Origin of the sequence: Terrabacter sp. 2RAF25, from assembly GCF_052115265.1 — a bacterium.
GTDB lineage: Bacteria > Actinomycetota > Actinomycetes > Actinomycetales > Dermatophilaceae > Terrabacter.
In genome coordinates this window covers 1-915,983 of record NZ_JBFRGJ010000002.1, presented here as the reverse complement: position 1 = coordinate 915,983, position 915,983 = coordinate 1, and the positions used below count along the sequence as shown (strand labels likewise).

Genomic DNA, 915,983 nt, shown 5'->3' with positions numbered 1-915,983 from the left:
GGACGACCTGGGCCCTCCAGACCCTGGGCCCGCACAACACCGACGACTGGGCCAACGAGCTGTCGTGCGGCAGCCCGAGCCTGTGCGTCGCCCTCAACTACGGCAACGTCGCGCGGTGGTCGAGCACTGCCCTTCTCGAGCGCACCAGGCTGAGCGCCGGCATTGGCACCATGGCCGGCGTCTCGTGCCCACGCACGGGCGGCGCCTGCTTCGCGATCGACAACCGCGGCCGGTTGTACCGCTGGACGCCGACCACGCGCTGGGTCCTCGCGACGACGCTGCAGACGACCGGAGGCGTCGGGCGCCCGGGGTGCCTGAGCACCACCTCGTGCTTCCTCTTCGACGGCAACGGCTGGCTCGTCAGCTGGAACGGCGCGACCTGGACCCGTTCGGGCAAGCTCTTCACGCAGCGCGCCACGGTCGAGTGCTCCGGTCCCGGCTTCTGCATCGCCGTGGACAGGGCCAGCAAGGCCTACCGCGTGTGGGCCGAGGGAGCCTGGGGCGCAGCGAAGACCATGCCGCTCGCGGCGGCCGACATCTCGTGCGCCAGCCCGACCCTGTGCCTGGCCGTCGACGCCGACGGCCGGGCCTCGCGGTTCAACGGCGTTGGCTGGTGGGCACCGGTGGCGGCCCTCAAGGACCCGTATGCCGACGGCCCCTCGGTCTCGTGTGCCCCCGGCGGCCCCTGCATGCTGGCGTCGTCCGAGGGCACCTACCGGCGGTACGTCGGCACGGCCTTCACGACGACCGCGCGGCTACCCTCGGGCCTCCCCGCCGAGGACCGGATGCTGTCCTGCGCCACGGCGTCGTCGTGCGTCCTCGCCGTCCAGAGCGGGTCGTGGGCGCAGTGGAACGGCTCCGCCTGGACCGTTCACCTGATCGACTCGAGCGTCAACCGCTTCGGCACGCTCACGTGCCTCACGTCGTCGCACTGCCTGGCGACACATCCCTACAGCAACGACACGGTGCCCATGGTCTGGAACTCCGGCACCTGGTCGGACGACGGCACTTACGCGCCCGACGAGGTCCCCTACGCCCCCGAGTGCCCGACGATCGCCACCTGCTTCGTCGCCGGCGGCACCACGGTCTCCCGCTCCAGCTGAGCGCCTGATCCCGAGGGCGTATGCCGTCAGGCCGAGTGCCGCACGACGTCGAAGGCCGTTCGCGCGTGGGCGGCATACCCGGGGCCGTCCCTGGTGTGCTCGACCTGCACGTCATCTCCGGACCGGCTGACGACCACAGTCGTCGTGAGCCGCTGGGCCTCGCCGTCGGTGACGGTGAGGCCGTCGTCCTCGACGAGCACCGACTCCCACCGCCCGTCGGTGCTCGGGTCGAAGACGTGCAGCTCGACGACCTCGGGGCGGTAGCCGTCGGTGGACGCCGGAGCCTCTGCCCACATCGGGATCGCGGCGCCCGCCCGTGCGAAGAGCGGGATGCGCTCACGCGGGGTGTCGACGGTGATGCGCTGTCCACCCTCGTGAAGCTCGCCGGTGTGCCAGTCGTACCAGCCACCCACAGGCAGGTAGACCTCGCGTGACGTCATCCCCGCCTCGGTGACCGGCGCGACGAGCAGGTCGCGGCCGAAGAGGTACTGGTCGTCGATGTCGACGACCTCGGGGTCGTCCTGGAAGTCGAGCACGAGGGGGCGCTGCACCGGCTCGCCCGTCTCGGTGGCGCGCACGAACGCCGAGTAGATGTAGGGCATCAGCCGGTAGCGCAGCCGCACGACGTCGCGGACCAGCCCGTGGATCTCCTCGCCGAACGACCACGGGTACTGGTCGACGTTGTTCGTCTCGGAGTGGTTGCGGCAGAAGGGAGTCAGCGCCCCCATCTGCATCCAGCGCAGGAACAGCTCGGGGTTCGTGTCGCCCTGGAAGCCACCGATGTCGGCGCCGACGAAGGGCTGGCCCGACAGTCCGAAGCCGCACGCCATCGGCATGCTGACCCACAGGTGGTCCCAGCGGGCCTGGTTGTCGCCCATCCAGTTCGCGGCGTACCGCTGGATCCCCGCGAAACCGGCCCTCGACAGGATGAAGGTCCGGGCGTCGGGCTGGGCAGCGCGGAGGCCCTCGATGGTGCCCATTGCCATGAGCAGTGCGTACTGGTTGTGGTAGCGCTCGTGCTTGGCCCGACCCTTGTCGAAAAGCATTGCCTGCGGGGCGATCTCACCGGTTGCCGGCTCGTTCATGTCGTTCCAGATGCCGGCGAGGCCCGACTCGACGTGCCTCGCGTTGAGGGCGCCCCACCATGAGCGCGCCTCGGGCGTCGCGAAGTCGGGGAAGACGGTGTTGCCCGGCCAGACCTGGCCGATGTAGGTGTCACTGCCCTCGGTGCGGCAGAAGACGTCCTTCTCGAGCCCGTCGTCGTAGACCTCGTAGCCGGGGTCGTGCTTGACGCCCGGGTCGACGATCGTGATGGCCCGGTAGCCCTGGTTGGCCAGCCCCTTGAGCATGCCGGCAGGGTCGGGGAAGCGCTCGTCGTCCCACGTGAAGACCCGGTAGCCGTCCATGTAGTCGATGTCGAGCCAGATCGCGTCGCAGGGGAACTCGTCGTCGCGGTAGCGCTTCGCGATGACCTCGATGTCCTGCTGCTTGTACGCGTGCCAGCGGCAGTGGTGGTAGCCGAGGGCCCAGATCGGCGGCAGTGAAGCACGACCGGTCAGCCAGGTGTACCGCTCGAGGATGGAGGCCATCGACGGGCCGGCGAAGACGTACTCGGTCCACTGGCCGCCGTGGAAGGTGATGCGGTACTCGTCGTCGCGGCTGAACTCGTACTCGCCGCGGTAGCCGTTGTCGACGAACGAGCCGCTCGCGGCGCCCGTCTCGGCTGATCGCTGGTGGAAGAACGGGACCGTCACGTAGTACGGGTCGAACTCCGCACTCGTCATGTCGGCGCGCGGGTCGTCGGCGTCGAGCCCGGCCCGGAACTCGGCCGTCGCGTGCTCGTTGAGGACGTCGGTGTTCCACATCGTGAAGTCGCGACCCCGCCGGTTGTGCCGGCCGCCCTTCTCGCCGAGCCCGTAGATCGCGTCGTCACGCCCGATCCGGCGCCTCGTCGTCCACGCGTCGTTGAGCGTCGCGTAGGTCCAGTAGCGGCCATCGGCGTCGGGCGCCGACTCGATGACGACCGAGCCGTCCGTGCGGTGCACGTCGACGCGGAACGGGTCGAGCCACAGCGTCACGACGAGCTCGTCCGTCACGAGCCGCCGCGCGCCCTCGGCCTGTTCGGCTCGCCACGTCACCGGCCCATCGAGGTCAGGAGCGAGCGGGTCGACGCACACGGCATACGTCGGCTTCGGGTCGAACGACCCGCCGCGGCTCACCTGGAGGCGCACGACGTCGGGACGCACGGCGTCGATGCGCAGCAGCTCTCCGTGCAGCCGCGCCAGCAGCCCCCGCTCGGCCTCCTCGACGGTGTCGACGCGCTCGAATCGGATGAAGTGGTCGGTCCTCATGCATCCACCCAACCAAAGACACGCGCCCCCGACGAGTCCCGGTCCAGTCAGGGCCCGGCCTCCTGGCACGGCGAGCGGGCCCTCTGTCGATTCTCCGACCTGGCTCAGTCGGCTGTGGCCGGTCCCACCCGTGGGTGGCGCACCTGCGCGCCCGTCCTGACAGGCGACCGACCTGCGGCGCGCAGGACCCGGGCCACCATGGCCGGGCGCAGGAGCGAGGCCGGCGGCCGGACCAGCTGCAGCACGTCGTTGAAGGCGACCGCCACCGGCAGGGAGGCGTGCGCCGCCAGGATCACGCGCTGGATGTACCCGTTGAGCTGGTCGGTGCCCAGCGGCTTGGGGCCGACGGTCGCCGGATGCGCGAAGTCAGCGCCGACGGCGATACGCCACGGCGACTCGATGATGCGGGCAGCCTTGCGTTGGAACCGTTTCGGCAGGTCCGCTGCGCTCAGACCCAGGCGCGACACGAGGTCTCCCAGAGCGGCCGCCTGCAGGGCTGACGACGTCATGCCCTGGCCGTAGATCGGGTCGAAGCTGCTCGACGCGTCACCGAGGACGACGAGGCCGGGGAGGAGGTCGCCCACCTTCTCGTAGTGCCTCCGCTGGCTCGACGGGAACCGGTACGTGGAGATCTCCGACAGCCGCTCGCAACGGGCCATCAGCTGGGCGACGGCCGGCGTGGGGAGGGTCGCGGCGAAGGCGGCGATGCCGTCGTCCGTGGGCTCGGGCGTGTCGCCGTGGACGCCGCCGACGGTCACCTGCCAGCGCTCACCCTCGATCGGGACCGCCGCACCGAACCGGAACGACCCCGGATTGTCGCTGCAGAAGACGAAATGGCCTTCGAGGTCGCCCAGAGACCGTCCCAGGGTGAAGGAGGCGTACGAGATGTCGATGCCGACGTGGCTGACGGGCGGGTCGAGCAGGAGCTGCCCTGCCAGGTCGTGTGCGATACGCGAACTGCGTCCGGAGCAGTCGACGACGAGGTCGGCCGCCCGGTCCCGGCCGTCTACGCGAACCCCGGTGACTCGGCGGCCGGACAGGACCACGCCCTCCACGGTCACCCCGTCCTCGATGGTGACGCCGGGCAGCGCCGCGACCCGGGAGCGGACGACGGACTCGAGGAGGGGTCGTGACTGCGAGATCGCCGGTCGTTCCCAGTCCCCGCGCGCCCGGTAGGCGCCGCCCTGGAACACCCAGGCGCCCTCGCCGTCGATGCGCACGGCGCCATGACCCAGCAGCTCGTCCTCGATGCCGGGGAACCAGTCGCGCAAGCGGTCGAGGCCGGCCGAGAGCAGCAGGTGGATGTGCCGCCCCTGTGGCACCCGCCCACGCGGGACGGGGGCCTCCGGCAGGCGCTCTCGCTCGAGCACGACGACGGACTCCACGTGGTCGGACAGCACGCGAGCCGTGAGCAGCCCCGCGATGCTCGCCCCGACGACGACCACCTGCCCCTGACGCTGACGGGCTCCCCTCCGAGTCGAACCGGCCACAAGTCAAGGCTAGACGTGACCAGCCGCCCCGGCTCGGAGTTTGATGGGACGCATGAGCGACATCCACGACCCGGCCCAACCCTGCAGCCACGTCGGCGGCGACGCGCTCGCACCCGCCGACCCGACGCCGGGCATGAGCCGGCACGTCGCGCTGCACACCGAGTCGATGTGGTCGGGCACGGTCGACACCGAGGCCGGCGCCGTCTCCGGATGGCACCACCACGGCGACCACGACACGACGCTCTACGTCGTGTCGGGCACCATGCGGCTCGAGTCGGGCCCGAACGGCGAGCACGTCGTCGAGGCGGGGCCCGGCGACTTCCTCCGCGTGCCGGCCGGGGCGGTGCACCGTGAGAGCAACCCCTGCGACACGCCCTCGCGGGCCGTCATCGTGCGCTGCGGGTCCGGCACGCCGACCGTCAACGTCGACGGTCCGGCTCCCGGCCACGGTGCTTGAGGCAGAGGGAGGCCCGCCGTGCGCACGACCGTCACCGAGACCGGCACCGCAGCTCCGGCCGTCGCCTGGAGCCGCTACGACAACCTCGACCTGTGGGCGACCTGGTCTCCGCAGGTGCAGGAGGTCATCGCGGCCACGCGTCGCCTCGCGCCCGGACTCACCGGTCTCGTCGTCGGCCCGCTCGGGGTGCGTCTGCCGTTCGAGGTGCTCACCGTCGACGCCGACGCGATGGAGTGGAGCTGGCACGTGCGGTTCGGCCTGGTGCACGCGACGCTCGACCACGCCGTCAGACCGGCGCCCGACGGTGGCTGCACGAGCGAGCTGGTCATCGACGCCCCGGCGTATGCCGTCCTCGCCTACCGTCCCGTCGCCGCCCTGGCCCTGCGCAGCCTGGTCAAGGCGTAACAAAGTGAGCACTGGTCAGGGGCTGCCCGTCGGAAAGTGAGCACTCGACTGCTCCTCTCGGTCGAGTGCGCAGTTTCCGACGGATCGCGTCAGTCGACGGGGTCACGCAGGAGGGTGTCGAGCTGTTCGTCGGCCATGGCCTCGGCGCACGCCCGGACGATCTGCGCCACGTGCTGGTCGGGCTCGAGCGCGACGAGGTCGTGGGCAGACCCGTCGAACTGCATCTGGCAGACCGCGGAACCCAGGAGCAGGGGCACCGGGTCCGCGAGCGAGGGCCGCAGCGTGACCGCCTCTCGGCTGAGGCTCCCGACGTAGATCGGCTCGAGCCCGAGCCCGTCCTCGGTCGGGCGCACGACGATGACGTGCACGTCGTCGGCGGCGACCGCGACGCTGATCGCGCGACGCACCGTCGCCAGTGCGAAGGAGGCGAGCCCGCTGAGATAGAGGGCGTTCCGTTCGGCGCGGGTGCGTCGCCGCATCATCCGCCGGCCGCTCGAGGAGACGCCCGGACCGCGCTCGCCGACGATGTCGAGGCCCGGGTATCGGCCCACGACGGTGACGTAGCCGCGCGAGGTCTCGGCGTCCCAGCCCGCGTCGACGCACGTGCAGCCGCACTCCGCGCCGGCGAAGTGCGCGTCGAGCTCGGCGATGACGGTGGCCGGGTCGTGCTCCGACAGCTCCTGCCACTGGTCCTCGACGGCGACCACCCGGTGCTGCGTCACGACGGCGTGGGCGACGTCGAGCGCCTGCCCGAAGTCCCGGGCCTCGCTCTCGGCCGCCGCCTTGGCCTTGGTGCGGTCAGCGAACTTGAAGAACGAGACCTGCGGCAAGGCAGCACGAAACGCCTTGCGCTGGAGGGCGACCCGGTCCTTGGCCGAGAACGGCGCCGAGTCCGGCGGGTCGGGCCGGCGACGCAGCGGGTGGTTGTCGAGGTGGAGCGAGGCCAAGGTCTCCTCGACCGCGCCGAGGGCGACGACGTCCTCGGCTGCGTGGGCATCGTGGACGCGCTGCTCGAGCAGTGCCAGCGACACGGGCTCCCCGACCGGGGCCGCGTCTGAGGGCCCGCTCGGGAGCGGGGCCGGGACGCCGTCGAGCGACGCTCGCAGTCCGGACGCGGAGGAGCTGAGTCGCACCTCGGGCGCGACCCTGAGCAACAGGTCCACCTCGGCGTCCTACCTGCCCGCAGAGGTCAGCAGGCCGTCGATCTCCCACGAGGAGTCGACGACCGTCTGCGCGCTCGTGCGCGGGCTCGACTCCGGGGCGGGATCAACTGCCGTGGAAGGCGACTCGGCAACTGCACGCGCTCGCAGGCCGGAGAGCCAGCTGCCGCGGTCGGTGCCGTAGGTCGCAGCGGTCGTGCGTGGCGGCATACCGAATCGGGGAGGGCCGGCGGTCACGGAAGCGTCAGCGGCCGGCGACTCGGCGGCGTCACGCACGGCGCGGTTGGCCCGAGCCTCGGCGCGACGGTCGTCGACGGTCCAGAACTCCCAGTCCGCGGGTGGTGCGGGCCAGCTCGGATCCGGCATCCAGTCGTCGGTCGGTGCCCACGACGCCGACGGCGCAGGCCATCCCGGAGGAACGTTGAAGCGCACTGCCATGTCTACCCCCTTCGAACAGAACCCTCTGAGCGCTGACGGATCGACCTGACCTCGACCCCCACATTTGGCACGGTACGACCTCTAGGCGGGCACAGTCATCAAAATGGACAAAGACACCATCCCGCGCGGATCGTCCATACCCTCCGACGCAACCGGCCGCACCCAGCCACGCATCAGCCACCCCTCCGCACTCAGGGACGGCTCCGGGGCCGCTCGGGGTCGACCCCGATGGGCGCGCAGGTCCGCCGCGTCCACGCTGGAAGCATGACGACGAGCACCCTCACGAGAACGGGGACGGCACCGCTGTCCGGAACCGTGACCGCGCCCCGTCCGGCTGGCACCTCCACGAGCAGCACAGCCACCGGGGCCGTCGATCGTGTCGCCGTCCTGGCGCTCGTCGCACCGCTGCTCCTCTTCGCGCACGGCATCGCCGCGTGGGTCGACGGCCTCGGCGGGACCCCGGGTCTCGACGCACTCGGCGCCGACGGCCCTAGCGCCCCGGCCGGCCAGAGCCCACTCGCCGTCGCCGCCGGCGCCCTGCTCGTGCTCGCCACCGCTGCGTTCGCCTGGCTCACGACCAGCCTGGGTGCCCGCGCCCAGCACCTCCCCGTCGCGGTTCCGACGGCCCTGCTCGCTGCGTTCGGCGCCGGCGCCACCGGGGCCGTCTGGGTGGGCGGCCTCACCGGCCTCCTGCCTGCGGCCGTGCCGGCCGCCCTCGCCGTCGGCGGCCAGCTGCTGACCGCGCTCGCCCTGGCGCTCGTGCTCGCCACGACGTGGCTCGAGGGACGTATGCCGGGCAGCTCGCTCGCCCTCGCCGGTGTCGCTGCGACGCTGCTGGCGCTCCCATGGGGGCTCGAACCGCTGGGCGCGCTGGTGCTGCTCATCGCCCTGGCGCCCCTGACCCGCCCGGCCGAGAACCTGCCCGAGGTGGCCTGACGAGCCGACGGACTCTCGACGAGCGGAGTCAGCCGTTCGGTCGCAGGATGGGTGCCATGTGCCCGAAATGGGCGCATTACACCCTTCCCTCACCCCACGGGAGCACATCACATGCGACACCCCAGACTGACCAGACGAGGCGCGGTCGCCGTCGCGTCCCTCGCCCTCGCGTCGACGGCCGCCTTCGGCAGCATGGCCTCGGCATCGACCCAGGCCGAGCCCGTCTCGACCCCGGTCACCATCAACACCCCTGACGGGCAGCTCATGAGCTATGTCGTCAACGTCGACGTGGCCAACCCCGGGCACACCGTCGTCGTCGAGAACGCCGTCCGCCGTGCCGGCGGCGTCGTCGTGCAGTCCTGGCCCCAGATCGGCGTCGTCATCGCCCACTCGACCCGCGCCTCGTTCCGCCAGGACGTCACCAGGGCCGGCGGCAAGTTCGTCGAGTCCGTCGGCGCGACGCGCACGGTGCCGGTGTCCGAGGGCACGCCCGCCGAGCTCGGCAAGAACTGGAACGGCGCCTCCGACTACAAGAAGGGCGCGAAGAAGGCTGCGAACGGCGACGTCGAGGCCGAGACCACGCCGGCCGGCCCGAGCGACCCGCGCGAGGTCGAGCAGTGGGATCTCAGGATGATCAAGGCCGACCAGGCCCACGCGATCACCGACGGCTCGCGCAACGTCCTCGTCGGGGTGCTCGACAGCGGGATCGACGCCGACCACCCCGACCTCATGAAGAACCTCGACGTCGCCAACTCGGTCAACTGCACCGGTGCCGGGCGCCCGTCGACGACCGGCTGGGAGCCCACCACGAGCGACCACGGCACCCACGTGGCCGGCACGATCGCGGCCGCCCGCAACGGCGTCGGCATCGTCGGCGTCGCCCCGAACGTCCGCCTGGCGTCCGTCAAGGTCGTCAACGACGACGGCTTCATCTACCCGGAGTACGCCGTCTGCGGGTTCGTCGAGGCCGGCCTCAAGCACATGGACGTGACGAACAACAGCTACTACGTCGACCCGTTCGAGTTCTACTGCGAGGACCAGCCCGACCAGTACGCCGCCAAGGAGGCCGTGCGCCGCGCCGTCACCTGGTCGACGAAGCAGGGTGTCGTCCACGCTGCGGCCGCAGGCAACTCGGCTCGCGACCTCTCCGACAAGTCGTCGTTCAAGGACACGACGAGCCCCGACGACCAGCCGGCGTCGGGCCAGGTCGCTCGCACCCTCAACAGCGGCTGTGAGGACATCCCGGCCGAGCTCGACGGCGTCGTGACGGTCAGCTCGCTGCAGAGCAACCCGCTCGGCTCGCAGACCAGCCGCCTGTCGAGCTTCAGCAACCGCGGCCTCGGCAAGATCGACGTCGCCGCCCCCGGCTCGACGATCCTGTCGACCATCGTGCGCGACAACGGCTACGGCACGAAGAGCGGCACGTCGATGGCGTCGCCGCACGTCGCCGGTGTGCTCGCACTCATGAAGTCGGTGCACCCGACGTGGACGCCGGCCCAGATGATCGAGAAGCTGCGGGTCCAGGCCGACGACAAGGCCTGCAACGCCGCGACCGGTGGCCCGGTCTGCGTCGGTCCGGTCGAGAACAACAGCTACTTCGGTGAGGGCATCGTCGACGCCCTCGACGCCGTGAGCTGACACACCGAGCTCCACCCAGCTCCACCCGCTTCATCGCCGAACGCGGTGTTCGGTCTCGAAGTCAGTGTTAGAACACGGTTTTCGAGACCGAACGCCGCGTTCGCGCGTGTCAGGGCTGGTGGCGCAGGGAGTGGACGGTGCGGATGAGGAGCACCAGGGCGACGAGCTGGCTGACGGCCACCACGACGATGAGGGCCGCGAGCGACCGGTCGTAGAGCCACCCGGCCACGAGGCCGCCGACGATCGCGAAGGCTCCCTGCACCCCTGCGAAGACGCCGTATGCCGTCGCCCTCCTCGGTGCCGCCACGACCTCCGCGACGAGCGCCTTCACCGTCGAATCCTGCACGCCTGTGGCGAGGCCCCACACCGCGACCCCGACGAGAGCGACCCAGAGCCGCCCGGTCAGGGCGAGCGCCGGCACGAGCGCGACGAGCACCGGCACGAGGTGGAGCACGGATCCACCGCGTCGGTCGTAGACGAGACCCACGCCGAGCGCCGCGAGGGCCTCGACGGCCATGGCTCCGGCATACACGAGGGGAACCGCGGCGACGGCGACGAGGCCCTTCACGCTGAGGTGGTAGCCAATGATCCCGAAGGTGACGAGACCGCCCGTGGTGAGGCCGGCGGCGAGGGCGTAGCCGAAGAACTCGCGCGGCAGGCCGGCCCCTACAGCATCGGCGAACCAGCCGCGCAGACCTCCGGTGGACGAATCCGGCTGCACCGCAGTGGTTTCCGTCGCGTGGGGTTGTGTCGAAGCCGCTTCCGCAGTGGCGGACTTCGACGCTGCCCCAACGTGCTCCTCGTCGTAGACGGCGGGGTCGGGCACCCGCGAGCGGATGACGGCGAGCAACAGCATCGCCGCGACGCCCGGTACGGCGAGGACCGCCATGCTCGGCCAGATCACCCCGGAGGCGCCGATGACGGCGGCTACGAGCAGCGGACCGGCGAAGGCGCCCACCTGGTCGAGGGCCTTGTGCACGCCGAAGCCGCGACCCCGACCCACGGCCGACGCGACGTGTGCGAGCAGGGCCGACTTCGACGGGCTGCGCACGGCCTTGCCGGAGCGCTCGAGGAGGATGAGGACGGCGGCGAGCACGAGCCCCGCACCTCCCACGAACGGCGTCACCGCGAGGAGTGGCACGCAGACGGCGGTGAGTCCGTAGCCGAGGATCGTCAGGCCCCAGTAGCGACCGGTGCGGTCGGCCAGCGGCCCGAAGACGAGGCGGAGCACGAGGGCCATCGCCTCGCCCGCGCCGGTCACGAGGCCGACGACGACGGCGCTCGCGCCGAGGGAGGCGAGAAGCGGTCCGTAGACCGAGCGGGCACCCTCGTAGACCATGTCGGCGGCGAGGCTGACGAAGCCGAACCACCACACGACGCGCCACGCCGACCAGCGGCCGCGGGCCGAGGTCACTGCGGCGGCGTCGGTACCTGCGTCGGTGCCTGCGTCGGTTCCGGGCGCCTCGGTCATGCTGCGCAACGTAGCAACCGCTCCTGCGAGCCGCTCCGCCCCTGCGCGGCCTAGCCTGATCGTGTGAGCAACCCGGACCGCCACCCCACCGAGGTCGTCTGCGGCGACGCCACCGCGGACGCCGACGCAGCCTCCGCACCCCACGCGGCCGTCGTCCTGCCGTTCCGCGAGGTGCCGCTCGGCGGGCCGCGGGCGATGCCCGTACGCCGCAGCCTCCCCCAGCGCGAACGCTCGCTCATCGGGGCGTGGTGCTTCGTCGACCACTACGGCCCCGACGACGTGTCCCAGACCGGCGGCATGGCCGTTCCCGGGCACCCGCACACCGGCCTGCAGACCGTCTCGTGGCTCTTCACCGGCGAGGTCGAGCACCGCGACACCACCGGCGCCCACGCCTTCGTCCGCCCCGGCGAGCTCAACATCATGACCGCCGGGAAGGGCATCGCCCACTCCGAGTACTCCACGCCCGACACGACCGTGCTGCACGGCGCGCAGCTGTGGGTGGCCCTGCCCGAGGCCGACCGCTCCACCGCCCCGGGCTTCGAGCACTACGCGCCGCCGGTCACCGAGGTGGACGGCGCCCGGGTGCTCGTCTTCCTCGGCACGCTCTTCGGCCAGACCTCACCGGTCACGATGTTCTCGGACCTGGTCGGCGCCGAGGTCACGCTCGAGGCCGGGCAGTCGCTCACGATCGCGCTCGATCCCACCCACGAGCACGGGCTGCTCTGCGACACGGGGCTGCTCACCGTCGGCGACGTCACGGCCAAGCCCGGCGAGATCGCGTTCCAGGCCGTCGGCGCCGAGGCGGTCACGATCGATGCGGGTCCCGACGAGCCGGCGCGGTTCCTCGTGCTCGGCGGCGCACCGTTCGGTGAGCAGATCGTCATGTGGTGGAACTTCATCGGCCGCAGCCACGACGAGGTCGTCGGCTTCCGGGAGGAGTGGCAGCGCGCCCGCGAGACGACGGGCACGACGGCATACGGGATCTTCCCGGAGGAGTGGGACCACACCCTCCCCGCACCCGGGCTCCCGAACCTCAGGCTCCGCTCCCGCGGCTGAGCTGCTGAGCCGCCGAACTGCGTCGGAAACTGGGCACTCGACCGTGCCCCCGGTCGAGTGCCCAGTTCTCGACGGGGTTTGGAGGCAGGCGGCGGCAGGAGAAGGATGGCCACCATGCGCGCTACGACGATCCACGCCCCTGGCGACATCCGTCTCTCCGAGGTCCCCGACCCGACCATCGAGGCGCCGACCGACGCGATCGTGCGGGTCACGGCCGGCTGCATCTGTGGCTCCGACCTGTGGCCCTACCGCGGGGAGAACCCGATCCGCGAAGGCTCGACGATCGGTCACGAGGCCGTCGGCGTCGTCGAGGAGGTCGGCTCCGAGGTCAAGGACTTCCGTCCCGGCGACTTCGTCGTCATCCCGTTCTGCCACTGCGACAACACCTGCCCCGACTGCCTGGCCGGCGTGCAGTCGGCCTGCCCCAACGCCGACGGCACCTCGAGCGGGCAGGCCGAGCTGACCCGCGTGACCCAGGCCGACGGCAGCCTCGTCAAGACCGACGGCATGCCCGACGACGCGCTCGTGCCGTCGCTGCTCGCCCTCACCGACGTCATGGCCACCGGCTGGCACGCAGCCGTCGCGGCAGGCGTGCGCGCCGGCTCGACCGCCGTGGTCGTCGGTGACGGCGCGGTGGGCCTCTGCGGCGTCATCGCCGCGCAGCAGCTCGGTGCCGAGCGCATCGTCGCGATGTCGCGCCACGAGCCGCGGCAGGCACTCGCCCGTCGTTTCGGTGCGACCCACGTCATCGCCGAGCGGGGTGACGAGGCCGTGGCCGCCGTCATGGACCTCACCGGTGGCATCGGCGCCGACGCGGTGCTCGAGTGCGTCGGAACGCACCAGTCGATGGACACCGCGTTCCACGTCGCCCGAGCCGGCGCGACCGTCGGCTTCGTCGGTGTGCCACACGGTGTCGAGCTGCCGCTGCGCCGGATGTTCGTCCGCAACATCGGCCTGGCCGGCGGCATCGCCCCGGTGCGCCGCTACCTCCCCGACCTCATGCAGCGGGTGCTCGACGGTCGCATCGACCCGGGCCTGGTCTTCGACCTCGAGCTGCCGCTCGAGGAGGTCGCCGAGGGCTACCGCGCCATGGACGAACGCCGCGCCGTCAAGGTCCTCCTCCGTCCCTGACCCGCACACCCACACACCCCCGACACCCCCACCCCGGTTCAGGCGAGCGCGCCGCAGTTCTTGCCGCGCGTCCACCCCAACCGGGTATGCCGTCACCGTGACCCACGCACGCCTCATCGACACCGCCGCGCCCAGCGCACCCCGCGGTGTCGTGCTCGTGCTCCACGGGGGTGCCGCGCGCCGGAAACCCATGCGCGTCAGCCCGACCCAGCTGTCGGTCCTGCGCATGGTGCCGATCGCGGCACGCATCGCCCGGGCGGCCAAGGGTGAGCTCGCGGTGCTGCGCCTGCTGAACTCGACCCGCGGCTGGGACGCGCACCACACGCCGGTCGACGACGTGCGCTGGGCGCTGCGCGAGGTCGCGAGCCGCTTCGGTCAGGACCTGCCCGTGTGCCTGGTCGGCCACTCGCTGGGCGGCCGGGCGGCCCTGCTCGCCGCGGCCGAGCGACCGGTGGTCAGCGCGGTCGCCCTCAACCCGTGGGTCTACCCGCACGAGGGGCACCTCGACCTCACCGGCCGGCAGGTGCTGCTCGTCCACGGCGACGACGACCGGGTCGCGCGTCCGACCAGCTCGGCAGCCGTCGCCCGAGAACTCGCACGCACCGCGCGGGTCGGCTACGTCACCGTCGAGGGCGGTCGTCACGCCATGCTGCGCCGGCACGACGTCTTCGACGGCCTCGCCGCCGGCTTCACGACGGCGACCCTGCTCGGACGCCGACCGCAAGGACCCGGGGCCGAGGCGGTCGAGAAGGTGCTCGCCGGAGAGCGGTGGCTCGACGTCTGAGACGGCGACTTGACCCGGTTCTGTAGGTTGTTGACGTTTTCATCCCGTAACACGTGCTTACTTTGCAGTCACCCCTTTCGCGCAATACAGTCGAGGCATCCCTCCGCGACCGGTCCGGAACAAGGTGAGGACCTGGATTGGCCCCGAGATTTGCGTCCGTCGATGACTACATCGCGTCCTATCCCGAGGAGACGCGGAGTCAGCTTGCCGGTGTGCGGCGCACCATCCACGCGGCGGCGCCCCACGCGGCGGAGAAGATCAGCTACGGCATGGCGACCTTCACGGTCGATGGCAAACCGCTCATCTACTACGCCGGCTGGAAGAACCACGTCGGCCTCTACCCCGTGCCGACGGGCGACAGCGACTTCGAGGACGCCATCGGCCCCTACCGCCGGGCCAAGGACACCGTCCGCTTCCCGATCAACCGGCCGGTCCCCCTCCATCTGATCTCCGAGATCACCGAGCTGTGCCTCCAGCGCCGAGCAGCCATCGCCGAGGCCTCCGAGAGCTGAGGGCCACGCCGACGTCGCAGGCGGCATACGCCTCAGGCGGGTGACGAGTCGATGACCGAGAGGACGTTGCCCGCCGGATCGGTGAACCACGCGATGAGCGGACCGCCCTTGCGGAACACGCCCTTCTCGTCGGTCTCGGTGGGCGTGCCCTCGTACTTCTCGAACGTCACGCCCCTCGACGTCAGCTCGTCGACGGTCGCCTCGACGTCGTCGACGGGGAAGTTGAGGATCGTGAAGCTCGCCGGGGTGTGGTTCGGCTTGGGGTAGACGATGACCGGCCGGTCGCCCGCGAGGTGGAGCGTGAGCATGCCATTCGCCTCGGTCACGGTCAGGCCCAGCGTGTCGGCGTAGAACGCCCGGGCCGCCGGGATGTCGTCGACGGAGAAGCCGCCGAAGGCCTTGGAGCTCTCGAGCACGATGGGTCCTTCCTCCGTGGGACGCGGTGTCGCGCCCGCTCCCTCCCAGTCAAGCCCGCCGAGGGTCCGCGCGGAGCGTGACGGCACAGAGAATTCACTGGAACCCCAATCCAGCCGGGGCGGCGCGGCGAACCCCACCGCGGAGATGGTCGACGACGACCCCGTCTGAGAACGAGCAGGCTGGACGGCTTTGTCTCCTCGTCAAGGAGGAAGTACAGATGCGCAGCACCACCACTCGCACGACGACACGAATCGCCGGCGCCAGCCTCGCCGCCGCCGCGGCGATGGCCCTCACGATCGGACCCGCGTTCGCCGCGGACGGCTGGGTCAGCGCCAACCTCAAGCCCGTCGCGGGCAGCGAGGTCAAGGGCAGCGGCACCGCCATGGTCGAGGTCAAGGGCGACATGATCACCGTGACCATGGCCGCACGCGGCCTTCTGCCCGACAACCCCCACGCCGCCCACATCCACTTCGCCGCCGCGGCCCGCCACGAGTGCCCGACCCTGGCCGACGACACCGACCACAACGGCCACCTCAACACGACCGAGGGCGGGCCGGCATACGGCGACATCGTCGTCTCCCTCACGAAGACCGGCGACACGAGCCCGAAGAGTGGCCTCGCCATCGACCGCTTCAGCACCGCGCCCGGCGGCAGGATCAGCTATGAGCGGGGCAGCATCAAGGTCTCCAGCGGCGTCGCCGACGCCATCGCCAAGGGGCAGTCGGTCGTCGTCATCCACGGCGTCGACCACAACCACGACGGCAAGTACTCGGGTGACGCGAAGAGCGACCTCGACCCGAAGCTGCCCACCGAGGCCACCGACCCGGCGCTCTGCGGGGCCCTCCACACCGCACCGGCCGGCGGCATGCACACCGGCGGCGGGACGGTCGCCAACGGCCTCAAGAGCAGCACCAACGACTCGATGCTCCTCCTCGGCGGCGGTGCGCTCCTCGCCGCAGCCGGCTCCGGTGCCTTCGCCGCCCGCCGTGCTGCACGGTCGCGCGGCTGAGCGAGCGAAAGTCCCATGACGGATCAGCCGGGCACCTCGGGCCGGTCGAACCAGCCGAGCCCGTCGGGCCGGATGCCGTCTCAGCAGGGTCGCCGCGTCACCACAGGTGTCGCGGCGGCCCTGCTCGCAACGGCCGTGCTGCTCGCCGTCGGTGTCGTCGCGCTCGTCATCGGGATCCGCGGCCCGTCCGGGAGTCCGGCACCCGCGCCACCCGCGCCACCCGCGGCGGCTCCGGCCCCAGCGACCCCGGGCGCGCCCTCGACCGCCACGTCGACCTCAAGGACCCCCGCCAAGGGACCGGCGACGACTGCTCCCACGCGGCCGACGTCCGACCCGGGCGCCGCATTCGGGCGGTTCCTCGACGCGTCGGAGCCGACGTCGCTCGAGATCCCGTCGATCGGGGTGGGCTCGCGGACGTTCGTGCCCCTGCGCATCCAGCGCGACGGCACGATCTCTGTGCCCGGCACGGCCCAGGAGGTCGGCCTCTACGACGCGGGGCCCACACCGGGCCAGCTCGGTCCCTCGGTCATCGCAGCGCACGTCGACACTCCGGCCGGCGTGCCGGGCATCTTCCACGAGCTCGGCAGGGTCAAGGCCGGCGACGTCGTCGAGGTCGCACGACAGGACGGCTCGCACCTGACCTTCACCGTCGACCGCGTCGCGGCCTACCGGAAGTCACAGTTCCCGACCGACCTCGTCTACAAGAGCGACTTCCGACGTGCCGAGATCCGCCTCGTCACCTGCGGCGGACCCACTGACAGCCGCAACGAGTACCGCGACAACGTCATCGTGTTCGGCCACCTGGCGAGCGCCGCCTGACGCGGCCCGACGGGCCCCTCGACCTCGTCCTCCGGCTCGCCGACCAGCCACACCGGGACGTCCACGGGTGACCCTGCGCGTCGCGTCCACGTCAGGGCAGAGTCAGCGTCTGTCTTGTGACTCGCATCACAAGCGACCAAAGGTATGCCGCAGGTAAAGCCCTTCAAAACGGACCGTCAACGACGTTTCTGGCACGTCTCCGTTACCTCAGCGTGACTTTTGCCCGTCGAGTCATCTACTCTTCGGGGAGTCCGGCCACCTGGTCGGGCGCTCGAGAGGTGGACCGCCTAGTCCTGTCACCGCCTGTCGAGCGAGAGCAAACCTTGTGACGGGAGCGGAGGAACCACACGTTTCTCCGGGCGTCCGGCGCCACGACTCCGGACGTCCTTGGGGTGAAGTATTCGCCCGGGTCGCGACTCGTCGCGGGCCGGGTGAGAACCGGGCACCTTTCCGCCCGAACCCGACAGCTAACTTCGTAGGCGCGGAGAGGTACAAGCGTGAACAACGAGATCATCCGCGGCCGCCACCGTGCGCCAGGCCGTCACAACCCCCTGAACGAGCTCAAGCTCCTCGCGCGTGAGACGGCACAGCCGGCCATGAAGGGTGCGGCCTTCGTCGCAGCCACTGGTGGCCTCGTCGCCACCTTCGCGAACCCCGCGAGCGCCGAGCCCCTGTCCGCCACGACCGCCGGCGCTGCCGCCGTCGGCCCGACCACCGGCGCCGTCCCCGCCGCCTCGACCGCTCTGGCGAAGATCGGCTACGCGCCGGTCGCCCAGAAGGCTGTCAGCCAGCCCGCCGCGGCCCCCAAGCCGCGCGTCATCGAGGACATCCAGGTCAAGACGGAGCGCGCCGCCACCAAGGCTGCTGCCGTCAAGGCCGCTGCCGTCAAGGCCGCCGCCGAGAAGGCTGCTGCCGAGCGCAAGGCCGCCGCCGAGCGCGCCTCGCGTGACCTCACGCGTCGCACGCTGACGGCGACCACGTCCACGGCCAAGGCGGTCAGCAACGGCTCCGTGCCGAGCGCCTCCTCCGGCATGCGCTCGGACCACAACTGGGCCACCGCGGGCCAGTGCACCTGGGGCGCGCTCGCCAAGTGGTACGCGTCCGAGGGCTACTACCCCGGCGGCTGGACCGGCAACGCGATGGCGTGGGCCTCGGGTGCCGCCAACGCGGGTTACACGGTCACCGGCACCCCGCGTACGCGCTCGATCCTCGTCATGCAGCCCGGCGTGCACGGCTCCTCGGGCGTCGGCCACGTCGCCTGGGTGACGGCCGTCAACGGCAACCAGGTCACCATCGTCGAGATGAACGCCCTGGCCGGTGCGTACAACTACAACACCCGCACCCTGACCGACGGTCCGGGCATGAAGTACATCTACGCGCCGTGACCCTCGCGGACTGAGCGCTTGTACCGAAGGGGAGGATGCTGCGACATCCTCCCCTTCGCCATACCCGCCAACCATCCCCCGCCAACCATCCCCGCCAACCATGCCCGCCAGCCACGCCCCCGGCGGTGCCTGACGCGTCACACCGGGCGTCCTCGGGGGAATGCTCGCCCACCTGTCCGACTTGTCGCCTAGGTAGTTGAAGGCTCCACCCACACGGGCGCGGAGCCGCGGACCATCACCGCCGGCTACACCGACACTTCACCGACAGTGAGGAGCAGGCCTGTGTCCACGGCCTTCGAGACCATCCGCATCGGCCGCTGGGACCTCCCCCAGCGCTTCGTCATGGCCCCCCTGACGCGCAACCGCGCGGGCGCGGGCCAGGCGCCGACCGAGCTCAACGCCGAGTACTACGGCCAGCGCGCGAGCGCCGGTCTCCTGATCACCGAGGGCACCCAGCCCAGTGCCGTCGGGCAGGGCTACCTCGACACCCCCGGCATCCACTCCGACGAGCAGGTCGCCGGCTGGCGCCTCGTCGCCGACGCCGTGCACGAGGGCGGCGGCCACGTCGTCGTGCAGCTCATGCACGCGGGTCGCGTCGCACACCCCGACAACAAGGGTGGCCTCGAGAGCGTCGCCCCGAGCGCCGTCGCGGCACCCGGCTCCGTCGTCACGCCGTCGGGCGAGCAGCCGTATGCCGTCCCGCGCGCCCTCGAGACCGACGAGATCCCCGCGCTCGTGGCGGAGTTCGTCCACGCGGCCCGGCAGGCGATCGCGGCCGGGCTCGACGGCGTCGAGGTGCATGCCGCGAACGGCTACCTGCCGCACCAGTTCCTGGCACCGTCGACCAACCAGCGCTCCGACGCCTACGGCGGTTCGCCCGAGAACCGCGCACGGCTCGTCGTCGAGATCACGACGGCCGTCGCCGAGGCCATCGGCGCCGACCGCGTCGGCATCCGCATCTCGCCCGCCCACAACATCCAGGGCGTGCTCGAGGAGGACGAGCTCGAGACGGCCGCGACCTACGAGACGCTCGTCGAGGGCATCGCGCCGCTCGGCCTCGCCTACCTCAGCATCCTCGGCGACCCGGAGTCCGACCTGGTGCGCAACCTGCGCAAGCGGTTCGGTGGCCCGGTCGTCCTCAACACCGGGTTCGCGTCGGTGACCGGGCTGGCCGAGGTCGAGGACCTCCTCGAGCGCGACCTCGGCGACGCCGTCGCGGTCGGCCGCGAGTTCCTCGCCAACCCGGACCTCGCCCGTCGCTGGCGCGAGGGTGCCCCGCTCAACGAGCCGAACCCGGCCACGTTCTACGGCGGCGGCGCCGAGGGCTACACGGACTACCCCTCCCTGCCCTGAAGACGTGACGTCGGAAAGTGGGCGCTCGACCGCAAGCCCTCGTCGAGTGCCCACTTCCCGACGGGTCGGTGCGTGGGGATGCGTAGGGAACTGCGCCCTCGACTGGTGGGTCAGGTCGAGTGCCCATTTTCCGACGGTCAGTGGGGCTCGGGCGGGTCTGTCGCGGAGTCCGGGAGCGGGTCGCCGAGGCGGCGCTGCACCCACGTGACGTCGTGCCACGCGCCGAACTTCCAGCCGATGTCGCGGTAGGTGCCGACCGTCTCGAACCCCATCGCCGCGTGCAGCCGGCCGCTCGGCTCGTTGGGCTGCGTCATCCCCGCCGCGGCCATCCGGTAGCCGCGGGCCTCGAGCCGGCGCAGCAGCTCCTCGTACAGCCGCCGACCACCACCTCGCCCGCGGCGGTCCACCGCGATGTAGACCGACACCTCGCACGACCAGCGGTAGGCGGCGCGCTCCTTGAACGGCCCGCCGTACGCGAACCCGACCACCTCCCCCGCGTCCTCGAGCACGAGGAACGCGTGTGACCGCTGCGCCTTCTCGATGCGTCGGCCCATCTCCTCGGCGCCGGGCGGCTCGGTCTCGAACGTGATCGAGGTGCCGGTGACGTAGGGCGCGTAGACGGCGGCGCAGGCCGGGGCGTCGACAGGCGTCGCGTCACGGACGAGGAGCTCAGGCATGGCGCCGATGGTAGGTGCCGCAGTCGTCGAACGCCGGTGGCTGAAGGCTTCCGGCCAGACATCGGAACCGGTCCGAAGCACCCGGCACCCGACGTCAGCCGCGAGCAGGCGGGACCACGACGGTGCCGCACGAGCCGCACCGGAGCGCGGGGGCGCTGTGGTTGAAGACGCCGGTCGTGATGGGCACCCCGGTCAGGTCGCCGAGCAGGCCACCACCGTGCTCCTTGAACTTCACGCCCGGTGAGCGGCCGACGATCTCGCCGGGCGTCATCGAGGGGGTGCTGCAGATCGGGCAGGTGACGTCGGTGTCCATGCCGGTCGGACTCACGCGGCGGCCACGGCGTTCCGGGCAGCGTTCCGGGCAGCGTTCCGGGCAGATCCGGGTCATCGGCGGTCCCGCGCCAGCTTCTCCAGCGAGGTCAGGGCGTCCATCGCGCGAGACCTCAGGTCGCGCAGGGCGCGCTGCTCGTCGGCATCGAGGTGACCGATGAGGAACGCCGCCGCCTCGCCGCTGTCGACGTCGAGCGCGAAGTGTCGCAAGGTCGACCGCGTGACGGTCGCGTCGTGGTGCAGGCCGATGACGTCCTGGGCGGCCTCGGCCACCTCCTCGATCTCGCGGATGCGAGAGCCGGCCACGGGAGCGGCCGCCTCGGCCGCGTAGCGCAGCCGCTTGGCGGCCTTGCGCACGTCGTGCAGACGAGCCGCCTGCTCGGCGGGGTCGCTCGTGGCCCGGACCCGGCCGATGCGCTCCACGACCCGCTCGAGGTCGTGCTCGACGCGGGTGCGGGCGAGCTTCTTCGCGCCCTTGTCCGCCCTGGCCGTGAAAGGTGGGTCGTCGACGGCCGCGTCGAGCAGGGCGAGCACGGCGGCATACCTCGTCGAGGCGAGCGTCTCGTCGACGACGTCGCCCGCGGCGGCGAGATCGAGTCGCAGGCGCGCCCGGAGCCCGCTGACGGCGTCGTCGAGCCCGACCGGCTCGGCGGCCGCGAGCAGCAGCTCGGTGTGCTCGATGACGACCTCGACGTCGCGCGCCTGCCCCAGCAGCCCCGCGACCCAGCGCAGCTCGTCGCGCAGCGGTTCGGTCACCGTGCGTTCGAGCACCGGGTGGAACGTCGCGAACGCCGAACGGATGCGCCTGATCGCGACGCGGACGTCGTGCAGACCCTCGGCCTCGCCGGCGTGCAGAGCCTCCTCGGCCAGGGTCAGCGCCTCCCGCTGCTCCGCGAGTCGCTGACGCACCAGGGACGCGGCGGACGGCATACGCCATTCCTACCCGTGGGGGTGACCGTGAGTCACCGGTTCGGCGGAACCTGTGAACCATCAACTGACCCTGCCGCTCGAGCCGATCGAAACGTACAGTCGAGAAGGTGGCCCGGGTCACCGCTCCCCCCGCAGTCGACACCGCCGCCCCTGGCGCCGGGACACCTCTTCGCGCGCGCCTGCTCGCGCCACCGGGAGCGCCCCTCGTCGGCTCCGGGCCGAGCCCGCAACCCGAGCCCCCCGACGGGCCGTGGCAGCGGATGCGCCGCCGGCTCGCCTCCGTCCCACGCTGGGTGTGGGCTGCGCTCGCCATCGTCCTGCTCGTCGCAGCAGCCCTGACGGCGTATGCCGTCACGCGACCTCCCGGCCCCGCCCCGATCACCCAGCACGACGTCGACCTCACCGTGCAGAAGGGTCTCGCGAAGCAGGCCGAGGCCGAGGCGGCCGCTCCGGCCGACGCGACGCTCGCGCACGCCGCGATCGCCCCGTCGCTGGTCGTCATCACCACCCGAGGCACCTCGGCCGGGGCCCAGTCGCAGGGCAGCGGGGCCGGCGTGGTCGTCAACGCGGACGGCACCGTGCTCACCGCCCTGCACGTCGTCGAGGGGTCGAGCACGATCACCGTCGCCTTCTCCGACGGCACCACGTCGCCGGCCACGGTCGCGTCCCGCAAGCCCGAGAGCGACATCGCGACCCTCACCCCCGCGAAGCTCCCCGAGACGGTCGTGCCGGCCGTCCTCGGTGGGGGGCTCGTCGTGGGTGCGCCGGTCTTCGCCGTCGGCCACCCGCTGGGCCTGGTCGACTCCCTCTCGGCCGGTGTCGTGTCCGCGCTCGACCGGACGGTCCGGGTCGAGGGCAGCCGCAAGCTCGAGCACCTCATCCAGTTCGACGCGGCGGTCAACCCGGGCAACTCCGGAGGCCCGCTGCTCAACAAGGCCGGCCAGGTCGTCGGCATCGTCACGGGCCTCGCCAACCCCACCGACCAGACGCTCTTCGTCGGCATCGGCTTCGCCGTGCCGATCGCGACCGCAGGCGGCGGGGCCGGCGGCATCGCGCGCTAGGCGCCACGGCATACGACACAACGGCATACGGCACACCCGAGCTCGACACGACACGACACCACGACACCGGAGCAGCAGCGGCAGGAGGACGGCATGGACGGCATGGCCGGCAGCAGATCGAGTGGCCGGCAGGGTCGGCACGAGCTCGAACAGGCGCTCTACGAGGTCAAGCGGACCATCGTCGGGCAGGACCTGCTGCTCGAGCGGATGATGGTCGCCCTGCTGGCCCGCGGACACCTGCTCGTCGAGGGCGTGCCCGGCCTGGCCAAGACGATGGCGATCAAGACGCTCGCGCACGCGATCGGCGGCGAGTTCCAGCGCATCCAGTTCACGCCCGACCTCGTGCCGGCCGACCTCATCGGCACGCGCATCTACAACCAGCGCGAGGGCGAGTTCCAGGTCTCGCTCGGGCCGGTCTTCGCGAATCTCGTGCTCGCCGACGAGATCAACCGCGCGCCGGCGAAGGTGCAGAGCGCGCTGCTCGAGGTCATGCAGGAGCGGCAGGTCACGATCGGTCGCGAGACCTTCCCCGCGCCCGACCCATTCCTCGTCATGGCGACGCAGAACCCGATCGAGTCGGAGGGGACGTACGCGTTGCCCGAGGCCCAGGTCGACCGCTTCATGCTCAAGGTGCTCATCGGATACCCCTCTGCCGCTGAGGAGTTCGTCGTCGTCGAGCGCCAGATCTCGACCGCCGTCAACACCATCAAGGTGCTCGACCCGGAGATGCTGCGCGGCTTCCAGCGCGAGACCGACGCCGTCTACGTCGACCCGGCAGTCATCGAGTATGCCGTCCGGCTGGCGACCGCGACCCGCGAGCCGGCGGGCGTGGGCCGCGACGACCTGGCCCGGCTGCTCACCTACGGCGCGAGCCCGCGCGCGTCGATCAACCTCGTGCTGGCGGCGCGGGCGCTCGCGTTCCTGCGCGGGCGCGACTACGCGCTGCCGGGTGACGTCAGCGACCTCGCGCGCGACGTGCTGCGGCACCGCATCGTCCTGTCCTACGAGGCGCTGGCCGAGGACCTCTCCCCCGACGACCTGCTCACCCCGATCATCCATGCGGTGCCGGTGCCCACGGCGCCGCTGCGCGAGCAGCAGGCGCGCGACCAGCAGGCCCATGGATCGGTGGCCGGCGCGTTCGGGGCCGAGTCCGGTGGGATCCCTGCCGGGGGAACGGCCGGCCCCGCGGTTGGTGACACGACATGGGCGCGACCGACACGCTGAGCGCCGAGCGGCTGCTCCGACACCTCGAGTGGAGGGTGGTGCGGCGGCTCGACGGAAGACTCCAGGGCGACTACCGCAGCATCTTCCGGGGCTCGGGGCTCGACTTCACCGACCTGCGTGAGTACGAGCCCGGCGACGACCTGCGGCACATCGAGTGGAACGTCACGGCACGCCTCGACACCCCGTACGTCCGCGAGTTCGTCGAGGACCGCGAGCTGACGGCGTGGCTGCTGCTCGACCACTCTGCGTCGATGGGCTTCGGGCCCGTCGCCCGCCAGAAGGACCTCGTCCTCGCCGAGGTCGCGACGACGCTGGCGCACGTGCTGACCCGCGGTGGCAGCCGCGTGGGGGCGATCGTCATGGACACCGGCGTCGACGCCGTGGTGCCGCCGGCGTCGGGGCGCATCCAGGTGCTGCGCATCGCGAAGCTGCTGCTCGACCGGCGCGAGTCCCGCACTGTCGCAGACGACCCCGCTCCGGCTCCGGGGTGGTTCGCGAGGCGGCGGGCGAGGGCGGGGACCGGGCAGGACTCCGGGCGCCGGGTGACCGACCTGTCGCTGTTGCTCACGGCCGCGGCGGGCATCGCCCGGCGACGCGGACTGGTGCTCGTCGTGTCCGACTTCATCAGCGCGGACGGGTGGGACAAGCCGCTCGCGCGCCTCGCCCGGCGCCACGAGGTGGTCGCGATCCAGGTCGTGGACCCGCGCGAGAGCGAGCTGCCCGACGCGGGTGGCGTCTACGTCGAGGACGCCGAGACGGGCGAGCAGATCTTCGTCGACACGAGCGACACGGCGTTCCGCGCACGGCTGGCGGAGGCAGCGGACGCACGGCAGGCAGAGCTCGAGGCACGCGCACGCAAGGCCGGCGCCGACCTCTACACCGTCCGCACCGACGACGACCTCGTGCGGTCGCTCATGCGCATCTCCGAGCTGCGGCGAAGGAGACGGCGATGAGGAGACGGCGATGAGGAGACGGCGGTGACACTGACCTGGCCCTGGGCGCTCGCGGGACTGCTCGTCGTCCCGGTGCTCGTCCTCGGCTACCGCCGGGTGCTGCGGGTGCAGGAGCAGCGGCGGGTCGCCCTCGCAGAGCAGGGTCTCTTCATGCCGGCGCCGCGTCGTGGCTGGTGGCGGCACGTCGGGCCGGCCCTGCTCATCGGGGCGCTCACCGTGCTGGTGCTGTCGCTGACCCGGCCGGTGGCCTCTTTCGCCGAGCCGCACCGCGAGGGCACGGTCGTGCTCGCCTTCGACGTGTCGAACAGCATGGCCGCCACGGACGTCAAGCCGTCACGGCTCGAGGCGGCCAAGGCCGCCGCGCGCGGGTTCGTGGAGAAGCAGCCGTCGTCGGTGCGCATCGCCGTCGTCGCCTTCGGCGGCACCGCGCTGGTGACGCAGCGGCCGACGGACGACCGGACCGCTGTGCTGGCTGCCGTCGCGCGGCTCAAGCCGTCGGGCGAGACGTCGCTCGCGGACGGCGTGCTCACCGGGCTGAGCGCGATCGTCGGCAAGCCGGTCAAGGCGCCGGGCGACGCCGAGGCCGGCACGACCGACGAGACGGCCATCGGCTTCCACGGAGGGACGGCGATCGTGCTGCTCACCGACGGTGAGAACACCGCATCGGCCGACCCCGTCAAGGCTGCCGAGCTTGCCTCCGCGGCAGGCGTGAAGGTCGAGCCGATCGGGCTCGGGACGCCGGAGGGCACGGTCATCCAGGTCGACGGGTTCAGCGTCGCGACGGCGCTCGACGAGACGTCGCTGCAGCAGATCGCGCAGACGACGGGCGGCACCTACCGCCGGGCGACCGACGCCGCGTCGCTGGCCGCCGTCTACGACGCCATCGAGCTGCAGTGGACGATGCGCACCGTCCCGCACGAGGTGACGTCGTGGGTCGCCGCCTTCGCTGCCCTGCTGCTGCTCGGGGGCGCAACGGTCTCGGTGCTGCGTCAAGGGCGGGTGATCTGAGTGTCGTTCGGACTGCCGGTGCTGCTGGTGGCATTGCTCCTCGTGCCGCTGCTGGCGGCCGTCTACGTCTGGCAGCTGCGGCGCCGGCGGCGCCAGGCCGTGCGATTCTCCAACGTCGCGCTGCTGCGGTCGGTGGGCGTCGGGTCGCACTCGTGGCGACGGCACGTGCCCATCGCCATGGTGCTGGCCGCTCTCGCTCTGCTCGGCCTGGCGGCCGCCCGCCCGACGGTCAAGGCGCAGGTGTCGGCGTCCAGCTCGACGATCATCCTGGCGCTCGACGTCTCCGGATCGATGTGCGCGACGGACGTCGACCCCAACCGGCTGGCGGCGGCGCAGGCCGCGGTGCGGTCGTTCATCAAGAACCAGGACGACGAGACGAAGATCGGCTTCGTCGTCTTCTCCGGATTCGCGCAGCTCGCTGTCGCTCCGACGCAGAACCGCGACGAGCTGCTCGATGCGCTCGACGCAGTCACCACCGGGCGGGGCACGACCATCGGAGCCGCCATCCTCCGATCCATCGACGCGATCGCCGAGCTCGACCCGAACGTCGCACCGTCGGACGCCGTGGACGAGCCGACGACAGACGGCCCGGGGGCGATTGCCCCGACACCGACGCCGGCGCCCACGCCCAGCGCAGGGTCGGGCGGGGCGGGCGGCACCAGTGGGAAGCCTGATGTGGCGCCGGAGATCATCGTGCTGCTCACCGACGGGGCGAACACCCGCGGCGTCACCCCGGCGGAAGCAGCCGCACAGGCCGCGGCCCGCGGGGTGCGCGTCTACCCGATCGGCTTCGGCACGACGAACCCGACGCAGATGGCCTGCACTCGCGACCAGTACGGCGGCTTCGCCCAGCCGCGCGTCCGCGACTTCGGCGGGGGCGGTGGGCCCGGCTTCGGCGGCCGCAACTTCCTCGTCGTCGACGAGGGCGCCCTCAAGGGCGTGGCCCAGACGACGGGCGGCGAGTACTTCGCAGCCACCGACGCCGACGGACTGACCAAGGTCCTCGCCGACCTGCCCAAGCACGTCACCGTGACCGAGCAGGACGTCGACCTCAGCGCCGCGTTCGCCGTGGCGGCTGCCGCCCTGTTGCTCGCCGGCCTGGCACTGTCGATCGGGCGCCCGCGAAAGGCCTGAACACGCGTACGCGGTCGGGGCCCACCCGGTCTCACCTCAGCCAGGGCGTGTGGCGTCGAACCCTGTCATCCGGATGATCCTGGCGGGAACACCGGCGACGACAGCGTTCGCCGGTACGTCCTTCGTGACGACCGCGCCGGCACCGACGATCGCCCCGTCGCCGATGGTCACGCCCGGCACGACGGTGACCCCGGCGCCGAGCCAGACCTTCCTTCCGATCGTCACTCGGGCCGGCACCATGTCGGCCCGCCGGTCCGGGTCGGCGGAGTGGTTGAGCGTCGTCAGCGTGGTCCCGTGCCCGATGAGCGTGCCCTCGCCGATGCTGATGCCGCCGGTGTCCTGGAAGCGGCAGCCCATGTTGACGAAGACCCCCTCGCCGAGGTCGAGGTTCTTGCCGAACTCGCAGTAGAACGGCGGGAACACGGTGACCGACTCGGCGACCTCCCTTCCGGTGAGGCGCGCCAGGAGCGCCAGGACCTCGTCAGGCGTCCGGTAGGCCCCGTTGAGCTCGGCCACGACGCGAAGCGCGTCCTGCGCCGCGCCATGCATGAACCGGTGCTCCGCCGACCCGCCCTCGATGACGCGTCCGGCGTTCACGTGGTCGAGGAAGTGCTGAAGCTGCATCGCTGCTCCTCTGCGTTGATTCGTCAGGTGACTCAGTTCGTGTCGGGTCTCAGAGCGTGAGCAGGACCTTGGTGGCGGTGCGCTCGTCCATGGCCTGGTAGCCCTGGGCGGCCTCCTCGAGCGGGAGCGTGAGGTCGAAGACCAGGCCCGGGTCGATCCTGCGGTCCCAGATGAGCTGCACCAGGTGCGGCAGGTACTCCCGCACCGGGGCGGGACCGCCGTGCACATGCACGCCGGCCATGAACAGCTCGTCGCCGGGGATGGACACGTCGTGCGAGACCCCGACGAAGCCGACGTGGCCGCCGGCGCGCGTCGAGTGGATGGCCTGCATCATCGCCTCCTGCGTGCCGACGGCCTCGATGACCGAGTGCGCGCCGAGGCCGCCGGTCAGCTGCTTGACCCGCGCGACCCCGGCGTCGCCGCGCTCCTCGACGATGTCGGTCGCGCCGAACTCCCGTGCGAGGGCCTGGCGGTCGGCGTGGCGGCTGAACGCGATGATCCGCTCAGCGCCCAGCTCACGGGCGGCGAGGATGCCGAGCAGGCCCACGGCGCCGTCACCGACGACGGCCACGGTCTTGCCGGGTCCCGCCTCGGCCGCCACCGCGGCGAACCAGCCGGTGCCGAGCACGTCGGAGGCCGCCATGAGCGAGGGGATGAGGTCGGCGTCGGGCTGCCCGGGGGTGGCGACGAGCGTGCCGTCGGCCAATGGGATGCGCGCCAGCTCGGCCTGGGTGCCGATGGTGCCCATGAGCACCCGGTGGGTGCAGTACGCCTGATAGCCGGCCCGGCAGATCTCGCACGTGTTGTCCGAGGCCCAGAACGACCCGACGACGAAGTCGCCGACCTTCACGGTGCGCACATCGCGGCCGACCTCCTCGACGACCCCGACGTACTCGTGACCCATCACCTGGTGGTCGACCGGCTCGGCGCCGCGGTAGGGCCACAGGTCGCTGCCGCAGATGCACGCCGCCGTCAGGCGGATGATCGCGTCGGTCGGCTCGATGATCTGAGGGTCCTCGCGGTCCTCCACCCGCACGTCGCCGGGTCCGTACATGACAACTCCACGCATCGCGTGAACTCCTTCAACTCGCTTCTCGCGGGGCGCTGCCCGCCAGGGCCGAACAGGCCCGCCCCACGAGTCAAGCCGCCGGCGCGACGTCACGGGAGTCCCTGTCGAGGGACGTACTGACAGGGCACCTCTGGTGGCTCGGCGCACCGCTGCACGCGGCATACGCTCGAAGGCGTGGACAACCGCCAGGAGGTGCGCGAGTTCCTGATGACCCGCCGCGCCCGGATCACCCCGGAGCAGGTCGGTATGCCGGCCGGCCGAGGTCGTCGCGTTCCCGGCCTGCGCCGCAGCGAGGTCGCGACGCTCGCCGGCCTCAGCGTCGAGTACTACGCCCGCCTCGAGCGAGGGCAGATCGCCGGGGCGTCCGCGGGCGTCCTCGACGCACTCTCCCGAGCGCTGCAGCTCGACGACACCGAGCGCGCGCACCTGCTCGACCTCGCGCGGGCTGCCGACGGCATCCCGACGTCGGGCCGGTCGCGCCGGCGTGCCGCCGGCAAGCCGGCATCGCGCCCGAGCCTGCAGTGGGCGCTCGAGTCGATCGGCGGTGGCGTCGCGTTCGTGCGCGACCCGCACCAGAACCTGCTCGCCACCAACACCCTCGGCCGCGCCTTCTACTCGCCCGTCATCGGCGAGGGCGGGCGGATGCCCAACCTGGCCCGGTTCCAGTTCCTCGACCCCGCGTCGCGCGAGTTCTACCCGGACTGGGACCTCTTCGCCGAGATGTGCGTCGGCATCATGCGCGCCGAGGCCGGCCGCGACCCGCACGACCGCGGCCTCCAGGACCTCGTGGGCGAGCTGTCGACCCGGAGTGAGCTGTTCCGACGCCTGTGGAGCGCGCACGACGTGCGCACCCACGGCACCGGCACCAAACGGTTCAACCATCCCGTCGTCGGTGAGCTGACCCTCGCCTACGAGGAGCTCGCGATCACCGCCGAGCCCGGCCTCGTCCTCATGGTCTACACGGCCGAACCCGGCTCGCCGTCGGCCGAGCGACTCCAGCTGCTCGCGTCGTGGGCGGCCTCCACGTCCGCACCGACGGCAACCACCGACACCCCGATCCCCAACGGCTAGAAGGAATCCCATGCAGATCACCCGCAGCTCGGTCGACACCGTGAAGGGCCCGAGCGACTGGTTCACCGGAGACGTCTACATCGACGCGGTCGCCGCCGCGCCCGAACCGTCGCGCGTCACGGCCAACCTCGTCCACTTCATGCCGGGCGCCCGCACCCACTGGCACCGCCACCCCCTCGGCCAGACGGTCTTCGTCACCGAGGGGGTCGGGCTCTGTCAGCGCCGAGGCGGCCCCGTCGAGGTCATCCGTCCCGGCGACCGTGTGCTCTTCGAGGCCGACGAGGAGCACTGGCACGGCGCCGCACCCAACCGGCTCATGGTGCACGTCGCCATCAACGAGGGCGACGCCGACCACGACGTCGTCCACTGGCTGACCCCGGTCACCGACGACGAGTACGCCGTCGCACCCTCAGCCGGTGAGTGACCCATCCGAGTGGCGGCGAGGATCTTCCGGGCCCGAGAAGCCGAGCCCGGCCCTGTTGGAGTGCCCACCCCTCGGCGGGCGCTGGTTAGGGTCGGCGAGTGACCGAAGACGCGCACGAGCCGAACCACCAGTCGGACCTTGGGGAGATCCAGTCGGTGGTCGACACGTTCTTCGCCGCCTTCGCCACCGGACCTGACCTGGCAGAGCGGATGGCCTCCCTCCGCGGCCTCTTCGTGCCGCAGGCCCTGGTGACGAGCACCGGCGGCCGCGCGCCGGCGGTCATGGACATCGACGCGTTCATCGAACCGCGCCGGGCCCTGCTCGGCAACGGCACCCTCAGCGAGTTCGCCGAGTGGCCCACCGAAGGCCGCATCGACGTCTTCGGCGACATCGCCCACTGGTTCGGCAGCTATGCCAAGACCTGGGTGCAGGACGGGAGCGTGGTCGAGGGCCGCGGCATGAAGTCGATCCAGCTCGTGCGAACGGCGGCCGGATGGCGCATCTCGGCGGCCGCGTGGGACGACGAACGCCCCGGAGTCAGCGCTGCGGTCAGCCGCACTGTCGGCTCGGCTGACTAGGGTCTCGGTCCATGGCGGTGCACCGGCTGACCCTCGACGACGCGCGGCGCATCGCCGTGCACGCGCAACACCTCGACGAGCCGCGGCCCACCGATCTCGTCGAGACGGTCGAGCGGCTGACGATGCTGCAGATCGACCCCACCGCGGCCATCGCACCGAGCGCCGATCTGGTGCTGTGGAGCCGGCTCGGCAACACCTACCGTCCCGAGCACCTCACCCGCGCCGTCGAGCACGAGCGCACCCTCCACGAGACCGTCGCCTACGTCCGTCCCGCGCGTGACGTGCCGACGGTCATCGCCGAGTGGGTGGGTCGTGAGTTCCACCCCGCGATCATCGAGTGGCTCGAGGCCAACGAGCAGTTCCGCCGCGACATCCTCGCCCGGCTCATCGCAGAGGGCCCGCTGCTGTCCCGCGACATCCCCGACACGAGCGCGGTGCCGTGGCCGTCGAGCGGCTGGACCAACAACCGCAACGTCACGAAGATGCTCGAGTCCATGGCCCGCCGGGGCCAGATCGCGGTCTCGGGCCGCAAGGGGCGACAGCGCTACTGGGACCTCGCCGAGCGCGTCTACGGCGACGGCTTCGAGCTCCCGACGCACGAGGAGGCGACGAGCCTGCGCAACGAACGCCGCCTCGAGTCGCTCGGCATCGCCCGCGCCACCGGGCCCGAGCTGCCGGGCGAGCAGGCCTACGTCGGCGCCGCGGGCGAGCCCGCCGAGGTGGAGGGGGTGCCGGGCGCGTGGCGCGTCCACCCGGCATACCTCGGCGTCCCGAGCACGTTCACCGGGCGCGCCGCGCTGCTGTCGCCGTTCGACCAGCTCATCCACAACCGCGTCCGCGCCGAGCAGCTCTGGGGCTACGAGTACATCCTCGAGATGTACAAGCCCAAGGAGAAGCGGCGGTGGGGCTACTTCGCGCTGCCGATCCTCCACCACGACCGGCTCGTCGGAAAGCTCGACGCCCAGGGCGACCGCAAGGCCGGGCGCCTCCTCGTCAACGCGGTGCACGAGGACGTCCGCTTCACCCAGCGTGTACGCCGCGACGTCGACCGTGAGATCGCTTCTCTCGCAGAGTGGCTCGGCCTCGAGCTCGTCACCCCCTGACCGACCTGACCCAAGGAGCACTCGATGCGCAGGATCGTCCTCTACACGATCACCTCCCTCGACGGCGCCGTCGACGACCCCACCCGGGCCTTCCCGCCCGACGTCGACCCCGACAAGCCGCAGCCGCCGACGTTCGACGACGACCTCATCGCCCTCGAGGCCGAGCTCATCGGCAAGCAGGACGCCGTGCTCCTCGGTCGCCACATGTACGACGAGTGGTCGCGCTACTGGCCGACCTCCGACGAGCAGCCCTTCGCCGACTTCATCAACGGCGTCAAGAAGTACGTCGTCACGTCCTCACCGCTCACCTCCGAGTGGGGCGACGCCCAGGCCGTGGGCGGCGCGCTCGCCGACATCGTCCGCGCCCTCAAGGCGACGTCGGGTGGTGACGTCGGCGTGCACGGCAGCATCGAGCTCGCCCAGTCGCTGCTCGCCGAGGGCCTCGTCGACGAGATGCACCTCGCGGTCGCGCCCGTCGTCGACCCCGAAGGCCGGCGCCTCTTCGAGCGCGGCACCGACCTGCAGCGGCTCACTCTGGTGAGCGCGACGCCGACGGTGAGCGGCGCCCTGTGGCTCGTCTACCGTCCCGCCGGGTCGTGACCCCGTGACCGCCTGACCCCGAGGGTCCCGTTGACGCGGTAGCCCCGCACGGCCCGACGCGACTGCGCCGACAGCACCGAGCCGTTGCTCTGGTGCGAGAGCACCGACGCCATCGACTGGTTCGACAGCAGCGAGAAGGCGCTCATCGACGACCCCAGCGACAGGAGCGACGCGAACGACCCCACGCTCCCGATCGACAGCACCGACCCGACGCTCCCGATCGAGAGCACCGAGCCCACCGACCCGATCGACAGGAACGAGTCCTTCGACCCGATCGACCACGTGCCCTTGAGACGCTCCGGCAGCTCAGCCATGACCGAAGCCTAGGCACGCCTACCCAATCCCGACCACGTATGCCGCCGCGTGACCTTCCCGAGGTATCACCCCTGCCGCTCGCTCCTCCTCTCGTGCAACGGCGCCCGCCCTTCGCCGGCAGGCCTCGCCGCACGACACGTCGCACCACAGGCGGCACGACACACGGGGAGCACCGATGACCAGCCAGACCGACAGCCGCACCGGCAGTCCCAGCACGTTCGCGTTCACGGTCCACCCGCGGGCCCGCCTCGGCGAGGACCTCGCCCGGGTCTGGTCGCCGCTGGGCCGCGTGCCCGACCCCGTCTACGACGCCGCACTCCGTCGTCTGCCGCTGCGGCCGGTCTCCATGGCCGACGTCCACATCGACGGCGCACGCGTGGGCCACGTCGTCCTCGTGCCCTACGGCGCACGGCACCTGCTCACCTCGCCCGGCGAGGGCCGGGCCCGCGTTCACCGTGCGGTCGACAAGGCCCGCGCCCTCGGCTGCGACGTCGTGGGGCTCGGCGCCCTGACCGCCACGGTGACCGCGGGCGGGGTCTCGCTCCGGACTCGCACCGACATCGGGGTCACGAACGGCAACGCCTTCACGGCCGCGATCGTCGACGACCAGGCCCGCCGCCTGCTGCGCGACGCCGTCGGCCACGCGGCCGACCCGCACGTCGCCATCGTCGGTGCGACCGGCAGCGTCGGCGCCGCGGTCACGAGGCTGCTGGCCCGCGACCGCGCCGTGGCCCGACTCAGCCTCGTCGCCCGCTCGGCCGGGCGGCTCGACGCTCTCGCCGCCGAGGTCGGTCGCCAGGTGCCGACCACGGCCGCTACGTCGATGGACTCCGTCGCAGACGCCGACCTCGTCATCCTGCTGACCGCATCCGCCGACGCCTTGCTCGGCCCCGAGCACCTACGGCTGGGCGCCGCCGTGCTCGACGCGACCCAGCCCCGCAACACCTCGCCGACGCTCGTGGAGCAGCGCCCCGACGTGCTCGTCGTCGACGGTGGCGTGGTCGACATCCCGAGCCTGCGCCTCGTCGGCGGCAACATCGGCCTGCCCGACGGTCGCGCGTACGCATGCTTTGCCGAGACCGCGTTGCTCGCCCTCTCGGGCCACCGCGGGCACTTCTCGATCGGGGTCCCGACGCTGGAGCTCGTCGACCGCACCCGGGAGCTCGCGAAAGGCCTGGGGCACCTGGGGTTCCGGGCCGCGGAGCCGACGTCGTTCGGCCGACCGGTCACGATCGGTCGACCGGCGATGGGGATGGCGTCATGACGACGCTGCTCCGCTCCGGGCACCGGGCGCAGCACCGCGTCGTGCTCCTGGGCGGCGGCTACGTCACCCTCCACGCTTATGCCGGCCTGATGCGTCACGCCGGACGCTCGGTCCGCAGCGGTGCGGTGCAGGTCGTCGTGATCAGCGCCGACGACGCCCACAGCTTCCACGGCTTCACCGGCGAGGTGCTCGCCGGTCTGCTCCCCTACGACCGCACCCGAACGCCGCTCGCCCAGGCGATGCCGCACGCGCACGTCGTCGTGGGCCGCGCGGTCGCCATCGACGCCGAACGGCGGGTCGTGCGCTACGAGCAGGACGGCGAGACCGGCGTCCGGGTGCTCGACTACGACGACCTCGTCGTCGGCACGGGCGGTCGTGAGCCCGCCTCCACCGTGCCGGGGCTCGCCGAGCACGGCTTCACCCTCCGCGCGCCCGGCGACATCGAGGTGCTCGCCGACCGGGTCCGTGAGGCCGCGTCTCTTCGCGGCCGGCGTCGGCACGCCGTCGTCGTGGCCGGTGGCGGCATGGCCGGTGTGGAGATGGCCGCGGCCGTCGCCGACCTCGGCGGCGCCCACATCCGGGTCGAGCTCGTGCACGCCGGTGACGAGCTGCTGCCCGAGCTGTGCGACTCTCAGCCCCGACTGGTGGACCGGGCGGCTCACGAGCTCAAGCGCCTGGGCGTACGCGTCCGGCTCGGGGTGCGCCTCACCTCGGTCAGCGCCGACCACGCGTACCTCTCCGACGGCACGTGCCTGCCCGCGGACACGGTCATCGCCACGATCGGCCAGCGGCCGGTGCAGGTCCCCGGCCTCGACGCGCACCGCGACCCGCGCGGTCGGCTCGTCACCCGCCCGGACCTGTCGGTCGACGACCACGTGTGGGCGGCGGGCGACGCCGCCTGCGTGGCGCACCCGACCCGCGGCGAGCCGGTCCCGGCCAACGCGCTCTGGGCGATCAAGGGCGGCGACCACGTCGGGCGCAACCTCGCCCGGTCGATGCGAGGGCGCAGCACCCGGGCGTTCGCCTACCGCGGGCTCGGCCAGGCGGCCTCGTTCGGCTTCGGCCGCTCGATCTCCGAGCTCTACGGCATCCCGTTCACGGGGTGGCTCGCGTGGACGCTCCGGGTCACCTTCTTCCTGCGCTTCATGCCGTCGCGGCGCAAGGCGGCCCAGGTCGTCGGCGACCTCGCCCGGGTCGCCCGCCGAGGCCGTGTGCCGAATCCTGCCGTCGCGCCGGCGCCGGTCACCGTCGCCGACGTGACGCGGTCACGGACCGCTTGAGGGCGGCGCCGTCACACCCGGCCCGGGCGGTGGTTGTCAGCCGTCCGCGTCGAGCTCGACGACGTAGCCGTGCACCCGCTCGTCCCAGGCCACGTCCTGCCCGTCGCCGCCGCCCTCGCCCGCGACGCGGTGCCGCTCGGCGAGACGCGTCGTGACCGGCTTGCCCGAGGTGGCGTCGTGGTGGCCGAGGACGGCCGTGATCCCGCGGACCGTCGCGTGGACGGGCGGTGCATCCTCGGGCACGGCCCCATGATGCTCCTCGTGGTGGGTGAGGGCTGCGGCAAGGTCCGGTCCGAGCAGCTCGACGTAGTTGGGGCGGTCGGCCGGGCGCATGGTCCACGCCACCCGGTCGCCCGTGGAGAAAGGTTCGCCGCAGCACTCCAGCTGCCAGGCGTCGACCCACACGACATAGCGCATGACCCCACTGTGCCAAGCGAACAGCGCTGCACCCACTCCTTTCTCAGGCGTACCTGCGCGACGGGCCTGGAGCCGGCGGGCCGCCTCAGTCCGTGTGCCGGGCCGCGAGTGCCGAGGCCACCCGGCCGATGAGGTCGTACGGCACGGGCTTGGCGTAGAAGAACTGCACGGTGTCCTTCTGCGCACGGTAGGGCGCGATCTCGGTCTCGAGGGTGGGTTCCAGCTCGCCGACCGGGTAGAGCCCGACGTGCTTCTTCCACCCCGCGAAGTGGAGGCCGTATCGGTCCGTGAACATCAGCGCCGGCATGCCGTAGCGGATCTTCTCCTCGGCGCCGGGCAGGGCCGCGCGCAGGGTGGCGCACACCTGCTCGAGCACGGCTCGGGCGTCGTCCGGGAATCCGGCGACGTACTCGTCCACCGTCGTCGGCGCCGGCTTCTGCTCGCCCATCGCTCCCCCTCCAGCTGATTTCTCGTCCGGCCATTGTGGCGCAGCGAATGCCGTTGCGGGAATGTCCGATTCGCCGGACAGGGCCCGGGTCAGTCGTCGAGCTCGAGGACGCAGGCAGTCCCGACGTCGACGAAGCCGATGCGCCGGTAGATCTCGGCCGCCGAGTCGGACCCGGCCGAGAGGAACACCAGGTCGACGCCCTGCTCCCGGCTGGCTGCGACGAGGGAACGGGTGATCGCCGTTCCGTGGCCGCGGTGCCGGTGGCCCGGGGGCACGGCGATGCCCATCAGCTCGGCGACGTCGCCGCGGGGGGCCGCAGAGCCTGCCCCGCAGAGTCGGGTGCCCTCGAACGAGGCCACGACGACGAGGTCGCCGCGCTCCATCAGCTCCGGCCGTCGCCCGGGGTCCGTCGGCTGCACCTCGTCGTGCCCGGCGAAGCCGGCCGACACCGACCCGAGCGCGAGAGACAGGTGCGGCTCCGCGGGCCGGAGCGCACGGGCGCGCGGGTCCGCCTCGACCACGACGTCCGTCGGCATGACGAGCAGCGGGTAGCGGTGCGGCTCGTGGCCGGCGCCGCGCACCGCGGGCAGCAGGGTCGGCGTGACCTCGTCGACCCACTCGATGGCGCGCGGCACGTCGAGCTGCGTCTGCCGCTCGAGCACACGGCATACGTCCTCGGGCGTGAAGACGGCGCGACTGCCGAGCCGGGGGCGGGCGTAGAACTGCCAGCCCGTGCCCTTGCCCGCGACGAAGAGCGTGAACGGCCCGACCTCCTCGGCGGACGCGACGGCGCGCGGCACGCAGTCGTAGTAGCTCTCGATGCGGCCCAGGAGGCCGTCGCGCCCTCGCGTCATGCGGTCACGATGACAGGCACGCGCAGTGTGGGCGAGCGGATTTCGGCGGACGTCGACTCGCAGGGGTTGCTCAGCGACTGCCGCGCCTGGCCCTGAGGTAGTCGGCGACGACGTACTCGCCGAGACGCGACACGTCGGGCGTGAAGACGCGACCGCCGGCCCGCCGCGCGACCGCGTCGACGAAACGGGCGAGTCCGGGGTCGTCGCCGAGCATGAAGACGTTGAGTGTCGCCCCCGAGCGCCGCAGCTCGTCGACCTGGCTGATCGTCGCCCGGATCGTCTCCTGCGTTGCGGGCCAGTGGAACTCGGGCATCCCGTCGGAGGCGATGTGCGCCGTCGGCTCGCCGTCGGTGACGACGAGGACGACCGGCTCGGCCTCGGGGTGCCGCCTCAGGTGCCTCGAGGCGAGCATGAGCGCGTGCTGGAGGTTCGTCCCCTGCACCCACTCGGGCTCGGCCTCGGTGAGCTCCACCGGCGTGAGGCGCCGAGCGGCGAGGTTGAAGCCGATGATCTGCAGGGCGTCGTGGCGGAAGCGCGTGGCGACGAGGTGCGAGAGCGCGAGCGCCGTCTGCTTCATCGGCCCCCACCGCCCCTCGTGCAGCATCGAGAACGACATGTCGACGCACAGCGCCACTGCGGCCTGCGCGCGCCGCTCGGTCTCGATGACCTCGAAGTCCTCGACGAGCAGGTCGACGCCCCCCGGGCCACCCGAGGACGTATGCCGTCGGGCTGCGTTGCGCCGCAGCGCGTTCGAGACCGTGCGCACCGTGTCGAGAGGCAGCTCGTCACCGAAGCGCCACTCGCGGCTGAGACCGGTGGGCTCGTCGGCCTGGCCGGCGGAGTGGTCGTCGTGGTCGCCCCGGCCCGCGGCGTCGATGTGCTCGAAGACGTGGCGCAGGGCCGTCTCGCCGAGCCGCCGGACGGCGCGGGGCGTGAGCCGGAGCCCGTCGTCGCCCCGGGAGACGAACCCCTGGCGCTCCAGCTCGCGCTCGAGCTGACGCAGCGCCTGGAAGTCTCGCGTCGCGTCGGCACCGAGGTACTGCTCCAGCCGTTCGACGTCGACGTCGTCGAGGGTCGCGCCGAAGTAGGCCTGGCCCAGCTGCTCGTCGAGCTGCTCGAGGTCCGCCACCTCTGCGACCGCCTCGACGGCCTGTCCCCACGGCATCGGCTCGCCGCCGGGCTGGCCTCGACGCACGGGTGACGAGCGGTCGAGCCCGGGCCGCAGGGCGCGGAGGTTGTCGGAGAGCTGCGCCATCTGCGAGGCGAGGTCGGGGTCGCCGAGGGCGTCGGCCATGAGCTGGGCGAGCTGCTCGCGCTGCTCACGGCTGAGTGACGCGAGGAGCCGTTCGGCCGCTGCCTGTCGACGGGCAAGGGCGTCGATCAGCTCGTCGACGTTCTCGGGGCCCTCCGGGAACAGGTCACCGTGCTTGTCCATGAAGTCGCGGAAGAGGTCCTCGGTGTCCTCACCCCGAGCGTGCGCGGCAAGCAGCTGGTTGAGGTCGGCGAGCATGTCCTTGACCCGCTGCATGGCCTCGGGGTCGTTGCCGGAGAGCGCCTGCTTCAGACCCTCGAACTGGCCGCCCACGACCTCGCGCTGCAGCATCTGTGCGATCTGCGCGTAGGTCTCGCGGGCCTCGTCGGAGTGCCACTGGTAGTCGCTGAGGGCGCGGACCGCCCCGGCGACGTCGTCCGGGATGGTCGCGAGGTCCATCTCGGCCAGCCGGGCGTCGTCGCCGGTCTCGGAGGCGAGCTGGTCGCGCTCCTGCGACAGGGCCTGGTCGAGCAGGCCGCGCACCTGGTCGAGCGTGCCGCCGAGGTCCCCACGCCGACGGGCCGCCTCGCGGAGCCGGCGTACGCGTTCGGCGAGGTCGTCGAGGCCACGCCGGCCGTCGGTGCCGCGTCGCAGCAGGTCGCGCAGCGACTCGCGCAGGCTTCCGCCCGAGAGGACGTCCTGGCCCACCTCGTCGAGCGCCGCCCGCACGTCGAACGGGGGCGCCAGGGGGTCGGGCTGCCCGCCGGTCCAGGGCGCGTAGCGGAACCGGCCGTGGCCGTTGGGGCCGCCGGCACCGGCGAGCGGGTCGCGGGGCTGGTCAGGACTCACCACCCCACGCTACGTCCGCCACCCGCCGATCTGGCTAGCCCTTCTTGCTAGCCCTTCTCGGCGGCGATCTCGTCGAGGCGGCTCGCGATGGCGGCGAGGGACTCGTCGAGGCTCTGCTGCATGCCGTCGAAGTCCTGGGGGGTGGTCAGGCTCAGCTCGATGCGTGTGCCGGAGCCGCCGCCGTCGTGCAGGCGCAGCGTGCCGTGGTAGTCACTCTCGCCGGGCGACCCCCAGCTGATGGAGTGGTCGGAGTCGTCCACCTTGAACCAGGCGTCGGAGACGACCTTCTCGTCGGTGCCGTCCTGGTCGGCGTCGACGATCGCCGTCGTGCGCACCGTGCCTGCCTCGACCTCGTGGGCCTCGGTCATGCGCGGGAAGTACTCGGGCAGGTGCTCGGGGTCGGAGATGTAGTCGAAGGCGTCGGTGACGTCGTGGGACACGGTCGTGGTTGCGGTGTAGTCACCCATGGAAGGCACCTACCCGACGGCTGCCCCCGAGCAACCCGAAGCAGACGGGCGTCGCGCCGGTCAGGCTCCGTAGACGGTGCGCCCGGCCACGCTGTCCTTGTCGATGCGGCGGGTCAGGTGCAGCCCCTCGAGCACGAACTCGACGGCGGCCGCGACCTGCCCGGGCGTCGCGTCGTCGCCGTGACCCAGACGGTCGAGCACCTTGGACAGGCCGGACACCGGGCCGACCTGGGCCAGCAGGTCGGCGCCCGGAACCAGCTCGCCCGTCTCGACGACGGCGCCGTCGGCGAAGAGGTTGGTGAAGCCGGTGAGGTCGAGGCCGGCGAGGCGGGACCGGTAGGTCTCTGCGACGGCGAGCCGCAGCAGGTGCGTCAGGATGTCGCGCTCGCGACCCTCCTCCCCCATCTCGAACTCGACCTTGCCGAGGAGGGTGGGCACGACGGTGGGGACGTCGCACACGCGCGCGACGGCATACGCCTCCCCGACCCTGGCGGCGCGGCGGAGCGCCGACCCCGCGACTCCCTCGGCGCCCGCGATGGCGAAGCGCGCCGAGACGCCGGAGCGCTGGTCGACGGCGGCCGACTCGCGCAGGCCTCGGGTGAAGCGTGCGATCACCTCCAGCAGGTGCTCGGGCACGTCGGCGACGAGCGCGGACTCCTGCGCGATGAGCACGACCTCGTCGCTGACCTCGGACGGGTAGTGGGTGCGGATCTCGGCGCCGAAACGGTCCTTGAGGGGGGTGATGATGCGGCCGCGGTTGGTGTAGTCCTCGGGGTTGGCGGTCGCGACCAGGAGCAGGTCGAGCGGCAGCCGGAGCGAGTAGCCGCGGATCTGGATGTCGCGTTCCTCGAGCACGTTGAAGAGGGCGACCTGGATGCGCTCGGCCAGGTCGGGCAGCTCGTTGAGGCCGAAGATGCCGCGGTTGCTGCGGGGCACCAGGCCGTAGTGCACGGTCTCCGGGTCGCCGAGCGTGCGTCCTTGCGCGACCTTGACCGGGTCGACGTCGCCGACGAGGTCGCCGACGCTCGTGTCGGGGGTCGCGAGCTTCTCGGTGTAGCGCTCGGTGCGGTGGCGCCAGGTGAGGGGCAGGTCGTCGCCGAGCTCGGCGGCGAGGCGGCGGCAGCGCACGCACGACGGTTCGTGAGGGTCGTCGCCGATCTCGCAGCCCTCGACGACCGGACTCCACTCGTCGAGCAGTCCGGCGAGCGTGCGCATCAGTCGGGTCTTGCCCTGCCCGCGCTCGCCCAGCAGCACGAGGTCGTGACCGGCGAGGAGCGCGGTCTCGAGCTCGGGCAGCACGGTGTCCTCGAAGCCGACCATCCCGGGGAAGGCGTCCTCGCCGGCGCGCAGCCGGGCCAGCAGGTTCTCGCGGATCTCGCTCTTGACGCTGCGGTGGACGTGGCCGGTGGCCCGCAGCTCTCCGAGGGTGGCCGGGCGACCCGGCTCGGGGAGGCTCATTGCCTCACGCTACGTCCGAGTTGCGACGGTGTCGAAGGGCCGTCCAACCCGGAGGTGGCTGCGTCACTGTTGCGTGGGACGCAGCACTGACGTAGCCGATCCGTCTGGTCACCTGGCCAGGTGACCAGGAGTCGTTCCCACGTCACTGTTGCGTGGGGCGCAACAGTGACGTGGGGTGTTCGCCACGGCGGTACGCGTCCTGCGCTCGCCGGTTTGGTTGGGTGGGGGCATGGACATCGAGGCCTGGCGCCGCCGACTGCGCGACTTCGCCGGTGAGCTGTTGGCTGCAGGCGAGTCGGCACCGGCGGGCGTGGGCGAGGTGCCGGCGGCGTACGCCGAGGCGGCCCGAGCGCTCGCGCGTCTGGATGCAGCCCTCGCTGCGTCCAGCAGCGTGCCCGCGCCGAACCTGCCGCCGATCGAGGTGGCGGCACCGGTGCTCGGGGTGGACGGCTGCAGGGCCGGCTGGGTCGGTGCGGTGCTCGAGCCCGGCGCGCCCCGGCCGCGGGTCGTGGTCGCCCCGACCATCGCCGAGCTCGTCGCGATGGTGCGCGAGACGCTGGGCATCCGCGTCGTGGGCATCGACATCCCGATCGGCCTGCCAGACAAGACGATCCGACGCGCGGACCAGCTCGCCCGCAACGCCCTGCCGGGCAAGTCGTCATCGATCTTCTCGACCCTGACGAGGGCCGCCTACCTCGCCGAGACGCGGACCGAGGCGGACGCCGTCAACCGCGGCCTCGTCGGCCAGGGGGTCGGGGCGCAGGCGTTCGCGTTGCGCGACAAGATCGTCGAGGTCGACGCGTGGGTGCGCACGCGCCCGATGGTCACCGTGCTGGAGGTGCATCCCGAGCTGTCGTTCGCCACGATGACGGGCGCCCCGATCAAGGCCAGCAAGAAGACCGACGAGGGACGCGCGCAACGGCTCAGCGCCCTGGCCGACGCGGGTCTGCCACGGCCATCGGTGCTCGAGGGCCAGGGGTATGCCGCCGACGACGTGCTCGACGCCTGTGCGGTGGCGTGGACGGCGGCGCGTCACGCGGAGGGGCTGGCGCACCCGCTGCCCGACCCGCCCGAGGTCTTCTCGGACGGCATACCTGCTGCGATCTGGGCCTGACGGGCGGGTGGCTCAGCCGCCCACGGCCGCACGCAGGGCTCCCGCGGTCGCGTCCCAGCCCGGCTGGGTCGGGTGGACGAACTCGGCGACGTCGCGGCCCGGCGTGCCCACGGGGACGAGCCAGGCGTTCGAGTTGTCGGCGACGACGTGCGGGTCGAGACCGTGGGCGTGACCGCCCCACGCCTGCTTGACGGTGCCGACGAAGTGGTAGCGGTCGGCTCCGGGCTCGGCGTTGAGCTCGGCGACGCCCCGGGCCTGCAGCTGGTCGCCGTAGCGCTGCAGCTCGTTGAGCGCGGCGCCTGCGTCGTAGGTCGGAGCGACCTCCGGGATGGCGTAGCTCTCGGTGTCGACGAGGTACGGGTAGCCGAGCAGGTAGATCTCGGCGCGCCCACCCGAGCGGGCCTCGACGGCCCGGAGGGCGTCCTTCGCGCGCTCCACCATCGCTGGCGCGTTGGCGCGCGCGGACTCGAGCGTGTCGCGGCAGCTCGACGGGTCGCGCAGCACGAGACAGTTCGTCACGATCGTCGAGAAGCCGAGGTCGTTTCCGCCCATGGTGACGAAGACGAGGTCGGTGGCCGGCGTGACCGCGTCGATCTGGGGGTGCACGACGAGCTGGCACGAGACGGTGCCGGTGTAGAGGCTGCCGGCACCCGCGCCCGCGACGAACGTGTAGCGGTAGGAGAAGTCCGGCTGCGCAGGCACGCCGCAGAGCCGCTCGGTCTGTGCCCGGCGGAGCCACTCGGCCCGCTGGTCGGGATAGGTCGCCGGGTCGATGGAGTAGGTGGCGGACTTCGCGGATGCGTCACCGACGTCACGCGGCTTCAGGATGTCGGCGATCACGCCGCCGCTGCACGCGCGGTCGACGTAGGACGCACCGATCGACGCCGCCACCTGACTGCCGTAGTTGCGTGGGGAGCGGTAGCAGCTGCGCTCCTCGTAGCTGCCCGTGCCGTTGCCCGCCGAGTAGGAGTCGCCCAGCTGGACGACCTGCTTCTGGGCTGGGCCCGCAGCTGGTGCCCGGGTCAGGGCGTCGGCCGGGCCGGCAGAAAGGAGGGCAGCCGCCGCGACGAGGGCGGTGGCGAGGACGACGACGGGGCGGGGCGGGCGCGGCACGTGGGACTCCTTCGTCCGGGACGGTCTCGTCGGGAAACGAGCCCGTCCCCGCGGAGGTCACGCGGGCGCGAGGATCAGAGGGAGTCGGCCTTGCGACGCAGGTGGTGCTGCTCGGGGACGCTCGTGGTGAGCCGCGCTGCGAGCAGATAGCTCTCACGAGCAGCGTCGGTGTCGTCACGCAGCTCGAGCAGGTGGGCGCGCACGGCGTGCAGCCGGTGGTGCCGGGCCAGTCTCTTGTCGCCGTCGAGGTCGGCGAGAAGCGCCAGTCCGGCGTCCGGGCCCTCGACCATGGCGAGTGCGACCGCTCGGTTGAGCGTCACGACGGGACCGGGCGCGAGCCGCTCGAGCACGTCGTACAGCGCGAGCACCTGCGCCCAGTCCGTGTCGGCCGCGGTGGTCGCCTCGTCGTGGACCGCCGCGATGGCCGCCTGCACCTGGTAGGGGCCGAGCCGTGTCCGGGTGAGCGCATCGGTCACCAGCTCGACGCCTTCGCGCACCTGTGCCGCGAGCCAGAGCGAGCGGTCCTGCTCGGCGAGCGGCACGAGCTCACGCGTCGGCGACGTGCGGGCCGGCCGCCTCGCCTCGGTGAGCAGCATGAGCGCGAGCAGACCCGTCACCTCGCCCTCGTCGGGAAGCAGTGCGTGCACCTGCCGGGTCAGGCGGATCGCCTCGGCGGTCAGGTCGACCCGGGCGAGCGCGTCACCACTGCTCGCCGTGTGCCCCTCGGTGAAGACGAGGTAGAGCACGTGGAGCACCTCGCTCAGACGGGCGGGCAGCTCGGCGGCAGGCGGCATCCGGAACTGCGACCCGGCCTCGCGGATGCTCGCCTTGGCGCGACTGATCCGTTGCGCCATCGTCGCCTCCGGGACGAGGAACGCGTGGGCGATCTGCGCCGTGGTCAGACCGCCGACTGCTCGGAGGGTCAAGGCGATCCGTGCCGGCGGGGTCAGCACCTGGTGGCAGCAGAGGAGCAGCAGCGTCAGGGTGTCGTCGACCCCAGGCGCCCCGTCGGCGTCCGGCGGCGGGCTGACCTTCTCGTCATCCGGCGTCCTGCTCGCGTCGGCGACCTCGCGCCGGACCCGAGCCTCGTCGCTGCGCAGCCCGTCGATGAGCCGGCGCGAGCCGACGCGGATGAGCCATGCCCTGGGGTCGTCCGGCACCCCCTCCTCGGGCCACTGCGCGGCCGCCGCGAGCAGCGCCTCCTGCGCGGCCTCCTCGGCGCGCTCGAAGTCCCGGTAGCGACGAACGAGCGCTCCGATGACCTGCGGCGTCACGCTGCGCCACAGCTCGTCGGTGAACGCCGGACCCGTCGTCTCCACGGTCCGACCCTCGCACAGTCAGGGTCACGACCGGGACACGCGATAACGTCCGGAGCGTGTCAGCCGCAAGCACGCCGACCAGCGCCCCCGGCCCCCTCGACGAGCGAGCCGCAGAGGCGGAACGTTCGGTGCAGGCACTGTTCGGTGGCCGTCTCGGCCGTGTGCCGTGGACCCACCTCGCGCAGATCTCGCACCCTGTGGGCGGTCGTCCCCGGTTCGGCGGCCTCGGTGGGGTCTGGCACTACTGGTGGCAGGCGCACTACCTCGACGCGATCGTCGACGCGGGCCTGCGCGGCCTGCGCACAGGCGACCCGGCCGGGGCGGAACGCCGTGCCCGGCAGGGAGACCGGCTGCTCGCGACGATCCGGCTGCGCAACCGCGCCCGGTGGGTCAACGACTTCTACGACGACATGGCCTGGCTCGCCCTCGCCTCGGGCCGGCTCGGGACCCTGCACGGCGAGATCGGCCGCCGGTCGCGGCAACGTCGCCTCCGCTCGGCGGACCGGCACCTGACCGAGCAGCTGCGCTCAGCGCACACGGACGACCTCGGCGGCGGCCTCTTCTGGAGCCGCGACCGCGACTTCAAGAACAGCCCCGCGACCGGTCCGGCCGCCCTGCACCTCGCGCGTCTCGGCGACACCGACGAGGCCCGGCGCCTCGTCGACTGGCTCTACGCGCGCCTGTGGTCCGCCGACAGCGGGCTCGTGCAGGACGGCATACGCCTCCGGTCCGGCGCGGAGGTGCTCGTCCCCGACGTCTGGTCCTACAACCAGGGCACGACGCTCGGGGCGCTCGTGACGCTCGGGGACGCGCAGAGCCTCGACCGCGCGGCAGCACTCGTCGCCGCCGTCGACTCGCACCTGACCGACGACCAGGACGGCGCCCGGGTGCTGCGGACCCACGGTGGGGGCGACGGCGGCCTGTTCACCGGCATCCTGGTGCGCTACCTCGCCCTGGCCGCCGTCCCCCGCTCGGGTCTGCCCGACGACGCCCGAGACGTCGCCCGGCGCCTCGTCCTCGACACCGCCGACGCTCTCTGGCGCGGCCGGGGCGGCCTCCCGATCTCGGGCCGACGCGACCCCACGGTCTTCCCCCTCCGGGCCGGCGGCCGCGCTCCCGAGCCACCGCTCGAGCTGTCGCCGCAGCTCCAGGCCTGGACGGTGTTCGAGGCCGCAGCCACCCTGTCTTGAGAGCGGTAGGTCTCGGATCGGGCACGAAGACTGGGAGTGGGCTGGGAATCGTCGGGCTCCGGGGTGAGACTCGGAGGGTGCGCCCCGTGCGATCCACCACCGCCAGGATCCGGGCCGGGTTGACCGCCGGCCTCACCGTCGTCCTGCTGACGGGAGCCTGCAGCAGCAGCGGGCCGACCGTTGACACGGGTGGTGGCTCGCCCGAGCCCAGGCCCACCACGTCGGACACGGCATCCAGCGGGCCGGCCACGTCGTCGGTCCCCGCGACCCCACCGGCCGGCGAGCCCACGCGGTCGATACCCGAGGCGAGCGGACCCGCACGCCCCCGGTCACCCGGCCCGGCTCCCCTCGCCCGGGCCGCACCCGACCCGGCCTCGATCGCGTTGCTCATCGCGACGACGTTCGAGGGCGGCGGCCTGAGGCTCGGCGCAGAGGGGGGCAGCACGAGCGCGTACCGGCAGTTCTTCACGAGCTATCGGAGCAACGGGCTGACCATCTCCGGCCGCATCAACGTGCCGCGGGGCAAGGGGCCGTTCCCCGCGGTCGTGCTGGCCCACGGCTACGTCGACCCCGCGGTCTACACCAACGGCGAGACGATGCTCCGCGAGCGCGACTACCTCGCCCGGCAGGGCTACGTCACCCTGCACATCGACTACCGCAACCACGCCCAGTCCAGCAAGGACCCGAGCAACGACGCGAGGCTCCGCGCGGGCTACACGATCGACGCGATCAACGCGGGTCTCGCGCTGAAGCAGTCCTCGCTCGTCGACCCGAAGCGGGTCGCGCTCATCGGCCGCTCGATGGGTGGCGGCGTCGTCTACAACGCCCTCGTCGTACGCCCGGGGCTCTTCCGCGCCGCCGTGGCCTACGCACCGGTGAGCTCCGACACGGTCGACAACTTCAACAAGTGGGTGCGCCGGGACGCGTCCCGGGCCGGTGCCGCCCGCGCCGTCATCGCACGGTTGGGCACTCCGGAGGCCCAGCCGACGAGGTGGGCGGCGACGAGCCCACGCACGTACTTCGGCCGCATCACCGAGCCGTTGCTGATCCACCACGGCACGGCCGACGAGGACTGCCCGATCGCCTGGTCGCAGGAGTCGGTGGCAGCGCTCAGGGCCCAGGGCAAGAGCGTCCAGCTCTACGTCTACCCGGGTGGTCGGCACACCCTGACGTCACCGCAGTGGGACACCTCGATCCGCCGCACCGCGGCCTTCCTGCGACAGCACCTGTCCTGACCTGGGCGCTCCGCAGGCGCCGGCCGCTCAGCGGTCGGACAGACCGATCAGGCGAGCGCCGTTGTGCCACAGCACCGCCCGCATCCAATCGTCCCCGAGACCCAGACGGGCCAAGGCGTCGAGCTGGTGGGCGTACGGGTAGGGGATGCTGGGGAAGTCCGACCCGAGCACGACCCGGTCTCGCAGGGTCGCGAGCCGCGCGACGTAGCCGTCGGGGAAGGGCGCGAAGCGGTTCGTGAAGTCGGTGCCGCTCATCGTCGTGTCGAGGTGCACACCGGCGAACTCGTCCACGAGGTCGGCGAACTCGTGGTACTCGGGCATGCCGAGGTGGGCGACCACGAGCACGAGGTCCGGGTGGCGACGCAGCACCTCGCGCACGGCCGCCGGGCCGGTGTGCGTGCCTCGGATCGGCGCCGAACCGGCGTGGATGACGACCGGCGCCCTCGCCGCCTCGAGCCGGGCCCACGCCGGGTCCAGACGCTCGTCGTCGGGGGTGAAGTCACCGACCTGCACGTGCAGCTTGAACAGCCGCGCCCCGCGGTCGAGCGCCGCCGCCACGAGGTCACCGACCCCCGGCTCGGGATAGAACGTCGCGCAGTGCACGGCGTCGGGCACGCGCGCGGCGAACTCGGCGCACCAGTCGTTGAGCCACCCCGCCATGCCCGCCTTGTGCGGGTAGACGAGGGAAGGGATCGCCCGCAACCCGAGCTCGCGCAGCGTCGCCAGGCGCTGCGCCTCGTCGGTGCGATAGGTGATCGGCCACGGCGTCCCGTAGTGGGACTCGGCCTCGTCGAAGTAGGCCCAGACCTTGCGCTGCATCGGGTCGGGCAGGAAGTGCACGTGCACGTCTGCCAGACCGGGGAGGCCGAGCGCACCGACGTATGCCGGCACGTCGGCATCCGTCGCCGGGCCGGCTGTCGTGGGGTTCACGCGTGACGTCAGCCGGCGAGGGCGCCCATCGGGTCCCACGCGGGCAGCACGATCGGCTCCTGGGATAGGGCCTTCTGCAGCTCGGCCGGAAGGGCGTCGCGGCGCACGGCGACCTCGAAGACGTACTCCGCGAACCAGCCGTCGTTCATCGTCATGAAGCCCTTGTCGCCCTTCTCGGTGCCCCAGCTGTTCTCGACGCGCCAGCGCCGCGGGGCCTCGTCGACGAGGTCGACGCCGGTGAAGAGCATCGCGTGGGTCATGAGCGACTCGTGGTGGAGCAGGCGGTCGGCCTTGGCGAGGCTCGGCTCGGTGCCGTAGACGGCGGCCCGGTCGAAGAGGCCGGCATCCCAGAGGCCGAGGTCGGCGTTGGACATCTGCCCGGTGTCGCAGCCGAACCAGACCGGCTCGCCACCGACGATCGCCCGTGCCGCAAGCGACTTCATGAGGTCGGGCTCGACGTTGAGGTAGGTGACCGGCGGCGCACCGACGACGTTGCCGAGGTGCTCTACCGTGAAGGTGCGGCCGTAGGGGCTGGTCGTGCGCGGGTCGTTGACGAGGCACACGTAGTCCTCGAGCGGCACCGTCACGTACTTCTCCGCGAACTCGAGCGGCGTCATCTCGCCGTCGCGGTGGAAGCCGCCGTCGGTGTCCTTCCACTGCCACACGAACGACGCGGGTGGCGTGCCGAGGTGGATGCACAGCAGCCGGTGCACCGTGCCGAGCACCTGCTCCTTCGTCTCGCGCAGGTCGTTCTCCGACGCACCTTCCGCGGCCTGGGCTCGCAGGTCGCGCGCGGCCTGGCGCAGGATCGTGCTGAGGTCACGGTTCATCAGGCGCGTGTTGCTCGAGCTCTTCGTCTCGGGCATCGCGACCTTGGGCACGAGGCCGTGCTTGACGACGAGCGCGACGAACATGTTCCACTGCCCGCCGTCCTCGGCCGGAGTGGCCAGCAGGTGGGCGACCGTGCGGTCGTCGACATCGCGGTCAGCGGTCGCGATGATCGACTCGAGCCAGTGGTTCGCCTTCTCGAACTTGTCCCAGAAGAGCAGGTGGTTCTGCGAGAACTCGAAGTCCTTGACGTTCAGCGTCTGTCGCGCACCGGCCCGCAGCAGGTTGGTGCCAGCGAAGAGCCAGCAGCGGCCGCTCTTCTCCTGCGAGGTGGCCGACCAGTCGTCGAGCAGGTTCGACACCGAGTGGTCGATGCTCGTCACGACACGACGGTCGAGCGCGATGTCGTCGACCGAGGTCGTCGTCACGGCGTTCTGCAGCATGCGGGCGGTGGGGTCGGCCTCGAACGCCTTCGTGAGGCGCTCGACGAGGTCTTGGGCGAGGTCGCGGGGCATCTGCCACTCCTTCGAGTTCTCGGGGTCTTGGCATCGTATGCCGCACCCCTGGCCCCCTCGCGCCCGCGGGGTCGCTCATCCGGCGCACCAGGCGCACCGGCGCATGAGGCTCAACGCGAGAGGACCGTCATGATCGCCCCGGACGCCGCGACCTGTCCGGCGGCGGCTGCCATGGTCACCGACGCCATCGGCATCGGGTAGGCGGGCAGGTGGGCGAGGTCGCCACCGGCGAAGACGCCCGGTCGGCTGGTCCGGCCGAACTCGTCGACGCGGATGCAGCCCGACGGGTTGAGCGCGAGGCCGAGCTGTTCGGCGAACGGTGCCGACTGGGTCATGGTCGGCTTCACGAAGAGCCCTGACACCTGGTCGTGCGACCGCTCGCCGTCCGGCCTCTCCAGGGTCACGCGCACTCCGCCGTCGTGGCGCTCGACCGACACCAGTCGCTCGGTCCGCACCTCGGGACGGGCGTCCCAGTCCTCGGGCAGCGGCTCGCCGTCGGAGAACACGACGAGCTCCGACGCGATTCGCCTCAGCATGGCGCTCATGTGCGGGGCGATCGCGGCGCCCACGATGCCGATGCGCCCGCCAGAGAGCTCGTGGCCGTGGCAGAACGGGCAGTGCGCGACGAGGTCACCCCAGAGGTCTTCGAGACCGGGCACCGCCGGGAGGGCGTCACGCACGCCCGTGGCGAGCACGACGGCATACGCGGTGAGGGTGGTGCCGTCGGCGACTCGTAGGTGGAACGTGCCGTCGACCTCCTCGACCGACTCGACCCGCTCCTCCCGCACACTGACGGTGTCGTATGCCGCCAGCTGCTTTCGCGCGAGGGCGCGGAACTCGTCGGGCGGGGTGCCGTCGTTGCCGACGACGTTGTGCATGTGGCTGACAGTGGCGTTGCGGTACCTGCCGTCGTCGAAGAGGACCGCGTCGCGGTGGATGCGGCCGATCGAGAGGGCGGCCTGGAGGCCGGCGGGGCCGCCTCCGATGATGGCGATGTCGGTGTGCACGGTGTCTCCCAGCTGTTGTTGTCGTTGTTCAGGATCGAGCGTGTACCTTCATGTTGGGATGAAGGCAAGTGATCGTGACCAGGTGTGGACCGTCGGCGAGCTGGCGGCGCGTTTCGACCTGCCGACCAACGTGCTGCGGCACTGGGAGTCACTCGGTCTGCTGGCCCCGTCGCGCGACGCGTCGGGCTACCGTCGCTACCACCGCGGAGACCTCGTTCGAGTGGCGGTCATCGTGCGCAACAAGGCCGCCGGCATGACCCTCGACCAGATCGGGGTGCTGCTCGACGGCGAGGCGAAGGGGCGGCACGAGGTGCTCGAGGCGCACCTGCGCGACCTCGACGAGCGAGCACGCTCGATCGAGAGGTCGCGCGAGATGACCGAGCACGCCCTGAGGTGCCGCGCCCACGACATCGTCGCGTGCCCGCGCTTCGCCCAGCACGTCGCCGACCTCACCGAGGGCCGCGCCGACACCGCCCACATCACCGACTGGCACTGACCCAGTGGTGCGCCGACGGGGCTTACGTCGAGAGCGAAGGCGCTTGGCCTGCCACGCCCCGCGCACCAAGATCGGCGCATGAGACTTCTCGTGCTCGGAGGCACCCACCACGTCGGTCGCGCGTTCGTCGAGGCCGGGATCGCCCGCGGCGACGAGGTGACCACCCTGACCCGCGGCCTCACCGGGCATCCGGTCGCGGGCGCGGAGGCCCGGCACGCCGACCGCCTGCAACCGGACGCCATGCGAGCCGCGCTCGGCGACGACGAGTGGGACGCGGTCGTCGACACGTGGTCGGCGGCCCCCGTCGCGGTGCAGACCTCGGCCCGGCTTCTCAGCGGCCGCGCGCCGCACTACACCTACATCTCGTCGCGCTCGGTCTACACGTGGCCGCTCGAGCCCGGCGCCGACGAGAGCGCACCCGTCGTCGACGGCGACGCGTCCTCGACCGACGGTGCCGACTACGCCGCGGCCAAGCGTGGCGGGGAGCTCGCGGTCCAGGCCGAGTTCGAGGGCGACATCGCGATCGCGCGGGCGGGGCTGATCCTCGGCCCCTATGAGATCGTCGGCCGGATGCCGTTCTGGCTCAATCGGATCGCCGCCGGCGGTCGCGTCCCCGTGCCCGGCCCGCACGAGCGTCCACTCCAGTACGTCGACTGCCGCGACATCGCCGACTGGGCCCTCGGGTCGCGACCTGTCGGCATCTTCAACACGGTCAGCCCGACGGGCCACACGACGATGGGCCGGCTGCTCGACGAGGTGAAGGCGGTGACCGGCAGCGACGCCGACCTCGTCTGGGTGACACCCGAGACCGTCGCGGCCGCCGAGGTCTCCCCGTGGACCGAGCTGCCGATCTGGGTCCCACCGACCGGCGAGTACGTCGGCCTGCACGACTGCGACGTGTCGGCCGCGTTGGCCGCCGGGCTCAGCCCGCGCCCGATGGCCGAGACCGTGGCGGACACGTGGGCCTGGCTCCAGCGCGAAGGCCTGCCCGAACGCCCGACGAACCGCGGCGGCGGCCCGATGGACGCTGACGCGGAGGCCCGCCTCCTCGCCGCCCACGACGCAAGGACCTGAAAGCAGGTGACGCAGCGTCCTTTCGATTGGATTCTGATCGAAAGAACGCTCCGTCACGCTCGCGTTCGGGTCAGTGACCGACGCAGCGTTCTCTCGATTGCCCCTCTGATCGAGAGAACGCTCCGTCACCTGACGGCGGGGTCAGCGGGTGCGGGCGCGGTGGGCGGCGGCCTTGACCCGGCTCTGGCACTGCGGCGAGCAGAACCGACGCGTGCCGTTCTTCGACCCGTCGACGTAGACGCGATCGCAGACCGGGGCGGCGCACACTCCGAGCCGTCCGCCGAGGTCGCTGCCGAGCGCGACCGCGAGACCTGACGCGAGCCCGGCCTGCCACCCCCTCACGTAGCCGTCGTCGGGCCCGTGGAAGTGCAGCTGGTGGCGGCCCGACTCGTCGGCGTCGAGGCGCGGCCGAGCTCCCGTCGCCTCGAGCAGCTCGTTGACCACAGCGGCCGCGGCAGCCAGGTCGTCGCGCTCCGCTGCGACGAAGACGGCCCGCAGGGACGGCACCACGTCGACGAGCGACAACGCCTGGGACTCGGTGGGACACGAGGGCTTGCCGGGCTGCGACGTCGCCTCGGCGATGCCGTCTACGAGCGCCTTCCCCGTCGGCGGTTCGTAGGCCGCTCCCCGAGCGTCGCCGGGCGTGACGATGTTGACGAGGGCGACGGAGACCTCGAGCAGCCGTTCAATGTGACTGTCGAAACGCACTTGACCAGTCACCTCTTCCTTCCTAGGGTCGTAACTGCCAAAGCCTACTTCGACAGTCAGGAACGACATGGGTCTGCCACCGCAGCTGTGGGTGCTCATCCTCGCGCGGTGCGTCAACCGGCTCGGCGGCTTCTCGATGGCCTTCCTCGGCGTCCTGCTGCTGCGCGAGTTCGAGGCGGGGCCCGCAGGCACCGCACTCGTGCTCACCTGCTTCGGCGTCGCGACCATCCCCTCGCGCCTCCTCGGCGGCCACCTCGCCGACGCGTGGGGACACCGGCCGACGATGCTCATCGGCCTCACCGGCTGCGCGTCCGCCCAGCTCGTGATCGCCGCGGCGCCGACGTACGCGTGGGCACTCATCGGTGCCGCGCTGCTCGGACTGGCCTACGAGATCGTCGAACCCCCGACCCAGGCCCTCGTGAGCGACCTTGTGCCAGAGGATGCCCGAGCCTTCGCCTACTCGGCACTGAACGCCTCGCTCGCCCTGGCCGGCATACTCGCCGGACTCGTCGCGGCCGCCGTCGCGGGGCTGGGCCTGCGCTGGCTCTTCGTCGTCGACGCAGCAACCTGCCTGGCCTGCGCACTCCTCGTCGGAAACTGGGCACTCGACCAGAGCGAGCCCGTCGGAAAGTGGGCACTCGATGCTGGGGGTGGACCCTCATCCGGTCGAGTGCGCAGTTCCCGACACGCGCCACCCGTTCGAGTGCGCAGTTCCCGACACGTGCCACCCGGTCGAGTGCGCAGTTCCCGACACGTCACGTCCGGTCGAGTGCCCAGTTCGCGCCAGCGGTGGGTCGAGGCTCTGACGGACCGCCGGCTGCGCCGGGTCGTCGCCCTGGGCACGGTCGCCGCGACGGTCACGATGGTCGTCGTCTTCGGGGTGCCGCTCCTCGTCGAGCAGCGCGGCCTGTCCCCGGCCGTGACCGGTTGGGTGCTCGCCGCGGGCGCTGCCGCCAGCGTCCCGGGCGCCTGGCTCGTCGGCGCCCTGCGACGTCGCGCCGGCGATCGAGGAGTCATCCTCAGCGGCGAGGTCACCGCCGCACTCGGTCTCGGTCTCCTCGCCCTGGCCACCGAGCCGCTGGTTCTCGCAGCCGGCCTCGCCGTCTTCGACGTCGGCGGCCTGCTGGTCATCTCGACGATGATGGCCCGCGCCGGCACGCTGGCCCCGGAGGGCAGCCGGGGCACCTACCTCGCCGTGCTGGGTCTCACGTGGGGGCTCGCCACGACGGTCGCGCCGGGCATCCTCACGACGCTCGGCACGGCATACGGCCCCGGGGCTCCCTTCGCGGCGTGTGCGGCGGCCCTGCTCACCGCGGCAGTCGTGCGCTCCGCGACCGAGCCGGGTCAGCGCCCGCGGTTGCGGCGGCGGACGTCCTTGGGCGGCCTGCCCCCGGCGTACGACCGGTCGGGGTCGACGACGTAGCCCTGGCGCAGCGCCTCACGACCGACGAGCATGCGGAAGCCCATCCGGTCGCGCTTGCTCAGGGTCACCTCGGCGGGGACCGTGCGGCCACCGAGACGCAGGTCGACCCGGATCACGAGGCGTCGCTGCACGTGGCCGCTCGAGGAGCGCACCTTGCGCCGGTCGTGGACGGGGCACTCGACGACGGTGGGGTCGACCGACGAGTCCTGCCAGGGGTGCACGGTGAAGCGCACCCAGGGTCGGCCGTCGCGCTCGAACTCCTCGACCTCCTCGGCGTGGAGTGACGAGGTGCGGGCGCCGGTGTCGATCTTCGCCTTGACCCACGGCAGCCCGACACCGGGCATACCGACCCACTCCCTCCACCCGACATGGGTGCTTGAATAGGCCGGCCCAGACACCCGCCCATCTTGGCAGGACCTCTGCATGAAACTCGCGATCCTCTCGCGCGCGCCGCGTGCCTACTCGACCCAGCGCCTGCGCACCGCAGCGCTCGACCGCGGCCACGAGGTGAGAGTCCTCAACACGCTGCGCTTCGCCATCGACCTCACCGGACCCGAGCCCGACCTGCAGTTCCGCGGGCGCCAGCTGTCCGACTACGACGCGATCCTGCCGCGCATCGGCAACTCGATCACCTACTTCGGCACGGCCGTGGTGCGCCAGTTCGAGCAGATGGACGTCTACACACCGAACACGGCGAACGGCATCGCGAACGCGCGCGACAAGCTTCGCGCGACGCAGATCCTCTCGCGCCACAACATCGGTATGCCGGCGACGACGTTCGTGCGCAACCGCGCCGACGTCATCCCGGCCATCGAGCGGGTCGGTGGTGCGCCCGTCGTCATCAAGCTGCTCGAGGGGACGCAGGGCATCGGGGTCATCCTCGCCCCGGAGATCAAGATCGCCGAGGCGATCATCGAGACGCTGCACAGCACGAAGCAGAACGTCCTCATCCAGAGCTTCGTCACCGAGAGCAAGGGCCGCGACATCCGCGCCCTCGTCGTCGGCGACCGCGTCGTCGCCGCGATGCGCCGCCGCGCCAACGGCGACGAGTTCCGCTCCAACGTGCACCGGGGCGGCACCGTGGAGCCGGTCGAGCTGACGCCGGAGTACGAGCAGGCCGCGGTCCGCTCGGCCCAGATCATGGGGCTGCGTGTCGCGGGCGTCGACATGCTCGAGGGCAACGAGGGACCGCTCGTCATGGAAGTCAACTCCTCCCCCGGCCTCGAGGGCATCGAGCGCGCCACGAACCTCGACATCGCCGGCGCGATCGTCGACCACATCGCCGGACAGGTGGCCTTCCCCGAGATCGACGTGCGCCAGCGCCTGACCGTCTCGACGGGATACGGCGTCGCCGAGCTCGTCGTCCACGCGGGCGCCGACATCATCGGCAAGACGATCGGTGAGTCGGGCCTCGAGGAGCGCGACCTGCAGGTGCTCACCCTGCACCGCGGCACGAGCGTCGTCCCCAACCCGCGGCGGCGGGTCGTGCTCGAGGCCGAGGACCGGCTGCTCTGCTTCGGCCGTCTCGAGGAGATGCGCTCGATGATCCCGCAGCGTCGTCGCCGCCGGGCCAAGGTGCGCAGGCTCCCGACGGAGCCGATCCACACCGTGGTCTGAGGGGCGATCAGTCCTCCGGCGTACGCGTCGGCTCGGGGATCGGGGTCGGCGCGGCACTCGCCTCGGGCAGCTCGCCCGTACGAAGCTGGTCCACCTCGGACTTGAAGATGCGCACCGACCGACCGAGGCTCCTGGCCATGTCGGGCATGCGCTTCCACCCGAAGAGCAGCGCGACGGCGATGATGATGACGAGGATCTCCGGACCTCCGAGATCAGCCATGGCAACCTCCTGAAGGACGGCGCCCCGCGGACGCGTGTCGATGGGGCACCGTAGGCCCGGCGAGTGGGAGCGGCCGGTGTGCGGGCTGGGAACCAACCGGGAGCGTCGTTCGCTGTGCTGGGTGAGAGCGTTCACGAGAGCACCCGACGAGCGAAGGAGTGACGGCATGGCTTCCCGCACCCGGTCCACAGGTCTCCCCCAGCGGTTCGCCGCCGTCCCGCTCGTCACCGTGCTCGCCGCCTCGACGCTCCTGCTCGTCCTTGCGAGCGCCGCCCTCGGCGGCTTCACGCTCCAGGCCCTCGTCGCCACGGCTGCGGCCGCGGCGCTGGTCGCGACCCTGGGCCGCACGGCCCACGTCCCCGTGCGGGTGCACGCCGTCCGGGCCCGGCCGGGCAGCCGGCGCGAGCACGTCGACGCCCCGACGGCGTACTGGTGCTCCGTGGACGCTCCAAGCCGTCCGCAACGACCTCGGGCGCCCGGCAGGCGCTGACCCGGGCGCGCGTGCGCGGCCCGGGCTCAGCCCCGCTGTCGCACCTGCCATCCGGCCACCATGCCGGGCCCGAGGAGTCCCATGCCTGACCTGCTGTCCACCCTGCTGTCCCCCGTCGTCTCCGCCGCCGCCTCGGTGCTCGCGGCCACCCACACGGTCGCTGGAGCACTCGGCCTGGCGCCGGGCTCCGCGGGCGCGTGGCCGCTTGCCATCGCCCTTCTCGTCGTCGCCGTGCGCGTCGCCCTGCTGCCGTTCGTCGTCCACGGCGTCCGTTCTGCCCACGCGCGGGCGCGCGCCACACTGCAGCTGCGAGCCCTTCAGCAGACGTATGCCGGTCGGCGTGACCTCGAGAGCCTGCAACGTATGCGTCTGGCGCAGAAGGAGATCCACGCTGAACACGGCGTCTCGTCGTGGAGCTTCGCACCGATGCTGCTGCAGCTGCCGCTCGTCTACGCGCTCTACCGCGTCGTGTCGGACCTCGCGTCCGGGCACGGTGTCGGGGCCCTGGACGCCGGGTTGGTCGCCTCGGCCGGGGCGGCGTCGGTCGTCGGCCTGCACCTGACCAGTCGGGTGGGCACGACGCTCGCCACCAACCTGCCGGGCGGACTCGTGCTCGTCGCGCTGGCACTGGTCGCCGCGGGCCTGGCCTTCGCGACCCAGCGCTTCCTCGTGCTGCCGGCGACCGACCTCACCGGGCAGCCCGGTGCGATGGTGTCGGTGCAGCGGGCCATGCCGTGGCTGTCGGCGAGCGGCGTGCTCGTCGGCGCCGCGTTCGTGCCCGCGGGCCTGCTCGTCTACTGGGTGCTGACGAACGCCTGGACGTTCGCGCAGCAGGCCGTGATCACGCGGGTCGCGCCGACCCCGGGTTCGCCGGCGGCAGCCCTTCGTCGCTGACTCCCGAGGTGCCTCGAGAACCCTCGGGGAAGAGGCTTGACCTTGACGTTGCGTCAGGGTTGCACGCTCGTCTCATGACAACGACACACGCCATCGAGATCGCCGGACTGACGAAGTCCTACGGCGACACCGCGGTGCTCAGAGGGGTTGACCTGACCGTGCCCGCGGGGTCGATCTTTGCCCTGCTGGGCAGCAACGGCGCTGGCAAGACGACCGCCGTCAAGATCCTCGCCACCCTGCTCACCGCCGACGGTGGCACGGCCTGCGTCAGCGGTCACGACGTCGGCTCCGAGCCGGCCAAGGTACGCGAGTCCATCAGTCTCACAGGCCAGTTCGCCGCCGTCGACGAGATCCTCACCGGCCGCGAGAACCTCGTGCTCGTCGCGCAGTTGCGCCGGGTCGCCGAGCCGGGACGGGTCGCGGACGGGCTGCTCGCGCGGTTCGGGCTTACCGAGGCGGGTGGCCGCCGGGCCGGCACCTACTCCGGCGGCATGAAGCGCCGACTCGACATCGCGATGAGCCTGATCGGCGACCCGCCCGTCCTGTTCCTCGACGAGCCGACGACCGGCCTCGACCCGCAGTCGCGACTCGAGGTGTGGAGGACGGTCCGGGCCCTCGCCGGCCGCGGCACGACCGTCCTGCTCACCACCCAGCACCTCGACGAGGCCGAGCACCTCGCCGACCGGATCGCGATCCTCCACGAGGGCCGCATCATCGCGAACGGCACGCTCACCGAGCTCAAGGCGCTGATGCCGCCCGCCGAGATCGAGTACGTCGAGAAGCAGCCGACGCTCGAGGAGATCTTCCTCGCGGTCATCGGCCACGATCCCGCCGAGCCGGTCACCTCCACACCCGCCACGTCGACGCCCGCCACGTCCGCGTCCGCCACGAACTGAGGACCAGAGATGACGACCCACTTCTTCAGCGACACGACCGTGCTGCTCAAGCGCTCACTGCGCCACATCCTGCGCAGCCCCGACACCATCATCACCACGGCGATCACCCCGATCGCGATGCTGCTCCTCTTCGTCTACGTCTTCGGCGGGGCGATCAACGCGGGCAGCGAGTCCTACGTCAACTACCTGTTGCCGGGCATCCTTCTCATCACGGTCGCCTCGGGCATCGCCTACACGGCGTTCCGGCTCTTCACCGACGTGTCCGGCGGCATCTTCGAGCGGTTCCAGTCGATGCCGATCAGCCGGTCCTCGGTGCTCTGGAGTCACGTGCTGACCTCGCTGGTCGCCAACCTCATCTCCGTCGCCCTCGTCGTGCTCGTCGCCCTCGTCATGGGCTTCCGCTCGAGCGCGAGCATCGGCGCCTGGCTGGCCGTGCTCGGGATCATGGTGCTCTTCACCCTCGCGCTGACCTGGCTCGCCGTGATCCCGGGGCTCACCGCGAAGTCCGTCGACGGGGTGAGCGGCTTCTCCTACCCGCTGATCTTCCTGCCGTTCATCAGCTCGGCGTTCGTGCCGACCGCCGGCATGCCCGGCCCGGTGCGGTGGTTCGCCGAGCACCAGCCGGTCACCGCGATCGTCGACACGATCCGCGACCTGTTCGCCCGGCAGCCCGTCGGCGGCGGCGTGTGGGTCGCGCTCGCCTGGTGCGTGGGCCTCCTCCTCGTCGCCTATCTCCTCGCGATGCGCACCTACCGCGCGAAGGTCGCCTGACGACGTGCCCGGTCACACGGCATACGCCATCTCACCGGCGCGTCAGGACAATGGGCCCATGCTCACGATCAGCCAGCTGGCCGCGTACGCCGGCGTGACGGTGCGCGCCGTGCGGCACTACCACGCCAAGGGGTTGCTGCCCGAGCCCGGACGCGACCAGTCCGGCTACCGGCGCTATGACGCGGCCGCCGTCGTCCAGCTCGTCCGCATCCGCACGCTGGCCGACGCGGGCGTCCCGCTGTCGCGGGTGAGCGAGCTGCTCGACGCGGGAGCCGAGGAGTTCGCGGCGGCGGTCGAGCAGATCGACCGCCGCCTGCGGGCCGAGATCCGCGAGCGGCAGCGGCACCGCGACCGCATCGCGAAGCTCGCTGCCGGCGAGAGCCTGACCCTGCCACCCGAGGCCGTCGCCTACGTCGACCGGATGCGCGAGCTCGGCTTCCCGCAGCGGCTCATCGAGGTCGAGCGCGACAGCTGGATCCTCATCGCCGCGCAGATGCCCGAGGCGGTCGCCGACCTCATGGAGATCAAGCAGCTCCAGCTCGAGCACGAGGGGCTGCGCCGGCTCTACCTCGACATCGGCGACCTCGTCGACTGCGGACCCGACGACCCGCGGCTGCCGGCGCTGGCCGACCGGGTCAGCGCCTTCATCGAGGCCGCTGCCGCCGAGGCGCAGGACTTCGAGGACGTGCACCCGGTCAGCGCCGAGCTGATCGCACTGCTCGACGCCGCCTTCGTCGAGTCCTTCCCGTGCGCGGCACGCCTGCTCGAGCTGCTCGAGGAGCGCGGCTGGACGGGCTGGACGGACATCCGGCGGCTCGAGCCGGCCTGAGCGTGGGCCGCGCCGTCGGGGCGCTGGGAGACGGGCGACGCACGGACCGCCAGAATGTCTGCCATGACTGGTCCCGGACCCACCGACGAGGCGCGGCAGCTGCTGCTCGACCACGTGGACCGTACCCTCACCGGCCCGCTCGAGGACCCTGCGGTCCTCGCCGCCGTCGTCGGGGTCGAGCGCCTCGTCGTGGCCACCCGGTCGACGGACGCGGACGTGCTCCGACTCGCGCTCGACGGAAAGCTCACCGCACCCGACGCCCCCAGCGCCGACCTGAAGCGCGTCAGCGAGCTGGTCGCGGAGGGTGAGCACCACGTCGTCGCCGGCCTCGTCCGGCGGGCGGAGGGCCTGCCCGCCGACGCGGCCGTCGTCAACGCCGACGCCGGCGGCTACGAGATCATCACGGACGCAACGCTTCTCCGGGCGGCGGTGCGTGCCGCGCAGCGGTCGATCGACTCGATGCCCTACTACGGCGCGCGCTACGGGGCTCGCGGGTCACGCTTCGCCACCACCGACTCGGCCTGGCTCGTGTCCCTCGCCTGGCTCGACGCACCCGGCGCCGTCCGACAGGTCCAGTGGCTCGCGCGGGTGCTCGCCGCCCGGGGCATGCCGTCGTGGCTGCTCGCGATCCACCTCGACGAGCTGGTGCGCGAGGTGGCGTCCGTGGCCGACGCCGAGGCCGTCGGTGCACTTCCGGCCGCTGCCGCCGCTCTGGCGTCCGCCCGGCGAGCGCACGTCGACGACGAGCTGGTGCAGGCTGCTGACGCCTGGGCCGACGAGGCGCTCGGCGAGTCCTCGCCCGTGCCCCGCGCCGGGGCGCTGATGGCCGCCGCCGTGGCCGACGCCCGGTCAGGTCTGACGCGCGACGACACCGCTCTGGTCGACTGGCTCACCGACGGCGAGCGGGTCTCGGACACCGTAGCGACGGCGCTGCGCGAGGTCCGTCGGCGCATCGTCGACGCCGCGCGCTGACCCTCCGGCTCGGGGGAGCCCGGCTCGGTGACCCGCAAGAGGTGCGTCGGGCCTAGCGGATCAAGCCGTCGGCGACCGAGACGACGAACCCGCCGAGCATGAACGACGCGATCGCGGATGCCAGCGCGACCGGCGACAGCTCGGGGATGAAGCGACGGGCCCCGGTCACCGGTGCGGGCGAGCCGTGGTGGTCGTGGGTGAGAGCGTGGCCCTTGCCGCGTCGCAGCAGGTATCGGTTGACCGGGTAGGCCGCGGCGAAGGCGGCGACGAGCGAGATCGCCATGCTCACCCAGAAGACGGCGTTGACGAGGCCGGCATCCATCGCCCCGGGGATGACCGCCACGACGAGGTTGTCGACGACCTCCATCGTGAGGATGGAGACGGTGTCGGCCGCGAGGACGAGGCGCAGGGCCGCGCCGAAGGTCAACCCCGTCCGCAGGAGCGGGAGGCTTGAGAGCGTGTAGCCGAAGAGGAACGCCAGGGCCACGGACAGGACGATCGTCGCGCCGGTGGCGAGCCCGATCGCGGTTCCGATCATCAGTCCGAGGATCTCGCCGATGGCACACCCGGTGAGGCAGTGGAGCGTCGCGCTGGCTGCCATCGACGCCAGTCCGACGGAGTGGTGGTCGTGCCCACCCTGACTGTCGCTGCTCGCACCTGCGTGGTGACTGTGCTGCGCCCCGTGTGCGGTTCGCGAGGTGTCGTTCATGGCTGGTGCCTCCGTCGGGATTCGCCCAGCATACCCCCCATGGGTATGCGTCGCGAAGATGTCAACGACAGTCGTCCCGTCGGCCATTCCCGATCCCGGCCGATGTCTTCTTCAACGGTGCGAAGTATGCCTACTCACGCCCACCCCGGCCGGATGGTGCTTCTCTTGAACATGGACAGCACCTCGTCACACCCGCGCGACGTCGTGCTCGGTGTCGGGCACCTCGTGGTGGGTGCCGCAGGCTTCGCCTTCGGCGGCTTCCTCGTCGTCGCGAGCCAGGCCCCCGGAGCCGAGCTCGAGACGGCGCTTTTCCTACCCGGGCTCGCGATCATGGCCGTCGGCCTCGCCTTCGCCTGTGCCGCCCTCTTCAGCTTCCGGTCGCCGGGCGGCCCACTGCACGTCGTCCTCGGTGTGCTCGAGTTCTTCACCGGTGCCGGGCTGTTGGCCGGCGCCGCCGTGGCGATCAGCGGCTACGGCGCCTTCGAGCCCTGGCGTTCCCCCCTTCTCGTGCCCTCGCTCGTGCTGATCGCGTTGGGGCTGTGGGCGGTGCGGCGGACCTTCAGGGCACGACCCGAGTAGGGCCGCCGACAGGCGGTGTCACATTCTCTCGGCCACGATCGTCATCAGACCAGAAGCGCACGACGACGAAGGAGCTGACATGAAGACCATGACCTGCCGAGCCCTGGGCGGCGCCTGCGACCTCGAGCACACCGGCGCCGACGCCGACGCCGTGATCAAGTCCCAGGACCGCCACCTCAGGGAGGCCGTGAAGGCCGGCGACGCCTCTCACCAGGACGCCCGTGATGCCATGAAGGCACGCTGGCGGCACCCCAAGAAGTCGATGGGCTGGTACCGCGACACCAAGGCAGCCTTCGCCGCCCTTCCAGAGGCCTGAGGCGGTCGGTCGAACTCACCGCCTTTCCGACGGGGCGCGCCCGAGCGGCGCGCCCCCTGGGGGACAGCGACCGACCCGGTGGAGAGGGAAGCGGAGCTCCCCGTGCGCGGCTCGTGAGTCCTACGCTGGTGCTCATGGCCGCGCTGCCGCGCTTCAACTTCCCACGATTCTTCGGGGTCGTGGACGCAGGACGCCTCGATCGTGAACTGTCCTGGTACGAGCTCGCGGACGAGCTGTGGGACCAGTCGTCCGAGCTCAATGCCGAGCTGATGGACCACCCGCTGTGCGGCGGCGCCGTGTCCCGGCTCGGCGGGCGGGGTGAGACGTCGTGCCAGTACGCGTTGTTCATGCTGCGATGGCTCGACCAAGCACCCGAGGACTTCCTCACCGGCCCGGTCGTCGACGTCGGTGACACCACGCTGCCGCGGGCAGGTGCCGGGCGTCGCCTGAGGTGGGACCTGAGCGAGCTCCACGCTGATCTCAATGAGCGGCGTCGCCAGGAAGGGCTGACGTGGGCCCAGCTTGCCGCCGAGATCGACTGCACGCCAAGCAGGCTGACCAACCTGCGCACCGCCCGGTTCGCGGATCTCGACCTGACGATGCGCGTGACGCAGTGGCTCGGCCGACCTGCAGCGGACTACATCCGACCCGCCGACTGGTGAGCAGGCGCCGCGGCCGTGCAGCGGCTCAGAAGTTGTTGGCCATGTTGGTGAAGCGGCTGAAGTGGCCCTGGAACGCGACGACGATCGTGTCGGTGGGACCGTTTCGGTGCTTGGCCACGATGAGGTCGGCCTCGCCCTCACGAGGTGAGTCCTTCTCGTAGGCCGCCTCGCGGTGGAGCAGGATCACCATGTCCGCATCCTGCTCGATCGAGCCCGATTCTCTGAGGTCGCTCATGGCGGGCTTCTTGTCGGTGCGCTGCTCCGGACCACGGTTCAGCTGCGAGATCGCGATGACCGGGACCTCGAGCTCCTTGGCGAGCAGCTTGAGCGCACGCGAGAACTCGGAGACCTCCTGCTGACGGGACTCGACGCGCTTGCCCGAGCTCATCAGCTGGAGGTAGTCGATGACGACGAGCTTGAGGTTCTCGCGCTGCTTGAGCCGGCGGCACTTGGCACGGATCTCCATGAGCGACATGTTGGGCGAGTCGTCGATGAAGAGCGGGGCGTCGGAGACGCGGCCCATCGTCGAGGCAAGACGGGTCCAGTCCTCCTCGCGCATGGTGCCCTTGCGCATGTGCTGGAGCTGGATGCCCGCCTCGGCCGACAGCAGTCGCATCGTGATCTCGGTGCGACTCATCTCGAGCGAGAAGACGACCGCGGCCATCTTGTGCTTGATCGCGGCCGACCGCACGATGTCGAGCCCGATGGTGGAGTTGTGGGTCGGGATCATCGAGTCGCCGGCCAGGTACAGGTGATCGTCGGCCGCCACCTCGATGCAGCGCACCGGGACAGACTCGACCTGACGCACAGCCGTGATGAACCGGGCCGACCGTCGGGTCACGGTCTTGCGCCGGAGCTCCTTGTGCCGCAGCGCCTTGCGCGGCAGCCAGAAGACGTCGTCATCGCACGTGAAGTTCACGTTGTATGCGGTGGAGGACTCAGCCGATCGACCCTTGACCGCGCGAGTCGCGATGCTGCAGCGGTAGCCGAGGCTGACGACGAGCTCACGCACTCCCTCGGCGAGAGCACGGTTCGTCACGGTGAACTGCACGCATCCGCCGTTGGTCACGGTGCCATCGGTGTCGAGCAGACCCGCGAGCAGGTCGCGACGCTGGGGCTCGCTCGCCCGCAGGTAGGCCGAAGGGATGTGCTTGTCGCCAAGGACCCCGAGGCCACGCAGGAGGGCAGTGACAGTGCCGTGGTCCTCGCGGCAGGACTGGCACCGACGGAGGCCCGATGACGTCGCACCGCAATCTGGACAAGTGGGACGAGCATCGGCGCCGCCGAGACCCTTGGCTCGGCCGCCACATGAGCGGCCGCAGGTCTTCACCTGGGAGGTGAGAGGCACGAACTGCTCGCCGCACACGACGCACTCCCGTGCCGCGACCGGCGCCTCAGGAAGATGGAGCGAGTAACGCATGGCAGCAGCGAGAGGCTGTACGACGAGACCCTCAGCCTCCAGGCGCATCACCATCTCGGGATCAGCTGTGGTGATCGAGGCTCCGGCGCTGGTGCCATCACCGAGCCACGCCCCCAGGACATAAGGGGCGACCGGGAGGAGCTGCTCGTCGAGCTGGAGAGCACCCGCGTTTTCGACAGAGTGGTTGAGTCTCGCCTCGGCAGTCTCGGTCCGCACCGACATCGCCAGTTCCGCCGTCGTGCGAACCGAACCCGAGCTGTTGGCGCGGCGCTCGGCTCGCGAACGCGTCAGCCACTGGTGCTGCTCGTCGGCGACGAGCACTGAGCCGTCCGAGAACTCGACTTCATAGCAAGGCCGGTCGAGCATCACCTCTGTCGCGGCGACCACCCGGGTGGGGCGCCCGTCCGAGCCGATGACGAAGTCGCCGACCGCGATCTCTCCCATGGTGGTCCAGCCGGCGGGCGTCGCCAGCGGGGTGTCGAGGGCCAAGGCCTTTCCCATTGCCGGCCTGGCGGCGATGACGATCATCTGGCCCGGGTGCAGACCGTTGGTCAGGGCGTCGAAGTCGGTGAATCCCGTTGGCACACCGGTCATCTCGCCGGACCGGCCTGAGGCGACCTCGATCTCGTCGACCGTCGCCTCGATGATGTCGCCGATGGCGTGGTAGTCCTCGCCGCCGCGCTTGTCGGCCACGGCGTAGACCTCGGCCTGTGCGGCGTTGACGATGTCCTCGACGTCGCCGCCGCCCTGGGCGTAGCCGAGCTGGACGATGCGGGTGCCGGCCTCGACGAGGCGGCGCAGCACCGCGCGCTCGGCGACGATCTGGGCGTAGTAGCCGGCGTTGGCGGCCGTGGGGACGGATGCGATGAGCTGGTGCAGGTAGGCCTGGCCACCGACGCGGCCGAGGTCGCCGCGCTTGGTCAGCTCGTCGCTGACGGTGATCGCGTCAGCGGGCTCGCCGCGGCCGTAGAGGTCGAGCACGGCGTCGTAGATGAGCTCGTGCGCGGGGCGGTAGAAGTCGGTGCCCTTGAGCTGCTCGACGCAGTCGGCGATGGCGTCCTTGGACAGGAGCATGCCGCCGAGCACGGACTGCTCGGCGCCGACGTCCTGCGGGGGGAGGCGGTCGTCGGGCGGGCCGCCGTCACGGGTCGACGACGACGCGAAAGCGCTCGTGCTCAGCTCGTCGAGCGACACGTGCTCCCCTTCCCCTGAGAGTTCCCCTGAGTGGTGCGTGAGTGGTGCGTGAGTGGTGCATGAGGTCATGCACGGGTGGTGCGTGAGTGAATGACAGCGGTGCAACCTCGGTCCACACCAGTAGACAACGCGGCGCCGACAGGGCCGGCGGCGGGCCCTACCAAACCCGCCGGACCGCCCTCCCCGAGGAGCACCGTGCAAACCTAGGCCCGGGCCCACCCGCGCACAAGACGGCCTGTGGACAACCTGGGGACCCACGTCGCCGACACGCCGTCAACAGGTGTGGACAACGTGTGTGAACAACTGTGCACGTGTGGCCCGGGTCACAACGCCTCGTGCGGTGTGACCTGCGCAAACGGTCGTCCACGGCCTGTGGGTAACAACCCCGCCCTGCCTGTGGGGTTTTCCACAATGCCGATGCGTGCCGGCGTCACCAAAGCGTGGGCCACCCTTTACCACGCCTTTGACGAGGGCGTATGCCGTTCAGCCAGACCCGCGCCCGCAGGGTCTGTCCGTGGGACGGGCGACCTAGAGTCGTACGCATGTGCCGCAACATCCGACAGCTCCACAACTTCGAGCCCGCCGCGACGTCCGACGAGGTGCGCGCCGCCGCGCTGCAATACGTCCGCAAGGTCAGCGGCAGCACCAAGCCCAGTCAGGCCAACCAGCACGCGTTCGACGAGGCGGTCGAGGCGATCGCCCACGCGACCCAGCACCTGCTCGAGCACCTGACCACGAGCGCTCCTCCGAAGGACCGTGACGTCGAGCGTCAGAAGGCTCGCGAGCGCAACGCCATCCGTTTCGGCACCCCCGCCTGAGCCCGGCCGCGGGTCCGGCGCCCGGGGCCCGCCCGTCCGCGTGCTCGCGCCTCCGGACATCCCCGTCATCACCCTGCGGGCGGGCTGACCCGCCTACGCTGCCGGCATGGGCTTCTGGGCGAGACAGGTCACACCGCGACTCGTCGCCGGCAACGAGAGCCCCGCGATCCGTGAGGCACGCGGCCGCGCCTGCGCCGGTCTGCGGGGCGAGGTCCTCGAGCTCGGGTTCGGCAGCGGCAACAACATCGGCCTGTACCCGGTCGAGGTCACCCGGGTCATCGCGGTCGAGCCCTCCGACGTCGGCTGGGGCCTCGGCGCCGAAGCCCGCGCGGGCAGCCCGATCCCCATCGAACGCGGCGGCCTCGACGGGCAGCGGCTCGACCTGCCCGACGCCAGCGTCGACAGCGTGCTCTCGACCCTGACCCTGTGCACCATCCCTGATGCCGCGGCCGCCCTGTCCGAGGTGCGCCGCGTGCTGCGCCCGGGCGGAGCGTTGCATTTCCTCGAGCACGGCCTCTCGCCCGACGAGGGGATCCGACGCTGGCAGACACGTCTCGAGCCGCTCCAGAAGAGGGTCTTCGACGGCTGCCACCTGACCCGGCCCATCGACGAACTCGTCGAGCAGTCCGGACTCGTCATCGAGCAGGTCGACCGCGCCTACCTCCCGCTGCCGAAGCTCATGCGTCCGTGGGCTTTCGGCTACCTCGGCCGCGCAACCAAGCGCTGACCACTCCCTCCGGGCGCTGGCTCCTGGTGACCCCGCCCTCGACCTGAGGGTTCTGGACGGCTGAAGTCCCGTCCGACGCGCGGACTACGGTGGGCGCATGAAGACCGGTCCGCACCCCGACCTCGTGTCGGCGGTGCGGGCCGCTCTCGAGCAGCAGGCTGACCCGGTCCGCGCGGCCGGCCAGCAGCGCTACATGAAGTCGGCGATGCCGTACTTCGGTCTCACCTCGCCGCAGCTCAAGGCCACCCTCGCTCCCCTGCTGCGCGACCCGGTCTTCACGATGGAGTCGCGCGACCAGTGGGTGGCCACCGTCACGGCACTCTGGGATGGCGCCACGCACCGCGAGCAGTGGTATGCCGCCATCGCCCTCGCGCGCCACCGCCCCTACCGAGCGTGGGTCGACAGCGACGCGATGCCGTTGTGGCAGAGCCTGATCCGGTCCGGTGCCTGGTGGGACGTCGTCGACGACATCGCGACGCACCTGGTCCGCGACACCGTTCTCGCCACCCCGTCGGTCGAGGGCCTGAGGATGCGAGAGTGGGCGGCAGCCGACTCGCTGTGGGTGCGCCGTGCGGCGATCATCTGCCAGGTCGGTGCGGGTGCGCGGCTCGACCAGTCCCTGCTCGCCGACGTCATCGAGCCGAACATCGACGACCGGGAGTTCTTCAGCCGCAAGGCGATCGGCTGGGCCCTGCGAGACCACGCGCGGCACGACCCCGACTGGGTGCTCGCCTTCGTCGCGGCGCACCCGCACCTCTCGGGCCTGTCGCGACGCGAGGCGCTCAAGCACCTCGAGGCGCCGGCGTGAGCGGGCCGACCGCCGACGCAGGTCACCCGGGTCACCGGCGCGAGATCGTCCGGCTGGCGGTTCCGGCGTTCCTCGCCCTCATCGCCGAGCCGCTCTTCCTCCTCGCCGACTCGGCCATCATCGGCCACCTCGGCACGGCCGAGCTCGCAGGGCTCGGGGTCGCGAGCGCCGCCCTCGTCACGGCCGCCGGCATCTTCGTCTTCCTCGCGTACGGCACGACGAGCGTCGTCGCCCGCCATCTCGGCGCCGGCGACGAGAGCTCGGCGATCAGCGCCGGCATCGACGGCCTCTGGCTCGCGATCGGCCTCGGAGTCGTCACGGCCGCAGTGGTCGCCGCCGGGGCCCGTCCGATCAGTGCGGTGTTCGGGGCGTCACCTGCCGCGCTGGAGCAGGCGACGACCTACCTGCGCATCTCCGCCTTCGGCATCCCGGCCATGCTCGTGATCCTCGCGGTCACCGGCGTACTGCGTGGCCTCCAGGACACCACGACGCCCCTCGTGGCGTCGGTCGTCGGCTTCGGGGCCAACATCGCCCTCAACCTCCTCTTCGTCTACGGACTGCACTGGGGCATAGCCGGTTCCGCGTGGGGCACCGTCATCGCGCAGACCGGCATGGGCCTGGCCCTCGTCGGCGTGCTGCTCGCGAGGTCGCGGGCGCGGCAGGCCCGGCTGCGCCCCCACCCCGGGCGCGTCCTCGCGGCCGCGCGCACCGGCATACCCCTGCTCGTGCGCACCCTGGCCCTGCGCGCGACGCTGGTGGTCACGACGTGGGTAGCGGCCTCGCTCGGTGACGTGCCGCTCGCCGCCCACCAGGTCGCCATGACTCTGTGGTCGTTCCTCGCGTTCGCGCTCGACGCCCTCGCGATCGCCGGGCAGGCGATCACCGGTCGCGCCCTGGGCGCCGGCGACCGCGAGGGGGTGCGCGTCGCGATGGGCACGATGGTGCGCTGGGGCGTCTGGGGAGGCCTCGGTCTGGGCCTGCTGCTGGCCGCCCTCCACTCGGTCATCCCGCCGCTCTTCACCACCGACCCTGCCGTGCGGGGAGCCCTCGGGGCCGCTCTCGTGGTCGTGGGCCTCGGGCAGGCGGTCGCCGGCTACGTCTTCGTGCTGGACGGCGTGCTGATCGGCGCCGGCGACGGCGCCTGGCTCGCGTGGGGCATGGTCGTCACCTTCGTCGCGTACCTGCCGTTCATCCTCGTCGTGCGCACCGCAGGGCCGAGCGGCTCCCCCAGCCGTGACGTCGTCGTGCTCTGGGCGGCCTTCACGGCGTTCATGGTCATCCGCGCTGTGGTGCTCGGGTGGCGGGCCCGCGGTGACGCCTGGATGGTCACCGGCGCCCGCTGACCCGGCGCCCCCAGGTGACCACCAACCCCTTGGCCGAGAGGCGCCGTCGCTGAGTCAGAGGCAACTACTACCGCATTCCCAGCCTTCTTTAAGGTGCGGCATTCATAGTCGATCTCGTGAGTTGCTCCTGTGCGACTCGGTGATCTCCTCCCCCTGTCGGATCACCGGGTCAAAGGGCACCCGCCTCTGCTGGCCGAGTTCGGCGACAAGACCAGCAGAGGCGGGTTTTCTCATTCCCGGGGCACCCCGGTTCGACGTATTCGAATGCGCGGGCGCGTCAGAAGGCGCCGTCGGCCACCTCGACGTCGGACAGCAGCTCCTGCACCTCCGCCGTCGTCGGCATCGCGGTGGAGCACTCGAACCGCCCCGCGACTAGCGCACCGGCCACGTTGGCGAAGTGCAGCGCCCGCTCGAGGTCCCAGTCCTCCAGCAGTCCGTGCACGAGCGCACCACCGAACGCGTCGCCGGCCCCCAGGCCGTTGACGACCCGCACCGGGAACGGCCCGACCGACACCCGCTCACTCGGCGTCACGGCGAGCACGCCGCGGGGACCGAGCTTGACGACGGCGAGCTCGACCCCGGCCTCGAGCAGCCGGTCAGCCGCGCGCTCGGGGTCGGACTCGCCGGTGGCGACCTCGCACTCCTCGGCATTGCCGACGGCGACGGTGACCTTGCCCAGGGCATCTCGGACCCGCCGCCGGGCCTCGTCGCGGTCCGGCCAGAACATGGCACGGTAGTCGAGGTCGAGAACGGTCAGCGGAGCCCGGCCACGCTCCTCCCAGGCCGCATGGTGCGCTGCCCGGCTCGGCTCCTGGCTGAGCCCGGTCGCGGTTGACCAGTGGACCCGCGCTTGCCGAATCGCCTGCAGCGGAATGGAATCCGCGGTGATGAGCAGGTCAGGGGCGGTGGGGTAACGGTAGAACCAGATGGGGAAGCTGTCGGGCGGGAAGATCTCGCAGAAGGTGACCGGGGTGGGCGGTCCGCCGCTGAGGGTCTGGACGTGGGCGTCATCGACGCCGAGCTGCAGCAGCTCGCGGTGCACGAAGCGACCGAAGGCGTCGTCGGCCACGGCGCTCACCAGGGCAACCCGTCGCCCGTGACGCACGACCGCGACGCTGACGTTGGCGGCGCTGCCGCCGAGGAACTTCTCGAAGGTGCGCACCTCGTCGAGAGGCACGCCGTGCTGCAACGGGTAGAGGTCGACGCCGACGCGCCCGATCGCCACGAGGTCGTAGGTGGACGTGCTCGTCATCGGGAGCCTCTCGCTCGGCGACGGTGCCTGAGCGCACCACGCTAGCCGCCGGGCAGCCGTCACGCGGTGTCACGGAATGGTCACGGGTCTTGACGGCGACACCCCACGCCCTCCATTCTCTCCCGTGAGAGCGCTCTCACACTTCCCCTCCACGCACGGAGAGCGCTCCCACACCCATCCGGGGATGAGACCGAAGGAGCTCTCCATGACATCCCGTTCCATGCGGACCGGCACGCCCACCGTGCGCTCGCGCCACGTGGCCCTCGCCACCGTCAGCATCACCCTGGGGCTGCTCGCCCTCTCGGCCTGCAGCTCGAGCTCGGGCGGCGACGGCACCGCCACCCAGGCCGGCACGGCGACCTCCGCCGGCGGTGGGAAGGTCACGCTGACCCTCGCGACGTTCAACCAGTTCGGCTACGAGGAGCTCCTGCCCGAGTTCGAGAAGACCCACCCGAACATCAAGGTCACCCACAAGAAGGCCGCGACCTCGAACGAGGCCCGCGACAACTTCTTCACCCGCCTGTCCGCCGGCAGCGGCATGGCCGACGTCGAGGCCGTCGAGGTCGACTGGCTGCCGGAGATGCTCCAGTTCTCCGACAAGTTCACCGACCTCAAGAGCGCCGACACCGACGGACGCTGGCTCGACTGGAAGGCCAAGGCGGCCACCGACGCCGCGGGCCACCTCATCGGCTACGGCACGGACTCCGGCCCCGAGGCGATCTGCTACCGCAGCGACCTCTTCAAGGCCGCTGGCCTCCCGAGCGACCGCGAGTCCGTCGCCAAGCTCTTCGGCAACACGTGGGAGAGCTACTTCGCCGCCGGCAAGCAGTTCAAGGCCAAGTCGAAGGTCCCCTTCTTCGACAGCATCGGCGCCACCTACCAGGGCATGGTCAACCAGCTCGAGGCCGCCTACGAGAACCCGAGCGACGACGCGATCACGGCCACCGACAACGCGGCCGTCAAGAAGATCTACGACCAGGTGATCCAGGCCGGCATCACCGACGGCCTGTCGGCCAAGCTCCAGCAGTGGGGCGACGACTGGACCGCGAGCTACCAGAAGGACGGCTTCGCGACGATGCTCTGCCCCGGCTGGATGGTCGGTGTCATCGAGGGCAACGCCAAGGGCGTCAAGGGCTGGGACGTCGCCAACACCTTCCCCGGTGGCGGCGGCAACTGGGGCGGCAGCTACCTCACCGTGCCCAAGCAGAGCGCCCACCCCAAGGAGGCGCAGGAGCTGGCCAACTGGCTGACCGCCCCCGAGCAGCAGGTCAAGGCCTTCAAGAAGGTCGGCGCCTTCCCGAGCCAGACGAAGGCCCTCGAGAGCCAGGACCTGCTCGCCTTCAAGGTCGCCTCCTTCAACAACGCACCCACCGGCCAGATCTTCGCCGACCGCGCCAAGGCCGTGACGATCACGCCGTACAAGGGCACCCACTACTTCGCGATCAACGACGCGATGCAGCAGGCGCTCACCCGCGTCGAGCAGGGCACCTCGCCGCAGGAGTCCTGGGACAAGTGGGTGAACGACGTCAAGGCCCTCGGCTGACCTGATACCTCAGCCGGCCCGTGGACGGCCCGGCGCAGCCCCCTCCCCACCGGGCCGTCCACCCGACGATCGGAGCCACCCATGCCCCTCCAGACCACTGACCGCACGCCGGCCTCCGCGGCGACCCGCGACGCCCGCACGGTCTCGCCGCGCTCGCCCGTGAAGCCCCGCTCGCAGTGGCGCCGCCGCCTGACGAAGCTCGACGAGAAGGCCTCGCCGTACGCGTACGTCAGCCCGTTCTTCATCCTCTTCGCTATCGTCGGGCTCTTTCCACTGCTCTACACCGCGTGGGTCTCGCTGCACCGGTGGAGCCTCATCGGCGGCCAAGGCGACTTCGTCGGCCTCAAGAACTACGCCGACGTGCTGGGGCAGCCGTTCTTCTGGAACGCCCTCAAGAACACGATCAGCATCTTCCTGCTCTCGAGCGTGCCGCAGGTCATCGCGGCACTGCTCATCGCGGCCGCCCTCGACAGCGGCTTGCGGGCCCGCACCTTCTGGCGGATGGGCGTGCTGCTGCCCTACGTCGTCGCCCCGGTGGCGGTGGCGCTGGTCTTCAGCGACCTCTTCGGCGACAAGTTCGGTCTCGTCAACCACCTGCTCGGCCTCATCGGCGTCGACCCGGTGCAGTGGCACAAGGAGGTGCTGCCGAGCCACCTCGCCATCGCGACGATGGTCAACTTCCGGTGGACCGGCTACAACGCGCTCATCTTCCTCGCCGCGATGCAGGCGATCCCGCGGGACTACTACGAGGCCGCCCTCATCGACGGCGCCGGCCGGGTGCGCACCTTCTTCTCCATCACCGTCCCGCAGCTGCGGGCGACGATCATCTTCGTCGTCATCACCTCGACCATCGGTGGGCTGCAGATCTTCGACGAGCCCCGGATGTACGACCAGTACGGCCTCGGCGGAGCCGACCGCCAGTGGCAGACGGTGACCCTCTACCTCTACCAGCTCGGCTGGACCCAGAAGAACTTCGGCCGCGCCGCCACCGTCGCCTGGATGCTCTTCCTCATCGTCGTCGTCTTCGCCCTCGTCAACTTCCTCGTCACCCGCCGGATCGCCTCGAAGGGACAGCGATGACCGCCACGACCCCGCACCGCCCGCCCGGAACCCGCCGCACCCGGCTGGTCCGCCGCACCCGGGCCGGTCGGACGGCATACGTGGTCCTGACCGTCGTGCTGCTCGCGTCGGCGTTCCCGCTCTGGTGGTCGTTCGTCATCGGCAGCAAGGACGCGGCGGCCATCGTGCAGGACCCGTACTCGCTCGTCCCGGGCGGCCACTTCCTGCAGAACGCGGCCACCGTCGTCACGAGCGTGCCGTTCTGGAAGGCCCTGGGCAACAGCGTGCTCGTCAGCGGCACGGTGTCGCTGCTCGTCGTCCTCTTCTCGGCGCTGGCCGGTTTCGCCTTCGCGAAGCTGCGCTTCCGGGGCCGATCGGGCCTGCTCGTCTTCGTCATCACGACGATGGCGGTGCCGACCCAGCTCGGGATCGTGCCGCTCTTCATCGTCATGAGCAAGCTCGGGTGGATCGGCAGCGTCTGGGCCGTCATCCTGCCCAGCGCGGTGAGCGCCTTCGGCGTCTTCTGGATGACGCAGTACCTCCAGGAGGCGCTGCCCGACGAGCTCATCGAGGCCGCTCGCGTCGACGGCGCCTCGACGCTGCGCACCTTCTGGTCCGTCGCGCTGCCGGCCGCCCGGCCCGGCGCCGCGATGCTCGCTCTCTTCACCTTCATCGCGACGTGGACCAACTTCTTCTGGCCGTTCATCGTGCTCGACCCGGGCAACCCCACCCTGCCCGTTGCCCTGCAGCAGCTGCAGGCCGCGCACTTCGTCGACTACTCGCTCGTGCTCAACGGGGTCGTGCTCATGGCGTTGCCCCTCATCGTCCTGTTCATCGTCGCCGGGAAGCAGCTCGTCTCCGGCATCATGCAAGGAGCAGTCAAGGGATGACCGCCAACACCACCACCTCGCTGCGCACGTCCGCGAGAACCCTTGCCGCGCAGGCTCGCCCAGTGCCGCAGGACTTCGTCCTCGGGGTCGCGACGGCGGCCTACCAGATCGAGGGCGCCCGGCACGTCGACGGCCGCACCGACTCGATCTGGGACACCTTCGCGCACACGCCGGGAGCCGTCGTCGGCGGCGACAACGGCGACGTCGCGTGCGAGCACCACACGAGGTATGCCGCCGACGTCGAGCTCATGAAGTCGCTCGGCATGCAGTCGTACCGCTTCTCGACGTCGTGGAGCCGGGTCTGCCCCGACGGCGGCCCCATCAACGCCAAGGGCCTCGACTTCTACGAGCGCCTCGTCGACTCGCTCCTCGAGGCCGGCATCGCGCCCTGGCTCACCCTCTACCACTGGGACCTGCCGCAGGCCCTCGAGGACCGCGGCGGCTGGACGTCGCGCGAAACGGTCGATCGCTTCGTCGACTACTCGCTCGCCGTCCACGACCGGCTCGGTGACCGGGTGCGCACGTGGACCACCCTCAACGAGCCGTTCTGCTCGGCGTTCCTCGGCTACACGGCCGGCATGCACGCCCCGGGGCGCACGTCACCGGCCGACGGGCTGGCGGCAGCACACCACCTGCTGCTCGCTCACGGCCGCGTCGTCCAGGAGCTACGGGCACGCGACGCCTCGCTCGAGCTCGGGCTGACGCTCAACTTCACCGTCGCCGACCCGCTCGACCCGTCGGACCCGCGCGACGTCGACGCCGCCCGGCGCATCGACGGTCAGATGAACCGGATCTTCCTCGACCCGGTCTTCCGCGGCGAGTACCCCGCCGACCTCCTCGAGGACGTCCGCCACCTGGGACTCGAGGACCACATCCTGGATGGCGACCTCGAGGTCATCTCGACGCCGATCGACGTCCTCGGCGTCAACTACTACAACGGCGAGGCCATCGGTCACGAGCAGCCGGAGTCGGCGCTCGACGACGCGCTCAACGGGGGCCGCGAGACCCGCTCGCCCTTCCCGGCCGCCGACTCCGCCCACCGCCACCCGCGCGGCCTGCCCGTCACCGCGATGGACTGGGAGATCCAGCCCGAGGGCCTCACCCGCCTGCTCGTGCGGCTGCAGCAGGAGTATGCCGGTCCGGCGGGAGTCGCGCTGCACGTCACCGAGAACGGGGCCGCCTTCGACGACGTCGCCGACGGGGAGGGCTTCGTCGACGACCGCGGCCGCACGGCATACGTCCGGGCGCACCTCGGCGCGATCCTCGACGCGGTCGACGCCGGGGTGCCCGTGCGCGGCTACTTCTACTGGTCGCTGCTCGACAACTTCGAGTGGGCCTGGGGCTACGCGAAGCGCTTCGGTATCGTCCGAGTCGACTACGACACCCAGGTGCGCACGCCCAAGGCGAGCGCCCTCGACTACGCCCGCATCATCGCGACGCGCCAGCTGCTCCCCGCCGGAGACGCTGTCGCCACCGACGACAGGGGCGACACACCCGCAGGAGGCTCCGAGGCATGAGCGACGGCACCCTGGCAGCGCCGGTCGGACGACCCACCCTCGAGGAGGTCGCCCGGGTGGCCGGCGTGTCGCGGGCCACGGTCTCGCGCGTCATCAACGGCTCGCCACGGGTGAGCCCCGACGTCCTCGCCGTCGTCGAGAAGGCCATCGCCGAGCTCAACTACGTGCCGAACCGCGCCGCCCGGTCGCTCGTGGCACGCGCGACGATGTCGATGGCCCTGGTCGTGCCCGAGGACGCGCACCGCTTCTTCGGAGACCCGTACTTCGCCGACGTGGTCCAGGGCATCAGCGACCGGCTCGACGACAGCGACTACGTGCTCAACCTGCAGCTGACGCACCCGAGCTCTCCGTCGGAAAAGACCCGGCGCTACCTGCTCGGCGGCAACGTCGACGGTGCGCTCGTCGTGTCGCACCACTCCGGCGACCACTTCCTCGCCTCGCTCGGCCGGTCGCTCCCCGTCGTCTTCGGCGGCCGGCCGCTCGGCGACGTCGCGAACCCCGGCGACTACTACATCGACGTCGACAACCGGGCCGGTGCGAGGCACGGCGTCGAGCACCTCATCGCCCGTGGCCGCCGCAACATCGCCACGATCACCGGCCCGGAAGACATGCCCGCATCCGTCGACCGCGAGCTCGGCTGGCACGACGCCCTGACCGCGGCCGGACTGTCCGACCACCGCGTCGGCCGTGGCGACTTCACCGAGGCCGGCGGCATCCGGGCCGCCCTGGCCCTCGTCGACGAGCACCCCGACATCGACGCGATCTTCGTCGCGAGCGACCTCATGGCGAGCGGTGCCCTCGTCGCCTTGGAGGAACGGGGGCTCTCGGTGCCCCGCGACGTCGCCATCGTCGGCTTCGACGACAGCCCGTACGCCACCCGCGGCAAGGTCGGCCTGACGACGGTGGCCCAGCCGGCGCAGGAGATGGGCGTGGTCATGGCCGACACGCTGCTGCGCCTGCTCGGCGGCGAGACCCCGCCCCGGGTCACGACGCTCACCACCAAGCTCGTCGAGCGCGACTCCACCTGACGCGTACGCCCTCGACACCTCCCCCCTCGTCGAGTGGGCACTTTGCGGCCGGCCGGCCGTGGAAGCGACCCCTCCACCTCACCTACGGCGCATCATGTCGCGCTGGATGGCGAGGTCCATCGCGTGGGACGAGAAGAACCGCGGCTCCGCATTGCCGAGGTCGAGCGCACTCGACGGAACTCTGAGCGCATCCGCGAACCTCAGGATGCATGCACGTCGATCGGGGGTCGTGCTCAGGTCTCGCCTCCACACCTCTTCCACGCGGTAGGCGCCACGTCGCTCGAAGCCGGACCGACGTCGCGCGTCCCGTTCGCGTTCGACCTTCCCGTCATGAAAGGCCTCGCCCTGATACTCGCCGACAACACGCTGCTCCTCCCAGAGCAGATCGGCAACACCGAGAAAGAAGCCGCCTGGACTGATGACCGCTCGTCCGAGGAGCGGTTCTGGCAGCCCGCAGCGGACCAGCATCAGCCGGGTCAAGGTCTCACGCGGTGAGGCTGCACCCCAACGGATCTCAATGAGCGCCTCCAGAAGCGCAGCCTTGCCTCGAGGGCGGACACGAGCCGCCAAGGCGCTGCGCATGGGCTGGATCGTGTTGCTGCGGGTCGCCACCGCGTCACCGAGCACGATGAGATCGTCCAACCCGACCGGCTTGCCCCTTCCAACCAGCTCACCCATGTCGACCCAGGTGTCGGCGGGCGCGACGACGGGAAGCCCCGCCACCGCGACGAGACGCCGCGGATGCAACGCGCGGTGCGCCACGACACCGGGGCGCCGCATGCGCCTCGTGTCGAGCGTCATGGTCACGTGCAGCCGGTCATCCTCCTCCACGGCATACGACAGGGGGAGGCCGAGCAGCTTTGCTGCGGTCACGTGCGAGAACGCGGCATCGAAGGGAAGCACTGGAAGCAGCCCGGCGGCCCGCTCGAGGAGATCGACAGGAGGCTCGATCGCACGGACGCCTCGTGTCGGTCGAAACAGGGTTGGCGAGTCGAGGAACGAGCCCGAGATTCCGCCCCGACGCAAGGGGGCCGTCAGGAACGGCCGCGAAGGGCGCCCGTTGTTCGAGCCCGTCATCAGCTCAATGCCCGCAACTACAAGGCCCGCCATCCTCCTCCACCCTCGCGTCGAAGGTGCCGGGTCGAGGCTGCCGGTCCTCGGCGTACGGGTATCCGCGCTCCCAGGGAAAGGCGCCGTTCACCGACCAGGTCAGCTGCAGGACCGGCACCGAGAACTCCGACGGGCGGCGGTAGTGACGATTCGCGCCGAACACGATGTCCCCGGGATTCGGAACCTCCTCGACGAGATACTTCTCGTCGTGTCCGGCGAACGTCAGCTCCTCCCCCGGAACGAGATCACGCCCACCCGAGATCATCGCGTAGAGATGGTTGAGCAGACCGCCGGCGCTCGCCTGGTCGAGGCCGAAGACCAGCAGCTCCGGATGACCCAGGCCGAAGAGGCCGATCGTGTAGCAGAAGCTGGTGCGCACGGTGTCTCCGTCGCACGGCATCACGTGCTCCAAGGAGCAGCCGTAGCGCCTGATGAACTCGCTCACCCGGCGATCCTCCTGATCAAGCCATTGCGTGAATCTGACCTCGTCCATCTGTCCTCCTGTCGCGAGCCGTGCCCCGACTTTGCCGACCCGGCTGACCCGATGTGCGGTCAAGAGTCGAGCTTGGGGACAAGCGCACTTCCGGTCCTGGGGGTGTGGACGAGCGAAGGTCAGCAAATTGCCCACTGGACTGGAAGGGGAGGCGCGGCGGGCTCCACTGCCTTCCCGGCAAAGTGCCCACTCGACTGGAGAGGGGGGAGAAAAATGTTCCGGCGGTGTGACAACCGACCGGGTGCTCCATGAGTTCTGGATGGCATGTGGCTCGACGAGCGAGCCCACCAGACAAGGGGATCCACACATGTCCATCGCGCGCACCTGCACCGCTGTCACACTCGCCGCCTCCGCCGCCCTCACGGCGACCGCCCTCGCGGTCGCGCCGGCCCAGGCCGGGGGTGCGCCCGACGACAGCACCGTCACCGTCGACCGTCAGGCCCGGCTCGCGGCCGGACAGGTGACCCTGAGCGGCACCTACTCCTGCACCGTTCCCGATGCCGCGTCGACCTCCGGGCCCGGGACGATCGGCGTCGAGCTGGTCACCCGCTCCGGTGTCGCCACCTCGGCCTCGGTCGCCGTCACGTGCGACGGCACGACCCGCGACTGGAGGGTCACGGCGCCGGCCGGCTCACTGGGCCCGGGTCGCGCTTGGGTGCACGGTCACGTCGAGGTGACCGACACCGCGGGCAACACCCCGTGGAACCTCTTCGACACGTCCGTGGCGGTCGTCCGGCGCGGCTGACGAGAACGCCGCACGGCGAAGGGCCGGGACCCGCGCGACGCGGTTCCCGGCCCTTCGGCCGTGCTGTGTGATGTGCAGGCGAGCTGCGCTCAGGCGGGGACGACCTCGAACTTGAGGGTCGCCGCGACCTCGGGGTGCAGACGGACGGTCGCCTCGTAGGAGCCGAGCGTCTTGATGGCCTGCTTCACCTCGATCTTGCGCTTGTCGAGCTCGGGGCCACCGGCTGCCTTGACCGCAGCGGCGATGTCGCCGTTGCTGACGGCACCGAAGAGACGACCCGACTGGCCGGACTTCGCCGGGACCTTGACCGAGGTGGCCTCGAGCTGGCCCTTGACACCCTTGGCCTGGTCGAGGTCCTTGATCGAACGGACCTCACGGCCCTTCGTCAGGGCGTCGACCTGCTTCTGGCCACCCTTGGTCCAGGCGGTCGCGAGACCGCGCGGGAGCAGGAAGTTGCGGCCGTAGCCGTCCTTGACCTCGACGATGTCGCCGGCCTCGCCGAGACCCGAGACCTCGTGCGTGAGAATGAGCTTCATGATGTTCTCCTGGTTCTCGAGCGGCTGGGCTCAGCGAGCCGAGCTCGAGTAGGGCAGCAGGGCCATCTCACGGGCGTTCTTGACGGCCGTGGCGATGAGACGCTGCTCCTGGACGGACACACCGGTCACGCGACGCGCGCGGATCTTGCCGCGGTCGGAGATGAACTTGCGCAGGAGCGCGGTGTCCTTGTAGTCGATGTTCTCGACCTTCGCCGCCTTCAGCGGGTTGGCCTTCTTCTTGGGCTTGCGCACAACGGGCTTTGCCATCGTGGTGCTCTCCTTCTTGATGAGAGCCCGGGGTTCGTGCCCCGGGATGGTTCGTGAACTACTGGGGTGTGTCGTCCGGTTCGCTCAACCGGACGACGGTGCTGACCTGCTCGATCAGAAGGGGGGCTCGTCGTAGCTGGGAGCAGAGCCCCAGCCACCGCCCTGCTGGCCGCCCGCGGGCTGAGCCGCGGGCTGGGCGCCACCGGAGGACTGTCCCCAGCCACCCTGGTTGCCGCCGCCCTGGCCACCGGCGCTGGCACCGGTCGCCCACGGGTCCTCGGCCTGGCCGCCGCCGGAGCCACTGCCGGAGCCACCGCTCCAGCCGCCACCCTGGCCGCCCTGACCGCCGCCGAAGCCGCCACCGCCTGCACCGCCGGCACCGCGCTGGGTCTTGTTGACCTTCGCGGTCGCGCTGCGCAGGGACGGGCCGATCTCGTCGACGTCCATCTCCACGACGGTGCGCTTCTCGCCCTCCTTGGTCTCGTAGGAACGAGACTTGAGACGGCCGGAGACGATCACACGCATGCCACGCTGGAGCGACTCGGCAACGTTCTCTGCCGCGTCGCGCCACACCGAGCAGCGCATGAACAGCGTTTCGCCGTCCTTCCACTCATTGCTCTGGCGGTCGAACTGCCGCGGCGTCGAGGCCACGGTGAAGTTCGCGACCGCAGCACCGGACGGCGTGAAACGCAGCTCGGGGTCGGCGGTCAGGTTGCCGATGATCGTGATGACGGTGTCGCCTGCCATGCGTGGCTCCGTTCAGTCCTTCTTTGGGTGATCGAGCAGTTCAGTAACAGGTCGCTGGAATCAGGCGCCGGGGCGCAGCAGCTTGGTGCGCATGACCGACTCGCTGAGGTTCAGCTGGCGGTCGAGCTCCTGGGCCGTGGCCGGCTCAGCAGACATCGTGACGACGACGTAGATGCCTTCGGACTTCTTCTTGATGTCGTAGGCGAGGCGGCGACGGCCCCAGATGTCGACGTTGTCGACGCTGCCGCCGTCGTTCTTCACGACGGTGAGGAACTTGTCCATCGTCTTGTCGACGGTGCGCTCTTCGGTCTCCGGGTCGAGGATGACCATGAGTTCGTACTGACGCATGCTTCTAACCCACCTCCTCTGGTCTCGGCGGTCACGAGTCTCTCTCGTGACAGGAGGGTTGCATTCGTCCCGCCGTGGGCCTGGCCCCGCCTGGTCTTCCAGCCGGGTCCCAGCCTTGCAGAGGTCACCGACACCGGGTCGGCCACATCCACAGGCTGCAGGGCACACGACGAACTTGGCCAGAGTACCGGGCCACCCGGCATACGAAGAAATCGAACCGCCGAGCACGGGCGCCCACCCGACCGCTCAGGAGAAGCGGACGATGAGGCGGTCCTCGGCGCCGGCCATCGGCCCCGCGAGGTCGTCGTGCTCCGAGCCCGACCCCGCGTCCGACCCGCCGACAGAGCCACCCCACCGCTCACGGGCGCGCAGCCAGACGACGGCCACCAGCCACAGCACCGCGACGACGCGCAGCATCGAGAAGAACGCGTACCACTGCGGCGGCATACCGCGGTCGGGCTTCGAAGTCGCTGCGATGGTGAGCCAGACGGCGACGAAGTTCAGGGCCTCGGCGCCGGCCCAGACGAGGTGGTCGCGCCACTTCAGGGCGCACCAGGCGACGAGCGGCAACAGCCACAGCGAGCTCTGCACCGTGAACGACTTGCCCGTGACGAGCACGATGCCGACCATCACGAGCGACACCTCGGCCAGGGTCGGTCGCCGGGCCGACGAGAGCGCCAGCACCGCGCCGACGAGCAGCGCCACCAGCCAGCCGAGGACGGCGAGTGCGGTCACGGCGCCGTCGGGCAGCGGGTGGCCGGCGAGCTGGGGCAGCAGCCACGGGGAGCCGTAGCCGGCCGGCGCGGAGGCCCAGTCCTGGTAGGGCGAGGCGGCAGCGCCGCGGTTGAGCAGCCACGTCGCCGACAACAGCGCACCGAACGTCAGCAGCGCGTAGCCGGCCGTGCGGCCCGCCGCGCGCAGCCGGCCCGAGCGGACCCCGAGCAGCACGATCGCGACGACGATGAGCACCGGGTAGGAGCGGGCGCCGATGGCAAGGCCCAGCAGGACGCCGGCGAGGGTCGGATTGCGCCGCGACCACGCCCACATGCCGGCGGTGGCGAGGGCGACACCGAGCAGGTCGGCCGACACGAACACGGCGAGCGCCGCCACCGGCGACACGGCCACCTGCGCGGCCGAGAAGGGACGCGCGGCCGAGGAGGCGACCAGCCAGACGACTGCCAGCAGCAGCAGGGTCAGCAGCACCGACCACAGCGCGAAGTACCAGGCGGCGCGCGTACGCAGCGACCCCCCGTCGGGCCCCAGGCTCGCGAGCGCCGTGAGCACGAGGCCGGTGACCGGAGGCTGACCAGTGACTGGTGCCCCGTCGCCACCCTGGAGGTATGCGGCGAGGCCGGCCTTGACGTTCGCGTCGCGGTAGGCGGTCGGCAGGTCGGCGTAGCAGGCGCTCCAGAACTGGGTGTCGCCGCTGAACCCGGTGCGCAGGCACGGCGCGCGCAGCAGGATGCCGAGCCCCGCCGTGACCGCCGTCAGCGCGGAGAGCACGGCGGCCGTGAGCAGCCAGGGCAGCTCACGCGCGGCGGCATACCGTCCGCGGGGGCCCCCGATGACCTCGGAGGCAGCCCGCACGACGGGGTCGTCGACCCCTTGGCCGGCGCGCCCGGTCGGGATCCCCCCGGTCATGCGCGGGTCACCTTGTTCACGAGCCGGTCACCCCGGTCACGGTCGACCTCACCCGCCGCCGCCGCCTCCGCCACCGGCACCCGGATTGGTCGTGCTCTGGCCGGGCAACGGGATGGTGATCGTCGGCTTCTGCGTCTTCGTCGGCGGCGGCGTCGGCTTGCCGGTGCCGTTGGTCTTCGTCGGCTGCTGCGTGGTCGTGGGCGGCGCTGTCGTGCTGGTGGTGGTGGTCGGCGCCTGCGTGGTGGTCGGCTGCTGGGTCGTGGTCACCGGCGGCGGCGTGAAGGTCGGCGTGGGGGTCGGCACCTTGTCGTCGCCGACTCCGGCACGCTGCGGGAACTCCTGGACCTCCATGTTGTCGGTGACGACCTTCATGAAGTCGAGCCAGATGTTCGCCGGGATGGTCGAGCCGTCGAAGAGCGACGACTCCTGCGGAGTGAGCGTCTGGCTGCTCTTGCCGTCCGGGGTCGGCTTGTACATGCCCACCGACACGGCCAGCTGCGGGATGAAGCCGGAGAACCACTTCGACCGGTTCTCCTCCGAGGTGCCGGTCTTGCCGGCGACCGGGCGGTCGAGCGTGCGACCGATCTTGGTCGCGGTGCCACCCGGCTTGACCGTGTAGGTCATGGCGTCGGTGACGTCGGCCGTGACGTCCTGGTCGAACGCCCGCTTGGTCTCGGGCTTCGCGGTGTAGGTGAAGTCCCCGGCCGACGAGGTCACCTTCTTGACGAAGTAGGGCTTGGTGCGGATGCCCTGGGACGCGATCGTCGAGTAGGCCGAGGCCATGTCGATGACGTGGGGTGACGCCGTGCCGAGGATGTTGGTGAGGTCGGTGCCGAGGCCCGGGGTGCGCTCGGGGATGCCGGCGTCGATCGCGGCCTGCTTCGTCTTGGCCGGCGTGATCTGCTCGTTGAGGTTGACGAACGCGGTGTTGATCGAGCGCCCGATCATCCGGCGCATGTCGACCTTGCCGTAGGACGTGTCCTCGAAGTTGTTGATCTTCGTGCCGGCGATCGTCTGCGGTGTGTCGCCGTCGAACTTCGTCTTCGTCGAGATCCCCTCGCGCACCGCAGCCAGGACGCCGAACGGCTTGAAGTTGGAGCCGCCCTGCATGATCGCCTGCGTCGAGGTGTTGAGCTGGTCCTTCGCGTAGTCGGGGCCGCCGTACATCGCGACGACCGCGCCGTCGCCGGGCTTGATCGCGACGAGGCCGCCGGTGACCCGCTTCGGCAGGTTGTCCTTCATCGCCGCGACCGCGGCCGTCTGGGCCTTCTTGTCGATGGTCGTGACGATGCGCAGCCCGCCGTTGTCGATCTCGCGGTCGGTGAGGCCGGTCGTGAGCAGCTCGCGCTTGACCTGGGCCGTGATGTAGCCGTTGGGACCGGACGAGGACTTGACGCCCGTGTAGGGGAGGATCTTCGGCAGCTCGGTGCGCTTGGCCCGGTCGGCGGCGCTGAGCCAGCCCTCCTCGGCCATGCCGTTCAGCACGTACGCGTAGCGCTTCTCGAGGTTGGCCTTGGCGCGGTCGCCGTTGGCGGGGTCGTAGAGCGAGGGAGCGTTGATGACCGAGGCGAGCACGGCCCCCTCGGAGACGGTCAGCTTGCCGACGTCCTTGCCGAAGTACGCCTTGGCCGCGCTCTGGATGCCGTAGGCGCCGCGACCGTAGTAGATGGTGTTGAGGTACTTCTCGAGGATCTCCTGCTTGGAGAGCTGGCCGTCGATCTTGACGGCGATGAGGATCTCCTTGGCCTTGCGGCTCAGGGTGCGGTCCTGGGTCAGGAAGTAGTTCTTGACGTACTGCTGGGTGATCGTGGAGCCACCGACCTGGGCCTCGCCCGTGACGCTGGTCTTGACGGCGCGCAGGATGCCGCCGACCGAGATGCCGTTGTTCTGGTAGAACGTGCGGTCCTCGGCGGCGATGTGGGCGTCCTGGACGTACTTGGGCACGCGGTTCAGCTTCACCGACTCGCGGTTGCCGTCCTGGACGGCGATGCGGTCGAGCTCGGTCTTGCCGTCGGAGTAGTAGACGATCGAGACCTGCTTGTTGGCAAGGTCGTTCGGCTGCGGGATCACGGTCTGGTTGTAGGCGATGACGACACCGATGGTGCCGAGGACGAGCAGCACGCCGGCGGTGATCGAGCCCCACTTCAGGGTGCCGAGCGCCCACTTCTTCCAGCCGGTGCGGCCCTCGCCGTCGTGGCCTTCGGAAGACCCGGCGCCGCCGTCGCGGCCTCCGTCATCGCGACGGCCTCCGCGGCCGCCACCGGTGGCCAGCTGGGCAGCGCGGACCTCGCGCCTGCTCTGCGTCACAACCTGCTCCGTTCAGTGATGAGGCCCGAGAGATCCTCCCGAGCCGCCTCCCAGTATGACCCGACGCATGCCCTCGCGCCCAAAACGGAGGGTGTGGCTCACACGACCCTCACACGGCGCTCACAGGCGCCGGTCGAGCCCCGTCACGGGCTTAATGCGACATACCCGGCAGCCGTGCAACCTTTCACCCGCGCCGCCCGGTCCAACAGGATGTGACGACGACGACGCACACCACCGGGGCAGGGAGGGGCCACGCGGCCCACCCGCCGACGACGGTGCCGATGACAGGGGGAGGCACGGTGAACCACGCCTCCTTCGACGACTTCGTGGCCAGCCGGTCCACGCGACTGCTGCGCACGGCATACCTGCTCACCCACGACCGCGCCCTGGCCGAGGACCTCGTGCAGACGTCCCTGTCGAAGGCGTGGTTCGCCTGGGGGCGCATCGAGGGCCAGCCGGAGGCGTACGTCCGGCGGATCATGGTCAACACGTACTCGAGCTGGTGGCGGCGCCGCTGGAACGGCGAGGAGGCGACCGCCGAGCTGCCGGAGTGCGCTGCCGGGAGCCGACGCCCCGACGACGTACGCGTCGACGAACGCACCGACCTGTGGCGCGCCCTCGAGCGCCTGCCGAAGAGGCAGCGTGCGGTCGTCGTGCTCCGCTTCTACGAGGACCTCTCCGAGGCCGAGACCGCCGAGATCATGCAGTGCTCGGTCGGCACCGTGAAGAGCCAGGCGAGCCGGGCGCTCGCCAAGCTCCGCATCGACCCCAGCCTGCGCCCGGCCTGCGATGACGAACGCGACGGCGAACGCGACGAGGAGCGTGCCCGATGAACCTCACCGACCTCCGCGAGGAGCTCACCGCCCACGCCGACGATCTCGGCACCGCCCCCGACTTCCGCGCCGGCGTCGCCGCCCGGGTGATGCAGACCAAGCGCCGCCGGGCCACTACGGCCGGCGCGGGGGCCGCCCTCGCCGTCGTAGCTCTCGCCGTCGGCGTCATGACGAGCGTCGGCCGGCCGGCCCCGTCCGTCCCCGCCGGTACGCCGTCGAGCGTGGCCCCGATGCTCGGCGCCGACGGTATGCCGCTGCGCACCGTCCCCGACGCACCCGGCGACATCACCAGGGACGGCCTGCGCCTGCGGGCGAACGTCGCGGGCGACCACCTCGGCGTCGGAGTCATCGGGTCGGTGGGCGGATCGCTCATCACGGCGGACTGGACCCCGACCACGACGCACGTGAGCCTGACGGGTGAGTGCTACCTCCCGGGCGCCGACCAGGCGCTGCTCCAGCGCGCCCAGCTGCGCATCATGCTCCAGGGCGCCGAGGGCTACTTCGGCACGGGCTGCCGTGACTCCGCCCCCACCGACCGCGACCTGCCCGTCGGCGGCTGGGAGCCCGGCGAGCCGGGTCAGGGCTGGCCCGAGCTGACGCTCGGCAGGCGTGAAGAGGTGGTCATGAGGGTCGTCGACGGCAAGACCGGAAGGCAGCTGGACCTTCCCGGCGTGCGCATCGTCGGCGCGGTCTACGAGCAGGGCGACCGCCGCGCGATCCGCGACGGGGCCGGCACGACGCGGGCCGCCCTACCGGAGGCCGTCGAGCACCAGGGCTACCGCTACCGCCTGACGGCCGTCTCGAGCGGGCCCCTCGCCACCGGGGGGCTGCCACAGCTCGATCTGCCGACCACCGGCCCGGTCCTCGTGAACTGGGGCTCGGCGGGTGACGGGTTGACCGGCACCTCGGCGCCGGACGGCACCACGGAGCTGCGGCTCGAAGGTCTGCGCGACGGCGCCCAGGGCCGCGGGTACGGCGCCTCCGGTGTCGTCCCCGTGCCGGCGGGCGCCGCCCGCAGCCTGCGCCTCGTCGCCCAGGGTGCGCGCCCCGACCACGGCGTCGGCTTCATCGCCGTCTACACCCTCACCCCCGACCCCCGGCCCTGACCGCCGGCGCAGACGCCGGCCAGGCGCAACACACCGAGCACGTCACGACTTGCTCGGTGTGTTGCGGGTAGGAGGGGGTCGCGATAGATCACCCAGATGTATCGCTGCGATATATCCGCGTGTACTGTTGATGCGTGCCCAAGCATGACCGTCCTCAGAGCCGCCGCGCCACGCTGCTCGAGTTCGCCGTGCTCGGCCTGCTCCACGACGGGCCCCTGCACGGCTACGAGCTGCGCAAGCGGCTCACCACCGCGCTCGGCATCTTCCGGGCGCTCAGCTACGGCTCGCTCTACCCGGCGCTCAAGCACCTCGTCGATGCCGGCTGGATCCACGAGACCGAGGAGCCGCATGCGACCCGCACCGGCAGTTCGAAGCGCCCCCGCATCACCTACGAGCTGACGCCCGAGGGCAAGGAGCACTTCCAGGGCCTCGTCGCCGCCAGCGGCCCGGACGCCTGGGACGACGACGACTTCGACGTCCGCTTCGCGTTCTTCTCCCGCACCGAGGCGCAGGTGCGTCTGCGCATCCTCGAGGGCCGGCGCTCCCGGCTCGAGGAGCGCCTCGCCAACGTCCGAGAGGTCAGCACCCGCAACCGCGAGCGCATGGACAGCTACACCCTCGCCCTCCAGCAGTACGGCGAGGAGCGCGCCGAGCGCGAGGTGCGCTGGCTCGAGGAGCTCATCGTCGCCGAGCGCCGGGCCGCCCTCGACCCCGGGCCCACGGCATACGACGACACCAGCGACATCACCCGCACCGACAACACCACCCAGAGCAAGACCACCAACAACAAGGAGTGATCCATGGGATCCGTACGCGTCGCCATCGTCGGCGTCGGCAACTGCGCGAGCTCGCTCGTGCAGGGTGTCGAGTACTACAAGGACGCTGACGCCACCACCGGCGTCCCCGGCCTCATGCACGTGAAGTTCGGCGACTACCACGTCAGCGACGTCGAGTTCGTCGCCGCGTTCGACGTCGACGACAAGAAGGTCGGCAAGGACCTTTCCGAGGCCATCAACGCCTCCGAGAACAACACGATCAAGATCGCCGACGTGCCCACCACGGGCGTCACGGTCCAGCGTGGCCACACGCTCGACGGCCTCGGCAAGTACTACAAGCTGACGATCGACGAGTCGGCCGCCGAGCCGGTCGACGTCGTCAAGACGCTCACGGACGCGAAGGTCGACGTCCTCGTCTCCTACCTCCCGGTGGGCTCCGAGCAGGCCGACAAGTTCTACGCCCAGTGCGCCATCGACGCGGGCGTCGCCTTCGTCAACGCGCTGCCCGTCTTCATCGCGTCCGACCCCGAGTGGGCCGCGAAGTTCGAGGCTGCCGGCGTGCCGATCATCGGCGACGACATCAAGAGCCAGGTCGGCGCGACGATCACGCACCGTGTCATGGCCAAGCTCTTCGAGGACCGCGGCGTCGTGCTCGACCGCACGTACCAGCTCAACGTCGGCGGCAACATGGACTTCAAGAACATGCTCGAGCGCGAGCGCCTGGAGTCCAAGAAGGTCTCCAAGACGCAGGCCGTCACGAGCAACCTCACCGGCCCGCTCGCGGGCCTGGTCGACAGCAAGAACGTGCACATCGGCCCGTCCGACTACGTCGCGTGGCTCGACGACCGCAAGTGGGCGTACGTCCGCCTCGAGGGTCGCGCCTTCGGCGACGTGCCGCTCAACCTCGAGTACAAGCTCGAGGTGTGGGACTCCCCCAACTCGGCCGGCATCATCATCGACGCCATCCGTGCGGCGAAGATCGCCAAGGACCGTGGCATCGGCGGCGCCCTGCTGTCCGCCTCGTCCTACCTCATGAAGTCCCCGCCGGAGCAGCGCCCCGACGACCTCGGTCGCGCCAAGCTCGAGGCCTTCATCGCGGGCACCGAGGAGCGCTGACCCTCTCCCGACACCCACCCGGTTCGATGTTTTCCATGGTCACCTGCGACCGTCGAAAACATCGAACGGGATGAGGGCGTATGCGTGAGGCCCCCTTCCAGGCGGAAGGGGGCCTCACGCGTACCTGGGGTGGGCGTCAGCTGAGGACGGGAACCTCGCCGGCGCCGACGGCCTTGGGCGACGGGCCGTACGCGTTGTCACCGTGGCTGTCCTGGGCCAGCAGGACGATCAGGACGATCGCACCGACGAGCGGGATCAGGCCGATGAAGATCCACCAGCCCGAGCGGCTCGTGTCGTGCAGACGGCGCACGGCCACCGCGAGGTTCGGCAGGAAGAGCGCGACGGCAAGGACGATGGCGAGGATGCCGACCTGCCCGGGCGCGGTGCCCATCGCCCGGTCGACCATGTTGACGACGACGCCGGCGATGAAGGCACCGAGGAACCAGAGCCAGTACTCCGAGCGGCGGGCGCGACCGGAGAAGGTCGCGTACTTGGACAGGACGGTCTTGATGGCGTCGACGAACGACATACCGGTGTGCCTCCATGGCTGTGGGTGAGGATGCGCCCTGTGGGGTGCGAGAACGTACCCAACCACCTATGGCCCACCAATGGGGGCATTTCGGAGAGATCGCCCCGCGCGCCGGAGCGGCGACGCCTACTTCAAGGCGGAGCCGGTCGTCGTGCCCTTCGGGGCGTCGACGAGGCAGATGATCTCGCGGTTGCCGCGCCAGGAGAACGCGTCCTGCGGGTAGATGAAGGACGGCCGGAGCTCGTCGTAGGCCCGATCGGTGATGAGCGGGTCGGCCTTGTCGGTGCAGCCCTTCTCGGCGGCCGCGACGACCTTGTCCTCACCGGGATACGGACCTGCGGGCATCGCGATGATCGTCACGACCTGGCTCTCGTGGGGCGAGGCGCAGGGCCGGATCGTGACGTTGTCGACCTCCGTGCGCCCGGCGCCCGAGAAGCAGTCGCCGGCCTTGAGGTCTTCGACGTACGCGTCGGACGTCCGGGTGACCGCTCCTGCCGGGTTGCGCGTCGGCTCGTCGGTGAGCACGCCGATGACGACGAGGGCGACCCAGCCGAGCAGCCAGAGCACCCCGAGCACGATGCCGGCGACGGCCATGCCACGTCCTCGCTGGATCCGTTGCTTCAGCTGGTTCAGGGCGACGGCCCCCAGCACGATGGCGACGACGGCCGCGATGGGGAAGATGCCGATGATGCCGCAGCAGAGCGCGGCGATCGCGAGCCCGTTGGTCCCCGGCATCGGCGTCGGCTGGTAGGCCGGGGCGTCCGGGACCGGGACCCCGGGACCCGGCGGGGGTGGGAACAACGGGGAGGCCGGACTCGACGTGTACGCGCTGGGGGTGCTCGGTGTGCTCGGTGTGGCCGACGGTCCGGGGGTGGACCAGACGGAAGACATGGCAGGCGGCGCGGCGGCGGGCGCGGGCGCGGTGGTGGGGGCCGTGGGGTCGGTGGCCCGGACGGGCGGGGCGTCGACGTCCGGGTTCGGCTGTGGCGGGCCGCTCGGCGGCGGCAGTTCGGCGGTCACGCCGTGGAGCATGACACGCGGAATCTGCCGATCGAGCCCCAATCCGGTCACGGCGCCGGATCGTGACCCATCGGTCATCCGACAGGATGCGTCAGGCGGTGGCCGCCTCAGCCGCCAGACGGCATACGCGACGTGCTGCCTGCCGGCTCGGAGGCCTCGGGCGACTCGTCCTCTCTGCGGTGGCGGCGCACCTGCCAGACGACGAGGACGACCACGACGACGAGCGCGACGACCACGGCCGCGCCGCGGCCGAGCCAGGTCTCCACCCGGGCGTAGGACTGGCCGGCGAGGTAGCCGGCCGTGACGACGACGCTGCCCCAGGCGATGCCGCCGGCGGCGTTCCAGGCCAGGAAGGTCGGGTAGTGCATCTTCGACATTCCCGCGAGCGCGGGCATGACCGCCCGGAAGAACGCCGTCCAGCGCCCGAGGAAGACTGCCGCCCCACCACGGCGGCCGAGGAAGTCCTGCGCACGCTCGATCCGGTGCCGGTGCCGGTCGAACGCCCGGAGCCGCACGACCCGGCCGCCGAGGTGACGCCCGACCTCGAAACCGACGCTGTCGCCGACGATCGCAGCCACCACCACGACGACGAGGACCGCGGCCAGCGGCACGTGCCCGAGCGAGGCCGCGACGCCACCGAGGATGGCGACGGTCTCGCCGGGCACGACGAAGCCGACGAAGAGCGCGTCCTCGACGAAGACGACGGTTCCGACGACCAGGAGCACGAGCCAGACAGGAGCATGGAGCACCTGGGTGGTGATGGAGTCGAGCAGGGCGCTCACGGAGGGCTCCTCGGGGCGGCGACAAGGGTGGCTGCAGTCTTCGCCGCCAGTCTGGACGTTCCCTGAATGCGCGTCACAACATTTGGACACCCATAACGCAATGCATGGTTCTATGGCCAGAATGGCTCGCAGACGGAGCGCGACGTGCGCCCGACCGTGAGAGGACGAGCCATGGCAACACCGCGACTGGGCGAGACCGCCCCCGACTTCGACGCCACGACGACCGAGGGCCCGATCAGCTTCCACGACTGGAAGGCCGGCAGCTGGGCGGTGCTCTTCAGCCACCCGGCCGACTTCACGCCCGTCTGCACGACCGAGCTCGGCCGCGTCGCCGCCCTCAAGGACGAGTGGGAGGCCCGCGGCGTCAAGGTGCTCGCCGTGTCCGTCGACCCCGTCGAGCAGCACGACGCCTGGAAGAGCGACATCGAGGAGGTCGGCGGCGCCCCGGTGGGCTACCCGATCATCGCCGACGACTCGCGCCAGGTCTCGGAGCTCTACGACATGATCCACCCCGGCGAGGGTGACACCTCCGGCGTGCGTTCGGTGTTCGTCATCGACCCGAAGCACACGGTGCGCCTCAGCCTGACCTACCCGAAGAGCGTCGGCCGCAACTTCGACGAGATCCTGCGCGCCGTCGACGCGCTGCAGGTCACCGACAGCGGCCCGTTCTCGACGCCCGCCGACTGGCAGGACGGCCAGCGCGTCATCGTCGCCCCGACCCTGTCGACCGCCGACGCCCGCGAGCGCTTCGGCGACGACGCGGTCGAGGAGGTCAAGCCCTACCTGCGCTTCACCACCGTCCCCGCCTGAACCGGTGTGAGCCGAGGGGGTGGCTGTCTGTCGCAACCACCCCCTCAGGCCGCTCAGGGGTCAGCTGGTCGCGGCGTCCGCGTTGCGCAGTCGCGGCCGCCCTTGCGCATCAGCGTCGTTCGCCGCAAAGGCCAGGATCTCGTCGGCGACGGCTCGGGCGGTGCGGCCCGGACTCCGCGACATCCTCGCCGCGATGAGGCCGGCGACCATCGGGGTCGCGAAGGACGTGCCGCTCCACATCGCCATGCCGTTGGTGAACGTCGCCGGGGGCATGCGGTGGTCGGGTGGTTCTTGGTAGGTGTACGTGCCGTTCGGGTACGCGTTGACGACGTCGGTGCCAAGGGCGTAGACGTCGACCCAGTCGCCGCGGTTCGAGTAGCCGGCGAGGGTGTCGTGGTCGTCGTCCAGTGCACCGACTCCAACGGCCCAGTCGAAGGCGGCCGGCCAGAACTTGCCCGCGTCGCCGTCGTTGCCTGCCGCGCAGACGAAGACCGTGCTGTCGCCTCGCGGCTGCAGGTACTGGTCGTGGAACATCTCGAACGACTTGAGCGGTTGGTTCGCGCGGGTGCGGGTGCCGCCGGAGAAGCTGATGACCTGTGGGTCGAAGTCCAGCGCGCCGATGAGCTGTTCGACCATGTCGCTCTCGAACACCGTGCCGCCCATGGTCGTGACCGACTCGACCTTGATGTCGGCTGCCGGGGCGTACGCGCGTACGACGCCCGCGATGAAGGTTCCGTGGCCGGCATAATGGCCGATGTTGGCCGGTTCGTCGTCGCTGCGGGCCAGGGGGGGCGAACTGAGCCAGGAATGGCTTCGCGCCACATCCGCCAGCAGGCCCGTGTCGACGACGGAGACGCGAACGTCCGCGCCTGTCGCCCCCTGATCCTGGTTGCGATCGAGCGGCTCGGTGGCCGTGGTCGTCCGTGGCTCGGTCGCGCCGCACCACGTCGTGCAGACGTGCAGCAGGTAGTCCGGTGTCACCGCGCCCGGCCGCACCGCCCGGTCGAGTCCTTCGAGCACCTCTTCCAGGTCCTGTCCCGGAGCAAGGTCCATGTCGAAGCGGTGGAGCCTCTCGAGCTTGGTGTTCTTGCGCTGGCTCTGCGGCGGAGGGGTGCGCTTGAGGTGGTCGTAGACGGCGGGCACGTCGTCCACGTCGGTGAGAAACCTGCGGCGCCAGATGTAGTCGACGGTGCCGTCGGGGCCTCGGTGCACGTCGACCTGGTCCCGACCGACCGCGTCGAGGATCTTGTCGACCTGGACGTCGGAGCGCTCCTTCATGACTCCCACGTTCCACGGCTTGTACCACCGGTCGCGGCGCTGCTGGCCCGGAACCCCCTTCCCGCCATTGCCGTTGCTGCGATCATCGCGGGTATTCACGAGAAGACCTCCCAGGGGTGCGGACACAGGGGTGTGGCATGAAAGCCGAGCAAGGTGCAGACGACGCGGGCGTCGCCGGTGATACACCGGCCCCCCGTCGCCGCGCCGACGACCTCCTTCCTCTGGCAATATCGCAGCCCGACGAGGCGGCCGCGTCGGCTTTCGCGATCCTCGACGGGCGGCCCGACCACCGCGAGCGCTCCCTTGCCCACCATGCGATCGCCATCGTCGAGCGCGACCGGGGCCGCACCGACGTCGCCCTCCACCACGCCCGGTCTGCGGTGCGCGCGGCGCGACGGGCCGGCCCCGACCGCGAGGCGGAGGTGCGCGCCACCTTCGGCACGATCCTGCTCTTCGCCGGGAGAACCTCGACGGGCCTGTCCCAGCTCGAGCGGGCCCTGGCCCTCAGCACCGGTGACGCCCGGCACCGGGTGCTGCACCTGCGCGGCTGCACCTTCGGCCTGCTCGGGCGCTACGACGACGCGGTCCGCGACCTGACCGCTGCCGCAGACCTCAGCCACCGGGCCGGCGACAAGCTCTGGGAGGGAAGGGCGCTCGGTTCCCGCGGCGACGTCCGCCGGGCCATGGGCGACTCGACCGGATCGGGCGCCGACTACGCGTCGGCGGAGGCCGTCCACCTCGAGATCGGCGCGGTGCTCGAGGCGACGATGTCGGCCCGCAACCGCGCCCTGGTCGCCCTCCAACAGGGCGACGTCGTGGTCGCCCTGACCCTGATGGAGCAGGCCGAGGAGCGCTACCGCCTCGCCGGCGTCGACCCGGTCGAGCAGCTCGTCGACCACGCCGAGGCCCTGCTGACCGCCCGCCTGGCCAGTGAGGCCGAGGCGATGATCGACGCCGCGCTCGCCCGCGACGACCTGGCGCCGGTGTGGAGGGGCGACCTGCTTCTCGCCTCGTCGCGCGCTGCCATGCTCCAGGAGGAGTGGGAGTCGGCGGAGGAGCGGGCACGCGCGGCGGAGGCGACGTTCCGCGCCCACCGGCGCCATCGCTGGGCCGCGCGGTCGAACCTGCTCGCCATCGAGGCCGCGTATGCCGCCGAGCAGCACGCCCGTGAGTCCGCCGCGGGCGTCAGCGCCCTTCCGCGCCCCTCCCTGCCCGACCTGCTGACACGCACGCGGGCCCTCGTGCGCACCCTTCGCCGACTGGACGACCCGGCTGTTCCCGAGGCGCTGCTGCTGCTGGCGCAGCTCGCGGGCGACACCGGCCACCTCCGGATGCGCTCGAAGGCGCTGCACGAGGCGGCGGCCCGCCGCCATGACGGGGCCCCGCTCCCCAGGGCCGCCGCCTGGCTGGCCCGCGCCATGCTCGCCGAGCAGGTGGGCGACCGGCGCGCCCTGCGGCACGCCTGCCGGCGCGGTCTCGATGCCGTGGACGAGCACCGCTCTCTCATCGGCGACCTCGAGCTGCGTGCGCTCGCGACCGGCTACGGGCTGGAGCTCGTGTCCATCGCGATCGACGACGCCGAACGCGCACATGATGCACGCGCGGTGCTCTGGTGGGCGGACCGGTGGAGGGCGACCTCGCTCACCTCGGGCTCGGCGCGACCACCCGACGACGAGGTGCTCGCCACCCAGGTGTCCGCGCTGCGCGACGTCACCCGACGGCTCGCGATCCAGGGTGAGGAGGCACACCTGGTGCGCGAGCGGTCTCGGCTCGAGTCGAGTGTGCGACACCGCTACCGCAACCTGCGTGCGGAGAGCGCGGAGAGCGCCGGCCCGGACCTGGGCCGCTTGGGTGAGCTGCTCGGCGAGACGACGCTCGTCTACATCGTGGTGGTCCGCGGCGTGCTGCACACGATCACCGTCGCCGACGGGCGCGCTCGGCTGCGCCGCCTCGGCGACCTCACGTCGGCCGAGCGAGAGGCGTCGTACGCGCGCTTCGCCCTTCGTCGTGCGGCACACGGCCGGGTGGTCGACGTGGAGCTGACTGGTCGCCAGCTGCAGCAGGCCCTGCTCGGTGACCCCGACCCGGCGTGGAGCCGGCCCTCCGTGCTCATCTCGCCGGCCGCCGGCCTGCTCACGGTTCCGTTCGGGCTGATGCCCGTCTTCCGCGACTCGACCTTCGTCGTCACCCCGTCCCTGGCCCTCTGGGCCCGGTCGCGGGAGGCGCGCCCGAGCAATGCCAGCTGGGGTCACGCCGACCGTGGTGGCGACCGTAGTGCCGACCGTAGTCATGAGGGCCCGGGTGACGACGGCCACGTCGCGCTCGTCACCGGCCCCGGGCTCAGCACCGAGCAGCGCGAGGTCACCGAGCTGCGACGCCTCCACGCCGAGGCCACCGTGCTCGGCGGCGACGAGGCGACCGTCGACCGCACGCTCGAGGTGCTCGAGGGGGCGCACCTGGCCCACCTCGCCGCCCACGGCGACTTCCGTGCGGACGCGCCGCTCTTCTCCTCGCTCATGCTGGCCGACGGGCCGCTCATGGTCCACGACCTCGACCGGCTGAGACGGCCACCGCGATCGGTGGTCCTGTCGGCCTGCGACTCCGGCGGCGTGCACCCCATCGGGGCCGACGAGGCGCTGGGTCTCGTGTCCAGCCTGCTCGCGATCGGCACGCGCTCGGTCGTGGCCAGCGTCAACCCGGTCAACGACGTCGCCACCGCCCGGGTCATGAAGGACGTGCACGAAGCCGTCGCCTCCGGCTGCTCGCTCGCCGAGGGACTACGGGCCGCCCGCGTCGCCTCCGCCGAGCACCCCCTGCTGGCCGCCACGGCGGCGTCGTTCACGGTGTGGGGAAGCTGAGCCCTGCCCGGACGAGCCTGGTCGCGTCAGCGGCAGTCGAACCAGGGCGTCCGCATGGGCTGCTCGTCGCCTCGGTCGAGCACGAGGCGCGCCAGCCCGACCGGCACCCGCTCGAAGGCGAAGCGACCCGCGTCGAGCGCCTGGGTCGTGGACGACGCGGAGGTCTCGAGCGAGACCCGACACTCTGCGGCATACGGCCGGTCACCGGCCATGACGACGCCGATCACGCGCGCGAACTCTCCCCGGCGGGCCACCTCGAGCTCGACCGAGATCTCGCCGAGCTCGAAGACGACGATGTGCGAGGCCGTTGCGGAACCGTTGTCGCGCACCGCGGCGCCGGCGTCGGTCACGAGCGACATGAGGAGCGTGTCGGCCCGGTGGAGATCGAAGGCGGCCCTGCCGAGCTCGAGCACCTCGTCGGGGACGGGATCGACCGCGGCTGCGATGCGGGCCAGCCGATCGAGCAGCTCGAGGTCCTCCGGGTGGAGGTCGGGGTGGGTCTCAGGCGAGCTCACGACGGTCGCCCCCCTCGGTCGAAGGTGTAGTCGCCGCTGCCGACGAGGTCTCGGAGCTTGTCGAGGCAGCGCATCCGCGTCGGCCCGATCGAGCCGATCGACATCCCGAGCGCCTCGGCGATCGCCTTGTAGTTCGGGCGGTCGCTCGCCATGAGTGCCCGCAGCAGGACCTGGCAACGCTCCGAGAGGCGGCCGAGGCACGCCCACAGCTGCGCGTCGCGCTCGTCGTCGAGGAGGCTCGCGTCGAGCGCCCGCACCTGCTCGTCGACGACGTTCGTCGCGAGGTCGTCGTCGCGCACCAGGTGCTCGCGGCCCTTCTTGCGCAGGACGGCGAGGCACTCGTAGCGAGCCGTCGTCGCGAGCCAGCCCGCCAGGGCCTCGGGCTGCGCGATGCCGTCGAGGTGGTCGAGGAGCTTGAGCCACGTGTTCTGCACGACGTCGGCGGCGTCCTCCTGCCCGAGCCGGTGGCCACGTGCCACGGCCCAGAGCAACGAGGCGAAGCGGTCGACGACGGCGTTCCACGCGGCGGCGTCGCCGCCGGAGGCGCGGGCGAGCAGCTCGGTGAGCTCACCGGGTCCGCCCATGCCTCGCCCCCTCTCTGGGTGCTCAGTCTAGGTGTCACCCCGTGCAGACGTCAGGGACAACCCGTCTGATACATCGGCCGGGACCGGTCGGACGTTTCCCGTGAAACGTCACGGGGCCCCACGGCATACGTCCTCGGGTCCGGCGGTTCGGGGCCGGACGCGACGAAGGGCGACCACTCCCCCCGCGGGAACGGCCACCCTTCGTGCGGCGCTGCGGAGCCGGGCTCACGCAGCAGCCGGGCTCACTTCGACGACGTCTGCTTCTGCGTCTCGGCGTTGGTCTTGCACTTCTTGCCCATCGCGTCGAGCTTGTCGCCGGCGGCCGAGACGACCTGGCGCTGGCCGTGCCAGTCGCTCTGGAACTGCTCGGCGTCGGTGCCGCCCCAGTTGCTCTTGATCGTGGAGACGGCGCCGTTGACGGCCTCGACGATGCCGTCGAGCTCGCCCTTGTAGCCGGTCAGCTTGTCGCCGGACGCGGACACCGCGTCGGCGTTCATGCCCTTCTTGTAAACAGCCATGTCAGTTCCCCTTCAGAAGTCTGCGTTGATGGTGGGTCGAGAGAAGTTCGGTCAGTACTGCGACGAGGTCGAGCGCTGCTGCTGGACCTCGCGGTCGATCGTCGACTTCATCTCGGTGAGCAGCTTCTGCGCCTTCTGCAGCTCGGGACGGTGCGTGCCGGTCCACTCCTGCTCGAACTGCTTGGAGTCGTCGCCCTGCCAGTTCTGCTTCAGGGACTCGACCTCCTGGTCGACCTTCGTGATGAGCTTCTGGATGGCCTCCGCCTGCTGCTGCAGGACGTTGCCCTGCGCGTTGACCTCATCGTCGTTCATTCCGAGCCAAGCCATGACCTTCTCCTTTGCCTGTGTTCCCCCGACTGATTCGGGAAGTTCTCTTCCGGACCAACCGATCAGGCCCGCGCCTTGCGAAACTCCTCGACGTCCGCACCCTTCGTCCGAAGAGCGGCTTTCGTCGACATGCAGAAACCTATGTCAGCCCCTGTGGGGTGTCGATGGGGAGCACTCCCCATGACCTCCCCGGGCATCGCGCCACTGGTGGCGTATGCCGGTGGGCTCGTCGAATCTCTTGTGCGGCAACGCTTCTGCGGCAGAGCACTACCTCATGGGTGGGCCACCTGGAGCAGCTCGAACTTGCCCTTCTCGATGATGAACCCCCGCCCCGGGGGCAGCTCGGCACGGTTGAGGGAGGGCAGGTTGGCCTTGAAGACCGAGAGGCCCTCGTTGCCGTCCGGGTGCAGAGCCAGGCCCGACCGTGAGGTCTTGAGCAGCGCCTGGAGCCCGAAGTTGCTGCTGAAGAACGCGGCCTCACCCTCGGCGACGACGAGCTGGTCGTTGTCGACGCATGCCTTGGCGAGGGTCGTCAGCGAGTTCTCGGCGCCTGAGGGTGCCAGGTCGTCGATGCGCTCGACGAAGATCGCGACCGGTCGCGTGATGCGGCCCTCCTCGATGTCCTCGGCCAGGCGTGTCGCAAGGGCCGAGGTGGGCCCGCTGCCGACCGCGGTCTCGGTCCAGATGCCGAGGTCGAGCAGCTCGGAGCTGCGTCGGGGCGTCATGAGGTAGAGCGCCGAGGCCGAGCTGAACCGGAACAGGGCGGCCGCGGTGGCCGCCACGGCCGTGGTGCGGCCTGATCCGGAGGGACCCGTGATGATGAACGTGCCCTTCGGGTCGAAGCCGTGCGGCTCGAGCGAGCTGGACGCGACGCCCACGACGGGACGGCCGCCGAACTCCGACGGCAGGCCGCCGAGCGGGACGTCCTCGGCCAGGCTCTCGATGGGCGGGGCCTGGCTGACGCCGGCCTTGCGCGTGGCGTCGGCGAAGGCCTCGATCGCGGCCGCCTGGACCGTGACGTCGGACGACCCGCCGAGCACCGCGACCTGCACCTCCGAGCCGGACATGAGCCCGCGCCCGGGCGGGGAGGCCATCGTGAGCACGTCGCCGGGCACCCCGAAGACGGAGTAGTCGTCGAGGTTGCTCATGCGCAGGATGATCCGGCCCTGCACCGCGGCGGCGAGGTTGGTCGGCAGACCGGTGCGCTGGTCGCTGGCGATGATGAAGTGCACGCCGACCGGGCGGCCGTCGGCGGCGAGCCCGGCGAGCAGGTCGAGCCACTGGAACCGGCCGCCGACCTCGTACGCCTGCCGGAACGCGGTCATGCCGTCGATGAGCACGATCATGCGCGGCTCGTCGGCGTGGCCGGCCAGTCGGCGGTAGTCGGTGATCGTCGCGGCGCTGACGGCCGAGTAGCGGGTGGCCCGCTCGTCGATCGTCGCGCGCAGCATGCGCAGCAGCCGAGTGACGCGCTCGTGGTCGCCGCCGGGCACGATCGAGCCGACGTGCGGCAGCGACTCGAGCATCGCGAGCCCGCGGTTGCCGAAGTCGAGGCCGTAGACGTGGCAGGGGCCACCGCGCACGGTGTAGCCCGCGGCGACCGCCATCGAGCGGAGGAACACCGACTTGCCCGAGCCGGACGTCCCGTAGATCGCGATGTTGCCCTCCTTGTCGGGGCGGAACGCGACCTCGGGCTGAGCCTGGTTGTCGGGGTCGTCGGCGACACCGAAGACGAGCTCGTCGTCACGACGCTGGGTGGGCAGGGTCGCGAGGTCGTAGACGGGCCTCATGTCGGGCAGCCACGGCTTGCGCGGCTTCGGCAGCTCGGCCAGCCGGGCGGCCCGGCCCAGGCTGGCGACGAGGCGCTGGATGTCGGTCGGGCCGAGGTCGGCGGAGTCGTCGGTGCCCTCGGCGCGCGGCGGCTCCCACTCGACGCCGGAGCCGAAGGTGAGCGTCTCGACCTTCATGTCCGGGGGCGGGGGCACGTCGGAGGTCCACCCGCCGGCATACCCCGTCTGGAAGGGGACCAGCCTTCCCGGACCCGTCTTCGACACGGCGCGACCGGGCAGCGACGGGTCGAAGAACGCGGCCTCCTTGCTGCCGAGCACGTCGTCGGAGTCGTTCTCGTCGGCCATCCGCAGCGCCATGCGCAGGTTGGTGTTGGCGCGGAGGTTGTCCTTGATGACACCGGCCGGGCGTTGGGTGGCGAGGATGAGGTGCAGGCCGAGCGACCGGCCACGCTGGGCGACGTTGACGACGCCGTCGACGAACTCGGGCACCTCCTGCACGAGGGCGGCGAACTCGTCGACGACGAGGATGAGCGACGGCGGGGCCTCGACCTCGCCGCGGCGCTCGAGCTCGAGGAGGTCCTTGGCCTTGTGCCGGGCGAGCAGGTGCTCGCGGTAGTGCAGCTCGGCGGCCAGCGAGGCGAGCGCCCGGCGCACGAGGTGCGGCGACAGGTCGGTGACGAGACCGACCGTGTGCGGCAGCTTGACGCAGTCGCGGAAGGCCGAGCCGCCCTTGTAGTCGACGAGCAGGAAGGTGACGCGCTGCGGTGAGTGGGCCGCGGCCATGCCGAGGATCCACGCCTGCAGCAGCTCGGACTTGCCGGCGCCGGTGGTGCCGCCGACGAGGGCGTGCGGGCCGTCGGAGCGGATGTCGACCGAGAAGGTGCCCTGGCTCGACTGGCCGACGATGGCGCGCAGGTTGCCGGGCTTGCGCGGCAGCACGGCCGGGGCGTACGGGCCGGTGAGGATCGAGCGCGACTCGCCCCACTTCTCGATGACGGCCTCCTCGGAGCTGGCCAGGTCGGTGCCGGCGAGCGTGAGCAGCGAGACGGCGCGCGGCAGGTCGCTGGCATCGTCGACGGGCACACCCGCATCGACGACCGGCGCGAGCATGCGGGCGAAGGCCATCGCCTCGTCGTAGCCGACCCGGTCGACCGCCACCGGCTGCACCTGCTCGCCGGCGTGGACGTAGCCGGCCAGCGAGCTCTCGTCGCCGCTGACGACGAGGAAGGTGTGGCAGGCGGCAGGCAGCAGCTGCTGCGTCTCGGCGACCCACACCACGACGACGCCGTGCCGGTGACCCCGCTCGGCGATCGCGACGAGGCGGCTGCGGTCGATCGGGGCGTCGCCCTCGACGAGCACGAGGACGGTCGGACGGGCAGCCGTTGCGGCCTCCCGGTCGCTCGGCGAACCCTTCGCCTCGACGATGTCCTCGAGCGCGTCGGCGAGCGCGGAGCAGGCGGGGGCGCTGGCGGCGAGGTGGCCGGTGCCGATGGGGCTGTGGGGCGACGTCGTGTGCGGCAGCCACTTGAGGAAGTCCCAGTCGCGCGCCGAGCTGCCCGAGGCGAACGCGCAGACCGCGAGCTCGGCCGGGGAGTGCAGGGCTGCGGTCTGGAGCACGACCGACCGCGCGGCGCCGAGGGCGTTGGCGCGCTGGCCGGCGACGCCGATCGCGCCGTCCGACAAGGGAGTTGCGACGACGGGAACGTCGGGCAGCACCTCGAGCCCACGCAGCTGCTCGGACACCTCCAGCCAGGCCTCTGCCTTCGACCGGCCCACCGCCGGCATCTTGATCGCCGACCGCGACGCCAGGGTGCCGAGGCCGAGCCGCAGCTCGGCGTAGCCGGGCACGTCACGGCGGCGAGTCCAGAGCAGGGCGCTGCGGTCGCGCGCTGCGACGAGGCACTCGGCCCCGCTCGGGTGCTCACCCCGGCGGACCTGGCCCTCGACCTCCAGGGAGCCGCGGATGCGCCGCGAGAGCAGGCCGAGGTCCTCCTTGAAGTCGACCATCGCCTGCGCGAAGTCCTTCTTCTGCTGGCGCCGCGCCTCGTAGTACGTGCCGGCCATCATCATCGGCATCATCAACATGAAGATGATGGAGAAGGCGCTGCGGGTGATGAGGTACATCACGACGCCCATGAGCAGCGGCACGACCATGGCCACGAGCGGCATCGGCTGGATCTTGCCGCGCTCGGGAAGGTCGGGGACCTGGAACTCCTGGCCCTTGAAGAGGGGCGCGACGCGCGGCGAGCGTGAGAACGCCACGGTGCCTGAGTCGCCGGAGAGCACGCCGCTGCCGGGGCGGCTGACGACACCGTCGCCCTGCACGTGCACCTCGAGCTCGGTGTCGCCGAGGCGCACGACGTCACCGCTCTTGAGGTGCGCGCGCGCGACCTGCTGACCGCCCGCGGTGATGCCGTTGGCCGACCCGAGGTCGACGACCTCGACGACCTCCTGGATGACGAGCTTGGCGTGCTTGCGTGACACGGACTCGTCGCTCAGCTGGACCTCGCAGCCGCGCCCACGCCCCACGTATGCCGTCCCGCGGGCGAGCGGGAACTCCTTGCCCGCGTCGGGGCCGGACCGGATGTAGGCGACAGCCGCCGGGCGCCCCCGGTCGACGAAGCCCTCGCCGGCGCGTGTCACCGAGACCCGCATGCCCGACTGGAGCCCGCTCTCGGCGACCGTCGCCCGCGGGTCGAGGCCGCGAAGGTCCTGGTCGACGAGGGCGAGCGTCATCGGAGCGTCCGCCCCGAGCACGCTCGAGCGGTTCGGGTCGGCGGCCGCGAGGAAGCCGGCCAGGTCCCCCACGGTGGTGGCCGAGTCGGTCGTCGCGACCAGGTCGGTCTCGCGGTCACCGGACCGGAGGACGAACTTCAGCTTCACGCGTCACCCTTCTTGCCTGCCGTGCCCGCCTTGGGCCTGCTCGTCCGTCCGGGCACCCGGAGGCTCGCCCTGGTGTTGCCGGGGGCGACCGTGCCGATGCCGGCCTTCGTGGTGCGGCCGCGTCGACGGTTCGGTTCGGACCTGCCCTGGCCGCGTGAGGTGCGGCGCGAGGCGGGGCCGAGGCCCGATCCGGTCGGCAGGTGGTCACGGAAGGTGCGCAGCGAGACGTCGGCCCGCAGGCGCTGCCAGAAGGACTGGCCTGAGCGCAGCCGGCGGCGTGCGGTGTCGACGTCGGCCCAGAAGGCCGCGACGTCCTCGGGGCTCGGCTCGTCGACGTCGAAGACGTGCCCGTTGGCGGCAGCGGCGACCGGCACGAGCGCCAGAGGTCGAGTGCTCACCTTCCCCTTGTCAGGGGACGGCGTGACCGTTGCCGGGCTGGGGGGAAAGTGGGCACTCGACATGGGGGCACCCATGAGAGCCCCGTCGACGACGACGCTGGGCTTCACCGGCGGGGGCCCGTCTACGTGCAGCTCGAGCGCGTGCGCCTGCTCCAGGCGGGTTCCCTTGGCCGGCAACGGCATCCGCAGGTCACGCGCGGTGTCGATGATCTCGCGCCAGCCTCCGGTGACACGCGCGGCCGTTTCACCAGTCGTTCGCCGACGACGTCGACGCAGCCACTTGGCCCCGCGGATCGCGGCGTAGACGAGGAGCAGGACGGCAAGCGGGATCAGCACGTAGAAGATGAGCCAGCGCAACCAGTCCGGCCAGTTGTCGGGGTTGAGGGGGTTGTCGTCCTTGGGCGGGTTGCGCAGCTGTGTCGCGTTCTGCGCCTGGTCGGGACCCTGGAGCACGCTCGGCGGGTTGTTCGCTGCAGGCGGCGGCACCTGCGCGCCGGTCTTCTTCTCCTCCGACTTGCGGATCAGCTGCTGCGGCTTCTTGTTGCGCTCAGGGACGAACTGGGTGGCCAGGATCGGCATCCACGAGTCGTCGGCGAGCTTGACCTCGACCCACGCGCGGACGTCCTTGCCCTTGACGACGCCACCGGCCTCGGGGATCGCACCCAGCACGACACGGGCCGGGACACCGAGCCGGTTGGCGACGAGCGCGTAAGCGGCGGCGTACTGCTCGTCGTTGCCGGCCAGCTGGGTCGACTTCATGAACTGGCTCATCCGCAGCAGGCTGTGGCCGGGGAGGAAGACGTTCTGGTAGTCGCCGGGCGTTCCACCGTCGGTGTAGGCACCGTCCTGGAGGGCTTTGGCGACGGCCGCGACCTTCTCCCACTGGCCGTCGACCCGGTCGGTCCACGGCGTCACCTTGTCGTCGAGGAACGTCAGCGCCGACACGTCGACGGTCGAGCCGTCGGCGACGTCGGCGGTCTTGGGCAGGTCCTTGGGCGGGGTCTGGACGTAGGCGCTGACCGTGTACTGGTCACCGGCGTCGAGCCTCACGGGCAGCACGCCGGTGTTGGTGTCGATGTTGAAACGCAGGTCGTCGGAGAGCTGGTCGCGGCGGGCCCCGCCGAAGTCGACTCCGGTGACCGTGCCGAACGTCGGCAGCCACACGTCGCGGTAGCCGCCCGCCGGCACCGACACGGTGGCCGTGACCTCCTGGCCGGGACCCTCGGCCCCGATGTGGGTGCCCACCTTGCGGAAGCTCGTGCCCTCGGGAACCGGACCGTCGCCGAGGTTCGCGAAGTTGCCGGCGCCCCAGACGAACCCGTCGTAGGAGTCGAGCGCCGCGAACCGCAGCGGCACGTTGGCGGGAAGGCCCTTGACGGTGAGCAGTGTCTTGTCGAACTGCTTCGCCCCGTTGGGCTCGGTGTACTGCCGGAAGCCCGCGAGCGGCGAGGCGTACTGGCTCACGTCGAAGGGCGGCGTGAGCGAGGAGCGGAAGACCGTGCGGCTGTGGTCGGCACCCGGCAGCATCGGCCCGACGAAGAAGCCGCCCACGGTGGCGAGCGCGAGCAGGGCCGCGGTCGTCAGTGCGCGCGTCGTGCGGCCCGCGCCGTTCTGCAGCGCCGGCCGGTTGCGGTTGCTGCGCAGGGCCGTCCAGCCGATGGCCACGAGGGCGAAGACGGCGCCCTGGACGAGCATCGCGGCCGGGGTCGGTGTGCCGAGCAGGATCGAGGCGACGAGGAGCGCGACCGGCGCGACGAGGGCCAGGACGGCACCGGGCCAGCGGCGCGCGACGCCGAAGGTCAGCGCGGCGCCGACGAGGCCGAAGAGGAACGGCAGCGCCATGTACGGGCCCTCGGAGTCCACCGGCGGCAGGGCCGTGAGCAGCTCCTTCCAGCCCGGGACTGCCATGTGCACGAGGGTCCCGAAGGTCGACCCGGAGGGCAGGAAACCGGCGATGAGGTCCTCGCGCACGGCGATGGGTCCGGCCAGGAGCAGGTACGAGACGGCTACGGCGAGCAGCGTCACGACCCCGAAGGCGCGGAAGGCCGCCCCCACGTGGCTCACGAGCAGGCCGATCAGCAGGCCGCCGAGGCCGACCCACAGCCAGCCGAGGCCGAAGAAGGTCGTGCGGAAGCCCACGAGGGCGATGACGACGAGCGCGACCGCGAAGCCGGCGTCGACGAGCTGCGGCACCGTCGGCCGCAGCCTCGCCAGCTGGGCGCCGGCGCGTTCGCGCAGGCTCGGCGGGCGCACGAGCGCACTCGGCGGAGGGGCGGAGATTCCGGGCTGGCTCATCGGGCGACTCCGGTGAACAGAAGGGGACGAAGATCCTCGAGCGCGCTCAACGTGAGGATCGTGAGGCCACCGCCACGGCGCAGGCCGCGGTCGGCCAGCGGGTCGACCACGACGATGACGCGCGTCACCTCGGGCGGGAACTGCCCGGCCGCGCGCTGCAGCTCGAGGAAGGGTCGGTGCGGGCCGGTGACGATGAAGACGGTGGAGGTGTCCGGCGCGAGGTCGGTGGCATCGAGGCTCACCGCGAAGAGGTCGATCGGACCGGGCTCGACGCGCGACATGGCGTCGAGGCCGACCTGCGGCACCGACTTGGTGACCTTCTGCGCACCGCACACCATCGTGCAGTCCTGCTCGTCGAGCATGACGCGGACCATGATCGAGGACCCCACCGAGATCGCTGTCTCGACGTCGGCCTGGATGGCCGTCGGCGCGTTGGCCGCCATCACGTCGCGTTCGACGTCGCGGTCGGTCCGCCCGGTCTTGCCGTGCCCGGAGCGGTACTGCTCGGGGTCGGGGTCGACGATCACCGTGACGTGCGAGCGCCGCGTGTCGAGGAACTGGCGCACGAGGAGCCGGCCGGCCTTGGCCGAGCTGCGCCAGTGAATGTAGCGGCGGTCGTCGCCCGGCTGGTACTCGCGCAGCGCGTGGAAGGCGAGGTCGCTCATCGAGACGTCCTCGGTGGTGCTCCCCTCGAGGTCTCGCAGCAGACCGGCGCCGAGCGACTCGAGGGCGACGGTGCGCGGGTGGACGAAGAGCTCGGTGCGCTCGGTCCACGTCAGGGTGCGGCGCATGAGGCCGAGCGGGTCTCCCTGCACGGTCGTCGCCGGGCCCACCTGGATGACGCCCCGGCGTGAGGTCGGGACGACGAAGAGCTCCTCGTGGGCGTTGCCCGGGGTCAGGGCCGGAAGGACGAACCGGGCCGCCGACAGCCCGACGGGCAGCTCGACGAGGATCGGCAGCATCGGCGTACGCGCCTCGTTGGTCACGAGGATGCGACCGGTCGCGGGGTCTCCGACGACGACGCGGCGAGGATCCACCTCGGCGAGGATGCGCACCTTCGTGCGTCCGAGGGCGAGCGCGAAGCAGACGACGAAGAGCACGAGGGCGGCCGCAGCCACCATGAGCAGCTCGGTCCAGCCCCATCGGGCACCGACCAGCCAGCAGACGAGGCCGAGCGCGAGGATCGTCCAGCCCAGTGGCGAGATCCAGCGGAGCACCCCGGCGATCGGGCGCCAGACCCCCTGCGTCTGGTCGGCCACCTGCTCGATCGAGCGGGTGATCGGCTGGGTGATCTGGCGGATGCCTCGGCTCGTCGTCCCGGTGACGGCGCGCGGGCGCGACGGCGCGGCCCCCTGGTGCTGCTGGGTCATGCGATCCCCTTGCTTGCTTCTGCGATCTGTCGCGGGCCGGGCTCGGTCAGACCGAGGCACGCTCGGCCGGCGGGGCGATGTCGCCGAGGATCTGGTCGATGCACTGCTCGACCGTGGTGCCCGCGAACTGCGCCTCGGCGTTGAGCAGCAGGCGGTGGCTGAGGATCGGCTCGGCGAGCAGCTTGATGTCGTCGGGCACGACGTACGTACGGCCTTGGCTCGCGGCCCACGTCTTCGCGCAGCGCACGTAGGCGAGGCAGCCACGCACCGAGAGGCCGAGCTTGAGGTTGGGGTGGCGGCGGGACTCCTCGGCGATGCGGCTGACGTAGCCCAGGATCGCCGGGTCGACGTGCACCTCGTCGGCGAGCTTGCTCATCTCGACGATGACGTTGCTCGCGATGAGTGGGCTCAGCGTCTTGGCGCGGTCACGGGTCTTCGCGTCGGCGAGGACGGCGATGGTCGCCTCGTGGTCGGGGTAGCCGACGCTCGCCTTCATGAGGAAGCGGTCGAGCTGCGCCTCGGGCAGGCGGTAGGTGCCGGCCTGCTCGATGGGGTTCTGGGTCGCGATGACCATGAACGGCTCACCGACCGAGTGCGGCTTGCCGTCGATCGTGACCCGGCCCTCCTCCATGACCTCGAGGAGCGCCGACTGCGTCTTGGGCGAGGCGCGGTTGATCTCGTCGGCGAGCACGATGGTCGCGAAGATCGGTCCGGGGTGGAACTCGAAGCTCTGCTTGGTCGGCTCGTAGATCGTGACGCCCGTGACGTCGGAGGGCAGCAGGTCGGGCGTGAACTGGATGCGGCTGTGCGTTCCCTGCACGGTGGCGGACAGGGCGCGCGCGAGCTGCGTCTTGCCGGTGCCGGGAAAGTCCTCGAGGAGCATGTGGCCCTCGGAGAGCAGGCAGGTCAGCGCGAGCCGGGTCACGTGCTGCTTGCCGAGGACGGCCTTCTCGATGTTGCCCACGAGCTGGTCGAAGGTGTGGGCGAACCACGTGACCTGCTCTTGTGTGATCTGGCTGGTGACGCGACCGGTGGTGGAAGTGGCCGTCATGGGTGTCGTTCTCCTGTCAGGTGTTTCATCGTTCGGGGCGTATGCCGTGTGGCTCTGGCTGTGTGGCTGCCGTGTGGCTGGGTCGGGGCGCCGCCGGTGGTGGGCGGCGTCACCCCCATGGGTTCTTGGTCGCCGAGTCCCGTCCGTTGGAGCCGGTGCAGGTCACGGTCACCGACTGATTGGGATAGCCGAGGAACTTGCCCGAGTTGTTGCGTCCGTTCGTGGGTCTGTGGGTGCCCGCGGAGCCGTTGTCGGGTAGCGACCAGCCGGTCACCGAGCAGCTGATGGCGCCCTCGAAGTTCTGCAGCTCGTAGCCGATGTGGTTGCAGTTCGTGCCGCACTCCTTGCCCTGGGCCGGGTCGAAGCATCCCGTCGTGCCGCAGGCGGTGCCCTTGTAGACGCTGAGCACCTTCGGGTTCGGCTTCGGGTCGGTCGTGCCCGTCACGAAGGCGGTCCACGGTCCGGGACCCGAGTCCTGGGCGATGGCCCGGACGCGGATCTTGCGGGACGTGGAGTAGCCGAGGCCGCCGAACGTCGTCGAGTGGGTGCCCGACCCGACGGTGGTGTTGCGGTCGCCGTCGATCTCGTAGCCCGTGATGGGACGGCCGTTGTTGGCGGCCGTGCCCCACGAGAACGTGATGCTGTTGTTGTCATGCGTCTCGCGCAGGTTGGGCACGTCCTGCGTCGGGCCGTAGGGGTGCACCCGGATGGCGTTGGACATCGGCGAGCAGTAGCCCGCGGAGTTGCAGGCCCGGATCGCGATGGTCCTCGACGTCGTGTCGAGCGGACGGGTCGTGCCGGCCGACGGGCAGGAGCCGCCCGAGCACGGGAACGAGCCGGTGACGCCGTCGGTCGTCCAGTGGATGCGGTCGTAGGAGGCTGCGTGCGCCGATCCGACGCGGAAGGTGACGTCGATCGTCTTGTCGGGGCGAGGCGTCGATGCCGTGAGCAGCGTGGGGGTGTCGGGGTAGCCGTTCGCGACGTAGGAGGAGAAGTTCGCCTTGTCGGAGGTGGCCGGGCCGCCGTTGGTGGCGGTGACGGTGTACTCGACCTGCTGGCCCTCGTAGGGGATCGTGTCGCTCGCCGTACGCGACTCGCCACCCGAGCGGGTCGCGATGACGTTCCAGGCGCCACCCGCAGTGCGCCGGAAGACGTCGTACTGCGTGATCGGCGGACCGTTGGCGTCGGTGGCCGGCCAGGTGATCGCCACCTGGGCGTTCGTCTCGCCGGGCACCGGTGTGCGGGGTGAGAGCGACGGGGCCGGGACGTTGGCCGGCTTGCCGAACGACTGCGCCTTGACCGTGGGGCCGAACGGGCCCCAGCCGGCGCCGTTCTTGGCCTGGACGCGGATGTCGTACGCGTCGTTGTTGATCAGGCCCGTCAGCACCTTGGTCAGCGCCGGGGCCTTGACGGGCACGATGCCGCCCGAGCCGGCGCTGGTGCCGATGTCGGTGTACTGGACGCGGTAGTCGGTGACGTCGCTGCCCTCGTTGGGCGGCGCCGTCCAGTTGACGGTGAGCTTGCGGTCGCCCGGCACGACGTTGGTGATGACCGTGGCCTTCGGCTTGGTGTCGGGACGGACGGTGTTGCTCTTCGGGCTCTCGTCGGACCAGCCGACCGCGTTCTGCGAGCGCACGGTGAAGGAGTAGTCCTTGCCGTTGGTCAGACCGGTGAGGGTGCACGGCGAGCTCGTGCACACCTGGCGCACCTCACCGCCGTTGCCGATGACCTCGTACTGCGCGATGGGCAGTCCGCCGTCGTAGGCCGGGGGGCGCCAGTCGACGCGGGCGGTGCTGCCCAGGATCCGGTCGGCCACGGCCACCGGTTCGGCGGTGGGGTCGGGCTTGCTGCGGACCGTGACCGTGACCTGGCCGAGCGCCGCCGGCCGACCGGGTGCGTCGAGGACCCGCAGCGTGACCTTGGTGTCGTTGCGGGCCTTGTCCGACGCCGAGACGGTCAGCTGACAGCCGCTCGTCGACGCCGTGACACCCACACCCGAGACGACCTGGCTCGACTGCACCGAGCACTGCGGGGCGGTGAGCGGGCTGTCGAGGTACTGGGCGAGGTTCACCGTGCGGCTGGTGCCGGCGATGAGACCCTCGACCGTGACGGGGCGCATCGTCGCGATCGGGGGCGCGCTCGTGACCCGGACCTTGATCTTGAAGGTGTCGGCGCCGCCCTTCGCCTTGACCGCGACCGCTCCGGTCGTGCCGGCCTGGGCTGCGGCCTGGGCCCTGAGGACGACCTGCCGACCGCCCTGACCGACCTGCGACAGGTCGACACGGTCGGCGGCCGGCTCCCAGCTGGCCTCGTAGGCCGCGGTTCCGGCGGCGAGGCCGTCCGGGATCCACGCGTGGCAGAGGCGCGGGATGTCGAAGGTGCGCGCCGGGCCGTCGGCCGCGAGGAGCACCTCGTGGTCGGGGCAGCGGAGGACGGGCACGTCTGGTCCGATCTGGACCGGCAGCGTCACAAAGGTCTTCTGGGCGGCCTTGTCGTTGGGGCCGGTCGCGTTGGTGACCTCGAGCATGAGCGCCGCCGGCCCGACGTAACCGTTCGTCGAGGTGAGCGTCAGCTCTGTCGCCGACGTGACTGCCGACTGGAGGTTCTCGTTGGGCGACGTCGACACGGTGTCGGGCGTCGTGACCGACACCGTGCCGCCGCGCGGGTCGATGACGTAGTCGTCGAGCGGCACCTTGACGGTCGAGTCGGCGCCCATCTTCACGGTTTTGCCCGCCACGACGTACGGCTGGCCGTTGTTGCCCGCCGGGACGTAGATGAGGGCCATCGCCTGGGCGCCGTCGGCATCCTCGATGACGTACGGCACGACGCGGGCCTGGGGACGCAGCGCGATGCGCAGCTTGCGACCCTCGCGCGTGACGCCGTCTCCGTAGAACTTCACGATCTTCAGCTGTGCCTGCTCGCCGTCGAGGTCGCGGTCGTTGGCGAGAGCGTCGACGAGGATCGAGGTCTCGCCGGGCTTGGCGGACCCGGTGTCGTCGACAGCCGTCGGCGGGTTGTTGAAGTCCTTCTGGCCGCGCACCGTCAGGGTCGACTTGGACGGGTCGAAGAGGCCGTTCGTGATGCCGTAGGTCAGCACCTTGGCCGGGCCCACGTCGGGCACGACGACCTTCAAGGAGTCGTCCTTCTGACGCTGGAACTGCTTGAGGACGTCGGCGTCGTTGAGCGTCGAGAGGTCGACGAAGGAGACGGAGTCACCGTCGGCGATGAGGTCGTTGGTGAGGACGTCGGCGCGGACCGTGCGGCCCGGTGCGGCGACGACGTCGTCCTCGACCGCCACCGGAGGCTGTGGGTCACCGGGCTGGACGACACCGACGCGCACGAAGCCGTCGCTCGTGCCGCCGAACCGGTCGCGGAGCTGGTAGCGGATGACCTCGGTGCCGGCACTGCGCGGGTAGGCCTCGTAGCGGATCGTCGCCGCGCCGAAGCCGACGACGCGACCGAACCGCAGGTCCACCGGGCCGTTGTCGTCGCCGACGATGCCGCTGACGAACGTCAGGTCACCGTCGGGGTCGACACCGCTCGTCGGCACCGTGATCGTCAGGGTGTCTCCGGCCGTGACGCTGGCACTGAAGCTGCGAGCCTGGGGCGGCTGGTTGGGGCTCTTCACCGGGTCGGGCAACGGGTTGATCGTCACCGTGATGCGGCCGGTCTGACCGCGCGAGCGCAGGCCCTCGGGATAGGTCGTGTACTCGAGGATGGCGCTCTTGGGGCCCGCCATGGGAGTGACCTCGGGGACGTAGCGCACGACCGTGCCCGAGGCGAAGGCCTGGCCACCGCCCGAGAGCACCCGCACCTCGGGGGCGAGCTTGAGCGGGATGCCCTCGCTCATCGAGTCGTTGTCGAGGGCCGGGATGGTCACGGCGTCGCCGACGCGGACCGTGGCGACGTCGTCGACGACCGTCGGCAGGACCTTGTCCTTGGGTTCGGGCTTCTGGACGACGGCGAGCTCGCCGACGGCGGTCTTCGTGCCGTCCGAGATCGTGTAGCGAACCGTGCCCTGGCGGGTCTCGTTGCCGGTGACGGGGGCGGTGGCCTGCACCCGGACCCAGCGGCCCTGCACGATCGAGGCCCGGAGCCACGCCTGCGAGGTCTCGACGCGCTGGACGACGAGGACGTCGCTCCGTGGGCTGTAGTCGTTGGACAGGACGTCGGCGATGACGGGCGTCTGGCCCCGGACGACTGCTGCGTCAGGGGTGGCGACGGGCGGCGCGTCGTTGTCCTTGTCGGGCAGGATGTCGACGCGGATGCGTCCGGTGGCGACGCCCGCCCCGACCTGTGCGGTGTAGGTCACGACCGAGGTGCCGGGCGTCTGACCCGTCACGGTGACGACACCGGTGTCGAGGTTGGAGTCGAGTCGCAGCTGGCCCGGGCCGCGCACGGCCTGGGCGAGTCGCATCCGCGCCTCGGGGTCGGTCGGGTCGGCGCCGGCGATGTCGTTGCCGAGCGGCTGGAGCTGGACGGGCTTGCCGACGACGGCGCGGACGACGTCGGGCTGCGTGCGGGGTCGGACCGGCTTCGTGTCGTCCTCGCTCAGCACGTCGAGGCTGACCGAGGACTGGGCGGTGCCGCCACGGCCGTCGTCGACGACGTACTTGGCGACCTGGTCGCCCTTCTCGCCCTGCGCCTTGATCGTGAGGGCGCCGGAGCCGTCGACGCCGGTGGTCTCGACATCGACCGGGGTCACCTGGATCGGGTCGTTCTCGGCGTCGCGCCAGTCGGCGACGACCCCGACCCGCACGGAGCCGTTCGCCACGACGGGATAGGACGACTGCGCGAGACGAGCCTGCCCGGTGCGCAGCTTGGGAGCCGAGTTCACGTCGTCCGTGACGATGCGGACGGTGACCTTCGCGGTGGCGCGGCCGTTCTTGGCCGTCGTGCCGTTGTTGACCGTGTAGCTGAAGGAGAAGCCCTCGGCACGGACCTCGTCGGGGACCGTCACCTGGACGGTCTGCCCGTCGGCCGACGGCGTCGCCTGGATGCCGGCCACGTCCGGCTGGGTGACGTCGCCCGGCGAGATCGCGAGGATCGAGCCCTGGCTGTCGGAGTCGTTGTCGAGCACGTGGAGCGTCGACGTGCGCCCGGGCCGCACCTGCATGACGTCGGGCTGCGCCTTGGGCGGCGTGCGGTTCTGCTGGTCGTCGAGGAGGTTCTCGTCCTTCTTCTTGTTCTTGTCGTCGGTCTGCGGCGGCGGGATGACCGAGTTCCAGTTGTCGATCTTGACCTTGTCGCGGTCGATGTCCCACACGTCGCCGGAGTCGAGGTCGTTGAGCACGATGAGGCCGCGGTTGACGCGAAGCTTCACACCGTCGCTGCGCACGCCCTTCTTCATCGCCCCGAGGTCGACGGTGGCGGCGTCGGTGGGCGAGCCGCAGTTGCGGCCGTAGTACACGTTGGACGCCCCGGCCCACGCGGCGTGGATGCAGCTCGCGAGTCGGACGGGGGCGGAGAGGTACAACTGCTGTCCCGGCGTGCCCTGGCCCAGCTTGACCCCGCCGGTCGTGGGGCTGTCACCGGTCAGCGACACCTGCGCCAGCTGCGACTCGTCCTGGATCAGCACCGAGGCAGCGTCGGGTCCCGGCTGCTGCAGCGCGGCGAAGGCGGGGTTGCCCGGTTCGGCGTTGCCCACCGACAGCTGGTGCGGCTCGGCCACCGCGTCGGAGTAGAGCTTGGACGTGCCCGAGTCCCACACGACCCAGTGGGTGCCGACGGCGGTGACCTGGCCCGACTTCGAGGAGAACTTCAGCTCGGTCGTGACGGGCTTGTCGAAGGCGTTGGTGCCCTTGGGCCGCAGGACGGTGATCGTGCCCTTCAGCGCCGAGAGCGCATAGACGCTGCCGTCGACGCCCACCGCCACCGCAGCGTTGCCGCCGACCTTCGCCAGCGGCTTGGCCTGCGTCTGCAGCCCGTCGAGGCCGCTGACCCCCGACCGCTCGTCGAACCGCTGGGCCCGCAGCTCACCGGTGGCCGGGTCGATCATCGCGATGCTGCCGCCGCGCACGTCGATGGGCGGGGTCGTGAAGACGCGGTTGCCGGTGGCCGCGCTCGCCTTGGGCAGCAGCACCGCCTGCTCGGTGCGGAGCGTTCCCTCGGAGGGGTTGATCGGGACGACCTGGTTGCTCGCCCGCGTGTAGCCGACGACGGCCGCGCCGTCCTGGAACATGTCGAGGCCCGAGCTGGCGCTCACGTCGGCGTAGACACCGGCGTCGAGCTGGCCCGCGGCCTTGTTGATGCGTCCGAAGCGCGACTGCTCGGAGTTGGTCACCCAGACGCCGCCGTCGTTGAGGTCGGCCTTTCGGACCAGCTCGCCCTCGCTGCGCGTGGCGAGCCAGACGAGCAGGCTCGCCACGAGGGCGACGACGACGGTGGAGATGATCCCGATCCGTCGCTTGGTGGCGGCGGTGCTCATGCGGTCCCCTGTTCGGTCACGGCCAGCCGGCCGGACCTGTGCTCTTCGGTGCGTGGTGTGTGGTGCGGTGCGGTGCGCTCGCCAGGGGCCACCGAGGCCACCGGGGCGACCGGGGCGGCCGGATCGATCGGGTCGGTCGGGTCGTCGATGAGGGCGAGGTCGTCCTCGGTGACGAGCTTGGTCGAGAGCGCGTGCTCGACGAGGCGGGACTTGCGGTTGGTGGCGAGCTTGCCCACGCCACCGTGGAGGCCCCGGGTGCCGGCGTCGGCCAGCTTCTGGCAGACGTTGTCGAGCTTGCGGTTGAAGCGGGTGATGGTCCAGCCGAGGCGTTCGGCCGCCGCAGCCGAGGAGGGTATCTGGTTCGTACCCGCCTCACGCCTGCGGAGGAACGGTTCGCACAGCGCGATGATGAGCAGCTTCTGGTCGGGCGTGAGCGAGACGCGGCCGACGGTCGCAGCGCCGACCTCGTCGCCGTCGCCATCGCCATGCTCGGCGGGGGCGTCGGTCGTCACGGACTTGAAGGCCGGGCTCGCGACGTGGATCTCGAAGTCGTAGGTGGTCGGGCCGGCGGTGAACCAGACGATGAGCTTGCGCATCGCGAGGGGGATCTTGGCGCCGGGGTTGAGCCAGGCCTGGAAGAGTCCCTGCTCGTCGGCGACGGTCGCAGTCAGCGTCGAGCCGGTGTTGCTGAGCCACCAGAAGCCGTTCTCGAACGAGACGAGCAGGAAGGTGCGGTGCAGGTAGGGGTTGTCGTCGACCTCGACGTCGCCGGTGCGGCCGATGGTGAGACCGGTGTCGGCGGACACGGAGTACTCCTCGCCGCAGAACACGACGCTCACCTTGCTGTGGATCACGATCAGGTCCCCTAATCCCTGTCGAGGCGCACGCCTGCCGGCACTCGCGGTCAACGAGGTCCGGCCGTGCAACGTTACGGAAGTCTGTGGTGGTTTGGTGATGTCTGGGTCGAGGTTGCCGTTTCGCCCGCCGGGTGTCCACCCGCCGCGGTACTCACCGGACCTCGCCGGACCTCACGGAACACTGGTCGGGGCCGGGCTCCGAACGTGCTGTCTCCGCTCTCCGGAGCTGTCTGTCACCTCGCGGTCTCGCACTGGGGCTGGGCTCCCGGCGACGCCTGTCCGGATCGGACGACGACGACGGTCGCGCACACCTTGGTGCCCTTCGGCGCCTTGACCGTGTAGCGCGGCACCGAGACCGAGACGCTCTTGGCCCGTGTCGGGTTCCCGGCGTCGGAGGAGGTCGGGCCGTAGGACACGCGGTAGGTGTCGTTCTTGGTGCGGTTGGGATAGGTCCACGTGAAGGAGACGCTGCCGGTCTCGCTGTTGGCGTCGACGACCGGCTGGTCGAAGACGCCGTCACCGATGGCACTGTCGTCGCCCGGCATCGAGACGGTCGCGCTCGGCGTCGGGGTGGTGACGGGGTCGTCGGCTCGGGGGCGGACCACGAGGAACACGACCAGGCCGAGCAGCACCACGAGCGCGGCCACGAGACCCCACAGGACACCGTGTTTCGCCAGAGGCGAGGTGGCCACGGGTGCAGGCGCCGGATCTGCTTGTGTGCCAACGGTGCTCGCGGCACGGCGTACGGTCGCCTCGTCGGAGCCGTCAGCGCCCAGCGGCGTCGTCGGGCTCGAGACCGGGTCGGTGACGGCGGTGGCGCGCACCGGCGCCTCCCCCGACGTACGCGTGGGGCTCGGGAGGGGCGCCGGTGACCACCGCTGGCCACCGGCCCCCGAGCGGCGGCGCGTCTCGTCGTCGAGCGCCGACGGCGACGGCGACGCCGACGGCGCTGCTGGCTGCGCGACGACGGTCTGCGGCGCCTTGATGCGGGTGCGGTCGTCCTCGTCGCCGCCGCGTCCCGTCGGCGAGCCCTGCGTCTGGCTGACGAGAGTGGTGTGGCCCTGCTCGTCGAGCACGACGATCGGCGTACGCGCGAGACGCTGCTGCTGCTCGACGGCCTGCAGGGCGCGGGCGAACTCGAGCGCCGACGTCGGGCGGTGGGCCGGGTCCTTGGCCATCGCCTGGGCCAGCAGGCGCTCGAGACCGGCCGGCACGTCCTGGCGGCCCGTGCGCGGGGGCGCGGTGCTGCGGATGCGCGGCATCAACGCGTACGCGGAGTTGTCGCCGCCGGGGACCTCGAACGGTGACCGGCCCACGAGCAACTGCCACAAGGTGGCTGCGAGCGAGTACACGTCGGAGCGCTCGTCGCCGTTGCTCTGGCCGTAGAGGACCTCGGGCGGCGCCCAGGGGACGGAGACACCGACGTCGTCGGTGGTCTCGACCTCGACCTCGCCGTCGCGGGCGCCCCGGCCGGCGATGCCGAAGTCGGTGAGGCCGGGGGCACCGTAGGCGCTGATGAGCACGTTGGCCGGCTTGATGTCGCGGTGCGTGATGTGGGCGCGGTGGGCCGTCTCGACCGCGCTCGAGAGCTGGATCCCGGTGCGCAGGACGTCCTCGACCGAGAACCGCTCCGCCCGTGCCCGCATCGCGAGGTTGGGCGGCGGGTAGTACTTCATGACGAGGTAGGGGCGGCCGTCGTCAGAGGTGCCGGAGCGGAAGACCTGGACGATGTACGGGTGGTCGCCGAGGGCGGCCATGGTGTCGGCCTCCTCGACGAACTGCTGGCGCAGCGCGTCGGTCAGGCCCTCGGACTTGAGCACCTTGACGGCCACCGGCATGCGGGGGCTCTGCTGCTCGTAGAGGTAGACGTCGGCGTAGCCGCCCGAGCCGAGCGGCTGGACGAAGACGAGGCCCGGGATCTTGGGTGGTGCCCCCTTCTTCACGACGCACCTCCCGACGCCCGCTGCTGGCTCGCTGTCGAGTCGGTCGTACGCGTGGTCACGGGGCAGCCTCGAAGGTGAAGGAGACCTCGTCGGCCATCGACACGAGCGAACCCGGCTCGAGGACCTGCTGGTCGTTGGCGCGCAGGCGGACCGGTGTCTCGCCCGGGAGGGTGACGGTGGTGCCGTTCGTCGTGCCGAGGTCTCGGATGAGAACGTGCCAGCCCTCGAGGATCACCTCGACGTGGTTGCGCGAGACGTCGCGCTCGGGACTCGGCACCTTGACGACGTGCGGGCGGTCGTGAGCCGCGAGGCCGTCGCCGAGCTTGGGGGCACGGCCGAGCAGCACGCTGCGGTCGAGTGTCACGACGTCACCGGTCGACAGGCGCAGGACGCCGAGCGGCGGCCGCGGCATGGTGAACGGCTCCTGCGGTGGGATGCCGGTTCCGCAGACCCGACACCGGTCGCTGTGCGGTGGAGTCGGGTGGCCGGCCGCGCAGAGCACCGCGAGCACGCTCGGCCCGGAGAAGGTCTGGTTCTGCGCCACGTGGCGCGCCTCGAGCAGGGCGCTGCGGTCGACGGTGAGCTCGGTCTCGTCGACGTCGTCCGTCGCGTCGGCACCGTCGGCCGCGTCGCCCCCGATCGCGTACGCGGGCTGCGGGGGCTGGTGCGCTGCCTCGTTGGGCGCGGGCGCCGTTGCAGGCGAGGGGTTTCCGGCCGAGGACGGTGGACCGCCGAGGGGAGCGTCGATCGACGGTTCGGCACCGGGTGCCGACGACGCGGAGCCAACGGGACCGGGCTGGGGCGCCGGAGGCGTCGTCGCGATCGGCACCGTCGGTGGCGTGCGCAGGAGCGGGGTCGCGTGCGGCGCCGACCACCTGTCGGGCTGGTTCGACTCGGGTTCGACGCCGCGAGCCGCGGGAGGCGGGCCGGTCGAGATCAGCGGCGTCGCCCCGGGCGCGCGGGCGCCGGGCGGCGGCGTGTGGAGCGGGGGGAGCAGGCTCGGGGCCGGCGGCGGCGTGTGCCTGCCGGAGAACGTCGGCACCTCGTCGTCCTGCTCGGGTGGGGCCGGCGCCGCGGAGCTCGCCCAGGGGACCGAGGAGATCAGACCCCCCTCGGGCACCTGCGGGGCGGACGGGATGGGTCGCTCGGGCACCTCCGGCGCAGGCGCGGCGTTCGTCACGGCCGCGTCGGAGGTGTCGGCGACAGCGGGGACCGAGAGCACCTCGTCGTCCTCGTGGGCGCCGTCCTCGTCGGTGGGCGCGGTCAGCTGGGCGAGGACCTTGCGGTGCTCGTCTGCCGCGGTCGTGTGCCCGAAGAGGTAGTCGTAGCTCGGTGCGGCCGCCTCGCCGCCAGTGCCGTCGTCGTGCTCGGCATCGGGCCGTCCGGCCGACCCGTTGGTGGGCGACGCAGCCGTCAGCGCCGACGAGGCCGGGCGAGCGGGCGGAGCGGGTGTGACCCGCGGCTCCGGTGGCGCCTGCGTCGACGGTGCGTCGGAGTCGGGAAGGGGACGTGCAGCCCAGGTCGAGTCGAGGTCACGCTGCGGCGCGGACGGCAGGTCGGTCGCGACCGGCACCTCAGGTGCTGGCGCCACGACCGCGACCACGGGCTCAGGCGCAGACGGCTGCTCTCGCGGCGACACCTCGGTCTGGGTGGGGACGGGTTCGACTGCGACTGAAGGAGGTTCAGCGACGAACGCAACCGGTTCGCCTGCGCGCGAGAGGTTTTCAGCAGTCGTCGGGACGACCCCCGCGTTCGACGACGCCGGCGTGGCCGGGCGGACCGGGGTGGCGGCACGGACCGGCGCAGTCGGCGCGACCGAGCCCCACGACCTGAGGCCCGGCGTGACGGCCGCGGGCGCAGCGGCTTGCTGTGCCTCGACCTCCGGTGCAGCGGGCTCGGGGCCACCGGCCTCGACGTCCGGGGGCGAGACCCGCTTCGGCGTCGACGCGTTCGATGGGCTCGGTTGCGACACAAGAGGGTTCGACATCTCAGACATGGAACCTGCTGCTGGGACGACTGATTCGACCTCTGCCGGTGCCACCGCGCCGGACGACGTGGGCGTCTCGTCGCGACGCGCCCAGCTGCGGTCCCAGGTCGAGGAGGACGACCCGGCCGCCGGGCCGGCGCCGTCAGTCGTCGCCGCAGCGCCGAACGTCGGGATGGCAGGGGCCGACGACAGCTCACCTCGCGACGCGACCACGGGCGCCGCCGGAGCCGGGTCCTCGTGGGCCGGAGAGAGGTCATCAGAGCCAGCGTCCGTCGAAACCGCTTGTGCCGCGGTCTCGCCCATCCCGACAGGGGCTTCGGCTCCATCCCTCTCGGGGGTGGTGGCAGGCGGGGCCGCCGGCACTCCGGCGACGAGGAGCTGGGGCGGGGTGGGCAGGGAGCGCTCGGACTCCTCGAGCACGCGCAGCACGATGCGCTCGGGGTGGTCGGGCAGCTCGAGGTCGGTCCAGACCCTCGGGCTCGGGGCGCGCACGTCGTGCTCGCTGCCGTCGGCCAGGGTGACGAGTGCGGAGACGGGGCCGAAGGCGACGATGCGGGTGCGTGGCTGCCAGTGGACCCCGACGAAGTGGTGTGCCTTGCGCATGCCGCCGGTCGTCAGCACCTCGACGACGTCGTCGATGTCGCCGCCGTCGGCAGAGTCACTCGCGGCGAGCGTGCGGTCGTCGTCCTCGTCGAGGCCGATGAGCAGGTGCATGCCGGGGCCCCCGATGTGCGTCCAACCGTCGGGGGCCCGGTCAACCACAACGGACGGGCCACTCACGTCTACGACCTGCTCTCCCCTGATGAGCCGTTCACGTTCTCGCGCGGGGTGGTGTCCTCGTCGACGTCGGAGTCGGCGTCCTGCCCCTGCACCGCGACGACGATAGCAGTGATGTTGTCCTGTCCCCCGGCCTCGACCGCCAGGCGCACGAGCTCGGCGGCGGCCTGCTCGGCGTCGTGGTGCTCGGCGAGCACGGCCTGCATCTGCTCGCGCGTCAGCTCGTTCGACAGCCCGTCGGAACAGATCACGAAGACCTCGCCGGGGTAGGGCGGGAACACCCACGTGTCGACGACACCCATCGGATCGCGGCCGAGCGACCGCGTGACGACGTTGCGTCCGGGGTGGCGCTGGGCCTGCTCGGGGGTGATGAGCCCACGTTCCACGAGCTCCCACACCTCGGAGTGGTCGACGGTCACCTGCGACAGCTCGCCGTCGAGGCAGCGGTAGACACGGGAGTCGCCGATGTTGAACACGGCCCAGTGGCGCGAACCGCCGACCGAGACGAGGGCGAGTCCGGCGACGGTGGTACCCATGCCGGTCTGCTCGGGGTGGCGGGCGGCGGAGCCGAGGATGCGGCGGTTGGCCTCGCCGACCTGCTCCACGATGTCGCGCACGTGCACGACCGGGCGGTCGGCGAGCTCGACGACCGACTCCGCGGCGATGCTGCTCGCCACCTCGCCGGCGGCGTGGCCACCCATGCCGTCGGCGACGACGTAGACGGTGCCCCGGGTGCGGGCGGAGTCCTCGTTGTGTCGCCGCACGCGCCCGACGTCGGTGGCGACGCCGACGGTGATGGCGGGCAGGGTCGGGGTCATGCGCGGTCGCCCGTCACGTCCCAGGCGGTGACGCGAACCGTGGTCAGCACCTGCCGGATCAGCTCGTAGTCGGCCTCGGCCGACTCGCCCCCGACCGCGCCGGTCAGCTGCACGAGGTGCGCCCCCGAGCCGGAGGACGCCTCGGCCACGTGGAAGAGGTTGGCCTGCAGCACCGTCTCCACGTCGGGGTCGGGCCAGGTGGCGTCGCACCCGACGAACCGGGCGTCACCGAGCTCGGCGGCATACGGCTCGGACACGGCCCCGCCGCGCGAGGTGGCCATGGCGCGGAGCTGGTCGAGGGAGTCCTCGACCTGGAAGGCGGGCTCGCAGGGCTCGATGTTGACGACGACGTTGGGGGCGAAGGCTCCCTCTCGGGGCAGCCGGGCGGCCATGGTCGTGCCGGGCGCGTGCACCGGCTCCCACCCCTCGGGAACCTCGAGGGCCACCGACGGCTGGCCCGGGAAGTCGGCGCTCGGGTAGGCGAGGGTGCTCATGGCTCGTTCCTTTCGGTCGTTCCCGCAGGGGTCGGGGACGGCGCGGTCAGTCAATCAAACACCGCGGGCGGTGTCAGGTCGGCCGAGCGCCGTCGCGGGCCGGTGGGGCCGGGAACGACGGTGCGCCCGAGCGTACGGCCGAGTCGTCGGTGGCGCGATGGGGAGAACTCCCCGGCCGTATGCCGTCGCGAAGGGCTGTGTCACGCCGCACCGCCGGTGCGGCGTGGCTCAGGCGGAGGGCTCGCGAGCCGCCCACCACGCCAGCAGCTTCTCGCGGGCGGCGTCCTTGCCGATCGGACCGTCGTCGAGCCGGACCGAGAGGAGGAAGTCGTAGGCCTCGCCGAGCACCGGACCCGGCCGGATGCCGAGGGCCTCGGCGATCTCGTTGCCGTTGAGCTCGGGGCGGACGCTCGCCAGCTCCTCCTCCGCGGCCAGGCGCTCGATGCGCACCTCGAGGTCGTCGTAGGCGCGCGACAGCCGCTGCGCCTTGCGGAGGTTGCGGGTGGTGCAGTCGGAGCGCGTGAGCCGGTGCAGGCGCGTCAGCAGTGGTCCCGCGTCGGTGACGTAGCGCCGCACCGCCGAGTCGGTCCACTGCCCCTCGCCGTAGCCGTGGAAGCGCAGGTGCAGCTCGACGAGGCGCGCGACCTGCTTGGTCGTGTCCTTGTCGAAGCGCATCGCCTTCATCCGCTTGCTCGCGAGCTTGGCGCCGACGAGCTCGTGGTGGTGGAAGGAGACGCCGCCCCCGTCCTCGAACCTGCGGGTGGCCGGCTTGCCGATGTCGTGGAGCAGCGCGGCCAGACGCAGCACCAGGTCGGGGCCGGGCACCGACTCGGCGGGGGCGTCGGCCGGACCCTCGAGGTCGATCGCCTGCTCGAGGACGATGAGCGAGTGCTCGTAGACGTCCTTGTGGCGGTGGTGCTCGTCGAGCTCGAGGCGCAGGGCGGGCAGCTCGGGCAGGAACACGTCGGCGAGGCCGGTGTCGACGAGCAGCGTGAGACCCAGCCGGGGCGCCGACGACAGCAGCAGCTTCGTGAACTCCTCGCGTACGCGTTCGGCCGAGATGATCGACAGCGTGCCCGCACGCTCGACCATGGCCGCGCGCACCTCGGGCGCGACCTCGAAGCCGAGCTGCGAGGCGAAGCGGGCGGCACGCATCATCCGGAGCGGGTCGTCGGCGAAGGACTCCTCCGGCGCGGCCGGGGTCATCAGCCGGCGGGCCACGAGGTCGGAGAGGCCGCCGTGCACGTCGACGAACTCGAGGCTCGGTAGCCGGATCGCCATCGCGTTGACCGTGAAGTCACGCCGCACGAGGTCGCCGCCCAGGTCGGCGCCGAACATCACCTCGGGCTTGCGAGAGGTGCGGTCGTAGGTGTCGGCCCGGTAGGTCGTGATCTCGATGACGTGGGCGCCCTTGCGCAGGCCGATGGTCCCGAACTCGCGACCGATGTCCCAGTGCGCGTCGGCCCAGCCGACGACGACCGCGAGGATCTGGTCGGGCTTCGCGTCGGTGGTCAGGTCGAGGTCGGGCGAGACCCGGCCGAGGAACGCGTCGCGGACCGGACCGCCGACGAGCGCGAGCTCGTGGCCGGCCGCGGTGAACCGGTCGCCCAGCTCGCTGAGCATCGGGAGCACCGGGGCGAGGCGGGCGACGGCAGCCCGCAGCAGCGGGAGGCCGGCATCGGCCTGCCGGGCGGCCGCGGGGACGGTCGTGTCGGGTCGTTCTGGCACGCGCCCCAGCCTAGTGAGCCGTCGCGGCCGGCCCGGAACCCCGGCGCGTGGGGCCCCTCGACGCCGGGCCCGCATCGGGTCGACAGCGGTTCGACACCGGTTCGACAGCGGTTCGACAGCGGTTCGACACCGGTTCGACACCGGCCGACACCGGCCGGGCGGGAGGGCCACGGCCCGGCCCGTCACGACGACAGGGCGCTTCGCCCCCGGCCCGTTATGGTGGCGATGTGAGCGCGCAGCCCGTCCCCGCCCCAGTGCCGGGGAGGCGTCTGCCCGCCGTCGAGGAGCGATCCGCCGGTGGCATCGTCGTCGACGTGCGCGAGGGCCTCGCCCTCATCGCGATCATCGCCCGGCGCAACCGGGCCGGGCGCATCGAGTGGTGCCTGCCCAAGGGCCACGTCGAGCCGGGCGAGACCCTCGTCGAGACCGCCGCGCGCGAGGTCGCCGAGGAGACCGGCATCGTCGGCCGGGTGCTCATCGAGCTCGGCACGATCGACTACTGGTTCGCCACCTCCAACAAGCGGGTGCACAAGTTCGTGCACCACTACCTGCTCGAGGCGACCGGAGGTGAGCTCTCCATCGAGAACGACCCCGACCACGAGGCCATCGACGTCGCGTGGATGCGCCTCGACGAGGTGCACCGCAGGCTGACCTTCCCCAACGAGCGCCGCATCGCGCAGGCGGCGTGGAACCGGCTGGCGGGGACGGCGTGACCCGTCGAGGGTCGCGGCGTCCGGGAACGAGCGGGCGTCGCAGGACCCGCCTCGCTCGCCGGCTGGCTGCCACCGCGACCGTGCTGGCGGCGCTCGCCACGACCGCGGGCGGCACGCTCGCGAGCGCGTCCGTGCCCTCCCGTCCGTGGGAGGTCTCGCCGGCCGGCGCAGCCGCTGCATCCCCGGCCGCGTCGGTGGTCCCCCACGCCGTGACCCCGGCACGTGACGTCGCGGCCGTCGTGCTCGACTCGATGACACCGGCCGTGGTCGGCCCCGGCTCCGACGTCACGATGACGGGCTCGGTCACGGCGCCGCTCACCGGCCCACTCACGGGCCCGAAGGTGCAGGTCGTGCGCGGCGACGTCGCCGTCGACCAGCGCGCTGCGCTCGACGACTGGGCGTCGGGCCGCACCCCCGCGACCGGCCCGACCATCGAGACCACGACCCTGCCCAGCGTCGCGGCCGGCCAGACCCGAACCTTCACCGCCACCATCCCCTGGCGACAACTGCGCTCCGACGACGCGTTCGCGGCCGTGCCGATCTCGGTGGAGGTCGTGCAGCAGGGAGCGAGCCAGCCCACGGGCACCACGCGGACGTTCGTGGCCTGGAACGGACGCAAGGAGTACGTCCCGCTCAAGGTGGCCACCGTGCTGCCCGTGACCCTCGACCCGGACATCGCGCTCTTCTCGCGCGACGACACCGCGCGCGAGAACGCGTGGCAGCGCGCCATCGGCAACGACTCGCGTGTGGAGCGGATCGTGGCCGGCACGCGTGGCACCCAGGTCACCCTCGCCGTCGACCCAGCGGTGCTCGGCACCGCCCCGGCCGGCGGTCCGGGCGGTGGTCCGGGCGGTGGCGCCTCGCCGACGGGCACGGCGACCGGCACCGTTGCACCTGGCGCACCTGACGCGACGGGGACCCCGTCGTCCGGCAGCGCGGGAGCGGGTGCGTCCGGCACGCCGTCGCCCGCGGGCACGACGCCCGACGCGACCCCGGGCGCGACCCCGGGCGCGACCGCCACGTCAGGCACCACGGCGACCCCCACCGACCAACCCACCCCGTCGCCGGCCACGCAGGCGGTCACGCGCCTGACCGACGCGCTGCGGTCCCAGCTGGCGGGCCGCAGCCTCTGGGCCCTGCCGTACGCCGACGCCGACCTCGCCGCCACCGTGGGCACGGCCCCCGCGAACTCGCTGGTGCGCGACCTCGTCACCCGGGCCGCCGGGCTGGCGCAACGCCTCGACCAGCCCGTGCGCTCCGACATCGTCTGGCCCGTCGACGGGCTGTTCCCGGCCGGACGCGAGCAGGGCATCCGCACGCTGCTGTCGGGGACGCCGGCCAAGAAGGCCGCCGGAATCGTCGTCAGCTCCGCCGCGGTCACGAAGCCTGCGGCATACACGCCCACCGCCCGTCGGGTGGCGACCGGCGGCACCCGGCTGCTCGCGTACGACCCCCGTCTGTCGGCGCTGCTGCCCAAGCGCAGCGACCCGAGCCCGGTCCTCTCGACGCAGCGCTACCTCGCCGAGACGCTCGTGCTGCTCGGCGAGCGGTCCGGCACGTCCCGCTCGGTCCTCGTCGCCGCACCGCGTGCCTACGACCCCGACGGGGCGGCCCTCGCCTCGTTCCTCGCCGCGACGGCGAGCGCCCCGTGGCTCGAGACGGTCGACGCAGCCTCGCTCCTCGCCGACAGCGGCAGTGACAAGGCCGAGGTCCAGGCCCGGCCCGCGACCGCCGTCGCATCGGCCGCGGCGCGACCCGTTCTCGACGCCCGTCGGCTGACGCAGATGGCCGACCAGCGCGACACCCTGCTCAGCGTCTCCTCTGTCCTGCGCGACGGGGAGGCGTTCGCGCGCACCTACCGCGAGGTCCTCGACGAGCTCGCCAGTGCCCGCTGGCGTGACCGGCCGGGCTCGTGGGCCACCCTCGCGAACTCCGTCGCGGCCGACGTGCGGGCCGCGACCAGCGCGATCCGCGTCGTCCCCCGCACCAGCACCATCAACCTGCTCGCCGAGAACGGCACCCTGCGCATCACCCTGGAGAACGGCCTCGACTACACGGTCGAGGGCATCCGCCTGCGCCTCGTGCCGGACAACCCCCGCATCCGCGTCGTCGCCCAGCCCGACCCGATCTCGATCGGGCCCGAGTCGCGCACCAACGTGCCCGTCGAGGTGGCCGCGGTCGCTGCCGGCCGGGCCCAGATCCGGGCCTTCCTGACCACGGCCGACGGCACCATGATCGGCTCGCCTGCGACGATCCCGGTCTCGGCCAACCCCATCGACGGCGCCATCTACTGGGTGGGCGGCGTCCTGGCCGGACTCGTGCTGCTCGCCGGAGTCCTGCGCGCCGTGTTCAAGGGCACGTCACGCGTCGACGAGATCGCCGACATCGAGGCGGTCACCGCGGCACACCAGACGCTCGGCGATGCGGACGACAGGGATCGGCACTGACTCGGCCTAGGATGGGTGCCGAGCCACGCATCCACGCACGACCGGACGAGGAGGGTGACGCACGTGCAGGGAGTCGGACCCGGATCCGTCCTCGGCGGCCGCTATGCGGTGACGCTTCGCACCTCCGAGGGCACGCACCACGAGCGCTGGCGCGCCAACGACCACACCCTCGAGCGCGAGGTCGTGCTCGTCTGCTTCCCGGCGGCCTCGTCCGTCGCAGCGCCCGCCCTCGACGCAGCCCGCCGGGCCGCAGGCATCGAGGACCCCCGCCTCGTGCGCGTCCTCGACGTCGGCACCGACCGCGGTGTCGGGTTCATCGTCGAGGAGCCCCTCACGGGCGCCACGCCCCTCTCGCACCTGCTGCAGAGCGGTGGCCTGTCGGCCGACGAGGTGCGGCGGCTCACCGGCGAGGCCGCGACCGCGCTCGAGAAGGCCGGACACCGCGGGCTGCACCACCTTGCACTGACGCCCAGCTCGCTGCTGCGCATGCCCGACGGCGCCGTGAAGGTGCGTGGGCTGGCCACCGAGGCCGCCCTGACCGAGTCCGACCGCCTGTCCGACGAGCGCGCCTCGCGGGCCGACGCCGTGGGCCTCGTCAAGATCGCGTATGCCGGCCTGACCGGTCGCTGGCCCATGGTGGCCGTCGACGACGGGCTGATCCCCGCCGGTGGTCAGGTCGGCCTGGAGCCGGCGCCGACGATCGTGGGCGGCGTGGCGGCTCCGTCCGAGATCGCCGTCGGCGTGCCCAACGACCTCGACCTCATCTGCCGCATGACTCTCGCGAGCGGGCGCCGCGGGCCCGTGTCCCCCGGCGACCTCGCTCTCCAGATCGCCCCCTGGGCCAGTGAGCAGGCGACCTCCGACGGCGCGACCGGCATCGGGCTGCGCAGCCGTGAGGAGTTCGAGCCCACCCGCGTCCTGCCCGCCGTCGGCGCGGGTGCTGCGGCCGTGGGTGCCGGTGCCGCAGCCTCGTCCATGAGTGGTGTCGCGGGCGCCGCTCCCGCGGGCGATGCCGCCCAGACCGACACGATCTTCTTCGACAGCCTGTCCGACGAGCGCCACGGCTCGGCGGTCGACGCCCCCGAGCGGCCCGGCGCCACCCTGTCCGAACGAGGCGCCGGTGGCATCGCCGCCGGCGCTGCGGCTGCCGGGGCCGCAGCGGCCGGCGTCGCCAGTGTCATCGGCGACCGCGTCGGCTCGTTCGCCCGTGCAGCCGCCGACAAGGCCGCGGCACGTGCGGCGGAGCGCCGCTCCGCGCACGACGACGACTTCGACGGCGAGGAGATCGGCCTCGACGATGCGCTCGACGAAGCGCCCAGCACCCGCCTCGAACCGCCGCTGCCGGTCTTCGGCCACGACGTGCCCGAGGCACCCAGCGGTGCCCAGTCGCGCATCGCCCTTGCCATCGTCGGCGTGCTCGTGCTCGTCGCCCTCGTCATCGGCGTCCAGAACGTCGCGAAGATCGGCCAGCACGACGGACCCGTCAGTGCCGTCACCGTCACGAAGACCCGCCCGCCCAGCGCCACGCAGGCGCCGAAGCCCAGCACCACCCAGCCCCCCGCCGCCACGACCACCGCGCCCCCGGCGGCAGGTCCCGTGTCGATCGTCGGCGGCCGCGGCTTCGACCCCCAGGACGGCAACGAGGCCGACCAGAACGTCAAGCGCGTCTTCGACGGCAACCCCGGCGACGGCTGGCGCTCCCGCTGGTACGGCTCCGCGACCTACAACGGCGACAAGAACGGCCTCGGAGTGCTGCTCGACCTAAGCGCCCCCACCGTCGTCAAGGAGGTCGAGCTCGTCCTCCCCGCCCCACAGGACGTCACGGTCTACGCCACCGACTCCAGCTCCACGAAGTCGCTCGACGGCGCCCAGGAGATCGGCTCGGCCACCGGCGCCAACGGCACGGTGACGATCAAGGCGAACGGCCAGCTCAACCCCGCGAGCAAGATCATCGTCTTCGTCACCAAGGCCGGTCCTGCCGAGTCCGACCGCCGCTACCGCGCGCAGATCAACGAAGTGACGGTGCGCTGACCGTGACCCCGGGGGTTGCCGCCCCGATCGCCGAGCTGAGCGACCGGGAGCTGCTCACGCTGCACGTCGCCGGTGACGACCACGCCTTCGCCGAGCTCTTCCGGCGCCACAAGGACCGTATGTGGGCGGTCGCGCTGCGCACGGTGCGCGATCCCGAGCTCGCCGCGGACTGCGTGCAGGACGGCTTCATCGCCGCCTTCCGTCGCGCCGAGTCGTTTCGCGGCGAGGCCGCGGTGACCACCTGGCTGCACCGCATCATCGTCAACGCCTGCCTCGACCGGCTTCGCCGCCGCAAGCCGACCACCGAGCTGCCCGAGTACGACCTGGCCGACCGGCACGACCACTACGCCTCCACCGAGGTGCGCCTCGACATCCAGGAGGCCCTGGCCAAGCTGCCTGAGGGGCAGCGCGCCGCACTCGTGCTCGTCGACATGCACGCCGTCCCGGTCGCCGAGGCCGCCGTGATCCTCGGTGTGGCCGAGGGCACCATCAAGTCACGCTGTGCACGGGGCCGGGCTGCCCTGGCGCAGCACCTGGGGCTCACACCGGGCACGCGCCCGGTCGAGGACGACTGACACCGAGGTGGCGGCCGGCAGCACAGCGGCGACACCCCCGGCGTCGCCGCGACCCCAGATGGACGCGTCACCGAAGAACTCATCCGAAGGTGGTTGAATCCGCTGGAACCTCGACGGGTACAGGGACCGTCGAAACCTCGGCGTGCGGCATACCTGCGCGCGCCGGCGCAACCCCCGCACGCACTGCCCCGAAGGACCCTCCGTGGACGAGTCCGCGCACTTCCCTGATCACGACCACGAGTTCGACGACACCCCGGATCCCCGGCTCGACCCCCATGTCGAGGCGCAGGTGACCGCCCTGCTGGCGGCGACACCCGACCCCGGGCCGATGCCCGACCACGTCGAGGCGCGCATCTCCGCCGCCCTGCTCGATGCCGCGCGGCTGCGGGTCGACCCCGGGCCGATGTCCACGGCCGACCGGTTCGACACAGGCCCTGAGTCCGGAGGCGGCCACACCGGCGCCGACGTGCTCGCCCTTCCGACGCGGGCCAACGCGGCCAACGCGGCCAACCGACCCAAGCCCCTCTACCTCGTGGCCGCGGTCGCGGCCGCAGCCGCGGTGGTGGCTGTCGGAGCCTCGGCCCTGCACGTGACCAAGCGCCCCAACGGAGCGGCCATCGTCGGCGACACGAGCAGCTCGAAAGTCCGCACCCCGGGCTCGCCCGGCTCCGGCGGCGGCGGGCTGCACATCCAGCTCAGCACGACGGCATACGACAGCGGCAACCTCGCCACGAAGGCGCGGGAACTGCTCGACCGCCCCGGACAGCCCATCCGCGACCTCGCCGCCGAGTCCCCCGGCATCGGCCCCATCGCCACCCCGATCGGCCTGGAGGCCTGTCTCGAGGCCATCGGCGCGCTCGACGCGACGTCGCCCAGCCCCGAGGCCGTGTCGGCCGACCTGGCCACCTTCGACGGACGACCCGCCGTGGTGGTCGTCGTCACGCGCGCCGGCGCGAGCACCGCATGGGCCGTCGAGCGCAGCTGCAGCACGGGCACCCCCGGACTGCTGAAGGACGCCACACCCGTCCCCTGAGCCCCACCAAGGGGCTCAGACCACGTGCGTCCGCGCCACGCCGGCGCCGGCCAGCGCGCCGACGGGCGAGGGAACAACGAACGCCTAGGATCGGTTGAGGCCTATGCGGTCCCGGACCCCTCAGGGGCCGGCGCCACCGGCACGTCCGAGCGCCGATCGCGCGAGTGGTGCGACCGGCGCGAGCGATTCCAGAGCCGCACGACACGAGAGCTTTACGAGGAGCAGCCCACATGTCCGACGTCCGCAACGTCATCATCATCGGCTCCGGCCCGGCGGGCTACACCGCCGCGGTCTACGCCGCGCGTGCGAACCTCGCGCCCCTCGTCTTCGAGGGTGCCGTCACCGCCGGCGGCGCCCTGATGAACACCACCGACGTCGAGAACTTCCCGGGGTTCCAGGACGGCATCATGGGCCCGGACCTCATGGACAACATGCGCGCCCAGGCCGTGCGCTTCGGGGCCGAGCTCGTCACCGACGACGTCACCGCTGTCGACCTGACCGGCGAGATCAAGACCGTCACCGACGGCGAGGGCAACGTCCACCGTGCGAAGGCCGTCATCCTCTCGATGGGCTCCGCCTACCGCGAGCTCGGCCTACCCCGCGAGAAGGAGCTCTCGGGCCACGGCGTCTCCTGGTGCGCAACGTGCGACGGCTTCTTCTTCCGCGACCAGGACATCGCGGTCGTCGGTGGCGGCGACTCCGCCATCGAGGAGGCGACCTTCCTGACGAAGTTCGCGCGCACGGTCACGATCATCCACCGGCGCGACGCGCTGCGCGCGAGCAAGATCATGGCCGACCGCGCCCACGCCAACGACAAGATCCGCTTCGCGTGGAACTCCGAGGTCGCCGAGATCCACGGCGAGGGCAAGCTCTCGGGAGTCACGCTGCGCGACACCGTCACCGGCGAGACGCGCGAGCTCGCCGTCACCGGTCTGTTCGTCGCCATCGGCCACGACCCGCGCAACGAGCTGCTGCGCAACGGCGACGTCGACCAGGTGGAGCTGGATGACGCCGGCTACGTCCTCGTCCAGGGCCGCTCGACGCGCACGAACGTCCCCGGCGTGTTCGCCTCGGGCGACCTCGTCGACCACACCTACCGCCAGGCCATCACCGCCGCCGGCTCCGGCTGCGCCGCCGCGCTCGACGCCGAGCACTACCTCGCCGCGCTCGAGGACACCTCCTCACCGGCCGAGGCTGCAGCCGAGGCCGCCGCGATCGACGACACCGACTCCGGCGCGATCCCCGACACGCGTGCCACCGTCGGCGCCGACGCCTAGCCTCGGAACCGAGCCGCCCCACCCCCGAGCACCCGCCTGCAACGCCCGCCTGCAACGCCCGCCCAGGCGCCAACCAGAGAAGGAACCTCCATGGCACTGAAGAACACGACCGACGCGACCTTTGCCGACGACGTCCTGATGAGCGAGAAGCCCGTGCTCGTCGACTTCTGGGCGACGTGGTGCGGCCCGTGCCGCAAGGTCGCCCCGATCCTCGAGGAGATCAACGAGCAGTACGGCGACAAGATCGAGGTCGTCAAGCTCGACACCGACGCCAACGTCGACACGGCCGCCCGCTACGGCGTGGTGTCGATCCCGACGCTCAACGTCTACGTCAAGGGCGAGGTCGTCAAGACCATCGTCGGCGCGCACCCGAAGCCGAAGCTGCTGCGCGAGCTGGAGGAGTTCATCGCCTGACCCGCGACGACGAAGGGGTGGCCAACCGACACGGTGCCACCCCTTTCGCGTACTACGCTGCTGACGGCGCCCGTCGCTCGTGTCCTGGCGCGGCCACGCAACAGCCATCCGCACCCCACCGGGAGTCCCCAGAAGGAGCCGAGATGACCCCTCCACAGACCGTCGTGCTCCGGCGCGGCGACGCCGGGCCCGCTGTGGCGGCCGTCTGCGAGCGGCTCGTCCTCTCGGGTGACCTTCCCGGTGACCTTCCCGGTGACCCGTCGGCCGCCGACGGCAACGGCCAGCCCGTGTTCGACGAGCGGGTCGAGCAGGCCGTCAAGTCGTTCCAGCAGCGTCGCGGCCTCATCGTCGACGGCGTCGTCGGACGGTCGACGTATGCCGTGCTCGACGGCGCGCGATGGGCGCTCGGTGACCGGGTGCTGCGCTATGTGCCCGGCCACTTCGTCGAGGGCGACGACGTCGTGGCGCTCCAGGGTCGTCTCGCCGAGCTCGGTTTCACCCCGGGCAAGGTCGACGGCCTGCACGGGCCAGGCACCGACGCCGCCCTGCGCGCCTTCCAGGCCGCCGTCGGCCTCACACCCGACGGCACCGCCGGCCCGGAGACGATGCGCGCCTTCGCCGGCCTGCGCCGCTCCGTCAGCGGGGGTTCGGCCAACGCGCTGCGCGAGCGTGAGCACCTGCGCCGCAGCGGCTTCAGCCTGAGCGGGCGCACGATCGTGCTCGACGCCGGACACGGTGGTGGCGACTCCGGCGCCGAGGGCCGGGACGGCCTCGTCGAGGCGCGGCTCGCCCTCGATCTCGCCCGGCGCATCGAGGGGCGCCTGTCGGCGCACGGCGTCAGCGTCGTCTTCACGCGCACCGAGACCACCGACGGTGGCAGCGACGAGGACCGAGCTGCGTTCGCCAACTCCTGCGATGCCGACCTCGTGCTGTCGCTGCACACCGACCACTCCGAGTCCGGCTCGGCGCACGGGGCCGCGACCTACTTCTACGGCCACCCCGACAACGCCAAGCACAGCGACTGGTCCGTCATCGGCGAGAGCTTCGCCGACCTGCTGCTGCGCGAGGTGGTCGCCCGCACCGGCCTCACCGACTGCCGATCCCACGCGCGCACGTGGCCGTTGCTCCGCCGCACCCGGATGCCGGCGGTGCGTCTCGACTTCGGCTACCTCAGCCACGACGGTGACGCGCAGGCCCTGGCGCAGGGGCACACCCTCGACCTCGTGGCCGAGGCCGTCGTCGTCGCGCTCCAGCGCGTCTACCTCGGCGAGGCGGACACCGCCCGCACGGGCGTGCTGCGCCTCGACGACCTGCGTCGCCACCTCGAGTCGATGCGCGCCGCTCAGGCGAGCAGCGTGGGCAGTGTGGGCATTGTGGGCAGAGACCGCACCGTCGGCTGACTCCCGCAGCGCAACTTCAGCGCGCACAGCTCAGGTGCGGTCGGTCACCTGGGCGTGGCTCGAGCCGTTCGGGTGGGTCTCGGGCACGGGGCGCAGCCCGGGCACCCGCGAGAGAGCGCGTCCCACGGCGGCCACCGCCTCGTCACGCAGGGTGACTACCCGTCGCAGGTCCATCCGCAGCCGGGGGTAGGTGGGGTGGTCGCGCTCGACCCGGTAGCCGGCCTTCTCGAGCACGTCGACGTCGAGCACGCAGGGGTGTTTCGAGACGGCGAGCGGACGAGCGCCGACGACCTCGAGCGATCGCACGTGGTGCTTGAGCGCATCCTTCGCAGCGGACTGCAGGAGCACCTTGCGCAGGCCCTTGCCGGCATACGGCTGGGCGACGACCGCCGTCAGCAGCATGAGCGTCGACGGGTCGCCGGGGGCCGTCGGGAAGGCGGCGAGACGCGGGACGTGGCGTGCCGGCGCGACCAGTACGTAGCCCGCGGGCCGGCCGTCGACGTAGGCGACCCGTCCGGGCGCACCCCAGTCGCTCGTGACCGTTTCCACCCAGTCGCCGAGGACCTCCTCCGGCGCGCGGACGTCGCCGTGACCGTTGCGGGGGACGGTCTGCCAGAAGGTGCACGGCGCGCAGGAGCCCACGAGGTCGTCGACGACGTCGGGCGTCAGGACGCGCAGGTCACGCATGGCGCCACCGAAGATCCCGCATGGCCCCATTCTGGCCCGACCACGGCCTGTCGGCACCACCACCCCGTCCTCCGTGTCGGCGGCACCCCCGGCGCTCCCCGGAGTCGCGAGCACGCGAACTAGGGTTGGGCGCATGAGCGAGCCGGGGACGTACGTCGAGAAGAGCTTCAAGCGAGACACGAACTACATCACCACCCGCATCACCGCCGACGGTCGAGACGGCTTTCCCGTCGAGTCCGGCCGGTACCGCCTCGTCGTGGCGCGGGCCTGCCCGTGGGCCAACCGCGCCATCATCGTGCGCCGGCTGCTCGGCCTCGAGGACGCCCTGTCCATGGGCATCTGCGGGCCCACCCATGACAGTCGCAGCTGGACGTTCGACCTCGACCCGGGCGGCCTCGACCCGGTGCTGGGCATCCCCCGCATCCAGGACGCATACTTCCGGCGAGACCCCGAATACCCCCGTGGCATAACGGTTCCCGCGATCGTCGACGTCCCGACAGGCGCTGTCGTGACCAACGACTTCAAGCAGATCACCGTCGACCTCGAGACGCAGTGGCGCGAGCTCCACCGGGAGGGGGCGCCCGACCTCTACCCCGCCGAGCTGGCCGACGAGATCGAGTCGGTGAGCGAGCCGATCTACCGCTTCGTCAACAACGGCGTCTATCGGTGTGGCTTCGCCAGCACGCAGGACGCGTACGACAAGGCCTACCGTCGGCTGTGGGAGCACCTCGACCTGCTCGAGGAGCGACTCAGCACGCGGCGCTACCTCGTCGGCGACCACGTCACCGAGGCTGACGTGCGTCTCTTCACCACGCTCGTGCGGTTGGACCCGGTCTACCACGGTCACTTCAAGTGCAACCGCAGCAAGCTCATCGAGATGCCGGCGCTCTGGGGCTACGCGCGCGACCTCTTCCAGACACCGGGGATCGGCGACACCGTCGACTTCACGCACATCAAGCGGCACTACTACGTCGTGCACAGCGACGTGAACCCGACGGGCATCGTGCCGCTCGGGCCGACCCTCGAGAACTGGGCGAGCCCACACGGTCGCGAAGCGCTCGGCGGCTCGCCATTCGGTGACGGCGGCACTCCCCCGGGTCCACCACGCGAGGTCGTTCCCCCGGAGCACAACCCTGCGCTGGCTCTTCTCGCAGACTGAACCTGACTAGCGTATGCCGTTGGGTTCCGCTGTCGTACAGAGGAACCCAACGGTTGGCTGATCTTCGGAAACCGGTGCTGACGCGTCAGGAGCGGAAGAACTCGGCCAGCGCCGGGGCCAGCACGTCGGCAGGGACCTGGTGGAACTCACCCGGCAGCTCGACGGCGGTCGCGTTCGGCAGCGCCGCCGCGACGACCCCAGCAGCGTCGTGCAGCCATGGCATCTGGGTGCCGCTGCTGCAGATCGACAGGAACGGAATCGTCACTCGCGCAAAGGTTTCGGCCGGGATGTCCTGCTGGTCGCCGCCGAGGCACGCCCCGTCGTACTTGACCGTGTAGGCCATCGAGAGCAGGGCATCCCACATCGGTGTGCCGACCATGCCGTCGACCATCTCGGCAGGCATGCCGACGACCTCGTTGTTGAAGTAGCGCACGATTCCGGCCCGGTCGCCCTTGGCCTCGAAGGCCTCAAGGGTGGCGATGTAGTCGGCCGGCGGCGGTGGCCACGCCGCGGTGCGGTAGGGCACCTCGAGGGCTGATCCCCTGGCGATGGGAGCGCCGGCTGCGATGGCTTCGATGACGAGGGCGCCGCCCGACGAGACTCCGAATACGTAAGCGGGAGTGCCGCTTTCGCTCGCAGCACCGATCACGGCGGTCAGGTCGTCGACCTCGCGCGCCACGGCATACGGCTCGGTGTCGCCACTGTCGCCACGTCCGCGACGGTCGTAGGTCACGCCGGTGAGGCCGAGCTCTCCGAGTGCCTCTGCCACGTCGCGAAAGGCGCCGCGATCGCAGAAGGCACCCCCGACGATGGCTGCGACGGGTCCGGCACCGTAGGCCTCGTAGGCGATGGTGGTGCCGTCCGTCGACGTGGCCTTCTGGACCTGGCTCATGACTGTCTCCTTGGTTGCTGCGACCCGCCTGTCGGGTCCTCACCCCTGCGTCGAACGGCCCGGAGGGCGATCGACACTTCGACTATCGAAATATTTCCCGGTGCTCAGGTGCGCTTTCGGGAGAACACCTCACGCTGCTCGTCCTCCGGCACCGTCGCCATGAAGTCCATCACCGCCTCGGAGAGCGCCGGCCAGGTCTTGTGCTGCTCGATCGGCACGACGGTGCCCACCACCTGGTCGGCGTGCACCTCGATGAGGTTCCACGACTGTGGGCCGTCGACACCCATGAGCAGCTCACGAGGCGCGCCGACGTCGTCGACGTAGCTCACGCCGCCGGCGACGAAGACCGGCACCCGCCCGAGGGTGCCGAAGCTCGTCACGTGCAGGTGCCCGCTGAGGATCGCACGCACGTCCGTCCCGTCGATCTCGCCACGCAGGCGGTCGACGTCCTCGAAGTCGAGCAGCTGCATCACGGGCGAGCGGTAGGTGATCGGCGCGTGGTGGACGACGAGGAGCGTGCCGTGCTCGGCGGGACGGGACAGCTCGTCCGCCAGCCACTCGTACTGGGCTTTCGAGAAGCCACCGTGGTGGTAGCCGGGCACCGCGGAGTCGACGGCGATGATGCGCAGGCCACCCACGACCGTCACCGAGTCCTGCGGCTCGTCCGTGTCGAGGCCGTGCAGACGTTCCGCCATCGGTCGTCTCTCGTCGTGGTTGCCACCGGTCAGCACCAGGGCAGCGCCGAGGCGCTCGACCACCGGGCCGACGATCTCGAGAAGCAGGTCGTAGGCCGCCGGCTCGCCGCTGTCGGCGAGGTCGCCGCTGATGACGAGGGCGTCGATGCGCTCACCCGAGGCCTCAACCCTGGCCAACGCCTTGCGCAGCTGCTCGGGGGTGTCGATGTGACCGGCGAGCAGGCCACCGCCGGAGATCAGGTGCGGGTCGGAGAGGTGGGCGATGACGTGCGTCGGCGCAGGCCGCGAACCGGTGAGGGCCATGGGTCCAGCCTAGGGTGCGACGCCGGCGGCGGCACGCCCTGGGTCGACCGGTCGTGGGGTCGGGACCAGGTCAGTGGCGCACTTGGCACGATGGGCACCAGTAGAGGCGACGACCAGCGATCTCCTTCTGCTGCAACGTGTTTCGGCATCGCGGGCATGGCTCTCCGGTGCGCTTGTACACGAGGAAGCGACGCTCGAACGTGTCGCCCAGTCGCTCACCGGTCAGCTGCTCGGCGACAGCACGGGCGCGGCCGGATCGTCTCGCCCGCCGCGCGACCTCCACCTGGTCGCGCATCGTGATGATCTGCGAGAAGGCGCGGCCCAGCGGCATGAGCAGCACCAGGTCGTCCCAGATCTCCTGCCACACCCCATGGGAGAGGTCTCGTCCGGTGGTCATCGGGTCGACGGCGAGCCGGTGGAGGACCTCGCAGCGGTAGACGTTGCCGACGCCGGCCACCACGGACTGGTCCATCAGCAGCTCGGCGATGCTGCGCCGGCTGCGGCGTAGTCGTTCCCAGCCGACGTCCGGTGCACTGCGTCGCCGCAGCGGGTCGGGGCCGAGGGTTGCCACGATCTCGCGACGGCGCGCATGGTCGACCAGGGTGCAGATCATCGGCCCTCGCAGGTCTGCCCAGTGTGCCGGCCCGACGAGGCGGAGACGAACGGCACCCACGGGTGCCGGGGGGCCCTCTGCCCCTCGTGGGCGTACGGGGAACTGGCCGATCAGGCCGAGGTGCACGTGCAACGTCAGGTCGCCCACGTCGGCGAAGAGATGCTTCCCCCAGGCCTCGGCGCGCTCGAGGACGTGCCCGTCGAGGAGCGCGGCATCGGCGGCGAAACGACCCTGCGGGCTGCTGGCCGCGACGGGATGCCCTTTGAACGCGCGTTCCAGGCGATCGGCGAGCGCGTGGATCGTGTGGCCCTCAGGCATGGTTCACTCGCCTCCCGTGCTGGACGTCGATCGTGACCGCGCGTGCTCAGGCGTGTCGGTGTCAGTCCCGCCCGGGGGACGACATACCCATGAGGCCCAGGATGCGTCGGAGGTCCTCCATCGAGGCGAACTCGACGGTGATCTTGCCCTTCCGTTGACCGAGGGCGATCGCGACGCGGGTCTCGAGGTGGTCCGACAGGTTCGACGTGAAGCCGTCGAGCTGCGGGTGGCGACTGCCCGCGCGCGGACGTCGTGGCTTGGGGGCGTCGTTGCCCTCTCCCAACGCCACGAGCTCCTCCACGTTGCGCACCGAGAGACCCTCGGCGACGATCCGTTGGGCCATCCGCTCCATCGCGGCACCGTCGGCCATGCCGAGGAGGGCTCGAGCGTGTCCGGCGCTCAGCACACCGGCGGCGACGCGACGTTGGACGAGGGGCGGCAGCTTGAGCAGGCGCAGCGTGTTCGAGATCTGCGGCCGGGACCGTCCGATGCGAGTGGCGAGCTGCTCGTGCGAGCAGCCGAAGTCGTCGAGCAGCTGCTGGTAGGCGGCCGCCTCCTCGAGGGAGTTGAGCTGGCTGCGGTGCAGGTTCTCGAGCAGGGCGTCCCGGAGCAGGTCGTCGTCGCTCGTGTCCTTGATGATGGCCGGGATCACGCCGAGGTCGGCCGCCTGAGACGCGCGCCAGCGGCGCTCGCCCATGATCAGCTCGTAGGTCTTGCCGTCGGCGTCGGCCAGCTGGTCTGCGGGGATGCGGCGGACGACGACCGGCTGGAGCACGCCGATCTCACGGATCGAGTGGACCAGCTCTGCCATGTGGTCTTCGTCGAAGACCGTTCGGGGCTGCTTCGGGTTCGGGCGGATCGACTCGATGTCGAGCTCGGCGAACTCCGCGCCGGGCACGACGGCGAGTCCGCTCGAGGCGTCCTCGGCCGGCGCGGCGGCGGCCGGGCCGTCCTCCCCCGACGACTCGGTGCGGTCAGCGGCGTCGACAGTGCTGTCGGCCACCGCGCCGTCCGGGGCCGACCCGTTCGCAGGAGCCGACTCCTCGTCCGGGCTCGCAGTCGGCGGATTGGGCTGCTTCTGCTCGGTGAAGAAGACGTCGACGGGTCGACCCGCGCCCCCGCTCGGTGCGCTCGGGATGAGGGCTCCGAGGCCCCGACCCAGTGCTCGACGCTTCTCCGCCATTAGCCAACCCCTTGTCATCACCGACGCGGCCATCGCGTCCGGCGCTCAGTCTAGGTGCTCACCGCTGGTGGTCCGCGCATGCGCACCGCCGAGTGGTCGTGGGGCCACAGCTTTCGGATTTCCGTGACCCTGTTTCACGTGAAACCGGGATCGCGACGAACGGCCCTATGGCTCGTTTCACGTGAAACAAGCGGGGGGTCCTGTTTCACGTGAAACGGGACCGTCCCCGAGAGGACGGTCCCGCTCTTGGGTGCGGCGCCTGTGCCTCCGACCTCAGGCCGGCCCGGCCGCTCCCCTGTCGGCGAGCTCGCCGGCGGCCTCCAGGTAGGCGAGGGCACCACTGCTCGCGGGGTCGTAGGTCATCACGGTCTCCCCGAAGCTAGGCGCCTCAGACACGCGGACCGATCGCGGCACCGTCGTTCGGAGGACCTGCTCGGGAAAGTGCTCGCGGACCTCATCGGCAACCTGGGCCGACAGCCGCGTCCGCCCGTCGTACATCGTCAGCAGGATCGTCGACACGTGCAGGGCCGGGTTCAGGTGACGCTTGACCAGGTCGATGTTCTTCAGCAGCTGCGACAAGCCCTCGAGCGCGTAGTACTCACACTGGATCGGGATGAACACCTCGCTCGCTGCCACCATCGCATTCACCGTGAGCAGCCCGAGGCTCGGCGGGCAGTCGATGAGGATGTAGTCGTACGCGTGACCCTGCTCCGCCGCGGCGGCGATCGCCTTGTGCAGACGTGACTCGCGAGCGACCAGAGACACGAGCTCGATCTCTGCGCCGGCCAGGTCGATGGTGGCGGGCGCGCAGTGCAGGTTCTCGACGGTGGAGCAGGGCTGCACGACCTCGAGCAGAGGCGTGCCGTCCACGAGGACGTCGTAGATCGAGGGCACCTCGGCGTGGTGGTCGATGCCCAGAGCCGTGCTCGCATTGCCCTGCGGGTCGAGGTCGATGACGAGTACCGTGAGGCCGGCCTGGGCGAGCGCCGCCGCGACGTTGACCGTGGTGGTCGTCTTGCCGACGCCACCCTTCTGGTTGGCCACCGTCAGCACCCGCGGCGCCACCGGCTTGGGGAACGGGCGACCCGTCAGCTGGATGCGTCGGCGGGCGTTCTCGGCCAGCTCGCGGGCCAGCGGGGTGTCGGTTCCCGGCGTCGGCAAGGCTGCGACGAGGGCCTCTCGGTCATCGTGGTCGGCGAGCTCACGCACCGGGGCGGGCGGTTCATCCACAAGGTTGTCCCCAGCCCCAGACTGGGGGTTTTCCCGCTCAGAACCGCCGATACCGTCCAGTTCGTCCACCGCGTTGTCCACAGGCGGTTCGCTGGTGGTTCCGGAGGTCGGGACCCCCGTCCGGTCGCCGACCGCCTCGCCGTCGCCGGTGGGTTCGCTGGAGGCAGGCGACGTCGAGGCGGGCCGCCCGCCCGACCCTTCTGCGGTTCCCGGGCTCATATCTGCGACACCCGACGCCGTGTCAGCCGGGTCCGGCTCAGTCCGGCGAACTGCGGTCTCATCGGTCTCAGCGATCTCAGCGGTCTCGGTCTCATCCGTCGCGATGTGTGTCGTGTCGTGGCTCTCGCCGGACTGGGAGCTCTCGTCCGACTCGGTGGTCTCGTCGGAACCGATGGTCTCGGTCTCTACGTCCTTGTGCGTCTCTACGTCCTGCACGACATTCCGGTCGGCCAGGTCGCTGGGCCCCTCGACCTCATGCCTGTCGGAGTCGTCGGAGGACCCCCCGGCGTCCAGCGTGTTCTCTGCGTCGGGCTCTGACGGAGGGTGGAGGGCCGCGACGACGGAGTCCTCGACGACGACGCTCGGGTCGGTGAGGATGGCACCCGCGACAGCGTGGCTCGCCGACGGCTGCGACGAGACCGGCGTAGCACCGTCGTCAGCAGCACCGTGGTTGGAAGAGTCGCCACCGGAACCATCGAGGTCGTGAGTCCCGGCGTCGGTCTCGGTTCCTGTTTCACGTGAAACACCGAGCATGCGAGCCAACCACCCCAGACGACGGTGCTCCGGCTCCGGGTCGGGTTCACTCGGCCAGCCGAGGTTGGTCGACATCGTCACAGGGAGTGCACCTCCGGGTTTGCAGGTCGGACCCTCCGTGGCGAACACGGAGCGGGCCGACCGTCGAATGGTCTGGACACGATCATGGCTGATGGCGCCGACGACCGCTTGCCGCCGGGCCGGAGCGTCGCGATCCGCGCGGCCGATCTGCGCGTCGACGTGCTGATCCGGCGCTCGAAGGCTGCCGAGAGCGGAAGCGGCGGCGGTCGACCACGTCGCCGATGGAGGCGCGCAGCACGAGGGTCGGTTCCGAGAGCAGGTCGGTCCCGAAGGCCTCGACCGTCGCCTCGACGACACCCAGCTGGGTGAGCGCCGCCAGGTTGTCGTCGAGCTCGGTCTGCGCCCGTGAGCCCTTCAGCGCCAGCAGCGTCCCGCCGGCCGTGAGGAGCGGCAGCGTCCACTCGGCGAGCTGGATGATGCGTGACACCGCCCGCGCCGTCACCCACGGTGCATCGAGCTGGCCCCACAGCGCCTCCGCCCGCGCTGTGTGGACGGTGACGTTGGGGAGGCCCAGCCGCTGCACGGTGTCCGAGAGCCAAGCGGTGCGCCGGGCCAACGGCTCGACGAGGTGCAGCTCGAGGTCTGGCCTCACGATCGCCAGCGCGAGGCCCGGCAGGCCTGCACCAGAGCCGACGTCGATGACGCGTTGCACCTCGCCCGTCACCGGGATGGCCTCGTGCACGACAGCACAGTTGAGGACGTGGCGGTCCCACAGGCGCGGCGCCTCGCGGGGACCGATCAGGCCGTGCGTGATGCCCGTGTCGGCGAGGATCGCCACGAACTGCTCGGCCAGAGCAAGCTGCCCGGCGAACACGGCGCCGGCCACCTCGGGCGTGGCCGGCGGCACCTGACCGGTCGAGCCCGGCCCGCCCGAACCAGCACGCCCGGTGGGTTCGTTCGGCTGGGTGGGCTGGGTGGGCTCGATCGGTCCGGGACTGTCGTGGCTCACCCGGTTCCACTCCTCACACAGGTGTTTCGGCCGCGCCTCTCACGAGTCGCGTTTCACGTGAAACGTGGCGACTCAGGCAGGCAGGATGATGACGTGGCGGCGCGGGTCCACGCCCTCGGACTCCGACACCAGGCCAGCGGCAGACACCTCGTCGTGCACTACCTTGCGCTCGAAGGCGCTCATCGGTTCGAGGGAACGCTTGGTGCCGGACTCCTTGACCTCGGCGATCGCCACCTTGGCGAGCTCCACCAGGGCCGAACGACGCTGGGCACGGTGGCCCGCGATGTCGAGCATCAGGCGGCTGCGCTCACCGGTCTCGGCCTGCACGGCCAGACGGGTCAGCTCCTGGAGTGCTTCCAGCACCTTGCCATCGTCGCCGACGAGACGACGAGGAACGCGACCCTCATCCGAGTCGACGATCGCGATGGCAGCCCGGTCGCCGTCGACATCGACGTCGATGTCTCCGTCGAGGTCGGCGATGTCGAGCAGCGTCTCGAGGAAGTCGGCAGCGACCTCTCCCTCACGTTCGAGCTGGCGCACCCGCGACTTCTTGTCGCCCTTGTCCGTCTTGACCGGCTCCGCGTCGGCCTCGGTGTCTTCGATGCCCTCGATGCCCTCGATGCCCTCGATGCCCTCGGGGGTGTCACTCGAATCACCGGGCTGCGCGGCGTCGCTGGACTCGTCCTGCCGGGAGGGCTGGCCCGCCTCAGCAGCCGGCGCCACGTCGGTCACCGGGGTGGCCGTGCCGTCGGCGGGAAGATCGGTCGGAATGTCGGCCTCGGTGGCCTGCGTCTCGCTCATGGATAGCTCCTTCGTTCACCCCGGGCAACTGTGGACAACTCACGTTTCCGCAGTTCAGAGGCCCAGAGGCAGTGTGGACAAGATTGTGGACGAACCTCAGCGCCGGTTCTTGGGGGCCTGCGTGCGGGCCCGCTTCTTGCCCTTGGGCTGCTGGCGCTGGCCGGCCTTGGGTGTGTCGTCGGGGACGGCGTCGGCGTCGGCGTTGAGACCCGGCACGGTCAGCTCCTGCATGTCCTTGCCCTTGCGCTTCATCCGCTCACGGCGGGCGCGCTCGGCCTCGGAGCCGGGAGCCGGCATGTTGCGGATGACGTAGAACTGCTGGCCCATGGTCCAGAGGTTGGTGGTGAGCCAGTAGAGGAGCACACCGATGGGGAAGTTGACGCCGGAGATCGCGAAGAAGATCGGCATCAGGTAGAGGAGGACCTTCTGCTGCTTCGCGAACGGGTTGTCCAAGGCGGACGCCGGCATGTTCTTGCGCATCAGCTGGTACTGAGTCGTGAACGTCGTGGCCGACATGAGGACGATGAGCACGGCCGTCAGGATCTTGGTGTTGAGCGGCACGTTGGTGCCGAGGAAGTGATCCGACAGCTTCGAGCCGAAGATCGTCGAGCTCTCGATCTGCGCCGCGACCTGGCGGGTGATCGGGCCGATCGCGTCGTGACCGGGCACGCCCTCGGCCTGGGCCTTGAGGTTGTTGAGCAGCTGGAAGAGCGCGAAGAAGAAGGGGCTCTGGATGAGGATCGGCAGGCAGCTGCTGAACGGGTTGGTCCCAGTGCGCCGGTAGAGATCCATGATCTCGGCCTGCTGGGCCTTCTGGCTCTCGGGATCCCGCTTGCCCTTGTACTTCTTCTGGATCTTCTGCATCTCCGGCTGGATGAGCTGCATCCGGCGGGAGGAGTGGATCTGGCGGACGAAGAGCGGCATGAGCAGGAGACGCACGACGACGGTGAGGCCGACGATCGACATCGCCCACGCCCAGCCGGTCGGCAGCCCGACGGTGTTGAAGAGCCAGTGCCAGGCGTACATGACCCAGGCTTCACCGAGCTTGATCGGATAGAGCAGGGTGTTGAAGAAGTCGATCAACGTCTTTCCTCTGTCATCGGGTGACCGGCCGGGTGGTGCTCACCCGAGGGTCGGAAGTCGGCGGGGTTCCAGTCGTTGCGCTCGGCCCACGTCATCGGAACGGGGTCGACCCCGCCCGGGTTCCACGGGTGGCACCGGCCGATGCGGCGGGCGGCGAGCCAGCCACCGCGCACCGGCCCGAACCGCGTGAGCGCGGTGACGGCATACGCGGAGCAGCTGGGGTAGAAGCGGCAGGTGGCCGGCCGCATCGGGGAGATGAGGCGCTGGTAGAGGCGGACGACGAGCACGAGGGGCGCCGCGAGCACACGGTTGACCGGGGCGCTCATCGGGCGCAGACCTTGTCGAGCTGGCGACCCAGGGCGGTGTCGAGCTCGACCCAGGTGGCCTCGGCGGCCGCCGGGTTGGCCCGCACCACGAGGTCGTACCCCGCAGGTATGCCGTTCAGCCGGGTCGCGACGCCGGCGCGCAGCCGCCGCTTGGTGCGGTTGCGCACCACGGCGTTGCCGACGGCCTTGGACACAACAAAACCGACGCGCGGCGGAAGTTCCGCACGCGCATCGGTCCGGTTGGCATGCACGACGATGAGTCGCCCGCCTGCTCTGCTGGCGCCTGGCCCGCGTACTGCCGTGGTGAAGTCCGCCCGCTCACGCAGTCGGTGACGTGCCGGCAGCACGCCGAGACCTCCGGCGGCTCAGGCAGAGAGCTCGGCGCGGCCCTTGCGGCGGCGGGCAGCGAGGATGGCGCGGCCGGCACGCGTGCGCATGCGCAGGCGGAAGCCGTGCGTCTTGGCGCGGCGACGGTTGTTCGGCTGGAAGGTGCGCTTGCTCACGAGGTTCTCCGTAGGTTGCGGGTGCACGCCCGCCGCGGCTGCGACGGAAGGCGCCCGGGGTGGGGCTGGCGGTGGCCGATGCGACCGCAATCGGCAAGCCCAGGGAGGATCGAGACCCGGTGAGGCCGGGGTTCGGGGCCATGGGCATGCGAAAGAGGTCGCAGACACGCTCGGTCAACGATACGGGAGCCCCGGAACGAGGGTCAAACCGGCGAGGCCCCATCATCCGAATCGGACAGAACAGACGATCTTCGGAGGTCGCCGGGCGATTGCAAGGCGACACGCCGATGACGAGAATGATCTGTCCCCGACGCGATTGTCACAGCGGCCCTGCCCCTGTAGGTTTTCGACTTCACGATCCTCGCCCGACCCATGCACAGGCTGTGGACAAACGTGTGGACAACAGGGCATCGTTCACCAAGGCACGGACGCATCCCAGTCGTCCGACCCGGCACGGTGGAGCTCCAGCTCGAACCCGCCCGAGTGCGCTCAGCGCCGGGATCGCAACAGGTGCAACGCAATTGAACTCAGGGGCAGGTGGCATTGGTGGCCGAGACAGGCGTCGACTACGCGCAGATCTGGCAGCAGACGCTCGGCACACTGGACTCCGGACTGTCGAACCAGGAGCGTGCCTTCGTCCGGCTCTGCCGCCTCGTCGGCGTGCTCGACGAGATCGCGCTCGTGCGCGCGCCCAACACCTTCACCAAGGATTTTCTCGAGACCCGGGTGCGCGAGCAGATCCACACCGCGCTCGGTGACCAGCTCGGCCATGCGGTCCAGCTCGCAGTCTCGGTCGACGAGAGCCTCGAGACCGACCTGGGCATGATCAGCGACGAGCCGACCGGACAGGCCTCGGTGCACGACGGCCCGCGCCGCCCGCTCGGTTCCGACGGCGCCGCGGGTCACCAGAACGGCGTCGCGGGTCAGCAGAACGGCGGCGCGGCCGGCTTCGGCGGTGCCGCACGCCACGGCACGCCGCACAGCTCTCAGCACAACACCACGCAGCACAACCCGCTGCGCGACCTGGCCGAGAGCGCCCCCGCGCTCAACGGCGCCGACCTCGACGAGCCCGGCCGGCCGGCATACCCCGACGTGCAGACGCAGATGGAGCTGGGCCCCGACCCGCTGAGCGGCGGCGAGAGCGGTCCCCTCCGCCTGCAGCAGCGTCCCGAGCCGAGCTCTCCCGGCGACACGCGTCTCAACCCGAAGTACACCTTCGACACCTTCGTCATCGGCGCGAGCAACCGCTTCGCCCACGCGGCGGCCGTCGCGGTCGCCGAGGCCCCGGCGAAGGCGTACAACCCGCTCTTCGTCTACGGCGAGTCCGGGCTGGGCAAGACGCACCTGCTCCACGCGATCGGCCACTACGCCCGCACCATGTTCCCCAACGTGCGCGTGCGCTACGTGAACTCCGAGGAGTTCACGAACGACTTCATCAACAGCATCCGTGACGACAAGGCGAGCGCGTTCCAGAACCGCTACCGCAGCGTCGACGTGCTCCTCATCGACGACATCCAGTTCCTCCAGGGCAAGCTGCAGACCCAGGAGGAGTTCTTCCACACCTTTAACACGCTGCACAACGCGAACAAGCAGATCGTCATCACGAGCGACCTGCCCCCGCGTGAGCTGTCCGGCTTCGAGGACCGCATGCGCACCCGGTTCGAGTCGGGCCTGCTGACCGACGTGCAGCCGCCCGACCTCGAGACCCGCATCGCGATCCTGCGCAAGAAGGCGATCCAGGACCGCATGACCGTCCCCGACCCGGTGCTCGAGTACATCGCGACGAACTTCAGCACCAACATCCGCGAGCTCGAGGGCGCGCTCATCCGCGTCACGGCGTTCAGCAACCTCAACCGCCAGGCCGTCGACCTGCCGCTCGCCGAGATCGTGCTAAAGGACGTCCTGCCCAACGAGACGCCGAACCAGGTCACCGCGGCGACGATCATGGCGGTCACGGCCGCCTACTACGCGGTCACGCTCGAGGACCTCTGCGGCTCGAGTCGTTCGCGCCAGCTCGTCACGGCCCGGCAGATCGCGATGTACCTCTGCCGCGAGATGACCGATCTCAGCCTGCCCAAGATCGGCCAGCACTTCGGCGGCCGTGACCACACGACCGTCATGCACGCCGACCGCAAGATCCGCGAGCTCATGGGTGAGCGCCGCGCGATCTACAACCAGGTCACCGAGCTGACCAACCGCATCCGCCAGCAGTCCCACTGAGCGAGGGGCCTCTCGGCCCCGATGGCGTATGCCGTCAGCCGCGTCGCGCTGCGATCGTGGCCGTGAGCGCGTCGTCCCACGGGGTCGGTGCGATGCCGAAGGTCTGCTGGGTCAGCCGCGAGTCGAGCTCGAACGGTCGCTCGAACTGGTGCCGGGTCTCGCGGACCTCCCGCATGAAGGGCACGACGAGCCCGGCCGCGGTGCCGAGCGGGCGGGGCAGCACGCGTACCTTCCTGGGCTTGACGCCGGCGATGCGGGCGATGTCGCGGGCCGCCTCGTCGAACGTGCGGGGGGCGGAGGTCGGCACGTGCCAGGCCCGCCCCCAGGCGTCGTCGCTCGTCGCGACCCGGGCGGCGAAGGCGCCCACGTCGGGCACGTAGGTCCACGAGTGCGGGGCATCGGCTCGACCCAGCGGCACGAAGGGCGGCCGCCCGGCGAGCAGCGCGTCGCAGATGACGTCGTTGAGATAGCTCGTGCGCGGGGTGGTGCCCGGCCCGAAGTAGTCGCTCGAGCGCAGCTCGGTGACGCGGACCTGGCCGGCGGCGTGACGGGCCAGGGCCTCGGTCCACATGTCGGCGCGCAGGGCGCCCTTGTGCCCGGCCGGCCGCAGGGGACCGTCCTCCTTCATCGGCGCCTCCACCCGGCCGTAGCCATAGAGGTTTCCGATGATGACGAGCGCGGCCCCGGTCGCCTCGGCGGCGGCCAGCGTGGCGGCCGCGACCGGCGGCCAGTCGGTGTCCCAGGTCAGGTAGCTGGGCGGGTTGACGGCGTTGACGATGGTCCTGGCGCCCGCCGCCAGGGTGGTGAGGCGCGCCATGTCGGCCGCGTCGACGGCGACGACCTCCACGGCATCGGGACGGGTCGCCTCCCAGGCCCGCTCGGTCACCCGCCCCGACCTCGAGGCGAGGGTCACGGTGTGGCCCTGCGCGACAAGGGCCGCGGTCGTGGCGCGGCCGACGCCCCCGGCGCCGAGGACGAGGTGATGGCTCATGACTGCTCCTTGGTGGCTTGATGTGAGCACCGCTCACAGTTCAAGGATGCTGCTCCTGACCGACAAAATCAAGAGCACCGCTCACATTTCTGGGGCTTTCATGGCACGCTCGTCCCATGGACACACCTGAGCCTCCCGCGATGCTCGGCAAGCGCGCCCGCAACCGCCGCGCGATCGAGGCCGACATCCTGAGGGTCGCCCGCGAGCACCTCGCCACGTCGGGCGCCGCAGGGCTCAGCCTCCGGGCGGTCGCTCGCGACCTCGGGATGGTGTCGTCGGGCATCTACCGCTACGTCGAGAGCCGTGACGAGCTGCTGACCCGCCTGATCATCGACTCCTACCTGTCGCTCGCCGGCGCGGTGCGCACAGCGCACGACGCCGTCGACCCCGAAAACCTCACCGAGCGGTGGAACGCACTCGGCCGGGCGCTGCGGGCATGGGCCCTGGAGCATCCACACGACTTCGCCCTCATCTACGGCTCCCCCGTGCCCGACTACGAGGCGCCTGCGGAGCGAACGACCGAACCGGGCACCGCCGTCATGACGCTGCTCGTCACGCTGCTCGACGACGCTCGCCGAGCCCAGCGGGTGCCGGACGCCCAGGCCCTGGGCATCGCCGCGAGCGACGCAACAGCGGCGTTGGCGTCGCTGCTGGACGACCCGATGTTCGCCGGCACCGCCATCGAGCCACCCATGCTCGCGCAGGGAATCGCGGCATGGACGCTGCTTCTCGGTGGGGTTACGAGTGAGCTCTTCTCGCAGCTCGGGCCACTTCCCGACGCGCCCGCACTCTTCGAGACGCTTCTCGCGGCCTCACGCCACCTCGTGGTCACCAACGGCTCGGCGGACTAGTCCGCTGGTGCGCCGGGCCGCCATCCACAGACCACCCTCCTGCTGCGTCCACACCTGTCCACATGGTTGTCCACAACTGTGTGCACAGCGTGACCTCCCCGTGACCCGCGACCCCAGACGCGAGCGGAAAGCCGGCCGAGCAGTTGTCCACTGCCTGTGGAAAACTCTGTGGAAGCGGAGCCTTTCTCCACGCACAGCTGACTAGTCATCAATGGCTGCAAATCGGACATATGGCGACCGGTCCTCCACACCGTCCTGTGGAAACGTGTGGACGACGGGACGCAGCCTGCGGACAACCTCGCCGTCGGTTGTGGGGACGCTGTGCGAAGCCGAACCCCGTCCACAGCCTGCACCTGGCGCGGCTGTGGACGGCCCACACCTCATGCACACCCCGATCAGCCGCCTGACCTGCCCGGACGCGGGTTTTCCACAGCATCCACAGCACCTATGACTATGACGAGACTCAAGTCGAGGAGATGAGCCCCGACAACGAGGGTCGAGATGAGCGCGGCAGAACGCCGGGCAAACGTGTGATTTCGTGCGGTCCGGCATTCGGGGGAGTGTCTGTGGTGTCAGTCACCGGCAGGCACTAGTGTCTGAGCCCCAATGACCTTCCCCGTCGAAGTGAGTGCACCGTGAAGTTTCGGGTTGAGCGAGACGTCCTGGCCGAGGCCGTGACCTGGGTGGCCCGTGGCCTGCCGGCACGCCCGCCGGTCCCCGTGCTCGCGGGCGTGCTCGTCGACGCGAACGAGGACGGCACGCTGACGCTGTCGGCGTTCGACTACGAGGTGTCCGCCCGCATCACCGTCCCGGCCGACGTCGCCGAGTCCGGCCAGGTGCTCGTCCTCGGGCGACTGCTCGCCGACATCTCGCGCAACCTGCCCAACAAGCCGATCGACGTCAGCACCGACGGCACCAAGGTAAACGTCGCCTGCGGCTCGTCGCGGTTCGCCCTGCGCGAGATGCCCGTCGCGGACTACCCGACCCTGCCGGCCGCCCCCGAGACGAGCGGCACGATCGCCGGCGACGTCTTCACCCAGGCCGTCGCACAGGTGTCCGTGGCGGCCGACAAGGGCGACACGCTGCCGATCCTCACCGGCGTGCGCATGGAGATCGACGGCGACAAGGTCACACTGCTCGCCACCGACCGCTACCGCCTCGCGATGCGCGAGCTCACCTGGAGCCCCACTGCGACCGACGCCAACCACGTCGCGCTCATCCCGGCCCGCCAGCTCTCCGACACCGCCCGCGCGCTCGGCGCCTCCGGCTCCGTCGAGCTCGCGCTCGGCCAGGGCGGCGACGGCCTCATCGGCTTCGAGGCCGGCCAGCGCCGGGCGACCACCCGTCTGCTCGACGGCGAGTACCCCAAGGTCACCTCGATCTTCCCGACGTCCGTCGACACCGAGGCCGTCATCGAGACTGCCGCCCTCGAGGAGGCCGTCAAGCGCGTGGCCCTCGTCGCCGAGCGCAACACCCCGGTGCTCCTGAAGTTCACCGACGGCCAGGTCGCCATCGAAGCCGGCACCGGCGACGACGCCCAGGCCTCCGAGGCCGTCGAGGCGACGCTCAACGGCCCCGAGATCCAGATCGCCTTCAACCCCCAGTTCCTGCTCGACGGGCTGCACGCCGTCGGCACCCCCTGGAGCAGGCTCAGCTTCACCCAGCCCAGCCGGCCCGCCGTGCTGACCGGGCAGGCCGAGGCCGACTCCGAGCCCGACAGCAGCTACCGCTACGTCCTGATGCCGGTGCGCTTCGCGAGTTGAGCCGCCCAGGGCGAGGCAGCCCATGGCGTACGCGTGGGGTGCCCTCCGGACCCCACGCGCGCCGTGCCCAGACCCACCACCCGCACGACGAACACCCCGACCGGCCGGCTTCTCGGTGAGCACCACTCGGCCGCCCTGCCGTCCGCAGGGCAGCAGGGCGTAGCCTCGAACCGCGCCACCTGATCGACCCCCGTCCTCCGTCAGAAAGGCTCGCGACATGCAGCTCGGTCTCATCGGTCTCGGCAAGATGGGCGGCAACATGCGCGAGCGCTTGCGCCGCGCGGGTCACGAGGTCGTCGGCTTCGACTTCAACCCCGACGTGCGTGACGTCGCGTCGCTCCCCGAGCTCGTCAAGGCGCTCCAGGCCCCGCGCGTCGTGTGGGTCATGGTCCCGGCCGGCGACCCGACGCGGCAGACCGTCGCCCAGCTGGGCGACCTCCTCGAGCCCGGTGACCTCGTCATCGACGGCGGCAACTCCCGTTTCACCGACGACTTCGAGAACGCGAAGCTGCTCGGCGAGAAGAAGGTCGGCTACGTCGACTGCGGCGTCAGCGGCGGCATCTGGGGCCTCGACAACGGCTACGGCCTCATGTGCGGCGGCGACGCCGAATGGGTCGAGAAGGCGATGCCCATCTTCGACACGCTGCGCCCCGAGGGTCCGCGCGAGGAGGGCTTCGTCCACGCGGGCGAGGTCGGCGCCGGCCACTACACGAAGATGGTCCACAACGGCATCGAGTACGGCCTCATGGCGGCCTACGCCGAGGGGTACGAGCTGCTCGAGAAGAAGGACATCGTCAAGGACGTCCCCGGCGCCTTCAAGGCGTGGAGCCGCGGCACCGTCGTCCGGTCGTGGTTGCTCGACCTCATGGTCGCGGCGCTGGAGAAGAACCCCCACCTCGACGACGTGTCCGACTACACCAACGACTCCGGCGAGGGCCGCTGGACCGTCGAGGAGGCCATCGCGCTCGGCGTGCCGATGCCGGTCATCTCCTCGTCGCTGTTCGCGAGGTTCGCTTCGCGCCAGCCCAGCTCGCCGACGATGCAGGCGGTTGCCGCGCTGCGTGGCCAGTTCGGTGGGCACCAGGTCATGACCATCGCCGAGGGCGAGGAGCTGCGCAACAAGACCGGAGACGAGGGCTCGACCCACCCCGCGCCCGCCCCCGAGCAGCCGGGCTCGGCCGGTCACGACGCCGCGAACGCCGGCCCCTCGTCGGGCACCGGCTCCACGTCCTGACGTCCGTGGTGTGGCCGGGAGCCTTGCGATGCATCGCGCCCGGCCTCGCCACCCTCGAGAACCAGCCATCCTGACGTGCACGTCCGCCACCTGACCCTCAAGGACTTCCGCAGCTACCCGAGCGCCGAGCTCGCGTTGACGCCCGGGGTCACGACCCTCGTGGGCCTCAACGGCCAGGGCAAGACCAACCTCGTCGAGGCGGTCGGCTACCTCGCGACCCTGGGTTCGCACCGGGTCGCGACCGACCAGCCCCTCGTGCGGTTCGGGGCGGCCCAGGCGATCGTGCGCGGGGCGATCGTGCGCGACGAGCGCGAGACGATGGTCGAGCTCGAGATCACCCCCGGCCGTGCGAACCGCGCCCGCCTCGGCCGCTCCCCCGTCTCGCGCCCCCGCGACGTGCTCGGGACGGTGCGCACGGTGCTCTTCGCCCCGGAGGACCTCGCCCTCGTCAAGGGTGACCCGTCGGAGCGTCGCCGCTTCCTCGACGAGCTGCTCGTCCAGCGACAGCCGCGATGGTCAGGGGTGCGCTCCGACTACGACAAGATCCTCAAGCAGCGCAACGCCCTGCTCAAGTCGGCGGCTCCGGTGCTGCGCAAGGGCGCCCGCCGCCAGCCGCGTGCCGGTGACCCCTCGCTCGACGAGGCCCGCGAGTCCGCGCTGCACACGCTCGTCGTCTGGAACGACCACCTGTCCACGGTCGGCTCCCAGCTCGTCTACGCCCGGCTGCGACTGCTGCGCGACCTCGTGCCCGACCTTTCGGCGTGCTACGACGCCGTCAGCGCCGCAGCCTCGAACGCCCGGGCGACCTACCGCAGCTCCTTGCACGACGACCTTGCGAAACGGCTCGCCGAGGGCGAGGTGCCCGAGATCGACGAGCTGCGCGCCGGCATGCTCGAGACGCTGGAGCAGGTGCGCGCCAACGAGATCGAGCGCGGCATCACGCTGGTCGGTCCGCACCGAGACGACCTCGTGCTGTCGCTGGGTGAGCTGCCGGCAAAGGGCTACGCCAGCCACGGCGAGTCCTGGAGCTTCGCGCTGGGACTCAAGCTGGCGGCATACCGGCTGCTGCGCCGTGACCTGGGAGATGACCCGGTTCTCGTGCTCGACGACGTCTTCGCCGAGCTCGATTCGGGCCGGCGCGAGCGGCTGGCCGCGCTGATCGCCGACTGCGAGCAGGTGCTGATCACCGCAGCCGTGGGCGCCGACGTTCCCGACGTCTTGCGCGACAACGGCACCACGTATGCCGTCGAGCTCGGTCAGGTCGGGCCTGTCGGCGGCGCCGCGGAGACGCCGGAAGCGCTCGTGATCTCCGGCCCGGCCGAGGCGTCCGGCCCACCCCTGTCATCCGACCTGGCCGAGAGGGCCGTCCCGGTCGAGGCACCTGGTGACGCGGAGGCCCTCGTCGCGGCAGATGTCGTGGCCGACCCGCGCGACGCCGATGCGGTGGCGGATGCGTCCGAGGAAGACGACGACGGTGCCTGAGGACGAGGCGCGCCCCGACCGGGAGCCGGCCGGCGGCGAGAACCCGTCGCCCGAGCAGGCGCCTGCGCCGAGTGACGAGGAGACCCGGATCGCCGATGCGGCCGCCTCTGCTCTGGCCCGCGCTCGAGCGGCCGCCGCCGACAAGGGACTCCGCCCCGGCATGAAGCCCCGCAAGCGGCGCCGCCCCATCGGCCAGGCGCCGGTGCTCTCGGGCTCCTCGCGCGACGGGCGCGACCCGTCGCTGCTCGGCGACCAGCTCGACCGGCTGCTCCTCGACCGCGGCTGGAAGGTCGACGTCGCCGTGGGTTCGGTCATGGGGCGCTGGCCCGAGATCGTCGGACCCGACATCGCGGGTCACGTCGAGCCGATGACCTTCGTCGACGGCATCCTCACGGTGCGGGCCGACTCGACGGCCTGGGCCACGCAGATGCGCCTGCTCTCCTCATCGCTGCTCGCTCGCATCGACGAGGAGATCGGGGCGGGGGCCGTCAGCGAGCTGCGCGTCGTCGGGCCGAGCGCTCCGTCGTGGAACCGGGGCGCCCGCCGGTCGCCCGACTCCCGCGGCCCCCGAGACACCTACGGCTGAGAAAACCCCCATCGAGTGCTCAGTTTCCGACGCTCGTGCTCGTCGCCGACGGGCGGCTGTCGGTGATCCGACGCAGACTGTCGTCATGAGCCAGATGCCGCACTGCACGATCGTCCCGCCCTACATCCTCGAGGCGCTGGCGGCGAGCGACGAGCCGGCCGTGGCCGAGCACGCCCGCGAGGCCCTGCGGCACGACGAGCACCTGCGGTCGACGCGTCGCACGCCGACCGCCCGTCCCACCGGCCGGCGGGCGCCCCGTCGCAAGGACGTCACCGGCGAGCCCGATGCCGCCGCCATCGGCCCGCACCGCACGATCTCCGACGCCAAGGGCACCCAGACGACCCCCGGCACGAAGATGCGCGCCGAGGGCGAGGCGGCCTCCAGCGACGTGGCAGTCAATGAGGCCTACGACGGACTCGGCGCCACCTGGCAGCTGTGGTCGACGGCATACGCCCGTGACTCGCTCGACGGCAAGGGCATGCCGCTGCTCGCGACCGTGCACTACGGACGCAACTACGACAACGCCTTCTGGGACGGCTCGCAGATGGTGTTCGGCGACGGCGACGGCGTCATCTTCGAGCGGTTCACCAAGAGCGTCGACGTGATCGGGCACGAGCTGGCCCATGGCGTCACCGAGCACACGGCCGGCCTGCTCTACCAGGGCCAGTCGGGTGCCCTCAACGAGTCGGTCTCCGACGTCTTCGGCGTACTGGTGAAGCAGCACCTCCTCGGCCAGAGCGTCGAGCAGGCCGACTGGCTCGTCGGTGCCGACCTGCTCGCGCCGTCGGTCAAGGGCCGGGCGCTGCGCGACATGTACAACCCCGGCACGGCCTACGACGACCCCCGCCTCGGCAAGGACCCCCAGCCGGCCCACATGGACGCCTTCGTCGACACCGAGGAGGACAACGGCGGGGTGCACATCAACTCCGGCATCCCCAACCGGGCGTTCGTCCTCGCGGCCCTCGCGATCGGCGGCAACGCCTGGGAGGCAGCCGGTGCCGTCTGGTATGCCGTCGTGTCAGGTGACGGCATCAAGGCGGACTGCGACTTCGCGACCTTCGCCGGCCTCACGGTCGCCGCCGCAGGCACGGCCCACGGTGACGGCTCGGCCGAGCAGACGGCGGTCCGTTCGGCGTGGGAACAGGTCGGCGTGCTGACCGCCGCCTCCGAGGCGCCTGACGCTCCAGGCGCGGGCGGGGCAGGCGCGGGCGCGGCAGGCGAAACCGGTGGCGCCGACCGTTCCGCGCCCGCTCCGTCGCCGGCAGGGGGCTCCGGAAGGACTCCGAGCGCCGGTGCCCAGGTGCTCCTGCGCCGCACCGGAGGCTTCGCCGGCCAGGTGCGCGAGCGGCAGCTGGCCCTCGGCGAGCTGCCCGAGCGCGACGCCAAGGACTGGGCGCACCTGCTGTCGGCCCCGACGCTCCAGCGCATCGCAGCCTCGACCGAGCGCACCCACCCCGACGCATACATCTACTCCGTCGTCTGCGACGAGGCCGGCTGCAACGTGACCATCCAGGAGCCCCACCTGCCCGAGGCGATCCACTCTCTTTTCGAACGGACTCTCAGGGAGGACTGAGCCGACCTCAGTTGTCCTGCAGCGGGTAGGGGCCAGCCGACTCGGGCACATCGGGGTTCGGCAGCGGCCGCGCCGCGCCGACCACCTCGCAGGCTCCGTCGAGACTGCACTGCTCGAGGTCGCGCGTGTCACCGTTCCAGACCTGGAGTGTGAGCCGGTGGTCGGCCGTCATGCGCACGCCCTTCACGTCGCCCTTCGCGTCCGCGGCGGGGCCGCCACCCTGCAGGACGATGGCGGCGTCGGACGTGCGGATCACCACGAGGCTCCCGAAGAGCCAGGACGTGAAACCGTCGACGTGCCCGGTGGCGAGGGCGTACTGACCGTCGTCCGAGAAGCCGAGCATCTGCAGCGGCCCGCACAGTCGCCAGATCTCACGGCCCGAGGCGAGGTCGAGGAGCATCTGGCAGCTCTTCGAGCCGTCGCCACCGGTGTCGCCGCCCACGAACGACAGGCCGAGTCCTGAGGGCGCGTTGACGAAGGCCAGCTCCCCCTTGAGGGACCTCAGGGCTCCGGTCTCGACGTCCCAGGCGATCGAGCTCCCAGTGCCGGGTCGGGACGCGTAGGCCGTCGTGCCCACCAGGCCGGCCGGCGAGTAGCCCGCGTCGCCCGTGGAGCGTGGCTTCAGGGTGGCGACCGTCGCGCCGACACTGTCGGCGTACAGCAGGTTGCCGTCGGCGTCGTTGGCGAGCAGGTGCGTGCCGTCGTCACCGACCCGCGGGCGCTGCTGCGACGCGGCGATGACGGCCCCCTTGGTGCCGTCGGCGTGGACGATGGTGTGGCCGTCCGGCCCGCTGACGAGGAGCCCGTCGCCGAGGCGGGCGACGTAGTCGGTCACGCGGAGGTCCGCAGGGAGGCGAATCGTGGTGCCTCCCTGGTGGTAGGTGCCGTCGACGACGTAGCCCACGTCGGTCGTGGCCGTTACCGGGCCACTGGCCGGCCGCAGCGACGCGGCACCGGCCGCGCCTGTCGGTCGGAGGGTGGGGATGCTGGTCGGGGGCGCGGGCACAGCGGGGGTCGTAGCGGTCGGGGAGGTCGAGCCCGGGACCGGTGACCCCGTCGTCCCGCTCGCCGTGGGCTGCGTGGGCTGCGTGGGACCGGCCGGGATCGTGGTGCCCTGCTCCCGGTGCAGCGAGGCGACGGTGACGGGCAGCGCGACGGCGAGCACGAGACCGGCACCGAGCAGGGCGGCACCCAGCTCTCGGCGTCGGTTGGAGCGGTCGCGGGCGATGGCGCGCTCGGCGAGGTCGGCCACGACGCGTACGCCCTCGCCCTGCCGGTCGAGCGCGTCCCTCAGCTCAGGGTCGATGTGGCTCATGCGGTGGCCTCGCTCATCCTGCTGCGCAGCGCGGAGATCGCGCGGCTCGTGTGACTCTTGACGGTGCCGACGGAGCACCCGAGGACGTCGGCTGTCTGGGCCTCGGAGAGGTCCTCGTAGTAGCGCAGCACGATCGCGGCACGCTGCTGGGTGGGCAGTGCCTGGACGTGGCGCCACAGGTCGAGCGACTCGGACGCGTCGAGTCCGGTCGGGGTGGGCGGGTCGAGCACCTCGATGACGTGGCTGCCGGGTGACTCGTGGCGGCGCAGCATCCGCCGCCAGCGCGAGTTGTTCTCGTTGACCATCACCCGGCGCACGTACGCGTCGGGCAGCTCGACCGCGCGGATCCGCTCCCAGTTGCGGTAGACCTTCGCGAGCGCGTTCTGCAGCAGGTCGTCAGCGTGGTCGCGGTCGCCGGTCAGCAGGTACGCGAGCCGGGCGAGCGCCTGCTCGCGAGCGCGCACGTAGGCCGTGAAGTCGGCCCGGCGTTCGGCGTCGTCCATCCGTCGTCTCCCCTGTCCCTGTCGCTCGGCGGATGCCGGCACACATCAGAACACCCCCAGGGCACGGGAGGTTGTCGCAGTCGGCGAAGGATTTTCGGCAGGCGGCCCCGCCTGCCGAAACCGGGCGAACTCTTTACGAGTTCTTGCCGGTCGCAGCGCCTTCGCGGTGGTTGCCTGTGTCGTCGCCACCGCACTGTTCGAGGTCCTCCTCGAGCTCCCCTCCCTGAAAGGTCGACATGCGTCGTTCCCCCCTCGTCGCCCCCCTCGTCGCGCCCGTTGCGGTCATCGCCGCAGCAGGCGCCCTGCTCTGCACCGCCGGATCCGGCTCCGTCGCGGCTCCCCTGCCCGCGGCTGCCTCGGCCGCCGTTCCCTCGGACGTCACCCTCGTCCAGGTGCGCCAGAGCCTGCTCGGGTCGCACTCGTTCTACGCCCAGACCTACCGGGGCGTCCCGGTGCTCGGCGGGTTCTACTCCGTGCACTCGACGGGTGCGACATCGTCCGTCGACGACGGCCGAAAGGCTGTGACCGGCCTCGCGTCGGTGACACCCGGCGTGGGCCGCGCCAACGCCGCGACGGCCGCGAAGGTCCACGGCAACGCCCGGTCGAGCCGGCTCGTCGTGGTGCCCGGAGTCGCCGGAGCCGCGGCCACGCTCGCCTACGAGGTGACGACCGACCAGGACAAGCAGGTCCTGGTCGACGCCCGCAGCGGCAAGGTCGGAAAGGTCACCGACGAGCGTCGCCTCGCCGACGGCACGGGCAAGGTCTTCGACCCCAACCCCGTCGTCGCGCTCCAGAACGAGTCGCTCAAGGACGCGAGCAACGCCGACTCCGCCGTGCCGGCCGCCGCCTACAAGACGGTGACGCTCGCCCACCTCGACGGCTCCGGCTACCTGCGCGGCGCGTACGCGACCGTCGTCAACCCCACGAAGGGCAAGAACCCGGCCGCCTTCTCGTCGCCGAACGCCTTCCTCTACACGCGCAGCGACAGCCGCTTCGAGCAGGTCAACAGCTACTACGCCGTCGACCGCCTGCAGACCTACATCCAGTCGCTCGGTTTCACCGACGTCAACAACGAGGCCCAGGACCTCAACGTCAACGCGACGACGCAGGACAACTCCTGGTACACCCCCAGCCAGGACACCATCACCATCGGCACCGGCGGCGTCGACGACGGCGAGGACCAGGAGGTCGTGTGGCACGAGTACGGCCACGCGGTCCAGGACGACCAGGTGCCCGGGTTCGGCGCGAGCAACGACGGCGGCGCCATCGGCGAGGGCTTCGGCGACTACCTGGCCGCCACCATGTCGCAGGCGAACTCGGCCGACACCGCGACGACGCCCTGGGCGTGCGTCATGGACTGGGACTCGACGAGCTACACCTCGACCACGCCGCACTGCATCCGCCGCCTCGACACGGCCAAGACCGTCGCCAACCGCACCGGTGAGGTGCACGACGACGGTGAGATCTGGAGCCACGCGCTCTGGGACATGAACAAGGGCCTCGGGCGCGACAAGGCGACCCGGATCATCCTCGAGGCGCAGTTCGGCTACTCGCCGACGACGACGTGGGCGGCAGCCGCGCAGAAGACCGTCGACACCGCGACGGCGCTCTACGGCGCGACCGACGCCGCCACCGTGCGCGCTGCCTTCCGGGCCCGCGGCATCCTCTGACGGGGCCGTCGGCCGGGTGCCGCACCACCCCTTGCGTATGCCGGTAGGTCGGGTTCCTCTGGGACCCGGCCTGCCGGCATACGCGGGTGGATGAGCGGGTCGAAAAGCCGGTTGCGCCGGGGTCGCGATGGGGTCGCAACGGGGCTCGAAGGGGCCGGTCAAGGGCCTGTGGACAGGGCGTGACCGAGGTGGGTGAACGCGGGAGAATGGACCTGTGGGTCCAGCGCGATCGCTGGGATCGCTGCGACTCGTGAGAAGGCGTCACAGGCGCGCTGGGGGGCCGGGGGGTGACTCCCCCCTCGGATGACGGGGTGTTCGGGCCGGAAAATGGCCGTTCCGCGCGTCTGAGGGCACGGTTCACCTCTCCGGACCGTTAGAATGATGAGGTTGCGGCTCGACGTCACGTCGAGCCGCCCGCATGAGGTCTGACCACCAAGGGTCACCAGAGGAGAGACGTGTCCGACGCCGACGAGCCGACCACCCCCAGCACCACCCCGAGTCCCAGCGACTCCCTCCCTGACTCCCTCCCTGACTCGGTCCCCGACTCGACCAACGGCTCGACACCGGCTCCCGCACCTGTGGCACCTCCCGCACCTCCTGCGGACGTCCGGCCCAACGGTGTCGACTACGACGCCAGCGCCATCACCGTCCTCGAGGGTCTCGAAGCCGTGCGCAAGCGTCCCGGCATGTACATCGGCTCCACGGGGCCCCGCGGCCTGCACCACCTGGTCTACGAGATCGTCGACAACGCGGTCGACGAGTCGCTCGCCGGCTACGCCGACACCATCGACGTGACCCTGCTCGCCGACGGCGGCGTGCGGGTCAAGGACAACGGTCGCGGCATCCCCACCGACATCCACCCGGTCGAGAAGATCAGCGCCGTCGAGCTCGTGCTGACGCAGCTGCACGCCGGCGGCAAGTTCGGTGGCGGCGGCTACAAGGTGTCCGGCGGCCTGCACGGCGTCGGCAGCTCGGTCGTCAACGCCCTCTCGCACCGCCTCAAGGCTGCGGTGCGCCAGAAGGGCCACGTCTTCCGGATGAGCTTCACCGACGGCGTGCCCGACGGCCCGCTGGAGAAGCAGGAGGCCACCGACGAGACCGGCACGACGATCACGTTCTGGGCCAACGCCGACATCTTCGAGACGGTCGACTACGACTTCGAGACGATCCGGGCCCGCATGCAGCAGATGGCCTTCCTCAACAAGGGCCTGACGATCAACCTCGTCGACGAGCGCATCGAGCAGAAGCCGGCCGAGGGCGACGTCGACCTCGACGGCGTCGACGAGGACATCGAGGTCGTCGACGAGGCCGACGACGACGAGCCTCAGGCGGCCTCCGGTCCCGACGGCGGCGAGAAGAAGAAGGTCACGGCCAAGAAGGTCAGTTACCGCTACGACAACGGCCTCGTCGACTACGTCAACCACATCAACGGCAGCAAGCGCAGCGAGCCGGTGCACCCCGAGGTCATCTCCATCGAGGCCGAGGACGAGGCCCGCTCGCTCACCCTCGAGCTCGCGATGCAGTGGACCAACGCCTACAGCGAGTCGGTGCACACCTACGCCAACGCGATCAACACGCACGAGGGCGGCACCCACGAGGAGGGCTTCCGCGCGGCGATGACCAAGCTCATCAACGAGTTCGCGCGCAAGCAGAACCTCCTCAAGGAGAAGGACGAGAACCTCACCGGTGACGACGTCCGTGAAGGCCTCACCGCCGTCATCTCGGTCAAGCTCGGCGAGCCGCAGTTCGAGGGCCAGACCAAGACGAAGCTCGGCAACTCCGAGGTCAAGGGCTTCGTCCAGCGCGCGATGACCGACGAGTTCGGACACTGGCTCGAGGCCCACCCCACCGAGGGCAAGGACATCGTCCGCAAGTCGGTGCAGGCGGCGGCAGCGCGGATGGCGGCCCGCAAGGCCCGTGAGGCGACCCGCCGCAAGGGACTGCTCGAGTCGGGCGGCCTGCCGGGCAAGCTCAAGGACTGCCAGAGCAAGGACCCCAGCATCTCCGAGGTCTTCATCGTCGAGGGCGACAGCGCCGGCGGCTCGGCCACGCAGGCCCGCAACCCGCACACCCAGGCGATCCTCCCGATCCGCGGCAAGATCCTCAACGTCGAGAAGGCACGCATCGACAAGATCCTCGCCAACAACGAGGTGCAGGCGCTCATCTCGGCGTTCGGCACCGGCATCGGCGAGGACTTCGACATCGACAAGGCGCGCTACCACAAGATCGTGCTGATGGCCGATGCCGACGTCGACGGCATGCACATCCGCACGCTGCTGCTGACGCTGCTGTTCCGGTTCATGCGACCCCTCATCGAGGCCGGCTACGTCTACCTCGCCCAGCCGCCACTGTTCCGGCTGCGCTGGAGCAACGCCGACCACCAGTTCGCCTACTCCGACAAGGAGCGCGACGGCCTGCGCAAGATCGGCGAGGACAAGGGCTGGCGCCTGCCGAAGGACAACCCGATCCAGCGCTACAAGGGCCTCGGAGAGATGAACTACCAGGAGCTCGGCGAGACGACGATGGACCAGTCCACGCGCACGCTGCTCCAGGTCACCCTCGACGACGCCGCCAAGGCCGACGAGGTCTTCGCCGTCCTGATGGGCGAGGACGTCGAGTCCCGTCGCTCGTTCATCCAGAAGAACGCGCACGACGTGAAGTTCCTCGACATCTGACCTCCGCCGTATGCCGTCCGGCACGTTCCACGTGAAACGTCGCCACCCGGCATACGTCCTCTGCTGCACCAATCTGACTGAGAGACAAAGGGATCTGACGTGAGCGACGACCTGCCTCCCACCAACGGGGACGACGTCACCGAGCCTTCCGAGGAGAACGTCGACGCACGCGCGGTCATCGCGCGTGAGCCCGGCGAGCACGACCGGGTCGAGCCGGTCGACCTCAACACCGAGATGCAGCGCAGCTACATCGAGTACGCGATGTCGGTCATCGTGTCCCGCGCGTTGCCCGACGTCCGCGACGGCCTCAAGCCGGTGCACCGCCGCATCGTCTACGCGATGTACGACGGCGGCTACCGCCCCGACCGCGGCTTCAACAAGTGCGCGCGTGTCGTCGGCGACGTCATGGGTCACTACCACCCGCACGGTGACTCGGCGATCTACGACGCCCTCGTGCGCCTCGTGCAGGACTGGTCGCTGCGCTACCCGCTCGTCCAGGGTCAGGGCAACTTCGGCTCGCGCGGCAACGACGGCGCGGCCGCCCCGCGTTACACCGAGTGCCGGATGGCCCCGATCGCCATGGAGATGGTGCGGGACATCGACCAGGACACCGTCGACTTCGTGCCGAACTACGACGGCAAGACGATGCAGCCGTCCGTCCTGCCGAGCCGCTTCCCCAACCTGCTCGTCAACGGCTCGGCCGGTATCGCCGTCGGCATGGCCACGCAGATCCCGGCGCACAACCTGCGTGAGGTCGCCGCGGGTGCCGAGTACTACCTGCGGCACCCGGAGATCGGTCGCGAGGAGCTGCTCGAGGCCCTGCTCGGCATCATCAAGGGGCCCGACTTCCCGACCGGCTCGCTCATCATGGGCCACCGCGGCATCGAGGACGCCTACCGCACCGGCCGCGGGTCGATCATCATGCGGGCGGTCGTCAACGTCGAGGAGATCCAGAACCGGCAGTGCCTCGTCGTCACCGAGCTGCCCTACCAGGTCAACCCCGACATGCTCGCGCTCAAGATCGCCGACCTCGTCAAGGACGGCAAGATCGCGGGCATCTCCGACATCCGTGACGAGACGTCGGGCCGCACCGGTCTGCGCATCGTCGTCGTGCTCAAGCGCGACGCCGTCGCCAAGGTGGTGCTCAACAACCTCTACAAGCACACGCAGCTGCAGACGACCTTCGGCGCCAACATGTTGGCGCTCGTCGACGACGTGCCGCGCACGCTGCCGCTCGACGGCTTCATCCGGCACTGGGTCGACCACCAGATCGAGGTCATCGTCCGGCGCACCAGGTTCCGCCTCAACAAGGCCGAGCAGGAGATCCACATCCTGCGTGGTCTGCTCAAGGCGCTCGACATGCTCGACGAGGTCATCGCGCTCATCCGCGGGTCGCGCACCGTCGACGTCGCGCGCGAGGGCCTCATCGAGCTGCTCGCCATCGACGAGACGCAGGCCAACGCGATCCTCAACATGCAACTGCGACGGCTCGCCGCCCTCGAGCGCGAGAAGCTGCAGCAGGACCACGACGCGCTGCAGGAGCTGATCGACGAGTACACCGCGATCCTCGCGTCGCCGCAGCGCCAGCGCGACATCGTCTCCGAGGAGCTGCAGGCCATCGTCGACAAGTACGGCGACGACCGGCGCACCGAGATCATCCCCTTCGACGGCGACATGTCGATGGAGGACCTCATCCCCGAGGAGGACGTCGTCGTCACGATCACCCGCGGCGGCTACGCCAAGCGCACGCGGGTCGACCAGTACCGCTCGCAGAAGCGCGGCGGCAAGGGCGTCCGCGGCACGTCACTGCGCGGCGAGGACGTCGTCGAGCACTTCTTCACGACGACGACGCACCACTGGCTGCTCTTCTTCACCAACCTCGGACGCGTCTACCGCGCCAAGGCGTACGAGCTGCCCGAGGGCTCCCGCGAGAGCAAGGGCCAGCACGTGGCCAACCTGCTCGCGTTCCAGCCCGGCGAGCAGATCGCCCAGGTGCTGGCGATCAAGGACTACGAGGCCGGCGACTACCTCGTGCTCGCCACCCGCCGCGGCCTGGTCAAGAAGACCCGCCTCGCCGACTACGACTCGAACCGCTCGGGCGGCCTCATCGCCGTGAACCTGCGCGAAGGGGACGAGCTCGTCGGGGCCGGTCTGGCGTCCAACCGCGACGACCTGCTGCTCGTCTCGCGCAAGGGCCAGTCGGTCCGGTTCACCGCCACCGACGAGGCGCTGCGCCCGATGGGCCGGTCGACGTCCGGCGTCACCGGCATGAAGTTCCGTGACGGCGACGACCTGCTCGCCATGTCGGTCGTCGAGGAGGGCGAGAGCCCCGACGTGTTCGTCGTCTTCGAGAACGGTCTGGCCAAGCGCACCCCGGTGTCGGAATACCGCCTCCAGGGCCGTGGTGGCCTCGGCATCAAGGTGGCCAAGCTGTCGGAGAAGGGCGGCGACCTCGTCGGAGCCCTCACCGTGGTCGAGACCGACGAGGTCATGGTCGTCATGGAGAAGGGCAAGATCGTCCGCTCCCGCGTCGACGAGGTGCGCCACACCGGCCGCTCATCGCAAGGCGTGAAGTTCGCGACGCCCGACAAGGGCGACTCCATCGTGGCGGTCGCCCGCAACGCCGAGTCGGCCAGCGCGGTCGAGGACATCGAGGCCGGTGAGCCCGTCGACCAGCCGTCCGGCACGGGAGCGCCCGCTACGGTTCCCAGCGATGATGGCGTACCGTCGGACGAGACCTCGACTGGCGAGGACGGTTCGTCCGAGGACGACAACGGAGGTGACGCATGAGCACGACCAGTTCTGAAGGGTCGTTCGGCGCGGCCGGCTACGGTGCCGGCACGTCGCGAGGCTCAGGCAGCGGCAAGGGCGCCACCTCGGGCGGCGGATCGGGCAGTGCGAGCCCCGCTTCGGGCACCGGATCAGCTGACTCGGGCAGCGGCTCCTCCAGCGGTTCGTCGAACGGCTACTACGGCTCCGGCGGCGCTGCCTACTCCTCGGGGTCCGGCCCGGGCTCGTCCGGCAGCACGTCGGGTGCCTCACCCAGCGACTCGACGACCTCGCTCTCGCGCGGTGCCGTGACCACGCGTACGGCCCCGACCCAGAAGGTCGGTGCTGCACCCGGCCGGCCCGCCGGGGCTCCCGGCTCGGCGCCCCGCAAGCACAAGGGTCCCCGCCGCGTCCGGCTCGCTGTGGCTCGCGTCGACCCCTGGTCGGTCATGAAGATGAGCTTCCTGCTCTCGGTGGCACTCGGCATCGCCGGCGTCATCCTCACGGCCGTGCTGTGGATGATCCTGTCGACGATGAACGTCTTCTCCGACATCGAGGGCGTGCTCCAGTCGCTGCAGACCACGACCTCCGACCCGTTCTCGATCAAGGACTACGTCGGCTTCGGTCGCGTGGTGTCGCTCTCGATCGTCATCGGCGTCATCGACGTCATCCTGATGACCGCCATCGCGACTGTCATGGCCTTCCTCTACAACATCTGCTCGGCCCTCGTCGGCGGCGTGCAGCTCACCCTGACCGACGACTGACCCCCGCTCACTCCCCGCGGGCGCGACCGTTTTGTAGGTTCGCGGGGGCATCGGGTAACGTTTCCCCTCGCGTCCGGTCATCACCTCTGACGGGGTGGATCGGTCGCGCGAAGGTGACGATGGGCCTATAGCTCAGACGGTTAGAGCGCTTCCCTGATAAGGAAGAGGTCGGAGGTTCAAGTCCTCCTAGGCCCACCATCACCGCCACTTCGGAGAGGATCTCGAATGCTCAAGCGTCTCGCCCTCATCGGTGGCGCGGTCGCCGGCCTCGTGCTCCTGCGCAAGAAGGCCAAGCAGCAGCAGGCCGAGCAGGACCTGTGGACGCAGGCCACCGACGACGTGCAGGCACCGGTCGTCCCGGCCCCCGCCTCACCGTCGGCGAACGGCCAGGCCAACGCCGCGAGCTGACCTCCTCCCCATTCAGGGGCCATGGCGCAATTGGTAGCGCACCTGCTTTGCAAGCAGGGGGTTAGGGGTTCGAGTCCCCTTGGCTCCACCACATGAAGCCTTTCCCTTCTGGGAGAGGGTTCTTTGCATGGCTCGCAGCCCTGGTCGGGCGCGACTTCGCACAGCTCGTGGGTTGAGGCGACACCAAGTGCGCGATCTCGCGCAGGTTCAAGACAGTTAGGCCCGCCGGAGCGATCAGTTTGGTGGAGCGGGCGGCAACAACTACGGGGACAACTCCCAATTGGCACGGGCGCTGCGTCCTGGGCTCGGCTTGAGCCGGCCGGAGTCGCGTAGTTTCTGTGCTGCCCAGCGCACGTCGTACTGCCACGTGTAGAAGAGGTCACCGGAACTCACGATGTCGTCTTCATGGCGCGCCCAAATCTTCTTCGAGACGGCGAGAACAGACCCGCTACCGCCCAGACTCTCGAGCGCCTCCAGCACCCAGTCCTTGAGGATCTCCTTGTCAGCCATAGGCGTGAGCTTCATCAACACCGACCACCGGGTCAAGCTGGGCACGCGCGCGCACCTCATGTGATCGCACGTCGTGCAGGTAGAGAGTCGCCGTATGCGCTGGCCGGTGGTCGAGCGATTGGTGGGGTGATCACCACAGCGGGTGAAGGACGATGTGCCGGCCCTTGATCCGGCGCAAGAGGGCCATTTCACGGACAGGTACGCGAATGGGCGCGAACCGTTGCGAACCGTGGAACTCGTGTGGACTTCGTGGGGGAAATGCGTGGTGTGCCCCTCCGTAGGTTTCTGGTCAGCGGGATCGACACGATCCCAACCAGAACCTCCGGGCCGCGCCCGGCCCGATCACAGGAGCACACACACCATGAGCGTTCTCACCAGCAAGAAGGTCCTCGTTCCCCTCGCCACGGCCGTCGTCGCCGGCGCCCTCGCCGTCGGGTCGGGTGCCGACTTCTCCTCGACGTCCGGCAACACCGCGAGCAACGTCACCGCCGGCACGCTGACGCAGTCCAACAGCAAGGCGAACGCGTCGATCCTCAACCTCACCAACATGAAGCCCGGCGACTCCGTCTACGGCCAGGTCGTCATCACCAACACCGGCTCGCTCGGTTCGATCTTCTCCGTCACGGAGACCGCGTCCTCGGGCTTCACCACCGGCACGCTCACCGAGAAGATCGAGGACGTCACCAACGCCAACTCGCCGACCACCGTCTACAGCGGCAACTTCGGCGGCGCCGCCACGAAGACCCTCGGCACCTGGGCGGCCGGCGAGGCGCGCACCTACCGCGTCACCGTCACGCTCCTGTCGAGCGCGACGAACACCGAGCAGGGCAAGACGGCGTCCACCGCGTTCGCCTGGAACGGCACGCAGACCTCGCCCACCGTCACGAACGTCGACCCCGTCACTCCCTGATCCTGACCGGCCCGGTGTCGACGCGGGGGGCGTGGACACCGGGCTGCACCACTTGACCCAGCTCTGCCCAGCGCCACACAGCTCAGCACAGACCACCGAGAGGACATGCCATGGCCACCGCCGCTCCCCGTCGACGCAGCATCCGCATCGCGGGGCTCGTCGGGAACCTGGCCGTCGTGCTCATGATGCTGCTGGCCGTGGCCTACGTGCTGCCCTCGCTGCTCGGCTTCCAGCGCTACATCATCACCGGCGGCTCGATGCAGGGCACCTACGACAAGGGCTCGGTCGTCTTCGACAAGGTGGTGCCCACCGCCCAGTTGCGGGTCGGAGACGTCATCACCTACATCCCGCCGGCGAGCAGTGGCGTGACGAACCTCGTGACGCACCGCATCGTCTCCGCCGAGCCGGGCACCAAGGGCATCGTCTACCGGACCAAGGGCGACGCCAACCCGAGCATCGACCCCTGGACGTTCACGCTCGACCGCGCCGAGCAGGCCGTCGTCCAGTTCCACGTTCCGCAGGTCGGTTGGGTGCTGCTCTTCCTCTCCGACCCGAGCCATCGGAAGCTGCTCGTCGGCATCCCTGCCGGGTTCATCGCGCTCCTCAGCGTCCTGGAGGCGTTCCGGAATGCCCGTCGGGAGAAGGACTCCGCCGCCCAGCGCGACGACGCCGCCCCGTCCACCAGCGCAGCCGGGCACGCCGTGCCCGATGCCCCCGACACCTCGTCGGGCCTCGTTCGTCCGGCCGCCATGGCCGGTCGCTGACCCTGCGGCTTCCCTGGGCTGTGGGGTCGTCACCACCAGCAGGCCCGTCCCTCGTGGGCGGGCCTGCTGGCATGTCTCTAGCCGGCATACCTGCTGGGACGGCCTCGGAGAGTTCCAAGTTGTAGAAGTTCCGCATCCCGGGCGTGTGCTCCCGCGAGGCTCCCGTGGCGGCCCTCTCCGTAGCGTTTGGACCATGCCGAGGACTCGACTGCTGCTGCTGGCGATCGCCGCGTTGGCGACCGTCCTCGGCGCGACCTCGTCGTTCTCCTCGGCCTCGTTCACGTCGCAGTCGACGAACCAGCCGGCCGTCTTCACCGCGGCCTCCGACTGGACGCCGCCCACCGTCGCGATGAACCCCCCCGCCAGCGTCGTCAGCGGCACGGTCTCCGTCTCGGCCACCGCCTCGGACGCGCACAGCGGCCTCGCGTCGGTGCTCATCGAGTACCTCGGATCGACGGGCTCGTGGACGAGCATCTGCACCGCCGCCGTGAGCCCGTGGTCATGCAGCTGGGACACGACGGCTCGCGCCGACGGCACCTACGCCCTGCGGGCCACCGCCACCGACAAGTCGGGCAACGTCACCGTCTCTGACCCGGTGTCCACGATGGTCGCCAACAACGTCACGCTGGTCCTCGGCGACCCGGGCAGCGACGTGCGGGGCAGCCTCTCGCTGTCGGCCACGATCTACGGCGGCGGCTCGCTCGTCTACACCACCACCTTCGAGTACGCCGTCGCCGGCGGCTCGACGTGGAAGACCCTGCCACTGTGCTCGCCCATCGGGGTCGGGCAGACCTTCACCTGCACGTGGAACACGACCGGACTGAGCAACGGGACGTACGACCTGCGAGCCACCGCTGCGGCAGGTAGCACCCGAGTCACCTCGGCGTCCGTCACCGACGTGATGGTCGACAACACCCCCCCGTCCGTGACGATGACCGACCCCGGCGCGACCCTGAGTGGCACCGTCACCCTGGGCGCCACTTCGGCCGACAGTGACTCGGGCGTCAACCAGGTCGTCATCCAGTACGCGCCGAACGGCACCACCACGTGGACGACGGCCTGCACGATCGGGTCCCCGCCGTTCACCTGCCGCTTCGACACGACGAAGCTCACGAACGGCAAGTACGACGTCCGCGCCGTCTCCACCGACAACGCCGGCAATACGGCGACGTCGGCCTCGGTCACCGGTCGCACCGTCGACAACACCGTCTCGTCCGTCGCGATGGAGGACCCGGGCGCCTACCTCACCGGCAGCGTCACCCTCACGGCGACGGCCACCGCCCGCACCGGCGTCGCCTCCGTCACCATCCAGCGCTCCCCCAACGGCGCCGGCACGTGGACGACCGTGTGCACTCTGGCGGGCTCGTCACCGTTCTCGTGCAGCTGGGCCTCGACGAGCACCCCCGACGGGCTCTACGACTTCCGGGCCGTGCTCACCGAGACCGGCGGCGCGGTCACCACGTCGACCGTCGTCAGCGCCCGCCGTGTCGACAACACGGCGCTGCGCGGCGCCGACGTGCAGGCCGTGAACGGCGGCGCGACGGTCGGCAGGATCGAGGCCAACGACTCCCTGACGCTCACCTACACCGACACGGTCAAGCCGGCGTCGATCACCCCGACCTTCACCGGCGCGGCCATGTCTGTCCAGGTGCGCATCCGTGACGGCGCCGTGATCGGCCTGACCAGCAAGGACGACACCCTCGACGTGCTCGTCGGCAGCACCGTCATCAACCTCGGCTCGGTGAACCTCAAGGGAGACTTCATCAAGGCGAACAAGACGACGCTCTTCAACGCCACCATGACGGCGAGCACGACGGTGGTCGGGTCGGCCAACCGCACGGTCATCACCCTGAAGCTGGCCGCCCTGGCCAGCGGTGGAGCGGTGCGCACCGCCGCGACGACCCAGAACATGGTGTGGACTCCGTCGACGAGCGCGACCGACCTGTTCGGGTCCGCCTCCTCGGGGGCCCCGGTGACCGAGACCGGCACCCTCGACAAGGACTTCTGATGCGCGGTCAGCAGGCCACCAACGCGCGGGTCACCCAGTCAGCCGGCTCGGCCCCGGGCGTACGCCGTTCGGGCTGGTCGCACGCAGCCGCGCTGGGCGCGTGCGGCCTCGCGGGTCTGCAGGTCGCGACGCTGGTCACGCGACCCGACACGGCGGCATACCTGCGGGTGATCCTCGTCGTCGGGGCGCTCGCCACGGCGGCGGCGGGCGTGGGGCTCGGCCTGCGCAACTGCGTGGTCTCGAGGACCTTGGCCCTCGTTGTCTCCGTCGTCGCCCTCGCCGCAGTCGTGCTGCTCATGACCGTCGGCGGCCCGGGAAGCGATCCCGTGCCGGCCGGCGTGGGGATGTGGGCGGCGGTCGGGCTCGGTTCGGGAGTGCTCACGGCACTGTTCGGTGACGAGGCACGACGGCGTCGGAACACGAATGGTGGGTTGGCGTCGGCAAATCCGGATAATTTGGGCACATGGCGACCCAGGTTCTGCTCGTGGAGGACGACAACGACATCGCTGGTGCGTTGGTCATGGCGCTGGCTCGGGACGACTACGAGGTCACGCGAGCAGCGAACGGACTCACGGCTGTCGACCACGTCGCCAGCCGAACCACCCACGTCGTCCTGCTCGACCTCGGTCTCCCCGACATCGACGGCCTCGAGGTCTGCCGACGCATCCGCGCCAACGGTTACGACGGCGTCGTGATCATCCTGACCGCCCGCGGCGGCGAGCTCGACCGCGTCGTCGGGCTCGACGTCGGCGCTGACGACTACATGTCCAAGCCGTTCTCGCTCTCCGAGTTGCTGGCGCGCATCCGAGCGACGCTGCGCCGCGGCTGGGCCGCGACCACCCCTCCCGAGGAGGCGCCGGCACCCGCCGCCGCCAACGGGGACCCTGGGCATGACGCGCCACCGGCCACGCAGTCCACCTCGACCGCCTCAGCTCCCGGCACTGCTTCCGCCGTGTCGCCCGTGGGCGGGCTGAGCGTCGACACCCGGTCGCGTCGCGCCTTCGTCTCCGGGGGCGAGCTCGCCCTGACGGCAAAGGAGTTCGACGTGCTCGCCCTGCTCGACGCCGAGCGTGGAGCAGCCATCACCCGCGAGCAGCTGATGAACGAGGTGTGGGACGAGAACTGGTTCGGGTCCACCAAGACGCTCGACGCCACGGTCGGCCGGCTGCGCCAGAAGCTCGAGACGGCCGCGAGCCCGGCCCGCATCGCCACCGTCCGCGGCGTCGGGTTCCGGTTAGAGGACGAGCCGCCGGATGCGTGAGCGGCTCGTCGCCGCACTCGTCGGGACGGCCGTCGGCGTGGTCGTCGTCATGGCGGTCGTGCGTGCCTACGCCCTGGCCGACGAGGTCGAGCGCTCGGCGCACGCGACGGTTGAGCGCTCCCTCACGATGGCGACCGTCGCCGTCGACGAACGGCTGGCCGGCGGGCGTCCCGTGACGCCGGAGCTGCTGGCGGCCCTGTCCAGCGGCGTCGTCAACATCCGGTTCCGGCCGGCCGGCGGTGCTGCGGTGGACGGTGGACCGGCCGTCACCGCGACGGACCGTGAGTTCGCCGAGACCACCACTCGACCCGACGGGTCGCAGATCACCGTCGTGCGGCCCGCCGACGACATCGGCCGACGCATCTCGGACGTGCTGCTCCCGCTCGTGCTGCTCGCACTCGGGGTCGTGCTGGCAGCCGCGGTCGTCGGCTGGGTCCTCTCCTGTCGGATCGCTCGACCGTTCCAGGAGCTGGCGGTCGCGGCACGCGCCCTCGCCCGCGGCCGGACCGGGGTCGACGTGCGGCACTACGGCGTGCCCGAGGCTGACGCGATCGGCGCGGCCCTGCGTGAGGGCCTGGCGCGCGTCGACCGCCTACGCGAGCGTGAGCAACAGTTCGCGGTGACCGCGTCGCACCAGCTGCGCAGCCCGATCACGGCGCTGAAGCTGCGGGTCGAGGCGCTCGGTCTGCACCCCGACCTCCCCGTCGACGCCCGCGGCGATCTCCACGAGCTGCAGCGAGGCCTCGACCGCCTGTCCACGGCGGTGCTCGAGGTCCTCGACTCGGCGCGCGACGAGCGCGACGCCGGCGCCGGGCCGGTCGACGCCACACCGCTGCTCGCCGAGGCGGTCCAGCGACTGGCCTCGCGTCGGCTACGCCGCCGGGTCGAGCTGACCGCCCCGGGCGGCATTCTCGTCGACGTCCCGTCGGACGCCTTCACCGATGTCGTGGCTGCGCTGCTCGACGACTGTGTCGGCTCGGGCAGCGGCACGGTGCGTGCCGAGGTCGCCGACCGTGGCACGCACGTCGAGGTCGTCGTGTCGGACGACGGCCCACCGCGTGGAGCGCCCGACCTCGTCCATCGCGACACCGCGCCCGCTCACCTGGCGGCTGCCGTCACGACCGCGGAGTCGTTCGGTGGACGCCTCATGCTCGCCGACACCCCGACGCACCGTTACCGTCTGCTGCTCCCGCGCGCGGGCGCGTGAGCCGGATCGGGGCGGCACCCCGAGTCGTCCCGACACGTCCTCGGCGTTCAGTCCGCGGCGAGGTACCAGACGGTCGACGTCAGGACCGCCAGCATGAGCAACCCGAAGAGCAGCCCGCCGGCCACCGGCAGGAACCACCCCGCCGCACGCCTCGAGCGCACCGCCACGAGCTTGACCACGATGGCCCCCACGACGGCACACCCGATGACACCGTGGACGACGGTGCGCGCCGGCACGGGTTTGCCGTCGGCGAGGGTGCCCGACTCGAGACCGAGCGCCCAGACGCAGTGGTAGGCCACGACCACGGTGAGCACCAGCGCGACGGTGCCCGAGAGGCGGTGGGCCGGACCGACCCAGGACGGCGCCGTGCTGCCGAACCTGCCGTACATCCAGAGGGCTCCCAGGACCTGGAGCACCGCGAGCACGGCGATCGCGATCGAGAGGACCACCTTCATCGAGATGACGGTGCGGAACCCCAGGGTGGTGGTGCCGGCGAGCGTCGGGTCGTGCACCTTGCCGAAGACGCCGACGAGGAGTGCCACCACTGCCCCCAAGGCGAAAGCCGTCAGGGGGACGGTCATGCTCCTCGGTGCTGCGCTCTCTGCCATCTCGTCAGGATCCTCCCGACCTTCCCCGTGAGTCGAGCACCTCTTTGGCCACGGACCGCCCGGCCGAGCCGACCGATCCGACGGCCCCGAGCGCCCGGTCCAGAGTCGGTGGTCGGCGTACAGCGAATCCACGGGAACTTCCTCTGGCGAATCCATACGTGGAGTGTCATGCTCGATGGAGCACCATCGACGGGTCCCGTTCCGGGCCCGGCCCATCGGGGGCGTGGTGCGTCGGAAGGACGAGAAGGACGACACAGATCCCTTCGATCTGATGCAAACTTCATCAAGACTCTTTCGCAACTGGCCATGTTCCGTTTACACTCGTCAGTAGCGAAGGGTTGGGCCCGCACGAACCGCGCCCAGCCCTTCTGCATGTGCTGGCTCGCGCTGTCCCCCTGTCGGTGCGAGCCAGCTCAAGCAGAGAAGGACCCGGATGCCGTTGGCACCCGGGTCCTTCTCTGTGCGCGGTCTCCTGCGCAGCTCTCTGCCGAGGGTCAGCTCCCGGCGTCGTCACCCCGCTGGGCGCGGGTGCGGGCCGATCCTCGCGAGGAGGCGGTGGTCGACGCGCCGTTGATCGCGCCGCCCTCGACGGCGTCGGACGTGATCGCGTCGGAGTCGAGGGTCGGGTCCACCGACGTCACCTGCCCCGGCGAGCCGGAGGTGTCGACGGACTCGCCCGAGCGGTCCTTGGCGTCGGCCAGGGCCGACTGGCCCTTGGCAGCCAGGTCGCCGGCCTTGTCCTTGGCGGCGTCGGCGAGCTCGGAGCCCTTCTCCTTGGCCTTGGCCGCGGCGTCGGTGACGGCGTCCTTCGCGTGGCTCACCTGCTCGGAAGCCTTGTCCTTGAATGTGGCGGCGTCGGACGAGCCGGACGGTCCGGACGTGCCGGCGGTGCCCGCCGTGCGCGAGTCGAGCGGCGTGGCCCACGGGTCGTCGGCCTGCTGCTGCTTGCGGAAGGCGGCGACAGCGGCGACGGCGGCGGCCGTGAGACCGATGGCGATGAGCCACTTGCCCTTGCCGCCGCGCCTCTTGGCCACGGCGTCGCCCTTGAGCACGGCATAGGCGTCATGGGCGCGCTGCCCACCGACAGCCGTGGACTCCCTGGCCTGCGCCGCGGCCTGCTCGAGGTGCGGCTGGGCCGCCTCGCGAGCCTGCTCGGCGCCGGCGGCGAGAGCCGCAGCGGCAGTGGCGATGGCGGCGCCCACCCTGGGCAACACCGTGTCGACGAGCGTCGACTGGGCCGCCTCGACATGCGGCTTGGCACGGTCTGCGGCGTCGTGCAGCGTCGGTGAGGCGGCCTCCCTGGCGGCGGCGAACCGCTCACGGGCGGCCTCGGCGGCGTCGTGAAGCATCGGCGCAGCGGCCTCGCGAGCGGCGTGGGCGCGCTCCCGGGCGGCCTCGGCCGCGTCGTGGAGCACCGGGGCGGCGGCCTCGCGTGCTGCGTGAGCCCGCTCCCAGGCGGCCTCCCTCGCGGCTGCAGAAGCGTCGCTCGCCGAGGCGGCTGCGGTGTCCTTCAGCGAGCCGAGCCGGTCGCCGGCCGCAGAGCCGAGATCGGCTGCCGCGGCGCGCGCCTGGTCGACTGCAGCCTCCGTGCGGGACTGCTTGGTTCGGAACATTCGTCCTCCTAGGTCCACTCGTCCTTACCCATCCTGCCAAGTTCAGTGACGCGCCGCACGGGGCGCCGCCCGCCGAGGGGGTGGGCCCACCGGCCGGGGCGCCGTCGCACGGCGCACCTTGCGTATGCCGTGCTGCCCGCAACGCGTGTGCGCGGGGCTCAGCCCGTGGTGTCGTGCGGCGGTTCCGCGTGACGACCCCCGGCGCTCGGCGTCGCCTGCTCCGGTCCGGGCGCGTCGTGTCCCCTGAGGGGGTCGTGACCCTGGTGGCCCGAGACGGTCGGCGGGTGGTCGAGACCCAGCACCGTGTCCTCGAGCGTGGTGTCCTCCAACGACTCCCGCACGGGCGCGGGGACGTCGCCGGCTGCGGCAGCGAACCCGCTGTCGACCGGCGTGGCCGGGGTGACCGGCGTGGCCGAGGTGGCCGAGGTGGCCGAGGTGGCCGAGGTGGCCGGGTCGGCCGGCGTCCCAGTGGTTTCGACGGTCGGCGACGCGGGATCGACCGGATAGGGCTCTCCCCCGGTGACGTCCGTCGCGCCCGCGGCCGCGGCGGCACCGGTGGCGGTGGTCGGTCCGGACGTGTGACCCTCGGCGACCTTGTCGACCCCGTGGCCGACCTGGTGCTTGACCTTGGCGACCTTGTCGGCGTACTTGCCCTCGGTCTTCTCGTCGATCTTCGCCGCGGCCGTGTCGACGTAGCCGTCGATCTTCTCGCGGTTCTCCACGGCGAAGTCGCCCGCCTTCTCGCGCGCCTGCTTGGCGGCAGCGGCGGCCTGCTCCTGCAGGTGCTTGGCCTTGGTCTCGAGGTCGAGCTCCTCGGCCTTCTTCTTCAGCTTGTCCAGAAACGACATGTGCACTCCGTCCTGCGCCGGTCGTGACCAGCGGCTCGTCGGGTCCTCGGGCCCTCGGGTGAGGACGATCCTTCTCCTCGGGCAACGGCGGGTCCACCCCCGACGTTCCCGAGCACCCCGGTCCTACCCGCCGAGGCGAGGCGAGCCGCACCCCGTCGCGAACGGCACGGCTGCGTGGGCGCCCCCGGACGGCATACGCCCCCGGCATGCGAGGATTGTGCCCATGAAGGCAACCCTGCACACGAACCACGGCGACATCGTCGTCGACCTCTTCGAGCACCAGGCCCCGAAGACGGTGGAGAACTTCGTCGGCCTCGCCAAGGGCGAGAAGGAGTACAAGGACGAGGCGGGTCGCACCAACCCCACCCCGTTCTACGACGGCCTGATCTTCCACCGCATCATCCCGAACTTCATGATCCAGGGCGGCTGCCCGATCGGTCAGGGCTTCGGTGGCCCCGGCTTCACGTTCGACGACGAGATCAGCCCCGACAAGGACTTCACCAAGCCCTACATCCTCGCCATGGCCAACGCCGGCAAGCGGATGGGCAAGGGCACCAACGGTTCCCAGTTCTTCATCACGACCGCGCCGACCACCTGGCTCCAGGGCAAGCACACCATCTTCGGTGAGGTCGCCGACCAGGCCTCGCGCGACGTGGTCGACAAGATCGGCGCCGTCGCGACGGGCGCCAACGACAAGCCCGTCGAGGACGTCGTCATCACCTCGGTCAGCATCACCGACTGACACCTCGACATCTGGCACACGGACGAGACCGGCAGGGAGATCGAGTTGTCCGACGACCCGAGCAGTGTCCCGCCGGCGCAGCCGGGTGAGCCCAGCCCGTTCGGCCCGCCCGATCCGGCGGCTCAGCCGCCGGTGCGCCCCGGCGTGCCGCAGCCTGCTGCCGGTCCGTCCGTGTGCCCGCGCCACCCCGACCGCGAGGCCTATGTCCGCTGTCAGCGCTGCGGCCGGCCGGCCTGTCCCGAGTGCCAGCGGCCCGCCGCCGTCGGCATCCAGTGCGTCGACTGCGTACGCGACGCCGCCCGTTCCACCCCCAGCGCTCACACCGTCTTCGGTGGCCGGGCGACCGACGGCACGCCGGTCGTCACGTACGCCATCATCGCGATCTGCGCGGTCGTCTACCTCGCGCAGCGCGCCAGTGACTCCGTCACACTGAACTTCGCGTTCGCACCCTTCCTCGGCTGGAGCGAGCCGTGGCGGTTCGTCACCGCCGCGTTCCTGCACTCGCCGCAGACCATCTTCCACATCCTGCTCAACATGTTCGCGCTGTGGTCGCTCGGGCAGTACCTCGAGCCGATGCTCGGCCGCGCCCGGTTCGCCGCGCTCTACCTCATCAGCGGCATCGGCGGCCAGGTCGCCGTCACCCTGCTGGCCGGCAGCCCCACCGCGGCCGACGTGCTCGCCGGTGGCCGCGGTGCCTGGTTCGGGGCCGTCGTCGGGGCGTCGGGCGCGATCTTCGGCCTCTTCGGCGCCCTGCTCGTGCTGAACCGGCACCTCGGCCGCTCGTCCACGGCCATGTACGCCACGATCGCGATCAACGGCGCCTTCGGCTTCCTTTACCCGGGCATCTCGTGGCAGGCCCACCTCGGCGGCCTCGTCACCGGACTGGCCTGCGCCGGCGTCATCGTGGCCTTCCGCAAGCAGCGGGTGCGCCACCTCGTGTGGGTCGCTCTTGTCGCGGTGCTCGCCGTCGTCGTCGCGCTCGCCGTGGCGAAGTACCTCACCGTGCCGGTGGACATCCGCGAGATCACAGCCGGCTGACACCGGCTCCTCCTCACGTCCCTTCGTCGTCTCTCCGGCGTCTCAGTGTCTCTTCAGGGCGCCCTCGACGCGCTGATGCGTCCCCCTTGGCGCTCCCGGGGAGCTCGACGCGGTCTCTCACGCCTCTCGGATCTCTCCTGTCCCACTGGTATCGGGAAGAGGCCAACCACGGCGTGCGACGTTGCCACAGCAGGTTATCCACCGGCTGTGGAAAAACCTGTGGATGTAGTTACACAGGTGTCATTCATCCCCAGCTGGGGAAAAGTCTGTGGACAAGCAGCGCGATACGCGCCGGGAGTTGTGCACGGGGACTGTCCACAGCTGTGGAGGACAAAGAACGACGCCGGCTGTCCACAGGTGTGGACAGCCGGCGTCGGTCGGGCTGTGGGCGGGTGTGGATACCGTTCAGCGCCACCGCATCGTCATGATGAAGCCGCCCATGAGCAGCACGAAGCCCACGCCGAGGTTCCACACGCCGATGGACCCGATCGGGAACTTGTACTCGGTCACGTAGTAGACGACGATCCACAGCAGCCCGAGGACGAGCAGCGTGATGAAGACAGGGGCCCACCAGGTGGGATTGGGCTCAGCCGCCTTGCTGGTGCGGGGCGGGACGTATGCCGCCGCCTTGTGGTCGCGGCCTTTTGACTCGGGCACTGCTCTCTCCTTGCTCTGAGTTGAGCCAAGGGTAACCAATGACCTCGCCGGCGTCCTCGCGCACGGAACCTCCGCCGGACTCGTTCGGCGAAGGAGGCACAATGGGTCACGGCGCGGACCGTCCGCGCGAGCGAGGACCGGACATGAACGACGCCGAGCCACCCGAGGCCAGCGAGCCCGAGGCTCTCAGGCCCGACGTCGTCGAGCCCGAGCCCGAGCCTGGCGAGCCCCTCGGCCGGCCGGTGGCTCGCCGACGCGTCACCTGGGGCGTTCTCGTGCCGGTCGTCACGGCCGCCGCCGGGCTGATGTTCGCGATGAGCTTCCAGGCGGCCCAGGGCCGCGACCTGCGCGCCGACCGCGACCTGCCACAGCTGATCAAGGAGGGCACGGCCCGCGTGGCCGACAAGGCCGCGGTCCTCGACGAGCTGCAGCGCGAGGTCGACGCCCTCTCCAAGAGCAACGCACCGGCAGACGACCACATCTCCAGCCTCAACCGCGCCGCCGACGAGCTGGCCGGCACGGCGGCGACGACGAAGGTCAGGGGCTCTGCCCTCGAGGTGACCCTCGACGACGCGCACCGCACGGCCGACTCGCTGCCCGACGGCTTCACCGCCGATGACATCGTGGTGCACCAGCAGGACGTCCAGGGCGTCGTCAACGCGCTGTGGTCGTCCGGGGCCGAGGCCATGATGATCCAGGACCAGCGCGTCATCTCCACTAGCGCCGTGCGCTGCGTCGGCAACACGCTGATCCTGCAGGGCCGCGTCTACGCCCCGCCTTATCGCATCACCGCCATCGGTGACGTCGACCGCCTGCAGCATGGCCTCGACGCCGACGCCTCCGTCACCATCTACAAGCAGTACGTCGACGCCGTCGGTCTCGGCTACGCCGTCCACACGCACAGCTCGATCGAGTTCCCGGCATACTCGGGCTCGGTCGACTTCCAGTACGCCTCGCCGATCCGCTGACCCAACGCCCGAGAGACACGCATGACCAGCCCAGCCCGCATCCTCGTCGTCGACAACTACGACAGCTTCGTCTACACGATCGTCGGTTACCTCGAGCAGCTCGGAGCCGAGTGCACGGTCGTGCGCAACGACGCCGTCGAGGCGGGCGAAGCGGCGGCATACGACGGGGTGCTCGTCTCGCCCGGGCCGGGCACGCCCGAAGGGGCCGGGGTCTCGATGGAGATGATCCGGGAATGCGCGCGCGTCGCGAAGCCGATGTTCGGCGTGTGCCTCGGCCACCAGGCCCTCGGCGTGGTCGCCGGGGCGACCGTCGGCCGGGCGCCCGAGCTGCTCCACGGCAAGACCTCGCTCGTGCACCACGACGGGACCGGCGTCCTCGAGGGACTGCCGAGCCCGTTCACGGCGACCCGCTACCACTCGCTGACCATCGACCCGTCGACGCTGCCCGCCGAGCTCGTGGCGACGGGTCACACCGACTCGGGGCTCGTCATGGCGGTCCGCCACCGCGACCTCCCCTTGCACGGCGTGCAGTTCCATCCCGAGAGCGTGCTCACCGAGGGCGGCCACCGGATGCTCGCCAACTTCCTCGCGATGTGCGGTGACGCCGGCGCCGTCGCCCGGTCAGCAGGCCTGAGCCCCCTCGTCAGCGCCGCCGTCTGAGCGACCCGCACCCCCGCGCTCCCACGACACCACCACCAACCCCGATGGGACCCGCAGGTCGAGTGCTCAACTTCCGACGCGTAGGGCCCGTCGGGAAGTGGGCACTCGAATGAGGTTGAGGTAGGGCCGGGGCGCGGCTCTCGGGGTGCGGGGCACCCGCCGTCAGGGGAGGGTGAGCGTCGTCGGTGGCGGCGTCGTCGGCGGTGCCGTGGTGGTGGGCGGCGGGGTCGGCGTGATGGTCACCGTCGCCGTCGAGGTGGGCGTCTTCGCCACCTTGACCACGATCGTCGTGCCCCGCTTCACCACGTCGCCAGCCTTGTCGACCGACAGCACCTCGTCGGGGTTCTTCTGGGAGTCGACCGACTCCTTGCGCGGGTCGAGGCCGGCGTTCTGCAGCGCGACCGCTGCCAGGGCCCAGTCCTTGCCGACCAGGTCGTCGGGCACCTTGACGTTGCCCGTCGCGTAGAAGATGCGGATCTTGGTGTCCTTGGACACGACGGCCCGGGCGGCCGGATCGGTCTTGGTGACCTTGTTCTTGTCCTGGTCGGGCGTGTTCTCCTGCGTGAAGCCGGCAACGGCGAAGCCCTGCTTCTCCAGCTCTGCCCGCGCCTGGTCCTTGTCCAAGCCGGTCACGTCGGGAACGGTCAGCGTGTCGGGACCCGAGGAGACGACGTACTTGACCGTCGACTGCGTCTGCACGCGCGTGCCGGCGCTGGGGTCCTGGCTCACGACCTCTCCCTCGGGCACGGTCGTGCTGGCAGCCGCGGTCTTCTGCCCGCGCAGGTTGTTCGTCGCCAGGGTGCGGGCCGCGAGGTCCTCCTTCATGCCCTCGAGGGTGGGCACCGCCACCGTCGGCACCGTGGTGGGGGCCTGGTTGCCGAACCACGTGACGGCGCCCCAACCGACGAGCGCGAGCAGGGCGATGACGAGCAGGGTGATGAACGCGGCCTTGCCCCGACCGCCCTTGCGCTCGTCGTCGCCCTCGTCGTGGCCGACGGCCGGGAGGCCGGCGGTGTTCTGGAAGCGGTCGCGGCGTGCGCCCACGGTGGGCTGCACCGCCGTCGGTGCCCCCGGGGCGGCATACGACTGCGGAAGGGTCTGCGTCGCGGCAGCGCCCACGGCAGCTGCGGTGCCGAGCGCGGCGGCGCTGATCTGGCGGCCGAGGCGGACGTTCTCGAGGTCGTCGCGGAAGGCCGTGGCGTCCTGGTAACGCGCCTCGCGGTCCTTGGCGAGGGCGTGCAGCGTGACGGCGTCGAGGTCACCGCCGACGGCGTCGTTCCACACGCTCGGCGGCTGCGGGAGCTCGCCGACGTGCTGGTAGGCGATGGCGACGGGCGAGTCGCCGACGAACGGGGGCCGCCCGGCGAGCAGCTCGAAGAGGAGGCAGCCGGTCGAGTAGAGGTCGGACCGCTCGTCGACGGTCTGGCCCTGGGCCTGCTCGGGCGAGAGGTACTGCGCCGTGCCGACGACCGACTGGGTCTGCGTCATCGTGGCGGCGGTGTCGGCGATGGCCCGGGCGATGCCGAAGTCCATGACCTTGACGTGGCCGTTGCTCGTGATCATCACGTTGGCGGGCTTGATGTCGCGGTGGACGATGCCCATGCGGTGGCTGTAGGCGAGGGCATCGAGGATGCCCTCCGTGACCCGGATCGCCTCGGCGGGGTCGAGCTGCTGGTGCTCGGTGAGCTTCTGGCGCAGGGTATGCCCGTCGACGTACTCCATGACGATGTACGGAAGGGTCGTACGCGTGCCGTTGGGTCCGTCGGCCAGCCCCTCGTCCTCACCGGAGTCGAAGATCGCGACGATCGCCGGGTGGTTGAGGCCGGCGGCGGACTGCGCCTCGCGGCGGAAGCGCATCAGGAAGTTGGCGTCGCGCGCGAGGTCGGAGCGCAGCATCTTGATGGCGACCTGTCGACCGAGCCTCGTGTCGTGACCGAGGTGCACGTCGGCCATGCCGCCTCGTCCGATGAGCTCGCCGACCTCGTAGCGTCCCCCCAGGACGCGGGCTGCGGTGGTCACGTCGTTCGCCTCTGCTCGTTCGTGAAGGGCTCGTCCGGGTGCTGCGTCATCGTGGTCCGCTCGTCGGGCGCCGGCAGGTGGCTGCTCGCGCTGGTCGGGTCGGTCGGTCATCGGTTCAGCACCGCCTCCATGACGTCGCGAGCGATCGGAGCGGCCACGCGGCCGCCGCCGACCTCGCTGCCCTTGACGCCGCCGTCCTCGACGACGACCGCGACGGCGATCTTCGGGTCGGTGGCGGGGGCGAAGGAGATGAACCAGGCGTGCGGTGGCTTGTTCAGGTCGTGCTGGGCGGTGCCGGTCTTGCCGGCCACCTCGACGCCGTCGATCTTGGCGCGGGCGCCGCTGCCGTTCTGCACGACCGAGACCATCATCTTGGTGAGTATGGCCGCGGTGTGCTCGGACACCGCCTGCGACAGCTCGACCGGGTCGGGCGTGGACTCGATGATGTCGAGGTTGGCGCTGCGCACGGAGTCGATGAGGTAGGGCGTCATGACCCGGCCACCGTTCGCGATGCCGGCCGCCACCATGGCCATCTGCAGCGGCGTGGTGCGCACCTCGTACTGGCCGATCGCGCTCTGGGCCGACTGGGGCGCATTGAGGTCGGCCGGGACCGAGCTGGTCGCAACCCGCATCGGCACCTGGAGCGAGTCGCCGAAGCCGAACTTGGCCGCCTGCGCCCGCAGCTTCTCGCCGCCGAGCTCGAGGCCCAGCGAACCGAACGCCGTGTTGCACGAGATCTCGAGCGCGTGGATGAGCGTCGTCTTGTCGTTCGGGCCGCAGGCGCGGCCGTTCTCGTTGGGCAGCGGGGTGGTGGTCAGCGGCAGGTCGAGCACGGGCGGACCCGGCACCGAGGAGTTCTCGTCGGTGACGACGCCGTCCTCGAGGGCGGCCGCGGCGGTGACCACCTTGAACGTGGAGCCGGGCGGGTAGACGCCGCTGATGGCCCGGTTGAGATAGGCCTTGTCGGGGTCGGTCGAGAGCGTCTGCCACGCCTTCGCCGCCTTGGACAGGTCGTGGCTCGAGAGCGGGTTGGGGTCGTAGGTCGGGTGGCTGACCATGGCGAGGATCGCGCCGGTCTTCGGGTCGAGCGCCACGACCGCGCCCTTGTTGTCACCGAGGGCCTTGTCGGCGGCTGCCTGTGCCTTCGGGTCGATCGTCAGCTCGATCGTGGCGCCGGAGGTCTTGCGGCCGGTGATGAGATCGGTGACGCGGCGCACGAAGAGGGTGTCGGCGTCGCCCGAGAGGAGGTCGTCGGAGGCGTGTTCGAGGCCGTAGGGGGCGCCGACGGCGTAGGAGTAGAAGCCGGTGAGCTGCGCGTACAGCTGGGCCTGCGGGTAGCTGCGCAGGAAGCGGTACTGGTCGTCGACGGCCACCGACTTCGCGATGGCCTGGCCGCCGGAGACGATCGACCCGCGCTCACGCGAGTAGCTGTCGAGCAGCGTGCGCTTGTTGGACGCCATCGCGCCCAACGACCGGGCCTGGGTGAACTGCACGATCGTCGAGGCCACGAGCAGCGCCGTGAACAGGCACGCGATGAGGACGGAGAGCCGGCGGATCGGGGTGTTCACGGCAGCTTCACCACCTGGGTCATCTCAGCCGGCGACGGGTCGTCCGTGGCGACGCCCACCGGGATCTCGGGCATCGGGCGGCGAGCCTGGTCGGAGATGCGCAGCAGCAGCGCCATGATCACCCAGTTCGCGAGGAGAGAAGAGCCACCGAGCGACATGAAGGGGGTCGTGAGGCCGGTCAGCGGGATGACCCGCGTGACGCCGCCGATGACGATGAAGAGCTGGAACGCGACGGAGAAGGACAGCCCGATCGCGAGGAGCTTGCCGAACCCGTCACGCACGCCGAGGGCCGTGCGGATGCCGCGCTCGCAGAAGAGCAGGTACAGCACGATGATCGCGACCGAGCCGAAGAGGCCGAGCTCCTCGCCGAGGCTGGAGAAGATGAAGTCGCTCTCGGCGAAGGAGGTGAGGTAGGGCCGACCAGCGCCGAGGCCGGTGCCGGTGAGCCCGCCCGAGGCCATGCCCCAGAGGCCGTTGGCCAGCTGGTTGGAGCGGTCGAGGTTGGCCTGGGAGAACGGGTCCAGCCACAGGTCGACGCGCTTCTGGAAGTGCGTGAAGGCAGACAACGCGAAGGCGACGGCCGCGGCGAAGAGGAGCAGGCCGATGGCGATCCACGACACGCGCTCGGTGGCGACGTAGAGCATCGCGACGAAGAGGCCGAAGAAGAGCAGCGCGGAGCCGAGGTCCTTCTGGAAGACGAGGATGAGCAGGGCCAGCACCCAGGCGACAAGGATCGGCCCGAGGTCACGCCCGCGCGGGAAGGTGAAGCCCAGCACCTTCCTGCCGGCCAGCGAGAGCACGTCGCGGGTCTGGACGAGATAGCCGGCGAAGAAGACGGCGAGGGCGATCTTGGCGAACTCGCCGGGCTGGAAGTTCAGCGGACCGACCGAGATCCAGATCTGCGACCCGTTGATCGAGCGGCCGATGCCGGGCACGAGGGGCAGCAGCAGCAGCACGAAGCCGGCGGCCATCGACACGTACGTGTAGCGGCGCAGCAGCCGGTGGTCGCGCAGCAGGAACAGCACGGCGACGGCGAGTGCGACCGCGAGCGTGGTCCAGATGATCTGGCGGTAGGCGTCGCCGTCGGCCCCGAGCTTGCCGCGGGCCAGGTCGAGGCGGTGGATCATGACGAGCCCGAGCCCGTTGAGCACCGTCGTGATCGGCAGGAGCACGGGGTCGGCGTACGCGGCCTTCCAGCGCAGCACCAGGTGGACGGCCAGCGCGAGCACGGTGAAGCCGCCCGCAACGGGGATGACGTTGGCCGGCACCGTGCCGTTGCGGTTGAGGTCGGTGGTGACCCAGGCGAGCAGCACGATGCCAACGGCGAGCAGCAGCAGGGCGAGCTCGGCCCCGCGGCGGGTGCGCGGCGTCAGCGGCTCGACGGTGGTCGTCACGCGCCCACCCCCGAGTACGCGGCGGCGACGGCCGGCGGCGTCGTGACGGAGGCCTTCGGGCTCGACGGTGCGGGAGGCGCGGGAGTCGGGACCGCCGGCGAGGGCGTGACCGGGGTCGTGGGCGGGGTGGTCGGCAGCGTCGTGGACGGCGTCGGGGTGGGGCTCGTGCCGCACGGGGTGCCGGCCGCCGCGATCTGCTGGCAGCGCTGGGCCTCGGTGCGCAGGGCGGCGATCTTGAGCTCGGCGTCGGCGAGGTCGCGGGCTGTGATCGTGTTGCCGACCGAGGCCTGCACGTCGGTGGGCAGGTCGGACACGAGAACGTCGGACTGCGACTGCACGTGCGAGAGCCGGACCGGTCCGAGGTCCTGGCTGACGCCCTGGAAGATGGCGACGTGGCCGGCGTCGGCCGCCACGTAGTACTGCTTCTGGGACCAGGCCCAGGCGGCATACCCGCCCCCGGCGAGCACGGCCACGACGAGCATCAGGCCGATGGTGCGTCGCACGACCTTCGAACGCTTCGACCGGGTGCGGTCCTCGGCCAGCTCGAGCCCGTCGTCATCGGGGTGGGGTCGGCCGGTGGCCTCTCGGGACAGGGCAGCAGCCTTCTCGGCGGGGCTCGTCGGGATGGCGCGCGTCTTGTTGCGCATGCGCTTGCCGGCCGCGCCGACGACCTGCGGGACGGTGGTGGGCAGGTCGTCACCGTCGGCGTCGACGACCTCGGCCACGATCACGGTGACGTTGTCGCGGGTGCTCGCCTTGAGCGCGACCTCGATGCAGCGGTCGGCGGCCACCTCGGGCGTGCGCGCCTCGCGGAGGATCTCCTCGATGACGTCGGCTCCGACGAAGTCGGACAGCCCGTCGGAGCACATCAGGAAGCGGTCGCCGATCTTCGCCTCGCGCAGCGACGTGTCGGGCTCGTCGTCGGGCTGGCCCGTCATGACCCTCGTGACGACCGAGCGCTGCGGGTGGTGCCCGGCCTCGTCCTTGCTGATGCGGCCCTCGTCGATGAGCTGCTGGACGAAGGAGTGGTCCTTCGTGATCTGCGAGAACGTGTCGCCGCGGAGCATGAAGGCGCGGGAGTCGCCGATGTGGGCCATCGCGAGCTTGTTACCCGTGCGCAGCATGACGATCGTCGTGCTGCCCATGCCGGCGAGGTCGCTGTTCTCGCGCATCGCCTTGGTCAGCTTGGCGTTGGCCGAGTGCAGTGCCTCTTCGAGGAGCGGGATCGCCTGGTCGGCGGTGACGTCCTCCTCGTCGAGGGGGGCGAGCTCGCCGACGATCATCGAGCTCGCGACGTCGCCCGCAGCGTGCCCACCCATGCCGTCCGCGAGGACGAGCAGGTTGGGGCCGGCGTACCCGGAGTCCTCGTTGCGGGACTTGGGTCCCAGCCCGAGGTCGGAGCGCGCGGCGTAGCGCAGGGCGATGGCCATCGGGTCAGCCTCGCAGTTCGAGGACGGTCTTGCCGATCCGCAGGCTCGTGCCCACCTCCACGGGACGCGTGCCGGTCAGGCGGTCACGACCGATGAAGGTGCCGTTCGTCGACTTGAGGTCTTCGACGACCCAGCCGTCACGGCCCGAGGGGTCGGGGTAGATGCGGCAGTGCCGGCCGGACGCGTAGTCGTCGTCGAGCACGAGGGCGCACTCGGGGTTGCGGCCGATCAGGATGCCGCCGCTGCGCAGCGGGAGCGAGGTGCCGGTGAGCGGGCCCTCGGTCACGACGAGCGTCGTCGCGGCCCCCTTGGCGCGTCCGCGTCCGCGCCAGCCCGAGCCGCCGGCGGGCTCGGGAGCCGGGGCGGGCGCAGCGCCAGCACCGGCCGCTGCTGGTGCGGGGGTGCGGGCCGGGGTGCGCTGACGGCTCTGCTGCTCGGCCTCCTTGCGCGCCTTGCGGCGGCCCCGGCGGCTGACGGCCGTGCCGTAGATGTCGGTGCGGAGCACCCCGACGACGCTGAAGATGAAGATCCACAGCAGCGCGAGCAGACCCAGCCGCAGCAGGGTCAGGGTGAGTTCACTCATGCGTCACCGGCGTCCGGCTCGGAAGGTCGCGGAGGTGCGCCCGATCGTCAGGCGGTCGCCGTCCTGGAGCCGCTGCGCGGAGATGCGCTCGCCGTTGACGAACGTGCCGTTCGTCGAGTTGAGGTCGCGGATCGAGGTGACCAGGTGCGGGCCGTCGGTCGTGACGCGGATCTCGCTGTGGCGCCGGGAGACGCCGGGGTCGTCGATGACGATGTCGGCGGTCTCGTCGCGACCGATGGTGGTGAGGCTGCCGAGCAGCGGGTAGCGGTCGCCGCCGATGTCGAGCCAGGGTCGGGCCGACGGGTTGGAGCGGGGGGTCGGCCGGTGGGCCGGGGCCTCGTCGATGGCGGTCCCGTTGGTGGTCTGCGGACGGGGCGGGGCGCCCGGAGCCGGGGCGGCGGCCTCACGGCCGGCCTGCTTCGCGGTCGCGGGACGCACGCGGAAGACACCGGTCTCGAGACCCTCGCCCTCGACGAGCTGGACCTCGAGCGGTCCGCCGGGCTGGTAGCCCTGCGAGTCGGCGTGCTCCTGCGCCGCCGCCACGAGGTCGTCGGAGAGGTCGTCCTCGTAGTCTCCGAGCCGCTCGTAGTCGGTCTGGCTGAGCTCGATGGTGTAGAGGTTGGGCACCATGGCCCGGCCGTGCCCGAGCAGGGCGGCCCGGTCGTCCATGGCGCGTCGGATCGCCGAGGCGATCTCGACGGGCTGCACCTCGGACTTGAACGCCTTGGCGAAGGCACCGTGGACAGCCTTGGCGAGACCGTGCTCGACACGGTTGATGATTCCCACGCCGTCTCCTCCTTCTGGTGAGCGCTCCTGCCGGGCGCTTCATCGTAACCGGGTGAGCCCCACCAGCCCCCCACCGACGGGCCTGCGCGGGCCGTGGCGGCCCCGTTCCCGGGCCCCTCGCGACGCGTTCCTGACGCGCCGCACGGCTGGTCAGCGGGTTTGATGTGTGACGGAAGCATGGGACGATCTCACGGGGTCCCGCGGCGGGTCCCGCACGTGGTAGGCCAGCAAGGAGCGCTCGATGAGCAAGGACGAGACCGGAAGCAACGAGGGCCAGGGCATCCCCGGCTTCTCCGCCAACAACTCCATCCCGGGTGGCTTCACCCTTCCGATCCCCACCGCGACGGCAGGCGCGCCCCACGAGGACCAGGCTCCGGCCGACCCGTGGAGCTCCACATGGGAGGACACCTCCTGGCAGCCGGGCGACACCGGCCAGCACCCGGCCGTCAGCCCCTCCGACGACACGCCCGCCAACCAGTGGACCGACTCCTATGAGTACGGCGGTGAGTCCGCCTCCAGCGACACCAACGGCCATGACCACAACGGGTCGTCCACCACGTCATGGACCGAGTGGCAGCCCTCCGACCCCGGCACGGGCGAGTGGCCTGCGGCCAGTGGCTCCGACACCGCAGACGACCCGGGCCAGTCGACGGCCCACTGGTCGACCCTCCAGCACAACGCCGACACCGCCGCCGCGTCCGAGGAGGAGTACTCCGGGTGGACGCCCGCCGGCACGAGCGCGTCCGGCTCGAGCAGCAGCTCGACCTCCGCCGACTCGACCGGCACCGCCGGCGCGTCCGACCACTACGGCACCGACCACAGTGCGGCCCAGCAGGCGTATGCCGCCCGGCCGGCGCTCGACCCCGACGTCGCCGCGGCAGCGGCCGAGGGTGGCTACGAGGCGCAGTCGACGGCATACGACCTCACCCCGGCTGCCCGCGAGGGCAACTCCGACCGCCCGAGCGCCGAGGACCTCATCACGGCGCGGTCGAAGGGTGAGCGGCAGAAGACCAAGGCCAACTCGGGCCTGCGCAAGGCCTTCGGCATGGGTCCGAGCGTCAGGGAGATGCTCGAGCGCGACCGCATCGACCGCATCGCCCGGCCGCTCAACGGCCGCAAGACGATCATGGTCATCAACACCAAGGGTGGCGGCGGCAAGACGCTCGTCACGCTGATGCTCGCGAGCTACCTCGGGCGCTACCGCTCGGGCTCGGTGCTCGCGTGGGACAACAACGAGACCGAGGGCACGCTCGGCATGCGCGCCCCGTCGCAGAGCCACCACCGCACGGTCGTCGACCTGCTCGGCGCGCTGCCGACGATCGCCAACGACCCCAACGCCGGCACGTCCGAGCTCGAGCACTGGGTGCGTGAGCAGCGAGGGCTCTCGTTCGACGTGCTTGCGTCGGCCGACGACGACGAGGCGATGCGCATCATCGGCGAGCAGGAGTTCGAGGACCTCCACACTCAGCTGTCGCGCTTCTACCGCATGATCGTCGTCGACACCGGCAACAACCGCCTCTCGCCGAACTGGCTGGCGGCGGCTGCGCGGGCCGACATGCTCGTCTTCGCGACGTCCCTCAAGGACGACACGTCGGTGGTCGCGGCCAAGAACCTCGACGCGCTCGTCGCGATGGGTCGTGGTGACCTCGTGCGCAATGCCGTCTGCGTCATTTCGCACACGTCGGCCAAGGGCAACGACATCGGTGCCGGCGTGCACACGCGCGAGCACTTCGAGCAGTGGGTGCGCGCGGTCGTCGACATCCCCTACGACCCGATGCTCGCGCCGGGCCTGCACCTCGACCCGCTGAAGATCAACCGCAAGACGCACGAGTCCTGCATGGAGATGGCGGCCGTCGTCGTCGACGGTCTCTGACCTCGGCGAGCACACGCGTCCCCCGACCGGGTATGCCGTCCGCGTGGCCCTTCTCGCGCTGACCGGCGCGGCCGGGCGTATCGCGACGGCCCTGCGGCCGCGCCTGCGCGCGGCCGGGCACCGGCTCGTGCTCTGCGAGGGCTTGGGCGTTCCGGTCGCCGACGTCGATGGAGCGCTCGAGCGTGTCGTCGAGTGCGACCTGCGGGACATCGACGGCCAGGCGCAGGCCTTCGCGGGCGCCGATCTCGTCGTGCACCTCGGGGCGTACTCCGACGAGCAGGCCTGGGCCGACCTGCTCTCCGTCAACATCGACGGCACCCGTGCGGTGTGCGAGGCGACACGCCTGGCCGGGGTGCCGCGGCTGCTCCTCGCCAGCTCGGTGCACGCGGCGGGGTTCGTGCCGGTCGACTCGCCGGCGCTCCGGCAGGGCATGCCGCTCCCGGCGCCCGACACGTACTACGGCGTCAGCAAGGCGGCGCTGGAGGCGCTCGGGGCCCTGTATGCCGCCCGCTTCGGCATCACCGTCGTGAGCGCGCGCATCATGACCTTCGCTGACGGCTCCGGCGTGCCGGGCTCGCTGCGCTCGTGGCTCTCGCCCGACGACATGACCAAGCTCGTCCTCGCCACGCTCACGACCGAGGCGAGGGGGCACCACGTCGTGTGGGGGGTCTCGCGCAACACCCGACGACGCGTGGACCTCTCGCCGGGACTGGCCATCGGCTTCGACCCGCAGGACGACGCCGAGGCGTATGCCGTCGAGCTCGAGCAGGCCTCCGCCGAGCGGTCCTCGCCGTTCCTCGGTGGCGGGTTCACCGAGCCGGCCTACCGGCTCGGCGCGCCGCACGGGGGTCGGTGACGGCTGAACGCGGCGTTCGGGCGGACGCCTGACGGGACGGCGCGTGTCCCGGTTTGGCGATCTGGCGGGGGATGCACCACACTGTCTCCTTGTCACGCGCGAGTGGCGGAACGGCAGACGCGCTGGCTTCAGGTGCCAGTGTCCGAAAGGGCGTGGGGGTTCAAATCCCCCCTCGCGCACGCGTGGAGAAGAGGGCCCCGACCTACCAAGGTCTGGGCCCTCTTCGCTGTCTCGCGCTCGCTCGTCTGCTGCTTGATCGCGCAACCGGTGTCGCCCTGCAACGCGTCCTGCGGGATCTCGCGCCCCATCAGGGGCGAGACCAGGATTCGCGAAGTCCCGCTCAGAGAAGCAGTTCTGGCCCTGATCGCCCATGGCGCCGCTACGTTCCCAGCATCACAGGTGCGCGGACAGGGGGAGAGATTCGTCGTGCAGGGTGACCCTCAATGGTGAACATCGGACGGGTTGAGGCTGGAGGCATGATGCGTGGACGCGCTCGGCGGACCGCGGCGATCCTCGCCCTCGCGGTCGTCGCCGCGGCCGGGTTGACAGCGTGCAGCACGGCCGCGGCCGACCAGAGGGTCGTCGACCGGCTCTCGAAGCTGGACGTGATGATCGTGCCTGCAGGGGGGATCGAGGTTTCCCGGACCATCTCGAAGGGTGGTGGCAACAGCGTGCTCCGCAACGCCTCGTCGGTCACCCTCGTCTACGCCACCACGCAGACGCCCGCCGAGGTCGGGAAGGACGTCCACGCACACTTCGACTCGACATGGCACTTCAAAGACAATGCGGCCGTCGATCTCGGCGGTTGGCGAGCTAGTGGCGGCCCCGACCCTGACCCCGGTGCGGATCCGGGCACGGTCGCTGACGTGCTGGCGCGCCGCGTCACGTCCGCGGACAAGGCACCGCCCGGCGCCAAGTCCGTGGTGACGGTGTCCGTGTCGGCCACACGGCCCGGCTGAGACGACACGGCAGAGCTTGTCATCGCGTCCGCCTCGGAGCCCCTTCCCAGTGGCGGTTGCGACGATGACCCGGTGACGCTCGGTCTGTTCGGCGCCCTCCTCGCGGCGCTCGCCTACGGCGCGGCCACGGTGCTGCAGGCGATCGGCGTCCGCCGGGCTGCCGCACTGCCGGCCGGCACCGCTGTCATCGGGCGCGTGCGCGCCGGGTGGCCGTATGCCGTGGGCCTGGCCCTCGACGGTGTCGGTTTCCTCGCGTCCGTGGCGGCGTTGCGCACCCTGCCGCTCTTCCTCGTCGAGTCCGCCGTCGCCTCCTCGGTGGCCGTCACCGCGGTGCTGTCGGTCCTCGTGCTCCACGTCCGCCTCGGCGTGCCTGAGGTCATCGCGCTGCTCGCCGTCGGCGTCGGCCTGACGGGCCTCGCGCTCACGGCGGCTGACGGTCCGGCCGTGCACCCGGGTCCCGCGGCGACGTGGTGGCTGTTCGCGGCGGCGCTGCTGGTGGGGGTCCTGCTCGTCGTGGGCGCCAGGGACCGGCGGCGCGGCGGCGCCCTGCTCAGCGTCGCCGCAGGTCTCGGCTTCGGTGGTGTCGGAGTCGCGGCCCGCCTGCTCGAGATCCCCTCCCCGGTCTGGGCGCTCGGAACCGAGGGCCTCGCGTGGGCGCTCGTCGGGCACGCGGTGCTGGCGACCGTCGCCTACGGGATGGCGCTCAGCCGGGGCCGTGTCACGACGGTGGCCGCCCTGACCTTCGCGACCGAGACGGTGCTGCCGGCAGCGGTGGGCCTCCTGGCGCTCGGGGACCGGGTCGCCGCGGGGCGGGCGCCGTGGGCGGGGGCGGCCTTCGTCGTCACCCTCGCCGGCTGTATCGCCCTGGCGAACCGTGCCGAACCGGGTGAGGGCCACGAGGCCCGCGAGGTTGGGACGACACCGTGCTCGGGGGCCGGCGAGTCCAGCAGGGATCGTCCGCATTGGCGGAGGTTGTCCTAAGGGATAACCCGCGAGATCGCTTGTGGAGCAAGCAAACCGGTATCTGGGTCGAGGACCGCTCCCTCTGCCTGTCACCCGCTCGATCACCACCTGCCGAACCCGACGGATCTCCCCGAGGGTGCGGCGCCAGGGGGATGGGATCACGGTCAGGCGCGACCGGCGCGGGTCACTCTCCACCCAGAAGGGAGCGCCACATGTCCAGTCAGTCCTCCACCACGTCCTCGGGCCTCAGCCGCCGCTCCGCCGCCGCGTTCGGTGCCTCCGCGGTGCTCTCGCTGGCCCTGGCCGGCCCGGCCATGGCCCAGCAACCCTGGGAGCCGACCCCGCAGCCGGTGACGCCGGCCGCGTCCGACTGCCGCTACATGGGCGGCGGCACGATCGGGCAGTGCCGGGACGCGAAGCTCTTCCCGAAGCACTCAGAGGCCGGCTCGGCCAACAGCGCCGAGGGCAGGCCGGCCGCGCCCGTCGCCCCGGTGGCGCCGAAGGTCTCGGTCCCGCTCGCGCAGCCGACGAACCTGCCGATCCTCGGCATCGGCGCTGCGACGGCAGCGGTGATCGCTGGTGGCGTGGCCCTCATCGCCGTGAGCCGGCGCCGACCCGCTCGACCCGCCTGACGCGTCTGACGCGCCCGGTCTCGCGTGCAGCGGAACACCCACCCGATCGCAGCAGCGAGGCCCAGCGTTGACGCGCCACCGACCCGACGGCATACGCCCTGCGTATGCCGTCGGGTCCCCCCCGTCGGTGCCCTGCCGGCGGTGCGACGCGGGCAAACCAGGGGCGCCCGATGGTTCGCGGCGAGGTGACGGGGGTATGTAGGCGGGAGCCGTGGCCCGGGGGCCGGTCACAGCGTCGACCACTCCCAGGACTGGTCGACGAATGCCAGATCCAACCGTTGGGTCCCGTACGATGACCGCTGACGAAGGCCTCTCAGATGTCACACGACGCGCACCTTCCGTCCGAAAGGCCCAGGTGCCCCCTCAGATGAACCGTCTCCAGGAAGGCTTCGTCCTCGGCGACCGTTACCACCTCGAGGGCCGTATCGCCTCGGGCGGCATGGCCGACGTGTGGCGCGGCACCGACGACGTGCTCCAGCGAAACGTCGCGATCAAGATCATGCGTCCCGACACCGACCACGAGCGCCTCTTCGCCCTGCGGTTCCGCGACGAGGCCGTGCACTCCGCAGGCCTGATGCACACGAACATCGCGACGGTCTTCGACTACGGCGAGGACGAGGGTCTCGCCTTCCTCGTCATGGAGCTCGTCGAGGGTGAGGCCCTCTCGGCCATCCTCAACAAGCGTGGCCCGCTACCGCCGCACGAGGTGCGCTCGATCATGGGTCAGGCAGCCCTCGCGCTCGGCGTGGCGCACGAGGCCCGCGTCGTGCACCGCGACATCAAGCCGGCGAACATCATGGTGCGCGAGGACGGCCTCGTGAAGCTCACCGACTTCGGCATCGCTCGGGCGCTCGACGCCTCCGGCCACACCCAGCACGGCGAGATGCTCGGCACGCCCAACTACATCAGTCCCGAGCAGGCCCTGGGCCACGCGGCGACGGGGGCGAGCGACCTCTACGCTCTCGGTGTCGTGGCGCACGAGATGCTCGTCGGCCAGCGACCCTTCGACCGTGGCACGCCGATCGCGACCGCGCTGAGCCACGTCAACGAGGCGCCGCCGCCGTTGCCCGACACCGTGCCCGTCGACCTCCGCGAGCTCATCACCGAGTGTCTGGAGAAGGACCCGGAGAAGCGGCCCGCCAACGCGGCCACGGTCGCCGTCCGTCTCGGCATGGGTGACCAGGAGCTGCGCGGCCTGGCGCTGGGCCTTGCGACCGCCATCAACGGCTCCCCGGCCGACATGATCGAGAACGTCGAGGAGGTGGCCGAGCAGGTCGGCCGCGCGACCGACGGGGCGGCTGCCAACGGGGACGACGGCGCTCGCACCGTCGACGACGCCCAGCTCGGAGCCACCCAGGCGATGCCGTCGGGACTGCGCGACTGAGAGCCCGCGCGGTTTGGCGCCACCGAGGTCAGCACACGGCCCGCGCAGGCGGTAGGCCGGCGAACGCCGGCGCTCGTCGGGAACCCCGGCGAGGCCCGACCGTGCCTAGGCTGGCGGGATGGCGACCCTGCCGATCTTCCCGCTCTCCACGGTGCTCATGCCCGGGGCTCGACTGCCGCTGCAGATCTTCGAGCCGCGCTACGTGCAGCTGCTCCACGACCTGCTCGACGGCCAGGACGAGCGGCCGCCGGTCTTCGGGGTCGTCGCGATCCGCGAGGGCTACGAGGTCGGCGACGACGCGGTCACGGCGCTGCACCCCGTCGGGTGTGGTGCGCTGCTGACCCAGGCAGCCGCCCTTGAGGGGGAGCGCTTCTTCGTCGTCTCCGAGGGCACCGACCGCTTCCGCCTCGACGCCATCGACGACGCGGCCGGAACCCCGTACGCGACCGCCCGCGTCACCTGGCTTCCCGAGTCCGACGGCGACGGGAGCAAGGTCACGGCGCTCGCCGGCGTGCTTCGCGCCGAGCTCGCGACCTTCGCCGCCTCGCTCGGCAGGGAGCCCGAACCGGGCGAGCTGCCCCCCGACCCGCGCACGCTCGCGTATGCCGTGCCCGACAACGTCAGCCTCGACGTCGCCGACCGCCAGCGCCTGCTCGAGTGCGTGGACACCGAGTCGCGCCTGCGGCTGGGTCTGCAACTGGTGCGGCGCGAGAGCGAGTTCGCCTCGGCACTGGGCGCCGTCGCCCCACCCGCGGTTCCGCCCTTCAGCCTCAACTGACCTCGCCGGAAAGTGAGCACTCGACGAGAAGGGTGCATCGAGTGCGCAGTTCCCGACGGCCCCTCTCGGTCGAGTGCCCAGTTTCCGATGGGGCCACGGCCTGTTCAGGCGAGGGTGGCGACCATCTCGGCGACGACGACCCAGGTCGCCAGGGCGCATACGACGACGAAGGAGCCGTTCCAGAGGGCGCGCGGCAGGCGGGTCAGCGAGGCGAGGACGCCCGGGTCGCTGCCGCGGCTGCGGTCCTTGAGCACGGCCCCGAGATGACGCCAGGCCCCGACGAGGAGCACGACGCCGAGACCGACGAGGACCTGTGGCTGGAGGGCATCGTCGCGCCACCACCACAACGCCGCCGAGCTGACGATGGCCACGGTCATGACGACCACCGTGAGCGCGGAGCGCACCCGCACCAGGGCGAAGAGCAGGACGGCGAGACCGGCGGTGATCATCGGTGCCGACCAGCCGCGTCCGGCGGCCCAGACCATGGCGGCACCGAGCAGCGCCGGCACCGGGTAGCCGGCCCACGTCGACGCGACCCGGCCGGGACCGCGCACGGGACCGCGCGTGACGGCGTGCCCCGACATGTCGCCGCGCAGCACGAAGCCGGTGAACTGCCGTCCGACCAGCACTCCGACGACGGCGTGACCGAGCTCGTGCACCAGGGTCACGGCGAGACGCACGACCCGCCAGAGCGGCTCGACGACGATGAGCACCAGGGCGACGGCCAGCACGACGACGAGGCGCGGCGCGGCGAGTGCGACGTCGCCGGTGGCCGGGACCACCCGATCATGCACCGCCTCGAACCAGTTCACGAGCGCCGAACCTAGCCCACGCACGTGTGAGCGCCTGAGGCGGGCGCCGAGCGGGTACGGGCAGGCCACGTCGCCGACTCCCACCTGATCTCGGGGGGTGGACGGGTCTCTAGGCGACAGGACAGGTGGTTCACGGCAGCATGCAGGACATGGTTCAGGGGTCCGTGGTCGGCGTTGAGCGGCCGCCGGGTCGACATCGGGCGGAGACCAGCTGGAGTCGCAGGCTGTGGAGTCCGAGCTGGCTGGGGATCATGGCGGTCGCCCTTCTCGTGGTGGCACTCCCGGCCTGGCTGTGGCAGGCGCGACCGTTCGACTCGCGCCACGGTCTCGGGGCCGACGCACCACCCGCAGGCATCGGGGCGGCCCAGGCCCCCCTGGGCGCTCCCCCCGCCACGCCGGGTGGACGTGGCGGCTACACCTTCATGCGGATGCAGGCCGACGGCACCGAACCGGTCGCGTACGACCCGTGTCGCCCGATCCACTTCACCACGAGCACGGTCGGTCTGCCCGAAGGTGGTGACGCGCTCGTGCGCGAGGCGGTGGTGACGATGTCTGAGGCGAGCGGCCTGCGCTTCGTCGACGACGGCCTGACCGACGAGCCGCCGACGCCCGAGCGCGACCCCTACCAGCCCGACCGCTACGGCGACCGCTGGGCGCCGGTCTACATCTCGTTCGCGACGCCGGAACAGATTCCCCGACTCGCCGGCGGCACCATCGGTCTCGGCGGCAGCACGCCGCGCGCGGCCGGGGACGGGGTCCTCGTCTACGTCTCCGGGTCGGTGTGGCTCGACCGCGACGCGATGACCGGGCTGCTCCGCGACGGGCGCCGCGACTCGGCGCGCGCGGTCGTCGAGCACGAGATCGGTCACGTGATCGGGCTCAACCACGTCGCCGATGGCTCGCAGCTGATGTCCGAGTCGGGTGGTGCTGTCGAGGGGCCCGCCGACGGTGACCGCCGGGGCCTCGCGATCCTGGGTCGCGGGGCGTGCCGCCCCGACCTCTGAGCGGCACCGGGTGCACGCAGGCCAGCCGTGCGGGTCGTCAGCCGGGCAGCGCGTCGGGATGCCGACTGGTCAGCACCTCGAGCAGGAGCCGGTGCAGCGGCACCTCCACACCCGACTCGGCGGCGAGGCGCACGACCGCGCCAGTCCAGGCGTCCAGCTCTGACGGTCTGCCCTCGAGGAGGTCGCGCTGCAGCGACGTGGTGGCGTCGGCGGGCTGGTCGTCGACGAACGCCATCGTGCCGTCGACGACCTTCTCCGGGAGCCGTATGCCGCGGGCCCGGGCCAGCGCCTCGACCTCGCGCATCGCGTCGCGAAGCAGCTGGCGCCGGGCCGGTTTCGTGCGCAGCTCGCCCAAGGTCGCGGCGAGTGCTGCGCCAAGACCGCCGAAGGGCACGACGAAGAGCATCTTCGACCACAGCTCGGCCCAGATGTCGTCGGGCACCGGTGACACCGCGCCCGAGGCCGTGACGGCCTCACGGAGGCGCGACACCCGCTGCGAGGGAGCGCCGGGAGGAGCCTCCCACTCGTCGAAGGCCAGCGATGCCGGACCGCCGGCGTGGGTGATCCTCCCGGGACCGTCGATCACGGCGAAGATCTTGGCGATGCCCGGCAGCACGGCGCCGCGCCCGACGACGGCGGCGACCTGTCCGGGTGCCTCGACGCCGTTCTGAGTCGTGACCACCGCGGTGGCGGGGCCCACGAGCGAGGGCAGCTTCTCGAGCACCGGCGGCAGCTGCCACGTCTTGACCGCGAGCAGCACCACGTCGACCTCGCCGACCGTCGCCGGGTCGTCCGTGGCGCTCGCCGGGTTCACGGTGAAGTCGCCGGCGACGCTCGCCACCTGCAGGCCTCGCTCACGGATCGCCTGGAGATGTGGACCCCGCGCGACGAACGTGACGTCGTGACCGGACGCCGCCAGACGGCCGCCGAAGTACCCGCCGATCCCACCCGTGCCCAGCACCGCGATGCGCATGGCCGCACCTCCTCGTCCTCGGGCACGCATTCCAAGCCCTCGACGACATCATCGCGCCCGGCGCGGGTCCGGAGGTAGCGTCGCACTGGACCGTCTCGAGTCGCCCTGCCGAGACGCAGCCGGAGGAGGCCTCATGGAGCTCAACACCACGGTCAACGACGAGTCACGGGTCGTCGAGGTCGACGGCACCGAGGCGGCGGTCGACGTCGTGCGCGACCGGCTGGGGCTGACCGGCACGAAGCTCGTCTGCGGCAGCGGCGTGTGCGGGGCGTGCACGATGCTCGTCGACGGCGAGCCCGTGCTCGGCTGCCTCACCCCGGCGACCCGACTGCGCGACGCCGCGGTCACCACCGTCGAGGGCATCGCCCACGGAGAGAACCTGCACCCTGTGCAGCGGGCGTTCATGCATCACGACGGCCTCCAATGTGGTTACTGCACAACAGGATTCATCGTCGACGCTGTCGCCTTCCACGACAGGTGGCGCACCGACCACGGCACCGACGAGCCGGACCGTCAGACCATTGCCGACGCGCTGGCCGGGCACCTCTGTCGGTGCGGAGCCTATGAAGGCATCTTCCGCGCCGTGGCGGCAGCGTGCCGGGGTGAGCACGACGACGGCGCCGGCACGGTCGAGCGCGTCGATGCCCCGGCCAAGGTCACCGGCGCCGCCGTCTACACGACCGACGTCAGCCTCCCGGGCATGATGCATGCCGCGTTCTGCCGATCGGACGTCGCCGCAGGCATCGTCGGGCCGATCACGTTCCCTCCGGGCGTCGTCGGCGTCGACCTGCTCGCCCAAGAGGGCACCGGAGACCGCCGGGTGCGCTGGGCCGGGCAGCCGATCGCCGTGGTCGCGGCCGACTCGCCGGCAGAGGCGCGGCGGATCGCCCGCGAGCTCGAGGTCCGGGTGACCCCGCACCCGTTCGTCGTCGACCCCGAGGAGGCGGTCCGCCCGGGCGCTCCGCTCGTCTATGCGACCCGCGCCGACCGCAAGGCTGCGCCGAGCGCCGGCGAGGGCGGGTCGATGCCGGCGCCGTGGGACGGCAACCGACACGGCCCAGCGCGTACGCCGTTCCTCGGCACCGTGGCCAAACGGCGCATCGCGTCGGCGGGCTCGAGAGGACGAGGGGCCCCCGGCGGGAGCGGAGCGACCGGTCTCGTGGAGCTCGAGCTGCGCACCGGGGTTCAGGTGCACACCGCGTTCGAGCCGCACGCCTGTGTCGCCGACTGGACCGACCCGCAGCACCTGAGGGTGTGGCTCAGCACCCAGGGCGTCGACCTCATGCGCACCGAGATCGCCGGGCACTTCGACCTCGACCCGGCCGAGGTCGAAGTCGTGGCGGAGTATGTCGGAGGTGGGTTCGGGGCGAAGCTCAGCCTCACCATGGAGGCCGTCGGCGCCATCTCGCTCAGCCGCATCGCGCGTCGTCCGGTCAAGCTCGTCCTCGACCGGCACGAGGAGCTCACCGGAACCGGCAACCGCCCGGGCAGCCGCACTCGTGTCTCGCTCCTCGTCGACGACCGCTCACAGGCGGTCAAGGCCCTGACCGTGGACACGGAGAGCCACGCCGGCGTGGCGATCGGCAACAGCGTCGCGGCGCTCGCCATGCTGATGTACGACCGCACCCCCCGGCTGGCGCGCGATGTCGACGTCGTCACGAACGCTCCGCCTGGCGCTCCCTTCCGTGGCCCCGGCGGTCCGACGAGCGCTTGGGCGCTGGAGCAGACCGTCGACGAGGTCGCGCACCGCACCGGCCGTGACCCGATCGGGCTGCGGGCCCAGTGGGACGGCAACCAGAAGCGCCAGGCCCTCTACCGCTGGGCGACTGCCCTGCCCACCTGGCAGCAGCGGCCGGTGACCGGCAGCGGGTCGGGGCGGTTCCGGCGCGGCGTCGGGGTGGCGACGGGCAACTGGATCTACCTCGTCGACCCCGACTGCGAGGTCGTCGTGTCCGTCGCCGGCGGCCGGCTCGTCGCGTCGACCGCGAGTCAGGACATGGGCACGGGCAGCCGCACCGTCGTCGCTCGTGCCGTGGCCGGGATCTTCGGCGTCGAACCCACGGAGGTGGAGGTGCGGCTCGGGCGCTCGCACGCCGGGACGAGCCACGGCCCTGCCTCGGGCGGCAGCCGCACGACGGTCTCGCTGTGGTCGGCAGCCGTCGACGCCGCGACGACCCTGCGCGACCGGGTGGGTCGTGACCTCGCAGCCGTCCCCGACGGTGCCTCCGCCTCGGCGAAGCGCGGCGGCGACCGCGGCGTGCGCGCCGTGCCGATCACCATGAACGGCATCCAGATCGGGCGTGGTTTCTCGGCAGCTGTGCACGTCAGCGAGGTCGAGGTCGACACCCGCACCGGCAAGACTCGCGTGCTGCGCGTCCACGGTGGCATCGCCGTCGGACGCATCCACGCCCCGGTGCTCGCCCGCAGCCAGTGCGAGGGCTCGATCATCCAGGGCATCGGCCTCGCCCTCTACGAGAACCAGGTGCTCGACCCGCACACCGGGCTCACGCTGACCGCCAACCTCGAGGACTACCGCATCCCGCAGCTCGGCGACACCCCGGAGATCGACATCCACTTCCACGAGGACGGCTGGGACCGCGTGCCCGGCGGTGGCGTGGGTCTCGGCGAGGTGGCGACGATCAGCCCGGCCGCCTCGGTGGGCAACGCGATCTTCAACGCGACCGGCTGGCGCCCCCTGAGCCTCCCCGTCCGCCCGGACCGGGTGCTCGAAGGCCTCCGTGCGGGGGTGGCGCGATGAGCGTCACGATCCTCACGGCATACGACGAGCGGCCCGACGGCACAGGCGACTTCGTCTACCGGGCCGGCGGCACCGACCTGCAGGAACGGTTGCGCACGAGCGGCGCGACACCGCACGTGCTCGACCTCACCGGCATACGCGGGTTCGCGGGTATCGAGCGTGGCGGCAGCGGCACCACCATCGGCGCCGGCACCACGGTCGCGACCGTCGCGCGCGAGCTCGCCGACGACTACCCGGCGCTCGCGCTGACCGCGGCCGGCCTCGCCACCCCGCAGGTGCGGGCGATGGCGACCATCGGCGGCAACCTGCTCCAGCGCACGCGATGCTGGTACTTCCGACACCCGCACACCTCGTGCTTCAAGTCGGGCGGCGACAGCTGTCCGGCACGCGACGGACGCCACCTCTACGGCAACGTCTTCGACACCGCGCCGTGCGTCCACCCGCACCCGTCGTCCCTCGCGATGGCCCTGCTCACGTATGCCGCCACCGTCGACACGACGCAGCGTGACGGTCTCGCGGTCGGTGACCTCCTCGGCGACGGGTCCGACCCGACCCGCGACCACCTGCTCGCCGACGACGAGGTGCTGACCCGGGTCGTGCTGCCGGCGCCGGTGCCTGGCGAGCGAGCGGCGTACTTCCGTGCCATCAGCCGCTTCGAGGCGGAGTGGCCGCTCGTCGAGGCTGTCTGTCGAGTCGTGCGCGACGGTGACGGCCGGGTCTCGGAGTGCGGGCTTGCCATCGGTGGCGTCGCGCCGACTCCCCTGCGGCTCAAGGCTGTCGAGGGCCTCCTCGTCGGTTCGGCCCTGGACGACGCCGCGATCACGGCCGCAGCGACGGCAGCGTCGGAGGGCGCTCACCCTCTGCCCGAGACCGGGTACAAGGTGGAGCTCGTCGAGGGCGTCGTGCGCGAGGTGCTGGAGCGCGTCTCCACGTGAGGGTGGTCGTCGTCTCCGACACGCACAGCCCGCGGCGGTGGAAGGGCTGCCCGCCCGCGCTGCAGCCCGAGCTCGAGCGCGCCGACGTGATCCTGCACGCCGGCGACGTGTGCACGCCCGACGTGCTCGACCTGCTGGCGACCCACGCGCCGGTCCACGTGGTCATGGGCAACAACGACGTCCCCGAGGTCGCCGAGTGGGGTGCGCCCAAGACGCTCGAGATCGAGCTGGGCGGTGTGAGGGTCGGGATGATCCACGACAGTGGCCAGAAGCAAGGGCGGGTGGCTCGGCTGCGGAACGTGTTCCCCACGGCCGACCTGGTCGTCTTCGGGCACTCGCACATCCCGCTCGACGAGACGGGTGACGGCCTTCGCATCCTCAACCCCGGCTCGCCCACCGACCGCCGGCGTCAGCCTGCCGGGACCTACGCCGTGCTGGACCTGCGCGACGGCGACATCGTCGACGCCCGCATCCACGAGCTGGCCCGCTGATACCCCGCCACCATCGAGTGCCCACTTTCCTGCGTCGGAAAGTGGCACTCGACGAGGGGATGCGGCGAACGACGTCGGGAAGTGGGCACTCGACTTGGTGGGCGTGGGGAAGTAGGCACTCGATGAGAGAGGGGTGGGGGTCACCAGCCCCAGGAGCCGGGGATCCCCTTGAAGGGCCCGACGACGCGGTCGGTGACCCACCCGCCGTAGAAGCCGCCCTCCTGCGGGCGTACCCGCTCTCCGTCGACGCGGCACTCGTCGACGAGGCCGGGCATGACGGCCACGTGACCGAGCAGGACGGCATACGCGGGCACGGGGTCCGGATAGTGCCAAGCGGCGCGGGCTGCGCGTCGACCACCCCTGACGACGTCGAAGTAGGACGCCTGCCCCTTCCACTCGCAGCGCGTGTGGCCCTCGACGGGCACGAGCGAGCCGTGGGCGAAGGCGTCGCGCGGCAGGTAGTAGGTAGGAGGGTGGCTCGTCTCCAGCAGCCGCAGGGCCGAGCGGGTCGATGCGACGACCTCGCCGCCGAGCACGACCTCGACCAGCTCGCCGGTGGGCTCGACGGCAGGCGGTCGCGGGTAGTCCCAGACGGACTCCTGCCCGGGCCCGGGAGTCAGCGGGACGGGTCGGCTCATGTCGCGGCCCCGCAGATCTCCTCGAGTCCGGTCACCAGTCGGTCGACGTCATCGGCGTTCGTGTAGGGCGCGAGGCCCATCCGCAGCCCACCCGCGGAGCCGAGCCCGAGGTGGTGGCTGCACTCCCACGCGTAGAAGCTGCCCGCCGGCGCGTTGACGCCGCGGTCGGCCAGCTTCGCCCGCAGGTCCTGCGGGTCGTGGCCCTCCACGGTGACGAGCAGCGTGGGCGTGCGGCGCTTCGCGTTGCTGTATGCCGTCAGGCCCGGGATCGCACGCAGCCGCGCCTCCAGCCCGGCGAGGAGGGCGTCCTCGTGCTGCTCGAGCGCGGCGAAGGAGGTGACAAGCCGCTCGCGGCGCGAGGCCGAGGTGTCGGGCTGCGCCAGGTCGGCGAGGAAGTCGACGGCGGCGGTCGTGCCCGCGAGCAGCTCGTAGGGCAGGGTGCCGAGCTCGAAACGCTCGGGCACGGCGTCGGACGACGGCACGAGCTTGGCCGGGCGCAGGGTCTCCAGCAGGGCGGGCGAGGCGGCGAGCACGCCGAGGTGCGGCCCGAGGAACTTGTAGGGCGAGCACACCCAGAAGTCGGCGCCGCTGGCGGAGACGTCGGTGCTCACGTGGGCCGTGGCGTGCACCCCGTCGACCCAGAGCAGGGCGCCCGCCTCGTGTGCCACGTCGGCGATGGCGGGCAGGTCGGGGCGGGTGCCGATGAGGTTCGAGGCAGCGGTGACGGCGACGAGCCTGGTGCGCTCGTTCACGACGGCGTGGACCGCGCCAGGATCGAGCTCACCTGTCGCCGTGTCGAATTCGACCCACCGGACCGTGGCACCCCTCGCCTCGGCAGCCAGCACCCACGGGCGCACGTTCGCGTCGTGGTCGAGCCGGCTGACGACGACCTCGTCGCCGGGGCCCCAGTCCTGCGAGATCGTCCGGGCGAGGTGGAAGGTCAGCTCGGTCGCCGAGCGGCCGAACACGACGCCGGTCGGGTCCACGGCCAGCAGGTCACCCATCGCGGCCCGCGCGGCGAGGACGATACGGTCGGCGCGGCGCTCCGCTGCGGACACGGTGCCGCGGTTCGAGATGGCCGACGTCAGCGTCTCGACGACGGCGGTGGCCACGGAGTCGGGCACCTGCGACCCTCCGGGGCCGTCGAAGTGGGCCGCGCCCTCGCGCAGCGCCGGGAAGTGCCAGCGGATGCGGTCGACGTCGTACGCCGCGGGCGGGCGAGGCTTCGGTGCCGAGAGCTGCCATGCGCACCATCCTCGCCCATCCCCTGCACGTTCCCTCGCCGGATGTCGTCAGGGCTCGACAGGAACGGTCGTTCGGCCCCGGGCGCGCCCTGGTCGTCCTACCGTCGGAGGCGGGGTGGTCGCAGCTGTCACACCGTCCTGCCCTGCAACGTGAGGGGTGCCCCGTGGCCCGTCCTCTCCTCCTCGTCGTGGACCCAGACCTCGACGCGCTCGCCCGCACCGAGGGCGAGCTCGCCCGCCGCTTCGGTGCGGACTTCCGCGTGCGCGGCGAGTCCGACAGCGCCGTGGCGCTCGAGCAGCTCCGGCTGGCGGCCGAGCGCCGTGACCCGGTGGCGCTCGTCCTCGCCGACCCGTGGCTGCCGGGAATCAGCGGGGCCGAGCTGCTCCGCGAGGTGCGGACCCTGCACCCCGACGCCGCCCGCACCCTCCTGGTGCCGTGGGGCGCCTGGGCCGACCGGCGTACGGCCGACGAGATCCTGCGCGGTATGTCGCACGGTGACATCAACTACTACGTGCTCGAGCCGTGGAGCTCGCCCGACGAGCTGTTCTGTCGCACCGTCTCCGAGTTCGTGCAGGTCTGGTCACGCACGGTCGAGAACCGACGGCGTGAGGTCGTGGTCGTGGGTGGCGCCCGCGACCCCCGCGGCCACGCCGTGCGAAGCCTGTTGACCCGCAACGGGATTCCCCACGCGTACCTCGACCGCGGCTCACCCGAGGGGGTGGCCGTGCTCCAGTCCATCGAGGCACCGGACCCGACGCGCGACGAGGGCCCGCTCGTCATCTGGCTCGCGGCGCTCGGCGGGCGCGTGCTGCTCGACCCGACCGACGTCGAGATCTGTCGGGCCTGGGGCATCGGCACCGACCTCAGCGGTGGCGAAGACGGCACGGACGAGGTCCGTGACGTCGACCTGCTCGTCGTCGGGGCCGGTCCGGCGGGTCTCGCGGCCGCCGTCTACGGCTCGTCGGAGGGCCTGTCGGTCCTGTGTGTCGAGGAGCACGCGCTCGGCGGCCAGGCCGGCACGAGCTCGCTCATCCGCAACTACCTCGGCTTCTCGCGCGGCCTCTCGGGGGCCGAGCTCGCGCAACGCGGCTTCCAGCAGGCGTGGGTCTTCGGCGCGCGCTTCGTGCTGACCAGGCGAGTGACCGCGCTCGAGCCGGACGGCGGTCGCGACGCCCCTGGCGGCGTCCCCCGGTTCCGGGCCACGATCTCGGACGTCGGCGAGCTGCGCGCCCGCGCCCTGCTGCTCGCCACCGGTGTTGCCTACCGGCGGCTGGGCGTGCCCGCGCTCGAGGCGCTGTCCGGGTCGGGGGTCTACTACGGCGCCAACGTCTCCGAGGCCCACGGGCTCGCCGGCGCCCACACCGTCATCGTCGGTGGGGGCAACTCGGCCGGGCAGGCTGCCCTGCACCTGCAGCGGTATGCCGCCGACGTCACCCTCGTGATCCGCACGCCCGACCTGAGCTCGACGATGTCGCGCTACCTCATCGACGAGATCGAGGCCTCGCCGACGATCACGGTCGTGCCGGATGCAGAGGTCGTCGGCGGCAGCGGTGAGGGCTGGCTCTCCGAGGTGGTCATCGCCGACCGCACCTCCGGTGAGCGGCGTGCCCTGCTGGCCGACGGCCTCTTCGTCATGATCGGCGCGCAGCCGCACACGTCGTGGCTGCCCGACTCCGTCGTGCGCGACCGATGGGGCTTCCTGCCGACCGGCGCCGAGGTGCGCGAGCCTGGGGCGTGGCCGCTCGAGCGGCCGCCCTTCGCGCACGAGACGTCGCTGCCCGGCCTCTTCGCCGTCGGTGACGTGCGCGCAGGGTCGGTCAAGCGTGTCGCCTCGGCGGTGGGCGAGGGCTCGGTCGTGGTGTCGGAGGTGCACCAGTACCTCGCCCTGACGGAGGCCGAGGGCCGTGGCTGAGCAGGCCGCCGGCGGTCGCCGCGACCCGACCTCGACCGGGACGGGCGACGCAGGCGCGCGGTCCCGGCGCTGTGTCGTCCTGGGCGCCGCCGTCCTCGCGCTGCCGCTCGTCGGTCTCGGCGTGCTGCGGACCTCGGAGGGGCTCGACCACCAGTGGCAGCACGACTCGACGCACTTCTGGCTGGTGCTCGGCGCGGCCGTGCTCAGCGCGGTGACGGCATACGGCACGGGGGCTGCGGCGGTGCGTCGCGGCGACATGCGTGTCATGTACGTCTCGCTCGCCTTCCTCTCGTCGGCCGGCTTCCTCGGCCTGCACGCGCTCGCGACGCCGCACATGCTCCTCGAGACCGCGTCGGCCGGCTTCAACGTCGCCACCCCGGTCGGGATCGCCGTCGGCTCCCTCTTCGCGGTCGCGTCGGTGCGCGACGTCGACGCCGAGCGGGCTGCCGCTGCGATGCGGCGGGCGCGGCGGCTGCGCGTCGTCCTTCTGGTCGGCATGGTCGCGTGGGGAGCCTTGTCGCTGTTGCGACTTCCGCCGTTCGGCGCGGGGCCGGGCCTTGCGCCGACAGCGCCGGTGATGGTCGCGGTGGCCGTCGTCGCGGTCGTGCTCTACGCGGTCGCGGCGGTCACCTACGTACGCCTGTGGGGACGGCGCGGGGGCCTGCTCCCTGCCGCGATGGCGGCGTCGATGGTGCTGCTCGCCGAGGCCATGGTCGCCATCGTGCTAGCCCCCAACTGGCGCTACTCGTGGTGGGAGTGGCACGTGCTGATGCTCGTGGCGTTCGTCCTCGTCGCGTGGGGGGCGCAGCAGTCGTGGCACGAGGAGCGCTACGCCGACCTATACACGGCCGACACGCTCGCCGGGCGTCGGGAGATGACGATCCTGTTCGCCGACCTCAAGGGCTTCACGACCTTCTCCGAGGCGCACGACCCGGCGGAGGTGACCGACATGCTCAACGCGTACTTCTCCGTCGCGATCCCGGCCGTCGTCCGGCGGCACGGAGGCACGGTCGACCGCCTCATCGGCGACGCGATCATGGCGACCTTCAACCGGCTCGGTGACCAGCCTGACCACGCCCTTCGTGCAGCGCAGGCAGGGCTGGACCTGCAACGGGAGACGTCGCGCATCGCCGACGGGCACCCCGGGTGGCCGCGGTTCCGGGTCGGGATCAACAGCGGCGAGGTGGTCGTGAGCGTGCTCGGCGGGCAGGGCGGCCGCACGCACACCGTCATCGGGGATGCCGTCAACGTCGCCTCGCGCATCGAGGGACAGGCGCCGGTCGGTGGTGTCGCCGTCACCGCGGACACGCTGGCCCAGCTGCCCGGCGCGGTCGTGGAGTCGCTCGGGCCGCTCGACCTCAAGGGCAAGGGCGAGCGCGTCGAGGCCTTCGTCCTGCGCGAGCTCGCCGACGGGGCCTCGTGACCCGTCCGCGGCTCAGGAGGCGACGACGGGGATCGTCCTCGTGGCGAGCACCTTGCCCGTGGCCCAGTGCGTGAAGTCGACATTGAGCAGGAAGGTGCCCTTGTAGGGCGGGTGCACGAGCAGGTCGTAGCGCTCGGCCGCGCCGAAGGCGATGGCATCGGTGCGCAGCGGGTGGCCCGTGTCGCGCACCGGCGGGCTGGGCAGGCCGGGACGTGAGGTGTCGCGGAAGGCCCGACCGTCGTGCGCGATGAGCTCTGCCATCTCGACGGGCTTGCCCGAGGTGTCGGTGAAGCGGGCCCGGCTGGGGAAGTAGTTCGCGTTGAGCATCCGGAAGAGCGTGGGGTGCCCGGTGCTCGGCAGGTTGGCCCGCAGCTGCTTCGGGGCCAGCACGTCGGTGGTCGTGCGGGGGCCGTTGAGCAGTCCGCCGACGACGTAGAAGAACGTCGGCTCGAAGCGGTTGAGGCCGACGTCCTCGCCGGACAGCCCGGCGGCGTGGTCGAACGTGTGCCACCTCGGGTCGAGGGCGTACGGGACGAGCAGCGTCTCGGTGGCGATGTCGTAGAGCGGCCCGTCGATGAACGACCTGCGGGCGCCCGGTGCCAGCGGGAAGTCCGGGTGCACGATGGGGTCGACGATGAGCGGGCCGAACATGCCCATCTGCACGTGCAGCACCGTGTTGACGTGGCAGTGGTAGAAGTACAGCCCCGAGGCGCCGTTGTTGGGGTCGGCCGGGACGCCGAGGTCGGGCCGCCACTGGTAGGTGTAGCTGCCGCTCACCTCGAAGGAGGTGTGTCCGACGCCGTCGTTGCGCGGGTCGGGCTCCATGCCGTGGTGGTGGATCGTGTGCACGCGCTTCGAGGGCTGGAGGGTGACGTGCACCATGTCACCCTCGGTGACCCTGATCAGTGGCGCGGGGAAGCGCCGGCCGGACGTGTCGTCCTCGAACCCCCACATCTCGTGCTGGGTCCCGTCGGGGAAGACCAGGCCACGGTTGAAGAACTTGCGCAGGAACGTCTTGGTCGGCGTCTCGCGGAAGAGCGTCGTCGGGCTGCCCTCGTGCGGCTGGTTCGACGCGAAGGCGGCCTGGCTCGCGAACGTCTGGTGCGTGTGCGCCACCCGGGGCCCGGGTGCGGCGAGCGTCCAGTGCGCCACGAGCCCGCCGGGGTAGAGACCGCCGGCCGCGGTCTGCGAGGGTTCGGCGTGACAGTGCATCGGGTACTCCCAGTCCTCGGACCGGGCTGCCCACGTGCGGTCGGGGGCCTCCGGCGGCCGCCGTATCGGGAGCATGACCTCCTTGCGCTCCATCTGGTCGAGCTCGACGACGTCCTCCCACTGCTGCAGCTCGGCGTGGCCCTCGACGTCGACGCGTCCGGCGGCCCGCGGGAAGTCGGCGCCGTTGCGGCGCAGCGTCCACACGTGGTTGCCGTGGAAGTGCATCTGGTGCACGACCGCCCCGACGTTCACGAGGCGGATCAGCTGACCGGTGCCGACGGTGGGACCGGCCTGTCCGGCGTTGAAGGCGCGCACGTCGAACTCGCGGGTCGAGCCCGACGGCAGCGTCTCCTCGAGCGTCCGCACCGAGTCGGCGGCATCGGTCGAGACGGCGAGCGAGCGGAACCCGCTGCGGTCGTTGAGCATGAAGTAGCGCGGCACCGGGGGCGTGGCCACCGGGTCTATGACCTGTCCGGCCCGAGCCCGGGCGCCCCACACGGGGTCGACGTCCTGGCAGAGCCAGACCCACTGGCGCTCGAACTCGGCGACCCCGGCGGAGAGCTGCCACCGCTGGGCGGGGTCGACGACGACGAGGACCCCGTGCAGGCCGAGGATGCGCTCGACGCTGCCGCTGCCGGGGTCGTGGTAGACGTACGTCCCAGCAGCCGGGGCGGCGAAGGTCAGCGTCGCGGTGGCACCCGGGGCGATCGGCCCGGTGTCGGCGACGCCGTCGATGCGCAGCTGGTGCGGCCGGGTGAGCCGGTTGGTCACCCGCAGGCGCACCGTGGCCCCGACCTCCGCGACGATCGTGCGCTCGGGGAAGAAGCTCGCCCAGAACGAGCGCCGGATCAGGTACTCGCCGGGCAGACGCGGGTGCGGGGCCAGCGGGTCTGGCCGGCCCTCCTGCGGCAGGGTGGCGCCGAGCGGATAGCTGCGGCTGGCGACGAGCCGACCGTCCGCGAGGAAGACCTGCGGGCTGATGCGCAGGCTGGGCCGGGTCGCGGCGAGGTCGGTCGGCGTGGCCCCGAAGCCCCGCATGTAGACCAGGCTGTCGTCGACCATGCGGACGAGGCCCTCGTTGACGTAGAGGTCGAGAACTCCCGGAGTCGCCACGGCCGCCTGGCCGGCGCTCGCCTCGGCCCCGAGCAGCCCGGCAGCGGCGACCGCCGTGACGCCCCCTGTCGCGGCGAGCACCCCGCGGCGCGTGGCGCTCATGAGACCGCCCCGTTCCCGACGCCGCCGAGCCGGATCGTGCCGGCGGCGAGGGCATCGGCGAACTCGAGGCCGAGGCCGAGGCCGACGGGCGGGACGAGGTAGTCGATGCGGATCCGGGCCGTCTCACCGGCCTGGACCGGGCCGGCATCACGGTCCGCCCCGTAGAGGCTGACCGTCATGGTTCCCCCGGCCACCCGCAGGCGGAACTGGCCGGGAGAGAGCTCGATCGGGCCCTGCGTCCCGTTGTGCACGCTGACGTCGACCGACATGGCGTCGGTCCAGGCACCGTGCACGGCGCTGGGCACCAGCTCGTCGCCCCCGGCGACCTGAGCGGCGCCGTGCACGTGGTCTGCCTGGTGGTCGGCTTGGTGGTCGGCCTGGTGGTCGGCCTGGTGGTCGGCCGAGGCGCTGAGTGACCGGCGGGACCACCCGAGCAGGGCGACCGTGCCGAACGAGGTCCACTCGCCGTCTCCACGGCTCGGCGCCCTCGCCCCGTCCCGGCTTAGCAGCACACCGCCTCCCACGGCGGCCACCCCTGTGGCCCCCGCTCCCAGCAGCATCCGTCGACGGGTCAGCTCCATGACGTCCTCCTCAGGGCGAGGTCAGTGCCATCGTCCGTCGCAGAACTTGAAGAAACCTTTAGCCGGGTTGAAGTATCCGTGTTTGCCGCGATTGTCGTGCACCCGGCTCTCGATTGGAAGCCGGGCCGGAGTGTTCGCTCGACCGGTCAGGCGGTGACGCTCCCCTGCTCGAAGAGTCGCGGGATGCGGTGGTTCGCGACGATCCGGTCGTCAGGGTCGTACGCCGAGCGGATCCCTTTGAGCTGCAACCAGGCCGAGTCGCCGTAACCAGTTCGCGCCTCCACCTCGTTCTCGGCGAAGTTGAGGTAGCTGCGTCCCGTCGACCAGGGCTCGAGCGACCCGGTCAGCTGACGTGCGTCGAGCTGTCCCTGCGCCGCCATCTCCGGCGTCGCCGCGATGGCGCACGCGAAGATTGCGTATGCCGCATCGACCGTCGCGAGGGCGCCGTGACCCTCCGGGGCACGACCCAGGGCGCCGCCGAGCTGGCGCAGCTCGGTCATGAGCAGCGAGGTCGTCGAGCCCGGGCCGACCTGCTCGAGCAGGGTGTCGATGGCGTTGTCGGCGAGCTCGCCGACGAGCGTGCCGTCCGACACCGCGGGCGTCGGGCCCTCGGGGTCCATGTGCAGCCGGGTCAGCGAGCGGGCCGGCACCCGGTCGAAGGTGTCGATCTCGGGCCCGAGCCCGCGCAGCAGGGCGAGGGTCGAGCGCGCCTCGGCGTCACAGCCCAGCACGGCACCGTCGATGACGACGAGGGAGCGGCCGCGCAGCGGGGCGGGGACGTCGGGAAACGGCGGCACGTTGAGGAACCGGAAGGCCGTGGTCACGGCGTCGGGTGCCTCGGGAGCCCAGTCGGCCCAGCGGCGCAGCACGCGCTCGGCGTGCTCGCGGTCCCAGACCAGCATGCCGGCGTATGCCGTCTCGATCGGGTAGAGGCGGAACTCGAGGGCAGTGACGACGCCGAAGTTGCCGCCCCCGCCGCGCAGTGCCCAGAAGAGCTCGCGGTTCTCGGTGGCGTCGGCGCGCACGTGCTCACCGTCGGCGAGGACGAGCTCGACCGCGGTGAGGCTGTTCGTGGCGAGGCCGAGCTTGCGGGCGTACCAGCCGATGCCGCCGCCGAGGCTGTAGCCGGCGATGCCGACGTCGGGCGAGCTGCCGTGCAGGGCGGCCAGACCACGGTCGGCAGCGGGCTCGGTGGCGTCGAGCCAGATGGCCCCGCCCTCGACACGGGCGATGCGCCGGGTCGCGTCGATGCTCACGCCGCGCATCTGCTCGGTGCGCACGACGACGACGTCCTCCAGGCCCTGGGCCACGAGCGGCCCGGCGTTGTGGCCGGTGCTCTGAGGTGCGATGCGCAGCCCGGCGGCTGCTGCGGCGCGCACGACGGCCTGCACGTCCGAGACGGTGCGGGGTCGAGCGACCGCCGCCGGTCGCTGGTCGACCGCGACGTTCCACGGCAAGCGGGCCGCGTCGTAGCCGGGGTCGCCGGGGAGGTGGACGTCACCGTCGCAGAGTCCGGCGAGGCTCGTGGCCTGTCGGGCGGTGGGGGTGAGGATGGTCGTCATCTGTGGGTCTCCTGTTCGGGGTCGCCCGGTGGTGGGCGCGAGTGTTCAGAGACCCGAGCGGGCGCCCAGATACATCGAGCGTGAAAGGTCCGTTTCGTCCCGGCGATGCTGTGCTGCAGACGAATCCGCCACTGAACACGCAACCCGGCGGTGCTGCCTCCGCGCTGGCGGCAGGTCCGGGTGCATGCTGGGTGCGTGGACGACGTGACGACATACCCGGCCCGTGACCTGCTGCTCGACGGATTCGGCCGCATCCGCGACGGCGTGCCGGAGGTCGTCGACGGACTCTCCGCCGAGGAGCTGCTCTGGCGCCCCGACCGCGACGCGAACCACATCGCCTGGCTCGTCTGGCACCTCGCCCGGCAGCAGGACGACCAGGTCGCGCACCTGGCCGGCGCCGACGCGTCGGTCTGGACGGGTGACGGCTGGGTGGAGCGCTTCGGCCTGCCCTACCCGCCCGACGCCCACGGCTGGAGCATGAGCTCGGCCGACGTCGGCCGTTTCACCGTCGCCGACGCACGCCTCTTCGCCGCCTACCAGGGGGCGGTTCACGAGCGCACGGTCGCCTACGTCGAGGGGCTGGAGGCGACGGCATACGCCAGGGTGATCGACCGGCACTGGGACCCGCCCGTCACTGTCGGCGTGCGCATCGTGTCGGTGCTCGACGACGCGGCCAAGCACCTCGGTCAGGCCGAGTACGTACGCGGTCTCGTCCAGCGCCGTCGCTGACGTCCGCGTCGGCCCGGAACACCCGGCCCTTGAGCACCACGGGTCCCGCTGGTCACTGCGGTCTGTGACGGGTGGGGTCGTCGGGGGTCGCCGAGGCCGCCGGTGAGCAGGTGGCGTGCAACTCCCGGCAAGCACGCCCCGACCACAGGTTGACGTGTCACCATGGAGGTGATGACCACCCCTGTCCTGAATGTCCCTGCCGCCGTCGCGCCAGCCGCCGACGGCGTCACTGCGCGTTCGGGGCGTTCGGGGCGTTCGGGCCGCACGCACCGCCGGGCCGACGCGCTCGGACACGAGGCGACCCGTCGCCGGCGCCTCGCGCTCATCGCCCGCGGCCGGCGTGCCCGCCTTGCCGCGACCGTGGTCGTCGTCTTCGCGCTCGCCGGCGTCAACGTCGCGAACCACGTGCTCGGCTGGGACACGATGTGGCTCGGGCCGGTGGGCGCGGTCGCGCTGCTCGTCTTCGCGCGCTGGCAGGGCCTCAGCTGGCAGCAGCTCGGCCTGGCCCGGCACACCCACGCCCGTGGCATCCGCTGGGGCCTCGGCGTCATCGGCGTCGTCGCGCTCGTCTACCTCGTCGGCATCCTGCTGCCGTCCACACGCACGGCCTTCATGGACGCCCGCTACCACCTGCCCCCGGCCGGGGCCCTGCTGACGGCGTTCGTCATGATCCCGGTCGGCACGATCCTGCTCGAGGAGGTCGCCTTCCGCTCCGTGCTGTGGGGCTTCCTGTCGCGGCACGCTCGCATGTGGCAGGTGCTCGTCGCCTCGTCGGTGCTCTTCGGCTTCTGGCACGTCTTCCCGGCCATGGCCTCGGCCACCGGCAACGAGGCCATCGGCAGCGCCGTCGCCGTACTCGGCCCGTTCGCCAAGGTGGCCGTCGTCGGGGGAACCGTCGTGTTCACCGCCCTCGGTGGTGTGCTCGCCGGTGAGCTGCGCCGTCGCAGCGGCAGCATCTTCGCCAGCGTCGGCATGCACTGGGCCACGAACTCCCTCGGTGTCCTCTTCGGCGTGCTCGCCTGGCGACTCGCCGCCTGACCGGTGCCAGCCGACGCCGGCCGGCGCGACGTCCGCTCGAGACCGGCCTCCGGGCCGGCGCTCGGTGGCTGCCAGACTGACGGCATGGACGGCCTGACGATCCGCGCCGCGCGGCCCGAGGACTACGTGCGGCTCGGCGACCTGACCGCGTCGGCCTACCTCGACGACGGCCTGCTCGACCACGGCGCCGAGGACCCCTACCTCGAGGTGCTGCGGGACGTGCGGCACCGTGCCGAGCACTCCGACGTGCTCGTCGCGGTGGACGCGGACGGTGCCGTGCTCGGCGGCGTGGCCTTCGTCGGCGGGCCCGGGCCCTTCGCCAACATCGCGGGCGAGGGCGAGGCTGAGTTCCGCACCCTGGCCGTCGCGTCGGCGGGCCGCGGCCGCGGCGTGGGGGCCGCCCTCGTGCGTGAGTGCATCGACCGGTCCCGCGCCCTGGGGCGCGAGCGGGTCGTCCTCTCGACGCAGCCGATGATGCACGCCGCGCACCGCCTCTACGAGCGGTTCGGCTTCGTGCGGGTGCCCGAGCGCGACTGGTCGCCGGTCCCGGGCACCGCGCTGCTCGTCTACGCGCTCGACCTCGCCCGCGCCTGAGCCGCCACCCGCGACTGGGCGATGAGGCCACGCACCGCGGCGACGATCGTCGGGTCGAGCTCGACGTGCGCCTCGAGCAGGTCGAGCAGCGTCTGCGCCGCGAGGGCGTTGCGCTCGTAGCCCGGCACGAGGTCGGCCAGTGGCAGCAGGTCTGGTGCGAAACGCCGCTCGACACCGCGGTCGACGACGAACACGTCCTGCGCCTCGCCGGTCCCCAGGCCGAGGTGGCCGAGCACGGTGACCCAGCGGTCGACGGCATACCCCTGGATGAAACGGGTCGCCGTCAGGCGCTCACCACGCAGGTCGCGGTGCAGCCCGACGTAGAGGTTCGTGATCGCCTCGCCCACCTGGTGCTCGAGCGAATCGGGCTGAGGCACTCGAACTTTCGGCACCTCGAGTCCTGAAGGCGCATCATCGCGACTCCAGTGGATGCGGCCGGGCGGGTAGCCGGCCGCGTCCATCTCGGCGAGGGAGAAGACGGCGTACTCCGCGAAGAGGCCGTCCTCGAGCAGCGCCTTGCGGCCGGCGCCGCTGTTCTCGAACGACCACACGACCGGCTGAGCCGCCTCGAGCCAGTCGATGTCGGCGAGATAGCGGTCCCGGGCGGCTGCGTCGTCGACGACCACGAAGAAGTCCGCGTCCGAGTGCTCGTCGAGACGGTGCAGGTCGCGCCCGACCGAGCCGAGGCCGAGCAGGGCCACGGCGTCGCCGCGCCCGGCGAGCACGGTGCCGAGGCGGTCGAGGAAGGCGAGCAGGCGCTCGGGCACGGAGGACCCGCTGGGTGGGGTGGGCTGGGGGTTGCTCGACGGCATACGTCGTCTCCTTGTCGGGGCTGAGGTGGAGTCGACGTTTCAGCCCGCCCGAGAGGTTCGTCGGGGTCGCGACATGTGGCAGCGTATGCCGCGTGGCGCGTCGCTGAGAAGGGCGCCGTCTCGGATCCAGAGGCAACGGAACGGCGTGTCACCCTGATGGCCGTGGCAGGCTGGAACGGTGCCCGTGACCATCGACGACGTGCGCCGAGTCGCCGAGCAGCTGCCGCGCTCCTACGAGGTGCTCGTCCGCGACCGCGTGAAGTTCCGGGTCGGCAAGATCGTGTGGCTCGCGTTCTCCGCCGACGAGACCGAGATGGGCTTCGCGTTCCCCAAGGAGGAGCGCGACGTGCTCGTCGCGAGCGAGCCCGACGTGTTCCACCTGCCGCGGCGCTCTGACCTGCGCTTCAACTGGGTGGAGGTGCGCCTCGACGCCCTCGACGAGCCCCGGATGCGCGAGATCGTCGTCGACGCGTGGCGCATGGTCGTGCCCAAGACCGTGGCACTGGCCCGGGCGGACTGACCGACTCGCGCGACCCCTCGACGCGACCCCTCGACGCGACCCCTCGACGCTAGGAGACCTGCATGAGCACCACTCCCGCCGGCCCGCTCCTCACCGACCGCGAGCGCGCGGAGGTCGAGGCCGCCAACGCGAGCGGACGGCTGCCCGTCGTCTTCGTCCACGGCCTGTGGCTGCTGCCGAGCAGCTGGGACACGTGGCGCGCCCACTTCGAGTCGCTCGGCTACGCCACCCTCGCCCCGGGTTGGCCCGACGACCCCGAGACCGTCGACGCCGCCCGTGCCCATCCGGAGGTCTTCGCCGGCAAGACCGTCGGCCAGGTCACCGACCACGTTGCCGACGTCATCCGCCTGCTCGACCGCGAGCCGGTCGTCATCGGGCACTCCTTCGGAGGTCTGATCACCCAGAAGCTCGCCGGGCTCGGGCTCGCTCGCGCTGCCGTCGCCGTCGACCCGGCGCCGTTCCGGGGCGTGCTGCCGCTGCCGCTCTCGGCGCTGCGGGCGAGCGCACCCGTCCTCACCAACCCGGGCAACTACAACCGGTCGGTGTCGCTGACGTTCGACCAGTTCCGCTACGCGTTCGCCAACGCCGTCCCGGCAGAGGAGGCCGCCGACCTCTACCGCACGTATCCCGTTGCAGCGCCGGGTCGTCCGCTGTTCCAGGCTGCGACCGCCAACATCAACCCGCGCACCGAGGCGAGCGTCGACACCCGCCGCGCCGACCGCGGCCCGCTCCTCGTCATCAGCGGTGAGAAGGACCACATCGTGCCCTGGGCGATTGCCCACGCGTCCTACAAGCTCCAGCTGAAGAACCCGAGCCCCACCGAGATCATCGAGATCCCCGACCGCGGCCACTCGCTCGTCGTCGACAGCGGCTGGCGCGAGGTCGCCGACGCCTCGACGGCCTTCCTCGGCCGGCACGGGGCCGGCCCGGACGCCGCACCACCGGCCTCGAGCGCGACCTAGCCGATGCGGTAGGCGGTCGACGTGCGCGGACCGCGTTCGGCCGCGCCTCTCTCGATGCAGAACTCGTTGCCCTCCGGGTCGGCGAGGGTCACCCAGCCGGTGCCGTCGTCCTCGCGGTGGTCACCGGTCACGGTCGCGCCCGCCGCCACCGCCCGCTCGACCGCTTCGTCGCGAGTGCCCTCGTCGGGCGCGACGTCGAGGTGCACCCGGTTCTTGGCCGTCTTGCCCTCGGGCACGGGGATGAACAGCAGGCCCGTGCCCGAGTTCGGGTACGACGGCGCGACGACGACCTCGGGGTCATCGTCATAGAAGACGTTCCAGCCCAGCAGGCCGGCCCAGAAGGTCGCCAGACCGCGGGCGTGGGCGCAGTCGAACGTGATGTTGTGGATCTCGAGTGCCATGGGCCGAGCGTCGTCCCGCCGGTCCTCGGGCGCAAGCGGATTGCGTATGCCGTGAGCCCGTGAGCCGTGCCGCGCCAAGTCATCGCGGAGGCTGGGCGGCGGCACAGGAGGTGCACAGGGGTGGTCGCGACGGTGGGACCAATCCCACTGAAGGAGTCCCCCATGAGCCCCCTCCCCCGCGCCCTGCACCGAGCCCGACTCGTGACCGCCGGTGCCCTCACCGCCTCGACCCTGCTGGTCGGCGCCATCGGCGTCCACCTCGCCGACGCCCGGACCCAGACCGTGGCGACCTCGACCACCAGCACGGCCGGCTCGAGCAGCTCTGACACCACGACGTCGAGCACGAACTCCTCCGACACGAGCTCCTCCGACGAATCGAGCAGCTCGGACACGAGCGGCTTCTCCGCGGTCGCGCCCGTGGGCAACAGCAACGCGCAAGCCCAGACGAGCTCGGGCGGCTCGTGATGAACGCGACCGCCGCGGCGACGGCCGCGACCTTCTCGGCCATCGGCACGACGAACACGATCCTCGTCACCGACCCGGGCACGCTCGACGACGCGGTCGCGATCGCCAGCCGGCACCTCGTCGAGCTCGACCGGGCCGTCAGCCGGTTCCGCCCCGACTCGGAGGTGAGCCTCCTCGCGGTGCGGGCGCGCCGGGCACCGGCGGAGTCCTTCCTGTCGCCCACGTTCGCGGCATACCTCGGGGCAGCGCTCCGCGTGGCTCGCCTGACCGGCGGCCTCGTCGACCCGACGGTGGGCTCGGCCCTCGTCGCAGGCGGCTACGACGACGACCTCGACGCCGTCCGCGCCCGCCCGGACTTCCACCAGACCCGGATCGGCAGCGTTCCGCACTGGCACACCGTCCAGCTGAACCCCTCGGGCCGCCGCGTCACCGTGGCCGCCGGCACCCTCATCGACCTCGGCGCGACCGCGAAGGCCCACGCGGCCGACACGATCGCCCAGCTCCTCACGGCGCGACTGCCGGGCGGCTTCGTCGTCAACCTCGGCGGCGACGTCGCGGTCTCGGGCTCCCCGCCCCCACAGGGCTGGTCGATCGGCATCGACGGCGCCGACGGCGTGACGCGTCAGGTCGTCACCAGCACGGGCCAGGCGATCGCGACGTCCTCGACGCAGCGACGGGTGTGGACCGTCGACGGAACGACGCGACACCACATCGTGGACCCACGCACCGGGCACACCGCACCCGCCGTCTGGGCCCAGGTGTCCTGCGCAGCCGCCACCTGCCTGGAGGCGAACGCGGCGTCGACCGCCGCCATCGTGCTCGGCGACGACGCACCGGCCTGGCTCGAAGCCAACGGCATACCGGCCCGCCTCGACGCCGCAGACGCACGCGTCGTCACGACGACCGGCTGGCCCGCCGGGACGAGCAGGGCCGCCTGATGAACGAGCTGCTCTGGTACGTCTCGCGCGCCACGGGCGTCGCCAGCATCGTGCTGCTCACCGCCGTCGTCGTGCTCGGCGCGGTGACCGCAGGTCGGCGCAACCCGCACGGTGAGTCGGCGACCGTCGTCATGGCCCTGCACCGCTGGCTCTCGCTGGGCATGACTGTCTTCCTCGGCGCGCACATCGCCACCGCGATCGCCGAGACCTACGTCTCGATCGACCTGGTCTCCGCCGTCCTGCCGTTCACGTCGGGTTACGAGGCACTGTGGGTCGGGCTCGGCACGCTCGCCTTCGACGTCCTCGTCGCGGTCGTCGTCACGTCGTTGCTGCGGCACCGCCTCGCCGAACGCACCTGGCGACGCGTGCACCTGCTGTCGCACGCGCTCTGGCCGATGGCCGTCGTGCACGGCCTCGCCCTCGGCACGGGCGACCAGCCGATCCTCGTCGCCACCACCGTCGCCTGCGCCGTCATCGGTCTCGGTGCGGTCGCCTGGCGCTGGTCCACCACGTACGCCGACCGTTCCCGCCGCGCTGCCGTCCTCACCCAGGAGTGGTCATGAGCCTCACCGCACTGCTCGCCGACGCCGGCCTCACCGGCCGCGGAGGCGCCGCCTTCAGCACGGCCCGCAAGGTCGAGGCCGCCCACGCCCACGGCGCCCACCTCATCGTCAACGCCTGCGACGGTGAGCTCGGCGCCGCCAAGGACGGCTGGGTCGTCGCCGAGCGCCTCGCCGAGCTCGTCGACGGCGCCGTGGCCATCGCTGCCGGCTCCCCGACGACGTATGCCGCCCACCGCGGTTCCGGCACCGCCCACCGCCTGCGCGCGGCGGGGCTGCCGGTGCTCGAGGTCCCGGCGCGCTACGTGTCCTCGGAGGAGTCCTCCCTCATCTCGCTCACGCAGGGCGGGCTGGCGCGGCCGATGACCAAGCGCCAGCCGTTCGTCCGCGGAGGACGCGACAGCGACGGCAGGCGCATCAGTCCGACGGTCGTGCTCAACGCCGAGACCGTCTGGCGCGCAGGGCAGGTGGTCCGGTTCGGTCCCGACTGGTTCAGGTCGTTCGGCACGGCGGCCGAGCCCGGTCCGCGGCTCGTCGCGGTCAGCACCCCCACGGCCCGGGGGGTCGTCGTCGAGACCGCGGCCGGAGCCCCCGTGCTCGACCTCCTCACGGCGGCCGACCCGGTCGCCGTCGCCTCAGCACTCGTCGACCGGTCGCCGGGAGTTCTCCTCGCCGGGCTCGGCGGCACCTTCGTCGCGCCCGGCGACGTGAGGGGTCTCGTATGGTCGGACGAGGGGCTCGGCCGGGTCGGCGCCCGCACCGGTCCGGGCGTCGTCGAGGTGCTCGACCCGACGACGTGCCCCGTCGAGTTCGTCGACCGCTGCCTGACCTGGGCCGCGGGCGAGTCCGCGGGCCAGTGCGGTCCGTGCATGTTCGGGCTGCCTGCCCTGGCGGCCGAGTGGCGGTCGCTCGCACGCGGCGACCACACGGCATACGACCGCGTCGTCTCCCGGATCTCGCTCCTGCCCGGGCGCGGCGCCTGCCGGTTCCCCGACGGTGTGGCCGGCTTCGCCTGGTCGGCGCTCCGGGTCTTCGGGACCCACCTCGACGCACACCGGAACGGCCGGTGCGACGCGGCGCGGCAGCAACTCCAGCACGACCACGACACCCCCGGGAGAGCCCATGTCCACGCACGCTGACCGCCCCACCCCCACCGACGCGAACGACCACACAAGCCGCCGTCTCGGCCTCGTCCGCGCCAGCCGCCTCGCCGTCGACCGCGTCGCGTGCACCGGTCACGGTGTCTGCGCGCAGCTGCTCGACGGGGTGACCCTCGACGAGTGGGGCTACCCCCTCGTGGCTCCCGAGACCGTCGAGGGGCCAGAAGGGCACGCGGTCGCCGAGACGGCCATCCGGCTCTGCCCGGCCCGCGCGCTCTACCTCCGCTGAAAGTCGAGTGCCCAGTTCCCGACGCGCCCTTCTCGTCGAGTGCCCAGTTCCCGACGCGCCCTTCTCGTCGAGTGCCCAGTTCCCGACGTGAGCTCGTGGGCACTCGACGGCAAAGCGCGCAGAGCGAGCGCTCGGGCGCTCACGCTGGCAGGCTGGAGTCGTGCTCCGAGGACGAGTGGATTGTCCAAATGTGATTGCTGTGGTGTTGAAGCACGCAGGATTGCGCATAGACTGCGCGTCGTGATGCGTGAAGCAGTGGTCGGGATCGACGTCGGAGGAACCCGGGTCAAGTCCGCCCTTGTGGCCCCCGACGGGGAGATCCTCGCTGAGGCCGTGACCCCGACGCCCGCCGACGTCGGGCCGCAGCTCGGCGAGGTGGCGGCCAAGACCGTCATCGAGCTGACCGCCCGCGCCGAAGCGGCCGTCGAGCTGCTCGCCGTGGGCGTCGCCGTGCCCGGCCTGGTCGACGAGGTCGCCGGCATCGGCGTCTGGTCGGCCAACCTCGGGTGGCGCGACCTCGACCTGCGGGCCTCCGTGTCCGCTCACGTCGACGTGCCCGTCGCGGTCGGTCATGACGTGCGCTCGGGCCTGCTCGCCGAGCACCGTCTGGGCGCCGCCCAGGACTCCGACAACGTGCTGTTCGTGCCGCTCGGCACCGGCCTGGCGTGCGCGATCCTCTGCCGCGGCGAGCTGGTGACGGGCTCACTGTGGACCGGGGAGATCGGCCACGTCGTGGTCGTTCCTGACGGTCCGCTCTGCGGGTGCGGCCAGCGTGGCTGCCTCGAAGCGCTGTCGAGCGCCGGGGCCATCGGGCGAAGGTGGTCCGAGACGACGGGCCTCGCCGGTGACGCCGAGGAGGTGGCTCGTCGTGCGGACGGCGGCGAGCCGGACGCCCGACGCATCTGGCAGGAGGCGATCGACGCGCTCGCGATCATGGTCGCGCCCGTCGTCGCCGCCGCGGGCACCGAGCTCGTCCTCGTCGGTGGCGGCCTCGTCCACGCGGGCGACACCCTGCTCGAGCCCCTGCGCCTGGCGCTGACCACCCGCTTGGGCGGTCGCGACGACGTGGCTGTCGAGTCTGCCGCACTCGGTGACCGCGCGGGCTCGCTCGGAGCAGCGACGATCGCCCTCGACCTCGTCGGTCGATGATCCTCACGCTCACGCCGAGCCCGGCCCTCGACATCACGTATGCCGTGCCGTCCGTCGCGCTCGGCGAGTCCCACCGGGTCGGCTCGGTCAGCGAACGAGCCGGCGGCAAGGGCCTCAACGTCGCGGCGGTCCTCAGCGCGATGGGGTGCAAAACCGTCGCCGTGGCCCCGGTCGGCGAGCTCGAGATCGAGCTGTTCGCCGGGGACCTCAACGCCCGCCGGGTGCCGCACCGCCTGGTCTCCTCACCGCTGCCCACCCGGCGCTCGGTCGCCGTCGTCGAGGCGGATGGTCGGGCGACCCTCTTCAACGAGCCCGGCACGGCCCAGTCGCAGCGCGTCTGGGACCGCGTTGCCGACGAGATCGCGCAACTCGCGACAGACGCCACGGTGCTCACCGTGTCGGGCAGCCTGCCGCCCGGCACAGACCCGGAGTTCGTGCGCCGCGTCACCCTTCGCGCCCACGAGGCCGGACTCCGGGTCGTCCTCGACGTCAGCGGAATCCACCTGACCCGAGCTCTCGGGGCCGCGCCGGACCTCGTCAAGCCCAACCGGCTCGAGGCCGCAGTGACGCTCGCCGGGCTCGGGCGCGGTGAGGTGCCATCGGTGCGCGGCGCTGCCCGTGCTCTCGCCGCTGCCGGCGCCCGGTGCGCCGTCGTCAGCGACGGCACCGACGGGCTTGTGCTCGTCCATGGCGACGTCGCGCTGCACGCGTACCTGCGTCGTCCGGTGTCGGGCAACCCGACCGGTGCCGGTGACGCGCTCACCGCGGCCCTCGCCGCAGAGCTCTCCGACCACCACCGCACGGGCGGACTGCCGGAGGGCCGCGACGCGTGGGCTGCCGCACTGCGCCGGGGCGTCGCGTGGTCGGCCGCGGCGGTGCTCCAGCCCGTCGCCGGCTCGGTGGACCCCGACGACGTCGACCGCCTGCTCCCCACCGTCGAGATCGAGGAGATCCGCACGTGAGCCGTTCACCCCTGACGCCCTTGCTCGCCGAGGCGTCCGCCGCCGGACGCGGGCTCGCGGCGTTCAACGTGATCCAGATCGAGCATGCCGAGGCGTATGCCGCCGCAGCGGATCGCGTGGGCCTGCCCGTCGTCATGCAGATCTCGCAGAACTGCGTGCGCTACCACGGCTCCCTGGGCCCGATCGCCGCCGCGACGTTGGCCGTCGCGGACGCCTGCTCGCAGCCCGTAGCCGTCCACCTCGACCACGTCGAGGACGTCGCGCTCGTGGAGGAGGCCGTCCGGCTGGGGCTCACCTCGGTCATGTTCGACGGCTCGACGCTGCCCGATGACGAGAACCGTTGCGTCACAAGATGCGTCGTCGACCTGTGCCGCGCGTCCGGCGTCAGCGTCGAGGCCGAGCTGGGTGAGGTCGGCGGCAAGGACGGCGTCCACGCGCCCGGCGTGCGCACCGTCCCCCACGATGCGGCACGCTTCGTCGCCGACACTGGCGTCGACGCGCTCGCGGTGGCGGTCGGGTCAAGTCACGCGATGACAGACCGCATCGCCGAGCTCGATACGAATCTCATCGCGGCGCTGCGGCATTCGGTTCCTGTGCCCCTGGTCCTTCATGGCTCGTCGGGTGTGCCTGACGACGGTCTGGTCGCCGCGGTGCGCGCCGGGATGACGAAGGTCAACATCGCGACGCACCTGAACCAGGTGTTCACCCGGGCGATGACCCAGCGGCTGGAGCAGTGCCCGACGGTCGACACGCGCAAGTACCTCGGGGCGGCCCGCGAGGCGGTGACCGACGAGGCCGCCCGCCTCCTGCAGCTGCTCGCCCTCCGCTGACCAGGCGTTCTCTCGGTCTGGTGTCGGGAAGTGGGCACTCGATGGGGTTGGTCAGGTCGAGTGCCCACTGTCCGAACAGGCGCGGTCAGGTGAGGACGATGCTCCGCGTGAGGTTGCGGGGGGCGTCGGGGTCGAGTCCGGCGGCGTCGGCCTTGGCGAGGCACAGTCGGTGCAGGCGCACCAGGTCTGCGAGCGGGTCGATGTCGCGGTGCTCGAAGTGCGCACCGGTCGCCCGCACCTGGTCGGGCAGTCCCTCGGGAACGTCGCCGAAGGCCCAGACCGCGCGTCCGGGCGAGGCGATGCTGATGGGTCCGTGGCGGTACTCCATCGCGGGGTAGGACTCCGACCAGAACTGTGCCGACTCGCGCAGCTTGAGCCCGGCCTCGTTGGCGATGCCGTTGGACCACCCGCGCCCGAGGAACGTCAGCTGCTCGGCGAGCAGCAGCGCCCCGTATGCCGTCTCGCCGTCTTCCGCGAGCACTGCGCGGGCCTGCTCGGCCACCGGCGCGAGGTCTTCGCCGAGCGAGGCGCGGAGCAGTGCGAGCGACGTCGTGGCGAACCTCGTCTGCACGACGGAGCGCTCGTCGACGTCGTCCATGAGGATCGTCGCCGTGGACCGCTCGGCGACCGGGGTGCCGTCGGTCGCGACGAACGAGACGTGCGGCGTGCCGGCCTCCCGGAGCTGGTCGACGACCTCCATCACCTCGGTGGTCGTGCCGGAGCGGCTGATCAGCACGACGCGGTCGTAGCCGCGCGCGAGACGGTGCTCCGAGGCGGCATACGCGTCGGTGGTGCCCTGGCCCAGCTCCTCGCGGCGGGCGGCATACGCCTGGCCCATGAACCACGACGTGCCGCACCCGATCGTCGCGACGCGCTCGCCGGGTCGGGGCAGGTGCCGGGCGACCTCGTCGAGGCGTCCCGCGGCACGCTCCCAGTCGTCGGGCTGTGTGGCGATCTCCTGTGCGAGGTGGCTGTTCTGCGACATCGTTGGCTCCGAGGGCTCGAGGGCGAGGCGATCGAACTCGCCTCTGCTTGTGTCTGCTCGAAACACAGCCTAAACGCGCACAGACGGTCATGTCCATTGATCGTTCTGCGCGGTATGGTCAGCGCGTGACCGAAGAGAGCGATCTCGCCCGCAACCGCGCCAGCCGCTGGTCGATCATGCTCGACCGCCTGGCCACCGCCGGCCGTCTCGGCGTCGGCGAGGCCGCCGAGCTGCTCGGCGTCAGCGAGGCGACCATCCGCCGCGACTTCTCCGAGCTGGCCAAGCGTCAGCTGGTGGCCCGCAACCACGGCGGCGTCGTGGCCACCTCGGTCGCCTACGAGCTGCCCTACCGCTACCGCAGCACCAGGGCCGACGACGACCGCGGCCGGGTCGCCGAGGCGGCCGCCGCCCTGGTGCGCACCGGACAGGTCATCGGCCTCAACGGGGGCACGACCACCACGGCGACGGCGCGGGCGATCACTGCTCGCGAGGACCTCGCGAGCGAGGGTGAGATCACCATCGTCACCAACGCGCTCAACATCGCGACCGAGGCGGTGCTGCGCCCGCACGTGCAGTGCGTGTCGCTCGGCGGCGTGGCCCGACCCGAGTCCTACGAGGTCACCGGCCCGCTCGCAACCCTCGTGCTGCACCAGCTGTGGCTCGACGTCGCCATCGTCGGCGTCAACGGCCTCTCGGCCCGCGAGGGTGCGACGTGCCGGCACGAGGAGGAGGCGGCGATCATCCGCACCATGATCGAGCGCTCGAAGCAGGTCATCTGCGTCGCGACGGGCGACAAGCTCGGGGCGCGCACCTTCGCTTCGATCTGTCCCGCCGAGCGCATCGACCATCTCGTCACTACGGTGGGCGCAGACCCCGAAGAGGTCGACGCCCTGCGCGAGGCGGGGGTCGAGGTGCACCAGGTCTGAGCGGTCACGCGTACGCTCTGCGCGATTGAGGGCACGTTCTGCGGCTTCCCCGACCTGTCCTCGGCGCGCGCCTTCTTCTACAACAAGACGCTCTTCAAGCAGGCCGGCATCAACGAGCCCCCCAAGACCTGGGCCGACCTCGAGGCCGATGCGAAGAAGATCGCGCGACGAGCGGTTCCTCGCCTGGCTCAGGACCTCGCTCGTCGTCGGCCTCTACCGACAGCTCTTCGAGCTCAACCTGATCAACACCTACGGCGCACTCATCCTGACGAACGCGGCGTTCACCCTCGCCTTCGCGATCTGGATCCTGCGCGGCTCCCTCGCCTCGATCCCGACCGAGGTCGAGGAGGCTGCTGCGCTCGACGGCGCGTCACGCTGGCAGGTGCTGCGCCGCGTCATGCTGCCGCTCACTCTGCCGGGCCTCGTCACGGCGACCATCTTCACCTTCATCGCGGCGTGGAACGAGTACGTCGTGGCCCTGACCCTGATGGTCGACGACGACCGCAAGCCGCTGACGGTGGGCATGCGTGCGGACGTCACCGGCTACGAGCAGCACTGGGACCAGCTCTTCGCCGCCTCGGTCATCGCCGTCGTGCCCGTCGTCATCCTCTTCGCGGTCATCGAGAAGCACCTCGTCGGCGGCCTCACCACCGGCAGCGTCACATAGCTGTAGGCGCGCGCCGGAGGGTCAGTACTCGCCCTTGATGACGAAGTAGGAGCCCCGGATCGTCCCGGCCAACTTCGACTTCTGCCGCGCGAACTTGAAGCTGCTCAGCTCGTCGGGCACGTCCATCCCGTCGGAGAGCTTGAAGCCGACGGCCCGCTTGCCGCCGTCGGCGAGCGTGTAGAGCACGTTGACCGAGAGGCCCGACTCGTAGAAGACGTATGACCAGCGGGTGCCGTCGACCTCGAACTGCGTGGCCTCGAGGGCGGGCGACGCGATGACGATGCCGCGCTCGTCGGCGAGGATCGTGCTGACGGACGCGACGACGTCCTTCGCCTCGGCGGCGGGCTCCACCGTGAACGTGTGGGAGTACTTGTTCTTGAAGTAGCGGGCCTCGTTGGCCCGCAGCCCGGCGAGCGCCTCGGCCACCGGTGACGACTCCAGACCGACCGTCGAGACCTCCGTGAAGTCGACGTCGTAGGCCATGACCACCTCCTGCTCTCAGCCCTCGCGGTGCTGTCGGCAAGGCTAGCGGTGGACGGCGGCGCTGTCCGGCGACGGGTCGGGCAGGCGGAAACCCTCCTGGACCCAGTCGGGCGGCGAGGGCATCACGATGCCGATGACGTGGCTGAGCCGGGCGGGGCTGTCGATGCGCACGACCGGGTGGTCTGCCGCCTGCCGGGCCAGCACGGTGCACTCGTCGGCGCGGCACCAGCGGGGCTGCACCCCGCCCGTCTCCTGACGCACGGCCATGAACATCGTGCTGGCCAGGAGCCGGCCGTCGCGGGTGTCCTTGACGGAGGGGTCCTGGTAGACGACGACCCGCGTCGCCGCCTGGCCGGCCTCGGGCGCGGTCGCCTGCTCCGCGATCGCGGCGTACTGGACCCGCGTCGCCTGGTGGGAGCCGATGTCGGCACGCCACGCCAGCACCCCGGCGACGGCGAGGACGGCGAGCAGGAGCGCAGGTACGCGTTCGGCGCGCGACACGCGTACGCCGGGCTCGTCCGCAGGTCGGCGACGGAGCAGCAGGAAGGCGACCGGCAGGACCGCGACGAGCCACGTCCACAGCTGGCCGCGGGCCTCGGTGACGGTTCCGGTGGCGAGGGTCTGGGCGCTGTCGAGGCCGCAGGCGACGACGAAGGCGACGAGGAGCCGCTGCAGCCGACGTCGCACGCTCGGATCGCGCCACCCGAGCACGCCGGCCACGAGGCCCACGAGGGCAACCCACCACTGGGCCGCCCACAGGGCGCCGACCGACTCGAACCAGCGACCGGCGTTGACCCTCAAGGCGTCGAGGGAGGTGAGCGGGTTGGCGTCGCGCCAGGCCGCCAGCTCGATGCCGAAGTGCTGGTTGACGACCCAGTTGAGCGTGTAGGCCACGCCCACCCCGGCGGCGAACGCAGCGACCCAGCCGGCAGTGACCCCGAGCACGCGGCGCCACGGTGCGTCACGCAGGAGCACGACGGCGAAGACGAGCAGCACGACGCCGATGGGCGGGTAGCTGAGCACCGCAGCGACGCCGCTGAGCAGCAGCCACAGCGACATCCGGGCGCGCGAGCCGGCTGCCCACGGCAGCAGCCAGATCGCTGCGGCGCCGATGAGGACCGAGGGGGTGAGTGCCCCCGGCCAGTAGAGCAGCTGCACCCACACGCACGACGCGTAGAGAGCGGCGCCGAGCAGCGCGTCGACGACCGGACCGGGACGAACTCCGGCGCGGTGGAGCACCCGCCACATCCCCGCGACGAGTACGGCGTAGCCGACGGCATACGTGAGGGCGGCGGACGTGGGGGTGCCGTGCTGGCCGACGAGCCACCACCAGCCGGTGTTGAGCCAGCGTCCCTCGCTGATGTTGTAGTAGCGCGGCGGCGCCACGTTCGGCTGGTTGTCGGGCAGCAGGAAGGTCCAGTCGTCCTGGCGGATGAACGGCGTGACCGCCTGCGCGACGCCCTGGGTCACCAGGAACGCGACCGCGATGACCGCAGGCGTGAGGAGACGGTGCTGCGGCACCGAGGCCACCGAGGGCAGCAGGCGGGCCCGCCGGTGCGCGGGAGCGAGCGTCTGCATCGTCATGGTCAGCCTGGGGGGTCGTGAGAGTCGGGAGAGGTCGCGGGCCGTCGGCCCATCGGGTCCATTGGACCCTAGATACCCAGCAGACGTCGAAATCGCAACCTCGGCCGGTAGGTTGACGGCGTCGACATCCTCACCCGTCCGGGAGGCACGGTGAAGCTCCTTCTCACGTCCGCGGGCGTCCGGAACCCGAGCATCGAGGCCGCGCTCGTCGGTCTCCTCGGCAAACCGATCGCCGAGTCCACCGCACTGTGCATCCCGACCGCGCAGTACGGGCACCCGAACGTGGGCCCGGGTGAGGGGCCGTGGAAGTTCATCTCCGGGAGGTCGGACCTCCGGATGACCGGTCTCGGGTGGAAGTCCGTCGGGGTTCTCGAGCTCACCGCCCTGCCGAGCATCGACGAGGACCTCTGGGTGCCCAAGGTCCGCGAGGCCGACGTCCTGCTCGTCGCCGGCGGTGACGTGCTCTACCTGGCGCACTGGATGCGCGAGTCCGGGCTCGCCGACCTGCTGCCGACCCTCGACGACACCGTCTGGGTCGGTCTCAGCGCCGGCAGCATGGTGCTCACTCCCAGGGTCGGCGAGGACTTCGTCCAGTGGCGGCCGAAGGGTGGTGGCGACGAGACGCTCGGTCTCGTCGACTTCTTCATCTGCCCGCACGTCAACGGCGACGACGTGCCGGGCAACACGCTGGCCGAGGCGGAGGAGTGGGCGGCCGGCATCGAGGGTCCCGCGTATGCCGTGGACGACGAGACCGCCTTCGTGGTCGTCGACGGCCGACTGGAGATCGTGTCGGAAGGGCACTGGACCCTGCTCCACGCGTAGGCGAAATCCGTTGCGACGCGGGATGGCCCGGGTCCTAGGGTGGGCCCATGGCGACGGTCAAGCAGTTCCAGGTCACCTTCGACTGTGCTGAACCTGAGCGCGTGGCGCGCTTCTGGTGCGAGGTGCTCGGCTACGTCGTGCCGCCGCCGCCCCCGGGCTTCGAGTCGTGGCAGGCGTTCGATGCCTCGCTGCCCCCGGAGGAGCAGGGCAGGGCGTACGCGTGTGTCGACCCCGAGGGCGTCGGGCCCCGGCTGTTCTTCCAGCGCGTGCCCGAGGGCAAGGTGGTCAAGAACCGGGTCCACCTCGACGTCCGTGTCGGCTCCGGCCTCGTCGGGGACGAGCGGGTGGCCGTGCTCGAGACCGAGTGCGCGCGGCTCGAGGCGCTCGGTGCCTCACGCCAGCGCCTGCTGCTCGCCGACGGGTTCAACGAGTCGTGCCTGGTGATGCAGGACGTCGAGGGCAACGAGTTCTGTCTGGACTGACGCTCAGTCGTGGCCGCTGAGCTGGCCCAGTCGGTCGGCGAGGGCGTCGACCATGGCGCCGGCCTGCTTGGCCGGGAGCGCGGACTTGCGGTCTCCGCCCTGGCTCGACACCGGCAGCACGTCGATCGAGAGCTTGGCCCCACCGGCCAGCGCCCGCAGCGCGTCGACCTTCTCGCCGAAGGGTGACCCGCTGCCGGGCGAGTAGTAGTGCACGACCCGGTCGACCTCGTCGGGGTAGAGGTCGGTCTTCGTGACGGCGATGACGAGCCAGATCGGCTTGTGCCGGCGCACGGCCAGCGAGGCGATCCGGTGCGATGTGATCGCCCAGTCCTCGAGCTCGGCGGCCAGCTGCTCCTCGCGGCTCGCCGTGGCCTCGCCGGTGGTTCCGGCAGCCCGTCGGGGGGTCGCGTAGCCGTTGGCGACGACGTGGATGACGCCGTCGACCGGCTCGTCGTGGAAGACCTCGTCGAGGGCGCCGAGGCGGGTCGCCGCGTTGTCGCCGGGCACGACGAGGAAGCGGAACCCGTGCAGGCGCGGCGAGCGACGGGTGCGGCGTTCCATGACGGCCGAACCCACCGGGGCGACGCCGTCGGCTGAGGCTCGGCGGGTGAGCCGGTCGATGAGCTGGCTCTTGCCGACGCCGGTCATCCCGGTGACCGCGACCATCGGGAACCGGTTGCGGAACAGGTGGCTCAACCGCTCGGGCGCCGACGCGAGAGCCGTGAGCACGCCGCCGGCTATGGTCGCGCCCAGGGCGGTGCGGCTCGAGGTCGGCAGGATCTCGCGGATGCGGGACGGACTGTGGGACACGGAGGCTCCTCGACGGGCGAACAGGTGCCGGATGGCCCCTAGAGCCTACGTTCAGTCCGTCGGAGTTGGCGCGGCCGTGGTCGGCCGGATCCGGTCAGGGTGCCGGCCTACCGCCCCGAGGAGGCTGGAGCCGCCTTGGCGCACGGCACGGCCCTCGTGACCCCCTTGACGTCCTCGTGCGCGAGGTAGACGCGGTTGACGCCGTCGACCCTCGCCGTGACCCGGCACGCGGGGTCGAAGCCCCGGATGGCGCGCACCGGTGTGCCGATCGGGATGAACGCCGCGTCACCGTCGACCGGGAGCCCGGGCAGGCCGTCGAAGTGCAGATCGCTGAGCCGGCACTCGACCAGCCCCACCGTCGCGCCGAGCTGTTCGGTCGGGACCGGCGGCAGCTGCCCGTCGAAGCCGGCGTAGTACTGGACGCCACCCAGCTGCACGAAGTCGACCCAGTCGATGATGGCCGACGTGTCCCCAGTCGTCGGCGTGGACCTGCAGGCCGACACCGGCTGCGGGGCGACGGAGGTGGCGGGGCCGGCCCCGGACCCGCCGGGGCTCGTGCAGCCGCCCGTGCCGAGGACGGCCAGCGCCGTGATGACCACCCCGGCGGCAACGGCGGATCGGTTCACGACGACCTCCCGGTGACGCGGCCGGTGCGGGATCACCGGCCCCTGGTGGAAAGACACCGCAGACCCCTGATCCGTTGCGGCAGGTTCCGGACCGGGTTCAGGGTGATCCCCGATGCGGCACGGGCGCGCCTGGGAGCACGCTGCGGAGCGAGCCTGAGGAGGTCCAGATGTCACTCTCTTACACACCCCCCGTGGCGACGGACCGGTCGCCCGGACCCGCGTCGGCGCCGCCGCAGTACGGCCTGGGCCAGATCCTCGCGGTCTGGGCCGCCGCGGCCCTGCCGATGGGGGCGCTGGCCTGGCTGGTGGCCCCGGCCCTCGCCGACCGGCTCGATGGACCGGCCTCGTGGCCGAGGGCCCTGGTCGCGTGCCTCACCGTCGGGCTGGTGTGGCAGGGCGTGCTCGTGCTCGTGCTGGTGCGGCGCGAGACGGGCACCCTGCGGTGGCGCGCCGTCGCGGACGCGCTGTGGCTGCGGCGACCGAGCAGCCCGCGTACGGGTCGGGTCGGTGGCCGGGTCTGGTGGGTGCTGGTGCCGGCCGTGCTGGTCGTCGGCCTCGAGCAGGTGCTTCCACACGTGGCCGCGCCGGCCGGCCGCGACCTGGGCCAGTTCCTGCGGTCGACGCCGGGACACGAGTTCCTCGCCGGCAACTGGCCGTGGTTCGTCGTGATCGTCGTCATGGCCCTGTTCAACACCGTGCTCGGCGAGGAGCTGCTGTTCCGAGGCCTGCTGCTCCCCCGGATGCGCGGCGTGTTCGGGCGCTGGGACTGGCTGGCCAACGGGGTGCTCTTCGCGGTCTACCACCTGCACCTGCCGTGGGTGATCCCGACGGCGCTGCTCGACTCCGTGGCGCTGGCCCTGCCGTCCCGCCGCTACCGCAGCGCCTGGCTGGGGATCATCGTCCACAGCATCCAGTCGGTGCTCATCGTCGGGGCGACGCTGGCGCTGGTGCTCCGTTAGCGGCGCACCGGCGCCGGGTGGCCTGGCCGGGGTCAGGGCGTATGCCGTGCCGTGACCCCGGCCGTCCCGCTCAGCCGCGGGCGGCGACGAGCTTCTCATCCGTGGAAGCGTCGGCAGGGTGCTCGATGCGGTCCTCGGCGGCCCGAGCCGCTCGCGTCGGGATGCACAGCGCGGTGAGGGACGCGAGGGCCGCGACGCCGGCGCCGATGCCGAGACCCACCCGGAAGCCGGCCTCGCTCGGGCCGGGCCCCGGCCTCGATTGCGGGGCGGTTCGGGTCGGTATTACTACCTTTGTCCGGCTTTCGGCTAGTACCACCGTTCCGGTGTGCTCGCATCGGCGCACCACCAGGGTGCGCATCGGCACGAGCACAAGGGGCATGCATGCGTAAGACGACCCAGGGACTGCTGCGCGGAACGGCCGTCCTCGCGGCCGGCGCTCTCCTCGGCCTCGGCCTGTCGGGGGTCGCCACCGCCAAGGGCGGCGAGCCCGGTGACGACGGCACCGGCGGCACGACGACCGTCGGCGCGGCGACGGCCGGCTCGGCCGGCAACTACGCCGTGACGGTCAACGGCACCACCTACGACCCCGCACCCGGCAAGGACGCCAAGATCCAGGGCGCCGTGCGCGGCCTCGTCAAGGTCACCGGCATGCACACGACCTTCACCATCGACCCGGCCACGCTCGGCGTCTACGACTACGCCCTGACCGGTGCTCCCGCACCTGACCGGATGGTCACGAGCCCCACCGTGGTCTTCCAGAGCAAGGTGCCCACCCTGACCCCCGCACAGCTCGCCGGCCCGGTGCTCGAGCTGCAGGTCCGCGACGACACGCTCGTCGCCCTGTTCCGCACTGCCGCAGGCAAGCTCAAGGTCCAGGCCAAGGACTCGCCGCAGGGCGGCATCTTCCAGATGGAGCCGGAGTTCGCCGGCACCGTCACGCTGACGCACACGCTCGGCCCGACGCTCTTCTACTTCGTCAACCCGTTCACCGGGAAGGTCAACTTCAGCAACGGGATCGACGCCGTCTCCGCCGCGCAGAGCAGCACCGGCTACCACCAGATGCTGCTCGGCAAGGACAGCCCGCAGGTCGCCACGAAGACACTGCAGACGGGCTCTGTCACGACGTGGTCGGTCGCGTCGGGCGGCCGGCTGGGCGGCGTGCTCGGTGAGGACGCGATCGAGCTGAGCCAGGGGGCGACGAGCTGCACGCAGAACTGCCAGGCGCAGAACCGCATCCGCGGCTCCCTCCCGGTGCCGCCCGACCCGACGAACCCGACGCCCATCGGCGGCTGACCACCGGGGGTGCCTGGAGGCCGCTCGAGTCCACGGACTCGGGCGGCCTTCTCACTGCAGGGGGAACGGCGGCTGCGTCCACCACGGTCGTGCGTCGACGCTCACGTCCGAGACCCACTTGACCCACCAGAAGCCGCGCCGTCCGGGGGCGACCAGCCGGACCGGCCCGCCGTGGCCGGGCGAGAGCGGGACCCCGCCCATGTGCGTGGCGAGCATCAGGGCAGAGGCCTCTTCGGCCGGGAAGCGCCGGGTGTAGCCGGTCAGCGATCGCACCACGATCGAGCCGTGGTCGAGGGGGCCGAGGGGGCCGAGCACCGTGTCGAGCCGGACTCCGCGCCAGGTCTGCTCGGACCACCACCCGCCCGTGCAGTCGATGACCGCTGCCCGGGTGGTGACCGCAGCCGTGAGCAGCGCATCGTACGAGAGCTGCTGTCCCGGCTGGTCCGGTCGCTCGATCCGCAGCACGAACGCGGCAGGGTCGATGTCGGGCACGCCGTCGGTGAACCACTGGGTGACCGGCACGGTCGTGGGATCGCCGGATCCGACCTCGTACGAGCCGGTCTCGCGGCGTCGCGCGCCAGGCAGGCCGGCCGCCGACGTCACCGACGACAGGGCGGCGTACGCGAGCAGTGCCGTCCCGCCGAATGTCATGGCTCGCAACGCCGTTCGTCGCGAGAGGTCGCTCCCGCGTACGCGTTGGGGTCGACGCACGACATGGCCGAGAGCAAGCGGGACGACCACGACGGCGAAGGCGACGTGCAGCGCGAGTGCGCTCACCGCGCCGACGCACAGCGGCCCGAACACGGAGTGCACGACTCCAGCGAGCAGGCTTGCCGCCAGGACGAGCACGAGCGCGACGGCGACCCCGTGCCGCCGGCGACGGCGAAGTCCACGGCCGACGATGACGCTCTTCCACGGCGCGAGCAGGAGGATGCCGAGACCGAGCGTGCCGTGCGCCACGGCCACGAGCCTTGACCCCGGAGCCACCCCGACCCCGAACGCCACCCAACCGGTCAGGAACGAGCCCGCCAGCAGCACCAGGAGCGCGAGGTTGGTCCCCCGGCCCGGCCGGGTCGATGCGGCCATCCACCCAGTGTGCCTGCCGACGTGCCCGTCCGCCGACAGCTCAGTCGTCCATGGCCTCGATGCCGAGCTCTGCCAGCTCGCCCGTGTGGCTGCGGATGTGGGCGACGACCTCGGGCGGCGGCGGCTCCCAGCCGGTGATCTCCTCGACGACGCGGAGCGGCTCCGTGGTGCGGTACGACCGGGTGGGGTTGCCGGGGAAGCGCTTGTCGGTGACGTTCGGGTCGTCCTCGAGCGTGCCGAGCGGCTCGACCCGGTAGACGCGCGGGGGGCCGTCGCCGCGAGCGAGCTCGGCCGCCAGGGGCGCCCCCTGCTGGCTGGCCGTGACGTAGATGTGCTTGGACTGGCGTCCCGAGCCGTAGTTGGAGCGCCACCCCGGCGTGAGCAGGTCACCCGGTGTCACGTCGGCCCTGGTGCCGTGGAAGAACGGACCGGGGTCGTCGACGACACGCGGCGTCGGCGGCGGGTCCTGGAGCAGACTGTCGAGGCGGGCCATGAGAACCGAGACGCGGCTGCGCCCCTTGACCACCCGGGGGTAGCGCGACAGCACGTCGAGGACGACCGGGGTGGCTCGCCTGGCGGCCGCGGTGACGACGTACTCGGCGACGACCGGGTCGTCGCCGCGGGCGAGCTCGGCCGCGCGCGCTGCGTGGGCAGCCGAACCCAGGATGTGGCGCACCTGGGTCGCCTTGGCGATGGGGTGGAGGTATGCCGCAGCCGCCGCATCGCCTGCAGCGGTCGCCGCGTGCCGGGCGGCCTCGGAGGACGCGTCCTTGGCGGCGCGGTGGGCGTCGGTGGCGGTCGTGCGTTGGAGGTTCGAGCGCGGCGCCCCTTCGGCGAACGCTCGCGCCGCCCGGAGCGCGGCCTCGGGCCGGGGGTCGTCAGGGCGGTCGCGCCGGAAGAGCACGAGCATGGGCTCGGCGCACGCGACGGCATACGCGGTGACGGCCCGCAGCTCGTCCGTCGTCAGCTCGAAGTCGCCGGTGCTCGTCTGCATCGTCACAATCTGGCACACTTCGTCCCGCCGCTCCGGGGAACCCAGGCCCCGGAGGAACGCGCAGTTTTCGTGGTTCTAGCACCAAAGTCGCATTGCCTCTGGTATGGGCGAACCGCGACGCTGGGTATGTCCTTGGGGCGGGAGGGCACCCGGTTCGTTTCTCGAGGAGAGTCATGAAGAAGTTCGCGGCAATCGGAATGTCCACCATCGCAGCAGTCGTTCTCGGCGCCGGCATCGCGTCGGCCAGTGGAGGCGGCGGCAGCTCGTCCGGCGCCTGGCCCACGTCCATGCCGTTGCCCACCAACCCCGGTCGGATCGTCTCGCAGAGCTCCACGACGGCTGTCGTGAGGTCCGCCGACCCCGTGGCGACGGTGCAGTCCAAGCTCGACAGCACGTATGCGGCCAAGGGCTGCACCCGCAAGCTCGCCGTGAACCGGCCGCGCGACTACCTCTGCCGCAACGCGTCGACGGGCAAGACGGACGAGGTCTGGTTCACCTTCGCCGCGCTCGACCCGACGGCGAGCGACCCCTCGCGCTCGCAGACCAACGCCTTCTACGTCAAGGGCTGACCGTCTTGCTGCGGGCACCGACGTCGAGAACTGCGCACTCGACGGGGTGAGTTCGCGTCGGGAACTGCGCACTCGACCTGGGGTCGTGCCTCCCGTCCCGTCCCGTCCCGTCCCTTCTCGTCGAGTGCCCACTTTCCGACGCGGGCAGGGCGTTTCAGGCGGGGGCGAGTGTGCTGGCTCCGGGTGCGAGCTGCAGCGCCTGGCCGTCGACGACGAGCGCGGTGCCGCCGTCCTCCTCGAGGCCGGGGCGGAAGTGGATCGTGCCGTCGGGGTCGACGCCGGCGATCTCGGCCGAGGCCCAGTCGAGCCGGCGCCGGGCCACCTCGAGCCCGAGGGGCAGGATGTGGCCGGACCGCGGCGGCAGCAGCAGCGTCGAGCCGGCTGCGATCGGCGTGCCGTCCAGGGCGACGGTGACGGTGGCCGCGGCACCCGACGTGTTGATCAGGTGCAGGGCACGCTGACCGTCGTCGGTGCTCGTCGTCGTCGCGAACACGCCCGGCCACTGCGTCTCGAGCCGCAGGCCTGGGCCGACCCCGAGGCTCGCCAGCGCCCGGTCGAAGAGCACGTCGTCGGACGGTACCTGCGCGGCCAGCACGATCGCCCGACCCTCGCCGAGCGGCACGTCGACCCCGCACACCGCGCCGTAGAGGTCGGTCAGCACGACATCACCGCGCTCGTGCGTGAGGTGCTGCACCCAGCCGGCCCGCATCTCGGGCCACGGCTGCGCCCAGCCGTGGGCGACGAGGGACGGGTAGTAGTGGCCGGTGTCGCGCACGACCTCCCCGGGCGCGATGCCGAGGGCGTCGGCGAGCACGGTGCACGGCGAGCCGTCGAGGTCGCGGTCGGGCACCTTGCCGAGGAGCACGACGTTGCCGCCGGTCGACACGTGCCCGACCAGGCGCTCCTGCACGACCCGGGACAGGTAGCGGCCTGTCCCGACGAGGACGGTCGAGCCGGGCGCTGGGTCGCGCCGTTCGAGATGCACTGCGCCGTAACGGAACCCACCCAGCAGCAGTGATCGGGCCAGCGCCTTGCGTTCACCGGCTCCACGGTGCGACGTGAGGTCGTCGACGACGTCGGTCATGACCTCGGAACCCGGGTGGTGGTACTCGGTCATGTACGCGTCGAGCACGAGTCCCAGCGACACGTCGTCGTGGTCCTCGTCCATCCTCGACAGCCACGGCTCGTTCGCCCTGACCGCGCGGACGCTGCGCGCCGTCGCCTCGTAGGCGTAGCCGCGCTGGCCCTCGGGGCCGACGGGCGCTGCCGTGCCGTGCCGCTCGCCGGTGAACGAGATGCGGTCGTTGCCGTCGCCGAGGTACTCGTCGAGCGGCGGGTTGATGCCGCCCGCGAAGAGGTAGTAGTTGATCAGCCGGTTGCCCTGGGCGAGGCAGAGGCGCGTCTTGAGGTCGGCCGTCGACGGGTCGTACTGCATCTCCGCCCCCGCGCCGTAGTCGCCCGAACCGGCCTCGAACTCCAGCGACGTCAGCGGCTGGTCGGCGTCGTGCACCGCCGCCATGTACGCGTTGATGACGTAGAGGTCGGTCATCGTGTTGAGCGTGGCCTCGCCGAGGTAGTGGTCCGACCCCGACACCATGCCGGGGACGCCGGAGTAGGTGTCGACGAGCTGGCTGATGCCGATCGGGAAGGGGGCTCCGTTGCCCCCCTCGGTGCCGTGGATGTTGACGAAGAACGGCACCCCGGCGACACCGCGCTCCTCGCACATGTCGCGCAGAGCGGCGACGTACGCGCCGAACCGGCGCCGCATGAACAGACCGAGGTCGAGGCGCAGCGCCCCGGCCCACTCCTCCTTGGGGGAGCGCACGGCAGGCGCCCACCCGTCCTCACCCGGCCCGACGGCATACGGGTGGGCGTCGCCGTGGCGCTCGCGGACGAACTCCCCGAACGACTCGACGAGCCCGTCGGTGAGGTCGGGCGAGTTCGTCACCCAGGCGAGCATGCCCACCTCGTTGTCGAGCTGGACGCCGATGATCGGCCCGCCCGCCGGCTGCAGGCGCGGCGCGAGCACCGGCATGATCGCGTCGAACCAGCGGGCGCTCTCGCGCAGGAACGCCGGCGCGAGGTAGTCGACCGTGCGCGATGACACGGGCTTGCCGTCCCAGCCGACCGGGATGACCTCCGGGTGGTCGCGGTAGACGCTGAACGGGATGCCCTCGTTCTTCAGCTCGGCCATGATGAACGGCCCGGGCCGCGCGATGAACCGCAGCCCCTTCGACGCCGCGAGGTCGATGAAGGCGCCGATGTCGCGCTCGGGCCTCGTCTGTCCCGTGACGTCGAGCGACCCGTCGGGCAGCTCGTGGAAGATCCACGGGATGTAGGAGGCGACGGTGTCGCAGCCGGCCTCGACGAGCAGGTCGAGGCGCTGGCCCCACTCCGCGCGGGCGACGCGGAAGTAGTGCACCTCGCCCGACATGACGATGCGCGCCTCGCCATCGATGCGGATCTGGCGGTGAGTGGTCTCGATCATGAGTGGGTCCTCACGGTGATGCTGACGGGCTGGAGTCGTGCGGAGTCGGGTCCGGTGAGCAGGACGATCTCGCCCTCGTCGACGCGGGCGGTGAGGTCACGGCCGGCGTACGCGAACTGCTCGGCCTGCACGTCGAAGGTGACCTCGCGCGCCTGGCCGGGCTCGAGGGCGACGAGCGCCCAGTCCGTGAGCTCGACGAGCGGGCGGGTGACCTGGGCGACCGGGTCGCGGAAGTAGAGCTGCACGACCTCGCGGCAGGGGCGCTCGCCGGAGTTCGTGACCGTGACGGTCAGCGTCACGGTGCCGTCGGGAGTGATGGTCGGCGTCGACACGGTGGGAGGCGAGTAGTCGACCGACGTGTACGACAGGCCGAAGCCGAACGGCAGTCTCGCGTAGGTGAGCGCGTCGAGGTAGCGGCCCTCGTCGAGGTCGACGTCGGCGCGGATGAGCCGGCCGGTCGGTCGCTGGTGCGTGCTCGTGGGGATGTGTCCGGTGGTCAGCGGGAAGGTCATCGGCAGCCGGCCGCGTGGTTCGGCGTCACCGAAAAGCACTGATGCCAAGGCGTTGCCGGCCTCAACACCCGGGTGCCAGACGACGACGACCGCATCGGCGAGGTCGAGCACCTCGGACAGGTCGAGCGGTCGGCCGGTGTAGACGACGGCGACGACGGGCTTGCCGAGCCCGGCCACCGCGCGCAGCACGTCGAGCTGCCCGTGCGGCAGCCGGATGTCGGTGACCGAGTTCGCCTCGCCCGAGCGGGATGGGTGCTCGCCGAGCAGCAGCACGGTCCGCTCGGTCCGCCGCGCCTGCTGGAGCGTGCGGTCGGAGAAGCGCCCGTCGGAGACGTCGAGCCGGTCACCCAGGCGCTCGCGCAGGGCGCTCGCCGGGCTGACGACGTCCTCGCCGCGGCCGTCGAGCGTCCACGTGCCGAGCAGGGCCTCGCCCTCGTCGACGAACGGGCCGCTGAGCAGCACCGAGCCGGCCGACGGGTCGAGCGGCAGCACGCCGTCGTTCTTCACGAGCACGTGCGCGGCCTGCGCGGCGCGCAGCGCGACGGCCCGGGTCTCGGGAGTGGGCGCGTTCACGGCACCCGGCCGGGCGGCATACGGCCGCTCGAAGAGGCCGAGGCGGAACTTGAGCCGCAGCACCCGGCGCACGGCGTCGTCGACGAGCGCGACGTCGACCTCGCCCGACTCGACGAGCTCCTCGAGGTGCGCGAGATAGGAGCCGCTCACCATGTCGAGGTCGATGCCGGCGTGGATGGCCAGCGCGGCTGCCTCGCGGTTGTCGGCGGCGACGCCCTGGAAGACGATCTGGCCGATGCCGTTCCAGTCGGCGACGACGACGCCGTCGAAGCCCCACTCGCCCTTGAGCACCTCGCGGATCAGGTGCTCGTGCGCGTGCATCGGGGTGCCGTCGACGTCGTTGAACGCCGCCATGACGGTGTGCACGCCGGCCTCGACTGCCGCCTTGAAGGGCCGTAGGTGCAGGTTGCGCAGCGTGTTCTCGCCGACGCTGACCGTGTCGTAGTCGCGCCCTCCCGCGGCGAGGCCGTAGCCGGCGAAGTGCTTGGCGCACGCGGCGATCCGGTCGGCGTCGCTCGGGTGAGGGCCTTGGAAGCCGCGCACGATCGACGCCGCCAGTCGGCCGCTGAGCACCGGAGTCTCCCCGAGCGACTCGGCGACGCGGCCCCAGCGCGGCTCCTCGGAGATGTCGACCATCGGCGTGAAGGTCCACGCGACGCCGTCGACAGCGGCCTCGCGGGCCGCGATCTCGCCGACCTGCTCGGCGATGTCGGTGTCGAACGACGCCGCGAGCCCGAGCGGGATCGGCGCCACGGTGCGGTGGCCGTGGATGACGTCACGGCCGAAGAGGATCGGGATGCCGAGGCGGCTTCCCTCGACGGCGTGGCGCTGGGCGGCGTCGATGTTGCCCACGAGCACGCCGTCGTCGCGCTCGTTGCCGCCGGTCGCGCCGGAGGCGTAGAGGCTCGAGCTGATGCGGCCGGCGCGGATCGTCTCGGCGTCGGCAGAGGGGTCGATGTTGGCGACCTGGTGGGTCTGGCCCACCTTCTCGGCGAGCGTCATCTGCGCCATGAGCAGGTCGACGCGCTCGTCGACGGGCAGCGTGGCATCGAGCCACGGCCGCTGGGGCGTGGCGGTGAGGTCGGTCATGTCAGTGGGTCTCCACGGAGATGTCGGTGCTGGTCGGGTTCTCGGGGTCGGTGGGGCTGCCGAGCAGGTCCGCGACCCGGACGGCCACCCCCGCCCGTCGGTAGGGGTTGCTCAGCGGGCGCAGGTCGAGCTCGCGGCCGCCCACGGTGACGCGGCGCACGCCGTGCCCCTCAGGACCGAGCACGTAGCGGACCGTCAGGTCACGACCGGCGAGCGGCAACCGAGCGGTGAGCTCGCGACCGACCGCGTCCTCGCTCGACGGGCCCGCCGGCAGCACCGGGTCGATCTCGACCTCCTCGCCGCGCTGCCGGACGCCGAGCAGCACCTCGGTGACGAGGCGCAGCACCAGCCCCGGTCCCGAGGAGTAGATGCGCCAGCCACCCTCGAGGGGCACGTCGCCGGCCATCAGCGCGTCATATCGCTCGGACGCGTCGTAACGGCCCGTGAAGGCGCCGTCGGACGACGAGTAGTAGCACGTCGTCTGGCGCGGACGGGCCTGTGGCACCAGCGAGTCGAGTCCGACCGGGCTCGACCTGGCGAGGGCCGCCAACAGCGCGTCGCCGTCGCCGACGCGAGCCAGCGCCTCGGCGTAGCGCAGGTGCGCGTGCATGTACATGAGGCCGATCTCGCGGCCCCAGAAGGTGCTCGCCTCGGCGCGCTGGAACACCGTCATCGGGCCGCCGACATAGCTGACCGGACGGTCGAAGAGGCGCGCGCCGTCGGGGCCGAGCAGGTGCTCCTCGATGAGGTCGAGGTGGTGGCGGGCCTGCTCGGGCGTGAGCAGGTCGGCACCGATCGCATGGATCCACGGCAGCACGCCGTAGCGCAGGCCGGTGCGCTCGTCAGTGGGGTGGACGAGCGGCTCGATGCGACCGTCGTCGTGGTGCAGCAGGTAGCCGGGCAGCACCGGGTCGGCGGCGAGCTGGTCGAGCAGCGCGTCGTGGGTGCGCTCGGCGAGCTCGTCGGCGTCGGCCGCGAGGACGTCGGTGGCATCGGGCGTGCCGACGGCGTCGAGGCCCTCGGCGAGCGTGCGCAGCGCCTGGGTCTGCAGCACGGCCGTCCACGTCGACACGAGGTTGGCGGCCAGGTGTGGGTCGGCGGGCTGGAGCGAGTCGTTCCAGTCGCCGTGCCCGTATGCCGGCAGCGGGCTCCCCGGGACCGTGCACTCCGCGATGCGGGCGACCGCGCGCCGCAGGTGCTCGGCAACCGGCGCGGCCGTCTCGAGGCCGTCGTCGCCGACGAAGGCGACCCGCTCGTCGAGCAGGGTGGCGTCACCGGTGGTGCGGAGGTAGTCGCCGGCCGCGAGGACCGGCCAGAAGACGACGTCGCCGTGCGAGTCCTGCTGGCCCGCCTCGGGCAGCGGCGGGAGGAACTCGAAGGCCTGCGGCCAGTCACCGCGGGCGTTCTGGGCGCGGAAGACCCGGAGCAGCACGTCGCGCACCGACTCCTGCCGTCCCAGGGCCGTGAGCAGCCCGACTGGTCCCTGGCAGACATCACGGGTGCCCCACGCGCCCCCCGAGAACTGCTCCAGGCCACGCGGCGAGAGGTAGTGGACGAAGGCGTTGTGGGTGAACCACGGAAGCGCGGCCGAGAGGTGGGCGGCCTGCGCGGCAGCGCCGGCGTCGTCGCCGAGGCCGGTTCCGCCGAGGCCGGTTCCGTCGAGGGAGATGGCGTGACCGGCACGGTGCCAGAACGCGGCGCCGAGGTGCTCGCCTGCGGGCGCGACCTCACCCTCGGGCGCCTCACCGGCGCGGGGTGCCGACGCGAGAACGACCTCCACCTGCGCAGCGGGGTCGAAGAGGACGGTGACCCAGCCCGGACCCCGAGCCTCGCCGTCCGACTGGAGGCGGGCATCACCGATCTCGGCGGCACCCGGGCCGGTCCACGACAGCCGCCAGGGCCGCGGGTCGTCCGCCCTCGTCACCTCGATGTGGTCATCGGCCACGTCGACGGCTGGTGGCTCCGACAGGTCGTCTGCGACCTGCATCGCGAGCAGCATCCGCTTGGGGGCCGCGCCCTCCTGGCCGACCGACAGGCTGAGCGCGTGCTGGTGGGCGGGGGCGCTCGACGTCACGGTGATCAAGGCGCCAGACTCGCCGGCATACCACCACGTGCAGTGGTCGAGTCCGGTGAACCAGGCGCTGGGGGTCTCGAGCAGCGACCACACGCCCCCGGCGTCCTCGACGAAGAGTCGTACGCCGTGGGCGCGCTGGAGCCCGAGGTAGGTGCGTCGGCCGGTGGCGACGGCCTTGCGGCCGACATGACCGCGGGTGACCTGCGAGTGGAACGTGCCGGCCATCCAGACCGTGGAGGCGAGAGAGCGCGAGTCGGGCGTGAACGCGTCACCCGTACGCAGCAGGTGCCCGTGCGGCCGAAGCACGGCCAGCTCCTTGGCCGGCGTGACGAGCTGGCCGCCTCGCACGGTCCAGGCGAGCTGGGTGCCGTCGTCGGCGGTCTCGACCAACGTGCGATCGGCGAGCAGGTCTGCGGCGTCGAGCTGCTCGCGGCTGAGGGGTCGGGACGCAAAGGCCGGGCTGGACGACCACAGCGTGGCGGGGACACCTGACTCCCGGCCGTGGGCGCCGTCGCCCGCCGGCGCCCACGGGGTCGGGGTGGCCGCGACCGCGACGTCGGCCCACCGGGCGTCGTCGTCGGAGGTGGCCTCGGGGTGGTCCTCGAGGGCGATGCCCCAGAAGCCCGTGCTGTGCGAGTCGGCCGGTGCGATCGTGACCGGGGCGTCCTGCAGCGCGATGAGCGAGTGCTCGTGCTGCAGGCGGCTGCCGGGCAGGTCGGCGGCGTCGAGTCCCGAGCAGACGACGCCGCGCTCGGTGCGCGCGACGATCTGGAGGGCATCGGTCGACCAGCCGGAGCCGGTTCCGGTGGTCCCGACCATGAGCCAGGGCACGCGCTCCCCGGGCATGTTCTGACGCACCGCCACGGCCGTGCCGTGGCCTGAAGTGGCGACCGGGGTGATGTCGAGGTACTGGCTCACGTAGTACTCGTTGATGCGCACGTTGTCCAGCGGGGCGAGCGCGGGGTCGTGGGTGAGCACGACGTCGGCCGTGACCGGCTCACCCGTGGTGTTCGTCAGCTCGACGTCCCAGTGCCAGGTGGGCTCCGGTGACACGTCGCCACCGAGCCGCAGCACCAGCTGGTAGCGCACGCCCTCGTGACCACCCGTGACGACGACCGCGTCGTCCGTACGCGTCACGGTCGAGCCGCTGCCCGGGCCGAGCAGGGTCCGGCGGGCGATGCCGTCCGGTCGGTGCACCCGCAGGTGCACGTTGGCGAGACCCGCCTCCGCGACGGTCGCCGGGTGCAGCAGCAGGCTGAGTCCGAAGGCCTCGAGCCGGCGCAGGGCACCGTTGTCGAGGACCTCCGCGAAGAGGCCGGAGGGCGCCTTCAGGGAGTGCACCTCGGGGGCGGTCAGGACAGCGTTGTCGTCGAGCACCATTCATTCCTACCAGCGGCCCTCTTTTCTGCACAGGTCGAATCCCCTTGAAAACAAATGAAAGTCAGGCCACGCACGACGAACCCCATGAAAGTAGTTACATGTCCTCAGAGCGTTGACAGCAGTCATCCGAGCGCCCCTAACCTGACGGAAATCCCGCCCTGATGAACGCCCGATGAAGGACTGACGGAGGTCTGCAATGACGCTGACTCGAACGAAACCCACGTTGATCGTGACCGGCCTGACCGCTGCCGCCCTTGCCCTGACCGGGTGTGCGGGCAGCGCGAAGCAGAAGGAGAGCGCGAGCGGCGCCGCCGCCGGCGGAGGCGGCATGATCGAGCAGCTGACCTTCCCGTCGGATGCGGACGCCACCGTCGGTGGACTCGTCAACTACAACCCCAACTCGCCGAAGCCGCTCACCTCGAACTGGCTCTACGAGCCGCTCATCGTGCGCAACAACCTCACCTGCGAGGAGACGCCCTGGCTCGCGACGAAGGCGACGTGGGAGGGCGCCACGAAGCTCACCCTCGACATCCGCCAGGGCGTGAAGTGGAGCGACGGGAAGCCGTTCACGGCCCAGGACGTCGCCTTCACCTTCAACCTGCTCAAGAAGTACCCGGCCATCGACAAGGCCGGCGTCTGGAACGACACCTTCGGTGCACCCGCGAAGTCCGTTACGGCGCAAGGCAACCAGGTCGTCTTCGAGTTCTCCGGCAACGCGGCGCCGAAGTACGACGCCATCATCGCGACGAAGATCCTTCCCGAGCACTACTACTCCACGGTGGGCGACCCGTCGAAGTACGTCGACAAGACGCCCGTCTTCACCGGCCCGTTCAAGGTCGGCAGCTACAACGGCCGCCGCCTCGTCCTCGAGCGCCGTCCGGACTACTGGCAGGCCGACAAGATTAAGGTCAAGAAGCTCGTCCTCGAGGGCACCTACGAGGCCTCCCAGGCGGCACTCAAGCTGCGCTCCGGCCAGCTCGACGCGTACTGGGGCGAGATCCCCAACCCGCAGAAGACGTTCGTCGACGCCGACCCGAAGAACAACCACTTCTACTTCGCCCCGAACGGGACGACCGTGCTGACCGGCAACGTCCAGAAGGCGCCCTTCAACGACCCCAAGTTCCGCGAGGCGATCAGCTACGCGATGGACAAGCAGGGGATGTCGACGAAGGCGACCTACGGCATCATGAAGCCGTCGAGCCAGACCGGCCTCAAGCTGCCGTCGATGGACAACCTCCTGCCGGAGAAGTACGCCGGCAAGGACACCGTCCTCCCGTTCGACCTCGCGAAGGCCAACCAGCTGCTCGACGCGGCCGGCTACAAGAAGGGTGCGGACGGCAAGCGCACCAACCCCGACGGCTCGCCGCTCGCGGTGAACTTCTCCGTGCAGGCCGGCTTCATCGACTACCAGGCGATCGCCGACGTCGTCGCCAAGGGGATGAACGACGCCGGGGTCAACACCAAGGTGACCGCCTCGGCGCCCGACTCGGTCGACGGCCAGAAGAAGACCGGCGACTTCCAGCTCATGCTGGAGTACCTGCACGGCGGCTGCGAGCTCGCCAAGAACATCGGCGCCAAGCTCTCGAGCAAGCAGATTCCGACGGCGACCGACATCTTCCCCAACGTCGAGCGCTACAGCGACCCGGCCACCGACGAGGCGGTGAAGAACCTCTCCGAGTCGACTGCCAAGGCCGACCAGAAGAAGTACCTCGGCGAGCTCGTCGAGACGATGATGACGCAGTACCCCGTCACCTCGCTGATCTACGCCCCGGCCCGCATCCTCTACCGCACCGACAAGGCGGTCGGCTGGCCGAGCGAGCAGGACGCGTACGCCAACCCGGTCGACGACCGCCTCCTCGTCATGACGCGCCTGACCGCGCCGAAGTGATGCGACCCCCGTACGCCCGTCGTCGGGGCGGGCTCCACGTGAGCCCGCCCCGGCGGGGGCGGGTGCGAGGACGAAGGTGAGGTTGTCATGAAGTACTTCGCACGGAAGCTCGGCTTCTTCCTCGCGACCCTGTGGGCCGTGGTGACGCTGAACTTCCTCATCCCCCGTCTCCAGCCGGGCGACCCGGCAGAGATCATGGTCAAGAAGCTCGCCGGCAAGGACGCGGCGCTCGACCCCGCGCAGGTGCGCGCGATGCGCGCGATGCTCGGTTCGCCCGACGGCTCGATGCTCCAGCAGTACTGGACCTACCTCGGCGAGCTCGTCCGCGGCAACTTCGGGCTGTCCTACGGCTACTACCCGTTCCCGGTCAGCGAGGTCATCGGCAAGGCGTTCTGGTGGACCCTGGTGCTCGTCACCGTCACGCAGGTCCTGTCGTTCGTCGTCGGCATCGTGCTCGGGGCGTATGCCGCGTGGCGGCGCAACTCGCGCTTCGACTCGTTCGTGACCCTGGGCTCCACGTTCCTCGGCACGCTCCAGCCGTTCTGGATCGCTCTGCTGCTGCTCTACGTCTTCGGCTACAGCCTCGGCTGGTTCCCGACGTCGGGCGGCTACGAGGAGTCGACCCCGGGCTTCAACTTCCCCTTCATCCAGGAGGCGGTGTCTCACTCGTTCCTGCCGGCGCTCGCGCTGCTCATCGTCACGCCGATCGGCTGGATCCTCGGCATGCGCAACACGATGATCATGAACCTCGGCGAGGACTACATCCGCCTCGCGAAGGCCAAGGGTCTGCCCGACCGGGTCGTGGCCCTGAAGTACGCCGCCCGCAACGCGATGCTCCCGAGCGTCACGGGCTTCGCGCTCGCTCTCGGTGGTGTGCTCGGGGGCGCCATCCTCGTCGAGCAGGCCTTCGACTACCCCGGCCTCGGCCGGCTCATGGGTGAGGCGGTCGGCAACAAGGACTACCCGCTGCTGCAGACGCTGATGCTGCTCACCACCGTCGGGGTGCTCATCGCCAACCTCGTCGCCGACCTGCTCTACGGAGTGCTCGACCCGCGCGCCAGGAGGGCGGAGTCATGACCGCCACACCCACGAACAGCGCCATGGCGCAAGGGGACCCGGCTCAGGCGCTCAGCGTCGAGCAGGTGCCCGACGTCGAGAAGCCCGACCGCTGGTGGCAGGTCGTCTGGAGCAGCAGGAAGGCCCGCGTCGGCATCGTCATCGTCGCGGCGTACGTGCTCGTCGCGGTCTTCGCCCCGCTCATCGCTCCTCACGACCCGCTCGACTCGACGTTCACCCCGCTGGCCGGCGCCAGCGGCGAGAACTGGCTCGGCACGACGACGGACGGCCGCGACATCGCCTCGCAGCTCATCTACGGCTCGCGGATCTCCTTGCTGGTCGGCCTCTTCGGCGGTCTGCTGGCGACCCTGATCGCGCTCGTCATCGGGATGATCTCGGGCTACGCCGAGGGCACGATCGTCGACGACATCCTGTCGTTCATCACGAACGTCGCCCTCGTCATCCCGACGCTGCCGCTCATCATCACGCTCGTCGCCTACTCGGAGGTGCGCGGAGTCTGGCTCATCGTCGGCGTCATCGCCATCACCTCGTGGGCCGGTGGCGCGAGGGCCAAGCGCGCGCAGATCATCACGCTGCGCAACCGTGACTTCGTCACCGCCGCGAAGTTCTCCGGCGAGGGAACGCTGCGCATCGTCTTCCGCGAGATCATGCCGAACATGAGCTCCCTCGTGGCGGCGGCCTTCGTCGGCTCGGCCACGGGGGCGATCGGCGCCGAGGCGGGCCTCGCGGTGCTCGGTCTCGGCGACTCGCAGAGCGTCTCGTGGGGCACGATGCTCTACCAGGCGAACGCGCAGGGCGCGATCACGCAGGGACTGTGGCTGTGGGTCTTCGTGCCCGGCCTCGTCCTCGCCATCCTCATGACCGGCATGGCCTTCATCAACTTCGGTGTCGACCTGCTGAGCAACCCGCACCTCAGGGAGGACGCATGAGCCTGCTCGACGTGAAGGACCTCTCGGTCCGCTACGAACCCAAGTCGCACCGTCCGCTCGACGCCGTCCAGGACGTCAGCTTCTCGATCGAGCCGGGTGAGTTCGTCGGCCTGATCGGCGAGTCCGGCTCGGGCAAGACGACACTCGGCACTGCGCTGCTGCGGCTGCTCCAGCGGCCCGGCCGCATCAGCGGTGGCAGCATCACCTTCAACGGCACCGACATCACGGACCTGTCGGAGGACGAGCTGCGCGACCTGCGCTGGCGCGACATCTCGACCGTCTTCCAGAGCAGCATGAACGCCCTCAACCCGGTGACGCGGGTGGAGGCGCAGTTCCGCGACGTCATCGAGCAGCACTCGAAGCTCAGGGGCCAGAAGGTCACCGAGCGCATCAAACAGCTCTTCGACATGGTCATCATCGACCACAAGTTCATCTCCGCGTTCCCGCACGAGCTGTCGGGCGGCATGCGCCAGCGTGTCAACCTCGCGCTGGCCCTGGCGCTCGAGCCGAAGTTCGTCCTGCTCGACGAGCCGACCACCGGGCTCGACGTCGTCGTGCAGCACTCGATCCTCGAGAACGTGCGCCGCCTCCAGGCCGAGCAGGGCTTCGCCGTGCTCTTCATCAGCCACGACATCGGCACCGTGCTCGACCTGTCCGACCGCATCCTCGTCATGTATGCCGGCCGGATCGTCGAGGAGCAGCCCGCCGCTGCGCTCCTCACGCAGCCCCTCCACCCGTACACGAAGGGGCTGCTCGGCTCGTACGGCGACCCGCGCGCAGAGACCGTGCGGATCACCTACGTGCCCGGTCGACCTCCGGACCTCAGCCTGCCGATCGTGGGCTGCAGCTTCGCGCCGCGCTGCCCCGAACGGGTGGACCGGTGCGCCGAGGTCGACCCGCCGATCGTGCCACTCGGTGCCGGCCGGGCCGCCTGCCTCGTCGCCGAGGCCCAGCAGCTCGAGGGCGGTGCGGGTGAGCACGGTGAGCCCAAGCGCACGTTCGACGGGCCGCAGTTCGTCAAGACGGCAGAGGAGTCGACCCAGGCCCTGCGCGGCGACGTGGTGCTGACGGTCGAGAACGTGTCGAAGGTCTTCACCCGCCGGCGCGGGCTGGCAGTCCAGCGCACCGAGGCCGTCACGGACGCGAGCTTCGTGCTGCGCAAGGGCGAGGTCACGGCGCTCGTCGGCCAGAGCGGCAGCGGCAAGTCGACGCTGGCCCGGATGATCACTGGGGTCGACAGCCCCACCAGGGGCCGCATCATGTTCCACGGGCCGAAGGGAGACCAGGAGGTCTCGGGCTTCCGGGGCCGGTCGCTGCGCGACTACCGCAGCGACGTCCAGATGGTGTTCCAGGACCCCTACAGCTCGATCAACCCGGCCAAGCGCGTCGGCTACATCCTGGCCCGGCCGCTCGCGAACTACCACGGCCTGCGCGGTGACGCCCTGCGCCGGCGCGTCAACGAGCTGCTCGAGACGGTCGCGCTCACCCCGAGCGACCGGTTCGTCAACCGCTACGGCTACGAGCTTTCGGGCGGCCAGCGTCAGCGGGTGGTCATCGCGAAGGCCCTCGCCGTCGAGCCCGAGATCATCGTCGCCGACGAGCCGATCTCGAGCCTCGACGTGTCGATCCGCGCCGAGATCCTCGAGCTGCTCAACGACCTCGTGCAGAGCAAGGACGTGGGCATCCTCTACATCACGCACGACCTGCTCAGCGCCCGCATGCTGGCCGACGAGGTCATCGTCCTCAACAACGGCAGGGTCGTCGAGCAGGGGCAGACGCTCAAGGTGATCCGGGACCCGAGCGATGCCTACACCCGCAAGCTCATCGATGCGATCCCCAACCCGTTCTGACCGACGGCTGAGACGTCGGGGGCGCAGGGCGCGTCCGGGTTGTGGAGCGTCGTGGCGGCGTGCACAGTTGACCCCGAGCGAGGGAGCCCGGGTGTCGACAGAGCACGATGACCGCCCGGTCACGATCTACACCGTGGCCGAGCGGGCCGGCGTGTCCATCGCCACCGTCTCGCGCGTGCTCAGCGGCTCGACACCCGCCTCGGCGAAGACGCGCCAGCGTGTGCTGCGTGCGGTCGAGGACCTCGAGTACGTGCCGCTGCGGGCCGGTCGGCCGGTCGACGTCCCGACCCACGAGACACACGGTCTCGTGCTGCCCGGGCTGGCCGGCCCGTACTACTCCGAGCTTCTCTCGGGCTTCGAGTCCACGGCCGCTCGCGAGGGGCAGTCGGTCGTCGTCGTCGTGTGCGACGCCTCCAAGGACGCCGAGGCGTCGGTGCGCAAGATCCTGGGGCGCATCGACGGCATCGTCATCGCCAACGACACGATCAGCGAGTCGCTGATCCGCCAGGTCGTGAAGACCACGCCAACCGTGCTCGTGGCCCGCGAGGCCGTCGAGGGCTGCGACTCCGTGCAGGTGGAGAACTTCATCAGCTCGGCCGAGCTGACCCGGCACCTGCTCGACCACGGGCGTACGCGGCTGGTCTTCGTCGGCGACCCCGGCGACTCCCACGACATCTCCGAGCGCTACCGCGGCTTCCAGCACGCCCTGACCCGCACGCGCGGCGTCGAGGGGATGCCGCCGATCCGGGTGAAGTACGAGGAGTCGTCGGGCAAGAGCGTCGTCGAGCAGCTGCTCGCAGGCGAGGCGTCGGGGGCCGCCTTCGACGGGCTCGTCTGTGCCAACGACGAGCTCGCCCTCGCGACGATGGTGATGCTCGCGCGTGAGGGCCGGCGCGTGCCCGACGACGTCGCGGTGGTCGGCTTCGACGACATCATGACCTCGCGCTACCTGCCTCCCGGCCTCACCACCGTCCAGCAGCCGATGCGCGAGCTCGGGCGGTGGGCCGCGATCCGGCTCCACGAGCGCATCGGCGGCCGCCGGTTCGACGTGCAGCCGCAGGTGCTGCCCACCCGGCTCGTCGTGCGCGGCTCGTGCGGCTGCGACTGGGACCCGACCTCCGTCGCCGGCGCCTGACCCCTCCTCCTTCTCCACGTCGAGTGCCCACTTCCCGACGGCATCCACCCAAGGAACCCCATGCATGACCACGACCTGCTCCGACGCTGGGCCGCCGACACGTGGCGCTCGTTCGAGGCGATGACCGACCCCGACACCGGCCTGCCGACCGACTCGATCGCCGCCTCGCTCGATCGCGGCACCCGCAGCGGCTACACCTCACCCACCAACATCGGCGGCCTGCTGTGGAGCACCGTCGCTGCCCGCGACCTGGGACTCGTCGACGCCGACGTATGCCATGAGCGCCTCTCCCGCAGTCTCGCCACCCTCGCGCGCTTGGAGGTCCACGACGAGAGTGGCATGTTCTTCAACTGGTACGACGACTGCACCGGTGCCCTCCTGCGCCGGATGCCCGACGGGGGGACGGTCAAGCCCTTCCTCTCCAGCGTCGACAACGGCTGGCTCGCGGCCGGCCTCATGGTTGCCGCCGCCGCCGAGCCCGCCCTGGCCGACGACGTCCGCACCGTGCTCGACCGGATGGACTTCGCCGTGTTCCACGATGCGGCGGCTGGTGGCCAGGGCCCGGGTGGACGCCTGAGCGGCGGCTTCTGGGACGCCGACCCCGGCGACGAGACGCGGCGGGTGTCGTTCGTCGAGGGCAACGCGCCGGTCTTCCACACCAGGCACCACTACGACCTGCTCGACTCGGAGCCGCGCATCGCCAGCTACGTCGGCATCGCGCACGGCCAGATCCCACCGGAGCACTACGCCTCGCTCGAGACGCCGGTCCGTCACTACCGCGGCCGCGACGTCGTGCCGACCTTCGGCGGGTCGATGTTCGAGGCCCTGATGCCGACGATCTTCGTGCCCGAGGCCGCGTGGGCGCCGGACACGTGGGGTGTCAACGAGGCCCGCACCGTCGCGCTCCAACGCGAGTACGCGATGGACGAGAAGGCATACGGCTACTGGGGATTCAGTCCGTCGGCGTGTCCCGGCGAGGGCTACTCCGTCTTCGGTGTGCCGCCCATCGCCTCGGAGGCAGAGGGCTACCCGAGCGAGCGCGACGGCGAGGTCGTCGTCACCCCGCACGCGTCGGCGATGGCCCTCATGGTCGAGCCCGACGAGGCGGCCGACAACCTGGCGCGCATCGAGTCCGAGCTGGGCGCATACGGCCCGGGCGGCTTCATCGACAGTGTCGACACACGCACGGGGCGGCACGCGGGTCGCCACCTCTCCCTCGACCAGTCGATGGTGCTCGGGGCGCTCGCCAACGTGCTCAGCGACGACTGCCTACGGCGCTGGTTCTGCACCCCGGAGGTCGAGGGCGTGCTGCGGCCCGTCGTCGCCGCCCGCCGTATGCCGCTGGGCTGACCCCGCCTCGGGGCGGTCGTACGCTTGAGGTGGCCCGCGGACGAGAGGTGGTGGCGACGTGTCGCAGTGGTTCGAAGGATGGTCCGAGCCCGACATCGTCACGCTGCGGTTCGGGCCCGTCTGGGTGCCGAGCGCGCTCACGGGCCGCACCGTCTTCGACGACGACGAGCGCGGCGCCTTCTGGGACGCCGTGACCGACGCGGCCCTGCGGAGCAGCGGTGCCGGTCGTGCCCTCTTCGAGACGGCAGCCTCGGAGCGGCGGTGGCTCTTCGACGAGTTCGCCCTCGATGGCCGACCGATCGTCTCAGGGCTGCTCGCGGTGACCCGCCTGCTCGAGCGGCTGTCGGTCGAGGCGCGCGACGACGTGCGGCTCGGCATCGGGCGGGTCGGCGCCTCGGTGGCGCGGGCCCGCGGGCCGTTCGGCCGGCGCATCACGACGGAGGACGAGCAGACCCTCATCCTCGTGGACGAGCTGCTGCGCACCTCGGCCGAGACCCTGGAGGACAACCCCCTCAACTCCGGCGCTGCCATCTGATCCCACCCGGTGACGGAGCGTTCTCTCGATCGGAGCGGAGAGCGCCTCTCCCTGATCGAAAGAACACTCCGTCACCGTTCCCCGGCGAACCGAGTGTTCTTCCGAGTGGGACAGCTGGCGGTGCTGCGCGGGCGAACCCGCTGCAATCGGGCATACGATCGCAAGGTGGGCCCGGTCGAGCAGACTGGCTGGTCGCCCGCCGTCGTGACCGTCGCCCGCGCAGTCGGGCAGGAAGGACGCAGGGGAATCCTCATGTCTGACAAGCAGATCGACCCCCACATCCGCCAAGCGCTCGGGTCGTCCCTGACCCGCCGATCCCTCTTCGCACTCGGAGGAGCGGCCGCCGTGACCGGCGCCCTCGCCGCCTGCGGCAGCAATACCGGCCGCGAGCCCGCGGCGACCGGTGGCGCGAGCGGTGGCGGCGCCAGCGGCGTCACGCTCAACCAGTGGTACCACCAGTACGGCGAGGCCGGCACGCAGCAGGCGGTCGAGAAGTACGCCGCCGCCTACAAGGACGCGACGGTCAAGGTCAGCTGGAAGCCCGGCGACTACGACCAGTCAACGGCCGCCTCGCTGCTCACCGACGCGGGCCCCGACGTGTTCGAGTACGGCAACGGCCCGACGATCGACATGATCAAGGGGAAGCAGGTCGTCGACCTCACCGACCTGCTCGGCGACGCGAAGGACGACTTCAACCCGAGCATCCTCAAGCGGATGACCTACGACGGCAAGACGTATGCCGTCCCGCAGGTCGTCGACATGCAGCTGCTCGTGTACCGCAAGTCGATGCTCGACAAGGCCGGCGTCGCCCCGCCCCAGACCGTCGACGAGCTCGTCGCGGCGGCCAAGAAGCTGACCCAGGGCAACGTCAAGGGCCTCTTCCTCGGCAACGACGGCGGCGCCGGCCTGATGGGCGGTCCGATGCTGTGGTCGGCGGGCCTCGACTACCTCACCGACGACAACCAGTTCGGCTTCGACGACCCTCGCGCCGGCCAGGCCCTGGGCAAGCTGCGCGAGATGTGGGACGCCAAGGTGCTGCTTCTCGGCGCCCCCAAGGACTGGTTCGACCCGTCGGCCCTCACCGCTGGTCTCACGGCGATGCAGTTCACCGGCCTCTGGACCTTCCCCGACATCAAGAAGGGGCTCGGCGACGACTTCGGCGTCATGGCCTGGCCCGCCCTCGACGGCTCCGGCAAGGCGTCCGTGCCGGTCGGCGCGTACGGCTCGTGCGTCAGTGCCAAGAGCAAGGACGTCGAGGCCGCGAAGAAGTTCGTCAAGTACCTCTGGATCGACCAGACGAAGGACCAGCTCGACTTCGCCACCGCCTACGGTTTCCACATCCCGTCCCGCACCAGCCTCATCGGGCAGGCCACCACCCTCAAGGACGGCCAGGCCGCCGAGGCCGCCAAGCTCGCCACCGACGTCGGCCACGCACAGAGCCCGATCCTCTGGACGCCCAAGTGCGCCACCGCCTTCGGCGACGCGATGAACCGCATCGTCAAGGAGGGGGCCGAACCTATGGGCGAGATCGCGAAGGTCAAGGCCGTCGCCGAGCCCGAGCTCAAGCGGGTGCTCGCCTGACGGCCGAGGCCGGCCACCCGGCACCCGACCGGGCGACGGCCGCAGGGCGCACCACACCGCCGCGGCCGTCGCTCGATCGTCGGCTGCGCGGCCGTCAGGACGTCAACCTCTGGTTCTGGGTGTTCGTCGGGCCGTTCGTCATCGGTCTGGTCGTGTTCGTCTACGTGCCGATCCTGTGGTCGATCTACCTGTCGTTCTTCAACGCGTACAACACGGTGACGCCCACCGAGTTCGTCGGCGCCGGCAACTACCTCGACATGCTGCGCGACCCCGCCTTCCGCAGCAGCCTGGTCACCTTCCTCGCCTTCGCGGTGTTCATCGTGCCGACGACGTTCGTGATCTCGCTCAGCGCCGCGCTGCTCGTCGCGCGCACGCGGGTCATGCAGTCGTTCTTCCGGTCGGTGTTCTTCCTGCCGACCGCCTGCTCCTACGTCGTCGCCTCGTTGATCTGGAAGATGTCGATCTTCAGCGGCATCCGCTCGGGCCTGGCCAACGCGGTGCTCGGCTGGTTCGGCGCCGACTCGATCCCGTGGCTGAGCCTCGCCGACCCACCGTGGTACTGGCTCGTCATCGTCACCGCTCGCCTCTGGCTGCAGGTCGGGTTCTACATGATCCTCTTCCTCGCCGGCATCCAGCGGATCAGCCCGACGCTCTACGAGGCCGCGGCGATCGACGGTGCCGAGGGCTGGAAGGTCTTCCGCCACATCACGTTCCCCCAGCTGCGGGCGACGTCGACGGCGGTGCTCCTGCTGCTGCTCATCAACGCGTTCCAGGCGTTCGACGAGTTCTACAACATCCTGTCGACGTTCGGCACCTACCCGCCGTACGCCCGGCCACCCCTCGTCTACCTCTACTACACGGCCCTCGGCTCGGGCCAGGACTTCGGCCACGGCTCGGCCGGCGCGGTGATCCTCACCCTCATCATCGCGATCGTCGCGGTCGTGCAGGGTCGCATCCTCCGGCTCGGCGACAGGGGCGACTAGATGGCAATCGTCCGCAGCCGCAAGCAGTCCCGCCTCGTCGGGTGGGCTCGCTACAGCGCCCTGGTCGTCGCGGCGCTGCTCTTCCTCGTCCCGTTCTACCTGCTCGTCCGCAGCGCCTTCATGCGCGAGCAGGACCTCGGCTCGCCGGACTTCCACTGGCTGCCCCCGGTCTGGGAGACCTCCAACCTGACCGGGCTCTTCGACAACCCCGCGATCCCGATGGCGCGCAGTCTCGTCAACTCGGGCCTCATCGCCGTCACCCAGACCGTCGGCGTGCTCGTCATCTCGGGCCTTGCCGGCTACGGCCTCGCCCGCATCCCGTACCGCTGGTCCAACGCCGTCTTCTACTCGATCGTCGCGACGCTGCTCATCCCGGCGGCCGTGACGTTCGTGCCGAGCTTCGTGCTCGTCTCGACCCTCGGCTGGATCTCGACACTGCGCGGCCTCATCATCCCCGGGCTCTTCCAGGCGCTTGCCACGTTTCTCTTCCGGCAGTTCTTCCTCGGCTTCCCGAAGGAGATCGAGGAGGCGGCGTTCATCGACGGCCTCGGCTACTGGGGCACCTTCTGGAGGATCGTGGTGCCGAACTCGTTCGGCTTCGTCGCGGCCATCGGCACGATCACCTTCATCGGCACGTGGAACGCCTTCCTCTGGCCGCTCGTCATCGGCCGCGACCAGGAGTCGTGGACGGTGCAGATCGCGCTGTCGACGTTCCTCACGGCGCAGTCGGTGCAGGTGAGCCAGCTGTTCATGGCCGCGCTCGTCGCGATCTTCCCGCTGCTGCTGATGTTCCTGTTCCTCCAGCGCTGGATCGTCGAGGGCGTCGAGCGCACGGGCATCGCCGGCGACTGAGCGGAGTGTGGTGCCGCGTCGGGGTCAGCCCGACTTGGCGACGGTGAGCAGCACGGCGGAGTCCTCGAGCGCCTCGAGCGAATGGCGGGCCTGCGGCACGACGAGCAGGTCGCCGGGTGCGCCCTCCCACACGATCTCGCCGGCGCTCAGGCGCACCCGCCCGCGCAGCACCTGCACCGTCGCCTCGCCCGGGTTCTCGTGCTCCGTCATGGACTGCCCCGCCGCCAGGGCGACGACGGTCTGCCGGAGCACGTGCTCGTGCCCGCCGTAGACCGTGTCGGCGGCGCGGCCGCTCGAGGCATGCGTGGCGTGGTCGAGCAGCTCGCGGGCGAGGGCGGTCAGCGACGACTTCTCCATGCCATCACCATGGCACCCGTGACGGCGGCCGTCGACCGGTTCGCCGAGTGAGCGCCGCCGAGGACCGAGGGCGTACGCCGGGTGGTGCGCCCGCGGGTCAGCGCGCGCGGCGCAGGTGGTCGGGTGCCGGCATACGGCGAACGTCGACGCTCCAGAAGCGGATGACGAACGCATAGGCCGGCCCGAGCGTCACCCGGTGCTCGAAGCCCCCGTCCTCGATGGGCACGACCTCCGAGCCGACGACCTCGGCCGCGACCTCCACCGCCCGGTCGAGGTGGCGCCGCGTCGCGTGGAGCACGACCGCACCGACGTAGGTGAGGGTCGCGAGCTCGTGCCCGCGCAGGGCGTCGCCGGCGAGCAGCGTCCACGTGAACGAGTCCCCGGCGATCGACCAGTCCTCGACCTGGGCGGCGAGCAGGTCGATCGCCAGCAGGTCGCGGATGTCGTCGGGCAGCGGCGCCGGACTGCTCAGGCTCATGCAGACATCCTCCCGGACTGCTCCGTTTGCCAGTACGCCGCGCGGGGCGCTGCCTAGAATCAGGGCAAAGGGGACGAATGGCCAGTCCCCGGATCGGGGACCCGCATGTCTGCCCGCCGCCACCGCGCCGGAACCGCCGCGGCTGCCGCCGTGTTCATCGTCGCCCTGCTCCTGGTCGCGAGTCCTGCCGTCGCGCTCGCGCCGGCAGGCGCCGACAAGAGCAACGCCCGGGCCGTGACGACCACCACCGCACCGCTCTCACCCGGCCAGTCGGGCTGGGTCTCGGTGGTCTGGACCTCCGACCAGACGGTGACGGACTGGTCGACGACCGTCACTGCGCCGAAGGGTGTGACGGTGACGTACCCGACGACGCGCGGCGGTTCGGACACCTCGCTCTACGGATCCGACACGCTCGTGGGCACGACGAGGGACTTCACCTCCTTCAAGCTCAAGGTGCCCTACACGCAGACGTCGAGCTTCCAGGTGGTGCTCACGTCGAAGTACACCGTGGGCGTCGGCAACAACGTCAACGGCAACGGCAACGGGAACGGAGGGAACAACGGCAACGGCAACGGCAACAGCGGGGCGTTCAGCACCACGGCCACGGTCACGGTGCCGGTCCAGGCCGCCACCGGCCCCGCGTTCACGCAGCAGACGACCTCGCTCGGCATCAGGGCGGGCAGCAACGGGTTCGAGCGCATCGCGTTCGCCGGTGGCCAGACCGACCTCGCCGACTTCTCGGTCCGCCTGGGCGAGCTGCCGCCCGGCCTCGAGGTCGCCTACCCGGGCGACCGGTCCTCCAGCGGCCTCAACGGCGACACGACCCTCGTCGGCGGCAGCGTCGACTACGTCGGGGTGCGCTTCATCGCGACCGACCTCGAGCCGGGCACCTACTCGATCCCCGTGCTGATCTCGTACACCGCGGCCTCGGCCCAGACGCGCACCACGACCCTGACGCTCACCGCCTCCTGAGGACCCCTCGTGCCCATCCACGCGAATCTCGCCGCCCGTACGCCTCGCCTCGTCGCCGGCGCCCTCGGGGCCGTCCTCCTCGGCAGCGCCCTCGCCGCGTGCGGATCGGGTGGGTCCGGAGCGCCGCCGGCCGGAGCCAGCGGCGCCTCGAGCACGGTCCGGGCGAACGTCCCGGCCGACGCCCGCACCGAGCGGATCGCCGAGGTGGAGTTCGCGCGCCAGTGCGCCGTGGGCACGAAGAGCTTCCCCAAGGAGGCCGACATCGACGCCGACCTGGCGGAGCGACTGACCACGGTCGGCCTCAGCCACGTGGAGTGGAAGCAGTGGCACGACTCGCTCGTCGTCTCACCCGCTCTCGTGACGCAGCTGGCCGAGGTGAGTCGGGCGGGCTGCCCGAAGGCCTGAGACGGCTCGAGACGACCTGAGGCGACAGGCCCTCAGTCGAGGTCCTGGACGTCGGCCCGCCTGGCGATCGTCGCCGTCGCGCGCCGGCACGCGAGCACCGGGACGCGAGGCACGATCTCGTCGAGGAACGCGAACCGTCGCCGCAGCGAGCGGTGGTACGCGTCGCCGCTCGTGTCGCTGACGAGCGCGGTCCACCAGTCGGCGAGGTCACCCCAGCCGGGTGCGGCGAGCGACCCGCCGTACTGCTGCAGCGCCAGCCCCGCGCACAGGCTCGCGAACGTCATGCGCTGCTCGAGGGGCCACTCGGCGAGGGTGCCGACGAGCAGGGCGGCGCCGAAGACGTCACCGGCCCCGGTCGGGTCGACCTCGTGCACGCGCAGGGACGGCACCCGCACCTCCTCGCCGGTGCGGGCGTCGATGCCGAGGGCGCCGTCGGGCCCGTTGGTGACGATCGCGACGGGCACCCGGTCGGCGAGGGCGTAGACGGCCTCCACCGGAGTGCTCGTGCCGGTGTAGGCCATCGCCTCGACGGCGTTGGGCATGAAGACGTCGCAGCGGTCGAGCCGGTCGAGCACGTGCGGCGACCACTGCTCCTTGGGGTCCCAGCCGACGTCGGCGAAGACGAGCGAGCCGTTATCGCGGGCCCGGTCGACCCACGTCGGGCCGCTCGCGCCGAAGGCCTCGTCCTCGGCGAGGTCGACCATGATGGCGCGCGAGCGGGGCGGGGTGCCGATGAGCTCGCTCGCCGGGACGGGCGACGGGTGGCCGTGCGAGACCATGCTGCGGTCGCGGTCGACCGACATCGAGACGGTCACCGGGCTGTGCCAGTCGGCGAAGCGCCTGCTGCGGCCGAGGTCGATGCCCTCCTGCTGCTCGAGCGTGCGCCAGCAGAAGTCGCCGTAGTCGTCGTCGCTGAACGCCGCAGCGAGCCCGGTGCGCAGGCCGAGCCGGCGGGTCGCGACGGCGAGGTTCGCGATGCCGCCCGGGCAGGACGCCAGCCCCTCGGCCCACACCTCGGTGCCCGCCTTGGGTGCGCTGGGCATCCCCGCGAAGATCATGTCGAGGAAGACGGTGCCCCACACGAACACGTCGAGCGGCGGGTCGTCGTCGGTGCGACGCGACGCCAGCGGGTCGAACGACTGTCGATGAGGCACGCGCCCATGATCCCGCACGCGCGCTCGCGACTCACCGGGATTACCTGCCGCGTATGCCGTCCGGTGAGTCGATCGGCCCGATCGGGCGAGTGCTTCGCCCCACCTTGGTACGGTCCGAGGGTGGTGAGGCCATGAAGCTGGTGATCCTCGGCGGGGGTGGGTTCCGCGTGCCGCTCGTGCACGGCGCGCTGCTGCGCGACACGGCGCAGCGGCGGGTTACGCAGGTCGTCCTGCACGACACCGACCCGTCACGGCTCGACGTCATGCGTCACGTCCTCGCCGCCCAGGCGCAGGCGCACGTCGGCGCGCACCCCGACTCGCTGACCCCGCCGGCGGTCACGGTGACGTCAGACATCGACAGCGCGCTCGCGGGCGCGGACTTCGTCTTCTCGGCGATGCGCGTGGGTGGCCTCGAGGGGCGCACCGCCGACGAGCGCATCGCCCTCGGCCTGGGGCTGCTCGGGCAGGAGACCACTGGTCCCGGCGGTGTCGGCTACGGCCTGCGTACCGTCCCGGTCGCGCTCGACGTCGCCCGTCGCGTACGCCTTCTCGCGCCCAACGCGTGGGTCATCAACTTCACGAACCCGGCCGGCCTGGTCACGCAGGCGATGCAGTCGGTGCTCGGCGACCGCGTGGTCGGCATCTGCGACTCGCCGCTCGGCCTCGCCAAGCGTGCCGCCGGGGCCCTCGGCCACGACCTCGCCGACCTCGAGATCGACTACGCCGGGCTCAACCACCTCGGCTGGCTCACCGCCCTGCGCCGCGACGGATGCGACCTGCTGCCAGGGCTTCTCGCCGACGAGGCGGCGCTCGCAGCCATCGAGGAGGGGCACCTCTTCGGCACCGAGTGGCTGCGCGACCTCGGATCGCTGCCGAACGAGTACCTCTTCTACTACTACTTCACGCGCGACGCGATCGCCCAGATCGCCGGGGCGGCGCAGACACGCGGGGAGTACCTCGTGGCCCAGCAGGCCGAGTTCTACACCGCCGTCGCGACGTCGCCCGGTGAGGCCTGGCAGCGGTGGGATGCCGTCCGGCGCGAGCGCAACGCGACCTACATGCAGGAGACCCGCGAGAACGGCGTCGGCGACACCCATGAGCGCTCCGAGGCCGACGTCGAGGGCGGCGGCTACGAGGGGGTCGCGCTCGCGCTGATGGCTGCGATCGCCCGCGACGAGCCGGCGAGGCTGATCCTCAACGTGCGCAACCGGGGCGCCGTCGCGGGGCTGCCCGACGACGCGGTCGTGGAGGTGCCGTGCACCGTGGATGCCGCCGGGCCCGTCCCCGTCCGGGTGAGCGCCCTGCCCGGCCACGCTCTGGGACTCGTGCAACAGGTGAAGGCCGTGGACGAGATCGTCATCAGGGCGGCGACGGAGCAGTCGAGATCACTTGCGGTGCAAGCGTTTGCGCTCCACCCGCTCGTCGACTCGGTCACCGTGGCGCGCGAGCTCCTCACGGCATACGGGAGGCGGCTGCCCGGCTTCTACTCCGGGCTGACGTAGACGCGCCGGAGCACAAGTCGGGCAACGGTGGCCCGATCGCCGCCGCTCCCGGCAGGATCGGGGCATGCACCTCGACCTCAACGCCGACGTCGGCGAGTCCTTCGGGGCGTGGACCCTCGGTGACGACGCCGCAGTGCTCGGCGTCGTCACCAGCGCGAACGTCGCGTGCGGCTTCCACGCCGGCGACCCGCTCACCCTCCGCACCACGTGTGCCTATGCGGCCGAGCGGGGTGTCGTCGTCGGGGCGCAGGTCGGCTACCGCGACCTCGCCGGCTTCGGGCGACGCTTCGTCGACGTGCCGCCGGACGCCCTCGCTGCCGACGTCATCTACCAGCTCGGCGCCCTGTCGGCCATGGCCCACGTCGCCGGCACGAGGGTCGCCTACGTCAAGCCGCACGGCGCCCTCTACAACGCGATCGTCCACCACGAGGCCCAGGCCCAGGCGGTGGTCGACGCTGTGGTGGCCGTCGACACCTCGCTCCCGATCCTCGGCCTGCCCGGGAGCGTGGTGCTCGCACGGGCCACGGCAGCCGGGCTACGGGCCGTCAGCGAGGCGTTCGCCGACCGGGCCTACCTGCCGGACGGGCGGCTGGTGCCCCGGACCGAGCCCGGTGCGGTGCTGCACGACGTCGAGGAGGTGGCCGCGCGGGTCAGGCGGCTGGCGCTCGACGGTGTCGTCACGGCAGTCGACGGGACCGACGTCGGGGTGCGGGCCGAGTCGGTGTGCATCCACGGCGACACTCCCGGTGCGGTCGAGATGGCGCGTGCGGTGCGCCGGGAGCTCGAGGCGGCCGGCGTCGAGATCCGCCCCTTCGCCGGCTGACCGGGGCGACGATGGACGTGCGGCTGCTCCCGATGGGCGCGTCGGCCCTGCTCGTCGAGGTGGCCGACACCGACGCAGCCCTGGCTCTGCGCGCCCGCCTCTTGCACCTCGACGGGTCGGCGGGTCGGGGCGCGAGTGGCTCATGGGCCCCAGGGACGACCTCGGGGACGGCCGTCGAGCAGCTCGTCGTGGGCGCGCGGACGGTCCTCGTCGTGCTGCGTGACGCCGCGCGCCTGGACGAGGTGGGGCGAGCCGTCCTCGAGCTCGCTGCCGACCTCGACCCCGTCGCCGAATCGCCCAACGGCGAGACCGTGGAGATCGCCGTCCGCTACGACGGCGCGGACCTCGACGACGTCGCCCGGCTGACCGGGCTGTCCCGCCAAGAGGTGGTGCGGGCCCACACGGCCACCCCGTGGCGCGTCGGCTTCGGTGGCTTCGCCCCGGGCTTCGCCTACCTCGTCGGCGGTGACCCACGGCTGCGCGTGCCGCGCCGAACCGACCCTCGCACTCGTGTGCCAGCCGGATCCGTCGCTCTCGCAGAAGAGTTCAGCGGCATCTACCCACAGGACTCACCCGGCGGGTGGCAGCTGCTCGGGTCCACCGACGCCGTCCTCTGGGACCCCGACCGCAATCCGCCCGCGCTGCTCACCCCGGGAACGACGGTGAGGTTCGTCGACATCGAGGGATCGGGCGCACCCCGCGACGTCACGTCGGGCGCGACGACCGACCGCGTCACCGCCTCGGCTCCGTCGCAGACGGCTCCGGCCGATCGCCCACCCGGCACGGGGCGAGGCCTGGAGGTGCTCGCGACGGGGCCGCTGACCCTCGTCGAGGACCTCGGCCGACCAGGCCTCGCCGACGTGGGAGTGGGGCGTTCGGGCGCGGCCGACCGGGCGGCATACCTGCTCGGGCTGCGGCTCGTCGGGCACCTCCTCGGCGATGACGGCCCCCGAGAGGGCGAGGGTGGGAGTCCGCCGGCGCCGGCCTCTCTCGAGGTGACCCTCGGTGGCCTCGCCCTGCGGGCCCACGGTGACCTGCTGGTGGCCCTGACCGGCGCCCCGTGCCCGGCCGACGTCGACGGACGACCGGTGGCGCACGCCGCCCCCGTGCTCGTCGCCGATGGGCAGGTGCTCACCCTGGGCCGGCCGGCGACGGGGCTGCGCACCTGGCTGGCCGTGCGCGGCGGCGTCGCGGTGCCAGCGGTGCTCGGGTCGCGGTCGACCGACACGCTCTCGGGCGTCGGGCCGCCCGCGCCGACCGTCGGCGACGTGCTGCCCGTCGCTCCCGCGCCCCGGACGTTCCCGATGGTCGAGGCGGCGCCGCACGCCGGTCCGACCGGCCGGTCCCTCGAACCCGTCGTGCTCGAGGTCGAGCCGGGTCCGCGGGCCGACTGGTGCGACCTGGACGACCTCGTGGCCGAGGTGCGCACGGTGTCGGCGCGCAGCAACCGGGTGGGAATCCGCTTGGAGGGAAAGGTGGTCCGTCGCCAGCCGAAATACGTGAGGAGGGAGCTCGCCAGTGAGGGGATGGTGGTCGGCGCCGTCCAGGTGCCTCCCGGAGGGGAGCCCGTCGTCTTCCTCGCCGACCATCCGGTCACGGGTGGCTATCCGGTTGTCGCCGTGCTCACGCCGGAGGCCGTGGCCCGGGCGGCACAGCTGCGGCCCGGGCAGCGGGTTCGCTTGCGGTGGAATCGGACTCGTCGATGATGCACATCCAGGTCACTCGGCCCGGATCTCTCCTGACCCGCGTACGACGAGGGTCGGCTCGATGACGACGCGCCGCGAGGGTGACGTGTCGCCCGCGATGCGCGAGAAGAGCAGCCGGCCCACGTCCGCACCGATCTGGCCGACGTTCTGCCGGACCACGGTGAGGGCCGGGTCGAGGAGGTCGGCGAGGGGGAAGTCGTCGAAGCCGACGACGGCCACCCGGTGCTGCAGGCCGAGGGCCTTCAGGCCGCGCGCCGTGCCGGCGGCGAGGTCGTTGCGCGCCGCGAAGATCGCCGTCGGTCGCGTGCCGTCGCTGTAGAGCGCGCGCACGGCGCGCTCGGCGTCCTCGGGGGTGCGCACGTCGCCGACCTCCAGGAGCGCGTCGAGGGGGATGCCGGCAGCCACCATGGCAGCCCGGTAGCCGCGCAGGCGCTCCCCCGCCGTCTGGATCGTCGCGAGGTCGTGCAGCACCGCGATGCGGCGGTGGCCGTGCTGGATCAGGTGTGCCACCGCCCGGCGGGCACCGACCACGTTGTCGACGGTGACCGAGTCGGCGTCGATGCCGTGCGGCTGCCGGTCGACGAAGACCGTGGGCAGCCCGGCGCGCACCTCGGTCGCGAGGTAGCCGTGGTGCGTCGTGGCCGGCATGAGCACCAGACCGTCGACCCGACGTGCGACCAGGTCACGCACGAGGGCCCGCTCCCGGCCCTCCTCCTCGTCGAGGCTGGCCGCCAGGATCGCGGTCTGCTGCGTGCGTGCGACGTCCTCGAGACTGCGCAGCAGGCTCGCCGAGAAGCTGTTGCTGAGGTCCTGGAGCAGCACACCGACCGTGCCGGTGCGCCGGTCGTTGCGGCGCAGGTTGCTCGCGTGGACGTTGTGCGTGTAGTCGAGCTGGGCCAGCGCCTGCGCGACGCGTGTGCGAAGCGGAGCCGACACGCCCTCCTCGTCGTTGACGACCCGCGAGACCGTCTTGAGGCTCACGCCCGCCCTCGCCGCGACGTCCTTCATGGTGGCCCGCGCGCCTCGTGCTGCAGGGCCGGACCGGACGGGCGGATCGGATCGCGTGCCGGACGGTGGGTCGGACGTCTCTGTCACGGTGCGATGTGTAGCCGATGCCGGACGGCCCGGCAAGGAGCCACGGTCAGGTGCCGGTGGCGGACGAGCTGGACCGCGGCCGCGGACGCCAGCCGACCCGGGTGCCGGCAGGTGTCGCCACGGCCTCGGTGGAGGCGCCGTGCCCACCCGTCACGGCTGCCGGCGCCAGCACGCCCTCGGGTCGCAGCGGCAGGATCATGGCCACGTCGGCGCCACCCCACTGCGAGACGCCGAGCTGCACCCAACCGCCACGTCGCGTGGCCACGTCGCGCACCAGCGAGAGCCCGAGGCCCGTCTGCGACAGGTCGTCGCGCACGCCGTCCATCGTCAGGTCGGGTCCGTGCGTCGCTGCCGAACGCAGCAGGTCGCTGCTGAAGCCGCGCCCCGAGTCGGCGACGCCGACGGCGACCGCGTCCTTGAGCGGGCGGGCGTAGAGCACCACCGTGTCGTCGTCGTCGTCGGTGTAGCGCAGGGCGTTCTCGATCATCGTGTCGAGGCAGGCGCGCAGGCGCTCGCTCGCACAGGTCAGCACCTCGGCCGTGGGCTCGACGTGCCAGCGTCGGGTGGCGACGGCCGACCAGCGCTCGGCGGTCTGGCCGAGCAGGCTGTCGAGGTCGACCTCGGTCACCTCGAGGTCGGCCCCGAGGCGCATGCTGCGCACGAGGCGCTCGCAGACGCGGGTGAGGCGGGCCAGCTCCTCGTCGACGACCCGGAGGTCCTCGAGGTCCTGGGCCGGGCGGATCCGCTCGAGCATCATCTCGACGTAGCCGCGGGCAATGGTCAGGGGCGACCGCATCTCGTGCGACGTACGTAGCGTGAGCAGCTCGCGCATCGTCGACTCGGCGCGCTCGCGGGCGGCGCTCGTGGTGAGGTCGGCCAGGGCCTGCTGGCGCCGGCGCACGTGCCAGATCATCAGCGCCATGAGCAGCAGCATGAGCGGGATCTCGGCCGTCTCCTGCCACTCGAGCACGTCAGTCGCCGCCCGGTACACGATGATCGCGCCGGTCACGAGGGTGAAGACACCCAGACCGACCCAGGTGGCGCGCTGGCTCCACTGCTCGAGGCCGAAGCAGAGCGCGAACGTGGCCCAGGCGATGTGGTACGGCACGGTCTCGCTGCCAGGCAGCAGGATCATGAGCACCGAGCAGACCGCCGCGACGATGCTCCACGCCACGACCATCCGGTGGCGCATCACGGTTCCTCGTAGAGCCCGTAGCCGACGCCGCGCAGCGTCTCGACCGGGATGTCCTGGCCGAGCTTGCTCCTCAGTCGTCCGACACACACCTCGACGACGTTGCTGCCCGGGTCGAAGTCGAGGTGCCACACGTCGTGGAGCAGCTCCTCGCGACGGCACACCTGGCCCTTGCGTCGCATGAGGTGGGCGAGCAGGCTGAACTCGCGCTCGGTGAGCGACGCGCTGACGTCGCGGAAGGTCGCCCGGCGCCGGCCGAGGTCGAGGCGGATGCCGCCCGCGCTGAGGAAGCGGTCGTCCGGTTCGGCCCTCGTGGCACCGACGTTGCGGCGCACGCGGGCCAGCAGCTCGGTGAGGCTGAACGGCTTGGCCACGACGTCCACAGCCCCCCGGTCGAGGGCCTCGACGCGGGTGCCGACGTCGGTCACCCCGGACAGCACGATCACCGGTGTCGTGCCGTGCCGCTCGTGGATCGCCTCGAGCACTGTGAGGCCGCTCGCGCCGGGCATCACCAGGTCGAGCACGACGAGGTCGACGTTCGTCACCGCCAGCCGGTCGATGGCAGCACGGGCCGTCGCCGCCGTGATCACCGAGTGCCCCTCGGACGACAGCGACCGCGTCAGCAGCCCCCGCACGCGCTCCTCGTCGTCGACGACCATGACCTTGGCCATGTCGGCTCCTTCCCCCTAGCAATCCCCCACGCCATCCCCAAGCCTGCGGACCAGTAGAGCAGGGCGAGGACACCGTCGGAAGCGATGCCGGAGAAGTCCGTTTTGCGAAGCGGACGAGAGAGGGCGAAACGGGACAGGTGCGGGCAGCAACCTGACGGAAACATGACAGGCGCCTCAAAGGCGGCTGACGCGAGGGTGAGCCCTCGCGCACCGGTCGCGTGACAGTTCGCTGAGCGGACGAGCGATCCCGCCGCGAGGCCGCGAGCGGCGGTGCGACGGTCGCCTGACGACGGGCTCGCACGGGGCCCGCTCGGTCCTCAGATGGGGGTTGCCGTGATCTCACCCAAGACGTCCAGGCGCTCGTTCTCGCTCATCGCCGGTCTCACCGCGCTCGCGGTGTCCGTCATGGCGCAGCTGGGCGGCCCGCTCGCCGCAGCGGCCGTCGCCGTCCCAACCGCTGCCGCCGTGGCGCCTGCGGCTGCTGTGGCGCCCGCCCTCGCGCCCGCGGTCACGACGGTGGGCCCCTGCTCGACGACGAGCGCCGTGGGCAAGGGATGCATCTCCATGACCGTCAAGAGCGCCCGGAGCGTCAACACCGGGCCGGGCTTCATCCAGAAGGGAAAGGCGGTCAGCGCCTACCACTGGATGATCAACGAGGACAGCACCGGCAACCCGGGCACCGACGCGGGTCCCCTTCTCGACCAGTGCCTCCCGTCACGCGCTCCCGGTGGCAGCCCCAAGCCGTCGTCGACGACCCCCGGCGACCCCACCGAGCCGTACGCCGACACGTGCCCCTGGCCGTCGGTGCGCACCACCTCGGGCTTCGCGAAGATCGTGGCCCAGGGTGACGAGACCGACCTCTCCGCCGCGACGAAGCTGCAGGGTCTCGCGCCCGGCAAGTACCTCGTCTCCGTGACGGCGGACGGCTACAAGATCGACGGCGCGCACTTCTCCGTCGTCGATGGCCGTGAGACCGCGGTGGCCGTGCAGATGCAGCCGCTGCCGCTGCCGCTGGCCACCATCAAGATCCAGGTCTTCGACGACAGCGTCCCCGCCGACGGCACCTACGAGGCCGACGCCGAGCGGGGCCTCGCCGGCTTCACCGGCAACCTCACCGACGTGCTCGGCCCCGTGACGGTCGACTACTACGGCAACGCCCTGTGCACCGTCTACCTCCACGACTCCGCGGGGCGCGTGCGCTTCGACGCCGGCAAGCCGCTCGTCGACACCGCCCACTCGACCGGCAAGTGCACCAGCGATGCCTCCGGCGTCATCACGATCCCCAACCTCGGCCCGAACCGCTACGGCGCCACCGTCTCACCGCCCGCCGGCCAGTCCGGCTGGGTGCAGACGACGACGCTCGAGGGCGGTCACGACCATGACATCTGGGTCCAGGAGGGCGACACCGGCCTCGACACCGAGTTCATCAAGGGCGCCGAGCCGGTGCCGGCCACGCAGTTCGGCTTCGTGCGGGTCAAGGCGCTCCCGGCATCGACCGCCACCGGCGAGATCAAGGGTGTCGTCGTGGCGGGGCTGCCCTACATCGGCGGCCAGAACGGCCAGGTCGTCCCCGAGACCGGGTGGGCGGGAGCCAAGTCCGCCGGGCCCATCGCCTCGCCGTGGGTCGCACTCTCCGACCTCGACGGCGGCGACGCCGTGGTCTACGCCGGTCGCGGCGCGGCCAACGGCACCTTCGACATCAAGCACGTCCCCGACGGCACCTACCAGCTCACCCTCTGGGACGACGCGCAGGACTACATCCTCTGGAGCTTCAACGTCGAGGTCTCCGGCGGCGAGCTCGTCGACGTCGGCAACAAGATGCTCGTCGGCTGGTTCACCCACGTGCGCGGCACCGTGTTCGTCGACGACAACGGCAACGGCAAGCGCGACCCCGGCGAGCAGCCGGTGCCCGGCTTCACCCTGACCGTCCGCGAGCGCGACAACACGCTCATGGACCAGTACACGAACCTGACGAACACCGGCGACGACGGCACCTACGACATCAAGGAGGGCTACCCGCTGGGCAAGTGGCTCGTCCTCGAGGCCTTCAACACCCGCTACCGGACGACCGGCGTCACCTACCAGGCCGACAACGAGGACACCGAGACCACGCAGCTCGGCGGTCTCGTCGACATCAACTTCCTGCCGATCATCGGCCTGTCGGGTCGCATCGACTGGGGTGTCGAGCCGTATGCCGCCAACGAGAACGGTGGCATCGCGGCGACGGTCTCGTACGACACGACGCGCAACGAGCTCGACCCGGCCGACGCCGTCAGCGAGGACTACCAGCCCGGCATCCCCGACGTGAAGGTGCACGTCTTCCCGACCGTGGCCTGCACGGCCACCACCGTCGAGGACAAGGCGAACGCGTGCCGTCAGGGCAAGGCGATCGTGCCCCTGTCGGTGCCCAACCCGGCCTACGACGCCGTCACGAACCCCAACGTCCCCAAGACCGTCAAGAATCCCGACCCGAAGCGCGGTGCCATGCTCACGGGCCCGGAGGTCCAGCCGGCCTACACGAGCGAGGAGTGGGCCCCGCCGCGGGGCTGCACCGCCCGCCAGTGGGACGGCACCCCGCTGACCGACCAGCTCGCCCTGCCCGAGTCCGGGACCGACGCGAACAACCTCTGTGTCGAGGCGCCGATGATGGGCGTGCAGGTGGGCGCCTCGGACACCAGCACACCGGATGCAGCCGGCCAGACCGTCAACGGCAACTACGGGTTCGGCAACCTGCCGGCCGGCGACTACATCACCAAGGTCGACGTGCCGAACGACCCGGTCGACGGCAAGCCGATGTACCAGGTGACGCGTGAGGAGGACGTCAACGTCTTCGACGGCGACAGCTACCTCACGCAGGAGAACTTCCCGCCGACCACCGCCGAGGCGACCGCCGGCGACCCCGGCACGGGCAAGGACCCGCTGCCGCCGACGCAGCCCCCGTCGCAGGGTCCCGGCATCATCTCCTCGTGCGCCGGTGCGTTCCACACCGTCCGCGTCACCGACCAGGCCTTCCTCGCCGGTGGCGGCAGCCCCTTCGAGGGCCAGGACCGCCCGCTCTGCGACGCGAAGCTCGTCACCGTGCGCAGCGGCCAGACCGTGGCGCCCAACTTCAACCTCTTCACGCCCGTCCCGATCCCGACGCACTTCTGGGGTCTGACGATCAACGACCTGGGGCTCGCGCTCGACAAGCGCAGCGCGAACTACGGCGAGGCGCAGGGCCTGCCCCACGTGCCCGTCGGCCTCTACGACTGGAGCGGTCGCCTCGTCGACACGACGCACACCGACTTCAACGGCTTCTACGAGGCGCTCGAGCCCTCGACCGGCACCTACAACTGCCCGGTGCCCGCCGGCCCGTGCCCGAACATGTACCGGTTCACCGGCAACGACCCGGGCGCACCGGGTGACCCCAACCCCGACTACGACCCGGGCTACCGCACCATCAGCACGAACTTCCAGGGCTGGCCCGGCCTCTACACGGTCACCGACACCGCGCCGACCCAGGCTGCCGCGACGGTGCTCGCCCCCGGGACCACCGCGTCGAACCCGGCACGCTGCAACCTCGGCACGACCGACCCGCAGCTGTTGGCCGTCGACCACCCGTACGTGCGTCCGGTCACCGCCAATCCCGGCACCGGCCGCGTCGTCACGGTGACGGGCGCCGGCTTCGGGGCCACCCGCGGCACCATCACCCTGACGAACAGCGCCGGGCAGAACGTGCCGCTGCCCATGACCTCCTACGGGCCGTGGTCCGACACGAAGGTCGCCTTCACCGTGCCGAACGCCGTCGCGGCAACGCTGACGACGCCCGCCACCCGAGGCGCCCTCAAGGTGTCGATCACTAACGCCACCTCCAAGCGCTCCTCCTACAACGGCATCACCATCTGGAACCTCGGCGCCGTCCCGACGACCTCTACGGGCTCGAACCCTTCCAAGGAATTCAACCCGCGCGTCGTAGAGGTCGGTCCGGGCAAGCAGTTCTCCACGGTCCAGAAGGCACTCGAGTATGCGGCCCCGACGTCGGCGTGGAAGTACTGGCTCGTCGTGGTGTGGCCCGGTGCCACCTCGTCGACCAACCCGCGCGGCGAGTACAACGAGAACCTCCTCGTGCACCACCGCGTCGCGATCCAAGGCGTCGGCCCCGGCGGCTTCACCACCAACGCCGACGGCTCGACCCGTTGGGTGCCCGGCTCGATCATCGACGGATCAGGGTTCAGCCCGGACCTGAAGGCGGGGCAGGACTGGATCAGCCTCCTGGGCTCGCTGACCTACAGCGGCGAGCGCGACGTGCCCGACGCCGCGACGATCACCCTGCTCGACGACCCGCGGGCACCCGTGAGCGACCCGGCATACCCCGTGGCCATCGACGGCCTTCAGGTGACGGGCGGCTCGCAGGCCGACTTCCCCGGCAACGTCAACGTCCTGACCGGCCGGGTCACGACGCCCTACGGCGCCAGCGGGGCCCTCGTCACCCAGGGCGGCGGCATCTACCTGCACAACAACAACCGCAGCGTCCGCATCACCGACAACCTCATCACCGGCAACAGCGGCAGCTACGGCGGAGGCATCCGGGTGGGAACGCCCTACACCGGCGACAACCGCAACTACGACACCCTCATCGCCGACAACCAGGTGCTCAACAACGGCGGCACCAACCTCGCCGGCGGCATCGGCCTCTTCACCGGCAGCGACGGCTACAAGGTGCAGCACAACGCCATCTGCGGCAACTTCTCCGCGGAGTACGGCGGCGCGCTGACGGCCTTCGGCTACATGTCGAACCCGAGCGGCAGCAACGGGGGCACGATCTCCGGCAACACCGTCTGGTTCAACAGCTCCTACGACGAGGGCGGGGCGATCATGCTCGCCGGCGAGCTGCCCTCCACGCCAGCGGGACTCAGCCCCGGCACGGGGGCGGCAACGATCGACGGCAACGTCATCGACGCCAACCTCGCGAGCGACGACGGCGGCGGCATCCGACTGCTCCAGGTGGCCGGCTCGCACGTCACCAAGGCCGACCCGCAGACGATCGCGATCAGCAACAACACGATCAGCAACAACGTCTCGGCCCACGAGGGCGGCGGCATCGCCCTCGACGACGCGCCGTTCGTCACCATCGTCGACAACACCGTCGTGGGCAACCTGACGACGGCGACCGCGGTCACCTCCGACGGGCAGGCCGCCCCGGCAGGCCTGTCGACGGGACCCAACAGCTACCCGCTCATGGACCGCCTGAACAGCAGCGGCTCTCGAACGGACTCCACGTTCGCGTTCCTGAAGGTCGAGCACCAGTCGACGTTCAGCAACCCGGTCCTGCTCGACAACGTCTTCAACGACAACCGGGCCGGCACCTTCATCGGCGGCTACGTCTACGGCATCGGCGGCACCCTGCCCGATGGCAGCGCCAACTCCTCCGACACCTGGGACATGGCAGTCGTCGGAGGCGCAGCCGGAGATCTGCTCCACCCCGTCTCGAGCGTGCTGCAGACGGCGACCGGCACGGACCGTGGGCAGAACGTGACGTTCACCGACACGGTCGGCTTCGTCGACCCGACGCCCGAGCTCACGGTCACCGTGCTGGCAGCCCGCACGTTCCCGGCCTTCCGCGAGGCGGCCATCGTGACGGCCCTCCTGCCACCCCGGCTCCGCGCGGACTACCACCTCACGGGAGCGGGCTCGGCGGCCTACAACCGAGGCGCGGCGAGCACGACGGTGAACTTCGGCAGCCAGACCGCCGTCGGGGTGACCGCCCAGTGGAACGTCGCCGTCAACGCAGCCGCGCGCGACATCGACGGCCAGGCCAGGCCGACCGGCACCCCACGCCGGTACGACGCGGGATCCGACCAGTTCGGCCCCTGATGGTCCCCCAGACCCCGGGGCGCTTCCTCCCTGGCCTGAAGTCCCCCTCTAGGCCGTCTCCCTTGCGCCCCGGGGTCCTGGGACCCACCACCCGGACCCAACACCCGGACCCAACACCCGGACCCACTCGCAGCACACACCAGCCCTCTGCAGCACGACCCCAGACCGCACATCGTCCGGCCACGACGCCGGACCGACCTCAGGAGCTCCTCATGACCGACGACCCTCGCTCCGGACCCCCTTCCCGGTCGACCCCGGACGGCCTCGGCCGACGGGCCGTGATGCTGGGCGGCGCCGGCGCCATCGGCAGCGTCTTCCTCGGCACCCGCCTCGGCTTCGGGCAGCAGGCCCAGCGGCCCACGGTCGTTCGACCGGCCGGCTCGGGCCCGGCCAAGTCGGTGCACCTCGTCGGCACCGACGGCTGGGTGAGCATGCCGGCCGGCTCGCCACCGGACCTCCCCTTCTTTCCCGACTCGCTCGCGCCCGACGGCTTCGACACCTACGTCTTCGGGTTCCGTGACGTGACGCAGATGTCGACGGCCGCCGAGGTCGCCGCGGTGCGCGGCAAGGCGCAGATCAGCGCCCCGATGCTCGCCTTCGACGAGGGCGACGAGGTGACGATCACGCTGTCGAACCTCGGGCTGATGCAGCGGCCGGACCTCTTCGACGGCCACACCCTGCACTGGCACGGCTTCGTCAACGCCATCCCGCTCTTCGACGGCGTGCCGGAGCTCTCGCTCGCCGTGCCGATCGGCCGCGACCTGGCCTACCACTACCGACCGCACGACGCCGGGACGTACATGTACCACTGCCACTTCGAGGACGTGGAGCACGTGCAGATGGGCATGACGGGGATGGTCTTCATCCGGCCCGCCCAGAACCAGCACCCGGTCAACGGTGACCCGGTGGGCACCAAGTACGCGTACAACGACGTCGACGGCAGCACCCGCTACGACCGTGAGTTCGCCTTCATGGTCACCGAGCTGTGGTCGGCAGCGCACTACCGTGACGCCCACATCCAGGTCAGTGACTGGACCGACTACGCGCCCAGCTTCTGGCTGCTGAACGGTCGCGGCTACCCCGACACGATCGCCCCACCCGGCGACCCCAGGACCACGGCCGCGGGCCGCCTTCAGTACCAGCCGATCTCGTCGCTCATCACGTGCAACGTGAACGAGACGGTGCTGCTGCGGCTGTCGAACCTCGGCTACCAGAACCACGCGTTCACGCTCGACAACGTCGACATGCAGGTGATCGCCAAGGACGCGAGCCTGCTGCGTGGGCGCGACGGCACGACGAACTACCAGGTCACCAACACCGTCGACATCGGCCCCGGCGAGAGCCGCGACGTTCTGGTCACTCCGCGCAGGGAGGGCGAGTACCTGCTCTACGACCGCAACTACGCGTACCTGGGCAACGGCGGTGGGACCGGCTGGGGCGGCATGATGACCGTCCTCCGCGTCGGCGCTGCCAAGCACTACGGGCCCCAGACCGAGCCCAACACCTGATGAGCCGACGGAGGATGACCATGCGACTCAACCGACCACGACGTCACGACCTCGGCGGCGCACTGCGACGGGGCCGGGCCGGCCGAGCCGGCCGCGCCCGGCGGCGCATCAGCGTTCTCGGCGCCGTCTTCGCCGTCGTCGCCGCGGTGGCCTTCGGGTCCAACGCCGGCGCGCAGGCGGCCACCTCGGAGGGGCTGCTCTGCGAGCAGGACGCCCAGCAGACCTTCTCCCTCACCGCCCGGACCGGCTACATCTCCACACCGGACGGCAACTCCATCTACATGTGGGGCTACGGCATGAGCGCGGGCAACTTCCAGCTGCCCGGCCCGGTCCTCTGTGTCACGTCCGGGCGCACCGTCACGGTGATCCTGCACAACGACCTGCCCGAGGCGACCTCGATGCTCTTCCCCGGACAGGCCGGGGTCAAGGCGGACGGCAACCCGGCCCAGCCGCAGTTCGACTCCGGTGGCTCGCTGACCTCGATGGTCCAACCGGCGGCTGCCGCAGGCGGATCCGTGACCTACACGTTCACGGCGGGCTCGCCCGGCACCTACCTCTACTCGAGCGGCACCGACGTCACCAAGCAGCAGCAGATGGGTCTCTACGGAACCCTCGTCGTGCGGCCGAAGACGGCCTCGGGCCAGGTCAACGACCGCGCCGACTCGGCGTTCAGTCCGCAGCACGAGTACGTCTTCCTGTTGTCTGAGGTCGACCCGGACGTGCACCTCGCGGTCGAGCGCAACCAGCCCGTCGACTGGTCGACCTACAACGCGCGCTACTACCTCATCAACGGCCGCAGCATGCCCGACACCCTGGCGCCGAACAACGCCTCGTGGCTGCCGAGCCAGCCCTACGGCGCGCTCGTGCACGTCAGGCCGTACGACCAGACGACGAACCCGCTGCCGGCCGTGATCCGCTACGTCAACGCGGGCCGGGTCAGCTACCCGTTCCACCCGCACGGCAGCGACGAGCGTGTCGTCAACAAGGACGGCCGGCCGCTTCAGGGCACCGATCCCACGGCGCCGCAAGACCTCTCGTACCTCAAGTACGACATCGACGTGATGCCCGGCCAGACCGTCGACGCGCTCATGGACTGGCGCGACGTCGAGCACTGGGACCCGACGACGAACCCGATCCCGACCCAGCTCCCGGTCATCACCGACCAGCTGCTCGTCGGCGCCGACACGTGGTTCAGCGAGAGCCCGTACCTCGGCCAGAAGGGCACGTTCCCGGCGAACATCACGGTCAACAACGAGTGCGGCGAGTACTACCACGTGGCCCACAGCCACGCGCTCCAGCAGGCCACCAACTACGGAGCAGCCTTCGGCGGCATGATGACGGTCTTCCGCATCGACCCGCCCGCCGGCTGCCCGGCGAGCTGAGGACGATTCCGATGACCTCTCGACCAGTCAGCATGCGGCGCCGGCTCGGCGTCGCGGTGGCCGCGACCGCGCTCGCGACCGTCCCCTTCGCGGGCTCCGCTCTCGCACGATCGATCCCGTATGCCGCCGGGGCTGCCAGCGCGGCCGCGGCACCAGCCGCTGCGGCGCCTTCAGTCGCTCCAGCGGCGCCCGCGGGGAAGCTCACGCCCTCGACCCCCGGCTGCACCGTCACCCCGGCCGCCGCACCCGACCCGGAGGTCGTGCGTTGTGACCTGTGGGCCAGGGCCGGCACGAACCAGGTTCTGGGGCAACCGATCCCGATCTGGGGCTACTCCACGACCGCGAGCGGTGCGGCCACCGCGCCCGGCCCGGTGATCGTCGCCAGGCAGGGTGACCGCGTCGAAGTGACCCTGCACAACGCGCTGGGTCAGCCGACGTCGCTGGCCTTCCCGGGCCAGCGGGCGGCCGACTTCACCGAGGGCCTGTCCACGGCCGCCGAGGACGCGGGCGTCGCTCCCGACGGCACGGCGCGCTACACCTTCACCGCCTCGCGGGCCGGCACGTTCCTCTACGAGGCCGGGCACACGGCCAACGGGGCGCGGCAGCTGGCGATGGGTCTCGCCGGCGCCCTCGTCGTGCTCGGCGACGGCACGGCATACGGCCACGCCTATGACGACGAGGCGGTGCTCGTGCTCAGCGAGGTCGACCCCGCCCTCAACGCGAACCCGACGGGCTTCGACATGCGCGACTACCACCCGGCCTACCGGCTCATCAACGGCAAGCCGTTCCCGTCGAGCGACCCCGTGCCGACCGACCCGGGCCACACGGTGCTGCTGCGCTACGCGAACATCGGCGCCGAGCTGCACTCGATGAGCACCCTCGGCGCCGGCCAGACGGTGCTGTCGCACGACGGCCACGCCCTCGCCTTTCCCGAGCCGTCCGTCGTGGTGCCGGTCGACCCGGGCGTCACGGTCGACGCCCTCGTGACGGTGCCGACCGGTCCCGAGTCGAAGGTCGCGGTCTTCGAGTCCGCTGCGCGCCTCGACAACGCCGGCCAGACGGCCGGCCCCGACTCTCCCCAGGTGGCCTTCGGAGGCATGATGACCTTCCTCGACACCAACGCGCCGCCACCCACCGATGACGCGGTGGGGCCGGTGTCGACGGCGATCAAGGCCTCACCGCTTCCCTCGGACGGCACCAGCGCGGTCACCGTCACGGCGACGGTGAGCGACGCGACAACCGGCAACCACCTCGTCAAGGGCGCCGAGTTCGTCGTCGACGACGGGACGTCGGTCGGACCCGGCTTCGGAACGGCCATGAAGGCGGCGACGGGCACCTTCCCGGCGGGAACCATCGACGTCACGGGGACCATCCCCGCCCTCGCCACCGCGGCCGACTGTGCCCTACCCACGCCGCCGCTCGACCTGCACTGCCTCACGTCGGGCAAGCACACGGTCTTCGTGCGTGGCCAGGACACCTCGGACAACTGGGGCGTCGTCGGGTCGGTCATCCTCAACCTCGCCAAGGCGGGGCCGCAGACCACCGCGCTCAGCGTCAACCCGAAGCCGGCCAGTGGAGCTGGCAACGTCACCGTGAGCGCCACGGGCGACGACACCGCCGCTGGCGGCACCATCACCGGGGCGGAGTACTTCATCGGCACTGCCGGCGCAGACGGCACGGGCACGGTGATGACGCTCAACCGGTCGGCCACGAAGGTCGCCGAGACCGGCTCCATCCCGGCGGCGACGGTCAAGGGTCTCGGCGAGGGCACCACCCAGGTGTGGGTGCACAGCCGCAACTCCCAGAACATCTGGGGCCCGGCCGTGCCGGTCGACCTCGTCGTCGACCTGACCGCACCCGGCGTCAACGCCTCGACCGTCGGGCCGAACCCGACGAACGGCGTCGTGGGCTCGAAGTCCTACCCCGGCTACCTCGTGATCTCCGCCGACCTGGAGGACCGCGACGCCGGCAACGGGCTGCAGAGCAACATCGTTGCGGCAGAGGCGTTCGTCGACCCGGCCACCACGACCCCCACCGGTGGCACGGGCCTCACGCTCATCGCCGTCGACGGCAAGCTCGACTCGCCGAGCGAGCAGGTCTACGGGCTCATCCCGCTCACCCAGGTGCGGGCCATGGCCGGCGGTGAGCACCGCGTCGTCGTGCGCGGCAGGGACGCCGCAGGCAACTGGGGCAGCCTCACGGCGAACAACGCCCTCGTGCGGCTCCTCGTCGACAAGACCGCACCGGTCCTCGGCGCGCTGGGCGGCACGCTCAACTCGACCAACGGGACTGCGACGCTGACCCTGTCGGCCACCGCGACCGAGACCCCGCCCACCGGATACGTCGGTCCGCGCTTCCAGGCGGCCGAGTACTGGACGGGCACGACCGACCCCGGCGCCGGCAAGGGCACCCGGGTGCAGGTCACCGACGCGAACAACGTCGTGTCGGCGGCGATCCCGCTCGACGGCATCGCGGGCGGCAGCGTGCAGTTCAACCTGCGCGTGCAGGACGCGGCCGGCAACTGGAGCAACGTGGCGTCGAAGGTCATCTCGGTGGTCCGCGCCAACGCGATCTTCAGCGACACGTTCGACAGCGGCAACCTGTCGGCCTGGACGAGCATCACCAACGTCGCTCGGGCCGTGGTCGACGCCGCCGCCGGCAACCCCGTCCGGGCCGGCAACTACGGCCTCGCGGTCAGGCTCCCGGGCGGCACGTCCAACGGGCCGGCGTACGTCACCGACGACAGCCCGCTGAACGAGACGACCTACCACGCGCAGTTCTCCTTCAACCCGAACACCCTGGTGACCGGAACGGCCTGGGTGACGGTCTTCGAGGGGCGCACAGCCACCGGTCAGGCCTTCGCGGTGCAGTTCCAGCGCAACACCAGCGGGACGACGTCGGCTCGACAGCTGCGGGTCGTCATGAACCGCAACGTCCTCGGCAACACGACGGGCGCGTCGATCACGGCCGCCAACGCGGCCGGCGCGCACACCGTGCGCGTCGACTGGAGCCAGGGCACCGGAGGGTCGCTGCGGTTCGTCGTCGACGGCACCGCCCGCTACACGCTCACGGGCAACAACACCGGCACCGCGATGCAGGTCCAGTCGGCCCGCCTCGGCATCACCGCCGGCACCACCACCGCGACGACCCTGGCGGGCACGGCCTGGTTCGACTCGTTCGTCTCGACCCGGATCAGCATCCCCTGACCCGGTCCCACCTCGTGCCGGGGCCACCTGCCCGTGGCCCCGGCCGGCACATCGGAGGGCAGTCCGAATGAACACCACCACCACCACCTACGTCCCGACCCCGGACGCGGCTCCGCAGAAGCAACCGCGACCCCCGTGGGTGCGGGTCGCCATCGCCGTCGCGGCGGTCGCCCTCGTCGCGCTCCTGGGCCTCGTCGCGGGCCGCCTGGTCCGCGGCGGCGACGACCCGGGCGCCCAGCCGTTCCCGCAGTCGAGCCAGATGGAGACCGCGCTCGGCGTGCGGTTCTCGCGGGTGGCCGTGGTCGGCGACGGAGGCCTCGTCACGGTCAGCTACGTCGTGCTCGACGTCGACAAGGCCACCCGCTTCCTCGGTGACACGAAGCACCCGCCGACGCTGCGCAGCGAGGCGCGGTCGGCCTTCACGACGCGGGTCTCGATGATGCGGCAAGGTCACATCAACCGGGCCGGCGCGACCTACTACTTCGTCTACCAGAACACGGGGGGCGCGCTCCGCAGCGGCGAGGAGATGACGATCGAGTCCTCCGGCCTCCGTCTCGAACACGTCCCGGTGCTGTGATGCGCTCCCCGCTCCGGTATGCCGTGGGCCTGGCTCTCGCGCTGGCCGTGGCACTCGCGCTCGTGGTCGTCGGTGCCGCCCCGCCCGCGTTGGCGCACGCGTACCTCTCGTCCAGCACGCCGCCCGACGGGTCGAGCATCTCGCAGGCACCACGCTCACTCGAGCTGCACTTCACCGAGCACGTCGTCCTCGCGTCGACCGAGGTCGTCGTCACCGACACGCAGGGCCACCGGCTGCCGGCGTCGAAGCTGACGCTCGTCGGCGAGGACGAGGACCGCGAGTCACCGTCCACCGTGGTGGCGGCACTGCCGCCGCTCGGCGTCGGGGCCTACCACGTCACCTGGCGCACACTGTCGGCCGACGACCTCCACGAGTCCGGCGGAGTCCTCGCCTTCGGCGTCCAGAGCACGGTGCAGGCCGCCGGGCCGAGCGAGGCCGACCCGGACCTGCTCGAGCTCGCCGGTCGGTGGGCCGTGCTCGGCGCGCTCGCGGCGGGCCTGGGTGCGGTCGTCGTCGGCGGGCTCCTGGTGCGGGGTGCAGCGCGCGACGGCACCCCGCTCCGGACGCCCGGTCTCGTGGGGCTGCGTCGGCTGGCTTCACGCGCTCTCTGGGTGGGCGCAGCCGCTGCCCTGCTGGTGCTCGTGGCGGACCTCCTACGGTTCGGCGGGCAGGCGGTGACGAGCACGTATGCCGTCCGGTGGGGAGCGCGCGAGCTCGCGCTCGCGGTCGCCGCCGTGGCCCTGCTCCCACGTCGCTCGCCAGGGCGCCGGGCGGAGCGAGGTCGGGGCGTCGTCGCTGCCGCTGCCCTTGCAGCAGTGGCGCTCTCGACCGTGCTGCTCGGGCACACCGGCATGCGCGGCGGCCTCACGTGGGTGGTCGCCTCGACCGCGCACCTGTTCTCCTCCCTGCTCTGGCTCGGGTCGGTGGGCGCGCTCACTCTGGTGGCCCGTCGGTCCCGACGTTTCGGCCTCTCTCGGGCGGAGCTCAGGGTGCTGCTGCGCCGGTTCGCCGTCCCGGCCACGTGCGCGGTGGCGGTCGTGGCCGTCTCGGGCGTCTACATCGCCAGCGACGTCGTGGTCTCGGTCGACGCAGCCCTCCTGACCACCTACGGCCGGATCTTCCTCGTCAAGCTCGTCGCGGCAGCCGTCGTCGGCGTGCTCGCGCTGGGCACGGCCCGCGCCACGCGAGCCACGCGAGCCGGCACGATCGAGTCGCCCGGACGCGCACCTCGACTGCGGCGCGAGGGCGTGGGGCTCGCCGTCGTCGTCGCCCTCGGGGGCCTGCTGTCGACCGGCCAGCCCGCGACCGCACCCCAGCTCGTGACGCGCGACGAGCCGAGCGTCGTCGACAGCCGTCCGGTGGCCGATCTCCAGCAGGCGGTCGCCCTGCGGCCCAACCGTCCCGGGGCGACCGTGGCCATGGTCGACGTGTTCGACACCCGGCGACCGTCGCCCGGTCCGGTCACCGGTGTGACGGTGGCCCTGCGCGACGGTGCGGGGCCGGCAACCGCCCCGACGACGGCTGGTGGTCCTGCGCCCGTCGCCGCCGAGCACGTCTCCGGTGCGCGGTGGGCCGCGGGACTGGACCTGCCGACGGGCGGCCCGGTGGAGCTCGTGGTCACGGTTCACCGGCGGGGACTTGCCGACGTGCGCAGCACGGTGCGGTGGGTGGTGGCACCGAGCACCTCGGTCGCGCCGCTCGTGTCACGGTCGCCACTCGCCGCTCCGCTCATCCGGACGGCCCTGCTGCTGGCTGCCCTCTGCGGACTGGCCGCAGCCATACTGGTCTGGACCCGAGGCCGCTCACGTCGGGCACGGTCGACGGCCGGCCGAGTGGCAGCCGAGTCAGACAAAACGGATTCGCGGGCGCCAGAGCAGCTTTCGCGTTCTACTTGAGACAGTCGCGGGCCCGGGGGGTCGGGCCCGCAACAGCACGGGAGCACGAGAGATGCGTCAGCGGATGGAGCGCCTGGTCGCGGCGGGGGTCGCCGCGGGTCTGGGCTGCGCGCTGCTCGGCGCTGTTCCGGCTCGCGCGGCCGACGACGGGTCGACCGCAGCCACTCCCTCGCCGACGGCGCAGGCCGGTCTCGCGTTCGGCCCGGCCCTCGGTGGCGCCGCTGCACCCTCCCCGACCGCGACCGGCGGGTCAGACGCGTCTGGCGGGACCGGCGGGACCGGCGGGACCGGCGACTCACCGAGCCGGCCGGCAGACCAGCTGACGACGCTCGGCGGGCTCGGCGGTGAGCTGGTCACGCCGCTGTTCGAGCGGCTCCTCCTGACGGCCGGTGCGGTGCTGACCGCGCAGCAGGCCAGGCCGGCCGGACCGGGCGACCCGACCCAGTCCGACTCGGGCACGCCGGCCGACCCGGCGACGCTCCAGCCGGGCGGGGGCACGAGCGCCACCTCCTCGACGTGGCAGCCGAGGGCTGACATCCAGGTGCCGACCGCCGTGGCCGTGCCACCGAAGGGCTCGAGCAACGGTCCACTGTCGAAGGAGCAGATCATCTGGGCGGCCTACACAGCGGCGGCGGCGAAGAAGAGCTCCTGCCGTATCCCGGTCATGCTGCTCGCCGCGATCGGCGAGGTCGAGTCGTCCTCGCTCCGCGGCCGCCGGCTCGACGCCTCGCACGACGCGGTGCCCCCCGTCCGGGGGCCGGCCCTCACCGGCGGCAACTACGCCGCGATCCGCGACAGCGACGGCGGCCAGTTCGACGGCGACCCCGTGTGGGACCGGGCCGTCGGGCCGATGCAGTTCATCCCGGCGACGTGGCGCATCTGGGGCGCGGACGGCAACGGCGACGGCATACGCGACCCGCAGAACATCGAGGACGCGGCCCTCGCAGCGGCGAACTACCTCTGCGCGGGCGGGCGCGACCTGTCGCAGGCCGCCGACCTGCGCGCGGCCGTGCTGTCCTACAACCACTCCCAGCGCTACCTCTCGACCGTTGTCGGCATCATCCAGGCGGTGACCTCCGGAGCCCTCGCCGGCCCCTGACCGCCAACTCCCACCCATCTGGTGGGGATGGATCGGATGCCGGACCCGTTTGGGCCAAGATAATCGCCGGTTATACATTCGATCACATGACCGTCACCGACCCCTCGACCGCGACTGCGTCCACAGCGCACGTGCGCCCCGGCACCCGGCCGCCCCGCGGTGGCCGTTCCAACGGCCAGTGGAAGGTCGACGGCCCCGAGCCGCTCAACGGCAACGAGACCTGGAAGCAGGAGGACAACGGGCTCAACGTCCGCGAGCGCATCGAGCAGGTCTACTCCCGTGAGGGCTTCGACTCGATCCCGACCCAGGACCTGTCCGGTCGCTTCCGCTGGTGGGGCCTCTACACGCAGCGCAAGCCGGGCATCGACGGCGGCCGCACCGCGCAGCTCAGCGACGACGAGCTCAGCGACCGCTACTTCATGCTCCGTGTCCGCAGCGACGGCCAGGCCCTGACGCCCGAGCGGCTCCGGGTCCTCGGAGGCATCTCCACCGACTTCGGCCGGGACTCGGCTGACATCACCGACCGGCAGAACATCCAGTACCACTGGATCGGCATCGAGGACGTGCCCGAGATCTGGCGTCGGCTCGAGGCCGTCGGCCTCCAGACGACCGAGGCCTGCGGCGACACCCCGCGAGGCTTCCTCGGCAGCCCCGTCGCCGGCGTCGCGGCCGACGAGATCATCGACCCCACGCCCGTCATCCAGCGGATCACCGAGAAGTACCTCGGCGACCTCGACCTGTCGAACCTGCCGCGCAAGTTCAAGACGGCCATCACCGGTCACCCGAGCCTCGACGTCGTGCACGAGATCAACGACATCTCGCTCGTCGGCGTCGTGCACCCCGAGCTCGGCCCCGGCTTCGACCTCTGGGTCGGCGGCGGCCTCTCCACCTCGCCGCGCCTCGCCGAGCGCATCGGCGTCTTCGTGTCCGAGGGCGACGCCGTCGACGTCTGGCACGGCGTCATCTCGATCTTCCGCGACTACGGCTACCGCCGGCTCCGCAACAAGGCCCGCCTCAAGTTCCTGATGGCCGAATGGGGCCCGGAGAAGTTCCGCGAGATCCTCGAGACCGAGTACCTCGGGCACCCCCTCCCCGACGGACCGCCCCCCGCGCCAGCCACCGGCCCCGGCGATCACGTGGGCGTGCACCTCCAGAAGGACGGCAACTACTACGTCGGCGCCGCCCCCACCGTGGGGCGCATCAGCGGCACCCTGCTGACCCGCCTCGGCGACCTCGTCGAGGCGTACGGCGCCAGCGCGGTCCGACTCACGGCCCATCAGAAGCTCGTCGTGCTCGACGTGCCGGCCGCCCGCGTCGACGACTTCGTGGCCGACCTCGAGGGTCTCGGCCTGACGGCGAGGCCGAGCCCGTTCCGCCGCACCACGATGGCGTGCACCGGCATCGAGTACTGCAAGCTCGCCATCGTCGAGACGAAGCAGACCGCCACGGCCGCCATCGCCGAGCTCGAGACCCGGCTGGCCGACCTCGTCGAGGACGGCTCGCTCGATGCCCCGATCCTGCTCAACATCAACGGCTGCCCCAATTCGTGCGCCCGCATCCAGACCGCCGACATCGGGCTCAAGGGCCAGCTCGTCACCGTCGACGGAGAGCAGGTGCCGGGCTTCCAGGTGCACCTCGGCGGCGGCCTGGCCGCCGTCGACCGCGACGAGGCCGGACTCGGGCGCACCGTCCGCGGTCTCAAGGTGACGGCCGACGACCTGCCCGACTACGTCGAGCGCGTCGTGCGCACCTTCGTCGACCAGCGTGAGAAGGGCGAGACCTTCGCCGTGTGGAGCCACCGTGCCGAGGAAGGAGCCCTCCAGTGACCGCAGTCCCCCTGGCCACCCCGAAGGTGCCGCGCAAGCGGCGCTCGGAGGCAGAGCTCAAGGCGATCGTCGACGACTTCGATGCGACGCTCGGCGCAGACCCCCAGCACGAGCCGACCGCCGACGAGGTCGCCGCCTGGGCGGCGTTCCACTTCGACGGCAGCCTCGCCGTGGCGTGCTCGATGGCGGATGCCGTTCTGCCGCATGTCGTCTCGCGCTTCGCACCGGGCGTCGACGTGCTCTTCCTCGAGACCGGCTACCACTTCTCCGACACGATCGTGACCCGCGACATCGTGGCCGAGGACCTCCCGATCACTCTCGTCAACGTCATGCCCGAGCTGACCGTGGCCGAGCAGGACGAGAAGTACGGCCCGCGGCTCTACGAGCGAGACCCGGCCCTGTGCTGCCAGATGCGCAAGGTCGAGCCACTGGCCCGCACCCTCCCGCTCTACGAGGCCTGGGTCACCGGCGTCCGTCGTGAGGAGGGCCCCACCCGCGCGGACACCCCGCTCGTCACCTGGGACGCCAAGAACGGCCTGGTCAAGATCAACCCGCTCGCAGCGTGGACGTTCGACGAGCTCCTTGCGTATGCCGCCGACAACCAGGTCGAGGTCAACTCCCTTCTCTCCGACGGCTACCCGTCGATCGGCTGCGAGCCGTGCACCCGCCGGGTCGAGCCCGGCGAGGACCCCCGCGCCGGCCGTTGGGCCGGCTTCGCCAAGACCGAGTGCGGACTCCACACATGACGACGACCACGAAGACCGCCCACGCCCAGGCCGACTCGACGACGTCGGCAGACGACGCGACGCAGGCGGCCGCGTACGTGCCGGTGTCCTCGTCCGACCGCCGGCTGAGCCAGCTCGACGCGCTCGAGGCCGAGGCGATCCTCGTCATCCGCGAGATTGCCGGCGAGCTCGAGCGCCCAGCGCTGCTCTTCAGCGGCGGCAAGGACTCCGTCGTCATGTTGCACCTGGCGACGAAGGCCTTCTGGCCGGCGCCGATCCCCTTCCCGGTGCTGCACGTCGACACGGGCCACAACTTCCCCGAGGTGCTCGCCTACCGCGACGAGACCGTCGAGCGGCTCGGCCTGCGCCTCGTCGTCGCGAGCGTGCAGGACTACATCGATGACGGCCGCCTGCGCGAGCGCGCCGACGGCACGCGCAACCCGCTGCAGACCGTGCCCCTGCTCGACGCCATCAACGACAACCGTTTCGACGGTGTCTTCGGCGGCGGCCGGCGCGACGAGGAGAAGGCCCGCGCCAAGGAGCGGATCGTCTCCCTCCGTGACGAGTTCGGCCAGTGGGACCCCAAGAACCAGCGGCCCGAGCTGTGGAACCTCTTCAACCCCAGGCACCGTCCCGGGGAGCACGTGCGGGTCTTCCCGATCAGCAACTGGACCGAGGTCGACATCTGGCGCTACATCGAGCGCGAGGACATCCCGCTCGCACCGCTCTACTACGCCCACGAGCGCGAGGTCTTCCGCCGCGACGGCATGTGGCTGGCCGTCGGCCCGGTGAGCCGGCCTCGCGACGACGAGCCGGTCGAGAGGCGCCTCGTGCGCTACCGGACCGTCGGCGACATGTCATGCACCGGAGCCGTCGAGTCACCGGCGACGACCAACGCCGACATCGTGATCGAGGTCGCCGCCTCGACCCTGACCGAGCGCGGTGCCACGCGTGCCGACGACCGCATCTCGGAGGCCGCCATGGAGGACCGCAAGAAGGAAGGCTACTTCTAAATGGCCACCACGACCCAGACCCCCGAGGTTGCGGTCGCCGCGACGCTCGACCCCGCCGCCGTCGCGGGCGCCGCCCGCGGCACGCTGCTGCGCCTCGCCACGGCCGGCTCCGTCGACGACGGCAAGTCGACCCTGGTCGGCCGCCTGCTCCACGACACGAAGTCGGTCCTCTCCGACCAGCTCGCCGCCGTCGAGCGCGTGTCCCGCGACCGCGGGCTCACCGCAGCCGACCTGGCGCTGCTCACCGACGGCCTGCGCGCCGAGCGCGAGCAGGGCATCACCATCGACGTCGCCTACCGCTACTTCGCCACGGCGAACCGCTCGTTCGTGCTCGCCGACTGCCCCGGGCACGTGCAGTACACCCGCAACACCGTCACCGGCAGCTCGACCGCCGACGTCGTCGTGCTCCTCGTCGACGCGCGCAAGGGCGTGCTCGAGCAGACCCGACGCCACCTCGCCGTCACCGCGCTGCTCCGCGTGCCGCACGTCGTCGTCGCGGTCAACAAGATCGACCTCGTCGGCTTCTCCCAGGAGGTCTACGACCGCGTCGAGGCCGAGGTGCAGGCCGTGGCGCGCGAGCTCGGGGTCGAGGACGCCATCGCCATCCCGGTCAGCGCCCTCGACGGCGACAACGTGGCCGAGCGCTCCACGCGTACGCCCTGGTATGCCGGTCCCAGCCTGCTCGAGCTCCTCGAGGCGCTGCCCCCGTCCGAGGACCCCGCCAACGAGTCGTTCCGACTGCCGGTCCAGCTCGTCATCCGCCCGCAGGGCGCGGCGCGCGACGAGGCCCATCGCGACTACCGCGGGTACGCCGGCCAGGTCGCCTCCGGCGTCGTCCGCGTCGGTGACGAGGTGGTGGCGCTGCCGTCCGGAAAGCGCACGACGGTCACCGGAATCGACCTCGGCGAGGCCACCCTCGACGAGGCCTTCGCGCCGCAGTCGGTGACGCTGCGGCTCGCCGACGAGATCGACATCTCGCGTGGCGACGTCATCGCTGCAGCCGCCGACGCTCCCGAGCCGACGCAGGACATCAAGGCCGTCGTCTGCTGGCTGGGCGACGCACCGTTGCGTCCCGGGCAGCGGCTGCTGCTCAAGCACGGGTCGCGCACGGTGCAGACCGCCGTCCGCACGCTCGACGGCGCCCTCGACCTCGACGACCTCCACACCGTGCCGTCGGAGTCGTTGTCGCTCAACGACATCGGACTCGTCTCGTTGCGGCTCGCCTCGGCGGTTCCGGTCGAAAACTACTCGACGTCGCGTCGCGGCGGGTCCTTCCTGCTCATCGACGCCCACGACGGCCGCACGGTCGCCGCTGGCATGGTCGGTGCCACGCTGCCCACCGCGGCAGACGCCCCCTCCGAGCCCGAGGGTGACGAGGAATGGGAGATCTGAAGCCGGCGCTGCCGGTCGTCCTCGACCTGACCGGCCGCCTCGTCGTGGCCGTCGGCGGCGGGCCGGTGTCGGCACGCCGGGTGCGCTCCTTCCTCGACGAGGGGGCAGTCGTGCGCGTCGTCGCGCCGTGGCTCTGCGAGGACCTGCGCGATCTCGCCGTGGCCGGCCAGGTAGACTGGGTCGAGCGCGACTACGCCGGACCCGCCGACCTCGACGGCGCCTGGTTCGCGCACACCGCGACGGGAGAGGGGTCGGTCGACCGCGAGGTCGCCGCCGACGCCGAGGCCCTGCGCGTCTGGTGCGTCGACGCCACCGATGCCGCCGGCACAACCGCCAGCGTCGCCGCCCGCGCCGACGTCACCACGCCCGACGGCCGGGTCACCGTCTCCACGTATGCCGCCGGCGACCCCGGTCTGGCCGTGACCGTCCGCAACGGGGTGGAACGAGCGCTCGCCTCGGGCACGCTCGACCTGCGACGCACCCGCACCCACGGCCGTCGCGGCTGGGTGGCCCTCGTCGGCGGCGGACCCGGCATCGACGGCCTGCTCACGACCCGCGGCCACGAGCTCCTGGCCTCGGCCGACGTCGTCGTCGTCGACCGGCTCGCCCCACGCGCCGTCGTCGACCGCCTCCCCGCCTCGGTGCGCGTCATCGACGTGGGCAAGACGCCCGGCAACCACCCCGTGCCGCAGTCGCGGATCAACGACATCCTCGTCGAGGAGGCCCAGCGCGGCCTCGGCGTCGTGCGCCTCAAGGGCGGCGACCCCTACGTGCTCGGCCGCGGCGGCGAGGAGCGCGAGGCCTGCGAGGCCCACGGCATACGCGTCGAGGTCGTGCCCGGCGTGACGAGCGCGGTCAGCGTTCCCGCGGCGGCCGGCATCCCGGTGACCCACCGCGGTGTCGCGCGCGGCTTCACCGTCGTCACCGGCCACGAGGACATCCCGGCGCTGCCCACCGGCAGCGATCACACGCTCGTGCTGCTCATGGGCGTCACCCAGCTCGCGCGCACCACCGAGCTGCTCGTCGCTCACGGGCGGGCAGCGGACTGCCCGGTGGCGGTCGTCGAGCGCGGCTTCCAGCCCGACCAGCGCACGACGGTCGGCAGGGTCGCGACGATCGCCGACCTCGCTCGCGAGCGCGGCGTCCGCGCCCCGGCCGTCATCGTCGTCGGCGACGTCGTCCGCCTCGCCCCGGAGTGGAAGCACCGGCACTGACGCAGCGGCACCGACGCAGCGCTCCGCCGAACAACCCCCAATCGAAAGTACGCGTAGTCACGCGGAAGATGCGTGACGGAGCGTTCTCTCGATCAGAAGCCGATCGAAAGTACGCGTAGTCGCTCCGTTGCTCGCTGGGGGGAGTCAGTGGAGGGCGGCTGCCTGCGCCTCGACGATCTCGGCGAGCTGGGGCCACCGGACCGATCCGGCCCGCCCGCCGAGCGCCGCGACCACGACGGCGCTGCCCACGAGGCACCACACCGTGAGGGTGCGGGAGTGCTCCCCGTCGAGGACGAACGCCTGCTCCGCCGCCTGGACGTGCCCGACGCCCGTCACCGCGGGCGGTGACACGGTGCGAAGCTCGCCGACGTCGGAGAGCCCCTTGGTCCTCGGCATCGTTCGCGGCAGGGCCCGGAGCTCGTCGAGCCCGGCCCGGGCATCCTCCGGCGAGGCGAACGGGATGACCTGGATGAACAGGTCGGCACGGCCGACCTCCTGGTAGCCGCGCACGCTCGTCACGGACCGCGCGGCGCGGGCGCGCGTGATCGCGTCGCTCGTGCTGCCGCTCGCCCCGGTGCGGTAGGTCCGCTGCCCGCGTGCCGCCCACGGACCGCCGGGAACATCGCGCGCACGGAGGCAGGCGTTGCGCGAACCGATCGACCTCACCTGCGCCAGCATGAGGCGCCCGATACTCGTCACGCGGTCACGATATGCCGACTCGCGGCACTCCGATCGCCAAGGGCGCGCAGGGCACGGGTGCGCCGTGAGTACCCGGCGGGATCAGGTGACGGCGGCGAGGATCCGGTCGATGCGAGGCAGCGTCACCGGGTCGTCCGGGATCTCGAGGAACCACTGCGCGAGGCGTGCCCGCTCGGCCTCCTTGGTCGCGCCGACCCAGCGTGAGCAGGCGAGCTGGCCGATGTGGGCCTGCTCGGCGACGAGCATCGTGAAGTGGCCGCGGCGGGTGACGTGGCCCGGCCCCCCGGCGTCGCGGTATGCCGTGTTGAGCCGACGCGCACGCGCCGGGTCGTCGTCGCCGAACTCGAAGAGCACCATCGCAAGCTCCTGGCTGGGATCGGCCGGGCCCATGTTCTCGTAGTCGATGACGCAGATGCGGCCGTCGGCGGACTCGAGCACGTTGTCGGCCCACAGGTCGCGGTGGCAGGTGATCGGTGCCTCATGCGGCTCGATGACCGACTCGACCGCGACGAGCTGGTCGACGAGGGCCCCGAGCTCGCCGGCGAACGGTGCGTCCTCGTCGACGAGTCGCCGGTGCAGCTCTCGCCAGCTCGACTCGCCGAACCCGGTGGCGAACCAGTTGTCGACGGCGGCATCGGTGGGCGCCCCGGCGTGGTGCAGGGCCGCGAGGGTGCTGCCGACAGCAGCCGGATCGAGCTGTCGTGACCGCGATCGCAGGTCGACCCACTCGAAGACGCGCACCGCGGTGTCGTCGACGAGCGTCGCGACGTCGCCGTCCGGCGTTCGCACGAGCCGGGGCGTGAACACCCCTGCTGCCAGGGCAGCCTCGACGAAGTTGGCGTCGCGGGACACGTCGGCGAGGTCAGGGCTGGCGAACCACTCCTTGACGGCATGGCTGCCGGCGCCCGTGTCGAGCCGCCAGACCTGGCCGAGCTGCCCGCGCGCGACCGGCCCGCTCAGCCGCACGGGTCCGGGGAGGTCGTAGGCGTCTGCGACCGCGTCGGCCGCCGATGGGGTCAGCACAGCAGTTCCGCTCAGCAGGCTCGGGTCACGGCACGAGCCGCCAGATGGCGATGACCACGGTGACCACGGCGAGGGCCACGGCCGCCCACCCGAGCGGGGACCGTCCGGACCGGCCGCGACCGAGGAGCAGCAACATCGCCGCGAGCACCGACAGCACCGCCGCCACCACCGTCTCCTCCGGGCCGGTGTCGATGGCGCGGATGACGAGGGTGTCGCCGAAGCCCAGGCGGGCGATGCGACCGAGCAGGCGCACGACGAAGAAGAGCCACCACCCGACGGTGACCCAGAAGAGAGCGAGCCCGACCTGTCCGACGAGTGGGTCGACCGCCCGGGCGGCCCCGCCGGCGGTCGCCCCGGTTGACGTGGTCGGAGGTGCGGCACCCGGCGTCGGCCACCAGCCGGGCTGGACGGCATACAGACTCGGGGCGACGGGCGGGACTGGCGGCTCCGGTGTCACGGGTGACGCGAGGGGCAGCTCACGCGTGGGCTCGGCCACGGGCAGCGCCTGGGTGGGCAGCGGCACGACGAACTGCTCGTCGGGTCGGCCCGACCCTGGTGCGGACCCGGCCGGGCCCGGGGGGTCGCTCATGGCGACAACGTACCCCCGCGCCCGACCGGCGAGCTCACTCCTGCGCTGCGGCTCGCTGCTCGTCGTCGAAGGCGATGAGCGAGGAGGCCTCCTGCATCGAGGCGCCCGCGGCCACGGCCGAACGGGTGCGGCCGATGTTGCGCGACGTGGCGGCCATCGCGGCGGCGACCCGGCCCCGGCTGTAGGTCATCGAGTTGGCGGCGGCGACCCCGATGCTCGAGCCGACCTCGATGGCGTCCTGGTCGGCGCCCATGTAGAGGAACTGCCAGCCGTAGTCCTTGGTCTGGCGCTCGATCATGGCCTTGACCTGCGGGTGGGTGAGCTCGCGCGAGGCGTTCTCGTGGCCGTCGGTCATGATGCCGACGATGACGACGCCGGGCCGCTCGTGCTCGGGCAGGGCGGCGAGCCGCTGGCCGGCCTCGCCGACGAGCCGGCCGATCGAGTCGAGCAGCGCGGTGCTGCCTCGCGGCGCGAGCTGCAGCGGCGGGACGTCGGCGACGGGCCGGTCGCGGAAGACCTCCTCGTACTGGTCGTCGAACTGCGCGAGCGTGACGCGACACTGTCCGGCCTGCGATCGCTGCTCCTCGATGAAGGCGTTGAAGCCGCCCTCGGTGTCGTCCTTGATCGACTGCATGGAGCCGCTGCGGTCGAGCAGGAAGTAGAGGTGGGTGAGGTTCGGGTCGGTCATGGTGGTCCCCTCTCTGGAGCAGTCAGGTGGTGGTGCGTCGGGCGCGGAAGCGCATCGGTTTCGGTTGGTCGGGTTGGTCGGGCGCCTCTCGGTGTCGCCCCTCCTCGAGGTCGTAGCGGGCGCGTTCGACGCCGGCAGCGGTGACGCGACCGGCGTCCGAGCCGTATGCCGCGAGCAGCCGGGTGCGGGCCAGGCGTGGTCCGACGGCGTTCTCCGACAGGCCCGCCAGCGCGCCGGCCGTGCGGATCGTGCCGCCCTCGGAGACCAGCACGGCGGCCATGGCCTCGTCGATGGCGGCGGTGACGTGCTCCTGGGCGATGCGCAGGAGCGGCAGCGCGGCACTGGGGACCTCGGCGTCGGCGTCGGCGAGAGCAGTGCGGGCGGCGTCGATCGCCGTCCGGATGGTCTCGCTCGAGGCCGATGGTGAAGGGGTCTGCGGGTGCTCGCTGCTCATGCCTCCACCATGCCGCATTAACTGCGGCTGCGCAATAGCAGCGCTGCCGCATCTCCGTCGCCGCGCACGTCGAGGCGCCACGGCCCCGAAACCGACGTCCGGTGTCGGGGCGGGAAGTGCGCCAGGGCGCGGTTTCGGGCACTTCCCGGCGCCGATCGCGTACGAAAGTGCGCCGTGGCGCGGGAGGGGGCGAGGGCGTACGCGGCGTGCGGAGTCGGGCGGTCACGAGCTCCAGGCGGGGAAGCCGGGAGTGAGCTCGTGACCGCCCGACGAGCGAGCGACCGGTGGTGGGGCGGTCAGGCGAAGCTGAACAGGGCGATCGGGTCGGAGGTCGGCTGCCCCGAACCGCCGGCGGGTTCGAGCGTGATGCCGGCGCCCTTGGCCTTGCTCGCGTCACCGTCGAGCACGACGACCTGGTCGGCACCGGGCGGCATCACGCCGGCCGAGGCCATGTGGCCGGTCGGGTCCTGCAGCCACAGCTGGTAGACCTTCCCGCTCGGGGCGTTGGCCATCCCCGAGGTGACGATGACGGCCTTGTGGAGCGACTCGGAGCGCCAGACCGTCGCCGTCGAACCGTCGGGGAAACGCTTTGCGGTCTCGGTCGCATCACCCGCGGCGAGCACCTGGTCGGCGATCGCCCGGGAGGGGTCGGTGTTGATCTGGCGCCACGCGGTGAACCCACCGATGGCGAGCACGGCGACGGTCGCGGCGGCCACGACGAGGCGCCAGCCGCGGGTCAGACCGCGGGCCCGGGAACGCCGGCGGTCGCCGAGCTCGTCGGCGCCCTGGCGCTCGTCCGTGCCGGGACCCCCTGCGGGGTCGACGGTCGCACCCGAATCGGGCGTAGGCGCCTCCGGAGCAGGTGCGGGGGGCCGAACGAGGTCATCGCCCCGCTCGTCGCGCGGAGCCGTGAGCGGCGGCAGCGGTCGGACGTTCGCGATGTCCCCGAGGACCTTCGCGCGGAGGGAAGCCGGAGGGGAGGCCTCGGACAGCACCGACAGCTCCGATGCCGCGGCGACGAGGCTCTCGACCTCGGCCTGGCAGGCGGAGCAGCCGGCGAGGTGGCGTTCGAACCGGGCCCTCTCGACGTGGTCGAGGGCGTCCACGGCATAGGCACCGGAGAGCGCGTGGATGTCGTCGCTCACAGTGTCACCCCCAGCGTGTCTCGTAGTCTGATGAGTCCATCACGGATGCGTGTCTTGGCGGTCCCGAGCGGCAGCTCGAGCATCGAGGCCACCTCCGTGTGGGTGTAGCCGCCGAGGTAGGCGAGCTCGAGCGCCTGCCGTTGGGCCGGCGTCAAGGTGTCCAGGGCCCGATGAACCCGCTCCGCATCCAGCCGTTCGACGACGGCCTCCGACGTGGAGTCGTGGGTGACGTCCTGGGTGCTGGCGCCGTAGCCCTCGTCGCGGTGGCGGGCGGCTTCCGCCGACCGGACCCGGTCGACGGCCTTGCGGTGGGCGATCGTGAGCATCCACGACAGGGCGGCGCCCTTGTTCGGGTCGAAGCGTGCGCTGTGCCGCCAGATCTCGAGGAAGACCTCCTGGGTCACTTCCTCGGACTGGGCGGGATCGCGCACGACCCGGCGGACGAGGCCGAAGAGCCGGGACGAGACGGCGTCGTAGAGCTGCGCGAACGCGGTCTCGTCACCGGTCGCCGACCTGCGGAGCAGCTGCTCCAGCGGGACGGGGCGGGTGGTGCCCTCCGGCGAGTCATCGCCGGAGGGAACCACCGAGAACCGTGACATGGGGTCCATTGTGTCGCCCGTCGTCGTGGTGTGCGTCAGCCTGGTCGGGAGACGATCAGGGCATCAGGACGCCGTCGATGATGTACACCGTGGCGTTGGCGGTCGGGACGTTGCCGCAGATGACCTTGGCGTCCATCTTGCCGACGGTGAAGTTCTCGCCCGAGCCCTTGACCGTGATCGTGGTGCCGGCGAGGGTCTTGTGGTCGCCCGCCAGCTTGTCGGGGGCGATCTTGCCGGCCACGACGTGGTTGGTGAGGATCTTGGTCAGGGTCGGCTTGTCGGCGAGCACCTTCTTGAGGTCGGCGGCCGGGATCTTGGCGAACGCGTCGTTGACGGGCGCGAACACGGTGATCTCGGGGGCCGAGTTGAGCGTGTCGACGAGACCGGCGGTCTTGACGGCGGTGACGAGCGTCGACAGCAGCGGGTTGTTGGTCGCGGCGGTCGCGACCGGGTCGGTGGCCATGCCGTTGAACGAGCCCTTGCCATCCTTCGGAACGGCGGCGCAGCCCGCGCCGAAGACGGCCGCGGAGGCGTCCATCGACTGTGACGAGCTCATCGTCTCGGACGGGGTGCTCGTCATGGTCTCGGCCGGGGTGCTGGCGGCAGGCGTGCTGCCGGCGCCGGCAGAGGCGGTGTTGTCGCTCGAGCTGCCGCAGGCGGCGAGGCTCAGGGGCAGGGCGATCGCGAGTGCGACCAGGCCGGTGCGGGTCTTCAGGGACGTCATGTCAGTCACTCCTTGTGGCTGTGTGGTGCACGGTCAGTGGGGGGTTCGGTGCCCAGGTGGCTCCGGATTGGTTCTGACGGAAGGTGTTTCGGGTTTCTCCTCCCGTACGTGTTCACGCGACGGTCACCACCACCTCCTGGATCCCGCTCGAACCACTGGGGAACGGCGTGGCTCGCTCCGTGAGCTGTGCGCGGCCCTGTCGGTCGGTGGCGCGGACGGAGATGCGGTGCAGGCCGGGCTGCGCGTCCCAGGGGAGGAACCACTGGCGCCAGTAGTCGATGCCGACGTCGGGGCCGAGCTTCGTTTCCTGCCAAGGGCCGTCGTCGATCTTCACCTCGACCTTGCCGACGCCTCGGTGCTGCGCCCACGCGACCCCACCGATCGCGATCCGGCCCGCGTTGACCGTCGACAGGGGCGCCGGTGTGTCGATGCGCGCACTCGTCTTGATCGGTGCCACCGTCGCCCACTGGCGCTTGGTCCAGTACGCCTGCTCGGCGGCATACGTGGTCAGCGTGAGCTTCGTCAGCCATTTCGTGGCGCCGACGAAGCCGTAGAGGCCGGGGGTGATGAGGCGCGCCGGGAAGCCGTGGGTGTCGCGGAGCTGCGCGCCGTTCATCCCGATGGCCACCATCGCGTCGCGACCGTCGCGCACGACGGCCAGCGGGGTGCTGATGGTGAAGCCGTCGACGGCCGTGCTCAGCACCTGGTCCGGCGAGCCCTTGACCCCGGCTCGGTCGAGCACGTCGGTGAGGCGCACGCCCAGCCAGCGAGCCGCGCCGATGTAGCCGCCCCCGACCTCGTTGGAGACGCACGTCATCGTGATGTCACGCTCGATGAGCGGCAGGGCGGACAGCTCGGCGAAGTTCATGGTGAAGGGCCGCTCGACCATGCCGTCGACCTCGAGCGTCCAGCTGTCGACGTCGACCTGGGGCACGACGAGGTTGGTGTCCACCCGGTAGAACGTGTCGGTCGGGGTCCGCAGCGGCGAGATGCCCTTCACCGTCGACTCGAGACCGTGGGGCAGCGCTGGTGCGGGGTCCCTCGGCTTCGGGAGAGCGATCTGCTTGGCCTTCTGCGCACCGGCGCGCAGCTGTCCGCCTGCCGCCGCGAGGACGGAGAGGGCAGCCACCCCGGCTGCACCGCCGAGGAACCTGCGGCGCGCCGGACGGCTCGACGCCCGGGTGTAGGTGTCCTCGGCGCGGTCGCGCATGACAGCCCACCGAGGGCCCGTCGCGGCGCCATGCGCACCCAGACCTTCCCCGGCGGCTCGTGCGGCGAGATCGCGTAGCAGGAGCAGGCCGACGATGCCGACGACCATGGCCGTGGCAGAAGGGAGGACGTCGCGTGGCGCGGCCGCCGGCCGCAGCACGGCCGCGGCCCCGGCCAGCCCGGTCAGCAGCACGATCAGTCCCACACCCGCAGCGGGGCGACGGCGCGCGAGCAGCCCCGCGACGGCGGCGAGCACCAGTGTCCCGACGAGCACCGACCCCTGCAGGACCACCTTGTCGGCGGTGCCGAATGTCGCGATCGCCCACTCCTTGACCGGCGTCGGCGTCAGGTCGATGACGGTCGACCCGACTGCGAGAACCGGTGACGAGGCGGGTGCCAGGAAGGCCGCCAGGAGGTGGCCGGCAGCGATGCCGGCAACGGCGGCGAGGACCCCGCACAGGGCGAAACGTAGGCGCGACATGCACCGTGCTTCGGCGCTGGCGGGCCGATCGGATGGTTTGAGCGGGCCGGCGCCGGTGGCTGGGGCCGCGCCGTGCGCTCAGCCGCGCAGCAGGCGGCGGATGGTCGTGGCGTAGGCGAGGCGGGCGACGAGGGCCACGACGGGGTCGAGCAGTGCTGGCAGCGGCCGCACCCGGATGACCTGCTCCCACTCGACCCGCGAGCCACCCGCCGTCGGCGCGACCACAACGTCGATCTGACCGCGAACCACGTTGCCCTCCTTGCGGATCCGCGTGGATCCGGCGCCGCCGGACTGCGGCGGCACGATCTCGTCCACCACCATGCGGTCGTCGAAGCCCACCGGACCGACGGCGGTGCGGGCCACGAAACGCGACCCGGCCCGTAGCCCGTCGGCCGTGAGCACCTCGCCGCGCAGGGTCGTCAACGGGATGGCGCGGGTGTGGGCGCGCAGGTCGAACAGCCGCCGCCACGCCTCCTCGGCCGGCAGCTCGGTCTCGACGGTGACGGTGAACCGTGCCATGGCGACAGTCTGGCCCACGACTCCGTTCGAGCAGGACGGGAGGGCGGGCATGACACCTGTCACGGGCAGGTCGTGACCATTGCCCCTGCCACCACCCGCCGGCGCTTGGGAGAGTGGCACCGTGACCACACCGACCACAGCGAGCGCGACGGCCATCGAGCTGCGCGACCTCGTGAAGACGTTCCCACCCCAGCGTGGGTCGCACGACCGCGAGGTGCGCGCCGTCGACGCGATCGACCTCCGCATCGAGCCCGGCGAGATCGTCGCCTTCCTCGGCCCGAACGGCGCCGGCAAGACCACGACCCTCGACATGGTGCTCGGGCTCACCGAGCCCACGAGCGGCACCGTCGAGGTCTTCGGCCGACGTCCGCGTGAGGCCGTCGTCTCGGGCGCCGTCTCGGCCGTCCTCCAGACCGGCGGGCTGCTGCGCGACCTCACCGTCCGCGAGACGGTGCGCATGATCGCGTCGACGTATGCCGTCCACTCGCCCGTCGACGAGGTGATCGACCGCGCGGGGCTGACGACGCTCGCCGACCGCCGGGTGTCCAAGTGCTCCGGCGGCGAGCAGCAGCGGCTGCGGTTCGCGCTCGCGCTGCTGCCCGACCCGCGCCTGCTCATCCTCGACGAGCCCACGGCCGGCATGGACGTCACGGCGCGCCGCGACTTCTGGGACACCATGCACGCCGACGCGAGCGCCGGCCGCACCGTCGTCTTCGCGACGCACTACCTCGAGGAGGCCGACGCCTTCGCCGACCGCATCGTCCTCATCGCCGGCGGCCGCATCGTCGCCGACGGCACGACCGCCGACATCCGTTCGCGCGCCAGCGGTCGCACCGTCTCGGCGACCCTGCCGGATGACTCCCGGGTCGACGCGATCGCCGCCCTGCGCGCGACCGAGGGCGTGAGCGCCGTCGACGAGCGCGGTTCGCGCGTCGTCATCACCGCGACCGACTCCGACGGGGTGGCCCGGCTGCTCCTTGGCGACCTCGGCGGCAGCGACCTCGAGATCGTCACCGCCGGCCTCGAGCAGGCCTTCATGGCCCTCACCGGCGACGACCGCGAGGGCCAGTCCGGCCCCGAGGCCGACCATCGCGCCCACCCCGCACACCACGACGAGGAGCTCGTCCGATGAACGCGACCTTCACGCTGCTCGAGATGCGCCGGATCACGCGCGACTGGGCCGGCATGTTCTTCACCGCCGTGCTACCGGCCTTCTTCTACCTGATCTTCGGCTCCACCGTCGACGCCAAGAGCTCCGACATCGGCAACGGCAACGTCGCCATGTACGTGATGATCAGCATGGCGGCATACGGCGCCGTCACCGCCACGACGAGCATCGGCGGCAACGCCGCGGTCGAGCGCGTGCAGGGCTGGGGCCGCCAGCTGGGGCTCACGCCGCTCGCCGACAGCTCGTACATCGCCATGAAGGCGCTCATCGCGATGACGGTCGCGGCCGTGCCGATCGTGCTCACCTACGCCCTCGGCGCGGTGACCGGCGCCAAGGGATCGGCCGGTGCGTGGGCCCTCAGCGCCGCGCTCGTGCTGGTCGGCTCGTCGGTCTTCGCCCTCTACGGCCTGCTCATCGGCACGGCGTTCCGCTCCGAGGCGGCCGTCGGCGCCGCCGCCGGCACCCTCGTCATCTTCGCCTTCCTCGGCAACCTCTTCATCCCGCTGTCGGGGGCACTGCTCTCGTTCGCCAAGCTGACCCCCCTCTACGGGTATGCCGCCCTCGCCCGCTACCCCCTCACCGAGGGGTTCCTGCCCGACGGGTCGCGCGACCCGCTGTGGCTGCCGGTCACCAACGTGGCCGTCTGGGCGCTGGTCTTCGGCGTCCTGGCGACGGTGCTCGTGCGACGCGGCCGGGAGCGCCAGTGACCGCACCCGAGGCGCCGGCCGGGCAGCCGGCGACCAGCGACCCCACGGTCAACCCGTGGGAGCGCTGGTCGTGGGTCATCCAGACGGTGTGGCTCGTCTTCCTCGTCTTCCCGGTGCTCGCCGTCGTCGGCGAGCCCCGCCCGCTCTGGCAGGTCGTGCTCGGGCTGGCGCTCATCGTCACCTTCGGCCTCGTGTACGCGTTGGGCGCGCAGCACCTGCAGCGGCTCGAACGCGCGTGCCGGCCGTGGGCGGGCAGGGGCGTCGCCTACCTGGCCGTCCTCGTCGGGTGCACGGTCGGCACGGCGACCCTCATCGGCGCCGGCAGCCTCGGCTTCCTGCCGTTCGTCGTGTCGTTCGGGATGTTCGCCCTACCCATCGTCTGGTCGATGGTGGTCGGAGTCCTGTGCGTCGCCGTGGCGGGCCTGACCGCGCTCTTCATCGACCGGGAGGAGGGCTCCTGGGTCGTGGCGATCATCGTCTTCGCCGTCGGGGCCATGACGGCGGCGATCCGCCTCATGACCGACCGGGGCGCGCAGTACGAGGCGATGTCGCGCGAGCTGGCCCTCGTCGCCGAGCGCGAGCGCGTCGCTCGTGACGTCCACGACGTGCTCGGCCACTCGCTCACCGTGGTCACGGTCAAGGCCGAGCTGGCCGAGCGGCTCGTCGACCTCGACCCCGAGCGCGCCAAGGGCGAGCTGGCCGAGATCCAGGCCCTGAGCCGCCAGGCGCTCGCCGAGATCCGCGAGACGGTCGGCGGCCTCCGGCAGGCACGGCTGGACAACGAGCTCGTCTCCGCGAGAACGGCGCTCGCGGGTGCTGGCATCGAGGCCCACGTGCCCGAGGACCCCACCGCCGTCGACCCGAGGCACCGCACGGTGCTGGCCTGGGTGCTGCGCGAGGCGACGACCAACGTCGTGCGCCACAGCGACGCCGACGCGTGCTGGGTCGAGCTCGACACCGACCGCCTCGCCCTCGAGGCCGGCGCCTCCGGCTTCGTCGTCAAGGACACCCCGGCGCGGCAGCTCGCCGAGGCCGTCCGCCGCGTCCACGCCGGGCTGCGGGTCGTCGACCCGTCGCTCGCCACGGAGTCGCTCGTAGACGGCGCCAACCCGCTCACCGAGCGTGAGCGCGACGTGCTGCAGGTGGCCCTCCGTGGCGGCACTGTGGCGGCCATCGCCGAGGTCGTGCACCTGTCGTCCGGCACGGTGCGCAACCACCTCAGCTCGGCCATCGGCAAGACCGGCACGTCCACCCGTGCCGAGGCCGCCCGCGTCGCCCAGGAGCGCGGCTGGCTCTAGGCCCACCTCACCCTCCTCGATTCGCGTTCGGCAGGGTCTCTCGGGTGGATGCTGATGGGTGCAGCCCACTGCTCTTACGACTGAACCCGTGCGTGGTCTCACGGCGTTCAGGGTGTGGAGGTTTCCCACCGTCAGGGCGTCGTCAGGGAGGGCGAGATGCGACGGAGCGACGAGGACCAGTTCACCGACTTCGTGCGTGCGCACAGCGCCACGCTGTTCCGCACCGCCTACCTGATGACGGGTGACTACCAGCGAGCAGAGGACCTCCTGCAGACGACGTTGGTGCGCGTCTACCAGCGCTGGCCTCGGGTGCGCGAGATGCACCGACCCGTGGGCTATGCGCGCAAGGTGCTGGTGAGCCAGTCGACCTCGTGGTGGCGCCGGTGTTCGTCGCACGAAGCGCCTGGACTGAGGACCGATGAACCGGACGGGGTCGACCTGGTTCGTGACCTCGACGAGCACGAACGTGTCTGGACCGCCGTTCTCCGGCTGCCACCGCGGCAGCGCGCCGTGATGGTCCTCCGCTACTACGAGGACCTCACCGAGGCCGAGATCGCGGCGACGCTCGACATGGCGCCGGGCACGGTCAAGAGCCACGCTCACGCCGCCTCCCACCGGCTCGCCGAGATGTTGGCCGAACCAGTCACCCCGCGAGCCGAGGAGGCGACGTCATGACGCTCGACGAACGGCTCTCACGGGCCGCCCACGAGCTGGCGGACCGGGTCGTTGCACCGGAGGTCGACCTCGGAGCGGTCCGGGCAAGGGTTCGCACGAACCGCCGCAGGGCGACCGCAGGCGCGCTGGTGGCGGCGGTGTTGGCGGCCACGGTCCTCGGATTCGTTCTCCTCTCACGGAGCACGGACAGGCCGGTGCCGGCCCCGCGCCCACCGACCTTGGGCGTCGGGCCGGTCTGGTACGACTCGGCCGGGCTGCACCACGGCAACGACGTCCTGCGCACGCCGGTCAAGCTGGTCGCCCCGGACGGCTGGGGAGTCCTCGCCCTCGTGCGTGGCGGCGCCGTCTATCTCGATCCGGATCGCCAGGACGTCTGGTACCACGCGTGGAACGCCGCCCCGCGGGTCATCGGCCACTCCGAGGCGGGGCCTGCCGGCGATCCGAACAGCGGCTTCGCCGTGTGGTTCGACCTCCGGGGCGCCCTCGTCGTCTACGACACGCTCGAAGGGCGCGAGATCGCCCGCTTCGCGGGACTGGGTGGAGTGAGACCATTCGCCGGGCGCGAGCACGTTCTCGGGGGCAACGGGTTCCTGCACGTGTCCACTCACGAGGTGGTGTGGCGATCGGATCTCGCCGTGCGTCGCCTCGACCTGGTGAGTGGCGCATCCGCCTACGTGTGGACCGGGGAGCCGACGCCCCAGAGTCTCGACGGTCCCGTTCCCGTGGACGTGCACGACGCGACCCAGTTCTGGGGGAGCTTCGATGGGTCGGTCCGGAGCCTGCGGGCGGATCGCCGGCCAGAGCTGGCGCTGCCCGAGCTGGAGTCTTTCGGCCTGTTCAGTGCCGATGGTTCCTTCCTGCTAGCACCCCGGGCCCCCCGCAGGCCCGCCGCGCACGGTTCGGCACTGGCGGACACCCGGAACGGGAAGCTGTGGGTCCTGCCCGAACCGAATGCCTACCACTACATCTCGTGGTCCTACGGGCACCTTGCCCTCGTGCTCGTGGATGGCGGCCCCGGGGATGGGGGGTCGCTCCTGGCCTGCGACGGCGTGACGCACGCGTGTGACCGGCTCGCGCCCCGAGGTGCGGTGCTGCTGCCTTCCTCCTGACTTGCACCGCACCGACGATGGTTCGATCCTCGAAATGTCGAACGACGTGGCCGCGGGTCGACGTCGTGGTGGAGGCTGGGACCGATCCGGCCGGCAGACGAAGGAGTCCCATGCGCTACCTGATGATCCACAAGATCGACGAGGCCCGCCCCGAGGCCTGGAACCCCAGCCAGGAGTTCCAGGACGCGATGGGCGCGCTCATGAGCGAGTGCGCCGAGTCGGGTGTGCTGCTCGCAGCCGAGGGCGTGACGCAGACCAAGGACGGCGCCGTCGTCCGGAAGACCGACGGTGCCGGCGTGTCCGTGACCGACGGCCCGTTCAGCGAGGCCCGTGAGGTCATCGGCGGCTTCGCCCTCGTCAACGTGGCGAGCAAGGAGGAGGCCGTCGAGCTGGCCTCGAGGTTCGCGTCGCTCTTCGACGAGGTGTCGGTCGAGGTCCGTCGCGTCTTCGAGTTCGAGGACCTGCCCCAGGGCTGAGGCAGCCGAGGACGTATGCCGTCAGGCGGGCGCGGGACGCGGGGTCGAGGCGCCCGGCGTGCCCGCGCGCCGGGCCATGAAGGCCGTGATCAGCTCGGCCACCCCGATGAGCACGAGCATGATGCCCGCCAGTCGGGCGAGCAGCACCAGCGACGAGCCGGGGAAGATGGCCACGACGAGGCCGGCGAGCACCGAGACGACGCCGCTCGCGATGAGGAAGGTGCGCGCCGAGGCCGTGCGTCCCGTGCGCAGACCCTGGGCCAGTGCGGCCACGCCCTCGGAGAGCCAGCCGGCGGCGATGACGATGGCGACGACGAGCAGCGACGTGCCGGGGCGCAGCAGGCAGATGACTCCGGCCACCACCGACAGGGCGCCGAGGGCCAGCGAGACCGGCTTGAGCCACGCAGGGTCGCTGGGCAGCAGGCGGCTCGTCGAGATCCGCAGGGCTCCCGCGACGATGAGCTCCAGGCCGAAGACGATGGCGACGACGAGAAGGGTCACGCCCGGCCAGGCGAGCACGAGGATGCCCAGCACGATCGAGAGGACGCCGAGTGCGACGAGCGGCATCGTCCAGCCGGAGTCCTCGAGGGTCGTGCGGTGCCGGCCAGGGCTGCCGAGGCCGCCCGGCACGGCGGGATCGGGTGACGCAGCGTTCGGGACGGTGCTCGACATGGTTCCTCCTGAGGGGTGAGGTCGGCCCGATGTGCAGCCCTTCCAGTCTCGCCCCGTCGGCGGCCGCGAATGGCCCAAACGGCGCAGAACGCGCCACACCCGCGAACCCGCGAGCCGTGGCGTCGTCACAGGCCTACCGATAGCGTCGGCGACGTGAACATCATCTTCGTGGAGCCGTCGTTCCCGGCGAACCAGCGCCGCTTCGTGCACGCGCTCGCCTCGGTGGGCGCCAACGTCTACGGCATCGGCGAGTCCGAGGAGGGGCACCTCGGCGACGACGTGCTCGGGGCCCTGCGCGGCTACTACCGGGTCGGCTCGGTGACCAACGTCGACCAGATGGTCGAGGCGGTGCGCTTCTTCCAGGACAAGGTCTGGATCGACGCGCTCGAGGCCACCGTCGAGGCGCACATGATGCCGGCCGCGCAGGTGCGCGAGGCGTGCGGCATCCCGGGCACCAGCGTGCGCACGACGTGGCTGTGCCGCGACAAGCCGTCGATGAAGGAGGCGCTGCGCCAGGCCGGCGTGCCCACCGCGGCGAGCGCGGCGGTCGACTCCGCAGGCGAGGCACGGGACTTCGCCGAGCGAGAGGGCTACCCGCTGATCCTCAAGCCCCGTGCCGGCGCCGGCGCCCAGGGCACGGTCCGCGTCGACAGCGACCACGAGCTCGAGCAGGCGCTGCAGGGCTATGCGCGCGAGGGCGCGACATCGATCGCCATCGAGGAGTTCGTCGAGGGCCACGAGGGCTTCTACGACACGATCTCGCTCGGCGGGCGGGTCGTGCACGACTGGGCCACGCACTACTACCCCAACGTCCTCGAGGCGATGCGCCACCGCTGGATCTCGCCGCAGTTCATCACGACCAACCGCATCGACGAGCCCGGCAACTCCTTCTACGCCGAGGTGCGCGAGCTCGGCCGCCGGGTCATCGACGCCCTTGGCATCGAGACGTCGGCCACGCACATGGAGTGGTTCTACGGACCGAAGGGCTTGAAGTTCAGCGAGATCGGCTGCCGGCCGCCGGGTGTCGGCGCGTGGGACGTCTACTCCGCCGCCAACGAGGTCGACGTCTACCGCGAGTGGGCGCACGTGATCACCCACCGCGCCCCCGAGCAGCCGATGAAGCGCACGTATGCCGCCGGCATCGTCGCGCTCCGCCCCGACCGTGACGGGTCGATCACCGGCTACAGCGGCATCGACGAGATGCAGTCGCGCTACGGCGAGTGGGTCATCGACGGCCACTTCCCACCCGTCGGCCACGGCACGCAGGGCGTCGAGGCGGGCTACATGGCCAACGCATGGGTGCGTCTGCGCCACCCCGACTTCGACACCGTCAAGGCGATGCTCGACGACGTCGGCCGCACCATCCGCGTGCACGCGGGCTGAGCACGCGCACGCTCCATGACCACGATCCTGCTCGGACCCCAGCGGTTCACCACGACGGTGGGCTCCACCGTGCGCTCCCTCGGCGTGACCGGACCCATCGCCATGGTCAACTCCGGCTGGGAGGAGCGTGAGTCCGACGACGCCGAGCTCGCCGGACACCTCGACGGTCGCGGCGTCAACCTGCGCCTCTACCAGCGGGCGTACGAGCTGCTGCGGGCCGAATCCGAGCTGCGCGACGTCGTGCTCGACCACCGTTCGCGGCACGACGAGCTGCGCGCCTTCTACGGCCTGCGCCTCCAGTCGGCCTGGGACACCGTCTTCGCGGTCCGTCACCGCACGTCGCGGCACGGCATCGGCGAGGGCGCCGAGCGGTCCGCGCTGCAAGCGCTGTCCGATGTCGACGACTGGTACGCGTGGGAGGTGGCCCGGCTCGTCGAGCACACGGCCGGCACTGACGCGTTCACGGGCAGCTCGGCGCTCGCCGCCCAGCGCGCCGAGATCGCAGAGCTGCTCGCCTCCTCGGCCGCGGTCGTCGTGGCCGGCGGGCACGTCGGCCTCCTCATGGAGACGTTGCGGCTCTTCGCCGTGTCGATCCCGGCCACGACACCGGTCGTCGCCTGGTCGGCGGGGGCGATGGCCGTCTGCGACCCCGTCGTCCTCTTCCACGACTTCGCTCCACACGGCGTGACCGCCCCCGAGGTGCACGACCGGGGCCTGGGCCGGGTGCGCGGCGTCGTGCCGCTGCCGCATGCACGCCGCCGCCTCGCCCTCGACGACCGCGACCGGATGGCGGTCTTCGCGGCGCGCTTCCCGTCCCACCGCCTGGTGCCGCTCGACGCCGGCACGGTCATCCGGCTCGGGCCCGGAAGCACCGACGCGGACGGCCGGGTGGTGCTTCCGGAGGGCACGCGCGTGCTGACGACCGCAGGAACTCTCGTCACCGAGGGGGCCGCGTGAGCGTCCAGGCCCGCACCGCGCGGCTCGCCGTCAACAGCCTCCGCGAGCGGCTGCCGCTCGACGGACCCGCCATCGACCGGTTCATCGAGCGCTTCGGCTGCCCCATCATCGAGGGCGAGCGCGCCACGTTCCTCTACCGGGGTGACGTCGACGAGGTGTGGGTGCGCCACCGCGTCGTCGGTCTGCCGGACCCGTTGCCGCTCAAGCGGATCGGTGAGTCCGACCTCTGGGCGGTGACGACCGTCCTGCCCGAGGGCTCGCGCGTCGAGTACCAGGTCGAGATCCGCAAGGGCGAGCACTACGAGCGCTTCAACGACCCACTCAACCCGCGCCTCGCGCACAGCCCGATGGGGTCGTCGTCGGTGTGCGCGGCGATCGGCTACCGGGTGCCCGACTGGGTGTCGTTCGACCCCGAGGCGCGGCAGGGCACGCTCGTAGAGGAGCAGATCCGGAGCAAGGCCCTCCGACGAGACCAACCGGTGCAGATCTACCTGCCCGCGCGGTTCAACCGGGCCCAGCGCTACCCGCTGCTCGTCGTGCACGACGGCACCGACTTCCTCGAGTTCGCGGCGATGAAGACGGTGCTCGACAACCTCATCCACCGGCTCGACGTCGACCCGCTCGTCGCGGTCTTCGTGCCGCCTCGCGACCGGCTCAAGGAGTACCCCAACTACGCGCCGCACGCCCGTTTCATCGCCCGCGAGCTCGTGCCGCTGCTCACCGAGCGGCTGCCCCTCATCGACACCCCCGAGGCCCGCTGCCTCATGGGCAGCTCGTTCGGCGGCATCGCCTCGCTGTCGACCGCCGTGCGCTACCCCGGCTACTTCGGCTCCCTCATGCTGCAGTCGGCGTCGCTCGTCTTCACCGACATCGGCTTCGACCACGGCGGCGGACCCGCCTTCGACCCGGTCGTGAAGTTCGTCAACCGCTTCCGCGACAAGCCCTCGGCCGTGGTCGACCGCATCTTCATGACGTGCGGCGTCTACGAGCCGCTCATCACCCCGAACCGCTCGATGGTGCCGGTCTTCCGCCACACGGGCATGAAGGTGCGCTACACCGAGGCGCGCGACGGCCACAACTGGGAGAACTGGCGCGACCGCCTCGGCGACGGCCTCTCCTGGATCTTCCCCGGACCCCAGAAGTTCGTCTACGAGTGACGGGCGCAAACCAGAAGGCAGGCAACCCATGAAGGTGACCGACCGGTGGCACTCCGACCGGCTGGGCCAGGACATCACGGTCGCGCGTTGGGGCACCTACGGCGTCCCGGTGCTGCTCTTCCCGACGGCGGGTGGTGATGCCGAGGAGGTCGAGCGGCACAAGATGATCGCCCACCTCATGCCGCTCATCGACGCCGGCCGCGCGAAGGTCTACTCGTGCGACAGCGTCGCCGGCAAGGCGATGGCCGAGGGGATCGGGTCGCCCGAGTACCGCATGGCCCTGTTCAACGCGTTCCACGAGGCCGTCGCCTCCGAGGTCATCCCGGCGATCCACTCCGACGTGGGCGGCCAGCTGCCCGTCGTGGTGGCCGGCGCCTCGATCGGTGCCTTCAACGCCCTGGCGATCACCTGCCGCTACCCACACCTCGTCGACTCGGCGGTGTGCATGAGCGGCACGTACTCCATCGAGAAGTTCATCGGCGGCCGGTTCACCGACGACCTGTACTTCAGCTCCCCCCTCCACTTCCTGCCCGACCTCGGCGGTCCCGCCCTCGACACGCTGCGCCGACGGATGATCGTGCTGGCGTCGGGCAGCGGGCAGTGGGAGGACCCGGGCGAGGCCTGGGCCGTGGCCCAGGTGCTGGGCGCCAAGGGCATCCCCAACCGCGTCGACGACTGGGGTCCCGCCTACAAGCACGACTGGCCCACGTGGTGGGAGATGCTCCCGACCTACCTCGACGACCTGCTGCCGTGAGCCGCCCCCCGTTCCTGCTGCTCACCTCCCGCATCGACGACGCCCTGGCCGAGCAGGAGCGCGACGCCTTCGAGCGCCTCACCGGCCTCGGCCCCGACGACGTGGTCCACGTTCGCATCGAGCAGGGCACGTTCCTGCCCCTCGACGTGACGGCCTGTGCCGGAGTGGTGCTCGGCGGGAGCCCCTTCACCGTCAGCGAGCCGCGCGACTCGAAGACGCCCACCGAGCGCCGCGTCGAGGAGGAGCTGACCGAGCTCATCCGTGAGCTCGTCGAGCGCCAGGTGCCCTATCTGGGCCTCTGCTACGGCATCGGGGCGACGAGCCTCGCGCTCGGCGGCGTGGTCGACCGCACGTACGGCGAGCCGGTCGGCTCCACGACCGTACGCCTGACCGCCGCCGCGGCCGACGACCCCATCTTCCGTGCGCTGCCCGCCACGTTCACCGCCTTCGTCGGCCACAAGGAGGCGGCCACGGAGCCGCCTCCGGGGGCCGTCGTGCTCGCCACGAGCGACCCCTGCCCCGTGCAGGCCTATCGGGTCGGGCCGCGCGCCTGGGTGACGCAGTTCCACCCCGAGCTCGAGCTCGAGACGTTCGTCGAGCGCATCCGGGCCTATGCGAACCTCGGCTACTTCCGCCCCGACGAGCAGGACACGATCATCGAGTCGGTGCGCACCGCTGACGTGTCGCCGGCGCACGACGTCCTCAAGCGCTTCGTGGCCGAGTTCTCCTGAGCCCCCGCTAGTTTGGGGCGATGGAGGACCTCGCGGCCTCGGTCGGTCGCGTCGCTGACGAGCAGGGCTTCTCCGGTGTGGTCCGCGTCGACCGCGACGGAGTGACCGAGCACGCCTCGGCGCACGGGCTGGCCGAGCGCGCCTTCGGGGTGCCGATCACGCTCGACACGCAGTTCGGCGTCGCCAGCATCGCCAAGAGCTTGACGGCCATGACCGTCGTCAGCCTCGTGGCCGACGTCCTCGTCGGTCTCGACGCCCGGGTGCGCGACATCCTCGGTGACGAGCTGCCCGAGATCGCCGACGACGTCACGGTCGAGCACCTCCTGTCGCACCGGTCCGGCATCGGCGACTACCTCGACGAGGACCTCGACCTCGACCCGTCCGACCACGTCATGACGAGGCCCGTGCACGAGTTCGTCACCACGGATGACTATGTTCCGTCGTTGCGCGGTCATGCAACGAAGTTCGCTGCAGGAGAACGGTTCTCGTACTGCAACAGCGGCTTTGTCGTGCTCGCGCTGGTCGTCGAACGCATCACCGGCACGGCCTTCCACGACGTCGTGGCCGAGCGCGTCTGTGCCCCGGCAGGACTCAGGCACACGGTCTACCTGCGCTCCGACGAGCTGCCGGCGAGCGTCGCCCGCGGCTACCTCGACGACGACGGCCTGCGCACCAACGTGCTGCACCTACCGGTGCGCGGCAGTGGCGACGGAGGTGTGCACACGACTGTCGGCGACCTGCACGCGCTCTGGAACGCCTTCGTCGGCGGCCGAGTCGTGCCCGAACGCTGGGTCGCCGAGATGGTGCGGCCGAGAAGCGTCTCTGACGACGGGCGCCGCTACGGCCTCGGCCTCTGGCTCGCTCCGACCGGCGACGGGCTGGTCATGAACGGCTACGACGCAGGGGTCTCCGCCCGCAGCGCGCACGAGCCCGGCAGGTCGCTGACGTGGACGGTCGTCTCGAACACGAGCAACGGCATACGTCCGCTCGTCCGGCACCTCGCCGAGCGCCTGGACGCCTGAGGCGCGCGACCGCCCACGTCGACCGACGCCCCCCACCGACGGGCCGGGGAGGCGATTCGCCCTGTCCGGCTTCCGTGCGATGGATTGACACATGCTTGATTTTGCTCAATTCTGTGTCCGGTCGCTCACAAACGAGCAGCATGTGGAGCGGCGACGCAGCACGACCCGCCCGACGATGTGCCCGGTCCCCAAGGAGAAGTCCATGCGCAGCACCCGCCTCTTGGCCGTCACGGCCGTCCTCACCCTCGGCCTGACCGCCTGCGGAAGCTCGTCCGGAGGAGGCGCGCCCGAAGCCCAGCCGGAGAGCGGTCCGGTCACGATCAGCTACGGCATCTGGGACAAGAACCAGCTGCCCGCCATGCAGAAGATCGCCGACGAGTTCCACGCCGCCGACCCGAACGTGACGGTGAAGATCCAGGTGACGCCGTTCAAGCAGTACTTCACGACGCTGCAGACCGCGGCGTCGGGTGGCGGCGCTCCCGACGTCTTCTGGATGAACGGGCCCAACTTCAAGCTGTATGCCGCGAACCAGCAGCTGCTTCCCCTCGAGCAGACCGTGAGCGCGGCCAAGCTCGACCTGGCGAAGTACCCCCGCGCGCTCGTCGACCTCTACACCTGGGAGGGCAAGGCGTACGGCATCCCGAAGGACTTCGACACCATCGGCGTCTGGTACAACAAGGCGCTCTTCGACGCGAAGAAGGTGCCCTACCCGAAGGACGACTGGACCTGGGCCGACTTCCAGTCCGCCGCCCGCACCCTCACCGACAAGGGCAAGGGCGTCTACGGCGCGGCCGCCCCGGTCGAGGACCAGGCCGGCTTCTACGACACCATCCCGTCGGCCGGCGGCCAGGTCATCAACGCGGCCGGCACGAAGAGCGGCTTCGACTCGCCCGAGGCCCTCGAGGGCATCGAGTTCTGGACCTCGCTCGTCAAGGACGGCGCGTCCCCGACCGTGCAGCAGATGACCGACACGAGCCCGGGCGACCTCTTCAAGGCCGGCAAGGTCGGCATGTACTGGAACGGCTCGTGGGCGGCCGTCGAGTACAACGACGTGCCGGAGCTGAAGAACGCCGTCAACGTCGCGCCCGTGCCGGCCGGACCGAAGGGCCAGATCTCGGTCATCCACGGTCTCGGCAACGTCATCTACGCGAAGACGAAGCACCAGGACGCCGCGCAGAAGTTCGTCGGCTTCCTCGGCGGCAAGCGCGCGGCGCAGATCCAGGCCGACGCCGGCGCGGTAATCCCCGCCTACGAGGGCACGCAGGACGCCTGGGTGAACTCGATGCCGCAGTTCAACCTCAAGGCTTACGTCGACGAGGTCGCGACTGCGGTGCCCTACCCGGCGTCGAAGAACACCAAGGCATGGACGACCCTGCAGACCGACCTGCTCACGAAGGTGTGGAACGGCGAGGTCGACGCGGCGACGGGCCTGAAGGACCTCGCCACCCAGATGAACGCAGCGCTCGCCAAGGAGAAGTGAGCATGTCGAGCGTCGCCACCCGGACGGGAGGCGCTGCCACCGCGGCGGCACGCGCCTCCCGCAGGGGGCCGGCCTCGCGGCCGTCGGGCGGGGGCGAGCACCCGGCCCCCGGCCGCCCCGCGCGGGGCATGTCGCGGATGCGCCGCAACGACCTGTTCTGGGCGGCGGTCTTCATCCTGCCGACGCTGCTCGGGCTCGTCGTCTTCTACCTGTGGCCGGTCGTGCGCACCCTGCTCATCTCCTTCACCGAGACGGGCCCCTTCGGCGGCTCGGAGTGGGTCGGCCTCGACAACTACACGCACCTGCTCGGTGACGCCCGGCTCTGGGAGACCCTCCTCAACACGGCGAAGTTCACCGTCGTGGCCCTGCTCGGCATCCCGATCGCGCTCGTCATCGCTGCGCTGCTCTCGACCGAGGGACTGCGCGGGGTCCGCGTCTACCGGGTGCTCTTCTTCCTGCCGGTCGTCACCATGCCCGCGGCCGTCGGCCTCATCTGGCGCACGCTCTACAACGGCGACGTGGGCGTCGTCAACGCGATGCTGCGCGCCGTCGGCCTGGAGGGCACCAACTGGCTCTCCAACCCCGCGACCGCCCTGTATGCCATTGCGGCAGTGGGCATCTGGCTCGGCCTCGGCACGCAGATCGTCATCTTCCTGGCCGCCATCCAGGGCGTTCCGAAGGACCTCTACGAGGCGGCCTCGCTCGACGGCGCCGGCCGCATCCGGCAGTTCTGGTCGATCACCTTGCCGCAGATCAGCCCGAGCGTCTTCTTCATCTCGGTGCTCGCGGTGATCGGCGCCCTGCAGACCTTCGACCTCATCTTCGTCATGACCGGGCCGACGAACCCGGCCTACCCCGCGACCGAGACGATCGTCGCGCAGTTCTACCAGCGCGGCTTCGTCGAGAACCAGCAGGGGTATGCCGCCGCGATCGCCCTCGTGATCCTCGTGATCATCGTCGCGGTCACCGCCCTGCAGTTCCGGCTCCAGAAGAAGTGGGTGCACTATGTCTGAGCTCGCGACCCGGCTCCCTCGCTCGCGAAAGCGTCTGCGCCGCAGTCACATCGGCGTCCACGTCGTACTGATCCTCGGCTCGGTCGTCATGGTCGGCCCGTTCTTCTGGGAGGTCATGACCTCGCTCAAGACGCTCGGCGAGACCCTGACGGTGCCGCCGACGATCCTGCCGAAGAGCCCCCAGTGGTCCAACTACGGGGACGTGTTCGACACCCTCCCGTTCGGCCAGATGTTCTGGAACAGCACGCTCCAGACGGCCGGGCGCGTGATCGGCCAGCTCGTGCTGTGCTCGATGGCCGGCTACGCGTTCGCCCGGTTCGAATTCAGGGGGCGTGGCCTGCTCTTCGGCCTGTTCCTGTCGGTGCTCATGGTGCCGAGCCAGCTGTTCCTGCTGCCGCAGTACGAGATCATCTCGGGCCTCGGCTGGCTCAACTCGATCCAGGCCCTCATCGTGCCCGGCCTCTTCAGCGCCTTCGGCACGTTCCTGCTGCGGCAGTTCTTCCTCAGCCTGCCGCGCGACCTGGAGGAGGCGGCCAAGCTCGACGGCGCCAACCACTGGCAGATCTTCACCCGCATCATGCTGCCGCTCGCGAAGCCCGGGCTCATCGCACTCGCGGTGCTCGACGTGCTGTGGTCGTGGAACGACCTCATGTGGCCGCTCGTGGTCAACAACGACCCGACGAAGATGCCGCTCTCGGTCGGCCTGGCCTCGCTCATCGGCCAGTTCTCCGTCGACACGACGACGCTCATGGCCGGATCGGTCCTCGCGACGCTCCCGGTCCTCCTGCTCTTCGTCGTGCTGCAGAAGCAGTTCATCCAGGGCATCGCGTTCAGCGGCTCCAAGGGCTGAGACTCGAACCACCACCCCGAAAGGCGACCGAACCCTCATGACCAGCACGACCAGCACGAGCGCGACCAGCACCAGCCTGACCAGCACGCCCGACCTCCGGATCGGCATCATCGGCTTCGGCCTGCGCGCCAGCCTGGCCCGCTACGCCCACCGCCCCGGCGAGGGCAGCCGCGTCACCGTGGTCTGCGACGCCGCCGAACGCGGACGTCGGGACGCCGCCGAGCGGATCGACGGCGTACGCGTCGTCGACAGCCTCGACGCGTTCCTCGCCCCCGACGTGCGCTCCGAGGTCGACGCGGTCCTCGTGCTCACGCCCGACCACGCGCACACCGAGCACGCCGTGCGCACCCTGGAGGCCGGCATACCGACGTTCGTGGAGAAGCCGCTCGCGACGAGCGTCGAGGACGCCGACCGCGTGCTCGAGGCGGCCCACCGCACCGGCACGCGGCTCTACGTCGGGCACAACATGCGGCACATGCCGGTGGTCCGGGCGATGCGCGAGGTCATCGAGGCGGGGACGATCGGCGAGGTCAAGGCGATCTGGTGCCGGCACTTCGTCTCGGCCGGCGGCGACTACTACTTCAAGGACTGGCACGCCGACCGCCGCAGCACGACCGGTCTGCTGCTGCAGAAGGGCGCCCACGACCTCGACGTCATCCACTGGCTGGCCGGCGCCTACACGCGGCGCGTCAGCGCAGTCGGCGACCTCGCCGTCTACGGAGCGATCAGCGACCACCGCGACAACACCGACCGGCGGATGGCCGACTGGTACTCCCTCGACAACTGGCCGCCCACCGAGCAGCGCGAGCTCAACCCCGTCGTCGACGTCGAGGACATCTCGATGGCCAACCTCGTGCTCGACGGAGGCGTGCTCGCGAGCTACCAGCAGTGCCACTTCACGCCCGACTACTGGCGCAACTACACGGTGATCGGCACGAGGGGACGGCTCGAGAACTTCGGTGACGGCCCCGGCGCGGTCGTCAAGGTGTGGACCCGACGCACCGACGACTACCGCGACGACGCCGACGAGGTCATCGAGATCCCGGCGGCCGACACGACCGGGCACGGTGGGGCCGACCTGCTGCTCGTGGCGGAGTTCGTGCGGTTCGCCCGCGACGGCGGCCCGACGATGACCTCCCCCGTCGCCGCCCGAGAGGCCGTGGCTGCCGGTGCGTCGGCGACGACGTCGCTGCGCACGGGCGGCGGGGCGGTCGAGGTGCCGCGGCTCGACCCGAAGGTCGTCGCCTGGTTCGAGGGCGGCCAGGTGCAGTGGGAGGCGCAGCCGGTCACCACTGCCTGAGCGGTATCAGCGGGGTGTCGCGGGCCCTCTGAGGGCAAGGCCTGTTCGCGGGGCGGGCCCTGCTCCCAAGGACGTGCCACCCATGAGCGTCACCGACGTCTTCCCTCTCATCAAGGCGCCAGCGGCCTGGCCGGTGCCCGTCGTCGCGACGATCGCGATGATCTGCCTCGCGGGCCTCGACCTCGCCGGGGCCGTGCTCGCCAAGGAGTGGGCCGAGAACGGCAGCGCCCGGGCGCTCGTGCTAGGCGCCGGCGCCTTCCTCGTCCTGTTCTGGGTGTACGCGTCGTCGCTGAAGTACGCCGAGCTGGCCCTCGTCACGATGGGCTGGGTCGTCATGCTCCAGGTGGGACTCGTCCTCGTGGACCGCTGGCGTTACGGCGTGGAGCTGCCCGTCGGCAAGTGGGTCGCGATCGGCGTGGTCCTGCTCGCGCAGGCCTATCTCGTGCTGGCGCCCAGCGCCTCGCAGGCAGGGCCGACGGCCGGCGGCGGTTAGACTGCGGGTCACGGGCAGGGGCGCACCGGGTTGCCGCGGCGCCACCTGCCGTTCGCGTTCCTGGCTGTCGTGTGCAGCCCCTGCAGTCCCGTCCGCGTCCCCCGAGGGCGCCCTCGAAGGAAGCCCATGCGTCGTCGTCCCGCCCGCCCCGCCCTGGCGGCGGCCGTCGGCGTGCTCACGCTGGCAGCAGCAGGCTGCTCCACGAGCAGCGCCCAGCCCTCCTCGACGGGCGGCACGACGCCAGGGGCGACCTCGGCGGTCTCGACGGCCTCGGCCACGCCCACCGCCGACCAGAAGCCGCTCGTCGTCGGTGCCGTCTTCGACCACACGACCCTCGACCCGACCCGCCAGTTCGACCGCACCGGCGCCATGCTCACGCACGCGCTCTACGAGACCCTGACGACGCTCGATCCCGAGGACCCGACCAAGGTCGTTCCCGGCATGGCCGAGTACACCCTCTCGCCCGAAGGCCGCTGGCTCACCATGCGGCTTCGCAAGGACCTCGTCTTCTCCGACGGCACGCCGGTCACCACCGACGACGTCATCTTCACGATCGAGCGGGCCCAGGGCCTCGGCGGCACCACGGCGTCGATCCTCGGCACCGTCACGGTCGTCAAGGTCGACGACCGCACCTTCACGCTGACCTCGCCCTCGTCGAACTTCGCACTGCCGGCGATCCTCGCGAACCCCGCGATGGGCATCCTCAACGCCGCCGCGGTCAGGGCCCACGGTGGCACGATCGGGCCGGGCGACGAGGCGAGCGGCTACCTCTCCCAGCACTCGGCCGGTTCCGGCCCCTACGTCATCGAGAGCGTGCGCGGCACCTCCGAGGTCAGGCTCGCCGCCAACCCGATGTGGCATGGCGCCGCCCCCCGGTTCCCCACGGTCGTCGTGCGCAACGTCGCACCGTCCCAACAGCTGGAGGCCATCCGCACCGGTGCCGCCGACGTCGTGCTCGACCTCTCGCCGAGCCAGGCAGACCGGGCGTCGGCCCGGCCGCCGACGAAGGCGGTCACCGTGACGTCCATGCGGTCGAGCACGCTGACCTATCTCGCGCTCAACCAGAAGCCGACCGTGAACCCGTGGACGGCCAACCTGCAGTTCGCCGAGGCGGTCCGTCGCGGCGTCGACCGCCAGGCGCTCGGCGCCGCGGTCCCGGGCGCCGAGCCGGCCCCCGGTCTGATCCCCGCCGGCATCGTCGGCGCACTCGACGACCTGCCCAGCGCGACGGGCGCCGCCGGCTCCGCGGGCGCGCCCACCGGAACCGGCTCATCGGGCACGCCGACACCCGCGACGACGACGTCGTCGGCGCCGCCCGCACCGTCGCGCGCGAGCGGTGCTCCCGCGACGCCCGGCGACGGCACGACCACGGGCACCGACGGTCGACCCACACCGGTGGTCACCCTGCCCGTCGTGCCCGCCCGCGACCTCGCCGCGGCGCGGGCCGCTTTGCGCAGGTCGGGCTACAAGGGCCAGCAGATCAGCCTCACGTATGCCGCCGACGTGCCCATCCAGGGCCTGCCCACCGGGACCATCGCCGCGGCCGTCGCCAAGCAGCTCGGTCAGGTGGGCATCAGGGTGCGGCTCGACCCGCAGCCGGCCCAGAAGGCGCTCGCCGCCTACCGGGCCGGCCGCACGGGCCTGAGCCTGTGGGCGTGGAGCCCCGACTACCCCGACCCCGAGAACTACCTCGCCTTCGGTCCCGGTGGGCTGGTCGGCGCGCGCGCCGGCTTCGTCCCGGGCAGCGACTCGCTCGTCGACTCGCTCACCGAGAAGGCGCGCGCCTCGATCGGTGACGACCGCGAGATCGCGTATGCCGCCTGGCAGCAGGCGATGAACGAGCGGGGGCCGTTCGTCCCCCTCCTCCAGCCGTCGACCCGCTTCGCGAGCGGCGACCGCGTCGCGGCCGTGCCGGGCAACCCGGTCTGGACCGTCGACCTCGCCCGCATCGCCTGACCCAGTCGAGAGAACACTCCGTCACGCCACTCCTCCAATCGAGAGAACACTCCGTCACGCACCTCCCCCGATCGAGAGAACACTCCGTCACGCAGCATCTTCGATCGAGAGAACACTCCGTCCGCTCGGGGCCTAGGACAGGACGCTGACCGGGTCGTCGACGAGGCGGTGCAGCTCGACGAGGGCGGCACCCGTAGCGCCAGCGGCGGGATCGTCGGGTGCGACGACGACCCTCGGGCCGGCCCAGTGCGCGGAGAGCACGCGCCGCGCCAACCATCCCTCGACCTCGGGCGCGATCAGGTCACCGACGTGGGCGAGATGGCCGCCGAGCACCACGGTCGGGATGTCGAGCACGTTGACCACCCCTGCGAGGGCGATGCCGAGCGCTCTGGCCGCGGAAGTGACTGCGGCGCAGGCCTTCTCGTCTCCAGCACGCGCACGCTCGGCCAGCATCCTGGGGTGCGTCGCCACGTCGAGACCCGCGGCTGACAGCATCGCGGGCCGGCCGGCATACCTCTCGAGACAGCCCGTGGAACCGCAGCGGCACGCGGGTCCGTCGGGGTCGACGCACACGTGGCCGATCTCCCCGGCCCAGCCGTGCCGTCCGGTCATGACGTCGCCGTCGACGACGACGGCGCCACCGATGCCGACCTCTCCGCTCAGGTAGACGAAGGTGCCAGGGTCACGCTGCCGGCCGGGCGCCGGGTGTGCGAAGGCGTGTGCCGCAAGGTCTGCCTCGTTGCCGACCCGCAGCATCAGTCCACCCAAGGAGTCTCCGAGTGCGGAGGCCGGGGAGACGTCCCCCCAGCCGAGGTTGGGTGCGCTGAGCAGCCGGCCCGCTGCGGTGTCGACGATGCCGGGGAGGGCCAGGCCCGCACCCACGACCGTGACGCCGGACGGCGCCTCGGCCAGCACCCGGACGGCGAGCGTGCGCAGCCGCCGCAGCGTCGGCGCAGGCTTCGAGCCCGTCAGGTCGATCGGCACGGTCTGCTCGGCGACGACGGCACCGCTGAGGTCGACGAGCCGGGCGGCCAGGTGGCTCACCCCCACCTGAAGACCCAGCGCCGCGAAGTGGGCACCGGCCGCGCGCAGCGGGGTGGACGGCCGCCCGGGACGGCCCATGCCACCGGCGGTGGACTCGATCTCCTCGAACAGCCCACCGGCGACGAGCTCGTCGACGAGGCGCGAGACGGTCGACCGGGTCAGGGACGTCGCGGCAGCCACGTCGGCGCGCGAGGGTGCCTCGTCGGCGGCGAGCACGGTGCGCAGCACGAGGGCGAGGTTGGCGTGGCGCAGGCTCGCCTGGCGCAGGTTGGCCATGCCTTGACCATAGTGGTTCGCATCTATAAGTTGCATGGAACAACAAACCTTCACGAGGAGTCGCGACGATGCGCCAGCCCACCCGAGACGACCGTTTCTCCTTCGGCCTGTGGACCGTCGGCTGGACCGGCACCGACCCGTTCGGCGGGCCGAGCCGTCCCGCGCTCGACCCGTGGGAGTACGCCGACAAGCTCGCCGAGCTCGGCGCGTGGGGCATCAGCTTCCACGACAACGACGTGTACGCGTTCGATGCCACCGACGCCGAGAAGTCGGCCCGCTGCGGGCAGCTCAAGGCGGCGGCCGACCGTGCCGGCCTCACCGTCGAGATGGTCACGACGAACACCTTCAGCCACCCCGTCTTCAAGGACGGCGGCCTGACGGCCAACGACCGCGGGGTGCGCCGGTTCGGCCTGCGCAAGGTCCTGCGCGCCGTCGACCTGGCCGCCGAGATGGGCGCTTCGACCTTCGTCATGTGGGGTGGTCGGGAGGGTGCGGAGTACGACGGGTCGAAGGACCTCCACGCCGCCTTCGACCGATACAAGGAGGGGCTCGACACCGTCGCCGGCTACATCAAGTCACAGGGCTACGGCCTGCGAATCGGGCTGGAGCCCAAGCCGAACGAGCCGCGCGGCGACATCTTCCTGCCCACCGTCGGGCACGCGCTCGCCCTCATCGCCGAGCTCGACCACGGCGACATCGTCGGCCTCAACCCCGAGACGGGTCACGAGCAGATGGCCGGGCTCAACTACACGCACGCCCTCGGCCAGGCGCTGTGGAGCGACAAGCTCTTCCACATCGACCTCAACGGCCAGCGCGGCATCAAGTACGACCAGGACCTCGTCTTCGGGCACGGCGACCTCATGTCCGCCTTCTTCACCGTCGACCTCCTCGAGAACGGCTTCCCGGGCGTGCCCGACGGCCCGCGCTACACGGGGCCCAAGCACTTCGACTACAAGCCGTCGCGCACCGAGCACCTCGACGGCGTGTGGGAGTCCGCGAGCGCGTGCATGACGACCTACCTCGCGCTCGCCGCCAAGGCGGCCGCGTTCCGGGCCGACCCGCGTACGGCAGAAGCCTGGGCGTATGCCGGCGTGCTCGACCTCGCCGAGCCCACCCTTGCCGAGGGCGAGACGGTCGAGGACCTGCTCGCCACCGACGACGGCTTCGACCCCGAGAAGGCGGCCGAGCGCGACTACGGCTTCGTGCGCCTCAACCAGCTCGCGCTCGAGCACCTCATCAGCTGACCTCACCGACATCTCCCGATCGAGAGAACACTCCGTCACCGTCGAGCAGGTGACGGAGTGTTCTCTCGATCGAAGGGGTTGGGCTCGGGGAGCGCGGCGGGGGTGGGTGGTCAGTCGACGCAGAGGCAGAACGGGTGCCCGGCCGGGTCGAGGAAGACGCGGAACGACTCACCGGGCTGGTGCTCGTGCCTCGTCGCACCGAGCGCGACGACGGCCTGCTCACCGGCGTCGAGGTCGTCGACCATGACGTCGAGGTGCATCTGCTGCGGCACCTGCTGGCCGGGCCACTGCGGGGGCGTGAAGTCCTCGACCTGCTGGAAGCAGATGCAGTTGCCGGTCTCGGCGTCGCGGATCTCGGCCCAGTCGTCGGACGACTTGACGGTCCAGTCGAGCACGGTGCCGTAGAAGGTGGCGAGTGCCCCGGCGTCGGGGCAGTCGATGACGAAGCTGGGGTATCGCGCGATGGCCATGCACCGACCGTAGGGGCACATCCGGACGATCGGCGTCCTCGTGCGTGACAGCTCTTCGGCATCGTCGGGCCAGCCGGCTCCCAGCGTGCGGCTCTACCCTCGGAACATGGGCGCTGTCGACTTCGAGCTCGAGCGACGGATCGACGCGCCCCCGGCCGAGGTGTTCGCGCGGTTGGTCGACATCGAGTCCTACGACCGGTGGATGCCCCACAAGGGCAGCATCCGTCGCACGTCTCAGCAGACGTCGGAGGGGCCGCCCGAGGTGGGGACGACCTACCTCGACCAGACGCTGTTCGGACCCACACCCGGCGAGATCGCCGAGCTCGACGCCCCGTACGTGCTGACCTACCACTGGTGGGACCGCACCAGGTCGGGGCGCCTCAACATGGAGGGCTGGCCCGGCTACACGCTGGAGGCCACCGATGGCGGAGCGACGCTGGTGCGCCACCACGTGTCGATGCGAACGCACGGCCTCTACCGTCTGGCGACCCCGGTGCTGCAGCGGATCGCACGGCGCGAGCGCACCGCCACGCTCACCGCGCTCGAGGCGTCGTTCCGCTAGCCCCGGTGACCCGGCTCCGAGAGGATCAGGTCGAAGAAACCTGAGCTGGGCTGTCGTACCGACCGCGACCCGTTCGACGAGTCGGTGGAGGTCGGTCGACCGGACCGCCCCGAAACCGAAGGAGAACTGGGATGTCGCACTACCTGCTCGCCGTGCACGGCCCCGCCGAGATGAACGAGTTCGGCAACTACGCGTCCAAGGAGGACATGGAGCAGGCGTTCGCCGACACGGGCGCCTTCAACGACAAGCTGCGCGCCGACGGCTTCTGGGTGTTCGCCGGTGGCCTCGAGCCCGTGGCGGCGGCGGCCGTGGTCGACGGCCAGGGCGAGAAGCCCGTGGTGACCGACGGCCCGTACCTGGAGAGCAAGGAGGTCATCGGCGGCTTCTGGGTCATCGACGCACCCGACCGCGACGTGGCGCTCCGGCTCGCGGCAGAGGGGTCGAAGGCCTGCCGCGGCAAGGTCGAGGTCCGGCCGTTCGGCGGCCTCGCCTGACGACTGCCGGACGAAGCGCTCGACGCTGACGTGGCTGACGGCATACGCGCGGTGGGCCTGACCCGATGACTAGCGGCCGAAACGCTCCTGCAGGGCCGCGTAGCCGACGGCGTCGTCGAGGAAGCCGAGCGTGCCGGTGTCGAGCAGCTCGCGGCCGGCTCGCTCGAGCAGGCTCAGCGCGGCGCGGGCGAGGCTGCCGCCCAGGCTGACCCGGACGACGCCGAGCGAGAACAGCGTGCGGGCGTCGATCGTGTTGGCGAGCCCGGCCACGATGTTGAGCGGCCCGGGGACGGCCGCGGCGAGCCGGCCGATGGTGTCGGCGTCGACGACGCCCGGCACGAAGACGCAGTCGGCCCCGGCCTCGAGGTAGCGGGTCGTGCGCTTGAGCGTCTGGGCGAAGACGTCGCCCTCGACACCCGCGAAGTACGTGTCGGTGCGCGCGTTGAGCACGAACGTGCCACGGGGCGCGGCGGCCCGCGCAGCTGCCACGCGCTCGACGGCCTCGTCGACGGAGAACAGGCGGCCCTCGCTGACGTCCTCGAGGTTGGCGCCGACGGCACCGGTCTCGAGGGCGAGCGCGATGGTGCGGCCGACCTCCTCGGCCGTGTCGCCGTAGCCGGCCTCGAGGTCGGCGGTCACGGGCACGTCGACCGCGGCGACCATGCGGGCGACGTGATCGAGCATCTCGTCGCGCGCGAGGGCGCCGCCGTCGGGGACGCCGCACGACCAGGCGATGCCGGCACTCGTCGTGGCGACCGCGGGGAAGCCGACCTGCTCGAGGATGCGGGCCGAGCCGGCGTCCCAGGCGTTCGGCAGCACGAAGCCGGGTCCGGCGTGCAGGGCGAGCAGGGCGGCTGCCTTGTCAGCGGCGGTTCGGGAGGTCACGGGACGGTCCGGCGCATGACGCAGTTGAACGGGCCCTTGCCCCAGGTGTCCGGCGCCAAGGCCCGGATCTCGTCGTCGGACAACAGCCCCTCCTCCGTCATGCCGCGGCACAGCGTCGCCGTGTCGCGGTGTCGCCGTCTCCCAACAGCATGCCGTCTCCCAACAGCATGCCGTCTCCCAACAGCATGCCGTCCGAGGCGGACGATCTGGGGTCGCAGGCCGTCGGTGGTTGGATCGGCTCATGCGCATCTTCTTCACCGGCGGCAGCGGCAAGGCCGGTAAGCACGTCGCGCCGTTCCTCGCCGAGCAGGGACACCAGGTCACCAACGCCGACCTCGTGCCGCTGGGGCACCCGGATGTCGACGACCTCGCGGTCGACCTCACCGACATCGGCGAGACGTACTCCGCCCTGGCGGGGCTGGCGCGTTTCGACGAGCTCGAGCTCGCGACCAAGCCGGCATACGACGCCGTGGTGCACTTCGCCGCAGTGCCACGGATCCTGCTCACGTCGGACGCGAAGACGTACGCGACCAACGTGCTCAGCACCTACAACGTGCTCGAGGCGGCGACGCGGCTCGGCATCCGCAAGGTGGTCTTCGCGTCGTCGGAGACGACCTACGGAGTGTGCTTCGCCCAGGGCGAGCGGAAGCCGCTCTACGTGCCGGTCGACGAGGAGCACCCGACCGTGCCCGAGGACTCGTACGCCATGTCCAAGGTCGCGGGCGAGGTGACGGCGCGCTCGTTCCAGGCCCGCACCGGCGCGGACGTCTACGGGCTGCGCATCAACAACGTCATCGAGCCGCACGAGTACGCCGAGATGTTCCCGCCGTTCCTCCACGACCCTGCGCTGCGGCGGCGAAACATCTTCGCCTACATCGACACTCGTGACCTGGGCCTCATGGTGCAGCGCTGCCTCGAGGTCGACGGCCTGGGCTACGAGGTCTTCAACGTCGCCAACGCCGACATGTCCGTCGCCGCGACGACCGACGAGGTGCGCGAGCGCTTCTACGACGGGGTGGAGCTGCGCCGGGCGATGGGTCGCAACGAGACGTTCTACTCGATCGACAAGGCCCGCGACCTGCTCGGCTACTCGCCGCAGCACTCGTGGCGCGACGTCCTGACGGACCCCCGCGCGTGAAGGCGGTCGTCTACGACGCCTACGGGCGTATGCCGGTGCTCACCGACGTGCCCCCACCGGCGTGCCCGGACGGCGGGGTCGTCATCGCGGTGCGGGCCACGGGCGTATGCCGTTCGGACTGGCACGCGTGGAAGGGCCACGACCCGGTGTCGTTGCCCCACGTGCCCGGTCACGAGCTGGCGGGGGTCGTGGCCTCGATCGGTTCGGGGGTGCGGGCCTGGGCGGTCGGCGACCGGGTGACCGTGCCGTTCGTGTGCGGGTGCGGGGTGTGCTCGTGGTGTCTCGCTGGGGAGGCACAGGTGTGTCCCGACCAGACGCAGCCGGGCTTCACGGGCCCGGGGTCGTTCGCCGAGCTCGTCGCGATCCACGGGGCCGACACCAACCTCGTTCGGCTGCCCGACTCGGTCGACTTCGTGACGGCGGCGTCGCTGGGTTGTCGGTTCGCGACGGCGTTCCGGGCGCTGACGACGCACGGGCGGCTCGAGGCCGGTGAGTGGCTGGCCGTCCACGGGTGCGGCGGGGTCGGGCTGTCGGCGGTGATGATCGGTCTGGCACTCGGCGCGAGGGTGATCGCCGTCGACGTGAACCGGCCCGCACTGGAACGCGCTGCGTCGTTGGGAGCCGGTGCTGTGGGTCTCATCGATGCCTCTGCGGAGGACGACGTGGCGGCGTTGATCCAGGACGTGGCGGAGGGTGGGGTGCACGTCTCCGTCGACGCGTTAGGCTCACCCGACACGGCCGTCGCGTCGGTGCGCAGCCTGCGCCGCCGCGGCCGGCACGTCCAGGCGGGCCTGCTGCTGGCCGCGAACTCGACACCGCCGCTGCCGATGGACCTCGTCATCGCGCAGGAGCTCGAGATCTACGGTTCCCACGGCATGCCCGCCCGCGACTACCCCGCGATGCTGCGGATGATCGCGGACGGCGCCCTCCGGCCGGCCGAGCTGGTGGGCCGGGTCATCGGTCTCGAGGACGCCGGCGCCGCCCTCGCCGCCATGGACCAGGCGGGCACGACAGGCATGACCGTCGTCCGCCTCTGACTCCGGCTGATCGGAGACGCCGCCCCATCTGTCAGGCGCATCCTTGGGTGAGAGGTCGCGGCCCAACTGTCAGAGCTGGATCCGCCCACGGGTGACGGTACGGGCTCTCATGTGGTCTTCACCTGGTGGCCGCCGTCGTCGCTGGACGCGCCGGACCCGCGGGACCCACCTGGGCCCGTGAGAGCAAGGGCAGCGGTGCCGAGGGCCCAGGCGACACCGACGCCCACCCACCCGCTCCCGACCGTGAGGAGCAGGAGGGCTGCGACGAGCCCCTGCAGCACGACGAAGACCGGGCGGAAGTCGCGGTAACGGCGGTGCAGCCCGGCGGCGAGCCCGAGGAAGGTCGCCGCGAGCAGCGCTCCCAGAACGAGGACGACCACGGCGATCACCTCGCCGAGCCCGGACCACATGCCCGTGTCGGGGTGCCGCCGCTGAAGGAACAGTGTCACGGCTCCGAGGGCGGCGATCGCCAGACCGGCGACGCCTTGGAGCGTGGCCACGGCGACGATGACCGGGGCGATCCGGGCCGTGGGCCGCGGTGGCGCCGCGTGCTCGGGCTGGCCGAGTCCGTCGTGGTGTCCGTGACCGGACCCTTGGTTGCCGGGGTGAGGCCCAGCCAGGGCGCGGAGGAGTGCGATCGCGCCGATCGCGAAGGGTGCGGCGAGCACGACGAGCACCGGCAGGGCCGCACCAGCCGTCGCGCCGAGGCCGAGGCAGCCGGCCACCACGGTGCCGGGGACCGCCACCCGCGCCCAGAAGCGTTCCCACGGCAGCGAGGCCGCCACGAGCAGGTAGGTGTAGGGGATGACGAGCAGGGCCGTGCGCCCGAGGCCACCGGACACGTTGCCTGCGGCGGCCGCAGTGGCGAGCAGCGGTCCGACGAGCAGCAGCGCTGCCTGCCCGGGCCGCGGTCGCCACACCGCTGCGGAGGCGACGGCGGCGACCGCGATCGTGACCACGGCGTACACCCACGCGTCGCTCATCTGCTCCCCTGTCGCTGGTCGACCCGCGTACGCGAGTGGTTGGCCCCAACTGTGGACCAGCCCGGCGGTGCGCGCGTGAGTTCCGCTGCCTAACCCGACCAGACGAGCGCGAAACTCAGGAAGGACCGCGTCATCAGCCCCCTGCTCGACCAGCCCTAGCACGCCCGCCGCCGCTGACTGACTGACTGATCGAGTGACGAGAGTCCGTCGACGTGCTGGCCTGCGTGTTCGTGGCACTCAGGCGTGACGGCGTCCTGGGCGGCGTCGGTAGGTCTCGAAGGCCACGAGGGCGATGCCGATGCTGATGGTCGCTATCCAGAGGCCGGCTGCGCCGATGCCGGTCACCAGCATGAACGCGCCGGCCAGCATGAGCACCACGGCGATCCAGATCAAGGAATTGCTCATGAGTAGTGCCTCCCTCGGTGTCTGCCCTTCCATGCTTCCTGCAGCGGTCGGAGGGTCGCCAGAGGCTTTCGTCCTCGTGGTCTCGGGCACTGATCCCGTGTTGTCGACGTCGGTCTTTGCGGAAGTGTCCCGTCCGGAGACCCCTTTAGGGTGGCGGCATGACGGACACGTTCGGCTTCACCCCCGGCCGGTCACCGGAATGGGACATCGACCGTTTCATGCGCGGCGACGAGGTCGACACGGCTGTGATCACCTTGGAGCGCAACCGGCGTACGTTCGCGTGGAAGTGCGCCGATGTGGGCGCAGAGGCCATGCGGCTGCGGCTGGGCACGTCGGCGGTCACGCTGGGGGGCCTGCTCAAACACCTGGCATGGGTCGAAGAGCTCTACTTCCAGACCAGGCTCGCGGATCGGGAGCCCATGGCGCCGTTCGCCCATCGGGACCCCGAGGACGACTGGGACGACTGGGCGTGGAGCACCGCAGCGGACGACGGCCCGGAGGAGCTGCGTGCCCTGTGGGGTTCCACGGTGCACCGCTCACGCGAGGCGCTGGCCGCGGCGCTGTCTCGCGGTGGACTGGAGCAGACCACGCCGAGCGGGATGAGCCTGCGCCGGCTCCTCGCCGACATGATCGAGGAGTACGCCCGCCACACCGGGCACGCCGACCTGCTGCGTGAGCAGGTCGACGGGGCCACCGGAGAAGGCCCGCCCCCCGAGTTCCCCGTCCCGTGAGCGCGTCGTGACGTGTGTGGACCCCCGGTGTTCGGGCTCGAAGCACTCAAATCACCTCCGGCTGCTAGCGTCGTTCCCGGCTGCCGTCTCGGTCCACCAGTTCGGACCGGGCACAGCGTGTCGCCTGCGCGAGGTTTCGCGTGGGGCGCCGCGGTGTGACGCATCGGCATTCTGAGGTCTCCACACGGGAGACCTCGCTGACCAGAAGAGGCAACACCAGTGGCAACAGGCACCGTGAAGTGGTTCAACAGCGAAAAGGGCTTCGGTTTCATTGAGCAGGACGGCGGCGGCGCCGATGTCTTCGTTCACTACTCGGCCATCGAGAGCGGCGGCTACCGCGAGCTGCAGGAAGGCCAGAAGGTCGAGTTCGAGGTGACGCAGGGTCCGAAGGGCCCGCAGGCCGAGAAGGTCAAGGGCATCTGACCCAAGACGAGCACCGGGTGACCCCGGTATCCAGCGAATCCCCCGACCAGACGGTCGGGGGATTCGCCGTCTCTGTCCCCGGTGTTTCGCGACGGTTGAATCTCCTCGCGACATCGCCGGTCGGGGTACATTGCCGCAGACCTACAGGGAGGTTGGACAAGTGAGCGACCAGCAGGGGTGGACCGTTCCCGGCGGTATGCCGCCGCCGCCGGGCAACGCCTACCCGCCGCCGGGGCCCGACGGGCCGTCCCCGTCGGGTGCACCCTGGCCGCAGGCTTCCGCGCCGGTCGTCCCGGTCGCCCCGGTCGGCCACGCGGGCTATCAGCCTCCGGGCTGGCTCCCACCGCAGCTGGCACCGAAGCCCGGGATCATCCCGCTCCGACCGCTGACGCTGGGCGAGATCTGGAGCGGCGTCATGACGGCCGTGCGGGGCAACCCGACGGCCACCATCGGCCTCGCGCTCGTCACGACCGCGATCGTCCTCGTGCCGTTGACGCTCGTCGGTGTCTGGGTGGCACAGAACGTCGCAGGCAGCGCCAGTATCGGACCTTTCGACTCGACGGTCGGCACGGCGGACCAGTTCTCCGCGGCGCTCGAGGGCCAGCTGGCCGGCTTCATCCCCCAGATGGCCTCCTACGTCACCGCGCTGCTGCTGCCACTGTTCATGGCCGTCGTCATCGGTCAGGGCGTGCAGGGCCGTCGCATCGGCCTCGGCGAGACCGCCCGCGCCGCGCGCGGCCGCATCTGGTCGACGATCGGCGTCGTCGCGCTCGCCTTCGCCGCCGCGGCTGTCGCCTTCGGCGCGCTCGTCGCGGTGGTCGTCGCGGCCTGGGTCGCCACCGGCAACGGCGACACGAGCGGTGCCGGCCTCGTCACCTTCCTCGCGGTCGTCGTCGCCATCTGGCTCGGGGTCCTCTTCAGCGTCCGGTGGTGCTTCGCCGTCACCGTGGTCGTCCTCGAGGGCGCGGGCCCCGTCACGGCCCTGCGCCGGTCCTGGACGCTCACACGCAAGCGTGGCTTCTGGCGCATCTTCGGCATCCGCCTGCTCACGAGCGTCGTCGTGGGCATCGCCGGCTCCGTCATCGCCGTGCCGCTCGGGTTGCTCAGCGGCGCGATCTCCGGCGGCGCCGTCACCGACGCGCTGTGGCTCGTGCCGGTCCTCGAGGCCTGCACCGTGCTGGTCCAGAGCGTCCTCACGACGCCGTTCAGCTCGGGCGTCGACTCGCTGCTCTACGTCGACCAGCGCATGCGCTACGAGGGCCTCGACGTCGCGCTGCTCCAGCAGCCGGTGCTGGGCCACGACGCGTCGGCCTTGTGACCGTCGCGACGGCGCCCCCCTCGAGCCCGCCGCTCGACCCGTCGGTCGAACAGGCGAAGGCGTGGCTGGCCCGCGAGCTCGCCGCGCCGGCATACGCGGACACCCGCAACCCGATCGAGCGCCTTCTCGACTGGCTCAACGAGCGGCTCGGCACTCTGTCCGGTCAGGGCACCGCGCCCGGCTGGGCGCTGCCGCTGCTGCTCCTCGTCGTCGCACTCGTCGTCGCCGCGGGCCTGTTCCTGACGGTCCGCCGGTCGCCGCGCTCGCCGCGCTCGTCGACGGCCGGTGGGGTGCTCGTGGAGCCGCACCTCACCGCGGCCGACTATCGGGCCCGGTCCGAGTCCGCACTCGCCCGAGGCGACCTCGCTGCCGCAACCGCTGACGCCTTCCGCGCGATGGCCGCCTCGGCGGCCGAGCGGACCCTTCTCGACGACGTTCCCGGCCGCACCGCGCACGAGATCGGCACGGCGCTCGCCGTCGTCTTCCCGGCCGAGGCGGACGCGGTCCGCCGAGCCGCCGACCTCTTCGACGGCGTCGTCTACGGAAGGGTCCCTGTCGGAGTCGACGACGTTCGCGGCGTCCTCGACCTGGACGTGCGGCTGCGCGCCACGCGTCCGGCCCTCGCTGCAGTGAACGCGGGTGCCGTCAGCGTCGGTGCCGGCATCGGCATCGGTACCGGGTCCGACGCGACCGGCGACGGCGGGGGCGCGCGGTGAGCGCACCGACCCGCGACCTGTCGGAGGCATCCGGCGTCGGTGGCGCGTCGACACCGCGGTTGGCGCCCTGGAACACGACCGTGCCTGCGCGGGCGCCCCGCAGCCGCCGGCGCACGGCCTTCCGTGCCATCGTGCTCGTCGTCGTCGCGGTCGTCGCCGCGTGGGCCCTCTCCGCCGTCATCGCCGGGCCACCGCGGTCCGGTCTGCCGCTCGACCCCGGCGACGCCGGGCGCTCCGGGGCGCGCGCCGCCGCGGAGGTGCTGCGCCAGCAGGGCGTCGACGTCTCGGTCGTGCGCGGCATCGACGACCTCGAGCGCACCCTCGGCGCTGCCGACAGTCGCGCAAGGTGGACCGTCGTGCTCACCGACGCCACCTACCTCGGGCAGGGTGCGGCCGAGCGACTCACCCGCGCCGTGGAGCAGACGCGTCGGTTCGTCGTCGTCGAGCCCGACGACGTCGAGCTCGGCGACCTCGCGTTGCCCCTCACCGTCACCGACCGCAGCGGCACCTCCCTCACCGCCGGCTGCCGCTCCGACGTCGCCGACCCTAACGACCGGCTCGGCGCCTCGTGGAGCAGCTACGGGTTGCTCGCGGGACTTGCCGGGGACGTCCGCTCAGGGTCGGCCCGGGACCGGACACCACCAGCGCGCCCGACCGGCCCCGACACTTCGGCAGCCCCGCAGCCGCCCCTGCTGGCGCGCTCGGCCACCGGAGCGACCGTGTGCTTCCTGACCCCGGACGCGAGCTCGGGCAGCTCCTCCGGTGGCACCGGCAGCACGTCCCGGGGCTCGGGCAGCGCCCCCGCCGACGCGCCGGCCGGTGCGCGGTCCGGTGCCGTCGTCATCCTGCCCCGCGAGGGTCGCGCTCCCGAGACCGTCGTGCTCGGCTCTGCCGCTGCCCTCAGCAACGGCAAGGTGCTCGACGCCGCGCACGCCGCGCTGACCCTGCGGGCGCTGGGGCCGACGGAGCACCTGCTCTGGTACGTGCCCGGCGTCTCCGACCTGGACGCGCCCGACCCTTCGGGCCGCCACGTGGCCGACCCCGGCCGCGGCGTGCCCGAGTGGCTCGTCCCGGCGTCCTGGCTGCTCGCCGCCGCCGTCGTCGCCTTCGCCCTGGCCCGCGGCCGTCGGCTGGGGCGCCTCGTCGTCGAGCCGCTGCGGGTCGTCGTCCGGGCGGTCGAGACCACCGAGGCCCGAGGCCGGCTCTACCACCGCGCCGCCGACCGACCGCTCGCCGCGCGGGCGCTGCGCACCGGCACGCGCACCCGGCTCGCCGACCGTCTCGGGCTGCCCCGCGAGACCCCCGTCGTCGCCCTCGTGGAGGCCGCCACGCGGGCCTCCGGCCACCCCCACCACGACGTCGAGCAGCTGCTCGACGGACCCGACCCGACCACCGACCGCGACCTGCTGCTGCTCGCCCAGCGGCTGGCCGACCTCGAGGAGAGCGTGCGAAGCGCATGAGCCAGACCCCCGAACCCCGTACCGGCACGACCTCCGTGCCGGCAACCGACCAGCCCGATGCCTCCTTGGACCCGTCCCGGGACGCAGGGGCCGACCAGACGCGCGGCGGGCTGCCCCACGCGTCCGACGACACCCGCGCTTCCGACCCGTCCGACGACGGCGCTTCCCACGTGTCCCACGACGGCGCTTCCCACGTGTCCCACGACGGCGCTTCCCACGTGTCAGACGACGGTGGCGCACCCGACGACCGTGGCGCGTCCGACGCCGCCCGTCACGCCCTCAACGCCGTTCGGGCCGAGGTCGCCAAGGCCGTCGTCGGGCAAGACGCCGCGGTCAGCGCCGCCATCGTGGCGCTGCTCGCCGGCGGGCACCTGCTGCTCGAGGGCGTGCCCGGCGTCGGCAAGACGCTCCTCGTGCGTTCGCTGGCCGCCGCCCTCGACCTGACGACCAAGCGTGTCCAGTTCACCCCCGACCTCATGCCCGGTGACCTCACGGGCTCGCTCGTGCTCGACCCGGGCACCTCCGACTTCACCTTCCGCGAGGGGCCGGTCTTCACCAACCTGCTGCTCGCCGACGAGATCAACCGCACGCCGCCGAAGACGCAGTCGGCGATGCTCGAGGCGATGGAGGAGCGGCAGGTCAGCGTCGAGGGTCAGCCGCGACCGCTGCCGACGCCGTTCCTCGTCGCCGCGACGCAGAACCCCGTCGAGTACGAGGGCACCTACCCGCTGCCCGAGGCGCAGCTGGACCGCTTCCTGCTCAAGGTGACGCTCCCGCTGCCGCCGCGGGAGGACGAGGTGAGCGTGCTGCGCCGGCACGCGTCCGGCTTCGACCCGCGCAGGCTGTCGACGGCCGGCATCCGCCCCGTCGCCGGTCGGACCGACCTCGAGGCGGGGGCGGAGGCGGTGCGACGCGTCGAGGTCTCGCCCGAGATCGCCGGCTACATCGTCGACATCGCTCGCGCGACGCGTACCTCGCCCTCGATCTCCCTCGGCGTCAGCCCCCGCGGCGCCACGGCGCTGCTCGCGACGAGCCGGGCGTGGGCGTGGCTCAACGGCCGCTGGTTCGTGACGCCCGACGACGTCAAGGCGCTCGCCCACGCCACGCTCGAGCACCGCCTCGCGCTGCGCCCGGAGGCCGAGCTCGAGGGCGTCAGCGTCGCGGCGGTGCTCGACAGCGCGCTCGCGTCAGTCCCGGTCCCGCGGTGACCGGAGCCCGCAGGTGACCGTGACGACGCGCACCACGTGGGCGCTGCTCGTCGGCGCGGTCCTGCTCGTGTGGTGGCCCACGACGGGCACCGTGGCGCTGTGGGTCCTGGCCGTGGCAGTGCTGGCCGCGATCGACGTCGCGCTCGCACCTTCACCGCGGCGCCTCCGCCTGGAGCGCACCGGGGCCACGCAGGTGCGCCTCGGCGAATCCGTCAGCACCGACGTGCTCGTCACGAACCCCGGACGGCGCACCGTCCGTGGGCGGCTGCGCGACGCGTGGCCCCCCTCCGCCGGTCCCTCGCCCGACCGACACTCGCTGCGGGTCCCCGGTGGTGAGCGCGTACGCGTGCGCACCCAGCTGCGCCCGACGCGACGGGGCGACCGGCTCGCCGACCGCGTCACCGTGCGCTCCCTCGGGCCGTTCGGTCTCGCCGGACGCCAACGCTCGACCGCGGTGCCCGGGACCGTGCGGGTGCTTCATGCCTTCCCGTCGCGACGCCACCTGCCGAGCCGGCTCTCTCGCCTGCGTGAGATCGACGGCCGGTCGGCGGTGCGCCGCCGCGGCCAGGGCACGGAGTTCGACTCGCTGCGCGACTACGTCGAGGGCGACGACGTCCGGTCGATCGACTGGCGCGCCACGGCCCGCCGCCGTTCGGTCGTCGTGCGCACCTGGCAGCCCGAGCAGCACCGCCACGTCGTCATCGTCATCGACACCTCCCGCACGAGTGCGGGCCGCGTCGGCGACGAGCCGCGCCTCGACGCCGCCATGGATGCCGCGCTGCTGCTGACGGCGCTCGCGAGCCGGGCCCACGACCGCGTCGACGTCGTCGCCGGCGACCAGGTGGTCCGGGTCCGCGTCGGCGGCCGGCCCGACCAGGGCACCCTGCTCGCCGACGTCGTCTCGGCCCTCGCGCCGGTCGACGCCGCGCTCGTCGAGGCCGACTGGACCGCGCTCGTGTCCGGTCTCATCGGCCGCGGCCACCACCGCGCCCTCGTCGTGCTGCTCACCCCGCTCGAGCCCGCAGCCGTCGAGGAGGGCCTGCTCCCGGTGCTGCCCACGCTCGTCCGCCGGCACCGGGTCGTCGTCGCCAGCGTCTCCGACCCGGCCGTCACGGCGCTGCGCGTCGCGCGCGACACGGCGCAGGACGCGTACGCCGCAGCTGCTGCGGAGCGCACGACTGCCCAGCGCCGACGCATCGCGGAGGCCCTCGAACGCGTCGGCGTGGACGTCATCGACGCTGACGCCGACACGCTCCCGCCTCGGCTGGCCGACCACTACCTCCGGCTCAAGAGCGAGGGCCTGCTCTGATCTCTCAGCCGGCCACGGGCGCAGCGTCGCCCACCAGGTGGCCGGCGACGTCGCCGGTGGCGCCGGCGCGGTGGGCGCGCCGACCGACGGCGAAGACGTACGCGAGAAAGGTGCACCAGGCCACGAGGCCGATGGCGATCCGCGCCGCCGTCGGCAGGCCGGACGGTGTGACGAAGCCCTCGATGACCCCGCTGACGAGCAGCACGACGCCGAGTCCGAGCGAGATGCCGACGACCTGCCTGCCGGTGCGGGCGAACGACGCGGAGCGCGACATCGCCCCCGGGTCGACCCAGGACCAGAAGAGCCGCAGCCCGGCCCCGCCGGCGACGAAGATCGCGGTCAGCTCGAGCATCCCGTGCGGCATGATCAGCCCGAGGAAGAGCGCGGTGCGGTCGTGGCTGATCATGAGGGCCGCGGCGACGCCGAGGTTGAGGACGTTCTGCCACAGGACGAAGAGCACGGGAAGGCCGAGCGCTCCGAGGGCGATGCACTGCGCTGCCACCCACGCGTTGTTGACCCACACCTGCGTCGCGAACTCGTGGTGGGCGAACTCCGTGTAGTACCCGGCGAAGTCGGTGTCGATGTAGGCGCGGATCTGCTCGGCCGACATCTGCGTGGTGTAGAGCTCGGGGTGCTTGAGCGTCCAGGCCGTGACGAGGACGGCGAGCACGACGCTGGCCAGCATCGTCGAGACCCACCAGCGCCGCAGGTCGTACAGCCCGGCGGGGAAGGTCGTCGTGAAGAAGGTGATCAGGCCCGACCACGTCGACGCGTGGCGGCCGCTCAGCGAGAGGCGTGCCCGGGTCAGCAGGGTCGACAGGTGCCGCACGAGCGCCGGGTCGGGCGCCGTCGAGCGCACCTGCGACAAGTGCGTCGAGACCCGCTCGTAGAGGTCGAGCAGCTCGTCAGCCTCGGCGCCGGAGAGGCGTCGCTGCTTGGTGAGCGCGTCGAGCCGCTCCCACTGCTCGTGGTGCGCGGTCACGAGCGCGTCGACGTTCACGGCGTCACCCTAACCGCGGGCGGACCGCGGGGGCGGTGTCTGCCGCCAGCCGTACGCGTCATGTTCGCATCGGGCCCACGGCCGGCTCTGCGCGGGGTTAACCTGCCTCACGTGACGGCGAACGCGCGCAGCGCGCCCGCGCCCTACCGGGGGTATGCGGCGCAGGAGTCGGTGACCGGTGAGGGCGTCGCGCTCGAGCTGCCGGTCGCGAACCTCGGGTCGCGGATCGTGGCGGGCGCCATCGACCTCGTCGTCAACGGCCTCGCCTGCTGGGGCCTGGCCGTGCTCGCGCTCACGCTGACCGAGCGGTCCTCGGACGCCGTTGTCACGACGGCGCTCATCGTCGTCGTGGTGGGCGTCCTCGTCGGGGTGCCCGCCACCACCGAGGCCCTGACGCGTGGGCGCACCCTCGGCAAGCTCGTCATGGGCCTGCGGGTCGTCCGCGACGACGGCGGCCCGGTGTCCTTCCGGCACACCCTGACCCGCGCGCTCGTCGGTTGGCCCGAGATCTACCTGGCCACCGGGGTGGTCGCCGTCATCGCCGCCCTCTCCAGCGGACACGTCAAACGGCTGGGCGACCAGGCCGCAGGCACGTACGTCGTGTCCGAGCGAAGCCGCCTCACCCTCCCTCCACCACCGCACATGCCGGCCGAGCTGCAGGCCTGGGCCATGCACGCCGACATCGCGCCGCTCGACCCGGGGCTCGCCACCGCGCTGCGCCAGTTCCTCCCGCGCGCCGCCACCTTCGCGCCTGCAGCTCGTGACGCACACGGCCGGCAGCTGCTCGGCCGCGTCCTCACCCGCGTGGCACCGCCACCCCCGCCGGGACACCACCCCGAGACCGTCCTGTCGGCCGTCGCCGCCGAGCGCTACCGCCGCGACCTCGCGCGGTTGGCCCGCGACCGCAGGCTGCGCGACTCGATCCTGCGCCGCGAGCACTGAAGCGCCGCCGACAGCGGCGGGCCGCTGCTCGCTGCCCGACGGTGTCCAGGCCCGACGGTGTCCCGGCCCGACGGCGTCCACCCGCCCTCAGGGGCGGGTGAGCACGACGTCGACCAGCAGGCCGGGGTGGTCGGTGGTGCCCTCCATGTCGATGACCGAGCGCGACCGCAGCCCCACGCCCGGGCTCACGACCACGTCCTGAAGGCCACCGTCGTCGGCGCGCTGGTAGCCGCTCGGCAGGCACGCCCCGGCGTCGGGTGAGCCGCGAGCCGGGAGGTTGAGGTCTGCGCCGAGGATGCTCGGGCTGGCTCTCTTCTGCTTGCCGGGGCTGATCGTCGGGAGCACCGAGTCCAGCAGGTAGCGGCACTGGTCGAGCGCGGAAGCCGCGTCGCCGCTGGTGGCATGGGTGGTGCAGGCCGTGAACCGTGTGGCCAGTGCGATGCAGACCCAGACGCGTCCCTCCGGGTCGTCGGAGTCCTGGACCGGGTAGACGCCGCTGTAGGTGCGGGAGCCGACCGCCGGGGGCGAGACCGCGACCAGCACGCCGTCGCCGAAGTCCTGCCCGTTCTGGCAGCGGACCGGTGCCCGGGTCGGACGGTCCTGTGCGGGGGTGAACGCCGAGACGACCTCTGCCGCGGGGAGGGTGGACGACATGGCCTGCTCGAGAACGCGTACGTCGTCACGGCATACCTCGTTGATGCTGACCATGTCGGGCTGGTGCTCGTGCACCAGTGCGACAGCCTTGGTGACGGCACGCCCGCCGGTGTAGCAGTCGGCGCGCCCGCTGTTGCAGAGGTTCATCTGCAGCACGCGCACCGTCGTGTCGAGCGGTCCGATCGTCGGGAGGCTCACGGTGGCAGGGTCGCTCGCCGCGCGACCTGCATCGCAGCCCGCGAGGCAACCGACGCAGAACACCACGAAGCACGTTGCCGCGGCAGCCCACCGCGGGCTGCGGACGAGCCGAACGCGCATACCCACCATGGAACCCGGCACTCGAGCGGCGCGCAATCGACGGGTGCAGGCAGGGCATCGCCGCCGCTCGACGGGATCGGGCCCGCGTTCCGCTTCCCAGCCCGGCGCTATCGCCCAGAGGTACTCTCCGGGCAGGCCGCTTCACACCGTGGAGGACATGTGTCGAACAAGGTGGTCGGGTTGGTGGTCGCCGCCGCACTGACGGTGCTCTGCGGCTGTGGGGCGGGCGAGCCCTCGGCGCCGGTCACCTTCGCCACGGTGCAGCCGGCCACGGTGACCAAGCTGCTCGTGTTCGTCGTCGAGAACCACTCGCTGGACCAGATGCGTGCGGACATGCCCTACACGGCGGCCCTCGGCACGGAGTTCGCCGTCGCGACGAGCTACCGGGCGGTGACTCATCCCTCGCTGCCCAACTACCTGGCGATGACAGGCGGCAGCACGTTCGGTGTCACTGACGATGCCCCGCCCTCGAGCCACACGACCGACCAGCCGTCCGTGTTCGGCCAGGCGCTGTCACTGCACAAGACGGCGAAGGTGTACGCCGAGGGCATGCCCGCCACCTGCGCCACGAAGGACTCGGGGGCGTATGCCGTCAAGCACAACCCCTGGGTGTACTACCTGAGCGAGCGCTCCGCCTGCGCCCAGTACGACGTGCCGGCCAGTGAGCTGAGCGCGGACGCCGCCGGCGGCCGGCTGCCCGAGGCCGGGATGGTGGTCCCCGACCTCTGCAACGACGCCCACGACTGCGACCTCGCGGTCGCGGACCGTTGGCTCCGCACCGAGATCGAGGCGGTGATGTCAGGCCCCGACTGGCGCGCTGGACGTCTCGCGGTCGTGGTCACCGCCGACGAGGATGACCGCCAGCAGGACAACCTCGTCCTGACCGCTGTCGCCCACCCGTCCGTGCACGGCGCCGTGGTTACGACGCCGCTCACCCACTACTCGCTCGCACGCCTCTACAGCGAGGTGCTCGGAGCGGCGCCGCTCGGTGAGGCGGCCACCGCTCCCTCGATGGCCGGCGCCTTCGGTCTGCAGCTCGGCGGCCGTTGAGGCGGGACGGGCTCAGCGCAACAGGGGTCCTCGCCTCCGATTCCTGGTGCGGCAGGACGAACGCACCTAGTCTCGCGGTGTGCCCGAGTTCAGCTGGCGACCGGCCAACGACGCGACGAGTGAGGACGTCGAGGCCGTCTTCGAGGCCGGTGGCGCCTGCAAGTGCCGCTGTCAGGCGCTCAAGGTGCCGGGCTGGATCTGGCGCGACACGACCCAGGAGCAGCGCGACGCCGCGCTCCTGGAACAGGTCGGCTGCGGCACGAGCGGTCCCACGTCCGGCCTCATCGGCTACGTCGACGGCGAGCCCGCCGGCTGGGTCGCGGTCGAGCCCCGCGAGAACTACCCGAGGATCTGGGCCCGGCAGAAGTCGTGGATGCGGATGGAGCCCGACCTCGAGGGCGTCTGGTCGGTCACCTGCTTCGTGGTGCGCAAGGGCTACCGTCGACAGGGCCTGATGTACGAGCTTGCCGCTGCCACAGTCGAATACGGCACGCAGGTCGGCGCTCACGTCCTCGAGGGCTACCCCACCGAGCCGCCGCCGGGGAAGCCCGTGATCTGGGACGAGGCGTCCGTCGGGCTGCTCCAGGTCTTCCTCGCCGCCGGCTACGAGGTCGAGGCGTCGCCCACTGTGCGCCGCAGGGTGGTGCGACACCGACTCGGCGCGTCGTCCTGACAGTCGGTTCCGTTCACCGCCGGAGCCACCAGGAGGTGGCCGGAACCTGCACTCAGCCGGCGCCGCCGCTGTCTCCGGCGACGCCGCCGGCTCCCGCTTCCCACGCACTGTGCCCCAAGGCACCCGGCGAACGGACGAAGATCGAGGCCTCCAGCTGGGCTGCCTCGGGTGAGTTGCCGAACCCGACGAGCGAGCCGGTTGCGGCGGCCGACCTCACCGCCGTCGCCGCGACCGGCTCGAGCACAGATCCGGCGAAGAGCAGGCCGCCGGCGGCAGTCGATTGCGTGGGCACTGTGTGGCCCTCGCTGACGCCCTGGCCGGGCCGGCGCAACAGTCGGACCAGGTAGCCGTGATCGTCGTGGTGTGCGGCAACCGCCGTGCGGGCCAGCTCAGCGGGCTCGCTGCTCGCCGGCCGCACGGCTTCGGGCAGGTCGTGGCGCAGGCGCAGGAGAAGCCGTTCCCGCTGCTCCAGCGGCAGCGCCGCAAACGCCTCTCGGTGGACCTGCTCCACGACCTCCGGTGGGGCCACCCGGAGCAGGTACGTGTAGAGCGCGAGCTCGCGCGCCTGCTCGCCGGAGGAGTCCGGTGAGTTCGCCGACTTCCGGCTGCTCCCCTCGCCGCTGGCCCTGCCGGTCAGGCGCCCGACCCGATCCCGAATGCTCATGACCACGCCTTTCGCCCTCGAGAGCTCAACGATCCTCCGGCGGCTCGCGCGCGGTCAACGTCTGGTGAGGGCGAGGTGCCGAGACCAACGGGGTCAGGCGGGCGGCGCGAAGAACTCGAGAGCGATCCCGTCGGGATCGCGGAACGCGAGCCCGGACCCGTAGTGAGCGTCCTTGATGTCGCCATGCGCGATGTCGAGCTCGTCGAGGCGAGCAGCCCACTTCTCTAGCTCGTCGCGGCTCGTGACGGCAAAGGAGGCGTGGTCGAGCCCGACGCGATACTCACTGAAGGTCTCGACCGGCGCGGAGGTCGCGTGCTGGTGCAGCCCGATCATCGTCTGGGTGCCGACCACCCAGACGGTGTGGTGGAAGTTCGGGTCGGTGTCCTCGTCGATCACGGGGTCGACGCCGAACAGGGCCGCGTACCAGGGGGCGCTCACGCTCAGGTCGCGCACGGTGAGCGCGACGTGGCCCAGGGGCGGAAAAGCAGTCATGACAGTCCTTGCTTCGATGGAATAGTGGATCCACCGAGTCTGCGTCCAGGCGCTGGTGCAGCCCATGACCGGGCGACCGCTGCGGATAGCAGAAACCCCGAACCTTCGAAGGGGTGGGCGACGTGGCGGCTGCCGACGGGGGCGTGCCGGCCCTGGTGGTGAACTCGACCCTGGAGCAGCTGCGCCTGCAAGGGGCGATCTTCTTCCGGGCGGAGTTCACCGATGAGTTCGCGTTCGAGTCCGCGCCGCTGAGCTTCGCTGCGGCGCTGACCCCGCGTTCCGACCGCATGATCCTGTTCCACATCGTCGTCTCCGGCACCTGTTGGGTCTCGGTCGAGGACGGGGTCCGGCACTGGGCGACCGAGGGCGATGTGATCGTGATGCCGTACGGCGGCCGCTACGTGCTCGGCGGCCGCACCCCGGTCGACGTGCCGAGCCGGCTCGAGCTGCCCGGACCTCCGCCCTGGCAGGACATCCCCGTCGTGCGCCAGGGTGGCGGCGGCGAGCGGACCGACGTCGTGTGTGGCTACCTCCATTCGGAGCATCCGTTGTTCGACCCCTCGATGAACGCGCTGCCGCCCGTGTTCGTCGTCCGGCTGCCGGCGGGGCCCGCGTCGACGTGGGTGCAGGCGAGCATCGCGTACGCGCTCGAGGCGACCACCCCCTCGAACCACAGCTCGGTGGTGCTCTCCACCCGCCTGCCCGAGCTCGTCCTCATCGAGGTGCTGCGAGTGCACCTGTCGGCGGAGCCGTCGGGCGACCGCGGATGGCTCGTCGCGCTGCGCGACCCGGTGCTGGCACCCGCGCTGGCGCTCATCCACGCCAACCCCGAGCACCGGTGGAGCGTCGGCGAGCTCGCGACGCGCGCGGCGGTGTCGAGGTCGGTCCTCGACGAACGGTTCCGCCTCGTGCTGGGCAGGCCTCCGATCCGCTATCTGACCCAGTGGAGGATGCACGTCGCCGAGACACACCTGGGGACCACCGATCTCACCGTCTACGACATCGCGCGCCGAGTCGGCTACCAGTCGGAGGAGGCCTTCAGCCGGGCCTTCAAGCGCGAGCACGGGCAGTCGCCTACCCACTGGAGGTCCGCCCGTCGCTGACCGACGCCATCACCGAGTGTCCCTCCGGCGGCCCGTCGCCCAGTGCCTCGGTGACGCGCGGCTCCTCGTCAGCCGGGTGAACGGCATACGCCTGTCCTGCGGGTCGGCGTACCGTCCAAGGATGCGCAGCTTCGCCGTCACGGACGAGATCCGCTCCTACGCCGTCGCCCACGGGACGTGGCGGCCCGACCCCGTGGTCCGTCGGCTCCAGGAGGAGACAGCCGGGCTCGGCGACCCGGCGGGCATGCAGGTCGGTGACGACCAGGGGCAGCTGCTCACGATGCTGACCCGGCTGGTCGGTGCGCGACGGGCCGTCGAGGTCGGGACGTTCACCGGCTACTCGAGCCTGTGCATCGCCCGAGGGCTGGCCGAGGGAGGTTCGCTGCTGTGCTGCGACATCAGCCCGGAGTGGACCGAGATCGGCCAGCGCGCCTGGGCCGCAGCGGGACTGGCCGACCGGATCGACCTGCGCATCACCCCCGCGCTGGACACCGTGAGAGCCCTCCCCGACACGGCAGACATCGACCTGGTCTTCATCGATGCCGACAAGCCAGGGTATGCCGCCTACTGGGCCGAGCTCGTGCCGCGGGTTCGGTCAGGGGGCCTCCTGCTCGCCGACAACGTGTTGTGGAGCGGCCGCATCGCGGATCCTGAGGCCACCGATGCGAACACCACCGCGTTGCGCGCCTTCAACGACCTGGTCGCCTCAGACGAGCGGGTCGAGACCGTGGTCCTGACGGCCTTCGACGGCCTCACCATCGCCCGACGACGTTGACCCCAGCGGGCACCCGAGGGCCAGGCCTGCGCGTGCCGCGGGGTGCGGTGGATCATGATCGTTGACGAGAGGACACGGTGCCGATGCCAGCCACTGCCGGCGAGTTCGTCAGCGAGAGGTTCGACTACGACCGCGGTCGGCAGGTCACGGTGTACGTCCCGGTGGATCCCCCCGAGGCGGTTGTCTACGCCGGCGACGGCCAGCTGCTCTCACAGTGGGGCGCGGAACTCGAGGCGGCCGACGTACCTCCCACGTTGGTCGTCGGAGTGCACCGCTCGGCCGATGAGACGCTGCGCCTGCACGAATACTCCCCCGGCTTCGACCCGGACCGGTTCGCGGCGCATGAGACGTTCTTCGTCGAGGATGTCCGCGCATGGGTCCACTCGCGGTTCGGGCTGGCGATGCCCGCCGCGCGCACGGCGGTGTACGGCGTCTCCGCGAGCGGCGAGCTGGCGCTCGCCCTGGGACTACGGCATCCAGACATCTACGGTGCGGTCTTCTGCGCCTCTCCGGGAGCGGGCTTCCAACCCCCGGTGACGATGCCGAAGCCGCTGCCGAGGGCGTACTTCGTCGCCGGGACCCAGGAGCCGTTCTTCCACGAGAACGCCTCCCGCTGGGCAACAGCGTTCCGCGAAGCAGGTGCGGACGTCGTAGACACCCAGCGGGTCGGATCACATGGCGACGCCTTCTGGCGCCAGGAGCTCCCGCGCATGGTGGCATGGGCGTTCGGACGCTGACGCGCCACGCGTTCACCGTCATCGCGAGCACGTCCGGTGGCAACGGTCCGCTCGACGGGGTCGCCCCGCGGCCTTGAGAGGCAGCGTTTTGCGCCGTTTCCTCAACCTCCTGGAAGGCGTTTACGTACTGTGACCCCGTGGACGGGGGAGCCGACGAAAAGCGCATGCGCCTGCGCTACGCCGGCATCTGTCGGGTCTGCGAGGCGCAGCTGCCTGCCAAGACTCCGGCGATCTACGAGCGGACGACGAGGACGGTTCGGTGTCTCGACCATGACACCAGCGCTCCGGTTGAGCCCGCCGTTGTAGACGTGCCAGGGCCCTCCGCCGGCGACGTCGTCGAGCCCGGTACGCCGGGAGCGTCGGCGCGGCGTGAGTTCGAGCGGCGCAAGGCAAAGCGTGAAGAACGCGTCCGGGCCAAGCACCCGAAGCTGGGCGATCTCATCCTTGCGCTCTCCGACGAGCGACAGTCCACGACTGCCTGGGACGTCGGCGCACGTGGGGAAGAACGCCTCGGCAACGGCCTCGACGCGCTGGCGTCGGACACCGTCCGCCTGTTGCATGACCGGCGGATCCCGAGGAGCAGGGCGAACATCGACCACATCGCCGTGACCGCCGGCGGCGTCTACGTCATCGACGCCAAGAAGTACCGTGGCCGCCCCCACCTCAAAATCGAAGGGGGCCTCTTCCGGCCCCGCGAAGAACGACTGCTCGTGGGGTCACGCGACTGCACCAAGCTCGTCGACGGAGTGCTCAAGCAGGTCGATGTCGTACGCGGGCTGCTCGGCACCGAGGTCCCCGTGCACGGGGTGCTCTGCTTCGTCGAAGCAGACTGGCCCCTCATCGGTGGCGCCTTCACCACCCGAGACGTACTGGCCTTGTGGCCTCGTCGGCTCTACCCCCAGCTGGAGGCCGACGGGGCGCTCGCCGCCGACGCCGTGGCCGAGATCCACCGCAAGCTCGCTCACGCACTTCCTGCTGCCTGAACGGAGCCCGTGCGCGGCAGGCGCGGTGGAGAGACGCTGCCCGCTGCCTACTTGTCGTATGAAACAGCTCGAAGGGGCAAGGTGCCGATGTCGCGGCGCGAGGACGCAACCATCGTGCGCCGGTGCGGGCTGTCGGACCTCGCGGTCGTGAGGCGTCGGCCTATCGCACCATACGAATCTCGACCAGCCCGTCGAGATCTGGATCGGCCTGCTCGGTCCCGTCAGCGGTGAATCCGTTCTTCTCGTAGAACCGTCGAGCCCGCGCGTTGTCCCTCGCCACCCACAGTTGTGCAGGCCGCACGCCGAGAGCCTGGTCCAGGAGAGCCTGACCGACACCGTGGCCGTAGTGGTCGGACAGCACGTAGAGCGCGTACAGCTGCTCATCGCGCACCGGCGGGTGTCCTTGGTGGTCGGCGGCCGGACCGTGCGCGACAAACCCCACGATTCGGCCCGCGCGCCGGGCGACACGGACCCGCTCCCGGGCGTCCTCCTGCGACAGCCGACTCGACCACATCGCCTGCCGACGCTCGCGCGCTGCGTCATCGTAGAAACGCTCTGGGAGCAGCTCTCGGTAGGCTTCCCGCCACGCCTGAACGTGGACCGAGGCCAGTTCCTGAGCGTCAGCGAGGTGCGGCTCCACCACCTCACATTCTGTCGACACGGCCACTCACATCCTCACCGTGACTCGCGAGATTCGTCGCGCCACCTCGAGGACCTCCGTCGGGTGCCGTCCAGATGCCGCGGTCGTCCTGGACCATGCCGTAGTAGCGGTTGAAGCTGACCCCGGCCCCGGCGAGCCGGTCAACCGCGAGTCGAGCCCCGACGAGAGACATTCGCGGCCTGAATGGCGGGAGGCTCAGCCGCGCACCGCGGTGACCACGACAAAGCGACCTGTGCTCACGAAGGCGTCAGCGGATTCGTTGCCCTCCTCCAGGATCGCAAGCATCCGGGCGCGGGCCTCCTCGCCTTGGCCAAATCGTCGGAGCACCCCGACACCGGTCACCGCCATCGGGTGCGTACTGGAGCTCTCCATGAAGGCCTCTGGCGACGCCGCTGTGAAGGCGAGCTCGTGCGGTTCGGTGGTGACGGTCATGTCGTGGGCCGCGAAGAGCGTGGCCAGAGCCGCGGCGTCGTGCCAGGCGAAGGGTGGCGGCGGCGCTGGGGCGCCCAACGCCGCGCGGACCATCTCGCCTGCTGCCTGGTTCATCTGGCCCACCGCTCCGCCTGGGAGCCACGCCGTGAAGCAGATGCGTCCGTCGGGCGCCAGCACCCGGACCATCTCCTGTGCCGCGGCACGAGGGTCGGGGCAGAAGATCACGGCGAAGTTCGACAGCACGGCGTCGAGCGCACCGTCGGGCAGCGGCAGCGATGCGGCCTCCCCCGGCAGGAGCTTGATGTCCAACCCCTCGGCCATGGCCTGGGTGCGGGCGACCTCGAGGAGGCGAGCGGCCGGGTCCACCGCAACCGTGACGGCACCCGCGCGGGCCGCCATCAGTGCCACGGTTCCAGTCCCGCAGCCCAGGTCGAGCACGCGCTCACCCGGCACGAGGTGGGCAGCTTCGACCAGCGCCTTCGCGGCTGGCACCAGCGCGGGCGCCGAGCGCTCGTACTCGCCCGCACCCCAGTCGACTACCCCGGGCGTCGTCTTCGGGGCGATTGGTTCCGCTGGGACGAAGTCGGGCACGTTGGCTCCTCGAGAGTGTCATCGCAACGTACACCGTCGCTGCCGCTCCGGCCTCGCACCAGGGGCCTCGAGCGTGCGGAGCACGGGGACGGGCGTAGGCCCCCGGGACAGGGCTTGGACCGGTCTGCAGGCGGCGGTAAGACGCACCTGGCACGACCATCGCTGACTCAATGGATCGCGTCAGACTTCCCATGTTCTATGCGGCCCACGCGCCTCGTTTACAGCAGGCCACAGACGGGCACGTTGCGGGTATGCGCCTACAGGACCACAACAAGGGAGACCTCGCCCTGACAGCACTGACCCTGACCGTCGCTGCGGCGGCAGCTGCTAGCGAGGTAGCCCGCTGGACAGCGCGCCGACGACGCCGCCACCACTCCGCGCATGCGCTGCGCCCCACGCCGAATAGTCGCCCCCAGTCGTAAGAGCCGACGGGCTCGGATCCACAAGGTTTCTCGCTCTTCAGCGACGATGTGACGTCCTTCGTCCGAACCGGGCATCGGCGCGGCGCGTCGTCATGTGTGAGGCCGACCCTGACAGGTTGGCGCCTGACGGGAGAGGGGTGGCCAGGGTGCAGACCAGGCGATGGATGATCGCAGGACTTGTTGCAGTCGCTGTCGTGGTGGTCGTTCTCGTGATCGTCTACGGCGGTGGTGGCGCCGGTGGGGGTGGCGGGGGCACGGGCTACTGAGGCGCCGCAGTGGTTTGCCCGCCGTCAGCCCAGGACCGATACGGTCCGCAGTTCCGGCCCGACGTGGGCGATATCGACCCACCAACGAGGTCTGCTGGCGACGGATACGCAGTCGTCCCCGAGCACTCTTGTCGCCGCGACGTGCGAGGAGCGAGGTCAGGCCTCGAGGAGGAGCTCGAACTCCAGTTCGTGGTCGATCCGCACTCCCGCGGTGTCACGGACCGGGATCGTCGGCTTGAGCTTCCTCGACGCATGAACAGCATGCCGGTGGAGGGCGCACAGATCCAGGCCCAGACGCTGATAGAAGCCGATGGCGGCGAGGTTGTTGTTCGTGGTCACGAGCCAGACTCGGCGGCACCCCCTTGCTCGCGCCTCAGCAACACAGCGCCCCATCAGCGCCCGCCCAATGCCACGGCGCGGCTCGGTGGTGCTGATGGCGACGACCTCGTACGCGCGTTCCTTGACGTCGACCAGGACCAATCCGACGCGCCGATCATCAAGCGTGGCCAGGTAGCCCGGTAGCCCGGCAGCTTCGACGAGCTCCCCGAGCCTCGCCACGGACGTCGACGTCCACTCCTGCACCAGCGTCTCCGCCACCCAGGCGCGATCACCTTGCGCGATCGGCTTGATAAGCGGAAGCGAGTCCGACACCACGCCACCATCATCCGCCCGCGGGGCTCACGAGGGCGCGGCCATCGCCGCCACCGCGCACCTGCCAGCGTCAGGAATGTCGACTGGCGGCGCTAGGTGTACTGACCCGACACGTTGGTTGAGGGACTGCGACTCATCGCTGTGAGCTGCTGACATGGGAGGGCCTCCCGCGGTGGAGTGGAACTGCTCAAGGTTCACTTCGCCAAACAGGAGGCCCTCGTGTCCCACGCTAACGCTGCCCTGACCCCACGCGCCCGGCTCCGAGTGGCCAGGCTCGTCGTCGACCAGCACGTCCCGATCGTGGAGGTCGCAGCCCGGTTCCAGTGCGCCTGGCCCACGGTCAAACGGTGGGCCGACCGGTACGCCGCCGGCGAGGCGATGACCGACCGGTCCAGCCGGCCGCGGTCGATGCCGGCCAAGACCAGCCCGGCGACCACCAAGCGGATCGTGGCGTTGCGGCTGCGCAAGCGCCTGGGCCCGGTCCAGCTGGCCTCCCTGACCGGCGTCGCACCCTCGACCGCGCACCGGGTGCTGTCCCGGTGCCGCCTGAACCGGCTCCGCCACGTCGACCGTGCCACCGGCGAGCCGGTGCGCCGCTACGAGCACGAGCACCCGGGCGACTTGCTGCACGTGGACGTCAAGAAGCTCGGCAACATCCCCGACGGCGGCGGCTGGCGCTACGTCGGACGGGTCCAGGGGCGCCACAACCGCAGATCGACCTCGGGCAAACCGAAGAACGCGCACCACAACCCGAAGATGGGCCACGCGTTCGTGCACACCGCCATCGACGACCACTCCCGCGTCGCCTACGCTGAGGTCCACGACGATGAGACCGCCGCGACCGCGACGGCGGTCCTGCGCCGCGCGGTTGCCTGGTTCGCCACCCGCGGGATCACCGTCGAGAGGGTCCTGTCCGACAACGGGTCGGCGTACCGCTCCCACCTGTGGCGCGAGACCTGCACTGAGCTGGGGGTCAAGCACTCACGCACCCGGCCCTACCGTCCACAGACCAACGGCAAGATCGAACGCTTCCACCGCACCCTGGCCGACGGCTGGGGCTACGCCCGCTGCTACACCTCGGAAGACGAACGCCGAGCCGCTCTGCCAGCATGGCTACACGAGTACAACCACCACCGACCCCACACCGCCTGCGGGAACAAGCCACCCATCACCCGCTTAACCAACCTGTCGGGTCAGTACAGCTAGGACACTCCCGCTTCGCGGCTGTTAGACGATTGTCGGCAGGACCGGTGTCCGGCCAGACTCGGTTCCACGGTGAACTCGACCTCGACGGTGCACGCCACGAATGTCCTGGCCGATGATCTCGACGCATACGGGTGGCGGTGGACGGCGACGACCGTCCCCCGGACGATCTGCCCGTCGGGATATGGCTGCGGCGTGGACCCCTTCGACCCATAGGCCACAGAGCAAGAGCAGCCCGATGGCCATCACCAGGAGGCCGACGAGAATGCCACGACGCCTCGTGCGCCCACCCCACGGATCCCCTCGATGCAACGCACTTCGGTCGTGTTTCGCGGCGCACTGGAGCTCTTCGGGCGTCGGCGTCACAGGACCACGGCGGCGCCCATCGCGACGGTTCGGTCTTCGGGTAGCCGGAAGTACTCGGTGGGGGAGGCGGCGTTGTGCGCCAGGCCGACGAAGAGACGCTTGCGCCAGGTGCCCATCTCCCGACCGGGGCCGCGTTGGACCGTGATGCGTGACAGGAAGTAGTAGGCGGTGTCCGGGTCGACATCGATGATCTCGAGGTCGCGCGCCACGGCGAGTGCGCGTGGGACGTCCTGGTCCTCCTGGAAACCGAAGTTCAGCGTCAGGTGGGTGATGGCGTCGTAGGGGTCGCCCAGGTGGTCGAGCACCACCCTGTCCTCGTCGGTGACGAAGGGGACGTTGAGCGAGGAGGTGCTCACGATGAGGACGTTCTCGTGGATGACGTGGTTGAAGGTGGCGTTCTCGCGCAGTGCCAGAGGTGTCGAGTGCTTGTCGGGGTGCAGGAAGACGGCGGTGCCGGGCACCTTGTCGACGGGGTCGTGGTGGAGCCAGTCGATGAACGGCTCGATCTGTCCCTCCATCGAGGCCCGGCGCTCGGTGACGAGAGTGCGGCCGCGCTGCCAGGTCAGCATGACGGTGGCCACGATGAGTGCGATGAGCACCGGCAGCCAGCCGCCGTGGAAGAGCTTGGTGACGTTGGCGGCGAAGTAGGTCAGCTCGAGTCCCGCGAGGGGGACCCCGAGCAGCAACAGCTGCCAGCGGTTCCAGCGCCAGTGTGCTTCGGCGTACATGAGGAAGAGCGTCGTGGTGATCAGGAACGTCCCGGTCACCGCGAGCCCGTATGCCGTGGCGAGCTTTTCCGAGGACTGGAACGTCACCAGCAGCAGGATGACCCCGACGAAGAGGGTCCAGTTGATCGCCGGTACGTAGATCTGCCCGCGCTCGTGCGTGGAGGTGTGCCTGACGGTCAGGCGCGGGAGGTAGCCGAGTCGTTCGGCCTGACGCGAGACGGAGTAGGCGCCCGAGATGACGGCCTGCGAGGCGATGACCGTCGCCAAGGTCGCGAGGACCACGAGCGGGAGCCTCAGTGCCTCGGGTGCGAGGCGGAAGAACGGGTTCGAGGCCGCGGCCGGTTCCTGCAGGATCAGGGCCCCCTGTCCGAGGTAGTTCAGTGTCAGGGCCGGGAAGACGACGACGAACCAGGCCCGTCGGATCGGCTGCCGGCCGAAGTGGCCCATGTCGGCGTACAGCGCTTCGGCCCCGGTGATCGAGAGCACCACCGCGCCCATGGCGACGAAGGCGACGACCGGGTGGTCGATCACGAAGAGCAGCCCGTAGTGCGGGGACAGCCCGGTGATGATCGCCGGGTCACGGAACACCTGGCTGAGCCCCATGGCTGCCAGGACGAGGAACCAGAGGGCCATGACGGGGCCGAAGAACCGGCCGACGAGCTGGGTGCCGAGCCGTTGTCCCGCGAAGAGGGCGGTGATGATCACCGCACCGATGGGGACGACGAGGTGAGCCAGTGACGGTGTCGAGACCGACAGCCCCTCGATGGCGGACATGACGGAGATGGCTGGGGTGATGACACTGTCGCCGTAGAAGAGCGACGCGCCCAGCACCCCGAGCAGCATGACCAGCCCGAACCGTCGTCCCCCGGGTCGCACCGCCAGACGCGCGAGGGCGGCCAGGGCCATGACGCCGCCCTCGCCGTCGTTGTCGGCGCGGAGGATGAAGGCGACGTACTTGACGGAGACGACCACCGTGATCGACCAGAACACCAGCGAGATCACGCCGTACACGTCGCCTGGCGTGGCGGCGACGGTGTTGTGGTCGATGGAGAACACCGTCTGCAAGGCGTACAGGGGGGAGGTGCCGATGTCACCGAAGACGACCCCCAGTGCGCCGAGCGCCAGCGCGACCATGCCGTTTCGTGAGCGCTCCGAATCGTGTGCCACGACCCACCATCCTCCCAGCCGCTGGCGGACCACACCGACCCGTGCGACGGGCTGAGCCGTCAAGATCGCGTCAAGATTCGCTCGGACCGAGGGTGCCGTCAGGATGCCGTCAAGAACGCGTCAGGATGCCGCAGCCACGCGCTGCCGGGGGTGGCTTCGGGTGTGCGCTTGGGTCATGAACGGCAACGGTTGGGCGTGGCGAGAAGCGCCGGTGAGATACGCGGGCTTGCTGCTGCCCGTGGGGGTGGCGGCCCTGCTCGCCACGGCCCGCGACGCCGTCCAGGGGAGCACCGCAGCGATGGCACTCGTGGTTGTCGTCGTGGCGGCTTCTGCATTCGGAGACCGGTTGGCCGGCGTCCTGTCCGCCCTGTCTGCCGCCGCGAGCTTCGATTTCTTCCTCGTCGCGCCGTACTACTCGTTGTCCATCCACAGCCGCGACGACGTCGAGCTGGCTCTCGCCCTGCTCGCCGTCGGGGTGGCGGTCACGGAGATCGCCTCGTGGGGTCGCAGACAACAGGCCGCCGCGCACCTGCGCGAGGGTTACCTGCACGGTCTCGCCGAGCTGCTGGACCTCCCGCTGACGGCGACCGTCGAACAGACGTCGCGGACGATCGGGACGGCGATCTCGCAGGCCCTGGGAGCCGACCGAGCGGAGTGGGCCGCCGGTCACCCCGCGTGGAACGACGCCGTCGTGACTCTGGACGGTCGGCTCAGGCTCGGCGCCCGGAACCTGTCGGCCGGGAAAGCATCGCTACCCACCGACTCCTTCACAGCCCTGCCGGTGTGCGCGCACGGACGGTTGATGGGTCACTTTCGTGTCGTGTCGTCCACGCACGTCGTCCGCCCGAGCGCAGAGCAGCTGCGCGTCGCGCTGCTGCTCGCCGATCGCATGGCAACAGCATTGCCATCAGATGCCTTCACTCCACGCGAGGAGTCCCGCTGACCGTGCGGAACCGCACGAGAGGGAGCCGCTGGAGGAGCGTCCCGCCAGCGGCTGACCGACCCGCTTCGCGTCCGGTCGGTTCGGAGGGACGTAGGGGTGTCAGCTCTCGCCACCCTGATCGGGGTCGTCCTCCTCGTCGTGCCGCTCGTCCTCGAAGTCCTGCACGAACTGCCACGCCCGCTGCTCGAGGTCGTCAGCGTCGTTCTCGTCTCGGTCGCTCATCGCCCGCGCCAGAGCCCAGTCCGGAGGAACGCGGCGGCTGGGGTCCGGGCTGGGATCGGTCGGCATCTCTTCCACCTCCACGCGCGTACATCGCGTGTCCATTGTCACTCACGTGAAGGCACCTGACCTCCTGGAGGTGAAGCCTGCCCCTGTGGCCGGTGTCGTGCTCGACACCCGAGCGCGCACGTGCCATCACGAGCCACCCGGCCCACTGTCGTCTCCGTCCATTTCTCGTCGCCACAGCGCGGCCGCAGCCGCCAGGCGGTGGAAGGGGGCTGGCCGGCGTAGGGTTCGGAGCGAGGGTCGGCGCATCCGGGTGCCGGCAGATCGGAGTCCCCCAGTGCCAGCCGATCCGCCGGTTCCAACGCCGCCTGGACCGCGCCTGAGGGAGTTGATGTCGCTCGTCCGCGCGGCTCGTGGAAACGTGGACGTCCTGCGTGCGGGGAGAGTCGATCCGACGCTGCTGTTGTCCGCCCGTGGCGTCCTGCTCGACTCCTTGGAGAGCTACGCCGCGGAGCTCGTCAGACTCAGGCTGCCTATGCCGCCGGGACTTCGGGACGACCTGCGCCTGCAGCGAGGCATTCGTGACCGCCACGACGGCCGGGGGCACGCCGCTGGCGTTGGTCTGAAGCGCCGGGGATTCCAGCCGCCCGGCGCTCAGCGCCGGTGATCTCAAGGATCAGCATGGGAGGCGCCTCGCCTAGACACGAATGAACGGGAGGGAGCAACGTGGACTTCAGCGAGGCCGTCGAGCTAGCCGGCAAGGGCATGGACACCGCCGGGGTCGTCGTACTGGTCATCGGGGCCGTCGTCGCGGCAGCGCGAGCGGCCCGGAGTGCCCGGGGGCGGCAGCCAGGCACCTACCGGCAGTTTCGCCAACAACTGGGACGCACGATCCTGCTAGGGCTCGAACTGCTCGTGGCCGCCGACATCATCCGCACCGTCGCCGTGACCCCGACGCTGTCCAGCGTCCTCGTCCTGGCGCTCATCGTGCTGATCCGCACCTTTCTCAGCTTCTCCCTCGAGCTGGAGATCACCGGCCGCTGGCCTTGGCAGAAGGACCCCACGGCGCCTTCGGCCAGTAAGACCGCCTCCTAGCCTCGCGGAACCAACCTCGCGCAGGTCCTCCCGCGCCAGTGCGCGTGGTCTCGCGCGGCTCGGAGCACTGCCCACGTTCAGAGCTGGCGGCGAAGCATTCCTGTGGACCGTGCCGGCGTCGTCGATACCTTCAGCTGTCCTTCTTCAGACTCGGGTACTTCTTCTCGACCGCTGCTCGCACCTTCTTCTGCTCGGCCGAGGTGCCATGCTGTGCCACTCGCGCCAAGGCATTCCGCGCATGCTCGAGGTCGGGGATCGGATACTTCTCCCGGTCTGGCAGGGCGAAGGATGACTTCTTCAAGTTCTTGCGGTTCTTGCCGTCGCTCAGGTCCTTGGTCATGTAGATGACGCCTCTGCTCTCCGCGGTCAACTGGGTGCTGTCGCCTTGTCACCTACCCAGCCCGTCGGTCCCGTGTCGGCCCGCTAGCGAGCTCGTTGGCGCTTTCGGAGGGTATGGAACGGCCATGGCCGACACCGCAATCTTCGACGTCGACGGAACCCTCGTGGACACCAACTACCAGCATGCCCTTGCGTGGTTCCGCGCACTGCGCCGCTATGACATCACCCGACCACTGTGGCGCATCCACCGCGGCATCGGGATGGGTGGCGACCTGTTCGTCGCCGCTGTCGGCGGTCGAGACGTCGAGGAGGCGCACGGGGACGATCTGCGCCAGGCGTGGGCGGAGGAGTTCGACGAGCTCATCGGCGAGATCCAACCCTTCGAGGGCGCGCACGCGCTGCTGGCCGAGGTCAAGAAGCGCGGCTTCCGGCTGGTTCTGGCCAGCTCGGGCAAGACCGAACACGTGGAGGCCTTCCTCGACCTCATCGATGGCACGTCCCTCGCCGATGCCTGGACCACCTCCGACGACGTGCAGAAGAGCAAACCTGAGCCGGACATCGTGTCGGCGGCGCTGGCCAAGGTGGAGGGCGCCAGCGGCATCATGGTGGGCGACTCGATCTATGACGCTCAAGCGGCGGCCAAACTCAACATTCCTACCCTCGGGGTCCGCACCGGCGGCTTCTCGGTCGGCGAGTTGCTGGAGGCCGGCGTCATGCAGGTGTTCGACTCGCTGGTGGCCTTCCGTTATGCCCTCGATGGCACCCCGCTGGCTCGCGCCAGCCGGTGAGCGTGCAACTTGGGCCCCTTTCCTGCTGGCAGCCCTGGATCCGCCCTTCCCTTGTGCGTACAGGCCCATCGCAGAGCGAACGAGCCGAAGTGACGCAAGGTCCTTGCGGCTCCACGATGGAAGAACTTGTGGACGCCTCATTCAGGTGAATTGGTCCACGAACCAATCAGGGGAACGGCTGGATCGGCGAACGCGGCTCTCCAACCACCCTGGTGGCCCTCGCGTTTCTCGTTGACTACGCCCCTGTGCTGGATCCTCGCCTCGATGCGAGCACCCGGACCGTCCTGGACGCTCTCTCTTGGACCGTTTGGGCCGCGTTCGCCATTGACTTGTCTATCCGCCTCGTGCTTGCCAACGACCGGCGCGGATATCTCCTGCGTCATTGGTACGACGTGGCGCTGGTTGCGCTGCCATTGCTTCGACCGCTCAGGCTGCTGCGGCTTCTCGCGCTCGTGCGAATCCTGGACCGGTCGGCGGCTAGCAACCTGGCTGGGCGCGTGCTGGTGTATGTGGCCGGTGCTGCCTCGGTGGCTGTGGGGCTGGGTGCCCTCGCGGTCCTGGACGCTGAGCGGAGCGACATAAGGGCCAATATCAAGACGATCGGTGACGCTCTGTGGTGGGCGTGCGCGACAGTCATGACGGTCGGTTACGGAGACCTTGTGCCGGTTACCACCGAAGGACGAATTGTCGCAGTCGTTTTCATGGTGGTCGGAATCGGCCTCGTCGGGGCGGTGATTGGCGCCGTCACATCGTGGATTTCGGCACGCGTCCAGGCCGAGCGCGCGAACCAGGCATGATTCGCTTCCAACTATTCGCTGGACAGCCCCACGGATGGCGTACCTGTGCGCCGCGGTTAGACGCGGCAATGTGACGCGCGTGTGGATCTTGGGCGCATTCGAGACTGGGCCGGAACGTTGCGTTCAGGTCCGTGGTGACCGACAGTGGCTAGGCGACGTAGCGCTGGCGAAGGGGGGTGGGCGACGTGTCTGCTCGCTCCGTTTCGTGGGACACCGGCCCGCAGATCCCGAACACCGGCTTCCGGCATCTGGTCACGGAGGCCGACACACAGGGCCGTTTCTCCGCACAGTCGGCGGTGGTCGGCCCCCGCTCTCTCGTGATACCGCATAGCCACCAACGTGAGGACGAGTTCACGTTCGTGTACCGCGGACGAATCGGTGGCCTGGTGGGCGATGAGGAGATCGAGGTCGATGAAGGCGGGTTCCTGTTCAAGCCGCGCGGGATCGTGCATGCGCTCTGGAACCCCACCGATGAACCCGTCGTGGTGATCGAGTTCATCAGCCCAGCTGGCTTCGAGCACTTCTTCGAGGAGATGGCCTCGCTCGAGCGCGCGGATCCGGACACCATCCGTGCTATCGCCTCGCGGTATGGGCAGCAACCCTTCCCCGAGCTGGTGCCCGGACTCCAGGAACGCCACAGCGTCCGCTTGTGACCGCACCAAAGGTGCTATTCCGAGATGGCGGGGAGGGGCACCTTCCCCGGCTGGGTCGTGGCAGGGCGTCACTTGCGCGCCCGCCTTGAGCGGTGTGCCGCACCGGCCCTCCGCGTGCCTGCTCGCGGCGTTGTGACGCACCCTTCCCGACACGCGTCCTTGGTGGGGCTAGCGGGGTCGGTGGGTGAAGCGCATCGGGTCGAAGGCGGGAACTGCGGCGGCTGAGCCTCGTTCGACGAGATCGGCCACCAGCGACGCTGTGGGAGCGGCGAGGCTGAGCCCGAGCATGTTGTGGCCGGTCGCCACGACGACGCGTTCCGCACCCGGCGCGCAGCCGATGAGCGGCTTGCCGTCGGGCGTCATGGGACGGGGACCGACCCGCTCGTCGGTGCTGGCGTCCCAGTCGACTCCGGCCAGGTACGGCGCGGCCTTGCGCTTCATGACGTCGATGCGCCCGGCACGCAGGCCATCCCGCGTCCCGTCGAGCTCGACCATGCCGACCAGCCTGGTCCGGCCGCCCATGGGAGTCACGCCGACATGGGTCTCGCCGAGTCGGAGCACGTGCGTGGGTGGGTGCTTGGGGTGGACGGTGAAGCTGTAGCCCTTGCCCGGGGTCACATAGCCGCGGATCCCCAGTGGCCGCAGCAGCTGCTCGGCCCAGGCGCCCGCAGCGATGACGGCGTGGCCGGCCTCGACGGCGCCGGAGCGGGTGGACAGCTCGACCTTGGTGCCCCGCTGGCGCACCGCCAGGACCGGCGTGTCCTCGAGGACCCGCACGCCCCGTGACCTCAGGGACTGGCCGAGGCGATCCACCAGCCGTGACGGGTCCAGCCACCGGTCACCTCGGTGGACGAACCCGAACTGGGCTGCGTCGCCCAGGCCGGGTTCGAGCTCCTGCAGCCCACGGCGTTCCAGGATCGGTTCGGGCGCCGGGCAGAGGCCAAGTCGCGAGACCGAGAGGAGGGACGCCCGTGAGGCCTCCGCCTCCTCGCGGGTCGGGTGCAGCACGAGGAACCCCTCGTCCTGCAGGTCGTCGATGACCCCGGCCGCGACGAGTTCGTCGACGAGCCCGGCCGTGCGACGGTTGAGCAGGTCGAGCTCGTCCCACGACCGCCTGAACGTTCGCCCGCCCGAGCTGGCCAGGAACCTCGTCAGGTAACCCGCCACGCGTGGAAGCGCTCGAGCGCTCAGGAGGAAGCTGCCGCTCCCCGGCGAGACGAGCGAGCGCATCCCGTCGCGGACGACACCCCATGACGGGAGCGGGTCGCTGCGGGCCGGGCAGACCCAGCCCCCGTTGACGCGGGCAGCGCCCCCGCCGAGCCCGCTCCCGGCTTCGAGGACCGTGACGGCATACCCTCGCTCGAGGAGCTGGTGCGCGCTGAACAGCCCGATCAGCCCGCCACCGACGACGGCGACCTCACCGGCGGGCATCAGAAGCGCTGGTCCCTCAGGTCGCTCGACACGCGCGGCTCGGCCCGCGCGCCGAGCTCTGCCTCCTTGATCTGGGCACGCCGGTCGTCGCCGGGTTCGACATCGGCGTCCGGGTCGACGTGCGTGGGGTCGAGCACCCGCTTGAGGAAGGTGCGGGTGCGATGGTGCTGCGGGTCGCCGATGACGCGGTCGGGGTGCCCCTCCTCGACGATGACGCCGCCGTCCATGAAGATGACGCGGTCGGCGACCTCTCGCGCGAACGCCATCTCGTGCGTCACCACGATCATCGTCATGCCTTCGGACGCGAGCCGTCGCATCACGGCCAGCACGTCACCGACGAGCTCGGGGTCGAGGGCCGAGGTGGGCTCGTCGAAGAGCATGAGGTCCGGCTCCATCGACAGCGCGCGGGCGATCGCGACGCGCTGCTGCTGGCCGCCGGAGAGCTGTGCGGGGAAGGCGTCGGCCCGGTCTGCGAGCCCCACCTTCTCGAGGTTGGCGCGGGCGACCTGCTCGGCCTGGGCCTTGTCCCGCTTGTGGACGACCTGCTGCGCCACGGTGCAGTTGTCGAGGACGGTCAGGTGTGCGAACAGGTTGAACTGCTGGAAGACCATCCCCATCCTGCTGCGCACCCGGTCGATGTCGCAGTCGGGGTCGGTGACGTCGATCCCTTCGACGCGGATCGTGCCGCCGCTGGGCTGCTCGAGCAGGTTGATGCAGCGCAGCAGCGTGGACTTGCCGGAGCCCGAGGGCCCGATGACGCAGACCACCTCGCCCTGGCTGATCGAGGTCGTGATGTTGGTGAGCACCTCGACCGACCCGAAGGACTTGCGCAGGTCGGTGATCTCGACGACCGCGTCGCCGGGCGCCGAGGCCGTATGCCGTGGGGGCGGGTGGGTCGTCATCGTGCCCTCGCAGTCTTGGCTTCCATCCGCCGGACCGCGAACGTGAGCGGCAGGGTGATGAGGAGGTAGCAGAGACCCGCGATGACGAGCGGCGTGAGGTTCGCGTTCGTGTTGGCGAGGTCCCGGCCGTACTTGGTCAGGTCGAACGACGTCGAGGACAGCCCGATGATGTACGCGAGCGAGCTGTCCTTGACCACGAGGATGAGCTCGTTCGTCAACGGGGGGGTGACGATCCGGAAGGCCTGCGGGAGAACGATCTTGCGCGTCGCGGCACCGGCCGGCATACCGAGCGACCGGGCCGCCTCGACCTGCCCCTTGGGCACGGCCTGGATGCCGGCACGGATCGTCTCGGCCATGTAGGCGGCCGCGACGATGCCGAGCGCGCTCCACACCGTTCCGTAGATACCGAAGGGGATCTCGAGTCCCGGGAAGGCGAGCGGGAGCAGCCCGAAGGCCAGGAGCACGATGATCGCCGGCAACCCGCGGAAGAACTCGATGTAGACCGTCGCGATCCAGCGGTAGGGGCCGACGGACGACAGACGCATGAGGGCGAGGATCGTCCCCAGCACGAGACCGAGGACGAACGCCCCCAACGCGTACACGGCGGTGTTGAGGAGTGCCCGGCCGAGCCCCTGGGTCAGGGTGTCGACGATCAGGTCGCCGCGGAAGAAGACCTTCTGGATCTGGGGGAGGTCTGCGACCGACACGAGGATGACGACGGCGGCCACGAGGACGGCGTACTGCACCCACCGGATGCGCTGGGCCCGCTTGCGGGGCGAGAGCCTGCGCACTCGCCCCGCTGCTGCGGGGGACGTCATGGCAACGACCTCACGGAACGCTCGGCATGACAGCCGGCTCGGAACCGAACCACTTCTTGTAGCTCGCCTTGTAGGACCCGTCCTCGATGGACTTCTTCAGGGCCGCGTTGAAGGCGTCCTTGATCTTGGCGGCGTTGGGGTTGTCCTTCTGGAAGAGGAAGCCGTACTGCTCGCCGGTGTCGAACTCCTTGACCACCGCGAAGTCCGGGTTGGCCTTGGCGAAGTCGAGCAGGGGACCGTTGTCGTTGATCGCCGCGTCGACCCGACCGGACTGCACGCCGGCGATCTCGGTGGGCAGGTCGTCGAAGACGACCGTCTCGTAGCCGTTGGCGTCCTTGTTCTTGTCGCCGTAGGCCTGGCCGGTCGTGTCGGTCTGGACGCCCAGCTTCTTGCCCTTGAGGGACGACAGGTCGGTGATGCCCGCGGACTTCTTCGCGAGGAGCGCCTGCGTCGCGCTGAAGTAGGGGGTCGAGAACGCCACCGACTGCTTGCGCTTGTCGTTGATGGTGACCGCACCCATCGCCATGTCGCACTTCTTCGCGGCGAACACGGCGCCAGAGGTCTGCGAGGCGAAGTCGATGTCGACGATGGTGACCTTGGACTGGCCCAGCTGCTTCGCAGCGTTCTGCGCGAGGTCCATGTCGAAGCCGACGACGTTGCCCGAGGCGTCCTTGAACTCGAACGGCTTGTAGGACAGGTGAGTGCACACCGTGAGGGCGTCCGAGCTGACGAGCTGCGGACCACCCGAGGGATTGCTGCCCGAGCTGCTCCCGGAGTCCGAGCTCGAGCCACAGGCGGCGAGGGCGAGAGAGGTGGCGGAGACGACCGCCGCGAAGCCGAGAAGGCGGGACCTGACCTGCGACATGTGTTCCTCCAAGGTTTGTCGGTAGCGGCGACACTACCCAGCGGGGCCCCGTCCCGGTACGACCACGACGGCACAGTCCGATAACTGGCCGAGCGGCTCACGGGCTGGCCGGTGCGGAAGTGCATGCACCTGTTGCTCGACGGGCCGAGGGGGGCGGGTGATGGCAGCGCCTCCTGCCGGGTATGCAGCCGGCATGGCTGACACGGCGATCTTCGATGTCGACGGAACACTCGTGGACACGAACTACCAGCATGCCCTCGCGTGGTTCCGCGCCCTGCGCCGCTTCGACATCACCCGCCCGATGTGGCGGATCCACCGGGGCATCGGGATGGGCGGCGACCAGTTCGTCTCGGCGGTGGCGGGTCGGGAGGTCGAGGAGGCGCACGGGGACGCGCTGCGCGAGGCGTGGGCGGAGGAGTTCGACGAGCTCATCGGCGAGATCCAGCCCTTCGAGGGCGCGCATGAGCTCCTGGCCGCGGTCAAGGAGCGGGGTTTCCGACTGGTGCTTGCCAGCTCGGGCAAGAGCGAGCACGTGGAAGCCTTCCTCGACCTCATCGACGGCAAGTCCCTCGCCGACGCCTGGACGACCTCCGACGACGTCGAGCACAGCAAGCCGGAGCCGGACCTCGTGTCGACGGCGTTGGCCAAGGTCGAGGGCGCGAGCGGCGTCATGGTCGGCGACTCGATCTACGACGCGCAGGCGGCGGCCAAGCTGGGCATCCCCACTCTCGGAGTACGCACCGGCGGCTTCTCGGTCGGTGAACTGCTGGAGGCCGGCGTGCTACAGGTCTTCGACTCGCTGGTCGCCTTCCGATACGCGCTGGACGGCACGCCGCTGGCTCGCGCCAGCGGCTGAGGCGGCACCCCGTGGACGTACGCGTGGGGCTGTGTGGGTGGACGATGTCGCAGTCGTCGTACGTGCGTCGATTCCCCGTGGTCGAGGTGCAGCACACGTTCTACGAGCCGCCGGGCGACGCCCTGTTGGCGCGCTGGCGAGCCCAGGTGCCGGCCGGCTTCGAGTTCACGATGAAGGCGTGGCAGATCGTGACCCACGAGTCCAACAGCCCCACCTACCGGCGCCTGAAGCAGCCGCTGCCCGACAGCGCCCGTGGCCAGGTCGGAGGGTTCCGCACCGCTCCACCGGTCCTCGCGGGCTGGCAGCGGACTCTCGACTGCGCTCGCATCCTGCGGGCCAGCGCCGTGCTGCTGCAGTGCCCGAGGAGCTTCCGCCCGACGGCCGAGAACGTCAGTCGGCTGCGCGGCTTCATCTCGCAGGTGCAGCGCCCCGCCGGGCGGTTGCTGTGGGAGCCTCGGGGCGACTGGCCCACAACGCTGCTCACCGAGCTCTGCGCCGAGCTCGACCTCGTCCACGTCGTCGACCCCATGCAGACCGAGACGGTGACACCCGACCAGACCTACTACCGGCTGCACGGCACCACCGGGTCCCGGCACGTCCACACCGATGACGAGCTGCGCCGGCTACGCGACCTCGTCGTGGACCGACCGTCGCCGTACGTCATGTTCAACAACCTGCCGCGTACAGGCGATGCAGAGCGGTTCCTCGCCTTGCTGTCGCAACGGTGAGCCCGCGGCTACTCGAAGATCACTTACGACTGGTCTGGGTCCGGGGAATCACTCCAGATAGCGCCGAGCGCGGACGAGCTCGGCGGCATACGGCGGCGTGGCGAGGGACACGGTCTCGACGCCGCGTCCGGTGCGAGGGGCATGGACCATCCGGCCGGCGCCTGCGTAGATGCCGACGTGGTGGACCAGACCGGCGGTCGCGAAGAAGAGCAGGTCGCCGGGCCGCAGGTCCGGCGTGGGCACGAGCCGTCCCTGGGTCGACTGCGGCGACGCATCCCGGGGGACGGTGACGCCGTGCACGCGCAAGGTGAGCCACGTCAGGCCGGAGCAGTCGAAGCCGAACCCCGAGGCGCCGGCCCACAGGTAGGGCAGGCCGGTGAACATCGTGGCAGTGCGCACCAGACTGCGGCCGTCCCTCGCGAGCGCTGCCGTGCCGGTGCGGGTCAGAGACACGTCGGCGGCAGCGATGCGCGTCACCCGGCCGGGCGGGGCGGCCACCCGGACCTCGGCAGCTGTCGCGGTCACGACCGGAAGCCGCGTGCCGAAGCTGATCTCGACGATGGGCCGCCTTGCGCCGTCGGCCGATCGGAGCCACGCCGTCGGGGTGACCACGACCGCGGTGGAGGTCGCCGATAAGGGGGCGGAACCGGTGAGTTGGGCCGCCGGCACCCAACCCGGATAGCCGCGGACGTCCAGAGGGGTCGGCTGGTCTGGGACGACGACCTTGACCCAGGACCCGGAGCGGGCGGTCACCAGGACCCGGTCACCGAGGAGTGCCTGGGTGTCGGCGCGGCCACTGAGATCTCGACGCAGCGGCACGGTCAGGGCCGACAGCCAGGTCCGGATCCGCGCAGGGTTGGCCAGGGCGGGCCGGTCGACCGCGCGGGGAGCGTTCGGCGAGCGCCAGACGGTTGCCACCGAGACGGCCACCCACGCGGACCGCCCCACCTGCGGCATGTCGGTCGTGGGCGCCGCGGTGGCGGTGGGGCTCGTCGGGCTCGGTGACGGACGCGGTGACGGACGCGGTGACGGACGCGGTGACGGACGCGGTGACGGACGTGGTGACGGACGTGGTGACGGACGCGGACTGGCCGCCGTGCTGGAGGACGGAGGGGGTGTCGGCAGGGATGACGAGGGTGGCCGTCGCGGTTCGCTGGGTTGGCGGCGCAGGCGCCGTCGGGCCTGGACTGGCGCACCCCGCAATCAGCAGGGCCATCACCACCACCAGGACGACTCCGGGCGCGGCCACACCGGGGGGCTGCCTGGGAGGACACTGCAAGCAATGACCCTGACCCCTCACAACTCCAGTGTTCATCCGTCTCGCCGTAGGCACACGGGGCTAAGGTCCCGGTCCACCGCGGCCAAGGCGCGGACGGCGGTCGACATCAGCGCCTCTGCCATGGGGGCGCTTGCTCCTGCCGACAGTGTTGACGCCATCGGTGTGCCGCCTAGCCGCGATGTAACGGTCGCCCCCGCTCTGCAGAGTCGACTGTGCGAGCCAGTCAGACGCCGGCGACGTATGCGGTGAGGAAGTGGACGCCGTGCCGGTCTAGGTTGCCTCGGGCGCGGTCGTAGTGCTCTGTGGTCCGCGGGTCGGCGTGCCGGGCGAGGATCTGGGCATCGCGCAGCGGGACGCCGGCGTCGAGGGCGTTGGTGATCGCGGCATGTCGGAGTGAGTGCGGACTGATGTGCCGCGGGATGCCGGCGGTCTTCGCGATCCTGGCGACCATCCGGTACACATCCCGCCGGTCAACCGGGTTGCCGGACGTCGGTCGAAGTACCAGCGGTCCGCTCGTACGGTTGCCGCGACAGGCCTCGAGTGCGCGCAGTACCGGGACCGTCACGGGCATGGTCGCGGGCTTGTTGCCCTTGCCGACCAGGTGCAGCACCCGGTGGCCCCGGAGGGTGTCGGCGTAGTCCTCGATCCGCACTGCTGCGGCTTCCGAGGCGCGGAGCGCGTTGATGCCGAGGAGGTACGCCAGTGCGCCGTGGTGGACGGTTATCGTCTGGGCGATCTGGAGGAACCGGATCAGCTCAAGCCGGTCCAGTCCTTGGGTCCGGGACTCATCACGGTGGACCTTCGGCAGCCGCGCGTACACGGCGGGGTCCGATGGGATGAGGCCGTCGACGTGGGCGAAGCGGAAGTAGCCGCGCACCGCGTGCATCATCGTGACGACGGACGAGTCCATCAGGCCACGCTCGCCGAGGTGGCGGATGTACAGCTCGATGTGAGCTCGCTGGATCCCGACTAGCGGGTCGAGGCCGTGGCTCTCGCACCAGGTGAACCATTGCCGCAGCTGGAACGCGTAGAGCGAGTGGGTGCGCCCGGCGTACCGCGCCAAGAACGACACCGCGGCCAACTGGCTTTGGGACATGGAGGCTGCCTGGAACGGCAGCAGGATTGTTGAACTGGTCATGGGGTCACCTCTTGCGGCGACATGACTAGCGGTCCGACCCCGCCCGCCGCCCGGCGCGGCCGGGGAAGGGGACCGCACCGACGGTAGACCTCGGTCTCCGCTACTGCCCCGCCTGCAGGCGGCGGTGTGACACACGGGGTCACAGAGCAGCCGGGCCTCGTGGCCACCGTTGCGTGCAGTGGCGTTCAGGGAAGGGCGGGCTCCGGGTTGTCGCTGATGAATCGTTGAGCGGCTTGTTCTTCGACGAGTCCCTCGTCCACGAGCCATTGGACAGCCCGCACTCGGGCCCTGGCATCACGCACCGCCTGCCAGACCGAGATCAGCTCGGGACGGTGGTCGTAGACCTCGTTCCTGAACCGCCGGAACGCGCCCTTGCCCTGCAACGACGCGCTCAGGCGTCGACCAGCAGCCTTGTCGCTGATGCCCTCGGCGAAGTCGACCATGTCCTGGTACCACACGTAGGACGGCAGGGGATCGATGACAATTAGGTCCAGCTCGTCGAGCTCGACCGGGTTCTCACCGTCGATGCCGGTGTCGCTAGTCCAGAACACGACCTCGCCAGTGCGCGGATCGACCAGCCAGCGATGGTCGTAGTCCGTCTGGTCCGCGAGTGCAGCGGCGATCTCCTCGACGTCAATGCTGTCCAGGTTGAGCACCGATTCAGCGTAGAACTCGAGGCAGCGCATCGGCGCGTGAGACTCGGCCGTCTGCGCCGAACTCGCGGCGGAAAGACGCACGTGGAGTCACCGCGGAAGCGCGCTTCATTTGTCGCTGAAAGGGTCGGATTCCCGGCCCAGCCTCCGTCGCCTCATTGCTGGAGCACGACGGGCCAGACGCGGACCTCGCTGGGGGCAACCGGGGCTGCCTCGGCCTGTGTTCCGAGGGCCGTGCACCGGTCCGGTGCCGGGCAGTCCACCCGCGACATGTCCGACCTGACCGGCGTTGTCCCGGGCACCGCCGGCGCGGTAGCGGTACTGAAAGTGCTCGAGAGGTCCGCCGAGCCAAGCAGTCCGCGGAACGTGCCGGTCTCGGTTGACACCCCGACTGCCGCGCAGGGCCCCGTCGGCGGGCAGCTGAGGTCCGCGAGTGACCGGCCCGCTCCGCCCGTGCCGCTGGACGTCCCTTGATGCCATGTGCCGGACGTGAAGGTGAGCACGAGAGGCTTCGGGCCGGAGGATGACCCGTACGACCCGGCCGCCACGCAGGCACCCGCTGACGGACAGTCCAGACCCGGGAGATAGTAGTTGTTGCTGGCGATGGCGTCGATAGGCGTCGGGGCCCGTCGCAGGCTGATTCCCGCCGGGGTGATCTCGCCGACGAACGGCCGGCTCCCTGTGGCGCTCGGGTCGTAGCGTCCCGCCACCACGCATGTCTGGGCCGCGTAGCACCGCACCCGCTGGACGGCGCTGACCGATGCTGCTCCGTCCGCGTCGTCGGGCAGTGGGGCCGCGTTCACGCCGACGACGCCGCCGCTCAGACGAGCCAGCAGGAAGACGCGCTTTTGCGCGGTGGAGTAGCTCCCGACGGCGACGCAGTCGTCGGGGCCCGAGCAGGACAGCGCGGACAGCTCGGGGGCGCCGAACGTGGGGTCGCGGTCCGGAGGCGAGTCCAGCACGGTCGAGGTCCAGGCTCCGGCACGGTACGTTGCGAAGACCGCCCTCCCGGAGGCGCTGTCGTTGCCAGCCCAGCCGACCGCGTGACAGAGGCCGATCGAGGGACAGGTGACGTCCTTGAGCCCGAATGGTGTCGACCCGTTCGGGCTGGGCAGCTCCATTACGGTGGCGATTCCACTCTCGACCCGGACAATGACCCCTTGACCGATGTCGCCTTGGACTCCGACTCCCATACAGAAGGCCGACGTGGCACACGACAGGGCCGTGAAATTGACGTCGGCAGGGATGAAGTCGCCGACGCGCGAGAACTGCCACACGCCCCCGCTCTCGGTCTCCGACAGCATCCGGAACTGGTCAGAACCTGCGACCCGATACGCGCCTAAGGCAAAACAGCTGCCGGGCTCCGGACACGAGAGCGCATCCAGGTGCGTTCGCATGGTGACCGGATCCGTGGATGCGTCACTTGGCATGGGCAGCTTGGCGGCTCGCCACGCGCCCGGGGCCAGGTAGTACCCGGCCACGTCACCGACCAGCTGCACCGACCCCGTCGACCCGTTGCGCAACGCCACCCGACCGTTCGCACCGACCTTCACCACCACCAGGTTCGACACCGTCTCCACCGCCGAAACCCCCGACGCCGGGACTCCACCACGACCCAACACCTGCACCCGAGCCGTCCCAGCCGCGGCCACCGGACCCACGGCACCCAACCGCGACCGCGTGTCCAACACCCGCGCCGGCGCCAACGACACGAACGACCCCGCCGCTGGCGCCACGGCCACGGGCACGGCCGCGGCCGCGACCGCCTGGGCCTGGGCCGGGGAGCTCGCGGTCTGACGAGGCGCGCCAGCCACAGTGCTCGGGGTGGCGCCGGCAGGAGGCGCAGCCACGGCTAGGGCCAGCAGCACGGCTACCGCCATGGGCAGCGGCCATGGCGTTCTCGCCAGGCCGGCGCGGGCACGAATGGAACGGGCGCGAGCAAACATGCGGTCTCCTGGGTGCTGTCGGACTCGAGCCCGCCGTCCCGGCGAGTCAGCAGGGGGATCATCGCAGGTTCGGAGGCCACAGACCCTCGGTTCGCGCGACCTCGCGAACGTCGGCGCGCTGTCCGTTCGACCGGGTGCATCAGCTCGATCTGAAACCTGTGTTACCCGCACTGCAGGTAGCGGCCGACCACCTCGCCTTCTGGCTCAAGATCGGGAAGGTGGGCGCGGAGGGGAGGGTGAACTACGCCGAGGCGCTCGAAGTTGCCCTCTGCCACGGCTGGACCGACCGACGGGCAGAAACGGCGAATTGACGCACACAGGTTATTCAGCTGGCGGGTGTCTGAGGCGGGCGAGCCGGGGGGACATGTCCACCCGCGTGCGACTGCGTCGTCAGTCGGCAACGTCGCCCACTTCCGGCGTTGCCGACGACGCACCAACCACAAGGACGATCGGCAGCGGTGTGGCCGCGGCGAGGAAAGGACGGAACCGGGTGGCTAGCTCTTCCAGGCGTCGCGGCCCGTTTTTCCTCTTCCTAGACAACGAGTCGAACCGGATGGCCGGACTACGACTCGCCACAGGCTCGTGCTGCGCCGTTCAGGGTTTCGTCACCGGTCGTTGGTCCCCGACTAGCACTATCAAGGACATGTCGGACCTCTCTCGCCGATCCTTGCTCAGTGGCTCTGCCGGCATGGGCTTGGCCGCCCTCAGCGCCGGCACGGCTGCACGGCCAGCCGCTGCGTTGGTGCGCACGGGCCAGCCGATGTTGACACATGGTGTGCAGTCTGGTGACCCGGAGGCTGGGGCAATCACGTTGTGGAGCCGCGCGGACCGTCCCGCCCGGCTGGTTGCCGAGGTGTCCTCGGACTCGTCGTTCCGGCGGGTGCTTCGCCGGATGAGCACACCAGTTGTCACGGCTGGTTCGGACTTCACTGGCCAGTTGCGGATGCACGGTCTGCCGTCGGGCGCCGACCTGCACTACCGCATCACCCCGGTCGACCCTCATGACCCGACGCTCGCTGGTGAGCCGGTGCTCGGCCGCTTCCGGTCGGCCGTGACCGATCGGCGTCCGATCCGGTTCCTGTGGTCAGGCGACATCGCGGGGCAGGGCTGGGGTGTCAACCCCGATCTCGGCGGCTTCCCGATCGCGCGGGCGATGGCGGCAGCCAACGCAGACTTCTTTCTGAGCTCGGGAGACAACGTCTACGCCGACGGCCCGGTCAGGGCAGAGGTGATGCTTCCGGACGGTCGCGTGTGGCACAACATCGTGACCCCCGAGAAGACCCACGCCGCGATCACGCTCGATGACTTCCGTGGCCAGTTCAAGTACAACCTGATACCCGACAACCGGACCTGGCGGGAGTTCCTCGCCAACTGCGCGATCGTCGCCCAGTGGGATGACCACGAGGTGCTGAATAACTGGTACCCCGGCGAGGTTCTGGTCGGCCGGTCGGGCTACCCCGACGGTACGCCGGTCGACCCGCTCGTGGCCCGGGCGCGGCAGGCGTTCCACGAGTACATGCCGACCTCGCGCACCTCGCCGGACAGGTTGGGCCGCGTCTACCGCAAGCTCTCCTACGGGCCGCTGCTCGACGTGTTCGTCCTCGACATGCGCAGCCACAAGGACCCCAACACGACGGACCTGGAAACCGCCGGTGACGGCGGCATCCTGGGCCCGGAGCAGACGGAGTGGCTGATCAGAGAGCTGAAGCGGTCCCGAGCGACGTGGAAGGTGATCGCGAACGACCTGCCGTTGGGGCTCGTCGTGCCCGACTCCACCGAGGGCAAGCCCGACCAGGAGAGCATCTCCAACGGTGACCCCGGGGCGCCGAAGGGGCGCGAGATCGAGCTAGCCCGGGTGCTTACCGAGCTCAAGCGGGCTGGCGTGCGCAACCACGTCTGGCTCACCGCTGACGTCCACTACACCGCAGCTCACCGATACCACCCCGACCGTGCGGCGTACCAGGAGTTTGACCCGTTCTGGGAGTTCGTGTCGGGCCCCCTGAACGCCGGAGGCTTCGGCCTAAATGTACTGGATGCGACCTTTGGCCCCGAGGCAGTCTTCGTTGCCAGCCCGCCGCGCGCCGGCGTCTCTCCGCTGGAAGGGTTCCAGTACTTCGGTCAGGTGGACATCGACCCGCAGACGGAACAGTTGACCGTGACCCTTAAGGGCATCGACGGCCACGCGTTGTTCACCCAAGTCCTGGACCCGGCAGCGCCCTGAGCCTCACCAAAGGGGGTCCTGGTCAGGCTGAAAGTTCACGATGGTCGACCGACCACCAGTCACCGCACGCCCTAACGAGCCTCCAGAATCCGGCGGTCCTGAAGTGGACTGAGTGACCTTGGACGTCGTGCGCGAAGGCTTGTCTCCTCGACGACAAGGGCTACGTCTCGCGACGACCTGGTGGAGTGCCACGCTGGTCCATTGACGGGGCGCGGCTCGAACCGAGCCGCCAACGAGCCAGCGGATTACTGGCACGTGTAGGGCACATCAAAGGGCAATCAGTCCGGTCCCGCAGGAAGGTCGGCTCGCGGCGGTGTGACGCACGTGGTGGTCCCGCTTACCGCCGGCATAACAAGTAGATGCGGAGTCGAGGTCTATCCCGCCACCACGGGAAAGGGCTCGGCCTGCTAGGGCTGGCGCGGCCACTGCCTGACGATCGGAACCAACATCACCCCTGGCTGAACCGGGAGGGCCAGGAACGACTGCCGACCCGAGCTGCATCCAACACAGCGGCGTAACACCATCGAAGGATCTATGATCCCTTGGTGACGTTGGGCGTAACAAGGCTCACCGAGCGCCAAGCCGAGCTGCTGGAAGAGTGGTTGCCGGGAGCTGAGGTAGTGAGCGATCTCAGTTGGGGGCTGACCCGGACTACGGTGCTCGAGCTCTTGCATCAGGGTGCTCGCTATGTTGCCAAGGCTGGCGGCCCGCATGATCAAGACACTGCCCGCGAGATTCGCGCCCATGCAAAATGGTTGAGTCCTTGGACGTCGATCGAACGCGCTCCTGAGTTGGTCGCAGCTGACGAGGGTGTCAAGCTCCTCGTCACACGATTTCTTCTGGGAACAGTTGTGGAACGAACGCCGTATCTCCTGCTTCCTGAAACGTACCGGCAGGCTGGTCAGTTGCTTGCGCAGCTCCACGGTCAGCTCCAGGTCCAAGCCGCTGGTTTCGAAGCTAGGGAAACGAGAAAGCCCTGCTGTCGCTCAACATGAACCACGGCATCGACCCAGAGACGGTGGCTCGGCTCCGTTCGACGGTGGAATTATGGCCCGAGACCTCCAGTACGGTGGTGCCCACGCACGGGGACTGGCAACCACGTAACTGGCTCACGTGCCGGGGCCTCGTGAGCGCGATCGATTTCGGACGCATGGAGCTTCGCCCGGCGATGACTGATTTCGCACGACTCGCTGCTCAGCAGTTCCGGATGCGGCCGGAACTGGAGTGTGCATTCATCGATGGATACGGGACAGACCCGCGAGAGCCCGCCGCGTGGCAACGTGTTCGGATCCGTGAGGCAATAGGGACGTCGGTATGGGCGCATACCGCGGGAGACGAACGCTTCGAGCAGCAGGGTCATCGGATGATCGCGGAGGCCCTTGCTGACACGTGACCTGGTCCGCATGGGGATGGAACTCTTGAAGGCCAGCACGCTTAGAGATTGGTTGCCTGTTGCGTGCGAACAGGCAACTGGTCGGATCGGGCCGGACTCCGGGCTGCCCCGAGGGGGACGAGGATGGCCGGGATTGCGCCTGTGGGCTGGTAACCAGCTCAGGTGCTCGCGTGGCGGGTCAGGCGTTGCTCGTGCGTCGCACCAGCGCTGCGGCCTCGCCGCGGTTGGCTACGCCGAGCTTGGCGAGGATGTTGCTCACGTGCCGGGCGGCGGTCCTCTCGCTGATGAAGAGGGTCTGGGCGATAGTGCGGTTGGTGGCGCCTGCCGAGAGGATCAAGAGAACATCATGCTCACGCGGGGTGAGCTGGTCCCGCGCGCTGGGGGCATCGGCTGCGCTGGCGGGTATTGGGACCCGGTGGCGTCGCGCCTCGGCTATGGCTTGTAGCGCGAACCACGCTGCGCCCATGGACTGGGCGGAGCGCCAGAGCGCGATCAGGCTCTCCTTCCCGGCGTCGCGCTGACCGTGGGTGAGCTGTTCGCGGGCGAGTTCGAGTTGGGGGCGCAAGGCGAAGTATGCGCCGAAGGGGGCAGCGGCCGCTGCTGCGTGTCCCCAGGCTTCGCTGGCCGGCTGTTGTTCTAGTCGCCGGGCGTACGCGGCTGCCGACGCCAAGTGGGCGCCGAAGATGGAGGCTTTCCAGTCGTTCGTGAGGCCGCGCTGAGCGGCAGCAAAGACGTCCGCGGCGGCCTGCGCCAGACCCGGGGGCACCGGATGCCCGACGGCGGCGGCGGCGCAGAGGGCCTGCAGTCCGCACCGGGCGCGGCGGGCGGCTTGAACAGGCGAGTCCGTCTTCCGCTGGCCCAAGACTGCCTTGGCAACCTCGAGTTCGCGAGCCACGTTACCGAGCTGCTCGAACAGCTCGACACGCCGCAGGCCGTGCACGGTGTCAAGGACGTTTGCTCGGTATGCAGCGTGCATCGAGTGCTCTTCGACTGAGAGGGCCGCGTCGAGGTCGCCGAGAGCGATAAGCAGGTCTGCCTGGCCCCAGAGGCTGCGGCTCTGCTCCAAACCGCGGTCGATGAGTTCGTCAAGGCGCTGCTTGGCATCCTCGAACCGGCCCTGCCAGGTGAGCGCGCTGACTTCTTCAAACCCAATCAGGTTCGCGACCCTCGTCAACCCTTCACGATTGGCGGCGGCCTGGCTGTGCCTCGCCAGAGCGCATCCGTCGTCAATTCTGCCCGCGACGATGAGTTCCCAAGCGAGCCCCGCCTGGGCGTGGAAAGTATCCACCGGTGCGTCCGCCTGTTCGCTGAGCCGTATGGCCTTCTCCCATTCCGAGCGGGCAGCTGGGAGGCGACCGAGCTCGTGCAAGGACCACGCGGCCTCCGTTCGACCCTGGTACTCCGCCGCGAGTGACCCTGCGTTGCGTGCGACCCCGATTGCTTTGTTTGCTGCCGCAAGGGCCCCGGCGTACTGCAAGCGCTCTGCGTGTAGCCATGATTTTGCCCGCCAGGCGGCGGACGTCTCGATGCTCGATGGGCCGGTCGCCAGCGCGATGGCTCTGTCGCATGCGGCCTGACGCCCCATGAGCCCGTCGAGGTCACGCCAGTGACGGGCCACGACGGTGAGGACGCGGCTTGCCGCGAGTGGATCCGTGTCTGGATCGAGACGGCGCATCGCGTCTTGCAGCAGGCGCTCTACCCGCTCGTTCTGATTTCGAGTGGATCTCATGAGTGACTCGGCCGCCAAGGCGGCGACCTCGGCGTCCGTGACGCCGGCGAGGTCGGCGGCGTCCGGGACCTGCCGCCACAGGCCGAGGGCTGACTCCAAGTGGTCCGCGGCCTCTGGTGCACCGTGCTGCTTGGCCGCCATGCCGGATTTCACGTGCGCTGTCAACGCCGTCCCGGGGTCGCCGGCTGCGGCGGCGTGCAAGGCGAGTGCCGCGTTGGCACGCCACCGTGCGGCCGCAGCGCCGACCTCACAGCGGCGGCGCAAGACCTCGGCGTACCCCCGGTGCAGTGCGACCCGTTCGCTCGGCAGGAGGCCCTCCGCCACCACATCACGGATCAAGGCGTGCCGGAACCGGTACTGGTCGCCGTGCCGCGTGAACAGACCCGCATCCACAGCCTCGTGGGCCAGCGCCTGGAATGTCCCAGCGTCCAGGCCCGAAGCCTCATGCAGCAGGTCGAGGTCGATGACGGTGCCGCCCACGCAGGCCAGGCGAACCAGCGCCGCGGCCGGCGCCGGCAGCTCGTTGACGTGCCGAAGGAGTAGGTCGTGCAGCGACGGCGGCACGGTCTCGGCGCTGCTCTTCATGAGCTCCTCCACATACAGCGGGTTGCCTCCTGACCTGCTCGAGATCGTCGCCAGGTCGGCTTCGGACGGAGCGTGTCCCAGCAGACGACCGGCGAGCTCAGCGATTTCGGCCGCATCAAGCGGGCCCAACGCCAAGCGCACTGCGCCGGGTGAGAGCCCCAACTCGGAGATGGCCGGCCGGCTCGGGTGGCCAACGGTGAGGTCATCGGAGCGGATTGTGACCACAAGCAGAATCGGAGCTCGGCAGGTACGCACGAGCGATAGAGCGAAGTCCCTCGTGGACCGGTCGGACCAGTGCAGGTCCTCGATGACCAACACCATTGCCCGCTGCCCGGCCAAAGCTGCGGCTGCTGCGATGAGCCGTTCCAAGGCGTCGGCGCGGACCAATGTGTCGTCGACGAGCCATCGGGCCGGCGGCGGTACCAAATCCCCTGCGTCCTTTATGGACGCGACCACCTGCCGCAACGCCTCGGAGATCGGTGCGAAAGGCGGGCCGATGGCCAGGTCTAGGCAGTGCCCCTCCCCAGTCGCGAGTCCGAGCTCTCCAGCGCGCGCCAGAACAGCGTGGGCCAAGGTTGTCTTGCCCACCCCCGCGTCTCCCGCGACAAGCAGCGCCCGCGGATGGGGCACCGTTCTCGGTTCCACGTCGCCTCTTAGCGACCCAATGAGCGCGTCGACCTGGGCTAGCTCGGGCCCCCGACCGATGAGCGGCCCGATCGTGGTCGCGCTCATCCCCTCTACCTCCCCACGGCCGCGCCTGTCGATCTTCCAGCGTAGGCCTGCGTGGAGGCAGTGGGTCAACGGTTCGCCGACATGGGGGCAGAGCCGCCCCGTGCCCGTCTTGAGCAGCAGGACGATCTCGTCGTGGATCGAACGACTACCGGGCCGCGCCACCGCTGGCGAGTTCGTCGGCGAGAAGTTCGACTATGACCGCGGTCGACAGGTCACGGTGTACGTCCCGCCGGAACCCCGAGGCAGTTGTGTTCGCCGGCGACGGTGAGCTGCTCGCAGAGTGGGGACCGGACCTTGAGGCGGCCGATGTACCTCCTACGTTGATCGTCGGAGTTCACCGCGTGGCTGATGAGATGCTGCGCCTGCACGAAAACTCGCCCGGCTTCGACCCGGAGCGGTTCGCTGAGCATGAGGCGTTCTTCGTCAAGGATGTCCGCGCCTGGGCCCAGTCGCGGTTCGGGCTGGCGATGCCCGCCGCGCGCACTGCGGTGTACGGGGTCTCGGCGAGTGGCGAGTTGGCGCTCGCCCTGGGACTGCGGCATCCAGAGATCTACGGTGCGGTCTTCTGTGCCTCTCCGGGGGCAGGCTTCCAGCCGCCGGTGACGATGCCGAGCTCGCTGCCGAGGGCGTACTTCGTCGCTGGAACTCAGGAGCCGTTCTTCCGCGACAACGCCTCCCGCTGGGCAACAGCGTTCCGCGGAGCAGGCGTCGACGTCGTCCCAGACCGAGCGGGTCGGATCACATGGAGACCCCTTCTGGCGCCAAGAGTTCCCACTCATGGTGGCATGGGCGTTCGGGCGCTGACGCGCTATGCGCTCATCGGCCTGACAAGCAGATCCGGTCAGCAACGATCCACCGGCGGAGGTCGCGTCGCGGCGGACGACGCGGGTAGGACGGCCGGCGTCCCGCGGGCTGCTTGGTCGATGGTTGCGGCGAGCGTGGGTAGTCGCGGGCTCGAGGATTGGTAATTCGCCCGATGTCGCTGGGTGTACGCGGCCGGATCGTGGAGATTGCCGGCAATCCGTCGGCCCCACCAGTCCAAGGAGCCATCATGAACCGTCGCACCGCGGCGATCGCCTTGATCGCTAGCGCGCTCTTTGCCGGAGCCCCTGCCGTGGCCGAGGCTCGACCGTTGCCTGACCCGTTGCCGCAACACCACGTCTTGGCCAGCCGGGACGCGGCGCTTGCCTACTTCGTCGTCGAGTACCGCACCGCGCCACTGCCGGACAAGCGGCGTATCCACAACGAGATCACGTCGATCCTCTCGGACCCCCAGTTCGCGGTTCTCTCATCGGGGTCCACCCGTCCGGCGTGACGAAGCCGATGACCGGTATCACCCCTGGGGGCTGGCCCATGAGCTGACCTGACAGATCCCGGAACACGCGCTGTCGATCGTCCTACGCTGAGTGATGGACAGCGCGGCCCGGGGAGGGATGCGCATGACCGGGCCCGACATGGAACCGGTGATCGGCCGGGAGCGGGAATTGGCGCCACAAGCACTTCGTCGCACGCATCCCGCGGGCGCATCCGAGTCAGCCGCGTTGCGGCGGAATGACGCTGGTTCGTCGTGGCTACGAGGCGGTCTGAGAAGGTGCCCTTACGCTCATTGGGCACGCCATGCGCCATCTGCCCACTGCCGCGACTGGCTCACCCAACATCTATGGGTCTATTGCCAATCCGTGTCAGCAGGTCGAGAGTGAATTCCACGGCGGCGATTCCACCGGGCGATCTCTCAATGGTCGCCAAGGAAACTGGAGCGTGCGGGCGGAGCATCTCAAGGCAATCGCCGAAACCTCGGTCGCTCGTGAGGAACACACTGAAATCCACAAGATAGGTGGCGATCTGGTTATCTACCGGGGTCCCAGGGGTGACCTTCCTCAGCGCCTGAGCCTCGCTCATTGCCCAGCGTATCCACTCCCTAGGCACGTGCTTGGCCATTACCTCCCGGGTCCACATGTGGACCCACACGTCCCGCTCGCGCCGCACGCGCCGGAGATCAAGCCACGGCGCCAGCCAATCTGAGGCCGTGCTGTCTCGTCCCAGCACCACAGCCTGCCACCAGTGGCTTTGAGACTGAGCCCGCCAGGCTTCGAAGGGCTGGCCATCCCACCCGGCTACTGGGTGGCCAAACCACGCAGTGGCGTTGTCCAGTCGAAGAGACCGCTCGCTCTGACCGAACTCTCGGGCAAGCAACCTGGCAGAATCCGCCTCCCGGCGCGCTCGGGTCAGCACGTCGCCTTCGATCTTCGACAGAATGGAAGCCATCCATTTCGGATCCCTGCGAACGCGAAGCCAGAAGCTGCTCCCCCAATCCTCGCGATTCTTACGGTAGTTGCGAAGGTCGGGGCGGGGGTCGATCCACTCCGGGTGCAGCCGAGTGATTTCCTGGCGGACCTCCTCGGCCTCTACAAACGCCTCGGGCATGGGGCGCATCCAGTCGTTTTGCGTAAGGGCCTTGGCGAGATGCCCACGGAGCGCTGCGTTTGAAACCCTCAGGCACTCATAGACCACGGCCGGGCAGGCCACGATGGTTACGCACGATCGCTTCGCAGCCAGGCGCACATCCTCGATCGCGCCCGCATCGACCAAGTACCGCCACACATTGGTGTCGGGCACCACGGTGACGTCAACCACTCGCGCAGTCTTGCATGCCTGAACCCCGGTCGTAGCAGTGTCCGAAATTGCTGGCTGTACCTCCGCGAGCAGGACCAACTGCTCTCCGAAGTCGCGCGTGTCCGCATGAACGATACGCGGCGGGGTGACGCGGGGTGGCTCAACGGCTGATCGGCGGGTGTCGCCCGCTCCGCGGGTAGGTTCACGAGTGTGAACGACCGAGAAAGTGGGCCCAACGCCGCAGCCGTCCACGGCCGCGCCACGCACGTCCGCGGACTCGTGCTCGCCGCCGGGGCCGGGCGGCGGATGGGTGGCCCCAAGGCCCTGGTCCGCCGGCACCCCGACGAGCCGACCCTCGTCGAGCGCGCCGTGAGTCTGCTTCATGCCGGCGGGTGCGCGGGCATCACGGTCGTCGTTGGCGCCGCCGCCGATGAGGTCACCGCGATCGTCACCACCCTCGGCCGCGACGTCGACGTCGTCCCCTGCCCCGACTGGCAGGAAGGCATGGGCGCCTCCCTCCGCTCCGGACTCACGGCGCTCGCCCGGTCCACCCACGAGGGCGAGGGCTGCGTCGATGCGGCACTCGTGACCCTCGTCGACCTGCCCGACCTGACCCCGGAGGTCGTCGTGCGGGTGCTCGACGCGCCCCGGCACGTCGACAACGCCCACTCCCCCCATCCCGACCCTGACGAGCACGCCGTCGAGGTCGACGAGACGAGTGGCCCGTCGGTCGCCGACCTGCGAGCGACGCTGCGGCGGGCGGCATACCAGGGCGTCCCGGGACACCCTGCGCTGATCGGGCGAGACCACTGGGAGGGCGTCATCGCGACCGCCGTCGGCGACCACGGCGCGCGACACTATTTCCGCACGACGGAACACGACCTCGTCGAGTGCGGTGACCTCGCCACCGGCCGTGACGCCGACACCCCCCACGAGCTCAACACGACCCGCTGACCCGAGCGCAAGGGCCCCGGCGCTTCCACGAGCACCGATCATCAGCGATGCTCAGGGCATGGATCACCTGTTCGCGAGTGCCGACGACGTCACGACCGCCCTCCGCGGCACGGGCTACCTTGCCGACGAGGCGCTCGCGACCGTCACCTTCCTCGCCACCCGGCTGAACCGCCCGATCCTGCTCGAGGGCGAGCCGGGCACCGGCAAGACGGCCCTCGCCGAGGCCTTGGCCCAAGCGCTCGATCTCCGCCTCATCCGGCTCCAGTGCTACGAGGGCATCGATGCGACGCAGGCCCTCTACGACTGGGACTTCCCGCGCCAGATCCTGCACCTGCGCACCGTCGAGGCGATCAGCCGAGACGAGCGCCAGGACGCCAAAGCCCTCGAGGCCGAGCTCTTCGACGAGCGCTTCCTCCTCGCCCGGCCGGTGCTCCAAGCCCTGCGCGAGGCCCCCTGCGTGCTGCTCATCGACGAGATAGACCGCGCCGACGACGAGTTCGAGGCCTTCCTCCTCGAGGTCCTGAGCACCTGGCAGGTGACGATCCCCGAGCTCGGCACCGTGAGCGCCGCCACGCCGCCGATCGTCGTGCTCACCTCGAACCGCACCCGCGAGCTGCACGACGCCCTCAAGCGGCGCTGCCTCTACCACTGGATCGACCACCCCGGTCTCGCGCGCGAGCTCGAGATCGTCCGCACCCGCCTGCCCGAGGTGAGCCAGGCCCTCGCCGAGCAAGTCGTCACCCTCGTCCAGCGCCTGCGCACGGGCGGCGAGCTCATCAAGCCGCCGGGCGTCGCCGAGACCCTCGACTGGGCGCGCGCCCTCGAGACGGTCGGCGCGACCCGACTGGACGCCGAGGTCGCCGCCGCGACGCTCGGCGCTGCGCTGAAGTACCGCGAGGACTCCGAGCGCATCCGGGCCTCGCTCGACAAGCTGCTCACCGCCTGACGCCCACCGGACGCCCGAGACACCAGAGCCCCCGTGACGACCATCGCCCCCCACCCCGACCTCGAGCCCGACGAGCTGCTCCTCGGCTTCGCCCGCGCCCTGCGCGCCGCGGGCATCAACGTCACGGCCGACCGCGAGCGCACCTTCCTCCTCGCCGCGGCGACCGTCGGCATGGGCGGGCGCGCCGGCGTCTACTGGGCCGGGCGCTCGACCCTGACGGGCACGCCCGCCGACTTCCCGGCATACGACGAGGTCTTCGAGCGCTGGTTCGGCGGCGAGGCCATCCCGCGCGGACAGCGCGTCGACATCGTGCGGCCCCCCGTCCGGCAGGCGCCCCTCGACAGCGGAGAGGGAGAGGGCGGCCCCGACGACGACACCGACACCGTCCAGGCGCGAGCCAGCGCCCAGGAGGTGCTGCGCCACCGCGACATCGCGACCCTGAGCGCGGCCGACCGGGCGGCAGCGTCGCGCCTCTTCGCGTCCCTGGCGCCCCGGGCACCCTTGCGCCGGGCGCGACGGCACGTCCGCTCCACCAGCGGCGCCGTCGACGGGCCCGCCACCCTGCGTGAGCAGCTGCGCCGCATGGGCGAGCCCGGGCGCATCCATCACCGCCGCCGCGGCGTGCGTCCGCGCCGCATCGTCCTGCTCATCGACGTCTCCGGGTCGATGAGCCCGTACGCCGACAGCCTCCTTCGCCTCGCCCACGCCTTCGTGCGCGCGGTGCCCCACGTCGAGGTCTTCACGATGGGCACCCGGCTCACCCACGTCACGCGGGCGCTGACGGAGCGCGACCCCGACCGGGCGCTCGCCGCCGCCGGCCGGGTGGTGCCCGACTGGTCGGGAGGCACCCGCCTCGGCGACTCGATCGGCGCCTTCCTCGACCGCTGGGGCAGGCGGGGTATGGCCCGCGGCTCCGTCGTCGTTGTCTTCTCCGACGGGTGGGAACGCGAGGGACCGGAGGTGCTCGGTGAGCAGATGCGACGCCTCGCGGCCCTCTCGCACCGGGTCGTCTGGGCCAACCCGCACCGCGGCAAGGCCGGCTACGAGCCGGTGCAGCAGGGCATCGTGGCGGCCCTGCCGCACATCGACGACTTCGTCGCGGGCCACTCGCTCGCGGCGTTCGAGGAGCTGATCGAGGTGGTCTCCCGTGCGTGAGGTGATGGACGAGCTGATGCAGTGGTGGTCGGCCGGCGAGACCGTCGGCGTCGGCACCGTCGTCGGCACGTGGCGCTCCGCCCCGCGCCAGCCCGGCGCGTCGATGCTCGTCGGCCCGGACGGCGAGGCGGTCGGGTCGGTCTCCGGCGGGTGCGTCGAAGGCGCCGTCTACGAGCTCGCCCAGGAGGTCGTCGACAGCGGGCACCCGGTGCTCCAGCGCTACGGCGTGAGCGACGACGACGCGTATGCCGTCGGGCTGACCTGCGGGGGCATCCTCGACGTGTTCGTCGAGAAGGTGAACCGCGAGACCTTCCCCGAGCTGGGCGCGGTCGCCGACGACATCGCCGCCGGGCGGCCCGTCGCGGTCGTCACCGTGATCGAGCACCCCGAGCCGGCGTGGGTCGGTCGACGGGTGGTGGTGCACCCCGAGACCGAGGGTCCCGACGAAGACGACGAGACGGCATCCGTGCTCGGCTCGCTCGGCAGCGGGCGCGCCGACGACGCCGTACGCGACGACGCGAGAGGGCTTCTCGCGCAAGGACGCTCGGCCATCCTGACCTACGGGCCCGACGGTGAACGACGCGGCGAAGGCATGCGGGTCTTCGTCGCCGCCCACGCGCCGAAGCCGCGCATGCTCGTCTTCGGCGCCATCGACTTCGCGGCGGCCGTCGCGCGGGTCGGCGGCTTCCTCGGCTACTACGTCACGGTCTGCGACGCCCGGCCCGTCTTCGCGACGAAGACGCGCTTCCCCGGCGCCGACGAGGTCGTCGTCAAGTGGCCGCACGACTACCTCCAGAACGAGGTCGACGAGGGCCGCATCGACTCGCGCACCGTCATCGCCGTGCTCACCCACGACCCGAAGTTCGACGTGCCGCTGCTCGAGGTCGCGCTGCGCCTGCCCGACGTCGCCTACATCGGCGCGATGGGCTCGCGGCGCACCCACGACGACCGGCTCGCCCGGCTGCGCGAGGCCGGCCTCACCGACGACGAGCTCGCCCGGATGAGCTCGCCGATCGGCCTCGACCTCGGCGCTCGCACGCCCGAGGAGACGGCCGTGTCGATCGCCGCCGAGATCATCGCGCTGCGCTGGGGCGGCGCCGGCGAGCGGCTCGCCACGACCGACGGCCCGATCCACCACCACCATCCCGCCCACGACACTCCGCACGACTCCGAGGCGCAGCACTGACGGCCCACCGAGCCGCAATCGAAAGAACACTCCGTCCTGACCGCGAGACCGCGCGGTCCCGCTCGTGGTGACGGAGTGCTCTTTCGATTGGCCGGGGGTGGTCAGGTGCGCGGGCGCCAGCGCTTCCAGAGAGCGGTCGCCCGGGCCCGCACCCTGCCGTCGAAGCGCAGCTCGACCTCGACGGTCATCTGCGGCTCGTCGGCGTGGGTGACGGCGGCAAAGAGCTCGACCGTGTCGCGGAGCGGCGCAGGCCGCAGGTAGCGCACGTCGAGCCCAGCGGTGACGTAGGACAGGTCGGCACCCGGCAGCGGCGGCCAGCCACCGCGCTCGGCCTCGAGCATGACGGCGGCCGCGCTGTGGCAGTCGAGAACGGTGCCGATGATGCCGCCGTTGAGGTAGCCGAGGCCGTTGTCGTGCTCGGGCCAGGGCGTGAACGAGGCGGCCACCCCGGCGGCCGCGCTGTCGCCCAGCGGGTAGCTCTTGAGCTGGAGTCCCTTGTCGTTGGCCTGACCACAGCCGAAGCAGGGCAGGTCGGGATACAGGCGTTCCTGGATGCTCAGATCGGGCATGGCGCTCAACCTACACAGCGGCAGACATCACAAATTGGTCCAACCTCTTGATGAGTTGATGGGCCCGCTGTCAGCATGGCGGCCATGAGTCAGAGTGGATTCGGCCCCGTCGCCCGTCGTTCGGTGTCCGACGAGGTGTTCTCCGAGCTGCGCGACGCCGTGCTCACCGGCCGGTTCGCACCCGGCGACTCCCTGCCGCCCGAACGCGAGCTCGCGGCCTCGTTCGCCGTCAACCGGCACGCCGTCCGCGAGGCCCTCCAACGGCTCCAGGCGGCAGGGTTCGTCAAGGTGGTGCACGGCGGCGGCACCCGCGTGCTCGACGTCCGCAGCAGTGCGGGCCTCGACCTGCTCGCCCACCTCGCCCGTTCCGGCGAGGGACTCGACCCCACGATCCTGCGCGACGGCCTCGAGATGCGTCGCTGCATCGGCGTCGACGCCGCCCGCCTGGCTGCGACCCGCGGCACGGCTGAGGGCCACGCGCGCATCGTCGCCGCCGCTGCGGCATACGGCTGCCCGGACATCGACGACGCCGACCGCACCTTCTGGCTCGAGGTCGTCGAGACGAGCGGCAACTTCGCCTTCCGCCTCGCTCTCAACTCGCTCATGCACGCCATCGACAGCGCGCCCGGCCCGCTCGACGCCCTCCTCGCCGCCGACCGCTCCGACCTCGTGCCGCACGCGCCGCTGCCCGCGGCGATCGCCGCCCGCGACGGCGCCGAGGCCGCGCGGATCGCCGACACGATCCTCACCCAGGCCATCGACGTCTGGGCCGCGCTCACCGACGACGGCCGCACCCTCGACCACCTCACCCGGGGCGCGTGATGGTCGACCTGATCGTCACGGCGATCCCGTTCTTCATCGCGTTCATCGTCGTCGAGGTCGTCTCGCTGTGGTTCGCACCCGACGACGACGAGGTCGGCTACGAGGTTCGCGACACGGCGACGAGTCTGTCGATGGGCATCGGCAGCGTCGTCGTGGGCATCGGCTACAAGGCGCTGCAGCTCCTCGTCTACGCCGCCCTGTATGCCGTCACGCCGCTGCGCCTCGACACCTCGCTGTGGTGGGTGTGGGTCGTCATCTTCTTCGCCGAGGACCTCGCCTACTACTGGTACCACCGCTGCCACCACGAGGTGCGCATCCTCTGGGCCAGCCACGTGGTGCACCACTCGAGCCAGCGCTACAACTTCTCGACGGCGCTGCGCCAGACGTGGACCCCGTTCGGTGGCATCCCGTTCTGGGCACCGCTCGCGCTGCTCGGTGTGCCGCCGTGGGCGATCTTCCTGCAGCAGTCGATCTCGCTGCTCTACCAGTTCTTCCTGCACACCGAGCGGGTCGGAAAGCTCTGGCGCCCAGTGGAGCTCGTGATGAACACGCCGTCGCACCACCGCGTCCACCACGGCATGAACAACGGCTACCTCGACCGCAACTACGGCGGCATCCTCGTCATCTGGGACCGCCTCTTCCGCTCCTTCGAGCCCGAGGGTGAGCGCGTCGTCTACGGCCTGACGAAGCAGCTGCGCACCTACAACCCGCTCGTCGTCGCCACCCACGAGTACGCCTCGATCTGGCACGACGTCAAGGCAGCCCGCTCGTGGCACGACCGTTGGGGCCACGTGCTCCGCGGGCCGGGCTGGCAGCCCACGACGTGACCGTGTGCCTTGTGCGGTATGCCGTGGGCCGCGTGCCCTTGTCCGCCGCGTCACTGGTGCATGAGTCGCAACAGTGACGTAGCGGACGCGGCCGGGACCGCGGCGACGTGCGGTCCCCGGCCACACGGCATACGTCCTCGGGTGCGTGTGTCAGTGGGCGCTCGAGCCCTTCCAGAGGTTGATGCCTCCCTCGACCGCGTGCTTGTCGATCTTGTCGAGCTCCTCGGTGGAGAAGTCGAGGTTGCCGAGCGAGCCGAGGCTGTCCTCGAGCTGGGCGACCGACGAGGCGCCGATGAGCACCGACGTGACGCGCTGATCGCGCAGGATCCACGCGAGGGCCATCTGCGCAAGGGACTGGCCACGAGCCTTGGCCATCCGGTTCAGCGCACGGACGTGCTTGAGGTTCTGCTCGCTCAGCAGCTTCGGCGACAGCGACTTGCCCTGCGACGCACGCGAACCTGCCGGCACGCCCTTGAGGTACTTGTCGGTGAGCATGCCCTGGGCGAGCGGGCTGAACGCGATGCAGCCGACGCCCTCGTCGCCGAGCACGTCGAGCAGGTCCTCCTCGACCCACCGGTTGAGCATCGAGTAGCTGGGCTGGTGGATGAGCAGCGGCGTGCCCATCGAGCGGAGGATCTCGATCGCCTCGCGGGTGCGCGGGCCCGAGTAGCTCGAGATGCCGGCATACAGCGCCTTGCCCGAGCGCACTGCCGTGTCGAGCGCGCCCATCGTCTCCTCGAGCGGCGTCGTCTCGTCGAAGCGGTGGGAGTAGAAGATGTCGACGTAGTCGACGCCCATCCGCTGCAGCGACTGGTCGAGCGAGGCGAGGACGTACTTGCGGCTGCCGCCGCCCTGGCCGTAGGGCCCGGGCCACATGTCGTAGCCGGCCTTGCTGCTGATGATGAGCTCGTCGCGGTAGCGCTTGAAGTCCTGCGCGTAGATCGTGCCGAAGTTGCGCTCGGCGCTGCCGTAGGGCGGGCCGTAGTTGTTGGCGAGGTCGAAGTGCGTGACGCCGAGGTCGAAGGCGCGTCGCAGCGTCGCCCGCTGGCGGTCGAGCGGCACGTCGTCGCCGAAGTTGTGCCACAGGCCGAGCGAGACGGCCGGCAGGTCGAGGCCCGAGCGGCCGGTGCGGCGGTAGGTCATCGAGTCGTAGCGGCTGCGGAGTGCCTGGTAGTCGTCGGCGTGGAGAGTCATGCACGACAGTCTTGCGTATGCCGTCGGGTGCGTCCCAGCGCTCGCTGAGCGGCTTGGACGGATGCGTTCTCTCGATGCCCTTGTGCAGCAGTCGACTCCGAGCAAGACTCACCGTGGGGAAGTCAACTGCAGTGCGGCAGGAGGACAAACAGCAATGACCCGTATCAATGTGACCGTCGACGGGGTGCGCTACTCCGACGAGGTCGAGCCCAGGACCCTTCTGGTCCAGTACCTCCGCGAGAGCCTCGGCAAGACCGGGACCGTCGTGGGGTGCGACACGAGCAACTGCGGTGCCTGCACCGTGCACCTCGACGGGACGAGCGTGAAGTCGTGCAACGTCCTCGCCGTCCAGGCGGACGGTCACGAGGTGACGACGATCGAGGGGCTCGCCACGGATGGCGAGCTCCATCCAGTTCAGCGGGCCTTCCACGAGACCCACGCCCTGCAGTGCGGCTACTGCACGCCGGGCATGATCATGCAGGCCTGCGACCTCCTCAAGGAGAACGCCGACCCGAGCGAGCAGGAGATCCGCGAGGGGCTCGAGGGCAACCTCTGCCGCTGCACCGGCTACCACAACATCGTCAAGGCCGTTCAGCAGGCAGCCAAGGACCTCAGCTCGCAGGCGGTGAGCTCGTGACCGTCACCGAGGACCGGCCGGCTGACGCCGCCGACGTGCCCGCGCCCGAGATCGGCAAGGCGCGCACGCGCAAGGAGGACCAGCGCCTCATCACGGGTCGCACTCGGTGGACCGACAACATCCAGCTGCCCGGCATGCTGCACCTCGCCATGGTGCGCAGCCCCTTCGCCCACGCCACCATCACCGCCATCAACACCGACGAGGCGAGGAAGGCACCCGGCGTCGTCGGCGTCGTGACCGGCGCGGACATCAAGGACGTGCAGGGCGCCGTCGCCAACGCGTGGCCGCTCAACGCGGAGCAGAAGACGCCGGACCACCTGCCTGTGGTCGTCGAGCACGTTGCCTGCGCGGGCGAGATCGTCGCCGTCGTCGCGGCCCGCACCGCCGCCGAGGCGAGGGACGCCGCCGAGCTCGTCGACGTCGACTACGACGAGCTGCCAGCGGTTCTCGACCTCAAGGAGGCCATCAAGGACGAGGTGCTCGCGCACCCCGCCCTCGGGACGAACACCTCCGCCGTGTGGACCCTCGACTCGGCCGGCCAGGGGTCGGGAACCGACGTCGAGGACGAGATCGCTGCCGCACGCAGCGACGGCATCGTCATCGAGCGTGAGTTCCGCCAGCAGCGGCTCATCCCAGCCTTCATGGAGCCGAGGTCGACGGTGTGCGACCCGACCGGCGAGCAGATGACCGTCTGGAGCTCGACCCAGGTGCCGCACATCCTGCGTTTCCTCGTCGCCGCGACCACGGGCATCCCCGAGTCCAAGGTGCGGATCATCGCGCCCGACGTCGGGGGCGGCTTCGGCGGCAAGCTCCAGACGACGCCCGAGGAGTTCGCCACGATTGCCGTGGCCCGGCGCCTCGGCAAGCCCTGCAAGTACACCGAGACGCGCAGCGAGTCCCTGCTGTCCGGCCACCACGGCCGCGACCAGTGGCAGAAGCTGACCCTCAGCGCCCGCAAGGACGGCACCGTCACCGGCCTCAAGGTCGAGCTGCTCGCCGACCTCGGCGCGTACGTCGGCGTCGTCGGCGGTGGCGTGCCGGTGCTCGGCGCGTGGATGTACAACTCCATCTACAAGTTCGCCGCCTACCACTTCACCGTGCGGACGCTGCTGACCAACAAGACGTGGGTCGACGCCTACCGCGGCGCCGGTCGCCCCGAGGCGACCTTCGCCATCGAGCGCATGATGGACCAGCTCGCGGTCGAGCTCGGGCGCGATCCGCTCGAGGTGCGCCAGCAGAACTGGATCACCCACGACGAGTTCCCCTTCACCTCGGTCGCCGGCATGACCTACGACTCGGGCAACTACGAGGCAGCCACCGCCAAGGCCAAGGAGCTCTTCGGCTACGACGAGCTGCGCGCCGAGCAGAAGCACCGCCGCGAGAGCAACGACCCGGTCCAGCTGGGCATCGGCATCTCGACGTTCACGGAGATGTGCGGCCTCGCCCCGTCCCGCATCCTCGGCGCGCTCAACTACGGCGCCGGCGGCTGGGAGAGCGCCAGCATCCGGATGCTCGCCACGGGCAAGGTGGAGGTCCTCACCGGGGTCTCGCCGCACGGTCAGGGTCACGAGACGGCGTGGAGCCAGATCGTCGCCGACCGGCTCGGTGTGCCGTTCGAGGACGTCGAGGTGCTGCACGGCGACACCCAGATCTCCTCCAAGGGCATGGACACCTACGGCTCGCGGTCCCTCGTCGTGGGTGCCGAGGCCGTCGTCCGAGCCGCCGACAAGGTCATCGAGAAGGCCAAGGTCGTCGCCGCGCACCTGCTCGAGGCGAGCGTCGACGACATCGAGTTCACGCGCGGGAAGTTCGGCGTCAAGGGCACCGACAAGGGCATCTCGATGCCCGAGATCGCGCTCGCGACGTGGACTGGTCACAACCTGCCCGACGGCGTCGAGCCGAGCCTCGACGCCGACGCGACCTTCGACCCCGAGAACTTCTCGTTCCCGCACGGCACCCACCTGTGCGCGATGGAGGTCGACACCGAGACCGGTGCGACGTCGATGCGCAAGTACGTGTGCGTCGACGACATCGGCACGATCATCAACCCGCTCATCGTCGAGGGGCAGGTGCACGGCGGCCTCGTCCAGGGCATCGCGCAGGCCCTGTGGGAGGGCGCCGAGTACGACGACCAGGGCACGCTCGTCACCGGCTCGTTCGTCGACTACACCCTGCCCACCGCTGCCGACACGATCAGCTTCGTCACCGACCACACGACCTCCCCCTCGACGTACACCGCGTTGGGCACCAAGGGAGTCGGTGAGGCCGGGGCCATCGCCTCGACACCGGCCGTCGTCAACGCGATCGTCGACGCGGTGCGCCACCTCGGCGTCGACGACATCGTGATGCCGTGCACGCCCGAGCGGGTCTGGAAGGCGATCCAGGCCGGCGCTCCGGTCAACACGGAGGGCGAACGCGCGGCTGCACCGCACTTCGACGAGGGTGCGCCCAACCAGGATCCCGGCGCTGCGAGCGAAGGGAGCGACCAGTGATCCCCGCACAGTTCGACTACCTGGCACCGACGTCCGTCGCCGACGCGGTGGCGGCACTTGCCGAGCACGGTGACGAGGCAAAGGTGCTCGCCGGCGGTCAGTCGCTCCTGCCCATCCTCCGGATGCGTCTCAACGCACCCGGCGTGGTCATCGACCTCGGGCGCATCGCCGAGCTCCAAGGGGTCTCCGAGGACGGTGACCATCTGGTCATCGGCGCCATGACCACGTATGCCGCCGTGCTGGCCTCCGAGGCCGTGTCGACGCACGCGGCCCTGCTGTCCAAGGCGATCGCCACCGTGGCCGACCCGCAGATCCGCCACCGCGGCACGGTCGGTGGTGCGCTCGTGCACGCCGACCCGGCGGGCGACGTCGGGGCGCCGGCACTTGCCCTCGGTGCCGAGTTCGTCATCGCGGGGTCGGGCGGGTCGACGCGTACGGTCGCGGCCGACGACTTCTTCGAGGACCTCTTCACCACGGCCGTCGGCGAGGGCGAGCTGCTCACGCAGATCCGCATCCCCAAGCACACCGGGTGGGGGGCGCACTACGAGAAGTTCGTCCGGGTCAGCCACCAGTGGTCGATCGTCGGCGTCGCGGCCACCGTGCGCAGCGAGGGCGGATCGATCGCCGAGGCCAGGGTCGGCCTGACCAACATGGGCTCGACCCCGTTGCGTGCCAAGGCGGTGGAGGAGGCGCTCGTCGGCAAGCAGGCCACCGACGAGGCCGTGCGTGCTGCCGTCGCCTCGGTGGCCGAGGGCACCAACCCGCCCTCCGACCTCAACGGCGACGCCGACTACCGCAAGCACCTCGCCACGGTGCTGACACGGCGCGCGGTCCTCGCCGCAGCGGGAGCGTGATCGCCGGATGGAGCTGACGCACTCCTTCACCGTGCCGACCTCGGTCGACGACGCGTGGGCCCTCTTCATGGACCTCGAACGGGTCGGCGGCTGCTTCCCGGGCGCGACCGTGACCGAGGTGACCGACAACGGCTTCTCCGGAACGGTGAAGGTCAAGCTCGGCCCGATCGCGCTCGTCTACTCCGGCTCGGGCTCGTTCGTCGAGCGTGACGACACGAGCCACCGTGCCGTCATCGAGGCGAAGGGCAAGGACAAGAGAGGCAACGGCACCGCAGGAGCGACCGTCTCGATCCAGCTGGCTCCCGACGGCGACGGCACGCGGGCCGACGTCACGACCGACCTCGCTGTCACCGGCAAGCCGGCCCAGTTCGGCCGGGGCGTCATGCAGGACGTGTCCGACAAGCTCCTCCAGGCGTTCGTCGCGTGCATCGAGAAGCAGCTCGGCGCGGCCGGCGGCGGGGACGAGGCCGCGGCCACCCCACCTGCGGCGGCGTCGGGCTCCCGATCAGGCTCAGCCGAGCCGGCTGCCGACGACTCTCCCGCAACGGGATTCGTCGAGACCGGCTCCGACGCGCTCGCCGCCGACACGGACCCGCGAGTGGCAACGAGCACACTGCCACCGTCACCCCCGCGTCGGGTCACCTCCGAGGTCGAGGAGGACGCGCCCCTCGACCTCGGGTCGGCCGTCATGCCGGTGCTCATCCAGAGGTATGCCGGCTACGCCGCGGCCGCGGCCTTCGGCGTCGTCCTCGGCTACCTCATCGGCCGGAGCTCCCGCGACTGACCTCCCCCCAACCCTCCAATCGAGAGAACACTCCGTCACCGCCCCCGGTGGTGACGGAGTGTTCTTTCGATCGGGTGGGTGGGCGCGCCCCTCAATCGAGAGAACACTCCGTCATCGCCTGTGCGTGACGGAGAGCGGCGCCGACGGACGGAGCCGGGCCCGTGGCGCCCTGCTCCTCGACCGGGGACGTGCCGGAGGTCGCGCCCGGCCCGACTCTGCGATGGTGGAGTCATGTCACGAGTTCTCATCATCGGCGGCCACGGCAAGGTCGCCCTTCTCGCAGCCCCGCTTCTCGTCGCCGACGGGCACGACGTCACGTCCGTCGTGCGCAACCCCGACCACGTCGCCGACATCGAGGCCACCGGTGCGACCGCAGCAGTGCTCGACATCGAGTCGGCGACGACCGAACAGCTCACGGGCCTCGTCCGCGGCAGCGACCTCGTCGTGTGGTCGGCCGGCGCAGGCGGCGGCAACCCGACGCGTACGTACGCGGTTGACCGCGACGCGGCGATCCGCTCGATGGAGGCGACCGCTGCAGCCGAGGTCGCGCGCTACGTCATGGTCTCCTACTTCGGCGCGGGCCCCGATCACGGTGTGCCGCAAGACAACCCGTTCTACGCTTACGCCGACGCCAAGACGGCCGCGGACGCTCATCTGGCGGGCACTGACCTCGCCTGGACCATCCTGCGTCCGAGCGCCCTGACGCTCGACACCGCGACGGGCCACATCGAGGCGGGCGACGGCGTCACGGCCGGACGGGTCTCGCGCGACAACGTGGCGCACGTCATCCGATCGGTCGTCGCGCACCCCGAGGTGACATCGCGACGCGTCATCGCCTTCAACGACGGGCCCCACCCGATCGACGAGATCGTCACGGGCGCATAGGCGCTCGGCTCAGGGCCGGGCCACGTGCTCGGCGATGACGAGGTCCTGCCAGGCCATGCCGACGCTCTTGAAGACGTTCGGCCGGTCGCTCGCGCGCTGGACCTTGCCCAGCACGACGTCCTGGAGCGTGTGCACGTCGTCCCAGTCGAGGGCGCCCTGGGCCGCCGCGAGGATGACGTCGCCGGCCTCGCGGTGCGCCGTGGCGAGGTCCTCGACGACGACGAGGGCGCGCCCCAGCAGGCCCGAGCCCAGCTCGCGGCGGTGCGCCTCGTGCGACCCGATGGCCACGACGCAGGCGCCGTCGGCGACCCAGTCGTCGCCGATCACTGGTGTCGCTGCCGACGTCGCCGTGACCACGACCTGCGCGTCGCGCACCGCGGACTCGACCGCGCTGTCGTCCACCGTCAGGGCGTCGACGTGCAGGCGCCTGCTGCCGGCAAGGCTGGACACCCGTTGGGCCGTCGCTCGCGCGGCCTCACCCCGACGCCCCACGACGGTCACCGAGGACGTATGCCGGATGGCGAGCAGCGCCTCCACGTGACCCACCGCCTGGGGGCCGGTGCCGAAGACGACGGCCGCCTCCACGTCTGCCGGCGCGAGCGCGTCCATCGCGACGGCCGAGACGGCCGGGGTGCGCAGGGCCGTGACCGCCGCCCCGTCGATGAGGGCAAAGGGCGTCAGCGTCTCGGTGTCCATCAGCACGTAGATCGCCTGGATGCGGTCGAGCCCGCGGGCCGGGTTGCCGGGAGCGACGGACAGCACCTTCACCCCGGCCGCCTGGCGGTTGCCCGACGGCATGACGAGCAGCTGCCCCTCACCGGCCGGCACCGCCTGGCGGATCGGGTCGGCGGAAGGGTCGAGGCCGTCGGCCAAAGCCTGCCGCACGAGTCGGCGCGCGCGATCGGGAGTCAGCGACCGGCGTACGGTGGCGGCGTCGACCCAGCGTGGTTGCGGCATTGCTCGACTCTAGGTGGCGGCCCACGGACCCGCCCGGCAGGCCCCCGCGCCGCAGGCGTGTGCGGGCCCGGCGTGGCTGGACGTACGCTCGTCGGGTCCCCCACACCCGGGGCGACAGCCGTCAACGACGACACGAAGTCAGGACACCATGCCGCTCAGCGTTTTCGACCTCTTCTCGATCGGTATCGGGCCGTCGAGCTCGCACACCGTCGGACCGATGCGCGCTGCCGCGATGTTCGCCGAGCGGCTGCGCGACGAGGGGGTCCTCGACCGCGTGGCCCGGGTGCACTCGCAGCTGTTCGGGTCGCTCGGGGCGACGGGTCACGGCCACGGCAGCGACAAGGCGGTGCTGCTCGGTCTCACGGGTGAGCGTCCCGAGCTGTGCGACCCTCGAGCCGTCGAGGGCCGCCTGGCCGAGATCCGCGCGAGCCGCCGCGTGTCGCTGCTCGGCGTGCACGAGATCGACTTCGTCGAGGACGAGGACCTCGTGCTGCACCGCCGCAAGACGCTGCCGGTGCACCCCAACGGCATGACGTTCACCGCCGTCGACGCGTCGGGGGCGACCCTCGCCGAGCGCACCTACTACTCGGTCGGTGGCGGTTTCGTGGTCGGCGGCGACGCCGACGGCGAGACGAAGATCGTCGAGGACTCCACGCCGGTCGCCCACCCGTTCCGCACGGGTGACGAGCTGCTCGCCCACTGCAAGGAGACGGGCAAGTCGATCTCGCGGATCATGCTCGAGAACGAGCTGTCGTGGCGCACCGAGCAGGAGGTCCGCGACGGGCTGCTCGAGATCTGGCGTGTCATGAAGGAGTGCGTGCGCAACGGCATCGCCACCGAGGGCGTGCTGCCCGGTGGCTTGCGCGTCCGCCGGCGCGCTCCCGAGCTGGCCCGCCGACTCCGACTCGAGGGCACGAGCGACGACCCCCTCCGCGGGATGGACTGGATCACCCTGTACGCGCTCGCCGTCAACGAGGAGAACGCGTCGGGCGGCCGTGTCGTCACCGCCCCGACCAACGGTGCTGCCGGCATCATCCCGGCCGTCCTGCACTACTACGCGAACTTCGTCAACGGTGCCGACCGCGACGGCATCGTGCGCTTCCTGCTGACCGCGGGTGCGATCGGCGTCATCTACAAGGAGACCGCCTCGATCTCGGGTGCCGAGGTCGGCTGCCAGGGCGAGGTCGGCTCGGCCTGCTCGATGGCAGCGGGCGCCATGGCCGCCGTCATGGGCGGCACCCCCGAGCAGGTGGAGAACGCCGCCGAGATCGGCATGGAGCACAACCTCGGCCTCACCTGTGACCCCGTCGGCGGGCTCGTGCAGATCCCGTGCATCGAGCGCAACGCCATCGCGTCGGTCAAGGCCATCACCGCGGCTCGCACGGCGCTGCGAGGAGACGGCTCGCACGTCGTCAGCCTCGACAAGGTCGTCAAGACGATGCGCGAGACGGGCGCCGACATGAAGGTGAAGTACAAGGAGACGGCGCGCGGCGGCCTCGCCGTCAACGTCATCGAGTGCTGACTACTCCTCCAGGCGTCGGCCGGGGGTGTCGGGAACGCCGGGCGAGCCGAACCCGGCCTCGGTGCTGAGCGGCAGCTCGACCTCGCACTCGTAGTAGCGCATCTGGAGGCGGGCATGCTCGACGTCGATGGTCCCCTCGCCCACGGCGATGACGTCGTCGAGCCACCGGTGGGAGGGCGCCTCCGCCTGGAAGGTGAGGACGTGGACCCCGCGTCCGTCCGTCAGCGAGGACAGGCCGGTCAGGGTGAAGAGGACGACGCCGTCGTCGACGTGGATGACGCCGCGGGAATCGGGTGAGGCCCACCCCTCCCGGATGCGTGGGAAGTTCGACCACGACGCGGTGCCGGACAGCCGGCCCGTCAGGGTGCCGGTGCCCTGGCCGTAGACGCGTCCGTCACGTCCGGCCGAAGGTGGGACCTCGTGGAGGAAGTCATAGGTCCAGGTCGCGTCGCAGAGAGGGGTCAGGCGCATGAGAGCCTCCTCGGGAAGGTCTCCCTCGACGGTACTCCCGTGGTCGAGTCGCCGCCGCGGTCGGCACGAGGTCGGTCAGCGGTGGTGGGCCTCGACCCGACTCGCCGGATAGATCCGTCCCGAAACGTGTCTCGCGTGCATGTCCGCCGTCGTCCCACCCTCACGGGCGACTTCGGCGAAGAAGCGCCCCGAGTCGCGCACGGTGCGCTGCTGCGTCTCGTAGTCGAGGGCGACCAGCCCGAACCGCGGCCCTTCGCCTTCGTTCCACTCCCAGTTGTCGACGAAGCACCAGTGGTAGTACCGGTCGATCGGAACTCCTTGTGCACGAACCTCGCTCACGACCGACAGGTGTTCCCACAGGTAGCGCGACCGGAACGCGTCAGCCGCGTCGGCCGTGCCGTTCTCGGTCACCCACACCGGCAGTCCGTAGGTCTCCCAGGCCCACCTGGCCGTCTCGCCGAGCCCGGCTGCGTACACCTCCCACCCGAGGTCGTTCACGGGCACGCCGGGGGGAGTGCCGTCGTCGAACCGGGTCACCGTGGTGCGCGAGTAGTAGTTGAGGCCGAAGAAGTCGGCATACCGCGCTGGGCCCTCGCCGCCCTGCTGGGGTATGCCGGGTGGCCGGCGCAGCGGCCCCGTGAACTCCCCGGTCGTCATGGCCCGCACGATCGCGTCCTGGAAGAGGTGGCGCATCGTCCGCGTCAGCACGCGGTGCCACGGGTTGCGGGGGTTGCCGGGGCGGAACGGCCGCAGGTGGTGCGCCACCCCGACCCGCGTGTCGGGCCCGGGCTGCAGCGCGTGGATGAGGCCGTACGCCCGGAGGTGTGCGGCCGCGAGCACCGAGTAGACCCGCAGCCCCTCGCGCAGTGAACGGTGCCCCGGTGGGAAGTCACCGAAGACGTGGGCGCCGGTGACGAAGACGTTGGGCTCGTTGATCGTGACCCACTCGGTGACGACGTCGCCCAGCCGCGTCACGACCTCGGCGACGAAGCGCTCCCACACCCACAGGGCGCCCGGCCCGAGCCACCCGCCGTCGCGCTCGAACCACAGCGGCTGGCTGAAGTGGTGGAGGGTCACGAGCGGCCGGATCCCCTTCTCGCGCAGAAGGTGCAGCTCGTCGCGGTAGCGCCGGAACGCCGCGTCGTCCCACTCGCCTGGCCGTGGTTCGAGCCGTGCCCACTCGACACTCATCCGGTAGACCTGCATCCCGAGCGACGCCATGAGCTCGGTGTCCTCGCGCCACCGGTCCCAGTGGTCGGTCGCGCGCCGCGGCGACGAGCCGTCTCGGATGGTGCCCGGCCGGTCGGCCCAGTCGGTCCAGCTGCTCACGACGTCGCCGCCCTCGATCTGGGTCGCGGCGGTGGCGACGCCGAGCAGCACCCCGTCCAGCCGGAAGCCGTCCACGGTCGCCATGCGCCTCAACGTACCGGCCGTGCATGCGCCAGACTGGCGCGCGTGGGTCACGTACCGGTCGCCGATCACCGTGCCGCCGTCGAGCGGCTCGTCGGCGACGGCGTCGTCGAGAGGGTCGCCCTCGACCGGCACGCGGCCGGGCGGCGCCTCGCCGGCGACCTGGTCGCCACCGACGACCTTCCTCGTTTCGACGCCTCCGCCATGGACGGGTATGCCGTCCGGCCGGCGACCCCGCACCAGCGCGCCTTCGCCGTGGTCGGCGACGTGCCGGCAGGGACTGCGCCGGACTTCGAGCTGACCGAGGGCCAGGCGGCGCGCGTGATGACGGGCGCCCGACTGCCGGCGGGGACGGTCGCCGTCGTGCCCGTCGAGCGCACCGACGCCACCCCGACCGGGCCCGCCCCGGCCACCGTGACCATCGACTCCGCTCCCGACGACGGCCAGCACGTGCGCACGAGAGGTGAGGACGTGTTTGCCGGATCCGTCCTTGCCGCAACGGGATCCGCGATCACCCCCGCTCTCGTCGCTTTGGGCCGTTCGGCCGGCTGCACGGCGGTCGACGTGTGGGCGGCGACCCGTGTCGCCGTCGTCGCGACCGGTGCCGAGCTCGTGCGTCCAGAGGTCGACCCCGGGGCCGGCGGCATCCACGAGTCGAACTCCGACATGGTGGCGGCCCTCGCCGGCGAGGCGGGCTGCGCCGTGGTGCGCGTCGAGGTCTGCTCCGACGAACCCGACGAGCTCCGCGCCCTGCTCGACGCCCTGGACGCCGACCCCGGCGTCGACCTCGTGATCACCACCGGTGGGGTCAGTGCCGGCGCCTACGAGGTCGTGCGCCAGGTCTGCTCGCCGCTGCCGGCCTTCGACTTCGTGCACCTGGCCATGCAGCCCGGCGGCCCGCAGGGTCTCGGCCGCTACGGGACGACACCGGTCGTCTGCCTCCCCGGCACGCCGGTCGGCGCCTTCGTGGCCTTCCACGTGCTCGTCCGTCCGGCGCTCGACCGGCGCCACGGCGCGCCGACCCGCAGACCCGGCCGTGCGGCATACGTCGGCAGGACGCGCCGCACCCGCACCGGCCGCGTCCAGTTCGTCACGAGCGTGCTCGCGGCGGACGGCACCGTGAGCGCCCCCGACGCGCGGCACCTCACCGCGCTCGCCGCCGCGAACTGCCTCATCGAGGTGCCCGAGGCGGTCGACCAGCTCATCGCCGGCGACGACGTCGTCGTCCACCACCTCTGACCGGAGCACCGTCGGTTCGCCTCTAGGCTGTCGGGCGTGAGCGCGACCCTCGTGGCCAAGGACCTCGCCGGGGGCCACGCCCACCGGACCCTCTTCGAGCACCTCGACCTGACGGTCGCACCGGGTGACGTCGTCGGTGTCGTGGGCGCCAACGGAGCGGGCAAGTCGACCCTGCTGCGCCTGCTCGCCGGGGAGGACCAGCCGCTGGCGGGCTCGGTGACCACGGCGCCGTCGGACGCATTCGTCGGCTGGCTGCCCCAGGAGCACGAGCGCGTCGCCGGCGAGACGGTCGCCGCCCACATCGGCAGGCGCACCGGGGCGACCGCCGCGACCGAGGCGATGGAGGCCGCCGCCCACGGACTCGGCGGCGACGACCCGAAGGCCGACGACGCGTACGCCGTCGCCCTCGACCACTGGCTGGCGAGCGGGGCACCCGACCTCGACGAACGCATCCCGCCGATGCTCGCCGAGCTGGGCCTCGACGTCGGCCCGGACGCGCTCATGACCTCGCTCTCGGGAGGCCAGGCCGCCCGCGCGGCGCTCGCGGCCCTGCTGCTGAGCCGCTTCGACCTCGTGCTGCTGGACGAGCCGACCAACGACCTCGACCTCGCCGGCCTCGACCGGCTCGAGGCCTTCGTCGACGGCCAGCGCGGCGGCGTCGTCCTCGTCTCGCACGACCGCGAGTTCCTCGCCCGCTGCGTCACCCGCATCGTCGAGCTCGACCTCGCCCAGAACGCGGTCGCGGTGCACGACGGCGGCTACGAGTCCTACCTCGAGGAGCGCGAGGTGGCCCGGCGACACGCGCGAGAGGCGTACGAGGCGTATGCCGGCACGAAGGCCGACCTCGAGGCGCGCGCCCGCACGCAGCGGGAGTGGTCGTCCAAGGGCGTGCGCAACGCGATGAAGAAGAGCCCCGACAACGACAAGAACCGCCGCGCGGCGAGCATCGACTCGGCCGAGAAGCAGGCCCGCAAGGTGCGCCAGATGGAGTCGCGGATCGCCCGGCTCGACGAGGTCGCCGAGCCGCGCAAGGAGTGGGTGCTGCAGTTCTCGATCGGCGCCGCGCTCCGGTCGAGCACGGTCGTGTCGACGCTCAACGAGGCGACCGTGCGCCGTGGCGACTGGACCTTCGGCCCGGCGTCGCTCCAGGTCGAAGGGCGGCGCCGCATCGGCATCACGGGGCCCAACGGTGCTGGGAAGACGACGCTGCTGTCGCTGCTGCTCGGACGCATCGAGCCCGACCAGGGGAGTGCCTCGCTCGGGGCGTCGGTCGCCATCGGCGAGATCGACCAGGCTCGCACCGGACTGCGCGAGGACCTGCCGCTCGGCGACGCGTTCGGCGAGGCCGTGCCAGACCTCGCGCCGGCCGACCGCCGCACGCTGCTCGCGAAGTTCGGGCTCAAGGCCGACCAGGTCGGGAGCGCGGTGGGGCGGCTCTCACCGGGCGAGCGGACGCGGGCCGCGATGGCGCTGCTGCAGGCCCGCGGCGTCAACCTGCTCGTGCTCGACGAGCCGACCAACCACCTCGACCTGCCGGCCATCGAGCAGCTCGAGGAGGCCCTCGATTCCTACGACGGGGCCCTGCTGCTCGTCTCGCACGATCGGCGCCTGCTCGAGAACGTCAGGCTCGACGAGCGCTGGCACGTCGAGGCCGGCCAGGTCACCCGCCTCTGACCTGGGCCCACCACACCACCGCGACACCACCGCCACACGACTGGGTGGGGGTGGCGGGCAGGGCTCCACGGGGCAGTGGATCACCAGGTGCCGCGGTGGACGACCTCGTCGAAGGGACGTCGGTTGAGCCGCTGGATCACGGCCAGTGGCTTGTCCGCCGGGTAGCCGACGGAGAGGACGTACGCCAGGAACTTGCCTTCCGGGAAGCCCAGCACGGCCTTGGCCTGCTCCTGGTCGGCGGCCGCGGCGTGCCCGGTGCCCACGCCCAGGTCGGCGGCGGCGACCGTCATCGCGTAGGTGGCCTGGCCGAGGTCGTACTGCAGCAGCGCGGACTGCCGGTCGTCCTCGGGCTGCGGCGCGACGATGGCGATAGCGGCGGCTGCGCCGGCCACGTGTCTCGCGCCCTGCCAGACCTTCGCCAGCTCGACGAGCTGCTCCCGGTCGGTGACGAGCACGAAGTCCCACGGCTGCCAGTTGCCGGCCGACGGCGCGCGTCGCCCGGCCTCGAGGATCCGGTCGAGATCCTCGTCCGGGACCGGCCGGTCGGTGAACTGTCGGACGTTGCGCCGCGCCCTCAGGGCGTCCCAGGTCTCCACCCAGTCATCGTGCGCCTGCGAGGCGGCTCCCCGCCACCATCCGACGCCCTCACGTGACCACGGTTCGCGCGCGCCTACGGCAGGTCCGGTCAGGCCGCGAGGTCGACGAGGTTGCCCGAGGGGTCGGCAAGGGTGAACCAGTGCGGGGCGTGCGAGTCGTCCACGACGCGTCCACCGGCTTCGAGGGGCGCCTCGATGCGCCGGGCCACCTCGGCAGCGGACGTGCTGAGATCGACGTGGATGCGCGCGGGGGCGTCGCGGCCGTCGTTCACCGCCTGGTTCCACACGCCCGGCGCGCGGCCCAGCGGGTCGATGATGTCGGCATCGGCGACCTGGTGGTAGCCCGTCACGGCCTGCCAGAACGGGACCGAGTCCCGTCCGCCGTCGATCGCGATCTGGATCGACTGCAGGTGCGAGACGTCGGCGGACAGGCCGAGGTCTCCTGCGACCGCAGAGATCGAGGCGGCCAGACCGGCCGCGGCCTCGACCAGCCCTCCGGCGTCCCAGGACGAGGCGAGCCGCACGGTGATGCCGGCAGCCCTGAGCTCGAGATCGGGACCGTAGCCCTCCGGCGCCAGCTCCACCACGCGCCGGGCGAACTCGACGCGGGTCCGGGCGTCGGAGCACGGGTAGTGCGCCAGCGCCCCCTCGAACGTCAGCCGCCACTCGTCGGCGGACGCGACGGCATAGAACTCGCTCGCACCGATGACCACGCTGCCTCCCACGTCTCGAATCCGTCCCGCCGTCGTCAGCCGGGAGAGTTCGTCGGGTCGGCGACCCACGGCCCGAGCGGCGGGTCCCACGTGCGCACGACCCGGCGCAGCACGTAGCCGCCCAGCCAGTAGGGGTCCTGGTCGAACGTCGCGGTCAGCTCGTCGAGCGAGTCCGCGGAGCAGACGATGAGCGCGGCGTTGGCCGGCTCCTGGTCGGTCGGCTCGCCCTCGCTCACCTCGTCGGTGCCCGGCTGGTACATGCCGGCCACGAGCAGCCCCGACAGCCCGCTCAGCCACTCGCGGTGCTCGGGACGGATCGTCAGCATTTCGCCGGCGTCGTCGGGATACGTGTAGTGGATGGCGAAGATCGGCACGCTCGGTTCTCCAGTCGCTCGAGTGGTCGGGTGGTCAGGCGGTCGTGATCCGGTGCCCACCGGCATACACGTTGAGGCGGGCGTCGCGCACGAAGCCGAGCAGCGTCATGCCGGCGTCGTCGGCGCACTCGACCGCCAGGGACGACGGCGCCGACACGGCGGCGAGCACGGGTATGCCGGCCATGATCGACTTCTGCACCAGCTCGAAGGACGCGCGGCCCGAGACGACGAGCACGCAGCCGGTGCCGGGCACGCGGCCGTGCTGCAGCGCCCAGCCGACCACCTTGTCGACCGCGTTGTGCCGCCCGACGTCCTCACGAACCACCAGCAGCTCGCCGTGGGCGGTGAAGAGCCCGGCCGCGTGCAGCCCGCCCGTCTTGTCGAACGACCGCTGCTCGCCCCGCAGCGCGTCGGGCAGCTCGGCGACCACCTTCGCGGCGACCTCGACAGGGTCTGACCGCACCTCGAACGCGGACTGCGCCCGCAGCTGCTCGATGCTCGCCTTGCCGCACACCCCGCACGACGAGTTTGTGAAGAACGCCCGGGTCGACGCGGCAGACGGCGGCGCCACACCAGCAGCCAGCGTCACGTCGATGACGTTGTAGGTGTTCTCGTCGAACCCGCTCTCGCCCGAGACGACCGCACCCTCGCAGTAGCGTGCGAGCGCGATGTCCTCGACGGAGCGGAGCAGCCCCTCCGCGAGCAGGAAGCCGTGGACGAGCTCGATGTCGTGGCCGGGCGTGCGCATGGTGACCGTCAGCGGCGTGCCGTTGACGCGCAGCTCGAGCGGCTCCTCGACCGTCAGCGTGTCGGGCCGCGTGCTCGTCGAGGGCGTGGCGAGGTCGATCGTCGTGACCTTGCGCCGCACGGTGACCCGTCCCATGGGCCCAGCCTAGGTCCCGTGCCAGACTCCGAGGGGTGTCGAGCACCCCAGCGCCGAAAGGCCCCGTCGTCGTCGTGCTGACCGGCGGGGCCTCGCGGCGGATGGGCTCGCACAAGCCGACGCTCGACGTCGCCGGGCGCCCACTCGTGGCCCGCGTGCTGGCGGCCGCCGGCGCGCACCCCGCGCTCGTCGTCGGCCCCGGTCAGGGCGTCCCCGACGGGGTGCCCGTCGTGATGGAACGCGTCCCGGGGGGCGGCCCGGTCTCCGGGATCGCGTATGCCGTCGAGGCCGTGAGCGCCGGAGGCACCGAACCCGACGCCATCGTCGTGCTTGCCGCCGACCTGCCCTTCGTGACGTCCGAGCACGTCGAGCGTCTGCTGACGGCGATCGCGTCCGCCGACCTGGCCGTCACGGTCGACCCCGGCGGCCGCACCAACTGGCTCTGCGCGGCCTGGCGCGCCGACGTGCTGGCGAGCCGGCTGGCCGAGCTCGGAGACGTCGGGGACGCGTACGGCCGCAGCATGCGCGAGCTGTGCGACGGCATACGCACGGTGCGTGTCGACGACCCCGCCGGGGTGGCCACGGACGTCGACACCCCGGCCGACCTGGAACAGGCCCGAGCGCGTGCTGGCCGCCCGCTCGACAGCCCGTCCGGCCACCCCTCGGACGACCCTTCCTAGCCTCGTCGGCCCTCGTCCGGCCCTCGTCCGGCCCTCGCCCGGCCCTCGTCCGGCCCGACTCTGGGAGGTCGCCCAAGTCGCGCCCAGCGGCGAATCCCATTGCCGCCAAGCGTTTTCCCAGAGTTGGCGGGCATTTGGCAAAGACTTGGTAAGCCCCTTGACCGCGATTCTCGGCTGCTGCGAACGTCGCGCTCGTTCTCGCCGGAATCTCGGTCCGTGAGATGGGCGGAACTCCCTCCAGGCGGCCCACGCGCCGCATCCTGACAAGGAGTAACCAGTGAATCGACTGAAGTCCGGGCTGGCGACCGGAGGGCTGCTCGCCCTCGCTCTCGCCATCTCGCCGGCGATCCCGGCGGGCGCAGCGGCCGGAGCGGGACGCGACAAGGCGCCCGCCCCCGAGTCGCAGAGCCTCAAGGCGACCGAGCAGTCCCGAGCAGCATCGTCCGCGAGCGCCCTCGGCCTCGCCTCCGGCGAGAAGCTCACCGTCAAGTCCGTCATCGCGGACGCCGACGGCGTCACCCACGTCCGCTACGAGCGCACGCTCGACGGGCTGCGCGTGATCGGTGGCGACTTCGTCAGCCACAAGGACTCCTCGGGCGCCGTCAAGAGCGTCACCTGGAACGTCCGCAAGAACGTCACCCCCTCGACGATGACGCCGAAGGTCTCCAAGAGCCAGGCCCACCAGGCCGGTCTCGCGGCGTCGAAGGCGAACAAGGAAACCGCCACCCCCGGCGAGCTCGTCGTCTTCCAGTCGGCGGCCGGCCCGAAGCTGGCGTACGAGGTCATCACCGAGGGCATCAAGGCCGACCAGACCCCGACCCGCCTGCACACGATCGTCGACGCCACGAGCGGCGCCACGCTGACGAGCTGGGACGACGTCAAGAACGGCACGGGCAACGGCATCTTCGTCGGCTCCGTCACGCTCGGCACCACCGCCGGCACGACGTACACGATGAAGGACACCCACGGGAACTACGCCACCGACCTCAACCAGGCCACGACCGGCAACGGCACGACGTTCACCGACGCCGACGACGTCTGGGGCAACGGCCTGCAGAGCAACCGGCAGTCGGCTGCCGTCGACGCGCACTACGGCGCCGGCAAGACGTACGACTACTACAACACCCAGCTCGGCCGCGCCGGCATCTGGAACAACGGCACCGGCGCCCGCAGCCGCGTCCACTACGGCCAGAGCTACGTCAACGCCTTCTGGGACGGCACGCAGATGACGTACGGCGACGGCGCGAACAACGCGGCCCCCCTCGTCGAGCTCGACGTCGCCGGCCACGAGATGAGCCACGGCGTCACCGAGAACACCGCCGGTCTCGCCTACACCGGCGACGCGGGCGGCCTCAACGAGGCGACGTCCGACATCTTCGGCACCGGCGTCGAGTGGTACGCCAACAACCCGAACGACGTCCCCGACTACCTCATCGGCGAAGAGATCAACATCAACGGCAACGGCACGCCGCTGCGCTACATGGACAAGCCGAGCAAGGACGGCGGCTCCAAGGACTGCTGGAGCAGCTCGCTCGGCGGCCTCGACCCGCACTACTCGTCGGGCCCGCTGAACCACTGGTACTACCTGGCCTCCGAGGGCTCCGGCGCCAAGACGATCAACGGCGTCAGCTACAACAGCCCGACGTGTGACGCCTCGACGGTGACCGGCATCGGCCACCTCAAGGTCGAGAAGATCTGGTACCGCACGCTGTCGACCTACCTCACCTCGAGCAGCAACTACGCGGCGGCCCGCACGGGCGTCATCAAGGCGGCCAAGGACCTCTACGGCGCCGGCTCGGCCGAGTGCACGGCGGTCGACAGGGCGATGGGCGCCATCTCGGCCCCGGCCAGCACCGAGACCTGCGGCACCGGCGGCGGTGGGGGCGGCGGCGCCGCCCTGACCAACGGTGGGTTCGAGTCCGGCCAGACCGGCTGGACCGGCACGGCGGGCCCGATCACGAACAACACGGGCCGCCCGGCCCGCACCGGTTCGTACAAGCTGTGGCTCGGCGGCAACGGGACCGCTGGTTCCGAGAACGAGTCGCAGACCTTCGCGGTGCCGGCCACGGCCACGAGCCCGACGCTGACGTACTACGTCCGCATCGACACGGCCGAGACGTCGACCACGTCGGCCTACGACACCGCCACCGTCTCGATCAACGGCGTGACCAAGGCCAGCTTCTCCAACCTGTCCACCCCGAAGGCGTCCTACGTCGCCAAGACGATCGACCTGACGGCCTACAAGGGCACGAACGTCACGCTGAAGTTCGCCGACACCGAGGACTCCTCGCTGCAGACGAGCTTCGTCATCGACGACGTGTCGACGAACTTCTGAGCGAAGGTAGCCTGACACACCTCTGAGGTCGGTGTGCCGCCGGGTCCACCCGGTGGCACACCGACCTCTCGCGTATGCCGTGAGGTGGCGTGGCGCGACAGGTGGCGTATGCCGTGGTGCGGCGTCAGGCGTACGTCCCCGGTGTCGGGGGTTGGTGACGCGAACTCGGCGTCAGGGGCTCGGCGTCAGGGGCCGGGTGCCACGACGGGCGCCGTGGGCGTGGTGCAGCGCGTCGTGGCCGGGGCCGACAGCGTCACGTCCGAGACGAGGCCGGCGACGAGGCCGGCGATCTCGCCGAGCGACGGGTCGCTGAGGTCGATGTCGCGGGCGTGGTCGTCGGTGACCGAGATGGAGATGGGGTCGCTCTCGGGCGCGGCGCCGGGGTCGACCTGGGTGAACTGGTCGCTCGGCGTCTCGGCGAGGGGCACGCCGAGGCGCAGGGTGGCGAGCAGGGTCACGAGCTGCCGCTGCAACGGCCCGGCCAGGGTGCAGACGCGCCCGTGCACCGAGCGGGTCTCGACGCGCAGGCGTCCGTCGGCGTCGAGGACGATGCGGTCGTCGAAGCCGGCGATGCCGCCGGTGCGGCGCAGCACGAGCGGGAAGGCGGGGCTGTCGGACGAGGTGACCGAGCCTGCGCCGCCTGCGCCGAAGCGCTGCTTGGGTGGTGCCTGCGTCGTCGCCGCCGAGGTGTGTGCCGCTGCGCCGGGCAAGGCGTCGGCGTCGGACACGGCGACACCGCACCCCCCGGTCAGGAGTGCGGCAATGGCCATCCCCACGTACAGGCCCGTACGCCCCATGGGGACCATGGTGCGCCGTTTGCCTCGTCTGCGCACCGTGGACACGGTCGATTTCTGGCAACGCTTGGGTGAATGTTTCAAGTGGCGGGCCTCGGGATGCACGGGAATGCTCGGTGCCAGAGGTGTTTCGGGCTCGGAGCCGTCGACACCCCCACCCGCAGGTGCGCCGGCGCGTCGATGGACCCATGTCGACGAGACGAGCGCCTGCGGTCACCAGGCATACGAAAGGGACCCACGAGTGATACCCAACTCCACTCCACACCGATCACCCGCACCACGACACGTGCGTCGGTCGCTCGCCTCGCTCGGGGCGGTCGCCGCCGTGGCGGTCGGCATGGCGATGGCCAGCCCGGCCGCACAGGCGGCCGACCCAGCAGCGTCGGTCGGCACCGACGCCGGCAGCCGCGAGCGCGCGTTCGCGGCCGCAGCCTCCGAGTACGGCGTGCCACGCACCGTGCTCGAGGCCGTGTCGTACGCCCAGACGCGCTGGGACTTCAACCCCGGGCACAGCTCGTCCGGCGGCTACGGCCCCATGCACCTCGTCGACGCCGACCTCGGGTCGGCTGCCGAGGGCAAGGGCCTCGGCGACGCGCCTGCTGCTGACGCGCCGGCGCCCGCTGCCGACACGCTCGGCCGCGCGGCCAGCCTGACCGGGTTCGACGAGGACGCCCTGCGCACCGACGAGCTCGCCAACATCCGGGGCGGCGCCGCGTTGCTCGCCGCCACCCAGCAACGGCTCGGCCTGCCCACGGGCGCCGGCAGCACCTCGGGCGACTGGTACGCCGCCGTGGCCGACGCGTCCGGGTCGGCCCAGGAGGACGTCGCCGCGGCGTTCGCCGACGACACCTACTCCGTCATCGCCTCCGGTGCCTCGCGCCGCACGGTCGACGGCAAGGACGTGTCTCTCGCGCCCTCGACAGCGAGCCCTCAGAAGGGCCAGATCAACCGGCTCGGCCTGACGAAGAAGGCCAACAGCTCGCAGACCGACTGCCCGCCCGGGCTCGCGTGCGACTGGGTGCCCGCGCCGTATGCCAAGACCGGCCCCGGCGCCGGCAGCTACGGCAACCACGACCTCGCGTCACGGCCGACCTCGCCGAAGATCACGAACATCGTCATCCACAACACCGAGGCCTCCTGGGACACCACGCTCAAGCTCGTGAGCGACCCGACGTACCTCGCCTGGAACTACTCGCTCCGCTCGAGCGACGGTCGCATCGCCCAGCACCTCGAGCCGAAGGACGTCGGCTGGCACGCGGGCAACTGGTACGTCAACAGCCACTCGATCGGCCTCGAGCACGAGGGCTTCGCCGCCACCGGCGCCCAGTGGTTCAGCGAGCCGATGTACCGCTCGTCTGCGCGCCTCGTGCGCTACCTGGCGAAGAAGTACGACATCCCGCTCGACATGCAGCACATCTTCGGTCACGACCAGATCCCGGGCGTGGCCCCGGGCAACGTCGCCGGCATGCACTGGGACCCGGGCCCCTACTGGAATTGGGAGCACTACTTCCAGCTGCTCGGCGCCCCGCTGCAGTCGCACGGCGTCGACGGCGCCAAGGACCTCGTCCGCATCCTGCCCGGCTTCGACCACAACGTGCAGGCCGTCACCTCGTGCACGACGGCGGGCCAGGCGTGCGAGCCGCAGGGCACGAACTTCGTCTACCTGCACACCACCCCCTCCGAGTCCGCGCCCCTCGTCAACGACATCGGCCGCAAGCCCAGCGGCACGCCGTCGACGACGTCGGTCTCCGACATCGGCGCCCGCGCCCAGGCCGGCCTGACGTTCGCCGTGGCCGAGCGACAGGGCGACTGGACCGCGATCTGGTTCAACGGCGTCAAGGGCTGGTTCCACAACCCGGCGAGCGACCCGACGGCCATCGCGGTCGGCGGCCAGTACGTCGTGCCGAAGGCCGGCCTCGCGAAGGTGCCGGTCTACGGTCGGGCCTACCCCGAGGCCTCGGCGTACCCGGCCGGCATCCCGGTGCAGGCGCTCGCCCCGCTGCAGTACCAGTTCACGGTCGGGCAGCGGTACGCCGTCGGTGACCTCACGGTCCCGACCAACTACTACCGCGCGACGACGTACTCGCTCGACACCCCGAACGACCACGTCGACGTGGTCGGCCAGGACCGCTACTACCAGGTGTCGCTCGGCCACCGGTTCGCGTACGTCCGCGCCGCCGACGTCGACGTCGTGACCGCCCGGTAGTCGTCGAACCACATCGAAAGAGCAGTTCGTCCGGTGCGGACGAACTGCTCTTTCGATTGTTGAGGCTGGACGGAGTGTTCTCTCGATCGTCTGGGTGCGCGAGGTGGTGCTGGGGCGCCGCCGTCCCTTGGTCGAGTGCTCAGTTTCCTGCGTCGGGAAGTGGGCACTCGATGGTGGCGGGGGTGTGGGGGCGGCGCGCGTCGACGTCGACGTCGTCCCCGCCAGGTAGGCCCGACCCCTAACCGTCGAGAGGCCAAAGTTCGTCGCCTCCCGCAGGTCGAAAGGCCACTTCTCGTCGCGAGAAGTGGCCCTTCGACTGTCCGCGGTTGGCAAACTTTGGCCACTCGACGGGTGACGACGGGTGACGACGGGTGAAGACGGGGGTCGGGGGAGCGTGGGCTACCTGAGGTCGTAGGCCTTGAGGAAGCTGACGATGAAGGGCGCCGACCCGGTCACGCCGTTGTCGCCGACCTCGTTGTAGGCGGCGATCGCGATGTCGCCGCGGCCGGCCACCATCCAGGTGTGCGTGTCGGGCGGGTTCTTGGTGCCGAACTCGGCCGTGCCGGTCTTGGCGTACTCGACGCCCAGCGGTGCCAGCACCTTGCCGGAGCCCTCGGTGACCACGGCGTGCATCTCCTGGCGCAGCACGTTCGCCTCGGCCGGGGCGAGCGGCGTGGCCGGCGCGGCGAGGGCTGGAGCGCCGGCCACGAGCTGCGGTCGCACGGTCTGGCCCTTCATCACCGACGCGACGACCACGGCCATGGTCAGCGGGCTCGCCTCGACGCGCCCCTGGCCGATGAACGACGCGGCGTGCTCGACGACGTCGTCGGTGGCCGGGACCGAGCCGAGGAAGCCGGTGAACGGCAGGTCGAGCTTGTCGCCCATCCCGAGCGACTGGGCGGCCTGGGCGAGGTCGTCCTGGCTGACCTTCTCGTACTGGCTGATGAATGCCGTGTTGCACGAGAAGGCGAGGGCGGTCTGCATCGGGATGTCGCCGAGTTTGTCCTTCGGGTAGGTCGTGTAGTTGCTGAAGCGGCGCCCGTTGACCGTCAGGGAGTCGGTGCAGGGCAGCTTGGTGTCGGCGGTGGCGCCCTTGCGGATGTTGGCGAGCGAGCTGGCGATCTTGAACGTCGAGCCGGGTGCCACCTTGCCGGCGAGCGCGAGGGTCGTGCCTGCTGCCGCCGGTCCGACAGCGGCGGCGAGGATCTCGCCGGTGGACACCCGCACGGCCACCAGCGCCGTCGGGTGCGCCGTCTGCTTGGCCAGGGCGGCCTCGGCGGCCGACTGCGCCTTCGGGTCGAGCGTGATCGTGAGCGGCTGGCCCTCGGTCGACTGCTCGGCGAAGAGCTCGCGCTTGTCGAGGACGCTGCCGTCGGCACCGCGCTTGACGGCCTGGACCGCGAGTCCGGGCGTGCCTCGCAGCTGCGCGTCGTAGCGGAACTGCAGGCCGTTGGTGCCCACGCTGTCGCCCGCCTCGAGCGTCCCCTTGGAGTCCTTGACCTGCTCGGCCGTCGCTTCGCCGACCGAGCCGAGGATCGGCGCGGCGAAGGTGCGGCTCGGCCCGAGCACCTTCATCGCGGGCACCGTGATGGCGCCCTTGACCTTGGCGATGGCGGCGCCGTTCTTCGCGATGACGGGGTCGGTCTCGCGCAGTGTCAGGGCCTCGACGAACGCCTTGGCGCCCGCGGCCCCGACCTTCGCCGCATACTTCGCCGGGTCGATGCCCAGGAGTGCGGCCAGCCGGCGGGCCGACGTGGCGGCCTCGGCGCCGGCTGCCTTCGTCTTGTCGATGCCGACGACGGCGACCTCGCGCTCGGTCATGATCTTGGCGCCAGACGCGTCGACGATGTCGGCCCGCCTCGGCCACTTGCGGGCGATCGTGAGTGTCTCGTCCGAGGCGAGCTGCGGCGCGACGAGGGCCGGGTTCCACGCCACCTGCCACGCACCGTCGACGAGGGTCATCGCGACCTTCGACTCGTAGCTCCAGTCGGTGCCGGTCTTCGAGACGTCCCACCGGGTGAAGAGCGTGGCGGTCGCCTTGTCGGAGCCCTCGGTGTGGCTCACCTCGCTGAGCGACACCGAGGGGCGGAGCGCGCCCAGCCCCTTGTAGGCGGCCGTGACGAACGAACCGGCCTTGGCGGCGGTCGTCCCCTTGAGGGGCACCTGCGCGAAGTCCCCGTTGGTCAGGGCGGCGGCGAGGGCGCTTGCCGCATCGTTCGGCTCGGGCGGCGACTGGAACATGGAGCAGCCGGCACCCAGCGTCGCTACGAGGGCACCCGACAGCGCGGTGGCGACGTACGAGCGCCGACGTGGCCGGCTGGGTGCAGTGTGTGCGGTGCGGGGTCCCCGGGGCATGCGACGAGGGTACGTGGCGCCGCCGTCAGGGCCGTTCATCGTCTGGTCGCGTCGACGCGTTCGTCGGCAGCGGCAGCACTGGCGGCCGCCGGACGCTGCTGGTCGCCGGCAGACCGGCGTCGCGGGTCGGCGCGCAGCCACAGCACGCCCGCGCCGACGAGGCCGACGGCCACGGCGACGGCATACGCCCCCCACGCCTGGAACTCGGGCTGGATCGCACGGAGGAAGACGTCGCGGCTGGCCTCGACGTGGTCGCGCAGCCCGCTCGGCAGGCCGGAACGCGGGCGGAGGTACGACGCGAGGTAGGAGAAGGCGGTCTGCCCCGCGGTGCACACGGCCACGAGCAGGACCACGAGGGGCCAGACGACCACTCGCCACAGCGACCGCACGCCGACCGCTGCCAGCGTGAGGCCGACGGCGACGGCCGTGAGGGTGGGGGTCCAGATGAGCAGGGGCCGGCCGCGCTCGAGGCCGAGCAGGGCGATGACGACCGCACTCGCCCACGAGCCGAGGGCGACGGCGAGCGGAGCGGCGGCCAGCGCCCGCAGCACCGGCCGACCGAGCACGAGCACGAGCCCGATGGCCAGTCCGGCCACGGTGCCGGCGACGGCAACGGCCAGCACCCCCACGAGCACCCGGTCGTCCCGGTCGAAGTCGCTGCCGAGCTGGCGCGTGGCACCGGCGGACTGAAGCGTCGAGTAGGCGGCCGCGGCCACGGCGCCCAGGCCGGCGAGCGCCGCCACGGCCGAGGACGAACGGCGAGACTCGGGCCTCGGCGACACCCACCGCACGGCGAGGGCGGCCGCGGCGCCGCCGACGAGCGTGATGGTCAGCAGCAGACCGAGGCGGGCCGTGGTGAACGGGAGCAGCGTGATGTAGCCGTCGGTGGCCGATCCGGTGGCGACGTCGAACGGCCAGTTGCGCGGTGACCGCGCCCCCAGCCCGTCGACGATCCACGGCAGCGCCCCGACGACCCACCAGCCGGCTGCCGCGAGGGGCAGCACGGGCCAGCGGCGTGCGCGGGCGGGCCGTCGGTGTGCCTCACTGCCGAAGCTGACGACGTTGTCCACGCGCAGATCCCAGCACGTCCGTCCGTCATGCGCCAATCGCCCGGGTTGTCGGCCCCACCGCGCGCGGAGACCTCAGCGCTCGGGCCTCCACAGCTGCACCGACGCGACGGGCTCGAAACCGGCTCCGAGGAAGGCGCGCAGGGCGCGGGCGTTGCCGGGTGCGCACGCCGCGACGACGACCTCACCCTCGTCGACGAGGGTCAGCGCGTCGCGCACGACGTCGGTGCCGCTGCGGTCCTTCGACGCGTCGGTCTCCACACCCACCTCGGGCATGCCACCGAGCCCCGTCGAGAGCGTCACGAGCGTGCGGTCGTCGGGGGCGGCGTAGCCGAAGGTCGTGACCGCGCTGCGCACCGAGGTCGCGTGCTCGGCGCGGGGGTGGTTGCGCAGGTCGCTGCGGGGCACGAGGGCGGGCTCGCCACCGAGGCCGCGGGCGACGAGGACGATGTCGAGCGCGTCGATCCACCCCGTGCCGGCCAGCCGCGACACGAGCCGAGGGTTGCTGGCGCCGCCGAAGCCGTCTGGCCCCAGCGAGCCGAGCGTGCCGTCGGACACGTCGTCGTCGACGGCGAGGTACGCGTGCCCGGTGAAGGCGACCACGCCCTCCACGCCGTCGCGCCACGGGGCGACCCGCTGCCAGCCACCGTCGACGGCGGGGAAGTCGCCGCCGGACGCCTTGCTGAGGACTTCCGCGATGAGGTGCACGCCGTCCATCAAACCCGCCCCGTCGTCCGGCTGCCCGCTGGGGTCCACCTGCTGGCACCCCGAGTTGCGCCGCCGTATGCCGTGCCGCTGCCTTCACGCTGCCCTCACGCTGCCTCGGCGCCACGTGCGCCGGGTAGGTTGTGGCCATGTCACGACCGCACGCGGCCGCCATCATCGAGGACACCGTCCACGAGCAGGTCGAGCGCGTGCTCCGTAGCCGCGGGTGGGGCAACCGCGTCATCACGCACGTCGGCTACGGCTCCTCCTCGTTCGTGCGCGTCTTCGGGCGGATCCTGCTCGGGCGCAAGGGCCGCGAGGAGGTCGAGGGCCCCGAGAGCCGACAGGACGCGACGGGCGCGATCAGCCCCGCCCACTACGACCGCGGCTGGCGGGCGTTCCTCACCTCGCCCGCGACGGGCGTGCCGGTCAAGGTCACGGTCGGCGACCGCGAGGTCTTCGGCCGGTCCGACCGCGGCGGCCACGTCGACATCGTGGCCCGCGACCACGGTCTGCCGCCCGGCTGGCAGCAGGCGGTCGTCGAGGTGCAGGGGGCCGACCCGGTCGCCGCCGACGTCTTCATCGTGGCCGACGACGTACGGTTCGGACTCGTCAGCGACATCGACGACACCGTCATCACCACCATGCTGCCGCGCCCGATGATCGCCGCCTTCAACACGTTCGTCAGGCGCGGCAAGGCCCGCCACGCGGTCTCGGGCATGGCGCCGATGTACCGCCGCATCCTGTCCGCGCACCCGGGAGCGCCGATCGTCTACGTCTCGACCGGCGCCTGGAACACCGCCGCGACGCTCAACCGCTTCCTCGTCGAGAACGGCTTCCCGCTCGGCCCGCTGCTGCTCACCGACTGGGGTCCCACCAACACCGGCTGGTTCCGCAGCGGCCAGGACCACAAGCGCACCTGCCTGCACCGTCTCGCGCGCGACTTCCCCGACATCCAGTGGCTGCTCGTCGGCGACGACGGGCAGCACGACCCCCAGCTCTACGCCGAGTTCGCCGAGGCGCGGCCCGACCGGGTCGACGCCATCTGCATCCGACACCTGTCGCCGGCCGAGCAGGTGCTGAGCAAGCCGATGAAGATCGACGCGCCGGTGCGCACCATGGGCCCGGTGAGCGTGTCGACGTTCTCGGCGCCCGACGGGCACCAGCTGCTTCGCGTCCTCGACGAGCACGGGCGGGTCGGTCCGCCGGTGGCCGCCGACGAGCAGCCGTCACGACCGTTGCGACAGCCGACCCGCTGACGCCGCTGGCCGAGGTCGCCGGATGGCAGACTGGCGCCATGCCTGAGCTGCCCGAGGTGCAGGCGCTCGTCGACTTCCTCGCCGAGCGCACCGACGGTCTCGCCGTCACGAAGGTCGAGCTCGCGTCGTTCAGCGTGCTCAAGACCTTCAACCCGCCGCCGCAGGCGCTCGAGGGGGCGCCCGTCGACGGGGTGCACCGGCACGGCAAGTTCCTCGACATCGACGCCGACGGCACCCACCTCGTCTTCCACCTCGCCCGGGCCGGCTGGCTGCGGTGGTCCGACCAGCTGCCGGCGACGGTGGTGCGACCCGGCAAGTCGCCGATCGCCCTGCGGGTCAGGCTCTCCGACGGTTCCGGGTTCGACCTCACCGAGGCGGGCACGAAGAAGTCGCTGGCGGCATACATCGTCAAGGACCCGGCGGAGGTGCCGGGCATCGCGCGCCTCGGCCCCGACCCGCTCGCCGACGACTTCACGCTCGACCGGTTCCGCTCGATGCTCGACGGCCGGCGCACCCAGATCAAGGGACTGCTGCGCGACCAGGAGTTCATCGCCGGTGTGGGCAACGCCTACTCCGACGAGATCCTCCACGTCGCCAAGATCAGCCCGTTCGCCATCGCGGGCACGCTGGCCCCCGAGGTGGTCGACCGGCTGTATGCCGCGCTGCGCGAGACGCTGACCCACGCGGTCGTGACCGCGTCCGGCAAGCCGGCGAAGGAGCTCAAGGACGCCAAGCGCGCCGGCATGCGCGTTCACGCCCGCACCGGTCAGACGTGTCCCGAGTGCGGTGACATCGTGCGCGAGGTGTCGTTCGCCGACACCTCGCTGCAGTACTGCGCCACCTGCCAGACCGGCGGCAAGCCGCTCGCCGACCGGCGGATGTCGAAGCTGCTCAAGTAGCCCGGCGAATCGAATTCGTCCGGAATGCAACGGTTCTGCTGACGTGGTTGTCTTCATCGTCATGAAGCCGATGAAGCTCTCGACGCGACACCTCCCGCACGCGCCCCTCCACCCGCGCCGCCGCACGCCGCGGATCGCGCTGCTCGCACTCGGCACCGTGCTCGTCACCGGAGCCTGCGGGCAGGCGGCACCGGCCGGCAGCGCGTCGACGCCGGCCGCTGGGGGCGGCGCCACACCCAGCGCGGCGACCAGCGCACCCGCGACCGGCGGCACGACCGGGGGGTCGGGCCCCTCGAAGCAGACGGTGACGGCGGGCGGCGTGCGCCTCGAGGCGGCGATGGCGCCAGCCGGTGCTGGCATCGCTGCGAGCTCCGGACTCGTCGTCGACTACACCCTGACCAACACGGGCTGGAAGCCACTGGTCGCCTACGACGCCGTGCCCGACGATCTCGGCAGCGCGACCCTCGCCACGCACGTCGACCCGCAGCATGCGTGGGTCTACGCCCAGTCCGGGGTGCTTCGTCTCAGCAAGCAGGGCTTCGCGACGGCACCGAACGTCCGTTTCGCTGCCGCGCCGGTGATGGGCGGACACACGATCGCGCCGGGGGCGACGATCGCCGGTCGGGCGTATGCCGCCGTGCCGCCGAGGCTGGACGTGCCGGGCGAGTCGTTCGTGGCGCCCCGGAGCCTGGTCGACCCGGCCGTGAAGCAGTGGCAGCTGTGCATCCAGGTCGACGACCGCGCCATGCAGGCCCGGCCCTCGGCCGTGGGGGGTGGCGTCGTGGAGGCGGCGTCGATGGCGCCGCGGGGCGACCAGCTCGTCTGCACGGAGCCGGCCGCGATCCCCGTCTCCTGACGCGTGGACCTGCCTGAGGCTGACCGGAGGCGACCGAGTCAGAGGTGCATCGACATGTGGCCGCCGCCCATCGCCCCGAGGCAGCTGAAGAGCAGGAACGCTCCGGGCCAGATGGCGGCGGCGAGGAGGCACCACGTCTTGGCGGCGCGCGAGGCCTTCTCGGCGCCGATCCAGTCACCCTGGGCCCAGCGCGGCTTCACCTGCAGGGCCTTGACGATCGCGACGACACCGAGCGGCGTGAAGCAGAAGACCGCGCAGACGACCGCCCAGCCGAAGTACGTCGTCGGGGCCGGTCCGCTCCGGGGCGGGCCGGCCCAGCCGGGCGAGGGACTGACGGCATACGGGAGCAGTGGCGCCGGGGGCACGGGCGGCGGGACGGGAGTGGTGCGCGGCGGCGGGCCGCTCGCCTGGGGGAGCGGCGCCGTGGGGCGGCTCGCGCCCGTCGCGTTCGAGACGGCCGGGCCGGTCGGCACGTCCGGTCCGGCCGGCTTCTCCGCGGCGCCTGAGGGCGGGTCGAGGTGCGGCAGCCAGGCCGACCAGCTGTCGTGCGTGGGGTCGGGGCTGCCGGCGCCCTCGGGGTCGCCGTCCGGGTCTCGGAAGCGCTCGTCCATCAGATGATGTTCGGCTCGCCGTCGGCCGAGAGCTGCTTGCCGGCGCGCTGCCACTCGAGCATGCCGCCCTCGACGTTGGCGACGTCGTAGCCCTGGTGGACGAGCCACTGCACGGCGCGGGCCGAGCGGCCGCCCATGCGGCACACGATGGCCACGGTGTCGTCGGTCTCGGGCAGCTCGTCGAGACGGCCCGGCAGCTCGCCGAGCGGGATGTGGATGGCGTTGGGGGCGTGGCCCGCGGCCCATTCGTCGTCCTCGCGGACGTCGACGAGGACGGCGTCGTCGGGCAGCGCGCCCACGGAGGTCGTGGGAATGCTCATGCCCTCATCGTGACACGGAGTGCTGGGGGTGGGTCACGACCTGCGGGACGCGAGGGTGTTGAGCACGGCTGCGGCGTCGGCGGCGTCGTCGACGGTGACGAGGACGGGCGGCTCGCCGACCCGTTCGACGACGAGGGCCTCGCCCGACCGGGTGACGAAGCCGCGACTGCCGTCCTTTCCGATGCGCCAGCCGTAGCCACCGAACTCGCGCAGCGGCGACACGGTGCCGGTGCGGGCCTCGGCCACCCGCTCGAGCGGCACCCGGCTCCACGTGAGGAACAGGCTGGTGACCCGCAGTCCCTCGGCGTCGATGACCACCCGCGCCGAGCCCGTGATGACGAGCAGGGCGACGATCGCTGCCGCGAGCAGCAGCAGCCACGGCATCCCGAGCACGGCGACGACGACGAGCGGCGTGATCGCGAGCAGCACGACGAGCAGCACGCCGACGTTCGGCAGAGCCGCATGACCGGTCCAGGCCACGCGGGTCGTGGCGGGCACGTCGAGGCGTACGGCGTCGGCGGGCAGGTGCCGCCGGGTGCTGTCGAGCGGAGGGGGTCGCAGGCGTCCCCATCGCCAGAGGGTGAGTCCCACGGCGGCGGCGAGCACGAGCGTCGGGACGAGCCAGACGGTCGGGAAGGCCTGGGCCACCTCGCCGGGCCGTTGCGACGTGAGGCTGCCGAAGAGCAGGCCGCCGAGGAAGACCGCGACCACTCCGCCGAAGCCGGCGAGCGGGCCGCGGGCGCTGGGGTGCCAGGCGGCGCCGATGACGACGAAGACCAGTGGCAGCAGCGCCGTCATCGCTGCCGCGGTCACGGCGGCCTCGGTGAGCGACGCGAAGCGGTCGGGACCGCCATCGGGGCCCCAGTGGACCGCGAGGCGCTCGGGCAGTCGGTCGCGCACGGCATACGTCAGCGCCAGCCCGACCACGGTGAGGAACGGGCCGACGAGGGCGCTCGCGACGAGGGCGTGGGTCGGGCGCCGGTCGGCTCCGGCGGAGGCGCTGGTGGCGGCTGGCGTGGTCATCGCTGGAACTCGCTCTCGATGAGTCGGGTGAGGTCGGTGGGGGTGGCGCCGGTGAGGCGGGCCTCTGCGACGAGGTCGGCCACGAGGGAACGCAGGCGTGCGTCGCTCGCGGGGTCGGAGGCCGACACGACGGCGCCTCGCCCGCGCCGCAGGTCGATGAGGCCCTCGTCGCGCAGCGACTGGTAGGCGCGCAGGACGGTGTGGAGGTTGACGTCGAGCAGGCCGGCGACCTCCTTCGCCGAGGGCAGCCGGTCGCCGCGCCCAAGGCGCCCGCCGGCCATCTCGCGACGCACGCAGGCGGCCACCTGGACGTGCAGCGGAGTGCTCGAGGTCGGGTCCACCTGCCACAACATAGTTTGATTATGACTAGAACTATGCCGTGTTTGCAAACCACTAGGGTGAACGGGTGAAGATCCTGTCGATCCAGTCCCACGTCGCCTACGGCCACGCCGGCAACTCGGCCGCGGTCTTCCCGCTCCAGCGGCTCGGCCACGAGGTCTACCCCGTGCTGACGGTGACCTTCTCCAACCACACCGGCTACGGCTCCACGCGGGGTCCGCTCATCGCGCCGTCCGACGTCGCGGCCGTCATCGACGGTGTCGAGGAGCGAGGCGCCTTCCCGACGATCGACGCGGTGCTGTCGGGCTACCAGGGCGCCGAGGCGGTCGGCGAGGTCGTCCTCGACGCGGTGGCCCGCGTCAAGGAGGCCAACCGGGCCGCCATCTACTGCTGCGACCCGGTCATGGGTGACGTCGGCCGCGGCTTCTTCGTGCGCGAGGGCATCCCCGAGTACATGCGCGACCATGTCGTGCCCAAGGCCGACATCGTCACGCCCAACCAGTTCGAGCTCGAGTTCCTCGTCGGACGTGCGGTGACGTCCCAGTCCGACCTCGTCGCGGCGGCGCGCGAGCTCGTCGCCCGCGGGCCACGGGTCGTCCTCGTCACCTCCGCCCTCACGTCGGACACCCCTGAGCACTCGATCCAGATGGCCTGCGTGACGGCCGACGACGCCTGGCTCGTGACGACACCGATGCTGCCGATGACGGTGCGCGGCGGTGGCGACGTGACGGCGGCTGTCTTCCTCGCGCACTACCTGACCGACGGCCCCGAGGTGGCGCTGAGCCGCACGGCGGCCACGATGTATGCCGTGCTCGAGCGCACCCATGCGAGCGGCTCGGACGAGATGCTGCTCGTCGCGGAGCAGGACGCCATCGCGTCGCCCGACGAAGTTTTTGAAATCTCGTCGATCGCTTGACCGTTTCGCGCGCAACCGCGTTATAGTCGCAACGCGCCGTTCCGCATGACCACCCCTGACCGTGCGGAACGGCGCTTTTTCATGTCTGGATTCGATGGAATCCGCATCCGAGGGCTTCGGTTCCCTTCGAGACGGTGCATCGGGAACGCGCGCCACGACTCGCCGATCGCGCTCTCTGCGGATGTCTCGGATGAGGGGTAGAGAGGCGTATAGCCTCCGAGCGTGGATCCGATCACGAACCCGTACGCCCCCGGCGCGGGCCAGCGCCCACCCGAGCTCGCCGGTCGCGACGAGCAGCTGCGCACGTTCGACGTCGTTCTCGAGCGCATCGCCCGCGGCCGCTCCGAGCGCTCCATCGTGCTGACCGGCCTGCGCGGCGTCGGCAAGACGGTGCTCCTCAACGCGCTTCGGTCGTCGGCGGTGCGCGCCGACTGGGGCACCGGCAAGTTCGAGGCCCGTCCCGACCAGCGGCTGCGCCGACCTCTCGCCGCCGCCGCCCACCAGGCCGTGCGCGAGCTCGGCCACCCGCGCTGCGACGAGGTCGACCAGGTGCTCGGCATCATCAAGGCGTTCGCGCTGCGTGAGTCGCCGAACGGCGCCAAGCTGCGCGACCGCTGGCAACCCGGCATCGACGCCCCTGCGGTTTCCGGGCGAGCCGACTCCGGCGACATCGAGATCGACCTGGTCGAGCTGTTCACCGACATCGGCGGGCTCGCGGCCGACGTCGGCAAGGGTGTCGCCTTCTTCATCGACGAGATGCAGGACCTCGATGCTGAGGACGTGTCGGCCCTGTGCGCGGCGTGCCACGAGATCTCGCAGTCGGGCCTGCCGGTCATCGTCGTCGGCGCCGGGCTGCCGCACCTCCCGGCAGTGTTGTCGGCGTCGAAGTCCTACTCGGAGAGGCTGTTTCGCTACTCACGCATCGACCGCCTGCCTCGCGACGCCGCCGACCACGCGCTCGTCGGCCCGGCCTCCGAGGAGGGCTGTGACTTCACGCCCGAGGCGCTCGACGAGATGTATGCCGTCACGGCCGGCTACCCCTACTTCATCCAGGCCTACGGCAAGGTCGTGTGGGACGTCGCGCCGACCTCACCGGTGACCGCCCAGGACATCCGGGTCGCCGTGCCCGAGGCCGAGTCCGAGCTCGCGGTGGGCTTCTTCGGCTCGCGTTTCGAGCGTGCCACCCCTGCGGAGCGCGAGTACCTCCGCGCCATGGCCGATGCGGCCATCGTGAACCCGGTTGAAGCCCAGGCTGACTCGCACGGTGATGGTGCTGCGGAAGCCGGCCCGGCGGCATACGACCGGGATGGCGTCCAGGAGCGTGAGGCGGTGCCGACGTCCGCCGTCGCCGACGTGCTCGGCCGCAAGCCGCAGTCGCTGTCGCCGGCACGCGACGCCCTCATCAAGAAGGGCCTGATCTACTCCGGCGAGCGCGGCCTCATCGCGTTCACGGTGCCCCACTTCGGGCGCTACCTGCGCACCCAGTCCTGAGGGCTGCCGGTCCGCGGCAGGCTGCTCGGAGCTGGTCGAGCCTGTGAGCGGGAGGTGAACGCCCAGTCCACGCCGTCCTCGCCCTCGTCGTCGAAGGCGGGATCTCGTCGCAGGCCGATCTTGGTGGCGACCCGCCGGCTGGCTTCGTTCGCGGGGCGGATGCGCGCGACGACGACCTCGGTGGGGAACGACTCCTGCGCCCAGTGCAACAGTGCGGCTGCGGCTTCCGTGGCGTAGCCGTGTCCCCAGGTCGAGGGATGAAACCGGTACATGAGATTGAGGACGCGGTCGCCGTGGATCGTCATCCAGCGGAGACCGCAGCTGCCGACGAGGCGACCGGTCCCCTCGTCGAAGACGCAGCAGTTGCCGAACCCGTGACGCTCCCAATGTCCCAGCCAGCGCGTCACCAGTGCCTCGACGTCCTCGAGCTCGGTCACCAGGTCCGACGGGTTGTGCAGGACCACCGACGGATTCGACAGGATCCCGAGGATCGCTGCGGCGTTGCCGGGGCCGACCGCTGCGGCGCACGTGTAATCATCGCTGGAAACCAGGGACTCGAAGGGACTGTGACCTGAATGCAGATGAAGCTGGAGCTGATCCCACTGGCCGTGTCCGACGTGGACCGGGCCATCGCCTTCTACGAGGGCAAGCTCGGATTCACCAAGGACGTCGACGTGCGGCCCACGGAGGGCATCCGTGTGGTCCAGCTGACGCCGGAGGGCTCGGGCTGCTCCGTCGGGTTCGGAACGGGCCTGGACGTGTATGCGGGTGAGCCCGGCAGCGCCAGGGGCCTGCACCTCGTCGTCGAGGACCTCGAGGCGGCACGTGCGGAGCTCGTCGGCCGTGGCGTGGAGGTCGGCGAGATCCACGACTTCGGCGGTGGGGTCCGTGGGGCCAACTTCTCCGACCCCGACGGCAACACGTTCGAGCTGCAGGAGATGGCCTGGCGCACAGGCGACCAGTACTAGCGAGCCCCCCCGCTCGCGACCGGGGTCAGCCGATGAGCTCCTGGAGCAGCTCGACGGCGCGGCGGGCGGCGCTGTTGCCGGCCGGGTCGCGCACGACGGCCGCGATGTGCCGCACCGGAGTGGGCGCCGTCAGCGGTAGCACGCGCACCTCGGGTGGGATGATCCGCGCGGCGAGCTGGGGCACGCTGGTGATGCCGACCCCCGCCTTGACGAAGGCGATCGCGGTGATGTGGTCCTGCGCCTGCACCGCGAAGCGCGGCTGGAAGCCGGCCGACTCGCAGGCGGACGCGAAGATGCGCGAGCACGTCGTGTGCGGGAGGTCGTTGCGGATCCACGTGTCACCGGCCAGCTGCGCAAGGCCGACCTCGTCCTCGTCTGCGAGCGGGTGGTCGGCCGGGAGGATGACGACGAAGGGGTCGACGGCGAGCGGCACGCGCTTCGAGCCGGCCGGGTCCTGAGCTCCCGGGGTGTCGACGACGATGTCGAGGTCGAGCGTCGCTCCGGCGTACTCCGGGATCTCGGTGAGCACGAGCTCGAGCGTGAGGTCGGGCATCTCGGTCGTCAGCCGACGGGCGAGCGTGGGCATCCACTCGGCGCCGGCCGACGCGAAGTAGCCGATCGTCAGACGCCCCGACCGGCCCTCGCGCAGGTCGTCGACGACCTGGTCGAGCCGACTCAGCTCACCCATCAGCTCGTTCGTGTTGGCGACGAGGGAGCGGGCCGCCGCGGTCGGGGTCAGGCCGCGGCCCTCGCGCTCGAAGAGCGTCAGCCCGGTCTCCTTCTGCAGGGCCGAGATCTGCTGGCTGATCGCCGAGGCGGTGTAGCCGAGGTTGTCGGCGGCGGCCTGGATCGAGCCGCTGGCCATGACGGATCGGAACACCCGGATGCGGTGTGTGTCGAGCATCCTCGAATACTACAGATAGCCTTAAGGGTTGTGAAGAAAACATCGCTTGTGCTGAATAGTGCAAGGTTGGATCATAGAAGCATGACGACACGCATCTTCTCCCTCGACTCCCTTCGGTCCCTCGCCTCGTCCGCCCGTCGCGGGCACCTGGCCGGCAGCTCGGGCAGCTTCTCGCTCGCCGCCGAGCGCGACCTCGACCGCGTCGCCGGTCACCTTCTCGCCGTCGCTCAGGCCGACCCGGAGCGCCTCTCGGCAGCGACCGCCGCCCCCGTCGCTGCCCCCGTCGACCTCGGCGCGCACCGCGCTCGGGCTGCCCGCCAGGTCCCCGCGACGGCGCCGGCCGCCGCCCGCCCAAGCGCCCAGCACGCAGAGCACGCGCAGGCCAGCTGACCGCGTACGCGGGTCGTCGCGCACACGAAGAACGGCCGGTCGGGCACAGAGCCCGACCGGCCGTTCCGTGCGTCCGCGCATGGTGAAAGGGCCGGGCCCCACCCGACCGCCAAGCCATGAGGGAGGGGTGGTGTGGCGGTCGATCCCGGCCCTTCCGCTCGTCACGCTACGGGACGAAACGGGCCGACGGGGGCTTGCGGCCCCGACCGATCGGAGGACCCGGGTTTCGCGTCACCACCCTCCGGACGGCATGCTCGGCACATGCCCGCGCCCGTCGACCTCCTGCTCGCTGCCGCCGGCGCGGCGCTCCTGCTGCTCGCTCTGAGCTCGTCGAGAGCCGAGCCGCGACGCTGGCGCAGTGGCGTGTTCCTCACCGGATCGCTCTGGGCCGTAAGCGTTCTCGCAGTCAACCTGTTGTCACCGACGACGCCGCTGGTGGCCGTGCTGACACTCCCGTGGCTCGCCGCTGCGGTGCTCGGGTTGCTCTTCGCCGGCAGCGCCCTCTCCGCGTCCGTGCGGGACGGTCGCAGCCTCGCCGGGCTGCTCGCGCTCGTCCTGGGCGCCGCGATGGTGGCCGCGACCGTGCTCGCGACCGCGGCAGTCGTCACGGACCACTCCGTGCCGGTGGTGGGCGCCGTCGTCCTGCTGTTGCCCGGCTGCCCCGGCCTCGCCTTCGTCAGCTATCTCCTCTACTGCCTGCTCCAGGGTCGCGCCGAGCCGCGCCCCGGGCCCGTGGCCGTCGTCGTGCTCGGCTCCGGCCTCGTCGACGGCACCGTCCCGACCCTCCTCGCCAACCGGCTCACCGCGGCGATCGACGCCTGGCACGCCGAGCGGGAGGCCGGGCGCGAGCCACTGGTCCTGCCGAGCGGCGGCCAGGGCGACGACGAGCCGATGCCCGAGGGCGTGGCCATGGCGGCGTACCTCGTGGCCCACGGCGTGCCCACCAGTGCCGTCGCCACGGAGGACCGCGCGACGACGACCGAGGAGAACCTGCTGCTCTCGCGCGAGATCCTCCGCTCCCGCGGCCTCGACGCGGACGGTCACCTCCGCGTCGTGACGAGCGGCTACCACGTCGGCCGCGCGGCGCTCATCACGCGCAGCCTCGGCATCGACGCCGACGTCACGGGCGCACCCGCGGCGTGGCACTTCGTGCCGAGCGCCTTCCTGCGTGAGTTCCTCGCGGCGGTCACCTACCGCCCGCGCACCAACGTGGCCGGCCTTCTCCTGTGGGCCGGTTTGACCGCCCTGCTCGCGTATGCCGCCTGGCCGCGCTGAGCGCGCAGCCCCCGTCAGCCGGTGACGTCCTTCGCGAGGTCGTCGCGGAGCACCCGCTTGAGCAGCTTGCCGCTCTGGTTGCGGGGCAGCCCGTCGACGAAGTGGATCGCCTTCGGCAGCTTGAACGGAGCGAGCGAGCCACGTGCGTGCTCGACCAGCTCGGACTCGGTGGCGGACTGCCCGTCGCGCAGCACGACGACCGCGGTGACGGCCTCGACCCACCGCTCGTGCGGCGTCGCGATGACGGCCACCTCGGCCACGGCGGGGTGCGTGTAGAGCGCGTCCTCGACCTCGCGCGACGCCACCATGACGCCGCCGGTGTTGATGACGTCCTTGATGCGGTCGACGACCGTGAGGTGACCCTCCTCGTCTCGGGTCACGAGGTCGCCGGAGTGGAACCACCCGTCGCGGAACGCCTCGTCGGTCTCGGCAGCCTTGCCCCAGTAGCCGGTGCACAGCTGCGGCGAGCGGTAGAGCAGCTCACCCGGCTCCCCGGGCGCCACGTCGGCCCCCTCCGGGTCGACGACGCGAGCCTCGACGAAGAGGACGGTGCGCCCGCACGCCTCGGGCCGCGCCTCGTGCTCCTCGGGCCGCAGCACGGTGGCGAGCGGGCCGATCTCGGACTGGCCGAAGCAGTTCCAGAAGCCGAGCTCGGGGAGCCGCTGCTGCAGCCGGTCCCGCACCGGGACAGGCATGATCGACGCGCCGTAGTACGCCTTGCGCAGGGAGCCGAGGTCGGCCGTGTCGAGCGCCGGGTGGTTCGACAACGGCACCCAGACGGTCGGCGCGAGGAAGAGCGACCTGATGTGCTCGGAGGCGACCTTCTCGAGGATCACCGGCACGTCGGGCCGTGGCAGCAGGTGGTTCGTCGCCCCGACCGCGAGGTACGGCATGAGGAAGACGTGCATCTGGGCCGAGTGGTAGAGCGGCATCGAGTGGAGTGGCGCGTCGCCCTCGCGCAGGTCGAGCCCGACGATGCACGAGACGTACTCGTGGACGAGCGCCCGGTGGGTCATCATCGCGCCCTTGGGCTGTGACGTCGTGCCCGAGGTGTAGAGCAGCTGCACGAGGTCGGTGTCGGCCCGCTCGACGTCGAGAGCCGGCACGTCGCCGGCACTCCAGAGCGGCAGCAGCGCGTCGTCACCGCCGTGGAGCAGCAGCACCTGCTCGAGCGAGGTGCCCTCGCGCACCGCCTCGACCGAGCCGCGCAGCGCCCCGTCCACCAGGGCCACGCGGGCGCCCGAGTCGCCCAGCAGGTAGGTGAGCTCGCGTCCCGTCAGGGCGTAGTTGACGGGCACGTGCACGAGCCCGGCGCGGGCGCAGCCGAGGAAGGCGAGCAGGTACGCGTCGGAGTTGAGTCCCACGGTCGCCACCCGGTCGCCAGGGGCGAGCCCGAGACCCAGCAGGTGCGCGGCCGCGCGGGACACGGCGTCGTCGAGGGCGGCATACGTCCACGTGCGGTCCTCGAAGACCAGCGCCGTGCGGCGCGGGTGGCGCGCGGCGCTGCGTCGGAGGACGTCGTCGACGGTGCTCGACGTGGTGACGTTCACGCGGTGTCTCCGTTCGGTGTGGCGAAGCCGGTGATCAGGGCGTCCGCCTCGGGGGTGGACGACAGCCGTGCGATGGTCGCGGCCTCGTCGGCGAGCTGGGCGGCATACGGGCGCTCGGGGGAGAGTCGCAGCAGGCGCGCTGCCTCGCCGACCGCCTCACGCGGCAGGGCAGCGATGCCGGCGACGACCTCGCCTGCACGTGCGTCGAGGTCGTCGAGGTCGGCGACCTCGGTGACGAGACCCCAGTCGAGGGCCGTCGCCGCGTCTATCGTCGCGCCGGTGAGCAGGAACAGCGCTGCCCGCCGGGCGCCGACCGCCGCAGGGAGCAGCGCGCTCACCCCGCAGTCGGGCGACAGGCCCACCGACGGGTAGGCCGCCACGAACGTCGCGTGCTCGGCGGCGACCACGACGTCGGCCGCGAGGAGCAGACCCACTCCCGCACCCGCCGCGGTGCCCTGGACGACGGCGACGACCGGCACGGGGAGGGCGCGCAGGGCCGTGAGGGCGTCGTGCAGCACGCCGGCGAGCTCCGCGACGAAGGCTGGTCGGTCGGGCGCGGCAGCCATGGCCCGCACGTCACCGCCGGCGCAGAAGAGTCGTCCGTCGGCGCGGACCACGACGACCTGGACGTCGCGGACCGTCCGGGCGACCTCGGTGACCGCGTCACGCAGCGCCAGCGCACTCGGCAGGTCGAGGGCGTTGCCCGCGTCGGGACGGCCCAGCCGGATCGTGGCCACGCCGTCCGACACCGACAGGAGCTGCGGCGTCGTCACCCGGTCATCCTGCCGCGCGGACGCGCCGGGGGCCAGAGCCGGGCCTACCCGAGCAGCGCCGCGATGCCGATCGCGCCGAAGGCGCCCACGAGCGCCACGACGGTGAGGCCGGCCACCCACAGGGCCCCGCGCTGCTCACCGTTCATCCGCTCCTTCCAGCCCTGCTGCCTGGCGACCCCGCGAACGAGATCGCGACCCTCGCCGGCGCGGAAGGAGTAGTCGACGACCTTGCCCATCGTGCCGGTGTCGGCATCGACGCCGAACTCGATGCGCCGCGAGTAGCTCATGACGCGACCGCGGCTGAACTTCTTCATGGCCGTGAGGCTCACGCCGCCCGCGCCCGAACCGTTGTAGCTGACCTGGTTGTCGACGTCGGTGATGCCGTAGCGGCCGTCGTCCCTGAGGTGCACCTCGTGCGTGAAGACGCGCTTGATCCCGTGCGCCGCGGTCAGCGTCAGCCAGCGCTTGCTGGTCACGTCGACGGTCAGGTCGAAGCCGTACGGCTGCTCCGTGACGGCATACGGCGTGCCCTCCGCAGCGCGGCGGACACCCTCGATGAACTCCTGCTTGCTGTTCATGAACTCCCCTGTGGACGTGCGTGGTCCGGGCGGTCGCCCGACCGGCTCGCGGCCGGCCCCGAGACTAGCCCTCGAGACCGGCCTCCAAGGCGGCGATGATGCGCGGGCGCATCTCGTGGGCCCCGATGACGGCGTCGACGGAGCCGACCGACACGGCGCGGTGGATGCTGTGCACGCTGTCGAACTCCGATGCCACCTGGCCCAGCTTCTCGGCCCGCACCGACGCGCGCAGGTCGGCGAGCTCCGTTGCCAGCCGGGCCCGCTCGACCCCCGACGCCCCGGCGACCTGCGTCTCGAGCTCGGTGATGCGCGGGTCGGAGGCCGTGCGGGCGTCGACGTCGCGCGAGAAGACGACGGCTGCGGCGGGCGCGCCGCCGAGCACCGACGCGAACGAGCCCTCGACCGCGAGCACCGTCATGCGCGGGTTCAGCGTCTTGGAGAACACCACGAAGGCGCCGCCGTGGTATCGAGAGACGACGGTGAAGACGATCGGGCCGTCGAAGTTGACGATGGCCCGGCCGATCTCGGCGCCGTACTCGAGCTGGAGCGCGCGCATCGACTCGGGCGACCCGTCGAAGCCCGAGAGGTTGGCCAGCACGACGACGGGACGGTTGCCGCTCGCCGCGTTGATCGCCCTGGCGACCTTCTTCGACGACCGCGGGAAGAGCGTGCCGGCCGTGTAGGTGTCGGGGCCGTCGGTGGGCGGGAAGCCCCGTCGCGCAAGGGACTTGCTCTCGATGCCGATGAGCGTGACCGGGATGCCCGCCAGGTGGGCGTCCTGCACGACGGCGGTCTCGGCGTCGGCCATGCCGGCCCAGCGCTCGAGCGGTGCGTGGTCCTGGTCGGACACGGCCCGCATCACCGTGCGGATGTCGAACGGCTTCTTGCGGTCGGGGTTGGTGAGCGAGCTGAAGATCTCGCCGACCGACGTGAAGTCCGAGCCCGGTGCGTCGTGCGGGAAGAGCGTCACGTCACGGTGGGCCGGGTCGCTCGTCGGCACCCGGCGCGGACCCGACTCTCCGGGCGCGACGTACGCGTGGTCGTAGTGCGCCATGAGGATGTCGCGGGCGCCCGCGAGGTCCTTCGCCCAGTACTGCGCCTGGCCGTTCGGGCCCATGACGCGGTCGTAGCCTCCGATGCCGAAGTTGTCCTCGGCGGAGACACCACCTGAGAAGTCGAGCGACTGCTTGCCGGTGAGCACCATGGCGCTGTCGGGCGTCATGACGAGGATGCCCTTGGTGTGCATCAGCATCGTCGCCTCGGCGTTCCAGTAGGGCTGCGCGCCGACGTTGATGCCGGCGACGACGATGTTGATCTCGCCGCCCGCTTGGGTGAACTCGATGATCCGCTTGAGGGCGCGGGCCACCCAGTCCATGTTCTCGGTGCCGGAGTCCATCGAGATGCGGGCGCCCGCCGAGAGGGAGTACCACTCGAGCGGGACCTGCATCTGCTCCGCGAGGTCGAGCGCCGCGATGACGCGGGCGCACTCGGCCTCGGCGACCGAGCCGAGCGACCGCAGCGGGTCACCCGACAGGACGACGCGCGTGACGCCCTGTGGGTGGCGCACGGTGGGCGAGGTGACGACGGCCACGATGATGCCGGCCTTGTTGAGTCCCTGCGGTCGGTCGACCGGCACGAGGGCGCCGGAGTCGTCGAGGTCGTGTTCGACGACCGTGCCGCCGTCGCCGGCGATCATCGACTGCAGCTCGTACGGGTAGATGAGCCCGCGGCGGCGGGCCCGGACGACCTTCGAGGCGTAGTCGTCGAGCGGCTTGAGTGGCTCGGTGGGCGGGGCGCCGACGGAGGCGACGACACCCGAACCCGGCTGGTAGTAGAAGCGGCCCGCGATCGCGAGGGGTGCGGCGTCCGGCGTGCCGGCCACCGTCGCCTGCACGAGGACCTCCTCGATGCCCGCGCCGGCGGTGACCGGGGCGATCTTGCTGCGCAGGGCGGTGAGCTGGCCCAGGTCGGCCTCGATGGTGGGCCAGATCTGCACCCACACGTGGTTCATGTCGAGCTTGGATGCCCTGGCGCCGCGCGAGGCACGGACCCGCCGCACCGCCTCGAGGCAGTTGGCGATGGCGCGCTCGACGTGGGGCAGGCCCGAGACCTGGCCGGCCTCGTCGCGCACGACGACGATCTGGCGCACCTGCGCCAGGGCGACGAGTCGGGTGTCCTCGGGGTTGTCCTTGGCCACGCACTCGTAGAGCAGCACGTCCTCGGGCGCCTCGAGACGCGTCACGTCGAACGCGGTGAGCCGCCACAGGTTGAGGCGGCGTCCGACCATCGGGTGCACTCCGCGGACGAGGCGGTCCTCGACGAGCGCGCCGTCGACGGGCCGGAAGGTGAAGTAGCCGACCGGACGGTCCTGCCCGGCGCTCACGGCCACGGCGACGCGGCGTACGTCCTGGGCGAACGGGAGCTGCTGGAGCAGCGCCGCGAGCTGGTCGCTCGCCTCGTCGGGCGACGGCGGCTCCTGCGTCCAGCGCAGGTAGAGGTCGACGACGGACTGCAGACCAGTCGCGCGCGACCACACGTCGTTGGAGACGGCCGTGTCGAGCGCACTGCCGGGCGTCAGCTCGTCGACCGAGCCGATGGTCGACGTGAGGTGCGTCGGGCGGTCGTCGAGCGTGTAGTCGGCGACGGCGAAGGGCCGGTCGGCCTCGGAGAAGGTGCGCAGCCCGTGCAGCTCGTGCTCGCGGTAGTGCCGCTTGATGAGCACCTCGAGCATCGGCTCGTGCTCGGGCAGGCTGTCGGGAGACTGCTCGTGCAGGCGCTCGGCGAGGAAGCGCACGATCTGCTCGGGGATGGCGGCCAGCTCGTCGACGCGGGCCGCGTGGTCGGGGGCGTCGGGCTCGGCGGCGAGGCCGGACAGCTTGTCGCGCACACCGGCGAGCACGCTCTCACGGTCCTCGTCGACGAGCGGCTGGTCGAACCAGCGGAAGCGCACGCTGCGGGCGAGGTCGCCGATGACGGGGAAGCGCAGCTGGGTCGCGACGACGAGACGGTCGAGCGCGTCTCGCGCCGCGACGTCGAGCGGTGTCGTGGGGATGGGCTCGGCGAGCCAGCGCTGGAGGATCGAGGTCGCCAGCTGCACCTCGGGGGCCGAGCGCTGCTGGGCGAGGAAGACGCGGAAGACCGCCTCCTCGAGGTCGGGCGTGCGCTCGAAGTCGGCGACGCCGTAGTGGCGCAGCACCCGGGCGAGCTTGTCGCGGAAGTCCGCCGAGAGGCCGGCCCGCTCGACGTCGAGGCTCTGGAGGTAGGAGTGGAAGTGCTCGCGCGGGCTGTGCACGAGCAGCTCGGTGTGGCGCTCCTCGGCGGCGGGGCGGTTTCGGCTCAGCTCGGCGAAGTCGGTGATGAGCTCGAGGATCGCGATCTCCTCGGCGAGCGGCACGGCGCCGTCGGCGGCCAGCTCGTCGCGCGCGGCGAGGTAGCCGGAGAGCATCCGGGCGTTGCCGCTCGGGTCGATGTCGAAACCGAGCACGCTCGCGGAGAGGTCCTCGATGCCGCGGTCGACCCGCTCGCGGACGGTCGCCCGGTGGGCGCTCGCGTCGGGGAGGTCCAGGTCGACGCCGGCGGAGTCGGTGGTCTCGGCGACCTCCTCCTCGTCACCCGTCGGCTCGAGGCGCACGAGCGGGGCGCCGGTCTCGACCTGGCTGCCGACGGCCACGAGCAGCTCGCGCACCCGGGCCGCGAACGGCGCGGGCAGCACCGTCTCCATCTTCATCGACTCGAGCACGAGCACCGGTGCGCCGGCGGCGACCTCCGTGCCGGCCTGGACCGGGGTCGCGACGACGAGCGCGGGCGCGGGCGAGCGCACGACGCCGCCCTCGTCGCGGCTCACGCGGTGCGTGACGCCGTCGACCTCGACGAGGTGGACGGGGCCGTGGGTGGCGGTGACGAGGCGGTGCGAGCGGCCCTCGACGACGATGCGGCCGGCGTACTCGTCGATGCGGTCGATGGTCGCGTCGACGACGTGCGGCTCGGCACCGTTGGTGATGCTTACGCGGTAGCGGTGCCCGGCGGTGCGCAGCACCATGACCTTGTAGGCCGTGCCGCGCAGCTTGAGGTCGATGGCGCGACCGACGGCGTGCTGGACCTGCGGGCGTCCGCCGCGCGCCGACTCGAGCAGGCGGGCGCGCTCGATCGCCTCGGCGTCCTCGTAGGCCTCGATGCCGGCGGCGACGAGCGCGACGCCGGAGTGGCGGTGCGACACGAGGCGGCCCTCGGCGCGCACCCGGTCGATCCAGCCGGTGTCGGCCGAGCCGTCGATGATCTCGGGCTGGTCGAGGAGGTCGAGGATGAAGCTCTTGTTCGTCGAACCGCCGTCGATGACGACGGTCGTCTCGGACAGGGCGCGGCGCAGGCGGGCGAGGGCCTCGTCGCGGTCGCGACCGTAGGCGATGATCTTGGCGATCATCGAGTCGAAGTCGGCGGGGATCGAGTCGCCTTCTCCGACACCCGTGTCGACACGGATGCCGGGGCCGGCCGGGAACTGGAGCAGGCTGATGCGTCCGGGGCTGGGCGCGAAGTCGCGGTCGGGGTCCTCCGCGTTGAGGCGGGCCTCCACGGCGTGGCCGCGCTGGGTGGGGCGACCGCCCGGCAGGTCGTCGAGGCGCCCGCCGTTCGCGACGTGGATCTGGAGCTTGACGAGGTCGGTGTCGGTGACGACCTCGGTGATCGGGTGCTCGACCTGGAGGCGGGTGTTGACCTCGAGGAAGGCGAAGAAGCGGTCGCCCGGGTGGTAGAGGAACTCGACCGTGCCCGCGCCCGCGTAGCCGACGGCGATCGCCAGCCGCTCGGCGCTCGTGCGGACCTCGTCCTCCTGCTCGGGGCTCAGGACGGGAGACGCGGACTCCTCGATGACCTTCTGGTTGCGGCGCTGCACCGAGCAGTCACGCACGCCGACGGCCCACGCGGAGCCCTGCCCGTCGGCGATGACCTGCACCTCGATGTGGCGCGCACCGGTGACGAGCTTCTCGAGGAAGACGACGCCCGAGCCGAAGGCGCGCTCGGCCTCGTCGCGGGTGCGCTCGTACGCGTCGGTGAGGTCGGCGTCGGAGTCGACCCGGCGGATGCCGCGGCCACCGCCGCCCGCGGTCGCCTTGAGCATGAGGGGGTAGCCGATGCGGGCCGCCGCGGCCTTCGCGTCGTCGAGGGTGTCGACACCGCCGCGGCTCCACGGCGCGACGGGCACGCCGACCTCCTCGGCGATGAGCTTGCTGCCGATCTTGTCGCCCAGCTTGCGCATCGCGTCGGGACTCGGGCCGATGAAGGTGACGCCGACGCGCTCGCACAGCTCGGCGAAGGCGGGGTCCTCGGCGACGAAGCCCCAGCCGACCCAGGCGGCGTCGGCCCCGGTCTCGCGCAGCGCCTTCTCGAGCACGGCGTGGTCGAGGTAGGGGCGTGCCGAGGCCGGCCCGAGGTCGTACGCGTGGTCACTCTCGCGGACGAACATGGCCCGCCGCTCGCCCTCGGTGTGCAAGGCGATCGTCTCGATGCGGTGGCCACCGGGGCCCGCGCCCGCGTTGAGGTCACGCACGGCGTGGATGAGGCGCATGGCGGCCTCACCGCGGTTGACGATCGCGATCCGCGAGATCATCGAGGGGGTCTCCTTCGTCGTGCCTCCGCCCGGCAGGGCGCGTGGCGCTCGTCACGCCACACCCGCAGCCTTCCACTCATCGGTGGCGACCCGCGAGTAGACATCGCGGAGGTTTGCCGACGGGCGCCGTGGAACCGTCTCGCGACGACTCACATCTGTCAGACTGCGCCGGCCGGATCGTCGGCGACAGGGACGGGTCGGGATGACCCGGGAACAGGGGACCGACATGTTCAGACGCGCTCTCGCCGCCGTGCTGCTCGGGGGCGTCGCCCTCGCCGGCTGCACCGCATCCGGCACCTCGCCCGACGGCACGGTGACGCCGAGCCGCGCCGACGAGCTCTGGAAGCAGCGCACCGACTTCGTCGGCGACAACTCCCGCGTCATCTGGCTGACGCGGGCTGCCGGCTTCGGGCCCGACGGCTCCTACACGATCTCGCTGCAGACCGCGACGAAGCCGTACGGCGTCACGATCACCTTCGACACGCCCACCGACAAGGCCACCGACAAGCCGTTCGACCAGACCGACTTCGCCTCACCGTCCACGCTGCTGCTCGGCACCATCGGCAACCTCGACGCCGTGCACGTCAAGGCTGCCGACCGGTCGTTCGACCTGACCGCGGCGCAGGCCACGAAGCAGCTCGGCTACGACGTGAAGACGCTCGGCCGCGACCAGAAGAAGCTGACGGCATACGTGGACACGCTCGCCGACTGAGGCCGGCGGGGACTGACACCGGCGCCCGATAGCGTTCTCGCTCGTGACCACGATCGACGACGTCAGGCAGGCCGTCCGCACCGCGTCCGAGGTGTCGCTCGACGTCGTCCTCGGTCCGATGAAGTCCGGCAAGAGCCTCGCGCTCGTCTCGCTGCTCTCGCCCCTGCAGTTCACGCGGGTGCGCCACCGCGTCTACCAGTCCGAGCGGCACGTCCGCGACGCGGGCGTCACGTCGCGCAGCGGTGGCAGTCTCACCACGACGAAGGTCGCGAGCCTGCACGAGGCCCTCGACGAGCAGCTCGACGTCGTGGCCGTCGACGAGGTGCACATGTTCGACCTCGACGACGTCGCGGTCGTCGACCGGCTGCTGCGTCGCGGCACCCGTGTCGTCGTCGCCGGCATCGACCTCGACCACCGGGGCGAGCTCTTCGCGCCGGTGCGGGCACTGCTCGAGCTCGGGCCCGACACCGTGACCTACCGCCGTGCGGTGTGCGACCAGTGTCGTGACTTCAGCGCCACGCACACGCAGGTGCTGCGCTCGGGCGCGCCGCTCCTCGACCACCTGGGCGGCTCCGAAGCCCTGCCCGACGACGGCACCTTCACCTACGAGGCGCGCTGCCGCTCCTGCTTCGTGCGACCCGCAACGACCTGACCCGCGCGCGGGCGCCCTGTGGCCCTGACGCCGGATGATCCCTCGCAATAGCGTCTGACCATGAGTCGACCCGACAGCATCGTCCGGCTGATCCGTGCGGACGCCCTCACCGACACCGCCCCCTACGCGTATGCCGCCACGACCGACGGGCCCGCCCGCCTCGTCTTCGCGGCCGGCTCGTGCCCGCTCGACGAGTCGGGCGCCACGGTGGCGCCGGGCGACGTCGCCGCCCAGGCCCGGCAGTGCATCGCCAACCTCGTCACCGCGCTCGCCGCGGCCGAGGCGACCCTCGAGGACGTCGTCCAGACGCGCGTGCTCGTCGCGACCACGGCGCGCCAGGACCTCGTCGCCGCCTGGACGGTCGTGCACGACGCGTTCGGCGAGCACGAGGTGCCGAGCACCCTGCACGGCGTGACCGTGCTCGGCTATCCCGACCAGCTCGTCGAGGTCGAGGCCGTCGCGGCGCTCAGACCCTGACGTGGACGAGCGGCTCGCCGGCCGTGCCGTTCACCAGGAGTGCCGCCCGCTCCCACGGGCGGTCGGCGGCGAGGAGGGGCTCCTCCGACGCGGCGTACTCGTCCCAGAAGGCCTCGGCCTCGGCGGGCGTGCGGCCGAGCTCGACGTCGCGCACCAGACCCCGCTCGCGCGCGAGGTCACGGTCCGACTGCACCCACACGACGGCATCCGCGTGGGTGGCGATGGACGCGCGGCCCGCGCCGACCCCCTCGAGGACGAGCACGCGTACGTCGTCGGGAACGCTCACCTGTCCGCCACGGTCGTTCGCGACCCAGCCGGGCGGCCGGTAGGAGACCTCCTCGCCGCGGCGCCACGGCCCGATGACGTGCTCGATCGCGAGGTCGTCCCACGCGGTCATGTCGTGGTGCCAGGCGAGGTCGTCGGCGTGGACGACGGCGCCGCCGAGCAGCGCGGCCGCGCGCTCGGCGAAGGTCGTCTTGCCGCCTCCGGACCGTCCGTCGACGAGCAGCACGGGCCGGTCGCCCGGCAGCAGTCCCTTCAGCGTCGCCGCCAGCATCTCGTCGTCCATGGGCCGCCACGACGCGGCCTCGGGCTCCTCCGGGTGCAGGTGCATCCCGCGAGTATGCCGTCACGCACGTGCGCAGCTGTGCCAGAAGTGCCCGCCTGCGTCACGAGTGGCCCGTGCACCGAGCACTCCTGTCGCAAGCGTGCACTCCTGCGTGGAGCGCCCACCGGTGCGACCTGTCAGGGGGCGGGGTCGGGCTCGTGAGTGGTGACGATGTCGTTGGCGGCGGCCCACGCATTGATGTCGCGCTTCTCGATCGCCGTCGCCATGAGGTCGGGGAACCGGTCGGGCGTGCACGCGAAGGCCGGCACGCCGACGGCAGCCAGCGCAGCGGCGTGGTCGGCGTCGAAGCTCGGCCGCCCCGAGTCGCTGAGCGCGAGGAGCGCGACCATGGTGGCACCGGACGCGACGATCGACGACGCCCGTCGCACCATCTCCTCGGCGATGCCGCCCTCGTAGAGGTCGCTGATCAGCACGAGGATCGTGTCGGCCGGCGACTCGATGAGTCCCTCGCAGTAGGCGAGCGCCTGGTTGATGTCGGTGCCGCCACCGAGCTGCACGCCGAAGAGCACGTCCACCGGGTCGTCGAGCTCGTCGGTGAGGTCGACGACCGCGGTGTCGAAGACGACCAGCTTCGTCTCGACCGAGCGCAGCGACGCCAGCACCGCGCCGAAGACGCTGGAGTAGACGACGGACTCGGCCATCGAGCCGGACTGGTCGATGCACAGGATGATCCGCCGCTCGACGCGGTGCGCCCGCCGCGCGTAGCCGACGAGCCGCTCGGGCACGACCGTGCGGTGCTCCGGCTGGTAGTGCTTGAGGTTGGCCGCGACGGTCCTGTTCCAGTCGATGTCGGAGTGCCGCGGCCGACGCGTGCGAGCGGCCCGGTTGAGCGCGCCGGTCACGGCCTGGACCGTCGCGGCGCGCAGCCGCTCCTCGAGCTCGTCGGTGACGACGCGAACGACGGCCCGGGCCGTGGCGCGCGACCGCTCGGGGATGACGCGGTTCAGCCCGATCAGGGTCGAGACGAGGTTGATGTCGGGCTGCACGGCCTCCATCAGCTCAGGCTCGAGGAGCAGCTGGGTCAGGCCGAGCCGGTCCATCGCGTCGGCCTGCATCACCTGCACGACCGACGACGGGAAGTAGCCGCGGATGTCGCCGAGCCACCGCGCCACCTTGGGCGCCGACGCGCCGAGGCCGCTGCGGCGCTCGCCGTCGTACAGCTCGCGCAGCGCCTCGTCGCGCTTGAGGTCGTCGGCGTCCAGCGCGGCCGCCTCGCCGATGCCGTCGGACTGCTCGCCGCCGAGCACGAGCCGCCACCGGGTCAGGCGGTCGCGCGTGACGGCGGGGTCGGTGCTCTGCTGCTCGTCGCTCATGACGCCGCCTCCAGCCCGAGGAGGCGGGCGACCGCGGCGATCGCGGGAGCTGCGCGGTCGAGGTCGACGTCCGTCGTCGACGCCGAGGACGTACGCGTGCCGCTCACGAGGTCGCGCAGGTGACCTCCGATGAGGCGGCGTTCGGCCGGCTGGAAGCGCGAGAAGGTGCGGCGCACGAGGGGCAGGAGGTCCTCGAACGCCTCCTCGGACGCCTCGGCGAGCCAACCGTCGATGATCGACAGGAGGTCGTCTCCATGGACGAGGAGCAGCGCCTCGCCGGTGAGGAAGCCGTCGAGCCAGGCCGCCGCGGCGGGTGCCGGGGTGCCGGGCGAGAGGCGACGGCTCAGGCGTGCCGCCGCGTCGGCGTGCTCGAGGAGACCGCCGTCGAGGAGCAGCCGGTTGACCCGGCCCGACACGGTGCCGTGGATCACCTCGTCGCCCCCGACGGCGAGCAAGGCCTCGTGCCACGGGTCGCGCAGGTCGTCGCGGTCGACGAGGGCGATGCCGCGGTGCGCTGCCTCGAGTGCCTTGCGCATGCGGTCGGCGCTGTCGTCGTCGAGGCTCGCGCACGCAGCCCGCAGGCCGACAGACGAGCGCACGACGACGGTCTGGAGCACGTGCGTGACGTCGGCGACGTCGACCCCGCGCACGTCGCCGTAGCGGCAGGTGCGGGCGAGGGGCTCGACGGTCTCGAGGAGGGCCTGGGTGTCGTGCTGCCGCGCCGTGCGGTCGGCGAGAGCGGCCACGACGGCTCGCAGCCCGTCGGGCAGGTCTGCGAGCAGGCACTGCTCGATGAGGCCACCGAGCACTCCGAGGTCGGACGCCTGCCCGGCCTCCTCGGCCACCTTCGACTCGGCCGCGCTGCGCACGGTCGTGCCGTGCAGGCTCGCCTCGATGACCGCGACGGCGAGCTCGGGCGTCCACTCGAGCTCCCACGCCTCCTTGAAGGTGCCCGTGGACCGGCCGGCGTCGACCTGGCTGCCCCAGCGGACGCCGAGGATGGCGAGCCGGTGCAGCAGCACCGAGCGCGCGAGCTGCGACTCGCGCCGCAGGTCGAGCTCGACGACGGCCGATGTCGCGGAGACCTTGAGCCGCAAGGACTTCTGCAGCTTCGCGAGGTCGCTGGCGAGCGGGACCATCGGAGTCGACTCGGGCACGTGACCGAGCTCCTCGCCGATGACGAGCGTGCGGTCGATGAGCCGCAGCGGCAGGTCGGCGCCCTCGGTGAGCACAGCCCGCGCGGCGTCGGTGAGCTCGCTCAGCCCGACCGAGGGCCGACCCCGCACGGCGGCCAGTGCACCCGCGAGTCGCGTCGCCTCGACGACGGAGGCCGTCGACGCGTCGAGGTTCTCGCCGCGCAGGGCTCGGGCCACGCGCACGAACCACGACGGCACGACCTCGTCGTCGGGCGTGACGAAGAGGTGCTGGTACCACCCCGGCGAACGGACCCCGGCGCCGTAGCCACTGGCGTACGCGAGCCGCCCGGAGCTCCACGGCGCCCACGTGGCGGCGACCTTGGCCTTGGGCAGCTTGGCGAGCAGGGCGTTGTCGCGCGTCGCCGGGGGGAACGACGCGGCGTCGAGCGCGGGTGCGTGGTAGGCGCCGCAGACGAAGGCGACACGCTCTCGACCGGCTTTGAGCTCGGCACGGATCACCTTGCGCATGAACGCCTCTCGCCGGTCGTCGTCGTCGACGAAGAGGTCTCCGCGAACGCCCCGCATCGCCTCGCGGAGGGCGGCGAAGTGCGCGAGGGACGACGTCCGCCGGTGCTCGATGGCGTCCTCCCACCAGCGCTCGGGGTCGTCGTAGCCGGCTGCGGTCGCGAGCGCCGTGATCGGGTCGGGTCGCTCGCCACGGCGTCGACGCGGCCTGCCCTCGCCCTCGCCGGAGGCAGGGGCCGAGTCTGGCACGCCCGCGAGGAAGTGCGTGGCCGGGAGGTCGGCGAACCGGACGGCCACCTCGTGCCTGATCGCCCACTGCAGCGCGACCCACTCGGGTGAGAACACCGCGAAGGGGTAGAACGCGGCCCGCCGCGGCTCGTCGACGGCATACACGAGGCCGGCGACCGGGGGCACCAGGTCGGGGTCACCGGCCAGCGGGATGAGCGCGTCGAGCTCGGGCGGACCCTCGATGAGCACGACGTCGGGCTGCAGCTCGTCGAGCGCCTGCGCGACCGACCGGGCGGACCCGGGGCCGTGGTGGCGCACCCCGAGCACCTCCACGCGGGGCGCCGGTGCGGCAGGAGCAGCAGACATCTCAGCCCAGCTCGCGGCAGGCCCGGTAGAGGTCGGTCCACTCGCGCCGGTCCTTGACGACCGTCTCGAGGTACTCCTGCCAGACGATGCGGTCCTGGACGGGGTCCTTGACGACGGCACCGACGAGGCCGGCCGCGACGTCGTCGGCGCGCATGACGCCGTCGCCGAAGTGCGCCGCGAGCGACAGGCCGTTGGTCATCACCGAGATCGCCTCAGCCGTCGACAGCGTCGCCGACGGCGACTTCACCGTCGTGCGCTGGTCGGCGGTCACGCCCGAGCGCAGCTCGCGGAACACCGTGACGACGCGCTCGATCTCGGCGAGCGACTCGAGTGCGGCGGGCAGCTCGAGCGAGCGCCCGAGGGAGTCGACCCGTGTGCGGACGATCTCGACCTCCTGCTCGAGCGAGTCGGGCAGCGGGAGCACGAGCGTGTTGAAGCGGCGCTTGAGGGCGGACGACAGGTCGTTGACGCCCTTGTCGCGGTTGTTCGCCGTCGCGATGACGTTGAACCCCTGCAGCGCCTGCACCTGGGTGTCGAGCTCAGGGACGGGCAGCGTCTTCTCCGAGAGGATCGTGATGAGGGCGTCCTGCACGTCGGCCGGGATGCGGGTCAGCTCCTCGATGCGCACGAGCGCGCCGGTCTCCATGGCGCGCATGACCGGGCTCGGCACCAGGGCCGCGCGCGTCGGACCTTCAGCGAGCAGGCGGGCGTAGTTCCAGCCGTAGCGCAGCGACTCCTCGGGGGTGCCCGCCGTGCCCTGCACGACGAGCGTCGACGACCCGCTGATCGCGGCCGCCAGGTGCTCGCCGACCCACGTCTTCGCGGTGCCCGGCACGCCGAGCAGCAGCAGGGCACGGTCGGTCGCCAACGAGGCGACCGCCACCTCCATGAGCCGGCGCGACCCCAGGTACTTCGGCGTGATCTCGGTCCCGTCGTCGAGCGTGCCACCGAGCAGGTAGGTCGTGACCGCCCACGGCGAGAGCCGCCAGCGTGGCGGGCGCGGGCGGTCGTCGACGGCAGCGAGCGCGGCCAGCTCGGCGGCATACGCGTCCTCGGCGTGGGCCCGCAGGACGGTTGCAGGCATGGGGGATTCGCTCATCTGAAGGCCTCGGTGATCGATCGCTTGACGGAGTGGAACTGGAGCAGGTTGCGCAGGTTGGTGGAGAGCATCTGGTCGCCGCCGGCCTCGGACACCCAGCGTTCGAGGGGGGTGAGCGCGGAAGGGTGCAGGCCGGCGAGCAGGTGCGGCATCGTCGCGAGCACCATGGCCGACCCGAACCTGGAGGCGCGCAGCCGGGAGAGGAGCGCGACGCTGAAGTCGGGCGACCAGGGCGGGTCGACCGCGCCGACGACGGCGCCGAGCTCGTGCACCCTGTCGGTCGTGGCGTCGACGCGCTGGAGCGCCACGCGCTCACGGGCCTCGCGCGGCAGGGCCGGCACGAGCGTGGCGTCCCAGCCCCGCTCGAGCAAGGCTGCCGCCCACACGGGGTCGCGGCGGGCCCGCACTGCACGACGTATGCCGGCCAGCACGTCGGGCTGCTGGGCGTCGGTGAGCCGCTTGACCGCCGTCGGAGGCTCGGCGCCCGTCCGCTCGGACCACAGCTCGAGCGGTGCGCCGGCGCTCAGCTGCTCGAGCCACCAGCCGCGGGCCGACCGCCGAGGTGGCGGCTTGCCGAGCCCGTCTCGGACGGCGGCCGGGTCGGGCTCACCGGGCAGCGTCACGTCGACACCGCGGCCGAGCAGCCCGGTGCGGTGCACGAGGGGTCGCAGCCGCTCGGCCATCCGGGCGGCGCGCCGTGACCCGGGCAGGGCGTCGAGCAGCTCGGCGGCGACCTCGCGCACCGTGCCGGCCCGGTCGTCGAGCGCCGTCTCGAGGAGCGCCTCGTCGTCGGCGCCGAGGCCGACGCGCAGGGTCTCGAGGTGCGAACGGCGGTCGCGGGCGGAGTCGGTGGCCCACGTCGACTCCACGAGGCCGCGAGCCAGCTCCACGTCGACGCCCCGCACCGTGGCCAGCACGGCGACACGGTCGGTCGAGGGCAGCCGGGCCCACTCGTCGGCCGTCGGGACCGCGCCGGAGCGCCGCGAGGCCGTGCGCGCCTCGGCCCCGGCGGTCGCGTCGGCGACCCACTCCCACTCCTCCCGCAGGGCGGCCAGCCACCTCCCGCGCTCGCCGAGCACGGCGGCCGTGGGCCGGCGCAGCTCACGCGACCCCGTCGCCATGCCGAGCAGGAGCGGCAGCACGACCGGGGGGACGCGGCAGCCGGCATCGTCGGCGGCACGCAGCCAGTGCACCAGCAGGCCCACGCGCTGGGCAGCGCCGGCGGGCGGCTGGGTGAGCACGAGCTCGAGCAGCTGGACGGCCCGTCGCGGCGCGACCGGGCGAGTGTCGTCGGGGGCGGCCCCGGGCGGATCGGCGTGGTCGAGCCGGCGCCCGGCCCGCAGCGCCGCGCCACCGAGCGCAGCCGCGTCGAGCAGCGCCTCCTCGCGTGGGCCGGGCACCCCACGCGGACGCACTGCCGCCGGCCCGAGGTCGGGCAGGTCGGGAACGGAGCGACGGGCCGTGCCGAGCAGCGCGGCGTTGCCGACCTCGCGCCACCACGTGTCGACGTCGGCCACCCGACCGGTCACGGCGTCGGTCACAGGCCCAGCACCTCGCCGTCGACGACGACCGTGAGCGGTCGCAGACGGGACTCCTCGAGCTCGCCGAAGAGCTGCGTGGGCCGGCCGCCGGTGACGGCGAGCAGCGACCACACGTCGGCGTCGTCGGCGAGGGCGACGCTCGCACCGTCGGCGTCGACGACCCGGTCGAGCCCGATCCGCGCGTCGGAGAGCACCACCGGGCAGCGCCGTGCCCACGGGTTGAGCCCCCAGTCGGCGGCGGCCGCCCACCGCGCGTCCTCCAGCGACGCACCCGACGGCATACGTACGTCGTCGTCGGCGACCACGGGCTCGTCGACGAAGAGCGCGCGTCGCACGGCAGCGCCCGGGTAGCGGGCGAGCGTCGCGTCGAGGCACGACCCGACGATGCGCGCGAAGGGCAGCACCTGCCCGCCCGCGGCGAAGTCGAGCACCTGCACGGTCTCTCCGGTCGCCACGCCACGAAGCCACGTGCGCTGCTGCTGGAGCCGGCCGTCGTCGGTGCGGTGCGCGCCGAGCACGAGCCACCGGTCGGTGACCGCGTCGGCGCGACGCACCGACTCGGTGCTCACCGTCCAGCCGAGGTAGGCGCGGAGGTCGCCGAGCTGGGCCTCGCCCAACGACTCGCGGGCCGCCCACGCCCGGGTCGCCGTCCACCAGCGGCCCAGCGCGACGAGCAGCCGCTCGGCCCAGTCGGGCCGTCCGCTCACGGCACCACCGACCGACCGCACGTCGTCGGCGAGCCCGGGCAGCTGCGCGTCGACGAGCCGTGCCGCGGTGGTGTCCCACCACGCGTACGACTGCTGGCGGGCCGACGCCGTGCCGCTGCGCGCGAGGTCGGTGAGCCAGCGGGCGAAATCGTCCATGCCGCCGTCCATGAGTGCGAGTCGTTCTTCGAGGCGCTTCGCCGCCGCTGCGGGGTCGGGCGTACGCGTGGGGCGGGCGGCGTCACCCGCGGCCTTCGCGCCCGCGCGGGCTGACCGCTCGGCCGCCCACTCCTGCGCGAAGCCGGCCGCCTCGGACGCGTCGGCGACCGACCCGGCCCCGTCGACCCAGAGGAGCAGCAGGGCGAGCCCGTGCTTGCACGGGAACTTGCGGCTCGGACAGGAGCAGCGGAACGCGGGCCCGGTGAGGTCGACGCTCACCTGGTAGGGCGTCTTGCCCGACCCCTGGCACTTGCCCCAGACGAGCACGTCGGTCGACCCGGTGTCGGACCACGGGCCAGGCCGCGCGAGCCTGCGGGCAGCCGCGAGCGACGAGGCATCGGGGGCCAGGCCGGCCACCTGGGCGGGAGTCCATCGGGTCATGACTGGCACATCATGACCCACGCCTCCCACAGCATGGGTGCAGTCAGCGCACCGCGTCGGCCACCCGCGATGGCGAGGGCGCGTCACGCGTGCCGGGCAGCGCCGCCACGGCCACCGTCAGCGCCGCGGCGGCGAGGCCGACGACGGACGCCACGACAGCCGGCCAGCCGCGATCCGACCACGCGTAGCCGAGCACCCAGCCGACGAGGGCCGAGCCGCTGTAGTACGCGACGTTGTAGAGCGCCGTGGCCTGGGCGCGGCCGGTCGTCGCGCGGGCGCCGACCCAGGCCGACGCGGTGGCGTGGGCCGCGAAGAAGCCCGCCGTGAGCGCGAGCAGCCCGACGACGACGAGGGGCAGGGAGCCGGCCAGCGTGAGCACCGCGCCGGCCGCCATGGTGACCGTGCCGCCGACCAGCACCCGTCGGCGCCCGAGACGCGGCACGAGGCGGCCGGTCAGGCGCGAGCTGACGGTTCCGGCGGCATACGCGGCGAAGATCAGCGACCCCACCGTCGCAGGGAGGGAGAACTCGGGACCCTCGAGGCGGAAGGCGAGGTAGTTGTAGACCGCGACGAAGCCGCCCATCAGCAGCGCGCCCTGCACGTAGAGGGCGATCAGGGCCGGGTCGCGCAGGCTCGCGCGCATGCCGTCGGCGACCGTCCGCACGGTCGCCCCTGACGGTCGGTAGCCGCGGGGCCTCGGCATGAGCCGCAGGAACACGACGGAGGCGAGCGCGCAGACGACCGCGACGGTGAGCAGCGCGGGACGCCAGCCCACGAGGCCGGCGAGCGGGCCCGCGACCAGGCGCCCGGTCGCGCCGCCGATCGTCGTGCCGGAGATGTAGGCCGCCGCTGCCGACGCGGTGTGTCCGGCGTGCACCTCGTCGTGGAGGTAGGTGACGGCGAGGGCCGGCAGCCCGCCCAGCGCCATGCCCTCGACGAGGCGGAGGGCCAGGAGCACCTCGAGGTTCGGAGCGAGGGCGACGAGCACGCCCAGCGCGGTCGACGCGACGATCGCGACCTGCATGGCGCGGAGGCGACCCATCCGGTCGGCGACCCACGACCACGGCAGCACCGCGAGCGCGACGCCGAGCGTGGCCACCGACACGGACAGTGCGGCGTCGGCCGGGCTGACCCCGAGGCCTCTCGCGAGCGTCGGCAGCAGGCCCTGCGGGGAGTAGAGCTGCGCGAACGTGGCGATGCCGGCCGCGCCGAGGCCGGCGAGGATGCGGCGGTACTCGCGGCTCTCAGGCAGATGGCCGTCCCAGGACATGGGAACGACGCTAGGCGTGGGGGACTCAGAGCACCAATGCATGTCACGTCCATGACGCATACGATCAAGGCATGAGACCAGCCGAGTTCCGTGCAGCGGTGCGACTGCTACCCGTCTTCGTCGTCGTGGCCGAGGTCGGTCAGGTCACCACCGCGGCCGCTGTCCTCGGTATGCCGCAACCGACGGTCAGCCGGGCCCTCGCCCGCCTCGGTGCCCTGCTCGGCACGCCCGTCGTCGAGCGGGAGGGGCGCGGGATCAGGCTCACCGCGGCCGGACGTGCGCTGCTGCCCTTCGCGCAGGAGGGAGTGGCCGCCCTCGAGCGGGGCGTCGACGCCGTGACCGGGTCGGGCGAGGTCGGTCACGGCACGGTCGGGCTGTCGTTCCAGACGCTGCTCGGCGAGGCCGTCGTGCCGGCACTCATCCGACGCTTCCGCGACCGGTTCCCCGGGGTGCGCTTCGAGCTCTCCCAGGGGTCGCGGCAGAAGGCCCTCGACGACTTCGAGGCGGGTCGCTGCTCCGTCGCGCTCGTGGCCTCGCCGCCGGAGGTCGCCGGCGCGTCGAGCACCGTGCTCTACGACGAGCCTCTCGTCGTCGCGGTGCACCGGTCGCACCACGCTGCTGGACTCACCTCGGTGTCCGTCGAGAGCCTTGCCGGAGGAGTCGACGACCTCATCGTGCTCAAGACGGGCTTCGGTCTGCGCGGCCGGGTCGAGGAGATCTACGCCGACGCCGGTGTGCCCCTCCGGGTCGGGTTCGAGGCCGAGGACGTCCACACCGCACGGGGGCTCGTCGGTGCCGGGCTCGGCGTGGCGATCCTGCCAGCCTTCGCTCCCGAGGGTGACGTCGTGCCCGTGGCACTCGACCACCCGCAGGCGCTGCGCACCATCGGCGTGCTGGCGCGCAACCCGACGCACGACCCGACCGTGGCTGCCTTCGAGGACTTCGTCGTGCGCTCCGGCCGGACGGTCGCGCTCGCGGCCCTCAGCCGGCGAGCTTGATCACGAGCGTGATGAGGCCGGCGACGAGCAGGCCGGCGACGGCGATCCCGGCGACGGCGAGGGCGATCCGCCGGTCGCGGCCCCGCTGCTCTCGCCACCCGAGGGCCTCGGCCGCCTCGCGCACCAGCTCCCGTCCCTCGCCGGAGGCGACGGGCTGGCCGCCGAGCTGACCCGTGTCGGCGGACTCGACGCCGAGGGCCTCGTCGAAGGAGGTCGACTGGGCGCGGGCCCGAGGCGCGGGCCTCCCGCCCCTCTCGGCGTGCAGGCTGAGCCCGCCACCGTTGCCGCCGGTAGCGCCGAGGTCGCCGGGGTCGCCGGGGTCGCCGGTGGCGGGGTCCCAGCGCACCAGGTGGGAGATGTCGGTGATCGACAGGGCGTGCGCGCCCTCGTCGAGGCGGACCTGGTGGGTGAGCACGCGCTCGAGCCCGTGTCGTCGGATCAGGTCGGCCGCGTGGGCATCGGCCGGGTCGATCGTGAGGTCGAAGCCGTAGGGGCGCTCGGCGACCACGTAGGGACCTCCGGCAGCCACCGAGCGCACCTGCTCGATGAGGTGCTGCGTGTCAGCGGAACCTGAGGTCATGGGCACTCCATCGATCGGCGGGGCCTGCGCGTGGCTGCACAGGTGGCGCGCCACAGCTGTTGTGGCACAAGGAAAACGAGCCTAGCCCTGACCGCGTCACGCCGTCGGGTCAGCCCGCAGTGGGCTCGCCCAGGTGGGGCACGGGGACGCCGGGCGCTGTGCCGTGGAGCTTCGCATCCAGCACACCGGCGGCCCGGACGGGGTCGCTGTCGAGGTGCGTGGCGTGGCAGAGCGCGCCGACCTCGTCGTCGGCACCGGCCGCCGCGATGTGCAGCGAGGTGGACCGGGCGATGCGGCGCAGGGCCGGTCCGTGCGCCTCGAACGCCGTGTGCCGGTGTGCAGCGAGCACCACGGCGTCGGGCTGGAGCGTCAGGCAGGTGAGGGCGAGCTCTGTGGTCGGGGTGTCCGCTCCGAGGTAGCAGCTGCGCCAGCCGAGCCGTGAGAGCGCGAGCGACATTGCCATCAGACCGAACTCATGGTGCTCGCCGGGCATGCACGCGAGGACGGCGAGCGGACCCTCGGTGCGTGCCTCGGAGTTCATGAGCAGCGACAGCCGCGTGCGCAGGACGTTGCTCGCGAAGTGCTCCTGCGCGACACCGATGGCCCCCTTCGACCACCGTTCGCCCATGGCGTGGAGATAGGGCAGCACGACGTGCGACAGGGCGTCCTCGAGGTCGAGCTCGGTGAAGACCTGGCTGAGCACCCGGTGACCGCCGGCCTCGTCGAAGCTCTCGAGGGTCTGCTCGAGCTGGTCGATCCACTCGGTGGACGGGGTGCGCGCCGACATTCGCAGCGGCCTCCTTCGCGTGGGTGCGTCGTGTCCACGGGGCTGCCCGGGACCTGGGCCGGAGCCCAACCGACGCGTCATACCCAGTCGCCTGCGCGTCGTCACGCAAGCGGCCCCTCAGGCGAGCCCTAGAGAGCGCTCATCATCGCGTCGCAGCCGCCCCGCATCGGGGTGGCTGCCTTGTGCTTCGTCGCCGTCGGCAGGCGCAGGTCAGTGACGTGCGTCGTGACGACGGTGGCCGACGAGGTGGAGGTGCTGGGTGCCGCGGCAGCCGACGATCCGACAGGGGCCGCGAGGGCAACGAGTGCCGAGGCCGCGACGGCGGTCAGGGCGCTGCGACGGGTGAGTCTGCTGCGCATGTCCATCCGTCCAGTGTGCGCCCGCGTGGAGGAGCCGTCCATAGCCCGACCCCGCCGGTGGCGAGAGACGGGCGATGGACGGCTCCTGTCGACGGGACGGATGTGCGGTTCAGACCTGGGGCAGGCGGGTGAGGGAGAACGACGCCGTCTCGGGCGACGCGACGCCGAACCGGGCGTTGACGACCCACAGCGAGCCGAGCGCGGCTGTCGCGGTGGACGGCACGTCGAGCGACGGGTCGGTCAGGGTCTTGAGCCATTCGGCACGCCACCTGTCGTCGTGACGCCGCATCCGGGTGACGACCACGTCGGCGCCGCCGGCACCTCGCACGTTGTAGAGCTTCGTGCCGACGAGCTCCAGGCCGTCGCCGCTCGTGATGGCCGGGCCGCCCTTCACCATCATGCGCCGGGCCATGCCCGTGCGGCGGTCGACCTGCCACAGGCCGCCGACACGGCTGTTGTTGAGCACGAGTGCGCCGTCAGGCAGGCTGCGGATCCCGTTGGCGTTGAACGTGTTCGCCGGGCTGGCCGGCCACTCGCCCCGGAGCGGGACGAAGTGCGGCATGCCGTGGGTGGGCCGGCCATCACCGGTGAGCCGGAGGACGGTGAGCCGGTCGACGCTGGAGTCGGTGGCCCACACGGCCCGGCGGGTGATGACGAGGTCGTTGAGGAAGCCGGCGCCCCGCACCATGGTGTCGCTGACGACGCGACCGGACCTGGAGCTGACGGCCCAGATGTGCCCGTCGGCGCCGAGGCTCCCGACGGCCCACACGAGCCCGGTGCGATGGTCGAAGAAGAGCCCCCGCAGCGAGCGGCCGGCCGCGCCGGCGAGGAGGGTGCGGACCATCCCGGTGCGCAGGTTGCCCTTGAGGATTCGCCCGTCGGCGACGGAGCCGACGTAGAAGGTGGCGCCCGGGCCAGAGGTGATGCCCTCGGGCTGCGTGCCGTTCGGGAGGGCGACGCTGTTCGGGAGGTGGCCGTTGGAGCGGGCCCTTGCGGAGGCGACCGGGGTGGTCAGTGCGGTGACGGCGACGGCGGCTGCCGAGCCGAGGACGAGGCGACGCGAGGGGGTGCCTAGGTGCACGGCGAGGTGGTTGTCCATCCTCAAATGCTGGGCCGCGTCCTCGGCAGATGTCGAGACGCTGAGGTTGAACCTTTGACGCGGATGTGCCGTTACACGTGAGCGGCACACCCGCGTCTGCTGGACCCTGCGGTCAGCGGAAGAGGTCGAGCTTGTCGTGCTTCTCGGCGAGCAGGTAGTAGACGGTGACGCGATTCTTCGTGCGGTCGCCCTTGAGCTTCTGACCGACCTCGGCGAGCGAGGCGTCGAGATCGGCGTCGGAGCCGGTGAGAGCGAGCTTCTTCTTCATGAAACCGTCACGCACGCGGTCGAGCTCGGTCTTGTCGCTGAACGACACGAGCGACGAGTCGCGCTTGTGCAGGGCGATCCCGCAGTGGCGGACGATGCCCTTGATCGCGGCGTCGTCGGCGTCCGGGGAGTATTTCTTGACGTCTGCTGCCCAGTCTTCTGCCATGTGTCGTGCCCCTCTTCTCTGAATGGCGTGAACACGAGCGACGCTAGTCCCCAGAACGAGCCGTGAGGAGGATTCTCGGCTGAATGTTCGCCGGGAACCTGCAGGTCAGAGCGTCAGTTTCGCCCAGGTGCGCGGGCCCACGATGCCGTCGGCGGTCAGCCCGCGCGACTTCTGGAACGCCTGGGTCCTCGTCGTGGTCGTCGCGCCGAACGAGCCGTTGGCCGTCAGGCTGTAGCCCCGGTGCGTCAGCAGCTTCTGGACCGCGACGACGGCCTGGCCGCTCGAACCCTGCTGGATCGTGACGACGAGCGCGGTCCAGGTCTTCGGGCCGACGACGCCGTCGGCAGCAAGGCCCTTGAAGCGCTGGAAGGAGATGACCCGGCTCTCGGTCGTCGGGCCGAACGCGCCGTCGACGGTCAGCGAGTAGCCGCGGTGGCGCAGCAGGTGCTGGATCGCCGTGGTGCGGAAGCCGTTGGCGCCCCGCTTGACGGTCGTCCACACCATGGGCGCGGGTGCCGGCGCGCCGCCTCCGATGCGCCGGGCGAGGGCTGCGAGGCGCGCGTCGCCGGGGCGCACGTTGATCTCGAAGTGCATCTCGTCCTTGCGGCCCGAGTAGTCGCCACCCCAACGGACGACCCCGTTGCAGGCGGAGACGATGGAGTGGATCCTGGCGCGCTGGGCCGCCGAGAAGGTGCCGGACTTCCCCAGCGGGTGCCGTGGTGCGTTCACGTCGATCGCGGTGCCGCTCGAGTGGTTCGACAGCGAGGTGCTGCCGGAGATCACGCGGTAGCTGTGGCCCCAGCACCAGCCCTTCACGAGGGCCTCGACCTCGTTGTCGTAGCGACGGGCCACGTAGCCGAGGACGGTGTGCACGTCACCGCGTCGCACGCCGGCCGGGAAGGTGGCGGCGCCGACGGACAGGCCGGCCAGCGGGATGGCGGACGACGAGCCGGCCGGCCAGCCGTTCTGGGACGTCGCGGCCTGGGCCGCACCGCCGGTGACGGCGACGAGGCCGCCGGCGAGGAGGAGGCCTCCGGCGCCGCGGATGAGCGTGCGGCGGCCCAGTTCTGGACTGGCGGATTCGTGGAGCTCACACATGACTACCCCTGATCGAGACGGTGGCGCGCGGATGGCGCGGCCGCGGATGCGTCCGCAGCGCCGAGGCTAGGGGCGGGTGCTCGGGCCGTACATGGGGAGAACTACCCAGATCGTGGGGCCTGGTGCTCCGTGCCGGAGGCGACGAGCGCGTCGCCGACGGCGGTGCGCCAGTAGAGCACCTCACGGCCCGAGCGCCGGCGCAGCACGACGCCGGCGGCCAGCAGCACCTGGAGGTGGTCGCCGACGGAACCCACCGCAAGCCCTGTGGTGGCCGCGAGTCCGCTTGTGCTGGAGGGTGATTCAAGGGAGACGAGGAGACGCGCGCGGTTGCGCCCGACGAGGCGCTCCAGGCCGTCGGGCGCCCCCGCGTCCACGCGAGCGAGCGCACCCGCGACGGGGTAGTAGACGGCATACCTTCTCGGGAGCAGCCAGCCCACCCAGCGGGCCCGGTGGTTGACGGGCACGAAGAACAGGTCGGCGTCGTCGGGCAGCACGCGCGAGGGCAGGTCGTAGTTGTTGATCCGAAGGTGCCCGTCGCCCACCCACTCCCGGTCGCGGCCGAGGTCGCGCAGCACCGCGGCCCAGCCCTGCGTGGCGAGCCTCGAGGTGCGCGCGACGACGTCGGCCCGGAGGATCCGCTCGCGGCGCGCCCAGTCGGTGGCGAGCACGTGGGTCCAGACCCACTCGAGCAGCAGGACGCCGTGCTCGGTGAGGCCGTCGCGCCGCAGGATGTCGGGCAGGTCTCGCGTGGGCGAGCTCTCGGCGAGCTGCTCGCGCATGACGTCGTCACCGAGGTCGCGCACGTCGTCGAGCTCCTGCTCGAAGGTGCGCCCGCCGGTCGCGGGCGGCAGGCAGAGCCAGTCGGAGATCCACTGCGGCTTCCAGCTGTGGTCGAGCACCGCCCGCCGCACGGGGTGCTCGTCGAGCATCGCCCGGAAGGCCTCGCCGTGGGCGGCGGCGAGCGCCCGCCCCTCGGGGTCGGACGGGCGGACGAGGTCGTTGAGGGCGCCGACCGTCTCGATGCGCGGCGACACGACGAAGCGGCTCCTCGCCAGCAGGTCGGCCGAGATCTGCCACGTCCCCATGTTTCGCCTCCACCCGAAACGTTAGCGTCCCGCGCGCCGCACCGGGCACGGTGAGGGCGTGAAGACGTACCGCCAGCTGTTCGCCGTGCCCGAGTTCCGCGTCCTCTTCCTCGTCCAGTGCCTCAACGTCGGGGCGTATGCCGTCGCGTCCCTGGCGCTGGGCACGATCACCTTCGCGGCCACCGGGTCGCCGGTCCTCACGGCGCTCGCGATGTTCGGCGCCCCACTGATGCGCATCGTGGGGCAGGCGCTCTTCGGCTCGGGCTCGGACCTCGTGCGCCCCCGCACGGCTCTGGTGCTCGTCGCGTCGGCGACGCTGGTCACCGACCTGCTCCAGGCGATCCCGGGGCTGGCGTGGGGCTGGCGCTTCGCCCTGCTCGCGGCCGGCCCGCTCATCACGTCGGCGCTCGGCGGCAGCATGATGGCGCTCGTCTCCGACATCCTTCCGCCCGACGGCTTCATCCTGGGCCGCGCCACGATGAACATCGCGGTCGGTGGGATGCAGATCGTCGGCTTCGGCATCGGCGGCCTGCTGCTCATCCGCTTCACCACCACCCAGCTCTTCCTCGGCTCGGCGGCCGCGCTGCTCGTCGCCGTGCTGCTGCTCCGGTTCGGCCTGTCCGACCACCCGCCGCGCCATGCGGGTTCGTCCGTCGTCAGACGCACCCGCGAGGTCAACCGCCGGCTGCTCGGCTCGCGCGTCGTCCGCCCGCTCTACCTCACGCTGTGGGTGCCGAACGGGCTCATCGTCGGGTGCGAGGCGCTCTTCGTGCCGTTCGCGGGTGAGCGCGCCGGCTACCTCTTCGCCGTCACGGCAGCGGGGATGCTCCTCGGTGACGTGGTCGTGGGGCGGTTCCTTTCGGTTCCCTTGCGGGACAGTCTGATCGGCCCGCTTCGGTTGCTTCTCGCAGTGCCCTACCTCGCGTTCTTCCTCGTTCCGTCGCTGCCGTATGCCGCCGCGCTCGCGTTCGTCGCGTCCGCGGGCTACTCCGCCAGCCTCCCTCTGCAGGAGCGGCTGGTGACCCACACGGACTCGGAGGCCCGCGGCCAGGTGTTCGGCCTGCAGGGCACCGGCCTCATGGTCGGCCAGGCCCTGGGCGCCCTCCTCGGTGGAGCCGTCGCGACCGCGCTGGGGATGGGGCCCGAGGCCGCGGCGAAGGCCATGGGCGTCATGGCGGTGGCCTCGGTCGTCGTCGCGGTCGCTCTCACACCCGGCCTGCGCCGCTCCCGGCCCGGCGCCGGGGTGCTCGCGCCCGCGCTGGCTCCAGGGCCACGCTGAAGCGGGCTGCCCTCCGGCGTACGAAACGGGTGTCGAGGTCGGTCGGTGCGCCGGTGCGTGGTGGGGCGGCGGCGCGGTAGAACCACCGTTTCGCCAGCTCGACGAGCGCGAGGTAGGCCACGACCATCGCCACGAGGGCCGCGAAGAACCCGCCGGGCAGCGGCGCGAAGCCGAGCGGCCGGGCCAGGGGGGTCGCCGGGATGACCGCCCCGACGGTGACGACGCCGAGGGCGGCCATGGTGAGCGGCAGGCTCGGGCGGCTCCGGAAGAAGGGGACCGTGCGGGTTCGGATCGCGAAGATGACCAGCGTCTGCGTGGCGAGCGACTCGACGAACCAGCCGGATCGGAAGAGGTCGGGCCCGGCGTGGAAGCCCCAGAGCATGACGCCGAAGGTCAGCAGGTCGAAGACCGAGCTGAGTGGCCCGAAGAGCAGCATGAAGCGCCGGATGAAGGCGATGTCCCAGTGCGACGGCCGGCGCAGCTGCTCGGGGTCGACGTCGTCGGTGGGGATCGCGAGCTGCCCGGTGTCGTAGAGCAGGTTTCCGAGCAGGATCTGCGACGGGAGCATCGGCAGGAACGGCAGGAAGAGCGATGCCGCCGCGGCCGAGGCCATGTTGCCGAAGTTGCTCGACGTGCCCATCAGGACGTACTTCAGGGTGTTGGCGAAGATGCGGCGGCCCTCGACGACGCCGTCCGCGAGCACGTCGAGGCTCTTCTCCAGGAGGATGACGTCGGCGGCGTCCTTGGCGACGTCCGTGCCCGAGTCGACCGAGATGCCGACGTCGGCGGCGTGCAGCGCGAGCGCGTCGTTGACGCCGTCACCGAGGAAGGCGACGCCCCCACCCCCGTGCCGGTGCGCCCGGACGATGCGCGCCTTGTGCTCCGGGCTGACCCGGGCGAAGACGGTGGTGGCGGTGACCGCGTCGACGAGCTGCTCGTCGTCGAGGGTGTCGAGGTCGGTCCCGGTGAGGATGGCATCTCCCGGCAGGCCCAGGTCTCGACAGACCTTGGCCGCCACGACCGCGTTGTCGCCCGTCACCACCTTGACCCGGATGCCGAGCGCGGCGAGCCGCGTCAGGGCGGCGGCAGCGTCGGGCTTGGGTGGGTCGAGGAACACGAGCAGCCCCACCAGCCGTAGGTCGTGCTCGTCGCCGGGCTCGGGAGCCCGGGACCAGGCAACCGGCCGGGTCGCGACCGCGATGACGCGGTTGCCTGCCGCGAACTCGGCGTCGAGGGCGGCACGGGTGGCCGGCGCCACATCGGTGCACCGTGCGAGCACGGTCTCCGGGGCGCCCTTGGTCACGAGGTGCACGGTGCCGGCGTCGTCGCGCAGGGCGACGGAGAGCATCCGCCGCTCGTGGTCGAACGGCAGCTGGCCGACCAGCTCGTGCCCGAGCAGCGAACGACGTGCGGCAGCGGTGGCCGGCGACTCCCAGAGGGCCTCGTCGAGAGGGTTCCCGGCGACCCCAGCCGCTTCCCCCTCGACGTGGTCGGAGCAGAGCAGTCCCCAGCGCACGACGTCGTCGGAGCGCGACCCCTCGACGGGCACGGCCCTCGCGAAGTCGATGCGGCCCGCGGTGAGCGTCCCGGTCTTGTCGGTGAAGAGCACGTCGACGTCACCGAGGTCCTCGATGCAGACGAGCCGCTTGACGAGCACCTTGCGTCGACCCATCTGCCGGGACCCAGCGGCCAGGCTCGTCGACACCACCGCGGGGAGCAGCTGGGGGGTGATGCCCACGGCGATGGCGAGGGAGAAGAGCAGGGCGTCGAGGAACGGCCGGTGCAGCAGCACGTTGACGACGAGGATCGTGCCGGTCAGCACGCCGGCGACCCTGACGAGCAGCATCGAGAAGCGGCGGAGCCCGAGCTGGAACTCGGTGTCGGACTGGTGGGTGCTCAGGCCGGTGGCGACGGCTCCGAGCTCGGTGCGCGACCCGATGGCGACGACGACGCCGCGGGCGCCTCCGGCGTGCACGACCGTGCCCATCAGTGCGCAGCCGGTGAGCTCCGCCAAGGAGGCGGACGCGTCCACGGCCTCCGTCGTCTTCTCCACCGGTTGCGACTCGCCCGACAGCACCGACTCGTCGCACTCGAGCCCCGCGACGGTGACGAGACGCAGGTCGGCCGGCACCACCTCGCCGAGCGTCAGCAGGACGACGTCACCGGGCACGAGGGTGGTGACGTCGACGCGGGCCACGTCGCCGTCGCGCAGCACCACGGCGTCATGGCTGACCTGCGAGTGCAGCGATGCGGCGGTCCGCTCGGCGCGGTACTCGTTGGCGAAGCCCAGCCCCACCGACGCGACGACGATGAGCCCGATGATGACGGCATCGCTCTGCTCGCCGACGAAGGCCGACGCCGCGGCCGCGACGAGGAGCAGGCCGAGCAGCGGCGAGTCCAGCTGGTGCCAGAGCACCGGCAGCACACGTGCATGGTGGGTCGCGACCGCGTTGGGGCCGTGGACCGCCCGTCGTCGAGCCACCTCTTCCGAGGTGAGGCCGGTCGCGGGGTCGACGCCGAGCGAGGACGCCACCTCGGGTGCGGGTCGTCCCGCGGCGGCGCGGATGGACGTCGTCGCGTGGCTGGGTGCCGACACCCGCGAGCTCACGCCTCCATCGTGCTCCCGATCCGGCTGGGCCGTCTCCGCCGGAGGGCGATCGAGGTGAACGTCACCCGCGCCGTCGAGCGCCGGGGTGCGGGCTGGTCAGTCGGTGACGATCCCACGCCGCCGCGCGATGGCCGCGGCCTGGGTGCGACCCGACGCGCCCAGCTTGGCGAGCAGGTTGGAGACGTGGACGCTCACGGTCTTGGTGCTGATGTAGAGCTGCTTGCCGATCTGCCCGTTGGTCAGCCCCCGGGCCAGCAGCTCGAGCACCTCGAGCTCGCGGGGTGTCAGGTCGTGCGCGCCGCCGCCGCCCGGGCCGGGACGGACCTCGTCGAGCTCGATGAGCAGCGGCTTGGCCTCGAGCCGGACGGCGACCTCGCGGGCCAGCTCGGCCTCGCGGCGTGAGCCGGCGTCGTCGCCGCCGCTGCGCAGGGCGGCGGCGAGCCGAGCGCGGGAGCGAGCCGTCTCGAAGACGTGGCCGTAGCGCTCGAAGGCGACGGTGCTGGTGCGCCACGCGTCGACGAGCTCGTCGGCGCCGGGTGGGTCGTCGAGCTCGACCACGCGTCTGAGCCGGAGCACCTCGGCCTCGAGCCGGGCGGACCACGCCCAGGTCTCGCGGCTGGTGTCCTCGAGCGACTCGGCCGAGGCGCGCTCGAACTTGGGCCGGCTCGCCTTCTCGACGGCCGGCCGCAGCTCGCCGATCACCCGGGCTCGCTCGAGCAGGGAGTCGACGAGGGCGACGGTGCGCTCACGCTGGACCGGGTCGGCAGAAGGGACGAGGCGCGCCGCCTGCCCGGCGAGCAGTGCGGCCAGCCGCACCACGGCGTGGTACTCGCCCCAGGCGGCGTCGAGCGTGCGGACGGCCGCCTCGGTGAGCACGAGCAGCCCGTCGAGGTCGCCGGCGTCGCCGAGCACGTCGACGGCCGGCATGACCGTGAGCACCACGGCCAGGCCGTCGACCGGCCACCACTCGCGCAGGGCGTCGAAGAGGTCGGGGTCGACGGGCTCGCCGCGCCCGGCCTGGACGAGCAGCATCGCGCCGGTGAAGATCGTGCGCCCGGGCTGCGGCGCGGGCCGGCCGCCGAGCTCGAGCCGCCGCACGGCGCCGTCCCAGTCGCCGAGCTCATAGGCCGTGAGGCCCCCGAGCAGCCGGCACTCCTGGCCCCAGGGCGCCCACTCGCGGTGCATGCGCCGGGCGACGTCGGCGCCGCGGTCGTAGAGGGCGAGGGCGCCCGGGAGGTCGCCGCGCCGGTGGGCCAGCGACGCGAGCTGGTGGAGTGCACGCAGCAGCAGCGGGTCGTCGGGGTCGATGTCGTCGACGAGGGCCTGCAGGTGCGTCTCGACGGCGGCGAGGTCCTCCTGGGCCTCGAGCACCCGGGCCATGATGGTGCGCACCTCGGCGACCGCGCCGACCATGCCGAGCCGCTCGGCGAGGAGCGAGACCTCGTTGCCGACCACGGCCGCCTCGACGAACGAGCCCTGGTCGACGAGAGCCTGCACTCGCGCGACGAGCACGCGGACCCGTCGCTCGTCGGCCTCCTCGCCGAGCAGCCCCATGGCCTCGTCGGTCAGCGCGATGGAGTCGACGGGAAGGTCGAGGATGCGGGCCCGGATGACGAGCGTCGAGAGCAGGTCGGCACGCACGAACGGGTCCTGGGCGGCTCCGGGGTGGTCGAGGCGGTCGCGCAGCAGGTCCATCGCGCGCACCGACTCGCCCGCGACCATCGCGGCCCGCGATGCGCGCAGGGTCACCTCGTCGCGCTCGGCGTCGTTCTCGTCGAGCCAGGTCAGCGCACGCTCGAAGTGCAGCAGGGCCTCCTGCGGCCCGCCGACGGCCATGGCTGCCTCGGCCGCCGCACGGCTCGCGCGCACGGCCGTCGGCAGGTCGCCGACCGCAGCAGCGTGGCGCGCCAGCTCGGAGGCGGGGGCGAGGTCGGGGCGCTCGGCGAGCACGGCGGCATACGCCCTGTGCAGCCGGAGGCGCTCGCCGGGGAGGAGGCTGTCGGCGACCGTCTCGCCGAGGAGCGCGTGGCGGAAGGTGTAGGCGGGGGGCCAGCGCGCCTCGAGCACGTGGTGCTCGACGGCGGTGGCGAGGGCCGCCTCGAGGGTCTCGTCGGGCAGGTCGAGCACCTTCGACAGCAGCTCGTGGTCGATGAACTGTCCGCCCTTGAGGGCGATGGCACGGAGCACGCGCTGCGCGGTGTCGTCGAGCTGCTCCACGCGCGAACGGAGCACTCGGCTCAGGCCGCCGGTCAGGGCCTGGCCGGCCGCCGCGCTCGCGACGAGCTCCTCGGCGAAGAACGGGTTGCCCTCGGCACGGCGCGCGATCTCGGCCGCGGTGGTCGTGTCGGTGGGCGCGCCCTCGATGCCGGAGACGAGCTCTCGCACGGCGTCGTCGGGCAGGGGTGCGAGGTCGACGTGCTCGAGCCCGGCGATGCGCGCCCACACGGCGAGCGTCTCGTGGAGCGGGTGCCGGCGGTAGAGGTCGTCGGAGCGGTAGGTCACGACGAGGCCGACGGCCTTGGTGAAGCCCCGGGTCAGCAGGAGGGTGATGAGGTCACGCGAGGAGTGGTCGGCCCAGTGGACGTCCTCGACGACGACGAGGGAGGGCCGTGCGGCGCCGAGCGCCGACAGCAGCGCGTGCACGGCCTCGGCGACCTGGCCGGGGTCGGTGGTGCGGCCGGCACGCTCGGGGTCGTGCGCCTCGGGGCGGCCCGGGAGCAGGTGGCCGAGGCTGGGGTGGGTCTCGAGCACGCGCTCGACGACCTCGGGGTGGCCGGCGTCGACAGCGCCGACGAGCTCGACGAAGGGGAGGTAGGCCAGGCTGCTGCCGGCCTGACCGACGCAGTGGCCGATGGCGGTGAACCAGTGGGCGTCCCTGGCCTCGGTGACCAGCTGGCCGACGATCCGCGACTTGCCGATGCCGGCGTCGCCGGACAGCACGACGACGCCACCGGGCTGGGCACCCGGGGTCGGGCGCAGTCCGATGGCGTCGGCGAGGTGCGAGAGGTCGGTGTCCCTCCCGATGAGGGGGCCGGTGCTGAGCGGCATACGCGGGATTCTCCCGTACTGCGCCGACAGCGGCGGGACGGTGGTCGACACGGCTCGTGCCGTCGTCGTCACCGCGTGCGGCCCGGGTGGTTCTCCTCGTGCGAGACCCGGGCCAGCGTGCGCCGCATGATCTCGAGCGACGAGTCGCGACGGACGCGACGGCGCTGCGGGTAGCGGGCCTCGATCTCGGCCTGGACGGTGCGGTAGTCCACGTAGTGGGTGGTCACGGTCTTTCCTCTGTTCGAGCCTTTTCTGGACTCCTCCAGAGTCGGGCCCTGAGGTAGGCGCCCACATCGGGCGGCCTCCCTATCCGTGCGCCACGGCTACCTCAGATCCCGGCGCCGACCACCTCAGACCTGCCTGCCCTCCCGTGGCCGACGTCGCTCAGGCGAGCACGAGGGTGGCGGCGATGGCGAACATCACGAGGGCGATGACGACGTCGAGCACCCGCCACGTCGCGGGTCGGGCGAAGAGCGGGGCGAGCAGGCGGGCGCCGTAGCCGAGGGTGGTGAACCAGGCGACGCTCGAGGCGACGGCTCCCGCGGTGAACCACCACCGTCCGTCGGCCCCGTGCTGGTTCGCGATCGAGCCGACGAGCAGCACGGTGTCGAGGTAGACGTGCGGGTTGAGCCAGGTGAGGGCGACGACCGTCGACAGGGCGCCCCGCCGTGAGGTCGCGGTGCCACCGGCCCGCAGGGCCTTCGGGTGACGGGCGTTGCGCAGGCACAGCAGCCCGTAGCCGACGAGGTATGCCGCCCCCACCCACCGCACGACGGTGAGCAGTCCCGGGTGGGCGGTGACCAGCCCTCCGACGCCGAGCACGCCGGCCACGACGAGCACCGCGTCGCTGGCGGCGCACACCGTCACCACGACCCCGACGTGGCGTCGGGTGAGCCCGGTGCGCAGCACGTATGCGTTCTGGGCGCCGATCGCGACGATGAGCGAGGCCATGGTGAGGAAGCCGGGGACGAGCGAGGTCACCGTCTGACGGTACGTGTCGCGCCGAGTTCAGTGAAGCGAAGGATTTTTGAGCATCATTAGCATGGCTTCATGCGGCTCCAGCCCGAGCACCTCGCCACCCTGCTCGCCATCGTCGACACCGGCACCTTCGACGCCGCTGCCCGTCGGCTGCACGTGACCGCCTCGGCCGTGAGCCAACGGGTCAAGGCCCTGGAGGCCGAGGTCGGGCAGGTCGTCGTCGTGCGCGCCACGCCCTGTCGCCCCACCTCCGCCGGCGAGGCGCTCGTCCGCCTCGCCCGTCAGCAGAGCCTCCTCGAGGCCGAGGCCCTGGCCGGTCTCGCGTCAGCCGGCGCGGGGCGTGTCGACCTCCCGGTCGCCGTCAACGCCGACTCGTTGTCGACGTGGTTCGCGGCCGTGATCGGGCATGTGGCCGCGTGGCCGGACGTCGTGATCCGGCTCCACGTCGAGGACCAGGACCACTCCGCTCGCCTGCTCCGTTCCGGCGAGGTGCTCGCGGCCGTGACCTCGGACCCGACGCCGGTGCAGGGCTGCTCCACCGAGCCGCTCGTGACGATGCGCTACCTGCCGGTCGCCACCCCGCAGCTCGTCGCGCGGTTCAGGGCCGGCCGCGGGATCGACTGGGACGCAATGCCGGTGGTCCGGTTCAACGACAAGGACGACATCCAGCAGCGCATCCTCGACCGGCACGGCGTCACGTCGCCGCCGCCCACCCACGAGGTGCCCGTCGGCACCGGCTTCGTCACCGCCGTACGCGCCGGGCTCGGCTGGGGCGCCCTGTTGACCTCCCAGCTCACGGGCCTGCTCGAGTCCGGCGAGCTCGTGCGACTGGGCACCCGCGACCACGTCGACGTGCAGCTCTACTGGCAGCGCTGGCGGCTCCCGTCCGAGCACCTCGACCGGCTCAGTGACGCGGTCAGGTCTGCTGCCGCGGCTGCGACCCCTCGGCGGACTGCTCGTCCTCCCACGCCCGCCAGGCGGCATACCCCCCGATGACGTCGGTGGCGCGGTGGATGCCGAGCTCCTGCAGGGCGGCGGCCGCCAGGCTCGAGGTGTAGCCCTCCTGGCAGAGCACGATGACGGGCAGGTCGTGACTCGCGATCGGCAGCGAGGCGTCGCTCGCCGGGTCGAGGCGCCACTCGAGCACGTTCCGTTCGATGACGGTCGCGAAGGGCAGCTCCCCGTGTGCCTCGCGCTGCGCGGCAGGACGGATGTCGACGATCACGGCGCCGTCGGAACGGGCGGCGTCGGCCTGCTGCGGTGTCACGCGCTGCAGGTGGGTGCGGGCCTCGGCCAGCACCTCGTCGATGGTGCGCGGTCGGCGCGCCGGCACCTCGGGGTCGTTCGCGAGGGTGCTCTCGGGGTTGGTCGTCACCAGTCGACTCCGATCTCTGCCTGCTCCTCGACCTCGAGGATGCCGTCGACAGCACGGTAGTTCGTCATGGCCGTCAGCTTGGGCGCGTAGACGTGCAGGCTCACCGCGGGGTCCGAACCGGCATTCGTCACCCGGTGCAGGTGGCGCGTCCCGAAGGTGCGCTGGTCGCCGGGCGTGAGCAGGACCCCCGGGCCGGTGACCCGGTGTGCACCGTCGAGGTCGATGGCCGTCCTGTAGCCGGCGACCTCCTCGGTGAGCACGCCCTGGAGGACGACGAACGATCCGGCGCTGCCGCCGTGGTCGTGCCACGGCGTGCCCTGACCGGGCAGCCACGTCAGCAGCCACGCCTCGTGGTGCTCGTCGGCGAGCAGACGGGCGTAGTAGCGGGTGATGGGGTCGAAGTCGACGACTCCTTGCCAGATCGAGCGCTGGCGGGCGAGACGTCGGGCGGTGTCGGCGAGGTCGACGGAGATGCGATGGGCGCCGCGGGACATGGGTGAGGCCTTTCGGGGAGTGCGGGTGTGTGCTCGGTCTTCGGCGGCGCTCGGGAGGGCCGACAGCACGGGATCCCGGTGGGGATCAGGCTGCGTGGCTCCCGAGCGGTCGACAGGCACACATTCGCCCTGCTTCGTGGCCCCGGCGGCTGGCGTACGCGATGGGCGCGGGGGAGGGCCACGGGTGCCGCCTCTCACTCACATAACCATGCGTTCTCATATCGAAAACGCTAACTTATGTCGTCCCGATCGGCAAGCAGGGGGTTTGCCATTAGGTAAGGCTTACCTATCTAATGTCGTCGTGCTCGACTCCCTGACGATCCCCACGACGGCGCCGCCCGGCGCTCCGTGGCTCGCGCTGCCCGGGGACTCGCGCGCCGATGCGGTCGTGCTGGTCGACCGGTCCGTCAGCCGTGCGGAGCTGCGGGCGCTCGTCGACGACGCGGGGCGGGCCCTGACCGGGACGCGCCGCCTCGTCCTCGTCGCCATGGAGAACCGGCTCGAGCCGCTCGTCGCCTACCTGGCTGCCCTGCGTCAGGGGCATGCCGTGCTGCTCGCCGCCGGAGACCGACCCGACGTGCTCGCCGGACTCCGGGCCGCGTGGGACCCCGACATCGAGGTCTCGGCCGAGGGCGCCGTGCAGGTGCACCGCGTCGAACCCGCAGCACCGCTGCACCCCGATCTCGCGCTGCTGCTCAGCACGAGCGGCTCGACGGGCTCGCCGAAGCTCGTGCGCCTCTCGTACGCCAACCTCACGTCGAACGCCGAGCAGATCGCCGAGTTCCTCCAGATCCGCGAGACCGACTGCGCCGCGACGACGCTCCCGCTCCACTACTGCTACGGCCTGTCCGTCCTGCACAGCCACCTCGCCCGCGGCGCCGGCATCGCGCTGACCGACCTCGCGGTCGTCGACGAGTGCTTCTGGAACCTCGCCCGGCGGGCGGGGGTCACCTCGCTCGCCGGTGTGCCGTGGACGTTCGAGATGCTCGAGCGGTCGGGCTTCGCCGGCCTCGACCTGCCGCACCTGCGCTACATCACCCAGGCCGGTGGCCGCCTGGACCCCGACCGGGTGCAGCACTGGGCGCGGCTGGGTCGTGAGAGTGGCTGGGACTTCTTCGTCATGTACGGCCAGACCGAGGCGACGGCGCGCATGGCCTACCTCCCGCCCGACCTCGCCCTGACCAACCCGGGCTCCATCGGCGTGCCCGTCCCCGGCGGCGCCCTCGAGGTCGTCGACGGCGAGCTGCACTACACCGGCCCCAACGTCATGCTCGGCTACGCGGAGCGCCCTGCCGACCTCGCGCTCGGCCGCACGACCACCCGCCTGCGCACCGGCGACCTCGGCCGGGTCGGCCCCGACGGCCTCTACGAGGTGACGGGCCGGTCCAGCCGGCACGTCAAGGTGCTGGGTCACCGCGTCGACCTCGACGTCGTCGAGCGCCGGCTGCGCGAGGCCGGCCGCGACGTCAGGGTGGCCGGACGTGAGGGGCTCGTCGCCGTGTCGGTCCGCGCCGCGGGCGCCTCTGAGCAGGGTGGTGTCGACCAGGGTGCGGTGCGACGCGCAGCCGCGACGGCGGGCCACGTTCCCCTCGGTGCCGTGCACGTCGTCGAGGTCGGCGAGCACCCCACCCTCGTGGGCGGCAAGGTCGACCTGCAGGCCATCGTGGCGCTCGCCGACAGGAGCGTCGCGACCTCGACGGCCGCCGACTCCGTTGCAGCCGACGGCGGTTCGGTCGCGAGGATGTATGCCGCAGCCCTCCACCGCGACGCCGTGCCCGCCGACGCGACCTTCACGACACTCGGCGGCGACTCGCTGAGCTACGTCGAGGTCTCGCTGAGGCTCGAGGCTCTCCTCGGTGACCTCCCGCCCTCGTGGCACGTGACACCCGTCGGCCGACTCCAGGATCAAGCTGACGCCGCCCTCGCCGAGCGGGGCGCCACCGGTCGGGCCGCCACCGACGTCGGGCAAGAGTCCGAGGCCGAGCCCGGCGCTCACGATGGTGGTGCCAGGACGCAGCAGACGGCATACGGCCGCGTTCGACGGGCCCTCCTGGCCAGGCGACGCACCGTGGAGACGAGCGTGTGGCTGCGCGCCCTCGCGATCGTGCTGATCGTCGGCACCCACTCCGACCTCTTCTCGCTGCAGGGCACCGCCAACGCGCTGCTGGTGCTCGTGGGCTTCAACGTGGCCCGATTCGCGCTCGCGACGTCCGAGCGGGCCGCCAGGCTCGAGGCGCTCGGTCGTGGACTCGTGAGGATCGTGGTCCCGACGCTCGCCGTGATCGTGCCGGCCCACGTCCTGCTCGGCGACTACCAGACGCGCAACCTGTTCCTGCTGAACTGGGCCTTCGGCGAGCAGCGGCTCGGGCCGCCCTGGCGCTTCTGGTTCATCGAGGCGCTCGCCTTCGCCCTCGTCGTGGCGATCGTGCTCACCGCCGTGCCCGGCGTCCCACGTCTCGAGAAGCGTTGGCCCTTCGGGCTGCCCGCCGGCCTGACGCTGGCTGCGTTCACGCTGCGGCTCCCGCTCTTCGAGCTGCCGGTGCCCCGCATGCAGGGCTCCGCGCTCGTGGTCCTCTTCCTGTTCTTCCTGGGCTGGGCGATCGCCCGGGGGACCACCCCCCGACAGCGGTGGGCGGTGACCGTCGCGGCAGTGGGGATGGTCGGCACGTTCTCGGGCAACCCGGCGCGCGACGCGCTCTCCCTCGCCCTCGTGCTCGCGCTCGTGTGGAAGCCGACGACCCGCCTGCCCGCCTGGCTCGTGCCCGCTGTGCAGGTGCTCGCCGCGAGCTCCCTGTTCGTCTACGTCATCCACTGGCAGGTGCTCGAGCACCTGTGGGGCCGCCCCGTGCTGGCCTTCGTGGGCTCGATGGCCGTGGGCGTCGCCTACTGGCTTGTCTGGACCCGCGCGCTGCCGTGCGTGGGGGACCGGCTGGTGGGTGGCGCGCGGCTGTCGCTCCGGCGGGCCCGTGGTGGCGCGCCCGTCGGGAGCACCCAGCGCGTCGAGGGCGCCGCCCAGCGCGTCGAGCGTGCGGACCGCGCGGCGTGGCGGCATGTCGTGCACACCTGACCGAAAACCGGGCGGCGCCCTGTCGGTGCCGACGTCTACGGTCTGCAGGTGACCGTCGAATCGCCCGCTGACGTCGAGGCCCCAGCCACCTCCCGCCGCGCCGCCTGGCTCGTCCTCGGGGCCGTGGCCGTGACCCTGCTCCTCTGGGCGTCGGCCTTCGTGGCCATCCGCCACCTCGGCCGTGACGTGCCTCCCGGCGCGCTCTCGCTCGGTCGCCTGCTCGTCGCCTCCGTGGCCCTCGGCGTCCTCGTCTTCCGCCGTCCGCGCACCTGGCCGGCCCGGCGCGACTGGCCTTTGCTCCTGCTGTGCGGCGTCGGCTGGTTCGGGGTCTACAACCTCGCCCTCAACGAGGCCGAGCGGCGCATCGACGCCGGCACGTCCGCGCTCATCGTCCAGATCGGGCCGATCATCGTCGCCCTGCTGGCCACGGTCTTCCTCGGCGAGGTGATGAACCGATGGCTGCTCATCGGCATGGCGGTCGGCTTCGCCGGCGTCGTCGTCATCGCGCGCGGCTTCTCCTCGGGCGACGCCGGCGACATGGTCGGCGTGTGGCTCGCCGTGCTCGCCGCGGTCACGTATGCCGTCGGTGTCCTCGCGCAGAAGCCGCTCCTCGGGCGTCTCCCGGGGCCCGAGGTCACGTGGCTCGCGTGCATCATCGGTGCCGTCGTGTGCCTGCCGTGGAGCGGCGAGCTCGTGACCGTGGTCCGTGACAGCGATGCCGCCACGCTGCTGTGGATCGGCTACCTGGGGGTCTTCCCGACGGCGATCGCCTTCTCGACGTGGGCCTACGTGCTGGCGCGCAGCAATGCGGGATCGCTCACGCTGACGACCTTCCTCGTGCCGTTCATCGCGACCCTCATCGCCTGGGCGCTGCTGTCGGAGGTGCCGCCGCCGCTGACGTTCGTGGGTGGTGCGCTGTGCATCGCAGGAGTGCTGTTGACGCGGCGCAAGCCGCGCCGTTCGCCCTCCGTCGGCAGGTAGGTCCCGTCGGGGTTCGGTCCGCGCCTTGCTGCTGGATCCGATTGCGCTGTGGGCGGATTCGTGCGTCATGGGTGTGGAGAAGTCTTCCATGGTGTTCGAACTGGTGTTCTGATTAGGGTGCGAGTTCGAACGGCGAGAGGAGTTTGCGTGCCTTACCAGGAGGCGGGTGCCACGAGTCCCTCCACGATGGCCCGCATTGCCTTCGTGCTCGGTGCCCGCGGTGACGCCGCCTCGGCCCGTCGCTTCGGCGGTGGTGGGAGAGTCGGTGTCGCAGACGGCGAGGCATCGCTGCGCGACGAGGGGCTCGACGAGCAGGCTGCCGAGCTCGTCGCCGAGATCGAGGCGCTCGAGACGTCGAAGGCGCGCACCGAGTGGCGGCTGCTCGAGGCCTATGCCGCGCTGCACACGGTCCGGGAGCTCCAGCTGGCGAGGCTCCCGCGGTCGCCCGTGCCGCTCTGTGCCGACCAGATCGTGACGCAGGAGATCGCCTGCGCCACTGGGGTCGGCCCCGCAGAGGTCTCACGCCGGCTCGAGCTGGCCACGGCGCCGCGACGGCACCGCGTGCTGCGCGAGCGACTTCGCGACGGCCGCGTCAGCCTTCACCGTGCCCTGCAGGTCGTCGCCGAGACCCGGTCGCTCGACGACAGCGTGCTCCCCGAGCTCGAGACGGCGGTGCTGGCTCCGGCGCCCGACGGCGCGGTGTCCTCGCAGCGCCTGTTCATGAGCCGCCTGCGTCGCTGCGTCCGGAGCGCCGAACATCGTGCCGACGACGAGCGCCGGTGCGCAGCCAAGCGTCGGCGCAAAGCACGGGCGCCTCACCGACGACGGCATGGGGGTGTTCACGGTCGTCGCTCCCGCGCAGCGCGTAGTCGGCGTCCTCGACCGTGTCGACGCGCTGGCCCGGGCGGCCCGCGCCGCAGGTGACGAGCGCACGCTCGACCAGCTGCGCAGCGACGCCCTCTGCGACCTGGCCCTCTTCGGCTGGGTGCCCAAGCCGTCCGACCAGGCTTCAACCTCCCACGGGTCGCCCCGGTCGCCCGGGCCGCCCGGGTCGCCCGGGGCCTCCGGCGCGTGTGAGCCGACCTGCGACTCGTGGCTCGCGTCAGCGCCGCCGGCCACGGTTCGCATTGTGGTGCCGTTCGAGGTCGCAGCTGGTCTCTCCGATGCCGCCTGCGACATCCCGGGCCATGGCTGGGTCACGGCCGCGCATGCGCGGCAGATCATGACCGCGCCAGGCTCTGTCTGGCAGCGACTCGCGGTCGACGTCGACTCGGGTCGCGCGCTCGAGCTGTCCACCGACCGCTATGTGCCGACGCGCGAGATGGTCGAGCACGTGCGGGCCGTCGACGGCGTGTGCCGCGCTCCCGGGTGCCAGGTGCCGGCCGAGCGCTGCGACGTCGACCACATCGTTCCGTGGCCGAGGGGCGAGACGCGGGTCTCGAACTTCGAGTCGCTGAGCCGCGGCTGCCACAACCCCAAGACCGCCCGGGCCTGGACGGTCGAGAAGGTCGACGGCGGCGGGCTCCGTTGGGCCACGCTCGCGGGCCGCGACTACATCACCTACCCCAAGGACTGGAGAGAAGCGCTGCGCGATCCCGGCGGCTCGCCGCCCGATGGCGATGGTCGGAGCCGAGGGCAGTGCGAACCCGATCCGCCACCCTTCTGACCGCGCTCGTGCGTCGTCCTGGACGCGCCTGACGCCGGGTCGGTCGACCCGGCGTCAGCTGGAGGTGTTCGGTTCGAGGGGTGATGGCTGCTGCTGTCGATGCGGTGGGTGTTGCTGACGATCCTGCGGCACGAGGTGCGGTGTCCGTGCTGACGGTGTCGTCAGTGGGCGACGGGTGCGTCGTGCAGGACGCGCACGAGATCCCGGTCGACCTCGGCGTCGGCGCCGAACGGGGCGCGCGGCAACGAGAACGTCCGACGGTGGTGCGGCCCGAGGGCTGCGACGAGAGCGACGATGATGGCGATGAAGAAGATGATGTCCATGGCAGAAAGTCTGCGCCCGGTCCGATCCCGCCACGAGTGGCAGAACTGACGACTGTCGACAAGATCCTGCCAACCGTGCGATGCTGGCCGGATGTTGCGCACGATCGCGGTCATCGTCCAGGAGCCGGTAGCCATGTTCGAGCTGGGCGTGCTGTGCGAGGTGTTCGGCATCGACCGCACCGAGGACGGGGTGCCGGCCTTCGACTTCCGGGTCTGCGCCACCCGTCCCGGCGAGGTGTTGCGCACGACGAGCGGCCTGGGCGTCACCGCGACCCACCCGCTCGATGCGGCTCGAGGCGCCGACCTCGTCGCCATCCCCGGCGGCTCGGTCGACGGCCCGTACGACCCCGAGGTCCTCGACATCCTGCGTCACACCATCGAGCACGGGGGCCGGGTGCTCTCCGTCTGCTCGGGTGCCTTCCAGCTCGCCGCTGCGGGCCTGCTCGACGGTCGCGACTGCACGACCCACTGGCGGTATGCCGCACGGCTGGCCGACGAGCGTCCGCGCGCCTGCGTCGACCTCGACGTCCTCTACGTCGAGGACGGCCCCGTCCTCACGAGTGCCGGCACCGCTGCGGGCATCGACGCCTGCCTGCACCTGGTGCGCACCGAGCTCGGCTCCGAGGTCGCGACCCGCATCGCGCGGCGCATGGTCGTGCCCCCGCATCGCTCCGGCGGGCAGCGTCAGTTCGTCGAGACGCCGCTACCGGCGGAGCCCTGCGAGGGTCTGCAGGACGTCATGGAGTGGGTGGCCGAACGCCTCGACGAGGAGCACTCGATCCCGTCCCTGGCGCGGCGCGCCGCCATGTCGGAGCGCACCTTCGCCCGCCGCTTCACTGCCGAGGTCGGCACGACGCCGCACAAGTGGTTGACCAGCCAGCGCGTCCTGAGGGCCCGGCACCTGCTCGAGACGACCGAGTTCGACGTCGAGCGAATCTCCCGCGAGAGCGGCTTCGCCACCGCGGCCGTGCTGAGGCACCACTTCCAGCGCGAGATCGGCATCCCACCCGTCGCGTACCGCCGCGCCTTCGCCAAGCACCCCGCCTCCGCCTGAGCTGCGGCGTACTCGCCCGAGGAGCGTCGTGTCAGTGGTGCGCGGTGCGCACCACTGACGTACGCGATCGGCCCGGTCACCCCAGCGCGCGACGGTCCCAGCGGCCGCACCACGACGGGTGGATGTCGGCGTATGCCGCTGTCTGGCCCAGGCGCTAGACGGGCCGATACGGGCCCAGCGGACGCGAACTCGCCGCGACAGCAGTTGTTACCGCACGTAGGTTACTCGCCAGTGGGATGACAAGGGCGTCGTCCCTCGGCCAGAGGAGACACCCTCCATGACCCACCCCTTCGCACCGCCGCCTCACACCCCGTCGCCTCACACCCCGACGCCATCGACCCACAACCGACTGCACCGCGCGCGCAGGGTCGTCGGAGTCGTCGTGCTCGCGGTCGCGGCAGCGCTCCTGTCACCGGTCACGACCGCCCGGGCGTCGAGCGACTTCTACTCAGCCCCCGCCGTCGACGCCCCGCGCGGGACGGTGCTTCGCGCCGAGCCGATGAGCTTCTACCTCGACCCGCTGCACACGATCCGCTCGGCCGCCGCCGCCACCCGGGTCATGTACGCCACCCGCGACCGCAGCGGGTCGCCCATCGCGGTCACCGGCACGGTGCTCGTGCCGCCCCTCCCGTGGGTCGGACCGGGCCAGCGGCCCGTCGTCGGCTACGCCGCCGGCACCCAGGGGATGGGCGACCAGTGCGCACCGAGCCGTCAGCTCGCGGCAGGGTCGGAGTACGAGGGCGCCTTCATCTCGGGGCTGCTCGCCCGCGGCTACGCCGTCGCCATGACCGACTACCAGGGGCTCGGCACCCCGGGCACCCACACGTACATGGTCCGCGAGGCCCAGGCGCACGCGGTGCTCGACATGGTCCGCGCCGCCCAGCGGCTCCCCGGCACGGGCCTGCCCGGGGAAGGACCGGTCCTGCTCGCCGGCTACAGCCAGGGCGGTGGGGCCACCGCGGCAGCCGTCGAGCTCGCCCCTGCCTACGCCCCCGACCTCAGGGTCAAGGGCGCCGTCGCCGGAGCCGTGCCCGCTGACCTCGGAGCTGTCGCCGCAAACCTCGACGGCGGCCTCTACTCCGCCTTCGCCCTGTATGCCGTCGCGGGGCAGTCAGCCGCCTACGGCCTCGACCTCGGCGACTACCTCAACGCCGGCGGCACGTCGGTGATCCAGGCCGTGGAGGGGGAGTGCGTGGCCGACTCGATCGCGCTGCACGCCTTCACGCGCTCGAGCGACCTGACCAAGGACGGCCGCAGCCTCACCCAGCTGGCCGCGAGCGAGCCCTTCCGGTCGATCATCGCCGACCAACGCATCGGCCGGCTGAAGCCCGCAGTGCCGGTGCTCGTCACCCACTCGGCGCTCGACGACGTCATCCCGTACGCCGTCGGGCGCCAGCTCGCGAGCGACTGGTGCGCCCGTGGCGCCGACGTCGCCTTCTCACCGAACATCACCCCGACCCATGTCGGTGGCGCGGTGCCGTCGTTCGCCAAGCAGTTCGCCTTCCTCGAGGCGCGAGTGGCGGGGCTCCCGCAGGTCTCCGACTGCTGGTGGCTCTGACTCGCGGCCCACGACGGAAACGCTTGGGGCTCAGCGGTTACGGCGCGCGATCGCAGCGGAGAGCGCCGTCGCGAAACCGCACCAGACGGCATACGGCGACAGGGCGAGACCGGCGGTCCGGTTGACGCCCCCGGCCCGGCGGGCGAGGTCGGCGGAGCTCAGCGTGAGCACCGCCGCCTCGGCCGCCGCGACCCACGGCCGCCGCACCCGCCAGAAGACGACGCTCCACGCGGTGTTGAGGGCGAGGTTCGTGCCGAAGGCCTTGAGGTAGGCGTTGCGACCGGCCCGGTCGCCGGCGCCGTCCATCTCGGTGAGCACGGTGGCCGAGCTCGCGGCGATGTCGGCGTAGAGCGCCGTCCACACGATCGGGAACGCAATGGGGGGAGGCTGCCACGACGGCTTGTCGAGTGCCTTGTACCAGCGCGAGTCGGGCCGTGTCGCAAGCGAACCCGCGATGGCGCTCGCGGCCACGGCTGCACCGGTCAGCGCGAGGTTGCGCCAGGCCGTGTCGGGTGGGACGTCGCCCATCGCCGACCGGACTGCCGTGTCGAAGTCGGTGAGGCCGCCCGGCACGTCCACGTGCCGCTCGATGTCGCGCTCCTTGGTGACGACCTCGTGCACGAGGCTGCCCACGAGCGGCTTGGCCAACCCGGCGGAGATGGGCGTGACGAGACCGACCCAGTGGCTCGCCAGCCGGGGCGTCAGCACCGGAACCGTGACGACGACGGGCCGCCGCTGCCCCGTGGCGTCGGCGAAGCGGCTGATCATCTCGCGGTAGGTCAGCACGTCCGGACCGCCGATGTCGAAGGCCCGGTTCACATCCGCCGGAAGGCTGCCCGCCCCGACGAGGAGCGTCACGACGTCGTCGATCGCGATCGGCTGGATGCGGTTGTCGAGCCACTTCGGCGCGACCATCGCCGGCAGGCGCGTCGTGAGGTAGCGCAGCATGTCGAACGAGGCCGACCCGTCGCCGAGCACGACCGCCGCCTGGAGCACCGCCGTCGGCACGCCCGAGTCGAGCAGGATGCGCCCCACCTCGACGCGCGAGGCCAGGTGCGGCGAGAGCACCTCGTCGTGGGGGTGCAGGCCGCCGAGGTAGACGATGCGCCCGACACCCTCCTCGCGCGCCGCCGTGCTGAACGTGGTGGCCGCATCGCGGTCGCGTTCCTCGAAGTCGGGCCGGTCGTCCATCGAGTGCACGAGGTACCACGCCGCATCGACGCCGCTGAGGGCCTTGCGCATGTCGGTCGCCGACGAGACGTCGCCCTCGGTCACCTCGACCCGACCCCGCCACGGCCGGCCGTCGAGCGACGAGCGGTTCCGCGTCAGCACGCGCACGGTCCACCCCTCGTCGAGCAGCCGTGGCACCACCTGCCCGCCGATGTAGCCGGACGCTCCGGTGACGAGCGCGGTGCGCCCGGTGCCGGTGCTCGTGTCGGGGTCGGTCGTGGTGTCTGGTTCAGCGGTCATCGTTCACCTCGTGAGTGAGAGGGCGGGTGGGAGGAGCACGAGCATCCCCGTCGACCACACGACGTGCGTGATGATCGGTCCGAGGAAGCCGCCGGTGACCCGGCGCTGCAGCCCGGTCACGACACCGATCACGGCGGCGGCGAAGACGAGCAGAGGCACCCCGCTGCCGACGGTGGTCAAGGCATACAGGGCCGTGGTCACAGCGACGGGGTGCAGGGGGATCGCGGCGTACAGGGCGCCGCGGAAGTAGATCTCCTCGACCACCCCATTGACCAACGTGATGGCGAGCACCGCCGTGAACGAGCCGAACCGGGCGTGGTCGAGCAGCTGGTCCACGGGCTCACGCAGCGCCGGGATGCGGGCGACGACGAGCGCGCCGAGCAGGAAGACGGCGAGGAGCAGCGCGCCCAGCGCGAGCGACTGGACGACCGGACGCGTCTGCTCGCCCCGGCGCGTCCGTCCCATGCCCGCGTGCAGCGGGCCCGACAGCAGCGCCCCGACGATCCACACGGCAGCGAGGGCGAGCGTGGCGACGTAGAAGAGCGGGTCGCCCGGCGTGATGCGCAGCGCCCACGCCAGCACGGCCGAGCCGACCACGAAGGTCACGGCCACGACGACCTGGCGCCGGCGGAAGACGTCGTCGGGGTCGCGGTGGTCGCGGTCGACCTTCTGGATGAGCGCCGCGTTGACGAACGCGCGCAGCTCGGCCACGGGGCCCCGCATCTCGTCTCCTGTCGGCGATGGTCGGCGTTCGGTCGGCGTCGTTCGGCCGTCGGGTCGGCGCCTAGTGCCTGGCGCGTTCGTAGCGCGCCAGCGTCTCCTTGCGCTCGTCGTCGTGGTCGACGATCCGCTGCGGATAGTCGTCGTCGTACCCGTTGTCGTGCTTCCACGGCTCATGCGCCGCCGCCCCGCCCAGCTGACGCAGCTCCGGCACCCACCGGCGCACGTACTCGCCGTCGGGGTCGAACTTGCGCCCCTGCGTGACCGGGTTGAAGACGCGGAAGTACGGCGACGCGTCGGTCCCGGTGCCGGCGACCCACTGCCAGCCGTGGTTGTTCGACGCGATGTCGCCGTCGATGAGGTGGTCGAGGAAGTGCTGGGCGCCCACCGGCCACCAGACGTGGAGGTCCTTGGTGAGGAAGCTCGCCGTGATCATGCGCACCCGGTTGTGCATCCAGCCCTCCTCGAGCAGCTGGCGCATCCCGGCGTCGACGATGGGGTAGCCGGTGCGTCCCTCACGCCACGCCTGGACGAGGTTGTCGGTCTCGACACCCGAGTCGTAGGGCAGCCGGGCCAGCTCGGGACGCAGGTCGTGCCAGGCGGAGCGGGGGTTGTGCCAGAGCACGTCGGCGTAGAACTCACGCCAGATGAGCTCGGTGACGTATGTCGTCGCCGCCTTCGAGCGTCCGGCCGAGTGGGCGGCGACGTCGGCCAGGATCGTGCGCGGGTGGATCTCGCCGTACTTGAGGGGCGCCGACAGCCTCGACGTCGTGTCGAGGTCGGGCCGGTCGCGCTCGTGGTCGTAGGCCGTCAGCCCGTCGTGCAGGAAGGTCTCCCACCGCTTGAGCGCCGCGGCCTCACCGGCCTCCATGCGCGGCGCCTCCGGAAGTGCGTCGCTGTGAACGTCGTCGCGCAGCCAGGCGATGCGCTTCGGCCGGGCAGCTGGAGCCGGCCGTCCGTGCTGGTGCCACGCCTTTGAGAACGGCGTGAAGACCTTGTAGGGAGAGCCGGACTGGTTGACGATGCGACCGGGCCCGACGGCATACGGGGTGCCGGTGGCGACGAGCTCGCTGCCCTGGTCGGCCAGGGCCTTCGCGACCTTCTCGTCACGGCGGCGGCCGTAGGGAGTCGTCTCACGCGAGACGTGGACCTGGTGGGCGCCGACCTGCTTCGCGAGGCGCGGGATGACGTCGACGGGGTCGCCCTTGCGGATGACGAGGGCGTCGCGGGTGTCCTTCGACAGTGCCTTCAGCGAGGCCAGCAGCCGTTGCGACCGCGGCGTGTCTGCCTCGAGCAGCCTCGGGTCGAGGACGAAGACAGGCAGCACGTGCGTCGCGCTGTCGACGGCCGCGAGCAGCGCCGGATGGTCGCCCAGTCGCAGGTCGCGGCGGAACCACAGGATCGACGTGCTCGCCGGGGCCATCAGGCGGTGCCCCCGTTCGCCTCGAGCTCCCTCTCCAGGCGCACCTGGGCGACGGCGAGGTAGCCGGTGGCGAAGCCGGCCTCGCAGTACGCGAGGTAGAACTCCCACTTGCGCCGGAACGTCTCGTCGAAGCCGAGGGCATTGACCTCGGGCCAGCGCGCGAGGAACGTCTCGCGCCAGCGTCTCAACGTCTCGGCGTAGTCGGTGCCGAACGCGTCGACGCCCGTCATTCGCAGGCTCGTCGCTGCGGCCGTCGTCTCGTGGATCGCCTGGAGGCTCGGGATGAGGCCGCCGGGGAAGATGTGCTTCTGGATCCAGCCGTAGGAGTGCTTCGTGGCCATGAGCCGCTCGTGCGACATGAGGATCGCCTGGACGGCCGCGATGCCACCCGGCGCGAGGCGCTCGTCGATGGTGCGGAAGTAGGTCTCCCAGTACTCCTCACCGACGGCCTCGATCATCTCGACGCTGACGACGGCGTCGTAGATCCCGTCGACCTCGCGGTAGTCCTGGATGCGGATGTCCACCCGGTCGGCGTACCCGGCCTCGGCCACCCGCACCCGGGCCAGCGCCGCCTGCTCCTTGGAGAGCGTGACCGACGTGACGGTCGCACCACGACGGGCCGCCTCGAGCGCGAGGGTGCCCCAGCCGGTGCCGATCTCGAGCAGGCGCGTGTGCTCCCCGACCTTGGCCATGTCGAGGATCGCGTGGACCTTGCGCAGCTGGGCCTGCTCGAACGACTGCGTGCGCAGGGGCAGGTCCTCGTCGAAGAGCGCCGAGCTGTAGCTCATCGTCTCGTCGAGGAAGGTCGCGAAGAGGTCGTTGGACAGGTCGTAGTGCGCCTCGATGTTGCGGCGCGACCCCAGCAGCGAGTTGTTCTGGATGCTCGGGATGCGCCGGTCGACGACCCCGCGCAGCCGGAGCCACCTCGCGGGAACGGCCGTCGTCATCCGCTCGGCGAACGGCATGAGCAGCTGGGCGAGGTCGGTGCCGTCGGCCGCCTTCCAGTCGCCGGCCATGTACCCCTCGCCGATGCCGATCTTCGGGTGGTGCGCGAGCCGCTCGAAGAGCGCCGTCGGGCGCACGATCTCGAGCCCGGGGCGGTCGGGGCGGCGCGTGCCGCCGTCGAGGAGCGAGCCGTCGGGCATGACGACGTCGACAGGGACGCGCTTGGCGACCTGGGCCAGGATGCTGCGGGCGAGCCGGGCGCGTACGCAGAGCACGCGCAGCGTGGGCCGTCGCAGGCAGAGCGGCTGAGCCATCGTGGGGGACTGGGCGGTCATCGGACGGCCTCCTGGGGGTGTCGGGGGCGGGGCACGACGGGCAGGCGGCGCAACCAGAGACGGATGCCGTGCGCCCGGATCAGGGTGGTCACGCGCTGGGTCATAAGGCCGTGACGTCGGACGAGTCGGAGGAGCGCCCGCGGCGTGGCCGGCTCGGGGGTGCCACGCGTGACGGCCGTCATGATGCGCTCGCCGTCGCGGTCGAGTCCCACCGTGACGCTGACCGCGCGTGGCTCGAGCACGAGGCGGACGGCATACTCCCCGCTCGTGTCGTTGAAGGGCGACACGTAGAAGGCCTTACCCACCGTGGCCGAGCCGTCGTCGGCGACCTCGAGGAGGTATGCGTGGCGCTCGCCGTAGGTGTTGTGCACCTCGAAGACGACGGCCCGCAGGGTGTTGTCGGGGCGGAGGCACCAGAAGACCGAGAGCGGGTCGAAGGTGTGCCCGAGCACCCGCGCGTTCGCGAGCATCAGCACCCGGTCGCCGGGATCGAGGGTGGTGCCGCGGGCGGCGAGGAAGCGCGCCACGTCGCCGCGTATGCCGCCGCCGAGCCGACCCCGGTCCAGGTGGTCACGAGCGTCGAACCTCGCGAAGAGCCTTGCGGGCCAGGGCATTCGGGGCAGGTTGTCGATGTCGACGAGCCACTGGTAGTGGCCGTACGTGAAGCTGTGGTGCAGCGGCGTGCGACGAGAGTGGGCGACCGTGCCGTCGACGAGCGCGGGCACGGAGGGAGGGGTCAGAACCGCCGTCACCAGCGCACCCCGAAGGACTCGGCCGCCTCCACGCCCGAGCGGCACCCGTCCTCGTGGAAGCCCCAGCCGAGGTGGGCCCCCGCGAAGGCGAGGCGGTCGCCTCCGGCGTCACGGAGCCGGGCGGCCGCCCCGACGGCATCCTGCGTGAAGATCGGGTGGTCGTAGGACATCCGCGCCGTGACGAGCGCCTCGTCCACGGTGCCCGCGGGGTTGAGCGTCACGACGTGGTCGTCGGCGTCGGAGAGCCCGTGCAGGCGGTTCATCCAGTAGCTCACGGTGACGTCGGGCGCCGGGGCGTCGCAGCTGGGCATGCGGTAGTTCCACGACGCCTTGGCCTGCTGCGGCTTCGGCAGCACCGACGAGTCGCGGTGCAGCCACGTCTCGTTGCGGGAGTAGCGGATCGCCGAGAGGTCGCGCTTCTCATCGGGGGACGCGTCGGCGAGGAGGTCGAGCGCGTGGTCGGCATGGGTGGCGACGACGGCACGGTCGAACGTCGTGGTGTGGCCGCCGGCGACGAGGACGTCGACCCCGTCGTCGTGCCTGGCCACTGCGGTCACGGGGCTCTCCTTGCGCACGTCGGGCAGACGCTCGACGAGCCGCTCGACGTAGGTCGCCGACCCGCCGGTGACGGTGCGCCACGTGGGCGACCCCGTCACCGTCAGCATGCCGTGGTGGTCGAGGAACCGGAAGAGGTGACGCGCCGGGTAGGAGGACGCGTCGAGGTCACCGCACGACCACACGCAGGCCACGAGCGGGATGGCGAAGTGCCGGACGAAGTAGGTCGAGAAGCGCTGATGCGCGAGGAACTCGCCCCAGGTCGGGTTGCTCGACTCGTCGGCGAGCAGGGCGCGCGCGGCGCGGTGGAAGCGCGGCACGTCGGCGAGCATGCGCACGAACCGCGGGTCGGCGAGCCGCCGGCGCTGGGCGAACATGCCCTTGGGGCCGCGCCCGCCGGCATACGAGAGCCCGCAGCCCTCGCAGGTGATGCTCATGCTCATCTCGGTGGGCTGGGTCGGCACGTCGAGCTCGCGGAAGAGGCGGAGCAGGTGCGGGTAGGTGTTCTCGTTGTGGACGATGAAACCGCTGTCGATGCGCAGCGCACCGTCGCGACCCGGCACGTCGTGGGTGTGGGCGTGTCCACCGAGGCGCGAGTCGCTCTCGAAGAGGGTCACGTCGTGGGTCGCGCTGAGCACGTGCGCCGCGGTGAGTCCGGAGACACCGGCGCCGATCACCGCAGCGCTGGGTCGGGTGGGGCGGGTAGGGCGAGTCACCGAGGCCTCCTGGCTGATGGGTCCCGGGTGGTTCGGCGCGGCGCCCCGACCGGATTGTGCACGGACGCCACTGAGTCGACGTGGTGCGTTGTCCATCCTTCGTTCACACCGTAGAGTGGCTGTTCAAGGTCTGTCAAAGGTTTGGGAGTAGGCATGGTCATCGTGCGCACCGTCACCGTCGAGCACCCCGTCGACCGTGTCTTCGCCTATCTGTCCGACTTCACCAACACCAACGACTGGGACCCCGGCACAGTCCATACCGTGCGCGTCGCCGGCGAGGGCGGGGTCGGCACGCGGTACCACAACACCTCCAAGTTCCTCGGCCGCGAGACCGAGCTCGACTACCTGGTCACCGAGCACGTGCCCGACGAGAAGCTAGCCCTGCGCGGCGAGAACGCCACCGTCGTCGCCCACGACACGATGACCTTCGTGCGCACCGTCCTCGGCAACGGCGGCGCCACCGGCAGCCCGGGGCGTGGCACCGGCACCACCGTCACCTACCGTGCCGAGTTCGAGTTCAAGGGCGTCGCCAAGCTCGTCGCACCGCTCTTCGCGCCCGCCTTCAAGAAGCTCGGCGACGAGGCCGAGCAGGGCTTGCGCCAGGCGCTGGGGCAGCTGGCCTAGCCGATGTACACCATCAAACGTGCAGCGGAGCTGACCGGGATCAGCGTCGCGACCCTTCGCGCCTGGGAGCGCCGCTACGCCGTCGTCAGCCCCAAGCGCTCCGACGGCGGCTACCGCCTCTACGGCGCCGAGGACGTGCGCGCCCTCGCGATCATGAACTCCCTCGTCAACGAGGGCTGGTCGGCGCGCGAGGCGGCGGCCGAGACGCTGCGGCGGCTGTCGTCGCGCGACAACGCGGGCAAGGACGGCCGCGACGGGCACGAGCGCACCCACGCGGTGCCGCGCCGGGTCGCCCCGCTGCGGCCGGGCAGCCGCTACCAGTCCGAGGACGCCGAGGCCTTCATCCGCGCCGCCGAGCGCCTCGACAGCGCGTCGGCGACAGCGGTCCTCGACGCCCGGTTCGGCCTCGGCACCTTCGAGCACGTCGTCGACGACTGGCTCATGCCGACGCTCGGGCTCGTCGGTGAGGAGTGGGCGCACGGCCGCCTCACGGTGGCGGGCGAACACCTCGTCTCGTATGCCGTCCAGCGCCGCCTCGCGGCTGCCTACGAAGCCGCGTCGGGCCGGGTCGACGGGCCGACGCTGCTCATCGGCCTGCCGCCCGGCGCCCGGCACGAGCTCGGCCTGCTCGCGTTTGCCGTCGCGGCCCGCCGCGCCGGCTTCGCCACCATCTACGTCGGCGCCGACCTGCCCGCGGAGGAGTGGGTGCGTGCCATCGAGGCACGCCGAGCGGCCGGCATGGTGATGGCGGTGCCCCGCCACGTCGACATCGCCGCGGCCCGCAAGATCGTCGAGACCGTGAACCGCAGCCACCCCGAGGTCGTCATCGGCCTCGGCGGCAGCCAGCAGGACGAGATCGCGGGTGGCTGCGTGCACCTCGGCCACTCGATCACGGTGGCCGTCGGCGAGATGTCGCGGCGCCTGCGCGTTCCTGCCTGACGTGCGCGTCCTCATCCTCGGGGGCACCGGCGAGGCCCGGGCGCTCGCCGCTGCGCTCGTCGGGCGCGGCGTCGACGTCGTGTCCAGCCTGGCGGGCCGGGTCAGTGCCCCCGCCCTGCCCGTCGGCGCGGTGCGCGTGGGCGGCTTCGGTGGTGTCGACGGCCTCGCCGAGCACCTGGTGACCGAGGGCTTCGACCACGTCGTCGACGCCACCCACCCCTTCGCGCAGCAGATCACCGCCAACGCCGTCGCCGCCACTGCGCGGGTCGGGGTGCCGCTCGTGCGGCTGCAGCGTCCCGGCTGGGCGCACCACCCCGTCGCCGACACCTTCACCTGGGTCGATGACGTCGACGCCGCCCGCACCGCCGCCCAGGGCCTCGGGCAACGCCCCTTCCTCACCACCGGCCGGCAGCAGCTCGAGTCCTTCGCGACGTGGACCGACCGCTACGTCCTGGCCCGGGTCGTCGACCCCCCCGACTGGGACGTCCCCCCCACGTGGGAGGTGCTGCGGGCCCGCGGGCCCTACCCGTATGCCGCCGAGCGAGAGCTGCTCGAGAGCCGCCGCATCGACGTCCTCCTCACGAAGGACTCCGGCGGGTCCCTCACCGAGGCGAAGCTCGCCGCCGCCCACGACGTCGGCGTGCCGGTGGTGGTGGTGCGCAGGCCGGCGGTGCCGACGGGCGTGCTCGTCGTCGAGTCGGTCGACGACGCCCTCGACCGCGTCGTGGCGGCGCCCGACCCGAAACGCACCTGACGGCATACGTCCTCGCGTACGTTCGATCGCGTGACGGCAGAGCAGCGGGAGCGGGCGCTGTGGGAGCGGTTGCTCCCCGGACTCGTCGTGCTGCGCGACTACGACAAGGTGTGGCTGCGCGGCGACGTGCTCGGCGGCATCACGGTCGCCGCGTACCTCGTGCCCCAGGTGCTCGCGTACGCCGAGGTCGCGGGGCTCCCCGCCGTCACCGGGCTCTGGGCGGTGGGGCCGAGCCTGCTCGTCTACGCGCTGCTCGGCTCGTCACGGCAGCTCTCGGTCGGGCCCGAGTCGACGACCGCGCTCATGACGGCCGCCGGCGTCGGCGCGCTCGTCACGGCGGCGGGCGGCGTGGCGATGCGGCAGGAGACGGCGGCGCTGCTCGCGATCGCCGTCGGGCTCATCTGCGTCGTCGGCTTCCTCACGCGCCTCGGCTTCCTCTCCGACCTGCTGTCCAAGCCGGTGCTCGTCGGCTACATGGCAGGCATCGCCGCACTCATGGTCGTCAGCCAGATCGGGAAGGTCACCGGCATCCGCGTGCGGGGCGATTCGTTCCTCCAGGAGCTCGCGTATGCCGTCACGCACCTCGGCGCGACGCACCTGCCGACGCTGCTGCTGGCGCTCGGGGTGCTCGTCCTGCTCCTCGGCTTCCAGCGGCTCCGGCCCACCTGGCCCGGCCCGCTCATCGGGATGCTCGGGGCGACCCTCGTGGTCGCGGTGTTCGGGCTCGTCGACCGCGCCGGCGTCTCGGTCGTCGGCGACGTGCCCCGTGGGCTGCCGGCGATCCGGCTTCCCGACCTCGGCACTGTCGACGTGTGGCGGCTGCTGCCGGCGGCGCTCGGCATCGCCGTCGTCGCCTACTCCGACAACGTGCTCACCGGCCGGGCCTTCGGGGCGCGCCACCGCGAGCACATCGACAGCAACCAGGAGTTCCTCGCCCTCGGCGGGGCCAACGTGGCGACCGGACTGCTGCACGGCTTCCCGGTCAGCTCGAGCGGCAGCCGCACCGTCATCGCCGACGCGATGGGAGCCCGGACGCAGCTGCACTCGCTCGTCTCGCTCGGCCTCGTGGTCGCCACCCTGCTGTGGCTCGGGCCGCTCATCGGAGCGTTCCCCACCGCGGCGCTGGGCGCCGTCGTCGTCTACGCGGCGATCCGCCTCGTCGACATCCCGGAGATGCGGCGCATCGCCGCGTTCCGTCGCAGCGAGCTCGTGCTGGCGCTCTCGACGACGGTCGCGGTGCTGCTCTTCGGCGTGCTGCCGGGCATCGGCGCCGCCATCGCGCTGTCGGTGCTGGACCTGCTGCGCCGCATCCGGCACCCGCACGACGGCGTGCTCGGCTACGTGCCCGACGTCGCCGGGATGCACGACATCGACGACCACCCGAACGCCGTCCAGGTGCCCGGCCTCGTCGTCTACCGCTACGACTCGCCACTCTTCTTCGCCAACGCCGACGACTTCACGACGCGTGCCCTGCAGGTGGTCGACGAGGCCCAGCAGCACGGCGAGGTGTCGTGGTTCCTGCTCAACGCCGAGGCCAACACCGAGGTCGACCTCACGGCCGTCGACGCCCTCGAGTCACTTCGCGCGAGCCTGGAGCGCCGGCGCATCGTCTTCGCCATGGCACGCGTCAAGGAGGACCTGCGGGTCTCGCTCGAGGCCGGTGGCTTCGTCGAGCGAGTCGGCGCCGCCCTGATCTTCCCGACCCTGCCGACCGCTGTCGCCGCGTATGCCGCCTGGTACGAACGCGAGCACGGCTCGCCCCCGCCGGGGCTGCGCATCCCACCCGTCCCGCCGCTTCCGAAGGCCGACGCCTAGCCTTGCTGGCATGAGCGAGGAGCCCGTCGGTGCCGTGCAGCCCACGGTCGTGGGCCTGCACGTGGCGAAGGCTCGCCGGCTGCCGACGCGTTCGGTCGAGAGCGTCGAGGCCGAGGCGGGCGTCGGGCTCGTCGGCGACCGCTACCACGGCAGCAGGCACCGGCACGTCACCGTGCAGTCAGCGGCCGACCTCGCGGCGGCAGCGGCCGACCTCGGGCGACCCGTCGACCCGGGCCTGACGAGGCGCAACATCACGATCTCCGGTGGCACCATCCCGACGAAGCCGGGCACCCGGATCACCATCGGCGACGTCGAGCTCGAGGTGGTGCGGGTCGCGGCGCCGTGCCGGCTGCTCGACGACAACCTCGGCCCGGGTGCCGCGCGGGCGCTGCACGCCAGGGGCGGGACGGTGTTCCGGCTGCTCAGCTCCGGACACATCCACCTCGGCGACGAGGTCGACCTCCACCCCGATCGAGAGAACACTCCGTAAGAGCCACGCACGCCCACTGCCCGATCGAGAGAACGCTCCGTCACCCCGGGCCACGCGCCAACCGCCCGCAACCGCCCGATCGAGAGAACGCTGCGTCGCGTTCGGCCGGCGACGGAGCGTTCTCTCGATCAGGTCAGAGCGCGGGTGCCGGCCTGCGAGGGCTGCGTGCGAGCTCGTCGGCCACGAAGGTCGCGAACGCGGCCCCCAGCGGCATGTCTGACATTCCCTCGACGAAGAGGAACTGCCCCTGCGGGTTCACCTCGAGGAAGACCGGGTGCCCGTCGGGACGGACCTTGAGGTCGAAGACCCCCATCCGCAGGCCCAGGCGTCGGGTCACCTCGCGAAGGGCGTCCGAGAGCCGGTGCTCGAGGCCGACCGGCTCGACGACCATGTCGTTCGCGAGCCGCCAGTCCAGCTCGGCGCTGCTGATCCGGGCCGCGTGCACCGAGTCGCCGAAGACCATGACGCGCAGGTGGTCGGTGCCCGGCACCTCCTCCTGGTAGACGGTCGCCGCGACCGTGATCTCCGCGTCGTCGTCGAGGGAGTCGAGGGTCACCCGTCCGGCCTGCAGGGACGTCCCCAACAACCCGGTCAGGGTCTTCGCGATGACGGTGCCCCCGTGGGCGCGGGTGAAGTCGCGCACGTCCTCCGGGTCGGAACTGACCAGCGTGCGCGGCACCGTGAGGCCGACGGCCCGGGCGACGCTGAGCTGGAGGAGCTTGTTCTGGGCGCGCTCGGTCGCGAACGGGTCGCTGATCCACGTCCCCGAGAACCCGGCGAGGAGCGTCCCCCGCAGTGCGGCCCGGTTGTCCTTGACGACGAGCTTGCGCAGCTGGGTGTCGGTGACCGCCTCGGGCACCGTGGGCCGGCCGTGGCAGCGGCGCCACCACACGAGGTCGAGGTCACGGACCGCGACCGTGCCGCCACCCTCGGTCGGCAGGGTGTGTTCCGGGCCGTCGACGTTGGCCCAGGTGAGTCCCCCGGCGGCCGAGAGACTGTCGGAGGCGATGATGGCCGCGTCGATGTCGTGGGCCTCCCGCAGGTGCTTGCGGATCACGTACGCGTGGAGGTCGCCCGCGAGGGTGACGATCGCAACTCGGGTCATGGGTCTACTCCTTGGTCTGTCGGTCGCCGGGGTACGGGTCACTCGTCGCAGTCGTCCCAGCCGTCGTCGCAGCCCGAGATCGAGCCACCGGGCCAGCTCGGCCGCATCCCGTCGGGGCCGATCACGGTCTGCTCCCACGCGTCGAGCCGCGGCGGGTGGACGTAGCCCTCGTGGCTGCGGGTGAAGCGGGCCGACATGGGTGAGAGGTCCTTCATGACAACTCCTCGGTTCTGGCCGGGCCTCGGTGACCCGGCACCGCCCGTCAGAGGGGCTCGAGCGAGGAGAGATACCGTCGGAAGACCCTTTTGAGTAGCGCTACCCAGCAGTCGGAAGGCCCCTGCGTGAGCGCGATGCGGCGAGCGACACGGCGAGGGCGGTGAGGAGGGCGCCTCCGGATACGCGTCTGGCGAGGCGTGCGGCCGGCGCGATGTCGGCGCGCCCGGCAGCCGGTCCGGTGCCGAGGGTCCCGCGGTGCTCCACCCGTCCGTCATAGGTGTTGGAACCGCCGAGGCGGACGCCGAGCACGCCGGCGAACGCCGCCTCGACGACGCCACCGTTCGGGCTCGGGTGTGCGGGAGCGTCACGTCGGATCGCCACCCATCCTGCGGCGGCGCGCGACCGGGTCGGCGCGGCAGCCAGGGCGAGGGCCCCGGCCAGCCGGGCGGGAGCCCAGTTGACGATGTCGTCGAGTCGCGCTGCGGCCCAACCGAACTCGGCATAGCGCTCGTTGCGATGGCCGACCATCGCATCCAGCGTGTTGACGGCTCTGTAGGCGAGCAGGCCCGGCACGCCGAGGAGCCCGCCCCACAGCAGTGGTGCCACGACGGCGTCCGAGGTGTTCTCGGCGAACGACTCGATGCAGGCGCGGGCCACCCCGTCGGCATCGAGGCCGGACGTCTCTCGCCCGACGAGGTTGCGCACCTGGGTGCGGGCAGCGGTCAGGTCGCCCCGTCGGAGCTGGCCGTCGATGGCGCCGGCCTCACGGGTGAGCGACCGTCCGCCGAGCACGACCCAGGTCGCCGCGGCGGTCAGGAGCGTGTGGGCGGTCCCGTTCCCTCGCGCCGACCGCTCGGCGACCATGCCCAGTGCGGCCGTCGAGCCGACGAGCGCGGCGACGTGGCCGACCCCGCGACCGCGGCGAGCGGCATACGTTCTCTTCTCGAGCGCGATGGCAGCAGAACCGAACCCGGCAACGGGGTGCCAATGGCGCGGGTCTCCGAAGGCCCGGTCGAGCAGGAAGCCGAGTGCCAGTCCGAGGGTCCGGCTCATCGGAGCACGTCGAGCGCAGCGACGTCGCCGATGACGACGACCGCGGGCGCGCCAAGCCCTTCGCGCGCGGACGTCTCGGCGATCTCGGCCAGCGGTGCACGCACGGCGCGCATGCTCGGAAGGCCGGCGTCGGCGACGACGGCGGCGGGAGTCTGGGGTGACATCCCTTCCGACACGAGCGTTTCGGCGATCGCACCGAGCGTCGCCACCCCCATGAGGACCACGATCGTCGTCCTGCTGCGGGCGATGGCGCCCCAGTCGAGGGTGCTGCGGTCGTCACCCGGGGGCACGTGGCCGCTGACCACTGTGAAGCCCTGGACGAGTGCCCGGTGCGTCACCGGGATGCCTGCGAGAGCTGGCGCCGCGATGCTCGACGAGATGCCGGGGATCACCGTGACCGGGATGCCGCGTGCAGTGCAGGCCTCGGCCTCCTCACCTCCGCGACCGAAGACGAAGTTGTCGCCGCCCTTGAACCGCAGCACGTTCCGTCCGGCGAGGGCGTGCTCGACGATGACGTCGTTGATGCGTTCCTGGGGGGTGAAGTCGCCGCGGGGGATCTTGCCCACGTCGATGACCACGACGTCGTCGCGGGCGTGGCGCAGGGCGCTGAGCGGGGCGAGACGGTCGTGCACGATGACGTCGGCGCGGCGGATCGCCTCGATGCCTGCGACGGTCAACAGGCCGGGGTCACCCAGCCCCCCGCCGAGCAGCGTCACCGACCCGATCGCGGGGCTGGTTGCAGCCGCCGTCGGCAGGTCGGCAGTGGACGGCGACGTCGAGACGTCCGCCCGGAGCACGACGTCGTATGCGGTCGGGTCGGCGGTCCCGTCGAGCGTGACGAGACCGCGCTCGGCGAGGTCGCGCAACGAGGTCGGCAGGTCGTCGAGGTGTGCCGCGACGGTGACCCGGGCCTCGTCGCGCAGCAGCGCGTGCACGATGGCGACCGAGTGCGGGGTGACCCGGGCCAGTAGGACCGACAGCCCGGTGAAGCTCAGCTCAGGCGACACGGCGCAACCTTCCCAGCTCGGCGAGCGCGGCGGCGACGGCTCGCGACGTCTCAGGGTCTCGCACGGCGAGCCGGATCCACGAGGGCCCGAGCCCCGGGAACGTCTCGCCACGCCGGACGGCGAAGCCGAGGTCGGCCATCTCCTCCCTCACGGAGGTGGTGCCCAGGGGGCTCGTGTCGACGAGCACGAAGGGGGCGTCGGAGGGCGCGGCGGTGCCGAGCCCGACGGCAGCCAGCTCTTGGACGAGCACGTCGCGGTCTGCAGCGATCGTCATGGCGCCGGCCTCCGCCTCGGCGATGGCGCCCTCCGAGAGACAGGCCACGGTGGCGGCCACGGCCGGGCTCGAGACCGACCACGGGGGCTGCATCCCGCGGAGAGCGGTGACGACAGACGGGTCACCGACGACGTAACCAGCCCTCAACCCGGCGAGTCCCCACGTCTTCGTGAGCGACCGGACGACGAGCAGGCCCTCGAGGTCGGGGCCGATGACCGACTGGGACTCGCCCGGCACGGCGTCCATGAAGGCCTCGTCGACGACGACGACGCGACCCGGCGCGCGCAGCGCGAGCAGGTCGGACGCAGGGTGCAGCACGCCGGTCGGGTTCGTCGGGTTGCCGACGACGACCAGGTCGGCCTGCGCGTGCACGCCCCCTTCCGCGAAGGCGCGAGGGTCGAGCCGGAAGCCCGTCTCGCGCGGCAGCACGCACCGCCCGACGACTCGACCGGCCGCGGTCAGCGCGGCCTCGGGCTCGGTGAACTGCGGGTGCACCACGACGGGCCGTGCGGCGTGCACGCCGCGGGCCAGGAGGGTGAACGCCTCCGCCCCACCCGCAGTCGGAAGCACGCAGGCGGGGTCGACGCCGTGGTGTGCCGCGATGGCCTCGGCCGCCGGAGCAGCGTCGGGGTAGCGCCCGAGGTCGCGCAGGGAGTCGGCGATGACGTCGGCGAGCCACGGCGGCGGCCCGGGCAGGCGCACGTTGACGGCGAGGTCGACCAGACCCGGCGCGACGTCGCGGTCGCCGTGGTGGTGCAGGTCGACGCTCACGACGCGTGCCTCGAGGGGCGGGCCGACGCGGCATACGCGTGCACGGCACCGGCGAAGCGAGCCGCGAGGTGCGGGTGCCCGGCCCAGTGCGTGTGGAGGTACGACGCGTGCACGGTGGCCCGACCGGTGCCCGCGGGGTCGAGCGCGAAGCCGTCGGGGGACCCATCGAGTAGCCACGCTGCGGGAGACGGGCCGGAGGCGAGCTGGTCGGCGCTGATCGTCGTGCGATGGAACTCGTGGCCGGTGGCGCGGGTGCCCGGCACTCCCAGCACCGAGTCGCCGGGAGCCACGGCCGTGCGGTAGCCCAGTGCGAGGCGCGGCCCCATGGAGCCGACGCCGGGGACGACACCGACCATCTCGTTGCCGTCGACGGCTGCGCTGAGGTAGAGCATGCCAGCGCACTCCGCGACCGTCGGCAGACCTGCGGTGACCGAACGGCGGACGTCTTCTCGCAGTGAGGAGTTCGCAGACAGCTCCTCGGCGTGGACCTCAGGGAATCCGCCCCCGAGGTAGAGCCCGGCGGTGCCTTCGGGCAGGCTCCGCGAGGTCAGCGGGTCGAACACCACCGGCTCGAGCCCTGCCGCGCGCAGCAGCTCGTCGGTCTCGGGGTAGCGGAACGTGAAGGCGCGGCCGCCCGCCACCGCGACGACGGGCCTGCGGCCGTGCGGGCCGGAGCCGACGGCGTCCGGGCGAGCAGCGTCACCCAGCGCAGCCGAGGGGTCCCAGGCGCTCGCGTCGAGGTCGGGCGCCGAGCGCGCGATGGACATGACGTGGTCGAGGTCGACGTGCTCGGCGACGCGTTCGGCGAGCAGCGCGATGGACTCGGCGGCCTCGTCGCGCTCGGCGGCCGGCACCAGACCCAGGTGCCGCGACGGCGCCTCGATACCGGCCTCCCGCGGCAGCACACCGAGCACGGGCACGCCGGTGGCGTCGAGGGCCGACCACACCTCGCGCATGTGCCGCCCGGACGCAGCCTTGTTGAGCACGACGCCGGCCACCCGGATGCCGGGCTCGAAGGTGGCGAGGCCGTGCACGATCGCAGCGGCGGTGCGCGTCATGTGGCTGACGTCGAGCGCGAGGACGATGGGGGTGCGGGTGAGCGACGCGACGTGAGCGGTGGAGGCGTAGCCGTCGCCGCCGACGCGGCCGTCGAAGAGTCCCATGACGCCCTCGATGACCGCCACGTCGGTGTGGCCGTCAGCCGCTGCGCCGTGGACGAGCATCGGCGCGACGAGGGCCTGGCTGGTGAGGAACGGGTCGAGGTTGCGGCCGGGCCGTCCGGTGGCGAGGGAGTGGTAGCCCGGGTCGATGAAGTCCGGCCCGACCTTGAAGCCGGCGACTCCCAGCCCACGCGCGCGCATCGCCGCCATGAGACCCGTGGCGAGGGTCGTCTTGCCGTGGCCGGATCCCGGAGCCGAGACGATGAGCCGCGGCAGCACCGTTCCGGCGGGCTCCGGCGGCTCCCCGGACGTCTCGGGCAGCCGGCCGAACGCCGCCCCGAGGGCGCCGCCTAGGGCGTCGACGGCGCTCACCACTCGATCCCCCGCTGGCCCTTCTGGCCGGCGTCGAAGGGGTGCTTGACCTTCGTCATCTCGGTCACGATGTCGGCGAGGTCGAGGACGGCCTGCGGGCACCGGCGCCCGGTGATGACGACGTGCTGGTGGCCCGGGCGGTCGCGCAGGGTGGTCACGACGTCGTCGACGTCGATCCAGCCCCACGCCATCGGGTAGGTGAACTCGTCGAGCACGTAGACGCCGTGCGTCTCGGTGGCCAGCCGCCGCTTGATCTCGGCCCAGCCCTCGCGTGCCGTCTCGGCATGGTCGTCGCCGGTGCCCTCCTTGCGCGCCCAGGACCAGCCGGCGCCCATCTTGTGCCACTCCATCGGCCCACCGCGGCCGGTCTCGCGGTACAGCTCGCCGAGGGTCTCGACAGCGGTCTGCTCGCCGATGCGCCACTTCGCGCTCTTGACGAACTGGAACACGCCGACCGACCAGCCCTGGTTCCAGCCACGCAGTGCGAGCCCGAAGGCCGCCGTCGACTTACCCTTGCCGTCGCCCGTGTGGACGATGAGCAGCGGCCGGTTGCGGCGCTGCCGGGTGGTGAGCCCGTCGGCCGGGACCGTGGTCGGCTGTCCCTGCATCAGGCGGCCCTCCCCGTGGTGGAACGGATCGCTCGAGCCGCGCCGACGATGGCCGAGGCCGCGAGCTCGCCGACCGGCAGGTGCTCGGCGCCGAGCTGCTCGGACAGGCGGGCGGCGAGGCCCATCCGGAACCGACCGGTCTCGCAGTCGAGCACCACCGACTCCACGGCCTCGTGGCGCAGAAGGGCAGCCGCGCGACCCGAGCGGCCAAGAGCGTCAATACCGCTCGTGGCTCGGCCGTCGGTGACGACGACGAGGAGCGCCCTGCGGTTCGGGTCACGCAGCCGTTCGACGCGAAGGGTTTCGTATGCCGTCTCGAGCCCTTCCGCGAGGGGTGTCCGTCCACCGTGGGGCAGGTCGCGCAGCCGCCGCGCGGCGATGTCGACGGACCCGGTCGGGGGGAGGGTGAGGTCGGCAGCCGCGCCGCGGAAGGTGACGAGGCCGACCTTGTCGCGGCGCTGGTAGGCGTCGAGCAACAGGGACAGGACGGCCGACTTCACCGCCTCCATGCGTCGGCGCGCCGCCATCGAGCCGGAGGCGTCGACGCAGAGCAGCACGAGGTTGGACTCGCGACCTTGGAGCACCGACCGGCGCAGGTCGCCGGGAAGCACCCGGAGCCCAGCGCTCGCGGTCGCCGGGCTCGCGGTCGCCGGGCTCGCGGTCGCCGGGCTCGCGGTCGCCCGGCTCGCTGCCGCGCGGATGGTCGCAGGCAGGTGGACCGGCCCCCTGGGGCGCGTGGTCGAGCCGACGCGGCGGCCAGAGCTGGTGATGGCGGCCGAGCGACGTCCCGGGTCGCCGTGCCCGACGCCCTTGGCGCGCAACAGGCGTGCGCGGTAGGGCTCCTCGGCGGAGCTCACGCCTGCGGCGGGTGAGCCTGCGGGAGAAGGAGACCCGGGCCCCGGCTCGGTCTCGCCGTCGGGTTCGCCGGACTCGTGCTCCGCTCGCTGTGGTTCGGGGTGGCGGTCGTCGCTGGCCTTGCCGTCGCTCGCGTTGCCGTCGCTCGCGTTGCCGTCGCTCGCGTTGCCGTCGCTCGCGTTGCCGTCGCTGCTCGCGTTCGGCTGATCGCTGCCGTCGCCCGGGCCAAGTTCGGGGTCGGGCTCCGGCTCCGGGTCGTCGTTGCCGAGCAGCCGGTCGAGCAGGTCCTCGTCGAGGCCCGGGGAGTCGAAGGGGTTGCGCCGGCGGCGGTGCGGCAGTGCGAGGCGGGCCGCGGCGCGCACGTCGGCGACCGTCACCGTCGGGCGTCCTGCCCACGCGGCGTGCGCGACGGCGGCGCGAGCGGTGACGATGTCGGCGCGAAGGCCGTCCACCTCGAAGCCGGCGCACACCGTGGCGATCCGCGTCAGCATGTCGTCCGTCAGCCTCACCTCGCCGACCCGGGACCGGGCGTCGGCGATGCGGGCGCGCAGCGCCTGCTGGTCGGGCTCGAACCGGGCCACGAACGCAGCCGGGTCGGCGTCGAAGGCGAGCCGGCGGCGTACGACCTCGGCGCGCAGCGCGGGCTCACGCGGCGCCGCGACCTCGACGGTCAGCCCGAAGCGGTCGAGCAGCTGCGGGCGCAGCTCGCCCTCCTCGGGGTTCATCGTGCCGACCAGGACGACGCGCGCGGCGTGTGACACCGAGACGCCATCGCGCTCGACGGTGTTGCGACCCATGGCTGCCGCGTCGAGCAGCAGGTCGACGAGGTGGTCGTGGAGCAGGTTGACCTCGTCGACGTAAAGGATGCCGCGGTTCGCGGCGGCGAGCAGCCCCGGTTGGTATGCCGTCTCGCCGCGTCCCAGCGCACGCTCGAGGTCAAGCGAACCGACGACGCGGTCCTCGGTGGCGCCGATCGGCAGCTCGACGAGCCGGGCCGGGCGCGTGTCGACCGGGGCGGTCTGGTCGTGCGGCCCGTCGGGGCAGCCGGCACCGGCACCGCCGCCGTCCTCGGGCGCGCAGCCGAACCGACAGCCGGCCACGACGTGCTGCTCCGGCATCACCGCGGCCAGGCCGCGCACCATCGTCGACTTCGCGGTGCCCTTCTCGCCGCGCACGAGCACGCCGCCGACGTCGGGGGAGACGGCCGTGAGCACGAGTGCCAGGGCCAGGTCGTCCGACCCGACGACCGCCGAGAAGGGGAAGGTGACCGGCCGGTGAGCCGCGTCGCCGCCGGGGCGGTTGCCGGCGCGGCCGGAGCCGCCGTCGGAGCCGCCGTCGGGGCCGTCGTTCCTGCCGTCGTTCGTGCTGTCGCGCATGTGACTGCGAGCCTCCTGCGGGTGCCGCGCCCGCGTCGGTGGACCGGACCCGCCCGGCGGGCGAGTCCAGCGACGGGAGATGCCCTGGCTTCCCGCGACCGTCAGGTCAGGGGTTCACAGTGGCGGGACCGCTCCGGACTTGCACCGGATTCCTCTCCCAGTCGCCACGCGCAGTCTGCCACGTCGGGGCCCGGTCGCGTGGATCGGTCACGCCGAGCGGTTACGCCGAGCGGTTACGCCGAACGGGCCACGGTTCCCGGGTCGAGGTAGTCCGGGAGCACGGCGACGACGGCCCGCCACAGCTCCGTCGTGGCGACGGGCACGAGCACCGGACCGTGCTCGTCGGCCTGGACGCGCAGCAGGCCGGCGTCGGTGTCGAACCAGGCGAGCCGGCGCGCGACCGTGCGGCCGCCGTCGACGAAGGTCACGTCGACGAGGGCGAGGTGCCAGGCTCCGGCACGGACGGCCTCCGTGGCGCCCGGCCACGGGGTCAGGAGCTCGGCGAGGGCGTCGACACCAGAGGCCCGCGCTGCGGACGAGCTGGACGCGAGGTCGTCGAGGACGGCCTCGTCGACAGCGGCTGAACCGGCGGACAGGCGCGGCCGCGGCCCGATGCGGGTGATGCGGGCGATCGACTCGGGCACGAACTCAGCCCCAACAGCTGCGAAGTCGTACGTCCCGTCGCCGAGGTCGGTGAGCAGGGCGACGTCGTCCGAGAGGTAGCCGTGGTGGAGCCGGACGTCCACGGGCCCCGCGACCAGCACCTGCAACGAGGCGACCGATCCGGCGACGGCCGCCACAGCCTGTCGGAGCAGCGGGTGCGGCACCCCGTCCAGGACGGCGCCGGCGTCGACGAGGCGCCCGAGCGTGGTGTCGCACGGGTCGACCGTGTCGCTCGAGAGCTCGGCGAGCGTGATGAACGCCTCGGCGTCGAGTCGAAGGGTGCCGCTCGTGGGGTCGAACTCGACGCTCATGCGGGCACGCGCCCCGGCGTGTCGTCGGGCACGCACCCGGCCTTGCGCACGACGAGGCTGGAGGCGACCGCGTCGATGAGCGGCGCCAGCTCGGTGAGCCGCAGCGTGCCGGCGTTCGCCGTGAGGGTGACGCCCAGACCGTCGACGACCGTCGACCACGACTCCGTCGTCACCGACTCGCGGGCGGGTGTCGAGTGCGTCGTGAGGCGACGGGAGCCGGCGTGTCCGCCGACGCCGAGCTGCTCGTGGTCGAGCAGCAGGTGCTCCGCGACCTCCTCGTCGTGGCGGGTGACCTGTCGCTGCCAGTCACCGAGCGGCCCGTCGACGGGGCCGGCGGTGAGCACCACGTTGGTGCGGAAGAGTCCGGCGCGGTCCGGTTCGAGAGCGGCGACGACGCCGGCGTCCTCGGACAGCACGATGGTCTCCCAGTCGGCGGGCACGTCGAAGGTGACGCGGCCGCCGCGCGCGCAGACGGTCGTCAGCTGCGTCGTCGGGACGCGGCCGGAGTCCGTGCGGGCATCAGTCATGGTTGGGTCTTCCTCCCCTGTGGTGGCGTGGTCGCACGGCATCCCCGACGATCCCCTGACGCCGTGCGATAGCCCATGATGGGGCCGAGAGGCCGCGGGCATGGCCGGAACGGGCAGATCCGTCGTCGATCGTTCGTCGCGCTAGGGTCGCGCCTGTGATCGCCCGAGCCGCTGCTGTGCCGATCGAGGTCGTGGGCGTCGGCGCTGCGGGCCTCGGCACGCTCCCTCGCGACGTGCGGCGCCTGCTCGACGAGGCCGAGGTCGTCGTCGGGGGCGACCGCCACCTCGCCATGCTCGACCCGCACCCGGACGTGCGGCTCGTGCCGTGGCCGTCGCCGCTGCTGCCCGGCCTGCGCGACCTCCTAGGCGAGGTGGCGGGACGGCGCGTCGTCGTGCTCGCGAGCGGTGACCCCCACGTGTCCGGCATCGGGACGACTCTCGTGCGCGAGCTGGGGAGCGAGGCCGTACGCGTGCACCCCGCGGTCTCGTCTGTCGCCCTGGCCCGCGCCCGCATGGGCTGGTCCGCCGAGGAGTGCGAGGTCGTGACGCTCGTCGGGCGCGACACGGACCGGCTGCGGCGCGACCTCTCGCCGCGGGCCAGGCTCGTCGTGCTGACCTCCGGCCCGGACGCTCCCGCCCGCATCGCAGACGTGCTCGTCGACGAGGGGTACGCCGGCAGCCGGCTGACCGTCCTCGGTGACCTCGGGTCGCAGGCGGAGTCGCGCACCGAGGGCGTGGCCGCATCGTGGGACGGCCGTCCCGCTCCCCGGTTGCACCTCGTGTGCGTCGAGTGCTCGGACGGCCCCGCCTCTCGCGCGCCGTCGCTGGTGCCGGGACTGCCCGAGACGGCATACGAGAACGACGGGCAGCTGACCAAGCGCGTCGTGCGGGCGGCCGCGCTCGCCCACCTCGCGCCCCGGCCCGGCGACGTCATGTGGGACCTCGGGGCCGGGGCCGGTTCGGTCGGCATCGAGTTCGCCCGTCAGCACCCGCGCAACGAGGTGCACGCCGTCGAGCGTGACCCCGAGCGGGCCGAGCGGGTGCGGCGGAACGCGCGCTCGCTCGGTGTGCCCGGACTCCAGGTCGTCGAGTCGTCGTCCTCGGACGCCATCGCGGCGCTGCCCCGACCGGATGCCGTCTTCGTCGGAGGTGGTGGCTCGGCCGAGCTGCTCGAGGCGTGCTGGGCGGCGCTCGCCCCCGGCGGACGGCTCGTCGTGCACGGCGTAACGGTGGAGACCGAGCTGCTGCTGCACGACGCGCGCCGACGCCTCGGCGGGTCGATGAGTCGCATCGCCGTCGAGGAGCTCGGTGAGATCGGGTCGCTCCACGGCTGGAAACCGGCCCGTTCGATCGTCCAGTGGTCAGTGGAGAAGTCTGTGCTGCAAGAGGATTCGGAGTTCGACGCATGACCGTGCACTTCATCGGTGCCGGGCCCGGTGCCGCCGACCTGCTGACGCTCCGGGCCGTGCGGCTCGTCGGCGAGTCGCAGGTGTGCCTCTTCGCCGGGACCTACATCGGTGAAGAAGTGCTCGCGCACTGCCCGGAGGGTGCACTGCTCGTCGACACCCAGCACCTCGACCTCGACGCCATCACCGAGCACTGCGTGCGGGCCCACGAGGCCGGGCACGACGTGGCGCGACTCTGCTCCGGGGACCCGTCGCTCTACTCGGCCATCGCCGAGCAGACCCGGCGACTCGACCGCGTCGGCGTGCCCTGGGACGTCACCCCCGGCGTGCCCGCGTATGCGGCAGCGGCCGCGCTCATCGGGCGCGAGCTCACGGTCCCCGAGGTCGCCCAGTCCGTGGTGCTGACGCGGGCCCAGCGCGACTCGACGCAGATGCCCGCGTCCGAGACCCTCGCCCACTTCGCCCGGTCGCGGGCGACGCTCGTGCTCCACCTCGCGATCCGGCGCACCCGCGAGCTCATGGCAAGCCTCGTCGACGACTACGGCGACGACTGCCCGGTCGTCGTCGTGGCGAACGCGGAGCAGCCCGACCAGCTGGTGCTGCGCGGCACCCTCGGCGACATCGCCGACCACGTCGAGGCCGCCGGCCTGCGCCAGGCCGCCGTCATCCTCGTCGGGTGGGCTCTCGCGGCCCGCGACACGGACGACTTCGTCGAGTCGCACCTCTACGGGACACGGGTGACGGGGAACACGCGAAACACGCGAAACACGCCGCGCGCGTAGGTCGCTCACGAGGCCCCCGTGGCGCCGCGCGTTGGCGTGTGTCAGGATGCGAGGGCCGCAGTGCACGGGAAGTCGGTGTGATTCCGACGTGGTCCTCGCCACTGTGACCAGGGAGCAAGTCCCCACCATCGCCACTGGTGACCTCAGGTGAAAGCCGGGTCGCTGGGAAGGCGGGGAGGCGCGACGATCTGGAAGCCAGGAGACCGGCTGCGGCGTGATCTGTCCACGAGGCATGGAAAGAAAGGGCCAATCTGCCATGGCCACTGCTGCATCCGTCGTCCACGCCAGCGCTCCCGTCGCATCCGTCAAGGTCCCCGTGTGGGCCTGGCTGCTGCTCGCGTTCGCGGTCTTCACCATCTACTTCCTCGCGCAGGAGAACGGCGCGCTGCTCAGTGCCCCCGCTGCCGAGATGCTCCACGAGCTGACGCACGACGCGCGCCACGCGCTCGGCGTCCCCTGCCACTGACATGGCGTTCGGTTTCGGCTCCGTGCTTCGGCGCGGGGCCCTCGCCGGCGTGCTCGCAGGCCTGACGGCCGCGGTGGCCATCTGGCTCCTCGTCGAGCCGGTCATCCGGCGGGCCCTCGTCATCGAGGACACGCGCTCGATGCACGGTGGCCAGTCGGCCGGGCTGCCGCTGCACGGTGGCGACGAGCCGCTCGTGTCGCGGTCGGCGCAGGTCGTCGGGGGTGCGGTCACCTCGGTGATCGTCGGCGTCGCCGTCGGCGTCATCTTCGCCGTCGTCTTCGCGCGGATGCGGGACCGGCTGCCCGGTCGCGGCGACCTCGGTCGCTCGCTCGTGCTCGCGACGGTCGGTTTCGCCGCGGTCACGCTGCTGCCCGCCCTGAAGATCCCCGCCAACCCACCTGCCGTGGGAGACCCCGCCACCGTCGGGCGGCGCACGACGCTGTATGCCGTCGTGCTCCTCCTCGGGGTCGCGATCGCCGTCGTCGTGCCGATGCTCGACCGGTGGCTCGACGGGCGCGTGTCTGTCCCCTCGACGCGCTGGGCGATCGACGTCGTCGCGGCCGTGCTGCTCGTCGGGCTGGTGCTGGCTCTCGTGCCGGCCACGCCGGACCAGGTGCCCGCCGACGTCCCGGCCGCCGTGATCTGGGACTTCCGGCTCGCCTCGCTCGCCCAGCTCGGCGTTATGTGGCTGACGCTCGGGCTCGCCTTCGGCCTGCTCATGGAGCGTGCCGGCGCGGGGCGGCCCGAGGGTGCGCGGGCCGAGGCCGGCGCACCTGTCGCGACGTGACGGCATACGAAAGCGCCTCTCCCACAGACTCACCCAAGGGCACGTGCATCGTGCGAGTGTGTCGTGACTGCTGCTGCGGCACGGAGAGCAAGCACCCCGGGGTCGACCACGACGGGCTCGTCGCCCGCCTCGAGGTCGGCGCCGGGGCGCATGCCCGGGTGCTCCGGAGCGCGTGCCTGCTCGCGTGCGACGAGTCGAACGTCGTCGTCGTGACGCCGTCGCCGGCCGGGCGACGGGCAGGAGCGCGCCCCGTGTGGCTGCGCGCTGTTCTCGACGACGTGACCGTCGACGCGATCAGCGCCTGGGTCGGCCTCGGCGGGCCGGGTGTCGCGACGGTGCCCTCGGCTCTCGAGGTGCGGGTCTTCGCCCCCAGCGGGCTGGCGCTCGAGTGGGCGCCTGTCTGAGCGCCGCACGGGCTCCCGTTCAACCGCCCACCCAACCGCCCGCGGTGTCAGATCTGTGCGCGCACGTCGAGCCCGACCTCGATGACGTCACCGTCCTCGATGTCCTCGGCCTGGCGGACGGCGGTCTTGAGCGGCACGATGTAGCCGCCGTCCTTGGGCCACAACGAGGTCGACCACTCCGTGCGTCCGATGCGTGCGGTCACAGGGATCATGCCCCAGCCGTAGCTGACGTGGGCGACGTCGTGCAGCGCCTCGGACTCGGGCTCGGGCACGCGCACGAAGTAGTACGGCTGGGGGCCGCGCCACTGGTAGACGGCGCCCTCGAAGTCGAGCTGCATGGGGTTCAGGATGCCAGTGCTCGCGCCGCGACGGCTGACCAGTCGAGGTTCTCGAGGTCGTTCTCCCTGGCGAGGTCGGCCGCCCTCATCAGGCGTCAGAGCTGAACGCGCGTGGCGTCATGACGACGGCCGGAGTGAACTCGACGGGCTGTGGCATCGGTCCGTCCGACGGCAGGCCGGCGCGTGCCATCGCCTTGGGGAACACGTCACGGTTGAAGGCCTCGAGCTGGTCCTTGGACTCCCACACCTCGACCAGGTCGAAGCCGTCGTCCGTCGGATAGGCGTAGTGCAGCAGCAGTCCCTCGACGTCGCCGTCCTCCGAGACGACCTCCATGACGCCCCGGTGCATGGCCAGGTAGGCCTCGATCGGCGCCGGGAAGTGGAGTGTGTATCCGTACATGGCCCTACCTCCATCCGTTCCCTCGATGGGACGGCAGCAGCGGCTCCCGTGTCAAGGAGTGGCTGCGACTCAGCGGACGAAGCGGGGTGTCCACACCTTTCCCGCGTCGGTGACCCGGGTGCCGGTCGCGCACACCATGACGAGGCATTTCATGTCGATGGTCGTGGGGTCGAGGGCTCCGAGCGTCGTGATGGTGAGGGACTCCTCGGCCCGGCCGACGTCGCGACCGACGACGACCACCGTGTCGGCGCTGCGCTCCTCGAGGAGCACGTCGCGGGCGCGAGCCACCTGTTCGGTGCGGCTGCGCGATGCGGGGTTGTAGAGGGCGATGACGAGGTCGGCAGCGGCCGCGGCGCGCAGGCGGCGCTCGACCACGTCCCAGGGCTTGAGCCGGTCGGACAGCGACATGATGGCGAAGTCGCCGCCGAGCGGTGCGCCGGCCCGGGCGGCCACGGCCTGGGCGGCGGTGAGGCCGGGCAGGACGCGCACCGGCACGTCGCCGTAGCCGTGGGTCTCGGCCGCCTCGAAGACGGCCGATGCCATGCCGAAGACGCCGGCGTCGCCGCCGGACACGACCGCGACCCGTTCGCCCGTGCGGGCCAGCTCGAGGGCGTCGCGGGCCCGGTCGACCTCGACGGTGTTGCCCGATGCGTGGCGCGTCAGGCCTTCTCGCTGCGGCACGCGATTGACGTAGGGCGCGTAGCCGACGACGTGCCCGACCTCGGTGAGGGCGGCCGAGGCCTCCGGCGTGAGCCATCGGTCCGGGCCCGGGCCGAGTCCGATCACGAGCACCTCGCCGACAGCCGAACTCTCCGGGCCGGCTGCTGCGGCAGGGGGATGCTGACGCGTGTCACTGGCGGAAACGGCGGACGTGGCCCGGCCCGCGGCGTCAGCACGCAGGTCCTTGCCCGGCACGACGACCATGGACATGTACGGCACCGTCGCGGGATCGACGTCAGCGACTGGCAGCACGCGCTCGTCGTCGGAGCTCGCGCGCTCGACGTAGCGGGCCTCCTCGAGGCGGCCGGCCTGGCGCAGCGCCTCGCGCACGTTCTCGAAGGTGCGCCCGAGCTTCATCACCACGGCGGCCTCGGTGTCGGCGAGACGGCGTGCGAGCTCGGGCACGGGAAGCGTGCCGGGGAGGATCGTCAGCACGTCCTCGTGACGGCACAGGCCCGTCGCCACGGCCGCCGCGCTGCCGCTGACCGACGTCACGCCGGGGACGACGGACGTGTCGTAGCGGTCGGCGAGCCGGTCGTGGAGGTACATGTACGTGCCGTAGAACAGCGGGTCGCCCTCGGCGAGCACGACGACGTTGCGACCCGAGTCCAGATGCGCGGCAAGGCGATCCGCCGACTCGTCGTAGAAGTCGGCCATGAGCCCGTGGTAGCCGAGCGGATGGTCGGTCGAGGCGGTGGTCACCGGGTAGACGAGCAGCTCCTCGACGACTCCCTCGGTGAAGTACGGCTCGGCGATGCGGCGGGCGATCGAGTCGCCGCGCGGGCCGCTGTGGAAGGCGACGACGTCGGCCGCACCGATGAGCCGGGCAGCCTTGACGGTGACGAGCTCGGGGTCGCCCGGGCCGACGCCCACCCCCCGCAGCCAGCCGGTCACAGCTCCTCCTCGCGGGCGAGCGCGTTGACGGCCGCCGCGGCGAGGGCCGAGCCCCCGCGACGGCCGTGGACGACGAGCCAGGGGATGTCGAAGGGGTTCTCGGCCAGGGCGACCTTCGACTCGGCCGAGCCGATGAAACCGACCGGGATGCCGACGATCGCGGCCGGCCGTGGGCCTCCGTCGGCGATCGTCTCGAGCAGGTGGAACAGGGCGGTCGGCGCGTTGCCGATGGCCACCACGGCGCCCTCGACCCTGTCACCCCAGAGCGACACCGCTGCCGCGGACCGCGTTGTGCCCCAAGCCCTTGCGAGATCGGGCACGCGCTCGTCGCGGAGCGTGCAGACGACCTCGTTGTCGTGGGGGAGACGTGCGCGGGTGATGCCCGAGGCGATCATGTGGGCATCGGTGAGGATGGGCGCGCCGGCGTGCAGGGCCCCGCGCGCCGCGGCGACGAGGCGCGGGTGGACGGCGATCAGCTCGGTCAGGGCGACGTCGCCGCTCGCGTGGACCATCCGAACGGCGACCACACGGGCGTCCTCGGGCAGGTGGTCGAGCCGGGCCTCGGACCGGATGGTGGCGAACGACCGCCGGTAGATCTCGGCGCCGTCCGTCTCGTACGCGTACCTCCGCGTCGGCGCCCTCAGTTCCCGGGTGCTCACGTCCATGACCTCTCCGTCCCTCCAGTCGAGTGCTCAGTTCCCGACGCCTCAGGCCCCGTCGAGTGCCCACTTCCCGACGGCTCAGGCCCCGTCGAGTGCCCACCTCCCGACGATCGGGAAGTGGGCACTCGACTGCGGGGGGTGGCGCGGATCGTCGCGAGCGCGTCGTCGAGCGAGCCGGGGGCCAGCAGGTCGACGTATGCCGTCGCGGGCGTGCCGCAGCGACGTTCGCACCCGCTGACGTGGACGGGCAGCAGCCCCGTCGGCAGCGCGGGTGCTAGCGCGGACGCGAAGGCTCGCGTGTCGATCGCCGAGCGGCTGCACCCGGGCAGCCCGGTGCAGGCATGGAGCCGGTTCCACGGCGAGCCGGCGTGGGTCGCGAGCCCTGCGGCCTCCAGCACGGGGAGGTGGCGCGCACCCTGCTCCACGACGAGTGACCGCCACGGCGTCACGCGTACGGTCTCGGCGACGCCGGCCAGCGCGTCCACATGCGGACGGCGCAGCAGGCCGAGCGGCACTGCCACGACAGCGTGCTCGCCGACCGAACCGAGCGGGCGGGCGGGGGCGGGAGGAGGCGTGGCGACCTCCGTCCCACCGGTGCCGAGTGGTTCGGCGAGCTCGTCGACGTGCCAGGCGGTCTCTCCACCGCGGGTGCGCACGGCGAACTCGTGTGCGAGCTCGACGAGCATGGGCACTGCCTGAGCCAGCGGCACCTCCCACCCCCGCGAGGACGAGCCGGCGAGCACGACGCCGCGCGCGGAGCCGGTCGCGAGGAACCCGAGGTCGAAGGTGCCCTCGATGACGTCACCGCGTCCGTCGTCGACGGCGAAGAGGAAGCGGCCACCCAGGCGCGACAGGCCGGGCTCGGCGCAGAGGGCGTCGTCGAGGGCGGCGACGACGGGACGCACGTCACAGTGCCCGCCACGGTCGAGGCCGGAGAGCGGCGACGCGACGACGTTGCGCACGAGCTCGTGGCTCGGCCGGGGCACGAGCCCGGTGGCGGTGATCGCCGCCCGCGCCGCAGCCGTCAAGGGGTCTGGCAGACCCCGCAGCTGGAGGGCTGCTCGGGAGGTGAGCAGGATGGATGGATCATCCTGTCCTGCAACGAGATCGAGCAGATGGGACAGGGCGCGCACCGACACGGGCTGCCCCGCAGGACGCAACCTGACGATCGAGCCGTCGACCGCCGAGAAGGGCCGCGCCACGCCAGGGCAGGCGTCAGCGGTCTCGCGCTGGCGGCTCGTCGGGGCGGTCACGCGGCACATCGTAGGCCCGCCCCGCGATGGTGCACGCACGCCGTCTCAGGCGCTCAGCCCTTCGGGATCCACACGTACTGCGGGGTCTGGCACACCTCGACGAAGCCCAGCCGCTCGTAGGTGGGCCGGCCCATCGGGGAGGCCATCAGCACGGCGTCGGTGCACCCACGATCCCGCGCGAGGTTCATCAGGGTGGCCGTGACGGCATACCCGATGCCCTGGCGGCGGGCGGACTGCACGGTGGCGATGTTGTAGATACCCGCGGTGCTCCCCGTGACGAAGACCGACCCCGTGCTGACCGCCTCGCCGTCGAGGCGTGCGATGACATGGAAGATCACCTCCGACCCGAAGGCGCCGAAGGCCCGGAGCAGCGGGTCGCCGACGAAGTCGGGGAACTCGAATCCGGCGAGCATCACGCCGACCACCTCGGCCGTCGGCTCGGTCTCGACGATCTCGACGCCAGCAGTCGTGTGCGGGTCGACGGGCGCCCCGAGCGGCACGTGCATGCCGGGCTCGGGGCTCGGCTGGAGGCCGCGCGACCGGAGCACCGAGTCCGACTCGGGCGTCAGGTGCGAGGGCGTGGCCCACCAGAGGAAGGGCTTCCCGCGCGCGATGTAACCGTCGACGAGCTCGGCGGTGCGGCGGCCCTCGGTGCCCGGCGCGAAGCTGGCTCCGCAGAGGGCGTTGAAGAGCGGGAAGGGCACGTCGGACACGTACGCGACGACGTCGGTGTCCGGCAGCGGGTCGACGAGCCCGCTCGCGGCGACGAGCCGGAACTGCTCGATGAGGTTGTCCTCCACCGCGGACACACGAGGATCGGTCACGTTCGCACGCTAGCCATCCGCAGACCCGGCCCGCAGGCGAACGAAGCGGCCGGACGCTAGGGTGGACGCAGCGTCGTCGACCAGGAACCCGGTGAGAGTCCGGGACGGTCCCGCCACTGTGAGCCGCCACCCGTGAGGGAGACGGCGAGTCAGGAACTGCCGGCAGCGCTTCTCTTTCCTTTCGACCGCGGGGCGTGGACACCCCGCCGAGGAGCTCCAGTGACGCGCATCGCGCTGCTCTCGACGTCTGACACCGACCTGCTGTGCGCCCGCGGCAGCGGTTCCGACTACCTGCTGGCCAACCCGTCACGACCCGGACACACGTCGATGGCCGACGCGATCGAGGCCGCCGACGTCGTCGTGGTCCGCATCCTCGGCGGCCCGCAGGACCTCTGCGACGGCTTCCGAGCCATCCGCGCGACGGGCAAGCCGATGGTCGTCCTCGGCGGCGAGCAGACCCCGAACGCCTCGCTCATGGACCTCTCGACCGTCGCGCCGGGGGTCGTCGCCGAGGCACACCGCTACCTCGCCGAGGGTGGCGCCGCGAACCTCCGCGAGCTGCACGCGTTCCTCGGCGACACGCTGCTCATGACCGGTGAGGGTTTCGAGCCGCCGGCACCCCTTCCGGTCTGGGGCGTGCTCGACCGCCCCGCGCTCTCCCCGACTCCCGACGACGCGGGCGCTGCTCCCCGCCCGCGCGTCGGGATCCTCTTCTACCGGGCCCAGTTCGCAGCCGAGAACACCGACTACGTCCACGCCCTCGCTGACGCCGTCGACGCGGCCGGCGGCATCGGCGTGCCGGTGCACGTGTCGTCGCTGCGCGACGCGCCCGCCGACCTGCTCGAGCACCTCACGGCCTACGACGTGCTCGTCACGACGGTCCTCGCCGCCGGCGGCACGAAGCCCGGCACAGCGAGCGCCGGTGAGGACGACGAGGCCTGGGACGTGCAGGCGCTCGCGGCCCTCGACGTGCCGATCATCCAGGGGCTGTGCCTCACGTGGAGCCGCGAGCAGTGGGCTGCCAGCGACGACGGGATGAGTCCGCTCGACGTCGCGACTCAGGTGGCGGTGCCCGAGTTCGACGGTCGGATCATCGCGAACGCCTTCTCCTTCAAGGAGGTCGACGGCGACGGGCTGCCGCACTACGTGCCGGACGCAGAGCGGTGTGCCCGCCTCGCGACCCTCGCCGTCAACCACGCGCGCCTCCGTCACACGCCGCCCGGTGAGCGGCGCATCGCGATCGTCCTGTCGGCATACCCGTCGAAACACTCGCGCATCGGCAACGCCGTCGGCCTCGACACCCCGGTCTCGATCGTCAGGCTGCTCCGCGCGATGCGTGACGCCGGCTACGACCTCGGCGCACCCGGCGAGATCCCCGGCACCGGCCCGCTCGATCCGGTCGACGGCGAGACTCCCGACACCACAGCGGGCAACGCGCTCATCCACGCCCTCATCGAGGCCGGCGGCCAGGACGAGGACTGGCTGACGCAGGAACAGCTGACCGGCCAGCCCGTGCGCATCCCCGCCGAGCGCTACCGCCAGCACTTCGACCGGCTCCCCGCCGAGCTGCGCGAGGCCGTCACGAGGCACTGGGGCGACGCGCCGGGCGAGGTCTTCGTCGACCGTCACACGAACGCCGATGGCGAGCTGGTCGCGGCGAGCCTGCGCGCCGGCAACGTCGTCGTCCTCGTGCAGCCGCCCCGCGGTTTCGGCGAGAACCCGATCGCGATCTACCACGACCCCGACCTGCCGCCGACCCACCACTACCTCGCCGTCTACGACTGGCTCGCAAGGGATTTCGGCGCCCACGCCATCGTCCACATGGGCAAGCACGGCAACCTCGAGTGGCTGCCGGGCAAGAACCTCGCGCTCTCGGCGGCCTGCGGCCCCGACGCGACGATCGGCTCGATCCCGCTCGTCTACCCGTTCCTCGTCAACGACCCCGGCGAGGGCAGCCAGGCCAAGCGGCGCGCGCACGCGACCATCGTCGACCACCTCGTGCCGCCGATGGCGCGTGCCGAGTCCTACGGCGACATCGCCCGGCTCGAGCAGCTGCTCGACGAGTACGGCAACGTCTCGGTCATGGACCCGGCCAAGGCGCCGGCCCTGCGCGCCGAGATCTGGACGCTCATCCAGACCGCGCAGCTGCACCACGACCTCGGCCTCGAGGATCGTCCCGACGACGACAGCTTCGACGAGTTCGTCATGCATGTCGACGGGTGGCTCTGTGAGGTCAAGGACGTCCAGATCCGGGACGGCCTCCACATCCTTGGCGAGGCCCCCGCGGGGGAGGGCCTCGCCAACCTCGTGCTCGCGATCCTGCGGGCCAACCAGGTCTTCGCCGGTGCAGTCGGTGCCGTGCCGGGACTGCGGACGGCGTTGGGCCTGCGTGAGGGGCACTCCGAGCGCTCGTCCGTCGACGACACCGAGGCACGGGCGGCGGCGCTCGTCGCAGCCCTCGCCGAGGCCGGCTGGGACGAGGCCGCCGTCCCCGGCATCGTGCGCGACCAGCTGGGTCCCGACCCGCACGTCGACCCCGAGGGCGTATGCCGTTCGCTGGCCTTCGCGTGCCGCGAGGTCGTCCCGCGGCTGCTCGCGACGACGGCCGAGATCGACGCCGTGCTGCACGCGCTCGACGGCGGCTACGTGCCCGCAGGTCCGTCCGGCTCACCGCTGCGCGGCCTCGTCAACGTGCTGCCCACCGGTCGCAACTTCTACTCCGTGGACCCGAAGGCCATCCCGAGCCGACTCGCGTGGGAGACGGGGCAGCGGCTCGCCGACGACCTGCTCGCCCGGCACCGCGCCGACACCGGCGAGTGGCCTCGGTCGGTCGGACTGTCGGTCTGGGGCACGTCCGCGATGCGCACGTCGGGCGACGACATCGCCGAGGTGCTCTCGCTCATCGGCGTCCGCCCGCGCTGGGACGAGATGTCCCGACGCGTCGTCGGGCTCGACGCCGTCCCCCTGGCCGAGCTCGGCCGGCCGCGCGTCGACGTCACCGTGCGCATCTCGGGCTTCTTCCGCGACGCGTTCCCGCACGTCGTCGCGATGCTCGACGACGCCGTGCGGCTCGTCGCCGACCTCGACGAGAGCCCCGACGACAACTACCTCCGGGCCCACGTCGCCGCCGACCTCGCCGACCACGGTGACGCCCGCCGGGCGACGACCCGCATCTTCGGCAGCAAGCCCGGCTCCTACGGCGCCGGCATCCTCCCTCTCGTCGAGTCGGGCAACTGGCGCACGGACGCCGACCTCGCGGAGGTCTACGCCACGTGGGGAGGCTTCGCCTACGGACGCGAGCTGGACGGCATACCTGCTCGGGCCGACATGGAGCGCACGTACGCGCGCATGGATGTCGCCGCGAAGAACATCGACACGCGCGAGCACGACATCGCCGACAGCGACGACTACTTCCAGTACCACGGCGGCATGGTTGCCACCGTGCGCGCGTTGACCGGGCGCGAGCCCAAGGCGTACGTCGGCGACTCGACGACACCCGACGCGGTGCGCACCCGCACGCTCACCGAGGAGACCGCGCGCGTCTTCCGCGCCCGCGTCGTCAACCCGCGGTGGATCGCGGCGATGCGCAAGCACGGCTACAAGGGTGCGTTCGAGCTCGCGGCCACGGTCGACTACCTCTTCGGATTCGACGCGACCGCAGGCGTGGTCACGGACTGGATGTACGAGCAGCTCGCGCAGACGTACGTGCTCGACAAGGAGAACCGCGACTTCCTCCAGCACGCGAATCCGTGGGCACTGCACGGCATGGTCGAGCGGCTGCACGAGGCCGTCGAACGTGGCCTGTGGGCCGAGCCCGACGCCGAGCTGCTCGCCGAGCTGCAGCAGGTCTACCTCGACGTCGAGGGCGACCTCGAGGACTGATCAGCCGTTCTCGTCAGGCTCGGGCAGGACGGGCTGGTCGGTGGGGTAGAGGCCGACGGCGAGGCCGTAGACGGTCTCGCCGTCGCGCGGCAGCGAGGTGAACTCGCGCACCAGTCCCTCGACCCGGCGCCAGAACTCCGAGGCGCTTTCGCGCGGGATGCGCACGTGGCGCAGCGTCGAGTAGAGGGTGTCGTCCTCGTGCGCCGGCACCGACTCGGCGGCGGCGACCGACAGCGAGTTGACGCAGACCGGAGTGGTCTCGTCGCCGGGCCGGCGGGCGACACCGACGTTGATGGTGCGGCCGGTGCGACCGTAGAACCGCTCGTCGATGGCCCGGACCCGGCGCGTCCGGACCACCCGGAGCATGCCGGCCTCGACGAGCACGCCGACGTGGTGGGCGACGGTGCTCTTGGGGCGCCCGACCGCGGTCGCGAGCTCCGACACGGTCGCGGCGCGCTCGAGGGTGAGGTCCAGCAGGGTCGAGCGCAGTGGGTCGGCGATGGCCCGCAGCTGGGCAGGCGTCGTCACCTCGACGGTGTCGGGGAGCTCGTAGTCAGGGGTGCCCAGGCTATTGATCGACATTGTTGGATCAGTCTAGATTGTTGGATCAAAGAAGCGGCAACGATCGATCACAGGAGCAAGCATGGCTGACGTCCTCCTCTTCCACCACGCGCTGGGCCAGACCCCGGGCTTCCTCGCCTTCGCCGACGCCCTCCGGGCGGCGGGGCACACCGTCCACGCTCCCGACCTGTATGCCGGCAAGACCTTCGCGACGCTCGACGAGGGCATGGCGAACGCCCGTTCCATCGGCTTCCAGCAGCTGCAGGACCAGGGCGTCGCCGCCGCCGACGGGCTCCCCGACGACCTCGTCTACGCCGGCTTCTCGCTCGGGGTCATGCCCGCACAGCGCCTCGCCCAGACCCGACCCGGTGCCCGTGGCGCCGTGCTGCTCGACTCCGCGATCCCGCTCGGCGAGTTCGCTGCCGACTGGCCCGCAGGAGTGCCCGTCCAGGTGCACGGCGGTGAGGGCGACGAGTTCTTCATGGACGAGGGCGACGTCGACGCCGCGCGCCAGATCGTCGACGCCGCCGCCGACGGTGAGCTGTTCACGTATGGCGGCTGCGGCCACCTCTTCGCCGATTCCAGCGCCCCCGCCCACGACGCAGACGCAGCCGCGCTCGTGCAGCAGCGCGTCCTCGACTTCCTCGGGCGCGTCTAGGTCGGGGGGTCTACGCGTCCGCGCCGGTCTCGTGTGCGACGACCTCCGCACCGCGGGTGAGGTGCACCACCGTCGCCACCCACAGCGCGAAGGTCGTCACGAAGACCGCCACGTGCAGCCAGCCGTCCGAGGTGTCCGGCACGGCGGTGCGGCTGTTCGACGCCCCGATCGTGAAGGCCGAGAACGGGATCCACGACAGCGCCCAGGTGATCACGACCCATGAGCGACGACCGTGAACGGCCTTGTCCCAGCGCGAGATCCGGATGGCGGGTAGCACCCACGAGAGGATCGGCAGCACCCACATCAGCCAGATGCCGAAGTCGGTCGCCTGGGTGGTGATGCGGTTCGCCCGTACGAGCAGCCACTGCAGCCGGACCAGCCAGACGCAGGCGAAACAGCCCGCGGCGAAGAAGAGGACGCCGGCCAGGTCGACGGTCGTGCCCGACGTCGAGGTGCCCCAGGTGAGGAGCCGCTCGGACTCCGGTCGGAACGCGGCCCACGACAGCGGCACCAGGGACGCAGCGCCCACAGCCAGCGACGAGGCGGCCGGGCGTCGCAGCCGGGGCTGTCGTACGCGTACGGGCTGGTCGTGCGCCACGACGGCAGCAGCTCCGGTGAAGTCCTGTCCCCTGTCCACGAGCGCACCGTAGCGCGCCGAGCGACCCGCAACGTGGTGCACTGGGCAACGTCGTGCGGGTGGATCGTCTCGAGCAACCCGCATCGTGGCGCACTGGGCAACGTCGTGCGGGTGGATCGTCTCGAGCGACCCGCATCGCGGTGCACTGGGCACCGCGGCGCGCCTCACGCAGAGGCGGTCCCGACCGACCGCATCCAGTCCACTCGGGTCAGCGAGTAGTAGATCTCGTCGGAGCGGGTGCCGTCGGGGTTCGGGAGTCGCTGAGCCAGACGACCTTCGGGGCGGAATCCCGCCTTCGCAGCGGCCTTGCCGGAGGCCACGTTGTCGGCCTTGTGGCCGAGCTCGAGCCGCGAGAGCCCAGCGGACTCGAACGCCCAGCGCGACACGAGCCTGAGCGCCCGGGTGGTGAAGCCACGCCCCCGGAACGCCGGCACCACGCCATAGCCGACGAGCCCGATGCCGGGCGGCCCCATCCGCATGACGCCGATGACGCCCGCGCCCACTCCGGTCGCCGCGTCGACCATGACGAACCGCGCCGCCCGCCCGGACGCCCACTCGCGCCGGGCCTGGGCGGCCTTCTGGCGTGCCTCGTCATCGGTGTACGCCTCACCGAAGAAGTCCCAGCCGAGCGACTCCTCGTTGTTGTGCTCGTCGCGCACGACCTCCCAGTCGCCGACCGTGACGGGACGCACCGTGACGACGCCGTCGGTCAGCGGGCCGGTCTCGGGGTAGCCGGTCGGCGTCGGGCCAGCCGGGGCATCGGCCGGCTGGCGGAGGAGGTAGGTGTCCATCACCCAGCCGTGCCGCTCCCGCGCCTCGGCTCGCACCCGCTGCACCTCGTCGATGACGTCGGCCACCCGCCCGCGGACGAGCAGCTCGTCGGACGATCCGAGGTAGGCGCCCCAGAACAGCTCCAGGTCGGGGAACGCGTCAGCCAGCTCCGCGCACGCGAGCCCGCCGTCGAGCATCACGACGACGTCGCCGAGTGCCCGGTCGTACTCGGCGACGAGGCGCCGGCCGGTCGTGACGTGGATCGGCGCGCCGATGCGGTTGAGCGGGATGCGGTGCCGCGCGGCGAGCAGCTGCGGTGCACTGAGCCCGGCGATGACGTCGTGCTCTACGTCGACGCCTGCTGCGGCATACCGCTCGACGAGGGCGTCGACGACGCGGATGGTCGAGTCGTAGAACGCGGGGTCACCCCATACGAGGAACCCGACCGTCGTCTCGCCGTCGTCGAGCCCGTCGATGACGGCCGCGTAGGCGTCGACCCGCGCCGCGTGCCAGTCGCGGACTCCCTGGCCGTATGCCGTGTCGCCGCGGTCGGCGTCGGGCCCTCGCTTCGGGTCGGTCACCTCGACGACGCGATAGGCATGGTCGGCCGGGATGAGGGCGTCGCAGACCCGCTGCCGGGCCGCGACGAGGTCGGTCCTCGCCCCGCCCTTGTCGGCGACGAGGAAGACGTCGACGGTCGAAAGGGCCTGTGCTGCTTCACCGGTCACGTGTTCGGGACTGCCCATGCCGATCCCGATGACGCGGATCCGTTCGATCATCTGGCGCCTCCTGCGCGGGTGAGGTCGAGCAGGGCGTCGAGGTCGACGTGCTGTTCCAGCGCGTCGGCGAGCGTGTCGAGCATGCGCTCGCGCCGCTCGGCGAAGCCCGCTGCGCCGGCCTGCGGCTGCCACTGCGACCCCGCGACCGATGCCACGTGCGACAGCCACGCGCGGCGGAAGCCGTCGCTCTCGAACGCCCCGTGCCACATCGTCCCCCACACGGCGCCGCTCGACCAGCCGTCGAGGAAGGGCGCGGCGTCTCCGGTCTCGGTGCGGGTCGCCACGCCGTGGTGGATCTCGTAGGCCGTGTCGACCAGGTGGTCTTCCCACTCGCCGGTCGGGCGACGGAGCACCTTCGTCTCGCCGAAGTCGACACGCACCGGCAGCAGCCCGAGGCCGGGCACCACGCCGACGCGACCCTCGACGTCGTCGTCGATCTCGTGCCCGAGCATCTGGTAGCCGCCACAGACACCGAGCACCGGTCGGCCGACGGCAGCGCGCCGAACCACGATGTCGGCCAGGCCGCGCTCGCGCAGCCATGCGAGATCGCCTGCGGTGGAACGAGATCCGGGGATGACGAGAAGGTCGGCCGACTCGGCGACCGCTGGGTCGACCGTCACGAGCACATCGACGCCGGGCTCGGCGGCGAGAGCGTCGACGTCAGTGGCGTTGGAGATGCGGGGGAGTCGCAGCACCGCCACCTTGAGCCGGTCGCGGGCAGTCGCCGACAGGGCGGTCGAAGCACGCCAGTGCCCCACCTCGAGGGTGTCCTCGCTGTCGAGCCACACGTCGAGCAGCCACGGGATGACGCCGTGGAACGGCACGCCCGTGCGCTCTGTGATCTCATCGAGACCGGGCTCCAGGACGGCCACGTCACCGCGGAACTTGTTGATGACGAAGGACTTCAGCAACGCCCGGTCGTCCTCGTCGAGCAGCGCCCACGTGCCGTAGAGCGAGGCCAGGATGCCACCCCGGTCGATGTCGCCGATGACCACCACGGGCAGCCCGAACTCGCGTGCGAGGCCCATGTTGACGTAGTCGCCGGCACGCAGGTTGACCTCCGCGGGCGACCCGGCACCCTCGCAGACGACGAGGTCGTAGGCGTCGGCCAGCTCGCGGTAGGCGCCGAACGCGGCTTCGCGCAGGTGACCGCGGCCGGCGGCGTACTGGCCGGCCTCGAGCGTCCCGGCAGGCTCACCCCGCACGACGATGAACGACCGGCGGTCGGTGCCGGGCTTGAGCAGCACCGGGTTCATCGCGGTCGTCGGCTCAACCCGCGCGGCGACGGCCTGGAGCCACTGGGCCCGGCCGATCTCTCCGCCGTCGAGGCACACCATCGAGTTGTTCGACATGTTCTGCGCCTTGAACGGCGCCACCCGCAGCCCCCGGCGCGCGAGCGCGCGGCAGAGGCCGGCGACGACGACCGACTTGCCCGCGTCCGACGACGTGCCGGCGACGAGCAGACCGGAGGCGGCGCGAGTCGTCACGTCGACATCCTGCCCGACCACCGCCGCGGGCCGACAGCCGCCCGCACACGCCGAAGCCGCCCGCACACCGGGTGCGGTGTGCGGACGGCCTCAGGGTGTGCTGCCGGGTTCAGTGACCCGTCACTCGGGTCTCACTCCGGGTCGCCGTCGGCGAGCAGCCGGTAGAGCTTGCGCCGGGTCTCGGTGAGGATCTCGGCCGCCTCGGCGCGCTGCTGCGACGTGCCCGTCGTGACGATCTGCCACATCGCGCCCATGACCTGGCCGACGATCGGCATGAGGTCGCTGCCGCTGCGCTGTTCCTGCTGCGGTGCGTCCTCGCCCTCGGCGGACTCCTCGAAGGGACGCCAGGTGGCGGCCATCTCCTCGGCGTTCTCCTCGACGTAGGCGCGGCCGGCGTCGGTGAGGCGCAGCAGGCGCCGGCCCTCGACGTCGCGGCCCTCGACGAGGCCTTCGTCCTCGAGCTGCTGGACGGTGGGGTAGACCGAGCCGGGGCTCGGCTTCCACGCGCCGCCGGTGCGCTCGGAGATCTGCTGGATGAGCTGGTAGCCGTTCATCTCGTCGCCGGCCAGGACGTCGAGGATGGCGGCGCGGACGTCGCCGCGCCGGGCTCGGGGCCCGCGGCGGGGGCCGAAGTCGGGGCCGAAGCCGGGCCCGCCGAAGTGGCGGACGAGGTCGGCGACCCACGGGGGCGGGCCGGGCCGGCCGCGACCTCCGGGGCCGGGGCCGCCTGGGCCACCCCAGGGTCCGCGGCCGGGACCGAAGCCCGGGCCGTGTCCGCCCCAGCCGCCGCCCCAACCGCCGTCGAACCCGGACTCTCGTCTGGTGTGTCGGTGTCCGTGCATGGTGGTTCTCCTTTGTCTTCAGACGCGACTCACGAACAGTCGCGATAGGTTGACGATATATCGCGACTGTTCAGGTGGCAAGGCCCGAACCGGGAGCCGTGCGGGCGCAGGGAGAGCGATACGGGCATCTGTGGCAATCTACGGTTTGTGCTAGACAGCGGAATACGAGTCCATCGTCCGTGTGTGCGCGGGAAAAAGTCACAGGTTCGTTGAGGTACGGCGCAGGTTTGGTTAGCGTTCGACGACGGGGACATGCGAATTGCCCGTGAGGAGGTCTTGACCGTGGCGAGCGCACAGGGGAGCGGCCCTCGCGACCACACCGCGTCACGCACCGGAGTGGACGCCCGAAGAGCCGAAGCAATCGCAAGGAGATCCACGATGAGCAACCTGCCGGCCACGCCGCTGGGCGAGAAGCGCACGGTGCGCATCCAGTGGGCGCCCGCCGCGGCTCCGCGCATCCGCAAGGAGCTCGTCGAGGACCTCATGGCCCGTGAGCTGCCGTCGCAGGTCATCGACGAGGCCGAGATCGTCGTGAGCGAGCTCGTCGCCAACGCCATCCGCCACGCCAAGCCGCTGGCCGACGGTGCGATCCGCATCCACTGGAAGGTCAAGAACAACGTCGTCGAGGTCGAGGTCTCCGACGGTGGCGGCCCGACCGTCCCGCGCCCGGCCCCGCCGACGACATGGGCGCCCGGTGGGCGCGGTCTGCGCATCGTGCGCTCCCTCGCCCACGAGTGGGGGGTCATCGACGAACCCCACGGCCGTACCGTCTGGGCCTCGCTCGGTGGCCCGTCGCGCCGTCGCTCGCACTGACGCGCCCCAGGTGAGGCTGCCCGACCCGGCGCTCGTCGTCCTCGTCGGGGCCTCCGGTTCGGGCAAGTCGACCTGGGCGACCGCCCGCTACCGGGCCGCCGAGATCGTCTCGTCCGACGCACTCCGCGGTGTCGTCGGCAGTGGTGAGCACGACCTCGACGCGTCGGCCGACGCCTTCACCATGCTGGAGCAGGTGGTTGCGGCCCGCCTCGGGCGCGGCCTGACGACCGTCGTCGACACGCTCGGCACCGACGCCGCCCGACGGCGCCGCTGGTTGGACGCGGCGCGCGCCGCGGGCCTGCCCACCGTCGCCGTCGTCCTCGCCACCCCGGCCGCCGTATGCCGGTCGCGCAACGCCGCCCGTGACCGCCCGGTCCCGGCGCGCGTCCTCACGAGCCAGCTCGCGGGCGTGGCCGCGGCCGCAACCCAGCTGCCGGCGGAGGGGTGGCACGTCGTCCGCGTGGCTCCCGAGGAGACGGCGCCTGAGCGAGACGAGGTGGTCACGGAGCCTCCTCTCGATCGGGGGACGGGCCTGCGGGGCGTCGTGCTGCAGCTCTCGCGCTTCCCCGCCGAGGGTGACCTGCTCGCGTGGCTCCGCGACGTCGCCGACGCTGCGGAGGCGGCCGGGCTGGCGGGCATCGCCCTCATGGACCACCTCATCCAGATCCCCCAGGTGGGGCGCGCGTGGGACCCGATCCCGGAGCCCTGGGTCACTCTCGGAGCTCTCGCCGCCTCCACGACGCGTCTGCAGCTCGGCACCCTCGTCACGCCGGTCACCTTCCGTGAGCCGGGCATCACCGCCAAGGCGGCTGCCACGCTTTCGGCCCTGTCCGGTGGGCGTGCCTTCGTGGGCGTCGGAGCGGGATGGTGGGAACGCGAGCACGCGGCATACGGCCTCGGGTTCCCTTCTGGCAGAGAGCGGCTCGACGCTCTCGAGCGGGGCGTCGAGCTCATGCGGGCACTCTGGGCGCCGGGCACCAAGCCGTATGCCGGACGCCGCGTCTCGCTCCCCGAGACCACGTCCTACCCACGCCCGGTCGGTCGGATCCCCGTCATCGTCGGCGGTGGGGGCGTCCGGTCGTTGCGGATCGCCGCCCGCCTCGGCGACGGGTGCAACGTCCCCTCGGACGACAACGGGCTGGCCAAGGTCGAGCACTACCTCGAGCTGGTGCGTGCCCAGGGGCGCGACGTGTCCGAGGTGCACGCGACCGTGCTCGACCTGCCGCTCGTGGGCTCCGACCGCGACGACGTGTGGGCGCGCGTCGAGCGGCACCGTGGGCGCACGGCTGCAGCGGCGTTCGCTGCAGGGCACCACGCGGGCACCGCGGCCGAGCACGCCGACCGCCTCGCACGCCTGGCGGAGCGGGGCGTCACCACCGCGTTCGTCGCGCCCGTGGGGTTGGCGACGGCCGACGAGGTATTCGCCCTCGCACCCCTCGCCTCAGCGTTCGGCTGAGCCGGCCACGGCCACTAGGGTGGCGCGCATGGGTAAGGCATCACGTCGACCGCGCGCCGAGCGCACCGACCGTTCCACACGTCCGCAGCCGGCGCCGTTCGTGGCCCGCCCCTTCGAGGGACTGCCCAACGAGACCGACTGGGTCGCGATGCGCGAGATCGTCCCGGCAGCGACCGCCACGGTGCGCTTCGCCAAGGGGCAGGCGCCCGACGGCGCTCCCGACGAGGTGACGATCGCGACGGTGCTGCCGCTGGCGTGGCCCGGCCTGCACCGCGAGAGCGGCGAGGTGCTCGTCGGCATCCAGTCCGGCAACGCCAGCGGTGACACGAGCCGCGACATCGCCGCGGCGATCGGGCTCGCTGCGGCCGCCGACGCCGGCTCGCCCGTCACGGCGCTGCCCGTGTCGTTGGCCGACACCCCGCGGCTGCAGGACGTCCTCGACCTCGACGCCCCGTTCGAGATGGAGCTGCACGAGGGCTTCGACTTCTGGGTCGCCGACGCCGAGCTCGACGCGGAGGGCAAGGAGTCGCTCGAGCGCGCCAACGAGTCGGCGATCCCGACCCTCAAGCTCGACGCCGCGCCGTCGGCGTTCTGGTGTCGCATCGGCGAGCGCACCTACGTGCGCTGGGTGCTGCCTTTCGACGAGGACACCGCGACCAGCGCCCTCGCCCGCCTGCACGCCGCCGGCGACAGCCACCTCGGCGACGACGGCCGCCTCCTCGGCTGCTTCCGCTCGAGCGGCCTGCTGATCCCCGTCTGGGAGGTCGACCCCGGCTCCGAGGCAGCCGACTTCGAGAAGCCCGTCGCCGACATGAAGAAGCGCATCGACGCGGCCGCGGCATCGACCGAGACGCTGACTGCGGCCGAGCGGGGCGCCCGCGCCGGTCTCACCAACCGTCAGGTCACGCTCCGCTGAGGTGCGGGCGACGATGACGACAGCCCCGTTCTCCGTCGCCGTCGTCATCCCGGCCAAGGACGAGTCGGAGCGCATCACCGAGACGATCCGGGGTGTGCGCACGATCCCGGGGGTTGCAACCGTCGTCGTCGTCGACGACGGGTCGAGCGACGGAACAGCCTCCATCGCGGCGCGTGAGGGCGCCGAGGTCGTGCGCCACGCGCGCAACCACGGCAAGGCCGACGCGATGATGAGCGGTCTCGGTCGCGTCAACGGGCTGCGGCGCGTCGGGCGGCTCGACGCCGACACGGCAGTGCTCTTCGTCGACGCCGACCTCGAGGCCTCCGCCGGCGCCGTCAGAGAGCTCGTCGCCCCGGTCTCACGCGGCGAGGCCGACCTGACCATCGCGAACCTGCCCGCGCAGCGTGGCAGCGCCGGCGGTCACGGGCTCGTCGTCGGTCTGGCCCGCCGCGGCATCGAGGAGCTGACCGGCTGGTCCCCGAACCAGCCGCTGTCGGGCATGCGTTGCCTCTCGCCTGCCGCAGTCGAGGCCGCGACCCCGTTCGCGCGCGGTTGGGGCGTCGAGGTCGGGATGACCGTCGACGTGCTCGACGCCGGCCTGCGGGTCGTCGAGGTGCCCTGCGACCTGCAGCACCGGGTCACCGGCACCGACTGGCGCTCGCAGGTGCACCGCGCGGCGCAGTACCGCGACGTCGCCCTGGCACTCGGCGTGCGGCGCCTGCGCCGCCGGCTCGGCCCCGGCTGACCCGCCGGTGAGTAACTGAGCACTCGACTGAGGCAAGAGTTCGGCGCGCGTCGCGCCTGGACTGACGAGCGGAACGAGCGAAGCGAGTCAGCCGAGGAGGGAAGGCGTGACGTGGAGGCGCGCCGAACACGGCGAGCGGAGCGAGCCCAGAAAACTCAAAGGTGGTGGCGGTCCCGGCGCCGGCGGACCGGAGCGTTGCGGGCCTCGATCGACAGGAAGTGCATCACTGCCGACACGACGAGCGGCACGGTGAAGATCGCGGCGACCGGTGGGATCGCAGCCCCGGAGTCGTTGGTGAGGAAGCCGATCGCGGCCATCACGATGATCGACCAGAGCCCGCGGTGCATGAGCGGAGCCTCCGCCAGCAGGCGCTTCAGCGGCTCGGTGCCGAACGCGCCCGGGCGCAGGACGATCACCACGACGACGGCCATCAGCACGGCCGCGAGGACGAGCAGCACGGGCAGGTGGATCGCCAGCGACACGTTGGCGAGGAACTTGCGCGACATGACGTCCCACGCGCCGCCGTCGATGACGGTCTGGAGGAAGCGCCCGGGGTGCGAGCGCTCGGACTCGGGCCGGCGCCAGTCGAGGTAGCAGACGAGCGCGACGACGAGTCCGGCCGCGACGAGGACGATGAGCACGTTGCGAGCCGACGTGCGCCATCCCATGACGCCCATGAGCAGGAAGCCCAGGGCGGGCACGAGCGCGATGGGGCCACCGAAGTCGGCACCCCAGGCGGGCAGCACATCGACGGCGAGGGCGACGCCACCGACGACGACCATCGCGAAGACGGCCAGGCGCGGTGCGTTGCGCCGCACGAGCGCGTGCGCGAGGGCCGCGCAGAGCATGAGCACGGCGGCGGCGTACAGGGCGAACGCGACGTTGCCCATGCCGTAGAACCGGCCTCCGACGAGCGGCTGGAGGCCGAAGATCGAGGAGATCTGCAGGTGTGAGCCGGTGAGCAGGTCGACGCCGATGACGCCCGCCGTCACGGCCGACATCGCCGCCAGCGGGCCGAGTGCCGAGCTGCTCCACGGCCCCCTCAGACAGGCCAGGGTGATGGCGGCGCTGATGAGCAGCACCAGCACGAAGAGCATCACGGCGAGCACGATCGTGTCGGTCGACCAGCGCCACCACGGGATGAGGTTGGCCAGGAAGGTCGCCGCCGGCATCGCCGCTGACAGCAGGCCGACGAGCCGCACCATGCGCAGCACGCGCGCCCGGGTGAACCGACGGTTCCAGGGCCGGGCGCGCCGGATCACCACCCACAGCACGAGCAGGGCGAGCGCCGTGCCGGCCAGCCAGATGACCAGGAAGGGCGCGACGATGCGGTGCATCGCGTCGGCCTTGGTGTCGATGTCGGTGAGGACCGTGAGCTTCGACGCCGCGGTCGACTCGCTGTTGTTCGCCGACGGAACGACGCTCAGGGCCCGACCACCGATCGCGGCGACGGGGTTGACGCCGCCTCGCTGAAGGATCGTCGCAGTGATGTCGGACAGCTGCGCGACACCGGTGAGGCGGGTCGAGGCCGAGGCGAGCAGGCCCGGACCGTAGTGCGGGCCGGTCGCGGTCAGCAGCCGCAGCCGCTCCTGCTGGTCGCGGTCGGCCAGCCCGACGACGAGCAGGTCGGCGCCGTTGGGCATCGCGTCGATGACCTGGTCGAGGCGGCGCTCGATGCCGTTGATCTTCTCGAGGTGGCGCGTGTGGTCGGGGTCGGTGGCGTCGATCCCGCCGACGTCGACGATGCTCACTGGGCACTGGGCCAGGTCGGAGACAAGGGTCGTCGCCTGGAACGGGCTGTACTTCGCGACCTTTCCGTCCGAGGTGGAGGCGGCCAGGCCGGCACCCGGCCCGACCGCCTGGAGGCAGGTCTTGGCCGCCGCGAAGCTGTCGCCGAGCATGCCCAGCCGGGCCCGGAACTCGGCCTCGCGTGACGCCGTGGCCAGCGCATCGAACCCGATGACGCGGAAACCGGAGGCCGCGTCTCGGGCGACCGAGGGCAGCGACGAGCAGGTCGGCCGCGCCTCGCTGGTGTCGGGACCGGCGGCCTCACCTGCGGAGACCGTGGCCCAGCCGTCGGTCGGGCAGGTGGTCAGCCGCAGGCTCTTGACCGAGACGGACGCGGCGGAACCGTCGCGCAGCAGGCCCCACAGCGTCGGGGTGTCCTTGGCTGACACGTCGTCCCACGACAGGCCCCCGAGGCCGACCACGACCAGCGACTCACCGGGCTTGGGCTGGGTCGTCGACGGCACGGGAACGGTGGTGCGGTTGACGTAGGCGAGGCTGAGTCCCGCGACCATCACCAGCAACAGGACGACGAGCGTCTTGACGGGATGGCGGCGGATCACGGAGGACAGACTACAAACCGGGGCTGTATGCCGAGGGCCAGGTCACGGGCTGGAATCGACCGGGCGCGCGGCCGTCGCCCGGCTACCCTTGCCGATCGTGGACTCCTCGACGCTGACGACCGTGGCCCTGGCCGCCGGCGGCGTCGCGCTGCTGGCACTCGCCCTCGCCGCCGCCGCGCAGCTGCGGCTCGCCCGGGTCCGCCGCGACTTCGCCGCCCTCGATGGCGACGGCTCCACCGACATCGCCCGCGTCGCCGCCACCCAGAACCACCGCATCGACCGACTCACGGCGGAGGTGTCCGCCCTCCGTGACCACGTCGCCGGCGCGGAGGACGACGTGCGCCAGAGCCTCCGCAACGTCGCCGTGGTGCGCTACGACGCCTTCGGCGACATGGGCGGCCGGCTGTCGTTCTCTGCCGCGATCGTCGACGACCTCGGCGACGGCATCGTGCTCAGCTCGATCCACGCCCGTGGCGAGTCACGCACCTACGCCAAGGGCATCGTCGGCGGGAAGTCGAGCATCACCCTGACCCCCGAGGAGCAGCAGGCGCTGGCCTCGGCCAACCGGGACGAGCCCGCCCGTGTCGGCAGCTCCCGCCCCGGCGTCGCTCGCGCCGGCAGCCCTCGCTCGGCAGACAGCACGAAGGACACGCCGTGACCCCGCCCCGCACCCCCGACCAGCTCCACCGCTTCGGCTACCTCGGCCCGCGCGGCACGTTCACCCAGATGGCGCTCGACGCGTGGGACGCGGCCGAGGGACGGGAGCACCTGCCCTTCGGGTCGGTCGACGGTGCGCTGAGCGCGCTGCGCGCGGGCGACATCGACGCAGCCATGGTGCCCATCGAGAACTCGGTCGAGGGCGGGGTGTCGGCCACGCTCGACGCCCTCGCCACGGGCGAGCCCCTCGTCGTCATCGGCGAGGTGCTCGTGCCGATCACCTTCGTGCTCTGCGCGCGACCCGGCACGACCCTCGACTCGGTGCGCACCGTCGGCACCCACTCGCACGCCTGGGCGCAGGTGCGAGGCTGGATGGCGACGAACCTGCCCGACGCCGAGTACGTGCCGACCCTGTCGACGGCCGCCAGCGCGGCCGCACTCGGGCAGCCGGGCGACGTCATGTTCGACGCCGGCGTCTGCGCCCCGGCCGCCGCGAGCAACGAGGGCCTCGAGGTCCTCGCGGAGAACATCGGCGACAACACCGCCGCGGTGACCCGCTTCGTCCTGGTCGCGCGTCCGGGCACGCTTCCCGAGCCCTCGGGCGCCGACAAGACGACCGTCGTGCTCTTCCAGCGCGACGACCACGCCGGCGGCCTGCTCGAGCTGCTCGAGCAGTTCGCGGTGCGCGGCGTCAACATGACCCGTCTCGAGTCGCGGCCCACGGGTGCTGCGATGGGCTCCTACTGCTTCTCCATCGACTTCGAGGGCCACGTGCTCGACGCGCGGGTCGGTGAGACGCTGATGGGCCTGCGCCGGGTGTGCGCAGAGGTGCGCTTCCTCGGGTCCTACCCCCGCGCCGACGGCGGACGCCCCGACGCCCGGCCGGGCACCTCCGACGAGGACTTCGGCCGCGCCCAGTCCTGGCTCGACGACCTGCGCGCCTGACCAGCCCGACGCTGCCACCGCCGGGCGTCCAACAGCCGCAGGTAGGCGGCGGTCAGCAGGCGGTCCGCAGGCGGTCAGCCGATCGTCGCGCCGCTCTTGAGCAGGAAGAGGGTCTCGTCACCGACGACGCCGTCCTCGCCGATGCGGTTGGCGTCCTGGAAGCGCTGGACGACCTTCTTCGTCTCGGGTCCGAAGGTGCCGTCGACGGTGATCGTGCCGCCCGCCGCCCGCAGAGCGCGCTGAAGCGTCTCGACCTCGGGGCCCTTCGCCCCCTGCTTGAGCGTCTCGCTGCCCATCGACCGGGAGATGATCAGCACCCAGACGCCCGCGTCGACGCGGCCCGGCTTGGGCGCGGGCCCCTCGAAGGTGGCCTCGACGCGCCGCAGCGCCTCGCGCGTCTGCGCGCCGTAGACACCGTCGACGGCAACGGGTCCGAAGTCGGCGTCGTTGAGGAAGCACTGCAGGGCGCTCACGGCCGGACCCTTCGACCCGGGTGAGACGACCGGGTATGCCGGCTGCGTGCGCTCGCACGCCCCCGCCACGGTTCCCGGGTCGGTGGCGGTCGCCGTCGGGGTGGGCTTCGTCGTCGTGGCGGACGGGGTGGGCTTCGTCGGTGTCAGCGGGTCGGCGGTGACGGTCGGCAGCGGCGCGGTGGGACCCGGAGCGGCCGTGCCGGTGGGCGGGTCCGAGGTGGTCTCCGACACCGCAGGCGCCGACGACTCTGCGGCCGTGGGTGTGGTGGGCGCAGCGGTGGAGCAGGCCGTCAGCCCCAGACCGAGCGCGACGGCCGCCGCCAGCGAGGCGGGCACGCGTCGCCGGCCACGGCCGGACGCAACCTGGGTCATGCCGAACATCTGTCTCCCCTGAGCTCACGGAGCGGGCCCTGACGTCCGCACACGTCCGAGAAGTATGCGCCCACCCGACCGGGCGCGCGAGCGCGACGCGCGGCGACGGCATACGGGTGTGGGCGACGGCATACGCGGGGTCACAGAGCGGCGGGGAGGGGGCGCCGGTGCTGCCAGGCCCGGCGCCCCACCGGTCGGGACCGCCCCCTGGTGGCCCCGACTTCCCTGCTGGAGGTCACCGGGCCAGCTGCCCCTCCGCAGCGCCCCGAACACGGCCCGGTGACCAAACCCCCGTCAGCAAGAGTCGCCACGTCCGGGGGTTGATACGTCCTGAGACGGACAAATTTCTCGAGGCGATGTATCAGGAACCCGACGACGCGCACTCACTCGGGTGTAAGGGTCTTTTCAGCACCGTCGCCCCACCATCCATCCCTCAGGAGGTCTGTCGATGTCAGAGTCGGGTCCCGACGCGCCGCAGGGCGCGAACGACGCGAGTGGGGCGGGCGGCCGGCGCCGACCCGAACGGCCACCGGTCCGTGCCCTCGACCCGGCCACGGCCCTGCGCCTGACCGACGGCCAGCCGCCTCTGCCGGCTCTCTACCTCTCCGACCGGCTCCTCGTCAGCAACGAGGGCGGTCGGCCACGCGGCCTCGACGACCTGCGCGACGCGCTCGGCAAGCTCGAGCTCGACTACGAGGTGACTCCCCGGCAGGACGGCGGTCCGCGCGACATCGGCCAGCCCTCGTGGGGCACGAGCATCACGATCCGCCCGACCCGCTCCCCGATCGAGCCCGTCGACGCGTGGAACGTGCTCCAGCGACTGCGCGAGGCGAACGAGCCGATCGCCTCGCGTCTCAGCCTCGAGCACGTCCTGCGGCCGGCCGACGGCTACTGGGGCGGCATCGGCGGGTACTGGGGCGGGATCGGTGGCTACTGGGGCGGCATCGGCGGCTACTGGGGCGGGATCGGCGGCTACTGGGGCGGCATCGGGGGCTCGGTGCTGCAGGAGTACTCCGTGCCCGGGCGCGGGGGCCGTATGCCGGTCGCCCTCGCCCTGCCCGACCCGCGGTTGCGCGCCCGAGCCCTCGACCGTGCCCCCGTCATCGTCGTGCCCGACACGGCCATCGCCCCGCACCCGTGGTTCAAGGACGACTCGGGCGTGCTGCGGCTCGTGCTCAAGGAGGGCAAGCTCGTCCCGCTGCTGACCGACAAGCCCGTCGACCCACCGATCTCGGTGCCGGCCCCGAGCGAGCCCGTCGGGCTGCTCCAGGGGCACGCGACGTTCATCGCCGGGCTGCTGCGCCAGGGCTGCCCCGAGGCGACGATCCTCTCGATCCCCGTCATGGGCGAGGACGGCGTCGTCGACGAGGGCTACCTGCTCGACGTGCTGCAGGCGCTGCTCGACCGCCACGTGCACGGGCAGCAGCGCGACGCGTCCGAGGTCGTCGACGTGCTCAACCTCTCGATGGGCTACTACGCCGAGGACCGCACCTTCACGTCGGGGCCGGTCGCCGACCTGCTCGACCAATTCGCCGAACGCGGCGTCCTCGTCGTCGCGGGTGTCGGCAACGACGGCACCGACGCGCCCTTCGTGCCGGCGGCGCTCGCCGCCGAGGTGCCACAGCGCATCACCGCGAAGGCCGTGCCGCCGCTGGCGAACGTCGGGGCGAGCAACCCCGACGGCTCGACCGTCGCGCTCTTCTCCAACAACCTGCCGCTCGTCAGCGCCGTGCGGGCGGGCGTGTCGGTCGTCAGCACGCTGCCGCTCACCAACGGAATGGGCCAGCCGTCGTCGGAGGTGCGCTCGGGCGACACGGTGCGATGCACCGTCGACCCTGACGACTACACGGGCGGCTTCGGCCTCTGGAGCGGCACGTCGTTCGCCACACCCGTCTTCGCCGCAGAGCTCGCGGCAGCCCTCGTCGACGAGGGGCACCTCACGGACGTCTCCCCGTCCGCCATGCGCCGCCGCGGCATACGCGCGCTGCGCACGTGCGTCGGAAGGGGGCGGTCATGACCCCGACGCCCACCGCCCCCGACGGCCTCGGGACCCTCGCGGGCAAGGCGTTCGCCGCCTACCTCGCGGGTGAGCGCGAGCGCCTCTCGGAGCTCGTCGACCTCGTGACCCCCGTGCTGTGGAACGCCGCTCGCTCGCAGGGCGGCGCTCCCGCGACGTGCGAGGACGCCATCCAGACGGCGTTCCTCCAGCTCGTCGACCGCGCCGATTCGATCAAGGAGCCGGCAGCCGTGCTCGGCTGGCTCGTCGTCGTCGTCAAGCGCGAGGTGTGGCGCCTCGCCCGCGGTTCTCGTCGCGAGTTCGGCGTCGAGGAGGTGCCGGAAGCCCCGGCCCAGCAGCTCGACCCGGAGGCGCAGTCGATCCTCAGCGAGCGCCAGCGCGTCCTCTGGACGCACATCTCGACCCTCACCCCGCGATGCCAGGAGCTGCTCCGGGTCATCGCGTTCGCCGACCGTCCCGACTACGCCGCCATCGCGGAATCGCTCGGGATGCCCGTCGGCAGCATCGGCCCGACCCGCGGCCGCTGCCTCCAGAAGCTGAGGACGACCCTCGGCTCCGACCCAGGATGGGCGGTCTGACATGACATCTCACACTGACGCCATCGATGCCCGAGACATCGCCAACCTGGGTCACGTGCACGACCTGTTCGCGCACGCCGACCCCGTGCCGAGCGACCTCGCCGAGCGGGTCAAGTTCGCGATCACCGTGCACGCGTTGCACGCCGAGGTCGCCGAGCTCATGGACTCCGCCTTGCTGACCACCCGAGGCGCCGACGCCCAGGTCGAGCCGACTCCGACCGAGTCGGTCACGTTCACGGCCGCCTCCGTCAGCCTCATGGTGTCGGCGAGCCCGTCCGACACCGTCGACACCGACGATGCCGGCGACCGGATGCGCGTGGACGGCTGGGTCACGACACCCGGCGCCCAGGTCGAGGCCGTCACGAACGAGGGCAGCCGCACGGCGATTTCTGATGCGAACGGGCGGTTCGTTCTGGATGATCTACCCCATGGGCCGGTCCACTTCGTGGTGACCGACCCCAGCAACGACGAGACACGACCGGTCATCACCCCGACGATCCAGATCTGACGATCCCGACCCGACGCGATGACCGGCCACGACGAGAGGCCGGGCGGGAGCCATCGATCTGCTCGAGAGTGCACGCACCCTGCGCGAGCAGGGCGCCGCGGACAACCTGGCCGGGCGACCCGTCGACGCCGCCCGGTCGCTGGCGGCGGCGCTGGACGAGATCGACCGGGCCGGTGGGGCGCCGTCGCACGAGCGGCTCGCGCTGCGGAGCAACACGCTCGTCACGCTCGCCCTGACGGAGTTCATGCTCTCAGGCGTCGAGCCGGCGCTGGCCAGGCTGGCCGAGGCCGAGCGCGTTGTGGACGAGCTCGGCGACGAGCGTCTCCGGGCTCGCATCGACTACCAGCGGGCCAACATCCACGGCCGCGTCGGTGACCTGGCGTCCGCGTGGGACGGGCTCGAGGGAGCCGTACGCCGGCTCGACGCCTTCACCGAGCGCGAGCGGTGCTCGGTGCACCTCAGCCGGGGGATGCTCGCGTTCGAGCTGCTCCGACCGCAGGAAGCGCTCGAGTCCTTCGCAGAGGCTGCGCGCCTCGCGCACGACCTCGGCGACGGCGCGCAGGAGTTCATGGCGAGGCACAACGAGGGGTATGCGGCATACCTCCTCGGTGACATCCCACGCTCCCTCGCCGACATGGCGGGCGCCGAGGGCATCGAGGCGGACGTCTTCAAGGGGCCGGCCCGCCTCGACCGGGGGCGCGTGCTGCTGGAGGCGGGACTCGTCAAGGAGGCGGTCGAGGCGCTCGAGAGCGGCGTCGCCGAGCTCAGCACCGACGGCCACGACCAGATCCGCGCCGAGTTCGAGCTCGAGCTGGCTCGGGCGCACCGGCTGCTCGGGCACCTCGACCTCGCTGCGGAGGCCGCGGAGTCCGCCCGCGAGACGTACGGGCGCATCGGCGCCACCGCCTGGGCGGCGAAGGCCGTGCTCGTCGGCCTGCTCGTCGACCTCGAGCGACAGCGCCGCCGCGCCCACCCCCGCCAAGCCCCCGATCGAGAGAGCGCTCCGTCGGCTCTTCCAGGCTCACCGCGCACCCCCACTCCCGATCGAGAGAACGCTCCGTCACCCGCCGCACGGGTCGGCGAGGACGACGCCCGGGCCGTGGCTCGCGCGGCTGCCGGCACGGCCGACCGGCTGTCCGAGGCCGCAACGGAGCTGGGCGACTCCGAGCTCGCCGACAGCGCGCGGGTCGTCGCCGCGCAGGCGCTCGTGCTCGCGGGCGACGTCGAGGGTGCGCAGACGCGACTGCTGAGCCTCGAGCGCGTGTCGACCGGATCGCTGTCCGACGAGCTCGACGCCGCCGCGGTGACGGCCGAGACCTTCGTCGCCGCGGGAGAGCCGGTGCCGGCCCGTCGTCTCCTCGTGCGCGCGTCGCGCCGGCTGGCTGCCGGTCAGGAGGGCAGCGCGAGCCTCGACCTGCGCACCGCCCGTGCGGTGCACGGGGCCCGTTTGGCCGAGCTCGACCTCGAGCTCGCCGTGCCGAGAGGCAGCGCAGCAGTGCTCGACGCGCTGGACCGCTGGCGCAGCGCCACCGACCGGCTGCCCTCTCTCGGCCGGCCTGATGACGAGGAGCTCGCGGCTCTGACCGAGCAGCTACGCGGCGTCCGCGGCCAGGTGCGCGGTGAGAGCGACCCGGGCAGCGTGCGGGAGCTCAACGAGCACGCATCGCGCCTCGAACGGCAGATCCGCGACCGCGACTGGGCCCTCAGCCGTAGTGGTGGCGCCGCCCACGCAGCACCCGTTCGGGTGCGCGATGCGCGGGCGCACCTCGTCGACGTCGACCGGGACCACGTGTGGTTCTTCCGGCACAGGGGCCGGCTCGGTGCCGTGGGGATCGTCGGCGGCCGCGCGACGCTGCGCGACCTCATGCCGGTCGAACGGGCGGCCGAGCTCGCGCAGCGGGTGCGCGTCGACCTGAGGGCCGCAGCGACGCACCACCTCGGTCCGCTGGCCGGGGCCGTGTGGTCGTCGCTGCGATCGAGCGCCGCCGAGCTCGACGACGCCCTCCTGCGTCCGTGGCGCTCGGACCGCGGGCTCGTCATCGTCTCGTGCCCGGAGGTATCGGTCCTGCCGTGGGCGGTGCTGCCGTCGATGCGTGGCCGGCCGTTCACCGTGGCTCCGTCGCTGACCTCGTTCGCCCGACGGGGCCTGGCCGGTGCGCCACGGGGTGCGGTGCCTGAGTGCCCCGCGGAGGTCCACGTCAGCGTCGGCCCGGGCGTGCCACGCGCGGCCGCCGAGGCGCAGGCGATCGTCGGGACGTGGGGACCCTGGGCCCGGTTGGTGCAGCCGTCACGGCGCGACGAGCTCGTCTCCGCGCTCGGCCGGCCCGGCATCGTCCACGTCGCTGCGCACGGCACGCACCAGGTCGAGTCGCCGCTCTTCTCCTCGCTCGTGCTGCACGACGGGCCCGTCTTCGCGCACGAACTGCAACCGACCGGCGTCAGCGCCGACCACGTCGTGCTGTCGGCGTGCGAGGTCGGGCTCACCACGCCTCGACCCGGCCACGAGTCGTTGGGTCTCGCGCTGTCGCTGCTGTCGCTCGGCGCTCGGTCCGTGGTCGCCGCGGTCGCGCCCGTGCCCGACGACGTCGCTGCGAACACCATGACCCGCCACCACGAGCTGCTCGCCGAGGGCCTGCCGAGCGACGAGGCGCTCGCCCGCGCGGTGGCCGAGACGGACGACGTCGCCGCAGCCTTCCTCAACCTCGGCGGCCAGCACCACCCCTGACCCGGCCCGCCGCCGAACGAGTGTCGGACAAGGCGTCGGGACAGGCGTCGGGAACTGGGCACTCGATGGGTGGGGTCGGTCGAGTGCCCACTTTCCGACGGGGTGTACCCCGGAAAGGCGTCGGGACAGGCGTGCAAAAATGAGCACTCGATGGGTGGGGTCGGTCGAGTGCTCACCTTCCGACGGGCGGGTCAGGACGCCTTGCGGAGCGCCTTCATCTCGCGGCGCTTGGTCAGCGCCATGGCGAGCGCGATCTTGCGCGCGTCGATGCTGATCTCGCGGAGCATCCCGGAGATCGGGTTCGTGTAGCCGGTGTACCAGAGTCCCTTGGCGCCGCGGGCCGTGTGGCCGCCGCGCTCGACGGGTCGACCCTTGCCGTCGAGGACGCCGAGGTGGCCGAGCAGTGGCTCGAGACCCTGGTGGTAGCCGGTGGCGAGCACGATGACGTCCGGCTGGATGCGTGACCGGTCGGCCAGCACCACGGTGTCGCCCTCGACCGACGTGAGGGCCGCGACGGGCTCGACGTGGCCGGACCGCACGGCGTCGATGATGCCGACGTCCTGGACGGGGATCGCGTTGTCGCGCTCGACCCTGGTCAGCAGCCCGGTGTCGGGGCGCGGCAGCCCGTGCGCCGACAGGTCCGGTGTCTGCAGCTGTTCGACGACGGGTGCGACACGGTCGACGAGGACGGTCGGCAGGCGGCGTACGGCGATGCCGGTGTACTGCGCAGCAACGGGGCCGCGGTTGCGGCGCAGGATGTGCGGCACCGTGCGGACGGCCATCCGCACCCGGGCAGCTCCCTGCTCCACGAGGTCGACGGCGAGCTCGGTGCCCGTGTTGCCGGTGCCGACGACGAGGACGTCCTTGCCGGCATACGCTGCGCCGTTGCGGTAGTGGCGAGCCAGCACGACCTCTCCCGAGAAGCCGTGCAGGCCAGGGACATCCGGCTCGCGAGGCGTGTGGTTGAAGCCCGTCGCGACGACCGCGTAGGGAGCGGTCACAGACGACCCGTCGGCGAGGGTCACCGTCCACGAGTGCCCGTCGGGTGTGCGGTCGACCCGTGCGGCTTCGGAGCCGTGGCGCACGTCGAGGTCGTGGTGGGCCGCGTACAGCTCCAGGTAGCGCACGACGTCGTCACGCGAGACCCAGCGGCCCATCTCCCTGGGGATCGGCAGCCCCGGCAGCCCCGACAGCTCACGCGGCGTGTGCAGGTGCAGCCGGTCGTAGTGGCCCCGCCACGAGCTGCCGACGGAGTCGCTGCGCTCGAGCACGACCGCGTGCAGGCCGCGCTGCTTCAGGGCTGCAGCGGTCGCGAGACCGGCGGGACCGCCTCCTATGACGTGGGCATCGACAGGTCGAACGGGCCGGTGAGGTGAGGTCACAGTCGGACCCTAGTGCTGCCCGGCGGCCTGTGGGTCCAGGTGTGCCTGCTCCGGTCAGTGAGCTGTCGGCCTCGCCACGTCGACGCCCTGGTGCAGCACGCGCACCGGGCGCAGCAGGGCGCTGACGTCGTCTGACAGGCGGCCCTGCACCACGAGCACGTCTGCACGTGCACCGACCCGCAGCCGACCGACGCTGTCGCCGATTCCCAGCGCGTCGGCTGGGCCCGACGTGCACATCGCCACGGCTCGCGCCACGGACTTGCGGCCGATCTCGACGATCATGACGGCGCCGTGCGGGAGCACGTCATGGGGCTTGGCGGGCCCGATGCCCGCATCGGTGGAGAAGAAGCAGCGGGCACCCGAGGCGAGCAGCTCCCGCACGTGCTCGATGAGGGCGGGAAACCGCGCCGCGAGCGCCGGCGCCGGCGGCGTGCCTGGAAGGCTGGCACCCGTCAACGACAGCGGGACCCCCGCCGTTGCGAGGCGTTCGACGAGGCCGGGGTCACGGGCGATGCCGTCCGCCGTCATGAAGGTGACGTGCTCGATGGTGTCGACACCGGCCGCCAGGGCGTCCGCCACACCACCGGTGCCGTGCGCGTGTGCGGCAACGGGCAACCCTGCCGCGTGGGCGGACTCGACGACGGCCCGGAGTTCGGCGATCCCGAACTGCGACTCGTGCGGCGCAGATCCCGGGGTGACGTTGCCGCCGGTGGCCATGACCTTGACCACGTCGACGCCGGCAGCGGCCAGCCTCCCGACGGTGGTTCGCAGCTGCACCGCGTCGGCGCACTCACCCCCGAGGAACCAGCAGTGCCCGCCCGGTGTGGTCAGGGCCGGGCCGGCGGCGAGCACAGCCGGACCGGCGGTGGGATCGGCCGCGAGCTCGTCACGGAGGGCGAGCGTCACGAGACCGCGCCCGCCGAGGTCGCGCACCGTGGTGACCCCGGCCGCGAGGGCGCGCCTGGCGTTCTCGCGGCCGCGCCCGCGCAGGTCCGTGTCGTCACTGGCCGTGTGCCAGCCGAGCGGGTCCGGCGAGCAGTCCCACGTCAGGTGCTGGTGGGCGTCGACGAGGCCCGGCAGCGCGGTGGCGTCACCGAGGTCCTCGACGGACGCGTCGCTCGCGTAGTCCACAGGTGGCCCCACCGACACGACCGCTCCGCCGTCGAGGGCGACGTCGACCGGGCCGTTCCCCGACGCGACGAACCGCTCTCCGTCGAAGACCTGTGCCACCCGCAGCACGTGCATGTCGCGCTCCCCTCGTCGGCGTGGGTGCCGACCTCCATGTTCCCGCGAGGGCCGGCGCCCCGCAGCAGGTTTCAGGCGCCGCCCACGTGCTCGGCCACCCACTCGTTGAGCGGCCGGATCGCGCGCCACGTCTCGCGCACGCGGGTGAGGGCGCGCTTCGTGGCGAGCCACTCGGGGTCGCCGAAATCGCGGATCACCATGAGCTCCTTGTGACGCAGCGTCTCGATGCGCGGGTGGTCGGCGGCATACCCCCTGGGGGTGGTGCGCACCTTCTCGCCGTGGACCTCGAACTGCTTGCGCCGCAACCCGTCGAGCAGCGACTCGAGCTGCAGGCCGCTGGCGGAGGCGTCGACGGCACGGCGCAGGTTCGCGGTCTGCGCCGTCGAGTGCGCTCGGAAGCCGCCGCCCGCCCGGAGCCCGGACGCGTTGATCTCCACGTAGTAGCCGGAGCCCGGCTCGGAGGCGACGAACGCCCCGAGGTGCGTCTTGTAGGGCGACTTGTCGGCGCTGAAGCGGATGTCGCGGTTCGGGCGGAAGAGCTTGGCCTCTCCGAACTCGTCTGCGAGCGCGTCGACGAGGGCGAGCATCGGCTCGCGAACCTCGTTCTCCCACTGCGTCTTGTGGTCCGTCCAGTACGCCTTCGAGTTGTCTGCCTCGAGCCCTGCGTAGAAGCCGAGCGCGGCCACGGGGAAGCCGGCGAAGGGTCGCGGTGACGTCGGATCGGCGCTCATGGAGTGGACTCTCGCACCACCCTCGGCTTGTTAGGCAAGGCTTACCTGTGCTTTGCTCATTTCGGGCACGAACGCGTGACCTAATTGCTGTGAGAAGCCTGAGGACAGGAGTGGCACCGTGCTCGCGAGCAACGCGCTCATCGGACTGCGTGAGGGGCTGGAGGCGGCCCTCGTCGTCGTCATCCTCGTCGCGTTCCTCGTCAAGACCGACCGCCGCTGGGCGCTGCGCCACGTCTGGACGGGCGTCGGCATCGCCGTCGCCCTCTCCATCGCGCTCGGCGCGCTGCTCACCTACGGCACGCAGCAGCTGACCTTCGAGGCCCAGGAGCTGATCGGCGGCAGCGCGTCGATCATCGCCGTCGTCTTCGTGACGTTCATGGTCTTCTGGATGAAGTCGGCGTCGCGCACGATCTCCGGCGAGCTCAAGGGCAAGCTCGACCGCGCCATCGACATGGGCCCGTTCGCCATCGCCCTCGTCGCCTTCCTCGGCGTCGGCCGCGAGGGCCTCGAGACCGCGATCTTCTTCTACGCCACCACCGAGGCCGCCGGCCAGGGCAACAACCAGCCGCTCATCGGCTGGGTGATCGGCCTCGCCGGCGCCGTCGTGCTCGGCTGGCTCATCTACCGCGGCGCGGTCAAGATCAACCTGACGGCGTTCTTCCGCTGGACCGGCATCCTGCTCGTGCTCGTCGCGGCCGGCATCCTCGCCTATGGCCTGCACGACCTGCAAGAGGCGCGTTTCCTCCCCGGCCTCACCACCCTCGCCTTCGACGTCAGCGCCACGGTCGACCCGAGCAGCTGGTACGCCACCCTGCTCAAGGGCATCTTCAACTTCACGCCGGCCACGACCGTGCTCCAGGCGGTCGCCTGGGTGCTCTACGTCGGCATCGTCATGACGCTCTTCCTGCGCCCGGCCAGGCCCACGCCCCAGGCCCCGGCCGCGACCTCCGGTGACGCGCGCCCCGCCGTCGCCGCCTGACCCACCACCAGCCCTCGCCTCGCACGCGCAGGCGCACTCACACCGAAGTCCCAGGAGAACCATGCCCCGCCCCGCCCTGCGCCTCGTCGCGCCCCTCGCGCTCACCCTCGTCGCCGGCCTCGGCCTCGGTGCCTGCACCGACAAGGCCGACTCGAGCGGTGCCTCAGGCGCGTCGACCGGAGCCGGCGGCCCGATCACGGTCAACGCGACCGACACCGCGTGCGAGCTGAGCGCCACCACCGCCAAGGCCGGGACCGTCACCTTCGAGGTCACCAACACCGGCACCAAGGTCAACGAGTTCTACGTGTACGCCGAGGGTGACCGCATCGTCGGCGAGGTCGAGAACATCACGCCGGGCCTCAAGCGCGAGCTCAAGATCGAGGTCGCCCAGCCGGGCACCCTCACCACCGCCTGCAAGCCCGGGATGGTCGGCGACGGCATCCGCGGCCCCTTCACCGTGACGGGGTCGGCCACCGCGGGCAGCGCCGACGAGAAGGTCGCCACGGCCATCGCCGACTACAAGGCCTTCCTCGCGACGCAGACCGACGAGCTGCTCACCGGCACCGAGGCGTTCGTCGCCGCCGTCAAGGCCGGCGACGTCGCCAAGGCCAAGGATCTCTACCCGACCGCGCGCCTACCGTGGGAGACCATCGAGCCCGTGGCCGAGAGCTTCGGCGACCTCGACCCGCGCATCGACGGCCGCGAGGACGTCGTCGAGGAGGGCACGAAGTTCACCGGCTACCACCGTCTCGAGAAGGACCTCTGGGCCAGTGGCCTGCAGAAGGACTCGTCGGCCATCGCCGACCAGCTGCTCGCCGACGTCAAGGAGATCGCGGCCAGGAGCAAGGCCGTCGAGCCGACCGCCCTGACGATCGGGGGCGGTGCCAAGGCCCTGCTCGACGAGGTCGCCACCGGCAAGGTCACGGGCGAGGAGGAGCGCTACTCGCACACCGACCTCTGGGACTTCCGCGGCAACCTGCAAGGCTCGCAGTCGGCGCTCGAGACGCTCCGCGCCGTCGTCACCGAGCGGGACCCGGCCTTGCAGAAGGCGCTCGACGCGCGCTTCAGCGAGCTCAACAAGCTGCTCGAGTCACACCGCGTCGCAGGCAAGTTCGTCTCCTACGAGAAGCTCAGCCACGCCGACGTCAGGGCCCTCACCGTCTCGCTCGACGCGCTCAGTGAGCAGGTCTCCAAGGTGCCCGGGGTCGTGGAGGCCAGGTGAGCCCCGAAGGCCCCAGCCGTCGCCGGCTCATCGGCGCCTCCGGGTCCGCCGCCGTCGCGGGCATCGTCGCCGGCGCCACGACCACGTATGCCGTCGCGCGCGGTGACGACACACCCGCAGCAGGTGCCCCGGGGTCCATGACTCCACCGCCGGCGCTCGCGCTCGACGCGGCGATCCCGTTCCGCGGCGCGCACCAGGCCGGCATCGTCACGCCCGCCCAGGACCGCCTGCACTTCGTCGCGCTCGACGTCGTGACGAAGGACCCGGCCCAGCTGCGCGAGCTGCTCGAGGTCTGGACCCGGGCCGCCGAGCGGATGACCGCCGGCGCCGAGGCCGCACCGGGCGGGCTCGTCGGCGGGGGACCCAACCGGGCACCTGAGGACACCGGCGAGGCGTACGGCCTGCCGGCATCCGGTCTGACGATCACCATCGGCTACGGCCCCTCGCTCTTCGATGAGCGCTTTGGTCTCGCATCGAAGAAGCCGACAGCACTGAAGGAGCTCCCGGCCTTCGCCGGCGACCAGCTCGACCCGAGGCGCACCGGCGGCGACCTCTGCATCCAGGCGTGCGCCAACGACCCGCAGGTCGCCGTCCACGCGGTGCGCAACCTCGTGCGCCTCGGCTTCGGCGTCGTCGCCGTGCGGTGGTCGCAGCTCGGCTTCGGGCGCACCTCGTCGACGTCGACCGCCCAGGCGACGCCGCGCAACATGTTCGGCTTCAAGGACGGCACCAACAACGACAAGGCGGAGCAGCCGGAGGACCTCGCGCAGCACGTCTGGGTCGACAAGGACGACGAGCGGGGCGCCGCCGCGTGGATGGCCGGCGGCTCCTACCTGGTCGCGCGTCGCATCCGCATGCACATCGAGGTCTGGGACCGCACCTCCTTGCAGGAGCAGGAGGACGTCATCGGCCGCGACAAGAAGGAGGGGGCGCCGCTCGGCCAGCGCACGGAGTTCGACACCCTCGACTTCTCGAAGAAGGGCCCGGACGGCAAGACCGCGATCCCGGTCGACGCGCACGTCCGGCTCGCCCACGCCAGCCACCTCGGCGGCATACGCCTCCTGCGTCGTGGCTACAACTTCACCGACGGCTCCGACGGCGTCGGCCACCTCGACGCGGGGCTCTTCTTCCTCGCGTACATGCGCGACCCCGGCACGCAGTTCGTGCCGATGCAGCGGGCGCTCGCGAAGTCCGACGCGCTCAACGAGTACATCGAGCACAACGGGTCGGCCGTCTTCGCCTGCCCTCCCGGCCTCGCCGACGGGGAGCACTGGGGCCAGGACCTCTTCGCCTGACCTCCGGTAGTCTACAGGCTGACGCGCACCGTCAGGGAGCCGGGTCGCACGTTGGCGGTCACCTCGGTGGCCTCGCCCACGACGTCGCCGTCGATCTGCAGGGGCAGCGGCCGGTCGGTCCGCACCCGGATCTCCTTGCACACCTTGTGGTCCAGCGTCGGGTGGCCCTTGCGCCGACGGGTGGCGACCCGCGTCGCGACCGGCACCCAGCCGACGACACCCTTCGGCGAGGCGATGACCGTGTCGAGCTGGCCGTCGTCCACCCGAGCGCTCGGCATCAGCACGAGACCGCCGAGCAGCCGACCGCAGTTGCCGATGACGACCATGCGCGCGCGGCGGCGGAACTCCATGTCGTCGTCGACCTTCACCGAGACGCGGAACTCCGGCGACACGAGGTGCTTGAGGCCCGAGACCATGTATGCCGGCCAGCCGACCTTGGCCTTGAGGTTCTCGTTGGTGCCGGCCATGATCTGCGCGTCCATGCCGACGCCGGCCATCACGACGAAGTAGTGCATCTCGGGAGCGCCGGACTCGTCAGGCGCGTCGTCCATCGGGGCCGCCCCGACGACGATCTCGCCGACGTCGATGCGTCGGTTGCGGCCGGTGAGGGCCACCGCGACCGCCGCCTCGAGGGCGACGGGGAGGTCGAGGTTGCGGGCCAGCAGGTTGCCTGTGCCGGCCGGCAGGATGCCGAGGGGGGTCTCGGTGCCGACGAGCGCGCTCGCCACGTTGCGCACCGTGCCGTCGCCGCCGAGGCTGCAGATGACGTCTGCGCCGTCGGAGACGGCCTGGAGCGCCTGACCCCGGCCCGGGTCGTCGATGGTCGTCTCGTAGAAGAGCGGCTCGCCCCAGCCGTTGACGAGGCACGTGTTCGTGATGCGTGCGCGGACACCCGGCAGGTCGGCGAACTTCGTCGGGTTGATGATGATGCCGGCGCGCTTGACGGGGGCGGGCGGGCCGTCGTCGCCGGTGCGGAAGTGGTCGCGCGGCGGCCGGGGCCGTCTGCGTCGCAGGGTCGCGGTCGTGTCCGGTGCGACGCGGCCCAGGACCAGCCCCCCGACGACCAGCACCAGCACGACCAGGCCGGCGATGATCCACGGCAGGTTGTCCTTGAGCACGAAGACATACGCTATCCCGCGGGTCGCGCGCTCCCCCAATCGCCGCTGGCCGGCGGCCCTAGGCTGGGCGCATGAGCGAGCCCCTCACCGATCCCGGGCCGTCGACCCCGGACGACGCGGACTGGACGTGGGTGCTGACCCGTCCGTGCGCCGACTGCGGCTTCGACCCGGCGGCCCTCGGCGTCGCCGACGCGCCTTCCCTCCTGCGCGATGCAGGGCAGCGGTATGCCGCCGCGCTGGGTCGCGAAGACGTGCGCGCCCGCCCGGCCGACGGCGTCTGGTCGACGCTCGAGTACACCTGCCACGTGCGCGATGTCTGCGACGTGATGCGGGGCCGCCTCGAGCAGATCCTCGACGGCGGCGGGGAGCTCGTCACCTTCGGCAACTGGGACCAGGACGCGACCGCGCTCGAACGGCAGTACTGGCGCTCCGACCCCCAGGTCGTCCGGCGCCAGGTCACGACGGCGTTCGAGGCCGCGGCAACGGCATACGGCCGCCCTTCCGGCCCGCAGTGGGAGTGGCCCGCGCTGCGCAGCAACGGCTCGCAGTTCACGGCCCGCACTCTCACCCTCTACTTCCTGCACGACATCCGACACCACCTGTGGGATATCGGAGACGTGAACGCATGACCCCTACTTCTTCGACTTCTGGGACGTGAACGCATGACTCTCCCCATCGACGTGACCCTCCAGCTGCCCGAGCCGCGCACCCCCGACCCGCACGACGCCCCGGCGATCCGCTGGGGCGTGCTCGCCCCGGGCGGCATCGCGCACGCCTTCGCCGACGCCGTCGCCGTCGGCACCGAGTCGTCGGTCGTCGCGGTCGGGTCGCGCAGCAAGGAGCGGGCGCAGGACTTCGCCGACGAGTTCGGCATAGCCCGGGCCCACGGCAGCTACGAGGACCTCGTCGCCGACCCCGACGTCGACGCCGTCTACGTGGCCTCACCCCACTCCGAGCACCGCGACCACGCCCTGCTCGCGATCGAGGCCGGCAAGCCGGTTCTCGTCGAGAAGGCCTTCGCCCGCAGCGCTGCCGAGGCTCGCGAGGTGCTCGCGGCGGCCGAAGGCCGTGGCCTGCTTGTCATGGAGGCGATGTGGAGCCGCTTCCTGCCGCACTACGACGTCGTGCGTCACGTCGTGGAGGCAGGACTTCTCGGCGACCTCGTGGCGGTCTACGCAGACCACGGCCAGCACCTCTACCCCGACGGGCCGGCGCGCCTCTCGCAGCCCGAGCTCGCCGGGGGAGCCCTGCTCGACCTCGGCGTCTACCCCGTCTCGTTCGCCGACGTCGTGCTCGGTGCGCCCGAGTCGGTGTCGGCCGTCGGCACGCTCACCGACCTCGGCGTCGACGCGTCCTCGACGATCATCGTCACCGGCGCCGGCGGCGGTCACGGCGTGCTGACCTGCACGATGGCCGCGGCGACCCCGTGCTCGGCCGTCGTCGCCGGCACCGAGGCGCGGCTCGAGCTGTCGAGCACCTTCTACACACCGGGGTCGTCGCTCCGGCTCGTCAATCGCGCCGGCGACGTCGTCGACGAGCGTGACGGTGGCCTGCCCGACGACCTGCGCGGGTTCTCCTACGAGGCAGCCGAGTTCGCCCGCCGACTGGCCGCCGGCGAGCGCGAGTCCCCGCTCATGCCGCACGCGGCAACGTTGCGCGTCATGGAGACGATGGACGCGGTGCGACGGCAGACCGGAGTCGTCTACCCCGGCGAGTGACCGTTCGCGCCGTCACCCCGCAGAGGTGATGCCCCGCGTCCGGCGAGGGCGCGAGCATGGTGGCCATGACGACGACTTCCTTGACCGAGGCCCAGGGCGATCTCCTGCGCGAGACCGAGCGTGAGCGCCTCGCCGCACTCGACGAGGACGAGCTGCTCGACCTGCACCAGAGGGTGCGACGGGCCCGCAACAAGCACGTCGGTCTCTACCGCCGGCAAGCGAGCGCGGGGGTCGCGACGAAGGGCGGCCGCGGCGTCGCCCGGCCGGCGAACCGGCTGAACGCCGATCGGGCCGAGGCGTTCGAGCTGGCCCTGGCGCGAGTCAGCACGAGGCTCGGCGCCGTCGCGCGTGCGGCGGCCGCGGAGCTCAGGACGGAACGGCTCGCCGCCGCGCGGGAGGCCCGGACGGGAACGGGTCCCGACGGGCACGCGCTCGATGGGCACGCGCTCGACGGGCCGTTCGCGAAGGCATCGGTCCCGTCGACGCGGCGCCGTGCTACCAAGACGACGGGTGGCCTCAAGCGGGACGCGTCCTCGCGGTCGGTCGGCGCGCGGCGGCAGTCGGCGAAGGACGCCCGCTAGCGGCGGTCGGCGACGCGTCCCGGTACTCACTTCGCCAGGCGCGCCGTCCTGTTGGCGAGGCGGTTGTCCAGCTGCATCACGATCTCGAAGCTCTTGTCGCGCACGATGAGCGTCGAACCCTCGAGCGTGAAGTCGGCCGGCAGGTCCTTGAAGACGAGGGTCGGCCGCGACCCCTGGACGGTGGCCACGACCGATCTCACGTCCGCCTCCGTCGTCGTGTTCGTGTGCGTGACGCCGATGTGCACTCCGGCCGCTCCGAGGTTGACGTCGGAGCGGGACAGGGAGGCGAGGCGCAGCGTGAGGTTCAACGTGTGGTCACCGGGTTCGTACTCCGACTGGTCGAGCGCCATGACCGTGCCGCCGACCCGGATGCCCTGGGCAGGCACGTAGACGAGCGAGGTGCGGTCGGCGGAGGCCACGCCCCCGGAGGATCCGCCGCCGTTCGTCGGGCCCCCGAGCGTGGTCGGCGCGGCGGCCGACGTCGGAACAGCGAGCGTCGTCAGGCCAGCGGCCGAGGTGGATCCGTTTGCCGCCGAAGGTGACTCAGTCGTCGAGGCGACTGTCGACGAAGCGGAGATCGGCGTGCTCGGCGTCGCGGTCGACTCACTGCACCCGGCCAGCCACACCGCGGCGAGGCCTGCCGTCACTGCGACCCCACTCCATCTGATGCGCACCGCTCAATGGTCCCGACGCGCTCGGCGCCCGCGCAATGGACAAAACCCCTGCCTTGCCCGCCGGGGGGGCCGACAGGGTGTCCGCGGTGTTTCCCGTGGGTTGCCCGGGGCGGTTCGGGGCACTCAGGGCGGTGGCGGATGGAAGACTGCCGCCCAAGCACAGGGTGCATGAGACAGGGGTGGGCACGATGTTCGACGCCAACGGCATGGAGACGGTGGTCTTGATCTTCATCGGGGCGGTGGCCCTTCTCACCGCGGTGGGCGTGGGCGTCGTCGCGGTGAAAGGGATCTCGCAGTGGCGCGCCAACGAGGCGGCTCCGCTGCGCAGCGTCGAAACGCTCGTCGTGTCCCGGCGCACCGACGTCCGTCGGCGGGCCGGGAGCGAGGCGACCGGCTCGAGCACCCGCTACTTCGCCACCTTCGAGGACGAGTCGGGGGCGCGGGTCGAGCTCGCCCTGACGGGGGCGCAGTACGGCCGGCTTGCCGAGGGCGACCGCGGCCACCTCATCCACCAAGGCACCCGCTACAAGGGGTTCACCCGCGCGGGCGGCTGAGAAACTCTTCGCGACGCAGGTCGATCGGGTCCTCTGCCGTTCGTGGAGGGGGTGAGAGCGCACGACACCGGGTCGGCGCCACCACCGCGGGAGACTCCGATGAACACCTCGATCAACGCGAAGACCACCCACCCCTTGACGACGCCCGACTGCTCGGACGGCTGGACACCGTTCCACGTGACCCGCTCGCTGCTCGGGTGGGGCGCCGTCGCGGGCCCCTTCTACGTCGTCGTGTCGCTCGCGCAGGCACTGACCCGCGACGGCTTCGACCTGACTCGCCACCAGTGGAGCCTGCTCGAGAACGGTGACCTCGGCTGGGTCCAGGCCGGCAACTTCGTGCTCACCGGCGCCATGCTCGTCGCGTATGCCGTGGGCGTGCGTCGGGCGCTGGCAGCCGGGTCAGGTGCCCGCTGGGCTCCCTTCCTCACCGCGGTCTTCGGTGTCGCCCTCGTCGCGGCCGGCGTCTTCCGGGCCGATCCGGCGCTCGGCTTCCCGGTCGGCACCCCGGACGGGCCCGGGACGGTCACCGGACACGGCATCGCCCACTTCGCCGCTGCCGGCATCGGCTTCGTCGCGATCGCCACCTCGTGCTTCTTCCTGGCGCGACGGTTCTCGGCCGAGGGTGCGCGTCGCCTGGCCGTCTTCTCACGAACGACCGGGCTGGTGTTCCTCGTGGGGTTCCTCTGCGTGGCCTCCGGCGCGGGTAGCGTCGCAGCCAACCTGCTCTTCACCGCCGCCGTGGTGCTCGTGCTCGCGTGGATCGCCGTCACCGCTGCGTACCTCTACCGCACCCTCGACCACTGACTCACGACCACGCTCAAGGAGACTCCGATGCGCTACATCACCATCCTCAAGGGCAGCCAGCCGGCCGGACCGCCGCCCGAGGGCCTCATGGCCGCGATCATGGACCTCGGTGCCGAGGCCGCCGCTTCGGGCTCGATGCTCGACAACGCCGGCCTGTCGCCGAGCGCCTGCGGTGCCCGCGTCACCGTCGCCGGTGGCGAGCTGTCCGTCATGGACGGCCCGTTCGCCGAAGCGAAGGAGTTCATCTCGTACGCGGTCTACGACGTGCGCTCGAAGGAGGAGGCCGTCGAGTGGACCTCCCGCTTCATGCGGCTGCACGCCGACCTCTGGCCCGGCTGGGAGGGCGAGTGCGACGTCGTCAAGGTGATGGGTCCTGAGGACTTCGGCCCGCCGCAGTGACCGACCCCGTCGGCCCGGCAGGGGTGGTGGCGGCGTCGGCGCCGGTGCCGCGACCACCGCGGGCGAACGCCGCCGTTCAGGCGGTCTGGCACATCGAGGCGGGACGCCTCGTCGCCGGCCTGGCCCGGCTGACGGGCGACGTCGGCCTCGCCGAGGACCTCGCGCAGGAAGCCCTCGTTGCGGCCCTCGAGCAGTGGCCCGCCACGGGCGTCCCGCCGAACCCCGGTGGGTGGCTCATGACGACGGCCAAGCGCCGCGGCATCGATGCGCACCGCCGGGCAGCCACCTTCGACCGGAAGGCGGCGGCGCTCGCGCGTGACGTCGGGCCCGAGCCCGGCGTCGACTCCGAGGCGGCCATCGACGCGCTGGACGACCACGTCGGCGACGACCTGCTGCGCCTCGTGCTCACCGCCTGCCACCCGGTGCTGTCGCTCGAGGCGCGAGTGGCGCTGACCCTGCGCTGCCTCGGTGGCCTGTCCACCGACGAGATCGCACGAGCCTTCCTCGTGCCCGAGACGACGATGGCCCAGCGCATCGTGCGCGCCAAGAAGACGTTGGGCGACAAGGGAGTCCGCTTCGAGCTGCCGACACCCGACGAGCTGTCCGAACGTCTCGGATCCGTCCTCGAGGTCGTCTACCTCGTCTTCAACGAGGGTTATGCCGCCACGTCCGGGGAGGACTGGGTGCGGCCGGCTCTCTGCCAGGAGGCCATGCGGCTGGGACGCGTCCTGGCCGGACTCGTCCCCGACGACCCGGAGGTGCACGGACTGCTCGCGCTCATGGAGCTGCAGGCCTCGCGGCTGCCGGCCCGCGTCGACGCCGAGGGCCGGCCGGTGCTGCTGCCCGACCAGGACCGCCGTCGCTGGGACAGGCTCCTCCTGCGCCGCGGACTCGAGTCCCTCACGCGGGCCGAGTCACTCGGCCGACCGCTCGGGCCGTATGCCGTCCAGGCCGCGATCGCCGCCTGCCACGCCCGCGCCCTGCGCGTCGAGGACACGGACTGGGTCCGCGTCGCCGACCTCTACGGCGTACTCTCCACCATCTGGCCCTCACCCGTCGTGGAGGTGAACCGCGCTGTGGCCGTGGGCTACTCGGACGGACCCGAGGCCGGGCTGGTCGTCGTCGACCGCGTCGCGGCGTCGGGTCGGCTCGCGGGCTACCCGCACCTCCACGGGGTGCGTGGCGACCTGCTCGAGCGCGCCGGACGGCATCTCGAGTCGGCCGTGGCCTTCGAGAAGGCCGCCGAGCTGACGCGCAGCGAGGCCGAGCGTGCGCTCTTCACCGCGCGCGCTCGTCGAGCCCGCGAGACCGGTTGACGGCTAGGCGCCCGTCACGTTCGGGTCGCGCCAGCGGCGTTCGAAGGGCAGCCGCCACGTGAACGGAGCCACGAGCTGGTGGATCTGGTTCGGTCCCCACGTGCCGGCCTCGTAGGGGCGCACGACCGGGGTGTTGTCGAGCAGCGGCTGTGAGATCTCCCAGAGGCGCTCGATGCCCTCGGCCGACGTGAAGAGGGTGCGGTCTCCGCGGGCAGCGTCGTAGATGAGCCGCTCGTAGGCCTCGAGCACCGCACCGGCCCAGTTCGTCTCCTGCATCGAGAACTGCATCGACAGCTTGTCGAGCTTCATGCCGGGGCCGGGCCGCTTGCCGTAGAACGACAGCGACATCCGGGCCTTGTCGGCCAGGTCGAAGGTGAGGTGGTCGGGGCCGTTGTCGCCGACGCCAGAGCTCGCGGGGAACATCGAGCGCGGCGGCTCCTTGAAGGCGATCGAGATGATGCGGGCGCCTTCCGCCATCCGCTTGCCGGTGCGCAGGAAGAACGGCACCCCGGCCCAGCGCCAGTTGTCGACGTAGCACTTGAGGGCGACGAAGGTCTCGGTCTGGCTCTCGGGTGCGACGCCGTCGACGCCGCGGTAGCCGACGTACTGGCCGCGCACGACGTTGTGCGGCTCGATCGGCGACATGGAGCGGAAGACCTTGTTCTTCTCTTCGCTGATGGCGTGCGGCTCCAGCGCGGTGGGCGGCTCCATCGCCGTGAACGCGAGCACCTGGAACAGGTGGGTCACGACCATGTCGCGGTAGGCGCCGGTGCTCTCGTAGAAGTCGGCCCGCTGCGCGAGGCCGAGCGTCTCGGGCACGTCGATCTGGACGTGGTCGATGTGGTTGCGGTGCCAGATCGGCTCGAAGAGGCCGTTGGCGAAGCGGAAGGCGAGGATGTTCTGCGCCGCCTCCTTGCCGAGGAAGTGGTCGATGCGGAAGATCTGCTCCTCCTTGAACACCTGGTGCAGCTCGGCGTTGAGGGCCCGCGCGCTCTCGAGGTCGGTGCCGAAGGGCTTCTCCATGATGATGCGGCTGCGCTCGACGAGCTTGGCCTCCTCGAGCTGGTGCACGACAGCGAGCGCGGCCTTGGGCGGGACCGACAGGTAGTGCAGCCGCCACGCATCGGGGCCGAGGATCGCTTCAGACTCGTCGACGGCGTCGCGAATGCCCTGTGGCCCAGCGCTCCCCGGCACCCAGTGGATGCGGTCGGCGAACTCGCGCAGATCGTCGTCGGTGACGTCGTGGCTCGAGTGCTCGCGGATCGCAGCGAACGCCAGGTCGAGGAACTCGTCGCGGCTGAGGTCGTCGAGCGACGTCGCGACGACCCGAAGCCCCTCGAGCAGCTGTGACTCGTGCAGGTGGAGCATGCCGGGCAGCAGCTTGCGCCGGGCGAGGTCTCCGGTGGCGCCGAACAGGACGACAGTCGTTGCAGGCATGTGCCCAGCGTCGCGCAAAACTCCTCCTCGCGGGAGGTCAGAGCGCCACCACGTCAGCCCGAGGTGGTGTTCCGGTCCACCACGTCGGCGCGGATCGCCTCCAGCGACTCCTGCAGCGGTGCAGGGTTGACCGCGAGGTTGAACGGGAGGGCGATGCCGTCGACGCCGACCGCGCCGAGGGCGTACATCCGCGACCCTCGACGCTCGGGCTCACGGCGAGCCCGCGCCCACGCTCGTGCGCTCTCCTCGTCGACGACGATCGTCGCCACGGTGTGGGTGCTCACTCCGCTGCGGTGCTGCCGCGTCGCGAAGCCCGAGATGATGCCCCAGGGCACGACCTTGCCGAGCACGTGCACGCCCTCACGGTCCACGACCAGCGCCGGTGCACGCGTTCCGACCTGGCCACAGCCCAGGGCGAAGATGAAGAGCCCGACGGCGAGGAACACACCACCTTCGACGCCGGCGCCGTCCCTGGTGCCGGTGCCGGGGGACAGCACGCCGGCCGCGATGCCGATGAGCCAGCCCCCGCAGAGGGCGAGCACGAGCCCCAGCCCGAGGTAGACCCCGGCCATTCCGCGGCTGAACCGCACCTCCGTGCGTCCGTCGCGGCGGAACTCCTCGACGAGTCGCTGCTTTCCCTGACCCCTGTGCAGTCTGCTCATGACGCCATTCTGGAGGGGCACACGCCCCTGCAGCGGTCGGCCCCTTCACGCGAGACGACGTTCACACGGGCACCACGAGCACCTGCCCGCCCGCGACCTGCCACCGGTGGGTCAGCCGTATGCCGTCGAGCAGCGTCTCGTCGTGGCTGACCACGAGCACCGTGCCCCCGAAAGCCGCCACGGCGGCTTCGAGCTGCTCGATGGCGTCGACGTCGAGGTGGTTGGTCGGCTCGTCGAGCACGAGCACGTTGACCTCGCGGCCCTGGAAGAGGGCCAAGAGGGCGCGCGTCCGCTCACCCATCGACAGGCTGCGGGCCGGGCGGGCGACGTGCTCCGGGCCGAGGCCGAACTTCGCGAGCAGGGTGCGCACCTCGGCCAGGGGCCACTCGCTGCCGCCGGCCGCGCGCGGGCCCAGCTCGCGGCGGAGGAGGTCGAGCACGGTCGCGTCGTCGTCGAGGAGCACCCGCTTCTGGTCGATGACGCCGACGGAGACCCGAGTCCCGAGCGTGTGCCGTCCGGATGTCAGCGGCAGGTCGCCGAGCAGGGCCGCGAGCAACGTCGTCTTGCCGCTGCCGTTCTCGCCGACGAGGGCGATGCGGTCGCCGCGGCCCACGCCGAGGTTCACCGGCCCGAGCCGGAACCCGTGCCGCTCGACGACCGCGTCGGCGAGCGTCGCGACGACGTCGGCGGACGGGCGCCCCTCGGTGATGGTGTAGCGCAGCTGCCACTCCTTGCGGGGCTGCTCGACGACGGCGAGGCGGTCGGCCGCGCGCTCGAGGCGCGCGCCCTTGGCGGCCTGGCGGTCGGCACGGGCGCGGTGCTTCTCCCGGATGTGCTTGTCGCCCTCCTTGGTGGCCTTGAACCCGGTGCGGCCCTTGACGGCCCACTCCGCCCGCTGCCGGGACTGCGCGAGCAGGCCGTCGCGCTCGGCGGCATACCCGGCATACGCCTCCCACGCGTGGGCGCGCACGAGCTCGCGCTGCTCGACGTAGTCGCTCCAGCCGCCCGTGTAGTGGGCGATGCGCTGCTGCTTGGCGTCGAGCTCGAGCACGCTCGTCGCGACCTCGTCGAGGAACCTGCGGTCGTGGCTCGCGATGAGCACCGGCCCGGTGTGAGAGCGGACGAACTCGACCATCATCGCGAGGCCGCGGGCGTCGAGGTCGTTCGTCGGCTCGTCGAGCAGCAGCACGTCATAGCGGCTGAGCAGCACGGCGAGGAGGCAGGCCCGCGCCGCCTGGCCTCCCGAGAGCGTGCCGAGCGGACGGTCGAGCGCGACCTCGAGGCCGACCTTGGCCGCCACCTCGGCGAGGCGCTCGTCGAGGTCGGCGGCGCCGAGGGCGAGCCAGCGCTCGAGGGCGACGGCGTAACGGTCGTCGCTGCCCGGAAGGCCCTCGGCGACGGCAGCCGCAGCGGCCTCGAGCTCGAGGTCGGCGGCCGTGACGCCGGTGCGGCGGCGGGCGTACGCGAGCAGCGTCTCCTCGGGGTTCGGCACGACCTGCGGCAGCCAGGCGACGGTCGCGTCGCGCGGGGCGAGCCGGATCGAACCGGCATCGACGGCGAGGTCGCCGACGATCGTGCGCATCAGCGTCGACTTGCCGGAGCCGTTCGGCCCCACGACGGCCGTGACGTCGCCGTCGGCGAGCGTCAGGTCGAGGCCGGAGAACAGGGTGCGGGCCCCGAAGGCGACGTCGAGCCCGGACAGGGTGAGGGTGGAAGACGGCGTGGGAGACATGGGCGAGATCCTTGACGGTCGGCAGGGCCCCGCGGCGTGACGTCAGCTCTTGGGCAACGAGTCAGGGCGCGGGCGGGCACGAGGCATCAGGAGTTCCACACGGAGGAGACCGTAGAGGCTCCGCCCGGCCCCCGTCCACCCACTTTTCTCGACCGAACGCCCCGACCCTGAGCGTGGACCCTGACTCGGGTCAGGGTCGCGTACGACCTTGGTAGGGGTCGAAATCAGGCTTGTGACGGATGTGCGACGCCCGCGGGGTCCGAGAGGGTGAGGGTCATGATCACAGTGGAACTACTCACCAAGCGCTACGGCTCCTTCACGGCCGTCGACGACGTCTCGTTCGAGGTGAAGCCCGGTCTCGTCACCGGCTTCCTCGGGCCGAACGGTGCCGGCAAGACGACCGCGATGCACGTCATGTCAGGCCTGACCCCCGCCACCGCGGGCCGGGCCACAGTGCTCGGCAAGCCGTATGCCGCCCTGCCGAACCCCGGCCGCCACGTCGGCCTCCTCCTCGACGCCTCCGCGCAGCACGCCGGCCGCACGGGTCGCGAGGTCCTCACGCTCGGAGCGATCCTGATGGGCGTCGGCAAGCACCGCGTCGACGAGATGGTCGAGCTCGTCGGCCTCACCGACAAGGAGGCGAACCGCCGCATCCGCAACTACTCCCTCGGCATGCGCCAGCGGCTCGGCATCGCCCACGCGCTCCTCGGCGACCCCGAGGTGCTCATCCTCGACGAGCCGGCCAACGGTCTCGACCCCGCCGGCATCCGCTGGATGCGCGACCTGCTGCGCGGCTACGCCAACGAGGGCGGCACCGTGCTCCTCAGCTCGCACCTGCTCAACGAGATCGAGCGCGTCGCCGACGAGATCATCGTCATCGGCCACGGCAAGATCGTCGCCCAGGGCACGAAGGACGAGCTGCTCGCCGAGGCCGGCACCTACACCCGCTCGACCGACGACGACGCGCTCCTCGCTGCGCTAGCCGCCCAGTCCGTCGTCGCGCACCGCACCCCGACCGGTGGCCTCCAGGTCGAGGCCGAGCCGATCGAGGTCGGCCGTGTCGCGGCGGCCCACCAGATCGTCCTGACCGAGCTGCGCAGCGGCGGCAGCCGGGGTCTCGAGGAGATGTTCCTCGACCTCACGGCCGACGCCGCACGAGAGGAGGTGGCGGCATGACCACCACGACGTCCCCCGCCTCGGCCCCGGTGGCCCAGTCCCCGAACGCCGAGTCCAACCTGCCCGTCACGGCCAAGGTGCCGTCCCGCATCGCGGGTCCGCGCCCCACCTCCGGGGTGCCGTTCACCCGGCTGATGCACGTCGAGCTGCGCAAGATGCTCGACACCCGCGCCGGCCGCTGGCTGCTCATCGGGATCGCGGGCATCATCGCCATCGCCCTGACGATCATGTTCTTCAACGAGGGCGGCCAGCACTCGTTCGGGGACTATCTGCAGGCGACGACCATGCCGATGGCGATCATCCTGCCGGTGGTCGGCATCCTCGCCGTCACCTCGGAGTGGAGCCAGCGCACGGGTCTCGTGACGTTCGGTCTCGAGCCGCGCCGTATGCGGGTCGCCTGGGCCAAGCTGCTCTCCGCGCTCGCGGTCGGCGTGGCGGCCTTCGCGCTGGCGCTGGCATTGGCCGGCATCGCCCACCAGGCGGCCATCACCTTCCGTGGCATCACCGCGGACTGGGGCATCGACGGCCTCGTGCTGCTCGGCGCCGGCGGCTTCGTGCTGCTCGGCATCGCGCAGGGCGTCGGCTTCGGCATGCTCTTCAAGAACACCCCGGCGGCGATCGTCGTCTACTTCATCCTGCCGACCGCCTGGTCGATCCTCGGCTCGATGGTCTCGTGGCTGCGGTCGGCGGCCGAGTGGCTCGACATGCAGCACACGATGCAGCCGCTCTTCAGCGGGTCGCTCACCGGCGAGCAGTGGGCCCAGCTCGGCACCTCGGTCTCCCTCTGGGTCGTGCTGCCGCTCGCCTTCGGCATCTGGCGCCTGACCCGCGCCGAGGTGAAGTGAGGGGGTCGGATAACGGCACCAACCCCCGCAGGTGGGCGGACGAATCCCGAAAGGGGACAAGTCCGCCCACTTGCGGGTGAAGTCTTGGCCGGGTCGTTCCCACGGTCCTAACGTGGCGGGGTCAGGGGATGACCGAACAGGGATGTCCATGATCACGAAATCATTGGTTCGTCGTATGGCCGGCGTCGGTGTCATCGCAGTTGCGGCTGGCACAGCTGGATTCAGTTCCATTGCTGCGCAGGCGAGTCCGGCGCAAAACCACATGTCAAGTCATATGCCGAAGGTCATTGCCTCCGGCCTCCACAGCCCCCGCCAGCTGGCGTTCAGCCCGAGTGGGGCCCTCTACGTCGCGGAGGCCGGGACGACCGGCACGACCGCCTGCAGACCCAACCCCGTCGACCCGACCACCCAGGCCTGCGTCGGCCTCACGGGCTCCGTCGCCCGCATCGGCGAGAAGGGCTCCGTCAAGCGCGTGGTGACCGGTCTCTCATCCGCCGGTGGCACGGCAGACGCGCTCGGGCCATCGGACCTCGTCTTCACCGGTGAGCACACGTTCGCACTCACCATGGGCCTCGGCGGCTCGCCCGACTACCGCGCCAGCTACGGCCCGGAGGGCGCCAACCTCGGCAAGCTGCTGAAGGTCGAGCTGAAGAGGCACGGCAACGCGCGCGTGACGACGATCGCCGACCTCGCCCGCTTCGAGGCCAAGAAGAACCCCGACGGCACCGACATCGACAGCGACCCGACGGGTCTCGCACGGTCCGGTAAGGGCTTCGTCTACACCGACTCGGGCGGCAACTCCATCAACGCGGTGCGCAACCGGCACGTGTCGAACATCGCCGCGCTCCCGCCGGTGGCGACCACCGTGAACTCCCCGGCCGGCCCACCTGCCGGCTTCCTCGCCGACGCGGTGCCGACCGACATCGTCAAGGGCCCGGACGGCGCGTGGTACGTCTCCCAGCTCGTCGGCTTCCCCTTCGAGAAGGGCTCGGCCGCGATCTGGCGCATCAAGCCGGGCCACGCCCCCCAGATGTGGGCAACCGGGTTGACCAACGTCACGTCGCTCGCGTTCGACAAGAAGGGCCACCTGTACGCGGTCGAGATCGCAGCCGACGGGCTCGCCTCCGGCTCTCCGCTCGGTGCGCTGGTGCGCGTCAGGCCCCACTCGACGTCCCCGACCGTCGTCACGGGCGGCCTCTTCCTGCCGTACGGCGTGGTGCTGCGTGGTGACTACGCGTACGTCACGACGCACACCACCGACTCCGGCGGGCAGGTGGTGAGGATCCACCTCTGACCCCTGGAGGGGCATGAGAACGAGGTATGCCGTGTGCCGCCGAGGCACACGGCATACCTGTGCGGGTGGTGGGCGGCGGCCTACAGTCGGGGTCATGAGGAGCGGCCGGTCCGTGGGGGTGCGGTCGACGCTGCCCCCGGTGCCGGCGCTCGTGGGTCTGCTGCTGGCACTTCCGGCGCTCGTGACGCTCGGGGCGTGCACCTCCGCCACGGCCGGGCCGACGGTGGCGACCACCGCCCTGGCCGGTGAGGTGAGAACGCCCGAGGTGTCGCTCACCCCGATCGACCCCGGGCCCGTGCCGAGGACCGAGGTGCCCGCGCGAACGCCCGGCGAGGTGGCCCGGGTCGTCGTCACGAGCACGGGCGGCAGCACGTCGTTCCGCAACGTGCCGGGTGACCCGATCGCCGCCGGCCGCACCTACACGGTCGAGGTCGCCTGCTCGGCGCCCCGGCCCTCGGACGCCTCGGCGGGCACGTCCTACGCGGTGTACGACGCCGCGCCTGGCACGTGGGGCCACGGTGAACCGCTCTACTCGCGGCCGTTCCCGTGCGACGGGTCGGTGCAGCGGACCGTCAACCTGGGGCTGCCGACGGGGCGGGTCCAGATCGACGTGCGGGGCCTGCCCGACGACGCGATCGCGGCATACGCGGTGATCCGCCCCGAGTAGCGCCCGGGTCTGATCGTCGCCGCGGTGTGTCCTGGTGTCCGTTCCGTCACATCGTCTGTGGTCTGCCACGAACGAGGTGACCGGCCGCTGCCCAGGCGCGCGACCGCCCGCCGGCCGGGCCCGCGTGATCTCGGTCGAGACCCGCCGGTGGGCGCCGTTAGGCTGGCCCGCGTGATCGACATCAAGCTCGTGCGCGACGAACCCGACCGGGTCCGCGCCTCGCAACAGGCCCGTGGTGAGGACCCGGGGATCGTTGACGCGATCCTCGCTGCCGACGAGCGTCGCCGATCGTCCCTGGGCGAGTTCGAGTCGCTGCGCGCCGAGCAGAAGACCGTGAGCAAGTCGGTCGGGGCAGCGATGGGCGCCTTCCAGAAGGCCAAGAAGGCGGGCGCCGCCGATGCCGGCGAGCTCGAGAAGGCCGCCCACGAGGCGCGCACCAAGGCCGCGACGCTGAGCGAGCAGGTCAAGGCGCTCGAGTCGACGGCCGACGAGGCCAGCGCGGAGCTCGACGTGCTGCTGCGCAAGGTCGGCAACGTCATCATCGACGGCGTGCCGGTCGGCGGCGAGGACGACTACGTCGTGCTCGAGACCGTCGGGTCACCGCGTGACTTCGCGGCCGAGGGCTTCGAGCCGCTCGACCACCTCGCGCTCGGCGAGAAGCTCGGCGCCATCGACATGGAGCGCGGTGCCAAGGTCGGCGGCGCCCGGTTCTACTACCTCACCGGTGTCGGCGCCCTCCTCGAGCTGGCGCTGCTCAACATGGCGATGGCCCAGGCCACCGCCGCCGGCTTCACCCCGATGATCACGCCGACGCTCGCACGCCCCGAGGTCATGGTCGGCGCCGGCTTCATGGACGCGCACGCCGAGGAGGTCTACCACCTCGAGGCCGACGACCTCTACCTCACCGGCACGTCGGAGGTCGCGCTCGCCGGCTACCACTCCGACGAGATCATCGACCTGACGAACGGCCCGAAGAGGTATGCCGGGTGGTCTGCCTGCTACCGCCGCGAGGCCGGGTCGCACGGCAAGGACACCCGCGGCATCATCCGCGTGCACCAGTTCCACAAGGTCGAGATGTTCAGCTACTGCCGGCCCGAGGACGCCGAGGCCGAGCACCAGCGCATGCTGGCCTGGGAGCGCGAGATGCTCGCCAAGATCGACGTGCCCTACCGCATCATCGACACGGCCGCTGGTGACCTCGGTGGCCCGGCCGCTCGCAAGTTCGACTGCGAGGCGTGGGTGCCGACCCAGGGCAAGTTCCGCGAGCTGAGCTCGACGTCGAACTGCACGACGTTCCAGGCGCGCCGCCTGAACACACGTGAGCGCGACCCGAACGGCTCGGGCACCCGCGCCGTCGCGACGCTCAACGGCACGCTCGGCACGACGCGGTGGCTGGTCGCGATCCTCGAGAACCACCAGCAGGCCGACGGTTCGGTCGTGGTCCCCGAGGCCCTGCGCCCCTTCCTCGGCATGGACGTCCTCAAGCCCCTCACCTGAAATCGAGAGAACACTCCGTCACCCGCTTCGGGCGACGGAGTGTTCTCTCGATCGGACAGTGCGGCTCGGAACCCGATCGAGAGAACGCTTGGTCACTGTGTCGCGGTGACGGAGCGTTCTCTCGATCGGGCAGCGTCGTAGGTGATGCCGAGCTGTCTCGTGACTTCGTCGAGGGCGCGCAGATTGGCCTGGACCGACACGGCGTCGCGCATGGGGGACTCGAGCAGTCCGTCGCCTATGCAACGGGCCGCCTCGAGCGCCGAGTGATGCAGCGCGCCGTGACCGATCGGCTCGGGGTCGGTCCACGTCACCGACCGTGAGCCGTCGGCCGAGGTCACGACGACGTCGCCCGGCATGAAGAACGGCCCGGGCAGCGTGAGCGTGGCCTGCGTTCCGGCGATCGTCGCCGACGTGGGCGTACGCGTGAGCAGCGTCGAGTGCAGCACGCTCGTGGCCTCATGGGCGTGGGTCAGCACCATCGCAGCCTGGCCGTTGACGCCGGACTCGGTGATCGACCCTGCTGCCTGTACGCGGGTGGCCGGCCCGAGTGCCCAGGTCGCTAGGGTCGTGACGTAGGTGCCGAGGTCGAGCAGCGAGCCGCCGGCCATGGTCGGGTCGAGGATGCGATGCGGTGGGTCGAAGTGCTCACCGTGGTCCGCGAGGACCGTGTGCACCTCGCCGAGCAGACCTGCCTCGAGCACCTGCCTGACGACGTCGAAGCGCGGCAGGAAGAGCGTCCACATGGCCTCCATGCAGAAGACGCCGGCAGCACGAGCCGCTTTCGAGATCTCTTGCGCCTCAACGGCATCGAGACCGATGGGCTTCTCCACGAGCACGTGCTTGCCGGCCTCGACGGCCGCGAGTGCACCAGCCCGGTGGAGGTGGTGCGGGGTCGCCACGTAGACGACGTCCACGTCGGGGTCGCTGACGAGGCCGGCCACCGAACTACGTGTCCTCTCGATCGAGTGGGTGGTGGCGAAGGCGTCGGCAGACTCCTTGGTGCGTGAGCAGACCGCAACGACCCGCTGCGCCGTCGAGGCCTGAAGCGACGTGACGAAGCGCGAGGCGATCCACCCCGTCCCGAGCACGCCCCAGCGCAGCGACGGCACCGAGTCGGGGGATGGACGGCGCGGCGCCGGGAGGGCGTCGGGCAGCGAAAGGGGCGTCACGGCATACCTTCTCGGGATCGTGGTGTCGGAAAGTGGGCACTCGACCGGAAGGGCAGGTTGAGACCGCCCTCAGTTCTCGACGTCGGAAAGTGGGCACTCGACTGGGCGTGGGCCGTGGGCGGTGGGTCAGCGCTCGTCGAGCATGACCTCGATGGAGTAGTCCTGGGCGCGGTAGCAGTGGTTGCCGTACTCGACGGGCCCACCGACCGCGTCGAAGGCGGTGCGGGTCATCGTCAACACGGGCTGCGACGGGGTGAGGCCCAGGTGCCTGCGCTCGGCCGCCGAGGGTTGCCGGGCGCCGATGCGCTGGTGCGCGACGACCGGCTTGCCGCCGCGCTTGCGGAGCACCGCGTAGAGGCCGTCCGACTCGAGCTCGGCCCTGCTGATGTCGGAGTAGGCGGGCGGCAGCCAGTTGCGCAGGATGGCGAGTGGCTGGTCGCCGTTGCGCCGAAGCCGCACGAGGTGCAGCAGCGGCGTGTCGGCAGGCAGCCCGAGGGCCGCCGCCGCGACCTCGTCGGTGGTGACCTCGTGGGTGAGCACCTCGGTGCGCGGGTCGCCGGCGCCCTCGCGCCGCAGGTCGTCGAAGAGGCTCGTCAGCTCGGCGCGGCGGTGGATCTGCCGTCCGGCGACGGTGGTGCCGAGACCACGCCGCCGGAGCAGCAGACCCTGACCGACGAGCTCCTGGATCGCGCGCCGCACGGTCGGCCGGGAGAGGCCGAGCCGTTCGGCCATGGCGACCTCGTTCTCGAAGGAGTCGCCCGGTTGCAGCGTGCCGCTGCCGATCGCCGCACTCAGCTGCTCGGCCAGCTGGTGGTAGAGCGGGACCGGCGTCTCGCGGTCGATGCGGACGTCAACGGGCTTGGACATGGGCGCAGACTAGCCACTCGGTCGGGACATGTCCGCACCTGCTCATGTCAGCACCTCTCGTCTGTCCGGAGCCATCTCATCGGGGGCTCTTGACGACGAGCACCGGCACGTCGGCGTCGAGGATGATGTTCTGCGCCACGCTGCCGAGGAACGCCTTGCCCATCGGCGAGCGCCGGCGCGCCCCGATGACGAGCAGGTCGGGCCCGAGCTGCCCGACCGCGCCGAGGATCGCCTCGGAGACGTCCGAGATGTCGCGCCCACCGGCGACGAGCCGTACGTCCCAGCGCACGTCCGGCAGCGCGACCGCCGCGAGGGCCTTCTCGACGGCATCCGAGATGCCGGCCTTGTTGGCCTCCGCGATGTCGTTGTCGAGCGACTCGACGACGTGGACGACGACGAGGTCCGTGCTGCGGTATGCCGCCTGGCGGGCCCCTTCCTGCAGGGCGAGATCGCTCGAGCTGCGGGTGTGGTGGGCGACAGCGACGCTCATGACGTCACCCCGCTCACTTCTGCAGCTCGTGCGAGAGCTCGGCGAGCTCGTCCCCGCCGGCCATCTGCCGGGTCAGCTCGTCGAGAGCCACCTCGGACCGCTTCTTGTCGAGCACGGCCTGGCCGAGCTTGAGGATGACGAAGTGGTTGCCGACGAGGTACGCGTGGTGCGGGTTGTGCGTGATGAAGACGACGCCGAGGCCGGCGTCACGAGCCGCGGCGGTGTACTTCAGCACGACGCCCGACTGCTTGACGCCGAGGGCGGCGGTCGGCTCGTCGAGGATGAGCACGCGAGCACCGAAGTAGACGGCGCGGGCGATGGCGACGCACTGGCGCTGGCCGCCGGAGAGCGTGCCGATGGGTTGGTCGATGTCCTTGACGACGATGCCCATCTTGCGCAGCTCCTGGTCGGCGATGCGCTTCATCTCGTTCACCTTGAGCGGCGCGAACGGCCATCGACCGCTCACCTGCTCGGAGCCGAGGAAGAAGTTGCGCCACACCTCCATGAGGGAGACGACGGCGAGGTCCTGGTAGACCGTCGCGATGCCGTGCCCCAGGGACTCACGGGGGGAGGAGAAGGTGACCTCCTTGCCGTCGACCTTCATGGTGCCCTCGTTGTGGGGGTGCAGGCCGGCGATGATCTTGATCAGCGTCGACTTGCCGGCGCCGTTGTCGCCGAGGACGCAGGTCACCTCGCCGGCATTCACCGTCAGGTTGATGCCCTTGAGGGCGCGGATCGCGCCGTACGTCTTGCCGATGTTGCTCATCTGGACGAGCGGTTCGCCGCGGTGCAGGTTGCTGTCCGCGTGGTCTGCCAGGGTGTCGGTCATGTCAGCCCACCTTCCGGGCGGTCGAGAGCTTCTTGACGTAGAGGTTGACCATCACGGCGAGCAGGAGCATGACGCCGAGGAAGGCCTTGAACCAGTTGGGGTCCCACCCGGCGTAGACGATGCAGAGGCTGGTCATGCCGAAGATGAAGGCGCCGATGGCGACACCGATCGCGTTGCCGTAGCCGCCGGTGAGCAGGGTGCCACCCACGACGGCGGCGATGATGTAGAGGAACTCGTTGCCGACGCCGTTGCCGGCCTGGATGGTGTTGAAGTTGTAGAGGTAGTGCATGCCGGCGAACCAGCCGAGGAACGCCACCGTCATGAAGAGGCCGATCTTGACCCGGGTCACGGGCACGCCGACCGCTCGAGCCGAGTCCGAGTTGCCTCCGACCGCGTAGATCCAGTTGCCGACCTTGGTGCGCTGGAGCAGGTACGCGGACACGGCGACGAAGAGCAGCCACCAGATGACCGTGATCTGCAGGGTGACGGACCCGATCTGCCACTCGTGGGCGAACACCCAGTTGAGGGAGTCGTAGCCGGCCATCTGGTTGATGTTGGGGCTGGACACCGACCCGGTGACGAGCTTGGTGACGCCGAGGTTGGCGCCCTGCAGCACGAAGAATGTGCCCAGGGTGATCAGGAAGCTCGGGATCCCGGTCCTCATGACGAGGTAGCCGTTGAGGAACCCGATCGCCAGGCAGAGCACGAGCGAGAGGATCGCGCCGACCCAGAGGTTGATCCCGAGCTGGTAGCAGAACATCGCGTTGAAGAGCCCGGCAGTGGTGACGATGACACCGGCCGAGAGGTCGAACTCTCCGCCGATCATCAGCATCCCGACCGCGACGGCGACGATGCCGATGGTGGAGGACTGGTAGAGGACGGTGAAGAACGAGGCCGGGCTTCGGAAGGCCGGCGCGACGATGAGGAAGAAGAGGAAGATGACGACCGCGGCGACGAGGGCGCCGATCTCCGGCCGGGCCAGCAGTCGGTTGGACCAGCCGAGGGTGACCCGGTTGGACGCCTCGGCCGGGGCCGAGGGCGAGGGGCCGGTTTTGACGGGGGTGCTACTCATGACAGCTCCAGTGCTGTTCGGCGGGGGCCGGGCTGCCCAGACAGGTTGCCCAGACAGGCTGCCCAGACGGGCTGCCCAGACGGACCTGGACGGGCCCGGCCCCCCGGAGGCGGTTAGCGAGTGTTCTGCTTGATGAACGGGAGGACCTGGGCGATGTTCGTCTTGTCGACGAACGAGGGCCCGGTGAGCACGGCCTGGCCGCCACCGAGGACGTTCCCGTTCTTCTTGAAGAGGTAGAGCTGGGTGATCGCCATGTAGCCCTGCAGGTATGGCTGCTGGTCGATGAACCACTCGATCTTGCCGTCCTGGACCGCCTGCGCCGCGGCGGGGTTGGTGTCGAACGTCCCGATCTTGACGTTGACCCCGGCGCCCTGAGCAGCCTTGATCGTGTCGAGGGCCTGAGGCGCACCGAGGGTGATGACCCAGTTGATCGACTTGTCCTCGGTCAGCTTGGCCTGGATGGCGGTGGTGACGGCGGCGTCGTCAGCGCCGTTGACCTGCAGGTTCTCGGTGGCCGGGAAGGAGTCCTTGACGCCCGCGCAGCGGTCCTCGAGGGCCACCGACCCGGTCTGCTGGATGGTGCAGAGGATCTTGGTGGCGCCGGCGGCAGCTGCCCTCTTGCCGGCCTGCTGCCCGCCCAGCTTCTCGTTGGAGGCGAAGTGCGTCAGGGCGCCCGCCTTCTGGAAGAAGTCGATGCCGGAGTTGAAGGTGTCGACGGGGATTCCGGCGTCGACGGCCTTCTTGATGGTGGGGATGAGCGCGTCGGGTGTGACCAGCGTGGTCGCGATGCCGTCGACCTTGGAGTCGATCGCGTTCTGGATGAGGACCGCCTGCTTGCTGGCCTCCGGATCCGACGAGTACTTCAGCGTGGCCCCGGTGTCCTTGGCGGCCTGTTGCGCGCCGGCCTTGATGCGGTCCCAGAAGGTGTCGCCCGGTGTCTCGTGCGTGATCATCGCGAAGGTGTAGCCGCTGTTACCGCCGCCCCCGCCGCCGCCGCCCGTGGACGACGTGGTGGGGGCGCCACCGCCGCTGCAGGCGGCGAGGGTGACGGCGGCGGCCGTGGCCATGCTGGCAGCGGCGATCAGTCTCTTGCGAGTCCGAGTCGGAGTCATCGTTGATTCCTTTCGTTGCGTCGCGTGGCCCGGTCGCCGGAGTGACGCGACGATCTGTGACGGTTGTCCCGTCGATCAGAGATCTGGATGTCCCGCCAGCGGTGCAGCGGGTCGTTGAGGGGCTCTCGTCGCCTGTCTCACGACGATGGCGAGGGGCGGCGGCTGGTGCGTGTCGACCTTCGCACTGGCCCCGCCGTCGCGATGGACATCGTTGTCGGTGCCCACAGTTCGCAGCGTCAGTGCCAGCGATTGGAGGATGCCCCCGTCGACCGCGTCATGTCAAGAGATTGATCAAACATCAGAATGTCCTAACATTTGGTTGACATGACGACGGTCGCCGCTGGACGATCGGTGTCACCAAGCACGAGACACCCAAGGGAGTGTGCACATGCGCATCGGACTGGCCGGAGTCGGCCGCATCGGGGCCTTCCACGCCGAGACCCTCCGCGACCTCGCCGAGGTAGACGAGGTGGTCGTCGCAGACCTGGACGCCGACGCGGCCAAGGCCGTCGCCGAACGCCTCGGAGTCGGGTATGCCGCATCGCCGGCCGAGCTGCTCGCGCAGGGGGTCGACGGCTTCGTCATCGCCACCGCGACTCCGGGGCACGCCCCGCTGCTGCGGCTCGGTCTAGAGGCCGGTGTCCCGACCTTCTGCGAGAAGCCCGTCGCGGCCACGCTCGACGAGACGATGGACCTCGCCAAGCTCGTCTCGCAGACGAGCACCCCGGTGCACATCGGGTTCCAGCGGCGGTTCGACCGCGGCTACCAGCGGGCCCAGCAGGCCGTCGCGGCAGGCGAGCTCGGCTTCCTGCACAGCATCCGAGCGCAGACCCACGACCAGGCGCCGCCACACGCCGCCTACATCCCGACGAGCGGCGGCCTGTTCCGCGACTGCTCGATCCACGACTTCGACATCATCCGCTTCGTCACCGGCCGCGAGGTCGCCTCGGTCTACGCCACCGGCGCCAACAAGGGGGCGCAGTTCTTCACCGAGGCGGGCGACGTCGACACGGCCGCCGCCGTGCTCACGCTCGACGACGACACGCTCGTCTCCCTCTCGGCGACGCGCTACAACGGGGCCGGCCACGACGTACGCATGGAGGTCCTCGGCAGCGACGGCACCCTCGGCGTCGGCTACGACGACTCCCTCGCCGTCACCTCGGCCGAGCCGGGCGCCACCTACCCGGCCGGCCCGCGCCACTGGTCGTTCATGGAGCGCTTCCTCCCCGCCTACCGCGCCGAGCTGACCGCCTTCGCCGCTGTCGCCCGCGGCGCGCTGGTGTCGCCCTGCACCGTCGCGGACGCCCTCCAGGCCTTCCGCGTCGCCGAGGCGTGCGAACTCTCCCGCCGGGAGGGGCGCCCCGTGTCCCTCGACGAGATCCCGAGCCTGTGAGGACGTCGCACCGATGAGCACCCAGCCACCCACCCCAGCCGGCCCGGCCGCCCGAGCCGACGAGACGGCATACGACGTCGTCGCGATCGGGCGCACCGGCGTCGACATCTACCCGCTCCAGCACGGCGTGGGCCTCGAGAAGGTGCGCACGTTCGAGAAGTTCCTCGGCGGCAGCGCCACCAACGTCACCGTGGCGGCCGCGCGGCACGGCCACCGCGTCGCCCTCATCACCCGCACCGGCAAGGACGCCTTCGGCCGCTACATCCACGAGGCTCTGCAGGACTTCGGCGTCGACGACAGGTTCGTCAGCGCCGTCGACGGGCCGCCCACGCCGGTCACCTTCTGCGAGGTCTTCCCGCCCGACGACTTCCCGCTCTACTTCTACCGCTACCCGGCCGCCCCCGACCTGCTCATCGAGCCCGACGAGATGCCGCTCGACGCCATTCGCGACGCAGGCGTCTACTGGTCGACGGTCACCGGGCTGTCGCAGGAGCCGAGCCGGGCCGCGCACTTCCGCGGCTGGGAGGCCCGCGGCCGCCGCACCCACACCGTGCTCGACCTCGACTACCGCCCGATGTTCTGGGCCGACCCGGCCGAGGCGAGCAAGCAGGTCGGTCGCGCCCTCGAGCACGTCACGGTAGCCGTGGGCAACCGAGAGGAGTGCGAGGTCGCTGTCGGCCAGACCGATCCGCAGCGGGCAGCCGACGCGCTGCTCGAGCGCGGCGTCGAGCTCGCCGTCGTCAAGCAGGGGCCCAAGGGCGTGCTGGCCGCGACCCGCGACGAGCGCGTCGAGGTGCCCCCGTTCCCCGTCGAGGTCGTCAACGGTCTCGGGGCCGGGGACGCCTTCGGCGGGGCGCTCTGCCACGGCCTGCTCGAGGGCTGGGACCTGCGGCGGGTTCTCGAGTTCGCCAACGTCGCCGGCGCGATCGTCGCCAGCAGGCTCGAGTGCTCGACCGCCATGCCGACCTCGTCGGAGGTCGAGGAACGCCTCGCCGGTGCCCACTCCCACGCCAACCCGTTCGCCGCCGTCGCCGAGGAGGCACGATGACCACCACGCACCCACCCACGACGCCCGGCCTGGGCGCAGGTGTCGCCGTTGCCGTCGCCGACCTCACCGAGATCCGCGTGCGTGAGCCCGGCCGCATCGCCGCCGGGTGGGCGGCCCGTGAGCACCGGCCCCTCGTGCGCGAGGACGGCCGCATGCTCCTCGTCGCCGCCGACCACCCTGCCCGCGGCGCCCTCGGGGTGCGCGGGGCGGGTGCTGCGATGGCGAGCCGCAGCGACCTTCTCGAGCGACTCGTCACGGCACTCGGCCGACCCGGCGTCGACGGCGTGCTCGGCACGCCCGACGTGCTCGACGACCTGCTGCTCCTCGGCGCGCTCGAGGGCAAGATCGCGATCGGCTCGATGAACCGGGGCGGCCTCCAGGGGGCCAGCTTCGAGCTCGACGACCGGTTCACCGCCTACAGTGCCGCCGAGATCGCCGCGCGTGGCCTCGACGGCGGCAAGATGCTGACACGCATCTGCCTCGACGACCCCGGCACCGTCGCGACCCTCGAAGCGAGCGCCCGCGCCGTCACCGAGCTCGCCGAGCGACAGCTCATGGCGATGGTTGAGCCGTTCCTCTCGACGCGCGAGGGTGGGCGTGTGGTCAACCAGCTCGACCCCGACTCGACGATCAAGTCGATCCACATCGCCGCCGGCCTCGGCGCCTCGAGCGCGCACACCTGGCTCAAGCTGCCCGTCGTCGACGAGCTCGACCGCGTCATGGACGCGACCACCCTTCCGACGCTGCTGCTCGGCGGCGACCCGCAGGGCGACCCGCAGGACACGTACGCCTCGTGGGGTCGCGCCCTCGACCTGCCGGCCGTGCGCGGCCTCGTCGTGGGCCGCGCGCTCCTCTTCCCGCCCGACGGTGACGTCGCCGCGGCCGTCGACATCGCGGCCGGGCTGGTCCACGGCGGGGGCACGGCATGAGCTGGCACCACCCCTTCGGCACCACGGCACGCGACGGCTGGGACGTCGTCGTCGAGCCGGACTCCTCGGGCTGGGAGCACACGGGGATGTATGCCGGCCGTCTGTCCGACGGTGACGCCCGCACCCTCGAGGGCGGCCACCGTGAGCACGTCGTCGTGCCCCTCTCGGGGTCGGTGCACGTGGCCGTCTCGGGGGCGTCCGGCGAGCACGAGGCGAAGCTGGCCGGCCGCCGGTCGGTCTTCGCCGGAGCCTCGGACGTCGCGTACGTGCCGGCCGGGTCGTCCCTCACGGTGACGGCCGTCGGCGACGCCCGGGTCGCGGTCGTCTTCGCCGTGACCGACTCGGGTGAGGCGCGCTTCCCGTTCCGGCACGTGGCCGCCGACGAGGTGCCGGTCGAGCTCCGTGGCGCCGGCACCGCGTCGCGCGAGGTCCGCAACTTCGGCATCCCGGGGGTGCTCGGCGCCGACTCGATCATCGCCTGCGAGGTCATCACGCCCGGCGGCAACTGGAGCTCCTGGCCGCCGCACAAGCACGACGAGGAGCGGCCCGGCGAGGAGACCGCGCTCGAGGAGATCTACTACTTCGAGGTGGCCCCCTCGGCCGGCACGCCCGCCGCTGCCGGCACCGACCCCATCGGCTACCAGCGGGTCTACGGCACGGCGCACCGCCCGATCGACGTGCTCGCCGAGGTGCGCGACGGCGACGTCGTGCTCGTGCCGCACGGCTGGCACGGTCCGGCCATCGCGGCCCCCGGCTACGACATGTACTACCTCAACGTCATGGCCGGTCCCGGTGAGGAACGTGCCTGGCTCATCTGCGACGACCCGGCCCACGGCTGGGTGCGTGAGACCTGGGCGGACCAGCCCGTCGACCCCCGACTTCCCCTTGGAGGCACCCGATGACGCGTGACCTGCAGACCGACGCCGCCGCGAACGGTGCAACCGTGCGTCTCACGGTGGCGCAGGCCGTGGTGCGCTTCCTCGCCAACCAGTGGAGCGAGCGCGACGGCGAGCGGCAGAAGCTCTTCGCCGGCTGCTTCGGCATCTTCGGCCACGGCAACGTCGCCGGGATCGGTCAGGCGCTCCTCCAGAACGAGCTGGCCGATGGCGAGGAGCACCTCCCTTACGTCCTGGCCCGCAACGAGCAGGCCATGGTCCACACGTCGGTGGCGTACGCGCGTCAGAAGGACCGCCTGCAGACGTGGGCCTGCACCGCATCGGTCGGCCCCGGTTCGACGAACATGCTGACCGGAGCCGCGCTCGCGACGATCAACCGGATCCCGGTGCTGCTGCTGCCGTCCGGCACCTTCGCGACCCGGGTCAGCGCACCGGTGCTCCAGGAGCTCGAGCTGCCGTATGCCGCCGACGTGACGGTCAACGACGCCTTCCGCCCGCTGTCGAGGTTCTTCGACCGCGTCAGCCGGCCCGAGCAGCTGCCGTCCGCGCTGCTCGGCGCCATGCGGGTGCTCACCGACCCGGTCGAGACCGGCGCCGTGACGATCTCGCTGCCCCAGGACGTGCAGGCAGAGGCCCACGACTGGCCCGTCGAGCTCTTCGCCACCCGCGTGTGGCGGGTGGCCCGTCCGCTTCCCGAGGCCGTCGACATCGAGGACGCCGCGGCGGTGATCCGCTCGGCGAAGCGGCCGCTCGTCGTCGCCGGCGGAGGCGTGCACTACTCCGGCGCCGAGGAGGCGTTGCGGGCGTTCTGCGAGTCAACCGGCATCCCGGTCGGCGAGTCGCAGGCCGGCAAGGGCTCGCTCCCGCACGGCCACCCGCAGGAGATGGGCGCCGTCGGCTCGACCGGCACGACTGCTGCCAACGCGCTCGCTGCCGAGGCCGACGTCGTCATCGGCATCGGCACCCGATGGAGCGACTTCACCACCGCCTCGCGAACGGCCTTCCAGGACAAAGGGGTCCGCTTCGTCAACATCAACGTCGCCCGCTTCGACGCCGGCAAGCACTCGGGGCTCTCCGTCGTCGCGGACGCACGGGAGGCGCTGACCGCCCTGACGGCAGCACTGCAGGGGTATGCCGTCGACGACGCCTACCGGTCACGCCAGGCGAGGCTGTGGGCCGAGTGGGACGCGGCCGTCGAGGGCGCGTTCCACCCTCCGACCGAGGTCACCGACAAGCTCGCCGAGGGCCTGCTCACCCAGGGCCAGGTGCTCGGCGCCGTCAACGAGCTCACCGACCCGCGCGACGTCGTGCTCTGCGCCGCCGGCTCGATGCCCGGCGACATCCACAAGCTCTGGCGGGTGCGCGACCGCAAGGCGTACCACGTCGAGTACGGATACTCCTGCATGGGCTACGAGGTGCCCGCGTCGATCGGCATCCGCCTCGCGGACGAGACGCGTGACGTCTTCGCCATGGTCGGCGACGGCGGCTACCTCATGATGCCGACCGAACTGGTGACCGCCGTGCAGGAGCGGGTCAAGGTGGTCGTCGTGCTCGTGCAGAACCACGGCTTCCACTCGATCGGCTCGCTGTCCGAGTCGCTCGGCTCGCAGCGCTTCGGGACCTCCTACAGGTTCCGGGGTGAGTCGTCCGGGCGTCTCGACGGCGACGTCCTGCCCGTCGACCTCGCCGCCAACGCCCGCAGCCTCGGCGCCCACGTCATCGAGGTGCACTCGCTCGACGAGCTGCACCAGGCGATCAAGGAGGCCAAGGCGTGGCCGACGGACGGTGGTCCCGTCGTCATCCACGTCGAGACCGACCCGCTCGTGCACGCCCCCGACAGCGACTCCTGGTGGGACGTCCCGGTCTCCGAGGCCAGCGACCTCGAGTCGACGCGCACGGCATACGGCGAGTACCTCGACCACAAGGCCACCCAGCGCCCCCTGCTCTCCCCGCCCCGCGCGGACTGAAACCTCTGGCCGACAAAGGAGTTCGCCCCTCATGAAGTTCGCCCTCGACCCCTACATGTTCCGCGAGGCACCGCTGCTCGAGCTGCCCGGCCTCGTCGCCGACCTCGGCTACGAGTGGATCGAGCTGTCCCCGCGCGACGACTTCATCCCGTTCTTCAACCACCCACGCGTCGACGACGGCGGGGTGGCCGCCTTTCGCAAGGCGCTCTCGGCCGCCGGTGTCGGCGTCTCGTCAGTGCTGCCGCTCTTCAGGTGGTCCGGGCCCAGCGAGGAGGACCGACAGGCCGCGGTGCGCTACTGGAAGCGCGCCATCCAGATCGCCTCGCTGCTCGGCGTAGACACGATGAACTCCGAGTTCAACGGCAACCCGCGCGAGGCCGCTGCCTGCGAGCGGATGTTCTGGCGCTCGATGGAGGAGCTGCTGCCCGAGTTCGAGAAGGAGGGCATCCGGCTCGTGCTCGAGCCGCACCCCGACGACTGGGAGGAGGACGGCAAGCGCGCCGTCGACATCATCCGAGGGATCAACAGCCCCAACGTCAGCTTCCTCTACTGCGCGCCGCACACGTTCCACCAGGGCGACGACTGCGACGGGATCATGGACAAGGCCGGCGACCTGCTGACGATGGTCCACGTCGCCGACGCCTACGACCACACCGCGTCGTCGGGGCTGCGCTACATCGTCAACCCGCCCGGATCGCAGGTCACGGTGCACCAGCACCTCGACATCGGCCAGGGCGAGGTCGACTTCGACCAGTTCTTCCGCGGGCTCGAGCGCATCGGGTTCGACGGGATCGTCACCTCCTGCGTCTTCGCCTGGGAGGACCGCGCTCGCGAGTCGACCGAGTACATGCGCGACACGATCCGCTCCTACCTCGACAAGTGGTCGACGCCGCCCACGTTCGTCTCCCCCTGACCGCCCCGAAGCCCGCCACCCGGCATACGCCCGCTGTCTCACCCCGAAGGATCCACCATGAGCACGCCCACCCGCATCACCCACCTCATCGACGGCCAGTCGTGGAGCGGCACCGCCGAGCGCACGTCGCCCGTCTTCAACCCCGCGACCGGTGAGCAGACCGGCGTGCTCGACCTCGCCTCGGCGGCACTCGTCGACGAGGTCGTGAAGTCGGCCGCTGCGGCCTGGGAGTCGTGGGCCGACGCCTCGCTCGCCAAGCGCGCCCAGGTGCTCTTCGCGTTCCGCGAGCTGCTCAACTCCCGCAAGGACGAGATCGGCGCGCTCATCACGGCCGAGCACGGCAAGGTGCTGAGCGACGCCGTCGGCGAGGTGACGCGCGGCCTCGAGGTCGCCGAGTTCGCCTGCGGCATCCCGCACCTGCTCAAGGGCGGCTTCAGCGAGAACGCCTCGACGAACGTCGACGTCTACTCGATCCGACAGGCCGTCGGGGTCGTCGCCGTCATCTCGCCGTTCAACTTCCCGGCCATGGTGCCCCTGTGGTTCATCCCGATCGCCATCGCCTGCGGCAACTCCGTCGTGCTCAAGCCGTCGGAGAAGGACCCGTCGGCGGCGCTCGCCATCGCCGCCCTCTGGAAGGAGGCCGGCCTGCCCGACGGCGTCATGCAGGTCGTGCACGGCGACAAGGAGGCCGTCGACGCGCTGCTCACGCACCCCGACGTCAAGTCGGTGTCGTTCGTCGGCTCGACGCCGATCGCGAAGTACGTCTACGAGACGGGCACGGCCCACGGCAAGCGCGTCCAGGCCCTCGGCGGCGCGAAGAACCACATGCTCGTGCTGCCCGACGCCGACCTCGACCTCGCCGCCGACGCCGCGGTCAACGCCGGATTCGGCTCGGCGGGGGAGCGGTGCATGGCCATCTCGGCCCTCGTCGCCGTCGAGCCGATCGCCGACGAGCTCATCTCGAAGATCCGCGACCGCATGGGCAAGCTCGTCACGGGCGACGGCACGCGCGGCGCCGACATGGGGCCGCTCGTGACGAAGCAGCACCGCGACAAGGTCGCCGGCTACCTCGACTCCGGGGTGGCGGACGGTGCGACGCTCGTCGTCGACGGTCGTGAGAGCGACTTCGACGCCGACGGTGACGGCTACTTCCTCGCGCCGACCCTCTTCGACGGCGTCAAGCCCGGCATGTCGGTCTACGACGACGAGATCTTCGGCCCGGTGCTGTCGGTCGTGCGCGTGCACTCCTACGACGAGGGGCTGAAGCTCATCAACTCCAACCCGTACGGCAACGGCACCGCGATCTTCACCAACGACGGCGGCGCGGCCCGCAAGTTCCAGCGCCAGGTCGAGGTCGGAATGGTCGGCGTCAACGTGCCGATCCCCGTTCCCGTCTCGTACTACTCCTTCGGCGGCTGGAAGAACTCGCTCTTCGGCGACACGCACGCCCACGGCATGGAAGGCGTCCACTTCTTCACCCGGGGCAAGGTCGTCACGTCCCGCTGGCTCGACCCGAGCCACGGCGGCCTCAACCTCGGCTTCCCCCAGAACGACTGACGAGGTACGCGGGGACGCCCGTCCCCGCGTACGCAGCCCAACGCGTACGTACGCCTTCACCCCTTCCCCCTGAGAGGACCCCGAACGATGGCCGAGTCCAAGGCCCGCAACACCGACGAGCGTTACAGCAAGCTGACGATCGGCGTGTGTCCCGACCAGTGGGGCGTGTGGTTCCCCAACGACGACAAGCAGATCCACTGGGAGACCGCCCTCGACGAGATGGCCGAGGCTGGCTTCTCGGTGATGGAGACCGGCCCGTTCGGCTACTTCCCCAAGGAGTCGGCGCGCCTCAAGGACGAGATGGACAAGCGCGGCTTCCGCGTCGTCGCCGGCACCGGCTGGGGCATCCTGCACAAGCAGGAGGCGTGGGCCGACACGGAGAAGACGTTCCGTGAGATCGCCGAGACGCATGCCGCCGTTGGCGCGGAGTACATCGTGCACCTGCCGCCGCTCTTCCGTGACGACAAGACGTGGGAGTTCACCGACGACCGCACGCTGTCGACGGAGGCGTGGAACGCGTACATCAAGAACGCCGACAGGCTCGGTCGCATCATGAAGGAGGACTACGGCCTCACGATGGTGCTGCACCCCCACGGCGACAGCCACATCGAGACTCCCGAGGACATCGACCGCATCTTCCAGGCGACCGACCCCGACTACGTCGGCTTCTGCCTCGACACCGGCCACGTCGTCTACGGCGGCGGCGACCCGGTCGAGCTGTGCCGCAAGTACCCCGAGCGCATCTCCTACGTCCACATCAAGGCGATGGACGAGGGGCTCGTGAAGCAGGCGCACGACGAGGACTGGCCGTTCGGTCTCGCCGTGGCGAAGGGCTGCTCGGTGCGGCCGCCCGCAGGTGCCCCCGACATGCCGCCGCTCATCGAGGCCCTCGCCGACCTCGACAAGGAGCTGTACGTCGTGTGCGAGCAGGACATGTACCCGTGCGACCCGTCCTACCCGCTGCCCAACGCCATCCAGACCCGCGAGTACCTCGCGTCCATCGGTCTCGGCCTGCTCTGAGCCGTTGAGGCTCAAGGCGATTCACTGACGAAGGAGTCAACGACAATGACTGTTCGCATCGGGATGATCGGTCCCGGCGGCATGGGCCAGGCCCACATCGACCGCATCCACACCGTCATCGCCGGCGGCCGTGTCGTCGCGGTCGCCGACGTCGACGAGGTGCGCGCGAAGGAGGTGGCCGCGCGGATCGACGGGACGGCGTACGCGTCGTCGGCGGAGCTGATCGCCTCCGACGACGTGGATGCGGTCATGATCTGCAGCTACGGCCCGGCGCACGAGGTCGACGTCCTGGCGGCGATAGCCGCCGGCAAGCCGGTGTTCTGCGAGAAGCCGCTGACGCCGACCGCCGAGGCCGCGCTGCGGATCATGGAGGCGGAGCAGAACGGTGGGCGTCGTCTGGTCACAGTGGGATTCATGCGCCGTTTCGACCGCAGCTACCGGCAGATGAAGGCGCTGCTCGACTCGGGCGAGCTCGGTGAGACGCTCATGGTGCACTGCGCGCACCGCAACCCGACCGTGCCCGAGCACTACACGTGGGACATGGCGATCAACGACACCGCCATCCACGAGGTCGACACGATGCGCTGGCTGCTCGGCGAGGAGTTCGTCTCGGCACGCGTCGACAAGCCGAAGAAGACGTCGCTGCGGTTCGAGCACCTGCAGGACCCCCTCGTGCTCATCCTCGAGACCGAGTCGGGCGTGCGGGTCGACGACGAGATCTTCGTCAACTGCCAGTTCGGCTACGACATCCGCTGCGAGGCCGTCGCCGAGAAGGGCACCGTGTCGCTGGGCGACCAGAACGCGATCGTGGTGCGCGACGGCGTCGGGGTCCGGAACGCGATCGCCCGCGACCACAACGACCGCTTCTGGGGGGCGTTCGTCACCGAGGTCCAGGAGTGGATCACTGCTGTTGCCGCCGGCCAGCACACGGGGTCGACGTCGTGGGACGGGTATGCCGCCGCGTGCGTCTGCGACGCCGGTGTGCGGGCGCTCACCGACGACGGTGTGGTGAAGGTCGAGATGATCGCGAAGCCCGACTTCTACGCCTGACCCGGGTTCCCCCGCGGCCTTTGCCGAACCTTCGACGCACGTGGACAGATGTGTGCATCCGTGGCTACTTTGGGCAGATCGTCGCGGGGGCGGTCAGCCTCCGCGGTCCGATCGAGAGGGCCGTCCCATGTCTCGTCACGTGAACCCCTGTCCCTCAGCCACGTCGGATCGGTCGGCCTGACGTGGCCGGCGCGGGCCCGGAGCTCAAGCGGGCGCTCAACCAGCGGCAGCTGACCATGATCGCCATGGGCGGCGTGATCGGGGCAGGCCTGTTCGTCGGGTCCGGGACCGTCATCCACGACACCGGCCCGGGGTCGTTCATCACCTACGCGCTGTGCGGCGTCCTCATCATCATGGTGATGCGGATGCTCGCGGAGATGGCCGTGGCCAACCCCTCGACCGGGTCGTTCGCGGACTACTCCCGCAAGGCGCTCGGCGACTGGGCCGGCTTCTCCGTCGGGTGGCTGTACTGGTACTTCTGGGTCATCGTCGTGGGCTTCGAGGCCGTGGCCGGAGCCAAGGTCATCAACTTCTGGCTCCCGGGCGTGCCGACGTGGGTGCTCAGCCTCGTGCTCATGCTCCTCATGACGGGCACCAACCTGATCTCGGTCTCGTCGTTCGGCGAGTTCGAGTTCTGGTTCGCGGGGATCAAGGTCGCGGCGATCATCGCCTTCCTCGCCTGCGGCGCCCTCTTCGTCTTCGGCATCTGGCCGAACGCCGACCTCGACTTCAGCAACCTCACCGCGCACGGTGGCTTCTTCCCCAACGGCGGTCTGGCGGTCACGGCGGGTGTCGTGACGGTGATCTTCTCGATGGTGGGCGCCGAGATCGCGACCATCGCCGCCGCTGAGTCGGACAACCCGGAACGGGCCGTCTCCAAGGCTGCGAACTCGGTCATCACCCGCATCGCCATCTTCTTCGTCGGCTCGATCTTCCTGCTCGCGGTCATCCTGCCGTGGAACTCGGCCACCCTCCAGGCGTCGCCCTACGTCGCGGCCTTCCAGAAGATGGGCATCCCGTACGCCGACCACGTGATGAACGCGGTCGTGCTCACCGCCGTGCTCTCGTGCCTCAACTCGGGCCTCTACACCGCCTCCCGGATGCTGTTCGTGCTCGCTGCCCGCCGTGAGGCGCCGGCGTCGATGGTGTCGGTCAACTCCCGGGGCGTGCCGATGGTCGCCATCCTCGCCTCGTCGGTCGTCGGCTTCCTCGCGGTCATCATGGCCGCGGTCTCGCCCGACACCGTCTTCTCGTTCCTGCTCAACTCGTCCGGTGCCGTCATCCTCTTCGTCTACCTGCTCATCGCCGTCTCGCAGATCCTCCTGCGCTACCGGGGCGACGCGTCGACGCTCAAGGTGAAGATGTGGTGGTTCCCCGCGCTCTCGGTCATCACGGCATTGGCGATCGTGCTCGTGCTCGTCCAGATGGGCCTGACCGCGGACGTGCGGATCCAGCTCGTGCTGAGCCTCGTCTCGTTCGGCATCGTGCTCGTGCTCTTCTTCATCAACCGGGCCCGCATCGCGCGTCTGCCTGCGCGGGTGTCGCCCGCGCTTTCCGGTGAGGCGCGTCGCGTCCTGGTGCTGGCCAACCAGACCCTCGAGGCCGACGAGCTCATGCACGAGCTCCAGCGCATCGACACGATGGGCAAGGCCACCTACTACGTATGCGTGCCGGCCAGTGCCGTGGAGACGGGCACCGCTTCGACGCACGGTGCCGTGTCCGTCGCCGAGGCGACCACGGAGGCCGCGCAGGCGCGGCTGGACCGGACGCTCGAAGCCCTGCGGGCGCACCACCTGGACGCGACGGGCGGGCTCGGCGACTATCGCCCGCTGCGTGCCCTCCGGGCGGCGGTCAGCGAGTTCCACCCCGACCAGATCGTCATCGTGACGCTGCCGGCGTCGGACTCGATCTGGCAGCGCTTCGAGGTCGTCGACCGCGCCGGTGAGCTCGGTCTGCCGGTGACCCACGTCGAGGCCGCCTCGCTCGCCGTGCAGGCGTGAGCCGTGACGATCGTCGTCGCCTTCACGGCGCAGGACAGCGGCACGTCGGCGCTCGAGCTGGCCGCCGTGCTGTCACGGTCCACGGGCGAGCCCCTCACCGTGGCGGTCGTCGTGACGACTCCTCAGGCGGCGGGTGCCGTGGAGTTCGTCGACGGCAACTACCTCGGCCCGCTCAGAGCCTGGGGTGAGTCCGTGCTCGAGCAGGCGCGGGAGTCTCTGCCTCCCGACGTCCGGTCGAGCTTCGTCGTGCGTGCGGCATCGTCCATCCCGGCAGGGCTGCTCGACCTGGCAGCCGAGGTCGGGGCGTCCGCGCTCGTGCTCGGCTCCTCGAGCAAGGGTGCGCTGGGCCGCATCTCCTTCGGAAGCGTGACGGACCGGCTCGCGCACTCGGCGCCCCTGCCGGTGCTGCTCGCTCCACGGGGCTATCGGCCGGCGCCGGGGTCCCGCCTTCGACGGGTGACGATCGGGTTCGGCGGGTCCTCGGGTGCGGCACACGTGGCGACTGCCGCGGCCGGCCTGGCCGCTTCGGTCGGGGCGAGCCTTCGCGCGGTGTCGTTCGCTGTCAGGCCGCCCAAGAGGCTCTACGGCAGCGTCGAGGAGGCGGCCGACGACCTCGTCGTCGACCGGTGGTTGGCCCGCACGACGAGTGCTCTCCGAGCCCAGGTGGGAGCGCTGGACGCTGCGCTGGCCGAGCGCCTCGCGCGGTCGCTCGTGGTCGGTGAGGGTGTCTCGTGGAGCGCGGCGATCTGGGACGTCGAGTGGAGTGACGGCGACCTGCTCGTCGTCGGACCGAGCTCGTCGGCCCCGGCAGCCCGGTTCTTTCTCGGCTCGCGCGCCTCGAAGATCGTCCGGTCGTCGCCCGTGCCGGTCTACCTCGTGCCGGCTCCCCGCGGCGGCTGAGTCCGCTCTGCGCCAGACCGGTCTCTGTCATGGCGAGGTAGGGCCCGGGTGCTCCCGCGAGGCGGTCATCGCGGCCGTCGGCGAGTGCGACGCCACAGGGTCGTGGGGCACGCCGAAACGCTCGGATCCTGCTCCCCTGAGGGGAGCGGGATCCGAGCGCTCGCACTGCTTGTGCCGCCTCCGAAGGAGGCACTCCCAGATCGGGAGATCAGTCCGCGATCTGGAGGGCCTTGACCTCGTCACGTGCTGCGACGACGGCCGCGTGCTGACGAGTCACGACGTCGCGGAAGCCGGCGCTGAGGTCCTGCTTCAGGGCCTTCTCGTACTCCGTGACCGCGTGGTCCTCACCCGTGACCGCGGCGCCGAGGACGCTGCCCGCGTCGTCGCCGGTCAGGGCGTCCTTGAGCGCGATCCAGCCCCGGTGCACGGCTGCGGTGGCGGACCCACTCTTGTCGACCTCGTCGCCGTACTCGTGGCCCATCGCGACGATCTCGCGGTGGAAACCCGCGCGCTGCTCTGACAGTCGCTGCAGCGTCGTCGCCCACTCCGGGCGGTCGTCATTGCGCAGCTTGTCTGCGGCTGAGGCGAATCCGCGCTCGCCGTCCTTCAGCGTCTCCACGAGCTCCTTGGCGGCCTTGGCGTCATCCGACATGTTCACTCCTTCGCTCGATGTGCTGGTCCTCCCAGTCCTACCCGCCGAGCGAACCGCTCAACCGGGGTCCCGGCTGGTTGCCTCGAATCGGGCGGTGGTCGAAGGTGGAGGGTATGGAGAAGCGAAGGCTCGGCCGGCTGGGGCACCAGAGCTCCGTGCTCATCTACGGCGCAGCGGCCCTGGCCGAGGTGACCCAGGACGTCGCAGACGCCTCGATCCAGGAGGCCCTCGACGGCGAGATCAACCACTTCGACGTGGCTGCCAGCTACGGCGAAGCCGAGCTGCGGCTGGGACCGTGGATGCCGCAGATCCGCGACCGGATCTTCCTGGCGACCAAGACCGGTCGTCGTGACCGCGAGTCCGCGTGGCGCGAGCTCAACGCCTCGCTCGAGCGGCTTCAGACCGACCGCGTCGACCTGCTGCAGCTCCACGCGATCGGCGATCTCGGCGAGCTTGACCTGGCCACCGGGCCGGATGGGGCGCTCGAAGCTGCGGTGCGCGCCATGGATGAAGGGATCGTGGGCGCCGTCGGTGTGACCGGCCACGGAGAAGAGGCCGCGCAGACCCACCTCGAGGCGTTGCGACGCCACCCGTTCGCGACCGTGCTGACCCCGCTCAACCCGGTGCTCTGGCGCGACGACACCTACCGGACGGCCTACCGCGCGTTGGTCGACGAGGCGCGCCGTCAGGACGCGGGGCTGATGACGATCAAGACGGTGGCGCGACGCAACTGGCCGCAAGGGGCCGACCAGACGCACACGACCTGGTACGAGCCGCTGCAGCAGCAGGACGCGATCACGGCGGCGGTCTCGTGGGTGCTGGCGCACGACGAGGTCGCCGGCATACCGACGGCGGGCGACGTGAGGCTGCTGGGCATGCTGCTCGAGGCCGAGCGCAACCGGATCTCACCGGAGGCCGCCGAACGGGAGCTGTCCGGCGACGACCACTACGCGTCACCGTTCGTCGAGATGCCGATCTGACCCCTGTCGATGACGTACTTCTGGACGGCCGTGGGTGGACTGCTCGCGAGCGGGATCGGCCTGATCGTCTGGGGGTCGCTCACCGGACCCGATAGCGCGGGCCGCGACGTCGAGGCGCGACGAAACCGCGAGATGCAGATCGGCGCCGTGCTGGTGGGGGTCTCGCTGCTCGTCCTGGTGGTCGCCTACCTCACGGCCGACTGGCCCTAGGGCTGGTCCGTGCGCACCGGGTAGCGCAGGTGTGTCACTCCGACCCCCTCGACGACGGTCGGGTTGCCGAGGATGGCCGGCGCGTCGGTGAGGTGGTCGAAGAGCCGCACCCCGCCGCCCAGCAGGATGGCTGCTACGTCGACCTGGAGGTAGTCGAGCAGTCCGGCGTCGAGGCACTGCTGGATGGTGTCGGCCCCGTGCACGGCGACGGACTTCCTGCCCGCGGCGGCCTGGGCCTGCCGGACCGCGCTCTCGATGCCGTCGGTGACGAAGTGGACCGTCGACTCGGGTCGCGGCCAGCCCTCGGGGACCTCGTGGGCGAGCACGAAGGCCGGACCCCACGCATGGTTGCCGCCCCAGCCCTGCGCGGTCTCGAACGTGCGGCGGCCGGTGATCAGCGCGCCGAGCCCTGACGTGAGCTCGTGGAAGTGCTGCGCGCTCGGCTCGGACATCGTGAACGTCATGGGGTCCGAGCCGCCCGCCTCGACCGCGACGTCGCCGGAGCCGAAGTACCACGCGAAGACTCCCATCACGTCGCCGTCGGGGCCGGCGACGTAGCCGTCGAGCGACATGGACATGATCGCGATGACGTCGGTCATGGTGGTGGTTCCTCTCCGTCGGGTAGGCCCTGCCAGCGAGGACCGTCACCCTTCCATCGAACTGGACGACGTCGTTTCGACAGCCGTTCGAGCCTCGTCTTTCGTCGACGAGGGCGGCGCCTGCGAGTCAGATGGCCCGTCGCCCCACGGCGAAGGCGAACCCCACCCAGGTGTGCCGGTTGCCGGCCCAGCACCAGCCGACCTTGGGTCCGCCTCGTCGCGCACGCGCTCATCGAGTCGCAGCAGCGGCGCGAGGGCCGAGATGTCGAGGCTGGATGCGGGCACGAGGTCCTCCAACGCTGGTATCGATCGAACTTTGGGGAGCAGGCTGGTCCCGAGGTCTGCCCCCCTGACCTGGGGGACGGCGGCGAACCCACTCCCAACCCTGACGGAGTGGGTTCGCTGACGTGCGGAGCACGCGCCGTCGCGTCGGTGAGTGCGTCGGAGCTCGCCAGGAGGGTCATCGGGCGGCGCTAGAATTCGGACGTGCTGGCCCGGGTCGGGATCTCGGGGGTGGTGGCCGCGCTCTCGGTGAGCAGTGACCTTACTCGTGGGCGCCCGGCCGGCGAGGCGATGCGCGCGTGCCTGGTCGCCACCGAGCTGGCTCGTCGAGACGGCCGACCTGCCTCCCGCATCGGAGAGGTCTACTACGCGACCCTGCTGCGCTTCGCCGGCTGCGCCGCCACCTCGCACGAGCTGGCCGCATCGTTGGGCGGCAACGACATCCAGGTCAGGTCCGCGGGAGACCTCGTCGACACGGCCCGCCCGGTCGAGGCCCTCCGCCTCCTCGCGGGTCTGGGGACCGGCGTCGATCGACTCCGTGTGCTGGCCCGGGCTCCCCGTGTGCCCGGCCTGGTCGCGTCCGGCGCACGTGCCGACTGCGAGGTGGGTGCACAGCTGACGTCGCTGCTGCGGCTTCCGACAGCGGTGATGGACTCCGTGCGGTGCGCCTTCGAGCGGTACGACGGCAAGGGGGTGCCGGAGGGGTGGACCAGAGAGCAACTCCCCGAGCCAGCTCGCTATGCCGCCGTCGCGCACGCGGCGGTCATGTTCGATGCAGAGGCCGGCCACGCGTACGCCGTGGAGAACGTCACCCAGTGGTCCGGACGCGCGCTGGACCCGGCCGTCACCGCCACGTTCCTGGCCGCATCGCACGAGCTGCTCGAATGCTCGGCTACCGACGACGTGTGGGCCGCGGTCGTCGCGGGCGAGCCCGAGCCGCGCCGCTTCTTCCGCGACGAGGTCCACCTTGACGAGGTGCTGGCAGGGTTCGGTGACGCGGCAGACCTGAAAGCGCCCTTCTTCCAAGGACATTCGCGCGGTGTGGCGATGCTCGCGCGGGCGGCGGCCGACTCGCTCTCTGGAGTCGACCCGTCTGTGGTGCACCGCGCCGGGCTCGTCCACGACCTGGGGCGGGTCGCTGTGCCCACCGGGGTGTGGGAGCGGCCCGGTGCGCTGCGACCCGAGGAGTGGGAGCTCGTGCGTCTGCACCCGTACCACTCGGGCCGCATCGTCGCCCGCTCTCCAGTGCTGCAGCCGCTGGCCTCGATCGTGAGCCGACACCACGAGCGGCTCGACGGCTCCGGCTACCCGAGGGGCGTCACAGCCAGCGAGCTCGACCCCGCCACAAGGCTTCTCGCCGCCGCCGACGTCTGGCGGACGCTCGGGGAGCCCCGTCCACATCGGGCGGCGTTGACGCCGAAGGATGCCGCGCGGGTCATCTCCTCGCTCCCGCTCGACCGTGACGCCGTGCGCGCGGTTCTCGCTGCCGACGGCGGTCCGCGACCGACCTTCCCACCGCTGCCGCTCGAGCTCACCGAGCGTGAGCTCGAGGTGCTGCGGCTGCTGGCGGCCGGGCTCACCAAGAAGCAGATCGCGGAGCGCCTCTTCATCTCGCAGTCGACGGTGCACACCCACACGGTGCACGTCTATGCCAAGTGCCAGGTCACCACGCGAGCAGGCCTCGCGATGCTCGCCATGCGGCACGGTCTCGCGGCACTCTCGGACCCGGCCCCGTGAAGCGGTGTCTTCCGTGCCTCGTGGGTCCGGCAGGCATCGACCGAACAGTCGATGTGCGCGTCACCCGGTCGTTCCTAGCGTGGGTGGCAGATCGACGACCGACCTGAGGAGGATCCGATGACCACCCTGACCAGCTCGACAGACTCGCGCGACTCCACCGACGCGAGCTCACAGGCCGCGGCCGACATCCAGGCCGTCCGTGCCGGCTTCGAGGCCGTGCGCATGGGCGACCTCGCCGCCTTCGCCGCGGGCTTCCACGCCGACGCCACCTGGAACCACCGCAACCCCGACCGGCTCGGCGGGGTCAAGCACGGCATCGGCGAGATCCTGTCGTTCCTCGGTGCCTCGATGGAGCTCACCTCGGGCACCCTGCGCCCAGTGCCTGAGCTGTTCATGCCCGACGGGGGTGGGCACGTCGCCGTGCTCACACGGATCACGGCCACGCGCCCCGACGGCCGCAGCTTCGACGACCTGCAGGTGCTCTACTTCCAGCTCGAGGACGGAAAGGTCGTCTCCGTCGACCAGTTCGTCGGTGACCCTCCCGTCGTCACGGACTTCTGGGCCTGAGCGCCGCGCGGCGCGCGCGCCAACGGGCGGCCTTCCTCGTCAGCCCTTCTGGAGCTCCTCGGCGAGCATCACGAGGATCCCGCTGGGCCCGCGTACGTAGGTGAGCTTGTAGACGTCCTCGTAGGTCGCGACGCCGCGCAGCGGGTGGCAGCCGTGCCTCGCCGCGGTTGCGAGGGCGTCGTCGATGTCGTCGACCGAAAAGGCCACGCGGTGCATGCCGATCTCGTTGGGCAGGGTGGGCTCGGTCTCGATCGCGTCCGGGTGGATGTACTCGAACAGCTCGAGGCGGCCGTTGCCGTCGGGGGTCTGGAGCATCGCGATCCTGGCGTGGTTGCCGTCGAGGCCAACTGCCGTGTCGGTCCACTCGCCGCTGACCGTGTCACGGCCCAGGACCGTGAGCCCCAGATCGGCGAAGAACGCGATCGTCGCCTCGAGGTCGCGGACGGCGATCCCGACGTTCTCGAGTTTGATGGGCATGCAGCGCACGCTACCGAGTCGGCTCCCGCCCGCGGCGGCTCGATCGGGGATAGCGTCCCGTCATGGACATGCTGAGGGGCGAGCAGATCGCCGAGGCCGACCTGACCGACTGGCGCAAGCTGGCCCAGGGCCTGCATGCCCGCTTCACGGTCGGCAGCTTCGGCGCCGGCGCACGGTTCGTCGCTGCAGTGGCCGAGGCGGGCGACGCGATCGGCCACCACCCCCATGTGGTGCTCGGCAAGGGCTACGTGGACCTCGAGCTGGTCAGCGACGACGCCATCTACCGCGACGACGAGGGCGCCGAGCACGTCGTCGAGTGGGTGACCCAGCAGGACGTCGACCTCGCCCGACGGATCAGCGAGATCGCCGCCGACCACGGAGTCACCGCAGATCCCGGCTCAGTCAGTGAGATCGAGCTGGGCCTGGACACAGCGCAATCCGCGACCATCGCCCCCGTGTGGGCTGCGTTGTTGACCGGCAGCGCCGAGTCCCAGGGGCGCGGGACACCGAGCGACGAGGTGCGGGACGGCACCGGACGCGTACCAAATCTGTGGTTCGGTGACCTCGACGAAACAGAGACCCCGCGCCAGCGGTTCCACGTGGAGGTCTATGTGGCCCCGGAGGCGGCCGACCAACGGATCGCCGCCGTCCTCGCTGCGGGTGGCACCGTAGTCGACGACAGCGACGCGCCATCGCTGACCGTGATCGCCGACCAGGACGGCAACAGGGGAGTCCTCTGCGTCGACACGTCCGCCGCGGCGAAGGGCTGAGAGACGCGTCCGGTTGACACCGCCCGCATACGCCGGTGAGTGACGTTCGCCTGCGCCGCGGGCGAACGATGTCGGCCGGGAGAACGGCTGAACCGGGGCGAGACAGCGCGCCTGACCCTATGTAGACTTCTGCTATGAGTGACGAACCGCGGATGACCGTCACGACGGTCGAGGTGCTCCAGACCTTCGTCCGCGACACGACGAGCGAGCGCTACGGCCTGGAGATCATGGCCCTGACCGGGCTGCCCAGCGGGACGGTGTTCCCGATCCTCGCCCGTTTCGAGCGGCTGGGCTGGCTCGACAGCGGTTGGGAGGACGTCGACCCCGCGGCCGTCGGCCGGCCCCAACGTCGGTACTACCGGCTCACCGCGCAGGGCCTCGAGAGTGCGGAGGCCGCGCTCGCGAAGGTCGCCCACGCTCGCGAGCGGCGCCGCTCGGTGCTGCGGCCGGCATACGGGAACGGCGCCTCCTGATGGGCACGCCCGAAGAGGCAGAGCCCCCAGTGCTCGCCGGCCTGCTGTGCCGGCTTGCGGCCGCAGCGCTGCCGCGCGCCAGCCGGCAGCGCTACCTCGCGGAGTGGCGCGCCGACCTCACCGACCTCGCGGCCGACTCGGGCCAGCCGTTCGCCTACGCCTGGAGCATCCTCTTGCACGCCGTAGAGCTGCGCCGGGTGCTCGCCCACGCGGGGGCGAGCATGAGCCGACCGCTTCGCTGCCGACTTCATCTGCATGACTTCGTAGCCGTGCACGACAGCCCCGAGGACCGCAGGTACGTCAGTCGCCACTGCCGCCGGTGCGGCTACATCAAGGATGACGGGCGTGGTGCCAGTCAGCCCCCGGACGGGCTGGTGTGGGGTGCGTCCATGGGCATCCACTGAGCTGAGCGTCGTCCCGGGTCTTCGGGAGGGGTGGCTGCATGACCGCGATGCGCATCGAACTGCCCTCGGCGTCAGGTCGCCCGGCCGGTCGCTGGGCGTCTGCCCAGCGACCGGAGCTTACGACGTGGCGGGCGCGATGACGGCCCAGAACGGTCCGGGTGCCTGGACGGCGATGGTGGTGCCGATGCTCGACAGCGGCAGCCGGATGTCTGCCGCGGCCGAGCCGGTGCAGACGCTTCCGATGAGCACCTCCCCGTCGCCGGTGACGGTGAAGCGCCCTGGCCCCGGGCAGCTGACCGTCACGAAGGCCTCGTTGCTGCGGCGCCCTTCGAGCGTGTAGGTGGCGCCGTCGCGGCCCCGTTGTGACAGCAGCGGCTTCGTGCCGACGGCGTTGCCGTGCTTGGCTTGCAGGTCTTTCATCGGGTCGGTGATCGCCGCGTTGACCGGAGGGACGCTGGGCGGCGTGGCCTGGCTGGGCGTCGGGTCCGTGGGAGCGTCGGCCGGTTCTGAGGCGATGGGACGCGCTGCCGGCGAATCAGCAGGCGCGACAGTCCCGCTCGAGCAGGCGGCGGTCGCGGCGACGAGGAGTCCGGCGAGCAGGCTGAGGGCCAACCTGCCGTGGGATCTGGCCCGGTCGCTGCGCGGTGACGGCACTGCAGCCCCGGTCATGCGGGCCGGGGCTGCAGTGGAGAAGCGTGTCGGGTTCACGGCGCGGCTCAGGAGTGGGTGAACTCGATGGCGCTGGTGTTGCCGACGATCGTCCCCGTCTTGTCGGTGTGCAGGGTGCACGGGGGGACGACGGTCTTCTTCGTGTAGGTCACCTTGTACGCGTGGTGTCCCGCTTCGATCCAACCGGTCGACTGCGTCGAGGGCACCTTCCAGGCGTAGGCGCGAGTCACCGAGCTCGTCCAGTCCTTCTTGATGGTGACCCCCACGGACACACTGGCCTTGGCGAAGATGACGCCGGCCTCGGCCGAGGTCGTGCCCGTGATCGACCCGCCGGTCGTGACCGACTCGCCGAGGGAGATCGTCAGGGTGCCGCCGCTCTTTCCGTAGGTGCGCGTGTTGTAGTCACCGCGATACGTGGGTGACTGGCTCGTCGTGTAGTAGACGTTGCCCACGTCGGTGCAGTAGGCGTAGCTCGAGGGCGCAGTCACGACTGCTGCCGCGGGGACCGCTAGCAGCAGAATGAGCCCCTTGGCCATCAGGCCCTTGCGTGAACCGCTGAATACGTTCACAGCATCTCCCCTATTTCGTCGTTGTCGCGACGCTCTGACCGAGCGTGGCGAGCGTCATCCTCTCGACGCCGGTCTCGGGGTGTCCATGGTCGTGGGTACTCAAGACACAGCGACCCGAACCGACTAGAAGGTAGAGCTTTCTCCCAGCGTTCAGGGGCTATCTGCCCACGCCACGCCCGGCGCCGCTGGCGAGCGCGTCAGTCGTGGCCCAGACTCGCCGCCACGGCGAGCTGGTCGACGAGGTCGTTCATCTCGTGGCCGGAGTGACCCTTGACCCACTGGAAGGCGACGTCGCCGCGATCCCTGACAGCGAGGACGAGCGGTTCCCACAGGTCGCGGTTGGCGACCGGCTTCTTCTGGGAGTTGGTCCAGCCGCGCTTGAGCCAGCCGTCCCACCACGTGTCGCGGAAGCAGTTGACCACGTAGGTCGAGTCACTCACGACGACGAGCGGTCCGCTGATCGCGGTGACGGCCTCGAGCGCCGCGCGGATCTCCATCCGCTGGTTGGTGCTGGGCCGCTCTGCGCCAGAAGCGAATCGGTCGCGGTCGATCGCCCAGGCCCATCCGCCAGGGCCCGGGTTTCCGGAGCAGGCGCCGTCGGTGTAGACGAAGGTCGCGCCCTCGGGAGCGACCATCTGCGCCTTGGGAACTCGCGTCCGGGTGGCCACCTTGGGGCGCGGTGACGGGGCCGTCGTGGGCTGCCCCGTGAGGCCGGGGAGTGAGAGCTCCGTGCCGCAGGTCGCGTGCACCCACGAGTTGCTCTTGCCGCGGGCGCCGGCGATCTCGTCTCCTGCTCGAATCGGCTCCTGGCAACGGGTGCAGTGTCCCGGGAACTTGGCCAGCACGGTTCTCCTCATGGGTCGGTCGAGGTCAGCAGCGTAGGCGTCCCAGTGGGCGAGACGTCGTCGGGGTCGTCGCGACAGGCCGACGGCCGGACCTCTGGCTGTTGCCCTACGCGTGTGTCTGCGTGCCAGAGGTCTCCGGCCGTCGCGCTGTGACCGCGGGCTTGACCGGCGGTGTTTCTGCCTCCTTCATACCCAGTCCGTATGCCGTTCGTCGTGGTCGGGCGTGCGCGCTCGAGAAGCTGCTCGAGGGCAGCCGGCCCGAGAGGCCTGCCGGATGAGGCCGCTGCTCGTCGGCATTCGGGTCGCAGATCTGGAACACCCTCCGGCGTTACGGTGCGTTCGGCTCATCGGCTTGCGTCGATTCCGGCCCTACCTCGGGCACGGATCGCTATCGTCGCGGCCATGACAGGTCCCATGACCATGAACCGCGTCATCCACGCGGCGGTGCGCCGCGATCTTGCTCGCTTCGAGACTGCGCTGGCCGCAGCGCCCGACGGTGACCGGGCCCGCGCCAGGCAGCTGCAGGTCGCGTACGCCCACCTCCACGACCAGCTCAAGCACCACCACGAGGGCGAGGACACGCACGTCTTCCCGTTCCTGGCCAGGGTGGGCGGGGCCACGGAGCTGGTCGAGGTCATGGAGACAGAGCACCAGGCCATGGCGGATGCGCTCGCCGGTGCGCGCACGGCGATGGACACCTACGGCTCGACCGGCTCGGCCGGCGACGCCCGTGTCGCCAAGGACGCCATCGTCGGAGCGAACGAGGTCGTCGAGAGGCACCTGCACCACGAGGAGAACGACCTCGAGCCGCTCATGCTGCCGCACCTCGAGACACCCGAGTGGAAGGCCGTCGAGAAGCGGCTGCGTCCCCCGTCCCTCGCCGAGTCGGGCCGCTTCATGGCCTGGGTCCAGGACGGGATGGCCGACGCGGAGCGCGCCTACCTGCGCGCCACGATTCCCGTGCCGGTGACCTTCCTGCTCAGCCGGCTTGCCGGCCGGTCGTACCACCGCCACGTCGCGCCCACCTGGCAGGCCGCCAACTAGGCGGCCCGTCGAGCATCCCGGATGCCGGGGCCTGCGAGCACCCGGCGCCGATGATGCCACACGGTCTGGGCGCGAACGACGTGCCGCCAAGCCACCCCCAGCAGGTCTGTGTGCCGCAGACTCTCCAGCATGGGTGATTCACGAACCGAGAAGCCCGAGGGGCACGGCAACGAGGTCTTGCCCCCGACCGTGACGCCGGTGCTCGTCGCCGAGCTGCTCGCCGAGGGTGAACGGATGCCGGTCTACGTGCACGTGATCGACCATCCCGACGGGCGCGTGCTCGTCGACACCGGCATGACGCAGCTGCATCCCGCGGTCGACGACATGGACCCTCGCATCCATCCACTGAGCGAGCAGGCCGGCTTCGACCTGGCCGCCATCGACGTCGTCGTCAACACGCATCTGCACTTCGACCACTGCGGCGGCAACCACCTCTTCACCGGCAAGCCGGTCTACGTGCAGCGGACGGAGCTGGACGACGCGCTCAGCCAGGCCGACTACACGATCCCCGAGTGGGTCGAGGCGCCCGGAATCCACTACGTGCCTGTCGACGGCACGCATGAGCTGCTACCGGGCATCCGTCTGGTGTCGACCCCTGGCCACACGCGAGGCTCTCAGGTCGTGGTCGTCGAGACGGAGGGCCGTTCCATCGTCATCGCAGGTGACACGGCCGTCTTCTTCGACGAGCTCGACGATCCGCGCACGGAAGGCCAGCGGCTGATCCGAGAGCTTGACCCCGACGAGGTCTGGCTCTCGCACCAGCACGAGCCGTGGCGCCCGGGGGACCACTCACTGCCCGACTGACACGTCCCGATGGGAGTTCCTGCGCCCGCGAGGCGAACTCGCTCCGTATGCGTTCGGCTGCGGGCCCGAGCGTCACCGGACCGCACGATTGGTCGAATGGCACACTGACTCGATGGGTGAACCGAAGACGGTGCCGACGGGTGCGAGTGTCGGCGACTTCCTCGACGCGGCCACGCCGTCCCGGCGACGGGAGGACGGTCTGCGTCTCGCTGGGATCTTTCACGAGGTGACGGGCGCGGAGCCGGTCCTCTGGGGGCAGTCCATCGTCGGCTACGGCAGCTATCGCACAGTGTCGCCCACCAACCCGCGCGTCCGGGGTGAGTGGCCCAGGACCGGCTTCTCACCGCGCAAGGCGCAGCTGTCGCTGTACGGGCTGAAGGACCTGCCGGAGGGAGCAACGTTGCTGCCCTCTCTGGGGACGTACACCGAGGGCGCCGGGTGCGTCTACATCAAGAAGCTCGACGACGTCGATCTCGACGTGCTGCGCAGGCTCGTCGCGATCGCTTGGTCGCGGCCGGATGGTCCGCCGGCGTTGTGACGCAGGCGAATCCGGTCTAGCCACGTGGTGCGACGGGGCGGCCGACCACCATGGAGTTCAGCAGGTCGTCCGGGAACGTCCCCGCAGTCTGGATGTCCAGCTGGGCGCCGAGTCCGTCCAACACGGCGGTGAAGAAGCATCGAGCCGATGAGGCGAAGACGACATCAGCGATCTCGGGGTCGGTGAGCCCGGCGGCTCGGAGGCGGTTGACATCCTGAGTGTCGACCGAGGCCGCGTCGGCGGCGACCTTCGCGGCGAACTCGTAGACCGCCCGGTCCTGATCGCTGAGCGCCGCCCCGTCGGGCTGCTCGGTGATGGACTGCATCGTGGCCTCGTCACCGCAGACGTCCCTCAGGAACTTCGAATGTGCTGCAGTGCAGTAGGTCGACCGCCGCGCCCGGGCGGCGGCGATCGTGGCGATCTCGAACCGGCGCCGATCCATGCCGTCGCGGATGGCCGCGTTGAGCGCGTTCCACGCCTGCGCCACGTCGGGTCGAGTCGAGAATGCCGCGGCGTAGTTCGGGAGGAAGCCCCAGGCGGCGCGTTGGCTCCGGTAGTACGCGGCGAGGTCGCCCTCGGCATCGTCCTCGCTCACGGGCGTGATGAACACCTCCCCATTCTCGCCCTCGCCCGGCTTCCTGAGAAGGGCATCGGCGTGCGGCCGGCGCGACGCCCCCCGGAAGGTCGGGCTGGATACTTTGCTTGTGCCCGTGGCGCGGACGTGGGCGAGCGGGGATGCGGCCGGGCAGGATGGCTCCATGGCACTGGGCGCGGCAAGCTCGACGGCGGTACTGGTCTGCCAAGGTCGCGCCGCCGCTGACGGTCGTTACGCCGTGGGCCGGTTCAGTGACCCCCTCGCGGTGGAGCTGCTCGACCTTGCAGAACGCGCGGTCGTGGATCGCGTACGTGCTGAGGACGTCCCGGCTGCGAGGGCCGAGCGGATGGCGTACGAAATGGTCCGCAGGACCGGCATGGTGATGGTGCCGCGGACCGTCGCGATCGACGATGCGATCCGTGAACACGGCGCGGAGCAGCTGGTGGTTCTCGGCGCGGGCCTCGACGCCCGCGCCTGGCGGATGCCCGAGCTCGCGCACGTCACCGTGTTCGAGGTCGACCATCCGGCCTCGCAGCGGGACAAGGTGCGCCGGATCGGCGACCGCGCTCCGACCGCCTTGCGGTTCTCTGCGGTCGAGATCGATCTCGCGACTGCGGCGCTGAGCCCGCCCCTGGTGGACGCGGGCTTCGAGCGTCAGGTGGTGTCCACGTGGGTCTGGGAGGGAGTCGTGCCCTACCTGGACGCCGCCGACGTGCGATCTGTCGTCGCCCAGGTCGCCGAGCTGTGCGCGCCGGGCAGCCGGCTCGTCGTCAACTACCAGGCGAGGTCCGTCTGGGTCAGTCTCATGCGAAGAGCGATGCGACTCGTCCTGCGGCTCACGAGAGCGCCGGATCCCTTGGCAGCGGAGCCCTGGCGTTCACTGTGGCGGCCCAGCAGCATGCGGAAGCTGCTCCGCGACAACGGCTTTCGCGTGGGCGCCGATGACGATCTCCTCACCCTCGCCGCCGGCCTCGACCTGCCCCTCGACGTGCAGGGCTCGCTGCGCAACGGAAGGGTCGTCGTGGCCATCCGCAGCTGAACACTCGCGACAGGCGGTTCTACCTTCCCCATGAATAGGGATATTTCGGGCATTGTGGGTATGAGGCCCTCGACGGCGCCGCCACTTGGTCCCAACCCCAATCCCGGGGAACCCTTGAGGCGGCGCCGCCCTCACGCACCGGCTCTGCACCACTGAACGCTGACAGGCCATGGCCAGCGCCGACGCGGACGTCGCAGCTGTGCGCCACGTCTACGCGGGCGACGCCGCCGCGGGGAAGCAGGCGAGGAGGGCTTCGACCACCGTCGACTCACCCGAGATCTCCGCGTTCCCCTCCACGGGACGACCGGCGAAGAGGATCTCGGCCCAGATGGAGGAGTCGGCCCTCACTGTCGTCGCGGGCTGAGGCCACGCGCCACGCTCCGCGCGCAGCTCGGAGGCATCCCAGCGGAGACGGTAGGGATGCTCGACAGCGGAGACTCGCTCATCGCGCAGGCACAGCTGAAGCTCTCCCTCCGCGGGCGCGAGGTCGGGCCTGGCCATGGTGAGCATGGCCTGCACCGCTGCGTCTGGGGTCAGGCCGCCGGCCGTCTCACGGACCGGGGAGGACTGCGCCCATCGGCCAAGCTCGCGCAGGACCGGCCCGAGCTCGCGGGCCCAAGGCGTCAGCGCGTACACGTGTTGCGAGACAGGGTCGCCCGGCTCTGGCTCCACGAGCCCGGTGGCGGCGAGCTCGCGCAGCCGGCCGCTCAGGACGGCCGGCGTGATGCCCCGCACGGTGACGAGGAGCTCGTTGAAGCGCTTCGGCCCGAGCATCAGCTCGCGCAGGATCGGGTAGGTCCACCGACTGCCGATCAGCTCCATGGCGTGGGCCGTCGCGCACGCGTCGCCGAGCTGTGCGTAGGTGGCCTTTGCCACGAGACCCCTCCCGATGGGACCGGAACTATGTTAATCATAGCAACTATGGAAAACATAGTCGAAGGTGTGGTGTCATCGGCCCACGGGACGCAGATCGTGTGGACACGGCAGGGCGACGGGCCGCCCGTCGGGATGGTCTCCGCCGTGATGGCCCTCGCGACGGAGCCGACCCGATGAGCGCCCGCCGCCTGCCGGCGCGTCCGGTCGAGCCGCAGGCCTACCCCGACGTCGTCGACCGCGACTCCTGGCAGCAGCAGCTGTCCGACCTGCTCGTCCGCGAGAAGGCCCACACCAGGGCCGGCGACGCCCTGGCCGCCGAGCGTCGCCGACTGCCGATGGTGCAGGTGCCGGCGGACGCGTCGGTCATCGGCCCCGCCGGCCCCACCCCGATCCTCGATGTCTTCGAGGGGCGACGGGTGCTGCTCGCGTACTTCCACATGTGGCACGACGGGATGCCGTGGCCCCAGCAGTGCGAGGGCTGCACGTTCTGCGCGTCGCAGCTGCAGCGTCCCGAGTACCTCCACGCCCGCGACATCACCGTGGCCGTCTTCTGTGAGGGCGACTACGCAGAGAGCAGCCCGTACGCGGAGTACCTGCGGTACACGACGCCCTGGTACTCGGCCCGCGACGCGGGCTCGCTGGTCGCCGGACGGGAGTTCGGGTTCCACGCCTGCTACGTACGCGACGACGACGACCTCGTGTACGAGACGTACTGGACGACCGACCGCGGCACCGAGGCCGGCCTGTGGAGCTACGGGCTCATGGACCTCACCGTCTTCGGTCGCCAGGAGGCCTGGGAGGACAGCCCGGCCGGGTGGCCCCGGATCCCGTCCGGTCAGCACCAGTGGCGGGTCGAGGGTCGGCCCACCGCGCAGTGGGCCGTCACCGGCGAGCCGGTGGACGCGGGCGCCGTCCCCTGCCACCACCACTGACGGGGGCGCGTGCACGCGCCTTCGGGTTGCGGTGGCTTCTGGGCCTTCGTGCTGCGCCGGAACGAGATCCGTCGCGGGGGTAGGGAGCTCAGGTCCCCGCGGGCCCGTTTGGTTAGGGTCGCAGCATGGGTCCCGCCACCGATGAGGCTCGCGCCGAACGCGCCCTGTTGCTCAGCCGCCTCACGGGTCAGCGTGCCCACGTCCTGGCGCAGCTGGAGGGACTCTCCGACGAGCAGCTGCACCGCTCGGTGCTGCCGTCCGGCTGGTCCTGCCTCGGTCTGGTGCGCCACCTCACCCTGTCGGACGAGCGGTACTGGTTCGAGGTGGTCGTGGCTGGAGAGCCCCTGGACTTCTGGCCCGAGGGAGACAACGGGGACTGGCTGGTGGGTCCGGAAGAGCCGGCCGCGGCCGTGATCGAGGCCTACCGCTCGGCCATCGTCAGTGCCGACGAGATCATCGCCGCCCGTCACTTCGACGATGCCCCTCGGCAGCCTGAGGACTGGTGGGCTGAGGCCGGGCTCTCGTTCCCGGATCTGCGGAGCGTCGTGGTCCATGTCCTGGTCGAGACATCCGTGCACGCGGGCCACCTCGACGCGGCACGTGAACTGTTGGACGGCCGTCAGCACCTCGTCGTCTGACTGGCCCCAGCCTGCGCCGGGCTCAGGTGGCACGCCCCCGGGCTCCGCGGACATCGGTGGGAAGCCAGTCGGCGGGAGAGGGCGGGTCCTGCTCGGGAACCGCCTGCGACCAGGCCTCGAGCAGGTGGGCGGCCGGCGAGTCGGGCTCCACGGCAAGGCCGACGACCTCGCGGGTGCTTCCCTTGCGCAGCATCTGCGCGTTCTCGGCGTTCATCGCCACCGCGAGCGGGTCCATGTCGCGCCAGTCGCGCTGCGCGAGGAAGTCACGACGCAGCGTGCCGGCGTAGATGGGCTCGACGTTCCCGGCGCCGAGCGGACGCACGACGAGTACGCGTGCCTCGGTGGCACCGATGGCCACGGCGAGGGCCTCCTTGGCGGTAGCGAGCACCGTCGAGGCCAGCGACTCGGCGTAGAGGGCGTTGCGGTCGGTCTTGGTCCGCTTGCGCAGCGTCGGTTTCCCGCCCGGTGTCCGGTCGGACCGGTGCTCGGGGATCAGGTCGATGTCGCCGTAGCTGACGACGGCCGTGAGATAGCGGGCCCCGGTCTCGGGGACGGTTCCGGCGTCGACGCACGTCGAGTCGCTGGCGTTGTCGGCGAACGCGTCGTCGACGGCTTCGATGACCGTGAGGGCGTCATGGTTGCGCAGCGCGTCCCAGCCCTGGTCGAGCTGGGACTGTTCCCATTGCACGCCGACGAGTGCGCCGGTGTGGCGCCGTTCGGCCTCAGCCGGCGCCTGGTGGTTCGCCCACGCCTTGGCCCTCGTGCGGTCCTCACGCTTCCAGATCGGCACGCCAGCCGTGGCTGTCCGGTAGAGCTCGCGTCGAATGGTCTCGACATCGCCGCTCGCGGGCGCTGCTGGGATGGGAAGGATCTGCCGGGTCGACTCAGGGAAGGTCGCGTGGTGCAGGCTGGTCAGGGACCGTTCGAGTGCTGCGACCGCTGCGACCTGCTGCGCGCGCTCGGCGGCTCGGGCTTGCGCCTGCAGCTGGGCGACGGTGGGCTGTCGGGGTCGTGACGACGCGCCGTTCGAATGCATGGGCGTGGCTCGGGACGGGGCCCGGCGTGCGCCACCTCCGAGGGTGCCGGACAGGGTCACCGGTCCGGCACCGGTCGAGACACGCGTGCGGCCGGCGCCGACGTGTACGCGTGCGACCCGGGGGCCCACGCTCGCGCGTACTCCCCGGCTGGAGGCTCGGACGCGGACGCCCGGGGCGATCCTGAAGGAGACGCCGAGCCCCATCACCGCACCTGCCGGGAGCCGGGCGTGGGTGGCATGGTCGTCTGGCTGGATGACGTCATCGTCGCCTCCTCAGGCCGAACGCCAGCGGGCACGGGTGTCGCCGGACTTGTACGAGCACCGCATCAGCGTGCCCTTGTTGGTGTAGCCAAGCGCCCCTTCCGGTGAGCAGAAGGACCCCGGGCGCACCCCCTGGACGCGGGACGGGCCTGCGGGCTCGGGCGCCGGCTTCGAGGGTTGCGGCGCCGGCTTGGGCGCCGGCTTCACCACGGGCTTCGGTGTCGGATTGGGTGCCGGCTTCGGTGCCGGCTTCGGTGCCGGTGGCGAGTAGAGCGGGAACCCGCCGAGCTTCGCCACAGTGACCACGGGTGGGGTCGTGTCGACGCAGGTGCTCAGCGTCGTCGCCAACGCAACCCGTTCGGCGTGGGTCACTGCGAGGTGGTACTTGGCCTTGACCGCGACCTGCCGCGCGACGTACGCGCACCGGTACGCCTTGGCCGGCGGCAGCCACGTCGCCGCATCACCGCCGCCCTTGGACGCGTTCACTGTCGACGAGACGGCGACCAGGTTGAGCGTGTCGTTGGCGAACGCCGTCCGCTGGGACTGTGGCCACCCAGCGGCGCCCTTGGCCCAGGCGTCGGCGAGCGCCACCACGTGGTCGATCTGCACCGTCGACGTGCGGGCCGTGCGCGCGAAGGCCAGCGTGGCGCCGGTGTACGGGTCCTTCAGCGTGCCGGTCATCACGGCGCAGCCGTTGGTGTCGGCTTTGACGGTGATCGCTCGCAGGTCGCGTCGGAGGGTGTCGTTGCGCTGGTCGCAGCCGTTGCGGTCGACGTCGGTCCAGGCGGCGCCGAACGCCGCCCGGGAGTAGCCGGTCATCGGGCCGCGTCCCCGGACGAGGAGCGTACCCACCATGGCCAGTGCCGACCCGGGCGGCGCTGAGCTGATCGAGGTGAGGAGCGGGTCCGTCTCGATCGTGGTCGTGACCGTCTGGCTGGGCGTGGCCACGGCGCTCCTGTCCACCGGGGTGGACGACGTGGGGAGGGTCTCGTCGGCCGGTGCGGCTGACGGGGATGCCGACTGGGCGGGCGTCGGGTTCGCGGAGATCGGCACGGCAGGCATGTTCGCCACACCGATCGACATGGCGGCGATGGATGCGACGAGCGCCGCGACGCCAGAGGAGCGGCTGGCCAGGTGCGCCCAACGCACACGTCCGCGGGCGAGGGCCACGGCAGCGACCACGAAGGTGAACAGTCCCGCGAACAGCAGCGCGCCACCGACGCCGGAGGTGAGACCGAGCAGGGCACAGACAGTCAGGCCACCCCACCCCAACAGCGACGCCTTCGGTGCCCGGTCGTTGCCCACACCGCCCGTGTCCGGACCCAGTGAGGCGACACCGGGCGCGGAGGGTCGGGGTCCGCCGGCGGCAGCATCGACCCACGGTGGACGCAGCGGTCGCACGGTCCCGTACGCGTCGCCGCTCCCCGACACCGGAGCGGTCGAATCCCCAGCGCGGACAGGAGCACCAGCCGGTGTCTGAGCCACCTGACTCCAGAACTCCCAGCCGGGCGGGGCCGGTGGCCAGGACGGGTCAGGCAGCCACCCGGAGGGCGGCTCCCAGCCAGGAGAAGGAGCGGGCCACCCCGGCGGGGGGTTGAACACAACAGCCATGTGCAGTCAGCAGTCCCTGTACGAATCGTGGCGAGCCTTGCGTGCCGCCGCCGGCAACGTACCTCGGACCTGCGCGCCTGTCCCCGATTCGCGTGGACTGCCTGATCGCTGGCGCGAGCGCCTCGCTGTCCCAGTGCTCGCTCGCCTTTGGCGGTGTGTGGTCGGCGTCCGGGCCATTGACGGCCCTTGCGGCGATGGCGAGACTGGAAGACTGAGGAAGGAGCGCCGCGATGGCTTGGAATCTGACCGGCAGCTATGTCGAGACCTGCTCGTGCGAACTGATGTGTCCCTGCAATCTCTCCTTGGACCACGGCGCCACCTATGACTACTGCCGGGTCACCTTCGCCTTCAACATCCGTGAGGGGACGGTCGAGGGCACGGACATCTCTGGTCGGAGGGTCGTGCTGGTTGCCGACACCCCGAAGGTGATGACGGAGGGCAACTGGCGTCTGGGTGTCTACGTCGACGACGAGGCCAGTGATGACCAGTTCGACAAGCTCGTCAAGGTCTTCGGAGGCCAGCTGGGTGGGCCGATGGGTGCGCTCGCACCGCTCGTCGGTGAGGTCGTCGGCGTGGAGCGCGCCACGATCGAGGTGAGGGACGACGGCCTGGTTCACAGCGTCCGGGTCGGCGACACCGTCGACTTCGAGATCGAGGACATCGTCCCGTTCGGGGTGGAAACCGGTGAACCGGTGCGATTCAGCGGCATGGGCCATCCCGTCGCACCGGATCTCACCATGGCACAGGCGAGGCGCACCAACATCAACGCCTTCGGGATCTCCTACGAGGGCAAGACCGGGTTGTCGACGTCCGAGTTCTCCTGGGCCGCCTGACCCCGATGGGAGCGTCCGCCGCGCCGCGCGAGAGCGCAGGTCTGGCGCCTGCGTATGCGGCTGCGCGCGCCCGGCTCGGTCTCGTCGCCGCGCTGTTCGTGGTGGCCACGCTCGGCTGGATCTGGGCCGCACGCGCCATGCAGGGCATGGATGCCGGACCCTGGACGAGCTTGGGGACCCTCGGGTGGTTCCTGACCATCTGGGTCGTGATGATGGCCGCGATGATGCTGCCCTCGGTGGCGCCCACGATCGCCCTCTACGCCAAGGTCACCCGGAAGAGCTCACCGGTGTCGCCGTGGCTGTTCACCGGCGGCTATCTCCTCACGTGGGCGGGCGCCGGACTTGTCGCCTACGGCGTGGGCCTGCTCGTCACAGCTGTCTTCGGTGATGCCCTCAGCTGGGAGCACGCGGGTCGCAGTGTCGCCGCGGCGACCCTCGTGGTGGCCGCTGTCTACGAGGTCACTCCGCTCAAGAACGTGTGCCTGGCCAAGTGCCGCAGCCCACTGGGCACGCTCCTGGGTTCGTGGCGCGGGGGATACGCGGGCGCCGTACGAATGGGCATGCGAAACGGCGCCTGGTGCGTGGGGTGCTGTTGGGCCCTGATGGCCTCTCTGTTCGCACTGGGAGTGATGAGCATCACCTGGATGGCGTTCGTGGCGGGCCTGATCGCGGTGGAGAAGACACTCCCTTGGCGTCGCGGTCTCACCTTTGCGACGGCAGCAGTCCTGCTGACCCTCGGCGTTCTCCTGGTGGCCGCGCCCCACGCACTGCCTGGCCTGACGATCCCCTCCGGCCAGACGATGCCGATGGGCTGATGGGCTGATGGGCTGACGGGCTGATGGGCTGACGGGCTGACGGGCTGATGGGCTGACGGGCTGACAGGCCTAGAGAACTGTGCGCGCGGTCCGTGAGGGCGGAACGCCAGCCGGCTCAGCCGGAATGCCTAGGATGTGAGCGTGAGCCGACGAGGCATCGTGGTCCCGGTGGTGGCCCTGTTCGTGGTGCTTCCAAGCGGCTGTTCACAAGGACAGCAACCGGTGTTCCCGGCCACGGCCACGGCCACGGCCACGGTCACGGTCACTCGCACCGTCACCGCAACTCCGAGTCCAGGTCCGGTGGCTGCCGGCCAGTTCCCCCCGCAGCCCGGCCGGGACGCCAAGAACGTTGCCTTGCGAGACTTCGTCACACCCAGTGGCAACATCACGTGCACCGACGAGTTCGAGAATCTCTCGTGTGTCGTGGAGAAGGCAGACTTCGCGACCCCAGCCAAGCCCGCTGACTGCGACGTCGACTGGGCCGCGAACGAGATCGACTTCTCGGTGCCACTCACGACGTTGGGGGCCTGTCGGGGCGACCCTCCGCCGGCCGTCCTTCTCACCAATGCGCACAAACTCGAATACGGCACCGTGAACACGCTGAAACACGGAGTCCTCTGTCTCAGCGAAGAGCGAGGCCTGTCCTGCTGGGCTTCGCAGTCCCGACACGGATTCTTCGTCAGCAAGTCGGTCTTCGCAGTCTTCTAGGCACGCCCGATGTCAGGTGCCGCCTGAGTCGTTGTGTGAAGCAGCCGGCCGTGGGCACCCGATCTCCGTGAGAATCGGGCGCGCAACGGGCGCTCGACGAATCTGAAGCTCGCCTCGGCCAGAACCACGAACAGGGCGATCCACGCGACATCACCGAGTGCGGAATGTCCGAACAGGTTGAGTATCGCTATTCGCGCGAGGACGTTCCAGAGATAGATCGAGTACGCCCGCTCGCCGAGCCATCGCAGTGGAGCGCTCGCCAGCAGCACACCAACCGTCGAACTCGGCTGCATCACGACACCGGTGAGCAGCACCAGCGTCAGCACTGTCCCCGCCACGATCACCAACGACGTGTGATTCGTGTCGTTGCGGTGTGCCAGGACAGGCAGGAGGGCCACGGCCACCATCGCAAAGGACGCAAGATGCCCTGTCGCCCTTGGCAGCCAGCCGTTGTGAACGACAACCGCGAGCAGCGAGCCGACCAGGATCGGCAGCGCATTGGTGTCGGTCCCGACGTACTCGTGCTGGTCGAACAGGATTTCCTGGGTGAGGCCGAGGACGAGGTCGAGGGTCGCAGTGATTCCGATGAGCGAGATGGTGAGTGCGGCGAACAGCCGAGGACTGCGCCGGTAGCCCCAGAGCAGCGCGAACGGCCACAACAGGTAGAACTGCTCTTCGACGGAGAGCGTCCAGGTGTAGTTGAAGTAGTCCTGGGTGGCGAAAGGGTGGCCCGCCCAGTCGAAGACGCTCGTCGTGTAGGTGGCAGCAGCGCCAGCGGGTGCGAGAACCTGCCCGACACTCAGATCGTGTCGACCCACGAGCAGCACCGCGACGGTCGCCACTGCGACGGTCACCAGTGCCGGGTAGAGGCGCGCCGCGCGCCGGCGATAGAACGCCCGGACATCGATCGTGCCTGTCTGCAGTTCGCGGAGCAACAGGGTGGTGATGAGATACCCCGACAGGCAGAAGAACACCGTCACACCGACGAAGCCGTCGATGAGCGGCCTGGTGGGGGCGTGCTGACCGAGGACCAGGAGAATGGCTGCACCACGGACCCCGTCCAGTGCAGGTTGGTAACCATTGGCGCGCACGAGTCGCTCGTTCCGCCTCCCTTGCGGGGACCGCTGGACCCGGACGCGGCTAACCGTGATCCCCGTCGACTGAATGAATACGACGTGGCCGTGCGGCCGGTTCAGGTCGACGACGCTGCAGACGTCTCAGCAGCCCTCGTCATAAACCTCAAGGGCCCTCCGACCGTCTCGGCCGAGATCGGCACCGAGACCATCGACGTGCACGCCCGAGTGCTCTCGCCCGAGGAGCGCGAGCCGATCTGGCAGGAGCAGAAGAGGCGCTACCCCGGTTCGCCGACTACGAGAAGAAGACCGACCGGGTCATTCCCGTCGTCCTGCTCACCCGCCGCTGAGGCACAGCCGCGAGGTCAGGCGGCCACCCCGTCGAGCTCTGCGAGGTCGTCGGGCCCGAGCCGGAGCCCGGCGACCGCCAGATTGTCCTCCAGGTGCGCCACTGACGAGATGCCGGGAATGAGCAGCACGTTCTCGGCGCGAGCGAGCAGCCACGCCAGCCCGACCCGAGCCGCCGGCACCCCGAGACGGGCAGCGACCGCCTGGACGCCGGGCTGGTCGACGACCTTGGGCATCTGCGGGAAGGCAGAACCGAGCGGGAAGTACGGCACGTACGCGATCCCTGCGGCTGTGCACGCATCCAGCACCTCGGCGTCCGACTGGTCGACGAGGCTGAACGCGTTCTGCACGCACGCGATCTCGGTGATCGCGCGGGCTGCGGCGAACTGCGTGGCCGAGACCGTCGAGATGCCGATGCCGGCGATCTTGCCCTCCTCGCGCAGCGCCACCATCTCCGCGAGCTGGTCCTCCAGGGCCACTTCGCTCGGGCCCTGCTCGCCCATGAGCCGCAGGTTCACCGCTGTGAGGTGGTCGATGTCGAGCGCGCGCAGGTTCGCCTCGACTCCGGCCCGCAGCTCGGCCGGCTGCTGCGCCGACCTCCAGCCGCCCTTCTCGTCGCGCAGCGCGCCGACCTTCGACACGATCGCCAGGTCGTCGGGGTAGGGGTGCAGCGCCGAACGGATCAGCTCGTTCGACACGTCGGGCCCGTAGTACTGCGCGGTGTCGATGTGGTTCACCCCGAGCTCGACGGCGCGACGGAGCACCCGCAGCGCCTCGCCGCGGTCACGAGGCGGCCCGAAGACACCGGGCCCGGGAAGCTGCATGGCGCCGAGGCCGATGCGTCGAACGGTGCGGTCTGCCATCTGGAAGGTGTCAGTCACCCTCTCGACGCTAGACCCCGGGGGCCGCCGGAGCGCAACGACGGCGGCTCACCGAAGCCCAACGCAGGGGCGCGGCGTCCTCGGTGACGTGTCGGTGACCGTCGGGGGTGACGGCTACGGTCGGGACATGCCAGAGAAGCTCTCGCGCCAAGCGGCCTCTGATGCGCTGCCCACGTGGCGGTTCCTGCTCCAACGGATGCACCTGACCGTGGGCGTGCCGGACGCCGCGACCGCGTTCGACCTCGTGGCCAGGATCGGTGCCGTGGCCGCCTCGCGCGGTCGCCAGCCCGACATCGACGTGCGCGGTGACGCGGTGCACCTCGCCGTGTCGACCGGGCCGCGTGACGGCGTCACCGACGACGACATCTCGCTCGGCCGAGCCCTTGACGCCGTGGTCGGCGAGATGGGGCTCGCCTCCGAACCCGGCAGCCTCACCGTCGTCGAGATCGCCATCGACGCGATGGACATCGACGCCGTGCGCCCCTTCTGGGACGCCGTGCTCGGCTGGGACGTCGTCGACCGCAATGACCTGCGCGACCCACGACACCTGGGTCCTGCCCTGTGGTTCCAGCAGATGGACGAGCCGCGGCCGCAACGCAACCGGATCCACCTCGACGTCACGGTCGCCCACGACGAGGCGCAGGGTCGCATCGAGCGCGCTCTCGCTGCCGGCGGCCACCTGGTCTCCGACTCGCGCGCCCCGGCCTTCTGGATCCTCGCCGACCCGGAGGGTAACGAGGCGTGTGTGTGCACCTGGCAGGGTCGCGATCCCGCGCCGGCGACCTGACGACGGCGTTCAGTCGGCCAGTGCCTCGCTGACGAGCGTCGCGAACAGCGCAGGGTCGTCGACCCAGGGGAAGTGCGCGGCCCCTCTCTGCACGATGCACCGGCCGTTCGGGAACAAGGCCGCGATGCGCTCGCCCAGCTCGGGGCCGGGCATGAGGTCGACCTCGCCGACGACGACCCGCACCGGGGCCGGCAGGGCGCCGAGCGCACGGATGACCTCCTCGTCCTCGGGGAGGCCGGCCCAGAAGGCCGCCGTGCCCTCCCCGTTCCTCTGGGCACCGTCAGATGCGGCGTGGTCCCGGGCTGCCTGCGTCCAGGCTCCGTAGAAGAACGGCGACATCGCCTGCCGGGTGGCGGGAGTGGGCTCCTCTGCCTCGAGGGCGGCGCTCGCCTCGGCGAACCACGGCTCGCCCGCCCGCTGCTGCACGCGAGCCGCCCACTCGGCGTCGGAGACCTCCAGGCTGCTGGAGGGGGTGACGAGGATGAGCCGGCGCACGCGCTCCGGATGCTGGGCGGCATACAGCTGGGTGACGTAGCCCCCGGCCGAGTGCCCCAGCAGGTCGAACGTCTCGAGCCCGAGGTGCCGGCGCAGCGCCTCGAGGTCGTCGGCGAGGCGGGGCGCCGCGTATGCCGCCGGGTCCTCCGGGCGCCTCGAGGCGCCCGTGCCGCGGGGGTCGGGCACCACGAGTGAGCGGCCGGCCGCGTCGGCGAGGCCGCCCAGCGTCCCCTGACTGTCGTGCGCGCCGAGGTAGGCGGGGTCGCGGGCCGGCCCGCCGGGCCATACGACGAGGGGCTCACCCTCACCCTCGACGCGGTAGGCGAGCTGGGTCCCGTCGTACGACGTGTAGGTCGGCATGGGCCCACCGTGCCAGAGAGGTGGCTGAGACCGCTGAGGGTGGCCGGCAAGCCACGGAGGCATCCGGTCGGGACACTGGCCCAGGACGCGGTGACCGGGCGACCCCTCTGCGTTGGGGCGTCGGGTGACTCAGTCGCGGAAGGTCAGGGTGGGGGTGCCTTCGCTGCGTCCTCGGCGGCGAGGACGACGAGGTCGGCGACCTCGTCCGGATGGGTGTAGAGGTTGTTGTGCGAACCGCTGAGCAGCGACGTGCGCAGGCGCGGTGCGCTGCAGGCGGACTGGGCGAGCGCGTCGAGCCACTCGAGAGGAGCGAACGAGTCGTCGGCGCCTGCCGTCAGGGTGAGCGGCACCGGCAGGCCGGCGATGCGACGTTCGGCCGCGTCACGGAGCCCCGAGTGGAGCATCGCGATGATGCCGGTCCAACCGCGGAGGATCTCGGCTGGATTGATCTCGTACGGGCTGTCGTGGCTGTAGGCGAACGGCGCGGCCACCGCCAGCCGCAGCAGCCGTCGCTGTCGTGGGGCGAAGGTCGGTCCGGCCAGCACGACGGCGAGGTCGCGGCGGTGGGCGCTGAGCGCGAGACCCGCGGTCAGGGCGGCCTGGGCGCCGGTCGAGTGGCCGAGCACGACCACGGGGCGGTCGGGTGCCTGGGACTCGACCCATCGCGCGGCGGTCATCCCGACGGCGTGGATGTTGGGGCTCGTGGGCCACGGCCGGCTCGACCCGAAGCCCGGCAGGTCGAGCACCGCACAGTCGAGGCCGCGCGCACGGACGGCGCGCGCCGTCGGAAGCGTGTAGAAGGGCAGGCCGAGGCCGGGCACGATGACCACGAAGGAGCCACTGCGAGAGGTGGTTTCGCCGGTCGTCAGGGAGTGCACCACGCGGCCGCCCACGGATGTCCACCCGTCGCGCACATCCGGGCCTCGGTCGGGCCAGGTCATGAGGGCCTACCGGGCGAGGCAGGGGGCGCCGTGCTGCGGCGCACGACGAGCTCCGGCTCGATGACGGCTCCAGTCGGCATCGACGCCTCGTTGGGATGGCTCGAACCAGGCGGATCAGCCGCGCCGGCGGGCGGGGCGTCGAGGCGCGCCGTCACTGCGCGGACGGCCTCGGCTCCGAGACGAGCGGCGTCCTGGCGCACCGTCGTCAGTGACACGTGGGGGTAGGCCGCCTGCTCGATGTCGTCGAAGCCGACCACCGACACGTCCTCGGGGACGCGCAGACCGGCCTGCCGCACGACGTCGACGAAGCCGAGGGCGCACCGGTCGTTGAACGCCGCGACGGCGGTCGGGCGGTCGGCGCCGAGGGCCAGGTAGGCCTCCGCGGCGTGTGCTCCGTCGAGCTCGTTCAGTCCGCCGGCGAGCACGGTCTCGCCGAGCGCGGGCGCGGCCCGGAGGCCACGGCGGTAGCCCTGCCGGCGCTCGGCTGCACCGGGTGCGCGGCCACCGTCGAGCAGCGCGACGTGCTGGTGCCCGAGGCTGCGAAGGTGCTCCACCGCGAGCTTCAGACCGAGCGAGTCGTCGGTGCGCACGACGTCCACCGGCGCGTCGCGAACGGGGCGAAGCAGGCTCACCACTGGCAGTCGCGCGCCGAGTCGTCGCAGGTCGGGCGAGCTGAGGCCGCTGCCCAGCAGGATGAGTCCCTCGCACCGCTCCGCGAGCAGCGTGTCCACCGCCGCCTGGTCGTCGCGGTCGGGCGCCACGCCGCTGAGCACGACCTCGTAGCCCGCCGCATCGGCTTCCGAGTACAGGCTGCCCAGCAGCTCACCGTGGAAAGCGTGCCCGACGGCGAAGGTCACGCCGAGCATCCGGGTGCGTCCGCGTCCCAACCGGCTCGCGCGGGTGTCGGGCCGGTAGTCGAGCTCGCGCGCCGCCTCGAGCACTCGCGCCCGGGTCTCGTCGGAGGCGCCGGCGACCCCGCGGAAGACGATGGAGACGAGGGCACGCGAGACACCAGCCCGCGCAGCGACGTCCTCCATGGTCACGCGGGTCCCGGTCATGGATCGAAAGTCTAGAGCGCTCCAGAGAATCTGCGCCGAACCTCTTGACGGTCGGGGAGGCGAGGCTCTTCACTGGTGTACTAGAGCGCTCTAGTTGCGTGAATCGAAGGAGTTTCCCATGACTGTGCAGGACCCCGTCCGCATCGGCCTCATCGGCTGCGGCCGCATCGGCACCCACCACGCCACGACCCTCTCCCGCCGCCTTGCGGAGGCCGAGCTGGTCTCCGTCGCCGACCCGTTCGAGGCCAACGCCCGCCGCCTCGGCGAGCAGCTCGGCGTCGAGTGGCTCACCGACCCCATGGTCCTCATCGACGACGAGCGCCTCGAGGCGGTCGCGATCACCTGTGCGAGCACGGCCCATGCCGACCTCGTCGTCGCCGCGGCGCAGGCGGGCAAGGCCGTCTTCGTCGAGAAGCCGATGGCGATGAGCCTCGCCGACGCCGACCGCGCGATCGCCGCAGCGGAGGCAGCCGGCACACCTCTGCAGGTGGGCTTCAACCGCCGCTTCGCCCGCGACTTCGCGGTCGCCCACGACGCCGTCGCCGCCGGGCGCATCGGGACGCCGCAGCTGCTCCGCTCGCTGACCCGCGACCCCGGGCTCGCGAGCCCCGGTGCCGTGCCGCCGTGGACGATCTTCACGCAGACCCTCATCCACGACTTCGATGCACTCAACTGGTTCAACGCGGGCGCCCGTGCCGTCGAGGTGGGTGTCATTGCTGACGCTCTCGTCGCGCCCGAGTTCAAGGACGGCGGCCTGCTCGACACCGCAGTCGTGACGATCCGCTACGACAACGGTGCGATCGCCGTCGCCGAGGCGAGCTTCTCCGCGGCGTACGGCTACGACGTGCGCGGTGAGGTGTTCGGCTCGGCCGGCATGGTCCAGGCCGGGACCCCAGCGCACCTGAGCACGACGATCTGGACGAGCGACGGCGTCGCCGCCCCCACCGCGCGGCAGGACACCGACCTCATGGGCGACGCGTACGCCGCCGAGCTCGCCGCGTTCTGTCGTGCCGTCCGCTCTGGCGGGCCCACGCTCGTCGGCGGTCACGACGCCCGCGCGGCGCTGCGGATCGCGCTCGCCTGCATCGAGGCGTACGAGACCGGTTCGACCGTGGCCGTGCGCGACGCAGACCGCGAAGTGGTCGCATGAGCACCGCAGCCGAGGCCACGACGGACACCCCGTTCACGCTCGCCGTCAGCTCGGAGATGGTCTTCGTCGACCTTCCGGTCGTCGAGCGGGTGCGCCGCATCCACGAGCTCGGCTTCGCCGTCGAGATCTGGGACTGGACCAGGCACGACACCGACGCGCTCGTGTCCCTGCGTGACGAGGGTGTCGTCTACTCGTCGATGACCGGCTACGTGCGCGGCCGCCTCGCTGATCGTGAGGGCGCCGACGAGCTGCTCGCGACCGCTGCCGAGTCGGTGCCGGTGGCCCAGCGCCTCGGCATCCCCCGCCTCAACCTGCATGGAACGGGACTCGACGGCCGGGGCCTCCCGGTGCAGCCGGCACACGACGTGACAGGTCAGATGTGGCTGACCGCCCGCGCCACGCTCGCCCGCATCGCCGCGCTGGGGGAGCGCGAGGGCGTGCAGTTCGTCCTCGAGAACCTCAACACCGAGGTCGACCACCCCGGGGTGCCGTTCGCTCGCGCGGCCGACTGCCTCGCCCTCGTCGAGTCGGTCGACAGCCCGCACCTGCGGCTGATGCTCGACCTCTACCACGCCCAGATCGGCGAGGGGAACCTCGTCGAGCTCTGCCGACGGGCGCTGCCGTGGATCGGCGAGATCCAGGTCGCCGACGTGCCCGGACGCTGCGAGCCCGGCACCGGCGAGATCGCCTACCCGGCTGTCGCCCGCGCCCTCGCCGAGATGGGATACCGCGGCACGGTCGGCCTCGAGGCCTGGGCGTCAGGTGACCCGGAGCTGGCGCTCAAGCGCTTCCGCGACGCTTTCACGCTCTGACCTCGCCAACCGTTCGAGGTGTCTCCGCGTCACATCTGACGCGCACATACCTCGAACGGGCCGGGGTCAGTGGGTGCGGCGGGCCTCGCCCTGGGTCTCGAGCCGCTGGTGCAGCTCGGCGGCCCTCGTCCCGTCGGCGAGAGCCGCCAGCACCACGTCGGCCTGGTTCGGCGGGGCCAGGCCACCGATCGGCTGGTCGCGGTCGAGGTTGGTCGGGAACGCGTAGCCCTCTGCGCTGGCTGCGACGACGTTCGCGACGCCGGACTCTGACATCCCGCCTGCCCGGGACGCCGCCAGCGCCGGGAACACCGCCTCGACGACGCGCTGCCGGTCGACCGACTCCATGGCCCGCCCGAATGCCGACGAGATCTGCAGCAGGTTCGCCATGCGCCGGATGCCGGCGGAGTGGTTCGAGCCGGCGGCGTGGAACAGCGCCGGGTTGAAGAAGACCGCGTCGCCCTTCGCGAGCGGTAGCTGCACGTGGTGCTCGACGAAGTACGCCTGGAACTCGGGCCGCTGGTAGGCGACGTAGCCGTGCGCGTACTTCTGGCTGTGCGGCAGGTAGAGCGTCGGGCCGGACTCGACGGGCATGTCGCAGTGGGCGACCGCGCCCTGCAGCGTCAGCACCTGCGACAGGGCGTGCACGTGTGACGGGTAGTGCGCGCAGACCTCGTCGCTCTGGAACCCGAGGTGGTAGTCGCGATGCACCGTCTGGCCCGCGCCGCCGGGGTTCACGACGTTGACCTGCGACGTGACCTGGTAGCCGGGTCCGAGCCAGGCGGTCGCAGCCAGGGCGACGACGTCGTTGGCGTAGTAGTCGACGAAGGCCTCAGGGTCCGCCACGGCGAGCTTCTCGAGGGCGTTCCAGACTCTGTCGTTCGAGCCCGGCTTGCCGAAGTGGTCACCGGACTGCGTTCCAGCAGAATCCTGCTCGAGGATCATGGCGTCGAACGCAGCCGTGACGCGGTCGACCGTGTCGTGAGCGAACGCGTGCTCGAACACGATGATGCCGGGCCCGTCCGACAGCGCCCGCGCCAGCTCTGCGAGCAGGTCGCGTCGCACCGAAGGGTCATTGCGTATGCCGTCCAGCGCGTTCGTCTCGTAGACGACGACGTCGCGCTCGAGCCGGGTCGCGTGCGGGTAGTCGCCAGGCCGGGCTCGGTCGGCGAGGACCTCGAGCAGGTCGTCGAGGCGGCAGTCCTCGGGGAGCAGCCAGTGCGGGCTGCGGCGCGTGGTGTCGGCGGTGCTGGTCACGACGTCCTCCTCGACGGTGTTGGGGTGGTGGGTCTGCTCCCAGCATGGGATCCGCGCGCCCACGCGAACCGACCGAAACCCATCAGAAAGCCATCAGTCCGCTTACCGTGGGTCAATGGCACGACGTCAGTCCCGGACCCACCGCGTGCGCGACATCGCGGAGCAGTCCGGGCTGTCCGAGGCGACGGTCGACCGGGTGCTGCACGGCCGGGGCACTGCGAGCGTCCGGGCCGTGCGCGCCGTCGAGCAGGCCGTCCTCGACCTCGACCGGCAGCAGTCGCAGGTGCGCATCGCGGCGAAGACCTTCATCGTCGATGTCGTCATGCAGGCGCCGGAGCGCTTCTCTGCGGCGGTGCGGACCGCCCTGGAGGCCGAGCTGCCGGCGGTCCGGCCGGCGGTGGTGCGGGCCCGGTTCGACGTCCGCGAGAGCGCCGACCCGGCCGCGGCGGTCGCCTCGCTCGACGCCGTCGGCGGCCGTGGTCGGGTCTCGCACGGCGTGCTGCTCAAGGCCCCGGACGACCCCGACGTCGCGGCGGCCGCACGACGGGTCGCGGCGCGCGGCATCCCGGTCGTCACCCTGGTCACGGACGTGCACGACTCCGGGAGGGCGGCATACATCGGCCTCGACAATGCTGCGGCGGGACGCACGGCCGCCTACCTCGTCTCGCGCTGGCTCGGGCCCTCGCGCGGCACCGTGCTCGTGACGATGAGCAGGTCGACGTTCTTCGGCGAGCGCGAGCGGGTCGACGCGTTCGTCGGCCAGCTCGCGCGGGACGCCCCGACGCTGCGGACGACCGTCGTCAGCGACACGGACGGCCTCGACGCGACGCTCGCGGCCACGGCCCGGGAGGCTCTCGGGCTCGACCCGAAGATCGGTGCCGTCTACTCCGTCGGCGGCGGAAACCATTCCATCGCAAGGGAGTTCGAGCATGTAGGCAGGGAGTGCCGCGTCTTCGTCGCGCACGACCTCGACGCCGACAACGTCGAGCTGCTGGGCTCCGGAGTGCTCGACGTGGTGCTGCACCACGACCTGCGTGCCGACATGCGCCGTGCGCTGCGTCAGGTCCTGCGGGCCCACCACGTGCTGCCCGGTGCGCCCACCTCGGTCGCGGCGCACGTCGAGGTCGTCACGCCCCACAACCTCCCGGCACGCCTGCACCCCAGCTGAAACCGCGCTCGGTGGCGCGCTGTGACGCTCGGGCCTCAGCGGACCACGAGGGCCACGGCCGAGACGACGGTGGCCGCGAGCACCGCCTGGTCGAAGCGGCTCTGGCTCAGCCGCCGCGCCGTGTGCAGTCCCACCCAGGTGCCGACGAGCACGAACGGCACGAGCAGGGCGGTACGCCTCACCGTCTCGGCGTCGAAGAGCCCGAGCCCGACGCTGAAGGGCAGCTTGCACAGGTTGACCCCGAAGAAGAAGAGGGCACTCGTGCCGAGGAAGCGCCGCTTCTCGACGCCCTGGGCGACGAGGTAGAGCGTCATCACGGCACCCGCGGCGTTCGCCGTCATCGTCGCGAACCCGGCCGCAGCGCCGGTGCCGATCGCCGCGGCCCGCGACGCGCCGACCCGTGACGTGTCGGTCGAGCGCCACGCGAGCACGAGCTGGAGGGCGGCGAGCACGAGCAGCAGGAGGCCGATCGTGCGGCGCAGAGTCGTGTCGTCGACCCACGCGAGGAACACGGCTCCGAGCGCGAGCCCGGGCAGCACCGCGGGCACGAGCTGGCGGATCAGCCGCCAGTCGGCGTCGCGACGGTAGTGCCACACGGCGACCACGTCGCCGACGAGCAGCAGCAGGAGGATCGCGGCCGTGGACTCCCGCGTCGGCAGCACGAGGGCGAAGATCGCGACGGCGACGCTGCCGACCCCGCCGATGGCGGTCTTGGCGAACCCGACGAGCAGCGCGGCCACACCGAGCAGCACCAGCGCCGTCACCGTCATGGCACCGGAGCGTAGGCCGACCTGCCTCCATCGCGGCGTCGTGTCCGAGAGCTGTGCACCCATTCCGTTGCGGGGCCGACGAGTCGACGCAACTGTCGCCCGAGCTGCTGTCCGTTTTCCTATGGTTTGTGGCAGACCTCGCCGTGAGGGCAGCGGTCGCGAGGCCGTCCGACAGGTGACAAGGGGTGTGCCATGCGGGGATTGCAGGTGAGGGTCGTCGTGGTGGCGCTGTGCGTTCTCGCGGCGTCGACCACGTCCACGGGAAGCGCCGCTGCGCTCGTCCCCGCGGAGCCGTCCCTCACGCCCGCGGGCACCGCGGTGAGCGCCGCGGGGGGAGTGGCCGTCGGGACGCCCGCGGTCACCCTCGTCGGTCCGGTGCAGGTGGGCGGCGAGCTGACGGCCGAGCCCGTCGGCTTCCCCGCGGGCGACGTCATCGCGTATGCGTGGGCGGCCGACGGCCTGCTGCTGCCCGGTGTCGCCGCCCGTCTGTCGCTGACCCCGGACCTCCTCGGGGCCAGGGTCACCGTCACGGCCACGGGCCGGCAGGCCGGGCAGCCCGACACCACCGCCACCGCCACCGTGGGTCCCGTGGCCCCGGGCGTCATCTCACCGGTGGGCACACCGACGGTGACGGGCACCCTTCGGGTCGGGCGGGTGCTGACGGCCGCCCCCGGCACCTGGTCACCGGCGGCCACCCTGACCTACCAGTGGCGCGCCGACGGCATCGCCATCGCCGGCGCGACCGCGCACACCTACACGCTCCAGTCCGCAGACCGGACCAAGCACCTGTCGGTCCAGGTCAGGGGCACCCGCACCGGCTATGTCCCGGTGACGACGACCTCGGCGCCCACGGCCGCCGTCGACTACGGCGTCTTCGCCACTGCACCCACCCCGGCGATCAGTGGTGTCGTGCAGATCGGCTCGACGGTCCGTGCCGCCGCCGGCACCTGGTCGCCGTCCGCCGTGCTGGGCTACCAGTGGCGAGTCGGTGGGGTGGCCGTGGCCGGAGCCACGGGAGCCTCGTTCGTCATCCCGACCGGCTACCTCGGCCGGTCGCTCTCGGTGACCGTGACCGCCCGGCGCACGGGCTACCTCGCGGCCGCGCGCACCAGCGCCGCGCACACGGTGACCCGCCCCTTCGCCACCGCCCAGACCCCCACGGTGTCGGGCCGGCTGATCAGGGTGGGCTGGGTGGTGCGCGCGTCGTCAGCCGCGTGGTCACCGACGGCAACGCTCGGGGTGCAGTGGCGACGCAACGGCGCCGCCATCACCGGAGGGACCTCGTGGACCTACCGCCTGACCGCCGCCGATCTCGGCTCGCGCATCACCGCGACGGTGACCGGGCGCCGTGCCGGCTACACGACGACCGGCCGCTCCAGCGCGGCCACCGCCGCCGTGCTCGCCGCTCCGTACGGCTTCACGAGCTCCGGGACGCCGGCCACCCCACCGACCGCCGCGTACGCGCCCTCGGCCGTGCACACGCTGACCGATGCCCACTGGGCCAGGATCACCGCCGCCGGTGTGTGGCGGCCGAGCGTCTGCCCGGGTGGCCGAACGACGTTCCGCCGTGTGGACGTGCCCTACTGGGGTCTCGACGGCAAGGTCCACCGGGGCTACGTCGTCGTCAACGCGGACGTGGCGCGCAGCACCGCGAAGATCTTCGACGCGCTCTACGCCAAGCACTTCCAGATGCATCGCGTCGAGGGCATCGAGAACTGGGGCGGCTGGGAGTGGCTCGCGTCGATGGCCAACGCGTCGACCGCCATGAACTGCCGCAAGCCGTCCGAGGCCAACTCCAGCAACGCCTACTCGCCGCACGCTTGGGGGCGGGCGCTCGACTTCAACCCGGTGCAGAACCCCTACATCAACCCCCGCACCGGCACGTGGGACCCCAACCCACCGGCGGCCGCCACCGCGCCCGGCGCGATCCGGTCCGGCGGCGTGGCCTGGACGGTCATCACCTCGTTCCGCTGGTACTGGTCCGGCAACGACTCCTGGCACGACTACATGCACTTCGACACCGGCTACCCGTCGGCTCCGCGCAGCGGACTCCGAGTCGTCGAGGGAGCGGCGGGTCACGGGCGGTGACGCCGCTGCGGGCCGCCGTGCTGCCAGGCAGCTCCGTGCTGCCGACCGGCATACGGCCCAGGGCATTCCACGACGCGCCCACCGGGTAAGGCTGTGGCATGGCCACCGAACCCGACCACACGTTCGACGTCATCGTCATCGGTCTCGGACCGGGTGGCGAGCACGTCGCCGGCACGCTGGCCGAACGCGGGCAGCGCGTGCTCGGCATCGACAACCGCCTCGTCGGCGGCGAGTGCCCCTACTGGGGCTGCATCCCGTCGAAGATGATGATCCGTGCCGCGGACGCGCTCGCCGAGGCCCGCCGCGTCGACGGCCTCGCCGGCACCGTCGGCGCGGTGACCCCGGACTGGTCGGTCGTCGCCACGCGGATCCGCGACGAGGCCACCGACGACTGGGACGACCGGGTCGCCGTCGACCGCCTCACCGCGAAGGGTGCGACGTTCGTCCGTGGCACGGGCACCATCGCCGGTCCCGGCCGGGTCGACGTCGACGGCACGACCTACACGGCGACCAGGGGCATCGTCGTCAACACGGGCACGCGAGCGGCGGTCCCGCCGGTCGACGGACTCGCCGCCACCCCCTACTGGACCAACCACGAGATCATCGAGGCCAAGCAGCTGCCCGGCTCGCTCGTCATCCTCGGAGGCGGCGCCATCGGCTGCGAGCTCGGCCAGGCCGTGGCGCGATTCGGCGTCGATGTCACCATCGTCGAGGCCGGCGAGCGCATCGTGGCGCACGAGGAGCCCGAGGCGTCCGACGCGGTGCGCAGGGCACTCGAGGCCGACGGGGTGAAGCTCCGCGAAGGCGTCGGTGCCGACAAGGTCACGCACGACGGGTCGACGTTCACCGTGACCCTGGCGGATGGGTCGAGCCTGTCGTCGGAGCAGCTGCTCGTGGCCGCCGGTCGTCACGCCGACCCCGCAGCCGTCGGGCTCGACCGGGTCGGCGTCGCGAAGGACTCGCGCACCGCGCCCGTCGATGAGCGGTGCCGCGTCACCGACGGCGTGTGGGCGGTCGGCGACATCACTGGCAAGGGCGCGTTCACGCACGTCTCGATGTACCAGGCGGGAGTCGTCATCCGCGACGTCCTCGGCGACGACGGACCACCCGCGGAGTATGCCGCCCTACCGCGCGTCACATTCTCCGATCCGGAGGTCGGTGCCGTCGGTCTGACGGAGGCGGAGGCGCGCGACAGGCTCTCCGACGTGAAGGTAGGACTCACGCCGCTCGGCGAGACGACCCGCGGCTGGATCGCCAAGGCGGACGGGCTGATCAAGGTCGTCGCCGACGCCGACCGCGGGGTGCTCGTCGGTGCGACGGTGGTGGGCCCGGCCGGTGGTGAGGTGCTCGGTGCGCTGGCCGTCGCCGTGCACGGTGAGGTGCCGATCGACCGGCTTCGCTCGATGATCTACGCCTACCCGACGCTGCACCGCGGCATCGAGGACGCCCTCGGACGCCTGGGCTGAGCTCGCGCTGGCCGCGTCACTGTTGCACCGGGCGGAGCAGTGACGTAGTCCGGGCGGGTGACTCGGGCTCGTTGCTACGTCACTGTTGCACCGGGCGGAGCAGTGACGTAGTCCGGGCGGGTGACACGGGCTCGTTGCTACGTCACTGTTGCACCGGGCGGAGCACTGACGTAGTCCGGGCGGGTGACTCGGGCGCGTTGCTACGTCACTGTTGCACCGGGCGGAGCAGTGACGTAGTCCGGGCGGGTGACACGGGCTCGTCGCTACGTCACTGTTGCACCGGGCGGAGCAGTGACGCAGTGCGGGCGGGTGACTCGGGCGCGTTGCTACGTCACTGTTGCACCAAGCGCAACAGTGACGCGGTGTCCTCCGGGTGACCTTCCGGTGCCGACGGGCGGCGCGCGGGTGACGAGCCGCCCGGGCTGCAGGAGCGTCACGAACCGGACGATACGGTGAGCGCATGGCTCAGCGACTGCTCGCCCTCGACCTCGACGGCACCACCCTCAACCACATGGGCGAGCTGTCCGACCGCGTGCGTGACGCCGTGCGCGCCCTGCCCGACGACGTCGCCGTCGTCGTCGCGACCGGCCGCTCGATCATCGCCACGACCCCGATCCTCGAGGCGCTCGGCCTGCGCCAGGGATATGCCGTCTGCTCCAACGGCGCCGTGACGCTGAAGGTCGATCCCGATGTGCCGGAGGGCTACTCGATCATCGACATGGTCACCTTCGACCCGCGTGCGGTCCTGGAGAAGATGCGTGTGGCCCTCCCGGACGCGCTGATCGCCGTCGAGGAGCCCGGGATCGGCTTCAAGGTGAGCAAGCACTTCCCCGACGGCGAGCTCATGGGTGAGTCCCGTGAAGTGGACTGGGACGACCTGATCGCTCACCCCGTCACGCGCGTCACGCTGCGCCAGCCCGAGGCCACCGCAGAGGAATTCATGGAGCTCGTCGAACGCGCCGGCCTGCACGGGGTGTCCTACGCCGTCGGCTGGTCCGCGTGGCTCGACATCAACCCCGAGGGCGTCTCCAAGGCCAGTGCCCTCGAGCTCGTCCGCCGGCAGCTGCAGATCGAGCCGATCCACACCGTGGCCTGCGGCGACCAGCGCAACGACCTCGAGATGCTCCACTGGGCGGCCTGGGGCGTCGCCATGGGCAACGCGCCCGACCAGGTCAAGGCGATCGCCGACGAGGTCGCGGGCCACGTCGACGACGACGGGCTCGCCCCGATCCTCGAGGCCGTCGCCCAGGCTGCGCGTGACGGTGTGCCGTTCCGCGACGGGGTGCAGTCGGCGGCCACAGCCCGGCTCGAGCTCTAGCCAGGATCGGGCCGTACGCGTGCCGATCGTCTTCGTCCACGGTGTGGCCGTGCGCGACGTCGACGAGCGGCGACCCGAGCTCACCCGTGCGACAAGGGCATTCGGCGAGGTGGCGTGGCCCACGATCCAGGCCCACCTGCGCGAGCACGTCGCGCCCGCGATCTCGGACGACCCGGCCGGCGTGCCGATCATGCGCGTCTACTGGGGCGACCTCGGTGCACAGTTCGCGTTCGGGGGGCGGTCCCTCGTCTCACGTCCGCAAGACCTCCCGGAGACCGCGGTTCAGGCGGTCGAGGCGGTCGAGGCGGTCGAGGGCGCCGTCGACACCGAGCCACGCGGCATACGTCGGCTCAGAGACATGGCCACGTCGCTGCGGCGCCCCGTCGAGGACTTCGTGCCGGTCTTCCTCGGTGACGTCATGACCTACGTCGCGACGCGCGGCACGTCGCAGTCGCCCGGGCCCATCGTCGAGCGCGTCCTGGCCGGGCTCGAGGCCGCCGCCTTCGCAGCCGGGAGCCGGGGCGAGCCGCTGGTCGTGCTCACGCACAGCATGGGAGGTCAGGTCGTCTACGACATCGTCACCCACTTCCTGCCGCGCCTGCCCGAGCACCGAGGCGTGCGCATCGACTTCTGGTGCGCTGCGGCCTTGCAGGTCGGCTACTTCGAGGAGCTCGGACTCTTCCTCGAGAGCGAGCCCGACCGCGGTCCCGCCCCGACGGCCTACCCGCCCTCGGAGCACCTCGGCGGCTGGTGGAACGTCTGGGACCACGCCGACCTGCTGAGCTTCCGTGCCGAGGGCATCATCGACGGCGTCGACGACTCGGCGTTCTTCGCGGCGGGAACCCTGGCGACCGACCACTACCGCTACCTGCGCAACGCCGACTTCTACCGCACGTTCGCGAGCAAGGTCCGTGCCAGCATCGGGCAGACAGGCCATCCCTGACGCGGCATCGGCAGCGATCTCGGCTGCCGTGTCGAAAGGCGTCGGCACCGTTCGACGTGGGGGTGAGGCGGGGATGGCCCCGCACCGACAGAGGAGACCACCGTGCGCTTCATGATCATCGTCCCCGCCAACGGCGAGACCGAGCAGGGCCTGGGCGGCAGCGAGCGGCAGTTCGCCGACATGCAGGCCTACAACGAGGAGATGCTCAAGGCGGGCGTCTTCGTCGACGGGCAGGGGCTGCAACCGTCCGCCAAGGGCGCCCGCGTCACCTACGAGGACGGCGACTGGGTCGTCACGGACGGCCCGTTCGCGGAGGCGAAGGAGCTCATCGCCGGCTTCACGATCATCGACGTCAGCTCGCGCGAGGAGGCGATCGAGTGGCTCAAGAAGTGGCCGGTCTCGTGCGTGCCCGACCCCGGGCAGGCCCTCGAGCTGCGCCAGGTCTACGTCCCCGAGGACTTCGCCGCCGTGCTCGCGCCGGAGATGATCGAGCGCGAGGAGCAGATGCGCGCCGAGGCGGCGCGTATCGCCGCCGGCGGCTGAACGCGTTGACGACCGCCCCGCCCCTCTCGAGCGTGCGAGAGTGGCGGGGTGTCAACCGAGGCCACCGCTGACGACTCCTCCGCGCCCACCCGGGCCAACGCGTACGCCGTCTCGCCCGACGAGGTGCAGCGCACGCTCGAGGCGGTGTGGCGCATGGAGGCCGCCAAGGTGACCGCCGTCGTCGCCCGGGTCGTCGGCGACGTCGGCCTCGCCGAGGACCTCGCCCAGGACGCCTTCGTGCAAGCGCTCGAGCAGTGGCCGCGCGACGGCCTCCCGACGAAGCCCGGCGCCTGGCTCACGGCGACGGCGCGGCGGCGGGCCATCGACCGCATCCGACGCGACGTGAACCTCGCGAGCAAGCTGCAGCAGGTGGGACACATGGAAGAGCTCAGGGTGGCCGACCTGGCCGAGTCCGACTTCGACGCTGCCCTCGAGGACATCGACGACGACGTGCTGGGTCTCATCTTCGCGGCCTGCCATCCGGCGCTCACTGCCCAGGCACGGATCTCGTTGACGCTGAGGATGATCGGCGGCCTCACCACGCGCGAGATCGCCCGCGCGTTCCTCACGAGCGAGCCGACGATCGGACAGCGCATCTCGCGGGCCAAGAAGACGCTGAGCCAGGACGGCGTCACCATCGAGGTGCCCTCGGGCGCCGACCTCGCGCCGCGTCTCGCGTCCGTGCTGGAGGTCGTCTACCTCATCTTCAACGAGGGTTATGCGGCCACGTCAGGTCGCGACTGGGTGCGTGGCGACCTCATGGAGGAGGCGATCCGGCTCGGTCGGGTGCTGGCCGCCCTCGCACCCGGCGAGCCCGAGGTGCACGGGCTGCTCGCGCTCATGGAGGTCCAGGCGTCGCGCACCCGTGCCCGCATCGGCCGCGACGGTGAGCCCGTGCTGCTGCTCGACCAGGACCGCACGAAGTGGGACTGGGGCCTGATCCGGCACGCGCTCGCCGCACTCGACCGTGCCTCGTCGCTCGCCACCTCGGCCGGTCCCGGTCCCTACCTGCTTCAGGCGGCCATCGCCGCGTGCCACGCCCGCGCCCACACCGCCGACGCCACGGACTGGTCGCAGATCGTCGCCCTCTACGAACGGCTCGGGACGGTGCGCCCCTCGCCGGTCATCGACCTCAACCGCGCGGTCGCGATGTCGTACGCCGATGGCCCGGCCGACGCGCTCGTCGTCGTCGACGCCCTGGTGGCCGCCAACGCGCTCGACGGCTACCACCTGCTCCCGAGCGTGCGCGGCGACCTGCTCGCCCGGCTCGGGCGCGACGACGAGGCACGGGCCGAGTTCGCCCGCGCCGCCGACCTGGCCCAGAACGACGCCGAGAGGGCGCTGCTCCTCAGGAGGGCCGCCGGCGAGACCTGACCTGCTGGGGGCTTCCCGGGCGAGGCGCTGCCGGCCTGGCCCTTGCCCAGCGACACCAGCCCGAACACGATCCGAACACGACCCGGACCCTCGCTTCACCTGCCTGCGAGAGCGTTGCTGGCATGACGAACCAGACGCCATCCACCCGCCACCTCACGCGCACGTCCACCGCCGTCGGTGCTGCGCTCCTCGTCCTCGGCAGCCTCACCCTCGGGGCGTGCTCGAAGGTCGGCCCGACCGACACGGCGGTCGGCGCCGCCGCTCCCGCCGAGCAGGCGGCCGGCGCTCCACAGGCGGCCGCGGCCAGGCAACCGGTCGCCGACGGCGACACGGTCGAGCTCGTCAGTGCCGCCCTCGAGAACCCGGACTCCAACGACACGGCCCACGCCGCCGCCCCCGACCGGAAGGGGCTGCGCGCCAGGCTCGTCCGTGCCCTGCGCGCCACGTGGGTCACCGAGTCGTCGAACGGTGCGGTCACCCACCAGGCCATCCGCGGCGAGGTCACCGCCGTGTCCTCCACCTCGATCACGGTCAAGGCCAAGGACGGCTTCTCGCTGACCCTTGCCGTGGGCAAGGACACGACGGTGCGCCGGCGCGCCCACGGCAAGGGCGCCGCCTCGACCATCGGGGCGATCAAGGTGGGCTCCAAGGCCCTCGTCACCGGCGTCGGCGACACGGACCCGACGGCTCGCGTCGTCGTCTTCCGATACTGAGTCGATGTGCTCGGCGGTCACCCGTGACCGTTGAGCACATCGACCGGGTGAGCGGCCCGTCGGTTCGCGACGAGGCTCGTCACCGTGACGACCGCGAGGATGCCGAGGATGACGGCGAGCGAGAGCAGCGTCGGGATCTGCGGCACGCCGGGCCAGACCCCGCCCAGTGCAGCACGAGCTTGACGCCGATGAAGGCGAGGATGAGCGAGAGCCCGTGGCCGAGGTGGACCAGCTTGGCGAGCGCGCTCTCCAGCACGAAGTAGAGAGCCCGAAGGCCCAGGAGGGCGAAGGCGTTCGTCGCGAACACGAGGTACGGGTCGCCGGTGATGCCGTAGACGGCGGGCACCGAGTCGATGGCGAAGACGATGTCGGTGCCGAGGATGGCGACGGCGACGAGCGCGAGCGGCGTCAGCGCCCGGCGACCGTCACGCGTGACCGTGAGGTTCGTGCCGGCATACGCGTCGGTGACGGGGTAGAAGCGGCGGATCAGCTTCACGCTGCGCAGCCGGTCCACGTCGATGCTGTGGTCTTCGTGCGACAGGGCGTCACGACCGACCTTGACCGCGGTCGCGAGCAGGATGGCGCCGAACAGCAGGAAGGTCCAGGCGAAGCTCGCGATCAGCTGCGCGCCGAGGGCGATGAAGATGCCCCGCAGCACGAGGCGCCCGCGACGCCGATCAGCAGCACCCGCTGGCGCAGCTCGCGCGGCACGGCGAAGGCCGACAGCAGGATGATGAAGACGAAGAGGTTGTCGACCGAGAGCGACTTCTCGACGATGTAGCCGGTGTAGTACTCGACCCCCTGCTGCGAGCCGTACTGCCACCAGAGCCAGCCACCGAAGACCAGGGGGATGGCGATGTAGAGGGCCGACCAGCCGAGCGCCTCGCGCATGCTCGGGTCGTGCGGGCGGCGGGTGATGAGGAAGTCGATGACGAAGAGGGCGAGCACGCCCGCGATCGTCGCGATCCAGAGGGTGGGGGTGCCGATCGACGCGGTCGGGGCCGTGGGTCCGGTGGCGGCAGGCGCCAGGGCAGAGAGCATGGGTGACCTCAGAACGTTGGACGTCTGAGGTCTCCTTCACCGGCGATGCCGGCCGCGGACCGGGGCGGTCGTGGGACCGCCGTACTGACCGGAGCGCGCGAGGAAGTACTCCCCTCGTCAACCATTCTACGGGCCCTTCAGGGGTGCGCCAAATGACTGGGCCGGCGTATGCCGCGTGACCGGGAGCCGCAGGGTGAAGCGGGCACCTCCCTCGGCGGCGTGCCCCGCCTCGACCGAGCCGCCCAGCACCTCGGCGAGCCGGCCGACGATGGCGAGGCCGAGTCCGGTGCCGACCGGCCGCAACCCGCGATAGCGCTCGTGCAGCACCGAGGGCTCGAAGGCGACGTCGAGGTCGTCGTCGGTGAGGCCGGGGCCGCCGTCACGCACTTCGACGACGTCGGAGCCCGGCTCGGCCCGCACCTCGACGACGATCGGGCGGCCGGCCGGCGTGACCCGCAGGGCGTTCTCGAGCAGGCCGTCGACGAGCTGGCGCACCCGCGCCGGGTCGGTGACGGTCCACACCGCGGGGGCCCCGGTGACGAGGGTGAACGGCACTCCGACGGCGGCGCAGCGACGGCCCCACACCGAGTCCAGCTCACGGCCGAGCGCGGTGAGGTCGCTGCGTTCCGGGGCCACGCTCGGCTGGTCGGCGCCGAGCCGCGCGAGGTCGAGCAGGTCGCCGACCAGGCGTTCGAGGCGCTTGGCCTCGGTGAGCACGACTCCACCGACGCGAGCCGTGTCGTCGGATGGCACGACTCCGCTCGCGAGCGACTCGGCGTAGCCGCTGATGCCGGTCAGCGGCGTACGCAGGTCGTGCGAGACCGACAGGAGGAAGTCGCGCTGGCGCCTCTCCGAGCGGGACAGCGAGCCGGACAGGGTGTTGAGGGCGCTCGCCACCTCGGCCACCTCGTCCGGCCCCTCGACCGGGACCCGCACGTCGCGCTGCCCGGCCGCGAGGGCGTGGGCGGCGTCGGCCGTGCGCCGCAGCGGACGCGAGAGCCGTCGCGCGAGGGCCACGCTGACCACGACGGCGACGACCACGGCGATGGCGAGGGCGAGGAGCACCCGCCGCACGAACCGGTCGGAGTCGGCCGTCGCGTCGCTGCGCCGCTGCACGAGCACGATCCCGCCGGCATCGGTCGGCCGGCCCTCGACGAGCACGAGGGCTCCGTCGATCTCGTCGCGGGCCGACACCGTTCCCCCGGCGAGCAGCTGCTGCTGCCGCCCCGGCGTCAGCGCCTGGCGGGCGATCCGGCTCGTCGAGGTGACGGCTCCGCCGCGGCCGACGCTCGCAGACTCGATGCCCAGGACCCCGAGCGTCCGCACCGTCCTGGTCTGCGAGGTCCGCGCCACGACACCGGCGTCGGCGCGGTCGGCGGCGGCGTCGGCGATCCGCGACAGCGTCCTGCTGGCGCTGTCGTCGGCCGCGGTGCGGGTGAGCCCGACGGCGAGCAGCCCCGCGAGCAGGGCCGTGAGGACGGCGATCCCCACGGCCAGCAGCACGATCCGCCGCGAGAGCGTTCCACGGGACCCGACGGTGCCAAGGGGGCCAGGACCGAGCGAGGGCGGTTGTGGCGCAGGGTGTCTGGCCGGTGCCGAGGCGGGAGGGAGGCTCACGACGCACCCGGCCGTGTGCCGTCGACGCCGACACGCGGAGCCCGCTCGGCGGCATACCCGACGGAGCGCACGGTGCGGATCGGGCTGGCGTCACCCAGCTTGGCGCGCACCTGGGCGACGTGGACGTCCACGGTGCGGCCCCCAGCCGTGGCGGCATACCCCCACACGTCGCTGAGCAGCTGCTCGCGGGTGAAGACGACACCTGGCCGGCGCAACAGATGAGCCAGAAGCTCGAACTCCGTTGCGGTCAGGGCAATCTCACGGCCGGCGACGCGCACCTCGTGGCTGGTGAGGTCGACGGTGAGCTCTCCCGCCCGGAGCACGTCGGGGGCGCCGACGTCCCCGCGGGTCCGACGCAGCACACCACCCAGCCGTGCCACGAGCTCGCGTGGCGAGAACGGCTTGGTGATGTAGTCGTCGGCACCGAGCTCGATGCCGAGGATGCGGTCGACCTCGTCGTCGCGCGCGGTCACGAACAGCACAGGGGTCCAGTCGCCGCGGCCCCGCAGCTGCCGGCACACCTCGATGCCGTCGAGGGTCGGAAGACCGATGTCGAGCACCAGGGCGCTCGGCCGCAGGGTGCGCGTCGCCTCGAGCGCTGCCGCCCCGTCGCCGACGACCGCGACGCCGTAGCCGGCCGCCCGCAGGTTGAGGCGCAGCACGTCGGCGATCGCGGGCTCGTCCTCGACGACGAGCACGAGGCCGCGGCCGGGGTCGGCGCTCGGGCCGGGCATGGCGGGCACGTCTCGCAGCGTAGTGAGGCGGTGGCCCGGAAGAGTCACACCGACGTCGCGCGCACGTCAGGATCGTGTTCGGGTGCGCTCGACGACGACGCCGCCGAGGACCGGGCGTGGGACCGCGCGAGAAGCCACGCGGCCACGGCGAGCACGGCCGCGGCGACGACGGCGATGCCCCACCACGAGCCGGCCTCGGCCGCGAGCCAGGCCTGCGCCACGGCGAGGCCGACCGTCGCGTAGAGCACCGCCCAGATGACCGAGCCGAGGACGGCGGCCGGGACGTACCACCGCAACGGCATCCGCATGACGCCGGCCGTCAGGTGGATCGCGGTCTGGACGCCGACGGTCAGGTAGGAGAGCGTGACGGCGACGGGACCCAGTCGGCGCAGCAGGTCCTCGGCGCGCGCCGTCAGGTCGCCATGTGATCCGCGGTAGCGGCGCCAGCTCGCGATCGCGCCGTGGCCCAGCCAGTAGGTGCCGGTGGAGCGCACCATCGCGCTCGCGAACAACGCGAGGAACGCCTGCCAGAAGGGCAGCTCGGCCAACCTGTCGAGCATGCCCACACCCTAGGCGGGGCGAGGTGCGCGCCGGCCACCGAGGTGCCTCGGCCGCGTGACAGGCCCGACGCGTACGGGCGCGTACGCGCCCGCGGGTGAGCCCCGGCGCAGGGCTCAGCGAGCGCCGAAGTCGACCTCGGCCGCCGGTGCCACGTCACCCTTGCGACCGGGAGCCTCGGACCAGCTCCAGTAGGTGTTGGTGTGCGCGATGACCTGCTCGGGGCTGACCGGAACGCCCCACTGGCGGAGGTCCTCGGTGGTGTGGGCGTCCTCGACCAGGGTCGCGTCGTAGCCGCGGACGAGCGCGCCGTGCAGGGTCGAGCGGATGCACGCGTCGGTCTGTGCTCCGGTGACGACGACCCGGCCGACCGCGCGCTCGGCGAGCAGGGACTCGAGGTCGGTGTCCTCGAACGAGTCGCCGTAGCGCTTGTGCACGACCGGCTCACCCTCGTCGCGGACGAGCTCGGGGACGTACTGCCAGCCGTCGGAGTCGACCGCCATGTTCTCGTCGGAGTGCTGCACCCAGATGACCGGCACGTGCTCGTTGCGCGCCTTGGCGACGAGGGTGTTGATGCGGGCGATGACACCGTCGCGGTCCCAGGCGTCGGCGACGACCTGGTTCTGGACGTCGACGACGAGGAGCGCGGTGTTGGGGCGGCCTTCGAGGGTGGTCATGCTCCGACGCTACGCCCGCCCACCGACGGCGCGGGGTCGTGCGAGCCGGGCATCGTTCAGCCGGCGACGAGGTGCTCGCGGTAGAATTCGGCGAGCCCCGCGCGTGCGTGCACCTGCACTCGTGACCCGCGGGTGGGATGCTGGGCGCGCCATGACGAACGCTCCCCAGAAGCCCCGCGAGCTGACCATCACGTCCGCGACCAACCCGCGCCTCAAGAGCCTGCTCGGCCTGCGCCGCCGCCGCACCCGCGAGGAGACCGGCCAGACCCTCGTCGAGGGCTACGAGGAGATCGGTCTGGCTCTGTCGGCGGGTGTGCGCCCGGGGGCCGTCTACGTCTGCGAGGAGCTCTTCAGCCCGGCCGGCCGGGCCGGCAGCCAGGACATCGGCCACCAGACCGACCTGCTCGCCCGGCTGCGGAGCGACCGCGTCGAGGTCGTGCACCTGAGCCGCAGCGCCTTCGAGAAGGTCAGCTACCGCGAGGGCCCCGACGGGCTCATCGCCGTCGTCCACCGTGTCGGCGTCACTCTCGCGGACCTGCGCGTCGACGGGCCCGACCACCTCACCCTGCTGAGCCAGGGTGTCGAGAAGCCGGGCAACCTCGGCGCCATGCTCCGCACCGCCGACGCCGCCGGTGTCGATGCCGTCGTCGCGGCCGACCCGGTCACCGACTGGGGCAACCCCAACGTCGTCCGCGCGAGCAAGGGCACCGTCTTCGCCGTGCCGGCCGCGAGCGCGTCGACTGCCGACGCCCTCGCCTGGCTGCAGGCCAACGAGATCAGCCTCGTCGTCACCACCCCCGAGACCGACCTGCTGCACACCGACGTCGACTACACCGGACGCGTCGCCATCGCCGTCGGCAGCGAAAAGCACGGCGCCGACCGGACGCTCCTCGAGGCCGCCGCCCACCGCGTGCGAATCCCCATGCACGGCAAGGCGAACAGCCTCAACGTCGCAGCCTCGGCGGCCATCGTGCTCTACGAAGCGGTGCGCCAGCGCGACCTGCGCTGACCCTCGAGAGGGCGCGTGACGGCATACGCGATGACGGGAAGGTTACGCCCGTGTGACGCGTGAGGCGGCCGCTGCGGGGTAGGGGAGGGGTGGTCAAGAGCACCCCTTGGCGTGTGTCACGATGTCTTGTATGCGAGTTGACCACGTCTCCTATGCAGCAGAGGCCGGTGGCCTCAAGGCCACCGCCGACCGGCTGTCGAAGCTCATCGGCGTCTCCGCGGTCGACGGAGGGGTGCACCCCCGTTTCGGCACGCGCAACGTGATCTTCCCCCTGGCCAAGGACCACTACCTCGAGGTCGTCGAGGTGCTCGACCACCCGGCCTCCGACAAGGCCCCCTTCGGCCAGGCCGTGCGCGCCGCGTCCGAGGCCGGCGGCGGCTGGCTCGGGTGGGTCGTCGCGGTCGACGACATCGCCGTCGTCGAGCAGCGCCTCGGCCGCGAGTCGGTCCCGGGCAACCGGCACCGTCCCGACGGCACCGAGCTCAAGTGGCGCCAGCTCGGCATCAAGGGCCTGATGGCCGACCCGCAGGTCCCCTACTTCATCGAGTGGGACGACATGACGGTCCACCCGTCCGCCGGCGCCGACACGGCCGTCTCGATCGACAACCTCCAGATCGCCGGTGACCCCAAGCGCGTGCGCGAGTGGCTCGGCCCGGAGGACACGTTCGACAAGGGCGGCATCGACTTCACCTTCGTCGCGCCGCACGGCACGCCCGGCCTGCTGTCGGTCACCTTCGACACCCCCGGCGGCAAGGTCACCATCTGACCCGGCTCCGGCTCGCACGTCGACGGCGGTCACCCCACGGGGGTGGCCGCCGTTCGTCGTTCCCGAGGGCGTATGCCGTGTGCCTTCCACCGAGGGCGCGCTGAGCTCGCTCACCGTGAGGCCGCGACCCTGCGCCTCACCCGGGTGCGCGGGAGGAGCGCCGGGACGCGGGCGGCATACGCGTCGTAGGCCGCTCCGAAGGTGCGCCGGAGGTCGCGTTCCTCGAAGGTGACGCCGACGGCGACGTAGCCCGTGGCGGCGACGGCGAAGAGCAGGTGGCCCGCACCCATCTCCGGCGTGGCCCAGAACGCGAGGAGCAGGCCGGTCATGAGGGGGTGGCGCACCACGCCGTGGAGGCCGTCGACGCGCAGGACGCCCGACGGCTCGAAAGGCCGCGGGCGTGCCCACCCGGCCTGGCGCAGGCCGAGCAGGTCGAGGTGGTCGACCGCGAACGTCGACGTGACCGCGAGCACCCAGCCGGCCGCGCACAGCGTCCAGAGCACGACGGCGACGAGGCCCCCGACGTGCCAGACCGTTCCGCCCCACGGCTCCCAGAGGGCGAGCAGCAGGGCCAGGCAGAGGTTGGTGGCGAGGACGAACGTCGTGCGTTCGAGGGCAGCCGGGACGTGACGGGCCAGCCGTGCCTTGACCGACCGTCGGGCCATCACCGAGTGCTGCACGGCGAAGAGGAGCAGGAGGGCCAGGTCGACGGCGATCGCTCTCACTGGGGTCGTGCGGGCCGGGGCGTCGACCGTCCTCGGGATGCCGACCATCGCCAGGAAGACGATGGTCCACACGAGGATGCAGGCGAAGCCGACCCAGCCGAAGGCCGAGAGGGCGAGATGGGTGGGACGTCGGTTCATGCCTTCATCGTGCGGAGCGCGAAGGGCCTGGCGCAGGCGGGAAAACACCTCACTTGGGCGCGGTGGTGGCGACGTACCAGGCCGCGAGCTGGGCCCGCGACCGGAACCCGAGCTTCAGACGGATCCGCTCGAGGTGGGACTCGGCCGACCGCTCGGTGATGTGCAGGTGCTCGGCCAGCTCGCGGTTGGTCAGGCCCTGGGCCACGAGGGCGGCGACCTCGGTCTGGCGTGCCGTGAGCCCGCTCGGGACCGCGCGCCGCAGCCGGGGCAGGCCCAGGAAACGGCGCACCTCGGTGACCACGGCCTCGGCGTCGCCCAGGGCCGGCAGGTGCGAGCGACCCTCGAGCCCGACGAACGTGGCGCCACGGATCTGCTCGGCGAGGACCCGGCCCTGGTCGAACGGCGCGGCCCGGTCTCCGCGGCGGTGCAGCACGAGCGTCGGCGCCTCGACCCGTGGCAGCGCCGCGCGCACGTCGATGTCGTAGGAGAGGCGCAGCAGTGAGACCGCAGTCTCGCGCGAGGAGGCCGCGCGCTGGTAGTCGGCGACGGCCCGTCGCGTGCCGGGGTCGGCCTCCGGCGCGAAGAGGTCGGTGAGGAGGTCCGAGCCCAGTCCCCAGTGGGTGGCGAGCAGTCCGACGACGTGCCGCCTGCTGTCGTCGTCGCCGATCGCGGCCCCGCTGGCCCAGCCGCCGTAGAGCACGAGGCGCTCCACGGTTCCCGGGCGGTCGGCAGCCCACTGTGCCGCGACCGGCGCGCCGAGCGACCAGCCCAGCAGGTCGAGCCGGAGAGGGTCGGCGTCGGCGGAGACGGCGGGGACGGCGGGGACGGCGGGGACGGCGGAGACGGCGGGGACGGCGGAGACGGCGGCGACCACGGCATCGATGGTGGCGAGCTCGAGCTCCATCGTGCGCGGCCCGTCGTAGGGGTCGGAGAGTCCGCAGCCCGGGCGGTCGTAGCGCACGAGGGTGCGGCCCGCGGACAGCGCCTCGTGGAAGAGCCGCTCGGCCGGCAGCGCCCAGCCGAGCTCGAGGTGGCTGAGCCATCCCGGGGCGACGAGCAGGAACGGGCCGCTGCCCGTCAGGGCGTACGCGACCCGTCCGCCGTCCGGCAGGCGCGCCATGCCGACCCGCTGGTCCTGTGCGGCCACGTCACCAGTGAACCGCAGTTGTGACTGGCCAGAGCAGCCGAACCGGCCGGGACCGTCAGTGGTGCCAGCGCTTGAGGCGGAGCGAGTTCGCGACGACGAGCACGGACGAGAGGGCCATCGCTGCACCGGCGATCATCGGGTTGAGCAGGCCGAAGGCGGCGAGCGGGATCGCGGCGGTGTTGTAGCCGAACGCCCAGACCAGGTTCTGCTTGATGACGCGAAGCGTCTGGCGCGAGAGGCCGATCGCGTCACCGACGGCGTCGAGGTCGGTGCGCACGAGCACGATGTCGGCGGAGTCCATCGCCACGTCGGTGCCCGAGCCCATGGCGAGCCCGAGGTCGGCCTGGGCAAGGGCGGCGGCGTCGTTGACACCGTCACCGACCATCGCGACGACCTTGCGCTGCTGCTGCAGCTCCGTGACGATGCGGTGCTTGTCGGCGGGCATGACGTCGAAGCGCACGTTGGCTGCCGGGATGCCGACCTGCTCGGCGACGCTGCGCGCGTTGGAGGCGCTGTCGCCGGTGAGCAGGTAGGGGGTGAGGCCGAGCGCACGCAGCCGGTCGATCGCGGCCTTCGACGTGTCGCGCACGGTGTCCTCGACGGTGAGGGCTGCCTCGGCGGCGCCGTCCCAACCGACGAAGACCGTGGTGCCCGCCTGCCGTGACGCGTGCTCGACGAGCGCCGGGTCGACGCTCTCGAAGAGGGCGGCCTTGCCGACGGTGACCTCGGTGTCCTTGATGCGGGCGCTCGCCCCTTCGCCCGGGTTCGACTGGAAGTCACGGATGCGGGGCAGGTCTATGCGGGCGAGGGCCGCGCCCTCGACGACCGCGCGTGCGATGGGGTGCTCGCTGCCCTGCTCGACCGCGGCCGCGGCGGTGAGCGCAGCCTTCTTCGAGAGCCGGCCGCGCACCGCGATGCTGCGCAGCCGCAGCTGGCCCGTGGTGACGGTGCCGGTCTTGTCGAGCACGACCGTGTCGACCCGCCGCGTGTCCTCGAGCACCTGCGGGCCCTTGATGAGCGTGCCGAGCTGGGCACCACGGCCGGTGCCCACGAGCAGTGCCGTCGGCGTCGCGAGCCCGAGGGCGCACGGGCAGGCGATGATCAGCACGCTCACCGCGACGGCGAGCGAGCGCGAGAGGTCGTGGCCGGTCGCGAGCCAGGCGACGAACGTGACGAGGGCGATGACGAGGACGGTCGGCACGAACACGGCCGAGACCCGGTCGGCGAGACGCTGCACCTTCGCCTTGCCCGTCTGCGCGGTCTCGACGAGCCGCTGGATGCCGGCGAGCATCGTGTCGGCCCCGACCCTGCGGGCCTCCACGACGATGCGTCCGGTCGTGTTGACCGAGCCGCCGGTGACCTCGTCGCCCGGGCCGACGTCGACCGGCGTGGACTCGCCGGTGACCAGGCTGGCGTCGACCGCGCTCGACCCGTCGAGCACGAGACCGTCGGTCGCGACCTTCTCGCCCGGGCGCACGATGAACTGGTCGCCGACGACGAGCTGCTCGATGGGCACGCGGGTCTCGCTCGTGATCCGCGTCTGCGGGTCGATGCGCAGCACGGCGACGTCCTTGGCGCCGAGGTCGAGGAGCGAGCGCAGGGCGTCCTTGCCGGAGTCCTTGGCACGCGCCTCGAGGAAGCGTCCGGCCAGCAGGAACGTCGTCACGACGGCGGCGACCTCGAAGTAGAGGTGCATCTCGCCGCCGGACCCCGTGAGCAGCTCGACGACCGAGTAGCCGTATGCGGCAGCGACGCCCAGCGACACGAGGGTGTCCATGGTCGACGCGAGGTGGCGGCCGTTGACGGCCGCCGCCCGGTGGAACGGCCAGGCGCACCAGACCACGACCGGCGTCGCGAGCAGCAGCTGCAGCCACGGGCTCGCACCGAGCGAGGGCAGGAACATGGCGAGGACCAGCACCGGAACCGTGAGCGCGACCGCGGCGACCAGTCGCGGCCGGATGACGTCCTGCGCGGGGGTGTGCTCGAGGTGGTCGGCAGCAGGAGGAGGCGATGCGGGCCGGTCCGGCGGGGGCGCCGCCTTCTGGCGGGACAGCTCCTGGGCGCGCAGCTTCTCCAGCAGGGCGCCTGCCGCGGGCTGCGGCGGGTCGGGCGGCACGGCATACGTGGTTGGGGCGCTGGATGGCGCGTCGACGACGCTGGCGCCGTAGCCGGTCTTCTTCACCTCGGCGATGATCTGGTCGACCGTCACGGGCGCCGAGAAGGAGACGCGGGCCTTCTCGGTGGCGAGGTTGACCGTCGCGGACTCGACGCCGGCGACCTTGGACAGCTTGCGCTCGATGCGCGCGGAGCAGGAGGCGCAGGTCATGCCGGTGATCGCGAGTCGGACCTCCTCAGGGGTCTGCTCGCTGGGCGTCACCGCTGCCCGCCCCTCGCTCATCGGAGGCTGTAGCCCGCCTCGGCGACGGCGTCGGCGACGACGGCCGGGTCGAGTGGGGCCTCGCTCGTGATGGTGACGGGGGAGTCCTCGCCCGGGTGCAGGTCGACCGCGACGGCCACGACCCCCGGCAGGGCCGACAGCTCCTGGCTGACCGCGGCGGTGCAGTGCGCGCACGTCATGCCGGCGACGGTGATCTCGGTCTGGGTGCTCATCGGGGTTGCCTCCTCGGGCGGGTTCGGTGCGGTTGCTTCGTCGATGCGGGTTCGGTCGGTGTGGGCCTCAGCTGCGGACGAGGCGGGCGATGGCGTCGGCCGCCTCGCGCACCTTCTCCTGAGCGGCCTCGTCGGACTCGCGCGCGGCGTCGACGACGCAGTGCGCCACGTGGTCCTCGAGCAGGCCCAGGCTCACGGCCTGCAGCGCCTTGGTGATCGCGCTGACCTGGGTCAGGATGTCGATGCAGTAGGTGTCGGTGTCGACCATCTTCTGCACGCCGCGCACCTGCCCCTCGATGCGTCGCAGCCGCTTCAGGTAGTCGTCCTTGCTTCCGGTGTATCCGGGCACGTATGCACCTCCTCGTCTGCGACAACAGCATACCCAGGCGGGGTATTTCCGAGCGCGCTCCCGATCACGGCGATTCTGGGACGAAGGTGGCAGCCAGTCGCTTGGGCGCCTTGGCCAGCCAGGCGTCGGTGAGCACCTCGCGCAGCTCGGCCAGGGTGATCCTGGGGAGGTCGCGCTCGAGCAGCAGCACGGCGTTGTAGCCGTTCCAGTGCGGCGTCGTGAACCAGGGGCTCGAGTCGTCGCCGACCATCGCCTCCTTGTCCTCCGCGGTGCACGAGAAGGCGAGCACGTCGTCGTAGAGCTCGCCCGTGTCGGGGTCGAAGGCGTCCTTGCGCGGGCCTCGGGAGAACATGAACGTCTTGCCCTTGACGAGGTATGCCGGCCGGCCCCCTTCAGGGGGCTCGCGAGTCACCTCGGGCAGGGCCAGCGCGATCTCGTCGAGGTCGGACAGCCGGGCCTTGCGGGAGCGCACCATGCCTCCGCACGGTAGCCCGGACCGTGTCGGCCGGCCCCGCCGACACACAAACCCCGTCCCGGGCGGTGCTGAGCAGCGTGACTGCCCCGGCGGCGCGGACTTCGTATGTCCTTCGGGACGGCAGCCCGCGCGCGTCGCGCTCGACGGAGCGCAGGAGGCGTCAGGCGAGGTAGTCGTCGACGAGGCGGCTCGCCAGCGCGGTGTAGGTCTGTGGGGTCAGCGCGACGAACCGCGCCTCGACCCCGGCCGGCAGTCCGAGGCCACGGACGAACTCGCGCACCTCGTCGCCACCGACGCGGCGGCCACGGGTGAGCTCCTTGAGCCGCTCGTAGGGCTCCTCCATGCCCGGAACCCCCTGTGCGCCAAGGGCCCTCATCGCCGACTGGATCGGCTCTCCGAGCACCTCCCAGTTGGCCTCGAGGTCGGCCGCCATGCGCTCGGGCACGGCGTCGAGCCCGGCGAGGCCGCGCGACACGTTGTCGAGCGCGAGCATCGAGTGGCCGAAGGCCGTGCCGATGTTGCGCTGCATGCTCGAGTCGGTGAGGTCGCGCTGGAGGCGGCTCTGGACGAGGGTGCCGCCGAGCACGTCGAGCAGCGCGTTGGAGACCTCGAGGTTGGCCTCGGCGTTCTCGAACCGGATCGGGTTGACCTTGTGCGGCATGGTCGACGAGCCGACGGTGCCCTGGCCGCGCACCTGCGCGAAGTAGCCCATCGAGATGTAGGTCCACACGTCGGTGCAGAGGTTGTGCAGGATGCGGTTGAACCGGGCGACGTCGGCGTAGAGCTCGGCCTGCCAGTCGTGGCTCTCGATCTGGGTCGTGAGGGGGTTCCAGGTGAGGCCGAGGCCCTCGACGAAGGCGCGCGACACGGCAGGCCAGTCGACGTCGGGCAGGGCGAGGGCGTGGGCGCCGAACGTGCCGGTGGCGCCGTTGAACTTGCCGAGGTACTCCTGCGTGCCGATGCGGCGCAGCTGCCGACCGAGGCGGTGCGCGAGGACGGCGAGCTCCTTGCCCATCGTCGTCGGCGTCGCCGGCTGGCCGTGGGTGTGGGCGAGCAGCGGGACGTCCTTGAGCTCGTGCGCCATCTCCGACACCTGGTCGACGAGCGCCTGCGCCTTGGGCAGCCAGACCTGCTCGACCGCGCCCTTGACCATGAGTGCGTAGGCGAGGTTGTTGATGTCCTCGCTCGTGCAGCCGAAGTGGATCAGCTCGGCGAGGCCCTTGTCGGCGTCGGCCGGGGCGATCGCCGTGAGGCGCTTCTTCAGGAAGTACTCGACGGCCTTGACGTCGTGCACCGTCACCCGCTCGATCTCGCCGAGCTCTGCGACCTCGTCGGGCCCGAAGGTCTCGACGACGGCTCGCAACGCCGCCACCTCGTCGTCGCTGAGCTTGCGCACCCCGGGGACGACCCCGTTGCTCGTCTGGTGAACGAGCCACTCGACCTCGACGTGCACGCGCTCGCGGTTGAGCGCCGCCTCCGACAGGTGGTCGACGAGGGCGGCGACGGCACCGCGGTAGCGGCCGTCGAGCGCCCCGAGCGCGATGGGCGGGGTTGCGTCAGCGAGCGAAGCCATGACCCCCATCCTCCCAGAGCCCGAGGGGTGTTCCGTATGCCGTCCACGAGGGTCCGGTGGGCACGCCGCCCGGCCCGACGGCATACGTCCTCGGGCGTCTAGTCGAGATCGGGAACGAGGAGCGAGAAGACTTCTCCCTCAGGGCCGCTCACGACCGCGCCGAAGCCGTAGGGCCCGTCGAACGGCGGTTGGAGCACCGTGGCGCCGTTGACGAGCGCCCGCTCGAGCGAGCGGGCCACGTCGTGCGTGGCGAACGAGGCGACCCAGTGCGACGGGATCGACGCCGGCCAGTCGTCGCTGATCTCGGAGAGGCCGTATGCGGGGTTGCCGTCACCCGTGTGTGCGGTCGACCAGCGCGGGCCGTCGGGCTCGGTCTCGTCGGTGAACTCGTGGCCGAAGACCGCGTGCTGGAAGGCCTGCACCCGGTCATAGGCGCGCGTGAGCAGCTCGTTCCACGTCAGCGAGCCGGGCTCGTCGAGCAGGCCGCTGCCGGGCAGGTCGCGCGGCTGCCACACCCCGAAGTACGTGCCGCCCGGGTCGACGGCGATGAGGGTGCTGGCGAGGGCGCCGAGGGGGACCGGCCGACCGATGGTGCGGCCGCCGTAGGCCTTGATGGCGCTCGCGGCGACGTCGATGTCACCGACGCGCAGGTAGGTGGTCCACTGGCTCGGGACCGGGGCGCCGTCGGGCTTGCGGCTGATGCCGGCGACGGGGTGGCCGTCGAGCAGCGCCATCGTGTAGCCGCCGGTCGCGGAGTCGCCGGCGACCCACTGCCAGCCGAAGAGCTCGGTGTAGAAGCGTTTCGCTCGCGGGACGTCGCTGACGAGCAGGTCGACCCAGCAAGGGGATCCGTAGGGAAAATCAGGCACGGTCGTGGCTCAGGTCTCGCGTCGGGGTCAGGGCCGCCCGGCGTCCGGCTGGTCCTCGAGGACGTCCGGTCGACCGTCCAGCCGACTTTCCAGCTGGTCCCTGACGTGGTGAAGGATGCCACGACACGCGGCCTCCACCTCTGCGAAACACCGGGCGAAGTGGTCCTCTCCGCCGTACCAGGGGTCGCCGGTCTCGAGGGTGCCGGCCGCGACGGCTTCGGGATCGAACTCGCGCACGAGGCGGATCTTGCGACGGTTGGCCGGCGTGCGCGCCAGCCGCTGGAGCGTGCGCACGTGACCCTCGTCGGAGGCGAGCACGAGGTCGACGTCGTCGAACTCGTCGGGATCGAACTCACGAGCGCGGTGCCGGCTGCCGTCGTAGCCGTGCCGGGCGAGCTCGGCGACCGTGCGCGGGTCGGCGTGCTCGCCGACGTGCCAGTCGCCCGTGCCGCTCGAGCTGACCCGCACGTGGTCGCGCAGACCGGCGTCGTCGACCATCCGCTGGAGGATCACGTGACCCATGGGCGACCTGCAGATGTTGCCGCTGCACACGAAAGTGACGTGGACGGGGCGAGGCGACATGATCCCCATTCAACACCGCCGAGGTCGGCCGCAAGGCCGAAGCGATCCGACTCCTCTTTCCGGACATCTCGGACACCGTGTCGCAGATCGCCTCGCGCGGTGGGCGACCGGGCCCGATGGCGGTGGGGGCGGGCGCCGCGAGGGGCCGGTGTCGGTGGGCGATGACACGGTGTGTCCATGACGACGACACCGCAGCCGGCAGTGGGGGCAGGCACCCCCGAGGCCCTCGAGGCCCGCTTCGTCGAGCTCGCGACCGCCGGCGACCTCGACGGCATCGTCGGGCTGTATGCGGCCGACGCCGTCGTGAGCCTCCCGCACGGTCGTGAGGCGGCCGGGCCCGCGGCCATCCGCGCCGCCTTCGCCGCCGCGATCGCCGCCCGCGCGCTGGGCCCGTTCGACGTCGCCGTCGTGTCGCGGGCCATCGTCACCGGCGACCTCGCCATGACGACGTCGTCCGCCGCCGACGGCTCGGTGCGCACGCAGGTCGCCCGGCGCACGGCCGGCGGTCGGTGGGTGTGGGTGCGCGACGGGTCCCGGCTGCGGCACGTCCCCGCCTGCGTCCCCGTCGACTCGGGCTCGCTCGCCGTGGCGTAGCGTCGCTCTGTGACCGACGCTTCTCCCGGACCCGACATCAGCGTCGAGCCCGGCGCACCCGAACGCCGGTCACATTTCATCGACCTCACGCCGCTGCGGGTCAGCCCCGCCTTCGCCCGGCTCTGGTTCGGCAACACCCTCGCCGGCATCGGCACCTTCGTGACCAACACGGCTGTCGGCCTGCACATCTACGACCTCACCCGCTCGACCTTCATGGTCTCGCTCGTGGCGTGGTTCTCCCTGCTCCCGATGATCGTCGCCGGCCTCTACGGTGGGGCCATCGCCGACCGCTTCGACCGGCGCACCGTCGCACTGTCGGCCTCGACCGTCGCGTGGGCCTCGACGGTCGTCCTCGCGACGGTCGCGTGGATCGGCGCCGCGCACGTCTGGATGTTCTACGTCATCACGACGGTCAACGCCGTCGCGGCCACGATCGCCTCGGCGACCCGCCAGGCGATCACGCCACGGCTGCTGCCCAAGGAGCAGCTGCCGAAAGCCGCTGCGCTGCTCGGCATCTCGGCCGGAGTCATGGTGACGGTCGGGCCCGGTGTCGCTGGTGTCCTCGTCGCCCGCGCGGGCTACGCCTGGACCTACACCATCGACGTCATCCTCTTCTTCGCCGGCTTCTTCGGTCTCTGGACGCTGCCGCACATCACGCCGGAGGGGGAGCGGCCGACGACCGGTGGCTTCCGGTCGGTCGTCGACGGGCTCGCGCACCTGCGCAGGGCACCCAACGTCCGCATGAGCTTCGTCGTCGACATCATCGCCATGACCTTCGGGCAGCCGATGGTGCTCTTCCCGGCCGTCGGCGCCATCGTCATCGGCGGCGGCTCGGTGACGGCCGGCATCCTGCTCGCGTCGTTCGCGGTCGGCGGCATCGTCTCGAGCCTCGGCTCCGGGCGGGTGACCGGGCTGCGCTGGCAGGGCAGGGCGATCCGCGACTCGATCGTCGCGTACGGCCTCGGCATCCTCGGCTTCGGCATCGTGCTGGCGGTGACGACCCTCGGCGGTTCGGCCGTCGCGTCGATGGACTTCGGCGACGTCAACCGGTGGGCGCTCGCGGGCGCAGCGGTCTGTCTCGCCGTGTCGGGCGGGGCCGACAACATCAGCGCGATCTTCCGCCAGTCGATCCTGCAGTCGGCCGTGCCCGACCATCTCCGTGGGCGCACGCAGGGTGTCTTCACGGTCGTCGTCACCGGCGGTCCACGGCTGGGCCAGATGTTCGCCGGCACGCTGGCGACCCTGACTGCCACGTGGGTCCCGTCCGTCTTCGGCGGGGTCCTCGTCGTGGTGCTCGTCGTCGTCACCGTCGCCCGGGTGAGCTCGTTCCGCGACTACGACGCCCTCGACCCCCGCCCCTGACGCAGCCGGCCGGAGCCGGGGCGGCCGGCCTACTCGACGGACTCCACCGGCCCGACGGACTCGGAGACTTCGGCGGTCTCGGCCCTCAGCGACCCCGGCCGCACCAGACCGGACTCGTAGGCGTGGATGACGAGGTGCACGCGGTCACGCACCCTCAGCTTCACGAGCAGGTGGCCCACATGGGTCTTCACGCTGCTCTCGGCGACATAGAGTCCGGCCGCGATCTGGGCGTTGGTCTGCCCGCGTGCCACGAGCTTGAGCACGTCGAGCTCGCGGGGCGTGAGGTCGGTCGCCGGGGTGCCGTGCGAGGGCGCCGGCAGGAACCGGGCGTAGCTGTCGAGGAGCCGCCGAGTCACTCCGGGGGCGAGCAGGGCGTCGCCGGCGGCCACGGTGCGCACGGCGTGCATGAGCTCCTCCGCGGTGGCGTCCTTGAGGAGGAAGCCGCTCGCACCGGCACGCAGCGCACTGACGATGTACTCGTCGAGGTCGAACGTCGTCATGACGATGACTCGGGGCGCGTGGACGCCGCCGTCGACGATGAGACGGGTCGCCTCGATGCCGTCCATCACGGGCATCCGGATGTCGACGAGCGCGACGTCGGGGGCGCTGGTGCGGGCGAGCTCGACGGCCTGCTCCCCGTTGCCGGCCTCGGCCACGACCTCGATGCCGGGGTCGGTCTCGAGGCAGTCGCGCAGCGCGGTCCGCATGAGCGGCTGGTCCTCGGCGACGAGCACCCGGATGGTCACGTGGGACCACCGCCGCCGACCGGCAGGCGGGCGTCGACGACGAAGCCGCCGTCGTCGGCCAGGCCGAGCTCGATGGTCCCGCCGACCGAGGCGACGCGCTGGCGCATCCCCTCGAGCCCGCGGCCCGACGAGCCGGCCTGGCTGCGGCCGCCGCCGTGGTCGCGGACGATCACGTGCAGGACGTCGGGTGCGTCGGTGCCGTAGTCGACGCGTACCTCGACGGACGATCCGGCGGCGTGCTTGAGCGCGTTGCTCAGCCCCTCCTGCACGATCCTGTACGCGTTGAGCTCGGTGGCCGGGGGCAGCGTACGCCGCTCTCCCGTGACCTCGAGGCGGACGACGGTGCCGGTCTGGGCGACGCTGTCGACGAGGCTCTCGAGCTGGTCGAGGCGCGGGGACCGGATCGGGAGGGCATCTCCGGGGTCGGCGTGGAGCACCCCGACGAGGCGGCGCATGTCGGCGAGCGCGCCCTTGCCCAGCGCCTCGATCGACGTGAGCGCATCGCGTACGGCAGGTTCGTCGCTTCTCAGGCTGCGGCGCGCGGCGCCGGCGCGGAGCACGATCACGCCCACGTCACCGGACACGATGTCGTGCAGCTCGCGGGCGATCGTCGCGCGCTCGCGGGCGGACGACAGGGCTGCGAGCGTCGCTCTCTCGCGGGCGAGCTGCTCGGTGCGGTCCTCGAGCAGCCGGGCGTGCTGCTCGAGGAGCCGGGTTCGGACCTTCTGCAGCCGCACCCCACGACCCAGCGACCAGGCGCACACGAGGGTCGTCACCTCGGTGAGCGCCTCCTCGTACTCACCGGGGCTGAGGAAGACCAGCACGCCGAAGGCCATCAGGGCGCACACCGCGAGCAGCGACCACGCGGACCGTGCCAGCGGCCACAGCTGTGCCGTGGTGTAGACCGCGATGATGACCGCGAAGGGCAGGGCCGGCACCGGGTAGCGCTGCCAGTAGCGCACGAACGACGAGAGGACGCTGACCGCGAGGACGACTCCCGGTGCGCGCCGGCGCCACGCGAGTGCCGAGGTGCCGAGCACGATCTCGACCGCCCCCGTCGTGTCGGGGCCGGCGTAGTGCAGGTCGGCGTCGTCGGTCTCGAAGGTGAGCGAGGACTGGTCGAGGAAGCTGACGAGCGACAGCGTCGTGACGAGCACGACGAGAGCGACGTCGGAGATGGGCGGCCGCCAGCCCGGTTGTGGGGCAGGCGGTTCGGGCGCTCGGACCACCGCCGAGGTGACCATCGTGGCGTAGTCATCTACCTCCACCTGGCGGTGGACCCCGAGGGTGCCCAGCGGCCGATCCTGACCTCCGCGAAGGACGAGCTCCGCCCGCGTTCGGAGGAGGCCGAGTCTGTCCCTGGGCTGGACGACCACGTGACCACCTCCGAAGTAGCGTCGCTTCCCAAGTAAAGACGTATGGCAGCGTGGGAGGGGTTCGAAATGGGAATTCCGGGACTCCGACGCAGGACTTCGCCGACGGGGACGGGGTCCGTGGATTCCGGTCCCCTCGCTGCCGGGGCGCCGACCGGGGCGCCGGCCGACGGGGTCGTCGACGAGGCGGTGGCTGGTGGGCCCGCGACGGGCAGGCCGGGCCGCACGCGGGAGGGCAGTCCGCGGTTCGGGCGTCTCGCCATCGCCGCAGCCATCGGGGTCCTCGTCCTCGCCGGCTCCCAGCTGGGCTCGGCCAAGGTCGACTTCCTCCCCGAGTTCATGCCGCCCTCCGTCCAGGTGCAGACGGAGGCTCTCGGTCTGTCCGCTGCCGAGGTCGAGCAGCTGGTCACCGTGCCGCTCGAACAGGACCTGCTCAACGGCGTGCCCTGGCTCGACCGCATCCACTCCCGCTCGCAGGCCGGATTGTCGGCCATCGACGTCGTCTTCGAGGCGGGCACCGACCTCTATGCCGCCCGCCAGATGGTGCAGGAGCGGCTCACCCAGGCGCACGCCCTTCCGAACGTTGGCAGCGCACCGGTGATGGTCGAGCCGCTCGCTTCGACGAGCCGCGTGTCGATGATCGGGCTCACGTCCAAGAGCGTCTCCCTCATCGACATGTCGGTCCTCGCGCGGTGGAAGGTGCGCCCACGTCTCATGGGCATCCCCGGCGTGGCCAACGTGTCGGTCTACGGCATGCGCGACCGACAGCTCCAGATCCAGGCCGACCCGGCGACGCTGAGCAGCAAGGGCGTGACCCTCACGCAGGTCATCGAGACGGCCGGCAACGCCCTGTGGGTCTCGCCGCTGACGTTCGTCGAGGCGTCGACGCCCGGGACGGGCGGCTTCGTCGAGGGCCCGACCCAGCGCCTGGCCGTGCAGCACATCCTGCCGATCACCACCGCGGGCACTCTCGGCGAGGTGACCATCGAGGGCACGACGCCCCCGCTGAGGCTGTCGGACGTCACCAAGGTCATCGAGGACCACCAGCCGCTCATCGGCGACGCGGTCAACGCCGACCCGACCCTCTTCCTCGTCGTGCAGAAGTTCCCGGGGGCCGACACCGCGCAGGTCACGCGCGACGTCGAGGCGGCCATGGCCAGCCTCGCGCCCGGGCTGGGTGGGATCACCGTCGACTCGTCGGTCTACCGGCCCGCGAGCTACCTCGAGAGCGCTCTGCGCAACGTCGGTCTGGCGGGCGGGCTCGCGCTCCTCGTGCTCGTGCTCGGCAGCTGGGCGCTGTTCCGGTCGTGGCGCGTCGCGCTCGTCCTCGGCGCGGCCGTCACGGTCACGCTGGCCGGCACGTTCACCGTGCTCTACCTCCTCGGTGAGACGTTCACGAGCTTCACGCTCTCGGCGATGCTCGTCGCCGCGGTCGTGACGTTCGCCGTCGCGGCGGCCGACGTCGACGCCGTCAGGACCCAGGCCCGCGCCCAGGAGCAGGCACCGCACCGGCTGACGGCGGGCGAGCTCGTGTCCCGCACGCTGCGCAGCACCATGCGCAACACCGCGGTCGGGCTGCTCGTCGGTGCACTCGCCCTGACGCCGACCCTGGCGCTCGGCCCGTCGGCAGCGGCCTTCAGCCGACCTCTCGTCGGGGCACTCGCCCTGGCGATGGGCGTCGGGCTGCTCGTGTCGCTCACCCTGACCCCGGCCCTGATCCACCTGCTCCTGCAGGGCCCACCGCGGCCGGAGTCGTCCCGGGTCCCGCTGGGCCGGGCGACCGTCGCAGTCCGGCGCCTCGCCGACCGCTTCGCAGAGGCAGCCGTGCTCGCGTGGGCGGCGGCCGGGGTGCTCCTGCTCGTGGCACTGACCGCACTACCGCAGCTCTCGAGCAGCGCCCTCGTGCCGCAGGCTCGCGACCGCGACGTGCTGCTCACCGTCCAGGCCGCGCAAGGGACGTCGCTCCCTGAGATGAACCGGCTGGCGGGACTCATGGCCACCCGGCTCAAGGCCGTCGACGGTGTCACCTCGGTCGCCGGACACAACGGCCGCGCCGTGACCTCCGACCAGCTCGGCGACGTCAACGCCGGTGAGCTGTGGGTGCGGCTCGACGAGTCAGCGGACTACGCCGCCACCCGAGACGCGATCGACCGCGTCGCCAAGGGCTACCCCGGCGTCCGGGTCGACGTGCTGACCTACGCCCAGGACCGGCTGGCGGTCGCGACGGCCGCCGGCGAGCACGATGTCGTCGTACGCGTGCTCGGCCAGGACCTTTCCAGCCTGCAGAAGGCTGCCGGGCAGGTCGCCGACCAGCTCTCGGAGGTCTCCGGCGTCTCGGCCGCGCGGGTCCTCCCGACGCCGATGCAGCCGACGGTCAACGTCGAGGTGAACCTGGCCGCCGCGCAACGCTACGGCCTGCGGCCCGGCGACGTGCGCCGCGAGACCACCACGCTCGTCTCCGGCCTCACGGTCGGCAACCTGTACGAGCAGGCCAAGGTCTTCGACGTCGTCGTGCTCGGCACGCCGACCGCCCGGGCGAACCTCTCGACCCTTCAGGACCTTCGCGTCGACACGCCGTCGGGCAAGCAGGTGCGGCTGGGTGATGTCGCCAAGGTGACCGTCGGGTCCGAACCTGCCTCGATCGTCCACGACCAGGTGATGCGCTCCGTCGACGTCGTCGCCGACGTGACCGGCTCCAACGCGCAGGGCGTCCTCGACGACGTGCGCACCGCCGTCGCCCGCGTGCCGATGCCCACCGAGGCGCACCTCCAGGTGATCGGCAACGCCGTCGACCGGCAGACCGACGCGCGCCGGGTCGGGCTCGTCGCGCTCGGCGTCCTGATCGCGATCCTGCTCGTGCTGCAGGCGGCGATCGGCCGCTGGCGGCCCGCGGCCCTGCTGCTCCTGCTGGCGCCACTCGGTGGCGCGGGCAGCATCGCGATCGCGCCCCTCGTCGGCGGGTTCGGCACTCTCGGAGCGATGCTCGGCTTCCTCATCGCCACGTTGCTGACCCTCGTCGGCGGGCTCGCGACGGTGCGCAGCCTGCAGCTGGAGGCCGAGCCGGTCGAGTCGGCAGGCACCGCACCACCCGACGGGGCCGGGGTCGCCGTCGCCTCGCCGCTGCTCACCGACGTGACCCGCAGCAGGGTCGTGGCCGTCGCGCGCACCGCCGTCATCACGGCACTGGCGCTCGTGCCGGTCGTGGTGCTCGGCGACCGGGCGGGGTCCGAGGTCTTCCGGCCGTTCGCCGTCACCGTCATCGGCGGACTCGTCACGAGCGTCCTCGTCGTGCTCCTCGTCGTCCCAGCCCTCTGTGCCCAAGCCAAGGAGGTGGACCGATGAGCATGCTCCGGTCCCTGTCGTCCCTCGCCAGTGTGGCCGTCCTCGCCGTGGCCGTCACCGGCTGTTCGAGTCCCGAGGAGCCGACGCCCGACCCACCGGCAGCCATCGAGGAGATTCCCGGCAGCGACGTCAAGGCCGTCACGCTGCGAGCCGACGCCGCCGAGGCGATCGGCCTCAAGACGGCGGCCGTGGCCAAGGCGGCGGCCGGGCGCTTCACGATCCCGTATGCCGCGGTCGTCTACTACCTCGACGGCAGCACGTGGACCTACACGCAGACCGGCGACCACAAGTACCAGCGCGCCCCGATCACGGTCGCCGCCATCGCGGGCGACGTCGCCACCCTGACCGCCGGCCCGGCTGTCGGCACCCCGGTCGTCGTCGTCGGCGCGCCCGAGGTGCTCGGAGCCGAGCTGGAGATCGACGGCGAGCAGTGAGAACGCGGCGCTCGCCCATCGCCTGGATCGTCCGGACGAGCCTCAGCCTCCGCTTCCTCGTCGTGGCCGCCTCGGTCGCGCTCATGGTCGTCGGCATCACCTCGCTCTCGCGGATGCGCGTCGACGTGTTCCCGGAGTTCGCGCCGCCTCGGGTCGTGATCCAGACCGCGAGCGTGGGGCTGTCCACCTCGGACGTCGAGGAGCTCGTGACGGTCCCGCTCGAGCAGGGCCTCAACGGTCTGCAGGGCCTCGAGGACATGCGCTCGCGGTCGGTGCCGCAGCTGTCGTCGATCGAGCTGCTCTTCTCCGCCGACACGGACCTGCTCCACGCCCGCCAGCTCGTCCAGGAGCGGCTCTCCATCGTGTCGCCGACCCTGCCGACGTGGGCGGCACCTCCCGTCATCCTCGCGCCGGTCTCGGCGACCGGACGGGCCATGCAGATCGGGATGACCTCGTCGAAGTCCTCGATCATCCAGATGTCGATGAGCGCCTACTGGAACATCCGGGCGCGGTTGCTGCAGGTGCCCGGCGTCGCCAACGTCGCCATCTGGAACGAGCGACTCCAGCTCATGACGGTGCAGGCCGAACCGGACCGCATGGCCACCCGCAACGTCAGTCTCGACCAGGTCATGGAGACGACCGCGGCCGCCGTCGACTCCGGACTGCTGCGGTTCTCCTCCGGCAGCGTCATCGGCACCGGTGGCACGATCGAGTCGACGAACCAGCGCATGCCGGTCCGCAACGTGCTGCCCATCATCACGCCGGCAGACCTCGCGAAGGTGCCCATCGACGGCACCGCGTCGCCGACCACGCTGGGCGACGTCGCGACGGTCGCCGAGGACCACCAGCCGCTCATCGGCAGCGCCGTCGTCAACGGGGAACCGGGCGTCATGCTCGTCGTCGAGAAGCTGCCGTGGGCCAACACCATCGACCTGACCTCCGGCATCGAGAAGGCCATCGACGAGCTGAAGCCGGGCCTGCCGGACGTCGTCTTCGACACGCACGTCTTCCAGCAGGCCGACTTCGTCAAGCTCGCGATCTCCAACCTCTCGCAGGCGCTGTTCCTCGGGTTCCTGCTCGTCGTCGTGATCCTGCTGCTCTTCCTCTTCGAGTGGCGCGTCGCGCTGATCAGCCTGCTGACGATCCCGCTGTCGCTGATGATGGCCCTGCTCGTGCTGCACTGGCGCGGCGCGACCATCAACACGATGACCCTCGCGGGTCTCGTCATCGCGCTCGGCGCGGTCGTCGACGACGCCATCATCGACGCCGAGAACATCGTGCGCCGGCTGCGTGAGTCGCGGCTGGCCGGTGACGGCGAGCCGACGGCGTCGGTGATCCTGCGGGCCTCGCTCGAGGTGCGCAGCCCGATCGTCTACGCGACATTCATCATCGTCGCCGCCTCGATCCCCGTCTTCCTGCTGGTCGGCCTGACCGGTGCCTTCTTCCGGCCGCTGGCCGTGACCTACACGCTCGCCATCCTCGCGTCGATGCTGGTCGCCCTGACCCTGACGCCGGCGCTCTGCCTCATCCTGTTGCGAGGGGCGCCGGTCGAGCGGCACATGTCGCCCGTCGTGCGCTGGCTGCAGAGGCACTATGCCGCCGGACTGCGCCGCGTCGTGGCGCGGCCCCGGCGCGTCTACGCGGCGGCCGTGATTGTGACGCTCCTCGGCATCGGGGTGGGTTCGGGCCTCGGGCAGAGCCTGTTCCCGGCGTTCCAGGAGCGGGACTTCCTGATGCACTGGGTGGGCGTGCCAGGCACGTCCGTCAACGAGACGGAACGCACGACCACGGCCGTCAGCAAGGAGATCATGGCGGTTCCGGGCGTCCGCAGCTTCGGGGCGCACATCGGGCAGGCGCTGCTCGGCGAGGAGGTCTTCGGCGTCAACTTCGGCGAGAACTGGATCAGCCTCGCGCCGGACGCCGACTACAAGTCCGCCCGCGACCAGATCGACGAGATCGCCGGCAAGTACCCGGGCCTCTTCGCCGAGGTGCAGACCTACCTCGACGAGCGCGTCGAGGAGGTGCTCACCGGCGGCAAGGAGCCGATCATCGTGCGCGTCTACGGCGAGGACCTCGGCGTGCTCCGCCAGAAGTCCGCCGAGATCCTCGACCTCATCTCCTCCGTGCCGGGTGTCGTCTCCGCCCACACCGACATCTCGGCCGACATCCCTCAGGTCGACGTCGAGGTGAAGCTCGATGCCGCCGAGAAGCTCGGCCTGAAGCCCGGTGACGTGCGCCGCGCCGCTGCCACGATGGTGGCGGGCGAGGAGGTCGGAGACATCTTCCGGGCCGGGCGCGCGTACGACGTCGTCGTGTGGGGCACCCCGGCCAGCCGGGCCGACGTGTCCGCCCTGGAGCGGCTGCCCATCGACACGCCGTCAGGGAAGAAGGTCCCGCTGAGCCAGGTGGCCTCCGTGACGGTGGCCCCCAACCCGAATGGCATCGAGCGCCAGGGCGACTCGCGTCGGCTCGACGTCGGCGCCTCCGTCGAGGGCCGGGACCTGGCCTCCGTCGTCAACGACATCAACGCCAAGCTCACGGGCGTCCAGTACCCGCTCGGCTACCACGCCGAGGTGCTCGGCGAGTACAAGGAGCTGCAGACCGCACAGGGCCGGCTGCTCGCCTCCGCCGTCGTCGCCGCCGTGCTGATCCTCCTGCTGCTTCAGGCGTCCTTCCGCAGCTGGCGTCTGGCTGCCCTCGTGTTCCTCACCCTGCCGATGGCCCTCGTGGGTGGGGTGCTGGCCGCGAGGCTCGGCGAGGGCATCCTGTCGCTCGGGTCGCTCGTGGGCTTCTTCACGGTGTTCGGCATCGCGGCGCGCAACAGCATCCTGTTGATCAACCACGCCCAGCACCTCGAGGAGGTGGAGGGGGAGCCGTTCGGCGTCGATCTCGTCGTGCGCGCTGCGCGGGAGCGGCTCGCGCCGATCCTCATGACGACGCTCGCGACCGGTCTGGCCCTGGTGCCGCTCGTTATCCTCGGCCAGCGGCCCGGGCACGAGATCGAGCACCCGCTCGCCGTGGTGATCCTCGGTGGGCTCGCCACCTCGACCCTGCTCAGCCTGTTCGTCGTCCCCTCGCTCTACCTGCGGTTCCACCGACCGGCATCCGCCCAGGCGGAGGAAGGGGCAGAGCTCGGCGTCCTCGTGTGACGGCGTGCCCGCGCCTCACGCCGTCCGACGGACCGCCACGACCGCGCCAGCTCGTGCTGAGCTGCGTCCACGGGAGTGCTTCGTGGCGGTCCGTCGGCGCACTGTCGCCGTCATCAACAGGGCCTCGGCCACATAGTCCGGCTGCGTCATCACCTCACTCCAGGTGAAGCGGAGCACCACCCAGCCACGGGCGCCGAGCCCGGTGTAGCGACGGCAGTCGTGCCGGAGCGCTGCGGCATCTGCATGGAACTCGAGGCTCTCCGCCTCGATGACGATCATCAGCTCGACGTCCGCGAGGTCCACCCTCGCGTAGAAGCCCCGCCCCTTGACGACGTGCTGTGGCGTCACGGTCAGGCCCTTCACCGAGAGGCAGATCGCGCGCAGCACCGACTCGAAGGGGTTGGCGGCACGATGGTCGGCGTGCAGCAGCACCCGCGCCACACGACGCCGCTGCCGGGGCGGGAGCGCGACCACCTCAGGAACCACGTGCGCCATGTCGAGGCCCGACCGAAGTGCTGAGTCGGCGACAGCGAGGGCCTCGTCGAACGGCAGGTCGAGGCAGCAGTCGATGACGGTGCGCACCTTGCTGGTGACCCACCCGTCGACGACGTCGTCGGCTCCCAGCGTGCGCCAGTGCCGGACCATGCCCGACCTTGCTTGCTCACGCAGCTTGCGTCCTCGCGGCAGGGTCAGGTGTGGCTCGGCGGGTGCCCACTTGACGCCCCAACCCCAGTGCAGGGCGGCCGTCGTGTGCGATGCGGTGGCGCCTGCGCGGGTCGCGACCTCGCGGGCGGCGTCGAGGCCGGGCAGCGCGTAGCGGCCGCGCGCCACCCGCACGAGAAGCCCCTGTGCCGCGGACTTCGCGATGCGGTGCGCCGAGGCGACGCCGCGCAGGTCGGACCACGTCGCGACGCCACCGCGCTGGGCGACGACGTCGGTGAGCTCCACGCGAGCAGCCTGCCGCGTGCGAGTCCCCGTCCATCTCTGTTGTCCACAGGGGCCGACGGACCGCCACGAGCGGCCCGACCCACGCTCGACCGCCCCGTCACAGCTCCTTCGTGGCGGTCCGTCGATCGGCCCTGCCCGCGTATGCCGTCACGCCCACCCACCGGGGAGGAGCGGGCTCCCAGCGGCGTCGGCCGGCATACGGGCTGGGTGGGCTCGGGTCAGTCGGGGAAGCCGGTGGGGTTGGCCTGCTGCCAGCGCCAGGTGTCGGCGCACATGTCGTCGATGGTGCGCGTCGCGACCCAGCCGAGCTCACGGTTCGCCTTGGCCGGGTCGGCGAACGAGACCGCCACGTCACCCGGGCGGCGGTCGACGACGCGGTAGGGCAGCTCGTGTCCGACGGCCCGCTCGAAGGCGTGCAGCATCTCGAGCACCGAGGTGCCGTGACCGGTGCCGAGGTTCCACGTGCCGACGGGCTCGTCCATGGTGCCGAGGCGGGCCAGGGCGGCGAGGTGTCCGGCGGCGAGGTCCTCGACGTGGATGTAGTCGCGCTGGCCGGTGCCGTCGGGCGTGGGGTAGTCGTCGCCGTAGACCGACAGGAACTCGCGGCGGCCGACCGCGACCTGCGCGATGTACGGCACGAGGTTGTTCGGGATGCCCTGCGGGTCCTCGCCGATGGTGCCCGACGCGTGGGCGCCGATCGGGTTGAAGTAGCGCAGCAGCGCGATGCGGATGGACGGGTCGGCGACGGCGACGTCGCGCAGGATCTGCTCCTGCATCACCTTGGTCCAGCCGTACGGGTTGGTCGCGAAGGTCGGGCGCTCCTCGGTCGCGGCCTCCTGATCGGTGCCGTAGACGGTGGCCGACGAGCTGAAGACGAGCTTGGTCACGCCGTGCCGGCGCATCGCGCGCACGAGCGAGAAGGTCGACCCGAGGTTGTTCTCGTAGTACTCGAGCGGCAGCTCGACGCTCTCGCCGACGGCCTTGAGGCCTGCGAAGTGGATGACCGCGTCGATCGGCTCGTTGGCGAAGAGGTGCTCGGTCTTGTCGTGGTCGGTCAGGTCGAACGAGTGCACCGGCAGGTGCTGGCCGGTGAGAGCCTCGAGGCGGTTGACGACGCTCGGCTTGCTGTTGCCGAAGTTGTCGACGATGAGCACGTCGTGCCCTGCCGCGACGAGCTGGACCACGGTGTGCGAGCCGATGTAACCGGTTCCGCCACTGACGAGTACGCGCATGCGCCCACCCTATCGAGGGCGGCGCCGGGGGCGTCACACGAGCGAGAGCTCGGTGATCGCGAGTGCGTAGAGCGCGAGGGGAGCGGCGACGAGGAGGGTCGACACGGCATACATCGTCGCGGCGACGACGGCGATGGGCAGGCCGGCGATGCGCTCGGCGTCGAGCAGCTGGATGCGAGCGCTCGCGACCCGAGTGCTGTCGGCCATCGCCATGGCGCCGACCGGCTTGGGGCCACCGGCCATCGCGACGATCGCGCGCCCCGTGTTGACCGCGCCGGCGCGGCGCACGGCGGCGCGGTCGGCGAGCACCTCGATGAGCAGGTGCACCTCGCGCAGCGCCGCCTCGGAGCGCAGGAACGGCGGCATCGCCTCGTGCACGACGGTGAAGAACTCCATGACGAGGTCGTGGCGGGCGGCGAGATGGGCACGTTCGTGGGCCAGGACGGCGGTCAGCTCGTCGGGAGCCAGGCGGTCGAGGGTGCCCTGGGTGAGCACGACGCGGCTTCGCACGCCGGGCACGCAGTATGCCGTCGGGGTCGTGTGCTCGAGCACGCGCATGTGGCGGTCGGCCCCGTCGCCGGGCGTGCCGAGCAGGTCGACCAGGTCGCGGTGGCGGCGCCGGGCGGCGCGCAGGTTGCGACCGACCCGGTCGCCCGACAGCAGGAGCCGGCTGGCGACGACGGCGCTGAGCAGGGCGGCCACGGTGACGGTCGGCCAGCTCTCGGACAACCGCACCTGGCGCCCGAGCAGCGCCGGCAGGGCGGCGGGTGCGGCGAGGAGGGCGGCGAGCACGGCGGCCACGGCGGTGGACTGCCAGAGCACGAGGGCGGCCCGCGGTGCGCGGCGCAGGCTCGTCACCCGGGCGAGGGCGCGGGGGACCGGCCAGGCGAGCAGGACCGCCAGGGCGACGAGTCCCGCGACGACGAGCACGGGTCAGGCTCTGCGGTCGTCGGGCCGGCGGGCCTCGAGCTCGGCGAGGGCGGCCTTGAGCTCGTCGATCTCCTCGGGGGTCGACTCGTCGAGGAAGTGCAGCAGGGCCGACCGGCGCGTGTCGCCGGCGAGCTCGCCGAGGGTGTGGTGCAGCGACTCCGACGTCAGCTCTTCGCGGGTCGAGGCCGGCGTGTAGCGCCAGGCGCGGCCGTCGCGCTCACGCCGGACGAGGTCCTTCTTCGCCATCCGGTCGAGCACCGTCATGAGCGTCGTGTAGGCGAGGCCCCGCTCGACACCGGTGGAGTCGTGGACCTCACGCACGGTGCGGCCCTCGGGGTGGGCGTCGGCGGTGGTCCAGAGCTCTTCCATGACGGCGCGCTCGAGGTCTCCGAGGCGGTTGCGGGGTGTGTTGGGCATGGCTCTTCCAATCTATCGGCCGGTGCGGCCGGCTTCGTGCGTGCGGTCGTCCGGCTGGCTGACCACGGTGGGTGTCGCAGTGGGAGCCATCGTCGCCGATGGCCGGCGCCGCACCTCGACGACACGGTCGAACAGGTCGGCACCGTCATCGCGGTGCGTCACCATGATGATCGTCCGGGCGCCCCCGTGGGTGCGCGCCCCGTCGGTGAGTGACGTGAGGTCCTCGACCACCGCGCGTGCCGTGGGTGGGTCGAGGTGGGCGACCGGCTCGTCGAGGAGCACGAGCGGGCGCTCACTGAGGTGAGCCCGTGCAATGCCGAGGCGGGCGCGCTCGCCGCCGGAGAGACCACGGCCGCCGGCGCCCAGGATCGTGTCGAGGCCGTCGGGGAGCTCTTTCCGGAGGTCGCCGAGACCGGCGGCACTGAGGGCGTCGTCGACGGCCTCGTCGGCAGCCTCGGGGCGGGCGAGGGTGAGGTTGTTGCGCAGGCTGGTAGCGAGGACGTGCGTCTCGTCGTCGACGACCGCCACCTGCGAACGTGCCTGTGCCAAAGGGAGGCTCAGTGCATCGGCACCGTCGAGGTGGTAGCTCCCGCCGGTGGGGTCGAGGTGCCGGGCGAGCACGGCGAGCAGCGTCGACTTGCCGCTGCCGTTCGCGCCCGTGACGGCGATCGACGTGCCCGGCTCGACGGTGAGGTCGGTGGGCGCGAGGTCGATGCGCTCCCCGGTCCACGAGGCCGTGACGTCGCGCAGGTCGACGAGACCGCGGGCGTATGCCGGCCGGCCGGGTCGCGTGCTCGCGGCGGGCTGGGCGTCGGGACGGGCGCCCGGCTGCGGAGCCGGCGCGCTGGCGTCCCCGTCCGCGGGCGCGGTGGTGGACGGACGCTCGGTCACCGCAGGTGTCAGGCCGAGCAGGGTGTCGATGCGGCGCTCGCTGCCGTTGGCTCGGGCCAGCGCGCGCATCGCGTCGACGAGGGGGGTGACGGCGTCCGAGACCGCGACCGGCGTCAGGACGAGGAGCGCCTTGACCGGTGTGGCGACGTCGAGGTCCCGGGCGATGGCTGCAGTGGACGCGACGGCGGCTCCCACGGCGACGAGGTAGAGCGATGCGGCCAGCGACCGGCCTGCGCTGATGCGGCGCGTGCTGCGGGCCAGCGTGGCGTGGGCCCGGTCCAGCCATGTCATGGCCATCGCCCAACCGCCGACAGCACGCAGCTCGGTGGCCTGGCTCGCGACCAGCTCACTCACGCGGTTGACCTCCGCTCGTGCTGCGAGCAGCTCTGGGAGGGAGCGGGACTCGAGTCTCGCGGCGAGTGCGCTGACGAGGGTGACGACGGCGCCGAGGCCGAGCATCGCGAGGCCGACCGGCATCGAGAGGGCCATCGTCAGGGCGATCGCGAGGCCGCCGGCGAGAGCGGTGGAGATGACGGGCACGGTGACGCGCACCTGCGCGTCGACCGCGTCGGTGAGGTCGTCGACGACTCCGGTGAGCACGTCCGACCGACGTCGCCGTCCGAGGCGCGCCGGCGTCAGGGGGATGAGGGCTGCGTAGGCCGAGGTGCGGCGATCGGCGAGCAGGCGCAGGGCGGCCTCGTGGCTGACGAGGCGCTCCCAGTAGCGGAACACCGGTCGGGCCATGCCGAACGCGCGGACCATAACGATCGCCGTCAGCAGGGTGAGGATGACCGGGCGCTCGGCCGCGCGGACGATGAGCCAGCCCGAGGTCGCGGTGAGGGCCATCCCGGAGGCGGTCGCGACGCCACCCAGGAGGCCACCGCGCACCGTGCCCGGGGTGGGCCACCAGACCGGGTGGGTGTCGGTGCTCATCGCACGGCCTCCTCGACGTGGTGGGCTCTGGCCCCGGAGCCGCCGTGACGACGCACCTCGACGTGCTGGTCTGCCAGGGCCAGCAGCTCGTCACGGTGCGTGACCGCGATGACGGTGCGTCGCTCGGCGAGCTCGGCGACGAGGCGGGCGACGTGCTCGGCTCCCTCGGGGTCGAGGTGCGCGGTCGGCTCGTCCAGGAGCAGGACGGTCTCGGGGGCGAGCCAGGCCCGGGCGAGCGCGAGGCGCTGCCGCTGGCCGGCCGAGAGCCCGAAGCCGTCGTCGCCGAGGTCGGCCGAGAGCCCGCTCGGCAGGGCGGCGACGACCCCGTCGACGCCGACGGCCCGCAGTGCCTCCCAGAGCTGCTCGTCGGTGGCCGGGTGGCCGATGGTCAGGGCCTGGCGGACCGATCCGGTCGCGAGGAAGGGTCGCTGGGTCACGTAGTGCGCGGTCGGCGCGGTCGAGGTGCCGGATGCCGCACGCCGCAGGCCCGCGATGAGGTCGAGCAGGGTCGACTTGCCGGCGCCCGAAGGGCCGGTCACGACGGTGAGTCCCGGCCCGGCCTCGAGCGAGAGATCGCGGATCACGGGAACGGCCGACCCGGCATACGCGTACGTGACCTCGTCGAGCCGCACGACGCCCCCCCGCTCTCCACCCTCGCCCCGCGCGCTCCCCCCTCCCGCACCGAACGCAGCGTTCGGTCGCGAACTCAGTGTTCTAACAGCGCGTTCGGCACCGAACGCGGTGTTCGGCGCAGAGGAGGGGGTCGCGGTGGGGGAGGAGGCGGGGGTGGGTGAGGGGTGGTCGAGCTCGGCGAGGATGGCGTCGAGGGCAACGGCGCCGTCTGCGGCGGAGTGGTACTCGGCGCCGACGCGGCGTACGGGCCAGTACGCCTCAGGCGCGAGGAGGATCGCGACGAGCCCGGCGCCGAGCGCCATCGAGCCGTGCGACAGCCGGAGCCCGACCGTCACGGCCACGATGGCGACCGAGATCGTGGCGAGCAGCTCGAGCGCGGCCGACGAGAGGAAGGCGATCCTGAGCGTCTCCATCGTCGCCCGTCGGTGTCTGTCGCTCACCGCACGCACCGTGTCGACCTGGCGCCGGGCACGGCCGTAGGTGACGAGCGTCGGCAGGCCGCGCACGACGTCGAGGAAGTGGCCCGAGAGCGCAGCCAGAGCGGCCCAGCGGCGCTCGGTCGAGTCCTCGGTGGCGCGGCCGATGAGGGCGGCGAAGACCGGGAGGAGCGGCAGGGTGAGTGCCACGACCACCGCACTCGGCCAGTCGACGACCACGAGCGTGCCGACGGCGAGGAGCGGCACGACCGCCGCGTGCACGAGCGTCGGGAGGTAGCGGGCGGCGTACGGCTCGACGGCAGAGGCGCCGGAGGTCGCGAGCGACACCGCGGTGCCGGGGTCCGGCCGTGAGTCGGCGTCACGGGCTCCCCAGCCGCGCAGCAGTGAGGCGCGCAGCGCCGACGACACGGACACTCCGGCCCAGGCCGCAACCCACTCGGTCGTGGCGGCAAGGACGGCCCTGACTGCGAAGAGCGCGAGGAGCCAGAGGACCGGCCGCGTGAGGTCGCCGCGCTCGACCACGGCCACGACCACCGCCGACAGCGCGAACGCCGTGGCGATGGTCGCGACGCCCGTCACCACACCGGTGGTGGCGAGCACGCCGACTGGCCTCCGGGCTGCGGGGACGGTCCGGAGGAGTCGTGGGTCGAAGGGCTTCATCGGGTTGCCTCGGGCATCGTCAGCGGTCAGCGGTCGGCGGTCTCGAGCGGTGCGTCGTCGGGAATGTGCTTGGTGCCCAGACGCTTCCGGAACACCCAGTACGTCCAGCCCTGGTAGAGCAGGACGATCGGGGTGAAGACGAGGGCGACGACGGTCATCACCTTGAGCGTGTAGTCGGTGCTCGACGCGTTGTCGACCGTGAGACTCCACGCCGGGTTGCTCGACGACGGCATGACGTTCGGGAAGAGCACGAGGAAGTACGTCGCGACCGCCATCGCGATGGTGACCGCGGTCCCGATGAAGGCCCAGCCCTCACGCCCGGCGCGGTTGGCGGCGAGCGCACCGAGGAGGGCGACGGCCGCGACGACGGTCGTCACCCACGAGGCCGCCTTGCCGTCGGTGAACCCGAGCCAGAACAGCAGGGCGACGGCGAGCACCGCGGCGAGGGTGCCGACGCGCTCGGCGATGGCACGGGCCTCCAGGCGGATCCGCCCCTCGGTCTTGAGGGCGACGAAGATCGCGCCGTGCGTGAGGAAGAGCGCGACGAAGACGAAACCGCCGAGCAGCCCGGCCGGGTTGAGCAGGGTGAAGACGTTGCCGGTGAACTCCTTGCTCGCGTCGATCGGCACGCCCCGAACGATGTTCGTCAGGGCCACGCCCCAGAGGAACGCCGGCGCGACCGACCCCCAGAAGATCGCGAGGTCCCACCGCGCCTTCCACGATGCCTCGGGACGCTTGTGCCGGTACTCGAAGCCGAGGTTGCGCAGGATGAGCGCGACGAGGATGACGAGCAGCGGCAGGTAGAAGCCGCTGAACAGCGTTGCGTACCAGTGCGGGAACGCCGCGAACGTCGCGCCGCCGGCGGTGAGCACCCACACCTCGTTGCCGTCCCAGACGGGGCCGATGGTGTTGAGCAGCACGCGACGTCGCTTCTCGGCGTCCACCGCGTCGGTGGCATACCGCTTGCCTCCGAGGACGGGAAGCAGCATGCCGACCCCGAAGTCGAAGCCCTCGAGCACGAAGTAGCCCGTCCAGAGGATGCCGAGGACGATGAACCAGAAGGTTGCGAGATCCATTGCGGTCCAGTGCCTTTCAGTAGGCGAAGGCGAGGGGGGCGTCCTCGTCACGGTCGGCGGGGTCCTGCGGCTGCTCGAAGGGCTCGGCGCCCTTGCGGACGTAGTGCAGGAAGAGCTTGATCTCGACGACGGCGAGCGCGCCGTAGAGCAGGGTGAAGACCGTCATCGAGGTGATGACCTCACCGATCGACACGCTGGGCGAGACACCGGTCGCGGTGGTCATGAGGCCGAAGACGAGCCAGGGCTGGCGTCCCACCTCGGTGAAGATCCAGCCGAAGCTGTTGGCGAAGATCGGTAGGAACGGGGCGAGGATCGCGGCCCAGAGCAGCCAGCGCGCCGTCGGGGTGCGGCCCTTCCGGGTCAGCCAGAGCACCGCGAGCGAGATGGCGGCGCCCGCCATGCCGAGCCCGATCATGAGACGGAAGGTCCAGTAGGTGGTCGGGATGTTCGGCGCGTAGCCCGTCGCCGAGGCGACGAGCGGGTTGCCGCTCGCGCCGTACGTGTCGGCATACAGGGCCTTGAGGTCGTTGATGCCCTTGACCGCGCCGTCGAAGTTGCCGGTCGCGAGGAAGCTGAGCAGGCCCGGGACCTCGATGATGGCGTTCGCGTGCGATCCGTCCAGGGTGCCGACCGACAGCACCGAGAAGGGGGCGCCCTCGCCGGCGGGAACCGACTCGTAGAGGGCCTCGGCGGCCGCCATCTTCATCGGCTGGACCTCGGTCATGATCTTGCCCTGGATGTCGCCCGTCACGGAGACGCCGAGAGCGGCGACGAGCGTCACGAGGGCGCCGATGCGGGTCGCGCGGCGGTACATCGGGGCGTCGCTGCGTGCGACATCCTCACCGGCGTCCTTGGCGCGCAAGGCTTCTCGTCTCATGCACCACAGGGCGACGCCCATGACGACCGCGCCGCCGGCCATGTAGGCGGCGAGGAGGACGTGCGGGAACGTGACGAGCTGGACCTTGTTGGTCAGCACGGTGAAGAAGTCGGTGAGCTCGGCGCGGCCGGTTGCCTTGTTGTAGGTGTAGCCGACCGGGTGCTGCATGAACGAGTTGGCCGACAGGATGAAGTACGCGGACAGGATCGTCCCGATGTGCACGATCCACATCGTCGCGGCGTGGAGCTTCTCGGGGATGCGTCCCCAGCCGAAGATCCAGAGGCCGAGGAAGGTCGACTCGAGGAAGAAGGCGAGCAGCGCCTCGATGGCGAGCGGTGCCCCGAAGATGTCACCGACGAAGCGTGAGTAGTCGCTCCAGTTCATCCCGAACTGGAACTCCTGCACGATGCCGGTCACGAGGCCCAGCGCGAAGTTGATGAGGAAGAGCTTGCCGAAGAACTTGGCCAGCCGGAGCCACTGTTCGTTGTGCGTGCGCACCCAGGCGGTGTGGAAGTAGGCGACGATCGCGGACATGCCGATCGTGATCGGCACGAAGAGGTAGTGGTACACCGTGGTGATGGCGAACTGCCACCGGGCCAGGTCCGTCGCGTCCATCGAGGCTCCCGGAAGGGTCAGCGGAACTACAGGTCGTAGTAGATACTACATGGTGTAGTTGATGCGCTCGGCCGGGCTCGGCCGGCCCGGCTCGTTGACAGCAGGGTGGACCGATGGGTCAATCGCGGGATGACCGACCATCCGCGCGTCGTCGACGTCGCCGGCGACCTCGTCGTGCACCACGACTCGGGCGAGTCGCCCTTCGAGCAGGTACGCCGACAGCTGGAGGCGCGCATCCGTGACGGTCGGCTGCTGCCGGGCGACAGGCTGCCGACCGTTCGTGGCCTGGCCGGGGAGCTCGGGCTCGCGGCCAACACGGTCGCGCGCGCCTACAAGCTGCTCGAGTCCGCCGGTCTCGTCGAGACGCACAGCCGAGCCGGCACGACCGTCGCGTCGGGTGCTCACGCAGCCGAGGCCGCGCTCGCGGCCCTCGCCGCTCGCTTCGTCGCCGAGTCCCGTCAGGCCGGCCTGGACGACACGGAAGCCGTGGAGCTCGTGCGGGAGGCCCAGCGCGCCGGCTGAAGGAGGACCATGACGCTCCGCTGCGAACGGTCACGCCGTCGCGTCTCCCCCTCGATCGGCGACGCAGGTGTCCACCGACCTGATCGGACCGGCCAGGTGCCGGCGAGGCGAGCGGCGTGTGGGGAGATGCCCATGGTGTGCTCCTGCTGCTCTCGGAACGTGCTCGGGCCGCACCGGCCCCACACGTCAGAGCTCGTCTGCGCACCGCTGATACGTCCGCCCGCAGGATCGCTTGCTCGCGAGGTGTGGGGGTCAGTGGGTCGGGGTCAGCTTCGCGATGGCGATACGGCGTCCGGACTTCGTCTCGTAGGCCGCGAAGAACGGGGCCGTCGCCACGACGAGGTCGATCCAGGCGCTGTTGCGCTCGGCGCCCTTCAGGATCTCGATGGAGACCGGGCGGCTCGATCGACCGATCTCGACGGTCGCCGTCTGGGCAGCCCGCAGGTTGCGGATCCACTGGGGCTCCTTGGGCTGGCCGCCGGCGGACGCTGCGAGGTAGAAGGAGCCATCTCGCTCGAAGTAGCCGACCGGCGTCGTGTGCGCTGCGCCGGTCTTCCGTCCGGCGACGGTGAGCAGCAGCACGGGGACTCCCCGCACCCGTCCACCCAGCTTGCCGCCGCTGCGCCGGTAGACCCACACCGACGCAGTGTTGCCGGCCTTCCAGAGTCGCTGCCCGATCGATGCCATGGGTCCTCGCTCGACTGACGGAGGTCCGGTCAGGCCCGGACCCTGTTCTGACCCCGAGTCAAGCACTCGCGAACCGAGGGCGGCCGCGAAACGGGCGAGACGGCATACGGGAGTGGCTGCGTCAGTCCTTCGGGCGCTCGTCGACGATGCGCCGGGCCTTGCCGATGGACCGCTCGATCGACCCGGGGCCGCGCACCTCGACCCGGCACGACGTGCCGATGCGCCGCTTGATCGTCGCCTCCAGGGTGCGGGCGATCTGGTCGGCCTCGCCCGCGCCCAACTGGGTCAGCGGCTCGACGAGCACCGTCAGCTCGACCATGCGGCCCGGCTGCCTCAGCACGCACTGGAAGTACGGCGAAAGCCGCGGCTCGGCGAGCACGTGCTCCTCGATCTGGGTCGGGAAGACGTTGACGCCGCGGATGATCATCATGTCGTCGGTGCGACCGGTGATCTTCTCCATGCGCCGCATCGACGGCACTGCCGTGCCGGGCAGAAGCCGAGTGAGATCCCTTGTGCGGTAACGGATCACGGGCATGGCCTGCTTCGTGAGCGAGGTGAAGACGAGCTCGCCGACCTCCCCGTCGGGCAGCACCTCCTCGGTGACCGGGTCGATGACCTCGGGGTAGAAGTGGTCCTCCCAGATGTGCAGGCCGTCCTTCGTCGTCGCCGCCTCCTGCGCGACGCCGGGGCCCATGACCTCCGACAGCCCGTAGATGTCGACGGCGTCCATGCCGGTGCGCCGCTCGATCTCCTGGCGCATCGACTCGGTCCACGGCTCCGCACCGAAGATCCCGACCTTCAGCGACGTCGATGCCGGGTCGACCCCAGAGCGCTCCATCTCGTCGAGCAGGCTGAGGAAGTAGGACGGCGTGACCATGATGACCCGGGGCTGGAAGTCGCGGATCAGCTGCACCTGCCGCTCGGTCATGCCGCCGCTGACCGGCACCACTGTCGCGCCGAGCCGCTCGACGCCGTAGTGCGCGCCGAGCCCCCCGGTGAAGAGGCCGTAGCCGTACGCGACGTGGATGACGTCACCCGGGTGTCCGCCCGCCAGGCGGATCGACCGCGCCATGAGGTCGGCCCACGTGTCGATGTCGTCCTTCGTGTAGCCGACCACGGTCGGACGGCCGGTGGTCCCCGAGCTGGCGTGCACGCGTACGACCTGCTCGCGGGGCACCGCGAACATCCCGAACGGGTAGTTGGCGCGAAGGTCCGCCTTCGTCGTGAACGGCATCCGCCTCACGTCGTCGAGCGACTGCAGGTCGTCGGGATGGAAGCCCTTCGCGTCGAAGGCGTGCCGGTAGTGCGGGACGTGGTCGTATGCCGCCCGCACCGTCCGTTGCAGCCGCTCGAGCTGCGTGGCGCGCAGCTCGTCGAGCTCGATGGTGGGGATCTCGTGGTCGGGCAGGGCGGGCCGCTCGGCTGACTCCGTCGTCATGCACCCCATTCTGCCCAACCGTCGAAAGGCCACGACGTGTCGCCTGGTCGCAGCCGTGAGGCCACTTCGTCACAGACGAAGTGGCCTCACGGCGTGCACGAGACGACCACACGCGCCCGCTCGACGGTGGAGGTGCGAGTCAGGCCTCCCCGGTCTCGGCGTCCGAGCGCGCCTCGTCGTCCTCGGTACGCATCCGCCTGAGAAACGACTTCGTCCGCTCGTGCTGCGGTTTGCTGAGGACTGCCTTCGGCTTGCCCTGCTCGACGACGACCCCGCCGTCCATGAAGACGACGTGGTCGGCCACGTCGCGGGCGAAACCCATCTCGTGGGTCACCACGATCATCGTCATGCCCTCGTCGGCCAGGTCGCGCATGACGCGGAGCACGTCGCCGACGAGCTCGGGGTCGAGCGCGGAGGTCGGCTCGTCGAAGAGCATCAGCTTCGGGTCCATGGCGAGCGCTCTCGCGATCGCGACGCGCTGCTGCTGGCCGCCCGAGAGCTGCGCCGGGTAGGCCGCAGGCTTGTCTCCGAGCCCCACCTGTTCGAGCAGCTCGAGGGCTCTGGCCCGGGCCTTGGCCTTCGCGACCCCACGCACCTGGATGGGAGCCTCCATGACGTTCTCGAGTGCCGTCATGTGGGGGAAGAGGTTGAAGCGCTGGAAGACCATCCCGATCTCGCGTCGCTGGGTCGCGACCTGCTTGTCGGTCAGGTGGTGCAGGTGCCCGCCCTCCTCGCGGTAGCCGACGAGGTCGCCGTCGACCCAGATGCGGCCGCCGTCGATGGTCTCGAGCTGGTTGATGCAGCGCAGGAAGGTCGTCTTGCCTGACCCGGAGGGACCGAGGAGGCACACGACCTCGCCGCGGTGGACGTCGAGGTCGATCCCCTTGAGCACCTCGGTGCCGTGAAAGCTCTTCAGGACGTTGAGTGCTCGCACGAGGGGCTGGTCCTCCCCGGGGCGGGAGCGCTCACCGCCACCCGCGCGTTCTCGCGTCTGGCTCGTCTGTTCTGACATCAGGCGCCTCCCGCCCCGGCCGGGCGCGCGAAGCGCCTGTTGGGTGCCCCGGTGCCGAAGCCACGACCGAAGCGCTTCTCGAGGAAGTACTGGCCGACCAGGAGCACCGAGCCCACGATGAGGTACCAGGCGGTCACGGCGACGAAAGCCGGCATGATGAGCAGCGTCCGGTTGCCGATGGCGCTCGTCTGGTAGTAGAGCTCGGTGATGACGGGGATCGCCGACAGCAGCGAGGTGTCCTTGACCATGGCGATGGTCTCGTTGCCCGTCGGGGGGACGATGACGCGCATGGCCTGGGGAAGCACGACGCGGCGCATGGACTGTCCGCGGTTCATGCCGAGTGCCGCCGCGGCTTCGGCCTGGCCCCTGTCGACCGACAGGATGCCGGCGCGGGCGATCTCGGCCATGTAGGCAGCCTCGGAGAGACCGAGGCCGATGATGCCGGCGAGCAGCGAGCTCGAGAACTGGTTGACGTTGAGCGTGAAGAAGGTGAAGTCGCTCGAGAGGCCCATGAGCGAGGCGAGCTGCTGCCCGAACGGCACGCCGAAGTCGATCCGGCCGTAGAGGAAGCCGATGCCGCTGCCGATCATGGCGAGCAGGACCAGACGCGGGATGCCGCGGAAGAACCACGTGTAGACGAAAGAGACGCCGCGGAGGATGGGGTTGTCCGAGAGGCGGAGCACGGCGATGACGATGCCGCCGACGACGCCGATGATCATCGACCCGACCGTGCCGACGATGGTGCCCTTCAAGAGCCCCTCGAGCACCGGTGTCTGCTGCATGATCTCGAGCGCCTTGGCGAAGTTCCAGCGCGGGTTGGTCAGGAATGAGCTGATCATCATGCCGACGAGCACGAGGATCACGGCGAGCGCGACCCATCGGCCGGGGTGCCGCACCGGCCGGGCGTCGATGACGCCCGGCCGGTCGGAGGTCGTGTCGGTCATCCGCGTGCTCAGGGGTTGACGGCGAAGGAGTCGATGGCGCCGGCCTCGACGGAGTACTTCTTCAGCGCCGCCTGGTAGCTGCCGTCGGCCTTTGCCGCCTTGAGGGCGTCGACCAGCAGGTTCGCGAAGTCGGTCTGGTCCTTCGGCACGACGAAACCGTAGGGAGCCGAGTCGTAGATGTCACCGAGAGCCTCGAGCGTGCCCGTCTGCTTCACGGCATACAGCCCCACGGGCGAGTCGGCGAGCATGGCGACCGTCTTGCCGCTGGCGACGTCGGCCGTGACCTGGTCCTGGCCCTTCTGGATGACCTGCGTGATCGCCTGCTTGCCGGCGTCGGTGCACTTCTTGCTGCGGGCGGCGAGGTCCTCGGACTGGGTGGTGTCCTTCTGGGCGCCGATGCTCTTGCCGCAGGCGTCGTCGATGTTGACCTTCTCGGGGTTGCCCTTTGCGACGACCCACTGCGTGCCGGCCTTGTAGTAGCTCACCATGTTGACCTGCTTCTTGCGGTCGGGGTTGATGGTGAAGCTCGAGACGCCGACGTCGTACTTGCCGCTCGTGACGCCGAGGATGATCGTGCCGAAGTCCGCGGGGGAGTACTCCGTCTTGAGGCCGAGCTTGGCCGCCACGGCGTTGAAGACGTCGACCTCGAAGCCCTCGACGGTCTTGCCGTCGCTCGCCAGCATCTCGTTGGGGGCGTAGGTCGGGTCGGTGCCCACGACGATCTTGCCCGCCGACTTGAGCTTCGCGGGCACCTTGGCCGCGAGGGCCTGGTCGACACCGCCGCCGGTCGAGCCGGTCGACCCGGCCGAGGTGTTGCCCGCTCCGGGCGAGGTGGACAGCGAGTCCGACCCGCAGGCCGAGAGGGTGAGGCCGAGGGCGACGGCGCCGCTGATGGCGACGATGGACATGCGACGCATGTTGCTGGGTCCTTCCGGGCGTTCAAACGATCGGGCGCGACGGTGCGCCGGGCTGATTGGCCGATCCTGCCATCTTTGGCCGCGGGTGCCCACGACAACGACCGAACCGTTAGCGACGTGTGGCCAACCCTCCTCCAACCGTTTGTGAACCGCCCGCCAGCCGCCCGGTTAGGGGTTGACGGCACCGCTCCGGTAGTCTGGTCCGCAGTGGCCCGCCCAGTTCTGCCTCGGGCCGCTTCTTCTTGGCCTGGCAGTCTCTCGCCGGCCCCGTCGATTCGCTCTTGCGCCGCGACCCCTCACCGTTGAGGGCCCCTCGCGCCGGGCAGAACGACCGCATCCACTTTTTGGAGTACCCACCTGTGTCCACTGACACGAACTTCGCCGTTCTCGGCGTGCCCGCCGACCTCGTCACGATCCTCGACGGTCTCGGCATCACCACCCCGACCCCCATCCAGGCCGCAACGCTGCCCGACTCCCTCGCCGGGCGCGACGTCCTCGGCCGTGGCCGCACCGGCTCCGGCAAGACGTACGCGTTCCTGCTGCCGCTGCTGACCCGGCTGCACCAGTCGCGACGGAGCCGTCTGGCCCGCCGCCCGCGCGCCCTCATCCTCGCGCCGACCCGCGAGCTCGTCACGCAGATCGACACCGCGATGGCGCCACTCGCCGAGGCGCTCGGCCTCAACTCGCAGACCATCTTCGGCGGCGTCGGCCAGAACCCCCAGGTCCAGGGCCTCCGGAAGGGCGTCGACGTCGTCGTCGCCTGCCCCGGTCGCCTCGAGGACCTCATGCAGCAGGGCCACGTCAACCTCGACAGCATCGAGGTGACGATCCTCGACGAGGCCGACCACATGGCCGACCTGGGCTTCCTGCCCGGCGTGCGCCGCATCATGGAGAAGACCCCCCGCGACAGCCAGCGCCTGCTCTTCTCGGCGACGCTCGACGGCGCGATCAACGTGCTCGTCAACAAGTTCCTCCACCAGCCGGTGACGCACGAGGCCGACTCGGCGCAGTCGCCCGTCTCGACGATGAGCCACCACGTGCTCCACGTCGACAACGGCTCGCACCTGCCCGTCATCCTCGACCTCACCGCGGCACCCGGTCGCAAGGTCGTCTTCACGCGCACCAAGCACCGGGCCAAGAAGTTGGCCAAGCAGCTCAACGCCTCGGGAGTTCCGGCCGTCGAGCTGCACGGCAACCTCAGCCAGGCTGCCCGCACGCGCAACATGGACGACTTCCACTCGGGCCGGGCGCAGACGCTGGTCGCCACCGACATCGCCGCCCGCGGCATCCACGTGGACGACGTCGCGCTCGTCATCCACGCCGACCCGCCGGTCGAGCACAAGGCGTACCTCCACCGCTCGGGCCGCACCGCCCGCGCCGGCAACGACGGCACCGTCGTCACGATGATGCTCGACGAGCAGGTGCGCGACGTGCGTGACCTGACGCGCAAGGCCGGCATCAAGCCGACGACGACGCGCGTGGCCCTGGGCCACCCGCTCCTCACCGAGCTCGCCCCGGGCGAGAGGTCGTATGCCGGTGGGCTCGTTCGCGAGGCCGCGCCGGCCCGCTCGAGCTCGAACTCGGCCTCCGGCGGCTCGGGCCGCGGCCGTGGCCGCGCCCGTGGCACCGGCGGTGCCCCGGCCGGTGGCCGGGGGGCCGGTTCCGGTCGCCCGGCAGCTGAGCGTCCGAGCGAGGGTGGACGTGGCCGGGGTCGCGGCGACCAGGGCTCCGACGCGCAGGGCGGCGGCGCCCGCGGTGCCGGCCGCTCCGGCGGTCGTGGGGCCGGTGCCGGTCGTGGCCGCGGAGGCCAGGGCGAGGGTCAGGCCGGAGGTCGCCGTCAGGGCGGCGCCGGCAACGCTGGCGGTTCCGGCCGTCGCGGTGGCTCCTCGACCGTCTACTCGACGAGCAGCAGCGGCAGTGCCGCGTCGTTCTCCGCCGGCACCCGTGCCGGCACCCGGCGCGCCCGCTGACCCACCCGGCGTCGTCGGGAACTGAGCCCTCGACGCCAAACCCCCGTCGAGTGCTCCGTTCCCGACGCTCCCACTTACACGTCGAGGGGCCAAAGTTTGTGGCCACTGACACGTCGAGGGGCCAAAGTTCGTCGCAAACGGTGGCCTCTCGACCCCGGGTGACCCACGAACTATGGCCTTTCGACGGTGATGGTCAGCCGCGCTTGAGGGAGCGGCTGCGGCCGCGGAACTCGGCGATGATCTGACCGTCGGACTCCCGCTTGACCGTCACGTCGGTGATGCCGCTGCGCCCGAACGCCGAGCGCACCCGTGCCTCGGCGACGAGGACGTCGCCGAGCCGGCCCGGCGCGGTGAAGGAGATGTCGGCCCCGGCCGCCACCGTGAGGCGCCCCCGCGAGTTGCAGGCAAGCGCGAAGCACGAGTCGGCCAGGGTGAAGATGTAGCCCCCGTGGCAGATGGCGTGGCCGTTGACCATGTCGTCTCGGATCTCCATCCGCACGACCGCGTGGTCCTGCTCGACGACGGTGGCGTCCATGCCGAGCCGGCGCGAAGCCTGGTCGTCGGCCCACATCTGCCGAGCGAACGCCACGCCCTCCTCGCTCGGGCCGGCTTCGTGGGCCCCGGCAGCGGCGTCCTCGCCATTGACGGCATACGGCATCATCTGCGGCTCTTCGGCGTCGCTCACGAGAGACTCCCGTCGGTGAGGGCCGGGCTCGGCCGGTAGCGGCCGCCTGGGTGGGCGGCGTCGAGCTCGGCGAGCTGCGCGGCCACCACGTCGAAGCCGATGTCGCGGCCCCACTCGATGGGCCCGCGCGGGTAGCGGGTGCCCAGTCGCATGGCGGTGTCGACGTCGTCCGCGCTCGCCTCGCCGCGAGCCACGAGGTCGACGGCCTCGTTGACGAGCATCGCCAGCGTGCGGGCCAGCGGGTCGGTCTCGACCGGCCCTCCCACGAGGCGCTCGGCGAGCCCGAGGTCTGGCTCGGCGCCCTCAGCCGCGCCGTCGGCGGCATACGCGTAGACACCCGAGCCCGACTTGCGGCCCAGCCGGCCCGACTCGACGAGGTTGCGCTGGAAGTCCGTGGGCGCGTACCGCTCGTCATGGTCGGTCTGCTCCCACACCGACGTGCCGACGGCGAGGTTGACGTCCTGGCCGATGAAGTCGGTGAGCTCGAGCGGTCCCATCGGGAACCCGCCCTTCTCGCGCAGTATCCAGTCCACCGTCGCGGCATCGGCGATCCCGGCCTCGACGATGCGCTGCGCCTCGCCGTAGAACGGTCGGGCGACCCGGTTGACGATGAAGCCCGGCGTCGAGCTGCACCGCACCGGCGTCTTGCCCCACGCCTCCATGAGCGCGGTCGCGTGCTCGACGTACGCCTTCGCGGTGCGCTTGCCGTGCACCACCTCGACGAGGGCCATGACCGGCGGCGGGTTGAAGAAGTGCAGGCCGAGCACGCGCTCCGGGTCGGCCACCTCGTCGGCGATCGCGTCGATGTCGATGCTCGACGTGTTCGTGGCGAGGACCGTGGTCGAGGGCTGGTGCTCGGCGAGCTCGGCGAAGATCCCTTGCTTGATGGTGAGGTTCTCCGGAACGGCCTCGATGACGAGACCGCAGTGGGGCAGCTCGTCGAGAGCCTGCGCCGGAGTGATGCGGGCGAGCGCAGCGGACGCGTCGTCCTGCGACATGCGCGCCTTCTCGACCAGTCGGGTCAGGGCGGCGCCGATCTTCTCGATGGCTGCGACCGCCGCACCCTCGACGGGGTCGACGATCGTCACCGCGTGGCCCGCGGTTGCCGCCACCTGGGCGATCCCGGCTCCCATCGCGCCTGCGCCGACGATGCCGACGGGTCCGAACGTCGACGCGCCCGCGCCTTCGTCGCTGGGTGCTGCACCGGCCTCGGGGGTGTGCGTGTCCATGGCCGCCATCCTGCCGGGTCGGGGTGTCCTCGTGCTCGCCGGGCGGTCAGGGAGCACCCACCGCCGGGGCTAGCATCGTTGCGTGACTGCACCGGCAACGACGCCCACCCACGCCCTCCTCGACACGCACGCCGAGGTCCTCGACGAGATCCGTCAGGCCCTCACGACGCGTTCCTGGTACTCCCGCTACCCCGAGTCGCCCAGCCCGCGGGTCTACGGCGAGACCGCCGCCGCGGAGGGGCTGACCGCGTACGAAGCGCATCTCGGGCAGCCGTATGCCGCCCTGTCGAGCCAGCCGACCGACGGCACGTTCGTCGGCAGCGAGGTGTCGCCCTACGGGCCGACGCTCGGTGCGACCTACCCGGCTCTCGATGTCGACGCCGCGTTCGAGGCGGCCCGGGCGGCCATCCCCGCCTGGCGCGACGCCGGCCCGCAGGTGCGCGCCGCCGTGTGCGTCGAGATCGTCGACCGCATCAACAAGCGCAGCTTCGAGATCGCCAACGCCGTGATGCACACGTCGGGCCAGCCGTTCGTCATGTCGTTCCAGGCAGGCGGCCCGCACGCGCAGGACCGCGCGGTCGAGGCGATCGCGGCCGGCCTCGTCGAGCAGGAGCGCGTGCCGGCGTCGGTCGTGTGGGAGAAGCCGGGGCGCGACCGCGAGGGCAACCCGGCGCCGACGCGCATGCAGAAGGACTACCGCATCGTCCCGCGGGGCATCGCACTCGTCATCGGCTGCAACACCTTCCCGACGTGGAACGCCTACCCGGGTATCTTCGCCTCGCTCGTCACCGGCAACCCCGTCGTCGTGAAACCGCACCCGCGTGCCGTGCTGCCGCTCGCGATCTCGGTCGAGGTGGCCCGCGAGGTGCTTGTCGAGGCGGGCTTCGACGCCGCGCTCGTCCAGCTCGCCGCCGAGGCTGACGGCCAGGGCCTCGCCAAGACGCTCGCCGAGCGTGACGACGTCGCGATCATCGACTACACGGGTGGTCCGACGTTCGGCGCTTGGCTCGAGCAGACGGCGGGTGCCTACGGCGCCCTCGTCTACACCGAGAAGGCCGGCATCAACTCGATCGTCATCGACTCGACCGACAACCTCAAGGGCATGCTGGGCAACCTCGCCTTCAGCCTGACCCTCTACTCCGGGCAGATGTGCACGGCCCCGCAGAACCTCTACGTGCCGGCCGACGGCATCGACACCGACGAGGGCCACCTGTCCTTCGACGAGTTCGGCGACAAGCTCGCCGGTGCGGTCGGACGGCTCACCGGCGACGACGCCAAGGCCGTCGAGCTGCTCGGCGCCACCGTCAACGACCAGGTGCGTGCCAACGCCGACTCGCTGACCCGGCTCGCCTCCGACGCGGACGGCCGGGTCGTGCTCGACTCCCGTCGCGTCACCCACCCGGCGTACGCCGACGCGGTCGTCCGCGCCCCCGGCCTCGTCGCGCTCGACGTCGCGCGTGAGGACGTCTACACGCAGGAGTGCTTCGGCCCGGTCGGCTTCCTCATCCGAACCGCCTCGACCGAGCAGTCCCTGGCCCAGCTCGCCGACACCGTGCACGAGCACGGCGCCATGACGGCCGCCGTCTACTCGACGAGCGACGCCGTGCTCGATGCAGCGCGCGATGCGGCTGCCGCGGGAGGGGTCGCGCTCTCCGAGAACCTCACCGGTCAGATCTTCGTCAACCAGACGGCCGCGTTCTCCGACCTGCACGGCACCGGCGCCAACCCGGCGGCCAACGCGGCCTACACCGACGCCGCCTTCGTCGCGAACCGCTTCCGCGTCATCACCTCACGCCGGCACGTCTGACGTCTCGTGGTCCTCGCTCCTGCCACGCTTGACCGGGATGCCCTGCAGCGCAGGGTGATTCGGACGCTCGTCGGCTCGCAGGTGCTCGGCGGTGTCGGCATGGCCTGCGGCCTCGCGGTCGGCGCCCTGCTCGCCGAAGACCTCAGCGGCACCGAGGCCCTCGCCGGCGTCGGCACCACCGCGCAGGTGCTCGGCACGGCCCTCATCACCATCCCGGTGGCGAGGGCGACGGCCGCGCGTGGGCGTCGCGTGGGGCTGCGCCTCGGCCTGACCCTCGCCTTCGTCGGCGCGGCTGTCGTGCTCGTCGCGGCGGTGCTGCGATCGTTCCCGCTCTTCGTCGTCGGCATGTTCCTCTTCGGGGGCGGCACCACCGCCAACAACCAGACGAGGTATGCCGCCGCCGACCTCGCGGTCCCGGCCCGCCGCGGGCGCGACCTGAGCATCGTCGTCTGGGCGACGACCATCGGTTCGGTCGCCGGACCCAACCTCGTCGGGCCGGGCAAGGCGGTGGCGCAGGCGGTCGGGGTGCCCGAGCTGTCGGGTGTCTTCGTCTTCTCGCTCGCGGGTTTCGTGCTGGCGTGGGTCGTCGTCGACCGGCTGCTGCGGCCCGACCCGCTCCTCGCCGCGCGGGCCCTCGACGCGCAGGAGCGACAGCTCGCTGACGAGCAGCGGCAGGCAGATGTCATCGCCGCGGCCGCTGGTGGCGACGACACGACGTTCGGGACGGTCGCCGCCGCCCCCAACCACGACGGCTCGATGCGGCGCGGCCTCGCCGTGGTGCGCGCGAACCCCGGGGCGCTGCAGGCCATGCTCATCATGGCGCTGGGTCACCTCGTGATGGTGAGCGTCATGGTGATGACCCCGATCCACATGAAGCACGGCCACGCCGAGCTCGAGGTGATCGGCTTCGTCATCTCGGTCCACATCATGGGGATGTTCGCGTTGTCGCCGCTCGTCGGCATGGCCGTCGACCGCTGGGGAGGGCAGGCCGTGGCGACGACCGGGGGAGCGGTGCTGGCGTTCGCGGCAGTGCTCGCCTCGCGGTCGCAGGCCGGCTGGTCGGGGTTGCTCCTCGTCGCGCTCTTCCTGCTCGGAGTCGGCTGGTCGTGCACGCTCGTCTCCGGATCGACCCTGCTCACGTCGGCGGTCTCCACCGACGAGCGACCCGCCACCCAGGGCCTCGCCGACGTGCTCATGGGCCTGGCCGGTGCGGGCGGGGGTGTTGCGGCCGGTGTCGTCGTCGGGACCTCGGGCTACGGCATGCTCGCTCTGGGCTCCGCCGTCGTCGGTGTCGTCGTCCTCGTCATCGGTGCCACGCGCGGACCCGGTCACCGCGGCGACGCAGAGGCCGCAACCCCGGCCTGACCCAACCCGGCTCGCGCCTCGCCTCCACCCCGTCGAGTGCCCACTTTCCGACGTGGGAAACCGGGCACTCGATGTTGCGGAGTCCTCTGGATCAGGTGAAGAGGGTGAGCACGAATCCGATGAGGGGGATCGTGCCCTGGGACAGTGCGGCCCGCAGATAGCTGCTTCCGGTGGTGATCAGCACCGTCGCCGCCGCGACCATGGAACCCGTGCAGAAGAGCATGAGGGTCTTGCCGACCTCGTGGTGGCCGGTCCACCAGAGCACGATGCCGAGCGCCGCGCCGAGTCCGAGGAAGAGGTTGTAGAAGCCTTGGTTGTAGGCCATCGGCTTCGTCACGTCGGCCGCAGCCTGGTCGGCGACACCGAAGCGCCGCCAGATGTCGGGTCGTGTCCAGCCGACGCTCTCCATCCAGAAGATGTAGACGTGCAGCAGGGCAGCCAGACCGACGAACACGCTCGCGACGACGCTCATGCTCGCGATCGTAGGGGCCGGGGCCCCACGACGCGCGTGAGCAGGACCGGACGGAATACTTTCTCGATCGGGAGGGGGCGCGTGACGGGATGTTCTTTCGATGGGGGAGCGGGTCAGGCGGTGATGCGGAGGGTGCTGGTGCGGTCGGGTCTGACGAGCACCTCGATGCGGTCGGCGACGCGCGACTTCAGCTCGGTGACGTGGCTGACGATGCCGACGGTGCGCCCGCCCTCGCGCAGACCCTCGAGGGTGTGCATGACGTCGTCAAGCACGTCGGGGTCGAGGGTGCCGAAGCCCTCGTCGACGAAGAGCGTGCCGAGGTCGACGCCACCGGACTCGGCGCGGACGACCTCGGCGAGCGCGAGCGCGAGCGACAGGGACACGTAGAAGGTCTCGCCGCCGGAGAGCGTGCCGACCTCGCGGACCTGGTTGGTGTGCATGTCGTGGACGCGCACGCCGAGGCCCGACTTGGCGTTGCCCTTCTTCGCGTCGGTGTGCTCGAGCGTGTAGCGGCCACCGGAGAAGCGGCCGAGCTCGGTGTTGGCTGCGGACAGGACCTCGGTGAACCGGCGGATGAGGACGTACTTCGCGAGGTCGAGGTTGAGCTGGTTGTCGCCGTTGCCCGCGACGAGCTGGCCGACTCGCACGGCGTCGGCGGTCTCGGCGATCACGGCGGCGTTGCGCGACAGCGCCTCGCGGATGTCGGAGACGCGCCGCTTGGTGCGGGTCACCTGGTCGCGCAGGCTGCCGTGCTCGTGCGCGGCGGCTTCCATGTCCTTCTTGGCGGCGACGGCGAGGGCCTCGAGCTGGTCGATGTCGTCGAAGAGGGCGTCGAGCTGGACGTCGGCGAGCTCAGGCCCGGTGAGGCCGGCCCGCACCTGGGTGCAGGCCCGCTCGAAGTCGTCGATCTCCTTGGTGCTGGCGCTGATCCACTCGGCTCCGCGGTCGGCGGCCATCCACTCTGCGACGTCGGCGAAGCCGAACTGGGCGAGGTCGGAGTCCCGTGCTGCGGTGTCCTCGGCGACGGCTGCCGCGGCGACGTCGCGCTGGGTGATGGCGTCCACGAGCGCGTCGATGCGACCCGCGGCCGTCACGAGGTCGTCACGCCTGGCCGCGACGCTCGGGTGGCCGTCACGTGCCTGCGCGACGAGCGCGGTCTCCTCGGTGATGCGTGCGTCGAGGTCGGTGACGGACTGCTCGGTGCGGGCGAGCTCGGCGCCCAGCGCTGCGGCCTCGGCCGACAGGGCGTCGACGCGGCCACGCAGCTCCTCGAGGCGGGTGGACCCCGCCTCGACGTCTGAGCGGGCGCGGACCGACTCGGCCAGGTCGCGGGCTGCCACCTCAGCACGGCTACGTGCTGTCGCCACGTCGAGGCCGTCGGCTCGGGCCGCCAGCTCACGCACTTCGGAACGCACGGATGCGAGGGCGTCGGAGGCGACCGTCGCACGTCGCCGGAGCTCGACGACACGCGCCTCCTCGGTCTCGATCTGCTCCGGCGTGACGGCATCGATGGTCGGGTGCGCAGGCGACGGGTGTTCGGTCGACCCGCACACCGGGCACGGGTCGCCTGCGGTGAGGGACAGGCCGAGCTCGCCGGCGATGCCCTCGATGCGGGCCCGGCGCAGCCCGGCCAGAGCGGTCTCGGCCGCGGCCACGACCGACAGTGCCTCGACGGCAGCGGCCTCGCAGCCCTGCACCCGCCCCGCAGCCGCAGCGTGTGCCGCCGCGGCTTCGAGGCGCTCCTTCGCCCGCTTGCCCTCCACGGTGCGACCGTCGACGAGCGCGGCCAGCCGGCGGGCCTCGGTGAGGGCCGCCTCGTGCGTGCGGATGGTCGCGGGCAGGGCCTCGAGCTCGGTGTTCACCGCAGCGACCGAGCGCCGGATGCCGTCGCGCCGCTCGGCCAGACGTCGCTGCTCGGCCAGGCGTGCACCGAGCGCGGCTTCGACGGCGATCGCGCCGGTGAGCGACCCCACCACCTCACGGGCCTGTGACGCGGCCTCGCGCAGCGCGGCTGGACCACGGTCGCGGATTGCCGCACCGACCTGCTCGCGGGCCTTCGCGAGCGCCGCGCCGGCCCGCTTGAGAGCGGCCTCGGACAGGGCGAGGGTGCGCACGGCGCCGGCGACGGGCCGGGCCTGCTGTGCGCGCGACACCTCCTCGCGCAGCTCGCTGAACCGCACCGCCTGCTTGCCGAGGTCGTGCTCCTGCTGCTGGAGGGCGAGCAGCCGCTCGCGGCGCTGCATGCGAAGCTTGGCGTCGCTCACCATGTCGGCCATCTGCTTGTGGGTCTCGATGGCCTCGCGGCTCGCCTTGCCGGCGTGACGCTCACGCGTCGTCAGCTCGTCGACCACCTGCGCCAGCTCGGAGTCGAGGACCTCGGGCGCCGTGCGGCTCAACGTTTCGAGCACGTCGCGGCGCTCGGTCTCGAGACCGGCCGACACGGCGAGCGCGTGGACCGCGAGGCGGATCTCGTCGACGGCCGACTGCCGCCGGGCCTGGGCCGCGCGGCCGGCCTCGACGATCTCGTCCTGGACCCGGCGGAAGAAAGCCGTGCCGAAGACCTTCTCGAGGAGCTTGCCCTTGTCTTCGGACCGGGCCCGCAGGAAGGTCGCGAACTCGCCCTGCGGCAGGATGACCGTCTGCACGAACTGGTCGCGGGTGAGCCCGACGGCCCGGGTGATCTCGTCGTCGCAGTCGCCGATGTTGGTCGAGAGCAGCTCGCCGCCGGTGAGGTCGTCGGGGGTCTGGAGCCGCCACAGCTTGATCGTCGGCTGCTGCACCGTCGAGCCGGTGCCGCGCGACTTCGGCCGCTCGAAGCGGGGCGTGCGCTGCACGCGGTAGAGCCCCGACTGCGTCTCGAAGACGAGCACGACCACGGGCACCGTGCGCGGGTCGGCGTGGTGCGAGTGGATGCGCTCGACGTCGGCCGAGGCCTGGGCGACCTTGCCGTAGAGGGCGAAGGTGACGGCGTCGATGATCGTCGACTTGCCCGAGCCCGTGGGGCCCTCGAGCAGGAAGAGCCCGGCGCGTCCGACGGTGGTGAAGTCGATGACCTCGGTGCCGGCATACGGCCCGATGGCGGTCATGGAGAGGTGGTGCAGCTGCACGTCAGGCCACCTCCTGCGCCTCGGCCTTGTGCTGGGCCACCACGGCGGCCTCGTAGCCGGCCTCGAAGACGTCGACCTCGCCGCCGCTCGCCTCGGTCTTGGTGACGTAGGCGATGAAGTCGGAGCCGAGCTCGCGCGGGTCGCGCTCGCTCACGACGGTGGTGCCCGACCGGCCGCGGTCGATGGCGCCCTCGGGCTCGTGGAACACCTGCAGCGCGTGCGGGAAGCGCGACTTGAGGCGGTCCATGAGCGAGTCGGGTCGCACCCGGTCGGTGACCGTGACCCGCACCCACGCGCCCTCGGCGGCGGCGTGCTCGGCCGACTCGAGCAGCTCGTCGAGCCGGCCGCGCAGGGTGACCATGGCACGCGGCTGCGCGATCTCGACGGGAGTCACGCGAGCCGGACCGGTCTCGTCGAGGTCGACGAGCAGCACGACCTTCTGGTGGTCCTGCTCGGAGAAGGAGTAGCGCAGCGGCGACCCCGAGTAGCGCACGACCGACCCCTCGGCCGACTCGGGCGCCTGCGGCCCGTGGAGGTGGCCGAGCGCGGCGTAGTCGATGCCGGCGAACACCGTGCCGGCCACCCGGTCGACACCGCCGACCATGATCGAGCGCTCGGAGTCGCTCGGCTCGGCACCTGCGACGAACGCGTGGGCCAGCACGACCGAACGCACGCCGGGGCGGTCGGCGAGGTCGGCCCGGACGCGCTCGACGGCGGCGCCGACGACGGCCTGGTGCGACCTCGGCAGCGGCTCACCGCCACCGGCCAGCGCAACTCGCGCGTGGTCGGGATCGAGGTAGGGGATGCCGTAGATCGCGGCGCGCACGCCGTCGCTGCCCTCGAGCAGGACGGGCAGGTCGAGCAGCCCGAGGTCGGTGACCATGCGGATGCGGTCGCGGAAGAGCCCGGAGCCGTAGCCGAGGCGGATGGCCGAGTCGTGGTTGCCCGACGTGACGACGACAGTCGTGACGGCCGACAGGCGCGACAGCGTCCACTCGAACAGCTGCACCGACTCGACGGGCGGCACGCCGCGGTCGTAGACGTCGCCGGCCACGAGCACCGCGTCGACAGGGATGCCGTCTGGAGGTGACTCGACGAGCTCGCAGATGCGCTCCAGGACAGCCGCCTGCGCCGCGTGGAGGTTCACGCCGTGGAGCGTGCGCCCGAGGTGCCAGTCGGAGGTGTGGAGCAACCGCATGCCACGACGGTAGGACCCCACGCCGACACACTCCCCATCGACACCCCGCTCGGGCGGCAGGTGGCCGAACCCGGGGGCGTATGCCGTGAGCCCGCCTTCCGTCGGAGGGCGGGCTCACGCGTACTGACCGGGTGGGTCGCGCGTCAGTCGGTCCTGATGAAGCTGAGGATCATCGAGACGAAGGTGACGATGAGCGCCCCGAAGACGGCGTCCCAGAAGAAGTGGTCGATGTGGAACGCCAGGTTGAGCTTGCCCGCGAGCCACGACGTGAGCTCGAGCATCAGCGCGTTGACGATGAAGACGAAGAGCCCCAGCGTCAGGATGATGAACGGCAGGGAGAGCATCTTCGCGACGGGCCGGATGAGCGCGTTCACGACGCCGAAGATCAGGGCGACGAGCACGACGGTCCAGAAGATGTTGCCGGTGCGGCCCTCGCCGAAGGTGATGCCCGGGATGGCCCAGGCGGCGATCCACAGGGCGACGGCGTTGATGACCGTCTGCAGCGCGAAGTTGATGAGCATGCGCTCAGTGTTCCACGGGGGCAGGCGAATCGGCGGGCAGGCCCGGGTGCTCGTCGCCGGGGATCCGTGGCTGGAACATGGCGTTGAGCCGGAGCAGGTCGGGCTCGACCATCTTGAGCGAGCCGATCGCCTCGGCCACGGGGACGCGCTCGATGTGCCCGTTCTGCAGGGCCACCATCTGCCCCCACGCGCCGTCGAGGGCGGCCTCGACGGCGGACACGCCGAAGCGGGTGCCGAGCACGCGGTCGAACGCGACGGGCGAGCCACCGCGCTGGATGTGGCCGAGCGCCGTCATGCGGCTCTCGATGCCGGTGCGGCCCTGGATCTCACGCGCCAGGATCGAGCCGATGCCGCCGAGGATCTGGTGGCCGTACTTGTCGACCTCCGGCGCCGGGATCTCGATGGTGCCCTCCTTGGGCAGCGCTCCCTCGGCCACGACCACGATGGTCGCGAAGCGGCCCTTCTTGTGGCGGTGGACGATCCGCTCGCACACCTCGTCGATGTCGAACGGCTCCTCGGGCACGAGCGTGATCGCGGCGCCGCCGGCCAGGCCGGACCAGATCGCGATGTGCCCCACGTGGCGGCCCATCACCTCGACGACGAGCACACGGTGGTGGCTCTCGGCGGTGGTGTGGAGCCGGTCGATGGCATCGGTGCAGATCTGCACGGCGGTCTGGAAGCCGAAGGTCATCTCGGTCAGGGAGATGTCGTTGTCGATCGTCTTGGGCACGCCGATGACGGGGAAACCGTTCTCGTGCAGCCGGTTGACGACGCCCATCGAGCCCTCGCCGCCGATGCCGATGATGGCGTCGAGGCCGTGCCGGTCGTACGCCTTGCGCACGCGCTTGAGGCCGTCCTCGTGGGCGAACGGCTGGTCGCGTGACGTGCCGAGGATCGTGCCGCCGAGCGGCAGGATGCCGCGGCAGCGGTCGACGTCGAGGATCTCGTAGTCGTTGTCCATGACGCCGCGCCACGCGTTGCGGAAGCCGATGACGGTGCTGTCGTAGGTGACCTCGGCGGCGCGGGTCGCGCCACGGATGACGGCGTTGAGGCCGGGACAGTCCCCGCCCCCGGTGAGGATGCCGATGCGCATTGAGTGGACTTTCGGAGAGTGGGCAGCGAACAGGGTGTCGTGGCGGCGCTGACGCGACGATGTGAGCCTAGCCACACCGGGGCCGTGACGTCAGTCCTGCGTCCATGGGCCGGTCGCCGCCGTGGACAGTGCCTCTACAGTTCGGGTATGAGCGACACGGCCGAGACCCCCGTCCGTCTGCGCCAGGTGCTGGCGCAGATGCCCGACTACAAGCCGGGCAAGCCGGCGGCGGCACCCGCGGGCGTGACGGCCTACAAGCTGTCCTCCAACGAGAACCCCTACGGTCCGCTGCCGTCGGTGCTCTCCGCCATCGACGACGCCGCGGCGTCGGTCAACCGCTACCCCGACATGGCGGTCACGGCCCTGACGCAGCGCCTCGCCAGGGCGCTCGACGTGCCGGCCGAGTGCATCGCGACCGGCACCGGCTCGGTCGCCGTGCTGGCCCAGATCGTCAACGCGGCCTGCGACGCGGGCGACGAGGTCGTCTTCGCGTGGCGTTCCTTCGAGGCGTACCCCATCGTCACCCAGCTCGCCGGCGCCACACCCGTCATGGTCGGCCTCGACGAGCAGGCGCGGCACCGCCTCGACGCGATGTTCGCGGCGATCACCGACCGCACCCGGGTCGTCCTCGTCTGCACCCCCAACAACCCGACCGGGCCGTGCGTCCACCAGGCCGAGCTCGAGGCGTTCCTCGACAAGGTTCCGAACGACGTCATCGTCGTGGTCGACGAGGCGTACGTCGAGTTCGTCCGCGACCCCGACGCCGTACGCGGTCTCGACGTCTGGCGCCACCGCCCCAACGTCGTCGTGCTGCGCACCTTCTCCAAGGCGTACGGCCTCGCCGGACTCCGGATCGGGTATGCCGTCGCGCACCCTCAGGTGGCCGCAGCCCTGCGCAAGACGGCGACGCCCTTCGGCGTGAACTCCATCGCGCAGGCAGCCGCGATCGCCTCGCTCGACGCGTTCGACGAGCTCAACGAGCGCGTCGAGACGCTCGTCGCCGAGCGCGACCGGGTGGTCCGTGCCCTCGCCGACCAGGGGTGGAAGCTGCCGCAGTCCGACGCGAACTTCGTGTGGTTCCCGCTCGGCGCCGACTCGACCTCGTTCTCGCAGGCGTGCGAGGAGGCCGGCCTCATGGTGCGCCAGTACGGCGACGACGGTGTGCGGGTCACGATCGGTGAGCCGGAGGCGAACTCCCGGCTCGTCGAGGTTGCGGGGCGTTTCGGCGCGCGCTGATCGAGGCGACAATGGGGTGAGCCGCGACGGGCGCGGCACCGAGAGGAAGCGATGGCGCTCCTGGGAGAACGGGTCCCGGCCGGTGTGGCCGCTCTCGTCGGCGTGGCGCTCGCAGCCCCCTCCGTCGTCGCTCCAACCTGGCGGCTGACCACTCTCGACGGCGAACGCGGTCTCGTGCTCTTCGACCAGCAGGACTGGGGCTGGGGTCGGTCGCAGGTGCTCGGCCCCGGCGGAGCGGTCGTTCAGGACCTCCAGAACCCGTTCGGGCTGGTGCTGCTCGTCGGCCTGTTGGCGCTCACGGCAGCGGGGGCGGTCTCCTGGGCGCTGACGACGGCGTCCTGGGCCGCGGCGGCGCCCGTGGTGTCGGCCGCGCTGTTGGGCCGGCTCGCCACGACTGTCTCCGAGCGGCACGGTCGCGCGGTCCGCGACGACGTGCACGGGCTCGCTGCCACGGGCAGCTCGACCGTCGCGGGTGCGCTGGAGTCGCTGGCTGCCGTCGCCCTCGTCGTGGCGGTCGTGCTCATGCTCCTCTCTCTCGCCCGATGGCGTATGCCGTCCGCCTGGGTCGCGCGGCTGCGCCGGCTCCGTGACGGGCGGGGTGACGCGCAGGGTGACGGGGACGGTGACGGGGATGGTTCGGTCGGGACGGTCGGGGGAGCGCGGCCCACGATCACCAGCCGGCCGGCCGGCGAGCACCTCTCGGGCCCAGCCGTGGGGCTCGGCGACCTCGATGGGGAGCGACGATGACGTGGCCGACCCTCGTGCAGGGTCGCCTCCTCGGGACGCTGCTCCTCATCGGCGGTGTCGTCTGCGCCGCGCCGGCGACACTCTGGCCGACCGACACACTGACCCTCACCCCGACACCTGACGAGGTGGCGCAGGGCGCCCAGGCGCAGCGCATCGCCTTCTGGTCGTGGGGACGGGTCGCCGACGCGAGTCCCGGGGCGACCGACCCCACCATCGACTTCGGCAACCCCTGGGGTCTGCTCCTGCTCGGCGTGGCCTTGCTCGCAGGGGTCGTCGCCGCCGCGAGCCACGCACTCCGCCGTGGCTCCGCGGGTCTGCTGCTGGGCGTCGCCGGCGCGTCGTGGCTCGCGGCGAGCGTGACCGCAGGCATCGGCCAGACGGCGGGGCGGATGCAGGGCTACTTCTTCGGTCTGACGGAAGGGCTCACGGCCGACAGGACTGTCGCCGGGGTGCTCCAGCTCGTCGGCACGGCCCTGCTGCTCGCTGCCCTCGGCTGGATGATGCGACGGGCGGTGGCCTCCCTGGCGACGGCCGCCTGGTCACGCGGCTCGGCCCTCGCCGAGGCGTCGCGACGTCGCTCACCGACGGCCGGTCCCGGCACCGGTGCCGAGACGGCCACGCCGAGGGTCGGCATCGCGACGATCCGCGACGTCGAGCCGGGAGCGCACCCCGGTTGGGGCGGCCGCGCGGTCGGCTCCATCCCAGGCACCGGCAGTCGGACTGACGCACGGTCCACCGTCGGCTTCTCGGAGGACGAGAACCGAGACCGCTCGTGCGAGTCGCCCACCGACCCGAAGCGGTTCCGGCCATCGCGATGACCGGCGTCCGCGTCCCTGGTGCGACACCGGACGACCCGTTCGGCCGGACGCTGATGGGTTTCAGCGACGACCTCGACGTCGAGCGGCGCTGACCGGGTTCGCGGTCGGGCCCCGGGGTGTGGGTGCTGCGCCGTACCGTCGGGTCATGGACATGAAGCTCGAGCTGGTGGCCGTGCCCGTGACCGACGTCGACCGGGCCAAGGAGTTCTACGTCGAGAGGGTCGGCTTCCACGCCGACCACGACTACACCGTGAGTGACGAGATCCGTTTCGTGCAGCTGACGCCGCCCGGGTCGGCCTGCTCCATCGCGATCGGCAAGGGCCTGACCGAGATCGTCCCCGGCGGCCTGGACAACCTGCAGATGGTCGTCGTCGACGCAGACATCGCGCGCGCCGACCTCGTCGGTCGTGGTGTCGAGGCCTCCGACGTCGACCAGCAGCCGTGGGGGCGCTTCGTCTACTTCTCCGACCCCGACGGCAACAAGTGGTCGCTCCAGGAGCTCCCCGCCTGGTCGGCGGGGGCCGGCGGCGACGGCGTCGACCCGCAGGCCGGCGCCTGACCGTGGTGGGGGTGCTCCGTCGGGCGGCCCCGCTGCTGCTCCTCGCCGGGGCGGTCCTGCTGGCCGCCGTCCTGGTGTGGCCGACCCAGCACCTCGTGTCACGCACTGCCGGCGGCAGTGAGCCGGTCATCGACATCTGGTTCGGCGGCCGGGCGCGAGGGGTCAGCGAGTCCGTCTCGGCGAACGGGGACAGCTCGCCCGGGCTCGTCGCCCTCGTCGCTGCGGGCATGGTGCTGATGCTCGCCGCCGGCGTGGTGTGGGCCGCAGCGGTCGCACGTCGGCGCAGCGGGGTCCGATGGGTTGCCGTGGCGGCGGCAGCACTGGCCGCGGTGACGACCATCGTGCTGTCCACCGCTTTCGCGTTCAGCGGGTCCACGTCGTTCGGCTGGACCTCGACCGTCGAGCTGGGTGTTCTCGAGTTCGAGCGCACCCCGGTCGCGCTGTTCCTGCCGGCCGCAGCGGTGCTCGCCGTGCTGGCGGTCGTCGCGATGCTCGTCGTCCTCTCCCGGCGTCGCGCCTCGACCTGAGCCGGTCTGCCCCGCCACACGTCCCCGGCCGAGTGCTCCGGGGCCCGGATCTTGCTCCGCTCAGGGGAGCAGGATCCCACCCGGCAGGCCGGAAGCCCGAGCGGATGCGGGCCGGATGTCGACCCGGCTGTCGGCCCGGCGGCATACCTTCGGTGCATGCTCACAGCTGTCGCCGTCTCGGGCTACCGGTCGCTGCGCGACGTCGTCGTGCCGCTGCACGGGCTCGACGTCGTCACCGGTGCCAACGGCAGCGGCAAGTCCAGCCTCTACCGTTCCCTGCGTCTGCTCGCGGGATGCGGTCGCGGCGACGTCATCGGCACGCTCGCGCGCGAAGGCGGCCTCCAGTCGGCGCTCTGGGCCGGCCCGGCCACGCTCGGCGGTGCACGCGACCTGGGGCACGCGGTCCAGGGCACGCGGCGCAAGGGGCCGATCAGCCTCCAGCTCGGTTTCGCCTCCGACGACTTCGGCTACCTCGTCGACCTCGGCCTGCCGCAGCAGGCCTCGGGCGCTGATGCCGGGTCCGCGTCCGCGTTCCTGCGCGACCCCGAGATCAAGCGCGAGGTCGTGTGGTCCGGCCCCGTCATGCGGCCCGGGTCGGTCCTCGTGCGCCGGCGATGGGGTGTCGTCGAGACCCGTGCCGCGGCCGGCAGTGACGACGCGTGGGGCTCCGACTGGGTCGGGGACGGCGACGACGAGTCCGAGTGGGAGTCCGACCCGGTCGAGGCGCCGGGCTCGCGCGCCGGGTCGCGCGCGGCCTACCGCGATCCCGCACCGGCAGAGGGGGCGGTCGCGCGGTCGGCCGGCACCAGCCGGCGGGGACGCCCGGGCTGGACCGAGCTGACCCGGTCGCTGCGACCGTGGGAGAGCATGCTCACCGAGCTGGCAGACCCCGAGCGGGCCCCGGAGCTGCTGCGCGTCCGTCGCATGATGAGGGGCTGGCGCTTCTACGACGGCTTCCGCGCCGACTCGGGCGCCCCCGCACGCACGCCCCAGGTCGGCACGCGCACGCCCGTGCTCGCCGACGACGGTCGTGACCTGGCCGCGGCCCTCCAGACCATCCGCGAGCAAGGTGGCCGCGACCTCGACCGGGCCGTCGCCGACGCCTTCGACGGAGCGATCCTCGACGTCACGGTCGAGGGCGGCCGCTTCGACGTGGCCCTGCACCAGCCCGGCATGCTGCGACCCCTGGCCGGGGCCGAGCTGTCCGACGGCACGCTGCGCTACCTGTTGCTCGTCGCGGCCCTGCTCACGCCCGACCCGCCACCGCTCATGGTCCTCAACGAGCCCGAGACCTCGTTGCACCCCGAGCTGCTCGCGCCGCTCGCCCGGCTCATCCGTTCGGCGGCCGAGCGCAGCCAGGTCATGGTCGTCTCGCACTCCCGGGCGCTCATCGCCGAGCTGGCGGTGGTCGACCCCGACGACGAGGACGACCTCCCCGTCGGGCTCGGGTCGCCCGCCCGCGGCATCACCCTGACCAAGGACCTCGGCGAGACCTTCGTGCAGGGTCAGGGCCTGCTCACGACCCCGGCGTGGTCGTGGGGCTCCCGCCGCTGACGTCACCCACGTGTGCACCCTCCCCGACGGCATACGTCCAGGGTTGTGCCAGTGCCACCGCGGGTGGGGGCGTGGGCCGGAGGCCGTCCACGGCGGTCACCGAACCGTCCCGCATTGTGAGATTCGCAGGGCTCTCCGGTAAGTTCCGGGTCGAGGACCAAGCACGTGTCCGTCGTCACGAACGGCGGTCCTGCGCCCCCCAGAAGCCGACAGCGGGTGACCCCCGTTTGCGGGCCGAACGAGTAGGCCGGTCTCACCGGCGAAGGAGCCCCACGTGAGCGACAAGGTTGTCGCGGAGCTGCAGGAGCCGACCCCCGCGGTCGGCGACGGCGGCCCGGACATGATCCAGTTGCTGACCCCCGAAGGTCAGCGCGTGTCCCATCCCGACTACGACAAGTACGTCGCGGACCTGACGCCCGAGGACCTGCGGAGCTTCTACCGCGACCTCGTCCTGATCCGTCGCCTCGACGCGGAGGGCTACGCCCTGCAGCGCCAGGGCGAGCTCGGCCTGTGGCCGAGCCTGCTCGGCCAGGAGGCCGCCCAGGTCGGCTCCGGTCGCGCGCTCAAGCCGCACGACTTCGTCTTCCCGACCTACCGCGAGCACGGCGTCGGCTTCGTGCGCGGCATGGACCCGCAGAGCTCGCTGCAGCTCTTCCGCGGCGTCAGCCAGGGCGGCTGGGACCCGCAGGAGAACAACTTCCACCTCTACACGATCGTCATCGGGGCCCAGGCGCTGCACGCCACCGGCTACGCGATGGGCGTGCGCATGGACGGCAACGTCGGCACCGGCGACCCCGACCGCGACACCGCCGTCATCTGCTACTTCGGCGACGGCGCCTCCTCGCAGGGTGACGTCAACGAGGCGTTCGTCTACGCGGCGAGCTTCGACGCCCCGGTCGTCTTCTTCTGCCAGAACAACCAGTGGGCGATCTCCGAGCCCGTCGAGAAGCAGACCCGCATCCCGCTGTTCCAGCGCGCCCGCGGCTTCGGCTTCCCCGGCGTGCGCGTCGACGGCAACGACATCCTCGCCACGTATGCCGTGACGCAGCACTGTCTCGACGAGGCGCGCAACGGCAACGGCCCGCTGCTCATCGAGGCCTACACCTACCGCATGGGTGCCCACACGACGGCCGATGACCCGACGAAGTACCGCGTCTCGGCCGAGGTCGAGGAGTGGAAGTTCCGCGACCCGATCCTGCGCCTCAAGACGCTCCTCGCCCACGAGGGAATGGCCGACGAGGCCTTCTTCACGCGGGTCGACGAGGAGGCCGACCAGTTCGCAGCCGAGCTGCGCGAGGGCTGCGTCACGATGGAGACGATGCCCGGCGCGACGATGTGGGACCACGTCTACGCCGAGGACCACCCCGTCATGGAGGCGGAGCGTGCCGCCTACCTCGCCTACAAGGCGAGCTTCGAGGAGGCGAACTGATGGCACTCGAGAAGGTCACCCTCGGCAAGAGCATCACCAACGGCCTGCGCAAGGCCATGGAGGCCGACCCCAAGGTCGTGCTCATCGGTGAGGACATCGGCAAGCTCGGCGGCGTCTTCCGCATCACCGAGGGCCTCCAGAAGGACTTCGGCGAGGAGCGCGTCATCGACTCGCCACTCGCCGAGTCCGGCATCGTCGGCACCGCGGTCGGCATGGCCCTGCGCGGCTACCGACCCGTCTGCGAGATCCAGTTCGACGGCTTCGTCTACCCCGCCTTCGACCAGATCGTCAGCCAGGTCGCCAAGATGCACGCGCGTGCCCTCGGCGCCGTCAAGATCCCGATGGTCATCCGCATCCCGTTCGGCGGCGGCATCGGGAGCCCGGAGCACCACTCCGAGAGCCCCGAGGCCTACTTCGCCCACACCGCGGGCCTGCGCGTCGTCGCGTGCAGCAACCCCGAGGACGCCCACTGGATGATCCAGCAGGCCGTGGCCTGTGACGACCCGGTGGTCTTCTTCGAGCCGAAGCGCCGCTACCACGACCGCGCCGAGTACGACACGGCTGCGCCGTCGTCGCCGCGAGGCCTGTTCGAGGCCAACGTCCTGCGCGAGGGCACCGACGTGACGCTCGTCGGCTACGGCCCCGTCGTCAAGACGATGCTCGAGTCGGCCGCCGCCGCGGAGGCGGAGGGCACGAGCATCGAGGTCATCGACCTGCGCTCGCTCTCACCGCTGCCCATCGAGACGATCGTCGCGTCGGTCCGCAAGACCGGCCGGCTCGTCGTCGTGCACGAGGCGAGCAGCTTCCTCGGCATGGCGTCGGAGATCTCGGCGCAGGTCACCGAGCAGTGCTTCTACGAGCTCGAGGCGCCGGTCATCCGCGTCAACGGCGCGAACATCCCCTACCCGCCGAGCCGGATGGAGGAAGAGTTCCTCCCCGACCTCGACCGCATCCTCGACGGCGTCGACCGCGCGCTCGCGTACTGAGAAGGGCTGCCACACATGGCAATCAAGACGTTCAACCTGCCCGACCCCGGCGAAGGCCTCGTCGAGGCCGAGATCGTCGAGTGGAAGGTCTCGCCCGGCGACTCCGTCAAGGTCAACGACATGGTGCTCGAGATCGAGACGGCCAAGTCGCTCGTCGAGCTGCCGATCCCGTGGGCCGGCACCGTCAAGGAGCTGCTCGTCGAGGTCGGCCAGACGATCGACGTCGGCACCCCGATCATCTCGATCGACGACGGCAAGGGCGGCGACGAGGCGCCCGCGGCGCCGGCGGCGGGTGCTGCGTCGGCCGAGGCTGCGGGAGCGTCCGAGGCGATCCTCGTCGGCTACGGCGCCAAGGCCGGCGCCACCGCTCGCCGCCCGCGCAAGGGCGCTGCAGCCGCAGCCCCGGTCGCGTCCGCGCCGAGCGAGAACGCTCCGACCGAGACCGAGCAGATCGCCGCAGCGGCTCCGGTCGCCGAGCCGGTCGCCCCCGCGCCGCGCACCGAGTCCCCGGCGCCGCCCGTCGCAGAGGCTGTCTCGCGCGAGGGCCGGCCCAAGGCGAAGCCGCCGGTGCGCAAGCTCGCGAAGGACCTCGGTGTCGACCTCTGGTCCGTGCAGGGGTCCGGCACCGACGGCATCATCACCCGCGACGACGTCCAGGCGTTCGTTTCCGGCACGGGTTCGGCTGCGGCACAGGCAGACTCGATCCCCGCCGCCGCGGCAGTCAACGGTGCAGCGGCATCCGGCGCGGCGGCATACGCCCCCTTCGGCTCGGGCCCGCGCGAGGAGCGCATCCCGATCAAGGGCGTGCGCAAGATGACCGCCCAGGCGATGGTCGGGTCGGCGTTCACGGCGCCGCACGTCACCGAGTGGATCACCATCGACGTCACCAAGACGATGGAGCTGGTCGACCGCCTCAAGGGCAGCCGCGAGTTCAAGGACGTCAAGGTCACGCCGCTGCTCGTGCTCGCCAAGGCCCTGGTCCTGGCGATCAGGCGCAACCCGGGCATGAACGCGACGTGGGACGACGCCGCGCAGGAGATCGTCCAGAAGAACTACGTCAACCTCGGCATCGCCGCGGCGACCCCGCGGGGCCTGATCGTCCCGAACATCAAGGACGCCCACGGCATGTCGATGCTCGAGCTGGCGCAGGCCATCGGTCAGCTCACGGCGACGGCCCGCGAGGGTCGCACCCAGCCGGCCGAGATGTCGGGCGGCACGGTGACGATCACCAACGTCGGCGTGTTCGGCGTCGACAGCGGCACGCCGATCATCAACCCCGGCGAGTCGGCGATCGTCTGCTTCGGCGCGATCCGCAAGCAGCCGTGGGTCGTCACCGACGCCGACGGCACCGACGAGATCGCGATCCGTCACGTCACGCAGCTCGCGGTCAGCTTCGACCACCGGCTCATCGACGGCGAGCTCGGCTCGAGGTTCCTCAGCGACCTCGCAGCGATCCTGGCCGACCCGGCCCAGGCCCTCGTCTGGGGCTGACCCGCACCAACCGAACGCSGCGTTCGGTCTCGAACTCAGTGTTCTAACACGCAGTTCGAGACCGAACGCGGCGTTCGCGCGTTGTGGGGGGAGGGGAGCAGGTGAGTCAGCCTCCGGCGACGCGGCGCATGACGACGTCCATGAGACGGTCGGGCAGCAGGCGCCGCGCGGTGAGGATGGTGCGCGCGCCGCGTCCGGCCGGGTAGCGGGCGGACGGGTTGGCGGCCTCGAGGGCGACCAGCACCTTCTCCGCAACGGCGTCGGGGCTCGAGATGCGCGCCGGGTCGTAGGTGCGGGCGTACATCGCCGCCATCCGGGTCGCGGCCTTCTCGTACACCGTGCCGCGCGAGTGGGCGAGCATGCTGTCGCGGGCGATGCCGTCCCACTCGGAGACGATCGGGCCCGGCTCGACGAGCACGACGTCGATGCCGAACGGTGCCAGCTCGAGCCGCAGGCTGTCGCTCCAACCCTCGACCGCGAACTTCGTCGCGTGGTACCACGCCCCGAACGGCTCGTAGATCTTGCCGCCGATGCTCGACATGTTGACGACGGTCCCCGACTGCTGGCGCCGCATCTGCGGGATGACGAGCTGGGTGAGCCGGGCGAGGCCGAAGACGTTCACCTCGAACTGCTGTCGCGCCTCGTCGATGGGCACGGTCTCGACGGGGCCGTAGGAGCCGTAGCCCGCGTTGTTGACCAGGGCGTCGATGCGGCCCTGCTCGTCGAGGACGCGTCGCACGCCGGCGACCATCGCGTCGTCGTCGGTGACGTCCATCGCGAACGTCGTGACCCCGCGGGCGGCGAGCGCCGCCATGCGCTCGACCCTGCGGGCGACGGCATACACGGTCCAGCCCGCCTCGACGAGGTGGACGGCGACGGACTCGCCGATGCCGGCCGACGCGCCCGTCACGAGCGCGACCTTCTTCGTCCCGTCACTCACTCCGTCAGTCATCCCGACACCGTATGCGGCCCTCCCGCCCACCCGTCGAAAGGCCAACCTTTGCGGGTGCCCTCATGTCGAAAGGCCAGTTCTCGCGACGAGAACTGGCCTTTCGACTCGCGCGAGGCCGCAAACTTTGGCCTCTCGACGGTGAAGGGGGTGTGGGGGTCAGCGGGCGGCTGCTGCCTCCTGCTCGGCGACGCGCGCGTTCTGCCGGTCGACGAGGTAGGCGGCGCCGAGGTCGTCACCGACGGACGAGAGCAGCCGGATGTCGACGGCCTCGTGCCGCTCGGCGACGGTCGGCTCGACGGTGGTCATCACCGTGGCTGCGTCGCGCTCGGCCACGGCCGTCGCCAGCTCCCGCTTGAGCGCCTCGTCGAGGATGCCGCCCGGCTGCTTGGCCCTGGCCGCGACCTCGACGGCGAAGCGCTCGGTGTCGGCCGCCAACGCAGCGTCCTCGGTGGTCAGCATCCTGGCCGTGCGGTGCAGCAGGGCTGCGCCGGCGTCGAGGTCGCCGTCGCCGAGCCGGGTCACGGCACGCATGAGCAACGGCCGGTCGCCCCGCAGCGCGGAGTCGGCGAGCAGGCCCAGGCGCAGTCCGAGCAGGCGCTCGTGCGTGCGCGTGTTGCCGGCCTCGCGACCGAGGGGGACCTTGAGCTCGTCGACGGGCGCCGTCTGCGACAGGGTGTCGAGGATCTCGATGCCGGCCTCGTCGGGCGTGTGCACGGTGTCACGCAGTGGCACCTCCTTGATGAACAGGGCGGCGAGCAGCGCGAGGGCGAAGGGCACCAGACCCCAGACGAAGACCGTGTGGAGCGAGTCGGCGAGACCCTGCTGGACGCCGGTCGCGACCTGCGGAGGCAGCTTCGCGAGGGCCGAGGGGTCGAGCACCGATCCGGCGCTGACCTGCTGACCCGATGCCTGCATCTGCTTGACGACCGAGGTCGGCAGGTGCGAGGCGATGTTGCCGGCGAGGCCGCTGGTCATGATCGTGCCGAACACCGCGGTGCCGACGGTCGAGCCGACGTTGCGGAAGAACTGCGTCGATGCCGTGGCGACGCCGAGGTCCTTGCGCTGCGCGGAGTTCTGGATGATCAGGGTGAAGACCTGCAGCGCCATGCCGAGGCCGACGCCGAAGACGATCATCGAGAGGGTCAGCTCGGTCTGGCTCGAGCCGTAGTGCAGCTGGGTGAGCAGCCAGAAGCCGACGCCCATGATGAGGATGCCCGCGATGGTCTGCAGCTTGTAGCGGCCGGTCCTGGTGATGACGAGACCGGAGACGATCGAGAGGCCGATCATCGCGACCGACATCGGCATGAGGATCAGGCCGGAGTTGGTCGCCGAGGCGCCCAGGACGCCCTGCGCGTAGACGGGCAGGTAGATCATCGCGCCGAACATCATGACCGAGACCATGAAGGCCGCGATGTTGGAGAGGGTGAAGAGCGGGCTCTTGAAGAGGCGCAGCGGCAGCACCGGCTCGACGGCCTTGCGCTCGATCGCGATGAAGGCGCCGAGCGCGACGACGCCCGCGGCGTACATGCCGATGATGGCGGGGGAGCCCCAGGCCAACGTCGTGCCACCGAGCGACGTGGGCACGAGCAGGAGGATCAGTGTCAGCGACAGGACGCCGATGCCGGCCCTGTCGACGACGGACTCGCGCGGCGTGTGCTCGAGGTGCAGGAAGCGGCTGATGCCGAAGAAGGCGAACACGCCGACCGGCAGCGTGATGAAGAAGAGGTAGCGCCAGCCCCAGTTGTCGGTGACGAAGCCGCCGACGAGCGGCCCGAGGATCGAGGCGAGGCCGAAGACACCGCCCATCAGGCCCTGGTACTTGCCACGCTGGCGCGGCGGGATGATGTCGCCGATGATCGTCTGCGAGAGCGGCATCAGGGTGCCCATCCCGGCGCCCTGGATGGCGCGGGCGGCGATGAGCCACCAGAAGTTCTGCGCGAAGCCGGACAGGACCGAGCCGGCCATGAAGACGACGAGGCCGCCGAGGTAGAAGCCACGACGACCGTAGAGGTCGCTCATCTTGCCGACGATCGGCACGGTGATCGCGCTGACGAGCATCGCGGCGGTGGCGAGCCACGAGTAGTGGTCGATGCCGCCGAGCTCGGCGACGATGCGCGGCATCGCGGGGCCGACGATCGTCTGGCTGATCGACGCGACGAGCATGCCGAGCATGAGCGCGATGAAGATGTTGCGGGTCGAGCGGTCGAGTCCGGCGGGCGTGGTGTCGCCGGTCGTAGCGGTCGCGGAGTTCGTGGCTACCCCCTGGGTCGTCTGTGGCATGACGACCACGGTACGCCGATTGTGCAGTGACTGCAAAATTGCAGTCCATGCACTGATCGTGACACCATGAGGGTATGAGCACGACCACGCTGACCGACGACGGCTGCGGCCTGCGCGAGCGCAAGAAGCGCGAGACCCGCCGCGCGATCAACCTCGCCGCCCTCGACCTCGTCGAGGAGAAGGGCTTCGCCTCGGTCACGACCGACGAGATCGCCGCCCGAGCCGGCGTCAGCGCCCGCACCTTCTTCAACTACTTCCCCTCGAAGGAGGCTGCCGTCATCGGCACCACTCCCGAGGAGCTCGAGGCGTATGCCGCCTCGCTCGAGCACGCGACCGAGGGCGAGTCGCCGGTCGCCTCCCTCCGGCGGATCATCGCCGAGATGCTCGCGCCCAGCACGATCGACAAGCAGCTGCGCGCCCGGCGCCGGCGCATCCTGCTCGGCGAGTCCGCCCTGGCGCCGGCTCTCGTCGGCAACAACATCCGCATCGAGAACGCCCTGACCGAGGCCCTGGAGCGCCGACTCGGCGTCGCGCCGGGGGCCTCCTTGGAGCCGCGCCTGACCGTGGCCGTCGCGCTCGCGGCGGTGCGCGCGTGCATCGAGCACCAGCAGCAGGGCGGGTCAGGTCGGCTCGAGCGCAACATCGACCAGGCCTTCGACAGCGTCGCCGCCGGTATGCGCTGATCGCGCGCCGGCCGCAGGGCGCCGTCGCGCGCCCGCTCGCGGGCGCCGTCGCACGCCGGCCGCCGGGCGCGGTCGGTCAGAGCGCGTCTCGCTCGAGGTCGTCGTCCTCGCCGGACGTTCGACCCCACTGCTCGCTGAGTTGCCGCAGGCGGGGTCGCCGGCGCGTCATGTCGAGGAACTCGCCGACCCTCAGGCCCGCCTCCAGCGGGTGCCGGAACCGGACGTCTCGACGCACCGCGTAACGGTTGCGGCGCCCCTCCTTGTGACGCGTGATCACGTGGGCGCCCTCGAGGTCGGCGATGATCTGCTGGACGGCGCGCTCGGTGATCCCGATGCTCGCTGCCATGTCCTTCAGCCGCATGTCCGGATCGTCAGCCAGGCAGACGAGCACGTGTCCGTGGTTGGAGAGGAAGGTCCATCCTTTCCTTCTCATATCTCGAGGCTAGAGCGCCTTCGGGCGCGATCGGGCCAAAGGTGAAGAGTGCTTCGTCACATGCCGGCACACGTATGCCGTCTTTGCCTTCTCTCGTCCGGGACGAGTGTCGTGTTTGTCCGTTTGTGCAGGTCAGAGGCATTGAGCGCATGTCGGAATTGCGTTTCGTCAATTGCTTGTCGCGCAAAAGATGTCTGCATTTCGATTCCCAGGTTTTGGCAATCTTGGGGCTTTCTCGCGTGCTTAGTTTCTTGGATAGGGCACTCAATTTGGGGGGTGCTCCGTCGAGAGCAGGTGGGGGTAATGTCACGCAGCAGTTCCGCACGATGGTTCACCGCGGCGGTGGCCGGCGTCGCCACGGCGCTGGCCCTCGGCATGCAGGCCGGGATGGCGCCGCAGACGGCATCGGCCTCGCCGCCGACGTCGGTCACCGACTCCACGAAGGTGCCGCACTACTTCGGGCCCTGGCCGAACTGGGCCAACAGCCCGCTCACCCTGCCGACCGCCACGGTCAGCATCACCGACTCCGGTGGGGGAACCGGCGCCACCGCAGTCGCGCAGGTGGATCCGGCGACGGGTGGCATCGGGACGATCGACGTCACGGCCCCAGGTCACGACTACACCTCACCCGTGGTGACCGTCACGTCGCCGACGGGGACGGGCGCGGCAGCGAGCGCGGTCGTGCGCACCAGCGGCGCCGTCGTGTCGGCGACCGTCGGGGGCGCTGGGGGCGGTTACTCGACGCTGTCCGCCACCGTCACCGGTGACGGGACCGGCGCGTCGGTCGTCGCCTCGGGCAGCGTCGACGTCGTCACGCTGACGAACGGCGGCTCCGGCTACACGATGCCGACCGTCATGTTCGACCTGCCCGACGACCCCAACGGCACGCGTGCCACGGGCCACGTCGACCCGGCCGACCTCGTCGGCGGGGTGGTCCAGAAGGTCATCGTCGACGAGTCGGGGACCGGCTACTCCAAGGCACCGGGGGTCACCATCCTCAACGGCACCCTGTCCGACCCCATCGCGGGCGCCACCCCGGCCACCGCGACGGCGACCCTCAAGCTCGTCGGCCTGTCCGTCGGTGCCCCCGGGAGTGGCTACACGTCGGCGACCCTCAGCATCACCGATCCCACCGGCAACGGAAACGGCGCCACGGGCACGGTGACCACCGATGTCGGCTCCATCGAGTCGATCAGCGTGACCGCCCCCGGAGCCGGCTACCTGACGGCCGGCATGAAGAAGTTCCAGGACGCGCTGCCCATTGCCTGCAACCCGGGCACGAGCGGCGCCGGCTGCCCTGCGGTGCCGCAGCAGCTCGGCACGGACGTCGGGATGGGCGCTGCCAACAAATTCATCCCGCTCGCGGTGCCCGAGGCCAAGACCTACAGCGGCAAGGCCGCCGACGAGTACGTGATCGGTCTCGTGCAGTACCGCACGAAGTTCTCGCGTGACCTGCCGGCGACCCTCGTCCGCGGCTACGTCCAGCTCTCGACGACGGCTGTCCCCGGCCAGCACGTCACTCTCTTCAACGAGCTCCAGGACGGGACGACCCAGCCGATCACCGGCTACACGGGCGTCACCGCGCCGCAGTGGCTCGGCCCGATCATCTCGGCCACCAAGGACCGGCCGGTCCGGATCGTCTTCCGTAACCTGCTGCCGAAGGGCGCGGACGGTGACCTGTTCCTGCCGACCGACAGCACGATGATGGGCTCGGGCATGGGCCCGATGGCCATGGCAGCCCCGACCAACACGGGCTCCGTGACGGACCAGGTGCGCAACCCCGACTGCACGCAGGAGCCCAAGCCCTCCGGGTGCTTCAAGGACAACCGGGCCACGCTGCACCTGCACGGCGGCACCACGCCGTGGATCAGCGACGGCACGCCGCACCAGTGGATCACCCCTGCGGGCGAGAACACTCCCTGGCCCGAGGGTGTCAGTGTGCAGAACGTCCCGGACATGCTGTCCGACCCGGCAGTCCCGACGTCGCCGGCCGTGTGCGCCGCCAAGGACGACGGCTGCTCGACGTTCTACTACACCAACCAGCAGAGCGCGCGGCTGATGTTCTACCACGACCACTCGTGGGGCATCACGCGTCTCAACGTGTATGCCGGTGAGGCGGCGGGCTACACCATCACCGACAACACCGAGAAGGCTCTCGTCAACGCCGGACTCATCCCGGCGGCCGGCGAGACCCTGCCGCTCATCGTGCAGGACCGCACCTTCGTGCCCGGGCCGGAGCAGCTCAACGACAGTGTTGCCAAGGACGCCAAGGGCAACCCGGTCACCTACGGCCAGGACCCGACGTGGGACGCGAAACGGTGGGGCACGAAGGGCAGCTTCTGGTACCACCACGTCTACATGCCCGCCCAGAACCCGGGTGACCCCGGCGGCATGAGCGCCTACGGCCGCTGGATGTACGGACCGTGGTTCTGGCCGCCGGCCACGGGCACGACCTACGGGCCGATCGCCAACCCGTACTACGACCCGAGCTGCAACCTCGACGACCCGTCGACGTGGCAGTACCAGACCGACCCGTTCTGCGAGCCGGAGCAGATCCCCGGCACGCCCAACGTCTCGGCCGGCATGGAGCAGTTCAACGACACCCCGATCGTCAACGGTGTCGCCTACCCGACCGTCACCCTGCAGCCGAAGTCCTACCGCCTGCGGATGCTCAACGCCGCGAACGACAGGTTCTTCAACTTCCAGTGGTACACGGCCGACACGGACCCGGCGAACGGTGGCGCCCAGGGCACTGAGGTCAAGCTGAAGGCCTCGGAACTGGCTGCGGCACAGACGGACCCGACCGTCTCACCCACACCTGAGGGTGCGAACAACGACGCCTACGGGCCCGACTGGGTGCAGATCGCGAACGAGGGAGGATTCCTGCCCGCGCCTGCGGTCATCGACGGCCAGCAGCCCACGACGTGGATCACCGACCCGACCCGTTTCGACTTCGGCAACGTCGACAAGCACTCGCTGCTGCTGGCACCGGCCGAGCGGGCCGACGTCATCGTCGACTTCTCGAAGTTCGCGGGGAAGACGCTGATCCTCTACAACGACTCACCCGCGGCCTTCCCGGCGCGCGTGCCGTCGTACGACTACTACACTGGCGCGCCCGACCTGAGCCCTGCCGGCGCCCCGAAGATCCTGCCTGGCTACGGGCCGAACTCCCGAACCGTCATGCAGGTGAAGATCGCGGCGACGTCCCCGGCCCAACCGTTCAACATGACGGGCCTCGTCAACGCGTTCAAGCACCAGGCGAACGGCTCCGGTGTCTTCGAGTCCGGCCAGCACCCGGTCATCGTCGGCCAGGCGGCCTACAACTCGGCCTACGGGACGAGCTTCGCGGCGAGCAGCAACTGCAACGTCAAGACCGGCAACGTCACCAAGTGTGACGGTCTCGTGCGGGTCAACGACACCGGCACCTTCGGCTTCAACACCCTCGCGGCGCCCACCGCGAAGATGACGATGCCGTTGGAGCCCAAAGCGATCCACGACGAGATGAACTCGACGACGTTCGACGAGTACGGGCGCATGCAGGCCAACCTCGGCGTGGAGGCGCAGCCTCCGACACCGGGTGCGCAGAATGTGACGCTGTACCCGTACATCAACCCGGCCACCGAGCTCATCGACGGCACGAACCTGCCGCCGGCGGACGTGAAGGTCACGCCCATCACGAACGCCAAGGACGGGACGCAGATCTGGCGCTTCACGCACAACGGCGTGGACACGCACCCGATCCACTTCCACCTCTACGACGTGCAGGTGCTCAACCGGGTCACGTGGGACAACATCGTCATCCCACCTGACGCGAACGAGCTCGGCTGGAAGGACACCGTGCGGATGAGCCCGCTCGAGGACACCATCGTCGCGCTGCGGCCGGTGGTCCCACAGGTGCCCTTCGAGGTGCCGAACGCGGTGCGGCCGCTCAACCCGATGATGCCGTTGGGTGACCAGAGCGGGTTCAACAACATCGACCCGCAGGGCAACCCGACCGGCGCCATCGTCAACTCGCTCGTCAACATGGGTTGGGAGTACGTCATCCACTGCCACATCCTCAGCCACGAGGAGATGGACATGATGCGTCCGGAGTCGGTGGCACTGCCGCCGAGGAGGGTCGATGGCCTGACCTCCTCACTCGTCAACGTCCTTGGAAAGAACGGCAAGGTCGTCGGGCAGAACGTCAAGCTGACCTGGAACGACAACTCGATCAACGAGACGTCGTTCGTGGTCCAGCGCACGACGAACGGGACGACGTGGATCGACCTGACCACCGTTGCGTCACCGCTCGACCAGCCCAACGTCCATGGCGCGCGGACGTACCTGGATACGTCGTCCGACGGGACGACGCCCTACCTCTACCGCGTCGTCGCCCTGAACACCGTGGGGTACGGGAAGGGTTTCCCGAGCCTGACGGCGCAGTCGATCTCCGACACCCTCGGGGTCAATGGGCCGGCGGCACCCACAACGCTCACGGCGGCCGTGACCGCGGGGCCGCAGGTGAGCCTCTCGTGGCGTGACAACGCCACCAATGAGTCGGGCTTCCTCGTCGAGCGCTCGGTGAACGGCGGGGCATTCGCCCAGCTCGCCACCCCGCCGGCGCGCGCAACCACGGGCACCGCCACCTACGTCGACGGCAACGTCACGGTCGGCAACACGTATGCCTACCGTGTCAGCGCGGTCAACGTGGCTGGGCAGTCGGCGCCCACCAACACGGCCACCGTCGCCGTCCAGGCGCCTGCTCAGCCGGTGATCGCCACGGCAACAGCCGCGCGCGTCGGCAACAACGAGCGAGTCACGGTGACGTGGGGCGCCACCAGCGGAGCGGCCAGTTACCTGGTCCAGTGGAGCTCGTCGCCCACGTTTGCCACCACTGCCGGCCAGTCGGCCTCCCTGTCGGGCACGACGACGTCGTTCACCACGGCCAATCTGGCTCGACAGATCTGGTACGTCCGCGTCCGTGCAGTCAACCCGGTCGGCCAGACGGACTCGGCCATCAGGACTGTACCGGCGGCTCCGTGACGTTGATCCCCCTACGGGGGTGCCGGTACTGAAGGTGGGGGCTCGCGCCACGCGGGCCCCCACCGCTGTGTCCGGTTCGTCTGCCGGTTCAGTGGCCGCGCGCGTGGCCTGCGTGCTGGACGCACGTGCGGGCCGTCGGTCGCGCCTCGAGACGCTCGGCCGGGATCGCCGACCCGCAGACCTCGCACCGCCCGTACGTGCCCGCCTCGAGCCTCGCCAGTGCGGCGTCGACCTCGTCGAGGTGTTCGCGGGTCTGGTCGACGAGAGCCCCCAGCTGCGAGCGTTCGTACGCGATGGTCGAGCCCTCCGGGTCGTGCTCGTCGTCGGCGTTCGACCCTTCGACCGCGTCGACGACGAGGTCGTAGCCGCGTCGCAGCGCCTCGAGCCTCTCGACCGCCGTCCTCCGGTCGTCCTCCAACCGGTCGCGGGCCTCCCAGTGTTCGCCCATGTCGCCATTGTGGCCCGTGCCTGCGCGAGCGCGGAGCGCGCCGCCGAGCAGGCCTCCGACATGATGGGCGCATGAGCGACCCCAGCGGAGTGGTCTTTCCCCTCGACCCGACGTCGGGACGCCGTAGCACCACGGCGACCGGCCGAGCCGTCGTGGCCGACGCGCTGCGCCGTGTCGACGCCGTCGGGGCCGCGTCCGCCGAACGGGAGACGAACTGGCGCCAGGGCTACCTCCCGCACTTTCGCCGACTGGTGGAGGCGGGGCTGACCTCGCCCGAGGCGGCGCACGCAATCGCCCGGGACGGCCTGGCGACGCTTCACGACCGCATGCGGTGGGCAGGGGTCGACGGTGACCGACCGCTCGAGGAGGCCTTCGCCGACGATGGCAGCGTCCACACGCTCGGCTCCGAGACCATCCACGGGTCGGCCGCTCCCGACCGCACGCTCTCCGTCCCGTATGCCGGCGAGCGACTCGCGGGGGATGCCCTGCGTCGCCGTCTGGACGCGTGGGTGGAGGCCGGGACCGTCGAGCCCGGCTGTGCCGAGGCCGTCGGCCTCGTCATCGACAACCCCGACTGGCTGGACCTGTCGGACCGGACCGTCGTCGTGCTGGGCGCCGCCGCGGAGATGGGCCCGCTGCGCTCGCTGCTCCGCTGGGGCGCCGACGTCGCCGCAGTAGATCTGCCGCGAAAGGAGCTGTGGGACAGGCTGATCGGTGACACGCACCGACTTGCTGGTTCGATCACCGTGCCCGTGCGGCAAGGGCCCGAACCGGTCAGCCAGCGAGCTGGCGGGGACCTCGTCCACGACCTCGCCGCCGTCACCCGTTGGGTCGCCGGCCTCGAGGGTCGCCTCGTCATAGGCAACTACGTCTACGCCGACGGCGAGACCAACGTGCGCGTGTCGATGGCCGTCGACGCCCTCACCCGCCACGTCGTCGACGCGAAGGGGCGGGACGACGTGGGACTGGCCTTCCTCGCGACTCCGACCGACGTCTTCGCCGTGCCCGGCGGGGCCGTCGCCCACTCGGTCGACAGCTACGCACGGCGCCGCACCTCCAAGGTGCTGCGCGTGCCGCTGCGGACCGTCAGCGGGGGGCGGCTGCTCCGGCGGAACTACGTGCCCGGACAGGACCCCGGCATCAACGACAGCGTGGTCCTGCAGCAGGGACCCAACTACCTGCTGGCCAAGCGGCTCCAGCGGTGGCGGGCGACGGCATACCGCGGCGACGGAGGGCTGGTGTCGTTCAAGGTGGCACCGCCAACGCGCACCCGATCGGTCGTCAAGAACCGGGCGCTCGCGGCCGCGTACGCCGGCGCGCACCGTTTCGGCATCGAGGTCTTCGAGCCCGGCACCGCCAACACGCTCATGGCCGCGCTGCTCGTCCACGACCTGCGCACCGGGTCGCCGGCGCGCCCGACGCCCTGGCAGGACGAGGCGTATGCGGCCGTCCACGGAGGACTGTGGACGTCGGCCTACGACCCGCGCAGCGCTCTCGGCCTGGCCGCCCTTCTCGGGTTCGCGTCGGCCCGCTGACCCGCCGCTCGCTGCCCCACCCCGGGGACGGGCGCTGACGAATGTGTCTCAATCCGGTCCCGGGCTTGGCCTCGACGGGTGCGAGGCTCGATGCTGTCTCCCATGGAAGAGCAGGTCGCGCAGCGACCGCGGGTGAGCGACCGGTCGCCGAAACGGGGCCTCGGTGGCACCATCAGTGCGCCGCGCACCCTGGTCCCGGCGCTGCTGGCCGCCATCGCGTACGTCGACCCCGGCAACTTCGGCGTCAACATCACGTCCGGCGCCGAGCACGGCTACGCGCTCGTGTGGGTCGTCGTCTTCGCGAGCTGCTCGGCGATGGTCATCCAGTACGTCGCTGCCAAGCTCGGCATGGCCACCGGCAAGAGCCTTGCCGAGCACAGCTCCGAGCGCTTCCCGGGGGTCGGTCGCCTGCTGCTGTGGGCCCAGGCCGAGCTCGTCGTCATCATGACCGACCTCGCCGAGATCGTCGGGGGCGCCATCGCCCTTCGGCTCCTGTTCGGTATGCCGCTCATGGCCGGGGCCGTCTGCGTCACCCTGTTCAGCTTGGTCGTGCTGGCGCTCAAGGTGCGCGGTCGCAGCCACTTCGAGTCCGTCGTGCTGGTGCTCCTCAGTGTCATCATCGGCTCGCTCGTGTGGCAGGTCCTCATCGGCGACGTCGATCGGGTGGCGCTGCTGCGCTCGGTGGTGCCGAGCCCGCTCGACTCGTCCGCGGCGCTGCTCGCGGTCGGCATCGTCGGTGCGACGGTCATGCCCCACGCCCTGCACTTCCACTCCGCAGCCACCCGTGGCCACGACGACGGCAGCCCCGAGGCGAGCCACGCCGAGCGCCTGCGAGCGGGCCGCCGCACCGTGCGCAGCGTCGTCGTCGCCATGACCGTTGCTGGCGTGGCCAACGTCAGCCTCGTCGTCTTCTCCGCCGCCCTGCCCTCGAAGGCCGGGGCGAGCATCGAGACCGCGTATGCCGCGCTCGGCGCCAACGCGGGTCAGATCGCCGCGACGATGCTGGCGGTCGCGCTCCTCGCCTCGGGCCTCGCCTCGACCCTCGTCGGCGTGCAGACCGGCGACGTCGTCATGCAGGGCTTCGGCCGCCGGCCCATCGCGCCGCTCCTGCGTCGCATGGTCGCCGTCGTCCCCGCCCTCGTCATCCTGGGCATCGGGGTCGAGCCGACCAACGCCCTGGTCTGGAGCCAGGTCGTGCTGTCGTTCGCCCTGCCGGGCACGCTCGTCCCCCTGCTGCTCTTCACCCGTGACCGCCACGTCATGGGGGCGCTCGTCAACCACCGGCTCACCACGGCTGCGGCCGCGCTGATCACACTGGTGATCGTCGGGCTCTGCGGCTACCTCGTGCTCTCCGGCCTCTGACAGCCCGCGCCCCCTGTGCGCCGCCCGCCGGCTGGCGGGCCGGCGCGGCAGTCTTCCTCGCGGACCCCGCGTCACTGTTGCGTGGGGTGCAGCAGTGACGTACGCGATCGGTGTAGTCACCTGGCGGGCGGCGCTTCCGGGCGGCTACGTCACTGTTGCACGGGGCGCAGCAGTGACGTACGCGATCGGTGTAGTCACCTGGCGGGCGGCGCTTCCGGGCGGCTACGTCACTGTTGCACGGGGTGCAACAGTGACGTACGCGGCGCAGGCGGAGACACGGCATACGGCCCCGGTGAGGTCTGGGCACGACGGAGGGGCGGAGTCCCCCGGACTCCGCCCCTCCGTCGTAGTGCTTCGGCGGGCACGCCATCCCAAGGACCGAGTGCCGGATGCCTCAGCGGCTGGCGCGCCAGCCGTCGCGCGCACCCTTGGCGCCGGCGCGGGCCGCACGGTAGGCGCGACGCAGCGTCGCCTTCGCGATCGCCTTGGCGTCGGGCGTGCTCGCTGCAGGCGCAGCGGCGGGAGCCCCCACCGGTGCGACGGCCGGCTTGGCTGCCGCAGCCTTCTTCTGGCCCTCGTAGGGGAAGGGCTGCCACAGCTCGTTCAGCCCGGCGCTCGGGTCGTCCATGACCTCGGCCGGCATGTCGCGCAGGTTGAGGCCGGCGTCCTTGGCCGCCTGCCGGGCCTCGTCGTCGTAGGGGCGCTTCCGCCACGCGTCGACGAGGTACTTGCGCGTCTTCGTGTAGTCGGCATAGCGCTTCGCGTGCTTGTCGTCGGCGCCGATGTGCACGAACAGGGCGATGCGGTCGCCGTCGGCCTCGGTGACCTCTTCGGGCTTGAAGCGGTCGTGCTCGTTGGGCATCGGGAACGGAGCCTCGGGGTCCTTGAGGAGCATGCCGTTGCCGGAGTGCGTGATGCGCATGCTCCAGACGGCGAGGTCACCGGGCCGGGTCTTGACGTAGAGGTTCTCGCCCTCGGTCGTGTTGCGCAGGTCGTGCGAGCCGATGCGGAGGTTGAGGCCGCCGGTGTGCTCGGAGTGGTCCTGGCAGTAGACGCCGAAGCGGAGCTGGGTGTAGCGGTCGGCCCAGTCGGGGGCGTCGGGGTCGACGCGGTCGGCGTTGTCCTTGTGCCAACCCTTCTGCGTGCCGTTGATGGTGAACGAGCTGTCACCGCTGTAGAAGAGCTCGTCGGTGCCGAGGAGCTTGCGGGCGACCGCGGCCATGCGTCCGTCGGTGATGACGTTGCGCAGGCGGGGGTTGGCGAGCAGGTCGCCGCCGTAGCCGCGTGAGGCGTAGGCCGCCTGGCGGAAGGCCTCGATCTCCTCAGGCGTGTAGACCCCCGGGAGGATCGCGTAGCCCCGCTCCCAGAACTTTTCGACGTCGAGGGCGTCGACGGCCCTTTCAATGGCTGGTGCCGACATTGAGCTGTCCTCCTGCATTCGGCGGCCGAATGCCGCACTGCTGTTGATGACGTTGGAGGCTATCAGCGGAGTCTCTGCCAGGGGCTCTCTGGACGCGCAGGCGAGACGCCGCGACCGGGTGCTGAGACGCGGTCGGAGACCGACAGGGCCCGGCGGGGCGCTGCCCTCCGTGTGGGAGAGTGGCGCACGAACCGCTGCGACGTCGCACGAGGAAGGTGAGCATGTCGGCCCGTCTCGTCCCGCCGGGAGCCCGCGAGCTGCCGGCCCTGACCGAGCTCCGCCTCGAGGTGCGTGCCTTCCTCTCCGAGCAGGTCGCCGCGGGCGCCTTCGTGCCGCACGTCGACACGTGGCTGACCCGGTGGGACCGGGACTTCACGCGGGAGCTCGGTCGCCGCGGCTGGCTCGGCATGGTCATCCCGACCGAGTACGGCGGCCAGGGGCGCACCTACCTCGAACGGTTCGTCGTCACCGAGGAGCTGCTCGTCGTCGGCGCCCCCGTCGCCGCCCACTGGGTTGCCGAGCGGCAGATCGGCCCGTCGCTGCTGCGCTACGGCACCGAGGAGCAGAAGCAGGCCTACCTGCCGGGCATCAGCCGCGGCGAGGTCGTCTTCGGCATCGGCATGAGCGAGCCCGACTCCGGGTCCGACCTTGCGAGCGTGCGCACCCGCGACGAACGCGTCGACGGTGGCTGGCGGCTCACCGGCACCAAGGTGTGGACCAGCGGCGCCCACGAGGCCGACGCGTTCTTCGCGCTCGCCCGCTCGGCACCGCTCGACCCGGAGCACCGGCACGCCGGCCTCACCCAGTACATCGTCGACCTGAGGGCGCCAGGGGTGACGATCCGGCCCATCGTCTCCATGGGCGGCGACCACCACTTCAACGAGGTGCACCTCGACGGGGTCCTCGTTTCGGACGACCGGGTCCTCGGCGAGGTGGGCGAGGGGTGGGCGCAGGTCACCTCCGAGCTCGCGTACGAACGCAGCGGCCCCGAACGCGTCCTGTCCACCTTCCAGCTGCTGGCTGCGGCGGCGCAGGCCATGGACGACGGCCGGCTGCCCCTTGACCCCGGCCTGGGGCGCCACGTGGCCCGGCTCGCGGCGTTGCACCACATGTCGTTCGCCGTGTCGGTCGCGCTGGAGAAGCACGACGACGCCGACACCGCCGCCGCCGTGGTCAAGGTGCTCGGCACCACCGAGGAGGGCGACATCGCCGACTACGTCGACACCCTGACCGCCACCGGGTGGGCCCTCGACGAGGAGCTCGACACGCTCCTGCACGCCGCGATCCTGCAGCGGCCCGGGTTCACGCTGCGCGGGGGCACCAACGAGATCCTGCGTGGCGTCATCGCCCGTGGGCTGGGGCTGCGCTGATGGCCGGCCGGCAGGACTCCTCCGGCATCGACCGGCTCGCAGCCCCGACGACGCCCGACCCCGACCTCGCGGAGGTGATGGGCGACCTCTTCGCCGACTACCGCGCCACCCGCGCGACGCCCACCGCCGTCGTCGACCTGGACCGCGATCTGTGGCAACGGCTCGAGGACCTCGGCATGACCCGCCTCACGGGCTCCGAGGCCGCGGGGGGCAGCGGTGGCGGCTGGGTCGACGCCGCGGCCCTGCTCGGGCTGGCTGCGGGCGCGGCTGCGCCCGTGCCGCTCGCCGAGCACGACGTGCTCGGAGGCTGGCTGCTCGAGGCAGCCGGCCTGCCCAACGACGGAGGCCTCCGCACCGTATGCCGTCCGGACCCCTCCGGTGTCGCCCTCAACGTCACGTGGGCGCGCGACGCGAGCCGGGTCGTGGCGCTCTGGGAGGACCGTGACGAGTGGCGCGTGGCCGACGTCCCGGCCGACCGCGTGGTCATCGACGAAGGCCGCAACCTTGCTGGCGAGCCCAGCGACACGGTGGAGTTCGACGTCGACGACCTCGAGGCGGGCACGCTCGTGCAGCACGAGATCGGCGAGCAGTTCCATCTCCGGGGCGCGCTGGCCCGCTCTGCCCAGGTCGTCGGCGCCATGGAGCGAGTCGTCGAGCTCGTGCTGACGCACGTGCGGGAGCGCCACCAGTTCGGTCGGCCGATCGGCCGCTTCCAGGCCGTCCAGCACCTCGTGGCCGACATCGCCTCCGAGACCGCCCTCGCCCGCGCCGCTACCGACGCCGCCGTCTCTCGGGCCGCAGCCTCCGACTGGCAGGACCCCGGCATGCTCTTCGCCGTGGGCGTCGCCAAGTCGTGCGTGGGTCACGCCGCCTCGGTCGTGGTCCGCGGCTCGCACCAGGTGCTGGGGGCCATTGGCACCACCCTGGAGCACGAGCTGCACACCCTGACCAGGCCGATCCTGGCCCGCCGCAGTGAGTACGGCTCGTTGCACGACTGGGACGAGACCCTCACGACGCTCGCCTCCTCGGCGGGCCACGACCGCCTCTGGACGCTCGTCACCACGGGCCGCGCCAAGCCCTCCCACGACCACAGGAGCCACGCACCATGACCGAGGTCCGCTACGACGTGAGCGACGGTGTCGCGCTCATCACCCTCGACGCCCCCGACCGGCGCAACGCCCTCTCCGTCGAGATGGCCCACCAGCTCGTCGACGCCGCTCGCACCGCAGAGTCCGACGACTCGGTCGGGGCGGTCGTGGTGACCGGAGGGCGTCACTTCTGCGCCGGTGCCGTCCGGAGCGTCCTCGCCGACACCGGCCGCGACCCGGTCGAGGACGAGGCCTACCGCAACCTCGAGACGGTCTACTCCGCCTTCACCACGATCGGCTCCATCGGCCTGCCCACCGTGGCCGCGGTGCGCGGCGCCGCGGTCGGGGCCGGCCTCAACCTGGCGCTGGCCACGGACCTGCGCGTCGTCTCGCGCACCGCCCGGTTGCTGCCGGGCTTCGCGCAGATCGGCATCCACCCCGGTGGTGGCCACTTCACGCTCCTCAACCGTGTTGCGGGTCGCGAGGCCGCCGCCGCCCTCGGGCTCTTCGGCGACGAGGTCGACGGCGACCGCGCCGTGTCCCTGGGACTCGCGTGGGCGGCATACGACGACGACCACGTCGAGCCGCAGGCGATGGCGCTCGCGTCACGTGTCGCGAAGGACCCCGCGCTGGCCCGGCGGCTGGTCACCAGCTTCCGCCGCGAGACGGCTCCCGGAGGGGTTCCGTGGGACGTCGCCGTCGAGCTCGAGCGCTCGCCGCAGATGTGGTCGCTGAGGCGCAAGCACGGGTCCTGAGGAGCGTCCTTACCCACCCTCGACGATTCGCGCTCCCCGGGGGGCGTGGTGCAAGGATGGGGAGGTTCGCCGTCCCCCGATCGACAAGGAGCTGCTGTGCTGGCCTCCTACCGACCTCTCTTCGAGGTGCCGGGGGCGCGCACCTTCATCGCAGGGGGGATGGTGGCCCGCACCGCGGGCTCGATGTTCGGCGTGGCCGTCGTCGCGATGGTCGCCGCACGGTCGGGCTCGTACGAGCTCGCCGGAGCCGTCGTCGCCGTCGGCATGCTGGCCCTGGCGCTCTTCGCGCCCTTCCTCGGGCGGCTCGTCGACCGCTACGGGCAGCGTCGGATCGCGATCCCGTTCTTCCTCTGGTCCGGCGTCTGGGCCGTGCTGACGATCCTCACCTCGGTGCGGGGCTGGCCGTCGTGGCTGCTCTTCATCACCTTCCCGATGTGCGGGGCCATCCCGAACATGGGGACCATGGCCCGCGCCCGGTGGACCCACATCTTCGCCCACGACGCCCGCTCGCTGCACTCGGCGATGTCGTTCGAGCAGGTGATGGAGGAGTTGACCTTCGTCATCGGGCCGGTCGTCGCGATCTGGCTCGCCACGGCCTGGTTCCCGGAGGCCGGGTTCGTCGTCGCCACCGTCGCCTACGGCATCGGCGTGCTGGTCTTCCTGTCGGCGCGCTCGACCGAGCCGCCGGTGGTGCCGCACCACGAGCGCCCCGAGGGCCACGCCCACCACAACCCCGGACTCATCCCGCTCGCCTTCATCATGGTCATGACCGGCGCGATCTTCGGCGTCAACGAGGTCGTCACCCTTGCCGTCGCGCAGGAGCACGGCGCCCAGGGAGCCGCCGGCGCCATCCTGGCCCTGTATGCCGTCGGGTCGGGTCTCGCGGGCCTCGTCTTCGGCCACGTGTCGCACGGACGCAACCTGGTCAAGCTGCTCATCGTGGGCACGCTGGGCATGGGATTGCTCGCGGCACCGCTCGTGTTCGCGACGAACCTCTGGGCGCTCGCCGCCCTCATGGTCGTCGCCGGCATGGCCACTGCCCCGACCCTCATCACGACGATGAACCTCATCGAGCGCATCGTGCCGAAGGCCCAGCTCAACGAGGGCATGACGATCGTGCTTACGGGCCTCATCATCGGCATCGCGGCCGGCTCGGCCGTGTCCGGCGCGGTCGTCGACCGGGTCGGCGCACAGCACGGCTACTGGGTCGCGGTCATCGCCGGCGGGTTCGCCTTCGTGATGGCCATCGGCACGCGCGCCTTCCTGAGCCGCCGCGAGCTGCACAACCTCCGCTGACCCGCCTCCCCCGGCATACGCAAGGGCTCCCCGTCAGCGGTGGCTGACGGGGAGCCCCGGGCGCCGGAGGGCCGGCCTCGATCAGTGACCGGCGGGGATGGCGGCCTCGTCCTTCTTGGCCGCCCCCGACTGGCCCGGCTTGGGGCCGAGGTCGACGTGCGGCAGGAAGATCGACGCGACGAACGCAAGCACCAGGACGCCGGCGGCCACCATGAAGACGACCGACATGGCGTCGGAGAAGCCGACGAGGAACGGCCGGGCGAGCTGCGGGTCGAGCTGGTTGATGAACGAGCTGTCCGACAGCGCCGAGGAGCCGGCACCCGCACCCGAGCCGCCGGCCTGCTGCGAGGCCTGGAGCTGGGCGATGAACCCCTTGTTGACCGCAGGGTCGCCGCCGGTCGGGTTGCGCAGGGCCGCCTGGAAGGCCGGCGTCGGGGCGATGCTCGCGAACGCCTCGGAGATCTTCGAGCCGGCCTGCGAGAAGAGGATCGACAGGAAGACCGCGGTGCCGAGCGTGCCGCCGATCTGGCGGGTGAAGGTCGCCGAGCTCGTCGCCACACCCATGTCGCGGCGGTCGACGGCGTTCTGCACGGCCAGGGTGAGCGGCTGGAAGTTGAAGCCGAGGCCGACGCCGAAGAAGAACATCCCGATCATCGTCTTCCACAGCGGGGTGTCGGCGCCGACGAAGTGGAAGCCGAAGAGCGCGAGCACGAGGATCGCCGCGCCGATGATGGGGAACTTCCGGTAGCGGCCCGTACGGCTGATCATCTGGCCCGAGAAGATCGAGCCGCTCATGATGCCGAGCGTCATCGGCAGCAGCTGGAGACCTGCCTCCATGGGCGAGGAGCCCTTGACGATCTGCAGGTACAGCGGGATCGCGGCGAGGCCGCCGAACATGCCCATGCCGATGAAGACCGAGCTGACCGACGCGGCCGCGATGGTGCGGTTCTTGAACAGTCGGAGCGGGATGAGCGCCTCCTCACCCATCGAGCGCTCGATGACGAAGAACGCGACGAGGCCGATGAGGCCGATGGCGTAGCAGGTGATCGCCGTGGCCGAGCCCCAGCCCCACTCGCGCCCCTGCTCGGCGACGATGAGGAGCGGCACGAGCGCGACCGACAGGCTGAGCGCGCCCCAGTAGTCGACGCGGTGGTCGAGGCGGGTGTGGCGCAGGTGCAGCGTGCGGGTGACGACGACGAGCGCGGCGACGGCGATCGGCACGTTGACGAGGAAGACCCAGCGCCAGCCGGTGATGCCGAGGATCGAGTCCTGGTCGGAGAGGATGCCGCCGACGACGGGGCCGATGACGCTCGAGGTGCCGAAGACGGCGAGGAAGTAGCCCTGGTACTTGGCCCGCTCGCGGGGCGGCACGATGTCCCCGATGATCGCGAGGGCGAGCGAGAAGAGACCACCGGCGCCGATGCCCTGCACCGCACGGAAGGCGGCGAGCGACGGGATCGACCAGGCGAGCGTGCACAGCATCGAGCCGATCGTGAAGATCGAGATCGCGAAGATGAAGAGCTTCTTGCGGCCGTAGATGTCGCCGAGCTTGCCGTAGAGGGGCGTCGCGATGGTGCTCGTGATGAGGTATGCCGTCGTGACCCACGCCTGCCCGGCGAGGTCCTTGAGGTCGTCGGCTATGACACGCATCGCGCTCGCGACGATGGTCTGGTCGAGCGCCGCGAGGAACATCCCCATCATCAGGCCGATGAGGATGGTGATGATCTCCTTGTGGGAGAGCAGTGGTTGCGCACCCGTGCCGGGCGCCCCGCTCGCGCTGGCCGTACGCGCGTCGGCGCGCGACGGTTCGGCGGTGGTGTCGGACATGTCAGTCCTCTTTCTGGTTCTGGTGCTGCAGCTGTCTGGTGGTGTGGAAGGGCATCGGGGGCGGCGCTGCACCCCGGGCCCGGAGGTTGGCGTCGAGCACGTCGCCGAGCTCACGCAGTCGGGCCACGAACGCAGCGGTCTCGGGGCTCTCCCAGTCGGAGAGCAGCCCCTGGAACCACTTGGCGCGAGAGGCCTGGATGCGATCCAGGGCCTCGCGCCCGCGTTCGGTCATCGACACGACGGACGCGCGCCCGTCGTTCGGGTCGGCGCTCTTCTCGAGCAGCTCGACCGCCACGAGGGCACTGACCTGCCGGCTGACGGTGGACACGTCGTTGTGGAGGGTCGTCGCGATCTCGGAGATGCGCACGGTGCCGGCCCCCGCCACGACGAAGAGCACCGGGTATGCCGTGACGTCGATGCCGTCCTCGAGCCGCGGGGCCGTGTTGCGGGCGGCCACGAGCAGCTTCTGGACGCGCAGCAGCCCGAGGAAGACGTCGTTCGCCTCGTCCTTGCTGACCGTCACCGCGTGAGCTCCTCCGATTACTTGCTTGCAGCATGCAAGTATTTGTCCGGCGGGGGCTGCTGTCAACTTTCCTGTCCAGGGTTCTGCCCGCGAACGGGCCGTCGCTCCCACGCGCGCGTACGGTGTGGTTTTCTGTGGTCCTCGCAGTGCAGGCAGGTGCGAGGATGACTGACGCGCCGGGCCGTCCAGCAGCGGACGGCACGGGCTGTGTACGAGTGCAGGGAGTGCCATGAGCAGCGACGTCCCCGTCGACGCGACGATCACCGACGTCTTCCGACAGATGTCGGCCCTGATCTATGCCGGCGCCGACTCCGGCTCGATCCACCAAGCCCTCGTCGACGCCGCGGCCCGTCTCGTCGAGGGCTGCACCCGCGCGTCACTGCTCGTGCGCACCCGCGACCGCTTCGTCACCGCGGCCAGCACCGACGACATCGCCAGACGCATCGACCAGATCGAGATCGAGATCGGCGAAGGTCCGTGTGTCGACGCGATCCTCGAGGAGGCCTACCAGCACGACGCCGACCTCACCGACGGCACGACCCCTTGGCCGCGCTTCGCCGAGCGCATCGTCGCCGAGACGCCGGTGCGCTCCGCCATCGGCTACCGGCTGTTCCTCGACGGCGACAAGGTCGGTGCCCTCAACCTCTTCGCCGACGTGCCGGGCGCTCTCACCGCCAAGTCGGCCGACACGGGTGCGGTCATCGCGTCGTTCGCGTCGGTGGCGCTCATGGCCATCCGGGCGCGTGAGGAGGCCGCGACCCTGCGCCAGGGGCTCAGCAGCAACCGCGAGATCGGCAAGGCCGTGGGCCTGCTCATGGCCGCGCACCACATCAGCGGCCAGGAGGCGTTCGAGCTGCTCCGCAACACCTCGCAGGAGCTGAACATGAAGCTGACCCACGTGGCCTCGCAGGTCATCGATGGGCAGGAGTCGCAGTTCACGGGCAACCACCGCGGGTGAGTCGCCTTGCGCGACAAGCGAGTCGCGGACCATTCGTGGCTCATCACGGCTCGGCACCGGCGACCGTGACGGCCTCCAACCGGTGCAGGACCGAGCATGAAACGGGCGGCCCCGATGCGCTGGGAGGTGCGCATCGGGGCCGCCGGGGACGTTTCCGGGTGGGTCAGGCCGAGACCATGCCCTCCGCGGTGAGCTGGCGCCGCAGCTCGTCGAGCGTGCGTCGCAGGAGCCTGCTGACCTGCATCGCGCTGAGCCCCATGGACTCCGCGATCTCGGCCTGGGTCATGTCGCCGCCGAAGCGCAGCCGCACGAGCTGCTGGTCGCGGGCCGGCAGCCTCTCGAGTGCGCTGCGCACGACGATCCCCTCGTCGAGTGCCGGGTCGGCGCCCGGGTCGCCCCGTGCGTCGAGCAGGTCGAGCACCGGGCGGGCGCCGTCGCTCGTCGTCGTGTCGAGCGAGGCCGGTCGCAGGTTCGTGGCAGCGACCTGGGCCTCCTTGACCGACTGGAGGGTGAGGTCGAGCTCGCTCGCCAGCTCACCGGCATCCGGGTCGTGGCCGAGGCGCTGCTCGAGCCGAGACCTGGTGTCGGTGACGAGCTGACGGCGCTCCTGGAGCTCTCGCGGCGGGCGCACGAGCCAGCCGTGGTCGCGGAAGTGACGACGCAGCTCGCCGGTGATGGTCGGCGTCGCGTAGGCGCCGAACTCGGTCGGCTTGTCGAGGTCGAAGCGCTGGATCGCCTTGAGCAGTGCCAGGAACGCGACCTGCTCGAGGTCCTCGCGGTCGAGGCCCTTTCCCGAGTAGCGGTGGGCGAGGGACCGGGCGAGCGGCATGTGCAGCAGCGTCACGGCCTCGAGGGCGTTTGCACGTTCGGACTCGGAGTCCGCCGTGCGTAGCGTGTGGATGAGGTCTCTGGTTCGCGCATCCCTGCGCGGACCCGCGGACGGGTCGGTCATTGTGTCTCCGATGATCGGATATCCCCGATGCGGCACTGGCTTGACCGACTACCTACGACGCTAGGCCGTTGCCCACACATACACAAGGCGGGCCTACTTACCGTTGGGGTGCCTCGAGGTGTATAAGGGTCTCGGCCCCCGGGGCCTCCGAACGGCGACTCGGAACGTCAGTGCGTGACGACGACGAGGGCCTCGAGAACCCGTCTCGCGATGTCCTCGTCACCCGTCACCGTGTAGTGGATCTCGTCGACAGGTCGGCGCCCGGCCGCCCTGCGGGTCAGCGCTTCGGTGGTGAGGTGGATCGACGTGACGTCGAGCTGCTCCTCGCCGTCGGGTCGGTCGTGACCGCTGAAAAGCGTTTCGCCGTAGGGTCGCCCGTCGTCACCGGTCACGACAAGCACGCCGTCTCGGGCCACGACGGGACCGCTCACGTCGATCACGACTGCGTGACCCGGACCGACTCCGGCAGCCCTTGCAGCGATGCGCGGGAGGGCAGCGAGGATGTCGGCGGTGAAGACCGCGGCGCTCGGCGAGTCGAGGTTCCCGGGCCGGTCGAGCGCGGCGCGCAGGTCCTGCTCGTGCACCCAGGCGTCGACGATGCGACGGTGCAGGTGCCCCCCGAACGTCGTGTCGGGCCCGAAGAAACCGCCGATCACCGTGTCGACGTCGGCGTCCGACTCGCGCAGCTCGGCCACGCGCCGAGGGTGGAACTCGGCGAGCTCGGCGACGACCTCGCGGCCGGTGAGCCCGCGACGAGCCTCGACGTCGACCTCCACGAAGCGGGCGAAGTCATGGTGCAGGTGCGGGTAGTCGGGCACCGTGACCTCGACGCGGGGGAGGCCGGCGAACGACTTCTCGGAGCCGACGACGTGTGAGATCTGGTCCTTGACGGTCCAGCCCGGGCACTCTGTCTGCAGGTCGAAGTCCGCGTCGCGGCACGAGAAGCCGAGGTCGATGATCGACTGGACGGAGTGGTCGAACGCGTCGATCAGACCGGTGCGGTCATCGGGGGCGGCCGGGTGCATGGGCATGGCATCAGACTACTTACCCTTGACGCATGCCAACCCAGCAGCGAGCCGGTCTCGCCGACCCTCGCCCGGGTGCTCGGCCCGCAGCCTCGTGGGCGGCCTCGGCGGTGGTCGCCGCGGTCGTCGTCGTGGGGCTGCTCGCCACCGTCGTCGCCGCCCGCTACACCGGCGCCTCCGACTCACCTCCCGACGGCATCATCGATGCCGGACCGGTCGTGCGCTGGGCGCTCCCTCTCGTCCGGGTCGTGCACGACGTCGCCGCGTCGCTGACCATCGGGTCGCTGCTGCTGGCCGCCACGATGGTTCCGGGGCGCACCCGCCAGGAGAGCGCATCGCTCGACGAGCCGCGCCGGGCGGCGGCCTTCCGCGTCGCGACCGCCGCCGCCTTCGTGTGGGCGGTCGCGGGCGCCGTGGGGGTGGTGCTCACGTTCTCCGACGCCGCCGGTCTGCCGCTCAGCGACCCGACCTTCGGCACCAACCTCACCGGCAACGTCTGGAGCATCGAGACGCTGAGGGTCGGGCTGATCAGCGCGATCGCAGCGTTCGCGGTGGCGTCCGTGGCGTCCGTCGCCCGCGCGCGTTCCGTGGCGGTCGCGCTCACGGCCGTGTCGGCGTTCGGCCTGCTGGTGCTGGGTCTCGCCGGCCACGCCGGCGGCTCGGCCGACCACGAGACGGCGGTCAACGCCCTCGCCGCCCACCTGCTCAGCGCCGGCTTCTGGGTGGGTGGTCTGATCGCGCTCGTCGTCCTGCGCAGCCACCTCGACGACGCCCTCGGCGCCGTGGCCCGCCGCTACTCGGCCGTGGCGCTGTGGTGCTTCGTCACGCTGGGTGTCTCGGGTGTCATGTCGGCAACGACGCGGCTCGGCGGCTGGTCGGACCTCGCGACGGCATACGGCGTGCTCGTGCTCGTCAAGGTGCTCGCCTTCGTGGCCCTCGGTGTCGCCGGGGTGTGGCACCGCCGCGTCACCCTCGACCGCATCGACGACGCGACGTCGGCCGGAGACCGGGCCGGGCGGGGCCGGCTCTTCGCCCGGCTCGCGGTCGCCGAGACGCTCGTGATGGGCCTCGCGTTCGGGGTCGCGACGGCCCTTTCTCGCACGGCGCCTCCGGTGCCCGAGACCGTGTCCAACCCCTCGCCGGCCCTGGCGCTGACGGGCTTCCCCGCCCCGCCCGCGCCCACGGCGCTGTCGTGGCTCACCGCCTGGCGCGTCGAGTGGCTCTTCCTCGCGACGGGCCTGCTGGCCATCGGTCTCTACGTCTTCGGGGTCGTGCGGCTGCGCCGCCGAGGCGATGCCTGGTCGGCCCTGCGCACCGTCTCGTGGGTGGCCGGCTGGCTGCTCTTCCTCTACGCCACCAACGGCGTGCTCGGCATCTACGGCCGGGTCGCGTTCTCCTGGCACATGATGCTGCACATGACCGAGGCGATGGTCATCCCGATCCTGCTCGTCCTCGGGGCGCCGGTCACGCTGGCCCTCCGCACCCTGCGCCCCCGCCGCGACGGCACGCTCGGCCCCCGCGAGCTGCTGCTCGGCCTCGTCCACTCGCGCTTCCTCGCGGTGCTCGGCAACCCCGTCGCCGCAGCAGGGCTCTTCTTCTCCAGCCTCGTCGTCTTCTACTGGACGGGCCTGTTCCAGCTGGCCCTCCAGACGCACACCGGTCACCTGCTGATGACGGCCCACTTCGTGCTCACCGGCTATCTCTTCGCCTGGGTGCTCATCGGGGTCGACCCCGGCCCGAAGAGGTGGAGCCCCGCGCTGCGCCTCGTCGTGCTCTTCGCGACGATCGCCTTCCACGCCTTCTTCGGGGTCGCGATGATCAGCGGCACCGCGCTGCTCGGCGGCGACTTCTTCCAGACGATCGATATCCCGTGGATCGGCGCGAACGACGCCGCCCGGCTCGCCGACCAGCAGTACGGCGGCGGCGTCGCGTGGGCCATCGGCGAGCTGCCCGCCCTCGTGCTCGCCCTGATCGTGGCGCTCCAGTGGTCCCGCAGCGACCGGGCCGAGTCGAGGCGGGTCGACCGTCGGGCCGACCGTGACGGCGACGCCGAGCTCGCGGCCTACAACGAGCGCCTCGCGTCGCTGGCCAGGCGCGACGACAGCACGCCGCGCTGATCCGGAGGCTACTACTACGTAAGGTAGTATTGGGGTCAGGAGGTTCCATGTCCCGCAGACCACCCACCCCGATGTGCCCGATCCGGCTCGGCGAGCCGTGCAGCCTCTGCGCCCCGGGTGCCACCGGCCGGCAGGACTGCGGTCTCGTCTACCTCGTGCAGAGCGACCCCGAGCTGCGCGACCAGCTCGCTGCCCGTCGCAGCACGCACTCCGCCCAGGTCCGCGCCGTCCGCGAGGTCGGCGGGCTCAGCGCACCGGCTGCTGCAGCTCGGTGACCCACGCGTCCTGGTCGTCCATCGGCGTATCGAGGTAGACCTCGCGGCACGGTCCGTATGCCGTGAGCCCACGTGAGTCCACCGGCGTCGCCAGCGCCTGCCAGGTGTCGCCGATCGTCGCCATCGACCCCCGGTGGATCACCGTGACCGCCCGGTCGCAGGCCGGGAGCGCGCTCACCTCCGCGCCCTCGACGTCGACCGACTCGAGCGTCGTCGGGAACCCGACGCCCCACCGCGTCCCGCCCGCATCGCCGTCGTACCACGCGAGCGACGGCGAGTCGTGGTGGCGCAGCATCCGCACCGTGACCCCCCGAGCCGGGCGACGTCCCCGATGTCGAACAAGACGACCATGGTCTACGGCCTGACACGATGTGAGGTCAAGACCGAAAGACGCCGGGGGCGTATGCCGTGTGCTGCCCGGGTGCCGGGCGCGACCGACCTCTGCGGGCCGGGTCGTGTGAGCATGGGGCCATGAAGGTTGCGCTCATCCAGCTCGCCTACGGCGACGACGAGTCGGTCGCCGACCGCACCGCCCGCGTAGGGGACCTCGTGCGCGCCCAGACGGGCCACGACCTCGTCGTGCTGCCCGAGCTGTGGCCTGCGGGCGGCTTCGACTACACGCGCTGGCCCGAGCGAGCCGAGGCGGTGGACGGCCCTGTGGCACAGGCTCTCTCGACCGCAGCGCGAGATGCGGGCGTGACCCTTCACGGTGGGTCGATCGTCGAGCGGGGCGCGCCGACCGAGACCGACGGTCGCGGACTCTGGAACACCAGTCTCGTCTTCTCGCCGTCGGGCGACCTCGTCGCGACCTACCGCAAGATCCACCGCTTCGGCTTCGGGGAGGGCGAGCCGAGTCTCATGGACGCGGGTGAGGACCTCGTCGTCGTCGACGTCCCCGTGGCCTCAGGTGCGACGGTGCCCGTGGGGGTCTCGACCTGCTACGACCTGCGCTTCCCCGAGCTCTACCGGCGGTTGCTCGACCGTGGGGCCGAGGCATTCGTCATCCCGGCCGCGTGGCCGCGCAAGCGCGTCGGGCACTGGACGCTGCTCGGGCAGGCGCGCGCGATCGAGAACCAGTGCGTCGTGCTCCAGTGCAACACCTCGGGCACGCATGCCCGGCACGAGATGGGCGGGCACTCGCAGGTCGTCGACGCCACCGGGAAGGTTCTCGCCGCGGTCGGCCTTGACGAGGAGGTGCTGAGCATCGACATCGACACGGCGGCGACGCTCGACTGGCGACGCAGCTTCCCCGTGCTGCCCGACCGGAGGCTCTCGTGAGCGCCGACGCTTCGACGCTTCGGGCGCGCGTCAAGGTCCGCGCCGCTGAGCTCGTCGGCCGCGGCTGGCTCAACACGGGCGGGCGCCCCCTGTCGCTCGCCGACCTGCGCGGCCGCGTGGTCGTGCTCGACTTCTGGACCTTCTGCTGCGTCAACTGCCTGCACGTCCTCGACGAGCTGCGTCCGGTCGAGGAGCGGTTCCCCGACGCTCTGACGATCATCGGCGTGCACTCCCCGAAGTTCGAGCACGAGGCCGACGCCGATGCCCTGGCCTCCGCCGTGGAGCGGTATGCCGTCCACCATCCCGTGCTCGACGACCCCGAGCTCGTCACGTGGAAGGCCTATGCCGCGCGGGCATGGCCCACCCTCGTGGTCGTCGATCCCGAGGGCTACGTCGTCGCGTCGATGTCCGGCGAGGGACACGGGCCCGGACTCGCTGCTCTCGTCGCCGAGCTCATCGAGGAGCACCGCGCGAAGGGCACCCTGCAGCCCGGCGACGACCCCTACGTCCCGCCGCCCGCTCCCGAGACCGCTCTGCGCTTTCCCGGCAAGGCCGTGACCCTGCCCGACGGCTCGTTCGTCGTCTCCGACACCTCGAACCACCAGGTCGTGCACCTCGAGGGTGACCTCGAGACCGAGCGTGCCCGCTGGGGCGGCGAGGGCATTCTCAACGAGCCGCAGGGCGTTCTGGTCGCGACGCCCGAGGTGGCCGAGCGCCTGGGTGTCGACCTGCTCGTGGCCGACTCGGTCAACCACCAGCTCAAGGGAATCCGCCTCTCCGACGGGTCGGTCCACGTCGTCGCCGGCACCGGCAGCCAGCTGCGCGAGCGCACGGGTGGTGGCCCCGCGCTCGAACAGGCGCTGTCGACGCCCTGGGACCTTGCGTGGCTGGGCGACCGAGTCGTCATCGCGATGGCCGGCACGCACCAGCTGTGGGCCTGGACCCCCGGCGACACCCTCGAGCACGGCACCGTCGAGGTCGTCAGCGGCACGTCGAACGAGGGGCTCGTCGACGGGCCGGCACTGGAGGCATGGTTCGCCCAACCGTCGGGCCTGGCCGCCTCTGCGTCGGGTGACCGCGTCTGGGTGGCCGACTCCGAGACCTCCGCGCTGCGTTCTGTGGACCTCGGTGCCGATGGGCGCCTGAGCGTCGAAACCCATGTCGGCACAGGGCTTTTCGACTTCGGCCACCGCGACGGCGACGCGGCTGAGGCCCTGTTCCAGCACCCGCTCGGGGTCACCGAGCTGCCCGACGGTTCGGTGGCCGTCAGCGACACGTACAACGGTGCGATCCGTCGGTTCGACCCCGTCACGCGTCAGGTGACGACCCTGGCGCAGGGCCTCGCCGAGCCGAGCGACGCCGTCGTCGAGGTCGACCCTGAGGCCGCGCAGACCCATCTCGTCGTCATCGAGTCCGCGGCGCACCGGCTCGTGCGTGTCGCCCTGCCCGAGGAAGCCCAGCGCGTCGACGGCCCGGCGCACCGCACCCAGCGCCCGTCGACACCCCTGCCGTCCGGTGAGGTGTCGCTCGAGGTGACCTTCGTGCCCCCCGCAGGCCAGAAGCTCGACCACCGCTGGGGTGACCCGACCCGCCTCGACGTGTCGGCCACCCCCGAGGCGCTGCTCGTCGAGGGAGCCGGCCGCGCCGAGGGACTGACCCGCCGTCTGGTGCTGCGCGACGACATCGGCACCGGCACCCTTCACGTCTCGGTCCAGGCCGCCTCGTGCGACGGTGACCCGGTGACCGGTGACGTGCCCGAGCACGCCGCCTGCCACCTCTTCCAGCAGGACTGGGGCATCCCCGTCGTCATCGACCCGGCCGCCCCTGCGACACTGGCTCTCGACCTCCGGGGGGTCTAGCGGGGTCTGGAGCGCGACCGGGAGCGTCCCGGACGCCGACGATCGGACAGGTGGCAGGCGTGGCACAGCAGCGATCCGGCAGGACCGGACCCTCCTTTCTCTCCGGCCTGTGCGGCCTGCTCGCCGTCGTGCTGCTGCCTGTGGCGCTCGTCGGGTTCTGGGCCTCCGTGCTGCTGACGCGCACCGACGTCTTCGTCGAGGAGCTGCGGCCCGTCGTCACCAAGCCGCAGGTGCAGGAGGCCCTCACCGACGGGATCGTCCAGGGCGTCCTCGGCGCGGTCCAGCTCCAGCCCGCGGTCGAGAAGACGCTCGAGGCCCCGATCCGGGCGGAGGCGGCGACGATCGTCGCCAGCCCCCAGGTCGCCTCCGCGTGGGCGACGGGCATCGAGGCGGTGCACCGGCAGTTCATCGCCGTGATGAAGGGCCGGGGCGACACCGAGCTCGACGCTCAGGGGCGGGTCGCCGTGCGCCTCACCATCCCCGTGCCTGCGCTGACCTCGACGCTCGAGCAGGCCGGGTTGAAGGGGGCGGCCCCGTTCGCCCCGGTCGTCACGATCCCCGTCGCGAAGGCGAGCGACCTGCAGAAGGCGCAGCAGGCGTACCGTGTCGCCGACGCGTGGGGCCCGTGGGCGCCGGTCGTCGTCGCCGCGCTCGGGCTGCTCGCGATCTTCCTCGCTCGTCGATGGCGCACTGCCGCGACGCTCGTGGCCCTCGGGTGGATCGTCACGTCGCTCGCGCTCGCCCTTGTCGTCATGGTCGCGCGCGAGCCACTGCTGAGGCGCGTCGACCCTGCCGTGGCCCGCACGATCGCCGACGCCGCCTACGGGCTCGCGGCCCGAAACCTCTACTACGAGATCGCGATCGCCGCCGGCGTGGGCGTGGTCATGCTCGTGGTCACGGCTCTCAGCCTCACCGTGCGCCGACGCCGCACCTGAGCGTCGCCTGCGTGCGGGATGCCGGTCGCGAGGGTATGTCCCGGGCAGGCACTCGACTCGGTGTGCCCTCATCCAAGGAGACCTCAATGGGTATCGGACTCGGGATCTTCCTGCTCGTCGTCGGAGCGATCTTCTACTTCACGAACATCGACTCCAGCGTCCTCAACCTGAGCAGCAGCACCGGCAACACGATCGGGATCATCCTCATGGTCGCCGGCGCGCTCGCGGTCATCCTGGCGCTCGTCATGAACGCCCAGCGCGCCCGCACACAGCACACGGTGGTCACCGAGCGCCGTGGTGCGCCCGATGTCGTCGAGCGCCGCGTCGACGGTGACGAGGTCGTCGAGCGCCGCGTCGAGCGGCGCGACGAGGCCCTCTAGCCGACGCACGACCGCGACCTCCGGGCGGCGGCCTGAGCAGGAGAACTCACCTGCTCAGGCCGCCGTTCGTGCTTCGATGAGATGTGAGCCGGATCCACCCTGACGTGACGCCCCGCAGCGCGTCGGAGATCGCTGCTGCGACGCCTGCCGACCGGGACCGCTGGGTCGACACCCTGCGGGTGGGGTCACTGCTCGTCGTGGTCCTGGGCCACTGGCTCATGGTCGCCATCACCCCGGACGGGCAGATCACCAACGCGCTCGCCGTCGTGCCGGCTCTCCAGCCGCTGACCTGGCTCCTGCAGGTCATGCCGCTCTTCTTCCTCGTCGGTGGCGTCGCCCATGCGCACACTCTCGAGTCGCTCGAGCGGCGCCGGCCGCAGGCCAGGGGGAGGTATGCCGCGTTCTTCCGTGCGCGGGCCGCGCGCCTCCTACGCCCCACCCTCGCCTTCCTCGCGGTGTGGGTCGCCCTCGGTGTCGTCGCCGACCTGTCGGGTCTGACGTCGAGGCCCGGCGACGCCGGTCGTCTGGCCCGCGACGCGCTCGTCATGGTCCCGCAGCTGTTGTGGTTCGTCGGGATCTATCTCGGCGCCTGCGCCTTCGCCCCGCTGATGCGTGACCTGCACCGGCGGTGGGGCCTCGGTGTCGTCCTGGCGCTGGTCGCGCTGGCGTGCCTCGTGGACGTCGTGCGCTTCGGCGGCGGCCCGGAGCTCGTCGGCAACCTCAACTTCGCACTCGTGTGGTTGGCCCTGCACCAGCTCGGGTTCGCTTGGCGCGACGGCCTGCTCACCACCGCGCGGGGCTGGCTGATGGTAGTCGTCGGCTTCGGCGCGATGGGCCTCGCGGTCGCGTGGGGGCCCTATCCGGTCTCGATGGTCGGGCTCCCCGGCGAAGCGGTCTCCAACATGGCACCTCCGACCGCGGCGCTGCTGGCGCAGGGCATCGGCATCTGCGGGCTCGCCGTCGTGCTGCGGCCGGCCATGGCTCGCGTTCTGGCGAGACCGCGCGTGTGGCGGGTGGTCGTCTCCGCAGCGCCGTTCGCGATGACGGCGTTCCTCTGGCACCTCACCGCGCTCATGGCGGTGCTTCTCGGGCTGCGTGCGGTGGGTCTGGAGCAGCCGGCCATCGGCTCGTGGGCCTGGTGGCTCTCGAGGCCGTTGCTGTTCGCCGTCCTCGCCGTCGTCACGGCCGTGCTCGTCGCGGTGTTCGTGCGTTTCGACCAGGGGAGGAGGACGGCCGACGACGGCATCGTCGAGGGCCGCCCCTGGGTCGATCCCGTCGCAGCGGTCTCGGCCGGCGTGCTCTTCTTCGGCATCCTCGTCGTCTCGATCGTCGGCGTCGACGTGCTGGGCAACCGGCCGGTCTTCTTCCTCGTCGGCGACGTCGTGCCGGCCGCCGGTTTCGCCGTCCTCGCCCTCGGCCTCCTGCTCCTCCGCGGCACCCGCCCGCGCCACCAACCCCTCCCCCTGACCTGATCGAGAGAACACTCCGTCATCCCTCTTCCAATCGAGAGAACACTCCGTCATCCCTCTTCCAATCGAGAGACGCTAAGTCACGGCATACATCGATGGCGTGCGACGGAAACTCGATGGCACAGCAGGATCGGCGCCCCTACCGTCGAGGCATGGACACGAGGCTCATCGACGTGCACGACGACGAGGTGTGCGCCCGGGCGTACGACGTCATCATCGCGAGCAAGGACCACCAGCGGCCTTGGCACCAGCCGCCTTCTCTCGCTGAGACGCTCGTCGAGTGGCGGCACGTCGACGAGGCCGAGCGCATGGAGATGTGGGGCGCCTGGGACGGCGACGAGCTGATCGGAGTCGCCACGATCTGGCTGCCGATGAGCGACAACACCTCGATGGCCTGGCACGACGTCCAGGTCGACCCGGCCCACCGACGACGGGGGGCCGGCTCGGCCCTGCTCGACCGCATCGTGGCCCGTGCCCGCGAGGAGTCGCGGCCGACGCTCGTCACCGACCTGATGGTTCCGGCCGACGCCGACGACCACGCGTACCGGCGCTTCGCGGAGAAGCACGGCTATCACCTGAGCAACACCGAGATCATGCGGCACCTGTCGCTGCCCGTGGCGGAGGACCTGCTCGGCACGTACGCCGACCGCGCCCGCGCGCGGTGGGAGGGGGACTATCGCCTCGAGACCCACGTCGGCGGTGTGCCTCCCGAGCTCCAGCCCTCCCTGTGCGCGGTCATGAACCAGCTGGCGGTCGACGCCCCGACCGGCGACATCGACTTCGAGGAGGAGTCGCTGACGCCCGAGCGGTACGAGGAGTACCTCGAGCTGTTCCGGCAGCAGGGACGCGTGCGCCTGACGACGGTCGCGGTCCACGAGGCCACGGGTGACGTCGTCGCCTACACCGACCTCATGCTGCCGTCGGGTGCGCCGTCGGTCGCCTGGCAGTGGGGAACCTTGGTGCACAAGGCCCACCGCGGTCGACGGCTCGGCATGGCGGTCAAGGTCGAGAACCTGCGGCGCCTGCAGACCGACCACCCCGAGCGGCAGCGCGTCGTCACGGGCAACGACGACACGAACTCGTGGATGGTCTCGATCAACGAGGACCTCGGCTTCCGCATCGTCGAGCTCTGCCCGGCCTACCAGCGCAAGCTCTGACCTCGCTCAGCCGCCCGTCAATCGAAAGAGCAGTTCGTCTCCACATGCGGGACGAACTGCTCTCTCGACGGGTCTCCGGGGGTGACGGAGTGTTCTCCCGCTCAGAAGGCGGACTCGGGCACGTCCATGAGGTCGTTGTCGGTGGCCTCGGCGATGGCGCGCTCGGCCGCGATCTTCGGCAGGACGTTCTTGGCGTAGAACGAGGCCGCGGCGACCTTGCCGCGATAGAAGTCGGCGTCCTTGCCGGAGGCGCCGCCGTCGATCGCGGCCTGCGCGACCTCGGCCTGGCGCAGCAGCAGCCAGCCGACGACGAGGTCACCGGCCGACAGCAGCAGGCGGGTCGTGTTCTGGCCGACCTTGTAGAGGTTGGCGACATCGCCGCCCATGCGCGGATCGCTCTGCATGAGCGTCGTGATCATCGTCCCGACGATGCCCTGGATGTCCTCGAGGGCCTTGCCGAGCAATTCGCGCTCGGTGTCGAGCGAGCCGCCGAGGTCCTTGGCGAACTCCTGGATCTGCCCGGCGACGTGCTGGAGGGCGGCGCCCTTGTCGCGCACGATCTTGCGGAAGAAGAAGTCGAGGCCCTGGATGGCGGTCGTGCCCTCGTAGAGCGTGTCGATCTTGGCGTCGCGGACGTACTGCTCGATCGGGTAGTCCTGCAGGAAGCCCGAGCCGCCGTAGGTCTGGAGCGACTCGGTGCCCAGCAGCACCCAGGCGCGCTCGGAGCCGAGGCCCTTGACGATCGGCAGCATGAGGTCGCTGATCTTGTTGGCGAGCTCTGCGTCGGAGCCCTTCGCGAGGGGTGCCGCGGGGTTGCCGGCCTGGGCCTGGTTGACGGTGTCCTGCTGGCTCGCGGTGTAGACGACCAGCGCGCGCAGGCCCTCGGCGTACGCCTTCTGCAGCATGAGCGACCGGCGCACGTCGGGGTGATGGGTGATGGGGACGCGCGGGGCCGACTTGTCGGTCATCTGCGTGAGGTCGGCGCCCTGGACGCGCTCCTTGGCGTACTCGAGGGCGTTGAGGTAGCCGGTCGAGAGCGTGGCGATCGCCTTGGTGCCCACGAACATCCGGGCGTTCTCGATGACCTTGAACATCTGCGCGATGCCGTCGTGCACGTCGCCGAGGAGGGTTCCGACGGCGGGCTCGTGCTCGCCGAAGGTGACCTCGCACGTCGTGCTGACCTTGAGGCCCATCTTGTGCTCGACGTTGGTGACGTGGGCGCCGTTGCGCTCGCCGAGCTCGCCGGTCTCGAGGTCGACGTGGAACTTCGGCACGATGAAGAGCGAGAGGCCCTTCGTGCCGGGCGCGGCTCCCTCGGGGCGGGCGAGGACGTAGTGCACGACGTTGTCGACCATGTCGGACTCGGCCGAGGTGATGAAGCGCTTGACGCCGCTGATGTGCCACGTGCCGTCGGGCTGCTTGACGGCCTTGGTGCGGCCGGCGCCGACGTCGGAGCCGGCGTCGGGCTCGGTGAGCACCATCGTCGTGTGCCAGGCCTTGTCGACGATGTGCTTCGCGAGCTTCTTCTGGTCGTCGGTGCCGAGGTGCCACAGCAGGTTGGCGAACGAGTAGCTCGCCGTGAACATGTGGATCGCCGGGTTGGCGCCGCACACCATCTCGGCGACGGACCAGCGCAGCGAGGCGGGGACGACCATGCCGCCGAGCTCGGCCGGCACGTCGAGGTTGCCCCAGTCGCCGTCGACGTAGGCCTTGAACGACTTCTTGAACGAGTCGGGCATCGTCACGGTCTGGGTGGCGGGGTCGTACACGGGAGGGTTGCGGTCGCTGTCGAGCAGGCTGTCGGCCAGCTCGTGCTCAGCCAGGCGTGAGACCTCGCGGAGGATGTCCTTCGCCGCGTCGACGTCGACGTCGGCGTAGATGCCCTGCCCGAGGACATCCTGACGGTTGAAGACCTCGAAGAGGTTGAACTCGAGGTCGCGCACATTGCTCTTGTAGTGGCCCATCGGGACCCTCCACGTTCTGTCGCTCGTCGTGCGTCCGCGTCGGCGGGCGCGCCAAGTTACTGGCCGGTCACTTCCATGATGCTACTGACCGGTAACGAATCGCAAGGGCAACAGGTCACGGTTGCGCCACGCACTCCCGCGCGTCGTATCCCGGCTGCCGCGGCCCGCGTGCGTGTGCACGCGCCGGGGTGGTGCCGTCGAGAACCGCTCGCCCCGTCGCGTCCCATCCGGGCCGCGGGCCGCGGGCCGCGGGCCACGGACTCGGCCACGCCGCGCATCGCGGCTGCCGGGCATGCGGAAGGGCCCGGTCCGACAGGACCGGGCCCTTCGCGTTGGAGCAGGCGGCACGAATTGCACGTACGTCTTCCCCCTGGAAGAGGGCTGTTCTGCTACTGAACTACGCCTGCGAGGCGTCGCAACCGTAGCAACAGTCGGGTGTCGTCGTCCAAACCGGCACGCCGGAGGCCGGCCACCGCGAGGCAGCCGGCTCCCAGCCCACGCGCAGCGAGCCGTCGGAGTCGCGCGCCTATCGTTGCCTGTGACCGGACGACGCGGCGACCTCGGACGAACGGCCCGCACGCTCGCGGCCTTCGTCGCGGCCGCGGTGTCGGCCGGGCTGTTGGCGGCCGGCCTGTGGACGCCTGCAGTGGCGGCCCTCGGCGGGCTGTCGAACGCCGGAAGCGACGCCTTCCTGGACCTGCCGAGCACCTTCACCATGGCCCAGCTCGCGCAGGGGTCACGGATCCTGGCCGCCGACGGCTCGGTCATCGCCACACCCCAGGACCAGGACCGCGTCGTCGTCGACCTGTCGCGGGTGGCCCCGGTCATGCGCACCGCCCAGGTGGCCATCGAGGACAGCCGCTTCTACGACCACGGCGCCATCGACCTGCAGGGCCTGACCCGTGCCGTCGTCGAGGACCTGCGCACCGGTCAGGCCAGCGAGGGCGCGTCCACGCTCACGCAGCAGTTCGTCAAGCTCTCACTCCAGGAGCAGGCGCTGCGGCAGGGGCAGGACGCTGCTGCGCGGGCGGCCGTCGCCAAGACGATCCCGCGCAAGCTCATCGACCTGCGCTATGCCGTCGCCCTCGAACGCTCGTGGACCAAGGACCAGATCCTGCAGGGCTACCTCAACCTCGCCTACTACGGCGACGGCGCCTACGGCGTCGAGGCCGCCGCCCGCCACTACTTCGGCGTGCACGCCAGCGCCCTCACCCTCACCGAGGCTGCGACCCTCGCGGGGCTCGTCCAGAGCCCCAGCACCACCGACCCCGTGCACCACCCGGGCGCGGCGCAGGCGCGTCGCAACGTCGTGCTGACGCGGATGAAGGCGCTCGACGAGCTGACGCCGGCGCAGTATGCCGCGGCCGTCAGGCACCCGCTCTCGCGTGACCTCGACGTCACGCGCCCTCCGGCGACCTGCGGCGCGTCCCAAGACCCCTACTTCTGCTCCTTCGTCATCGCGTGGCTCGAGCAGCAGCCCGCCCTCGGCCCGACGGAGCAGGCCCGTCGAGATCTGCTCTTCCAGGGCGGCCTGACGATCCGCACCACCCTCGACCCGTCGGTGCAGCGCACCGTCGACGCGTCCCTGCGCGCGGTCGCGCCCGAGCACAACGCGTTGGGCGTCGCCGCCGCTGCCTTCGTCACCGAGCCGGGCACCGGAGCGGTGCTCGGCCTCGGCCAGGACACGACGTACGGATCACGCACCGGCTCGACGGAGCTCGACTACGCCGTCGACCGTCGCTACGGAGGGTCTGGCGGGTTCCAGTTCGGGTCGACCGCCAAGGCCTTCGCGCTCGTCACCGCGATGAAGCAGGGGTTGGGCACCCGCGCCTCCGTGAACGCGCCAGCCGCCGACAACCACCACCCGGCAACCTTCAGCGCCAAGCAGTTTCCCCAACCGTGCGGAGTCGGCAGCCCATGGTCGGTCTACAACGACGAGCCGTGGAAGGGGGGCTCCATGTCGCTCAAGCAGGCGACGGCGCAGTCGACGAACACCGCCTTCGTGGCCCTCGCGAGCCGCATCGGCGTGTGCGCGATCCACTCCACGATGACGGCGTTCGGCATCCACGGTGGTGACGGACAGCCCCTCGGCACCTACCCGCCACAGGTGGTGCTCGGCGCGCAGGCTGTCTCGCCCCAGACTATGGCCGAGGCGTACGCCGGACTCGCCGACCACGGCACCGTCTGCGACGTCCACCCGGTTTCGAGTGTCGTGCAGGGTGGTCGCACGCTGTGGGCGCCGCCTCCGGCCTGCAGGCAGGTGGCCGACCCGGACGCCGTCGACCAGGCGACCCAGTACCTGGAGTACAACATGACGCACGGGTCGGGCATCCTCAACCAGCTGCCCGGGCGGCCGACCGCCGGCAAGACCGGCACGTCCGACGGCAATGCGCAGTCGTGGTTCGTCGGCTACACGCCGCAGCTGGCCACCGCTGTGTGGGTGGGCAACCCGGTCCACCCGACTCGGCACATGTTCAACGTGTCGATGGCAGGCAAGTCGTGCGCCTCGATGACCGGCGCCTGCTACGCCGCCCCGATCTGGCGCCGGATCATGGACGGCGTGCTGTCGGGAGAGCCCGTCGAGCCGATGCCCTGACGCGGGCTGGCTCGTGGACCTCAGGACATCGGCGCCGAGTCAGGAGCCGTCGCGGACCCGACGCGCGAAGGCGGACGATCGCGCCCGGAGCTCCTCCACGCGCCGGTCGACGAGCGAGGCCGCGTCGAGCCCGCCCTCCATCGCGTTCGGCGGGCGGCTCACGTGCTGGGAGCAGCTGAAGTCGGCGTGGACGAGAGTGCCGAGGCTGTTGCCCTCGCGCCCGGCGGCGCCGGCCCGGCGCGCGACCCACAGCCGCACGTCGGCCGTGGCGAAAGCGTCCTCGCACCAGGCGCACATGGCCCTCGCCTTGCGCGTGTGCTCCGACGCCCGAAGGACGAAGGCCACGGCCTCGTCACCGACGGGCACGACGGCATACGCCCTCTGGGGGTTGCTGCGGTCGACCCAGCCTAGAAAGTCGAGCTGCTCCCAGGGGAGGGTCTCGAGGTTGCCCGGGATGCTGGCCTGCTTCGCCTCGCGGCGCGAGCAGTTTACGAGGGCGGTGCGAATCTCGTTGTCTGTCAGTGGTTTCACGGTGTTCCTGTCAGTGGGGCAGGACCGGGTGACCCGGTCAGCCGGGGTGGGTGAGGTGACGCGGGACCGTGACCGCTGAGCAGGCCATGGAGGCCACCCACCCCTCCGCGGGACCTCCCGCTGACGACTGACGACTCCGGTGCGGAGCGGCGTCCATCGTGCGCCGGAAGCCTGTCAACGGTCCAGTCGTTTTCGGACGGTTTCGTGTGTGGCCGTCCGAAAACCCGCCTTGAGGAGGTTTGTCTTGGCAACATCTGCCGATATCGAGCCGTGACCTACACGGTTCAACGATTCGTCTGCGACCGTCGATGCAGTTCATCGGCCGGGGTCCTCCCCGGCCGGCCCGCCGGTACGCCGAGTCCTGTCCGCCGGTCGGGGCAGTTGCGCATCACGCGGACAGGAGCGGGGGACCCACTTTCTGGGCCGGCTAGGACCGGTTCTTGGGGTGAAGCCGCGACATGCGGCCGGGCCACTTCTGCCCGAACCCGACAGCTCACCTCGAAGGCGTGGGAAGGAACCCGACCATGCCCGCTTCGAGTCCTGCACGCCCCGCACGACCTGCACGACCCGGGCGCCACCGGCGCCCCGCACGACGACTGCCGCTCCAGTCCCTCGCCCTCACCCCGCTGCTCGGCGCCGCGCTCCTCGTGGGCACCGGCGGCGCACCGCCCGCCTCCACGACGGCGCCGCCTGCCGCGGCTCCGCAAGCCGTCAAGGCAGCGCCGAAGAAGACTGTCAACGTGGCCTCCGCTCCCGTGGCCGCCGTCCCGCGTCGCATCCAGGCGCTTCGCCTCACGGCCGCGCAGAGGGGCAAGCCCTACCGTTGGGGTGCTGCCGGACCGTACGCGTTCGACTGCTCCGGCCTCATCTACTACGTCTACCGGACCCGCTTGCACGTCGCGCTGCCCCGCACGGCGAACGCCCAGCGCCTGAGGACCGTGCGGGTGGCCAAGTCCAACATCCTCGCCGGCGACCTCGTCTTCTTCATGAGCGCCGGACGCGCCTACCACGTCGGGGTGTACGCGGGCAGCGGCAAGGTCTGGCACTCGCCGCGACCGGGCCAGCGCGTGCAGCTCTCGAAGCTGTGGACCAGCGCCTGGGTGGCCGGCCGGGTGCGCTAGCCCGGAACAGACCTCCCAGCAGGGCTCATCTCTCGCGCACATGGTCGTCCGGTCCACCGTCACGACGGGCCGGTGCCCACGCCAGCGTGGCCGTCAGGGACCCCGACGGGCCGTTCCCCCCACGACCCGTTCAGACCCTCATGCCGCCACGTCGACCCCTCCGCGCGGGCCATCCTCCCCCGGGGTGGACCGCCTCGGCGGTCGCGACGGGCACAGGACCGGATGAAGGAGCCGCAGGTAGGGAATGCTTTCCCACCTGCGGCTCCGTCATGGATGGAGCGAGCGACGGGAATCGAACCCGCGTATCCAGCTTGGGAAGCTGGCGCTCTACCATTGAGCTACGCTCGCACGGGCCGCCGGCTGGTGCCCTGCAAGGGCTCGCGAGGCGGCACGCGGCGTCAGTGTAGCCGACGCCGCGCCAGCGCACTGACCGCGACCCCAGGGGCCCACGACCGTCATGGATCTGACCAAGCAGTCCGCCTTCGTCGACCACGTCCGCGGGCGTGGGGGAGCCACGGCGCAGGTGGCGGTGACCCTCGAGCAGTTCTTCGACGGCAACGACTGCGAGTGGAGCATCGCACCCAACCGGCCGGAGGACGTGCCGCTCGCCGCGGTGCGCAAGGTGCTGCTCGACCTGCGCTCGCACCCTGAGGTGCACGACGTCCGGGTCGAGCTCGACGTGCTGGAGTTCGAGGACTTTCCCGACGACGAATGGCCTTACGCCAGTGGGTTGGCCGTCATCACCACACTGCAGCCCGACGAGGTCGACGCGATGACGATCGACGCCGACACCGAGTCGAGCGGTGGCCCGGCGGAGGGCGCTGACTGGCTGGTCGACGCGCCTGGCGTGCCGGAGGGACACCACTACGTCGGCGTGTGGTGGGACTGATGGGTCCCACCGAGGCCGGTCTGGTCGAGGGTGTGCCCGAGCAGGTTACCGACGCGCTCTGCTACCACGGCGAGGGCCCCGTCTGGTCGTCGACGTGGGGTGGTCTGCGCTGGGTCGACATGCTCGCCGGTGACGTCCTCACGCTGCGTGCCGACGGCTCGGTCGACCGGATGCACGTCGGCGACGTGGCCGCGTTCCTGCGCCCTCGCGCGCGGGGTGGCTGGGTGGTCGCGACCGAGCGCGGGCTGTCGCTCGCGGACGACCCGGACGGCATACCCGAGCCGTGGATGGACCTCTGGGACGACCCGTCGACACGCATGAACGAGGGCGGCGTCGACGGCCGGGGCCGGCTGTGGGCGGGGACGATGGGCTACGACCGGGTGCCAGGCACCGCCACCCTCTACCGCGTCGACGCCGAGGGTGCGGTCGCCACGGTGCTACCCGACGTGACGATCTCCAACGGCATCGACCTCTCGCCCGACGGCCGTCACGCCTACTACGACGACACCCCGACGGGTCGCACAGACGTCTTCGACGTCGTCGACGGCGAGCTGACGAACCGTCGACCGTTCGTCACCCACGACCTCGGCCATCCCGACGGCCTCACGGTCGACAGCGCCGGCAACGTCTGGGTCGCGCTCAACGGCGCCGGCCGGGTGCGCTGCCACTCGCCGGCCGGCGACGTGCTCGCCGAGGTCGAGCTGCCCGTGCGGCTCACGACGGCCTGCACGTTCGGCGGCGACGACCTTCGCGACCTGTTCATCACGACGTCCCGCGAGAACCTCGACGACCCGGAGCCCGCGGCCGGTGCCCTCTTCCGGGTGCGCGTCGGCGTGCCCGGGGTGCCGGTGCGCGCTTTCGCCGGCTGAGGCGTGCGTCAGTGTTGCGCGTGGCGCAACACTGACGCACTGTTCGCCGAGGAGGTATGCCGTCTCGCGGGCATACGGCTCAGCCCGAGTGGGTGATGCCGCCGTCGGCGGAGTAGCCGAACGTCGAGACCACGCGACCTGGTCTGTGCGGAAAGCCGGCCGGCAGGCCCATGGGGCCGCCTGACGGCTCACCCCCAGGGCCGCCCGCTCCGCCGTCTGCCGGCTCGCCCGACCCGACGCCCAGCAGGCTTCGCGTGAGCCGCTGGGAGTCCGAGAGCAGCTCGTCGAGGGCCAGGCCGAGGTGGTCGTCGGCCGGCTGTTCGTCGGCCAATGCCGCGGCGAGCACCGCCCGCCGCACGAGCTCCTTCGTGAACGACGCGGTGGTGCCCTCGGTGCGGGCGGCAGCGGCCGACATGGCCTCGTGGCCGAAGAGGTGGCCGCCGTAGAGGTGCAGCAGCTCGAGCCGGCCCTCGAGGTCGGGCAGCGGGATCTCGGCCGCGAGGTCGACACGCCCGGGCCGCTGCGACAGGGCCACCTCGAGGTCCTCGACACGGTTGGTCGTCAGCACGAAGGCCACGTCGGCGTCCGCGTCGAGGCCATCCAGCGCGTCGAGCACCTCGAAGAGCAGGGGTGAGGCGCCCATGGAGAAGGAGCGGTCCTCGGCGACGAGGTCGCAGTCCTCGAGGACGACGATGGCGGGCTGGTGCGCCCGGGCCACCTTGGCGGCGTCGTGGATGAAGCGCAGCGAGCCGCCGCTCAGCAGCACCGCTGTCGTGCCGGGCGTCGCCGACAGCAGGTGGCGCACGGTGTGCGTCTTGCCGGTGCCGGGCGGACCGTAGAGCAGGACGCCACGCTTGAGGTGCTGGCCGTGGGCGAGCAGCCGCTCGCGCTGCTCGCCCATGCCGATGACGTGGTGCGACACCCGCTCGAGCAGGCCCTCCGGCAGCACCACCGCGCCCGCGTCGACCGTCGGGCGCGCCACGAACGTCACGCCGGAGATGCCCGGGCCGTAGGGATCGGTGCCGAACGTGATGACCTGGCCGCGGAGGATGCTCCGCTCGTCCATGAGCTGCTGCACCCGAGCCATGAGTGCCTCGGAGAGGTCGCGGTCGGCACCCATCACCTCGATGCTCCCCAGCTCGCGACCGAACTGGCGGTTGGCGCCCTGCTGGCGCACGGCGACGGGGAAGCCCTCGAACCGGAAGAGGCGGATGCCCGACGTGACCACCTGCCGCTGGTCGTCCTTGCCCGGACCGGTCGGCATGCGGTCGTAGTCCACCTGCCCGACCGGCAGCCCCGACCCGTGCAGCCCCTGGACCAGGTCGCCGAGTGACATGTGGTGGCGCATGTCGCCCGCGATCCCGACGACCGTGCGGTCGGGGTCGCCCTCCGACACCTCGGTGAGGGCCAGGTCCGCGTCGACCATCCGGTGCGGGGGCACCGGCTGCGCGACGACCGCCAGCGCGCGTGGTTGCACCCCGAGGTGCGCGGCAAGGACGTCGACGAGGCGTGGGCCGTCTCCGTCGCTCGGGACCCGTTCGAGCACGGCCCGCACGACGCGGTGGAGGTCGTCGAGGAGCGGCTCGACGGACGGCGGTGGCGAGGCGGCGTTCGAGGGGTCCATGACGTGACGATAGGCGGCGCGCGGGGTCCACAGGGCAGGAGCGGGGGAGTGTTTCGAGCACCGCGTTATAGCCTCGACCCGTGCTGCTCTCCGACAAGGACATCAGGGCCGAGATCGCCGCCGAGCGGGTCGTGCTCGACCCGTGGGACCCGAAGATGGTCCAACCGTCGAGCATCGACGTCCGGCTGGACAAGTTCTTCCGGCTCTTCGACAACCACAAGTACCCCTACATCGACCCGGCGGCCGAGCAGCCCGACCTGACGCGCCTGGTCGAGGTCGGCCCCGGCGAGGAGGGGTTCGTGCTGCACCCGGGCGAGTTCGTGCTGGGTTCGACCCTCGAGGCCGTGACGCTCCCAGACGACCTCGCCGCCCGCGTCGAGGGCAAGAGCTCGCTCGGCCGGCTCGGCCTGCTGACCCACGCCACGGCCGGATTCGTCGACCCCGGCTTCAGCGGTCACGTCACGCTCGAGCTGTCCAACGTCGCGACGCTGCCGATCATGCTCTACCCCGGCATGAAGATCGGCCAGCTCTGCTTCTTCCGGCTCAGCTCGCCGTCCGAGAACCCGTACGGCTCAGCGGCATACGGCTCCCACTACCAGGGCCAGCGCGGCCCGACAGCGAGCCGCTCGTTCAAGAACTTCCACCGCACGCAGGTGTGAGCACCACGTCCGGGCCGACCCGCGCCGACTCCCGTATGCCGCTCGCGTCCCTCTCGTGGGACGCGCAGCCCGCCGCTGCCGGGGTGGTGGTCCTCGTCATGCACGGCGGCGCGGTCGACGGCTTCGAGCCCAACCACCCCTGGTCGCACAACGTGGCCCGGCTCGTGCCGTTCGCCCGCGCGCTGCGCAAGATCCCGGGCCCGGTCGCCGTCGCGCGCCTGCGCTTTCGCGTGCGCGGCTGGAACGGCTCCGAGAACATGCCTGTCGTCGACGCGCAGTGGGCGCTGCGACAGGTGCGTGAGACCTACCCCGGCACTCCCGTCGCCCTCGTCGGCCACTCGATGGGCGGTCGCGTCGCGATGCACCTCGGCGACGAGGACGACGTGCGGCTCGTCGTGGCGCTCGCGCCCTGGATCGAGCCTGACGACCCGTGGCCGGGGCAGGGACGACGCACCGTCGTGATCCACGGCGACCGCGACGTCATCTGCGGTCTGAGCAGGTCGCGTGAACGCATCGAGAAGATGCGGGCGGACGGCCTCGACGCGACGCTCGTGCGTGTCGCCCGGTCCGACCACGCCATGCTGGTGCGCGCCCCGCTGTGGACTGCGCTCGTCACCGAGACCGTCGCAGCCACGTTCGCGCGCGAGCTCGGGGGCTCCGCCGAACCGCGGTCGGGGCCTGTCGGCGCCGTGGTGGCGCAGGTCGTGCACTCCGGCGGGGCCACGATCGACATCTGACCGTAAGGCGAAGGTTCGCAGCGCCGTGGGTGCTGGCGGGTACGTTGAGGGGCATGATCCGCTTCGACGGCGTGACCAAGCGTTACGGCGACTCGTCCGGGGGCAACGGGGGGCAGGGGTCCGTCGCCGTCGACGACCTGACGCTCGAGGCCCCCACCGGCAAGATCACCGTGCTGGTCGGGCCCTCCGGCTGCGGCAAGACGACCACGCTGCGCATGGTCAACCGCATGATCGTCCCCACGTCCGGCACGATCTCGGTCGACGGGCGCGACACCGCCTCGCTCGACGTCGCCGAGCTGCGCCGGGGCATCGGCTACGTCATCCAGCACGCCGGCCTCTTCCCCCACCGAACCGTCCTCGACAACGTCACCACCGTGCCGCGTCTGCTCGGCACCGACAAGAGGACCGCCCGCGACCGTGCCATGGAGCTCATCGAGCGCGTCGGCCTCGACCCCGCCATGGCGCGTCGCTACCCGGCCCAGCTCTCGGGCGGTCAGCAGCAGCGCGTCGGCGTCGCGCGTGCGCTCGCGGCCGACCCGCCGGTCATGCTGATGGACGAGCCGTTCTCGGCCGTCGACCCCGTCGTGCGCGAGCAGCTGCAGAACGAGTTCCTGCGGCTGCAGTCCGAGCTCGGCAAGACGATCCTCTTCGTCACCCATGACATCGACGAGGCCGTCAAGCTCGGTGACCAGGTGGCGGTGTTGCGCGTGGGCGGCGTTCTCGCACAGCTGGACTCGCCGGCTCGTCTGCTTGCCGACCCTGTCGACGACTTCGTCGCCGGTTTCGTGGGGCGCGACCGCGGCTACCGCGCCCTGTCGTTCGCGGCCGCCCCCGAGCTGTCGCTCGCCGACGAGCCGACCGTCCGTCTCGGGGCCGGGGCAGACGACGTGCGTGCCTTCGGTACGCCGTGGGTGCTGTGCGTGGGTGACGACCGCGAGCCGCTGGGCTGGGTCCGCGCTGCCGCTGTCGAGCACGAGGTGACACGCAACCTGCTCCATCGCGGTGGCACCGTCGCCTCGACGTCGGGCTCCCTGCGGGCGCTGCTCGACGCGGCCCTGTCGTCGCCCAGCGGCCGTGGTGTCGTCGCCGACGACGACGGTCGCCTGGTGGGCACCATCACGGCCGCCGAGGTCGTGCCGGCGATCGAGGCGCGACGCGACCGCACGGCATACGCCCCCGGGGGGCAGCACCCGGCCGAGCGGTCCGGCGACGGCGCCTCCGAGGTCCCCACCGAGGAAGCGACCGCGCGGTGACCTGGGCGCTTGACCACCTCGGCGACATCGTCACCCGGGCCGGCCAGCACGCCTGGCTCGCTGGGCTGCCGCTCGTGCTCGGCCTCGTCATCGCCCTGCCGCTGGGCTGGCTCGCGTCGCGCACGGCGTGGCTGCGGGCGCCGCTGCTCACGACCACCGGGCTGCTCTACACGATCCCGTCGCTGGCCCTGTTCATCCTGCTCCCGCCGATCCTCGACACGAAGATCCTCGACCCGGTCAACGTCATCGTCGCGATGACGATCTACACCGTCGCGCTGCTCACCCGCACCGTCACCGACGGACTCTCGTCCGTCGATGCCTCCACCCGGCAGGCTGCTGTGGCGATGGGCTACGGCCCGGTGGCCAGGTTCCGGGCCGTCGACCTGCCGCTCGCGGTCCCGGTCATCGCCGCCGGCCTGAGGGTCGCCGCCGTGAGCAACGTGAGCATCGTCAGCGTCGCCTCGCTCATCGGGGTCTCGCAGCTCGGCTACTTCCTCACCGACGGCTACGCCCGCACCTTCCCGACAGAGGTGTGGGTCGGCATCATCGCCTGCCTGCTCCTCGCGCTCGTCTTCGACCTCGTGATCCAGGTCGTCTCGCGGCTGCTGACGCCCTGGACCCGGGTGGTGGCCGCGTGAGCTTCTCGTCGATCTGGGGCTGGTTCACCGATCCCACGCACTGGCAGGGCGTCGACGGCGTGCCGAACCGCGTGGTCGAGCACCTGCTCTACACCGGCCTCACCCTGCTCATCGCCCTGGCCGTGGCGGTCCCGGTCGGTGCGTGGGTCGGCCACTCAGGCCGAATGCGTTGGCTGGTCACGGGCGCCAACGCAGCCCGGGCCGTTCCGACGCTGGGGCTCCTCTTCGCGGTGTCGATGTTCGTGGGGCCGCTCATCAAGAGCGACCTCGCGTTCGTCATCCCCAGCATCACCGTGCTCGTCCTGCTCGCGATCCCGCCACTGCTGTCGGGCACGTATGCCGGCATCGACAGCGTCGAGCCCGCCGCGCGCGATGCGGCGCGTGGGATGGGCATGACGGGCTGGCAGGTGCTGACCAAGGTGGAGGCGCCGATCGCGCTACCCCTCTTCCTCAGCGGACTGCGCAGCGCGACGCTCCAGGTCATCGCGACCGCGACCATCGCGGCCTCCGTGAGCCTGGGCGGACTCGGTCGCTACCTCATCGACGGTCTCGCCTCGCGCGACTTCGTCCAGATGGTCTGCGGCTCGATCCTCGTCGCCGCCCTGGCCCTCGTGGCCGACGGCATCCTGGCGCTCCTCGAGAAGCGGGCCGTCTCGCCGGGAATCACCGGGCGGACTCCGCGTGTTGCCCGATCACGAACTCGCACCACCGCTCCAGACCAGGCGGCCGTCCTCGTGGGCAGCCCATCCGAAAGGGAACGTCCATGACACGCACTCGCTTCCTCGCCGCGGGACTGCTCCTCGCTGCCGTCGTGCCGCTCGCCGCTTGCGGTGGCGGCGGCGACCCGCTCGCGCCCGCCACGCAGCCGGGCGCCGGCTCGACGGGCGGCTCCACCGGTGGCTCGACCGGTGCCGCCGGCTCGGTCAAGATCGGCTCGGCCGACTTCCCCGAGGCTGCCCTGCTCGGCGAGATCTACGCGCAGGCCCTCGAGGCCAAGGGCACCACCGTCACGCGGCAGTTCAACATCGGCAGCCGCGAGACCTACCTCAAGGCCATCACCGGGGGCGAGGTCGACATCCTCGCCGAGTACACCGGGTCGCTGCTCAACTTCTACGACAAGAACGCCAAGGTCACGCAGCCCGACGAGGTCTACTCCGCCCTGCAGAAGGTCGTGCCGCAGGGACTCACCGTTCTCGACAAGTCCGCCGCCCAGGACAAGAACTCGCTCGCCGTCACCAAGGAGACCGCGAACGAGTGGTCGCTCAAGGCGATCCCCGACCTCGCCGCGCACCAGGGTGACCTCACCATCGGCGCCCCGGCCGAGTTCAAGACCCGTCAGCAGGGCCTGCTCGGCCTCAAGTCGGTCTACAACATCACGCCCAAGGAGTTCCGCCCGCTCCAGAGCCAGGCGACCGTCGAGGCGCTGAAGAACGGTCAGGTCAAGGCCGCCAACATCTTCAGCACCGACCCCTCGATCGCGGCCAACGGCTTCGTCGTGCTCGACGACCCGCAGAGCCTCTTCGGCTCCGACAACGTCGTGCCGCTCGTGCGCACCGAGAAGGCCGACTCGGTCAAGGCGGCGCTCAACGCCGTCTCCGCCAAGCTCGACACCCCGGCCCTCGCCGACATGGTCAAGCAGGTCGTCGTCGACAAGAAGGACGCCGCCGTGGTCGCCAAGACCTGGCTGGCCAGCGCCGGCCTCGCCTGACGCAACCTGCAGCCAGAGGCCCCCGCGACGCGTGCGGGGGCCTCTGGCATACCGCTCGGGAATGCCGAGATCTCGATAATGGTTCTCATGATCGTCGCGAGAGTGTGCGACCACGAACCTCAAGGAGCACCCATGGCCAAGCGAACTGACCTGCGTCCCGTCGTCACCCTCCGCTCGACGGCAGGCACGGGCTTCAGCTACGTCACGACGAAGAACCGCCGCACCCAGCCCGACCGGCTCGTGCTGCGCAAGTTCGACCCCATCGCGCGCGAGCACGTCGACTTCCGCGAGACCCGCTGAGGCACCAGACCGCCGAACGGGCGATCGAGAGAACACTGCGTCCGCGAGAGGGGCGATCCACAGCCTCCCGTCCACGGCGAGAACCGAAAGAGCAGTCCGTCACCACAGGTGACGGACTGCTCTTTCGGTTCTCGGGTAGAGCGCGGGGCGTGGGCCGATCAGGGCGCCACGAGCGCGGCGTGCGGACTAGCGGACCAGGGGCCGCGTCGCCGAGTCCGAGGTCGCCTCTGTCGAGCGCGGCTCGGAAGGCGCCCAGCTGACCGTGACCGGCGCCGGCACGAGCGGGGCGAAGGTGGCCACGACGTCGATGGCGTCGCGCAGCAGTCGCACCAGGCGCTCCTCGGGGTCGTCGACGCACGCGCGCGCGATGCCGTCGACCGCCAGGGCGACGATCTTGGCAGCGTTCGCCGGGCGCACCGCTGCGGCGTTGAAGCCGAGGCGGGCCAGGTGGATGCGTGCCCAGCGTTCGGCTGCCGGCGACGTCGCCAGGGCCGCCCGGGACGCCCTCGACAGCTGCCCGGGTGAGCGGCCGTCCTGCTCGGCGAGAACGCCCTCTGCGTTGAGGATCGCGAGAGCCATGACGTTCTGCCGCTCCTCGGCCGACACCGGCAGCGCCGACCGGGCGGCGATGAGCACCAGAGCGGCCGGCACGCGCGGGTCGTCGGGGTTGAGGCCGACCACCTCGGGGATCATCGTCACGAGCCGTTGTCGGTGCGTCTCGTCGAGCATGTCGTTGACGCAGCGCGCCAGCGTGGCGAGCACCGGGTGGGTGCACACGGGATGGTCGCTCCAGCGTTCACCGGCGAGGAACGATGCCATCTCCATGAAGCAGGCGCCTTTGCGCGCGCTGCGGTGCCGGCCTCGGGACAGGACTGGCACACCGTCTGGGACGAAGGGGGCTCGTCGTGACATCGTCGCTCCTCGGACTTTCCCTCGGGACCCTGCGGGCGGGTCCTTTCATGGTGCGCCTCAAACACGCGCTTGACCACCCTTTGGTCCCACCCACCAGTCGGGAGTCCGGTCGGACCGGGCTATGGCTTTCCACTCGAACCTGTCGATCCGGTGCGAACCGTGTGCACAATCGGCGCATGCCCGTCGACGAGCAGAGCTCCACGCGACCCGAGTCCGACAGCACCGGGGTCCGCGCGCATGTGGCCGACTCGTGGCTGAGGTCCGCGGCGGCAGGCGTGCAGGTCGACACGGTGGATGCCCCGATCACGCTGCCCGGTGACGCCCTTCGCGACCACCGGTCGGCGCATCCGCTCGCCAGGGTGTTCCCGCTGCTGGACGACGTGCTCGGCCAGGCGGCCCGCGACTGCGACGCCGTGATGGCGGTCTCGGACGCGTCCGGGCAGCTGCTCTGGGTGTGTGGCACACCGAGTGTCCTGCGCCGCGCCGAGTCGATCGGCTTCGTCGAGGGCAGCAACTGGGACGAGCGGCTCGCCGGTACCAACGCCCCGGGCATGGCCCTGCGCCTCGACCGCTCGGTCAACGTCCTCGGGGCGGAGCACTTCCGTCGGTCGGTCCAGCACTGGAGCTGCGCGGCGACGACGATCCACGACCCGTCCGACCAGAGCATCCTGGGCGTCCTCGACATCACGGGTGGCGACGAGATCGGCGTGCCGCAGACCATGGCGATGGTGCGGGCGGCCGCGCGGATGGCCGAGTCCGAGCTCGCCAGGGAGCTGCTCGTCCGGTGCCGAAGCGCCGCGTCGGCGGAGGTGCCCGCCGGCGGGGGGCTCTCGGTCCTGATGGAGTCGCTCGGCCGCAACGACACGCTGCTCACGATCGACGACGGCCGCGGCCGCCGACAGACCGTGCGCCTGAGCCCACGCCACAGCGAGATCCTGCTGCTGCTCGCGTCGGCACCGCGAGGGCTCTCGGGCGACGAGCTCGCCATCCTGCTCTACGAGGAGGACAGCAGCGCCTCGACCCTGCGCGTCGAGATGGGCCGGCTGCGCAGCCTGCTCGGTGACGACCTCCTCGCGTCGAGGCCCTACCGGCTCGTCGCCGGGCTCGCCGGCGACTGGCTCGCCGTCGAGGCCCACCTCGCGGCCGGTGACGTGGCGAGCGCGATGCGCTCGTACCGCGGCCCGCTGCTGCCGCGCTCGGTCGCGCCGGGGGTGGTCCGCCTGCGCGAGAGCATCGAGGGCGACGTGCGCACGGCCATCCTCCGCAGCGGGCGCGCCGACCTCATGTCGGCGTGGACCCGGTCCGCATCGGGCGCTGACGACTACGAGATGTGGCAGGCGCAGGCGCGGGTGCTCGGCCCGGGATCGCCACTCATGCCCCTCGTGCACAACCAGATCCAGCGCCTCGACCGCGAGCTCGGCAAACCCTGACCCGTTCCGCCCCGTCCCCCTCGAGTCGAGTGCCCACTTTCCTACGTCGGGAACTGGGCACTCGACTGGGAGGCCGGCCGTCCGCTTTGGTCGAGTGCCCAGTTCCCGACAGGCGGGGGCGTATGCCGTGAGGCCACCACCGGCATACGTGACGCAACGTGGTTGCAACGTTGCGCTGCCTAACGTCCTGCCAACCCCTTCGAGGGGAGACCACCAAGGATGTTGGGAGATCAACCATGACCGTCTACGCACCGCCCGGGCAGCCGGACTCGCTCGTCACCGTGCTCGACCGCTACGGCCACTTCATCGGCGGCAACTGGGTCGACCCGAAGAAGGGCCTCTGGTTCGAGAACACCTCGCCGGTCAACGGCAAGCCGTTCTGCGAGGTCGCCCGCGGCACCGAGGAGGACATCGAGGCCGCCCTCGACGCCGCCCACGCCGCAGCTCCGGCCTGGGGACGCACCTCCCTCGGCGAGCGCTCGCTCATCCTCAACCGGATCGCCGACCGCATCGAACAGAACCTCGAGGCGCTTGCCGTCGCCGAGACCTGGGAGAACGGCAAGGCCGTCCGCGAGACCCTCGCCGCCGACCTGCCGCTGGCCGTCGACCACTTCCGCTACTTTGCGGGCGTCCTTCGGGGACAAGAGGGTTCGAGCTCGGAGATCGACGAGAACACAGTCGCCTACCACTTCCACGAGCCGCTCGGCGTCGTCGGCCAGATCATCCCGTGGAACTTCCCGATCCTCATGGCCGTGTGGAAGCTCGCCCCAGCGCTCGCTGCCGGCAACTGCGTCGTGCTCAAGCCCGCCGAGCAGACGCCGTGGTCGATCCTCAAGGTCGTCGAGCTCATCGGTGACCTGCTGCCGCCCGGCGTCATCAACGTCGTCAACGGCTTCGGCGTCGAGGCCGGCAAGCCTCTCGCGAGCAGCCCCCGCATCGCCAAGATCGCCTTCACCGGCGAGACGACGACCGGGCGCCTGATCATGCAGTACGCGTCGCAGAACATCATCCCGGTCACCCTCGAGCTCGGCGGCAAGAGCCCGAACGTCTTCTTCGACGACGTGCCCCAGGAGCGGGATGCCTTCTACGACAAGGCACTCGAGGGCTTCACGATGTTCGCCCTCAACCAGGGCGAGGTCTGCACCTGCCCGTCGCGCGCCCTCGTGCAGAGCTCGATCTACAGCGACTTCGTGCCCGACGCCGTGGCCCGCGTCGAGAAGATCAAGCAGGGCAACCCGCTCGACACCGAGACGACGATGGGAGCCCAGGCGAGCAACGACCAGCTCGAGAAGATCCTGAGCTATCTCGACATCGGCCGTCAGGAGGGCGCGAAGGTGCTCACCGGCGGAGAGCGCAACGTGCTCGACGGCGACCTCGCCGAGGGCTACTACGTCGCGCCCACCGTCTTCGAGGGCGACAACTCGATGCGGATCTTCCAGGAGGAGATCTTCGGTCCCGTCGTCTCGCTCACCAGCTTCGGCGACGAGGCCGACGCGCTCGCCATCAGCAACGACACGCTCTACGGCCTCGGGGCCGGCGTCTGGACCCGCGACGGCTCACGCGCCTACCGGATGGGTCGTGGCATCAAGGCCGGTCGCGTGTGGACCAACTGCTACCACCAGTACCCGGCGCACGCCGCGTTCGGTGGCTACAAGCAGTCGGGCATCGGCCGCGAGAACCACAAGATGATGCTCGACCACTACCAGCAGACGAAGAACCTCCTCGTCTCCTACTCGCCGGACGCGCTCGGGTTCTTCTGAGCGCGGCGGCCCCCGTGGCCAACACGCCCGCAGAGACGGCCGCACCCGGTGCGCCTTCGGCTTCCCCCCGCCGGGTCGACCTCACCGGTGAGGCGGCGGACCTGCTCCGCCGTCTCACCGGGATCCACGGTCCGTTGATGTTCCACCAGTCCGGTGGCTGCTGCGACGGCAGCTCTCCCATGTGCTACCCGGCCGGGGACTTCATCACGAGCGAGGCCGACGTGCACCTGGCCGACCTCCACGTCGACCGGGTCCGGGCGCCGATCGGCTTCTGGATGTCGGTCTCCCAGTACGCGTACTGGAAGCACACCCACCTCACGGTCGACGTCGTGCTTGGCCGCGGCAGTGGCTTCTCCGTCGAGGCTCCGGAGGGTGTGCGGTTCCTCATTCGCTCGCGGCTCTTCTCCGACGAGGAGACTGCCGCGCTCGGGCTCGAGGCGCCCAGAGTCAACCGAACCGGCTGAGGTGCAGGCGAACTCGTCAGACCGGAGGTCCGCACCCGTTGCCCCCGGTGCGGACCTCCATCCTCGTCAGGCCCGGGGGCGTATGCCGTCGGGCTCAGGCAGGGGGCGCCGCGGCCTCGCGCCGTTGGCCGGCGCGCTCGAGCGCGTCCGCGACGAACCCGCTCGCCTTGAGCTCCTCGACCAGCTCGCGGAGGAAGGCGACGGACTCGGCCGAACGCGTACGGGTCGTGCCCACTGCCTGCCGGATCTGCATGAACGCACCGTCGACGACGCGGAAGCCGGAGTTCGCCTCGGCGAACGCGGTGACGGCTTCACGGATGCCGGCCCCGGCCTCCAGGGGCTCGGAGACGAGTGAGGCGACGCCGACGTCGTTGCGGACGAGCGTGGCGTGCTGCAGGGCGCGGGTGAGGTGCAGGTCGTACGCCGAGCCGGCCTTGACCGCGACGCGGACCCCGTCGGTGTCGACGTCGTCGACGGTGCGCAGGGCCGAGGCCGCGGGCACGACATAGGCGCCCTCGATGACGACGTACGGCTCGGTGAACGCGACCTCGGCCTCACGGACGGGGTCGATGGCGAGGAAGCAGATGTCGGCAGCGCCGGTCGCCATGGCCTCGAACGACTTCCGCGCCCCGTCGAACGTGACGAGCTCGACCGGCACGCCGAGGCGTTCGCCGACGACGTGGGCGATGTCGACCGTCACGCCTCGCGGCTCGTCGAGCGTGCCCTGGGCGAGCACCGCGTTGCCGAGGTTGATGGAGGCTCGAAGCGCCCCGGTGGGGGCGAGGTCACGGGCGACGGCAGTCAGGTCGGCACTCACCGGCCCATCGTAGGACCGGGCCGAGCCAACAGCTGCGGGGTGGTGCCCTCCCGGCCCGGCGGCCCAAGGACCGCGGGGCCGGGCGGCGTTGCCATCAGGGGTAGTCGACGACGGTGACCGGCACATCCGGGTTGGCGATGGTGGACGAGCCGCCCACGCCGTTGACGACGTTGCGGATCCCACCCTTGCCTTTGGACGGGTCGAGGAAGATCGTCAGCAGGTCGTGCAGGCGCACCCCGGGGGTTGTCGGCACCTCGAACGCGTTGGCGGCGAAGATGTCGACGCCCTGGTTGAAGAAGCTGTAGGACCCCATGCCGGATCCCGAGAAGCTCTTCACGCCGGACCCGACGAGCAGGGCAGGGTAGCCATCGTGGCCCGGCCGTGACATCCAGGCGACCTGGCTCGGCGGGTCGTAGGGCATTTCGTTCTGGAAGAACGTGACCGACCCGTGCTCGCCGTTCCAGATGACCTCGGTCTTCTGGTAGTGCTCGACGAAAAGCCCTGTCGCAGTGACGTGGTCGCCGTTGACGACGAGACCGGTGTCGGCCGTGTTGCTCGTCCACCCGACGCCGTTGCCGTGGTCGGCACGCCAGGCCCAGATGTCGTCGAGCACGACGTGGTCGCTGTTGACCTCGAGGCTGACGGTCGCCTTGCCGACGTACGGGCCACCGATGCGGAAGAAGACGTCCTGCAGGCCGGTCGGGTCGGCGCCGCTGCTCCAGCCGGCCCGGCCAGCCGCCGGCGTCCCGGCAGCATGCTGGGTCCCGATCTGGAGCAGGACCGGCGAGTTGACCCTCCCGGCGTCGAACGTGATGCCGGCGATGTCGACGCCCGGTACGTCGGCGACGCTCATCGCAACCTGTCCCTTGGTCGGGGTGAGGCTTGCCAGACCGAGCCCGAGGACGACGGTACCGGCATGCTTGACCTTGAGGGTCTGGTCGAGGTTGTAGACCCCGGGGGTCAGCAGCAGGTTGCGGCCGCGGGCGAGCTCGCGGTTGATCGCCTGCGCCGAGTCCGACGGCTTGGCCACGTAGAAGTCGTCGATGCCGATCGAGCGCCCGGGGGTCGACCCGGATGCCCACGAGACCCCGCTCGTGCCGGTGGCGGCCGCCGGCACGAAGACGCGGTAGGCGCCCTTGCCGTCGACGTAGAGGTAGGGCTTCTCGCGGCTGACCGGGGTGCGGTCGACGGTGGTGTAGGGCCCGCACCCGTTGGGGACGGCCGGGAAGCATTCGGCGGGCGCGCCCTCGACGCCGGAGAAGACCTGGTTCCACACGCCGTTGGTCCAGCCGTTCAGCCTGCTGTTGCGCACGAAGAACTGCTGCTGCGAGCCGTTGATGACGGTCCCGTCGAACATCGAGTCGGCGATGAACCCGCCGCTCGCGAAGGACGGCCCCGTGCAGTAGTCCATGAGCGTCGTCGTGCCCTGGACGTGCACGCGGCGCAGCGGCGCGGCCTGAGAGACGGCCCAGAACTCGTTGGCGTAGCAGCCGGCGCTCGAGTTGCTGACGTTGATCGTCAGGTTGGACATCGAGCGCCAGAAGTTGTCGAGGGCGATGCAGCTGCCGGCGGTGCACTGGTTGTGCACGTAGACCGATCCGTTGATGACGACGTCGCCCGGGTTCTTTCCGAGCCCGGCGACCTCGGTGTAGTAGCCGACCTCGACGTTCAGCGGGTCGGCGGCGCTGCCGTAGGTGCCGGGTTTGAAGAGGATCGCGTGCCGTTCCGCGCCCATCTCGTTGGACACCTGCGCGGCGGCCACGGCGTCCACCTTGGCCTGGATCTCGGCTGTCGACATGGACGGGTCGAGCACGAGAGTGCCCGCACCGAGGTCGGGGATGGCGGTGGCCGCGGCCACGGCGGACGAAGGCGCGGGGGCAGCTCCGGCCCCGGCGACGGCAATGGTCGGGACGGCCGCGGTTGCGACGGCCAGGGCCGCGAATGCCAGTCGGTGGAGCACGCGGGAGGGCCGCTCACGTCGATCTCGTCGTTGAGTCATGCGCTCACGATTCACCGTCGGGTCGGGTTGGGCAAGAGTTTGTGAGAGCGTTCTCACGGTGTGGCGCAGTGCCGCAGATTCCGGATCTCGCAACTCCCCGCAGCGGTCCCGACCGGCCTACGCTGACGCGAGTCAGCGTCGCGCCGAGGAAGGGAACGCGGATGGTCGCACGTCGAACGGCAGTGGGCATCGGGGTCGTCGTCGCAGCAGCGCTCGCCGGCACGTCCCTTCCGGTCCAGGGGGCCCAGGGCGCACCGTCGCCCTTCAACCACACAGCCACCGGCACCGTGTTCCTGCCCAACCCGGTCCAGGACCTCGGCAACGAGCTGCTCACCGACCAGAAGGACGCCGACTACGCGGCGTTGGCGCCGGCATACCACCGGGTCACGCTCACCGACCTCGACGGGTCGGGCACGCTCACCGGGGCGTACGCAGCGGTCAAGAGCTCGACGGGCAAGCCCGCCGCCAGCATCGACGGGGCCTTCCCCGCGTTTCACCGCGACGCCGACCAGTTCGAGCAGGTCATGGGCTACCACTGGGTGACAACTGCGCAGCGCTACCTCCAGCACCTCGGGTTCGGGTCGACCCTGCGGCCCGTCAACCAGCGACAGATCGAGGTGCGCGTCGGCCAGTTCGGCGGTGACAACTCCTTCTTCAAGGACACGAAGGCGAACATCACCCTCGGCAAGGGCGGCGTCGACGACGGTGAGGACGGCGAGGTCATCGTCCACGAGTACGGCCACTCGGTGCAGGACGGCCAGGTGCCGGGCTTCGGCACCGGCCCCGAGTCCGGCGCCATCGGTGAGGCGTTCGGCGACTACCTCGCCGTCGTCGTGACGAGCTGGGCCGCCGGCGCCCCGACGAAGACCCCCGAGGCGTGCGTCGCCGACTGGGACTCGACGTCGTACACCAGCGACGTCCCGCACTGCCTGCGTCGCCTGGACGGCAACAAGCACTACCCGGCGGACGTCATCGGCGAGGTGCACGCCGACGGTGAGATCTGGTCGCGGGCGCTCTGGGACATCCGCACCGCGCTCGGCGACACGAGGGCCAGCACGCTCATCGTCGAGGCGCAGTTCGCCTTCACGGCCGACACGTCGTTCCGTGACGCGGCGACTGCCACCGTCGCAGCCGCCCGGCGGCTCTACGGGGCGTCGGCCGCCACGGCGGTGACCCGGGCGTTCCACGCACGCGGCATCCTCTGACCGCACGAACCATCGACGAAGAGGCCCCTCCCCGAGCGGGGAGGGGCCTCTTCGTGCCCTGGGGGCGTATGCCGGCCGGCCGGGTCAGGCGACGGGTGCGGGCTCGGGGTCCGGCTGGGGCTGAGGCGTTTCCGCCTCGGCCGGCTCGCCGCCCCCGTCGCTGCGGCGCACCGCGGCGAGCAGCATCTGGGCCACGTCGACGACCTCGACCTCACCCTCTGCCTTCTTGCCGTCCTGCACGGCGGCGTTGAGGCCGTCGGTGAGCATCACCTTGCAGAAGGGGCAGCCGACGGCGATGCGGTCGGCACCGGTGGCGAGGGCCTCCTCGGTGCGGTTGTTGTTGATCCGGGTGCCGAGCTTCTCCTCCATCCACATGCGGGCGCCGCCGGCGCCGCAGCAGAACGACTTCTCCTTCGAGCGCTCCATCTCGGCGTACTCGACCCCGGGGAGGATCTGGAGCAGCTCGCGCGGCGGGGCGTAGACCTGGTTGTGGCGGCCGAGGTAGCACGGGTCGTGGTAGGTGACCTTGGCCCCGGTGGAGGCGGCGCCGGTGAGGGTGCCGGCCGAGGCGGCCTCGCCCGGGCGGGCCACCGGGGTCAGGCGCTTCTCGCGCACGAGCCGGTTGAGCAGCTGCGTGTGGTGCAGCACCTCGTACTGGCCGCCGAGCTGGGGGTACTCGTTCTTGATGGTGTTGAAGCAGTGCGCGCAGGTGACGACGATCTTCGTCGCGCCGACCTCGTTGAGGGTCTCGACGTTCTGCTGCGCGAGCATCTGGAAGAGGAACTCGTTGCCGGCGCGGCGGGCGGAGTCGCCGGTGCAGGCCTCGCCGTCGCCGAGCACCGCGAAGGAGACGCCCGCGGTGTCGAGCAGCTCGGCGACCGCGCGGGTCGTCTTCTTGGCGCGGTCCTCGTAGGCGCCCGCGCAGCCGACCCAGAAGAGGTAGTCGACCTCGTCCAGGCTCTCGACGTCCTGGCCGACCTGCTTGACCTCGAAGGGGAGGTCCTTGGCCCAGTCCATCCGCAGCCGCGGCGCGAGGCCCCACGGGTTGCTGTTCTTCTCGAGGTTCTTGAACAGGCCGTTGAGCTCGGACGGGAACGCCGACTCGATGAGGTTCTTGTAGCGGCGCATGTCGACGATCGCGTCGACATGCTCGATGTCGACAGGGCACTGCTCGACGCAGGCTCCGCACGTCGTGCACGACCACAACACGTCCTCGTCGATGACGGCGTCAGGTCCGTGCGGGTTGTAGGCCGTGAGCGGGTGGCGGATGTCGTAGCCGGTCTCGCCGACGAGCTGCTCGGTCGCGACCGCGCCCTTCGTGGCGTCGGAGAAGTTGTCGGCGGCGGCGTCGATGCCGGCGGCGCGGACCTCCTCGGAGGCGAGGAGCCACGGCGACTTGGCGTGCGCGTGGTCGCGCAGCGCCATCACGAGCAGCTTCGGGCTGAGCGGCTTGTCGGTGTTCCACGCCGGGCACTGGCTCTGGCAGCGGCCGCACTCGGTGCACGTGGTGAAGTCCAGCAGGCCCTTCCAGGTGAAGTCCTCGACCTTGCCGACCCCGAGCGCGGCGTCCTCATCGAGGTCCTCGACCTGCTCGAAGTCGAGCACCTCGCCGCCGACCTTGATCGGCTGCAGCTCGCCGAGGCTGGTGCGGCCGTCGGCGTGGCGCTTGAAGAAGATGTTGAAGAACGCGAGGAAGCGGTGCCAGGCGACGCCCATCGTCGGCTGCAGCGCGATGGTGATCATCCACGCGAAGCTGATCAGGATCTTGATCGCGGCGATGACGACGATGAGGTTCTCGATCGCGCCGACCGACAGACCCGTGAAGAAGTTGCCGATCCAGCCGGTGAGCGGGAAGTGCAGCGCAGTGTCCATGCCGGTGCCGGTCTTGCGGGCGAGCGTCCACTCGAGCGCACGGAGCAGACCGATGCAGAGGGTGACGCCGAGGATCGTCAGCTCGACGTAGTAGGCCTGCCACCACGTGGACCCGAAGAAGCGGCTGCGGCGGCCGTCCTCACCGGCGGCGGAGCGCGGGTGGTTCTTCTGCCGGATCGCCATGAGCAGGACGATCGAGATGAAGCCGGCGAAGGCGAAGAAGTCGGTGACCCACTCGTAGAGGAAGAAGTGGCCGATCACCGGCAGCACGAACTCCGGCTGGAACAGCTGCCCGAACGCATTGAGCAGGGTGAAGAACAGGACCCCGAAGCTCACCATCGTGAACCAGTGGGCCACCGCGACGACCGGCAGCCGCGACATGCGGGTGTGGCCGAGGAACTCGCGCAGCAGCGTGCGCGTGCGGGCCCCCTTGTCGTCACCGCGGTCCTCGGGCTGCCCGAGCCGGAACGTCGCGAGGAAGTGGTTGACCGTCTTGACCAGCAGGGCCACGGCCACGGCGGTCACGCCGAGACAGACGACGACGGCGACGATCTGGAGGGCAGTCATGGCGGCGAGTCTACTGACGAGTTAGCAAGCGCTTAGTGAATGTGACGGCCGTCGCGGCGTGACACTCGTCCCTTCGCAAGGCCACGGCATCCGAGGACGTATGCCGCAGGGCCGGCTCCAGGGCCGGCTCTGCGCGGACGCCACGCGTACGAGCACGGCGCCACCCGGCATATGTCGTCGGCGCGCCGTGGAGCGCCCGGATCATGGTCGGCCCCTTGGCAACGGATAACCGTGTGTTGGAATATGCATAACGAGGACTCGGTTGTCGCAGACAACCGAGCGGACCGAGAGTCCACCGATGCCAGCGCACCCAGCCGCACCCAGCCGAAAGGGCCCCAGCAATGCCGATCTACGAGGACGTCACCAAGCTCATCGGGAACACGCCGCTCGTGCGCCTCAACAAGGTCACCGACGGAGCCGAGGCGACGGTGGCGGCGAAGCTGGAGTTCTACAACCCGGCCAACTCGGTCAAGGACCGCATCGGCGTCTCGATCATCGACGCTGCCGAGGCCAGCGGTCAGCTGAAGCCCGGCGGCACGATCGTCGAGGCGACCTCCGGCAACACCGGCATCGCGCTCGCCATGGTCGGTGCGGCCCGCGGCTACAAGGTCGTGCTCACGATGCCCGAGTCGATGAGCAAGGAGCGCCGCGCGCTGCTGCGCGCCTTCGGCGCCGAGCTCGTCCTCACCGACCCGGCGACCGGCATGAAGGGTGCCGTCGCCAAGTCCGACGAGATCGCCGCCGAGCGCGGTGGCGTGCTGGCGCGTCAGTTCGCGAACGAGGCCAACCCCGAGATCCACCGCAGGACGACCGCGGAGGAGATCTGGAAGGACACCGACGGCGAGGTCGACATCGTCGTCGCCGGCATCGGCACGGGGGGCACCATCACGGGTGTCGGCCAGGTGCTGAAGGCGCGCAAGCCCGGCGTGCAGATCATCGCCGTCGAGCCGGAGGAGTCCGCGATCCTCAACGGCGGCCAGCCCGGCCCGCACAAGATCCAGGGCATCGGCGCCAACTTCGTGCCGGAGATCCTCGACACCTCGATCTACGACGAGGTCATCGACGTCAACGCCGACACCGCCGTGAAGTGGGCGCGCCGCGCCGCGACCGAGGAGGGCCTGCTCGTCGGCATCAGCTCGGGCGCCGCCATCGCCGCCGCCGTCCAGGTCGCCCAGCGCCCCGAGAACAAGGGCAAGACGATCGTCGTCATCATCCCGTCGTTCGGCGAGCGCTACCTGTCCACGGTGCTCTTCGAGGGCCTGGTCGACTGACGCCGTCCCGCACCACCCCTCAGTGCCACCAAGGAGACGTGCATGAGCACCGCACCCCAGATCGACCGCAAGCACAGGCAGGCCGAGCCGCCGCTGACGCTCGTGCGCGGTGAGGGTGGCGCGGGCGTCCCTGCTGGTGCGCCCGCCGGGCCCGTTGCGCCCGAGGCCGAGCCGCCGACGTATGCCGGTCCGTTCGGTCTCGTGCGCAAGCTCGCCGACCGCTTCGTCGAGGACGTCGACGGGGCGATCGAGCGCGACCCGGCCGCGAACTCGCGGCTCGAGGTCGCCCTCACCTCACCGGGCCTGCATGCGATCTGGGCGCACCGCGGCATCCACGAGCTGTGGAAGCGGCCGGGCGGTCGGCTGCCCGCCCGGGTGCTGGCGACGGTCGCGCGCTCGGTCACGGGCGTGGAGATCCACCCTGCTGCCAGGCTGGGCCGGCGCTTCTTCATCGACCACGGCATGGGCGTCGTCATCGGCGAGACGGCCGAGGTCGGCGATGACGTCATGCTCTATCACGGTGTGACCCTGGGTGGCCGCTCCATGCAGCACGTCAAGCGGCACCCGACCGTGGGCAACCGCGTGACCATCGGTGCCGGCGCCCGCGTGCTCGGCCCGGTGCTGGTGGGCGACGACGTGCAGATCGGCGCCAACTCGGTGGTCGTCAAGGACGTGCCGAACGGGTCGGTGGCCACCGGCGTGCCGGCGGTCGTCCGCTTCCCGAAGCGCGACACCGCGAACCAGTGGCTCGACCCGGCGATGTACATCTGAGCGCAGCTCGCTCGCGAGCTCCACGGACGCTCCCTGAAGAGGGCCCCGACCGCAACCCGGCCGGGGCCCTCGGCCGTCCGCGACCTGAGGTGGCCGGGCCTTGAACCGTCCTGTGATCGGGCGCGAGATCGCCCAGCCCCTCTCGTCCAGGCGCAACAGCTGCGCGATCAGCAGCAGTTCGTGACGCCGGACGACCTCGAATCGACGGGCCCGCCCAGCGCCCGGTCGTCAGCCGGTTAGACTTCCGCGGACACTGGAGGGCTCGCATAGTGGCCGAGTGCGGCGGTCTTGAAAACCGCTATGGGTTCATAGCCCATCGTGGGTTCGAATCCCACGCCCTCCGCAAGATGCTCCGTCGGCGCGGAGCGCCTTCGGAGCATCTGCGGAGGCGCGGGATGAAGGGAAGCGCTGAGCCCGGGCGAGGGACGAACCCGGAATCAGCGCGGAGTCCACGCCCTGCGACCATCAGCGCCGGAGCCACGAGAGCCGCCGGCAGGGCCACCCACGACGGCCGACGTGCCAGGTGCCCGAGCAGCCCCAGCACGGGTCCGGTGACGAGCGCAGCCACGCACCAGAAGAAGGTGGCGTTCCAGTCGAGCCACGGCGTGATCCCCACGGCGGCCTTGGCGACGTAGTACGAGAGGACGGCCACGAGCAGGCCGGCGGTCGCCGAGAGCACGGCCGACACGGTCCGGCCGGCGGCCCAGCCGAGGGCGAGCCCGAGCAATCCCCAGGCCCAAGGCGCCCCGAGCCAGCCGCTGACGTAGCGGAGCCAGACCACGCCCGGATCGGGCCGCAGGGAGAGCACGCCGTAGCCCGACGCCAGCGCGCCCAGGATGATCGACCCCGCTCCCAACGCGACTGCTGCGCCCAGGGAGTGCACGGCCGTCCGGCGGCTCACGGGTAGGTCGCCCAGTACACCTTGCACAGGGCGCCGATCTGGATCGACTCGGAGATGTGCGCGTCGGCGTGGTCGAACTGCCACGCGTACACCTTCTTGCTGGTGGTCATGACGGCAGTCGCCGAGTGGTAGTAGGAGGTGTCGTAGTACTTCGACCAGCAGTGCTTCTGGCCGTTCTCGTCGTACGAGCCGTAGGTCCACACGCCACCGCCGACGTCCTGGCGTCCGTAGGAGGCCGCGGGAGCGTCGCGGGGTCGACGACGCCGCGGGACGGGGGTCGGAGGACGAGTCGAGCTCGACCCAGCCGCCCACGGTGCGGCCCTCTGCGTCGACGACGGCCCCCGACTGCGACGGTCGGGGCGGCGCCAGGTCGGGTGACCCGGGCGACCCCGGCACGCCGGCGGCACTGGCAGCAGCCGGCGCCAGCGCTGTAGCGAGGACGAGACCCGCGGTGGTGGTGAGTGCTCTGCCAGGCCGTGCGCGCATGGTGGCCCCTGTGTCTCGTTCGGCTCGACCGAGCCCCGTCGATGGGCGGGCGACCATGCCCGCTCTGCCGATCCAAGCGCTCACGGCCGAGGTCCGCCACCGGAGTCGAGATGTGCACGTGGACATGAAAAAGGTCTCCGGGGGAGCCGGAGACCTTTGTTCTCAGGTGCTCGAGCCGGCGCTGCCGGTGCGAGCGGGTGCACGTGCTGTTCAGAGCAGTCCGAGGCGCTCCTCGAACGTCGTGCTGGAGTTGTACTGACCGACCGGCGGGGTGGGTGACGGACGGTTCATGGCCGCGAAGAACGACACGATGTACGACATCTCTGTATTCAGTTTCCTTGGATGGCAAAGCCCCCATCCGACGCGTCGTTGGGGGCTCGGTGGTCGACCGTCATTGCGGGACGATCAGGACCGGCAGACCATCCGCGACCCGACCGGGAGCATGGCCGGGCCGTGGGTGACGTCTGCGAGGCAATCATAACAGTTCCGCAACCATGCTCCTGACCACCATTGACCTTCGTCGGTCATCGTGAGATACGACAGTGTGACCAGACCTGCCCACCCGGATCCCGGGCCACCGACCGCCGAGATCCTGAGCCGTCTGGCCCCTTTGGACCTGCCCGCAGCACACCCACTCGTCCTGCGTGGCAAGCGATTCGACGCCTCCACTCCGGCCGTGATGGCGATCGTCAACCGCACGCCCGACTCCTTCTTCAGCGGTAACCGGCATGACGACCTCGAGTCGGCGAAGGCAGCTCTGGCCCGCGCCGTCGAGCTCGGTGCCGACCTCGTCGACGTCGGGGGAGTGCGGGCCGGCCAGGAGGGGGAGGTCGTCGACGCCGACGAGGAGACTCGTCGGGTCGTGCCGTTCCTGCAGTGGGCGCGCGCCGCCTTCCCCGACGTCATCCTCAGCCTCGACACCTGGCGCTCGGAGGTGGCCCGAGAGGCCGAGGGCGTCGTCGACCTCGTCAACGACACCTGGGCCGGCCATGACCGCGACCTCGTCCACGTCGCGTCGGCCATCGGCGCCGGCTACGTCATCTCGCATACCGGCGGGCTTCCGCCTCGCACCGACCCGGTCGACGTCACCTACGGGGCCGACCCTCTGGACGTCGTTCGAGACGTCGTGCGCACCCTCGCCGACGGTGCCCACGAGGCCGAGCGAGCCGGCGTACCGAGGGAGCGCATCCTCGTCGACCCGACCCTCGACTTCGGCAAGACGACGGCGCACTCGCTCGAGGTCCTTCGGCACACCGCTGACGTGGTCGCGCTGAACTACCCTGTGCTGCAGGCGATGTCGCGCAAGGACTTCGTCGGTGAGGCCCTCGACCTCCCTGCCGAGGAGCGGCTGGAGGGCTCGCTCGCGGCAACGGCTGTCGCGGCCTGGCTCGGAGCCACCGTCTTCCGCGCACACGACGTGCGGGCCACGCGGCGGGTGGTCGACATGGTGGCCACGATCCGCGGTGACCGGCCCCAGCAGGTGGCTCTCCGAGGCGTCCGGCCCGCCGAGCCGCGGGAGCCGTCGATGGGAGCCCCGCCGAACGGCGCGTGAACCGGGCAAAAAGCAATCGGTCTGACGGGCCGACCGGACGGTATTCTGCTAGGTTCGTCGCGGTTGCAGTTGCAGTTCCTCGTAGTCGAGCAGGTGCCCGTCATCCGCAACGATGGCGGGATTTCTGTGTCGGCTTCGGTGGGTTCGCCCGTCGAGTGGAGTCAAAGCGGCAGCTTGGGATTCGCGAGGTGCGTTGTCCCACACGCTAAAGAAGGAAGAGTTACCGGTATGGCACAGGGAACCGTCAAGTGGTTCAACGCTGAGAAGGGCTTTGGTTTCATCGCCCAGGACGGCGGCGGCCCCGACGTTTTCGTCCACTACTCGGCCATCCAGTCGAACGGCTACCGTTCGCTGGACGAGGCACAGCGAGTCGAGTTCGAGGTCACGCAGGGTCCGAAGGGCCCGCAGGCCGACGCAGTTCGCCCGCTCTGATCACACGAGATCAACAGCAACGAGCGACACCAACCTCAGTCGTTTGTGACAAAGCCCCCGGCCATCGGCCGGGGGCTTTGTTGTGTAGAGGGGCGCAGGCCTCTCGGGGCCTGGGCTCAGCCGCACTCGTCGTAGGACGCGGTGGTGGGCGACGACGACGGCGTCTTGGTCGGCTTGGGGCCGGACGTCGAGGTGGTGCTGCTGGTCGGCGTCTTGACCGGTGGCGCGATGCCCTTCTTGATGAAGGCGTGGATCGCGTCGTAGTCGGGCCGGACCGAGTTGAAGTCGGGCACCTGCGTCAGCGCGAGGCTGTTGATCTTGCCGCTCTTCTGGACTCGCTCGATGAGGTTGACGAAGGCGGGCAGGTTCTGCGCCGGGATGTCGGTGTAGATGTTGTCGCGGGCGATCCGGGCGATATCGGGGTACTTCGCGACCATCGAGGCGGGGTCGACCTGCTTGACGACGGCCTGGATCACGCAGCGCTGTCGCGCCTGGCGGAAGTTGTCGTCGTCGGCGGCCCGGGTGCGGGCGTACCAGAGGGCGAGGTTGCCGTTGAGGTGCTGGCGGCCGGGGCTGAAGTAGCCGGTCTCGCCGATGACGCCACCGTTGCCGTCGCTGTGGCCACCGATGGGCAGCTTGGTGCCGTTGCCGCTCAGCTTGACGTTGATCGTGACGCCGCCCATCGCGTCGATGAGCTGCGAGAAGCCCTTGAGGTCGATGACGACCGTGTGGTCGATCTTGAGGCCGAGCACCTCGGAGATGACGTTGCGCGTCTCGTCACGGCCCGGGGCCGCGCCCGAGTAGGAGCCGGGGTGGTCCTGGCGGTACTGGTCGACCTCGGACCACACGGCGTTGAGCATGCACTGGTCGTTGGCGTTCTTCTGCTCGCGGAAGCAGACCGGCCGTCCGTAGGTGCCGCTCGGGTAGAGACCGCGCAGAGGGCTGGTCTTCGGCAGGGGAACGCGCTGGAGGTTGCGGGGCAGTGAGATGAGCGCCGTGCGTCCGCTCTTGGTGTCGATGCTCGCGACGATCATCGAGTCGGTGCGGGTGCCGGTGCGGCCGACGCCGGCGTCGGAACCGAGGAGCAGGATGTTGACGCGCGCCTGGTCGGCCCACGGGTCGTCGCCCTCCGCGACCTTCGCGCCGACGCCGGGCTTGACCGGCGTGCTGCCGAAGACCTGCGCGACGGTGGTCTGGGTGATGCTGGCGTACTCGGCGAACTTGAAGGAGGACCCGGCCACGAGGAAGACCATGAGGGTCGTGAAGGCCGCCAGCGCCCGGGTGCGGGCGCGGTCGAGCCGGGTGGGCCGGGACTGCACAGCGGTCAGGATGATCGAGCCGCACCACAGGATGCCGCCGACGACGAAGGCGACCGCGAGGGCCTGCAGGACGTTGGGGCGCGCCACCACCGAGAGTGCGGCGTTCGTGAGGCCCGTGCGCATGACGTAGTAGCCGCCGACGCCGAGGCTGACGATGGCGACCAGCAGGATCAGCCAGCCGGCGCGGCGGCTGCGGGTCTGGGTGAGACCGGCACCCGGGACGACGGTGCCGAGAGCGGTGAGGCCGAGGGCGCGCCGAAAGCCCGACGACAGCTCACGTCGGATGGCCTCTCGGCTCGCGGGCGCAACGGGACCTCGCGCGTTCGGGTGGGTCATGGGATCCTCTCTCGACCGGCTCGCGCGCACGAGCCGACAGCACATTGTGCCCTGCGATCCTGATAGATGCCGCATCGGATCATGTGTCGCCGGTCAATCCGGGTCACCCCGGTTTGGGCCGTGCCCGCCGGTGCCGGTAGCCTGTGCTGGCCCGTGCATCCGACGCCGCCCCGGTGGCCGCGATCACAGGCACGGAGGCGTCGCATAGTGGCCTAGTGCGCCCGCCTGCTAAGCGGGTTGAGGATAAAACCTCTCGCGGGTTCAAATCCCGCCGCCTCCGCCAGAACGAACAGAAGGACCCCCGACACGCTTTTCGTCGGGGGTCCTTCTGCTCGTTCTACTGGAACCCGTGGGATTTGGGAGGAGCTGGGAAGTCCCCGAGGAACGAGGGGACTCCCCAGCGACGGCTCCCGCCGCCGACGTCGTTTCCTGTCAGGAGGCGGCATGACGCCGGCCGCAGACATTGGCCTCTCGAGGTGCGGCGACCCGCAAACATTGGCCTCTCGACGGTTCAGGTGGGGGCGTCCGCGCGGTGTCGCCGCTGGCGCTGGCGGTGGCGCTGTGACATGGGCAGCAGCACCCACAGGACGGCAGCGAGCAGCGCGATCGCGCCGCCGATCCAGAACGCGGTCGAGTGCGAGAGGAGCACGTCGAGCACGAGCACGACGCCGCCGACGATGCCGATGACGAGGAAGAACATCCCGGTCCCGATGAGGGTGTCGGTCTGGCGCACCACGAAGTCCTTGAGCCCTTCGCGGAAGAGCATCCGGTGCATCGCGACCGGTGCCATGAAAACGAGCGTGCTGAGGGCGACGGAGAGGAGCGTGATGACATAGATCGTGCGCTGGATGTCGCTCAGCGTCGTGAATCGCTGCTGGAACGGGATGGTCAGCAGGAACGCGAAGAGGATCTGGACGCCGGCCTGGGCGATGCGAAGCTCCTGCAGCTGCTCGCCGAAGTTGCGGTCGATGCGTTCGGCTTCGCTCTCGTCGCGGGTGTAGGGCTGCGGCTCGCTCATGTGAACCATGTACCCCCATGACGGAGGGCCCGGCACCTGTCGGTGCCGGGCCCTGCATCACGTCGCCCGACCCTTACCGGCAAGCAGGGGGCGGACCGGCCTCTCAGTGCTCGCTGACGCGGGCCTTGAGGGCGTCGAACTCGGCCCACAGCTCCGCGGGGAGCTGGTCGCCGAACTTGTCGAACCACTCCTGGATGAGGGGCAGCTCCTTCTCCCAGTCGGACGCGTTGACCTTGATCGCCTTGGCGACCTGCTCGGGCGTCAGGTCGAGGCCGTCGACGTCGAGGGCGCCCTCGGTCGGCACGAACCCGATCGGGGTCTCCACGGCGTCGGCATCGCCGTCGAGGCGCTCGATCACCCACTTGAGCACACGGCTGTTCTCACCGAAGCCGGGCCAGAGGAAGGAGCCGTCCTCCTCGTCGCGACGGAACCAGTTGACGCCGAAGACGCGGGGGAGCTTGGAGGCGTCCGCGCTCTTGCCGATCTCGAGCCAGTGGTTCATGTAGTCGCCGGCGTGGTAGCCGATGAAGGGCAGCATCGCCATCGGGTCGCGGCGCACCACACCGACGGCGCCGGTGGCGGCGGCGGTGGTCTCCGAGGAGAGGGTGGCGCCGATGAAGGTGCCGTGCTGCCAGTCGCGCGACTCGTAGACGAGCGGCACGGTCGTCTTGCGGCGGCCGCCGAAGAGGATCGCGTCGATCGGCACGCCGTCGGGGTTGTCGTACTCCGGGGCGATCATCGGGCACTGCGAGGCCGGCGTGCAGAAGCGGCTGTTCGGGTGGCTCGAGAGCGTGCCCGCCTTGCCGTCCTCGGGCGTCCAGCTGTTGCCGTGCCAGTCGGTGAGGTGCGCCGGGGGCTCGTCGGTCATGCCCTCCCACCACACGTCGCCGTCGTCGGTCAGGGCGACGTTGGTGAAGACCGAGTTGCCCTTCTCGATGGTGGCCATCGCGTTGGGGTTGGTCGAGGCGCCGGTGCCGGGTGCGACGCCGAAGAGGCCGAACTCCGGGTTGACGGCATACAGGCGACCGTCGTCGCCGAAGCGCATCCAGGCGATGTCGTCGCCGACCATCTCGGCCTTCCAGCCGGGCACGGTGGGCGTGATCATCGCGAGGTTCGTCTTGCCGCAGGCGGACGGGAACGCGGCCGCGACGTAGTGCACGGAGCCCTTGGGCGAGGTCAGCTTGAGGATGAGCATGTGCTCGGCCATCCAGCCCTCGTCGCGGGCGATCGCCGAGGCGATGCGCAGCGAGTAGCACTTCTTGCCGAGGAGGGCGTTGCCGCCGTAGCCGGAGCCGTAGCTCCAGATGGTGCGCTCCTCGGGGAAGTGGACGATGTACTTCGTGTCGGAGCACGGCCACTTCACGTCGGCCTGGCCCTCGGCGAGCGGGGCGCCGACCGAGTGCAGGGCGGGGACGTATGCCGCGTCGGTGGCCTCGATCTTGCGCAGCACCTTGTCACCGCAGCGGGCCATGACGAGCATCGACACCACGACGTACGCCGAGTCGGTGATCTCGACGCCGAACATCGGGACCTTCGCGTCGAGGTGGCCCATCACGAAGGGGATCACGTACATCGTGCGGCCCTGCATCGACCCGCGGTACAGCTCGGTCATCCGAGCCTTCATCTCGTCAGGCGCCATCCAGTTGTTGGTGGGCCCGGCGTCCTTCTCGTCGACGGAGCAGATGTAGGTCTGCCCCTCCACGCGGGCGACGTCGCTCGGGTCGGACGCGCAGTAGAAGGAGTTCGGCTTCTTGCTCTCGTTGAGACGGACGAACGTGCCGGCCTCGACGAGCTGGTCGGTCAGCTCGGTCCACTCCTCGGGGGAGCCGGTGATCCAGCGGATGTCGCGCGGCTGCGTCAGCTCGGCGACCTCGGCGACCCACGCGGCCAGGCCAGCATGCGTCGTGTGTGTCTGTTTCTCGTGGGTCGTGGTCAACTCGGGGCCCATCCCTTCGCGCGCGGTGCCGCCCGGCACCACGTCGTGCCGGTGTGAAGCTGTCCGCCACGTGGATCCTGGGCGAGCCCGGATCGGGCTGCAGGTGTCCACATGCTGAACAGATGACGTGATGACTTCAAGGTACGCGTCGGCGACAGCGGCTTTGACCGCAAGCGAGAGCCCGGGCGGTGAGACGCCTCACAACGTCGCCGGCGCGCAAGAAATCCGACGCGGGGCTGTCGGTTTCTTGCAGGAATTTCACGACCCGACCGCACAGCGATGTCCGGAGCGGACGACACGGCACGCCGGCGTGTGAGGGCGGCTGTCGAGGGGGCGCAGACGGGCCGCCGGATCGGCCTCGTGGGCCGATTTCGTGGAAGCGGACCGCAGGCGCTAAGGTAACTTCTCGTTCGCCCGTCAGGGCGGATCACGCACCCGTAGCTCAACGGATAGAGCATCTGACTACGGATCAGAAGGTTAGGGGTTCGAATCCCTTCGGGTGCACTCTGTGTTGAGACAGAAGCAGGAGGCCCCGGCCCGCGGAGACGCGGCCCGGGGCCTCTTCTGTCGTATGCCATATGCCGCGGCTGTCGTATGTCGTGTGCGTCGCGCGCTGTCAGCAGACGGTGAGCGTGGCCGCGACGTAGCGTCCGGCAGAGTCGCGCACCGCGGTGAACGGGATGCCGGAGTCCCACGCGGGCATGCGCAGTTCCCCCGTAGTTGCGCTCGTCCAGCGGATGCGCGGCAGGTCGGTCACGACGCCACCGCCCCGCGAGTCACAGCCCCAGTTGTCCTTGTGCACCAGGTCGATCACGAGGAACCGCTCGCCAGCGGCGCGTGACGAGGCGGACGGTCGGGCGAAGGCGTGCGACGAGCGGGCGACCGCTTCGAGGTGGGCCAGGTCCGCGTCGAACCGGTGGGCGGCCTCAGCGCCGTTGGCCAGCTCGGCGAGCAGCTGCTCAGGTCCGGTGTGGCCGTAGGAGGGGTCGTACTCCTTCGCCGTTCGGATGTAGGTGAAGCTCTCCATCGCGGCTCGCCTCGAGGACAGGCCGCTGTAGACGATCAAGGTCGCGAGGCGCAGCTCGTCCGGCAGGCCGGCCGGCAGGGCCCGGTCGATCGCATGGATGTCCGCGGCGTTGACGGTGCGGGCGAGGGCGGGACTGATTGCCTTCCAGGGCGGCCCGGCGGCGTTGATGGCCCTGGCGGCGGCGTGCAACTGCCCGTCCATCCGCGTCGCAGCGGCGATGAAGGTTCGTAGCTGCGGCAGTGCCGTCGCGCGCGGCGTCGTGGTTGCGGTGGGGCGCGCTGGGCTCGTCGCGGTGCCCGAGCCCGTCGGGCCGGACGGTGTGACCGTCGAGGGGGTGGGGGTCGCCGACGTCGCGGTTGCCGTGCCGGTCGCTGTGGCGGTTGTGGTGGCTGCGCTCGCCGTCGGTGTCGTCGGCGGCGAGCCGCCGGTCGGCGGAGTCGAGCTCGTCCGCCCCATCAGGGCCACGACGACGGCGACCGTCGTCAGGAGGGCCACGGCGAGGAGGACGAGCGGGCGAAGCCTCACGGTCGAGGCCGGTTCGGGCGCTCTGCTGCTCACACTTCGAGCCTGCGACGAGCCGCGCGGCCTGCCCAGTGTCGGAGGTCCCGAACGGCGTGTGACGTTGGTCAAGCCACGGTGTGTGACCCCCCGCTCAGACCTCGTCGCGGTAGGGGTCGGTGATCTCGCGCAGGAGCGTGAGCGCTTCGCGCAGCTGACCCATGCGCCGTGTGCCGAGGTGGGCCTCCCAGTCCTTCTCGATGCGGCGCTCCTCGCCGCGGGCGACGGGCGTGAGTGCCTCGGCCTTGTCGGTGAGGCGGACCAGGCGGGCCCGACCGTCGCGGGGGTCGGGCACGCGCTCGACGTAGCCGGCCGCCTCGAGACGGTCGACGAGCGCGGTGGCCGTCTGTTTCGTCACCTGTGCCTGCTCGGCGAGCTCGGTCAGGCGGGTGCCGTGCGGTCCGATGCGGGCGGCGACCCTCGCCTGGGCGAGCGTGATGTCGTGGATGCCCGCAGTCCGCATCGCCGCCACCACCCGGTTCTCGACATCGCGAGCAGCGATGAACATGAGCAGGCCGATGAAGGGCTCGGAGGCCTCGGACGTCATCACACCTCTTGAACTAGTCAGCAAGCCGAACTATATTGGTCAGCCTATCGAACTAGATGATAGCGCCAAGGAATCGGCTGCAAAGCGGTTGCTCAGACCCCGCGGAGCGAGAGAATCTGTGACGGAAGGCGATCGACATGGCATCCAGGGCAACGGCAGCCGATCTCGACCTGATCTGGTCGGAGATCGACGACCAGCGCATCCGCACGGTGGCAATGCTCGAGGGGCTCACCGCCGACCAGTGGGACCACCCCTCGCTCTGCGAGGGCTGGACGGTGCGCCACGTGGCCGCGCACCTCACCCTGCAGCGTCAGCACGTGCCCGACATCGTGCGCTACCTGGCCAGACACCCCAGCGTGCTCGGGGCAGTGACCCTGAACCGCACGATCGACCGCACCGCGCGCCTGCAGGCGGCCCTGCCCACCGACGAGATCATCACCCGGATCAGGGCAGGCATCGGGTCGCGGCGACACAACTCCTTCATCGCTCCAGCGGGCAGCCTGTCCGACACTCTCGTCCACGCCCAGGACATGGCGATCCCGCTGGGGATCGACGTCGACATGCGCCCGACGGCGGCCGGCATCGCGGTCGACCACATCTGGGCGACTCGCCACGGATGGACCGGCTCGGTGTTTCGGCAGCTGCCGCTCGACGGTTACCACCTGGCGGCGACCGACACGGACTGGTCGGTCGGCAGCGGGCCCGAGATCACCGGACCGGCAGCCGGCCTGCTGCTGCTCGTCACCGGGCGTCGGGCCGGTCTCGCCCTACTCGACGGGGACGGGGCCGCCCAGCTGAAGATGGAGGCGCAGCCCGCCCGACGGCATACGTGATCGGTGTGGTGACGGCAACGCCGGACATCCCTTGCGCGCGAGGGTGCGCCGGGGTTGGGTGTGGGTGAACCGTCCACGGCCGCACGGAGGCACCCGATGACCGACGTTCTCGACACCCTCGACGCCACGCTGTCGCACACACGAGGCGAGAGCGACCCACCGCTCATCGAGCAGACGATCGGCGACAACTTCGACGCGACCGTCGCGCGCTTCGGCGAGCGGGAGGCGCTCGTCGACGTCGCGCAGGGCAAGCGCTGGACGTATGCCGCCCTGCAGGCTGACGTCGACCGGTTGGCTCGGGCGCTGCTGGCCGTGGGCGTTGCCACCGGTGACCGCGTGGGCATCTGGGCGCCGAACTGTTCCGAGTGGACACTGGTGCAGTACGCGACCGCCAAGATCGGGGCGATCCTCGTCAACATCAACCCCAGCTACCGCTCGCACGAGCTGCAGTACGTCCTCGGCCAGGCGGGCATCTCGACCCTCGTATCGGCGGAGTCGTTCAAGAGCAGCAACTATCGGCAGATGGTCGAGGAGGTGCGCGAGGAGGTGCCGGGGCTCGGCCGCGTGGTCTACATCGGCACGAACGACTGGGACGAGCTGCTCGCCCACGCCGACGAGGTGTCGGCCGACGAGCTGGCCCGGGTGCAGGGCGGGCTCAGCAACACCGATGCGATCAACATCCAGTACACCTCTGGCACAACGGGATTCCCCAAGGGCGCGACCCTCAGCCACCGCAACATCCTCAACAACGGCTACTTCGTCGGCGAGCTGTGCGACTACACCGAGGCCGACCGGGTCTGCATCCCGGTGCCCTTCTACCACTGCTTCGGCATGGTCATGGGCAACCTGGCGTGCACGACCCACGGTGCCTGCATGGTCATCCCCGCTCCCGGCTTCGACCCCGCTGCCACGCTGCGCGCCACCCAGGACGAGAAGGTCACCTCGCTCTACGGCGTGCCGACGATGTTCATCGCCGAGTGGAACCTGCCCGACTTCGACAGCTACGACCTGTCGAGCGTGCGCACCGGCATCATGGCCGGATCCCCTTGCCCCGCGGAGCTGATGAAGAAGCTCATCGCCGCGGGCATCAAGGAGATGACGATCTGCTACGGCATGACCGAGACGTCCCCGGTGTCGACGCAGAACCGCACCGACGACACGTTCGAGCAGAAGGTCGGCACCGTCGGGCGGGTCGGTCCGCACCTGGAGATCAAGATCGCCGACCCCGTCAGCGGGGAGACGCTGCCGCGGGGGCAGGCGGGCGAGTTCATGACGAAGGGCTACTCGGTGATGCTCGGCTACTGGGAGCAGCCCGACAAGACGGCCGAGGCCATCGACGACGGGTGGATGCACACCGGCGACATCGGTGTCATGCACGACGACGGCTACGTCGAGATCACCGGTCGCATCAAGGACATGGTGATCCGCGGCGGCGAGAACGTCTACCCCCGTGAGATCGAGGAGTTCCTCTACACGCACCCGGACATCCTCGACGCCCAGGTCATCGGCGTCCCGGACGAGAAGTACGGCGAGGAGCTGTGCGCGTGGATCCGCATGAAGGACGGCGCGACCGCGCTCACGGCCGAGTCGCTGCGCGAGTTCTGCACGGGTCAGCTCGCCCACTACAAGATCCCGCGCTACGTCGAGATCGTCGACGAGTTCCCGATGACGGTCACCGGCAAGATCCGCAAGGTCGAGATGCGCGAGACCACGGCGAAGAAGCTCGGTCTCGGCTGACTCGGGTGAATCCGGCTCAGGTGGCGGCGCGGTCCCCGTCCGGACCACGTCCCGGGTCAAGGCGATTCGCGACCCGTTGCACGAGCGGCCTGACGACACCCGACGGCGCGCTACCCGCCGCTCGGGTGCGCTCTCGCAGTAGGTTTCCGGGGGGACCGGTCGAGAAGGTCCGCAAACCATGAGGGGATTGACATGTCGGACACCGTCAAGCTGATTCTGTGGATCGCGGTGGCGGTCATCGTCATCGGCATCATCGTCTGGCTCTTCGTCAACGCCGGCCGCCGGCGCGAGGTCGAGGCCCGCCGGTTCGAGGCCGGCGAGCTCCGGGCCAAGGTCGAGGAGCGTCGACCTGAGGTGCTGGGCAGCCAGGACCGTGCGTCGGTCACGGCAGCCATGGCCGAGGACGCCAAGGCAGAGGCCGACCGTGCGGCCGCCGAGGCGAAGCGACGCGCCGAAGAGGCCCGACGCCTCGAGCAGCAGGCTGCGCAGCATCGAGCCGCCGCGGAGTCGGCCAACGCCGAGCACGCGGACCTCGAGCGCGAGGCAGACCGGGTCGACCCCGACGTGCGCACCGACGACGAGGGCTACCGACTGGACGACGACGGCAACCGCCTTGCAGGCCAGGAGGACTCGTCCCGACGCGGCGGAGGAGCAGCCTCTGCTGCTGCGGTCGGAGCAGCCGGCGCAGCAGGTGCCGGCGCAGCAGCCTTTGCCGGCAACCACGAGGACGACGAGGAGGACGACCTCGCTGACGCCGAGAACCCGTTCGCTCCGACGGGCTCAAGCCGTACGCCATCGGACTCGACGCCGGAGGAAGGCACCTCGGACGACCGCCCCTCGGCGTCTCGTGAGGAGCACGGAGCCGCTCCGGCGGCCGCCACTGGGGAGCCCGCCGGCGCGGCGGATGCCGAGTCTGTTGAAGAGACGGGGAGCAGCCGCTACGAGGAGCCCGCATGGGAGCCCTCCGACCCCGGGGTCGGACAGTCGACCCCTCGCGATGAGGCTCTCGTTGGTGACGGGGCCACACGCGACGCGGCCACACGCGACGCGGCCACTCGCGACGGGGCCACTCGCGACGAGGCGAATCGGGACGACGTGTCCCAGGTCAGCACCTCCGACGAAGCGATCACCCCGGCGCGAGCCGACGTCGAGGCTGGGTATGCGGAGGACGAGCCCGGCGACGCCGGTGCCCACTCCGACGACACCGTGGATGGTGACCCCTTGGACGAGCAGACGAACGACGAGCTGACGGCGCAGCAGACCTCTGAGCCGGGCGGAGCCTCCGCATCGGACGACCGTGACTCGACGGCCGACGGCCCGGGTGCAGGCACAGTCGTGGCAGGTGCCGGAGCGGCCGGCGCGGTCGCCGGCGCCGCGGCATCACGTGGGGGCGAGCGGCCTGACGAGCAGGGTGACGAGCGCAGCACCACGGACGGGACCCGCGGCGACGGCGACACGCTTGCGGCCGGGACGGACGAGGGCGACCTCGACGATGGTGTGGCATCAGAGTCCAAGGCTGCCGCCGACAAGGACCACGTGGACGTGCCGGCGCTCGCTGATCGCGACGAGGTGGTTGCCGAGGGCGGCACCCCGGCCACGGACCCGGGCGACCACCGCGGACAGCCCTGGGCGACCACCCCGGGGCAGCGAGGTCCGGAGGAGAGCGACGAACCCGCAGACGAGGGCCGCGACGTCGACATGGCCCCGCACTCGCACGAGAGTGACGAGGTGTCCGACGTGGACGAGCCGGTGGGCTCGACGTCGGAGGAGCCTCGCCGCCAGGAGGCCGAGCCGGCCCCTGACGTGGCCGCCGCTGCCTACCCCGAGGGCGATGACGCGAAGGTCGCCGGGTCGGCGTCCCAGCCGACGTCCGAGTCGACGCCCAGTGCGGAGGGTGCCGGCCCGTCTGCCTCCGCCGACGCAGCGGGCACGCGTACGGACGCCGGCGACACGCGTACCGACGCCGGCGACACGCGTACCGACGCTGGCGTCACGGAGACGGACTCGAAGGCTTCGACGGGACGCCGGATCTCGGAGTTCGACGAGGTCGTCGACGGTGGTTTCGGGCTCGGCTCGGCCGCGCCCATCGGCGACGGCGCACAGCCCCTGGGCCACGCGGTCAAGGGCACCCGGGAGGGCACGACCTTCCTCGGGCCCGACGACGAGGGCTATGACGACGCCGAGCCGGACGTCTGGTTCTACAGCGAGGAGGCGGCCCGTCGGGCCGGCTTCACCAAGCGCGGCGAGTGACCTCGCCGCCCGGTCGGGGTGAGCCGCCGTTCGCGGGCGACCACCTCGACCGGGCGGACGTCGCTGCCGTGCTGCACTCGCTCGGGCTGAAACCGTGGCGCGGGCACGACGCAGGCGCTCATAGACTGGCCCGCATGGTTTCACCGCTCGTCGCGCTCACGCCCAAGGTCCAGTCCGCGATCGCCGCCGCTCTCGGCGACGACTTCCGCGAGGCCGACCCGGTGCTGCGTCCGTCGCAGTTCGCCGACGTGCAGGTCAACGCCGCGCTGGCGCTGGCCAAGAAGGTCGGTATGCCGCCGCGTGACGTCGCGTCGAAGATCGTCGCCGCGCTCGACCTCCACGGCGTGTGCGACAAGGTCGAGGTGAGCGGTCCGGGCTTCATCAACCTCACCTTCACCGACTCGTGGCTGGCGGGCCTGCTCCAGGACGTCGAGGCCGACGAGCGCACCGGCGTCGCCCTCGAGCCGGCGCAGAACATCCCGATCGACTACTCGGCGCCCAACGTCGCCAAGGAGATGCACGTCGGTCACCTGCGCACGACCGTCGTCGGCGACTCGATCGCCCGCACGCTCGAGCACCTGGGCCACCAGGTGATCCGGCAGAACCACATCGGCGACTGGGGCACGCCGTTCGGCATGCTCATCGAGCACCTGCTCGAGGTCGGTGAGGGCTCCGACGAGGCCGGGCTGCTCGTCACCGACCCGAACGCCTTCTACCAGTCGGCCCGCGTCAAGTTCGACACGGCCGAGAAGGCCGAACCGGCCGGCAGCGCAGGCGACTTCAACGTGCGTGCTCGGTCGCGGGTCGTGAGCCTGCAGGCCGGAGACCCCGAGACCCTGCGGCTCTGGAACGAGCTCGTCGACCTCTCGAAGGTCTACTTCAACAAGCTCTACTCGACCCTCGGCGTGACGTTGACCGACCTGCACCTCGCAGGCGAGTCGATGTACAACGACGCGCTCCCCGGCATCTGCGCGGAGCTCGAGTCCAGCGGCATCGCCGAGGTGTCGGAGGGCGCCCTCTGCGTCTTCCTCGACGGCTACACGGGCCGCGAGGGCAAGCCGGTGCCGCTCATCATCCGCAAGTCCGACGGCGGATACGGTTATGCCACAACCGATCTCGCGACCATCAAGTACCGCGTGCACGACCTCGGTGCGCACCGCGTGCTCTACGTCATCGGGGCGCCGCAGTCGCTGCACCTCAACATGGTCTGGGACACCGCCCGCAAGGCCGGCTGGCTCCCCGACGACGTCGTGCCCGTCCACGTGCAGATCGGCAACGTGCTCGGCGACGACCGCAAGATCCTGAAGACCCGCTCGGGCAAGCCGCTGCGGCTCATGGCGCTGCTCGAGGAGGCCGTCGAGAAGGCGCAGGCGGTCATCGACGAGACCCGGCCCGAACTCGACGACGAGACCCGGGCGACGATCGCGCGCCAGATCGGCATCGGCGCCGTGAAGTACGCCGACCTGTCGGTCGCGCACGACAGCGAGTACGTCTTCGACCTCGACCGCATGGTCGCGCTGACCGGCAACACGGGCCCGTACCTCCAGTACGTCGTCGCGCGCATCCGGTCGATCTTCCGGCAGATCGGAAACGAGCCACTCGACCAGCACGCACCCCTCCTGGTCCGCGAGGCGTACGAGCGTGCCCTCGCGATGCACCTGCTCGGCTTCGGGGACGTCGTGGCCGAGGTGGGCGCCACGTACGAGCCGCACCGGCTCGCGGCATACCTGTTCGAGCTGGCCCAGACGTTCTCGGCGTTCTACGAGAACTGCCCGGTGCTCAAGGCCGACCTCGACGAGGCCAAGGAGTCGAGGCTCACGCTGTGCGCCCTCGTCTTCCGGGTCATGACGACCGGCCTCGACCTGCTCGGCCTGGAGTCTCCCGAGCAGATGTGAGGCGAGTGCCGCTCCGTCCGAGTGTGGCCGATTCCCTGTCACCCGGCACGAGGGGGAGGACAGTCGGACCATGAGCGAGTGGGACTTCACCGGCCTCAAGGCCACCTACGTCAACTGCACCCTCAAGAAGAGCCCGGAGCAGAGCCACACCCAGGGGCTCGTCGCCGCCAGCGCGGCCATCATGCGCGAGCACGGCGTCGAGGTCGACGAGATCCGTTTCGTCGACCATGACGTCGCCACCGGCGTCTACCCCGACATGCGTGAGCACGGCTGGGAGGCCGATGCCTGGCCGGACCTCTACCCGGGCATCCTCGACAGCCAGATCCTCGTCGTCGCGGGACCGATCTGGCTGGGCGACAACTCGAGCATCACCAAGCGCTTCATCGAGCGGATCTACTCGTTGAGCGGACAGCTCAACGAGAAGGGGCAGTACCTCTTCTACGGTCGGGTCGCCGGGTGCCTCATCACCGGAAACGAGGACGGCATCAAGCACTGCGCCCAGAACGTGCTCTACAGCCTGCAGCACGTCGGCTACACGATCCCGCCCAACGCCGACGCTGGTTGGATCGGCGAGGCGGGCCCCGGGCCGAGCTACCTCGACCCGGGCAGCGGGGGCCCCGAGAACGACTTCACCAACCGCAACACGACCTTCATGACGTGGAACCTCATGCACCTCGCGAGGATGCTGCACGACGTGGGCGGCGTGCCGGCATACGGCAACCAGCGGTCGGCCTGGAACGAGGGCGACCACTTCGGCTGGCACAACCCCGAGTACCGCTGAGGCCCCGGTTCGATGTGTTCCGCGGTCAGGGGTGACCGCGGAACACATCGAGCAATACATCGAACCGGGGAGCGACCGGGGCTGTCGCCGCCGTCAGCGGCCGTGCGTGCGCGCGAGGAGGTCCTGGTAGCGCGCCACGACGGCGGCGTGCGCCTCGGGGTCACCAGGTGACACGGCATACTCCGAGTCGATCTCGAGCGACCAGGTCGGCGGGTCGGCCTCACCGGCGAGAGCCCACGCGGCCTGGCGTGCAGCTCCCACGCCGACGTACTCGGCCGGCGCCGGCACGACCACCGGCGCTCGGAAGAGCCCTGGCGCGATCTCGCGCACGGCCCGTGACGCGGCGGCGCCGCCGATGAGCAGCACGCGGTCGACGGAGACGTCGTGCTCGCGCAGGGCGTCGACGCCGGCGACGAGGTTGCACAGCATCCCCTCGACCGCGGCCCGGGCGAGGTTCTCGGGCGTCGAGTTGGCTCGGGTGAGCCCACTGATCGTGCCGGTGGCGTCGGGGAGGTCCGGCGTCCTCTCGCCGTCGAGGTAGGGCAGCAGGCTCAGTCCGCCTGCGCCCGGAGAGGCTTGCAGTGCAAGGCGGTCGAGCTCGGCAAGGTCGACGCCGAGCATCGAGGCGGCCGCCGTCAGCACCCGCGCGGCGTTGAGGGTGCACATGAGCGGAAGGTGGTGCCCGGTCGCGTCGGCGAACCCGGCGACGGCCCCCGTCTCGTCGCGGATCGCGGAGCGGTGTGGCGTGAAGACGGTCCCGCTCGTGCCCAGGGAGACGACGACGTCGCCGGGGTGCAGCGTCAGGCCGAGGGCCGCCCCCATGTTGTCGCCGGTGCCGGCAGCGACGAGCATGCCGTCGGACGTGCGCCCAGCGGCTTGCGCCGGCTCGAGCACGTGCGGCACCGCGAGGGCGCGGCCGAAAGCCCGCTCCAGCAGGTCGGGACGGTAGTCGCCGGTGGCGGCCGACCAGTAGCCGGTGCCGGAGGCGTCGCCGCGGTCGGTCGTCCACTGGTCGAAACCGTTGCCCTGCTGGAGGATCCGGCCGGTCAGCCAGTCGTGGGGGAGCACGACTCGGGCGACGCGGGCTGCATTCTCCGGCTCGTGCTCGGCGAGCCAGCGCAGCTTGGTCACGGTGAAGCTCGGCACGAGCACGAGACCGACGGCGTCGACCCAGGCCGATGGGCCGCCGAGCTCGTCGGTGAGGTCGCCGGCGGCCTGGGCGCTGCGCGTGTCGTTCCACAGGAGGGCGTCACGAACCACCGTGTCGGACTCGTCGAGCGTCACCATGCCGTGCTGCTGCCCGCCCACGGCGACGGCGGCCACCCCGTCGAGGATGCCGCCGCCACTGGCCTGCTCGAACGCCTCCCACCACCGGTCGGGATGCACCTCGGTGCCGTCGGGGTGAGGCGCCCGTGCCATGCGCACCACCGTGCCCGTCTCGGCGTCGCACACGACGATCTTCGTCGACTGGGTCGAGCTGTCCACCCCGGCGACGAGGATCTGGCCGTCGGTCACGTGCTCACCCGAGTGCTCCATGACTGCAGCGTCTCCCGAGCGCCCTTCTCGTGCAAGGCCGAGAGTGCGTCCGTGAACACCTGGGCGAACCGCGGGTCGTCGGCCAGCCCGCCGAAGAGGTCCTGGTCACGCAGAAACGCGAGGGGGTCGTCGCCCTGCCGGGCGGCGGCCGCCATGACGCGGTCCTTGATGCGGTCGACGACCTCGATCGGCTCGCCCTGCTCGTCGACCCCCTCGGCGTAGCGCGCCCACGAGGCGACGACCAGCGCCGAGCGCTCGATCTCGCCACCCGACCCGAGGTTCGCGTTGATGACCGGGACGAGCCACTTCGGGATGCGGTCGGACGACTCGGCGCACAGCCGCGCCAGTGTGTCGCGCACCTCGGGGTTGGCGAACCGCCCGATGAGCTGGTGGCGGTACGCGTCGAGGTCGACCCCGGGCACCTCGGGCAGCGTCGGGCTGCCCTCGCGCTCCATGTAGGCGAGCAGGAAGTCGACGAAGAGCGGGTCCTGGCACACCTCGTGCGCATAGCGGTAGCCGGAGAGGTAGCCGAGGTAGCAGAGCGCCTGGTGGCTCGCGTTGAGCAGCCGCAGCTTCATCAGCTCGTAGGGCACGACGTCATCGACGAGCTGCACGCCGACGTGCTCGAACGGGGGGCGTCCGTCGGTGAAGTGGTCCTCGAGCACCCACTGCGTGAACGGCTCGCACACCACGGGCCAGCCGTCCTCCACGCCGAACTCGTCGGCGAGCCGCTCGATGTCCTCGGGAGCCGTCACCGGCGTGATGCGGTCGACCATGCAGTTGGGGAACTGCACGTGCTCGTCCATCCAGTCGGCGAGGTCGGGGTCCTTGAGCCGGGCGAACGCCGTCATCATCCTGCGCGCGACGTCGCCGTTGCCGGGCAGGTTGTCGCACGACATCACCGTGAACGGCCCCTGGCCGGCGGCCCGCCGCGCCGCGAGCCCGGCCACGACGTAGCCGAACACCGAGCGCGGCACCGCCCCCTCCTCGAGGTCGGCCCGGATCGACGGGTCGGAGGCGTCGAACTCACCCGTCACCTGGTTGACGAGGTAGCCGCCCTCGGTGATCGTCAGGCTGACGATCCGGGTCGCAGGGTCGGCGAGCCGGTCGACGACGGCCTGGGGGTCGTCCGGCGCGAACATCATCTCGACGATGCTGCCGATGACCCGCGGCTCGCGGTGCCCGTCAGGGTGCTTGACGACGAGCGTGTAGAGGCCGTCCTGCGCCCTGAGCGTGTCGACGATCCGCCTGTCGTGGGGGAGGGCACCGACGCCGCAGATGCCCCAGTCGAGCGCCTCGCCCTGCTCCATCAGCTGGTCGACGTACATCGCCTGGTGCGCGCGGTGGAAACCTCCGACGCCGAAGTGCACGATGCCCGTGGTGACCTTGCTGCGGTCGTATGCCGGCCGGCCCACCACGGGTGCGAGGGCGCCCAGACCGTCGGTGTGGAGACGGGTCGGTGCCGATGACGAAGGCGCGGGCGTGGTTGTCATGGGTCCTCTGCGTGATCTCGAAGGTGGAGGTGGAAAGGGTGGTCGACCCCGTGGTGGGGGCTGGCCCGCACCACGGGGTCGACGTGAGGGTCAATGGGACTCGGACATGCTCCACATCGTCCACAGCTCGGTCCGCATCCTTCGCGGCTGACGCAGCGTGTAGGTGACGGCCTGCGCGATGTCGGACGGCTCCATGAAGTCGCCGTCGGACGGGTCGCGGTCACCGAAGCGTCCGTCGGCCGCGGCGAAGGCGGTGTTGACGCCGGCCGGCGCGATCGTCGTCGTCCGGATGCCCTCGCCGCGCAGCTCACGGTCGAGGGCGTAGCCCAGGTTGATCTGCGCCCCCTTGGTCGCGGCGTACACCGCCTCCTTGGCGCCGCCGATCAGGAGCCCGGCCACCGACCCGATGATGACGATGTCGCCGCCTTCGCCCTGGGCCCGGAACTGGCGCACCGCGGCTCGGGCCAGCCAGACCGTGCCCTTGACGTTGACGTCCACCATGAGGGAGACCTCGTCCGCCGAGTAGTCGAGCAGCCCGCCGTAGAAGCCGACAGCTGCGTTGGCGACCACGGAGTCGATGCGGCCGAAGGCTGCGACACCGGCGCTGACGAGCGCGTCTGCTGTGGCCTCGCCCCTGACGTCGCCGACGTGGGTGGTGAGGCGGTCCTCGTCCCACGTGTCGCGGAGTGGGGCGAGCGCGTCGGGCCGCAGGTCGCCGGCGACGACACGGCCCCCGGCCTCGAGGACCAGCCGAGTGATGGCGCCGCCGATGCCGCCGCCGGCGCCGGTGACGACGACGACCGTGTCCTCGAGGCTGCGAGCGTGGTCCATGGCGGTCCTCCCTTCGGGTCGGATGGCGGTCCCGGTCACTTGATCGCTCCCATCGAGAGGCCACGGACGAGCTGCTTCTGCGCCACCCAGCCGGCGATGATGACCGGCAGCGCGGCGATCGTCGCGGCCGCCGAGAGGACGGCGAGGAACTGTCCTCGACCGTCGACGAAGCTTCCGAGGAAGGGCGGGGTCGTGCGGGCGGCCGAGCTGGTCAGCAGCAGTGCGAGGAAGTACTCGTTCCACGCGAAGATGAAGCTGATGAGGGCTGCGGCCGCGACACCGGGCAGGACGAGCGGCAGGACGATCCGCACGATCTCGCGGAACATCCCGGCACCGTCGACGCGGGCCGCCTCGATGATCTCGAACGGGACCTCGAGGAGGAACGACCGCATCATCCACACCGTCACGGGCAGGTTCATCGCGCCGTAGACGATGGCGAGGACGTAGATGTTGTCGAGCAGCCCGACGGTCTTGAAGATCATGAAGAGCGGCAGCACGATCGCAGCGAGCGGCATGAACCGGGTCGAGATGAAGAACGACAGGGAGTTCTGGACGTTCTTCACCCGCCGGATCGAGAGCGCGTACGCGGCCGGGATCGCGAGGAGCACCGAGATGACCGTGGAGGTCACCGCCGCGGTCAGCGAGTTCTGGAGGTAGCCGGCCATCCCGCGGTCCATGGCGAGCCGGTAGCCCTCTGTGACGGGCTTGAAGATGAACGACGGGTTGACGGACGACGCCAACGACTCCGGCTTGAACCCGTTGAGGAACATCCACAGGACGGGGAAGAAGAAGACGAGGACGAGGACCCAGGTGAGGAGGGTGACGAGGGCCCCGCGAGCCGAGCGGGTCGAGCTGTTCATCGGCTTGCTCCTGCCATGAAGACCTTGAAGACGCTCTTGAGCGCGATGGTCGCGATGATGATCGTGAGGACGACGGTCACGACGCCGTACGCCGCTGCCTGCCCGACGTCGAGGCCGATGAAGGCTCGCTCGTAGAGGAGGTACGCGAGGGTCTTCGTGCCGCCCGTGCCCTTGGTGAGGATGGCGATCGGGTCGAAGACCTGCAGGATGATGACCGAGCCGAGGAGCACCCCGATCTCGATGTACATCCGTAGGTGGGGCAGCGTGATCCAGGTGAACGTGCGCCACGTGCCGGCGCCGTCGACCTGGGCCGCTTCGAGGATGCCCTTGTCCTGGCCCTGCAGCCCGGCCAGGAGGATCAGCATCATGAACGGGGTGAACTGCCACGTCAGCACGATGATGACTGTCATCATCGGGTGCTCGGTGCTCCACGACACGACCGGCAGGTGCAGCGCACGGAAGAGCCAGTTGAGCATTCCGATGTTCGTGTCGAACATCGAGTACTTCCAGATGAGCGCCGCGGCCGCCGGCATGATGAGGAACGGAGTGATCATCAGAGTCCGGGCCACGGCCCGCCCGTGGAACTGGCGGTCGAGCAGGACCGCGAAGAGCAGTCCGAAGAGGACCGCGAGGGTCACGGAGAAGGCAGTGATGAGCACGGTGGCCACGATCGAGGGCCACAGGTCCCCCGAGGTCAGTGCGCTCGTGTAGTTGTCGAACCCCGCGAAGGCACGCTCGTTGGGGTAGAGCAGGTTCCACTTCGTCAGCGAGAAGCCGATGGTGGTGAGGAACGGGATCTGCGTGAGCAGGATGAGAAAGATGACCGCGGGCAGCACCAGGCTCCGGTTTCGCCAGAGCTCCTTGCGCTGCACTCGGCGCTTGTCCGTCGCGATCACGGCTCGGACGTTGTCGAGCTCGGTGGGTTGCGGGGTGGTCGTGGTTGTCATGTCAGCACTCCCTCGTGCGACTGCGGGGGTCGGAGAAGGTGGGTGGTGCCGGGCCCGGTGCGTGCCGGACCCGGCACCACGTCACAAGGACGTCACTTCTTGTGCTTGTCGCCTGCTTGCTGGGCGATGCTCTGGCACTTGCCGAGGGCGTCGTCGACCGTGCCGCGGTTGGCCAGGTAGTCCGCGACGAGCTGGGCGCACTGGTTGCCGACGTCCTGGAACTCGGGGATCGAGACGTACTGGATGCCGACCCAGGGCTGTGGGTTGACGCCCGGCTGCTTCGGGTTGACCGAGCTCATCACGTCGAGGGTGATCGGCGCGTACGCCTTGGCGGCGTCCTTGTACTCGGGCAGCTGGTAGGTCGAGGTGCGCGAGCCGGGCGGGACGTTGGACCAGCCGATCTTCGTACCGACGAGCTTGATGTAGTCCTTGCTCGTGGCCCACTTGACGAACTTGATCGCTGCGTCCTTCTGCTTCGTCGACGCGGGGATGGCGAGGTTCCAGCTCCAGAGCCAGCCGGACTCCTTCGTCTTGCTGACCGGCATGTGGGCGTAGCCCATCTTGCCCTTCACCGGTGAGTCGGCCGCCTCGAGCATCGAGGCGGCGACGGAGGCGTCGGCCCACATCGCGGCCTTGCCCTCCTTCAGGGCGGTGAGGCACTCGTTGAAGCTGTAGGAGACGGGGTCCTTCTCGCCCGAGTCGTCGAGCATCTTCTTGTAGAAGCTGACGGCTTCCTTCCACTCCGGGGTGTTGACCGTGGCCTTCCAGCTGCCGTCGTACCAGCTGCCGCCGAAGGTCTGGACCACCGTGGTGAGTGGGGCGAAGAGGTCTCCCCAGCCCGGCTTGCCGCGCATGCAGATCCCCGCCATGTCGGCGGTGTTGACCTTCTTCGCCGCGTCGGCGACCTCCTGCCACGTCGGGTTCTGGGACAGCTTGACGCCGGCCTTGTCGAGAATCTCCTTGTTGTACATGAGGATCGAGGACTCGCCGTAGAACGGGACAGCGAAGAGCTTGTTGTCGAACGTGTTGACGGCGCGCACGGGCGGGAGCAGGTCGTTCACGTCGTAGGACGCGTCCGACTGCAGCGAGGGGGTGAGGTCCACGAGCCATCCGTTGGCGCCCCACTGCGGGGTCTCGTACGCACCGATGGTCACGATGTCGTACTGCCCGGCGCCACTGGCGACGTCGGCCGTCACGGCCGCGCGGAGGTCCCCCTCCTCCATGACCTGGAAGTTGACCTTGGTGCCGGGGTTGGCCGTCTCGTACTCGGTCTTGAGCTTTTCCATGTCCTTCATCTGGGCGTTGTTCACCGTGGCCACGTTGAGGGTGACGGTTCCGCCGGCTCCGGTGGACCCGCCGCCGGACTGCACGGCCCCCGACGAACAGGCTGCCACCGTCATGGCGATTGCCACGGCGCCCGTCCCCAGCGCGAGCATGCGCTTGTTCGCAAGCATTCCCAACTCCTTTGGTAGGCATTCCTCGTTCCGTCAGCCCGGTCTGCGAGTCCGGTGGGGCAGCCGTGCCCCGAGCGGATGTGAGATCCGCCGGCGTTCTTGACGAGAACTTGCCGGAACGGTAATGAAGCGATCTCGAGCTCAACAACGCCGTGAGCCCTCAGTCATTGATACGATTTTTCGCACGGGTGGTGGCCGCAGGGGACACATCGGTCACGCTCCCGCACGAGGTGGTGACAACGCGGTCCCAGACGGCGAAGGAGGCCAAGATTTCGTATCGATCGGACGAGAAATCCGACACCGGCGACGCCGGTCGGCGCGACGAGGAGTCGGCGCGCTCCCTGACACCCGCCGCGTTGCTGGGCCAGACGATCCGGCGTGAGTACATCCCGCACCACCCCCAGGCGTCGATCCGGGTGCTCACCCACGACTTCCCGAGCGAGATCTGCGGCTGGGGAGCCCATCCGGAGTACGAGATCCACCTCATCACGAAGACCCGCGGCAGCTTCATCGCCGGCGACCACATCGGCACCTTCGCGCCCGGCCACGTCAGCCTGATCGGGCCGAACTTGCCGCACGACTGGGTCAGCGACCTCGACGAGGGGCAGGTGGCCGTCGACCGCGACGCCGTCATCCAGTTCAGCGACGAGTGGGTACGCGGGGTCATGGAGCTCATCCCGGAGCTGGCCGAGGTCTCGGAGATGCTGCAGCGCTCCACGCGAGGGCTGGTGTTCTCCGGCGCGACCGCGTGGCGTGCCGCCGAGACGATCATCGCGTGCGTGCACAGTCACGGCACAGAACAGATCGGCCACCTGCTCAAGCTGCTCGCGCTCTTCGCGCACGCCCCCACCGAGGAGTACGAGCTCGTGGCCAGCGAGTGGATGGGCCGACCGACCGACGCCGCCTCGCGCGACGCGGGGGAGGCAGGGCTCAGCTACATCTTCGACAACCTCACCGGCGACATCCGGCTGTCGACGGCCGCGCGCCTGGCGTACATGTCCGAGCCGACGTTCTCCAAGTACTTCAAGACCGCCACCGGCATGACCTTCTCGAGCATGGTCAAGAAGCTGCGGATCGCCTATGCGCGAAGGCTGCTCGACACCACCGAGGACTCCGTCGCCCAGGTCGCCGCCATGAGCGGCTACAACAACATGGCCAACTTCAACCGCCAGTTCCTCGCCGAGGTCGGCACGACACCGACGGCCTACCGGAGGCTCGAGTCCGACCAGAAGCCGCCACCCGAGGTGTTCAGCCTCAACCGGCGAGCTCCGTCACACTGACCCCGCGAACTGCCCACGATCAGAGACGTCCCCGGTCGTCGTGCGTCGCTCTGGTGTGATGTGGCTGGCAGAGCAGCCGCTACCCGTGCGTCGTGCCGTAGGTTCGTGAACCAGCGCCCCCTCACCGAGCCCGAAGGAGCCAGCGTGCTGATCGGTGTTCCACGCGAGACCCGTGCCCGTGAGACGCGGGTGGCCGCGACGCCCGCGACGGTCGAGAAGCTCGTCGGCCTCGGCTACGACGTCGCCGTCGAGGCGGGCTCGGGCGAGGCGGCGAGCTTCTCCGACGAGGCGTATGCGGCCGCGGGTGCTCGCGTGGTCGACGGCGCCGAAGCGTGGGGCTCGGCGATCGTGCACAAGGTCAACGCACCGTCTGACGACGAGATCGCCCGGCTGCGTGCCGGAACCGTCCTCGTCTCGCTCATGGCCCCGGCGATCAGCCCCGACCTCGTCGAGAAGCTGCGCGCCGCCGGCGTGACGGCGATGGCGATGGACGCCGTCCCGCGCATCAGCCGGGCCCAGTCCCTCGACGTGCTCTCGTCGATGGCCAACATCGCCGGCTACCGCGCCGTGGTCGAGGCGGCGCACGAGTTCGGGTCGTTCTTCACCGGCCAGGTCACGGCAGCCGGCAAGGTGCCGCCGGCCAAGGTGCTCGTAGCCGGCGCCGGCGTCGCCGGCCTGGCCGCCATCGGCACGGCACGCTCGCTCGGCGCGATCGTGCGCGCGACCGACGCCCGGGCCGAGGTCGCCGAGCAGGTCGAGTCGATGGGTGCCGACTTCCTCCCCGTGCAGATGCCCGAGGTCGACGAGGCCGCGGCATCGAGCGACGGCTACGCCAAGGAGATGGGCGAGGAGTACAACCGGCGCGCCGCCGAGCTGTATGCCGCCCAGGCTCCCGACGTCGACATCATCGTCACGACCGCGCTGATCCCCGGGCGGCCGGCGCCGCGGCTCATCACGGCCGAGATGGTGGCCTCCATGAAGCCGGGCTCGGTCATCGTCGACATGGCCGCCAGCAACGGCGGCAACGTCGAGGGCGCGGTCGCCGACGAGCTGGTCGTCACCGCGAACGGCGTCAAGATCATCGGCTACACCGACCTGGCGGCGCGGTTGCCCACGCAGGCCTCCCAGCTCTACGGCACCAACCTCGTCAACCTGATGAAGCTGCTGACGCCGGGCAAGGACGGGCAGGTCGTGCTGGACTTCGACGACGTCGTGCAGCGGAACATGACGGTCGCCCGTGACGGTGAGCTGTTGTGGCCGCCGCCGGCGATCCCCGTCAGCGCGGCCCCCGTCCCGGTGGCTTCGTCCTCGAAGGCAGTGGCGAAAGAGCCTGAGCCGCCGAAGGACCCACGCCGGAGGTATGTGGGGATGGGGATCGGCGCGGCGGTCTTCGCCCTCGTCGCGGCGTTCTCACCGGCGAGCTTCCTCGGGCACTTCACGGTGTTCGCGCTGGCGGTCGTCGTGGGCTACTACGTCATCGGGCACGTGCACCACGCGCTGCACACGCCGCTGATGTCGGTGACGAACGCGATCAGCGGCATCATCGTCCTCGGCGCGCTGATCCAGCTCGGCCAGTGGGCCGGCGGGATGTCCGGGACGATCCTCGTGCTCGCCTTCCTCGCGACCCTCATCGCCAGCATCAACATCTTCGGCGGCTTCCTCGTGACCCGCCGCATGCTCACGATGTTCCGGAAGGGCTGACCGCACGTGGACATCGCACTGATCAGCGCGGCCTACATCGTCGCTGCCCTGCTCTTCATCCTCTCGCTGGCCGGCCTGTCGAAGCACGAGACCGCCCGCGACGGCAACGTCCTGGGCATGATCGGCATGGCGCTGGCGCTGGTCGCGACGTTGTGGCTGGCGCTGCGCGGGTCGAGCGCCCTGAACTGGGCGCTCATCGCGGTGGCCATGGCGATCGGGGCGTCGATCGGCATCTGGCGGGCCCGGATCGTGGAGATGACCGGCATGCCCGAGCTGATCGCGATGCTGCACAGCTTCGTCGGTGCGGCCGCGGTGCTCGTCGGCTTCAACACCTTCCTCGCCACCGGCGCGGAGGGGTCCGACGGCGTGCACCTCGTCGAGATCTTCCTCGGGGTCTTCATCGGTGCCGTGACCTTCACCGGGTCGATCGTCGCCTTCCTCAAGCTGTCCGCACGGATCTCGAGCAAGCCGCTGATGCTGCCGGCCCGGCACTGGCTCAACCTCGCCGCGGTCGTCGTGTCGGCCGGGCTGCTGGTCTGGTTCGTGGCGTCGCACTCGATCGTGCCGCTGGCGGTGATGACCGTGATCGCGCTGGCGTTCGGGTGGCACCTGGTCGCCTCGATCGGTGGCGGCGACATGCCGGTCGTCGTCTCGATGCTCAACAGCTACTCCGGGTGGGCCGCCGCAGCCGCGGGCTTCATGCTCGGCAACGACCTGCTCATCGTCACCGGCGCCCTCGTCGGCTCCTCCGGTGCGTACCTCTCCTACATCATGTGCAAGGCGATGAACCGGTCGTTCGTGTCCGTGATCGCCGGGGGCTTCGGCTCCGACGGTGCGGTCAGCGACACCGACGTCGACTACGGCGAGCACCGCGAGACCAACGCCGAGGAGGTCGCCGACCTGCTCACGCACGCCTCGACGGTGGTCATCACCCCCGGCTACGGGATGGCCGTCGCGCAGGCGCAGTACCCGGTCGCCGACCTGACCGCGAAGCTGCGCGAGCGCGGCGTCGAGGTCCGGTTCGGCATCCACCCGGTCGCCGGGCGCCTTCCCGGGCACATGAACGTGCTGCTCGCCGAGGCGAAGGTGCCCTACGACATCGTCCTGGAGATGGACGAGATCAACGACGACTTCCCGGCCACCGACGTCGTGCTCGTCATCGGCGCCAACGACACCGTCAACCCGGCCGCCGAGGAGGACCCCACCTCGCCGATCGCCGGCATGCCGGTGCTCGAGGTCTGGAACGCCAAGGACGTCGTCGTGTTCAAACGCTCGATGAACACCGGCTACGCGGGCGTGCAGAACCCGCTCTTCTTCCGCGACAACTCGGCCATGCTCTTCGGCGACGCCAAGGAACGCGTCGAGGACATCATCAAGGCCCTCTGACCGGTCACCGTCGCCCAGTCGCCCAGCCGCCCAGCCGCCCAGTCGCCCAGTCGCCCAGCCGCCCAGTCGCCCAGCCGCCCCGGCTCACCGTCCCGGCTCACCGTCCCGTCCCCACCGAACGCCGCGTTCGGTCTCGAAAGCTGTGTTCTAACACTGAGTTCGCGATCGAACGCGGCGTTCGGGAGGTGGAGGGGGTCAGCCGGCGTCGAGTCGCGAGTCTCTGAGTGCGGCTTCGACGCGAGCCCTGACCAGTGCCGGACGTGCCAGGTCGGCTCGGGTGAGACGAACGACCCGGTAACCGAGTCGTCGGAGCTCGTCCTCACGCAGCTTCTCCTTGAAGTTGGCCCGCGCCGCATCCGGGTTCGAGTCGGGGTCGTACTTGGTCTTGCCGTCGAACTCAACGAGCACGTTGGTGCCGTCGATGACGAAGTCGGCGACGTAGTGCCTGCCGGGGTGCTCGACGCGTTCGATGTGGTGCTGTGGCGTGACGGCGTAGCCGAGCCGGCGCAGTGTCAGCGCAGTGAGGGTCTCGCCCGGGGACTCGTGCCTGCCGTCGCACCAGGGCAGCGCGGCCCTCGCGCGTGTCACGCCGCGCTGACCGGAGAGTCCCCCCGCAGCGGCGCGGAGCGCCTGGACGGTTGTCAGCCCTCGGTGCAGACAGTGGTCGGCCACCACGAGCATCGCGAGCTGGCTGCGGAGACCGACTTGGAGCGCGGCGAGTGCAGGGTCCACGGCCGTCGTGCCGTGCCTGAGCAGTGGATGCTCGATGAGCTCATGGATGTGGACCCGACTGAAGGCGCGGAACTGCGCGTCCGGTGAACGCCACATGAGATGGACCGTGCCCCAGTCGACCTCCTCGTCGGGCAGGCCCAGCAATGCGACCGCCGAACCGTGTGACGCCATCACCTGGCCGTCGTACTCCTCCAGGAGCGCCGTGACGCGCAGCAGGTGACGGTGCCGGTCCGATGTGGGCCTCTCCAGTGAGTACCAGCCGCGGTGCAGCGGATGGCAGGAACCGGCGGCGACGAGAGAACGCAGCAGAGCGCCGCTGATGCCGTTTGCCCTGGCCGTGGCCGTCGAGAAGACCCCGGAAGGTACGAGATGGCGCAAGTTCATCGATCCATGCTGACGGCATACGCCCTCGCTGCGTTTTGCGCCTGTGGAAAAGCTCCCCCTCAACGACCGAACGCGGCGTTCGATCGCGAAAACCGTGTTCTAACACTGAGTTCGAGATCGAACGCCGCGTTCGGCGTGAGAAGTGGGCGGAGGGGCAGCAAGAACCGCCGTCAGCGGCCGCTGAGCATCTCGGGTCTGCCCTCGAGGCCCGACTCGGGCTCCCCCTTGGCGAGCTTGCTGTTGTGACGGGAGTAGGCGAAGTAGATGATGAAACCGATCGCCATCCACACGATGAAGCGGATCCAGGTCTCGATCGACAGGTTGAGGATCAGGTAGAAGCACATCACCGCCGACAGCCACGGGACGACCGGGCTGCCCGGCACCTTGAAGGCGCGCTTCAAATCGGGGCGGCGCTTGCGCAGGATCGGTATCGCGATCGACACGAGCATGAAGGCGGTCAGCGTGCCGATGTTGACCATCTCCTCGAGCTTGCCGATCGGGGTCAGCGCGGCGATGAGCGCGACGACCGAACCGATGATGACCGTGAGCTTGACCGGCGTGCCGGTGCGCTCGTTGGTCCGACCCAGGGTGCCCGGGATGAGGCGGTCACGGCTCATCGCGAACGTCACGCGCGTCGCGCCGATGAGCAGTGTCATGACCACCGTCGTGAGGCCGGCCACGGCGCCCGCCGATATCAAGGTGGCGTAGCCGTCCTTGCCGACCGACGTGAAGGCAGAGGCCAAGGCGGCGTCCGGGTCGATCTTGTTGTACTTGACCATGCCGGTGATGACGAGCGAGACCGCCATGTAGAGCACGGTGCAGATGACGAGCGAGCCGATGATGCCGATGGGCAGGTCCCGCTGCGGGTTCTTGGCCTCCTCGGCCGTCGTCGCGACGACGTCGAAGCCGATGTAGGCGAAGAAGACGACCGCGGCGCCGCTCATGATGCCGAGCACGCCGAAGGTGACCGGTTCGACGCCGGTGATGGCCTGGAAGAGCGGCGTCGTCAGGCCGGACGCCGCCGCGCCCGGCTGCGACGGCGGGATGAACGGCGTCCAGTTGTCGCGGTTGATGAAGCCGATGCCCGCGAAGATGACGAAGAGGACGATGAAGAGCTTGATGGCGACCAGTACCAGGTTGACCCGCAGGGACTCCTTGATGCCGATGGCCACGAGGGTCGTCAGCAGGGCGATGAGGATGAACGCGGGCAGGTCGAAGTGCGAGCCGGGAGCGAGACTCTCCGGCCAGGTGATGCCGAGCTGGTCGAGCAGCTTCACGAGGTAGGTCGACCACCCCTGTGCCACGACACTCGCACCGAGCATGAGCTCGAGGAGGAGGTCCCAGCCGATGATCCAGGCGATGAGCTCACCGAGGGTCGCGTAGGAGAACGTGTAGGCCGAGCCTGAGATCGGGACCGTGGACGCGAACTCCGCGTAGCAGAGCGCCGCGAGCCCGCAGACCACAGCGCCGACGACGAACGAGAGCGCGATGGCGGGGCCGGCGTAGTCCTTGGCTGCCCGACCGGTCAGCGTGAAGATGCCGGCGCCGATGATGACGCCGACGCCGAAGACGGTGAGGTCGAGGGCTGAGAGGCGCCGTTTGAGGTGGTGGTCGGATTCCTCGGCCGAGGCCATCGAGGCCTCGATCGACTTCGTGCGAAAGACACTCATGCGTACCTCCGAGCGGTCGGCGATGACAGGCGGATCACCACAAACTATCGGTGCACCGGGTCACCGGCGAGCCCTGCCCCCGGGTGTCTTGCGCCCGTGGCCGTAGCCCCGTAGCCGTGCGCCTGCCTCGGCTCAGTCGTCGCCGCGGGGCCAGATGGGCCCGGTGTCGGCTCCGCGGCGGCGGCGCTTGATGTCGTTGCTCTCGTAGACGGTCTCGGGACGGTCCGACGGGCGTTGGATCGGCACGGCCCTTGAGTACGAGTCGAGGCGGTCCTGGATCGGGTTGTGGGTGCGGTGGACGTCGGGGAAGCTGCTGCCGCCGGGCGTGATCGGGCTCGACGGGGGCTGCGGCGCCGGTGGGCCGCCGGGCCCTCGCGGGTCGTCCGGGAAGTCGTCGTCGAGCTCCTGGAAGTCCTCGTCACCGGGAGGCGGGACGATGTGGAAGATCTCGGCGCAGATGTCGCGGTAGGTCTGGTCGGGGTCGGGCACCCACTTGACCTCGCGCAGGGCCTGGTCCTGACCGGCGCTCTCGAGGACGAACTTGCCGTAGCCGAGGAACTGGCCGGGGATTGAGCGGACGTAGCTCATGTCGGTGACCTTGAGCAGCGGCATCATCGCGACCTTGTGGGTGATGAGGCCGAAGCGCAGCAGCAGCCGCTTGTCCGTCGCGACGAACCAGTTGTGGTGCCAGTCGATGACGCACCACAGCAGCCGCGCGAACAGGAGGAAGAAGAGCCACCAGAAGATCGTGCCGAGGGCCTGGGTCGACTTGGTCACGTTGGAGTCGACCCAGACGGCGGCGACGAAGCCGAGCAGGGCCGTCAGCGCGGGCTCGGCGAGCTTGGCCCAGTGCGCCCGGACGGCGGTCACGAGGTTCTCGCCCGGGAGCAGGATCGGCGCCAGCCCTGCCGGGACGTCCGTCGTCCGTCGCGCTGCCATGGCCTCAGTCTGCTCGCGTCACCGGTTCAGCAGGGAGTTGAAGAACCGCAGGATGGCGTTGAAGCCGTCGACCAGCACGCCCCAGATGTTGCTGACGATGTCGGCAGCCTTGTCAGGGGAGGTGAAGATGGCATAGACGAAGAACGCCAGCACGATGATCAGGATGACCTTCTTGGCCTTGGGGCCCATGGTGTGTGCTCCTTGGAGGGAAGGTGGCGCAGGCTGCCCTGACAGCCCCACGGCACAGGGGTGGGACCAGTGTGCCGCACGTGGCAGGTGGGGTGCCGCAGGGGCTTCGACCCCGCGTGTCCGCGGCTATTCTCCTCGGATGTCGCGAACGCCAGCGTATGCCGCCGAGCTGCGCGCCGCCCTCGCTCGCGCCGTGCGTGGCGTGAGCGAACGCGACCTGGCCCGCGCGACGGAGGCGCTGGTCTCCCGCTATCGCTCGGTCTCCCCGGCTGCGGCCCCGATCCTCGCCTCGCCGGTGCACGTCGCGGCATATGCCGCCTACCGGATGCCGGCCACGCACGCCGCCCTGTCGAGAGCGCTGGGCGACGTGGCGGACCGTGGCCTCGCACCGCGCTCGCTCCTCGACCTCGGTGGCGGCACCGGCGCGGCGGCCTGGGCGGCCGCGGGCGCGTTCGAGTCGCTCGAGAGGGTCACGGTGCTCGACCAGGTCGAGGACGCACTGGCCCTGGGACGTGAGCTCGTGCGCGGCAGCCCGTCGGAGGTGCTGGCCCGCGCGACCTTCGCCCGGGCCGTGGCCGGGGACTGGCCGTCCCTCGAGGCGGACCTCGTCACCGTCTCCTACGTGCTGAGCGAGCTCGACGAGCCCTCCCAGGACGCGCTCGTCGCCGACGCCATGCACCGCGGCCAGGCCGTCGTGGTCGCCGAACCCGGCACCCCGGACGGCTACGCGCGCGTGCTCCGCGTGCGTTCCACCCTGATCGAGGCCGGGTGGACCATTCTCGGCCCGTGCCCCCACGCGAGCGCCTGCCCGCTCGCGGGGAGCGACTGGTGCCACTTCGCAGCGCGCATCAACCGCTCGGCCGAGCATCGTCGGCTCAAGGGTGCCGAGCTCTCCTACGAGGACGAGAAGTTCTCGTGGGTGGGCGCCGTGCGGCCCGGCGTAGTGGATTCGCTTGCACCGCAGTCAGGCTCAGGTCGGATCCTGCGACATCCATTGAAGCGCAAGGGTTTTGTGGAGTTCCAGGTGTGCCGACCCGACGGGACAACAGGTCGGGAGGTCGTGTCGAAGAAGGCAGGGCGGCGCTACCGCGCCGCTCGCGACGCCGAGTGGGGCGACACCCTGCCCTGACTGTGGGATCGGCCCGGCGGCATACGCAAGCAGTGGTCAGACGACGCCGTAGAGGCGGTCGCCGGCGTCGCCCAGCCCGGGGACGATGTAGCCCTTCTCGTTGAGCTTCTCGTCGATCGTGCCGAGCACGACCTTGACGGGCACCGCGAGACGCTCGGTCTGCGCGCGCAGGTGCTCGACCCCCTCGGGGGCCGCGAGCAGGCAGACGGCGGTGATGTCGTCGGCGCCGCGGTCGACGAGGTAGGTGATGGCGTCGGCCATCGAGCCGCCGGTGGCGAGCATCGGGTCGAGCACGAACACCTGGCGGCCGGTGAGGTCGTCAGGCAGCCGGTTCGCGTAGGTGACCGGCTCGAGGGTCTCCTCGTTGCGCTGCATGCCGAGGAAGCCGACCTCGGCACTGGGCAGCAGGTTGACCATGCCCTCGAGCATGCCGAGCCCCGCGCGCAGGATCGGCACGATGAGCGGCTTGGGGTTGCTCAGCTTGATGCCGGTCGTCGGTGCGACGGGCGTCTCGATCTCGAACGGCTCGACGCGGACGTCGCGGGTCGCCTCGTAGGCGAGGAGCGTCATGAGCTCCTCGGCGAGCCGGCGGAAGGTGGGGCTGTCGGTCCGCTTGTCGCGCAGGTAGGTCAGCTTGTGGGCGATGAGCGGGTGGTCTGCGACGTGGACGTCCATGGGTGGAAACTTAGCGCGTGGCCAAGCGATCCGAGACCCCCGGCAAGAGCCCCGTCCCCTCGCCCGAGTCGTATGCGGCCTGGATGGGGCAGGCGCTCGAGCTCGCCGCCGCGGCAGCGGGGTCGCAGGACGTCCCCGTCGGCGCCCTCGTCGTCGACCGGGCCGGTGAGGTGGTCGGCCGCGGGCGCAACGTCCGTGAGGAGCTCGGCGACCCCACCGGGCACGCCGAGGTGGTGGCCCTGCGCGAGGCGGCGCGGTCGGTGGACGCGTGGCGACTCGACGGGTGCACGCTCGTCGTGACCCTGGAACCGTGCGTCATGTGCGCCGGGGCGGCCATGGCCGCCCGGGTCGACCGTGTGGTCTTCGCTGCCTGGGACCCCAAGGCTGGGGCGTGTGGCTCGGTCTGGGACCTGACCCGCGACCCCCTCGCCACGCACCTGGTCGACGTCGTCGGTGGCGTCCGCGCGGAGGAGTCGGCAGCCCTGCTGGTCGATTTCTTCGAGGGCCGGAGGCTCGGGTAAGGTCTCTCCCGGTGGCGTGTCCGAGCGGCCTAAGGAGCACGCCTCGAAAGCGTGTGTGGGGGTGACTCCACCGTGGGTTCAAATCCCACCGCCACCGCCAGAAAGACGAAGGACCCGACACGCTTTTCGTCGGGTCCTTCGTCGTTTTGTCGAAGGCCGCGGGATGTGGGAGGAGCCAGCCGCCCGGACCCGGTGCGATGATCGGGCATGGGCATCGTGACCCCGGGCTTCCGCGGGCGCCGGCGTGACGACGTGAAGCTGCCGCCGGGCCAGTACCTCACCCACGACTTCCCCGTGCTCCAGGCTGGGCCCACTCCACGGGTCGATCTCGACGAGTGGTCGTTCACCGTGCGCACCGAGACCGGCGGCGAGCACACCTGGGACTGGGCGCAGCTGCTGTCCCTCCCGCAGGAGACCCTGAGCGTCGACCTGCACTGCGTGACGAAGTGGTCCAAGCTCGGCACGTCCTGGCGGGGCGTCTCGCTCGACACGATCCTGGAGGCCGTCGACACCGCAGCCGACTTCGCACTCGTCACCTCGTACGGCGACTACACCACGAACCTACCCCTCGAGGACCTGCTCGACGGGCAGGCGTGGATCGTCCACGAGTACGACGGTGAGCCGCTCGAGCCCTGGCACGGCGGACCGGCGCGGCTGCTCGTGCCGCACCTCTACCTGTGGAAGTCGGCCAAGTGGGTGACCCGCATCGAGCTGCTGCTCGATGACGAACCGGGCTTCTGGGAGCAGCTCGGCTATCACGAGTACGGCGACCCCTGGCGCGAACAGCGCTACGCGGGCGACTGACGTGTCGCGGGTGACGTGGCAGGCGGCTCACCTCGTGTCGCGAAAGGACGAGACGGCCGAGGCGGTGACCCTCGTGTTCGGTGTGCCCGGCTGGCCCGGTCACCTGCCGGGTCAGCACGTCGACGTGAGGCTCACCGCGGACGACGGCTACTCGACGCAGCGCTCCTACTCGATCGCCGCTCCCGACCACGGCGCGCAGGTCGAGCTGACGGTGCAGGTCGTCCCTGACGGGGAGGTGTCGCCGTTCGTGGCGCGTGACCTCGTGGTCGGCGATCCGGTCGAGCTGAGGGGCCCCATCGGTGGGTGGTTCGTGTGGCATCCGCAGTCGACGCGTCCGACCCTGCTCCTCGCGGGTGGATCCGGCATCGTGCCGCTGATGGCGATGCTTCGAGCGCGGCACGAGGCTGGAAACACCGCGCCGATGCTGCTCGTCTACTCGGTGCGCACGCCGGCGGATGTCATCTACGCGGACGAGCTTGCGCGACGGGCGCAGCACGACGACGGCCTCACGGTCGAGCTGCTGCACACGCGGGAGGCGCCAGTGGCTGGTGGGCGGCCGCCGGGCCGCCTGACGCGTGAGGAGCTGGCCTCCTGGATCGATGGTCTGGGTGTTGGCTCCGACGTCTTTGTTTGCGGCCCAACGGGTTTCGTCGATGCCGCGGCCGATGCGTTGGTCGACATCGGCGTTCCGGCACGGCTGGTGCGCACGGAGCGATTCGGACCGAGTGGAGGTTGAGATGACCGACTCAGACCTGACGCAGGGGCCGACTCCGTATGCCGTGCCCGACCGGGTGCTCGACGGCAACGTGCTCGCCGGTCCGTTGGGCGACGCTTTCGGCGTCGACGTCACGGTGGCCGTCGTCGTCTGCGCCGGGTGCGGGCGACGGCAGGTCGTCGCCGAGCTCGTCGTGTTCGCCTCGGGAATGGGCTCCGTCGCGCGCTGCCGCGGCTGTGGCGACGTCATGCTGCGTGTCGCCGAGCAGCGCTCCGAGGTGCTCGTGGACCTGCGGGGCTGTTCCCTGCTGAGGCTGCGCGGCTGAGGGCGCTGGTTCGGCGGGACGACCGCGTTGCACACCTCGAGCCACCGACAAAGTCCTTGACGAGCCGCGATCCCAGCGCTCACGCTCGAACCGCCAGAGTGGGAGGGAGGCGCCGTGCGTCAGCTGCCGTCCGGGACGGTGACGATGCTGTTCTCCGACATCGAGGGGTCGACCCGGATGTTGGGCCGTCTGGGTCGCCGGTACACGGCCGCACTCGACGGCCACCGCGACGTCCTGCGCTCCGCGTGGGCTGCCCACGGGGGAACCGAGATGGGCACCGAGGGGGACAGCTTCTTCGTCGTGTTCCCGACGGCCGAGGCCGCGGTGAAGGCCGCCGTGAAGGCCCAGCGGGGGCTCGAGACCTACGCGTGGCCCGGCGACGAGCGGGTTCGTGTCCGCATGGGCATCCACACCGGGTCGCCGCAGGTCCACGACGACGACTACGTCGGGATGGACGTGCACCGCGCAGCCCGCATCGCCTCGTCCGCCCACGGCGGGCAGGCCGTCCTGTCGTCGGCGTCTGCCGAGCTGGCTCGCGGCGCCCTGCCTGTCGGCGTCGGGCTCAAAGACCTCGGCTCCCACCGACTCAAGGACATCCCGGAGCCGGAGCGGCTCTTCCAGCTCATGGTCGACGGGTTGCGCAACGACTTTCCCACCCTCCGGACCCTCGGCGCCGCGTCCCGCCTCCCGGTGCCGACGACCCACCTGGTCGGACGTGGGCAGGCGGTCGCGGACGTGGTCGCCCTGGTGCGGTCGCCCGAGACCCGCCTCGTCACGCTCACCGGGCCGGGCGGCTCGGGCAAGACGCGGCTCGCGCTCGAGGTGGCCAGGAACCTCGTGGCGACCTTCCCGGACGGGGTCTTCTTCGTGCCCGTGGCGTCGGCCACCACGCCAGAGGTGACCTGGACGACGCTCGGTGACGTCCTCGAGGTGCCGCGGGGCAGCCGCCAGCCGCCGCGCCTGTTCGAGCAGCTGGGCCACCGGGCCGCCCTCTTCGTTCTGGACAACCTCGAGCAGCTCAGCGAGGCCGACGTCATCGTCTCGGAGCTGCTGGCGGCGGCTCCGCACGCGGCAGTCGTGGCGACCTCGCGCCGGCCGCTGGCCGTGCCCGGTGAGCACCTCTACCCGGTCCAGCCCCTGGGCCTGCCGACCGGCTCGACCGTGGCGGACGCCGAGGCGTCCCCCGCGGTGCAGCTGTTCCTGCAGCAGGCGCGGAGCGTACGCCCTCACTTCCGGCTGACGCCGGAGAACGTCGCCGCGGTGACTGCGATCTGCCGGCACCTCGACGGCCTGCCGCTGGCCATCGAGCTCTCGGCAGCACGGACCCGGCTGCTCGGCCCGCAGGCGCTCCTGCGCCGGATCGACACGACGCTGGACCTCGCCTCGATGAGCCGGCAGGGCCCGCCGAGGCACCGGACCCTGCGCGAGACCGTCGCGTGGTCCTACGACCTGCTCCCCGAGAGGCAGCAGGAGCTCTTCCGCCGGCTGGGAGTGTTCGCGGGGGGCGCTGACCTCGAGGCGGTGATGGCGGTGGCGCTCCCCGCCGCGTCGGGCGACCGGCGCGCCGAGCCCCTCGACCTCGTTGCCGACATCGTCGACGCCAGTCTCGGGACCGTGGCCGAGGCGCCTGACGGTGAACCGCGCATCACCCTGCTGGAGACGATCCGGTCCTTCGCGCTGGCGGAGCTGCGCGCCACGGGTCAGCTCGACGAGGCACGCTCCGCCCACACCGCCCACTACCTGGCCGTCGCCGAGCGGCTCAAGGCGACGCGCGACTCCGACCACCTCCTCGCCCTCGGCCAGGCGGAGGTCGAGCTCGACAACTTCCGCGAGGCCCTGATCTGGGGGCTTCGGCACGGCGGAGCGACAGACGCCGCCGATGCCGCGGCTCCGGCGACCGCCCTTCGGTTGGCGACGTCGCTCGGGTGGCTCTGGTACACGGGCGGATACGTCATCGAGGGGTGCCGCTGGCTGGAGCTCGCGCTCGAGCGCGACAAGAGCGGCCCCTCGGGAGACGTCGCCGAGTGCCTCGCGACCTACGCCAACCTCCTCATCGCCCGGGGGGAGGCCGACCGCGGCGCCGAGCTGGCCGCCCGGGGCCTGACGATGGCGCGCGATGTCGCGGACGAGGAGCGAGAGGCCTTCGCGATGGGGATCGCGGGGACGGCCCAGCTGCACTTGGGGGAGCTCGACTCCGCACGGCAGACCTTCGAGGAGTCCCTGTCGCTGCACCGGCGGATCGGCAACCCGTCCAGGCTCACCCGTGCCCTGGGCAACCTCGCCGGCGTCGAGGAGCAGCTGGGTCACTTCGCGCGCGCCGAGGAGCTGACCAAGGAGGCGCTGGAGATCGTCACAGCGGAGGGTGACGTGCACGAGGCAGCGGTCCAGGGTCAGAACCTCGCGAACCTGCTGGCGGCGGATGGGCGGCCCGACGAGGCATGGCGGCTCGCCGGGTCCCTCGCCGACCAGATCGTGCGGCTGCGCAGCCCGAACCTCACCATGGCGTTCGCCAACACCTGCATGAACATCCTCATCGGCCTCGGGGACCCGGTGCCCGCCGCGCACCTGCTCGGCGCCGAGGAGGCCATGAGAGACCGCCTCTCGCTGGCGAACCCCTACCAGGAGGAGGAGCGGGCCGAGGCCTGGGCCGCGGTGGAGGGCCGCATCTCCGCCGAGGACTGGGCGCGGGAGATCGGGGTGGGGCGGGAGTCCTCGGTGGAGGACCTGCTCGTCGGCCTCGACGGCGGCTGACCGGCGACCCGGGGGGCCCACTCCCTCTCGATCCGCGGACGGGAGTCGAGCGGCCGGGCGTCCGCGAGGTCGTGGTCGCCGCCAACCTAGCGGCGTGCCGACCGCCAGATGAGGCGGTGCACGCCCAGGTGCTTGGGGAGCGTGCGCAGTCCGGGGATCCACGGAACGCAGATGAAGGCGATGCTGAGCAGGACCATCAGGGTCCACACCTGGATGTCGGCGTTGTCGGAGGTCGAGAAGGGCGGCACCTGGTACCAGAAGGAGTAGAGCCACAGCCAGGGCTGGCCGGGGTAGTTGCCGGTCTCGTTCATGATGCCCCACTGATCACCACCCAGGTTCTGCTCGCGCGCCTGGTCCTCGAGGTAGGTGCCGTCGGCGAGCAGCAGCAGCGCCTTGGTGCTGTCGACCCCGAAGAAGCTCGTGCGAGTGGTGAGGAGTCCTTCGAGGGCGCCGCTCGCGGCGAGACGCACCTCGGCCTTGCCGAGCTCGGGCACCGGGCCGTAGTCACCGGCCGCCACCTTGGCGGCGTCGCCGTCGGGGGCCGCAGCGAGCGCGTCGGAGTATGCCGTCGCCCACGCGGTCTGCTGGTCGGCGCCGGCGCCGTCCCAGACCTTGAGCGCAGCCACGGCGGCGGCGTCGTCGGTCAGGGTGCGCACCGGGTCGAGCACGAAGTCCTTGGCCGAGTCGATGGGTTCGGTGACGCCGGGGAGCTTCTGCAGGTTGATCGGTCCGAGCGTCTGCCCCTCGGCGTTGGTGTTGTACGGGGCGCCGTATCCCGCGCTCGTGCTCGTGCCCGCGAGCTCGGCGCTCGCCGTGGCGATGACGTCGTTCGGGGCCTTGGTCGCCCACTCCTGAAGGGTGATCGCGGGGTCGTCGGGCGAGGAGAAGACCAGTGCTGCGAGCACGGACAGGACGGTCATCACGCCGAGCGCGATGACGAACTCCTTGACGAGGTCGTAGTGCCGGGTGGGGAACCCGTGCGAGTCTGGCGCCCAGGTGGAGCTCCGTGTCGCGGTGTGCTCCACGTGCTTCGTCGCGGTGCTCATGGCCGACCACCTCTCGGATCCGCTGGTGTCGTCGTGGGCTCGTCCCAGCCGATGGGCGGCACCACCCCGCGCCGGCGAACGAGGACCAGGTGGATGACGACGATGACCCCCACCACGAGGGGCAGCAGGGCGACGTGCCACAGGATCATCTGGCCGACGTTCATGACGTTGAAGTAGGCGCCGACCGCGGCAGCGTTGAGGCCGTCCTTGGCTTGTGTCGTGATCCACTGCGAGTCGAAGTTGGTCTGCATGAGATAGCCGGTGAAGGCCGTTCCGAGCGAACCGAAGAACGCGAGCGCCCCTGTGGCCCAAGTGAGCCCGCGCCGACCGCGCCAGGCGGCCATGAAGAACTTGCCCCACAGGTGGATCACCATGGTCGCGAAGAAGAGCTCGACGCTCCAGAGGTGCACGGAGTTCACGAAGTGTCCGACGCTGCTCGTGTGCCACCACGTGATGCCACCCAGGGTGAGCACGAGGCCGGAGCCGATGACGACGGCGAGGCTCGCCAGGCAGGCGACGCCGAAGACGTAGATCCATGACGCCACGTAGGCCGGCTGCCGGTCGGGCAGCCATTGACCCCTGGGCACGAGTCCCTCGATCCACGAGCTGAGCCCTGCGGACCAGCTGTCGTGCGGTCCGCGCTGCAGCGGTGTCGAGGCGTGACGCGTGCTCATCGGTCGTCCCGGCGAGAGCCCGGGAAGGGCAGCACGATAGCCAGCACGAACACCAGGATCATCGCGAGGATCACGATGAGGTTGGCGACCGTGATGGTGACGAAGCCCCACTGGACGACAGCCCCTGCCGGGACCGGCTTCGTGATGGCGAGAACCTGACTGGTCATGCGGAGTCTCCAGTCGCTGAAGGGTGTGTGTTCCCCTGCCAGTCGCGCAAGTACTACTACGCCTTGTAAGAGTACGTCCGTGTCGCGGGCGGCGCAGGAAAATGCGACGCGCCCTCCACGGAGCCTTCAGACCCGACGCAGCCCCGCCTCAGACCCGACTCCGCCGTCAGCTGCGCCCGCCCCGCGCGCGGCCGCAGCGTCCTGCGAGACCGGGCACGACGGCATACGGCGCCTCGGGCCGATGGCCACTGGCAGGATGGCCGCCATGACCACGGACGTCCCGCTCAGCGTGCGCACCCCCTCACCGCTGGGGGAGTTCCTCCGCGCCCGACGCAAGCAGCTCGCACCCGAGGACGTCGGCATCAGGCGCGCCAAGGGACGCCGACGCGTCGGCCTGAGCCGCACCGAGGTCGCCGAGCTCGCGAACATCTCCGTCGCGTACTACGACATCATCGAGCGCGGCCGCGACCTGCGCCCGAGCAAGAGCGTCCTCGACGGGCTCGCCCGCGCGCTCAAGCTCGGCACCGACGGACGCAACCACCTGCACGCCCTCGCCACCGGAGCGCCGTCGCGCCGGCCGCAGGCCCCCGAGGAGCTCACGGAGGAGCTCGAGGAGCTGCTCGACTCCATCGACCCGAACCCCGCCTATGTCGTCGGCGCCCGCTGGGACGTGCTCGGCGCCAACCACACCGCCTGCCAGCTCTTCACCGACTGGGAGAGCAAGCGCACCAAGCGCGAGCGCAACCTGCTGTGGTTCTACTGCTGTGACCCGGCTGCGCGTAGCCTCTTCGTCGACTGGGAGCAGGAGGCCGCCGACCAGCTGGCACTGTTCCGCGAGGCGTACGCGCGCCATCCCGACGACCCGTCGTTCAAGCGCGTGCTCGATGAGATCTTCAAGGCCAACCCGGCCACCGTCGAGTGGTGGGAGCGGCACGACACCGACCCGACCCGGGGTCGTACCAAGAGGATCCGGCTCGACACCGGCCAGGTCATCCAGCTGCGTCAGCTCGTGCTGTCGGTCGCCGACGAGCCCGACATCCGCGTCATCAGCTACTTCGCCGACGTCGACGGCGACCTCGACGACATCGAGCTCGACCTCTAGGCGAGGGCGTCAGCGCGAGGGCGTCAGCGCGAGGGCGTCAGCGCCTACGCGTGCCGAAGATGCTGCGCGTGATCTCGCGACCGATGACCGTGCCGGCCGACCGGAGCATCGACTTGAACGCGGAGCTGCCGGCGACCTGGGCGATGATGCTCGGCTCCTCCTTCGGCGCGCGCGTCGGGGCGGAGGCGGGCCCCGTGCCCGCGGGTGCCGGGGCCGGCGCGGCCTGCTGCGGCGCGGGAGCGGCCTCGAGGCGCTTGGCGAGCAGCTCGTAGGCCGACTCGCGGTCGACGACGTCGGCGTACTTGGCCTTGAGCGGCGAGGCGTTGATGACGGCGTCCATGGTGGCCTGCGGCGAGGGGTCCATCAGGGAGTTCGGCGCCTTCATGCGCGTCCAGGCCACCGGTGTCGGCACGCCCTTGTCGGAGAGCACCGTGACGACGGCCTCGCCGATGCCGAGGCTCGTCAGGAGCTTCTCCATGTCGTATGCCGTGTGCGGGTAGGTCGCGATGGCCTGCTTGAGCGCCTTGGCGTCGTCGGGGGTGAAGGCGCGCAGCGCGTGCTGGACGCGGTTGCCGAGCTGGGCGAGCACGCCCGACGGGACGTCCTTCGGGGACTGGGTGACGAAGAAGACGCCGATGCCCTTGGAGCGGATCAGCCGCACCGTCTGCTCGATCGCGTCGAGGAAGGCCTTGCTCGCGTCGTTGAAGAGCAGGTGCGCCTCGTCGAAGAAGAAGACGAGCTTGGGCTTGTCGACGTCGCCCTCCTCCGGCAGGTCGTGGAAGAGGTCGGCGAGCATCCACATGAGGAACGTCGAGAAGAGCTGCGGGCGGTCCTGCACCTGGGGCAGCTCGAGGCAGGAGATGATCCCCTTGCCGTCCGGGCTCGTGCGCAGCAGGTCGCTCGTCCCGAACTCGGGCTCGCCGAAGAACGCGCCGGCGCCCTGGTCCTCGAAGGTGATGAGGTTGCGCAGGATGACGCCCGCGGTCGCGCTCGAGAGGCCGCCGAGGTCCTTGAGGTCGGCCTTGCCCTCGTCGGACGTGAGGTGGCTGATGACGGCCCGGAGGTCCTTGAGGTCGAGCAGCGCCAGGCCGTTCTTGTCGGCGTAGTGGAAGATCAGCCCGAGGCTGCTCTCCTGCGTGTCGTTGAGGCCGAGCACCTTGCTGAGCAGGGTGGGGCCGAAGCCGGTGATCGTGGCGCGGATCGAGATGCCGCTGCCCTTCCCGCCCAGCGTGTAGAACTCGGTGGGGTATGCCGTCGCAGCCCACGGCATACCGACGTCGGCCGCGCGCGCGGTGATCTTGTCGCCCCCCTCACCAGGCGTCGCGAGGCCCGACAGGTCGCCCTTCATGTCGGCGAGGAAGACGGGCACGCCCTGGTCGGCGAGCTGCTCGGCCATCAGCTGGAGCGTCTTCGTCTTGCCGGTGCCGGTCGCGCCGGCCACGAGGCCGTGCCGGTTGAGCACACTGAGCGGGATCTGGACGGGTGCGTCGGCGTGGGCCTGTCCGTCGACGACCGCGGCACCGAGCTTGAGCACCCCGCCCTCGAACGCGTAGCCCGCGCGGATCTCGTCGATCTGGCTGCTGTCGGTGGACTCCGAGGCTGGTGTCTGGGTCACCTGTCGAACTCTAGCCGTCGCCCTGACATGTTCGATGTCTATGCTGACCCGGTGATTTTCAAGGCCGTCGGCGACTCCCGCCCGTACCCCGACCACGGACTCGAGACGACCAAGGACTGGTCGAACGTCCCCCCACGGGTGGTGCAGCTCGGCGAGCTCATCACCACGAAGAGCACCCTCGACCTGCGCAACCTCCTCGCCGACGACTCGACGTTCTACGGCGACCTCTTCCCGCACTGCGTCGAGTGGGAGGGGCAGCTCTACCTCGAGGACGGCCTCCACCGGGCTCTACGCGCCGCGCTGCAGCAGAGACCTGTCCTCCACGCCCGAGTCCTCGTACTCTCCTGACACGGCGGCTCGACCAGGAGCGCCGATGAGCGAGGGAGGGCGGATGCCGGACGCGAGCAGGGACGCGGCGGATGCTGGCAGGGATGCGGTCAGGGATGCTGGCAGGGATGCGGGCCAGGACGCTGACCGCACGTACCACGTGCGGCGTCAGCGCCGATCTGCGATCGTCATCGCGCTCGTCGTGCTCAGCATGGCGGGGGCGTTCTACTACGCCTCCACCTACTTTCGCGACACGACGCCCAAGCCGGGCCCGTGCACGACCGTGCAGCCGCAGCAGGCGCTCTCGCCGCAGGACGTCAGTCTCAACGTCTACAACTCGACCAACCGGGCAGGCCTGGCCAAGACCGTCGCCACCGCGGCCATCGACCGCGGCTTCAAGGTCAAGGCGGTCGCCAACGACCCGAAGAAGGCCGTCGTCAAGCAGGTCGCCCAGATCCGCTACGGCCCCGAGGGGGCGGCGTCGGCGCGCCTGGTCAAGGCGCACGTGCCGGCCGGCGTCCTGGTCAACGACAAGCGCAAGGGCGACACGGTCGACCTCGCCGTGGGGCAGGCGTGGAAGGCCTTCGGCAAGGAGCCGGCCCCGGCCACGCCCACCCAGACCCTGCGCCAATGCCCGACGGTCACCGTCGAGCCCTGACCCGTCGCCCCACCCCCACCCCTGACCCACCACTCCCCGTCCCCTGACCGTCGAGAGGCCAAAGTTTGTCGCTCCTCGCACGTCGAGAGGCCAAAGTCCGTCGCAGACTCTGGCCTCTCGATGTGCAGGGGCCGCGAAGTTTGGCCTTTCGACGGGTGGGCTTCAGGAGGCGTAGGGGATGCGCTGCCAGGAGAGGACATGCTCCGCGCCGGGCCGGTCGACCGTGACGACGAGGTAGTCCTTGTTGTTGTTCGAGCCGTCGACCGTGACGCGCTCGAGGTTCTCGGCCGAGCCCCTGATGCCGTAGAAGTCCAACCACTTCGAGCCGGCGGCCAGCGGGCGGTCGGAGTTGTAGAGGTGGCTGTCGCCGTTGAAGAGGTAGACCTCTCCGTCGAAAGCGTTCGACTGGGCCACGAGCTCTCGCACGAGCGGCTGGAAGGCCGAGTTGTCGGCCCACGTCACGTCGTAGGTCGGGTCGAACATGTCGGCCTGCACGAAGAGGGCGACCGCGCGGTCGTGCCGCTGACGCGCCGACGCGAACGCCGAGCGCACCTGCGAGACAGCGTTGTTCATGCGCGCCTGCTCCTCGGCAACCTGGGCGGCCGTCGGGCTCGTGAAGCCGAGCTCGGGCCAGGGGAGCAGCCCGTTGTTGCTGCCGACGACGTGCAGGGTCGCGATGTCGACGCCCTGGCGGCGGAACGTGACGTTCTCGGGGAAGCCCGCCGCGGCCTGCGACGCGACGGTCATGTCGGCGCCGAGGGTGTGGCCGGGGGTCGGGAAGAAGGTCGACCGGACCGCCGACAGTCGCTCGAGGGGGTTGTAGGTGCCGTTGTTCGTGCGGTGGCAGTCGGTCCACTCGTTGTCGCCCGGGGTGTAGACGAGCGGCATGGTGAAGCGGTCGAACTGCGTGCGGATCATCGAGAAGTACGCGTTGGTGCACGTCGACGAGCCGTTCTTGATGTCGCCGACGTGGATCGTGAACGACAGGTCGGGGGTCGCGTTGATCTGGTCGACCCAGCGCGGGAAGGCGGCCACCTGCGCGTCGCCGTAGGGCACGTCGCCGATGACGGCGAAGGAGTAGTGGCCGTCCTTCTGCTGGCCGGGAGCCGTGGCCGAGGCGGCCGCGCCGGCCGACGTCGACGCCGGCGTGTCAGCCGCCTGCGCGGCGCCGACACCGGCGGGCAGGAGAACGAGCGCGGTGGCAGCCACCGCGAGGACATGGGTGCGGGAGAAGTGCATGGTGCCGTTTCTCCCGTACTGCGGTGGAACGGCACTACCGCTGCTGCGTGAACGTCAGGCGTCCGCCGGGCGGCCGGGACCGGCCTCGGGGTCGTGCCGCTCGATCACCGTGGCGTGCAACGTGGTTCGCTGCGACCTCAGAGCGAGACCAGGGTCGCCACCATGAGGGCCTTGATGGTGTGCATGCGGTTCTCGGCCTGGTCGAAGACGACTGACGCGGCGGACTCGAACACGTCGTCGGTCACCTCGAGCTCCTTGAGGCCGAACTGCTCGTGCACGTCCTGCCCGACCTTGGTCTCGAGGTCGTGGAAGGCGGGGAGGCAGTGCATGAACTTCACGCGCGGATTCTCTGTGGCCGCAAGCATCTCCGCGTTCACCTGGTAGGGGGAGAGCATCTCGATGCGCTCGGCCCACACCTCCTTGGGCTCGCCCATCGACACCCACACGTCGGTGTGCACGAAGTCGACACCGCGTACGCCCTCTGCCACGTCCTCGGTGAGCGTCACGCGCGCACCGGTCTCGGCGGCATACCTCTTGGCGATGGCGACGACGTCGTCGGAGGGCCAGAGCGGCTGCGGTGCGACGATGCGCACGTCCATGCCGAGGATGGCGCCCGTGACGAGCAGGCTGTTTCCCATGTTGAACCGCGCGTCGCCGGCGTACGCGTACGCGATCTGCTCGTCGGGCTTGCCCGCGTGCTCGCGCATCGTCAGGACGTCGCAGAGCGACTGCGTCGGGTGCCAGTCGTCGGTGAGGCCGTTCCAGACCGGAACCCCGGCGAAGGCACCGAGCGTCTCGACGATGTCATGCCCCGCGCCGCGGTACTGGATGCCGTCGTAGAAGCGGCCCAGCACGCGGGCCGTGTCCTTGGCCGACTCCTTGTGGCCGATCTGCGAGCCGCTCGGGTCGAGGTAGGTGGTGCTCGCGCCCTGGTCGGCCGCGGCCACCTCGAAGGCGCAGCGGGTGCGCGTCGAGGTCTTCTCGAAGACGAGCGCGACGTTCTTGCCCGTCAGTCGTCGCTCCTCGCGGCCCTCGCGCTTCGCGGCCTTGAGCTCTGCGGCGAGGTCGAGCAGCGCCCGGAACTCGTCAGGCGTGAGGTCGATCTCCTTGAGGAGGTTGCGGCGGTGGAGCGATGAGAGGGCGGTCATCGGCCGATGCTGTCAGGGCCGGGCCTCGTGCGGCAATCCGATCTCAGCCGGACCGGCCGATCAGCCAGCGCAGCCGCTCGACGAGGGCGCGTGCCTGCAGCGGCACGACGACGCTCGCGCCCTCGCCGACGCAGAAGACGACGTCGTCGAACCGGTGGATGCCCGGGCGGTGGGCGACCTGACGGAAGTCGTCGCGGACGGCCCTCAGCTGCGCGACCGTCATGAACGGCGGTGGCTCGTCGGGCTGGTAGCGCGAGCCGAGTGCGTAGTCGCGGCCCGGCCGGCGCGTCATCTCGACGTGGCAGCCCAGCACGTGGGCGGCGTCGCGCTCCTCGGCGAAGGCGACGAGGCGGTCGAGCGCGTCGAGGAGGGCGTCGGGGTCCTCGACGTAGATGCGTCCGGGGTAGACGGTGTCGCCCGTGTGGAGCAGTCCCGTCATCGGGTCGAAGACGGCGATGGACGCCGCGTGGTGGCCCGGGATGCCGAACACCTCGAGTGCCCGGTCGCCGAGCTCGAACGTGCGCACCTCTGACGGCCAGTCGGTGACGCCGAAGAACGCGCGCACCGCGGAGACGTCGTGGCCGACGACGGTCGTGTGCGGACGGTCGGCGAACGCCGCGTCGCCGGCCACGTGGTCGCCGTGCCCGTGAGTGTGTGCGACGACGAGGGCGTATGCCGTGCCGCCGGGTGTGGTGGAGGTGTGGCGCTCGAGCAGCCGGTCGACGGTGCGCCGCAGCTCGGCGCCGTCGACGGCGCCGGTGTCGAGCAGGAGGGCGCGGTCCGTGCCCAGCATCAGGAGGATGAAGGGGGCCTCGAAGGTGAGGTCCTTGCTCTGCCGGATGAGCACGGTGCCGGGAGCGAGGTCATGGACCTGGAGCGGCGGGTCATGGCGGTGTCGGGGTGAGCGTGCGCCGTGGATCCAACGGACGTCGGTGTCGAGCCGCACGCGCTCCGGATGGGACATGGGTCCATTCTCGTGGGCGGCCTGACGTCGCCAACGACAACGGCCCCCTCGCGCTGGACGCGAGGGGGCCGTTGCCAATGGCGGAGGATGGGGGATTTGAACCCCCGAGGGTTTTATCCCAACACGATTTCCAATCGTGCGCACTAGGCCACTATGCGAATCCTCCGTCGCGCAGGCTACCGGAGGCGGGGCGTTCCCAAGAAATCGACGGTGCCAGGGGCCGACGACACAGGCGAAAACGGGGCGACGGGTGTCGGTGCTCGACGGCAGACTCGGCCGGTGAGCTCGACGACGACCGCCCGACCCCCGCTGTCCTCCTTCTGGCGCGACCTGCCGCGCGAGGGGCGTCTGCTGATCTCGACCGTCGTCTTCCAGTCGATCGGCACCGGGCTCGTGCTGCCGTTCATGGTCGTCTACCTCCACGAGGTTCGCGGCATCGCGCTCGAGACCGTGGGGCTGCTGCTCGCGCTCCAGGCGGGTGTCGGCATCGTCATGGTCACGCCCGTCGGCGCCCTCATCGACCGCATCGGGGCACGCAAGGTCTACGTCAGCAGCCTCGTCGCGCTGCTGCTCGCCGACGTCGTCCTGGCGTTCGCCACGACCACCGGCCAGGCCGCGGCCGCGCTCGTGCTCATGGGCTACGGCTTCGGCATCGTCTGGCCGGCCTCGAGCGCCCTCATCGGAAACCTGATCCCGTCCGACCAGCGGCAGCGCTACTTCGGCATCAACTTCACCCTGCTCAACCTCGGCATCGGCATCGGCGGGGTCGTGGGCGGGCGGTTCGTCGACGTGTCCCGTCCCGGCACGTTCACCGCCGTCTACCTGCTCGACGCGCTCAGCTACGTCCCCGCGCTCGTCATCCTGCTGGGTCCGCTGCGGCACGCCCGCGACCGCATCGACCGCCCAGCCGGCGACGACGGCGCATCGATCTCCTACCGCGCCCTGCTGCGCGACCCGCGCCTGCGGGCCCTGCTCCTGCTCGTTGCCGTCGCCGCCCTCGTCTCCTACCCGCAGCTCAACGCAGGCCTGCCCGCCTACGCGCGCGCCGAGGGCCAGATCTCGACCGAGGGCCTCGGCTACGCGTTCGCCGCCAACACCGTCGTCATCGTGCTGCTCCAGCTCTTCGTGCTCCAGCGCATCGAGGGCCGGCGACGCACGCGGGTGGCCGTCGTCATGGCGGTGACGTGGATGGTCGCGTGGTCGCTGCTCGGGGCGACCTCGCTGGTGCCCGGCACCGTCGTGGCCACGGTGCTGCTCTGCGCGTGCGCCGGTGTCTTCGGCCTGGGCGAGACGATGCTCCAGCCGACGAGCGCCCCGATGGTGAACGACCTGGCGCCCGACCACCTGCGCGGCCGCTACAACGCGCTCAGCTCGCTCATGTTCTCGGTCGCGTTCGTCGTCGGTCCGGTCGTGGCCAGCTTCCTCATCGGGCGCGACCTCGGCATGGTCTACATCGGCTTCCTCGTCGGCGGCTGCGTCCTGCTCGCCGTGATCGCTCTCGCCGTCGAGCGGCACCTGCCCGCCCACGTCAACGGCCTGCGCATCAGCGGTCCGGACGTCCACGAGGCAGGGCCCGACTCGTCGGCACCGGTCGCGGAGGGGCGGATTTCCGGCTGACGATCGCGGCGGCATACACTCGCTGTCGGCACCCCGCGTGGTGGTACCTCTCCGAACTCCCCCAGGGCAGGAATGCAGCAAGGGTAGGAGAGCTCTTCCAGGTACGCGGGGTGTCCCTTTTCCCTTGCGGGCGCGGCTCGCCGTCAGCGGGGAGCGGCAGTGGTCGTGCCCTCCCGCAGCGTGACCGGCGCCGTGGCGCTGCGCGGTCGCGTGCCGTCGAGCCGGCGGCGCACGAGCCGGCCGATCATCCGCCCGCGCTCGCGACCCTGCTGGTCCATCGTCGTGATGCGGTGCGGAAGCCACGGCAGGTCGACCCCGTCGAAGCCGGTGACGCTGAGGTCGTCGGGCACGCGCAGCCCGAGCTCCTCGGCAGCGATGATGACCCCGGCTGCGATGACGTCGGACTGTGCGACCACCGCTGTCGGGCGGACGTTCTCGGGGACGTCGAGCAGGGCGCGGCCGGCGATGATGCCACCCTCCACCGACGAGCCGTCACCCGTCTGCACGACAGTCACGTCGGGTCCGAACACGTCCCTGAAACCGAGCAGCCGCCCGATCGAGGGGATGCCGACGCCGGCCTCCACCGCCAGCTCGTCGCGCACCGGGCCGGGCTCACCCATGCCGGCGAGGGGCATGGCGACCGAGGCGACCCGCCTGTGTCCGAGGGCACGCACGTGGCGCGAGATCTCGGCGAACGAGCCGCGCTCGTCGATGCGCACCTGAGTCACGCGGCGGTCCGCCGGCACGCCCGTGCTGAACATCGGGATGCCACGGGCGGCCAGGTGCTCGACGGCGGGGTGGTCGCCGGGGCCGCACAGGGAGAACACCAGGGCGTCGAGCGCGAGACCTGCAAGCTGCGGCACGACCGACTGGGGGTCCTCGGTGGGCTGGGCGAGCAGGAGCATGCCGGTCGGCACGCGCTCGAGCTCCTCGGCGAGCCCGTCGAGCACGGCGACCGCGAACGGGTCGCGGAAGGCCAGCTGGAGCCGGCCCTCGACGAGCACCCCGACGGCCCCGGCCCGGCCCTGCCGCAGCGACGAGCCCAGCGGGTTCGGACCGGTGAAGCCGAGCTCGGCCGCGGCGGCGCGCACCTTGTCGCCGGTGGCCGCAGCGACAGGTCCCTTGCCGCTGAAGACGAGGGAGGCCGTCGAGACCGAGACGCCGGCGCGCTCGGCGACGTCGCGGAGCGTAGGGCGGGCTTGACCTCGGGCGACCATGGGAGGCATGCTATCGAAACGATTCGAGTCGAAACGATTCGACATAGGTTTCCGCTGTTGTTGCTCCCGCTGTCCCTGAGAGGCTTGTCGCATGTCCGCCGCCAGCGCCCCGCCGGCCGCCACCGTCCGCACGGCCAGGACGGCCGTCTTCACCGCGTTCGCAATCAACGGCGCCGCCTTCGCAGCGTTCGCCTCGCGCGTGCCCGACCTCAAGCACGAGCTCTCGCTCTCTGCCGGCCAGCTCGGTGTCACGCTGCTCGCCGCGTCGCTGGGGTCGGTCATCGGGCTGCCGATCTCGGGCTGGATCGTCCACCACCTCGGCGCAGCCCGCACCCTGCTCGGCGCCGCCCTGGTCCAGAGCGTCGGCTTCGTCGCCGTAGGGATCGGGGTCACGGGTCTGCAGAACCGCGGCGTCGTCATGGCCGGGCTGTTCCTCGTCGGCATGGGAGCCGGCGTCTTCGACGTCGGCATGAACCTCGAGGGCGCCTCCGTCGAGCGGCTGCTCGGGCGTGCCGTGATGCCGCACTTCCACGCGGCCTTCAGCGGCGGCACGGTCGTCAGCGCGCTCATCGGCGCCGGGCTCTCGGCCATGCACGTCTCCATCGGCGCGCACCTCGTCGGCGTCGTCGTCATGCTCGTCGTCGTCACCCCGTGGTTCCTCAGGGCCTTCCTCGCCCGGTCGGTCGAGTTCGACGAGCACGGCAGCGAGGTCAAGCAGAAGGCCGGCATCGCCTCCGCCTGGCGAGAGCCGCGCACGCTGCTCATCGGCGTCGTCGTGCTCGCTGCGGCCTTCACCGAGGGCACGGCCAACGACTGGGTCGCGGTCGCGCTCTCGGACGGTTATGGCCTCGAGCGCTGGCTCGGCGTCGTCGCCTTCGCGGTCTTCCTCACGGCGATGACCGCGGGACGCCTGCTCGGCACCCGCCTGCTCGACCGGCGCGGCCGCATCCCCGTGCTGCGCGTCCTCTTCGTCTCGGCCGTCGTCGGCTGTCTGCTCGTCGTCTTCGGCGGCCCGGTGCTCGCCTTCGTCGGCGCAGCGATCTGGGGCGTCGGTGCCAGCCTGGGCTTCCCCGTCGGCATGAGCGCCGCCGCCGACGACCCTGCTCGCGCCGCCGCACGCATGAGCGTCGTCTCGACCATCGGCTACACGGCGTTCCTCGCCGGGCCGCCACTGCTCGGCTTCCTCGGCGACCACGTGGGTGTGCTGCACTCGCTGCTCGTCGTCGGCGCGATGGCCGTCGTCGCACTCCTCGCCCTCCCGGCGGTGCGCAAGCCCGAGAAGGTCACGGGCGACAAGGTCGAGAGCGAGCGCGTCGAGCCCGAGCAGACCCCCCGCCCCGCCTGACCACCGCCCCCACCCCTGATCGAGAGAACACTCCGTCACGCGCCTCCGTGACGGAGCGTTCTCTCGATCGGGGTGTGGGGGGCGCGTGAGCGGGCGGGGGCGCACGGAGCGTTCTCTCGATCGGGAGGGTGTCGTCGGCCTCCTGATCGAGAGAACACTCCGTCAGGCGCTTTCTCGATGGCGGGTGGGGTCAGAAGTACTCGGTGATGTAGGGCGCGGCCGCGAAGACGGCGTCGAGTTCAGCGTCACCGTCGTCGCTGCCGCCCGAAGCCAACCCGGCCTGGCGTACGCGTGACACGGACCAGCCGCACCACAGCGCCGACAGGCCGCGCGCGCCCACCTCGAGCGGGGGAGCGCCCGACGTGGGCTCGTCGCGGGTGGCGGTGCCACGGCCCCCCGAGACCGAGAGGGTCCACGTGCCGCTGTTGGCCGGCGCTTCGGGGTCGTCGACGACGAGCCGGGCCGCCACCGAGGTGTGCGCGCCGAAACCGCGACCGGGGAAGGCTGCGGCCAGGTCGATGACGCGGCCCATCCACGGGGTCTGCTGCACCTCGTTCGCCGCCAGGCCGCCGAGGGCGAGAGTCAGCGGATCGCGCGGGTCGAGGTAGGTGTGCACGGTCGGTGCCGCAGAGGAACCGGACCCGACAACACCCCAGAGCGCCGCCGCCGACTCGGGCGAGCCTGCCACCAGGTGCTCGACGGTCACGGTCGCGTCGGACAGGTCGTAGACGACGAACCCGTCGGAGGCCACGTAGCTGATCAGCTCCTCGCGCTCGAGCATGCCGCGGAACGTCTCGGCCGTCGGCACCATCGGTCCGCTCGCGCCGTGCCTCACCTGCGCGTCGCGAGCGAGGTCGTGCAGCCGCTGGGCGTCGTCGGGAGTGGCCGGTCGCACGACGGACCTGCTTGTGTCAGTGGCTCGCCCGGAGACCGAGGATGCGAGGTCGCGAAGCAGGTGGCCGGCATACGTCGTCCTCGTCTGGGCGCCGCCGATCTCGTAGCCCGAGCGCCGATAGAGCGTTGCGGTCGTCGGGAAGAGGCACGACACCACGTCGCCGAGCTCGCCCATCCGGGCGATGAGGGCGCGGGTGAGTGTCGTCGCGACCCCGCCGCCACGGGCGCTCGGTTCGACGTAGACGCCCGCGACCCCACCCATCCGGAGGTGGCGGCCGCCCCAGGCCTGCTCGTACGGCCGGATGCGTCCGGCACCGAGCACCCGGTCGGACTCGTCCACGACGGCGATCATCCGGCCGCCCAGCGTCTCGGCCGAGACACGCCTCCACCAGTCCTCGCCGCCGGTGCTGAGCGGCCCGAACGAGCGGTTGCGGATCGAGAGGACGGCGGAGAGGTCGGCGTCGACGACGTCACGGGTGCGGAGCTGGCTCATGGCCTCGAACCTAACGATCGACGGCGCGGCCCGCGATCGGGTTGTCGCTCAGCTGCGGTGCAGGTAGGTGAGACGGCGCACTCGTGAGATCGACCAGAACAGAAGGGCGTACGCGAGCCAGCTCACCGCCGACAGCCACGTGTAGTTCCCGGCCTTGGTGAGCACTGCCACGAGCGATCCGACGACGACGACGCTCAGGGCGGGCAGGGCGTACCAGGCCACGACCATCTGCGGCCGCAGCACGAACGTGGGGGAGCCGCGAAAGGCCGCGAACACGTTGCCCGCGACGACGAGCACCAGGACGAGGACCAGCGACAGCACGGCGCTCGGCGGCACCGAGGCGAAGGCGGCCGTGACGGCGACCCAGCCGCCGAGCACCAGCGCCGTCAGGACGGTGGGCGCGACGAGGTGCGCGGCGGCTTCGGTCACCTCGGTGGTGCCGAGCAGCGACGGGGTGCCGACGTTGTCGGCCTGCAGGCGCAGGCCCTCGGCCCACGCCCCGAAGCCGAGGTAGAGGGGGAGCAGCCCGATCGTCGCGGCGATGCTGGGGGCCACCGGCTGCGCGAAGGCCCACGTGACGACCGCCCCGCCGAGCAGGGTGAGCCCGAGGCCCGAGAGGAAGGCGCCGGGCGTGCGCCTGAGGCCGAGGACGTCGCGGCGGACCAGCACGCCGAACGGTCGTCCCGAGCGCAGCCGGGCGCTGCGCCCGTGGTGCACGGGGCGCGTCAATGCCAGCCGGGCGGTGCGCAGGTTGCCGGTCAGGGCGGAGCCGGCGAGGGTCGAGGTGTTGGCCGAGTGGGCGCGCAGCGACTCGGCGTGCAGCTCGCGCAAGGCATCCGGCGCGCGCCAGAGCAGCGTGAGCCCACGGTCGGGCCCGGGCCACGAGTGCACCTGGGACCACAGCCACAGGCGGGTGGCCAGCACCCCGAGCGCCGTGCCGGCCACCGCCGCCACGGCGATGGTGCCCACCCCACCGAGGTGGGCGAAGGCGAGTCCGGCGCCGACCGTCAGACCGCCGAGCGCACCGAGGAAGACCCCTCCGACGGCCGCGTAGCGCCACCAGCGACGCAGCGCCAGAGCGCGGTCGAGCGGGGCCGGGAGCACCAGGTCGATCCACGGCATGGGCGGCACGACCGGACCGCGGAACCGGCCCGCGAAGACCACGGCGCCGAGCAGGGCGGCCACCGACGCGACGAGCAGGGCGATGGCGACGGGTGAGCTCAGCTGCTGGCCGAGGGACCCGGCGTCCGACGTGCGGAAGACGGCCTGGACGATCGGCAGGCCGTAGACGAGGGCGCCGAGGAAGGCGACGTAGCCGGCATACAGGCCCTGCTGCCTGGCCTTGCGGGCGGCGTCGCCGCCGATCACCCAGTCGGCCTGACCGAGCAGGTCGTGGTCGTCGTAGTCGACCGTGGGCTGCCCGGCCTCGGCCGGCTCGCTCGTCATCAGCGTGCGGGGACGACGTCGACGACCCGGCTGGCGAGGCTCGCCGTGAGGTCGGGGTCGTGGCAGGCCATGACGACGGTCGTGCCGTCCGACGTGCGCTCGCGGATGAGGTCGGCGACGACCTGACGCTTCGTGGTGTCGAGCCGCTGCTCGGGCTCGTCGAGCAGCACGACGGTCGAGGGGCGCGAGAAGGTGAGGGCGAGGCGGAACAGCTGCTCCTGGCCCGACGAGAGCTCGTGCGGGAAGCGGTCGTCGAGGTGGGCGATGCCGAGCCGGTCGAGCAGCGCGAGGCCCCGCGCATCGGACGACGCCGGCTCGCCGCCCCATGTGGAGTCGATGAGGACGAGGTGGTCGATGAGGGTGAGGTCACGGTAGGTCGTCGGGGCGCCCAGCAGGGCCGCCACGGCTGCTCGCACGGCGCGGTCGCGCTCGTCGGCGTCCCGGCCGCCGATCGTCGCGGAGCCCACGGTCGGCACGAGCAGGCCACCGATGATGCGCAGCAGCGTCGTCTTGCCCGACCCGTTGGGGCCGCGCAGCACGACGCACTCGCCGGGGTCGGCGCTCACGTCGGTGGGCAGCAGCAGGGTGGTCTCGTCGATCGTCTTGCCGACGCCCTCTGCCCGGACCTCGCCGCTCAGCACCGCGACCGCAGCCATCTCGCCTCCTCGGCATCCCCGCCGCGGCTCGGTGCCCGGCTGGACGACACCGTATGCCGTACGGCTGGGGCGGCGGTGTCAGCCCTGGTTGGAGACGGGTGGGCCGACGAGCAGGGCGACTCCCGTGAGGGCGACGACGGCGAGCAGGCCCACGCCGACGGCCACCAGTGGGCGGGCGAGCAGGGTGGCGACGACGCGCTCGGCCGGGTTGGTCGGCGTGTCACCCCCACGGCGGAGGCGCCAGCCGCCGTCGAGGCGCCCACGTCGCTCAAGGCGTCGCTCCCACCAGACCGTGAGGAAGGGCGGCACGGCACTGAGCAGGCCGAGCAGGCCCTCGCGGACGGTCCAGCGCTGGTTGACCCAGAGCAGCACCGTGACGAGGCAGTAGGCGATGAAGACGACGCCGTGGGCGAGGCCGAAGACCTTGACACCGAGCTCGGTGGTCTTCGTGACGTACTTGAGGACCATCCCGACGAGCAGCAGCGCCCACGTCACCACCTCCGCGACGGCGATCCGGCGGTACAGGGTGCGAGGGGTCATGTGGGCGTCTCCTACGTCGTGTCGTACTCGAGCGCCCAGTGTGCCAAACGCGCAGGACCCTTCGGTGTTGCGGGGTGTTCTTTCGATCGGGGAGGTGGGGTCAGGTGTCGCGGCGGGCCAGGGTGAGGGCGAAGTCGCCGTCGGGGTCGGTCCACGTGCGCTCGACCGCGAAGCCGGCGGCCCCGAGCTCGTCGCGCAGGCTCTCGTGCCGGAACTTCGTCGAGATCTCGACGCGGATCTCCTCGCCGTGCGCCAGGTCGAACGTCAGGTCGGCACCGGGGATGCTCACCCGCTGCGGCATGTCGGCGCGCAGCCGGAGGTCCATCCGCTCCTGGCGCGGGTCCCAGAACGGGACGTACGAGAAGGCCTCGATGTCGAAGTCGGCCCCGAGCTCTCGGTTGAGCACCCGCAGGCAGTTGGTCACGAACCTCGCGGTGACGCCGCGGCTGTCGTCGTAGGCGGCGATGAGCCGGTCGGTGCTCTTGACGAGGTCGGTGCCGAGCAGGAACCAGTCGCCGGGCTCGAGGCTGTCGTGCAGCGCTCCGAGGAACGCCGCGCGCTCCTCGACGTAGAAGTTGCCGATGGTGCCGCCGAGGAAGGCGACGAGCCGTCGGTCGCCGCGGGGGAGGTGCCCGAGGTGCAGCGTGAAGTCACCGACGAGAGCCTCGACGCGCAGCGACGGGTAGCGCTCGGAGAGCATCGCCGCCGCGTCGCGCAGCGTCTGCTCGGAGACGTCGACCGGGACGAAGCGCTCGAGTCGCCCGGCCGAGGTGAACGCGTCGAGGAGCGTGCGGGTCTTGTCGCTCGTGCCGCTGCCGAGCTCGACGAACGTCGTCGCGTCGCAGGCCGCCACGATGTCGCCGGCGTGCTCGCGCAGGATCGTGCGCTCGCACTCGGTCGGGTAGTACTCGGGCAGCCGGGTGATCTCGTCGAAGAGGTCGGAGCCGACGTCGTCGTAGAGCCACTTCGGCGGCAGGGTGCGCGGCTGCGAGCCGAGCCCGCGGCGTACGTCGGACACGAGAGACCCCGACGCCCAGTCGGGGTCGAGAGCGACGGTGACGACAGGCTCGTGAGCAGTCATCGACGAGCACCTCCATCGGCGAGACGGACCCCGGACAGGGCCCAGCGGGATGCGGGCGGGAAGAAGTTGCGGTAGCTCGCCCGCGCATGACCTGCCGGTGTCAGGGCACAGCCGCCTCGCAACACCATCTGCCCCGACATGAACTTGCCGTTGTACTCGCCGATGGCGCCGGCTGGTGGGTGGTAGCCGGGGTAGGCGAGGTACGCGGAGGAGGTCCACTCCCAGCAGTCGCCGTAGACCTGGCGCAGGTGCCCCGTCGGCGGCCCGGCCGGGCGGGGGTGGAAGGTCTGGAGGTCGGCGAGGTTGGCGCCGGTCGCGGGCGGCTGCGACTGCCCGTCGGCGACGACGGCGTGCTCCCACTCGCCCTCGGTGGGCAGCCGCTTGCCGGCCCACGTGGCGTACGCGTCGGCCTCGTAGTGGCTGACGTGGCTCACCGGCAGCCCGGGGTCGACCGGGCGGGTGCCGCTCAGTGTGTGCTCGAACCAGACCCCGTCGTGCTGACGCCAGTAGAACGGCGCGTGCCAGCCCTCGGCGCCGACGCGTGCCCAGCCGTCGGAGAGCCACAGCTCGTGGCGCTCGTAGCCGCGGTCGGCCATGAACTCGAGCCACTCGCCGTTGGTGACGAGGCGGTCGGCGAGGCGGTAGGGCTCGAGCCACTGCTGGTGCAGCGGCAGCTCGTTGTCGAAGGAGAACCCGGCGCCGCGGTGCCCGACCTCGACGAGGCCGCCCTGCACGTCGACCCAGCCCAACGGGTCGGGCTCGGACGGCGTGAGGGGGGTGCCGGCATACGTGGGCTGGAGCGGGTTGACCGACAGGACGTGCTTGATGTCCATGAGGAGCAGCTCCTGGTGCTGCTGCTCGTGGTGGAAGCCGAGCTCGATGGTGGAGGAGAGCTTCTCGAGCGCGCCGCCGTCGAGTGCGGTGACGAGGTCGCGCATGCGGGCGTCGACGTTGTCGCGGTAGAGGCCGACGTCGTGGGCGCCGGGGCGGGTGATGTGACCACGCTCGGCGCGGGCGTAGCGGGGCCCGATGCCTTCGTAGTAGCTGTTGAACAGGAACCAGTACTGGTCCTGGTAGGGCGTGAACGACGGCTCGTGGTCGGCGAGCACGAAGGTCTCGAAGAACCACGTGACGTGGGCGCGGTGCCACTTCGTCGGCGAGACGTCGGGCATCGACTGGACGGTCTGGTCCTCGGGCGAGAGCGGAGCGGCGAGGGACTCGGTGTGGGCGCGGACCTCGTCGTAGCGGGCCACGAGGGTGTCGGCGTCCCAGCTTCTCGCCGCGGACACGGGCTGGATCGGATCGGGCATCGTGACCTCCTCCTGGGGTCGCTGACGGCGCTCGTTGCACCCGGACCTTGAGTGCCTTCGACCCTAGGTCGGTGCGCCGACAGCCACCACCCCGTTGCCGGCTCCCACAGCGAACCGTCAGGTCCTGTTCACCGGGCGGACCGGCGTCGGCGCGGACGGTTAGGGTTTCCCGCATGGCCACCGCCCTGTACCGCCGCTACCGGCCCGAGAGCTTCGCCGACGTCATCGGGCAGGAGCACGTCACCGAGCCGCTCATGCAGGCGCTGCGCACGGGGCGGGTCAACCACGCCTACCTCTTCAGCGGCCCGCGGGGCTGCGGCAAGACGACGAGCGCGCGCATCCTGGCCCGCTGCCTCAACTGCGAGCAAGGCCCGACGCCCGAGCCGTGCGGCACGTGCGACTCGTGCGTGGCGCTCGCGCGTGGCGGGTCGGGCAGCATCGACGTGATCGAGATCGACGCCGCGAGCCACGGTGGCGTCGACGACGCGCGTGACCTGCGCGAACGCGCCTCCTACGGCCCCGCGCAGAGCCGCTTCAAGATCTACATCATCGACGAGGCGCACATGGTGACGCCGCAGGGCTTCAACGCGCTGCTCAAGATCGTCGAGGAGCCGCCCGAGCACGTGAAGTTCGTCTTCGCGACCACCGAGCCCGAGAAGGTCATCGGCACCATCCGCTCGCGCACGCACCACTACCCCTTCCGCCTCGTCCCGCCGGCAAAGCTCACCACCTACATGGAGCGCCTCCTCGAGTCCGAGCAGGTGGCCGTCCAGCCGGGTGTCCTCTCGTTCGTCACGCGCGCCGGCGGCGGATCGGTGCGTGACTCGCTGTCGGTGCTCGACCAGCTCATCGCCGGGTCCGGTCCTCAAGGTCTGACCTACGACGGTGCGGTCTCGCTCCTGGGCTTCACCGACGGCGAGCTGCTCGACAGCACGGTCGACGCGCTCGCGGCAGGCGACGGCGCCGCCACCTTCCGGCAGATCGACAAGGTCATCGAGTCAGGGCATGACCCACGCCGTTTCATCGAGGACCTCCTCGAGCGGCTGCGCGATCTCATCATCGTCGCGGCCATCCCCGACGGGGTCTCGCAGGTGCTGCGCGGCGTGCCCGAGGACCAGCTCGAGCGGATGCGGGTCCAGCAGTCGGCGTTCGGGCCCGGAGCCCTGTCGCGGGCCGCCGACATCGTCAACAGCGGCCTCACCGAGATGACCGGCGCCACCGCGCCGCGCCTGCAGCTCGAGCTGATCTGCGCGCGCATCCTCCTCCCCGGGTCGTCGGGCGAGCAGGGGTATGCCGCCCGCCTCGACCGTCTCGAGCGTCGCCTCGACGTCGGCGGCGTTCCCAGCGCCTCCGGCGGCGTCGGTATGCCGTCCGCCGCAGCGCCCGCGCCCCAGCCGGTCCCCGCGTCGTCACCGGCGGCTGCTCCGGCCGGGGTGAGCGCTCCGGGTCGCACGGTCTCCGACTACACCCCACCCTCGAGCGGCGCCTCCGGTGGCTCCTCGCACTCCGCCGGAGGGATGGGAGGCGGTGGGCGTTCGAACGTCGGGGCCGTCATCGGCCCCGACGACGCCGGGCGCGTGGACGCCGCTCGCGCCGAGGTCGGTGCGCCGCCCGTCGGGACGCCTCGCGAGTCTGTGGGCGGCCCCTCCGTCGTCGCCGACGGCGGCGACCGGGGTGCGCTGCAGGCGGGCGCCGTTGCGCGCCCCGACGAGTCCGCTGCACGGGTCGCGGCTGCACCGGTAGCGGCGACCCAGGCCGCCGAGGGGTCGGCTCCCGACGGCGAGGCGGCCGGGCAACCGGCACCGGCGGCGACGGGCGGCATGGACACCGACGCGATCCGCCGGGCGTGGCCCAACGTCCTCGGCCGCATCTTCACGATGCGCCGACTCACCTGGACCTTCGTCTCGCAGAACGCCCAGGTCACCTCCTTCGACGGCCGCACCCTGAAGCTCGGCATCGCGACCGCGGGCCTCACCCAGACCTTCCGTGCCGGCAACCACGCCGACATCGTGCGGCAGGCCCTCATCGACGAGCTCGGCGTCGACGCCGTCGTCGACGGCGTCCACGTCGAGGCCGCCCAGCAAGCCCCTGTCGCTCCGCCCGCCGGGGCAGTGCCGGCAGGACCTCCCGATCCCGAGCCGTCCGCCCCAGGCGGATCGGGCACCTCCTCCGATCCGGTCGACGGTGGCGCCTCGCGCGGGTCGTGGGGTGATGCCGGCGCGGGTCATGAGTCCGCCCGCGCGGCGGGCGGCGACCAGAAGGGCGGCGACCAGAAGGGCAACCAGCAGGGCGGCGCCCCGCGCACCGATGAGCGCGGTGCCTCGTCACTCGCGGACTCGGGTCTGAGCCCCACCGCGGGTCGCTCGCACGAGGAGAACCCCGGTTGGGGCGCCGTGACCGGCCCCGCGCCCGACTGGGCCACCGGACCTTCGGCGCCCGAGCCGGCGGCCGACACCCAGCCGGCCCCCGGTGCCTCCAGCTCGTCCTCGACCGGGTCGGTCGACGCTGCTCCCACCGGATCGGCGCTGCGGGGAGCGAGCGCGGTGCGACAGTCGTTCGCGCAGGCTCGCTCGCGGTCCGCGTCGTCACGATCGAGCGACGACGACCAGCCGCCTCAGCCGGTCACCGACGACTCGGCCGTGAGCGACGACGACGAGGACATCGAGCAGTCCGGCGACATCGGCCGCGCCGTCATCGAGAAGGTGCTCGGGGGCCGCGTCGTGCAGGAGCTCGAGGACTAGCCACCTGCAGCGTGGTGGCCGCGGGTGGCTCCTCGGCATTGGGTCGTGAGGTGATTCATGCCGGCTGGGTCATCTGACGACCCAACGCAGAGCGCGCGGGCTGAGGCAAACGGGTCCGTCGGCCTCGCTCCAGGGTTTGTGGCCGGCCCGCTGCGAGTGCCGACTGTCGTTGGGAGCATGGGGGATTCGGCAGTCGCACTGAGCTCTCCGGCGGTACTTTCGGATGGTGACCTTCGAGGTGGCAGCGGGCGCCTACAACCGCTTCATGGGGCGATACTCCGAGCCCCTCGCCGAGCAGTTCGCCGACTGGGCCGGAGTCGCCGCGCCCGGCCGTGCGCTCGACGTCGGCTGCGGCCCCGGGGCGCTGACCCGGGTGCTCGTGGAACGCCTCGGGCCGGACGGTGTCTCGGCCATCGACCCGTCTCAGCACTTCCTCGCCGCCCTGCGTCAGGCGTTTCCCACCCTCGACGTTCAGACGGGCACGGCCGAGCTGCTGCCCTATCCCGACGACCTCTTCGACCAGACCCTCGCCCAGCTCGTCGTCCACTTCCTCACCGACCCGGTCGGTGGCCTGCACGAGATGGGCCGGGTCACCCGTCCCGGTGGGACCGTCGCCGCCTGCGTGTGGGACCTCGGCGGTGGGGGCGGACCGCTCACGACGTTCTGGCAGGCGGCACGTGACCTCGACCCCGACGTCGTCGACGAGTCGCGCCTGCCGGGCGTCAACGAGGGCGAGCTGGCCCGGCTCTGTGACGAGGCGGGCCTCAACCAGATCGAGGAGACGACGCTGACCGTCACCGTCGAGCACGCCGGGTTCGAGGACTGGTGGGAGCCCTACACCCTGGGGGTGGGACCGACCGGGGCTCACGTGCAGTCCCTGGACGACACGGGTCGCGCTGCCCTGCGCGATCGCTGCCGCAAGCTGCTGCCCGAGGGGGCCTTCGCCGTGACCGCCAGCGCCTGGACGGTCCGCGCGTTGGCCTGAGGCCGGGCGCTCGAGCGCGGCCCACGGCATACGGCCGGGTGGTGCCGACGTCGGCACCACGCGTACCAAGGAGTGAACGTCACGGCGTCGGTGCGGACGCCCCGACCCCGCCACCGGACCGCGGCCCTAGGCTGTGGCCCATGTTCTACAGCCTCGGGCGCAACCTCCTGTACCCGCTGTCCCATGCGCTGTACCGCCCGACGATCGAGGGCAAGCAGAACATCCCCCGCGAGGGTGGCGTCATCGTCGCGAGCAACCACCTCTCGTTCATCGACTCGTTCGCGATCCCGCTGGCCTCGCCGCGACAGGTCCGGTTCCTCGCCAAGGAGGAGTACTGGACCGGCCCCGGTGTCGGGGGCCTGCTGCGCAAGGGCTTCTTCAGCGCGGTCGGCATGGTCCCCGTCAACCGGCACTCGCCGACGGCGGCGCAGGAGAGCCTCGACACCGCGCTCGAGGTGCTCAAGGCGGGCGACGCGTTCGGCATCTACCCGGAGGGCACGCGTTCGCGCGACGGCCGGCTCTACCGTGGGCGCACCGGGGTCGCCTGGCTCGCGCTCACGGCTCAGGTGCCGGTCGTCCCCGTCGGCCTGGTCGGCACGGAGAACATCCAGCCGGTGGGCGCCCGCTTCCCGAAGCTGGCGAAGGTGACGGTGCGGTTCGGGGAGCCGATCGGTGTCGAGGACTACGCCGGTATGCCGGCGGGCAAGGCGCGTCGCCTGCTGACCGACCGCGTCATGGAGGCCATCGCGGCGTTGAGCGGCCAAGAGCGCGTCGACGCCTACAACGAGGTGCCGGCGGGCGAGCCGTCCGCCTGACCGGATCGCGTCCGCGACGCAGCATCTTGCAGATGCGACTCAGTCGCATCTAGCGTGGGTCCGTGACTGCTCCCACCGCGACCTCGCCGACCGCCCCCTCCTCGCGGCCGACGAGGCTGGCGCGGCTGGCGGGGCTGGCGCAGCTCACGCGGGGAGAGCGACGCAGCCTCGCCGGCATGGCCGCCGTCGTCGCCCTGCTGCACGTGGTCGGGTGGGGACTGCTCGTGCTCGTCGTCGCGCCTGCGGAGTACCGCGTCGCCGGCCAGGTCTTCGGCATGGGGCTCGGCGTGACGGCATACACCCTCGGGATGCGCCACGCCTTCGACGCCGACCACATCGCCGCCATCGACAACACCACCCGCAAGCTCATGGGCGAGGGGAAGCGGCCGATGAGCGTCGGCTTCTGGTTCAGCCTCGGGCACAGCTCGGTCGTGTTCGTCATGGTGATGCTGCTGGCGCTCGGCATCCGCGCGCTCGCCGGGGCCATCGAGGACGACGGGTCGACGCTGCAGCAGGTCACCGGCGTCTGGGGCACCACCGTCTCCGGCGTCTTCCTCGTGCTCATCGGGCTCATCAACCTCGCAGCGCTCGTCGGAATCCTCAAGGTCTTCCGTCGCATGCGCGCCGGGCACTACGACGAGTCCGAGCTCGAGCGGCAGCTCGACAAGCGCGGCTTCCTCAACCGCGTCCTCGGCCGCGTCACCAGGACGGTGCGCAAGCCGTGGCACATGTATCCCGTGGGCCTCCTCTTCGGCCTCGGCTTCGACACGGTCACCGAGGTGGGGCTGCTCGTCATGGCCGGCGGCGCCGCGGCCGCCGACCTGCCCTGGTATGCCGTGCTCGTGATGCCCGTGCTCTTCGCGGCCGGGATGTCGCTGCTCGACAGCCTCGACGGGGCCTTCATGAACGTGGCCTACGGCTGGGCGTTCAGCCGCCCGGTGCGCAAGATCTACTACAACATCACCGTCACGTCGCTGTCGGTCGCAGTGGCCCTGGTCGTCGGCGTCATCGAGCTCGTCGGGCTGCTCGGCGAGAAGCTGGGAGTGACGAGCGGGCCGGTCGCGTGGATCGGGTCGGTCGACCTCGGCGACGTCGGCTTCTTCATCGTCGGGCTCTTCGTGGTCACGTGGCTCGTCGCGGTCGCCGTGTGGCGACTCGGCCGGGTCGAGCAGCGCTGGGAGAGCGCCCTCGCCGACGGCCCCACGAGCTGACCCCGCCCCGACAACTCCGCCGGGGCGGGGTTGTTACGGGATCTGGCCCGAATCCGCCTCGACAACTCCGCCGTGGCGTAGTTTGCGGGCGGCCTCGAAGGCGTCGCGCAGGTGGGGGATCGCCGCCTCGATCGTCTCCGCTGTCGCCGTGAGGCAGATCCGGAACCAGCCGGGTGTCTCGAACAGCGCACCCGGCATGACGAACACCCCGCGCCGCGACAGGTCAGCGACGAACGCCTCGTCGTCAGGGAGGGGTGAGCGCGGCCAGAGGTAGAAGGTCCCGTCGGGCACCGCGACCTCGTAGCCGATCTCGCGCATCGCCCCGACGAGCCGGTCGCGCTTCGCCTCGAGGGCGGCGACGTCGAGCGTGAGCTTCTCGAGCGCGGGCGTCGCGTGCTGCATGACGGCGTTCGGGAAGAGCCAGCCGGCGGCGATCTGCATCATGTCGACCGCCTCGAGCACCTCGTCGCGGCCCTCCAGACCGGGCGGCACTGCGATGTAGCCGAGCCGCTGCCCCGGCGCGAGCAGGGTCTTGCCGTACGAGTAGCAGACCAGCGTGTGCGGGTAGAACTCCGCAGGGCTGTGGAACTCGTTTCCGAAGAACACGATCCGGTTGTACGGCTCGTCCGAGACGATCCAGATGCGGTGCCCGAAGCGCGCCGACGCCTCGGCGAGCAGGCCGGCGAGTCCCAGCAGCAGCTCCGGTGGGTAGATGCGGCCCGTCGGGTTGTTGGGGGAGTTGACCACGACGATCCGGGTGCGCGGCGTGAGGGCCGACGCGATGCCCCCGAGGTCGAGGTCGAAGCTCGGCTCAGCGGCCCTCACCTTGACGGGCGCCAGCCCGGCCTCGAGCGCGAGCGGCTCGTAGAGGAACCACGGCGGCAGTGTGTAGACGACCTCGTCGCCGGGGTCGGCGAGCACCTTCATCGCTACGGTGATCGCGCCGAAACCACCGGTCGTCATCCGCAGGTCATCGCCAGTCCACCCGAGGCGCACGACGCGCTCGAGCGAGGCCGCAGCCGCGTCCTGGGCCGGTCGCTCGCTCTGCTTGTAGGCGAACCACAGCTCGTCCTCCGGCACCGCCGCCGACCGGAGCGCCTCGACGTACTCGGGCATCTGCATCTCGTGCGGGTCGCCGAAGGTGAGGTCGAGGACGCCCGGCTCGAGGCGACGCTCCGCATACCCGGAGTGCATGCGGAAGCCGAACATCATCCGGAACGGCACGGCGTCCTGGATCCGCTCGCTGCGCCGGGACACGACCCGGCCCGCCCGCTGCTCGGCCACGATGCCTCCTCCCTCGTCACGCTAGACCGGTGCGGCGGTCCGCAGCAGGGGTTTTCGAGGCTTAGGGTTGCCGTGTGTACGAAGGCGCGGTGCAGGACCTGATCGACGAGCTCGGACGACTCCCCGGGATCGGTCCCAAGAGCGCGCAGCGCATCGCCTTCCACCTGCTGCAGACCGACTCCGACGACGTCACGCGGCTCGTCACGGCGCTGACCGAGGTCAAGGCGAGGGTCCGCTTCTGCGAGCAGTGCGGCAACGTCGCCGAGGCCGAGCGGTGCCGCATCTGCGCCGACCCCCGCCGCGACCAGACCGCGATCTGCGTCGTCGAGGAGCCCAAGGACGTCGTCGCCATCGAGCGCACGCGCGAGTTCCGCGGCACCTACCACGTGCTCGGCGGCGCGATCAGCCCGATCGACGGCATCGGCCCCGACGACCTGCGCGTCCGCGAGCTGATGACCCGCCTGGCCTCGGGCGAGGTGCAGGAGGTCATCATCGCGACCGACCCCAACCTCGAGGGCGAGGCCACCGCCACCTACCTCTCACGACTGCTGCGTGACGTCGGCCTGACGGTCACCCGCCTCGCGTCCGGGCTCCCGGTCGGCGGCGACCTCGAGTACGCCGACGAGGTCACGCTCGGGCGGGCCTTCGAGGGCCGTCGCCGCGTCGACGCCTGAGCCGCGCGTCGTCCGACACGCACCCGAGGTCGTAGGCCGCCCGGCCGGGTCGAGGCCACGTCCCCGGGCGACCGGGCCCGACGGCATACGGCATGCTGGGACCCATGACTGACGACCAGGCGACCGAGGGCCGCAGCGACGAGGTCGACGACCTGTCGGGGCTCGCCGACCTGACTGCGGCCGAGGCCAGCGCCTTCCTCACCTCGGTGACCGAGGTGGCCTCGGGAAGTGCTCCCGACACGGCGCTGCCCATCCTCACGCTCGCGCTCTCCCAGATCCTCGTCGCGGGGGCCCGGCTCGGCGCGATCCAGGACGTCGTGCCGGAGCAGCGCTTCGAGCCCGACGCCACCGACGACGACGCCGACCCGCTGCGCACGGGCCTCGCGAACGTCTTTGCCGGCATCGACGACTACGTCTACGTCATCGACCCGATCACCTCGTCCGACCGCGCCGACGGCTCGGTCACCAACGACCTCGTCGACGTCGCGGTCGCCCTGACCCACGGCCTCAAGCACTACGCGGCCGGCGACAAGACCGAGGCGCTCTGGTGGTGGCAGTTCAGCTACCTGTCCGAGTGGGGCGACCGTGCCATGACCGCCTTGCGCGTCCTCCAGTCGATCCTTGCCCACCTGCGGCTCGACGCCGACGACGAGGCCGTGGGCGAGGCGGAGTTCGACGCGCTCCACCCGTAGCCCGCGCAAGAACGTGCGGCGTGGCGGACGGATCCACGCACATCTCACCATCGCGACGCCCCGGTGGACGCCGCGCGCGCGAGCCTAGACTCGGTCGCACCTCAGCAGTGTCCGTCCGCCGAGCAGATCGGGAGCCAGTGTGAGCATCGTCGTCCAGAAGTACGGCGGTTCGTCCGTGTCCGATGCCGAGGCCATCAAGCGCGTGGCCCGCCGCATCGTCGAGACGCAGCGCGCCGGCAACTCGGTGTGCGTCGTCGTCTCCGCCATGGGTGACACCACCGACGAGCTGATGGACCTCGCCGAGCAGGTGACGCCGGCGCCGCCCGCCCGCGAGCTCGACATGCTGCTCACCTCGGGAGAGCGCATCTCGATGGCCCTGGTGGCCATGGCGATCGCGCAGCTCGGCGCCGAGGCCCGCTCGTTCACCGGCAGCCAGGCCGGCGTCATCACCGACGACGCCCACGGCGCGGCCCGCATCATCGACGTGACGCCCGGTCGCATCCAGAGCGCCCTGGACGCCGGCCACATCGCGATCGTCGCCGGCTTCCAGGGCGTCAGCCAGACCACGAAGGACATCACCACCCTCGGCCGCGGCGGCTCGGACACCACCGCCGTCGCGCTCGCCGCGGCGCTCGACGCCGACGTCTGCGAGATCTACACCGACGTCGACGGCGTTTTCACCGCCGACCCGCGCGTGCTGCCCAGCGCCCGCAAGCTCGACGTCCTGTCGATGGAGGAGATGCTCGACCTCGCCGCCAACGGCAGCAAGATCCTGCACCTGCGCTGCGTCGAGTACGCCCGCCGCTACGGCATCCCGATCCACGTGCGCTCGTCGTGGTCGCAGAAGGCCGGCACCTGGATCAAGGACAACCCCTACGAAGGAGAAGGCGCTGTGGAAGCTCCGATCATCGCCGGCATCGCCCACGATCGCAGCGAGGCCAAGATCACCATCGTCGGGGTGCCCGACCGGGTCGGCATCGCTGCCAAGATCTTCGGCGCGATCGCCGAGGCCGGCATCAACATCGACATGATCGTGCAGAACGTGTCTGCGGCCGAGACGGCCAAGACCGACATCTCCTTCACGCTGCCCCAGGCCGACGGCGCGCGCGGCATGCAGGTGCTCCAGTCGATCAAGCACGAGGTCGACTACCAGGACCTGCGCCTCGACGACAAGATCGGCAAGATCGCGCTCGTCGGCGCCGGCATGAAGAGCCACCCGGGCGTCTCGGCCAAGTTCTTCGGAGCCCTCGCCGAGGCCGGCATCAACATCGAGATGATCTCGACGTCCGAGATCCGCGTCTCGGCCGTGACGCGTGCCGAGCAGCTCGACGACGCGGTCCGGGCGGTGCACACGGCGTTCGGGCTCGACTCCGCCGACGAGGCCATCGTCTACGGAGGCACCGGCCGCTGAACGCGCCGATTCGTCACGGCGGGTCTAGTTTCGCGAGGTATGAGAGCTCGCACCCGATCAGTCCTCAGACCAGTCCTCGCCGTCGCGGCCACCACCGCGCTCGTCACCTCCCTGAGCACGTATGCCGTCTCGTCGCCTCTGGGCGGCACCCAGCGTCCCCGTGGGGCGCAGGCGACGGCATATGGCTGGACGCTCACGCCGACCGGCACGACCGAGCGGTTCCGGGGCCTGGCGCCCGTCTCGCGTGACGTCGCCTGGGTCAGCGGCACCAACGGGACCGTGCTGCGCACCACCGACGGTGGCGCGACGTGGGCGAACGTCAGCCCGCAGGGGCTCGGCACCGGTGCCCTGCAGTTCCGTGACATCGAGGCGTTCGATGCCCGGCACGCGGTGATCCTCTCGATCGGGGAGGGCACGGACTCCCGGATCCTGCGCACCGACGACGGCGGCGCGACCTGGACCGAGACGTTCCGCAACACCGACCCGTTGGCGTTCTACGACTGCATGGCGTTCAGCTCACCGCGTCGCGGCCTGGCGGTGAGCGACCCCGTCGACGGGAGGTTCCGACTCGTCGAGACCTCTGACGGGGGCCGGTCGTGGTCGCCGGTCGACCCCGCCGGGATGCCCGCCGCGAAGGGCGCCGAGTTCGCCTTCGCGGCGTCCGGCACCTGCCTCACCACCGGCGTCGGAGGTCGCACCTACCTGGCGAGCGGCGGCGCCGACCCCGGCCGGGTCTTCACGTCGACCGACCACGGCCGCACCTGGGCCGTGGCAGACAGCCCTGTCGCGGGCGGCCCGTCGGCCGGCGTCTTCTCGGTGACCTTCCGCGACGCCCGCCGCGGCGTCGTCGTCGGCGGCGACTTCGCGACCCCGACGGGGGCGGTCGACAACGCTGCCTGGACCGACGACGGCGGCGCGACGTGGACGAAGTCGACGCTGAACCCGAGCGGTTACCGGTCCGGATCTGCCTGGGTCTCCGGCACGGCGCGGACCGTCCTCGCCGTCGGTCCCTCTGGCTCCGACGTGTCGACCGACGGCGGACGGTCGTGGACGACGTTCGACACCGGCAGCTTCGACTCCGTCGAGTGCACGAGCGACGGAGCGTGCTGGGCATCGGGTGAGCAGGGCCGAGTCGCCGTGCTCACCCGCTGAAGCCCGCTAGCCCAGCGCCCCCCGGGCGCTCGGCCTTCGATGTGTTCGGTGGTCACCCGTGGTCGTCGGCCGCATCGAAGGCGGCGGAGCCGCGGCCGAAAGTCCTCCGCAGCCACACCCTCAGGCCGCCGGGAGCCGCGTCGCTGTCAGCCCTCCTGCGACGGGTCAGCGACGGCAGGGGGTAGCCGTAGGCGGGCGGCGACGCCGGCTCGGGCGCATGAGCGCCGGGCGCGGGCACGGCATACGTGTGCGGCGTCTGGTCGTCGGGCACCCAGGGGTGCGGCTCGGCGGGCCCGTGCGTTTCGTTCATGTTCGTCCCATCTGCGGTCGGGGGCAGTCGCCCACCTCTCAGAGTGACGGATCACGCGCCTGATGCGGGGGTCGTGAAGATGAGGGTTCGGGCTCTGGGAGCGCGGGTATGGTCGAAGGAGCAAGACGTTCACACCGCTACTCGGGGCGATAGGTAACAACGACGTGACCCCTCACGAATCCCACCTGCAGAGCGACGGATCGGTCTTTCCACCGGTCACTCCCGACCCGCCGCAACCACCTGGCATGCCACAGATCGACGTGCCCGACATCGTGCCCGTCTCGACTCCGGACGGCCCTGACCACACCGCGTCCTCGGGTGAGACCACCGACGCGACCTCGGAGGTCGCCGGCGTGAGACCGGAGTAGCCCGCACCGGGTGATTGACGGGTGATTGAGCCGCGGCCGCCATCGGGTATCACCCCGGTGTGCGACTGCGACGGAGCGACATCGACAAGCCGGGCATCCGGCGCGTGCGGCGGGGCAACGGGTTCGGCTACGTCGACCCGGACGGGCGGGCCGTCGACCCTGACACGCGCGAGCGCGCCAAGGCGCTCGTCGTCCCACCGGCCTGGAAGGACGTCTGGATCAGCCCGTATCCCAACGGCCACATCCAGGCGGTCGGCACCGACGACGCCGGACGACGCCAGTACCTCTACCACGACAAGTGGCACGAGGCCCGCGGCCGTGAGAAGCACGACCGCGTGCTCACGCTCGCCCGCAAGCTGCCTGCCGCGCGCAAGCAGGTCGCGGCAGACCTGCGCACCAGCGGCCTGACCAAGAAGCGCGTCACGGCTGCAGGTCTGCGGATGCTCGACGCCGGACTGTTCCGCAGTGGAGGCGACGAGTACGAGGCCGAGCACGGCTCGCACGGCGTCGCCACCCTGCTGCGTTCGCACGTCGTCGTCAGCGGCGAGGACGTGACGTTCGAGTTCCCGGCGAAGTCCGGGGTCACGCGCGAGGCGGTCCTGAGCGACCAGCTGTTGTCACGAATCGTTTTGTCGCTCAAACGAAGTGGCTACCCGGGCGAACGGTTGCTCGTCTACCGAAACACGAGCGGCTGGCACGAGCTGAGCTCGACCGACCTCAACGTGGCATTCAAGGAGCTGGTCGGCGACGAGTACACCGTCAAGGACCTCCGCACCTGGGCGGCCACCGTCACGGCGGCCGTCGCGTTGGCCCGCAACGGCCCGGCGGAGTCGGAGCGCGACCAGAAGCGCGCGGAGAAGGACGCGATGAAGGTCGTGTCGGAGCACCTCGGCAACACACCGGCCGTGGCACGGCGGTCGTACGTCGATCCGCGCGTCCTCGACGAGTTCGCAGTCGGTCGCACCGTCGCACCGAGCCTCTCGCGCCTGTCCAAGGCCGACCGCGCCCGCCTCGAGCTCGGCGAACTGGTCCGGGTGCGGGACCGTGACGCCCTCGAGCGTGCCGTGATGCGCCTCGTCAAGGGTGCCGCCTGAGCGACCGCTGAGTCCGCTCGGTCGGACGGACCGCCACGAGAGGGCGTATGCCGCCTGGCTGAGCGTGGACCGTGCGGTGGTGGCGGTCGGTCGGTCGCGCGCATGCGGCCCCCGCCGGTCAGGCGGTCGAGGGCTCGGTCGAGGGCTCGGTCTCGGGCAGCTCGGGGTTGCGGTCAGGCGCGGCCCGCTCGACGTCCTCGGCCCGCGTGTGCGGCATCAGGAGGCCCGCCACGATGCTCACGGCCGCCGCGACGAGCACCGCCAGGAAGACGGCGCTCGAGCCGGCCCGGATCGCCGGGGCCGAGACGTCGCCGCCGTGGGCAGCGATGACGGCGTTGGCGATGGCCCCGAAGATCGCCACCCCGACCGCGCTGCCGACCGACCGCATGAACATGTTGGTGCCCGTGACGACGGCCCGCTCGTGCCACGCGACCGAGGCCTGCGCGGCGACGAGGGTCGGGGTGGCCACGAAGCCGAGCCCCAGGCCCACGACGAAGCAGGCTGCGGCCGCGGTCCACGGGCTCGGGGAGGACGAGGCGACCCAGAGGGCGAGCGAGCCGATGGTGGCGAGTGACAGACCCATGAGGGCGGTGGGTCGGAAGCCGATGCGCAGGTAGAGGCGGCCCGACTGCGAGGCCGAGATCGGCCAGCCGACCGTGAGCGCGGCGACGGCGAGACCGGCCACGATGGGGGTGGCCCCGGTCGTGCGCTCGAGGAAGGTCGGCACGTACGACGTCAGCCCTACGAGCACGGCACCGATGCCCACCGAGATGAGGCAGGTCGCGACGATGAGCCGCCGCGTGAAGACCTCGAAGGGCAGCACCGGCTCGGCGGCCCGGCGTTCGATCGCGACGAAGACGGCGAGCAGCACCGCCCCGGCCCCGAACGCGGCGATGCTCTGCCACGAGCTCCACGCCCAGGCCTGGCCGCCCTCGAGGACGGCGAGGATCAGCAGGGTCAACGACACCGTCAGGACGGCGGACCCGGCGTAGTCGATGCGGTGCGTGCGCCGCTCGAGCGACTCGGAGTAGCTGCGCCACAGCATCGCGGCGGCAAGCAGGCAGAGCGGGATGTTGACGAAGAAGATCCAGCGCCACGAGACGAACTGCGAGAACACCCCGCCGAGGGTCGGCCCGACGACGGACGAGGTCGCCCACACGCTCGCGAGGTAGCCCTGCGCCTTGGCGCGCTCGGCCACGGTGTAGATGTCACCGGCGATGGTCACCGTCACCGGCAGCACTGCTCCTGCGCCGAGGCCCTGCACCGCGCGCATGACGATGAGCGAGGTCATGTCCCAGGCGAAGCCGCACATCACCGAGCCGACGAGGAAGACGCCGACCCCGAAGAGGATGACCGGTTTGCGTCCGACGGTGTCGGCGAGCTTCGAGTAGACCGGCACCGACACCGCCTGCGCGAGCAGGTAGACCGAGAAGAGCCACGGGAACTGGCCCATACCTCCGAGGTCGTCGACGATGGACGGGACGGCGGTCGCGAGGATCGTCGAGTCGAGCGCGATGAGCGACGTCGACAGCATGAGGGCGATGAGCACGGGGCCGCGGTCCGAACGGAACCCGACGGTTGACGAGGTCGACATGGTCCTCCAGGTGGCTGCAGGGCGACATTCTGTGACAACACCGTCGGCCGTGGATCATTCCCCGCCGGTCTCACACGACGCGGCGTGCCAGCGGGGGTCCGGGTGAGCAGCAGGCCGAGCGCGAAGGACACGGCGACCCCGGCGATCCACGCCGGCGCGTGGGAGCCCTGCTGGCCGCGAGCCGGCGACTGTGGTGCGCGAGTCGGGCCGGCGCGCCCTCCCTCCGCCGAGGAGGCCCCGATCTCGGTGATCCCTCGGCAGCCGGCACCCTGCCGTGCGAGTCTCGTCGTGACGACTCGAGGCGTCGGCTGTGGGGTGGCACGAAGGGCAGGTCGGACGTTGCGGTCTTCACCTTGGGCGGTACGCGTGGTGGGGTCCTGGCTGCTCCTCGTCCTCGTCGTCGTGGGGGGCGCCGGTCGAGCCGCCGCGCACGCACAGCTCGAGCGGAGCGACCCCAGCCCCGGCAAGGTCCTCGCCGTCCCACCAGCCGCAGTGGCCCTGACCTTCGGAGAGGCCGTCGACCCTTCATCCAGCTCGATCACGGTCTTCGACGACCACCTGCGCAGGATCACGGTGGGAGCCGTCAGCGCCGTGGGCACGGACGGGACCACGGTGGCCGTGCCCCTGCCCGCAGGGCTCGCGCGGGGGACCTACACGGTCGCGTGGAGCGTCAGCTCTGCCGACACCCACCCCGTGACGGGCTCGTTCCGCTTCTCGGTCGGAGCGCCGAGCACGGTCACGGCCGAGCTCCCGGACCGGCTGAACGACGTGGCCGGCGTCCTGCTGGGCGTCGCGCGCGACCTCGGCTTCGTCGGCCTGGCGCTCGCCCCCGGTCTGCTGCTCGCCGTGCTGGTGCTCTGGCCCGCGGGCGTGCAGGACCGGCGCACCAGGCGACTGCTGTGGACGGGGCTCGGACTCCTGGTGCTCAGCACGCTCGGTGGCCGACTGCTCCAAGGGGCCTGGGCCAGCGGGGCGTCGCTGAGCTCGATCTGGTCGTCGCCCTCGGCCCTCGACTCCCACTCGCGCCGCTTCGACCAGCTGATGGGACTGCGCTTCTATCTCGTCGTCGGCTTCGCAGTCGTGCTCGCGTGGGCCCTCGTGCTGACCGTGCCGGCTGCCGTGCCCGCCCACGACTCGGGGCGTCGCCGCCCCGCGACCGCCACGGTCGCGCGACGGCGCCGCGCGTCACCCGCGCTCCTGGCCGCCGCTGCGGTCCTCAGCGTCGGGCTCCTGGCCACGTGGGCGCTGGCCGGCCATGCGGCGATCGGCGACCTCGTGCCGCTCGCGGTCGTCGCCACCGTCGCGCACCTGCTGGCGATGTGCCTGTGGCTCGGGGGTCTCGTCCTGGTCGCGGTGTCCCTGACGGCCTCGGGTCGCGCCGCCGACCTCGCGGCCGTCCTCCCGCACTTCTCACGTCTCGCGTTCGGCTGTGTCGGTGTCATGGTCGGCACCGGCGCATACCTCGCGTGGCGCGAGGTCGCCTCCCTGGACGCACTGACCGGCACGGAGTACGGGTGGACCCTCCTCGCCAAGGTCGCCGGTGTCGCCGCGCTCGTGCTGCTCGGCAACCTCGGGCGACTCTGGGTGCGCCGTCACGTGACCAGCCCGGCGATGCCGGGCCATTCGCGCCCCGCCGCGGGGGTGGCCGACGCCCGTCGGCGTCCCGGCCGCGAGCAGGGCCCCCTCGACGAGAGCGCGGTCGGGCGGCTGCGTCGGGGAGTCGTCGGTGAGGTGGCGGTGGGGTTCGCCGTCCTGGCCCTCACGTCCGCACTCGTCGTCCTCGTGCCTGCGCGCCAGGACTACGTCGAGCCCTTCCATGCCACCGTGACGACGTCGTCGATGCGGATCGACCTCGACGTGCCGAACCCGCGCGCCGGTGACATCGTCATCGAGGTGCGGGTCCACCGTCCGGACGGCGCCCGGCTGCCCCTGACGTCGCTGCGCGCCACCATCGCCAGCACGACACCCGGCGGGCCGCGCCTCCCCCTCGAACCGGCCGGCTCCGGCGGCGCGTCAGCCACCGGTGAGACCTCGCTCAGGGGCTCGGTCCCGACCCGCGGCACGTGGACGCTGCAGCTGACCGTGCAGACCGGTGCCGCGCTTGCCACGTCGTTCTCTCAGGCGGTTCCCATCTCCTGACGGGGCGGGCAGGAGGAGGGGCCCTGAAGTCAGGTCAGCCTACCCTTCCAGAGCGATTCAGGACGAATCACATCGAAGCCGCCTAGACCGCGAATCGCTTGTGTCACAAGCCAATCCGTCTTCTCTGGTTCGCCCTCCCGGCGCATCAGAAGCGCCCTACCATCGCAACAGACGACTGGGGGGTCATCTGAGGAGGGGCGATGCGGAGCGACGTCATCGTTCGCGACCGTACGCGGTTGCGCTGGCTTGCCGTGGTGCCGATGCCACTCGTCGTGGCCGGGCTGGTGCTGGTCGGTCACGTCCTGCCGCAGCCGGACTCCGGGAGCTCCGCGCGCCTTTCCTTCGGCCCTGTCTCCGCACAGGTGGTGGCCCTGCCGATGCCGCCCGCGAGCCAGATGATGATGCCGATGGCCGAGAGCGGTGACCACGGCGACGAGCTCCAGGTCGTGCTCCGGATCGGCAACGACACCGATGCCCCGGTCACGGTGCCCTTCGCGAGGGTCCACCTCGAGGGTGCGGACGGGGCCGCCGTCGCGCCGTCGCAGGGCCTCCAGGGTGACCTGCTGCTGCGCCCGCACGCGACCGCGGAGGAACGGCTGCACTTCACCGACCCGGCGTCTGCGACGGTCCGGGTCGTCGTGCCGGACGGGTCCGACGACCGGGTCCTGACCGTGGCGGTGTCGCGATGACTCGGGAAGGCGGGGGGACGGCCCGAGCATCGCGCGTCCGGCTCTCGCGCAGCCTGCTCGTCGGGCTGGTCGTCTCCGCATGGCTGGCCGGCACGGGACGGGACCTCGCCCCGGCACCCGTGGGCGAGCTGTCCAGCTTCCTCGTGGTGGCTGTGCTGCTCGGTGCTTCGGGCCAGCACGTCGCCGACCGGCTGCTCGATGCGGCGGGAGCCCGTGCGGGGATCGGTCGGTGGCTGCAGCGTTCGACTGCGATGACGCTGGCGGTCGTCGCCGCATACCTGCTCAACCATCCGTTCGCCCAGGCACTGTGGGGGTCCGGGGCGCCGGGCTCCGTCGCCGACGCGGTCAGGACGGCGTCGAGCCTCGCCCCCGTCGCGCTCGTCGTGGCCGCGACGGCGCACCTGGTCCTCGACGGTCTCTCCGCGGCGCGACGACGTCCGGCACGGGGGCGTGGCCCCGTGACCGCGGCCGTCGTGGCCCTCGTGTGCGTGCCGGCGGTCCTCGCCACGACCTCCCCGGCGCTGGCCGCGACGGCGCAGACGCTGACGCCGGTCGCGGCCCCACTGGCGGGTGGGACGGACATCTGCCCCACGGGCGCGCGCACGATCACGTACGAGCTCGGGGCCATGGCGCTCAACATCCCGCTCAACGGGTGGGGCGACCACCTGCCCGAGGGAATGCTCTACGCACTGCGCGGCGCGGACGCCCGGGTCGGGGAGGCTCAGCTGCGCGCCAACCCGCAGCTCGCCGAGCCCATCGTCATCCGGGCCGCCGTCGGCGACTGCATCAAGGTCGTCCTGCACAACGACCTGCCCACGGCCTTCCCGCCCGAACCCGAGCCGACCGTCCCCAAGCCCGGGGACGCGGGCGCGGCAGGCGCGCACGGGGCGCCTGCCGTCCCCCCGGCGCGGGTCGGCATCCACCCGGACGGGCTCGTCCAGTTCGACCCGACGACCTCGGACGGCGCGCGCATCGGTCGCAACCCCGACACGACCGTCGGTCGCGGCGAGGAGCGGACGTACACCTGGTACGCGGACCACGAGGGGCAGGCTCCCCTCGTCGACGTCGCCAACATCGACAGCACGGGCAACGACGGGAACGCCGTGCAGCACGGGCTCTTCGGCGCCGTCATCGTGCACCCGGCCGGGTCGAGCTGGCACAACCAGGTGACGGGCAAGGACATGCTCGACCCGACGACCGGTCGCGCGCTCGAGACCCACGTCAACGCCGACGTGCACGTCCCCGGCGGCACCAGCTTCCGCAGCTTCGCCGCGATCATCATGGACGAGATCGAGGGCGTGAAGGACGGCACGCACAACAACCCGACGGCGCCGGACTCGGGCCTGGCCGACTCGACGTTCGGCATCAACTACCGCTCCGAGCCGCTGCGCAACCGGCTCCGCGCCATCCTCGAGCACCGCGGCACGAAGACCGTCGAGAACCCGAAGGGCGTCGCGAGCTCGATCACGCTTCCCAACGGCACGACGTACGCGCCTGGCGACCACTTCTGCGACGGCTGGGTGCCGGAGCTGGGCAAGGTGGTGGCCGACCCGGGCGCGAAGTGCATGAGCGAGGAGTCGCACCTGCAGTCCTGGGTCTTCGGCGACGAGGGCAAGCTGGTGCACCGTGACGCGAGCGGCGCGCTGGTGACCGACACCGACGTCATGATCGCCAAGGCGTACCGGGGCGACCCCATCCACTTCCACCTCGTGCACCCCGGTGCCAAGGAGACGCATCCCTGGCACCAGCACACGCAGCGCTGGTTCGCCGATCCGCGCAACCCGAACTCGCCGCGCAAGGACGTGCAGAGCATCGGCCCCGGAGAGGCCTACGAGTTCGACATCGAGGGCGGTGCCGGAGGGTTGCAGGGCGCCATCGGTGACTCGATCTTCCACTGCCACCTCTATCCGCACTTCGCGCAGGGCTTCTGGGGGCACGAGCGCATCTTCGACCGACTCCGCGACGGCACCCAGCGCTACCCTGACGGCACACTCCTCGAGGCGCTGCAGCAGCTGCCCGACCGCATCGGCAGGACCCCGGCCGCGGACGCGGCACACCCGGGCTTCCCGCTCTTCGTCAAGGGCGCCGTGGGCCAGCGCGCCTACCGGATCCCGTATGCCGTCGTGCGCGACCCGTTCTCCGCGATCCGTCGACCCGGGGACACGGTGCGCGAGCCGACCGCGCTGGAGGCGGCCAACCTGCCGGCGCTCGCCAAGGACAAGCCGGGCGCGGGCGCCATAGACCCGTGCCCCGCCGACGCGCCGGTCCGGGTGTACCGGCCGCACGCCACCGACCTGCCCATCACGTACAACTCGGCGGGCTGGACCGACCGCCAGGGGCGCATCTACATCGAGGAGTCGCACCAGAAGGACGTGCTCGCCGGTCGAGAGCCACCGCAGCCGTACACGATCCGCTCCCGGCAGGGTGACTGCGTCCAGCTCTACCTGACGAACGACCTCAACCTCGACGAGGACCCCTCGGTGCCCATCGACCACCTCAACCGCAACGACGGCGTCTACCAGAGCGAGACGACCACGAGCGAGGTCTCGGCGCACGTGCACCTCGTCAGGTTCGACGAGCTCGGCTCCGACGGGACGTCGGTCGGCTGGAACTACGTGCAGGCCGCGATGCCCGGACAGACGTACGGGTACCGGTGGTTCGTCGACCAACCGCTCCGCACGGTCTTCTTCCACGACCACCAGTACGCCAACCTGCACCAGCAGAAGGGCCTCTTCTCGGCGATGAACGTCGAGCCCGTCGACGCGACGTGGACCGACCCCGCGACCGGGCAGCCGACCGACGGCACAGGGCCGATGGCCGACATCCGGTCCTCACTCGGCCCCAGCTTCCGGGAGTTCACGCTCTTCTACTCCGACCGCGTGCCGATGTGGAAGGACGGCGGCTACGGCAACGCCATCGCACCCCCGCCTCACGTGAACGACTACGGCGCGGACCAGGGCGGCTACGCGATCAACTACCGCAACGCACCTCTGGCGACCCGCATCACGCCGGGGGCGGCAGGTCCGGCGGGCGACCCGGCATACGTCTACTCGTCGGTCGTGCACGGCGACCCGTCGACGCCGGTCCTGCGCGCGTACACCGGCGACCCCGTCGTGATCCGGCAGGTGACCGGTGCGCACGAGGAGGTGCACAGCTTCACCCTGCACGGTCACCGTTGGCTCAACGAGCCGGACAACCCGCTGAGCACGATGACAGACATCCAGGGGGCGGCCCTCGCCGAGTACTTCAACTTCGAGCTGGTCTCGGGGTCCGGGTCGAGCCGGCCGAAGAAGGGGAACAAGACGGCCAAGGAGAAGCTCGACCACGCCCGAGTCGGCAGCGACAACGGCGGACCGTCCCTCCTGAGCGGCGGGGCGGGCCAGCCCGGCGACTACCTCTACGGCTCGACCGCGCTGGACGACCAGTGGCTGGGGATGTGGGGGATCTTCCGCACGGCCGACAAGCTGCTGCCCGATCTCGCCCCGCTGCCGGACCGACCGGCGCCCGCAATCGGAAACCCTTGGACCGCAGTGCAGCCCGGGACCACGCTTCAGAGAGCGCCGGCTGCGGCAGCGTGTCCCAAGGGTGGGGCCGCACGATCCTACGACGTCGTCGCCATGGACCACCCGATCGTCTACAACGGCAACACGGGCGACAACGACCCGGACGGCCTGCTCTATGTGCTCGCCTCTGACGAGGCTGCCGTGCGCGCAGGGACGCTCGCGCCGACGCCACTGGTCCTGCGGGCGACGTCGGGAGACTGCATCAGCGTGCGGTTGACCAACCACCTGCCGGCAACGGGCCCTCCGCAGCACGGCGGCGACGTGCCTCCTCCTGCGGCCGAGGTCTTCCCCCGGGGGAACCGGGTGTCCCTGCACGCAGGGCTCGTCGACACGCCGATCGTCCAGGGTGACGGAGCTGCAGTCGGCTACAACTACGACTCGACCGTCGGGCCGGGGGAGAGCACGACGATGACCTGGCAGGTCCCGACCGACGTCGGAACCGCGTCGATTCCCCTCGTCGACTTCGGTGACCGGGTCGGCAACCGGCATCACGGCCTCTTCGGTGCGCTGCTCATCGAGCCGGCGGGCGCGACGTGGCTCGACCCTGCAACCGGGGCCACCGCAACCGGGCTGCAGGCCGAGGTCCGTTGGACGGAGAAAAAGACGTCTTATGCCGCAAGGGAGTTCGTGGCCATGTGGCAGGACGGCCTCACCCTGCGTGACCGCGCGGGGACGATCGTGCCGCCGGCCCTGCCACCGGGCCACACGGCGCTCGACCTCGATCCGTACGAACGAGGCAACCGCGGGATCAACTACCGCACAGAGCGACTCGGCCCCCGGCTGGCGCAGGGTGGCGACCCGGCATACGCGATGAGCTCGGCACTGCACGGTGACCCGGCGACCGGCGTGTTCCGGGCCTACCCGGGCGACCCCGTCTGGCTCCGCGTGCTCCAGGGCGCCGACCGCGGACGCGCTCACACGGTCGTCGTGTCGGGCCACGGCTGGCACTACCAGGCCAAGGACCCGCAGAGCACGATCCGCAGTGCGGCGGGGATGCTGCTCCCCGAGACGGGCTGGATCTTCGACCTCGTCGGCGGCGCGGGCGGCCCCAGCCACACGCCCGGCGACTACCTCGTGCGTGACGGGCTGATGCTCAACCAGGTGAATGCGGGGCTCTGGTTCGTCATGCGCGTCGAGGGCACTCCGCAGCCGGACCTCCGGCCGCTCGGTGCTGCCCTCCCCACCAGCAAGGGCCCGACCTGCCCCACGCCCGGCGCCACCTGCTGACACCGAGCAGGACCGAACCAGGAGAGCACCATGAACCGCACACCGTGGTCACGCCGAAGCCCTGACGGCTCAGGGAAGGCCACACCTGCCGTCCCGGTCTGGAGACTCACGCGACGGTTCCCGCGGCTCGTGACCACGGTGGTGGTCGCGGCCGCGGCGGTCGCCTTCTCGGCACTCATCTCCGGGGCGGCGCCGACCACGGTCCCGCCGTCGCTCCTCTCGGCCGTCGGTCCGGTTGCCCCGGACAACGGCTTCCCGACCTGGTACCGCGACTCGAACGGCCTGGCCGTCGGCCAGTGCATAGACCCGAAGGACCCGCTCTGCGGCATCGTCGCCAACACCGGGTTCGACCCGGCCGCACCGGTCGTCTTCCCGACGAACTACCCGATGGAGTCCTTCTACATGCTGGCGTCCGCGCGGATCCAGCTCGGTGCGGGTGCCAGCGCCGACTACACCGCCGGGCTCGAGTCGTCGTTCGCGACGAAGGCGGGACCGGCGCCGGGGCAGCAGATCACCTTCGGTCGCGTCCGGATCAGGATCGACACCCCGAGCGCCGGCCACTACACGGTGACGCATCCCTACGGCGTCGACGAGTTCGACGTGGCCCAGGCGGGCACCCGGTCGATCAACTTCACGGAGGACGTCGGTGTCGCCCCGGGCAACTTCACGGGTGCCCTGACCTCGCGCATCAACCCGATCCTCACGTGGGACACCGGCCAGGTCACCGGACCGAACGGCGACAAGTACGTCGGTGACCCCGCCGTCCTCCACAAGGTCACCGGAAGCGCCCTCAACACCAACCTCTTCCGCGTCGACGGACCCGACATCGGCGGTCCGGGCGTCAACAGCATCTCCACCGACCTGTTCGCCCTGTCCGGGAAGGTCGCCAAGAACTTCGGCGTCGACGCGGGCCGGCCCACCTACTCCAGGACGTCTGCGACCGGGGGGTTCGTCGACGTCTTCGCCACGTCGGTGCCCGGCGAGGTGGTCACCGCCACCCTGCCGGGCGGCACCCCGACGACCCTCGGCACCGACGGCAAGGGGCAGTACTTCGCACGGGTGGCCTTCACCGGAGCCACTCCGCCGGGACGCGTCTCGGTGACGAACACCAGCGACAACCCCGCCACCGTCGTCGCAGCCACCGTGACCGACCGCGTCATCGTCACCTCCGCGACGTACGACACGGCGACCCACAACCTCACCGTGAGGGCCACCTCCAGTGACACCTCGTCGACCCCGCCCACCCTGACGGCGCGGGGCTTCGGGGCACTGGACGCCGCCGGACAGCAGGTCTTCGCCGGCGTCGTCGCCCCGCCGCAGGACGTGGTCGTCACCTCCTCGGCGGGTGGCAGCGACGCAGCCCCGGTCGCGGTCGGTGGCACGGCCAACCTGCCCAACCCGGTCATCGCGAACGCGGGCCCCGACCAGGTCGTGCGGCAGGGCCAGAAGGTGACGCTCGACGGGTCGGCGTCGCTCAACGCCGCCACGCTGGCCTGGGCCCAGACGGCGGGCTCTCCCGTCGTGCTCACGGGAACCGCGCCCAGCGTCACGTTCACCGCGCCCACGCAGGACGGCGCCCTGACCTTCCGGTTGACGGCCACGGGTCCCGGTGGACCGAGCACGGACGATGTCGTCATCACCGTCGCCGGTGTCGCCCCGCCCACGGCGGTCGTGGGAAGTGCCCAGACGGCCTACCCCGGGGACCTCGTCACGCTGGACGCGTCGACGTCCGCCGGCGTCGACAGCTACAGCTGGACCCAGAACGCCGGTCCTCTCGTCGCACTCCAGGGCGCGAGCACGGCCCGTGCCACGTTCACGATGCCGGTCACCGACGTGCCGCTCGCCTTCACGCTGAGGACCACCGGTCCGGGGGGCACCGCCTCGGCCACCGTCAAGGTGACGCCTCGCGTCGACGCCGTCTCGGTGACCCAGGTGTCCTACCGTCGTTCGACGCGCGAGTGGCGCGTCGTGGGGACGGCCACGGCGCCCGTCCCAGACCTCGTGACGGTGCGGCTCAGCGCGTCGGGGACGCTCGTCGGCTCGGCTGCCGTCGACACGACAGGCGCCTGGGCGGTGAGGGTAAAGGGTTCACCCGTGGCCCCGGACGCGTCCAACGCCGTGACGGTCACCACCAGCCGCGGGACGACGGTCTCGGGACTGCTGATCACGATCACGCCCTGACGGCGACCCGGCTGCTCAGTCGGGCGTCGGGTGGTGCGCGTTCAACGGCTTGCCCCGGAACACCCGCCGTCCCACGGCCAGGTGGCCGGCGACGTAAGCCAGTCCGGTGACGACGCCCGCCACCGCGACGATCGGCGTGCTGGCCTCGACGGCGCTCGCCACGAGGGCACCCAGCGTGCCGGCCACGATGCCGTTGACCGTCATGAGGAAGAAGGAGGTGCTGCCCATGACGTGCAGCGGCAGACTGCGCGGCTGCCCGACGGCATACGTCATCAGGACCCCTCGGTCGTCGTCGTGGGTCGACACCGTGAGATACGGCTCGATCTCCGGCGTCAGCTCGACGTACGCGTGTCGGAGGCGGTTCATCGCGGCCACGAGGCACGCATCCTCCTGGCTGGCCATGTTGACGCGGATGGCGGTCAGGGTGCCCATCACGAGCGACACCGACGCGAACCCGATCGACATGACTCGGAAGGGCGTGCCGAAGCCGGTCCGCTGCGCGGTCAGGACGAGCACGACCAGGAAGGCCGAGACGACGGTCAGGTGGATCGTGATGCGGTTCATCACCTCGGACCACGTCATCGAGCGCGTGCCGAGCAGGCTCCAGTGCTCGGTGGACAGGAAGACTGGGAGCGCTGACGACGCGCCCCGCTCCGGCGCGGTCCCGGCGGCCTCGTTCGGTTCGGGATCAGGGCTCATGGCGGCCTCCCTGCGGGTCCGGCGTCGCACCGTGCTGGCCGGCGACCCGCGTCGACACCTAGTGTCGCGCCGGGCCGACGGCAGCACAGGAAAAAGCAAGGACCCCCTGCCAGTGGCAGGGGGTCCTTGAGCCGCAGTCTGGTCGGGGTGACAGGATTTGAACCTGCGACCTCTTCGTCCCGAACGAAGCGCGCTACCAAGCTGCGCCACACCCCGGTGCTGCACCTGCCCCTCATCCGCGGATCGGAGGCAGCAAGCAGAGACTTTAGCGCAGGCCCCCGCCCAACTCCGAATCGGGCCCGACGACCACGTCGCCGGCCCGTCGCGGGGTCAACCGCGAGAGCGCGGGACGAGCGTCAGGAGCGTGGCCTCGGGGCGGCAGGCAAGGCGTACGGGGGCGGTCGGAGCCGTGCCCAGACCGGCTGACACCTCCAACCAGGCGGCGTCCGCAGGTGCCTCGGACGACGGCGTCGAGCCCGCTCCCGGCCACCAGCGCGAGAGGCCCTTGACCCGGGAGGTGTCGAGGTCGCAGTTCGTCACGAGGGCGCCGTAGCCGGGCACGCACACCTGGCCGCCGTGGGTGTGGCCGGCCACGATGAGGTCTGCGCCGTCGGCGGCATACGCGTCGAGCACCCGCTGGTAGGGCGCATGCGTCACGGCCAGGGTGAGGTCGGCCTCGGGGGAGGCCGCGCCGCGCACGAGGTCGAGGCGGTCGTAGCCGAGGTGCGGGTCGTCGACGCCGAGGACGTCGATGCGCAGGCCGCGCACGCTCACCGTGTCGCGGCGGTTCGTCAGGTCGACCCAGCCACCCGCGCGCAGCCCGCGCACGAGGTCGGCCGTGGGCAGCCGTTGGGTCGTGCCGACGCCCTTGGCGTGGTTCCTGGTGAGGTAGCCCAGGGGGTTCTTCACCTTCGGCGCGAAGTAGTCGTTGGAGCCGAGCACGAAGACGCCCGGCAGCGGCAGCAGCAGCTCGTACGCGTCGAGCAGCGACGGCACGGCGTCGTCCGCCGCGATGTTGTCGCCCGTCGTGATGACGAGGTCGGGGTCGACCGATGCGAGGCTGTGCACCCAGCTGCGCTTGGCGCGCTGGCGCGGGAGCAGGTGCAGGTCCGAGAGGTGCAGCACGCGCAGCGGCTCGGCGCCCTCGGGCAGCACAGGCACCTCGAAGCGGCGCAGCACGAAGGCGTTCCGCTCGACGAGCGAGGCCCAGCCGAGCACGCCGGCTCCGGCGATCCCGAGGCCGAGGACTGTCTTGGTCACGGCACGCATGGGCCCCATCCTCGCACTGCTGCCGTCGAGCCCGCGCCAGCGCGTCGGGGCCGTGTCGCCGACCTGACAGACTGGGCGCATGAGCACCCTGAAGGAGCAGCTGAAGGCCGACCTGACGTCCGCGATGCGTGCGCGCGACCAGGTGCGGGCCGGCTCGATCCGCATGGCACTGACCGCCGTGACCAACGAGGAGGTCGCCGGCAAGGAGCACCGCGAGCTCAGCGACGACGACGTGCTCAAGGTGCTCACCAAGGAGGCCAAGAAGCGCCGCGAGGCCGCCGAGGCCTACACGGGCGCGGGACGCGCCGAGCTCGCCGCCAAGGAGGAGGCCGAGCTCGCCGTCCTCGAGACCTACCTGCCGAAGCAGCTCGGCGACGACGAGCTCGAGGCGATCGTGCGCGAGGCCGTCACGGCCTCCGGTGCCACCGGTATGCCGCAGATGGGCCTCGCGATGAAGGCTGCCAACGCCGCCGTGGCCGGGCAGGCGGAGGGCGGCCGCGTGGCGGCCGTCGTGCGCCGCGTGCTCGCCGGCTGACGACCAGGGAACCGACGGTCAGCCGCCGTTGCCACCGCCGCCGCCCCGGCCGCCACCGCCGCCGCCACCACCGCGACCACGGCCGTTGCCGCCGCCGTTGCCGCCTCCCCCGCCGGCGGGCGGAGGCAAGACCACCTGGGGCTGCTGCGGAACCGGCTGGTTGCCGCCGCCGCCACCGCGCGAGGTGTAGATCGTCACGAAGCTGCCACCCGCGGCCTGGCCGTAGGGGGAGGTGCCCGCGACGAGACCGCGCGGTACCGACGAGCCCATCGTGCCGCCCACGGCGGCCGAGAAGCCCGCCGCCTGCAGACGCGCGATGGCGTCGGGCACGGAGAGCCCCGTCACGCTGGGCACGTCGACCTTGTCGCCCTGCGTGAGCTTGGTCGAGGGCTCGCCGAACTTGATCTCGGGCTGGCCCTCGAGGGCCCCGTTCATGATGCCCTTCCAGATCGGGGCGGCGACCGCGGCGCCGTGCATGACGGGCACGAAACGGTCACCGATGCGCAGGTTCGTCATGACGCGCTTGTTGCCGTCGTCGGGGGTTCCGACCCAGACGGCCGTGGCCAGCTGCGGCACGTAGCCGACGAACCACGACTCGTTGTTGCGGTTGGCCGTGCCGGTCTTGCCGGCCGACTGGCGGCCGTCGAGCTGGTTGCGGCGGCCCGAGCCGTGGGTCATGTTGTACTCGAGGAACTTGTCGGTGGCGCGCACCACGTCTGGCTCGACGACCTGCGTGCACGTCGATGCCGGAAGAGCGATGTTCTTGCTGCCTCGGGTGATCTTCGTGATCGCCACGACCGGGCACTTCTTGCCGTCGGCCGCGAGCACGCCGTAGGCCTGCGCGACGCCCTGCGGCGAGACCTCGGACGCGCCGAGGATGTACTGGGGTGCGTAGCGGCCGACGGGCTGGCCGTCCGCCTGGTGCAGGCCGAGGCGCAGCATCGTGTCGCGCACCTTGCAGCCGCCGAGCTGTTCGGCCAGCGCGATGAAGGCGGTGTTGGTGGACAGGGCCGTCGCTTCCATCAGCGAGATGCGCCCGCCCTTGAACGGGCTGTCGTTGAACACCTTCCACGGGCTGCCGGGGCCGCAGTTGGCGGTGCCGCCCGGCCACTCCCTTGGCGTGTAGGTGGCCTGCGCGTTGCCGCCGGCCGCCTTCGCGACGACGCTCGACTTGGTGTTCAGCCCGGACTCCATGGCGGTCACGAGCGCGAACGCCTTGGCCGTCGAGCCGAACTGGAAGCCGCCCGATCCGCCGTACTTCTTGTCGAGGGCCCAGTTGATGCCGGTCTTGCCGAGGGACTGCTTGCCGACGGTGTACTGGGTGTTCTGGGCGAACGCCTTCACCTCGCCGGTGCGCGGGTCGGTGACGTATGCCGCAGCACCGACGTCGGACCTGTCGCCGATCGGGACGTTCTTGGTCACCTCACGCTGCGCGATGCGCTGGATGCGCGGGTCGAGAGTCGTGGTGATGGTGACGCCGCCCCGGTAGAGGGTGCGCTTGCGCTCCTCGAGCGTCTTGCCGAGCTGCGGCATCGCGAGGGCGTAGTTGATGACGAAGTCGCACCAGTAGGGGTACTCCGACGCGAGGCACGTGCTCCTCGGGTTGGTGACCTTCATGTCCTGCTTGAGCGTGCGCTTCTTGGCCGCCGTCCACTGCTTGGTGGTGATCCGGTTCAGCGCGTGCATGCGATCGAGCACGACGTTGCGGCGGGCGATGGCCTTCTTCGGGAAGTTGACCGGGTCGGTGGTGCCCGGGTTCTGCGTCAGGCCGGCGAGGAGGGCCGCCTGCGAGAGGCTCAGCTTGCTGGCCGAGACGCTGAAGTAGTGCTGGGCGGCGGCCTCGACGCCGTAGGCCCGGTCGCCGTAGTAGACGAGGTTGAGATAGCCCTCGAGGATCTGGTCCTTCGTCAGCTTCTTCTCCAGCGTGATGGCGTACTTCAGCTCCTTGAGCTTGCGCATGTAGTCCTTCTTGACGGCCTCCTGGGCCGCCTGCTCGTTGCCAGCACTGAGCGCGGAGTACTGGAGCGAGATCTTCACGTACTGCTGGGTGAGCGACGAGGCGCCCACCGACGAGCCGCTGCGCAGGTTGGAGATGACCGCGCGCATGGTGCCCTGGATGTCGATGCCGCCGTGCTCGTAGAACCGGTGGTCCTCGATCGCGACCTGGGCCTCGCGCATGATCGGGGCGATCGACTTGAGCGGCACGATCGTGCGGTTCTGCTCCTGCGGCGTCGCGATGACGCTGCCGTCGGCAGCGAGGATCCGCGAGGTCTGGGCGAGCGGGTCGGTCGTGAACTCGCTCGGAAGCTCGTTGAACACGTCGACGCCGCTGCGGGCGAGGGCGCCTGTGGCGCCCACCGCGGGCATCACCAGGCCGGCGGCGAGCAGTCCGAGCACCAGCGCGGACGCGAGGAACGCGCCGAGCAGGCTGATGACGCCGCCGATCGAGGTAGTGCGTGAAGACATGCGGCCAAGGGTAACGGCTCACCCTATGGCCACCGGTTCTCCGCACGATCGGCGGTGCAGAGATGTCTCAAACGGACGATTCGCGCCTCTGCATGACCATGAGGGACGTGCGGCGGTGACTAGTCACCCGGTCAACGAAATGGTCCATAGAGGCTATGTCCGACCGGGCTCACCGCTCGTAATGTCTCGTTTGGGCCTTAGGGGGGTCCGCTTGATCGGGACCGGTGGGACGGTCCGGGTCTGCTCGGTGTCATGGGAGGTGCCGAGCGGGGAGGGGAAACATCATGAGTGCAGTCGCAATCGTCGACCAGTGGGTCGACGAGTGGGCAACGCAGGCCAACTGTTCGGGTCAGGACCCGGACGCGCTGTTCGTCCGGGGCAAGGCCCAGCACGACGCGAAGGCCGTCTGCAAGACGTGCCCGGTTCTCGCGCAGTGTCTGGCCGAGGCCCTCGACAACAGGACCGAGTTCGGTGTCTGGGGTGGCATGACCGAGCGTGAGCGTCGGGCCCTGCTGCGCAAGCGGCCTGACATCACCTCATGGAAGTCGGCGCTCCGCGCGGGCATGGCCGCTCAGGCCAAGCCCGTCTGAGCCTCCGCGTCGCCTGGATGTGGGGTCCGGCGGCGAGGACCGACACAATTTCACACGTGAGCGGGGCCGTGGCCACTTTCTGGTGTCACGACCCCGCCAACGCGTGCCCGACCTCACGCAGGCTGTCGAGGTCGTGGACATCGCGTCCGAGCGCGGGCACCTGCACCACCGGTATGCCGGGGTGTGACCGCGAGAAGCGCCGGGCGAGCTCGCGCTGTCGCTCCGCCGTGCGGACCAGGGCGGCGTGGAGCCGGAGCAGGGCGGCCGCATTGGTCGCCGACTTCGGCCCGCCGGCGTCCTCGAGCGTCTCTGCGACCGACAGCGCGCGCGACGGCGTGATGCCCGTCGCGGCGACGCGGCCGATGCGGTTGACGACCAGCCCGGCGAGCGGCATCCGGTCCGCCTCGAGCCGGTCGACGAAGTAGGACGCCTCGCGCAGCGCGTCCCGCTCCGGCGCCGCGACGACGAGGAAGGCCGTGCCGTGCTCGGACAGCAGACGGTAGGTCTCGTCGGCGCGCTCCCGGAAGCCGCCGAACATCGTGTCGAGGGCGTTGACGAAGGTCTGCACGTCGGTGAGGAGCTGGCCGCCGAGGATCTTCGTCATCGCCCCGGTGACCAGCTGCACGCCGACGCCGAAGACCTTGAGGCCGGCCCGCCCCCCGGCCTTGGCCGGGGCGGTGAGCAGCCGGATGAAACGGCCGTCGAGGAAGCTGCCGAGGCGGTTCGGGGCGTCGAGGAAGTCGAGGGCCGAGCGTGACGGCGGCGTGTCGACGACGATGAGGTCCCAGGGGGCGTCCTCGGTGCCGGCGACGGCCTTGAGCTGGCCGAGCTTCTCCATCGCCATGTACTCCTGCGTGCCGGCGAACGAGCTGCTGACGGCGAGGTAGAACGGGTTCGCGAGGATCTGCTCGGCCTTGTCGGGTTCGGCGTGGGCGAGCACGACCTCGTCGAAGGTCCGCTTCATGTCGAGCATCATCGCGTGGAGGCTGCCGCCGGCCGACGTGTCGATGTCGGTGACCGGCCGGGGCGTGTTGTCGAGCTCGGTCAGACCGAGCGACTGGGCCAGCCGGCGGGCCGGGTCGATGGTCAGCACGACGACCCTGCGGCCCGCCTCGGCGGCGCGCAGCCCGAGGGCGGCTGCGGTGGTCGTCTTGCCGACGCCGCCCGCGCCGCAGCACACGATGATCGAGGTCTCGGGGTCGGCGAGGAGCGCGTCGACGTCGAGCGCGGGTGCCTCCTGCGCGACCTGGCCGGGGCTCATTGCTCCGCCGTCTGGACGTGGGACGCGAAGGTGGGCACGAGCAGGTCGGCGAGCTCGCGCACGGAGCCGGAATCGACGCCGCCGGGCAGGGCGGGCAGCTGGACGATCGGCAGGCCCGTGGCCTCGAGCATCTGCAGCTGCTCGCGCTCGAGGTCGATGCGCTGCGCGTGGTCGCGAGCCTCGTCGAGAAGCCCGTCGACGAGCGCCGGGGTGGCTTCGAGGCCGGCGTCGGCGAGCTGGGTGCGGATCGAGGCCTTGTGCAGGCGCCCTGCGCGGGCCTGGTCGAGGGCGACGTCGTCGAGCAGTGGGTCGCGCACCATGTTCACCACGATGGCGCCCGGGTGCAGGCCCTTGGTGCGCAGCTCGTCGACTGCTTCGAGGGTCTCCTGCACCGGCATCTCCTCGAGGAGGGTGACGAGGTGCACGACGGTCTGCTCCGACTGCAGCAGTCGGGTGATCGCACCTGCCTGGGAGTGGATCGGGCCGACCCGGGTGAGGTCGGCGACCTCGGAGTTGACGGAGAGGAACCGCCCGATGCGCCCGGTCGGCGGGGCGTCGAGCACGAGCGCGTCGTAGGCCGGGGCCGCGTCGCCCTTGTGCCGGCCGTCGCGGCGGCGGCGGTTGGCCTCGTAGATCTTGCCGATCAGCAGGACGTCGCGGACGCCGGGCGCGATGGTCGTGGCGAAGTCGATCGCGCCGAACTTCTCGAGCAACCGGCCGGCGCGCCCCAGCTTGTAGAAGAGCTGGAGGTACTCCAGCAGGGCCGCCTTCGGCTCGACCGAGAGGCCCACGACCTCGCCACCGCCGGAGAGGCGCACGATGCGCGTCTCGTCGGTGCCCAGCGGCGGCACGTCGAAGGTCTGGCTGATGCCCTGGCGACCCTCGACCTCGCTCAGCAGCACGTGCCCCGGCTGCGAGGCCAGGGCGAGCGCGAGTGCGGACGCGACCGTGGTCTTCCCGGTGCCGCCCTTGCCGGTGACGACGTGCAGTCGCGCGTGCGCCCAGGCTGGGTCGGTGCGGCCGGTGGTCACGGGTCCCACCCTAGGGCGCCCGCTTCGGCAGACCTCCGCGGGCGGTGCAAGCCCGACCGTCGGCTGCGTCACTGGTGCGCGGGACGCAACAGAGACGCAGCCGACGGCCGGGGGCACCTGGTGGGGGCGCTACGTCACTGTTCCATGGGGCGCAACAGTGACGTAGGTGACGGCCGGGGACACCTGGCGGCGGCACTACGTCACTGTTCCGTGGGGCGCAACAGTGACGTACGCGTGAGCGGTTCAGGGTGAGGGTCGCGTGGCCAGCGAGCGCACAGCCGTCAGGACGTGGGCGAAGGCGGGTGCGGCCGGGTCGATGACGGCGAAGTGGTCGGCGCCCTCCACCACGTCCTCCGTGACATCGCCACCCGCGGCCTTCGCCTTCACCAGGTACGCGTCGGCGACCCCGAGCGGCACCGTGTCGTCGTCGGAGCCGTTGACGAGGCGCACCGGCACGTTGGGCGGCAGCGCGCTCATCGGATCGGCCGACGCCCAGGCGGTGGTGCCCGGGCCGGACCCCACGAAGTCGCGCGTCGCGTCGTTGCCGAGGTGCAGCCGGTCGGCCGCCCCGAGGTCGACGACGCCCGCGAGCGACACGACACCAGCGATGCCGCGCTCACGGGCCCACGGCTGGCCTGCCGCCCAGGTGACGAGGTGCCCGCCGGCCGAGTGCCCGACGAGGACGAGCGGCTTGGGCAGGTCGGACTGCGAGGCAACGGACGCGAGGACGTCGCGCACGTCGTCGAGGGTGCCGGGGACGCCGCCACCCGGCATACCTGCTCGGCGGTACTCGACGAGGGCGACGTGGTAGCCGGCGGCCGCGAACGCCTTCGCCTCGGGCACCGCGTGCTCGCGGTCGTACTCGGCCCGCCAGAACCCGCCGTGGACGACGACGACAGTGCCGGTGGCCGCCGGAAGCCCTTCGGTGGGCGGGTAGACGTCGTAGACCTGCGCCGGGTCCGGGCCGTACGAACGGCTGGCCCCGGACTCCGTGGAGTTGGTCGTCGAAGTGCTCGTCATGGTGGTCGACATCGTGCTCGCCGAGGTGTCACCGGCGCCACCCGAGCAGGCGCCGAGGGCCGAGGTGACACTGAGTAGGGTGATGGCCATGACCCAGTGGGAATACCTCACCGCACCACTCCTGATCCACAACACCAAGCAGATCCTCGACAACTTCGGGGCCGACGGGTGGGAGCTCGTCCAGATCGTCAACGGTCCCGATGGTACGAGCCTCGTGGCCTACTTCAAGCGCCCGAAGTCCTGAGGAGCCTGCAGATGTCTGCCGTCGAAGACCGCCTGTCCGAGCTCGGCCTCACCGTTCCCGAGGTCGTGCCACCCGTCGCCGCCTACGTCCCCGTCGTCCGTGAGGGCGACCTCGTCTTCACCTCCGGTCAGCTGCCCATGGTCGACGGTTCCCTCGCCGCGACCGGCAAGGTCGGCGCCGACGTCGACGCCGAGACCGCGAAGTCCCTCGCCGCGACGTGTGCCCTCAACGCGATCGCGGCCATCAAGAGCGAGGTCGGCGACCTCGACACGGTGAGCCGTGTCGTCAAGGTCGTCGGTTTCGTCGCCTCCGACCCGGGCTTCACCGGCCAGCCCCGGGTCATCAACGGCGCGAGCGAGCTGCTCGTCAAGGCCTTTGGTGACAAGGGAATCCATGCCCGTTCGGCCGTCGGTGTCGCTGCGCTCCCCCTGGACGCACCCGTCGAGGTCGAGGTCATCGTCTCCGTCGCTCGATGAGCGTCGGTGGTGCCATGACCGCGGGACGGCAGTTCCCGCTGACCACGACGCCGAGCATCTCCGACGCCGCCACCCGGTGGCTCGCGGGCGAGCGCTGGGAGGAGGCCGAGCCGCGCCGCGCGAGCACCGTCATGCTCGTGCGTGACGGTGACTCCGGCACCGAGGTCTTCATGCTGCGGCGCGTGTCCGGGATGGAGTTCGCACCCAGCACGATGGTCTTCCCCGGCGGGGGCGTCGACGACCGCGACGGCGAGGTGGGCCTGCCCTGGGCGGGACCCTCGCCGTCGGAGTGGTCCGAGCGCCTCGGCTGCTCGCCCGCGGAGGCGCAGATGTACGTCGCTGCCGCGATCCGCGAGGTGTTCGAGGAGTGCGGTGTGCTCCTTGCCGGCCCCTCGGCCAGCGGCCCCCTCGCGAGGGTCGACGACCCCGAGTGGCTCGAGGTCCGTCGCCGGCTCGTCGACCGCCGGGTGGCGCTCGCCGACGTGCTGCGTGACAAGGGTCTCGTGCTCCGGTCGGACCTCATCGTCGCCAAGGCCCACTGGGTCACGCCCGTCTTCGAGCCGAGGCGCTACGACACGTGGTTCTTCGCCGCGCTGATGCCGCCCTTCCAGGTGGCCGACGGCGAGACCACCGAAGCCGACGAGGCCACGTGGGTCGTGCCCTCCGAGCTGCTGAGGGCGTATGCCGCCGGGTCGGCCCTCATGCTGCCCCCGACGGTGATGTGCGTGGAGGAGATCCGCGACGCCCCTGCTGCCGCAGACGTCGTCGTGCACAGCGACCACCTGCCGCTCATCATGCCGGAGGTCGTCGAGGGGCCGGGCGGCGCGGCCATGGAGATCGTCGAACGATGAGCCCGGTGACGCCGTCGCGCCGGCCGCGGAAGGTGGCGCGGTGATCGGGACCGCGGCCGACCCCGGCTGGCGCGGCGGCGTCACGAGCGCGCGCGCCGAGTGCGTGCTCTGCCCCAACCCGTCGCCGATGACACTCGACGGCACGAACACCTGGCTGCTCGCCGAGCCCGGCTCCGACGAGGTGGTCGTCGTCGACCCCGGTCCGCTCGACGAGGGCCACCTCCGCCACGTGCTCGACCGGGTGGCCTCGACGGGCCGCCGGGTGGCGCTGACCCTGCTGACCCACGGACACGACGACCACGCCGAGAGCGCCGACCGCTTCCACGAGCTGACCGGGGCGCCGGTGCGCGCCTTCGGCCGTGGCCACGACGACCTCTGGGCCGGCGAGACCATCCGGGTGGGCGGCCTCGAGGTCCTCGCCGTCGAGACGCCCGGCCACACGAGCGACTCCTTCTCCTTCGTGCTCCCCGCCGACAACACGCTGCTCACCGGCGACACGATCCTCGGGCGCGGCACGACCGTCGTCGCGTGGCCCGACGGAAGCCTCGAGGACTACCTCAACTCGCTCGACCGCATCGAGGGCCTGACGCAGGCGGGCGCGGTGACGAGCCTGCTGCCCGGGCACGGGCCGTTCGTCGCCGACGCGGCTGCGACCGTGACCTTCTACCTGGAGCACCGTGCGGAACGGCTGGATCAGGTGCGTGACGCGGTCGCCCGAGGTGCGCAGACGGCATACGAGGTCGTCGAACGCGTCTACGCCGACGTGCCGCGCAGCGTCTGGCCCGCGGCCGAGCTGTCGGTGCAGGCCCAGCTCGCGTACCTCCGCGAGCACGGGTGAGCCTCGCGGAGGTCGTGGGCGGCGCCCTCGACCTGGTCGATCACCACCGCCGGGTCGTGCTCGGCATCGCCGGCATGCCGGGGGCGGGCAAGTCGACGCTCGCCGACGCCGTCGAGGCGGGCGTCGCTGCAGCCCGTGGCGACGACTGGGTGGCGCACGTCCCGATGGACGGCTACCACCTCGCTGACGTGCAGCTCGAGCGACTGGATGCACTGTCCCGCAAAGGCGCTCCCGACACGTTCGACGCCGACGGCTACGCCCACCTGGTGCGGCGCCTCGTCGCCGAGGCGGACACGTGGGTCTATGCGCCGGGCTTCGAGCGCACGCTCGAGCAGCCGATCGCGGCGGCCGTGGTCGTGCCGCCGAGCGCCCGCCTCGTCGTCACCGAGGGCAACTACCTGTTGTTGGACGAGCCACGCTGGCAGGCGGCGCGATCCGCCATGGCCGAGGTCTGGTACGTCACGGGTGACGATGAACTCAGACGGTCCCGGCTCGTCGACCGGCACGTGACGTTCGGCAAGTCACCGGTCGCAGCGGCCACGTGGGTCGAGCAGACCGACGAGGTCAACGCCGCGCGTGTGGCCGCGGCCGCGGACGGCGCCGACCGCGTGGTCGTCAACGGGCCGGACGGCTGGTCGTTCGCGCGTTGAGGTGATCCGCCGGCGGTTCCGTCCGGCGGTTCACCCCGAAACGGGTGGGAGAGAGCGCGATCCCGCGGGTCAGCGGGCGCGGCGCTTGAGGCGCTCGACGTCCTGGAGCAGGACGGCGCGAGCCTCGAGGCGCAGCCAGCCGCGCGTGGCGAAGTCGGCGAGCGCCTTGTTCACCGTCTCGCGGGAGGCGCCGACGAGCTGCGCGAGCTCCTCCTGCGTGAGGTCGTGCGAGACCATGATGCCGCCCTCGACAGGACGCCCGAAGCGCTCGGACAGGTCGAGCAGCGCCTTGGCGACGCGACCGGGCACGTCGGTGAAGACGAGGTCGGCGAGGTGGGCGTTGGTGCGGCGCAGGCGCTGGGCCAGGGCCGCGAGCAGCGCCTTGGACACCTGGGGGCGGCCGGACAGCAGGCTGGTCAGCGACTCGTTGCCGACGCCGAGCAGCTGGGTCTCGGCGACGGCGGTGGCGGTCATCGTGCGCGGCCCCGGGTCGAAGAGGCTGAGCTCACCGAACATCTCGCCCGGGCCGAGGATGGCGACGAGGTTCTCGCGGCCGTCGGGGCTCGTGCGCCCGAGCTTGATCTTGCCCTCGGCGATCACGTAGAGCGTGTCGCCGCGGTCGCCCTCGTGGAAGAGCACGTCGCCGCGCTCCATGTGCGAGCGGCTCATCTCCGACAGCAGCGCCGAGGCCGCCTCGTCGTCGAGAGCCTTGAACAGGGGGGCGCGCCTCACCACGTCGAGATCCACGGGGTCAGTGTGCCACGTCGGTCGGGCGCTCGCGCCGCCATCCGACGCGCGCACCGTCACGCCCGTCGAGCAGGGGGCTCACGCCTCGATGCGGTAGTCGATCGGCTTGCAGACACCGTTGTTGGACTTTTCCGCCGAGCACGCGGTCAGCCCGACGAGGAGGTCGGCCTCGGCGCGCACGACGAACCGGTCACCGGCCCGCGACGTCGGCGGGTCGATGTGCAGCTCGCCGTTCCGCTCGGCCCACACGTTCATGAAGATGTTGAGCGTCGTGCCGATGCGGTCGGGCTCGACCCCGAAGCGCCCCATGTTCGTGGAAAGGTTCTCGAAGCAGCTGGGGTGGTAGGCGCCCTGGAACTCGGGGTAGAGCAGGTCGAACGTCTGCTGGCTGCACGGGGTGAGCAGCAGGTCGTGGCGCCCGCACGTGTCCTCGACGACCGTGGCCATCGGCGTGCTGCGGTTGCTGTAGAGCACCGAGCCCGTCGTCACGATCGTCGAGTTGGCGTAGTCGATGGTGCGACCCGAGCTGAGCCACTCGTCGTGGTCGTCGGCCATCACGGCGAAGAAGTCGCTGACCTGCTCGCCGGTCGGGTCGACCACGACGAGCCGCTGACCCGCTCGGAGGACGAAGGCGGCGCCCGTCTGGGGCGCGAGGCGCGTCAGCTCGACGTCGCCCCGGGTCGGTGGGACGAATGTCGGGCCGCCGGCACCGAAGTGGCGGGGCGGCTGGGGCTCGCCTGCCGTCGCCGGGGCAGTCTCGTCGGAGACGGTCACGGGCGGTCCTCCTCGTGATGATGATCCGACGGCACCGGCACATGGACCTCGAGCGGCGGCTCCCAGCCCGCCTCGTGCCGGCGCCCGGAGTACTGCAACGCCTCGCTGCTCTGGCCGTGGTCGGCGACCATCGGGTTGAGCGAGCCCTGGAGGGTCTCGTCACGCCGCCGGATCGCGGTGCGCATGCCGTCGAAACGTCCTTCGGCGCGCAGCTGCTCGAACTGGTCGTGCGGGTTGAAGACCAGGGTCGCCAGGGGTGCCCGCCGCGCCACCCGGGACGCCGCGGGGTGGAGCCCGACGATGAAGTACGCGGTGCCGCCGGCGCTGAAGGCGAAGTGCGGGTTGGCGGGGTCGGCCTCGACGCCCGGTGCCCAGGTCGCGTGGTCGGCGTCGTGCAGCCGTTGGAGCAGCGCGAACAGGGACGCCTCGAACGCGCCTTCGTCGCCGTGCGAAGGCCGGCGGAAGGTGGCGATGAACGAGTGGAAGCCGTCCTCGCCGTCGATGTCGTCGGCGAAGGCCCGGAGACGCTCGAGCAGCACCCGCGGGGTGTCGGGAGCGTCCATGTCGTCGAGCACCACGTGGGCGACACCGCCGCGGCGGAAGACCGACTTGGCGCCGAGGCACGGGAACTCCGCGTGCGTGACCATGAGCTCCAGCGCCCGGACGACGTCGTCGTCGGGGGCATGCGCCAGGTCCATGGCACCGAGCAGGTCGAGGGTGGCCTCGAGGCCACGCTCGTCGCCTGACGTGTCCGACCGTGCCTCCCTGACCGCCGCCGCGTGCCCGTCGCGCGTCTGCGTCTGCATGTCTGCCTCCTCCGTGCAGGCAGTTCGTACCCATCTGCACCGTCTTTGACGCACACCGCCCAGCGCGGAACTCGCGAGGAACCAACGGGCACAGTGCCCCTCGGCGGTGGCCCGGACCCGATGCCGATGGTCGGCGCCCGCGCCGACGGGTGGACCGGGCGTCACCCAGCGCGGCGGCATACAGTGTCGTCCGTGTCCCCCCGCGCCATCGTGACCGACGACGAGACCTCGATCTCGCGGACGCGTCGCGCCCGCAAGATGTACCGGTCGCTCCACGAGCGCTACCCGTACGCCCACTGCGAGCTCGACTTCACCAACCCGCTCGAGCTGCTCGTCGCGACCATCCTGTCGGCGCAGACCACCGACGTCGGGGTCAACAAGGTGACGCCGATCGTCTTCGCGAAGTACCAGTCGGCGGCGGACTACGCGGGCGCCGACCGCACCGAGCTCGAGACGATCATCCAGCCCACCGGTTTCTACCGGAACAAGGCCGACGCGCTCATCAAGCTCGGCATCGCCCTCGTCGAGAACTTCGACGGCGAGGTGCCGCCGCGGCTCAAGGACCTCGTGACGCTCCCGGGGGTCGGCCGCAAGACTGCCAACGTCGTGCTCGGCAATGCCTTCGACATCCCGGGCATCACGGTCGACACGCACTTCGGCCGGCTCGTGCGCCGCTTCGGCTGGACCGCGGAGGAGGACCCGGTCAAGGTCGAGCACGAGATCGGGCGGCTCTTCATGCGCAAGGACTGGACGATGCTCAGCCACGTCGTCATCTTCCACGGGCGCCGCACGTGCCACGCGAAGAAGCCGGCCTGCGGGGCCTGCCCCGTCGCAGGCTGGTGCCCCAGCTACGGCGTCGGTGAGACCGACCCCGACAAGGCCGCGAAGCTGCTGAAGTACGAGCTGGCGCCGAAGTGACGAAGGTGGTCAGCGGCATCGCGTATGCCGGCAGCTCGGGTTCCATCGACCCCTCCGCCGCGCCGGGGCTGGGGCCGCTGCCGCGCCCGGCGTGGATGGATGCCGCCGTGGAGCGGCTCGAGAGCTTCCAGCCCGAGTGGTTCTCGCGGTTCGCGCCGCCGGACGACAGCGCTCGCGAGTCCGCCGTCCTGATCCTCTTCGGGCCACCGCCCGCCGATGCCGACGACCCCGGTGAGCACGTCGTGCTCATCGAGCGCTCGCACACCATGCGCACCCAGCCCGCGCAGATCGCCTTCCCGGGCGGGTCGCGCGACCCCGAGGACGCCGACCTCGTCGCCACGGCGCTCCGCGAGGCGCAGGAGGAGACGGGCGTCGACCCGTCCGGTGTCGACGTCGTCGTGCAGCTGCCCCCGATCTTCCTCGCACCGGCGCAGTTCGTCGTCACGCCGGTGCTCGCCTGGTGGGCACAGCCGTCTCCCCTCTCGGTGCGCGACCCCGCCGAGGTCCACGACGTGCTGTCGGTGCCCGTGTCGCACCTCGTCGAGCCAACAACCCGCTTCTCCGTGACGCACCCGTCCGGCTACGTCGGCCCGGGCTTCGACCTCGACGACCTGTTCCTGTGGGGCTTCACGGCCGGGCTCGTCAGCAGCGTGCTCGAGCTGGGCGGCCTGTCACTTCCCTGGGACCCCGACGTCAGCCGTGAGCTGCCCGAGCGTTTTCTCGGGGGGAGGCGCTGATGAGCGGAGGCACCCTGCTCGACATCGCGCTGGCGCTGCTGCTGCTCGCGTATGCCTTCTCGGGCTACCGGCAGGGCCTGATCCAGAGCGTCTCGTCACTGCTCGGCTTCTTCGCCTTCGCGATGCTCGCGGTCTGGCAGCTGCCCGGGATGCTCGCCCGGTGGGACGCCGTCGCCGAGAACGACCGCACGCGCGTCGTCGCCCTCATCGTCGGCGTGGTCGCCTTCGGCTGGCTGGGTCAGTACCTCGGCAGCCTGCTCGGCGCCCAGATCCGCAAGCGGGTCGGGCAGACGTCGCTGCGGCGGCTCGACTCGGTGCTCGGGGCGGTCGTCGTGATGCTGGCCGCGAGCCTCATCGTCTGGTTCATCGGCGGTGCCCTGCGCACTGCCGGCAACCCCGCCCTGTCGAAGGCGATGGCCGAGTCGCGCGTCATGCGGGTCGTCAACTCGGTCGTGCCCGAGCAGACCGGCGACGTCTTCGCCAGCTTCCGCGGGTTCCTCTCGAGCCAGGGCTTCCCGCAGGTCTTCGGCGGTCTCGCGCCCGAGCCGATCACCCCGGTGCAGGACCCCGACCCCGCGGTCGCGCAGTCGCAGGCGATCCGGGCGGCCGGCCGGTCCGTCGTCAAGGTGACCACCCAGTCCCAGTCGTGCCAGCGTGGCCAGGAGGGCACCGGCTGGGTGCTCACGCCGGGGCGCATCGTCACGAACGCCCACGTCGTCGCCGGGGCCGACGAGGTGCGCATCGAGAGCGGCGACCAGACGCTGCGAGCCCGCGTCGTCGTCTTCGACCCGCGGCGCGACCTGGCGGTGCTCAGCGTCCCCGGTCTCTCCCTGCCGGCGCTCCCGCTCGGCGGTGAGGTCACGCGCGGTGACTCGGCAGCCGTCCCCGGCTTCCCCCTCGACGGGCCCTACCAGGTCGTCTCGGCCCGGGTGCGGGCCCAGCTCGACGCCCGCGGACTCGACATCTACGGCCGAGAGCGCGTCGTCCGCTCGATCTACTCGCTCGCCACCACCGTGCAGCCCGGCAACTCCGGCGGCCCCCTGCTCGACCCCCGGGGACGCGTCGTGGGGGTCATCTTCGCGAAGTCGCTCGAGGACGCCACGACGGGCTACGCGCTGACCCTCGCCGAGGCGAAGCCGGTCCTCGACGAGTCCGCGACAGCCAGTGCCGAGGTCCCCACCGGCGCCTGCGTCGCCGGCTGACGCTCCCGCCGGAGGGCCGCTGGTGCCAGCATGGAGACATGCAGGTGTCGTTCGTCAGCGCTGACGGGATCACCGACCACCCGGTCACCGACCTGGAGGCACTGCTCACACGCACCGACGGCTTCGCCTGGGTCGACGTGCCTGACTGGGACCCCGAGGCGGAGGCCGTGCTCGCCGGCCCGATCCGGGCGCACCCGCTCGTCCGGCAGGCCTGTGCCGAGCGCAACTTCGTGCCGACGGTGCACGCGTACGAGCACCAGCTGTTCGTCATCCTCCACACGGCGCTCGCGGGGGAGGGCGGGCACGTGCACGTGCTCGAGCTCGACATGGTCGTCGGCGACAACTGTCTCGTCACGGTGCATGGCCCACGCAACCCGGTCGTCTCGGCCGAGGCGGCCAGCGAGGAGACCCGAGGCGTGCGCGCGAGGGTGGAGGGCGGGCGCCTCCGGCCCGGTTCGCCGCACGACCTCGCGTACGCCATCGGCTCCGCGGTCGCGCGCCGCCAGAGTGCTGCGGTGCGTCAGGTGGCGACCCGGCTGCCGCCGATGGAGGAGAAGGTGATGGCGGCCGACTTCCGCCGGCCGGAGGACCTGCTCGAGCAGCTCTTCCTCGTGCGGCACGAGCTCATGACCTCGCGCACGATGGCGGCGCAGGCGCACGACATCCAGGCGCGCATCCACTCGCTCGAGCGCTTCGTGCCCGAGGAGGCCAAGCGCCACGCCCGCGACCTCGCCGAGCAGTTCGAGCGGGTGCGCAACCTCGCCGACGGCGAGATGCAGTTCCTCGTCGGGGTCATCGACCTCTACCAGACGCGGGTCACGACGAAGATGACCGTCGCGATGGAGCGGCTCGCCGTCATCGCCGCGATCACGCTGCCCATCACCGCCATCGCGTCGGTCTACGGGATGAACCTCATCGTCAACAACGAGACGCACGTGGGACAGCTCGTGATCGTGCTCGGGATCATGGCCGTGATCAGCCTCGGCCTGCTCCGGTGGGCCCACCGCCAGGGCTGGTGGTGACCCCTTCCCCCAACCGTCGAGAGGCCAATGTTTGCGGGTGCGTCCAGTCGACGGGCCAATGTTTGCGGCATTGCTCGCCCACTCGACCTGCACCGGACCGCAAACTTCGGCCCCTCGACGCGTGGGGTGCGGGAGGATCGAGCCTGTGGACGTGACAGCGCCGGGACTTCGCACCGACCTCGACCTGCTCGAGCTGCAGGGATCGACGGTCATCGACCGCGGCGACCACCTCGTCGTGCACACCGAAGCCAACCCGACCTTCTGGTGGGGCAACTTCGTACTCGTGGCGGGTCCGCCCCGAGCAGCCCGGCTCGACCACTGGGTCGCGGCGTTCGAGCGAGAGCACCCCGATGCGACGCACTGCGCCATCGCCTTCACCGAGGCAGGTGGCGACACGAGGGCCTGGGTCGATCGGGGTTGGGACGTCGAGACCGACGTCGACCTCGCCACGACGACTCTCCCGTCGGGCGGGGACGCGCCCGACGGCATACGGCTCCGGGAGCTCGTGAGCGACGGCGACTGGGAGCAGTCGGCCGAGGTCGGCGGCAGTGGCACCCCGGCCGACCGGCGAGACGAGCGTCTGACCTTCGAGCGCCGCCGAGCAGCCGCCCAGCGCGGGCTCGTCGAGTCGGGTCGGGCGCGGTGGTTCGGAGCCTTCGACGGCGACCGCCTCGTCAGCAACCTCGGGATCGTGCGGCTCGGCGACCTCGCGCGCTACCAGGACGTCGTCACCCTGGAGAGCCATCGACGTCGCGGCATCGCAGGCGCCCTGGTCTGCGCCGCCGGCGAGTGGGCCTTCGAGGACCCTTCTGTAACAAGGCTGGTCATCGTCGCCGACCTCGACGGACCAGCCCGGGGCCTGTACGAGCGGGCCGGCTTCGCCGAGGTCGCGCGCCACACTGCCGTGTCGCGCTCGGCTGCTCAGCCGGACGCCGGCACGCTGTAGGCGCCTCGTCGACCACCCGCGACCAGCGCCCCTCTGCATCGTCGACAGGCCAGGTGGTCAGAGTCGGAAAAGGTCGAGTGGCCAATGCCCGGCGGAGGGCATTGGCCACTCGACTGGCGCGAGGCCGCCAACTTTGGCCTCTCGACGGTTCAGGGAGGGCGGGGTGGGGGTGGGGGTGGGGGGTCCCGGGGTCAGCCTGCCTTCACGGCGAGCACGGGGCACGACGAGTCGAGCAGCAGGCGTTGCGCCGTCGACCCGAGCAGCAGCTTGCCGACGGGGGAGCGGTGCCGGATGCCGATGACGAGCATGCGCGGGGACTCCGCGTCGATGATCGCGAGGATGGCGTCGGCGGGGTCGGTGCCGTGCTCGACCCGACGCACCTCGTGCTCGACGCCGGACTCGGCCAGCTCCTCGTCGAGGCGGTCGAGATCCGAGCCGGCGGCGCGGTGGGCGTCGACGAGCTTGTCGTCGCGCGACATGTTGACGACCAGCACCCGGTCGCCGTGCGCGCGGGCCTCGGCGGTGGCGGCTGCCAGCGCGGCCTCGCCCTGTGGGGTCGGGATGTAGCCGACGAGGATGGTCATACCGTTGCCTCCTGGTTCAGCTCGGCCATCAGGCCTGAGCCGGGGCCGCCCTTGCCGCCACGGGCGGAGCGGACGAGCTTGGCGATGAGGGGCCAGAGGATCGTCAGCACGATGATCCCGTAGCAGGCCCACGCGACCGGTCCGCCGAACAGACCGCTGACCTCACCGTGCGACAGCTGGAGCGACCGGCGCAGGTGCAGCTCGGCGATCGGGGCCAGGATGACGCCGATGATCAGTGGCAGCACGGGGAAGCCGAAGCGACGGATCGCGAACCCGACGAGCCCGATGGCGAGCAGGAGGTAGAGGTCGAAGGGCTGACCGTTGACCGCCCACGCGCCCATCGTCGCGAAGAAGAGGATGCCCGCGTAGAGGTAGGGCCGCGGGATCTGGAGCAGCTTGGCCCACAACGGAGCGAGGGGGAGGTTCAGCACCAGCAACAGGGTGTTGCCGACGAAGAGGCTCGCGACCAGCGTCCACACGAGCGCCGGCTGCTTCTCGATGAGCAGCGGGCCGGGCTCGAGACCGCGACCCTGCAGGAAGGTGAGGATGATCGCGGCGGTCGCGTTGGTCGGCAGGCCGATCGCGAGCAGGGGCACGAGGGTGCCGGCGGCGGACGCGTTGTTGGCGGCCTCCGGGCCTGCCACGCCCTCGATGGCGCCGTGGCCGAACTCCTCGGGGTGCTTCGTCAGCTTGCGCTCGGCGACGTACGACAGGAAGGTCGGCACCTCGGCGCCGCCGGCGGGGATGGCGCCGAACGGGAAGCCGAGAGCGGTGCCGCGCAGCCACGGCTTCCACGAGCGCTTCCAGTCCTGCCGACCCATCCACGGCTGCCCCACGGGGATGACGCCCCCGGCCTTGCGCCGCAGGTGCGCGGCGACCCAGAGTGCCTCGCCGACCGCGAAGAGCCCGACCGCCACCACGACGATGTCGATGCCGTCGGCCAGCTGCGGGATGTCGAAGGTCATGCGCTGCTGACCGGTCACCTTGTCGATGCCGATGATGCCGATCGACAGGCCGATGAGCAGGGCCGCGAAGCCACGGAGCCTGGACGACCCGAGCACCATGCTGGCGCCGACGAACGCCAGCATGATGATGGCGAAGTACTCGGGCGAGCCGAGCTGGATGGCAACGGACACCACCTGCGGCATGACGAGCACGAGCAAGGCCGTGGCGATGGTGCCGGCCACGAAGGAGCCGATGGCTGCGGTCGCGAGCGCCTGGGCGGCCCGACCGGCCTTGGCCATCTTGTTGCCCTCCAGCGCCGTGACGACGGAGGACGATTCGCCCGGGGTGTTGAGCAGGATCGAGGTGGTCGACCCGCCGTACATCCCGCCGTAGAAGATGCCGGCGAACATGATGAGGGCCTGGGTCGTGTCGAGGGTGAACGTGATCGGCAGCAGCAGTGCGACGGTCATGGCCGGACCGATGCCGGGCAACACGCCGACGGCAGTGCCCACCACGACGCCGATGAACGCGAAGAGCAGGTTCAGCGGCGTCATGACGTGGCCGAACCCCTCGAGGAGGTGGTTGAGGTTGTCCATCACAGAATTCCTTGCAGGATGCCGGCGGGCAGGTTGACGCCGAGCCCGATGGCGAACACGTAGAAGGTGACGAGCGAGATCGCGAGCCCGACGAGGACGCCACGGATGTAGTGGCGGTTGCCGAGCGCGAAGGCGCAGCCGGCGAACAGGAGCGTGCCGGCGATGACCCAGCCGAGCGTCTCCATGAGTGCGGCGCTCACACCGAAGACGACCACGAGCAGTCCGACGGTCTTCCAGTCGGCCTTGCTCCCGAGATCGATGTCCTCGCCCTCGTCGGCCGCGCCCACGCCACCCCGACGGATGTCGACGGCGTAGAGGACCGAGACGGCGAGCAGGAGGATCCCGAGGACGGTCGGGATCACCTTGGGTCCGAGCGAGTCGTTGGTGCTCGCCACCGGGGCGAGCTGGGCGGCGTTCACGAGCAGCAGGATGCCGAGGCCGGCGAGGGCCGCGCACATTCCGTACTGTGCGCGGTCCCCGCCCTGCGTCTCGACGTCCTGGGCCGCGGTGTCAGCGTCCGTGCGGTCAGGTGTCACGTCAGACATGTCAGCTCGTCAGCCCCAGGCCCTTGAGGATGTCGGCGACGGCGGTGTCCTGGGCCTTGAGGAAGGTGGCGAACTGGTCGCCGGTCTCGAAGGCATCGGTCCAGCCGCGCTTCTCGAGCTCGGCCTTCCACGCGGGGCTGCCGTGCATCTTCGTCAGGGCGTCGATCCAGACCTGCTTGTCTCCGGCCGAGATCTCCGGCGGGGCGACGATTCCGCGCCAGTTCGTGAAGGTGAAGTCGACTCCCGACTCCTTGAGCGTCGGGACGTCGGCGAGGGCGTCGATGCGCTTGTCGCTCGTGACGGCCAGGACGCGGACGGAGCCGGACTTGACCTGCTCGAGGAACTCGCCGAACCCGCTGGCGCCGAAGGCGATCTTGTTACCGAGGACCGCCGGAAGCAGCTCGCCGCCGCCGTCGTACGAGATGTAGGACACCTTCGTGGGGTCGATGCCCACGGCCTTGGCCAGCTGCATCGGCAGGAGGTGGTCAGGGCCGCCCGGGCTCGAGCCGCCGCCGACGTTGATCTTCGACGGGTCCTTCTTCCACGCGTCGACGAGGCTCTTGACGTCCTTGTACGGCGAGTCCTTGGAGACGACGATGGCGCCGGCCTCCTCGATCAGCTTGGCGATCGGCGTCGTGTCGTTGAGCGTGGCCTTCGACTTCTGCGTGTAGGCCGCGCCGACGACGCCGAGGCCCATCTGCATGGCGAGCTTGCCGTTGCCCTTCTCGTTGACGACCCGCTGGAGGCCGACGGTGCCGCCGGCACCCGGCAGGTTGAAGACCTGGATGGAGCTGGTGATCTTCTGGTTCTCCAGGACCTGCGCAACCGTGCGGGCGGTCGTGTCGTAGCCGCCGCCCGGGCTGTTGGGGACCATGATCTGGAGGCTCGAGGCCGGGCCTGCGGCCGCCCCGGTGGTCGTGCTGTCCTTCTTGGCGGTGGCGCCGCACGCAGAGAGGGCGAGGGCGCCGACCGCGGCCAGCGCGACGAAGGCGCTGACGCGGACGGGGCGGGTGCGCCCGCCTGGGGCGGTGGTGTGAGTGCTCATCGGTGAGATCTCTTTCGCGTTCATGGGCTGGAACGGCATGATCGTGCCCGCGTGCCCCGACGGGTGTCGCCCTTGTGTCACCAATGAAGGTTGAGTTCATTGTGGTCAAGCAGAGCACGGGCCGGTGGTTCGGTCGGCTGACCCTCACGGGGCAGCTCTTCGCCGTTCAGGTGCTCATTCTCGTGGGCATCCTCGTCGCCGTCGGGCTCGTCTCACTGGCGCAGTCGGAGGCCACCTTCACCCGCACGGAGGGCCGGCGGGTGTCGGCGATCGCCGAGCAGCTGGCGAGCACGCCCATCGTGCGCACCGAGATGTCCCCGGGTGGTGTCGTCAACGTGCTGCCCTCGCTGATGCAGTCGACCGTGACGCAGTACAACGTCACGTCGATGACGCTGGCCGACGCCGCCGAGATCGTACGCGTGTCGACCGACCCGACCCTCGAGCGCGCCCCGCTCCCGCTCGGCTCGCCGGCGGTGGCGGACGGCGCGAGCTGGACCGGCGTGATGGACCTGGGCGGCGAGCGGATGATCGTCGCCCAGAGCCCCCTGCTGTCGGTGCCCGACCCGTCGGTCAAGGAGCCGCAGCTGCCCGTGGGCACCCAGCTCGGGACGGTCATGATCGCGGTGCAGATGCCCTCGGCGCTCGATCGGCTCCAGGGTGCGTCGGCCTACCTTCCGACGTATCTCGGCATCGCGCTCGGGGTCGGCGGCCTGGGAGCGTGGCTCCTGTCGCGGCGCATCAAGCGCCAGACCCTCGGGCTCGAACCGAGCGAGATCACGGGCCTCGCGGAGAGCCGTGAAGCCATGCTGTTCGGCCTCGCAGAGGGAGTCGTAGCGCTGGACACCAACGAGCGGATCACCTTGGTGAACAACATCGCCCAGCGACTGCTGGACCTGCCCGAGCATGCGGTCGGGATGCGACTGGACGACCTTCCGATCGGCCCTCGACTGCGCGACGTGCTGCGCGGTGTCATCGACACAGAGAGCACCGAGGACGGCGACGCGGACGTCCCACGCGACCAGGTGGTGCTGCGCCGCGGGCGGGTGCTCGTGATGAACCGCATGGAGGTGAGCAAGGACGGCCGGCCGCTCGGTTCGGTGACGACCCTGCGCGACCGCACCGAGCTCGCCGACCTCGAGCGCGAGCTGGGGTCGTTCCGCAGCACGACCGAGCTGCTGCGCGCGCAGGCTCACGAGTTCGCCAACCAGCTGCACACCATCTCGGGTCTCATCCAGCTCGGCGAGTACGACGAGGTCGTCGGCTTCGTCGACTCGGTCAGCGAGAACCGGGCGCAGCTGGACCTCGCGGTGTCACGACGTGTCGGCGACACCGCGGTCGCGGCCCTGCTCATGGCCAAGGCCGCCCAGGCCACGGAGCGTCGCGTCGAGCTGCGGGTGTCCGATGAGACCTCGATCGGGCGGCTGACGCAGCGTGACTCGGCCGACGTGTCGGTGGTCGTCGGCAACCTCGTCGACAACGCCATCGACGCCACGGCGACGTCGGCGGGTCCGGAGCGCTGGGTCGAGCTGACGATCCGACAGGACGCCTCGGCGGTCGAGGTCAGCGTGGTGGACTCCGGACCCGGTGTCGCGCCGGACCTCGTCACCGAGGTGTTCACGCACGGTTTCACCACGAAGGCGGCCCAGGCCGGAGACCGGGGCATCGGGCTGGCCCTCACCCGGCTGATCTGTCAGCGTCGTGGGGGCGAGGTGGAGGTCGAGAACACCCCCGACGGCGCCCGTTTCGTGGCCCGCCTCACCGTCGACGCCGGTGCCGCTCTCGGCAAGGAGACTTCATGATCAGCGTTCTCGTCGTCGACGACGACTTCATGGTGGCGCGCATCCATCGCGGGTTCGTCGAGCGGGTCGAGGGTTTCGAGGTCGTGGGCACGGCGCGCACCGGTGACGAGGCGCTCTCGTTGGTCGAGGAGCATCGCCCCGACCTGGTGCTGCTCGACCTCTACCTGCCCGACACGTTCGGACTCGACCTCCTCACGCGCCTGCGCGCGGCGGGCGCGTCGTGCGACGTGCTCGTCATCACCGCAGCGAAGGAGGCCGACTCCGTGCGCCGAGCGGTGCGTGAGGGAGTCGTCGGCTACGTTCTCAAGCCGTTCGCCTTCCCCGACCTCGAGCAACGGCTCCAGGCGTATGCCGCCGAGCGGGCTCGGGCCCTGGCCGACGACGACCTGACCCAGGCCGAGATCGACGCTGCCTTCGTCTCAGGGCCACCGGGCGTGACGGGGCGCTCGTCGCTGCCCAAGGGCATGAGCGCCGAGACGGCAGAGGCCGTGGCGGGTGCGCTGCGCGACGCTGATGGGACCCTCTCTGCGACGGAATGCGCTGAGGTCGTGGGCATCTCACGGGTCAGCGCGCGCCGCTACCTCGAACACTTCGTGTCCGGCGGGCAGGCCGTGGTGTCGCTGCGCTACGGCACGACAGGCCGTCCCGAGCGTCGCTACCGCCGGACCTGAGCAGGAGCGCCGGCGCGCTCGACACGGCCGTACGCCGCAGGGCACCGTCCACGTGGATGGTGCCCTGCGGCATACCTGCTCGGTGACCTGCGGACGGGTCAGGTGGTCTTGACCACCCGGCTGGGACCGTAGGACGCCAGGTGGTCGCCGTCGTCCCAGAGGAACACCCGGTAGGTGCTCGACGCGCGGAAGGTCGGCTTGACCGAGAACGAGTACGTGCTCGTCGAGCTGAGCGGCTTGGACGACAGGGTGGTCCACTTGCCGCTGCCGACGTACCGCTGGATGTACACGGTCTGACGAGCGTGCGACGGGGAGACCGACCCGGACATCGAGAAGGTGCCGCCGAGGGGGACCGAGGTCCGGCTGGGGTTGCTCGTGATGGCCATCCGGACGCCCACCCGACGGGCGGGGCTGGGGGAGCCCATGAACGTCGAGGAGCCGCGGTACACCCACAGGTAGTCGACCGACGCGGTCGGCTTGTGCGCGACGGAGACGATGCCCGTCGAGCTCGACGTCCTCGTGGCCACGAGGATCCAGTTGGATGTGCCGACCTTGCGCGCGAGCAGCTGCACCGGCACGCCCGCGATCGGCGTGCCCGTGTCGCGGCGAGTCACCTTGCTGCTCAGGGAGACCGAGCCTCCGTAGGTGAGGGCCGTGGTGCTGGACGCGATGGTCGTGGTCGTGCCGACGAGGGTGACCGTGGCAGGCGCGCTGTAGTGCTGCATGCGGTCCCTGGCCCAGATGCGGAAGTTGTAGGTCGTGCCGTTGGCCAGCTTCGGGACCGTGACCGAGGTGCCGGTGCCCCAGTAGACCTGCGTGCCCGAGTTCACCGTCGCCGGCGGGACGGACCCTGCGGCCATCTTCACGATGTAGGTGTCCAGGTCGTAGGCCGCCGGCGGCGTCCAGGAGAGCGTCGCGCTGCCCCACGCCCCGGCTGCCTTGAACGCACCCGGCGCCGCCGGCGCCGTGTCGACCGTTCGGAAGGTCGAGGTGAAGGGCGTCGTCATCGTCGCGCCGGACGTGTCCTGCACGCCGGAGACGAGGATGCGGTACGCGGCGTTGTCGTAGAGCGCGTTGGTCGGCTTGACCGTCGCCACCCTGGTGGACTGGTTGTAGGAAACGGTCGCCGCGAGTCGAGCACCCGTGCGGCCGTTGAGGATTCCCACCGTCGAGGCGCTCACGGACGTCGGGACGACGTCACGCACGAAGGTCACCGTCGGGGAGGTTGCGACGGCCGAGCTGCCGAAGTCGGCCGGCGCGGCGCTGCGCACCCACTCCTGCTCGCCGGCGACCGTGGGTCCGCCTGCGTTGGAGAGGATCTCGAAGCCGTTGACCGTCCCGACAACGGCATCGACGCGACCGTCACCGGTGACGTCGCCGAGGACGAGGCCCGAGGGGTCGTGGTGCAGGCTAGAGACCATCGGCGACGTGCTCGGAGGCATGAGGGTGCCGTCGGGCCGCTGCTCCATGACGCTGGCCGTGCTCCAGGAGTCGTGGGCGCTGACCAGGTCGAGGCGTCCGTCTCCCGTGAGGTCGGCTGCCTCGAGGGGGCCGGGGATGTCGGGCATGCCGGAGACGACCGGGGCCGCGAGCGTGTGGTCGACCTTCTGGTGCCACACGAGGAGGCGGGCCGAGGGCGAGTTGCCGCCGGTCACGGCCGAGAGGTCGGCGAGGGAGTCGCCGTTGACGTCTGCCACCTCGATGCCGCTGGCATCGAAGTCCGTGAGCAGGGTCTGGACCTCGGTGGTCCAGCCGTCCGCGGCGTTGTGGAGCACGTGCAGCTCGCGGCCGTGGTTCGTGGCGACGTCGGGGCGCTCGTCGCCGTCGAGGTCGCCGACCTCGAGCTCGATCGCCGGCGCGGTGTCGATCACGGTCCGCACCCACGTGCCGTCGGACTGGGCCATCAGCGCCGCGACGTCGGTCGCGGTCGCCTGGACGAGGTCGACGTGTGAGTCACCGTCGAGGTCGACGGCCTTGACGAGGGTCGTGCCGGTCGTGCCGGGGACGACCTGGGGCGAGCCCAGCGTGTGGGCGGCGGTCTGCGGGAAGACCTGGATGCCGGCGTCGGTGCCGACGACCACGTCGAGCAGGCCGTCACCGTCGAGGTCGGTGACCGCAATGCTGCGCACGAGCGATGAGTCGGTGGTCGTGTAGGCGACGGGAGACCCGAAGCCTCCACCGGCGATGCCACGCCGGACGTGGAAGTTCCCGGCTTCGGCGCCGGAGGCGACACCGGCCACGAGGTCCTTGCGACCGTCGCCGTCCACGTCAGCGAGCTCGAGCGGCCCGTAGCCACCCGACGAGGCCACCTGCGTACCGGCATTCAGCACGCCTGCGCTGCCCGGCTGGACCGTGAGCGTGTACGGGCGGTCTGCTCCGACGCGGGAGCCGTTGAAGTTGCGGACGCTGACGTAGTACGTGCCACCACCCAGTCGGAGCGAGGCCGACTCGGGGTCACCCTCCGCGCCCTGGTCGACCTGGGCGACCAGTCGCAGGTTCTGGTCGTAGACGGCGAGGACGGCGTCGACGTTCTGCGGCAGGTTCGGGTCCATCGCCGGGGGCGTCACCGTCACCTGCGTGGTGCGCTGGGTGGGGGAGTCGTAGCGGTACCAGTCGACGTCGCCCTCGAGGCCGATGGTCCCCTGGATCGTGTCGGTGAGGACGGTTGCCCGGCTCGGCACGTCGTTCGGCTCGTTGGCCCCCGAGGCCGGCTGGGGGAGCTCCCCACCGTTGCCGCCCCTGAGTGCGGTGCCGGCGTCGACGACGCCATAGCCGTAGAACGGGTCGATGCCACGCGGGCCGGCGTCGTTCGCCGTCGCGCGCAGGCGGGCCGAGATCTGGGCCGGGGTGTAGGTCGGGTTCTGGGTGCGGATGAGCACGGCGATGCCGGAGACGATCGGAGCGGCGAAGGAGGTGCCGTCGCCGAAGTAGTAGTCCTTCAGCCTGGTCGACAGGATGCCCCACCCGGGGGCTGCGACGTCGACCCAGTCGCCATGGGTGCTGAAGTCGGTCAGGGCTCCCTGGGAGTCGGTCGCGGCGACGGCAAGCGCCTCGGGGTAGGCCGCGGGGTACTCCGGCTCGTCGGAGCCGGAGTTGCCGGCGGCCACGACGACAAGGGCTCCCTTGCCGACGGCGTACTTCACGGCGTCGTGCAGGGCCGGGCTGTCGTCGGGCCCGCCGAGCGAGAGGTTGAGGGTCTTGGCGCCGTGGTCGACGGCCCACTTGATGCCCTTGATGACGTTGGTGTCGCTGCCCTGGCCGGTCGAGTCGAGCACCTTGACGGGCATGACCTTGGCATTCCAGGCCACACCGGCGATGCCGACGGCGTTGTCGGTCTGGGCGGCGATGATGCCGGAGACCATGGAGCCGTGGCCGTTGTCGTCGCTCTCTGCGCCAGTGGGGATCCCCACTGGGGTGGTGGGGACGAAGTTCATGCCGGACATCGTGCGGCCGGTGAGGTCGGGGTGCTGCCCGTCGACTCCGGTGTCGACGACCGCCACCACCTGCGCGAGCGAGCCCTTCGAACGGTCCCAGGCAGCCGGCATGTGCACCGTGTCGAGGTAGCTCTGGTCGCCGTAGACGTACGCAGGGTCGTTGGGGGTCGCGGTCGCCTTCCGGATGTAGTCGAGAGTGACCTCGGCGACCGCCGGGTCGGACGCCAGCCGGCTCGCGAGCTCGTCGGCCTTGCCGGTCGTCGTGACCTTGACGAAGCCGGTTCCGTCGACGGCTTCGGCGGTGCGGCCGCCCCGGCTGTGCGTTGCCTTGTCACGGGCAGTCTTCGACGTGTTCTTCTTGAACTTCACGAGCACGGTGTGCGGGTCGTGCGCCTGCTGCGTGCCTGGCTGACGCTTCGGCCTCGACTGGTGCTTGGTCGTCGGGCCCGGCTTCGCCTTGGGCAAGCTGACCGAGGCCGGCGACGTGGCCGGCGTTGCGGAGGCGGTGGAGGTGGACAAGGCCGTGACGGGTGCGACGAGCGCAAGCGTCAGGGCCGCCGCGAAGGGACGGCGACTGAGCATGGGGAGCCCCTGTGAGAAGTGATCTGGCGAGCGAATCATGACAGACCGGACGGTCCCGCAGGCCGCAAGCCGAACTAGACGCCGCTCGGGCAGCGCGCCTTTCCGGAGCGAACTCGCGACCACCGGGCCGGCTTGGGAGAGGGACAGGCCTTGGACGAAGGGTCAGCCGGAGGTTGGCTGCCACTGAGTGAGCGCGAGCTTCAAGGGCGCCGAAGGAAGGGGTGCGGCCGCGAGCAATATCGGCTTGCACACGGCCCGACATGGAGAGCGTCGCCACCCGGTACAACGGCGTCCAGCAGGGCCTGGGTTGGGAGACGAGGCCGGTCAGCGCGCCGCGGGGGTCACGCGGGCCTCGCCTATGTTGCGGATAAGTCCGTAACGCGGCTTTCATCCGTTTACCCTCGCCAAGGTGAGGTCCGAAGATTCAAGGTACGTGCCGTCCATCGACGGCCTGCGGGCAGTCTCCGTAGGTCTGGTTCTGACGGCCCATCTCGTTCCCGGCTTCGTTGCGGGCCGTGTAGGTGTAGACGTGTTTTTTGTGATCAGCGGCTACCTCATCTCGTCAATCTTGCTCGCGGAGCTGAAGGGTGTAGGCACGCTCAACCTCACGGCGTTCTACGCGCGGCGCGCCCTGCGTCTTCTGCCGGGCTTGCTTGCGGTTCTCGTCGCTCACATGCTCACGTTCAGACTCTGGCTGGGACTTGGCGCTGAACCAACTGATCTTGTCGCCGCTTGGGCCGCTGGGATCGCCTACTACTGGAACCTTCTGATCGTCATCAACGGGACTCTGCCCCAAGACGCCTCCGTGGGCTTGGCCCACTTGTGGTCGCTGGCGCAGGAGGAGCAGTTCTACCTGGCGATCCCCCTGCTATTGCTCGCGCTCGCTGGAACGCGACGGCGCACTGCCCTCTTTCTGGCACTGATGACGGTTGCGTCTCTGGTGACGGCGCTGCTCTACTTCCGCAGTGCCGGGTCCATCACGAGCGAGTTCTCCCCGTGGACTCGAAGCTTCGGTCTTTTCGTCGGGTGTACCCTGGCGGCCCTAAGGTCGTCTCATCGCTTCCAGGTTTCGAGCGTCTCGGCGTGGCTTGCTGTTGCGCTACTGGCCATTGTGGTGATCGCGTGCCTCGGGGCGGCCATCCCTATGTACTGGGATATCCCGGTCGGCGCCACGGCCGCGGGCGTCGTTGTTGCGCACCTTACGTGTGCGCCGCCGGTGGCCTCCAGCTTGCGTGCTCTGCTATCGAGGCCGTTTGTGGTGCGATTGGGGGTGCTCAGTTATTCGATTTATCTTTGGCACCTACCACTGATAGTCGTGGCGCGGGATGTTATGAATTTGCGGCCCGCGGCGGTAGCGCTGTTTGTGATCCCAGTAACGCTGTTGCTCGCCGTCATCACGCGTCGCTACCTGGAGATCCCCGCAGCGCGACTAAAGGCTCGGCTGTTTGGGCGACCGATGGCGGGAATGGAACAGCAGCATTCTCTGCGCGCGGCAGAGGTTCCGAGGCGAGAGAGCCAGGCCGGGCCGCAGTCGACTTCGTAAGGGCCACTACGAGAAGCGCGACGCCGACGATGACGTATGCGCAGGACTGAATGCGTTGCGGTGTGGCCAGCAGGAGTTCCCCATAGTCGCCTGGGGGATTAATCCAGATCGTCGGGTACCAAGAGATGGCTGACGTCAGCGCGAAGGTGATGTAGCGGCGGCGTGCAAGTAGTAGTCCGAGTGGCAGAATGAGCCAGACCCAGTGATGGCTCCAGGATATTGGCGACCCGAGCAGGGCGCCGAGCGCAACCCAAGAGACAGCCGCCACCTCACTGTCGGGACGCGCGCGTCGTAGCTCGATGAACGCGGCGGCTGTCCCGAGCGCCATTCCAAACACCAGCGCCGCAAGTCGCACGGTTTCACTTGGTGCGATGGTTCCGGTAGCGCGCATCCATGCGCCCAACAACGATTGGTTGTCGGAGCGGAGAACGGCCTCGCCGCCGAATTTCTCAAGGCCCACGAATCCCCCGCCCCAGAATATCTTCGAGGAACTAGGCGCCGCCAACCAGCCGAGAGCCGCCGACGCCAGGAAGCCCAGTCCTGAACGCACGAGAACGGCCCAGTCGCGTCGAAGGATCGCGATCACTATAAAGGCGGCGGGCGTAATCTTGATCCCCGCAGCGATCCCAGTCAGGAATCCGCGGTAGCGTCGCGGCAAGAGCAGCCAGTCGACCACCACCAACGCGACAAGTATGAGGTTGACCTGGCCCAGGAGTAAGTTTCGGAGCATGGGTTCAAGCGCGAGTCCCAGGCCACCGAGCACCAGTGCGAGCCACATCTGGAGGTGCAGACGCCGCGAGATCACGGCCACTATCGCCGCATAGCAGGCAAGCGAAACCAACGTGAAGACCAAACGCCCGGCATCAGTATGCAGCAAGGAAAGTGGCACGAATAGGAGCGCAGCAAATGGCGAGTATGTAAATGGCAGCTTCTCCACGGTCAAGGCGGAGTACAGGTCCCCGCCCTCTCGTGCGATCCGTCCCCCCATGGCATACACGTCGATGTCTACCCAGATGCCGTGACGTACGCTCGACCAGGTCATCCACAGCATCTCCGCCACTGCGAGCATGGCCACGCCACGAATCACGAACGCACGACGAGACGTAATTGATGCCATCATCCACTCCCTAACGTTGAGGCCACGCCTCAGCCATGATGCGGGTTCCCGTGTCAAATGTCCTGATTATGACGAATCAGTTGCGTTCGCCTCGCCGTGAACGCGGCATGATGCTCATGGCGTGCAAAGGATGTGTAGACGTGGCGCGTCCGCGCAGCGCAGCCCAAGCTCGAGCGTGGGTCGAGAATCGTGTCGGCCGCGGGGCAGAGCTAGCATCGTGTGCCCAGGCGAGAGACCGAACGTCGGTCAGGGCTCCAACGCCGGCACCAAGCCCGTCCGTGCGGCTCTCCCAGAACGCTCTCCCAGAAGGGCTCTCGCGAGGGCGAAGGAGGTGTGGCGGGCGTCTATGTCGAGGCCGCCCCGCTCGATGAGTATCGATCCGACGTTCGACCGGCCGTTTCCGAGGACTGGGTGCCGGACGAGTTCGAGCCCGGTCACGCTGTCGCCAGCGCTGTCCGCCACATGGCTCACCGAGCGATCGATGCAGGGGCCCGTGCCTCAATGAGATCGCGCGCTGCCTCGCGCCCGCTCGGTGCGCGCCTTCGTGGTCGGGGTTCCCTCAGGGAAGAGATCAAAAGGGTGATCCCGACGATGACGTAGGCGCAGGACAGAATCCGCTGTGGAGCATTCAGCATCAGTTCGCGGTAGTCGCCAGGCGGACTGATCCAGATCGTCGGGTACCAAGAGACGAGCGCAGTCAGCGCGAACCCGACATAGCGGGCTCGGGACAACAGCACTCCGAGCGCCACAACGAGCCAGATCCAGTGGTGGCTCCAGGACACCGGGGAGCCGAGCAAGGAGCCGAGTGCCACCCAGCAAACAGCGGCTACGTCAGTGCCCGGCCGAGCTCGGCGAAGCTCGATGTAGGCCGCGGTCACCCCTAGCGACATGCCGATGAGCAGAGTCGCAAACTGCATGGTCTGACTCGGGAAGATCGTTCCCGTGAGGCGCATCCAAGCCCCGAGCAACGACTGGTTGTCGGTGGCGAGCACCTCCGATCTTCCGAACTTCTCCAGCCCCATGAAGCCACCGCCCCAGAACGTGCGAGAAGCAGCAGGTGCAACCAGCCAGCCAAGGACTACCGACCCCAACAGGCCCACGCCGCCGCGTGCCGCGACCGCCCAGTCCCGACGGATCACAGCCAAGACGAAGAAGGCCGCGGGCGTGATCTTGATGCCGGCGGCAATCCCCGTGAGGTACCCGCGGTAGCGCTTGGGTAGAAGCAGCCAGTCGGTCACGACGAGCGCCATCAGCACAATGTTGACCTGACCCAGCTGCACGTTGCGCAGCATGGGCTCGAAGGCGAGGCCGACGCCAGCCAGTAGCGCGACCTGCCACCACGCCAAACGGAGTCGTCGCGACACAGTCGCCACGACCAGCGTGTAGCACGTGAGGGATACAAGCGTGAAGAGCACCCGTCCGACCTCCGCCTGAAGCATGGAGAACGGCACGAACATGACAGCGGCGAAGGGCGAGTAGGTGAATGGCAGGAACTCGGAGGTCGTTGCGGAGTACAGATCCCCGCCGTGCCTGACGATGTCCCCTCCTAGGGCATACACATCTGAATCGACCCATGAGCCGTGCAGATTGCCGGCCCAGTTCCGCCAGAGCATCTCCATCACGAGCACCAGCGCCGTCCCGCGCATGACATGTGTAAGACCGGACACGTGCTTTGTCGCCATGTAGACCCCCTGAGTCTGGAACGTCGCGGCCGCAATGATCCGACGTCTGGGGTGAAATGTCCCGGTAATGGCGGACATTGACGATTCGATCGGGAATGCTCGCATCTCCCGCAACGCGCCGTTTCAGAGCTGGGCGAGCACCTGCTCGCCGACATGGCGCATTCCGCGCAGCACGGCCCAGACCGTGAGGTGGTCGAGCGTCGTGCCGGGGGTGGGGTCCCAGTTGGCGATGGCTGCCCACGTGACCGTCCGGTCATCGACGGTGACGGCACCGACATCGGCGCGCACGCCGGCGTCGGTGCCGGTCTTGTTCCAGAACGTTGTCGGCAGGGCGAGCGAGTCGTGGTGGGCGATCGGGTCCAGACCCCCCTGCTCGACCAGCGCCGAGCCGACCATCGACTGGTCGACGTTGGCCGACAGCCACTGCCGAACCAGGTGGTCCGCCTCGGGGCCCGCGGCGGTGCCGCTGGCCAGACGGCTCATGAGGGTGCTCAGCTCGCTGGCGGTGCCGGTCGACAGCGTCGCCGGGTGGTCGGCCGCTCGCACGTCGCGGACCCGGTCGTGCAGGGCAGTGGCCCGGAGCCCGAGGGAAGTTGCGCGTGCGGCGACCTCGGCAAGCCCTACCCGCCGGAGCAGGACGTTCGTCGCGAGGTTGTCGGACACGGCCCCGACGAGGGCGGCCACGTCCACGAGGGGGAGCGTCTCGACCGACAGGGTGTGCCAGAGTCCGGAGTCGCCGACCCAGAGATCGACGGTCCGCGTCAGCGGCTCATCAGGGGACAACTCGCCGGCGGCGATGGCTCGTGCCGTCTCGACGAGCAGGAGCACCTTGCCGACGGATGCCGTGCGCAACGGCTCGTCGGTGCCAGCAAAGCCCAGCGGCATACCTGATTGGTCACGAACGCACACCGACCACGTGACCCCGCCGGCGTGTGGAAGCTCGAACTCCATGTCAGACAAGGGATCCGAGCCACTTGGTGAGAGCGGCGTTGACCTGTTCGGGCGCCTCCTCGGTGAGGAAGTGCCCTGCGCCGGGGACCTTCACGTGGTGATAGTCACCGGGGACGAAGGCGCCGGAACCGTGGGTCGCAGAGGCGATGACGCAGCCGTCGTCGGTGCCCTGGAGCTGCAGCACCGGCACGCGGATCGCGTGCCGGATGCGTCGCATGAACAGGGGGCCGTCGGGCCGGACGGATGAGCGGCCGAGCCAGCGGTAGTGCTCCGCGGCCGAGTGCGCGACGAAAGGAATCATCATGGCGTCGCCGTAGCGCTCGACGTCCTCGCGCTCTGGGAACGACCCGAAGGGCGAGGCCCACGAGCGGAGGAGGTTCTCGACGTAGTCGTGCGACTTCGCCATCTCGCGCTCGGGCACGAACGGTGTCTGGAGTGCCCCGATCCACGAGGATGCCCGGCGCTGCTTCGAGTCGGTCCACGTCGCGTGGCGCATGATCCGGGGGTGGGGCATGGACAGGGAAGCGATCGCGCGCGTCACGTCGCGGCGCATCACCGGCATGCACCAGGCCACCCAGCCGCCGAGGCCCTGGCCGAGCACGACCGCGTCCTTCTCGCCCAGGGCACGGATGACGCTCGCGGCATCGAGCGTGGCCATGTACGTGTCGTAGCCGCGGGGTGGTTTGTCGGAGCCGCCGTAGCCGCGCAGGTCCATCGCGGCGACCCGGTAGCCGGCATCGGCCAGCGCAACCATCTGGTGGCGCCAGGTGAACCAGAACTGCGGGAAGCCGTGCAGCATGAGCACGAGCGGCCCGTCGCCCATCTCGGCGATGTGGAAGCGCGCACCGTTCGCGGAGACGTAGCGGTGCTCCCAAGGACCGTCGATGTTGACGAAGGCAGCGTCGACGGACATCGGAGGGGTCGGTCAGATCTCAGGCGTCGCGCGACGGATCGGGCTGCGCCGTCGGTGCGGTGGCCGTGGCGGGGATGTCCTTGCGGTCCCACTCGGGACGCGCAGCCGGCACGACGGTGCCGGGGTGCTCGGTGGCGGACTTGAGCGCGGCGACGGTCGTCTGCGCCTCGGCGATCGTCTTCTCCGGCGTCGGCTTGACGGTCTTCATCTTGCGGATGCCGAGAAAGGCGAGAACGCCAGCGACGAGCAGCATGAAGACGGTGACGATGAGGAAGCTGAGCCAACGGGGGAGGCCGAGCGCCTCGATACCTTCGGCGATGGTGATGAAGATGAAGTAGACGGAGTAGAAGACGATGACGCCTGCGGCCGCGAGGAGGCCGCCACCGATGCCCGCCTTCTTGACCTGCACCGAGACCTCAGCCTTGGCCAGGGCGATCTCGCTGCGAACGAGCGTCGAGATGTCCTGTGACGCGGACGCGACCAGCTGGCCAAGTGTCCGCTCCTGCCGGGGATCCGTGCTCATCGGCTCACTTCCTCGGTTCTCGAAGGCGAATGTCTGGATGGCGACTGCGCGGGCGCGCCCACCGGTTGCCACCCTACTGCGAGCCCCGTACCCGAAGGCGCGCGGCAGGCGACATCAGCCGGGATCCCGCGGCGGAGTGCCGACCTCTGGGGTCTCGTACGCGTCGGGCACGCCGTCGTCGTTGCGGTCCGCGGTCTCGTATGCCTCGACGAGTCGGTAATGACGGTTGCGCACTCTCAGCACGCCAGTCGCCAAGACGGCGGCGATGAGACTGCCGCACAGGACGGCGAGCTTGACATGATCGTCGCGCTCGGAGCCCGGCCCGAAGGCGAGTTCACCGACGAGAAGGCTGACGGTGAAGCCGACACCGGCGAGGACCGACAGGCCGAGCACATCGGTCCACGAGAGGTCTTCGTCCAGCTCGGCTCGGGTGAAGCGGGCGACTGCCCAAGTGCCGCCCATTACCCCGACAGCCTTTCCCGCGACCAGACCCATGACGACTCCGATCGCGGCTGGATCGCGCAGCGCAGCCGCGAACCCGCCCCCAACAACGGTCACGCCGGCAGCGAAGAACGCGAAGACCGGGACGGCGAAGCCCGCCGAGAACGGTCGGATCCGGTGTTCGATGCGCTCGGCCAAGGAGTGCCGGTCAGGGTCGTCCTCGATCTCGCGGTTGACGGGCACAAGAAGGCCCAGGAGAACCCCGGCCACCGTTGCATGGACCCCGCTCGAGTGCACGCACATCCATGCGAGGAGAGCCGGAACCGCCAACAGAAACGGATTCGTCAGCCTTCGCTTCAGCAGGAGGCGCCAGACCGCCAGAGGAAGAGCAGCGGCCAGGAGCCACAGCAGGTTCACCGAATCGGTGTAGAACACGGCGATGATCGTGATCGCGATGAGGTCGTCGACGACGGCCAGAGTCAACAGGAATGACCGAAGCGCGCTCGGAAGGTGGGTCCCGATGACGGCGAGAACCGCCAGAGCGAAGGCGATGTCGGTCGCCGTGGGGATCGCCCACCCGCGGAGTATGCCGCCTGGGTCGCCCCCATCTCCGCCTCTCGACATGAGCGTCGCAGTGACGACGAAGAGCGCCGCGGGGAGAAGCACGCCGCAGACCGCGGCCGCAATGGGTAGCGCCGCCTTGCGGCGGTCCGCCAGGTCGCCGGCCACGAACTCGCGCTTGAGCTCGATACCGGCGACGAGGAAGAAGACAGCGAGCAGTCCGTCCGCCGCCCACGTGCCGAGGGAAAGGTCGAGGTGGATCGCCGACGGTCCGACGACGGTGTCCCGCATCGTTGAGTAGCCGTCGCGCCACGGCGAGTTCGCCCAGACGAGGGCTGCCACGGCTGCGATGAGCAGAATGGCTCCACCGACGGTCTCGGCGCGGAGAAGCTCTGCGACGAACTTGGCCTCCCGCCAGGTGCCACGACCCAGCAGGCGGTCTCGCCGGGAAGTGCTTGCGTCATTCGTCGCGTGTGTCGTCGGCTCTGGTCGCTCGGATGCCATGGAGTTCCCTTCGGGGCGCGTGGGTATCGAACGCCGACCAGACTTCCCGGCACACCAGGCGCGCTGAGGTCTCTCAGGGCCGTGGCCACTGTACCGGGAAGCCTTGGGACACGGGCAATTCGGACTATCAGGACATCGTCCGTAAGAGGCGGTCGACCTCCGTACATTTGGTGCCGGGGCGGGAGTAATCCCGGAAAATCACATAGTTGGGGGGTAACGACATGGGTTCGAACACCGAGCCTGGGTGGTACTACGTCGGCCAGGGGCAGCTGCGCTACCGCGACGAAGTGGGCTGGACGGCGTACGAGATGGACACGCGCGACGTCCGGGCAGCGGAGTGGCCGCCGCCGACGCCCTCAGAGATGCTGCAGGAACTGCGCGCGAGTGGGGTGGACCATTCCTCACGCAAGTTCCCGAACGCCATCCGACGCCTCCGGGGGGTCGGCCGAAATGCAGGGCGCCACCGCAGCGCATGACCTCGCTCAGGCCTGAAATGAGCTGATAAGAACTGCCGGGCTGCCTTGGGTCCGGCAGTTCTTATGCGCGGCAGATCAACGTGCGCACTCGAGTATTGCGAAGTCCGTTGCTCGACCTACTTCGGTGCAACCTGTCGTCATGGCCAGCCGGTGAGCCAGCGAATTGGGTGCGGCGACGACCAGGTCGGAACCGTCGATCGCACGCCGGCCACCTTCGTGGCCGAGCCACACGTCGAGGTAGGCCGCTTGGTCTTCGGGTCGGAACGCGTCAATGGGATTGCTCGCCCAGACGGTGACACCCGCCGCCGTCAGGTCTTCCGCCAGCGGTTCCGGCGCCAGGACGACACGCCCGCCGGCGAGTGCGCTGATCGTGCGAACTGTCTCGACGGGCCCGCCAATGGCGACCTCGCGGCCGAACAGGCTCACCACGGCGACAACCGACAAGCTCAGAGCAAGGCCGGGAACGAGGAGTTGTCGCCCAGTCCGTCGAGGCTTCTCGCTGGCGTCGTATGTAGAAGCGGACGGTGACCGGTCCGCAGCCCGCCTGGCAGGCGCAAGTCGCGAAAGCCCGATTGCGCCGGGGGCGACGAGGAAGAGGAGGAGCCACATCGCGTGCCGGGCTGACGTGACCGTGGCGGCCGCCATGCCCAGGACGGCGCACAGCTCCCAGACCTTGAGGCGACCTCGAAGAAGAGCTGTCAGACCCAGCGTCATCGTGGCCGTGATCATGAGCAGGTCGAAGGTGGAGCCCAGATCGGGCCTTGCCCACAGCTCGGTGCCTCGGCGTGCGGCCTCGTTCGACAGCACCCCGAGGTAGTAGTGCCCGGTGCGAAGGAGGGCCGGGTTCGCCCACACCGAAAGGAGCGCTGCGATGCCCACGAGCAGGGCGGTGATGGGCGTGCTCCGAAGACGCGAGAGCGCCAGGTAGCAACCCGTGATGGCGACCCCGACGAGCACGCCTCCGTGCAGGTTGCCCCACAGGGCGATCAGCGGCACGGCGAGCCAGATGCGGTTGGTCGGATGCCGGGACTCGGCCCGCAGCAGAAGGACAAGAAGTGCGTAGGGAAGCAGGGAGAGCATCTGTGCGCGGACCACGCCGAACGTCGGTAGCAGCCCGGCTCCGACGAAGGCGAGCGCGATGGCGACCGCCGTGGGGTGCGTTCCGGCTCGAACCGCTTCGCCTCCGAGAAGCAACAGTGTCGCTGCAGTGATGCCCAGCAGTGCGACAGCGAGGCCAACCGGTGAAAAGGAGTGAACCGCATACATGAGGAGCTCGCCGAGAACTGGCACGTTCGGCCAGCCGTTCGTGTCGGCGGCAGCGAACGGAACCCCGACGGGCACGGAGCCCTGGGCTGCGATGCGTTCGCCGAGCGCGACCATCCACATCGTGTCGGCGCCGACGAGAGCTCGAGGCGCCAGATAGCAGGACAGTGCTGCGACGACGAGCGCCGGCAACCATCGAAGGCCGCCGGCCTGAACCCCAGGGCGGCTCGAAATCGCTTGCCCCGTAATGGTGCTCGTCATTTTGTGGTGCTGACCGTTCTAGCGCTGGGATGGGCTCTCTGGGACTTTGCCCGTTTTCGGACGGTACACGGCCCTATGCGAGGTAGAGGCGTTATTTACGATTTATCGAACAACTACGCCGTCCACGCCCTACCGTCGCCTCGGAGGGCTGCGGAGGGCAGCCCCGCAAGGGAGGGCCCGTTCACATGACCAAGCTCGTAGCAAAGATCCAGACCGTGCTCGCCGCCCGTGACAAGGGCGCCACCGCGGTCGAGTACGGCCTGATGTTGGCGCTCATCGCCGCCGTCATCATCGCCGGCGTCACGCTGATCGGCACGAACAGCGGCAACACGTTCAACAACGTCGCGACCGCCATCTGAGAGAGCCTGCTCCGCGGGGGCGGGCGCTGGATTTCTGCAAGATTGCAAGATTGCTGCAAGACGACCGCAAGGAAGGGCCACGTTCGGCCCAGTCGGGCGGCTCCGACGGGGCGCAGTGTCCACGGTTTTGTGGGTACTACGCCCCGTTTTGTTGCAATTTGACCCGGACAAATCCACAAGGCGACACGCCGGTTGATCGTTGCAAGACTTTTCGCCCATTTCTGAGACAAGGGGTCACAAGCCCACCTACCTTCTGCGTGGGGGGCTCACACCGGGTGGCCCCGAACCGTGAAGGGAAACTTCAATGACCAAGCTCATCGCCAAGCTCCAGACCCGCCTCAACGTCTCCCGCGACAAGGGCGCCACCGCCGTCGAGTACGGCCTGATGGTCGCGCTCATCGCCGCCGTCATCATCGCCGGCGTGACGCTCGTCGGTAGCGCCTCGGGCAACACGTTCAACAACGTCGCCACCAAGATCTGACGATCGAGGCGGTCCGAGCCGCAAGGCCCACGGGCCACAACACAGAGAGGAGGGGAGACACATGCGCACAACACCCAGGCCGCGGTCCCAACCGCAGCGGACGCTTCGCGAGCGAGGGGCGGCCGCGGTTGAGCTGGCCATCGTGTTTCCCCTCCTCTTCCTCGTGATCGCTGGGATCGTCGACTTCGGTCGGGCGTTCTTCACCCAGATCCAGGTCACCAACGCGGCACGTGAGGGCGCCCGCGCCGCGGTTGTCATGGTGTCGAATTCCGATGTCATCACAAGGGCGACGAACGCAGCAGCAGGGGTCCCGGGCGTGGGAGCGAATGTCGTCGCGGCCTGTACATCCGGCTCAACGACAAACGCCTCTGTTCAAGTGACGGCGCCCTTCGAGTGGATTCTCCTCGGGCCGGCCATGTCGCTCATTGGCAAGTCGATCGGCGGCGGCAACGTGACCGTGATCTCCTCGACGGGAGTCATGCGATGCGGTGGATGAGGCGCGGGGCCTCCCGCCGCGAGCGGGAGAAGGGCGCTGTCGCATCCATCGCCGCCATCCTGCTCGCCAGTGGCGTCGTGATGGCGATGCTCGCCCTCACCGTGGACGTCGGGAACATCATGGCTGAGAGGCGGCAGCTGCAGAACGGCGCAGATGCGGCCACGCTGGCCCTCGCGCGGAGTTGCGCCAAGGTGCCGGCCGTGATCGCCTGCAGCACGGCTGCAATCGCGTCGAGCACCTTCGAAAGTCTTGCCGGTGCAAACTCCGTGGACGGGTTGCAGTCACTTCCGGCCACAGACGCGTCATCTCAGCCGCTCATCTGCGGCAGTAACGTTCCGACCCTGCCCGCCTGCACCATCTCGGCGTCCGCGGCGGATCTTGCTGCTTGCCTGCCGCTGCCGACCGGGTTCGATCCGACTGTGCCTTATGTCGAGACACGCACAACGACGAAGTCCACGGGTTCGACACCCAACGTCCTCACGTCCTTCTTCGCCAAGGTTGCGATCGCCGGCTACACGGACAAGCAGTACACCGCGTGTAGCCGGGCAGGCTGGGGGCCGCCGGCCGGAACCGGCAACACGCTGCCGATGACAATCGGCAACTGCGAATGGCTGAAGGTGACTGGTGACGGGACTAAGTACGCCCCAAGCCCCCCGTACTCACCGGCTCCGGGCACCTCGTCGACCAGCTTGCCAAGCTCGATCAAATCCGGCGGCTACGTCCTGGGAATCCAGTCGCATGCCGACGCGAACAACGTGGACGCGAGTTGCCGCAAGGCTAACGGGCAGTACTACCCAGGAGGCTTCGGCTGGCTTCAAGAGACCAACTGCGTCACGACCGTCGCTGCCGACGCCACAGTGACCGGTGATACAGGCGCTTCCGTGCCCAACGGCTGCAAGACCGCCGCGAACCTCGATCAGTACCTTGGCAAGGAGGTTTTCATTCCTGTCAGCGTCACGGCTACCGGGTCGGGCAGCAGCGGCTCGTACACGATGGATGGAGTGGCCTCCTTCTTCCTGGCCGGTTACTCGCAGCTGCCTGCCGGGGGCTCCAACGCTGTGTACAAGGACGAGCTGAACGTCTGCGACAAGAAATGCATCTGGGGCTGGTTCACGTCCGGCCTGCAACCCGTCGGCTCCTCACTCAGCTCCGGGTCGGGCAAGGGCGCGAAGAGCGTCGTGCCCGTCGGCTGACTGCCTCACGCAACCGCTTCTTCTGCAACGACCTGGGGGAACCAGAAACATGAACCGTCGAATCCTTGCCATCGCACTCGCGGTCGTGCTCGCTATCGGTGGCGGTGCCATGGTCATCACGTACGCCCGCAACGCCGACGCTCGCGCGATCGCCGCTGAGTCGCCCGCCCGGGTCTACGTCGCGCAGAAGCCGATTCCCGCAGGCACGACTCTCAAGGACGCGCAGCGCGAGGAGATGATCGCCGAGACGGTCGTCGCCGCGAAGGCGCTTCCAGTGGGGGCGCTGGATGAGATCAACGCCGACAACAACAACCTCTTGGCCCTGTCTGACGTCCAGCCCGGCGAGTTCCTGCTTGCAGCGCGCTTCGGCTCGACTCCCGTGGGGGACAAGGCGATCGAGGTGCCGTCGGGCATGCTCGCGGTCTCACTTCAGCTCAGCGACCCCGCCCGCGTGGGCAAGTTCGTGACGCCTGGTTCGAAGATCGCGATCTACCAGAGCTACCAGATCAAGGACCTGCGAGACACACCCGAGGCCAAGATCCTCAATGACAACGACGTCCACGGCACGAGTCTGCTGCTGCCTGACGTCCTGGTCATCGGCATGGGTGACTCGCCGCTGTCGGCGCCCGTGAAGACGACTGCCGAGGGTGAGCAGCCCACTGCCTCGGCCCAGTCGCAGGCCGGGGGGTTCCTGGTCACCGTGGCTGTCAGCCCGGATGACGCACCCATCCTGATCCACGGGATCAACAACCGGACCCTGTATGCCGCGCTGCGTGGTTCCGACGTCAAGGTCGACCCACGCCTCGAGGTGACCGACCTGAAGCTGCGCGCGGCGGTGACGACGCCATGACGATCCTTTGGGACGGTTCAGCCGAGGGCGCCGACTCATACCGGTTCGCCCTGGGCGGCGACGCCCTCCACCTGACCTCGGGGCCGCGCGTGAGCCGGGCGCTCGAGGAGGACCCGTCGCACGCCCTCGTCGTCATCGGTCCGGACATCGACCTCGATTCGGCCTGCAGCTTGGCTGAGGAGGAGCGCGTGGCCAGGCCCGAGCTCGGTGTGATCCTGCTGCGCCACCGTCTCGACGTGACGGTGCTCGCGCAGGCCCTGCGCAGCGGCGTCCGCGAGGTGGTTGCAGCTGACGACCAGAACGCCGTCGCGGAGGCGGTCCGTCGCTCGAACGCGCTGACTGCGCAGCTCGTCGGGAATGGTGGCTCCCAAGCAGGTTCGCGGGACGGCAAGGTCATCACCGTGTTCAGCGCCAAGGGTGGCGTCGGCAAGACGACCATCTCGACGAACCTCGCGACGTACCTCGCGTCGACGGGTTCCCGGACGGTTCTGGTGGACCTCGACCTCATGTTCGGTGACGTGGCGATCAGCCTCCAGCTCCAGCCGCCAGGCTCGGTGCGCGACCTCGTGGCCATGAGTGGACACCTCGATGCCCAAGGCGTCGAGTCGGTCGTCACCAAGCACGAGCCGAGTGGCCTCCACGTCATTGCGGCACCGCCGGACCCTGCCGATGCCGAGCGCGTGCCCTCGCACGTCGTCGTGGAGCTGCTGCGGATAGCCCGCGCCAGCTACGACTACGTGATCGTCGACACGCCGCCGTCGTTCACGGAGCACGTACTTGCTGCCTTTGACCTGAGCGACCTCACCATTCTCGTCGCGACGCTCGACATCCCGGCCGTCAAGAACCTCCGGATTGCGATCAACACGCTCGACACGCTGGGGGCGTCCAAGGAGGCGCGGACCATCGTCCTCAACCGTGCGGACGCCAAGGTCGGCCTTCGAGCCGACGACGTCGAGGCCGCGCTCAAGCAGCCGATCTCGGCCAACATCCCGAACACCCTGGCGGTTCCGGCCTCAGTGAACCGAGGCGTCGCGATCATCCTCGACGAGCCGCGAAGCCCGGTCGCCATGGCCCTGCGTGAGCTGGCCGACACCGAGGTCCGACAGCGCTTCGGCGAGGACCTGCAGAACGGTGCAAAGCGGAGCGGCTTCGGACTCCTGAGGAGCAAGCGATGAGCAACCTTGCCGAGCGACTCGACCGCGCCCGGGCTCAGCAGCAGGTCGTCGTCGACAACGGACCGGCGCAGGCTCGGCCGACGGCCGGACCCACGCCCGTCGCCAAGCGCCGCGCCGTCGACCCGTTCGCGGGCGTCAAGGAGCGAGTGCACCAGGCACTCGTCGAGCAGCTCGGTCCGCGGCTCTACGACCCGCACCTCGCCGAGGCCGAGCTGGCCGCCCAAGTTCGCACGACCCTCCAGGAGGTCATCGACCTCGAACAGACGCCCCTGTCACACGCCGACCGCACCCGCATTGCCCAGGACGTGTCGGACGACATCCTCGGTCACGGACCTCTCGAGCCATACCTGCGTGACCCAGAGGTCTCCGAGATCATGGTCAACGGGCCGGACAACATCTTCATTGAGCGCGCCGGCAAGCTCTTCCCTGTCGAGGCGACCTTTTCCAACGACGCACACCTGCGCCGCACCATCGACAAGATCGTCGGCCGCGTCGGCAGGCGCGTCGACGAGTCGAGCCCGATGGTGGATGCGCGCCTTCCCGACGGTTCGCGTGTCAACGCCGTCGTGCCACCCATCGCGCTGGACGGCTCGCTCCTGACGATCCGAAAGTTCTCCGCCGACCCCTTCACGGACAAGGACCTCATCACGTTCGGCACCATCACGCCGAACATCCGTGACTTCCTCGCGGCCTGCGTCAAGGGACGCCGCAACATCATCATCAGTGGCGGCACCGGCTCGGGAAAGACGACGACGCTCAACGTGATGAGCTCGTTCATCCCGGCCGACGAGCGCATCGTCACCATCGAGGACGCCGCCGAGCTCCAGCTGCAGCAGGACCACGTGCTGCGGCTCGAGTCCCGGCCGCCCAACATCGAGGGTCGCGGCGCGATCCAGATCCGCGATCTGGTCAAGAACTGCCTCCGCATGCGTCCCGACCGAATCATCGTCGGTGAGATCCGCGACGGCGCAGCACTCGACATGCTGCAGGCGATGAACACCGGCCACGACGGTTCCATCACGACCGTGCACGCCAACACCCCCCGCGACAGCCTGTCCCGTCTCGAGACGATGGTGCTCATGGCGGGCGTGGACCTTCCCATCCGTGCTATTCGCGAGCAGGTGGCCGGCGCCGTCGACCTCATCGTCCAGCAGTCCAGGCTCAAGGACGGCACGCGTCGCATCACGGCCATCAGCGAGGTCGTCGGCATGGAGTCGGATGTGATCACGCTGCAGGACATCTTCCTCTTCGACTACTCGGCGGGCCGTGACGATGCGGGCCGTTTCCTCGGTGGCATGGTTCCCACGGGGATCCGCCCGAAATTCACATCCGACCTGCAGGACCTCGGCGTCGAGCTCCCCGTGCAGCTGTTCTCGCGCATGGCTAGGTGAGTGCGGTGTTCCGTCGTCTGCTTCCGGTCGCCGTGAGCGCAGGGCTCGCCGCCACTGTCCTGGCGGCAGGCCCCCTGCAGGCCACCGCGGCCGACAGCGTCACCGTCGGCCTGAGCGGGGTGTCCACGACCACCGCGGGCTCAGGCTCGGTGCTGACAGGCGTGCTCACGCTCCGGAGCCGGTCCGCCGTCCAGGTGGACACGAACCGGCTGGTGGTGCGTGTGGACGGTGTGGCGCACCAGCCAATGGTCAAGCAGGCGCCGAAGCGCGCCCGCAAGGCAATGCTTGTCATCGACACCAGCGGATCTATGGGCGTGAGCGGCATGTCGACCGTCCGCACCGCGTCAAACACGTTCCTCGCCACGGTCCCGAGCGACGTCCTCGTTGGAGTCACCTCATTCGCTGACACGGCAGGCGTCGACCTGGCAGCAACCTCGGATCGAAAGGCGGTCCAGCGGGTCGTCAATGGACTGGCTTCGCGAGGCAACACGAGCCTGTATGCAGCGATGTCGGCTGCGACGACCTCGCTCGGGACGACGGGCGACCGCAGCATTCTCCTCCTCAGTGACGGCGCCGACACGGTCGCGCCGAACGGATCTGCGACGCTGAACGCGACGGTTGACAAGCTGCGTTCGGCCGGAGTGCGCGTCGACGTGGTGCGCTTCAAGACCTCCGACCCTGATGCTGTCGCGGCCCTAAGCCGATTCGCCTCTGCCAACGGCGGGTCCGTGGTTCCTGCGGCCAACACGGCCGCAGTGGCCTCGGCGTTTCAGGCTGCGGCCAAGGCGCTGGACCAGCAGGTGCAGTTCTCGTTGTCCTTGCCGGGCGTCAAAGCTGGCGATCATCAGGTCGACGTGACGGGAAGCGCTGGCGGGACCTCGTTCTCGTTCGCAAGCAAGGTCCAGTTCGCCTCACCGGTGCCTGCAGCTACCCCCGTGACCGCCCCATCTCCGCAGGCTGGCACTGATGCTGTGTCGGGTGGCTCGGTCGTCGACGGCCTCGCCACTCTGACCAAGCCGAACTACCTGCCGTGGATCGCTGCTGGGCTGCTCGGTCTTGCGGTGCTCACCTTCGTCATGGTGGTGTCGGCACCGACCCTGCAGACGCGTAAGGAGCGTCGGGTCGCCGCCATCGAGGGGTATGTCGTGGGCAGCCGCAGCGCTGCTAGGGAGGAGGTCCGGGCCACCCAGCACAACATCACGGAGTCGCTTCTCGATCTGGGCGAGAAGGTGATGAAGGACCGCGAGTCGACGAAGACCACCATGTCTCTCATCGAGCGTGCCGACCTGCCCTTCAGGGCTGGCGAGTGGTTCGTCGTCCGGGCCATCGCCGTGGTTCTCGGCGTCCTAGGTGGTTGGCTGTTCGGCGCGGAGTCGCCCCTGATCCCGCTGGCCGCCGGTGCGCTCGTCGGCCTCGCGCTGCCGCCGGTCGCGCTACGATTCGTGGCTGCTCGCCGCTCGAAGCAGTTCGAGCGTCAGCTGCCCGACATCCTCATGCTGGTCTCCACCAGCCTCAAGAGTGGGTTCGGCCTGCCCCAGGCGCTAGATGCCGTCGCGCGCGACACGGCCGAGCCGGCCGCCAAGGAGTTCGGCCGCGCCCTGGCCGAGACACGCATCGGCACTGACATCACCGACGCCCTGGAGCGCATGGGTGAGCGAATGGGGAGCGTGTCGATGCGTTGGGCCGTGATGTCCATCCGCATCCAGCGAGACGTCGGTGGCAACCTCGCCGACACCCTTCGCACCACCGCGAATACGTTGCGCGAGCGTGAGTCGCTCCAACGGCAGGTGTCCACTCTGTCTGCCGAAGGAAAGCTCTCCGCGTACATCCTGGTCGCGATGCCGATCTTCCTGTTCTTCTACATGATGCGGGTCAACTACGACTACGTCTCTCTGCTGTGGACCGACCAGATCGGTGTGTTCATGGGCATCGGCGGAATCGTCAGCTTGTTCGTCGGCATGCTGTGGATGCGCAGCGTCGTGAAGATCGAGGTGTGACGTGAACATTCTCTACATCGGCACCGGCCTCGTCGGCCTCGCCGTCATCTGCTTGGTGCTCTCCGTCGGTGGGGGCTCAAGTGAACCAACAGGTGTCGCCAAGTCGCTCCTGATGGTCGACGGAATGGTAGATCAGCGAACCGTCGTCAAGAACGAGCTCGGCACCAGAGACCGCCTGATCGTCCCGATCTTCCAGGGAATGCACTCGCTCGCGGGAAAGCTGTCGCCGACCGGCGCCGAAGCACGGCTCGCGACGTTGCTGGACCGGGCGGGCAACCCCACCGCGTGGTCGGTCGAGCGGATCATGGGGCTGAAGGGGGCGGCCCTGCTGGTCGGCGCTCTCTTGGGAGGAGCGTACGGCGGCATGTCGGTCAAGGGCGTTCTCTTCGCCCTCATCGGAGCCGCTGTGTTCTTCTTCCTGCCCGACCTGCTCATCTACAACCTCGCGCTGAAGCGGCAGGAGGAGACCGGCAAGTCTCTGGCCGACGCCCTCGACATGCTGACCGTCTGTGTCGAGGCCGGCCAAGGATTCGACTCGGCCCTTCTGCAGGTGGCGCGCAATGTCGAGGGGCCGATCTCGGGCGAGTTCGCCCGAGTGCTATCCGAGATCCAGATCGGCAAATCCCGCGGCGAGGCCTTCTCCGCCATGGGTGACCGAGTCACGCTGCCCGAGGTCAAGAACTTCATCACCGCGTTGGTGCAGGCCGACCGACTCGGTCTCCCGATCGCCGGCGTCCTGCGCGAGCAGACGGCCACGATGCGACTGGCCAGGAGGCAGAAGGCCGAGGAGAAGGCACAGAAGGTGACGGTGAAGATCCTCTTCCCGCTCATGCTGTGCATCCTTCCCGCACTCTTCATCGTCATCATCGGACCCGGTGTCATCCGACTGATGCACACCCTCCTCGGCATGTGAGCACCCATTGGGGGGGCGTTGCGCTCGTCCCTCGGATCGGCAACGAGACCGCGTCCGGCGCCGACCTGGGTTCCCAGAGCATGTGGAAAGGCGTGCTCGGGCCCGTGCTCGTATTCGGCGTTCTGGCCGCGTTGAGGCTGCCTTGGTTGCATGCTCCTCTCGTCACCCAGGACGAGGGGATCATCGTCCTGTATGCGCAACAGATCCTCGACGGGCGACTGCCGCAGCGTGACTTCTACACGGTCTATGGGCCGGGCACCTTTGGTCTGACGGCAGGCGCCTTTGCCCTGTTCGGAAGTGAGCTCGTGGTCGAGCGGCTGGTCGGGCTGGCTTTCCAGGCGCTCATGGTGGGTGGCGTCTACCGCCTCGCGTTGAGTCGCGGCCGCGCCGTGGCAGTCGGGGCCTCGCTCGTCAGCGTGCTGTGCCTCACGCCGCTCGGACTCGCTGCTTACGCCTGGGTGGGCGGCCTCGCCTGCATAGTGTGGGGGCTCGTGCTCCTGCAGGGACGGACGCGCCTCGCTCCGGCGTTCGCCCTGCTGGCGCTCTGTGCGATCTTTCGTCCCGAGATGGCGCTTCCCGCGCTTGCTGCCGGCATGCCGTTCCTCACGTCATGGGCTGCCGTGCGGAGAGCCCTCATTGGTGTCTCAATCGGCGTGGCGCCCTCCTTGGCGTTCTACCTGACCTGGGGCCAACGCATTTTCGCCAATGCCGTTCTCGAGCGAGGCCTCGTCAACGCGAAGCACGAGCTCGGCGGCGCCGTCGTCGTCATCCTCGCGGTGGCTGGCGCGATGGCGGCGGTGCTCGTGTTCGCTGCCTGGCGTCGCCGGACCTCGGAGAGCATCTCGCGTGCCCTTCTTGTCCTGCTCATGCTTCCCCAACTCGTGCAACGTACAGACCTCGATCACTTCGCTTACGTAGCAGCCATCGCGGCCCCGTTGGCCTTCGTTACCCTGACGGGCCCTGCCGCCACGGGGGCGACTGCAGCGGTTCATTTGCGCTGGCTCGCACTCGTCGTCGGTGTCGCCGCTCTTGTCGTTCCGTCACGCTTCGCAGGATCGACCTCGACGACGACCGCGTACGAGGTTGCCGGCCGCGCGGTGGATGTCGACGTCAACGCCGTTCCTGCTCTGGACACCCTTCGTCGCTCGGTCCTCGCCGTGGCACCACATGGAGCCAAGCTCTTCATCGGCACCCAGGACATGCGCTTACCGTCGGTGACTCCAGTTCAGCTCTACTTCCTCTTCCCGGAGCTCCGGGCCGACGCGTACTACCTCGAACTGCCGATCGGCATTTCGCCCACGGTGGGTCGACGCATCGCGGATGACGTGCGCAACGCGGATGTGCTTCTGCTGTCGCGATTCCCTGCCGACATGGCGCACCGCCTCAACCCGTACGTGCCACTGGGCCCCCGCGACGCCGACGACGCCGTGCGTGCTGGATTCTGCGTCGCGGGCGGCTCTGCGGAGTTGCAGATCATGGTCAGGTGCGCGAAGTCCGCGCGGTGATCGAGCCACGAGCGCAACTGCGGGCGCGCCCGATGGAGGCGCGCCCGCAGGAAGCCCGGACCCGACGCCCGGACAAGAGAGAAAGGCGGTCAGCCGGCGCTGACGGAGTCGAGGTCGGTGACCTTGGACCCGAGCGCCTCGAGCAGACCGGCCAGCTCGGCACGGCGCTCCGCCGTGACGTCGAGCTCACCCTCGGGCGAGATGTCCTGCGTGAAGACGAGGCCGGTCGAGCCGACGACGTCGGCCTTCACGTGCTCGAGCACCTTGGTCAGGTCGGCGGTCGCGTCGGACGCGCCGGTCCAGCCGTAGCCGACGAGGGCGATCGGCTTGCTGTCCCACTCGGCGAACAGGTAGTCGATGGCGTTCTTGACGGGAGCCGGGAAGCTGCGGTTGTACTGCGGCGTGACGACGACGATCGCGTCGGACTCGAAGACCTTCGAGGCCCAGTCCTTCGTGTGGGGCTTGGCGTAGTTGCCGTTCTTCGGCATGTCCTCCTCGTCGAAGAAGGGCAGCGTCGACAGGTCGAGCAACTCGACCTCCCACGCGTCGGCGGGGGCCTGGGCGGCCACCCACTCGGCGACCTTCGGGCCGATGCGGCCGGGACGGGTGCTGGAGACGATGATGCGCAACTGGTTCACGCTTCAACTAACTATCACGAACGGTTGGGCATTTCCCGACCCACCGTGCTCGGCGTGTGGCCTCTGTCACACCAAGATTTCGTATGCCGGCCGCCTCCTGGCCGTCAGTCCCGGGATCCCTTGCGGTGACCTGCGCCGCTCCGCGGGCCGCGGCGCCCCGCGTCGAGGGCGAGCTCGATGAGCTGGCCCGAGATGCGGGTGCCGCGGAGCCGCTCCATGGCGCCCGGCGGAAGGTTCGCCGGAAGCTCGACGAGCGAGTGGTCGGCGCGGATGTCGATGTGCCCGAAGTCCGACCGCCCGAGGCCGCCCTCGTTGGCGATGGCCCCCACGATCTGGCGCGGCTCGACGTGCTGCCTCCGCCCGACGGCGATGCGGTAGGTCGCGAGCGGGCCGCTGGACCCGCCACGCCCCCCGCGCGAGTCACGCGAGTCGCGCCCGCCACGTCCGTCGCGTTCACCTCTGCCACCGGCACGGTCGCCCCGCTGGCCATCGCGCCGGTCCTGCCGGTCGTCACGGTCGAAGCGTCGGGCCGGGCGCTCCGGCTCGGGCTCGAGCAGCATCGGCTCATCGCCCTGGAGCACGACGGCCAGGGCGGCGGCGACGTCGGCCTCGGGCACGTTGTGCTCGTTGACGTAGTGCGCGATGACGTCGCGGAAGAACTCGACGCGGTCTCCCGAGAGGGCCTCGGTGATCGCGTCGTCGAAGCGGGTCAGCCGAGTCGCGTTGATGTCGTCGACGGTGGGCATCGTCATCGGCACGAGCGACTGACGCGTGGCCTTCTCGATGGCCTTGAGCAGATGCCGCTCGCGCGGGGTGACGAACGAGATCGCGTCGCCGCTGCGCCCGGCGCGGCCGGTGCGTCCGATGCGGTGGACGTAGGACTCGGTGTCGGTCGGGATGTCGTAGTTGACGACGTGGCTGATGCGCTCGACGTCGAGTCCGCGGGCAGCGACGTCGGTGGCCACGAGGATGTCGAGCTTGCCGGACTTCAGCTGGTCGACGGTGCGTTCGCGCTGCGCCTGGGCGACGTCGCCGTTGATCGCCATCGCCGAAAAGCCCCGCGCGCGAAGCTTTTCGGCCAGCGTCTCGGTCTCGTTCTTCGTGCGGACGAAGACGATCATGCCCTCGAAGTTCTCGACCTCGAGGATGCGCGTCAGGGCGTCGACCTTCTGCGGGTAGCTCACCGTGAGATAGCGCTGCGTGATGTTGGGGGCGGTCGTGGTCTTCGTCTCGACCGTGATCTCCACCGGGTCGTTGAGGTACTTCTTCGAGATGCGACGGATCTGCGCCGGCATCGTGGCCGAGAACAGCGCGACGTGCTTGTCGTCGGGGGTGTCGGCGAGGATCGTCTCGACGTCCTCGGCGAAGCCCATCTTGAGCATCTCGTCGGCCTCGTCGAGCACGAGGAAGCGCAGCTGGCTGAGGTCGAGCGTGCCCTTCTCGAGGTGGTCCATGATGCGGCCGGGCGTGCCGACGACGATGTGCACCCCGCGGCGCAGCGCACTCAGCTGCACGCCGTAGGCCTGGCCGCCGTAGACGGGCAGCACGTGCACGCCGGGGAGGCGGGCGGCATACCTCTCGAACGCCTCGCAGACCTGCAGGGCGAGCTCGCGCGTCGGGGCGAGCACGAGGGCCTGGGGCGCCTTCTGCTTGAGGTCGAGCTGGCTGAGGATCGGCAGCGCGAAGGCGGCCGTCTTGCCGGTGCCGGTCTGTGCCAGACCGACGACGTGGCGCCCCTCGAGCAGCGCGGGGATCGTCGCGGCCTGGATCGGCGACGGGTGCTCGTAGCCGACGTCGCGCAGTCCCTTGAGCACGCGCTCGTCGAGGCCGAGGTCGGCGAACGTCACCCGCTCAGGCTGCTCGGGCGGGTCGGTCTGGTCAGGCTGCTCGGGCTGACTGCCTTGATCGCTCACCCCCCGACGGTAGTGGGTCGAGGCGGGTGGGCGACATGGGCTGGGTCGCCCGCGCCCGCTTGCGTATGCCGCCGAGCCCCTTGCGTATGCCGTCGTCCTCCTCCCGGCGTCGGCTCAGTGCTCGGCCACCCATCTCTCGAGCGCCCCGATGCGGGCGGCGAGGCCCTCGACGAGCTGGGTCTCGAGGGCAGACAGCTGGGCGCCTGCGGTCGCAGCCGACTCTGGTGGTTTCGACCGGCGTGACTGGCTCGACGGGGTCGATGGGTCCGTCGGGTCGGACGTGCCCAGCGCAAGCGCGCTGCGGACCATGGTGCGAGCCAGGGTCGAGGGGCCGACGCCGACCTCGGTGGCCCGGGCAGCGAGGGCGGCGAACTCGTCGCTCGTGAGGCGGACGGAGAGGACCTTGGTGCGGTCGGTGGCCTTGCCGGTCTCGGGCATCCGACTCCTTCTTGTGTGACGAAGTAATGCGTTGTCAGTGGTCGACTCTACAGTGATGTCCATGAGCACAGCGGCCGCCATCGAGACCGAGAGTCTGGTCGATGTGCTGCGCTCGATGGCCGACACGCTGCTCGATCTGACCCGCGACTTCCCGACGTGGTCGCTGCCCGAGGCCGCGGTCGGCGAGGTCATCGGGCACGCCCAGCAGGTGCGCCGGCTGAGCCAGTCGCTGACTGCTGTGCTGGCGCGCGAGGCCGACGCGCGTGGTCTTGGGGCCGACGACGGGCTCTCGCGCACCGACTGGCTGCACGCGCAGGTCGCCGGCGATCTCGACGGCCCCGAGGCTGCGGCGGTCGCCCGGGTGGGTGCGGCGATGAACGAGCCGCGCTGGGCCCGACTGGCCGAGCGGGTCGCAGGGTCCGAGGTGTCGGTCGCGCACGCTGCCGCGATCGTCCGGTTCCACGACGACGTGGCGCGCATCGCCGACCCCGCCCACCTGACGTCGATCGTCGACTCCATGGTCGAGGCGTGCGACGTGTTGAGCCGTCGCGAGCTCGCACGGTTGATCGCTCATGCCCGCGCGACGCTGAAGCCGCCGGCCGAGACCGAGTCCGAGGAGGCCGGGCTGCGCCTCGGGCGTTCTTTCCGAAAGGTCCGCTCGTGCGCGGGCTTCTCCGTCTTCGAGCTGCGCCTCGACCCCGAGGGGGCAGCGATCGTCGAGGCCGCAGTCGACGCCCTGTCGCAGCCGCGACCCGACCTCTGCCTCGACGACGGCGTCGGAGAGGTCGACCCGCGCACTCCGGCGACGCGGCGTGCCGATGCGCTCCTCGAGATCGTCGGCCGAGGCGTGGCCGCCCCCGAGGGAGTGACCCGCTCACCGCGCACCACCCTCGTCGTGACGATGTCCCTCGAGGCCCTGCTCGAGCAGGTCCGTGGCGCCGGCCTGCTCGACAACGACGCAGCCCTCTCCCCGTCCGCGGTCCGCCGTCTCGCCTGCGAGGCCGGCATCGTCCCCATGGTCCTCGGGGCGCGGTCCGAGGTGCTCGACCTCGGCTACACCCGCCGGCTGTTCAGCCCCGCCCAGCGCCGCGCCCTGGCGGTGCGTGACGGCGGCTGTTCGTTCCCGGGCTGCACCGTCCCGCCGATGTGGTGCGAGGCCCACCACGTCATCCACTGGCTGCACGGCGGCTGCACCGACCTGTCCAACGGCGCTCTCCTCTGCGGACGTCACCACACCGTCGTCCACCGGAGGCGCCTGACAGCCACCGTCACCGCGACCGGAGTCATCTGGCACGTCTAGCTTCCCCGCCCCAGACCCCGCCACTGAGTGCGGGGCCCGAGGCGCGCCCGACGTCAGCGCCGAGTCGTCCAGAGGCGCTTGCGCCTCGATCGAAAGAACACTCCGTCACCAGTGAGCCGTCCAGAGCCGGAGGCGCCACCACCCCTCAATCGAGAGAACACTCCGTCACCAGTGAGCCGTCCAGCGGCGGAGGCACCGCCACCCCTCGAGAGAGAGGACACTGCGTCACCAGTACGCAGTGCGAGGTGAGCGGCTCGGTCCGCCACGTGGACCGCCCACCTCGCAGCGGGTGCGAGGCGGGCGGCATACGTGCTCGGGTGGGCCGGTGACGACCCTTGGGGTCAGTCCTTCGACATGCCCGTCTTGATGAGGTCCATGACCGAGCTGTCGGCGAGCGTCGTGACGTCGCCGACCTCACGGCCCTCGGCGACGTCACGCAGCAGGCGGCGCATGATCTTGCCGGAACGGGTCTTGGGCAGCTCGCTGACGATCATGATCGAGCGTGGCTTCGCGATCGGGCCGATCTCCTTGGCCACGTGGTTGCGCAGCTCCTGCACGAGGTCCTTGCCCTCACCGGGCTCGTCGGCCTCCTCGACGAACTCCTGGCGCAGGATGACGAAGGCGCACACGGCCTGGCCGGTCGTCTCGTCGTTCGCGCCGACGACTGCGGCCTCAGCGACCTTCGGGTGCGAGACGAGCGCCGACTCGATCTCCGCGGTCGAGAGGCGGTGGCCCGAGACGTTCATGACGTCGTCGACGCGGCCGAGCAGCCAGATGTTGCCGTCGGCGTCGTACTTCGCGCCGTCGCCGGCGAAGTAGTACTTCTCGCCGAACCGTGACCAGTAGGTCTCCTTGTAGCGCTCCGGGTCGCCCCAGATGCCGCGCAGCATCGACGGCCACGGCTTGGTCAGCACGAGGTAGCCGACCTGCTCGGGCGTGGTGAACGGCTGGCCCTCGTCGTCGAGGATCTCGGCGCTGATGCCGGGGATCGGCTTCTGGGCCGAGCCCGGCTCGAGGGTCGTGACACCGGGCAGCGGGCTGATCATGATCGCGCCCGTCTCGGTCTGCCACCACGTGTCGACGATCGGGGCGCGGCCTCCTCCGATGTGCTTGTGGTACCAGAGCCAGGCCTCGGGGTTGATCGGCTCTCCGACCGAGCCGAGCAGCCGCAGCGAGCTCATGTCGAACTTCGCCGGGATGTCGGCGCCCCACTTCATGAAGGTGCGCACGGCGGTCGGGGCGGTGTAGAGGATCGTCACCTTGTAGTTCTGGATGATCTCCCACCAGCGGCCCTGGTGCGGGGTGTCGGGCGTGCCCTCGTACATGACCTGGGTGGCGCCGTTGGTGAGCGGCCCGTAGACGATGTACGAGTGGCCGGTGACCCAGCCGATGTCGGCCGTGCACCAGTAGACGTCGGTGTCGGGGTGGACGTCGTGCACGACGGCGTTCGTGTATGCCGCCTGGGCCAAGTAGCCGCCGGTCGTGTGGAAGATGCCCTTCGGCTTACCGGTCGTGCCCGAGGTGTAGAGGATGAAGAGCGGGTGCTCGGCCTCGAACGGCTGCGCCTCGTGGGTCGGGTCAGCCTTCTCGAGCGCCTCGTGCCACCAGAGATCGCGGTCGTTCCACGCGGTGTCCTGGCCGGTGCGCTTGACGACGAGCACGTGCTCGACCGACGTGTCGCCGTGGTCGAGAGCCGCGTCGACGGCGGGCTTGAGCGCCGAGGGCGCGCCGCGGCGGTAGCCGCCGTCGGAGGTGATGACGACCTTGGCCTGGGCGTCGTTGATCCGCGAGTGCAGCGCCTCGGCCGAGAAGCCGCCGAACACGACTGAGTGCGGCGCGCCGAGCCGGGCGCAGGCGAGCATCGCGACTGCGGCCTCGGGGATCATCGGCAGGTAGATCGCGACGGTGTCGCCCTTGCCCACGCCGAGGTCGGCCAGGGCGTTGGCGGCGCGCTGCACCTCGGCGTGGAGGTCGGCGTACGTGATGTCGCGGGTGTCGCCCTCGGGCTCGCCGACGAAGTGGATCGCCACCTTGTCGCCGCGTCCGGCCTCGACGTGGCGGTCGACGGCGTTGACGCACGCGTTGAGCTCACCGTCGGCGAACCACTTCGCGAAGGGCGGATTGCTCCAGTCGAGCGACTGGGTGAAGGGCGTGCTCCACGTCAGGTACGTGCGGGCCTGCTCGGCCCAGAAGCCCTCGTGGTCGGCGGCCGCCTTGTCGTACAGGTCGGCCGTGCCGTTCGCCTGGGCGGCGAAGTCGGGCTGGGGCGGGAAGGCCAGCCCCTCGTGGACGAGGTTGTCGAGCGTCTCTTCGCTCACGGTGTCACCCTTTCGCATCGACGATGAAGCGGTCGCACCGACCCAGCGCTCGAGGCTGGCGGTACCTGCGACAACTCAAACGCAGGCTAGTTCGCCCTTCAAGAGCGCAGTGAGGCAGGTCTCATGCCTACCGACCAGTAGCCCGCCGAACGGTCAGGGTCCGCGGCCGAACGGTCAGCAGGTCGAGCCCCACCGTCAATCGAGAGAACACTCCGTCACGTGACGGAGTGTTCTCTCGATTGGTGTGGCATCGGTGCGGCTCTGGGTGGCGTCGGTGTGGCCGTGGGGTGTCGGGACATCCGCCGGGACTCGTGGCGTCGAAGATGAGGTGTGCCCGAACGGACCTACCGACTCGTCATCGGTGCGGCGCGCGCCGGCTTCGCCGCACTGGGGCTGCGCATCGACCTCCACGGCGCCGAGCACCTGCCGCGCACGGGCGGAGCCGTGCTCGCGAGCAACCACGTCAGCTCTCCCGACTTCCTGTTCGTCGGGCTCGTCGGCCGCGAACGGGGCCGATACGTGCGCTTCCTCGCCAAGCACGGAGTCTTCCTTCCACCCGTGGTCGGAGACGCGATGCGGGCGATGCGACACATCGAGGTCGACCGGGCGCACGGCGAGATAGCTCTCCGTCACGCCGTCCAGGCGGTGCGCGCCGGCGAGGTCGTCGGCATCTTTCCCGAGCGGACCGTCTCGCACTCGTGGGAGCTGCGCCCGTTCCGACCGGGTGCGGCCGCGGTCGCGACGTGGTGCCAGGTGCCGCTCGTCCCGGTCGCCGTCTGGGGCAACCATCGCATCGGGCGCAGCGGTCGCGGAGGCCGGTTCGGCCTGCGCCGTGGCACCCCGGTCACCATCATCGTGGGTGAGCCGATCCTTCCCGAACCCGATGCCGACCCGTATGCCGTCTCGGAGCAGCTGCGTGCCCGCGTGGCCACGCTGCTCGCGGAGGCTGTGGACACCTACCCGGACCGCCCGAGTGATGATGCCGACCGATGGTGGGTGCCGCGGTCGCGAGGCGGCACCGCCCCGGGTGTCGAGGACGGTCTGCGGATCGACGAGGAGGGCATGCGGCGCGCCGACCTCGCCGCGGAACGACGGGCCCGGCGCTCCCGCAGGCGAGCCCGCGCGGCGGCACGCCAAGCCCGCCGGGGCTGAGCCGGCGCTGAGCGGACTCCGGGGAGCGTGCCACGCCCGCCGGGATGGGTTGGTTGGTCAGTAGCTCATGCCCATCACCGCACGCACCGTCGCGAGGGTGCGCTCGGCGATCTCGTTGGCGCGCGCGTTTCCTTCGTGCAAGACGGTCGTGACGTGTGCCGGGTCGCGGGCCAGGTCGGCCCGTCGGGCACGGTGACCGGCAAGGGACTCGTTGACCGCCTCGGTGACGACCTGCTTCAACATCCGAGCGCCGCCGTCACCGACACGTTCGGCCACCGACTCCGGCGACTCGTCGAGGAAGAGCCCGGCGATGGTCAGCAGGTTGGCAACCGCCGGGCGGCCCTTGGGGTCGAACGCGATTCGCCGTTCAGAGTCGGTGCGTGCAGACCGGATGCGCGCCGCCGTCTCGTCCGCGGTGTCACGCAGGTTGATGACGTTGCCCTTGCTCTTGCTCATCTTGGTGCCGTCGGTGCCGAGCAGCAGCGGCACCTCACCGAGCAGTGCCTCGGGCTCGGGGAACACGCTGTGCCCGGCGGCATACCTCGTGTTGAAGCGGCGCGCGATCGCCCGTGTCTGCTCGAGGTGCGGCAGCTGGTCGCGGCCGACCGGCACGATTCGGCTGTGGCAGAACAGGATGTCGGCCGCCTGGTGCACCGGGTAGGTGAGCAGCAGTCCCGAGAGCGGCCGCCCGTCCGAGAGGGCGAGCTCGTCCTTCACCGTCGGGTTTCGGCGGAGCTCGGCGTCGGTCACGAGCGACAGGAACGGCAGCATCAGCTGGTTGAGGGCCGGCACGGCGCTGTGGGTGAAGATCGTCGTTCGCGCCGGGTCGAGCCCTGCGGCCAGGTAGTCGAGGACGAGTCCGCGGACGTTCGCACCGATCTCGCCGACGGAGTCGCGGTCGGTGATCACCTGGTAGTCGGCGATGACGACAAAGGTCTCGACGCCCTTGTCCTGCAGTCGAACCCGATTGCGCAGGCTGGCCAGGTAGTGCCCGATGTGAAGCGAACCCGTGGGTCGGTCGCCGGTGAGCATGCGGAAGCGCGTCGGGTCGGTGGCGGCGTGGTCGTCGATCAGCGCGTCGAGCACGGCGCTGCGGTCGCGCGCGACGGCATACGTGGCGCTCTCGGTGTCACCGACGTTGACACCTGCGCTGAACGGGGCGGTGACTCTGGCGGTGCTGGCGGTGCTGGCGGTGCTGGCGGTGCTGGCGGTGCTGGCGGTGCTGGCGGTGCTGGTGGTGCTGGTGGTCATGGTGCTCTCCTCTGGGTGTGGTGCCCACGGGAGAGCCCTGGTCGCCTGTCAGTCCTGGGACGCCGGGTGACGTCGGACATGCGAGGAGCCGCCCGTGGGCGGCTCCGGTTCTCGGGTTGGTTCGACTGGCCGCCTCAGCTGGGCAGCCACCACGCGCGGATCGGTGCGACGGTCGAACTCATGTCAATCAGGGTACGCGAGAAGGACGCGTTCGGCGATCAGGGTCACCCACCGGCTCGCCCGTCCGGCTGGTTCGTCGGGCACGTGGGTCCTGCCCGGGTAGGCGCGGCTCGCGCGCCAGCGACCGTCGCGACCGCGTCTCCGCCGGACCATCTCGAGCGCCTCGTCCATGCGAGGATCTCGTGGAATCCCCTCTGCGGCAAGCGAGTCGAGCCCGCGCAGGATGTCGTAGTGCCACCGCGCGGGGAAGTGTAGCCGCGTGAGCTCCGGGTGGATGATCTCACCCGTGCGCTCACTGCGGAGAAGGCGGTGCCGCAGCAGGAACTCCGTGGACGTCGCGAAGGCCTCGCGGAGCTCGGCACGTCGATAGGCGCCACCCGACCGCACGTACTGCGTGATGCCTTCCATGGCGCAGACCGTCGTGTGCACGGACGAGTGGGTGACGCGGGGGCCGGGGCGGTTGTGCCGGCAGTTGAAGCCGCCGTCGATGACGCGCTCGCGCAGCAGGAAGTCGACGACGCTGAGCAGCTGGTCGTCCGTGGCGCCGAACCAGCTCGCATACCGCAGGGCCATGCCGTTGACGCAGGCATCGCTCGGCTTCCGGCGGCCGGACGGGTTGAGGCCGCCGTCGTCCGCCTTCTCGGTGTCGAGGATCAGCCCAACCGTGGCCTGAGCCGCCGGGTGCGTCGGGGACAGGCCCATCTCGCAGAGGTTCAGCAACGTGTAGTGGCTCGACGTCCACTTGGGCTGGTAGAAACCGCGGCCCCAGTGACCGTTCGCGCCCCGCGCGGCCAAGATCGCCGCCCCGGCTCCGTCGCTGACGATGTGTGCCTGGAGCGAGGGGTCGTCGCGCCCCAGCAGGTCACGGGTCGCGACGTAGCGCACTGATGCGTCGCCCTCGAGCAGCCAGGTGAGCACCTCCGACGTGGCCACGATCTCATCGTCGCAGGCCCGCCCCTCGTGAGGGCGACCTTAGGCTGAAGGGCGTGCCAGACCTGACCCGCCCGACCACGCAACCGTCCGTCATCGACCAGCTCGCCGCGTTGACCGAGCTCCCCGACGTGCGCGACCGGGCCGAGGCCGCGCGCGAGGCGTGCACGAAGCTGCGCTTCCACGAGGCGCTCCGCCGGCGCATCCCCGAGGCGTCCGCCGAGTCACGGGTGAGAGGGGCGCAGGCCAGCGCGGCGCTCGACGGCGCCGAGCTGTCCGTCGATGTCGTGCGCGAGCTCATGAGCGGCGCTCGGGCCTGGCCCGACGACCTCGACCCGGGCCTCCGCACGGTCAAGGGCGCCGTCGCCGCCACCGCCGAGAGCGAGCGGGTCGTCGCACTCGTTCGAACGGCACCCCTGCAGGCACTGGCCCGGCTCCACGTCGCCGCCGCCTCACCCGTCGTCACCGATGACCGCCTCGGCCGCCCCCGCATCGACGACGAGGGCTGCACCGAGCTGGTGGACCTCGGGCCGGCCCCGGCCCCACCGGTCGTCGCGGCGCGGCTGGCGTCACTCGCGGACGTCGTGGTCGCGGCGGCGAGCAGCAATCGGGTGCCGGCCGCCGTGGTCGCGGCTCTCGCGCACGCCGAGATCGCCTCGATCCGGCCCTTCGTCCACGGCAACGGACTGGTGGCACGCGCGATGGAGCGTGCCGTCATCCAGGCCCTCGGGCTCGACCCGACGGGCGTCGCGGTCCCAGAGGCCGGTCACGTCGGCGGGGGTGGCCCGGCCTACCTGGGGTCGTTGGCGGCATACGCCCGGGGTGACGCGGCGGGAGTCGGACTCTGGCTCGCGCAGGCGGGGGAGGCGTACGTTCGCGGCGCTGCGGAGGGGGAGAGGATCAGCGACGCGGTGCGGGCGGGTCGGCTGACCCCACCGAGCTGACCCGATCGAGCTGACCCCACGTCTTCGAGCCCGCCCTCCGGATCTGGGTGGAGGCGTTTCGTGCGGGATGTCCACGATGCTGGACAGTTTCTGTGCCCGATCGGGACGTACCCGGAGGTCAGGGGTGTCGCCACGCCGAGGCCGTGGAGTACAACGGTTTCAGGAACCACATCGCCGAGAGGCGTAGATCCGGATCCACGCACGACAGATGTCACGAGAAGACACCGAGTACCCACGCGAGAGCAGTTCCCTTGGAACAGTCCACCTCCGGGCGCACAACCGGAGCGACACTTCGACGATTGCACGCTTGGTAGCCCGGACTTCTCTGGAGGCCCCTCGACCGCGGTCAACCCTGGTCGAGGGGCCTCCGCCTGTGTGGGACCATTTCACGGTTGTGCCTTCTGAATGGAAGCGCTTTCCGGACATTCCGGACACCGCTTGTCGTGTCGTGACAAATCCCGAGAAACAGCAGCGTGTCGCGACATCTCGGTTTGCATTCCGGGGGTCGAGCCTCCACGATTGACGAGGCGCTCCCCTCGCGGGTCGAGCGCCACGCGATCTGGCTCCTCCCCCCCGGTGCCAGTCTCGTGAGGGTGGCCTCCGTCTTCCCCCGGACGGAGGCCACCACATTTTCCGGGCATTTTCGGGGCACTTCTACGGCAGGGTGACGCCGGCCAGTTCCCACGGCTGTCCACACCCCTTGAGGTGCGGGCCCCGTTGTCCACCGGCTTGCGTATGCCGCTGGGCCGGCGCGGGTGACCGCGTGAGGGTTGGCGCATGGGAACCGTCATCGCCTTCGTCCCCGCCACCGGCGGGTTGGGCTCGTCGACGCTCGCCGCGGCCGTGGCCGTGCGGGCTGCGTCCGCCGCTCGCTCGTCCGTGCTCGTCGACCTCGACCCGTGGGGCGGCCCGAAGGACGTGCTTCTCGGGCTCGAGCAGGAGCCGGGTTGGCGATGGCCAGAGCTGTCCGAGGTGGCCGGGGTCGTGGACGGTCAGGGGCTGGCCGACGAGCTGCCCATGGCGTGCGGGGTGCCGGTGCTCACGAGCCAGGGTCCCGCCGTCGCGTCGGCCGGGAGCACCTGGCACGTGGACGGATTCGATGCATGGGTCGACACGGTGCCCGACGTCGTCGCGGGCCTCGCCGACGCGCACGAGGTCACCGTCCTCGACCTGCCGCGTGACGACCGGGTGCTGTCGTCGGTGGCCGTGCTCGTCGACGCCGTCGTCGTCCTGGTCGGCTCGCACGTCCCTCAGCTCGCCGCGGCTGCGGCCATGGTCCCCGAGGTGCGACGCCTGATCGGCAACTTGCGCGAACCGGTCGTGCGCTCGTGGGACGACGCCCCGCTGCTCCCGATCGAGCCCTGGGTGGTGCTGCGCGGCAACCGTGTCGAGCACGAGCTCGAGAGCCTCGTGATGGACCAGCTCGACGTGCCTCTCGTCGCCACGATCGGTGACGACCGCAGGGTTCTGGCCGAGGTGTCCGAGGGGCTGCCTCCGGGGGCCCGCGGGCGCGGTGCCGTCGTCCGGGCGGCCGACGAGCTGCTGCTGCGGCTGATGGCGCAGGCGGTTGCGGCATGAGCGACCGGTGTCTGCGATGAGCCTCAGTCCAGCCGTGTGGCAGCGAGTGCGAGAGGGCGTCTCTCCCGACGGCAGCGCCGTCGCGGCGGTGGCCGCCCAGGAGCAGGGCGCCCTCGGCACCGTGAGGGTTGCCGCGACCCGCTCGGCGCTCGCGGCTCGCGTGCTCGGGGCCGGACCTCTCGACCCCTGGCTCTGCGAACCCGGCGTGACGGACGTCGCCGTCAACGGTGACGGCTCGATCTGGGTCGACCGCGGACATGGCATGGAGTGGGTCGGCGAGCGTCTGGAGCCCGACGAGGCGCGCGGTCTCGCAGTGCGCCTGGCGGGCCTCGCCGGACGACGCCTCGACGACGCCAGCCCGTGGGTCGACGGCCAGCTGCCGTCCGGCGCCCGGCTGCACGCGATGTTGCCCCCGCTCGTCGCCGGCGGCCCGCACATCACGATCCGCGTGCCGCCGAGCGAGACCGTGTCGCTCGATGGGCTGTGCGCTCGCGGCATGATGCCGGCCCTGTGGGAGCCGGTGCTGCGTGCGGCCGTCGAGTCACGTCTCGCCTTCGTCGTGTCCGGTGGCACGGGCGCGGGCAAGACCACCCTTCTCGCCGCACTGCTCGGCTGCATCGACCCGGTCGAGCGCCTCCTCGTCGTCGAGGACGTCCGTGAGCTGTCCGTCGACCACCCGCACCTCGTGCGGCTCGAGGCGCGGCCGGCGAACGTCGAAGGGGCCGGCGAGGTCACCCTGACCACCCTCGTGCGCCAGGCCTTGCGCATGCGCCCCGACCGCATCGTCGTCGGAGAGGTGCGAGGCGCCGAGGTGCGAGAGCTGCTGGCCGCGCTCAACACCGGTCACGAGGGCGGCTGCGGCACCGTTCACGCCAACGCGCCCGTCGACGTCATCGCGCGGTTCGAGGCGCTGGGCGCGCTGGCGGGTCTGGCACCCGAGGCCGTTCGCGCCCAGCTCGCAGCCGCCATCGACCTCGTCGTGCACGTGACGCGCGACCGTGGTCAGCGACGCATCTCGTCGGTCGCCGCGCTGTTCCGCCGCGACGAGTCGCCGACCATCGTCCCGGCCCTGGAGTGGGATGGGCCGGGGCACGCACCGCGCACCGGTCCGGGCTGGCCGGCGCTCGCCGCCCGCCTCGCCCTGCCCAGCGAACTGCCATCGTCGGAGCTCGACGTCGACGTGGCAGTGGCTGACTCGCCGCCGCTCGGGCACTCCTTGCCGGAGGCATCGTGAGGGTCGACGGGGCAACGGCCGTCGCGGCGACGCTGCTCGTCATCGCGGTCCTCCTGTGGCCGCCGGTGCGACGGAGTGGGGGAGCCATGGCTCGGGGCGCGGTGTGGTCCGTTCCGCGGCAAGCACCGGCAGGCCGAGCAGGCCGAGCCGATGCCGAGTCGCTGAGCCTGTGGCACCAGGACCCTGTCGACCTGTTCCGTCGGTGGGCCCTTCGGCGCCGATCGAACGAGCTAGCCGACGACGTCCTCGACCTGCTTCGCGGGGTGGGGCCCGCACTCGACGCGGGGCTCACGCCGACGCGCTCCATCGAGCTGGCCGCCTCAGCGGCGTTGGGGGCGGAACGGGTGGCACGGGCGCGAGAGGCCGCCGCACGATCTCGGCGGGGGCCGGGTCGACGTCGGAGCTCCGGGCGACACGAAGAGTCCGGGCGAGCACCTGGCCGAGGTTCTGGGCCCAGGAGCGGGCGCGGGAGTGGGCATTCGGGCAGGAAGCGCCCCTGGACCCGGATCGCTTCCCGCGGCCCGGTCACGCACGACATCGATCTGCTCGTCGGCAGCCTGCTCGCCGCGGCGGAGGAGGCCCAGGCCCTGTCGCCGATCTGGTCGCAGTGGGCCGCGCGCAGCGGATCCGCCGAGCTCGCGCTGGTCGCGGCTGCCTGGCAGCTCTCCGAGACCACGGGTGCCCCGCTCTCCTTCGCCGTCGACCGTGCCGTGCGCGGGTTGCTCGACGCACGGGCACGTCGCCGGAGGGTCGCCGTCGCTGTGGCCGGACCGCGCGCGACCGTCACGGTCCTGACGGTGCTTCCCCTCACCGGGCCACTGTTCGGCCTTGCCGTGGGCATCGACCTCCGCGACCTCTACCTGGGCTCGTCCCTGGCAACCATCTGCGTCGGGGCGGGCGTCGGCCTCGTGTGGGCCGGACGGTTCTGGTGCACCCGCATGGTCCGTCGTGCGGTGCGGCCATGAGCCCGTGGTCCTTCGTCGCGGCGGCCCTGCTCGCCGTGGCCGTCTTCGTGCTGCTGGGCTCCGACGACCAACCGCTCGAGCCTCATGCCCGAGCAGCATCGGAGGGTTCCGTCGAACGCGAGGGCCGCGCCGACCCCGACGGACGGCCTGACGGCGGGTCCAGATCAGGTCGCAAGACGTCGTCGGAGGTCGGCGACGGTGACGTGTCAGCGGCTCTTGCCCTGCTCGCACTGGCCTATCGCTCGGGCCTGCCCACGTGGGACGTCCTCGAAGCTGTCGCCGACGGACTCGACGGGCCAGCCGCGCGAGACCTCCGCCAGGTCGCCGCCGCACTGCGGTGGGGAGCCGACGAGAGCGAGGCCTGGGCCTCTGTCGGACCTGGCTGGGCTCCCGCCGCTCGCGCTGTCGCCATCGCGCACAGTGCCGGCGTGCCTCCCGGCGCGATGCTGCTGGCCGCCTCCGACGACCTGCGCGACGCCGAGCTCGAACGCCTCGAGCTGTCGGCCGCCAAGGTCGGCGTTCGGCTCGTCGCTCCGCTGGGTCTCGTCCTGCTGCCCGCCTTCTGCCTCACCACCGTGGCGCCTCTCGTCATCGCCCTCGCGGGGGACGTGCTCCGTGGATGAGCTGAGCCAGCCGTCCGGGCTGGAGCCACAACGGCGGACGACACCGCGAGGCGCGGCAGCAGCGCGCCGGACCCCCACGACGTCTCGAGCACCCGGCTCGGGCTGTGACAAGGAGAAGCCGATGAAGGAAGCACCGATGGGAAGGACCAGCGGAGGGGGCGGCCGATGAGGGGAGAATCATTGTCCCGCAGACTGATTCGTCGTCTGAGGGCCCTGAGGCGCGAGGTCGGGATGACGACGGCAGAGTACGCCGTGGGCATCATGGCCGCCTGCACGTTCGCGCTCGTGCTGCTCGGTGTGGTGAAGTCCGATGCCGTCCGCAGCGCTCTAACGGGCATCGTGCAGAGCGCGCTGGGGCTCGCCGGGTGACCCGACGACGCCCTCGCCCAGCTCGGCGAGAGCGCGGGATGGTGACGGCCGAGCTGGCCGTCGCCATCCCGTCCGTGGTCATCGTCCTGGCTCTCTGCCTCGTAGCCGTCAACGCGGCTGTCGACCAGATCCGGTGCATCGATGCCGCGCGCATCGCGAGCCGCGCGGCCGCCCGCGGCGACGATGCAGATCGCGTTCGGTCCCTTGCCGCGCAGGCCGCGCCCGAGGGTGCGCGTGTCGCCGTCACGGGAGCGGGCGGATCGGTGCGCGTCACGGTCACGGCGCGGACGGGCGGTTGGGGTGCGCTGCCCGGCTGGGACCTCGAGGCATCGGCGGAGACCCCTGTCGAGGCGGGGTCATGACGGCTGTCGGCGCTTCGGTAGTTCGGTGGACGAGGAGGGGCGCTCGCGACGCGGGCGCTGCCACTCTCTTGGCGCTGTCGATCGTTGCCGTCGTCCTGACGCTCGCAACCGGCGCGCTCATGGTGGGCTCAGTGGTCATCGCGAGCCACCGTGCACGGTTGGCCGCCGACCTCGGCGCCCTCGCCGGGGCAACGGCGGCGCAGCACCGACCCGACGCGTCGTCTGCCTGTGCGGCAGCCAGTCGGGTTGCACAGGCGAACGGGGCTGCGACACAGACGTGCTCGGTCGACGGAGCCGACGTGGAGCTCACCGTCGCGGTCAGTGCCTCACTGTGGCCGGCGCCCGCGACAGCGCGCTCTCGAGCCGGACCTGAACGATGACATGCCGGTCAGCGGTCCTGCCTGGCGTCCGCTGCGGGCCCGGGCGGGACCGGAGATGGACCTGCCGGTCAGCGGTTCTGCCAGCCTCAGGCGCGCCCCGGCTGCACTGAACGATGACCTCTCGTCAGCGGTTCTGCCAGGCGTCCGGGGCGCTGAGCAGCTGCCGCACTCGATCGGGCAGGTCGCCGGAGCGCAGGTCCTCGAGCGAGGTCTCGTCGAGCACCTCGCGCAGGCTCGCCCGAACCGCGACCCACAGGCTCGGCAGGTGCGACGCGACTCCCTGGTAGGCGGTCTCGTGCGGGCGAAGGCCGCGCACCTCGGCGAGCGGGCCGTCGACGGCGCGGAAGATGTCTCCCACGCTGATGGCGCCGCGTTCACGCGCGAGGACGTATCCGCCGCGCGCCCCTCGTCGGCTGAGCACGAGGTCGGCACGTCGAAGGTCCGCGAAGATGGCCTCGAGGAACTTGCGAGGCAGCTCCTGCCGGGTGGAGAGACTGTCGATGCTGATCGGTGCCGAGCCCTGCGCATCGGCTTCCGCGAGGATCAGCATGGCGCGGACCGCGTAGTCGACCCTCGCCGAGATGTCCATCCGAGCAGTCTGCCGCACCGGGGCTCGACCTGGGCACCCACTGTGGTGGCGCCGCACCTGGGTCGCCGCACCTAAGCCTGGTCTCGGCTGGACCACCTGGCCCGGACGTGGCTGAGGCGGCGAGGTGTCGTCCCCTCGCCGCCTCAGTCGTTCGGTGACCCGGTCGCCCGAGTCACCTGCACCCGTCCGTCGTGACGGGTGAGCTCCATGGAACACGCTATGCCGTCTCGCGAGGACCGTGCCGGACGGTCTCGGCCTGCATCGCCCGCCGTCGAGTACATACCCGCCGCGAGTCCGACTGCGTCTGGCAGACAGCAGGCCGGTCTGCTGGCCCGGCCTGCTGGGTCGATCTCCTGGCCGGTCCGCCGGCCCGGTCTGCTGGCCCGGTCTGGTGGCCCGGTCTGCTGGCCCGGTCTGCTGGCCCGGTCAGATCGCCAAGGCGGGGTCGATGTCCACGACGCTCGACCGCGCGACGGCGCGAGCGTGCACGGCCTCACCCTCGCGCAGCTGCAGCTCGGCAGCGTCCCGCCGGGTGATCTGAGCCGCGAAGCGCTCCCCGGAGTCGGCTCGCAGGTCGACGCGCACCTCGAAGCCGAGCGGCACGACGCGCTCGACGACCGCGTCGACGACACCGGGGGAGCCGGCGACCTTCGCGTCGAGGGCGAGCGCAGTGGCCCGGTCGCGTTCGAGGACGATGTCGTGCGGGCGCACCAGCTGGTCGCCGAAGTGGGCGACGGAGCCGAGGAAGCCCATCACGAAGTCGTTGGCCGGTCGCTCGTAGAGCGTCACCGGGTCACCGACCTGCTCGATGCGGCCCTTGTTGAGCACCGCGATGCGGTCGGCGACGTCGAGCGCCTCCTCTTGGTCGTGGGTGACCAGCACCGTGGTGACGTGCACCTCGTCGTGGAGGCGCCGCAGCCACTGGCGCAGGTCGGTGCGCACCTTGGCATCGAGTGCTCCGAACGGCTCGTCGAGGAGCAGGACCTGGGGGTCCACGGCGAGGGCGCGAGCCAGGGCCATGCGCTGGCGCTGGCCGCCGGACAGCTGGGCGGGATAGCGATGGCGGAAGCCCTCGAGTCCGACGATCTCGAGCAGCTCGTCCACCTTCTTGTCGGTCTCGGCCTTGGGGCGCTTGCGGATCGTGAGGCCGAACGCGACGTTGTCGCGCACCGTCATGTGCTTGAAGGCGGCGTAGTGCTGGAACACGAATCCGATGCCGCGACGCTGGGGCGGCTCGTTCGTGACGTCTCGCCCCTGGATCGTCACGGCGCCTGAGTCGAGACCTTCGAGGCCGGCGATGGAGCGCAGCAGCGTCGACTTGCCCGAGCCGCTCGGCCCGAGCAGCGCGGTCAGCGACCCGCTCGGGATGTCGAGGCTGACATCGTCGAGGGCGGCGAACGACCCGTAGTTCTTGTGGGCGTTGGTCACGGTGATCATCGGTCGCTCCTCTTGCGGTCGAGCACGGTCATGAGCAGCAGCACGACGAGCGCGATGCCCATGAGCAGAGTGGCGGCGGCATACGCGCCGTAGGTGTTGTGATCGTCGATGTAGCGCGAGTGGACGAGCAGCGTCAGCGTCTGCGAGACCCCGGGGAACCCGGACGACACCATGATCACGGCGCCGAACTCGCCGAGGGCGCGGGCGACGGTGAGGACGATCCCGTAGGTCAGGCCCCACCGGATGGCCGGGAGCGTGATCCGCCAGAAGGTCTGCCACCGGTTGGCGCCGAGCGTCGAGGCGGCCTGCTCCTGCTCCTGGCCGATCTCGTGGAGCACCGGCTCGACCTCACGGACGACGAACGGCAGCGTGACGAAGAGCGTCGCGATGACCATGCCGGGCAGCCCGAAGATCACCTTGAAGCCGGCGTTGTCGAGGCCACCGAACCAGCCGCCAGCGCCCCACAGCATGATCAGGGCGACGCCGACCACGATGGGCGAAACGGCGAACGGCAGGTCGACGACCGCCTGGAGGAGGCCGCGGCCACGGAACCGTCCCCGCACGAGGGCCAGCGCCGTGGCCACTCCGAAGACCACGTTGAGCGGCACGACGATCGCCACGATGAGCAGCGAAAGGTTGGTCGCCGACTTGGCAGCGGGCGTCGAGATCGATGCGATGAACTCGCCGAGTCCCGGCGAGAACGTGCGCCACAGGATGACCGCGATCGGCACGGCCAGCAGCGCGAAGAGGTAGCCGAGCGCCACGACGCGCAGCGAGATGCGAGTGCCTCGGGAGATCCTCATACGTCACGCTCCTCGCGCCGCTGGCTGCGGTTCGAGAGCACACGCAGGACGAGCAGTGTCACGAACGCGATGACGAGCAGCGCCACCGACACGGCGGCGGCGTTGAGTGGCCGGTCGATCTCGATCTGCTGCTGGATGTACTGCGAGGCCACCTGCGTCTCGCGCGGGATGTTGCCGCCGATGAGCACGACCGAGCCGTACTCGCCGATGGCACGCGCGAAGGCGAGCCCGGTGCCGCCGAGCACTGCGGGTGCGAGGGTCGGCAGCACGATGCGGCGGAACGTCGTCCAGTTCGAGGCGCCGAGCGAGGCCGCGGCCTCCTCGACCTCGCGGTCGGCCTCGATGAGCACCGGCTGCACCGAGCGCACCACGAAGGGCAGCGTGACGAACAGGAGCGCGACGACGACGCCCCACCGGGTCGCGTTGAGCTCGACGCCGATGGGGCTGTTCGGGCCGTAGAGCGAGAGCAGCACGATGCTTGCCACGATCGTCGGCAGCGCGAACGGCAGGTCGATGAGGGCGTTGACGAGGCGCTTGCCCGGGAACTCGTCGCGCACGAGCACCCACGCCACGAGGGTGCCGAGCACGGCGTTGACGACTGCCACGACCGCCGACACGAGCACGGTGACCCAGAGCGCGGCAAGCGCGGTCGGCGCGGTGACGGCGTCCCAGAAGCCGGAGAGGCCCTCGTCGAACGACGCGACGGTGAGGGCCGCGAGCGGCAGCAGCACGATGACGCTGAGCCACAGGGTCACGACCCCGACGCCGAGGGGCCGGGCGAGGCCGAGGCGGCGGCGGGGTCGGCTCGGTGCGCCTGGACCGCCCTCCGTGTCGTCGGGACCAGTCAGGGGGCGTATGCCGTCCTGCCCACTGGTCTCGTGCGCCTGCTCGTGCGCCTGCTCCTGCGTCTGCTCGTCTGCGTGCTCATCGTGGCGCTGCTCGTGGGGGCGCTCCTCGTCGGTGCGCTGCTCGGCCGGCCCGGCGCCTGCGCCCGGACGCGCCGGCAGGGGCGCCGCGGCTGCGGCACCCCTGCGCTGGTGGATCCGGGCAGTCACTGTGTCGCCTGGTCGTAGATCTTGGCGATGTCACCCACGTCCTTCTTGAACAGCGTGGAGTCGACCTTCTTCCAGCCGCCGAGGTCGGCGATCGTCCAGAGCTTCGTCGGCGCCGGGAACTTCGAGGCGAACTCCTTGGCCACGGTGGCGTCGACCGGGCGGAAGCCTGCCCCGGCCAGCAGCCTCTGGGCCTCCGGCGTGTAGAGGTAGTCGTTGAACGCCGTGGCCTTGGCCAGGTTCTTGCTGGCCTTGAGCACAGCTGCCGGGTTCTCGATCTTGAACGTCGTGGGCGGCGTGACGTGCTGCACCGGGTCGCCGTTCTTCTCGACGAAGAGGGCCTCGTTCTCGTAGCTGAGGAGTACGTCCCCACTGCCCTGCAGGAAGGCCTCGGTGGCCTCACGACCCGACTTCGGCTGGATCTTGACGTGGTCCTTGACGAGCGAGGTCACGTAGGCGAGCCCGGCGGCCTTGTCGGCCCCGCCCTCGCTCTTGGCGGCATACGGCGCGAGCAGGTTCCACTTGGCCGAGCCTGACGAGAACGGGTTGGGCGTCACGACCTGGATGCCTGGCTTCAGCAGGTCGTCCCAGTCCCTGATGCCCTTCGGGTTGCCCTTGCGGACGACGATCGTGACGACGGAGCCGAAAGGAATTCCCTTGTGCTCGTTCGCATTCCAGTTGGCATCGACGAGGCCGGCGTCGACCAGGCGGGTCACGTCGGGCTCGACCGAGAAGTTGACGAAGTCCGCCTCGGCGCCGGCGGCGACCTTGCGGCTCTGGTCGCCCGAGGCGCCATAGCTCTGCTGGAACTGCACGCCCTTGCCGGCATCGGTCTTCTGGAAGGCCGGGATGACGACGTCGAAGCCGACCTTGGGGACGGCATACGCGAAGAGGTTGATCGTGCTGGTCGCGGCACCGGCCGCGGTGGAGCCGGGCTGGTCCACGGTGTCACTGGCCCCGCTGCCGGCGCACGCCGACAGGCCCAGGGCGGCGGTGACGGCGATGGCGGCGAGGGCGATGGGTGCACGTCGCATGGATGGGCTCCTGAGGGGTGTGACGGTGGAGGTCGCGTGGGTGGTCGGTCACGCGGCGTGGACGAGTCGTGCCCAGGGGAGAGCGGGATGCTTTCCTATCTGTTGCATGGGAGTTTCGAATAGGCGGGCGTTACCGGTCAAATAACTCTGGATTATGTCTCAGAGTGTGGTCGAGCCACGCCATCACCGCCGGCTCCACCGCCACGGTGCGTCGGGGTCAGCCCTCGGTCGACAGCGATCGCACACGCAGGACGGGCCCGACCATCGAGCTCGTCAGCACGTCGGTGGCCGGGTCGCCGCTCACGGTCACCCGGGCGCCTGGCTCGGCCTCCAGTGCCCACCCGGCCGGGAGCAGCAGCTCCCACGTCGTGCCGTCGTCGGAGTCGAGCACGAGCGGGTGCATCTCCACCTCGGCACGCCGCAGCGTGCCGCGCACGACGATGGTGGGCGCGGGGCGCGACGTCGCTGCGGCTGCTGCCTGACGAAGCCGCTCGCGGTCAGCGTCCGACGGAACATCTTGCGCCCCCAGGGAATCCGGCCGACCTCCGCCCGGACGCCGAGCGGGGAGGCCCCGGCGGCTGCCGGGACCTCCCCGTCGTTCGGGGCCGGACGGCCCCCGTTGGTTGTTCACCCCTAGGGCACGTCCACGCGGACCACGGTCGGGTTCGGCATGCCCGTGGCACCGGAGTATGCGACCGAGCCGAGCCACTTGCCCGAACCCAGGGCGCCGAAGCCGAGAGCGATCGTGCCCTTGCCTCCGGTCGCGGCGGTGGCCGGGGCCGTCACCGTCATGTTGCCGGCGGAGGTTGAGCCGAGCACCCACTGGTTGAGCGTGAAGTTCGCCGTCGCGCCCGTCACCGCGAAGCCGTGGACGACGACCCGGTAGTCGCCTGCCGTCGGGTTGACCAGGTTGGCCTCCTCGACGGAGCCGCCGTTGCCGCTCTGGGCCACGAGGGTCGTGCCCTTGTAGACGTAGAGGTCCAGGTCGTCACCGGCGCCGCTCGACCCGAAGAGGGCGAACCGGGCGTACGTCGTTTCGGCCGGAATCGTCACCGTCGTCGACGAGAGGCTGCTGGCCGGAGCCGTGTCGATGTCGTCGGTGGGGTCGTCGGCGACCGAACCAGGAGTCAGGGTCGCCTTGACCAGACCGCGCGGGGCCGCCGTGAAGGGACCGTCGTAGCCGAAGGTGACGTCGTAGGACGTGCCCGACGGCGGGGCGGTGACCGTTGCCGGGGCAGCGAGCGCCACGGGCCTGACCACGAGCGGCGAGCGCACGGCGTGCGTGCCGTCGGACCAGGTGAGGAAGCCGCCCGTGTAGCTGCCGATCGCAGCGGTCGTCCGGGTGAACTTCACCGTGAACGTGCCCTTGGCCCCCGGCGGGAGGGAGAGGGTCGCGGGACTCACGGTCGCGGTGACCCCGTCGAGCCCGGTGACCGTGGGCTTGTAGGTGGCGGCGGTCGTTCCGACGTTGGTGACCGTGCGGGTCACCGTCTGCGTGCCGGCCAGGTCACCGATGGCGATCGAGGCGACGTTGAAGTCGCTCGGGTCGGTCTTGAAGCCGGCCTTGGTCAGCGCGTCGCACGTCGCCGAACCGACGGCGTTGGACGAGCCACACAGGAAGGCGAGCCAGTCGTTGAAGCCGTTGTCGTAGACGAGGCCCGGGTCTGCCGCCGAGTTGGGCCGGATGTGGCCCGCGCCCTGACGGAAGATCTTCGTCGCGGTCGTGACGTTGTCTAGCACGTCGTAGGCGGACGTCATGAGCGCGCTCTTGATCGCCATCGGCGACCAGCTCGGGTGCTGCTGCTTGAGCAGGGCCGCGACTCCGGCGACGTGCGGGGCCGACATCGAGGTGCCCGACTCGAGGTTGAAGCTGTCACCGCCGGTGGACGGAGAGACGGCCGCGAGGATGTCCTGGCCGGGCGCGATGACGTCCGGCTTCAGCACGTCTCCGCTGCCGGCCAGCATCGGACCACGTGAGGAGAAGCTGGCCGTGAACGGCGCCGGCTGGCTCGAGTCGACGTAGCCGTGGATCGATGCCTTGGCGGTGGAGCCGGCACCGACGACGTACGCGTTGAGCGCGTCGTACTTGTCGCTCTCGAGGTGCACGGTGGGGACGGAGTGGAAGTCGGCGACGGTGCCGCCGATGGCCGGCGGCACGTTGACCAGGACCATGCCGATGCCTCCGGCCTGCTGGACGGCGAGGCTCTTGTCGACGCGGGCGTTGTCGCCGCGCTCGCAGACCACGATCTTGCCGGCCACCTTGGCCGGGTCGAGGTCGTTGAGCGCGCCGGTGCCCGTCTCGCTCGAGTGGCACTGGGCCGCAGTCGCGACGGGCACACCTGAGCGGGCGACGTCGCGGGCGCGCACGAGGGCGCCGCTGACGTCCTTGGTCGCTGTGGAGGCGCCCGTCATGACGGTGCCGTTGCCGAGCGTGAGGTCGCCGAGGCTGGCGCGCGGGTGCGTGCCGGCGGCGACGGTCGTGATCCAGGGGGACGGGTGCGCCACCGTGGACGGCGTCGGGCCGCTGTTGCCGGCGGAGGCGGAGACGAAGACTCCCGCGTCGGCGGCGAACAGGAAGGCGATCTCGGTCGGGTCGGCGAAGTTCGTCGACGTCCCGCTGATCGAGAAGTTGATGACGTCGACGCCGTCAGCGACTGCCTGGTCGATGGCGGCGACGATGTCGGAGCCGGATCCGCTGGCCGTGTCGCCGGACTGCGTCGACCACAGGGCCTTGTAGACCGAGATGCGGGCGCGAGGGGCCATGCCGCTGATGCCGTTGGGGGCCAACGGGGCCGTCTTGCCCGTCACCGGGACGGCGAAGTTGCCGCCAGCGGTGCTCGCGGTGTGGGTGCCGTGGCTGTTGTAGTCGCGGGCGGAGTTGAACTCCCACGGACGGTCACGGTCGATGCCGGCGTTGCCGCCCTGGCCCGCGTTGAAGTACTGCGCGCCGATCAGCTTCTTGTTGCAGAGGGAGTTGTTCCACTGCTCACCGTTCTGGCACTTGGCGTTCCATCCGGGGATCTGCTGGAAGGCCAGCTTGCCGGTGGCCGCGCGCGTCGGGACGCCCTTGGCGTCGACGCGGTCGCTGAACGACAGCGACTCGGGCCAGATGCCTGAGTCGATGTCGCCGATGACGATTCCCTCACCGGCGTTCTTCGTGCCGCCGAGCTGCTCCCAGAGGCCGCCCTTGTCGGTGAGCCCGAGGAAGCCCGGCGTCGTCGACGTGTCGATGGTGTAGGTCTGCTGCTTCGACACGGCGAGGACGCCGGATGTCGAGCGCAGCGCCTTGGCCTGCGCACCCGTGAGGCGGGCGGCGAAGCCGTTGTAGGTGTACGCGTAGTCGTACAGGCGCGAGGTCGCGCCGACGGAGCGCAGGGCGTTGCCGTGCTTGCTCTTGAGGTTGTCGGTCCACCGGCTCACTGCTGCCGACGTGACGTCGATCTTCTTCCCCTTGGCGGGCTTGGTCGCCGCGTAGCCGGCGGTGGAGCCGTCGTAGGCGATGACGGGCAGATCGGCCATCTGGACGATGTAGACGCCGTCCGTGTCGAGGCGGTCGGCCGCGGGCGCGGCAGCAGGGGCCGTCGACACGGAGGCCGGAGCGGCATCGGCCGCTCCCGTCCCGGCGACGCTGAGGGCAAGCGGCACTGCGGCGAGCGCAGCAAACCATCGACGATTCATGGTTCTCCTGAGGTGTGTTCCCCGAGCCGGCGCATGGGCGGACTGCTGCACCCGTGTGGGATGGACCATAACCGCGGAGTGCCTCTCTTGGGGAGGCTTCCAGGCCACCGACTTTTCCGGCGCGCGTCTCGGGAGCCGCACGTCAGGGCTGCTCAGAGCCCCGCGAACCGACGTTCTTCCGCGCGGCTGACCGAACTGTCCCAACTGACCGAACTGTTCCAGCTGACCGAACTGGCTGTTCTGTCCGGTCGCTCGATCGTCGGCCCCGGGCCGTCTCGCCGGCGTGAGTCAGGGTGAGGTCGAGCAGGGCGATGGCACCGGCCTTGTCGAGGGGCTCGTTGCCGTTGCCGCACTTCGGGGACTGCACGCACGACGGGCAACCGGATGCGCACTCGCACGCCGCGATCGCGTCCCGGGTCGCCGACAGCCACGCCCGCACCCGGCGGTAGCCGCGCTCGGCGAAGCCCGCCCCGCCCGGGTGCCCGTCGTAGATGAGGATCGTCGGCAGCCCGGTGTCGGGGTGCAGCGCCGTCGACACCCCGCCGATGTCCCACCGGTCGGCGGTTGCGAAGAGGGGCAGCATGCCGATCGCCGCGTGCTCCGCCGCGTGCGCCGCACCGGGTATGCCGGCGTCCTCCACGCCGGCCGACGCGAGCTGCTCGACGGGCATCGTCCACCACATCGCCTTGGTGGCGAGCGACCGCGGAGGCAGGTCGAGGGGGTGCTCGCCGAGCACCTCGCCGCCGGGCAGCCGGCGCAGGAAGGAGGTGACCTGGTTGCGCACCGTCACGTGCCCGAAGGAGCAGCGCAGCGGCCCCCACTGCTCGTGCTCTACCTCGTGCACGATCTGGAAGTCGCTCACCGACTGCGCCTGCGTCGTCCAGCCGGGGTCACCGCGTACGGCGAAGGCGGCGTGGTCGTCGAGCTGCAGCTCGGTGACGACCCACGTCTGGCCCTGGTGCAGGTGCACTGCGCCCGTGTGGACCTGGGCGTGGGCGGCGGCCTCGTCGACCGTGCCGACCACTCGACCGGTGCGAGTCTCGATGATGCGCACCGGCTCACCTGCCCCGCGCAGCGACAGGTGGTCGGCCGGCCGGTCCTCGCGGCCCCAGAACCAGCCTCTGGGCCGTTTGCGCAGGATGCCGCGGTCGACGAGCGCGTCGAGGAGCGACCGGGTCTGCGCGCCGAAGACCGCGAAGTCGGCCTCGGTCAGCGGCAGCTCGGCGGCCGCGGCGGCCAGGTGCGGCGCCAGCACGTGCGGGTTGTCGGGGTCGACGACCGTTGCCTCGATGCCGCGACCGAAGATCGCCTCGGGGTGGTGCACCACGAAGGTGTCGAGCGGGTCGTCGGCGGCGACGAGCACCGCGAGCGAGCGCTCGCCCGACCGTCCGGCGCGCCCCGCCTGCTGCCACAGCGACGACAGCGTGCCCGGCCAGCCGGCGAGCAGCACGGCGTCGAGCCCGCTGACGTCGACGCCCAGCTCGAGGGCGTTGGTCGCCGCCAGGCCGAGCAGCTCCTTCGAGCGCAGCGCCTTCTCGAGCTCACGGCGCTCCTCGGGCAGGTAGCCGCCGCGGTAGGCCGCGACCCGGTGCTCTTCGGTGACCGACACGCGCTCGCGTGCGATCCGGGCGACGACCTCGACCCCGGCACGCGACCGAGCGAAGGCGACGGTCTGCACGTGCTCGCGTACGCAGCCGGCGAGCAGCTCACCGGTCTCGGCCACGGTGCTGACCCGCTTGATCTGGCCGCTCTCGTCGACGAGCAGCGGAGGCTCCCACAGGGCGAAGGTCATTGACGCCCGAGGGGACGTGTCACGCGTGACCGGGAGGACCGGCATACCCAGCAGTCGCGAGGCGTGCTCCTCGGGGTCGGCCACCGTGGCGGAGGCGAAGACGAAGGTCGGCTCGGACCGGTAGCGGGCCGCGACCCGGCGCAGCCGCCGCAGCACCGCCGCCATGTGGGCGCCGAAGACGCCCTTGTAGACGTGGCACTCGTCGACGACGACGTAGCGCAGGGCGCGGAGGAACGAGCTCCAGCGCTCGTGGCCGGGGAGCAGCGAGTGGTGCAGCAGGTCGGGGTTGGTGAGCACGAGGTTGGCGTGGTCGCGGATCCAGCGGCGCTCGTCGGTCGGGGTGTCGCCGTCGTAGGTCGCCGGCCGCACCTGGGGCAGCGCGAGCGCCCCGATGCGGCTCAGCTGGTCGGCCGCCAGCGCCTTGGTCGGGGAGAGGTAGAGCGCCGTCGCGCCACGTCCGTTCGGGGCGCCGGCGCCAGAGACGAGGTCGCTGAGGATCGGCAGGTGGTAGCCGAGGCTCTTGCCGGAGGCCGTTCCCGTGCTGACGACGACATGGCGTCCTGCATGGGCGGCCTCGGCCACCTCGACCTGGTGCGCCCACGGCGACTCGATGCCGGACGCGAGCAGGGCCCCGAGCAGGGTCGGGTCGACCCACTCGGGCCACGGCGCGTGCACGGCCTCACGGGCCGCCACCTCGTGCACGTGGACGAGGCGTTCCGGGTGGTCACCGACGAGCGTGTGCAGGAGCTCCTCAGGCGACGGTCGCCGTGTGTTCGCTGCCCGGACGGCGGTGCCGCGGGCGGCGGGCGCCGAGCCGTGGCCGGACGGTTCCGGCACGGATCTGCTGGGCGCTGGCTCGCCGTTCATGTGGAGCAACCGTATGTCGTCGGGGTACGGTAACCGACGTGCGGGGCATGTTACTGCGCAGTCGGTCACGTCGGGGAATCGTGACCGGCGCAGTCCGGTCAGCACGACGACAGGAGCGGTTCGCCCCACCCGGGGGCGGCCGCACACACCACGAGTGTGGGGACAGGAAGGGGCACAGGTGGATCTCTCGATCACCCGAGCCAACCACGGCGACCAGACCGTGGTGCACCTCGGCGGCGAGATCGACGTCTACACGGCGCCGCTCGTCCGCGAGAAGCTCGACGAGCAGATCCAGGGCGGTCGCACCCAGCTGGTCGTCGACCTTACTGACGTGACGTTCCTCGACTCCACGGGCCTTGGCGTCCTCGTCGGTCGCCTCAAGCTGGCCCGCACCCGCGGTGGCTCGATGCGGCTCGTCGGCAAGGACGACCGCGTGCTCAAGGTCTTCTCGATCACCGGTCTCGACAAGGTCTTCGAGATCCACCCCGACCTCGACTCGGCCCTCGCGGCCGACTCGGCAGCCGCTGCCTCCGGCCCCTCCCAGGGCGAGACGTCCTGAGCGACACCCCTGTCGTCGACGAGCGCCTCGTCGCGCGGTTGCGCGAGGACCTGTCGGCGGCCGGTTTCACGGTCGACGGCGTCGCCGAGCGACTCGGACCTGTGGCGTCGGCGGCGCTGCACCGCGAGCAGCCGCTGCCGGCGCTCCTCGCCACCGAACCCGGCGGCGAGGCCCAGCCGGGTGAGGGCCGGCCTGCCGCCGAGCCCGATCCGTGCGGAACGCTGGTCCGCATCTTCACGCTGGGCCGAGCCGTGCCCGCCTCGGCGCTCGCGAAGGCGTTGCCGACGCTGACCGTCGAGGGTGCGGTGGCCCTCGGTCTCGTACGTCTCGAGAACGGCCGGGTCGGCTTCGGTGCCGACCGCGCACTGTCGGGCCGTCAGGCGGTGGCCACCTGCGACCTGCGTCCCTACGGCGACGACGCCCACGACTGGTGGGTCGCCTCCGACCTCTCCGAGCTGGCCGTGGGCGGCCCGCTCCGGGCCGACCACGTGCTCGGCATCGGGGGTGCCTCGACCACCCTCGCGTCGTGGACCGTGCGCCGCCCCGCAGCCCGGGCCCTCGACCTCGGCACCGGGTGCGGCGTGCAGGCGCTGCACCTCACCGCACACGCGGGCTCGATCGTCGCCACCGACATCTCCGAGCGGGCCCTCGCGTATGCCGCCTTCAACCTCGCGCTCGCCGCTTCCGCGGGTGCCGATGCCGTCCCCCGCGTCGAGCTGCTCGCGGGTGACCTGCTGGATCCCGTTGCCGGGCAACGGTTCTCGCTCGTGGTGAGCAACCCGCCCTTCGTCATCACGCCACGCGGCCAGGGCCTGCCCCTGTACGAGTACCGCGACGGCGGTCGGTCCGGGGACAGCATCGTGCGCTCGCTCGTGCGTCAGGTAGGCGGGGTGCTCGAGCCCGGAGGCATCGCACAGTTCCTCGGCAACTGGGAGGTGCCCGCCGGCCGTTCCTGGCGCGACATCTGGGACGAGTGGCTCGCCGAGCAGGCCGCCAACGGCGTCGCCCTCGACGCGTGGGTCGTCCAGCGCGAGTCGCAGGACCCCGCCGAGTACGCCGAGCTGTGGGCCCGCGACGGTGGCGCCAGCCCGGGCAGCGAGGCCCACTCGCAGCTGTATGCCGCCTGGCTGCGCGACTTCGCCTCCCGCGACGTCGAGTCGATCGGCTTCGGGGTCGTGACCCTGCAGCGCCCGGCCACCGAACGGGCGACGTGGCGCTCGCTGGACGAGGCACACGGCCCGGTGGCTGCGCCCATGGGCCCGGCCATCGACGCCGGCCTGCGGGCGCGCACCTGGCTGGCGGAGCACTCCGACGACGGCGTGCTCGACGTCGCCTGGTCCTGCGCGCCCGACGTCACCGAGGAGCGCCATGGCGTTCCGGGCGCCGACGACCCGACCGTGATCCTCCTCCGGCAGGGCGGAGGGCTGGGACGCGTCGTCCGTGCCGGCACGCTGCTGGCGGCATACCTCGGCGTGGCCGACGGTGAGCTCACCGCACGGGCAGCGCTCGACGCCATCGCGACGGTGCTCGAGCTCGACCCGACCGACGTTCGGACCGAGCTGGTCCCGCAGGTCCGCCACCTCGTCGCCGACGGCCTCCTCCTCTGACCTGAACGCTCGCATCACCCCGATCGAGAGAACGCTCCGTCACGCGTTCGTCGCCTGAAGGACAGCCGTCCCCGATCGAGAGAACGCCCCGTCATGACTACGCGTTCTCTCGATCGGAGGGATTGCGGGCTCCTTGTCGCTGCCGTTGGCGTAAACGGGTTGTGAGTGAGTGCTCACTCATTCAGAATGGTCCGGTGCGACAGCGAACGGGGCGAGCAGCGCCCATGCACCCGGACGACCGACGCGAGGCTCTCATCGGCGTCTTCCTCGATCTCGCGCACCGCGAGGGGCATGCGCCGACGACGAGCGAGATCGCCCGCGAGGCCGGCGTCGCCGAGGGCACGATCTTCCGCGTCTTCGCCACCAAGGACGCCCTGCAGGACGAGGCCGTGCAGACAGCCTTCTGCCCGGCCCCGGTGCGGCAGTCGATCGCGGCCATCGGCACCGACCTCCCCGTGCGCGACCGGCTCGTGGCGTTCACGACGATCATGCAGCGACGCTTCACCGAGGTCTTCGGGCTGATGGGTGCGCTGGGACTGACCGAACCGCCGAACCGCGGCCCGCACCTCGCCTGCTACGCAGCGGGTCGGCACCTGCGCGGCGCCACCGACGCGGGCGCCGAGGACTGCGAGCCCCACCAGCCCCTCCTCGACACGATCCACCAGCTGGTGCTCGGCGAGGGCGACGCGTTCGTCGTGCCGGCCCGCGACGTCGTGCACCGCATCCGGCTGCTCTGCTTCTCGGGCAGCCACCCCGGCATCGCCGACGGCATGACCCTGACGCCCGAGGAGATCGTCGACACGGTCCTCTACGGGGTCGTCGCCCGCCCCGCCGCCCGGCCGGCCGGCGACAGCCGCCCCAGCGGCCCCAGCGGTCTCGGCATCGCCGAGCTCTACACGCAGCTCGGCGGCGACGCCACCCGCCTTCTCGGAGAGGAGCACCGGCATGCAAGAGCCGTTGACCCTCACCCGGCATGAGGCCCTGGCGTCCTCCACCGGCCCGATCATCTCCACCGACCACACCCACCGAAAGGCATCCGCATGCTGATGCGACTGCTCCGCAGCCACCTGCGGCCCTACGGGGGCGAGATCTCGCTCATCGTGCTGCTGCAGCTCGTGAGCACCCTCGCCTCCCTCTACCTGCCCAGCCTCAACGGCGAGATCATCGACGACGGCGTGGCCAAGGGAGACACCGGCTTCATCGTGCGCCACGGCGGCCTCATGCTCGGCGTCAGCGTCGTGCAGATCGCCGCCGCGGTCGGCGCGACCTACCTCGCCGCGAAGGTCGCCATGGGGATGGGCCGCAACCTGCGCGCCCACATCTTCGGCACCGTCGTCGACTACTCCGCCCAGGAGGTCGCGAAGTTCGGGGCTCCCACCCTCATCTCGCGCAACACCAACGACGTCACCCAGGTGCAGATGGTGACGTTCATGGCGTTTGCGCTGCTCGTCACGACGCCGATCATGATGGTCGGCGGCGTCATCATGGCGCTTCGCGAGGACGTCGGCCTGTCATGGCTGGTCGCGGTCGCCGTGCCGCTGCTGGGCCTCTGCGTGGGCCTGGTCATCTGGCGGATGGTGCCGTGGTTCGGGCGCATGCAGACCTCGCTCGACGGCGTGAACCGGGTGCTTCGCGAGCAGATCACCGGCATCCGCGTCGTCCGCGCCTTCGTGCGCGAGGGCCACGAGGAGCAGCGGTTCTCCGAGGCCAACGCCACCCTGACCGAGGCCGGCCTCCGCGTCGGCCGGCTGATGGCGTTCGTCTTCCCGATCGTGATGTTCATCTTCAACCTGTCGTCGGTCGCCGTGCTGTGGTTCGGTGCGCACCGCATCGCCACGGGTGACATGCAGATCGGCGCGCTGACGGCGTTCCTCAGCTACCTCATCCAGATCCTCATGGGCGTCATGATGGCGACCTTCATGGCCACGATGATCCCCCGCGCCGCGGTGTCGGCCGGCCGCATCCAGGAGGTGCTCGACACGACCTCGTCGGTGGGCGAGTCGGTGCAGCCGCTGCCGATCAAGGTGGCGAGGGCCGGTGTCGAGCTCGTCGACGTCGACTTCCACTACCCGGGCGCCGAGAACGCCGTGCTCCACGACGTCTCGTTCTCGGCCGAGCCCGGCCGCACGACCGCGATCATCGGGTCGACCGGCGCGGGCAAGACGACCCTCATCGGTCTCGTGCCGCGCCTTTTCGACGTCTCGTCCGGGCGGGTCAAGGTCGGCGGTGTCGACGTGCGCGACCTCGCGCTCGACGACCTGTGGTCACGCATCGGCCTCGTGCCGCAGAAGCCGTACCTCTTCAGCGGCACCGTGGCGACCAACCTGCGCTACGGCAACCCCGATGCCACCGACGAGGAGCTCTGGGACGCCCTGCGCATCGCGCAGGCCCAGGACTTCGTCGAGAGGATGGACGGCGGACTCGACGCCGCGATCGCCCAGGGTGGCACGAACGTCTCGGGCGGCCAGCGACAGCGCCTCGCGATCGCCCGCGCGGTGGTCAAGCGACCCGACGTCTACCTCTTCGACGACTCGTTCTCGGCGCTCGACCTCGCGACCGACGCGCGGCTGAGGCAGGCCCTGCGGCCGGTCACGCGTGAGAGCGCCGTCGTCATCGTGGCCCAGCGCGTCTCGACGATCGTCGACGCCGACCACATCGTCGTGCTCGAGGACGGCCGCGTCGTCGGCCGGGGCACCCATGACCAGCTCCTCGACTCCTGTGAGACCTACCAGGAGATCGTCGAGTCCCAGCGCAGCGCGGAGGAGGCGGCCTGATGGCCGAAGGAGTCAAGAGCGCCGAGGAGAAGGCCGCCGAAGCACGACGCGGCCCGGCCCGACGCGGCGGACCGCCACACATGCAGCTGGGCCAGCCCGGCGAGAAGTCGCTCGACTTCGGCCCCTCGGCCAAGCGCCTGCTCGGCCTGCTGCGCCCCGAGCGCACCAAGCTGGTCGTCGTCGTCACGCTCGCCGTCGTCAGCGTCGTGCTCAGCTCGATCGGCCCGAAGATCCTCGGGCGCGCGACCGACATCATCTTCGCCGGAGTCATCGGCAGCACCGTCAAGGTGCCGCCGGGCACGACGAAGCAGCAGCTCGTCGACGGGCTGCGCGCGAACGGCCAGACCACGTATGCCGACCTGCTGGCCAACGTGGACTTCACCCCGGGCGTGGGCATCGACTTCGAGGCCCTCAAGGGCGTCCTGCTGCTCGTCGTCGTGCTCTTCGCGATCGCCTCGCTGCTCATGTGGGTGCAGGGCTGGGTGCTGCAGGGGCTGCTCCAGCGCACGATGTTCCGGCTGCGCCAGGACGTCGAGGCCAAGCTCAACCGCTTGCCACTGCCGTACTTCGACCGGCAGCCTCGCGGTGAGGTGCTCTCGCGCGTCACCAACGACATCGACAACGTCTCGATGTCGCTGCAGCAGACACTCTCCCAGCTGCTCACCTCGCTGCTCACCGTCGTCGCCGTGCTCGGCATGATGTTCTGGATCTCATGGCTGCTCGCGCTCATCGCGCTCGTCACGATCCCCGTCTCGGTGATGGTGACCGCGGCCATCGGCAAGCGCTCGCAGAAACTGTTCATCCAGCAGTGGCGCAACACCGGTGAGCTCAACGGCATCATCGAGGAGACCTTCACCGGGCACGGTGTGGTCAAGGTCTTCGGCCGCCAGAAGGAGGCCGAGGCGGCCTTCGAGACGAAGAACGACGAGCTCTTCGGGGCCGCGTTCGGTGCCCAGTTCATCAGCGGCATCATCATGCCGACGATGATGTTCGTCGGGAACCTCAACTACGTGCTCGTCGCCGTGGTCGGCGGCCTGCGCGTGGCGAGCGGCTCGATGAGCCTCGGTGACGTCCAGGCGTTCATCCAGTACTCCCGCCAGTTCACCCAGCCGCTGACGCAGGTCGCCTCGATGGCCAACGTGCTGCAGTCCGGTGTCGCCTCGGCCGAGCGCGTCTTCGAGGTGCTCGACGCCGAGGAGCAGCAGCCCGACGCAGGCGCGCCGGCGACGATCGACGACCCGCACGGTGCGGTGGCCTTCGAGGACGTCTCGTTCAGCTACGTCGCCGACAAGCCGCTCATCGAGAACCTCGACCTGTCGGTGAGCCCCGGCCAGACGGTGGCCATCGTCGGCCCGACCGGCGCCGGCAAGACGACGCTCGTCAACCTGATCATGCGGTTCTACGAGCTCGACGGCGGGCGCATCACGCTCGACGGCGTCGACATCCGCGACCTGACGCGACACGGCCTGCGCTCGCGCATCGGCATGGTGCTGCAGGACACGTGGCTGTTCGGCGGCACCATCCGCGACAACATCGCGTACGGCCGTCCCGGCGCCAGTGACGAGGAGGTCCTGGAGGCGGCCCGAGCCACCTACGTCGACCGCTTCGTGCACTCGCTGCCCGACGGCTACGACACCGTCCTCGACGACGAGGCGAGCAACATCTCGGCCGGTGAGAAGCAGCTCGTCACGATCGCCCGGGCGTTCCTGTCCGACCCGGCGCTGCTCATCCTCGACGAGGCGACGAGCTCGGTCGACACGCGCACCGAGCTGCTCGTCCAGCAGGCCATGGCGGCGCTGCGCTCCGACCGCACGAGCTTCGTCATCGCGCACCGTCTCTCGACGATCCGCGACGCCGACCTCATCCTCGTCATGGAGGACGGCCGCATCGTCGAGCAGGGCTCGCACGCCGAGCTGCTCGCCCGCGACGGCGCGTACGCGAGGCTGTATGCCGCGCAGTTCTCGGGTGCCGCGGCCGACCTCGACGAGGAGGCCGCGGGCCCGCCGTCGCCTCCGGAGCTGGCGGGCGTCGGCGCCGGGGCACCCGGTCCGGGCGGGGGACCGGGAGTGCCCGCCCCCGACAACGCGGTGCCCGCCGACCCGCGCGGCGACTGACAGGTCCCGAGCGGCCCCACGCGTACGCGAGGGGTTCCGTGTCGCACGGAAGTGGCCCCCTTGCCCGACTGGGTGAGGGGGCCACTCCGTTGCGTCGCTCGAGGCGCCGAGCGGCCGGCGTCGACCGGGTGACCGGTCGGTGTTGCATCGAGGAGACCGTCGCGGAGTGCCCTCACAAGCCACTGACCATCTTGTGATGCACTGTGGCGCACGGTGATTCGGTGGCCCAGCTCGGGCTAGACCTCGAGCTTGTGGGCTCCGGGTCCGAGGTTCGCCTGCCAGTCGGCGGTGTTGTTGAGGGCGCACGTCGTGAGGCTGAGGCAACCGCAGCCGATGCAGCCGTCGAGGTCGTCCCGCAGCTTCTCGATGCGGCGGATCTGCTCGTCGAGCCGCTCGCGCCAGGCACGCGACAGCCGGGCCCAGTCGCGAGCCGTGGGGGTGCGCTGCTCGGGCAGGGTCGCGAGTGCCGCCCCGATCTCGTCGAGCGACAGCCCCACCCGCTGCGCGGCCCGGATGAACGAGACGCGCCGGATGGTGGCCCGCTCGTAGCGGCGCTGGTTGCCGGTGGTGCGCACCGCCGTGATCAGCCCGAGGTCCTCCCAGTAGCGCAGCGCCGACGTGGCCGCACCCGTTCGGTGCGCCACCTCGCCGATGGTCAGCGCCGACATCTCAGGCGATCCTCGCCTCGCGCAGCCGGGACACGATCTCGGTGACGGTCTCGTCGGGGGTCTGCTGCGAGCTGTCGAGCCAGAGCCCGATGTGCGGCGTCTCGGCGCGCACCTTGAGGTCGAAGTCGCGGATCGACCACAGGTCGCCGTAGCCGACCTTGGTGCGCTCGGACTCTCGCCGCATGACCGTGCCGACGTCGGGCGCGAGCATCACGAGGCTGAGCGGTCTGGCCGTGACCTGCTCGAGGAAGGGCATCAGGCTCGTGCCGACGAAGAGGTCCTGCACGACGACCGTGAAGCCGGCGTCGGCGTACGTGTCGGCGGTGCGAGCCGTGATGCGGTGGCGCAGCTCCAGCTGTCGCTCGGCCTCCGGGTCGCCGTGCGGCGACATGTCAGCGCGGCCGCGCACGACGACGCGGCGGAACTCGTCGCCGCGCAGGTGCACCGCACGGGAGAAACGCTCGGCGAGGAGCTGGGACACGGTCGACTTGCCCGCAGCCATGACGCCGGTGACGACGATGACTTGAGGGCGATCGACATCGGCGTGGAGGGACCGGTCGCTCACAGATCACAACCCTAGGGGGCCGTGGGCGAAATGTCGCCAGACTTCAGGTGAAGTTCAAGTCGAGTGCCCAGTTCCCGACGTCGGCAAGTGAGCACTCGACTTCGGGGGCAGGGGATTGGGGGTCGAGTGCCCAGTTGCCTACGTGCCCGCGTATCCACGGACCTTCGTGTCCACGGGTTGCTTGCGTATGCCGGAGGGCGGGTCAGGCGTACGCGTCGACCTCGTCGGGGGTGGCGCGCCGGACGACGACGCGCGTCCAGGCACCCACGTAGAGGCGGTCGTCGTCGTCGAGCTCGGTCTTGGGGCCGACGGAGATTGCGCGGTCGGGCAGCGGACCGGAGGCCGGGCCGACGAAGGTCCCGTTCGAGCTGCCGAGGTCCTCGACGAACCAGCGGGAGCCGTCGGTCGTCAGCTGCGCGTGACGCCGGCTGACGCCGGGGTCGGACGACAGGTCGATCTCGGGCTTGGTGTTGCGGCTCGTCGACACCCGGCCGAGCAGGACGCTGCGGTGGCGCAGCGGCATGATCGTCGGCAGCCCGGGCGACGGGCACGGGTCGTCGGCCTCCTGGGTCTGGTACCAGTCGGGGTCGACCCACACCTCGGCCAGCCACTCGAACCCCGTGCCGTTGCCGTCGGCCTCGGTCGGGGAGGACCCGGCAGCGACGTCGCCCGACGTGGCAGCCTCGCCCGCGGCAGCGCGTGCCGCCTGTGCCTCGTCGGCGGTGACCGGGTCGCCGTCCGGCTGGGTGTCCTCGAGGTCGCCGGGTCCGGCAGCGGGATCACGGGGCATGGCGCCGGTGGTGAAGTCGTAGCCGCAGGCTTCGCAGAAGAGCGCGCCGTCGGGGTTCTCGGTGTGGCAGTTCGGGCACTCGAGGGCCGTCGGCGCTGCCGGGGCCGAGACGGCCTCGCCGGGCGCGCCCGCTGCACTCGACGGCATACCCGGTGGCGGGTCGAGGTCCAGGGACGAGGCGGACGCGCCGGACGAGCCTCCCGAGCCGCCCGTGGCGGCGGGGTCGCCACCGGCTGCCGGGGTGCTCCCGGTCGCCGGCTGCGCGCTCGCGTCGATGGGCGAGCCGCACGTGTCGCAGTAGTCGTCGGCTTCGGACGTGTGCCCGTTGGGGCAGACCGCGCTCACCGGCGCACCCGGCTCGTCTTCGTGGACGCGGTATCGAGCGACATCTCGTCGATCTTCGAGGCGCCCTTCTTGAGGCGCACGGTGCCGGTGTCGGCGTCGTCGATCTCGACGACCTTGCGCAGGCGCGATGTCATCTCGTCGTTGCCGGTCAGGCCGGCGAGCTGCACCGCCCGGCCGAGCTTCGAGGTCGCGACGTCGTCCTGGCCTGCAGCCTTGGCGGCCAGGCCTTCCTGGATCACCGTCGCGAGCTCGGCCTGCCCCGTGTAGGCGGCCACGGCGGGGTCGATGCGCGTCGTCAGCGAGTCGTCGTTGCTCCACTTGGCCTTGACGAGCGCCTGCGCGACGGGGTCGCCGCCGAGGGAGAACTGCACGCGGGCCGCGAGCTGCTCCTGCCCCAGCGTGCGGGCAGGCAGGCGTACGGCGACGTGGTAGTCGCGGCTCTCGTCGGACCAGGCGCCGGTCGGGTAGGCGCCGGTGAGCGGGTTGACGACGGTGCGCCGAGACGTGAGGTCCTCGAGCGTGGGCGACACCTGCTTGACGAAGAGCAGCTCGGCGCCCTGCGGCACCCAGACGCGCAGCTCGGAGCTGGCGATGCCGCGCGACATGGAGGCGCGCATCATCGACTGGAACTCGGCGGCCATCTCCTCGGGTGCCGGGATGAGGTCGACCGTGCCGAGCAGGGCCGAGGCGATGCCGCGCACCTCGTCGACCCGCCACTGGTCGCCGACGCCGCGGCAGTCGCACTGGAAGGACCCGACGCAGCCGCGGACGGCCGCCTGCAGCGACGCGGGCGTCTCGCCCTCGTTGACGCCGTCGGTGAGCAGGATGGCGTGGCGCTTGGTGACCTGCGGGACGGTCTCGAAGATCTGCCGCGCGAGGGTGAGCCACGTGCCCATCGCCGTGCCGCCGTTGGCGCGCAGGCCCTCGATGGCGCGGTTGGCCTCGCCGCGGGTGTGCGACGACATCGGCACGAGAGCGCCCTGGTGGCTGTACGGGTAGATGATCTGGGCGGTGCCGTTGCCCGACACGATCGAGAAGAGCGTGCCGTCGACGATCTCGGCCAGGGCGGCCTTGGCGGCCTCGCCCGCGGCCGCCACGCCACGACGGCCCATCGAGCCCGACGTGTCGATGAGGATCACCTCGGCGGCCGACCCCGGGTCGGCGAGGCCTGCGCTGCCGGCCGAGGCCGCGCCGGCTGAGGCACCCGTCGAGGTGACGCGCACGATCGCGTGCACATCGGTGCCACCGTCGGGGAGGAACTCGTTCTGGAACACCTCTGCCGTGAAGTCAGCCATCGATCGCGTCCCCTTCCGTCGGCGCCGCGGCAGCGGTCGCCTCGCTCGTCGTCGATCCTCGCCCAGCAAGTCTGGCGAGGGCAACCGTGATGTTGTCGCGACCACCCTGCTCGTTCGCGAAGGCCACGAGGGCCTCCGCCAACACCGTCGGGGTGGAGGTCGTGGTGGCGGTCGTGCGGGCGGACGGGTCGCCGGTTGTCGTCGACTCGAGACGGCCGGCCGCCTCGTGCAGCAGCGTGCGCAGGTCCTCGGCCTCGGAGCAGTAGTTCCAGAGCCCGTCGGAGCAGACCATCAGCCATCCCGGCCCGCGCTGGCCGGCCTGCAGCGTGGTCAGGTGCGGGGTGAGGTCGTCGGGTGCGTCCTTGCCGAGCCAGCGCGTGATCGAGTGCGCGTGCGGTCCGCTCTCGGCATCGACCCGGGGCACGCCCGCTGCCATCTGCTCCTGGGCGAAGGAGTCGTCGCGTCCGAGCTGCAGCGCGGGCTCGCCGACGGCGTCGGGCAGCCAGTAGACACGGCTGTCGCCGACGTTGCCGACGACGACGACGTCGTCCTCGACGACGGCTGCCGCGATCGTGCACGACGGCGGGTTGGGCACGTCCGCGTCGACGCACTCGGCGACGGCCTGGTTGGCTCGGGCGACGGCGCTGGTGAGGGCGCGTCCGGCGGTCGCGGCCCAGGCGTCCTGGGTGCCGACACCCTTCGGGAAGGGCTGGTCGAGCACGGCCCTTGCCGCCTTGGCGGCGGCGAGCGAGGCGATGTGCGAGTCGGTGGCCATCGAGACGCCGTCGCAGACCACGAGCACGGCCCGGGACCCAGGGGCCTCGGTGGCGCTCAGCGACATGGCGTCCTCGTTGCGGGCGTGCCGCTTGCCGATGTCGCAGACCCCGCCGACCCACGGCGCGGGTGACTCGACGAAGTGGTCACGGGGGTTCGGTGGCGGCGTGCCGCACTGGTCGCAGTAGCCGTCGACGATGTGGCCCTGGCCGCACGCGCGGCAGAGCAGGTCGTCGGCTGCGGGGGTGCGTGGCACCGCGGCAGACGGGACGGCGCCGGTCCAGCCGACGTCGAGCGGTGACTCCTCGCCGGCCGGCGCGGTCTGTGGCGTCGCCGAGGCGATCACCGGCCCGTCGAAGGGGACGGAGCCGGCAGCGGACGTGGCCGACGCCGCGGTCGGAGGCAGCCCGGAGGGCGCCGTGAGCACGACGAGGTCGGCGCCGCACGCCTCGCAGAAGCTCGACTCGGCGGGGTTGGCCGTGCCGCACGCGTGGCAGGTGCGGGACGCGGCCTCCACGACGGGCGCCGTCGCCTCGGGTTGCGGGGATCCCGTCGTCGGGGTGTCGGTCACCAGAGGCTCCAGGGTCGGATGGCGTTGGCCTCGTCGACGAGGGGCACGCGCTCGGACAGGTCGGGGGTGCGCTTGGCCAGCTCGCGCAGGGCGTCCTCGAGCCCGACTCGCAGACCGTTGGGGGTGCCCTTGTGGGTGCCGAGGCGGATGTCGGCCTTGTTGCCGGTCTTCTCGACCGTCTCGAGCGCCTCACGGTAGATCAGGGTCGTGAGCTCGGCCCGGCGCCGCGCCGACAGCGAGGTGTCGTCGAGGGTGCGCAGCGCCTCCGCGAGGTCGGGCAGCCCCCGGTTGGCCTTGGTGAGCAGCTCGGCGAGTCCCGCACGAGCGGTGCGGTAGGCGCTCGACTGCGGGGGCACGAGCCGGTATGCCGCCACGGCGCCGTCGACGTCGGAGCGGGCCGCGCGGATGCGCGCGAGGCCGAAGGCGGCCATCGGCACGTAGGTCGCGTCGGTGCGGGCGCAGGCGACGTAGAGGTTCTCGGCGACCGCGTCGTCGCCGGCCTGCTCACAGGCCTGGGCGAGCGCCAGCTTGGGCGCGAGCTCGCCCGGCACCTGGCCGTATACGGCGTTGAAGGCCGCCTGCGCCGCGCGGGCGTCGTTCCGCTCGAGGGCGGCGAGGCCCTGGATCCACACGGCCCGCCACTCCCACGGGTCGGCCGCGAGCAGCTCTCCACCCGTCTTCTCGGCGACGTCGCCCTTGCCCGCCTCGAGGGCGGTGCGCGCGATGTCGAGGAGGACCTCCGTGGTGCGCGCGGCAGCGCGGCTGAGCACGCCGAGCCGCTCGGTGGGTGTGCCCGTGACCGTGCTGAGCCAGCCGGTCTGAGGGTCGTGGGGGTCACGCCGCAGGGCCGGCAGGTTGCGCCAGTCGTCGGGCTCGACGCCGGGCGTCGGCACGTCGAAGAGGAGCGAGCTGACGGTGGTCGCGGCCGCGCCCGAGCCCCGGTCGAGCGCGACGACCTCGCGCAGCACGCCGACCATCTGCGACCGGAGCTCGTCGGCGGAGACGAAGCGGTCGTCGCGGTTCGGCGCGCAGGCCTTGGCGACGAGCCGGTAGAAGGAGTCGTAGCGCTGGAACACCGGCACCGTGTCCTGCGCGGGCAGCGTGTTGAGGTAGGTCGTCTGGTATCCCCGGAACTCCATCGTCAGCACGACCAGGGTGCGGCCGATCGTGTAGATGTCCGAGGCGACCGAGACTCCGAGCTCGGCGACCTCGGGTGCCTGGTAGCCGACGGTGCCGAAGATCGCGGAGTCCTCGTCGTCGGCGCGGCGCACGCCGCCGAGGTCGATGAGCTTGACCTCGTCGCCCACCTGGATGATGTTGTCGGGCTTGAAGTCGCAGAAGACGAGCCCGAGGTCGTGGAGGTACTGGAACGCGGGCAGGATCTCGAGCAGGTAGGCGAGGGCCTGGTCGACGGGCAGCGGGTCGTACTTCCCCGCAGCCTGCAGGCGCTGCTTGAGGATCGACTTGAGCGACGTGCCACCGACGTACTCCATGACGATGTAGCCGGCGTCGTCGTGGGTGACGAAGTTGTAGATCTCGACGATGCTCGGGTGCGAGACCTGGGCGAGGAAGCGCTGCTCGGCGATGGCCGCGGCGAGGGCGTCGGGGTCGGCCGAGTTGAGCAGGCCCTTGAGCACCACCCAGCGGTCGGAGACGTTCTTGTCGCGGGCGAGGTAGATCCAGCCGAGCCCGCCGTGCGCGAGGCAGCCGGCCACCTCGTACTGCCCGGCGACGAGGTCGCCGGCCTTGAGCTTGGGGTCGAACGAGAACGGGTGGCGGCACTTGGCGCAGAACCCGGTCGTGCGGCCCGGTTTGCCGTCGCGTCCGCGGCCCACCGGCTCGCCGCACTTGGGGCAGAAGCGCTTGTTCTCGGGGACGGTGGGGTCCTTGAGCAGGGCCTTCGCCGCGTCGATCTCGGGGGCCGGCCGCACGGTCGTGATGCCGCCGCCGAGCCGTGCCGAGCGCAGCCGCTGCGAGCCACCCGTGCGACGGGTGGCGACGGACCCGGACTCGCGGGCACGCTTGGACCCCAGGGCCGCCGACGCGAGGTTGCTCGACGCCGCCGAGCGCGTGGACATCTCGGGCCCGACGCCGGCCGTGCCGTTGCCGGCGCTGCCGCCGTCGGGCTCGGGAGCCGGCGGACCGGCGTACGCGGCGACGCCCTGCTGGTCGGCCGGGGTGCCGCAGACGTTGCAGTAGCCGGCCTCGATGGTGCCCGAGCAGCCCGGCTGCAGGCACGAGCCACCCTCGGGGATGCCCGCCGCAGCGGACGGCGCGGGCGGTACGGGCAGCGACGAGGCGCCCGATCCCCCAGAGGCCATCGAGCCCCCCGATGCCATCGAGCCCCCCGATCCGCCGGCGGTGGCCGCGGAGGAGCCGCCGGCACCGGTCGAGCCTGCGGCGGAGGCGGCACCGCTCGCAGCACCGGCGAGGGGTGCCGGCGTCGAGCCCGCGGCCATGCCACAGACGTCGCAGTAGCCGTCGACGATCGTGCCGGAACAGCCCGGCTGGGTGCAGTTCATGGGCGGGGCCTCTGCGTTCGGGGTGCGGACGGGCGGGCGGGGCCGGGCGAGCGGCGAGCGGGTCGGGTCACGGAGTCGACGTACGCCTGGTACGCGGCGGCGAGCGCGCGGGCGCGCCCGATCGGGAGCGGCTTGGCGGCGAGCGTCTCGTCGAGCCGGCCGCGCAGGTCGGCCACGTCGGCCTGCGCCTCCGGCGCGAGCGCGGCTGCGGCGGCCATCGCGCCGACGGCACCGGCCAGGCCGACCACCTCGTCGCGCTCGGCGAGCCCGGCGGCATACGTCTCGTGGGCGAGGTCGAGCGCCCGTGAGACCCGCTCGAGCTTGTCGCGGTATGCCGCGAGCTCGGCCGCCGCCTGGGGCACGGGTCCCAGCGCGCGCACGTTGGGGATGGCCAGGTGCGGGGCCGGGGTGATGGCCTCGACGCAGGCCCGCTCGAGGGCGCGGATGGCCGCAGCGCGGGCATCGAGCTCCTCGACCTGCTGCTGGGTGCGCACCCGGCTGCGCGCGGCCGAGGCGCGCTCGGCCGCAGCGACGATCAGGTCGCGCTCGAGGGTGGCGACGTCGATCTCGAGGGGCCCGATGATGCCGCCGACGTCGGCGCCGCGGCGGGCCCGCTCGACGAGGTCGTCCATGCGGCGGTCGAGCCGGGCGAGCTTCTCGGTCGCGTCGTCGCGCTGCGCGCCGGCCGGCACGAGTGGGATCTGGTCACGCGTGCGCTCGACTCCGGCGCGCACCAACGTGATCCGCTGGGTGGCCTCGGCGGCCCCGGGCGCCAGCGACGCGCGCGCCTGCAGCGTGCGGGTGAGCGAGTCGAGCAGCCGGCACGCCTCGGGCAGGCTCACCGCGAGCGACCCGCTCGACGGCAGCGACAGGTGCTCGGTCGTGTTGGAGTCGAGCCTCCCGTGGATGAGGGTGGAGAGGCGCTCGGCCTCGACGGGTCCGACGCGGCCGCCGTCGAAGGTCGTCTCGAGCAGCGTGAGCCGGTCGCTGACGGCCTTCCAGAAGGTGAGCGCCACCGTGAGGTCGTTGGTGATCGCGACCTGCTCGGCCTGCGAGAGCTTGAGCACGGCTCGGTCGACCTCGCCGAGGTCGGCCCGGCGCTGGGCCACCCACTCGCGCAGCGCGTTCAGGTAGGTCTGCGCCTCGGGCGCCTGGACCGGCACCCCGAGCCGACCGGGGGCCGAGGGTGCGACCGCCCCGGGGTCGGGGTGCTGCTGCGGCACTGCTGTCATCGCCCGTAGACCGGGGTCGGAGGTGCCGGCGCCGGGCCGAGGGGGGCGGCGAGCCAGCGGTTGTAGATCGCCTTCCACTCGCCGTCGGCCTCGAGGTCGGCGATGACGCGGTTGACGTAGCGCGCCAGGTAGGTGTCGGCCTTGTTGAAGCCGAGGCCGTAGGGCTCGACGGTGATCGCCTTGGCCTTGGTGATGACCGTGTTGGGGTCCTGGGCCGCCAGACCTGCCAGCACGGTGTCGTCGCCGGTGATCGCGTCGGCCTTGCCCTGCTGGAAGAGCACGAGGCAGCCCGTGTGGTTGGGGGCGGTGACGACCTCGGGGCCACCGGCCTGCTTGGCGACCTGCTCGAGCTTGGTCAGGGACGTCGTGCCCGTGGGGGCGCACACCTTCTTGCCCTTGAGGTCCGCCAGCCCGAGGTTGGCGGCGTCGGGGATGTTCTTGCCGACGAGGACCTTCTGGCCGGAGCGGTAGTACTCGGCGGAGAAGCCGATGTCGTTCCACCGGTCGCACGTCATCGACATGTTGCGCGCCACCATGTCGACCTGCTTGTCCTCGAGGAGAGGAAGCCGGTCGGCGGCGGTGATGACGCGGAACTGCACCTTGCTCGGGTCGCCGAAGATCGCCTTCGCGACCGCGCGGGACATGTCGATGTCGAAGCCCTCGAGCGTTCCCGTGAACGGGTCACGCGCTCCGAAGAGGTAGGTGTCGGCCGAGACCCCGACGGTGATGAAGCCCTTCGCGTAGAGGTCTCGCATCTTCTGGTCGGTGTTCTCGCCGCGGCTCGGCAGGCTCGGCAGCGGGTCGTAGGACTGGGTCGCGTTCTGGCACGTGGGCGCAGAGGCGGCGGGCGCGGCCGCGGCGGGCTTGGGCGCCACGGTCGTGGGCAGGGGTGTCTCGGCGTACGTCACGCCCGAGCAGCCGGCGAGTGCTGCGAGTCCCGCGACGGTGGCGAGGGCGCCGAACCGACGACGCCAGTGGTGCAGGCCGGGACGGCTGCTCGTCTGCGTGGTCATCGGTACTCCTCGATCCGCTGGCCGACTCCTCGGACGATGAGCCACGACGCGACCAACGCGGCGAGGGCCACGAGGACGGCGAAGAGGGGGGCGCTGCCGCCGAGGCCCTGCAGCGTGGTGACCGTGGCTTTGGCGGCCGTGTCGCGTGCTTGGGCGACCTGTTGGTCGAACTCGTCGAACGCCCCCGCAGCCCCGGCCGCGGTGGTGTTGGTCGAGGCCTTGACGGCGTCGTCCCACCGGCCCCCGTCGTCGAGCTTGCGCACCTGGACGTGAGCCGCGGTGTAGCCCGCCCAGAGGCTCGTCAGCTCGGCCCCGTTGCGTATGCCGCCGAGCCCGTTCTCGACGGTGGTGCGGTCGGTCTTCCAGGACGCCTCGTTGGAGGCTCCGGAGCCGCGGCGGATGAGGGTCAGGCTCTCGTTGGCGCGGGCGTCGTTGGCGGCGGTCGTGATGTTCGCCAGCGACACGGCCTGCTGGAACTCGCCGCGCGAGACGTCGGCGGTCGCCGTGCCGATGCCGCTGATCTGCGTGGCCGCGACGAAGAGCGCCACGAGCAGCAGGGCGATCGCGCCGCTGAGCGAGCGGTTGAGGTAGCGGTGCGTGCGGCGGGCCAGCCACACGGCGAGGGCGACGAGCCCGATGAGCGAGACGACGCCGACGAGCAGCTGCAGACTCGAGTTGCTGCGGTCGAACTCCGCGCGGGAACGCTCCTCGTTGGCCGCGACGATCTGCGTCACGATCGGGATCGCATCCGATCGCAGTCCGGCGCTCGCCTGGGTGAGGTACTGGGCGCCGACGGGGAGCCCGAGGCGGTTGTTGGAGCGGGCCTGCTCGACGAGGGCGGCGTAGGTCTGCACCTTGACGGACAGGGCGCCGAGGGCGTTGCCGTCGGCGGGCTGGGCCGCGGCGGCCTTCGCGAGGGCGGTGGCGACGCGCGAGAGGGCCTGTTCGTACTTCAGCCGCGAGTCGGCGGACTCGAGACCGCCGACGAGGAAGGCGTTGGTCGCGACTGCGTCGGCCCGGAGCAGGTCGACGTGGATGGACTGGACGCGCACGACCTGGTCGGTGTTGTTGGCGGCCCGCTGGACGGCGGCCTGCGAGGCGAGCAGCGCGTTGGCGCTGATGGCGCCCAGGATCACGGCCGCGAGCACGCCGAGGAGTCCGAAGAGGCGCATGCGGCCGGGCGTCCCGTGCAGCAGCCGGCCCGCGAGGGTGCGGGCGCTGGGTAGGCTGCCGGCGATGGTGCGCGGCTGGCCCTGCTGGCCGCCGGGCGTGCTGGACGCGGCCCCGGCCGGGACGGCGACGGGGATGTTCGTCGTCGGTGCGCTCATGCAGTGTCCTCGTCGCTCGGGTCGGGCTCGTCGTCCGAGAGTGCCTCATCGCTGGCCGCCGGACCATCAGGGTCTGCCCTGACCGCCACCGGGTCGGTCCCCGACGTCTCGCGCTCGTCGTCGGCGTGGTCGTCTGGCTGGTCGGTGAAGTCGCTCGCAGTGAGTAGACGCAGGTCGTCGCGAGTCGGCTCCGTCGCGTCCTTGAGCCGCCAGGCGTGCCGGCCGACCGCGTGCTCGAAGAGGTTGCGCGAGAAGCGGCCGTTGCCGAACGCGGACGTGCGCGGGGTCTCCTCGAAGACGTCACGGACCCGCTCGTGGGCGTCGTCGGTCAGCTCGTAGTCGCTGCCCTCGGCGATGGAGTCGAGGATCGCGAGCAGCTCGTCGTCGGAGTAGTCGTCGAACTCGATGGTCGTCGTGAAGCGGCTTGCGAGGCCGGGGTTCTGGGCGATGAAGCCGACCATCGGGTCGGGGTAGCCGGCCACGATGACGACGAGGTCCTCGCGGTGGTCCTCCATCTCCTTGACGAGGGTGTTGACGGCCTCCTGGGCGTACTGGTCACCGGTCAGGGCGTAGGCCTCGTCGATGAAGAGCACGCCGCCGCCGGCCTTGGCGCAGACCTCGGCAGTCTTCATGGCGGTCTGACCGACGTAGCCGGCGACGAGCTCGCTGCGGTCGACCTCGACGAGCTGGCCCTTCGGCAGCAGTCCGAGGGCGCGGTAGATGCCGCCCACGAGGCGGGCCACGGTCGTCTTGCCGGTGCCGGGGTTGCCGACGAAGATCAGGTGCCGGCTCATCTTCGGCGCCTTGAGCCCGGCCTCCGTGCGCATCTTCTCGACGGTGAGCAGCGCGACCTGCCGGTGGATCTCCTTCTTGACCCGGTCGAGCCCGATCATGGCGTCGAGCTCGGCGAGCAGCTCCTCGACCGATTTCTCGGGCTCGGCGGGCTGCTGTGGCTCGGCGTCGGCAGCCGCGGGCTGGGCTTGGGCGACGGCTGCGCCCGACGGGTCGCCTGGCGCCACAGGGGGGTCCATCGGCCCGGGGACGCTGGGTCGCATCGTGTCGGGCGACCCGAGGACGAAGCCGGGCACACCCGGCACGTCGGACAGCCCAGGCATCCCGGGTATGCCGGGCAGCCCCGGTATGCCGGTGCGCTCTGCCCCGGGGAACGCCGGGACGCCGTGCGTCGGCACCCGCGCGGCTGCGAGGTAGGCGCCCGAGGCCGCCGACGCGTTGGCGATGACCCAGATCGGTGCGGTGCCGAGCATGACTGCGGATGAGGCGACCTCGGTGAGCGCCTCGGCGTACTCGTCGGCGAGGTCGTGGCGCGCGGCGACGAGCGACTCGAGCAGGTCGGTGGGGGCGGCGCGCCAGCGGCGCCCGCGCGAGGCGGCGTCGAAGAAGGCCTCGTTGATGCGGCGAAGGTCGGTGACGCCGGGGTGGGCGACCTCCGCCCAGGCTGCGGCGGCGCCCGGCACGGCTTCGGCGAGTGCGGCCGCGACGCGCAGGCCCTCGTCGCGGGCAGCGGCAGGGTCGAGGCCTGCCTCGGCTGCCACGTCGGTCAGCTGCTGCAGGCTCTCGGCGAGGCGGGACTCGTCAGTGCTCGTGGGACTCATGGGCGTTCGGTGATCCTCACTCCGGTGGGGCCAGCCGGCCGGGGAACGTCGCGTTCGTCGCGCCCGTCGGGCCCGGCGGGCCCGTCGGGGATGCGGTGCCGGTCGGGCCTGTCGTCGATGGTGGTGGCGGGGCGACCTGGACCGGGTCGGGCCCGAGGCCGAGCACGCCTCCGGCAGAGGCGTGCCCGAACTTCTCCTCGAGGAAGGCTCCGTGGATGATGATCGCCTCGGCGTCGGCGCGGTTGACGGCGTCGTAGACCTTGTCCATCGTCGTGCCGAGCAGGTCGAGCTGGTCGACGAGCAGCATCACCGAGCTCTTGCCCGCGGCGATGGGCCTGGTGTCGGCCCAGTCACGGGGGAGGCGGAGGTAGTTGCCGATCGCGACCGGAAGGTAGTCGGTCACGGTGGCCATGACGCTGAAGCCCTGGCTGCTGCCGAGGCCGAGGTTGGAGAGCCGGGGGAGCGCCTGGCGCACGATGCGCGTGACGCGGAGCAGCCGGGACAGCACGACGCCCGGCACCTTGCCGTCACGGGCCTGCTGCTCGATGGCGTCGAGCGCCTCGAGCAGCTGCTCCGTGGTGGGCGGCCCCTGGCGTACGGGCTCGGGTGCCTCGGGCTCGCCCAACCCGAACCACGACCGGATTCCCACTGCGTTGTCCCCTCTGGTGTCGGCGGGGCCGACCGCCGGCCGGCCCCGCACATCCTGCTGCACGAGTCGCGCATCGGCGACCCTGCCTCACCTCATCGGCGCGTCACACGCCGTACACCTCGCACGTCTCTGCCGCCGGACCCCTCTCAGTGCCTCTCAGCATCCTTCAGCGGCTCGAGCCCAGGTCGAGCAGGCCGGGTGCGGAGTTCTCGGCGCGGCGAGCGTCCTGCTTCGAGACGCGGTCGAGGTAGCTGCGCGACTTGGAGACCTCGGTCTCGAGCGTGCCGATGGTCGCGGCCATGTTGTCGAGGGCCCGCACCTTGAACTGGTCGATGGTGTCCATCGTCTCGTAGATGTTGGCGAAGGCCTTCTGCAGCGACTCGATGGACAGGGTCGAGCTCGCCGACTGCTCCTGGATGCGCGCCGAGTTCTGCTTGAGCGCCTCGGAGGTGCGCTCGATGATGCCGGACGTCGTCGTGTTGAGCGCCGTGATCTGGTCGAGCACGAGCTGCTGGTTGTTGAGGGCCTGGGCCACGATGACGGCGGTGCGCAGGGCCGAGACGGTGGTCGTCGTGGCGCGGTCGACGCCCTTGATGAGCTCGATGTTGTTCTTGATGATGATGTCGATGGCCAGGTAGTTCTGGATCGAGACGGCGAGCTGGGTCAGCAGGTCCTGGTGCTTCTGGCGCACGTAGAACAGGACGTCCTCGCGCAGCGCCTTGGCCCGCTCGGGGTCGCTCGCCTCGAGCGTCGCGACCTGGGCCGCGAGCCTGGCGTCGAGCTTCTCGGCGACGTAGACGTACTGGTTGAGCCGGCCCATCGACTCCCAGAGGTTCTTCTTCTCGAGGTTGAGGGCGACGTTGTCCTTGACGAGCTCGTCCTGGCCGCTCTGGAGCGAGTGCAGGATGCCGTTGAGGTGGCTCTGCGCCGACTGGTACTTGCGGAAGTAGTCGGTGACCTTGTCGCCGAACGGGATCATGCCGAGGAACTTCTTGGCGCCGGTGGCCTGGCCGGGGTCGAGGTCCTCGACGGTGCGGCGCAGGTCGAGCAGGGTCTTGCCGACCTTCGAGTTGCCGGAGAGACCACCCTCGTTGAGCGCCTTGACCGGCATCTGCAGCATGCGGTTGCTCGACTCGGCGGCGAACCTCACCTCGTCGTTGCCCATCGACCGCACGTCGGCGGCCTTGTGCTCCCACTCGGGAGAGCGGGCGGCGGCCTTCATGAGGGAGTCGAGGTAGGTGTCGACCTTCGCGTCGAGCCCGGGCAGGGCCGCCTCGGGCACGGCCGGGGCCATCTTCGGGGCCGCGGTCTCGGCGACGGCCGCGGTGGGGGCCGGCGCGGTGAGGATGAACGCGTCGCCGGGTGGCGGCTCGAGCGGGGCCACCTGGGCGGGTGCGGCTGCCTGGGCGGCGGGCTGGTCAGTCATCTCCAACGGGTCCTTCCCTCGCGTGCGGCCGCGTCGGCGACGCGACCGAAGTCCCCACCCGTCGGGTCGTGCCGGGGCACGTCCTGCAGGTGCACTGCTCGCGTGCACCACACACGCCTGCGGCGCGCTCGTCGGGCGTACGGCCACTCTACGTGCCGTGCGCCTGCGACGGGATGGCCTTCGGAGCGGTTCCGGGGCATCCATCGGTGCGACGAATCCGCAGACGTGAGAGCGACCGTGGCGCGGAGTCAGGGGAGGTTCCGTGCCACGGCCGCTGCGTGGGTACCCACACCTGAGGAACGGGTGGGGTTACCGGCGGGTTCCCGTGACGGCGCTCAGGTCTGCGCGCCGTCGGGGAGGGTCAGCTGAACTGCCAGGAGCGCTTGGACAGCCCGAACCAGAAGCCGTCGATGACGCTCTTGTTGTCCAGGCCACCCGACTCGTAGGCGGCACCGAGAGTGACGAAGAGCGGCGCGAAGTGCTCGGTGCGCGGGTGCGCCTCGTGAGCGGCGGGGGCCTTGTCGAGGAAGTCGAGCAGGCTGTCGACGTCCTGGGCCTTCATAGCCTCCTGGGCCCAGTGGTCGAACTCGGCGCTGGCCCTGGGCGGCAGCGCGTCGGCGCCGGCGCGCGGGTTGAACCAGCGCAGGTTGTGGGTCGTGAAGCCGGAGCCGACGATCATGGTGCCCTGCTCGCGCAGCGGGGCCAGGCGGCGGCCGATCTCGAAGAGACCGCGCGGGTCGAGCGTCGGCATCGACATCTGCAGCACCGGCACGTCGGCCTCGGGGAACATCTCCTTGAGCGGCACGTAGGCACCGTGGTCGAGGCCGCGCGCCTCGTCGCGGTGCACCTGGTGACCGGGCCACGTGAGCAGCCTGGTCACGTCGTCGGCGAGACCGGGGGCAGCCGGGGCGTCGTAGGTGACCTCGTAGTATTTCTGCGGGAAGCCCCAGAAGTCGTAGGTGAGCGGGGCGCCGGTCGTCGAGCCGAGCGTCGTCGGGGCGTCCTCCCAGTGGGCCGAGACCATGAGCACGCTCTCGGGCTTGGGCAGGTCGGTGGACCACTCGGCGAGCTCGGCCGTCCAGCGCTCGTCGTCGGCGAGCGGCGGGGCGCCGTGGCTCAGGTAGAGGACGGGGGCGGTGGTCATGGCGGTCCTTCCGAAGTTTTGTTGAAGAATAAACTAACACGTCCAACGCGGCCTTGCTCGTCATCATTCCCCAGCAGGTATGCCGTCCGGCAGCCTTTGCATCGCGTCACTCCTCGCCCCGCCGGTGCCTGAACAGCACCCGCCCGGCACCCGCTCGGGACCAGCCCGGCACGCCCTCGGCACCACCCCGGCACCCGCCCGGTGGTGGGGCGCCGGCGCCCCGGGAGGGCGGCATACGCCCTCGGGGCTGGTCTCGCCCGGTGGGTCGCGGCGCGGATGTCTGGACGACCTTCCCGGCGCGGGCTGTTACCGTCGGTCCGCGTCCACGCAGACGCAGCGACGAATCCGCTGCTCGTGAGATGCGGGAAGTTGAAGGTGCACCATGGCCGCAGGCAAGGGCCGCAAGCTCGTCATCGTCGAGTCGCCCGCCAAGGCGAAGACCATCGCCGGCTACCTCGGCGGCGACTTCGAGGTCGAGGCGTCCGTCGGTCACATCCGTGACCTGCCGAACCCGTCCGAGCTGCCCGTCGACATGAAGAAGGGCCCGTTCGGCAAGTTCGCCGTCGACGTCGACAACGGCTTCGAGCCGTACTACGTCGTCGACCCCGACAAGAAGAAGAAGGTCGCCGAGCTCAAGCGCCTCCTCAAGGACAGCAGCGAGCTCTACCTCGCCACCGATGAGGACCGCGAGGGCGAGGCCATCGCCTGGCACCTGCTCGAGGCGCTCAAGCCGCGAGTTCCCGTGAAGCGCATGGTCTTCCACGAGATCACCCGCGAGGCGATCCAGCGCGCCGTCAACGACACGCGCGAGATCGACACCGCGATGGTCGACGCCCAGGAGACCCGCCGCATCCTCGACCGCCTCTACGGCTACGAGGTCAGCCCGGTGCTGTGGCGCAAGGTCCGCCAGGGCCTCTCGGCCGGCCGCGTCCAGTCCGTCGCGACCCGCATGGTCGTCGAGCGCGAGCGTGAGCGCATGGCGTTCGTCCGCGCCTCCTACTGGGACGTCGAGGGCGACTTCACGCCCGACAGCGCGAGCCAGCAGTTCACCGCCCGCCTCGCCGCCGTCGACGGTGCGCGCGTCGCCACCGGTCGCGACTTCGCCGACGACGGACGGCTGGTCACCTCGGCCGGCAAGGGCGTGGTGCACCTCGACGAGGCGCTCGCGACCCGCATCGCCGAGGCCTGCCTGCCCCTCACGGCGCGGGTCACCGACGTCCAGGAGAAGCCGTACACCCGCCGCCCGTCGGCGCCGTTCACCACCTCGACCCTCCAGCAGGAGGCGTCGCGCAAGCTGCGCCTCAGCTCGAAGAACGCGATGCGCGTGGCGCAGCGGCTCTACGAGAACGGCTACATCACCTACATGCGTACCGACAGCACCACGCTGTCGGACGCCGCGACGACCGCCGCGCGCAGCCAGGCCCGTGACCTGTACGGCGCCGAGTACGTGCCGGACAGCCCGCGTCGCTACGAGAAGAAGGTCAAGAACGCCCAGGAGGCGCACGAGGCCATCCGTCCCGCGGGTGACCGGTTCCGCTCGCCGGCGCAGGTCGCCGGGTCGCTGCGCGGCGAGGAGTTCGCGCTCTACGAGCTGATCTGGAAGCGCACCGTCGCCTCGCAGATGGCCGACGCCCGCGGCTCGACCGCCACCGTCAGGCTCGCCGTCGACACGGCGATCGAGGGCGCGCAGTCCGTCGAGTTCAGCGCCAGCGGCACCGTCATCACCTTCAAGGGCTTCCTCGCGGCGTACGAGGAGGGACGTGACGACGAGGCTGCCGCGCGCGCCGACGCCGCCGCCGAGGAGCGCCGCCTGCCCAAGCTCTCGGCCGGAGTGCCCCTCGAGGTCGTGCGCGCCGAGGCCGACGGCCACGAGACGAGCCCGCCCGCCCGCTACACCGAGGCCACCCTCGTCAAGGCGATGGAGGAGCGCGGCATCGGCCGCCCGTCCACGTATGCCGCGACGATCGGCACGATCCAGGACCGCGGCTACGTCTTCACCAAGGGGCAGGCGCTGGTGCCGACGTGGCTGGCCTTCGCCGTGACGCGCCTGCTCGAGGAGCACTTCACGAGCCTCGTCGACTACGAGTTCACCGCCTCGATGGAGGAGGACCTCGACCGCATCGCCAACGGCGACGAGGGCCGCGTCAACTGGCTGAGGCGCTTCTACTTCGGCGACGAGGCCTCGAGCGGCGCCGGGCTGAAGAGCCTCGTCGACGACCTCGGCGAGATCGACGCCAAGGAGATCAGCACGATCCCGATCGGCGACGGCATGGTCGTCCGGGTCGGCCGCTACGGCCCCTACGTCGAGGAGGTCGCCCCCGCAGGCGTCGACCTCGCGACGGGTGAGGTGGCCGAGGGCGCGGACGTGTCGGGCACTCCGCGCCGCGCGACGATCACCGACGACATCGCGCCCGACGAGATGACGCCCGAGAAGGCGCGCGAGCTGCTCGAGGTCGCGGCCGACGACGGCAAGGTGCTCGGCCAGGATCCCGAGACGGGGCGCGACATCGTGGCGCGGGCCGGCCGCTACGGCCCGTACGTCACCGAGGTCATCGACGACGACGAGGTGCCCGCCGGCGACAAGCCGAAGGGTCGCAAGGCCGCGAAGGTGAAGCCGCGCACGGCCTCGCTCTTCAAGGACATGGAGCTCGCGACGCTGACCATCGACGACGCGCTCAAGCTGCTGTCGCTGCCGCGCGTCGTCGGCGCCGATGCCGAGGGTGTCGAGATCACGGCGCAGAACGGCCGCTACGGGCCCTACCTCAAGAAGGGCACCGACTCGCGCTCGCTGACCACCGAGCAGCAGCTCTTCGACATCACGCTCGAGGAGGCGCTGGCGATCTACGCCCAGCCGAAGCAGCGTGGTCGTGCCGCGGCCGCCCCGCCGCTCAAGGAGCTCGGCGCCGACCCGGTCAGCGGCAAGCCGGTCGTCGTCAAGGACGGCCGCTTCGGTCCGTACGTCACCGACGGCGAGACCAACGCGACGCTGCGCAAGGACGACGACCCCGAGGCGATCACGCCCGAGCGCGGCTTCGAGCTGCTCGCCGAGAAGCGGGCCAAGGGTCCGACCACGCGCAAGCGCGCCGTGAAGAAGACGGCGAAGAAGACGGCCAAGAAGGCGACGACGAAGAAGGCGACGACCCGCAAGACCGCCGCCAAGAAGTCCTGACCCACGCCCTTCCCGATCGAGAGAACGCTCCGTCACCCGCCGTGGGTGACGGAGCGTTCTCTCGATCGGGGGATTGGCCCATCGCGTATGCCGTCGAGTGGCCCTCCCGGGTGCACGGTGCGTCGCGCTAGCGTCGCGTCGTGATCACGACCAGACCGCTCGAGACCGACGACCGGGAGCGGTGGGAGGCGCTGTTCCGCGCCTACCTGGCGTTCTACGAGCGCGAGCTCGACCAGGCGGCATACGACAGGGCGTGGCGTGAACTCACCTCTGGCGCAAGGATGCACGCGCGGGTGGCCGTGCTCGACGGCGAGGTCGTCGGACTGACGCACTTCCTCGTGCACCCCAGCACCTCGGGCCCGGACGTCTGCTACCTCCAGGACCTGTTCACCGCTCCCGAGGCGCGCGGACGAGGGGCCGGGCGGGCGCTGATCGAGGCTGTCGCGGACTGGGCGAGGGGGCAGGGCTGCAGCCGCGTCTACTGGCAGACGCACGAGACGAACGCGACCGCGCGTCGGCTCTACGACGACGTCGCGGTGCGCGACGGCTTCCTCGTCTACCGGTTGCCGCTCTGAGCGTCGGCGGCCAGTGAGAGGCTGACGGCATGGCAACCGTGGTGTTCGTTCATGCCCATCCCGACGACGAGGCGTCGCAGACGTCCGGGTCGATGGCCCGTGCCGCGAGCGAGGGTCACCGGGTCGTCCTCGTCGTCGCGACGAACGGCGACCACGGCGACGTGCCCGACGACCTGGCCGACGGCGAGACCGTCGTCCACCGGCGTCGCGCCGAGGCGGCGGCCTCCAACGCGGTCATCGGCACCCACCACGTCGCCTGGCTCGACTACGCCGACTCCGGCATGACCGGGTGGGCCCAGAACGACCACGAGCTGAGCTTCACCCGCGCCGACACCGAGGAGGCGGCGCAGAAGCTCGCAGCGATCCTGCGCGAGGAGGGCGCCGACGTCGTCGTCGGCTACGACTGGCACGGCGGGTACGGCCACCCCGACCACGTCAAGGTGCACGCGGTGACGAAGCGTGCGGCCGAGATCGCCGGCACCAGGCGCTACCTCGAGAGCTCGATGAACCGAAGCGCGATGATCCGCTCGCACCAGGCGGCGGTCGCCGCCGGCCTCGACGTCGGCGACTGGGACCCCAGTGCGCCGATGGACGACGGCAACCCGCTCGGCAGCCCCGAGGAGGAGCTGCACTGGGCCTGCGACGTCAGTGAGTTCCTCGAGGTCAAGCGCTCGGCCCTCAAGGCCCATGCCAGCCAGTCCGACGCCCGCGGCATGCTCGAGATGCCGGAGGAGTGGTTCGCCCAGGGCTTCTCCTGGGAGCACTACATCGAGCCCGGCCGGCCTGACGGGATGGTCACCGGGTGGTTCCTCGGTGAAGAGACCGTCGGGTAACCTACTCGCGGTAATAACGCCGTTCTCCACCGGAGGGACCACCCCATGTCCGACATCGACTTCACCACCGCCAGCGCCGACGAGCTCGCCGCCGTCGAGCCGGGTGACTTCATCCGCATCGTCAAGGAGATGTCCGACAAGGACGTCAAGCAGGTGATGGAGAGCGCCAACCGCGAGTCGATCATCGCGGCGATCTTCTCGCGCATGCCCGAGCTCTTCCGCGCCGACCGCGCCGGCTCGACGACGGCCACCACGCACTGGAGCATCACCGGCCGCCCCGACGGCGGCGCCGACGAGTGGACCGTGCGGTTCGCCGAGGGCGCCTGCACCACCCTGCCCGGCCACGACGGTGACGCCACCCTGTCGCTCGCCATGACGCCCGTCGACTTCACCAAGGTCATCACCAAGAGCGGCAACCCGGTGATGATGTTCATGACCGGCAAGATCAAGGCCAAGGGCGACCTCGGCCTCGCCGCGAACATCGCGAACTTCTTCGACATCCCCAAGGCCTGAGGCGCTCGTCGTGGCCGAGTTCTCCCTGGCCCTGAACGACGACCAGACCGAGCTCCGCGACTGGGTGCACGGCTTCGCGGCCGACGTGGTGCGCCCGGCCGCCGCCGAGTGGGACGCCCGTGAGGAGACGCCCTGGCCGGTCATCCAGGAGGCGGCGAAGAACGGCCTCTACGGCTTCGAGTTCCTGGCCCAGTGCTGGTCCGACCCCACCGGGATCTCGATCAACCTCGCCAACGAGGAGCTCTTCTGGGGTGACGCCGGCATCGGCATGTCGATCTTCGGCACCACCCTCGCCGTCGCCGCCATCTACGGCTCGGGCACGCCCGACCAGATGGTCGAGTGGCTGCCCCAGTGCTACGGCGACGTGGACGACCCCCGGCTCGCCGCCTTCGCCACGACCGAGCCGCAGGCCGGCTCGGACGTCGGTGCGATGCGCACGCGGGCACGCTATGACGCGGCGGCTGACGAGTGGGTGATCAACGGGCAGAAGGCGTACATCACCAACGGCGGCATCGCCGACGTGCACGTCGTCACCGCCGTCGTCGACCCCACGCTCGGGTCGCGTGGGCAGGCGGCGTTCGTCGTGCCACCCGGCACCCCGGGGCTCGAGGGGGCCAAGAAGCTGCGCAAGCTGGGGCTGCGGGCGTCGCACACCGCCGACGTCTTCCTCGACGACGTGCGCGTGCCCGGCTCGTGCCTGCTCGGCGGCAAGGACACGCTCGACGAGCGTCTCGCGCGGGCCCGCGAGGGCGGTGCCTCCAGCGGACAGGCGGCGATGCGCACGTTCGAGATCTCGCGGCCCACGGTGGGCGCGCAGGCGATCGGGATCGCGCGGGCGGCATACGAGTACGCCCTCGACTACGCCAAGGACCGCGTCGCGTTCGGACGGCCGATCATCGAGAACCAGGCGATCGCCTTCGCCCTCGCCGACATGCGCACCGAGATCGACGCCGCCCGGCTGCTCGTCTGGCGGGCGTCGTGGATGGGCCGCACCAACCAGCCGTTCACGGCGGCCGAGGGCTCGATGAGCAAGCTCAAGGCCGGCGAGGTCGCGGTGGCGGTCACCGACAAGGCCGTGCAGATCCTCGGCGGCGCCGGCTACGTCACCGACCATCCCGTCGAGCGGTGGTCGCGCGACGCGAAGATCTACACGATCTTCGAGGGCACGAGCGAGATCCAGCGCATCGTCATCGCCCGCGCCATCAGCGGCGTCCGCATCCACTGACCCTGTGACGTCGAAAGGCCAAAGTCTGCGGGTCCCCTGACGTCGAGAGGCCAGTTCTCGTGACGAGAACTGGCCTCTCGATTCGGCGACACCCGCAAACTATGGCCACTCGACGGTTGAGGTCGGGGCGGTCCGGGATGTAGGTGGCGAGGGTCGCTAGACGACGAGGTTGAGCAGCAGGACGAAGGCCAGGCCGGTCACCGACAGGATCGTCTCCATGAGTGACCACGTCTTGATGGTCTGGCCGACCTTCAGCCCGAAGTACTCCTTGACGAGCCAGAAGCCGGCGTCGTTGACGTGCGAGAAGAAGACCGAGCCGGCGCCGATGGCGAGGACCATGAGCGAGACCTCGTTGGTGGACATGCCGGCCGCCAGGGGCGCGAGGATCCCCGAGGCGGTGACGGTGGCCACCGTCGCCGAGCCGGTGGCGAGACGGATGAGGACGGCCACGAGCCAGGCGAGCAGGAGGATCGACAAGCCACTGCCGGAGATCCAGTCGGCGACGAGCTGACCGATGCCGGTGTCGACGAGGGTCTGCTTGAAGCCGCCGCCGGCGGCCACGATGAGGATGATGCCGGCGATCGGTCCGAGCGAGGACTCGAGCGAGGAGCTGGTCTCCTTGACGCCCATGCCGGCGCCGCGACCCAGGGTGAACATCGCGAGGATGACCGCGATGAGCAGCGCGATGAGGGGGGTGCCGAGGAAGTCCAGGACGGTGCGGGCGAGCGTGCCCTTGCCGGCGAGGATGTCGGCCAGCGCCTTGCCCATCATCAGGACGACGGGAGTCAGGACCGTGAGCATCGTGACGGCGAACGACGGGCGGGGGCCGTTCTCCGACTCGCGCGCCTCGAACAGGTCGGGGGCCGGGACGTCGACCCACCGGGCCGCGAAGCGGGCGAACCACGGGCCGGCGATGGCGATCGTCGGGATGGCCACGAGGATGCCGAAGCCGAGCGTGACGCCGAGGTTGGCCTTGAGGGCGTCGATGGCCACGAGGGGGCCGGGGTGGGGCGGCACGAGGCCGTGCATGGCCGAGAGGCCGGCGAGCGCGGGGATGCCGACACGCACCACGGACTGCTGGGAGCGACGCGCGACGAGGAAGATCACCGGCATCAGCAGGACGAGGCCGATCTCGAAGAACATCGGCAGGCCGATGATGGCGCCGACAGCGGCCATGGCCCAGGGCAGCGACCGGGTGCCGCTGCGGCCGATGATCGTGTCGACGATCTCGTCGGCCCCGCCCGAGTCCGCGAGGAGCTTGCCGAACATCGCACCGAGGGCGATGAGGGTGCCGACGCCGGCGGCGGTGCTCCCGAAGCCCTTCGTATAGCTGTCGACCACGTCGGCCATGGGCACGCCGGCGATCGCCCCGACGGTGAGCGCGCCGAGTGTCAGCGAGAGGAAGGGGTGCAGCTTGAAGCGCACGATGAGCACCACGAGGACGGCGATGCCGATGAGTGCGGCGGGGACGAGACGCCCGGCCGGGATGTTCGGCGCGGTGTCGGCGGTGAGCGCGGACAGGGGCAGGAGGGGCAGGAGATCGGTCGTCATCGGCGGGTCTCTTCCGGGTTGCTGGGGTTCAGGAGGGCGAGGGACTGGGTGACGAGGTCATCGACGGGCTGGTCGACCTGGAGGGCCGAGCCGCGCTCGTCGGACTGGAGCGGCTCGAGGGTCTCGAACTGTGACTCGACGAGGGCCGCGGGCATGAAGTGTCCCGGGCGGCCGGCGACCCTTGTCGCGATGACCTGCGGGGTGCCGTGCAGGTGGATGAAGTACGCCTGGGTTGCCGCAGCCGTGAGGACGTCGCGGTAGGCGCGGCGCAGGGCGGAACAGCTGACGACGCCGCCGGTGTCCGCGTGCGAGGCGAGCCAGTCGCCGATGATCCCGAGCCACGGACCGCGGTCGTCGTCGCTCAGCGGGACGCCGGCCGACATCTTGGCGATGTTGGCCTCGGGGTGGAAGTCGTCGGCGTCCGCGAAGGGGACGCGCAGGCGCTGGGCCAGGGCCGCGCCGACCGTGGTCTTGCCCGAGCCGGAGACGCCCATGACGACCACCAGTGGCGGGGGGTGGTGCTGCAGGTTCGATGACATGGTCCGTGACTCCTTCGTCCGGCTCGATCGCTCTCATCGCTCTCTGGCTCGAGGCGCGAGAGCCAGAGTGCAGCAAGAAAGGCGTCTTATCAAGTCATTGTTCAAAACAAAGCAGATTTAATCGAGCCCATGTCAGTTGACAGCGGTCGTGTGACAGGCTGTCGCCGTGCCGATCGCCCGCCGCCCCGCGCTCCATGCGAGCGTCCTCGACACCCTCGGTCGTCAGGTCGTCTCCGGTGACCTGGCACCCGGCACGGTGCTGCGCATCGACCAGCTCGACGAGCGCTACGGCGTCTCCCGCTCGGTGGTGCGCGAGGCGATCCGCGTGCTCGACTCGATGGGCCTGGTCGAGGCGCGCAAGCGCGTGGGCGTACGCGTGCTGCCGAGCACGTCGTGGCGTCGTGG

The 915,983-nt window shown here is 71.2% G+C and carries 825 protein-coding genes, 11 tRNA genes, 1 other RNA gene, 7 pseudogenes and 5 riboswitches (1 of these 849 running past the window's edge); of the genes and pseudogenes, 453 read left to right on the top strand and 391 right to left on the bottom strand.

Annotated features, from left to right (window positions below; all coding sequences use genetic code 11):
• On the top strand, nt 1–1,103 hold the 3' portion of the coding sequence (locus AB4091_RS07510) for a hypothetical protein (protein ID WP_442291106.1). The gene continues 1,060 nt to the left of window position 1, outside the view; 1,103 of the gene's 2,163 nt are visible here — the last part of the coding sequence; its start codon lies off the left edge, out of view; it ends in the stop codon at nt 1,101–1,103.
• Nucleotides 1,104–1,129: 26 nt separating this feature from the next.
• On the opposite strand, the gene AB4091_RS07505 is transcribed toward AB4091_RS07510, so the two are convergent.
• Nucleotides 1,130–3,454 carry a TIM-barrel domain-containing protein gene (locus AB4091_RS07505; protein WP_442291105.1) on the bottom strand — a complete coding sequence of 775 codons (2,325 nt, stop codon included), beginning with the start codon at nt 3,452–3,454 and terminating at the stop codon, nt 1,130–1,132.
• A 104-nt stretch (nt 3,455–3,558) separates the two neighbouring features.
• Nucleotides 3,559–4,944: an FAD-dependent oxidoreductase gene (locus AB4091_RS07500; protein WP_442291104.1), complete on the bottom strand. Its 1,386-nt coding sequence runs from the start codon at nt 4,942–4,944 to the stop codon at nt 3,559–3,561.
• 52 nt (nt 4,945–4,996) lie between these two features.
• Between AB4091_RS07500 and AB4091_RS07495 the strand changes: the two genes are divergently transcribed.
• Together AB4091_RS07495 and AB4091_RS07490 are read left to right on the top strand one after the other, a co-directional pair.
• Nucleotides 4,997–5,401 carry a cupin domain-containing protein gene (locus tag AB4091_RS07495; RefSeq protein WP_442291103.1) on the top strand — a complete coding sequence of 135 codons (405 nt, stop codon included), beginning with the start codon at nt 4,997–4,999 and terminating at the stop codon, nt 5,399–5,401.
• Nucleotides 5,402–5,419: 18 nt separating this feature from the next.
• Entirely contained in the window at nt 5,420–5,806 is a 387-nt protein-coding gene (locus AB4091_RS07490) for an SRPBCC family protein (protein ID WP_442291102.1), read from the top strand.
• An 89-nt stretch (nt 5,807–5,895) separates the two neighbouring features.
• Here AB4091_RS07490 and AB4091_RS07485 read toward each other — a convergent pair whose 3' ends face one another.
• Both AB4091_RS07485 and AB4091_RS07480 read right to left on the bottom strand, forming a co-directional pair.
• Complete coding sequence (locus AB4091_RS07485; RefSeq protein ID WP_442291101.1) at nt 5,896–6,969, bottom strand: hypothetical protein; 1,074 nt, start codon at nt 6,967–6,969, stop codon at nt 5,896–5,898.
• Nucleotides 6,970–6,978: 9 nt separating this feature from the next.
• On the bottom strand, nt 6,979–7,404 hold the full coding sequence (locus AB4091_RS07480) for a hypothetical protein (RefSeq protein WP_442291100.1): 426 nt from the start codon (nt 7,402–7,404) through the stop codon (nt 6,979–6,981).
• A gap of 264 nt (nt 7,405–7,668) precedes the next feature.
• On the opposite strand from AB4091_RS07480, the gene AB4091_RS07475 reads away from it, so the two are divergent.
• Both AB4091_RS07475 and AB4091_RS07470 read left to right on the top strand, forming a co-directional pair.
• Complete coding sequence (locus tag AB4091_RS07475) at nt 7,669–8,340, top strand: hypothetical protein (RefSeq protein WP_442291099.1); 672 nt, start codon at nt 7,669–7,671, stop codon at nt 8,338–8,340.
• A 111-nt stretch (nt 8,341–8,451) separates the two neighbouring features.
• The gene (locus AB4091_RS07470; protein WP_442291098.1) at nt 8,452–9,978 is read left to right on the top strand and encodes a S8 family peptidase; all 1,527 of its coding nucleotides are present in this window, start codon (nt 8,452–8,454) and stop codon (nt 9,976–9,978) included.
• A 109-nt stretch (nt 9,979–10,087) separates the two neighbouring features.
• On the opposite strand, the gene AB4091_RS07465 is transcribed toward AB4091_RS07470, so the two are convergent.
• Nucleotides 10,088–11,449, bottom strand: coding sequence for an MFS transporter (locus AB4091_RS07465; RefSeq protein WP_442291097.1), 1,362 nt, complete (start codon nt 11,447–11,449; stop codon nt 10,088–10,090).
• Nucleotides 11,450–11,512: 63 nt separating this feature from the next.
• On the opposite strand from AB4091_RS07465, the gene AB4091_RS07460 reads away from it, so the two are divergent.
• The 4 genes from AB4091_RS07460 (at nt 11,513) to AB4091_RS07445 (ending at nt 14,932) form a co-directional block, all read left to right on the top strand.
• On the top strand, nt 11,513–12,505 hold the full coding sequence (locus tag AB4091_RS07460; protein WP_442291096.1) for a pirin family protein: 993 nt from the start codon (nt 11,513–11,515) through the stop codon (nt 12,503–12,505).
• A gap of 114 nt (nt 12,506–12,619) precedes the next feature.
• Nucleotides 12,620–13,636 carry a zinc-dependent alcohol dehydrogenase family protein gene (locus AB4091_RS07455; protein ID WP_442291095.1) on the top strand — a complete coding sequence of 339 codons (1,017 nt, stop codon included), beginning with the start codon at nt 12,620–12,622 and terminating at the stop codon, nt 13,634–13,636.
• Between the two features lie 97 nt (nt 13,637–13,733).
• Complete coding sequence (locus AB4091_RS07450) at nt 13,734–14,420, top strand: alpha/beta fold hydrolase (RefSeq protein ID WP_442291094.1); 687 nt, start codon at nt 13,734–13,736, stop codon at nt 14,418–14,420.
• Nucleotides 14,421–14,557: 137 nt separating this feature from the next.
• Nucleotides 14,558–14,932, top strand: a complete 375-nt coding sequence (locus tag AB4091_RS07445) for an iron chaperone (protein ID WP_442291093.1) — start codon at nt 14,558–14,560, stop codon at nt 14,930–14,932.
• A gap of 32 nt (nt 14,933–14,964) precedes the next feature.
• Here the strand turns inward: AB4091_RS07445 and AB4091_RS07440 are convergent, their stop codons facing one another.
• Nucleotides 14,965–15,348 (bottom strand): VOC family protein, encoded by a 384-nt coding sequence (locus AB4091_RS07440; RefSeq protein ID WP_442291092.1) that lies wholly within the window; start codon nt 15,346–15,348, stop codon nt 14,965–14,967.
• Nucleotides 15,349–15,566: 218 nt separating this feature from the next.
• Here AB4091_RS07440 and AB4091_RS07435 point away from each other — a divergent pair, with 218 nt between their 5' ends.
• The 4 genes from AB4091_RS07435 (at nt 15,567) to AB4091_RS07420 (ending at nt 19,915) form a co-directional block, all read left to right on the top strand.
• On the top strand, nt 15,567–16,358 hold the full coding sequence (locus tag AB4091_RS07435) for a hypothetical protein (protein WP_442291091.1): 792 nt from the start codon (nt 15,567–15,569) through the stop codon (nt 16,356–16,358).
• A 15-nt stretch (nt 16,359–16,373) separates the two neighbouring features.
• On the top strand, nt 16,374–17,177 hold the full coding sequence (locus AB4091_RS07430) for a sortase domain-containing protein (protein ID WP_442291090.1): 804 nt from the start codon (nt 16,374–16,376) through the stop codon (nt 17,175–17,177).
• Between the two features lie 307 nt (nt 17,178–17,484).
• A riboswitch (cyclic di-AMP (ydaO/yuaA leader) is annotated at nt 17,485–17,671 on the top strand.
• Nucleotides 17,672–17,674: 3 nt separating this feature from the next.
• A complete protein-coding gene (locus AB4091_RS07425) occupies nt 17,675–18,562 on the top strand; it encodes a CHAP domain-containing protein (RefSeq protein WP_442291089.1) in 888 nt (295 codons plus the stop codon).
• 282 nt (nt 18,563–18,844) lie between these two features.
• The gene (locus AB4091_RS07420) at nt 18,845–19,915 is read left to right on the top strand and encodes an alkene reductase (RefSeq protein WP_442291088.1); all 1,071 of its coding nucleotides are present in this window, start codon (nt 18,845–18,847) and stop codon (nt 19,913–19,915) included.
• A 137-nt stretch (nt 19,916–20,052) separates the two neighbouring features.
• On the opposite strand, the gene AB4091_RS07415 is transcribed toward AB4091_RS07420, so the two are convergent.
• The 3 genes from AB4091_RS07415 to AB4091_RS07405 form a co-directional block, all read right to left on the bottom strand.
• Nucleotides 20,053–20,592 (bottom strand): GNAT family N-acetyltransferase, encoded by a 540-nt coding sequence (locus AB4091_RS07415; protein WP_442291087.1) that lies wholly within the window; start codon nt 20,590–20,592, stop codon nt 20,053–20,055.
• Nucleotides 20,593–20,686: 94 nt separating this feature from the next.
• Nucleotides 20,687–20,905: a hypothetical protein gene (locus AB4091_RS07410; protein WP_442291086.1), complete on the bottom strand. Its 219-nt coding sequence runs from the start codon at nt 20,903–20,905 to the stop codon at nt 20,687–20,689.
• Nucleotides 20,906–20,976: 71 nt separating this feature from the next.
• Nucleotides 20,977–21,852 (bottom strand): CHAD domain-containing protein, encoded by an 876-nt coding sequence (locus AB4091_RS07405; RefSeq protein ID WP_442291085.1) that lies wholly within the window; start codon nt 21,850–21,852, stop codon nt 20,977–20,979.
• Between the two features lie 107 nt (nt 21,853–21,959).
• Here AB4091_RS07405 and AB4091_RS07400 point away from each other — a divergent pair, with 107 nt between their 5' ends.
• The 5 genes from AB4091_RS07400 (at nt 21,960) to AB4091_RS07380 (ending at nt 27,232) form a co-directional block, all read left to right on the top strand.
• Complete coding sequence (locus tag AB4091_RS07400) at nt 21,960–22,913, top strand: S1C family serine protease (protein ID WP_442291084.1); 954 nt, start codon at nt 21,960–21,962, stop codon at nt 22,911–22,913.
• Nucleotides 22,914–23,006: 93 nt separating this feature from the next.
• A complete protein-coding gene (locus AB4091_RS07395; RefSeq protein ID WP_442291083.1) occupies nt 23,007–24,137 on the top strand; it encodes an AAA family ATPase in 1,131 nt (376 codons plus the stop codon).
• Nucleotides 24,116–25,090: a DUF58 domain-containing protein gene (locus AB4091_RS07390; RefSeq protein ID WP_442291082.1), complete on the top strand. Its 975-nt coding sequence runs from the start codon at nt 24,116–24,118 to the stop codon at nt 25,088–25,090. The genes AB4091_RS07395 and AB4091_RS07390 overlap by 22 nt, the downstream gene beginning before the upstream one ends.
• Before the next feature lie 24 nt (nt 25,091–25,114).
• Nucleotides 25,115–26,098, top strand: coding sequence for a VWA domain-containing protein (locus AB4091_RS07385; RefSeq protein WP_442291081.1), 984 nt, complete (start codon nt 25,115–25,117; stop codon nt 26,096–26,098).
• Nucleotides 26,099–27,232: a VWA domain-containing protein gene (locus AB4091_RS07380; RefSeq protein WP_442291080.1), complete on the top strand. Its 1,134-nt coding sequence runs from the start codon at nt 26,099–26,101 to the stop codon at nt 27,230–27,232. It begins immediately after the preceding gene.
• Between the two features lie 36 nt (nt 27,233–27,268).
• Here the strand turns inward: AB4091_RS07380 and AB4091_RS07375 are convergent, their stop codons facing one another.
• A complete protein-coding gene (locus AB4091_RS07375) occupies nt 27,269–27,856 on the bottom strand; it encodes a DapH/DapD/GlmU-related protein (protein ID WP_442291079.1) in 588 nt (195 codons plus the stop codon).
• 49 nt (nt 27,857–27,905) lie between these two features.
• A complete protein-coding gene (locus AB4091_RS07370) occupies nt 27,906–28,925 on the bottom strand; it encodes a zinc-dependent alcohol dehydrogenase family protein (RefSeq protein WP_442291078.1) in 1,020 nt (339 codons plus the stop codon).
• 174 nt (nt 28,926–29,099) lie between these two features.
• Here AB4091_RS07370 and AB4091_RS07365 point away from each other — a divergent pair, with 174 nt between their 5' ends.
• The 5 genes from AB4091_RS07365 to AB4091_RS07345 all read left to right on the top strand — a co-directional run bounded on the left by AB4091_RS07365 (nt 29,100) and on the right by AB4091_RS07345 (nt 32,701).
• On the top strand, nt 29,100–29,996 hold the full coding sequence (locus AB4091_RS07365) for a helix-turn-helix transcriptional regulator (protein ID WP_442291077.1): 897 nt from the start codon (nt 29,100–29,102) through the stop codon (nt 29,994–29,996).
• A gap of 10 nt (nt 29,997–30,006) precedes the next feature.
• Nucleotides 30,007–30,420 carry a (R)-mandelonitrile lyase gene (locus AB4091_RS07360; RefSeq protein WP_442291076.1) on the top strand — a complete coding sequence of 138 codons (414 nt, stop codon included), beginning with the start codon at nt 30,007–30,009 and terminating at the stop codon, nt 30,418–30,420.
• Between the two features lie 98 nt (nt 30,421–30,518).
• The gene (locus AB4091_RS07355; RefSeq protein ID WP_442291075.1) at nt 30,519–30,998 is read left to right on the top strand and encodes a DUF4440 domain-containing protein; all 480 of its coding nucleotides are present in this window, start codon (nt 30,519–30,521) and stop codon (nt 30,996–30,998) included.
• A gap of 11 nt (nt 30,999–31,009) precedes the next feature.
• The gene (locus AB4091_RS07350) at nt 31,010–32,101 is read left to right on the top strand and encodes a DNA glycosylase AlkZ-like family protein (RefSeq protein WP_442291074.1); all 1,092 of its coding nucleotides are present in this window, start codon (nt 31,010–31,012) and stop codon (nt 32,099–32,101) included.
• 24 nt (nt 32,102–32,125) lie between these two features.
• Nucleotides 32,126–32,701 (top strand): dihydrofolate reductase family protein, encoded by a 576-nt coding sequence (locus tag AB4091_RS07345; RefSeq protein ID WP_442291073.1) that lies wholly within the window; start codon nt 32,126–32,128, stop codon nt 32,699–32,701.
• Here the strand turns inward: AB4091_RS07345 and AB4091_RS07340 are convergent.
• Entirely contained in the window at nt 32,680–33,015 is a 336-nt protein-coding gene (locus AB4091_RS07340) for a hypothetical protein (RefSeq protein WP_442291072.1), read from the bottom strand. The two genes, AB4091_RS07345 and AB4091_RS07340, sit on opposite strands and share 22 nt — an antisense overlap.
• Nucleotides 33,016–33,191: 176 nt before the next feature.
• Between AB4091_RS07340 and AB4091_RS07335 the strand changes: the two genes are divergently transcribed.
• Both AB4091_RS07335 and AB4091_RS07330 read left to right on the top strand, forming a co-directional pair.
• Complete coding sequence (locus AB4091_RS07335) at nt 33,192–34,280, top strand: semialdehyde dehydrogenase (protein WP_442291071.1); 1,089 nt, start codon at nt 33,192–33,194, stop codon at nt 34,278–34,280.
• On the top strand, nt 34,277–35,560 hold the full coding sequence (locus AB4091_RS07330) for an NAD(P)/FAD-dependent oxidoreductase (protein ID WP_442291070.1): 1,284 nt from the start codon (nt 34,277–34,279) through the stop codon (nt 35,558–35,560). Before AB4091_RS07335 ends, AB4091_RS07330 begins: the two co-directional genes overlap by 4 nt.
• Nucleotides 35,561–35,596: 36 nt before the next feature.
• Here the strand turns inward: AB4091_RS07330 and AB4091_RS07325 are convergent, their stop codons facing one another.
• The 6 genes from AB4091_RS07325 to AB4091_RS07300 all read right to left on the bottom strand — a co-directional run bounded on the left by AB4091_RS07325 (nt 35,597) and on the right by AB4091_RS07300 (nt 41,305).
• Nucleotides 35,597–35,977, bottom strand: coding sequence for a DUF6578 domain-containing protein (locus AB4091_RS07325; protein ID WP_442291069.1), 381 nt, complete (start codon nt 35,975–35,977; stop codon nt 35,597–35,599).
• An 85-nt stretch (nt 35,978–36,062) separates the two neighbouring features.
• Complete coding sequence (locus tag AB4091_RS07320) at nt 36,063–36,425, bottom strand: iron chaperone (protein WP_442291068.1); 363 nt, start codon at nt 36,423–36,425, stop codon at nt 36,063–36,065.
• An 89-nt stretch (nt 36,426–36,514) separates the two neighbouring features.
• Complete coding sequence (locus AB4091_RS07315; RefSeq protein WP_442291067.1) at nt 36,515–37,279, bottom strand: GNAT family N-acetyltransferase; 765 nt, start codon at nt 37,277–37,279, stop codon at nt 36,515–36,517.
• Nucleotides 37,280–37,349: 70 nt separating this feature from the next.
• The gene (locus AB4091_RS07310; protein ID WP_442291066.1) at nt 37,350–39,380 is read right to left on the bottom strand and encodes a hypothetical protein; all 2,031 of its coding nucleotides are present in this window, start codon (nt 39,378–39,380) and stop codon (nt 37,350–37,352) included.
• Nucleotides 39,381–39,427: 47 nt separating this feature from the next.
• A complete protein-coding gene (locus AB4091_RS07305; protein ID WP_442291065.1) occupies nt 39,428–39,847 on the bottom strand; it encodes an SRPBCC family protein in 420 nt (139 codons plus the stop codon).
• A gap of 60 nt (nt 39,848–39,907) precedes the next feature.
• Nucleotides 39,908–41,305, bottom strand: coding sequence for a sigma 54-interacting transcriptional regulator (locus AB4091_RS07300; RefSeq protein ID WP_442291064.1), 1,398 nt, complete (start codon nt 41,303–41,305; stop codon nt 39,908–39,910).
• A gap of 229 nt (nt 41,306–41,534) precedes the next feature.
• Between AB4091_RS07300 and AB4091_RS07295 the strand changes: the two genes are divergently transcribed.
• Nucleotides 41,535–42,419: a DUF429 domain-containing protein gene (locus AB4091_RS07295; protein WP_442291063.1), complete on the top strand. Its 885-nt coding sequence runs from the start codon at nt 41,535–41,537 to the stop codon at nt 42,417–42,419.
• Between the two features lie 12 nt (nt 42,420–42,431).
• Here AB4091_RS07295 and AB4091_RS07290 read toward each other — a convergent pair whose 3' ends face one another.
• Nucleotides 42,432–43,532 (bottom strand): SGNH/GDSL hydrolase family protein, encoded by a 1,101-nt coding sequence (locus AB4091_RS07290; RefSeq protein WP_442291062.1) that lies wholly within the window; start codon nt 43,530–43,532, stop codon nt 42,432–42,434.
• A gap of 74 nt (nt 43,533–43,606) precedes the next feature.
• On the bottom strand, nt 43,607–44,851 hold the full coding sequence (locus AB4091_RS07285; protein WP_442291061.1) for an RNA polymerase sigma factor: 1,245 nt from the start codon (nt 44,849–44,851) through the stop codon (nt 43,607–43,609).
• A 56-nt stretch (nt 44,852–44,907) separates the two neighbouring features.
• Here AB4091_RS07285 and AB4091_RS07280 point away from each other — a divergent pair, with 56 nt between their 5' ends.
• Together AB4091_RS07280 and AB4091_RS07275 are read left to right on the top strand one after the other, a co-directional pair.
• Complete coding sequence (locus AB4091_RS07280; RefSeq protein WP_442291060.1) at nt 44,908–46,041, top strand: glycoside hydrolase family 76 protein; 1,134 nt, start codon at nt 44,908–44,910, stop codon at nt 46,039–46,041.
• 86 nt (nt 46,042–46,127) lie between these two features.
• The gene (locus tag AB4091_RS07275; RefSeq protein WP_442291059.1) at nt 46,128–47,276 is read left to right on the top strand and encodes an alpha/beta fold hydrolase; all 1,149 of its coding nucleotides are present in this window, start codon (nt 46,128–46,130) and stop codon (nt 47,274–47,276) included.
• A gap of 27 nt (nt 47,277–47,303) precedes the next feature.
• On the opposite strand, the gene AB4091_RS07270 is transcribed toward AB4091_RS07275, so the two are convergent.
• The 3 genes from AB4091_RS07270 to AB4091_RS07260 all read right to left on the bottom strand — a co-directional run bounded on the left by AB4091_RS07270 (nt 47,304) and on the right by AB4091_RS07260 (nt 50,556).
• A complete protein-coding gene (locus AB4091_RS07270) occupies nt 47,304–48,206 on the bottom strand; it encodes an amidohydrolase family protein (RefSeq protein WP_442291058.1) in 903 nt (300 codons plus the stop codon).
• A gap of 8 nt (nt 48,207–48,214) precedes the next feature.
• A complete protein-coding gene (locus AB4091_RS07265; protein ID WP_442291057.1) occupies nt 48,215–49,549 on the bottom strand; it encodes an aminopeptidase C in 1,335 nt (444 codons plus the stop codon).
• Between the two features lie 110 nt (nt 49,550–49,659).
• The gene (locus AB4091_RS07260) at nt 49,660–50,556 is read right to left on the bottom strand and encodes an NAD(P)/FAD-dependent oxidoreductase (protein WP_442291056.1); all 897 of its coding nucleotides are present in this window, start codon (nt 50,554–50,556) and stop codon (nt 49,660–49,662) included.
• A 58-nt stretch (nt 50,557–50,614) separates the two neighbouring features.
• On the opposite strand from AB4091_RS07260, the gene AB4091_RS07255 reads away from it, so the two are divergent.
• Together AB4091_RS07255 and AB4091_RS07250 are read left to right on the top strand one after the other, a co-directional pair.
• Entirely contained in the window at nt 50,615–51,052 is a 438-nt protein-coding gene (locus tag AB4091_RS07255; RefSeq protein WP_442291055.1) for a MerR family transcriptional regulator, read from the top strand.
• A gap of 78 nt (nt 51,053–51,130) precedes the next feature.
• Nucleotides 51,131–52,126 carry an NAD-dependent epimerase/dehydratase family protein gene (locus AB4091_RS07250; RefSeq protein ID WP_442291054.1) on the top strand — a complete coding sequence of 332 codons (996 nt, stop codon included), beginning with the start codon at nt 51,131–51,133 and terminating at the stop codon, nt 52,124–52,126.
• 141 nt (nt 52,127–52,267) lie between these two features.
• Here AB4091_RS07250 and AB4091_RS07245 read toward each other — a convergent pair whose 3' ends face one another.
• Nucleotides 52,268–52,834, bottom strand: a complete 567-nt coding sequence (locus AB4091_RS07245; protein WP_442291053.1) for a CGNR zinc finger domain-containing protein — start codon at nt 52,832–52,834, stop codon at nt 52,268–52,270.
• 67 nt (nt 52,835–52,901) lie between these two features.
• On the opposite strand from AB4091_RS07245, the gene AB4091_RS07240 reads away from it, so the two are divergent.
• The gene (locus AB4091_RS07240; RefSeq protein ID WP_442291052.1) at nt 52,902–54,257 is read left to right on the top strand and encodes an MFS transporter; all 1,356 of its coding nucleotides are present in this window, start codon (nt 52,902–52,904) and stop codon (nt 54,255–54,257) included.
• Here AB4091_RS07240 and AB4091_RS07235 read toward each other — a convergent pair.
• Nucleotides 54,179–54,601 carry an ATP-dependent zinc protease family protein gene (locus tag AB4091_RS07235; protein WP_442291051.1) on the bottom strand — a complete coding sequence of 141 codons (423 nt, stop codon included), beginning with the start codon at nt 54,599–54,601 and terminating at the stop codon, nt 54,179–54,181. The genes AB4091_RS07240 and AB4091_RS07235 overlap by 79 nt on opposite strands.
• A gap of 79 nt (nt 54,602–54,680) precedes the next feature.
• Between AB4091_RS07235 and AB4091_RS07230 the strand changes: the two genes are divergently transcribed.
• Entirely contained in the window at nt 54,681–55,874 is a 1,194-nt protein-coding gene (locus AB4091_RS07230; RefSeq protein WP_442291050.1) for a RimK family alpha-L-glutamate ligase, read from the top strand.
• A gap of 7 nt (nt 55,875–55,881) precedes the next feature.
• On the opposite strand, the gene AB4091_RS07225 is transcribed toward AB4091_RS07230, so the two are convergent.
• On the bottom strand, nt 55,882–56,094 hold the full coding sequence (locus AB4091_RS07225; RefSeq protein WP_442291049.1) for a Sec-independent protein translocase subunit TatA: 213 nt from the start codon (nt 56,092–56,094) through the stop codon (nt 55,882–55,884).
• Between the two features lie 166 nt (nt 56,095–56,260).
• Between AB4091_RS07225 and AB4091_RS07220 the strand changes: the two genes are divergently transcribed.
• From AB4091_RS07220 to AB4091_RS07195, 6 genes are all read left to right on the top strand, one after another.
• Nucleotides 56,261–56,584, top strand: a complete 324-nt coding sequence (locus tag AB4091_RS07220; protein WP_442291048.1) for a hypothetical protein — start codon at nt 56,261–56,263, stop codon at nt 56,582–56,584.
• An 81-nt stretch (nt 56,585–56,665) separates the two neighbouring features.
• Entirely contained in the window at nt 56,666–57,478 is an 813-nt protein-coding gene (gene yidC / locus AB4091_RS07215; RefSeq protein WP_442291047.1) for a membrane protein insertase YidC, read from the top strand.
• Between the two features lie 74 nt (nt 57,479–57,552).
• Nucleotides 57,553–58,374 carry an ABC transporter ATP-binding protein gene (locus AB4091_RS07210; protein WP_442291046.1) on the top strand — a complete coding sequence of 274 codons (822 nt, stop codon included), beginning with the start codon at nt 57,553–57,555 and terminating at the stop codon, nt 58,372–58,374.
• 9 nt (nt 58,375–58,383) lie between these two features.
• Complete coding sequence (locus AB4091_RS07205; RefSeq protein ID WP_442291045.1) at nt 58,384–59,145, top strand: ABC transporter permease; 762 nt, start codon at nt 58,384–58,386, stop codon at nt 59,143–59,145.
• A gap of 58 nt (nt 59,146–59,203) precedes the next feature.
• A complete protein-coding gene (locus AB4091_RS07200; RefSeq protein WP_442291044.1) occupies nt 59,204–59,974 on the top strand; it encodes a MerR family transcriptional regulator in 771 nt (256 codons plus the stop codon).
• 63 nt (nt 59,975–60,037) lie between these two features.
• Nucleotides 60,038–60,946, top strand: coding sequence for a hypothetical protein (locus AB4091_RS07195; RefSeq protein ID WP_442291043.1), 909 nt, complete (start codon nt 60,038–60,040; stop codon nt 60,944–60,946).
• Between the two features lie 52 nt (nt 60,947–60,998).
• Here the strand turns inward: AB4091_RS07195 and AB4091_RS07190 are convergent, their stop codons facing one another.
• Nucleotides 60,999–61,547 carry a DUF4396 domain-containing protein gene (locus tag AB4091_RS07190; protein ID WP_442291042.1) on the bottom strand — a complete coding sequence of 183 codons (549 nt, stop codon included), beginning with the start codon at nt 61,545–61,547 and terminating at the stop codon, nt 60,999–61,001.
• A 273-nt stretch (nt 61,548–61,820) separates the two neighbouring features.
• Here AB4091_RS07190 and AB4091_RS07185 point away from each other — a divergent pair, with 273 nt between their 5' ends.
• The 3 genes from AB4091_RS07185 (at nt 61,821) to AB4091_RS07175 (ending at nt 63,212) form a co-directional block, all read left to right on the top strand.
• Nucleotides 61,821–62,234 carry a hypothetical protein gene (locus AB4091_RS07185; RefSeq protein ID WP_442291041.1) on the top strand — a complete coding sequence of 138 codons (414 nt, stop codon included), beginning with the start codon at nt 61,821–61,823 and terminating at the stop codon, nt 62,232–62,234.
• Between the two features lie 79 nt (nt 62,235–62,313).
• Nucleotides 62,314–62,550, top strand: coding sequence for a hypothetical protein (locus tag AB4091_RS07180; RefSeq protein ID WP_442291040.1), 237 nt, complete (start codon nt 62,314–62,316; stop codon nt 62,548–62,550).
• Between the two features lie 134 nt (nt 62,551–62,684).
• Complete coding sequence (locus AB4091_RS07175) at nt 62,685–63,212, top strand: hypothetical protein (RefSeq protein WP_442291039.1); 528 nt, start codon at nt 62,685–62,687, stop codon at nt 63,210–63,212.
• Between the two features lie 25 nt (nt 63,213–63,237).
• On the opposite strand, the gene dnaB is transcribed toward AB4091_RS07175, so the two are convergent.
• Nucleotides 63,238–65,826 (bottom strand): replicative DNA helicase, encoded by a 2,589-nt coding sequence (dnaB, locus tag AB4091_RS07170; protein ID WP_442291038.1) that lies wholly within the window; start codon nt 65,824–65,826, stop codon nt 63,238–63,240.
• A 542-nt stretch (nt 65,827–66,368) separates the two neighbouring features.
• Here dnaB and AB4091_RS07165 point away from each other — a divergent pair.
• The 4 genes from AB4091_RS07165 (at nt 66,369) to AB4091_RS07150 (ending at nt 69,522) form a co-directional block, all read left to right on the top strand.
• Nucleotides 66,369–66,644: a DUF2277 domain-containing protein gene (locus AB4091_RS07165; RefSeq protein ID WP_442291037.1), complete on the top strand. Its 276-nt coding sequence runs from the start codon at nt 66,369–66,371 to the stop codon at nt 66,642–66,644.
• Nucleotides 66,645–66,750: 106 nt separating this feature from the next.
• Nucleotides 66,751–67,371, top strand: coding sequence for a class I SAM-dependent methyltransferase (locus AB4091_RS07160; protein WP_442291036.1), 621 nt, complete (start codon nt 66,751–66,753; stop codon nt 67,369–67,371).
• Between the two features lie 97 nt (nt 67,372–67,468).
• Entirely contained in the window at nt 67,469–68,179 is a 711-nt protein-coding gene (locus tag AB4091_RS07155; protein ID WP_442291035.1) for a DNA alkylation repair protein, read from the top strand.
• Nucleotides 68,176–69,522: an MATE family efflux transporter gene (locus AB4091_RS07150; protein ID WP_442291034.1), complete on the top strand. Its 1,347-nt coding sequence runs from the start codon at nt 68,176–68,178 to the stop codon at nt 69,520–69,522. The genes AB4091_RS07155 and AB4091_RS07150 overlap by 4 nt, the downstream gene beginning before the upstream one ends.
• Before the next feature lie 277 nt (nt 69,523–69,799).
• Here AB4091_RS07150 and iolC (AB4091_RS07145) read toward each other — a convergent pair whose 3' ends face one another.
• Nucleotides 69,800–70,774, bottom strand: a complete 975-nt coding sequence (gene iolC / locus AB4091_RS07145; protein WP_442291033.1) for a 5-dehydro-2-deoxygluconokinase — start codon at nt 70,772–70,774, stop codon at nt 69,800–69,802.
• A gap of 205 nt (nt 70,775–70,979) precedes the next feature.
• On the opposite strand from iolC (AB4091_RS07145), the gene AB4091_RS07140 reads away from it, so the two are divergent.
• The 5 genes from AB4091_RS07140 (at nt 70,980) to AB4091_RS07120 (ending at nt 76,811) form a co-directional block, all read left to right on the top strand.
• Nucleotides 70,980–72,317 carry an ABC transporter substrate-binding protein gene (locus AB4091_RS07140; protein ID WP_442291032.1) on the top strand — a complete coding sequence of 446 codons (1,338 nt, stop codon included), beginning with the start codon at nt 70,980–70,982 and terminating at the stop codon, nt 72,315–72,317.
• Nucleotides 72,318–72,398: 81 nt separating this feature from the next.
• Nucleotides 72,399–73,397 (top strand): carbohydrate ABC transporter permease, encoded by a 999-nt coding sequence (locus AB4091_RS07135; RefSeq protein ID WP_442291031.1) that lies wholly within the window; start codon nt 72,399–72,401, stop codon nt 73,395–73,397.
• Entirely contained in the window at nt 73,394–74,266 is an 873-nt protein-coding gene (locus tag AB4091_RS07130) for a carbohydrate ABC transporter permease (RefSeq protein ID WP_442291030.1), read from the top strand. Before AB4091_RS07135 ends, AB4091_RS07130 begins: the two co-directional genes overlap by 4 nt.
• Nucleotides 74,263–75,783 carry a GH1 family beta-glucosidase gene (locus AB4091_RS07125; RefSeq protein WP_442291029.1) on the top strand — a complete coding sequence of 507 codons (1,521 nt, stop codon included), beginning with the start codon at nt 74,263–74,265 and terminating at the stop codon, nt 75,781–75,783. Before AB4091_RS07130 ends, AB4091_RS07125 begins: the two co-directional genes overlap by 4 nt.
• The gene (locus tag AB4091_RS07120) at nt 75,780–76,811 is read left to right on the top strand and encodes a LacI family DNA-binding transcriptional regulator (protein ID WP_442291028.1); all 1,032 of its coding nucleotides are present in this window, start codon (nt 75,780–75,782) and stop codon (nt 76,809–76,811) included. Before AB4091_RS07125 ends, AB4091_RS07120 begins: the two co-directional genes overlap by 4 nt.
• A gap of 78 nt (nt 76,812–76,889) precedes the next feature.
• Here AB4091_RS07120 and AB4091_RS07115 read toward each other — a convergent pair whose 3' ends face one another.
• Nucleotides 76,890–77,921: a hypothetical protein gene (locus AB4091_RS07115; RefSeq protein ID WP_442291027.1), complete on the bottom strand. Its 1,032-nt coding sequence runs from the start codon at nt 77,919–77,921 to the stop codon at nt 76,890–76,892.
• On the bottom strand, nt 77,893–78,414 hold the full coding sequence (locus AB4091_RS07110; protein WP_442291026.1) for a DUF4262 domain-containing protein: 522 nt from the start codon (nt 78,412–78,414) through the stop codon (nt 77,893–77,895). Before AB4091_RS07110 ends, AB4091_RS07115 begins: the two co-directional genes overlap by 29 nt.
• A 307-nt stretch (nt 78,415–78,721) precedes the next feature.
• Between AB4091_RS07110 and AB4091_RS07105 the strand changes: the two genes are divergently transcribed.
• A complete protein-coding gene (locus tag AB4091_RS07105) occupies nt 78,722–79,159 on the top strand; it encodes a DUF6299 family protein (RefSeq protein ID WP_442291025.1) in 438 nt (145 codons plus the stop codon).
• Between the two features lie 89 nt (nt 79,160–79,248).
• Here the strand turns inward: AB4091_RS07105 and rplI are convergent, their stop codons facing one another.
• The 6 genes from rplI to AB4091_RS07075 all read right to left on the bottom strand — a co-directional run bounded on the left by rplI (nt 79,249) and on the right by AB4091_RS07075 (nt 85,005).
• Nucleotides 79,249–79,695, bottom strand: a complete 447-nt coding sequence (gene rplI / locus AB4091_RS07100) for a 50S ribosomal protein L9 (RefSeq protein ID WP_442291024.1) — start codon at nt 79,693–79,695, stop codon at nt 79,249–79,251.
• A 30-nt stretch (nt 79,696–79,725) separates the two neighbouring features.
• Nucleotides 79,726–79,962 (bottom strand): 30S ribosomal protein S18, encoded by a 237-nt coding sequence (gene rpsR / locus AB4091_RS07095; protein WP_013494395.1) that lies wholly within the window; start codon nt 79,960–79,962, stop codon nt 79,726–79,728.
• Nucleotides 79,963–80,076: 114 nt separating this feature from the next.
• Complete coding sequence (locus AB4091_RS07090) at nt 80,077–80,709, bottom strand: single-stranded DNA-binding protein (RefSeq protein WP_442291023.1); 633 nt, start codon at nt 80,707–80,709, stop codon at nt 80,077–80,079.
• A 60-nt stretch (nt 80,710–80,769) separates the two neighbouring features.
• Nucleotides 80,770–81,057, bottom strand: a complete 288-nt coding sequence (gene rpsF, locus AB4091_RS07085) for a 30S ribosomal protein S6 (protein WP_442291022.1) — start codon at nt 81,055–81,057, stop codon at nt 80,770–80,772.
• Nucleotides 81,058–81,303: 246 nt separating this feature from the next.
• Nucleotides 81,304–82,698 (bottom strand): glycosyltransferase 87 family protein, encoded by a 1,395-nt coding sequence (locus AB4091_RS07080; RefSeq protein ID WP_442291021.1) that lies wholly within the window; start codon nt 82,696–82,698, stop codon nt 81,304–81,306.
• 48 nt (nt 82,699–82,746) lie between these two features.
• On the bottom strand, nt 82,747–85,005 hold the full coding sequence (locus tag AB4091_RS07075; RefSeq protein WP_442291020.1) for a transglycosylase domain-containing protein: 2,259 nt from the start codon (nt 85,003–85,005) through the stop codon (nt 82,747–82,749).
• 299 nt (nt 85,006–85,304) lie between these two features.
• Between AB4091_RS07075 and AB4091_RS07070 the strand changes: the two genes are divergently transcribed.
• The 4 genes from AB4091_RS07070 (at nt 85,305) to AB4091_RS07055 (ending at nt 88,836) form a co-directional block, all read left to right on the top strand.
• The gene (locus AB4091_RS07070; protein WP_442291019.1) at nt 85,305–85,838 is read left to right on the top strand and encodes a SigE family RNA polymerase sigma factor; all 534 of its coding nucleotides are present in this window, start codon (nt 85,305–85,307) and stop codon (nt 85,836–85,838) included.
• Complete coding sequence (locus AB4091_RS07065) at nt 85,835–86,944, top strand: hypothetical protein (RefSeq protein WP_442291018.1); 1,110 nt, start codon at nt 85,835–85,837, stop codon at nt 86,942–86,944. The genes AB4091_RS07070 and AB4091_RS07065 overlap by 4 nt, the downstream gene beginning before the upstream one ends.
• A 134-nt stretch (nt 86,945–87,078) precedes the next feature.
• Nucleotides 87,079–87,741 carry a PadR family transcriptional regulator gene (locus AB4091_RS07060; protein WP_442291017.1) on the top strand — a complete coding sequence of 221 codons (663 nt, stop codon included), beginning with the start codon at nt 87,079–87,081 and terminating at the stop codon, nt 87,739–87,741.
• A 3-nt stretch (nt 87,742–87,744) separates the two neighbouring features.
• Nucleotides 87,745–88,836: an inositol-3-phosphate synthase gene (locus tag AB4091_RS07055; RefSeq protein ID WP_442291016.1), complete on the top strand. Its 1,092-nt coding sequence runs from the start codon at nt 87,745–87,747 to the stop codon at nt 88,834–88,836.
• A 136-nt stretch (nt 88,837–88,972) separates the two neighbouring features.
• On the opposite strand, the gene AB4091_RS07050 is transcribed toward AB4091_RS07055, so the two are convergent.
• The 3 genes from AB4091_RS07050 to AB4091_RS07040 form a co-directional block, all read right to left on the bottom strand.
• Nucleotides 88,973–89,365: a DUF805 domain-containing protein gene (locus AB4091_RS07050; protein WP_442291015.1), complete on the bottom strand. Its 393-nt coding sequence runs from the start codon at nt 89,363–89,365 to the stop codon at nt 88,973–88,975.
• A 126-nt stretch (nt 89,366–89,491) separates the two neighbouring features.
• Nucleotides 89,492–90,385 (bottom strand): DUF4190 domain-containing protein, encoded by an 894-nt coding sequence (locus AB4091_RS07045; RefSeq protein ID WP_442291014.1) that lies wholly within the window; start codon nt 90,383–90,385, stop codon nt 89,492–89,494.
• A gap of 107 nt (nt 90,386–90,492) precedes the next feature.
• On the bottom strand, nt 90,493–91,167 hold the full coding sequence (locus tag AB4091_RS07040) for a DedA family protein (protein WP_442291013.1): 675 nt from the start codon (nt 91,165–91,167) through the stop codon (nt 90,493–90,495).
• 171 nt (nt 91,168–91,338) lie between these two features.
• On the opposite strand from AB4091_RS07040, the gene AB4091_RS07035 reads away from it, so the two are divergent.
• Nucleotides 91,339–91,977 carry a peroxiredoxin gene (locus tag AB4091_RS07035; RefSeq protein WP_442291012.1) on the top strand — a complete coding sequence of 213 codons (639 nt, stop codon included), beginning with the start codon at nt 91,339–91,341 and terminating at the stop codon, nt 91,975–91,977.
• Between the two features lie 60 nt (nt 91,978–92,037).
• Here AB4091_RS07035 and AB4091_RS07030 read toward each other — a convergent pair whose 3' ends face one another.
• The gene (locus AB4091_RS07030) at nt 92,038–93,255 is read right to left on the bottom strand and encodes a S8 family peptidase (protein WP_442291011.1); all 1,218 of its coding nucleotides are present in this window, start codon (nt 93,253–93,255) and stop codon (nt 92,038–92,040) included.
• Between the two features lie 137 nt (nt 93,256–93,392).
• On the opposite strand from AB4091_RS07030, the gene AB4091_RS07025 reads away from it, so the two are divergent.
• A complete protein-coding gene (locus AB4091_RS07025; protein WP_442291010.1) occupies nt 93,393–96,113 on the top strand; it encodes a CHAT domain-containing protein in 2,721 nt (906 codons plus the stop codon).
• Between the two features lie 26 nt (nt 96,114–96,139).
• Here the strand turns inward: AB4091_RS07025 and AB4091_RS07020 are convergent, their stop codons facing one another.
• The 15 genes and pseudogenes from AB4091_RS07020 to AB4091_RS06950 form a co-directional block, all read right to left on the bottom strand.
• On the bottom strand, nt 96,140–96,628 hold the full coding sequence (locus AB4091_RS07020; RefSeq protein ID WP_442291009.1) for a carboxypeptidase regulatory-like domain-containing protein: 489 nt from the start codon (nt 96,626–96,628) through the stop codon (nt 96,140–96,142).
• A complete protein-coding gene (locus tag AB4091_RS07015; protein ID WP_442291008.1) occupies nt 96,625–97,212 on the bottom strand; it encodes an RNA polymerase sigma factor in 588 nt (195 codons plus the stop codon). Before AB4091_RS07015 ends, AB4091_RS07020 begins: the two co-directional genes overlap by 4 nt.
• Before the next feature lie 242 nt (nt 97,213–97,454).
• Complete coding sequence (locus tag AB4091_RS07010; protein ID WP_442291007.1) at nt 97,455–97,730, bottom strand: WXG100 family type VII secretion target; 276 nt, start codon at nt 97,728–97,730, stop codon at nt 97,455–97,457.
• 51 nt (nt 97,731–97,781) lie between these two features.
• Nucleotides 97,782–98,057: a WXG100 family type VII secretion target gene (locus tag AB4091_RS07005; RefSeq protein ID WP_082080755.1), complete on the bottom strand. Its 276-nt coding sequence runs from the start codon at nt 98,055–98,057 to the stop codon at nt 97,782–97,784.
• 272 nt (nt 98,058–98,329) lie between these two features.
• Nucleotides 98,330–102,730 carry an FtsK/SpoIIIE domain-containing protein gene (locus AB4091_RS07000; RefSeq protein WP_442291006.1) on the bottom strand — a complete coding sequence of 1,467 codons (4,401 nt, stop codon included), beginning with the start codon at nt 102,728–102,730 and terminating at the stop codon, nt 98,330–98,332.
• Complete coding sequence (locus AB4091_RS06995) at nt 102,727–105,423, bottom strand: transglutaminaseTgpA domain-containing protein (protein ID WP_442291005.1); 2,697 nt, start codon at nt 105,421–105,423, stop codon at nt 102,727–102,729. Before AB4091_RS06995 ends, AB4091_RS07000 begins: the two co-directional genes overlap by 4 nt.
• A complete protein-coding gene (locus tag AB4091_RS06990; RefSeq protein WP_442291004.1) occupies nt 105,420–106,793 on the bottom strand; it encodes a DUF58 domain-containing protein in 1,374 nt (457 codons plus the stop codon). Before AB4091_RS06990 ends, AB4091_RS06995 begins: the two co-directional genes overlap by 4 nt.
• Nucleotides 106,794–106,839: 46 nt before the next feature.
• Nucleotides 106,840–107,844: an AAA family ATPase gene (locus tag AB4091_RS06985; protein WP_442291003.1), complete on the bottom strand. Its 1,005-nt coding sequence runs from the start codon at nt 107,842–107,844 to the stop codon at nt 106,840–106,842.
• 109 nt (nt 107,845–107,953) lie between these two features.
• Nucleotides 107,954–114,271, bottom strand: coding sequence for an Ig-like domain-containing protein (locus AB4091_RS06980; protein ID WP_442291002.1), 6,318 nt, complete (start codon nt 114,269–114,271; stop codon nt 107,954–107,956).
• Between the two features lie 143 nt (nt 114,272–114,414).
• Nucleotides 114,415–115,125, bottom strand: a pseudogene (locus AB4091_RS06975) (hypothetical protein); the annotation flags it as partial.
• Nucleotides 115,126–115,361: 236 nt separating this feature from the next.
• Entirely contained in the window at nt 115,362–117,071 is a 1,710-nt protein-coding gene (locus tag AB4091_RS06970) for a protein kinase domain-containing protein (RefSeq protein ID WP_442291001.1), read from the bottom strand.
• 55 nt (nt 117,072–117,126) lie between these two features.
• Nucleotides 117,127–119,838, bottom strand: a complete 2,712-nt coding sequence (locus AB4091_RS06965; protein ID WP_442291000.1) for an FHA domain-containing protein — start codon at nt 119,836–119,838, stop codon at nt 117,127–117,129.
• A gap of 2 nt (nt 119,839–119,840) precedes the next feature.
• The gene (locus AB4091_RS06960) at nt 119,841–120,653 is read right to left on the bottom strand and encodes a PP2C family protein-serine/threonine phosphatase (protein ID WP_442290999.1); all 813 of its coding nucleotides are present in this window, start codon (nt 120,651–120,653) and stop codon (nt 119,841–119,843) included.
• A complete protein-coding gene (locus AB4091_RS06955; protein ID WP_442290998.1) occupies nt 120,650–121,147 on the bottom strand; it encodes a hypothetical protein in 498 nt (165 codons plus the stop codon). Before AB4091_RS06955 ends, AB4091_RS06960 begins: the two co-directional genes overlap by 4 nt.
• Before the next feature lie 228 nt (nt 121,148–121,375).
• The gene (locus tag AB4091_RS06950) at nt 121,376–122,875 is read right to left on the bottom strand and encodes a CCA tRNA nucleotidyltransferase (RefSeq protein ID WP_442290997.1); all 1,500 of its coding nucleotides are present in this window, start codon (nt 122,873–122,875) and stop codon (nt 121,376–121,378) included.
• 227 nt (nt 122,876–123,102) lie between these two features.
• Here AB4091_RS06950 and AB4091_RS06945 point away from each other — a divergent pair, with 227 nt between their 5' ends.
• The 8 genes from AB4091_RS06945 (at nt 123,103) to AB4091_RS06910 (ending at nt 132,765) form a co-directional block, all read left to right on the top strand.
• Entirely contained in the window at nt 123,103–123,588 is a 486-nt protein-coding gene (locus AB4091_RS06945; protein ID WP_442290996.1) for an NUDIX hydrolase, read from the top strand.
• Nucleotides 123,585–126,035 carry a DUF6049 family protein gene (locus tag AB4091_RS06940; RefSeq protein ID WP_442290995.1) on the top strand — a complete coding sequence of 817 codons (2,451 nt, stop codon included), beginning with the start codon at nt 123,585–123,587 and terminating at the stop codon, nt 126,033–126,035. The genes AB4091_RS06945 and AB4091_RS06940 overlap by 4 nt, the downstream gene beginning before the upstream one ends.
• A 63-nt stretch (nt 126,036–126,098) precedes the next feature.
• Nucleotides 126,099–128,066, top strand: a complete 1,968-nt coding sequence (locus tag AB4091_RS06935) for a protein kinase family protein (protein WP_442290994.1) — start codon at nt 126,099–126,101, stop codon at nt 128,064–128,066.
• A 2-nt stretch (nt 128,067–128,068) separates the two neighbouring features.
• Entirely contained in the window at nt 128,069–128,641 is a 573-nt protein-coding gene (sigM, locus tag AB4091_RS06930; RefSeq protein WP_442290993.1) for an RNA polymerase sigma factor SigM, read from the top strand.
• A gap of 202 nt (nt 128,642–128,843) precedes the next feature.
• Nucleotides 128,844–129,674, top strand: coding sequence for a hypothetical protein (locus AB4091_RS06925; RefSeq protein WP_442290992.1), 831 nt, complete (start codon nt 128,844–128,846; stop codon nt 129,672–129,674).
• A gap of 230 nt (nt 129,675–129,904) precedes the next feature.
• Nucleotides 129,905–130,951 carry a thioredoxin-disulfide reductase gene (gene trxB, locus AB4091_RS06920; RefSeq protein ID WP_442290991.1) on the top strand — a complete coding sequence of 349 codons (1,047 nt, stop codon included), beginning with the start codon at nt 129,905–129,907 and terminating at the stop codon, nt 130,949–130,951.
• A 90-nt stretch (nt 130,952–131,041) separates the two neighbouring features.
• Entirely contained in the window at nt 131,042–131,365 is a 324-nt protein-coding gene (gene trxA, locus AB4091_RS06915; protein ID WP_223128242.1) for a thioredoxin, read from the top strand.
• Nucleotides 131,366–131,508: 143 nt separating this feature from the next.
• Nucleotides 131,509–132,765: an N-acetylmuramoyl-L-alanine amidase gene (locus AB4091_RS06910; protein ID WP_442290990.1), complete on the top strand. Its 1,257-nt coding sequence runs from the start codon at nt 131,509–131,511 to the stop codon at nt 132,763–132,765.
• Nucleotides 132,766–132,795: 30 nt separating this feature from the next.
• Here AB4091_RS06910 and AB4091_RS06905 read toward each other — a convergent pair whose 3' ends face one another.
• Nucleotides 132,796–133,452 (bottom strand): GNAT family N-acetyltransferase, encoded by a 657-nt coding sequence (locus AB4091_RS06905; RefSeq protein WP_442290989.1) that lies wholly within the window; start codon nt 133,450–133,452, stop codon nt 132,796–132,798.
• Between the two features lie 133 nt (nt 133,453–133,585).
• Between AB4091_RS06905 and AB4091_RS06900 the strand changes: the two genes are divergently transcribed.
• Nucleotides 133,586–134,611, top strand: coding sequence for a glutathione S-transferase family protein (locus AB4091_RS06900; protein WP_442290988.1), 1,026 nt, complete (start codon nt 133,586–133,588; stop codon nt 134,609–134,611).
• Nucleotides 134,612–134,696: 85 nt separating this feature from the next.
• Here the strand turns inward: AB4091_RS06900 and AB4091_RS06895 are convergent, their stop codons facing one another.
• From AB4091_RS06895 to rpmH, 11 genes are all read right to left on the bottom strand, one after another.
• Entirely contained in the window at nt 134,697–135,503 is an 807-nt protein-coding gene (locus AB4091_RS06895) for an alpha/beta fold hydrolase (RefSeq protein WP_442290987.1), read from the bottom strand.
• Between the two features lie 104 nt (nt 135,504–135,607).
• The gene (locus tag AB4091_RS06890; RefSeq protein WP_442290986.1) at nt 135,608–136,501 is read right to left on the bottom strand and encodes a metallophosphoesterase family protein; all 894 of its coding nucleotides are present in this window, start codon (nt 136,499–136,501) and stop codon (nt 135,608–135,610) included.
• A gap of 70 nt (nt 136,502–136,571) precedes the next feature.
• Nucleotides 136,572–137,432 (bottom strand): Fpg/Nei family DNA glycosylase, encoded by an 861-nt coding sequence (locus AB4091_RS06885; protein ID WP_442290985.1) that lies wholly within the window; start codon nt 137,430–137,432, stop codon nt 136,572–136,574.
• 61 nt (nt 137,433–137,493) lie between these two features.
• Nucleotides 137,494–138,615 carry a ParB/RepB/Spo0J family partition protein gene (locus AB4091_RS06880; protein ID WP_442290984.1) on the bottom strand — a complete coding sequence of 374 codons (1,122 nt, stop codon included), beginning with the start codon at nt 138,613–138,615 and terminating at the stop codon, nt 137,494–137,496.
• Between the two features lie 273 nt (nt 138,616–138,888).
• Complete coding sequence (locus tag AB4091_RS06875) at nt 138,889–139,845, bottom strand: ParA family protein (protein WP_442290983.1); 957 nt, start codon at nt 139,843–139,845, stop codon at nt 138,889–138,891.
• 916 nt (nt 139,846–140,761) lie between these two features.
• Nucleotides 140,762–141,628, bottom strand: a complete 867-nt coding sequence (gene rsmG, locus AB4091_RS06870) for a 16S rRNA (guanine(527)-N(7))-methyltransferase RsmG (protein ID WP_442290982.1) — start codon at nt 141,626–141,628, stop codon at nt 140,762–140,764.
• A gap of 72 nt (nt 141,629–141,700) precedes the next feature.
• Entirely contained in the window at nt 141,701–142,429 is a 729-nt protein-coding gene (locus AB4091_RS06865) for a Jag family protein (protein ID WP_442290981.1), read from the bottom strand.
• A gap of 96 nt (nt 142,430–142,525) precedes the next feature.
• Nucleotides 142,526–143,512, bottom strand: coding sequence for a membrane protein insertase YidC (gene yidC / locus AB4091_RS06860; RefSeq protein ID WP_442290980.1), 987 nt, complete (start codon nt 143,510–143,512; stop codon nt 142,526–142,528).
• Nucleotides 143,509–143,838 (bottom strand): membrane protein insertion efficiency factor YidD, encoded by a 330-nt coding sequence (yidD, locus tag AB4091_RS06855; RefSeq protein ID WP_442290979.1) that lies wholly within the window; start codon nt 143,836–143,838, stop codon nt 143,509–143,511. Before yidD ends, yidC (AB4091_RS06860) begins: the two co-directional genes overlap by 4 nt.
• Nucleotides 143,835–144,185: a ribonuclease P protein component gene (rnpA, locus tag AB4091_RS06850; RefSeq protein ID WP_442290978.1), complete on the bottom strand. Its 351-nt coding sequence runs from the start codon at nt 144,183–144,185 to the stop codon at nt 143,835–143,837. The genes yidD and rnpA overlap by 4 nt, the downstream gene beginning before the upstream one ends.
• An 18-nt stretch (nt 144,186–144,203) precedes the next feature.
• The gene (gene rpmH, locus AB4091_RS06845) at nt 144,204–144,341 is read right to left on the bottom strand and encodes a 50S ribosomal protein L34 (RefSeq protein WP_010849920.1); all 138 of its coding nucleotides are present in this window, start codon (nt 144,339–144,341) and stop codon (nt 144,204–144,206) included.
• A gap of 546 nt (nt 144,342–144,887) precedes the next feature.
• Between rpmH and dnaA the strand changes: the two genes are divergently transcribed.
• Nucleotides 144,888–146,561 carry a chromosomal replication initiator protein DnaA gene (gene dnaA, locus AB4091_RS06840; protein WP_442290977.1) on the top strand — a complete coding sequence of 558 codons (1,674 nt, stop codon included), beginning with the start codon at nt 144,888–144,890 and terminating at the stop codon, nt 146,559–146,561.
• 34 nt (nt 146,562–146,595) lie between these two features.
• Here the strand turns inward: dnaA and AB4091_RS06835 are convergent, their stop codons facing one another.
• Nucleotides 146,596–147,552, bottom strand: a complete 957-nt coding sequence (locus AB4091_RS06835; RefSeq protein ID WP_442290976.1) for an NAD-dependent epimerase/dehydratase family protein — start codon at nt 147,550–147,552, stop codon at nt 146,596–146,598.
• 116 nt (nt 147,553–147,668) lie between these two features.
• On the opposite strand from AB4091_RS06835, the gene AB4091_RS06830 reads away from it, so the two are divergent.
• From AB4091_RS06830 to AB4091_RS06805, 6 genes are all read left to right on the top strand, one after another.
• The gene (locus AB4091_RS06830; RefSeq protein ID WP_442290975.1) at nt 147,669–148,403 is read left to right on the top strand and encodes a TetR/AcrR family transcriptional regulator; all 735 of its coding nucleotides are present in this window, start codon (nt 147,669–147,671) and stop codon (nt 148,401–148,403) included.
• A gap of 635 nt (nt 148,404–149,038) precedes the next feature.
• Complete coding sequence (dnaN, locus tag AB4091_RS06825; RefSeq protein ID WP_442290974.1) at nt 149,039–150,166, top strand: DNA polymerase III subunit beta; 1,128 nt, start codon at nt 149,039–149,041, stop codon at nt 150,164–150,166.
• Between the two features lie 217 nt (nt 150,167–150,383).
• A complete protein-coding gene (gene gnd, locus AB4091_RS06820; RefSeq protein WP_442290973.1) occupies nt 150,384–151,400 on the top strand; it encodes a phosphogluconate dehydrogenase (NAD(+)-dependent, decarboxylating) in 1,017 nt (338 codons plus the stop codon).
• Nucleotides 151,401–151,475: 75 nt separating this feature from the next.
• On the top strand, nt 151,476–152,882 hold the full coding sequence (gene recF / locus AB4091_RS06815) for a DNA replication/repair protein RecF (protein WP_442290972.1): 1,407 nt from the start codon (nt 151,476–151,478) through the stop codon (nt 152,880–152,882).
• Nucleotides 152,875–153,468 carry a DUF721 domain-containing protein gene (locus tag AB4091_RS06810; RefSeq protein WP_442290971.1) on the top strand — a complete coding sequence of 198 codons (594 nt, stop codon included), beginning with the start codon at nt 152,875–152,877 and terminating at the stop codon, nt 153,466–153,468. Before recF ends, AB4091_RS06810 begins: the two co-directional genes overlap by 8 nt.
• An 85-nt stretch (nt 153,469–153,553) precedes the next feature.
• A complete protein-coding gene (locus AB4091_RS06805) occupies nt 153,554–155,041 on the top strand; it encodes a protealysin inhibitor emfourin (protein WP_442290970.1) in 1,488 nt (495 codons plus the stop codon).
• A 7-nt stretch (nt 155,042–155,048) separates the two neighbouring features.
• Here the strand turns inward: AB4091_RS06805 and AB4091_RS06800 are convergent, their stop codons facing one another.
• A complete protein-coding gene (locus tag AB4091_RS06800) occupies nt 155,049–156,356 on the bottom strand; it encodes a hypothetical protein (protein WP_442290969.1) in 1,308 nt (435 codons plus the stop codon).
• The gene (locus AB4091_RS06795) at nt 156,353–156,859 is read right to left on the bottom strand and encodes a SigE family RNA polymerase sigma factor (RefSeq protein ID WP_442290968.1); all 507 of its coding nucleotides are present in this window, start codon (nt 156,857–156,859) and stop codon (nt 156,353–156,355) included. The genes AB4091_RS06800 and AB4091_RS06795 overlap by 4 nt, the downstream gene beginning before the upstream one ends.
• A 236-nt stretch (nt 156,860–157,095) precedes the next feature.
• On the opposite strand from AB4091_RS06795, the gene AB4091_RS06790 reads away from it, so the two are divergent.
• The 7 genes from AB4091_RS06790 to AB4091_RS06760 all read left to right on the top strand — a co-directional run bounded on the left by AB4091_RS06790 (nt 157,096) and on the right by AB4091_RS06760 (nt 165,236).
• Entirely contained in the window at nt 157,096–158,529 is a 1,434-nt protein-coding gene (locus tag AB4091_RS06790; RefSeq protein WP_442290967.1) for a M4 family metallopeptidase, read from the top strand.
• 455 nt (nt 158,530–158,984) lie between these two features.
• Nucleotides 158,985–161,204, top strand: coding sequence for a DNA topoisomerase (ATP-hydrolyzing) subunit B (gyrB, locus tag AB4091_RS06785; RefSeq protein ID WP_442290966.1), 2,220 nt, complete (start codon nt 158,985–158,987; stop codon nt 161,202–161,204).
• Between the two features lie 99 nt (nt 161,205–161,303).
• Nucleotides 161,304–163,994, top strand: a complete 2,691-nt coding sequence (gyrA, locus tag AB4091_RS06780) for a DNA gyrase subunit A (protein ID WP_442290965.1) — start codon at nt 161,304–161,306, stop codon at nt 163,992–163,994.
• Nucleotides 163,991–164,737, top strand: coding sequence for a DUF3566 domain-containing protein (locus AB4091_RS06775; protein WP_442290964.1), 747 nt, complete (start codon nt 163,991–163,993; stop codon nt 164,735–164,737). Before gyrA ends, AB4091_RS06775 begins: the two co-directional genes overlap by 4 nt.
• A 121-nt stretch (nt 164,738–164,858) precedes the next feature.
• Nucleotides 164,859–164,935 (top strand) — tRNA-Ile (locus tag AB4091_RS06770).
• A gap of 27 nt (nt 164,936–164,962) precedes the next feature.
• Complete coding sequence (locus AB4091_RS06765; protein WP_442290963.1) at nt 164,963–165,145, top strand: DLW-39 family protein; 183 nt, start codon at nt 164,963–164,965, stop codon at nt 165,143–165,145.
• A 15-nt stretch (nt 165,146–165,160) separates the two neighbouring features.
• Nucleotides 165,161–165,236: transfer RNA gene (locus tag AB4091_RS06760), tRNA-Ala, on the top strand.
• A gap of 170 nt (nt 165,237–165,406) precedes the next feature.
• Here the strand turns inward: AB4091_RS06760 and AB4091_RS06755 are convergent.
• On the bottom strand, nt 165,407–165,655 hold the full coding sequence (locus AB4091_RS06755; RefSeq protein WP_442290962.1) for a hypothetical protein: 249 nt from the start codon (nt 165,653–165,655) through the stop codon (nt 165,407–165,409).
• 361 nt (nt 165,656–166,016) lie between these two features.
• On the opposite strand from AB4091_RS06755, the gene AB4091_RS06750 reads away from it, so the two are divergent.
• The 3 genes from AB4091_RS06750 (at nt 166,017) to AB4091_RS06740 (ending at nt 169,337) form a co-directional block, all read left to right on the top strand.
• Nucleotides 166,017–166,565: a TasA family protein gene (locus tag AB4091_RS06750; protein WP_442290961.1), complete on the top strand. Its 549-nt coding sequence runs from the start codon at nt 166,017–166,019 to the stop codon at nt 166,563–166,565.
• 110 nt (nt 166,566–166,675) lie between these two features.
• Nucleotides 166,676–167,329, top strand: coding sequence for a signal peptidase I (locus AB4091_RS06745; protein ID WP_442290960.1), 654 nt, complete (start codon nt 166,676–166,678; stop codon nt 167,327–167,329).
• A gap of 193 nt (nt 167,330–167,522) precedes the next feature.
• Complete coding sequence (locus AB4091_RS06740) at nt 167,523–169,337, top strand: Ig-like domain-containing protein (RefSeq protein ID WP_442290959.1); 1,815 nt, start codon at nt 167,523–167,525, stop codon at nt 169,335–169,337.
• A 7-nt stretch (nt 169,338–169,344) separates the two neighbouring features.
• Here the strand turns inward: AB4091_RS06740 and AB4091_RS06735 are convergent, their stop codons facing one another.
• Nucleotides 169,345–169,719 carry a hypothetical protein gene (locus AB4091_RS06735; protein WP_442290958.1) on the bottom strand — a complete coding sequence of 125 codons (375 nt, stop codon included), beginning with the start codon at nt 169,717–169,719 and terminating at the stop codon, nt 169,345–169,347.
• A gap of 81 nt (nt 169,720–169,800) precedes the next feature.
• Between AB4091_RS06735 and AB4091_RS06730 the strand changes: the two genes are divergently transcribed.
• Both AB4091_RS06730 and AB4091_RS06725 read left to right on the top strand, forming a co-directional pair.
• Nucleotides 169,801–170,598: a response regulator transcription factor gene (locus AB4091_RS06730; protein WP_442290957.1), complete on the top strand. Its 798-nt coding sequence runs from the start codon at nt 169,801–169,803 to the stop codon at nt 170,596–170,598.
• Nucleotides 170,591–171,805, top strand: a complete 1,215-nt coding sequence (locus AB4091_RS06725; protein ID WP_442290956.1) for a sensor histidine kinase — start codon at nt 170,591–170,593, stop codon at nt 171,803–171,805. Before AB4091_RS06730 ends, AB4091_RS06725 begins: the two co-directional genes overlap by 8 nt.
• Nucleotides 171,806–171,852: 47 nt before the next feature.
• On the opposite strand, the gene AB4091_RS06720 is transcribed toward AB4091_RS06725, so the two are convergent.
• From AB4091_RS06720 to AB4091_RS06710, 3 genes are all read right to left on the bottom strand, one after another.
• Complete coding sequence (locus AB4091_RS06720) at nt 171,853–172,413, bottom strand: DUF6529 family protein (protein ID WP_442290955.1); 561 nt, start codon at nt 172,411–172,413, stop codon at nt 171,853–171,855.
• Between the two features lie 494 nt (nt 172,414–172,907).
• Nucleotides 172,908–174,026, bottom strand: coding sequence for a hypothetical protein (locus AB4091_RS06715; RefSeq protein ID WP_442290954.1), 1,119 nt, complete (start codon nt 174,024–174,026; stop codon nt 172,908–172,910).
• Nucleotides 174,027–174,184: 158 nt separating this feature from the next.
• Nucleotides 174,185–174,874, bottom strand: coding sequence for an antitoxin (locus tag AB4091_RS06710; protein WP_442290953.1), 690 nt, complete (start codon nt 174,872–174,874; stop codon nt 174,185–174,187).
• A gap of 223 nt (nt 174,875–175,097) precedes the next feature.
• On the opposite strand from AB4091_RS06710, the gene AB4091_RS06705 reads away from it, so the two are divergent.
• Nucleotides 175,098–175,616, top strand: a complete 519-nt coding sequence (locus AB4091_RS06705; RefSeq protein WP_442290952.1) for a peptidylprolyl isomerase — start codon at nt 175,098–175,100, stop codon at nt 175,614–175,616.
• Between the two features lie 45 nt (nt 175,617–175,661).
• The gene (locus AB4091_RS06700; protein WP_442290951.1) at nt 175,662–176,654 is read left to right on the top strand and encodes a rhomboid family intramembrane serine protease; all 993 of its coding nucleotides are present in this window, start codon (nt 175,662–175,664) and stop codon (nt 176,652–176,654) included.
• Between the two features lie 405 nt (nt 176,655–177,059).
• On the opposite strand, the gene AB4091_RS06695 is transcribed toward AB4091_RS06700, so the two are convergent.
• The gene (locus AB4091_RS06695) at nt 177,060–177,311 is read right to left on the bottom strand and encodes a cell division protein CrgA (RefSeq protein ID WP_442290950.1); all 252 of its coding nucleotides are present in this window, start codon (nt 177,309–177,311) and stop codon (nt 177,060–177,062) included.
• 143 nt (nt 177,312–177,454) lie between these two features.
• Between AB4091_RS06695 and AB4091_RS06690 the strand changes: the two genes are divergently transcribed.
• Both AB4091_RS06690 and AB4091_RS06685 read left to right on the top strand, forming a co-directional pair.
• The gene (locus AB4091_RS06690) at nt 177,455–178,279 is read left to right on the top strand and encodes a DUF881 domain-containing protein (RefSeq protein WP_442290949.1); all 825 of its coding nucleotides are present in this window, start codon (nt 177,455–177,457) and stop codon (nt 178,277–178,279) included.
• A 21-nt stretch (nt 178,280–178,300) separates the two neighbouring features.
• Nucleotides 178,301–178,939 (top strand): aminodeoxychorismate/anthranilate synthase component II, encoded by a 639-nt coding sequence (locus AB4091_RS06685; protein ID WP_442290948.1) that lies wholly within the window; start codon nt 178,301–178,303, stop codon nt 178,937–178,939.
• Between the two features lie 162 nt (nt 178,940–179,101).
• Here AB4091_RS06685 and pknB read toward each other — a convergent pair whose 3' ends face one another.
• From pknB to AB4091_RS06655, 6 genes are all read right to left on the bottom strand, one after another.
• Complete coding sequence (gene pknB / locus AB4091_RS06680; RefSeq protein WP_442290947.1) at nt 179,102–180,958, bottom strand: Stk1 family PASTA domain-containing Ser/Thr kinase; 1,857 nt, start codon at nt 180,956–180,958, stop codon at nt 179,102–179,104.
• A 107-nt stretch (nt 180,959–181,065) separates the two neighbouring features.
• Nucleotides 181,066–182,526, bottom strand: coding sequence for a peptidoglycan D,D-transpeptidase FtsI family protein (locus tag AB4091_RS06675; RefSeq protein ID WP_442290946.1), 1,461 nt, complete (start codon nt 182,524–182,526; stop codon nt 181,066–181,068).
• A complete protein-coding gene (locus AB4091_RS06670) occupies nt 182,523–183,920 on the bottom strand; it encodes an FtsW/RodA/SpoVE family cell cycle protein (RefSeq protein ID WP_442290945.1) in 1,398 nt (465 codons plus the stop codon). Before AB4091_RS06670 ends, AB4091_RS06675 begins: the two co-directional genes overlap by 4 nt.
• The gene (locus AB4091_RS06665) at nt 183,917–185,350 is read right to left on the bottom strand and encodes a protein phosphatase 2C domain-containing protein (protein ID WP_442290944.1); all 1,434 of its coding nucleotides are present in this window, start codon (nt 185,348–185,350) and stop codon (nt 183,917–183,919) included. Before AB4091_RS06665 ends, AB4091_RS06670 begins: the two co-directional genes overlap by 4 nt.
• A gap of 4 nt (nt 185,351–185,354) precedes the next feature.
• Nucleotides 185,355–185,933 (bottom strand): FHA domain-containing protein FhaB/FipA, encoded by a 579-nt coding sequence (locus AB4091_RS06660; protein ID WP_442290943.1) that lies wholly within the window; start codon nt 185,931–185,933, stop codon nt 185,355–185,357.
• A 3-nt stretch (nt 185,934–185,936) separates the two neighbouring features.
• Nucleotides 185,937–186,719 carry an FhaA domain-containing protein gene (locus AB4091_RS06655; RefSeq protein WP_442290942.1) on the bottom strand — a complete coding sequence of 261 codons (783 nt, stop codon included), beginning with the start codon at nt 186,717–186,719 and terminating at the stop codon, nt 185,937–185,939.
• Nucleotides 186,720–186,960: 241 nt separating this feature from the next.
• On the opposite strand from AB4091_RS06655, the gene AB4091_RS06650 reads away from it, so the two are divergent.
• The 8 genes from AB4091_RS06650 (at nt 186,961) to AB4091_RS06615 (ending at nt 194,164) form a co-directional block, all read left to right on the top strand.
• Nucleotides 186,961–188,592, top strand: coding sequence for a MinD/ParA family ATP-binding protein (locus AB4091_RS06650; RefSeq protein ID WP_442290941.1), 1,632 nt, complete (start codon nt 186,961–186,963; stop codon nt 188,590–188,592).
• A 43-nt stretch (nt 188,593–188,635) separates the two neighbouring features.
• Nucleotides 188,636–189,448, top strand: coding sequence for an NAD-dependent epimerase/dehydratase family protein (locus AB4091_RS06645; RefSeq protein ID WP_442290940.1), 813 nt, complete (start codon nt 188,636–188,638; stop codon nt 189,446–189,448).
• Between the two features lie 96 nt (nt 189,449–189,544).
• Nucleotides 189,545–189,627 (top strand) — tRNA-Leu (locus AB4091_RS06640).
• A gap of 297 nt (nt 189,628–189,924) precedes the next feature.
• A complete protein-coding gene (locus AB4091_RS06635; RefSeq protein ID WP_442290939.1) occupies nt 189,925–190,407 on the top strand; it encodes a hypothetical protein in 483 nt (160 codons plus the stop codon).
• A gap of 72 nt (nt 190,408–190,479) precedes the next feature.
• Nucleotides 190,480–191,388 carry a hypothetical protein gene (locus tag AB4091_RS06630; RefSeq protein ID WP_442290938.1) on the top strand — a complete coding sequence of 303 codons (909 nt, stop codon included), beginning with the start codon at nt 190,480–190,482 and terminating at the stop codon, nt 191,386–191,388.
• Between the two features lie 194 nt (nt 191,389–191,582).
• On the top strand, nt 191,583–192,002 hold the full coding sequence (locus tag AB4091_RS06625) for a hypothetical protein (RefSeq protein ID WP_442290937.1): 420 nt from the start codon (nt 191,583–191,585) through the stop codon (nt 192,000–192,002).
• A 367-nt stretch (nt 192,003–192,369) separates the two neighbouring features.
• Nucleotides 192,370–193,386, top strand: coding sequence for a serine/threonine-protein kinase (locus AB4091_RS06620; protein ID WP_442290936.1), 1,017 nt, complete (start codon nt 192,370–192,372; stop codon nt 193,384–193,386).
• A gap of 118 nt (nt 193,387–193,504) precedes the next feature.
• Nucleotides 193,505–194,164, top strand: coding sequence for an LON peptidase substrate-binding domain-containing protein (locus AB4091_RS06615; RefSeq protein ID WP_442290935.1), 660 nt, complete (start codon nt 193,505–193,507; stop codon nt 194,162–194,164).
• A 104-nt stretch (nt 194,165–194,268) separates the two neighbouring features.
• Here the strand turns inward: AB4091_RS06615 and AB4091_RS06610 are convergent, their stop codons facing one another.
• Nucleotides 194,269–194,976: a M50 family metallopeptidase gene (locus tag AB4091_RS06610; RefSeq protein WP_442290934.1), complete on the bottom strand. Its 708-nt coding sequence runs from the start codon at nt 194,974–194,976 to the stop codon at nt 194,269–194,271.
• A 251-nt stretch (nt 194,977–195,227) separates the two neighbouring features.
• On the opposite strand from AB4091_RS06610, the gene AB4091_RS06605 reads away from it, so the two are divergent.
• Nucleotides 195,228–195,980, top strand: a complete 753-nt coding sequence (locus tag AB4091_RS06605; protein ID WP_442290933.1) for a matrixin family metalloprotease — start codon at nt 195,228–195,230, stop codon at nt 195,978–195,980.
• A 37-nt stretch (nt 195,981–196,017) separates the two neighbouring features.
• On the opposite strand, the gene AB4091_RS06600 is transcribed toward AB4091_RS06605, so the two are convergent.
• Nucleotides 196,018–196,953, bottom strand: coding sequence for a 2-dehydropantoate 2-reductase (locus tag AB4091_RS06600; RefSeq protein ID WP_442290932.1), 936 nt, complete (start codon nt 196,951–196,953; stop codon nt 196,018–196,020).
• 133 nt (nt 196,954–197,086) lie between these two features.
• Between AB4091_RS06600 and AB4091_RS06595 the strand changes: the two genes are divergently transcribed.
• The 3 genes from AB4091_RS06595 to AB4091_RS06585 are packed head-to-tail and all read left to right on the top strand — an operon-like array spanning nt 197,087 to nt 201,137.
• A complete protein-coding gene (locus tag AB4091_RS06595; protein ID WP_442290931.1) occupies nt 197,087–199,711 on the top strand; it encodes a molybdopterin-dependent oxidoreductase in 2,625 nt (874 codons plus the stop codon).
• Nucleotides 199,708–200,646 (top strand): FAD binding domain-containing protein, encoded by a 939-nt coding sequence (locus tag AB4091_RS06590; protein ID WP_442290930.1) that lies wholly within the window; start codon nt 199,708–199,710, stop codon nt 200,644–200,646. The genes AB4091_RS06595 and AB4091_RS06590 overlap by 4 nt, the downstream gene beginning before the upstream one ends.
• Nucleotides 200,643–201,137 carry a metallophosphoesterase family protein gene (locus AB4091_RS06585; RefSeq protein ID WP_442290929.1) on the top strand — a complete coding sequence of 165 codons (495 nt, stop codon included), beginning with the start codon at nt 200,643–200,645 and terminating at the stop codon, nt 201,135–201,137. Before AB4091_RS06590 ends, AB4091_RS06585 begins: the two co-directional genes overlap by 4 nt.
• 140 nt (nt 201,138–201,277) lie before the next feature.
• Here the strand turns inward: AB4091_RS06585 and AB4091_RS06580 are convergent, their stop codons facing one another.
• Both AB4091_RS06580 and AB4091_RS06575 read right to left on the bottom strand, forming a co-directional pair.
• Nucleotides 201,278–201,775, bottom strand: a complete 498-nt coding sequence (locus AB4091_RS06580) for a DUF427 domain-containing protein (RefSeq protein ID WP_442290928.1) — start codon at nt 201,773–201,775, stop codon at nt 201,278–201,280.
• Nucleotides 201,772–202,965 (bottom strand): cysteine desulfurase-like protein, encoded by a 1,194-nt coding sequence (locus tag AB4091_RS06575; RefSeq protein ID WP_442291396.1) that lies wholly within the window; start codon nt 202,963–202,965, stop codon nt 201,772–201,774. Before AB4091_RS06575 ends, AB4091_RS06580 begins: the two co-directional genes overlap by 4 nt.
• 218 nt (nt 202,966–203,183) lie before the next feature.
• Here AB4091_RS06575 and AB4091_RS06570 point away from each other — a divergent pair, with 218 nt between their 5' ends.
• Together AB4091_RS06570 and AB4091_RS06565 are read left to right on the top strand one after the other, a co-directional pair.
• Nucleotides 203,184–204,932, top strand: a complete 1,749-nt coding sequence (locus AB4091_RS06570) for an FAD-dependent oxidoreductase (RefSeq protein WP_442290927.1) — start codon at nt 203,184–203,186, stop codon at nt 204,930–204,932.
• Nucleotides 204,925–206,355: an adenylate/guanylate cyclase domain-containing protein gene (locus AB4091_RS06565; protein ID WP_442290926.1), complete on the top strand. Its 1,431-nt coding sequence runs from the start codon at nt 204,925–204,927 to the stop codon at nt 206,353–206,355. Before AB4091_RS06570 ends, AB4091_RS06565 begins: the two co-directional genes overlap by 8 nt.
• Before the next feature lie 12 nt (nt 206,356–206,367).
• On the opposite strand, the gene AB4091_RS06560 is transcribed toward AB4091_RS06565, so the two are convergent.
• From AB4091_RS06560 to AB4091_RS06550, 3 genes are all read right to left on the bottom strand, one after another.
• On the bottom strand, nt 206,368–208,782 hold the full coding sequence (locus AB4091_RS06560) for a multicopper oxidase domain-containing protein (protein ID WP_442290925.1): 2,415 nt from the start codon (nt 208,780–208,782) through the stop codon (nt 206,368–206,370).
• Entirely contained in the window at nt 208,779–209,363 is a 585-nt protein-coding gene (locus AB4091_RS06555; RefSeq protein ID WP_442290924.1) for a hypothetical protein, read from the bottom strand. Before AB4091_RS06555 ends, AB4091_RS06560 begins: the two co-directional genes overlap by 4 nt.
• A 146-nt stretch (nt 209,364–209,509) precedes the next feature.
• Nucleotides 209,510–210,925, bottom strand: a complete 1,416-nt coding sequence (locus tag AB4091_RS06550) for an FAD-binding oxidoreductase (protein WP_442290923.1) — start codon at nt 210,923–210,925, stop codon at nt 209,510–209,512.
• Nucleotides 210,926–211,120: 195 nt separating this feature from the next.
• Between AB4091_RS06550 and AB4091_RS06545 the strand changes: the two genes are divergently transcribed.
• The 3 genes from AB4091_RS06545 (at nt 211,121) to AB4091_RS06535 (ending at nt 213,286) form a co-directional block, all read left to right on the top strand.
• On the top strand, nt 211,121–211,654 hold the full coding sequence (locus AB4091_RS06545) for a mycothiol transferase (RefSeq protein WP_442290922.1): 534 nt from the start codon (nt 211,121–211,123) through the stop codon (nt 211,652–211,654).
• A gap of 171 nt (nt 211,655–211,825) precedes the next feature.
• Nucleotides 211,826–212,692 carry a CPBP family intramembrane glutamic endopeptidase gene (locus AB4091_RS06540; RefSeq protein ID WP_442290921.1) on the top strand — a complete coding sequence of 289 codons (867 nt, stop codon included), beginning with the start codon at nt 211,826–211,828 and terminating at the stop codon, nt 212,690–212,692.
• 84 nt (nt 212,693–212,776) lie between these two features.
• Nucleotides 212,777–213,286, top strand: a complete 510-nt coding sequence (locus AB4091_RS06535; protein ID WP_442290920.1) for a GNAT family N-acetyltransferase — start codon at nt 212,777–212,779, stop codon at nt 213,284–213,286.
• Here the strand turns inward: AB4091_RS06535 and AB4091_RS06530 are convergent.
• Nucleotides 213,259–214,098: a hypothetical protein gene (locus tag AB4091_RS06530; protein ID WP_442290919.1), complete on the bottom strand. Its 840-nt coding sequence runs from the start codon at nt 214,096–214,098 to the stop codon at nt 213,259–213,261. The genes AB4091_RS06535 and AB4091_RS06530 overlap by 28 nt on opposite strands.
• A gap of 178 nt (nt 214,099–214,276) precedes the next feature.
• Here AB4091_RS06530 and AB4091_RS06525 point away from each other — a divergent pair, with 178 nt between their 5' ends.
• Nucleotides 214,277–214,618, top strand: a complete 342-nt coding sequence (locus tag AB4091_RS06525; RefSeq protein ID WP_442290918.1) for an MmcQ/YjbR family DNA-binding protein — start codon at nt 214,277–214,279, stop codon at nt 214,616–214,618.
• A 62-nt stretch (nt 214,619–214,680) separates the two neighbouring features.
• Nucleotides 214,681–215,580 carry an alpha/beta hydrolase gene (locus AB4091_RS06520; RefSeq protein WP_442290917.1) on the top strand — a complete coding sequence of 300 codons (900 nt, stop codon included), beginning with the start codon at nt 214,681–214,683 and terminating at the stop codon, nt 215,578–215,580.
• On the opposite strand, the gene AB4091_RS06515 is transcribed toward AB4091_RS06520, so the two are convergent.
• Nucleotides 215,577–215,981: a VOC family protein gene (locus AB4091_RS06515; RefSeq protein ID WP_442290916.1), complete on the bottom strand. Its 405-nt coding sequence runs from the start codon at nt 215,979–215,981 to the stop codon at nt 215,577–215,579. The two genes, AB4091_RS06520 and AB4091_RS06515, sit on opposite strands and share 4 nt — an antisense overlap.
• Nucleotides 215,982–216,143: 162 nt before the next feature.
• On the opposite strand from AB4091_RS06515, the gene AB4091_RS06510 reads away from it, so the two are divergent.
• From AB4091_RS06510 to AB4091_RS06475, 8 genes are all read left to right on the top strand, one after another.
• Complete coding sequence (locus AB4091_RS06510) at nt 216,144–216,446, top strand: hypothetical protein (protein WP_442290915.1); 303 nt, start codon at nt 216,144–216,146, stop codon at nt 216,444–216,446.
• Nucleotides 216,446–217,384 (top strand): FAD:protein FMN transferase, encoded by a 939-nt coding sequence (locus AB4091_RS06505; RefSeq protein WP_442290914.1) that lies wholly within the window; start codon nt 216,446–216,448, stop codon nt 217,382–217,384. Before AB4091_RS06510 ends, AB4091_RS06505 begins: the two co-directional genes overlap by 1 nt.
• The gene (locus AB4091_RS06500; RefSeq protein WP_442290913.1) at nt 217,384–217,947 is read left to right on the top strand and encodes a ferric reductase-like transmembrane domain-containing protein; all 564 of its coding nucleotides are present in this window, start codon (nt 217,384–217,386) and stop codon (nt 217,945–217,947) included. The genes AB4091_RS06505 and AB4091_RS06500 overlap by 1 nt, the downstream gene beginning before the upstream one ends.
• Nucleotides 217,944–219,083: an NADH-ubiquinone oxidoreductase-F iron-sulfur binding region domain-containing protein gene (locus tag AB4091_RS06495; RefSeq protein ID WP_442290912.1), complete on the top strand. Its 1,140-nt coding sequence runs from the start codon at nt 217,944–217,946 to the stop codon at nt 219,081–219,083. The genes AB4091_RS06500 and AB4091_RS06495 overlap by 4 nt, the downstream gene beginning before the upstream one ends.
• Complete coding sequence (locus tag AB4091_RS06490; RefSeq protein ID WP_442290911.1) at nt 219,067–219,333, top strand: ferredoxin; 267 nt, start codon at nt 219,067–219,069, stop codon at nt 219,331–219,333. Before AB4091_RS06495 ends, AB4091_RS06490 begins: the two co-directional genes overlap by 17 nt.
• A gap of 243 nt (nt 219,334–219,576) precedes the next feature.
• Nucleotides 219,577–220,482 carry an ROK family protein gene (locus tag AB4091_RS06485; protein WP_442291395.1) on the top strand — a complete coding sequence of 302 codons (906 nt, stop codon included), beginning with the start codon at nt 219,577–219,579 and terminating at the stop codon, nt 220,480–220,482.
• Nucleotides 220,479–221,444: a 1-phosphofructokinase family hexose kinase gene (locus AB4091_RS06480; RefSeq protein ID WP_442290910.1), complete on the top strand. Its 966-nt coding sequence runs from the start codon at nt 220,479–220,481 to the stop codon at nt 221,442–221,444. Before AB4091_RS06485 ends, AB4091_RS06480 begins: the two co-directional genes overlap by 4 nt.
• On the top strand, nt 221,441–222,274 hold the full coding sequence (locus AB4091_RS06475) for a class II fructose-bisphosphate aldolase (protein WP_442290909.1): 834 nt from the start codon (nt 221,441–221,443) through the stop codon (nt 222,272–222,274). Before AB4091_RS06480 ends, AB4091_RS06475 begins: the two co-directional genes overlap by 4 nt.
• An 85-nt stretch (nt 222,275–222,359) precedes the next feature.
• Here the strand turns inward: AB4091_RS06475 and AB4091_RS06470 are convergent, their stop codons facing one another.
• On the bottom strand, nt 222,360–223,259 hold the full coding sequence (locus tag AB4091_RS06470) for an SIS domain-containing protein (protein ID WP_442290908.1): 900 nt from the start codon (nt 223,257–223,259) through the stop codon (nt 222,360–222,362).
• Between the two features lie 125 nt (nt 223,260–223,384).
• Between AB4091_RS06470 and AB4091_RS06465 the strand changes: the two genes are divergently transcribed.
• The 3 genes and pseudogenes from AB4091_RS06465 (at nt 223,385) to AB4091_RS06455 (ending at nt 224,852) form a co-directional block, all read left to right on the top strand.
• Complete coding sequence (locus tag AB4091_RS06465) at nt 223,385–224,185, top strand: DeoR/GlpR family DNA-binding transcription regulator (RefSeq protein ID WP_442290907.1); 801 nt, start codon at nt 223,385–223,387, stop codon at nt 224,183–224,185.
• A gap of 24 nt (nt 224,186–224,209) precedes the next feature.
• Nucleotides 224,210–224,302 (top strand): annotated as a pseudogene (locus tag AB4091_RS06460) (hypothetical protein); the annotation flags it as partial.
• Between the two features lie 31 nt (nt 224,303–224,333).
• Complete coding sequence (locus AB4091_RS06455) at nt 224,334–224,852, top strand: carbohydrate ABC transporter permease (RefSeq protein ID WP_442290906.1); 519 nt, start codon at nt 224,334–224,336, stop codon at nt 224,850–224,852.
• 21 nt (nt 224,853–224,873) lie between these two features.
• Here the strand turns inward: AB4091_RS06455 and AB4091_RS06450 are convergent, their stop codons facing one another.
• Both AB4091_RS06450 and AB4091_RS06445 read right to left on the bottom strand, forming a co-directional pair.
• Nucleotides 224,874–225,335: a phage tail protein gene (locus AB4091_RS06450; protein WP_442290905.1), complete on the bottom strand. Its 462-nt coding sequence runs from the start codon at nt 225,333–225,335 to the stop codon at nt 224,874–224,876.
• A gap of 42 nt (nt 225,336–225,377) precedes the next feature.
• Nucleotides 225,378–226,919, bottom strand: a complete 1,542-nt coding sequence (locus AB4091_RS06445; RefSeq protein WP_442290904.1) for a hypothetical protein — start codon at nt 226,917–226,919, stop codon at nt 225,378–225,380.
• 150 nt (nt 226,920–227,069) lie between these two features.
• On the opposite strand from AB4091_RS06445, the gene AB4091_RS06440 reads away from it, so the two are divergent.
• Together AB4091_RS06440 and AB4091_RS06435 are read left to right on the top strand one after the other, a co-directional pair.
• The gene (locus tag AB4091_RS06440; RefSeq protein ID WP_442290903.1) at nt 227,070–227,741 is read left to right on the top strand and encodes a Type 1 glutamine amidotransferase-like domain-containing protein; all 672 of its coding nucleotides are present in this window, start codon (nt 227,070–227,072) and stop codon (nt 227,739–227,741) included.
• 47 nt (nt 227,742–227,788) lie between these two features.
• Nucleotides 227,789–228,223: a VOC family protein gene (locus tag AB4091_RS06435; RefSeq protein WP_442290902.1), complete on the top strand. Its 435-nt coding sequence runs from the start codon at nt 227,789–227,791 to the stop codon at nt 228,221–228,223.
• 3 nt (nt 228,224–228,226) lie between these two features.
• Here the strand turns inward: AB4091_RS06435 and AB4091_RS06430 are convergent, their stop codons facing one another.
• Nucleotides 228,227–229,033, bottom strand: coding sequence for a hypothetical protein (locus AB4091_RS06430; protein WP_442290901.1), 807 nt, complete (start codon nt 229,031–229,033; stop codon nt 228,227–228,229).
• 107 nt (nt 229,034–229,140) lie between these two features.
• Nucleotides 229,141–229,659, bottom strand: a complete 519-nt coding sequence (locus AB4091_RS06425; RefSeq protein ID WP_442290900.1) for a hypothetical protein — start codon at nt 229,657–229,659, stop codon at nt 229,141–229,143.
• A 191-nt stretch (nt 229,660–229,850) separates the two neighbouring features.
• On the opposite strand from AB4091_RS06425, the gene AB4091_RS06420 reads away from it, so the two are divergent.
• On the top strand, nt 229,851–230,618 hold the full coding sequence (locus tag AB4091_RS06420; RefSeq protein WP_442290899.1) for a CPBP family intramembrane glutamic endopeptidase: 768 nt from the start codon (nt 229,851–229,853) through the stop codon (nt 230,616–230,618).
• Between the two features lie 70 nt (nt 230,619–230,688).
• Here AB4091_RS06420 and AB4091_RS06415 read toward each other — a convergent pair whose 3' ends face one another.
• Complete coding sequence (locus AB4091_RS06415; protein ID WP_442290898.1) at nt 230,689–230,838, bottom strand: hypothetical protein; 150 nt, start codon at nt 230,836–230,838, stop codon at nt 230,689–230,691.
• Nucleotides 230,839–230,999: 161 nt separating this feature from the next.
• On the opposite strand from AB4091_RS06415, the gene AB4091_RS06410 reads away from it, so the two are divergent.
• Complete coding sequence (locus AB4091_RS06410; protein ID WP_442290897.1) at nt 231,000–231,911, top strand: hypothetical protein; 912 nt, start codon at nt 231,000–231,002, stop codon at nt 231,909–231,911.
• Between the two features lie 51 nt (nt 231,912–231,962).
• Here AB4091_RS06410 and AB4091_RS06405 read toward each other — a convergent pair whose 3' ends face one another.
• Both AB4091_RS06405 and arr read right to left on the bottom strand, forming a co-directional pair.
• A complete protein-coding gene (locus AB4091_RS06405) occupies nt 231,963–232,997 on the bottom strand; it encodes a molybdopterin-dependent oxidoreductase (protein ID WP_442290896.1) in 1,035 nt (344 codons plus the stop codon).
• A 40-nt stretch (nt 232,998–233,037) separates the two neighbouring features.
• Nucleotides 233,038–233,991, bottom strand: coding sequence for an NAD(+)--rifampin ADP-ribosyltransferase (gene arr / locus AB4091_RS06400; protein ID WP_442290895.1), 954 nt, complete (start codon nt 233,989–233,991; stop codon nt 233,038–233,040).
• Nucleotides 233,992–234,164: 173 nt separating this feature from the next.
• On the opposite strand from arr, the gene AB4091_RS06395 reads away from it, so the two are divergent.
• Nucleotides 234,165–234,560 carry a hypothetical protein gene (locus AB4091_RS06395; RefSeq protein ID WP_442290894.1) on the top strand — a complete coding sequence of 132 codons (396 nt, stop codon included), beginning with the start codon at nt 234,165–234,167 and terminating at the stop codon, nt 234,558–234,560.
• A 154-nt stretch (nt 234,561–234,714) separates the two neighbouring features.
• Here AB4091_RS06395 and AB4091_RS06390 read toward each other — a convergent pair whose 3' ends face one another.
• The 3 genes from AB4091_RS06390 to AB4091_RS06380 are packed head-to-tail and all read right to left on the bottom strand — an operon-like array spanning nt 234,715 to nt 242,673.
• Nucleotides 234,715–237,048: a beta-galactosidase gene (locus AB4091_RS06390; protein WP_442290893.1), complete on the bottom strand. Its 2,334-nt coding sequence runs from the start codon at nt 237,046–237,048 to the stop codon at nt 234,715–234,717.
• Complete coding sequence (locus tag AB4091_RS06385) at nt 237,045–239,222, bottom strand: glycoside hydrolase family 3 N-terminal domain-containing protein (protein ID WP_442290892.1); 2,178 nt, start codon at nt 239,220–239,222, stop codon at nt 237,045–237,047. Before AB4091_RS06385 ends, AB4091_RS06390 begins: the two co-directional genes overlap by 4 nt.
• A 1-nt stretch (nt 239,223) precedes the next feature.
• Entirely contained in the window at nt 239,224–242,673 is a 3,450-nt protein-coding gene (locus AB4091_RS06380) for a GH36-type glycosyl hydrolase domain-containing protein (RefSeq protein ID WP_442290891.1), read from the bottom strand.
• 199 nt (nt 242,674–242,872) lie between these two features.
• Between AB4091_RS06380 and AB4091_RS06375 the strand changes: the two genes are divergently transcribed.
• The 10 genes from AB4091_RS06375 to AB4091_RS06330 all read left to right on the top strand — a co-directional run bounded on the left by AB4091_RS06375 (nt 242,873) and on the right by AB4091_RS06330 (nt 254,856).
• The gene (locus AB4091_RS06375) at nt 242,873–244,564 is read left to right on the top strand and encodes an ABC transporter substrate-binding protein (RefSeq protein WP_442290890.1); all 1,692 of its coding nucleotides are present in this window, start codon (nt 242,873–242,875) and stop codon (nt 244,562–244,564) included.
• 87 nt (nt 244,565–244,651) lie between these two features.
• A complete protein-coding gene (locus AB4091_RS06370; RefSeq protein WP_442290889.1) occupies nt 244,652–245,641 on the top strand; it encodes an ABC transporter permease in 990 nt (329 codons plus the stop codon).
• On the top strand, nt 245,638–246,570 hold the full coding sequence (locus AB4091_RS06365) for an ABC transporter permease (RefSeq protein WP_442290888.1): 933 nt from the start codon (nt 245,638–245,640) through the stop codon (nt 246,568–246,570). The genes AB4091_RS06370 and AB4091_RS06365 overlap by 4 nt, the downstream gene beginning before the upstream one ends.
• Complete coding sequence (locus tag AB4091_RS06360; protein ID WP_442290887.1) at nt 246,567–248,420, top strand: ABC transporter ATP-binding protein; 1,854 nt, start codon at nt 246,567–246,569, stop codon at nt 248,418–248,420. The genes AB4091_RS06365 and AB4091_RS06360 overlap by 4 nt, the downstream gene beginning before the upstream one ends.
• Nucleotides 248,421–248,511: 91 nt before the next feature.
• Nucleotides 248,512–249,555, top strand: a complete 1,044-nt coding sequence (locus tag AB4091_RS06355) for a LacI family DNA-binding transcriptional regulator (RefSeq protein ID WP_442290886.1) — start codon at nt 248,512–248,514, stop codon at nt 249,553–249,555.
• Nucleotides 249,556–249,615: 60 nt separating this feature from the next.
• Nucleotides 249,616–250,905 (top strand): glucoamylase family protein, encoded by a 1,290-nt coding sequence (locus AB4091_RS06350; RefSeq protein ID WP_442290885.1) that lies wholly within the window; start codon nt 249,616–249,618, stop codon nt 250,903–250,905.
• Nucleotides 250,906–250,963: 58 nt separating this feature from the next.
• Nucleotides 250,964–251,440, top strand: a complete 477-nt coding sequence (locus AB4091_RS06345) for a hypothetical protein (RefSeq protein WP_442290884.1) — start codon at nt 250,964–250,966, stop codon at nt 251,438–251,440.
• A 252-nt stretch (nt 251,441–251,692) separates the two neighbouring features.
• Nucleotides 251,693–253,021 carry an ABC transporter substrate-binding protein gene (locus AB4091_RS06340; RefSeq protein ID WP_442290883.1) on the top strand — a complete coding sequence of 443 codons (1,329 nt, stop codon included), beginning with the start codon at nt 251,693–251,695 and terminating at the stop codon, nt 253,019–253,021.
• Between the two features lie 119 nt (nt 253,022–253,140).
• Nucleotides 253,141–254,004 (top strand): carbohydrate ABC transporter permease, encoded by an 864-nt coding sequence (locus tag AB4091_RS06335; RefSeq protein ID WP_442290882.1) that lies wholly within the window; start codon nt 253,141–253,143, stop codon nt 254,002–254,004.
• Nucleotides 254,005–254,856, top strand: coding sequence for a carbohydrate ABC transporter permease (locus tag AB4091_RS06330; protein ID WP_442290881.1), 852 nt, complete (start codon nt 254,005–254,007; stop codon nt 254,854–254,856).
• 24 nt (nt 254,857–254,880) lie between these two features.
• Here the strand turns inward: AB4091_RS06330 and AB4091_RS06325 are convergent, their stop codons facing one another.
• Both AB4091_RS06325 and AB4091_RS06320 read right to left on the bottom strand, forming a co-directional pair.
• The gene (locus AB4091_RS06325; RefSeq protein WP_442290880.1) at nt 254,881–255,213 is read right to left on the bottom strand and encodes a cupin domain-containing protein; all 333 of its coding nucleotides are present in this window, start codon (nt 255,211–255,213) and stop codon (nt 254,881–254,883) included.
• Between the two features lie 97 nt (nt 255,214–255,310).
• Nucleotides 255,311–255,691: a hypothetical protein gene (locus AB4091_RS06320; protein WP_442290879.1), complete on the bottom strand. Its 381-nt coding sequence runs from the start codon at nt 255,689–255,691 to the stop codon at nt 255,311–255,313.
• A gap of 105 nt (nt 255,692–255,796) precedes the next feature.
• Here AB4091_RS06320 and AB4091_RS06315 point away from each other — a divergent pair, with 105 nt between their 5' ends.
• Together AB4091_RS06315 and AB4091_RS06310 are read left to right on the top strand one after the other, a co-directional pair.
• Nucleotides 255,797–256,663, top strand: a complete 867-nt coding sequence (locus AB4091_RS06315) for a hypothetical protein (RefSeq protein WP_442290878.1) — start codon at nt 255,797–255,799, stop codon at nt 256,661–256,663.
• A gap of 9 nt (nt 256,664–256,672) precedes the next feature.
• A complete protein-coding gene (locus AB4091_RS06310) occupies nt 256,673–257,068 on the top strand; it encodes a hypothetical protein (protein ID WP_442290877.1) in 396 nt (131 codons plus the stop codon).
• 32 nt (nt 257,069–257,100) lie between these two features.
• Here the strand turns inward: AB4091_RS06310 and AB4091_RS06305 are convergent, their stop codons facing one another.
• Nucleotides 257,101–258,222, bottom strand: coding sequence for a carbohydrate kinase family protein (locus AB4091_RS06305; protein WP_442290876.1), 1,122 nt, complete (start codon nt 258,220–258,222; stop codon nt 257,101–257,103).
• Between the two features lie 131 nt (nt 258,223–258,353).
• Here AB4091_RS06305 and AB4091_RS06300 point away from each other — a divergent pair, with 131 nt between their 5' ends.
• From AB4091_RS06300 to AB4091_RS06290, 3 genes are all read left to right on the top strand, one after another.
• Nucleotides 258,354–259,724, top strand: coding sequence for a 6-phospho-beta-glucosidase (locus tag AB4091_RS06300; RefSeq protein ID WP_442290875.1), 1,371 nt, complete (start codon nt 258,354–258,356; stop codon nt 259,722–259,724).
• A gap of 64 nt (nt 259,725–259,788) precedes the next feature.
• Nucleotides 259,789–260,547, top strand: a complete 759-nt coding sequence (locus tag AB4091_RS06295) for a LamB/YcsF family protein (protein WP_442290874.1) — start codon at nt 259,789–259,791, stop codon at nt 260,545–260,547.
• Nucleotides 260,548–260,558: 11 nt separating this feature from the next.
• Complete coding sequence (locus AB4091_RS06290) at nt 260,559–262,253, top strand: carboxyltransferase domain-containing protein (RefSeq protein ID WP_442290873.1); 1,695 nt, start codon at nt 260,559–260,561, stop codon at nt 262,251–262,253.
• 12 nt (nt 262,254–262,265) lie between these two features.
• Here the strand turns inward: AB4091_RS06290 and AB4091_RS06285 are convergent, their stop codons facing one another.
• The 3 genes from AB4091_RS06285 to AB4091_RS06275 all read right to left on the bottom strand — a co-directional run bounded on the left by AB4091_RS06285 (nt 262,266) and on the right by AB4091_RS06275 (nt 265,211).
• Nucleotides 262,266–263,261 carry a LacI family DNA-binding transcriptional regulator gene (locus tag AB4091_RS06285; protein ID WP_442291394.1) on the bottom strand — a complete coding sequence of 332 codons (996 nt, stop codon included), beginning with the start codon at nt 263,259–263,261 and terminating at the stop codon, nt 262,266–262,268.
• A gap of 133 nt (nt 263,262–263,394) precedes the next feature.
• A complete protein-coding gene (locus AB4091_RS06280) occupies nt 263,395–264,540 on the bottom strand; it encodes a sensor histidine kinase (protein WP_442290872.1) in 1,146 nt (381 codons plus the stop codon).
• Complete coding sequence (locus AB4091_RS06275; RefSeq protein ID WP_442290871.1) at nt 264,540–265,211, bottom strand: response regulator transcription factor; 672 nt, start codon at nt 265,209–265,211, stop codon at nt 264,540–264,542. The genes AB4091_RS06280 and AB4091_RS06275 overlap by 1 nt, the downstream gene beginning before the upstream one ends.
• A gap of 333 nt (nt 265,212–265,544) precedes the next feature.
• Between AB4091_RS06275 and AB4091_RS06270 the strand changes: the two genes are divergently transcribed.
• The 12 genes from AB4091_RS06270 to cobA (AB4091_RS06215) all read left to right on the top strand — a co-directional run bounded on the left by AB4091_RS06270 (nt 265,545) and on the right by cobA (AB4091_RS06215) (nt 286,901).
• Nucleotides 265,545–271,064: a hypothetical protein gene (locus AB4091_RS06270; protein WP_442290870.1), complete on the top strand. Its 5,520-nt coding sequence runs from the start codon at nt 265,545–265,547 to the stop codon at nt 271,062–271,064.
• A 212-nt stretch (nt 271,065–271,276) separates the two neighbouring features.
• Nucleotides 271,277–272,572: a multicopper oxidase domain-containing protein gene (locus AB4091_RS06265; RefSeq protein WP_442290869.1), complete on the top strand. Its 1,296-nt coding sequence runs from the start codon at nt 271,277–271,279 to the stop codon at nt 272,570–272,572.
• Between the two features lie 20 nt (nt 272,573–272,592).
• Nucleotides 272,593–273,954 carry a multicopper oxidase domain-containing protein gene (locus AB4091_RS06260; protein WP_442290868.1) on the top strand — a complete coding sequence of 454 codons (1,362 nt, stop codon included), beginning with the start codon at nt 272,593–272,595 and terminating at the stop codon, nt 273,952–273,954.
• A gap of 11 nt (nt 273,955–273,965) precedes the next feature.
• Nucleotides 273,966–277,160 carry a multicopper oxidase domain-containing protein gene (locus AB4091_RS06255; protein WP_442290867.1) on the top strand — a complete coding sequence of 1,065 codons (3,195 nt, stop codon included), beginning with the start codon at nt 273,966–273,968 and terminating at the stop codon, nt 277,158–277,160.
• A gap of 67 nt (nt 277,161–277,227) precedes the next feature.
• Entirely contained in the window at nt 277,228–277,737 is a 510-nt protein-coding gene (locus AB4091_RS06250; protein WP_442290866.1) for a hypothetical protein, read from the top strand.
• Nucleotides 277,737–279,632 (top strand): copper resistance CopC/CopD family protein, encoded by a 1,896-nt coding sequence (locus tag AB4091_RS06245; protein ID WP_442290865.1) that lies wholly within the window; start codon nt 277,737–277,739, stop codon nt 279,630–279,632. Before AB4091_RS06250 ends, AB4091_RS06245 begins: the two co-directional genes overlap by 1 nt.
• A 52-nt stretch (nt 279,633–279,684) precedes the next feature.
• Nucleotides 279,685–280,731, top strand: a complete 1,047-nt coding sequence (locus AB4091_RS06240) for a lytic transglycosylase domain-containing protein (RefSeq protein WP_442290864.1) — start codon at nt 279,685–279,687, stop codon at nt 280,729–280,731.
• An 86-nt stretch (nt 280,732–280,817) separates the two neighbouring features.
• A complete protein-coding gene (locus tag AB4091_RS06235; protein ID WP_442290863.1) occupies nt 280,818–282,557 on the top strand; it encodes a nitrite/sulfite reductase in 1,740 nt (579 codons plus the stop codon).
• A complete protein-coding gene (locus tag AB4091_RS06230; protein WP_442290862.1) occupies nt 282,554–283,303 on the top strand; it encodes a phosphoadenylyl-sulfate reductase in 750 nt (249 codons plus the stop codon). The genes AB4091_RS06235 and AB4091_RS06230 overlap by 4 nt, the downstream gene beginning before the upstream one ends.
• On the top strand, nt 283,300–284,295 hold the full coding sequence (cysD, locus tag AB4091_RS06225) for a sulfate adenylyltransferase subunit CysD (protein ID WP_442290861.1): 996 nt from the start codon (nt 283,300–283,302) through the stop codon (nt 284,293–284,295). Before AB4091_RS06230 ends, cysD begins: the two co-directional genes overlap by 4 nt.
• Nucleotides 284,296–285,687, top strand: a complete 1,392-nt coding sequence (locus AB4091_RS06220) for a sulfate adenylyltransferase subunit 1 (RefSeq protein WP_442290860.1) — start codon at nt 284,296–284,298, stop codon at nt 285,685–285,687.
• A complete protein-coding gene (gene cobA / locus AB4091_RS06215; protein ID WP_442290859.1) occupies nt 285,675–286,901 on the top strand; it encodes a uroporphyrinogen-III C-methyltransferase in 1,227 nt (408 codons plus the stop codon). The genes AB4091_RS06220 and cobA (AB4091_RS06215) overlap by 13 nt, the downstream gene beginning before the upstream one ends.
• Before the next feature lie 144 nt (nt 286,902–287,045).
• Here the strand turns inward: cobA (AB4091_RS06215) and AB4091_RS06210 are convergent, their stop codons facing one another.
• From AB4091_RS06210 to AB4091_RS06165, 10 genes are all read right to left on the bottom strand, one after another.
• Nucleotides 287,046–287,600 (bottom strand): hypothetical protein, encoded by a 555-nt coding sequence (locus AB4091_RS06210; RefSeq protein ID WP_442290858.1) that lies wholly within the window; start codon nt 287,598–287,600, stop codon nt 287,046–287,048.
• 81 nt (nt 287,601–287,681) lie between these two features.
• Nucleotides 287,682–288,623: a phosphotransferase enzyme family protein gene (locus AB4091_RS06205; protein WP_442290857.1), complete on the bottom strand. Its 942-nt coding sequence runs from the start codon at nt 288,621–288,623 to the stop codon at nt 287,682–287,684.
• Between the two features lie 25 nt (nt 288,624–288,648).
• Complete coding sequence (locus AB4091_RS06200) at nt 288,649–289,212, bottom strand: hypothetical protein (protein ID WP_442290856.1); 564 nt, start codon at nt 289,210–289,212, stop codon at nt 288,649–288,651.
• A 34-nt stretch (nt 289,213–289,246) separates the two neighbouring features.
• Entirely contained in the window at nt 289,247–289,900 is a 654-nt protein-coding gene (locus tag AB4091_RS06195; protein ID WP_442290855.1) for a vWA domain-containing protein, read from the bottom strand.
• A gap of 22 nt (nt 289,901–289,922) precedes the next feature.
• The gene (locus AB4091_RS06190; protein WP_442290854.1) at nt 289,923–290,354 is read right to left on the bottom strand and encodes a hypothetical protein; all 432 of its coding nucleotides are present in this window, start codon (nt 290,352–290,354) and stop codon (nt 289,923–289,925) included.
• 296 nt (nt 290,355–290,650) lie between these two features.
• Nucleotides 290,651–291,499: an anti-sigma factor gene (locus AB4091_RS06185; RefSeq protein ID WP_442290853.1), complete on the bottom strand. Its 849-nt coding sequence runs from the start codon at nt 291,497–291,499 to the stop codon at nt 290,651–290,653.
• Complete coding sequence (sigK, locus tag AB4091_RS06180) at nt 291,496–292,107, bottom strand: ECF RNA polymerase sigma factor SigK (protein WP_442290852.1); 612 nt, start codon at nt 292,105–292,107, stop codon at nt 291,496–291,498. Before sigK ends, AB4091_RS06185 begins: the two co-directional genes overlap by 4 nt.
• A gap of 46 nt (nt 292,108–292,153) precedes the next feature.
• Nucleotides 292,154–292,822 (bottom strand): fasciclin domain-containing protein, encoded by a 669-nt coding sequence (locus tag AB4091_RS06175; protein WP_442290851.1) that lies wholly within the window; start codon nt 292,820–292,822, stop codon nt 292,154–292,156.
• Nucleotides 292,823–292,934: 112 nt separating this feature from the next.
• A complete protein-coding gene (locus AB4091_RS06170) occupies nt 292,935–294,512 on the bottom strand; it encodes a molybdopterin-dependent oxidoreductase (protein WP_442290850.1) in 1,578 nt (525 codons plus the stop codon).
• A 78-nt stretch (nt 294,513–294,590) separates the two neighbouring features.
• Entirely contained in the window at nt 294,591–295,031 is a 441-nt protein-coding gene (locus tag AB4091_RS06165) for an SRPBCC family protein (RefSeq protein WP_442290849.1), read from the bottom strand.
• A 121-nt stretch (nt 295,032–295,152) separates the two neighbouring features.
• Here AB4091_RS06165 and AB4091_RS06160 point away from each other — a divergent pair, with 121 nt between their 5' ends.
• From AB4091_RS06160 to AB4091_RS06130, 7 genes and pseudogenes are all read left to right on the top strand, one after another.
• Entirely contained in the window at nt 295,153–296,163 is a 1,011-nt protein-coding gene (locus AB4091_RS06160) for an ABC transporter ATP-binding protein (RefSeq protein WP_442290848.1), read from the top strand.
• Nucleotides 296,160–296,906, top strand: a complete 747-nt coding sequence (locus AB4091_RS06155) for an ABC transporter permease (RefSeq protein ID WP_442290847.1) — start codon at nt 296,160–296,162, stop codon at nt 296,904–296,906. Before AB4091_RS06160 ends, AB4091_RS06155 begins: the two co-directional genes overlap by 4 nt.
• A gap of 359 nt (nt 296,907–297,265) precedes the next feature.
• Nucleotides 297,266–297,664 (top strand): annotated as a pseudogene (locus tag AB4091_RS06150) (sensor histidine kinase); the annotation flags it as partial.
• Between the two features lie 204 nt (nt 297,665–297,868).
• A pseudogene (locus AB4091_RS06145) lies at nt 297,869–298,204 on the top strand (response regulator transcription factor); the annotation flags it as partial.
• A 156-nt stretch (nt 298,205–298,360) separates the two neighbouring features.
• Nucleotides 298,361–298,879 (top strand): SigE family RNA polymerase sigma factor, encoded by a 519-nt coding sequence (locus tag AB4091_RS06140; protein ID WP_442290846.1) that lies wholly within the window; start codon nt 298,361–298,363, stop codon nt 298,877–298,879.
• Nucleotides 298,876–299,988: a hypothetical protein gene (locus AB4091_RS06135; protein WP_442290845.1), complete on the top strand. Its 1,113-nt coding sequence runs from the start codon at nt 298,876–298,878 to the stop codon at nt 299,986–299,988. Before AB4091_RS06140 ends, AB4091_RS06135 begins: the two co-directional genes overlap by 4 nt.
• 110 nt (nt 299,989–300,098) lie before the next feature.
• Nucleotides 300,099–300,464 carry a YciI family protein gene (locus tag AB4091_RS06130; RefSeq protein ID WP_442290844.1) on the top strand — a complete coding sequence of 122 codons (366 nt, stop codon included), beginning with the start codon at nt 300,099–300,101 and terminating at the stop codon, nt 300,462–300,464.
• Between the two features lie 21 nt (nt 300,465–300,485).
• Here AB4091_RS06130 and AB4091_RS06125 read toward each other — a convergent pair whose 3' ends face one another.
• Entirely contained in the window at nt 300,486–301,136 is a 651-nt protein-coding gene (locus AB4091_RS06125; RefSeq protein WP_442290843.1) for an HdeD family acid-resistance protein, read from the bottom strand.
• 153 nt (nt 301,137–301,289) lie between these two features.
• Between AB4091_RS06125 and AB4091_RS06120 the strand changes: the two genes are divergently transcribed.
• The 12 genes from AB4091_RS06120 to AB4091_RS06065 all read left to right on the top strand — a co-directional run bounded on the left by AB4091_RS06120 (nt 301,290) and on the right by AB4091_RS06065 (nt 314,232).
• Nucleotides 301,290–302,519, top strand: coding sequence for an ATP-grasp domain-containing protein (locus AB4091_RS06120; protein WP_442290842.1), 1,230 nt, complete (start codon nt 301,290–301,292; stop codon nt 302,517–302,519).
• A gap of 15 nt (nt 302,520–302,534) precedes the next feature.
• Nucleotides 302,535–303,476: a hypothetical protein gene (locus tag AB4091_RS06115; RefSeq protein WP_442290841.1), complete on the top strand. Its 942-nt coding sequence runs from the start codon at nt 302,535–302,537 to the stop codon at nt 303,474–303,476.
• Entirely contained in the window at nt 303,473–304,633 is a 1,161-nt protein-coding gene (locus AB4091_RS06110) for an alpha/beta hydrolase-fold protein (protein ID WP_442290840.1), read from the top strand. Before AB4091_RS06115 ends, AB4091_RS06110 begins: the two co-directional genes overlap by 4 nt.
• Before the next feature lie 28 nt (nt 304,634–304,661).
• Nucleotides 304,662–305,387, top strand: coding sequence for an esterase family protein (locus tag AB4091_RS06105; RefSeq protein ID WP_442290839.1), 726 nt, complete (start codon nt 304,662–304,664; stop codon nt 305,385–305,387).
• Nucleotides 305,384–306,118 carry a glutamine amidotransferase gene (locus AB4091_RS06100; RefSeq protein ID WP_442290838.1) on the top strand — a complete coding sequence of 245 codons (735 nt, stop codon included), beginning with the start codon at nt 305,384–305,386 and terminating at the stop codon, nt 306,116–306,118. Before AB4091_RS06105 ends, AB4091_RS06100 begins: the two co-directional genes overlap by 4 nt.
• Nucleotides 306,119–306,138: 20 nt before the next feature.
• Entirely contained in the window at nt 306,139–307,140 is a 1,002-nt protein-coding gene (locus AB4091_RS06095) for a serine hydrolase domain-containing protein (RefSeq protein ID WP_442290837.1), read from the top strand.
• Nucleotides 307,141–307,342: 202 nt separating this feature from the next.
• A complete protein-coding gene (locus tag AB4091_RS06090) occupies nt 307,343–308,620 on the top strand; it encodes an ABC transporter substrate-binding protein (protein ID WP_442290836.1) in 1,278 nt (425 codons plus the stop codon).
• 2 nt (nt 308,621–308,622) lie between these two features.
• Complete coding sequence (locus tag AB4091_RS06085) at nt 308,623–309,633, top strand: carbohydrate ABC transporter permease (RefSeq protein ID WP_442290835.1); 1,011 nt, start codon at nt 308,623–308,625, stop codon at nt 309,631–309,633.
• Entirely contained in the window at nt 309,626–310,483 is an 858-nt protein-coding gene (locus tag AB4091_RS06080; RefSeq protein ID WP_442290834.1) for a carbohydrate ABC transporter permease, read from the top strand. Before AB4091_RS06085 ends, AB4091_RS06080 begins: the two co-directional genes overlap by 8 nt.
• 37 nt (nt 310,484–310,520) lie before the next feature.
• Complete coding sequence (locus AB4091_RS06075) at nt 310,521–311,783, top strand: Gfo/Idh/MocA family protein (protein ID WP_442290833.1); 1,263 nt, start codon at nt 310,521–310,523, stop codon at nt 311,781–311,783.
• 82 nt (nt 311,784–311,865) lie between these two features.
• Nucleotides 311,866–312,276: a hypothetical protein gene (locus AB4091_RS06070; protein WP_442290832.1), complete on the top strand. Its 411-nt coding sequence runs from the start codon at nt 311,866–311,868 to the stop codon at nt 312,274–312,276.
• A gap of 126 nt (nt 312,277–312,402) precedes the next feature.
• On the top strand, nt 312,403–314,232 hold the full coding sequence (locus AB4091_RS06065; protein ID WP_442290831.1) for an ABC transporter substrate-binding protein: 1,830 nt from the start codon (nt 312,403–312,405) through the stop codon (nt 314,230–314,232).
• Nucleotides 314,233–314,364: 132 nt separating this feature from the next.
• On the opposite strand, the gene AB4091_RS06060 is transcribed toward AB4091_RS06065, so the two are convergent.
• A complete protein-coding gene (locus tag AB4091_RS06060; RefSeq protein ID WP_442290830.1) occupies nt 314,365–315,552 on the bottom strand; it encodes an ROK family protein in 1,188 nt (395 codons plus the stop codon).
• A gap of 68 nt (nt 315,553–315,620) precedes the next feature.
• Here AB4091_RS06060 and xylA point away from each other — a divergent pair, with 68 nt between their 5' ends.
• A complete protein-coding gene (gene xylA / locus AB4091_RS06055; RefSeq protein ID WP_442290829.1) occupies nt 315,621–316,796 on the top strand; it encodes a xylose isomerase in 1,176 nt (391 codons plus the stop codon).
• Between the two features lie 110 nt (nt 316,797–316,906).
• Here the strand turns inward: xylA and AB4091_RS06050 are convergent, their stop codons facing one another.
• Complete coding sequence (locus AB4091_RS06050) at nt 316,907–317,266, bottom strand: VOC family protein (protein WP_442290828.1); 360 nt, start codon at nt 317,264–317,266, stop codon at nt 316,907–316,909.
• A gap of 106 nt (nt 317,267–317,372) precedes the next feature.
• Between AB4091_RS06050 and AB4091_RS06045 the strand changes: the two genes are divergently transcribed.
• Together AB4091_RS06045 and AB4091_RS06040 are read left to right on the top strand one after the other, a co-directional pair.
• The gene (locus tag AB4091_RS06045) at nt 317,373–317,828 is read left to right on the top strand and encodes an SRPBCC family protein (protein WP_442290827.1); all 456 of its coding nucleotides are present in this window, start codon (nt 317,373–317,375) and stop codon (nt 317,826–317,828) included.
• A 131-nt stretch (nt 317,829–317,959) separates the two neighbouring features.
• Nucleotides 317,960–318,322, top strand: coding sequence for a YciI family protein (locus AB4091_RS06040; protein WP_442290826.1), 363 nt, complete (start codon nt 317,960–317,962; stop codon nt 318,320–318,322).
• A 69-nt stretch (nt 318,323–318,391) separates the two neighbouring features.
• On the opposite strand, the gene AB4091_RS06035 is transcribed toward AB4091_RS06040, so the two are convergent.
• Nucleotides 318,392–319,207 carry an isocitrate lyase/PEP mutase family protein gene (locus AB4091_RS06035; RefSeq protein WP_442290825.1) on the bottom strand — a complete coding sequence of 272 codons (816 nt, stop codon included), beginning with the start codon at nt 319,205–319,207 and terminating at the stop codon, nt 318,392–318,394.
• Nucleotides 319,208–319,448: 241 nt separating this feature from the next.
• Here AB4091_RS06035 and AB4091_RS06030 point away from each other — a divergent pair, with 241 nt between their 5' ends.
• On the top strand, nt 319,449–320,345 hold the full coding sequence (locus tag AB4091_RS06030) for an NAD-dependent epimerase/dehydratase family protein (protein ID WP_442290824.1): 897 nt from the start codon (nt 319,449–319,451) through the stop codon (nt 320,343–320,345).
• Complete coding sequence (locus AB4091_RS06025) at nt 320,342–321,382, top strand: zinc-dependent alcohol dehydrogenase family protein (protein WP_442290823.1); 1,041 nt, start codon at nt 320,342–320,344, stop codon at nt 321,380–321,382. The genes AB4091_RS06030 and AB4091_RS06025 overlap by 4 nt, the downstream gene beginning before the upstream one ends.
• A gap of 107 nt (nt 321,383–321,489) precedes the next feature.
• Here the strand turns inward: AB4091_RS06025 and AB4091_RS06020 are convergent, their stop codons facing one another.
• Together AB4091_RS06020 and AB4091_RS06015 are read right to left on the bottom strand one after the other, a co-directional pair.
• Nucleotides 321,490–322,365: a hypothetical protein gene (locus AB4091_RS06020; RefSeq protein ID WP_442290822.1), complete on the bottom strand. Its 876-nt coding sequence runs from the start codon at nt 322,363–322,365 to the stop codon at nt 321,490–321,492.
• A 237-nt stretch (nt 322,366–322,602) separates the two neighbouring features.
• Nucleotides 322,603–322,770 carry a hypothetical protein gene (locus AB4091_RS06015; protein WP_442290821.1) on the bottom strand — a complete coding sequence of 56 codons (168 nt, stop codon included), beginning with the start codon at nt 322,768–322,770 and terminating at the stop codon, nt 322,603–322,605.
• Nucleotides 322,771–322,928: 158 nt separating this feature from the next.
• On the opposite strand from AB4091_RS06015, the gene AB4091_RS06010 reads away from it, so the two are divergent.
• From AB4091_RS06010 to AB4091_RS05980, 7 genes are all read left to right on the top strand, one after another.
• Nucleotides 322,929–323,501, top strand: a complete 573-nt coding sequence (locus AB4091_RS06010) for a mycothiol transferase (protein ID WP_442290820.1) — start codon at nt 322,929–322,931, stop codon at nt 323,499–323,501.
• Between the two features lie 219 nt (nt 323,502–323,720).
• Entirely contained in the window at nt 323,721–323,924 is a 204-nt protein-coding gene (locus AB4091_RS06005) for a cold-shock protein (RefSeq protein ID WP_142180378.1), read from the top strand.
• A 160-nt stretch (nt 323,925–324,084) separates the two neighbouring features.
• Nucleotides 324,085–325,242, top strand: coding sequence for a glycerophosphoryl diester phosphodiesterase membrane domain-containing protein (locus AB4091_RS06000; RefSeq protein ID WP_442290819.1), 1,158 nt, complete (start codon nt 324,085–324,087; stop codon nt 325,240–325,242).
• Complete coding sequence (locus AB4091_RS05995) at nt 325,239–325,958, top strand: DUF4129 domain-containing protein (RefSeq protein WP_442290818.1); 720 nt, start codon at nt 325,239–325,241, stop codon at nt 325,956–325,958. Before AB4091_RS06000 ends, AB4091_RS05995 begins: the two co-directional genes overlap by 4 nt.
• Nucleotides 325,955–327,418: a DUF4350 domain-containing protein gene (locus AB4091_RS05990; RefSeq protein WP_442290817.1), complete on the top strand. Its 1,464-nt coding sequence runs from the start codon at nt 325,955–325,957 to the stop codon at nt 327,416–327,418. Before AB4091_RS05995 ends, AB4091_RS05990 begins: the two co-directional genes overlap by 4 nt.
• A complete protein-coding gene (locus AB4091_RS05985; protein ID WP_442290816.1) occupies nt 327,415–328,626 on the top strand; it encodes an AAA family ATPase in 1,212 nt (403 codons plus the stop codon). Before AB4091_RS05990 ends, AB4091_RS05985 begins: the two co-directional genes overlap by 4 nt.
• A 13-nt stretch (nt 328,627–328,639) precedes the next feature.
• Nucleotides 328,640–329,935 (top strand): DUF58 domain-containing protein, encoded by a 1,296-nt coding sequence (locus AB4091_RS05980; protein WP_442290815.1) that lies wholly within the window; start codon nt 328,640–328,642, stop codon nt 329,933–329,935.
• A 4-nt stretch (nt 329,936–329,939) separates the two neighbouring features.
• Here AB4091_RS05980 and AB4091_RS05975 read toward each other — a convergent pair whose 3' ends face one another.
• The gene (locus tag AB4091_RS05975; RefSeq protein WP_442290814.1) at nt 329,940–330,935 is read right to left on the bottom strand and encodes a stage II sporulation protein M; all 996 of its coding nucleotides are present in this window, start codon (nt 330,933–330,935) and stop codon (nt 329,940–329,942) included.
• Between the two features lie 111 nt (nt 330,936–331,046).
• Between AB4091_RS05975 and AB4091_RS05970 the strand changes: the two genes are divergently transcribed.
• Complete coding sequence (locus tag AB4091_RS05970) at nt 331,047–331,877, top strand: RDD family protein (RefSeq protein WP_442290813.1); 831 nt, start codon at nt 331,047–331,049, stop codon at nt 331,875–331,877.
• A gap of 87 nt (nt 331,878–331,964) precedes the next feature.
• Here AB4091_RS05970 and AB4091_RS05965 read toward each other — a convergent pair whose 3' ends face one another.
• The gene (locus tag AB4091_RS05965) at nt 331,965–332,729 is read right to left on the bottom strand and encodes a hypothetical protein (protein WP_442290812.1); all 765 of its coding nucleotides are present in this window, start codon (nt 332,727–332,729) and stop codon (nt 331,965–331,967) included.
• Between the two features lie 279 nt (nt 332,730–333,008).
• On the opposite strand from AB4091_RS05965, the gene AB4091_RS05960 reads away from it, so the two are divergent.
• On the top strand, nt 333,009–333,899 hold the full coding sequence (locus tag AB4091_RS05960; RefSeq protein WP_442290811.1) for an alkaline phosphatase family protein: 891 nt from the start codon (nt 333,009–333,011) through the stop codon (nt 333,897–333,899).
• 79 nt (nt 333,900–333,978) lie between these two features.
• The gene (locus AB4091_RS05955) at nt 333,979–334,572 is read left to right on the top strand and encodes a GNAT family N-acetyltransferase (RefSeq protein ID WP_442290810.1); all 594 of its coding nucleotides are present in this window, start codon (nt 333,979–333,981) and stop codon (nt 334,570–334,572) included.
• A 52-nt stretch (nt 334,573–334,624) separates the two neighbouring features.
• Here AB4091_RS05955 and AB4091_RS05950 read toward each other — a convergent pair whose 3' ends face one another.
• Both AB4091_RS05950 and AB4091_RS05945 read right to left on the bottom strand, forming a co-directional pair.
• Nucleotides 334,625–335,236, bottom strand: a complete 612-nt coding sequence (locus AB4091_RS05950) for a hypothetical protein (RefSeq protein ID WP_442290809.1) — start codon at nt 335,234–335,236, stop codon at nt 334,625–334,627.
• A 93-nt stretch (nt 335,237–335,329) separates the two neighbouring features.
• A complete protein-coding gene (locus tag AB4091_RS05945) occupies nt 335,330–335,728 on the bottom strand; it encodes a VOC family protein (protein ID WP_442290808.1) in 399 nt (132 codons plus the stop codon).
• Nucleotides 335,729–335,850: 122 nt separating this feature from the next.
• Here AB4091_RS05945 and AB4091_RS05940 point away from each other — a divergent pair, with 122 nt between their 5' ends.
• The 4 genes from AB4091_RS05940 (at nt 335,851) to AB4091_RS05925 (ending at nt 339,326) form a co-directional block, all read left to right on the top strand.
• Entirely contained in the window at nt 335,851–336,831 is a 981-nt protein-coding gene (locus AB4091_RS05940; protein ID WP_442290807.1) for a cupin domain-containing protein, read from the top strand.
• Between the two features lie 121 nt (nt 336,832–336,952).
• On the top strand, nt 336,953–337,606 hold the full coding sequence (locus AB4091_RS05935; RefSeq protein ID WP_442290806.1) for an O-methyltransferase: 654 nt from the start codon (nt 336,953–336,955) through the stop codon (nt 337,604–337,606).
• A gap of 83 nt (nt 337,607–337,689) precedes the next feature.
• Nucleotides 337,690–338,343, top strand: a complete 654-nt coding sequence (locus AB4091_RS05930) for an alpha/beta hydrolase (RefSeq protein ID WP_442290805.1) — start codon at nt 337,690–337,692, stop codon at nt 338,341–338,343.
• Nucleotides 338,344–338,480: 137 nt separating this feature from the next.
• Nucleotides 338,481–339,326: a nuclease-related domain-containing protein gene (locus AB4091_RS05925; protein WP_442290804.1), complete on the top strand. Its 846-nt coding sequence runs from the start codon at nt 338,481–338,483 to the stop codon at nt 339,324–339,326.
• A gap of 160 nt (nt 339,327–339,486) precedes the next feature.
• On the opposite strand, the gene AB4091_RS05920 is transcribed toward AB4091_RS05925, so the two are convergent.
• From AB4091_RS05920 to AB4091_RS05910, 3 genes are all read right to left on the bottom strand, one after another.
• Nucleotides 339,487–339,966, bottom strand: a complete 480-nt coding sequence (locus AB4091_RS05920; protein WP_442290803.1) for a GNAT family N-acetyltransferase — start codon at nt 339,964–339,966, stop codon at nt 339,487–339,489.
• Nucleotides 339,967–340,182: 216 nt separating this feature from the next.
• Nucleotides 340,183–341,010, bottom strand: a complete 828-nt coding sequence (locus AB4091_RS05915; RefSeq protein WP_442290802.1) for a class I SAM-dependent methyltransferase — start codon at nt 341,008–341,010, stop codon at nt 340,183–340,185.
• An 844-nt stretch (nt 341,011–341,854) separates the two neighbouring features.
• Nucleotides 341,855–342,352 (bottom strand): GNAT family N-acetyltransferase, encoded by a 498-nt coding sequence (locus AB4091_RS05910; protein ID WP_442290801.1) that lies wholly within the window; start codon nt 342,350–342,352, stop codon nt 341,855–341,857.
• A 216-nt stretch (nt 342,353–342,568) separates the two neighbouring features.
• Here AB4091_RS05910 and AB4091_RS05905 point away from each other — a divergent pair, with 216 nt between their 5' ends.
• A complete protein-coding gene (locus AB4091_RS05905) occupies nt 342,569–343,555 on the top strand; it encodes an IS481 family transposase (RefSeq protein WP_442290800.1) in 987 nt (328 codons plus the stop codon).
• A gap of 359 nt (nt 343,556–343,914) precedes the next feature.
• On the opposite strand, the gene AB4091_RS05900 is transcribed toward AB4091_RS05905, so the two are convergent.
• Nucleotides 343,915–345,813, bottom strand: coding sequence for a potassium transporter Kup (locus AB4091_RS05900; protein ID WP_442290799.1), 1,899 nt, complete (start codon nt 345,811–345,813; stop codon nt 343,915–343,917).
• Nucleotides 345,814–346,024: 211 nt separating this feature from the next.
• On the opposite strand from AB4091_RS05900, the gene AB4091_RS05895 reads away from it, so the two are divergent.
• A complete protein-coding gene (locus tag AB4091_RS05895) occupies nt 346,025–346,756 on the top strand; it encodes a DUF4118 domain-containing protein (protein ID WP_442290798.1) in 732 nt (243 codons plus the stop codon).
• Between the two features lie 99 nt (nt 346,757–346,855).
• Here the strand turns inward: AB4091_RS05895 and AB4091_RS05890 are convergent, their stop codons facing one another.
• A complete protein-coding gene (locus AB4091_RS05890) occupies nt 346,856–347,044 on the bottom strand; it encodes a hypothetical protein (protein ID WP_442290797.1) in 189 nt (62 codons plus the stop codon).
• A 663-nt stretch (nt 347,045–347,707) separates the two neighbouring features.
• Between AB4091_RS05890 and AB4091_RS05885 the strand changes: the two genes are divergently transcribed.
• Nucleotides 347,708–348,076: a DUF1622 domain-containing protein gene (locus tag AB4091_RS05885; RefSeq protein WP_442290796.1), complete on the top strand. Its 369-nt coding sequence runs from the start codon at nt 347,708–347,710 to the stop codon at nt 348,074–348,076.
• A gap of 130 nt (nt 348,077–348,206) precedes the next feature.
• Here AB4091_RS05885 and AB4091_RS05880 read toward each other — a convergent pair whose 3' ends face one another.
• A complete protein-coding gene (locus tag AB4091_RS05880) occupies nt 348,207–348,416 on the bottom strand; it encodes a DUF6582 domain-containing protein (protein WP_442290795.1) in 210 nt (69 codons plus the stop codon).
• Nucleotides 348,417–348,540: 124 nt separating this feature from the next.
• Here AB4091_RS05880 and AB4091_RS05875 point away from each other — a divergent pair, with 124 nt between their 5' ends.
• From AB4091_RS05875 to AB4091_RS05865, 3 genes are all read left to right on the top strand, one after another.
• Entirely contained in the window at nt 348,541–349,203 is a 663-nt protein-coding gene (locus AB4091_RS05875; RefSeq protein WP_442290794.1) for an HAD family hydrolase, read from the top strand.
• A 212-nt stretch (nt 349,204–349,415) separates the two neighbouring features.
• On the top strand, nt 349,416–350,000 hold the full coding sequence (locus AB4091_RS05870) for a potassium channel family protein (protein WP_442290793.1): 585 nt from the start codon (nt 349,416–349,418) through the stop codon (nt 349,998–350,000).
• Nucleotides 350,001–350,185: 185 nt separating this feature from the next.
• Nucleotides 350,186–350,653, top strand: coding sequence for a cupin domain-containing protein (locus AB4091_RS05865; protein WP_442290792.1), 468 nt, complete (start codon nt 350,186–350,188; stop codon nt 350,651–350,653).
• Between the two features lie 168 nt (nt 350,654–350,821).
• Here AB4091_RS05865 and AB4091_RS05860 read toward each other — a convergent pair whose 3' ends face one another.
• Genes AB4091_RS05860 through AB4091_RS05845 form a run of 4 tightly spaced genes read right to left on the bottom strand, consistent with a single transcriptional unit; the run spans nt 350,822 to nt 354,669 of the window.
• On the bottom strand, nt 350,822–352,084 hold the full coding sequence (locus tag AB4091_RS05860; RefSeq protein ID WP_442290791.1) for an NAD(P)/FAD-dependent oxidoreductase: 1,263 nt from the start codon (nt 352,082–352,084) through the stop codon (nt 350,822–350,824).
• Complete coding sequence (locus AB4091_RS05855; RefSeq protein WP_442290790.1) at nt 352,084–352,986, bottom strand: amino acid ABC transporter ATP-binding protein; 903 nt, start codon at nt 352,984–352,986, stop codon at nt 352,084–352,086. The genes AB4091_RS05860 and AB4091_RS05855 overlap by 1 nt, the downstream gene beginning before the upstream one ends.
• On the bottom strand, nt 352,983–353,804 hold the full coding sequence (locus AB4091_RS05850; protein WP_442290789.1) for an amino acid ABC transporter permease: 822 nt from the start codon (nt 353,802–353,804) through the stop codon (nt 352,983–352,985). Before AB4091_RS05850 ends, AB4091_RS05855 begins: the two co-directional genes overlap by 4 nt.
• A gap of 10 nt (nt 353,805–353,814) precedes the next feature.
• Nucleotides 353,815–354,669, bottom strand: coding sequence for an ABC transporter substrate-binding protein (locus tag AB4091_RS05845; RefSeq protein WP_442290788.1), 855 nt, complete (start codon nt 354,667–354,669; stop codon nt 353,815–353,817).
• A 193-nt stretch (nt 354,670–354,862) separates the two neighbouring features.
• Between AB4091_RS05845 and AB4091_RS05840 the strand changes: the two genes are divergently transcribed.
• Both AB4091_RS05840 and AB4091_RS05835 read left to right on the top strand, forming a co-directional pair.
• Nucleotides 354,863–355,525, top strand: a complete 663-nt coding sequence (locus AB4091_RS05840) for an HAD family hydrolase (protein ID WP_442290787.1) — start codon at nt 354,863–354,865, stop codon at nt 355,523–355,525.
• Between the two features lie 44 nt (nt 355,526–355,569).
• Nucleotides 355,570–356,253: a DUF72 domain-containing protein gene (locus AB4091_RS05835; protein ID WP_442290786.1), complete on the top strand. Its 684-nt coding sequence runs from the start codon at nt 355,570–355,572 to the stop codon at nt 356,251–356,253.
• Between the two features lie 48 nt (nt 356,254–356,301).
• Here the strand turns inward: AB4091_RS05835 and AB4091_RS05830 are convergent, their stop codons facing one another.
• From AB4091_RS05830 to AB4091_RS05815, 4 genes are all read right to left on the bottom strand, one after another.
• Nucleotides 356,302–357,171 carry a C40 family peptidase gene (locus AB4091_RS05830; RefSeq protein WP_442290785.1) on the bottom strand — a complete coding sequence of 290 codons (870 nt, stop codon included), beginning with the start codon at nt 357,169–357,171 and terminating at the stop codon, nt 356,302–356,304.
• Nucleotides 357,172–357,755: 584 nt separating this feature from the next.
• Nucleotides 357,756–358,670, bottom strand: a complete 915-nt coding sequence (locus AB4091_RS05825; RefSeq protein ID WP_442290784.1) for a tyrosine-type recombinase/integrase — start codon at nt 358,668–358,670, stop codon at nt 357,756–357,758.
• A gap of 185 nt (nt 358,671–358,855) precedes the next feature.
• Complete coding sequence (locus AB4091_RS05820) at nt 358,856–359,326, bottom strand: UPF0158 family protein (protein ID WP_442290783.1); 471 nt, start codon at nt 359,324–359,326, stop codon at nt 358,856–358,858.
• Between the two features lie 152 nt (nt 359,327–359,478).
• Complete coding sequence (locus AB4091_RS05815; protein ID WP_442290782.1) at nt 359,479–360,903, bottom strand: hypothetical protein; 1,425 nt, start codon at nt 360,901–360,903, stop codon at nt 359,479–359,481.
• 1,009 nt (nt 360,904–361,912) lie between these two features.
• Between AB4091_RS05815 and AB4091_RS05810 the strand changes: the two genes are divergently transcribed.
• The 3 genes from AB4091_RS05810 (at nt 361,913) to AB4091_RS05800 (ending at nt 364,883) form a co-directional block, all read left to right on the top strand.
• The gene (locus AB4091_RS05810) at nt 361,913–363,490 is read left to right on the top strand and encodes an alkaline phosphatase D family protein (protein ID WP_442290781.1); all 1,578 of its coding nucleotides are present in this window, start codon (nt 361,913–361,915) and stop codon (nt 363,488–363,490) included.
• Nucleotides 363,491–364,035: 545 nt separating this feature from the next.
• A complete protein-coding gene (locus tag AB4091_RS05805; RefSeq protein ID WP_442290780.1) occupies nt 364,036–364,485 on the top strand; it encodes a hypothetical protein in 450 nt (149 codons plus the stop codon).
• Nucleotides 364,482–364,883, top strand: coding sequence for a phosphotransferase family protein (locus AB4091_RS05800; protein ID WP_442290779.1), 402 nt, complete (start codon nt 364,482–364,484; stop codon nt 364,881–364,883). The genes AB4091_RS05805 and AB4091_RS05800 overlap by 4 nt, the downstream gene beginning before the upstream one ends.
• 178 nt (nt 364,884–365,061) lie before the next feature.
• Here the strand turns inward: AB4091_RS05800 and AB4091_RS05795 are convergent, their stop codons facing one another.
• Nucleotides 365,062–367,929: a helix-turn-helix transcriptional regulator gene (locus AB4091_RS05795; RefSeq protein WP_442290778.1), complete on the bottom strand. Its 2,868-nt coding sequence runs from the start codon at nt 367,927–367,929 to the stop codon at nt 365,062–365,064.
• Nucleotides 367,930–368,123: 194 nt separating this feature from the next.
• Here AB4091_RS05795 and AB4091_RS05790 point away from each other — a divergent pair, with 194 nt between their 5' ends.
• Both AB4091_RS05790 and AB4091_RS05785 read left to right on the top strand, forming a co-directional pair.
• Entirely contained in the window at nt 368,124–368,897 is a 774-nt protein-coding gene (locus AB4091_RS05790) for an alpha/beta hydrolase-fold protein (RefSeq protein ID WP_442290777.1), read from the top strand.
• Nucleotides 368,898–368,980: 83 nt separating this feature from the next.
• The gene (locus AB4091_RS05785) at nt 368,981–369,244 is read left to right on the top strand and encodes a hypothetical protein (RefSeq protein WP_442290776.1); all 264 of its coding nucleotides are present in this window, start codon (nt 368,981–368,983) and stop codon (nt 369,242–369,244) included.
• 332 nt (nt 369,245–369,576) lie between these two features.
• On the opposite strand, the gene AB4091_RS05780 is transcribed toward AB4091_RS05785, so the two are convergent.
• Nucleotides 369,577–370,563: a hypothetical protein gene (locus AB4091_RS05780; protein WP_442290775.1), complete on the bottom strand. Its 987-nt coding sequence runs from the start codon at nt 370,561–370,563 to the stop codon at nt 369,577–369,579.
• Nucleotides 370,564–370,752: 189 nt separating this feature from the next.
• Here AB4091_RS05780 and AB4091_RS05775 point away from each other — a divergent pair, with 189 nt between their 5' ends.
• From AB4091_RS05775 to AB4091_RS05760, 4 genes are read left to right on the top strand one after another with little or no spacing between them, the layout of a single operon-like run.
• Nucleotides 370,753–371,496, top strand: a complete 744-nt coding sequence (locus AB4091_RS05775) for a nucleotidyltransferase family protein (protein ID WP_442290774.1) — start codon at nt 370,753–370,755, stop codon at nt 371,494–371,496.
• 58 nt (nt 371,497–371,554) lie between these two features.
• Complete coding sequence (locus tag AB4091_RS05770) at nt 371,555–372,442, top strand: AAA family ATPase (protein ID WP_442290773.1); 888 nt, start codon at nt 371,555–371,557, stop codon at nt 372,440–372,442.
• 33 nt (nt 372,443–372,475) lie between these two features.
• The gene (locus tag AB4091_RS05765) at nt 372,476–373,597 is read left to right on the top strand and encodes a vWA domain-containing protein (protein ID WP_442290772.1); all 1,122 of its coding nucleotides are present in this window, start codon (nt 372,476–372,478) and stop codon (nt 373,595–373,597) included.
• Nucleotides 373,590–374,783, top strand: coding sequence for an XdhC family protein (locus AB4091_RS05760; protein ID WP_442290771.1), 1,194 nt, complete (start codon nt 373,590–373,592; stop codon nt 374,781–374,783). The genes AB4091_RS05765 and AB4091_RS05760 overlap by 8 nt, the downstream gene beginning before the upstream one ends.
• 101 nt (nt 374,784–374,884) lie before the next feature.
• Here the strand turns inward: AB4091_RS05760 and AB4091_RS05755 are convergent, their stop codons facing one another.
• Complete coding sequence (locus AB4091_RS05755) at nt 374,885–375,352, bottom strand: PaaI family thioesterase (protein WP_442290770.1); 468 nt, start codon at nt 375,350–375,352, stop codon at nt 374,885–374,887.
• An 84-nt stretch (nt 375,353–375,436) separates the two neighbouring features.
• On the opposite strand from AB4091_RS05755, the gene AB4091_RS05750 reads away from it, so the two are divergent.
• Nucleotides 375,437–376,174, top strand: coding sequence for a FadR/GntR family transcriptional regulator (locus AB4091_RS05750; protein ID WP_442290769.1), 738 nt, complete (start codon nt 375,437–375,439; stop codon nt 376,172–376,174).
• Nucleotides 376,174–377,001 carry a sterol desaturase family protein gene (locus AB4091_RS05745; protein WP_442291393.1) on the top strand — a complete coding sequence of 276 codons (828 nt, stop codon included), beginning with the start codon at nt 376,174–376,176 and terminating at the stop codon, nt 376,999–377,001. The genes AB4091_RS05750 and AB4091_RS05745 overlap by 1 nt, the downstream gene beginning before the upstream one ends.
• 150 nt (nt 377,002–377,151) lie before the next feature.
• Here the strand turns inward: AB4091_RS05745 and mgrA are convergent, their stop codons facing one another.
• Nucleotides 377,152–378,195, bottom strand: coding sequence for an L-glyceraldehyde 3-phosphate reductase (gene mgrA, locus AB4091_RS05740; protein ID WP_442290768.1), 1,044 nt, complete (start codon nt 378,193–378,195; stop codon nt 377,152–377,154).
• Nucleotides 378,196–378,349: 154 nt separating this feature from the next.
• On the opposite strand from mgrA, the gene AB4091_RS05735 reads away from it, so the two are divergent.
• From AB4091_RS05735 to AB4091_RS05715, 5 genes are all read left to right on the top strand, one after another.
• Nucleotides 378,350–378,832 carry a (2Fe-2S)-binding protein gene (locus AB4091_RS05735; RefSeq protein ID WP_442290767.1) on the top strand — a complete coding sequence of 161 codons (483 nt, stop codon included), beginning with the start codon at nt 378,350–378,352 and terminating at the stop codon, nt 378,830–378,832.
• Nucleotides 378,829–381,324, top strand: a complete 2,496-nt coding sequence (locus tag AB4091_RS05730; protein WP_442290766.1) for a xanthine dehydrogenase family protein molybdopterin-binding subunit — start codon at nt 378,829–378,831, stop codon at nt 381,322–381,324. The genes AB4091_RS05735 and AB4091_RS05730 overlap by 4 nt, the downstream gene beginning before the upstream one ends.
• On the top strand, nt 381,321–382,178 hold the full coding sequence (locus AB4091_RS05725; RefSeq protein ID WP_442290765.1) for an FAD binding domain-containing protein: 858 nt from the start codon (nt 381,321–381,323) through the stop codon (nt 382,176–382,178). The genes AB4091_RS05730 and AB4091_RS05725 overlap by 4 nt, the downstream gene beginning before the upstream one ends.
• A 7-nt stretch (nt 382,179–382,185) precedes the next feature.
• A complete protein-coding gene (locus tag AB4091_RS05720) occupies nt 382,186–382,962 on the top strand; it encodes an SRPBCC family protein (protein WP_442290764.1) in 777 nt (258 codons plus the stop codon).
• Nucleotides 382,963–383,193: 231 nt separating this feature from the next.
• Complete coding sequence (locus tag AB4091_RS05715; RefSeq protein WP_442290763.1) at nt 383,194–383,847, top strand: NAD(P)H-binding protein; 654 nt, start codon at nt 383,194–383,196, stop codon at nt 383,845–383,847.
• A 9-nt stretch (nt 383,848–383,856) separates the two neighbouring features.
• Here the strand turns inward: AB4091_RS05715 and AB4091_RS05710 are convergent, their stop codons facing one another.
• Entirely contained in the window at nt 383,857–384,804 is a 948-nt protein-coding gene (locus AB4091_RS05710) for an ornithine cyclodeaminase family protein (protein ID WP_442290762.1), read from the bottom strand.
• Between the two features lie 148 nt (nt 384,805–384,952).
• On the opposite strand from AB4091_RS05710, the gene AB4091_RS05705 reads away from it, so the two are divergent.
• Nucleotides 384,953–386,326: an L-serine ammonia-lyase gene (locus AB4091_RS05705; RefSeq protein WP_442290761.1), complete on the top strand. Its 1,374-nt coding sequence runs from the start codon at nt 384,953–384,955 to the stop codon at nt 386,324–386,326.
• On the opposite strand, the gene AB4091_RS05700 is transcribed toward AB4091_RS05705, so the two are convergent.
• Nucleotides 386,327–386,797: a hypothetical protein gene (locus tag AB4091_RS05700; RefSeq protein ID WP_442290760.1), complete on the bottom strand. Its 471-nt coding sequence runs from the start codon at nt 386,795–386,797 to the stop codon at nt 386,327–386,329.
• A gap of 75 nt (nt 386,798–386,872) precedes the next feature.
• Nucleotides 386,873–388,210, bottom strand: coding sequence for a glycoside hydrolase family 1 protein (locus AB4091_RS05695; protein ID WP_442290759.1), 1,338 nt, complete (start codon nt 388,208–388,210; stop codon nt 386,873–386,875).
• A 42-nt stretch (nt 388,211–388,252) separates the two neighbouring features.
• Between AB4091_RS05695 and AB4091_RS05690 the strand changes: the two genes are divergently transcribed.
• Both AB4091_RS05690 and AB4091_RS05685 read left to right on the top strand, forming a co-directional pair.
• Nucleotides 388,253–389,446: a molybdopterin molybdotransferase MoeA gene (locus AB4091_RS05690; protein ID WP_442290758.1), complete on the top strand. Its 1,194-nt coding sequence runs from the start codon at nt 388,253–388,255 to the stop codon at nt 389,444–389,446.
• Between the two features lie 36 nt (nt 389,447–389,482).
• Nucleotides 389,483–391,120: an ABC-F family ATP-binding cassette domain-containing protein gene (locus AB4091_RS05685; RefSeq protein WP_442290757.1), complete on the top strand. Its 1,638-nt coding sequence runs from the start codon at nt 389,483–389,485 to the stop codon at nt 391,118–391,120.
• Nucleotides 391,121–391,200: 80 nt separating this feature from the next.
• Here AB4091_RS05685 and AB4091_RS05680 read toward each other — a convergent pair whose 3' ends face one another.
• The 4 genes from AB4091_RS05680 to fdhD form a co-directional block, all read right to left on the bottom strand.
• Nucleotides 391,201–391,716, bottom strand: a complete 516-nt coding sequence (locus AB4091_RS05680) for a nitroreductase family protein (protein WP_442290756.1) — start codon at nt 391,714–391,716, stop codon at nt 391,201–391,203.
• An 89-nt stretch (nt 391,717–391,805) separates the two neighbouring features.
• Entirely contained in the window at nt 391,806–392,441 is a 636-nt protein-coding gene (locus AB4091_RS05675) for a VOC family protein (protein WP_442290755.1), read from the bottom strand.
• 23 nt (nt 392,442–392,464) lie between these two features.
• Nucleotides 392,465–392,803 (bottom strand): YciI family protein, encoded by a 339-nt coding sequence (locus AB4091_RS05670; protein WP_442290754.1) that lies wholly within the window; start codon nt 392,801–392,803, stop codon nt 392,465–392,467.
• Between the two features lie 34 nt (nt 392,804–392,837).
• Nucleotides 392,838–393,686: a formate dehydrogenase accessory sulfurtransferase FdhD gene (gene fdhD, locus AB4091_RS05665; protein ID WP_442290753.1), complete on the bottom strand. Its 849-nt coding sequence runs from the start codon at nt 393,684–393,686 to the stop codon at nt 392,838–392,840.
• Nucleotides 393,687–393,721: 35 nt separating this feature from the next.
• Here fdhD and mobA point away from each other — a divergent pair, with 35 nt between their 5' ends.
• Both mobA and AB4091_RS05655 read left to right on the top strand, forming a co-directional pair.
• Nucleotides 393,722–394,366, top strand: coding sequence for a molybdenum cofactor guanylyltransferase (gene mobA / locus AB4091_RS05660; protein WP_442290752.1), 645 nt, complete (start codon nt 393,722–393,724; stop codon nt 394,364–394,366).
• 277 nt (nt 394,367–394,643) lie between these two features.
• Entirely contained in the window at nt 394,644–396,701 is a 2,058-nt protein-coding gene (locus tag AB4091_RS05655) for a M4 family metallopeptidase (RefSeq protein WP_442290751.1), read from the top strand.
• 185 nt (nt 396,702–396,886) lie between these two features.
• Here AB4091_RS05655 and AB4091_RS05650 read toward each other — a convergent pair whose 3' ends face one another.
• Entirely contained in the window at nt 396,887–397,498 is a 612-nt protein-coding gene (locus AB4091_RS05650; RefSeq protein WP_442290750.1) for a hypothetical protein, read from the bottom strand.
• Between the two features lie 283 nt (nt 397,499–397,781).
• Between AB4091_RS05650 and AB4091_RS05645 the strand changes: the two genes are divergently transcribed.
• Nucleotides 397,782–399,701 carry an N-acetylmuramoyl-L-alanine amidase gene (locus AB4091_RS05645; RefSeq protein ID WP_442290749.1) on the top strand — a complete coding sequence of 640 codons (1,920 nt, stop codon included), beginning with the start codon at nt 397,782–397,784 and terminating at the stop codon, nt 399,699–399,701.
• 399 nt (nt 399,702–400,100) lie between these two features.
• Here AB4091_RS05645 and AB4091_RS05640 read toward each other — a convergent pair whose 3' ends face one another.
• The 3 genes from AB4091_RS05640 to AB4091_RS05630 form a co-directional block, all read right to left on the bottom strand.
• A complete protein-coding gene (locus tag AB4091_RS05640) occupies nt 400,101–402,056 on the bottom strand; it encodes a penicillin-binding transpeptidase domain-containing protein (RefSeq protein WP_442290748.1) in 1,956 nt (651 codons plus the stop codon).
• A gap of 35 nt (nt 402,057–402,091) precedes the next feature.
• Nucleotides 402,092–403,126, bottom strand: coding sequence for a hypothetical protein (locus AB4091_RS05635; RefSeq protein WP_442290747.1), 1,035 nt, complete (start codon nt 403,124–403,126; stop codon nt 402,092–402,094).
• Between the two features lie 72 nt (nt 403,127–403,198).
• Nucleotides 403,199–403,879: an N-acetyltransferase gene (locus tag AB4091_RS05630; protein WP_442290746.1), complete on the bottom strand. Its 681-nt coding sequence runs from the start codon at nt 403,877–403,879 to the stop codon at nt 403,199–403,201.
• 98 nt (nt 403,880–403,977) lie between these two features.
• Here AB4091_RS05630 and AB4091_RS05625 point away from each other — a divergent pair, with 98 nt between their 5' ends.
• The 3 genes from AB4091_RS05625 to AB4091_RS05615 are packed head-to-tail and all read left to right on the top strand — an operon-like array spanning nt 403,978 to nt 406,842.
• Nucleotides 403,978–405,087, top strand: a complete 1,110-nt coding sequence (locus AB4091_RS05625; protein ID WP_442290745.1) for an App1 family protein — start codon at nt 403,978–403,980, stop codon at nt 405,085–405,087.
• A gap of 38 nt (nt 405,088–405,125) precedes the next feature.
• Nucleotides 405,126–405,986, top strand: coding sequence for an Fpg/Nei family DNA glycosylase (locus tag AB4091_RS05620; RefSeq protein ID WP_442290744.1), 861 nt, complete (start codon nt 405,126–405,128; stop codon nt 405,984–405,986).
• 43 nt (nt 405,987–406,029) lie between these two features.
• Nucleotides 406,030–406,842, top strand: coding sequence for a hypothetical protein (locus tag AB4091_RS05615; RefSeq protein WP_442290743.1), 813 nt, complete (start codon nt 406,030–406,032; stop codon nt 406,840–406,842).
• A gap of 38 nt (nt 406,843–406,880) precedes the next feature.
• On the opposite strand, the gene AB4091_RS05610 is transcribed toward AB4091_RS05615, so the two are convergent.
• The 4 genes from AB4091_RS05610 to AB4091_RS05595 are packed head-to-tail and all read right to left on the bottom strand — an operon-like array spanning nt 406,881 to nt 409,149.
• Complete coding sequence (locus tag AB4091_RS05610; RefSeq protein ID WP_442290742.1) at nt 406,881–407,453, bottom strand: CD225/dispanin family protein; 573 nt, start codon at nt 407,451–407,453, stop codon at nt 406,881–406,883.
• On the bottom strand, nt 407,453–407,773 hold the full coding sequence (locus tag AB4091_RS05605; RefSeq protein WP_442290741.1) for a rhodanese-like domain-containing protein: 321 nt from the start codon (nt 407,771–407,773) through the stop codon (nt 407,453–407,455). Before AB4091_RS05605 ends, AB4091_RS05610 begins: the two co-directional genes overlap by 1 nt.
• A 33-nt stretch (nt 407,774–407,806) precedes the next feature.
• Nucleotides 407,807–408,796, bottom strand: a complete 990-nt coding sequence (locus AB4091_RS05600; protein WP_442290740.1) for a DUF1648 domain-containing protein — start codon at nt 408,794–408,796, stop codon at nt 407,807–407,809.
• Entirely contained in the window at nt 408,793–409,149 is a 357-nt protein-coding gene (locus AB4091_RS05595) for a GntR family transcriptional regulator (RefSeq protein WP_442290739.1), read from the bottom strand. Before AB4091_RS05595 ends, AB4091_RS05600 begins: the two co-directional genes overlap by 4 nt.
• Before the next feature lie 53 nt (nt 409,150–409,202).
• Between AB4091_RS05595 and pdxY the strand changes: the two genes are divergently transcribed.
• Together pdxY and AB4091_RS05585 are read left to right on the top strand one after the other, a co-directional pair.
• Nucleotides 409,203–410,051 carry a pyridoxal kinase PdxY gene (pdxY, locus tag AB4091_RS05590; RefSeq protein WP_442290738.1) on the top strand — a complete coding sequence of 283 codons (849 nt, stop codon included), beginning with the start codon at nt 409,203–409,205 and terminating at the stop codon, nt 410,049–410,051.
• Between the two features lie 222 nt (nt 410,052–410,273).
• The gene (locus AB4091_RS05585) at nt 410,274–411,542 is read left to right on the top strand and encodes an ATP-binding protein (protein WP_442290737.1); all 1,269 of its coding nucleotides are present in this window, start codon (nt 410,274–410,276) and stop codon (nt 411,540–411,542) included.
• On the opposite strand, the gene AB4091_RS05580 is transcribed toward AB4091_RS05585, so the two are convergent.
• Nucleotides 411,521–412,033 (bottom strand): GNAT family N-acetyltransferase, encoded by a 513-nt coding sequence (locus AB4091_RS05580; protein ID WP_442291392.1) that lies wholly within the window; start codon nt 412,031–412,033, stop codon nt 411,521–411,523. The two genes, AB4091_RS05585 and AB4091_RS05580, sit on opposite strands and share 22 nt — an antisense overlap.
• 84 nt (nt 412,034–412,117) lie before the next feature.
• Between AB4091_RS05580 and AB4091_RS05575 the strand changes: the two genes are divergently transcribed.
• Nucleotides 412,118–412,510, top strand: a complete 393-nt coding sequence (locus AB4091_RS05575; RefSeq protein ID WP_442290736.1) for a VOC family protein — start codon at nt 412,118–412,120, stop codon at nt 412,508–412,510.
• 25 nt (nt 412,511–412,535) lie between these two features.
• Here the strand turns inward: AB4091_RS05575 and AB4091_RS05570 are convergent, their stop codons facing one another.
• Complete coding sequence (locus AB4091_RS05570) at nt 412,536–413,414, bottom strand: LysR family transcriptional regulator (RefSeq protein WP_442290735.1); 879 nt, start codon at nt 413,412–413,414, stop codon at nt 412,536–412,538.
• Nucleotides 413,415–413,495: 81 nt separating this feature from the next.
• On the opposite strand from AB4091_RS05570, the gene AB4091_RS05565 reads away from it, so the two are divergent.
• Together AB4091_RS05565 and AB4091_RS05560 are read left to right on the top strand one after the other, a co-directional pair.
• Nucleotides 413,496–413,804, top strand: a complete 309-nt coding sequence (locus AB4091_RS05565) for a hypothetical protein (RefSeq protein ID WP_442290734.1) — start codon at nt 413,496–413,498, stop codon at nt 413,802–413,804.
• Nucleotides 413,805–414,065: 261 nt separating this feature from the next.
• Complete coding sequence (locus AB4091_RS05560; RefSeq protein WP_442290733.1) at nt 414,066–415,079, top strand: YdcF family protein; 1,014 nt, start codon at nt 414,066–414,068, stop codon at nt 415,077–415,079.
• Between the two features lie 14 nt (nt 415,080–415,093).
• On the opposite strand, the gene AB4091_RS05555 is transcribed toward AB4091_RS05560, so the two are convergent.
• The 4 genes from AB4091_RS05555 to AB4091_RS05540 all read right to left on the bottom strand — a co-directional run bounded on the left by AB4091_RS05555 (nt 415,094) and on the right by AB4091_RS05540 (nt 423,582).
• A complete protein-coding gene (locus AB4091_RS05555) occupies nt 415,094–416,629 on the bottom strand; it encodes an acyl-CoA synthetase (protein ID WP_442290732.1) in 1,536 nt (511 codons plus the stop codon).
• Nucleotides 416,626–417,402, bottom strand: coding sequence for an enoyl-CoA hydratase/isomerase family protein (locus tag AB4091_RS05550; RefSeq protein ID WP_442290731.1), 777 nt, complete (start codon nt 417,400–417,402; stop codon nt 416,626–416,628). Before AB4091_RS05550 ends, AB4091_RS05555 begins: the two co-directional genes overlap by 4 nt.
• 44 nt (nt 417,403–417,446) lie before the next feature.
• Nucleotides 417,447–417,980, bottom strand: a complete 534-nt coding sequence (locus tag AB4091_RS05545; RefSeq protein ID WP_442290730.1) for a hypothetical protein — start codon at nt 417,978–417,980, stop codon at nt 417,447–417,449.
• A gap of 64 nt (nt 417,981–418,044) precedes the next feature.
• Complete coding sequence (locus AB4091_RS05540) at nt 418,045–423,582, bottom strand: ATP-binding protein (RefSeq protein ID WP_442290729.1); 5,538 nt, start codon at nt 423,580–423,582, stop codon at nt 418,045–418,047.
• A 226-nt stretch (nt 423,583–423,808) separates the two neighbouring features.
• Between AB4091_RS05540 and AB4091_RS05535 the strand changes: the two genes are divergently transcribed.
• From AB4091_RS05535 to AB4091_RS05525, 3 genes are read left to right on the top strand one after another with little or no spacing between them, the layout of a single operon-like run.
• On the top strand, nt 423,809–424,294 hold the full coding sequence (locus AB4091_RS05535) for a DUF4825 domain-containing protein (RefSeq protein WP_442290728.1): 486 nt from the start codon (nt 423,809–423,811) through the stop codon (nt 424,292–424,294).
• Nucleotides 424,295–424,337: 43 nt separating this feature from the next.
• The gene (locus AB4091_RS05530) at nt 424,338–424,946 is read left to right on the top strand and encodes a thymidine kinase (RefSeq protein WP_442290727.1); all 609 of its coding nucleotides are present in this window, start codon (nt 424,338–424,340) and stop codon (nt 424,944–424,946) included.
• Nucleotides 424,947–425,006: 60 nt separating this feature from the next.
• Complete coding sequence (locus tag AB4091_RS05525; protein WP_442290726.1) at nt 425,007–425,423, top strand: RidA family protein; 417 nt, start codon at nt 425,007–425,009, stop codon at nt 425,421–425,423.
• Here AB4091_RS05525 and AB4091_RS05520 read toward each other — a convergent pair.
• The 7 genes from AB4091_RS05520 to AB4091_RS05490 all read right to left on the bottom strand — a co-directional run bounded on the left by AB4091_RS05520 (nt 425,413) and on the right by AB4091_RS05490 (nt 434,833).
• A complete protein-coding gene (locus AB4091_RS05520) occupies nt 425,413–426,036 on the bottom strand; it encodes a uridine kinase family protein (RefSeq protein WP_442290725.1) in 624 nt (207 codons plus the stop codon). The genes AB4091_RS05525 and AB4091_RS05520 overlap by 11 nt on opposite strands.
• A 131-nt stretch (nt 426,037–426,167) precedes the next feature.
• Nucleotides 426,168–427,364, bottom strand: a complete 1,197-nt coding sequence (locus AB4091_RS05515) for a VWA domain-containing protein (RefSeq protein WP_442290724.1) — start codon at nt 427,362–427,364, stop codon at nt 426,168–426,170.
• The gene (locus AB4091_RS05510; RefSeq protein WP_442290723.1) at nt 427,361–429,619 is read right to left on the bottom strand and encodes a DUF5682 family protein; all 2,259 of its coding nucleotides are present in this window, start codon (nt 429,617–429,619) and stop codon (nt 427,361–427,363) included. Before AB4091_RS05510 ends, AB4091_RS05515 begins: the two co-directional genes overlap by 4 nt.
• Before the next feature lies 1 nt (nt 429,620).
• On the bottom strand, nt 429,621–430,703 hold the full coding sequence (locus AB4091_RS05505; protein WP_442290722.1) for an ATP-binding protein: 1,083 nt from the start codon (nt 430,701–430,703) through the stop codon (nt 429,621–429,623).
• Nucleotides 430,704–430,714: 11 nt separating this feature from the next.
• The gene (locus AB4091_RS05500; RefSeq protein ID WP_442290721.1) at nt 430,715–432,259 is read right to left on the bottom strand and encodes a DUF5691 domain-containing protein; all 1,545 of its coding nucleotides are present in this window, start codon (nt 432,257–432,259) and stop codon (nt 430,715–430,717) included.
• A complete protein-coding gene (locus AB4091_RS05495; protein ID WP_442290720.1) occupies nt 432,256–433,563 on the bottom strand; it encodes an SWIM zinc finger family protein in 1,308 nt (435 codons plus the stop codon). Before AB4091_RS05495 ends, AB4091_RS05500 begins: the two co-directional genes overlap by 4 nt.
• A 43-nt stretch (nt 433,564–433,606) precedes the next feature.
• Nucleotides 433,607–434,833, bottom strand: a complete 1,227-nt coding sequence (locus AB4091_RS05490) for an MFS transporter (protein ID WP_442290719.1) — start codon at nt 434,831–434,833, stop codon at nt 433,607–433,609.
• Between the two features lie 71 nt (nt 434,834–434,904).
• Here AB4091_RS05490 and AB4091_RS05485 point away from each other — a divergent pair, with 71 nt between their 5' ends.
• Nucleotides 434,905–435,831, top strand: coding sequence for a LysR family transcriptional regulator (locus AB4091_RS05485; protein ID WP_442290718.1), 927 nt, complete (start codon nt 434,905–434,907; stop codon nt 435,829–435,831).
• Here the strand turns inward: AB4091_RS05485 and AB4091_RS05480 are convergent.
• The 7 genes from AB4091_RS05480 to AB4091_RS05450 all read right to left on the bottom strand — a co-directional run bounded on the left by AB4091_RS05480 (nt 435,815) and on the right by AB4091_RS05450 (nt 441,272).
• Nucleotides 435,815–436,411, bottom strand: a complete 597-nt coding sequence (locus AB4091_RS05480) for a hypothetical protein (protein WP_442290717.1) — start codon at nt 436,409–436,411, stop codon at nt 435,815–435,817. The genes AB4091_RS05485 and AB4091_RS05480 overlap by 17 nt on opposite strands.
• A gap of 109 nt (nt 436,412–436,520) precedes the next feature.
• On the bottom strand, nt 436,521–437,198 hold the full coding sequence (locus AB4091_RS05475) for a cobalamin B12-binding domain-containing protein (RefSeq protein WP_442290716.1): 678 nt from the start codon (nt 437,196–437,198) through the stop codon (nt 436,521–436,523).
• 128 nt (nt 437,199–437,326) lie between these two features.
• Entirely contained in the window at nt 437,327–437,563 is a 237-nt protein-coding gene (locus tag AB4091_RS05470) for a hypothetical protein (protein WP_442290715.1), read from the bottom strand.
• A gap of 103 nt (nt 437,564–437,666) precedes the next feature.
• Nucleotides 437,667–438,656, bottom strand: a complete 990-nt coding sequence (locus AB4091_RS05465; RefSeq protein WP_442290714.1) for a hypothetical protein — start codon at nt 438,654–438,656, stop codon at nt 437,667–437,669.
• A gap of 112 nt (nt 438,657–438,768) precedes the next feature.
• Complete coding sequence (locus AB4091_RS05460) at nt 438,769–439,089, bottom strand: DUF2853 family protein (RefSeq protein ID WP_442290713.1); 321 nt, start codon at nt 439,087–439,089, stop codon at nt 438,769–438,771.
• Between the two features lie 105 nt (nt 439,090–439,194).
• Nucleotides 439,195–440,187: a peptidoglycan-binding protein gene (locus tag AB4091_RS05455; RefSeq protein WP_442290712.1), complete on the bottom strand. Its 993-nt coding sequence runs from the start codon at nt 440,185–440,187 to the stop codon at nt 439,195–439,197.
• A gap of 101 nt (nt 440,188–440,288) precedes the next feature.
• Nucleotides 440,289–441,272: an ArsR/SmtB family transcription factor gene (locus AB4091_RS05450; protein WP_442290711.1), complete on the bottom strand. Its 984-nt coding sequence runs from the start codon at nt 441,270–441,272 to the stop codon at nt 440,289–440,291.
• 58 nt (nt 441,273–441,330) lie between these two features.
• Here AB4091_RS05450 and AB4091_RS05445 point away from each other — a divergent pair, with 58 nt between their 5' ends.
• The gene (locus AB4091_RS05445) at nt 441,331–442,551 is read left to right on the top strand and encodes a hypothetical protein (protein WP_442290710.1); all 1,221 of its coding nucleotides are present in this window, start codon (nt 441,331–441,333) and stop codon (nt 442,549–442,551) included.
• Here the strand turns inward: AB4091_RS05445 and mgtA are convergent.
• The 4 genes from mgtA to AB4091_RS05425 all read right to left on the bottom strand — a co-directional run bounded on the left by mgtA (nt 442,478) and on the right by AB4091_RS05425 (nt 449,188).
• Nucleotides 442,478–445,159, bottom strand: coding sequence for a magnesium-translocating P-type ATPase (mgtA, locus tag AB4091_RS05440; protein WP_442290709.1), 2,682 nt, complete (start codon nt 445,157–445,159; stop codon nt 442,478–442,480). The genes AB4091_RS05445 and mgtA overlap by 74 nt on opposite strands.
• 96 nt (nt 445,160–445,255) lie before the next feature.
• A complete protein-coding gene (locus tag AB4091_RS05435; RefSeq protein ID WP_442290708.1) occupies nt 445,256–448,207 on the bottom strand; it encodes a helix-turn-helix transcriptional regulator in 2,952 nt (983 codons plus the stop codon).
• 68 nt (nt 448,208–448,275) lie between these two features.
• A complete protein-coding gene (locus tag AB4091_RS05430; RefSeq protein WP_442290707.1) occupies nt 448,276–448,434 on the bottom strand; it encodes a hypothetical protein in 159 nt (52 codons plus the stop codon).
• 157 nt (nt 448,435–448,591) lie between these two features.
• Nucleotides 448,592–449,188 (bottom strand): LysE/ArgO family amino acid transporter, encoded by a 597-nt coding sequence (locus AB4091_RS05425; protein WP_442290706.1) that lies wholly within the window; start codon nt 449,186–449,188, stop codon nt 448,592–448,594.
• Nucleotides 449,189–449,257: 69 nt separating this feature from the next.
• Here AB4091_RS05425 and AB4091_RS05420 point away from each other — a divergent pair, with 69 nt between their 5' ends.
• A complete protein-coding gene (locus AB4091_RS05420; RefSeq protein WP_442290705.1) occupies nt 449,258–450,181 on the top strand; it encodes a LysR family transcriptional regulator ArgP in 924 nt (307 codons plus the stop codon).
• Here the strand turns inward: AB4091_RS05420 and AB4091_RS05415 are convergent.
• On the bottom strand, nt 450,102–450,560 hold the full coding sequence (locus AB4091_RS05415; protein ID WP_442290704.1) for a rhodanese-like domain-containing protein: 459 nt from the start codon (nt 450,558–450,560) through the stop codon (nt 450,102–450,104). The two genes, AB4091_RS05420 and AB4091_RS05415, sit on opposite strands and share 80 nt — an antisense overlap.
• The gene (locus tag AB4091_RS05410; RefSeq protein ID WP_442290703.1) at nt 450,557–451,054 is read right to left on the bottom strand and encodes a cysteine dioxygenase; all 498 of its coding nucleotides are present in this window, start codon (nt 451,052–451,054) and stop codon (nt 450,557–450,559) included. Before AB4091_RS05410 ends, AB4091_RS05415 begins: the two co-directional genes overlap by 4 nt.
• A gap of 301 nt (nt 451,055–451,355) precedes the next feature.
• On the opposite strand from AB4091_RS05410, the gene AB4091_RS05405 reads away from it, so the two are divergent.
• From AB4091_RS05405 to AB4091_RS05390, 4 genes are all read left to right on the top strand, one after another.
• Nucleotides 451,356–454,121, top strand: a complete 2,766-nt coding sequence (locus AB4091_RS05405) for an AMP-binding protein (protein ID WP_442290702.1) — start codon at nt 451,356–451,358, stop codon at nt 454,119–454,121.
• A gap of 48 nt (nt 454,122–454,169) precedes the next feature.
• Nucleotides 454,170–455,102, top strand: a complete 933-nt coding sequence (locus AB4091_RS05400; RefSeq protein WP_442290701.1) for a DMT family transporter — start codon at nt 454,170–454,172, stop codon at nt 455,100–455,102.
• 147 nt (nt 455,103–455,249) lie between these two features.
• Nucleotides 455,250–456,026: a hypothetical protein gene (locus AB4091_RS05395; RefSeq protein ID WP_442290700.1), complete on the top strand. Its 777-nt coding sequence runs from the start codon at nt 455,250–455,252 to the stop codon at nt 456,024–456,026.
• On the top strand, nt 455,932–456,768 hold the full coding sequence (locus AB4091_RS05390) for an HNH endonuclease signature motif containing protein (protein WP_442290699.1): 837 nt from the start codon (nt 455,932–455,934) through the stop codon (nt 456,766–456,768). The genes AB4091_RS05395 and AB4091_RS05390 overlap by 95 nt, the downstream gene beginning before the upstream one ends.
• A gap of 161 nt (nt 456,769–456,929) precedes the next feature.
• Here the strand turns inward: AB4091_RS05390 and AB4091_RS05385 are convergent, their stop codons facing one another.
• Nucleotides 456,930–457,091, bottom strand: coding sequence for a hypothetical protein (locus tag AB4091_RS05385; RefSeq protein ID WP_442290698.1), 162 nt, complete (start codon nt 457,089–457,091; stop codon nt 456,930–456,932).
• A 91-nt stretch (nt 457,092–457,182) separates the two neighbouring features.
• Here AB4091_RS05385 and AB4091_RS05380 point away from each other — a divergent pair, with 91 nt between their 5' ends.
• Together AB4091_RS05380 and AB4091_RS05375 are read left to right on the top strand one after the other, a co-directional pair.
• Entirely contained in the window at nt 457,183–458,145 is a 963-nt protein-coding gene (locus AB4091_RS05380; RefSeq protein WP_442290697.1) for a GlxA family transcriptional regulator, read from the top strand.
• Between the two features lie 277 nt (nt 458,146–458,422).
• Nucleotides 458,423–459,703, top strand: a complete 1,281-nt coding sequence (locus tag AB4091_RS05375) for a lipase family protein (RefSeq protein ID WP_442290696.1) — start codon at nt 458,423–458,425, stop codon at nt 459,701–459,703.
• A 30-nt stretch (nt 459,704–459,733) separates the two neighbouring features.
• Here AB4091_RS05375 and AB4091_RS05370 read toward each other — a convergent pair whose 3' ends face one another.
• From AB4091_RS05370 to AB4091_RS05345, 6 genes are all read right to left on the bottom strand, one after another.
• Nucleotides 459,734–461,173, bottom strand: a complete 1,440-nt coding sequence (locus AB4091_RS05370) for a tryptophan-rich sensory protein (RefSeq protein WP_442290695.1) — start codon at nt 461,171–461,173, stop codon at nt 459,734–459,736.
• A 3-nt stretch (nt 461,174–461,176) separates the two neighbouring features.
• Nucleotides 461,177–461,896, bottom strand: a complete 720-nt coding sequence (locus AB4091_RS05365) for a CPBP family intramembrane glutamic endopeptidase (protein WP_442290694.1) — start codon at nt 461,894–461,896, stop codon at nt 461,177–461,179.
• Between the two features lie 61 nt (nt 461,897–461,957).
• Complete coding sequence (locus AB4091_RS05360) at nt 461,958–463,316, bottom strand: cryptochrome/photolyase family protein (protein ID WP_442290693.1); 1,359 nt, start codon at nt 463,314–463,316, stop codon at nt 461,958–461,960.
• Nucleotides 463,316–464,596, bottom strand: coding sequence for a class I SAM-dependent methyltransferase (locus AB4091_RS05355; protein WP_442290692.1), 1,281 nt, complete (start codon nt 464,594–464,596; stop codon nt 463,316–463,318). The genes AB4091_RS05360 and AB4091_RS05355 overlap by 1 nt, the downstream gene beginning before the upstream one ends.
• Nucleotides 464,593–465,348 carry a DUF1365 domain-containing protein gene (locus tag AB4091_RS05350; protein ID WP_442290691.1) on the bottom strand — a complete coding sequence of 252 codons (756 nt, stop codon included), beginning with the start codon at nt 465,346–465,348 and terminating at the stop codon, nt 464,593–464,595. Before AB4091_RS05350 ends, AB4091_RS05355 begins: the two co-directional genes overlap by 4 nt.
• Nucleotides 465,345–466,619: an NAD(P)/FAD-dependent oxidoreductase gene (locus AB4091_RS05345; RefSeq protein ID WP_442290690.1), complete on the bottom strand. Its 1,275-nt coding sequence runs from the start codon at nt 466,617–466,619 to the stop codon at nt 465,345–465,347. The genes AB4091_RS05350 and AB4091_RS05345 overlap by 4 nt, the downstream gene beginning before the upstream one ends.
• Before the next feature lie 153 nt (nt 466,620–466,772).
• Here AB4091_RS05345 and AB4091_RS05340 point away from each other — a divergent pair, with 153 nt between their 5' ends.
• The 5 genes from AB4091_RS05340 to AB4091_RS05320 are packed head-to-tail and all read left to right on the top strand — an operon-like array spanning nt 466,773 to nt 471,241.
• On the top strand, nt 466,773–467,243 hold the full coding sequence (locus AB4091_RS05340) for an SRPBCC family protein (protein WP_442290689.1): 471 nt from the start codon (nt 466,773–466,775) through the stop codon (nt 467,241–467,243).
• 3 nt (nt 467,244–467,246) lie between these two features.
• Nucleotides 467,247–468,182 carry a MerR family transcriptional regulator gene (locus AB4091_RS05335; RefSeq protein WP_442290688.1) on the top strand — a complete coding sequence of 312 codons (936 nt, stop codon included), beginning with the start codon at nt 467,247–467,249 and terminating at the stop codon, nt 468,180–468,182.
• Nucleotide 468,183: 1 nt separating this feature from the next.
• Nucleotides 468,184–468,936: a cobalt-precorrin-6A reductase gene (locus AB4091_RS05330; RefSeq protein ID WP_442290687.1), complete on the top strand. Its 753-nt coding sequence runs from the start codon at nt 468,184–468,186 to the stop codon at nt 468,934–468,936.
• Nucleotides 468,937–468,966: 30 nt separating this feature from the next.
• A complete protein-coding gene (locus AB4091_RS05325; protein ID WP_442290686.1) occupies nt 468,967–470,751 on the top strand; it encodes a SulP family inorganic anion transporter in 1,785 nt (594 codons plus the stop codon).
• 10 nt (nt 470,752–470,761) lie between these two features.
• On the top strand, nt 470,762–471,241 hold the full coding sequence (locus tag AB4091_RS05320; RefSeq protein WP_442290685.1) for an MOSC domain-containing protein: 480 nt from the start codon (nt 470,762–470,764) through the stop codon (nt 471,239–471,241).
• Between the two features lie 133 nt (nt 471,242–471,374).
• On the opposite strand, the gene AB4091_RS05315 is transcribed toward AB4091_RS05320, so the two are convergent.
• From AB4091_RS05315 to AB4091_RS05270, 10 genes are all read right to left on the bottom strand, one after another.
• Nucleotides 471,375–472,346: an ATP-grasp domain-containing protein gene (locus AB4091_RS05315; RefSeq protein ID WP_442290684.1), complete on the bottom strand. Its 972-nt coding sequence runs from the start codon at nt 472,344–472,346 to the stop codon at nt 471,375–471,377.
• Between the two features lie 38 nt (nt 472,347–472,384).
• Entirely contained in the window at nt 472,385–472,561 is a 177-nt protein-coding gene (locus AB4091_RS05310; RefSeq protein ID WP_442290683.1) for a hypothetical protein, read from the bottom strand.
• Between the two features lie 100 nt (nt 472,562–472,661).
• Nucleotides 472,662–473,615, bottom strand: coding sequence for a cobalamin biosynthesis protein (locus AB4091_RS05305; RefSeq protein WP_442290682.1), 954 nt, complete (start codon nt 473,613–473,615; stop codon nt 472,662–472,664).
• The gene (gene cobA / locus AB4091_RS05300; protein ID WP_442290681.1) at nt 473,612–474,622 is read right to left on the bottom strand and encodes a uroporphyrinogen-III C-methyltransferase; all 1,011 of its coding nucleotides are present in this window, start codon (nt 474,620–474,622) and stop codon (nt 473,612–473,614) included. The genes AB4091_RS05305 and cobA (AB4091_RS05300) overlap by 4 nt, the downstream gene beginning before the upstream one ends.
• Nucleotides 474,612–475,667: an Rv2231c family pyridoxal phosphate-dependent protein CobC gene (gene cobC, locus AB4091_RS05295; RefSeq protein ID WP_442290680.1), complete on the bottom strand. Its 1,056-nt coding sequence runs from the start codon at nt 475,665–475,667 to the stop codon at nt 474,612–474,614. The genes cobA (AB4091_RS05300) and cobC overlap by 11 nt, the downstream gene beginning before the upstream one ends.
• Entirely contained in the window at nt 475,664–477,199 is a 1,536-nt protein-coding gene (locus tag AB4091_RS05290; protein WP_442290679.1) for a cobyrinate a,c-diamide synthase, read from the bottom strand. The genes cobC and AB4091_RS05290 overlap by 4 nt, the downstream gene beginning before the upstream one ends.
• Nucleotides 477,196–477,807 carry a cob(I)yrinic acid a,c-diamide adenosyltransferase gene (gene cobO, locus AB4091_RS05285; protein ID WP_442290678.1) on the bottom strand — a complete coding sequence of 204 codons (612 nt, stop codon included), beginning with the start codon at nt 477,805–477,807 and terminating at the stop codon, nt 477,196–477,198. The genes AB4091_RS05290 and cobO overlap by 4 nt, the downstream gene beginning before the upstream one ends.
• Nucleotides 477,807–480,038, bottom strand: a complete 2,232-nt coding sequence (locus AB4091_RS05280; RefSeq protein ID WP_442290677.1) for a VWA domain-containing protein — start codon at nt 480,036–480,038, stop codon at nt 477,807–477,809. Before AB4091_RS05280 ends, cobO begins: the two co-directional genes overlap by 1 nt.
• Before the next feature lie 58 nt (nt 480,039–480,096).
• A riboswitch (cobalamin riboswitch) is annotated at nt 480,097–480,249 on the bottom strand.
• A gap of 22 nt (nt 480,250–480,271) precedes the next feature.
• Nucleotides 480,272–481,012 carry a hypothetical protein gene (locus tag AB4091_RS05275; RefSeq protein ID WP_442290676.1) on the bottom strand — a complete coding sequence of 247 codons (741 nt, stop codon included), beginning with the start codon at nt 481,010–481,012 and terminating at the stop codon, nt 480,272–480,274.
• Nucleotides 481,009–481,539, bottom strand: coding sequence for a hypothetical protein (locus AB4091_RS05270; protein ID WP_442290675.1), 531 nt, complete (start codon nt 481,537–481,539; stop codon nt 481,009–481,011). The genes AB4091_RS05275 and AB4091_RS05270 overlap by 4 nt, the downstream gene beginning before the upstream one ends.
• A 155-nt stretch (nt 481,540–481,694) precedes the next feature.
• Between AB4091_RS05270 and cbiE the strand changes: the two genes are divergently transcribed.
• The 5 genes from cbiE (at nt 481,695) to AB4091_RS05245 (ending at nt 485,384) form a co-directional block, all read left to right on the top strand.
• Nucleotides 481,695–482,948 carry a precorrin-6y C5,15-methyltransferase (decarboxylating) subunit CbiE gene (cbiE, locus tag AB4091_RS05265; RefSeq protein ID WP_442290674.1) on the top strand — a complete coding sequence of 418 codons (1,254 nt, stop codon included), beginning with the start codon at nt 481,695–481,697 and terminating at the stop codon, nt 482,946–482,948.
• Nucleotides 482,945–483,727, top strand: coding sequence for a cobalt-precorrin-4/precorrin-4 C(11)-methyltransferase (locus tag AB4091_RS05260; protein WP_442290673.1), 783 nt, complete (start codon nt 482,945–482,947; stop codon nt 483,725–483,727). Before cbiE ends, AB4091_RS05260 begins: the two co-directional genes overlap by 4 nt.
• Before the next feature lie 41 nt (nt 483,728–483,768).
• Nucleotides 483,769–483,953: riboswitch (cobalamin riboswitch) on the top strand.
• A 30-nt stretch (nt 483,954–483,983) separates the two neighbouring features.
• Complete coding sequence (locus AB4091_RS05255) at nt 483,984–484,193, top strand: CbtB domain-containing protein (protein WP_442290672.1); 210 nt, start codon at nt 483,984–483,986, stop codon at nt 484,191–484,193.
• A gap of 1 nt (nt 484,194) precedes the next feature.
• Nucleotides 484,195–484,980, top strand: a complete 786-nt coding sequence (locus AB4091_RS05250) for a CbtA family protein (protein ID WP_442290671.1) — start codon at nt 484,195–484,197, stop codon at nt 484,978–484,980.
• Between the two features lie 50 nt (nt 484,981–485,030).
• Nucleotides 485,031–485,384 carry a hypothetical protein gene (locus tag AB4091_RS05245; protein WP_442290670.1) on the top strand — a complete coding sequence of 118 codons (354 nt, stop codon included), beginning with the start codon at nt 485,031–485,033 and terminating at the stop codon, nt 485,382–485,384.
• Between the two features lie 47 nt (nt 485,385–485,431).
• Here AB4091_RS05245 and AB4091_RS05240 read toward each other — a convergent pair whose 3' ends face one another.
• From AB4091_RS05240 to AB4091_RS05215, 6 genes are all read right to left on the bottom strand, one after another.
• Nucleotides 485,432–485,722: a DUF1905 domain-containing protein gene (locus tag AB4091_RS05240; protein WP_442290669.1), complete on the bottom strand. Its 291-nt coding sequence runs from the start codon at nt 485,720–485,722 to the stop codon at nt 485,432–485,434.
• An 88-nt stretch (nt 485,723–485,810) separates the two neighbouring features.
• Complete coding sequence (locus tag AB4091_RS05235; RefSeq protein ID WP_442290668.1) at nt 485,811–486,122, bottom strand: hypothetical protein; 312 nt, start codon at nt 486,120–486,122, stop codon at nt 485,811–485,813.
• 69 nt (nt 486,123–486,191) lie between these two features.
• Nucleotides 486,192–487,736 carry a precorrin-2 C(20)-methyltransferase gene (locus AB4091_RS05230; RefSeq protein WP_442290667.1) on the bottom strand — a complete coding sequence of 515 codons (1,545 nt, stop codon included), beginning with the start codon at nt 487,734–487,736 and terminating at the stop codon, nt 486,192–486,194.
• Nucleotides 487,733–488,401, bottom strand: a complete 669-nt coding sequence (locus AB4091_RS05225; protein ID WP_442290666.1) for a precorrin-8X methylmutase — start codon at nt 488,399–488,401, stop codon at nt 487,733–487,735. Before AB4091_RS05225 ends, AB4091_RS05230 begins: the two co-directional genes overlap by 4 nt.
• Nucleotides 488,392–489,651, bottom strand: coding sequence for a precorrin-3B synthase (locus AB4091_RS05220; protein WP_442290665.1), 1,260 nt, complete (start codon nt 489,649–489,651; stop codon nt 488,392–488,394). Before AB4091_RS05220 ends, AB4091_RS05225 begins: the two co-directional genes overlap by 10 nt.
• A gap of 53 nt (nt 489,652–489,704) precedes the next feature.
• A complete protein-coding gene (locus AB4091_RS05215) occupies nt 489,705–490,475 on the bottom strand; it encodes a GNAT family N-acetyltransferase (RefSeq protein ID WP_442290664.1) in 771 nt (256 codons plus the stop codon).
• A 35-nt stretch (nt 490,476–490,510) separates the two neighbouring features.
• A riboswitch (cobalamin riboswitch) is annotated at nt 490,511–490,653 on the top strand.
• Between the two features lie 41 nt (nt 490,654–490,694).
• Here AB4091_RS05215 and cobN point away from each other — a divergent pair.
• Nucleotides 490,695–494,357 carry a cobaltochelatase subunit CobN gene (cobN, locus tag AB4091_RS05210; RefSeq protein WP_442290663.1) on the top strand — a complete coding sequence of 1,221 codons (3,663 nt, stop codon included), beginning with the start codon at nt 490,695–490,697 and terminating at the stop codon, nt 494,355–494,357.
• On the opposite strand, the gene AB4091_RS05205 is transcribed toward cobN, so the two are convergent.
• Nucleotides 494,358–494,939: an ArsR/SmtB family transcription factor gene (locus AB4091_RS05205; RefSeq protein ID WP_442290662.1), complete on the bottom strand. Its 582-nt coding sequence runs from the start codon at nt 494,937–494,939 to the stop codon at nt 494,358–494,360.
• A gap of 61 nt (nt 494,940–495,000) precedes the next feature.
• Between AB4091_RS05205 and AB4091_RS05200 the strand changes: the two genes are divergently transcribed.
• Nucleotides 495,001–495,576: a dienelactone hydrolase family protein gene (locus AB4091_RS05200; RefSeq protein ID WP_442290661.1), complete on the top strand. Its 576-nt coding sequence runs from the start codon at nt 495,001–495,003 to the stop codon at nt 495,574–495,576.
• A gap of 10 nt (nt 495,577–495,586) precedes the next feature.
• Here AB4091_RS05200 and AB4091_RS05195 read toward each other — a convergent pair whose 3' ends face one another.
• The 4 genes from AB4091_RS05195 to AB4091_RS05180 all read right to left on the bottom strand — a co-directional run bounded on the left by AB4091_RS05195 (nt 495,587) and on the right by AB4091_RS05180 (nt 500,092).
• The gene (locus tag AB4091_RS05195; RefSeq protein ID WP_442290660.1) at nt 495,587–496,213 is read right to left on the bottom strand and encodes a hypothetical protein; all 627 of its coding nucleotides are present in this window, start codon (nt 496,211–496,213) and stop codon (nt 495,587–495,589) included.
• 164 nt (nt 496,214–496,377) lie between these two features.
• Nucleotides 496,378–497,763 (bottom strand): precorrin-6A synthase (deacetylating), encoded by a 1,386-nt coding sequence (gene cobF / locus AB4091_RS05190; RefSeq protein ID WP_442290659.1) that lies wholly within the window; start codon nt 497,761–497,763, stop codon nt 496,378–496,380.
• The gene (locus AB4091_RS05185; protein WP_442290658.1) at nt 497,760–499,250 is read right to left on the bottom strand and encodes a cobyric acid synthase; all 1,491 of its coding nucleotides are present in this window, start codon (nt 499,248–499,250) and stop codon (nt 497,760–497,762) included. The genes cobF and AB4091_RS05185 overlap by 4 nt, the downstream gene beginning before the upstream one ends.
• 131 nt (nt 499,251–499,381) lie before the next feature.
• Nucleotides 499,382–500,092, bottom strand: coding sequence for a PadR family transcriptional regulator (locus AB4091_RS05180; RefSeq protein WP_442290657.1), 711 nt, complete (start codon nt 500,090–500,092; stop codon nt 499,382–499,384).
• 378 nt (nt 500,093–500,470) lie between these two features.
• Here AB4091_RS05180 and AB4091_RS05175 point away from each other — a divergent pair, with 378 nt between their 5' ends.
• From AB4091_RS05175 to AB4091_RS05160, 4 genes are read left to right on the top strand one after another with little or no spacing between them, the layout of a single operon-like run.
• Nucleotides 500,471–500,905, top strand: a complete 435-nt coding sequence (locus AB4091_RS05175) for an ATP-binding protein (RefSeq protein ID WP_442290656.1) — start codon at nt 500,471–500,473, stop codon at nt 500,903–500,905.
• 10 nt (nt 500,906–500,915) lie between these two features.
• Entirely contained in the window at nt 500,916–502,361 is a 1,446-nt protein-coding gene (locus AB4091_RS05170; RefSeq protein ID WP_442290655.1) for an LLM class flavin-dependent oxidoreductase, read from the top strand.
• A 28-nt stretch (nt 502,362–502,389) separates the two neighbouring features.
• Nucleotides 502,390–503,277: a DUF5926 family protein gene (locus AB4091_RS05165; RefSeq protein ID WP_442290654.1), complete on the top strand. Its 888-nt coding sequence runs from the start codon at nt 502,390–502,392 to the stop codon at nt 503,275–503,277.
• Nucleotides 503,278–503,290: 13 nt separating this feature from the next.
• Nucleotides 503,291–504,022 (top strand): glycosyltransferase family 2 protein, encoded by a 732-nt coding sequence (locus tag AB4091_RS05160; protein ID WP_442290653.1) that lies wholly within the window; start codon nt 503,291–503,293, stop codon nt 504,020–504,022.
• A 155-nt stretch (nt 504,023–504,177) separates the two neighbouring features.
• On the opposite strand, the gene AB4091_RS05155 is transcribed toward AB4091_RS05160, so the two are convergent.
• On the bottom strand, nt 504,178–506,370 hold the full coding sequence (locus AB4091_RS05155) for a hypothetical protein (protein WP_442290652.1): 2,193 nt from the start codon (nt 506,368–506,370) through the stop codon (nt 504,178–504,180).
• Between the two features lie 97 nt (nt 506,371–506,467).
• Here AB4091_RS05155 and AB4091_RS05150 point away from each other — a divergent pair, with 97 nt between their 5' ends.
• The gene (locus AB4091_RS05150; protein ID WP_442290651.1) at nt 506,468–507,028 is read left to right on the top strand and encodes a DUF4446 family protein; all 561 of its coding nucleotides are present in this window, start codon (nt 506,468–506,470) and stop codon (nt 507,026–507,028) included.
• The gene (pheA, locus tag AB4091_RS05145; protein WP_442290650.1) at nt 507,025–507,972 is read left to right on the top strand and encodes a prephenate dehydratase; all 948 of its coding nucleotides are present in this window, start codon (nt 507,025–507,027) and stop codon (nt 507,970–507,972) included. The genes AB4091_RS05150 and pheA overlap by 4 nt, the downstream gene beginning before the upstream one ends.
• A gap of 74 nt (nt 507,973–508,046) precedes the next feature.
• Here the strand turns inward: pheA and AB4091_RS05140 are convergent, their stop codons facing one another.
• The gene (locus AB4091_RS05140) at nt 508,047–508,817 is read right to left on the bottom strand and encodes a peptidoglycan-binding domain-containing protein (protein WP_442290649.1); all 771 of its coding nucleotides are present in this window, start codon (nt 508,815–508,817) and stop codon (nt 508,047–508,049) included.
• 448 nt (nt 508,818–509,265) lie between these two features.
• Here AB4091_RS05140 and AB4091_RS05135 point away from each other — a divergent pair, with 448 nt between their 5' ends.
• The 4 genes from AB4091_RS05135 (at nt 509,266) to AB4091_RS05120 (ending at nt 514,645) form a co-directional block, all read left to right on the top strand.
• On the top strand, nt 509,266–510,834 hold the full coding sequence (locus AB4091_RS05135; RefSeq protein ID WP_442290648.1) for a S8/S53 family peptidase: 1,569 nt from the start codon (nt 509,266–509,268) through the stop codon (nt 510,832–510,834).
• The gene (locus AB4091_RS05130; protein WP_442290647.1) at nt 510,831–511,412 is read left to right on the top strand and encodes an RNA polymerase sigma factor; all 582 of its coding nucleotides are present in this window, start codon (nt 510,831–510,833) and stop codon (nt 511,410–511,412) included. Before AB4091_RS05135 ends, AB4091_RS05130 begins: the two co-directional genes overlap by 4 nt.
• 1 nt (nt 511,413) lies before the next feature.
• Nucleotides 511,414–511,920 carry a hypothetical protein gene (locus AB4091_RS05125; protein ID WP_442290646.1) on the top strand — a complete coding sequence of 169 codons (507 nt, stop codon included), beginning with the start codon at nt 511,414–511,416 and terminating at the stop codon, nt 511,918–511,920.
• Between the two features lie 244 nt (nt 511,921–512,164).
• Nucleotides 512,165–514,645 carry a CHAT domain-containing protein gene (locus AB4091_RS05120; RefSeq protein ID WP_442290645.1) on the top strand — a complete coding sequence of 827 codons (2,481 nt, stop codon included), beginning with the start codon at nt 512,165–512,167 and terminating at the stop codon, nt 514,643–514,645.
• 191 nt (nt 514,646–514,836) lie between these two features.
• Here AB4091_RS05120 and AB4091_RS05115 read toward each other — a convergent pair whose 3' ends face one another.
• From AB4091_RS05115 to AB4091_RS05105, 3 genes are all read right to left on the bottom strand, one after another.
• Complete coding sequence (locus tag AB4091_RS05115; RefSeq protein ID WP_442290644.1) at nt 514,837–516,027, bottom strand: flavin-containing monooxygenase; 1,191 nt, start codon at nt 516,025–516,027, stop codon at nt 514,837–514,839.
• Between the two features lie 54 nt (nt 516,028–516,081).
• Entirely contained in the window at nt 516,082–517,272 is a 1,191-nt protein-coding gene (locus AB4091_RS05110; RefSeq protein ID WP_442290643.1) for an amidohydrolase family protein, read from the bottom strand.
• A gap of 71 nt (nt 517,273–517,343) precedes the next feature.
• On the bottom strand, nt 517,344–518,003 hold the full coding sequence (locus AB4091_RS05105; RefSeq protein WP_442290642.1) for a DUF2461 domain-containing protein: 660 nt from the start codon (nt 518,001–518,003) through the stop codon (nt 517,344–517,346).
• 118 nt (nt 518,004–518,121) lie between these two features.
• On the opposite strand from AB4091_RS05105, the gene efeU reads away from it, so the two are divergent.
• The 3 genes from efeU to efeB all read left to right on the top strand — a co-directional run bounded on the left by efeU (nt 518,122) and on the right by efeB (nt 521,499).
• The gene (gene efeU / locus AB4091_RS05100; RefSeq protein ID WP_442290641.1) at nt 518,122–518,982 is read left to right on the top strand and encodes an iron uptake transporter permease EfeU; all 861 of its coding nucleotides are present in this window, start codon (nt 518,122–518,124) and stop codon (nt 518,980–518,982) included.
• A gap of 61 nt (nt 518,983–519,043) precedes the next feature.
• Entirely contained in the window at nt 519,044–520,204 is a 1,161-nt protein-coding gene (gene efeO, locus AB4091_RS05095; RefSeq protein WP_442290640.1) for an iron uptake system protein EfeO, read from the top strand.
• On the top strand, nt 520,201–521,499 hold the full coding sequence (gene efeB, locus AB4091_RS05090) for an iron uptake transporter deferrochelatase/peroxidase subunit (protein WP_442290639.1): 1,299 nt from the start codon (nt 520,201–520,203) through the stop codon (nt 521,497–521,499). The genes efeO and efeB overlap by 4 nt, the downstream gene beginning before the upstream one ends.
• Nucleotides 521,500–521,510: 11 nt before the next feature.
• On the opposite strand, the gene AB4091_RS05085 is transcribed toward efeB, so the two are convergent.
• On the bottom strand, nt 521,511–522,617 hold the full coding sequence (locus AB4091_RS05085) for a diacylglycerol/lipid kinase family protein (protein WP_442290638.1): 1,107 nt from the start codon (nt 522,615–522,617) through the stop codon (nt 521,511–521,513).
• Between the two features lie 71 nt (nt 522,618–522,688).
• Here AB4091_RS05085 and AB4091_RS05080 point away from each other — a divergent pair, with 71 nt between their 5' ends.
• The 3 genes from AB4091_RS05080 to AB4091_RS05070 all read left to right on the top strand — a co-directional run bounded on the left by AB4091_RS05080 (nt 522,689) and on the right by AB4091_RS05070 (nt 524,916).
• Complete coding sequence (locus tag AB4091_RS05080) at nt 522,689–523,246, top strand: DinB family protein (protein WP_442290637.1); 558 nt, start codon at nt 522,689–522,691, stop codon at nt 523,244–523,246.
• 33 nt (nt 523,247–523,279) lie between these two features.
• A complete protein-coding gene (locus tag AB4091_RS05075; RefSeq protein ID WP_442290636.1) occupies nt 523,280–524,335 on the top strand; it encodes a Gfo/Idh/MocA family protein in 1,056 nt (351 codons plus the stop codon).
• 65 nt (nt 524,336–524,400) lie between these two features.
• Nucleotides 524,401–524,916, top strand: coding sequence for a hypothetical protein (locus AB4091_RS05070; RefSeq protein ID WP_442290635.1), 516 nt, complete (start codon nt 524,401–524,403; stop codon nt 524,914–524,916).
• A gap of 26 nt (nt 524,917–524,942) precedes the next feature.
• Here the strand turns inward: AB4091_RS05070 and AB4091_RS05065 are convergent, their stop codons facing one another.
• The gene (locus AB4091_RS05065; RefSeq protein WP_442290634.1) at nt 524,943–525,335 is read right to left on the bottom strand and encodes a hypothetical protein; all 393 of its coding nucleotides are present in this window, start codon (nt 525,333–525,335) and stop codon (nt 524,943–524,945) included.
• A gap of 443 nt (nt 525,336–525,778) precedes the next feature.
• On the opposite strand from AB4091_RS05065, the gene AB4091_RS05060 reads away from it, so the two are divergent.
• The 4 genes from AB4091_RS05060 to AB4091_RS05045 all read left to right on the top strand — a co-directional run bounded on the left by AB4091_RS05060 (nt 525,779) and on the right by AB4091_RS05045 (nt 528,663).
• Nucleotides 525,779–526,144 (top strand): DUF2500 domain-containing protein, encoded by a 366-nt coding sequence (locus AB4091_RS05060; RefSeq protein WP_442290633.1) that lies wholly within the window; start codon nt 525,779–525,781, stop codon nt 526,142–526,144.
• A 99-nt stretch (nt 526,145–526,243) separates the two neighbouring features.
• Nucleotides 526,244–526,948, top strand: a complete 705-nt coding sequence (locus AB4091_RS05055; protein WP_442290632.1) for a DUF998 domain-containing protein — start codon at nt 526,244–526,246, stop codon at nt 526,946–526,948.
• Between the two features lie 27 nt (nt 526,949–526,975).
• Nucleotides 526,976–527,347 carry a YciI family protein gene (locus AB4091_RS05050; RefSeq protein ID WP_442290631.1) on the top strand — a complete coding sequence of 124 codons (372 nt, stop codon included), beginning with the start codon at nt 526,976–526,978 and terminating at the stop codon, nt 527,345–527,347.
• On the top strand, nt 527,344–528,663 hold the full coding sequence (locus AB4091_RS05045; protein WP_442290630.1) for an RNA polymerase sigma factor: 1,320 nt from the start codon (nt 527,344–527,346) through the stop codon (nt 528,661–528,663). The genes AB4091_RS05050 and AB4091_RS05045 overlap by 4 nt, the downstream gene beginning before the upstream one ends.
• A gap of 3 nt (nt 528,664–528,666) precedes the next feature.
• On the opposite strand, the gene zwf is transcribed toward AB4091_RS05045, so the two are convergent.
• From zwf to AB4091_RS05030, 3 genes are all read right to left on the bottom strand, one after another.
• Nucleotides 528,667–530,100 (bottom strand): glucose-6-phosphate dehydrogenase, encoded by a 1,434-nt coding sequence (zwf, locus tag AB4091_RS05040; protein ID WP_442290629.1) that lies wholly within the window; start codon nt 530,098–530,100, stop codon nt 528,667–528,669.
• A 53-nt stretch (nt 530,101–530,153) separates the two neighbouring features.
• Nucleotides 530,154–530,762: a hypothetical protein gene (locus AB4091_RS05035; RefSeq protein WP_442290628.1), complete on the bottom strand. Its 609-nt coding sequence runs from the start codon at nt 530,760–530,762 to the stop codon at nt 530,154–530,156.
• Between the two features lie 61 nt (nt 530,763–530,823).
• Nucleotides 530,824–532,494 carry an ABC-F family ATP-binding cassette domain-containing protein gene (locus tag AB4091_RS05030; protein WP_442290627.1) on the bottom strand — a complete coding sequence of 557 codons (1,671 nt, stop codon included), beginning with the start codon at nt 532,492–532,494 and terminating at the stop codon, nt 530,824–530,826.
• 276 nt (nt 532,495–532,770) lie between these two features.
• On the opposite strand from AB4091_RS05030, the gene AB4091_RS05025 reads away from it, so the two are divergent.
• The 5 genes from AB4091_RS05025 to serS all read left to right on the top strand — a co-directional run bounded on the left by AB4091_RS05025 (nt 532,771) and on the right by serS (nt 537,973).
• Nucleotides 532,771–533,670: an ABC transporter ATP-binding protein gene (locus AB4091_RS05025; protein WP_442290626.1), complete on the top strand. Its 900-nt coding sequence runs from the start codon at nt 532,771–532,773 to the stop codon at nt 533,668–533,670.
• Complete coding sequence (locus tag AB4091_RS05020) at nt 533,667–534,515, top strand: ABC transporter permease (protein WP_442290625.1); 849 nt, start codon at nt 533,667–533,669, stop codon at nt 534,513–534,515. The genes AB4091_RS05025 and AB4091_RS05020 overlap by 4 nt, the downstream gene beginning before the upstream one ends.
• A 274-nt stretch (nt 534,516–534,789) precedes the next feature.
• Nucleotides 534,790–535,809, top strand: a complete 1,020-nt coding sequence (locus tag AB4091_RS05015) for a ScyD/ScyE family protein (RefSeq protein ID WP_442290624.1) — start codon at nt 534,790–534,792, stop codon at nt 535,807–535,809.
• Between the two features lie 94 nt (nt 535,810–535,903).
• Nucleotides 535,904–536,476, top strand: a complete 573-nt coding sequence (locus tag AB4091_RS05010) for a hypothetical protein (RefSeq protein WP_442290623.1) — start codon at nt 535,904–535,906, stop codon at nt 536,474–536,476.
• Nucleotides 536,477–536,647: 171 nt separating this feature from the next.
• On the top strand, nt 536,648–537,973 hold the full coding sequence (gene serS / locus AB4091_RS05005; protein WP_442290622.1) for a serine--tRNA ligase: 1,326 nt from the start codon (nt 536,648–536,650) through the stop codon (nt 537,971–537,973).
• Between the two features lie 92 nt (nt 537,974–538,065).
• Here serS and AB4091_RS05000 read toward each other — a convergent pair whose 3' ends face one another.
• From AB4091_RS05000 to AB4091_RS04975, 6 genes are all read right to left on the bottom strand, one after another.
• A complete protein-coding gene (locus AB4091_RS05000) occupies nt 538,066–539,142 on the bottom strand; it encodes a Gfo/Idh/MocA family protein (RefSeq protein WP_442290621.1) in 1,077 nt (358 codons plus the stop codon).
• A 126-nt stretch (nt 539,143–539,268) separates the two neighbouring features.
• On the bottom strand, nt 539,269–540,009 hold the full coding sequence (locus tag AB4091_RS04995; RefSeq protein WP_442290620.1) for a GntR family transcriptional regulator: 741 nt from the start codon (nt 540,007–540,009) through the stop codon (nt 539,269–539,271).
• 76 nt (nt 540,010–540,085) lie between these two features.
• Nucleotides 540,086–540,499, bottom strand: a complete 414-nt coding sequence (locus AB4091_RS04990) for a universal stress protein (RefSeq protein WP_442290619.1) — start codon at nt 540,497–540,499, stop codon at nt 540,086–540,088.
• Nucleotides 540,500–540,512: 13 nt separating this feature from the next.
• Entirely contained in the window at nt 540,513–541,328 is an 816-nt protein-coding gene (locus AB4091_RS04985; protein ID WP_442290618.1) for an ATP-binding cassette domain-containing protein, read from the bottom strand.
• Nucleotide 541,329: 1 nt separating this feature from the next.
• A complete protein-coding gene (locus AB4091_RS04980; RefSeq protein WP_442290617.1) occupies nt 541,330–542,400 on the bottom strand; it encodes an ABC transporter permease in 1,071 nt (356 codons plus the stop codon).
• Between the two features lie 113 nt (nt 542,401–542,513).
• Entirely contained in the window at nt 542,514–543,467 is a 954-nt protein-coding gene (locus AB4091_RS04975; RefSeq protein WP_442290616.1) for a substrate-binding domain-containing protein, read from the bottom strand.
• 433 nt (nt 543,468–543,900) lie between these two features.
• Here AB4091_RS04975 and AB4091_RS04970 point away from each other — a divergent pair, with 433 nt between their 5' ends.
• From AB4091_RS04970 to AB4091_RS04920, 11 genes are all read left to right on the top strand, one after another.
• A complete protein-coding gene (locus tag AB4091_RS04970; RefSeq protein WP_442290615.1) occupies nt 543,901–544,905 on the top strand; it encodes a Gfo/Idh/MocA family protein in 1,005 nt (334 codons plus the stop codon).
• A gap of 13 nt (nt 544,906–544,918) precedes the next feature.
• Nucleotides 544,919–545,953: a 5-dehydro-2-deoxygluconokinase gene (gene iolC / locus AB4091_RS04965; protein ID WP_442290614.1), complete on the top strand. Its 1,035-nt coding sequence runs from the start codon at nt 544,919–544,921 to the stop codon at nt 545,951–545,953.
• Nucleotides 545,950–546,882, top strand: coding sequence for a Cgl0159 family (beta/alpha)8-fold protein (locus AB4091_RS04960; RefSeq protein ID WP_442290613.1), 933 nt, complete (start codon nt 545,950–545,952; stop codon nt 546,880–546,882). Before iolC (AB4091_RS04965) ends, AB4091_RS04960 begins: the two co-directional genes overlap by 4 nt.
• Nucleotides 546,879–547,784, top strand: coding sequence for a 5-deoxy-glucuronate isomerase (gene iolB / locus AB4091_RS04955; protein ID WP_442290612.1), 906 nt, complete (start codon nt 546,879–546,881; stop codon nt 547,782–547,784). The genes AB4091_RS04960 and iolB overlap by 4 nt, the downstream gene beginning before the upstream one ends.
• Complete coding sequence (iolD, locus tag AB4091_RS04950; protein ID WP_442290611.1) at nt 547,781–549,745, top strand: 3D-(3,5/4)-trihydroxycyclohexane-1,2-dione acylhydrolase (decyclizing); 1,965 nt, start codon at nt 547,781–547,783, stop codon at nt 549,743–549,745. Before iolB ends, iolD begins: the two co-directional genes overlap by 4 nt.
• Nucleotides 549,746–549,776: 31 nt before the next feature.
• Nucleotides 549,777–550,658, top strand: coding sequence for a sugar phosphate isomerase/epimerase family protein (locus AB4091_RS04945; RefSeq protein WP_442290610.1), 882 nt, complete (start codon nt 549,777–549,779; stop codon nt 550,656–550,658).
• 57 nt (nt 550,659–550,715) lie between these two features.
• On the top strand, nt 550,716–552,215 hold the full coding sequence (locus AB4091_RS04940; protein WP_442290609.1) for a CoA-acylating methylmalonate-semialdehyde dehydrogenase: 1,500 nt from the start codon (nt 550,716–550,718) through the stop codon (nt 552,213–552,215).
• Between the two features lie 87 nt (nt 552,216–552,302).
• A complete protein-coding gene (locus tag AB4091_RS04935; protein ID WP_442290608.1) occupies nt 552,303–553,235 on the top strand; it encodes a TIM barrel protein in 933 nt (310 codons plus the stop codon).
• A gap of 45 nt (nt 553,236–553,280) precedes the next feature.
• A complete protein-coding gene (locus AB4091_RS04930; RefSeq protein ID WP_442290607.1) occupies nt 553,281–554,285 on the top strand; it encodes a Gfo/Idh/MocA family protein in 1,005 nt (334 codons plus the stop codon).
• A gap of 182 nt (nt 554,286–554,467) precedes the next feature.
• Nucleotides 554,468–556,285 carry an amino acid permease gene (locus AB4091_RS04925; RefSeq protein ID WP_442290606.1) on the top strand — a complete coding sequence of 606 codons (1,818 nt, stop codon included), beginning with the start codon at nt 554,468–554,470 and terminating at the stop codon, nt 556,283–556,285.
• A gap of 3 nt (nt 556,286–556,288) precedes the next feature.
• Entirely contained in the window at nt 556,289–557,185 is an 897-nt protein-coding gene (locus AB4091_RS04920; protein WP_442290605.1) for a universal stress protein, read from the top strand.
• A 208-nt stretch (nt 557,186–557,393) separates the two neighbouring features.
• On the opposite strand, the gene AB4091_RS04915 is transcribed toward AB4091_RS04920, so the two are convergent.
• Nucleotides 557,394–557,837 carry a ferritin-like domain-containing protein gene (locus AB4091_RS04915; RefSeq protein ID WP_442290604.1) on the bottom strand — a complete coding sequence of 148 codons (444 nt, stop codon included), beginning with the start codon at nt 557,835–557,837 and terminating at the stop codon, nt 557,394–557,396.
• A 113-nt stretch (nt 557,838–557,950) separates the two neighbouring features.
• On the opposite strand from AB4091_RS04915, the gene AB4091_RS04910 reads away from it, so the two are divergent.
• On the top strand, nt 557,951–558,817 hold the full coding sequence (locus tag AB4091_RS04910) for an aldo/keto reductase (RefSeq protein WP_442290603.1): 867 nt from the start codon (nt 557,951–557,953) through the stop codon (nt 558,815–558,817).
• Nucleotides 558,818–558,826: 9 nt separating this feature from the next.
• Nucleotides 558,827–559,027, top strand: coding sequence for a hypothetical protein (locus AB4091_RS04905; RefSeq protein WP_442290602.1), 201 nt, complete (start codon nt 558,827–558,829; stop codon nt 559,025–559,027).
• On the opposite strand, the gene AB4091_RS04900 is transcribed toward AB4091_RS04905, so the two are convergent.
• A complete protein-coding gene (locus AB4091_RS04900; RefSeq protein WP_442290601.1) occupies nt 559,024–559,626 on the bottom strand; it encodes a dihydrofolate reductase family protein in 603 nt (200 codons plus the stop codon). The two genes, AB4091_RS04905 and AB4091_RS04900, sit on opposite strands and share 4 nt — an antisense overlap.
• A 127-nt stretch (nt 559,627–559,753) precedes the next feature.
• Nucleotides 559,754–559,840, bottom strand: a pseudogene (locus AB4091_RS04895) (DUF5701 family protein); the annotation flags it as partial.
• A 272-nt stretch (nt 559,841–560,112) separates the two neighbouring features.
• Between AB4091_RS04895 and AB4091_RS04890 the strand changes: the two are divergent.
• Both AB4091_RS04890 and AB4091_RS04885 read left to right on the top strand, forming a co-directional pair.
• Nucleotides 560,113–561,645 carry an HD domain-containing phosphohydrolase gene (locus AB4091_RS04890; protein WP_442290600.1) on the top strand — a complete coding sequence of 511 codons (1,533 nt, stop codon included), beginning with the start codon at nt 560,113–560,115 and terminating at the stop codon, nt 561,643–561,645.
• Nucleotides 561,646–561,762: 117 nt separating this feature from the next.
• The gene (locus AB4091_RS04885; protein ID WP_442290599.1) at nt 561,763–562,212 is read left to right on the top strand and encodes a nuclear transport factor 2 family protein; all 450 of its coding nucleotides are present in this window, start codon (nt 561,763–561,765) and stop codon (nt 562,210–562,212) included.
• A 39-nt stretch (nt 562,213–562,251) separates the two neighbouring features.
• Here AB4091_RS04885 and AB4091_RS04880 read toward each other — a convergent pair whose 3' ends face one another.
• Entirely contained in the window at nt 562,252–562,689 is a 438-nt protein-coding gene (locus AB4091_RS04880; RefSeq protein WP_442290598.1) for a VOC family protein, read from the bottom strand.
• A 62-nt stretch (nt 562,690–562,751) separates the two neighbouring features.
• On the opposite strand from AB4091_RS04880, the gene AB4091_RS04875 reads away from it, so the two are divergent.
• From AB4091_RS04875 to AB4091_RS04865, 3 genes are all read left to right on the top strand, one after another.
• A complete protein-coding gene (locus AB4091_RS04875) occupies nt 562,752–563,459 on the top strand; it encodes a VOC family protein (protein ID WP_442290597.1) in 708 nt (235 codons plus the stop codon).
• A 134-nt stretch (nt 563,460–563,593) separates the two neighbouring features.
• Nucleotides 563,594–563,932: a PadR family transcriptional regulator gene (locus AB4091_RS04870; RefSeq protein ID WP_442290596.1), complete on the top strand. Its 339-nt coding sequence runs from the start codon at nt 563,594–563,596 to the stop codon at nt 563,930–563,932.
• Nucleotides 563,932–564,336: a hypothetical protein gene (locus tag AB4091_RS04865; RefSeq protein WP_442290595.1), complete on the top strand. Its 405-nt coding sequence runs from the start codon at nt 563,932–563,934 to the stop codon at nt 564,334–564,336. The genes AB4091_RS04870 and AB4091_RS04865 overlap by 1 nt, the downstream gene beginning before the upstream one ends.
• A gap of 117 nt (nt 564,337–564,453) precedes the next feature.
• On the opposite strand, the gene AB4091_RS04860 is transcribed toward AB4091_RS04865, so the two are convergent.
• The 3 genes from AB4091_RS04860 to AB4091_RS04850 form a co-directional block, all read right to left on the bottom strand.
• Nucleotides 564,454–565,044, bottom strand: a complete 591-nt coding sequence (locus tag AB4091_RS04860) for a hypothetical protein (RefSeq protein ID WP_442290594.1) — start codon at nt 565,042–565,044, stop codon at nt 564,454–564,456.
• Between the two features lie 8 nt (nt 565,045–565,052).
• Nucleotides 565,053–565,574, bottom strand: coding sequence for a hypothetical protein (locus AB4091_RS04855; RefSeq protein WP_442290593.1), 522 nt, complete (start codon nt 565,572–565,574; stop codon nt 565,053–565,055).
• Between the two features lie 197 nt (nt 565,575–565,771).
• A complete protein-coding gene (locus AB4091_RS04850) occupies nt 565,772–566,419 on the bottom strand; it encodes a ribonuclease H family protein (RefSeq protein ID WP_442290592.1) in 648 nt (215 codons plus the stop codon).
• A 402-nt stretch (nt 566,420–566,821) separates the two neighbouring features.
• On the opposite strand from AB4091_RS04850, the gene AB4091_RS04845 reads away from it, so the two are divergent.
• The 3 genes from AB4091_RS04845 to AB4091_RS04835 all read left to right on the top strand — a co-directional run bounded on the left by AB4091_RS04845 (nt 566,822) and on the right by AB4091_RS04835 (nt 568,805).
• Complete coding sequence (locus AB4091_RS04845) at nt 566,822–567,463, top strand: hemerythrin domain-containing protein (RefSeq protein ID WP_442290591.1); 642 nt, start codon at nt 566,822–566,824, stop codon at nt 567,461–567,463.
• A 129-nt stretch (nt 567,464–567,592) separates the two neighbouring features.
• A complete protein-coding gene (locus tag AB4091_RS04840) occupies nt 567,593–568,267 on the top strand; it encodes an N-acyl homoserine lactonase family protein (protein ID WP_442290590.1) in 675 nt (224 codons plus the stop codon).
• 112 nt (nt 568,268–568,379) lie between these two features.
• On the top strand, nt 568,380–568,805 hold the full coding sequence (locus tag AB4091_RS04835; RefSeq protein WP_442290589.1) for a DUF1801 domain-containing protein: 426 nt from the start codon (nt 568,380–568,382) through the stop codon (nt 568,803–568,805).
• A gap of 16 nt (nt 568,806–568,821) precedes the next feature.
• On the opposite strand, the gene AB4091_RS04830 is transcribed toward AB4091_RS04835, so the two are convergent.
• Entirely contained in the window at nt 568,822–569,415 is a 594-nt protein-coding gene (locus tag AB4091_RS04830) for a peroxidase-related enzyme (protein ID WP_442290588.1), read from the bottom strand.
• Here AB4091_RS04830 and AB4091_RS04825 point away from each other — a divergent pair.
• The gene (locus tag AB4091_RS04825) at nt 569,408–570,439 is read left to right on the top strand and encodes a class I SAM-dependent methyltransferase (protein ID WP_442291391.1); all 1,032 of its coding nucleotides are present in this window, start codon (nt 569,408–569,410) and stop codon (nt 570,437–570,439) included. The genes AB4091_RS04830 and AB4091_RS04825 overlap by 8 nt on opposite strands.
• A gap of 210 nt (nt 570,440–570,649) precedes the next feature.
• Here AB4091_RS04825 and AB4091_RS04820 read toward each other — a convergent pair whose 3' ends face one another.
• Nucleotides 570,650–571,315, bottom strand: a complete 666-nt coding sequence (locus AB4091_RS04820) for a winged helix-turn-helix transcriptional regulator (protein ID WP_442290587.1) — start codon at nt 571,313–571,315, stop codon at nt 570,650–570,652.
• A 173-nt stretch (nt 571,316–571,488) separates the two neighbouring features.
• On the opposite strand from AB4091_RS04820, the gene AB4091_RS04815 reads away from it, so the two are divergent.
• Both AB4091_RS04815 and AB4091_RS04810 read left to right on the top strand, forming a co-directional pair.
• A complete protein-coding gene (locus tag AB4091_RS04815; RefSeq protein WP_442290586.1) occupies nt 571,489–572,247 on the top strand; it encodes a DUF899 family protein in 759 nt (252 codons plus the stop codon).
• 125 nt (nt 572,248–572,372) lie between these two features.
• A complete protein-coding gene (locus AB4091_RS04810) occupies nt 572,373–572,885 on the top strand; it encodes a DinB family protein (protein ID WP_442290585.1) in 513 nt (170 codons plus the stop codon).
• Nucleotides 572,886–572,907: 22 nt separating this feature from the next.
• Here AB4091_RS04810 and AB4091_RS04805 read toward each other — a convergent pair whose 3' ends face one another.
• Both AB4091_RS04805 and AB4091_RS04800 read right to left on the bottom strand, forming a co-directional pair.
• The gene (locus AB4091_RS04805; RefSeq protein WP_442290584.1) at nt 572,908–573,921 is read right to left on the bottom strand and encodes a hypothetical protein; all 1,014 of its coding nucleotides are present in this window, start codon (nt 573,919–573,921) and stop codon (nt 572,908–572,910) included.
• Nucleotides 573,922–574,194: 273 nt separating this feature from the next.
• Nucleotides 574,195–575,487 (bottom strand): HNH endonuclease family protein, encoded by a 1,293-nt coding sequence (locus tag AB4091_RS04800; protein WP_442290583.1) that lies wholly within the window; start codon nt 575,485–575,487, stop codon nt 574,195–574,197.
• A gap of 536 nt (nt 575,488–576,023) precedes the next feature.
• Between AB4091_RS04800 and AB4091_RS04795 the strand changes: the two genes are divergently transcribed.
• The 3 genes from AB4091_RS04795 to AB4091_RS04785 all read left to right on the top strand — a co-directional run bounded on the left by AB4091_RS04795 (nt 576,024) and on the right by AB4091_RS04785 (nt 578,149).
• Complete coding sequence (locus tag AB4091_RS04795) at nt 576,024–576,626, top strand: DUF1326 domain-containing protein (protein WP_442290582.1); 603 nt, start codon at nt 576,024–576,026, stop codon at nt 576,624–576,626.
• A gap of 5 nt (nt 576,627–576,631) precedes the next feature.
• Nucleotides 576,632–577,441 carry a DUF2182 domain-containing protein gene (locus AB4091_RS04790; protein WP_442290581.1) on the top strand — a complete coding sequence of 270 codons (810 nt, stop codon included), beginning with the start codon at nt 576,632–576,634 and terminating at the stop codon, nt 577,439–577,441.
• Between the two features lie 141 nt (nt 577,442–577,582).
• Entirely contained in the window at nt 577,583–578,149 is a 567-nt protein-coding gene (locus tag AB4091_RS04785; protein ID WP_442290580.1) for a DUF6636 domain-containing protein, read from the top strand.
• On the opposite strand, the gene AB4091_RS04780 is transcribed toward AB4091_RS04785, so the two are convergent.
• Entirely contained in the window at nt 578,146–579,240 is a 1,095-nt protein-coding gene (locus tag AB4091_RS04780) for an acyltransferase family protein (protein WP_442290579.1), read from the bottom strand. The two genes, AB4091_RS04785 and AB4091_RS04780, sit on opposite strands and share 4 nt — an antisense overlap.
• 347 nt (nt 579,241–579,587) lie before the next feature.
• The gene (locus AB4091_RS04775; protein WP_442290578.1) at nt 579,588–580,451 is read right to left on the bottom strand and encodes an oxidoreductase; all 864 of its coding nucleotides are present in this window, start codon (nt 580,449–580,451) and stop codon (nt 579,588–579,590) included.
• Nucleotides 580,452–580,578: 127 nt separating this feature from the next.
• Between AB4091_RS04775 and AB4091_RS04770 the strand changes: the two genes are divergently transcribed.
• The gene (locus AB4091_RS04770; RefSeq protein WP_442290577.1) at nt 580,579–581,238 is read left to right on the top strand and encodes a VOC family protein; all 660 of its coding nucleotides are present in this window, start codon (nt 580,579–580,581) and stop codon (nt 581,236–581,238) included.
• Nucleotides 581,239–581,247: 9 nt separating this feature from the next.
• Here the strand turns inward: AB4091_RS04770 and AB4091_RS04765 are convergent, their stop codons facing one another.
• From AB4091_RS04765 to AB4091_RS04755, 3 genes are all read right to left on the bottom strand, one after another.
• Nucleotides 581,248–582,093, bottom strand: a complete 846-nt coding sequence (locus tag AB4091_RS04765) for an alpha/beta fold hydrolase (protein WP_442290576.1) — start codon at nt 582,091–582,093, stop codon at nt 581,248–581,250.
• A gap of 143 nt (nt 582,094–582,236) precedes the next feature.
• Complete coding sequence (locus AB4091_RS04760) at nt 582,237–582,986, bottom strand: alpha/beta fold hydrolase (RefSeq protein WP_442290575.1); 750 nt, start codon at nt 582,984–582,986, stop codon at nt 582,237–582,239.
• Nucleotides 582,987–583,030: 44 nt separating this feature from the next.
• On the bottom strand, nt 583,031–584,092 hold the full coding sequence (locus AB4091_RS04755; protein ID WP_442290574.1) for a LacI family DNA-binding transcriptional regulator: 1,062 nt from the start codon (nt 584,090–584,092) through the stop codon (nt 583,031–583,033).
• A 118-nt stretch (nt 584,093–584,210) separates the two neighbouring features.
• Between AB4091_RS04755 and AB4091_RS04750 the strand changes: the two genes are divergently transcribed.
• Together AB4091_RS04750 and AB4091_RS04745 are read left to right on the top strand one after the other, a co-directional pair.
• Nucleotides 584,211–585,242, top strand: coding sequence for a Gfo/Idh/MocA family oxidoreductase (locus AB4091_RS04750; protein ID WP_442290573.1), 1,032 nt, complete (start codon nt 584,211–584,213; stop codon nt 585,240–585,242).
• The gene (locus AB4091_RS04745; RefSeq protein WP_442290572.1) at nt 585,239–586,054 is read left to right on the top strand and encodes a TIM barrel protein; all 816 of its coding nucleotides are present in this window, start codon (nt 585,239–585,241) and stop codon (nt 586,052–586,054) included. The genes AB4091_RS04750 and AB4091_RS04745 overlap by 4 nt, the downstream gene beginning before the upstream one ends.
• Before the next feature lie 66 nt (nt 586,055–586,120).
• On the opposite strand, the gene AB4091_RS04740 is transcribed toward AB4091_RS04745, so the two are convergent.
• Nucleotides 586,121–587,308, bottom strand: a complete 1,188-nt coding sequence (locus AB4091_RS04740; protein WP_442290571.1) for a phytanoyl-CoA dioxygenase family protein — start codon at nt 587,306–587,308, stop codon at nt 586,121–586,123.
• A gap of 115 nt (nt 587,309–587,423) precedes the next feature.
• On the opposite strand from AB4091_RS04740, the gene AB4091_RS04735 reads away from it, so the two are divergent.
• Entirely contained in the window at nt 587,424–588,476 is a 1,053-nt protein-coding gene (locus tag AB4091_RS04735; RefSeq protein WP_442290570.1) for a LacI family DNA-binding transcriptional regulator, read from the top strand.
• Between the two features lie 35 nt (nt 588,477–588,511).
• Here AB4091_RS04735 and AB4091_RS04730 read toward each other — a convergent pair whose 3' ends face one another.
• Nucleotides 588,512–589,246 carry a sulfite exporter TauE/SafE family protein gene (locus AB4091_RS04730; RefSeq protein ID WP_442290569.1) on the bottom strand — a complete coding sequence of 245 codons (735 nt, stop codon included), beginning with the start codon at nt 589,244–589,246 and terminating at the stop codon, nt 588,512–588,514.
• Between the two features lie 192 nt (nt 589,247–589,438).
• Between AB4091_RS04730 and AB4091_RS04725 the strand changes: the two genes are divergently transcribed.
• From AB4091_RS04725 to AB4091_RS04695, 7 genes are all read left to right on the top strand, one after another.
• A complete protein-coding gene (locus AB4091_RS04725; protein WP_442290568.1) occupies nt 589,439–591,334 on the top strand; it encodes a M15 family metallopeptidase in 1,896 nt (631 codons plus the stop codon).
• Between the two features lie 98 nt (nt 591,335–591,432).
• On the top strand, nt 591,433–592,800 hold the full coding sequence (locus AB4091_RS04720; protein ID WP_442290567.1) for a dihydrolipoyl dehydrogenase family protein: 1,368 nt from the start codon (nt 591,433–591,435) through the stop codon (nt 592,798–592,800).
• A 460-nt stretch (nt 592,801–593,260) separates the two neighbouring features.
• Complete coding sequence (locus tag AB4091_RS04715; RefSeq protein WP_442290566.1) at nt 593,261–594,118, top strand: HAD family hydrolase; 858 nt, start codon at nt 593,261–593,263, stop codon at nt 594,116–594,118.
• Between the two features lie 19 nt (nt 594,119–594,137).
• Nucleotides 594,138–595,061 (top strand): hypothetical protein, encoded by a 924-nt coding sequence (locus tag AB4091_RS04710; RefSeq protein WP_442290565.1) that lies wholly within the window; start codon nt 594,138–594,140, stop codon nt 595,059–595,061.
• 111 nt (nt 595,062–595,172) lie between these two features.
• A complete protein-coding gene (locus AB4091_RS04705) occupies nt 595,173–595,604 on the top strand; it encodes a YciI family protein (protein ID WP_442290564.1) in 432 nt (143 codons plus the stop codon).
• A 153-nt stretch (nt 595,605–595,757) separates the two neighbouring features.
• Nucleotides 595,758–596,978, top strand: a complete 1,221-nt coding sequence (locus tag AB4091_RS04700) for an RNA polymerase sigma factor (protein WP_442291390.1) — start codon at nt 595,758–595,760, stop codon at nt 596,976–596,978.
• A gap of 122 nt (nt 596,979–597,100) precedes the next feature.
• On the top strand, nt 597,101–597,691 hold the full coding sequence (locus AB4091_RS04695) for a hypothetical protein (RefSeq protein ID WP_442290563.1): 591 nt from the start codon (nt 597,101–597,103) through the stop codon (nt 597,689–597,691).
• Nucleotides 597,692–597,770: 79 nt separating this feature from the next.
• On the opposite strand, the pseudogene AB4091_RS04690 reads toward AB4091_RS04695, so the two are convergent.
• The 5 genes and pseudogenes from AB4091_RS04690 to AB4091_RS04670 form a co-directional block, all read right to left on the bottom strand.
• Nucleotides 597,771–598,582, bottom strand: a pseudogene (locus AB4091_RS04690) (TerC/Alx family metal homeostasis membrane protein).
• A gap of 276 nt (nt 598,583–598,858) precedes the next feature.
• Nucleotides 598,859–600,223, bottom strand: coding sequence for an ATP-binding protein (locus tag AB4091_RS04685; RefSeq protein WP_442290562.1), 1,365 nt, complete (start codon nt 600,221–600,223; stop codon nt 598,859–598,861).
• Between the two features lie 122 nt (nt 600,224–600,345).
• Nucleotides 600,346–601,083: a response regulator transcription factor gene (locus AB4091_RS04680; RefSeq protein ID WP_442291389.1), complete on the bottom strand. Its 738-nt coding sequence runs from the start codon at nt 601,081–601,083 to the stop codon at nt 600,346–600,348.
• A gap of 44 nt (nt 601,084–601,127) precedes the next feature.
• Nucleotides 601,128–601,643, bottom strand: coding sequence for a DedA family protein (locus tag AB4091_RS04675; protein WP_442290561.1), 516 nt, complete (start codon nt 601,641–601,643; stop codon nt 601,128–601,130).
• Nucleotides 601,644–601,757: 114 nt separating this feature from the next.
• Nucleotides 601,758–602,318, bottom strand: coding sequence for a cysteine hydrolase family protein (locus AB4091_RS04670; RefSeq protein WP_442290560.1), 561 nt, complete (start codon nt 602,316–602,318; stop codon nt 601,758–601,760).
• Between the two features lie 151 nt (nt 602,319–602,469).
• On the opposite strand from AB4091_RS04670, the gene AB4091_RS04665 reads away from it, so the two are divergent.
• Both AB4091_RS04665 and AB4091_RS04660 read left to right on the top strand, forming a co-directional pair.
• Nucleotides 602,470–603,327, top strand: coding sequence for a TrmH family RNA methyltransferase (locus tag AB4091_RS04665; protein ID WP_442290559.1), 858 nt, complete (start codon nt 602,470–602,472; stop codon nt 603,325–603,327).
• Between the two features lie 130 nt (nt 603,328–603,457).
• Nucleotides 603,458–604,093: a VOC family protein gene (locus AB4091_RS04660; RefSeq protein WP_442290558.1), complete on the top strand. Its 636-nt coding sequence runs from the start codon at nt 603,458–603,460 to the stop codon at nt 604,091–604,093.
• Between the two features lie 110 nt (nt 604,094–604,203).
• On the opposite strand, the gene AB4091_RS04655 is transcribed toward AB4091_RS04660, so the two are convergent.
• The 9 genes from AB4091_RS04655 to AB4091_RS04615 all read right to left on the bottom strand — a co-directional run bounded on the left by AB4091_RS04655 (nt 604,204) and on the right by AB4091_RS04615 (nt 612,561).
• On the bottom strand, nt 604,204–604,956 hold the full coding sequence (locus AB4091_RS04655) for a methyltransferase family protein (protein ID WP_442290557.1): 753 nt from the start codon (nt 604,954–604,956) through the stop codon (nt 604,204–604,206).
• 49 nt (nt 604,957–605,005) lie between these two features.
• Nucleotides 605,006–606,103, bottom strand: coding sequence for an alpha/beta fold hydrolase (locus AB4091_RS04650; protein ID WP_442290556.1), 1,098 nt, complete (start codon nt 606,101–606,103; stop codon nt 605,006–605,008).
• A 55-nt stretch (nt 606,104–606,158) separates the two neighbouring features.
• A complete protein-coding gene (locus AB4091_RS04645) occupies nt 606,159–608,501 on the bottom strand; it encodes a heavy metal translocating P-type ATPase (RefSeq protein WP_442290555.1) in 2,343 nt (780 codons plus the stop codon).
• Nucleotides 608,498–608,713, bottom strand: coding sequence for a heavy-metal-associated domain-containing protein (locus AB4091_RS04640; protein ID WP_442290554.1), 216 nt, complete (start codon nt 608,711–608,713; stop codon nt 608,498–608,500). Before AB4091_RS04640 ends, AB4091_RS04645 begins: the two co-directional genes overlap by 4 nt.
• 67 nt (nt 608,714–608,780) lie before the next feature.
• On the bottom strand, nt 608,781–609,062 hold the full coding sequence (locus AB4091_RS04635) for a metal-sensitive transcriptional regulator (RefSeq protein ID WP_442290553.1): 282 nt from the start codon (nt 609,060–609,062) through the stop codon (nt 608,781–608,783).
• Between the two features lie 64 nt (nt 609,063–609,126).
• A complete protein-coding gene (locus tag AB4091_RS04630) occupies nt 609,127–609,537 on the bottom strand; it encodes an MmcQ/YjbR family DNA-binding protein (protein ID WP_442290552.1) in 411 nt (136 codons plus the stop codon).
• A gap of 160 nt (nt 609,538–609,697) precedes the next feature.
• Entirely contained in the window at nt 609,698–611,110 is a 1,413-nt protein-coding gene (gene purB / locus AB4091_RS04625; RefSeq protein WP_442290551.1) for an adenylosuccinate lyase, read from the bottom strand.
• A 98-nt stretch (nt 611,111–611,208) separates the two neighbouring features.
• Complete coding sequence (locus AB4091_RS04620) at nt 611,209–611,979, bottom strand: VOC family protein (protein ID WP_442290550.1); 771 nt, start codon at nt 611,977–611,979, stop codon at nt 611,209–611,211.
• Nucleotides 611,980–612,006: 27 nt separating this feature from the next.
• Nucleotides 612,007–612,561 (bottom strand): low molecular weight protein-tyrosine-phosphatase, encoded by a 555-nt coding sequence (locus tag AB4091_RS04615; protein ID WP_442290549.1) that lies wholly within the window; start codon nt 612,559–612,561, stop codon nt 612,007–612,009.
• A 177-nt stretch (nt 612,562–612,738) separates the two neighbouring features.
• Between AB4091_RS04615 and AB4091_RS04610 the strand changes: the two genes are divergently transcribed.
• Nucleotides 612,739–613,155 (top strand): nuclear transport factor 2 family protein, encoded by a 417-nt coding sequence (locus AB4091_RS04610; protein ID WP_442290548.1) that lies wholly within the window; start codon nt 612,739–612,741, stop codon nt 613,153–613,155.
• Between the two features lie 9 nt (nt 613,156–613,164).
• Nucleotides 613,165–614,517 (top strand): MFS transporter, encoded by a 1,353-nt coding sequence (locus AB4091_RS04605; RefSeq protein WP_442290547.1) that lies wholly within the window; start codon nt 613,165–613,167, stop codon nt 614,515–614,517.
• Between the two features lie 29 nt (nt 614,518–614,546).
• Here the strand turns inward: AB4091_RS04605 and AB4091_RS04600 are convergent, their stop codons facing one another.
• Together AB4091_RS04600 and AB4091_RS04595 are read right to left on the bottom strand one after the other, a co-directional pair.
• Nucleotides 614,547–615,263 carry a response regulator gene (locus AB4091_RS04600; protein ID WP_442290546.1) on the bottom strand — a complete coding sequence of 239 codons (717 nt, stop codon included), beginning with the start codon at nt 615,261–615,263 and terminating at the stop codon, nt 614,547–614,549.
• Entirely contained in the window at nt 615,260–616,531 is a 1,272-nt protein-coding gene (locus AB4091_RS04595) for a sensor histidine kinase (protein WP_442290545.1), read from the bottom strand. Before AB4091_RS04595 ends, AB4091_RS04600 begins: the two co-directional genes overlap by 4 nt.
• A 225-nt stretch (nt 616,532–616,756) precedes the next feature.
• On the opposite strand from AB4091_RS04595, the gene AB4091_RS04590 reads away from it, so the two are divergent.
• Genes AB4091_RS04590 through AB4091_RS04580 form a run of 3 tightly spaced genes read left to right on the top strand, consistent with a single transcriptional unit; the run spans nt 616,757 to nt 623,561 of the window.
• Nucleotides 616,757–619,978, top strand: a complete 3,222-nt coding sequence (locus tag AB4091_RS04590; RefSeq protein ID WP_442290544.1) for an efflux RND transporter permease subunit — start codon at nt 616,757–616,759, stop codon at nt 619,976–619,978.
• Entirely contained in the window at nt 619,975–620,412 is a 438-nt protein-coding gene (locus AB4091_RS04585) for a hypothetical protein (RefSeq protein WP_442290543.1), read from the top strand. The genes AB4091_RS04590 and AB4091_RS04585 overlap by 4 nt, the downstream gene beginning before the upstream one ends.
• The gene (locus tag AB4091_RS04580; RefSeq protein WP_442290542.1) at nt 620,409–623,561 is read left to right on the top strand and encodes an efflux RND transporter permease subunit; all 3,153 of its coding nucleotides are present in this window, start codon (nt 620,409–620,411) and stop codon (nt 623,559–623,561) included. The genes AB4091_RS04585 and AB4091_RS04580 overlap by 4 nt, the downstream gene beginning before the upstream one ends.
• A 15-nt stretch (nt 623,562–623,576) precedes the next feature.
• Here the strand turns inward: AB4091_RS04580 and AB4091_RS04575 are convergent, their stop codons facing one another.
• From AB4091_RS04575 to AB4091_RS04540, 8 genes are all read right to left on the bottom strand, one after another.
• Nucleotides 623,577–624,509: a DUF559 domain-containing protein gene (locus AB4091_RS04575; protein WP_442290541.1), complete on the bottom strand. Its 933-nt coding sequence runs from the start codon at nt 624,507–624,509 to the stop codon at nt 623,577–623,579.
• Between the two features lie 218 nt (nt 624,510–624,727).
• Nucleotides 624,728–625,741: a UDP-glucose 4-epimerase GalE gene (gene galE / locus AB4091_RS04570; RefSeq protein WP_442290540.1), complete on the bottom strand. Its 1,014-nt coding sequence runs from the start codon at nt 625,739–625,741 to the stop codon at nt 624,728–624,730.
• A 33-nt stretch (nt 625,742–625,774) separates the two neighbouring features.
• Nucleotides 625,775–626,671, bottom strand: a complete 897-nt coding sequence (locus tag AB4091_RS04565; RefSeq protein ID WP_442290539.1) for a M56 family metallopeptidase — start codon at nt 626,669–626,671, stop codon at nt 625,775–625,777.
• Nucleotides 626,672–626,674: 3 nt separating this feature from the next.
• Nucleotides 626,675–627,088, bottom strand: a complete 414-nt coding sequence (locus tag AB4091_RS04560) for a BlaI/MecI/CopY family transcriptional regulator (protein WP_442290538.1) — start codon at nt 627,086–627,088, stop codon at nt 626,675–626,677.
• 12 nt (nt 627,089–627,100) lie between these two features.
• On the bottom strand, nt 627,101–628,912 hold the full coding sequence (gene cydC, locus AB4091_RS04555) for a thiol reductant ABC exporter subunit CydC (protein ID WP_442290537.1): 1,812 nt from the start codon (nt 628,910–628,912) through the stop codon (nt 627,101–627,103).
• On the bottom strand, nt 628,909–630,642 hold the full coding sequence (cydD, locus tag AB4091_RS04550; RefSeq protein ID WP_442290536.1) for a thiol reductant ABC exporter subunit CydD: 1,734 nt from the start codon (nt 630,640–630,642) through the stop codon (nt 628,909–628,911). The genes cydC and cydD overlap by 4 nt, the downstream gene beginning before the upstream one ends.
• A 26-nt stretch (nt 630,643–630,668) precedes the next feature.
• Nucleotides 630,669–631,718: a cytochrome d ubiquinol oxidase subunit II gene (gene cydB, locus AB4091_RS04545; RefSeq protein ID WP_442290535.1), complete on the bottom strand. Its 1,050-nt coding sequence runs from the start codon at nt 631,716–631,718 to the stop codon at nt 630,669–630,671.
• A 16-nt stretch (nt 631,719–631,734) separates the two neighbouring features.
• Nucleotides 631,735–633,210 (bottom strand): cytochrome ubiquinol oxidase subunit I, encoded by a 1,476-nt coding sequence (locus tag AB4091_RS04540; RefSeq protein ID WP_442290534.1) that lies wholly within the window; start codon nt 633,208–633,210, stop codon nt 631,735–631,737.
• A 129-nt stretch (nt 633,211–633,339) separates the two neighbouring features.
• On the opposite strand from AB4091_RS04540, the gene AB4091_RS04535 reads away from it, so the two are divergent.
• Nucleotides 633,340–633,732 (top strand): GntR family transcriptional regulator, encoded by a 393-nt coding sequence (locus tag AB4091_RS04535; protein ID WP_442290533.1) that lies wholly within the window; start codon nt 633,340–633,342, stop codon nt 633,730–633,732.
• A 252-nt stretch (nt 633,733–633,984) separates the two neighbouring features.
• Here the strand turns inward: AB4091_RS04535 and AB4091_RS04530 are convergent, their stop codons facing one another.
• The 5 genes from AB4091_RS04530 to AB4091_RS04510 all read right to left on the bottom strand — a co-directional run bounded on the left by AB4091_RS04530 (nt 633,985) and on the right by AB4091_RS04510 (nt 638,721).
• The gene (locus AB4091_RS04530; protein ID WP_442290532.1) at nt 633,985–634,419 is read right to left on the bottom strand and encodes a nitroreductase/quinone reductase family protein; all 435 of its coding nucleotides are present in this window, start codon (nt 634,417–634,419) and stop codon (nt 633,985–633,987) included.
• 121 nt (nt 634,420–634,540) lie between these two features.
• A complete protein-coding gene (gene paaK, locus AB4091_RS04525; RefSeq protein ID WP_442290531.1) occupies nt 634,541–635,857 on the bottom strand; it encodes a phenylacetate--CoA ligase PaaK in 1,317 nt (438 codons plus the stop codon).
• Between the two features lie 139 nt (nt 635,858–635,996).
• Entirely contained in the window at nt 635,997–636,869 is an 873-nt protein-coding gene (locus AB4091_RS04520; protein WP_442290530.1) for an amino acid ABC transporter ATP-binding protein, read from the bottom strand.
• Complete coding sequence (locus tag AB4091_RS04515; RefSeq protein WP_442290529.1) at nt 636,869–637,813, bottom strand: amino acid ABC transporter permease; 945 nt, start codon at nt 637,811–637,813, stop codon at nt 636,869–636,871. The genes AB4091_RS04520 and AB4091_RS04515 overlap by 1 nt, the downstream gene beginning before the upstream one ends.
• Before the next feature lie 8 nt (nt 637,814–637,821).
• Nucleotides 637,822–638,721 (bottom strand): ABC transporter substrate-binding protein, encoded by a 900-nt coding sequence (locus tag AB4091_RS04510; protein WP_442290528.1) that lies wholly within the window; start codon nt 638,719–638,721, stop codon nt 637,822–637,824.
• Nucleotides 638,722–639,089: 368 nt separating this feature from the next.
• Here AB4091_RS04510 and AB4091_RS04505 point away from each other — a divergent pair, with 368 nt between their 5' ends.
• Nucleotides 639,090–640,700, top strand: a complete 1,611-nt coding sequence (locus tag AB4091_RS04505; RefSeq protein WP_442290527.1) for a DEAD/DEAH box helicase — start codon at nt 639,090–639,092, stop codon at nt 640,698–640,700.
• Nucleotides 640,701–640,893: 193 nt separating this feature from the next.
• Here AB4091_RS04505 and paaI read toward each other — a convergent pair whose 3' ends face one another.
• Complete coding sequence (gene paaI / locus AB4091_RS04500) at nt 640,894–641,385, bottom strand: hydroxyphenylacetyl-CoA thioesterase PaaI (protein WP_442290526.1); 492 nt, start codon at nt 641,383–641,385, stop codon at nt 640,894–640,896.
• Complete coding sequence (locus tag AB4091_RS04495; RefSeq protein WP_442290525.1) at nt 641,382–642,614, bottom strand: 3-hydroxyacyl-CoA dehydrogenase NAD-binding domain-containing protein; 1,233 nt, start codon at nt 642,612–642,614, stop codon at nt 641,382–641,384. Before AB4091_RS04495 ends, paaI begins: the two co-directional genes overlap by 4 nt.
• A gap of 82 nt (nt 642,615–642,696) precedes the next feature.
• Here AB4091_RS04495 and paaN point away from each other — a divergent pair, with 82 nt between their 5' ends.
• Nucleotides 642,697–644,421, top strand: a complete 1,725-nt coding sequence (gene paaN, locus AB4091_RS04490; RefSeq protein WP_442290524.1) for a phenylacetic acid degradation protein PaaN — start codon at nt 642,697–642,699, stop codon at nt 644,419–644,421.
• A 6-nt stretch (nt 644,422–644,427) separates the two neighbouring features.
• Nucleotides 644,428–645,786: an MFS transporter gene (locus AB4091_RS04485; RefSeq protein ID WP_442290523.1), complete on the top strand. Its 1,359-nt coding sequence runs from the start codon at nt 644,428–644,430 to the stop codon at nt 645,784–645,786.
• A 91-nt stretch (nt 645,787–645,877) separates the two neighbouring features.
• On the opposite strand, the gene AB4091_RS04480 is transcribed toward AB4091_RS04485, so the two are convergent.
• From AB4091_RS04480 to AB4091_RS04460, 5 genes are all read right to left on the bottom strand, one after another.
• Entirely contained in the window at nt 645,878–646,258 is a 381-nt protein-coding gene (locus tag AB4091_RS04480) for a DUF1304 domain-containing protein (RefSeq protein WP_442290522.1), read from the bottom strand.
• Between the two features lie 113 nt (nt 646,259–646,371).
• A complete protein-coding gene (locus AB4091_RS04475; protein WP_442290521.1) occupies nt 646,372–649,365 on the bottom strand; it encodes an AAA family ATPase in 2,994 nt (997 codons plus the stop codon).
• 1 nt (nt 649,366) lies between these two features.
• Nucleotides 649,367–650,563: an exonuclease SbcCD subunit D gene (locus tag AB4091_RS04470; protein ID WP_442290520.1), complete on the bottom strand. Its 1,197-nt coding sequence runs from the start codon at nt 650,561–650,563 to the stop codon at nt 649,367–649,369.
• A gap of 143 nt (nt 650,564–650,706) precedes the next feature.
• Nucleotides 650,707–651,084 carry a phage holin family protein gene (locus AB4091_RS04465; RefSeq protein ID WP_442290519.1) on the bottom strand — a complete coding sequence of 126 codons (378 nt, stop codon included), beginning with the start codon at nt 651,082–651,084 and terminating at the stop codon, nt 650,707–650,709.
• A 4-nt stretch (nt 651,085–651,088) separates the two neighbouring features.
• A complete protein-coding gene (locus AB4091_RS04460; RefSeq protein ID WP_442290518.1) occupies nt 651,089–652,177 on the bottom strand; it encodes a 6-phosphofructokinase in 1,089 nt (362 codons plus the stop codon).
• A 147-nt stretch (nt 652,178–652,324) separates the two neighbouring features.
• Between AB4091_RS04460 and hisC the strand changes: the two genes are divergently transcribed.
• The 9 genes from hisC (at nt 652,325) to AB4091_RS04415 (ending at nt 661,524) form a co-directional block, all read left to right on the top strand.
• Nucleotides 652,325–653,413: a histidinol-phosphate transaminase gene (gene hisC / locus AB4091_RS04455; RefSeq protein WP_442290517.1), complete on the top strand. Its 1,089-nt coding sequence runs from the start codon at nt 652,325–652,327 to the stop codon at nt 653,411–653,413.
• Between the two features lie 51 nt (nt 653,414–653,464).
• A complete protein-coding gene (locus AB4091_RS04450; RefSeq protein WP_442290516.1) occupies nt 653,465–654,160 on the top strand; it encodes a hypothetical protein in 696 nt (231 codons plus the stop codon).
• A complete protein-coding gene (locus AB4091_RS04445; RefSeq protein ID WP_442290515.1) occupies nt 654,157–654,978 on the top strand; it encodes a hypothetical protein in 822 nt (273 codons plus the stop codon). Before AB4091_RS04450 ends, AB4091_RS04445 begins: the two co-directional genes overlap by 4 nt.
• A gap of 145 nt (nt 654,979–655,123) precedes the next feature.
• Entirely contained in the window at nt 655,124–655,537 is a 414-nt protein-coding gene (locus AB4091_RS04440; protein WP_442290514.1) for a glyoxalase superfamily protein, read from the top strand.
• A gap of 11 nt (nt 655,538–655,548) precedes the next feature.
• Nucleotides 655,549–656,064, top strand: a complete 516-nt coding sequence (locus AB4091_RS04435; RefSeq protein WP_442290513.1) for a hypothetical protein — start codon at nt 655,549–655,551, stop codon at nt 656,062–656,064.
• A 156-nt stretch (nt 656,065–656,220) separates the two neighbouring features.
• Nucleotides 656,221–657,618, top strand: a complete 1,398-nt coding sequence (locus tag AB4091_RS04430) for an AAA family ATPase (RefSeq protein ID WP_442290512.1) — start codon at nt 656,221–656,223, stop codon at nt 657,616–657,618.
• Nucleotides 657,619–657,892: 274 nt separating this feature from the next.
• Nucleotides 657,893–659,047 (top strand): pyruvate dehydrogenase (acetyl-transferring) E1 component subunit alpha, encoded by a 1,155-nt coding sequence (gene pdhA / locus AB4091_RS04425; RefSeq protein ID WP_442290511.1) that lies wholly within the window; start codon nt 657,893–657,895, stop codon nt 659,045–659,047.
• Nucleotides 659,047–660,033: an alpha-ketoacid dehydrogenase subunit beta gene (locus AB4091_RS04420; protein WP_442290510.1), complete on the top strand. Its 987-nt coding sequence runs from the start codon at nt 659,047–659,049 to the stop codon at nt 660,031–660,033. The genes pdhA and AB4091_RS04420 overlap by 1 nt, the downstream gene beginning before the upstream one ends.
• Nucleotides 660,034–660,048: 15 nt before the next feature.
• Entirely contained in the window at nt 660,049–661,524 is a 1,476-nt protein-coding gene (locus AB4091_RS04415; RefSeq protein WP_442290509.1) for a dihydrolipoamide acetyltransferase family protein, read from the top strand.
• A gap of 106 nt (nt 661,525–661,630) precedes the next feature.
• Here AB4091_RS04415 and AB4091_RS04410 read toward each other — a convergent pair whose 3' ends face one another.
• Together AB4091_RS04410 and AB4091_RS04405 are read right to left on the bottom strand one after the other, a co-directional pair.
• Entirely contained in the window at nt 661,631–662,476 is an 846-nt protein-coding gene (locus AB4091_RS04410; protein ID WP_442290508.1) for an oxidoreductase, read from the bottom strand.
• 156 nt (nt 662,477–662,632) lie between these two features.
• A complete protein-coding gene (locus AB4091_RS04405; protein WP_442290507.1) occupies nt 662,633–664,765 on the bottom strand; it encodes an MDR family MFS transporter in 2,133 nt (710 codons plus the stop codon).
• 65 nt (nt 664,766–664,830) lie between these two features.
• Between AB4091_RS04405 and AB4091_RS04400 the strand changes: the two genes are divergently transcribed.
• A complete protein-coding gene (locus AB4091_RS04400) occupies nt 664,831–665,439 on the top strand; it encodes a TetR/AcrR family transcriptional regulator (protein WP_442290506.1) in 609 nt (202 codons plus the stop codon).
• A 76-nt stretch (nt 665,440–665,515) separates the two neighbouring features.
• Here the strand turns inward: AB4091_RS04400 and AB4091_RS04395 are convergent, their stop codons facing one another.
• Nucleotides 665,516–665,872 carry a helix-turn-helix transcriptional regulator gene (locus AB4091_RS04395; protein ID WP_442290505.1) on the bottom strand — a complete coding sequence of 119 codons (357 nt, stop codon included), beginning with the start codon at nt 665,870–665,872 and terminating at the stop codon, nt 665,516–665,518.
• Nucleotides 665,873–666,175: 303 nt separating this feature from the next.
• On the opposite strand from AB4091_RS04395, the gene AB4091_RS04390 reads away from it, so the two are divergent.
• Nucleotides 666,176–670,894 carry a multicopper oxidase domain-containing protein gene (locus AB4091_RS04390; protein ID WP_442290504.1) on the top strand — a complete coding sequence of 1,573 codons (4,719 nt, stop codon included), beginning with the start codon at nt 666,176–666,178 and terminating at the stop codon, nt 670,892–670,894.
• A gap of 88 nt (nt 670,895–670,982) precedes the next feature.
• Here the strand turns inward: AB4091_RS04390 and AB4091_RS04385 are convergent, their stop codons facing one another.
• Nucleotides 670,983–671,342 (bottom strand): TraR/DksA family transcriptional regulator, encoded by a 360-nt coding sequence (locus tag AB4091_RS04385; RefSeq protein WP_442290503.1) that lies wholly within the window; start codon nt 671,340–671,342, stop codon nt 670,983–670,985.
• A 71-nt stretch (nt 671,343–671,413) separates the two neighbouring features.
• Between AB4091_RS04385 and AB4091_RS04380 the strand changes: the two genes are divergently transcribed.
• Nucleotides 671,414–672,877, top strand: coding sequence for a hypothetical protein (locus AB4091_RS04380; RefSeq protein WP_442290502.1), 1,464 nt, complete (start codon nt 671,414–671,416; stop codon nt 672,875–672,877).
• A gap of 102 nt (nt 672,878–672,979) precedes the next feature.
• Nucleotides 672,980–674,239 carry an Nramp family divalent metal transporter gene (locus AB4091_RS04375; RefSeq protein WP_442290501.1) on the top strand — a complete coding sequence of 420 codons (1,260 nt, stop codon included), beginning with the start codon at nt 672,980–672,982 and terminating at the stop codon, nt 674,237–674,239.
• Between the two features lie 394 nt (nt 674,240–674,633).
• Here AB4091_RS04375 and AB4091_RS04370 read toward each other — a convergent pair whose 3' ends face one another.
• Nucleotides 674,634–675,659 carry a hypothetical protein gene (locus AB4091_RS04370; RefSeq protein ID WP_442290500.1) on the bottom strand — a complete coding sequence of 342 codons (1,026 nt, stop codon included), beginning with the start codon at nt 675,657–675,659 and terminating at the stop codon, nt 674,634–674,636.
• 221 nt (nt 675,660–675,880) lie between these two features.
• Here AB4091_RS04370 and AB4091_RS04365 point away from each other — a divergent pair, with 221 nt between their 5' ends.
• From AB4091_RS04365 to AB4091_RS04350, 4 genes are all read left to right on the top strand, one after another.
• The gene (locus AB4091_RS04365; RefSeq protein WP_442290499.1) at nt 675,881–677,029 is read left to right on the top strand and encodes an acyl-CoA dehydrogenase family protein; all 1,149 of its coding nucleotides are present in this window, start codon (nt 675,881–675,883) and stop codon (nt 677,027–677,029) included.
• The gene (locus tag AB4091_RS04360; protein WP_442290498.1) at nt 677,029–678,138 is read left to right on the top strand and encodes an acyl-CoA dehydrogenase family protein; all 1,110 of its coding nucleotides are present in this window, start codon (nt 677,029–677,031) and stop codon (nt 678,136–678,138) included. Before AB4091_RS04365 ends, AB4091_RS04360 begins: the two co-directional genes overlap by 1 nt.
• On the top strand, nt 678,135–678,872 hold the full coding sequence (locus AB4091_RS04355) for an enoyl-CoA hydratase-related protein (RefSeq protein ID WP_442290497.1): 738 nt from the start codon (nt 678,135–678,137) through the stop codon (nt 678,870–678,872). The genes AB4091_RS04360 and AB4091_RS04355 overlap by 4 nt, the downstream gene beginning before the upstream one ends.
• Nucleotides 678,873–678,968: 96 nt before the next feature.
• On the top strand, nt 678,969–680,168 hold the full coding sequence (locus tag AB4091_RS04350; RefSeq protein ID WP_442290496.1) for an MFS transporter: 1,200 nt from the start codon (nt 678,969–678,971) through the stop codon (nt 680,166–680,168).
• A gap of 81 nt (nt 680,169–680,249) precedes the next feature.
• Here AB4091_RS04350 and AB4091_RS04345 read toward each other — a convergent pair whose 3' ends face one another.
• Together AB4091_RS04345 and AB4091_RS04340 are read right to left on the bottom strand one after the other, a co-directional pair.
• Entirely contained in the window at nt 680,250–681,995 is a 1,746-nt protein-coding gene (locus tag AB4091_RS04345) for an MDR family MFS transporter (protein WP_442290495.1), read from the bottom strand.
• Nucleotide 681,996: 1 nt separating this feature from the next.
• Entirely contained in the window at nt 681,997–682,518 is a 522-nt protein-coding gene (locus AB4091_RS04340; protein ID WP_442290494.1) for a MarR family winged helix-turn-helix transcriptional regulator, read from the bottom strand.
• 229 nt (nt 682,519–682,747) lie between these two features.
• Here AB4091_RS04340 and AB4091_RS04335 point away from each other — a divergent pair, with 229 nt between their 5' ends.
• Nucleotides 682,748–683,476, top strand: coding sequence for an ANTAR domain-containing protein (locus AB4091_RS04335; RefSeq protein ID WP_442290493.1), 729 nt, complete (start codon nt 682,748–682,750; stop codon nt 683,474–683,476).
• Nucleotides 683,477–683,639: 163 nt separating this feature from the next.
• On the opposite strand, the gene AB4091_RS04330 is transcribed toward AB4091_RS04335, so the two are convergent.
• Together AB4091_RS04330 and AB4091_RS04325 are read right to left on the bottom strand one after the other, a co-directional pair.
• Nucleotides 683,640–684,320 (bottom strand): sigma-70 family RNA polymerase sigma factor, encoded by a 681-nt coding sequence (locus AB4091_RS04330; protein ID WP_442290492.1) that lies wholly within the window; start codon nt 684,318–684,320, stop codon nt 683,640–683,642.
• Between the two features lie 275 nt (nt 684,321–684,595).
• Complete coding sequence (locus AB4091_RS04325; protein ID WP_442290491.1) at nt 684,596–685,459, bottom strand: maleylpyruvate isomerase family mycothiol-dependent enzyme; 864 nt, start codon at nt 685,457–685,459, stop codon at nt 684,596–684,598.
• 26 nt (nt 685,460–685,485) lie between these two features.
• Here AB4091_RS04325 and AB4091_RS04320 point away from each other — a divergent pair, with 26 nt between their 5' ends.
• Both AB4091_RS04320 and AB4091_RS04315 read left to right on the top strand, forming a co-directional pair.
• Nucleotides 685,486–687,570 (top strand): cytochrome c oxidase assembly protein, encoded by a 2,085-nt coding sequence (locus AB4091_RS04320; RefSeq protein WP_442290490.1) that lies wholly within the window; start codon nt 685,486–685,488, stop codon nt 687,568–687,570.
• A 47-nt stretch (nt 687,571–687,617) separates the two neighbouring features.
• Nucleotides 687,618–687,845 (top strand): DUF6767 domain-containing protein, encoded by a 228-nt coding sequence (locus tag AB4091_RS04315; protein ID WP_442290489.1) that lies wholly within the window; start codon nt 687,618–687,620, stop codon nt 687,843–687,845.
• Here AB4091_RS04315 and AB4091_RS04310 read toward each other — a convergent pair.
• A complete protein-coding gene (locus AB4091_RS04310; protein WP_442290488.1) occupies nt 687,817–688,140 on the bottom strand; it encodes a GyrI-like domain-containing protein in 324 nt (107 codons plus the stop codon). The two genes, AB4091_RS04315 and AB4091_RS04310, sit on opposite strands and share 29 nt — an antisense overlap.
• A 176-nt stretch (nt 688,141–688,316) precedes the next feature.
• Here AB4091_RS04310 and AB4091_RS04305 point away from each other — a divergent pair, with 176 nt between their 5' ends.
• The 6 genes from AB4091_RS04305 to AB4091_RS04280 all read left to right on the top strand — a co-directional run bounded on the left by AB4091_RS04305 (nt 688,317) and on the right by AB4091_RS04280 (nt 694,923).
• Nucleotides 688,317–689,123: a carbon-nitrogen family hydrolase gene (locus AB4091_RS04305; RefSeq protein ID WP_442290487.1), complete on the top strand. Its 807-nt coding sequence runs from the start codon at nt 688,317–688,319 to the stop codon at nt 689,121–689,123.
• Nucleotides 689,120–690,982 (top strand): NHL domain-containing thioredoxin family protein, encoded by a 1,863-nt coding sequence (locus AB4091_RS04300; RefSeq protein ID WP_442290486.1) that lies wholly within the window; start codon nt 689,120–689,122, stop codon nt 690,980–690,982. Before AB4091_RS04305 ends, AB4091_RS04300 begins: the two co-directional genes overlap by 4 nt.
• A gap of 59 nt (nt 690,983–691,041) precedes the next feature.
• A complete protein-coding gene (locus AB4091_RS04295) occupies nt 691,042–691,917 on the top strand; it encodes a hypothetical protein (RefSeq protein WP_442290485.1) in 876 nt (291 codons plus the stop codon).
• An 86-nt stretch (nt 691,918–692,003) separates the two neighbouring features.
• Nucleotides 692,004–692,297: a DUF6458 family protein gene (locus tag AB4091_RS04290; protein WP_442290484.1), complete on the top strand. Its 294-nt coding sequence runs from the start codon at nt 692,004–692,006 to the stop codon at nt 692,295–692,297.
• Nucleotides 692,298–692,401: 104 nt separating this feature from the next.
• Complete coding sequence (locus AB4091_RS04285; RefSeq protein ID WP_442290483.1) at nt 692,402–693,769, top strand: acyltransferase family protein; 1,368 nt, start codon at nt 692,402–692,404, stop codon at nt 693,767–693,769.
• Between the two features lie 149 nt (nt 693,770–693,918).
• Nucleotides 693,919–694,923: a GNAT family N-acetyltransferase gene (locus AB4091_RS04280; RefSeq protein ID WP_442290482.1), complete on the top strand. Its 1,005-nt coding sequence runs from the start codon at nt 693,919–693,921 to the stop codon at nt 694,921–694,923.
• A 101-nt stretch (nt 694,924–695,024) separates the two neighbouring features.
• Here the strand turns inward: AB4091_RS04280 and AB4091_RS04275 are convergent, their stop codons facing one another.
• Nucleotides 695,025–696,887 carry an acyl-CoA dehydrogenase gene (locus tag AB4091_RS04275; protein ID WP_442290481.1) on the bottom strand — a complete coding sequence of 621 codons (1,863 nt, stop codon included), beginning with the start codon at nt 696,885–696,887 and terminating at the stop codon, nt 695,025–695,027.
• A 333-nt stretch (nt 696,888–697,220) separates the two neighbouring features.
• A tRNA-Gly gene (locus AB4091_RS04270) sits at nt 697,221–697,294 on the bottom strand.
• 131 nt (nt 697,295–697,425) lie between these two features.
• Here AB4091_RS04270 and AB4091_RS04265 point away from each other — a divergent pair.
• Nucleotides 697,426–699,483 carry a transglycosylase domain-containing protein gene (locus tag AB4091_RS04265; RefSeq protein ID WP_442290480.1) on the top strand — a complete coding sequence of 686 codons (2,058 nt, stop codon included), beginning with the start codon at nt 697,426–697,428 and terminating at the stop codon, nt 699,481–699,483.
• 39 nt (nt 699,484–699,522) lie between these two features.
• Here AB4091_RS04265 and AB4091_RS04260 read toward each other — a convergent pair whose 3' ends face one another.
• Nucleotides 699,523–700,014 (bottom strand): FBP domain-containing protein, encoded by a 492-nt coding sequence (locus AB4091_RS04260; protein ID WP_442290479.1) that lies wholly within the window; start codon nt 700,012–700,014, stop codon nt 699,523–699,525.
• A gap of 374 nt (nt 700,015–700,388) precedes the next feature.
• Nucleotides 700,389–700,536: riboswitch (cyclic di-AMP (ydaO/yuaA leader) on the top strand.
• 2 nt (nt 700,537–700,538) lie between these two features.
• On the opposite strand from AB4091_RS04260, the gene AB4091_RS04255 reads away from it, so the two are divergent.
• A complete protein-coding gene (locus AB4091_RS04255; RefSeq protein ID WP_442290478.1) occupies nt 700,539–701,135 on the top strand; it encodes a C40 family peptidase in 597 nt (198 codons plus the stop codon).
• Between the two features lie 274 nt (nt 701,136–701,409).
• Here the strand turns inward: AB4091_RS04255 and AB4091_RS04250 are convergent.
• A tRNA-Gly gene (locus tag AB4091_RS04250) sits at nt 701,410–701,483 on the bottom strand.
• 109 nt (nt 701,484–701,592) lie between these two features.
• Here AB4091_RS04250 and AB4091_RS04245 point away from each other — a divergent pair.
• Entirely contained in the window at nt 701,593–702,024 is a 432-nt protein-coding gene (locus AB4091_RS04245) for a hypothetical protein (RefSeq protein ID WP_442290477.1), read from the top strand.
• The gene (locus AB4091_RS04240; protein ID WP_442290476.1) at nt 702,024–702,893 is read left to right on the top strand and encodes an SMP-30/gluconolactonase/LRE family protein; all 870 of its coding nucleotides are present in this window, start codon (nt 702,024–702,026) and stop codon (nt 702,891–702,893) included. Before AB4091_RS04245 ends, AB4091_RS04240 begins: the two co-directional genes overlap by 1 nt.
• A 79-nt stretch (nt 702,894–702,972) precedes the next feature.
• On the opposite strand, the gene AB4091_RS04235 is transcribed toward AB4091_RS04240, so the two are convergent.
• Nucleotides 702,973–704,517, bottom strand: coding sequence for an AAA family ATPase (locus AB4091_RS04235; RefSeq protein WP_442290475.1), 1,545 nt, complete (start codon nt 704,515–704,517; stop codon nt 702,973–702,975).
• 80 nt (nt 704,518–704,597) lie between these two features.
• Here AB4091_RS04235 and dcd point away from each other — a divergent pair, with 80 nt between their 5' ends.
• The 7 genes from dcd to rpmG all read left to right on the top strand — a co-directional run bounded on the left by dcd (nt 704,598) and on the right by rpmG (nt 709,812).
• Nucleotides 704,598–705,176 carry a dCTP deaminase gene (dcd, locus tag AB4091_RS04230; protein ID WP_442290474.1) on the top strand — a complete coding sequence of 193 codons (579 nt, stop codon included), beginning with the start codon at nt 704,598–704,600 and terminating at the stop codon, nt 705,174–705,176.
• The gene (locus AB4091_RS04225; RefSeq protein WP_442290473.1) at nt 705,173–705,913 is read left to right on the top strand and encodes an alpha/beta hydrolase; all 741 of its coding nucleotides are present in this window, start codon (nt 705,173–705,175) and stop codon (nt 705,911–705,913) included. The genes dcd and AB4091_RS04225 overlap by 4 nt, the downstream gene beginning before the upstream one ends.
• Before the next feature lie 53 nt (nt 705,914–705,966).
• On the top strand, nt 705,967–707,166 hold the full coding sequence (locus AB4091_RS04220) for an ABC transporter ATP-binding protein (RefSeq protein ID WP_442290472.1): 1,200 nt from the start codon (nt 705,967–705,969) through the stop codon (nt 707,164–707,166).
• Nucleotides 707,163–707,804 (top strand): ABC transporter permease, encoded by a 642-nt coding sequence (locus tag AB4091_RS04215; RefSeq protein ID WP_442290471.1) that lies wholly within the window; start codon nt 707,163–707,165, stop codon nt 707,802–707,804. The genes AB4091_RS04220 and AB4091_RS04215 overlap by 4 nt, the downstream gene beginning before the upstream one ends.
• Entirely contained in the window at nt 707,801–708,571 is a 771-nt protein-coding gene (locus tag AB4091_RS04210) for an ABC transporter permease (protein ID WP_442290470.1), read from the top strand. The genes AB4091_RS04215 and AB4091_RS04210 overlap by 4 nt, the downstream gene beginning before the upstream one ends.
• The gene (locus AB4091_RS04205; RefSeq protein WP_442290469.1) at nt 708,568–709,512 is read left to right on the top strand and encodes an ABC transporter substrate-binding protein; all 945 of its coding nucleotides are present in this window, start codon (nt 708,568–708,570) and stop codon (nt 709,510–709,512) included. The genes AB4091_RS04210 and AB4091_RS04205 overlap by 4 nt, the downstream gene beginning before the upstream one ends.
• A 132-nt stretch (nt 709,513–709,644) precedes the next feature.
• Nucleotides 709,645–709,812 (top strand): 50S ribosomal protein L33, encoded by a 168-nt coding sequence (rpmG, locus tag AB4091_RS04200; protein ID WP_386054516.1) that lies wholly within the window; start codon nt 709,645–709,647, stop codon nt 709,810–709,812.
• A 186-nt stretch (nt 709,813–709,998) separates the two neighbouring features.
• On the opposite strand, the gene AB4091_RS04195 is transcribed toward rpmG, so the two are convergent.
• Nucleotides 709,999–710,637 carry a hypothetical protein gene (locus AB4091_RS04195; protein WP_442290468.1) on the bottom strand — a complete coding sequence of 213 codons (639 nt, stop codon included), beginning with the start codon at nt 710,635–710,637 and terminating at the stop codon, nt 709,999–710,001.
• Nucleotides 710,638–710,900: 263 nt separating this feature from the next.
• Here AB4091_RS04195 and AB4091_RS04190 point away from each other — a divergent pair, with 263 nt between their 5' ends.
• The 3 genes from AB4091_RS04190 to AB4091_RS04180 all read left to right on the top strand — a co-directional run bounded on the left by AB4091_RS04190 (nt 710,901) and on the right by AB4091_RS04180 (nt 714,378).
• Entirely contained in the window at nt 710,901–712,154 is a 1,254-nt protein-coding gene (locus tag AB4091_RS04190) for a GAF domain-containing protein (protein WP_442290467.1), read from the top strand.
• Nucleotides 712,155–712,390: 236 nt separating this feature from the next.
• Nucleotides 712,391–713,914, top strand: a complete 1,524-nt coding sequence (gene exaC / locus AB4091_RS04185) for an acetaldehyde dehydrogenase ExaC (RefSeq protein WP_442290466.1) — start codon at nt 712,391–712,393, stop codon at nt 713,912–713,914.
• Between the two features lie 14 nt (nt 713,915–713,928).
• Complete coding sequence (locus AB4091_RS04180; protein WP_442290465.1) at nt 713,929–714,378, top strand: DUF779 domain-containing protein; 450 nt, start codon at nt 713,929–713,931, stop codon at nt 714,376–714,378.
• 94 nt (nt 714,379–714,472) lie between these two features.
• Here AB4091_RS04180 and AB4091_RS04175 read toward each other — a convergent pair whose 3' ends face one another.
• Both AB4091_RS04175 and AB4091_RS04170 read right to left on the bottom strand, forming a co-directional pair.
• Nucleotides 714,473–715,195 carry a transporter substrate-binding domain-containing protein gene (locus tag AB4091_RS04175; protein ID WP_442290464.1) on the bottom strand — a complete coding sequence of 241 codons (723 nt, stop codon included), beginning with the start codon at nt 715,193–715,195 and terminating at the stop codon, nt 714,473–714,475.
• Nucleotides 715,196–715,289: 94 nt separating this feature from the next.
• Nucleotides 715,290–717,194, bottom strand: coding sequence for an adenylyl cyclase (locus AB4091_RS04170; RefSeq protein WP_442290463.1), 1,905 nt, complete (start codon nt 717,192–717,194; stop codon nt 715,290–715,292).
• 161 nt (nt 717,195–717,355) lie between these two features.
• Between AB4091_RS04170 and AB4091_RS04165 the strand changes: the two genes are divergently transcribed.
• Nucleotides 717,356–718,399 carry a M4 family metallopeptidase gene (locus AB4091_RS04165; protein ID WP_442290462.1) on the top strand — a complete coding sequence of 348 codons (1,044 nt, stop codon included), beginning with the start codon at nt 717,356–717,358 and terminating at the stop codon, nt 718,397–718,399.
• Between the two features lie 84 nt (nt 718,400–718,483).
• Here AB4091_RS04165 and AB4091_RS04160 read toward each other — a convergent pair whose 3' ends face one another.
• Nucleotides 718,484–720,838 carry a heterodisulfide reductase-related iron-sulfur binding cluster gene (locus tag AB4091_RS04160; RefSeq protein ID WP_442290461.1) on the bottom strand — a complete coding sequence of 785 codons (2,355 nt, stop codon included), beginning with the start codon at nt 720,836–720,838 and terminating at the stop codon, nt 718,484–718,486.
• Nucleotides 720,839–721,179: 341 nt separating this feature from the next.
• Here AB4091_RS04160 and cysK point away from each other — a divergent pair, with 341 nt between their 5' ends.
• The 3 genes from cysK (at nt 721,180) to AB4091_RS04145 (ending at nt 723,223) form a co-directional block, all read left to right on the top strand.
• On the top strand, nt 721,180–722,109 hold the full coding sequence (gene cysK / locus AB4091_RS04155; protein WP_442290460.1) for a cysteine synthase A: 930 nt from the start codon (nt 721,180–721,182) through the stop codon (nt 722,107–722,109).
• Between the two features lie 42 nt (nt 722,110–722,151).
• On the top strand, nt 722,152–722,880 hold the full coding sequence (epsC, locus tag AB4091_RS04150; RefSeq protein ID WP_442290459.1) for a serine O-acetyltransferase EpsC: 729 nt from the start codon (nt 722,152–722,154) through the stop codon (nt 722,878–722,880).
• Between the two features lie 255 nt (nt 722,881–723,135).
• Nucleotides 723,136–723,223: transfer RNA gene (locus tag AB4091_RS04145), tRNA-Ser, on the top strand.
• A gap of 554 nt (nt 723,224–723,777) precedes the next feature.
• Here the strand turns inward: AB4091_RS04145 and AB4091_RS04140 are convergent.
• Nucleotides 723,778–723,984, bottom strand: a complete 207-nt coding sequence (locus AB4091_RS04140) for a lactococcin 972 family bacteriocin (protein ID WP_442290458.1) — start codon at nt 723,982–723,984, stop codon at nt 723,778–723,780.
• A 962-nt stretch (nt 723,985–724,946) separates the two neighbouring features.
• Here AB4091_RS04140 and folP point away from each other — a divergent pair.
• Nucleotides 724,947–725,819, top strand: a complete 873-nt coding sequence (folP, locus tag AB4091_RS04135) for a dihydropteroate synthase (protein WP_442291388.1) — start codon at nt 724,947–724,949, stop codon at nt 725,817–725,819.
• 228 nt (nt 725,820–726,047) lie between these two features.
• Complete coding sequence (locus AB4091_RS04130; protein WP_013491183.1) at nt 726,048–726,251, top strand: cold-shock protein; 204 nt, start codon at nt 726,048–726,050, stop codon at nt 726,249–726,251.
• A 116-nt stretch (nt 726,252–726,367) separates the two neighbouring features.
• Here the strand turns inward: AB4091_RS04130 and AB4091_RS04125 are convergent, their stop codons facing one another.
• Nucleotides 726,368–727,906: an LCP family protein gene (locus tag AB4091_RS04125; RefSeq protein ID WP_442290457.1), complete on the bottom strand. Its 1,539-nt coding sequence runs from the start codon at nt 727,904–727,906 to the stop codon at nt 726,368–726,370.
• 193 nt (nt 727,907–728,099) lie between these two features.
• Between AB4091_RS04125 and AB4091_RS04120 the strand changes: the two genes are divergently transcribed.
• Nucleotides 728,100–728,189, top strand: a tRNA-Ser gene (locus tag AB4091_RS04120).
• A gap of 228 nt (nt 728,190–728,417) precedes the next feature.
• Here the strand turns inward: AB4091_RS04120 and AB4091_RS04115 are convergent.
• Together AB4091_RS04115 and AB4091_RS04110 are read right to left on the bottom strand one after the other, a co-directional pair.
• Nucleotides 728,418–728,924 (bottom strand): DUF6328 family protein, encoded by a 507-nt coding sequence (locus AB4091_RS04115; RefSeq protein ID WP_442290456.1) that lies wholly within the window; start codon nt 728,922–728,924, stop codon nt 728,418–728,420.
• Between the two features lie 103 nt (nt 728,925–729,027).
• On the bottom strand, nt 729,028–730,872 hold the full coding sequence (locus AB4091_RS04110; protein WP_442290455.1) for a phosphoenolpyruvate carboxykinase (GTP): 1,845 nt from the start codon (nt 730,870–730,872) through the stop codon (nt 729,028–729,030).
• Between the two features lie 419 nt (nt 730,873–731,291).
• Here AB4091_RS04110 and AB4091_RS04105 point away from each other — a divergent pair.
• Nucleotides 731,292–731,364: transfer RNA gene (locus AB4091_RS04105), tRNA-Arg, on the top strand.
• Between the two features lie 112 nt (nt 731,365–731,476).
• On the opposite strand, the gene AB4091_RS04100 is transcribed toward AB4091_RS04105, so the two are convergent.
• Together AB4091_RS04100 and AB4091_RS04095 are read right to left on the bottom strand one after the other, a co-directional pair.
• Nucleotides 731,477–732,445: a hypothetical protein gene (locus tag AB4091_RS04100; protein WP_442290454.1), complete on the bottom strand. Its 969-nt coding sequence runs from the start codon at nt 732,443–732,445 to the stop codon at nt 731,477–731,479.
• A gap of 94 nt (nt 732,446–732,539) precedes the next feature.
• Complete coding sequence (locus tag AB4091_RS04095) at nt 732,540–732,992, bottom strand: MarR family winged helix-turn-helix transcriptional regulator (RefSeq protein WP_442290453.1); 453 nt, start codon at nt 732,990–732,992, stop codon at nt 732,540–732,542.
• Between the two features lie 137 nt (nt 732,993–733,129).
• On the opposite strand from AB4091_RS04095, the gene AB4091_RS04090 reads away from it, so the two are divergent.
• The 5 genes from AB4091_RS04090 (at nt 733,130) to AB4091_RS04070 (ending at nt 740,488) form a co-directional block, all read left to right on the top strand.
• Nucleotides 733,130–733,825 carry a maleylpyruvate isomerase family mycothiol-dependent enzyme gene (locus AB4091_RS04090; protein ID WP_442290452.1) on the top strand — a complete coding sequence of 232 codons (696 nt, stop codon included), beginning with the start codon at nt 733,130–733,132 and terminating at the stop codon, nt 733,823–733,825.
• A gap of 96 nt (nt 733,826–733,921) precedes the next feature.
• Nucleotides 733,922–735,562, top strand: a complete 1,641-nt coding sequence (locus AB4091_RS04085) for an AMP-binding protein (RefSeq protein WP_442290451.1) — start codon at nt 733,922–733,924, stop codon at nt 735,560–735,562.
• Nucleotides 735,563–735,754: 192 nt separating this feature from the next.
• Nucleotides 735,755–737,812 carry a sunset domain-containing protein gene (locus AB4091_RS04080; RefSeq protein WP_442290450.1) on the top strand — a complete coding sequence of 686 codons (2,058 nt, stop codon included), beginning with the start codon at nt 735,755–735,757 and terminating at the stop codon, nt 737,810–737,812.
• 134 nt (nt 737,813–737,946) lie between these two features.
• Nucleotides 737,947–739,707 (top strand): arginine--tRNA ligase, encoded by a 1,761-nt coding sequence (argS, locus tag AB4091_RS04075; protein ID WP_442290449.1) that lies wholly within the window; start codon nt 737,947–737,949, stop codon nt 739,705–739,707.
• Nucleotides 739,708–739,777: 70 nt separating this feature from the next.
• On the top strand, nt 739,778–740,488 hold the full coding sequence (locus tag AB4091_RS04070; protein WP_442290448.1) for a flavodoxin family protein: 711 nt from the start codon (nt 739,778–739,780) through the stop codon (nt 740,486–740,488).
• Between the two features lie 93 nt (nt 740,489–740,581).
• Here the strand turns inward: AB4091_RS04070 and xylB are convergent, their stop codons facing one another.
• The 6 genes from xylB to AB4091_RS04040 all read right to left on the bottom strand — a co-directional run bounded on the left by xylB (nt 740,582) and on the right by AB4091_RS04040 (nt 747,609).
• Entirely contained in the window at nt 740,582–742,024 is a 1,443-nt protein-coding gene (gene xylB / locus AB4091_RS04065) for a xylulokinase (protein ID WP_442290447.1), read from the bottom strand.
• The gene (locus tag AB4091_RS04060) at nt 742,000–743,517 is read right to left on the bottom strand and encodes a mannitol dehydrogenase family protein (protein WP_442290446.1); all 1,518 of its coding nucleotides are present in this window, start codon (nt 743,515–743,517) and stop codon (nt 742,000–742,002) included. Before AB4091_RS04060 ends, xylB begins: the two co-directional genes overlap by 25 nt.
• Nucleotides 743,518–743,607: 90 nt before the next feature.
• Nucleotides 743,608–744,348 carry an SDR family oxidoreductase gene (locus AB4091_RS04055; RefSeq protein WP_442290445.1) on the bottom strand — a complete coding sequence of 247 codons (741 nt, stop codon included), beginning with the start codon at nt 744,346–744,348 and terminating at the stop codon, nt 743,608–743,610.
• A 35-nt stretch (nt 744,349–744,383) separates the two neighbouring features.
• Nucleotides 744,384–745,208 (bottom strand): carbohydrate ABC transporter permease, encoded by an 825-nt coding sequence (locus AB4091_RS04050; protein WP_442290444.1) that lies wholly within the window; start codon nt 745,206–745,208, stop codon nt 744,384–744,386.
• Complete coding sequence (locus AB4091_RS04045; RefSeq protein WP_442290443.1) at nt 745,205–746,155, bottom strand: carbohydrate ABC transporter permease; 951 nt, start codon at nt 746,153–746,155, stop codon at nt 745,205–745,207. The genes AB4091_RS04050 and AB4091_RS04045 overlap by 4 nt, the downstream gene beginning before the upstream one ends.
• A 92-nt stretch (nt 746,156–746,247) precedes the next feature.
• Nucleotides 746,248–747,609, bottom strand: coding sequence for an ABC transporter substrate-binding protein (locus AB4091_RS04040; RefSeq protein ID WP_442290442.1), 1,362 nt, complete (start codon nt 747,607–747,609; stop codon nt 746,248–746,250).
• 233 nt (nt 747,610–747,842) lie between these two features.
• Between AB4091_RS04040 and AB4091_RS04035 the strand changes: the two genes are divergently transcribed.
• The 3 genes from AB4091_RS04035 (at nt 747,843) to pntB (ending at nt 751,976) form a co-directional block, all read left to right on the top strand.
• Nucleotides 747,843–748,889 (top strand): AraC family transcriptional regulator, encoded by a 1,047-nt coding sequence (locus AB4091_RS04035; protein ID WP_442290441.1) that lies wholly within the window; start codon nt 747,843–747,845, stop codon nt 748,887–748,889.
• Nucleotides 748,890–749,033: 144 nt separating this feature from the next.
• Nucleotides 749,034–750,590: a Re/Si-specific NAD(P)(+) transhydrogenase subunit alpha gene (locus AB4091_RS04030; protein ID WP_442291387.1), complete on the top strand. Its 1,557-nt coding sequence runs from the start codon at nt 749,034–749,036 to the stop codon at nt 750,588–750,590.
• A gap of 6 nt (nt 750,591–750,596) precedes the next feature.
• A complete protein-coding gene (gene pntB / locus AB4091_RS04025) occupies nt 750,597–751,976 on the top strand; it encodes a Re/Si-specific NAD(P)(+) transhydrogenase subunit beta (protein WP_442290440.1) in 1,380 nt (459 codons plus the stop codon).
• A 195-nt stretch (nt 751,977–752,171) separates the two neighbouring features.
• On the opposite strand, the gene AB4091_RS04020 is transcribed toward pntB, so the two are convergent.
• The 4 genes from AB4091_RS04020 to AB4091_RS04005 form a co-directional block, all read right to left on the bottom strand.
• Nucleotides 752,172–753,092: a DUF559 domain-containing protein gene (locus AB4091_RS04020; protein WP_442290439.1), complete on the bottom strand. Its 921-nt coding sequence runs from the start codon at nt 753,090–753,092 to the stop codon at nt 752,172–752,174.
• Between the two features lie 170 nt (nt 753,093–753,262).
• Nucleotides 753,263–754,762: an amino acid permease gene (locus tag AB4091_RS04015; RefSeq protein WP_442290438.1), complete on the bottom strand. Its 1,500-nt coding sequence runs from the start codon at nt 754,760–754,762 to the stop codon at nt 753,263–753,265.
• A gap of 132 nt (nt 754,763–754,894) precedes the next feature.
• The gene (locus AB4091_RS04010; RefSeq protein WP_442290437.1) at nt 754,895–755,701 is read right to left on the bottom strand and encodes a PH domain-containing protein; all 807 of its coding nucleotides are present in this window, start codon (nt 755,699–755,701) and stop codon (nt 754,895–754,897) included.
• A gap of 18 nt (nt 755,702–755,719) precedes the next feature.
• Complete coding sequence (locus AB4091_RS04005) at nt 755,720–755,890, bottom strand: hypothetical protein (protein WP_442290436.1); 171 nt, start codon at nt 755,888–755,890, stop codon at nt 755,720–755,722.
• Nucleotides 755,891–756,029: 139 nt separating this feature from the next.
• Between AB4091_RS04005 and AB4091_RS04000 the strand changes: the two genes are divergently transcribed.
• The gene (locus tag AB4091_RS04000) at nt 756,030–757,019 is read left to right on the top strand and encodes a small ribosomal subunit Rsm22 family protein (RefSeq protein WP_442290435.1); all 990 of its coding nucleotides are present in this window, start codon (nt 756,030–756,032) and stop codon (nt 757,017–757,019) included.
• A 36-nt stretch (nt 757,020–757,055) separates the two neighbouring features.
• Here the strand turns inward: AB4091_RS04000 and upp are convergent, their stop codons facing one another.
• The gene (upp, locus tag AB4091_RS03995; RefSeq protein WP_442290434.1) at nt 757,056–757,694 is read right to left on the bottom strand and encodes a uracil phosphoribosyltransferase; all 639 of its coding nucleotides are present in this window, start codon (nt 757,692–757,694) and stop codon (nt 757,056–757,058) included.
• 17 nt (nt 757,695–757,711) lie between these two features.
• Here upp and AB4091_RS03990 point away from each other — a divergent pair, with 17 nt between their 5' ends.
• From AB4091_RS03990 to AB4091_RS03965, 6 genes are all read left to right on the top strand, one after another.
• Nucleotides 757,712–758,215: a nucleoside deaminase gene (locus tag AB4091_RS03990; protein WP_442290433.1), complete on the top strand. Its 504-nt coding sequence runs from the start codon at nt 757,712–757,714 to the stop codon at nt 758,213–758,215.
• Between the two features lie 10 nt (nt 758,216–758,225).
• Nucleotides 758,226–758,315 (top strand) — tRNA-Ser (locus AB4091_RS03985).
• Nucleotides 758,316–758,422: 107 nt separating this feature from the next.
• Nucleotides 758,423–759,019: a sulfite oxidase-like oxidoreductase gene (locus tag AB4091_RS03980; protein ID WP_442290432.1), complete on the top strand. Its 597-nt coding sequence runs from the start codon at nt 758,423–758,425 to the stop codon at nt 759,017–759,019.
• Between the two features lie 10 nt (nt 759,020–759,029).
• A complete protein-coding gene (locus AB4091_RS03975) occupies nt 759,030–759,755 on the top strand; it encodes a ferredoxin reductase (RefSeq protein WP_442290431.1) in 726 nt (241 codons plus the stop codon).
• 1 nt (nt 759,756) lies between these two features.
• A complete protein-coding gene (locus AB4091_RS03970) occupies nt 759,757–760,059 on the top strand; it encodes a DUF6510 family protein (protein WP_442290430.1) in 303 nt (100 codons plus the stop codon).
• A 114-nt stretch (nt 760,060–760,173) separates the two neighbouring features.
• Nucleotides 760,174–762,810, top strand: a complete 2,637-nt coding sequence (locus AB4091_RS03965; RefSeq protein ID WP_442290429.1) for a tetratricopeptide repeat protein — start codon at nt 760,174–760,176, stop codon at nt 762,808–762,810.
• An 86-nt stretch (nt 762,811–762,896) separates the two neighbouring features.
• Here AB4091_RS03965 and AB4091_RS03960 read toward each other — a convergent pair whose 3' ends face one another.
• The 3 genes from AB4091_RS03960 to AB4091_RS03950 are packed head-to-tail and all read right to left on the bottom strand — an operon-like array spanning nt 762,897 to nt 764,697.
• Nucleotides 762,897–763,856 (bottom strand): hypothetical protein, encoded by a 960-nt coding sequence (locus AB4091_RS03960; RefSeq protein WP_442290428.1) that lies wholly within the window; start codon nt 763,854–763,856, stop codon nt 762,897–762,899.
• A complete protein-coding gene (locus tag AB4091_RS03955) occupies nt 763,853–764,530 on the bottom strand; it encodes a cytochrome b N-terminal domain-containing protein (RefSeq protein ID WP_442290427.1) in 678 nt (225 codons plus the stop codon). The genes AB4091_RS03960 and AB4091_RS03955 overlap by 4 nt, the downstream gene beginning before the upstream one ends.
• Nucleotides 764,527–764,697: a hypothetical protein gene (locus tag AB4091_RS03950; protein ID WP_442290426.1), complete on the bottom strand. Its 171-nt coding sequence runs from the start codon at nt 764,695–764,697 to the stop codon at nt 764,527–764,529. The genes AB4091_RS03955 and AB4091_RS03950 overlap by 4 nt, the downstream gene beginning before the upstream one ends.
• Nucleotides 764,698–764,962: 265 nt before the next feature.
• Between AB4091_RS03950 and AB4091_RS03945 the strand changes: the two genes are divergently transcribed.
• On the top strand, nt 764,963–765,799 hold the full coding sequence (locus tag AB4091_RS03945; RefSeq protein WP_442290425.1) for a helix-turn-helix transcriptional regulator: 837 nt from the start codon (nt 764,963–764,965) through the stop codon (nt 765,797–765,799).
• A gap of 37 nt (nt 765,800–765,836) precedes the next feature.
• On the opposite strand, the gene AB4091_RS03940 is transcribed toward AB4091_RS03945, so the two are convergent.
• Nucleotides 765,837–767,414, bottom strand: coding sequence for a helicase HerA-like domain-containing protein (locus AB4091_RS03940; RefSeq protein WP_442290424.1), 1,578 nt, complete (start codon nt 767,412–767,414; stop codon nt 765,837–765,839).
• A gap of 51 nt (nt 767,415–767,465) precedes the next feature.
• Between AB4091_RS03940 and AB4091_RS03935 the strand changes: the two genes are divergently transcribed.
• Together AB4091_RS03935 and AB4091_RS03930 are read left to right on the top strand one after the other, a co-directional pair.
• Nucleotides 767,466–767,762, top strand: a complete 297-nt coding sequence (locus AB4091_RS03935; protein WP_386054628.1) for a type II toxin-antitoxin system VapB family antitoxin — start codon at nt 767,466–767,468, stop codon at nt 767,760–767,762.
• 25 nt (nt 767,763–767,787) lie between these two features.
• Nucleotides 767,788–768,399, top strand: coding sequence for a LytR C-terminal domain-containing protein (locus AB4091_RS03930; RefSeq protein WP_442290423.1), 612 nt, complete (start codon nt 767,788–767,790; stop codon nt 768,397–768,399).
• Nucleotides 768,400–768,561: 162 nt separating this feature from the next.
• Here the strand turns inward: AB4091_RS03930 and AB4091_RS03925 are convergent, their stop codons facing one another.
• The 4 genes from AB4091_RS03925 to AB4091_RS03910 all read right to left on the bottom strand — a co-directional run bounded on the left by AB4091_RS03925 (nt 768,562) and on the right by AB4091_RS03910 (nt 771,916).
• Nucleotides 768,562–769,638, bottom strand: a complete 1,077-nt coding sequence (locus AB4091_RS03925; protein WP_442290422.1) for a metallophosphoesterase — start codon at nt 769,636–769,638, stop codon at nt 768,562–768,564.
• Nucleotides 769,639–769,775: 137 nt separating this feature from the next.
• Complete coding sequence (gene argF / locus AB4091_RS03920; RefSeq protein ID WP_442290421.1) at nt 769,776–770,786, bottom strand: ornithine carbamoyltransferase; 1,011 nt, start codon at nt 770,784–770,786, stop codon at nt 769,776–769,778.
• Nucleotides 770,787–770,829: 43 nt separating this feature from the next.
• Nucleotides 770,830–771,750, bottom strand: a complete 921-nt coding sequence (locus AB4091_RS03915; protein ID WP_442290420.1) for an MBL fold metallo-hydrolase — start codon at nt 771,748–771,750, stop codon at nt 770,830–770,832.
• A gap of 78 nt (nt 771,751–771,828) precedes the next feature.
• Nucleotides 771,829–771,916, bottom strand: a tRNA-Ser gene (locus AB4091_RS03910).
• A 113-nt stretch (nt 771,917–772,029) separates the two neighbouring features.
• Between AB4091_RS03910 and AB4091_RS03905 the strand changes: the two genes are divergently transcribed.
• Together AB4091_RS03905 and ffs are read left to right on the top strand one after the other, a co-directional pair.
• Entirely contained in the window at nt 772,030–773,367 is a 1,338-nt protein-coding gene (locus AB4091_RS03905) for an MFS transporter (RefSeq protein ID WP_442290419.1), read from the top strand.
• Between the two features lie 24 nt (nt 773,368–773,391).
• Nucleotides 773,392–773,488, top strand: an RNA gene (ffs, locus tag AB4091_RS03900) — signal recognition particle sRNA small type.
• A gap of 22 nt (nt 773,489–773,510) precedes the next feature.
• On the opposite strand, the gene AB4091_RS03895 is transcribed toward ffs, so the two are convergent.
• The gene (locus AB4091_RS03895; protein ID WP_442290418.1) at nt 773,511–774,584 is read right to left on the bottom strand and encodes a LacI family DNA-binding transcriptional regulator; all 1,074 of its coding nucleotides are present in this window, start codon (nt 774,582–774,584) and stop codon (nt 773,511–773,513) included.
• Nucleotides 774,585–774,675: 91 nt separating this feature from the next.
• Between AB4091_RS03895 and AB4091_RS03890 the strand changes: the two genes are divergently transcribed.
• Nucleotides 774,676–775,929: an MFS transporter gene (locus tag AB4091_RS03890; RefSeq protein WP_442290417.1), complete on the top strand. Its 1,254-nt coding sequence runs from the start codon at nt 774,676–774,678 to the stop codon at nt 775,927–775,929.
• Between the two features lie 190 nt (nt 775,930–776,119).
• On the opposite strand, the gene AB4091_RS03885 is transcribed toward AB4091_RS03890, so the two are convergent.
• From AB4091_RS03885 to egtB, 6 genes are all read right to left on the bottom strand, one after another.
• Entirely contained in the window at nt 776,120–777,316 is a 1,197-nt protein-coding gene (locus tag AB4091_RS03885; protein WP_442290416.1) for a GNAT family N-acetyltransferase, read from the bottom strand.
• A gap of 48 nt (nt 777,317–777,364) precedes the next feature.
• Nucleotides 777,365–778,762: a hypothetical protein gene (locus AB4091_RS03880; RefSeq protein WP_442290415.1), complete on the bottom strand. Its 1,398-nt coding sequence runs from the start codon at nt 778,760–778,762 to the stop codon at nt 777,365–777,367.
• A complete protein-coding gene (locus AB4091_RS03875) occupies nt 778,762–779,418 on the bottom strand; it encodes an ABC transporter ATP-binding protein (protein WP_442290414.1) in 657 nt (218 codons plus the stop codon). The genes AB4091_RS03880 and AB4091_RS03875 overlap by 1 nt, the downstream gene beginning before the upstream one ends.
• 78 nt (nt 779,419–779,496) lie before the next feature.
• Complete coding sequence (locus tag AB4091_RS03870) at nt 779,497–779,958, bottom strand: DUF3817 domain-containing protein (RefSeq protein ID WP_442290413.1); 462 nt, start codon at nt 779,956–779,958, stop codon at nt 779,497–779,499.
• Between the two features lie 100 nt (nt 779,959–780,058).
• Nucleotides 780,059–781,039, bottom strand: a complete 981-nt coding sequence (egtD, locus tag AB4091_RS03865) for an L-histidine N(alpha)-methyltransferase (protein WP_442290412.1) — start codon at nt 781,037–781,039, stop codon at nt 780,059–780,061.
• Entirely contained in the window at nt 781,036–782,349 is a 1,314-nt protein-coding gene (gene egtB, locus AB4091_RS03860) for an ergothioneine biosynthesis protein EgtB (RefSeq protein ID WP_442290411.1), read from the bottom strand. Before egtB ends, egtD begins: the two co-directional genes overlap by 4 nt.
• A gap of 173 nt (nt 782,350–782,522) precedes the next feature.
• On the opposite strand from egtB, the gene AB4091_RS03855 reads away from it, so the two are divergent.
• From AB4091_RS03855 to AB4091_RS03840, 4 genes are all read left to right on the top strand, one after another.
• Nucleotides 782,523–785,090: a DNA polymerase III subunit gamma and tau gene (locus tag AB4091_RS03855; protein ID WP_442290410.1), complete on the top strand. Its 2,568-nt coding sequence runs from the start codon at nt 782,523–782,525 to the stop codon at nt 785,088–785,090.
• Between the two features lie 223 nt (nt 785,091–785,313).
• A complete protein-coding gene (locus tag AB4091_RS03850) occupies nt 785,314–786,075 on the top strand; it encodes a class I SAM-dependent methyltransferase (RefSeq protein WP_442290409.1) in 762 nt (253 codons plus the stop codon).
• Between the two features lie 140 nt (nt 786,076–786,215).
• Complete coding sequence (locus AB4091_RS03845; protein WP_442290408.1) at nt 786,216–786,890, top strand: lysophospholipid acyltransferase family protein; 675 nt, start codon at nt 786,216–786,218, stop codon at nt 786,888–786,890.
• A gap of 62 nt (nt 786,891–786,952) precedes the next feature.
• Complete coding sequence (locus tag AB4091_RS03840) at nt 786,953–788,101, top strand: HoxN/HupN/NixA family nickel/cobalt transporter (RefSeq protein WP_442290407.1); 1,149 nt, start codon at nt 786,953–786,955, stop codon at nt 788,099–788,101.
• Between the two features lie 33 nt (nt 788,102–788,134).
• Here AB4091_RS03840 and AB4091_RS03835 read toward each other — a convergent pair whose 3' ends face one another.
• Nucleotides 788,135–789,385, bottom strand: coding sequence for an aminotransferase class I/II-fold pyridoxal phosphate-dependent enzyme (locus AB4091_RS03835; RefSeq protein WP_442290406.1), 1,251 nt, complete (start codon nt 789,383–789,385; stop codon nt 788,135–788,137).
• 74 nt (nt 789,386–789,459) lie between these two features.
• Here AB4091_RS03835 and recR point away from each other — a divergent pair, with 74 nt between their 5' ends.
• From recR to AB4091_RS03815, 4 genes are all read left to right on the top strand, one after another.
• Nucleotides 789,460–790,059: a recombination mediator RecR gene (gene recR, locus AB4091_RS03830; RefSeq protein WP_442290405.1), complete on the top strand. Its 600-nt coding sequence runs from the start codon at nt 789,460–789,462 to the stop codon at nt 790,057–790,059.
• Nucleotides 790,060–790,163: 104 nt separating this feature from the next.
• Nucleotides 790,164–790,751 carry a DUF5063 domain-containing protein gene (locus tag AB4091_RS03825; protein ID WP_442290404.1) on the top strand — a complete coding sequence of 196 codons (588 nt, stop codon included), beginning with the start codon at nt 790,164–790,166 and terminating at the stop codon, nt 790,749–790,751.
• 139 nt (nt 790,752–790,890) lie between these two features.
• On the top strand, nt 790,891–792,162 hold the full coding sequence (locus AB4091_RS03820) for an aspartate kinase (RefSeq protein WP_442290403.1): 1,272 nt from the start codon (nt 790,891–790,893) through the stop codon (nt 792,160–792,162).
• Nucleotides 792,163–792,201: 39 nt separating this feature from the next.
• Nucleotides 792,202–793,314 (top strand): WD40/YVTN/BNR-like repeat-containing protein, encoded by a 1,113-nt coding sequence (locus tag AB4091_RS03815; RefSeq protein WP_442290402.1) that lies wholly within the window; start codon nt 792,202–792,204, stop codon nt 793,312–793,314.
• A 52-nt stretch (nt 793,315–793,366) separates the two neighbouring features.
• Here the strand turns inward: AB4091_RS03815 and AB4091_RS03810 are convergent, their stop codons facing one another.
• Nucleotides 793,367–793,624 carry a hypothetical protein gene (locus AB4091_RS03810; protein ID WP_442290401.1) on the bottom strand — a complete coding sequence of 86 codons (258 nt, stop codon included), beginning with the start codon at nt 793,622–793,624 and terminating at the stop codon, nt 793,367–793,369.
• Between the two features lie 427 nt (nt 793,625–794,051).
• Here AB4091_RS03810 and AB4091_RS03805 point away from each other — a divergent pair, with 427 nt between their 5' ends.
• The gene (locus AB4091_RS03805; RefSeq protein WP_442290400.1) at nt 794,052–795,086 is read left to right on the top strand and encodes a DNA topoisomerase IB; all 1,035 of its coding nucleotides are present in this window, start codon (nt 794,052–794,054) and stop codon (nt 795,084–795,086) included.
• Between the two features lie 118 nt (nt 795,087–795,204).
• Here AB4091_RS03805 and AB4091_RS03800 read toward each other — a convergent pair whose 3' ends face one another.
• On the bottom strand, nt 795,205–796,680 hold the full coding sequence (locus tag AB4091_RS03800; protein WP_442290399.1) for an MDR family MFS transporter: 1,476 nt from the start codon (nt 796,678–796,680) through the stop codon (nt 795,205–795,207).
• 366 nt (nt 796,681–797,046) lie between these two features.
• On the opposite strand from AB4091_RS03800, the gene AB4091_RS03795 reads away from it, so the two are divergent.
• From AB4091_RS03795 to AB4091_RS03780, 4 genes are all read left to right on the top strand, one after another.
• Nucleotides 797,047–798,819, top strand: coding sequence for a copper resistance CopC/CopD family protein (locus AB4091_RS03795; protein WP_442290398.1), 1,773 nt, complete (start codon nt 797,047–797,049; stop codon nt 798,817–798,819).
• Between the two features lie 200 nt (nt 798,820–799,019).
• Nucleotides 799,020–799,508, top strand: coding sequence for a hypothetical protein (locus tag AB4091_RS03790; protein WP_442290397.1), 489 nt, complete (start codon nt 799,020–799,022; stop codon nt 799,506–799,508).
• Entirely contained in the window at nt 799,505–804,298 is a 4,794-nt protein-coding gene (locus AB4091_RS03785) for a hypothetical protein (RefSeq protein WP_442290396.1), read from the top strand. Before AB4091_RS03790 ends, AB4091_RS03785 begins: the two co-directional genes overlap by 4 nt.
• A gap of 129 nt (nt 804,299–804,427) precedes the next feature.
• On the top strand, nt 804,428–806,479 hold the full coding sequence (locus tag AB4091_RS03780) for a PKD domain-containing protein (protein ID WP_442290395.1): 2,052 nt from the start codon (nt 804,428–804,430) through the stop codon (nt 806,477–806,479).
• Nucleotides 806,480–806,494: 15 nt separating this feature from the next.
• Here the strand turns inward: AB4091_RS03780 and AB4091_RS03775 are convergent, their stop codons facing one another.
• From AB4091_RS03775 to AB4091_RS03765, 3 genes are all read right to left on the bottom strand, one after another.
• The gene (locus AB4091_RS03775) at nt 806,495–807,178 is read right to left on the bottom strand and encodes a hypothetical protein (RefSeq protein WP_442290394.1); all 684 of its coding nucleotides are present in this window, start codon (nt 807,176–807,178) and stop codon (nt 806,495–806,497) included.
• A gap of 139 nt (nt 807,179–807,317) precedes the next feature.
• A tRNA-Pro gene (locus AB4091_RS03770) sits at nt 807,318–807,394 on the bottom strand.
• A 114-nt stretch (nt 807,395–807,508) separates the two neighbouring features.
• Nucleotides 807,509–808,447 carry a metallophosphoesterase gene (locus tag AB4091_RS03765; protein ID WP_442290393.1) on the bottom strand — a complete coding sequence of 313 codons (939 nt, stop codon included), beginning with the start codon at nt 808,445–808,447 and terminating at the stop codon, nt 807,509–807,511.
• Nucleotides 808,448–808,526: 79 nt separating this feature from the next.
• Here AB4091_RS03765 and AB4091_RS03760 point away from each other — a divergent pair, with 79 nt between their 5' ends.
• Complete coding sequence (locus AB4091_RS03760) at nt 808,527–808,982, top strand: GatB/YqeY domain-containing protein (RefSeq protein ID WP_442290392.1); 456 nt, start codon at nt 808,527–808,529, stop codon at nt 808,980–808,982.
• Nucleotides 808,983–809,000: 18 nt separating this feature from the next.
• Here the strand turns inward: AB4091_RS03760 and AB4091_RS03755 are convergent, their stop codons facing one another.
• Entirely contained in the window at nt 809,001–811,448 is a 2,448-nt protein-coding gene (locus AB4091_RS03755) for a transglycosylase domain-containing protein (protein ID WP_442290391.1), read from the bottom strand.
• 284 nt (nt 811,449–811,732) lie between these two features.
• On the opposite strand from AB4091_RS03755, the gene AB4091_RS03750 reads away from it, so the two are divergent.
• Nucleotides 811,733–812,038 carry a WhiB family transcriptional regulator gene (locus AB4091_RS03750; RefSeq protein ID WP_442290390.1) on the top strand — a complete coding sequence of 102 codons (306 nt, stop codon included), beginning with the start codon at nt 811,733–811,735 and terminating at the stop codon, nt 812,036–812,038.
• 85 nt (nt 812,039–812,123) lie between these two features.
• Here AB4091_RS03750 and AB4091_RS03745 read toward each other — a convergent pair whose 3' ends face one another.
• The 3 genes from AB4091_RS03745 to AB4091_RS03735 form a co-directional block, all read right to left on the bottom strand.
• Nucleotides 812,124–813,299 (bottom strand): ArsA family ATPase, encoded by a 1,176-nt coding sequence (locus AB4091_RS03745; RefSeq protein WP_442290389.1) that lies wholly within the window; start codon nt 813,297–813,299, stop codon nt 812,124–812,126.
• Nucleotides 813,296–814,330 (bottom strand): ArsA-related P-loop ATPase, encoded by a 1,035-nt coding sequence (locus AB4091_RS03740; RefSeq protein ID WP_442290388.1) that lies wholly within the window; start codon nt 814,328–814,330, stop codon nt 813,296–813,298. The genes AB4091_RS03745 and AB4091_RS03740 overlap by 4 nt, the downstream gene beginning before the upstream one ends.
• A gap of 243 nt (nt 814,331–814,573) precedes the next feature.
• Nucleotides 814,574–815,440 carry an alpha/beta hydrolase gene (locus AB4091_RS03735; RefSeq protein WP_442290387.1) on the bottom strand — a complete coding sequence of 289 codons (867 nt, stop codon included), beginning with the start codon at nt 815,438–815,440 and terminating at the stop codon, nt 814,574–814,576.
• Between AB4091_RS03735 and AB4091_RS03730 the strand changes: the two genes are divergently transcribed.
• The 5 genes from AB4091_RS03730 to AB4091_RS03710 are packed head-to-tail and all read left to right on the top strand — an operon-like array spanning nt 815,439 to nt 818,409.
• Nucleotides 815,439–815,594, top strand: coding sequence for a DUF4177 domain-containing protein (locus AB4091_RS03730; RefSeq protein ID WP_142179199.1), 156 nt, complete (start codon nt 815,439–815,441; stop codon nt 815,592–815,594). The genes AB4091_RS03735 and AB4091_RS03730 overlap by 2 nt on opposite strands.
• An 11-nt stretch (nt 815,595–815,605) precedes the next feature.
• Nucleotides 815,606–816,070, top strand: coding sequence for a RidA family protein (locus AB4091_RS03725; protein ID WP_442290386.1), 465 nt, complete (start codon nt 815,606–815,608; stop codon nt 816,068–816,070).
• Between the two features lie 14 nt (nt 816,071–816,084).
• Nucleotides 816,085–816,921, top strand: coding sequence for an NUDIX hydrolase (locus tag AB4091_RS03720; protein ID WP_442290385.1), 837 nt, complete (start codon nt 816,085–816,087; stop codon nt 816,919–816,921).
• A gap of 40 nt (nt 816,922–816,961) precedes the next feature.
• Complete coding sequence (locus tag AB4091_RS03715; protein ID WP_442290384.1) at nt 816,962–817,759, top strand: MBL fold metallo-hydrolase; 798 nt, start codon at nt 816,962–816,964, stop codon at nt 817,757–817,759.
• Nucleotides 817,756–818,409, top strand: a complete 654-nt coding sequence (locus AB4091_RS03710) for a nucleoside/nucleotide kinase family protein (RefSeq protein ID WP_442290383.1) — start codon at nt 817,756–817,758, stop codon at nt 818,407–818,409. Before AB4091_RS03715 ends, AB4091_RS03710 begins: the two co-directional genes overlap by 4 nt.
• Before the next feature lie 69 nt (nt 818,410–818,478).
• Here AB4091_RS03710 and AB4091_RS03705 read toward each other — a convergent pair whose 3' ends face one another.
• From AB4091_RS03705 to gntA, 3 genes are all read right to left on the bottom strand, one after another.
• Nucleotides 818,479–819,156, bottom strand: a complete 678-nt coding sequence (locus AB4091_RS03705; RefSeq protein WP_442290382.1) for a Crp/Fnr family transcriptional regulator — start codon at nt 819,154–819,156, stop codon at nt 818,479–818,481.
• Between the two features lie 78 nt (nt 819,157–819,234).
• On the bottom strand, nt 819,235–819,930 hold the full coding sequence (locus tag AB4091_RS03700; RefSeq protein WP_442290381.1) for a DUF1989 domain-containing protein: 696 nt from the start codon (nt 819,928–819,930) through the stop codon (nt 819,235–819,237).
• Nucleotides 819,927–820,736 (bottom strand): guanitoxin biosynthesis heme-dependent pre-guanitoxin N-hydroxylase GntA, encoded by an 810-nt coding sequence (gene gntA / locus AB4091_RS03695; protein WP_442290380.1) that lies wholly within the window; start codon nt 820,734–820,736, stop codon nt 819,927–819,929. Before gntA ends, AB4091_RS03700 begins: the two co-directional genes overlap by 4 nt.
• A gap of 258 nt (nt 820,737–820,994) precedes the next feature.
• Between gntA and nth the strand changes: the two genes are divergently transcribed.
• From nth to AB4091_RS03670, 5 genes are all read left to right on the top strand, one after another.
• Complete coding sequence (nth, locus tag AB4091_RS03690; RefSeq protein WP_442291386.1) at nt 820,995–821,654, top strand: endonuclease III; 660 nt, start codon at nt 820,995–820,997, stop codon at nt 821,652–821,654.
• On the top strand, nt 821,651–822,391 hold the full coding sequence (locus tag AB4091_RS03685) for an NUDIX hydrolase (protein ID WP_442290379.1): 741 nt from the start codon (nt 821,651–821,653) through the stop codon (nt 822,389–822,391). The genes nth and AB4091_RS03685 overlap by 4 nt, the downstream gene beginning before the upstream one ends.
• A complete protein-coding gene (locus AB4091_RS03680) occupies nt 822,391–823,593 on the top strand; it encodes a MarP family serine protease (protein WP_442290378.1) in 1,203 nt (400 codons plus the stop codon). Before AB4091_RS03685 ends, AB4091_RS03680 begins: the two co-directional genes overlap by 1 nt.
• 38 nt (nt 823,594–823,631) lie before the next feature.
• A complete protein-coding gene (locus AB4091_RS03675; RefSeq protein ID WP_442290377.1) occupies nt 823,632–824,615 on the top strand; it encodes a magnesium transporter CorA family protein in 984 nt (327 codons plus the stop codon).
• A gap of 151 nt (nt 824,616–824,766) precedes the next feature.
• The gene (locus tag AB4091_RS03670; protein WP_442290376.1) at nt 824,767–825,561 is read left to right on the top strand and encodes a GNAT family N-acetyltransferase; all 795 of its coding nucleotides are present in this window, start codon (nt 824,767–824,769) and stop codon (nt 825,559–825,561) included.
• Nucleotides 825,562–825,752: 191 nt separating this feature from the next.
• On the opposite strand, the gene AB4091_RS03665 is transcribed toward AB4091_RS03670, so the two are convergent.
• Genes AB4091_RS03665 through AB4091_RS03650 form a run of 4 tightly spaced genes read right to left on the bottom strand, consistent with a single transcriptional unit; the run spans nt 825,753 to nt 829,276 of the window.
• Nucleotides 825,753–826,145: a universal stress protein gene (locus AB4091_RS03665; RefSeq protein ID WP_442290375.1), complete on the bottom strand. Its 393-nt coding sequence runs from the start codon at nt 826,143–826,145 to the stop codon at nt 825,753–825,755.
• Nucleotides 826,142–827,686, bottom strand: a complete 1,545-nt coding sequence (locus tag AB4091_RS03660; protein ID WP_442290374.1) for a tripartite tricarboxylate transporter permease — start codon at nt 827,684–827,686, stop codon at nt 826,142–826,144. The genes AB4091_RS03665 and AB4091_RS03660 overlap by 4 nt, the downstream gene beginning before the upstream one ends.
• Complete coding sequence (locus tag AB4091_RS03655; RefSeq protein WP_442290373.1) at nt 827,686–828,231, bottom strand: tripartite tricarboxylate transporter TctB family protein; 546 nt, start codon at nt 828,229–828,231, stop codon at nt 827,686–827,688. The genes AB4091_RS03660 and AB4091_RS03655 overlap by 1 nt, the downstream gene beginning before the upstream one ends.
• A 1-nt stretch (nt 828,232) precedes the next feature.
• Complete coding sequence (locus tag AB4091_RS03650) at nt 828,233–829,276, bottom strand: Bug family tripartite tricarboxylate transporter substrate binding protein (RefSeq protein WP_442290372.1); 1,044 nt, start codon at nt 829,274–829,276, stop codon at nt 828,233–828,235.
• 101 nt (nt 829,277–829,377) lie between these two features.
• Here AB4091_RS03650 and AB4091_RS03645 point away from each other — a divergent pair, with 101 nt between their 5' ends.
• Together AB4091_RS03645 and AB4091_RS03640 are read left to right on the top strand one after the other, a co-directional pair.
• The gene (locus AB4091_RS03645) at nt 829,378–831,075 is read left to right on the top strand and encodes an ATP-binding protein (protein ID WP_442290371.1); all 1,698 of its coding nucleotides are present in this window, start codon (nt 829,378–829,380) and stop codon (nt 831,073–831,075) included.
• Entirely contained in the window at nt 831,072–831,746 is a 675-nt protein-coding gene (locus AB4091_RS03640; protein WP_442290370.1) for a response regulator, read from the top strand. Before AB4091_RS03645 ends, AB4091_RS03640 begins: the two co-directional genes overlap by 4 nt.
• 98 nt (nt 831,747–831,844) lie before the next feature.
• Here the strand turns inward: AB4091_RS03640 and AB4091_RS03635 are convergent, their stop codons facing one another.
• A complete protein-coding gene (locus tag AB4091_RS03635) occupies nt 831,845–835,762 on the bottom strand; it encodes a S8 family serine peptidase (RefSeq protein ID WP_442290369.1) in 3,918 nt (1,305 codons plus the stop codon).
• Nucleotides 835,763–836,171: 409 nt separating this feature from the next.
• On the opposite strand from AB4091_RS03635, the pseudogene AB4091_RS03630 reads away from it, so the two are divergent.
• Nucleotides 836,172–837,104: pseudogene (locus AB4091_RS03630) on the top strand (acyltransferase family protein); the annotation flags it as partial.
• Nucleotides 837,105–837,156: 52 nt separating this feature from the next.
• On the opposite strand, the gene AB4091_RS03625 reads toward AB4091_RS03630, so the two are convergent.
• From AB4091_RS03625 to AB4091_RS03595, 7 genes are all read right to left on the bottom strand, one after another.
• On the bottom strand, nt 837,157–838,422 hold the full coding sequence (locus AB4091_RS03625) for a glycosyltransferase 87 family protein (protein WP_442290368.1): 1,266 nt from the start codon (nt 838,420–838,422) through the stop codon (nt 837,157–837,159).
• Between the two features lie 467 nt (nt 838,423–838,889).
• Nucleotides 838,890–840,104: a glycosyltransferase 87 family protein gene (locus AB4091_RS03620; protein WP_442290367.1), complete on the bottom strand. Its 1,215-nt coding sequence runs from the start codon at nt 840,102–840,104 to the stop codon at nt 838,890–838,892.
• 123 nt (nt 840,105–840,227) lie between these two features.
• The gene (locus AB4091_RS03615; protein WP_442290366.1) at nt 840,228–841,055 is read right to left on the bottom strand and encodes a serine hydrolase; all 828 of its coding nucleotides are present in this window, start codon (nt 841,053–841,055) and stop codon (nt 840,228–840,230) included.
• Between the two features lies 1 nt (nt 841,056).
• On the bottom strand, nt 841,057–841,968 hold the full coding sequence (locus tag AB4091_RS03610; RefSeq protein WP_442290365.1) for an alpha/beta fold hydrolase: 912 nt from the start codon (nt 841,966–841,968) through the stop codon (nt 841,057–841,059).
• 19 nt (nt 841,969–841,987) lie between these two features.
• Nucleotides 841,988–842,491, bottom strand: a complete 504-nt coding sequence (locus AB4091_RS03605) for a phage holin family protein (protein ID WP_442290364.1) — start codon at nt 842,489–842,491, stop codon at nt 841,988–841,990.
• A gap of 114 nt (nt 842,492–842,605) precedes the next feature.
• The gene (gene nhaA, locus AB4091_RS03600) at nt 842,606–843,997 is read right to left on the bottom strand and encodes a Na+/H+ antiporter NhaA (protein ID WP_442290363.1); all 1,392 of its coding nucleotides are present in this window, start codon (nt 843,995–843,997) and stop codon (nt 842,606–842,608) included.
• A 551-nt stretch (nt 843,998–844,548) separates the two neighbouring features.
• On the bottom strand, nt 844,549–845,997 hold the full coding sequence (locus tag AB4091_RS03595; protein ID WP_442290362.1) for a hypothetical protein: 1,449 nt from the start codon (nt 845,995–845,997) through the stop codon (nt 844,549–844,551).
• Nucleotides 845,998–846,182: 185 nt separating this feature from the next.
• Here AB4091_RS03595 and AB4091_RS03590 point away from each other — a divergent pair, with 185 nt between their 5' ends.
• From AB4091_RS03590 to AB4091_RS03545, 10 genes are all read left to right on the top strand, one after another.
• Nucleotides 846,183–846,356 (top strand): Flp family type IVb pilin, encoded by a 174-nt coding sequence (locus AB4091_RS03590; protein ID WP_442290361.1) that lies wholly within the window; start codon nt 846,183–846,185, stop codon nt 846,354–846,356.
• A gap of 304 nt (nt 846,357–846,660) precedes the next feature.
• Nucleotides 846,661–846,837, top strand: a complete 177-nt coding sequence (locus AB4091_RS03585) for a Flp family type IVb pilin (RefSeq protein WP_045190682.1) — start codon at nt 846,661–846,663, stop codon at nt 846,835–846,837.
• A gap of 61 nt (nt 846,838–846,898) precedes the next feature.
• Nucleotides 846,899–847,333 (top strand): TadE/TadG family type IV pilus assembly protein, encoded by a 435-nt coding sequence (locus AB4091_RS03580; protein WP_442290360.1) that lies wholly within the window; start codon nt 846,899–846,901, stop codon nt 847,331–847,333.
• On the top strand, nt 847,330–848,526 hold the full coding sequence (locus AB4091_RS03575; RefSeq protein WP_442290359.1) for a pilus assembly protein TadG-related protein: 1,197 nt from the start codon (nt 847,330–847,332) through the stop codon (nt 848,524–848,526). Before AB4091_RS03580 ends, AB4091_RS03575 begins: the two co-directional genes overlap by 4 nt.
• Before the next feature lie 49 nt (nt 848,527–848,575).
• A complete protein-coding gene (cpaB, locus tag AB4091_RS03570) occupies nt 848,576–849,376 on the top strand; it encodes a Flp pilus assembly protein CpaB (RefSeq protein ID WP_442290358.1) in 801 nt (266 codons plus the stop codon).
• A complete protein-coding gene (locus tag AB4091_RS03565) occupies nt 849,373–850,551 on the top strand; it encodes an AAA family ATPase (protein WP_442290357.1) in 1,179 nt (392 codons plus the stop codon). Before cpaB ends, AB4091_RS03565 begins: the two co-directional genes overlap by 4 nt.
• Nucleotides 850,548–851,942, top strand: a complete 1,395-nt coding sequence (locus tag AB4091_RS03560; RefSeq protein WP_442290356.1) for a CpaF family protein — start codon at nt 850,548–850,550, stop codon at nt 851,940–851,942. Before AB4091_RS03565 ends, AB4091_RS03560 begins: the two co-directional genes overlap by 4 nt.
• Nucleotides 851,943–851,974: 32 nt before the next feature.
• Entirely contained in the window at nt 851,975–853,939 is a 1,965-nt protein-coding gene (locus AB4091_RS03555; protein WP_442290355.1) for a type II secretion system F family protein, read from the top strand.
• Between the two features lies 1 nt (nt 853,940).
• A complete protein-coding gene (locus AB4091_RS03550; RefSeq protein ID WP_442290354.1) occupies nt 853,941–854,852 on the top strand; it encodes a type II secretion system F family protein in 912 nt (303 codons plus the stop codon).
• Complete coding sequence (locus AB4091_RS03545) at nt 854,849–856,357, top strand: hypothetical protein (protein WP_442290353.1); 1,509 nt, start codon at nt 854,849–854,851, stop codon at nt 856,355–856,357. The genes AB4091_RS03550 and AB4091_RS03545 overlap by 4 nt, the downstream gene beginning before the upstream one ends.
• An 89-nt stretch (nt 856,358–856,446) precedes the next feature.
• Here the strand turns inward: AB4091_RS03545 and AB4091_RS03540 are convergent, their stop codons facing one another.
• The 3 genes from AB4091_RS03540 to AB4091_RS03530 all read right to left on the bottom strand — a co-directional run bounded on the left by AB4091_RS03540 (nt 856,447) and on the right by AB4091_RS03530 (nt 859,346).
• Nucleotides 856,447–856,995 (bottom strand): NADPH-dependent FMN reductase, encoded by a 549-nt coding sequence (locus AB4091_RS03540; RefSeq protein WP_442290352.1) that lies wholly within the window; start codon nt 856,993–856,995, stop codon nt 856,447–856,449.
• Between the two features lie 104 nt (nt 856,996–857,099).
• On the bottom strand, nt 857,100–858,908 hold the full coding sequence (locus AB4091_RS03535) for a DEAD/DEAH box helicase (RefSeq protein WP_442290351.1): 1,809 nt from the start codon (nt 858,906–858,908) through the stop codon (nt 857,100–857,102).
• Nucleotides 858,909–859,022: 114 nt separating this feature from the next.
• Entirely contained in the window at nt 859,023–859,346 is a 324-nt protein-coding gene (locus AB4091_RS03530) for a hypothetical protein (protein ID WP_442290350.1), read from the bottom strand.
• A gap of 61 nt (nt 859,347–859,407) precedes the next feature.
• On the opposite strand from AB4091_RS03530, the gene AB4091_RS03525 reads away from it, so the two are divergent.
• Complete coding sequence (locus AB4091_RS03525) at nt 859,408–860,646, top strand: DUF222 domain-containing protein (RefSeq protein ID WP_442290349.1); 1,239 nt, start codon at nt 859,408–859,410, stop codon at nt 860,644–860,646.
• Nucleotides 860,647–860,987: 341 nt separating this feature from the next.
• On the opposite strand, the gene acs is transcribed toward AB4091_RS03525, so the two are convergent.
• Nucleotides 860,988–862,982, bottom strand: a complete 1,995-nt coding sequence (gene acs, locus AB4091_RS03520) for an acetate--CoA ligase (RefSeq protein ID WP_442290348.1) — start codon at nt 862,980–862,982, stop codon at nt 860,988–860,990.
• A 312-nt stretch (nt 862,983–863,294) separates the two neighbouring features.
• Between acs and AB4091_RS03515 the strand changes: the two genes are divergently transcribed.
• Complete coding sequence (locus tag AB4091_RS03515; RefSeq protein ID WP_442290347.1) at nt 863,295–864,116, top strand: lysophospholipid acyltransferase family protein; 822 nt, start codon at nt 863,295–863,297, stop codon at nt 864,114–864,116.
• A 57-nt stretch (nt 864,117–864,173) separates the two neighbouring features.
• Here the strand turns inward: AB4091_RS03515 and trpS are convergent, their stop codons facing one another.
• A complete protein-coding gene (gene trpS / locus AB4091_RS03510; RefSeq protein WP_442290346.1) occupies nt 864,174–865,367 on the bottom strand; it encodes a tryptophan--tRNA ligase in 1,194 nt (397 codons plus the stop codon).
• 183 nt (nt 865,368–865,550) lie between these two features.
• Nucleotides 865,551–866,480 (bottom strand): hypothetical protein, encoded by a 930-nt coding sequence (locus AB4091_RS03505; protein WP_442290345.1) that lies wholly within the window; start codon nt 866,478–866,480, stop codon nt 865,551–865,553.
• 53 nt (nt 866,481–866,533) lie between these two features.
• Here AB4091_RS03505 and AB4091_RS03500 point away from each other — a divergent pair, with 53 nt between their 5' ends.
• From AB4091_RS03500 to AB4091_RS03465, 8 genes are all read left to right on the top strand, one after another.
• Nucleotides 866,534–867,421 carry a hypothetical protein gene (locus AB4091_RS03500; RefSeq protein ID WP_442290344.1) on the top strand — a complete coding sequence of 296 codons (888 nt, stop codon included), beginning with the start codon at nt 866,534–866,536 and terminating at the stop codon, nt 867,419–867,421.
• A gap of 777 nt (nt 867,422–868,198) precedes the next feature.
• Nucleotides 868,199–868,999: a hypothetical protein gene (locus AB4091_RS03495; protein WP_442290343.1), complete on the top strand. Its 801-nt coding sequence runs from the start codon at nt 868,199–868,201 to the stop codon at nt 868,997–868,999.
• A gap of 16 nt (nt 869,000–869,015) precedes the next feature.
• The gene (locus AB4091_RS03490) at nt 869,016–870,233 is read left to right on the top strand and encodes a TadA family conjugal transfer-associated ATPase (protein WP_442290342.1); all 1,218 of its coding nucleotides are present in this window, start codon (nt 869,016–869,018) and stop codon (nt 870,231–870,233) included.
• Nucleotides 870,230–871,198: a hypothetical protein gene (locus AB4091_RS03485; protein WP_442290341.1), complete on the top strand. Its 969-nt coding sequence runs from the start codon at nt 870,230–870,232 to the stop codon at nt 871,196–871,198. The genes AB4091_RS03490 and AB4091_RS03485 overlap by 4 nt, the downstream gene beginning before the upstream one ends.
• Nucleotides 871,195–871,821, top strand: coding sequence for a type II secretion system F family protein (locus AB4091_RS03480; RefSeq protein ID WP_442290340.1), 627 nt, complete (start codon nt 871,195–871,197; stop codon nt 871,819–871,821). Before AB4091_RS03485 ends, AB4091_RS03480 begins: the two co-directional genes overlap by 4 nt.
• Before the next feature lie 165 nt (nt 871,822–871,986).
• Nucleotides 871,987–872,190, top strand: coding sequence for a DUF4244 domain-containing protein (locus AB4091_RS03475; protein WP_442290339.1), 204 nt, complete (start codon nt 871,987–871,989; stop codon nt 872,188–872,190).
• A gap of 38 nt (nt 872,191–872,228) precedes the next feature.
• On the top strand, nt 872,229–872,552 hold the full coding sequence (locus AB4091_RS03470) for a TadE family type IV pilus minor pilin (RefSeq protein WP_442290338.1): 324 nt from the start codon (nt 872,229–872,231) through the stop codon (nt 872,550–872,552).
• Nucleotides 872,549–872,932: an Rv3654c family TadE-like protein gene (locus AB4091_RS03465; RefSeq protein ID WP_442290337.1), complete on the top strand. Its 384-nt coding sequence runs from the start codon at nt 872,549–872,551 to the stop codon at nt 872,930–872,932. Before AB4091_RS03470 ends, AB4091_RS03465 begins: the two co-directional genes overlap by 4 nt.
• Nucleotides 872,933–873,056: 124 nt before the next feature.
• Here the strand turns inward: AB4091_RS03465 and AB4091_RS03460 are convergent, their stop codons facing one another.
• The 8 genes from AB4091_RS03460 to AB4091_RS03425 all read right to left on the bottom strand — a co-directional run bounded on the left by AB4091_RS03460 (nt 873,057) and on the right by AB4091_RS03425 (nt 884,184).
• On the bottom strand, nt 873,057–873,521 hold the full coding sequence (locus AB4091_RS03460) for an RrF2 family transcriptional regulator (protein WP_442290336.1): 465 nt from the start codon (nt 873,519–873,521) through the stop codon (nt 873,057–873,059).
• A 426-nt stretch (nt 873,522–873,947) separates the two neighbouring features.
• Nucleotides 873,948–874,958, bottom strand: coding sequence for a sulfate/molybdate ABC transporter ATP-binding protein (locus tag AB4091_RS03455; RefSeq protein WP_442290335.1), 1,011 nt, complete (start codon nt 874,956–874,958; stop codon nt 873,948–873,950).
• A complete protein-coding gene (gene cysW, locus AB4091_RS03450; protein ID WP_442290334.1) occupies nt 874,955–875,761 on the bottom strand; it encodes a sulfate ABC transporter permease subunit CysW in 807 nt (268 codons plus the stop codon). Before cysW ends, AB4091_RS03455 begins: the two co-directional genes overlap by 4 nt.
• A complete protein-coding gene (gene cysT / locus AB4091_RS03445) occupies nt 875,758–876,816 on the bottom strand; it encodes a sulfate ABC transporter permease subunit CysT (RefSeq protein ID WP_442290333.1) in 1,059 nt (352 codons plus the stop codon). Before cysT ends, cysW begins: the two co-directional genes overlap by 4 nt.
• Complete coding sequence (locus AB4091_RS03440; RefSeq protein ID WP_442290332.1) at nt 876,813–877,847, bottom strand: sulfate ABC transporter substrate-binding protein; 1,035 nt, start codon at nt 877,845–877,847, stop codon at nt 876,813–876,815. Before AB4091_RS03440 ends, cysT begins: the two co-directional genes overlap by 4 nt.
• Nucleotides 877,848–878,064: 217 nt before the next feature.
• A complete protein-coding gene (locus AB4091_RS03435) occupies nt 878,065–878,283 on the bottom strand; it encodes a hypothetical protein (RefSeq protein WP_442290331.1) in 219 nt (72 codons plus the stop codon).
• A 197-nt stretch (nt 878,284–878,480) separates the two neighbouring features.
• Nucleotides 878,481–881,525 (bottom strand): S8 family peptidase, encoded by a 3,045-nt coding sequence (locus tag AB4091_RS03430; protein WP_442290330.1) that lies wholly within the window; start codon nt 881,523–881,525, stop codon nt 878,481–878,483.
• 142 nt (nt 881,526–881,667) lie between these two features.
• Nucleotides 881,668–884,184, bottom strand: coding sequence for a DEAD/DEAH box helicase (locus AB4091_RS03425; RefSeq protein WP_442290329.1), 2,517 nt, complete (start codon nt 884,182–884,184; stop codon nt 881,668–881,670).
• Nucleotides 884,185–884,362: 178 nt separating this feature from the next.
• On the opposite strand from AB4091_RS03425, the gene AB4091_RS03420 reads away from it, so the two are divergent.
• From AB4091_RS03420 to AB4091_RS03400, 5 genes are all read left to right on the top strand, one after another.
• A complete protein-coding gene (locus AB4091_RS03420) occupies nt 884,363–884,743 on the top strand; it encodes an STAS domain-containing protein (RefSeq protein ID WP_442290328.1) in 381 nt (126 codons plus the stop codon).
• Nucleotides 884,744–884,781: 38 nt separating this feature from the next.
• Nucleotides 884,782–886,350: a DUF7059 domain-containing protein gene (locus AB4091_RS03415; RefSeq protein WP_442290327.1), complete on the top strand. Its 1,569-nt coding sequence runs from the start codon at nt 884,782–884,784 to the stop codon at nt 886,348–886,350.
• 224 nt (nt 886,351–886,574) lie between these two features.
• Nucleotides 886,575–887,327, top strand: coding sequence for a TetR/AcrR family transcriptional regulator (locus AB4091_RS03410; protein WP_442290326.1), 753 nt, complete (start codon nt 886,575–886,577; stop codon nt 887,325–887,327).
• A gap of 63 nt (nt 887,328–887,390) precedes the next feature.
• Nucleotides 887,391–889,124 (top strand): ABC transporter ATP-binding protein, encoded by a 1,734-nt coding sequence (locus AB4091_RS03405; protein WP_442290325.1) that lies wholly within the window; start codon nt 887,391–887,393, stop codon nt 889,122–889,124.
• On the top strand, nt 889,124–891,238 hold the full coding sequence (locus tag AB4091_RS03400) for an ABC transporter ATP-binding protein (protein WP_442290324.1): 2,115 nt from the start codon (nt 889,124–889,126) through the stop codon (nt 891,236–891,238). The genes AB4091_RS03405 and AB4091_RS03400 overlap by 1 nt, the downstream gene beginning before the upstream one ends.
• A gap of 236 nt (nt 891,239–891,474) precedes the next feature.
• Here the strand turns inward: AB4091_RS03400 and soxR are convergent, their stop codons facing one another.
• From soxR to AB4091_RS03335, 13 genes are all read right to left on the bottom strand, one after another.
• Complete coding sequence (gene soxR / locus AB4091_RS03395) at nt 891,475–891,906, bottom strand: redox-sensitive transcriptional activator SoxR (protein ID WP_442290323.1); 432 nt, start codon at nt 891,904–891,906, stop codon at nt 891,475–891,477.
• A gap of 1 nt (nt 891,907) precedes the next feature.
• Nucleotides 891,908–892,471 (bottom strand): AAA family ATPase, encoded by a 564-nt coding sequence (locus tag AB4091_RS03390; protein ID WP_442290322.1) that lies wholly within the window; start codon nt 892,469–892,471, stop codon nt 891,908–891,910.
• 202 nt (nt 892,472–892,673) lie between these two features.
• Nucleotides 892,674–893,606 carry an FHA domain-containing protein gene (locus AB4091_RS03385; RefSeq protein ID WP_442290321.1) on the bottom strand — a complete coding sequence of 311 codons (933 nt, stop codon included), beginning with the start codon at nt 893,604–893,606 and terminating at the stop codon, nt 892,674–892,676.
• Nucleotides 893,603–894,901 (bottom strand): VWA domain-containing protein, encoded by a 1,299-nt coding sequence (locus AB4091_RS03380; protein WP_442290320.1) that lies wholly within the window; start codon nt 894,899–894,901, stop codon nt 893,603–893,605. Before AB4091_RS03380 ends, AB4091_RS03385 begins: the two co-directional genes overlap by 4 nt.
• Nucleotides 894,894–896,246: a protein phosphatase 2C domain-containing protein gene (locus tag AB4091_RS03375; protein WP_442290319.1), complete on the bottom strand. Its 1,353-nt coding sequence runs from the start codon at nt 896,244–896,246 to the stop codon at nt 894,894–894,896. The genes AB4091_RS03380 and AB4091_RS03375 overlap by 8 nt, the downstream gene beginning before the upstream one ends.
• The gene (locus AB4091_RS03370) at nt 896,243–898,768 is read right to left on the bottom strand and encodes a tetratricopeptide repeat protein (protein WP_442290318.1); all 2,526 of its coding nucleotides are present in this window, start codon (nt 898,766–898,768) and stop codon (nt 896,243–896,245) included. Before AB4091_RS03370 ends, AB4091_RS03375 begins: the two co-directional genes overlap by 4 nt.
• On the bottom strand, nt 898,765–900,000 hold the full coding sequence (locus AB4091_RS03365; protein WP_442290317.1) for a hypothetical protein: 1,236 nt from the start codon (nt 899,998–900,000) through the stop codon (nt 898,765–898,767). The genes AB4091_RS03370 and AB4091_RS03365 overlap by 4 nt, the downstream gene beginning before the upstream one ends.
• Nucleotides 899,997–901,013 carry a glutamate ABC transporter substrate-binding protein gene (locus tag AB4091_RS03360; RefSeq protein ID WP_442290316.1) on the bottom strand — a complete coding sequence of 339 codons (1,017 nt, stop codon included), beginning with the start codon at nt 901,011–901,013 and terminating at the stop codon, nt 899,997–899,999. The genes AB4091_RS03365 and AB4091_RS03360 overlap by 4 nt, the downstream gene beginning before the upstream one ends.
• Nucleotides 901,010–902,341, bottom strand: coding sequence for a hypothetical protein (locus tag AB4091_RS03355; RefSeq protein WP_442290315.1), 1,332 nt, complete (start codon nt 902,339–902,341; stop codon nt 901,010–901,012). Before AB4091_RS03355 ends, AB4091_RS03360 begins: the two co-directional genes overlap by 4 nt.
• Nucleotides 902,338–903,954, bottom strand: a complete 1,617-nt coding sequence (locus AB4091_RS03350) for an AAA family ATPase (protein ID WP_442290314.1) — start codon at nt 903,952–903,954, stop codon at nt 902,338–902,340. Before AB4091_RS03350 ends, AB4091_RS03355 begins: the two co-directional genes overlap by 4 nt.
• A gap of 16 nt (nt 903,955–903,970) precedes the next feature.
• Complete coding sequence (locus AB4091_RS03345) at nt 903,971–904,603, bottom strand: hypothetical protein (RefSeq protein WP_442290313.1); 633 nt, start codon at nt 904,601–904,603, stop codon at nt 903,971–903,973.
• Between the two features lie 166 nt (nt 904,604–904,769).
• Nucleotides 904,770–906,029: a toxic anion resistance protein gene (locus AB4091_RS03340; RefSeq protein WP_442290312.1), complete on the bottom strand. Its 1,260-nt coding sequence runs from the start codon at nt 906,027–906,029 to the stop codon at nt 904,770–904,772.
• A 361-nt stretch (nt 906,030–906,390) separates the two neighbouring features.
• The gene (locus AB4091_RS03335) at nt 906,391–907,173 is read right to left on the bottom strand and encodes a dioxygenase family protein (RefSeq protein WP_442290311.1); all 783 of its coding nucleotides are present in this window, start codon (nt 907,171–907,173) and stop codon (nt 906,391–906,393) included.
• A 382-nt stretch (nt 907,174–907,555) separates the two neighbouring features.
• Here AB4091_RS03335 and topA point away from each other — a divergent pair, with 382 nt between their 5' ends.
• The 5 genes from topA to AB4091_RS03310 all read left to right on the top strand — a co-directional run bounded on the left by topA (nt 907,556) and on the right by AB4091_RS03310 (nt 913,488).
• Nucleotides 907,556–910,342, top strand: a complete 2,787-nt coding sequence (gene topA, locus AB4091_RS03330) for a type I DNA topoisomerase (protein WP_442290310.1) — start codon at nt 907,556–907,558, stop codon at nt 910,340–910,342.
• A 140-nt stretch (nt 910,343–910,482) separates the two neighbouring features.
• Nucleotides 910,483–910,917: a GNAT family N-acetyltransferase gene (locus AB4091_RS03325; RefSeq protein ID WP_442290309.1), complete on the top strand. Its 435-nt coding sequence runs from the start codon at nt 910,483–910,485 to the stop codon at nt 910,915–910,917.
• A gap of 29 nt (nt 910,918–910,946) precedes the next feature.
• Nucleotides 910,947–911,750 carry a PIG-L deacetylase family protein gene (locus AB4091_RS03320; RefSeq protein WP_442290308.1) on the top strand — a complete coding sequence of 268 codons (804 nt, stop codon included), beginning with the start codon at nt 910,947–910,949 and terminating at the stop codon, nt 911,748–911,750.
• A 45-nt stretch (nt 911,751–911,795) separates the two neighbouring features.
• Complete coding sequence (locus tag AB4091_RS03315; RefSeq protein ID WP_442290307.1) at nt 911,796–912,263, top strand: SCP2 sterol-binding domain-containing protein; 468 nt, start codon at nt 911,796–911,798, stop codon at nt 912,261–912,263.
• Between the two features lie 10 nt (nt 912,264–912,273).
• Nucleotides 912,274–913,488: an acyl-CoA dehydrogenase family protein gene (locus AB4091_RS03310; RefSeq protein ID WP_442290306.1), complete on the top strand. Its 1,215-nt coding sequence runs from the start codon at nt 912,274–912,276 to the stop codon at nt 913,486–913,488.
• Between the two features lie 156 nt (nt 913,489–913,644).
• Here the strand turns inward: AB4091_RS03310 and AB4091_RS03305 are convergent, their stop codons facing one another.
• Together AB4091_RS03305 and AB4091_RS03300 are read right to left on the bottom strand one after the other, a co-directional pair.
• Nucleotides 913,645–915,039: a GntP family permease gene (locus AB4091_RS03305; protein WP_442290305.1), complete on the bottom strand. Its 1,395-nt coding sequence runs from the start codon at nt 915,037–915,039 to the stop codon at nt 913,645–913,647.
• On the bottom strand, nt 915,036–915,578 hold the full coding sequence (locus tag AB4091_RS03300) for a gluconokinase (protein WP_442290304.1): 543 nt from the start codon (nt 915,576–915,578) through the stop codon (nt 915,036–915,038). Before AB4091_RS03300 ends, AB4091_RS03305 begins: the two co-directional genes overlap by 4 nt.
• Nucleotides 915,579–915,744: 166 nt before the next feature.
• On the opposite strand from AB4091_RS03300, the gene AB4091_RS03295 reads away from it, so the two are divergent.
• The coding region (locus AB4091_RS03295) for a FadR/GntR family transcriptional regulator (protein ID WP_442290303.1) at nt 915,745–915,983 on the top strand (239 nt) is incomplete at its 3' end.

Excerpts from the sequence above, each read along its gene's own strand:
- AB4091_RS06065 (WP_442290831.1), top strand. The coding sequence starts at position 312,403 with ATGCGTCGTCGTCCCGCCCGCCCCGCCCTGGCGGCGGCCGTCGGCGTG.
- AB4091_RS05810 (WP_442290781.1), top strand. The coding sequence starts at position 361,913 with ATGTCGGACCTCTCTCGCCGATCCTTGCTCAGTGGCTCTGCCGGCATG.
- AB4091_RS04510 (WP_442290528.1), bottom strand. The coding sequence starts at position 638,721 with ATGTCCATCGTCGCCATCAGCGGCGCCGTCGCCCTCGGCCTCACCCTC.
- AB4091_RS03890 (WP_442290417.1), top strand. The coding sequence starts at position 774,676 with ATGTCCGCCGCCAGCGCCCCGCCGGCCGCCACCGTCCGCACGGCCAGG.
- AB4091_RS05945 (WP_442290808.1), bottom strand. The coding sequence starts at position 335,728 with ATGACTGCTTTTCCGCCCCTGGGCCACGTCGCGCTCACCGTGCGCGAC.
- AB4091_RS04915 (WP_442290604.1), bottom strand. The coding sequence starts at position 557,837 with ATGTCGGATGACGCCAAGGCCGCCAAGGAGCTCGTGGAGACGCTGAAG.
- AB4091_RS03560 (WP_442290356.1), top strand. The coding sequence starts at position 850,548 with ATGAGCAACCTTGCCGAGCGACTCGACCGCGCCCGGGCTCAGCAGCAG.
- AB4091_RS05790 (WP_442290777.1), top strand. The coding sequence starts at position 368,124 with ATGACCGCGGTCGACAGGTCACGGTGTACGTCCCGCCGGAACCCCGAG.
- AB4091_RS04640 (WP_442290554.1), bottom strand. The coding sequence starts at position 608,713 with ATGAGCACCCAGACCGAGATCACCGTCGCCGGCATGACGTGCGCGCAC.
- AB4091_RS05410 (WP_442290703.1), bottom strand. The coding sequence starts at position 451,054 with ATGTCCCGCGGCGCCCATCGCATCTCCGTCGACCTCGCCGACACCGCC.
- AB4091_RS07190 (WP_442291042.1), bottom strand. The coding sequence starts at position 61,547 with ATGGCAGCCAGCGCGACGCTCCACTGCCTCACCGGGTGTGCCATCGGC.
- AB4091_RS05565 (WP_442290734.1), top strand. The coding sequence starts at position 413,496 with ATGACGACACGCATCTTCTCCCTCGACTCCCTTCGGTCCCTCGCCTCG.
- AB4091_RS06720 (WP_442290955.1), bottom strand. The coding sequence starts at position 172,413 with ATGGCAGAGAGCGCAGCACCGAGGAGCATGACCGTCCCCCTGACGGCT.
- AB4091_RS03465 (WP_442290337.1), top strand. The coding sequence starts at position 872,549 with ATGACGGCTGTCGGCGCTTCGGTAGTTCGGTGGACGAGGAGGGGCGCT.
- AB4091_RS04865 (WP_442290595.1), top strand. The coding sequence starts at position 563,932 with ATGGGCACGCCCGAAGAGGCAGAGCCCCCAGTGCTCGCCGGCCTGCTG.
- AB4091_RS05055 (WP_442290632.1), top strand. The coding sequence starts at position 526,244 with ATGAACACCTCGATCAACGCGAAGACCACCCACCCCTTGACGACGCCC.
- AB4091_RS03320 (WP_442290308.1), top strand. The coding sequence starts at position 910,947 with ATGGCAACCGTGGTGTTCGTTCATGCCCATCCCGACGACGAGGCGTCG.
- AB4091_RS03845 (WP_442290408.1), top strand. The coding sequence starts at position 786,216 with ATGTTCTACAGCCTCGGGCGCAACCTCCTGTACCCGCTGTCCCATGCG.
- AB4091_RS03490 (WP_442290342.1), top strand. The coding sequence starts at position 869,016 with ATGAGCCTCAGTCCAGCCGTGTGGCAGCGAGTGCGAGAGGGCGTCTCT.
- AB4091_RS05235 (WP_442290668.1), bottom strand. The coding sequence starts at position 486,122 with ATGTACGGATACACACTCCACTTCCCGGCGCCGATCGAGGCCTACCTG.
- AB4091_RS07265 (WP_442291057.1), bottom strand. The coding sequence starts at position 49,549 with ATGCCCCGCGACCTCGCCCAAGACCTCGTCGAGCGCCTCACGAAGGCG.
- AB4091_RS07350 (WP_442291074.1), top strand. The coding sequence starts at position 31,010 with ATGGCGGTGCACCGGCTGACCCTCGACGACGCGCGGCGCATCGCCGTG.
- AB4091_RS07165 (WP_442291037.1), top strand. The coding sequence starts at position 66,369 with ATGTGCCGCAACATCCGACAGCTCCACAACTTCGAGCCCGCCGCGACG.
- AB4091_RS06455 (WP_442290906.1), top strand. The coding sequence starts at position 224,334 with ATGCGAAGAAGATCGCGCGACGAGCGGTTCCTCGCCTGGCTCAGGACC.
- AB4091_RS05985 (WP_442290816.1), top strand. The coding sequence starts at position 327,415 with ATGAGCCAGACCCCCGAACCCCGTACCGGCACGACCTCCGTGCCGGCA.
- nth (WP_442291386.1), top strand. The coding sequence starts at position 820,995 with ATGTACCGGTCGCTCCACGAGCGCTACCCGTACGCCCACTGCGAGCTC.
- AB4091_RS04755 (WP_442290574.1), bottom strand. The coding sequence starts at position 584,092 with ATGACCGGGACCCGCGTGACCATGGAGGACGTCGCTGCGCGGGCTGGT.
- AB4091_RS06555 (WP_442290924.1), bottom strand. The coding sequence starts at position 209,363 with ATGGAGCTGACCCGTCGACGGATGCTGCTGGGAGCGGGGGCCACAGGG.
- AB4091_RS06660 (WP_442290943.1), bottom strand. The coding sequence starts at position 185,933 with ATGAGTGAACTCACCCTGACCCTGCTGCGGCTGGGTCTGCTCGCGCTG.
- AB4091_RS05930 (WP_442290805.1), top strand. The coding sequence starts at position 337,690 with ATGCCAGCCACTGCCGGCGAGTTCGTCAGCGAGAGGTTCGACTACGAC.
- AB4091_RS04995 (WP_442290620.1), bottom strand. The coding sequence starts at position 540,009 with ATGTCCAAGCCCGTTGACGTCCGCATCGACCGCGAGACGCCGGTCCCG.
- AB4091_RS06435 (WP_442290902.1), top strand. The coding sequence starts at position 227,789 with ATGGCGACGGTCAAGCAGTTCCAGGTCACCTTCGACTGTGCTGAACCT.
- AB4091_RS07175 (WP_442291039.1), top strand. The coding sequence starts at position 62,685 with ATGGCCGCGCTGCCGCGCTTCAACTTCCCACGATTCTTCGGGGTCGTG.
- AB4091_RS04440 (WP_442290514.1), top strand. The coding sequence starts at position 655,124 with ATGGACATGAAGCTCGAGCTGGTGGCCGTGCCCGTGACCGACGTCGAC.
- AB4091_RS05135 (WP_442290648.1), top strand. The coding sequence starts at position 509,266 with ATGTCAGAGTCGGGTCCCGACGCGCCGCAGGGCGCGAACGACGCGAGT.
- AB4091_RS04320 (WP_442290490.1), top strand. The coding sequence starts at position 685,486 with ATGCCAACCCAGCAGCGAGCCGGTCTCGCCGACCCTCGCCCGGGTGCT.
- AB4091_RS04170 (WP_442290463.1), bottom strand. The coding sequence starts at position 717,194 with ATGACTCAACGACGAGATCGACGTGAGCGGCCCTCCCGCGTGCTCCAC.
- AB4091_RS07105 (WP_442291025.1), top strand. The coding sequence starts at position 78,722 with ATGTCCATCGCGCGCACCTGCACCGCTGTCACACTCGCCGCCTCCGCC.
- AB4091_RS07160 (WP_442291036.1), top strand. The coding sequence starts at position 66,751 with ATGGGCTTCTGGGCGAGACAGGTCACACCGCGACTCGTCGCCGGCAAC.
- AB4091_RS04205 (WP_442290469.1), top strand. The coding sequence starts at position 708,568 with ATGACACGCACTCGCTTCCTCGCCGCGGGACTGCTCCTCGCTGCCGTC.
- AB4091_RS05835 (WP_442290786.1), top strand. The coding sequence starts at position 355,570 with ATGTCGCAGTCGTCGTACGTGCGTCGATTCCCCGTGGTCGAGGTGCAG.
- AB4091_RS05705 (WP_442290761.1), top strand. The coding sequence starts at position 384,953 with ATGCCGCTCAGCGTTTTCGACCTCTTCTCGATCGGTATCGGGCCGTCG.
- AB4091_RS04670 (WP_442290560.1), bottom strand. The coding sequence starts at position 602,318 with ATGACCACCCTCGAAGGCCGCCCCAACACCGCGCTCCTCGTCGTCGAC.
- AB4091_RS07110 (WP_442291026.1), bottom strand. The coding sequence starts at position 78,414 with ATGGACGAGGTCAGATTCACGCAATGGCTTGATCAGGAGGATCGCCGG.
- AB4091_RS04825 (WP_442291391.1), top strand. The coding sequence starts at position 569,408 with ATGAACACCTCCCCATTCTCGCCCTCGCCCGGCTTCCTGAGAAGGGCA.
- AB4091_RS07370 (WP_442291078.1), bottom strand. The coding sequence starts at position 28,925 with ATGCGTGGAGTTGTCATGTACGGACCCGGCGACGTGCGGGTGGAGGAC.
- AB4091_RS05165 (WP_442290654.1), top strand. The coding sequence starts at position 502,390 with ATGGGTAAGGCATCACGTCGACCGCGCGCCGAGCGCACCGACCGTTCC.
- AB4091_RS06125 (WP_442290843.1), bottom strand. The coding sequence starts at position 301,136 with ATGTCGAGCACCGTCCCGAACGCTGCGTCACCCGATCCCGCCGTGCCG.
- AB4091_RS04245 (WP_442290477.1), top strand. The coding sequence starts at position 701,593 with ATGGATCTGACCAAGCAGTCCGCCTTCGTCGACCACGTCCGCGGGCGT.
- AB4091_RS07235 (WP_442291051.1), bottom strand. The coding sequence starts at position 54,601 with ATGCCCGGTGTCGGGCTGCCGTGGGTCAAGGCGAAGATCGACACCGGC.
- AB4091_RS07140 (WP_442291032.1), top strand. The coding sequence starts at position 70,980 with ATGACATCCCGTTCCATGCGGACCGGCACGCCCACCGTGCGCTCGCGC.
- AB4091_RS03765 (WP_442290393.1), bottom strand. The coding sequence starts at position 808,447 with ATGCGTGCCGTGACCAAGACAGTCCTCGGCCTCGGGATCGCCGGAGCC.
- AB4091_RS04645 (WP_442290555.1), bottom strand. The coding sequence starts at position 608,501 with ATGAGCGAGGGGCGGGCAGCGGTGACGCCCAGCGAGCAGACCCCTGAG.
- AB4091_RS05355 (WP_442290692.1), bottom strand. The coding sequence starts at position 464,596 with ATGACCGCCCAGTCCCCCACGATGGCTCAGCCGCTCTGCCTGCGACGG.
- AB4091_RS04090 (WP_442290452.1), top strand. The coding sequence starts at position 733,130 with ATGGCATCCAGGGCAACGGCAGCCGATCTCGACCTGATCTGGTCGGAG.
- AB4091_RS05575 (WP_442290736.1), top strand. The coding sequence starts at position 412,118 with ATGCAGATGAAGCTGGAGCTGATCCCACTGGCCGTGTCCGACGTGGAC.
- AB4091_RS06590 (WP_442290930.1), top strand. The coding sequence starts at position 199,708 with ATGAGCGTCACGATCCTCACGGCATACGACGAGCGGCCCGACGGCACA.
- AB4091_RS07230 (WP_442291050.1), top strand. The coding sequence starts at position 54,681 with ATGAAACTCGCGATCCTCTCGCGCGCGCCGCGTGCCTACTCGACCCAG.
- AB4091_RS06665 (WP_442290944.1), bottom strand. The coding sequence starts at position 185,350 with ATGGCCATCGCCCTGCGCTACGCCGCGCGCTCCGACCTCGGGCTGGGA.
- AB4091_RS04660 (WP_442290558.1), top strand. The coding sequence starts at position 603,458 with ATGCGAGTTGACCACGTCTCCTATGCAGCAGAGGCCGGTGGCCTCAAG.
- AB4091_RS04495 (WP_442290525.1), bottom strand. The coding sequence starts at position 642,614 with ATGGACACGCACACCCCCGAGGCCGGTGCAGCACCCAGCGACGAAGGC.
- AB4091_RS06960 (WP_442290999.1), bottom strand. The coding sequence starts at position 120,653 with ATGACCCCGACCCTGCCCGCCATCACCGTCGGCGTCGCCACCGACGTC.
- AB4091_RS06765 (WP_442290963.1), top strand. The coding sequence starts at position 164,963 with ATGCTCAAGCGTCTCGCCCTCATCGGTGGCGCGGTCGCCGGCCTCGTG.
- AB4091_RS07120 (WP_442291028.1), top strand. The coding sequence starts at position 75,780 with ATGAGCGACGGCACCCTGGCAGCGCCGGTCGGACGACCCACCCTCGAG.
- AB4091_RS03595 (WP_442290362.1), bottom strand. The coding sequence starts at position 845,997 with ATGACGAGCACCATTACGGGGCAAGCGATTTCGAGCCGCCCTGGGGTT.
- AB4091_RS04720 (WP_442290567.1), top strand. The coding sequence starts at position 591,433 with ATGGCCACCGAACCCGACCACACGTTCGACGTCATCGTCATCGGTCTC.
- AB4091_RS05120 (WP_442290645.1), top strand. The coding sequence starts at position 512,165 with ATGCTCTCAGGCGTCGAGCCGGCGCTGGCCAGGCTGGCCGAGGCCGAG.
- AB4091_RS04005 (WP_442290436.1), bottom strand. The coding sequence starts at position 755,890 with ATGGGCCCCAAGGCCAAGAAGGTCATCCTGATCATCGTGCTGGCGTTC.
- cobF (WP_442290659.1), bottom strand. The coding sequence starts at position 497,763 with ATGATCGAACGGATCCGCGTCATCGGGATCGGCATGGGCAGTCCCGAA.
- AB4091_RS06715 (WP_442290954.1), bottom strand. The coding sequence starts at position 174,026 with ATGTTCCGAACCAAGCAGTCCCGCACGGAGGCTGCAGTCGACCAGGCG.
- AB4091_RS05595 (WP_442290739.1), bottom strand. The coding sequence starts at position 409,149 with ATGTTGTGGCAGGTGGACCCGACCTCGAGCACTCCGCTGCACGTCCAG.
- AB4091_RS05310 (WP_442290683.1), bottom strand. The coding sequence starts at position 472,561 with ATGAAGGACCTCTCACCCATGTCGGCCCGCTTCACCCGCAGCCACGAG.
- AB4091_RS05750 (WP_442290769.1), top strand. The coding sequence starts at position 375,437 with ATGAGTCAGAGTGGATTCGGCCCCGTCGCCCGTCGTTCGGTGTCCGAC.
- AB4091_RS05950 (WP_442290809.1), bottom strand. The coding sequence starts at position 335,236 with ATGAGCATTCGGGATCGGGTCGGGCGCCTGACCGGCAGGGCCAGCGGC.
- AB4091_RS05370 (WP_442290695.1), bottom strand. The coding sequence starts at position 461,173 with ATGACCGCTGAACCAGACACCACGACCGACCCCGACACGAGCACCGGC.
- AB4091_RS05650 (WP_442290750.1), bottom strand. The coding sequence starts at position 397,498 with ATGGGGCGTACGGGCCTGTACGTGGGGATGGCCATTGCCGCACTCCTG.
- AB4091_RS04280 (WP_442290482.1), top strand. The coding sequence starts at position 693,919 with ATGGACACGAGGCTCATCGACGTGCACGACGACGAGGTGTGCGCCCGG.
- AB4091_RS04960 (WP_442290613.1), top strand. The coding sequence starts at position 545,950 with ATGACCACCACGCACCCACCCACGACGCCCGGCCTGGGCGCAGGTGTC.
- zwf (WP_442290629.1), bottom strand. The coding sequence starts at position 530,100 with ATGCCTGCAACGACTGTCGTCCTGTTCGGCGCCACCGGAGACCTCGCC.
- AB4091_RS04130 (WP_013491183.1), top strand. The coding sequence starts at position 726,048 with ATGGCACAGGGAACCGTCAAGTGGTTCAACGCTGAGAAGGGCTTTGGT.
- iolD (WP_442290611.1), top strand. The coding sequence starts at position 547,781 with ATGACGCGTGACCTGCAGACCGACGCCGCCGCGAACGGTGCAACCGTG.
- cysK (WP_442290460.1), top strand. The coding sequence starts at position 721,180 with ATGCCGATCTACGAGGACGTCACCAAGCTCATCGGGAACACGCCGCTC.
- AB4091_RS03315 (WP_442290307.1), top strand. The coding sequence starts at position 911,796 with ATGTCCGACATCGACTTCACCACCGCCAGCGCCGACGAGCTCGCCGCC.
- AB4091_RS07345 (WP_442291073.1), top strand. The coding sequence starts at position 32,126 with ATGCGCAGGATCGTCCTCTACACGATCACCTCCCTCGACGGCGCCGTC.
- AB4091_RS04010 (WP_442290437.1), bottom strand. The coding sequence starts at position 755,701 with ATGGCAGCGCGACGGACGACGGACGTCCCGGCAGGGCTGGCGCCGATC.
- AB4091_RS03640 (WP_442290370.1), top strand. The coding sequence starts at position 831,072 with ATGATCAGCGTTCTCGTCGTCGACGACGACTTCATGGTGGCGCGCATC.
- AB4091_RS05075 (WP_442290636.1), top strand. The coding sequence starts at position 523,280 with ATGACTCTCCCCATCGACGTGACCCTCCAGCTGCCCGAGCCGCGCACC.
- AB4091_RS06085 (WP_442290835.1), top strand. The coding sequence starts at position 308,623 with ATGTCGAGCGTCGCCACCCGGACGGGAGGCGCTGCCACCGCGGCGGCA.
- AB4091_RS06050 (WP_442290828.1), bottom strand. The coding sequence starts at position 317,266 with ATGGCCATCGCGCGATACCCCAGCTTCGTCATCGACTGCCCCGACGCC.
- AB4091_RS04615 (WP_442290549.1), bottom strand. The coding sequence starts at position 612,561 with ATGTCGCCTCGCCCCGTCCACGTCACTTTCGTGTGCAGCGGCAACATC.
- AB4091_RS05475 (WP_442290716.1), bottom strand. The coding sequence starts at position 437,198 with ATGTCGGCGCGCACCCCGTCCACCGAGTGGATCGACCAGCTCGAGCAG.
- AB4091_RS06600 (WP_442290932.1), bottom strand. The coding sequence starts at position 196,953 with ATGCGCATCGCGGTGCTGGGCACGGGTGGGATCGGCGGGTACTTCGGC.
- AB4091_RS05935 (WP_442290806.1), top strand. The coding sequence starts at position 336,953 with ATGCGCAGCTTCGCCGTCACGGACGAGATCCGCTCCTACGCCGTCGCC.
- AB4091_RS06615 (WP_442290935.1), top strand. The coding sequence starts at position 193,505 with ATGGCGACCCTGCCGATCTTCCCGCTCTCCACGGTGCTCATGCCCGGG.
- AB4091_RS04445 (WP_442290515.1), top strand. The coding sequence starts at position 654,157 with ATGACGTGGCCGACCCTCGTGCAGGGTCGCCTCCTCGGGACGCTGCTC.
- AB4091_RS05875 (WP_442290794.1), top strand. The coding sequence starts at position 348,541 with ATGGCCGACACCGCAATCTTCGACGTCGACGGAACCCTCGTGGACACC.
- AB4091_RS05335 (WP_442290688.1), top strand. The coding sequence starts at position 467,247 with ATGTACACCATCAAACGTGCAGCGGAGCTGACCGGGATCAGCGTCGCG.
- AB4091_RS04080 (WP_442290450.1), top strand. The coding sequence starts at position 735,755 with ATGTCGGACACCGTCAAGCTGATTCTGTGGATCGCGGTGGCGGTCATC.
- AB4091_RS04770 (WP_442290577.1), top strand. The coding sequence starts at position 580,579 with ATGCCAGAGAAGCTCTCGCGCCAAGCGGCCTCTGATGCGCTGCCCACG.
- AB4091_RS03945 (WP_442290425.1), top strand. The coding sequence starts at position 764,963 with ATGACCACGGACGTCCCGCTCAGCGTGCGCACCCCCTCACCGCTGGGG.
- AB4091_RS04970 (WP_442290615.1), top strand. The coding sequence starts at position 543,901 with ATGCGCATCGGACTGGCCGGAGTCGGCCGCATCGGGGCCTTCCACGCC.
- AB4091_RS07415 (WP_442291087.1), bottom strand. The coding sequence starts at position 20,592 with ATGCCTGAGCTCCTCGTCCGTGACGCGACGCCTGTCGACGCCCCGGCC.
- AB4091_RS03665 (WP_442290375.1), bottom strand. The coding sequence starts at position 826,145 with ATGACCATCCTCGTCGGCTACATCCCGACCCCACAGGGCGAGGCCGCG.
- AB4091_RS03575 (WP_442290359.1), top strand. The coding sequence starts at position 847,330 with ATGAGGCGCGGGGCCTCCCGCCGCGAGCGGGAGAAGGGCGCTGTCGCA.
- AB4091_RS05360 (WP_442290693.1), bottom strand. The coding sequence starts at position 463,316 with ATGGCCCCGGCGAGCACGTCGATCCTGTGGTTCCGCCGCGACCTGCGA.
- hisC (WP_442290517.1), top strand. The coding sequence starts at position 652,325 with ATGAGCGACACGGCCGAGACCCCCGTCCGTCTGCGCCAGGTGCTGGCG.
- AB4091_RS06020 (WP_442290822.1), bottom strand. The coding sequence starts at position 322,365 with ATGAGCGACGCGTGGGTGTACGCCGTGGTCACGATCGCGGTCGCCGCC.
- AB4091_RS04695 (WP_442290563.1), top strand. The coding sequence starts at position 597,101 with ATGACGAACCAGACGCCATCCACCCGCCACCTCACGCGCACGTCCACC.
- trxA (WP_223128242.1), top strand. The coding sequence starts at position 131,042 with ATGGCACTGAAGAACACGACCGACGCGACCTTTGCCGACGACGTCCTG.
- AB4091_RS06890 (WP_442290986.1), bottom strand. The coding sequence starts at position 136,501 with ATGGCCCTCACCGGTTCGCGGCCTGCGCCGACGCACGTCATCGCCCAC.
- AB4091_RS06605 (WP_442290933.1), top strand. The coding sequence starts at position 195,228 with ATGGCGGTCGCCCTTCTCGTGGTGGCACTCCCGGCCTGGCTGTGGCAG.
- AB4091_RS07180 (WP_442291040.1), top strand. The coding sequence starts at position 62,314 with ATGAAGACCATGACCTGCCGAGCCCTGGGCGGCGCCTGCGACCTCGAG.
- AB4091_RS03650 (WP_442290372.1), bottom strand. The coding sequence starts at position 829,276 with ATGAGCACTCACACCACCGCCCCAGGCGGGCGCACCCGCCCCGTCCGC.
- AB4091_RS06170 (WP_442290850.1), bottom strand. The coding sequence starts at position 294,512 with ATGTCGCGCCTACGTTTCGCCCTGTGCGGGGTCCTCGCCGCCGTTGCC.
- AB4091_RS05470 (WP_442290715.1), bottom strand. The coding sequence starts at position 437,563 with ATGGACATGCGCAGCAGACTCACCCGTCGCAGCGCCCTGACCGCCGTC.
- AB4091_RS05050 (WP_442290631.1), top strand. The coding sequence starts at position 526,976 with ATGCGCTACATCACCATCCTCAAGGGCAGCCAGCCGGCCGGACCGCCG.
- AB4091_RS03455 (WP_442290335.1), bottom strand. The coding sequence starts at position 874,958 with ATGATCACCGTGACCAACGCCCACAAGAACTACGGGTCGTTCGCCGCC.
- AB4091_RS03610 (WP_442290365.1), bottom strand. The coding sequence starts at position 841,968 with ATGTCCGTCGACGCTGCCTTCGTCAACATCGACGGTCCTTGGGAGCAC.
- AB4091_RS03365 (WP_442290317.1), bottom strand. The coding sequence starts at position 900,000 with ATGACAGCAGTGCCGCAGCAGCACCCCGACCCCGGGGCGGTCGCACCC.
- AB4091_RS04465 (WP_442290519.1), bottom strand. The coding sequence starts at position 651,084 with ATGCTCATCAACTTCGCGCTGCAGACGGTCATCAACGCCGTCGCCCTG.
- AB4091_RS04610 (WP_442290548.1), top strand. The coding sequence starts at position 612,739 with ATGACGACGACACCGCAGCCGGCAGTGGGGGCAGGCACCCCCGAGGCC.
- argF (WP_442290421.1), bottom strand. The coding sequence starts at position 770,786 with ATGACCGCCCTCTCATCGCTCCACCGCCGCAACCTCCTCAAGGAGATC.
- AB4091_RS03350 (WP_442290314.1), bottom strand. The coding sequence starts at position 903,954 with ATGAGTCCCACGAGCACTGACGAGTCCCGCCTCGCCGAGAGCCTGCAG.
- AB4091_RS04050 (WP_442290444.1), bottom strand. The coding sequence starts at position 745,208 with ATGAACAGCTCGACCCGCTCGGCTCGCGGGGCCCTCGTCACCCTCCTC.
- AB4091_RS04585 (WP_442290543.1), top strand. The coding sequence starts at position 619,975 with ATGAGCATGCTCCGGTCCCTGTCGTCCCTCGCCAGTGTGGCCGTCCTC.
- AB4091_RS03930 (WP_442290423.1), top strand. The coding sequence starts at position 767,788 with ATGAGCGAGGGAGGGCGGATGCCGGACGCGAGCAGGGACGCGGCGGAT.
- AB4091_RS05140 (WP_442290649.1), bottom strand. The coding sequence starts at position 508,817 with ATGACCCAGGTTGCGTCCGGCCGTGGCCGGCGACGCGTGCCCGCCTCG.
- AB4091_RS06315 (WP_442290878.1), top strand. The coding sequence starts at position 255,797 with ATGTCTGCCCGCCGCCACCGCGCCGGAACCGCCGCGGCTGCCGCCGTG.
- AB4091_RS03565 (WP_442290357.1), top strand. The coding sequence starts at position 849,373 with ATGACGATCCTTTGGGACGGTTCAGCCGAGGGCGCCGACTCATACCGG.
- AB4091_RS07035 (WP_442291012.1), top strand. The coding sequence starts at position 91,339 with ATGGCAACACCGCGACTGGGCGAGACCGCCCCCGACTTCGACGCCACG.
- AB4091_RS03405 (WP_442290325.1), top strand. The coding sequence starts at position 887,391 with ATGCTGATGCGACTGCTCCGCAGCCACCTGCGGCCCTACGGGGGCGAG.
- AB4091_RS05495 (WP_442290720.1), bottom strand. The coding sequence starts at position 433,563 with ATGACCCGATGGACTCCCGCCCAGGTGGCCGGCCTGGCCCCCGATGCC.
- AB4091_RS04365 (WP_442290499.1), top strand. The coding sequence starts at position 675,881 with ATGTCGGCCCGTCTCGTCCCGCCGGGAGCCCGCGAGCTGCCGGCCCTG.
- AB4091_RS05880 (WP_442290795.1), bottom strand. The coding sequence starts at position 348,416 with ATGACCAAGGACCTGAGCGACGGCAAGAACCGCAAGAACTTGAAGAAG.
- AB4091_RS06040 (WP_442290826.1), top strand. The coding sequence starts at position 317,960 with ATGTCGCACTACCTGCTCGCCGTGCACGGCCCCGCCGAGATGAACGAG.
- AB4091_RS04795 (WP_442290582.1), top strand. The coding sequence starts at position 576,024 with ATGGCTTGGAATCTGACCGGCAGCTATGTCGAGACCTGCTCGTGCGAA.
- AB4091_RS06505 (WP_442290914.1), top strand. The coding sequence starts at position 216,446 with ATGAACGCGACCGCCGCGGCGACGGCCGCGACCTTCTCGGCCATCGGC.
- AB4091_RS05225 (WP_442290666.1), bottom strand. The coding sequence starts at position 488,401 with ATGGACGTGAGCACCCGGGAACTGAGGGCGCCGACGCGGAGGTACGCG.
- AB4091_RS04705 (WP_442290564.1), top strand. The coding sequence starts at position 595,173 with ATGATCATCGTCCCCGCCAACGGCGAGACCGAGCAGGGCCTGGGCGGC.
- AB4091_RS03530 (WP_442290350.1), bottom strand. The coding sequence starts at position 859,346 with ATGCCCGAGACCGGCAAGGCCACCGACCGCACCAAGGTCCTCTCCGTC.
- AB4091_RS04460 (WP_442290518.1), bottom strand. The coding sequence starts at position 652,177 with ATGCGCATCGGCATCCTCACCGGGGGCGGGGACTGTCCCGGCCTCAAC.
- AB4091_RS05560 (WP_442290733.1), top strand. The coding sequence starts at position 414,066 with ATGCCCGCGCCCGTCGACCTCCTGCTCGCTGCCGCCGGCGCGGCGCTC.
- AB4091_RS04380 (WP_442290502.1), top strand. The coding sequence starts at position 671,414 with ATGAGCGACCCCAGCGGAGTGGTCTTTCCCCTCGACCCGACGTCGGGA.
- cysD (WP_442290861.1), top strand. The coding sequence starts at position 283,300 with ATGACGACGACCACGAAGACCGCCCACGCCCAGGCCGACTCGACGACG.
- AB4091_RS05520 (WP_442290725.1), bottom strand. The coding sequence starts at position 426,036 with ATGCACCTGCACCCGGAGGAGCCCGAGGCCGCGTCGTGGCGGCCCATG.
- AB4091_RS03625 (WP_442290368.1), bottom strand. The coding sequence starts at position 838,422 with ATGGCATCAATTACGTCTCGTCGTGCGTTCGTGATTCGTGGCGTGGCC.
- AB4091_RS06510 (WP_442290915.1), top strand. The coding sequence starts at position 216,144 with ATGAGCCCCCTCCCCCGCGCCCTGCACCGAGCCCGACTCGTGACCGCC.
- iolB (WP_442290612.1), top strand. The coding sequence starts at position 546,879 with ATGAGCTGGCACCACCCCTTCGGCACCACGGCACGCGACGGCTGGGAC.
- AB4091_RS03870 (WP_442290413.1), bottom strand. The coding sequence starts at position 779,958 with ATGACCCCTCGCACCCTGTACCGCCGGATCGCCGTCGCGGAGGTGGTG.
- AB4091_RS03590 (WP_442290361.1), top strand. The coding sequence starts at position 846,183 with ATGACCAAGCTCGTAGCAAAGATCCAGACCGTGCTCGCCGCCCGTGAC.
- rplI (WP_442291024.1), bottom strand. The coding sequence starts at position 79,695 with ATGAAGCTCATTCTCACGCACGAGGTCTCGGGTCTCGGCGAGGCCGGC.
- AB4091_RS04290 (WP_442290484.1), top strand. The coding sequence starts at position 692,004 with ATGGGTATCGGACTCGGGATCTTCCTGCTCGTCGTCGGAGCGATCTTC.
- AB4091_RS05080 (WP_442290637.1), top strand. The coding sequence starts at position 522,689 with ATGAGCGAGCCCCTCACCGATCCCGGGCCGTCGACCCCGGACGACGCG.
- AB4091_RS06580 (WP_442290928.1), bottom strand. The coding sequence starts at position 201,775 with ATGAGCCGACCCGTCCCGCTGACTCCCGGGCCCGGGCAGGAGTCCGTC.
- AB4091_RS06300 (WP_442290875.1), top strand. The coding sequence starts at position 258,354 with ATGAAGCTGGTGATCCTCGGCGGGGGTGGGTTCCGCGTGCCGCTCGTG.
- AB4091_RS03915 (WP_442290420.1), bottom strand. The coding sequence starts at position 771,750 with ATGTCCCATCCGGAGCGCGTGCGGCTCGACACCGACGTCCGTTGGATC.
- AB4091_RS05485 (WP_442290718.1), top strand. The coding sequence starts at position 434,905 with ATGAGACCAGCCGAGTTCCGTGCAGCGGTGCGACTGCTACCCGTCTTC.
- AB4091_RS03655 (WP_442290373.1), bottom strand. The coding sequence starts at position 828,231 with ATGTCTGACGTGACACCTGACCGCACGGACGCTGACACCGCGGCCCAG.
- yidC (WP_442291047.1), top strand. The coding sequence starts at position 56,666 with ATGCCTGACCTGCTGTCCACCCTGCTGTCCCCCGTCGTCTCCGCCGCC.
- AB4091_RS03305 (WP_442290305.1), bottom strand. The coding sequence starts at position 915,039 with ATGACGACCGATCTCCTGCCCCTCCTGCCCCTGTCCGCGCTCACCGCC.
- upp (WP_442290434.1), bottom strand. The coding sequence starts at position 757,694 with ATGGACGTCCACGTCGCAGACCACCCGCTCATCGCCCACAAGCTGACC.
- AB4091_RS07390 (WP_442291082.1), top strand. The coding sequence starts at position 24,116 with ATGGGCGCGACCGACACGCTGAGCGCCGAGCGGCTGCTCCGACACCTC.
- AB4091_RS03495 (WP_442290343.1), top strand. The coding sequence starts at position 868,199 with ATGGGAACCGTCATCGCCTTCGTCCCCGCCACCGGCGGGTTGGGCTCG.
- AB4091_RS06405 (WP_442290896.1), bottom strand. The coding sequence starts at position 232,997 with ATGGCCGCATCGACCCGGCCGGGCCGGGGGACCAACCTCGCGCTCCTG.
- AB4091_RS06725 (WP_442290956.1), top strand. The coding sequence starts at position 170,591 with ATGCGTGAGCGGCTCGTCGCCGCACTCGTCGGGACGGCCGTCGGCGTG.
- AB4091_RS06350 (WP_442290885.1), top strand. The coding sequence starts at position 249,616 with ATGCATGACCACGACCTGCTCCGACGCTGGGCCGCCGACACGTGGCGC.
- AB4091_RS07155 (WP_442291035.1), top strand. The coding sequence starts at position 67,469 with ATGAAGACCGGTCCGCACCCCGACCTCGTGTCGGCGGTGCGGGCCGCT.
- AB4091_RS04520 (WP_442290530.1), bottom strand. The coding sequence starts at position 636,869 with ATGTCAGAACAGACGAGCCAGACGCGAGAACGCGCGGGTGGCGGTGAG.
- AB4091_RS03370 (WP_442290318.1), bottom strand. The coding sequence starts at position 898,768 with ATGAACTGCACCCAGCCGGGCTGTTCCGGCACGATCGTCGACGGCTAC.
- AB4091_RS03810 (WP_442290401.1), bottom strand. The coding sequence starts at position 793,624 with ATGAACGAAACGCACGGGCCCGCCGAGCCGCACCCCTGGGTGCCCGAC.
- AB4091_RS06745 (WP_442290960.1), top strand. The coding sequence starts at position 166,676 with ATGGCCACCGCCGCTCCCCGTCGACGCAGCATCCGCATCGCGGGGCTC.
- AB4091_RS07465 (WP_442291097.1), bottom strand. The coding sequence starts at position 11,449 with ATGACCGAGGCGCCCGGAACCGACGCAGGCACCGACGCAGGTACCGAC.
- exaC (WP_442290466.1), top strand. The coding sequence starts at position 712,391 with ATGACCGTCTACGCACCGCCCGGGCAGCCGGACTCGCTCGTCACCGTG.
- AB4091_RS06115 (WP_442290841.1), top strand. The coding sequence starts at position 302,535 with ATGACCACGATCCTGCTCGGACCCCAGCGGTTCACCACGACGGTGGGC.
- AB4091_RS03755 (WP_442290391.1), bottom strand. The coding sequence starts at position 811,448 with ATGTCTTCACGCACTACCTCGATCGGCGGCGTCATCAGCCTGCTCGGC.
- mgrA (WP_442290768.1), bottom strand. The coding sequence starts at position 378,195 with ATGACTCTCCACGCCGACGACTACCAGGCACTCCGCAGCCGCTACGAC.
- AB4091_RS05390 (WP_442290699.1), top strand. The coding sequence starts at position 455,932 with ATGGGGGTGTTCACGGTCGTCGCTCCCGCGCAGCGCGTAGTCGGCGTC.
- AB4091_RS07325 (WP_442291069.1), bottom strand. The coding sequence starts at position 35,977 with ATGCGCTATGTCGTGTGGGTCGACGCCTGGCAGCTGGAGTGCTGCGGC.
- rpsF (WP_442291022.1), bottom strand. The coding sequence starts at position 81,057 with ATGCGTCAGTACGAACTCATGGTCATCCTCGACCCGGAGACCGAAGAG.
- AB4091_RS06830 (WP_442290975.1), top strand. The coding sequence starts at position 147,669 with ATGGACACACCTGAGCCTCCCGCGATGCTCGGCAAGCGCGCCCGCAAC.
- AB4091_RS06895 (WP_442290987.1), bottom strand. The coding sequence starts at position 135,503 with ATGAGCCAGGTCCAGAAGGCCACGTCGACGGACGGCACCACCATCGCC.
- AB4091_RS04430 (WP_442290512.1), top strand. The coding sequence starts at position 656,221 with ATGCTCACAGCTGTCGCCGTCTCGGGCTACCGGTCGCTGCGCGACGTC.
- AB4091_RS03960 (WP_442290428.1), bottom strand. The coding sequence starts at position 763,856 with ATGAGCACCGCGACGAAGCACGTGGAGCACACCGCGACACGGAGCTCC.
- AB4091_RS04480 (WP_442290522.1), bottom strand. The coding sequence starts at position 646,258 with ATGAGCGTCGTCGCGAGCGTGTTCGTCGGTCTGGCTGCCCTGCTGCAC.
- AB4091_RS03525 (WP_442290349.1), top strand. The coding sequence starts at position 859,408 with ATGAGCACAGCGGCCGCCATCGAGACCGAGAGTCTGGTCGATGTGCTG.
- AB4091_RS04315 (WP_442290489.1), top strand. The coding sequence starts at position 687,618 with ATGTCCCGCAGACCACCCACCCCGATGTGCCCGATCCGGCTCGGCGAG.
- arr (WP_442290895.1), bottom strand. The coding sequence starts at position 233,991 with ATGCAGACGAGCACCGGCGACTTCGAGCTGACGACGGACGAGCTGCGG.
- iolC (WP_442291033.1), bottom strand. The coding sequence starts at position 70,774 with ATGACGAGCACGTCCACCTACGACCTCGTGGCGATCGGGCGCGTCGGC.
- AB4091_RS05365 (WP_442290694.1), bottom strand. The coding sequence starts at position 461,896 with ATGCGGGGCCCCGTGGCCGAGCTGCGCGCGTTCGTCAACGCGGCGCTC.
- AB4091_RS03425 (WP_442290329.1), bottom strand. The coding sequence starts at position 884,184 with ATGAACGGCGAGCCAGCGCCCAGCAGATCCGTGCCGGAACCGTCCGGC.
- AB4091_RS05450 (WP_442290711.1), bottom strand. The coding sequence starts at position 441,272 with ATGGGGACGTGGCAGATCTCGGCCGACCTGCTGGCGAGGAGCCGCTTC.
- rpsR (WP_013494395.1), bottom strand. The coding sequence starts at position 79,962 with ATGGCAAAGCCCGTTGTGCGCAAGCCCAAGAAGAAGGCCAACCCGCTG.
- AB4091_RS04375 (WP_442290501.1), top strand. The coding sequence starts at position 672,980 with ATGGAAGAGCAGGTCGCGCAGCGACCGCGGGTGAGCGACCGGTCGCCG.
- AB4091_RS06800 (WP_442290969.1), bottom strand. The coding sequence starts at position 156,356 with ATGAGCCACATCGACCCTGAGCTGAGGGACGCGCTCGACCGGCAGGGC.
- AB4091_RS05200 (WP_442290661.1), top strand. The coding sequence starts at position 495,001 with ATGGCTGACGTCCTCCTCTTCCACCACGCGCTGGGCCAGACCCCGGGC.
- AB4091_RS06480 (WP_442290910.1), top strand. The coding sequence starts at position 220,479 with ATGATCCTCACGCTCACGCCGAGCCCGGCCCTCGACATCACGTATGCC.
- AB4091_RS04275 (WP_442290481.1), bottom strand. The coding sequence starts at position 696,887 with ATGGGCCACTACAAGAGCAATGTGCGCGACCTCGAGTTCAACCTCTTC.
- AB4091_RS04985 (WP_442290618.1), bottom strand. The coding sequence starts at position 541,328 with ATGACCGACACCCTGGCAGACCACGCGGACAGCAACCTGCACCGCGGC.
- AB4091_RS06395 (WP_442290894.1), top strand. The coding sequence starts at position 234,165 with ATGAAGAAGTTCGCGGCAATCGGAATGTCCACCATCGCAGCAGTCGTT.
- AB4091_RS05205 (WP_442290662.1), bottom strand. The coding sequence starts at position 494,939 with ATGTCGATCAATAGCCTGGGCACCCCTGACTACGAGCTCCCCGACACC.
- AB4091_RS04240 (WP_442290476.1), top strand. The coding sequence starts at position 702,024 with ATGGGTCCCACCGAGGCCGGTCTGGTCGAGGGTGTGCCCGAGCAGGTT.
- AB4091_RS03730 (WP_142179199.1), top strand. The coding sequence starts at position 815,439 with ATGACCCAGTGGGAATACCTCACCGCACCACTCCTGATCCACAACACC.
- AB4091_RS05275 (WP_442290676.1), bottom strand. The coding sequence starts at position 481,012 with ATGAGCGTCGAGTTCGACCCCACGAGCGGCACCCTTCGACTCGACGCC.
- AB4091_RS06370 (WP_442290889.1), top strand. The coding sequence starts at position 244,652 with ATGAAGTACTTCGCACGGAAGCTCGGCTTCTTCCTCGCGACCCTGTGG.
- AB4091_RS03850 (WP_442290409.1), top strand. The coding sequence starts at position 785,314 with ATGGTGACCTTCGAGGTGGCAGCGGGCGCCTACAACCGCTTCATGGGG.
- AB4091_RS05785 (WP_442290776.1), top strand. The coding sequence starts at position 368,981 with ATGAACCGTCGCACCGCGGCGATCGCCTTGATCGCTAGCGCGCTCTTT.
- AB4091_RS04415 (WP_442290509.1), top strand. The coding sequence starts at position 660,049 with ATGGCAATCAAGACGTTCAACCTGCCCGACCCCGGCGAAGGCCTCGTC.
- AB4091_RS06010 (WP_442290820.1), top strand. The coding sequence starts at position 322,929 with ATGACGGACACGTTCGGCTTCACCCCCGGCCGGTCACCGGAATGGGAC.
- AB4091_RS06985 (WP_442291003.1), bottom strand. The coding sequence starts at position 107,844 with ATGACGGCCACTTCCACCACCGGTCGCGTCACCAGCCAGATCACACAA.
- AB4091_RS07010 (WP_442291007.1), bottom strand. The coding sequence starts at position 97,730 with ATGGCTGTTTACAAGAAGGGCATGAACGCCGACGCGGTGTCCGCGTCC.
- AB4091_RS04190 (WP_442290467.1), top strand. The coding sequence starts at position 710,901 with ATGCCCGTCGACGAGCAGAGCTCCACGCGACCCGAGTCCGACAGCACC.
- AB4091_RS06620 (WP_442290936.1), top strand. The coding sequence starts at position 192,370 with ATGAACCGTCTCCAGGAAGGCTTCGTCCTCGGCGACCGTTACCACCTC.
- AB4091_RS06515 (WP_442290916.1), bottom strand. The coding sequence starts at position 215,981 with ATGGCACTCGAGATCCACAACATCACGTTCGACTGCGCCCACGCCCGC.
- AB4091_RS05070 (WP_442290635.1), top strand. The coding sequence starts at position 524,401 with ATGACGACGACTTCCTTGACCGAGGCCCAGGGCGATCTCCTGCGCGAG.
- AB4091_RS04980 (WP_442290617.1), bottom strand. The coding sequence starts at position 542,400 with ATGAGTAGCACCCCCGTCAAAACCGGCCCCTCGCCCTCGGCCCCGGCC.
- AB4091_RS06790 (WP_442290967.1), top strand. The coding sequence starts at position 157,096 with ATGCGTCGTTCCCCCCTCGTCGCCCCCCTCGTCGCGCCCGTTGCGGTC.
- AB4091_RS04335 (WP_442290493.1), top strand. The coding sequence starts at position 682,748 with ATGAGCAGCGACGTCCCCGTCGACGCGACGATCACCGACGTCTTCCGA.
- AB4091_RS06220 (WP_442290860.1), top strand. The coding sequence starts at position 284,296 with ATGGCCACCACGACCCAGACCCCCGAGGTTGCGGTCGCCGCGACGCTC.
- AB4091_RS06795 (WP_442290968.1), bottom strand. The coding sequence starts at position 156,859 with ATGGACGACGCCGAACGCCGGGCCGACTTCACGGCCTACGTGCGCGCT.
- AB4091_RS06705 (WP_442290952.1), top strand. The coding sequence starts at position 175,098 with ATGAAGGCAACCCTGCACACGAACCACGGCGACATCGTCGTCGACCTC.
- AB4091_RS03480 (WP_442290340.1), top strand. The coding sequence starts at position 871,195 with ATGAGCCCGTGGTCCTTCGTCGCGGCGGCCCTGCTCGCCGTGGCCGTC.
- purB (WP_442290551.1), bottom strand. The coding sequence starts at position 611,110 with ATGGCTTCGCTCGCTGACGCAACCCCGCCCATCGCGCTCGGGGCGCTC.
- AB4091_RS06500 (WP_442290913.1), top strand. The coding sequence starts at position 217,384 with ATGAACGAGCTGCTCTGGTACGTCTCGCGCGCCACGGGCGTCGCCAGC.
- efeO (WP_442290640.1), top strand. The coding sequence starts at position 519,044 with ATGCCCCGCCCCGCCCTGCGCCTCGTCGCGCCCCTCGCGCTCACCCTC.
- AB4091_RS04400 (WP_442290506.1), top strand. The coding sequence starts at position 664,831 with ATGAGCACGACCACGCTGACCGACGACGGCTGCGGCCTGCGCGAGCGC.
- AB4091_RS04125 (WP_442290457.1), bottom strand. The coding sequence starts at position 727,906 with ATGACCCACCCGAACGCGCGAGGTCCCGTTGCGCCCGCGAGCCGAGAG.
- AB4091_RS04885 (WP_442290599.1), top strand. The coding sequence starts at position 561,763 with ATGACCACCCTGACCAGCTCGACAGACTCGCGCGACTCCACCGACGCG.
- AB4091_RS03970 (WP_442290430.1), top strand. The coding sequence starts at position 759,757 with ATGACCGACTCAGACCTGACGCAGGGGCCGACTCCGTATGCCGTGCCC.
- AB4091_RS04845 (WP_442290591.1), top strand. The coding sequence starts at position 566,822 with ATGACAGGTCCCATGACCATGAACCGCGTCATCCACGCGGCGGTGCGC.
- AB4091_RS04835 (WP_442290589.1), top strand. The coding sequence starts at position 568,380 with ATGGGTGAACCGAAGACGGTGCCGACGGGTGCGAGTGTCGGCGACTTC.
- AB4091_RS07220 (WP_442291048.1), top strand. The coding sequence starts at position 56,261 with ATGGCTTCCCGCACCCGGTCCACAGGTCTCCCCCAGCGGTTCGCCGCC.
- AB4091_RS05800 (WP_442290779.1), top strand. The coding sequence starts at position 364,482 with ATGAACCACGGCATCGACCCAGAGACGGTGGCTCGGCTCCGTTCGACG.
- AB4091_RS06955 (WP_442290998.1), bottom strand. The coding sequence starts at position 121,147 with ATGAGCACCCTCGCCTACCCGAGCGCCGACTTCCCGGGCCAGCCGTCG.
- AB4091_RS06445 (WP_442290904.1), bottom strand. The coding sequence starts at position 226,919 with ATGACGATGCAGACGCTCGCTCCCGCGCACCGGCGGGCCCGCCTGCTG.
- AB4091_RS06520 (WP_442290917.1), top strand. The coding sequence starts at position 214,681 with ATGAGCACCACTCCCGCCGGCCCGCTCCTCACCGACCGCGAGCGCGCG.
- trpS (WP_442290346.1), bottom strand. The coding sequence starts at position 865,367 with ATGACCACCAGCACCACCAGCACCGCCAGCACCGCCAGCACCGCCAGC.
- cpaB (WP_442290358.1), top strand. The coding sequence starts at position 848,576 with ATGAACCGTCGAATCCTTGCCATCGCACTCGCGGTCGTGCTCGCTATC.
- AB4091_RS04805 (WP_442290584.1), bottom strand. The coding sequence starts at position 573,921 with ATGCATTCGAACGGCGCGTCGTCACGACCCCGACAGCCCACCGTCGCC.
- AB4091_RS04020 (WP_442290439.1), bottom strand. The coding sequence starts at position 753,092 with ATGAACTTGCGCCATCTCGTACCTTCCGGGGTCTTCTCGACGGCCACG.
- AB4091_RS06195 (WP_442290855.1), bottom strand. The coding sequence starts at position 289,900 with ATGACCGACCCGAACCTCACCCACCTCTACTTCCTGCTCGACCGCAGC.
- AB4091_RS07015 (WP_442291008.1), bottom strand. The coding sequence starts at position 97,212 with ATGGGCGGACCCGGTGAGCTCACCGAGCTGCTCGCCCGCGCCTCCGGC.
- AB4091_RS07240 (WP_442291052.1), top strand. The coding sequence starts at position 52,902 with ATGGGTCTGCCACCGCAGCTGTGGGTGCTCATCCTCGCGCGGTGCGTC.
- AB4091_RS06390 (WP_442290893.1), bottom strand. The coding sequence starts at position 237,048 with ATGATCGAGACCACTCACCGCCAGATCCGCATCGATGGCGAGGCGCGC.
- AB4091_RS06080 (WP_442290834.1), top strand. The coding sequence starts at position 309,626 with ATGTCTGAGCTCGCGACCCGGCTCCCTCGCTCGCGAAAGCGTCTGCGC.
- AB4091_RS04945 (WP_442290610.1), top strand. The coding sequence starts at position 549,777 with ATGAAGTTCGCCCTCGACCCCTACATGTTCCGCGAGGCACCGCTGCTC.
- AB4091_RS03955 (WP_442290427.1), bottom strand. The coding sequence starts at position 764,530 with ATGAGCACGCGTCACGCCTCGACACCGCTGCAGCGCGGACCGCACGAC.
- AB4091_RS05620 (WP_442290744.1), top strand. The coding sequence starts at position 405,126 with ATGCCTGAGCTGCCCGAGGTGCAGGCGCTCGTCGACTTCCTCGCCGAG.
- AB4091_RS05420 (WP_442290705.1), top strand. The coding sequence starts at position 449,258 with ATGCGGCTCCAGCCCGAGCACCTCGCCACCCTGCTCGCCATCGTCGAC.
- AB4091_RS06045 (WP_442290827.1), top strand. The coding sequence starts at position 317,373 with ATGGGCGCTGTCGACTTCGAGCTCGAGCGACGGATCGACGCGCCCCCG.
- AB4091_RS03950 (WP_442290426.1), bottom strand. The coding sequence starts at position 764,697 with ATGACCAGTCAGGTTCTCGCCATCACGAAGCCGGTCCCGGCAGGGGCT.
- AB4091_RS07125 (WP_442291029.1), top strand. The coding sequence starts at position 74,263 with ATGACCGCCAACACCACCACCTCGCTGCGCACGTCCGCGAGAACCCTT.
- AB4091_RS03580 (WP_442290360.1), top strand. The coding sequence starts at position 846,899 with ATGCGCACAACACCCAGGCCGCGGTCCCAACCGCAGCGGACGCTTCGC.
- AB4091_RS07305 (WP_442291065.1), bottom strand. The coding sequence starts at position 39,847 with ATGGGTGACTACACCGCAACCACGACCGTGTCCCACGACGTCACCGAC.
- AB4091_RS04015 (WP_442290438.1), bottom strand. The coding sequence starts at position 754,762 with ATGAGTGTCTTTCGCACGAAGTCGATCGAGGCCTCGATGGCCTCGGCC.
- AB4091_RS05015 (WP_442290624.1), top strand. The coding sequence starts at position 534,790 with ATGCCGAAGGTCATTGCCTCCGGCCTCCACAGCCCCCGCCAGCTGGCG.
- AB4091_RS06265 (WP_442290869.1), top strand. The coding sequence starts at position 271,277 with ATGACCGACGACCCTCGCTCCGGACCCCCTTCCCGGTCGACCCCGGAC.
- AB4091_RS07475 (WP_442291099.1), top strand. The coding sequence starts at position 7,669 with ATGACGACGAGCACCCTCACGAGAACGGGGACGGCACCGCTGTCCGGA.
- AB4091_RS05845 (WP_442290788.1), bottom strand. The coding sequence starts at position 354,669 with ATGTCGCAGGTCAGGTCCCGCCTTCTCGGCTTCGCGGCGGTCGTCTCC.
- AB4091_RS07050 (WP_442291015.1), bottom strand. The coding sequence starts at position 89,365 with ATGTCGTTCGTCGACGCCATCAAGACCGTCCTGTCCAAGTACGCGACC.
- AB4091_RS06240 (WP_442290864.1), top strand. The coding sequence starts at position 279,685 with ATGCGTCAGCGGATGGAGCGCCTGGTCGCGGCGGGGGTCGCCGCGGGT.
- AB4091_RS05540 (WP_442290729.1), bottom strand. The coding sequence starts at position 423,582 with ATGATCTCGCGGATCGCGATCGTCAACCGCGGTGAGGCCGCCATGCGC.
- AB4091_RS04045 (WP_442290443.1), bottom strand. The coding sequence starts at position 746,155 with ATGACAACCACGACCACCCCGCAACCCACCGAGCTCGACAACGTCCGA.
- AB4091_RS03300 (WP_442290304.1), bottom strand. The coding sequence starts at position 915,578 with ATGTCATCGAACCTGCAGCACCACCCCCCGCCACTGGTGGTCGTCATG.
- cydC (WP_442290537.1), bottom strand. The coding sequence starts at position 628,912 with ATGAGCACCGACACCCACCCGGTCTGGTGGCCCACCCCGGGCACGGTG.
- AB4091_RS03680 (WP_442290378.1), top strand. The coding sequence starts at position 822,391 with ATGAGCGGAGGCACCCTGCTCGACATCGCGCTGGCGCTGCTGCTGCTC.
- AB4091_RS07005 (WP_082080755.1), bottom strand. The coding sequence starts at position 98,057 with ATGGCTTGGCTCGGAATGAACGACGATGAGGTCAACGCGCAGGGCAAC.
- AB4091_RS05320 (WP_442290685.1), top strand. The coding sequence starts at position 470,762 with ATGAGCGAGGAGCCCGTCGGTGCCGTGCAGCCCACGGTCGTGGGCCTG.
- AB4091_RS04990 (WP_442290619.1), bottom strand. The coding sequence starts at position 540,499 with ATGAGCGTCGCTGTCGCCCACCACACCCGCAGCTCGAGCGATCTCGCC.
- AB4091_RS07430 (WP_442291090.1), top strand. The coding sequence starts at position 16,374 with ATGACGGATCAGCCGGGCACCTCGGGCCGGTCGAACCAGCCGAGCCCG.
- AB4091_RS06365 (WP_442290888.1), top strand. The coding sequence starts at position 245,638 with ATGACCGCCACACCCACGAACAGCGCCATGGCGCAAGGGGACCCGGCT.
- AB4091_RS03585 (WP_045190682.1), top strand. The coding sequence starts at position 846,661 with ATGACCAAGCTCATCGCCAAGCTCCAGACCCGCCTCAACGTCTCCCGC.
- AB4091_RS03735 (WP_442290387.1), bottom strand. The coding sequence starts at position 815,440 with ATGGCCATCACCCTACTCAGTGTCACCTCGGCCCTCGGCGCCTGCTCG.
- xylB (WP_442290447.1), bottom strand. The coding sequence starts at position 742,024 with ATGGAGCACTCGGGTGAGCACGTGACCGACGGCCAGATCCTCGTCGCC.
- AB4091_RS06740 (WP_442290959.1), top strand. The coding sequence starts at position 167,523 with ATGCCGAGGACTCGACTGCTGCTGCTGGCGATCGCCGCGTTGGCGACC.
- AB4091_RS05125 (WP_442290646.1), top strand. The coding sequence starts at position 511,414 with ATGACATCTCACACTGACGCCATCGATGCCCGAGACATCGCCAACCTG.
- AB4091_RS07315 (WP_442291067.1), bottom strand. The coding sequence starts at position 37,279 with ATGACGCGAGGGCGCGACGGCCTCCTGGGCCGCATCGAGAGCTACTAC.
- AB4091_RS06165 (WP_442290849.1), bottom strand. The coding sequence starts at position 295,031 with ATGGCACGGTTCACCGTCACCGTCGAGACCGAGCTGCCGGCCGAGGAG.
- AB4091_RS06625 (WP_442290937.1), top strand. The coding sequence starts at position 191,583 with ATGTCCAGTCAGTCCTCCACCACGTCCTCGGGCCTCAGCCGCCGCTCC.
- AB4091_RS06485 (WP_442291395.1), top strand. The coding sequence starts at position 219,577 with ATGCGTGAAGCAGTGGTCGGGATCGACGTCGGAGGAACCCGGGTCAAG.
- AB4091_RS07410 (WP_442291086.1), bottom strand. The coding sequence starts at position 20,905 with ATGGACACCGACGTCACCTGCCCGATCTGCAGCACCCCCTCGATGACG.
- AB4091_RS03470 (WP_442290338.1), top strand. The coding sequence starts at position 872,229 with ATGGTGACGGCCGAGCTGGCCGTCGCCATCCCGTCCGTGGTCATCGTC.
- iolC (WP_442290614.1), top strand. The coding sequence starts at position 544,919 with ATGAGCACCCAGCCACCCACCCCAGCCGGCCCGGCCGCCCGAGCCGAC.
- AB4091_RS05340 (WP_442290689.1), top strand. The coding sequence starts at position 466,773 with ATGGTCATCGTGCGCACCGTCACCGTCGAGCACCCCGTCGACCGTGTC.
- AB4091_RS03400 (WP_442290324.1), top strand. The coding sequence starts at position 889,124 with ATGGCCGAAGGAGTCAAGAGCGCCGAGGAGAAGGCCGCCGAAGCACGA.
- AB4091_RS06320 (WP_442290879.1), bottom strand. The coding sequence starts at position 255,691 with ATGAGCCTGAGCAGTCCGGCGCCGCTGCCCGACGACATCCGCGACCTG.
- AB4091_RS06540 (WP_442290921.1), top strand. The coding sequence starts at position 211,826 with ATGACCACCCCTGTCCTGAATGTCCCTGCCGCCGTCGCGCCAGCCGCC.
- AB4091_RS06910 (WP_442290990.1), top strand. The coding sequence starts at position 131,509 with ATGACCCCTCCACAGACCGTCGTGCTCCGGCGCGGCGACGCCGGGCCC.
- AB4091_RS05545 (WP_442290730.1), bottom strand. The coding sequence starts at position 417,980 with ATGAACAGCAAGCAGGAGTTCATCGAGGGTGTCCGCCGCGCTGCGGAG.
- AB4091_RS05695 (WP_442290759.1), bottom strand. The coding sequence starts at position 388,210 with ATGGCGACCGTGGACGGCTTCCGGCTGGACGGGGTGCTGCTCGGCGTC.
- AB4091_RS03750 (WP_442290390.1), top strand. The coding sequence starts at position 811,733 with ATGAGTGCAGTCGCAATCGTCGACCAGTGGGTCGACGAGTGGGCAACG.
- AB4091_RS05720 (WP_442290764.1), top strand. The coding sequence starts at position 382,186 with ATGGAGCTGACGCACTCCTTCACCGTGCCGACCTCGGTCGACGACGCG.
- AB4091_RS04040 (WP_442290442.1), bottom strand. The coding sequence starts at position 747,609 with ATGCTTGCGAACAAGCGCATGCTCGCGCTGGGGACGGGCGCCGTGGCA.
- AB4091_RS04810 (WP_442290585.1), top strand. The coding sequence starts at position 572,373 with ATGGGTCCCGCCACCGATGAGGCTCGCGCCGAACGCGCCCTGTTGCTC.
- cydB (WP_442290535.1), bottom strand. The coding sequence starts at position 631,718 with ATGGATCTCGCAACCTTCTGGTTCATCGTCCTCGGCATCCTCTGGACG.
- gnd (WP_442290973.1), top strand. The coding sequence starts at position 150,384 with ATGCAGCTCGGTCTCATCGGTCTCGGCAAGATGGGCGGCAACATGCGC.
- AB4091_RS05130 (WP_442290647.1), top strand. The coding sequence starts at position 510,831 with ATGACCCCGACGCCCACCGCCCCCGACGGCCTCGGGACCCTCGCGGGC.
- AB4091_RS04975 (WP_442290616.1), bottom strand. The coding sequence starts at position 543,467 with ATGGCCACGGCCGCCGCCGTCACCCTCGCCGCCTGCAGCGGCGGTGGC.
- topA (WP_442290310.1), top strand. The coding sequence starts at position 907,556 with ATGGCCGCAGGCAAGGGCCGCAAGCTCGTCATCGTCGAGTCGCCCGCC.
- AB4091_RS04390 (WP_442290504.1), top strand. The coding sequence starts at position 666,176 with ATGTCACGCAGCAGTTCCGCACGATGGTTCACCGCGGCGGTGGCCGGC.
- AB4091_RS06865 (WP_442290981.1), bottom strand. The coding sequence starts at position 142,429 with ATGAGCGAGACGCAGGCCACCGAGGCCGACATTCCGACCGATCTTCCC.
- AB4091_RS05855 (WP_442290790.1), bottom strand. The coding sequence starts at position 352,986 with ATGACGACCCACCCGCCCCCACGGCATACGGCCTCGGCGCCCGGCGAC.
- AB4091_RS07470 (WP_442291098.1), top strand. The coding sequence starts at position 8,452 with ATGCGACACCCCAGACTGACCAGACGAGGCGCGGTCGCCGTCGCGTCC.
- AB4091_RS06550 (WP_442290923.1), bottom strand. The coding sequence starts at position 210,925 with ATGACGACCATCCTCACCCCCACCGCCCGACAGGCCACGAGCCTCGCC.
- AB4091_RS04310 (WP_442290488.1), bottom strand. The coding sequence starts at position 688,140 with ATGCTGCGCCACCACGACTCGCCGTCGCTCGCGTGGTACGACGGCGAT.
- AB4091_RS07435 (WP_442291091.1), top strand. The coding sequence starts at position 15,567 with ATGCGCAGCACCACCACTCGCACGACGACACGAATCGCCGGCGCCAGC.
- AB4091_RS05255 (WP_442290672.1), top strand. The coding sequence starts at position 483,984 with ATGGCCACTGCTGCATCCGTCGTCCACGCCAGCGCTCCCGTCGCATCC.
- AB4091_RS05570 (WP_442290735.1), bottom strand. The coding sequence starts at position 413,414 with ATGCTCGACACACACCGCATCCGGGTGTTCCGATCCGTCATGGCCAGC.
- AB4091_RS07255 (WP_442291055.1), top strand. The coding sequence starts at position 50,615 with ATGAAGGCAAGTGATCGTGACCAGGTGTGGACCGTCGGCGAGCTGGCG.
- AB4091_RS04675 (WP_442290561.1), bottom strand. The coding sequence starts at position 601,643 with ATGCTCGACAGGTTGGCCGAGCTGCCCTTCTGGCAGGCGTTCCTCGCG.
- AB4091_RS05745 (WP_442291393.1), top strand. The coding sequence starts at position 376,174 with ATGGTCGACCTGATCGTCACGGCGATCCCGTTCTTCATCGCGTTCATC.
- AB4091_RS04630 (WP_442290552.1), bottom strand. The coding sequence starts at position 609,537 with ATGGTGCGCTCCCGCAAGGCCCGGCTGTCCGACCTCGACGAGATCGCG.
- egtD (WP_442290412.1), bottom strand. The coding sequence starts at position 781,039 with ATGACTGCTCACGAGCCTGTCGTCACCGTCGCTCTCGACCCCGACTGG.
- AB4091_RS05890 (WP_442290797.1), bottom strand. The coding sequence starts at position 347,044 with ATGCCGACCGATCCCAGCCCGGACCCCAGCCGCCGCGTTCCTCCGGAC.
- AB4091_RS06635 (WP_442290939.1), top strand. The coding sequence starts at position 189,925 with ATGATGCGTGGACGCGCTCGGCGGACCGCGGCGATCCTCGCCCTCGCG.
- AB4091_RS07205 (WP_442291045.1), top strand. The coding sequence starts at position 58,384 with ATGACGACCCACTTCTTCAGCGACACGACCGTGCTGCTCAAGCGCTCA.
- AB4091_RS03355 (WP_442290315.1), bottom strand. The coding sequence starts at position 902,341 with ATGAGCGCACCGACGACGAACATCCCCGTCGCCGTCCCGGCCGGGGCC.
- AB4091_RS05535 (WP_442290728.1), top strand. The coding sequence starts at position 423,809 with ATGTTCAGACGCGCTCTCGCCGCCGTGCTGCTCGGGGGCGTCGCCCTC.
- AB4091_RS06135 (WP_442290845.1), top strand. The coding sequence starts at position 298,876 with ATGACGCTCGACGAACGGCTCTCACGGGCCGCCCACGAGCTGGCGGAC.
- AB4091_RS06905 (WP_442290989.1), bottom strand. The coding sequence starts at position 133,452 with ATGCGTGACCTGCGCGTCCTGACGCCCGACGTCGTCGACGACCTCGTG.
- AB4091_RS04900 (WP_442290601.1), bottom strand. The coding sequence starts at position 559,626 with ATGACCGACGTCATCGCGATCATGTCCATGTCGCTCGACGGCTACGTC.
- AB4091_RS06710 (WP_442290953.1), bottom strand. The coding sequence starts at position 174,874 with ATGTCGTTTCTGGACAAGCTGAAGAAGAAGGCCGAGGAGCTCGACCTC.
- AB4091_RS07335 (WP_442291071.1), top strand. The coding sequence starts at position 33,192 with ATGACCAGCCAGACCGACAGCCGCACCGGCAGTCCCAGCACGTTCGCG.
- AB4091_RS06140 (WP_442290846.1), top strand. The coding sequence starts at position 298,361 with ATGCGACGGAGCGACGAGGACCAGTTCACCGACTTCGTGCGTGCGCAC.
- AB4091_RS05825 (WP_442290784.1), bottom strand. The coding sequence starts at position 358,670 with ATGACCAGTTCAACAATCCTGCTGCCGTTCCAGGCAGCCTCCATGTCC.
- AB4091_RS06495 (WP_442290912.1), top strand. The coding sequence starts at position 217,944 with ATGAGCCTCACCGCACTGCTCGCCGACGCCGGCCTCACCGGCCGCGGA.
- AB4091_RS03875 (WP_442290414.1), bottom strand. The coding sequence starts at position 779,418 with ATGGCTGCGGTCGCGGTGCTGAGCGGCGAGGTCCGGGCAGAGGGCGTC.
- trxB (WP_442290991.1), top strand. The coding sequence starts at position 129,905 with ATGTCCGACGTCCGCAACGTCATCATCATCGGCTCCGGCCCGGCGGGC.
- AB4091_RS04655 (WP_442290557.1), bottom strand. The coding sequence starts at position 604,956 with ATGAACCGACGTCCCACCCATCTCGCCCTCTCGGCCTTCGGCTGGGTC.
- AB4091_RS05515 (WP_442290724.1), bottom strand. The coding sequence starts at position 427,364 with ATGAGCGACGAGCAGCAGAGCACCGACCCCGCCGTCACGCGCGACCGC.
- AB4091_RS05385 (WP_442290698.1), bottom strand. The coding sequence starts at position 457,091 with ATGGACATCATCTTCTTCATCGCCATCATCGTCGCTCTCGTCGCAGCC.
- gntA (WP_442290380.1), bottom strand. The coding sequence starts at position 820,736 with ATGCAGACGCAGACGCGCGACGGGCACGCGGCGGCGGTCAGGGAGGCA.
- egtB (WP_442290411.1), bottom strand. The coding sequence starts at position 782,349 with ATGCCCGATCCGATCCAGCCCGTGTCCGCGGCGAGAAGCTGGGACGCC.
- AB4091_RS05020 (WP_442290625.1), top strand. The coding sequence starts at position 533,667 with ATGACCACCACGACGTCCCCCGCCTCGGCCCCGGTGGCCCAGTCCCCG.
- AB4091_RS04345 (WP_442290495.1), bottom strand. The coding sequence starts at position 681,995 with ATGTCCGACACCACCGCCGAACCGTCGCGCGCCGACGCGCGTACGGCC.
- cydD (WP_442290536.1), bottom strand. The coding sequence starts at position 630,642 with ATGAAGCCCTTCGACCCACGACTCCTCCGGACCGTCCCCGCAGCCCGG.
- AB4091_RS06835 (WP_442290976.1), bottom strand. The coding sequence starts at position 147,552 with ATGAGCCATCACCTCGTCCTCGGCGCCGGGGGCGTCGGCCGCGCCACG.
- AB4091_RS05625 (WP_442290745.1), top strand. The coding sequence starts at position 403,978 with ATGTCACGACCGCACGCGGCCGCCATCATCGAGGACACCGTCCACGAG.
- AB4091_RS07080 (WP_442291021.1), bottom strand. The coding sequence starts at position 82,698 with ATGACCGGGGGGATCCCGACCGGGCGCGCCGGCCAAGGGGTCGACGAC.
- AB4091_RS04235 (WP_442290475.1), bottom strand. The coding sequence starts at position 704,517 with ATGGACCCCTCGAACGCCGCCTCGCCACCGCCGTCCGTCGAGCCGCTC.
- AB4091_RS06030 (WP_442290824.1), top strand. The coding sequence starts at position 319,449 with ATGCGCATCTTCTTCACCGGCGGCAGCGGCAAGGCCGGTAAGCACGTC.
- AB4091_RS04085 (WP_442290451.1), top strand. The coding sequence starts at position 733,922 with ATGACCGACGTTCTCGACACCCTCGACGCCACGCTGTCGCACACACGA.
- AB4091_RS03790 (WP_442290397.1), top strand. The coding sequence starts at position 799,020 with ATGCGGAGCGACGTCATCGTTCGCGACCGTACGCGGTTGCGCTGGCTT.
- AB4091_RS03475 (WP_442290339.1), top strand. The coding sequence starts at position 871,987 with ATGAGGGGAGAATCATTGTCCCGCAGACTGATTCGTCGTCTGAGGGCC.
- AB4091_RS06650 (WP_442290941.1), top strand. The coding sequence starts at position 186,961 with ATGAGCAAGGACGAGACCGGAAGCAACGAGGGCCAGGGCATCCCCGGC.
- xylA (WP_442290829.1), top strand. The coding sequence starts at position 315,621 with ATGCGCCAGCCCACCCGAGACGACCGTTTCTCCTTCGGCCTGTGGACC.
- AB4091_RS07455 (WP_442291095.1), top strand. The coding sequence starts at position 12,620 with ATGCGCGCTACGACGATCCACGCCCCTGGCGACATCCGTCTCTCCGAG.
- AB4091_RS05505 (WP_442290722.1), bottom strand. The coding sequence starts at position 430,703 with ATGCCTGCAACCGTCCTGCGGGCCCACGCCGAGGACGCGTATGCCGCC.
- AB4091_RS06175 (WP_442290851.1), bottom strand. The coding sequence starts at position 292,822 with ATGACGTCCCTGAAGACCCGCACCGGCCTGGTCGCACTCGCGATCGCC.
- AB4091_RS06375 (WP_442290890.1), top strand. The coding sequence starts at position 242,873 with ATGACGCTGACTCGAACGAAACCCACGTTGATCGTGACCGGCCTGACC.
- AB4091_RS07210 (WP_442291046.1), top strand. The coding sequence starts at position 57,553 with ATGACAACGACACACGCCATCGAGATCGCCGGACTGACGAAGTCCTAC.
- AB4091_RS04535 (WP_442290533.1), top strand. The coding sequence starts at position 633,340 with ATGACCGACCATCCGCGCGTCGTCGACGTCGCCGGCGACCTCGTCGTG.
- AB4091_RS07405 (WP_442291085.1), bottom strand. The coding sequence starts at position 21,852 with ATGCCGTCCGCCGCGTCCCTGGTGCGTCAGCGACTCGCGGAGCAGCGG.
- AB4091_RS04060 (WP_442290446.1), bottom strand. The coding sequence starts at position 743,517 with ATGACAACCACGCCCGCGCCTTCGTCATCGGCACCGACCCGTCTCCAC.
- AB4091_RS07130 (WP_442291030.1), top strand. The coding sequence starts at position 73,394 with ATGACCGCCACGACCCCGCACCGCCCGCCCGGAACCCGCCGCACCCGG.
- AB4091_RS07225 (WP_442291049.1), bottom strand. The coding sequence starts at position 56,094 with ATGGCTGATCTCGGAGGTCCGGAGATCCTCGTCATCATCATCGCCGTC.
- AB4091_RS05060 (WP_442290633.1), top strand. The coding sequence starts at position 525,779 with ATGTTCGACGCCAACGGCATGGAGACGGTGGTCTTGATCTTCATCGGG.
- AB4091_RS06260 (WP_442290868.1), top strand. The coding sequence starts at position 272,593 with ATGCGACTCAACCGACCACGACGTCACGACCTCGGCGGCGCACTGCGA.
- AB4091_RS07360 (WP_442291076.1), top strand. The coding sequence starts at position 30,007 with ATGCAGATCACCCGCAGCTCGGTCGACACCGTGAAGGGCCCGAGCGAC.
- AB4091_RS05010 (WP_442290623.1), top strand. The coding sequence starts at position 535,904 with ATGAGGAGCGGCCGGTCCGTGGGGGTGCGGTCGACGCTGCCCCCGGTG.
- AB4091_RS06275 (WP_442290871.1), bottom strand. The coding sequence starts at position 265,211 with ATGGCCAAGGTCATGGTCGTCGACGACGAGGAGCGCGTGCGGGGGCTG.
- AB4091_RS07295 (WP_442291063.1), top strand. The coding sequence starts at position 41,535 with ATGGACATCGAGGCCTGGCGCCGCCGACTGCGCGACTTCGCCGGTGAG.
- AB4091_RS03675 (WP_442290377.1), top strand. The coding sequence starts at position 823,632 with ATGCAGGTGTCGTTCGTCAGCGCTGACGGGATCACCGACCACCCGGTC.
- AB4091_RS05840 (WP_442290787.1), top strand. The coding sequence starts at position 354,863 with ATGGCTGACACGGCGATCTTCGATGTCGACGGAACACTCGTGGACACG.
- AB4091_RS06255 (WP_442290867.1), top strand. The coding sequence starts at position 273,966 with ATGACCTCTCGACCAGTCAGCATGCGGCGCCGGCTCGGCGTCGCGGTG.
- AB4091_RS04395 (WP_442290505.1), bottom strand. The coding sequence starts at position 665,872 with ATGAGAAGGAAAGGATGGACCTTCCTCTCCAACCACGGACACGTGCTC.
- AB4091_RS06805 (WP_442290970.1), top strand. The coding sequence starts at position 153,554 with ATGAGCCAGATGCCGCACTGCACGATCGTCCCGCCCTACATCCTCGAG.
- AB4091_RS06535 (WP_442290920.1), top strand. The coding sequence starts at position 212,777 with ATGGACGGCCTGACGATCCGCGCCGCGCGGCCCGAGGACTACGTGCGG.
- AB4091_RS04530 (WP_442290532.1), bottom strand. The coding sequence starts at position 634,419 with ATGGCATCGATCGGGCAGCGACTCTGGAAGGCCGGCAACACTGCGTCG.
- AB4091_RS06880 (WP_442290984.1), bottom strand. The coding sequence starts at position 138,615 with ATGGCGGAGAAGCGTCGAGCACTGGGTCGGGGCCTCGGAGCCCTCATC.
- AB4091_RS04325 (WP_442290491.1), bottom strand. The coding sequence starts at position 685,459 with ATGCCCATGCACCCGGCCGCCCCCGATGACCGCACCGGTCTGATCGAC.
- AB4091_RS06885 (WP_442290985.1), bottom strand. The coding sequence starts at position 137,432 with ATGCCTGAGGGCCACACGATCCACGCGCTCGCCGATCGCCTGGAACGC.
- AB4091_RS07480 (WP_442291100.1), bottom strand. The coding sequence starts at position 7,404 with ATGGCAGTGCGCTTCAACGTTCCTCCGGGATGGCCTGCGCCGTCGGCG.
- AB4091_RS04935 (WP_442290608.1), top strand. The coding sequence starts at position 552,303 with ATGGCCGAGTCCAAGGCCCGCAACACCGACGAGCGTTACAGCAAGCTG.
- AB4091_RS06530 (WP_442290919.1), bottom strand. The coding sequence starts at position 214,098 with ATGCCGTCGAGCAACCCCCAGCCCACCCCACCCAGCGGGTCCTCCGTG.
- AB4091_RS03660 (WP_442290374.1), bottom strand. The coding sequence starts at position 827,686 with ATGGACAACCTCAACCACCTCCTCGAGGGGTTCGGCCACGTCATGACG.
- AB4091_RS04940 (WP_442290609.1), top strand. The coding sequence starts at position 550,716 with ATGAGCACGCCCACCCGCATCACCCACCTCATCGACGGCCAGTCGTGG.
- AB4091_RS04360 (WP_442290498.1), top strand. The coding sequence starts at position 677,029 with ATGGCCGGCCGGCAGGACTCCTCCGGCATCGACCGGCTCGCAGCCCCG.
- AB4091_RS06280 (WP_442290872.1), bottom strand. The coding sequence starts at position 264,540 with ATGCGCCACCGGATGGTCGTGGCGTGGAGCATCGTCGCGGCGGTCTGC.
- AB4091_RS04680 (WP_442291389.1), bottom strand. The coding sequence starts at position 601,083 with ATGCCCGGCCCGAGCGCCGACCCCGGCCGCGGCCTCGTGCTCGTCGTC.
- AB4091_RS06595 (WP_442290931.1), top strand. The coding sequence starts at position 197,087 with ATGGAGCTCAACACCACGGTCAACGACGAGTCACGGGTCGTCGAGGTC.
- AB4091_RS03605 (WP_442290364.1), bottom strand. The coding sequence starts at position 842,491 with ATGAGCACGGATCCCCGGCAGGAGCGGACACTTGGCCAGCTGGTCGCG.
- AB4091_RS03745 (WP_442290389.1), bottom strand. The coding sequence starts at position 813,299 with ATGAGCCCCGGCCAGGTCGCGCAGGAGGCACCCGCGCTCGACGTCGAC.
- AB4091_RS05240 (WP_442290669.1), bottom strand. The coding sequence starts at position 485,722 with ATGCAGCTCGACTTCGAGGGCGCCGTCTACCAGTGGCGCGGCCCCCAG.
- AB4091_RS05380 (WP_442290697.1), top strand. The coding sequence starts at position 457,183 with ATGTTGCGCACGATCGCGGTCATCGTCCAGGAGCCGGTAGCCATGTTC.
- AB4091_RS07330 (WP_442291070.1), top strand. The coding sequence starts at position 34,277 with ATGACGACGCTGCTCCGCTCCGGGCACCGGGCGCAGCACCGCGTCGTG.
- AB4091_RS04870 (WP_442290596.1), top strand. The coding sequence starts at position 563,594 with ATGAGTGACGAACCGCGGATGACCGTCACGACGGTCGAGGTGCTCCAG.
- AB4091_RS05715 (WP_442290763.1), top strand. The coding sequence starts at position 383,194 with ATGTCACGAGTTCTCATCATCGGCGGCCACGGCAAGGTCGCCCTTCTC.
- nhaA (WP_442290363.1), bottom strand. The coding sequence starts at position 843,997 with ATGGCATCCGAGCGACCAGAGCCGACGACACACGCGACGAATGACGCA.
- AB4091_RS07505 (WP_442291105.1), bottom strand. The coding sequence starts at position 3,454 with ATGAGGACCGACCACTTCATCCGATTCGAGCGCGTCGACACCGTCGAG.
- AB4091_RS07195 (WP_442291043.1), top strand. The coding sequence starts at position 60,038 with ATGACTGGTCCCGGACCCACCGACGAGGCGCGGCAGCTGCTGCTCGAC.
- AB4091_RS05465 (WP_442290714.1), bottom strand. The coding sequence starts at position 438,656 with ATGGACAACCACCTCGCCGTGCACCTAGGCACCCCCTCGCGTCGCCTC.
- AB4091_RS04910 (WP_442290603.1), top strand. The coding sequence starts at position 557,951 with ATGGAGAAGCGAAGGCTCGGCCGGCTGGGGCACCAGAGCTCCGTGCTC.
- AB4091_RS05035 (WP_442290628.1), bottom strand. The coding sequence starts at position 530,762 with ATGAGCAGACTGCACAGGGGTCAGGGAAAGCAGCGACTCGTCGAGGAG.
- AB4091_RS04165 (WP_442290462.1), top strand. The coding sequence starts at position 717,356 with ATGGTCGCACGTCGAACGGCAGTGGGCATCGGGGTCGTCGTCGCAGCA.
- AB4091_RS04665 (WP_442290559.1), top strand. The coding sequence starts at position 602,470 with ATGACGAACGCTCCCCAGAAGCCCCGCGAGCTGACCATCACGTCCGCG.
- AB4091_RS04385 (WP_442290503.1), bottom strand. The coding sequence starts at position 671,342 with ATGGGCGAACACTGGGAGGCCCGCGACCGGTTGGAGGACGACCGGAGG.
- AB4091_RS07320 (WP_442291068.1), bottom strand. The coding sequence starts at position 36,425 with ATGGGCGAGCAGAAGCCGGCGCCGACGACGGTGGACGAGTACGTCGCC.
- AB4091_RS05270 (WP_442290675.1), bottom strand. The coding sequence starts at position 481,539 with ATGACTGATGCCCGCACGGACTCCGGCCGCGTCCCGACGACGCAGCTG.
- AB4091_RS06490 (WP_442290911.1), top strand. The coding sequence starts at position 219,067 with ATGTCCACGCACGCTGACCGCCCCACCCCCACCGACGCGAACGACCAC.
- AB4091_RS03800 (WP_442290399.1), bottom strand. The coding sequence starts at position 796,680 with ATGTCGACCTCGTCAACCGTCGGGTTCCGTTCGGACCGCGGCCCCGTG.
- AB4091_RS03720 (WP_442290385.1), top strand. The coding sequence starts at position 816,085 with ATGACCGCGGGACGGCAGTTCCCGCTGACCACGACGCCGAGCATCTCC.
- AB4091_RS03620 (WP_442290367.1), bottom strand. The coding sequence starts at position 840,104 with ATGGCGACAAAGCACGTGTCCGGTCTTACACATGTCATGCGCGGGACG.
- AB4091_RS06775 (WP_442290964.1), top strand. The coding sequence starts at position 163,991 with ATGAGCACGACCAGTTCTGAAGGGTCGTTCGGCGCGGCCGGCTACGGT.
- AB4091_RS07340 (WP_442291072.1), bottom strand. The coding sequence starts at position 33,015 with ATGGCTGAGCTGCCGGAGCGTCTCAAGGGCACGTGGTCGATCGGGTCG.
- AB4091_RS06015 (WP_442290821.1), bottom strand. The coding sequence starts at position 322,770 with ATGAGCAATTCCTTGATCTGGATCGCCGTGGTGCTCATGCTGGCCGGC.
- AB4091_RS05510 (WP_442290723.1), bottom strand. The coding sequence starts at position 429,619 with ATGTCTGCTGCTCCTGCCGCACCGGCGCCCCGCGTGGAGGTGCTCGGG.
- AB4091_RS05480 (WP_442290717.1), bottom strand. The coding sequence starts at position 436,411 with ATGACCTCAGGTTCCGCTGACACGCAGCACCTCATCGAGCAGGTGCGC.
- AB4091_RS07200 (WP_442291044.1), top strand. The coding sequence starts at position 59,204 with ATGCTCACGATCAGCCAGCTGGCCGCGTACGCCGGCGTGACGGTGCGC.
- AB4091_RS04540 (WP_442290534.1), bottom strand. The coding sequence starts at position 633,210 with ATGGACGCGACGGACCTGGCCCGGTGGCAGTTCGCCATCACCACGGTG.
- AB4091_RS04110 (WP_442290455.1), bottom strand. The coding sequence starts at position 730,872 with ATGGGCCCCGAGTTGACCACGACCCACGAGAAACAGACACACACGACG.
- AB4091_RS06470 (WP_442290908.1), bottom strand. The coding sequence starts at position 223,259 with ATGTCGCAGAACAGCCACCTCGCACAGGAGATCGCCACACAGCCCGAC.
- AB4091_RS04355 (WP_442290497.1), top strand. The coding sequence starts at position 678,135 with ATGACCGAGGTCCGCTACGACGTGAGCGACGGTGTCGCGCTCATCACC.
- AB4091_RS05640 (WP_442290748.1), bottom strand. The coding sequence starts at position 402,056 with ATGCCCCGGGGACCCCGCACCGCACACACTGCACCCAGCCGGCCACGT.
- AB4091_RS03815 (WP_442290402.1), top strand. The coding sequence starts at position 792,202 with ATGAGAGCTCGCACCCGATCAGTCCTCAGACCAGTCCTCGCCGTCGCG.
- AB4091_RS03635 (WP_442290369.1), bottom strand. The coding sequence starts at position 835,762 with ATGCTCAGTCGCCGTCCCTTCGCGGCGGCCCTGACGCTTGCGCTCGTC.
- AB4091_RS07025 (WP_442291010.1), top strand. The coding sequence starts at position 93,393 with ATGAAAGCCGAGCAAGGTGCAGACGACGCGGGCGTCGCCGGTGATACA.
- AB4091_RS03925 (WP_442290422.1), bottom strand. The coding sequence starts at position 769,638 with ATGCACTTCTCCCGCACCCATGTCCTCGCGGTGGCTGCCACCGCGCTC.
- AB4091_RS06690 (WP_442290949.1), top strand. The coding sequence starts at position 177,455 with ATGAACGACGCCGAGCCACCCGAGGCCAGCGAGCCCGAGGCTCTCAGG.
- AB4091_RS05460 (WP_442290713.1), bottom strand. The coding sequence starts at position 439,089 with ATGGCAGAAGACTGGGCAGCAGACGTCAAGAAATACTCCCCGGACGCC.
- AB4091_RS07065 (WP_442291018.1), top strand. The coding sequence starts at position 85,835 with ATGAACCTCACCGACCTCCGCGAGGAGCTCACCGCCCACGCCGACGAT.
- AB4091_RS03785 (WP_442290396.1), top strand. The coding sequence starts at position 799,505 with ATGACTCGGGAAGGCGGGGGGACGGCCCGAGCATCGCGCGTCCGGCTC.
- soxR (WP_442290323.1), bottom strand. The coding sequence starts at position 891,906 with ATGTCGGCGCTGACCATCGGCGAGGTGGCGCACCGAACGGGTGCGGCC.
- AB4091_RS03880 (WP_442290415.1), bottom strand. The coding sequence starts at position 778,762 with ATGACGAGCGAGCCGGCCGAGGCCGGGCAGCCCACGGTCGACTACGAC.
- AB4091_RS04220 (WP_442290472.1), top strand. The coding sequence starts at position 705,967 with ATGATCCGCTTCGACGGCGTGACCAAGCGTTACGGCGACTCGTCCGGG.
- AB4091_RS04255 (WP_442290478.1), top strand. The coding sequence starts at position 700,539 with ATGCCCGCTTCGAGTCCTGCACGCCCCGCACGACCTGCACGACCCGGG.
- AB4091_RS07030 (WP_442291011.1), bottom strand. The coding sequence starts at position 93,255 with ATGAAGGAGCGCTCCGACGTCCAGGTCGACAAGATCCTCGACGCGGTC.
- yidD (WP_442290979.1), bottom strand. The coding sequence starts at position 143,838 with ATGAGCGCCCCGGTCAACCGTGTGCTCGCGGCGCCCCTCGTGCTCGTC.
- AB4091_RS04875 (WP_442290597.1), top strand. The coding sequence starts at position 562,752 with ATGGACATGCTGAGGGGCGAGCAGATCGCCGAGGCCGACCTGACCGAC.
- AB4091_RS06070 (WP_442290832.1), top strand. The coding sequence starts at position 311,866 with ATGAGCGTCACCGACGTCTTCCCTCTCATCAAGGCGCCAGCGGCCTGG.
- AB4091_RS03410 (WP_442290326.1), top strand. The coding sequence starts at position 886,575 with ATGCACCCGGACGACCGACGCGAGGCTCTCATCGGCGTCTTCCTCGAT.
- AB4091_RS05105 (WP_442290642.1), bottom strand. The coding sequence starts at position 518,003 with ATGAGCGCCGATCCGACGTCACCGCGACCCTTCGCCGGCTTCCCCGTG.
- AB4091_RS06990 (WP_442291004.1), bottom strand. The coding sequence starts at position 106,793 with ATGACCCAGCAGCACCAGGGGGCCGCGCCGTCGCGCCCGCGCGCCGTC.
- AB4091_RS04000 (WP_442290435.1), top strand. The coding sequence starts at position 756,030 with ATGTCGCGAACGCCAGCGTATGCCGCCGAGCTGCGCGCCGCCCTCGCT.
- AB4091_RS06190 (WP_442290854.1), bottom strand. The coding sequence starts at position 290,354 with ATGAGCAGCGAGCACCCGCAGACCCCTTCACCATCGGCCTCGAGCGAG.
- AB4091_RS04930 (WP_442290607.1), top strand. The coding sequence starts at position 553,281 with ATGACTGTTCGCATCGGGATGATCGGTCCCGGCGGCATGGGCCAGGCC.
- AB4091_RS05110 (WP_442290643.1), bottom strand. The coding sequence starts at position 517,272 with ATGCACGTGCTGCGGGTGGCACAGGTCTTCGACGGAGAGCGGTTCGTC.
- AB4091_RS06285 (WP_442291394.1), bottom strand. The coding sequence starts at position 263,261 with ATGAAGGACGTCGCGGCGAGGGCGGGCGTGAGCCTCAAGACGGTCTCG.
- AB4091_RS05755 (WP_442290770.1), bottom strand. The coding sequence starts at position 375,352 with ATGCCCGATCTGAGCATCCAGGAACGCCTGTATCCCGACCTGCCCTGC.
- AB4091_RS05175 (WP_442290656.1), top strand. The coding sequence starts at position 500,471 with ATGAGCAACCTGCCGGCCACGCCGCTGGGCGAGAAGCGCACGGTGCGC.
- AB4091_RS06325 (WP_442290880.1), bottom strand. The coding sequence starts at position 255,213 with ATGGAGAAGTCGTCGCTGACCGCCCTCGCCCGCGAGCTGCTCGACCAC.
- AB4091_RS04095 (WP_442290453.1), bottom strand. The coding sequence starts at position 732,992 with ATGACGTCCGAGGCCTCCGAGCCCTTCATCGGCCTGCTCATGTTCATC.
- AB4091_RS06075 (WP_442290833.1), top strand. The coding sequence starts at position 310,521 with ATGACCAGCACGACCAGCACGAGCGCGACCAGCACCAGCCTGACCAGC.
- AB4091_RS05710 (WP_442290762.1), bottom strand. The coding sequence starts at position 384,804 with ATGCCGCAACCACGCTGGGTCGACGCCGCCACCGTACGCCGGTCGCTG.
- AB4091_RS04790 (WP_442290581.1), top strand. The coding sequence starts at position 576,632 with ATGGGAGCGTCCGCCGCGCCGCGCGAGAGCGCAGGTCTGGCGCCTGCG.
- AB4091_RS05260 (WP_442290673.1), top strand. The coding sequence starts at position 482,945 with ATGACCGTGCACTTCATCGGTGCCGGGCCCGGTGCCGCCGACCTGCTG.
- AB4091_RS05435 (WP_442290708.1), bottom strand. The coding sequence starts at position 448,207 with ATGCCGCTCAGCACCGGCCCCCTCATCGGGAGGGACACCGACCTCTCG.
- AB4091_RS04750 (WP_442290573.1), top strand. The coding sequence starts at position 584,211 with ATGACTGTGCAGGACCCCGTCCGCATCGGCCTCATCGGCTGCGGCCGC.
- AB4091_RS07300 (WP_442291064.1), bottom strand. The coding sequence starts at position 41,305 with ATGAGCCTCCCCGAGCCGGGTCGCCCGGCCACCCTCGGAGAGCTGCGG.
- AB4091_RS06290 (WP_442290873.1), top strand. The coding sequence starts at position 260,559 with ATGGACGTGCGGCTGCTCCCGATGGGCGCGTCGGCCCTGCTCGTCGAG.
- AB4091_RS04725 (WP_442290568.1), top strand. The coding sequence starts at position 589,439 with ATGCGGGGATTGCAGGTGAGGGTCGTCGTGGTGGCGCTGTGCGTTCTC.
- AB4091_RS05315 (WP_442290684.1), bottom strand. The coding sequence starts at position 472,346 with ATGACCCGAGTTGCGATCGTCACCCTCGCGGGCGACCTCCACGCGTAC.
- AB4091_RS05250 (WP_442290671.1), top strand. The coding sequence starts at position 484,195 with ATGGCGTTCGGTTTCGGCTCCGTGCTTCGGCGCGGGGCCCTCGCCGGC.
- AB4091_RS07135 (WP_442291031.1), top strand. The coding sequence starts at position 72,399 with ATGCCCCTCCAGACCACTGACCGCACGCCGGCCTCCGCGGCGACCCGC.
- AB4091_RS05375 (WP_442290696.1), top strand. The coding sequence starts at position 458,423 with ATGACCCACCCCTTCGCACCGCCGCCTCACACCCCGTCGCCTCACACC.
- AB4091_RS06245 (WP_442290865.1), top strand. The coding sequence starts at position 277,737 with ATGCGCTCCCCGCTCCGGTATGCCGTGGGCCTGGCTCTCGCGCTGGCC.
- AB4091_RS07055 (WP_442291016.1), top strand. The coding sequence starts at position 87,745 with ATGGGATCCGTACGCGTCGCCATCGTCGGCGTCGGCAACTGCGCGAGC.
- AB4091_RS03440 (WP_442290332.1), bottom strand. The coding sequence starts at position 877,847 with ATGCGACGTGCACCCATCGCCCTCGCCGCCATCGCCGTCACCGCCGCC.
- AB4091_RS06105 (WP_442290839.1), top strand. The coding sequence starts at position 304,662 with ATGAAGGTGACCGACCGGTGGCACTCCGACCGGCTGGGCCAGGACATC.
- AB4091_RS05025 (WP_442290626.1), top strand. The coding sequence starts at position 532,771 with ATGATCACAGTGGAACTACTCACCAAGCGCTACGGCTCCTTCACGGCC.
- AB4091_RS06200 (WP_442290856.1), bottom strand. The coding sequence starts at position 289,212 with ATGAGCGACCCCCCGGGCCCGGCCGGGTCCGCACCAGGGTCGGGCCGA.
- AB4091_RS05605 (WP_442290741.1), bottom strand. The coding sequence starts at position 407,773 with ATGAGCATTCCCACGACCTCCGTGGGCGCGCTGCCCGACGACGCCGTC.
- AB4091_RS06385 (WP_442290892.1), bottom strand. The coding sequence starts at position 239,222 with ATGACCGACCTCACCGCCACGCCCCAGCGGCCGTGGCTCGATGCCACG.
- AB4091_RS06155 (WP_442290847.1), top strand. The coding sequence starts at position 296,160 with ATGAACGCGACCTTCACGCTGCTCGAGATGCGCCGGATCACGCGCGAC.
- AB4091_RS06360 (WP_442290887.1), top strand. The coding sequence starts at position 246,567 with ATGAGCCTGCTCGACGTGAAGGACCTCTCGGTCCGCTACGAACCCAAG.
- AB4091_RS06730 (WP_442290957.1), top strand. The coding sequence starts at position 169,801 with ATGGCGACCCAGGTTCTGCTCGTGGAGGACGACAACGACATCGCTGGT.
- AB4091_RS07375 (WP_442291079.1), bottom strand. The coding sequence starts at position 27,856 with ATGCAGCTTCAGCACTTCCTCGACCACGTGAACGCCGGACGCGTCATC.
- AB4091_RS07395 (WP_442291083.1), top strand. The coding sequence starts at position 23,007 with ATGGACGGCATGGCCGGCAGCAGATCGAGTGGCCGGCAGGGTCGGCAC.
- AB4091_RS05610 (WP_442290742.1), bottom strand. The coding sequence starts at position 407,453 with ATGGACGAGCGCTTCCGAGACCCGGACGGCGACCCCGAGGGCGCCGGC.
- sigK (WP_442290852.1), bottom strand. The coding sequence starts at position 292,107 with ATGGACCCCATGTCACGGTTCTCGGTGGTTCCCTCCGGCGATGACTCG.
- AB4091_RS06995 (WP_442291005.1), bottom strand. The coding sequence starts at position 105,423 with ATGAGCCAGCCCGGAATCTCCGCCCCTCCGCCGAGTGCGCTCGTGCGC.
- AB4091_RS04195 (WP_442290468.1), bottom strand. The coding sequence starts at position 710,637 with ATGGAGATGGCATCGTTCCTCGCCGGTGAACGCTGGAGCGACCATCCC.
- AB4091_RS04160 (WP_442290461.1), bottom strand. The coding sequence starts at position 720,838 with ATGACTGCCCTCCAGATCGTCGCCGTCGTCGTCTGTCTCGGCGTGACC.
- AB4091_RS03460 (WP_442290336.1), bottom strand. The coding sequence starts at position 873,521 with ATGGACATCTCGGCGAGGGTCGACTACGCGGTCCGCGCCATGCTGATC.
- AB4091_RS06235 (WP_442290863.1), top strand. The coding sequence starts at position 280,818 with ATGACCGTCACCGACCCCTCGACCGCGACTGCGTCCACAGCGCACGTG.
- AB4091_RS06980 (WP_442291002.1), bottom strand. The coding sequence starts at position 114,271 with ATGAGCACCGCCGCCACCAAGCGACGGATCGGGATCATCTCCACCGTC.
- AB4091_RS04745 (WP_442290572.1), top strand. The coding sequence starts at position 585,239 with ATGAGCACCGCAGCCGAGGCCACGACGGACACCCCGTTCACGCTCGCC.
- AB4091_RS06250 (WP_442290866.1), top strand. The coding sequence starts at position 277,228 with ATGAACACCACCACCACCACCTACGTCCCGACCCCGGACGCGGCTCCG.
- AB4091_RS06755 (WP_442290962.1), bottom strand. The coding sequence starts at position 165,655 with ATGGCTGACAAGGAGATCCTCAAGGACTGGGTGCTGGAGGCGCTCGAG.
- AB4091_RS03885 (WP_442290416.1), bottom strand. The coding sequence starts at position 777,316 with ATGAGCCAGCTCCGCACCCGTGACGTCGTCGACGCCGACCTCTCCGCC.
- AB4091_RS04370 (WP_442290500.1), bottom strand. The coding sequence starts at position 675,659 with ATGTCGGCACCAGCCATTGAAAGGGCCGTCGACGCCCTCGACGTCGAA.
- AB4091_RS04905 (WP_442290602.1), top strand. The coding sequence starts at position 558,827 with ATGACGTACTTCTGGACGGCCGTGGGTGGACTGCTCGCGAGCGGGATC.
- AB4091_RS06330 (WP_442290881.1), top strand. The coding sequence starts at position 254,005 with ATGGCAATCGTCCGCAGCCGCAAGCAGTCCCGCCTCGTCGGGTGGGCT.
- AB4091_RS05735 (WP_442290767.1), top strand. The coding sequence starts at position 378,350 with ATGACCCGTATCAATGTGACCGTCGACGGGGTGCGCTACTCCGACGAG.
- AB4091_RS04880 (WP_442290598.1), bottom strand. The coding sequence starts at position 562,689 with ATGCCCATCAAACTCGAGAACGTCGGGATCGCCGTCCGCGACCTCGAG.
- AB4091_RS05795 (WP_442290778.1), bottom strand. The coding sequence starts at position 367,929 with ATGAGCGCGACCACGATCGGGCCGCTCATCGGTCGGGGGCCCGAGCTA.
- paaK (WP_442290531.1), bottom strand. The coding sequence starts at position 635,857 with ATGACGACGGAGTCAGCCGAGCGGCCCGCCCTGCCCGACCACGAGATC.
- AB4091_RS04420 (WP_442290510.1), top strand. The coding sequence starts at position 659,047 with ATGGCACTCGAGAAGGTCACCCTCGGCAAGAGCATCACCAACGGCCTG.
- AB4091_RS04070 (WP_442290448.1), top strand. The coding sequence starts at position 739,778 with ATGAGCGAGTGGGACTTCACCGGCCTCAAGGCCACCTACGTCAACTGC.
- AB4091_RS05525 (WP_442290726.1), top strand. The coding sequence starts at position 425,007 with ATGAGTCGACCCGACAGCATCGTCCGGCTGATCCGTGCGGACGCCCTC.
- AB4091_RS06900 (WP_442290988.1), top strand. The coding sequence starts at position 133,586 with ATGAGCGAGCCGGGGACGTACGTCGAGAAGAGCTTCAAGCGAGACACG.
- AB4091_RS05860 (WP_442290791.1), bottom strand. The coding sequence starts at position 352,084 with ATGCCCGCCGGTGAGGTCGCCGTCGTCGGTGGCGGGCTGATCGGGCTG.
- cobO (WP_442290678.1), bottom strand. The coding sequence starts at position 477,807 with ATGCAGGGACAGCCGACCACGGTCCCGGCCGACGGGCTCACCACCCGG.
- AB4091_RS04765 (WP_442290576.1), bottom strand. The coding sequence starts at position 582,093 with ATGCCGACCTACACGTCGTACGACGGGACCCAGCTCGCCTACCGCGTC.
- AB4091_RS04450 (WP_442290516.1), top strand. The coding sequence starts at position 653,465 with ATGGCGCTCCTGGGAGAACGGGTCCCGGCCGGTGTGGCCGCTCTCGTC.
- AB4091_RS03895 (WP_442290418.1), bottom strand. The coding sequence starts at position 774,584 with ATGGTCGCCCGAGGTCAAGCCCGCCCTACGCTCCGCGACGTCGCCGAG.
- AB4091_RS04735 (WP_442290570.1), top strand. The coding sequence starts at position 587,424 with ATGGCACGACGTCAGTCCCGGACCCACCGCGTGCGCGACATCGCGGAG.
- galE (WP_442290540.1), bottom strand. The coding sequence starts at position 625,741 with ATGCGCGTACTCGTCAGTGGCGGAACCGGTTACATCGGCTCGCACACC.
- AB4091_RS06095 (WP_442290837.1), top strand. The coding sequence starts at position 306,139 with ATGGAGGACCTCGCGGCCTCGGTCGGTCGCGTCGCTGACGAGCAGGGC.
- AB4091_RS03825 (WP_442290404.1), top strand. The coding sequence starts at position 790,164 with ATGACTGACGACCAGGCGACCGAGGGCCGCAGCGACGAGGTCGACGAC.
- AB4091_RS04115 (WP_442290456.1), bottom strand. The coding sequence starts at position 728,924 with ATGAGCGAGCCGCAGCCCTACACCCGCGACGAGAGCGAAGCCGAACGC.
- AB4091_RS04840 (WP_442290590.1), top strand. The coding sequence starts at position 567,593 with ATGGGTGATTCACGAACCGAGAAGCCCGAGGGGCACGGCAACGAGGTC.
- AB4091_RS04715 (WP_442290566.1), top strand. The coding sequence starts at position 593,261 with ATGGCTCAGCGACTGCTCGCCCTCGACCTCGACGGCACCACCCTCAAC.
- AB4091_RS06685 (WP_442290948.1), top strand. The coding sequence starts at position 178,301 with ATGACCAGCCCAGCCCGCATCCTCGTCGTCGACAACTACGACAGCTTC.
- AB4091_RS06130 (WP_442290844.1), top strand. The coding sequence starts at position 300,099 with ATGCGCTACCTGATGATCCACAAGATCGACGAGGCCCGCCCCGAGGCC.
- AB4091_RS06060 (WP_442290830.1), bottom strand. The coding sequence starts at position 315,552 with ATGGCCAACCTGCGCCAGGCGAGCCTGCGCCACGCCAACCTCGCCCTC.
- argS (WP_442290449.1), top strand. The coding sequence starts at position 737,947 with ATGGTTTCACCGCTCGTCGCGCTCACGCCCAAGGTCCAGTCCGCGATC.
- AB4091_RS05850 (WP_442290789.1), bottom strand. The coding sequence starts at position 353,804 with ATGACGTCCCCCGCAGCAGCGGGGCGAGTGCGCAGGCTCTCGCCCCGC.
- AB4091_RS07115 (WP_442291027.1), bottom strand. The coding sequence starts at position 77,921 with ATGGCGGGCCTTGTAGTTGCGGGCATTGAGCTGATGACGGGCTCGAAC.
- AB4091_RS03760 (WP_442290392.1), top strand. The coding sequence starts at position 808,527 with ATGAGCACCCTGAAGGAGCAGCTGAAGGCCGACCTGACGTCCGCGATG.
- AB4091_RS04055 (WP_442290445.1), bottom strand. The coding sequence starts at position 744,348 with ATGGACCACGCTCGCAGCCTCGAGGACACGGTCGTCGTCGTCACCGGC.
- AB4091_RS05770 (WP_442290773.1), top strand. The coding sequence starts at position 371,555 with ATGGATCACCTGTTCGCGAGTGCCGACGACGTCACGACCGCCCTCCGC.
- epsC (WP_442290459.1), top strand. The coding sequence starts at position 722,152 with ATGAGCACCGCACCCCAGATCGACCGCAAGCACAGGCAGGCCGAGCCG.
- AB4091_RS04815 (WP_442290586.1), top strand. The coding sequence starts at position 571,489 with ATGAGCGCCCGCCGCCTGCCGGCGCGTCCGGTCGAGCCGCAGGCCTAC.
- AB4091_RS04560 (WP_442290538.1), bottom strand. The coding sequence starts at position 627,088 with ATGCCCAACACACCCCGCAACCGCCTCGGAGACCTCGAGCGCGCCGTC.
- AB4091_RS07090 (WP_442291023.1), bottom strand. The coding sequence starts at position 80,709 with ATGGCAGGCGACACCGTCATCACGATCATCGGCAACCTGACCGCCGAC.
- AB4091_RS05030 (WP_442290627.1), bottom strand. The coding sequence starts at position 532,494 with ATGTCTCCCACGCCGTCTTCCACCCTCACCCTGTCCGGGCTCGACGTC.
- AB4091_RS05180 (WP_442290657.1), bottom strand. The coding sequence starts at position 500,092 with ATGCACGGACACCGACACACCAGACGAGAGTCCGGGTTCGACGGCGGT.
- AB4091_RS03430 (WP_442290330.1), bottom strand. The coding sequence starts at position 881,525 with ATGAATCGTCGATGGTTTGCTGCGCTCGCCGCAGTGCCGCTTGCCCTC.
- AB4091_RS07250 (WP_442291054.1), top strand. The coding sequence starts at position 51,131 with ATGAGACTTCTCGTGCTCGGAGGCACCCACCACGTCGGTCGCGCGTTC.
- AB4091_RS06560 (WP_442290925.1), bottom strand. The coding sequence starts at position 208,782 with ATGAGCGCCACGCGCCGCGGGGTGCTCGCCGCGACAGGGGGCGTCACG.
- AB4091_RS03615 (WP_442290366.1), bottom strand. The coding sequence starts at position 841,055 with ATGGAGTTCGAGCTTCCACACGCCGGCGGGGTCACGTGGTCGGTGTGC.
- AB4091_RS06090 (WP_442290836.1), top strand. The coding sequence starts at position 307,343 with ATGCGCAGCACCCGCCTCTTGGCCGTCACGGCCGTCCTCACCCTCGGC.
- AB4091_RS06450 (WP_442290905.1), bottom strand. The coding sequence starts at position 225,335 with ATGGCCTACGACGTCGACTTCACGGAGGTCTCGACGGTCGGTCTGGAG.
- acs (WP_442290348.1), bottom strand. The coding sequence starts at position 862,982 with ATGCGAAAGGGTGACACCGTGAGCGAAGAGACGCTCGACAACCTCGTC.
- AB4091_RS03855 (WP_442290410.1), top strand. The coding sequence starts at position 782,523 with ATGGCCACCGCCCTGTACCGCCGCTACCGGCCCGAGAGCTTCGCCGAC.
- AB4091_RS05600 (WP_442290740.1), bottom strand. The coding sequence starts at position 408,796 with ATGACCACGCCAGCCGCCACCAGCGCCTCCGCCGGAGCCGACCGGCGC.
- AB4091_RS03775 (WP_442290394.1), bottom strand. The coding sequence starts at position 807,178 with ATGAGCCCTGATCCCGAACCGAACGAGGCCGCCGGGACCGCGCCGGAG.
- AB4091_RS03340 (WP_442290312.1), bottom strand. The coding sequence starts at position 906,029 with ATGACTGACCAGCCCGCCGCCCAGGCAGCCGCACCCGCCCAGGTGGCC.
- AB4091_RS04305 (WP_442290487.1), top strand. The coding sequence starts at position 688,317 with ATGAAGGTTGCGCTCATCCAGCTCGCCTACGGCGACGACGAGTCGGTC.
- rpmG (WP_386054516.1), top strand. The coding sequence starts at position 709,645 with ATGGCCAAGCGAACTGACCTGCGTCCCGTCGTCACCCTCCGCTCGACG.
- AB4091_RS06340 (WP_442290883.1), top strand. The coding sequence starts at position 251,693 with ATGTCTGACAAGCAGATCGACCCCCACATCCGCCAAGCGCTCGGGTCG.
- AB4091_RS03380 (WP_442290320.1), bottom strand. The coding sequence starts at position 894,901 with ATGGCTGACTTCACGGCAGAGGTGTTCCAGAACGAGTTCCTCCCCGAC.
- AB4091_RS03335 (WP_442290311.1), bottom strand. The coding sequence starts at position 907,173 with ATGACCACCGCCCCCGTCCTCTACCTGAGCCACGGCGCCCCGCCGCTC.
- AB4091_RS07495 (WP_442291103.1), top strand. The coding sequence starts at position 4,997 with ATGAGCGACATCCACGACCCGGCCCAACCCTGCAGCCACGTCGGCGGC.
- cysW (WP_442290334.1), bottom strand. The coding sequence starts at position 875,761 with ATGAGGATCTCCCGAGGCACTCGCATCTCGCTGCGCGTCGTGGCGCTC.
- AB4091_RS03725 (WP_442290386.1), top strand. The coding sequence starts at position 815,606 with ATGTCTGCCGTCGAAGACCGCCTGTCCGAGCTCGGCCTCACCGTTCCC.
- AB4091_RS04730 (WP_442290569.1), bottom strand. The coding sequence starts at position 589,246 with ATGACGGTGACGGCGCTGGTGCTGCTCGGTGTGGCCGCGCTGCTCGTC.
- AB4091_RS04700 (WP_442291390.1), top strand. The coding sequence starts at position 595,758 with ATGGAGGCCGCCAAGGTGACCGCCGTCGTCGCCCGGGTCGTCGGCGAC.
- fdhD (WP_442290753.1), bottom strand. The coding sequence starts at position 393,686 with ATGGGACGGGTCACCGTGCGGCGCAAGGTCACGACGATCGACCTCGCC.
- AB4091_RS04515 (WP_442290529.1), bottom strand. The coding sequence starts at position 637,813 with ATGACCGACACGACCTCCGACCGGCCGGGCGTCATCGACGCCCGGCCG.
- AB4091_RS05490 (WP_442290719.1), bottom strand. The coding sequence starts at position 434,833 with ATGTCCTGGGACGGCCATCTGCCTGAGAGCCGCGAGTACCGCCGCATC.
- AB4091_RS04410 (WP_442290508.1), bottom strand. The coding sequence starts at position 662,476 with ATGACTGACGGAGTGAGTGACGGGACGAAGAAGGTCGCGCTCGTGACG.
- AB4091_RS06410 (WP_442290897.1), top strand. The coding sequence starts at position 231,000 with ATGCGTAAGACGACCCAGGGACTGCTGCGCGGAACGGCCGTCCTCGCG.
- AB4091_RS03360 (WP_442290316.1), bottom strand. The coding sequence starts at position 901,013 with ATGACCACGCAGACGAGCAGCCGTCCCGGCCTGCACCACTGGCGTCGT.
- AB4091_RS05280 (WP_442290677.1), bottom strand. The coding sequence starts at position 480,038 with ATGCGCGACAGCACGAACGACGGCAGGAACGACGGCCCCGACGGCGGC.
- AB4091_RS06750 (WP_442290961.1), top strand. The coding sequence starts at position 166,017 with ATGAGCGTTCTCACCAGCAAGAAGGTCCTCGTTCCCCTCGCCACGGCC.
- AB4091_RS04470 (WP_442290520.1), bottom strand. The coding sequence starts at position 650,563 with ATGCGGTTGCTCCACACCTCCGACTGGCACCTCGGGCGCACGCTCCAC.
- AB4091_RS05700 (WP_442290760.1), bottom strand. The coding sequence starts at position 386,797 with ATGCGCCTGACCCCTCTCTGCGACGCGACCTGGACCTATGACTTCCTC.
- AB4091_RS05455 (WP_442290712.1), bottom strand. The coding sequence starts at position 440,187 with ATGTGTGAGCTCCACGAATCCGCCAGTCCAGAACTGGGCCGCCGCACG.
- AB4091_RS06295 (WP_442290874.1), top strand. The coding sequence starts at position 259,789 with ATGCACCTCGACCTCAACGCCGACGTCGGCGAGTCCTTCGGGGCGTGG.
- AB4091_RS03980 (WP_442290432.1), top strand. The coding sequence starts at position 758,423 with ATGGGCATCGTGACCCCGGGCTTCCGCGGGCGCCGGCGTGACGACGTG.
- AB4091_RS05305 (WP_442290682.1), bottom strand. The coding sequence starts at position 473,615 with ATGAGCCGGACCCTCGGACTGGCACTCGGCTTCCTGCTCGACCGGGCC.
- AB4091_RS05160 (WP_442290653.1), top strand. The coding sequence starts at position 503,291 with ATGACGACAGCCCCGTTCTCCGTCGCCGTCGTCATCCCGGCCAAGGAC.
- cobA (WP_442290859.1), top strand. The coding sequence starts at position 285,675 with ATGGGAGATCTGAAGCCGGCGCTGCCGGTCGTCCTCGACCTGACCGGC.
- folP (WP_442291388.1), top strand. The coding sequence starts at position 724,947 with ATGGCGATCGTCAACCGCACGCCCGACTCCTTCTTCAGCGGTAACCGG.